Below are 922,746 nucleotides of genomic sequence, written 5' to 3' on the forward strand. Positions count from 1 at the left end.
AGCCCGAGGGCGCGCGCACCGTCGGCAACGCGGCGAACCAGCCGAGGTTGGCCGCATCGGCGATAGCCTGAAGGCCCGCATCGTTCGGATGCAGATTGTCGCCGCTATTGAACGCGGGCGCGAACGCGCTCGCACCGATGCCCGCGCCGCCGACCGCGACGGCCTGATCGAGCAAGCCGTCGCAGCCGCTGGATTTGTCGCGCAGGAAGGCGTTCACCGCCTGCCGCGTGTTCTCGATGCCGGGCGTCCAGCGCGACACACCCTGGAACGGCGTCAGCGTCGAGCAAATCATCCTGACGTTCGCCGCGTGGGCCTGCGCGATCAACAGCCGATAGGCGTCGATCAGCCGCTCGGCGGTCGGCGGATTGCCGCTGATCAAGTTGTTCACCGCATCGTCGGACACGATCACCCACTTCACGTTGGCCTGTTGCAGCGCATCGCGACCGAAGCGCGCGAGGCCCGCCTGACCCGTCGCGCCGCCATCCGAGAAGAAGTTGTTGCCGCTGATGCCCTGATTCAGCACGCCCACGTTCATGCCCGCGCCGATGAGCCGCTCGGCCAGGCGGTCAGGCCAGCGCCCGTTCGTGTTCGGCGCCGACGCGATGCCGTCCGTGATCGACGCCCCGAACGCGACGACCGCGCCGGTCGCGCCCGCGTTGACGACATCGACGTTGGTGAGGAAGTAATAGGACCGCTCGCCCGCCGCATTCGCGACGCCGCCCGCGAACGACGCATCCCCGCTGACGTCGCCGGGCGCGATGTAGACATCCTGCAATGCGGCGACGTGTCCGGTGGAATTCGGCGGCGTCTTCGACGGCACATGGACGCTGACCGCGATATCGCCGAGCGTCGGCACCGCGAAGGCGATGGCGTCGCTCAGCACGGAACCGCCCGCCGGAATCGTCACGTAGGCTTGTCCGTTAAATGTCGCGACGCGGTCGGTGGCGGCCACGGTCTGCGCCCCGCTCGCCCGTTCTGCGAGATGCACGTCGCCGATGGTGACAGGCTGCGCGCCGAACAGATTGGAGAACCGCAGCCGCGCCGCCGATCCGCCGATGCTCGTGTGGACGATCTGCCGGATCGTCTGGTTGTCGAAACCGGGATCGCTGGTCACGGCGGGCGCGGCTGACCACGTGCCGGTCCACTGCGGCGCGCTGTTCTGCGCGAACGCGGCCGATGATTCCATACACGAAAGCATCGTCCAAAGCGCCGCGGCGACGACGCTTCGAAGCCCATTTGTCTTATTCACTTCGTCCCCTTTGGCTGACTTTCGGCAACGGCTGAATGCGAATAGATCACGTTACCGTGCGGCGTGCACGTGCGGGAGCGAACAGACAGAGGCAGTGAAATAAAAAAGCCGCAGGCGCTTCGCGCGCCGGCGGCTTCTCTGCACTTCGAATCGAGCTTCGGCTTTAGACGACGTTCATCGCCAGCGCGCTCGCGCGATAGTGCTCGGCGGCTTTGTCGGCATCGCCGAGTTGTTCGTGCAGGCGAGCCAGCGCGCGATGCGTGCGGATCTTCAGCGGTTCGTTATCGGCGAGCTTCAGCGCCGATTCGAGGAACGCCTGCGCCTTGCCCCACAACTGCTGATGCAGGCACAGCCGCCCGAGCGTGAAGAGGAGGTCCGCGTCCTCCGTGCGCTCCTTCTGCCACGCCTCGGCGCGCTGAATCAGCGGGAAAGCGTCGCCACCGACGATGCAGTCCGGGTAACGCCGCAACAGGCGGGCATCCCAGTTGTGCGCGAGCGCGTCCTCGACGATCTTCTTCGCCTCCGCGCGGCGATCGAGCGCGATCAGCAGTTCGGCGGCGAGGTCGGCGAGACGCGGCGACTGGCGCTCCTTCACCGACAACGACTGCCAGAGTTCCAGCAGCGCGTCGGGATTGTGCCGGCGATCGCGCAAAAGGTTTTCGGCCGCGACCTGACGCAGGCGCACCGCGACCGCCGGATGCAGCGCCTCGCGCTTTTCCAGCATTCGCACGAGCTTCAGCACTTCGCCCCAGTTCTTCAACTGCTGCTGCGCGCGCAGCGCGATCTGCTGTGCATGGATGCGCCGGCCGCCCTGCGCCTGCATTTCCGTCAGCGCGACGAGCGCGCCGTCCGCGTCGCGGCCATCGGCGCGCATGTCGGCGGTGGCCATGAGACGCGCGTCCTGCCAGTCGGAGCCGTCGATCTGCGCGAGCCATTCGTCGCGACGCGCGTATTCGTGCAGCCGATGCGCCGCGTGCGCAGCGATCAGCCCGGCCGCGCCCTTGTTGGCATCGACGGAAAGCGCATCGCGCGCGGCTTTCTCCGCCTTCGAGAAGCGGCCCGCGTACAGGTGGCCGATCGCATCGCGCAAGGACGCATTCGCCTTCGCGAGCCGGCTGCGCGCCCGATAGGCGGCGACGCGCTCCGGCATCTTCCACACGCCGCGCGCCGCGCGAATCAGCGCGTACAGCACGATGAACAGCACGACGAGCGCCACCGCGAACAGGTTCAGCGACAGATCCACGCGATACGGCGGCACCACGAGCAGAACCTGCCCGCCGTCGAAGCCGCCGACCGTCGCGACGATCACCGCGACCGCGAACAGCAGCGCGAGCCAGATGAGTCCACGAATCGTCATCATCCGCCTCGCTTGAACTGGTGCACGGCGGCGAGGCTCGCGTTCAGGTTCGGCACGGCGACCGCGAGCGACGCCTGATCGACCTGCTTCACGAGACCGCGCACGGCCTGCACTTTCTTCGACGACGGATCGAAATAGCGGCCGAGCGACGCGTCGGCGGCCTGCAGATCGGATTTCAGCGTCGCTTCGCTGCGCGAAAGCAGCGACAAGCGCGCGGACAAGAGCCGCAGCTTCACGTTCTCACGCACGAAGTAGCCCTGATCGGGCGACGTGAGCATCGCGTCGGCGTTGTCGATACGCCGCACCGACACGAGACTCGCCAGTTGCTGGCCGATGCCCGTCGTGACTTGGCGCCACAGGACCTTCCAGCGCGGCTCGCCCGTCGCCGCCGCGATGGACGCGCTATCGCCCGGCGCCGCGGCCTGCGCGCGCGCGCGCTCGATCGGCGCTTCGCCCGCGAGCGGCAACGCGTCGATCTGTTCGATGGCGGTATCGAGCTTGATGGCGAGGCCGGTGAGATCGGTGGTGGGCGCGGCTTTGAGCTTGTCCATGTCCTGCGCGATGGCCTTGCGGATGGACACCACTTGCGGGCCGGTGGTCGCGGCGAGGCGCGTGTCGGCGCTTTCGAGCGCGAAGAGCGCAAGCTGCACGTTGCCGGTGAGTTGCAACTGCTGGCTCGCGCTCGACAAAATCTGCTCGACTTCGGCGAGCGTCCAGTCGTCGCGATTGCTCGCGAGGTCCTGATACTGCTGCTGCAGCGCCTGGCTGTGCGCTTCGGCATCGGCGAGCTTGCCCTGCAACTGGATGATCTGCGTGTTGAGCGCGCCCGTTGCGCTCGCGGCCTGATCGGCCTTCGCGCGCAGATCGGCGTTTTGCGCGTCCGACTGCGCGACGCGCTGCGTCAGCTGTTGCTCCTTGCGATCGACCTTGCGGTTCAGCGCGTAACCGCCCGCGCCTGCGGCAATCGCGAGAATGGCGACGACGAACCATAACAATACGATGCCCGCGCCGCCCCGCCGCTTCTGCTGCTCGTCAAGCGTGAACGGCGTGTTGGGCGGCAGGGGCGGTGTCACGTTCGGCTGAGGTGAAGCTTTCTTGGAATCGTTCGAATCAGTCATGCGTGATTGAGCCGGTTGATGGGCCGGTGAGTTGTCCGGCGAATGAGCCGGTGCGTTGTCCGTCGATACCGCCGCCCCGCGGCTCTGCGCCGGTGCGGCGGCATTGTCTGGAAGCAGGCTTTGCAGGGTATCCACGATGCGCTCGTCGCCGGCGCCGGACACCGTAATCCTATCAAAACCCGTCTGGCGCGCGGCTTCGGCGATGCGCGGGTGCGGGCAGACAACCGGCGCACGCTTCAGGCGCGCGATTTCATCGGCGGTCAGGTGCTCGCGCGCGAGTTCATCGAGATTGCGCACGCCTTCGGAACTGGTCAGCAGCCACGCGTGCGGCTCGCCGGCGAGCAGTGAGTGGATGCGCTCCCACTCTTGCATGGACGGTTCCGGCAGGAGACGCCGGTACGCCGCAGCCTTTTCGACACGCGCGCCCGCTTCGGCGAGACGGTCGGCGAGCCATTCGCGCCCGCCGTCGCCGCGCACGATCAGCACGCGCTTGCCTTCGAGCCCGTTCGCACCGAAGTGCGCCTCGATCGCCGTGTACAGCGCCTCCGAATCGAAGCGCGGATCGGCGTGTTCCGCCGACGGGCTGATCACGCGATGCCCCGGGGCGCTCACGCCCTGCCGCGCGAGCGCCGCGACGCTGCCCGGCCCGACGGCGGCCACCGGAATGTCCACCGGCCACGGCGCGAAGAGGCGGCCGAATGCGTGATCGATTGCGTTCGGCGACACGAACACCACCAGCGCGTAACGCCCGGGGCCGTAGAGTTCGTCGAGGGCCGCGCGCAGCGGGGCATCGTCGGAAACGGCGGCGATGTCGATCAGCGGAAACTCGAATGCATCGAGATGCGCGCGATGAAGCCGCTCGACCAGCGCGGACGACTGCCCGCCCGGCCGCGTGATGACGACGGTGGCGCGATGCGCGCTCGCCATCAGGACGGGTCCGCCGCGGACGGCGGGAGCGGTTGTTCCTTCGCCGGCGCTGCGTTGGGCGCGTCGGCGCGGCTCATCGCCGAGAGCGCGTTGACGATATCCATTGCGCCTTGCGCGGCCAGATCCGCCGATACGCGCTGACCGAGCGCGAGCGCAGCCGCGAGATCGGGCGTGGGCACGTGCTCTTCGGCGCGCAGGATGCGCTTGCCGTCGGGCATCGATACGGCGCCGCGCAGATAGAGCGCGTCGTCGCGCCATTGCGCGTAGGCGGCGAGCGGCACCTCGCAGCTTCCGCCGAGCGCGCGCGACACCGCGCGTTCCGCTTCGACGGCGAGCGCGGTCGCTTCATCGTGCAGCGGCGCGAGCCACGCGGCGAGATCGGCGCGGTCCGCGCAAATCTCGATGCCGAGCGCGCCCTGACCCGCCGCGGGCAGGCTGTCCGATGCGTCGAGCAGCGCGCGGATGCGCTCCTCCATGCCGAGCCGCTTCAGTCCGGCCGCCGCCAGAATGATGGCGGCGTAGTCGCCGCGATCGAGCTTCCCGAGGCGCGTGTCGAGATTGCCGCGCAGCGGCCGCACTTCGAGATGCGGGAAGCGCGCGCGGATCATCGCTTCACGGCGCAGGCTCGACGTGCCGACGACGCTGCCCGCAGGCAAGTCCTCCAGCGATGCATAGTGCGGCGACACGAAGGCGTCGCGCGGATCTTCGCGCTCGAGAATCGCGCCGAGCGTGAAGCCGTCGGGCAACTGCATCGGCACGTCCTTCAGCGAATGGACGGCCAGATCGGCCCGGCCTTCGGCGAGCGCGGCTTCGAGCTCCTTCACGAACAGGCCCTTGCCGCCGACTTTCGACAGCGTGCGATCCAGAATCTGATCGCCGCGCGTCGTCATTCCGAGAATTTTGACGTCGCAAGATGGATATAATTTGTGCAGCGCACACCGCACGTGCTCGGCCTGCCACATGGCGAGCCGGCTTTCCCTCGACGCGATGATGAGCGTGGCGGGCGGTGTCGTGGAATGCGTCTCGGAATTCATTGATGCTCGATCGAATGACGGGATGAAATAACGAATAATGGTAGCACGCACGCCAGGGTCCATTCGGCGCGGGCGGTGCGCCGGAGCCTTGTCTGGTGCGCTTCTCCGAGCGCCTGCAAGGCCGGCGCCGTGCGTGGCCGCCGCATGGGGAGACACATGCGCGCGCACTACGCTTCGAGCAGTTCCGCTTTCGCTGGTCCGCATGACACGCCAAGGACGCCGGCCCCGGCCGCTGCGTCTGTCGATGTTCTCTGGTTGCATCAAAGAGGAATCCAACGTGACGTCTTCCGCATCGGCCCGCCCGGCTAGCAGTAACGGCGCATTGCCCGACTCATCCTCCGACGCGTCGCTCGCGTTCGAGGCGAAGCCATCGAAGAAAAAAGACGCATTGACGCCGCGCAAGAAGCCGGTGGCCGATGCCGGCATCGACGAGGCTTCCCCCGAACGCGCGAAGCCCGCGAACCGCGCCCGCGACGACAAGGACCGCCCGCTCTTCGAAGACATCCGCTTTCTCGGCCGGCTGCTCGGCGAAGTGCTGCGGGAGCAGGAAGGCGACGCCGTCTTCGACATGGTCGAAACGATTCGGCAGACCGCCGTGAAATTCCGCCGCGAAGACGATGTCGATGCGTCGCAGGCGCTGGAAAAACGCCTGCGCGCGCTGTCGCCGGAGCAGACGGTGAGCGTCGTGCGCGCGTTCAGCTACTTTTCGCATCTGGCGAATATCGCGGAGGACCGGCATCACAACCGCCGCCGGCGCATCCACGCGCTCGCCGGCACGGCGCCGCGGCCCGGCTCGATCGCCTATGCGATCGAGCGCATGCGCGAGCAGAAAAACGTCAGCGCGACGCGCAAGCTGCTGCAGAAGTTCTTCGACGACGCGCTGATCGTCCCCGTCCTCACCGCGCATCCGACCGAAGTGCAGCGCAAGAGCATTCTCGATGCGCAGCACGACATCGCCCGCCTGCTCGCCGAGCGCGATCAGGAATTGACCGCCCGCGAACGTGCGCGCAACGAGGCGGTGCTGCGCGCGCGGGTGACGTCGCTGTGGCAGACGCGCATGCTGCGCGACGCGCGCCTGACCGTCGCCGATGAGATCGAGAACGCGCTGTCCTACTATCGCGCGACCTTCCTCGAAGAGATTCCCGCGCTTTATGCCGATATCGAAGCCGCGCTCGCCGAGCACGGCCTGCCCGCGCGCCTGCCGCCGTTCTTTCAGATGGGGAGCTGGATCGGCGGCGACCGCGACGGCAATCCGAACGTGACGGCCGAGACGCTCGAGAACGCGATCACGCGGCAGGCGACCGTCATCTTCGAACACTATCTGGAAGAGGTTCACAAGCTAGGCGCGGAACTGTCGGTGTCGGAGTTGCTCGCCGGATCGAGCGCGGCGCTGCAGGCGCTTGCCGATGCATCGCCGGACCGCTCGCCGCATCGCACGGACGAGCCGTATCGCCGGGCGCTGATCGGCATCTACACGCGGCTTGCCGCGAGCGCGCGCGTGCGGCTCGGCGAAGGCGTGGTGTCGGTGCGCGGCGCGGGGCGCAGCGCGACGCCGGTGCGCGCGACGCCCTATGCCGACGCCGCCGAGTTCACGCGCGACCTGCACGTGCTGATCGATTCGCTCGCGGAACATCACGGCGCGTCCTTGTCGACGCTGCGCCTGTCGCCGCTCGCGCGGGCATCGGAAGTGTTCGGCTTCCATCTCGCGAGCATCGATTTGCGGCAGAGTTCCGACATTCACGAAGCGGTCGTCGCGGAGCTGCTGTCGCGCGGCGGCGTCGAGCAGGACTACGCGGCGCTTGCCGAGGAAGACAAGCGGCGCGTGCTGCTGAAGGAACTCGCGCAGCCGCGTCCGCTGCGTCTGCCCTATGCGCGCTATTCCGATCTCGCGACGAGCGAGCTCGGCGTGCTCGAAGCCGCGCGCGTGACCCGCGAAAAATTCGGCACGCGCGCCGTGCGTAACTACATCATTTCGCACACGGAAACCGTCAGCGATTTGCTGGAAGTCATGCTGCTGCAAAAGGAGACCGGCGTCCTGCAAGGCTGCCTCGGCAACGACGACGATCCCGCGCGCGACGGCCTCATGGTGATTCCGCTCTTCGAGACGATCGCGGACTTGCGCAATGCGCCCGTCATCATGGGCGATCTGTTCGCGCTGCCGGGCGTCGATGCGCTCATCGAAAATCAGGGCGGCGAGCAGGAAGTCATGCTCGGCTATTCGGACAGCAACAAGGACGGCGGCTTCCTCACGTCGAACTGGGAGCTGTATCGCGCGGAACTGGCTCTCGTCGCATTGTTCAGGGAGCGGCGCACGACGCTCAGGCTGTTCCACGGGCGCGGGGGCACGGTCGGACGCGGCGGCGGCCCGACCTATCAGGCGATCCTGTCGCAGCCGCCCGGCACCGTCGACGGGCAAATTCGCCTGACGGAGCAAGGCGAAGTCATCGCGAGCAAGTTCGGCAATCCGGAAATCGGGCGGCGCAATCTGGAAACGGTCGTCGCCGCGACGCTGGAAGCCTCGCTGCTGCCGCACGAGAACGCGCCCGCCGAGCTGCCGAAGTTCGAAGCGACGATGCAGACGCTATCGGATGCGGCGATGTCCGCGTATCGCGCGCTCGTCTACAAGACGCCCGGCTTCACCGACTACTTCTTCTCGTCGACGCCGATCGCGGAGATCGCGGAGCTGAACATCGGCAGCCGGCCGGCGTCGCGCAAGCTCCAGGACCCCAAGCATCGCAAGATCGAGGATCTGCGCGCGATTCCCTGGGGCTTCTCCTGGGGACAATGCCGCTTGCTGCTGACGGGCTGGTACGGCTTCGGCAGCGCGGTGACGGCTTATCTGGATCAGGCGGCGTCGGATGCCGAGCGCACGAAGCGGCTCGGCATGCTGCGCAAGATGCACAAGACGTGGCCGTTCTTCCAGAACTTGCTGTCGAACATGGATATGGTGCTCGCGAAGACCGATCTCGCCGTGGCGTCGCGTTATGCGCAGCTCGTCAGCGACAAAAAGCTGCGCAAGCTCGTGTTCGAGCGGATCGTCGCGGAGCATGAGCGCACGTGCCGCGTGCTCGGCGAAATCTCCGGCAAGAGCGAGCGCCTCGCCGATAACCCGCTGCTCGCGCGATCGATCAAGAACCGCTTCCCGTATCTCGATCCGTTGAATCACCTGCAAGTGGAGCTGCTCAAGCGCCATCGCTCGGGAGACCAGAACGTGCGGCTGCGGCGCGGGATTCACCTGACGATCAACGGGATCGCGGCGGGGTTGCGCAATACCGGCTGAGGATCGCGCGGGGCGAACGCGTCAATCCCGGCGCTTCGCCTCGATCATCAACGCGTCCAGCTCGGACGAGCAATCGTCCTTGACGCTGAAGTACTGGCGCACTTCGTCGGGGGCGCTCGTCCACATCGAGCGAATGGCGGTCACGCGCTCCGGCGGCGTGCGCATCCGCGATACCCACGCTTCGAACTCCAGCGGAATGCGCCAGCGCTCGGTCACGTGCGCGTCGAAGCCGGCCGTGTCGAGCATCGCGATCCATTCGTCCGCGCGATAGTCGCGAATGTGCGACGCGTCGCGCAGCAGTTCGATTGCCTGAATGTACGTGTCGTAAAGCGGATCGTCGATGCCGGCGATATCGATGAACTTGAGCCGCCCGCCCGGCTTGAGCACGCGATGCGCTTCACGAAGCGCGCGCGGCACGTCGCGCCAGTGATGCGCGCTCATGCGGCTCACGGCCCAATCGAACGATGCGTCGTCGAACGGCAGCGTCTCGGCGGCGCCCTGCTGCGTGCGGATGGCCGTCAAGCCGCGCTCCTTCGCGGCGGCATCGACCGTGGCGAGCATCTGCGGCGCGATGTCGTACGCGACCACTGCCCGCACATGCGGCGCGATCGCGAAACTTGCGTGTCCCGCGCCGCAGCCCATGTCGAGCACCGTCGCGTTGCCGCACGTGGCCGCGAACGTCGCGGCGAGGTTCTGCAAGTCGGCGCCGGTCGCGTGAACCTGGCTCGTGAGATACGCGGCGGCGGTCGAGCCGAAGGCGTCGGCGACCTGTTCGTGGTGTTTCATCGTGCGCTCCGTTTTGTCATCGGCTGAAGTGCCTGCCGCTACAATAGAGCCCGCCTGGTACCAGTACAAGTTGAGCATTTATTCTGGTATCGGAACCACCTGTCGAAGTCCGAATGAATCCTGAGAAAAACGCTTCCGAGCCGTTGCCCGAGACGCCCGCGCGCGCGCTCGGCGATTTCATCCGCACGCATCGCGAACGCCTGTCGCCGCTCGCCGTCGGCTTGCCGCCCGGACCGCGCCGCCGCACGCCCGGATTGCGGCGCGAAGAAGTCGCGCAGCTTTGCGGCGTGAGTCCGACGTGGTACACGTGGATCGAGCAGGGCCGCCCCGTCTCCGCTTCCGCCGATGCCCTCGCGCGCATTGCCGTCGCGCTGCAGCTGTCGCGCGCCGAGCGTGCGTACCTTTTCGAACTCGCCGCCCAGCGCGATCCCGCCGAGCCCGATCCCGCCGCGCAGGACGTGCCCGCCGCGCTCTTGCAGACCGTCGGGCTGATCGGCGCGCCCGCCTACGTGCTCGACCGCCAGTGGAACGCGCTGCGCTGGAACGCGCCCGCCGCCGATCTGTTCGTCGGCTGGCTCGACGGCGAGCACGACCGCAATCTGCTGGCGTACACCTTCACGTCGATGGCGGCGCGCGAACTGATCGTCGACTGGGAGACGCGCGCGCGGCGTCTTGCCGCCGAATTCCGCGCCGATTCCATTCGCCATCTGAACGATCCGCCGACCCGCGCGCTGATCGATTCGCTTTCCGTCGCCAGCGACGCGTTCGCGCGCTACTGGGCCTCGCAGGACGTGTTCGAGCGCGAAGGCGGCGAGCGCGCGTTCCAGCATCCGGCGCGCGGGCGCATCGTGTTCAATCAGATCACGTTCAAGCCCGCGCATCGCGAGGACTTGAAGCTCGTCATTCTGGTCGGGTCCGAATAGTCTCGAATGTTAAAATCTTCGTCTTCCGGCTTGACGCAAAGCCGCTCCAACCGCTGAAAACATCACCATGACGTCCCAACTCCACAAAAAAGGCGAAGCCTGGTCGGCTCGCTTCTCCGAGCCGATGTCGGACCTCGTCAAGCGCTATACGTCGTCGGTGTTTTTCGACAAGCGGCTCGCGCTCGTCGACATTCAGGGCTCGCTCGCGCACGCGTCGATGCTCGCCGCGCAGAAGATCATCGGCGCCGACGACCTCGCCGCCATCGAGCGCGGCATGGCGCAGATCAGAGGCGAAATCGAACGCGGCGAATTCGAGTGGAAGCTGGACCTGGAAGACGTGCACCTGAACATCGAAGCGCGTCTGACCGCATTGATCGGCGATGCCGGCAAGCGGCTGCACACCGGCCGCTCGCGCAACGATCAGGTCGCGACCGACATCCGCCTGTGGCTGCGCGGCGAGATCGATCGCATCGGCGGCTTGCTCACGGACTTGCGCGGCGCGCTCATCGACATGGCCGAGAAGCACGCCGATACGATCATGCCCGGCTTCACGCACTTGCAGGTCGCGCAGCCGGTGACCTTCGGGCACCATCTGCTCGCTTACGTCGAGATGTTCGCGCGCGACGCCGAACGCATGCGCGATTGCCGCAAGCGTGTGAACCGCCTGCCGCTCGGCGCGGCGGCGCTTGCGGGCACGAGCTATCCGATCGACCGTCACGCGGTTGCCGCGACGCTCGGCTTCGACGGCGTCTGCGCGAATTCGCTCGATGCCGTCTCCGACCGCGACTTCGCGATCGAATTCACGGCGGCGGCCGCGCTCGTGATGACGCACGTATCGCGCTTCTCGGAAGAGCTGGTGCTGTGGATGAGTCCGCGCGTCGGCTTCATCGATCTTGCGGACCGCTTCTGCACCGGCTCGTCCATCATGCCGCAGAAGAAGAATCCCGACGTGCCCGAGCTGGCGCGTGGCAAGACGGGCCGCGTGAACGGGCATCTGATGGCGCTGCTGACGCTGATGAAAGGCCAGCCGCTCGCCTACAACAAGGACAATCAGGAAGACAAGGAGCCGCTCTTCGATACGGTCGATACCGTCGCCGATACGCTGCGCATCTTCTCGGAGATGGCGGCGGGCATCACGGTCAAGCCGCAGAACATGCGCGCGGCGGCGTTGCAGGGCTTCTCGACGGCGACCGATCTCGCGGATTACCTCGTGAAGCGCGGCCTGCCCTTCCGCGATGCGCACGAAGCCGTCGCGCACGCGGTGCGTATCTGCGACGACCGCGGCTGCGATCTCGCGGATCTTTCGCTCGACGCAATGCGTATCGAGTTGCCGAACGTCGCGCATCTGATCGGCGACGACGTGTTCGATTATCTGACGCTCGAAGGCTCGGTCGCGAGCCGCAATCATCCGGGCGGGACTGCGCCGGATCAGGTGCGCGCGGCGGCGAAGGCGGCGCGCGAAGCGCTTTGAACGTGCGCTGACATCGCATGTCACGGGAGGCCGTCCGTAAGGATGGCCTTTTTTGTCGCCGTCCTTCCCGTTCCTGACGCACCATGATCATTCGCCCCAAGCTGCACTGGTTCCGCATGCTGTTCGTCTGGCGCGGCTCTGTGCTGCCCCAGTTGCTGCCGCGGCTCGGACTGATCTTCGCGCTCTCGGTCGCGGCGATCTTCATGCACGACCACATGCGCCACTATCCGATCGGGCTTGGCACGCCGCCGTTCGCGCTCGTCGGCATTGCGCTCGCGGTGTTTCTCGGCTTTCGCAACAGCGCGAGCTACGACCGCTGGTGGGAGGGCCGCAAGCTGTGGGGCTCGATGCTGATCACCGCGCGTTCGCTCGCGCGGCAGGCGCTCGCATTGCAGCATCCGCGCGACGACGAAGCGACACGGCGCTTTCTCGCGGTGATCGGCGGCTTCGCGCATGCGCTGCGGCATCAGTTGCGCGGCACGGACGCGTCCGCCGATCTCGCGCCGCGCCTGCCGCCCGAACTGCTCGACCGGGTGAACGCCGCGCAATACAAGCCCGCGACGATCCTGCTGTGGCTCGGCGAATGGATTGCACAGCGCAAGCGCGATGCGTCGCTCGACGGCTACGCGGTGCTTGCGATGGATCACAACCTGAACGCGCTGTCGGCCGTCGTCGGCGGGTGCGAGCGGCTCGCGTCCACGCCGCTGCCGTTTTCGTACTCGGTGATGATCCATCGCACGATCTACATGTTCTGCTTTCTGCTGCCGTTCGGCCTGGTCGATGGCGCGGGCGTGCTCACGCCGCTTTTCGCGCTGCTGGTCGCGTATGCGTTCATGGCGCTGGAGGCGATTGCCGCGCAGATCGAGGACCCGTTCGGGCTCGAAGAAAACGACCTCGCCCTGAATGCGATCTGCGCAACGCTCGAAGCCGCGCTGCACGACATGGCGGCGGACCCCGAGTTTGCATCGGCGCCGCCGGCGGCGCGGGAGTCGGCGCGAAGGTTCATCGTCGATTGAGGGCGGCGAGGCGTCGGGTGAGATCGTCGAGCGCCTTGCTGTCGAACAAGTCAATGCATTTCTTCGTGCCGAAAGACGAATCTATCGAGCCCGTGCAGTGCCGGCTCGCGTAGTCGCTCGCGAGTTGATCGATTGCCCCGTACGCGTCCACTGGAACTTTGCCCGCTTCCAGATAGACGCTGGCCGTCGCGTTCGCATCTTTGCTCGTGGCTGCATCGGGATAGACCTTGGCGAGGCATCGGCTCAGTGCCCATCGCTTCAAAAGCGCACGTTGTCCGACGATGGAATCCGGTTGCGCTGCGGCTGCGGATTGGCCAAGTAACACCAACGCGATGCCTGCGACGACTGCGCGCATCAGTGCAGTATCCATAGCGATGCCGTTTCGGGAACGAATGTGCCGTTATCAGGGTTCTGAAGCAGATGGCATGAATCAGAACATGCGTTGCCGTCCCACAGGGTAACGTGCCCGCGCGAATGGCGGTCTCCCACTCATCGATGATCTCTCTCGTCGGTTTGTGATCGGCCAGCGTAATAGTCACCTCTACCCATTCATACACGACTAATCCGATAACCCCATCATTTCCCCCCGCCGACACACATCGTTCCTCACCCGTCACTGCCGGCTCCGCCGCGAATCGTTCATAATGCTCCGCGATTTACCCTGGAGATTCGAATGAAACTGTTTTACAAAGCCGGCGCATGTTCGCTCGCATCGCATATCGTTCTGGAAGAGTCCGGTCTGCCTTACGAAATCGAAGCAGTCGACCTCAAAACGAAGCTGACCGCAAGCGGCGCCGATTTCACGGCGATCAACGCAAAGGGCTACGTGCCCGCGCTGCAACTCGATAACGGCGAAGTGCTGACGGAAGGCCCGGCGATCATGCAATACATCGCGGATCAGGTTCCGGCAAAGCATCTCGCCCCGCTCGCCGACGCGATGGCGCGCTATCGCCTGCAAGGGTGGCTCACGTTCATCGGCACCGAACTGCACAAGAACTTCTCGCCGTTCTTCAATCCCGCCGCGTCGAGCGACTGGAAAGCGGCCGCCATGGCAAATCTGGAACGCCGTCTCGGTTACGTCGCCAAGCACATCGACGACAAGCAGTTCCTGCTCGGCAACGAATTCGGCATTGCCGATGCATACCTCTTCACCGTGCTCGGCTGGGCCCCGCATATCGATCTCGACCTGAACAAGTGGTCGGCGCTGGTCGCGTATCAGGCGCGCGTGGGCGCGCGGGCGGCGGTTCAGGCGGCGATGAAGGCCGAAGGACTCATCTGACGCCGGCATTCATCGTCGTCACACCAAGACAAACGGCCCTCGCGGGCCGTTTGTCTTTCAGGCAAGAGACGCACAAGCGTCAATCCCGCACGCAATCGACAAAATACTCGATACGCCCGTTGATCATCTCGCCGACGAGCCCGTGAATATCCGTATGGAAGCCCGGGAAGCGCTCGTTGAACTCGCGCGCGAAACGCAGGTAATCGACGATCGTGCGATTGAAGCGCTCGCCCGGAATCAGAAGCGGAATGCCCGGCGGATACGGCGTCAGCAGAATGCTCGTCACGCGGCCTTCGAGTTCGTCGATCGGCACGCGGTCGATCTCGCGGTGCACGAGCTTCGCGTACGCCTCGGACGGCTTCATCGCCGGCTCCATGCTCGACAGATACATCTCGGTCGTCAGGCGCGCGATGTCGTTCGCGCGGTAGACGCTGTGAATCTGCTGGCACAGATCGCGCAGGCCGATGCGCTCATACGACGGATGCTGCGCGACGAATTCCGGCAGCACGCGCCACAGCGGCTGGTTGTTGTCGTAGTCGTCCTTGAACTGCTGAAGCTCCGTGACCATCGAGTTCCAGCGGCCCTTCGTGATGCCGATGGTGAACATGATGAAGAACGAGTAAAGCCCCGTCTTCTCCACGATGATGCCGTGCTCCGCCAGATAGCGCGTCACGATGCCGGCCGGAATGCCCGTTTCGCCGAACTCGCCGTCGACATCCAGCCCCGGCGTGATGATCGTCGCCTTGATCGGATCGAGCATGTTGAAGCCTTCCGCAAGCGGGCCGAAGCCGTGCCAGCGATCGTTCGGCTTCAGCATCCAGTCCTCGCGATCACCGATGCCTTCCTCGGCCAGCGCGTCCGGGCCCCAGACCGTGAAGAACCAGTCGTCGCCGTATTCGGCATCCACCTTGCGCATCGCGCGGCGGAAATCGAGCGCCTCCGCAATCGATTCTTCCACGAGCGCCGGGCCGCCGGGCGCTTCCATCATCGCGGCAGCGACGTCGCACGACGCGATGATCGCGTACTGCGGCGACGTCGACGTATGCATGAGATACGCCTCGTTGAAGCGATGACGGTCGAACGTGCTGTTCTCGCTGTCCTGCACGAGAATCTGCGACGCCTGCGAGATGCCGGCGAGCAGTTTGTGCGTGGAGTGCGTCGCGAACACGAGCGCGCCGGTGCGCGGCCGGCCCGCGCCGATCGCGTGCATGTCCTGATAGAACGAATGGAACTCGGCGTGCGGCAGCCACGCTTCGTCGAAATGCAGCGTGTCGAGCGTATCGCCGAGCAGGTCCTTGATCATCTCGACGTTGTAGACCACGCCGTCATACGTGCTTTGCGTAATCGTCAGAATGCGCGGCTTGACCTTCGGATTTTTCGCCAGCACTTCGCGCGCGAACGGATTCTCCTCGATCTTCTTCCTGATGACCTCGGGCTTGAACTCGTCGCGCGGAATCGGACCGATGATGCCGAAGTGATTGCGCGTCGGCGTGAGGAAGACGGGGATCGCGCCCGTCATCGTGATTGCGTGCAGGATCGACTTGTGACAGTTGCGGTCCACGACGACGATATCGCCCGGCGCAACGGTGGCGTGCCACACGATCTTGTTCGACGTCGAGGTGCCGTTCGTCACGAAGAAAAGATGGTCCGCGCTGAAAATGCGCGCCGCATTGCGCTCGGAAGCCGCGACAGGCCCCGTGTGATCCAGCAACTGACCGAGTTCGTCCACCGCGTTGCAGACGTCCGCGCGCAGCATGTTCTCGCCGAAGAACTGATGGAACATCTGTCCGAGCGGATTCTTCAGGAACGCGACGCCGCCCGAGTGCCCCGGGCAGTGCCACGAATACGACCCCTCCTCGGCGTAACGCACGAGCTCGCCGAAGAACGGCGGCGCGAGCGAATCCAGATACACCTTCGCCTCGCGGATGATATGGCGCGCCACGAACTCCGGCGTGTCCTCGAACATGTGGATGAAGCCGTGCAGTTCGCGCAGGATGTCGTTCGGCAGATGGCGCGACGTACGCGTTTCGCCGTACAGGAAGATGGGGATGTCGGCGTTGCGGCGGCGCACGGCGCTCACGAACGCACGCAGCGCGACGATCGCCGAGGCGAGCTCGGGCGTATCGCCTTCGACCACGACGTTGTCGGCATAAGGCAGCAGCTCGTCGTCGTCGATCGAAAGGATGAAGCACGATGCGCGGCTCGATTGCTGGGCGAACGCGGCGAGATCGCCGTAGCTCGTCAGGCCGAGCACTTCGGCGCCTTCTTTTTCGATCGCCTCGGCCAGCGCGCGAATACCGGAACCCGAGATGTTCTCGGAGCGAAAATCTTCGTCGATGATGACGACGGGAAAGCGGAACTTCATGAGGCGAATCTCCAAATGGAACGACCGCTGCCCGAGCATCGGATCAGCGGTCTTTCAACAGCGTGCGGGTGTCTGACGATGCGTGGCTCAGGTCTTCGGCAGCGTGACGCCGTGCTGCCCCTGATACTTGCCGCCGCGATCCGCATAGGACGTCTCGCATATTTCGTCGCTTTCGAAGAACAGAACCTGGGCGACGCCCTCGTTCGCATAGATCTTCGCAGGCAAAGGTGTCGTGTTCGAGAATTCGAGCGTGACGTAGCCTTCCCATTCCGGCTCGAACGGCGTCACGTTCACGATGATTCCGCAACGCGCGTAGGTCGACTTGCCGAGGCACACGGTCAGGCACGAGCGCGGAATGCGGAAATACTCGACGGTGCGCGCGAGCGCGAATGAATTCGGCGGAATGATGCAGACGTCGCCCTTGAAGTCGACGAACGATTTTTCGTCGAAGCCTTTCGGATCGACGATGGTGGAATTGATGTTCGTGAAGATCTTGAATTCGTCGGCCACGCGGATGTCGTAGCCGTAGCTCGACGTTCCGTAACTCACGATCTTGCGGCCGTCCTCGGCCACGCGCACCTGATCGCGCACGAACGGCTCGATCATCTTGTGCTCTTCGGCCATGCGCCGAATCCACTTGTCGGACTTGATGCTCATAGAACGCTACCCAGCGTTGCAGCTTGCGATCGCGCGATGGGACCGCAGGCCTTCGGTGAAACGGCGCATGGCCCGGCCGGACCAGACGAAAGACGATGACAAAACGAAGCGCGTATTTTACGCGAATGATGCTGAAGGCGAGCCCGGCCGTTCAGCCGATGCCGTCAGCGCCGGATGACGCCGCACGCAAGCGCCGGACCCACGTTGTGCGGGCTCATCGCGTAGGGGTCCGTGGCTTCGCGATGCAGCATGATCGCGCGGGAAATGACGGAGCGCACGCCGTCGAGCGATACGTCCGTGGCAACGATGAACCCCGTCGCCGTGCCGTTGGCGTCCGCATGGATGTTGCCGAGTTCGCCTTCGAGCCGCCCGCTCGCGCGCGCCCGTTCGCCCGGCAGTGCGAACACCGGGCTCGCGTCGGCGCCGTTCACCGCGATGCAGTCGCCGCGTTCATGGACCTGCAACGCGTGATCGCTGTTGGGCGGCATGTCGGTGATGCTGTAGGTGACCTGTACGCCGTCCGAGCGCTCGATCAGCGTGATGGTGCCCCGCGCCGTGTTGCCGGGCGTGGGCTTCAGCGTGGCGTCGGCGAGTTTCTCGTGATTCTGGAAGATGATGCCGCAGCCGCTCAGCACGACGCTGCACGCGGCCGTGGCGAACAAGGCGGCAAGCGCCCTCCCGTCGAATCTGTCTCTCATGCGATCCTCTTGGCGGCCCGCCGACACCCCGTGCGTCCACGCTGCCGCGCCTCGAAGGCGACATGATACCGCGAGCCGCACCGCACAAGGCCCGCGAAAGACACGTCCGGACGATCGATGTCAGGTGTTCTGCACGACGATGCTCGGGAACTTCGAGGTCATGTCGCGCTGGCGCTCGGCGATCGAAATCGCGACGCGGCGAGCAATCGCGCGATACGTCTCCGCAATACGGCTATCGGGCTGCGACACGACGGTCGGCTGGCCGGCATCGGTGCGCTCGCGGATCGAAATATCGAGCGGCAGTTGCCCGAGAATCTCGACGCCGTATTCCTTCGCCATGCGCTCGCCGCCGCCCGCGCCGAAGATGTGCTCTTCGTGGCCGCAATTCGAGCAGATATGCGTGCTCATGTTTTCGACGATGCCGAGAATCGGAATGCCGACCTTCTCGAACATCTTGAGGCCCTTCTTCGCGTCGAGCAGCGCGATGTCCTGCGGCGTCGTGACGATCACCGCGCCCGTCACCGGCACTTTCTGCGACAGCGTGAGCTGGATGTCGCCCGTACCCGGCGGCATGTCGACGACGAGGTAATCGAGGTCCTTCCAGTTCGTCTGACGCAGCAGTTGTTCGAGCGCCGACGTGACCATCGGGCCGCGCCAGACCATCGGGTTGTCCTGCTCGATCAGAAAGCCGATCGAATTCGCCTGAATGCCGTGGCCGGTGAGCGGATTCATCGACTGATTGTCGGGCGATTCGGGGCGGCCGGAGATGCCGAGCATCATCGGCAGCGAAGGACCGTAGATGTCTGCGTCGAGCATGCCGACCGATGCGCCTTCCTGCGCGAGCGCAAGCGCGAGATTCGTCGCCGTCGTGCTCTTGCCGACGCCGCCCTTGCCCGACGCCACCGCGATGATGTTCTTGACGTTCGGCAGCAGTTTCACGCCGCGCTGCACCGCATGCGCGACGACTTGCGAGGTGACATCGACTGAAACGTCGGTAACGCCGGCCACCTGGCGCAACGCATCGGCAACGAGGCTGCCGATCGTGGCAAATTGCGTCTTCGCCGGATAGCCCAGCACGACGCTCACCGCCACCTTGCCGCCCTCGATGGAAACGTTGCGGATGCTCTTCGTATCGACGAACTTGCGGTTCGTGTTCGGATCGGTCAGGGTAGCGAGTGCGGTGTCGATCCGCGCGCGGTCAATGCTCATTGAAACTCCATGGAACGCCTGTTGCTAAGCTGCCGTCGCACTGCAACAAACTGAGGAAATTGAAAGTAATTGTTAACGCCGTTGCGCGCGAGTCGCCCCGCGCTGCACTATGCCGCTGCTGTTGCTCCCCGGGGACGCATCGCACCGGGCCGGACGGACGTGTTTCTCAATATTCCCATTATTGTAGAGGCTCGTCCGAAAGCCCGTCCGAAGACCCTTTCGCATTGTCGGCGCGTGTCGCCGAACCGCTTTCGAATCAAAGGAGATCAAGATGAATACGAAGTTGTTGACCCGCCTGTCCGTTTTCGCCGTCGTCGGCGCGCTGGTTGCCGGCTGCGCATCGCAGCAAGGCACGAATACCGCCGTCGGCACGGGCGTCGGTGCGGCCACGGGCGCTGGCATCGGCGCGATTTTCGGCGGCGGCAAGGGCGCGGCGATCGGCGCGGCGACGGGCGCGGCGGTCGGCGGCATCACCGGCTACAACTGGCAGGCGATTCGCAACAAGATTTCCGGCGATTCGAAGGGCACCGGCACGCAAGTGACCGAGCAGCAGGACGGCTCGCTCAAGGTCAACATCCCGAATTCGATCTCGTTCGACACCAACAGCTACGCGATCAAGCCGTCGTTCGATCCCGTGCTGAACTCCGTCACGCAAACGTTGCAGCAGCATCCTGAACTGATCGCGAGCGTCGTCGGCCATACGGATAACACCGGCACGGCTGCCTATAACCAGACGCTGTCGCAAAACCGCGCGCAAAGCGTCGCTTCGTACATTTCGACGCACGGCGTTCCGGCGCAGCGTCTGTCGGCGCAGGGCATGGGCCAGAACCAGCCGATCGCCGACAATTCGACGGAAGCCGGCCGCGCGCAGAATCGTCGCGTGGAGATCTATCTGCGCGCGACCGCGCAGCCGGGTCAGGTGCAGTAAGTCTCTGAATTGAAGGGGAAACGGACGGGCGGGCGCACTTGGGCGTCATCCCGCCGAATGCGCCTGAAAAAAAGTTGAAACTTGCCGGCGCGGCGCTTGTCTGTTGTTACGGTAGGTGGGTGGCTGGACCATCGCCTGCCATTCTCCTCTTGTCGTTGTTGCTCCGGGGCCCAGATGGACCCCGGTTTTTTTTGTGCGCGCGCTTTTGCCTGCGCGTCGATCGGATCATCAGGCGACGGAGATACAGAGCCGTTTGCCGAGTGATCGAGAATCTGCCTCCATCGCTTCAGCGACCGAATCGCCGAGACGCAGGCCATGAGTCGTATGGCGCTAAGCGAAAAACACAACTCAAGTGCTGCATTTCGTTGTTGCGCTCCAGCAGCGGTTTTCTCGCCCCCGCAGTCCCGCCCCGCCTCGCTTCCCCGCCCTGCTAAAATCGAAAATCCGCTTTTTCCACAATCCGAAGCAATTCCCTCCGGGCCGCGCCTCTATGTCAGCACCGATTTCCGCCACTGCCACCGCCGCGTCCGCCGCCACCGACGGCCGCCGCCAGATCCTCGTCACGTCCGCGCTGCCGTACGCGAACGGTCAGATTCACATCGGCCATATGGTCGAGTACATTCAGACGGATATCTGGGTTCGGACGCTGCGAATGCATGGCCACGAGGTCTATTACGTCGGCGCCGACGATACCCACGGCACGCCGATCATGCTGCGCGCCGAAAAGGAAGGCATCACGCCGAAGGCGCTGATCGAGCGCGTCTGGAAAGAGCACAAGCGCGACTTCGACAGCTTCGGCATTTCGTTCGACAACTACTATTCGACCGATGCCGACGAAAACCGCGTGCTCTGCAATTCGATCTACACCGCCCTGCAGGAAGCCGGCCTGATCGAGGCACGCGACATCGAGCAGGCCTACGACCCGGTCAAGGAAATGTTCCTGCCGGACCGCTTCATCAAGGGCGAGTGTCCGAAGTGCGGTGCGAAAGACCAGTACGGCGACAACTGCGAAGTCTGCGGCTCGACCTATCAGCCGACCGAACTCGTCAATCCGTATTCGGTCGTTTCGGGCGCGACGCCCATCCGCAAGACATCGACGCATTACTTTTTCCGCCTGTCCGATCCGCGCTGCGAAGACTTCCTGCGCGGCTGGGTCGGCGGTCTCGCGCAGCCGGAAGCCACCAACAAGATGCGCGAATGGCTCGGCGACAAGGGCGATGCGAAGCTCGCCGACTGGGACATCTCCCGCGACGCACCGTACTTCGGCTTCGAAATTCCGGGCGCGCCGGGCAAGTACTTCTACGTCTGGGTCGATGCCCCCGTCGGTTATTACGCGAGCTTCAAGAATCTGGCCGATCGCATCGGCATCGATTTCGATGCGTGGGTCAAGCCGGAGTCGAAGGTTGAGCAGTATCACTTCATCGGCAAGGACATCCTGTATTTCCACACGCTCTTCTGGCCCGCGATGCTCCAGTTCTCCGGCCATCGCACGCCGACGAACGTGTTCGCGCACGGCTTCCTGACCGTCGACGGCGCGAAGATGTCGAAGTCGCGCGGCACGTTCATCACCGCGCAGAGCGTGATCGACACCGGACTCAATCCGGAATGGCTGCGCTATTACTTCGCCGCGAAGCTGAACAGCACGATGGAGGACATCGACCTGAACCTCGAGGACTTCCAGGCGCGCGTGAACAGCGATCTCGTCGGCAAATACGTGAACATCGCGAGCCGCGCGGCGGGCTTCCTCATCAAGCGTTTCGACGGCCGCGTGGAAGACCGCGCGATGCAGCATCCGCTCATCGCGCAACTGCGCGGCGCGATCCCGCAAATCGCCAGTTTTTACGAATCGCGCGAATACGGCCGCGCGCTGCGCACGACTATGGAACTCGCCGACGCCGTCAATCACTACGTCGATTCCGCCAAGCCCTGGGAACAGGCGAAGGACCCGGCGAACGCCGCCGCGCTGCACGAAACCTGCAGCGTGAGTCTCGAAGCGTTCCGCCTGCTGTCGCTTGCGCTCAAGCCGGTGTTGCCGAAGCTGATCGAATCCGTCGAGGCGTTCCTCGGCATCGCGCCGCTCGTCTGGGCCGATGCAACGAAGCCGTTGTCGTCGGCGAGCGCGATCAATGCGTACAAGCACCTGACGACGCGCGTCGATCCGAAGCAGATCGAGGCGTTGCTCGCGGCGAATCGCGAATCGCTGCAATCGACGACGGAAGCGGCAGCGGCAGCGCCGAAAACCGTCGCGAAGAAAGAGACGAAGAGCGAAGAGTCCGGCGTCATTTCCATCGACGACTTCGCGAAGGTCGATCTGCGCATCGCGAAGATCGTCGATTGCAAGGCCGTCGAAGGCTCGGACAAGCTGCTGCAACTGACGCTCGACGTCGGCGAGGAAAAGACGCGCAACGTGTTTTCCGGCATCAAGTCGGCGTATCAGCCGCAGGATCTGATCGGCAAGCTGACGGTGATGGTCGCCAATCTCGCGCCGCGCAAGATGAAGTTCGGCCTGTCGGAAGGCATGGTGCTCGCGGCCTCCGCCGCCGACGAGAAAGCCGAACCCGGCCTCTACATCCTCGAGCCGCACGGCGGCGCAAAGCCGGGGATGCGCGTGAAGTAAGGCGCACCGGCTGAAAAACAAAGGGCACGCGCCGGACAGTCGCGTGCCCTTTTGCTTAGTGCGTCGCCTTCAGTCCCCCGACGAATCCGACTCTACCGCCGACGAAGCCCCGAACGGCGCCGACACCCCCGATGCGCCCGAAGCCGCCGATGGCTGCACCGCCGGACCGGAGGGCGCCGACGCCATCGACAGCAAGCGCGCCCACGAATTGAAGCGCCGCGTGTACGACAGGTCGATGCCCTGATACGTGCCGCCATACACCGTCGTAGACCAGAACCGCGACAACGCGAGCGTGGCCTTCACAGCGTTCTGCGCCGACTGCAAGCCCTGCTCGTACCCAAGCACGAGACGCTCGTTGATCGCCTTCGACAACAGCACGACCTGCGGGTCCGTCAGCCCCACTTCGCTCGATCCGACCGTGAACTCGTCGAGGCCGACGGTCTGCGCGATCTTCGCCCCGCCGCGGCTGCCGAGCAGCGCCAGCGCGCTCGTCATCGCGCTCTGCTGGCCGATGTTGTTCCCCTGATCGGTGCCGTGTCCGAACAGCAGCCACGAGAGCTTTTCGTTGTCAGGCACGTTCGGCTCCGAGATCAGCTTCGCCACCGGCGACTGCACCGTGCCCGTCACCTGCACGCCCGCTTCGATTTCCTGATTGCGCCGCATCGCCAGAATGTTGATGCCCGGATTGGCCACCGGCCCGTTGAACGTGAAGAAGCCGTTCTCGATGCCGAGCTTGCGACCGAACGCGGTGTACGTGGAACCGGGCGTGACGCGCACGTTGCCGATCGCACGCAGCGGCATGTTCGGCGCGCTCGTCGCGGTGATGGTGCCCGCGAGCCCGAGGTCCGCGCCCGCGCCCTTGAAGCGGAAACGCTGACCCAGGTTGATATCGATATTGGCGCGCGGCGTGAACGGCCCGACCGGCTTTTCGGTTGCCGCGACGGCCTGCTGCTTCGTGTTCTCGCCCTTCACGGTGCCGTCGGGACGCACGATGACCACGTCATCGCCGAGCGCGGGCGCGGAGCTTTCCGGCAAGTCGAAAAGCGCGTGATCGACGGTGAATTTGCCGTTGATCGCCATACCGCCCTGCAATCCCGCATTCGCGATGCTCGCGCTGCCCGACAGCATGAGCTCGCGATCGGGCGAAGCGAACAGTTCCAGCTTGTCCGCAATGATGCTCGCCGTCAGATCGGGCTCCTGCTGGTCGAGCCGCACCTTGCCGGTCGCGCGGAGCACGCCGCTCGCGCCGTGGAACTCGACTTGCCGGAAATCGACGAGATTCTCGGACAGCGCGATCCGGATGATGCCGTCCTTCAGTTGCACGCCCTGATCGACGACCGTCGCGGAAATATTGTCGCCGGTCAGCGATCCCGACAGACTCGGCTTTGCGACGATGCCCGCGATCGTCAGCTTCAGCCCGAGCTTGCCGCCGAGCAGATAGTTCGCGCCGAGCAGGCCGCCGGTCGTGCGCAGTTCTGGCACGTTCGCGTCGATGGCGCCGGAGAGCGGCGCTTCGTCGGCCACGGTCAGCATGCCGTCGCGCGGGACGAGCGTCGTGTGCACGTTGGCATCGATGGCGCCGATGCGGCTCGCCTGCGCATGGAGCGTCGCGTTGAGGCGGTTGCCGCTCGTGAAATCGGCGCGCGCCACGATGTCCGATATGCCGAGCGCAGCCACGCCGCGCGTGCCGTCGATCGTCACGTCGCCGCCGCGCCGCTTGATCTGCGCGTAGCCCGTGGCCGTCGCGCCGAGCGAGAAATCCCAGTTGCCGTCGAAAATCAGGTCGGTCCGGATCGACGATTCCTCGCCCGTCATCTGCCGCCGCACTTCCAGCAGGCGCGGCACCGAGAGATTCGTGAGCGTGCCGGCCGACTGGATGCGCCCGCCTTCCAGCGCGAACGACTTCAGATTTAGCGACGTGCCTTCCGCGACGAGCCGCGTCGCCCCGAGCACGATACGCTGCGGCCCGTAACTCACCGACAACGGCGACTCCAGATTCACCGACGGCGTGCCCTTGTTCGTGAGCTTCGTGATCGCGCCGTCCCAGTGCGGACCGTCGGCGGCGTCGGTGAACTTGCCGTTTGCCCCGAGCGTGAGGTTGACCGGCTGGCCCTGCACCTTGCCGGTCGCGGTCACGCCGAGCGTGTGCTGCATGCGCGTGCCGTTCAGGTTCGCGTCGAGCGTGGCGACTTCGATGCCCGATGTGCTCGCATCGCGCGCCTTCAGCGTGAAGACCAGCGCGCCGTTCGCGCCGTCGCGGATATCGGCGCGGCCTTCCGCATGGCCCAGGCGATTTGCGCCGAACACGACGCCATCGGCCTGATAGTTCGCCGCGACGTTCGGATGCGCCATCGAGCCGGTCAGATCGCCGTCCGCCTTCACCGTCCCCGCGATCCCGAAGCCGAGGCGCTCCAGTTGCGGCGCGTCGATGCGAAACCGCAAACGGTCGCCGGGCGCACCGAAGCTGCCGTTCAGCTCGGCGTCGTTGCCCGCCACCGACAGCTTCGCGGTGCTCGGCAGCACGCGCGTGCCCGCGATCTGCACCGTGCCCTCGCCGGTGAGCGGCAGGTTGTCGTACATGCTGTCGCCGAGCCTGAAGGTGGCTTTGGTCGTGAGCGTCGGCGCGAGCACGCCCGATGCGGCAAGCGTGCCGTTCACGCGCGCTTCGATCGGGCGCGGCGGTGTCGCCGTCTTTTTCGCAGCGGGCTTTTGCGCGATTAATTGCTGCTGGAGCAAGAGCGGGTTGAAGTCGACGAACTTCGCCTTCAGGTCGTAGCTCGAATTGACATCTTTCTTGAGCACGCCGCTCGCCTCGACGCGTCCCTTGCCGACCATCAGCTTCACGTCGTCGAGCGTGGTCTGCTTCGCGTCGAGCCTGATCTTGGCCTGGGCGCGGATGGCTGCTTTCGGATCGTTCAGGTCGACGGTCACGGTTTGCGTGTCGCCCGCGAGCACGACGCCGACCGGCCCCGCGAAGTCCGTCGGGCGCACGCTCGGTTCGATCGCGTTGAGATCGAGCTTCGCCACTTTCAGGTCGAAGCGTCCGTGGCCGGCCGAAATCGCGCCGCCGCCCGCGATGCTCGCGTCTTTCAGCAGCCGCACGTTCAGGTCCATGACGCTTTGCGCCGATGCGTCGAGCCGCACGTTCGCGCGCGCGTCGATGAGCGGCAGCAATTTCTTGTCGATGGAACCGGGCTTCGCATTGACGATCGACACCGGGCCGCTCACGACGAACTTCTTCGCCCCTTGCACCGGCTTCACTTCGGCGCGCACGGCGAGGTCGGCGGCGGGCGCGCCCGCGCTGATCGCCTGCGGATTGATGTGATCGGCCGTGACGATTGCGAGCTTGAGCGGCACGTCGGCGAACGGCGTCGCTTCGACGTGCGCGCGGCCCGCGAGCTTCATGCCGCTGGCATCGACGTCGGCGATCAGGTCTTCCAGCGATCCCGACAGCCGCGCGCCGACCTGCACCGCTTCGTCGTTGACCCGGCCGGCGTAGGTCGCGTCGCCGGAAAGCGGGAACGGGCGCGCGCCGCCGTCGAGTTTGGCGGCGGCCGTCACCGATCCGAACGGCGTCGTGAGCCGCTGGACAGCGGCCTCGTGATGCTGGCCGTCGCTGCGCCCGTTGAAGAGCAGGCCGGAGAATTCGGTCGTCGTCGCGCCCTGATGCAGCCGCAGTTTCGCGACGCTCAGATCGCGAACGGCGAGCTGAATCGGCAAGCGCAGATCGCGCGGCAGTTCGGTCTTCCTGCTCGGCTCGTTCGATGGCGCGATGCGCGCGTCGATGGTTCCGATATGCAGATAATCGATGGTGAAGCGCAGCGGATCGCGCGTGAGCGCCCAGCGGCCCGAGACGCTATCGACGGCGATATCCGTGCCCTTGCCGTCCTTCCAGCGCACATCGCGCAATTGCAGGCCGCTGGCGATCGCGCCGCCGTCCAGTTTTCCGGTCAGCCGCCCGCCGAGCAGCGAGGTCGCCGCGTCCCAGGCGTAGCGCGTGCCGCGATCGGTCGTCAGCGCCAATAGCACGGTCCCGAGTGCGAGCACGACGATCAGCACGACGACGAGCACGAGCGCGCCGATCCAGCGCAAAAAGCGCCGCATGCCGCGCGGGCGTTGCGGCTTTTTCGGCGTTTCCGGCGCTTCTTTGCCGTCGTTGCTTTCGTTCGTCTCGTTGCTCGCGTCCGTCATGCCTTCGCTTTTCGAAAATGTCGTCGATGCATCGCTCAGAAAGCGATGCCGAGCGTCAGATACGGCTTGATGCTCTTGTTCTTGAGTCCATACGCAACATCCACGTTGACCGGCCCGACCGGGCTGCGCCACCGCGCGCCGACGCCGACGCCCGGCTGGAACACGCGCTCGCCCCAGGTATCGGTCGCGGTGCCGATATCGAAGAACACCGCGCCGCCCCAGTCGTGCGTGAACCAGTGCTGATATTCGCTGCTGCCGGTCACCATGTACTTCGTCGGCAGAATCGATCCCGACACGTTATGCCCGATGCTCAGATAACTGTAGCCGCGCACCGAATTCGCGCCGCCCGCGCGAAACAGCAGCGACGCCGGTATGCCGCTCGACGGCCCGCTCGTGAAGACGCCGCCGAATTCCGCGCGGAACACGAGCAGATCGTTGCGGCCGAGCGGCAGGTATTGCTGCATGTTGGTGTAGAGGCGCGCGAAAGTCTGATCGGTCAGCGCGCCCTTCACCGCGAAACTCGCCTCCGCGCGAACGACGTTGCCGCGCCGGGGAAACAGCGGATCGTCGACGTCGCGGCGCACCCACGTCCACGCCGGCACGAGCGCGCGCGCCGTCGACGGATTCGGCTCGTTCTGCGTCAGGCGATCGTTGTAGAACGTCAGCGAGTACGTCGTGTCGATGTTCTGCGTCGAGCGCGAACGCTGCACGCCGACGCGCGCGCTGTAGATGTTCGTATCCGACACGTCGGTGATCGTGTAGGAGCCGAAGATCGCGTTGACCCAGCCGTGCGAATCCGGCGGCATCGCCAGTTGCACGCGGCCGTATTGCTGCGTCTGGTCGAGCCGGCCGGAGATGGTGAACGGATACGCCGCGCCGAACGTGTTCAGGTAGCTGTACGCGCCCTGGATGTGGAAGCCCGTGTCCGTCGCGTACCCGACGCCGTAGCGCACGCTGTGATACGGATACTCGCTGACTTTCACGTGCAGCGGCGTTTCGATCGGCTTCGTGACGTCGTTGTCGGCGTCGATCGCGACACTCGCGTAATACGGCGTGTTCTGCACTTGCCGCTGCAGTTCCGTCACGCGGGCGATGTCGTAGATATCGCCTTCGTTGATCGGATTCACGTTCTCGATGATTTTCTGCGGATAGCGCTTCGTCCCGCTGATGTCGAGCTTGCCGAAGGTGAAGGTCGGACCGCTGTCGAAGGTGACGGACAGATCCGCGATATGCGTGCGCGGATTGATGCGCGCCTGCGAGCGGACGATCCGGGCGCCCAGATAGCGGCGCGATTGCAGCGCCTTCAGCGCGGCGTTCTTCGCGTCGTCCCAGGCGCCCTGCGTGAACGGGTCGCCCTCCTTGATCGCGAAAGCGAAGCGCGCGGCGTTTTCCTGCTTGCGGTCTTCGGTCGTCACCGCGCCGGTGAATTTCAGGTCGACGGAGGCGACTTGCGTCTGCGGGCCCGGATCGACGCTGACCTTGACCGAGCGCTTGTCGTCGGCCGTGGTGACGTCGGTGCGTACCACCGGCGTGAAATAGCCCTCGGTCGCGACGAGATCGCGCACGTCTTTCGGCGTCGCGGTGACGAGGAACTGGAACTGGTCGTCGCTGATATCGTCGCGCTTTGCGAAGCGCGCAAGATCGAGGTGCTCGCTCAGCAGTTTCTTGACGTTGCGCGGCGCGTCGATGTCCACGTCGTATTTCGCGAACGCGGGGGACGCGATCGCGAAGAGGACAAGCGCGGCGAGCGCCGTCAGCGCCGGAGCCGGGCGATCGCCGGCGGCCGGGTTCATCGCGTGCAGCTTCGCGGCCGCGCCGCGCACCGCACACACCAGATCAAACGAACGCCCCGCCAAACGCGACCTCCGGCATCGGAAAAAATAGATAGAAAGGCGAAGCGGGTCCGCCATGCGCTTTTCGTCTGTTCGCGTGCAAACGGCGCAGCACGGCGCGCGAGCGCTATTTCACCACACCGCTACGCCCCATCGCGGTAAAAATGCGGCAGCGGCGCGCGGACCGTGCGCCGTTGGACGGCCGGCGCCCCGCCCGGTTCCCGCCGATTAGCACGCGCATGCGTGACATGCGCCGGCACGAGCCCCCCGATATGCGCGACGCGGCCAGTGCTTGCGGTAAAATCGCGGCGAACTTGCGGCCCGTCGTGCCCGCTGTCCCGCCTGTCCCGCAGGGCAACGCGGCGGCACGGCACGGCGAAGCGCCGCCATCCAACGAACCGCATCGAACCCACGGAAGCCGGATCATGTACCAGTCGGACATCACCCAGTTCATCAATCAGTTGAAAACGCAGAAGCCGTCGCTGGAAGAAGAACAGCGCCGCGGGCGCGCGCTGCTGTGGGACAAGCAGCCGATCGACCTCGATGAGCGCGACCGCCAGCAGACGTCGCGCGTGAAGCAGACGCCTTACGTCTACTACCAGAACTTCTGAACGTGAGCGCCGGCCACGAGCCGCAACCGCCGCACGTCGAGCCGCGCGGCGACGCGCGCGACGACGCCCGGAATTCGCGCGACGTGGCGCTCGCCGCCCCCGCGACCGATTCGACGCCCGACACCATCGACGGCGTCGCGTTCGCGCATCTCTACGGCGAGCCGCTCTGGAAGCTGCCGACCGATCTGTACATTCCGCCCGATGCGCTCGAAGTCTTTCTCGAAGCGTTCGAAGGCCCGCTCGACCTCTTGCTGTACCTGATCCGCAAGCAGAACTTCAACGTACTCGACATTCCGATGGCGGATGTCACCGCGCAATACCTCGGCTATGTCGACCAGATTCGCCAGTCGAATCTCGAACTGGCGTCGGAGTATCTGCTGATGGCGGCGATGCTCATCGAGATCAAGTCGCGGATGCTGCTGCCGGTCAAGAAAGCGGACACCGGCGAGGACGCCGAAGACCCGCGCGCCGAACTCGTGCGGCGGCTGCTCGAATACGAGCAGATGAAACTCGCGGCGCAGCGCATCGACCAGTTGCCGCAACTGGGCCGCGACTTCCTCCGCGCGGACGTGTATATCGAGCAGTCGACGGAACAGCGCTTCCCCGACGTCGACATGAACGACCTGCGCGCCGCCTGGGCCGATGTCATCAAGCGCGCCAAGCTCGTGCAGCATCACAAGATTTCGCGCGAGGAACTCTCGGTGCGCGAGCACATGAGCGTGATCCTGCGCCGCCTGCAGAACGCGCGCTTCATGGAGTTCAGCGAACTCTTCGATACTTCGCGCGGCGTGCCCGTCGTCGTGGTGAACTTCATCGCCATGCTGGAGCTGTCGCGTGAATCACTGATCGAAATCACGCAGGCCGAGCCTTATGCGCCGATCTACGTGAGACTGGCGTACTCTCCCGCCTAGAAGCCGCCCTTTCCTTACTTGCCTTGGGGCGGCCGGTCAACCGCCGCCCGCCAGGAGACACCCGCTCGATGAAAGTCATCAGCTCCATTCACGAACTGCGCGACCAGTTGCGCGGCCAGAACCGCACCGCCTTCGTCCCGACGATGGGCAACCTTCACGAAGGCCATCTCTCGCTGATGCGTCTCGCGCGGCAGCACGGCGATCCGGTCGTCGCGAGCATCTTCGTCAACCGGCTGCAATTCGGTCCGAACGAAGACTTCGACAAATATCCGCGCACGCTGCTGGACGATATCGAGAAGCTGCAAAGCGAAAACGTGTACGTGCTGTTCGCGCCGACGGAAACCGATATGTATCCGGAGCCGCAGCAGTATCGCGTGCATCCGCCGCACAACCTCGGCGACATTCTCGAAGGCGAGTTCCGCCCCGGCTTCTTCCAGGGCGTGTGCACGGTCGTGATGAAGCTGATGTCGTGCGTGCAGCCGCGCGTCGCGGTGTTCGGCAAGAAGGACTACCAGCAGTTGATGATCGTGCGGCAGATGTGCCACCAGTTCGCGCTGCCGACGGAAATCATCGCGGCCGAGACCGTGCGCGACGAAGACGGCCTCGCGCTGTCGTCGCGCAATCGCTTTTTGTCGGCGGACGAGCGTGCCGAAGCGCCGCAGCTCGCGCTGCAACTGAACCGCGTGCGCGAAGGCGTGCTGTCTGGCAATCGCGATATCGCCGCACTGGAGCGCGACGCGATGAACGCGCTCGCCGAACGCGGCTGGAAGCCCGATTACATCAGCGTGCGCAAGCGCGTCGACCTGCTCGCGCCGGGCGAAGCGGATGCGAACGCGCCGCTCGTCGTGCTGGCAGCGGCGAAACTGGGCAACACGCGCCTCATCGACAATCTGGAAATCTGAAGGAAGTCTGCAACATGCAACGCACCATGCTCAAATCGAAGATTCATCGCGCGACGGTCACGCACTGCGAGCTGCATTACGAAGGCTCGTGCGCCATCGACGAGGACCTGCTCGAAGCGGCGAATCTGCTGGAGAACGAGCAAATCGACATCTGGAACGTGAACAACGGCGAGCGGCTCACGACGTACGCGATCAAGGGCGAGCGCGGCAGCGGCATGATTTCGCTGAACGGATCGGCGGCGCGGCGCGCGCAACTCGGCGATCTGGTGATCATCGCGGCGTTCGCTTCGGTCGATGAGGAAGAGATCAAGGCGGGCTGGAAGCCGAACCTCGTGTTCGTCGATGGCGAGAACCGGATCAAGGGCAGCCGGGATCATGTGCCGGCGCAGAGCTGGACGTAATCTCCAGACCGAGTTGTAGTCGAGGCCGGCGCTTCTCTTTGGGGAGCGCCGGTTTTTTCATGGCGAGGCCACATTCCTCGTTTCCGCTCGGGAACGAAACGTCCACGCAGAAGATCGCACAGCAACGGCCCGTGCGAGTCCGAAACCTCACTGCCGCAGGCGCAGCGCACCGGGAACGGCACGCCTACCTCCCCTGCGCCCACTCGACGATCGGCTGCCACTGCTCCAGATCCTTCTCGACCCGGCTCTTGGCCACGTCCCACAGCGTGAGGCCGTGCGCCGCGAGCTGCACATAGTTCTGCGTATCGCGCAGATAACCCAGCACCGGCAGATCGAGCCCGTCGACGAAACGATGCAACTGCTCCGCCGATCGCGTGCGCGCATCCACCCGCATGCCGACCACGCCGACCTGGATCGCGCCCTTGCGCACCGCTTTTTCCTTCGCCAGCTTCGTCAGGAAGTCCTGCGTGGCCAGAATGTCGAACATCGATGGCTGCAGCGGCACGATGACCTTGTCGGCCAGTTGCAGCGCGAGCGCGAGCCGATTGCCATGCACGCCGGCCGGCGTATCCACGATGGCTTTTTCCAGACCTTTCGGCGGCTTCGCGGGGGCATCGACATCGACGCCCCATTCTTCGATCTTCGGCAGCGTATCGACGCGCAGCGAAAGCCACGCATGGGCGGAGCGCTGCTTGTCGAGATCGGCGAGCGCGACCCATTCGCCGTTCGCCGCGAAGTAACCTGCGAGGTTGGTTGCGAGCGTGCTCTTGCCGACGCCGCCCTTCGGATTTGCCACCACGATCACGGTCATGAAAGGTCCTGGAGTTTGTCCGGCGCGGCGTTATCGCAAGACGACGCGCACGATTTCGTCGTTATAGAACGGATGCATGATTCGAGCCGTTGATATTATCGGCAAAACCGGCGCGCGCGGCACGCTGGCCGAACGGCCAGGTCACGTCGCACGCGCCATTCATCACACTTCGACGGACCACGCCCATGCCGCTTCGCCCCGATGTCACGCTCGATTTCCTGCGCAACCGCCAGAAAGGCCGCCTGCCCGATCTGCTCGGCGTGCAGCTTCTGTCGCTCGATGAAGGCGCGCTCACCGGCGAACTCGTGATCCGGCCGGAACTGCTCGCGCCGAACGGCTTTCTGCACGCGGCGACGGTCGTCGGTCTCGCGGATACATGCTGCGGCTACGCGTGCATCGCGCATCTGCCGGACAAGGCGCAGAACTTCACGACGCTCGAACTCAAGAGCAACCATGTGTCGACGGCGCGCGACGGAAAGATCGTCGCGAAGGCGAGCGCCGTGCATCTCGGGCGCAGCACGCACGTCTGGGATGCGACGGTGACGAACGGCGACGGCAAGCTGATCGCGATGTTTCGGTGTACGCAGATGATTCTTTATTGACGAAGGCTCACCCGAACGCCGCCATCAATGCATCGAGATCGAGCGCCTGCGCGAACGAATCCGCGAGCCGCTCGAGCGATGCCTCCCGCAGCGCCGGATAATCCAACGGCGCGGCGTCCTCCACCCCCGCCCACGCGAGCAGCGCGGCGCACGCTTCGGGCGTATCGAAAAGGCCGTGCAGATACGTCGCGGCGACTTGTCCGTCGGATGAAATCCCGCCGTCGCCCCGTCCGCCGTCCAGCATGACGGCGGGATTGTCCAGCGCAGCGCCACGCGTGCGTCCCATGTGAATCTCGTAGCCGCGCACGCTTGCCTGCGCGCCGCCGATCGCGAGCCGCCCCGTCACGTTTTCCAGTTGTTTATGCGGCGTCAGCACGGTATGAAGATCGAGCAAGCCGAGTCCATCGACACACCCCGCCGCGCCCTCGATGCCATCCGGATCGTCTATCTCGCGCCCGAGCATCTGCATGCCGCCGCAGATGCCTAGCACCTTGCCGCCATATCGAAGATGCCGTGCGATCGCCCGATCCCAGCCGTTCTCGCGCAGCCACGCAAGATCGCGCTGCACGTTCTTCGATCCCGGCAGGACGATCAGATCCGCCGCCGGCGGCGCGACACCCCCGCGCACATACTCGAAATCGACCTGAGGATGCGCCCGCAACGCATCGAAGTCCGTGTGATTGCTGATACGCGGCAACGCCGGCACGATCACCTTCAGCGCCGGCCGGTCGCCGCGTGCGTGAGCATCGCGCGGCAGCATGTCCTCGGCATCGAGCGTGAGGCCGTGCAGGTACGGCAGCACGCCGAGCACCGGCTTGCCCGTCTGTGCTTCCAGCCAGTCGAGGCCCGGCTTAAGCAACGAGAGATCGCCGCGAAACCGGTTGATGACGAAGCCCTCGACGCGCGCCCGCTCGCTCTCCGACAGGCACGCGAGCGTGCCGACGAGATGCGCGAACACGCCGCCGCGATCGATATCCGCAACCAGCACGACCGGGCAATCGACATGTTCCGCGAAGCCCATGTTGGCGATATCGCGATCGCGCAGATTGATCTCGGCGGGACTGCCCGCGCCTTCGACGATGACCGCATCGAACTCGGCTTGCAGCCGCGCATAGGATGCGAGCACGGCATCGAAGGCAGTGCGCTTGTACTCGTGATACGCGCGGGCATCGAGATTGGCGTGCGCGTGGCCGTGAATGATGACCTGCGCGCCGCGATCGCTCGTCGGCTTCAGCAGCACAGGATTGAAGTCGATCCGCGCGGGCACGCCCGCCGCGATCGCCTGCAGGGCCTGCGCGCGGCCAATCTCGCCGCCATCGACCGTCACCGCGCTGTTGAGCGCCATGTTCTGCGGCTTGAACGGTGCGACCTTCACGCCGTTTCGCCGCGCGAGGCGGCAGAGGCCCGCGACGAGCGTGCTCTTGCCGGCATCGGACGTGGTGCCCTGAATCATCAGCGTGCCGCGGGGCGTAAATGGCATCGGGAAGTTCCTGGTAAGCGCAGCCCGCCATCTTATCCCGCCGCTACAATATTGCGATGACCTCCAATGTCTTCACTCGCGACCTCACGTTCATCCTCGGCGGCGCCCGTTCGGGCAAGAGCGCCTATGCCGAACGTCTCGCCGATGAAAGCGGCCTGCCCGTCACCTACATTGCGACCGCGCGCATCGGCGATGCCGAATTCGCCGAACGCGTGCGGCATCATCGCGAGCGGCGGCCCGCGCACTGGACGCTCGTCGAAGCGCCGCTCGACCTCGCGGGCGCATTGCGCGAAGCGGACCACGCGGGACACTGCGTGCTGATCGATTGCCTCACGTTATGGCTCGCCAATCTGCTTTGCCCGCCCGAAGCCACGCACGACGAAACCGCCGCGCTTTCCTGCGAAGCGACGCAAGCCTTCGATGCCTTCGACCGCGCGCTCGCCGATGTACGCGGCAAGGTCATTGTCGTCAGCAACGAGATCGGGCTCGGCGTCGTGCCGCTCGGCTCGGTGACGCGTCTTTATGTCGACGAGCTCGGCCGCCTGAATCAGCGCGTCGCCGCCGCGAGCACGCACGCCGTGTTGATGGTCGCGGGCCTGCCGCTCGCGCTCAAGGGCTGACGCGATGCTGCTGCTCTCCGTCTACGCGATGGCGCTGCTCGCGGTGCTCGGCGTGATCGTGGATCGCATATTCGGCGAACCGCGCAGGCGGCATCCACTCGTCGGCTTCGGCACGCTCGCCGCAAGAATCGAAGCGCGCATGAATACGGGGCATCGCGCACGGCCGGCAGGAATCGTCGCGTGGTTCGCGGCGGTCGCGCCGCCTGTCGTGATCGCGTGGATGCTGGTGAGCGTGCTGCCGTTCACGTATGCATGCCTCGTCCACGTCCTGCTGCTGTGGTTCGCGCTCGGCGCCAAGAGCTTGCGCGAGCATATCGCGCCGATCGCCCGCGCGCTGAGTTTCGGCGATATCGACGGCGCGCGCACGCTGACATCGCGCATCGTGTCCCGCGATACCTCGCACGCCGATGAAAACGCGCTCTCGCGTGCGGCCGTCGAATCGGCATTGGAGAACGGCAACGATGCGATCTTCGGCGCGCTGTTCTGGTTCGCGATAGCGGGCGGCCCCGGCGCGCTCGCGTTTCGTCTCGCGAACACGCTCGATGCGATGTGGGGCTATCGCACGCCGCGTTATCTGCGCTTCGGCTGGGCGGCCGCGCGCTTCGACGACGTGCTCAACTTCATTCCCGCGCGGCTGACGGCGGCGACCTACGCGCTCACCGGCGATACGCGCATGGCGTGGCATTGCTGGCGAACGCAGGCGCGCTCCTGGGACAGCCCGAACGCGGGCCCGGTGATGGCGTCGGGCGCGGGCAGCCTCAACGTGCTGATCGGCGGCGCGGCGGTGTATCACGGCGTGCTCGAAGCCCGGCCGACGCTCGGCGCGGGCCACGATGCAACGCCACGCGATGTGGTGGCCGCATTGCGCCTCGTCGATCGTTCCATGATGTTGTGGCTCGCGGTGCTGCTCGTGCTTGCGGTTTTCAGTGTGACGACGAATGGCTGATGCAATCCTCCACGGCGGCAATCTGCGCGAAGCCGCGCGCCGCTACGCAATCGCACTCGACGACTGGCTCGACCTGTCGACGGGCATCAATCCGCGCGGGTATCCGGTGCCGCCCGTGCCGCCCGACGCATGGCGGCGCCTGCCCGAAGACGACGACGGCCTCGCCGATTGCGCCGCGCGTTACTATGGCGCGCCGCACGCGCTGCCGGTAGCCGGATCGCAGGCGGCGATCCGCGCATTGCCTCAGATACTCACGCGCGGCGTCGCGGGCGTCGCGCCGCTGGCTTACGGCGAATACGCGCCGGCGTTCGCGCGCGCGGGGCATTCCATCGACACGTTCGACATCACGTGCGCCGATCTACCGGCGACGCTCGATCACGTGATCATCGGGAATCCGAACAATCCGACCGCTGACCGCCTTTCACGCGAAACGCTGATGCGCTGGCACGCGCAACTTGCATCGCGCGGCGGAACGCTGATCGTCGATGAAGCCTTCGCCGACGTGGACCCGGATGCATCGCTTGCCGCCGAGACGGCGCGCGACGGGCTCGTCGTGCTGCGCTCCGTGGGCAAGTTCTTCGGGCTCGCGGGCATCCGCGCGGGCTTCGTGCTCGCCGCGCCCGCCATGACCGGTGCGTTGCGCGATGCGCTCGGCGCGTGGACCGTCGGCGGCCCGGCGCGTCATGCGACGATCGCGGCGTTCGCCGACCATGCATGGCAGCACGAAACCCGCGACCGCCTGAAACGCGATGGCGCGCGTCTCGCCGCCCTCATCGCGCGTCATGGCTTCGACGTGCGCGCGACGCCGCTCTTTACGTGGACGCCGACGCCGCGCGCACCTTCGCTGCAACATGAACTGGCGATGCGCGGTATCTGGACGCGTCTGTTCGACCGACCGGGAATGACGACGAGCCTTCGCATCGGCTTGGCCGGCAGCGAAGGCGACTGGGCGCGGCTCGAACGCGCACTCGCGGAGATTCGCGCATGAGGTTCGTCGCGCTCGTCGCCCTCTTCGTCGCGATGCACGCTCAGGCCGCGATCACCGTCACCGACGACACCGGCGCGCCCGTCACCCTCCCCGCTCCGGCGACGCGAGTGGTAAGCCTCGCGCCGCACGTCACCGAATTGCTGTTCGCGGCGGGCGGCGGCGCGCGCATCGTCGGCACGGTGAGTTACAGCGATTACCCGAAGGAAGCGCAGGCGATCCCGCGCGTCGGCGACAACAAGGCGCTCGATCTCGAACGCATCGTCGCGCTGCATCCCGACCTGATCGTCGTGTGGCGGCATGGCAATGCCGCGCGTCAGATGGATCGCCTCAAAGCGCTCGGCATTCCGCTCTATTTCAGCGAGCCGAAGCGTCTCGACGATATCGCCGCGAGCATCGACAAGCTCGGCGCACTGCTCGGCACGCAAGAGCACGCGCGTGCCGCATCGACGGCCTTCACACGCAACATCGCGCAACTGCGTGCGAAGTACGCCGCGCTGCCGCCGGTGCGCGTCTTCTATCAGGTCTGGGACGATCCGCTGATGACGCTCAATCGCGACAACGTGCTCAGCGAAGTCATCGGCTTGTGCGGCGGCGAGAACGTGTTCGCAGCCGAAGCGCCGCGCGTGCCGACGATATCGACCGAAGCCGTGCTCGCGGCCAACCCGGAAGCCATCGTCACCGCGACGCCCGGCGCCACGAAGCCGGATCGCGCGCTGCCGGCGCTGGATCGATGGAAGCGCTGGACGTCGATGACCGCGGTGGCGCGCGGCAATCTGTTCGGCATCGATGGCGACGTCATCAATCGACCGACGCCGCGCATCGCGCTCGGTGCGGCGGAGCTTTGTCGCGATCTGGATGTTGCGCGAAGGAAGCGCTGACGGCGACGCTCAGGCGTTCCATCGCACGACGATCCACCCCGCATCCATACGGCGAAGCCACACGATCCCTTCGAAATCGAGCGCCCACTGCAGCACGTTCGCATGGTCGAGCCGCAGCAAGCGCGCCGCGAGAACACGCATGACGCCCGCATGGGCGACGACGTGCATGGTGCGCGAAGCATCGGCGGATGCGTCGTCGAACCAGTCGGTCACGCGCGCGCTGAACTGCGCGAGACTTTCGCCGCCATGCGGACGCGCATGTTCGAGATCGGCGGCCCACGCATCGATCATCGCGCGATCGATGTCGTTCCACGCGCAGCCTTCCCACGCGCCGAAATGCATCTCGGCGAGACGCGCATCGATGCTGGCCGATCCGAGCGCATGCGCCAGCGACGCGCATCGGCGCAACGGACTCGAATGCCATCCGTCGATGCAATCGGGCACGTTCAGCGCACGCATCCGCGCAAGCAAGCCGCCCGCCGTTTCGTTCGCATCGCGAAGAAGCGGCGCGTCGGTCTGGCCGTAGCACACGCCCGCGTCGATATCGACAGCGGGATGACGTATCAGTACGAGATCCATGCGAGCCCGATGAGATAGATCGCGATTTCGAACACCTGCTGCGCGAAGCCCAGGCAATCGCCCGTATAGCCGCCGATGCGCCGCACGAAGTAGCGTCCTGCGATGAAACGTATCGATGCGAGAGCGACGATCGTCAGGAAGGCGAACTTCCAGCCGAACGTGAAAAGCCACGGCAAGCCGAACGCCATTGCCAGCGCGAACGGCATCGCGCTCATGCGCTGCGCGACCGGCTTCGCCTTGCCTTCGGCGCGCACGTAGTCGAGCGTCACGAGATAGCTGATCGCGAACGCGCGGCTCGCGGCATGCGCGGCGACCATCAGCGTCGCGGCGCGCATCGGCGGCAAGGCGGCCAGCGCCTGCCACTTGAGCGCCAGCGCGATGACGAGCGCAATCGCCCCAAACGCGCCGATGCGCGAATCGTGCATGATGCGCAACACGTCGTCGCGCGTGTAGCCGCCGCCGAAGGCATCGGCGCAATCGGCGAGGCCGTCTTCGTGGAACGCGCCGGTCAGCACGAGCGTCGTGGCCATCGACAGCAACACCGCCACGCCCGCCGGAAACACGTGCAGCGCCGCGAGATAAACGAGGGCCGCGACGCCGCCGACCATCGCGCCGACGAGCGGAAAGTAGCGCGCCGCCGCGTTCAGATAACCGGGATCGAACCCGACCCAGCGTGGCACCGGCACGCGTGTGAAGTAGCCGAGCGCGGTGAAGAAGTAGCGCAGCTCGTCGAGCGCGCGGCTCATGGCTGCGCGTCTTGCTTGTTCGATACGCCCGCCGAATCGAAGCTCGCCATCTCGTCGACGAACGCGACGGCCGCGCGCAGGATCGGCAACGCGAGCGCCGCGCCCGTGCCTTCGCCGAGACGCAGGTCGAGTTGCAGGAGCGGCGCGGCACTGAAATGCGCCAGCATGCGCCGATGCCCCGCCTCGTCCGATGCGTGCGCGAACACGCAATAGTCGAGCACCTCCGGCGCGATCTTCGACGCGACGAGCAGCGCCGAACTCGCGATGAAGCCGTCGACGAGCACCGTCATGCGCGCCTCGGCTGCAGCGAGATACGCGCCCGTCATCATCGCAATCTCGAAGCCGCCGAAAGTGGCGAGCGTATCGATCGCATCGCCGCTCGATTCGCGCGACGCGAGCGCGCGGGCCAGCACGTCGCGTTTATGCGCGAGCCCTCGATCGTCGAGACCGGTGCCGCGTCCGACGCAATCGTCGATCGGCAACGCGCACAACCGGCTCATCAGGCACGCCGCCGCCGATGTATTCGCGATGCCCATCTCGCCGAAGCCGATCACGTTCGTGCCGAGCGACGCGTGATGCCGCACGCGCGCCGCGCCCCGCGCGATGCCTTCCAGCGCCGTGTCGCGCGACATCGCCGCTTCGCGTGCGAAGTTGCGGGTGCCGGGGCCGAGCGACAATCGTTCGTATCCCTGATCGATGGGTATCGGCGTCGCAACGCCCGCATCGACGATTTCGAGCGTCATGCCGACGGAACGCGAGAGCGCATTGATCGCCGCGCCTCCGCTCAGAAAATTCGCGACCATCTGCGCCGTCACTTCCTGCGGATACGGACTCACGCCTTCCGCCGCGATGCCGTGATCGCCCGCGAAGACGATCATCGCGGGACGTTCGACGCGCGGCTTCGTCGCGCCCTGTATCAGGCCCATCTGCAGCGCCAGCGATTCGAGCCGCCCCAGGCTGCCCGGCGGCTTCGTCTTCATGTCGATGATGCGGCGCAGGTCGGCTTCGATGGCGCGATCGAGCGCGCGGGGCATCGGTATGGACATGGGCTGTTCCTTGGTGAAATGATCAAATGGGAAAGCGAGGCACGAGCGCCTCATGCCCGCCATCGCGGATCAGCACGAGCGGATAGCCGAACGCGGCGCTCGCGCGCTCGGCCGTCAGGACATCGGCGACGCGGCCCGCATACGCGCCACCCTTGCCGTCGAGCAACAGCGCATGCGTGGCGAAACGGCGCGCGAGGTTCAGATCGTGGCACGAGAGCACGACCGCGCGGCGTTCATCGCGTGCGGCTTTCGCGAGCGCATGCAGGCAATCGATCTGATGATGCAGGTCCAGATGCGCGAGCGGTTCGTCGAGCAAAAGCAGCGGCGCGTGCTGACACAGCACGGCGGCGAGCGCGACGCGCTGCCGTTCGCCGCCCGACAGCGTCAGCACGTCGCGCGATGCGAATGCGGCGAGGCCGAGCGCATCGAGCGCGGCGTGGGCGGCGGCGCGGTCGTCGTCGCTTTCCCAGCCCCAGCCGGTGAGATACGGAAAACGGTTGAGCAGCACGGTGTCGAGCACAGTCGCGCTGAACGCGTCGTGCGTGCTTTGCGGCATCAGCGCGCGATGCCGTGCGAGGTCCGCCGCGCGCCATTGTTTGAGTGCGCGGCCATCGAGCGATACGCCGCCCGCCGCCGGTTTCGCGAGTCCCGCGAGCACGCCGATGAGCGTCGTCTTGCCCGCGCCGTTCGGCCCCGCGATGCACCACACTTCGCCCGCCGCGATGGTCGCGCTCAGTTCATCGACCAGTGTGCGGTCGCCAGCGCGGAGCGTGAGCTTGTCGATGCGGAGCGTGTTCATCGCGGGCGGCGCAAGAGCATCCACAGGAACATCGGCACGCCGACGAGCGCCGTCACCACGCCCACCGGCAACTGCCCCGGCGCGATGACGGTGCGCGCGGCGAGATCGGCGCTCATCACGGCGAGCCCACCGGCCAGCGGCGCGGCGGGCACGAGCATGCGCTGATCGTTGCCGCATGCAAGCCGCAAGAGATGCGGCACGACGAGCCCGACGAAGCCGATGGTCCCCGCCGTCGTCACTGCGGCCGCGGCCGCAAGCGACGCCACGAGATACACGCGCAGGCGCAATCGTTCGACGGGCACGCCGAGCGCGCGCGCGGCCGCATCGCCACGCAGCAGCACGTTCAGTTGCGGCGCGACGGGCACGATCGTGGCAAGCGCCACGACGAGCGCGATCATCGCGGGCCAGGGCGTGGCTGCGCCGTTGAGGTCGCCGGTGAGCCAGAAAAGCATGCCGCGCAGCCGGTTCTCCGGCGCAACGCTGAGTATCAGCGTGATGAGCGCGCCCCATCCCGCCGCGATCACCACGCCGGTCAGCAACAGCCTCGGTGATGCGTCCTGCTCGCCGTGCCACAGATGCCTGCGCGCAAGGCCGAGCACCAGCACGATCGACACGAACGCGCCGATGCACGCGGCAAGGTCGACGCCCCACCACGGCATCGACGCGAGCATCGCGGCAAGCGCGAAGGTCGCCGCGCCGCCGGATACGCCGAGCACGTACGGCTCCGCGAGCGGATTACGCAGCAGCACTTGCAGCAGCGCACCGGCGAGCGCCAGCAGCGCGCCCGATGCAAAGCCAGCCAAAGCGCGCGGCAAACGTAACGTAAGGACGATGTCATCGGCGATATCGGGCGTGGCGGAATGCGCGTGCAGCAGCGCGGCGATTGCACGCGACATCGGCAGATTCACGCTGCCGAGCGCAAGCGACGCCACGAGCATGACGAGCGCCATCGCGCCGAGCGCGAGCCAGATGACGGCGGCGCGGCTAGCGTTCATCGCGTCTCGATGACGGCGTCATGCTCACGACGGATGCCATCCGAGTGTGATATACGCGCCGCGTCGCGGCGTGTTGTACGAGTAAGCGAGTTCATAGTCCCGGTCGAACAGATTGTCGATGCGCGCGCTCACGTACCACGACTTCGTGATGTCATAGCGCGCGGACAGATTGACCACGCCGTAGCCTGCAAGCGTCGAATCGTAATCGCTGCGCGCGCCGCTCACGATCCACTCGCCGCCCACGCGCCATCGTCCGATCGATCGATGCGCCGACAGCGATGCGAAGCGCCGCGCACGTCGCGTCAGCTCTTCGTGATTCGTCTCGTCGACGGGATTCTGGAACGTGACACCGGCGCGTAGATCCGTTGCGCCCACATGCCCCGCCCACGATCCCTCGACGCCCTGCACTTTCGCGCGCCCCACGTTCTGCGCGATATAGAAGCCGCTGCCATCCGATACGTAATCGATCAGATTCGAATAGCGCGTCTGGAATGCCGTCACGCGCAGCACGCCCACTTTGTCCGATGCGTACTGCAACGCCGCTTCGACCGAATGGCTGCGCTCCGGTTGAATCGACGCATTGCCGCTGAACGGATAGTAGAGGTCATCGAAGCTCGGGGCGCGGAACGACACCGCATAGCTCGCGCTCGCGCGCCAGTGGGCATCGAACCTGTAGGCGTAGCCGAGATAGTAGCTGTTCGCGCCGCCGAAATCGGAATACTGGTCGTGACGCACGTTCGCCTGAACCTCGCTCGAGCCGAAGCGCCCCACGTAACCCGCGAACACCGAATTCACGTGACGGTCCGGCGCGCTCAGCTGATCCGAATCGAGCGATTGATCGAGATGCTCGTAGCCGAACAGCAGCTTGTGGGCATCGGCGAGCCTGAAGTCGTTCTGCCAGAGGTACTGATGCGTCTCCGAGTTGAATCGGCTCGTATAGACGCCGTTCTGCTCGATGTTCGCGCGGTCCTGCCCCTGCGCCATCGTGAAGTGCGTGGTCCAGCGGTCGGTCAGCTTGCCGTTCGCGAACACCGACGCCGAGCGCACGCGGTCGTGCGTCTTGTTGATGTCGGTCGGCGAGCCGTAGGCATCGTCGAAGCTGTCGACGCCGTTCGCTTGCAAAAAGCGCACGCCCGCGTCCCACTTGTCGGTGAACTTGTGGCGCAGCGTCGCCGCGACGCTTTCGTTGAGATAGCCGTTCGCGTTCGGGTTGGCATTGGGCGCAAGCGCGGGATCGATCGACGAGAAGCCGTCGGTCTTTTCGCGGGACACGTTGAGGCTGAACGTGGTGCGGCCATCGGCGTCGAGCGCGCCGTCGACGCCCGCCGACTGACGCTGCGTGTGATAGCTGCCGTACTCGGCTTCGAAGTGGAAGCGCGGCGGGTGTGCATCGCCCTCTTTCGTGAAGATCTGCACGACGCCGCCGATCGCATTCGATCCATACAGCGCCGATACATTGCCGTTCACGACTTCGACGCGATCGGTCTGATCGAGCATTAGCTGCGACAACTGCGCCGCGCCGAGCGATACCGACTCCACGCGCACGCCGTCGATCAGCACGAGCGATTGCGACGACGCCGCGCCGCGTATGTACACGCCCGAATTCGCGCCTGGCCCGCCGTTGCGGGTGATCTGCACGCCGGGCGCGAGCGCGATGAGGCCGAGCACATCGTCGGCGTTGGTGTCGGCGATGTCCTGCTGGTCGAAGAGCGATGTCTGCGGAAGCGAATCGGCGAGCGGCTGCGGGCTGCGCGTCGCGGTCACGACGACGGGCGCGAGTGTTTGGGCGGCGGCATCGGCGGCATCGGCATGCGCGGATTGCACCGGCAGCACGCTGAACGCGGCGCACGCCGCAACGCAAACGGCGCGACGCCTCGTGCCGGACGGAGATGGAACCATGCGTGAAGACTTCCAGTTCGGGGCTGGCGCGTGCCCCGCTCCCCGCGAGGTCTGTGCGCGACGCGCGCGCCGGTCGTCATGACATGGACGCGCTGGACGATTGGCCGGTATCCGGGCTGGCGACGCTTCGTCCCGCCTTCCCGCGCATGGCGCGCAGTGGCGTCGACACGCTTCCTGCAGGGCGCACGCATGACGATGAACCATGCGATGCGACGCGAGAAACGTGCGAGGGACGACTTGCAACTTGCGTTGCGGTCGCTTACCGTTGCGGGGGCAGCACAGGTTGACGCGTCCCGGTCATGCGCCGTGGACTTCGCTCCCTGTTTCCCGTTTGACTGCATCCGCGAGAGAAGCGGACGCGAGCACCAAAAGTGCGGCAAGTTTAGGAGCGGGCATCGGGGCCGTCAAGAACGCGCGCCGTCCCAGCCGCTTGCAATCAACGCGCACGCTCGCTCTTTCCACACACGAATGCATGGCGATGCACGCATGTTCCGGGGTTGTTACGTCTCGAAACGAGACAATTATCGGACGCTGCTTTGAACCGCGCTAAAATGCCAGGTCTTTAGAGGACGCAGCACATGCTCAACGAACTCGAATCACTGTCAGGAAACATCGGCCGGCTGATCAAGATCAGCGAGCGCCACAATCAGGCGCGTCTCGCGCTGGAAGCGCAACTCGAACAATTGCGCGCCGACTACGCGGGCGTACAGGACGAACTCGTGCAGGTGCGAAGCGAGCGCGACGCATTGCAAGCCGAGCGTGACTCGCTCTCCGCGAAGATCGACGACGCTCAGGTGCGCTTGAACGCCATCCTCGAAAAACTGCCGCGCGGCAAGACGCAGCACGCGGAAAGCGACAATCAACTGGACCTTCTCAACGCCGAAGCCGAAAAGCACGCATCGCGCGGCGCGCAGCACGAACATGCGCATGCGGAAGAGATGCAGGGCGCTCACCATCACGGAGAGAAGGCATGACGACCACGCAGATCGAAGTATCCATCCTCGGGCAACCGTATCGCCTCGCGTGCTCGCCTGAAACGGAAGCCGCGTTGCGCGAAGCGGTCGCCCGCGTCGATGCGGAAATGAACAAGATCCGCAATGCAAGCAGCGTGCGCGGCACGGACCGCATCGCAGTGATGGCCGCGCTGTCGCTGGCGTCCGAATTGCTGCGTCTGCAGGAAAGCGTGCGTCACGGCGAGGCCTTCCCCGCCGAAGAAATTCGCCGCACGGTGCACTCGATGAACCAGCAGTTGGGCGCGGTCATCGCGCAGTACGAAGTGCAGTAAGTGCAGGTTATCTGCATGATGGGTTGATCTAATCACCCTCGCGGTGTCAATGAAAAAAAGATACCGCGCGATCGATGGCCGGGGGCTGCATAAGGCAAATGATTGGTGTAGAGTGATGTTTCCCTGCCTGGTGCGCCAAGGTCATATATTCCTTGAACCAATGTCACATTGGCACGGTTGCGGAACCTTGTAACACGGGCGCGCGCGTCACTTAGTCTGATGTACCCGAAGTGTTGCTTACCGCGACCAATCTTGAACCCAGGTTCAGGATGCCGGCCTAGCGGCTGAGGCGGGGACCTTACCCAGACGGCATCGGTTTTCACCGATGCCGTTTTCATTTGCATCGTCGACTCTTGCTGCTCCCTCATGCGCTACTGGCTGATGAAGTCCGAACCGGACGAAGCGAGCATCGATCATCTCGCGCACGCGCCGAAGAAAACCTTGCCGTGGACGGGCGTGCGCAACTATCAGGCGCGCAACTTCATGCGCGACCAGATGACAGTCGGCGACGGCGTGCTCTTCTATCATTCGAGCTGTCCGGAGCCGGGTATCGCGGGCATCGCGAAGGTGGCGTCGACGGCCTATCCCGATCCCACGCAGTTCGATTCGACAAGCCCCTACTTCGATCCGAAGTCCACGCCGGACACGCCGCGCTGGCTGCTCGTCGACGTGAGCTTCGTCAGGAAGATCCCGCTCATTTCGCTTGCAGATTTGCGCGCACACGAGGCGCTCGCCGACATGCAGGTGCTCGCGCGCGGCAACCGGCTGTCGATCACGCCTGTCACGGATGCGCAGTGGCGTTTTATTACCGAACGGCTCGCCGGGAATCGGAACTAAGGACGCGGCCGGACCGCCTAAAGGGCGTCGCGAAACGCGCGACGTTACAGGCCGGAGTCCTTCGATGATGAACAAGAAAACCGCCGCCGCACTCGCTCTTGCGATGTCGAGCGCCGCGCTCACCTTTTCGGCCACTGCCGCTGCGCAGACGGTCATTACCAATCCGCAGCCTTCGGGCGTGCTCTCGCTGTCGGCTCAGGCCAGTGCGCAAGTGCCGCAGGATGTCGTCACCATCACGCTCTTCTACGAGCAGGAAGCCGCCGACCCTTCATCGCTCACCACGACGCTGAATCAGCGTGCCGAGGCCGCGTTGCGCGAGGCGAAGGGCGTCGATGGCGTCACGGCGAAAAGCGGTGCGTTCAGCGTGTATCCGTCGACGGACCGCGACGGCAAGATATCCGCGTGGCGGGGGCGTACCGAAGTCGTGCTCGAATCGCATGACTTCGCGGCGGCGTCGAAGCTCGCGGGCAAGATGAGTTCGTCGATGCAGGTCGGCAACGTCACGTTCTCGCTGTCGCCGGAAGCGCAGCGCGCCGCCGCGCAGAAGCTCTCGACGCAGGCCATCGAATCGTTCCGCAAGCAGGCGCAGGCTGCATCGCAGGCATTCGGCTACAGCAGCTTCACGATTCGGGAAGTGAACGTCGGTCAAAGCGGCGTTGCGCCGCGTCCGGTGATGATGATGCAGGCGCGCGGCATGAACGCCGATGCGAAGATGGCCGCGCCGATGGCGCTGGAAGCCGGCACGACGATGGTGACCGTCGACGTATCCGGCTCCGTGCAGATGGGGCGTTGAACGAGCCCGTGCTCAGGCGGCGTTGGCCGGCACGCGCCGATGCCGCTTGTACGCCCACACCATCATGACGATGCCCGCGATGACCATCGGCAGAGAAAGCCACTGGCCCATCGAAAGATTGAGCGCGAGCAGGCCGAGATAATCGTCCGGTTCGCGCGCGAATTCCACCGTGAAGCGCGCGAGTCCATAGCCGATCAGAAAGAGCGCGGATACGGCGCCCATCGGACGCGGCTTGCGCGAGAACGTCCAGATCAGAATGAACAGCACGATGCCTTCCAGCGCGATTTCATACAACTGAGACGGATGGCGCGGCAGCATCTGATACCGCTGAAAGATTTCGGTCAGATGCCATTGCGCATCCAGTTGCGGATTTTTGGCGAGCCAGACGGCGTCGTCATTCGATGAGTGCTGGAAGAGCATGGCCCACGGCGCGGTCGGGTCGGTCACGCGGCCCCACAGTTCACCGTTGATGAAGTTGCCGAGGCGCCCCGCCGCGAGACCGAGCGGGACCATCGGCGCGACGAAATCCGTCACCTGCAGCCACGTGCGCTTGCGCTGATGCGCGAAGAGCACCATCGCGAGCGTGACGCCGAGAAAGCCGCCGTGGAACGACATCCCGCCTTCCCAAACCTTGAAGACATCGAGCGGATGCGCGAGATAGTAGCTCGCCTTGTAAAACACCACGTAACCGAGGCGTCCGCCGAGAATGGTGCCGAGCACGCCGTAGAACAGCATGTCGTCGATGTCCTTCGCGGTCCAGCCCTGATTCGCGACGAACGGCAGCCGCAGCCGCAGCCTGCCGATGACGATGGCCGATATGAATGCGACCAGATACATGAGGCCGTACCAGCGCACGGCGAGCGGTCCGAGATGAATCGCGACGGGATCGAAATTGGGATGTATGAGCATCGTAAGAAGTGAAGCAAAGCGAGAAGTCAGGCACGAATCATAAAGCAGAGACGGCTGCGGCCCGCGCGCGCACGATCTCGATGAACCCGGCGAGCACCGGGCTCACCTCCGCCGCGCGCCACACGAGTCCCGTTTCGACGACGGGCGCATCGGCCACCGGCCGCAACGGACGATACACCACGCCCGTGCGCCGCAGATGCCGCAGCGATTGCGGCACGAGCGCGACGCCCATGCCCGCCGACACCAGGCTCACGATGGTCTGCATCTGAATCGCCTCTTGGCCGATGCGCGGCGTCAGCCCCGCTGCGCCGTAGCAACCCATGATGATGTCATACAAGCCCGGCGCGAGACGCCTCGGAAACACGACGAGCGGCGCGGCGGCCAGCTCGCGCAGATCGACGGGCGTATCGGCCCATTCCGCCGCGCCCTGCTGCAACTGCTCCGCCGCTTCCGCCGACATCGCGACGACGAGCGGTTCACGCGCGATCGGCAGATAGGAGAGCGACATCGCGTGGCGCGGCGGCAGCGGCGGGATGACAAGGCCCGCATCGATGCGGCCGGCGACGAGTTCTTCGATCTGCACGTCGCTCGTCGCTTCGGTCAGCTGCAGCCGCACGCCGGCATAGCGTGCGCCGAAATCGCGCAGCAGCGCGGGCAGCAGGCCGTAATCCGCCGTCGACACGAACGCGAGCGACAGCACGCCCGCCTCGCCGCGCGCGAGCGATTGCGCGAGCGGACGCAGCGCATCGGCGGAGGCGAGCAGCCGGCGCACTTCGGGCAGCAAGTCCTTGCCGACCGGCGTCAGCTCGACCGTGCGCTTCGTTCGCGCGAACAGCGCCACGCCGAGCGCGTCTTCCAGCGCGCGGATGGCTTGCGAGAGCGGCGGCTGAGTCATCGCGAGCCGCGCGGCGGCACGGCCGAAGTGCATTTCTTCGGCCACCGTCACGAAGTAGCGCAACAAACGCAGCTCGATGGGCGGGTTTCGCTCTTCCATTGATATGTTCCGCGACCTAATACGCCCTGAATAATATATTGGACAGGCACAAGCCGACGCTTCATTCTTGGGCCACTAGACCAAGAACATTCTTACGGAGCCCCCATCATGGCCTTCAATCGCCGCTCGAAAAACATCACCCAGGGCGTTGCGCGCTCGCCCAACCGTTCGATGTACTACGCCCTCGGTTACAAGGAGGAAGACTTCGACAAGCCGATGATCGGCATCGCCAACGGGCATTCGACCATCACGCCGTGCAACGCGGGCCTGCAGCGCCTCGCGGACGCCGCGATCGCCGCGATCAGACAGTCGGACGCGAACCCGCAGATTTTCGGCACGCCGACGATCTCCGACGGCATGTCGATGGGCACCGAAGGCATGAAGTATTCGCTCGTGTCGCGCGAGGTGATTGCCGACTGTATCGAGACGGCCGTGCAGGGCCAGTGGATGGACGGCGTCGTCGTGATCGGCGGCTGCGACAAGAACATGCCGGGCGGGATGATCGGCCTCGCGCGCATGAACGTGCCGGGCATCTACGTCTACGGCGGCACCATTCGTCCGGGCAACTGGAAGGGCCAGGATCTGACCATCGTGTCGTCGTTCGAGGCGGTCGGCGAGTTCACGGCGGGCCGCATGTCGGAAGAGGATTTCAAGGGCGTCGAGAAGAACGCGTGTCCGTCGACCGGATCGTGCGGCGGCATGTACACGGCCAACACGATGAGTTCGTCGTTCGAGGCGCTCGGCATGTCGCTGATGTATTCGTCGACGATGGCGAACCCGGACGAGGAGAAGGTCGACTCGGCGGCCGAATCGGCGCGCGTGCTGGTGGAAGCGGTCAAGAAGGACCTGAAGCCGCGCGACATCATCACGAAGGAGTCGATCGAGAACGCGGTCGCGCTCATCATGGCGACGGGCGGCTCGACCAACGCGGTGCTGCACTATCTCGCGATCGCGCATGCGGCGGAAGTCGAGTGGACTATCGACGACTTCGAGCGCATGCGCAAGAAAGTGCCGGTCATCTGCGATCTGAAGCCGTCGGGCCAGTACGTCGCGACCGATCTGCACAAGGCGGGCGGCATTCCCCAAGTGCTGCGGATTCTGCTCGACGCGGGTCTCCTGCACGGCGATTGCATGACGATCACGGGCCGCACCATCGCCGAAGAACTGAAGGACGTGCCGGCCAAGCCGCGCGCGGATCAGAAGGTCATCTTCCCGATCGAGCAGGCGCTCTACAAGCAGGGCCATCTTGCGATACTGCGTGGCAATCTTGCGGAAGACGGTGCGGTCGCGAAGATCACCGGGTTGAAGAATCCGGTGATCACCGGCCCGGCGCGCGTGTTCGACGACGAGCAGACCGCGATGGACGCCATTCTCGCGGACAAGATCAAGGCCGGCGATGTCGTCGTGTTGCGCTATCTCGGACCGCAAGGCGGCCCCGGCATGCCGGAGATGCTCGCGCCGACATCGGCGATCATCGGCAAGGGGCTGGGGGAATCGGTCGGTCTCATCACCGATGGACGTTTTTCGGGCGGCACGTGGGGCATGGTGGTCGGCCACGTCGCGCCGGAAGCATACGCGGGCGGGACGATCGGCCTCGTGCAGGAAGGCGATTCGATCACCATCGATGCACACAAGCTGCTGCTGCAGCTGAACGTGGATGACGCGGAAATCGCGCGTCGGCGTGCGGCGTGGAAGAAGCCGGCGCCGCGTTATACGCGTGGCGTGCTGGCGAAGTTTGCGTCGCTGGCGCTGCCGGCGAATCGGGGGGCGGTGACGGGGTAACGCGCCGCGCAGTTTCTCCAAGGCAATGACAAAGGGGCGCTCAATGCGCCCCTTTGTCTTCTCAATCGATGATGTTCAAACTTCCCGCTGCCGCCGCAACTCCTCCTCCACCGCGACGCTGACCCACTCGCGCATGTGCGCTTCCAGCGCGACCGCCACTTCGCGCGTGATGTCCTGCACGAGCTTCGCCGAATGCGCGCGCAGCACGTCCTGACAACGCGCTTCGATCAGCGCGCGGGCCTCGCCGTTCAGGAACTGCGCGACGCGCCCCTGCAAGCGTTGCGCGACGAGTTCGGCGTCGTAAGCCACGGTCGCTTCGTCAGCCGATGCCGCACGCGCGAATTCCGGCTTGCCGGGCACGACGACATCGGTGAGAACGGGAATCGACGGATCGAAGGAATCGGACGTGTTCGTGGTATCGGTCATGGTCTTGAATGTGTCAGAGCGGTCCGTGCGCCGATGCTAACGCGCGCGCGCCGCCCCGCTCTGTTCGCTCAGCCGCCTTGCTTATGCGTTTCGATGGCGTAGCCGCGATCACGATAGAAGCGAAACCGCTCGCGCCCGGCTGCGAGTTCGTCGCTTTCATTGCCGACGATCTCGATGAGCCGCTCGAAGCGCGCGAACTGCGCGGGCACCGGTGCGCCGAGATTGACCAGCACCTGATGATGCGGCACGTCGTTCAGATCCGATGCCAGCACCACCGGCGTTTCCTGCGCGAGCGCGCTTTTAGCCATGCAATGGGGCACGAACTCGAGCGGCGCGAAGGTCCACAACTGCTCGTCGAACGCGGCGAGACGCTGCGGTTCCGCGAGCACGACGAGCGCCCGCCCGCTCGCATACGCCTTGCGCGCGAGGCGGCAGGCATAGGCGAGCGGATCGCCGACATTCGTATGGAAGTCGATGCGCGTCACGGTCTCGCTCACTGCCCCGCGCGATCGATCAGGAATTGCGACAAGAGCGGCACCGGCCGGCCCGTCGCGCCCTTCGCCGCGCCGCTCTTCCACGCGGTCCCGGCGATATCGAGGTGCGCCCACGGATAGTTCTGCGCGAAGCGCGACAGGAAGCACGCCGCCGTCACGCTGCCCGCCGGCCTTCCGCCAATGTTCGCGACATCCGCGAAATTCGACTTGAGCTGTTCCTGATATTCGTCGTCGAGCGGCAGACGCCACGCCGGATCGACCGCCTCGCGTGATGCATCGAGCAGTTCGCCGGCGAGCGCATCGTCCTTCGAGAAAAGACCCGTGTTGTGATGGCCGAGCGCGATGATGCACGCGCCCGTCAACGTCGCGATATCGACCACGGCGGCCGGCTTGAAACGTTCCGCGTACGTGAGCGCGTCGCAGAGAATGAGGCGGCCTTCGGCGTCGGTGTTCAGCACTTCGATGGTCGTGCCGTTCATCGCCGTGATGATGTCGCCCGGCTTGACCGCGTTGCCCGCGGGCATGTTCTCGCAGGTCGGCACCACGCCGATCACGTTCAGCTTCAGGCCCATTTCCGCGACGGCGCGCAACGTGCCGAAGACCGAGCCCGCGCCGCACATGTCGTACTTCATCTCGTCCATCGCCTCACCGGGCTTGATGGAGATGCCGCCGGAATCGAACGTGATGCCCTTGCCGACCAGCACGATCGGCGCATTCGCTGCAACCGCCGCATTCTTGCCGCGCGCCTTCGCCGGCTCGCCCGCGCCCTGATAATGCATGACGATGAACTGCGGCGGCTCTGCCGATCCCTTCGCGACCGACAGGAACGACCCCATGTTCAGCGCCTCGATCTGCTTCTGGCCGAGCACTTCGACCTTGAGCTTCCAGTCGCGGCCGAGCTGCTTCGCGGTCTGCCCGAGATAAGTCGGCGTGCAGACGTTCGGCGGCAGATTGCCGAGATCGCGCGTGAGGTCCATGCCGTTGGCGATGGCGACGCCTTGCCTGACCGCGACGCGCGCGACTTTCTCGTCGGCGGTATCGATGCTGAAGACGATTTTTCTGAGCGAGCGCTCGCCGTTTTCCGGCTTGCTCTTCATCTGCGAGAACTTGTAGGTGAGCTCGCGCAGCGCGAGGACGGCGGCACGCACGGCCCAGTCGCCGGTGCGCTCGAGAATCGGCAATTGCGCGAGCGTGAAGGTCACTTGCGCGATCTTCGTGCCGAGGATCACGCGCCATGCCGCGCGCACGGCTTCGCCATAGGCTTTCTGATTGAAGGCGTCCTGCTTGCCGAGGCCGACGAGCAGCACACGCGCGGCTCCGATGCCCGTCACTTCCGGCACCATCAGCGTGGTGCCCGCGCGGCCGCTCATGTCGCCCGCCTTGACGACGCGCGAAATCAGCCCTTTCGTCGCGATATCCATGACGCGGGCCGCGCCTGTGAGTGTCTGTGCTTCGAACACGCCGAGCACGACGACATCGGCTTTCCCCGTCAGGAAACCATTTGCCTCGCCTTTGCTCCAATCACAGGCTTTTATGCTAAAGTCCATCGCGCTTATCCTCGGTAAAATCTGGGCTGAAGGATGAAAGCCGCAATTATCCGCTATTTTCACCGCGGCGGTCACAGGCTCACGGCGCAAGGGAACGAAGCGTCGAACCTCGCGTCTGTAGAACGAATAGCCACGCTGCTGCCGCCGGCCTCAAGCAAAATTCAATGATCTTCGAACGCTCCCTGCAGCGCGAACTCGCGTACACGGCCGGCGCCGTGTTCATGGTGCTGCTCACGATCATGCTCACGACGATGATGATCCGCATCGTCGGCTTCGCGGCATCGGGCCAGGTCGACCCGCGCGATGTCGTCGTGCTGATCGGGCTCACGGTCATCGGCTATCTCGCCGTCATGCTGATCGTGACGCTCTTCGTGTCCATCCTCTTCGTGCTCACGCGCTGGTATCGCGATTCGGAGATGGTCGTGTGGCTCGCCTCGGGCGTAAGCCAGACGCAGCTCATCAAGCCGATCGCCACGTTCTCCGCGCCGATCATCATCCTCATCGTTTTCTTCGCGTTCGTCGGCTGGCCCTGGTCGAACCAGCAGAGCAAGCTCATCAAGGCGCGCTTTCAGCAGCGCGATGAAGTGTCGTTGCTCGCGCCGGGGCAGTTCCGCGAATCGCCGTCGAGCCATCGCGTGTTCTTCATCGAGAAGATGTCGCCGGATCAGGGGCATGTCGAGAACGTGTTCGTCACGAGCACCGAAGGCGGCAAGGTCAACGTGATCGTCTCGAAGAACGGCCACACCGAAACACGCGCGGACGGCGACCGCTTCATCGTGCTGGAAAACGGCCGCCGTTACGATGGCGAACCCGGCCAGCCCAACTTCCGGATCATGGAATTCGCGCGCTACGGCGTAAAGATCATGAACCATCAGGTGGTCAATACGCCGTCGACGACGGGCATCTCCACGCCCGATCTGCTCGCCGATCCAACCCGGCAGAACCTCGCCGAATTCGCGTGGCGGCTGGGCTTGCCGCTCATCGCCATCAATCTGATGCTGCTCGCCATCCCGCTGTCCTATCAGAATCCGCGCCGCAGCCGGACCATCAATCTCGTGATGGCCGTGTTGATCTATCTTACTTACTCGAACCTGCTCAACGTGGTGCAGTCGTGGATCGAGCAAGGGAAGCTCTCGTTCGGCGTGGGGATCGCGGGGCTGCATATTCTGGTGAGCGCGGTCGTGGCTTTCATCTTCTGGCTGCGGGTGCGCAACCGGCCGCTCTTCACGCGCGCGATGTTCACGCGCTCGAAGGGGGCGTAAGCAATGCGCATCTACGAACGATACTTCGCGCGCCAGATCTATCTCGCGTTCATCTTTATCCTGTTCGCGTTCTCGGGCCTGTTCTTCTTTTTCGACCTGATCAACGAACTGAACACGGTCGGGCACGGCAACTACAAGTTCACGCTCGCGGTGCTGCGTGTCGCGTTGCAGACGCCGTCGCGCTTCTACGAAATCATCCCCGTCGCGGCGCTGATTTCCGCCATCTACGTGTTCGCGCAGATGGCGGCGGCATCGGAGTTCACCATCTTCCGCGTGTCGGGGCTGTCCACCGGCACTGCGTTGCGCTCGCTGTTGAAGATCGGCGTGCCGCTCGTGCTGGTGACCTATCTGATCGGCGAAGTCATCGGCCCGTATTCGGACCAGTTGTCCGAGCGCGTGCGGCTCGAGGCGCTGGGCTCGTCGGTGTCGTCGAACTTCCAGTCGGGCGTGTGGGTGAAGGACACGCTCAACGCGAAGGAGAACGGCGAGCAGGTCACGCGCTTCGTCAACGTGGGGACGCTCAATCCCGACACGACGATCGCGAACGTGCGCATCTATGAGTTCGATTCGAAATTCCGTCTGTCGAACGTGCGCATCGCGCAGAGCGGCGTGTTTCAGCCGCCCGGCCACTGGAAGCTGACCGGGGTGACGGAAACGCAGTTGATCGACGCGCAGCCGCAAGCCGTCAATCCCGGCGATACGCTCAATCCGGTGTATCGCGCGAAGGAAACGGCGCTGCCGGAATACTCGCTGCGCTCCGAGCTGACGCCGCAGATTCTGTCGGTGCTGCTGGTGTCGCCGGACCGGATGTCGATGTTCAACCTCTTCCGCTATATCCAGCATCTGACGGAGAATCATCAGGACACGCAGCGGTATCAGATCGCGTTCTGGCGCAAGATTCTTTATCCGTTCGCCGTGCTGGTCATGCTGGTGCTGTCGCTGCCGTTCGCTTACCTGCATACGCGCGCGGGCGTGGTGGGCGTGAAGGTGTTCGGCGGCATCATGATCGGCATGAGCTTTCAGTTGTTCAACACGCTGTTTTCGCACATCGGCACGCTCAATACGTGGCCCGCGCCGATCACGGCGGCGGCGCCCGCCCTCGCCTATCTGGCGATCGGCTTGCTGGGCCTGAAGTGGGTCGAACGGCACTGAATCGTTTCGGGAGAGCGTGATGGGCAAGCACGGCATCATCCTGTTCGGCCACGGCGCACGCGATCCGCGCTGGGCCGAGCCGTTCGAACGTCTGGCTGTGAAGCTGCGTTCGCTGCGCAGCGATCCGGTCTCGCTCGCCTTTCTCGAACTGATGAAGCCCGACCTGCCCGCTGCGGTCGCCGCGCAAGCCGCCGAAGGATGCGATGCGATCACCGTCGTGCCGGTTTTCTTCGGACAGGGCGGACATGTGAGGCGCGACTTGCCGCAGGTCATCGACACGTGCCGTGCGGCGAATCCGGGCGTCGTCATCCGCTGCGCCACGGCCGTCGGCGAGGACGATGCGGTGCTCGAGGCGGTTGCGGGGTATTGTTTGCGGCAGGTTTAGGGGCGACGGCTGGCCGTTTGGCTGAGTGTTTGCGGCGTGCAGCGGGAGCTACGATGGAATCCAGTTCCGTCACCACTGCAATATCCCCATGCCCAGCGACACGCAGTCCTCCGCCGGCATCTCGATTCTCTCGATGCGAAGTTCGGAACCGCCACCAGCGAGCCTTCGACTCCGGCTTATCCCGAAGAAGTTATCCGGCTCCGAAGTGAGGTGACGCGTCTGCGCGCGGAACTTCAGCTCGTCGAAGCCAGGGTGAACGGTTACGCCACGCCACCGAACGCTCGCTGGATGGCATCGATAGCACATACAGGCGCTTATGTCGGTGGCTTGCGGCACCGCCGCGCGAGGCCCGCGGTCTAGTCGCTGGCAATGCCACGGATTCAGTGGAGCGACCCTTTCGGAGCGGCTCCTACGGTCGCAACTGCCAAAACAACGCCCGCTCGAACGGCGCCCACACCGGCACCCGCACGCCTGCGGCATCGAGCGCATTGCGCGTCCACTCGTTGCAGGTGGTATAGGCGGAATAGTGACCGAGCGCTTCATAGAAGGCATCGTGATCGTTGTAGTGATGCCCCTTCACGCTCGCGGACTGTCCGTTGGCATCGAGCCTGATCGTCCGAAGCACATGGCCCGCCAGCCGCTTGTAGGCAGCGAGCGATAGCGTGATGGGCAGCGCATCGTCCGATGCCTCACGCGGCGCGGGCGTGAACTGGACCGTCGCGGATCACAGCGTAGCGCAGACACAAGCAAGGCAAAAAAAACGCACCTGCCGGTGCGCTTTATCATCCCTGAAACGGAGCCGGCATCAGGCGGCCATCATCCCTTTGAGATGCACCGCCGGCTTCACCGCCGACGCCCTTTGGCGAAACGCCTCTCCGATCATCAGCAGGCTCGGCTGCGACGGATCGAGCCATTCCTGCGCCTCGCCCAGCGCCATCTGCGCGAGCGTCAGCGTCAGCGTGCGTTCGCGCGGCGTGCTGCACGCCTCGACGATCGCCACCGGCGTCGAACCCGGCCGCCCCGCGTCGATGAGCTGCTGCGCGATATCCGGCGCGCTGTCGCGGCCCATGTAGAACACGAGCGAATCGGCCTTCGCCTGCTCGCGGATGGCGTCGCTGTCGGCGGCGCGGCTATGCGTCGCGAGCGCCACGCTGCGCGACACGCCGCGCAGCGTCAGCGAACGCCGCAGCGTCGCCGCACTCGCCAGCGCCGCCGTGATGCCCGGCACCACTTCATAGTCGATGCCGGCCGTCTCGAGCGCGCGCATTTCCTCGTCGGCGCGGCCGAACAGCATCGGATCGCCGCCCTTCAGCCGCACGACGACGCCATGCTCGCGCGCCGCATCGACGATCTGCTTGTTGATGAAATGCTGGGCCGTTGAGCGCTGCCCGCAACGCTTGCCGACCGCGACCCTTTTCGCGTGCGGCGCGTAGTCGAGCATCGCCGGTTCGATCAGCGCGTCGTGCAGCACGACATCGGCCGATTCGAGCAGGCGCATGCCGCGCACGGTGATGAGATCCGCCGCGCCCGGCCCCGCTCCGATCAGATAGACCTTACCCATTGCATTCACCCGTCTTCAGGCCGCGATTGCGCGGATCATGCCCGCCGCGACCGTGTGATGCGTCGCCTCGTCGATCAGCACGAATGCGCCCGTTCCCTGATGCGTATCGTACGCGTCCGCGACGATCGGCTTCTGCAGCGTCAGCGCCACGCGGCCGATGTCGTTCATCGCGAGCGTCGTGCGATCGACCGAGTGCGACAGCGTATGCACGTCGAGCACCTGCTTCACGGCGCCGATGCGCGCGAACACGGTATTCGTCGTCTGCTTCAGCAAATACTTGCGCTGCGGCGAAAGCGGCTCTTCGTCGAACCAGCAGAGGTCGGCTTCGAGCTTCTTCGCCGGATCGACGGCCGCCGCCGCCGGCACGAAGGTATCGCCGCGCGATACATCGACGTCTTCGGCCAGGCGAATCGTCACCGTCTGACCCGCGAACGCGCGATCCACCGGGCTCACGCCGCCCGGCACGGGCGCCACGATCTCGGCCACCGTCGCCTGACGATTGGCCGGCAGCACGGTGATCGCGTCGCCGACGCGCACTTCGCCGGCTTCGACGCGGCCCATGTAGCCGCGGAAATCGTCGGCCTGGGAGCCGTCCTGACGCGCGACCCATTGCACCGGGAAACGCAGCGCCTGTTCATTCGGCTGCGCAACCGGCAGCAATTCGAGCAGATCGAGCAGCGGCTCGCCCGCGTACCAGGGCATGCGCTCGCTCGCGGTCACGATGTTGTCGCCCTTCAGGGCCGACACCGGCACGAAGCGCACGTTGTCGAGTCCGAGCTGGCGCGCGAGCGCGACATAGGCGTCGCGAATCTCGTTGAAGCGGGCCTCGCTGTACTCGACGAGATCCATCTTGTTGATCGCGACGATCACGTGTTGCAGGCCCAGCAGCTTGACGATGGCGCTATGACGCTTCGTCTGCGGCAGCAATTGCGCCGCGCCGTTTTCGAAGGTGACGCGCGTCGCGTCGACGAGGATGATCGCGGCATGCGCCGTCGATGCGCCCGTCACCATGTTGCGCGTGTACTGCTCGTGCCCCGGCGTATCCGCGATGATGAACTTGCGCTTCGCAGTCGCGAAATAGCGGTACGCCACGTCGATCGTGATGCCCTGCTCGCGCTCGGCCTCGAGGCCGTCGGTCAGCAGCGACAGATCGATTTCGTCGCCGACGGTGCGCTTGTTCTTCGCACGCGAGATCGCGGAAAGCTGGTCAGACAGCACGGCCTTGCTGTCGTACAGCAGGCGGCCGATCAGCGTGCTCTTGCCGTCGTCGACGGAACCCGCCGTGATGAAGCGCAGCACGCCCAGGTCTTCGGTTTGATAGATGCTCATGATTCGTCGATTCCTTTGGGCGTTGCTTAGAAATAGCCTTGCTTCTTGCGCTGTTCCATCGCGGCTTCGGAAGCCTGATCGTCCATGCGCGTCGCGCCGCGTTCGGTGATTTCCGTCACGGCCGTTTCCGCGATGATCTTCTCGACATCGTCGGCATCGCTCGAAACCGGGCACGTGCAGCTGATGTCGCCGACGGTGCGGAAGCGGACCTGCGCGATCTCGGAAGTTTCGCCTTCGCGCACCGGCGTGAGCGGCGTCACCGGCACGAGCAGCCCGTTGCGGCGGACGATCTCGCGGTCATGCGCGTAGTAGATCGACGGCAGTTCGAGCTTCTCGCGGGCGATGTATTGCCACACGTCGAGTTCGGTCCAGTTGGAGATCGGGAACACACGCAGATGCTCGCCGTTGTGCAGGCGCGCGTTGTAGATGCTCCACAGTTCCGGGCGCTGCGCCTTCGGGTCCCACTGGCCGAATTCGTCGCGGAACGAGAAGATGCGCTCTTTCGCGCGAGCCTTCTCTTCGTCGCGGCGCGCGCCGCCGATCATCGCCGTGTAGCCATATTGCTCGATGGTTTCGAGCAGCGTCACCGCTTGTGCGGCGTTGCGCGAATCCGTTTCGCGACGCAGGCGCACGGTGCCCTTCCTGATCGAATCCTCGACATGGCCGACGACCAGTTCCGCTCCGATCTCCGCCGCGCGGCGGTCACGGAAGTCGATCACTTCGTCGAAGTTGTGGCCCGTATCGATATGCACCAGCGGGAACGGCAGCACGGTCTTGCGGCCCGCGCCGAGACCGAACGCCTTCAGCGCGAGATGCAGCACGACGACCGAATCCTTGCCGCCCGAAAACAGCAGCGCGGGCTTGCTGCATTCCGCGACGAGTTCGCGCAGGATGTGGATCGACTCGGCTTCGAGCCAGTCGAGATGGTCCATCCGCGTCGCCCGGTTGACGATCGGGGTCGTGACGTTGGGGTCGAGCGTCGTGCTCATATTCGTCGATCCTTTTATGGCGGCATCCTCGGGACGCCGCGTTCGGTAACAGGGTTGTGCTGCGGCGTCTGCGCGCCTCGTTGTCTTCGTCAGATCGCCGAGCTGGGAGCTTCTTCGACGATCCTGATGCTGCTGATGCTGCTGATGTTGGTCATGTGCAGGCCGCATTCCTTCGTATCGCGCGATTCCCACCACCAGCGGCCCGCGCGGCTGTCCTCGCCGGGACGCACGGCGCGCGTGCACGGCTCGCAGCCGATGCTCGGATAGCCGCGCGCATGCAGCGGATTCACGGGCACGTCGAACGCCTTCAGGTAATCCCAGACATCGGCTTCGGTCCAGTCCGCGAGCGGATTGAACTTCGCGATGCCGCGCGGCGCGTCGTGTTCTTCCTCGTGCAGTTCGGCGCGCGTCACCGACTGCTCGCGGCGCTGGCCCGTCACCCACGCGGACACCTCCGCGAGCGCACGGTTGAGCGGCTCGACCTTGCGGATATGGCAGCAGCTCTTGCGCAAATCGATGCTCTCGTAGAACGCGTTCGCGCCGTGGTCGCGCACGTAGGCATCGACGGCATCGGCTTGCGGATGCAATTGCTCGATGTCATAGCCGTAGCGCGCATTCACGCTGTCGATCATGCCGAGCGTTTCCGCGTGCAGGCGGCCCGTGTTCAACGAGAAGATGCCGATACCGACCCCGCGCGAAAGAATTGCGTGCGTGAGCACCATGTCTTCCGCGGCGAGGCTGCTGGCTAGCTTGACGCGCTCGTGGCGCGCTGCGATGGAATCGAGCAGCGCATCCAGACGGTCAACCCTGGCTTGCAATTCTGGCGTCATGCCTCAGGCTCCGAGCGTGGCGAGCACCGCGGCGCGGCGGCGGAACAGCGGTTCGGGGTTGTCGTTCGCGCCCTGATACAGTTCGGTGAACTCGTTGAACGCGTTGAGCGCGTCGTTGATGTCCTTGTCGGCGCGCACGGCGAAAGCGTCGAATCCGCAGCGGTAGTGGAAGAACACCTGGTCGCGCAGCACGTCGCCGATGGCGCGCAACTCGCCCTTCCAGTCATAGCGCTCGCGCAGCAGGCGGCCGATCGAAAAGCCGCGGCCATCGCGGAACACCGGGAAATCGACGGCGATGACCGCGATCCTGTCGAAGTCCGGCACGATATCCGCGGGTTCGTCGTCGGGAGCGAGCCACACGCCGAGGGCGTCCCTGGAGCGCGTTGCGGCGATCGCATCCTTCTGCTCCTTCCACAGCGCGAACGGCACGATCACCTTGCCGGCGGGCAGCGCATCGGCTGCGGGCAGCGAGCCGTCTTCAGCGGCGCGGATCACGGTGAAATCGTCTTCCACGACCGCGCGGTTCTTGATAATCAACGTCATCTTCAAATCCTCAAGCGTGTGCCTGGCGCGATGCGTACACGCGCTCCTTGAACGGCGCAATGCCGATGCGGCCGAACGTCTCGATGAAGCGCTCGCCTTCGATGCGGTTGTCGACGAACGTCTCGATCACGCTCGACACGACGTCCGGCATTTCATGCGCCGAGAACGACGGGCCGATGACCTTGCCGAGATGCGCGCCGGTCGCGCCCGAGCTCTGCTCGCCGCCGAGCGTCACCTGGTACCACTCCGAGCCGTCCTTGTCGACGCCCAGCACGCCGATGTTGCCGACGTGGTGATGACCGCACGCGTTCATGCAGCCCGAAATGTTGATCGACAGGTCGCCCAGGTCGTAGACGAAGTCGGCGTTGTCGAAGCGTTGCTGGATCGCCTGCGCGATCGGGATCGACTTCGCATTCGCGAGCGAGCAGAAATCGCCGCCGGGGCACGAGATGATGTCCGTCAGCAAGCCGATGTTCGCCGACGCGAAACCGACCGCCTTCGCGCGTTCCCACACGGTGAACAGGTCGTGCTTCTTCACGTTAGCGAGAATCAGGTTCTGCTCGTGCGACACGCGGATTTCGCCGAAGGAGAACGCGTCGGCGAGATCGGCGACGTCGTCCATCTGCTTGTCGGTCGCGTCCCCCGGAGCGATGCCCGTCGGCTTCAGCGACAGCGTCACCGATGCATAGCCCGGCACCTTGTGCGGACGCACGTTGCGCTCGACCCAGCGCGCGAACGCCTTGTTTTCGATCAGATGCTTTTCGTACGATGCGTCCGTGTCCGGCAGCTTCTCGTAGGCCGGCGGCGCGAAGAACTTCGACACGCGCTCGACTTCGTCCTGCGTGAGCGTCGACGGGCCATCCTTCAGATGGAGCCACTCTTCCTCGACCTGCTTCGCGAACTTTTCCGGCGAGAGCGCCTTCACGAGAATCTTGATGCGCGCCTTGTACATGTTGTCGCGGCGGCCGTAGCGGTTGTAGACGCGCAGCACGGCTTCGCAGTACGTCAGCAGATGCCGCCACGGCAAGTCTTCCTTGATGACGGCGCCGATGATCGGCGTGCGGCCGAGCCCGCCGCCCGCGAGAATGCTCGCGACGACTTCGCCCTGCGCGTTCTTCTTCAAATAGACGCCGAGATCGTGAATCTGCACCGCCGCGCGATCCTCCGCCGATCCGCAGACCGCGATCTTGAACTTGCGCGGCAGCCAGGCGAACTCGGGATGGAACGTGGACCATTGACGCAGGATTTCAGCCCACGGACGCGGATCGACCTGCTCGTCAGGCGCCACGCCCGCGAACTGGTCCGCCGTGATGTTGCGGATGCAGTTGCCCGACGTCTGGATCGCGTGCATCTGCACCGAAGCCAGCTTGCGCAGGATTTCGGGCGTCTCTTCGAGCTCGACCCAGTTGAACTGGATGTTCGTGCGCGTCGAAAAGTGCCCGTAGCCGCGGTCGTGCTCGCGCGCGATGGTCGCCAGCATGCGGAGCTGGTCGCTGCGCAGATTGCCGTAAGGAATCGCGATGCGATGCATGTACGCGTGACGCTGCATGTACAGGCCGTTCTGCAACCGCAGCGGACGAAACTCCTCTTCGCTCAACTCGCCCGACAGACGGCGGCGAACCTGATCGGCGTACTGTGCGACTCGCTCGTCGACGATTCGCTGGTCGACCTGATCGTATTGGTACATTCGGGGGCCCCAAGTTTTTGTTTGGACACCGCGTTTCAGGTTGCGCGGCGCAGATAACCATTGATCCGCCATTGCACGCGTCGTTCAGACGGAACGATCATTTGCTAATGACGAAAACAGCTATGGATATTGGAAAAATTGGACTGATAGTAATAAACCTGCTATATATTGCAAACGACTGAAAAATTACTTTGATATGCAATCAGGTAATAACGAAGGGTTCTAAATGAATTTGCACCAGTTCCGCTTCGTGCGCGAGGCCGTGCGGCAGAACTTCAACCTGACGGAAGCAGCGAAGGCGCTGTATACATCACAGCCGGGCGTCTCCAAGGCGATCATCGAACTGGAGGACGAGCTGGGCGTCGAGATCTTCACGCGGCATGGCAAGCGCGTGCGGTCGCTCACCGAGCCGGGGCGCATCATTCTCGCGTCGGTCGAAAAAATCCTGCAGGAAGTCGAAAGCCTGAAGCGTGTCGGCAAGGACTACGCGGCGCAGGATCAGGGCAATCTCGTCATCGCCGCGACGCATACGCAGGCGCGCTACTCGCTGCCGGCGGCCATCGCCGAGTTCAAGAAGCGCTTCCCGAAGGTGCATCTTTCGATCCTGCAAGGCAGCCCGACGCAGGTCGCGGAAATGGTCATCCACGATCAGGCGGACATCGCCATCGCGACGGAAGCCATCGCCAATTACAAGGAACTCGTGTCGCTGCCCTGCTTCCAGTGGCAACACCTCGCGGTCATGCTGCCCGAGCATCCGCTGCTGGAACGCAAGCTTCTCACGCTCGACGATCTCGTGCAGTACCCGCTCATCACGTACGACGCCGCGTTCGCCGGCCGCACCAAGATCAATCAGGCGTTCGCGCTGCGGACGCTCAGCCCGGACATCGTGCTCGAGGCCATCGACGCGGACGTCATCAAGACCTATGTCGAGCTTGGGCTGGGCGTGGGGATCATGGCGGATATCGCGTTCAACCCGGAGCGCGACCGCCATTTGCGCGCGATGCCCGTCGGCCATCTGTTCGGCACCAACGTCACGCGGCTCGCGCTCAAGCAGGGCGCTTATTTGCGCAGCTATGTCTACACGCTCGTCGAACTGCTGTCGCCTTCGATGAACCGCAAGCTGATCGAACAGGCGCTTGCGGGCGGTCACGAGACTTACGAACTGTAAATACGACGGCGCAAACGCCGCCACAACAAGACGCACTCCTGGAGACCATCCCGATGACGTTGTCGAAGATCACGCGCCGCCTCGCTGCCGGCGTCGCCCTCGCTTTGCTGACCGCCGCGGCGCACGCGCAGATCAAGGTGGGCGTGGACCTGTCGAGCACCGGCCCGGCCGCCGCGATCGGCATCACGAGCAAGAACGCGATGCTGATGTGGCCGAAGACCATCGCCGGTCAGGACGCGCAGTACATCATCCTCGACGACGGTTCCGACCCGGGTGCTGCCGTGCGCAATATCCGCAAGCTGATCACCGAAGACAAGGTCGATGTGATCGTCGGCCCGAACATCACGCCGGCGGCGCTGGCGGCGCTCGATCCCGTCTCGGAGTATCAGACGCCGATGATCACGCTGATCGGGTCGGCGTCGGTGGTGGAACCGCAGGAAGGGAAGAAGGTGTGGGCGTTCAAGATGGCGCAGACCGACCGCGCCATGGCCGACGTGATGACGCGTTACATGGCGAATCACGGCGTGAAGACCGTCGGTTTCATCGGCTTCGCGGACAGCTACGGCGATAGCTGGCTGAACGAGTTCGGCAAGTTCGCGGAGCTGCGGCACATCAGGATCGTCGGCAGCGAGCGCTTCAACCGGACCGACGCGAGCGTCACCGGCCAGATTCTCAAGCTGATGGCCGCGCGACCGGACGCCATGCTGATTGCGGGCGCGGGAACGCCGACCGTGCTGCCGCAGCGCACGCTCGTCGAGCGCGGCTACAAGGGCGCGATCTATCAGACGCACGGCATCGCGACGCCCGAATTCATCAAGCTCGGCGGCAAGGATGTCGAAGGCACCCTTTTCCCGACGCAGCCGGTGGTCGTGGCGCGCACGCTCCCGGCGGATCATCCGTCGAAGAAGGCGGCGCTCGCGTTCGTCGACGCCTATGAGGACAAGTACGGGAAAGGCACGGTCACGCAGTTCGCCGGCGATGCGGCGGGCGTGTACCCCCGCTTGCAGGATGCCGTGGCGCGGGCGCTGAAGACCGGCAAGCCGGGTACGAAAGAGTTTCGCGTCGCGCTGCGCTCGGAACTGGAGCGCGCGCACGAACTGGTGGTGCCCAATGGCGTCGTGAATACGAGCGCGAGCGATCACGTCGGGCTGGATCAACGGGCGAGCGTGATGGGCGTCATTCGGAACGGCGCATTCACCTATCTGAGCCAGTGATTTCGGGTTGCATCGTTCTTTGACGCGGGCAGCTTGCTCATCGCAGGGATTTCGGTCATAATCGCCGACTCGATTTGGACGTTCCGCTTGGGTCGTCTTCATCGAAGAACAGCGTGCCCAGGTGGTGAAATTGGTAGACGCAGGGGACTCAAAATCCCCCGCCGCAAGGCGTGCCGGTTCGATTCCGGCCCTGGGCACCAGAGATTCAATGCAAAAAGATTCAACGCAAAAAGCCGCTCCTGAGGAGCGGCTTTTTGCATTGGGGCGAAGGTATCGCGACGGGTGCTCCGGCAGTCAGTCGCGCGGTCCGTCGCCTGAGCGCCCGTCACGAGAACAAGGGCCTCAATGCTTTGCCGCCTCACGCTGCCGGCGAAGCTCCCTTCGCCGAAATTGCCAGTCCAGCAATCTCGGCATGCCGAACTGGCCGAAGGCGCACATCAACACGAGCGGCCAGTAGTCGCGAAAGAATCCCATCACGAAGTCCAGCATTCCACCTCCCTATTCTTGTGGTCGGTCAAATAAACAGAAAGCGCGTAGTACGCCGAAGCTTCGATCATCGGATGCAGCGGCAACAGCGCTCTGACATCCTCGTTGAACGAAGCAAGCAGCAGATATAACCATAGAAGCACGCCGCCAAGCGAGGCGAAAATTCCCAGATTTACGATAAATATCGCCTGCTCCAGACGATGAATCACTTGCCATCGCAACGGGTCTCGCAGCAATTCCGACGGAAAAGCGGCAAGCGCCATATTGAAGCTGATGCCCGAGGCGACCAGCGAGATCGGGAAGAACTCGTCGACGCCCGGCTGCCTCAGCGCCACACGCACGATGTATTCGATCACGCCCATGAAAAGCGGCAGCAGAAATACGAGACGTTGGCTCGTTGAGGGAAGACGCTTTGCGGTCATCATCGTGTCCAGTGGTACTGATCGTGATCGGTACGACTGTCGCTCGCACGGCGGCGCGCGTGAAGTCGGCCATCCGGCTAATAGCGCATGCGTCTTTTTCGGATCATCATTGCGCGAATGTGCGCAATACCGTAGAAGCGAGACGTTTTTTCTCGGGAGAATCGCAGGCGGCGGTATCGATGAAGCCGGACCTGCATGCGCTGCGAGCACGCTCGTTCGGCTTGCTTAAGGTTTTCCCGATGCCGTGAGCCGCCCCGCGCGTTGCGCCAACCTGACCCGGCACGAGTACGCATGATGCAACCCGAATATTCGCTGTCGCTCGATGCGGTGATCTGCCGCCGCTGCAACGTCGTTTCGCCCGCCGTCGACGAGACGTGCCCGTACTGCGGAGCGGATCGCCAGGGCGCGATCTTCACCAGCGTCGCGGATACCAACGCCGATGCTGCCGCAAGCGACGATCGGCGCGATTTCGTCGACTTGCGCGACACCGGCTGGCTCACGCGGCTCGTGCGTCGAAGAATGGTGACGTCGTATCCGAGCCTGGTCGAGCCCGGCGACGCTCTGCCGTTGCCGGAACGCAGACCCGCGCGCAAGGGGCTCGTAATGCTTGTGAGCGGTGTGGTGGCCGGCGTCGCGGCGGGCGGATACTTTTATACGCAGTCCGATGCGCAACGCACGCCGACGCAAACCGTCAGCGCGGCGGGAACGATCGGGAACGCGTCGTCGTCGCCGCAAACCCGCGATGATGCCGATCGGCATGCGCTCACCCGGCGGCAGGACGACGAGGCGCAGACTTGGAAGACAACGGCTGCAGGCGCATCGGCTTCGGCCGCAGCCGTGCCTGCGGCGAACGGCGCGGGCGGTATGTCTGGTCCCAGCTTGGCACGTGTCGAAGGTTCTTCGTCGCCGGCAGTTGCATCGCGCGTCGTTGAATCCCAGGCGGCGTCCGGGAAGGGAGCGAAAGCCACGGAGGTCGCATCGGCGAGTGACTCGTCGCTGTCGTTGCACGGTGAGGCGGCGTCGAAGGCAACTACCGCCAAAGAGACAAGCGCCGCCGACATCGCATCGTCGAATGCTACGTCTTCGTCATCCCGCACCGTTGCGGCGTCGAAGGCATCCTCCGCAAAAGACTCAAGAACCGCTGCCGTTGCATCGGCGAGCGCTTCGCTCGCTTCGTCGCCCGCGGACATTGCATCGACCGCCAAGCGCGTACCGGAACTCCAGATTCCCGCGATGGCCGCCGAATCGCCAAAAACCCGCGAGGCGTCGCGACAGGCCGTCGCCGACGCGATCAACTCTGCCTCCCGCCACGGCCGCGCTGCGTCGGACATGGCGACGGGCGCGGTGGTATCCCAAACGCCGTCCCATGCGGTCTCGACAGTCGCGTCGGCCTCGCAAAGCAGGTCGTCGCCGACTTCCGAAGCAGCGCATGACAGGAGCGTTGCGACGCCTGTTGCATCGCCGAGCGCGGGAGCGCGCGTTGCGAGCGCCTTGCCATCCGTAACGTCTCCGCCCGCCGTCGACAGCAACACAGCGGCGACGTCGAACGCGACGGCTTCGCAATCGACAGTGACATCAGCACGCACGCCGGCCACGGCAGCGACTTCGGCAGCGCGCGCATCGTCTATCGCGCCGAACAACGAATCGCGGTCTGCTCCGACGATCACCGCTCAGACAGGATCAAGCACTGCCGCTACGCCGACGTCAGACGCCCTGGACAAAACACCCGCGAACATCGCCTCACCGGGCCGCCCGATCGCGCATTCGGCATCCGCCCACGAGGCGCCGTCGTCCGCCGAAGCGCGCACGGTCGCAGCCGTCCGCCAAGCGCTCGCCAACCGCGATCTCGCCGCCGCCCGCCGATACCTCCGCGCCCTCGCCCCGATTCAATCTCGCAGTGCGCAGACCCAGCAACTCGCAGCCGACGTCTCGCGTCAGGAACGTGCGCGCGACAGCGCGATGGCCAGCGCCCGTTCGTGCGCCGCGAACCATGATCCGGCATGCGTGACACGAAACGCGCGACGCGCCGTCGCGCTCGATCCGCGCAACGCGCAAGCTCAAGCGCTGCTGAAGCACGCAATGACCGTTCAAGCCGACGCCAACACCGCCTATTTCCGCAAGGCGAGCGCGCTGCCCGCACCGGTCGTCCCGTCGATGACGTTCGACGGGCGCTGGAGCGTCGCGCCCAGGAGCGCATCGGGCGAAAGCCACCGGAGCGACGCATCGAAGTCGTACACGCTTTTCGGCTGGGGCGTGCCTACGGTGTCGAAGGGACGCGGCGACGCGCATTGAAAAGGACACGCGGGAAGCCCGCGACGATTCGGCTCCCAGCCAGATGACGCATATCGCCGTACTGCCTCGGCTCCGAATGCGTCGCGGGAACTCGCCGCACGCTCATGCCTGACGTCGCAGGCGCCGTCGTGGCCTTGCTAGAATGCGCGCTTCAACTGCCCTGCATCCGATGGACCTCGAAACCCTCCTCTTCTCCCAAGGCTTCGGGTCGCGCCGCCAGTGCCGCGGGATCATCGCCGAAGGGCGCGTGCGCATCGGCGGCGAAGTCCGCACCGATCCGCGCGCCGATTTCCCCATCGCGCCGCCGCTCGATTTCGACGTCGACGGGCGCACGTGGACCTATCGCGACAAGGCGTATCTCGCGCTCAACAAGCCTGCGGGCTACGAATGCTCGCGCGATCCGCAGCATCATCTGAGCGTGTTCCACCTGCTGCTGCCGCAACTGATCGAGCGCGGCGTCCAGCCGGTCGGCCGGCTCGATCAGGACACCACCGGCCTGCTCCTCCTTTCCGACGATGGCGCGTTCGTCCACGCTTTCACGTCGCCGAAGCGCAAGGTGCCGAAGGTCTATCTCGCGACGGTGCGCCATCCCCTCGATGACGCGCAGCTCGCCACCCTTCGCGAAGGCGTGCTGCTGCACGGCGAGACGAGACCGACCGCCGCGCTCGCCGCCCATCGACGAGACGAACGGTTACTCGAACTGACCGTGCTGGAAGGCAAATACCACCAGGTCAAGCGGATGGTCGCGGCGGCGGGAAATCGCGTCGAACAGCTGCATCGGGAGCGCGTCGGCGGTTATGCGCTGCCGGCATCGCTCAGGGAAGGGGAATGGCGCTGGCTCGACGCCGACGATCTTGCCGCACTGCGCTCGAAGGAAGACATCGACGCGTGACACGGCCACCTGCCGGCCCCAGGAAACCGATCTGTAAATCCCGAAAACCGCCCACGCCCGCGCGTTGCGCCGCAGCATGCCTTCCGGTCCGAGTGCTCATATACTCGTCTTACGGAACCAGAATGACTAAAACAAGGGCAGGAGGGCATCATGGCTTCCCACATGAGCGTCGCGCTGATTGCGTTCGTCGTGTTGTGCGCGGTTCTGATCGGGGTATTGGGCGTCGTCATGCACATGAGGCATAAGTACTCGCCGAATCTGATGGGCGCGCTGATCGGCGCATTGATGTGCTTCGTCCTGCTCGAAACGATTCCGGCGCTGATCTAGCGCGGCGTATCCGCTTCCATTCCCGGCCCGGCGTGCCCGCGGCTTCGCTCGCGAAGGAAATGGTCGACCGTGGGATAGCGCAGCGCGTAACCCAGTTCGCGCTTGAGACGATCGTTGCGAAGGCGTCGCGATTCGCGCATGAACGAAAGCGTGACCGGTTCCAGCCGCGCTTCGGCTTCCTCTCTCGTGATGCGCGGCACGCGCGGCAATCCGCAGGCATCGGCCACGCGGTCGAAATAATCGGCCATGCACAAGTCCGTATCGTCCGATGCGTTGATCGCGCGCTGCGGCTTTCCCCGCCCGAGCGTTCGAACGATGATCGCGGCGAGATCGTCGGCGTGAATGTGGTTCGTGTACACGTCGTCGCGTTCGATGAGCGCAGGCATCGCCCGTTCGATGCGCGCGCGCGGCAGACGGTCTTCCGCATAGATTCCGGGGATGCGCACGATCGACACGCGCCAGCCGCTTCGCACGCCCGTGCCGCGCAACAGTTGCTCTGCCGACACGCGGCGCCGCGCACGCTCGTTCTCGGGCCGCACGGGCCGCGTTTCGTCGATCCGCGCGCCGCGGCAATCGCCGTATACGCCCGTCGTGCTCGCATAAACGAACCGCAAGCGGGCCTGCGCCGACGTGGCTCCAAAAGAGGTGTCGGGTACAATGAAAGACGCGCTGCGCCACGCGGGACGTACAGCCATTGAGGTTTGCACGCCACGCGCCACCGAGCGGCGAGGCGCGCGCAATGCTGCAAGAAGGGCGCGGGTGCGGCGGTCGGTATCGCCGTCGCGCTGGGGCGGCGCGAGATGCAAGACATGACGCGCGATGCCCGCGAGCCTCGCAAGACTTCTGCGCGCATCGAGGTCGCCGGTAATCGGCAACGCGCCTGCCGCGCGCAGTTCGGCTGCACGTTCGGGATGATGCGTAAGCGCGATCACGCGCGGTCCGGCGGCGCGGGCATGAAAGAGCGGCAACGTGCGCAGCCCGACATCGCCGCATCCGACGATCAGCACGCGCGGGCGGCGCAGAATTCGAGTGGCGATCATGCGGTGCATTGTATCCGCCGCTCGTTGCAGACGTTCGGCCGCTGAACGCGGCATCGAAAGACATACTTACACCATCGCACGAAATCGATCTATGGCATTCAACGTAACGCTCCGGCAAAGCGGCCGGCAGTTTCAGGTGGAACCCGACGAACCGGTGCTGACCGCCGCACTGCGTCAGGGGATCGGCCTGCCCTACGGCTGCAAGAACGGCGCTTGCGGCTCCTGCAAGGGCGCGGTCGTCGAGGGCGAAGTCGAACAGGCGCCGCATTCGTCGTCGGCGCTCTCCAACGATGAAAAAACCCGCGGCATGGCCCTCTTCTGCTGCGCCACCGCGCAAAGCGATCTGACCATCGACGTGCGCGAAGTCGCGGGCGTCGGCGACGTGCAGGTGAAGAAGCTGCCCTGCCGCGTCAACGCGCTCGAGCGCCGGGCGGACGATGTCATCGAACTGAAGCTGCAGTTGCCCGCCAACGAGCGCCTGCAATATCTCGCGGGGCAGTACATCGAATTCATTCTGAAGGACGGCAAGCGCCGCAGCTATTCGATGGCGAGCCCGCCGCATCACGAAGGCCCGCTCGAGCTGCACATCCGCCACATGCCGGGCGGCACGTTCACGGACCACGTGTTCGGCGCGATGAAAGAGCGCGATATCCTGCGCTTCGAAGGCCCGCTCGGCACGTTCTTCCTGCGCGACGAATCGGACAAGCCCATCGTGCTGCTCGCGTCGGGCACGGGCTTCGCGCCGATCAAGGCGATCATCGAGCATGCGGTGTTCAAGAACCTGAACCGCCCGATGACGCTCTATTGGGGCGGCCGCCGCAAGAAGGACCTGTACATGATGGAACTGGCCGAGCAGTGGGCGAAGGAAGTGCCGAACTTCAGGTTCGTGCCGGTGCTCTCGGAACCCGATGCGGTCGACAACTGGAATGGCCGCACGGGCTTCGTACATCGTGCCGTCATCGAAGATCTGCCCGATTTGAGCGCGTATCAGGTCTATGCATGCGGCGCGCCGGTGATGGTGGAATCGGCGCAACGCGATTTCACGCTGCATCACCGGTTGCCGGAGGACGAGTTTTACGCGGACTCCTTCACGAGCGCGGCGGATCTCGCGCATCCGGTGTGATCGGCATTCTGTGAAACCGCCGGCGCCGAGATTTTCGCGCTGGCGGTTTACACGCAGGAACGTCATAACGTATCCTTCGCGAATGAATCGAATCCTGAACGCACTCCGACGCCGCCGCTCGCCGCTTCCTTAGGGATGCCGCTGGCTCGTCAAGCATTCGCGCTCGTCATGGTTCGGTTGTATGAAGCGCAGAGAATGAAGCCACGCAAACGCCGTGGCTTTTGTTTTTTGCGCGCCGCTTTTTCTTTCGTCATCGCCTCGTGGAGCCCGCTGTCATGAATTTCAATGAGTACCCTGTCGATTCGCTGATGTACATCACGAACCGCCCCGAGATCGTGTTCACGCACGGCAAGGGCTCGTGGCTCTACGACAATACCGGCAAGCGCTATCTCGACTTCATTCAGGGCTGGGCGGTCAATTCGCTCGGCCATTGCAACGACGGCATGATCGAAGCGCTGGAGAAGCAGGCGCGCACGCTGATCAATCCGTCGCCGGCGTTCTATAACGGCCCGATGGCGCAGCTCGCCGGCTTGCTCACGCAGCACAGCTGCTTCGACAAGGTGTTCTTCGCCAACAGCGGCGCCGAAGCGAACGAAGGCGCGATCAAGCTTGCGCGCAAATGGGGCCGCAAGTTCCGCAACGGCGCCTACGAGATCATCACGTTCGATCACAGCTTCCACGGCCGCACGCTTGCCACGATGTCCGCGAGCGGCAAGGCGGGCTGGGACACGATCTATGCGCCGCAAGTGCCGGGCTTCCCGAAAGCCGATCTGAACGATATCCCCTCGGTCGAGAAGCTCATCAGCGAGAAGACCGTTGCCGTCATGCTCGAGCCGATTCAGGGCGAAGGCGGCGTCATTCCCGCGACGCGCGAGTTCATGCAGCAATTGCGTGCGCTGACGAAGCAGCACAACCTGCTGTTGATCGTCGACGAAGTGCAGAGCGGCTGTGGACGCGCGGGAACATTGTTCGCGTACGAGTTGTCGGGCATCGAGCCGGACATCATGACGCTCGGCAAGGGCATCGGTGGCGGCGTGCCGCTTGCTGCGTTGCTGTCGAAGGCGGATGTCGCGTGCTTCGAGGCGGGCGACCAGGGCGGCACGTACAACGGCAATCCGTTGATGACGGCGGTGGGCCATTCGGTGATTTCGCAGCTTGTTGCGCCCGGCTTTCTCGCGGGCGTGCGCGAGCGGGGCGAATATTTGCGTAGCGAGTTGCTGAAGTTGTCGGATGAGCGCGGCTTCCGGGGTGAGCGTGGCGAGGGCTTGCTGCGCGCGCTGCTGCTGGATAGCGACAAGGGACCGCAAATCGTCGAGAAGGCGCGGCTGATGCAGCCGGATGGGTTGTTGCTGAACGCGGCGCGGCCGAACTTGCTGCGCTTCATGCCGGCGCTCAATGTGACCAAGGACGAGATCGATCAGATGCTTTCGATGCTGCGTTCCGTGCTCGATACGCTGTGATCGTTCGCACCTTCGAAGCGGGCGATCGCGATGCCGTGATCGCTCTGTGGCGCGATGTGTTTCCCGAGTACGGGGATGCGTCGAGGCCGCAGCGCGATCCGGCTTTGTCGATTGCCAACAAGCTGTCGACTCAGCCTGAGTTGTTCTTCGTCGGTGTGGTGGATGACGCCGTCATCGGAACCGTCATGTGCGGGTATGACGGGCATCGGGGGTGGGTTTATTCGCTTGCCGTTTCGCGTTCGTCGCGAAGGCGCGGGTTTGGGCAATGTCTGATGCTTCATGCCGAAGCGGCGCTTGCCCGGCTTGGTTGCCCTAAGGTTAATCTGCAGGTGCTTTCTGTTAAGCCCGAGTTAGTTTCGTTTTATCAGCGGCTCGGGTATCGCGTTGATGATGTTGTCAGTCTGGGCAAGCGGCTTTAGTGTTCTTTTCGTTGAGCTTGTTTTCGTGTCGGTCTATTAATGCGCCCCGGGGAGGGGCGAGCTAATAGACCGACACGAGATAACGAAGCCACCAAAAACAGGCGGAGTGAAAAAACCCTCACTCCCCCAGATAAGCAGCCCGAACCTTGGGATCATCGAGCATGACCTTGGCATCGCCGGACATCGTGACAGTACCGGAATCCATCACATACCCGCGATTAGCGGCCTGAAGCGCCAGCCGCGCGTTCTGCTCAACCAGCAGCACGGTCAAGCCTTCCTTTGAAATCTCCCGAACGACTTCAAAAATCTTCTCGACCATGATGGGCGAAAGCCCCATGGAAGGCTCATCGAGAAGCAGCAGCTTCGGTCGCGAAAGAAGAGCGCGAGCCATCGCAAGCATCTGCTGCTCGCCGCCCGAAAGCGTCCCCGCGTACTGCGAAGCGCGCTCCTTCAAGCGAGGAAAGAAGCCGAACATACGCTCGGTATCCTTCTGAATGCCGTCGGCGTCATTACGCAGATAAGCCCCCATCTGCATATTCTCGAGAATCGACATGCGCGCAAAGATGCCGCGCCCTTCCGGCACCATCGCGAGGCCGCGCTTCAAAAGCTCATGCGTCGGCACGCCCTTGATCGACTGGCCCATGTACTCGATATCGCCGCCCGAATAAGGCTTCAATCCGGTGATGGCCTTCATCGTCGTGGTCTTGCCCGCGCCGTTCGCGCCGATCAGCGTGACCAGTTCGCCCTGCCCGACTTCCAGATCGACACCCTTCACCGCCTGAATGCCGCCGTAATTCACCTGCAGGCCCTTGACCTTCAACATCGCGCTTGTGGTCGCCATTTAGTGCACCCCCGCACCCAGATATGCCTCGATCACCTTCGGGTCCTTCTGCACGTCCTGCGGCAGACCCTCGGCGATCACCTTGCCGTAATCGAGCACCGTCATGCGGTTGCACAATCCCATCACGAGCTTCACGTCGTGTTCGATCAAGAGAATCGTCTTGCCGTCCGCGCGAATCTTGTCGAGCAGACGCGTCAGTTCGACCTTCTCCGTCGCGTTCATGCCGGCCGCCGGCTCGTCGAGCGCGAGCAGCTTCGGGTCCGTCGCCAATGCACGCGCGATTTCCAGTCGACGCTGATGCCCGTACGACAGATTGCGCGACGTATAGTCCGCGTACTGCAGCACGCCGACATATTCGAGCAGTTCCAGCGCGCGTTCCTTGATCTCGCGCTCTTCACGACGTTCCGCCGGCGTCTGCAAGACCGCGCCGATCAGCCCGTGCTTCGTGCGGACGTGCCGGCCGACCATCACGTTCTCGAGCGCAGTCATGCCGCCGAAGAGACGAATGTTCTGGAACGTGCGCGCGATGCCCGCCTTCGCCACCTGATACACGGCAGTCGGCGTATACGGTTCGCCGTCGAGCTTGAATACGCCCGAATCCGGCGTGTAAAGACCCGTGATGACGTTGAAGAACGTGGTCTTGCCCGCGCCGTTCGGGCCGATCAGACCGTAAATTTCGCCTTCCTTGATTTCGAGGCGCACATCGGAGAGCGCCTGCAAGCCGCCGAAACGCTTGTTCACGCCCTGCACGGACAATCGAGTACGTTTGTCGCTCATTTTCCAGTCCCCCGCTTAGGCGCGCACCGGCTTCTTGCCGCTGCGCTTCGCGATCTTCGCGATCTTGTCTTCGTGTTTCGCGGCGGGCCACAGGCCTTCCGAGCGATACAGCATGATGAGCACCATCGCCAGACCGTACAGCAACTGGCGGATGACTTCGGTATCCACGATCTGATGGCCGAAGATGGCGTTCTGCAGCGGACCCATCGTCGAGCGCAGGAATTCAGGGAACACGGCGAGCAGCACCGCGCCGAGAATCACGCCGGGAATATGGCCCATGCCGCCAAGCACCACGCACGCCAGCACGACGATCGATTCCCAGAACGTGAACGATTCCGGCGACACGAAGCCCTGGAACGCACCGAACATCGCGCCCGACAGACCGCCGAACGACGCGCCCATCGCGAATGCGAGCAGCTTCACGTTGCGGGTGTTGATGCCCATCGCCTTCGCCGCGATTTCGTCCTCGCGGATCGCCGCCCAAGCACGGCCGATGCGCGAATGCTGCAGACGCGTACACACCCAGATCACGAGCAGCGCGCCCAGCACGAACAGGTAGTAGTACATGTAGACGGACGGGAACTTGAAGCCGAAGAACTCGTGCGTCTGCGACAGATTGAAGCCCGCCACCGTCACCGGATCGATGCCCGTGATCCCCTTCGGCCCGTTCGTGATGTTGATCGGACGGTCGAGGTTGTTCATGAAGATACGGATGATTTCCCCGAAGCCCAGCGTGACGATCGCGAGATAGTCGCCTCGCAGGCGCAGCGTCGGCGCGCCGAGCAGCACGCCGAAAGTCGCTGCGAGCGCCATCGCGATCGGCGCGATGATCAGGAAGGGAATGTGCAGGCCGCCCGGCGCGAGCTGCGCGATCCATTCGAACTGCGAAGTCAGCTGCGGCGACGACAACAGCGCCGCCGTGTACGCGCCGACCGCATAGAACGCGATATAGCCCAGGTCCAGGAGGCCGGCGAAGCCGACCACCACGTTGAGGCCGAGCGCCAGCATCACGTAGAGCATCGCGAAGTCGAGCACGCGGACCCAGTAGTTGCCGCCGGCTGCGCCGATCACCATCGGCGCTGCGATCACGAACACGGCGGTCAAGAGGCCGATGACGAGCGTCTTCGTCGTGTTCTTCTCGGGGATGAGCGTCGTCGACGGCTCAATCGGTTGAATCGAAGTCATTTTATTCAGCTCCTCACTCGGTCTTTAAGCGCGATCCGCGACACGTTCGCCGAGCAGACCCGACGGACGGAACACGAGCACGATGATCAGCACGACAAAGGCGAAGACGTCCTGATAGTTACTGCCGAAGACGCCGCCCGTCAGACCGCCGATGTAACCGGCGCCCAACTGCTCGATCAGACCGAGCAGCACGCCGCCGACCATCGCGCCGCCCAGATTGCCGATGCCGCCCAGCACCGCCGCCGTGAATGCCTTGAGTCCCGGGATGAAGCCCATGTAGAAGTGCGCGTTGCCGTATTCCGACGCGATCATCACACCGGCGAGCGCCGCCAGCGCCGAACCGATCATGAAGGTCGCGGAAATCACAAAGTTCGGATTCACGCCCATCAGCGATGCGACGCCGGGGTTCTCGGCGATGGCGCGCATCGCACGGCCGAGCTTGGTCTTGTGAACGAGCAGCAGAAGGCCAGCCATCACGAGGAACGCGACCGCGATGATCACGATTTCCGTCATCGAAATCACGGCGCCCGGATTGTTCTCGCCGGCGGTGATCACGTTGATCGGATCGGTCGGCAGGAGCTGCGGGAACGCGAGCGGATTGCGGCCCCAGATCATCATCGCGATGGTCTGCAGCAGAATCGACACGCCGATGGCGGTAATGAGCGGCGCGAGACGCGGGGCCCTGCGCAGCGGCCGGTACGCGACCTTTTCGATGGTATAGCCGACGATCGCGCAGACGACCGCGGCAATGACGAGCGCGATCGTCAGCATGATCGGCCCGGGCATCGATGGAAAGTGGTTCTGCATGACGCCGATCGCTGACAGCGCGACCATCGCGCCGACCATCAGCACGTCGCCGTGCGCGAAGTTGATGATGCCGAGAATCCCGTACACCATCGTATAGCCCAGAGCGATGATGGCGTAGACGCTGCCAAGCACCAGACCGTTGATGATCTGCTGGATGAAAATATCCATTTAAAGCTCCTTAGCCCCGTGCGACCGGATCACGCCTTTATCACCGGCCGATAAACCGGTGTGAAGCGAAATCTGGAGCGGCACTGCGCGTACTTTTAAAAAAACCGGTAAGGGTTGATCGCCTGCCGTTTCGCCCGCCGCCGGGTAGGTGCGGGCTTCCGGCAGACGGATACGAAACGGCGCTTTCGATAAGGCGCCGCAAGACTCAGAAACGCCTCTCTGCTACTGCCTGACGACGTCGAGCACGTCCTTCTTCTTGTCCTTGAAGTCGTAAAGCGTGATGGTGCCTGCCTTCAGATCGCCTTTGTCGTCGAACGCGATATGCCCCGTCAGACCGTTGAAGTCCGTCGTGGCCATCGCCGCGAGCACCTTGCCCGCCTCGATGGAATTGGCGCGCTTCATTGCATCGACGATCACGTACATCGCGTCATACGTGAACGGCGCGTAAATCTGCACCGGGGTGTGGAAACGTGCTTCGTACTTCTGCGCGAAGTCCGCACCCTTGTCCACCTTCGAGAGCGCGAGCCCCGCTTCCGAACAGACGATGTTCTGCACCGCATCGCCCGCCAGTTCCGGCAATTGCTGCGTGCAGACGCCGTCGCCCGCCAGAATCTTCGCCTTGACGCCGAGCGCCGCCGCTTCCTTCGCGAACGGGCCGCCTGTCACGTCCATGCCGCCGTACATCACCACGTCGGGCTGCATGCGCTTGATCTTCGTGATGATCGCCTTGAAATTGCGCGCCTTCTCGGTTGTCGACTCGCGCGCCGCGATCTTTACCCCGCCCGCCTGAATCGTCTTTGCGAATTCGTCGGCGAGGCCGCGGCCGTAGGCGCTGGCGTCATCGACGATCACGACTTTCTTCGCGTGCAGCGTCTTCATTGCGTAGCCGGCCAGCACGGGGCCCTGCTGCGCATCGGTGGCGACGACGCGAAACGTCGTCTTGTAGCCTTGCCTCGTATATTGCGGGTTGGTCGTCGAGGGCGAAATCTGCGCGATGCCCGCATCGCTGTAAATCTTCGACGCCGGAATCGACACGCCCGAATTCATATGCCCGATCACGGCCGCCACATGGTCGTCGACGAGACGCTGCGCGGCTTCCTCGCCGGTGCGCGGATCGGCGGCGTCGTCCTGGCTGTCGAGTTGCAGGTGAATCGCGCGGCCGTCGATCGTCAGACCCTGACTGCTGATTTCTTCAAGTGCGAGCCGCGCACCGTTCTCGTTGTCTTTTCCGAGGTGCGCCTGCGTTCCGGTGAGCGGCGCGACATGACCGATCTTCACGATCGTCGCCTCGCTCGCGGGCGCCACGGCGGCCGCCGGCGCAACTGCGGCGCTCGCCGCCGACGCTGCTCCGCTCGCCCCGCTTTCGTCCTTCTTGCCGCATGCAGTTGCCATTGCAACCGCAGCCGCGATGGACACGGCGTGAGCAAACTTGAATCGCATCAAACAGGTCTCCTGCGCCTTCCAAAACGGTTACCGAAGCCCCTTGGGACTCAAGACGCGCGAATTGTAACGCCAAATATGAGACGAGCAATATTCTTGCGTGGCGGGGTTTTCCAGCATTGCAACCCGGATTTTCGGGCTGTTTCGCAGCAATAGCGCAACCGGGTTGCGATCTGTCCTTGTGCAGCAGTTGCACCACTCCGGAAGTGGGTCTTTATTCGACTTCGTTCGTGCCGGTATCAAATTGGTGCATGGCTCTTTTTGGACGCGGTGTGCTCGACGGCGGACGGCGAAAAAAAAGCGCCCGGAGGCGCTTTTCGAGGACTTCGTCTAATTACTGCGGCAAGGACAATCCGCGCGGCAGCGGAAAAGAAATCGTCTCTTCGATGCCTTCGAGCGACCGCACGCTGCGCACGCCAAGCTCACGCAGCCGTTCGATGACCGCCTGAGCCAGCACTTCCGGCGCCGACGCCCCGGCCGTCACACCGATCCGCTTCTTTCCTTCCAGCCACGCCGGATCGATCTGCGTCGGCGAATCCACCATATAGGCGGGGATGCCGCTACGCTCGGCGACTTCGCGCAGCCGGCTCGAGTTCGAGCTGTTCGGGCTGCCGACCACGATCACCACATCGCACTGCGGCGCGAGGAACTTGACCGCGTCCTGGCGATTCTGCGTCGCGTAACAGATGTCCTGCTTCTTCGGCTCCTTCACGTTCGGATACTTTCGCTTCAGGGCATCGATGATGGCGGAAGCGTCGTCGACGGAAAGCGTCGTCTGCGTGACGTAGGCGATGCGGTCCGGATCGCGCAGATCGAGCTTCTCGACGTCATCGATGTCTTCCACCAGATGCATGCCTTCGCCCGACTGGCCCATGGTGCCTTCGACTTCAGGATGCCCCTTGTGGCCGATCATCACGATGTCGAAGCCTTCCTGGCGCATCTTCGCGACTTCCATGTGTACCTTGGTCACGAGCGGGCACGTGGCGTCGAACACGCGCAGGCCGCGTGTTTCGGCCTCGGCGCGCACCGCCTTCGATACGCCGTGCGCGCTGAAAATCAGCGTGCTGCCTTCGGGCACGTCCGCGAGCTCCTCGATGAAAATCGCACCCTTCTTCCGCAGATCCGCGACGACATAGGCGTTATGGACTATCTCGTGCCGCACGTAGATGGGCGCGCCGAAGAGTTTGATCGCCCGCTCGACGATCTCGATGGCGCGATCGACGCCCGCACAGAACCCGCGCGGCTGGGCCAGCAGGATTTCGAGGTCGGTTTCGATGTCGTTGAGGCTTTCAGTCAGGCTCATGGCTACAGGATTCCGATGATTTTCACTTCGAAGGCCAGCGCCTGGCCGGCGAGCGGGTGATTGAAGTCGAAGAGCGCGGACGTCTCCCCCACTTCCTTCAGCACGCCGGCATAGCGCCCGCCGTTGGGCGCGTTGAATTCGACGAGATCACCCGGAGAAAAATCCTCGCCGATCATGCTGTTTTCACGCAGCGTCGCCAACGACACCCGCTGCACGAGCTCCGGATTGCGCGGCCCGAACGCCTGATCCGGCGTTAGCTGAAAGGTCGAATGGTGGCCGACCTTCAATCCAAGCAGAATTTCTTCGAGCGGCGGCGCAAGCTGGCCCGCGCCCAGCAGGAGCGTCGCGGGCTTGTCGGTGAAGGTGTTGACGATGTCGGCGCCATCAGCCAGTGCGAGCCGGTAATGAAGCGTGACATGGGAACCGGGTTTCACCTCGGAGATATCGATGATGCTCATGAGTATTGGATGTGGCGGTTCAGTGACAAGCGCGGCGTGCGCCGGGCGAGCGGCGGCTCTTCGGCACGAAGCTGCGAACCGCGGGGCGCAGGATCGGGACGAGCGCCAAAACCGCTATTGTAAGACAGAGTTGCGAAACGCCGTGACGGGCACGCGCGGCGTTGGTGCGCCACGCCTCGCACATCCGGCCGCGCGGAGCGTGCGATGACAGCCGTGCTTCCGCTGCCCGAGCCCGTCGAATCTGCGCTGCAAGAACGGCTGCGGTTGCTATCGATTCCTGAATGGGACGAAGCCGACCGCCCGCGCGAACGTCTGCTGAAGGGCGGGCCGGCCACGCTTTCCGACGCAGAACTGCTCGCGCTTTTCCTCCGGACGGGTGTGCCGGGCCTGACGGCCGTCGACGTGGCGCGCGCGCTCGTGCGACGATTCGGCTCACTGCGTGCCGTTCTGGATGCGTCCGCCTCCGACTTGCAGGACGAGCGCGGTGTCGGCGAGGCGCGCGCCGCGACGCTGCTCGCCGTGTCCGAAATATGCCGGCGCGCGCTGGCGGAGAAGGCGCGCGAGCGCATGCTGCTGAACTCGCCGGGCGCAGTCGAGGATTTTCTCCGCCTCAAAATCGGCACGCGGGCTAACGAAGTGTTCATCTGCATCTATCTGGATGCGCGTCACCAGCTGCTGCATATCTGCGAAGAGGCGCAAGGCTCGCTCACGCGTGTGGCGGTGTATCCGCGGGAAATCGTGAAGCGGGCGCTCGCGTTCAATGCAGCGGGGCTGATCGTCGCGCATAATCATCCGTCGGGCGGCGTCGAGCCGAGCGCCAGCGACCGCAAGCTCACCCGCACGCTGCAGGACGCGCTCGCGCTCATTGACGTCAAGCTGCTGGATCACATGGTCGTCGCATCGAATGACATTTTTTCGTTCGCGCGAGAGGGCTGGCTGTGACGCCGCCCGCACCGGCGCGCAAGCCAGAAAATCTTGATAACGCACTGTTTTTCCTGCTAGAATCCACGTTTGCTTTTTTCAACCGCCTGTTCTGGTCCACGCAGTCCTCATTGGCATAACCGTGCTGCCAAGTCCCCGATCGGCAAATCGGGCGATTAGAGGCATCGGGCGAAGGAATTTCCCTTCATTCGAGCGTTCGATTCAGACTCAACGTGTATTAGGAGCGTCATCATGGCACGCGTATGCCAAGTAACTGGGAAAGGCCCGATGTCGGGCAACAACGTTTCCCACGCAAACAACAAGACCAAGCGTCGTTTCCTGCCGAACCTGCAGAACCGCCGTTTCTTCGTTGAAAGCGAAAACCGCTGGGTGCGTCTGCGCGTCTCGAACGCCGGCCTGCGCCTGATCGACAAGAACGGTATTGACGCCGTGCTCGCAGACCTGCGCGCACGCGGTGAAATCTAAGGAGCACGCACATGGCCAAAGGCGCACGCGACAAGATCAAGCTGGAGTCGACCGCAGGCACGGGTCACTTCTACACGACGACCAAGAACAAGCGCAACATGCCGGAAAAGATGCTGATCAAGAAGTTCGATCCGGTCGCCCGCAAGCATGTTGACTACAAGGAAACCAAGATCAAGTAAATCTTGATCCGAGTACCTGTAGGAAGACACTGAAAGCCCCGCCCATGCGGGGCTTTCTGCTTTTCAGCCCTGGACATTCCCACGCCTTTCACACCCGCGTGCGAGGGATTTCATTGTTCCCGCCGCACCCCGCGCGATATGCTTGCCGGCTACGCAAGCACACGCAACGGAGACGCGGCAACATGAATTTCGATGTAGCGATCGTAGGAAGCGGCCTCGCGGGACTGAGCGTCGCGCTGAATCTGGCCGAAACGCGGCGCGTCGCGATCATCGCGAAACGCGCGGTGAGCGAAGGCGCGAGCGACTGGGCGCAGGGCGGCATCGCGGCGGTGCTGGACTCGGCCGACAGCATCGACAACCACGTCGCCGATACGCTCGTCGCGGGCGGCGGCCTGTGCGACGAAGCGGCGACGCGCTTCATCGTCGAGAACGGGCGCGCGGCCATCGAATGGCTGATCGACGCAGGCGTGCCCTTCACGCGCGATATGTCCGCCGAACTCGGCTTCCACCTGACGCGCGAAGGCGGTCACAGTCATCGCCGCATCATCCACGCGGCCGACGCGACGGGCCACGCCGTCGTCACGACGCTCAGCGAGCGCGTGCGCAATCATCCGAACATCACCGTTCTCGAAGATCACTACGCGATCGATCTCATCACCTCGGACCGGCTCGGCATGCCCGGCCATCGCTGCCACGGTCTCTACGCGCTCGACCTGAAAACCGGCCGCACCGTGACGATCCAGGCGCCGCACACGGTCCTCGCGACGGGCGGCGCGGGCAAGGTCTACCTCTACACGACGAACCCGGACACCGCCACTGGCGACGGCATCGCGATGGCGTGGCGCGCGGGCTGCCGCGTCGCGAACATGGAGTTCATCCAGTTCCACCCGACCTGCCTCTTTCATCCGTACGCGAAGTCGTTCCTTATCTCCGAAGCGGTGCGCGGCGAAGGCGGCATCCTGCGCCTGCCGGACGGCACGCGCTTCATGCCGGAGCACGACGCACGCGCCGAACTCGCACCCCGCGATATCGTCGCGCGGGCGATCGACTTCGAAATCAAGAAGCGCGGCATCGACTGCGTGTATCTGGACATCAGCCACCAGCCGCGCGCGTTCCTCGAAGAGCATTTTCCGACGATCCTCGCGCGCTGCCGCGAATTCGGCATCGATATCGCGAAGGAGCCGATTCCCGTCGTGCCCGCCGCGCATTACACGTGCGGCGGCGTCGTCACGGATCTGGCCGGGCGCACGGACCGGCCGGGGCTGTATGCGGTCGGCGAAACGGCCTGCACCGGACTGCACGGCGCGAACCGGCTCGCGAGCAATTCGCTGCTGGAGTGCATCGTGATCGGACGCGCGGCGGCGCATGCTATCGAGGCGGATGGATTTTCGTCCGGCTGCCATGCCGAACTGCCCGACTGGGACGAAAGCCGCGTGTCGGACCCTGACGAGGAAGTCGTCGTCGCGCATAACTGGGACGAGTTGCGGCGGCTCATGTGGAACTATGTCGGCATCGTGCGCACGGACAAGCGCCTCGCGCGCGCGCAGCATCGGATTGCGCTGTTGCGCGACGAGATCCACGAGTACTACGCGAACTTCAAGGTGAGCCGCGATCTGCTGGAGCTGCGGAATCTGGTCGATGTCGCTTCGCTGATCGTGGAGAGCGCATGCACGCGGCGCGAGAGCCGCGGCCTGCACTTCAGCCGCGACTGGCCCGGCACCTTGCCGAAGGCGCTGCCGACCGTGCTGATGCCGCCACCGAAGCGGCGACGCGGCGTTTAACGGCCGCTAAAGAATGCGCATGGAGAAATCCGTGGCGCGCACGTCTTTGGTGAGCGCGCCGATCGAGATGCGGTCTACGCCCGTTTCCGCGATCGCGCGCACGGTCTCGAAGTTCACGCCGCCCGACACTTCCAGTAACGCACGGCCCGCTGTGATGCGCACGGCGTCGCGCATGGCGTCGAGCGCGAAGTTATCGAGCAGGATCGATTCAGCGCGATGCGTCAACGCCGTTTCGAGCTGCGCGAGGGTTTCCACTTCGATCTGAATGGGCACGCCGGCGTTCAGGGCGAGCGCCGCATCCATCGCCTCGCCCACGCCACCCGCCGCCGCGATGTGATTCTCCTTGATGAGGATGCCGTCATACAGCGCGAGGCGCTGATTCGCGCCGCCACCGACACGCACTGCGTACTTCTGCGCGAGCCGCAAGCCCGGCAGCGTTTTGCGCGTATCGAGAATGCGGGCACGCGTGCCTTGAATCGCATCGACAAAACGGCGCGTCGCGCTCGCCACGCCGGAAAGCAGTTGCAGGAAGTTGAGACCGTTGCGCTCGGCGGTCAGGAGCGCACGCGCGGGACCGCGCAGTAACGCGACCGGCGTGTCCGCCGCCATGCGCTGCCCTTCCCCGTAATGCCATTCCATCTCGATCGACGGATCGACGCGGCGCATCACTTCGACGAACCACGGCACGCCGCACAGCACGGCATCCTCGCGCACGAGAATGCGCGCCGTGCGCCGCGCGTCGGCGGGCACGAGACGGCCGGTGACGTCGCCGCTGCCGATGTCTTCCGCGAGCGCATCGGCGACATTGCGGGCGAGCGCCGCATCGAATGCTTCGCCGTACTGGGCGCGCACGTCTTCGAAAATCGACGTCATGCCGCCCCCACATTCGAGAACAGCGCCGCGTCGTTGGCCAGATCGCCGCTCGTCTGCACGCGCTTCTTGTGGCGCGCGGCGAAATCGAGCATGCGGTCGATAGGCACGCGCGCCCGCTCGCCGATGGCCGCATCGATTTGAATCTCGTTGTGGCCGCGTTCGAGCACGTCGGCGAGATTGGCGAGGCCATTCATCGCCATCCACGGACAATGCGCGCAGCTCTTGCAGGTCGCGCTGTTGCCGGCCGTGGGCGCCTCGATGAACGTCTTGCCCGGCGCGGCCAGCCGCATCTTGTGCAAGATGCCGAGGTCCGTCGCGACGATGAAGCGTTGCGCATCGAGCCGCACGGCGGCGTCGATCAGTTGCGTGGTCGAGCCGACGACATCCGCGAGCCGCACGACGGCTTCCGGCGATTCGGGATGCACGAGAATCTTCGCGTCCGGATATTCGGCGCGCAGCAGGTCCAGCTCGATGCCCTTGAACTCGTCATGCACGAGGCACGACCCCTGCCACAGCAGCATGTCCGCGCCGGTCTTCTTCTGGATGTAGCCGCCGAGATGCCGGTCGGGCGCCCACAGAATCTTTTCCCCGCGCGCGTGCAGGTCCGCGACGATTTCGAGCCCGATCGACGACGTGACCATCCAGTCGGCGCGCGCCTTCACGGCGGCGCTCGTGTTCGCGTACACGACGACGGTGCGCTCCGGATGGGCATCGCAGAACGCGGAGAATTCGTCGGCCGGGCAGCCGAGATCGAGCGAGCAGGTGGCATCGAGATCGGGCATCAGCACGCGCTTCCCCGGGCTCAGAATCTTGGCCGTTTCGCCCATGAAGCGCACGCCCGCGACGACCAGCGTTTTTGCGCCGTGGTCGCGGCCGAAGCGCGCCATTTCCAGGGAATCGGCGACGCAGCCGCCGGTTTCGTCGGCGAGCTCCTGGAGCTCGGCATCGACGTAATAGTGGGCCACCAGCACCGCCTGCTCGCGCCGCAACAGCGCGCGAATGCGCTCCTTCAGCGCACGCTTTTCTTCCGGCGATGGCGCGTTGGGCACTCTCGCCCACGCCTCGCCCACTCCACACGTCAGGCCTTGCGGCCGGTCGTACTCGACGCTTCTGATCGCTTCCATGTCTCCTGTCCCACCCTTCGAGCCAAAAACAATGCGAAATCCGCGGCACAAAAACAAAGACCCCGCCAGAGCGGGGTCTTGTGACGTCTTAAAATCTTAGCGGATATCGCTTACAAAGCGTAGCGACGCAAACGCAGCGCGAAATCCTGCAGCGCCTTGATGCCGCTCTGCTCCGCACGATGGCACCAGTCCTGCAATTGAGCCAGAAGTTGCTCGCGCGACGCGTTCGAACGGTCCCACATTGCCGCCAGATCCTTCCGCAGTTCGATATACGTGCGCAGCTTCTGGTTGTCCGAGAACAACTCGGGCAGTTGCTGGCGCTGCGGTTCGTTCAGGCCGTCTTCTTCCTTATGGAACCACTTGCGCGCGCCGCGCATCAGTTGATACTTCTCGCGCGCACCGGCTTCCTTCAGCTTCGCCAGTTCCTGAGCGTATGCGTGCTTGAGCGCCTTGCCGTAGCGCGCCATGACTTCGTAGCGGTTGGCCAGCACGGCCTGCAGCGTGTCGTGATCCACCACTGCCTTGCTTTCCGAGAGTCGCGGCGTGGGCGCGAGCTTCTTCACCTTGGCGAGACCCATTGCCGACAGAATGCGGATGTAGAGCCAGCCGATATCGAACTCGTACCATTTGCTCGACAGCTTCGCCGACGTCGCATACGTGTGATGATTGTTATGCAGTTCTTCGCCGCCGATCAGGATGCCGAGCGGGAAGATGTTGGTGCTCGCATCGGCGGAATTGAAGTTGCGGTAGCCCCAGAAGTGCGCGAGACCGTTGACCACGCCCGCCGCCCAGAACGGAATCCAGATCATCTGCACGGCCCACACCGACAGCCCGACGATGCCGAACAGCGCGACGTCGATCACCATCATGATGCTGATGCCGAGAATCGGATAGCGCGTGTACACGTTGCGTTCCATCCAGTCGTTCGGCGTACCGTGACTGAAGCGGCGCAGCGTTTCTTCGTTCTTCGCTTCCGCGCGATACAGTTCCGCGCCTTCGAGCAGCACTTTCCAGATGCCGCGCGTCTGCGGGCTGTGCGGATCTTCTTCCGTCTCGCACTTCGCGTGATGCTTGCGGTGAATCGCGGCCCACTGACCGGTCAGCATGCCGGTGGTCATCCACAGCCAGAAGCGGAAGAAATGGCTTGCGATGGGATGCAGGTCCAGCGCGCGATGCGCCTGGCAGCGGTGCAAATAAATGGTGACGCCAGCGATGGTGACATGCGTCACTGCAAGCGTGAACAGCAGAATCTGCCACCAAGAAAAGTCGAGCAATCCGTTGGCGAGAAATTCGAGGGAAGAATTCAGCAAGGCGGTTTACCTGTGTAGCTGTGAAATTCGGGAAAAATGGCCGGTTAAAACCGTTCCGAGGCGATTCCGAAACGCGAGGCGGCCGGCTTGTCGGGCACGTGAAAGGTGTGCGCGCGGGTTCGATCGCATTCTACTGCAGTCGTTCCAAGTCTTTGTCGGAAAGGTGAATTTTTTTGAATCTCCCGCAAACCGGGAAAATCTCACGCGCCGCTTTTCCGTTCGGTTCCTTACGGAAACGGAAGGAATGACGCACGCCCCACTAGTCAGACCGCGCTCTGAGGCACACCTGCGCCGTCATCGCGCCACCGTTCGGCATTTCGTACCGGGCCGGCCGCTGCGCCCTGGACGATTCTGATTTCCCGCTGCGCATACGGAATGGCAATTCCGTTCTCCGAGAATAACCGCCACACGCACCGGTTGACTTGCGACTTAACGCCGCCCGTGCCCTTGGCCGCGTCTTCGATCCAGAAGCTCAGTTCGAGATTGATGCCGTCGGCGCCGAAGCTCGCGAGCAGCGCAGCGGGCGCCGGGTCCTGCAACACGCGCTCGACGCCCTGTGTCGCTTCGACGAGCAGTTGCATCGCGCGTTCCACGTCGCACTCATAGCTGACCTGCACGGCGACCTTCGCGTTCCCGCGCGTCAGATACGACGAGTGATTCTGTACGACATCGGTAATGAGCTTTTCGTTCGGAATCAGCGTTTCGATGCCGTCGAGCCCGCGCACCACCGTATAACGCGTGCGAATCTGCGTGACCGTGCCCTGCGAGCCGCCCACGCTGATCATGTCGCCGAGCCGCAGCGACCGGTCGAGCAGAATGATGAACCCCGACACGTAGTTGCTCGCGATCTTCTGCAAGCCGAAGCCGAGCCCCACGCCGAGCGCGCCGCCGAACACGCCGAGCACCGTGATGTCGATGCCGACGATCGACAGGCTCACGAGGATCGCCGCCAGGATCATCAGCGCCCGCGCGACGCGCGCAAGCACGACCTTAAGATTCGCATCGAGCGAGCGGGCGCGCATCAGGCGGTCGTCGATGAGCGCGCCGGCCCACATCGCCACGATCAGCGTCACGCAGACCCACAGCACGCCCGAGGCGAGCGAGAGCAGCGTCATGTGCGCGTTGGCGAAGTTGAAGCGTACGCTCGCCATCCAGCGGACGACGTCGTCCTGAATGCCCATCACCGTGAGCAGCATGGCAAGCCAGACGATCACCGTGACGAGTTTTTCGAACACGAAGAGCAACGCGTGCGCTTCATGCTCCGTCCCGCCGCTGCCGCTCGTCCGGAAAACGCGCCGCACCGCGTAGAACATCATGTAGATGACGGTGATGCCGCACAGCGGCACCAGCGCGAGCCGCAAAAGCGACGTGTGGATGAACGGCGCCAGCGCGAGCTGCGCGATGGCCACGAAGACCATGCCGAGCAGCGGAAACAGCGCCTTGTTGAGGCTTTCCGCGCCGAACCGAACGGCCTCGAAGCGCGACTGACGACGCGCATCGAGCTTTCTGCGCAGCACCCGCGCGCACCACCATGCGACCGCGAGCAGGCCGAGCAGCGCGCCCACCTGCCAGAGCACTTCCGGTTCGCCGAAATCGCGGAAAAGGCGCTCGGACAGGTGCGTCAGGAAGCGGTTCTGCATCGACGCTTAAGCGGTTTGTTCCCCGGCGTCATCCTGCGTCGCCTTCTGGGCCTTCGCTTCGGGCACGCGCTCCAGCACGGCGGCGAAGAAGCCGTCCGTTCCGTGCTTGTGCGGCCACAGCGACAGGTAATCGCCGGTATCGAGATCGATGCGCTGCTCCGCGAGCACATCGCGCGCGGGAACGACGCGGAAGTTCGGATGCGTTTCCAGGAACTGCGCGACGACGCCCTCGTTTTCTGCTTCGAGCATGCTGCACGTCGCATAGACGAGACGGCCGCCCGTCTTCACGAGGCGCGCGGCGCTCGTGAGAATCGACAATTGCTTCGGCGTGAGCTCCGCGACGGTCGCGGGCGATTGCCGCCACTTCAGGTCCGGATTGCGGCGCAGCGTGCCGAGGCCCGAGCACGGGGCATCGACGAGCACGCGATCGATCTTGCCCGCGAGACGCTTGATCTTCGCGTCATGCTCGCTGTCGATCAGCACCGGGTTCACGTTCGACAAGCCGCTGCGCGCGAGGCGCGGCTTCAGCTTCGCGAGACGGCGATCGGACACGTCGAAGGCATACAGACGGCCGGTGGAGCGCATCATCGCGCCGAGCGCGAGCGTCTTGCCGCCCGCGCCCGCGCAGAAATCCACGATCATCTCGCCACGGCGCGGCGCCATCAGCGAGCACAGCAACTGGCTGCCCTCGTCCTGCACTTCGATCCAGCCTTCCTGGAACGGCGCAAGACGCGTGAGCGCGGGCTTGCCGTCCACGCGGATGCCGAACGGCGCGAACGGCATTTCGCCCGCGTCGATGCCCGCGTCGACGAGCGCCTTCAGCGCCGCTTCGCGCGTCGCCTTGATCGGATTCGCGCGCAGATCGAGCGGTGCCGGATAGTTCAGCGCGGCGGCGAGCTGCGCGAGCTCTTCCGGCTCGAAGCGCCTGGCCATCGCGTCGTGAATCCATTGCGGCAGATTCGTGCGCACGCGCACGGGCAGGCTCGCCGGATCGATCTTCGATACCTGCGCGAGCCATTGATATTCGTCGGCGGACACGTGCGGCTTGAGCGCGCTCAGGCCTGCCGTCTGCATCAGCCCCAGCAGCGCGAGACGCCGCGCCTGGTTGCCGCTGCCGCTTTCCGCGAGATGCGAGAACTCCATCTTCCGGCGCAGCACCGCGAAAACCGCCTCGGCAATCACGCCGCGCTCGCCGTGGCCGAGCTTCGGATGCGCGCGGAAGAAGCGGCTCGTCGCGGCATCGGCGGGACCGGCGAAGCGCAGCACGTCCGCCAGCAGCGTTTCGGTTTGACCAATCAGAAATCCATGCAGCCTCATACGCCCTCCCCGGCAATGTCGGCAAAGAGCCATTGCGGCTCAGACGGCGTGAGAGCGACACGTTCGCCCTCGATACAAAGACGCCCTTCGATGAACCAGCGCACCGCGCGCGGGTAAATGATGTGTTCGACCGTCAGCACGCGCGCGGCGAGCGCGGCGGCATCGTCGCCGGCGATGACGGGCACCGCGCCCTGCGCGACGATCGGCCCGTGGTCGAGCGTCGGCGTCACGAAATGGACGCTCGCACCGTGCACGCGAACGCCGGCGTCGAGCGCCTGCTGATGCGTGCGCAGCCCCGGAAAACACGGCAGCAGCGACGGATGAACGTTCAGCATGCGACCGGCATAGCGTTCGACGAAAGCATCGGTCAGCACGCGCATGAAGCCGGCCAGCACGACGACATCCGGCTCGAAGCGGTCGATTTCGCGGGCGAGCGCGGCGTCGAATGCGGCGCGGTCATCGAACTCGCGGTGATCGACCACGGCGGTCTCGATGCCGTTCGCAGCCGCGAAGCCGAGCCCGGCGGCATCGGGACGGTTGGAAATGACCGCCGCGACGCGAGCCGGCCAGCCTTCACGCGCACACGCGCGCACGACGGCTTCCATGTTGCTCCCGCGTCCGGAAATCAGAATGACGATTTTTTTCATCCGCGGATTTTATCATTCGGCGGCGGCGAAAATCGTGCCAAAGGGCAGCAACCCGGCAGTCAACGTCTCCAAGGGCGGCGGCGCGGCGAGAGAACCGTCCCCGCGTGCGAGCGTTTATAATCGAATGCTTTGCGGCATCAGCCCTCCCACCGACCAACGCCTATCGTGAGAGTCTTCCGCGGCCTCCCCAACGCCGAAAGCCGGTCGCCCTGCGCACTGACCATCGGCAATTTCGACGGTGTCCATCGCGGCCACCAGGCGCTGCTCGCGCGCGTGCGTGCCGCCGCCGACGCTCGCGGGCTGCCGGTCTGCGTGATGACTTTCGAGCCGCATCCGCGCGAGTTCTTCAATCCGGCAGGCGCGCCGCCGCGCATCGCGATGCTGCGCGACAAGCTCGAAGCGTTGCGCACCAACGGCGTCGATCGCGTGGTGGTCGAGCACTTCAGTCAAACGTTCGCGAGCCAGTCGCCGGATACGTTCGTCAAGAACGTCATCGTCGATGGCCTGCACGCGCGCTGGGTCATGGTCGGCGACGACTTCTGCTACGGCGCGAAACGCGCGGGCAACTTCGCATCGCTCAAGGCGGCGGGCGACCAGTACGGCTTCGAAGTCGAGCAAATGGCGACCGTCGCGCATCCGAACGGCGCGCGCATTTCGTCCTCGTCGGTGCGGGCGTCGCTCGTCGCGGGCGACCTCGAGGCGGCGCATCTCGCGCTCGGGCGTCCGTATGTCATAAGCGGTCACGTCGTGCACGGCGCGAAGCTCGGCCGCGATCTCGGCTTTCCCACGCTCAATCTGCCGATCGCGCACAAGCGCCCGGCGGCGTCGGGCATTTTCGTCGTGCGCGTGCACGGCCTCGCGGACGAACCGCTGCCGGCGGTGGCGAGTCTCGGACTGCGCCCGACCGTCGACGATTCCGGCCGCGTCCTTCTCGAAGTCTTCGTGCTCGACTGGCACGGCGACGCCTACGGCAAGCTCGTGCGCGTCGAATTCCTGAAGAAGCTGCGCGACGAAGAAAAATACGTCGACCTGGAAACGCTGTCGGCCGCCATCGCCAAAGACGTGGACAACACGCGCGCCTACTTCGGCCTGCCGCCCGCGAGCAACGCCGGCAGCCGCGCCACGGGCTTCGCCATTTCGGCCACCGACCGAATTAGGTGAGCGCGCGATGCCGCTTTGATAAAAGCGCATCGCCCGCTGCCCCGCACTCGAATGCCCGTATCACCGCGCGCCGTTTGCAAGCGCCGTCTCACCGAATTCACTGAGTCACTCATGAGCGACAAGAAAGAGAAAGCCTCCTCGAAGTATCCGGTCAATCTGCTCGATACGCCCTTCCCCATGCGCGGCGACTTGCCCAAGCGCGAGCCCGCGTGGGTGAAGGAATGGCAGGACAAGAAGATCTACGAGAAGATCCGCGCCGCCTCGAAAGGCCGCAAGAAGTTCATTCTGCACGACGGCCCGCCGTACGCGAACGGCGACATTCACCTCGGTCACGCCGTCAACAAGATCCTGAAGGACATGATCGTCAAGGCGCGCAATCTGGCGGGCTTCGACGCGGTCTACGTGCCGGGCTGGGACTGCCACGGCATGCCGATCGAAATCCAGATCGAAAAGCAGTTCGGCAAGTCGCTGCCCGCCGCCGAAGTGATGCAGAAGGCGCGTGCGTACGCCGGCGAGCAGATCGAGAAGCAGAAGGTCGGCTTCCGTCGGCTCGGCGTGCTCGGCGACTGGGACAATCCGTACAAGACCATGAACTTCGTCAACGAGGCCGGTGAAATCCGCGCGCTCGCGAAAATCATGGAAAAGGGCTACGTGTTCCGTGGCCTCAAGCCGGTGAACTGGTGCTTCGACTGCGGCTCGGCGCTGGCCGAGGCGGAAGTCGAATACAAGGACAAGACCGATCCGACCATCGACGTGCTCTTTGCATTCGCGGAGCCGGAGAAGACCGCGCAGGCGTTCGGCCTGCCTTCGCTGCCGAAGACGGAAGGCGGCATCGTGATCTGGACGACGACGCCCTGGACCATCCCCGCGAACCAGGCGTTGAACGTGCATCCGGAGATCGTCTACGCGCTCGTCGATACGCCGCGCGGCCTGCTGATTCTCGCGCAGGAACGCGTCGAAGCGTGTCTGCAGAACTACGGCCTGCCGGGCGACGTCATCGCCACGACGACCGGCGAGAAGCTCGGCAACCTGCGCTTCCATCATCCGCTCGCGGCGGCGCATCCCGGCTACAAGCGCACCTCGCCCGTATATCTCGGCGATTACGTGACGACCGAAAGCGGTACGGGCGTCGTGCACTCGTCGCCGGCGTACGGCGTGGAAGACTTCGTGTCGTGCAAGGCGCACGGCATGGCGGATTCGGACATCATCAACCCGGTGATGGGCGATGGCCGCTACATCGAATCGCTGCCGCTCTTCGGCGGGCTGTCGATCTGGAAGGCGAATCCGCAGATCGTCGAGGCGCTCGATCACGCCGGCTCGCTGCTCAAGACCGAAAAGTACACGCACAGCTACATGCACTGCTGGCGTCACAAGTCGCCGATCATCTATCGCGCGACTTCGCAATGGTTCGCCGGCATGGACGTGAAGCCGAAGGACGGCGGGCAAACGCTGCGCGAGACCGCGCTCGAAGGCGTCGAGAACACGGCGTTTTATCCTTCGTGGGGCAAGCAGCGCCTGTACAGCATGATCGCGAACCGCCCGGACTGGACGCTTTCGCGTCAGCGTCAATGGGGCGTGCCGATGGCGTTCTTCGTGCACAAGGAAACCGGCGAGCTGCATCCGCGCACTCCCGAATTGCTGGAAGAAGTGGCGAAGCGCGTCGAGCAGGGCGGCATTGAGACGTGGCAATCGCTCGATCCGCGCGAGCTGATCGGCGACGACGCCAACATGTACGAAAAGAATCGGGACACGCTCGACGTCTGGTTCGACTCCGGCACGACGCACTGGCACGTGCTGCGCGGCTCGCACAAGGACGAACTGCAGTTCCCCGCCGACCTGTATCTGGAAGGTTCGGACCAGCATCGCGGCTGGTTCCATTCGTCGCTGCTCACCGCTTCGATGCTCGACGGCCGCCCGCCCTACGACGCGCTTCTGACCCACGGCTTCACCGTGGATGGCGAGGGCCGCAAGATGTCGAAGTCGCTCGGCAACGGCATCGATCCGCACGAGGTGGCGAATCGCCTCGGCGCGGAAACCATCCGCTTGTGGATCGCATCGACGGACTATTCCGGCGAACTTGCCATCTCCGAGGAGATCCTGAAGCGCGTGACGGAAACGTATCGGCGTATCCGCAATACGCTGCGCTTCCTGCTCGCGAACCTGTCCGATTTCGACTTCGACAAGGACGCGGTGCCGGTGCAGGACTGGCTGGAAATCGACCGTTACGCGATCGCGCTCGCGCGCAATCTGCAAGACGACGCGCTCTCGCACTACGAGAAGTACGAGTTCCACCCGGTCGTCGCGAAGCTCGCGACCTTCTGTTCGGAAGACCTCGGCGGTTTCTATCTCGACGTGCTGAAAGACCGTCTCTACACGATGAAGCCCGGCTCGCGCGAGCGCCGCAGCGCGCAGACGGCGCTGTATCACATCGCGCATGGCCTGCTGCGTCTGGTTGCGCCGTATCTGTCGTTCACGGCGGAAGAAGCGTACAAGGTGCTGAAGCCGGGTCAGGATACGATCTTCACCGAAGTCTTCCACGCTTATCCGGACATCGCGAATTCGGGCGAGTTGCTCGACAAGTGGACGCTCATCCGCGCCGCGCGCGGCGACGTGACGAAGGCGCTGGAAGAAGCGCGCACGGCGAACCAGATCGGTTCGTCGCTGCAGGCGGAAGTAGTCGTGCGGGCAAGCGGCGCGCGCTATGACGCGCTCGCAAGTCTCGGCGATGCGTTGCGCTTCGTGCTGATCACGTCGCAGGCGCAGGTCGCGCAGGTGGCGAGCGAAGCGGAAGAAGGCGTCGACGTGACGGCATCCAGTTACATGAAGTGCGAGCGCTGCTGGCACTACTGCGCGGATGTCGGCTCGCACGCGGAGCATCCGGGGCTGTGCGGCCGCTGCTTCTCCAACCTCTTCGGCGCGGGCGAAACGCGGAGCGCAGCATAATGGCAACGAAAACGATGGCGAAACAAACTTCATCGAGTGGATCGCTCGCGCCGTGGCTCGGCATCGCGCTGATCGTGATCCTGTTCGATCAGTTGACGAAAATCGCAGTGCAGAAGGTCTTCGCCTATGGCGAGCCTCACGCGCTCGCGCCTTTCTTCAACCTGCTGCTCGTCTATAACCGCGGCGCGGCGTTCAGCTTCCTCGCGGCGGCGGGCGGCTGGCAGCGCTGGGCGTTCACGGCGCTGGGCGTGGTGGCGGCGGCCGTCATCTGCTATCTGCTCAAGAAGAACGCGACGCAGCGGCTCTTCTGCGCGGCGCTCTCGCTCATCATGGGCGGCGCGATCGGCAATGTGATCGACCGCCTCGCGTATGGTCACGTGATCGACTTTCTCGACTTCCACGTGAACGCGTGGCACTGGCCGGCGTTCAATCTCGCCGATACCGCCATCACCATCGGCGCGGCGCTGCTGATTTTCGACGAACTGCGGCGCGTGCGCGGATCGCGATGATGTTCCCGGCGCGGCTCTTTTCAGCGAGCCGCGCTTTCTTTGCGACGGAGGCAAGTTGGAACTCGCAGGCAAACATCTCGTACTGGGGCTGACGGGCGGCATCGCGTGCTACAAGATCGCGGAGCTGACGCGCCTGCTCGTCAAGGCGGGCGCGACCGTGCAGATCGTGATGACCGAAGCGGCCACGCAGTTCATCACCCCCGTCACGATGCAGGCGCTCTCGGGACGCCCGGTCTACGTGTCGCAATGGGATGCGCGCATGCCGAACAACATGGCGCACATCGATCTGTCGCGCGAAGCCGATGCGATCGTCGTCGCCCCCGCCTCCACCGACTTCATCGCCAAGCTCGCGCATGGCATGTGCGACGACCTGCTGTCCACGCTGTGCGTCGCGCGTGATTGCCCGCTGCTCGTCGTTCCCGCAATGAACCGGCAGATGTGGCAGAACCCGGCCACGCAGCGCAACGTCGCGCAGGTCCGCGATGACGGCATCGAAGTGCTCGGCCCGGATTCCGGCTCGCAGGCGTGCGGCGAAGTCGGCGACGGACGCATGCTGGAGCCGTCGGCGACGTTCGAAGCCATCTGCGCATTCTTCCAGCCGAAGATTCTGCGCGGGCAGCGCGTGCTGATCACGGCGGGACCGACCTTCGAGCCGCTCGACCCGGTGCGCGGCATCACGAATCGCTCGTCGGGAAAAATGGGCTTCGCGCTTGCGCGGGCGGCGGCGCAGGCGGGCGCCGACGTGCATCTGGTCGCCGGGCCGGTGTCGCTGGCAACGCCGTGGGGCGTGTATCGCGAGGACGTGCAGACGGCCCAGCAGATGTACGACGCCGTCATGGAAGCCACGTCGGACGCGGACATTTTCATCGCGGTGGCGGCGGTCGCGGACTGGCGCGTCGATCACGCGAGCGCGCAGAAGATCAAGAAGGCGCCCGGACAGCCGTTGCCGTCGTTCGAATTCGTCGAGAATCCGGACATTCTCGCCGCCGTGGCGAAGCTGCCGAACCCGCCCTTCTGCGTGGGCTTCGCAGCGGAAAGCGCGGACCTCGACGTTCACGGCGAAGAGAAACGCAAGCGCAAGAACGTGCCGCTTCTGATCGGCAACCTCGGCCCGCTGACCTTCGGCCGTGACGACAACGAAGTCGTGCTGTTCGAGACGTCGGGTGCCACGCCGCTGCCGCGTGCCGACAAGCAGCTTCTCGCCCGCACGCTGATCGCGGAAATCGCCAAACGTGCGCCGCGCGGCGGCGCGCTCTTCTCCTGAGCCATGACGAAGCTATCGGTTCTCGATCAAACGCCGGTCATTCACGGCCACACGGTCGCGGATGCGATCGCGGCCACGCTCGACCTCGCGCAACTCGCCGATGATCTCGGCTACACGCGCTACTGGTGCGCCGAGCATCACGGCCTGTACGGCGTGTCCAACCCGTGCCCGGAAGTGATGCTCGCGCGCATCGGCAGCCTGACGAAGCGCATCCGCATCGGCTCGGGCGGCGTCATGCTGCCGTACTACAGCCCCTTCAAGGTCGCGGAACAGTTTCTGATGCTCGAAGCGCTGTTTCCGAATCGCGTCGATCTCGGCGTCGGCCGCGCGCCCGGCGGCGACATGCGCACCGCGCAGGCGGTCGCATCAGGCTCCTACAATCGCGGCGATATTTTCCCGCAGCAGGTCGCGGAATTGATCGCGCTATTCACCGGCAACATTCCCGACGATTCCCTCGCCAAAGGCGTGCTGCTGCAACCGCAGATCGACACGCGCCCCGAACTCTGGATGCTCGGCTCCAGCGACTTCGGCGGCCTCCTCGCCGCGCAGCTGGGCATCCGCTTCGCGTTCGCGCATTTCATCAACCCGCAGTACGGGCAGCACGTGGCGCAGGCGTATCGCGAGCGCTTTACGGCCGGGCACGAACAGAAGCCCTATCTCGCGGCGGCGGTCTTCGTCATTTGCGCCGATACGGACAAGGAAGCCGAAGCCCTCGAACGCGCCGTGGATCTGCGCCGCGTGCAAATGGCCTACGGGCTGAATCAGCCGATTCCATCCATCGCACAAGGCATTTCGCAGGTCTACGGCGAACGCGAACTTGCTGTGATCGCGCATGAGAAAGCGCGCAGCATCATCGGCACGCCGGAACGCGTGACCGAACAACTGCATGCGCTGCAGGGAGCGATTCAACGCCGACGAACTGATCGTGCTGACAGTCGCCGGCAGCTACGCCGCGCGCACGCGGTCCTATCAACTTCTCGCCGACGCCTTCGCGCTCGGCCAAGCCTGAACCATGAAACTCGACGTCAAGATTCTCGACGCGCGCATGCGCGACTTCATGCCCGCCTACGCGACGCCCGGCAGCGCGGGCCTCGACCTGCGCGCGTGCCTCGATGCGCCGCTCGTCATCGAACCGGGCCAGACGGTGCTCGTGCCGACGGGCCTCGCGGTGCATCTCGGCGATCCCGGCTACGCCGCGCTGATCCTGCCGCGCTCGGGCCTCGGTCACAAGCACGGCATCGTGCTGGGCAATCTCGTCGGCCTGATCGATTCGGATTATCAAGGTCAGCTGATGGTCTCGACGTGGAATCGCGGCGATACCGCATTCACGCTGAATCCGATGGAACGGCTCGCGCAACTCGTGATCGTGCCGGTCGTGCAGGCGCAGTTCAATATCGTCGACGACTTCGAAGCAAGCGAGCGCGGCGCGGGCGGATTCGGCAGCACCGGCAAGCACTGAGCTTTCTCGGGGCACAAAAAAACGGCGCGGTCGAAACCGCGCCGTTTTGCTTTCATCTACCGCAATCAGTCCACTTCGATCGCTTCCGGATTCGGATTGCGCGGCGGAGCCGAATTTTCGTCGAAGGTCAACTGCACCTTGTCTTCGGCATCCACGTCCACGGTCACACGGCCGCCGTTGAGCAGCTTGCCGAACAGCAGTTCGTCGGCCAGTGCGCGGCGGATCGTGTCCTGGATCAGCCGCTGCATCGGACGCGCGCCCATCAGCGGATCGAAACCGTGCTTCGCCAAGTGCTTGCGCAGCGCATCGGTGAAGACCGCATCGACCTTCTTCTCGTGCAACTGATCTTCCAGTTGCATGAGGAACTTGTCGACCACGCGCAGGATGATTTCTTCGTCCAGCGAACGGAAGCTGATGATCGAATCCAGACGGTTGCGGAACTCCGGCGTGAACATGCGCTTGATGTCGGCCATTTCATCGCCCGACTCGCGGCGCGACGTGAAGCCGATCACCGACTTGCCCATGGTCTCGGCGCCCGCGTTCGTCGTCATGATGATGATGACGTTGCGGAAATCCGCCTTGCGTCCGTTGTTGTCCGTCAGCGTGCCGTGGTCCATCACCTGCAGCAGCACGTTGTAGATGTCCGGATGCGCCTTCTCGATTTCGTCCAGGAGCAGCACGCAATGCGGCTTCTTCGTGACGGCCTCGGTCAGCAAACCGCCCTGATCAAATCCGACATAGCCCGGCGGCGCGCCGATCAGCCGGCTCACCGCATGACGCTCCATGTACTCGGACATGTCGAAGCGCAGCAACTCGATACCGAGCGTGAACGCCAGCTGCTTCGCGACCTCGGTCTTGCCGACGCCGGTCGGGCCGGAGAACAGGAACGCGCCGATCGGCTTGTCCGTCTTGCCGAGGCCCGCGCGCGCCATCTTGATCGACGCCGACAAAGCATCGATTGCCGGGTCCTGACCGAACACGACGGCCTTCAGATCGCGGTCGAGCGTCTGCAGCTTGCTGCGGTCGTCCTGCGACACGCTTTGCGCCGGCACGCGCGCGATCTTCGAGATGATCTCTTCGATCTCGCTCTTGCCGATAGTCTTCTTCTGCTTCGACTTCGGCAGGATGCGCTGGGCCGCGCCGGCTTCGTCGATCACGTCGATTGCCTTGTCCGGCAAGTGACGATCCGTGATGAAGCGCGCCGACAACTCAGCCGCCGCCGAGAGCGCACCCGACGAGTACTTCACGCCGTGATGCTCTTCGAAGCGCGACTTGAGACCGCGCAGGATGGCGACCGTCTGCTCGACCGACGGCTCCGTCACATCGACCTTCTGGAAGCGCCGCGACAAGGCCGCGTCCTTCTCGAAGATGCCGCGATACTCGGTGAACGTCGTCGCGCCGATGCACTTCAACTGTCCCGACGACAGCGCCGGCTTCAGCAGGTTCGATGCGTCGAGCGTGCCGCCCGATGCCGCGCCCGCGCCAATCAGCGTGTGAATTTCGTCGATGAACAGAATGGCGTGCGGACGCTCCTTCAGTTCCTTCAGCACCGTCTTCAGGCGCTGCTCGAAATCGCCGCGATACTTCGTGCCCGCGAGCAACGCGCCCATGTCGAGCGAGTAGACCTGCGCATCCGCGAGAATGTCCGGCACTTCGCCGCGCGTGATGCGCCAGGCGAGACCTTCGGCGATCGCTGTCTTGCCGACGCCCGCTTCGCCCACGAGCAGCGGATTGTTCTTGCGGCGGCGGCAGAGCACCTGCACGACGCGCTCGACTTCCAGCTCGCGGCCGATCAAAGGATCGATCTTGCCGTCCTTCGCCTGCTGATTCAGGTTCTGCGTGAACTGCGCAAGCGGCGTTTCCTTCTGGGCGGCGGCATCTTCCGATTCCGGATTCGCTTCGCTGTTCGCCTTCGCGGCGTCGCCGCTGTTCGTCTTCGCGATGCCGTGCGAAATGAAATTCACGACATCGAGGCGCGTCACGCCCTGCTGCTGCAGGTAATAGACCGCGTGCGAGTCCTTCTCGCCGAAGATCGCGACGAGCACGTTCGCGCCCGTCACTTCCTTCTTGCCGTTCGAGGTCGATTGCACATGCATGATCGCGCGCTGAATCACACGCTGGAAACCAAGCGTCGGCTGAGTATCGACGTCGTCCGTGCCGGGCACGGTCGGCGTATTGTCATGAATGAAATTGCGCAGGTTCTGACGCAAATCTTCGATGTTTGCTGCGCAGGCGCGCAACACCTCAGCGGCGGTCGGATTGTCCAACAAGGCCAGTAAAAGATGCTCGACCGTAATGAACTCGTGCCGCGCCTGACGTGCTTCCATAAACGCCATGTGCAGACTGACTTCCAGTTCCTGGGCAATCATGCTTCCTCCATCACGCACTGCAGCGGATGACCCGCCTGCCGTGCATGGCTAACGACTTGCTCAACTTTGGTCGACGCAATGTCCCGCGTGTAGACCCCACAAACTCCCCTGCCCTCGCGATGAACCTTCAGCATGATCTGCGTCGCAGTCTCACGATCCTTATTGAAGTATTCCTGCACGATCATCACGACGAATTCCATCGGCGTGAAGTCGTCATTCAGCAGCACCACCTTGTACATCGCCGGCTTCTTGAGCTTCTGCTCCTGCCGCTCGAGTACCGTGCCATCCTGCTTGTTGGGATTAATCGCCATACACCCATTCTAAACAACACGGGCGCTCTCGCAATTGCCGCTCCAGCACCGGCTACACAACCGGAAAGGGTTACTGAAACGTACATTGCGCAGCTACCGTCCATCGTATCCTGCCGCCGCCCAAGGATCTCGGCGCGGCCCGCTTGCACCTCGTCGAAACCAGTATCGCACAGCTTCAAAAAAAACAAGCGATGCCACCTTGGCGGGGCCGCCGGGCGTATCACACAAGTGAGTCGATTATGCGACTTTTCAAGATGACTTGCTTGGACGGAGGCGCACACGCGAAGCAGGAATTACCCTACGAATGCGTTCGCTGCAACGAGCATAAGCTCTATCTTAAAAAATTCTTGACACTCGATTTAAGAGATTCAACAATCAAACTGGCACTTTTTTCCGGGGGCCTCCGGGCAAAAAAGGCCGAGGTGAGCTAGTGAGGAGGGGCGGTTGGCTTGAGGGGTGGGCCGTCGGGCTTTTCGAACGTGCTCGGGTTGCGACGAGAGTTAGAGGGGAAGTACGAATGTCTACTGGTACGGTCAAGTGGTTCAACGACGCGAAAGGCTACGGATTCATCACGCCCGATGAAGGCGGCGAGGATCTGTTTGCGCATTTCTCGGCGATTCAAATGAACGGTTTCAAGACGCTCAAGGAAGGCCAGAAGGTTTCTTTCGAGATCGTCCAGGGACCGAAGGGCAAACAGGCATCGAATATTCAGGACGCTGCCTGACCGTTCGGCTGCATTTGCCTCGTGAAACCCGGCCTTCGCGCCGGGTTTTTTTGTGGCCGTTTTCCGAAACCGGCCGCCTGAAGCCGGCGAAATAAAAACCCCGAAAGGCCCGAGCCTTTCGGGGTTATTCGAATGCGGACCGTGAAGCGCGAACGCTCACATATTCTCGATCATCACCTCGCCGAACGCCGAGCAAGAAACCTGCGTCGCGCCTTCCATCAGCCGCGCGAAGTCATACGTCACGCGTTTCGAAAGAATCGACTGCTCCATCGACGCGATGATGCGGTCCGCCGCTTCCGTCCAGCCGAGATGACGCAGCATCATTTCAGCGGAGAGAATCTCGGAACCCGGGTTCACGTAGTCCTTGCCCGCATACTTCGGCGCGGTGCCGTGCGTTGCTTCGAACATCGCGACCGAGTCCGACATGTTCGCGCCCGGCGCAATGCCGATGCCGCCGACCTGCGCGGCGAGCGCATCGGAGATGTAGTCGCCGTTCAGATTGAGCGTGGCGATCACGTCGTACTCGGCGGGACGCAGCAGAATCTGCTGCAGGAAGGCATCGGCGATGACGTCCTTCACCACGACTTCCGCGCCCGTCTTCCGGTCCTTCACCTTCATCCACGGACCGCCGTCGATCAGCTCCGCGCCGAATTCCTTCTGTGCGAGCGCGTAGCCGTAGTCGCGGAACGCGCCTTCGGTGAACTTCATGATGTTGCCCTTGTGCACGAGCGTCACCGATCGGCGATTGTTGTCGAGCGCATACTGGATCGCCTTGCGCACGAGCCGCTCCGTGCCCTCGCGCGACACCGGCTTGATGCCGAGTCCCGACGATTCAGGGAAGCGGATCTTCTTCACGCCCATTTCGTCGCGCAGGAACGCGATCACCTTCTTCGCCTCGGCGGACTCCGCCGGCCACTCGATGCCCGCATAGATGTCTTCCGAGTTCTCGCGGAAGATCACCATGTTCACCTTGTCCGGCTCGCGCAGCGGCGAAGGCACGCCCTTGAAGTAGCGCACCGGGCGCAGGCAGACATAGAGATCGAGTTGCTGGCGGAGCGCCACGTTCAGCGACCGGATGCCGCCACCGACCGGCGTGGTCAGCGGCCCCTTGATCGACACGAGGTATTCCTTCACGACATCGAGCGTTTCGTCGGGAAGCCAGACGTCCGGCCCGTAGACGCGCGTCGCCTTCTCGCCCGCGTAGATCTCCATCCAGTGAATCTTGCGCTTGCCGCCGTAGGCCTTCTCGACCGCCGCATCGACCACCTTGATCATGACGGGCGTGATGTCGACGCCCGTGCCATCGCCCTCGATATACGGGATGATCGGCTGATCCGGCACGTTGAGCGAGAAATCCGCGTTGACGGTGATCTTGTCACCGTCCGCCGGTACCTTGATGTGCTGATACGGCATGGTCGACTCCAGAGAAGGTCGGGCTCTAATGGAAGCTGGCGGTATTGAGCGGCACGGCCGGGCGTCGTTCGCAGGGATGGCCAGAGCATCATTCTAACCATGCCCCGCCTGGCGGCTATCGCGCTCTGCCATTGCAAAGGCGGTTCGCGAATCATTATGCATTAAGATGCCGCTCCGACCGTCCTTGCGCCTGCCCTGTCTTCCGATGCCGCTCATCGCACTCAACAAACCCTTCGGCACGATCTGCCAGTTCTCGGCGCACGAGACGCGGCCGTCGCTCGGCGACTGGGTGAAGACGCCGGGCGTCTATCCCGCGGGCCGCCTCGATGCCGACAGCGAAGGGCTGCTGCTCCTCACCGACGACGGCGCGCTCCAGGCGCGCATCGCCGAGCCGCGTCACAAGCTCGTCAAGCGTTATTGGGCGCAGGTCGAAGGCGCACCGGGCGACGATGCCCTTGCGCATCTCGCCCACGGCGTCGATCTCGGCGATTACGTGACGCGCCCGTGCCGCACCGCGTTCGTTCGCGACGAGCGCATCGAAGCGCTATGGCCGCGCAATCCGCCGATCCGATACCGCGCCGCCATCCCGACGACGTGGATAGAACTCGCCATCACCGAAGGCAAGAACCGGCAGGTCAGGCGGATGACGGCCGCCGTCGGTTTTCCGACGCTGCGGCTCGTGCGCGTGGCGATCGGCGCCCTCGATATCTTCGCACTCGACCTTGCGCCCGGCGAAAGCGTCGAAGTGCCTGCGCGATCTCCGTGGCAGCGCACCGGTTGAATGTCGCCCGCATGCGCTGATTTTTATCGGCGTGATTCACGGCGATGACATCGACCGATGACAAGCCACTCGCAGTGCGAACTTTTTTTTCATTCGCCGCGCGATTCTCATGAAAAAGACGTCAACCGACCTTTTGCACGATGCGTTAAGCGCCATAGATGCCGTGCAAAGCTATCCGGCATGAACGAATCAACCTTTCGATAACCTGTGTGCTCCAGGCTATTTGAAAGGAAAAGCGTTCACAGCCGTATCGCGTTTCTTTCGTCGATACGACTGTCAACCGAAAGGTGGATGGCTCGTTTACCGACATGACTCAATGACCGGGTCGTTTGGTTAATCAAACTCAAGCTGAGGATTCACAAATGAACAAACTGATCGCTGCTCTCGTCGCTGGCCTGTTCGCAACGGCTGCATTCGCACAAGCTTCGGCTCCGGAAGCTGCTGCTCCGGCGGCTGCTTCGGCTGCTGCTCCGGCGAAGGCACACAAGTCGTCGTCGAAGAAGCACGCACACAAGGCTTCGCACCACAAGAAGTCGCACAAGGTTGCCGCTTCGGCACCGGAAGCTGCTTCCGCAGCTCAGTAAGTTCGTTGTAAGAGGCGGTAAAGCGAAGTCAACAACAAGCATTACCGCCGCTTGCGGCGTTAAAGGGCAGATCGCCGAAAGGCATCTGCCCTTTTGTTTTGCGTCCGTTTTGTATCCTCGTCCTCGCTTCGAGTAACATGCGCGGGCCTGCTGGTTATCCGGCGCAACGACTGTTTTCAAAGGAGCATCGTGTGAATTCGCTGTTGCTTTCCCTGCGTGCCTTGCGTTTTTCATTTTCTCCGCGTCGCGTGTCGATTAGGAAAGCGACGCGCGCCTTTCTCATCGCGATGCTGCTGCCGCTCGCATCCGTCACGCTGGTCGAGGCGCAGACCATGCCGCCCGGCGCGAAACAGCCGTCCGACTTTCCCCGCGCGAAACTCACCGCGGGCATGTACGTGATCGACGCCGCCGTCGCCGCGAACGATGCCGACCGCGAGCAAGGGCTCATGTATCGCACGCAGCTCGGCGCAAACGAGGGCATGCTCTTCGTGTTCAACGAGAACGCCGTGCACTGCTTCTGGATGAAGAACACGCTGATTCCGCTGTCGATCGCATTCATCCGCGCGGACGGCACGATCACCGACATCGACGAGATGCAGGCGCAGACCGAGAACAACCATTGCCCGCGCAACAACGGCGTGTACGCGCTCGAAATGCCGAAGGGCTGGTTCGCGGCCAAGGGCATCAAGCCGGGCGTGAAGATCAAGGGGTTGCCGGGCGCTCAGTGAGCCCGCCCTGTTAGCTCGCCGTGTTAACCGACAAAGGCGCGTCCTCCGACGCGCTTTTTTTTTCGCCCAAGCGCCGCCTCCGAACGATGCCGAGCGGCGATTCAGGCCGAGCTGGCAAGATTCCTGCAAAGAGACTGTCGACGCGCTATCCTAAAAAGGTTAGCGCAATGCCGCCGCGACGTTCGGCGGCCGCCGCGTGGCGACGCGTACGAACTGCGCCGCGCCGCCAGGATATTTTCCACAGGAGGTTCACGTGCCCCGCAAGACCCCCATCGAGCGCTATCGGAACATCGGGATCAGCGCTCACATCGATGCCGGCAAAACAACGACGACCGAGCGCATCCTTTTCTACACCGGCGTGACCCACAAGATCGGCGAGGTTCACGACGGCGCGGCCACGATGGACTGGATGGAGCAGGAGCAGGAGCGCGGCATCACCATTACGTCGGCTGCGACGACCGCCTTCTGGAAAGGCATGGCCGGCAATTACCCGGAGCATCGCATCAACATCATCGACACGCCGGGACACGTCGATTTCACGATCGAAGTGGAGCGCTCCATGCGCGTGCTCGACGGCGCGTGCATGGTCTACGACTCCGTCGGCGGCGTGCAGCCACAGTCCGAAACCGTGTGGCGTCAGGCGAACAAGTACAAGGTGCCGCGCATCGCGTTCGTCAACAAGATGGACCGCGTGGGCGCGGATTTCTTTCGCGTGCAGCGGCAGATCGGCGAGCGCCTGAAGGGCGTGGCGGTGCCGATCCAGATTCCGATCGGCGCGGAAGAGCACTTTCAGGGCGTGGTCGATCTCGTGAAGATGAAGGCCATCGTCTGGGACGATGAGAGCCAGGGCATCAAGTTCGCCTACGAGGACATTCCCGACAATCTCAAGGAAGTCGCGCACGAATGGCGCGAGAAGATGGTCGAGGCCGCGGCGGAAGCGAGCGAGGAACTGCTCGAGAAGTACCTGACCGACCATGAAAGCCTGACCGAGGAAGAGATCAAGGCCGCGTTGCGCCAGCGCACGATCGCCAACGAGATCGTGCCGATGCTGTGCGGCAGCGCGTTCAAGAACAAGGGCGTGCAGGCGATGCTCGACGCGGTGATCGACTATCTGCCCTCCCCTGTCGACGTGCCCGCGATTCTCGGCCACACCGAGGACGATCAGCAAGCCGAGCGTCATCCGAGCGACGACGAGCCGTTCTCCGCGCTCGCCTTCAAGATCATGACCGACCCGTTCGTCGGCCAGTTGATCTTCTTCCGCGTGTACTCCGGCGTGGTGAATTCGGGCGATACCGTCTACAACCCGGTGAAGTCGAAGAAGGAACGGCTCGGGCGCATCCTGCAGATGCACGCGAACGAGCGCAAGGAAATCAAGGAAGTGCGCGCGGGCGACATCGCGGCGGCGGTCGGCCTGAAGGAAGCGACGACCGGCGACACGCTCTGCGATCCCGACAAGATCATCATCCTCGAGCGCATGATCTTCCCGGAGCCGGTGATTTCGCAGGCCGTCGAGCCGAAGACGAAGGCCGACCAGGAAAAGATGGGCATCGCGCTGAATCGTCTCGCGCAGGAAGATCCGTCGTTCCGGGTCACGACCGACGAGGAATCCGGCCAGACGATCATCTCCGGCATGGGCGAGCTGCACCTCGAAATTCTCGTCGACCGGATGAAGCGCGAGTTCGGCGTCGAGGCGACGGTCGGCAAGCCGCAGGTCGCGTATCGCGAGACGGTGCGCAACAAGGTGACGGATGTCGAAGGCAAGTTCGTCAAGCAGTCGGGCGGACGCGGCCAGTATGGCCACGCGGTCATCACGCTCGAGCCGGACCCGGGCAAGGGCTACGAATTCGTCGACGCCATCAAGGGCGGCGTGATTCCGCGCGAGTTCATCCCGGCGGTCGACAAGGGCATTCAGGAAACGCTGAAGGCGGGCGTGCTGGCGGGCTATCCCGTCGTCGATACGAAAGTGACGCTGACCTTCGGCTCCTATCACGATGTCGACTCCAACGAAAACGCGTTCCGCATGGCCGGTTCGATGGCCTTCAAGGAAGCGATGCGCCGCGCGAAGCCCGTGCTGCTCGAACCGACGATGGCCGTCGAAGTCGAAACGCCCGAGGAATTCATGGGCAACGTGATGGGCGATCTGTCGAGCCGGCGCGGCATCGTGCAGGGCATGGAGGACATCGCGGGCGGCGGCGGGAAGATCGTGCGCGCCGAGGTGCCGCTTGCCGAGATGTTCGGCTACTCGACGTCCCTTCGTTCGCTGACGCAAGGCCGCGCGACCTACACGATGGAGTTCAAGCACTACGCGGAGACGCCGAACAACGTGTCGGAGGCGATCATCAACTCCAAAGGGAAATGACCGGCGCGCGCCGTTGCGACAATCGCGTGTAATATCGGAAGTCCGTTGCTCGCTCGTGTTGGTGGCGGCAACGGACTTTTTTTGTCCACGGACGCAAAGACCATGAGCGACGCACATCACATCGATTGGCGCGAAAACGGCGTCAAGGTCATAAAGGGCGATCAGCTCGACACCAACACCCCGCAGACGCCGGGCATGCATCGCGCGGCGGCCATCAACGCGGCGCGCGTCGGCGCGCAGAAGATCTGGGCGGGAACCGTCACCATTCATCCGAATGCGAAGACCGGCGCGCATCATCACGGCGCGCTGGAAAGCGTGATCTACATCGTGCGCGGGCAGGCGCGCATGCGCTGGGGCGAGCACCTCGAGTTCACCGCCGAGGCCGGACCCGGCGATTTCATCTTCGTGCCGCCGTACGTGCCGCATCAGGAAATCAATGCGAGCACCGACGAGCCGCTGCAGTGCGTGCTGGTGCGCAGCGACAACGAGGCGGTCGTCGTGAATCTGAACATCGACGCGGTCGAAGAACCCGAAGAAGTCTATTGGGTCGATCCCATTCACAAAGACCCGCACGACCACAAGCACGATCATCCGCACGGCAACTGAAGCCGGATGCGGCGCGTTCCTTGCTCCCGCGCCCTGACGCGCGACGCGGGTCCTTGCCTGACGATTACGCCGGACAACACCACACGGAACGACACCGATGAAGAAAACATCGACCGACGCGCATCACCTCGAACTCGCGCGCACGCATGCGGGCGAGCTCGGCAATCACGCGATCGACGAATTCAGGGCCGGCCGGCTCACGCGGCGCGAACTGCTGCGGCATGCGAGCGTGCTCGGCATCGCCCTCACGGCGGGCGGGCTGTTCGGCATGCCGATGGCGCGCGCCCAGGGCGCGGCCAAGCCCGGCGGGACGATCCGCGTCGCGCACATGACGCCGGCCGGCGCGGTCGATCCGCTGACGGTCACGGATTCCGCGGGCCTCGTGCTCATCAACCAGACCGGCGAATTCCTGATCGACGACGACAGCGAGACGCTTACCCTGCGCCCGGCGCTCGCGCTGTCGTGGTCGTCGAACGCGACGGGCGATGTCTGGACCTTCAAGCTCCGCCCCAACGTGAAATTTCACGACGGCCAGCCGATGACCGCCAGGGACGTCGCCGCGACCTTCAACCGCCTCGCCGATCCGAGCGCGGGCTCGGCGGCGCTGTCGGTGCTGAAGGGCGTGCTGTCGAAGAACTCGGCGAAGGCCGTCGACGATCACACCGTCGAGTTTCATCTCGACGCGCCGAACGGCAATTTTCCGTACTACGTTTCGTCGGACAACTACAACGCGGTGATCCTTCCGGCGAACTTCAGCGGCTCGTATGAGAAGTCGTTCATGGGCACGGGCGCGTTCAGGCTGGAGAAATACACGCCGAAGGTCGGCGCGTCGTTCGTGCGCAATCCGGACTACTGGGGCGACAAGGCGCTGCCCGATCGCGTCGCCTTCTCGTTCTATGCGGACCATCAGGCGCAGCTCCTCGCAATGCAGGGCCGCCAGGCCGACGTGATGGGCGACTTCACCGTGCAGGGCGGCGTCTCGCTGCTCTCGAACCCGCAATACAAGGTGCTCGGCGCGAAGTCGAGTTCGCATCGGCAGATTCACATGCGATGCGACACCGGCGCGTTCAAGGACAAGCGCGTGCGTCAGGCGCTCGCGCTCGCGGTCAATCGCGAAGTCATCGTGAAGGGGCTGTTTCGCGGACGCGCGGTCGTCGGCAACGACAGTCCGTTCGCGCCCGTCTTCCCGTCGAGCGATCTCTCCGTGCCGCAGCGCAAGCTCGATATCGCGCAAGCGAAGAAGCTGATGAGCGAGGCGGGCGTCGCGAACGGCTTCGACATCACGCTCACGACCGAGAAGTACATGGAGATTCCCGATCTCGCGGTCGTCGTGCAGAACGCGGCGAAGGCGATCGGCATTCGCATCACGCTGAAGGTCGAGAGCCAGGACCTGTATTACGGCTCGGGCACGTTCGGCAAGTCGGACTGGCTCGATTCGCCGCTCGGCATTACGGACTACGGACATCGCGGCGTGCCGAACGTGTTTCTCAACGCGCCGCTCACGAGCGGCGGCACGTGGAACGCGGCGCACTTCAGGAACGCCGAATACGACAAGCTCGTCGCGCAGTTCGTCGCGGCGCTCGACGTCGCATCCCAGAAGAAAGTCTCCGGGCAGATTCAGCGCCTGTTGCTCGATGAAACGCCTGTCATCATTCCGTACTTCTACGACCAGCTGATCGTGACGCGCGCCAGCGTCAGCGGCGTGCGCTTCAACGCGATCTCGCAGATGTGGTTCGACCGCGCGACGGTGGCCGCTTGAGCACGATCACCCCGACGGCGCACGCAGCCGACTTCGCCAGAATGAAACGCATCGTGCGCTTCGTCGGCGTGCGCGTGCTGCTTGCGCTCGTCACGCTGTGGCTTCTGTCGATGATCGTCTTCGCGGGCGGCCAGCTTCTGCCCGGCGATGTCGGCCGCGCGATTCTCGGTCCGCTCGCCGACGCGCGCGCGGTCGCGGCGCTCAATCATCAGCTCGGCGTCGACAGGCCGCTCGTCACGCAGTACGTCGGCTGGATCACGCATTTCCTGCGCGGCGACATGGGCGAGTCCTATGCGTTCCGCGCGCCGGTCGCGCCATTCATCGGGGCGGCGCTGTGGAATTCGGCGAAGCTCGGCGCGCTCGCATTCGTGGTGGTCGTGCCGCTCGGCATCGCGGGCGGCGTGTATGCGGCGCTGCACGCGGGGCGCTTCATCGACCGCATCATCAGCATCGGCGGGCTGACGGCGACGGTCGTCCCGGAGTTCGTGTCGTCGATCGTGCTGATCCTGATCTTCGGCGTGTGGCTGCAATGGCTGCCGATCGAGGCCACCGCGCCCGCCAACGCGAACTTTCTCGTGCAACTGAAGCATCTCGTTCTGCCCGTGCTGCCGCTCGTCTTCGTGTTCTTCGGCTATATCGCACGGATGGCGCGCGCCGGCACCGTCGAAGCGCTCGATGCCGACTACACGCGCACCGCCATTCTCAAGGGCCTGCCGCGCCGTATCGTGATCTTCCGGCACGTGCTGCGCAATGCGCTGCTGCCGACGGTGACGGTCGCCGCGACGCAGCTCGGCTACATGATCGGCGGGCTGGTCGTCGTCGAGACGCTGTTCCACTATCAGGGCATCGGTTCGCTCATCTACGGCGCCGCGAAGGCCAAGGATTTTCCGATGCTCGAAGCGGGCGTGCTGACCATCGGCGTGATCTATACGGCGGCGAATCTGATCGCCGATGCCCTCTACGTCGTGCTCAATCCGCGGCTGCGCACGGGAGGCGCGCGATGAGCACCGCCACCGCGTCGGCTCCTAGACCGCGCCGCTTCGACGCGCTCGGCGCGCTGCTGCGTTCGGGCACGTTCGACTTCGGCGTGCTGATCCTGCTGTCCTGGATCGTGTGCGCGCTGTTCGGCCACTGGCTCGTGCCGCTCGACCCCTACGCCTCCGATCCGCTCAACTCGCTCGCGCCGCCCTCGCCGGAGCACTGGTTCGGCACCGATCAGCTGGGCCGCGATGTCTTCGCGCGCGTGATCGTCGGCTCGCGCGACATTCTCACCATCGCGCCGCTCGCGACGCTCATCGGCACGGCGGCGGGCACGGCCATCGGGCTGATCGTCGGCTATTTCGGCGGCTGGGTCGATGCGGTCATCGGCCGTGTCACCGATGCGCTGCTCGCGCTGCCGCTCGTGATCGTCGCGCTGCTGGCGCTCGCGGCGGTCGGCGCGAGCAACGCAACCGTGATTCTCGTGATCGGCCTCACCTTCGCGCCGATCACCGCGCGCACCGTGCGCGCCGCCGTGCTCGGCGAGCGCCATCTGGACTACGTGCTCGCGGCGCAATTGCGCGGCGAGAACGCGTTCTACATCATGTTCGCGGAGATATTGCCGAACGTGCTGCCGCCGATCGTCGTCGAGGCGACGGTGCGGCTCGGTTACGCGATCTTCGCGGTCGCGACGCTCTCCTTTCTCGGCTTCGGCATTCAGCCGCCTTCCGCCGACTGGGGCCTCGCGCTATCTGAGAGCTACACGCTGATGGCGGGCGGCGCGTGGTGGACCGTGGTGTTCGACGCCGCCGCGATCGCGTCGCTGGTGATCGCCGTCAATCTCGTCGCGGATGCCGTGCAAGGAGTGCTCGACCGATGAACGGACCGCCGCCATCGGCATTCCCCGCGTTCGGCGCCGCCACGGGCGATCAGGCCGACGCGCTGACGGTCGTCGGCCTGACCGTCGCCTATCGCGCGCGCGGACACGAACGCGAAGTGCTGCAGGACATAAGCTTGCGCGTGCGGCGCGGCGAAGCGTACGGGCTCGTCGGCGAATCGGGCTGCGGCAAGTCGACGGCCGCCCTCGCGATGCTGCGCTATCTGCCGCGCAACGGCCGCGTCAAGGCGGGGCGCATCACGATCGGCGGCCGCGATGTCGCCACGCTTCATGCCGATGCGTTGCGCGGCCTGCGGGCGAACGCCGTATCGATGGTCTATCAGGACCCTGGCCGTGCGCTGAATCCGTCGCTCACCATCGCGCGACAGGTGTCCGAAGCATTCGAAGCGGCGGGCGCATCCGCGAACGAGGCGCTGTCGCGCACCGCCGACATGCTGCGCCGCGTGCGGATCGCATCGCCTGCGCGGGTGATGGAGAGCTATCCGCATCAGCTGTCGGGCGGGATGCAGCAGCGCGTCGTGATCGCGATGGCGCTCGCGTGCAATCCCGAACTGCTGATTCTCGACGAACCGACGACCGGCCTCGACGCCACGGTGGAAGCCGAAGTGCTCGATCTGATCGCGCAGTTGCGGGCGGAACTGGGCACGGCCGTGCTCTTCATCAGCCACAACCTCGCGGTGATCGGGCGCATGTGCGACCGTGTCGGCGTGCTGTATGCGGGCAAGCTCGTCGAAGAAGGCGCGACCGCCGATGTCTTCGCGAAGCCTCGTCATCCGTACACGGTCGGCCTTCTGCGATGCCTGCCCACGCGCGGCCGCAGCAAGGAAAACGGCCGTCTCGACACGATCCCCGGTTCGCTGCCGCTGCCGGGATCGATTGCGCAAGGCTGCGTGTTCGCGCCGCGTTGCAAGCTCGCCGACGAGCGCTGCGTGAAGGATGCGCCGCCGCCCTATCGCGTGGCGTCGCTGCACGGCGATCAGATGGCGCGCTGCCATTACCACGAGCGCGCGCAGGATTTGCCGCGCTCCACGGCCGAAACGCCCGCGCCCGTCGCTGTGCCTGTCGATGAACCGGTGCTCGCGCTGTCCGCGCGCCATCTCTCGAAGACCTTCCGCGTCGGCGACGAAGACGTCCGCGCGGTCCACGATGTATCGCTCGATCTCGTGCAGGGCGAAACGCTCGGGCTCGTCGGCGAATCGGGCAGCGGCAAGACGACGCTCGCGAAACTCCTGCTCGGTCTCGTCGCCCCGGACAAGGGCGCGACGCTCGAACTCGATGGCGAGCCGTTGCCGGAACGTGTCACGCGCCGCAGCGGCGAGCAGGTCAAGTCGCTGCAGATCGTGTTCCAGAATCCCGATTCGGCGCTGAATCGGGCGCATTCGGTGCGGCGGCTGATTGCGCGGTCGCTGTCGAAGCTCGCCGCGCTGCGCGGCGAAGCGAAGGAAACGCGCCTGCACGCGCTGACCGAAGCGGTGCGCTTGCCGGAACGCTATCTCGGCTCGCGCACGCGGCAGCTGTCGGGCGGATTGAAGCAGCGTGTCGCCATTGCGCGGGCGTTCGCGGGCGATCCGCGCGTCGTCGTCTGCGACGAACCGACTTCCGCGCTCGACGTCTCGGTGCAGGCCGCGATCCTCAATCTGCTCGCCGATCTGCAGCGCGAGCGGCGCGTGAGCTACGTGTTCATCTCGCACGACCTGAACGTCGTGCGCTATCTGTCGGATCGCATCGCGGTGCTCTATCTCGGACGCATCATGGAGATCGGCCGCGCCGCCGATGTCTTCGATGGCCCGCAGCATCCGTACACCGAAGCGTTGCTGTCGTCGGCGCCGTCGCTCGACGAGGCGCGGGCGGGCAGCGAGCGCATCCGCCTGTCGGGCGACTTGCCGAGCGCGGCGAACCCGCCTTCCGGCTGCGTGTTTCATACGCGATGCCCGCGCAAGATCGGCGACATGTGCGAGCGCGAGACGCCGCCTTGCCGCGATGCGGGCAACGGCCACGAGATTCACTGCCACATCCCGGTCGACGAATTGCGGGCGCTTCAATCGCGGGAAAAGGCCGTCTGAAACGACGCGGGCCGGAACCAAAGCGCGTCCGATGTCTCTCATTGGTTACACAAAACAATGAGGACGCTCATGAAGAAATACGCTCTCTCGCTCGCCGCTTCCCTCGCGCTCGGCGCTGGCGTTTCCGCTCACGCGCAGTCGACGCCCGCGCCGGGCGCATCGGACCCGTCGTTCTCGGCGTGGTCGCTCGCTCAGCAGTGCGGTCAGAAAAGCGACAACGCCGCGCAAGGCCAGTGCGTCGGCGCGGTGCGCGGCATCGTGCGGGGCTATCAGTACGGCGTGTTGTTCCTGTCGCAACGCGCATCGCTCGCGGATACGGAGACGAAGCGCGTGTCGCTGTGCTTGACGAACACGTCGGTGTCGTCGATCGTCGACGACTTCCTCGCCGATGCAAAGCAGGTCAGCGAAGCCGATCTGCGGCGCACGCCGGCCGAAGTCGCGGTGCTAGGCTCGGTGCATGCACATCATGCGTGCTCCTAAAGCATCTCCAGCCCGCGCTTCACCTTCGGCGGCTTGAACTGCTTATCGATATCCGCGAGTTCGTCCGTCGACAAGCGGATATCGAGCGCGGCGCGGTTTTCGCGGACATGCGCAATATCGGCGGCTTTGGGTATCGCGAAAACGCCCGGCTGCTGCAAGACCCACGCGAGCGCCACCTGAAACGCCGACACGCCGCGGGATGCGGCGATCTTCTCCAGCACCCCGCCGCGCGGCAGACGCGCATGATCGACGGGGCTGTATGCCATCGCCGGCAGCCGATGTTCGCGCAGCCACGGCAACAGATCGAACTCCGGCACGCGGCGCGCGACGTTGTACAGAATCTGGTTGGTCGCGCACGCATCGCCGCCATCGAGCGCGAAGAGTTCCTCCATGTCGTCCGTGTCGAAGTTGCTCACGCCCCAGTGACGAATCTTGCCGTCGCGCTTCAGTTTCTCGAAGCCCGCGACCACGCCGGCCAGGTCCTCGCCGCCGCGCCAGTGCAGCAGGTAGAGGTCGATGCGATCGGTCGACAAGCGCCTGAGGCTCCGCTCGCACGCGGCCTGCACGCCGCGCTCGGTGCCGTTATGCGGATAGACCTTGCTCACGATGAAGATGTCGTCGCGCCTGTCCGATAACGCCTCCGCGATGAGCTTTTCGCTTTCGCCATCGCCATACATCTCGGCCGTATCGATGAGTGTCATTCCGAGTTCGACGCCCTCGCGCAGCGCGGCGATCTCCGCCCTGCGCGCATTCGGGCGCTCGCCCATTTCCCAGGTGCCCTGACCGAGCTTCGGAATCGCTTCGCCGTCCGGCAGTTCGACGGCAGGTAACGCGTTCGCCATGAGGAGCCTCCTTGTGTGCCGCCGATTATGGCGCAAGGCGTCTTCTCATGCCGTCACACGATCTCGACGATCAACGGCCCGAGCAGCGTCAGCAGCACGTTCGCAAGCGCATACGTGACGGCGAACGCCGCCGTCGGCGCCGGGCTTTCCGCCTTGTCGAGCACGCCGCCGAACGCCGGATTGGCGCTGCGCGATCCCGACAGCGCGCCCGCGAAGATCGCCGCGTTGTCGTAGCGCAGCACGTAACGCCCGAAGAGCATCGTCAGCAGCAGCGGAAACAGCGTGACGAACACGCCAAGCAGGAAGATCGTGAGGCCGCTCTGCTTTACCGTGACCACCGCCTGCAAGCCCGAATTCAGCCCGACGACCGCCACGAACGCGGCCAGCCCGAAGTCCTTCAGCAATTGCGACGCGGCGGGCGGCATCACTCCGTACATCGGATGCTTGCCGCGCATCCAGCCGAACACGAGCCCCGCGAGCAGGCAGCCGCCGCCCGAACCGAGCGTGACCGGAATGCCGCCCACGCGCACGACGACCAGTCCGATCAGCAGCCCGACGACGATACCCACGCCCATGTAGATGAAGTCGGTCTTGTCGGAGTACGGCAGTTCGTAGCCGGCTGCATCGACGGCGCGTTTCGTGTCCTGCGGCGACCCGTAGAAGGTGATGACATCGCCATGCTCGAGGCGCGTTTCGGGCAGCGCGGGCAGCGGCATCCCGGCGCGCGTGACGGCCTGCACGTAGACGCCGTGGCGCATGGCGCGATCGACGGTTGCGCGCACGGCTCGCATCGTCCAGTGATTCATGCCGCGCATCGCGAATACGCCCCGGCGTGTTTGCATCACGACGCTGACGCCGTCGGTGTCCGCGACTTCGTCGCCGATCTGCGCCGCTGCGCCGGCCATCACCTCGCGCCGCCCGACGACGAGCACGATATCGCCCGGCTCGAGCGTCACGTCCGGCTGCGGTTCGATCGCATGGCCCGCGCGCCGGATGCGCTCGATGGTGATCGCGTCCTGTTCGTCCATTTCGATGTCCGCGACCGTGCGTCCTGCCGCGCCTGCGCCGCCCGCCCCGCCTCCCGTCACGCGATACGTCCGCCCGACGAGCGGCGGCAGCGCCGAAACCTGCCCGGGCGCGGGTCCGCCGATGCCGCCCGCAAGCGACTTCTCGGCTTCGATCGACGCTTCCTTCAGTCCCTGTCCCATGAACTTCGGCAGGATATTCACGCATACGACGATGGCGCCGAGCGAGCCGAACACATAAGTGACTGCATAGGCGATGGCGACATCCGCCTGCAGCGCCTTCGTCTCTGCCGCCGACAACCCGAGCCGCGCGATGGCGTCCCCCGCGGTGCCGATGATCGCCGATTGCGTCAGCGCCCCGCCCGCCAGCCCCGCCGCAAGGCCCTTGTTCAGTCCGAAGAGTTTCGCGCAGACGACCACCGTGGCGAGCGCGCTGACGGCGAGAAAGACGGCCATCGCCATTTCGCGCAGCGTCCGCCGGTTCAGCGAGTTGAAGAACTGCGGCCCCGAGTCGTAGCCGACCGCATAAATGAACACGGCGAACATCACCGACTTCACGCCGTTGTCGATCTGCACGCCGGCCTGACTCACGACCACCGCCGCAAGCAGCGATCCGCCGACGCCGCCCAACTGGAACTTGCCGAAGTTGATCTGGCCGATCAGATACCCCGCCGCGAGCGACAAGAACAGCGCGCTCTCCGGCGACTTCTGGAAAACATGATGGAGCCAGTCCACTGCGCCCTCCCGGTAGCGGCCGAATCGTTCACCCGAGCCTGCTCACGAGCCCGACGACGAGCGGGCCGAGCAACGGCAACAGCACGTTCGAAATCGCGTAGGTGATGGTGTAGCCGATGACCGGCGTCGAGTTACCCGTCACGCCGACGAGCGCGCTGATCGCCGGCGTGCTGCATTGCTGGCCGGCGATCGCGCCGAGCAGCATCGGCACTTCGAGCTTGAGCAGCAGGCGGCCGACGAGAAGCGATGCGATCGCCGGCCCGAGCGTGATGGCGATGCCCGCGATCGGCAGCGCGACGCCGAACTCGCGGATCAGCCGCACCGCGTCCGCCCCCGCCGACAGCCCGACCGCCGCGATGAAGGTGCACAAGCCGAAGTCCTTCAGAATTTGCGCCGCCGCCGACGGCAACGAGCCGATCAGCGGATACCGCGAGCGAATCCAGCCGAACACGAGCCCTGCCAGCAGACAGCCGCCGCCCGTGCCGAGCGACACGTCGATGCCGCCGACCTGCGCCGACAGCCGCCCGATCGCCATGCCGACCAGCACGCCGATCCCGAGGAACACGAAGTCCGTCTTCTGCGTCGCACGGACGATGTAGCCGAGCTTCGCCGCGCCGCGCGCCACGTCCGCCTTCGCGCCGACGAGCGTCAGCACGTCGCCGCGCTGCACTTGCGTGCCCGGCAACGCGGGAATGGTGCTGTCGAGGCGCGTCACGGCGGCGACGTAGACGCCCCGCCCTTCCGCCGGATTCGCGCGGGCCCGCGCCTGCGCGAGCGTCAGTCCGTGCATCGCGCGGTTCGTGAGCATCACGTCGACTTTCTCGACGAAGACATCCGGGCCGCCGTTGGTGAAGACTTCCTCGCCGATCGACGGAATCGCGTCGACGAGCGCCCCGCGCCGCCCCGCGATCACGATGCGATCGCCCGCCTTCAGCGCGACGGCCGGTTGCGCCTTGACGACGGACCGCTCGCGCATCACCCGCTGCACGCTGATCTCGTGCCCGAAACGCTTCTCCAGTTCGCCGATGCCGAGCCCGGCGGCCGCCGTCACCTTCAGTTCCCGCGCGGCGAGCGGCGATACGGCGGGCGTCTGACCTTCGGCGAGCGCGCCGTCGCCGCCGAGCTGACGCCATACGCGCTCGGCCTGGTCACGCAGATTCACACGGAGGATGAGCGGCGCAATCTGACTCACGAACAGCACGATGGCGACGAGCCCGAACAGATAACTCACGCTGTAGGCGGTCACGATGTTGGCCTGAAGGCGCGCGGTTTCAGCCGGAGGCAGCCCGAGCCGCGCCACGGCCTCGGATGCGGTGCCGATCACCGCCGATTCCGTCGCGCCGCCGGCGAGCAATCCGGCCGCGGTGCCGGCATCGAGCTTAAGCGCCGCCGCGATGCCGAGCACAAGCGCAACCACGACGATTACCTCGACAAACGACAGCGCTCCATAGCGCCAGCCGCGCCCGATGTTCGCGAAGAATTGCGGGCCGCCCGTGAATCCGAGCGCGAAGATGAAAAGCGCGAACGCGATGTTCTTCAGGTCCGGCGATATGCGCGCGCCGCTTTGGCCGAGTATCAGCGCGACGATCAGCGTGCCGCAGACGCCGCCCAATTGAATGGGCCCGAACTTCAACGACCCAATGAAAAAGCCTATTGCCAGGCTGGCGAACAGCGCTATTTCCGGCTGGGCCGCGAGTAGTTGCCAAAGCATGGTGCGTTTATCCCGTTTGAGTTCCCGACCACGAAGCCGACTTGCACCGGGCCTGGAATGCTAGTAAGTCGCTGCCAGCTACGCGGCTTTTAGCTATCGGCTTGCGTTTCCCTTAATTAAAAACTCGAGGCGAAAATTAGATGGCAGTCTGTTCCCGAAGTAGACGCGGCGACTATCAACGAAAACTGGAAATTTCAATTAAGCAGAATCACCACTTAACACCAAGCACATTTCAACTGGCACAGGCCGCTATCTAAATAGCACTATTACAAGACACTTTCTATGATTAAGTAATAAATACTACCAATTGACGGTTTATCGACATTTTTTATTTCTTTGCTAGCCACCATCCAGATTATAAATTTCAGTTCGGCAAATATTCCCGTCGACTGAAGAATTGTTAATCTGATATTGCAATATCTTCGTTCTGTCAATATTATGCGTACAAGCATCTCAAAACCGGGGACTCGCAAAGCCTCGCGTGCCGCCCATATTCAACGCGGCACAACCGAGAGAGGGCCAGACGATGAATCAGATCCATGCTATGCGCGTCTTCGTTCGCGTGGCGGACACGGAAAGTTTTCGGCGTGCCGCGCAGCAACTCGATGTATCGAATGCGCTCGTCACTCGCGCAATTGCGATGCTAGAAGCGCACCTCAGAACTCGCCTTATTAACCGGACAACCCGCAATCTCTCATTGACCGAAGCAGGCACCCGCTATTTGGAAGGATGCCGCGCATTACTGGAAGAACTCGATCATCTCGAATCGGCGGTCACGCATACCGAGGGTGAACCGAGTGGCACGCTGCGTGTGGTCGCATCGAGCGCGCTTTCATTACTCACATTGACGCCGCTCATCGACGGTTTCCGCAAGCTGTATCCGAAGGTGAACGTGCGCCTTACACTGGCCGAGCGTCACGTCGATCTTGTCGAGGACGGTTATGACGTCGGCATCGTCGCGGCGTTCATGGTCACGAGCACCGCGCTGGTCGAGCGGCCCATCGGCGTGAACGCGCTGATACCGGTCGCGACGCCCGAGTTCGTGGCCGAGCACGGCCTTCCGGCTTCGCCGTCGGACCTGCAGACGATGCCCTCCGTCGGGCTGCCGAACGACATTCGCAGTTCGTCGTGGCACTTCCGGCATCGGCTCGGTTCGTCGGAACAGGTGACGCTCTCGCCGGTCTACTCGGTCAACAGCGCGCTGATGGTGCGGCTCGCGACGCTGCGCGGCATGGGCTTTTCGGTGCTGCCGGAGGGCATCGTGGCCGGCGACATCCGCGACGGCACGCTCGTGCGCCTCTTGCCCGACTATTTCGTCGATGATCCGGAGATGAAGCTGTCGATCGTCTATCCGGGCCGTCAGTATCTGCCCGCGAAGACGCGCTTCTTCATCGACTATGCGCTGGAGAAGCTGACCAAGGAGATCAATTCCGGCAATACGCGGCCGGACGAGATGTTCCGCCAGCCGCCGACGGGCTTTCAGCCTTCCGCCGCGAATGGCGGAGCCGGCGCGCCGACCACTCACTGAACGCTCGCGTTCGGCTGACTTCGAGCCGGCGCGAGTTCCGTAACGAACCCGCTGCCGGCCCGAACGATGACAGAACCCGACGCAAGCACCACCCCACGCCTCATTCTCTTCAGCACCCGCCAGTACGACGCCGATACCTTCGCCCAGGCGAACGAAGCATTCGGCGTCGCACTGGACTTCCAGGAAGCGCATCTCGATGCGCAAACCGCCATTCTCGCGCAGGGCTTCACGGCGGTGTGCCCGTTCGTCAACGACAGCCTCGACGAAACCGTCCTCGAAAAGCTGCACGCGGGCGGCACGCGGCTCATCGCATTGCGCTCCGCAGGCTTCAATCATGTCGATCTGAACGCGGCGAAGCGGCTCGGCGTCACGGTGACGCGCGTGCCGGCCTATTCACCGCACGCGGTCGCGGAACATGCGGCCGGCATGATTCTCACGCTCAATCGCCGGTTTCATCGCGCGGTGGCGCGCACGCGCGAAGGCGACTTCTCGCTCAACGGCCTGCTCGGCTTCGATCTCCACGGCAAGACGGTCGGCGTGATCGGCACGGGCATCATCGGGCGCGTGTTCGGCACGATCATGGCGGGCTTCGGCATGCGAGTCCTCGCCCACGATCCCGGCCCGCCCGCGCAGGATCTGCTCGATCGCGGCGCGCGCTATGTCGAGCTCGACGACCTGCTCGCGCAATCGGACATCGTTTCGCTGCACTGCCCGCTTCTGCCGTCGACGTATCACCTGATCGACGCGCGGGCGCTTGCCCGCATGAAGCGCGGGGCGATGCTCATCAACACCGGGCGCGGCGGGCTCGTCGAAAGCAATGCGCTGATCGGCGCGCTGAAAAGCGGCCAGCTCGGGCATCTCGGCCTCGACGTGTACGAGGAAGAAGGCGGCCTGTTCTTCGAAGATCACTCGGATCGCCTGCTTCAGGACGATGTCCTCGCGCGGCTGCTCACGTTCCCGAACGTCATCATCACGGCGCATCAGGCGTTCTTCACGCGCGAGGCGCTGATGGAGATCGCGCAGACGACGCTCGGCAACGTGAAGGCGTGGGCCGAAGGCGCGCCGCGCAATGTGGTCGACGCATAGGCGAACCGCAGCCTCATACCTCGTCGTATTCGGCGCTCGTTTCGCCGGGCGCGGCGCACATCGCGCGCAGCAGGCCGGCTTCGCGCTCGTGCACTTCCACCGGCATGCAGAGCGCGCCCGCATGCGCCAGATAGCGCGCGCGATGCTGCCCGTTGCGAAACGCGACGACGCCCTCGCGATGCACGCCCAGGAGTCCGAGCAGCCCGCCCGAGCGCCGCACGCTGATGGTCACGTAGGGCATCTCCGGCACGCGCGGGTTATCGGGATCGAGGAACTCGCGAATGCCGCGCACCTTGCCGGCGTGCCAGTCGTCGACGGCCTTGAGCACGTAGTCGGTGTCGTCGCGGTCGGCGCATTGCAGCAGCTTCCTCACATCGACGAGGACGACCTCATGGCGCGAACCGGCATCGGCGAAGACCCGCTTCAGGCGCACGAAGTCGTACTGCGGGTGGCTCCTCAGCCTGACGATCCAGACCGCTTCCGCAGCGGCCGGCGCTACCATCGTGTCCATTTCGGCTTCACCAGAAAAATCGCCATGCGGCGCGAGCACCGTCGCGCAAGGAACAGCGCGGTCCGACAAGACAACAGACAACAACTCAACACACTTTTACACCGTAGCCGGTCTTCGTGAAAGCGGCATGACGGGCACGTCACGTGCTTTGTTGCGTGGACTGAACACTCGAGGGCCAACGTGCAGGCAACGCAGCACACACGGCGACCCGTGGACACTTCATCCGATCTCATCGTCGCGCGTCCGGAAGGCTTGTACTGTCCGCCGGGAGGCTTCTATATCGATCCCTGGCGGCCCGTCGAGCGCGCCATCATCACGCACGCCCACGCGGATCACGCCCGCTTCGGGCACGCGCGCTATCTCGCGGCCGAAGCCGGCGTGAGCGTGCTGCTGTCGCGGCTGCCGGGCATCGACGTGCAAGGGCTGCCCTACGGCGAACGCATCGACGTGAACGGCGTGCGGGTATCGCTGCATCCGGCGGGGCATGTGCTCGGCTCGGCGCAAGTGCGCGTGGAGCACGGCGGGCGCGTATGGGTCGCGTCCGGCGATTACAAGGTCGAGCCCGATCCGACCTGCGCGCCGTTCGAGCCGGTGCGCTGCGATACGTTCATCACCGAATCGACGTTCGGATTGCCGATCTATCGATGGGAGCCGTCGCAGGCCGTGTTCCACGGCATCGATTCATGGTGGCGGCATAACGCGAGCCAGGGCCGGGCGTCCGTGCTCTTCTGCTATTCGTTCGGCAAGGCGCAGCGGCTTCTCGCGGGCATCGACGCGGCCATCGGCCCGATCTTCTGTCACGGCGCCGTCGAGCCGCTCAATCGCGCGTATCGCGAGGCGGGCGTCGCGTTGCCGGATACGCGGCTCGTCAGCGAGATCGCCGCGCGCGACAAGGCCGCGTTCAAGGGCGCGCTGATCGTCGCGCCGCCTTCGGCGCAAGGCAGCACGTGGATGCGCCGCTTCGGCGATTACAGCGATGCCTTCGCCTCCGGCTGGATGCGTCTGCGCGGCACGCGGCGGCGCAAGGGCGTGGATCGCGGCTTCGTGCTGTCGGATCACGCGGACTGGCCCGGCCTGCAGACCGCGATCGGCGCGACGGGAGCGGAACGCGTGATCGTCACGCACGGCCAGATCGAGCCGATGGTGCGATGGCTCTGCGAGCAAGGCCTCGACGCGGGCGCTTTCAGGACCGAATACGGCGACGACGCGATCGAAGCCGATACCGCCACGAGCGAAGCCACCGCACAGACGCCATCGCAATGAGACGCTTCGCGACGCTCTATACCGCGCTCGACGCGACGACATCGACCAACGAAAAGCTCGAGGCGCTGATCGCGTATTTCTCCGGGGCGGAGCCCGAAGACGCGGCGTGGGCGTCGTATTTTCTGGCGGGCGGCAAGCCGCGCCAGTCGGTGCCGACGCGCCTCATGATCGAGTTCGCCCGCGAGCGCGCGGGGCTTCCGGAATGGCTTTTCGAAGAGTCGTATCAGGCGGTCGGCGATCTGGCCGAGACCATCGCGCACGTTCTGCCGCCGCCCGAACGCGAGTCGGAGCTGGGGCTTGCGCAATGGATCGAGGATCGCGTGCTGACGCTGCGCGGCGCGAATCCCGACGAACTGCGCGAGCGGCTCGTCGGCTACTGGAACGAGTTGAACGGGAGCGAGCGCTTCCTGCTGACGAAGCTGATCGGCGGCGGCTTTCGCGTGGGCGTCGCGCGGCAACTGGTCGTGCGGGCGCTCGCGGAAGTGGCGGGCGTCGACCACAAGCGCATCGCGCAACGCATGGTCGGCTGGACCGATTCGCGGCAAGCGCCCAGCGCCGCGCGTTATCTGCGGCTGATCGCGCCCGCGGCCGAAGGCGATGACGTCGATACCCCGCACGAAAGCGACCTCGGCCTGCCCTATCCGTTCTTTCTCGCGCATCAGTTGCAGGCCGAACCGGCGACGCTGGGAACGCCCGCCGACTGGATCGCCGAATGGAAGTGGGACGGGATTCGCGCGCAACTGGTGAAGCGCGGCGGCCGCGTCTGGATCTGGTCGCGCGGCGAAGACCTGCTGACCGAGCGCTTTCCGGAACTGGCTGCGCTCGGCGCGGCGCTTCCGGACGGCACGGTGATCGACGGCGAAATCCTCGCGTGGGAACCGGGCGCGACGATGCCGCTGCCGTTCGCCCGGCTCCAGCCGCGCATCACCCGCAAGTCGCTGACGAAGAAAGTGCTCGCCGATTCCCCCGCCGCGCTGCTCGCCTACGACCTGCTCGAAGCCGATGGCCGCGATTTGCGCACCGAGCCGCTGCACGCGCGCCGCGCGAAGCTGGATGCGCTCGCGCGGGAGCTGTCGGTGGATCTGCTGCGCGTATCGCCGGTCGTCGAGGAATCGGACTGGTCCGCGCTTGCCGCGTTGCGCGAGGAAAGCCGCGCGCGCGGCGTCGAAGGGCTGATGCTGAAAGAGCGCGATTCGATGTACGGCGTCGGCCGCACGAAGGCTTCCGGCACCTGGTGGAAGTGGAAGATCGACCCCTATTCCGTCGATGCCGTCCTGCTCTACGCGCAGCCCGGTCACGGCCGGCGCGCGAGCCTCTACACCGATTTCACCTTCGCCGTCTGGGACGAAGCCGACGGCGTGCGCACGCTGGTCCCGTTCGCGAAGGCCTATTCCGGCTTGACCGATGAAGAAATGCGCCAGGTCGACGCCATCGTGCGCAAGACGACCGTCGAGAAATTCGGCCCGGTGCGCAGCCTCACACCGACGCTCGTGTTCGAGATCGGCTTCGAGGGCATCCAGGCGAGCCCGCGCCACAAGTCGGGCATCGCGGTGCGCTTTCCGCGGATGCTGCGCTGGCGTACGGACAAGTCCATCGAGGATGCCGATACGCTCGATCTGCTGAAAGGCTTCCTGAACGAGGCGGTGGCATGACCGTCCCCGACGACGACCTGCAAGACATCGCGCCGCCCGACGCAGCCAGCCGCGCACGCCGCCGCGCGCCGCGTCCGCGCCGCGTGCCGCGCACGCAGGCGGCGCAGGCCAAGCTCGATGCCGCCGCCGAAACGTTCAGACCCGCGCCCTTCGCCTGCGACCCCATCGAAGCCGCGAAACCGATGGACGAGCGCATCGCGCGATGGTTCGGCGAGCGCGGCTGGCAGCCCTTTCCGTTTCAGCGCGAAGTCTGGCGGGAAGTGCAGCGCGGCGCGAGCGGCCTGCTTCACGCGACGACCGGCGCGGGCAAGACCTGGGCGATCTGGCTCGGCGCGCTCGCGGCGTTCGCAAGCCCGCCGAAGGGAAAGCGCAAAGCGGCAGACAGGGCCGCGCTCCCCGCTCCGCTCACGGTGTTGTGGATCACGCCGATGCGCGCGCTCGCCGCCGATACCGCCCGCGCGCTGCAAACCGCCGTCACGGCGCTGTCTGCGCCCTGGACCGTCGGGCTGCGCACGGGCGATACGTCGTCGACGGAACGCGCGAGGCAGAATCGCCGGATGCCGTCCGCGCTCGTGACGACGCCCGAGAGCCTCACGCTGATGCTGACGCGCGCCAACGCTCGCGACGAGCTATCGCACGTGCGGCTCGTCGTCATCGACGAATGGCACGAGCTGCTCGGCAACAAGCGCGGCACGCAGACCCAGCTCGCGCTCGCACGCCTGGCCCGCTGGCGGCCCGATCTGCAGGTGTGGGGCTTGTCCGCGACGCTCGGCAATCTCGCGCTCGCGCACGATGCGCTGCTGCACAGCGTGACGACACCGCGCGTCGTCGTGCGCGGCGCGCAGCCGAAAACGCTCGTCGTCGATACGCTGATTCCCGACACCATCGAGCGGTTTCCGTGGGGCGGGCATCTGGGCGTGCGCCAGGTCGGACCCGTCGCCGATGAGATCGAGCACGCGCAAAGCTCGCTCGTCTTCACCAACACGCGCTCGCAGTCGGAAGTCTGGTATCGCGCGCTGCTCGATCTTCGTCCGGATTGGGCGGGGCTGATCGCGCTGCATCACGGCTCGCTCGACAAGGAAGTGCGCGACTGGGTCGAACTCGGGCTCAAGAACGGGCAGCTGAAGGCGGTTGTCTGCACGTCCAGTCTCGATCTCGGTGTCGATTTCCTGCCGGTGGACCGCGTGTTTCAGATCGGTTCGCCGAAGGGCGTCGCACGCCTCATGCAGCGCGCCGGACGATCCGGCCATGCGCCGGGCCGTGTGTCGCGCGTGACGATCGTGCCGACGCACGCGCTCGAACTCGTCGAAGCGGCGGCGGCGCGCTGGGCGATCGAAGCGCATCGCATCGAAGGGCGCGACATGCCGAAGAAGCCGCTCGACGTGCTCGTGCAGCATTTGGTGACGGTGGCGATCGGCGGCGGCTTCGCGCCCGGCGAGATGCTCGACGAAGTCCGCACGGCTTATGCGTATCGCGATCTGACGCAGGCGGAATTCGACTGGGCGCTCGCGTTCGTCGAGCGCGGCGGGGCGTCGCTGGCGGCGTATCCGGACTATCACCGCGTCGTCGCGGGCGAGGACGGCGTGTATCGCGTGCCGCGCGAGGATCTCGTGCGGCGGCATCGCAACAACGTCGGGACGATCGTCGCCAATGCGACCATCAACGTCGCCTACATGACGGGCGGGCGCATCGGCGCGATGGAGGAATCATTCATCTCGCGCATGAAGCCCGGCGATGTCTTCACCTTCGGCGGCCGCGCGCTCGAACTGATTCGCGTGCGGGACATGACGGCCTATGTGAAGCGCGCGACGTCCTCGCGCGGCGCGATGCCGCAATGGGCGGGCAGCAAGATGCCGCTGTCGTCGGAACTGGCGGAAGCGGCGCTCGTCATGCTCGCGCGCGCGAACGACGGCATCTACGACGAGCCCGAGATGCAGGCCGTCAGGCCGCTGCTCGATCTTCAGGCGAAGTGGTCGGCGCTGCCGGGACCGGGCGTGCTGGTCGTCGAGGCGGTGCGATCGCGCGAGGGGCATCACTTCTTCTGTTATCCGTTCGCCGGGCGCATGGCGCATATCGGCCTCGGGTCGCTGATCGGATGGCGGGTCGCGCGCGATCAGCCGAGCACCTTCTCCATCTCGATGAACGATTACGGCTTCGAGTTGCTGTCGGCCAAGCCGTTCGACTGGGAAACGCTGATCGCCGACGGCCTCTTTTCCCCCGACGATCTGGAGCACGACATTCTCGCGAGCCTCAACGCGTCAGAGTTGTCGGCGCGGCGGTTTCGCGAGATCGCGCGGGTGTCGGGGCTGATCTATCAGGGGCATCCGGGCCAGCAGAAAAGCGCGCGGCAGTTGCAGGCGTCGAGCGGGCTCTTCTACGAGGTGTTCCGCAAGCACGATCGCGGCAATCTGCTGCTCGCGCAGGCCGATCAGGAAGTGATGCTGCAGGAGCTCGAAATGCGCCGCCTGCGCGATGCGCTCGTGCGCATGAGCGAGAGCCGGCTCGCGTTCACGCGCCCGAAGAAACCGACGCCGTTCGCGTTTCCGCTGATCGTCGCGCGGCTGCGGGAGAAGGTGAGCACGGAGAAGCTGTCGGATCGCGTGGAGCGGATGCTTGCCGATCTCGAGAAGGCGGCGGGGGCTTGAGCACGCTCATGGCAATCGAGGCACTGACAATCGACGTATGCGGCCGCGCACTGCTGCTCTCGGCGGAGCGCGCGGCATTCGATCCCCTGGAGAAAGCGCTGTTTATCGCCGATGTGCATCTCGGCAAGGACGCCGTGTTCCGCGCGCGCGGCATTCCGGTGCCCGCGGGCGCCACGCCCGAGAATCTGGCGCGGCTCGATGCGCTGATCGCGACGCACCGGCCGGAGTCGGTCGTCTTTCTCGGCGACCTGCTGCATGCGCGCGAATCGCACGCCGACGAAACGCTCGCCGCACTCGATGCGTGGCGCGCAAAGCATCGCGCGTTGCGGCTCGTGCTCGTCGAGGGCAACCACGATCGTCACGCGGGCGAGTTGCCGTCGCGCTTCGGCGTCGAGCTGGTGAAAGAGCCGTATCGGCTGGGACCGTGGGCGCTTTGCCATCATCCGCAGACGGTCGACGGTGCGTATGCGCTCGCGGGTCACGAACATCCGGTGTATCGGCTCGCGACGCGCATCGAGAGCGTGCGGCTGCCGTGCTTTCGCTTCGGCGCGCGCGCGGGCGTACTGCCCGCGTTCGGCGCGTTCACCGGCGGCTTCGAAGTGAACGAGAGCGTGCGCCGCGAGCGAGAAGCCGTGTACGTGGTCGCGGGCGAGCGCGTGTTCGGCGTGCGCGTCTGATCAGCGGTAGGTCTTCGTCGATGCCTGCAGCTTCGACAGTTTGCCGGCTTCGAGCTTGTACCAGCCGAGCGATGTCTGCATCACCACTTCATCGGCTTGCCAGAACACGCGCTGCACCGTCATGCGCTCGCCCGAGCGTTGCACGAGCGGCGGATTGCGGCGGAAGTCGTAGAGGACGGGGCCGACATCGGTCTGCATCAGCGAGCGTGTGAGTGCGCCGCTTGCGTCCGTTTCATCGAAATGAGCGATGCGGCGGGCGTCGAAGCGGTCGAAGGCCTGCGTGCCGAGCATGGCGGCGAAGCCGGATTCATCGCGCAGGAAGTACACCGTGCCCGCCTTCGTGGCGATGGGGCCGGAGGCGTCGCTTTGCGCGTACGCGTGAGTGGCGGCAAGCACGGCGCACGCGATGACGGCGCGCAGGCGGTGGGGAATCGAAGACATAGGTTCTCGGGTGGTTGCTGTGTTTTTCCAACACTCCGTGCCGCGCAACGATCCGCGCGCAGCGGAGCTCGATGCGAAATGTACGCCGCGCCGTGCGGCCGCCACGGCGGCCTTCGTGCCCGGCGCGTGCCGATGCGGTAAAAGTCCGCTCATCATCCGGCATTGTCCGGACGTGCGCGCGTCAGGGTTTCTACCAGCATCAAAATTGACCTTTCGGTAGAATTCGGGCCTTCCTTGCGCCGATTCCGCCGCTTCCGCCATGCCCTTGCCCCTGCTAGCTCTTGCCGTTGCCGCGTTCGGCATCGGCACGACCGAATTCGTCATCATGGGCCTGTTGCCCAACGTCGCGCGCGACCTCGCCGTGTCGATTCCCGCCGCCGGCATGCTCGTGTCCGGCTATGCGCTCGGCGTGACCATCGGTGCGCCGATTCTCGCGATCGTCACCGCGAAAATGCCGCGCAAGAAGGCGCTGATGGGGCTGATCGGCGTGTTCATCGTCGGCAATCTGTTGTGCGCGCTCGCGCCGAACTACTGGGTGCTGATGGGCGCGCGCATCGTCACGGCGTTCTGTCACGGCGCGTTCTTCGGGATCGGTTCGGTGGTCGCCGCCGATCTCGTCGCGCCGAACCGTCGCGCGCAGGCCATTGCGCTGATGTTCACCGGACTGACGCTTGCAAACGTACTGGGCGTGCCGCTCGGCACCGCGCTCGGACAGGCGGCCGGATGGCGCGCGACATTCTGGGTCGTCACGCTGATCGGCGTCGCGGCGGCGGGCGCGCTGGCGGTTTGCCTGCCGAAGCACATCGAGATGCGCGAGACGAGCATCCTCCGTGAATTCGACGTGCTCAAAAACCCGCAAGTGCTGATGGTGCTGGGCATCAGCGTGCTGGCATCGGCGAGTCTTTTTTCGGTGTTCACGTATATCACGCCGATCCTCGAAGACGTCACGGGCTTTTCGCCGCATGCGGTGACGTATGTGCTGCTGCTGTTCGGGTTGGGACTGACGGTTGGGAGCACGCTTGGCGGCAAGCTGGCGGACTGGAAGCTGTTGCGCTCGCTGTTGTCTTTCCTGGCGTCGATTGTCGTGATTCTGATGATCTTCGCCGGGACGATGCACGCATCGGTCTCCGCGATGATCACGATCTTTCTGTGGGGCGTGCTCGCGTTCGCGATCGTGCCGCCGCTGCAGATCCTGATCGTGAATCGCGCTAGCGATGCGCCGAATCTGGCTTCGACGTTGAATCAGGGAGCGTTCAATCTCGGCAATGCCACCGGCGCGTGGTTGGGAGGATGTGCGATCAGCGCGGGCGCGCCGCTCACGTCGCTGCCCTGGGTCGGGGTCGCGATGGCTTGTGGCGCGTTCGGGCTTACGTTGTTGTCGGCCACGCTGGACAAGCGGTCAAGGAGAGGGGCGGTCGGGCAGGCGGTTTGAGGGATCGCGCTTGTTCTCGGCGGCTCGCTTCGTAGTCAAGTCAGCTAACCCGTTCAACCGCGAGCGAATCGAATTCGATAGCGAGTTCCGCGCCGAGCGTCGAGTACAGAAAAGCGGTGCAATTGCCCGTCCGGTCGGTAAGACGCTCGCCGTTCTCAAGCAAGGCCCGGACGCGATCATAGTTCGCATTCCCCGGCGTGAGCGTCTCGATGCTGAATACGATGTTCAGCAAGCCCAGCCCTTCGAGCACGACGCACGTCACGCCGCCGAACGTGAGCGTCGCCCGTTCCTCCTGCTTGTACAAGCCGAGAGCGATCGTTTCCGGCCCGACCTTGATGCTGTCGAGATACCAGTCGTGAAAGTGGCGCCATCGGTTCAATAAGTCGATCGACATCGCGTCACCAGGGAAGAAGTGAAACGGGCGCGCCCTCGTCACGCACGCCGCCTACCCAGTTGTGGGCGTGCGGGTTGGAGTTGCCATGATGCGCCTCGAGGTCGAAATCGGTCAAAGGCGTGCCGTCTCTGCCGTATTGCCGCAACTGCGGCATCTTGCCGGGCATGCTTGACGCCCAGGAGCCCGGCGTTCCTCTATACGGCATGCCCGCGATTTGCTCTGCTTCACCGATGACTTCCCGCTCGTCATAACGAAGAGGCTCGGCGTTGAGCGAATAGTCGGCGTGGTCCGCTATACACTGATCCACTTCCTCGCGCGTCTTTTCGAAGGTCGCCCGAGCGTGCGGCCATTCGTACGCCATAGCGAAGAACTTCCCGCTCCTGATACCGCTCAATCAGAGCGGGCAACAAAAGCTCATCGGGGAAGCTCGCATTAACGGGGCCGTGCCGTTCACTGCCGGCGACGATGTGACCTCGCAGGAAGTCCCGGACGTCGTCAATCCTGATTCGCGGATCCATGAAAGGCACGGAGAGTCCGACTCTCTCGAGGAAGCTGGCAGTCTCCGCTGCGATGTACTGCGTAAGCTTTCCACGGCTGTCGATCTGAGCATTGAAGAAGAAAGATTCGCAGACAATATAGTGCTTATCGTCCCAGCGATTTTTGGTCAGCCTTAAGAGTCGGTGATGATATCGATGCACCCGGCCCTTGATGCGAAGAAGCCCATTGTGTTGAAACATTTGCTTGTCTTGAGCCGCATCGCGGCGAGCGTGTCGAGGATCGAGGCGAAGTCGGCGTGACTTTCGTCAACTCGTAGGAACCCCAAACATACACCGCTCGCCGCGCGACAAGCGTGAACATTCGTTGATGAAACCTTTAGGCCGAACGGCAAAACCGTCACGAGAGCCCCACGCCGACAAGCAATAGCTCAACGCATCGAAGGCTTCGGCCTCGGAAGCTACCATCGCACGGATCGTCCGTTGAATCACCCCCGCGCCGGCAGAATGCGCCCCACACACTCCCCAAACCCCACCCGATACCCTTCCCCCTGACACCACCCCCGCAGCACAACTTCATCCCCGTCCAGCAGGAAAGCCCGTTCCCCGCCTTCGTCGAGCTGAATAGGCCGCTGCCCGTTCCACGTACTCTCAAGCAAACTCCCGCAAGACTCCGCCGTCGGTCCGCTGATCGTCCCTGAGCCCATCAGATCGCCGACGCGCGTATTGCATCCCGACACCGTGTGATGCGCAAGCTGCTGCGCCATCGACCAGTACATCAGCTTGAAGTTGGTCCGCGAAACGACCGTCGCTCTCGCCGCGCCATCCGCTCGCAGCGCCACTTCCAGTTCGATGTCGAAGGCATGATCCCCCGCATGCCTCAGATACGCCAGCGGCTCCGGGTCCTGCACGGGCGTCGCGGTGCGAAAAGGTTCGAGCGCATCGAGCGTCACGATCCACGGTGAAATGGTCGTCGCAAAGCCCTTCGAGTTGAACGGTCCGAGCGGCACATACTCCCATTGCTGAATATCCCGGGCGCTCCAGTCGTTCAGCAACACCATGCCGAAGATATGCGCCTCCGCCTCCTCACACGCAATCGGCTCGCCCAGCGCATTTCCGCGCCCGACGATGAACCCCGTTTCCAGTTCGATATCCAGCTTGCGGCACGCGCCGAATACCGGGCGGTCCTCGTTAGGCAACTTGATCTGACCATTCGGGCGACGCACCGGCGTGCCGCTCACGACCACCGACGACGCGCGCCCGTTATACCCTACCGGCAATTCCGACCAGTTCGGCAACAGCGCATTCTTCGGATCACGAAACATCGATCCGACATTCGTCGCGTGCTCCTTCGACGAATAGAAATCCGTATAGCCCGGAATATCGACGGGCAAGTGCGTCGTCGCGTCCTTGCGCGGCACCAGCGCGCGGCGGCGCAACGCAGCATCGTCCCGCAAGGCCGGCGTGTCTTTCGCGAGCAATCCGCTTAACGCGATCCGCACCGCGCGCCACGTATCGCGTCCGAGCGCGATGAAGCCGTTCAGGCGCGGCGCGGCGAACGTGCCCTGCGCATCGATCAGGCGCGCGTCTTCGAGCGCCGCAAGATCGACGATCCAATCGCCGATCGCGACGCCCGCGCGCGGCCGCTCGTCGACGGCATCGCTGAAGATGCCGAACGGCAGGTTCTGAATCGGGAAGTCGCTCGCCGGATCGTTCGCGGACTCGATCCAGCTTTTCAGCGTGGGGGCGAGCGTCGCCTTCAGCGCGTCGTTCATCGTTGCTCCGGATTGAAGTGTTTGGTGAGGCCCTGCCAGCACTCGTAGTAATTGGCCTGCAATTGCGCGGTTTCCAGCGCGAACTGCGTCGGCTTGATGAGCGTGCGCGTTTCGAACATGAACGCCAGCGTGTCGCCGACTTTCGCGGGTTTCGACGTATCGCTCTTCGATGCCTTCTCGAACGTCCCGGCATCCGGCCCGTGGCCCGACATGCAGTTGTGCAGACTCGCGCCGCCCGGCAAAAAGCCTTCGGCCTTCGCGTCGTACACGCCGTGCACGAGTCCCATGAACTCGCTCGCGACATTGCGATGAAACCACGGCGGCCGGAAGGTATCCTCGGCGGCGAGCCAGCGCGGCGGAAAGATCACGAAGTCGATCGAATCGACGCCCGGCGTATCGCTCGGAGACTGCAGCACGAGGAAGATCGACGGATCGGGATGGTCGTAGCTGATCGAACCGATGGTGTTGAAATGCCGAAGATCGTACTTGTACGGCGCATAGTTGCCGTGCCACGCGACGACATCGAGCGGCGAATGCCCGATGTCCGCGCGCCACAACGCGCCGTTCAGCTTGGTCACGAGCTCGAAATCGCCCTCGCGGTCTTCGTAGGCGGCATGCGGCGTGAGGAAATCGCGCGGATTCGCCAGTCCGTTCGAGCCGATGGGCCCGAGGTCGGGCAATTGCAACAGCGCGCCGAAGTTCTCGCAGATGTAGCCGCGCGCCTCGCCATCGGGGAGCGTAACCGAAAAGCGCACGCCGCGCGGAATCACCGCAATCTCGAACGGCGCGACATTAAGCGTGCCGAGTTCGGTCGCGATCGACAGCCGCCCCTGCTGCGGCACGATCAGCAATTCGCCGTCGGAATCGTAGAAGAAGCGGTCGCGCATCGGGCGATTCGCGGCATACAGATGAATCGCACAACCCGTCATCGATTCGGCCGAGCCGTTGCCGGCCATGGTCACCCAGCCGTCGATGAAATCGGCCGGTTCGGCGGGCATCGGCAACGGGTCCCATCGCAACTGATTCGGCGGCGTGGGCGGCACATCGGCGAAATTCGCGACGAGCTTCGCGCGCAGCCTGTTGCCCGCGATACGCGTGAACGGCTTGTGCACCGCCCCCGGCCGGATGCGATACAGCCACGACCGCCGGTTGTGCGCGCGCGGCGCGGTGAACGCCGTGCCGGAAAGCTGCTCCGCATACAGGCCGTACGCCGCGCGCTGCGGCGAATTGCGGCCGAGCGGCAGCGCGCCGGGCAGCGCTTCGGTGGCGTAGTCGTTGGCGAAGCCGGACTGATAGTGCCGGCTCGCGTCGGTGTGAGTGTCGAAAGCGGACATCGCGGAAAGTCCTCGAGTAGATCGATGTTCACCGATAGTAAACCGATTACGATTAGTGAAATAGATCGTAAACCCTGATTCGACGGCGCGCGCCGCGCATATCAATATGTCGATTTGGTGCAAGGCGATCGGTCGCGCGCTGGTAGCATCGACACGAAAACTTGACACGCGCACGCCATGATCGCCCCTTCATTGCCAGAACTCGTCGCCCGAGCTGCGGAACATCCGTTCCTCGGCGCGCATATCGTGCTGGGCGAAGGCGAACATGCGCGGCAGGCCATCGCGCATTACGGCGAGGTGACGGTGGCGAGCGCCTATGAACCGATCTTCGATGTCGGCACGCACAGCTTCCCGCAGACGCTGTCGGCGTCGCCCGAAAGCGCGGAACGGTTCGGCGACGAACTGGGCATGCAGGCGCTGACGCTGATCGAAGGCGACGTGCCGCATGATCCGTTCGCCCGCCTCGACGACGACCGCGCGCTCGTCGCGCTCGACCGTCTATCGCGGGCGCTGCATGCGTTCAACTTCTTTGGGCGGCAGCGCACCGGCCTGCTCTTTCTCCGCGTCCATGAGCGCCTCCTGAAAAGCGTGAAGTACGATCACGGCCTGCATTTTTCGTCGGTGCTGCTGGAGTTCGGAATCAACCCGGCGCGCGTGGTGATCGAATTGCCGGCGGCGGCCGTGGCGCACAAGACGTTTGTCGGCTACCTGACCAAGAGCTATCAGCACTACGGGTTCAAGGTGGCGGGGAATCTGCCCAACGCGGGGCAGATCATGGCGGTTTCCGAGATGGCGCGGCTCGATTTCATCAAGATGGATGCGGGCGCCGCGCTGCGCGACTCGGTCGTGAAGCATCTGGTCGCGTATGCGCATCGGCTGAAGATTCCGCTGATCTTCTCGAATGTCTCCGACGAAGCGCAGTTCAACGCGCTTCAGCAGTTCGACGTGCACTTCGTGCAAGGCCCGGTGTTCGATGCCCATGCGGGCGCGGCCCGCTAGTTGCCCTATTCAGTGCGCAGCCGGTGCATCGCGTCTTTCAGCGCCGGATACAGATCGACATAAACGCCGAATCGCTCCTGATACACGCGCTGCCGCCCGCCGTCGGGCGTCGCACGCTCGACGAGCGTGACCCATCCCCCTTCGGCGGTCTCCCGCGAGATGAGTCCCGCGCCCAGCGCCGCGAGCAGCGCAGCGCCCATCGCGGCTTCGACTTCCTGTTCGATCGACACGACCGGATAGCCCGTCACATCCGCGATGATCTGCATCCACAAGTCCGAGTGCGCCGCGCCGCCGACGACGATCAGCCGGTCATCCAGCGATTGCGCCCCGCGCCGCCCCGCCTCCATGTTGTGCTTCAGCGCGAACGCGACGCCTTCGAGCACCGCGCGATACAGCGTCGCCCGCGTGTGAAAAAGGTTGAGCCCGACGAACGTGCCGCTCGCATGCGCGTCCCAGACCGGGCTGCGCTCGCCCATCAGATACGGCAGGAACACGACGCCGTCCGAACCCGCCGCGACCTTCGACGCGGCCTCTTCCAGCAGCCGATGCGCGTCGCCGTGCGGCAACTGCTTCGCGGCGTCGATCTCGGCCTGGCAAAACTGATCGCGATACCACGCGACGCACGCACCCGCCGTGCTCGCGCCGCCGAACACGTACAGATCCCGCTTGCCGTTGTACACATGCGGCATCGATACGAGGCCGTGCCGCGCATCGACGCTCTGGTTGATATAGCCCCAGCACATGCTCGTGCCGATCATCGCGACGTGATGCCCTGCCTGCGTGACGCCGGCGGCGAAGGTCGCGACGGCGGCATCGACACCGCCCGCGACGATCGGCGTGCCGGCGGCAAGCCCGAGCTTGTCGGCCCATTCCGGCAGCAGTCCGCCGACCACTTCCGACGATTCGACGAGCCGCTCCGGCATCATCGATGCGGGGATGCCGAGCATGTCGAGCGCTTCGCGCGACCACGCGCGGGCGGCGACGTCGTACACGCCGCCGATATTGCCCGCCGAACTGTGATCGACCGCGAGTTCGCCCGTCAGCCGCTGAATTACGAACGCGTTCGGCGGCAGCAGCCAGCGCGTCTTGCTCCACACATCGGGCCGATGATTGCGCAGCCACAGCATTTTCGTGAATCCGTAGTAACTGTCGACGCCGTTGCCGGTGATCGCCGCGAGCCGCGCCACATCCACGTGCTCGCGCACCCAGTCGACTTCGGCTGTCGCGCGGCGGTCCATCCAGATGAGGCACGGATGCAGCGGTTCGATATGTTCATCGACGGGGATGCCCGAGCCGCCATACAGGCTGCTCACGCAGAGCGACCTGATCTGCTGCGCATCGACGCCCCGCGCCTTCGCCTTCGCGACACAGGCAGCGATGCACGCCGTCACCGCATCGAACCAGACCTGCGGCCATTGCTCGGCCCAGAGCGGCTTCGGCGTATCGGGATGGTAGGCGCTCGAGTGCTGCGCGACGATCGCGCCTTGCGTATCGACGACCAGCGCCTTCGTGCTCTGCGTTCCGATGTCGATGCCGATCACATAGTCCATTCGCGTCTCCTATCGTTCTATCGTTATGGTGCGCCTGTCGTTCGAACCGAAGCCGCATGCACCTTCCGCCAATCACGGCCGCGTTGACTATCCGGGTAACTCCCGATCGGTGCCGAGGCGCGCCATGCTGCACTGCAGCGCCGAACGCGAAAGGCCAGCACTCATGCGCGTTCCCCTTCGGCGCCGGCGAAACGCGCCGCATTGCAACGACGAAGGCCCGCGCGCCGCGCCTTGACTTTCGGGATAGCGGATACGATCATTCGACCACCTATCGAGCAAATGTTCAGTCAGCCGTCTGCGCAGAACGGGCGCATAGCCAAAAGGAAGAGAAGACATGAGTAGCGAAACCGGCGTTGGAAAGGCGAGTGCGAACGTGATCCTGCACATCGGGGCGGGATCGTTTCATCGCGCGCATCAGGCGTGGTATCTGCACCGGCTGATCGAATCGGGCGATGCGGACTGGTCGCTCGCCGTCGGCAACATCCGCGGCGACATGAACGCCGTGCTCGATGCGCTCGCCGCGCAGAACGGCGAGTACACGCTCGAGACGGTCACGCCGCAAGGCGAGCGCGACTACGAGACGGTGAAATCGATCCGGAACGTCGTGCCCTGGTCCGCCGATCTGACGCAGCTCATTGCGACAGGCGCCGCGCCCGAGTGCAGGATCGTGTCGTTCACCGTGACCGAAGGCGGTTATTACCTCGACGAGCACGACCGGCTCGACACGGCGAACGCCGACCTTGCCGCCGACCTCCAGGGCGCGAAGACGACGATCTACGGCGCGCTGGCCGCCATTCTCGATGCGCGCATGAAGAACGGCGCGGGCAAGGTTTCGCTGCAGAACTGCGACAACCTGCGCAGCAACGGGGACCGTTTCAAGGCGGGCATGCTCGAATTCCTGCAGTTGCGCGGCGAGACTGCCCTGCGCGACTGGATGATCGCGAACACGTCGTGTCCGAATTCGATGGTCGATCGCATCACGCCGCGCCCGACGCCCGATGTCGCCGAGCGCGTGAAGGCCGCGACCGGCTTCGACGATCGCGCGCCGGTGATGGGCGAGAAGTTCATCCAGTGGGTGATCGAGGACGAGTTCTGCGCGGGCCGTCCCGCGTGGGAGAAGGTGGGCGCGGAGATGGTCGAATCGGTGCTGCCGTACGAGGAAGCGAAGATCCGCATTCTGAATGCGAGCCATAGCTGCATCGCGTGGGCGGGGACGCTCGTCGGCCTGCAATACATTCACGAAGGCACGCAGGACATGGAGATTCGCGCGCTCGCGGAGGCCTACGTCACCGAGGACGTGATTCCCTGCCTCACGCCGAGCCCGATCGACCTCGCGAAGTATCGCGACGTGGTGCTCGACCGCTTCGGCAATCCGTACATCAAGGATACGAACCAGCGCGTGGCAGCGGACGGCTTTTCGAAGCTGCCGGGCTTTATCGCGCCGACGCTGTCGGAATGCTTCGCGCGCAACGTCGATCCCGACGCCACGGCGGTCTTGCCCGCACTTTTCTTCCGCTTTCTCGAACGCTGGCATGAGAACAGGCTGCCGTATGCGTATCAGGACGGCGTGATGGACGCGGGCGTCGCGCATGGCTACTTCACGGCGAGCGATCCGGTCAGGGCGTTCGTCGCCGACAAGCTCCTGTGGGGCAGCATGGCGCAGACCGAGAACCTCGAGCGCGTGATGCGCCGTGCGATCGCGCGTGTCGATGCGTGGCTGACGAATCGTCCGTAGCCGCGTGATGCGTGCGCGCCGCTCGGGTATTGTGCTCATGGCGCGGCGTTGCGCACGGCGTTAAATTCCCTCTTTCCGCCGGATGAGTCCCGGCCTCGACCAAGGCATCGTTCATGTACTTAGGCATCGACCTCGGCACCTCCGAAGTGAAAGTGCTGCTCCTTGCGGGCGACGGCAGCGTCGTCGGCACGGCGGGCACGCCGTTCACCGTCTCGCGCCCGAAGCCGCGCTGGTCGGAACAGAATCCGCTCGACTGGTGGGACGGCACGCGCGCCGCGCTGTTCAGGCTGCGCGAGCAGTATCCCGCGGAGTTCGCGCAGGTTCGCGGCATCGGGCTGTCGGGTCAGATGCATGGCGCGGTGCTGCTCGACTCCACCGATCGCGTGCTGCGTCCCGCGATTCTCTGGAACGACATGCGCAGCGACAAGGAGTGTGCCGAGCTGTACGAGCGCGCGCCGCATCTGCATGAAATTGCCGGCAACCTGGCGATGCCGGGCTTCACTGCGCCGAAGCTGCTCTGGGTGAGGCACAACGAGCCGGATATTTTTGCGCAGACGGCGTGCGTGCTGTTGCCGAAGGATTATCTGCGGATGCATCTGACGGGCACGAAGGTGTCCGATCCATCGGATGCTGCGGGGACGTTGTGGCTCGACGTTGCGCGTCGCGACTGGTCCGACGAACTGCTCGCCGCGTGCGGGATGTCGCGCCAGCAGATGCCGTCGCTCGCCGAGGGCAGCGAGCCATCGGGCACCTTGCTGCCGGCGCTCGCGGCGGAGCTCGGCTTGGGCGACGACGTGATCGTGGCGGCGGGCGGCGGCGACAATGCGGCGAGCGCGGTGGGCATCGGCGCGACGGAGCCGGGCGACGGATTCCTGTCGTTGGGCACATCGGGCGTGCTGTGTGTGGTGGGCGACCGCTTCCGGCCGAATCCGGCGTCGGCGGTGCATGCGTTCTGCCATGCGATTCCGGACCGGTGGCATCAGATGAGCGTGGTGCTGTCGGCGGCGAGCTGTTTGCGCTGGGTGTGCAAGCTGACGTCGACTGACGAGCCGACTTTGCTTGCTGAAGTGGAGGCGTTGCCGGCGGAGGCTTTATCGACTGCGCCGTTGTTCCTGCCTTACCTGAGCGGCGAGCGGACGCCGCATAACGATCCGTATGCGCAGGGCGTGTTCTTTGGCATGACGCATGCGACGGATCGGGCGTTGCTGGGTTATGCGGTTCTTGAAGGCGTGACGCTTGCTCTGACTGATGGACTGGATGCTTTGCAGTCCGCTGGGACGCAGACGCGGGCATTGTCGATGTTGGGTGGTGGCGCTCGCAGCGCGTACTGGGGGCAGATGTTCGCCGATGCCTTCAATACGCCGACGCGGACGCATGGCGGTGGGGAGACCGGGGCTGCGCTCGGAGCCGCACGGTTGGGATGGCTTGCAGCCGGGGGCGATCCTGCGGTCGTGCTTGCCAAGCCCGCTGTGAAGCAGGAGTTCTCGCCGGATGGCGAGAGGCATCTGGTCTTGCGGCAGCGGCTTAAAGGGTTTCGAGAGCTTTATCAGCACGTACGGCCGTTGTTCGATTCTTCTCGGCCGCGGTTGATTTGATTTTTTTTTTCGCTTGGCGCGGGTGATGGCGGTTGGTTTGGGATGCTATGGAAGTTGAATTCGCGTCGGTCTATTGGTGCGCCCCTCCCCGGGGCGGGGGTCACTTTCTTGGCTGTCGACCAGAGTTGGCGCTTCAGCGCCTTACTCTGGTCCCATGCAAAGAAAGTAACCAAAGAAAGCAGCTTTTTTTCGAACCGCCCAATGCACAGACTTGCGTGACCACTTCGTAGAAAATCGGTGGCACTCAGCTTGATCGAACCTTGAATCACCTTCCGCGCCCACTGACAACTAACGTCCTCCGAGCCCCTTGGCTCGTTAACAACAGCGCGAAATTGCGCACACGCAACATCGAACGAGAACTCAGCCTCCGCGCTGAAAGACGTAACAAGACTTTCGGAAGACCTTGGTCAGTCGCATGACGCCAGACGCAAAGAGAGAAAAAGATATTGTCTTTGCTCTCTTGCGGTACTGTTCGAGATGGTTGATCTGTGTGGATGAGTGTGTGCGCGTATGGTGTTGTCGAGCCAAGGGGCTCGGAGGACGTGAGTTGTCAGTGGGCGTGGAAGGTGATTCAAGGCTTTGTCAAGCTGAGGGCCACCGGTGTTCTACGAACTGGCCACGCAAGTTAGTGCATTGTGCGGTTCGAAAGAAAAGCTGCTTTCTTTGGTTACTTTCTTTGCATGGGACCAGAGTAAGGCGCTGAAGCGCCAACTCTGGTCGACAGCCAAGAAAGTGACCCCCGCCCCGGGGAGGGGCGCGCCAACAGACCGACGCGAAATCAAGTTTCCCGAACCAAACGAAATCAGACAACCAAACACCGGCGCCAGACCAAAACAAAGACCGCCTTAAAAGTGCCAAAATCAAACGAAAAGCTCGACTTAGCAACCCGCGCAGCGTGGCTCTACTACGTCGCCGGCAACACCCAGAACGAGATCGCCGAGAAACTACAAATCTCGCGCCCGGTGGCGCAACGCCTGGTTGCCTACGCAGTAGAAAAAAACCTGATCCGCGTCCGGGTCGATCACCGCATCGCCGATTGCCTGTCGCTCGCGCAACAACTCTGCGACCGCTACGGCCTCGCGCTCTGCGAAGTCGTGCCCATCGACGGCGACAACACCGAACAGGTCGACCGCAAGCTCGCCGTCGCCGGCGCGCAAGTCATGGAGCGCTATCTCACCGATGAAAAACCCATCGTCGTCTCCATCGGCAGCGGCCGCACGCTCAAGGCAGTCGTCGCGCAGATCGGACAGCTCGACCGGCCACAGCATCGCTTCGTGTCGATGGTCGGCGCCATCGCGCAAGACGGATCGTTCAATCGCTACGACGTCGCGCAGCAACTCTCGGAAAAGACCGGCGGCAAGCACTTCATGCTGCCCGCGCCACTCATGGCCGACAACGAAGCCGAGCGCGCGCAATGGGTCAATCACCGGCTCTACCGCATCGTCGACGAACTCGCACAACACGCCGACGTCGCCTTCGTCGGCATCGGCAATATCGGCATCAACTGCCCGCTGCACGAAGACGGCTTCATCACGCGCGGCGAAGTCGAAGAGATGATGCAAGGCGGCGCAGTCGCCGAATGGCTCGGCTTGCCCATCGACGCCGAAGGCAGGCGCGTCCTATCGACGACAGGCGCGCGCGTCACGAGCCTCAAGCTCGATTCGCCGCCGAAGCGGCCGACCATCGGCTTCGCGGGCGGCGAGCGCAAACGCGACGCGCTCATCGCCGCGCTCAAAGGTCAATGGCTGTCGGGGCTCGTCACCGACGAACTTTGCGCACGCGCCGCGCTCGACGCCTGACGCTCAGAACGCAATCTCGGCGTCGACCGCCTGCCCCGCTTCGAGCACGATGCCCCCGCCATCGACGACGATCGCATTCTTCCCGAACGTCAGCTTGCCGCCGTGCTGCTCGCTTGCGCGGAACGTGCTCATCGTGTCGAGCGGCTCGTGCGGCCAGGCAGGATTCGGCGCGCCGGTCAGCTGATCGATCGTCGGCACCGGGCAGCGCGTGCAGAGCTTGACGAGCCGCAGCCGCACATCGCCGTTGGTCGCGCGAATCGTCATGTCGCCAACGTAATCTTCCTCGAACGCATCCAGCCCGCCCACGACCACATTCGGCCGGAACCGATCCGCCGATACCGCCGGCGCACCGTTGCCCGCGAGCCGCGCATTGAGATCGTCGAGCGATGCCTGGCCGAGCACGAGCAGCGGGAAACCGTCGGCAAAGCGCGTCTCGGCCGAAAGCGGCGCGGTCCATTTCTCGTCGACCGCGCGGCGCGCTTCCGGCGCAAAGCGCGCGAGCTTCGCCGGTACGCCCAGGAAATCGCCGAACCATTGCGACGATTCACGGCCCGTGTCGAGCGCCTCCACCGTGTCGCGCCATACCGTCGCCTTCATGCGATCCGCGCCGCTCAGCGCGCGTGCATCGAGCGGCGTGCGCAGCGTCGGCATGCCGGGTGCGCCGATCCTCAGGTATTCGCCATCGATTGCGGTCGTGATCAGCGCCATGCGCGGGTGCGTGCGCTGCGTGATCATGCCGCCCGATGCGTCGGTGACCATCCAGTTGCGGTCGTATTCGAGGCCGGTTTCGAGCAGCGTCGCGCGTTGCACGGCGATGCCCGCGCAGGACTTGATCGGATAAACGAAGAGTTCGTTGATGACGGGCATGATGGTCGATGGATGAGCGAAGGCGAAGCCGCATTATGGCGCGTCCATCGACCGATCAAACGTTATTCACGCCGAAGCGCGCATCGGCCTGACTTCCGGATGATCCTTCAGATAAGCCTCGACCGCGTTGCGTTGGAAGGCCTGTCCTTCAGCGTCGAACATGTGGCAGTGGTCCGGCTCCGCGCCGAGCTTCAGCTTCTCGCCGCGCGCATGTTTTTCCAGCGGCGGAATGCGCGAGATGAGGCCATCCGGCGCGACTTGCGTTTCGGCGTAGAGATACGCGGCGTCGCCGAGCGTCTCGACCGTCATCGTCGATGCCGACACGCCATATTCGCCCGACGCCGCCACCGGCTGCAGATGCTCCGGCCGGATGCCGACCGTCACCGCATCGCCCGGCTTTGCATTGCCCGGCAGCACGCCGACGAGTTGCGCTTCGCCGGTCGCGTACTTCACGAGCACGCCGCCGTCGCGCACCTGCACCACGGTCCCCGAGAGGAAGTTCATCTTCGGCGAGCCGATGAAGCCCGCCACGAACTTGTTCGCCGGCGCGTGATACAGCATGTTCGGCGTGCCGACCTGCTCAACATTGCCCGCCGACAGCACGACGATCTTGTCCGCGAGCGTCATCGCCTCGACCTGATCGTGCGTCACGTAGATCATCGTCGTCTTGAGATCGTCGTGGAGGCGCGCGAACTCGAGGCGCATCTTCACGCGCAGCGCGGCGTCGAGGTTCGAGAGCGGTTCATCGAACAGGAACACTTTGGGCTTGCGCGTGATCGCGCGGCCGATCGCGACGCGCTGACGCTGGCCGCCCGACAATTGCTTAGGCTTCCTGTCCAGCAGATGATCGATGTGCAGGATCTTCGCGGCCTGCTTCACCGCCGCGTCGATGGCCGGCTTCTTTTCGCCCGCGAGCTTGAGGCCGAAGGCCATGTTGTCGTAGAGCGTCATGTGCGGATAGAGCGCATACGACTGGAACACCATCGCGATGCCGCGCTTGGCGGGCGGCAGATCGTTCACGCGCGTGCCGTCGATCATCAGTTCGCCGCCGCTGATCTCCTCGAGACCCGCGATCATGCGCATCAGCGTGGACTTGCCGCAGCCCGATGGCCCGACGAACACGACGAACTCGCCGTCATCGATATCGAGGTTGACGCTCTTCATCACCTCGGTGTCTTCGTATCGCTTGTTGATATTGCGCAGGGTCAGGCTAGCCATGATTGTCTCTCCATGCATTCTTGAGTCACGCGCTACTTCGCGTCGAACGTCGCGTGCTTGAGCCATTGATCGACGAGCGCGGGCAGGCGCGCCATATCGTCGAACACGATTTCAGCGCCCGCGCGCCTGAGCGCGCCGATCTGCCCTTCCGTCGCATGTCCGCCGCCGATGAAGCCGAGCACCGGCATGCCCGCCGCCCTCGCCGCCGTCACGCCCGTCACGCTATCCTCGACGACGAGACAGCGCAGCGGATCGACGCTCATCGCGCGGGCCGCCGCGAGATACACGTCGGGCGCGGGCTTCGGATTCGCCACCATGTCCGCGCAGAAACGCCGCTCGCCGAAAAAGCGCACGAGGCCCGTGCGTTGCAGCACGGCATCGACATACGAAGAAAAGCTGTTGCTCGCGCAGGCCTTGTTGAGCGGCACCGCGGCGAGCGCCGCTTCGATGCCTTCCACGGGCGGCGCCTGCACCGCCGCCGCTTCGACCGAACGCCGGATTGCGCCGACCTGCTCCGGTGTGAGCGTGCGGTTCACGGTATCGGCGGCGCTCGCGAGCACCGCTTCGATGCGCAAGCCGAGCAGCGGCAGCACGACCGGCTCCACATCGACGCCCGGCCACAATGCCACAAGCTCGGTGACGAGCATCCGCGCCGCCACCGCTTCGCTGTCGATCAGCACGCCGTCGCAATCGCAGATCATCAGGTGATCGCCGATACGGGCCGCTTCGAATGAACTTGATGTCACGAGCCCGTCCTCACTTGACCGCGCCGAAGGTGAGACCGCGCACGAGCTGCTTCTGCGACAGCCACCCGACGATGAGAATCGGCGCGACCGCCAGCAAGGAAGCCGCCGAGAGCTTGGCCCAGAAGAGGCCTTCCGGACTCGAATACGACGCGATGAACACCGTCAGCGGCGCAGCGTTCGAACTCGAGAGGTTGATGCTCCAGAACGCTTCGTTCCACGAAAGGATAATGAGCAGCAGTCCCGTCGACGCGAGTCCCGGCAGCGCCATCGGCATGAGCAGATAGACGATTTCCTGCCACGTCGTCGCGCCGTCGATGCGGCCCGCTTCCAGAATGTCCTTCGGCACTTCGTTGAAGTACGTGAAGGCCATCCACACTGCAATCGGCAGGTTGATCAGCGTGTACACGATGATGAGACCGCTCACCGTATCGAGCAGGCCCGCGTTCTTCCACAGCAGGTAGATGGGCACCAGCACGCCGACCGACGGCATCATCTTCGTGGACAGCATCCACAGCAGCAGCTTCTGCGTCTTCTTCGTGGGAAAGAACGCCATCGCGTAGGCGCACGGCACCGCCAGAATCAGGCAGAGGAGCGTGACGCCCACGGAAATCATCACCGAGTTGAGCGCGAAGCCGAAGTAATTGCTGCGCGCGAAGACTTCGCGAAAGCTGTCGAGCGTCGGCGAGAAGAACAGCGACGACGCGTACGCCTGCTGCTCGGTCTTGAACGCGGTGATCGTCATCCAGAAGATAGGGAAGAACAGCAGGATGGATACGATCCACGCGACGACGCCGGGCACGATGCGCTTCACATGATCCAGCACGGGCACGGAAGTCGTGGTGGTAACGGGATGCGTGCTCATGACTCGTACTCCCCTTTGAGGTTCTTCGCGAGCATCCGCACGAGGAAGAACGCGACGATGTTCGCCAGAATGACCGCCAGAATGCCGCCCGCCGATGCGAGGCCCACGTCGAACTGCTGAAGGCCGAGCGCGTAGATCAGATACGAGAGGTTGGTCGTCGCGGTGCCGGGACCGCCGCCGGTCGTCGTATAGATTTCCGCGAAGATCGAGAGCAGAAAAATGGTTTCCATCATCACGACGACCGCGATCGCGCGCTTCAAATGCGGCAGCGTGATGAAGAAGAACATCGAGAACGGACCCGCGCCGTCAATGCGCGCCGCCTCCTTCTGCTCCTGGTCGAGAGATTGAATCGCGGTGAAGAGGATGAGGAACGCGAACGGCAGCCACTGCCACGCGACGATGACGATCACCGCGAAGAGCGGATAGTCGGCGAACCAGTCGATCGGCTGTAGCCCCATCGATCGCATCAGCGAGGCGACGAGGCCGTACACCGGATGCAGGATCATGTTCTTCCAGATGAGCGCGGAGACCGTGGGCATCACGAAGAACGGCGCGATCACGAGCAGACGCGCGATGCCCTGCCCCACGAACTTGCGATCGAACAGCACGGCGAGCAAGACGCCGCCGATGACCGTGATCGCGAGCACGGAAACGATCAGCGTCAGCGTGTGACCGATGGACGGTCCGAACGCGGGATCGGTGACGAGAAACTCGAAGTTGTCGAGGCCCGCGAATCCTTTGACGTCGGGATTGAGCAGGTTGTAGCGCGAGAACGAGAACCAGATCGTCATCGCGAGCGGAATGGCCATCCACAGGAACAGCAGTCCGGACGACGGCGTGATGAGCCAGCGGACCGACTTCGCGCGCTTCTTGTCGCGCTCGGCGGCGGACTCCTCGAAGTGATCGGTGATGGCGGGATTCAGTTGACGCATGATCGTGTCACCTCTCGATGATGCCAGCGGGCCGCGCCGCATCGTGCGGCCCGCACACTGCGTGGATTTACTTCTGATACCCGGCCTGCTTGACCGCGCGGTCGGCTGCGGCGTTGGCCGCCTTCAGCGCGTTATCGACGCTCGTCTGTCCGGCGACGACACCGGCGATCGACTGGCCGACCACCGTGCCGAACGACTGGAACTCCGGAATGCCGACGAACTGGATGCCGCTATACGGCACTTTCTTCAGCGAGGAATCGTTCGGGTCCGCGGTTTCGATGGCCTTCAGCACGAAGTCGCCGAACGGCGCGGCCTGCTTGTACTCGGGCCGCGCGTAGGTGGACTTGCGCGTGCCCGGCGGCACCGACGCCCAGCCTTCGTCCTTGCCGACCATCTCGATGTATTCCTTCGACGTGGCCCATGCGGCGAACTTCTTCGCGGCGTCCTGCTGCTTCGAGGTCTTCGGCACCGCGAGCGACCACGACCACAGCCAGTGCGATCCCTTCGGCGTGACCTGCGTCGGCGCGGCCGCGAACCCGATCTTGTCCGCGACTTGCGACTGCGACTTGTTGTAGAGCATGCCGGCCGCGACGGTGGCGTCGATCCACATCGCGCACTTGCCGGACGACATCAGCGTGAGGTTCTCGTTGAAGCCGTTGGAGCTGGCTCCCGGCGGGCCGTCGTTCTTCAGGAGGTCGGCGTAGAACGAGACCGCCTTGTGCCATTCGGGGGAATCGAGTTGCGCCTTCCATTGCTCGTCGAACCAGCGGCCGCCGAAGGTGTTCACCACCGTCGAGACGAAAGCCATGTTCTCGCCCCAGCCCGCCTTGCCGCGCAGACAGATGCCGTACTGGCCCTTCGATTTGTCGGTGAGCTTGTCGGCGAACTGCTTGATCTGATCGTAGGTCGGCTGATCGGGCATTTTCAGGCCGGCCGCCTGGAACAGGTCCTTGCGGTAATACGTCATCGAGCTTTCGACGTAGAACGGCAGCGCGTAGAGCTGACCGTTGTACGAGAGGCCGTCGCGGGCCGTCTTCACGACATCGTCGAGATCGTAGTTGGCGGGCAGGCCCGTCATCGGCGTCAGCCAGCCGCGCTTGCCCCACTGCGGCGCTTCGTACGTGCCGATGGTCAGCACGTCGAACTGGCCGCTATTGGTCGTGATGTCGGTCGTTGCGCGCTGGCGCAGCACGTTTTCTTCGAGGATCACCCACTTGAGCTGAATGTCGGGATTGGCCTTCTCGAACGCCGGAGCGAGCTTCTTCAGCTCGATCATGTCCGGGTTGTTGAGCGTCGCGATGGTGATGGTCGTCGCGGCCTGGGCGGAAAGCGGCACGAAGACCGCGGTCGCGAGCGCCGCGGACATCGCCGATAGCGTGAGCAATGCGGTGCTGGCCCGCCGCGTGCGCGGCTGTGCTGGAACGATGCGTTGGGTGCGTTTCATTCGGTTCGTCTCCTTTTTCGTTAGCACGGGCGCAGGGACGGTCGTCGAGGGCCGCCTGTCTGCTTTGTGTCGATGCGCGATGCCGATGATGCAATCGCGCGGTTTCATCGTCCGCGACGCCGTTTCAATATAGACGGTGCGCCCGATGCTGCAAGGCGCGCGCGGGAGTCAGCTCATCCAGTTGCCGCCGTCGACGTTGATTGTCTGCGCGGTGATGTAATCGGAATCGGCGGATGCGAGAAAGAGCGCGGCGCCGGTCAGATCGGCGGGCACGCCCATGCGCCCGAGCGGCACTTCCTCGCCGACGAGCCGCTTTTTCTCGCCGAGCGGCCGGTTCTCGTAGCGCGCGAAAAGTGCATCGACCTGCTCCCACATCGGGGTATCGACGACACCGGGCGCGATGCCGTTCACGTTGATGCGCTCTTTCGCGAGCGCGAGCGCCGCCGATTGCGTATAGCTGATGACCGCCGCCTTCGTGGCGCAATAGTGCGCGACGAGCGCCTCGCCGCGCCGTCCCGCTTGCGACGACATGTTGATGATCTTGCCGCCGCGGCCCTGCTCGACCATGCGTGCGGCGACCGCCTGCATCAGGAAGAACATGCCTTTCACGTTGACTGCGAAAAGGCGGTCGTAGACGTCCCAGGATTCGTCGAGGATCGGGCGCATGTCGAAGAGCGCCGCGTTGTTGAAGAGAATGTCGATGCCGCCGAAACGCTCGACGGCGCGCGCCACGATGCGCGCGATGTCTTCGCGGCGCGTGACGTCCGCGCTGAGCGCGAGCACGCGGCCGGATGCGTCGCCGTAGCGCTGCGCCATCTCCTCTGCGTCCTTGACGTCGACGATGACGAGTTTGGCGCCTTCGTCGAGATAGCGCCTGGCGACCGCCTCGCCGATCCCGCTCGCCGCGCCTGTGATGACCGCGATCTTGTCTTCCAGTCTCACCGATGTCTCCGGGTCTTCGTTCGACGCGATATGAGCGAACGCTCTGCGACCGAACAATTGCTCGTTGTTTGATCGAATGATCGGTGTTGGACGGGGCGATGTCAAGGTGGGAAAACGAGGGATCGATGGTGCACTGCGCCAATGCCCTAGCGCTTCTATGCCGGTTCCCCTGTTGATCCGGCGATGCCACCGCCGATCTCGGATTGTTCTCGTTGACGGGTGGTCCGTTACTCCTCAAGGTTCCCAACTCCGGCTCGACCGGAGACACTCATCAATGGAACATCTATGAACTCTCTAAAGATCAAATTGAGCTTGGCGCTGCCCTTGTTGATTATGCTGGCAGGTAACTCCCCCAAGTTGGTTGCTTGCGTTCAATTTTCATCACATGCGTTCGTCTTCCGAGACGATGTGGCAATGGATCGTGCGACCGGCTTGATATGGAAGAGATGTGCGGTAGGTATGAAGTGGGATAAGAATGGAAAACAATGCAATGGACGACCAACCGGCCTAAGTCACGACGACGCGCGAAAGGCAGCACAAAGCGCAGGGATCGGATGGCGTGTTCCGTCGGGTCATGAATTACAAACGCTGCGCGTCGATTCGTGCAATGGCTTGAAAATCAACACGAAGGTCTTCCCCGGCGTGCGCCTGTCTGATTTCGGGGAAGGCGCAAACTTTTGGACTTCCACTGCGGCTTTGCCCGGAACATTCTATTACTTCAACTTCACCGATGGTTCAGTTGACTTTCACAGTTCAGGCTTCGCGTTATCGACGCTGCTTGTCCGGAGTCAGGAAAGAAAGCGCGAATAAAAATTCATAAACCCCGGAAGGAGCTCATCCATTGAGGCTCAGGCAATTATTAACTTACCAAAGCGGACTGCATGCAGTAAGTCAGTTGTCCTTCGACGGAAGAAGCAAAACTAATGAACACCCCCTTACTGAAGTTGTTGTCCACCATCGCATTACTGGTCATTGCGTACATAGGCAGCGTCTTCGCCTCCTCTCGAGAGGCGCGCCCCGCCAGGATCGTGGAATCATCCCACCCTCCCTATGTTGCGAAGATAGCGGGCGGACAGCTGATGGCGATCACGTTGGAGCCCCGACAATTGCCTCTCGACATGAACGCTGCAAACTCGATCAGATCCGAGACCGCAGACTTCAAGCCGGCCCGTTATTCGTTTCCCGACGCAAGCGTTCCGCAGTCTGTGTTGTCGCGCATGTCGAACATTTACCGCTACGATCGCTGCCGCGACGTTCCGATCGTTTCCTCGGGAGGTGACTGGGTGATCGCGGAATACTTTCGAGCGGGGTCTCACGTGCCCCTCTCGCGCTTCCAACTGCTCGGCAAGCAGGTGCAGCGTCAGGAGCTCTTAGACGCAAGCGGCAAGGCGGTGAACGTGATCGTAGTTGACTGGGCGCCCGCAAGCGCAAGGGACGACGAGGAATCAACCGACCCATCCGCGCTCGGGGAACATCCAGCATGGATACGCGTGTTCAAGGTCTCGCCTTCCGGCAAAAAGACGCTCATCGCCCTAGCCTCGAGGAAGATGCGCTTCACGACCGCGCCCGATACCTACGATGCGCCAAAGGACGACGACCTCGTGTTCGGTTCACCGAATGGCCAGTCGAAGTGGCGGACGAAGGCAGAGTTTCTCAGCGCGAACCGTATCGAACTGGACGCCAGGAGCCTGAGGGGAGACCTGCATCGGGCAGCAGGCTCACGCGCGAGTCATTGACTGTGCATCGGCTTCTTCGCCATCTCGATCACGTGAAGATCACGCACTGTGTTGTGTCGGCCCTCGTGCTGACCGCTGCGAATGCTATGGCCGCAGGCGAAGCGCCGCTCAGGGACCGGCCGACTTCCGTCACGGCAATGCCCGAGTCCGATCACTCTTATATCGGGAGGCGCGGAGACGCGTTCGAATACACCAGGATTCCGACCGACGGTATCGACGTGGAATCCCGTGTTCTGGTCTGGTATCTCGGAACGCGCAAGGGCCAGGGGCCTGCCGTCCGTTATCAGGACGGCGGTAGCACCGGTACGCTGACGTGCTATGACGACTGCCAATTCGTGATGGGCGCCACCACAGTCAATGGAAAGGTCACGCACATCGGTCGAATCCGCGTGACGAACGATCCTCTCATCTACGCGATCATGCGCGACGCACGCGCTGGCCACCTGTCGGATCTTAGGCGACGCTGACGCCGGCCAACTTCCCGCAGGTCTCCATCCCCGGCGTCGACGAAGAAGCGCATGTGCATCTTTGGGTGATACGTTATATCATCGCGTCTCGACACAACGACGCGTGCCGCCCATCGCAGCCCAAACGCCATGACCGCCTCCCTCGAAACCATGCTCGCCCGCGCCGAAGCGCTCGCCGACGCGCGCGGCCTCGCGCTGACGCCGCTGCGCCGGCACGTCTACGAACTCGTGCTGAAGGCGCACAAGCCCATCGGCGCCTACGACCTCATCGACGCGATGGAGCCCAAGCGCGGCGCACGCGTGCCGCCGACCACCGTCTATCGCGCGCTGGACTTTCTCGTCGAAAACGGCCTCGTGCATCGCATCGAGTCGAAGAACGCGTTCGTTGCATGCTGCGATGCCGGCAAGCCGCACGAAAGCCAGTTCCTCATCTGCGACGAATGCGGTGCGACGCTCGAAATTCAGGGCCGGGAACTCGCCTCCTCGCTGTCCGCGAGCCCGCCCGCGCACGGCTTCCAGGTGCGCCATCAGGTCGTCGAACTGAGCGGCCTGTGCAGCGATTGCCAAGGCAAACACCGCGCGCAACACGGCGCATGACATCTCGCATTCAACAAGGAAAACGATGAAACTCGCGCATGTCCTCACTTGCATCGCCGCTGCGTTCAGCCTCTGCAATGCTGCCATCGCTCAGACGCCGCGCGTGCCCGTCGTCGCCGCAGAGAATTTTTATGGCGACGTGATCCGCCAGCTCGGCGGCGACCATGTGCAAGTGACGAGCATCCTCAGCAGTCCGGATCAGGACCCGCATCTGTTCGAAGCCAGCCCGAAGACGGCGCGCGCGCTTCAGCATGCGGCGCTCGTCGTCTACAACGGCGCCGACTACGATCCGTGGATGGACAAGCTGCTCGGGGCATCGAAGGACAATGGCAAGCGCACGGCGATCGTCGCGGCGCAACTCACCGGCAAGAAGCCCGGCGACAATCCGCATCTCTGGTACGACCCGCCGACGATGCCCGCCGTCGCGAAAGCGGTGAGCGCGTATCTCTCTGGCGCGGACCCCGCGCACAAGAGCGATTACGACGCGCGCCTCGCCGCGTTCCTCGATTCGCTCAAGCCCGTCGACGCGCGCATCGCGGTGTTGAAGTCGCATTACAAGGGCGTGCCGGTGACCGCGACCGAACCGGTGTTCGGCTATATGGCCGACGCCATCGGCTTCGAGATGCGTAACCAGCGCTTCCAGACCGCCGAGATGAACGAGACGGAACCAAGCCCCGCCGACATCGCCGCATTCGAGAAGGACTTGCGCGAGCGGCGCGTGCACGTGCTCATCTACAACAGCCAGGCGACGGGCGCGCTCACGCGCCGGTTGCTCGATGTCGCGAAGGACGCACACGTGCCGAGCATCAGCGTGACGGAGACGCTGCCCGCCGGCAAGACGTATCAGCAATGGATGCAGACGCAACTCGACGCCCTCGCGGGCGCGCTGCAAGGATGGCAACGATGACGCAGACGCCGCAAGCCGCGCTTCAAGTCGATCGCGTGACGCTCGAACTCGGCGGACGCGCGATCCTCAACGACGCGAGCTTCACCGTGAACACAGGCGAATTCATCGGCGTGCTCGGGCCGAACGGCGCCGGCAAGACCACGCTGATGCGCGCCCTCCTCGGCCTCGTGCCGGTCGCCTCCGGCACGATTCGCGTGAACGGCGAAGCAGTGATGCGCGGCAACGCATCCATCGGTTACATGCCGCAGATTCGCAGCGGACTTGCGGGGCGCCGCGTGCTGGGCCGCGATTTCGTGGCGATGGCGGCGGACGGGCATCGCTGGGGGTTGCCGCATCGCAATGAGCGCATTCGCGCGGATGTCGAACGCGTGCTCGATCTCGTCGGCGCGCGGCAGCTCGCGGGCCGGCCGCTGTCGGAGCTATCGGGCGGCGAGCGCCAGCGGCTCTTGCTCGCGCAATGTCTGCTCGGCAATCCGCGCCTGCTGCTGCTGGACGAGCCGCTCATCAGCCTCGATCCGCGTCATCAGACGGGCGTCGTCGAACTCGTGCGGCGCGTGCAGCGTGAGCTGAACATCACCGTGCTGTTTTCGGCGCATGAACTGAATCCGCTCCTGAACTCCCTCGATCGCGTGCTGTATCTCGGCAACGGACGCGCGGCGCTCGGCACCGTCGACGAAGTCATCACGAAGCCCGTGCTGTCGCGCCTTTACGGCTCGCCCATCGACGTGATGCGCGTAAACGGCCGCATTTTCGTGATGTCCGGCGATGTCGAGATCGACAAGCTCGATCACGCGCACGAGGAAGGCGGGGAGCACGCGCACGAACATGAGCACGACCACGATCATGGCCACGGGCACGCCCGTGAGCACGGCCACGGCAAGAAGGGAAAGCACACGCACAATGTTTGAATACGACTTCATGGTGAATGCGTTCGCGGCGTCGGGGATCGTCGCGGTGCTGTCGGGGATCGTCGGCTATTTTCTCGTGATGCGCGGACAGACGTTCGCGGGCCACGCGCTGTCGCACGTCGGCTTCACCGGCGCAACGGGCGCGGTGCTGCTCGGCATGCCGCCGATCTGGGGCATGGTCGGCTTCACGCTCGCGGCGGGCGTCGGCATGGGCGCGCTCGGCGAGAAGCTGTCGGGCCGCGATGTGGCCATCGGCGTGATTCTTTCGCTATCGCTCGGCTTCGGCCTGCTGTTTCTGCACTTCTTCACCGCGTACGCGACGCAAGCGACCGCGCTGCTGTTCGGCAACGTGCTCGGCGTGAATCACGCGACGCTCGTCTTGCTGGCGGGGCTTGCGGCGGTGAGCCTGGTCGCGCTCGGCATCATCATGCGGCCGCTGCTGTTCGCGTCGCTGCAGCCGGAACTGGCTGAGGCCAAAGGCGTGTCGCTGCGGCTCGTCTCGGTGCTGTTTCTTGCGATCACCGCGCTGGCGGTCGCGGCATGCACGCAGATCGTCGGCGTGCTGCTCGTCTTCGCGCTGATGGTCGGACCGGCCGCCGCCGCGCAAAACGTGACGACGCGGCTGTCGGCGGGACTCGCGCTCGCGGCCTTGTTCGCGTTGGGGCAGGCGTGGATCGGCTTGACGCTCGCCTATTACACCGACTGGCCGACGAGCTTCTGGATCACGATGCTCGCGGCGCTGGTGTACGGGGCAAGTCTGTTGGGACAGCGCGGACATTGACCGCTGAGAAACCGGTCGTGCCGTGCGACACGACCGGCGTTTCAATACGTCAGCGGCACAAGATCCGCGCATGATGCGCGATGTGCTCGCCGACGAACGTCGAGATGAAGAAGTAGCCGTGGTCGTAGCCCTCATGCCGGCGCACGGTCACGTCATGCCCTGCCTCGCGCGCATTGCGCTCGAAGACATCCGGGTAAAGCTGCTCGGCAAGGAACTGATCCGCCAGCCCCTGATCGATCAGAATCCCGCCGTCGAAGCGAGAGGCGGCAGCGCCTTTGACGAGCTCGCTCGCATCGTATTGCTTCCACGCTTCGCGATCATCGCCGAGATAGCCGGTGAACGCTTTGACGCCCCACGGACAATGCGACGGCGCGGCGATCGGCGCGAACGCCGAGACGCTGCGATAGATGTCCGGATTGCGCAGCGCCAGCACGAGCGCGCCGTGTCCGCCCATCGAATGACCGAAAATGCCTAGCCGGTCGTCACGTATGGGCAAGTCGGCCAGCGCCGCACGCCGCAAATCCTGCGTCACGTACGAATACATGCGATACCGCCCGCTCCACGGCTCGCGCGTCGCATCGACGTAGAAGCCCGCGCCCGCGCCGAAGTCCCATGCATCCTTCTCGCCGGGAATGTCGGCGCCGCGGGGACTCGTGTCCGGCGCGATCAGCGCGATGCCATGCTCCGCCGCGTAACGCTGCGCGCCCGCCTTGATCGGAAACGTCTCCTCGGTGCAGGTGAGGCCCGCGAGATAGAACAGCGCGGGCACCTTGCCCGATGCCGCTTGCGCCGGCAGAAAGACGGAAAAGCGCATCGGCAGGCCGATCGATTCCGGCTCGTGCCGATAGATGCGCTGCACGCCATCGAAACAACGGTGTTCCTCGATGAGTTCGAGCATGGCGTCCTCCTTCGCTCAATAGATGACGACGGAACGGATCGACTCGCCCTTCTTCATCAGGTCGAAGCCGTCGTTGATCTGCTCCAGCTTCAGGTGGTGCGTGATGAGGTCGTCGATATTGATCTTGCCTTCCATGTACCAGTCGACGATCTTCGGGACATCCGTGCGGCCGCGCGCGCCGCCGAACGCGGACCCTTTCCATTCGCGGCCCGTGACGAGCTGGAACGGACGCGTGCTGATTTCCTGCCCCGCCGCCGCCACGCCGATGATGAACGACTGTCCCCAGCCCTTGTGCGTGCATTCGAGCGCCTGACGCATCAGCGTCACGTTGCCGACGCATTCGAACGAATAGTCCGCGCCGCCATCGGTCAGCTGCACGATATGGTCGACGACGTTCTCCACCTCGTTCGGGTTGATGAAGTGCGTCATGCCGAACTTCTTCGCGAGTTCGACGCGGCCCGGATTGATATCGACGCCGATGATCTTGTCCGCGCCGACCATCTTCGCGCCCTGGATCACGTTCAGGCCGATGCCGCCCAGCCCGAACACGACGACGTTCGCGCCCGCTTCCACCTTCGCCGAATACACGACCGCGCCGACGCCCGTTGTCACGCCGCAGCCGATATAGCAGATCTTGTCGAAGGGCGCATCCTCGCGCACCTTCGCCACGGCGATCTCCGGCACGACGATGTAGTTCGAGAACGTCGACGTGCCCATGTAGTGAAAGAGCGGCTTGCCGTCGAGCGAGAAGCGCGATGTTGCATCGGGCATCAGGCCTTTGCCTTGCGTCGCGCGAATCTTCTGACAGAGATTCGTCTTGCGCGACAGACAGAACTTGCACTCGCGGCACTCCGGCGTGTAGAGCGGGATCACGTGATCGCCCTTTTTCAGCGTGCCGACGCCCGGCCCGACATCGACGATCACGCCCGCGCCTTCGTGACCGAGAATCGCCGGGAAAATGCCTTCCGGGTCCGCGCCCGACAGCGTGTAGTAGTCGGTGTGGCAAATGCCCGTCGCTTTCACTTCGATCAGCACTTCACCCGCGCGCGGGCCTTCGAGATCGACTTCCTCGATGGTGAGCGGCTGACCGGCTTTCCATGCGATTGCGGCTTTTGTCTTCATCGTTACGTTCCTCGGCTATTAGGGTCTGGGTTAGTTGATTCAGCGAATGATATTCAGGACTTCGTAGCACGCGCCCATCGTGTGATAGTCGGTCTTGCCGGCGGGGCTTTTCTCGTCGCTGTACTGGCGATTGTCGCGGCTCAGGATGCGATACCACGCGCCGTATCGATGGTCGACGAAATGCGCCCAGCTATACGCCCACAGGCGGTCGTACTCGCGCCAGTAATGCGCGGCGGCATCGGCGTCGCCTTCGCGCTGCATGCGGTCGGCGAGCAGGGCCGCCGCCCCGAGAGACTCTGCCTGCACCCAGAAATACTTGTCCTCGTCGTAGAACTTGCCTTCGGTGTCGAAGCCATAGACCATGCCGCCATGCTCGTGGTCCCACGACGATTCCAGCGCGCGGTCGAACAGTTCACGCGCGCGTTGCACATGCCATGTTGCGGGCCGATGCCGGTCGAGGATCAGCAGCAGCTTCGCCCATTCGGTCTGATGTCCCGGCTGAAAGCCCCACGGCCTGAAGATGTTGCTGCGATCGCCCTTGTTGTAGTCCCAGTCGATCGACCAGTCCGGCTTGTAGTGCTCCCAGACGAGACCGCCCGCGAGCGCCGCCTGACGGTTCACCATGTTGTCGGCGAGCAGCGCGGCGCGGTCGAGATAACGCGCCTCGCCGGTCGCTTCGAACGCCGCGAGAAACGCCTCGCACGCATGCATGTTCGCGTTCTGCCCGCGATACTCCGACACCTCCCAGTCCGCGCTCGCCTCGTCCTTGTAGAGACCGTGCTCCGCGTCCCAGAAGCGCGTTTCCATCAGCTGCCATGTTTCGTCGAGATAGGCGCGCGCTTCCTCGAAGCCCGCTTCGATCGCCTTCGCGTACGCCAGCACGACGAACGCGAGGCCATAGCAGTGATTCGTCGCATCCGTGACCTCGCGGCCGTTCAGCGTCCACGCATAACCGCCCGTTTGCGGATTGCGATGAACCTCGCGCAGATAGTCGATGCCATGCCGCACGCCGCCGCGAAACTCGTCGAGACCGTAGTGCTTGTACGCCATCGCGTAGTTGAACACGAAGCGCGTGCTCGACACCAGATGACGCGACTTGCGGTCATAGATGGCGCCGTCGTTCTTGTAGAAGTGATAGAAGCCGCCTGCGGGGTCCATGCAGTGCGGGTGATAGAAGATCATCGTGCGCAGCGCGTGATCGAGCAGGAACTGGCGCGAGCGGAAGTCGGGTTGCGACGGTGCGGATGCGGACATGGCGGAAGATCGATGTTGTCGTGATGCGCCGGATGACGCTGCGGGGCGCGGCTTGAATCGAAGCAGAGGCCAAAGTGTAAGGGCTAACGCGCCCGCCGTCAGAACCAGCTTTCGACGCGCCCATAAAGATCGATGAAACGCGCGTGCCTGACTTCGAGCGCGGCGTCGGCTCGCGGGGAAGCGACGCGCGTCGCTGCCGGCGCAAGCGCTGCGAGTTCCGCCATGCGCCAGTGTCCCGCCGCGATGCCGCCGAGCATCGCCGCGCCGCGTGCCGCCGCGTTCGGGCAATCGACGGCGTCGAGCTCGGCATCGAGCGCATCGGCGAGGAGCTGACGCCAGCGAGCATCGATCGAGCCGCCGCCTGCAAGACGCATCGCGCTCAATGGCGTGCCGCTGCGGCGGATGGCATCGAGGCCCGCGCGCAATGCGAATGCCACGCCTTCGAACGCGGCGCGCATCAGCGAGCCGCGAGTATCGTCGAGGCCGAGGCCGAGCCAGCCGCCGCGCGCCGCCGGGTTCATCCACGGCGAACGCTCGCCGCTCAGATACGGCAGGAAGCTCAGGGATGCGCTCGCGTCGGCGGCGAAGGCTTCGTCGTAGGCGGCGGGCCAGTTCGCAAAGCCCAGCCAGCCGCGCACCGCTTCGAGCGCTACGCCGACATTCTGCATCGCCGCCATGCGATACCACGTCCCCGTCGCCCCGCGATACGTATGCAAGCCGCGCATCGACGCTGGCGCTTGCTCGCTCATCACGACGATCTGCCCGCCGCTGCCCGTCGTCAACAGCGCATCGCCATCGTTGGTGAGGCCGCTGCCGAGCGCGGCGCATGGCGTATCGCCCGCGCCGACGGCCATCGGGATGCCCGCGTGCAAGCCCAGTTCCGCCGCCGCTTGCGCCGACAGCGCGCCGCCTTCCGCATGGGATGCCGCCACCGGCGCCAACCACGCGCGCGGCAAGGCGAGCCTGTCGATGAGCGCCTCGTCCCAATCGCCGGCGGACGAAGCCAGCGCCGTCGCGCAGGCGTCGGACGGATCGGTGACGAACGCGCCGCCCAGCCGCGCACGCAGCCAGTCCTTCGGCTGCAACGCCCATCGCATGTCGGCGGCGACCGCCGGTTCGTTGATCGCGAGCCAGCGCAGCAACGGTCCGGCCATGCCCGGCGCGACGGGATTCGGCTGCGGCTCGGGCCACGCGTCGAGGAGGCTGCTTGCACGCGTATCGGGCCAGAGCATCGCGGGGCGCAGCGCGCGGCCATCGGCGGCGGTGGGCACCAGGCCGTGCATCTGGCCTGAGAAGCCGATCGCGCTCACCGCAGCCCGCTCGTCCGATGGCAAACGCGCGGCCGCATCGACGAGCGCGGCATGCCACGCATCGGCGGAAGTTTCGGCCCAGCCGGGATGCGCGCTCGATACCGCATACGCCGCACTCGACGATGCGACTTCGCGCGCCGCGTCATCGACGATGGCGAGTTTGATCGAACCGGTGCCCAGATCGATGCCAAGAAAACGCATGGAATGACGTCTCCGGTCTTGCTGGAAAAGCGTTAGGGAAAACGCGCAAATCGCGGGTTAACCCCGCTAAAGCGCGCGCGGCGCCAAAAACGGACTATACGAGCGCCGTAATGAACATCATAACGACGCGCGCGAAATTGCAGCCTTTCGTCACACGACATGAATCCTCGCGCGTGCGTCAAACCCCTTCCAGCCAAGGCTGCGACGCCATCTTGCCGTGCGCCGCGCGTGTTTTCCATATCGGCTTGCGAACGCGACGTATAGAGACGCGTGGTCTTGTTAGGGCTTTTTGACGCACTTACCTTGGAGGCCATTCAAGTGAAAAGGCAATCAAGGAGACGACATGGCATCGAGTTTCAGCGACGCGAACGCGCGAGCGTTGGTCCATCCGTGCGACGAGCGGCTGCCGACAGGTCAGCTCCTGACGCTCGGCATACAGCACGTCCTCGTAATGTACGCGGGCGCCGTCGCCGTCCCGCTGATCCTCGGCGCAGCGATGCATCTCACGAAGGACGAAGTCGCATTCCTGATCAGCGCCGACCTGTTTTCATGCGGCGTCGCGACGCTCATCCAGACGCTCGGCCTGTGGATATTCGGCATTCGCCTGCCGGTCATCATGGGCTGCACTTTCGCCGCCGTCGGTCCGATGGTCGCCATCGGCACCAATCCCTCGCTCGGCATTCTCGATGTCTTCGGTGCGACGATCGCGGCGGGCGTCATCGGCATCTTCCTCGCGCCGATGATCGGCAAGCTCTTGCGCTTCTTCCCGCCGGTGGTGGTCGGCACCGTGATCGCGGTGATCGGGCTTTCGCTGATGGGCGTCGGCATCAACTGGGCGGCGGGCGGCGTCGGCAATCCCGACTACGGCAATCCGGTGTATCTGCTGCTGTCGCTCGTGGTGCTGTCGCTGATCCTGCTCATCAACAAGTTCGCGCGCGGCTTCATCGCGAATATTTCGGTGCTGCTCGGCATCGTCGCGGGCTTCGTGATCGCCGCGATGCTCGGCCGCGTCAGCATGGACGGCGTCGCACATGCGCCGTGGGTCGGCATCGTGATGCCGTTCCACTTCGGCCTGCCGCACTTCGATGCGCTCTCCGTCGCGACGATGGTCATCGTCATGTTCGTGACGTTCATCGAATCGACCGGCATGTTCCTCGCGGTCGGCGATCTGGTGGAGCGTCCGGTCGATCAGAAGGCGCTCGTGCGCGGCTTGCGTGTCGACGGTCTCGGCACGCTGATCGGCGGCGTCTTCAACTCGTTCCCGCATACGTCGTTTTCTCAGAACGTCGGGCTGATCGGCGTGACCGGCGTGAAAAGCCGCTTCGTCTGCGCGACGGGCGGCGTGATTCTCGTGCTGCTCGGTCTCTTTCCGAAGATGGCGCAAGTCGTCGCATCGGTGCCGCCGTTCGTGCTCGGCGGCGCGGGCATCGTTATGTTTGGGATGGTGGCGGCGAACGGCATCAAGGTGCTCTCGAAGGTGGACTTCGCGAAGAACCATCACAACCTGTTCATCGTCGCGGTGAGCGTGGGTCTCGGGCTCGTGCCGGTGGTCGCGCCGAAATTCTTCTCGCAACTGCCGCACGCGCTCGAGCCGATTCTTCACAGCGGGATTCTGCTGGCTTCGGTGTCGGCGGTGGTGCTGAACATCGTGTTCAACGGCGTGCGCAAGGAACGCGACGCGCGCTGCGAAATCCGCCAGGCCGGGCATGAGTTCGACGGAACCGCGCGGGCGTCGGAAGCGCAGTAAGGGGGAAGTGCTGGCGGTTGGTGCTCGAGCGCCGCGGTGATGAACCGCGGCGCTTTTTTCTTTTATGCCGATGATGCGGGCGCATCCGCTGCGCGGGGCGCGTCGCCGGTGCGCTCGATCCATCCGCCGCCCAGCGCCCGATACAACCCGACGAGGTTCGCAAGGCGCTGCGTGCGCGCGACGATCAACGACTGCTGCGCCGCATACAGGTCCTGCTGCGCGGTCAGCACGCCGAGATAGCTGTCGACGCCCTGTCGATAACGCATCGTCGACAAGTCGAGACGGCGTTGCTGCGCGGCGGCATCGCGTTCGAGCGCCTGAATTTGCTGATCGAAGGTGCCGCGTGCGGCGAGGGCATCGGCGACATCGCGGAACGCCGATTGGATCGCCTTCTCGTACTGCGCGATCTGGATGTTCTTCTGGATGTTGGCCAGGTCCAGATTCGCCTGATTCTGGCCACCTTCGAAGATGGGCAGCGTGATCGTCGGCGCGAAGCTCCATGCGGCCGAACCCGGCTTGAACAATCCACCGAGCGTCGGACTCAAGGTGCCGAAGCCGCCCGTCAGCGAGATGCGCGGAAAGAACGCCGCCCGCGCCGCGCCGATATTCGCGTTGGCCGCGCGAAGGTTCTGTTCCGCCTCCATGATGTCCGGGCGATTCGCGAGCAGATCGGACGGCAGGCCCGCCGGGATGTCCGTCAGCAGGTCCTGTCCATCGAGCGGCATGCCGGGCGGGAGATCGTCCGGAAGCGGTTCGCCGAGCAGCAGCGCGAGCGCGTTGACCGCCTGTGCCCGCGCGCGCTGCTGTGCCTGATAGTTGGCGCTCGCCGTTTCCACCACCGTCTGCGATTGGCTGAGGTCGAGTTCGGAAGCCGCCCCGGTAACGAACTGCAGCTTGACGATGCGATACGACTCGCGCGCCGTCTTCAGCGTTTGCTCGGTGATCCTTAGCAGATCGTCCGCCTGCAGCACTTGCAGATACTGCGCGGCCACCTGCGACACCAGCGAAATCTCGAACGCCTTGCGGGCGTAGGCCGTCGCGAAATACTGCGCGAGCGCCTGATCTTTCAGGCTTTGCACGCGCCCGAACAAGTCCAGTTCCCACGATGCATTCAGGCCGACCGAATAGGTGTTCGAGATGGTCTGATCGAGAAACGAAAGACTGCGCGGCGTGCGCTGCTTCGACTGGTCGGCTTGCGCCGCGATCGCCGGAAACAGTTCCGAACGCACGATCCGATACTGCGCCTGCGCTGCCTGCACGTTCAGCACCGACGTGCGCAGGTCGCGGTTGTTCTTTAGCGCGATATCGATGAGCCGCTGCAGGCGCGCATCGACGAAAAACTCACGCCAGCCGATGTTCGCCGCCGCGACGCCTTCCGCACTGCGCGCGCCGTGTGCCGCGCTTGGCTGCGTCGCGTAGACGCCGCCACCCGGGAACGCCGGAGCGACCGGCGCGGCGGGACGCTCGTAGGTCGGTGCGAGCGTGCAGCCCGTCGCCAGAATGGAGGCGGCCGCTGCAATGAAAGTGAATCTACGCATGTCAATGTCCCTCCTGCGAACGCTGCCGCTCGTAATCCGCGATGGCCGCGTTCGTGTCTTCCCTGTCGCCGCCGAAACGCGCGCGCACCACGACAAAGAACATCGGCACCATGAAGATGGCGAAGAACGTCGCGGTGACCATGCCGCCGATCACGCCGGTGCCGATCGCGTGCTGGCTCGCCGAACCCGCGCCATTGCTGATCGCGAGCGGCAGCGTGCCGAGGATGAACGCAAGCGAGGTCATCAGAATCGGACGCAGGCGCAAGCGCGCCGCTTCGAGCGCGGCCGCGACCGGTCCCATGTTGTGATTGAGCTGCAAATCGCGCGCGAACTCGACGATCAGAATCGCGTTCTTCGCCGACAGGCCGACCGTCGTCAGCAGGCCGACCTGGAAGAACACATCGTTTTCGAGTCCGCGCATGGTCACGGCAAGCAGCGCGCCGATCACGCCGAGCGGGACGACCATGATGACCGAGAACGGAATCGACCAGCTTTCGTACAGCGCCGCGAGACAAAGGAACACGACGAGGATCGATATGCCGTACAGAATGGGCGCTTGCGAGCCGGACTGGATCTGCTGAAGCGACAAGCCCGTCCATTCGTAGCCGATGCCCGCCGGCAGCTTCGCGGCGAGCGCTTCCATCGCGGCCATCGCCTGGCCAGTGGATTTGCCGGGCGCAGCCGCGCCCTGGATTTCGGCCGACGACATGCCGTTGTAGCGCTCGAGCTTCGGCGAGCCGTTGCGCCATTCGCCGGTCGCGAACGCGGAGAACGGCACCATGCCGCCCGACGCGTTGCGCACGTACCAGCCGTCGATATCCCCGGGCGACATGCGGAACGGCGCGTCGCCTTGCAGATAGACCTTCTTGATGCGGTTGTCGGTATCGAGGAAGTTGTTCACATACATCGATGCCCACGCCGCCGAGAACGTCTGATCGATCGCGGATGGCGCGACGCCCAGCGCCAGCGCCTTCTCACGGTCGATGTTCACCTTGAACTGCGGCGTGTCGTTCAGGCCGTTCGGACGCACGCCCGCAAGCGACGGGTCTTTCGCCGCCATGCCGAGCAATTGGTTGCGCGCGGCCATCAGCGCGTCGTGGCCCACGCCCGCGCGGTCCTGCAGCTCGAAGTCGAAGCCCGCCGCCGTGCCGAGTTCGGGAATCGACGGCGGATTGACCGGGTAGACCATCGCGTTGCGATAGCCCGCGAAACGCCCGAACGTGCGGCCGACGAGCGCCTGAATCGTGGCGTCCGCGTGCCGCCGCTCCGCATAGTCCTTCAGCCGCACGAACACGAGACCGGAGTTCTGCCCGCGCCCTGCGAAGCTGAAGCCGTTCACGGGTAAACACGGATTCGACGACCGCCTTCTCTTCCTTCAACAGATAAGCGGCGACATCGTCGAGCGCGCGTTGCGTCGTTTCCTGTGTCGATCCGGCCGGACCGGCGACGAGGATGAACATCGTGCCCTGGTCTTCATCGGGCAGGAACGCTTTCGGCAGCTTCGCGAACAGCAGGCCGACCACCGCGATAATCGCCAGATAGATGACGAGCCAGCGCCCCGAGCGGCGGATCACGTGGGTCACGCCCGCGTGATACCGGTCGCGGCTCTTGTCGAACACGCGGTTGAACCAGCCGAAGAAGCCCGTCGATTTCTGCGCGTGGCCTTTGGGCAGCGGCTTCAGAATGGTTGCGCACAGCGCGGGCGTGAGGATCATCGCGGTGAGCACGGACAGGACCATCGCGGAGACGATCGTCAGCGAGAACTGGCGATAGATCACGCCGACCGATCCGCCCGAGAACGCCACCGGCACGAACACCGCCGACAGCACGAGCGCCACGCCGATCAGCGCGCCGGTGATCTGGCCCATCGCACGGCGCGTGGCTTCGCGCGGCGGCAGGCCGTCCTCGCTCATCACGCGCTCGACGTTCCCGACGACCACGATGGCGTCGTCCACGAGCAGGCCGATGGCGAGCACGATGCCGAACATCGACAGCGTGTTGATCGAGAAGCCGAGCGCCGCCATGATCGCGAACGTGCCGAGCAGCACGACCGGCACCGCGATGGTCGGAATGAGCGTGGCGCGGATGTTCTGCAGGAACAGATACATCACGAGGAACACGAGCACGATGGCTTCGCACAGGGTCTTGATCACGTCCGAAATGGACTGCCGCACGAACGGCGTCGTGTCGTACGGATACGTGACGACGAGCCCGTGCGGGAAGTACTTCGAGAGCTCGGCGACTTTCTTGCGCACGCGTTCCGCCGTGGCGAGCGCATTCGCGCCGGTCGCGAGACTGATGCCGAAGCCCGCCGCCGGATGCCCGTTGTACTGCGTCTCGAAGTTGTAGTTCTCACCGCCGAGCTCGACGCGCGCGACATCCTTCACGCGCACCTGCGATCCGTCCGCGTTCGACTTCAGCAGCACGTTGCCGAACTGTTCGGGCGTGCGCAGCAGCGTCGCCTCGGTGATGGTGGCCTGCATCGCCTGACCGGGCACCGCAGGGGTGCCGCCGAGCGAGCCGCCCGCGACCTGGACGTTCTGCGCCTGCAGCGCCTGCTGGACGTCGGTCGGCATGAGGCTGTACTTCGTCAGCTTGTTCGGATCGAGCCAGATACGCATTGCGTATTGCGTGCCGAACAGGTTCACCGTGCCGACGCCGTCGATACGGCTGATCTAATCCTGCACGTGCGACGCCACGTAGTTCGCGAGGTCGTTGCGGTCCATGCTGCCGTCTCCGGACACGAACGCGAGCACGAGCAGGAAGCTGTTGCTCGCCTTCGACACGCTGAGGCCCAGTTGCTGCACCACTTGCGGCAGGCTCGGCGTGGCGAGCTGCAGCTTGTTCTGCACCTGAACCTGCGCGATGTCGGGGTTCGTGCCCGGCGCGAACGTGAGCGTGATGGTCGCGGCGCCCGAATCGTCGGAAGTGGACGACAGATACAGCAAGTGGTCGAGCCCGTTCATTTGCTGCTCGATCACCTGCGTCACCGTGTTCTCGACGGTTTGCGCCGATGCGCCGGGGAACATCGCGTTGATCTGGATGGACGGCGGCGCGACCGTCGGATACTGCGCGACCGGCAGCGTCGATACCGACGCGAGGCCCGCGAGCATCAGAATGATGGCGATCACCCACGCGAAGATCGGGCGATCGATGAAGAATCTGGCCATAGATGCAATGCCTCCCCGGTTCAGGCCTTAGGCGCGGAAGCAGCCGCGACGGGAGCGGCCTTCACCGCCATCCCCGGCTGAACCTTGTCGACGCCCTCGACGATCACGCGATCGCCCGCCGCGACGCCGCTTTCGACAATCCAGTTCTGTCCCTGCATGCCCGATGTCACGAGCGGGCGCGGCGCGACCTTGCCGTCCTGGCCGACGACCATCGCGATGGCCGTGCCCTTCTGGTCATGCGTGACGCCGGCGACCGGCACGAGCAGCGCGTTCGCATTGACGCCCTCTTCGATGCGCGCGCGCACGAACATGCCCGGCAACAGCACGCGGTCCTTGTTCGGAAATACCGCGCGCACGGTGACGGAGCCGGTCGAACGGTCGACGGTCACATCGCTGAACTGGAGCCTTCCTTTCTCGGGATACACGCGGCCGTCTTCGAGAATCAGCGTCACTTCGGCTGCGTTCGGGCCGGCGCTCGCAAGACGCCCTTCCTGCATCTGACGGCGCAGCTTGAGACCGTCGAGGCTCGATTGCGTGAGATCGACGTACATCGGGTCGAGCTGCTGCACGGTCGCCATCAACGTGGCCTGGCTCGCCTGCACGTAGGCGCCGGGCGTGACCTGCGAGATGCCGATCTGGCCGCTCACGGGCGACACCACATCCGTATAGCCGACGTTGATCTGCGCCGTCCGCACCGATGCCTTCGCCGCCGCCACCTCCGCTGCGGCCTGGCCGAGCGCGGCGACCGCGTTGTCGTAGTCCTGCTTGCTGACCGCGTTCGCGGCGACCAGCACCTTGTAGCGCTCGGCCTGGGCCGTCGTCGAGACGAGATTCGCCTGCGCCTTCGCAAGCGATGCCTTCGCGCTGTCCAGCTGCGCGAGATACGGCGCGGGATCGATCTTGTAGAGGCGCTGGCCGGCCCTGACGAGACCGCCCTCGGTGAACTCGCGCTTGAGCACGATGCCATCGACACGCGCGCGCACCTGGGCATCGACGAACGCACTGGTGCGGCCCGGCAGTTCGCTCGTCACCGTCACCGCGGCGGGTGCAAGCGTGACGACGCCGACTTCGGGCGTGGGCGGCGTCATCGGTGCATGCTTGTCTCCGCAGGCAGCGGCGAGCATGGCGGCCGCCATGACACTGATGAGGCGGTGTGGAATCCTTTCGAAGCGCATGAAGCGGCGACCTCTTTGATGACTTGAAAAAGGGAAAGTGCGTGCGTTCTCCGTGGGGAACGCCAATGAGCGCGGATGCCCGGCGTGCGCGGACACCGATCGATGCACTTGTTGCGTGCTGAATGCGGACGGCGCGTGTGGCCGCCGCATGCCCGGCGCGCCGCAGATGGCGTGCAGGACGAGCCCATCTCGCTGTGACGGCTGCCTGCGCGACGGCAGGCGAAGAGGCACCGCCTGAAGAGGCACGGCCTCGCTCGCGGCGTCCGTGAGCGCAGTGCGATGGACGCCCGATACCCGAACGCGTCAAGCGGGGCGATTATAGATAGCGACTTTCATCAGGATGGCTAATGGAAGCGCATATTCGATGAAATTTGACGACGGCAAACCAAATGTATCGAAGCATTCCTAGCCACGAGCGACGGCCGAAAAAAAGCCCGGCGCGATGGCCGGGCTTCGACTTGCCGATACTAGGCAGCGTTCTGCATCATCCCGCTGCCGCTGGCGACGATGCGCCCTGCGGTGCGCTTGCCGATCCGACATCGGCGGGAGCATCGGCGGGGCGCGGCTGGTCGCCGGTATGCTCGATCCATCCGCCGCCGAGCGCCTGATACAGCGTCACCAGATTGGCGAGCCGTTCGGTGCGCGCGGTGATGAGCGTCTGCTGCACGGAGTACAAGTCCTGCTGCGCGGTCAGCACGCCGAGATAGCTATCGACGCCCTGGCGGTAACGCATCGTCGACAAGTCGAGACGGCGTTGCTGCGCGGCGGTGTCGCGTTCGAGCGCCTGGATCTGCTGATCGTAGGTGCCGCGTGCGGCGAGGCCATCGGCGACATCGCGAAATGCCGACTGAATCGCCTTCTCGTACTGCGCGATCTGAATATTCTTCTGGATGTTCGCCAGATCGAGATTCGCCTGATTCTGGCCGCCCTCGAAAATCGGCAGCGTGATCGTCGGGGCGAAGCTCCATGCAGCCGAGCCCGGCTTGAAGAGACCGCCGAGCGTCGGGCTCAGCGTGCCGAAGCTGCCCGTCAGCGAAATGCTCGGGAAGAACGCCGCCCGCGCCGCGCCGATGTTCGCATTCGCCGCGACCAGGTTCTGCTCCGCCTCCATGATGTCCGGGCGGCGCGTCAGCAGATCGGACGGCAAGCCGGCCGGAATGTCCGTCAGCAAGTCCTGTTCGTTCAGCGGCATGCCGGCTGGCAGATCGTCCGGAAGCGGTTCGCCGAGCAACAGCACGAGCGCGTTCACTGCCTGCGCCCGCGCGCGCTGCTGCGCCTGATAGTTCGCCGTCGCCGTTTCCACCACCGTCTGCGACTGGCTCAGATCGAGTTCGGACGCGGTGCCGTTGTCGAACTGCAGCTTGACGATGTTGTACGACTCCTGCGCCGTCTTGAGCGTCTGCTCGGTCACTTGCAGCAGGTCGTCCGCCTGCAGCACTTGCAGATACTGCGCGGCCACCTGCGAAATCAGCGAAATCTCGAACGCCTTGCGGGCGTACGCGGTCGAGAAATACTGCGCGAGCGCCTGATCCCGCAGGCTTTGCACGCGCCCGAAGAGATCGATTTCCCACGACGCATTCAGGCCGACCGAGTATGTCCGCGAGATCGTCTGGTTGAGGAACGACAGGTTGCGCGGCGTGCGCTGCACCGACTGGCCCGCCTGAGCATCGATCGCCGGGAACAGTTCGGAACGCACGATCCGATACTGCGCCTGCGCCGCCTGAATGTTCAGCACCGACGCGCGCAAGTCGCGGTTGTTTTTCAAAGCGATATCGATGAGCCGCTGCAGGCGCGCATCGACGAAAAAGTCCCGCCAGCCGATATCCGCGCCCGCGACGCCCTGCGCACTGCGCGCACCCTGGGCCACGCCCGGCTGCGTCGCGTAGACGCCGCCGGTCGGGAACGTCGTCGACACGGGCGCGGCGGGACGCTCGTACTTCGGCTCCATCGTGCAGCCCGTCGCCAGAACCGCGATGGCCGCTGCCATCAAAGAAAGTCTACGCATGTCAGTGTCCTTCGTTGCCATCGCGCGGATGCTGCTCGTCAGGGTGATGCTGCTCGTAATGCTCCAGCGCGACTTCCGGATTTTCCTTGTCGCCGCTGAACTGCGCGCGGATCACGACGAAGAACATCGGCACCATGAAGATCGCGAGGAACGTCGCGGTCAGCATCCCGCCGATCACGCCCGTGCCGATCGCGTGCTGGCTCGCCGAACCCGCGCCGTTGCTGATCGCAAGCGGCATCACGCCGAGAATGAACGCGAGCGAGGTCATCAGGATGGGGCGCAGGCGCAGCCGCGCCGCTTCCATCGCCGCTTCGATCGGGCCCATCTTTTCCGATATCTGCAACTCGCGCGCAAACTCGACGATCAGAATCGCGTTCTTCGCCGACAAGCCGACTGTCGTCAGCAGGCCGACCTGGAAGAACACGTCGTTTTCGAGCCCGCGCAAGGTCACGGCAAGCAGCGCGCCGATCACGCCGAGCGGCACCACCATGATGACCGAGAACGGAATCGACCAGCTTTCATACAGCGCCGCAAGACACAGGAACACGACGAGAATCGAGATGCCATACAGAATCGGCGCCTGCGAACCCGACTGGATTTCCTGATACGACAAGCCCGTCCATTCGAAGCCAATGCCTGCGGGCAGCTTCGCGGCGAGCGCTTCCATCGCAGCCATTGCCTGGCCGGTGGATTTGCCGGGCGCCGCCGCCCCCTGGATTTCGACCGACGAGATACCGTTGTAGCGCTCCAGTTTCGGCGAGCCGTACGTCCAGTTGCCGGTGGCGAACGCGGAGAACGGCACCATCCCGCCCGACGCGTTGCGCACGTACCAGTCGCTCAGGTTTTCCGGCGTCATGCGGAACGGCGCGTCGCCCTGCAGATACACCTTCTTGATCCGGCTATCGGTGTCGAGGAAGTTGTTCACATACGCCGATGCCCACGCGATCGAGAACGTCTGATCGATGGATGCCGCCGTGACGCCGAGCGCCAGCGCCTTCTCGCGATCGATGTTCACCTTGAACTGCGGCGTATCGTTCAGGCCGTTCGGACGCACCTGCGCGAGCGACGGGTCCTTCGCGGCCATGCCGAGCAACTGGTTACGCGCGTTCATCAGCGCATCGTGGCCCACGCCCGCACGGTCCTGCAGCTCGAAGTCGAAGCCCGCTGCCGTGCCGAGTTCGGGAATCGACGGCGGATTGACCGGGAACACCACCGCGTTCTTGTAGCCGGAGAAGCGCCCGAACAGCCGGCCGACGAGCGCCTGCACCTTCTGGTCGCCCTTCTGGCGCTGCGCGTAGTCCTTCATCCGCACGAACACGAGACCCGCGTTCTGACCGCGGCCCGCGAAGCTGAAGCCGTTGACCGTGAACGTCGATTCGACGATCGCCTTTTCGTCGTTCAGCAGATAGTCGGACACGTCCTTCAGCGCGCGCGCCGTGGTTTCCTGCGTGGAGCCGGCCGGCGTCTGCACGAGCACGAACATCGTGCCCTGGTCTTCATCCGGCAGGAACGACTTCGGCAGCTTCACGAACAACAGGCCCACCGCGACGATCACGACCAGGTAGATCAGCAGCCACCGTCCCGAACGCTTGATGACGTGATACACGCCCGAGTGATACTTGTCGCGGCTCTTGTCGAAGGTGCGGTTGAACCAGCCGAAGAAGCCCTTCTTCTGTTCGTGATGGCCCTGCGGAATCGGCTTCAGGATCGTCGCGCACAGCGCCGGCGTCAGGATCAACGCGGTCAGCACGGAGAGCACCATCGCGGAGACGATCGTCAGCGAGAACTGTCGATAGATCGCCCCGACCGAGCCGCCCGACAACGCCACCGGCACGAACACCGCCGACAGCACGAGCGCCACGCCCACCAGCGCGCCGGTGATCTGGCCCATCGCCTTGCGGGTCGCCTCGCGTGGTGACAAGCCCTCTTCCGCCATCACCCGCTCGACGTTTTCCACCACCACGATCGCATCGTCGACCAAGAGGCCGATCGCGAGCACGAGACCGAACATCGATAACGTGTTGATCGAGAAGCCGACCGCCGCCATGATCGCGAACGTGCCGAGCAGAACCACCGGCACCGCGATGGTCGGGATCAGCGTCGCGCGCAGGTTCTGCAGGAACAGATACATCACGAGGAACACCAGCACGATGCCTTCGATCAGCGTCTTGACCACGTCCTCGATCGACAGGCGCACGAACGGCGTCGTGTCGTACGGGTACTTCACGACGAGCCCGTGCGGGAAGTACTTCGACAGCTCGTCGATCTTCTGGCGCACGGCCTTTGCGGTCGCGAGCGCGTTCGCGCCGGTCGCGAGCTGAATACCGAAGCCCGCCGCGGGCTGGCCGCTGTACTTCGTGTCGAAGTTGTAGTTCTCGCCGCCGAGCTCGATGCGCGCCACGTCCTTCAGGCGCACTTGCGAGCCGTCCTGATTGACCTTCAGCAGCACGTTGCCGAACTGCTCGGGCGTGGACAGCAGCGTCGCTTCGGTGATGGTCGCCTGCAGCATCTGCCCCGGCACCGACGGCGTGCCGCCGAGCGAGCCGCCCGCGACCTGCACGTTCTGCGCCTGCAGCGCGGTCTGCACGTCGACCGGCGTGAGGCCAAAGTTGGTCAGCTTGTTGGCGTCGAGCCAGATGCGCATCGCGTATTGCGAGCCGAACAGCGTGACCGTGCCGACGCCGTCGAGACGGCTGACCGGATCCTGAATGTGCGACGCCACGTAGTTCGCGAGGTCGTACTTCGACATGCTGCCGTCTTCGGACACGAACGCGAGCACGAGCAGGAAGCTGTTGCTCGACTTCGTGACCTTGGTGCCGAGCTGCTGCACGACTTGCGGAAGAAGCGGCGTCGCGAGCTGCAGCTTGTTCTGCACCTGCACCTGCGCGATGTCCGGGTTCGTGCCCGGCGCGAACGTCAGCGTGATGGTCGCGGTGCCGGAGTCATCCGACGTGGACGACAGATACAGCAGGTGGTCGAGACCGCTCATCTGCTGCTCGATCACCTGCGTCACGGTGTTTTCGACCGTTTTCGCCGATGCGCCCGGATACGTCGCGCTGATCTGCACGCCCGGCGGCGCGATGGTCGGATACTGCGCGACCGGCAACGTGAAGATGGCCGCGATACCGGCGAGCATCAGAACGATGGCGATCACCCACGCGAAAATCGGGCGATCGATAAAGAACTTTGCCATGAGGCGGGCTCCTGGTTTTACGCGCCCGAGGCAGCAGATGCGGGTTGAGCGGACGACGCGGACTGCGCGGCTTGCGCATCGCTCGCCTGGGAGGCGCCCCCGGCCGCTGCCGGCAGTTGCGCGGGCACTGCCTTGACGTCCGCACCCGGCTTGACCTTGTCGACGCCTTGCACGATCACGCGGTCACCCGGCTTCAGGCCGCTTTCGACGACCCAGTTCTGGCCGTAGGTGCCGGACGTGACGAGCTGGCGCAGCGCGACCTTGTTGTCGTCGCCGACGACGAGCGCGGTCGGCGTGCCCTTCTGATCGTGCGTGATGCCGATCTGCGGCACGACGAGCGCGCTCGGATTCACGCCCTCTTCGATGCGCGCGCGCACGAACATGCCCGGCAGCAGCACGCGGTCCTTGTTCTGGAAGATCGCGCGAACGGTGACGGAGCCGGTGGTCTGATCGACGGTGACGTCGGTGAACTGCAGCTTGCCCTTCTCCGAATAGACGCGGCCGTCTTCCAGCACGAGCGACACCTTCGCGGCATTCGGGCCGCTCGTCGTGAGACGGCCTTCCTGAATCTGGCGACGCAGCTTGAGGCCATCGAGACTCGACTGCGTGAGATCGACGTAAGTGGGATCGAGCTGCTGAACGGTAGCCATCAGCGTGGCCTGGCTCGCCTGCACGTAGGCGCCCGGCGTGACCTGCGAAATGCCGACCTGACCCGTGACCGGCGAGACGACATCGGTATAGCCGAGGTTGATCTGCGCGGTATCGACGGCAGCCTTGCCCGCTGCCACATCGGCTGCGGCCTGGCCTTGCGAGGCGACGGCGTTGTCGTAGTCCTGCTTGCTGACGGCGTTCGCCGCGACGAGCACCTTGTAGCGATTCGCCTGCGCGGTCGTCGATGCGAGATTGGCCTGCGCCTTCGCCAGCGACGCCTTCGCGTTGTTCAACTGGGCGATGTACGGCGCCGGATCGATCTTGTAGAGCCGCTGCCCCGCCTTGACGATGCTGCCTTCGGTGAATTCACGGCGCAGCACGACGCCGTCGACGCGCGCCCGCACCTGCGCGACGAGATACGCGCTCGTGCGGCCCGGCAGTTCGGTCGTGACCGGCACGGCGGTCGGCTGGACCGTCACGACGCCGACTTCGGGCGTCTGCGGCGGCGGGGCCGATTGTTTCTGTCCGCACGCCGCCAGAAGCATGGCAGCCGTTGCGGCACTGACGAGGTGATAGGGAACCCTTTCGAAGCGCATGGAGCGACCTCTGTTCATAACTGGTAGCGAAAAAAAACGCGTGCCTCTCAAAAATGAGAGGCAACTCGTCGCCTGAATGCCGACGCGCGCATCTGTGATGCCGGCAGCGCACGACTTGGACGCGGCCGCTGGCGCTGCTGACGAATCTGACCATCGGTGGACGAAATATGACCAAAAAGCCTTGAAACGGTCTTGACGTCGTGTGGGGTGGTATTATAAATACATTCACGAATGAATGTAAAAATCTGCTACAGCGCAGATTACTGGCGTAACAAACATCCGCCGCGTCGGGCCTGTAACGCTCAAACGCTCCCCGTCAATCCCCTTTCGCACTACCCGCCGACGCGCCCGGCTCGCGGCAGTTGTCATCACGAACATGGTCAGACGAACCAAGGAAGAAGCGCAGGAGACGCGCAACCGCATTCTGGACGCCGCCGAACGCGTTTTTTATGAAAAAGGCGTTTCGCGGACGTCGCTTGCGGACATTGCGCAGGCGGCGGGCGTCACGCGCGGCGCGATCTACTGGCACTTCACGAACAAGGGCGACCTCTTCAACGCGATGTTCGACCGCAGCCTGCTGCCGCTCGACGAGCTCGTCGAAGCGACGCTCGACGGCAAGGAGCCGGACCCGCTCGCGCATATCCGCGAGATTTTCGTCTGGTGCATGCGCAACATCACCGCTGACGAACAGCGCCGCCGCGTGTTCGACATCCTGTTTCTGAAGTGCGAATTCGTCGAAGAGATGGGGCCGGTGCGCGAGCGTCACCAGAACAACATGCGCGACGGGATGGAGCGGATCGAGCGGGCGCTGCGCAACGCCATCGACAAGCAGCAATTGCCGGCGGCGCTCGACACGCGGCGTGCCACCACGCTGCTTCACGCACTGTTCACCGGCATCCTGCATGACTCGCTGATGCTGCCGGAAGCCGTCGATCCGGCGCAGGATTCCGAAGCGCTGATCGACGCGTGCTTCGACGCGTTGCGCTCGAGTCCTGCCTTACTGATGCCGGCGAGCGTCTGAATCAACGCGCGACGGAACGCGCCCGCTGATTCGATGCGTAGATGTTGTCGCGTGCCGGCGGCTCGCCGTTCGCGAGCGCAGCGATCCATTCGTCGGTAGTCAGCACGGCGGCGAACCGCGACTGCATCACGACCGTGAACACGCGATGAATCTCTTCCGCGCTTGCCCGGCCCGCGCGGTTTTCATACGGCACGGCGCCGGTCGCATCGACGAGAAACTCCACCGACAGGCCAGCGTGGACGGCATGACGCACGGTGGAATCGTCGCAATTGTGGGTCATGTAACCGGCGATCACGATGGTGTCGATTTCGCGCGCCGCGAGCCAGCCGGCGAGGTCCGTGCCCGCGAAGGCGCTCGGCAGCGACTTTTCGACGTAGTGCGCGCGCGGACGATCTGCGACGGATTCGTGAAGTTCCGCCATCGCAGAACCGCGCGCGAAGATCGGCGCGGTGGACGGCGCGAAATTCTGCACCACGACAATGGGGATGCCGTGGGTATCGGCGGCGTCCATCGCGCGACCGATGTTGGCAAGCGATACCTGCACGTCGGGATATTCGATCGGCAGATTGCCGGTGACGTATTCGTTCTGCACGTCGATGACGATGAGCGCGCGGCGGGGCATGGCGGGTCCTCGATGGGTTGGAACCGGAGACTGTAACGCCGGAGCCGCGTTACTGCAGCGCCGCCCGCCGCGCAAAAAACACCAGTGCCGCGATCCCGATCAGCATCGCTACCCAGGCCCAGCCCGGCAATCCGAACGGGTGCGTATCGTGCCGGTGCTCCCGGTCATGCGCGCCGAACGCGTGCGTCCCGAGCCGATGCCGCAGCACGCCGCTCGCGGCGGCATCGCCGGATGCGAGATGCATCGCGCGCGCCGTCGAGCCCCCGCGACGCGAGAACGCCGCCGACATGCCGCCCGGCCGCAAGAACACGTGACGGCGCGTGCGCTCGCCTGCCGCGCGCATCGACGGCAAGCCGTGCTTGGCGCGCACGACTTCGCAGAATTCGGCGAAGAAATCGTCGGCCCCTTCGCGCAGCGCGTTCTCGATCTGACGCGGCGGCAAGCCGGCGAGCGGGCCCGTGACCGTCGCCCAGACGGTGTATTCGATCCACGTGGCGCTTGCGTCGTCCTCCGCATTCAGTGCGACCGCAATCTGCCCGCGCAATGAACCCACGCCCTCCCCGCGCGCCTTGAAACTGAGCGTGCGGGCGTAGCCATCCTGCTGCGCGTCGCCGTGCTCCCGCGACGGCGGCTCCATGCCGCCGCCCTGCCGCGTGCGCCCCGCAGGATGCGCGCGCACCTCGTAGCGCGCCCGCAGCGCGCCGAGCGGCACGACGAGCGTCAGCGCGTACTCACCGGCCGGCGTGCGCGCAAACGACTCGCAGTTTTCCAGGCTCGCCCGCAACAATGCGAGGTCGCCGAGCGCATCCCGGACATGCGCCGGGTCGAGCGGCACGCGCAACGCTTCCGTGACTTCCATCCGGGCCTCCGGGACGAGAAACGCCTGACGCTGGCTTTCGATCGCGTTCGATCGGTTCCGCCTGTTTTGGCACGCCGGCCAGCGCGCGTCTGTGCGGCGGCTCGCTAAGAAGTCTCGTCGATGCGATCCACCCGCGACGGATAAAACGCCAGATACCCCTTGATGCCCGCCACGGCGTCGAACGGGCTTTCGTAGCTCCAGACGGCGTTCTCGATCGGACCGTCTTCGGTCAGCAGATGGTAGTAGGTGGCATCGCCCTTGAACGGGCAGTGCGACGTGTGAACCGAGCGTTCGAGCCGCGCCATGTTCACGTCGGCGCGCGGAAAATAGTGAACGTTCTCGTGCCCCGTTTCGCTCAGCGTGAGGGATGCGTGGGTATCGGCGTACGTGACGCCCTGGTGGATGACGCGGCAGCGCCGGGCGTTCGGCAAAATCTCGATGCGGTGCGCCGCGTGCCCGTCGTTCAGGTCCGTGCTCATCGTGCTGTCCTCCGCGCTGCGGTTCAGAGAAGCGCGAGGCGCGACCGCGCGCCCCGTCACAAGCCACAAAAAAGCCACGAGCTAACCGGAGTCGACTCGTGACTTGATTATGAGACAAACTCCCGTCGCGGGGGAGTGGCAGTCCTGATACGCGGCTCACCGCGTCATTGGATGTTCCAGTGGAACGCCGCCTTTGCCTTGCCCGGACCGGCCACGCTGACGGATTGCTTCTTCTCCTGGTCCTTGTACTTCGCGTAGACCGTGTAGTTGCCCGCCGGCAGTTTGACGAGCATGTAAGGACCCATCGATTCCGTGTTCAGGACTTCGCCGCCCTTCCCGCCGACGATTCGCACGTGCACGCCCGACAGATAATCCGCGGTCGGCCCGGTGAAGCGCAGCGATAGCGCCCAGTGCGCCTGTTCGCGCAACAATGCGCGCGATTCGTCGAGACCGACGCCGCCCGACGTGTAGGACACATCGCCCTGTTGCTCGATCTGCGGCAGGCCGCCGCCGTTGCTGTTGCCCGCGCTGCCCGTGTCGGCCGTGCCGGCGCTTGCAGCATTCACGCCGCTCGCCGCTTGCGCCCACGCGCCGCTCGCGAGACCCGCGGCGAGCGCCGTCGCCAGCAGCGTCGCTGCCAGCTTTCCCGTTTTGCTCGTCATCGTCATCGTTGTTGGCTCCTTGTCCGATGCCGCCGTGCGCCGGAGCGCCAGCGACGTCACGCCCGATGCGCCAGGTCAGCGCGATAGGGCACCGCAACGCAAAAAGCACGCTGCGTGCCCGCCGCAGCCGCAGCGATCAACCCAGATCCACGGGCACGAAGATCTGCGCATCGTCACGCTGGATCAAGAGCGCGAGGCTGTCGCCCGCGTGCGAAACCATCGCCTTCAATTGCTGCACGCTGGTGACGGGCTGGCCGTTGACGGCCAGGATCACGTCGCCCGCCTGAATGCCCGCGCTCGCTGCCGCGCCGTTCGCCTGTTGCACGACGAGCCCGCGCGACAGCGATCCCTCCTGCTTCTCCTCCGGCGTGAGCGGCCGCACCGCGACACCGAGCCGCGCATCCTGCGATGCGCCGCCGCTGCCGTCGCCGTTCGCATCGGCGCTGGCGGTCTTCGCATCCTTGAGGGCGCCGATCTTCACGTCGATATCCTTCGTGGTCTTGTCGCGCCACACTTGCACCTTCGCCGAACTGCCCGGCGACAGTCCCGCGACCTGCGACGGCAGCGACGTCGAATCCGTCACCGGCACCCCGTTCAGCGCGACGATCACATCGCCCGGCTGAAGACCGGCCTTCGCCGCCGGTCCGCCCGGCTCGACCGAACTCACGAGCGCGCCCTGCGGCGCCTTCATGCCGAACGAATTGGCGAGTGTCTTGTTCATCGCCTGCACGGTCACGCCCAAACGCCCGCGGTCCACGTGTCCGGTCTTGATGAGCGCGTCCTTGACCTTGATCGCCTCATTGATCGGGATGGCGAACGAAAGACCCTGAAAGCCGCCGGTCTGCGAATAGATCATCGAGTTGATGCCGATGACCTCGCCCTGCAGGTTGAAGAGCGGCCCGCCCGAATTGCCCGGATTCACCGGCACGTCGGTCTGAATGAACGGCGTGTAATTCTCGTTCGGCAACGCGCGCGATTTCGCGCTGATGATGCCCGACGTCACCGTGTTGTCGAAACCATAAGGCGAGCCGATCGCCACGACCCACTGGCCGACCTTGCTGCCGTTCGGGTCGCCGATCTTCACGGTCGGCAGACTCTTCGCGTCGATCTTCAGCACCGCGACATCGGATTGCTTGTCGGCCCCGACGACCTTCGCGCGGAACTCGCGCTTGTCCGTCAGCTTGACCGTGACGACGTTCGCGTTATCGACGACGTGCGCGTTCGTGAGGATGTAGCCGTCGCTACTTACGATGAAGCCCGAGCCGAGCCCTTCGCTCGGACGATCCGCGCCGGGGCCGCCCTGGCCACCGCCGAATCCGGGCATGCCGCCGAAGCGCCTGAAGAACTGATAGAACGGATCGTCGGGGTCCATCGGCAACTGATTAGCGCCGTTGCGGCGCGCGGACGCCTGCTTCACCACGTGCTTCGCGCTGATGTTGACGACGGCCGGGCCGTAAGTTTCGACGAGGCCCGAGAAATCGGGGATGCCGGTCTTGGCGGCGGCTTCGGCCGGCATCATCGCGGCCTGCGCGGGCGCGATGACCTGCGGCGCGGGAACGTTGTTATGGCCGGCGACATAACCTGCCGACAACGCAACGGCGACTGCGGCGGCGACGGCGCTACGGGTGACAATCTTCGCTTTCATCGTGTGCTCCAGATAACAGGTGCGCTTGGGTAGAGCGGACTCTACGGATGACGGAAGATTAAGGGGTGTCGCTTAAATCTTTCTTAAAGCCGTGCAACGTCGATAGTGAAAGAAAACCGAAGCAAGCCCAAGAAAGCGAAAGGGCGGCTGCCCTTTCGGATAGCCGCCCTTCGATGGCGTTGTGGACTGACCGGTGCGTTCAGAACTCGTAGCCGACCTGACCGCGCACGCCCGTGTCGCCGTGCGGTGTCACCGATGCCGCCGCGTTCACGAGCCAGCGATTGTTCTCCGAGCGATACGTGCCGCCCAGACCGATCGCCGTATAACCCTTGTAGTTCGCGACGCCCGCTGCGACCACCGTCCTGCCCGGCTGATTCGGCGTGAGGTTGGGCATCGCCATCGCGGCAGCGACGCCCGCGAACGCTTCGCGCGCAACCGCGTTCACATTGTTCTGCAGTGCGTTCAACTGATTCATGTTGACCGCGTCCGTGCCCCGCACGCCGGCTGCGACGTTGGTCACGCGACGCTCGTTACCCGCCGATCCCACCGATACCGTGTTGTCCTCGGATGCGACCGAACGGTCGCCGAGCGCGACGGAGTTCGCCGCCGTGGCCTGCGCGCCGTTACCGATGGCCGTCGCGTTGGCACCGGTTGCAGATGCGGGCGCATCGTTGGCCTGCGAAGCGAGAACCGGCGTTCCGCCGATGGAAATGTTCTGCACGCGCTGGTTCAGCGCATCGACCTGGACGTTGGTCTGATAAAGCTGCGAGCCGTTGACCGCATCGGTGCTGTCGGCGCTGAGCGCGCCTGCCGCGACGCCTGTGACCTGACGCGCGCCGCTTGTGCCGGTGACGTCGACGACCGTGCCGTCCGTGTCCTTGCCAACGGTGATGGCGCGCGTCGTCGGGTCCTGCCGGACGAGGTTGACGGCGCCGCTCAGCGCGTTGATGGCGGCGGTGTTGTCCGCCACCTGCAGGTTGGTTGCGTAAAGCTGTGCGCCGTTGACCGCTTCGGTGCTGCTCGCCGAGAGTTCGCCGGGCGCGAGCCCCTGGATCTTGCTGCCGTTCATGTCCATGAGCTGATGCATCTGGATGCTCGTACCTGCACCGATGTCAACGGTGCCGTCGCTCAACTTTACCCACTCCGACGGGTTCGCACTACTGTCGCCCGCAAGCTGCACGAAGTCCGGCGTAGCTGTAGTGCAACCATTGGGGTTGTAACCCATCATGGTGCCCGCACTGCCGTAGGCGGTAAATGTAGCACTGCTGCACACGGTCACCCATCCCGCGTCAGCGAACGCGGCCGTGCTTCCGATCGACATCGCGCAAACGGCGACGATAACCTTTGCTCGGCTCGCGCATATCGCTTTCATAATTCTGCGGCCGGAAATGCCGTACCTGCAGCTCGTAATCTTCATTGCACCGCCTCCTCAGGTTAACAAACGAGCGATGAAGCGTACTGAGTGACGTGTACCGGGCGAAAGCAGAGTTTTCCTAAATGACTTGGCGATACGCGGTCCTTTTCAGCCTTTCAAAAAAAACTAGAAGACAAACCTCAATCAATATCTGATATTCGCGGCCATTTAGCAGGATTAACTGGCGAAGCACGGCGTCTTCTATTAGTTCGACGCGTTCTCAAAGCCGGACGACGACTTTCAGGCCTCCACCCGCCGACTCCGCCAGATCGACGCTCGCCCGGTGCTGGTCCGCGATGCGCCTGACGATCGCAAGCCCCAGTCCGCTTCCCGCGACATCCGTCCGCGCACGGTTCGCGCTTTCCCCCACGCGATAGAAGCGGTCGAACACACGCTCGCGTTCATCGGCTGGAATGCCCGGCCCCGTATCGGCGATCTCCACGACGGGCCGCCCGTCGCGCAGCGTCAGGCAGACATCCACACGTCCGCCCCTCGGCGTGTACTTGGTCGCGTTGTCGATCAGGTTGTTGAACATCACGCGCAGCGAATCCGGATCGCCGATGACCGTCGCCGGCTCGCTCGCCTCGATGCCCAGGTCGACGCCGCGCTCCTCGGCGACCAGCACGTATGCGCGCACGCAGTCGTCGAGCAGCGCGCGCAGATCGACGGCCTTCGCGACCGCCTTGCCATCCGGCTCCGATCGCGCCAGCGCGAGCAGTTGCTCCGCGAGCCGCGTCGCCCGCGCGATGCCTTCATTGAGATCCGAGAGCGCCTCGCGGCGGGTCGGTTCGTCATCCGCGCGCGCGACGAGCTGCGCCTGGATCTTCACGGCGGCGAGCGGTGTGCGCAGCTCGTGCGCGGCATCGGCGACGAAGGCTTTCTGCGTATCGAGCGCCGCCGACAGCCGCGACAACAGCGCGTTCAGTGCCCGCACGAGCGGCCGCACTTCCTGCGGCAGGCGTTGATCGGAGAGCGGATCGAGCGCCTCGGGGTGACGCGTGTCGAGCGCACGCGTCACGCGCTGCAGCGGCGCAAGCCCTTTGCCGACGATCACCCAGATGGCGAGGCCGAGCAGCGGCAAGAGCAGCACGAGCGGCCACAGCGTGCGCCACGCGACGCCCGCCGCGACGCGATTGCGGATCGACAGCGGCTGCGCGAGCTGCACGACGTTATCGCCGACGATCGCGCTGTACACGCGCCATTCGCCGCGCGCGGTCATTTCGGTGGAGAAGCCGAGTTCGGCATGCGGCGCGAGCGGCACACGCGGATGCGAGTAGTACATCAGCACGCCGTTGCGGTTCCATATCTGGATGACGACGCCTTCATCGCTTTCGCTGCGCGACGTCAGCACCGACGAGAACGGCTCGGACGGCAGCGCCGCCGCGATTTGCTGAAGCTGGTAATCGAACAGCTCGTTGGCTTCGGCGAGCGCCTGCCGGTAGGTCAGCCATCCGGCAAACCCGACGCCGACGATCACGAGTGCGAGCAGCCAGATCAGCAGTTGGCGGCGGATCGACCGCATCAGGCGTCCTTCGCGACCATGTAGCCGAGACCGCGCACGTTGCGGATGAGATCGGCGCCGAGCTTCTTTCGCAGCGAATGGATATAGACCTCGACGGTGTTGCTGCCGATCTCCTCGCCCCAGCCGTAGATTTTCTCTTCGAGCTGACTCTTCGATAACACCGCGCCGGGCCGCGCCATCAGCGCTTCGAGCAACGCGAACTCACGCGCCGACAACGCGACCGGCGCGCCCGCGAGCGTCACCTGATGCCCGACCGGATCGAGCGTCAGGGTGCCGTGCCGCACGAGCGATTCGCCGCGTCCCGCGTGACGGCGGATCAGCGCGCGCATGCGGGCGCCGAGTTCGTCGAGATCGAAAGGCTTGACCAGATAATCGTCGGCGCCGGCGTCGAGGCCTTTCACGCGATCCGCGATCGCATCGCGCGCGGTGACGATCAGCACCGGCAGCGGATTCGCCCGGGCGCGCAGCGTCTTCAGCACGTCGAGGCCGTCGCGCTTCGGCAGGCCGAGATCGAGCAGCATCAGGTCGTAGGCTTCGCCGGCGACGGCCGTGAGCGCCGCCTCGCCGTCCTGCACCCAATCGACCGCGAAGCCGTCCGCGCGCAGTGCCTTGCGCACGCCCTCGGCGATCATCCGGTCATCTTCGACTAGCAGGATACGCATGTCATCGTCTTCGGTTGGGGATGCGGTGATTTTATCCGCGCGGCCGCACGGCAGGCTTAAGCGTGACTTAACCGCCGTCCTGCGCGCCGGCACGTCCGTACGAATTCCGCAAGCCGGCTTGTCTACAATAGCCGCTTCGCCCGGGCCGGCCTTCGACTCTGGCGCCGCCGCCCCGACTTTCCTTCAAGAACGCAAGCCCCGTATGCTGTTTTTTTCTCCGATTCCCGGTTCCGTTTCCGCGCGTCTGTCGACGTTCGCACTCGCCACGGCGCTCGCCTGCGCCGCGCTCTCCCATTCACCCGATGCAGCGGCGCGCGGCGGCACGAAGTCGGAATCGCAGAAGCATGCGCCGGAGCGCGCGGCGATCGGCGGCGCGAAGGCGAAGAGCGTGAAGAAAGCCGCACGAGCCGAGAAGGCCGCGCGCGTCGCGGCGCCGGCCGGGCCGCTGCCCGCATCGGTGATGGGCGCACTTGCCCGGGCGCACGTGCCGCTCTCGTCGATGAGCGTGGTCGTGCAGCGCATCGGCGCGGCGACGCCGCTCGTCGCGATCAACGCGGACCGGCCGATGCTCCCCGCATCGACGATGAAACTCGTCACGACGTACTCGGCGCTGTCGATGCTCGGTCCGGACTATCGCTGGAAGACGACTGCCTACGCGGACGGCGACGTCGATGCGCAAGGCATCCTCCACGGCAATCTGTACATTCAGGGCACCGGCGACCCGAAGCTCGTGCCGGAAGAACTGATCGACCTCGTCGGCCAGATCCGCCAGAGCGGCATTGCCGGCATCGACGGCGCGCTCGTGCTCGACAAGCGCTATTTCGACGCCTCCACGCGCGATCTCCCCGCCTTCGACAACGACGACGCCGCGCCCTACAACGTCGGCCCCGATCCGCTGCTTTATGCGTTCAAGTCGCTTTCGTTCACGCTGACGCCGAATCCGGACGGGCAAGTCTCCATCGACGTCCTGCCGCAACTCGCGCAACTGCAGATCGACAACGAACTGCGCGTCACGCGTGGCGCATGCGCGGGCACGCTGCCGGCGGCATCGCCGAGCGTGGCCCAGACGCAGGGCGGCTTCGTGCAGGCATCGTTCATCGGCGACTATCCGCTGCGCTGCGGATCGCGCACGATCAACGTCGCCGCGCTCGATCATTCGACGTTCTTCGCGGGCGGCTTCCTCGCGTTGTGGAAGCAGGCGGGCGGCACGTTCCAGGGCGCGACGCGCGAGGGCCCGACGCCTTCGAACGCGCGGCTCGTCGGCACGCATCGCAGTCCGGTGCTGTCGGACATCGTTCGCGACATCAACAAGTACAGCAACAACGTGATGGCGCGCAACCTGTTCCTGACCGTCGGCGCGGCGCAAGGCAAGCCGCCCGCCACGACGGCGAAATCGGCGCAGGCCATCCAGACGTTCCTGCGCCGCAGCGCCCTGCCGATGAACGGCCTTTCGCTCGACAACGGCTCGGGACTATCGCGCGACGAAACCATCGCGGCCTCCTCGCTCGCGGATCTCTTGCTGGCGGCGAACGCGAGTCCCGTCGCGCAAGTGTTCGTCGAATCGTTGCCGATCGCGGGCGTCGACGGGACGATGCGCAACCGGCTCTCGAACGCGGGCGCGGGCGGCAACGCGCACATCAAGACCGGCACCTTGCGCGACGTGCGCGCGATTGCGGGCTATGTTGGCGCGGCGGACGGGCAGAGCTATGTGGTCGTGAGTTTCATCAACGATCCGCGCGCGGAAGCGGCCCGCGCCGCCCACGACGCGCTGCTCGAATGGGTCTACGAAGGCCCGGGCAAGGCGGCGGGCGAGTAAGGCCTGCGATGAGCATCGGCGCGGGTGAATCGGCTATCGAGTGAAACCCGCGTCGTCGGTTTGTTTGCGGCCGGCGACCGAAGGATTGTTCTACAAAGTCACGCGCGATGAGGCGCGCGCGGCGTGTACGCTTGAAGGCGCGGCGGGGCGAGAAGAACCGAACGAAAGGCATCGCTCGACATGCGCCCTGCTTGCGGCACAATCGATGCAGCAGCACGAGCGGCGCATGCAAGCGCCGCGAGACAAGTACAAAACCGAAGAACGGAGACGAGGTCCATGAAGAAGCATCGCTCGACGCGCGCCGCCCTGGCGCGTTACGCCCGCACCGCCATCGCGGGCGCGGCATTCGCCCTGCTCGCCGCATGCGGCGGCGGTTCAGACGACAACAATTCGACGCCCGCCGGCGGGATCAAGCTGCAGGTCGTATCGTTCGGCGACAGCCTGTCCGATGCCGGCACGTACGCGCCGGTCGCGGCGGCCAACTTTGGCGGCGGACGCTTCACGACGAACCCTGGCCAGGTGTGGGTGCAGGACGTCGCGCAGTATTACGGCGACACGCTGACCCCGGCGATGACCGGCGGCTTCGGCACGCCGCCCACTGCACAGGCCGGCTTCGGGTACGCACAGGGCGGCTCGCGCGTGTCGAATCCGATCGGCATCGGCCACCGCGGCACGGACCCGGCAAATTACGCGGGCGCGCTGACGGTGCCGGTCTCGACCCAGGTGACGAACTATCTGAGCTCGCATGGCAGCTTCAACGCGGGGCAGCTGGTGATCGTCAATGGCGGCGCGAACGACATCCTGTATAACCTGACGGCCGTGCAGGCGGGCCAGATGACGCCGGCGCAGGCGACGGCGGCGATCGGGCAGGCGGCGATCGATCTGGCGGGCATCGTCGGCAAGATCGTGCAAAGCGGCGCGACGCATGTGCTGGTGTCGAACGTGCCGGATATCGGCACGACGCCACAGGGCATGATGAGCACGCCGACGACGCGGGCGCTGCTGTCTCAGGCATCGCTCGGCTTCAATCAGGCGCTCGCGGCCGCGCTGACGCAGACGGGGCTGATGTCGAAGGTGATTTTCCTGGATATCGTCGGGCCGCTTGCGAATATCACGGCGAATTACCAGCAGTATGGTTTCGCGGTGTCGAATACAGGCACGGGCTGCAATCTGCAGGCGATGGCCGCAGCCGCGAAGGGATACGGCGAGCCGAATCCGAGCGATTTTGCGACGTCGCTGTTCTGCTCGCCGCAGACGCGCACGACGGCGGACGCGGACCAGACGTATATGTACGCGGATACGGTCCATCCGACGACGCATCTGCATGCGCTTTATGCGCAGACGGCGGAGCAGAAGATTGCTGCGGCGGGGTTGGGGAAGTAGGGGTTCTTGCGGGTCGATGATGTGATGAAAGCCGCTCGAGTGAAACGTCGAGCGGCTTTTTTTTGGCTTTCGCGATGCCTTGGGTTTGTGAGAGACCGGCTGCAAGGAATCCATCAGTTCAACGGCACGAGCCAGAGCCGCAGGGTCTATTTCCGCGCACGCGGAGGGACCCTTGAAGCGTCGCGTCCATCCGTGGTCTGGCTCTTCTGCACGGATCACGCGCCAACGCTGGCGGCAAAGCTCCGCGAACGCTTGAACGCCGTGCAGCCGGACGGCCAGGAGGTGCTATTGCGCTATTGGGACCCGCGCGTACTGCATGAGCTGGCTACGTCGCTCAGGAAGACGGCACGCGCCGATTTCTTCGGCGCGGCGCTCAAATGGCTTTAGCTGTTCGACGGCGAACGTTTTTATATCAAGTCGAATGGATAAGTTCGAGTCCACATCTGACCTAGAGAACCCATTGCGTTCTGCCCGAGCCGAGGCGGAACGGCTAGGCTTTTACCGAGGAAAAGCACCTCGTCGCCTTCCTTTTTATGGAGAGTGTGGAACCGGGTTTTTATAAGAGACCCGTTATCGCGGAGCAATTGCGAGAACCGGGGTTGTCGCCGCAGAAGCGCATTGAGGTGGATGACCAAAGCGCCCGAACCGCCATATCGCGGTCGCAATGGCTTTCTTCGGCGTCGATCCAAAAGTGAGTAACCCCCAATCAACATAACATGTATAAGTTTTCTGAAGATGAGTGGAAGGCGCTGGTACGTCTGACGATCGGAATTTCGTTCTGACGGTGAAGCAGGATATCGTTGATTATTCCCGAACCTTGCGGACGACTCAACTTTACTGGACCGGCTCAATGCCGCATTTGATCGAACGATGGAACTCGGCTTCGAGGACGATAAGAAGAACGTAGAATTTCTGTGGACGGAAGCCAACTACCCGAGCTTCTAAGACGAGTCTCCGGTCAAGCTGTGGCTGACGAAGCCGGGGAAACCGGAGCTTTACAATAATTCACCTCCAATCTCTCGAGTTCCGCCGTTGCATCGGTTAGCTTCCTATCTCTCTAACACCACACGAGCGACACGATGAATGAGAGGGTCAACTTGTATGCGACCGCTGGATCAAGAACAGAACGTGGTGGCGTCGTAAGTAAGGCAACGGGCAGTGTCACAATTGATGAACATTGCCTGGCATTGGTGGGCGATGTCGTCACCTACCCTGACGGCAGCGAAGCAGTAATCACCGATGGCGCTGGCTTCCGGTTGACGAACGGAGTCGTGCCGTATGCCTTGGAGGGAAGCGGACTCAGTAACGGGGATCGCGTTGTCGAACCCTTACAGCGTAAGTTCGGCGTCGCCGTCACTGAACGGACGCAAATCGAAGGTCTTTTCGACCCCGCCTACGTCGTTCCACCGCCCGCCCCTTCCTACCGCTTGGCAGTAGCGAAGTCGACTACTGCGCGCGGTGGTGTACTTCGCAGAACATCCGGTTGGTGGGAAGTTGATACTTTGGGGCGGGCTGCCGCTGTCGGGGATGCCGTCTCATATGCTGATGGGAGTATCGCGACCATCATAAGCGGCTTGCACGTGACGAACGGTATAGGTGTTTCCGCTTCCCTTGCTTTCGTGGGAAGTCGCTTGAACAACGGCGACGTTATCTCGGACAGTCCAGAGAGGCGCGGCCTCGCAAGCGCTGCGGTGTCCAGCGTCGTAGTGGAAGATTGCGAAGGGAGCGTGACATGCTAAGGCGTCCTTTTCTCGGCAAAGGTGATCGCGGCGGTAGCGCGACAATTATCGAAGGACTTGACTCGGTAACATGTTCGAATCCGCCGCCACTGGTTCACATCGCCACGCTCGGTATGAAAACCTATTGCACTGCCTGCAAAAGCGAGGGGGTTATTGCGCCAAGTGGTCCACGTCACCCGGGAACGGGACCGAATGGCGAAGGATGGGCGCTCAGCGGCGACATCAACCTATGCGGTTGTAGTCCCGCACCAGTGTTTCGCGCCGAGCGAAACATGGCCCAGATTTTCACGGGATATGAAGCAGGCCGGCACGAGGGACATGGCGTAAGTAGCGCTGTCGTTCCCGACTCTGGTAACCATTGGATTTTGTTCTCGTTGCGTGAATCCGGAAGCGTTGGGGGGTTGCGGTGTGTGGCCTATTTCGCTGACGGTTCTAAGCAGCGTGGAACCTTCAGCATTAACAACACAGTTCGCTTCGAAAGGAATGAGAACGGAAGCAACTGTTCGCATATCGAGTTCCACTTCACAGAAAACGCAAATTCGTTGGATTCGGTTACGGAACTGCTGCTTACATCCATCACGGGGTAATGATGTCCGAAGTTCAAGCTAGTCCGTCCATCTTTCATGAAGGGCCGTTCGAAACGAAACAAGAGCACGTGCTAACGAGCGACCTCTTCGGAGACGCACGCGACGCTCTAGAGGCAACGATGCTTAAATTTTCGGCGGACGCAATCAGTGATGAGAGGGTCCGTGCTCGATATGCCGAAGGGATCAGGCGTGTGAGCCAGCTTGTTCAGTCCGAGGTCGACTCAGGAAAGATGACTGCTTACGAGGGCGCTGTATATTGCAATCAGCTCCGAAACCAAATTCTTGTAGAGACTCGGAAGGTTACGTCCTCGTGGAACAGAGCACGTGCCGAGAAGAAAAAACCTTTCGGACCGACCATAGAGGAGTCGGTCAACAAGTATTCAAATCGACTATACGGAAAGCCGTTTTCTGCTCTAACTAGCGCGGAGAAAGAAGCAGCTTCATACGCAGTAATTGCTTCCGCAGGAAGGAACGATACGTCGGTGACTGCTGGCACCACGATCATGAGGGATACCGCCAAAGGTACGATCCTTTTGACAGCCGGGCTTGCCGCTTACGCAATTCTTAGAGCGGACGATAAGGTGACAGAAGTAGCGCGGCAAGGAACAGTCATCGGGGGTGGGGTACTGGGCGGCTATGTAACCGGCATGTCGACTGCCGCTCTGTGCGGCACGGGCGCTCCTCTATGCGCTCTCGCAATTGCGATCCTTGGAACGATCAGCGGATCGGTAGTGACTGAATACGCGTTTGACCAGTACGAGATAGCGGTTAAGGAGCTTCAGAAATGGGGAATTCAATAAGCGAAATCGATCGAAAATTTATCCGGTCGTCTTTGGCCGACACATTTGCAGGCATCGACTTGTCGACAGAGGCCATCTCGGTGCTTCGGAAATACCCGATTCGCGAGATTCGGCAGATATTTTTTCGCGAGGTAGCTGTAGCCTTCGCCTTCAACCTTACGATCACGACGCCAGAGCTAGGTGGCTTCGACCCGCGCTTTGTCGAGGACGAGTTGCGGCGACTTCAGGACGAAAGAGCTACATCTGGTTTAGCGAAGCTGAAGTTCGAGCTGGCCGCTTTCGCCTCTCGCATCTCTTCATATGGTTTATGGCGACAGATTGAAGAGTGTTTGAGTAGCTCAACAAGGTAACGACTATGTTCAGTCGGATTGGCATGCACCCCCCATTTGAGGCAACCCGTCGCGATCAAATCTCACTAAACAACGGTGAAAAAGCCCCCTCACGAGGCGGGGCAAATGGGCGACGCAGATTCCCGGTTCAGCGCAGTAGGGCTACACCGGCTGGGCAGTTTGAAAGGAATGTCAGCACAACTGAATACGTTAAGTCTGATTCAACAAGTTAATTTCCTGCATTAGTGCAAGACCGATTCCATCGTATCCAGAGGGTCAGCGAAGGGTGCGGCCAGCTTTCGAAGTCGCTTATCGATGACGAAGGTATCGATGATGATCTCGACAACGGCCTGTCGATCGTGCGCGATGGAGTGAACTTTGGCGGGATCTCCGCGCATGCGGAGGAACCGCGACCTCGCCCAGGCCATCGAGCGCGGGGTCGGGTCTATCTCCGCCCACGCGGAGGAACCCCACGCGCCGGCATAGACGAAGGCGCGCAGCGAGGTCTATCCTCGCCCACGCGGAGGAACCCGCCGCAACGTATCGCACGAAAGCCTGCAGCTGGGTCTATCTCCGCCCACGCGGAGTAACCTGAAGGGGCGGCAGGCGCGCGATTTCCGCGTAAGGTCTATCTCCGCCCACGCGGAGTAACCCGGGTGTCGTCGTCTTTTGCGCGCTGAATATTGGGTCTATCTCCGCCCACGCAAAGGAACCTCTAGCCGCTAACCCACTGTCCCACAACGAGAATCCCAAAAACCCATCATCAACCGCCAGCCGAATCCTCCCCCTCAAACGCCGCCGCCGCCCTCCCCAACCGGTCATTCACCGCGATCCACTCGATCGACTCCGGCAGCTTCTCCACGAAGATGCGCTCGACATCCGCCCGATCCAGCGCCCGCAGCAGTCCATACAACGCACGGGCATAGCTCTGCGGATCTTCCGGCGCGGCGATGAAATGCACATGCGGCGCGCGCGCCCACGCACCCGCGCTCGATGCCCGCGCGACCAGCGCGATCTTCCGCCCATCCGCCGATTCGAACCCCCCCAGCATCGGCTCGATCGCGGCAAACGGCAGCAAGGCCAGCGGCGTCCGCGGCGCGTAATGCGCCTTCAGCGTGCCCGATGCACGCGGGGCCGTCGCATCGCTGCCATCGGGCAAACGCGGCGCTTCGCCGATCACATCGGCGATCGCCTGCGGACTCACGTGCCCTGGCCGCAGCAACGCCGGGAAGCCACGCGACAAATCCAGAATCGTCGATTCGATACCCACGTCCGCCGCGCCGCCGTCGAGTACGTGCACCGCGCCGCCGAACTCGTCGCGGACATGCTGCGCAGTCGTCGGACTGACATGCCCGAACCGGTTCGCCGATGGCCCCGCGACACCGCCCTGCCTGCCCGAACCATGCCGCCGCGCGTGAAACGCCGACAGCAGGCTCTGCGCAACCGGATGCGAAGGACAGCGGATGCCGACCGAATCCTGCCCGCCGCTCACCGCCGCCGGAATATGCGATGCGCGCTTCAGAATGAGCGTCAGCGGCCCCGGCCAGAACGCATCGATGAGCTTCTGCGCATCGGCGGGCAGCTCGCGCACCCAGTAACCCGGATCGGCCTCCGGCGCGAGATGCACGATCACCGGATGATTCGCCGGCCGCCCCTTCGCCGCATAAATTCGCGCGATGGCCTCGGGATTCTCTGCATCGCCGCCGAGACCATAGACCGTCTCGGTCGGGAACGCGACGAGTTCGCCCGCATCGAGCAGGGCCGCGGCCTCGCCGATCTGCGCGGCGCTCGGATAAATGATGGTCATTGCTTGCTGCTACAGAACTCAGTCCAGCGGAATATGCAGCATCCGCGCACAGTCGCGCGCCGCCGTGCGGGCTTGTTCCAGCGTCGCCGCCGTGAAATTGATGTGCCCCATCTTGCGGCCCGGACGCGCTTCCTCCTTGCCGTACAGATGCAGCCGCGCCGCCGGCATCGCCGCGACATCGATCCACGCAGGCGCGCGCGCCTTGTCCTTCTGCTCGCCGTCGAACCAGATATCGCCGAGCAGATTCAGCATTGCAGCCGGCGAATGCTGGCGCGTGTCGCCGAGCGGCATGCCGGTCATCGTGCGGACTTGCTGCTCGAACTGGCTGGTGGCGCAGGCATCGACCGTATAGTGGCCGGAATTGTGCGGACGCGGCGCCATTTCATTGGCGATCAGCGAGCCATCCTCCAGCACGAAGAATTCGACGCACAGCACGCCCACATAGCCGAGCTTCGCCGCAATGGTCAGCGCCGCGTCCTGCGCCTGCGCGACGAGCGCAGCCGACGCATCCGGCGCAGGTACGACCGTCTTGGCGAGAATGCCGTTGACGTGGGTGTTCTGCGCGAGCGGGAACACGGCCGACTTGCCGTCGCCGCCACGCGCGATCAGCACCGACACTTCGTACTTCAGCGGCATGCGCTTCTCCAGCACGCACGGCACGCCTGACAGCGACGCATACGCGGTGCGCACTTCCTGCACGTTGCGCACGCTGACCTGGCCCTTGCCGTCGTACCCCAGCCGCGCGGTCTTGAGGATGCCCGGCAGCACGGCGGCGATGTCGTCGTCGGCGAGGGCGTCGAGCGCCTCCGACGATTCGATCACCACATGCGGCGCGACGGGCACGCCCGCCTGCGCGATGAAGCGCTTCTCCGCGACGCGGTCCTGCGCAATCGCCACGCAGCTCGCCGCCGGACTGACGAACGTGCAGCTCGCGAGCATGTCGAGACTCGCCGCCGGCACGTTCTCGAATTCCGTCGACACCGCCGCGCACAGGCGGCCGAGTTCGGTCAGCGCGGTCGTGTCGTCGTAGGCGGCGCGGATATGGCGATCCGCGACGGCGCCCGCCGGGCTCGTCTCGTCGGGATCGAGCACGGCGACGCGATAGCCCATCGATTGCGCCGCGAAGCAGAACATGCGGCCGAGCTGGCCGCCGCCGACCATGCCGAGCCACGCGCCCGGCAGAATCGGGGAGATTGGGGAAGATTGTGGATTCATCGTAGGGCTAAAAGCTCAGAGCGGCGGCAGCGCCATGTCCCGCGCCGCCTGGTTCTGCTTCACGCGAAAAGCGGCGAGCGCTTCGGCATAACGGGCGTCGGTGACGCTCAGAATCGACACCGCGAACAGCGCCGCGTTCGCCGCGCCCGCCTCGCCGATCGCGAACGTGGCGACAGGCACGCCCTTGGGCATCTGCACGATCGAATGCAGCGAATCGACGCCCTTCAGATACTTGCTCGCCACCGGCACGCCGAGCACCGGCACCGTCGTCTTCGCAGCCAGCATGCCCGGCAGATGCGCCGCGCCGCCCGCACCCGCGATGATCGCCCGCACGCCGCGCTCACGGGCGCGCTCGGCGTAGTCGAACATCTCGTCCGGCATGCGGTGCGCGGACACGACCTTCGCCTCGTACGGCACGCCGAACTCCTGCAGGATCGCGACCGCGTTCTTCATCACGTCCCAGTCGGAACTGGAACCCATCAGCACGCCGACGAGCGGCGCGTCGTGCGCGTGCGCTCCGGTCTGTACTTCACTCATATCGCTACGTTCCTTAGGCGTTTGAGGGAATGCACGCTTACGCGAGCGTCTGCCCCGTCAGGCGTTGCAGCGCTTCCTGATACTTCTCCGATGTCTTCGCGATCACGTCGTCGGGCAGCTTCGGCGCGGGCGGTTCCTTCTTCCACGGCTGGGTTTCGAGCCAGTCGCGCACGAACTGCTTGTCGAAGGACGGCGGATTGGTGCCGACCCGATAGCCATCGGCGGGCCAGAAGCGCGACGAATCCGCGGTCAGCACTTCGTCCATCAGATACAGCTCGCCCTTGTTGTCGAGACCGAACTCGAACTTCGTATCCGCGATGATGATGCCGCGCGTCGCCGCATATTCGGCCGCTTCCTTGTACAACTGGATGGAAATGCGCTTGATCGTCGCCGACAGCTCCGTGCCGATGCGGCGCTCCATGTCATCGTAGGTGATGTTTTCGTCGTGATGGCCCATTTCGGCCTTCGCCGCCGGCGTGAAAATCGGCTCGGGCAGCTTTTCGGCGTTCTGCAGGCCCGGCGGCAGCTCGACGCCGCACACCGCGCCCGTCGCCTGATAGTCCTTCCAGCCGCTGCCCGCAAGATAACCGCGCACGACGGCTTCGACGAGAATCGGTTCGAGGCGCTTCACCACGACCGCGCGGCCCTCGACCTGCTCGACTTCGTCGGGCGTGACGACGCTCGCGGGATCGATGCCCGTGTTGTGATTCGGCACGATGTGACCGAGTTTCTCGAACCAGAAATCGGCCATCTGGTTCAGCACGCGGCCCTTGTTCGGGATCGGCTCGCCCATGACGACATCGAAGGCGGAAAGGCGGTCGGTCGTCACGATGAGGAGCTTGTCCTGACCGACGGCGTAGTTGTCGCGGACCTTGCCACGGCCGAGCAGCGGCAGCGATTTGATCGTGGATTCGTAGAGCGTGGACATCGTCATGTACCGAAGAGGTGCCAAAAATTGAATCGCCGCTTCTCGCATGAAGCGGCGAAAGGGGAAATGCGAACGGGTCCCGTCGCCGGAACCCGTTGATTTTACTTTACAAAGCAGCCGGACTCAGAAGCGTCTCATTTGACGATCTGCGCAAGCTCGCCGGACTTGTACTTCTCGGCGATCTTGTCGAGCGGAATCGGCTTGATCTTGCCGGCCTGACCTTCGCAGCCGAACTGCATGTACCGCTGGCGGCAGATTTCCTTCGCGGCCTCGCGCGCGGGCTTCAGATAGTCGCGCGGATCGAACTTCGACGGATTCTCGAAGAGATAGCGGCGGATCGCACCGGTGATCGCGAGGCGCAGGTCGGTATCGATATTGACCTTGCGCACGCCGTGCTTGATGCCTTCCTGAATCTCCTCGACCGGCACGCCGTACGTTTCCTTCATGTCGCCGCCGAATTCCCGGATCTCGGCGAGCAGTTCCTGCGGCACCGACGACGAACCGTGCATCACGAGGTGCGTATTCGGAATGCGCTGATGAATTTCCTTGATGCGATCGATCGCGAGGATATCGCCCGTGGGCTTTTTCGAGAACTTGTACGCACCGTGCGACGTGCCGATGGCGATCGCGAGGGCATCGCATTGCGTGAGCTTCACGAAGTCGGCGGCCTGCTCGACGTCCGTCAGCAACTGCTCGCGCGTCATCGTGCCTTCGGCGCCGTGGCCGTCTTCCTTGTCGCCCTTCATGGTTTCGAGCGAGCCGAGCACGCCCAGTTCGGCTTCCACCGTCACGCCGATGGAGTGCGAGAATTCGACGACCTTGCGCGAGACATCGACGTTGTAATCGTAAGACGCGACGGTCTTGCCGTCGGCTTCGAGCGAGCCGTCCATCATCACGCTCGTGAAGCCCGAGCGGATCGCGGCCATGCACACGGCGGGCGACTGACCGTGATCCTGATGCATCACGACCGGAATATGCGGATACGACTCGACGGCCGCTTCAATCAGATGCCGCAGAAACGCTTCCCCTGCGTACTTACGGGCGCCAGCCGACGCCTGCATGATCACCGGCGCGTTGACCTCGTTCGCGGCCGCCATGATCGCCTGCACCTGCTCCAGATTGTTCACGTTGAATGCCGGGAGGCCGTAGCCGTGTTCGGCCGCGTGATCCAGCAATTGACGCATTGATACGAGAGGCATTGTGGAACTCCATGATGTGAAACGAAATCCTGGCGCGCACGCTTTCTGCTCTTGCTCCCTTCGGCAGTTTTCGGCCTATGTCTGGCAGACGATGCGTCGTCTTGCGCGCTCTGCAGTACGGTGAAACCGCGCGGCGCTCGGCCGCGCGTCCTGCTGCAATTGCTCGGGCCGCTCAGAAATGGTCGCCGACGCGCACGATCTTCAGCGTGTTCGTGCCGCCCGCCTGCCCCATCGGTTCGCCGACGGTGAGCACGACCATGTCGCCGCGCGCCGCATAGCCCTTCGACACGACCACTTCCAGCGCCTGATTGAGCGCGGTGTCGCGGTCCATGTTGGTGTCGAGATGCAGCGGCGTGACGTTCCGGTACAGCGACATCGTGCGCTCGCTGCCCACGCGCGGCGTCAGCGCGAAGATCGGCACGTGCGACCAGTGGCGCGACATCCACAGCGCGGTCGATCCGGATTCGGTCAGCGCCACGACGGCCTTCGCGCCGAGGTGATACGCCGTGAACAGCGCGCCCATCGCGATGGACTGATCGATGCGCGTGAACGTGCGGTCGAGGAAATCGCGGTCCAGCTGCGACTCTTCGGACTTCTCCGCTTCGACGCACACGGCCGCCATCGTCTCGATGGTCGTGACCGGATACTTGCCCGCGGCCGTTTCGGCGGAGAGCATCACGGCGTCGGTGCCGTCGAGCACGGCGTTCGCCACGTCCGATACTTCCGCGCGCGTCGGCACCGGCGCGTGGATCATCGATTCCATCATTTGCGTGGCGGTGATCACGAGCTTGTTCGACTCGCGCGCCATGCGGATCATGCGCTTTTGCAGCGCCGGCACCGCCGCGTTGCCGACTTCCACCGCGAGATCGCCGCGCGCGACCATGATGCCGTCGGACGCGTCGAGAATGCCCTGCAGCGCCGGAATGGCTTCCGCGCGCTCGATCTTGGCGATCATCTTCGGCTTGATGCCGTAAGGCGCGCCCGCGATGTTCGCGAGTTGCCGCGCCATCTCCATGTCGGTCGCGTTCTTCGGGAAGGACACCGCGACGAAATCCGCGCCGAGCGACATCGCCGTCTTGATGTCCTCCATGTCCTTCTCGGTCAGCGCGGGCGCGGTCAGCCCGCCGCCCTGCCGGTTGATGCCCTTGTTGTTCGACAGTTCGCCGCCGACCTTCACCGTCGTGTGAACCTCTTCGCCGATCACGCGCGTCACGTCGAGCACGATGAGGCCGTCGTTGAGCAGCAATGTGTCGCCCGCGCGCAGGTCGCGTGGCAGGTCCTTGTAGTCGAGACCGACGCGCTCGTTGTTGCCCAGCTCGCAATTCGCATCGAGGACGAACGAGTTGCCCGCGACGAGCATCGTCTTGTTGTTCTCGAACTTGCCGACGCGAATCTTCGGGCCTTGCAGGTCCGCCATGATCGCGACCTCGCGGCCCACCTGACGCGCCGCCTCTCGCACCCATTCGGCGCGCTGGCGATGATCGTCGGCGGTGCCGTGCGAGAAGTTGAAGCGAACGACGTCGAGCCCCGCCTGCATCATCTGAAGCAGGATGTCGGGATTGCTCGATGCCGGACCGATGGTGGCAACGATCTTTGTAGCGCGATGCATGTCTTTCCTCGTCTCTTTAGGGAGGCCCGTGTTTGAGCTGCGAGCACGTTGCGCTAACGGCGACGTGTTGCTCACCGGTTGCGCGCGCGCGCCGGTTCGTGCCGGCGTCGCTTTATCGATGTCTTTTTCGGCCTGCGCGGCCACGCCGCCGATGATGACCACAGGCGGCGCCGGCAGTGCGGCTTCGCTTTCGGTCTGGTCCTGACTTTGGTTCGAGTCGCGGCCCGGGCTTTCGCCGGAAAGCGGCTCGTCCGGCCGAGCCGCCTCCGCGATGACCTGCGCCGCTTCGGCAGCGGCGTCGAGCTCATCGCCCGATGCGCCGCCCACGATCACGTCTCTGACTTCATCTGCTTGCGCGCCGCCGGCTGCTTGCGCGCCCTGCTTGCCTGCTTTCGCCGGATCGTTTCGGGCGGCCAACGCCTCACGCCCCGGCTCGGGACTGAAGCACTTCCACCGCGGGCAGCGTCTTGCCTTCGAGGAATTCGAGGAACGCGCCGCCGCCGGTCGAGATGTAGCTGACCTTGTCGTGAATGTCGTATTTCGCGATCGCCGCGAGCGTGTCGCCGCCGCCCGCGATCGAGAACGCCGACGAATTCGCGATCGCCTGAGCGAGCGTCTTCGTGCCGTTGCCGAACTGGTCGAACTCAAAGACGCCTACGGGTCCGTTCCATACGATGGTGCCGGCCGTGGCCAGTTGCGCGGCGAGCGCGTTGGCGGTGTCCGGGCCGATGTCGAGAATCATGTCGTCGTCGGCGATATCGGCGACGGGCTTCGTCTCCGCCTTCGCGGTCGCGGCGAATTCCTTCGCGGTCACGACATCGCTCGGAATCGGCACGGAAGCGCCGCGCGTGCGCGCCTGATCGATGATTTCCTTCGCCTCGCCGACGAGATCCGCTTCCGCCAGCGACTTGCCGATCTTCAGACCCGACGCGAGCATGAACGTATTGGCGATCCCGCCGCCGACGATCAACTGGTCCACCTTCTCCGCCAGCGACTTGAGGATGGTCAGCTTGGTCGACACCTTCGATCCGGCGACGATTGCCACGAGCGGGCGCTTCGGATTGCCGAGCGCCTTGCCGAGCGCATCCAGTTCGGCGGCGAGCAGCGGCCCCGCGCACGCGACGCCCGCGTACTTCGCGATGCCGTGCGTGGTCGCTTCGGCGCGATGCGCGGTGCCGAACGCGTCGTTCACATAGATGTCGCAGAGCTTCGCGAGCTTTTGCGCGAGGCCGTCGTCGTTCTTCTTCTCGCCTTTGTTGCAGCGGCAGTTTTCGAGCAGCACGACATTGCCCGGCTGGACGTCGACGCCATCGACCCAATCAGCGACGAGCGGAACATCCCGGCCGAGCAGTTCGGACAGACGCTTCGCGACCGGCGCGAGCGAATCTTCCGGCTTGAACTGGCCTTCGGTCGGGCGGCCCAGGTGAGAGGTGACCATCACGGCGGCGCCCGCTTCGAGCGCGGCCTTGATGGCCGGGACGGAGGCGCGCACGCGCGTGTCTTCGGTGATGTTGCCGGCGTCGTCCTGCGGCACGTTGAGGTCCGCGCGGATGAACACACGCTTGCCAGAGACTTTGCCTTCGGCGATCAGATCGGTGAAACGCAGTACTTTCGTCATGGGAGTCAACGTTAGTCAGAAAAGCGGTTCGGGCGAAGAAGCGGCGCCATGCGGCTGCTTCGAGGATGTTCGGCGGGAGGCTGGGAAGTCGAGCCCCGCGCGTGGATCAATCCGGGGGCGAAGGCCGCGCAAGTGAGACGAGCGCGCGGCTGAAGTGCGGGGGGAAGAAGTTGGAGGCCGGGTGGCTTCGCGTTTGCGCGACGTCTGCACGGACGCACGGCTGCGGCGATCCTGCCGGAGGCGGCGAGTTGCACAACCGTTGCGCGGTGACTGCCGGACTCACTTTCGACCTCGCTCTGCGACAGGAAAGACCGTCATTTTAACCGAATGCCCCGTCTGCTCTAGCGTGCAATGCTTGATGATGCGTATTTGGGGCATCCGTCGCGGCCTGGAGGCAGGCATAGGCGGCTTACGCGACGAGCCTCAGCAGCGTGAAGGCGGCCATGCCGACGGCGATCGTGCCCATCATGCCGCGCCGCCACAAGTAATACGCGAGCGCGGCGAGCGCGGCCCACATCGCGTGATTCGACAGCGCGACGGACAGGCCGGCAGGCGTTTCGAGCACGTCCGGCACGACGACCGCCGCGAGCGCCGCCGCCGGCGCATAGCGCAGCACCCGCTGAACGCGCGGCGGCAGCACGGTGCGTTCGCCGCCGATCAGAAAGAACGCGCGCGTCACGGCGGTGACGAGACCCATGCCGAGGATCGCGAGCCAGGTTTGGAGCGGCGTCATCGCGCGGGCCTCATGGTGTCGGAATCGTCGTCGGGGGCGGGCGGCGCTTCGGCGTCGGACGCTGGCAAGGCCGCCGCCTGCGACCGGTCCGCGATGACATCGGCAAGCGTGCCAGCCAGGAGCGCGGCGAGCACTGCGAGCGGCAGGCTCAGGCGAAACGGCAGATCGAACGCAAGCAGCGCGACGACACTCGCGACGGCCACGGCGGCGAGCGTCGAGCGCGTCGCGATGGCCGAGACGATCAGCGGAATCAGCGCGAGCGTGCCCGCCAGTTCCAGGCCCCAGTTCGCCGGGATCAGGCTCGCGAGCAGGATGCCCGCCACCGACGAAACCTGCCACCAGAACCAGCAGACCAGCGCGAGTCCCCAGAAAAATGCTTCCTTGCCGTCCCGGTCGGCCGGCGCGAAGTTCCGCTTCGCAAACATCAGATAGATGATGTCGCCGTTGAAGTAGCCGATCAGCACGCGGCGCCACATCGGCAGATGGGAGAAATGCGGCGCAAGTCCAGCGCTGAAGATCACGAAGCGCAGATTCACCATCGCGGCCGTCAGCAGCACGGTCCAGAGCGGCAGCTTCGCGGCGAAGAGCGGCAGCGCCGCGAGCTGCGACGATCCTGCATAGACCGCGAACGACATGCCGAGCGCCTGCGCAAGCGTGAGCGCCGACTTGCTCATCGCGACGCCGGTGACGAGACCCCACGAGAACGTCGCGAGAATGGCGGGAGAGAAGGTGCAGACACCTTCGAGGAATGCGCGGCGATTCGTGTCGGACAGCCGGTCGAGCATGGACGGATGCGAGGCCAATTTATTGCGATGCCGATGCGCGCTGATGCAGTGCGGGAAGCCGCCCGATGCGGCTGCAGCAAGAAGCACGCGGAAAACGTAAAGCTGGATGAAGCGACCCACCGCCCGTCCCAATGAACCGCGCGACGATTCGCCGGAAGAAGCGAAAAGATCGAAGCCGCCATTCACGTTCGCGGTGAAAGGCAAAGTATAGCGGCGCGAAAGGCGCTTTTAGCTCGGTCCAATTGTCAAAAGACGCTAAAATGGCGGTCTTTCACCGCCTTTGCGCCGTGCTTGGCGTTGCATGCGCCTGCGGATAAAGCGGCAGGTAATCGGCGGACACGGTTTCATCGAAATCACTGAACGAGACAGCTAGGAGAAGCGTATGTCAATGGCCGACCGCGACGGCAAGATCTGGATGGATGGCAAGCTGATCGACTGGCGAGACGCCAACATCCACGTTCTGACCCACACGCTGCACTACGGCATGGGCGTGTTCGAAGGCGTGCGCGCATACAAGACCGCCAGTGGCACGGCCATCTTCCGCCTGAAGGAGCACACCAAGCGTCTGCTCAATTCGGCGAAGATCTTCCAGATGGACGTCCCGTTCGATCACGCCACGCTCGAAGCCGCGCAACTCGAAGTCGTGCGCGAGAACAAGCTGGAGTCGTGTTACATCCGCCCGATCATCTGGGTCGGCTCCGAGAAGCTGGGCGTATCCGCGAAGGGCAACACCATCCATGTGGCGATCGCCGCGTGGCCGTGGGGCGCGTACCTCGGCGAAGACGGCCTGACCAAGGGCATCCGCGTGAAGACGTCCTCGTTCACGCGCCATCACGTGAACGTGTCGATGGTCCGCGCGAAGGCGTCGGGCTGGTACGTGAACTCCATTCTCGCCAATCAGGAAGCCGTGACCGACGGCTACGACGAAGCGCTGCTGCTCGACGTCGACGGCTACGTGTCCGAAGGCTCCGGTGAGAACTTCTTCCTCGTGAACAACGGCAAGCTATACACGCCGGACCTGTCGTCGTGCCTCGACGGCATCACGCGCGACACGGTCCTCACGCTGGCGCGCGACTTCGGCATCCCGGTGATCGAGAAACGCATCACGCGCGACGAGGTCTATACCTGCGACGAAGCCTTCTTCACCGGCACCGCCGCCGAAGTCACACCGATCCGCGAGCTCGACAACCGCACCATCGGCTCGGGCAAGCGCGGTCCCATCACGGAGAAGCTGCAAAGCGCGTTCTTCGACGTGGTCGGCGGCAAGAACGAGCAGTACGCGAGCTGGCTCGCAAAAGTCTGATGCAGCGGCGGGCCCGCGCGGCCCGCTTGCCGAGAAGCAACGAACGACATTGAGAAACGAGTCGATGAGGAGTGCAATGAGCGACCTGAAGGAAATGCCGCTGGTGGAATTGTCGGCGAAGGACATCCCCGCGTTCTGTCCGAATCCGAAGATGCAACGCTGGAGCACGCATCCGCGCGTGTTCCTGGACGTGTCCCACGGCGAGGCGCGCTGCCCGTATTGCGGCACGCGCTACAAGCTGAAGGACGGCGAAGTCCTCAAGGGCCATTGACCGGTCGCTGATTCGCGCCGTCCGATGCGCGCGTGTCCGCCTGGCCGGCACGCGCGCGTTCGCGTTTGCGTTCACCTTTGTCTTCGCGTTCGGCCGCTTGATACCGGCCACCCCACATACCAACAAGACTGATGCGTCCCGCCGCACGACGGCGCAGAGGCGCGAATATTTTGAGATCGGATAACGAAAGATGCGCCGTGCGCTGGTTATAGCACCGAACTGGATCGGTGACGCATTGATGGCGCAGCCGCTCTTTACGCTTTTGAGGAAGCTGCATCCGCGTATCGCGATCGATGCCGTCGCGCCCTCGTGGGTCGCGCCCGTGCTCGAGCGCATGCCGGAAATCAACGATGTGTACGCCACCGACCTCGCCCACGGCAAGCTGCAGTTGCTGCGCCGATGGCAGCTCGCGAGCGATTTGCGCGACGTCGGCTACGACGCTGCCTACGTCCTGCCGAATTCGATGAAATCCGCGCTGCTGCCGTGGATGGCGGGCATTCGGCTGCGCATCGGCTACAAGGGCGAGAGCCGCTATGGACTCTTGAACGTCCGCCACGCGAATCCGCCGAAGACCGATCGTCCGCCGATGACCGCGCACTACGCCGCGCTCGCCTACGCGCCGGGCGCGAAGCTGCCGTTCGTCGACAAGTTCGCGCAGGCCCGCGACGCGCAGGCGAGCGACGCGCAGCTACTGCCCGTGCCGCGCCTCGAAGCAGACCCGAACGAAGCCGTGCGCGTCTCGGCGCGCTTCAATCTCGACACCCGCGCGCCGCTCGTCGTGTTCTGTCCCGGCGCCGAATATGGTCCTGCAAAGCGCTGGCCGCCGGAACATTTCGCGTCGCTGGCGCAGTTCGTCGCGCAGTCGTTTCCGTACGCGCGCATCGTCGCATTGGGATCGAACAAGGACTCGGTGGTCGCGCAGGCCATCGCGGAGCGCGCGCAGAACGTGCGCAATCTGTGCGGGCAGACATCGCTCGGGGAAGCATGTGCACTGATCGCGCGAGCGAGCGCGGTCGTGACCAACGACTCGGGGCTGATGCACGTCGCGGCGGCGCTGAAGCGTCCGCTGGTCGCGGTTTACGGCTCGACCGATCCGCGCCATACGCCGCCCTTGTCCGACCTCGCAAAGGTACAATGGCTTCATCTTAGTTGCAGTCCGTGCTTTGCCCGCGAGTGTCCGCTCGGCCATCTGAACTGCCTTCGCGAACTGTCCGCGGAGCAGGTCTTCGCCGATTTGCGCGGCATGCTGCTCGCGCATCGCTAACGCGCCGCGCCCGGCGCTTCACATTGCATCGCCGCGTTGCAGGCACGGACACGCGAATGTCTCCGAGCGGAGGCATGCCTTGAACCACGATAGAGACCCACGCGCCATGCCACGTTTCGCCCGCCTGTTCGAAGCCGCCGCCGACACGCTCAACGCCTACTATCAGGCCGTCGCGGACAACAGCATCGATGCCGTGATGTCGCTCTGGATCGACGAGGAATTCGCCACGTGCATCTGCGCGGACGGCACGCATCTGCACGGTCTCGAAAGCATCCGCGCGGGCCTCGGCAAGCAGCTCGAAGCGCAACCCGTCACCATCGAGCCGCTGGATATCCGCGTGTACGACAGCCTCGGCACCGTCGTGTATGCCATTGCGGAAGCGCATCAGCCGGCGGGCACGGCCGCGCCGCAGATGATCTTCACGACCTACGTGATGGTCCACGAGCGCGGCGAATGGCGCATCGCGCACATCCATGCGAGCGAAATGCCGATCGAAACGGCCGGCCAGTTCGCGGCGAAGCTGCGCCACGGCCAAGGGCCGCTGCACTGAAACACGAAGTATCGAAGCAGGCGTTTGCGGGAGAAGACCATGAAGCGCGATCCGTTGTTGCAACACGATTCGTCGTTCGTGGATCGTGCGCCTGCCGTGACGGCGAAGGTCGTCGATCCCATCGAGGCACTGCTGTACAGCGCGCCGCGCTGGCTGCCGACGGCTCATGCGCAGACCATCGTTCCGGCGCTCTTCGGCCGCAAGCCCTCGGTCGGCTATCGGCGCGAACGATGGGACACGCCCGACGGCGACTTCATCGATCTCGACTGGCTCGCGCACGAATCGGGCGACGTTGCGGACACCGCCCCGCTCTTCGTGCTTTTCCACGGCCTCGAAGGCAGTTCCGATTCCCACTACGCCCGCTCGATGATGGCCGCCGCTAAAGCGCGAGGCTGGCATGGCGTCGTGCCTCACTTTCGCAGTTGCAGCGGGCCGCTCAATTTGCTGCCGCGCTTCTATCATCTCGCGGACAGCGCCGAAGTCGACTGGATACTGCGCCGGTTGCGCGAGCGGCACGCGGGGTCGATCGTCGCGGCGGGCGTCTCGCTCGGCGGCAATGTCCTCCTGCGCTGGCTATGCGAGCGCGGCACGGATGCATCGGTCATCAGCGCCGCCGCCGCGATCTCCGCGCCGCTCGATGTTCACGCCGGCGGCCACGCGATCTCGCAAGGCTTCGGCATGGTGTACACGCGCAGCTTCCTGAAATCGCTGAAGAAGAAGGCGCTCGCGAAACTCGCGCAACATCCCGGCCTCTACGATCGCCAAGCCGTGCTCGCCGCCCGCACGCTCTACGAGTTCGATAACGTCGTGACCGCGCCGCTGCACGGCTTTCGCGATACCAACCACTACTGGTCGAGTGCGACGACGCGCGCGCATCTGAAGCACATCGAAGTGCCGGCGCTCGTGCTGAATGCGCGCAACGATCCGTTCCTGCCCGAGTGGGCGCTGCCGTCGCAGGCGGAAGTCCCGGCATGCGTGACGCTCGATCAGCCGAACCACGGCGGGCACGTCGGCTTCATGACGGGACCGTTTCCGGGACGCATCGACTGGCTCTCTCAGCGCGTGTTCGGGTATCTCGAGCACTTCCTTCCTCGCGGATGAATCATGGATGAAATCGTCAAGCAGGCGCTCGCGAAATGGCCCAACGTTCCGCATTGCACGGGCTGGCTCATGCTCGACAGGCGCGGCCAGTGGCGCATGCGCGACGAGGCGGCGCAGGCCGCTGGCGCGCTCGGCGACGTGATCCGGCACGAGGCGCTGATCGGCTTCATCAATCGCAATTACGAGCGCGACGACGCCGGCCAGTGGTTCTTTCAGAACGGGCCGCAGCGCGTGTATGTGGAGCTGGCTTACACGCCGTGGATCGCCCGGCTTGGGCTTGCGGATGACGCCCTGTGCATGACCGATCACACCGGCGCGCCGTTCAGACCGGCGCACGCATGGCTCGACGACGAAGGCGGCGTGCTCTTTTCAGACGATGCATCGCCGGCCCGCATCGCCGCGCTGCACGATCACGATCTCGACCTGTTCGCGAGCCACGCATCCGTCGATGAGTCCGCGCACGGCGGCGTCTTCCATTGGCGCGATGATGTCGACTTGTCCTTGCAGCGCATCGCGCGCGCGGACCTCGAGAAGCGCTTCGGCTTTGTCGCGAGCCCGGCCGCGCACGCGGCGTCGGAACGCTGAAGCGTCAGCTCTTCTGATCCTGATCGCGCTCTTCCTTGTAGCGCGTCTCGAAGTCGCGCAGACGCGCGGCGATTGTGGACAAATCGTAGAAGCTCGCGCTTTTCACGTCGCGCGCTTCCTTCAACTGGCGGATCGCGGAAGGCCACGCGCCGTCGAGCGCGAACTTCTCGGCCATCGCTTCGTGCTGGCGCAACGGATCGTTGAGGCCCGCGCTCGCCTGCGCGAGATACAGCCACCAGTCGGCGCGTGCGGGCTCGGCGCGCGTCTGTCGGCGGGCAAGCGTCTGCGCATCCGCATAGCGATGCGCGCCGATCAGCGACTGCAGGTGAATATCGATGGCCGCGTGGGAGTCGGGCCAGCGCGCTTGCGCGATATCCGCGAGGCGGATGGCGTCTCCGAAGCGGCCCGCGCGGCGTGCGATATCCGCCGCGAGCACGTCGAGACTCGGGGTGCTGCGGGCGGGTTGCGGCGATGCCTGTGCGGTGACGCGGACGGGCGGGAGCGTCGTGTTGCTGGTCGGCGATGACGGCGTATCGGCTGCGGTTGCGTTGAGCGCGCCGAAGGCACTGCTGCTGAAAAGCGTATTTGGCGATGCCGCAGGCCGCGACGATTCTGCCCGCGATGCGACCTCACCGTGGAGCGAGCGGCCGGCGTTGTCGGTGTCCGTCGAACTCGTGGTCCGCTGCGCGCGAGCCTGAACGACACTCGCGCCGCCTGTACCCGGGCTACTCGTCGCTTGCCCGGCGGATGCCGCTCGCGCGCCAGCGATGCTCGAAGTCTGCAACGTTGCGTCGCCCGAGCCGTTCGCGACCGGCTGCGCGTGCTGCGGATTGCGCCGGTCGCGGCCGGCCTCCACTACGACCGCCGCCTCGCTTGCCTGCTCGCCTTCGAACAGCCGCCGCGCTTTCGCGAGCGCGTCGTTCGCGGCGTCGTAATCGCTCGTCAGCGCGCGCGCGAGCGCAATGCCGTACCAGTTGGCGGCGGGATTGACGGCTGTCTGGTCGTCGATTTCGGTCTTCAGGCGACTCGCCACTTCCCGATAATCGCTTGCGTAGCTGACCTGCAGCACGCGGGCGCGGGCGCGCACGAACGCATATTCCGCCGACTGCCGCGGCTGCCGATACGGCACGCGGCGCGCGCGATCTTCCATGTCGGCGATGCGCTCGATGGTCAGCGGATGCGTTCGCGCGTAGGCCGGCACGCCGTTATCGGCCATCGACGCGCGGTCGAGCCGCCCGAAGAACGCTGTCATCGCGTAGGGATCGTAGCCGGCTGCCGCGAGCATCTGGAAACCGACGCGATCCGCCTCGTGCTCGGCGGCGCGCGAAAAGCGCAATTGATTGTCGACGGCGAATGCCTGCCCGCCCATCGCGATGCCCATGCCGAGATCGCCGCTGCGCGTCATCACTCCGGCCAGCAGGCCGGCGAGCATTGCGGCAAGTGCCGCATAGCTGCTCTTCTCCTGCGTCCCGAGCATGCGCGCGATGTGGCGCTGGAGCACGTGCCCCATCTCATGCCCGACGACCGACGCCAGTTCGGATTCCGTCTGCGTCGCCGAAAGCAGGCCCGTATTTACGCCGATGAAACCGCCTGGCATCGAGAACGCGTTGATCTGCGGATCGCGGACGGCGAACAGTTCGAAGTCCGGCCGATAGCCGCCGAGATATTGCGTGGCCGCGGCGGTGGACAGCCTGGACGCGATGGAATCGAGGTAATCGCGCATCAGCCAGTCGTCGAGGTAGTCCGGATCGGTGCGGACTTCGCGCATCATCCGCTCGCCGACACGGCGCTCGGCTTGCGGTGAGAGGGTGCCGCCCGAGCCGTCGCCGAGGTCCGGAAGCTGCACGGACGAAAGCGGCGCGCGAAGCGTGGCCATCGCGCCGGGCCGGTTGGCGAAGCGGCTTTCCGCGCCGCCGTAGACGCCGAAGACGCCGTCGGCGACCTGTCCTGTGTTGGCTGCGGCATCTTCTCGCGGCTGCCCGGCGTTCGCGCTGACGGCCGACGACGCCCCCTGCGCGAACGCGACGGGCGGCACGGCCTGACTCAGGCACAACGCTAGGATGAGCGCGCGGCTCGGACGATTCGGATGCATGACCGGCTGAAGGACGGGAACACGCTTATCGTATCAAGTGTGCCGTGACCGGCGAGCCGCCGATTGCGGCGAAAACGCGCCGGATCACGCTGGTATGATAGGCGCCCGCTCAAAGGAGGACGCGATGTCCGGACTCACACATTTCGATGCCGCCGGCGAGGCGCACATGGTCGATGTCGGCGACAAGCGCGAGACGCGGCGCATTGCGGTGGCGCGCGGCTCGATCGCGATGCTCGACGGCACGCTCGCGCTGATCCGCGAAGGCCGCGCGAAGAAAGGCGACGTGCTCGGCGTGGCGCGCATCGCGGCGATACAGGGTGCGAAGCGCACCGCCGATCTGATTCCGCTGTGTCATCCGCTCGCGCTCACGCGCGTCGCGGTCGATTTTTCGATCGATGAGAGCTTGCCGGGCGTTCATTGCGAAGTGCGGGTGGAGACCGTCGGACGCACGGGCGTGGAGATGGAAGCGCTCACCGCCGTGCAAGTCGGGCTGCTGACGATCTACGACATGTGCAAGGCGGTGGATCGCGGGATGACCATCACCAACGTGAAGGTCATGGAGAAGCATGGGGGGAAGTCGGGGGATTGGGTGGCGGAGGGTTAGCCCGCGTTATTCCTCCCCCTCATCCTCTTCCTCCTGAACCCCACCCGCCGGCTCACCATACAACTTCACCAGTTCCGCCTTGAACGAAGCCAGCGGCGCGCCGATCTCATCAATCGAGCGATACACCGCCTCCAGTTGCGTCGGCCAGTCCTTGAGCTGCGTCGCGAAGATCTTGAGGCGCGCCATCGTATCGAGCGCCTCTTTATGCTGCCCGGCCAGCGCCTGCAGCACCGCATAGCGCCGCAGCACCGTCTCGCCCGGCAAAAGCGCGATGGCCTGCCGATGCGCCGCCAGCTTCGCGTCGATGTTCTGCGCGTTCATCGGCAGCAGCGTCGCCGCGCCGTATTCGCCCCACGCGCCGAACAGGAACGACGGATCCGCGCGATACTGCTCCGCAGGCCGCGTGCCGTAATAGAGCACCTCGGCGCGGTGATAGTCCAGCATCGTCGGAACCAGCGCAATGAGGCCGCCCCCGACCAGCGTCACATACACGCCGTACGACAGCGGGCGCGCGACGAGCCGCAAGGGCCGCGTTTCCAGCAGGCCGATGACGAGCATCGCCGGCATCAGAAAGAACATGTACTGCTGCGGATACTCGACGAGCGCGTGCATCAACAGCACGCCCAGCAGCGAAAGACCGAAAATCCGCGCCGGCGTGTGCGGCGCACGGAGCACGCGAATCAGCCACAGGACGATGCCGGCGACCAGCACGCCCACGCCCAGCAGCCCCGTTTTCGCGAGCAAATCGATGAAAATGTCGTGCGCGTTGTTTGCAATCTCGACGCCGCCGAGATCACGCACCATGTCGAACTGATAGCGCGGAAATTCGCCCCAGCCGACGCCGAGCAGCGGATGCGTCTTGAACATCGTCCAGCCGTACTTCCACAGCGCGAGGCGCGGCGCAATCTGGTTCGCGTCCTGCATGCGTTCCGCCGCCGATTGCGCCAGATCGAGCTGGAATCGCACGTTGGCCCAGCGCACGCCTGCATTCACCGCGAGGAACAGCACGCCGAGCGCGATCGGAATGATCCATGCCCGCAGGTCGCGTCGATTGCGGCGCGCCGGGGCATCGAGATCGTCGGCTGCGGCCGCGCGGCCCTGCGCGAACGCCATCCACAATCCCGCGACGACGATCACCGCCGTTTGCAGCCAGGGCCCGCGCGACACCGTCAGCGCCAGCCCGAACGAAAACACCGCCGACACCGCGAGCCACACCGCGACCGGCATCCTTCGCGTCTGCACGAAGTACAGCGCGCCGGCCAGCGCGAACGCGATCACCGTCGCGAGGTGATTCGCCTGCGCCATGTTGCCGAACATGCGCCGCTCGGTCATGACGTTGTACGCAACGACCAGAGGCGCGAACTTCACCTCGGCATGGAACATCTGCACGGTCTGACAGAAGACCGCGAATAGCCCGCCGACGATCAGCGCCGCCGCGCCGACGCGCAACGCCCGCTCCGACAATCCCGCCCGCGCCAGTCCGAAGCCCGTATGCACCGCGACGAACGACGCCAGCAGATACGCGCCGCCAAGCCAGTTCATCGACGGCTGCGCGACGGGCAGCAACACCGTCTGCCCGACCAGCACGAGACCGAACAGCAGCGGCATCAGCGCGACGACCGGCGACGCGAACGGCACGCGCGGCTCCGACACGGCCACGAGCACCGCGACCGTCGCGCCCAGCGCAAGATAAAGGGCGAGCGCGCTGTACTCGGCGTAGAAGGTCGGGATCGGATACGTATGGCTGACGACGCCGAACGGAAACGTCAGCGCGGCACAAAGAACGGCGAAAGAAAGGTAGCGCGCGTACGAGGTGATTTGCGAAGGCATGAGGGGCTGGGAACGTCGGGAACCGGCGCACTATACAAAACTTTGCCGCCCCTGTGCGCCGCGCGCCTGGAAATGCCACGAAATCACCCGCTTTCGCACGAAGTCGCTGCCCGGCGCGGCGGCGCAGTATCGCGTGCCGCCGCGCGTTCCGTCCGGCTCGCTCGAAGCGTCAAGCGCGGCACTCGGGCGGCGCGAGCTTGCCCTGCAGCGTCGGCGCGTCGACAGGCGACGGCCCCGCGCCCGGCGCCGGCAGCGACGACGCCGCCTTGCCGCCCGCGAAACACTCCCACGTGATCGTGCCCGCCTGCACCGTGCCTCGCGCGAGTGCGACGCGCGCCGTCGGTGTCTCGGCGTTATCGGGCGCCGACGGCACGAGCACCAGCGTGTTGGACCCCGCCGGCGCGACGCGCGTCGTATAGGCGATGGTGATCTGCCCCGTGTTGCTGTCGACGTGAATCGACTCCACGTTGCGCGTCGCGGGCGGCGATGCATGGCCGCTCGCGAGATCCGCGCCGCTCGCCGCGTTCTCCGCCACCGCGAGACGCGCCGATGCGGCGAGCGACATGCCCTCGCCCACGCGGCTGCGCGCCAGATAGTCCTGATACGCGGGGATCGCGTAAGCCGCGACGACGCCAACGATCGCCAGCACGATCATCAACTCGATCAGCGTGAAACCGTGCGCCGACGATGTCGCCCGCCTGAGCCACTCACCCCATCCGCGCCGCTCGCGCGGGCTTTCCACGTTCAAAGCCATGCTCGTCATTGCTGCTCCCAAAAAGACAGAAAGCGCCGGCTGCGTGTGCAAGCCGGACGCTTTCATCCTATTGAGGCAGTGGGGATGGCGACAGTCGGCCATTCGGCCAACGTTGGGCGCTCAGGTATCGGCAGCGACCCCTTTGCCCTGCGCCAGCGTCCGGCGCTTCATCAGCCAGCCCGCCGCGATGACGATGAACGCGCCGCCGAGCCGCGCCGCATAGCCGGCCGCATCCGTGTTCAATGCGGGCCAGCGGTCGATGAACGGATCGTCGATGATCAGCCCGCCCGCGATCCACCCGAGCAGCCCCGCGCCCAGCAACACGACGACCGGGAAGCGGTCCAGCAGCTTGAGCACCAGCGTGCTGCCCCACACGATGAGCGGAATGCTCACCACGAGCCCAAAGATCACGAGCGTCAGCCGATGTTGCGGATCGGCGGCCTCGGCAGCGCCGGCAATCGCGATCACGTTGTCGAGGCTCATCACGGCATCCGCGACGATGATCGTCTTCACCGCCGCCCAGAGCTTGTCGGATGAGCTGATGCGATGATCGTCGTGGCCCGGCTGCATCAGCTTGATGCCGATCCACAGCAACAGCAGTCCACCGACGAACTTGAGAAACGGCACGTCGAGCAGAATCACCGCGAATGCAATCAACGCGACGCGCAAAAGAATTGCGCCGAGCGTGCCGAGCACGATGCCCCGCTTGCGCTGGGTGACGGGCAGGTCGCGGCACGCGAGCGCAATGACAACGGCGTTATCGCCACCGAGAAGAATATCGATGACGATGATCTGAACGACAGCGCCCCAATGGAGCGTGGAAAAGAATTCGAGCATGGCAGGGGAAAACCGTGACCGAAATAAAAAAGCGGGGAAGCCGACGCTCCCCCGCTTTTACTCCGGCTATGACGAAAGGATTCAGTAAGAGTACCAAACCCTGACGGCTTTTGCCGACGTTCCCTTAGATCACCGACTTCAGCAGACGACCCATCTCCGACGGGTTCTTCGTGACCTTGATGCCGCACGCGTCCATGATTTCGAGCTTGGCGTCCGCCGTGTCCGCACCGCCCGAGATCAGCGCGCCTGCATGGCCCATGCGCTTGCCCGGGGGCGCCGTCACGCCCGCGATGAAGCCGACGACCGGCTTCTTCATGTTGTCCTTGATCCAGTGCGCGGCGTTGGCTTCGTCCGGACCGCCGATCTCACCGATCATGATGACGGCGTCCGTTTCGGGATCGTCGTTGAACATCTTCATCACGTCGATGTGCTTCAGGCCGTTGATCGGATCGCCGCCGATACCCACCGCCGACGACTGGCCGAGGCCCAGCGCCGTCAGTTGGCCGACCGCTTCATACGTGAGCGTGCCCGAACGCGACACGACGCCAATGCGGCCCTTCTTGTGGATGTGACCCGGCATGATGCCGATCTTCAGCTCGTCCGGCGTGATCGTGCCGGGGCAGTTCGGTCCGAGCAGCAGCGTCTTGCGGTTCTCGCGGCGCATGCGGTCCTTGATTTCGAGCATGTCGCGGACCGGAATGCCTTCCGTGATGCAGATGGCGAGATCGAGATCGGCTTCGACCGCTTCCCAGATCGCCGCTGCAGCGCCCGCGGGCGGCACGTAGATCACGGAAACCGTTGCGCCGGTTTCGGCCTTCGCTTCCTTGACGGATGCGTAGATGGGGATGCCTTCGAAGTCTTCGCCGGCGCGCTTCGGGTTCACGCCCGCGACGAACGCTTCGCGGCCGTTCGCGTATTCGCGGCAAGCGCGCGTGTGGAACTGGCCGGTCTTGCCGGTGATGCCCTGCGTGATGACCTTCGTGTCTTTGTTGATCAGAATCGACATGTAGTGACCTCTGTTCGTTTGGCGTCGCTCAGGCTCGCGCCCCGCGCCGCCATTCGTATCTGGTGGAACGCTCTCTTAGGCAGGCACGCGGATGCGCTTACTTGCCTTCGGCTGCAGCGACGACCTTCTGCGCAGCTTCCTCCATGCTGTCGGCCGAGATGATCGGCAGACCCGAGTCCGCCAGCATCTTCTTGCCGAGGTCTTCGTTCGTGCCCTTCATGCGCACGACGAGCGGCACCTTCAGGTCCACCGCCTTCGACGCCGCGATCACGCCTTCCGCGATCACATCGCAACGCATGATGCCGCCGAAGATATTGACGAGAATCGCCTTCAGGTTCGGGTTCTTCAGCATCAGCTTGAAGGCTTCCGTGACCTTCTCCGTCGTCGCACCGCCGCCGACGTCCAGGAAGTTCGCCGGCTCGCCGCCGAAGAGCTTGATGGTGTCCATCGTCGCCATCGCGAGGCCTGCGCCGTTCACGAGACAGCCGATATTGCCGTCGAGCGAGATGTACGCGAGGTCGAACTTCGATGCTTCGACTTCAGCCGGGTCTTCTTCGTCCAGATCGCGATAAGCGACGATTTCCGGATGACGGAACAGCGCGTTCGAATCGAAGTTGAACTTGGCGTCGAGCGCGATGACCTTGCCGTCGCCCGTCACGATCAGCGGGTTGATTTCCGCGAGCGATGCGTCGGTTTCGAAGAACGCCTTGTAGAGACCCTGCAGGATCGCGCGCGCTTGCGGGATCGATGCGTCGGGAATGCCGATCTTGCGTGCGAGGTCATCGGCGTCTGCATCCTGCAGGCCCGTCGACGGCTCGACGGCGAACTTGTGCAGCAGTTCCGGCGTCTTTTCCGCGACTTCTTCAATGTCCATGCCGCCTTCGCTCGACGCCATCACGACGATCTTCTGCGAAACGCGATCCAGCACGAGGCCGACGTACAGTTCCTTCTTGATGTCCGCGCCTTCTTCGATCAGCAGGCGGTTCACCTTCTGGCCTTCGGGGCCGGTCTGGTGCGTGACGAGCTGCATGCCGAGGATCTGGTTCGCGTACTCGCGGACCTGCTCGATCGACTTCGCGACCTTCACGCCGCCGCCCTTACCACGGCCGCCGGCATGGATCTGCGCCTTGACGACCCAGACCGGGCCGCCCAGCTCTTCCGCGGCCTTGACCGCATCGTCCACCGAGAACACGGGTGTGCCGCGCGGGACCGCGACGCCGAACTTCCGCAGGATTTCCTTACCCTGGTACTCGTGAATCTTCATGCGTGATTCCTTCAGTCTGAGAGTTGGAGTGAACTTCGATTTCGAATTGCCTGAATCGCAATTGCTTGGCTTTCTTGTTTGATTACCGGCCGCTCTACTTGGGGATGACGAGCGCGCTACGTCTTCGGATTTTCCTGTTCCGCGACGGTTGTCTTGTCGCGGCGCGACGGCTCGTAGCCGAACCACTGCGGATAGTATTCGCGCACGGCCGCGCCGTCGAAGCGCAGCGCGTGGCAGCCGCCGAGTTCGAACGGCGGCCGATCGGGAAGCGCGCCGGCGGCACCTTCCGGGGCCAAGGGGTCGGACATGTCGTCGGACCAGACATCGCCGAAGAACGCCTGCATGGCCGCGGTCGGCAAGACGGCGCACAACTCGGTGAGATGCGTGCAGCCGGCCGCGCCGCGCAAGCGGGCGCGGACGTCGCGACGGAAGTTGCGCAGCAGATTGAGCCCGATGAGCGAGCGATAGGCAGAATTGGATTCGGCACAGAGAAGGGCATACGGCGCCCAGTCGGACGACGCTTCGGCGTCGACGATAGTGAGCTTGCGGTCGATGGTGATGCGCAGCCAGAGTTCATGGATCGGCAGGCCTTTCGGCCGGACGCCCGCCGCGAGCAGAAAGTCGCGGGGCTTCTCATCGGTTAGGCAGGCTTCGATATCCCAGAGGCCGTCTTCCCGCTCGAACGCTTCCAGCCGAATCGCGCGACGATGGCGCAACTGTCGGGAAACGGGCGGAGAAAGAGGCATGGGGCAGAAGCCGGAACGGGAAAACCGTTGAATTTTAGCATAGCGAGTATTTCCGTCCGTGGATGGACTGACGAATCGCTGCGGGCCGTTTTGCGGCCTTCCGCGCACGCCGTCGCCCTGTCAGTCGTCGATGAATTCGTCGGCACAGTCTTCGTCGCCGCCTTTCAGGATTTTGCCGATGGTGCTGCCCGAAAAGCCGCGCGCCGCGAGAAACCGCGCCTGCTTCGCACGCTCGGCGGGCGTTTCCGGCAAGCCGCCGTACTTCTTCTCCCACACGGCCTGAGCGCGCGCGGTTTCGGTCAGCGCGAGCTTTCCCGCTGTTTCGCCGATGAGCGCATCCCCGACCGCATGCCGCTTCAGTTCATTGAGAATGCGGCTGCCGCCCATGCGCGCCGCCCGCCGATGCACCACGCTTTCGACGAAGCGCTCGTTGGAGAGCCAGCCGTCGCGTTCGAGGCTGTCGAGCAGCGTTTCGAGCGAATCGGCTTCTTCGACATACGGCTGCAGCTTGCGCGATAGTTCCGCGCGGCTGTACTCGCGACGCGAGAGGTAGCCCAGCGCGCGGCCTTTCAGGGAGCGCTGAGGCTGTCGCGGATTGTTCGCTGCAGGCACTTTGCGCTGGCGTTCGCTCGACCGGCTGTAGACGGTGTCGGCCTGCAGCTCCGGTACGCATTGTTCGAAAGCCTCAGCATCTTCAAACGCGCCGTCGCTCGCGGAGCGCGGCTGTTGCCGTGGATTGCGAGCGCCGCTCCGCCTGGTTCGACGGCGCATTGGACGGTCGGCTTCGGGCGCGCTCGACGGCGCGCATTGCTCGAACGGCTCCAAGGGGTCGGCGTCTTCGAAGGGGTCGTCGAAGTGAGCGGTGCTTACGGTTGCCGGCTGTATGGGGGGCGCTGCGCTGACTGCCTGTGCAGTGGCTTGTTGCAACAGCAAGCGGGCTTGCTCGAGCCGCGCCGCACGATCGAGCTGGAGGGACGGTGCCGCAGCGCATTCTTCTTGATCGCCGGACGCCGATGGCGCGTTCAGCCCGCGACGGTCGTCACGCTCAGTCACGCCAGCGCGTGAAACCGCCACGCCCTTGTCCGCCGCTTCAAAAACGCGACGCGCCGGCGTGAATGACTTCGCGCCGGCGCGTGCTTTCCTGCCTGAGGCGAAACCGCCGCCTCTCGACGATGCACCCCGCTCGCTGCTTCGTTCATAGCGATCGGCGGCATCGGCGCTGTCCTCCGGCTGATCGACACCGGGCGCGGCGTAAGGAGAGCGACCGCTCTTCAGATCACCGCTCGCTTCATCGTTCTCGCGAGAGCGATTCGAACGTCCCGCGCGACTCCGCCCGGCTTCAGCGTTGTCCGCCTTCGATCCGAACCGGCGCTTGAGCATCGGCGGCAGGTCGGACGATTATTCGTCGTCCGACACGGGTGCGCCCGTGGCGACGGCATCAGCCAACGCAGCCACGCCGAGCGATTCGCGGATCCTGTTTTCGATCTCGCGCGCAATGTCAGGATTCTCGCGCAGGAATTCGCGCGCATTGTCCTTGCCCTGACCGATGCGATCGCCCTTGTAGCTGTACCAGGCGCCCGCCTTGTCGACCAGCTTGGCCTGCACGCCCAAGTCGATGATTTCACCCTGACGCGAAATGCCTTCGCCGTACAAGATGTCGAAGATGGCTTCGCGGAACGGCGGCGACACCTTGTTCTTTACGACCTTTACGCGCGTTTCATTACCGATGACTTCGTCGTTCTTCTTGATGGAACCGATGCGGCGAATATCCAGGCGCACCGAGGAATAGAACTTCAGCGCGTTACCGCCCGTGGTCGTTTCGGGGTTGCCGAACATCACGCCGATCTTCATGCGGATCTGGTTGATGAAGATCACGAGGCAGTTCGTGCGCTTGATGGTGCCGGTGAGCTTGCGCAACGCCTGCGACATCAGACGCGCTTGCAGGCCGGGCAGCGAGTCGCCCATTTCGCCTTCGATTTCCGCCTTCGGCACGAGCGCCGCGACCGAGTCGATGACGATCATGTCGATGGAGCCCGAGCGCACGAGCGCATCCGCGATTTCCAGCGCCTGCTCGCCCGTGTCCGGCTGCGAAATCAGCAGTTCCGGAATGTTCACGCCGAGCTTTTGAGCGTATTGCACGTCGAGCGCGTGTTCGGCGTCGATGAACGCAGCCGTGCCGCCGATCTTCTGCATCTCGGCGATCACCTGCAGCGTGAGCGTGGTCTTGCCCGACGATTCCGGACCGTAGATTTCCACGACGCGGCCGCGCGGCAAGCCGCCGACGCCGAGCGCGATGTCAAGTCCGAGCGAGCCTGTGGAGACCACCTGAATGTCTTCGACCGCCTCACCTGCGCCGAGCCGCATGATCGACCCTTTGCCGAATTGCTTTTCGATCTGCGACAGCGCGGCGGCCAGCGCCTTGCTCTTTTCCGCAGTCATTCCAGCCGGGCCTTTCTTGCTTTCTTCCATGAATCGTCCTTTGCTATGATGAACGGCGTCTGAGACGCGTGCGCGCAGGCTTGTAGCCGGCTTTGTAGCGGTAGCACCGGCACTTCGCCCCGCTTTTGCACTAACGCAGACACTGTATAAAAAAACAGTAGTTTTTGCAAGCCCGATCGTTGCGGCGTGGTGTTTTTCCACATCGAGCGAACCGTGCAAAAACCGCATGACACCCTGGAGACCGCCGCGCCGGGCGAAATGCGGTGCCGGCAATGCGATGCGCCCCGCGCATCAGGCACACGACGATGCGAATCCTCATTGCCGAAGACGACAGCATACTCGCGGACGGCCTCGTCCGATCACTCCGCCAATCGGGATACGCCGTTGACCATGTGAAGCATGGCGTCGAGGCGGATACCGCCCTTTCCCTGCAATCCTTCGACCTGCTCATCCTCGATCTCGGCCTGCCGCTCATGCCCGGCCTCGAAGTGCTGCGTCGCCTGCGCGCGCGCAACTCGCAGATGCCCGTTCTGATCCTGACCGCCGCCGACAGCGTCGACGAGCGCGTGAAAGGTCTCGATCTCGGCGCGGACGACTATATGGCAAAGCCCTTCGCGCTCAACGAACTCGAAGCGCGCGTGCGGGCGTTGACGCGGCGCGGCGCGGGCGGCGGACCGACGGTCGTCAGGCACGGATCGCTGTCGTTCGATCAGGTGGGACGCATCGCGCATATCGCGGATCAGGTCATCGATTTGTCGGCGCGCGAACTCGGCGTGCTCGAAGTGCTGCTGCAGCGGATCGGGCGGCTCGTGTCGAAGGAGCAGCTTGTCAACCATCTTTGCGAGTGGGGCGAAGAAGTCAGCAACAACGCCATCGAGGTCTACGTGCACCGGCTGCGCAAGAAGATCGAGCCGAGCGGCGCGCGGATCATCACGGTGCGCGGCCTCGGGTACACGCTCGAAAAGGCGGCCAGCACGCCGGAAGCCAAGTCGACGGCCGATCCCGCTGCCGCCGGCCAGCACTATAAGTAAGCCGCGCATGGCGTCGCCCGCCTCCACCGAGCGCGCAGCCGAAGCGCCGCGCGAGCCGTCAGCGGCCATCCTGGATGCCGCCGATTCCGACGCCCTGCGCGATGCCCGCTACGCCAATCCGTTCGCCCCGCCCGACGAGCTGGAACCCGGCAGCGAGGCGCACCCGCGCTCGCTTTTTGGCGAGATTCTCGACTGGATGCTCGCGCCGCTGCTGCTGCTCTGGCCGATGAGCATCGCGGTGACGTATCTCGTCGCGAAGTCGATCGCCAACGGTCCGTTCGACCGCGCGCTCGAAGCCGACGCCTACGTGCTCGCCCGCCAGATCCAGCCGGTCAACGGCGTGGCCGAATTGCGGCTGCCGGACGCCACGCGCGATTTCTTGCGCGCCGACAATGTCGACAGCGTGTTCTTCCAGGTGCTCGGGACGCGCGGCGAACTCGTCGGCGGCGACCGCGACATGCCTTTGCCGCACGAGGACGACCGGCCGCAGCCGGGCATCGTCGAGTTTAGGGACGACGTGCTGCGCGGCAACGACATTCGCGTCGCGTACACGACCGTCGATCTGCCCGAACTCGCGTCCGGACGCGATGCCGAAAGCCGCCAGCCCGTGCTCGTGCAGGTCGCCGAGACGCTCGACAAGCGCAGCCAGCTCGCCAACGACATCATCAAGGGCGTGATCCTCCCGCAGTTCGTGATCCTGCCGCTGGCGATCGTGCTGGTGTGGTTCGGTCTGTCGCGCGGGCTCGCGCCGCTGCACGCGCTGCAGTCGAACATGCGCACGCGCCGCCCGGACGATCTCTCGCCGCTCGAAGCGGGCCGCGCGCCGCCGGAAATCGCGCCGCTCGTCGCGTCGTTCAACGATCTGCTTACGCGGCTCGAACAGAACATGGAGTTCCAGAAGCGCTTTATCGCCGATGCCGCGCATCAGATGAAGACGCCGCTCGCCGGGCTGCGCATGCAGGCGGAATTCGCGCTGCGGCAGGACGTATCGACGGAAGTGCAGCGTTCGCTCGAACAGATCGCGACCAGTTCGGAGCACGCGGCGCGGCTCGTCACGCAGTTGCTCGCGCTCGCACGCGCGGAGAATCGCGCGACGGGGCAAATTTTTTCGCGCGTCGAACTGACGGCGCTCGCCCGCGCCGCCGTGCGTGACTGGGTGCAGGCGGCGCTGGCGAAACGCATGGACATCGGGTACGAGGAGCCGCCTTTTCCGGTCGACGTGCAAGGTAACGTCGTGATGCTGCGGGAGATGCTGTCGAACCTCATCGACAACGCGATCCGCTACACGCCGCCGGGCGGGCGCATCACCGTGCGCGTGCGGACCGACGACCACGATCTCGACTTCGTGCATCTCGAAGTGGAAGACACCGGACTCGGCATTCCGCCTGCCGAACGCGAGCGCGTGTTCGAGCGCTTCTATCGCATTCTCGGGCGCGAGGGCGACGGCAGCGGGCTCGGTCTTGCGATCGTCAAGGAGATCGCGGCGATGCACGGCGGCACGCTCGCCATCGAGGATCACGTGTATCAGGAAACGCCGCGACTGGCCGGGACGCTCGTCCGTGTCAGCCTACAGCGGGTTTTTCCTGCCAGGGACAAACCCTGAGCGCAACGGTCGTGCGATATCCGGTTTCATGCATGAAGCGCTCCGCTTCGCGATAGATCGCGGCCCGATGAGCGCGACTTCGCGCGACTTGACGTTTCCATAGGTATTCTCCATGCCGCACGACGGCGTCAGAACGCCGTAAGTTTTCGTTCCAATAATCTTTGCACCGGCGCTGCCCCGTGGGCTTCGGAAGGGATCGGATACACACGCAAACAACAGGAGACGATTCATGGCTACGATCGAAGGGCGTGTTTCGCACGCACCGATGACGGCGGAGGAGAAGAAAGTCATCTTCGCTTCGTCGCTCGGCACGGTGTTCGAGTGGTACGACTTCTATCTCGCCGGGTCGCTGGCGATCTACATCAGCAAGACGTTCTTCTCGGGCGTCAATCCGACGGCCGGTTTCATCTTCACGTTGCTCGGCTTCGCGGCGGGCTTTGCGGTGCGCCCGTTCGGCGCGATCGTGTTCGGGCGGCTCGGCGACATGGTGGGCCGCAAGTACACGTTCCTCGTGACGATCGTCATCATGGGTCTGTCGACGTTTCTGATCGGCTTCCTGCCCGGTTACGCGACGATAGGCATCGCCGCTCCGGTCATCTTCATCGCAATGCGACTGCTGCAGGGCCTCGCGCTCGGCGGTGAGTACGGCGGCGCGGCCACGTATGTCGCGGAGCATGCGCCGTCGAACAAGCGCGGCGCGTGGACGGCGTGGATTCAGACGACGGCGACGCTCGGCCTCTTCATCTCGCTCGTCGTCATTCTGGCGGTGCGCACGATCACCGGCGAAGAGCAGTTCAGCGCATGGGCGTGGCGCATTCCGTTCCTCGTGTCGATCCTGCTGCTCGCCGTGTCCGTGTGGATTCGCATGAAGCTGCACGAATCGCCGGTCTTCGAGCGCATCAAGGCGGAAGGCAAGACGTCGAAGGCGCCGCTCAAGGAAGCGTTCGGCGAGTGGAAGAACCTGAAGATCGTGCTGCTCGCGCTTTTCGGACTGACGGCGGGTCAGGCGGTCGTGTGGTACACGGGGCAGTTCTATTCGCTGTTCTTCCTCACGCAGACGCTGAAGGTCGACGGCACCAGCGCGAACATCATGGTGGCCGTGGCGCTTCTGATCGGCACGCCGTTCTTCGTGTTCTTCGGGTCGCTGTCGGATCGCATCGGGCGCAAGCCGATCATCATGGCGGGCTGCCTCATCGCCGCGCTGTCCTTCTTCCCGCTCTTCAAGGCGCTCGCCCACTATACGAATCCGACGCTCGAAACCGCGACGCAGAAGTCGCCGATCGTCGTCATCGCGAATCCGGACGAGTGCTCGTTCCAGTTCAATCCGGTAGGCACCTCGAAGTTCACGAGCTCGTGCGATATCGCGAAGGGCGCGCTCTCCAAGGCCGGTCTCAACTACCAGAACGTGGCCGCTCCGGCGGGGACGCTCGCGCAGATCAAGGTTGGCGAGACGGTCGTGAACACCTATGACGGCAAGGCCGCCGACGCCAAGGCGCAAGGCGCTGCGTTCGACAAGACGCTCGCGGGCACCCTGAAGAGCGCGGGCTATCCGGCGAAGGCCGATCCGGCGCTCATCAACTGGCCGATGGCGATTGTCATCCTGACGATCCTCGTGATCTTCGTGACGATGGTCTACGGCCCGATCGCCGCGATGCTGGTGGAAATGTTCCCGGCGCGAATTCGCTACACGTCGATGTCGCTGCCGTATCACATCGGCAATGGCTGGTTCGGCGGCTTCCTGCCGGCCACTGCGTTCGCCATCGTGGCAGCCAGGGGCGATATCTATTCGGGGCTGTGGTATCCGATCGTGATCGCGCTCGCGACCTTCGTGATCGGCATGCTGTTCGTGAAGGACACGCGCAAGTCGAACGTCTATCACGAGGATTGATGCCTGTTGCCGCCCCTTGCGCGTGCGCGTTAAGAAATTACGTGAGAAGGGGTTGACAGACGTTTCGTGCACCACCATAATCTCGTCTTCTTTCGGCGAATTAGCTCAGTCGGTTAGAGCGACGGAATCATAATCCGCAGGTCCGGGGTTCGAGTCCCTGATTCGCCACCAGTTGCACAAAAGCCCTTGATCTAACGGTCAAGGGCTTTTGTTTTGGTGCCTCCCGGAGGCAGGTGCAGCACAAACGTGCAGCACAGGCCCAACATGGCAGCAAACTTTCTGCAAAGATCGCGGCACGATTCCGTGTTCTACTTTCGGCGGCGCGTGCCTGCCGACCTCTTCGGTGTCATCGGCAGGCGACAGATATACAAGTCGCTAGAGACGTGCGTCCGGCGAGAGGCCATAATCCGCGCTCGCGTCCTTGCGACGAAGACCGATCGACTTTTCGCCTCACTTCGCGCCATGCCGAAGACCACTCCCTTCCGCCTTGACTACACCCTCGAACTTCTCTTCGACCAAAGCGGCCTCCCGCAAGCCGTGAGAATAGATGCTGAGCCGGGCGAGCACGAAGCGGCGCAGAGAGCCCTTGAGACCGCTGTGGCGGGCTTGGCGGCGCTGAAGCATCCCACCACCCTCCCCGCTACATCGGCAGCGCCCGCAAGGGCGGCTGTTACCCTGTCTAAGGGTGTCGGGGAATTCATGCGGAGGAAAGATCTCAAGCCGACGACCCTCGCCAGCTACGCAACGAAGCTCGCCTATCTGGTGGAGCAAGCGGGCGGCGAGACTTCACTTCTTGACATTGACCAGTTGCGCTTCGTTAAGCTGGCAGAAGTGATCCTAGATAACGGCGCCTGGTCGGACAAGACCAAAAGCGTCTACATCACGATGATTGGCGGGTTCCTGAACTGGCATCGGCTCCGCAACGGCCTGTCGCTACTTACCGCCGCAACGTTAAAGCCCAAGCGCACTGCCCCATCCGCTCTCGATCGCGACGCTTTCACGCTTGACCAGTTGCGCATGATCTTTCAGCACGCGGCCACTCGCCGCTTGTCGGAACCGCACAAGTATTGGGCAACGGTGGCAACCGCATTTCTGGGTTGCCGAATCGAAGAGCTGGCACAAGTCAACATTGGAACCGACCTCAAGCACGATGTGCAAACCAACGTTTGGTATTTCGATTTCGCCGAAACACCGGACGCTGACGGCGTTCTTCGCAAATCGCTCAAACGCTTGACCAGCTGGCGGCACGCACCAATCCATAGTGCCCTTGTCCGTCATGGCTTCATCGACTACCTAAAGGCACAGCTAGAAGGCAGACAGTTGCGCCCGTTCGAGTCGGCGTGGAAGCCGCATATCGGCAAGCCGGCCGCCAACGGGCAGCCGAATAGCGGCCTGATCAAGTGGAGCCACAAGATAACCAAATGGGGCGGCGACACGCTGGCGGAGCTAGTGGAGGCTGGTTCGCTGCCGGCGGGCACCGCCCTAACCTACTTCCATAGTATGCGTCACACCTTCGCCGATACGCTTGCGGCCGCGAAAGTAACGGAAGAATACAGAGCCGCCATACAGGGCCAGGCGTTCGGCGGCATGAACGCGCAGACCTATGCAAAGCTCCGACAGAACCACAATGCCCTGTCGGAGACCATTGAGACCGCCCTCGGCTGTTATGCTGAGCTGCTGCTTTGACGCGGCCAATCCACAGCTACGAATTTTTGAAGACAGCGCTTCGATGATACTCAAGAAAATGGCATTGCTCGACGTTGAAGGCTCCGACGTTCAACACGTCAGGGATTTTCCATCGCGTTAAAACATTAGGATCGAGCGCGGGGGACACAAGAAGATCGCCAGCGTTGGAGAAAGAAATGAGCCCCTTGTCTAGTAGATGATCGACGTGAGGCGCAAGCAAAAGGCCATTGCAACCATTCAACTTTTCCTCATCGGTGCTGTCCTTCCACGGCTTAATATGACTCGCCCGGAGATGCCGTGGATCTGTAACGCCAGTGACGCGGCACGCCTTTTCGTTTAGCCTAACATTGGCTTTGAAAATACCTTGGCCACGACGGGACTTAACCAACTGCTCCTTTGTTGTAGCGCCGATGTCGGTTCTTCCCTTGATTGCGGCCTCGTGATTTTCTCCGACAGTGTCCGCCTCTTCAACTTCACCTTTCAGTTCTTTTAACGCCGCCCAATATTCGGGCCCAATCAACTCAATCAAAACCCCGGCCATCGACCCAGGGACTTCCGCTAGATAGACTGACTGCAGTCCATCACCAGTTTCCCGCAAAGGCGAATATTTTGAGGGAAGATGTGGAAGAAGCAGAGCAATACTATCTTTCGGGCGGATTTGTGCATGCAGTTCGCGGAACTCGACGGGAACAAGCCAACCTTCGCGTGACCAGGCGGCCCCGGCAGTGCCAAAGTCCGGTTTGGGAGACGATTCGGCCTCGGCAATTGCAATTCCAATGGCCTTGATGCGTGTGTCGCAGAACGAGAAGATCACATCGCCAACTACAATCTCCCGCATATTTTCGTAGAATTGATTCCTGCCGCCATCTGCTCTTTTCTTGGGCGACCAGAGAAATCCGCCTGTTACTTCGGCCTTGTATGTTTGATTTTGGTTTACCCACCAGTAGCGCATTTCTACACCGTCGATTTAATGGGGTTGCAAGTTGACTGCAGTGAGAAAGCGCGCGATGTAGGGCCCGTTAAGTCTGAACACCATGCAGTCATGTTTTTCTTTATCATTTGGTTTAAAATCGGTGTGCGACAAATAATTAAATTTAGTTTGGCGCTATAGATCTCCACAGCCCCGGCGCACATTAGCGTGCGCGAAACATGGTATCCAATTATGCAGACGTGGAACAGGGGGCGACCGGACACCTAGAGATGCTGCTACGCCCGACTCCGGCCTTGCGCGGCGATTGATTTGCACCAAGCAATCTACTGCATGTCGCTTCGTGTGCCTGCATCACCTCGGCGTAGACTCGATACGCGCCAGCACGCGACACAACTGCCCCCGATGCCACACGCCGCCATTTGGCGTCTTGATGCCAAGCGAGTTGAGCTCCGCCACCATATCGCGCTGTGACAGGCTTCGCGCGCGGAAGCCTTCAATCACCCCCGCCAGCTTGTGTGCGAAGGCGTCAGCGGCCTTCTGGCGGTGTGCAATGTTCGGCCTGAGGTTCGCAGGTCCGGCCGCGCCCAATTTCACGCCGCGCGCCTTTGCTGCCGTTAAAGCATCTCGCGTCCGCTTGCTTATCTGATCGCGCTCCCATTCGGCCATGACCGCATGCATCTGAATCATGACCTTGTTAGCTTGCGGCATATCAGCGGCTACGAAGTCGCAGCCGGTCTCCAGCAGGCCAGACACGAAATGCACGTTACGGGCGAGACGGTCGAGCTTCGCAATGATGAGCGTCGCACCGCGACGCTTGCACAGCTCAAGGGCGGCGCGGAGCTGTGGACGCCTTTCGAGCGCATTGGCACCCTTGCCGGTTTCAGTCTCCGTGAACTCGCCGACCAGCTCCCACGCGCCGCCGTTCAGGTAACGCTCGACTGCTTCGCGCTGTGCTTCGAGGCCGAGCCCCGACTGACCTTGACGCGCCGTGCTGACACGGTAGTAAGCAACGAACTGACTCTGCGCCATGATTTTCCTCCGAGTGCCGGCCTCGCGACGAGACGACCGTTTAATGTGAGACCAGTATCCCACTGGATGCCAAGCAAGTCAATGATAAGTCGTAGTTGACTAACCAGTGACTAGTCTGTATCATGGTTCTACTGCCACTCTTGGAAACATTCATGCAGGAAGAACTGTTGAGCACGCAGGCCGCTGCGGAGCTGATTGAAAGCGCCGTTCACGAATCAGGAGGAGCAACCTACTGGTCTCGCGTTCTGACCAACAACCGCCGGGAAGACCGCAACCCACCGCACCGGGTCCCCTTCCAACGACTAGGTGGCGGTGCTTTCTATCGGCCGGAGGACGTAGAAGCATTTATCGAGTTTGAGAGGTCGCGCCGTCTCGGCGTTGTCAAGCTATCTGGGCGGGCAGCGGAGGCAATCCGCGCGTTCGGCATTGGCGAGAAAGGCGGCAGCTCGACCGGTCGCAAGCTCAACGTTTCTGCCGTTACGCTCCAGATAGACGAAGCAACTGGCGCGCACTTCGTGCAGCTCGTCACGAACGACCCGCTTATGGTGTATCGGCTTGAACTTAGTGAAGCCAAGGCGCTGGCGCAGGAACTGGCAGACACAGCCCAAGCAGGCGAGCGAGGCGCACGATGACTACAGTTCACACAATCACTGCAGCGGAAACGGCGCTTACGCTCTATCGCTATCTCGGCACGCTTCGTAACTGGACGAACTTTCTCGGCGACAACATTCGCGGAGAACAATGCGTCGCCGGTTACATGCTGATGCCGTGCGCAGAACGCCATGACGGAAGGTCCTTCCGTCCTATCTACGCAGTCTCGGACGTCAGAGCGTTCATCGAAAATGTGCGAAGGGCGATACCAAGCGCCGGCAAGAAAACCATCAGAACGACGCCTCTTACCATTGACCCCACCAAACATTGGCGCGTCAATAGGTTTGATCGAGACGGCAGTCCAATGGCGAGACTAAGCGCAACAGGGCGTGCCGAGCCATTTTTTTCAATGGCGCGCGTGTCCTCGTTGTGACGAAGTTATCCGATTTTCGGCGCACGGCGTGCGTGGACTGGCTGGATCTCACGCTTACCACGTGCGGCCGGACCCAGTTTCGATATCTACAAGCAGCTCTGATCGCAGCCGGTGCCGATAAGCGATGGTTGGAACCTGTCGACCCAAGCCCCGGCGGAGTGACAAACACCTTCCGAGTGCGCTTCACCGACCGTCTGGCGAACAACTATGCCGCACTGCGGGAGGCGATTGCAGAAGTTTCGCGTGTCTTCCCTCTTGCGAGTGAGCCGAGCATTACCGCAATAGAGGTCGCATGCGACTTCATGCATAAAAGTGAGCTAGCACTGCGTGATTCGGCAACAATCTCCATGACGCATCGCCTCCAGAAAAGCTTGTTTGCAAACGGCACGAAGCCCCGCCAATACGATCCTTTGACCCGCAAGAATCGCTTCATGGATAAGCCCGGTCGCCGCCTCAATCCCAAGCTTAATTTCCGCGTTGGAAACAGGGACGATGATCTGGCATGGCACGTCTACTGGAAAATTACGGATAAAGACCTTCCGGTGCCGTCGTCAGAGCGGCGAGCGCGGGTGGAAGTCACGCTTCAACGAGATGTGCTGAGGTCTGTCGGGCTGGCAATGCTTTCGGACCTCGACGGATACGGATTCGGGAGTCTTGCGCCGTTTTTCCGATTCCGGACGCCCATCGCCCCGGACAAGCAAGCGCGCGGGAACCGCTACAAGCTAAAGGCAATCGAAATGAACAGGCGCTTGAACGACGCCACGCCGGAGCGCGGATTGCACAGCTTCGAGCCCTTAGGGCGGCGCGATAGGTGGCGGAAGCTGCGCAGCGAGAGTAGTCATCTACAAGCCGACGACGAGCTTCAGCGTGCGGTAAAGAACGCGCTACGCCATCTAAAGCTGTAGGTGGCTTGCGCAAAAAAAGGAGCGCAAATCGACCTATTGGCGCGCTTTAAACGCTTGCTGCGCCTGAATCCTGCCCCGATGATCCTAATAACTGTATGTATACGCTTTCCAATAGTCTCTCTACGAGGACGACCTGATGACTCTTAGCGGCGCGAGGGCCGCCCAATGATTGCAAAGACGCTGTCCGAGCTTTAGACACAACGCATGCGTAGATAGACGCATGCGATCCTCGAACATGTGCAACCGATCAGGCGTGCGGCGGGAAAAATCACGATATCTTAGAAAACGCAAGCATGTCGCATGGCGGTCCATTCATCGACTGGCGATCGATTTGGTGGAACCTTATAGATCAGCAGGCGGCTCGCGCTAGCCCGCCCGAAGACGGCAACGCGGCACGTCTTGCCGCGAGCCGATCGACTATCTATATTTGAGGCAATCGAAGACGCAAACGAGCTTGAAGAAATTAGTAACGACGTTCGCTTTCTTACTTGAAGCGAGCGCAAGATTATCAACAAGAAACTTTTGAAGCTGCGTCACCTTCAAAGACTTCTCGGGAAGCAAAGCCGCGTGGTTGACGACTGTCTCCGCGTCATACAGGGCGGCATAAGCCTTGAAATCTTTCGCAAATTCCTTCGTTGCTTCTGCCGTAACCCTCGAAACATTCGTGGGAATAAAATTAACGAGCGATGCCTTAGCAGCGGCAACAACCCTGGAATCAAAGTTCTTTACGTTAAATCCCGGGCTTCCTTGAGCCGTTTTCAAGTATTTGAACACCGGGACATTTTTTGAACGCTTCAGTATTTCTGGTAACGTGTCTCTAAGAATAAGATCCGCCTTATATCCGCCATCATTCAGCAGAACATCTTTTATAAGATCCATACGACTTATGGCTGTGTAACCTTTATCCATTAGGCGCTCTCTTATGCCTACGCCTACCGCAAACTCCAACTTTGTAAAGTCCATCTGGTCGTTGATGTCCTGCACATACAAACGCTCACTCGGCACTGTGGTATGAACGAGCTCAAACACCTGCTGCTTGAGCATTCTTAGTATCCGGGCCGGTATTTTTCGCTCTATTTTTGTCAGTGCCTCAAGAACACTCGCAAACGAACCAGTGGTGACTTGGTATACCGGCAAGCTTCTGCCGTCGTTACTAAGAATATTGCGCTCAAACCTATCCGTCGCAACGTTGGGGTCCCACTGCACGAAGACTAGCCTATCTGCGAGCTTTGCAACGTTAGCTGGCGATAGGCACGATATTATCGAATGGATGATATCTAAGATATTCTCATCGGTAAGAGAGTAGCCGAGGAATACTATCGGATTCTCCACAAAGAAAGTTAGCAGCTTCGACGCTAAATACGGATTCCGACGATGAAATTCGTCATAGTCGGATTTGGTGAGCACGAGGGACGAAGGATCGGTGTGTGAACCGTGAATCTTGTAGATTTCCCCGATCCCCTGGATCTGCGAGAACAGGAGTGCTTCCTGACCTACATATACTGTGTAATCCGGAAACAGATACTCTAGCAGACCATCCCAGTTCGTGGTCACGATTCCATCGACGACGATTTTTCTTAAAAGCTCCAGTTCCCCGACCAGCTGAGGATCATTAGTAATAACCCCCGATTCGCCGATGTGTCTAGCAATCTCGATCTTAAGGGCTGATTCTTTGTTGGTCGCGATCTTCCTGTATTGTTCGCGCGATTCCTTGTATTTTTCGTCTTTCCACCATCTCTCATGCAGCTCTCGCGCCATAGCCGATGCCAATTCCGGAAGGTCTCCGCCCGCCGTCGAATTGAGGAATTCGTAATCGAGTCCGTGCGCTTGGCATTGCGAACGCAAAAGCCCCTCCCAGCCCTCAAGACCAAGGTATCGTCTAGCGACGCCTGATCCGATGAAGATATAAGGTGGCGAAGAGAAAGACTTAAAATGATTTAGAAGGCTCTCCGTTAAATCCATCTAATCCTCATGTTCGTTGTTACCTGCTTTTCTTGACAGTGCGCACCGCTCGTTGCGTGCCGGACGGTCACACACCGGGCCCCCAATGTTACGTCAGATAAAAGCTTGGGCCAATGCGCGACGTTTGCGCAAGATGCCGACGCCCTTAGTCGAGCTATGATTGCGTCATGTCCAACTCAGAGGTGCAGCACATTCGCCACCACGGGCAACTGAAAAACAAGAGAAACCTTTGCGGATCATAGGGTTGCGCTGATTTCTGGTGTCGAGTCAATCGAGTCCCTGATTCGCCACCAGCTTCAAGAAAAAGCCGCTGTTCCCACAAGGACAGCGGCTTTTTTGTCGTCTGCGGCGCGGGCAGCGAACGCGGTGGACGCGCTTCGTCTGGAAGCCCGGAAACGGAACCGGAACCGGAACCGGAACCGGAACCGGAACCGGAACCGGACTTCGCCATTCAACGTTCGTCACCGTACATTCATACGAATCCGCCGGGCGGATACTTCATCTGCGCACCGGGGAACAAGCAGCACGCGCGAAACGAGAGACCACAACAGGAAGGGCGGCGCTCGATCGAGCCGTGGGTAAAGGATGGGCGCATTGCAGCGCAGGTCTTTGCCAACGTCCCGACGGGTAGCAGGCGAAACAAGTCATCGCCCCGACAACGAAGCTCAAAGCCGGCCAATGGCCGGCTTTTCTTTTCTCGAGACGCGATCAGCGATAGCGCGCGAACACCGTCCGGGCACACTCGCCGCACCATCGACGCTGCGCCACGTCGGCATGCGCTTCCCAGACGTGGCCGTACGCGCATTGCCAGGTAAGCGGCGTCATTGCGTTCACATAGGGCGACACCAATTTCCCGCCCCGCACGTCGGCCAGCGCGCGCGCCCGGTTCGTTTCGCTCTCCCGCCGATGCCCCGCGCAACTCATGCAGCGAATGTTCTGCGCATGATCCAGCGATTCGTCCCAGCGATGGCCCCGCATGCACTCCCAGCGCGAAGTCGATTCATCGTTCGCTTGCCGCGATGCCGCCTCGCGATACCGCCAGGCCTCGTCGATCAGTGCGAGGTGTCTCTTGCCGTCGTGTTTGTCGCTCATTGCCCTCAACGCCCCAGCGCCTCCACGCATCAAACCTCGCCACGCTCAGTGCCGCCCGCCGCCTTCCGCCTCCGATCGCGACGTCGTCACCACGGTGCCATCCGGCCCGAAGTGCGCATTGAACATTGCATCCCGATTGACGCCGTCTTCCAGCCAATGCCAGCTCCACACGTGCTCCTGCTTCAGCCGGTACGCCGCGACGGTCGTCGGCTTGCCGAGCAGTCTGCGCACTTCGTCTTCGGTCATGCCGGGCCTGATCTTGGCGAAGTTTTCCGCCGTCAGCACCTGCGTCACCGATTCGAACAGCCCGTCCGGGTCGAGATCCACCATGTAGGTGTTCGTTCCCGCCGGGCCACGCGGATACTCGAGGCGCTTCGAGCCATCGGTGAAAGTGCGCTCCTTTTCGGGCTCGCCCATCTGGCTGCGAATCTGAGCCTCGGTCGTGATACCCGGCTTCAGGTCTTTCAGCAACAGCGTGTCGGGCTTCACCGAGTTGAAGAACGAACCGAGTTTGTTCATTGCTTCTCCGCTTTGTTGCTGGTCGCAGCCGGCAAGCAGCGACAACGTACCGAGCGCGACAAGCGCGGCGAACAGGGACTTCTTCATTTGACTTCCTTAATGCAACTCAACCGCCCGCGCCGAGCAGCGGTACCGGATCGACGGCGGCGCCCGCCTTTCTCACTTCGAAATGCAGCACCGGCGACCCGCCCGGCCCCGTGCCCATGTCCGCAATCGTCGCGCCCTGCTTGACGCTGTCGCCCTCACGGACCAGCAGCTTCTCGTTGTACGCGTATGCGGTCAGATAATCATTGCTATGCCGGACGATGATCATGCGCCCATAAGAACGCAAGCCGCTGCCCGCATAGACCACCTTTCCGGGAGCCGCCGCCTTTACCGGCTGACCGACCTTACCGGCGATATCGATACCCTTGCTGCCGTTCGCGCCGAACTTGCGCACGATCTCGCCCTTGGCCGGCCATGCGAACGTACCCTTCGCGGCGGACGCATGCTCCTCGTCGCTTTTCGTTGCCGGCGCTTCCGCCGCCGGCTTCGCCGGTGCCGGAAGAATCGGCGGCAAGTCCTTCCCGCTCGTGGAAGCCGTTGTCGATGTCGACGCCGAAGCGGACGCTGCCGGCGGCGTCACGCGCAAAACCTGCCCGACGTTGACCTGCCTGCTTTCCGGCAGCGAATTCCACGCGGCGAGGTCTGCGGGCTTCTGCTTGAAAATCCGCCCGATGGCATAGAGCGTATCGCCCGGCTTCACGCGATAGAACCCCGGCGCGACGGGCGCCGACGACACCGACGATGCCGCCGCCGGAACGCTGCTCGGCGCGCTCGTGACGACGGGCGGCGCGCCCAGCGTCGTGTTTTCGACGATCGGCGCCGGCGACCTCGGCGTCGTCGTGCATCCTGTCAGGCTTGCCACCGCCGCCATGCCTGCCGCGAGCCCCAGACCCGCTACGACCGCACGATGATGCGGCCCAAAAAGTCCTGTTTGCATCGACACCAACCTTTCCATGCTTTGACCTGATCTCTTGCAAGCGCTTCAATTTTTCCGCGTGCGCCGCCTGGCTAGCACACGGTCAAGCCGATCCCGTACACCGACGTGCCGACGCAACCGACGACGCCGCATCCCGACATCAGCATGCCGAGCGCCAGTGCCGACATCGCCATCAGCGCGACGCGCGGACCGCGCGCCCTCAACCATTCGCGCCCGCGCTCGAACGAACCCCCAGCAGCATAAAACATTACGAACCTGCTTCGCCGAAGTCGGCAAAAACCGAACACTTTAGGGCAAAGCGCGCGCCGTCGTTCGGGATTCTAAATATTTTAACGATTCATTCCGCGATGCGACGCCTGCGACAGTGTGACCTGCACCGCGCTTCCATCCTCCTCGGATAAAAAGCCTCGCGAAAGCCAGGCATAGGCCGATGGGCCAAAGCGCTGCCGCATCGACAATCCTTGACACATTGCGAAACTTTCGCGCTCCACTTTCGGCTAAATTCGCCTCGCTCGGATGCAGGACCTTCCTGCCGTCCTGCAATTTCTCTCATTTTCTGGAGTGTTCGCGCATGGAACTCATGCATCACGGCATTTTGCTTGGCATCGTCATCGGCGGCGTAGCCGGCTGGCTGGCCGGGCTCATCATGAACGGCAGCGGCTTCGGCGTGTTCATGGACATCCTCGTCGGCATCGTCGGCGGTGTAGTCGGCAATTGGCTGTTCACGAAGATCGGCATCTCGCTCGGCGGCGGCCTGCTCGGTTCGCTGCTGACGGCCGTGATCGGCGCGGTCGTGCTGATCTTCGTCAGCCGCCTCTTCAAGCGCGGGTAGTACCGCATCGAAGATCGACGGGCCGGCCGCTCACAGGGTCCGGCCCGTCGCCAGCCGCGCTGTCACACCTTCGAGCGGCGGCGGCTTACTTTCCACAACGCGCCCAGTGCGATCGGCACGATTGCCGCACCGATCCCCACGAGCACGATCACGTTCAGATATTGACGGATGAACGGAATGTTGCCGAAGAAGTAGCCGAGCAACACGAGCAACAGCACCCAGATTGCCGCGCCGAGCACGTTGAAGAGCTGAAAGCGCGTCGCGTTCATCGCCGACGCACCCGCGACGAACGGCGCGAAGGTCCGCACCACCGGCACGAACCGCGCGATCACGATCGTCTTGCCGCCGTGCCTCTCATAGAAGTTATGGGTCTTCTGCAAGGCGGCGCGATCCAGGAAGCGCTCGAGCACCGGGATGTTGGTATCGAACACCTTCGGACCGATGGCCCGCCCGATCCAGTAATTCACCGTATTGCCCGCGATCGCCGCGACGAGCAGCAGCACGATCAGCGCGCCGAGATCCATCTCGTGCGTGGCTGCAAACGCGCCGCCGATGAAAAGCAGCGAGTCGCCCGGCAGAAACGGGAATACCACCAATCCGGTTTCGCAGAAGACGATCAGGAACAACACCGCATAAACCCACGCGCCGTAGACGTTGATGAAGTCGCCGAGCGACTTGTCGATGTGAAGAATGAGTCCCAGGAAATGCAGCAGCGTGTCCAAAAGCGTTCCTCGATGTAATGGGCTCCCGGCAGACGAAGGCGTCTGGCGGCAGCGAGCGAAGGGGTCGCGCCATGATACCGAAGTGACTGGCGGCGTCCGTTAAAAAGCGAGCATCCAGCCGCCAACTCACGGCGCGTCCGGGGGAGCGGCGCGCGCGGACGGCAGGTGCGAATCGTTATAATTCGGCCATGGCCGACTTCAACGAACCCTCCGCCGGCGCTACGGCAGCCGCTTTGACCGTCGATCGCGCGCCCCGTTCGCGCGCCATCGCTCCGCTGCCGGATCAGCTCATCAGCCAGATCGCGGCGGGCGAAGTGGTCGAGCGGCCGGCTTCGGTCGTCAAGGAACTGCTGGAGAATGCGCTCGATGCCGGCGCGCGGACGCTGCGCATCACACTCGACGAAGGCGGCGTGAAGCGCATCGTGATCACCGACGACGGCTGCGGCATCCCCCCGAACGAGCTTCCCCTCGCGTTGATGCGCCATGCGACGAGCAAGATCCGCTCGCTCGCCGATCTCGAAGCCGTCGCCACGCTGGGGTTTCGCGGCGAGGCCATCGCGTCGATCGCGTCGGTGGCGGAACTGTTCATCACGAGCCGCACGGACGCATGCGCGCACGCCACGCGCATCGACGCGCAAACGGGCGCGATTTCTCCCGCCGCGGGCACGGTCGGCACCACGATGGAAGTGCGCGAGCTGTATTTCAGCACGCCCGCGCGCCGCAAGTTTCTGAAGAGCGAGCAGACCGAGCTGGGCCATTGCCTCGAAGTGATTCGCCGCACGGCGCTTGCGCGGCCCGATGTCGCCATTTCGGTGATGCATAACGGCAAGGCGGTGGAGCACTGGAATGCGAGCGATCCGCAAACGCGCGTCGCGAAGATTTTGGGCGAAGTGTTCGAGACGTCGCACCTGCCGCTCGACGAACGCGCCGGTCCGCTCGCCGTCTACGGATGCGCGGGACTTCCGACCGCCAGCCGCGGGCGCGCCGATCAGCAATATTTCTTCGTCAATGGCCGCTTCGTGCGCGACAAGCTGCTCACGCATGCCGTGCGCGCCGCCTATGAAGACGTGCTGCACGGCAACCGCTATCCCGCGTATGTGCTGTTCCTCGATCTGCCGCCGGAGTCGGTGGACGTGAACGTGCATCCGTCGAAGATCGAAGTGCGTTTCCGCGACTCGCGCTCGATTCACCAGTACGTTTTCCACGCCGTGCAGCGGGCGCTGGCGCGTCATGCGGGCGCTTCGCCCGAGACGACGTCCGGCGGACACGAAGCGCAATTGCAGCCGACCGGGCTTGCGTCGTTCAGAGCGCGGCCGGTTTCGTCGGCGAGCGTGCTCCAGCCACAGCCGACGCGGCCGGCAAGCGAGAACGGCACGACCTGGATGCGCCAGTCGCGCATGACGCAGGGCACGCTTCCTGTCGCGCAGCCGCTCGCGCTTTACGATGCGCTGTTCGGGCGCAAAGACCCGAACGCGCCGCCGACGCCTGCGCCCGAAACCTGGGCCAGCGAGGCCGCGCCCGCCTACAGCGCGATGCCGCCGTCGGACGAGCAGCCGCTCGGCTTCGCCATCGGGCAGATTCACGGCATCTATGTGCTCGCGCAGAACGCGCGCGGACTTGTCATCGTCGACATGCACGCGGCGCACGAGCGCATCCTCTACGAACAGTTCAAGCACGCGCTCGCCGATCGGGCAATCGCGGTGCAGCCGCTGCTGATTCCGGTGTCGATGACCGCGGATGCCGTGGAAATCGGCATCGTCGATGAAGAGCGCGAGACGCTCGATGCCCTCGGCTTCGATCTGGCGGTGCTGTCGCCGACATCCATCGCCATTCGCGCGGTGCCCGCGTTGCTGAAGGACGCCGACCTGCCAACGCTTGCCCGCGCGGTGCTTGCCGACTTGCACGCGTTCGGCGGATCGCGCGTGCTGACCGAGCGCCAGCATGAACTGCTCGGCACGCTCGCGTGCCATCACGCGGTGCGGGCGAATCGCCGCCTCACGCTCGACGAGATGAACGCGCTCTTGCGCCAGATGGAGGCTACCGAGCGTGCCGATCAATGCAATCATGGCCGCCCGACCTGGTATCAGCTGACGCTCGCGGACCTCGACCGCCTTTTCATGCGCGGACAATGAACGCCGTATCGATAGCCTGTCTGCTCGGCCCGACGGCGTCCGGGAAAACTGCGGCGGCGCTCGCGTTCGCGGCGTCGTCGGCGCGGCCGGTCGAGATCATCAGTGTCGATTCCGCGCTCGTCTATCGCGAGATGGACATCGGCACGGCCAAGCCCACGGCGGAGGAACGCGCAGCGGCGCCGCATCATCTGATCGACATCATCGATCCGGCCGACGCTTACTCGGCCGCGCAGTTTCGCGCGGATGCGCTGCGGCTCGCGGGGGAGATTGTCGCGCGAGGTCATGTGCCGTTGCTGGTCGGCGGTACGATGCTCTATTACAAGGCGCTCACGCAGGGCCTGAACGATCTTCCCTCCGCCGATGCCGACACCCGCGCCGCCCTCGACGCCGACGCCGCGCGCGAAGGCTGGCCGGCGTTGCATGCGCGGCTGGCCTCGGTGGATCCGCAGACGGCGGCGCGGCTTGCGCCCAACGATTCGCAGCGCATCCAGCGCGCGCTGGAAGTGTTCATGCTGTCGGGCCAGCCGATGTCCGCATTGCTCGCGGCGCCGCGTGTCGCGCAGGAAGACGCGCCGTATCGCTTCGTGCCGATCGCGCTGGAGCCGTCGGACCGGGCGGTGTTGCATGCACGCATTGCCGCGCGGTTCGACGCCATGCTGGCGGGCGGTTTCATCGACGAAGTGAAGCGCCTGCGGGCGCGCGGCGATCTGAATTTATCGATGCCGTCGATGCGCTGTGTCGGGTATCGGCAGGCCTGGGAGTATCTCGACGGCGCCACAGGCTATGACGAGATGCGCGACAAGGGAATCTTTGCGACGCGGCAGTTGTGCAAGCGGCAGTTGACGTGGCTCAGAGGGATGCCGGAGCGCGTTGTCGTGGATTGCTGTGCAGAGGATGCGACCGGGCTTGCTGTCGATGCCCTGCGAAGAATCGTCGGGGCGTAGCGTTCAGCCGCGAGGCGCTATCATCGGCAGACGCCTTATGCCGGAAACGCTCAGGCTCAAACCATCGTCGGCGCTCGAAGCTCACCGTGACGATATTCGCCGGATCGTCGCCGCTCATCATGCAGCCAACGTTCGCGTCTTTGGCTCTGCGCTCAGGGGTGAGGATAGCCAAACGAGCGGCATCGACATTCTCGTCGACGCGCTACCCGGCGCCACGCGCCTCGACCTCGGGGCGATTCAGGTGGAACTCGAGGAACTGCTCGGCGTGCGGGTAGACGTCTTGACGTCTTGACGCCGCAGGATGTGTCGCCGAAGTTCAGGCATGAAGTGCTCGCGGAGGCGCGCGCAGTATGAATGCGCAAACAACGGCAATTGCGTGTGGCAGATTACGTCGATCACATGCTCGACGCGTCGAAAACCGCACGCGGCTATGTGGCTGGAATCGAGAAGACGGCATTCCTCGACGCGAGAATGATGCAGCAAGCGGTCATTCTGGATGTGATCGTCATTGGGGAAGCAGCGGTTCAGATCGAGTATGCGCAGAATAATCCCGCGATTCCGTGGAAAAAGCTGCGCGGCATGCTTAACCGAATGACACACGGCTATTTCGATACGAAACTGCACATCGTGTGGGAAACGGTGCAGACCGCGCGACCCGAACTTGAACGCGTTCTGGCGCGCAACACGCAATAGCAGCGACGACGCGCATAAAAAACCCTCGCACCGAGCGAGGGTTCTCGTGACGACGCAGAGCACCGGCCAATCAGACCACGACCGTCTGCGCCTCCCCAGCGCGACTTTCCCGCACGACGCCGATCTTCCACACCTGCTCGCCGGCAGCCGACAACAGCCCGATAGCCGCATCCGCATCGTCGGCGGCAACGATGACCGCCATCCCGATACCGCAGTTGAACACGCGATGCATCTCCGCATCCGCCACGCCGCCGTGCTTCTGCAGCCACGCGAACAGCGGCGGCAGCGGCCACGCCCGATGATCCAGCTCCGCAGTCAACCCTTCACGCAGCACACGCGGAATATTCTCGACAAGCCCGCCGCCCGTGATATGCGCCATGCCTTTCACGGTCACGCTTTGCATCGCGTGGAGCAGCGGTTTCACATAGATACGCGTAGGTGCCATCAGCGCATCGGCGAGGGAGCGGCCGTCGAAGTCCGCGTTCAGATCGGGATTCGCCCGCTCGATGATCTTGCGCACCAGCGAGTAGCCGTTCGAATGGATGCCGCTCGACGCGAGGCCGAGCACCACGTCGCCGGGAGCGATCGTGCTGCCGTCGATGATCTTGCTCTTCTCCACCGCGCCCACCGCGAAACCCGCGAGGTCGTACTCGCCGTCCGGATACATGCCCGGCATTTCCGCCGTCTCGCCGCCGATCAGCGCGCAGCCCGCGAATTCGCAGCCCTGCGCGATGCCCTTCACCACGTCGGCGGCGGTATCGACATCGAGCTTGCCGCACGCGAAGTAATCGAGGAAGAACAGCGGTTCCGCGCCCTGAACCAGAATGTCGTTGACGCTCATCGCGACCAGATCCTGGCCGACCGTATCGTGACGATTCAACTGGAACGCGAGACGCAGCTTCGTGCCGACGCCGTCCGTGCCGGACACGAGAACCGGCTCGCTGAACTTCTTCGGCAGTTCGAAGAGCGCGCCGAATCCGCCGATGCCGCCCAGGACGCCCTCGCGCAAGGTCTTCTTGGCAAACGGCTTGATGCGGTCGACGAGCGCGTCGCCCGCGTCGATGTCGACGCCCGCGTCGCGGTACGACAAACCTTGAGCCGAATCGGCAGGATTCGAGGCGGATTTCGGTTGATTCATGGGGGGAGCGCAAGAAGGTCGGTAAAATGCGATTTTACCCGATGATGACCCGACGACGGTCGGCCGGCTGGTTTTCCCGCAGCGCGACAGCGCCCTTTTCGAGATTGCGTGCGTCCAAGGAAGCGCCGCGCCAGAGCGCGCCAGCCGCGACAGTAACAGGCGCCGCGCAAATCGACGCACGCGCCACCGCTTTTTCGAGAAAACGCAGCTCTTCGATGCAGCCCGACGACATCCATTCTCCGTGCAACGCCAACTGACGCTCGACCTCGGCACCCCGCCGCCCGCCACCTTCGAGAATTTCTTCGCCGCCGGCAACCACGAACTGGTCACGCGGTTGCGCGGACTCGAAGGCGCGCTCGCGGCCGGCCCGGTCGCGGACCGCTCGTTCTATCTGTGGGGCGAGCCGGGCAGCGGGCGCAGTCATCTGCTCCATGCGCTCGTCCACGAAGCAAGCGGCCGCGCCCGCTACCTGAGTCCGCAAAGCGCACTGAACGCATTCGGCTTCGACCCCGATGTCGCGCTGTATGCCGTCGACGATTGCGACCGCCTCTCCGCTCCGCAGCAAATCGCGCTCTTTAATCTGTTCAACGAAGTCCGCGCGCATCCGACAAGCGCGCTCGTCGCCGCGGGCAACGCCGCGCCGATAACCCTCGCCGTGCGCGAAGACCTGCGCACCCGGCTCGGCTGGGGCCTCGTCTTCCACCTGATGCCGCTCACGGACGAGGCGAAGGCGACGGTACTCAAGCACGCGGCGCACGAACGCGGCATCGTGCTGGCAGAAGACGTCCCCGCCTATCTGCTCACGCATTTCCGCCGCGACATGCCGAGCCTGATGGCGCTTTTCGACGACCTCGACCGCTTCTCGCTCGAACAGAAACGCGCGGTCACCCGATCGCTGCTGCGCACGATGCTCGCGCAAACCGGACGCGTGCCGCCGCTCACTGCGGTCGCGCCGCCCGAATCGCAGGAACCAAAGGGCGACAAAACCGCCTTTCCCGCGCCCGACAACGCGGGCAGCCGCTTCAAGTAGAATGCGTCCCCATGAACCTCGCCCTTTTTGATCTCGATCACACGCTCCTGCCCACTGACAGCGACCACGAATGGGGCCGCTTCATGGTCAAGCTGGGCATCGTCGATCCGACCGAATTCGCGCGTCAGAACGACGCCTTCTACGCCGATTACAAGGCCGGCGTGCTCGACATCAACGCGTATCTTCATGCGATGCTCGCGCCGCTTTCGAAGTACTCGCGCGAGCAGCTCGCCGACTGGCATGCGCAGTTCATGCACGAGGTCATCAATCCGCATATCGTGCCGGCCGCCGTCACGCTGGTGCGCGAGCATCAGGACAACGGCGATCTGTGCTGCCTCGTCACCGCGACGAATGCGTTCATCACCGCGCCGATCGCGGAAGCATTCGGTATCGAAACCCTGATCGCGTGCGAAGTCGAAACCGTCGACGATCACCCGCACGGCGCGTTCACCGGCCGCCCGCGCGGCACGCCCAGTTATCGCGAAGGCAAGATCGTGCGCGTCGAAGAATGGCTCGCGTCGCTCGGCAAGACGATCGGCGACTTCAGGCACAGCTATTTCTATAGCGACTCGCACAACGACATCCCGCTGCTCGAGCGCGTCACCGACCCGGTCGCGACCAATCCCGACGACACCCTGCGCGCGCACGCGCAAGCCAAAGGCTGGCGCATCCTGAACCTCTTCGATACACGTGATTAAAAAACTCATCCGCAAGCTGTTCGGACAAGAAAGCGCCGAATCCCAGGAAAGCGCTTCGAACGACACGGCAACCGCACAGGCAGAAACGAAGCCCGCCCGCAAGACCGTGCGCGTCCCGCGCAAGAAGGCCGCCGCGCCCGTGAAGCGCGATCCGAGCGTACCGGTGATCCTGTCGTCGGACATTCACGGCATCGATCCGTCGCTGATCTCGAAGAATGCGGTGCGCGTCACCGAAGGGCTGCAACAGGCGGGACATCGCGCGTTCATCGTCGGCGGCGCGGTGCGCGATCTGCTCCTCGGCGTCGCGCCGAAGGACTTCGATGTCGCAACCGACGCCACCCCCGACGAAGTGCAGCGGCTCTTCCGGCGCGCGCGCATCATCGGCCGCCGCTTCCAGATCGTGCACGTGCAATTCGGGCAGGAAATCATCGAGACATCGACGTTCCGCGCGCTCGTCGACACACCGCCCGCACCTTCCGCCGAACCGCCGCGACGCTATCGGCGCGGCGAACTCGACATGCGCACGCACGCCGTCGATGCATCGGGCCGCGTGCTGCGCGACAACGTCTGGGGCGAGCAGCACGAAGACGCCACACGCCGCGACTTCACGATCAACGCGATGTACTACGATCCGGCCACGCAGACCGTGCTGGATTATCACGAAGGCATGGCCGATATCCGCGCCCGCCTGCTGCGGATGATCGGCGATCCGGCCACGCGTTACCGCGAAGATCCGGTGCGGATGCTGCGCGTCGTGCGCTTCGCGGCGAAGCTCGGCTTCGAGATCGACGAAGCCACGCGCGCGCCGATCAAGGAACTCGCGGACCTGATGAACAACGTGCCGGCCGCGCGTCTTTTCGACGAAATGCTGAAGCTGCTGCTGTCGGGCCACGCGCTGGCGTGCCTCACGCGCTTGCGTCAGGAAGGCCTGCATCACGGCGTGCTGCCCTTGCTCGACGTGGTGCTCGAACAGCCGCATGGCGAGAAGTTCGTCACGCTCGCGCTCACCAGCACCGACGAACGCGTGCGCGCGGGCAAGCCCGTGTCGCCGAGCTTTCTCTTCGCGACACTGCTGTGGCACGACGTGCAGACACGCTGGCAGAAGTACACCGGCGCGGGCGACTATCCGGTGCCGGCGCTGCATCGCGCGATGGACGACGTGCTCGAGATGCAGACCGAGAAACTCGCCATCCACAAGCGTTATTCCGCGGACATGCGCGAAATCTGGGGCTTGCAGCATCGGCTGGAGAAACGCGGCCGCAGCGCGCTGAAGCTGCTCGAACATCAGCGATTCAGAGCGGGTTATGATTTCCTGCTGCTGCGTTGCGAGTCGGGCGAGCTGGATGCCGAAGTCGGACAATGGTGGACCGACTTCATCGATGGCAATCACGAACAGCGCGAAGCGCTGCTGACACAGGGCGGCAAGGACCGCAACGCGCCGAAGAAGCGCCGCCGCCGCAGCAATGCGAAGCGCAAGGGGAGCGATGCCGCCGAACAGGGCGTCGCGAGCGAAGCGCAGGCATCGCCTATGAGCGGCGCCGAACCGAACGGCGGAAAGGGCGAAGGCGCAGACAACGAATAAAGCCGGTTTTCGCTACAGTAGCGGATGAAGGTTTGCACCCGGGCAGCGTGTCCGGGTCTCACCGGCCTATCGCCCAAGACCTACCGTAGGACGACCGCCATGACGATTGCATATCTGGGCCTCGGAGCGAATCTCGGCGATGCGCGCCAGACCCTGAAAGACGCAGTCGTGTGTCTCGCGCAGCAGCACACGATCACCGTGCTCGCGAAATCGAGCCTTTACCGCACCGCGCCGATCGACTCGTCCGGCGACGATTACTTCAATTGCGTCGTCAAGCTCGAAACGACGCTTCCCGCCCGCGCGCTGTTGCGCCTGTGCCATGTCATCGAGGAACAGTTCGGGCGCGAGCGGCCGTATCGCAACGCGCCGCGCACGCTCGATCTCGATATCCTGCTGTACGGCGCATCGAGCGTCGATGAAATGGACCTCGTCGTGCCGCATCCGCGCATGACCGAGCGCGCCTTCGTGCTGGTGCCGCTCGTCGAGCTCGAACCCGATCTCATCATTCCCCAGCGCGGCCGCGCCGATGCGTTCGTCGCGGCTGTCGCCGATCAGCGCATCGAAAGAGTCGCGACGTGCCAGTGCCTGGCGCCCGGCGCCACCCCCGCCTCCAACAACAAGACCATTTGCCGATGAGCGTTCCGCCACTCACCGTCACCGCGCCGCAGTTGCGGCCGCCGCATCGTTATATCGCGATCGAAGGGCCGATCGGCGTCGGCAAGACCACGCTCGCGACGCTGCTCGCCGAACGCTGGTCGATGCGCACGCTGTTCGAGCGTCCGCAGGACAATCCGTTTCTCGAGCGCTTCTATCGCGATACCACGCGGCACGCGCTGTCGACACAGTTGAGCTTCGCGCTGCAGCGTGTCGCGCAGACGCGCGAAGTCGCGGAAATGCTCACGCAGAACACGCCGCTGATCGCGGACTTCATCACGCAGAAGAGCGATCTTTTCGCGCGCCTCACGCTGCCCGACGACGAGTTCCAGCTGTACCGCGACATCGCCTCGCGCATCGGCGCGAGCGCGCCCGCGCCCGATCTCGTCGTGTATTTGCAGGCGAGCCCGGAAGTGCTGTTTTCGCGCATTCAGAAACGCGCGCTGCCGATGGAGCTGCAAATCTCCGATTCGTACCTGCGCGCGCTCACCGATGCTTATAACGACTTCTTCTATCACTATGACGCGACCCCGCTGCTCACGGTGAACGCGGAGCATCTGAATCCCGTCTCATCGGAAGAGGATCTCGCGCTGCTCGTCGAGCGCATCGAGACCATGCGCGGACGCAAGGAATTCTTTGTCAAAGGCGTGTCGGTCTGAGCCTCAGGCTCGATGCCCGCGCCAACTTCAGTGAAGCCATCATGACGTATTTGCAGGAAACCAGCCGCTCGACGATCACCGTTCCGAAGCTCCAGGCCATGCGCGAAGCGGGCGAACGCATCGCGATGCTCACGTGCTACGACGCGAGCTTTGCCGCGCTGCTCGATCGCGCGGGCGTCGATGTGATGCTCATCGGCGATTCGCTCGGCAACGTGCTGCAGGGACACAGCACGACGCTGCCCGTGACGCTCGACGACATCGCGTATCACACGGCATCGGTGGCGCGCGGCAACAAGAGCGCGCTGATCGTCGCGGACATGCCGTTCGGCACCATCGGATCGCGTGAAGAGACATATGCGAACGCCGTCACGCTGATGCGCGCGGGCGCGCAGATGGTGAAGATCGAAGGCGGCGAATGGCTCGCGGACACGGTGCGCTTTCTCGTCGAACGCTCGATTCCGGTGTGCGGCCATGTCGGACTCACCCCGCAGTCGGTCCATGCGTTCGGCGGCTTCAAGGTGCAAGGCAAGACGGATGCGGCCGCCGAGCGGATGCGCCGCGACGCGCTCGCGCTGCAGGATGCGGGCGCGCAGTTGCTCGTGATCGAAGCGGTGCCGACGCTGCTCGCACGCGATGTCACCGCGAAGCTCGCGATTCCGACCATTGGCATCGGCGCGGGCATCGACTGCTCGGGGCAGGTCCTCGTGCTGCACGACATGCTGGGCGTCTTTCATGGCAAACGTCCGCGCTTCGTGAAGGATTTCATGCAGGGCCAGCCGAGCATCTTCGCAGCCGTCGAAGCCTATGTGCACGCGGTGAAGGACGGCAGTTTCCCGGGTCCGGAGCACACGTTCTGAGCGTCTTCGAGGCGGTGCAGGCCCGTAGCGGGTCTGCGCTTTCTCGTACATACTGTACTCGCGAGGTTCTTGCACACTACGCCCGAAAACGTGACCCGGAGCGAGAACGACCATGTTGCATACCCTTCCCGACGAATACGTGCGCGCGCAGCTTGCTGTCGGCGCGTTCGTCATGTTCGGTGTGACGCGGGTCGTGGCGGCCGTGCTCGGGGCGCAGCACGGCTGGCGGATATCTGCGGTGACGCGCGCGTTCATCGTGCTGTCGGTGGTGTTCTGTTTGCCGCAGTTGCTCGATGTCCTCGTCGCCGCGAGTCCGGCGAGGGCGTTCGTCGAGTTGCAGGGAAAGGCGGCAGGCTGCGCGCTGGCGCTGTTCTGTGCGCCGATCGTGAGTCACCGGCTGGGGTATGAATAGGCGTATTTTCCCGTTCGACGCGGTCGGGCACGCAGCGTCGCACGATGCGACGACATTCGACGCTCGCTAATCCTCCAACGCGGTACGCCACGAGCAGGACTGGCGCTCACGCGCAAGCCTGCGAAACCGTACCCCCGATCTCAGTTCGCGAATCCCGGCACGCTATGCGACAGCACCGACGCCGCCACGAACACCAACACCATCAGCACTGCTTCAACGCGCATCACGTTGATGACCGTATGCGCGTCCGTCGTCGATGCGGTGCGCTGCAAGCGCGGTAACGCGGACCATCGATTGAGCGCGCCCAGCGCGAGCGCCCCCGCGATCAGCGCGCTCTTCACGAGCAATGCCCTTCCCCATCCGCTGCCTGTCAGCACGTCGGCCGATCCGCCCGTCCCGCGCCATGCATTGAATACGCCCGTCGCGATGACGAGCGCCACCGCGATCGTCGCCGCGTGCGAGAGGCGCACGACGAGGCGCATCAACGAGGCCCGCGCCGCGGATGTATCCGCCGCCGGCAAGACCACCGCCCCCGCGATCACCACGCCGCCCCATACGCCCGTCGCGAGGAGATGCAAGGTCTGCACGCCTTCCGCGAGCGAGAACGCGCCGGCATCGGCGGCATGACCGATCGCCGCTTTGCCGGCTGCGGCAACGATCGCGCCGAGCACGGCGGCCGCCACACGCGCCGCGCCCAGTGATCCGCTCGCTCCCGAGGCGACCGCGAGCACGACACCGCCCGCGCACGCCACCGCCCAGCCGATGCCCGCATGCGTCGCCGTCGCGACGAGCCACAGCGACGCGCCCGCGTCGAGGATCGGTAAGCCGCTCATCGCCGCTGTCTGCAGCCAGAGCGAAGCGAAACTGCAGGCGACGAAGACGATCGCCGACGCCGCGCCCGTCCGCGATGCGCGCCGCCATCCTGCCCGTGCAGGCGATACCGGCGCGTACGCCTGCTCGCCGCCGAGCCACGTGCGAAGCAGCACGGCGCCGACAGCACAGGCGAATGCAACGTCGCCGAGCGCGGCGAAGGCGACCTGGAGCAACCAGAGGGGATCGGTGCTCATCAAGCGGCGTGAACGGGAATTGCTGAATCGGGATGCGAGCGGGTCATCGGGTGGTTTTAAGGTTCGGGCTCGCGCAGTCTAAACGAAGGACGCCCGCCGATGCGCCTTGAACGTCGATGCGCGGCTTCCTATGCTTGGCCCAGGCGAACGGCCGCAACGCAGGCAGCAGAGCCAGGCAACGTCCAACTCTTGTCGATAAGTAACGAACTCAACGCAATGTCAAAGTTCTTGTCTGTCGCGCGGCATTTTGTCGCGATTTCGCCGCAGCGGGCCCGAAAAGTTGTGTCAAATAGTCACCATCAGGCATCGATGATAGAATTCCGCGTCGCATCAGAGGCTCGTCGAGCCGCTATGGCCGTGGTCCGCCACCCTCCGCCACCGTACGCGTGGCCGTGGTTCGCCACCTTCGCACCGAGCCGCACGAAGCTCGGCAGGTCCCCGAATTTCATGGAGTGTCGCGTGTTTTCAAGACGCATTTTTCGTCCGCTGCTCGCTCTGGCAATGATCGGCAGCGCTGGCGTTCTCAGCGCGGGTCAAGCGCAAGCCCAGGCGCAAAGCCAGCCGATCGCTCCCGACACGATGGCGGCGCGCGTGCAAGGCTGCACCGCATGTCACGGTGTTCACGGCGAGGGCACGGACAATGACTACTTCCCGCGTCTTGCCGGCAAGCCCGCCGATTATCTCTACAACCAGCTTCAGAATTTCCGCGAAGGCCGGCGCAAGTACCCGCCGATGAACTACCTCGTCACGTATCTCTCGGACGACTACCTTCATCAGATCGCGACTTACTTCTCGCAGCAACGTCCGCCGTATCCACCGCCCGCGAAGACGAACGTGTCGGCGACCACGCTCGCGCGCGGCTCGCAGCTCGTGCTCAACGGCGACGCATCGAAGAACATTCCCGCGTGTGCGGCGTGTCACGGCAGAGGCCTGACGGGCATGCAGCCGGCCATCCCCGGCCTCGTCGGCCTGCATTCGGACTACATCAGCGCGCAGGTCGGCGCATGGAAGTCCGGCACGCGTCACGCGAAGGCGCCTGACTGCATGCAGCAGATCGCCACGCGCCTGTCCGACGACGACGTGACCGCCGTCGCCGCCTGGCTCTCTACGCAAACCGCACCCGCCAACCCGGTGCCCGCGCCCGCTGGCTCGTTGAAGATGCCGCTCGCGTGCGGCAGCGAACCGCAATAAGGCGTCTGGAGCGACAACACAATGAAACGCAAGTCCCTGTTCGCACTCTCCTCGGCTGTCGTGGTGGCAGCCGTCGCAGCCGGCGCCGTTCTCTGGTCGGGCGGCGACAATCTCCACTCGGGCGGCGCCGTCGCGGCGACGCCGGCCGACAAGGCCGCGCTCGTCAAGCAAGGCGAGTATCTCGCCCGCGCCGGCGACTGTATCGCCTGCCACACGGTTCGCGGCGGCAAGCAGTTCGCAGGCGGCCTGCCGATGGCCACCCCGTTCGGCACGATGTTCACGCCGAACATCACGCCCGACGACAAGTACGGCATCGGCAAGTGGACATCCGACGACTTCTATCGCGCGATGCACACCGGCCGCTCGAAGGACGGCAGCCTGCTTTATCCGGGCTTCCCGTTCACGAGCTACACGAAGGTCACGCGCGCCGACTCCGATGCGATCTACGCGTACCTGCGCTCGATCCCGCCGGTTTCCGAACCGAGCCGTCCGCATGAACTGCGCTTCCCGTTCAACAACCGCAACCTGCTGATCGGCTGGCGCACGCTGTTCTTCTCGGAAGGCGAGTACAAGCCGGATCCGACCAAGTCGGTCGAATGGAACCGCGGTGCGTATCTCGTCGAAGGCCTCGGCCACTGCGGCATGTGCCACACGTCGATCAACGCCATGGGCGGCCCGGTCAAGTCGGCGGCATTCGCCGGCGGCCTGATCCCGCTGCAGAACTGGTATGCCCCGTCGCTGACGTCGAACAAGGAAGCCGGCCTCGGCGACTGGGACATCAAGGACATCAACGATCTCTTGAAGACCGGCGTGTCGCAGCGCGGCGCGGTGTTCGGCCCGATGGCGGAAGTGGTTCACAACAGCCTGCAGTACATGACCGACGCGGACATCAACGCGATGTCGACGTATCTGAAGTCGATCCCGCAGAAGAAGGAAGCGCCGGAACCGCTGCAGCTCGAAACGTCCGAGAAGTTCGGCGGCGAACTGCTCACGATGGGCAAGAAGGTGTACACCGAGAACTGCGCGAAGTGTCACGCGGAGAATGGTCTCGGCAAGCCGCCCGCTTACCCGCCGCTCGCCAACAATCAGTCGATCCAGATGCCGTCGGCCGTCAACCCGATCCGCATGACGCTCAACGGCGGCTATCCGCCGAGCACGGAAGGCAACCCGATGCCGCACGGCATGCCGCCGTTCGCGCAGTCGCTGTCGGATACGGAAGTGGCGGCGGTCGTGACGTACATCCGTATGTCGTGGGGCAACCACGGCACGCCGGTGTCGCCGCAACAGGTGAGCAATCTGCGTTCGGCGCCGCTCGACTGACATCTTCGCAAGACAGCGTACAATACGCACAGGGCGCGGCCTTATATCGGGGCTGCGCCCTTTGTCTTTTGGTGGATCGGTCATGCATGCAGGGGAACGTTTCAACAGCATCAGCCATCTGGTCGGCGCGATCTTGTCGATAGCGGGACTCGCGGCCCTCGTGACGATGGGCGCGCTTCAAGGCGACGCATACAAGGTCGTGAGCTTCGCCGTGTACGGGGCGATGCTCTTCGTGCTCTATCTGATCTCGACGTGCTATCACTGCGCACGCACGCCGCGGCTGAAAGCAATTCTGCAAAAGTGCGATCACTCGGCCATCTATTTGCTGATAGCCGGCAGTTACACACCGTATACACTGGTGACCTTGCGTGGCCCCTGGGGCTGGTCGCTATTCGGTGTGAGCTGGGGACTCGCAGTGCTCGGCATCACGCAGGAACTCACGCTCGGGCGAAGAACCCGTAGCGTGTCGATGGTGCTCTACGTGTTGATGGGCTGGCTCGCGCTCGTAGCCGTTCATCCGCTCGTGACGACGCTACCGGCCGCGGGCATCGCATGGCTGGTGGCGGGCGGCGTCATATACACCGCCGGTATCTGGTTTTTCATCAACGACGAGCGCATCCGGCACGGCCACGGTATCTGGCATCTGTTCGTGCTGGCGGGCAGTCTGTGCCAGTTCGTGAGCGTCGCGCGCTATGTCGCGTGAACCCTGAACCGGCGTATGTCATGCATCGCCATGATTGCGATGCAACTTCCAGCCAGCCGGCGTGTCTTGATAGCGCGTCGAAGTATGCGGCACTGCCAGGCGGTCGATGACCGAACGCAGGCCCGCCGCCCGATTCATTCTGAGTTTCGCGCAGATCGCCGCTGTTTCAGTGGCCTGCGCGCTGCTCGCAAAAACGATTTGAACATCCCTATATGTCTTTTGATTCACTCGGACTGTCAGAGCCCCTCCTTCGCGCCGTCAACGAACTAGGCTACACCAACCCCACTCCGATTCAGCTTCAGGCCATCCCGGCCGTGCTCAAGGGCGGCGATCTGCTTGCCGGCGCGCAGACCGGCACGGGCAAGACGGCGGGCTTCACGCTGCCGATCCTGCAACGTCTGTCGCAACTCGCGCCCGCTCAGGGCAACGCGAAGCGCCCGGTGCGCGCGCTGATCCTCACGCCGACGCGTGAACTCGCCGCGCAAGTGGAAGAAAGCGTGCGCGCCTACGGCAAGTATCTGAAGCTGCGCTCGACGGTGATGTTCGGCGGCGTCGGCATCAATCCGCAAATCGATGCGCTGCGCCGTGGCGTCGATATCGTCGTGGCGACGCCGGGCCGTCTGCTCGACCACATGCAGCAGAAGACCATCGACGTTTCGCAGCTCGAAATTCTCGTGCTCGACGAAGCCGACCGCATGCTCGACATGGGCTTCATCCACGACATCAAGCGCGTGCTCGCGCGTCTGCCGGAGAAGCGTCAGAACCTGCTGTTTTCGGCTACTTTCTCCGACGAAATCAAGGCGCTCGCCGATGGCCTGCTGGATTCCCCCGCGCTGATCGAAGTCGCGCGACGCAATACGACGGCCGAGCGCATCGAGCAGAAGATCCATCCGGTCGATCGCGACCGCAAGCGCGAAATGCTCACGCACCTGATTCGCCAACACAACTGGTTCCAGGTGCTCGTGTTCACGCGAACCAAGCACGGCGCGAACCGTCTTGCCGAGCAGTTGACGAAGGACGGCATCAGCGCCCTCGCGATCCACGGCAACAAGAGCCAGTCAGCGCGTACGCGCGCGCTCGCCGAGTTCAAGGCCGAGACGCTGCAGGTGCTCGTCGCGACGGATATCGCGGCGCGCGGCATCGACATCGATCAGTTGCCGCACGTGGTCAACTTCGATCTGCCAAACGTGCCGGAAGACTACGTGCACCGCATCGGCCGCACCGGACGCGCGGGCGCGGAAGGCGAAGCGGTGTCGCTCGTTTGCGTCGACGAACTGCAGTTGCTGAAAGATATCGAGCGTCTTATCAAGCGGCCGATCCCGCAGGAAGTGATTCCCGGCTTCGAGCCCGATCCGAACGCGAAGCCCGAGCCCATCCAGCGTCGCAGTCAGGGACGCGGCGCACCGCGCGATGGCGAGCGGCGTGAGGGCGGTCGGGGCAACGGAGCACCGCAGGGACAGGGGCGCGGCGCGAAGCCGGCGAACGGCGGCGGCTCGGGCGGTCAGGGACAGCGCGAGAACCGCGCGCCGCGCGATGCGCGCAGCGGCAACAAGCCGGCAGCAGCGGGCAAGCCGAGCAACGGCGGAAACGCGAAGCCGGCGCCGCGTCGCGCGGAGCCCGTCAACGTGAACCACGCGCCGAATCCGCGCGCGAAGGCCGGCAATCCCGGTGCGTTGCTCGGCGGCAAGCCGCGCAATGAGAACGGCGGCGGCCGGCGCGATGGCATGCGCTCGGGCGATCGCGGGCGGTAATTTCGGAAGTCGAAGCGGGCCGTCGCCACGGCGGCCCGTGTTTCAGCGTTTCAAGCGGCGGCGCTCGCTGCCCGCGTCAACCACTCGATCTGCTCGCGCCAACGGGCGCGCACGCTGCCCGCATCCTCCAACTCGAACGTGATGCCGCCCGTCAGCCGCGCATAAGCGACGCGCTGCATCTCTCCGCTTTCGATAGAACCGACGAAGCAGGCCAGCGGCACGCCGTCCAGCGCGACGCGCCGCGTATCCAGTTGCACTTGATAGAACGCTTCGTCCAAAACGAACGTTGCCGTTGCGCGTGCGCTAGAAGCAATGGCCTGCGCGGTGCGCGATGACGGCCACAGCCCGAAGCACAGCGTCCGCGCGTCAGGCGCCAGCAACTCGCCTGCGCTCAGCAATGCGGTGCGGATGCGCCCGGCGCCATCCACGGCGCACAGCGACACCGTGAAGCCGTGCGGTGCGCCCGTGAGCGTGCCATCGAAAAGCGCGCGCAATTCGGGCGGCCACTCATCGAAGGCGCTTTGTGAAGACCGGGCAGACTCCGGCGGCGCGTCACCCGACATTTCTTCGGCTCAGCGAAAGAAGAGCTGCGTGATCTTGGCGAGCGGATAATGCACGCCCGGCTGGATGCGCGCCGGCAAGTCCAGCGGCTTCAGCAGCATCTTGATGCATTGATCCGCCGAAAGATTGCGCCGCACGAGTGCATTCACGCTCGCAAACAGTTCCCGGTTATAGCTCGAGTCTTTCGCGCGCTCGGGGTATCGCACGGCGAACACATGCCGCAGCGCGATTTCCGAATCTTCACTCTTCAGTTCCATCACGCGGCGAATGAGCGCGCCGAGCACGGCCACGCGGCCATTGCCTTCGATCTTGTTCCACTTCTTGAAGAAGCGGAAAAAGTGCTTGTAGTGCCGCACTTCGTCCGTGCGAATGTGATCGGTGATTTCCTTCAGCACGGGCTCGTCTGAACATTCGTTGATTGCCCGATAAAGCGTGGCCGTGCCGGTCTCGATGACGCAGCGCGCCACCATTTCCAGCGCGCGCTTCTTCTCGAACTGTTCGTACGAGCAGGTCAGCGAATATTCGGCGAAGAAGTTCTTGAACGCCGTGTCCCAGTCGAACTCCGGCCAGACGTGATTGATATACGTCTTCAGGGCCCGGCCGTGCTGCATCTCCTCGGGTTCCCATTCCGTATTGAGCCAGGCCGACACTTCGGGGTCGTCCTTGAAATACGTGCTGAGGTTGCTCGTATAAAGATCGGTCCCGCTCTCGATGAACGAGCAGGCGCAGAGCAACAGGAGAAGATGTTCGTTCGATGCCGCTTTCTGACGATCGATCCGGCTCAGATCGATGTCTTCGATGCGCCACGGCATGACGTGGGTGCTGTTTGTGTGCATGTATCGCGCTCCCTGGCTGGACTGAACGCGCCACCGGCCGATCATGGACGGCCAAGGTTCAGGCGACGCCGCGAACGTTCGGTCCGAGCGTCCTCTAATCAAAAGTTAGCGGCTTATGCTTCTGCATCTTAGCCGTCCTGCAACGAGTTTGCAGACATGGGGACAGACTTGCGGCGCACGACACGGTTCCGCTTGCATTTGCCTTGCGTCAATTTTCTACGACTTTGCGACTGTTCTGGACACCGCGCGAAGCCGCGCAGGCAGAGCATGAACCATGCCGTTGATTCTCTGTCGCGACAAAGCGAAAAGGCGGCCGAAGCCGCCTTGTATCGCAGAAGACGTTTGCCGGGGGGTGTGCGTCAGGCCGCTCGCCTTTCGCTGCCGCGCATGCGCCACGCGACGATTGCGAGCGATATACCGGACAACGCCGCTGCCAGAAGAACGTAGTAGCTCGGCGCGAGCTTGTCACCGGTCACGTGAATGAAGCCTTCCACGATGGTCGGCGCGAAGCCGCCGAACAGCGTCACGCCAAGCGCGTAACCGATCGACAGGCCCGTGGACCGCACGCGCGTCGGGAAGATCTCGGACATCAGCGCGGGCATCGGTCCGGAATAAGCCGCCTTGAGAATGCCCGCCGCCGCCTGAAGCACGACGAGCGACATCACGGTCGGCGACGCCTGGAGCCACGCGAACATCGGATAGATGGCAAGCCCCATCACGATCGACGTGCCGAGCATGATGCGAATGCGCCCGAGCTTGTCGGACAGCGCGCCCATGACCGGCGAGAAGATGAATTGCAGCGTGCCGTTCAGAACGACGACCGCGAACGACGCCGTCGCCGGCAGATGAAGCTGTTTCACCGCATACATCGGCATGTAAAGCTGCAGCACATACACGCCGACGGTCGATTGCGCCACGATGCCCACGGCAAGCAGCAGATTGACCCATTGATTCGAGAACGAGACGCCCGGCGCCGCGACGTTCTTCGCGGGACGCGTGGCGAGAAACTCGGGCGTTTCATCGAGATGCGAGCGGATGTAATACCCGACCGGCCCGATCAGCAAGCCGAACACGAACGGAATGCGCCAGCCCCAGCTTTCGAGTTGCGGCGGCGGAAGCCACGCGGTCAGAACCGAGCCGAATGCTGCAGCCATGATCGCAGCAAGACCCTGGCTCGCGAACTGCCAGCTCGCGTAGTAGCCGCGTCGCGCCGCGCTGTGTTCGACCATGAACGCGGTGGCGCTGCCGAATTCCCCGCCGACTGCGAAGCCCTGAATGAGCCGCGCGAGCAGGATCAGCAGCGGCGCGGCAATGCCGATGTGCAGGTACGAAGGCATCACCGCCATCGTCAGCGTGCCGACCATCATCATGAGGATGGCGAGCGTCAGCGCCGCCTTGCGGCCCTTTCGATCGCCATAGATGCCGAGGACGATCGCGCCGAGCGGACGCATCAGAAACGAAATGCCGAATGTGCCGATGGCAAGCATCGTCGAAAGCCACTCGTCGTGCGACGGGAAGAACGCCTTGGCGATAGTCGAAGCGAAGTAACCGTAGACGAGGAAATCGAACCATTCGAGCGCATTGCCGATCGACGACGAAAAGACGATGCGGCGGACAGTCGCCTTCGAGAGCGTCGTGCCGGCGTGCGGCGTCTGGTGTGCGGATTGATTCAGGGTGTCGCCGTGCTGCGTCATATCGTGTCTCGGTCGCGTTTGCTTCAGGCAGGGGCGTGCGCCGCCGTTCGCCTGCATCGAAACGGGCGAAGGCGGGTCTTGATCGGAAAAGAGGCGAGCCGCGCTTCTACGCGGCCCATCAAGCGCTGCTAGAAGCCGGCGGCGAGTCCGTCGCGCCGGCTGTCGCTCGCGGCGACATAACCGCGCTCGGAATCGTTGCGATCCAGCTTCCAGATGTACTGGCCGGAGCCGAAGTCCATGTACGGATCGTCGATGGACTTGATCGTATGCCCGAAGCCTTCGAGCGCGCGCGCCGTCTCGAGATCCAGCGTCGCCTCGATGTCGATGGTGAAGTCGCGGTTCACCTTCCAGCGCGGCGCGTCACACGCCGACTGGGGCTGCTGGCCGTAATCCATCATGCGCACGATGGATTGCAGATGGCCTTGCGGCTGCATGTCGCCGCCCATCACGCCGAAGCTCATGACGGCGTCGCGGCGGCCGTCCACTTCCTGGGTGACGAACGCCGGAATGATGGTGTGGAACGGACGCTTGCCGCCCTCCACCACGTTCGCCGATTTCGGGTCCATCGAGAACCCGCAGCCGCGGTTTTGCAGCGAGATGCCGCTATCCGGCACGACGACGCCCGAGCCGAAGCCCATGTAGTTCGACTGAATGAAGCTCACCATCATGCCGCGCTCGTCCGCGACCGACATATAGATGGTGCCGCCCGCCTTCGGCATGCCGAAGTCGAACTGCGTCGCTTTCGCCGGGTCGATCAGTTTCGCGCGCTCGGCCAGATAAGCGTCGTCCAGCATCTGCTCCGGCGTCACTTCCATCGAGCGCGGATCGGCGACATAGCGATACACGTCCGCGAATGCCAGCTTCATCGCTTCGATCTGCAGGTGCTGCGATTCGATACGATCGACGGTCAGCGCGCTGACATCGAACTTGTCGAGGATGCCGAGCGCGATCAGCGCCGCGATGCCCTGCCCGTTCGGCGGGATTTCGTGCACCGTGTAGCCGCGATAGTCCTTGCTGATCGGCTCGACCCAGTCCGCGCGATAGTTGCGCAAATCGTCCAGCGTCATGGCCGCGCCGCCCTCGCGCGCGAACGCGGCGATGCGCTCGGCGATCTCGCCTTCATAGAACGCGCGCGGTCCGTGCTCGGCAAGCGCGCGCAGGGTCTTCGCGTGGCCCGGCATGCGCACGAGCTCGCTTACTTCCGGCGCGCGCCCGTGCGGCATGAAGACATCCGCGAAGCCGGGAAAATCTTTCAACTCAGGCACGGCCGCCGCCCACTTATAAGCGACGATGCTCGCCACCGCATGACCGCGCTCCGCGATCTCGATGGCCGGCTCCATCAGATCGGCGAACGGCAGCGATCCGAATTTCGCGTGCAGTGCCTCCCAGCCCGCAATGACGCCCGGCACCGTGACCGTGTCCCAGCCGCGCTTGGGCTGGCGCGCAAGACCGTTTTCCTCTCCGTACTTGCGACGAAAGTAATCGACGTTCCAGGCCGCCGGCGATACCCCGGAGGCATTCAACCCGTGCAGCTTTGCGCCGTCCCAGACGAGGGCGAAGGCGTCGCCGCCGAGGCCGCATGACACCGGCTCGACAACGGTGATGGCCGCTGCTGCCGCTATGGCCGCATCGACGGCATTTCCGCCTTTCCACAACATGCGCAGGCCGGCTTGCGCCGCGAGCGGATGCGACGTCGACACGATATTGCGGGCGAACACCGGCAGGCGCGGCGTGGGATACGGGTTTTGCCAGTTGAAGCGAGTCATGAATGAAGTCCGAATTACGAGCCGTTCGGCCGGCGATCGAGCCGAGCGGAGATTGCAATTAGTTGATCACGCAAAAGAAGCATATTGCATTGCTCGCGTAACGTTGAACAAATTCATTTATTGTATAAATTAATGAAAGAGCGGCATGAATCGCATCCCGCCAGCTTTGGTGTGCGGTGCGGCATGAACCTAAAGTCGATTCTTCGAATCGCCGTCTGCGGTGAACCGCTTCTGCACGCAGCAAAAGTCAAAGCCAAAATTTTCGTCAGTACGTTTGGCACTCCTCAGACGCTTGCCTACAATCCCAATTCCCGGCACCCGCAGCGAGAAGAACAGCGAGTCCGCCCGGCAAATGCAGTTTCCCGTACCACGATTCAAAGCAAAAGATCCGGCCTTCAGGCCGGTGGCCAAGCTGTCGGTCGTCATGGAGAACACGATGCTGAGTCCGCACGAATTTGCCACGCTGCTATTGGTTCAGGAAGCGCCTAATCAGGTCGATATGGAACGCGAGGAACTGGACGCATTGCTGGAACGTCAGCTCGTCCAACTGGAAAATCTCGCGTCCGGACGGCAACAATGGCGCCTCACCGCAACCGGCGATTCAACCATCAAGGCATTCAAGCGGTTCTCGTAGCCTTCACAAACCCATGCCGGACGCGGCGACTGCGCCGCGTCCTAGCCGGCCCGCAACGTCGGGTCCACGGCCGCACGCCAACTCAGCGCCCGCGCGCGCTCACCGAGAATGAACGTCGCCCACGCGCTCCGCGCTTCCGCTCCCGGATTCGCAATGAACGCGCGATGCCGCTCCGCGATGCCCCTCTGAAAAGCGCAGAACTGTTCTCGCGATAAACCGCCCCGCCGCTCGGCGACATAAGCGTCGTAGAAGGCCGAAAAAACCGACTGAGCGTCGGCGCCGTAATCCGTCGGCGTCGAGTCGCATTGAGCCTGCAGTGCGCTGAACGACGGCGCGCCGTACGAGCCTTCGAGACTCGGCGTCGATACGCATCCGCCCAGCGCAGCCGCGCCGACTACGATCAGTGCGCCGACCACCACCCGCTTACGCATGGCATTTACTCCTGGCTTGGTTCGAGCGCCCAGTATCGAACGATCTTCCCGTTCCTGCCACCCAGCCAGACGGCATAGGCAAATTCACGTGCCGGCGAAACCGTGCATTCGGCTTATGCCGTCCGGCCTGATTGTCCGCGCCCCGCGTGTCCGATAGATTGCGCATGCGGACGTCGCACGGCCAATGCCCCGGCGGCCGGCATCCGCTCAACCTCGGAGATGACCATGCAGGATCAAATCGTCCTCGCGCTCGACCAGGGTACGACCAGTTCGCGCGCCATGCTGTTCGACAGGAACGGCAACGTCGTGTCCGTCGCGCAGAAGGAATTCCAGCAGATTTATCCGAAGCCGGGCTGGGTCGAGCACGATCCGCAGGAAATCTGGTCGACGCAGGCGGGCGTCGCGGCGGAAGCGGTCACGCGGGCGGGGCTGAACGCGTCGTCGATTGCGGCGGTCGGCATCACGAATCAGCGCGAGACGACCATCGTGTGGGATCGCGAAACCGGCAGGCCGGTTTATAACGCGATCGTCTGGCAGGATCGCCGCACGGCGGCCATGTGCGACGAACTGAAGGCGCGCGGACTGGAACCGCTGGTGCGCGCGAAGACCGGCTTGCCCATCGACGCGTATTTTTCGGCGACCAAGATTCGCTGGATTCTGGACAACGTCGAAGGCGCGCGCGACAAAGCGAAGCAAGGACGGCTCGCCTTCGGCACGGTCGATAGCTGGCTCGTGTGGAACTTCACGCGGCGCGGCATGCATATCACCGACATCACCAATGCATCGCGCACATTGCTCTTCGATATCCACGCAAGACGCTGGGACGACGAGTTGCTCGACGCGTTCGAAATTCCCCGCAGCATGTTGCCGGAGGTACGGGCGTCGTCGGAGGTTTATGGCACGACGCATGGCAGCGTGCTGGCCGCCGAAGTGCCGATTGCGTCCATCGCCGGGGACCAGCACGCTGCGCTGTTCGGGCAGATGTGCACCGAAAGCGGCATGGTGAAAAACACGTATGGCACCGGCTGTTTTCTCGTCATGAATACCGGCGAGAAACCGATCGAATCGCGCAACAACCTCGTCACGACGATCGCATGGCAGATCGGCGATCGCGTCGACTACGCGCTCGAAGGCAGCATTTTCATCGCGGGCGCGGTCGTGCAATGGCTGCGCGACGGCCTCGGACTCATCCGCCGTGCGAGCGAAGTCGAAGCGCTCGCGCGCGAAGTGCCGCATTGCGACGGCGTGTATCTCGTGCCCGCGTTCGCCGGTCTCGGTGCGCCGCACTGGAACGCCCGCGCACGAGGAACGCTGTTCGGAGTCACACGCGGGACGACGTCGGGGCACATCGCGCGGGCGGCGCTCGAGTCGATCGCGTATCAATCGCTCGACGTGCTTCGGGCAATGGAAGCGGATTCGGGCATGCCGGTCGCCCAGTTGCGCGTCGACGGCGGCGCGTGCGCCAACGACCTGCTGATGCAGTTCCAGGCCGACGTGCTCGGCGTCGCTGTCGCGCGTCCGCGCGTCGCGGAAACGACGGCGCTCGGCGCTGCCTATCTCGCGGGACTGGCGGTCGGCTACTGGCAGGATGTCGGGGAGTTGAAGGCCCAGTGGCAACTGGATCGGCGCTTTTCGCCATCGATGCCCGCATCGGACGTCGATGCGTGTCTCGCGGGCTGGCGGCGCGCCGTGAACGCGGCAAAAGCATGGGCGGACGCATGACCGCCGGTGCGCGCCGGTCATGCTCGGTCAATGCCCTCATTCGCGACCAGGGCTATAATATCGGGCTAAATCACAAGCAAAAGCGGTGCAGTTTCTGCAAAAAACCGCCCCTCCTCTTCAATTCTCTTTTTGACGCCCCCAGGTTAACCACTGCGACCGGCGACCATTCATGACCAAGAAAGTTTATGTAAAGACCTTCGGCTGCCAGATGAACGAGTACGACTCCGACAAGATGGTCGACGTACTCGGCGCGGCGGAAGGGCTCGTCAAGACGGATACCCCCGAAGACGCCGACGTCATCCTGTTCAATACCTGCTCCGTGCGTGAAAAGGCGCAGGAGAAAGTGTTCTCCGACCTCGGCCGCGTGCGCGAGCTGAAGGAAGCGAATCCGAATCTGCTGATCGGCGTCGGCGGCTGCGTCGCGAGTCAGGAAGGCGCGTCGATCGTCTCGCGCGCGCCCTATGTCGACCTCGTATTCGGCCCGCAGACGCTGCATCGCCTGCCGGACATGATCGACAAGCGCCGCGCCACCGGGCGTGCCCAGGTCGACATCACGTTTCCGGAGATCGAGAAGTTCGATCATCTGCCGCCGGCGCGCGTCGAAGGACCGAGCGCGTTCGTGTCGATCATGGAAGGCTGCAGCAAGTACTGCAGCTATTGCGTCGTGCCGTACACGCGTGGCGAGGAAGTGTCCCGCCCGCTCGACGACGTGCTGACCGAAGTTGCCGGCCTCGCCGACCAGGGCGTGCGCGAAGTGACGCTGCTCGGCCAGAACGTCAATGCTTACCGGGGTGCGCTGACCGCCGGCTCGCACGAGATCGCAGATTTTGCGACGCTCATCGAGTACGTGGCGGACGTGCCGGGCATCGAGCGCATTCGCTATACGACGTCGCACCCGAAAGAATTCACGCAGCGTCTCATCGACACGTACGCGAAGGTGCCGAAGCTCGTTTCGCATCTGCATCTGCCGGTGCAACACGGCTCCGACCGCATCCTGATGGCGATGAAGCGCGGCTATACCGTGCTGGAATACAAGTCGGTCATCCGCCGTCTGCGCGCAATTCGCCCGGATTTGTCTTTGTCGACCGATTTCATCGTCGGTTTTCCCGGCGAAACCGAGGACGATTTCGCAAAGATGATGGCGCTCGTCGACGAGATGAGCTACGACACGAGCTTTTCTTTCATCTATAGCCCGCGTCCAGGCACGCCGGCTGCGAACCTGCACGACGACACGCCTCGCGAAGTCAAGCTCAGGCGTCTGCAGCACTTGCAGGCAACGATCGAGGAGAACGTCGTGAAGATCAGCAACTCGATGGTCGGCTCGGTGCAGCGCATTCTCGTCGAAGGGCCGTCGCGCAAGGACCCGAACGAGCTCGCGGGCCGCACGGCGAACAATCGCGTCGTGAATTTCCCGGCGCCGGTTGCGTCGCATGCCCGGCTCATCGGCCAGATGATCGATGTCGAAATCAATCACGCGTATCCGCATTCGCTGCGCGGCGCGCTGGTTCTCGCACCGGAAACGGCCGCGCCGGAACTGGCTAATTAATCGTACGTGACCGGAAAGGACACCCACCTCGCCTTGAAGAACGCTTCCCAGCAGCATCTCGAATTCACTGCTCCGCGCGATGACAATGCGCGGCTTGCCAATCTCTGCGGTCCGCTCGATGAAAATCTGCGGCAGATCGAGCAGGCGCTCGACGTGACCTTGTCGCGGCGCGGCCACAAGATTTCGATTCGTGGCCGTGGCGCGAAGGTCGCGCTCGCCGCGCTCGAGAACTTCTACAACCGCGCGCGCGATCCGATTTCCGTCGACGATATCCAGCTTGCGCTGGTCGAAGCCCGGCACGCGACGCGCCTCGCGAAGGAATCGGAGGAAAACGGCGAAGACGACGCCCAGATCGACCCGCGTTTTCGCGGCGATCCGGATCATCCGTTCGACGAGCCGAGCGCCACGATGGACCTCGGCGCCGACGAAGATCACGGCCCCAAGCTCTATACGCGCCGCGCCGACCTGCGCGGCAGAACGCCGGCGCAGCGTGAATATCTCCGTCAGATCGTGGCGCATGACGTCACGTTCGGCATCGGGCCGGCGGGCACCGGCAAGACGTATCTGGCCGTTGCCTGCGCCGTCGATGCGCTCGAACGCGATCAGGTCAAGCGCATCGTGCTGACGCGTCCGGCGGTGGAAGCGGGCGAGCGGCTCGGCTTTCTGCCGGGCGATCTCGCGCAAAAGGTCGATCCGTACCTTCGTCCGCTCTACGACGCGCTCTACGATCTGCTTGGCTTCGACAAGACCGCGAAGATGTTCGAACGCCAGATGATCGAGATCGCGCCGCTCGCCTACATGCGCGGCCGCACGCTGAATCACGCGTTCATCATTCTCGACGAGGCGCAGAACACGACGCCCGAGCAGATGAAGATGTTCCTCACGCGCATCGGCTTCGGCTCGAAGGCGGTCGTCACCGGCGACACCACGCAGGTGGACCTGCCGCGCGGGCACAAGAGCGGGCTGATCGAAGCGCAGCACGTGCTGTCGGAAGTGCGCGGCATTGCGATGACGCGTTTCTCGTCGGCGGACGTGGTGCGGCATCCGCTCGTGGCGCGCATCGTCGAGGCCTACGACGCGCAATCGCAGAAGGACGCCGCCATCGCCGATGCGGCTCGCGCCGCGCAGCAGCAGTCGCAGAAGCCGGAATGATGCCCCGTCTCACGCTGACCTTGCAGTTTCCTGCCGCAAAAGCGTATCCGTCGCACAAGGCGATTCTGCCGCGCGCGACGGTCGCGCGCTGGATCAGGGCGTCGCTGTTCGCGGACGCCGAATTGACCGTCCGCTTCGTCGACGAGGACGAAGGACGCATGCTCAACCGGACGTATCGTCAGAAGGATTACGCGACGAACGTGCTCACGTTCGCGTATGCGGAGTCGGAGGACGATCCCGTCGCGGGCGACCTCATTCTCTGTTGCCCGGTCGTCGAGCGTGAAGCCACCGACCAGGGCAAGCCGCTCGCCGCGCACTATGCGCATCTGATCGTGCATGGCACGCTGCACGCCCAAGGCTACGACCACGAAGTCGAAAGCGAGGCGCAGGAAATGGAATCGATCGAGACGGATATCATGCAGTCTCTCGGCTTTTCCGATCCCTACGTCCCGCTGGCCTGAGTCCTTGTCCAGCCTCCCGCCCGCCGCACCGTGAACGACAAAACGCCCGAGCCCACGCCCGATACCGACCTTGTCCCGCACGATCCGGCGCCTGGGTGCCCGGATTATCCGCCTGCGCTCGAAGAGACGGCGCTTCTCACCGACGACGAACTGGCGGCTTCGCGCGAGGCCGCGCTCGCTCATTGGGATCGCCGGTCGGACCTATGGCTTTTCGGCTATGGATCGCTCATCTGGAATCCCGGATTGCCGACGCTCGAAGCGGTGCGCGGCAAGGTGCACGGCTATCATCGCGGGCTTTACATGTGGTCGCGGGTGAATCGCGGAACGCCGGAGCAGCCGGGGCTCGTGCTCGCGCTGGATCGCGGCGGCTCCTGCACCGGCATGGCGTTTCGCCTGGCCGGGGCGGACGCGCCCGAGCATCTCGACGTGCTCTGGCGTCGCGAAATGTCGATGGCGTCATACCGGCCGGCGTGGCTGCCGTGCACGCTGATCGACGGACGGCGCGTCGACGCGCTCGCCTTCGTGATGCGCCGGGAGGCGGCGTCCTATACGGGCAAGCTCGGCGATCCGATGATCCGCACGGTGTTCGGCTGCGCGAGCGGCCGCTACGGAACGACGCTCGATTACGTCAGCCGAACGGTCGAGGCGCTGCGGGAAAGCGGCATGCCGGACCGGGCGCTGGAGGCGCTGCTCAGGCGGTGCCAGGCCGGCAAAAACGGAGAATAGGCGCACCGGGGCTTGTCCGGATGGCCAATGCTTCGCCGCCGACATCGTTTGTGCACGGTTATCGGCTAGGATGTTCGAAGCGCCCTTTACGCGCGCCGCACCACCCAGCCCGCATTTTGCCTTGGTGTATGCTTAACTTTCCGTTAATTCGCGCCCGGGACGTCTCGGGCGCTCCGCTATGAACGAACCCTATCCCAGTCGACGACACGCCGACAAACCGCACGAAAAGCGCTCGCTCCTCGAACGCCTGACCGATTTCATCTCCCACGAGCCCGAGTCGCGCGACGAATTGCTCGAAGTGCTTCAGGACGCTCACGAGCGCAACCTGCTCGACGCCGATTCGCTCTCGATGATCGAAGGCGTCTTTCAGGTGTCCGATCTCTGCGCGCGCGACATCATGATTCCGCGCGCCCAGATGGACGCCATCAACATCGCGGAAACGCCCGCCGAATTCATCCCGTTCGTGCTGGAAAAAGCGCACTCGCGCTATCCGGTGTACGAGGGCAATCGTGACAACATCATCGGCGTGCTGCTCGCGAAAGACCTGCTCCGCTACTACGCCGAAGAAGAATTCGACGTGCGCGGCATGCTGCGCCCGGCCGTGTTCATCCCCGAGTCGAAGCGTCTGAACGTGCTGCTGCACGACTTTCGCGTGAATCGCAATCACATCGCGATCGTCGTCGATGAATACGGCGGCGTCGCGGGCCTCATCACCATCGAGGACGTGCTGGAGCAGATCGTCGGCGACATCGAGGACGAGTACGACTTCGACGAGGAAGCCGGCAACATCATGCCGTCGCCGGACGGCAAGTTCCGCGTGCGCGCGCTGACGGGCATCGAACAGTTCAACGAGGAGTTCGGCACCGACTTCTCGGACGAGGAAGTCGATACCATCGGCGGGCTCGTCACGCATCGCTTCGGGCGCGTGCCGCATCGCGGCGAGAAGGTTCGCATCGACGATTTCGCGTTCGAGATCCTGCGCGGCGATGCCCGGCAAATTCACGTGCTCCTGGTTCGGCGCGTGCCGAATCTCACGCAACAGCCTCACACCGGCGACGACGAGGGCGAACTGCGCGACTGATCGTGCAGCATCGGGCGTCCGCCGCCACGCACGGTGCGGACGCAACGCTCCATCCGCCAAGCCTTTCCCCGCATTCAATGGCCGACTCACCGTTTCGCTTGTTCCCGTGGCGACGCAACGCAGAAAGCGCGTCGACCGCACCCCGCGCGCTTCCTTTCTGGCATTACCTCGTCGCAGCCGTGCTCGGCGCGGCGAACACCCTGTCCTTCGCGCCGACGCCGCACGGCGGATGGATCGAGCTCGTCATCTTCGCGCTCTTCTTCGCATGGCTCTCGCGCACGAGCGGCTGGAAAAGCGCGGCCCTGACCGGCTGGGCGTTCGGCTTCGGCAACTTCGTGACGGGCGTGTGGTGGCTCTACGTGAGCATGCACTTTTACGGCGGCATGGCCGCGCCGCTCGCCGCCGCCGCCGTCGCCCTGTTCTCGCTTTATCTCGCGATCTATCCGGCGGCATCGAGCGTGGTCTGGTCCTTCGTCGCTGGACGCGCCCGCTTCGGCGATGAAGACGCCGGCACCGCCCGCGATATCGACGCCGCACCGCGCTACGCGCCGACCTGGCACGGCGCGTTCGCATTCGCGAGCGCCTGGGCGCTCGGCGAATGGCTGCGCGGACTCGTCTTCACCGGTTTTCCGTGGCTTGCGAGCGGCTACGCGCAGGTCGACGGGCCGCTGGCCGGATATGGACCGATCGCCGGCGTCTACGGGGTCGGCTGGGTGCTGGCGCTGGTCGCCGCGCTGATCGTCCAGGCGGCGTTCCATCTTCGGCGAACGGGTCGCGGCGCGCACGCGCTCGTGCCCGCCGCGACTGCGCTCGCGCTGATCGCCGCGGGCCTGCTGCTGTCGCTCGTCAGATGGACGACGCCCGCCAACGCACCGCTCGACGTGCGCCTTCTGCAAGGCAACGTCAAGCAGGAGATGAAGTTCGAGCAGGCGGGCGTGAACGAATCGCTCGCGCTGTATCAACGGCTCATCACCGCGAAGCCGGCCGATCTGATCGTGACGCCCGAAACCGCGCTGCCGGTGCTGGCCGTGCAAGTGCCGCAGGATTTCGCGACCGCGATCCGCAGTTTCGCCGACCGCACGAATTCGTCGATTCTTTTCGGCGCGATCGGCGTCACCGTCCTTCCCGACGGACGCGTGACCGATTTCACCAACAGTCTCTTCGGCATTACGCCGGGCGTGAACGATGTTTATCGCTACGACAAGCATCATCTCGTTCCCTTCGGCGAATTCGTGCCGCTCGGCTTTCACTGGTTCGTGAACCTGATGGGCATTCCGCTCGGCGATCTCGCGCGCGGGCCGATCGCACAGAAGGCGTTTTTCGTGCATAACCAGCCGATCGCCGTCAACGTCTGCTACGAGGACATTTTCGGCGAGGAGATCGCGCATACGATCCGCGAGCAGGAAGCGCCTGCGGGCGTACTCGTCAATTCGACGAATCTCGCGTGGTTCGGCAATACCATCGCGCTCGATCAGCACTTGCAGATTGCGCGCATGAGGTCGATCGAAACCGGCCGGCCGATGCTGCGTGCGACCAATACGGGCATGACGGCGGTGATCGCGGCGAACGGCGAAGTCGTCTCCAGGCTGCCAACGTTCACGACCGGTGTGCTCGAAGCGCGCGTGCAGGGCACCTCGGGGCGCACGCCTTATGTGACGAGCGGCAATATCACGGTCATTGCGGCGTCGCTGCTGTTGCTGGCGTTGGGCTTTGCGTTCGCGCCGGCAAGAAGGCGGGCGAACGGCAAATAACCGAAGCCTCTTCATGCGGGATCAGCGCCGCTTGCGCTGTCGATTCAACAAACGACGGAAGCCGAGATAAGGCTTCCGTTGTTTTTTGTGCGTCAAGCACTGCGTTTGCAACGCCGACAATGTTTTACCTTCGAGGCGGGGAAACAACCCTAGAATGCGTCGTCGTCGGAAGGTGGCCACTGCATTATCGAAATGTTCTGCACGACGAAATCAACGCGTTCACCAAGTTCGCGTCGAGTGCCACGGTTCTATCACCCGCCAATACACTCTTCCGTGAAGAAAATAACGAACTCCTTTCTCGCCGCCTGCGCGAGCGCAGTGCTGTGCGCCGGTGCTCACGCTGAAACGCTGACGCCCGAACAGGTTGCCGATGTTTATTTGCAGATGATCGTCAAGCAGGACGACGAAAGTTTCAGCCGATATGCGGACTACATGACCGAAGGCCGGCAAGCGACCGATCAACAGAATGCCGATCTGGCTGCTGCACGAGAAGCACCGCGAAAAATGCTCGATTCCATGATCGACGCGGCCAGGCGCAGCAACAAGCCACGCGAAGTAACCGACGCCTATATCGAAGTATTGAGAAAGATGTCGGATGCGATTCATCGGTCGGAGTGTCAGGTAACGGGGCGCGATCCGAATACCACGGAGGAGTCCGCTCAGACCATGATCTCGATGCACTACGCCTGCAAGGTGGTCGACATCGGATCGATCATGAAAAGCGTACCGGGACCCAAAAAGACCCGAAATGCCGCAAAGAGCAATCAGGCGGTCGTCGAATATTCGCAGACTCTCGCTAGTCGGATCGGGGGCGCGGCAGTCGACAAGGAAATCGAAGGCGACCTGTTGATGATGCATAGCGCTGAGATCGATCGGTGGATCGGCGCCCCCGACGCGGTGTTCGATAACATCCGCACAGCCATGCTCGCCGAGTAGTAGTTTGCTGGCTCGGCGCAACCGCAACGCCGATCGCCGAAGAGCGGTCGGCGAGCGCGGGGCCAAGCCGCATCGCCCTCAAGGAAACATCACCCGCCCCTGGTTCAACTGAATTCAAAGGCTCAGCACGCCGGCCAAATGTCACGACCGGCGTGCTCGAACCGCGTGCACGCCACGCCCGGAGCGCACGGCTGATGGCGCCGACCGTGCTTCTCACCGTCATAGCAGTGTCGCTGTTGTTCGCGTTGGAACGTGCGCTGCGCCAAGAGAGGGCGCTGCTTTTGGTGCGCTTCGTGGCACGCTTTCGAACATGTTTGAGACTGGTCCGATCATGCCGCCGACGCGCGGCCAGTAGCATTCCGAGCCGTTCACCGTGGCGCAACTGCACGCGATTGAGTATTAATCGCGTGATCGGGTTGCGGCACTTTCCGTCGTCTCTGGCTTCCTTCGGCTTCGCGTCGCGCGACACGCTGCGCGCGCGTCGTCCCGATGTTTTCTTATGTCGTTGCACAACCGTCATTCTTTTCCAAGTCTCCTCGAAGCCTTCTTCATCGTTGTTGTGATGTTTTTCGTCGAGATGGTCACGACCTCCGTGCTGAAGGCAATGCTCGCTTCCTCGGGATTGCAGCTCTACCATTTCGCGAGCATCGGGCGAGTGCTTTCGTGCGGCATCGTCTTCACCGTGCTGCTGAATCGCCTGGGCGTCGGCTATCGCGGCCTGATTCATGAGAGCAGCGCGTCGCTTTGCGCGACGCTCGGCCTTTACGGCGTGCCGATCCTCCTCATCACGCCGGCGCTGCTCCTCGCCAATTGCGCGTTGATGTGGCTGGTCGACAGCGCGTTTCCTTCGCCCTCAGCCGAGTGGACGGTGTACAACTCACCGCTCGTCGGCCGCTTCGGTGTCGTGGCGCTCGTGTGCATCATCGCGCCCGTCGTCGAAGAAATGCTGTTTCGCGGCGTCATGCTTCGCAGTTTTTTGCAGCAATACCCGCGTGGCGTCGCCATCGTGCATTCAGCGGGAGTGTTCGGCATGGCGCATATGAACGTCTATCAATTCATGCTCGCGTTCCTGCTTGGGCTTCTGCTCGGCAAGCTCTATGAACGAACGCGCTCGCTCTTGCCGTGCATCCTCCTGCACGCATGCCTGAATACGAGCGTGACGATCATGGGCTTCATGCATGCCGGCGATGCATCGCCCGCCTCGCTTCGAACACTGTTGTCGCAGTGGTCACCCGACGCGGCGGTTCTGGCGCTTGTGCTTGCGGTGCCTGGCTTATGGATGCTGTACCGTTTGCTAGCGGTGAACAGAAACACACGCACCCAGCCAGATTGAAACGCCGTGCGCCTCGCGTGCGCGAGCAGATTCGCGGCGGCGGGCCACCGCCTCCCTTCTCCCAAAAAGCCGCAGCCGCCCCCGCCTTCAGCTAAAATTCAAGGTTTTAGCACTTCGGCCGAGCCCTAGAGTCGCGTCGTCACGACGATGGCCGCGCCTGGTAAAAGGCAATCATGCTCACCTTTCAGCAAATCATCCTGACGCTGCAGTCCTACTGGAACGACAAGGGCTGCGCGCTTCTTCAGCCCATCGACATGGAAGTCGGCGCGGGCACTTCTCACGTTCATACGTTCCTGCGCGCAATCGGCCCGGAGCCCTGGCGAGCCGCCTATGTGCAGCCGTCGCGTCGCCCGAAGGACGGTCGCTACGGCGAGAATCCGAACCGCCTGCAGCATTACTATCAATACCAGGTGGTGCTGAAGCCCGCGCCCGAGAACATCCTCGATCTGTATCTCGGCTCGCTCGAAGCGCTCGGCTTCGATCTGAAGCAGAACGACGTGCGCTTCGTCGAAGATGACTGGGAGAACCCGACGCTCGGCGCGTGGGGCCTCGGCTGGGAAGTGTGGCTGAACGGCATGGAAGTCACGCAGTTCACGTACTTCCAGCAAGTGGGCGGTATCGACTGCAAGCCGGTGCTCGGCGAAATCACGTATGGCCTCGAGCGCCTCGCGATGTATCTGCAAAAGGTCGAGAACGTCTACGACCTGATCTGGACCGAGTGGGAAGAAGACAGCCCCAATGGAAAGGTGCTTCGTCAGCTCTCTTATGGCGACGTGTATCACCAGAACGAAGTCGAGCAGTCCACGTACAACTTCGAGCACGCGAACGTCGACTTGCTGTTCCATCTCTTCAAGAGCTACGAAGAAGAAGCGAAGAAGATGATCGACGCGAAGCTCGCGCTGCCCGCCTACGAACTCGTGCTCAAGGCCGGCCACACATTCAACCTGCTGGATGCGCGCGGCGCGATTTCCGTGACGGAGCGTGCCGCGTACATCGGCCGCATTCGTGCGCTGTCGCGTCTCGTCGCGCAGGCGTATTACGATTCGCGCGAAACACTCGGCTTCCCGATGCTCGGCAACCCGGTCAAGCGCGATCACGATCTCATCACCGATCAAGAGGAAGCGCAGCGGCCCGCATGGGCGCCGCCGCTGAAGGTGGAAAGCTCGCCCACCGGCGCCAACGAACAGGCTTGACGAGGCAAGACAGAACAATGACGCAATCCAATCACGCTTCCCTGCTCGTCGAGCTGCTGACCGAAGAACTCCCGCCGAAGGCGCTCGCGCGTCTCGGCACCGCTTTCGCTGAAGGCATCGTCGAGCGGCTCGCCGCGCGCGATCTGATCGAAGGCGCGCCTTCGTTCGAAAAGTACGCGACGCCCCGCCGCCTCGCCGTGCTCGTCAAGAACGTGCGCGATGTCGCGCCGGAAAGGCAGGTGCGCGAAAAGGTGCTGCCCGTTTCCGTCGCGCTCGACAAGGAAGGCAATCCCACGCCGCCGCTCGCGAAGAAGCTCGCGGCGCTCGGCTTCCCCGAGTTCCCGCTCGCTGAACTCGAACGCGCGCAGGACGGCAAGGCCGAATCGTTCTTTCTGCGTTATGCAGCGCCCGGCGCGACGCTCGCCGACGGCCTGCAAGCCGCGCTCGACGAAACCCTCGGCAAGCTGCCTATCCCGAAGGTGATGACGTATCAGCGTCCGGACGGCACCAATGTGCAGTTCGTGCGTCCGGTGCAACGCCTCGTCGCCCTGCACGGGCGCAATGTCGTGCCGGTGAGCGCGCTCGGCGTCGATGCGGGCGATACGACCATCGGCCATCGCTTCATGTCGCAAGGCTTCGTGCTGATCGCGAATGCCGACGACTACGCGGAAACGCTGCGCACGAAAGCACACGTCGTCGCGAATTTCGATGACCGCCGCGAATCCATCCGCACGCAGCTGCAGGCGTTCGCGGGCGAGGATCGCGTCGTGATGCCGGAAGCGCTGCTCGACGAAGTCAACGCGCTCGTCGAATGGCCGGTCGTGTATCAGTGCCGCTTCGACGAGGAATTCCTGCAAGTGCCGCAGGAGTGTCTGATCCTCACGATGCAGACGAACCAGAAGTACTTCGCGCTCACCGATCAGAACGGCAGGCTGCGCTCGCGCTTTCTGATCGTGTCCAATATCGATACGAAGACGCCCGATGAGATCGTCGAAGGCAACGAACGCGTGGTGCGCCCGCGCCTCGCCGACGCCAAGTTCTTCTTCACGCAAGACAAGAAGAAGCGCCTGGAAGAGCGCGTGCCGTTGCTCGCCAACGTCGTGTATCACAACAAGCTCGGCTCGACGCTGCAGCGCGTCGAGCGTCTCGAAGCGCTCGCGGGCGAAATTGCGCCGATGATCGGCGTCGATGCGGCGCTCACCCGCCGCGCGGCGCGTCTCGCAAAGGCGGACCTGCTGACGGACATGGTCGGCGAATTCCCCGAACTGCAAGGCACGATGGGCACGTACTACGCGCGCCACGACGGCGAGCCGGAAGAAGTCGCGCTCGCGTGCTCGGAGCACTATCAGCCGCGCTTCTCGGGCGATGACACGCCGTCGACCGGCGTCGGCTGCGCGGTGGCGCTCGCGGACAAGCTGGAGACCATCGTCGGCATCTGGGGCATCGGCCTCGCGCCGACCGGCGAAAAGGACCCGTTCGCGTTGCGCCGTCATGCGCTCGGCGTGCTGCGCATCCTGCTCGAAAAGAAGCTGCCGGTCGATCTGCGCGATCTCGTCGCGGCGGCTCAGCGTCAGTTCGCTGGCATGCCGCAGGTCACGAATTCGACCGAAGCCGTCTACGCGTTCTTCCTCGACCGTCTGCGCGGCCTGCTGCGTGAGCGCGGATTCGAAGCGAACGACATCGAAGCCGTGCTGAGTCTCAACCCGACGCGCCTCGACGACATCGTCGCGCGCCTCGACGCGGTGCGTGGATTCGCGTCGCTGCCGGAAGCGGCATCGCTTGCGGCGGCCAACAAGCGCATCTCGAACATCCTGAAGAAGTCGGAACAAGGCGCGCCGGCATCGGTGAATCCGGAACTGCTCGTGGAAGCCGCCGAGAAGAATCTGTACGCGCAGATTCAGAGCGTGACGCCGCGCGTGCAGAGCCAGCTTGCCGCGCGCAACTACACGGAAGCGCTGACGGCGCTCGCCGCATTGCGCGAGAGCGTCGATACCTTCTTCAACGACGTCATGGTGAACGCCGAGGACGTCGCGTTGCGCAACAACCGTCTCGCGCTGCTGAACGCGCTGCATCAGCAGATGAACTGCGTGGCCGACATCTCCAAGCTCGCGGCCTGAGCCATGAACAGACGACTCGTCATCCTCGATCGCGACGGCGTCATCAACGTCGATTCCGACGCGTTCATCAAGTCGCCCGACGAATGGGTCGCCATTCCCGGCAGTCTCGAAGCCATCGCGCGGCTCAACCAAGCGGGTTATCGCGTGGCGATCGCGTCGAACCAGTCGGGCATCGGGCGCGGCCTGTTCGACATGGCTGCGCTCAACGCGATGCATCAGAAGATGAATCGCGCGGCGGCGGCAGTCGGCGGGCGCATCGACGCGATCTTCTACTGCCCTCATACGGCCGAAGATCAATGCGATTGCCGGAAGCCGAAGCCGGGCATGTTGCAGCAGATCATCGACCGCTTCGAGATCGACCCGGAAGATACGCCCGTCGTCGGCGATTCCCTGCGCGACCTGCAAGCGGGCGCCGCGCTCGGCTTCCCGGTGCATCTCGTGCTGACCGGCAAGGGCGAGAAAACGCTCGCGGAAGGCAAGCTGCCCGCAGGCACCCTGGTTCATACGGATCTGCGCGCCTTCGCGCTCGACTTCCTCGCGCGGCATCAGGACTGATCGCCGGCCCCGTCACGTATCGCTGAGACTTCATGCGCTTCATCCGTTCGTTGCTGTTGATGCTGTACTTCGTCGTGTACACGGTGCCGTATGCGATCGCCTGCTTCATCGCGTTCCCGTTCATGCGCGCGGACAAGCGCTACTGGATGGCGGCCGGCTGGTGCAAGTCGACGATCGTCGTGCTGCGTCATCTCGTCGGCATCCGCTATACGCTCGAGGGCATGGAGAATCTGCCCGACGGTCCCGCCGTGCTGCTCTCGAAGCATCAATCCGCGTGGGAGACGCTGGCGTTTCCGGCGCTGATGCCGCGCCCGCTCTGCTATGTCTTCAAGCGCGAACTGCTGTATGTGCCATTCTTCGGCTGGGCGCTCGGCCTCCTGAAGATGGTGCATATCGACCGCGCGCAGGGACGCGACGCGTTTGCATCGGTCACGCGCCAGGGCCGCGCGCGGATGGACGAAGGCGCGTGGGTCATCATGTTCCCCGAAGGCACGCGCACGCGCGTCGGCTCGCAGGGAAAGTACAAGACGGGCGGCGCGCGCTTCGCCGTGGCGACGGGCGCGCCGGTCGTGCCGATCGCGCACAACGCCGGACACGTGTGGCCGCGCAATTCGTTCATCAAGTATCCGGGTATAGTCACGGTGTCGATCGGCGAGCCCATCGACACCGCCGGTCTCTCGCCCGAAGAAGTGAATGCGCGCGTCGAGAGCTGGATCGAAGCGGAGATGCGCCGTATCGATCCGCTCGCCTACGCCACGTCGAACGCGCAGCCGCAACGTGCGGACGCCGCGGGCGCGGGCCGCTGACGCGGCCTCGCCTCGGAAGCATCGAGCCGGTCGAGCCGCGTGCCCTATTCGTTCTTCTCGTCATTTCTGCGCCGCGAGCGCAAAGCCGAGCCGATGCAGAAGCCTCCCTCGCGACAGCGCCCCGCCGTCGCGCTCGATACCCTGCAACTCGATCTGCCGTTCGAGCATGCGCCCGCGACCGCGCCTGCTCCCGCGTCGTCGCCGTCTTCATTGCGTGGCGATGTTGCGTCCACCGACCCATCGAAACCAGCACCGCTTCCCGAGGGCGTGCGCCAGCGCCGCATGCTGTTCGGTGCGCGCGCCCTCGACTATCGGCTGAAGCGCTCGGCGCGACGCACCATCGGCTTCTGCATCGATGCGACCGGACTGACGATCACCGCGCCGCGCTGGGTGACGATCGCGGACATCGAGCGCGCCATCGGCGACAAGCAAGGCTGGATCTTTCGCAAGCTGGCCGAATGGCAGACGCGCGTCGAACAGCGTGCGTTGCCGCGCATCGAATGGCAGGACGGCGCGGAGTTTCCGTTCCTCGGCAGGACGATTCGCGTGTCGCTGAGTCCGTCCGCAAGCACGCTTTCCTTCGATGCCGAAACCGGCGTGCTGGCGCTTGCCCTGCCCGCACTCGCCGATGCGCAGCAGATCAAGGATCGCGTGCAAGGCTGGCTGCAAAGCGAATCGAAGCGCATCTTCGGCGAGCGGCTCGCGGTGTATGCAGAAAAGCTCGGCGTGGAGTTCCGCGCGTATGCGCTGTCATCGGCGGCGACGCGCTGGGGCAGTTGCTCGAGCGACGGCAAGATTCGTCTCAACTGGCGGCTGATTCACTTTCCGCTGTCGATCATCGATTACGTCGTCGCTCACGAACTCGCCCATCTGCGCGAGATGAATCACAGCCCGCGCTTCTGGCAAACGGTCGAATCCATTTCCCCGGAGTTTCGCGAGGCGCGGCATACGCTCAAGCATCATCCGCCGGATCTGCTGCCCGCCTTGTAAGCGGATAAGCGCGGTCAGCGCGGGTTTGCATCGAACGGTACAATTTTGCACGAACCCGCAATTCCGGCGAGTGCGACGAGTCCAGAGATCGCGCCGCCGCCACCACAACAGGAACCCCATCATGCGACTCCTCCACACGATGCTGCGCGTCGGCGACCTGCAGCGTTCCATCGATTTCTACACCCGCATTCTCGGCATGAAGGTGCTGCGCCAGAGCGAGAACGCCGAGTACAAGTACACGTTGGCGTTCGTCGGTTACGGCGATGAAAGCGAAAACAGCGTGCTCGAACTCACCTATAACTGGGGCGTCGAGAAGTACGAGATGGGAACGGCTTACGGTCACATTGCGCTGGAAGTGGACAACGCAGCCGATGCGTGCGAGCGCATCCGCAATGCGGGCGGCCGGGTCACGCGCGAAGCCGGCCCGGTCAAGGGCGGCACCACCGTGATCGCGTTCGTGGAAGATCCGGACGGCTACAAGGTCGAGCTGATCGAAAAGCATTCTTGATCGATTGCTGATCGGCTGATGATGCGCGGGCGATTTCAATCGCCGCGCGCATTTTTTTCGCTTGTCGGACTATGCGCGCGCGTCAGCCTTCGATGCGCCCGCGCGTCACCCCGAGCAGGTCTGACATCGCGCGACGCGCGGCTTCGGCGTCGCGCGCGGCGATGGCGGCGAAAACCGCCGTGTGCTCGGATAGCGAAGCGTTGAACACATCGGCGCGCCTGGCGTTCAGACGCAACTGCCCTTCCAGCGTCCGCTCGATCAGCGCGCCCAGCGGCACAAGCAATTCGTTGCTGCATGCGGCCAGCACGCTCAGGTGGAACTCGAGGTCGGCACGCACCCATTCATCGACGTTCTGCGCATCCACCATCGCGCGATGCGCCTTGTCGAGCATGTCGAGCGCGTGTGCGTCGTGATTGCGCGCCGCGAGCGCCGCGGCATACGGCTCGATCATCTCGCGCATCTCCTGGAGCTTGAGCGCGAACTGCATCGGCGGAGCGACGCGCGAGTACCAATGGAGCATGTCGGCATCGAGCAGATTCCATGCTTCTTTCGGCCTCACACGCGTGCCGATTTTCGGGCGCGAATGAATCAGCCCTTTCGATGTCAGCGTGCGCAGCGCCTCGCGCAATACGGTCCGGCTCACGCCGAACCGTTCCATCAGTTCCAGTTCGCGCGGGAGAGACGAACCGGGTAAGAAATCGCCGCGCAGTATGGCCATGCCCAGTCCGTGCGCCACGCGGCCATGAAGATCGCGGTGAATGGTGAACTCCTTCGTCGTGCTATCGATACCCGCGCGATTATCCGACATTTCGTCGGTTGAAAGAAGGCGGCTTCGAGTCAACAAAAATACTATTAATCAGTTCACATCGTCGGCTTTGCGCTACCATAAGAGCCTCGCCAGGAGACGCTCACATGAAAATCACAAAACTTGAAACTTTCGTTGTTCCGCCGCGCTGGTGCTTCCTCAAGATCGAGACCGATGAGGGCATCACCGGCTGGGGAGAACCGGTCGTCGAGGGACGCGCGCACACGGTCGCCGCCGCCGTCGACGAACTCGCCGACTATCTGATTGGCAAGGACCCGCGTCATATCGAAGACTTATGGCAGGTGATGTATCGGTCCGGCTTCTATCGCGGCGGGCCTATCGGCATGAGCGCGATTGCGGGCGTCGATCAGGCGTTGTGGGACATTCTCGGCAAACATCACGGCGTGCCGATTCACGCGCTGCTCGGCGGCCAGGTCCGCGACAAGATCAAGGTGTATTCGTGGATCGGCGGCGACCGTCCGAGCGATGTCGCGAACAATGCGCGCGCGGTCGTCGAGCGCGGCTTCAAGGCCGTGAAGATGAACGGCTCGGAAGAGTTGCAGATGATCGACACCTTCGACAAGGTGCAGGGCGTGATCGACAACGTGCGCGCCGTGCGGGAGGCGGTCGGGCCGAACGTAGGCATCGGCGTCGACTTTCACGGACGCGTGCACAAGCCGATGGCGAAGGTGCTCGCGCGGGAGCTCGATCCGTACAAGCTGATGTTCATCGAAGAGCCGGTGCTGTCGGAGAACGTCGAGGCGTTGCGCGATATCGTCAATCAGACGAGCACGCCCATCGCGCTCGGCGAGCGGCTCTACTCGCGCTGGGACTTCAAGCACATTCTCGCGGGCGGTTATGTCGATATCATTCAGCCGGACGCATCGCATGCGGGCGGGCTGACCGAATGCCGCAAGATCGCGTCGATGGCCGAGGCCTACGATGTCGCGCTCGCGCTGCACTGCCCGCTCGGACCGATCGCGCTCGCGACCTGCCTGCAGATCGATGCCGTCAGCTATAACGCGTTCATTCAGGAACAAAGCCTCGGCATTCACTACAACACGGGCAACGACCTGCTGGATTACATCAGGAATCCGGAGGTCTTCAAGTACGAAGACGGCATGGTGTCGATCCCGCAAGGGCCGGGGCTCGGCATCGAAGTGAACGAAGAGAAAGTGCGCGAGATGGCGAAGATCGGGCATCGCTGGCGCAATCCGGTGTGGCGTCACGCGGATGGCAGCGTGGCCGAGTGGTGATCGCCCGCATTAGTGCTTAAGACGTGCTCTCACTGCGCCGCGCAGCGCGTTGGTGACGAGCATGTCTTCGGCGCGATCGAGGTCGGCTGGCAGCAGCCGGCGCTCTTGTGCGCCGAGTTCTTCGATCAGCACCGCGCGCATCACGCCCGGCAGCACGCCGGCGTCGATGGGCGGCGTGCGCCATGTGCCGTCGAGCTTCACGAAGAGGCTCGAGCGGCCGCCCTCGGTGATTTCGCCGCGCTCGTTGGAAAACAGCATGTCGAACGCGCCTTCGGTCTCGGCCGCCTTCCATGCGCGGTCGTAATCGGCGCGGCGCGTCGTCTTGTGGCGAAGCAGCGTGTCGCGCGAGGACTGCGCCATGAAGCCGCGCTCCGACGCGAGCAGCACATCCACGACATCCGATGACAACGGCGCGAGCGGCGCGCTCGTCATTGCGATGCGTCCGCTTTTATCGAGCGCAATCCGCAAGCGATACGGCCCGCCCTCGTCGAAGCTCGCGCAGTGCCGCGCGACCTCGGCATTCAGTCGATGGTCGTCGAACCCGAAACCGAAATACGCCGCGCTTGCCTTGAGCCGCGCAACGTGACGCGCATAGTGACGCACGCCTTCGCGTGTGGCGTACGTGGTCTCGAAAAGCTCGAAGCCCGGGTCCGCGCCGGTCAGGAATCGCGCCTTCAGGAGACACTCCTCGTACTCGTTCGCGGCAACGCTATCCAGCACGATGCCCGCGCCGATGCCGATCACACCGCGCTCGCCCGCCGGGTCGATAACCAGCGTGCGAATCGCGACCGAGAGACAAAAGTCGCCGCGTGCATCGAGCCAGCCGATTGCACCGGTATAGAGACCACGCGGCGTGCTCTCGATCTCATCGATAAGCTGCATCGTGCGGTACTTCGGCGCGCCGGTGATCGAACCGCATGGAAACAGCGCACGCAAGATGGCTGCGAACGTCGTACCGGGCGCGACGCGCGCCTCGACGGTCGAGGTCATCTGCCACACCGACGCATACGGCTCGACAGAAAAGAGCGCCGGCACATGCACCGACCCGGTGACCGCCACGCGCGAGATGTCGTTGCGCAGCAGATCGACGATCATCACGTTCTCTGCGCGGTTCTTCGGGTCATCGTGAAGCGCGGCGGGATCGGTGTCGCGCGGCGCGGTGCCTTTCATCGGGCGGGCGCGCAGCACATCGCCCTGCTTTTCGATAAACAACTCCGGCGAACACGACACGACCGCGCGGCCGTCCGGCATCGCGATCAACGCGCCGTAGCGCACCGGCTGACGCTCACGCAACCGTCGATACAGCGCGAGCGGCGTGCCGAACACATCGAACGCGAGCCGATACGTGAAGTTGATCTGATACGACTCGCCTTCCACCAAGGCTTGCCGAATGGCAGCGATAGCAGCGTCGAACGCATCGCGCGTGACGCTCGGCTCGATGCCGGCCACGCCTGCCATCGACGGCGCCTGAGCATGACCGTCTTGCGCGCTCAGCCACGCGCTGGCTTCGTCGCGCGACAACGCCGCGCACGAGCGAAACATCAGCACGCGCAGCGCATGATCGCCGCCGGCCCCGATTGCGCCGAACTGCAGGTTACGCCCGAATTCGTAGTCCGCGACCACGAGGGCATGCAAGCCGCCTTGGAGATCGCGCTCGATGTCCGCGCACACCGCATCGAGCGCGCGCCCGGTCTCGCAGACATGCTCGTGCGAGAAGTCCGTGTACAAACGACTCGACCGCCTTTCGGCGGTCGCGTCGCAATCGTCGAGCAGCGCAAACACCGCGCTGCGTGCCTCGATTTTCATGGCCATGCTCGCATCGAATGCAGGCGCAGGTCAGTCTCTCAGTCGAAGAAGCTCTTGACGCGATCGAACCAGCTCTTGCTTTGCGGGCTATGCCGCGAGCCGCCTTCCGTCAGCGACTTCTCGAACTGCTTGAGCAGGTCGCGCTGCTGCTCGGTGAGCTTGACCGGCGTTTCCACCTGCACGTGCACGTACAAGTCACCCGCGATGCTCGAGCGCAAACCCTTGATTCCCTTGCCACGCAGACGGAAGGTCTTGCCCGACTGCGTGCCTTCCGGCACCGTGAAGCTCGCGCGGCCCGCGAGCGTCGGCACTTCGATTTCGCCGCCGAGCGCCGCTGTGGTGAACGGAATCGGCATCTGGCAGTGCAGGTCGTCGCCGTCGCGCTCGAACACCGAGTGCTGCTTGATGTGGATTTCCACATACAGGTCGCCGCTCGGACCGCCGTTGATGCCCGGCTCGCCGTTGCCCGCCGAGCGGATGCGCATGCCGTCGTCGATGCCCGCCGGAATTTTCACTTCCAGCGTCTTCGTTTCCTTTACCTTGCCCGCGCCGTGGCAGTTCGTGCAGGGATCGGGAACATAGCTGCCGCTGCCGTGACATTTCGGGCACGTCTGCTGGATGCTGAAAAAGCCCTGCGACATCCGCACCTGGCCCTGGCCGTGACAGGTCGGGCAGGTTTCCGGCTTCGTGCCCGGCTTCGCGCCCGAACCGTGACAAACGTTGCAATTGCTCCAGCTCGGCACGCGAATCTGCGTGTCGTAACCGTGCGCCGCCTGCTCCAGCGTGATTTCCATGCTGTAGCGCAGGTCCGCACCGCGATACACCTGCGGGCCGCCGCGTCCGCCGCGCGCACCGGCGCCGGCTGCCTGTCCGAAGATGTCGCCGAAAATATCGCCGAAGGCATCGGCAAAACCGCCGAAGCCCTGCGCACCCGCGCCCGCCATGTTCGGATCGACGCCCGCGTGACCGTACTGGTCGTACGCCGCGCGCTTCTGCTGGTCGGAGAGCATCTCGTAGGCTTCCTTCGCCTCCTTGAAGTTCTCTTCCGCCTTCTTGTTGTCCGGATTGCGGTCAGGGTGATACTTCATCGCGAGCTTGCGATACGCCTTCTTGATCTCGTCGTCGCTCGCGTTCTTTGCGACGCCCAGAACGTCGTAGTAATCCCGTTTCGCCATGTCGGTTCCATGCCGCCGCGCTTGGCCGCGACGGTTCCTCTCAGATGCCTCGGGCCAAACGACCCGCGCGTAACCTCTGACGCCCTGCTCCGACTTACGAGCCGCCGAGAGCAGGACGCCCCAAAAAAACAACGTGCCCGGAGAGCCGAAAAGCTCGCCAGGCGCGTTCCACGTCAGACGCCAACGCGTCCCGGTGATATCACCGAAAAGGCGCGCGACCGTCGCCAGTCGCGCGCCTCATACGGCTTAGTCCTTCTTCACTTCCTTGAAGTCGGCGTCGACGACATCGTCATGCTGCTGGCTCGCACCGCCAGCCGATGCCGAAGCGCTCGCTTCCGCGCCGGCCGCGCCCGCTGCCGCGCTGGCCGCGCCCTGCTGCGCCTGCATGTCGGCGTACATCTTCTCGCCGAGCTTCTGCGAAGCCTGAGCCAGCGCCTCGACCTTCGCTTCGATCGTGGCCTTGTCGCTCGAGCTGTTCTTCAGCGCGTCTTCGAGTTCCTTCAGCGCGGCTTCGATCTTTTCCTTCTCCGAAGCATCGACCTTGTCGCCATACTCGGCAACCGCCTTCTTCGTGCTGTGGACCAGCGCGTCGCCCTGGTTGCGGGCATCCGCGAGTTCGCGCAGCTTGTGGTCTTCTTCGGCGTTGGCTTCGGCGTCCTTCACCATCTTGTCGATTTCGGCGTCCGTCAGGCCCGAGTTCGCCTTGATGGTGATCTTGTTTTCCTTGCCCGTCGCCTTGTCCTTCGCGCCGACGTGCAGAATGCCGTTCGCGTCGATGTCGAAGGTCACTTCGATCTGCGGCACGCCGCGCGGTGCGGGCGGAATGCCTTCGAGGTTGAATTCGCCGAGCAGCTTGTTGCCCGCGGCCATCTCACGCTCGCCCTGGAACACCTTGATGGTCACGGCGCCCTGGTTGTCGTCCGCCGTCGAATACACCTGAGCGTGCTTCGTCGGGATGGTCGTGTTCTTGTTGATCATCTTCGTCATCACGCCGCCGAGCGTCTCGATGCCGAGCGACAGAGGCGTCACGTCGAGCAGCAGAACGTCCTTGCGGTCGCCGGACAGAACCTGACCCTGAATCGCGGCGCCAACGGCCACGGCTTCGTCCGGGTTGACGTCACGGCGCGGCTCCTTGCCGAAGAATTCCTTCACCTTCTCCTGCACCTTCGGCATGCGCGTCATGCCGCCGACGAGGATCACGTCGTCGATGTCGCCGACCTTCACGCCCGCGTCCTTGATCGCGATGCGGCACGGTTCGATCGTGCGCTCGATCAGCTCCTCGACGAGCGCTTCCAGCTTGGCGCGCGTGAACTTGAGGTTCAGGTGCTTCGGACCCGACGCGTCAGCCGTGATGTACGGCAGGTTGATGTCGGTCTGAGCCGTCGACGACAGTTCGATCTTCGCCTTCTCAGCGGCTTCCTTCAGGCGCTGCAGCGCGAGCACGTCTTTCGACAGGTCGACGCCCTGCTCCTTCTTGAACTCGCCGATGATGTAATCGATGATGCGCTGGTCGAAGTCTTCACCGCCGAGGAACGTGTCGCCGTTGGTCGACAGCACTTCGAACTGCATTTCGCCGTCCACATCCGCGATTTCGATGATCGAGATGTCGAACGTGCCGCCGCCGAGGTCGAACACGGCGATCTTGCGGTCGCCCTTTTCGGCTTTGTCGAGACCGAACGCGAGCGCGGCCGCCGTCGGCTCGTTGATGATGCGCTTCACTTCCAGACCGGCGATGCGGCCCGCGTCCTTCGTTGCCTGGCGCTGGCTGTCGTTGAAGTACGCCGGAACCGTGATGACGGCTTCCGTCACCGGCTCGCCGAGGTAGTCTTCAGCGGTCTTCTTCATCTTGCGCAGCACTTCGGCCGACACTTGCGACGGCGCGAGGTTCTTGCCGTGCGCTTCGACCCAGGCGTCGCCGTTGTCGTGCTTGACGATCTTGTAGGGCATCAGGTTGATGTCCTTCTGCACTTCCTTCTCGTCGAAGCGGCGGCCGATCAGGCGCTTCACCGCGTACAGCGTGTTGCGCGGGTTCGTGACCGACTGACGCTTCGCAGGCGCGCCAACGAGAATTTCGTTGTCGTCCATGTACGCGATGATCGACGGCGTGGTGCGCGCGCCTTCCGAGTTCTCGATGACCTTGACCTGATTGCCTTCCATCAGCGCCACGCACGAGTTCGTGGTGCCGAGGTCGATGCCGATGATTTTGCCCATTTTTTATACTCTCCTAGCTTTGATCGCTTTGGCGCTGCGGCCGGAACACGCCGGCTTTTGCGGCCGATTCAACGGGCCGAACGCCCAAAATTCATACCTGTACGCAAGATAGGAGCGCCGATTTCGTTTTCAAGACCCTGAATGCGATGCGGTCTATAACTTTTTCGCGCGCTTGCTACGCCTGATTCCCCGCTGCCGCGATCTTCGCGCGCGCCGCCGCCACCGCCGCCTCGAACTGGGCGATACCATGCCAGCCCGTCGCGCGCCCCAGCCGCTTGCCGCGATGGAAGAAGAACCACGTCGGCACGCCATGCAGCATGAAGCGGCGGCCGAGCTCGCGATGCTCGTAGACGTTGCTGTGGAACCACTTCAACCCGAGCGCGCGGATGGCGTCGGGCTGCGCGAGCATCGCTTTCTTGGCGATTTCGCAGTTGAAGCAGTCGAGGCCCCAGAAGAACACAACGGCCAGCTCGTCTCCCGCCGACGCTAGACCGGCGTCGAAACCGGCGGCGTCGAGTTCCTGCATGCCGAATTCGGAGAACGCGGTGGAGTCGACGGGAACGTTGGCCATGAGCGGAGCCTCGCGGCTGTCCGGTTACTTCGGTGCGGCGACGGTCACGAGCGCCGGACGCAGCACGCGGTCAGCGATGATGTAGCCCTTCTGCAGCACGGCGACGACGGTATTCGGCTCCTGCTCCGCCGGCACCATGGAAATGGCCTGGTGGCGATGCGGATCGAACTTTTCGCCGACCGGATTCACCGCGATGACGCGGCCCTTCTCCAGCGCGCTCGACAACTGGCGCAGCGTCAGGTCGACGCCCTCGCGCACCTTCGCGACATCCGTCGACTGGTCGGCCAGCGCGGCTTCGAGGCTGTCGAGCACCGGCAGCAGATTTTCCGCGAAGTTTTCGATTGCGAACTTGTGAGCCTTCGCGACGTCTTCCTGCGCGCGGCGCCGCACGTTCTCCGTTTCCGCCTTGGCGCGGAGAAACTCTTCCTGCAGCGCGGCCACCCGGGCCTGCGCTTCGGCGAGCGCCGCCTCGGTTTCATTCGAAGCGGCTTGCGGCGTGGCGTCCGCGGCTGCCGGCGCTTCCGGCGCGGCTTGCGTGGTCGCCTGAGTCGGGTCGGCGGCCTGGCGCGCGGTGTCGTCGGCGGGCGTCGGGTTCGGGCTCGCTGAATTCTCTTGCGTGTTTTCCATGTCGCTGAATGTTATTGCTGTGAGTGAATCGGAAGAGAAGCGCGGCGGTGATTCACCGAGCCGCGCTTCGTCGCACTAGCGGCGGAATTTGGGGCATCGGAAGCATTTTCAAGGCTTCTTCTGACGAATTTTGTGCGCTGGGCATCGCAGCGCGCGACGGTCGAAACGGCCCGTAACGAACGCCTGCCAGAAACAGATTGAGCGAAGCAGTGCCGTCGCCTACACTTCAAACTGGCGTCGCAGGAAGCACGTTTACCCTGATCCCTGCGATTGCTTCATACCGCTTACGCCTCGCCCGTTTCCTGACCTCGTCCGGTCGAAAGACCGCTCAGCCCGCATAGCCGGGGGTACCATGAAACTGACCTTTGCTGTCGCGGTGGTCGCCCTGGTACTGGTTGCGGGCACGACCACCATCTGTCTTTCCGGCGCACTGACTGCCCGTAACACCGAGTACGGCGGCGTGCATGCGACCTTCGAAGAAATGTTCAGTCCGAGCCAGAAAACTTATCGATGATGCGGCGGTCCCGCTTCGTCGGCCTGCCCTGCATGGCGGCTGCCGGCTCCCGATACGTCTTGCGGCGCTCCGCTTCGGCAAGCCGCTTCGCACGGCCCTCTTCCGTTTCGGCGTAAAGCGTCTGCGCGACCGGCGCGGGGCCGCGGACGTCGCACAGGCCGCGCACTTCGACCAGCCAGACGAGCCGTTCGATATCGATCTCGACGATATCGCCGACGCGCACGTCCTTCGACGGCTTCACGTTCGCCCCGCCGATCTTCACGCGGCCTTTCTCCACCGCATCGCTCGCGAGGGAACGCGTCTTGAAGAAGCGCGCCGCCCACAGCCACTTGTCGATGCGCAAACGCGCGCCGGGTTCCGTCGAAATCTTGTAGTTCATGGCGATTCTCTTGCGATGACCAGAATCAGGCGGCGACCGTCACCGGTTGCGCGGCCTGTACGGGCCATCCCTGCAGATGTTGTGCCGCGATCTCGCCGAGCGCCTTGATCCATGCCGGCGACGCGTTCAGGCAGGGAATGCGGTGGAACTGCTTGCCGCCCGCCTTCACGAATTCGTCGCGCACCTCCATGCCGATTTCCTCGATGGTCTCGAGACAATCCGCCGTGAAGCCGGGGCAAAACACGTCCACGCGTGCGACACCGGCCGCGCCCAGTTCCGCGAGCGTCGGCGCCGTGTACGGCTGCAGCCATTCGGCGCGGCCGAAGCGCGACTGGAACGTCACGCGGCATTCGACCGGCGTGAGGCCGAGGGCGGCTGCAAGCAGCGAACCGGTCAACTGGCACTGGTCGTGGTAAGGATCGCCGAGGTCCATCGTGCGCTTCGGCACGCCGTGGAAACTCAGCACGAGCTTGTCTCCGGCGGCGAAGTCCGGATGGCCGTGAACGCGCCAGTATTCGCGGACCTGATCGGCGAGCGCCGAGATATACGCGGGATGATCCGCGTAATGACGGATCGTCCGGATCTCCGGCTGATTCCGCACGCGCCTGAGCGCGTTGAAGGCGTCGTCGAAAGCGGTGGCGGTCGTCGACGACGAGTATTGCGGATACATCGGCACGAGAAGAATGCGGTCCGCGCCTTCGAGCTTCATCTGATTGAGCATGGCGCCGATGCCCGGGGTGCCGTAGCGCATGGCGTAATCGACGATCACGTGGTAGTCGTTCGCCGCAAAAAGCCGCCGCAAGCCTTCGACCTGCTTCTCCGTGTACACGCGCAACGGCGAGCCTTCGGGCAACCAGACCTGCGCATATTTCTTAGCCGACGCACGGCTGCGGAACGGCAGGATGGCGCCGCGCAGAATGATCTGCCAGATGAACGACGGGATTTCGACGACGCGCGGGTCGGACAGAAACTGCGCGAGGTATTTGCGCACCGCTCGCGGCGTGGGCGCGTCCGGCGTGCCGAGATTGATCAGCAGCACTGCGACGCGATGTGAAGCGCTGGGCTGCGAAGGCAACTCGAGGTCGAAACGCATAGGGCAAGGCGGCCGGAAGGCATCGAAAGGTGAAGGTCATTATAGCGGCGCGTTCCGCCACGCATCATCGGCCGAACGGCCTAGTGGCGGCGCAACCGGCAGCGCGGCACGATTCGCCCAGGAGCCGCGTTACTGCTGGCTGAGCGACATGGACAGCAGCCGCGCGGTGATATCGACGATGGGAATCACGCGGTTATACGCCATGCGCGTCGGGCCGATCACGCCGAGTGTGCCGACGATCTTGCCGTTCACTTCGTACGGCGCGGTCACGACGCTCATCTCCTCGATCGGCACGAGATTCGATTCCCCGCCGATGAAAATCTGCACGCCCTGTGCGTGGCTCGACACATCCAGCAATTGCAGGAGGCTCGTCTTTTGATCGAACAAGTCGAAGAGTTTGCGCAGGCGCGCCATGTCGGAGGACAGGTCCGCCACTTCCAGCAAATTGCGCTCGCCCGAAATCAGCACCGTCTCGCCGGGATCGGCTTCCGCCGTGCTCGCGACGACGGCCGCCTGCATCAGCGCGGTCATGTCGCCGCGCAACTGGTCGATTTCCTCGCGCAGCCGGCGGCGCACTTCGTCGAAGGACAGGCCCGCAAAATGCGCGTTGATGTAATTGGAGGCTTCGGTGAGTTGCGAGGGCGAGTAGTCGCGCTGCGTGGCCATCATGCGATTCTGCACGTCGCCCTCGGGCGTCACGATGATGAGCAGGATGCGCTTGTCCGACAGCCGCATGAACTCGATCTGCTTGAACATGTGACTGCGGCGCGGGGTAAGAATGACGCCCGCGAACGACGACAGGCTCGACAGCACGCTCGCCGCCGCGGCGACGATCTTCTGCGGCTCCTGCCCTTGCAGGCGCGTCTTGACCGCGGTGGTCATCGCTTCGTCCTGCGGCGCTTCGACGGTCAGCATGGTATCGACGAAGAGCCGGTAGCCGCGCGGCGTCGGAATGCGGCCCGCCGACGTATGCGGACTCGCGACGAGGCCCAGGTCTTCCAGGTCCGACATCACGTTGCGGATGGTCGCGGGACTGAGTTCGAGACCGGAATGCCGTGATAACGTGCGCGAACCGACCGGCTGACCTTCGGCGATGTAGCGCTCGATCAACGTTTTGAGGAGGGTTTGTGCACGTGGGTCTAGCATGGGCAAAGTTTAGCGCAACGTGTCGGGGCGCGACGACCGCGCCGCCGCTTGCATGTCACGAGCGCGAAGCGCGCGTGGACCGTTCAATGTCTGCTCCATTCTAGCGAGAAACGAACCACGCGCCGACGTTGCGACATGCCGTCCGTCGCGGCGCGCGGCCCCGGTTCTTTTCGCCTTCCACCTATGGTGTAATGCCGGCATGGAAATTGGCCAATTCAAGACCGTCGCCCTCGTCGGGCGAACCAATACACCCGGTATCGAGGCGCCGCTGAGAACGCTCGCGGAGCACATTGCGAACCAGGGTTTCGAAGTCGTGTTCGAAGAAGGCACGGCGAAGGACGTGGGCGTGACCGAATACCCGGCGCTGTCCATCGCGGCGATCGGCGCGCGCGCGGACGTCGCGGTCGTGCTCGGCGGCGACGGCACCATGCTCGGCGTCGGCCGGCAGCTTGCGCCGTACAAGACGCCGCTCATCGGCGTGAATCACGGGCGTCTCGGCTTCATCACCGATATCCCGCTCGCCGAGATGCGCGAGCGCGTGCCGCAAATGCTGGCCGGCCAGTTCGAACGCGAGGAGCGCACGCTGCTCGAAGCGCGCATCGTGCGTAACGACAAGCCGATCTACCATGCCCTCGCCTTCAACGATGTCGTCGTGAACCGCAGCGGCTTCTCCGGCATGGCCGAGCTGCGCGTCTCCGTCGACGGCCACTTCATGTACAACCAGCGTTCGGACGGGCTGATCGTCGCCACGCCGACGGGCTCGACGGCTTACGCGTTGTCGTCCGCGGGGCCGATCCTGCATCCGCAACTGCAAGGCTTCGTGCTGGTGCCGATCGCGCCGCATTCGCTGTCGAACCGCCCGATCGTATTGCCCGACGATTCGAAGGTCACGATCCAGATCATCGGCGGGCGGGACGTGAACGTGAATTTCGACATGCAGTCGTTCACCGCCGTCGAACTGAACGACGCCATCGAAGTGCGACGCTCGCGCCATACCGTGCCGGTGCTGCATCCGGTCGGCTACAGCACGTACGCCACGCTGCGCAAGAAACTGCACTGGAACGAGCATCCCTCGCAGGACTCGTCCGTCTGACGCAATCTCGCTGAACCCTCATCCCGAAGCGTCCATGCTCCGTCATCTCTCCATTCGAGACTTCGTTATCGTTGCCGCGCTCGACATCGAATTCGATTCGGGCTTCACGGTTTTTTCGGGTGAAACCGGCGCGGGCAAGTCGATCCTGATCGACGCCCTCGCGCTCACGCTCGGCGCGCGCGCCGACGCGAGCGTCGTGCGAACCGGCGAAGCGCGCGCGGACATCACCGCCGAGTTCGGCACGCACGCGCAGGTCGCTCGCTGGCTGGAAGAGCATGCGCTCTCGCAGGACGGCGATACGGTCATGCTGCGTCGCGTGATCGATTCCGGCGGCCGCTCGCGCGCGTTCATCAACGGCACGCCGGCCACGCTCGCCCAGTTGCGCGAAGTCGGCGAGATGCTGGTCGATATCCACGGACAACACGCGCATCAGTTATTGATGCGGCCCGATGCCCAGCGCGAACTCTTCGACACGCACGCCGGCCTCACCGATGCCGCGAATGCGGTGAGCCGCGCGTGGCGCGCATATCGCGAGGCGCAGCAGGCAGTCGACGCCGCGCAAACCCGCGACCGCGAGCTGCAACTGGAGCGCGAACGTCTCGCGTGGCAGTTGAGCGAATTCGACAAGCTCGCGCCGCAGCCCGGCGAGTGGGAGGAAGTGAGCGCGGAGCATCATCGGCTGTCGCATTCGGCGAGTCTGATCGACGGCGTGCAGAACGCGCTCGGCGCGCTCTCCGAATCCGACGAAGCGATGATCTCGCAACTCGGCGCGATCACGTCGAAACTGCGCAGCCTCGCGGATATCGACCCCGCGCTGAACGACGTGCTGGCGTCGCTCGAACCCGCCGAGATTCAATTGCAGGAAGCGGCTTATTCGCTGTCGCACTACGCGCAGCGTCTGGAACTCGACCCGGACCGGCTCGCGCAAGTCGAAAGGCGCATGGATCAACTGCATTCGACGGCGCGCAAATTCCGTCTGCAGCCGGAGACGCTGCCGGAAGAACACGAGACGCGCCGCCGCCAATTGGCGGAACTCGACGCCGCCGCCGATCTCGACGCCCTCAACGCCGCCGCCGAGAAAGCGAAGGAAGCCTATCTGGCCGAAGCGAAAGTGCTGTCGAAGGCACGCGCGAAAGCGGCCAAGGCGCTGTCGAAGGCGGTGACGGAAGGCATGCAGGAATTGTCGATGGCGGGCGGCAGCTTCGACGTCGCGCTCGTGCCGCTCGCGGAAGGCGGCGCGAACGGGCTGGAGCAGATCGAGTTCCGCGTGGCCGGTCACGCGGGTGTCGCGCTGCGGCCGCTCGCGAAGGTCGCGTCGGGCGGTGAGCTCGCGCGGATCAGCCTGGCGCTCGCGGTGATTGCGAGCACCGCCAGCCCGACGCCGACGCTGATTTTCGACGAAGTGGACACGGGCATCGGCGGGGGCGTCGCGGAAGTGGTCGGGCGGCTGCTGCACCAGCTTGGGCGCGATCGTCAGGTGCTGTGCGTCACGCACCTGCCGCAAGTGGCCGCGCGCGGCGATCAACATTTTCAGGTGGCGAAGTCGTCCGACGATGCAGGCGGCACTGTCAGCACGGTCACGCCGCTCGACAAGGCGAGGCGCATCGAGGAAGTCGCGCGGATGCTCGGCGGCATCGAGATCACCGCGACGACGCGCAAGCATGCGAAGGAGATGCTGGCGGCGTGAGCGTGATTCGTCGGCGCTGTCGTGGCGGCGACGGTCCCGCAGAAGAACTGGTTTCCCTGCAAAGGCCAGCGCGATGCTGATGACGGCTCAGCCCGGCGATCCGAATGTTCAGGCCGCCGCATCCCGGCGATGTTCCGCCGAAGGCCGGTATGACCGTGATCGATTGCTGCCCGGCCTCGCGTGGCGCGCGTGATCGAACGCCGACGCGGCAATGTACTCGTAGATGGCGCTCCGAATCCGGGGCTGTGTCGGCACTGAGAACGCCGGCCACGCCGACCTCTGGCTCAAGATCTCCGGCTCGAGCAACAAGCGAACGGCGCGTCCGATGTTAAGCGGGCGCAAGCTCGAGGCATCAAGGAAACGTTATTGCTCGACGGCCGCCCCAGTGCAATGCAACAGATCACGCACGACCGCACCGCACGCAGACCACCGGCGTCCGGCGCCCCTCAAGCCGCTGCGCCGAACACCCGCCGCCACAACCCCGTCACCGCCTCGCGCTCCTTCCGGACGCTGTCCGGATCGACGCGCGCCTTCTCCATCCCGTCGAGCCGCAGCGTGTGTTGCAGCTTCCGATACCGCCGATAAGCCGCGCCGATCTCCTCCGCCTCATCGCCGGAAATCAGCCCGCTCTGCGCGGCGATCTTCAGCAGCGTGATGTTCCCCGCGTTGCGCACGAACTCGCGATGCGTCCGCGCATGCAGCAGCACCCAGTACTGCACGATGAACTCGATATCGACCATCCCGCCGCGATCGTGCTTCAGGTCGAACAGCTCCGTGCGGTTCGGGTGCCCGTCGGCGACACGCTCGCGCATCGCGACGATCTCGCGTGAAAGCGCCGCCGCATCGCGCTCGGTGACGAGCACGTCCGCGCGAATCGCTTCGAACTGCGCGCCGATGTCGGCATCGCCCGCGCTGAACCGCGCGCGCGACAACGCCTGATGCTCCCAGACCCATGCGGTATTCGCGGCATCGCCTTCGCGCATCTGATAGCGGCGGAACGCATCGAGACTCGTCACGAGAAAGCCCGACTCGCCGTTCGGCCGCAACCGCAAATCCACGTCGAACAGGGTGCCCGCGCCCGTCGCCGCCGTGAGCCACGTGATGAGACGGCGCGCGAACATCGCGTAGATGTCGGCGGCCGCGTCGTCGGGGTCGTCGTAGAGAAAAATGATGTCCAGGTCCGACGCGTAGCCGAGTTCCTTGCCGCCCAGCTTCCCGTACGCAATGACCGAAAAGCGCGGCGTCTCGCGATGCCGCTTCGGGAACTGCTTCCACACGGTCTGCACGGTCGCCTCGAGCACCGCATCGGCGAGCTCGGAAAGCCGGTCGCTCACGTGCTCGACACTCAGCCGCCCGGCCAGATCGATCAGCAGAATGCGGAACACTTCGGCTTGATGCGCGTGCCGCAGCAAGTCCATCTGATGCTCCGCATCTTCGGCGGCGGTCAGCCGCGCAAGCAGCGAGCGCTTGAATTCCGGCCAGTCGAAAGGACTCGCGATGGCTTCGTCATCGAGCAATTCGTCCAGCAATTGCGGATGTCGGATCAGATAACCGGCCGCCCAGCGCGAGCCGGACAGCACCGACAGCACGCGGTCGAGCGCCGCCGGATATTCCGTCAGCAAGGCGAGATAGGCGCCGCGTTTGGCCGTGGCTTCGAGCAGATCAAACAGGCGCGCGATGGTGTCGCCGCGGCGCGGGGCATCGATCGACTGCACCGCTTCCAGCGCGCGCTGCGCGACGATATCGAAACGCTCGCGGCTTCGCTCGGGCAAGCCCGCGTAGCGCGACGAATTCCAGACGCCGGTCAGCCGCGCGAGCACCGGCGACGGGTCTGCGAAGCCCAGCTCGGTCAGGCGCGAAGCCAGCTCCTCCTGCGCGGAATCGTCGGCGAGGGCGCTGCTCCATATCCACGATGCGGCGGAATCGTCGGCGACGCCGCAGCCTTTCTCGCCGCCCACCTTGTCGGCGAAGATCGCATCGAACTGCTGTTCGACGAACTTGCGATGCGCGTCCAGTTTCGCCATCAACGACGCGTAGTCCGCGAAGCCGAGCGACGCCGCGAGCAGCGCGCGCTCGTCGTCGGCGACGGGCATCGCGTGCGTCTGCGCGTCGTTGCGATACTGCAGCCGATGCTCGACCGTCCGCAGAAAGAGATATGCCTCGGTGAGCGCATCGCGAACGGCGGTCGAAACGAGCCCGTGCGCCTCCGCGCGCTCCAGCACGGCAAGCGTCGGACGGATGCGAAAATCCGCCGCCTGGCCGCCGCGAATCAATTGGAACACCTGCGCGCTGAATTCGATTTCGCGGATGCCCCCGCGCCCGAGCTTGATGTCGTCGGCCTTGTCGGGGCGCATCGACGCGCGCCGCCGCGCTTCCTGTCGTATCTGCTGATGCAGCGAGCGGATCGCCGCGATCACGCCGTAATCGAGATAGCGACGATAGATGAACGGCGTCGCGATTGCGTCGAGCTGCTTCGCGAGCCGTTGCGCGGAGTCGCTGTCGCGCTCGGACACGAGCCGCGCCTTGATCCACGCATAACGCTCCCACTCGCGGCCCTGCACGTAGAAATACTCTTCGAGCATGCCGAGGCTGCAGACGAGCGGCCCGGAATCGCCATTCGGACGCAGCCGCATGTCCACGCGAAACACGTAGCCGTCCTGCGTGATTTCCGCGAGCGCGCCGATCAGCCGCCGCCCGAGTCGCGTGAAGAATTCCTGCGTCGTCAGTGGCGAGCGCTTGCCGCCCGCCGTCTCGCCGTCTTCCTCGTAGACGAAGATGAGGTCGATATCCGACGATGCATTCAGCTCGCGCCCGCCGAGCTTCCCCATGCCGACGACGCCGAGCGTCAGCCGTTCGCCGTCGGGTCCGCGCGGCTCGCCGAACAGCGCTTCCAGATCCGCCGACAACACCGCGAGCGCACGTTGAATCGTGACTTCGGCGAGGTCCGTCATCGCTCCGGTGACTTCGGCGACATCGGCTGCGCCGGACAGATCGCGTTCCATCACCGTGCAGAACACATCGGTGCGCAGGCGGCGTAACGCGGTCTTGAGCGCGGCTTCGTCTAGCGCGCCGCTTTGGCCGCAACGCGTGCAGAGTTCATCGAGACGCGCTTCGATCCACTCGCGGGTGACGGGCGTCCGCGCCCACTGCGCGACATGCGCCGCGAGCTCGGGACGCGCCGCGTACGCACGCGCCGCATAGTTGGAGTAGCCGGAACTGCGCAGAGTCACATCGGTCATGAATGGTTAGGCTCGCTCGTTGCTTTGGGTCCTGCTCTGGATCTATCGCTGCTTGCCGACGCCGCGCGCGGTTCGCGTCCGCGGCCTTGCCGTCCTCGCCGTGAGGCTTGCGGGGCGCGGCTTTCCGGGCTTTTTCGAGTGCGCGGGCGAAGCCGTCCGGGACATACCCTGTGTTACATTGCAGCGTCAAACACGCAAAACTACCATATCGCCGAACAGCCGCAGCATGTCCGACAGCAGACGATCCGTCGACCCGACCGAAGTTGGACAAGCCAAGCCCAGCGGCAACGCCGAGCGGGTCCTGTCGCGTGTCTTCAAAGTCATTCTCGTCGTCGCCGCCGTGCTGTATTTCGCGGTGGCGGGCATCTATCTCGGCTTGCGCTACGCGGTGCTGCCGCAGATCGATTCGTTCAGGCCGGCGATCGAGCAGGCGGTGTCGTCGCGGATTCACGCGCAGCTTCGTCTCGGCCGGCTTTCCGCGCGATGGACGGGCATGCAGCCGACCATCGATATCGACAATCTTCGCATCGACGCCGCCGATGGCTCGCCCGGCCTCGCCGTGCCCCATGCGAGCGCGAGCATCGCGTGGCGGTCGCTGGTTGAGCTGAAGCCGAAGCTCGCCGATCTCACCGTCGATGGCCCCGACGTCATCATCGCGCGCAATGCGAACGGTGAACTGACGATCGCGGGCGTGCCCATCCCGGCGCGCCGCACCGGCTCCAACGCATTCACGACATGGCTGCTGGGACAGCAGCGCATCTTGCTGCGCGACGGCACGCTGCGCTGGCGCGACGCAAAGCGCGATGCGCCCGAGATCGCGTTCAAGCGCCTGAAGCTCGCAATGCTGAACGACGGCGCGCGTCACCGCCTCGCGCTGAACGCGCCCGCCGATGGCGACGTCCTTCATGGTCCGCTCGACTTCCGCGCGGACTTTCGCCACGAGCCGTTCACCGCGATGGGCGCGCCCGCGAACTGGACCGGCCGCGCATATCTTTCGACGGGCCCGGTCGACCTGCCGATGCTCGCGCGCTACGTGAAGATGCCGTTCGCGCTCTACGATGGCCGCATCGAAAACCGCATCTGGCTCAACTTCGCACGCGGCCAGTTGCAGGCGGCGACAGGCGATCTCGCGGGCGGGAACATCGCGCTGCGCGTGCGCGCGACGCAGCCGCGCCTCGATCTGCCGGTGGCGCGCTTCGCGTGGTCCGTCGACAAGCGCGACACCACGTACACGCTGAACCTCAGCGATGTCCGCGCCGAACTCGGCCAGCCCGCGCTCGACGACGGCACGCCGGTCGCACGTCTTCTGACCGCGCGGACCCTGACGGGCACGTATCGTCCCGCTTCGGTGAACAACGGGTTGCTGTTTCGCATCGCGGGCGATCAGGTCGATCTCGGCATCCTCGCGGAATTTGCGCGCACGCTCCCGCTGCCGTCGCGCGTGCTGAACGAACTGGTGCGCTTCAATCCGCGCGGGCAGATCGCCAATTACACGATCTACACCGAACGCGCCGCGCCCAGGACCGAAGAAGAAGCGAAGCAGCAGCGCGAAAAGGGCGATGCGAAGATCGTGCATTACGCGTTCAAGGCGGAACTGCAGGGCATCAGCGTCCAGGCGCAGGAGCCGCCGCCGGGCCTCACGATCAACAATCGTCCGCGCGCGGGCATTCCGGGTATCGAGAATCTGTGGGGCGTCGTCGACGCGAACGAGTCGCAAGGAAGCATCGCCATCGACACGAAGAACGCGGCCGTGACGATCCCCGGCGCATTCGACGACCCGCGTCTCACCTTCGATTCCCTGCAAGGCCGCGCGAGCTGGACCGTCGCGGACGCCATCGCGCCGGGCGAACTGCGGCGCGCGTTCACCATTCGTCTCGACACGCTGCGCATCAGGAATGCCGACGCCGAAGGCGAAGTCACCGCCGCGTACTGGAATCAGGGTCACGGGCGCGGCAATCTGGACCTCAAGGCCAAGGTCGATTATCTGAAGGCGACGCGCCTCGTCCGCTATCTGCCGACGAGCCTCAACGAACGCGTGCGCGTCTACCTCGGCCATGCGCTGCAGGCGGGCATCGCGCGCAACGGCACGCTCGAGATTCACGGCGACCTCACGCGCTTCCCGTACGCGAAGGCGCCGGATGCGGGCATCTTTCGCATCGAGGCGCCGTTCACGGGGGGCAAGTTCGATCCCACGCCGTTTCCGCCGCGCAAGATGCAGAACGGCCTGCCGAATTTCTGGCCGGCGTTCGAGGGCATCGACGGCACGTTCAGGCTCGCGCAAAACAAGCTGGCATTCGATATCCAACGCGGGCATTACAAGGGCGTCGCGGTATCGCGTGTGGCGGGACGTATCGACGATACGGGCAATCGCGAAACCAAGCTGTGGATCGACGGCGAAGCGCGCGGCCCGCTCGCCGACATGCTCGACTATGTCGATAACAGCTCGCTCGGCCTGATGGCGAAGCACGCGACGCGCAAGCTCGACGCGAAGGGCAACGCGGCGCTCGCGCTCACGCTCGGCATTCCGCGCTATCGGCCGCCGCCGCCCGAACCGCCTTTGCGCCCTGATTACAAGGGCTCGCTGACCTTCCTCGACAACGAGATCGCGTATGGCAATCTGCCGCCGCTCACGCATGTGCGCGGCCGCGCGAAGTTCGCCGCGAAGACCGTCACGGTCGACGCCCTCACCGCGCAACTGCTCGGCGGCGACGTGCGCGCGACCGGTGGCGTGCAGCCCGGCGGCAATTACGCGTTCGACGTGACCGGGCGCATCGGTCCCGACGCGGCGCAGCGCTTCGACGGGCGCATCGCGCCGCAAGCGGCGGCGTTGCTGAGGCGGATCGATGGCGCGGCGCCCTACGAACTTCATGTGCGCGGCGCGAAGAATGCGCTGCCGAACGTGCAGGCGAGCGCGGACCTGAGCGGCATCGGCATCGATCTTCCGGCGCCGTTCGGCAAGGCCAAAGGCGCACCGATGCCCTTCTCGCTCAGCTTCCAGCCGTCGCGCGGCGGCGCTTCCGGCCTGCACGACGCGCAGCTCGTCTTCGGCCCGCTTGCGGCGCATTACGAGTTGCAGCAGATCGGACGCGCGCAGGTGAAGGTCGATCCGCAAAACGTCGCCGAACCGATGAACGTGCGCGCGCAGCTGAAGCCCGTGCGCGGCGCGATCGCGCTGAACAAGCCCGCCGATCTGCCGGCTGAAGGCGTGAACGCCGTCGCGGACATGGCGACGCTCGATGCCGACGCCTGGCGCAAAGTGCTCGCCGATACGGCCGCTCCCGAGCCGCGCGCAACCGCCGCCGCCCGCGCGCCGGTGAACGACACCGTACGTCAATTCCTGCCGACGCGCGCGGCCGTTCACATCGGCACACTGAAGCTGCTCGACCGTCGCTGGAACGGCATCGACGTCAACGCGACTGATGATTCCGGGAAGTGGCAGGCGAAGATCGCGTCGGATGAGGTATCGGGCAACGTCGCCTTCACGCCCGCCGCGCCGAACGGAAGCCCCGGCGCGTTGCAGGCGCGGCTCGACAAGGTGGTGATCCCCGATAAATCGACGAACGCGCCCGCCGAAAAGATCGCGGGCAGGCCGCCGCGCAACATGCCGTCGATCGACGTGATCGTGAACGAGCTGATCTATCGCGGATACGGCCTCGGCCGCCTCCAGGCGGACGCGCACAATGAAGTCATCGCCGACGAACCGATTTGGACGCTCGACAAGCTGGAACTCGCCAATCCCGACGCGACACTCACCGCAACGGCAACGTGGCGCACGCTGCCCACGGCGACGAACGCAACCGATGATGACCGGACGCCGCGCCGCACATCGCTCGGCTTCACGCTCGATGTCGCCAATGGCGGGCAGTTTCTCGACCGCTTCGGCCTGCCGCACACCGTCAACGGCGGCGCGGGGAAGATATCGGGGCATGCGGCCTGGAACGGCAGCCCGGCGGCGGTCGACATGAAGACGCTCGACGGCAAGGTCGGCGTCGATCTTCGGCACGGGCAGATCCTGCGGGCGCCGGGCGCGGCGAAGTGGCTCGGCATCTTCAGCCTGCGCAGCATCGCCAATCTGCTGACGCTGCATTTCGAGGATGTCGTGGGCAAGGGATTGCCGTTCGAGAAGATCACGGGCAACGCGCGCATCGAGGACGGCATCAGCCGGACCGACGACCTGCTGATGGTCACGCCGCCCGCTCGCGTGCAGATGAAGGGCGTCGTCGATCTGCCGCAACAGACGCAGGACTTGCGCGTCAAGGTGGTGCCGACGGTCGGCGCGGGCGCGGTGGCGATCGGCGCGGCGGTGATCAATCCACTGCTGGGTCTGGGCGCGCTCGCCGCCGATCTCGCGCTCTCGAAATCCATCCAGAAGGCATTCGCGATGGACTATGCGATCACCGGCTCGTGGTCGAAGCCCGTCGTCCAGCGTCTGCATGGCGATCAGGGTAAGATCGAATCACCCGCGGCCGTCGCGATTCCGTCAGCCGCTCCATAACGCGGAGCGCACCATCGTTGCGCCTCGTCCAGCGTTCAGATTCACCAACCGGCGCACAACATGAACCAACAATCGAGCGAAAGCACGGCGCAGCCGTTTCACGTCGCCGCGCTGCAAATGGTGAGCACGCCCGACCGCGACCGCAATCTCGCCGACGCAGGACGGCTCATCGCCGAAGCGGCGCAAGCCGGCGCGCAACTCGTGCTGCTGCCCGAATACTTCTGCTTCATGGGCTTCAGGGACACCGACAAGCTCGCCATCCGCGAAACGCCCGGCGACGGGCCCATCCAGCAATTCCTGTCCGATGCCGCGCGGGAGCATCGCGTGTGGATCATCGGCGGGACGCTGCCGCTGAAATCGCAGGAAACGTCGCGCGTGCTCAACACCACGCTCGTGTTCAATCCGAGCGGCAAGGAAGCCGCGCGCTACGACAAGATTCATCTGTTCAGCTTCGAGAAAGGCGAGGAATCGTTCGACGAAGCGCGCACCATCTGTCCCGGCGGCGAAGTGCGGACTTTCGATGCGCCGTTCGGGCGCGTCGGCCTGTCCGTCTGCTACGACCTGCGGTTTCCGGAGCTGTATCGAAAGATGGGCGACTGCGCGCTGATCGTCGTGCCGTCCGCGTTCACTTACACGACCGGCAAGGCGCACTGGGAGACGCTGCTCAAGGCGCGGGCGATCGAAAACCAGTGCTACGTGCTCGCCGCGGCGCAAGGCGGCAAGCATGAGAACGGGCGGCGCACGTGGGGGCATAGCGTTCTCATCGACCCGTGGGGCGAGGTCATCGCGATGCGCGACGAGGGCGCAGGCGTCGTCGCGGGGGCGGTCGATACGGCGCGCATCGCCGAAGTGCGGCAGAGCTTGCCGGCGTATCGGCACCGGGTGATCGGCTGATCGGCTGATCGGCTGATCGGCTGATCGGCTGAACGGCTGAACGGCTGAACGGGCTTGAAGACGCGCGTTCCTCCCTGCACATGGTCTCACCGGCGCCGGACAGTAGAATAGTCCGACGCATTTCGCGCCTGATAATCACGCTTAATCACGCAATAGGCACCGCATGAACATCATCGAACCCGGCATTCGCAACCTCGTCACGGCAAAGGACGTGCTGCTGACGCCCTATGGCCTCGACGAAGGGGTCATCACGCGTACGCTCGCGGAAATCTTCACGCACCGCGTCGATTACGCCGATCTTTATTTCCAGTCCACGCGCAGCGAAGCGTGGAGTCTCGAGGAAGGCATCGTCAAATCGGGCAGTTTCAGCATCGATCAGGGCGTCGGCGTGCGCGCCGTCTCCGGCGAGCGCACGGCTTTCGCCTATTCCGACGATCTTTCGCCCGAATCCATCCGTCAGGCCGCGTACGCAACGCGCGCGATCGCCAAGGCGGGCGGCGGCAAGCACAAGGTGAAGCCGGCCAGCACGCTGACCGGCGTGTCGGGCCGCGATCTGTACCTGCCCGCCGATCCCCTTCATTCGCTCGATGCGAATGCCAAGGTGAAGCTGCTCGAGCGCGTCGAGCAGATGGCGCGCAGCCGCGATCCGCGCATCGTCCAGGTGATGGCGGGCCTCGCCGGCGAATACGACGTCGTGCTCGTCGCCCGCAGCGACGGCGCGCTCGCGGCGGACGTGCGCCCGCTCGTGCGCGTCTCGGTGACGGTGATCGCCGAGCAGAACGGCCGGCGCGAGATCGGCACGGGCGGCGGCGGCGGACGCTTCGATTACGGCTATTTCACCGACGACATTCTGAACAAGTACGTCGACGACGCCGTGCACGCGGCGCTCGTCAATCTCGAAGCGCGACCGGCTCCGGCGGGCGCGATGACCGTGGTGCTCGGGCCGGGCTGGCCGGGCGTGCTGCTGCACGAAGCGGTCGGCCATGGGCTGGAGGGCGATTTCAACCGCAAGGGATCGTCGGCGTTCGCGGGACGCATCGGCGAGCAGGTGGCGGCGAAGGGCGTGACGGTCGTCGATGACGGCACGCTGCCGAACCGGCGTGGCTCGCTCAATATCGACGATGAAGGCAACCCGACGCAGTGCACGACGCTGATCGAAGACGGCATTCTGAAGGGCTACATTCAGGATTCGCTGAATGCGCGGCTGATGAAGATGCCGGTGACGGGCAACGCGCGCCGCGAATCGTACGCCGCGCTGCCGATGCCGCGCATGACCAACACGTACATGCTCAACGGCGACAAGGACCCGCAGGAGATTCTCGCTGCGGTGAAAAACGGCCTGTACGCAGTGAATTTCGGCGGTGGCCAGGTGGACATCACCAACGGCAAGTTCGTGTTTTCGGCGTCCGAGGCGTACATGATCGAGGACGGCAAGATCACGTATCCGGTGAAGGGCGCGACGCTGATCGGCAGCGGGCCGGAATCGCTCAAGTACGTGACGATGATCGGCAACGATATGTCGCTGGATAGCGGCGTCGGCGTGTGCGGCAAGGAAGGCCAGAGCGTGCCGGTGGGCGTCGGACAGCCGACGTTGCGCATCGAGAAGATGACGGTGGGCGGCACGGTTTGATGCCTGCGGGTTTTCCGCATCGATGGCGTTTCGTCTTTCGTTCCGGACGGACTTCGATGCGGATTTCCCGCGTTTTGATGTAGCGCGGCTTGTCAGCGCCGCACGTTTGAGGTTATAAAGTCAGTCACAACTTTTTTCGACGTCCGATCCGACTCATGATGTCCGCCAAGTTTTATTTTTATTTCTTTTGGCATCTCAAGCCGCTGGCGGATCGAGAGGGTAAGTCGTACACAGGTTGAAAAACCGAATTCCCGAGAAAACCGCCAGCGAGTCTGGCGGTTTTTTTTCGCCTTCCCTTTGTTTAGAACATTGCCGTTGGAGAACCGCCATGCCCCCGCATAATACCGATGACGTTCGTATCCGTGAGTTGAAAGAGCTGGTGCCGCCGGCGCATCTGATCCGCGAGTTTCCCTGCACGGAGCCGGTGTCGGACCTCATCTTCAACGCGCGGCAATCGATGCATCGCATTCTGCACGGGATGGATGACCGGCTGATCGTGATTATCGGGCCGTGCTCGATTCACGATCCGAAGGCGGCGATGGAATATGCCGGGCGGTTGATCGAGCAGCGGAAGCGGTTCGCGGGTGAACTGGAAATCGTTATGCGCGTTTATTTCGAAAAGCCGCGCACGACGGTGGGCTGGAAGGGGCTGATCAACGATCCGTATATGGATAACAGCTTCAAGATCAACGACGGTCTGCGCAAGGCGCGTGAACTGCTGATGAATATCAATGAGATGGGGTTGCCGGCGGGCACGGAGTATCTCGACATGATCAGTCCGCAATATATCGCCGATCTTATTTCGTGGGGAGCGATCGGGGCGCGGACGACCGAGTCGCAGGTGCATCGGGAACTGGCTTCGGGGCTTTCTTGCCCGGTCGGGTTCAAGAATGGGACGGATGGGAATGTGAAGATCGCTGTGGATGCGATCAAGGCTGCGTCGCAGCCGCATCATTTCTTGTCAGTCACTAAGGGCGGGCATTCGGCGATTGTTTCTACGGCGGGTAATGAGGATTGTCACATCATATTGCGCGGGGGGAAATCGCCTAATTATGATGCTGCTTCAGTTGATGCGGCTTGTAGTGATATTGGCAAGGCTGGGTTGGCCGCGCGGTTAATGATCGATGCTAGTCATGCTAATAGCTCCAAAAAGCATGAGAATCAAATTCCTGTTTGTGAGGATATTGGGCGGCAACTCGCGGCTGGGGATGAACGCATCGTTGGGGTGATGGTGGAGTCGCATTTGGTTGCTGGACGGCAGGATTTGAAGGAAGGGGGTGAGCTGACGTACGGGCAAAGTGTTACCGATGCTTGTATTGGATGGGAGGAAAGTCTGGGGGTGCTTGAAGGACTCGCGGCTGCGGTGAAGCAGCGGCGAATTTTGAGGGGTGGGGGGAATTAAAGCACCAGACGTTGGGTGCTTAACCCACTTCGAACCGGAGTTTACTGTGCCGCTATGTCGTTCGCAAAATAATCTAATATAAAATCGTTGATGGCTACCTCATCGTCGATGAAGTTGGTCAAACGATCATAGCGGTGCTCATAAAGACTCCTGCGCGCATTCGTCTTTAAGGTGCGCAGGTTACAGAGATCCCGAGCCCGCGAATTGGCCGTGACTAGTCGCACTTCCTCGTCGACGTAGTTCGAGAATGCTCGGCTCGTTCTTTGAAGGTGACCGATTCCTGAGAATCCCGACTCTCCCCGCCGAGCCATCGCGCGCATAGCTTCGTTCTCGCGGCCGATGATCGTTTCATAGAATTGCTGAACCTGCCGCGCGTCGCGGATTGAGATGCGGACTGCCGACCGCGGCTGCTCCGGATGCAATGTCTGCTCGACCAACTCGTAGATAGCACTTGTGAACTTGGTAGCACTTCCGAGCAACGCATCAATTTGTTGCAGCGTTGTGACGCTGAAATCTGCCTCGTGCGCCACAATATGGCGGATGACAAAAATTTTCTCAATGTCAGCAAATATCGCCGACACATTGTCTAACGGAAAGGTGACCGGTCGCATAGCGAACGAGTCGAAATCCCTCCCACGCCGAATGCTGTCTTCGAAAAGATCTTCGCTGGACAAAGCTTCGTCTTCAGATTCAACGAACGGCTGTATCTCCGACAGCCAAGTCGCTAACGATTTCGAAACCCCATTTCCGTTCAACAAAGTCTCTAGATGCGACGCTATGTCGGACAAACTACTGATCGGCAAAAGATGTGAGACAAGATTTCCAAAAGTTATTTCGCGATCGCTTAGCGCCTTCGTCAAACGAAGATCGAAATGGAGTTTGTTTCTTAGCTTGTCCACCCTGTCGATATAAGGAGCCCCGTCATCCACTAATTTTTCTATCGCCTTACGCACAGAAACTTCAATGCAGGCGGCGATTCCAACAATAGAGAGGGAATTAAAAACTGAACTATCACCACGGCATTCTAATGCCAAGTCAATATCCTGCAACTCACTTCTCCCAGCCATGTACTTGCCGAAAGATCGCTTACGCTTTTCTTGTATCTCAGCTATTACGTCTCTGTCTTTCATTGCTTCTCATCCTTCATATTCCAACCCAAGCCTTCAAAGTTTCGAATTTCGTTCAAACTAGGATTGTTGGATCATGTCAAACCATGATGCTTCCACAACACATCACTCCCCCCATCCACCCGATTCAACACCCGCGCCACCACAAACAACAAATCCGACAGCCGATTGACATACCGCCTAGGCGCCTCATTCACCGCATCGGCCTCTTCCCGCCCAAGCGCCACAATAGCCCTTTCCGCCCGTCGACAAACCGTACGAGAAACATGCGCTAAAGCAGCGGCGCGAGAGCCTCCCGGCAGAATAAACTCCTTGAGAGGCGGCAAAGTCCCGTTATATTCAGCAAGCCACGAGTCCAGCCGTTCCAGATGCGAATCCGAAATCATCGAATGTCCGGGAATCGATAATTCCCCGCCCAGATCGAATAAATCATTTTGAATCCGGGTTAAAGCATCGCGAATATCAGTAGGCAACGGCTCGCACAACAAAACGCCAATCGAAGAATTCAACTCATCCACATCGCCAATGGCCGCAACGCGCGCATCGTCTTTCGAAACGCGGCGGCCATCGCCGAGACCGGTGGTGCCATCGTCGCCAGTGCGTGTGGCGATCTTGCTCAGACGGTGTCCCATTACTGCTCCTCGAATAGCCAAAAGATCGAAGCGTCAAAACCAGCCGCCCCATTATAGGCACGCCCCTCCTCGCCTTCGTCCAGCGCGTAAAATGAGATAACCATCACGGCAGCGCGCAAACCGCTCCGCGACCGCCATCAGAAACCGAAGAAAAAACTCCGGAGACGAAACCGTGAACCACCCCGCCGAACACGCCGCCATCCAGCAGGCGCGCCGCCCCTTCCCCGCCGCGCTCCTCGAATCGCTCAAAGAGAAGTTCGGCGACCGCGTCTCGACCGCCGATGCCGTGCGCCAACACCACGGCCGCGACGAATCGCCGTTCGACCCGCAACTGCCCGACGCCGTCGTCTTCGCGCGCAACACCGAAGACGTGCAAGCCATCGTCCGCCTGTGCGCGGAACACGACGTGCCGATCATTCCCTACGGCAACGGATCGTCGCTCGAAGGGCATCTGCTCGCGGTGCAAGGCGGCGTGTCGATCGACCTGTCCGAAATGAACAAGGTCATCTCGATCAACCCAGAAGACCTCACCGCAACCGTCGAACCGGGCATCTCGCGCAAGCAGCTGAACGAGGCGCTGAAAGACACCGGCCTCTTCTTCCCGATCGATCCCGGCGCGGACGCCAGCATCGGCGGCATGTCCGCGACGCGCGCCTCGGGCACCAACGCCGTGCGCTACGGGTCGATGCGCGAGAACGTGCTCGCGCTGACCGTCGTGCTCGCCGATGGCCGCGTCATCAAGACCGGCACCCGCGCGCGCAAATCGTCGGCGGGCTACGACCTCACGCGGCTCTTCGTCGGCTCGGAAGGCACGCTCGGCGTCATCACCGAAATCACCGTGCGGCTCTACCCGCAGCCGGAAGCGATATCGGCCGCCGTCTGCGCATTCCCGTCGATGGGCGACGCCGTGCGCGCCGTCATCGAAACGATTCAGATGGGCGTGCCGATCGCACGCGTCGAATTCGTCGATGCGCTCGCCGTTCGCGCCATCAATCGCCACTCGAACCTGACGCTGCGCGAATCGCCGATGCTGTTCTTCGAATTCCACGGCACCGAAGCGGGCGTCAAGGAGCAGGCGCAAACCGTGCAGGACATCACCGCGCAGAACAGCGGCACCGACTTCGACTGGGCGACGCGCCCCGAAGACCGCAGCCGCCTCTGGAACGCGCGGCACAGCGCCTATTTCGCGATGCTGCAACTGAAGCCAGGCTGCCGCGCCGTCACCACCGACGTCTGCGTGCCGATCTCGCGCCTCGCGGAATGCGTCGTGGAAACGGAGAAGGATCTGCTCGGCTCGTCGCTGCCGTGTCCGATCGTCGGCCATGTCGGTGACGGCAACTTCCACGTCGCGATGCTGCTCGATCCTGCCAAACCGGAGGAACTCGAAGAGGCGGAGCGGCTGAACCGCCGCATCGTCGAACGCGCGCTGAAAGTCGGCGGCACCTGCACCGGCGAGCACGGCGTCGGGCTCCACAAGATGGGCTTCATGGTCGACGAACACGGCGAGGACGCCATCGCGGTCATGCGATCCATCAAGCAGGCGCTCGATCCCAACAACCTGATGAATCCGGGCAAGATTTTCAGCTTCACGCAGTAACAAATCGGAAGCGCATCGGAAGCGCATCGGAAGCGCATCGGAAGCGCGCCGGATGGACGCAGAAGCCGCAAGCGCGCAGCATAATCATCGAACAAGCGCCAGCATCACTCACGACAGGCGCCGGGAGGAGACATGAACGCACCCGACGAACTCAAGCCGCCGCTCGCGCCGGCCGTATCGCCGAATCTGCCGCACGAGGTTTCGCCGGACCTGACGCCGGAGCAGCTCGCCGAGCGCCAGCGCGAAGTCGTGCAGGCGCTGATGGCCGTCCTGCCGACGCATTGCCTGCTCTTTCGCGACGAAGACACGTCCGTCTACGAATGCGATGGCCTCGCCGCCTACCGCCGCTTGCCGCTCGCGGTCGTGCTGCCGGAAACCGAGGCGCAGGTGCAGCGCGTCGTGCAAATCTGCGCGCGGCTCGCCGTGCCCATCGTTCCACGCGGCGCGGGCACCGGGCTGTCGGGCGGCGCCATGCCGATTCGTCACGGCATCGTGCTGTCGCTCGCGCGTTTTCGCAAAATCGTCGAGGTCGATCCCTACGCGCGCACCGCCACCGTCCAGCCAGGCGTGCGCAACCTCGCGATATCCGAGGCCGCCGCGCCCTATGGCCTCTACTACGCGCCGGACCCGTCGTCGCAGATCGCGTGCACCATCGGCGGCAACGTCTCCGAAAACTCGGGCGGCGTGCATTGCCTGAAATACGGCCTCACCGTGCATAACGTGCTGCGCGTGCGCGCGGTGACGATGGAAGGCGATGTCGTCGAATTCGGCTCGCTCGGACCGGATGCGCCGGGGCTCGACCTGCTGGCCGTGCTGATCGGCAGCGAAGGCATGTTCGCCATCGTGACCGAAATCACCGTCAAGCTGATCCCGAAGCCGCAGACCGCGCAAGTCATCATGGCGAGCTTCGACGATGTCGTGAAAGGCGGCAACGCGGTCGCGGCGATCATCGCGGCGGGCATCATCCCGGCCGGTCTCGAAATGATGGACAAGCCCGCGACGCGCGCCGTCGAGGAATTCGTCAACGCCGGTTACGATCTCGACGCCGCCGCCATCCTGCTCTGCGAATCCGACGGCACTTACGACGAAGTCACCGAGGAAATCGTCCGCATGACGGCGGTGCTGCGTGAGCACGGCGCGACGCGCATCCAGATTTCGCGCTCGGAAACCGAACGTCTCAAGTTCTGGTCGGGGCGCAAGAATGCGTTCCCCGCCGCCGGCCGCATCTCGCCCGACTACTACTGCATGGACGGCACGGTGCCGCGCCGCGCCATCGGGCCGCTGCTCGCGCGCATCGAAGAGATGGAGAAGAAGTACGCCTTGCGCTGCATCAACGTCTTCCACGCGGGCGACGGCAACATGCATCCGCTCATCCTGTTCAACGGCAACGATCTCGACGAGTGGCATCGCGCGGAAGCGTTCGGCTCGGACATTCTGGAAGCGTGCGTCGAGCTGGGCGGCACGGTGACGGGCGAGCATGGCGTGGGCATCGAGAAGATCAATTCGATGTGCGTGCAGTTCTCGCCGGAGGAGCGCGACGCGTTTCACGCGGTCAAGCGCGCGTTCGATCCGCCGGGACTGCTCAACCCGGACAAGGGCATCCCGACGCGCGCGCGCTGCGCCGAATACGGGAAGATGCACATCCGCGGCGGGCTGCTGCCGCATCCCGAACTGCCGCGCTTCTGAACCGGCGGCGCGCTGCGCTATCCACGTTTGTCCGGGTATGGCTGCGTTAAGCGGCCGGTACAATCGACCGGAAAGGCGGCACCGCCACTACAGCAGTCGAAACGAAGAGCGGGACATCCATGGAACAGGACGACATCGTCGCCGGCTGGTCGGAGCGGATCGCCCGGGCCACCGAGGCCGGCACGCCGCTGCGCATCCGGGGCGGCGGGACGAAGGACTGGTACGGTCAGACGCTCCAGGGTGAGATTCTCGATACGCGCGTGCACCGGGGTATCGTCGCGTACGACCCCGCCGAACTCGTCATCACCGCGAAAAGCGGCACCCCGCTAGCCGAAATCGAAGCCGCGCTGCGGGCGCATGGCCAAATGCTGCCGTTCGAGCCGCCGCACTTCGGCCGCAATGCGACGCTTGGCGGCTGCATCGCGGCGGGCATCGCAGGGCCGCGCCGCGCGTGGACCGGCGCGCCGCGCGATTTCGTGCTCGGCGCGGTCGTCATGAACGGGCGCGGACAGGTGCTGCACTTCGGCGGCCAGGTGGTCAAGAACGTCGCGGGTTACGACGTCTCGCGGCTTCTGGCGGGATCGCTCGGCACGCTCGGCCTGATTCTCGAACTGTCGATCAAGGTCCTGCCGCGCCCCGTCGCGGAAGCCACGCTCAAGTTCGACATGCACGCCACCGACGGCGTGCGCAAGCTCAACGAATGGGGCGGCCATCCCTTGCCGATCAGCGGCAGCGCGTGGCGCGACGGCACGCTGGCGCTGCGGCTTGCAGGCGCGGAAGCTGCTGTGAAGACTGCGCGCAATACGCTCGGCGGCGAAGTGGTCGATGCCGTCGAAGCCGACCGCTTCTGGATCGCCATGCGCGAGCAGACGGACCCGTTCTTCGCCGTGATCGAGCCGCGTTCCGCGCTCTGGCGTCTCGCGCTGCCGTCGATTGCCGAACCGCTGCATCTGCCGGGCGCGCAACTGATGGAATGGGGCGGCGCGCAACGCTGGTGGATCACGGACACGGATCCGCAGACCGTGCGCATCAGCGCGAAGCAGGCGGGCGGCCACGCGACGATCTTCCGCGCCGGCTCCGCCTACGACCGCAACGCGGGCGTGTTCACGCCGCTGCCCGCGCCGCTGATGAAGATTCATCGCGGGCTGAAAGCGGTGTTCGATCCGGCGCGCGTATTTAACCGCGGGCGGCTGTATCCCGACTTTTAGGCCAACCGAGCGGACCTGAGCGATGCAAACCAATCTCGCCGATTTCATCCGCAACACGGCCGACGGCGACGAAGCCGACGCCATCCTGCGCAAGTGCGTGCACTGCGGGTTCTGCACGGCGACCTGCCCGACGTATCAACTGCTCGGCGACGAGCTCGACGGGCCGCGCGGACGCATCTACCTGATGAAGCAGATGTTCGAAGGCGCACCCGTTACGCGCAGCACGCAAACGCATCTGGACCGCTGCCTCACGTGCCGCAATTGCGAAAGCACGTGCCCGTCGGGCGTGCAGTACGGCAAGCTCGTCGAAATCGGGCGCAAGGTGGTCGAAGAGAAGGTCGACCGGCCGATGCGCCAGCGCCTGCAACGCCGCTTTCTCGCGAGCTTCCTGCCGAACAGCACGCTCTTCACGCCGGCGATGAAGCTCGGGCAGCAGTTTCGCGGCATCCTCCCGCGCACGCTGCGCGCGAAGATTCCGGTCACCGAAAAGCCGCTCGCGCCGCCGACGCGCAAACATGCGCGCAAGATGCTGATGCTCGCGGGATGCGTGCAGCCCGCGATGATGCCGAACGTGAACATCGCGACGGCGCGTGTGTTCGATGCGCTCGACATCGAGATCGTGACTGCGCCGGATGCGGGCTGCTGCGGCGCGATCCGCCTGCATCTCGGCTATAACGACGACGCGCTCGGCGACGTGCGCAATAACATCGACGCATGGTGGCCTTACGTGGAGAACGGCGTCGAGGCCATTGTGATGAACGCGTCGGGCTGCGGCGCGACGGTGAAGGAATACGCGCACCTCATGCGCAACGATCCGATGTACGCGGAGAAGGCGCAGCGCATCGTCGATCTGACGCGCGATCTCGCCGAAATCCTGCCGCTGTACGAGGAAGAACTCGTGTCGATCGCGCGGCGGCGCGGCGTGCATACCGTTGCGTTTCATCCGCCGTGCACGCTGCAGCACGGGCAGCAGATTCGCGGGCGCGTCGAGCATCTGCTGACCGCGCTCGGCATCGAGGTGCGCCTGCCCGCGGACAACCACATCTGCTGCGGATCGGCGGGAACGTATTCGGTGCTGCAGCCGAAGCTCGCCTATGCGCTGCGCAACCAGAAGCTGGACCGGCTGGAGAAGACGGAGCCGCAGATGATCGTATCGGCGAACGTCGGGTGCATCGCGCATCTGCAAAGCGGGACGTCGACGCCGGTCACGCACTGGATCCAACTTTTGGAGCACCTGCTGTACGGGTAAGGGGATTCGTATAATCACTCGATCCGCTCTGAAAGTCGCTCACGCATGTCCATTGTTCAACATCTAGAAGAAGTCCGGCAACGTATCGCGCTGGCGGCACGAAGCGCATCGCGCGATCCGGCGTCGGTGAGGCTGCTCGCCGTTTCCAAAACCTTCCCCGCCGACGACGTGCGCGCCGCCTTCGACGCCGGCCAGCGCGCGTTCGGCGAAAACTACGTGCAGGAAGGCGTGGCGAAGATCGCGGCCCTCGCCGCGTTGCGCGGCGATATCGAATGGCATTTCATCGGACCGCTGCAGTCGAACAAGACGAAGCTCGTCGCGGAGCAGTTCGACTGGGTCCACTCCATCGACCGTCTGAAGATCGCCGAGCGGCTGTCGGCGCAGCGTCCGGAAGGCGCGGCGGCGCTGAATGTCTGCGTGCAGGTGAACGTGAGCGGCGAGGCATCCAAGAGCGGCGTCGAACCGGCCGATGCCGCCGCGCTCGCCCATGCGATAGCCGCCTTGCCCGGACTGCGGCTGCGCGGCCTGATGGCGATTCCCGAACCCGCCGATACGCTCGATGCCCAGCGCGCACCCCATGCCCGCCTGCGCGAACTGATGGACGCGTTGCGCGCCGACGGCCTCGATCTCGATACCCTCTCGATGGGCATGTCCGCCGACCTCGAAGCGGCCGTGCTGGAAGGCGCGACGATGGTCCGCATCGGCACCGCGATCTTCGGCGCGCGCGATTACACGAACTGATCAACCACTCGTTCTTTGGCTCAACTATGAAAATCGCATTCATCGGCGGCGGCAACATGGCCGCGGCGCTCATCGGCGGTCTCGTCAAACGCGGCGTCGCGCCGGCGGACATCTACGCCATCGACATCAACGACGACGCGCGCGCGCGCACCGCGAAAGAGTTCGGCGTCGCGACGGGCGCGGCCATCGACGCAACGCTCGCGGCGTACGACGCCATCGTTCTCGCGGTCAAGCCGCAAGTGCTCAAGAGCGTCGCCGAGGCGCTTGCGCCGCATCTGTCGCAGCAGACGGTCATCAGCATCGCGGCGGGCATCCGCGCGACGGACCTGTCGCGCTGGCTCAACGGTCACACGCAGATCGTGCGGACGATGCCGAACACGCCTGCGCTCATCGGCATGGGCGTGACCGGGCTTGCCGCGCTGCCGGGTGTCGGCGATGCAGCGAAGGCGCTTGCATCGCGAGTGCTCGAAGCAGTCGGCACGACCGTCTGGTTCGACGACGAAGCCAGGCTCGACGCCGTCACCGCCATTTCCGGCAGCGGCCCGGCGTACGTGTTCTATTTCATCGAAGCGATGCAGGAAGCGGCACGCGCTCTCGGGATGGACGACGACCAGGGCCGCGCACTCGCGGTCGCGACGTTCACCGGCGCGGCGCAACTCGCGGCGCAATCGGGCGAACCGGCGAGCGTCTTGCGTGAGCGCGTGACGTCGAAGGGCGGCACCACGGCGGCGGCGCTGGCGTCTTTCGACGCGCAAGGCGTGAAGGACGCGATCGTGCGCGGCGCGCTGGCCGCGCAAGCGCGCGCGAGGGAGATGGGGGATGAGTTGGGCGCGGCGTGAGAGTCAGCCGATATAAATCACGTTCTCTCGCTGCGAAATGTGCTGGCGCACCGGATCGCGATCGCTGACCGCGAGCATGTTCGGATCGACGTCGTAAAAATCGGCATAACCCGCACCCGCAAGAAACTTGCGGATGTCCTGCGCGTCGCTTTTCAGCGTTTCCACGAGGATGATCGGCGCGCATCTTTTCAAGGTTTCTTTCGCGCCTTCGAGCACGTCGAGCTCCATCCCCTCGACATCGATCTTGAGGAAATCGACACGTTCCAGTTGAAGGGAATCGATGCTGACCATCGGCACCTTGATGCCGCGGCCAGAATCCTAAGACACCTCCTGGCCGACGCTCAGCGTGTCTTTCATCTCGCGCAGTTCAAGACTGCCGAAACTTCCGGCCGCGTAATAATCGGGCTGCGGAATTTCGATCTCGCCGACGCGCTCCCCTAGCGCGGCTAGCTTGGCACGCGCATTCAGGCAATTGTTAATGGCGAGATTGCCGGCCAGCGCGTAATACACGATTTCCTGCGCCTCGAAGCTGAGAACACGCCCCCAGCCGTACATTCGGCGCGCCCATTCGATCGAATGAACCCCGACATTCGCGCCGCCATCGATGGCAAAAACACCGTCGCCAAAATGGCGGCGGCGCAGTTCGAGCAACTGAAGGACGAAAGCAATCTCGCCCGCATCGAAACATGATTTGCTGAGCAACTGATGACCGACGCCGTAAGCGAAACCTTCCTTGATGGCGATATCGTTTCGATTGACGATCATGGTGCCATGATTCGACGCGGCGAGTACGTAAGCAATGGGGCGTTCCGGAAATGACATGGCTGCAATCTGTTTGAAAGGTATCTGGCCAGTGCAATGTCTGAATGACCGGATGCAACGCCGATCGACCGCGACGACTGTGATATTAGTGCGCGGCCCGGAATGCCGCGGCCGCAGCACTGCTTCCGTGCAAAGGATCCGGTCCGAATGCGTCGCGAGCTTTCATCAGTAGACAAATGTGGCCGACGCTCAATGTCTTTCATCTCGCGCAGTTAAAGACTGCCGAGACTCGCACCCCGTAATAATCGGTTCCGAAGCGCAATGTCACCGCGCGCGCCTAGCGCGGCCGGTTTCACACGGGCATCCAGACAATTCTTGCTCGCAGATTTGTCACCATTGCGCAATGAACGATTCCTGTATTTCGAAACTTGGCATGCGCGCCCAGCCTGCATTCGGCGTTCATTCGATTGAACGAACGCCGACATTCGCGCCGCGACGCGACGAGAACGTAAGCAATCGGGGCGCTTTGCTTATGCTGTAGTTCAGAGAAACACTGAAAATCATCGCGCCGGTTTATGTCCGGATGCCCGAATGCAACGTCATTCGCCTGGCGGCGGTGTCATATCAGTGACCGGCCCCAATGACGCGCCGTTACGTTACAGCTTTTGCACTACCAATTCGATGCCGCACTCGGAGAAAGCGGTGCGCGTCTGATCGAATCGTTGCACGCCCCGGAGGAACGCATGATCCAGGCGCTCGACTTTCTGCACGTTCACTTCTCCATCGAATTCCCGCAGAAGATCGAGCACGTTGATCGATACCGGCGACCAGCTCGTGCGCTTGAACATCGTAAACGTGTGCTTGTGATCGAGATTGAATGTCGATGGCCACACGCCCTGCTCGTACAGGTCCTCGTCGGGCACGGTGATGACGAGATGACCGCCCGGCTTCACCACGCGCAGCCAGTTACGCAACGCGATACGCGGATCGACCATGTGTTCGAGACAGTGCCCGGAATACGCGAAATCGAAGGCTTCGTCGGGTACATTCGCGAGATACTGGGCATCACCTTGCGGCATGTCGTAGACGGTCACGGCCTGAATGCGCGGGAAGAGTTGCGCATACACGGCGATGCTGTCCGGTCCCCCGCCGATGTCGATACCCACGCCCGCGAGCCAGCGATTGCTGAAGCGAGCGTCCTGCAGCCGGCGGTTGAGCGATATACAGGTCGTGCCGGGCACGTCCATCTGCAGCACGAACGGCTGCGTGATATCGCCCGGGAGAACCCATGCGCTCAGGTCGTAGTCGCCCCATGCGCGTGGCCAGAGCACCGCGTAACCCGTGTCTTCGGAGAGCCAGCGCAGGGCGTGCGTGGCTTCGAACTCGGCAAGCAGCGCGAGCAATCTCGCTTCCTGATCGAAGCCGTGCGCGACTGCATCCGGCAGCGGGCCGTGCGCCACCTGAAAACCGCGGCGATAAATGCGTACATCGTCGATCACGATGAGCGCATTGGCGGCACGGCCCTTCAGTAATGCGAGTTCGTCTATGAGTGGCAGACGCGTGGGAGGCGAATGGCTCGCGTCGTTATAGCTTTTGCCGCCGTAATCGGCGCCGGGAAAGTGCGCGTCCAGAAAAACGAGACACCGCTGTTCCGCGAGTGCGCTTTTCACGCGGTCGGATTCTAGAAAAGCGACACTGTCCGAATTCGCCACATGAAGCTGGTCGTGCTGCTGTGCTTTTCGATAAAGGTCTTCGTGAATCTCGCACGAAAGCGCATAACGCACACCGCTCGCCAAAGCAACGTTACAGGAGTTCCCGAGACCGTAACCTGTTTCGATAAAGTGCGTAATGTTATGTCGGGCAACCAGTGTTGCAACGTTGAACCGTGTAAGACCACCCATGATTATTTGCCGTAATGAGGTTGAAAACTGTCACGCGCAGGAGTCATCATTGGTGATTAACGCGACAGTTGATTATTTAATGCCTCGAGACAGCTATCGCGAGACAATCGAGAAGACGTGAAGACATTCGAATGGCAGACACGCCCGATGACTTGCGACAATAACAAAATGCTTACGCGTATGACGATCTGCGCCAACAATTTTATCTTTTAGGCGATTCAATCAGGATTCGTCGCGAGCTTTCGCGCGACGACGAACGGCGACTTCCGCGAAAGGAAGCCACCGCGAACAGAAGGTCAGAAAACGATTAGCCGGCGAGCGCGTAGTGCAGCGCAATTCCCGCGAACAGCACGCCGCCGAGCCAGTTGTTGTGCTTGAATGCGGCGAAACAGGCCATGCGCTCGCGGTTGCGTATCAGCACATAGTGATACACCGCGCAGCCCGCCGCAGCGAGCCAGCCCAGCCAGTACGGCCAGCCGAAATGCAGCGCCACGCCGATACCCGCGTACACCGCGAGCGTCGCCGCGTAGCAGAGCATGACGGCGAGCACGTCGTAGCGGCCGAAGGTGAGCGCCGATGTGCGGATGCCGATCTTGATGTCGTCGTCGCGATCGACCATCGCGTATTCGGTGTCGTAGGCGACGGACCAGCACACGTTGGCGGCCAGCATGATCCACGCGAGCATCGGCACCTGATCCTGCACGGCGGCGAAGGCCATCGGGATGCCGAAGCCGAACGCGATGCCGAGATACGCCTGCGGTATCGCGAAGAAGCGCTTCGTGAACGGATACGTGCCCGCGACGAACAGCGCGAATACAGAGAGCTGTTTTGTGAGCGTGTTGAGCGGAAGGATCAGCAGAAACGCGACGAGCGACAGCGCCGCCGCGAGCGCCACCGCTTCCCACGCCTTGATCTTGCCGGAGGTGATCGGCCGCTCGGCGGTGCGCTTCACGTAGCGGTCGAAATCGCGATCGGCGTAATCGTTGATCGCGCAGCCCGCGGAACGCATGAGGAGCGTGCCGATCGCGAAGATGACGATCAGCATCAGCGATGGCCGCCCATCGGACGCGATCCACAACGCGTTGAGCGTCGGCCACAGGAGCAGCAGGCTGCCGATGGGCTTGTCGAGGCGCACGAGGCGCATATAAAGCGGGAGACGGGCGAGCATGGCAAGCGGCATGAAGTCGGTGGGCTATTTTAGACCAGCATGCCCGGCGCGGACTTTCGCGGGCTCGACGCCCAAAAGCAAAAAACCCGTGCTTTCACATCGCACGGGTTCTTGTCTGCATCGAAGCGGCGCCGCTTCACGCGAGCATCGAGCGCAGCATCCACGCAGTCTTTTCATGCGTCTGCATGCGTTGCGTGAGCAGGTCGGCGGTCGGCTCGTCGTTCGCGGCTTCCGTTGCCGGGAAGATCTCGCGTGCGGTGCGCACCACCGCTTCCTGGCCTTCCACCAGCTGGCGGATCATGTCTTCCGCTTCCGGCACGCCTTCCGCTTCCGGAATTGACGACAGTTTCGCGAAGTCGCGATAGCTGCCCGGCGCATGCACGCCCAATGCGCGGATGCGTTCCGCGATGGAATCGACGGCCGTCGCGAGTTCCGTGTACTGCGTCTCGAACATCAGATGCAGCGTGTTGAACATCGGACCGGTCACGTTCCAGTGAAAGTTGTGCGTCTTCAGATACAGCGTGTACGTGTCTGCCAGCAGCCGCGAGAGACCGTCGGCGATGCGCTTGCGATCCTTGTCGCTGATGCCGATATTGACGGCCGGTGCTGGAATGCCATTTTTCTTCGCCATGATGACTCCGTGAGAGAGTGATTCGAACGTTATGCATGCCGTGCCGGCGTACGGATCTCGGACTCCGATCGTTTCGCCGGCCGACGTTTTCGAGCGCTCGACAGTTTATCTTAGAAACGCGTGTGCTTTCCTGTCGGCGAGTGCCGCAAAGCGATGCGAGCCGCGTCGGGGCGGCCGCATCCTCCCGCCGCCTTCAGGCGAAAGCGCCCGCGCCCGCGCCATGCAACGCACTCACGACGACGAGTCCATAACCGCCCGCGACGATGCCGAAGGCCAGCGCCACGCGCACGCCGCGCGATGCCTGGCGGCTCGTCGCTTCGACGCGGTTCACCGCCTGTCCGATGATGCTGATTGCCTGAGTCATATGCTTTCTCCTTGCTTCATCGCAGCCGCCGCGAGCCTCGCGTCAGACGGCTGCCGTATCGTTTTCGTCGATCTCGACGCGCTGCCCGAGTGCCGCGAGCGCATGGGCGACACCGCGCGCATAGGCCGGATCGGCGCGCTGGAAATGCTGCAATTGCCGTGCGACGATCTCGTCCGGCACGCCACGAATGTGCCGCGCGATGTTGCCGAACAGACGCTCGCGCTGCGCATTGTCGAAGAGGCGGAACAACGCGCCCGGCTGCGAGTAGTAGTCGCCGTCCTCGCGATGGTCATAGCGATACACTGCGCCCGCCGCGAGCGGCGGTTCGTTGACGCTGGCATCCTGCGCGAACTCGCCGAAGCGGTTCGGCTCGTAATTCACCGTGCCGCCGAGATTGCCGTCGACGCGCATCGCGCCATCGCGATGGAACGGATTCGCCATCGGCGCACGCGATGCGTTCACGGGAATCTGATGGTGATTGATGCCGAGCCGATAGCGCTGCGTGTCGCCATAAGAGAACAGCCGCCCTTGCAGGAGCCTATCCGGCGAGAAGCCAATGCCCGGCACCACGTTAGCCGGCGTGAACGCCGCCTGTTCGACCTCCGCGAAGTAGTTCTGCGCGTTGCGATTCAGTTCGATGACGCCGACATCGATCAAAGGAAAATCTGCGTGCGGCCACACCTTAGTGATGTCGAACGGATTGATGCGGTAATTCGCCGCTTCCGCTTCGGTCATCACCTGGATGCGGAAATTCCAGCGCGGGAAATCGCCGCGGTCGATATTCTCGACGAGATCGCGCTGCGCGCTTTCGCGGTCATTCGCGATTACGGCGGCGGCCTCGGCATCCGTAAAGTTCTCGAGCGGTTGCTGCGACTTGAAATGGAACTTCACATAGAAGCGCTCGTTGTCCGCGTTGACGAACGAGAACGTGTGCGAGCCGAAACCATGCATTTGCCGATAATTCTTCGGAATGCCGCGGTCGCTCATCAAAATGGTCACCTGATGCAGCGATTCCGGATGGCGCGACCAGAAATCCCACGCCGCCACGTTGTTGCGCAGGTTCGTGTACGGATCGCGCTTTTGCGTGTGGATGAAGTCGGGAAACTTCAACGGATCGCGGATGAAGAACACCGGCGTGTTGTTGCCGACGACGTCCCAGTTGCCTTCTTCCGTGTAGAACTTGATCGAGAAACCGCGCACGTCCCGCTCGGCGTCGGCGGCGCCGCGTTCGCCCGCCACGGTCGAAAAGCGCATGAAGATGGGCGTTTCCTTGCCGATCGCGGAAAAGAGCTTCGCCTTCGTGTAGCGCGAGATATCGTGCGTCACGCGGAACGTGCCGAACGCGCCGGAGCCTTTGGCGTGCACGCGGCGCTCGGGAATCACTTCGCGGTCGAAATGGGCGAGTTTTTCGAGGAGCCAGAAGTCCTGCAGCGTCACCGGGCCGCGCGGGCCGGCGGTCTGCGAGTTCTGATTGTCTCCGACAGGCGCGCCGGCGGCGGTCGTGAGTCGTTGGGTCGTCATCGTGATGCTCCTGGTTTGTGTTCGCTTGGGATGATGGATGCGTCGCTCACGCGGTGCGGGCGAAGTCGGCGAGAATGCGAAGCGCGACGCCGCGCAGCTCGGACCACGCGGTCTGGGGGCGGGCGTTGAAGTGGTGGGTGGTCATCGCTTCTCTCGTGGCTGGACTCATGAGACGAAGCATAACGAAACCTATCGAATACTTGTATTCGATTAATTTTATCTATTCGATAGGTCGCCGTGGAAAACAAGACGGCCTGCGCAAAGGCAGGCCGTCGTAGCTGTTTTAGGACTGCCCTGCGGCGCCCTGGTCAGACGCCGCTTAGCGGATCCGAGCCGAAACGATTCACACCGATCGTCCCGCGCGAGCAAGTCCAGATCAGGATCATGATGCCCCCGATGACCGGAACAAAGCTGATGAGCGCCGACCAGCCCGAGCGGTCAGTGTCATGCAGCCGGCGAACGGTTACGGCAATGCCCGGCAATATCATCGCGATCGCGACGATGACGATAATAGCCAGAGCAATCAACGAGTCTTTCGCCACACCACTCAAGACCATCAGTGCGGTTCCGAAAACCATTGAAAAGAGATAGGCATACCAGTATTCCGACCGGCAAGCGCGGCCTTCAAAAGTCGCGTATTTTTGAAGAAACGTTGTACGAACTGCCTCGAAAAACCCCATTTTTTTCCCTTGTTTTCTGGTGAACGCTGCCCGGCTCCGTGCCGTACAGCGGGGGCGTGATTTTAGGAGGTCGTTGTGTTTCGACAGGGAAACCGAGAGCCAAATTGACCAAAAACTACAAAGCCGGTTTGCTTTACTGCAATGCAAAGAACAAAGCCGCGTCGAACGCGGCTTTGGTTCATTCTGTCTACAGCGGCGTGATTAGTTGACCGCCACCGGCATATCCAGTTTCTTCACACCCGGCAAGTCACACGCGGCAATGGCGTCGCTGATTGCGTCGATAGCCGGCATCCGCGTGAAGCTTTTCCGCCAGGCGAGCACGACGCGCCGGTCCGGCACCGGATCGTCGAAAGGAACATAGCTGAGCAAGCCGGCATCGATGCCCGGCGCATGCGGCTTCACTTCCATGACCGACATGCGCGGCAGCACCGTAATGCCGACGCCGCTCGCGACCATATGGCGAATGGTCTCCAGCGACGAGCCCTCGAACGTCTTCTGAATGCCGTCCGCATTCTGCGAGAAACGCATCAGCTCCGGACAAACGCCGAGAACATGGTCGCGGAAGCAGTGACCGCTGCCAAGAAGCAGCATGGTTTCCTGCTTGAGATCGTCCGCGTCGATCTTGCCGCGATTTTCCCACGCATGCCCCGATGGCATCGCGACGACGAACGGCTCGTCGTACAGCGCGCGCACCATCAGCCCGGTTTCGGGAAACGGCAGCGCCATGATCGCGACATCGATTTCGCCCTGCTTCAGCAATTCGATCAGCTTGAGCGTGTAATTCTCCTGCAGCATCAGCGGCATCTGCGGGACTGACTTGATCATCTGCTTGACGAGCGTCGGCAGCAAATACGGCCCGATCGTATAGATGACGCCCAGCCGCAGCGGCCCCACGAGGGGGTCCTTGCCCTGCTTCGCGATTTCCTTGATGGCAAGCGTCTGTTCGAGGACGCGCTGCGCCTGCGTGACGATCTGCTCGCCGATCGGCGTGACGCTGACCTCGCTCGTGCCGCGCTCGAAGATCTGCACGTTGAGCTCGTCCTCGAGCTTCTTGATTGCCACCGACAGCGTCGGCTGGCTGACGAAGCACGCCTCGGCGGCGCGGCCGAAGTGCCGCTCGCGCGCAACCGCGACGATGTACTTTAATTCAGTGAGCGTCATTGGGGGCCAATGAGAGACTTGGATTCAATAGGTTGAAGTTATACACCTGCGAACGCCGGTTCGCCAACTTGTGTTGCATCGGCGCGCGCGTCTGTCGCGCGTCTATAGGGGACAGACGAGGCGGCGTCGAGTTCTTCGTCACGCCTTCAAATACTGCTCGCGCGCGCCGAGCCAGCGCGCGAGATGCCGCGTGACGGCATCCGGGAACGCATCGAGCATGTGCTGCGCCGCCTCGCGCGCCGGTTCGATCAGCCAGCCGTCGTTTTCAAGACTCGCGAAACGCAGCATCGCCTCGCCGGATTGCCGCGCGCCCAAGAATTCGCCGGGACCGCGAATTTCCAGATCGCGCCGGGCGATCTCGAAGCCGTCGGTGGTTTCGCGCATCGTCTGAAGGCGCGCGCGCGCCGTCTGCGAGAGCGGATTCGAGTACATCAACACGCATACCGACGCCGCGCTGCCCCGCCCTACGCGTCCGCGCAACTGATGCAACTGCGCGAGACCGAACCGCTCCGCATGTTCGATGACCATCAGCGATGCGTTCGGCACGTCGACGCCCACTTCGATCACCGTCGTTGCGACGAGCAACTGCACGTCGTTGCGCGAGAACGCGTCCATCACGGCGGCTTTCTCGGCTGGCGCCAGCCGGCCGTGAACCAGTCCGACGCGCAGTTCCGGCAGCGCTGCGACGAGCGTTTCGTAAGTTTCGACGGCCGTCTGCAGTTGCAGCGTCTCGCTCTCTTCGATCAGCGGACAGACCCAATAGACCTGCCGCCCGGTCAACGCCGCTTCGCGCACGCGGCCGATGATTTCGTCGCGCCGGGAATCGGATACGACCTTGGTCAGGATCGGCGTGCGGCCCGGCGGCAATTCATCGATGGTGGAGACGTCGAGATCGGCGTAATACGTCATCGCGAGCGTGCGGGGGATGGGCGTCGCGGACATCATCAACTGATGCGGCTGGAAGTCGTGCTTCCCGTCGGCCGCGTTGATCGCCTTTGCCCGCAGCGCAAGCCGCTGCGCGACGCCGAAGCGATGCTGCTCGTCCACGATCACGAGGCCGAGACGCGCGAACTCGACCGTGTCCTGAATGATCGCGTGCGTGCCGATCACGAGCTGCGCGGTGCCGAGCGCCGCCGCTTCGCTCGCCGCGCGCTTCTCCTTCGCCTTGAGGCTGCCCGCGAGCCACGCCACGGAAACGCCGAGCGGCTCCAGCCAGCCGCGCAGCTTGCGCGCGTGCTGTTCCGCGAGAATCTCGGTCGGCGCCATCAGCGCGGCCTGATAACCCGCGTCGATGGCCTGCGCCGCCGCGAGCGCCGCGACGATCGTCTTGCCGCTGCCGACATCGCCCTGCAAGAGACGTTGCATCGGATGCGCGAGCGTCAGTTCCGCTGCGATTTCGGCGCACACGCGTTCCTGCGCGCCCGTCATCCGGAACGGCAGCGCGCGCAAGAGGCGCACGACGAGCGAATCGGCGTCGTCGGCGGCGCGGCGTGGCATGGCGGGCGCGGCGCGCGTGCGCCGCTCGGCGTGAGCGCGCTTGAGCGACAGTTGCTGCGCGAGCAATTCCTCGAACTTGATGCGCGTCCAGGCCGGATGCGTGCCGTCGATGAGCGCGGTCTCATCCGAATCCGCGCGCGGATGATGCAGCGTCTTGACGGCATCGAGCAGGCCGGGGACGTTCAGCGGCGCGACATGCGCCCGCGCGACCGGCTCCGGCAGCAGTTCGGGCAGCGACACGCGAGCGAGCGCGTTGTCGATCGCCTTGCGCAGATACGCCTGCGAAATGCCCGCCGTGGCCGGATAAACCGGCGTCAGCGCTTGCGGCAGCGGCGTGTCTTCATCGACGGGACGCACGGTTGGATGCACCATCTCCAGGCCGAAGAAGCCGCCGCGCACGTCGCCGCGCACGCGCAGCCGCATGCCGATGGCCATTTGCCTGACCTGCGAGCCGTAGAAGTTGAGAAAGCGCAGCGTGAGTTCGTCGCCGGCGTCGTCGTGCAGCCTGACCAGCAACTGGCGACGCGGACGGTAGGCAATCTCATTGTCGAACACGATGCCTTCGGTCTGCGCATTGTCGCCGGGGATGAGTTCGGCAATCGGCGTCAGCGACGTTTCGTCCTCGTAGCGCATCGGCAGATGCAGGACGAGATCGATGTCCGATTTGAGCCCGAGCCTCGCGAGCTTGTCCGCCGTCTTGACGGCGGGTTTCGCCTTCTTGTCCGCGCCGTCCGCAGCCTTCGCCCGCTTCCGCGCGGGCGGCGCGACGCTTTCTTCCGGATTCGGAAGCACATCGGTCGGTGAAGCGAGGCGGCGGTCGGATAAGGGCATCGAATCTCTTCGCAAGTACAATGTGAGGTTTGTTCGGCGCGGATCTGCGTGTTTGCGCCATCGTTCGTGCGATTTCAAGCCATGTTCACGCTTTCCGATTTCGATTTTAATCTGCCGCCCGAGCTGATCGCGCAGAGTGCGCTCGCCGAGCGCAGCGCGAGCCGTCTGCTCGAAGTCGACAACCGCAGCACGCCGGCCACGCTCACCGACCGGCGTTTCTCCGAACTGCCCGATCTGATCGCGCCGGGCGATCTGCTCGTCTTCAACGATACCAAAGTCCTCAAAGCGCGCTTCTTCGGCCAGAAGGCCAGTGGCGGGCGCGTGGAAGTGCTCGTCGAGCGGCTGACCGGCGCGACGACCGCGCTCGCGCAGATTCGCGCGAGCAAGAGCCCGGCGGCGGGCAGCACGATCCGCCTCGCCGATGCCTTCGACGTCACGGTCGGCGAGCGCGTCGAGCCGTTCTACACGTTGCACTTTCCGGCCGACTGCCTGACGCTCATCGAGCGATACGGGCGCTTGCCGCTGCCGCCGTATATCGAGCACGACGCCGACGCCTACGACGAAACGCGCTATCAGACGGTGTACGCGGCGAATCCCGGCGCGGTGGCCGCGCCGACCGCGGGACTCCATTTCGACGACGCCCTCTTCGCCCGGCTCGATGCACGCGGCGTCGAGCGCGCGACGCTCACGCTGCATGTCGGCGCGGGCACGTTCCAGCCGGTGCGCGTCGAAAACATCGCGGAGCACAAGATGCACAGCGAGTGGTATGCGCTGCCGCAGACGCTCGTCGACCGCATCGCGGCGGTCAAGGCGCGCGGCAATCGCGTGATCGCGGTCGGCACCACGTCGATGCGCGCGCTCGAAGCCGCCGCCCGCGACGCCGCCGCCGCCGGCCGCCCGCTTTGTGCGACGAGCGCCGAGACCGACATCTTCATCACGCCGGGCTACGCATTCCGCGTGGTCGACCGGCTCGTGACGAACTTCCATCTGCCGAAGTCGACGCTGATGATGCTCGTCTCCGCGTTCGCCGGCATCGACACGATCCGCGAGGCGTATCGTCACGCGATCGAAGAACGCTACCGTTTCTTCAGCTACGGCGACGCGATGCTGCTCACGCGCGCCTGACCGCTTTTTATCAACGCTTTGCGCCGGACTGTTCTCCGGTGGCAGGAACCTCAATGACCGCGAATCACACCCCGCCCGACAACGGGCTCAAGTTCGAACTGCTGACGACCGACGGCCAGGCGCGCCGCGGCCGTCTCACGCTCAATCACGGCGTCATCGAAACGCCGATTTTCATGCCGGTCGGCACCTACGGCACCGTCAAGGCGATTCAGCCGCGCGAGCTCGAAGAAATTCGCGCGCAGATCATCCTCGGCAACACGTTCCACTTGTGGCTGCGGCCCGGCCTCGAGACCATCGGCGCGCACGGCGGGCTGCATCGGTTCATGGGATGGGACCGGCCGATCCTCACGGATTCCGGCGGCTTTCAGGTTTTTTCGCTCGGCGATCTGCGCAAGATCACCGAGGAAGGCGTCACGTTCGCATCGCCGATCAATGGCGACCGGCTGTTCCTGTCGCCCGAAGTGTCGATGCAGATTCAGAAGGTGCTGAACTCCGACATCGTCATGCAGTTCGACGAATGCACCCCCTACGCGACCAACGGCGTGCCGACCTCGCACAAGGACGCCGCCGATTCCATGCGCATGTCGATGCGCTGGGCGAAGCGATCCATCGACGAGTTCACGCGGCTTCGCAACCCGAACGCGCTTTTCGGCATCGTGCAGGGCGGCATGTTCGAGGACCTGCGCGACGAATCGCTCGCGGGGCTGTCGGAGATCGACTTCCACGGATTCGCGATCGGCGGGCTGTCCGTCGGCGAGCCGAAGGAAGACATGATGCGCGTGCTCAATCACATCGGCCCGAAGCTGCCAGCCGACAAGCCGCATTACCTGATGGGCGTCGGCACGCCGGAAGACCTGGTCAACGGCGTCGCGGCGGGCGTCGACATGTTCGACTGCGTGATGCCGACCCGCAACGCGCGCAACGGCTGGCTCTTCACCCGCTTCGGCGACCTGAAGATCAAGAACGCGACGCACAAGAATTCGATGAAGCCGCTCGACGAAAGCTGCGGCTGTTACACGTGCCAGAACTTCACGCGGGCGTATTTGCACCATTTGCATCGCGTCGGTGAAATTCTCGGCGCGCAACTGAACACCATCCACAATCTGCATTACTACCTGCAACTGATCGGGGAAGTGCGCGAAGCGATCGAAAACCACACGTTCGAAGCGTTTCGCAAAACGTTCGCGGAGAACCGCGCGCGGGGCGTCGATTAAGCGGCGGCCGACAATTCGTCGCCGGAAGCGGTGACGCATTACAATCAGCTTTCCATTGCCGCGAAAACGCCGTGCGCGCGCCGTAACGGCTTGATGCCAAAGCGCATTCCGGGGGCTTGGCGGCATGGGCGAGTGGTAGAATACCGGGCTAATTTCTGACCCAGTTTTTGAACGTATTTTCGACGTATAACGGAGAGACCAACGTGTCGTTCATTTCCAATGCCTTTGCACAAGGCGCTACCGCGGGCAGCGCGGAATCGAGCCTGATGAGCTTCCTGCCGCTGATCCTGATGTTCGCGGTGCTGTACTTCATCATGATCCGTCCGCAGATGAAGCGTCAGAAGGAACATCGCAACATGCTCGCGGCCATGGCCAAGGGCGATGAAGTGGTGACGAACGGCGGCATCGTCGGCAAGGTGACGAAGGTGTCGGAAGCATACGTGGGCGTCGAAATCGCCGAGGGCACGGAAATCACCGTGCAGAAGGCGTCGGTCACGACCATCCTTCCGAAGGGCACGATCAAATCGCTGTAAGGCCAGTCTTTTCGCGTCCGGCGCGGCCTCGCTCCGAGCCATCCGAGTCCACGAGTCAACTCAGCCGGCTCGTCGCGCATAACGCCGGACGCCCTCTCCTCCGAAGCCAACTTTCCGTTCGGCCATCCCCATGAATCGTTATCCCCTCTGGAAGTATGTCGTGATGCTGGTGGCGCTCGTCATCGGCCTCGTGTACACGCTCCCCAACTTCTTCGGCGAAGCGCCCGCGGTGCAGGTGTCGAGCGGCAAGGCAACGGTCAAGCTCGATTCGTCGACGCTCGCCAATGTCGAAAGCGCGCTCGCGGCCAGCAAGATCACCGCGGACGAAGTCACGTTCGACAATTCGCAGGCCAACGCGAACATTCGCGTGCGCCTGAAGGACACCGACACGCAATTGCGCGTCAAGGACCTGCTCACGAAAACGCTGAACAGCGACCCGACCGATCCCCAATACATCGTCGCGCTGAATCTGCAGAGCGCCTCGCCGCGCTGGCTGACGGCGCTGCACGCGCTGCCCATGTACCTCGGCCTCGATCTGCGCGGCGGCGTGCACTTCCTGCTGCAAGTGGACATGGCGGGCGCGCTGAACAAGAAGCTCGATTCCGACGCAGCCGACGCCCGCACGTATCTGCGCGACCGCAACGTCCGTGACGGCGGCGTGAGCCGCGTGGGTCAATCGGTCGTCGTGAATTTCGCGGATCAGACGGTGGCGGAAAACGCGCGCACCCTGCTCACGACGGGCGTCTCGGAACTGCAATGGACGACGCGTCAGGGCGGCGACGGCTTCCAGGTGGTCGGCACGTTCTCGGCCGCCACGCAGCGCGCCGTGGAAGACGGCGCGCTCAAGCAGAACATCACGACGCTGCATAACCGCGTGAACGAGCTGGGCGTCGCTGAGCCGGTCATCCAGCAACAGGGCGCGGACCGCATCGTGGTCGAACTGCCGGGCGTGCAGGACACGGCGAAGGCGAAAGACATCATCGGCCGCACGGCGACGCTCGAAGCGCGTCTCGCGGACCCGGTCAACACGTACATCGGCCCGAACGACCCGGTGCCGCCGGGCGACGAAGCCTTCAGGCAGGGCGACAATCGCGTGCTGCTGCGCAAGCAGGTGATCTTCACCGGCGACCGCATCATCGACGCGTCCACGGGCTTCGACGATCACCAGCGTCCGTCGGTCAACATCCGTCTCGACTCGGCGGGCGGCCGCGCCATTGCGAGCGTGTCGCGAGAGAACATCGGCAAGCCGATGGCGATGGTGCTCTTCGAAAAGGGCAAGGGCGAGGTGCTGACGGTGGCGAACATCCAGTCGGAACTCGGCGACCGCTTCCAGATCACCGGCCAGCCGACCGCGCAAGCCGCGACCGACCTCGCGCTGCTGCTGCGCGCCGGTTCGCTCGCCGCGCCGATGGACATCATCGAAGAACGCACGGTCGGGCCGAGCCTCGGCGCCGACAACATCAAGAAGGGCTTCGATTCGGTCACCTACGGTTTCGCCGCGATCGCCGTCTTCATGATCGTGTACTACATGCTGTTCGGCCTGATCTCGATGCTCTCGCTGTCGGTCAACCTGCTGCTGCTCGTTGCCATCCTGTCGATGCTGCAGGCCACGCTGACGCTGCCGGGCATCGCGGCTATCGCGCTTGCACTCGGTATGGCGATCGACGCGAACGTGCTGATCAACGAACGTGTCCGCGAAGAACTGCGCAACGGCGCGCCGCCGCAGACCGCGATTCAGGAAGGCTTCAAGCACGCCTGGGCGACCATTCTCGACTCCAACGTGACCACGCTGATTGCCGGCCTCGCGCTGCTCGCGTTCGGCTCCGGCCCGGTGCGCGGCTTCGCGGTGGTGCACTGTATCGGCATTCTGACGTCCATGTTCTCGGCCGTGTTCTTCTCACGCGGTCTCGTGAACCTGTGGTACGGCGGCAAGAAGAAGCTGAAGTCGCTGGCCATCGGTCAGGTGTGGCGTCCGGAAGGCACGGACGGCGAGGCTGCCGCAGCCGCGTATCTGGCGGCCCAGCGCGGTGACGATTCCCCCGTCGACGAGGTCATCACGACGCCCACGGGCAAGACGAAGACCGCTGCGGTCGCGCAGCGCGCGGCAGTCCCGGCGCCCGCGCGCTCCGGCAAGCCGACCGTGCGCCGCCGTTCGGGCCCGGGCATCGACCAACAGAAACCGGGCTCGTCCCACTGAGCCCCGGAGTAACGAAACATGGAATTCTTCCGCATTCGCCGTGACCTGCCGCTGATGCAGCGCGCGTTGATTTTCAACGCGATCTCGCTCATCACGTTCCTCGCGGCCGTGTTCTTTCTCGTGCATCGCGGGCTGCATCTGTCGGTGGAGTTCACCGGCGGGACCGTGGTCGAGGTGCAATATCCGCAAGCCGTGCCGCTCGAACCGGTGCGCGGCACGATGGCAAGGCTCGGTTATGCCGACGCGCAAGTGCAGAACTTCGGCACGTCGCGCGACGTGCTGATCCGCCTGCCGCTCAAGCAAGGGCTGACGTCCGCGCAACAAAGCGAGCAGGTCATGGGCGCGCTAAAGGCCAACGACCCGCAAGTGAGCTTGCAACGCGTGGAGTTCGTCGGTCCGCAGGTCGGCAAGGAACTGGTCACGAACGGACTCGCCGCGCTCGCGTGCGTGGTGATCGGCATCGTGATTTACCTGTCGTTCCGATTCGAATGGAAGTACGCGGTGGCGGGCATCATCGCGAACCTGCACGACGTGGTGATCATTCTCGGCTTCTTCGCCTACTTCCAGTGGGAGTTCTCGCTCTCCGTGCTCGCAGCGATTCTCGCGGTGCTCGGCTATTCGGTGAACGAGTCGGTGGTTATCTTCGACCGGATTCGCGAGACCTTCCGCAAGCAGCGCAAGATGACGGTGACCGAGGTCATCAACCACGCGATCACGAGCACGATGTCGCGAACCATCATCACGCACGGCTGTACCGAAATGATGGTGCTGTCGATGTTCTTCTTCGGCGGCCCTACCCTGCATTACTTCGCGCTGGCGCTCACGGTCGGTATTCTCTTCGGTATTTATTCGTCGGTGTTCGTGGCCGCTGCTCTCGCCATGTGGTTCGGCGTGAAGCGTGAAGATCTGGTCAAGGACAAGAAGGACAAGTTCGATCCGAACGATCCGAATGCGGGAGCGCAGGTTTAAGGCGCTCGCGCTGTAGATGTCAGCAAATGCAAAGGGCCGATCCATTTGGATCGGCCCTTTTTCTTTCAGCTCTTGGCGCCATTACACCGGATACGGATCGAACAATGCGGTGACTGCTGCTGAAAACGACTTTCGCGAGGGCAACTCTCGGTAAGGCTCGCAGCGCGCCTTACCAGTTCGCCCGCTTGTCATCGACGAGGCGCTGCAGCGTATGCCGGAACGTGCTTCCAGGAGGCGTGCGCAGGAGTTCGACGTCGGGATACCACGGTGATGTATTCCCTGTCTGCCACCGCCATTCGCCCCAGATCGGGACGAGAAGCGTCGTCGGCACGCCCGCCGATGCACATACATGAGCGACGGCCGAATCCACAGTGACGATCCGATCGAGACCCTGCGCAATGGCCACCGTATCCTCGAAATCGTGGACACGGGGCATTGGATCGCACCAACGGGAATTGCGTGAAGCCAGCAACGCTTCCGGCGGCCGCTCCGACGCTTCCAGCTGAAGGTTGACCCAGTCTACGTCCGTCAAGGCTTCGAATAAGGGCGTGAAGTCGTCCAGCGAGCCGCTTCGCAGGCGATCATGGTAAGTGTGTGGATTGCCCCGCCAGCAAAGCCCGATGCGCTTGCGCTTGCCATCCGGCCCGCCGGTTTCGCCATATTGCGCCGGCAGCCAGTCTGCCCACTCTTGTTGCGCTGCCTCGCTCGCGCGCAGCGACGGCAGCGTTTCGGGCGCCGTCGACCAGAGTTGCAGTCTGACCGGCAAGCTCATCAGCCAGACGTAGGCATCGCATCCTTCGGTGATCGTCGGCTCGTCGCTCCGGATTTCGAGCGTGGGAAACGAGGCTCTCAACACGCGTTCGAGTCGATCCGGCACTTGCACCCGCACGCTCGCCACGCGCGACTGCACCAACGTCAGATAGCGGAGATACATCAGAAAGTCGCCAAAAGACCAGCCGACGTCCAGCAAGACCAGCAAGCGGCCATCGAGAGGCGCGCCGTTCCATTCGGGAATACCGGTTGGCGAGCACGCAAGGAAGTCGGTGTCGCGGAGCCGGCGCTCATACAGTTCCATCGACTCCCGCACGCGCCCGGCGCCGAAGAGCGAATTCGCATAGACACGGCAGCCCGAACCGTTGATGTAGATCGTCTTCGACAACTCCTCGAGCAATTGGATTGACTCGCTGAACCTGCTCATGAAACTGAGAATGAACGCCCGCCCAATCAACGATTCCGCATTGTGTTCCAGCGACACCGAACGGTCGAACGCGTCCAGCCCCTCCTGATACTTCAATTGGCGCCATTTGATCCAGCCCAGAAGCCGCGAGGCATTCGCCTCGCGTTCGTCCGGCCATCGATGCCGCCATTGGGAGACGAGCGCTTCGGCATGATCGAAGCGTTGCCGGTTATACACATTCACGCTGAGATGATTGAACTCGTACGCCGACCATTTCTGCAGTGCGAAGACGGGCCGCGCCTGGTCGGCAGTGCAGAGCTGGCAAAATCGCTCAAGAAGCCGGTCGATGGTTTCCAGACGCTTCACATGATGAAGACAAGCGGCGAAGGTATCGGCGGTGAGCGCGGCCTCGTTCAGTTCGAGACTGGCTTCGCAAAGCATCGTGCTGGACTCTTCCGACTGCTCGTTGCTCAGATCCGCGCGTTTCAGAACGGCACGTCCGAGCGCAATGGATTCCAGCCATCGCTGTTGCGCGTGATTATCGCGCTGAGCTGCCAGCCAGTCTTCGGCTCGATTACTGAACCTCATTGCGCCTCCTCCAATTGCTGCCGCCCAAGCTTGCCATCTTCGGCCGAAGCGCGCACCAGCTTTTCGCAAAGCGAGAGGCAATACGTTGCAAGAGCGTCGTTCATGCCGACCTTGATCAGCCTGTCTCGAAGCTCATTCACGCCGATTGCCTGTTTCATAGCGGGAAACAACGCTTCCATCGACGGAAATTCGTGCGCCAGAAAACAGTTACCGAGCAGGCAAACCATGCTGTCCGCCGCAACAGTACTGGGATGCGCCATTGCCACCAGTTCTTGCAAGGCGGATGCATCGAGGTGACGGGCCAGATTATGCGGCGAATGGAAGCCGAATGTCGGACCAGGCGGATGGGAATTCTCGTAAGAGAAGCGATCGGCGACGTCGTTCGGCGCAAAGCGAATGCCGTACTTGCTCTCCAGCAAGGGACGATAAATACGTCCAATCAGCTTGTCTTCGTAGATGCCGTCTCGAAGCGGAAATTCATCGCTGGCCAATAACCGCATGAGTTTGGTGGACCGCAACGAAAACCCGCCGTTACCGACCGACATACCATCGTTATGCCACGGCCAGCGTGCGCCGATATAGTCGTAATTGAAGAATTCGTCGGACCATGCGTCCGGATCGGCGACATAGCCATCCCACTGAATAACGAGTACCCAAGGCGTTCGTATATGTTCAACGATGCCTTTCAGTACGAAATCGTTTTATTCCTCGCGGGACCGAATATACGGCGTTTCGACGATTCGCGCCTTTGCCGGAACGCTTCCGTGCGTGAAAAGAATGGCGTCGCCGAAATGGAAATGCTGGCATGAAATTGCCAATGCGCGCGCAGCAAGGCGGGGACTCAAAGAATCTACTGCACAGACAGTGACATTAAGAAAATCAGATGCTTTTCGATTCATGCAGCGAATGTTGAACGCGGAATTCAGTTACGACTGAAATCAACAGTTCTGCAAAAAGATCGATGCATGATAGCAGCCACCTCTGCAAGACCGAATGTCACGAATCCGAATCTTTCCTAATTCTGTCAATCACTACCCGGCGCAGCCACGCGACGACGTCACGGCAAGTGCAACGGAACCGCCTCGCGCACGAGGCGAGGCGGACCGAGACCGGTGAAACCGCGCTTACTGCTTCACACCCTCTGCCTGGATATGCAGCACGGTCTTCAGGCTGAAACCGTATGACTTGCCATAGTCGACGCCGAAGTCGCCGCGATCGAACGTCGCCGTGGCTTCCGTGCCGCAGACTTCCTTCTTGATCATCGGATTCACGAAGCACTTGAAGCTCTCGATCTGGAGATTCAGCGGCTTCGTGACGCCGTGCATCGTCAGCGAGCCGACCACTTCGACCGGCTTGTCGCCCTCGAAACGGATCGACGTGCCCTTGTAGACCGCGGTCGGGTACTTGGCGGTATCGAAGAACTCGGCCTTTTGCAGATGCTCGTCGAGCTTCGCGTTGCCGGTGTTGACCGATGCCAGATCGATGGTCACTTCCGCCGTGCCGGTCTTCGCCGCGCGGTCGAGCACCACCGTGCCGCTGCTCCTGTTGAACTTGCCGCGCCACGTCGACACGCCGCCGAAGTGGTCCGCCTCGAAGCTCGGATACGTGTGGTTCGGGTCCAGCTGATACGTATCGGCGGCCATCGCGCTAAACGAAAGGCCTGCGGCGAGCGCGCCGGCGACGATCATCGAAATCTTCTTCAAGTTGTGCTCCTGACTGAATGTGGGTTGAATCCGCGTGAAATATCCGCCGCTCACTTTTTGGCGGCGACGATGTGAAACTTGATGACGACCTCGTCCGCGACGACGGACGTATCCTTCCATTCGCCAGTGCCGATATCGAACTGGCTGCGCTTGATCGGCAACGCGCCATCGAACGTTTCGGTTGCGCCCTGCTGCGTGATCGTGACCGGCACCGTGACCGTCTGCGACTTGCCCTTGATCGTGATCTTGCCCGTCACCTTGTACTGATTGCCGCCAGCCGGTGCGATCGCGCTGGAAACGAAGGTCGCGGTCGGATACGCGGCCGCGTCGAACCACTCCTTGCCGCGCACCTGCTTGTTGTACTCGTCGTCGCCCAGGTCGTAGCTGCCCGTATCGATGGTGATGTTGGCGCTGCCGGCAGCCGGCTTCGCCGGATCGAACGCGATCTGCGCGCTGAACTTGTTGAACTTGCCGTCGGTGGGCACGTTCATCTGCTTCGACGTGGCGACGACCGAGCTTTTCGCCATATCCACTTGCGCCGCTGCGGCCGCTGCGACAGCGAGCGACGTCGCGGCCACGGCGGCCGCCATCCAACGATTGAGTTTCACTTTCATGTGTGCCTTGTGAACGGTTCGAACGAACAGCGGGTATTGGAAATCAAAAGCATGCCGTTTCCAACAGCCGGCCGGAAACGCCCTGCCAACTGCGAGGAAACAATCGGAGACGCCTATTTGACGAAAGGCAGCATCCGCCCGAGCAAGCCGTCGCGATCGACGAAGTGATGCTTGAGCGCGGCGAGCACGTGCATCGCGACGAGCACGAGCAGTCCGTAATTCAGCGCGACATGCACGATGCGCAGCGTCGCCTTCAGCGCCTTGTCGGGTCCGATGACCGTCGGCAACGGCAGCACACCGAGATACACGACCTGCAGGCCAGCGGCCGAGCTGTACAGATAACCCGACGCGGGAATCACCAGCATCAGCACATAGAGCAGCATGTGCGTGAGATGCGCCGCGCCTTGTTGCCAGCGCGGCGTGCCCGGCGGAAGGGCCGGCGCGCGATGGGTGACGCGCCACGCGAGCCGCAGCGCCGCGAGCGCGAACACGGTCACGCCGATCCACTTGTGCCACGAGTAGTACTTGAGCTTAGTCGGCGTGAAGCCGGGAATATCGGTCATGATCCAGCCGAGATAGAAGCCGCCGATGATCAGCAACGCGATGAGCCAATGCAGGCCGATCGCCGTGGCGCTGTATCGTTCGGCGGGCGTCGCCGGAGTAATGCCAACAGTGCTTTCCATGATGCGGATGTCCTGGGAATGATCGAGACGCGCATGCCGCCGGGCTGTGTCCGATGCATGCGCCGCCATGCTACCGCAACGTCCGTGAATTGCCAGCATGCGCGCGAATGCCTGCCGCAAGCGTGGAAAGTCAGGCCCGGCGCGGCTTTCCGGGCGATTCACCGCGATGCGCGCCGTTTATGCAACGAACTATTCTGCCGATGCAACGGTCCATCGTGGTCGCGCGAGAGAACACAACACAACGATGCAGCGAGCCGCCTTATTCCGTTGATGTCGCGGCGAAAGCCGGTTTGTTACCATCCTGCTACCATCCCGCGCTGGCTCGTTACTTGCTGTTTCCGGCCGGGCCCTCTCGCGGCGCATACCGAACACGCATGGAACACGCATGAGAAGGCTCGCCCTCGAACTATGAACGTGAACGAATCGGAACAACTGATCGCGTGTCATGAATGCGACGCGCTCTTCGCGAAGCGCGCGCTTCCCGAGCACAGTTCGGCGAACTGTCCGCGTTGCGGCGCGGTGCTCTATCGCAGCGTCGCGCGCAATCTCGACCGCATCTGCGCGACCACGCTCGCCGCGCTCATCACCTTCGTGATCGCGCAGGCGTTTCCCATCGTCGAACTGGATGCGAACGGCATCACGTCGCAGACGACGCTCATCGGCGCGATCGTCGCGCTATGGAACGAGCAGATGCAGCTCGTCGCCGTGCTGGTCTTCTGCGCGACGATCCTCTTTCCACTGTGCGAGCTGGTCGCGCTGCTCTACGTGCTGATGCCCGTGCGCGCGGGCTACGTGCCGCCGGGATTCCATCTCACGCTGCGCGCGATCCAGTTCGTGCGCCCGTGGGGAATGATCGAAGTGTTCATGCTCGGCGTGCTCGTCACGCTCGTGAAGATGCTGAGCGTCGCGCGCGTGATTCCGGAGGCCGCGCTCTTCGCTTTCGGCGCGCTGACGCTGATGGTCGCGGTCGTCGTGAGCTTCGACCCGCGCTCGCTTTGGGAGACGGCGAGCGAACTGCCGAAGCGGCGCGCGCGCAAGCCGCTTGCATCATCCGCGAGGCAGAAGACGTGAACGACACACCGCTCGACGCCGCCATCGACGAACCGGACAGCCCGCCGCCCACGCTCTACACGACGGCATCGCGCGCGAAGCTCGTCTCGTGTCATGCGTGCGGGCTCGTGCAGCCGCTCGCGCGCACGGTCGAAAGGCAACGCTGCACGCGCTGCGACGCGGTCGTGCACCGGCGCAATCCGGACAGCATCGCGCGGACGTGGGCGCTGCTCATCAGCGCGGCGATCCTTTATATTCCGGCGAACGTCTTTCCGATGCTGCATACGTCCTCGATTCTCGGCGCGGAGGACGACACCATCATGAGCGGCGTCGCGCTCTTCTGGAACGACGGCGACTATCCGCTCGCCATCGTCATCTTCGTGGCCAGCATTCTGGTGCCGATGCTCAAGCTGCTCTCGCTCGCATTCTTGCTCGTCAGCGTGCAGCGGCGCTCGGTGTGGCGTCCGCGCCAGCGCACGACGCTGTATCGCGTGGTGGAAGGCATCGGCCGATGGTCCATGCTGGATATCTTCGTGGTCACGCTCACCGTCGCGCTCGTGCGCTTCAAGTCGGTGGCGGTGATCACGGCGGGACCGGCGGCGCTCGCGTTCGCGTCGGTCGTCGTATTGACGATGCTCGCCTCCATGCAGTTCGATCCCCGTCTGATATGGGACAACATAGAACCGTCAGGAAAGAAATATGACTAGTGGCCAAGGTCCGGACGGGCCGAAGACGAACGACACGCCCGGGCGGGACAGCGGCGGCGGCTTGCCGCCCAATCTGCCCGAACCCGTGATCGAGCCGCGCAGCCGCTGGCTGCCGTCGCTCGTATGGGTGATTCCGATCGTCGCCGCGCTGATCGGCGTGTTTCTCGTGGTGAAGACGGTATCGAGCCGCGGCCCGACGGTGACCATCAGCTTCGTCAACGCAGAGGGCCTCGAACCCGGCAAGACCAAGGTCAAGTACAAGGACGTGGACATCGGCACGGTTAAGACCATCACGTTGTCGAAAGACCATTCGCGCGTGCTCGTCGATGTGCAGCTCACCAAGGAAGCGACCGATTTCGCGGTGAAGGACACGCGCTTCTGGGTCGTGCGCCCGCGCGTGGCGGCAAGCGGCGTGACGGGGCTGTCGACGCTGCTGTCCGGTTCGTATATCGGCGTGGATGCCGGCAAGTCGACCGAGGACCATACTTACTTCGTCGGGCTCGAGACGCCGCCTGCCGTCACCGGCGACCAGAAGGGCCACACGTTCACGCTGCACGGCGAATCGCTCGGTTCGCTCGACATCGGCTCGCCGGTCTACTATCGGCGCGTGCAGGTCGGCCAGGTGACGGCGTTTTCGCTCGACAAGGACGGCACCGGCGTCACGATGCAGGTCTTCGTCAATGCCCCTTACGACCAGTACGTCGGCAGCAATTCGCGCTGGTGGCATGCGAGCGGCGTCGATCTGCGGCTGGATTCGAGCGGCTTCACGCTCAACACGCAGTCGCTCGCCACGGTCGTGCTCGGCGGCATTGCGTTCCAGACGCCGCCGAATCAGCAGGCCGGCCCGCAGGCGACGGAGAACGCCACCTTCCGCCTCGCCTCCGACCAGGCCGACGCGATGCGGGACCCCGACGGCGATCCCGTGCATGTCGTAATGAACTTCAACCAGTCGCTGCGCGGCTTGTCGGTCGGCGCGCCGGTCGATTTCCGCGGCATCGTGCTGGGCCAGGTGACGGGCATCGGCGTGCGATACGACCAGCAGTCGCACTCGTTCATGATGCCGGTGACCATCGACCTCTACCCCGATCGCCTCGGCAGGCGCGCGAAGGCCGCGTTGCCCGAACAAGGTTCGGCGGCGAGCCACGACATGCTCCAACTGCTCGTGAAGCGCGGCCTGCGCGGACAGTTGCGTACCGGCAATCTGCTGACGAGCCAGCTTTACGTCGCGCTCGACTTCTTCCCGAAGGCGCCGCCCGCAAAGGTGAGCGCGAGCAACGATCCGCTCGAACTGCCGACCGTGCCCAACACGCTCGACGAGCTTCAGCTCCAGATCGCGGATATCGCGCGCAAGCTGGACAAGATTCCGTTCGACGAGATCGGCAAGAACCTGAACGGCTCGCTGAAGAACGCGAATGCGCTCTTCGATCAGCTCGGCAAGGAAGTCGTGCCGGAAGTGCGCGACACGCTCACGCAGGCGAAGAAGACCTTCGGCGAGGCGCAATCGACGCTTCAGCAGGATTCACCGCTTCAGTCCGACGTGCATCAGGCGATGCAGGAACTCACACGGACGCTTCAATCGCTCAACTCGCTCGCCGATTATCTGGAGCGTCATCCGGAATCGTTGCTGCGCGGCAAACCGGGAGACAAACCATGAGAATCGGCGCGTTGTTGTTGACGCTGGGCGCGGCGGGCGTGCTCGCCGGGTGCGCGTCGTCGCCGTCGAGCCGGTTCTATACGCTGGGCGGCGCGGCGGGCGCGCCGGTCGCGGTATCGTCGGCGCCGGCTTCGTTCTATTTCGAGCTTGCGCCTGTTGACATGCCGCAGCAGGTGGCGCGCAATCAGCTCGTCGTGCAGTCCGGCTCCGCGCAGGTGAGCGTGCTCGAACAGGAGCGCTGGGCCTCGCTTCCCGCCGATGAAGTGCGTCGCGCGCTATCCGGCGATCTTGCCCAGCAACTCAATGCCATCGATGTCTACGGCACGCCGCATCCGGAATCGGCGCGGGTGTATCGCGTGAAGGTGAAGGTGCAGCGCTTCGAATCGTGGCCGGGATCGCAGGCGGTCATCGATGCGGTGTGGAGCGTGCGCGGCGGCGAGTCGCAAGCGGTCATGACGTGCAGGACGGTCGCGGAAGCACGCGTGGCCGAGGGCTACGATGCGCTCGTCGACGGGCATCGCAAGGCGGTGAACGACATTGCTTCGGCCATATCGGCGGGCGTGCGGAGCCTCGGTTCCGTCGCGGCGTCGGCGCCTGCGTCGGGATCGCCGGGTTCCTCGTCCTCGCGGCAACCCGCGCCGCCGATGCTGCCCTGCCCGCCCTCGGGCGGCGCTACCACTGCCAGTGCGCAGTAATTGCCCCGGAGCACACTAAGTTCGAGCGGCGTTGACCCGGCTCAACGGTCGCGCCGCGGTTCTTCGTCATCCTCGACGTATCGCGACGTCGACGTGCTCCGGAGTGCTTGCGTTCATCGGCGAAACATCGGTTTCCTACATTTTTCCGCATGAACCGGGCCGATGTTGTCGCCAGACGACACCACTTGCCGCCTCCATCTCGAAATTGCCATTCGCGCGCGCGTGCGCGGTTAAGATCGTCGGTCGGCTGTATCCGAAACAAAACGCAAAGAATAGATGATGAAACTGATCGGTTCGCACACTAGCCCATTCGTCCGCAAGGTGCGGATCGTGATGGCGGAGAAGAAGATCGACTGCGAACTGGTGCTCGAAGACGTTTGGGCATCCGATTCGAAAATCCACGAATTCAATCCGCTCGGCAAAGTGCCCTGCCTCATTCTGGACGACGGCGAAGCGGTGTTCGATTCGCGCGTCATCTGCGAGTACGTGGACACGCTGACGCCCGTCGGCAAGCTCCTCCCGCAGGAACGGCGCGAACGCACCGAAGTGCGCTGCTGGGAAGCGCTCGCGGACGGCATGCTCGACGCCGCCGTGTTGATTCGCCTCGAAGGCGTGCTGCGCGAGGAAGCGCATCGCAGCGACGCGTGGATCGCGCGGCAGCGTCACAAGGTCGAGGACGGTCTGCGCGCAATGGCTCAGGGCCTCGGCTCGAAGCAGTGGTGCTCGGCGAATCGCTTCACGCTGGCGGATATCGCGTGCGGCTGCGCACTCGCCTATCTCGACTTCCGCATGCCTGATCTCGACTGGCGCGAGGCGCATCCGGCGCTCGACAAGTTCTACGCGCGCCTCGCGCAGCGCCAATCCTTTCTCGATACCGCTCCCGCCTGAGAACGTCGCTCCCGCGCGGGGCGGACGCGGTTCTGCATCGTCACTTCTTGAGCGCGGCCTTCAACGCCGCGTTGGCTTGCGCGATGGCTGCGCGCGTCGCGGACGTTTGCGCGAGCGCGTTCAGCATCACGAAGTCGTGGGTGGTGCCGTTGTATCAAGCTTCTTCATGATGACTCTCGTTTTTGAGCTTACGAAAGTAATAGGCAATCTACTGCTAGATAGACAATCGCTCGGACTAATCCGTCGTAGGTCATGAGAGCCATAGACGACGATCGCTCAACCTCCCGCCGTACCGCGAAACTGAGAGGCCGGCTGCAAACATCTCGGTGCAACGCCAAAAATCTACCTATCAAAAGATAGAAACTCCGACGTTGATCACGGTTTTTCAACACAGTTATCCACAGGTTATCTACCGGCGCACGGTGCCGGCGACTTCTTCCAGCCGTGCGCGCGTCTGAAACAGGCGACACGTCAGCAGACTTCCCTGAAACGCCGCGTAAAGCGCCCGGGCCGTTGTTTCCGGCTTGCCGTGCGCGTCCAGCGTGCCCTGCGCTTCGCCTTCTGCCAAAACCTTCGCCAGCCAGTTCTCGTTGGCCCTGAAGAACGCCTGCACTGCGTGGCGCACGCTCTCGGGCAGCGACTCGATATCCGACGCGAGCATGCCGCAGAGACAGATCTGCTTGCCGTCGCCGATGATCCGCCCGAACAGCCGCGTGTATCGGTCGAGCTTCTTTTCGGCCGGGGCTGAACTGTCGATCGCATAAATCGACGACATGACGTCGGCGCTATAAGCGTTCACGGCTTCGAGTGCGAGATCTTCCTTGGTCGGAAAGTAATAGTGGATGCTCGACGTCTTCACTCCGACCAGTTCGGACAAGTCACGATAACTGAAGCCGTTGTAGCCGCGCGTCATCATGATGGTCTGCGCGTGGTCTAGCAGTGATTCGCGTACCGTGTTCTTGTCCATGACCTGTTCCCCCGCTTTCGATGTGTGAAATTTATCTACTCATAGGTAGACGGTCAAGCACTTGTATCAAATCAGTTTTTATCGCATCGACACGAGAAGCCCCGGTCGCAATGCCGGGGCATACAGTCAGATCACGCTCGATGCAGTTACCGCCGGCGCTGCGGAAACAACGCCCGCCGCGGCGCGCTCGATGATTCCGCCGCCGAGACAGACATCGCCCTGATACAGCACGGCCGACTGGCCCGGCGTCACGGCCCATTGCGCATCGTCGAAACGCAAATCGAAGTGAGCGTCGTCGGAAGACGCGGAGAACCGGCACGCCGCGTCTTGCTGGCGATACCGTGTCTTGGCCCCGCACGTCGCGCCTTCCTCGGGGGCGAACCCCGCCACCCAACTCGTGTTGCCGGCGACGAGCGTATGCGACAGCAGCCACGGATGGTCGTGGCCCTGCACCACATAAAGCGTGTTGCTCGCCATGTCCTTGCCTGCGACGAACCACGGCTCGCCGCTGCCGTCCTTCGCGCCGCCGATGCCAATGCCCTTGCGCTGCCCGAACGTATAGAACGCGAGCCCGATATGCTCGCCGACGACCTTTCCTTCCGCCGTCTTCATCGGACCGGGCTTTGTCGGCAGATAGCGATTCAGGAACTCGCGGAACGGCCGCTCCCCGATGAAGCAGATGCCGGTCGAGTCCTTCTTCGTCGCGTTCGGCAGACCGATTTGCGCAGCAATCTCGCGCACCTTCGTCTTCGGGATTTCGCCGAGCGGAAAGAGCGTCTTCGACAGTTGCTGCTGGTTCAGGCGATGCAGGAAGTACGACTGGTCCTTCGTCGCATCGGTGGCCTTCATCAGTTCAAAGAGGCCGTCGCGTTCGCGCACGCGCGCGTAGTGACCGGTCGCGATGGTTTCCGCGCCGAGCGACATTGCGTGGTCGAGAAACGCCTTGAACTTGATTTCGGCGTTGCACAGGACGTCCGGATTCGGCGTGCGGCCCGCCGAGTATTCGCGCAGGAATTCGGCGAACACGCGGTCCTTGTACTCGGCGGCGAAGTTCACCGCTTCCACGTCGATGCCGATCAGGTCCGCGACCGAGACCACGTCGATCCAGTCCTGACGCGTCGAGCAGTACTCGCTGTCGTCGTCGTCTTCCCAGTTCTTCATGAACAGGCCGACCACGTCGTAGCCCTGCTCTTTCAGGAGCCATGCCGTGACCGACGAATCGACGCCGCCCGACATGCCCACCACCACTTTCTGCTTGCTCATAGGATTACCGCGTTGTTCCGCGCGAGCGGGTCAGGCGCGCACGACCGGCGCGACCGAATGCGTATGGATGAAATCGAGCGGCACGCGCCGCCCGGACAAGTAATCGTCGACGCACTGCATGACGAGAGGCGTCCGGTGCTGCGCGACTGTTGCGCGCAGTTCGCCGGGCGTCAGCCACATCGCGCGGACGATGCCTTTGTCCAGCGCTCTGCCGGCCACTTCGCCCGCGGACTTTCCGCAGAACGTGAAGCGCAGATACGTGACATCCCGCCCGGGCCGCGCAAAGTGCGTCATATACGCGCCGACGAGCGCCTCGGGTTCGAAGCGATGCGCCGTTTCTTCCAGCGTCTCGCGAATCACGGCTTCAACGAGCGTTTCGCCGGCTTCGAGATGACCGGCCGGCTGGTTGATTCGCAGCCCTGCAGAAGTGTGTTCTTCGATGACGAGAAACCGCCCGTCCCGCTCGACGATGGCCGCAACCGTCACATGTGGAGCCCAAGTATCTGATTTCATGGCCGACATTTTACCGTCCCGGCCCCGAACACGCGCGCGCGGCCTAAGGGTTAGCGCGATGCCGGACGGCGATTTTGGCGCGGATTTCTCGGTTACAGTGGCACTAGCCGTCGATCCAGCATTTGAAGCAAAAACTCAGCCTCGATCCTTCCCGCCGCCGGGCCCCAGGGCGCGGGAAGATAAAACAAGACCGGAGGATTCAAAAATGCACATCGGAGTGCCTGCTGAAACGCGGGCGAACGAGGCGCGTGTCGCCGCCACGCCGGAGACGGTGAAAAAGCTCGTCGCGCAAGGGCATCGGGTTTCGGTGCAGAGCGGCGCGGGCGAGCGGGCCAGCTATATCGACGATGCCTTCGCTCAGGCGGGCGCGGATATCGTCGATGCCGCCACCGCGTTCGCCGCCGAGATCGTTCTGAAGGTTCAATCGCCGGGCGAAGCCGAACTGGGCTTGCTCACGCCGGGCGCCGTGCTCATCGGCATGCTCGATCCGTTCAACACCGAAAACACCGCACGGCTCGCCACGGCGGGCGTCACCGCGTTCGCGCTCGAAGCCGCGCCCCGCACGACGCGCGCGCAAAGCCTCGACGTGCTGTCGTCGCAGGCGAACATCGCCGGGTACAAGGCGGTGCTGATCGCGTGCCACCACTACCAGCGATTCATGCCGATGCTGATGACCGCCGCCGGCACCGTCAAGGCCGCGCGCGTGCTCGTGCTCGGCGCGGGCGTCGCGGGCCTGCAGGCGATCGCCACGGCGAAGCGTCTGGGCGCGGTCGTCGAAGCGTCGGATGTGCGGCCCGCCGTGAAAGAGCAGATCGAGTCGCTCGGCGCGAAGTTCGTCGACGTGCCGTTCGAAACGGATGACGAACGCGAAGCGGCGGAAGGCGTCGGCGGCTATGCGCGGCCGATGCCGCCAAGCTGGCTCGCGCGGCAATCGGCTCAGGTGCATGAACGCGCGAAGGCGGCGGACATCGTCATCTCGACCGCGCTGATTCCCGGCCGCCCCGCGCCGACGCTGCTGTCGGTGGAGACGGTCAAGCACATGAAGCCGGGCTCGGTCATCGTCGATCTCGCCGCAGGGCGCGGTCCCGAGTTCGAAGGTCGCAAGGGCGGCAACTGCCCGCTGACCGAAGTCGATCAGGTGGTGACGAAGCATGGCGTGCATATCGTCGGCTACACGAATCTCGCCTCGATGGTCGCCGCCGATGCCTCCGCGCTCTACGCGCGCAATCTGCTCGACTTTCTCAAGCTGATCCTGACGAAGGAAGGGACGCTCAACATCGACCTCGCGGACGACATCGTCGCGGCCACGCTTCAGTGCCGCGACGGCCAGCCCGCGCGCGCTATCGCCTGAACACGGAGACGAACATGGATGTCATCAATCACACGGTGATCAACCTGATCATCTTCGTGCTGGCGATCTACGTCGGCTATCACGTGGTCTGGAACGTCACGCCGGCGCTGCACACGCCGCTGATGGCCGTGACGAATGCAATCTCGGCGATCGTCATCGTCGGCGCGATGCTTGCCGTCGGGCTGACAGTCGGCGGCGCGGGCAAGTTCTTCGGCACGCTCGCGGTGCTGCTTGCGGCGGTGAACGTGTTCGGCGGCTTTCTCGTGACGCGGCGAATGCTGGAGATGTTCAAGAAGAAAGAGCCGAAGAAGCTCGCCAGCAAGGAGGGTGCGTAAATGAGCCTGAACGTCGTCACTCTTCTGTATCTGGTCGCGTCGGTGTGCTTCATTCAGGCGCTCAAGGGCCTGTCGAATCCGAAGACCGCGCGCATCGGCAATACGTTCGGCATGGCCGGGATGGCGATCGCCATCTTCACGACGCTCGCGCTGATCGTCAAACAGGCCGCTTTCCTCGAGGCGAATCTCGCGCTCGGGCTTTCGTTGCTGTTCGCGGCGCTGATCATCGGCGGCGGCGCGGGCGCGTATATCGCGGCGAAAGTCGAGATGACGAAGATGCCCGAACTCGTCGCGGCGATGCACTCGCTGATCGGTCTCGCGGCGGTGTGCATTGCGTACGCGGTCGTGGCGGAGCCGTCGGCGTTCGGGCTTGCAGCGCCCGGCGAGCCGATCCCGTACGGCAATCGCGTCGAGTTGTTCATCGGCACGTTCGTCGGTGCGATTACGTTCTCCGGCTCGGTGATCGCGTTCGGCAAGCTGTCGGGCAAGTACAAGTTCCGGCTGTTTCAGGGCGCGCCGGTGGTGTACTCGGGGCAGCATCTGCTGAATCTGCTGCTCGCGGTCGCGATGATCGGCTTCGGCATCATCTTCATGGTGACGCAATCGTGGCTGCCGTTCATCATCATGACGCTGATCGCCTTCGCGCTGGGCGTGCTCATCATCATTCCGATCGGCGGCGCGGACATGCCGGTGGTCGTGTCGATGCTCAACTCGTACTCGGGCTGGGCGGCGGCGGGCATCGGTTTCTCGCTGAACAATCCCATGCTGATCATCGCGGGATCGCTGGTCGGTTCCTCGGGCGCGATCCTGTCGTACATCATGTGCCGCGCGATGAATCGTTCGTTCTTCAATGTGATTCTTGGCGGGTTCGGTGGCGAAGCGGGCGGCGCGGCCGTGGGCGGAGCGACGGAACAACGGCCGGTGAAGTCCGGTTCCGCCGATGACGCCGCTTTCATGCTCGGCAACGCCGAAAGCGTGGTGATCGTTCCGGGGTACGGGCTGGCGGTCGCGCGCGCGCAGCATGCGCTCAAGGAGTTGACGGACAAGCTGGTGGAAAAAGGCATCGATGTCCGGTATGCCATTCATCCGGTCGCCGGGCGGATGCCGGGGCATATGAACGTGCTGCTCGCCGAGGCCGAAGTGCCGTACGAAATGGTGCAGGAGATGGAGGACATCAACAGCGAGTTCGGGCAGACGGATGTGGTGCTCGTGCTCGGGGCCAATGACGTTGTGAATCCTGCGGCTAAAACCGATCCGAAATCGCCGATTGCGGGGATGCCCATTCTCGAAGCGTACAAGGCGAGGACGATCATCGTGAACAAGCGATCGATGGCGGCAGGATACGCCGGGCTCGATAACGAACTGTTCTATATGGACAAGACGATGATGGTGTTCGGGGATGCGAAGAAGGTCGTCGAGGAGATGATGAAGGCGGTGGAGTGAGGGAAGATGGTCGCCAGGCCAATCAACGCCTTGTTGCGAGCCCGGCGACCATGCCCTCACGACTCTACGAGGTTAGTCAGCAGAGCTCCAATGATGGTCTTTCGAACACGGGCTACTAATGGCTTACAGCCTTTGACCTTGGCGACCTTGATTGCTTCGGCTTGCGTCTCGTAGTCCTCGGGCGTGAGTCGGTGCGTCGCGGATAGTTCAAGCGCATAGCCCGCGATAGCGCCTTCTCGGTGCTTTGGGAGCGGTTCAACAGAAACGTTCGGCATGGTTTCTTCAAGACTTGGGCGAGCTTGCCCGAAGCGAACCGTGGAGGGAGACGGACGAAACCGGTACACGATATATCCGAATGGCAACTGCGTCGGATGTCGCATTCAAAATGCCTTTCACGAGCCTATGGGCTGATCTCGTAGTGACGTCCCGAGGCTTGTAGTCCTCTTCGTGCTGTCAAGCCAACACGCACGGTGATCCGCACACCGCCCCCGCGTACAATACCGCCTTTGAACCCCGCAAAACCCCACATGTCTTCCCCACTCTTCGACTGGTTTGTCCCCTGCCCGCGCGGTCTCGAAGCGCCGCTCGCCGCCGAGCTTGCCGAGATCGGGGAACGTCACGTCAGCAGCGCGCCGCTTTCGGGCGGCGGACCGCTCAACGTCGGCGCGCAAGTGCCCGGCGGCGTGCATTTCCGGGGCGGCTGGGTCGCGGGCATGGCGGCGAACCTGCATTCGCGTATCGCGAGCCGCGTGTTGCTGAAGATCGCGCACGGCCCGTATCGCAATGAGAACGACATCTACGACCTCACTCATCGTCAGCGCTGGGAACAATGGTTCACACCGAGCCAGACGATGCGCGTCGACCTCACCGCGATCAAATCGCCGCTAAAAAGCCTCGAATTCACGACGCTGCGCGTGAAGGACGCCGTCTGCGACCGCCTGCGCGACATCAGCGGCGCGCGGCCCAGCATCGACACCGCGCAACCGGACGTGCGCGTGTTCGCGTTCCTCACGATGAACGAATGCACGCTCTACCTCGACACCTCCGGCGAACCCCTCTTCAAGCGCGGCTGGCGGCTCGACAAGGGCGCCGCGCCGCTGCGCGAAAATCTCGCCGCAGGCATCCTGCGCCTCACCGGCTGGACGCCTGGCACACCGCTATTCGATCCGATGTGCGGCAGCGGCACCTTCCTCGCCGAAGCCGCGCAGACCGCGCTCAACATCGCGCCGGGCAGCGACCGGCGCTTCGGCTTCGAAAAGCTCAAGCCGTTTCACCCGGGCATGTGGCAAAAGCTCAAGACCGCCGCGACGGAAGCGCGCCGCGCCACCCGCGCTTCGCAAACACAGCTCGGCATCTTCGGCAGCGACATTTCCGGCGACATGCTCGATAAGGCTCGCGCGAACCTGAGCCGCGCGGGCGTCGCCGACCTGTCGCTCAAGCAGATCGACGCCCGCAACATGACGCCGCCGACCGATGCGCCCGGCATCCTCATTGCGAATCCGCCGTATGGCGAACGTATCGAAGTGCGCGGACGCGGGCCGCGCGGCGAAATCCGCGATACGCCGCGCTCGCGCCGCGAGGACGACGACGCATTCGCCCGCGCCCAGCCCGATCCCGCCGATACCGAATTCTTCGTCTCGTTCGGCAATGCGCTCAAGCAACGCTTTCCCGGCTGGCGCGCATATGTGCTCACGTCCGACCGCAAGTTGCCCGGCCTGCTGCGCCTGCGCGAATCGACGAAAACGCCGCTCTTCAACGGCGCGCTCGAATGCCGGCTCTTCCGCTTCGACCTGATCGCGGGAAGCGTGCGCAATCGCCCGGAAGAGTGAGCATGCAACACGATTCGAAGCCCGGCTACTAGGCCGAACGGCCGAGTCGCGCCGCCTCTGGCCCGGCGCTACAATCGGGCGGATGAACTCAATGACCGAACACGCCAGCCCGATCGCCGTCGATATCTACCGTGACCGCCGCGAACGCCTGCTCGCGGCGTTGCGCGCGGAGGGCGGCGGCGTCGCCATCGTCGCCACTGCGCCCGAAGTCATGCGCAATCGAGACACCGACTTCCCCTTCCGTCACGACAGCTACTTCTACTATCTGACCGGCTTCACCGAACCCGAGGCGACGCTCGTGCTCGATGCGAGCGCACAGAACGGCGAGCCATCGTCGATACTTTTCTGCCGCGAGAAGAACGCCGAGCGGGAAACGTGGGAAGGCTTTCGCTACGGTCCGGAAGCCGCGCGCGATGCATTCGGTCTCGATGCCGCGTTCCCCGTCGCCGCGCTCGACGACCAGATCACGCGCCTGATCGCCGACAAGCCCGCGCTCTTCTACGCGCTCGGCACGTCGGCGGAACTGGATGCGCAAGTGCGCAACTGGCTCGCGGCCGTCCGCGCGCAAGGCCGCAGCGGTGTGCGCGCACCGGCGAGGGCGCAGCACGTGCTGCCGCTCCTCGATGAAATGCGGCTCGTGAAGGACGCGCATGAACTCGCGATCATGCGGCGCGCCGGGGCCATCTCGGCGGAGGCGCATCGCCGTGCAATGCGTGCATGCCGCCCAGGCATGCGCGAGTATGAAATAGAAGCCGAGTTGCTCTACACCTTCCGCCGCCACGGGGCGCAAGCGCCCGCATACGGCTCGATCGTCGCGGCGGGCGCGAACGCGTGCGTGCTGCACTATCCGGCGGGCAACGCCATTGCGCGCGACGGCGACCTCATCCTCATCGACGCCGCTTGCGAGCTGGACGGCTACGCGTCCGACATCACGCGCACCTTTCCGGCGAACGGCCGCTTTTCGTCCGCCCAGCGCGAGCTTTACGACATCGTGCTCGCCGCGCAAGCCGCCGCAATCGACGCCACGCGCGCCAGCGTGAGCTTCGACGCGCCGCATCAGGCCGCCGTGAAAGTGTTGTCGCAAGGCTTGCTCGATACGGGCATCGTCGACAAGAAGAAGTTCGGCAGCGTGGACGACGTGATCGCCGAGCGCGCCTACATGCGTTTCTACATGCATCGGACGGGGCACTGGATCGGCATGGACGTGCACGACGCGGGCGAATACCGCGACGCCGACGGGCCCCGCGACGAGCAGGGCGCGCGGCCCTGGCGCACGCTCGCGGCGGGCAACGTGCTGACCGTCGAGCCGGGCCTCTACGTGCGCGCCGCCGAAGACGTGCCCGAGCGATACTGGAACACGGGCATCCGCATCGAGGACGACGCGCTCGTGACACCCGGCGGCTGCGAACTGCTGACGCGCGAAGTGCCGGTCGCCGCGGACGAAATCGAAGCGCTGATGCGCGAATCCATCGGCAATTGAAGACGAGAACATGAGCGACCCGATCACAGAACCGCATTTCGACTACGACATCGCCATCGTCGGCGCGGGGCCGGTCGGGCTTGCGCTCGCCGGCTGGCTCGCGCGGCGCAGCGCGACATCGCGGCTGTCCATCGCGCTGATCGACGCCCGGACGCCCGAGGCCGCCGCCAGCGACCCGCGCTCGCTCGCGCTGTCGCACGGCAGCCGCGTGATGCTGCAGCCGCTCGGATTTCCCGCCGACGCCACGCCGATTCGCCGCATCCACGTATCGCAGCGCGGGCACTTCGGGCGCACGCTGATCGAGCACGACGAGCACGAGTTGCCCGAGCTCGGGTATGTCGTGCGTTACGGCTCGCTCGTCGCGGCGCTCGCGAGCGCGGTCAAGAAGACCACGGTCGACTGGATCACCGATACCTCCGCGCTCGCGCCCCTGCAGGACAACGACGGCGTCACGCTGCCGCTGCAAACCGCGAGCGGGGAGCGCACGATTCGCGTCCGGGTGCTGGTCAATGCCGAAGGCGGGCTGTATCAGCAGGCGCCGCGCGAGGCCGCGCTGCTGAACGACAGACGCGCGCGCGACTACGGGCAGACGGCCATCGTCGGCACGGTGAGCGTGTCGGACCCGCAAGCGAATGTCGCGTGGGAGCGCTTCACGAACGAAGGCCCGATTGCGCTTCTGCCCTGCGGCGGGCAGCGTCACGCGGATTATTCGCTCGTCTGGTGCTGCTCGCCCGACGAAGCCGCCCGCCGCATGCAACTGGACGACGACGCGTTCCTCGCGGAACTGGGCGTCGCGTTCGGCGCTCGCATGGGGCGCTTCACGCGCATCGTGGGGCGCGCGGCGTTTCCGCTCGGGCTGACGGCGCTGCACGCGCTCGTCGACCGGCGCACGGTGGCCATCGGCAACGCGGCGCAGACGCTGCATCCGGTGGCCGGCCAAGGGCTGAATCTCGGCCTGCGCGACGCACTCGCGCTGTGCGACGCGCTGTCCGCCGATGGTGCGCGTCCGCTCGCACTGGCGCATTTCGCCCAGCGCCGCGCGCTCGACCGGCGCTTCACCATCGGCGCTACCGACACGCTCGCGCGAATCTTCACGGTCGATTTCGCGCCGTTGGCCGCCGTGCGCGGTCTTGCACTGACTGCGCTCGAATTTCTGCCGCCGTTGAAGACGGCGCTCGCGCGACAGATGATGTTCGGGCAACGGCGGTAACGGCCGCCCGCGTTTATGATCGACGCATGCTTCCCGCGATCCACGATCCGCGAGCGGGGAGCGCGCCGATCAGCGAGTTCGCGCGAGGCTCCACGCGTCCAGGGCGCAATCGTCGATTGAGCCGGCGGTCGCGCATCCCCGACTTATCCTCCCCACCCTTGCGCGCTTTCATCGAAGATTTAAAGACTTGCACGCGATTGCACTTAATTTCAGCAGCCGCTTAGCGTTAAAATACGCGTTTCCCTTCCGCATCCTTGCATCCGCCTGACGCGAAGCCGGCATTGTTGCCGCACAGCCGCCAGCGCGGAGGCCCAAGCCTCCATGCCCACCATCGGTTCACACGTTCTGCGCAATAACCTGTTCGTCGCGCCGATGGCAGGCGTCACCGACCGCCCGTTCCGCCAGCTCTGCAAACGCATGGGGGCGGGGTACGCGGTGTCGGAGATGGTCGCGTCGAACGCGCAGTTGTGGAAGAGCGAAAAGACCATGCGCCGTGCGAATCACGCCGGCGAAGTCGAGCCCATCTCGGTGCAGATCGCGGGCGCGGACCCGCAGATGCTCGCCGAAGCCGCGCGCCACAACGTCGCGAACGGCGCGCAGATCATCGATATCAACATGGGATGCCCCGCGAAGAAGGTCTGCAACGTCGCCGCGGGTTCGGCGCTTCTGCAGAATGAACCGCTCGTGGCGCGCATCGTCGAGGCCGTGGTGCAGGCGGTCGGCGTCGGGCCGGACGCGGTGCCGGTCACGCTCAAGATTCGCACCGGATGGAATCGCGAGAACAAGAACGCGCTGACCATCGCGCGGATCGCGCAGGATGCGGGCATTTCCATGCTCACCGTGCACGGCCGCACGCGCGCCGATCTCTACAAGGGCGACGCGGAGTACGAAACCATCGCGGCCGTGAAGGCATCGGTGAAAATTCCCGTCGTCGCGAACGGCGACATCGCCACGCCCGAAAAAGCGCGCGACGTGCTCGCCGCGACGGGTGCGGACGCCATCATGATCGGTCGCGCGGCGCAGGGGCGTCCGTGGCTGTTCCGCGAAATCGAGCACTTCCTGAAGACGGGCGAGCGCATGCCGCCGCCGCGCATCGACGAGATCCAGCAGGTGATGAACGAGCATCTCGAAGATCACTATGCGTTCTACGGGGAATTCACCGGCGTGCGGACTGCGCGCAAGCACATCGGCTGGTACACTCGCGGCCTTTCCGGCGCGGGCACCTTCCGCCACCGGATGAATACGCTCGACACGACCAAAGAACAACTGCTCGCTGTGAACGAATTCTTCGACGCGCAAAAGGCGTTGTCGGACCGTCTCATCTATGTCGACGAGGCGCAGGACGCCGAGGACGCGGCCGGGGAAGAATCGTGCGGCGCGCAAGACCACACCGACCGACTAATAGCCGCATGAGCAGACATAACATCGAACAATGCGTCCGCCAGAGCCTGGACAGTTACTTTCAGGACCTGGACGGCTCGAACCCGCACGACGTCTACGACATGGTGATCTCGTGCGTGGAGAAACCAATGCTCGAGGTGGTGCTCGAGCAGGCCGGCGGCAACCAGTCGCTCGCGGCCGAATATCTCGGCATCAACCGCAACACGCTACGCAAGAAGCTCCAGCAGCACGGATTGATTTGATTCTTCGGACTGGGGCGCTTGCCCTGGTCCGGCCTGGTTATCCTTTTCGGTTTCAGTGTTCATCATGATCAAGCAAGCGCTCATCTCCGTTTCCGACAAATCCGGCATCGTCGATTTCGCGAAATCGCTGTCGGAACTCGGCGTCAAGATCCTCTCGACCGGCGGCACGGCCAAACTGCTCGCCGACGCGGGCCTGCCCGTGACCGAAGTCGCCGATTACACCGGCTTCCCGGAAATGCTCGACGGGCGCGTGAAGACGCTGCATCCGAAAGTGCATGGCGGCATTCTCGCGCGCCGCGATCTGCCCGAGCACATGGCCGCGCTGCAGAAGCACGACATTCCGACCATCGATCTGCTGGTCGTCAACCTGTATCCGTTCGTGCAGACGGTCTCGAAGGAAGAATGCTCGCTGGAAGATGCGATCGAGAACATCGATATCGGCGGGCCGACCATGCTGCGCTCGGCGGCGAAGAATCATCGCGACGTCACGGTTGTCGTCGATCCGGCCGATTACTCCGCCGTGCTCGATGAAATGCGCGCGAACGGCAACAGCGTCGGTTACAAGACGAACTTCCGCCTCGCGACCAAGGTGTTCGCGCACACCGCGCAATACGACGGCGCGATCACGAACTATCTGACGAGCCTGACCGAAGCACTGCAGCACAGCGAACGCAACGCGTATCCGGCCACGTTCAATCTCGCGTTCGAAAAGGTGCAGGACCTGCGTTACGGCGAGAACCCGCATCAAAGCGCGGCGTTCTATCGCGATCTTTCCGTGCCCGCCGGCGCGCTCGCGAACTACGAGCAACTGCAGGGCAAGGAGCTGTCGTACAACAACATCGCGGATTCGGACGCGGCCTGGGAATGCGTGAAGACTTTCGACGCGCCCGCGTGCGTCATCATCAAGCACGCGAATCCGTGCGGCGTCGCGATCGGCGCCGACGCGCACGAGGCGTACTCGAAGGCGTTCCAGACGGATCCGACTTCGGCGTTCGGCGGCATCATCGCGTTCAATCGTGAAGTGGACGAAGCGGCGGCGCAAGCCGTGGCAAAGCAGTTCGTCGAAGTGCTGATCGCACCTTCGTTCAGCGAAGCGGCGCGCGCCGTGTTCGCGGCCAAGCAGAACGTGCGTCTTCTGCAAATCGCGCTGGGCGCGGGCCACAACACGTTCGACCTGAAGCGCGTCGGCGGCGGGCTGCTGGTGCAATCGCTCGATGCGAAAAACGTCCAGCCGCACGAACTGCGCGTCGTGACGAAACGCCATCCGACGCCGAAGGAAATGGACGACCTGCTGTTCGCGTGGCGCGTCGCGAAGTACGTGAAGTCGAACGCCATCGTGTTCTGCGGCGGCGGCATGACGCTCGGCGTCGGCGCGGGCCAGATGAGCCGCGTGGACTCGGCGCGCATCGCGGGCATCAAGGCGCAGAACGCGGGGCTGTCGCTGAACGGCTCGGCGGTCGCATCGGATGCGTTCTTTCCGTTCCGTGACGGGCTCGATGTCGTCGTCAACGCGGGCGCGACCTGCGTGATTCAGCCGGGCGGCTCCATGCGCGACGACGAAGTCATCGCCGCCGCCGACGAGCATAACGTCGCGATGATCGTCACCGGCACGCGTCACTTCCGTCATTAAACCGGCTCGCTTCATTTACTATTGGCCTGTTTGCGCTTCGACTGGCGCAAGCAGGCCATTTTGATTTCAACGAGCCGCACTGCGAACGAATGAGAATCCTAGGCATCGACCCCGGCTTGCGCGTGACGGGCTTCGGCATCATCGACATGACGGGGCATTCGCTCAACTACGTGACGAGCGGCGTCATCAAGACCGCGGACGCCGACTTGCCGTCGCGCCTGAATACGATCTTCAACGGCATTTCCACGCTCATTCGCCAGCACAACCCGGATCAGGCCGCGATCGAGAAAGTCTTCGTGAACGTCAATCCGCAATCGACGCTGTTGCTCGGACAGGCGCGCGGCGCGGCAATTTGCGGACTCGTCGCGAGCGGCGTGCCGGTGGCCGAATATACGGCGCTGCAGTTGAAACAGGCTGTCGTCGGCTATGGCCGCGCGACGAAGGAGCAGATGCAGCAGATGGTGGTTCGGCTGCTCAGCCTCTCCGGCGTGCCGAGCACCGACGCCGCCGATGCGCTCGGCATGGCGATCTGTCATGCACATGGCGGCACGGGCCTCGCGACCTTGGGCGGCATTGCGCCGTCGCTCGCGAAGAAGGGCTTGCGCGTGCGGCGCGGCAGACTCATCGGCTAAATCTTCTACCCTCAACAAGCAAACATGATCGGTCGCATTGCCGGCGTTCTGCTGGAAAAAAATCCGCCGCACCTGCTCGTCGACTGCAACGGCGTCGGCTATGAAGTCGATGTGCCGATGAGCACGTTCTACAACCTTCCGAACGCGGGCGACAAAGTGGTGCTGCTCACGCAGATGATCGTGCGTGAAGACGCGCATCTGCTGTACGGCTTCCTGACGTCGCAGGAGCGCGCGACGTTTCGCGAGTTGCTGAAGATCAGCGGCATCGGCGCGCGTATGGCGCTGGCCGTGCTATCCGGCATGAGCGTGCAGGAACTCGCGCAGACGGTGACGACGCAGGATGCCGCGCGCCTGACGCGGGTCCCCGGCATCGGCAAGAAGACCGCCGAGCGCCTGTTGCTCGAACTCAAAGGCAAGCTCGGCGCGGATCTCGGCGCAATGGCGAGCGCGGCATCGCAATCCGATCATGCGTCGGACATTCTGAACGCGCTGCTCGCGCTCGGGTATTCGGAGAAGGAAGCGCTGGCCGCCGTCAAGAACGTGCCGGCGGGAACGGGCGTGTCGGAAGGGATCAAGCTGGCGTTGAAAGCGCTGTCGAAGGGGTGATCCGGCGGGCGTTCGCCGCCTCGCCACTCGCCCATTCGGCCAGCTTCGCCGCGAGAACCCACGCTGTACAATCCCTTCATGATCGAAACCGACAAACTCGCCGCCGAGCGCATCATCGCGGCCACGCCCGTCTCGCCGAACGAAGAAGCCTTCGAACGCGCACTGCGTCCGCGCCAGCTCGACGAATACGTCGGCCAGGAAAAGGTGCGGGGCCAGCTCGAAATCTTCATCGAAGCGGCCAAGCGCCGCTCCGAAGCGCTCGATCACGTGTTGCTGTTCGGCCCGCCCGGGCTCGGCAAAACGACGCTCGCGCATATCATCGCGCGGGAAATGGGTGTGAATCTGCGGCAAACGTCAGGTCCGGTGCTCGAACGCGCGGGCGACCTCGCCGCGCTGCTGACCAATCTCGAAGCCAACGACGTGCTCTTCATCGACGAGATTCATCGGCTCTCGCCGGTCGTCGAGGAGATCCTTTACCCGGCGCTCGAGGATTACCAAATCGACATCATGATCGGCGAAGGACCGGCCGCGCGCAGCGTGAAGCTGGACCTTCAGCCGTTCACGCTCGTCGGCGCCACGACGCGCGCAGGCATGCTGACGAACCCGCTGCGCGATCGCTTTGGCATCGTGTCGCGGCTCGAGTTCTATAACGCGAGCGAACTGGCGCGCATCGTGTCGCGTTCGGCGTCGTTGCTGAAGGCGGACATCGTGCCCGAGGGCGCGCTGGAAATCGCGCGGCGCTCGCGCGGCACGCCGCGTATCGCCAACCGGCTGCTGCGGCGCGTGCGCGACTACGCGGAAGTGAAGGCGAACGGCAGCATCACGGGCGAAGTCGCGGACGCCGCGCTCAAGATGCTCGACGTCGATCCCGTCGGCTTCGACCTGATGGACCGCAAGCTGCTCGAAGCCATCCTGCACAAGTTCGACGGCGGCCCCGTCGGCGTCGACAATCTCGCGGCGGCGATCGGTGAAGAGCGCGACACCATCGAGGACGTGCTCGAACCGTATCTGATCCAGCAAGGCTATCTGCAGCGCACGCCCCGCGGACGTGTCGCGACCCTGCTCGCCTACCGGCACTTCGGCATCGCCGCGCCGGATGCCGGGCCGATCCGCGACCTCTGGGACGCGAGCAACGATTAGCGCATGCCGAATCAGGCGACGCTGATGACGCGCGTGCGGTCGTCGATTGCACGCGGCGTCACGAACCTGACGACGGGCGGCGGCCCCAGGATCGATTACTCGTCGCCGCCCGGCGATCCCGGGCTTTTCGGGCCGGACGCCGTCTGCTGGAAAGTCCACGCCGATTTCACGTCCATGATGACGAGCGGTATCAGCGCGCTCCTGTTACAGACGCTGCATCCACTGGCGCTCGCGGGCGTGTGGGATCACTCGACGTTTCGCACCGATATCCTCGGCCGCTTGCGCCGCACCGCGACCTTCGTCGCCGGCACGACGTTCGGCAATCGCGCGGACGCGCTTGCGCTCATCGAGCGCGTGAGGAACATTCATCTCGGCGTCACAGGCATCGCGCCCGATGGCCGGCCGTATCGGGCGAGCGACCCTGACCTGCTGACCTGGGTGCATGTCGCCGAAGTGTCGAGCTTTCTCGCTGGCTATCTGCGCTATGTGAATCCCGCGCTATCCGAGGCCGATCAAGACCGTTATTTCGATGAAACCGCGACGATCGCGCGGATGCTCGGCGCGCACGATGTGCCGATCACGCGCGCGCAGATCGAAACGTATCTGGCCGATATGCGCCGTGAACTGCAGGCGAGCGATCGCACGCAAGAAGTCATTCGCGTGCTGAAGGACGCGCCGACGCCGAGTTTCGCGATGAAGCCGGCGAGCAAGCTCGTGTTCAGCGCAGGCGTGGATCTGCTGCCCGACTGGGCGCAGGAGATGCTTGGTCTGTCGGCGCTTGGCGCCTTGCGGCGCGTGATCGCGCGTCCCGGCGTGCGGGCGATGGCCCCCGTCATGCGCTGGGCGCTCGTCAACGGGATCGCGAAGCGGGCGCGGATCAGGGCAGCAGCGACGCCGACTTAAGCGCGCTTTCTCAAGTCGTCGTCGTCAGTATCGGTGGCGAGATGACTGACATCGCCCCACGACACGACCTTCGCCCCGTCTGCATCGTAATCGACGACATTCACGCTGCAATTGAGCAGCGGCCAGTTGCGCGGCTCCGACAGCGGCAGCTTCATTGCGAACCGGTAGATGCAATCGAGCACGCCGCCATGCGCGACGCACGCGATCCGTCCGCCCGGATGCGCAGCGACGATCGGCTCCATCGCGTGAATCACGCGATGATAGAAAACACGTTGCGATTCGCCGCCCGGCGGCGCAAAGCCCGGATCGCGCGTCTGCCATTCGACATATTCGGCGGGAAACTTCGTGTTGATCTCATCGCTGTCGTGGCCCTGGAACGCGCCGTACTGACGCTCGCGCAAGCCTTCGGACAAGCGCACATCGAGCTGCAACGCATCGGCGAAAGGACGCGCCGTCTGCTGCGCGCGCAGCAGATCGCTCGAATAGACCGCATCGAGACGGCCCTCGCGCGCGAGACGCTCGCCGAGCTGCTCGGCCTGCAGCAAGCCATGCGCCGACAACGGAATGTCGATGTGCCCCTGGATGCGCTTGATGCGGTTCCAGTCGGTTTCGCCGTGGCGGATGAACAAGATCTGAGTCGTCATGGACGCACCTGAAGCCAGAACGTGACGGGCCCGTCGTTGACGAGCGATATCTGCATGTCGGCGCCGAATTCGCCCGTCTCGACGATCGGATGCTTCGCCCGCGCCTCGCGCACGAAGTAATCGAAGAGCCGCTTGCCTTCGTCGGGCGGCGCGGCCGGCGTGAAGCTCGGGCGCAGCCCGCTCGATGTATCGGCGGCAAGCGTGAACTGCGAAACCAGCAGCACGCCGCCCGCACGGCCCGCGCCGTCGATGTTCGCGACCGGAAGGTTCATCTTGCCCGCTGCGTCGCTGAACACGCGATAAGCCAGCATCTTGGCGAGCAGCTTGTCGGCGGCGGCCTCGTTGTCACCGCGCTCGGCGCAGACCAGCGCGAGCAGGCCCGCGTCGATTGCGCCGGTCACGCGGTCGCCGACGCGCACGTCCGCGCGCCGCACACGCTGAATGAGGGCGATCATGCGGAGAGCGATACGCGCGCGAAGCGGCGTTTGCCGACCTGCACGATGAACTCGCCCGCCTCGACCTTCAGGCCCTTGTCGGAGACCGTCGCGCCGTCGATCTTCACGCCGCCCTGCTCGATGTTGCGCAGCGCTTCGCTCGTCGACGGCACGAGCCCCGCCTGCTTCAGCAACTGGCCGATGGCGAGCGGCGCACCCGCGAGCGTGACCGACGGGATATCGTCCGGCACGCCGCCCTTCGCGCGATGATTGAAGTCCTCCAGCGCGCGCTCCGCGTCCGCTTGCGAGTGGAAGCGCGCGACGATCTCCTGCGCGAGCATCACCTTGAAGTCGCGCGGATTGCGGCCGCCTTCGGCTTCTTGCCTGAAGCGCGCAATTTCCTCGATGCTGCGGAACGACAGCAGTTCGAAGTAACGCCACATCAGCACATCCGAGATGCTCATCAGCTTGCCGAACATGTCGGTCGGCTTCTCGCTGATGCCGACGTAGTTGTTCTTCGACTTCGACATCTTCTCGACGCCGTCCAGCCCTTCGAGCAGCGGCATCGTCAGAATGCATTGCTGTTCCTGACCATATTGCTTCTGCAATTCGCGGCCGACGAGCAAGTTGAACTTCTGGTCCGTGCCGCCGAGTTCCAGGTCCGCGTTGAGCGCGACGGAGTCGTAGCCCTGCATCAGCGGATAGAGGAACTCGTGAATCGAGATGGGCACGCCGCTCTGGAAGCGCTTGGTGAAGTCCTCGCGCTCGAGAATGCGAGCGACCGTGTAGCGCGACGCCAGCTTGATCATGCCGTCGGCGCCGAGCGGCATCGACCATTCGCTGTTGTAGCGAATCTCGGTTTTTTCGCGATCGAGCACGAGCGCAGCCTGCTCGAAATAGGTCTTCGCGTTGGTTTCGATCTGCTCGCGCGTGAGTGGCGGGCGCGTCGCGTTGCGGCCGGACGGATCGCCGATCAGGGACGTGAAATCGCCGATCAGGAAGATGACCTGATGCCCCAGGTCCTGCAACTGGCGCATCTTGTTCAGCACGACCGTATGGCCGATGTGGATGTCCGGCGCGGTCGGATCGAGGCCGAGCTTGATGCGCAGCGGCTTGCCCGTCGCGGCGCTCCTCGCGAGCTTCTGCGCGAACTCGTCTTCGATCAGCAGCTCGTCGCAGCCGCGCTTGGCGATGGCGAGCGCCGCGCGCACTTCGTCGGTGATCGGAAGCGCCGGCACGGCGGGCGAGGAAGAAGCGTTGGAGTCAGTGGTCATGCTTGCGGCTTGTGATGGGTAATGGATGCGATGCCCGGCGCGCGTGGAACGCGACTTGAGGCGATGACATCGCGCGCAAAGGCTTGTTCAGGCTCAGGATTTTACGCGATGACGTTGCGCTTCGTGCCGTTTCCGGGCTTTCGCATCGCCCGTGCGCGGTGCCCGGGAGTCTTAACGCGGGCTGTCATTGCGCGGATAATCGCGGCTTGACGGACGTGCATCGACGAGGAGAGCAACGTGGGGAAGAAAGCCGAAGTGATCGAAACCGGCAAGGCGGACGGCGTGTACTTCGGTCTCATGTCCGGCACCAGCATGGACGGCGTCGACGGCGTCGCGGTGCAGTTCACGACGGGCAAGCCACCGGTCGTGCTGGGGGAGGCGCACGTTTCGTTCTCTCAAGGCCTGCGCGATGCCCTCTTCGCGCTGCAAGCCCCCGGCGACAACGAGATCGAACGCGAGGCGCTCGCCGGCAACGCGCTCGCCACGCGTTACGCCGTCTGCTGCCACGAATTGCAGAGCATGAGCGGCTATTCGGCGTCGAAGGTGCGCGCGATCGGCGTGCACGGACAGACGGTGCGGCATCGGCCGGAGAAAGGTTACACGCGGCAGATCAACAATCCGGCGCTGCTCGCCGAGATGACGAACATCGACGTCATCGCCGACTTCCGCAGCCGCGACGTGGCCGCCGGCGGACAAGGCGCGCCGCTCGTGCCGGCGTTTCACGCGACCGTTTTCGGCGCGAAAGACGAAACGCGCGTGGTCTGCAATCTGGGCGGCATCAGCAACATCACGATTCTCGCGGCGAGCGGTTCGGTGCGCGGCTTCGATTGCGGCCCGGCCAACGCGCTGCTCGACGAGTGGGCGCATCGGCATCTGCAGAAACCGTACGACGATGGCGGCAAGTTCGCGGCGAGCGGCGAGGTGAATCGCCCGCTACTGAACGCGCTGCTGGAGGAGCCGTTCTTCGAAGAAGCGCCGCCGAAGAGCACCGGGCGAGACCTGTTCAACCCGGCGTGGCTCGACGCGAAGCTCGCAGCGTTTCCGAACGTCACTCCCGCCGATGTGCAGGCGACGCTCGCCGCGCTCACGGCCACGACGGTCGCTCGCGAGATCGAACGACATGCAGCGGATGCACGCGCGGTCTATGTATGCGGCGGGGGCGCACGCAATCCAGTGCTGCTGAAGATGCTGCAGCAGGCGCTGGAACACACCGGCGCGTCGGGCGTCCCCGTGATGACCACCGAAGCGCTCGGCGTACCGCCGCAACAGGTCGAAGCGTTCGCGTTCGCGTGGCTGGCGATGCGTTGCGTCGCGCGCGAGCCGGGAAATCTCTCGGCAGTGACGGGCGCGGCCGGTGAGCGTGTGCTCGGGGCGATCTATCCGCACTAAGCGCTTGCCCGCCCTGAAACGCGAAACGGAGCCCTAAGGCTCCGTTTTTACTGTGACCGCCTGATTGCCGCTTAAACCGAGAACGACGACCCGCAACCGCATGTCGTCGTGGCGTTCGGATTCTTGATCACGAACTGCGCGCCGTTGAGATCGTCCTTATAGTCGATCTCCGCGCCGACGAGATACTGGTAGCTCATCGAATCGACGAGCAATTGCACGCCGCTCTTGTCCATCACGGTATCGTCTTCGTTGACTTCTTCGTCGAACGTGAAGCCGTACTGGAAACCCGAGCATCCGCCGCCTTGCACGAACACGCGCAGCTTCAGATCCGGATTGCCTTCTTCGTCGATCAATTGCTTGACCTTCTCCGCAGCCGCGTCAGTGAAGACGAAGGGCATCGGCATTTCGGTCGTGGGGGTGTCGCTGACAGCGCTCATGCGAATTCTCCAAGTAGCTTCTAGCCACCATTGTAGGGCTGATCTCAAAATCGTGCCGAATGCCCATGAAATCAAGAGGCTATATGCAATTTCGACACGTCCCGCCACGCCGGGGAAATAAAAAAGCCGCCGGCACGTGTGGTGCGGGCGGCTTTTGCGGCAGCTTCGCTTCGAAGCCGGAAGTCCCGGCTCCAGGCGATGCCGAAGCGCTTAACGCTTCGAGAATTGCTTCCTGCGGCGTGCCTTGTGGAAACCGACCTTCTTACGTTCCACTTCACGCGCGTCACGGGTGACGAAGCCTGCGTTCGACAGTTGCGACTTCAGCGTTGCGTCGTAGTCCATCAGCGCGCGGGTGATGCCGTGGCGAACCGCGCCTGCCTGACCCGTCTCGCCGCCGCCGTTCACGTTGACCTTGATGTCGAACGTGGTGGCATGGTTCGTGAGCTCGAGCGGCTGACGCACGATCATCAGCGACGTTTCACGCGAGAAGTAGTCGGCGATGGGCTTGCCATTGACGATGATCTCGCCCTTGCCCGACTTGATGAAGACACGAGCGACGGCGCTCTTGCGGCGGCCCGTACCGTAGTTCCAGTTACCGATCATGTGGGCTCCCCTTAGATCTCGAGCGCTTTAGGCTGTTGAGCCGTATGCGGATGCGTTGCTTCGGCGTAGACCTTCAGCTTCTTGATCATCGCGTAGCCGAGCGGACCCTTCGGCAGCATGCCCTTCACTGCCTTCTCGAGCGCGCGGCCCGGGAAGCGCTCTTGCATCTTGCCGAACGTCGTTTCATAGATGCCGCCCGGGTAGCCCGAGTGACGATAGTACTTCTTGTCCGTGGTCTTGTTGCCCGTGACCTTCAGCTTGCCGGCGTTGATGATGATGATGTAATCACCAGTGTCGACGTGCGGAGTGAATTCAGGCTTGTGCTTGCCGCGAAGACGGCGTGCCACTTCGCTGGCGACACGGCCGAGAACCTTATCCGTCGCGTCAATCACGTACCATTCGCGCGTCACCTCTTCGGCTTTTGCGGAAAACGTCTTCATGATCGATCCAAAAATTGATTTGCCCTTTTGCTCTTACCTTGTTCGGTCCTGCTTATAGGTGCGCTCGACGGCGCGTGCAGGCTCTCCCTGGCCTCTCTCCGCGGGCGTGTGGCGAAGAGAACTTTGAATTATAAAGGGAAAAGAGTCGACGAGTCAAAGAGTTGGCCGATCAGCAGTTCGAGCGGCGACGCTTGGGCGCGCATGGAGGAAAAAAACCCGAGCGTCTGAAGGCTCGGGTTCAATCCACCAAGGAGGAGGTGGAGGAGACACGGTAGATTCGTCGTACTGCGACAACCAATGAACCGAGTATAGGCACGCTCGTGCGCGCAGGCAAGAAGATTTGCATCATGAAACGAAAGCCCATAATGCGGAACGCACTTGTCGGCCGCGACGCCTTAAATATCAATGCTTTGGCCGACTGGACGCACTTGGCGAGGTTGGATATCCCGCGTCAGGCGCATGGACAAACCGAAACTCAGAGCTTCTTCTTTCGCTCGCGGCATGCGTCAACTCGTGAATGCACGAAGTGCCGTCAGCCGCCGAGGGCATGAGCCGCTACAATCGAACCTCTGAAAAACGTCTGAAGCTGGCTGGAGCCCGAGCATGGAATGCAAAGTAAGCTGGATGGGACAGGACGGCATGGCCTTCGCCGCCGAAACCGGTAGCGGTCACCTGGTCGCGATGGACGGAGCGCCCGAAGGCGGCGGCCGAAACTTAGCTCCGCGCCCGATGGAGATGGTGCTGCTCGGCACGGGCGGCTGCACCGCCTACGACGTCGTGATGATCCTGAAGAAAAGCCGCCAGGATATCGAAGGCTGCTCCGTGACGCTCAAGGCCGACCGCGCGAGCGAAGACCCGAAGGTGTTCACCAAGATCCACTTCCATTTCACGGTGACGGGCAAAAACCTGAACCCGGCGACGGTCGAGCGCGCCATCAACCTGTCGCACGACAAGTACTGCTCCGCGTCGATCATGCTCGCGAAGACGGCGGAGCTCACCCATTCGTTCGATATCGTCGAACGCTGAGCGCATCGCATCGAAGAAAAAGAGCCGGCGTCATGCATGTGACGCCGGCTCTTCTTTTGAATGACGACAAAGCGGGCCGATAAGCCGGATTCTGTGCACGCGCCGCCCGAAAGACGATCGCGCGTGGCAGCCATTCCTCTAGGCGCGCCATTGCTGACGCGCTCAAGCTTCCTACCCGCAGACGAAACGGGGGCCCCGTCCTGCATCGCGAAGATGCGCGCCTGCCTATTTGGAATTGCTCCGGGTGGAGGTTACCGTGCCGGAGCGTCTCGCGACGTCCGCGGTGCGCTCTTACCGCACCGTTTCACCCTTACCTGATCTTCGGACTCGCGCCCGAAGCCATCGGCGGTTTGCTTTCTGTTGCCCTGTTCCGCGTGTTGCCACGGATGGCCGTTAGCCATCACCCTGCCCTGTGGAGTCCGGACTTTCCTCGCCCCCGACGCCCGAAAGCGCCGAAGCCGCGGCTGCCTGGCCTGCTTTGCGGCGTCGATTTTAACATTGGATGCGCGCGCGGCGGCCGGGACGGAAGACGGTCGCGTCGTCGTAGAACGCGGGCGATTCGTTCGCGGGCCACCAGCCCGGCACGCCCAGAACCGGCAGCGGAGCGAACGCGCGGCTGTCGGTCGGTTGCGCGAGCAGCCTTGCCCACACGCTTTCATCGAGCATCGCGCGGCGCGTGGGTTCGTCGGCGGCGAAGTATTCCGCCGGAACATCGACGATCCACGCGTGCCCGGTGCACCCCTTGTACGGTGCGACGAGCTTTTCGAGCAGCGCATGACCGAAGATGCGCGCCTCGCATCGCGCGCCCCATGACGTTCGACCGTCGATGAATAGCGTGCGCCAGTCGAAGCGGCAGAGTGCATCGGCGAGTCGCGCGTCGGCGCAAGCGAAGAGCACGGCGTTCTCGTCGAAAAGCGTGAGCGCGTCTCGCACGCCGCCACGCGTCGGACCGATGCCGAGCGCATCGATCTGATCGGCCTGACGCGCGTTCAGCGCCGCCTTCGTGCGCGGATACGCGAACCACATCAGCGCGTTGAAGAAATCGTGCAGATTGTGTCGTGTCGGCACGCGGCCGGTTTCCGCGATATGGCCTTCGTAGGAGGCGCCCGGCGGCAGCTCGTCCTGTGCGATGAATGCGAGCCGCTTGCCGCGCCCGGTGACGAGCGCGGCTTGCGCCGCGTCATCGTTCAGTCGACCGAGATAAGCTGCATGGCCGTCGAGCGCGGCGGACTCCCAGCGCCTTCCACGCGATTCGAACGACGCCAGCCACGGGCGCGTCCAGTCGATCGAGGACAACACCACCGCAACTCACTTCCCGTCGACAAACCGCCAGCCGATCGGCTCGCCGCCGCGCAACGGCACGATCTGCGTGTCGCCCGCGTCGAACTCAGCCGGCAACGTCCACGACGCGCGCTCCAGCGTCACCGTTTCCTTGCTGCGCGGCAAGCCGTAAAAATCCGCGCCGTGGAAGCTCGCGAAGCCTTCGAGCCGGTCGATCGCGCCGGCCTTGTCGAACGCTTCCGCATAAAGCTCCAGCGCGTGCAGCGCTGTATAGCAACCCGCGCAGCCGCACGCGTGCTCCTTCAGGCCCTTCGGATGCGGCGCGCTGTCGGTGCCGAGGAAGAAGCGCGAATTGCCTGACGTCGCCGCCTCGACGAGCGCCACGCGATGCGTCTCGCGCTTGATCACCGGCAAGCAGAAATAGTGCGGACGAATGCCGCCGACGAGCATCGCGTTGCGGTTGAACAGCAGGTGATGCGCGGTGATCGTCGCGCCGATCGCGCCATCCGCGTCGCGCACGTATTCGGCGGCATCCTTCGTCGTGATGTGCTCGAAGACCACCTTCAGCTCCGGAAAATCGCGGCGCAACGGCGTCATCACGCGGTCGATGAACACCTTCTCGCGATCGAACACGTCGATGTCGCCGTCCGTTACTTCGCCGTGGATAAGCAGCGGCATGCCACTTGCCTGCATCGCTTCGAGTGTTTTCGCGCACTTCGCGAGGTCCGTCACGCCTGCATCGGAATTGGTCGTCGCGCCCGCCGGATACAGCTTCACGCCATGCACGAAGCCGCACTCGCGCGCACGATGAATCTCTTCGGGCGGCGTGTTGTCGGTCAGATACAGCGTCATCAGCGGCTCGAAGCGCGCCGCCGCGCCTTCCTTCGGCAGCGCCGCAAGGATGCGTTCGCGGTACGCCGCGGCCATCTCCGTGGTCGTGACGGGCGGCTTCAGGTTCGGCATGATGATCGCGCGGCCGAACTGGCGCGCCGTGTGCGGCAGGACGGCGGCGAGCGTCGCGCCGTCGCGCACGTGGAGGTGCCAGTCGTCGGGGCGCGCGAGTGTGAGCGATGCGGGCGTCGTGGTCGAAGCGGTCGTGTCGGGCGAGGCGGAAATGGCGGACATGGCGTGATGACGGCGAAGACGTTGAAGGGATGAGCGGGCCGCAAGCAGGATGCGCCGGAACGATGCACCGAAGCAGCGCGGACCGGATAAAACCGCCGTGGAAAACGCACAACGCGCAGCCGGCGCATGCTTCGTTCGATTTTTTCGACCGGGGGCCCGGGTGATATGCTTGTCGGACGTATTGTAACAACCGGCCTTGCGGCCCTAGCCCGTCTGCCTGAAGCAAATGTGCCAACTTCTCGGAATGAATTGCGCCGAACCGACCGACGTGACGTTTTCGTTCACCGGCTTCGCGGCGCGCGGCGGAATGACGGATCACCATGCGGACGGCTGGGGCATCGCGTTCTTCGAGGACAAGGCTTGCAGGCTGTTCATCGATCATCAGTCGTCCGCGAGTTCGCCGCTCGCCGAGATGGTGAAGCGCTACCCGATCAAGTCGAAGAACACGATCGCACATATCCGCAAGGCGACGCAGGGGCACATCCTGCTGGAAAATTGCCATCCGTTCCTGCGTGAACTGTGGGGGCGGCACTGGATCTTCGCGCATAACGGCGATCTGAACGGCCACGCGCCGGAACTGACGGGCGTATATCAGCCGGTCGGCACGACGGATAGCGAACTTGCTTTCTGCGCGCTGCTGCAGGGCTTGCGCCGCGCGTTTCCGAACTCGCAGCCGCCGCTCGACGAACTCTTCGACGCGCTCGCCACGCTCACGCGTGACATCACGCAATACGGCGTCTTCAACTTCCTGATGTCCAACGGGCAGGCGCTGTTCTCGCACTGCTCGACGCATTTGTACTATCTGGTGCGTAGCTGGCCGTTCTCGACGGCGCATCTGATCGACGCGGACATGTCCATCGACTTCGCGAAGTACACGACGCCTGAGGACCGCGTCGCGGTCATCGCCACTTCGCCTCTGACGGACAACGAAGTCTGGACACGCTTCGCACCCGGCGACCTCGCGATGTTTCAGAAAGGCGCGCTCGCGCGGACGGTCAATATCCCGGTGCCGGAAGCCGTGGCGAAGAAGGCGGCCGAGCCGCTCGCCAAGGCTTGCGTCGGCTCCGCGCTGAAGATCGAAGAGATACGGACGACGGCGGCGGTGGAATCGGAACTGGGCATCGAATAAAAAACGCGGCGCGTTCGTGCGAACGCGCCGCGCTTCTTTCGGCCGCAGGCTGCACGAAACTCAGTGCAGAATCTTCGCCAGGAAGTCCTTCGCCCGGTCCGACTTCGGGTTCGCGAAGAACGCTTCCTTCTGGTCATCTTCCACGATGAGCCCCTTGTCCATGAAGATCACGCGATGCGCGACCTTCTTGGCAAAGCCCATCTCGTGCGTCACGCACATCATGGTCATGCCTTCCTGCGCGAGTTCGACCATCACGTCGAGCACCTCGTTGATCATCTCCGGGTCGAGCGCGGATGTCGGTTCGTCGAACAGCATCGCGATCGGGTCCATCGACAGCGCGCGTGCAATCGCCACGCGCTGCTGCTGGCCGCCCGACAATTGCCCCGGATACTTGTCCGCATGCGCGCGCAGGCCGACCCGGTCGAGCAGCTTCAAACCCTTCGCCGTGGCTTCGTCGCTGGAGCGGCCGAGCACCTTGATCTGCGCGAGCGTCAGGTTCTGCACGATCGACAGGTGCGGGAACAGCTCGAAGTGCTGGAACACCATGCCGACCTTCGAACGCAGCTTCGACAAATTCGTCTTCTTGTCCGTCAGCGACTGCCCGTTGATCGAGATATCGCCCTTCTGAAACGGCTCCAGGCCGTTCACGGTTTTAATCAGCGTCGATTTACCCGAACCCGACGGGCCGCACACCACGACGACCTCGCCCTTCTTCACTTCGGTGGTGCAGTCGGTCAGCACCTGGAACTGGCCGTACCACTTGGAAACATTCTTGATAGAGATCATCTTGCGACCTTTTTCTGAAGACTTTTGACGAGGGCCGACGCCACCACGCAAATCACGAAATAACACGCCCCGGCGAACAGCACCATTTCGACGGTCGTGCCGTCGCGGTCACCAATGTTCGTCGCCGTGCGGAAGAAGTCCGCGAGACTGATGACGTAGACGAGCGACGTATCCTGAAACAGCACGATGGCCTGCGTGAGCAACAGCGGCACCATCGCGCGGAAGGCCTGCGGCAGCACGACGAGCTTCATCGCCTGGCCGTAGTTCATGCCGAGCGCGAACGCCGCGTTGACCTGCCCGCGCGGCACCGCCTGAATGCCGGCGCGAATGATTTCCGAATAGTACGCGGCTTCGAAGAGCGAGAACGCGACCATCGCCGATGCGAGGCGAATGTCGATATCGGCCGACAGCCCGAGCACGTTCTGCAGCAGTTGCGGCACGATCAGGAAGAACCACAACAGCACCATCACGAGCGGAATCGAGCGGAACAGCGTGACATACGCGCCCGCGAACCATTGCAGCGGCTTGACGCCCGAGAGACGGAACAGCGCGATGACGGTCCCGAGCAGAATGCCGACGACGATCGCCAGCACCGTGATCTGGAACGTGATGACGGCGCCGGTCCACAGCGTCGGCAGCGCGCCCGGAATACCACTCCAGTTGAACTGATGCATTACTTGCCTCCGATGTAGCCAGGCAGCCGCGTCTTCGCTTCGACCCAGCGCATCAACAGCATCACGATGAGGTTGATGAGCATGTAAGCGAGCGTCACCGCGATGAACGATTCATACGTCTGCGCCGTGTAGTCGACGAGTTGCCGCGCTTGCGCCGACAAGTCCAGCAGACCGATGGTCGACGCCACCGCCGAGTTCTTGAACACGTTCAGGAATTCCGACGTGAGCGGCGGCACGATGATGCGGTAAGCGACCGGCATCAGCACGTACCGGTACGTCTGCCACTGCGTGAAGCCCATCGCGAGGCCCGCGTTGCGCTGTCCGCGCGGCAGCGCGTTGATGCCCGAGCGAACCTGCTCGCACACGCGCGCGCCGGTGAAGAGCCCGAGACAGATGATCGACGACGAGAAGAACTGCGCGGAAGGCGGCAGTTGCTTGAACCAGTTGCCGATGGAAGGCGGCAGCAACTCCGGTATCACGAGATACCAGACGAAGAACTGCACGATCAGCGGGATGTTGCGGAAAATCGCGACGTAGACGGTGCCGATGCCCGCCAGCGTGCGATTCGGGACCGTGCGCAAGATGCCGAACAACGAACCGACCACCAGCGCGATCACCCAGGCCGCGAGTGACACGGTAATCGTCACCCAGAAGCCGGATATCAGCCAGCCGAGGTAGGTGGTGGGCTCGCCGGTGGAAACCGGACTCAGCAGGATGCCCCAGTTCCAGTGATAAGACATGGACTTACTCCAAAAAGAAACGGAAGAAGCGAGGCTCCTTCCGTTTCGTTCGTTCCGCTAGCCGAACCGGTTAGTCGATCGCCTTGTCATTCGGGCTCTTGAACAGAGCCTTCATGTCGTCGCTTTCCGGGAAGTTCAGGTTCAGGCCCTTCGGCGGAATCGGGCTTTCGAACCACTTCTTGTAGATCTTGTCGGCTTCGCCCGACGTTTCGACCTTCGCGATGGCGTCGTCCACCACCTTCTTGAACTCGGGATCGTTCTTGCGAATCATGCAGCCGTAGGCTTCATGCGATTGCGGCGCGCCGACGATCACGAAATCGTTCGGATTGTTCGACTTCGCGCGTTCGCCGGCGAGCAGTGCGTCGTCCATCATGAACGCGACCGCGCGGCCGGTCGACAGCGTCAGGAACGACTCGCCGTGGTCCTTCGCGCTGATGATGTTCATGCCCATGTTCTTGTCCTGGTTCATCTTGCGAAGCAGGCGCTCGGACGTCGTGCCGGCGGTCGTCACGACCGTCTTGCCCTTCAGGTCCGCCCAGTCCTTCACGCCGGAGTCCTTCTTGGTCATGAGGCGCGTGCCGATCACGAAGATGGTGTTCGAGAAGGACACTTGCTGCTGGCGCTCGGCGTTGTTCGTGGTCGAGCCGCACTCGATATCCACGGTGCCGTTCTGCACGAGCGGAATGCGGTTCTGCGAGGTGATCGGCGTGAGCTTCACCTTCAGGTTCGGCTGGTTCAGCTTCTGCTTGACCGCATCCACGACCTTCAGCGCGAACTCATGCGAGTAGCCCACGACGTTTTGCTTGTCGTCATAGTACGAGAACGGAATGGACGATTCGCGATGCCCCAGCGAAATCACGCCCGTATCCTTGATCTTCTTCAGCGTGCCTGCGTCCTGCGCATAAGCGCCCGTGGCGAAAATACCAAGCGCAGCGACGAGCAGCGCAGTCTTTTTAACCTTCATTTGTTCGATCTCCTATGGCGAAAAACGGGCCAAGTTTAGCAGGGTAATTATTCTGAAAGAATGATTGTTAACCGCAAGTCGTCTGATTTACGAGACGGTCCGGTGCAACTCGGTGCAACTGCACGTAGGCGCGCATATTACGCGAAAACAATGAAAAAGCGGGCGGCATTCAGAAGAATGCCGCCCGCTTCTTTCAAAGCTCGATTCGAACCGCGTTTGCAGGGCGATGACGCCGCCCCGCAGGCCTCGTCGCGCCCCGGTTGCAACGGATGCCCCGCCGCACGCGATCCACGCCGATCAGGGGTAGAGACCGCGCATTTCACGCGCCATCAGAATGCGCGTACACGCGACGATGAACGCCGCCGTGCGCACCGATACCTGTTGCTCGCTTGCAACCTGCCACACCGCTGCAAATGCTTCGCGCATCACGCGCTCGAGGCGCAGATTGATTTCGTCTTCCGTCCAGAAGAAGCTCGAGAAGTCCTGCACCCATTCGAAGTAGGAGACGGTCACGCCGCCCGCGTTCGCCACCACGTCCGGAATGACGAGCACGCCCTTGTCGTGCAGGATGTCGTCGGCGGCGGTGGTCGTCGGGCCGTTCGCGCCTTCGACGATGATCTTCGTCTTGATCTTCGGCGCGTTCTCCTCGGTGATCTGCCCTTCGAGTGCCGCCGGGATCAGGATATCGCTTTCGATGGTCCAGAACTCCTCGCGCGAGACCGGATCGCCACCCGCGAAGCCGCCGACGCCGCCGGTTTCTGCGACGTGCGCAGCGAGCGCGACCGTATCGATGCCCCTGGAGTTGAACAGCGTGCCGGTGTGATCCTGCACGGCGATGACGCGTGCGCCTGCTTCCTGGAAGAGACGCGCCGCGATGCCGCCGACGTTGCCGAAGCCTTGCACCGCGATGCGCGCGCCTTCGATCTCCAGACCGACGCGACGCGCCGCTTCGGTGCCGACGACGAACACGCCGCGTCCCGTCGCTTCCTTGCGGCCGAGCGAGCCGCCGAGGGAGATCGGCTTGCCGGTGACGACGCCCGTAGCCGTCTGCCCCTGGTTCATGGAGTAGGTGTCCATCATCCACGCCATGATCTGCTCGTTCGTGTTCACGTCCGGCGCGGGGATGTCCGTGTTCGGCCCGATGATGATGCCGATCTCGCTCGTATAACGACGCGTCACGCGCTCGAGTTCGCCGCGCGACAGCGTACGCGGATCGACGCGGATACCGCCTTTCGCGCCGCCGTAGGGAACGTTCACCGCCGCGTTCTTCACCGACATCCACGCGGACAGCGCCATCACTTCGGAAAGCGTCACGTCCTGGTGATAACGCACGCCGCCCTTGCCCGGACCGCGTGACGTGTTGTGCTGCACACGATAACCCTCGAAGTGCGCGACCGTGCCGTTATCGAGTTCGATCGGGCAATCGACGATCAGAATGCGCTTCGGGCGCTTGAGCGTTTCAAGCCAGCGTGAGAGGGAACCGAGGTAAGGCGCTACGCGATCGACCTGCCGCAGATAATTACCCCAGGGGCCGAGATCGTCGGCATGCAGATACGAGGGGATGGACTGGTCTTGCTTCGGGGAGGACATTGATGCTCCAGCGGTTGTGGAATGCATGCATTGTCGAAAAACGGCGTTTCCAAATCCAATGCCGTTTCCTTATCCCATCATGCGTTTCGTGCATAACGTCGGCGAGACTTATGCGGCGGGCGTTTCCGCCGATGCCTTCAACAGTTCTTCACCGACCGCGTCCCAGAGCGCGCGCATCAGCGCCTGGCGAGGTTCGTCGCCTTGTGAGGCGAGCTTGTCGCGATAGAGGCGGATTTCCATCGTCAACGTGAACTGGCCGGCGGGCGTCCCGCGCGTTCCGCGGTCGAGCCGGATAAGCCGTCCTTCATCGACGGCGTCTTCCACTGCGCTATGCGGCAAGAACGCGACGCCGTGGCCCGCGAGCGCCATCGCCTTGAGCCCTTCGGCCATGTCCGTCTCGTAGACCTTGTCGAGATGCAGGCGCGTCGGCGCGGTCGCGATGATCACTTCGGTCATGCGTCCGAGATATGCATTCGGCGTGTACGACAGATACGGCGCGGGCGTATCAGCGGTGGCGGGCAGCGTGTAGCGCGCGCGCCCCGCCTTGTTCGCGGCCGAGAAGGGGCTGATCGGTTCGACACCGAGCGTCAGCATGTCGTAGCGAGCGGGATCGAGCGCGACCGGATGGCTCGGATGGTGATAACCCATCACGAGATCGCAGCCGCCTTCGACGAGCGACAGCACCGCATCGTGCACGTTGAGCGCGCGCAGCCGCGTGCGGATGCGTCCGAGCCGCGCCTCGATGTGCTGCAGCCAGCGCGGAAAGTACGTGAGCGACAACGTGTGCGGCACCGCGAACTCGATGGTCGCCGCAGGCGCGCCGCCCTGCCCGCGCAGGAGCGTGCGTGCTTCGTGGAACTGCGAGAGCATCGCGAGCGCCTGCTCGTAGAAGACCTGTCCGGCCTGCGTGAGCCGGGTCGGATAAACGGAGCGATCGATCAACTCGGTGCCGAGCCACGCTTCGAGCGCCTGGATGCGTCGTGAGAAAGCCGGCTGCGTGATATGCCGAAGCCCGGCCGAGCGGCTAAAGCTGCGCGTCTCCGCGAGGGAGACGAAGTCTTCGAGCCATTTCAGTTCCATGCTGAGTTCGCGCCTTGATGTGCGGATGCGGCATTTTAGCGGGCGCGCGCGCTTCATTCGATGGCGCGAACGAGCCGCAGCGCACCATCGGCAAGCACACGGCACGCGCACGGTGCGGCGTCGCGGCATCGATGTCCGGCCCGAAACGCAAGCCAGTCATGATGTCGCACCCTACGTGAAAACATGGATTCCATTGGCATGATGCTTGCAAAATTCCGGGCGGCCGCAAGGGCATCTCTTAAGCGCGCACTTCGCCTCTACCGGAACACGCAATGTCCAACCTCATCGCATCGCTCAGGAGCGGCAACTGGCGCTCGCTGCTCGCCTGCTTTCTCTACTTCGATACGGGCTTCACCGTTTGGGTGCTGTATGGGCCGCTTGCGCCGTTCATCGGCCGTGACGTGACGATGTCCGCCGCACAGCAAGGCTTCCTCGTCGCGGTGCCGGTGCTGGCCGCCGCGATTCTCCGCGTGACGCTCGGCAATCTTTATCAATCGACCGATGGCCGCCGCGTCGCGCTGATGGGCGTGCTCCTCTCCTCGATACCGTCGATCGTGCTGCCGCTCGTGCCGGGCGTGCCGTCGTATGCGCTCTTGCTCGTGCTCGGCGTGTTCCTCGGCATGGGCGGCGCGAGCTTCGCCGTCGCGCTGCCGATGGCCGGCAGCAACTATCCGCCCAAGGTGCAGGGACTCGTGCTTGGCCTCGCTGCGGCCGGCAACATCGGCGCGGTGCTCGACGGCTTTCTGTTCCCTCATCTCGCCGATGCCTTCGGCTGGAAGCTCTCGACTGCCGCCGCACTGCCGCTGCTCGCGATCACGGCAGCCGCGCTCTACGCGTGGGCGTCGGACGCGGGCGAGAAAACCGGCAGCACGATGCGCGCGCTCGCCAGCTTCGCGGTGACGCTCGTGAGCCTCGTCGTGCTCGTGCTCGCCGTGCATGGCGGCGTGTTCGGAGCGGGACGCGCGGGCGTTCTGCTGCTGCCGGTGGTCGGCGCGCTCATCGCGATCGCCGTGTTGCCGCGACGTTATCGTTCGGTGCTCGGCGAGCGCGATACCTGGGTCATCATGCTGATCTATAGCATCACCTTCGGCGGCTTCGTCGGAATGTCGTCGTATGTGACGCTGCTGCTCACGTCGCTTTATCAGATGCCGAAGCTCGAAGCGGGCCTTTTCATGTCGCTGCTCGCGTTCCTCGGTGCAATCGTGCGACCGTTCGGCGGCTATGTGGCCGATCGCGTGACCGGCGTGCGCGCGTTACTCGTGCTGCTCGCGGCAATCGCTGCCGCGGACTTCGCCTTCGCTATCTGGATGCCGCCCGTGACCGGCGGACTCGCACTGCTCGTGTGCCTTTACATCGCGTTCGGGCTCGGCAATGGCTCGACGTTCCAGCTCGTGCCGCATCGCTGGAAGGGGAAGACGGGCTTGCTGTCGGGGATCGTCGGTGCGGCGGGGGGAATCGGCGGATTCTATCTGCCGGTGATCATGGGCATCGCCAAGGAAAGCACCGGCAGCTATCAGATGGGCTTCGCCACGTTCGGCGTGCTGGCGACGTGCGCGTTCGGTGCGCTATTCGCGTTGCGCGGACAGTGGCTGCAGTGGTCGGCGTTGCCGGCGCAAGGGCACGATCCAGTGGCGATCAACGGCGCCCATGCGATGGAGTGATGCGGCGGCTCATGATCGGCGGTCGTCGTCGATTGCGGGCCAGCGCGCGAACGCGAACACATAAAGGGCGATCAGAGTCAGCGCGGGGGTCATGAACGCGAGCACCCACCAGCCGGAGCGTCCGGTGCGACGAATGATTCGCACAACCGGATAAATTGTCACGGCGAATACTGCCGCGAGTAGAAGCCAGTCCCAGACACTGATGTCGTCCATGCGCTTTTCCGAGTGCTGATGAAAGGCGCGAATGTAGCAGGCCAGGAAAAAAGAAACTGTTGCATTGAGTGCAATCGCGCTGTTCCAAGAGCAAGACAAGGCTCAAGCGCCCGCCGTATCCCGCTGATGCTGCGCTGTTTCGTCCACCGTGCGCTGCTGCAACGCCCACATCTGCGCGAACAACCCGCCCGCCCGCAGCAACTCCGCGTGCGTGCCGCGCTCCACCACGCGTCCGTGATCCATCACGATGATCTGCTGCGCGTGCACGACCGTCGATAGCCGATGCGCGATGATGAGCGTCGTCCGCTCGCGCGCGATCGAATCGAGTTCGCGCTGAATCGCGCGTTCGGACTTTGAATCGAGCGCGGAGGTGGCTTCGTCGAAAATCAGGATCGGTGGATTCTTGAGCAGCGTCCGCGCGATGGCCACGCGCTGCTTCTCGCCGCCCGACAGTTTCAGCCCGCGTTCGCCGACCGTCGTTTCATAACCGGCCGGCAGTCCTTCGATGAAGTCGTGGATATGCGCCGCCCGCGCCGCGGCGATCACCTCGTCGCGGCTCGCCGATGGCCGTCCATACGCGATGTTGTAGTAGATCGAGTCGTTGAAGAGCACGGTGTCCTGCGGCACGATGCCGATGGATGCCCGCAGCGAATCCTGCGTGACATCGCGAATGTCCTGCCCGTCGATCACGATGCGCCCGCCCTTCTCGCGATCCAGATCGTAAAAGCGGAACAAGAGCCGCCCGAGCGTCGATTTCCCCGATCCGCTGTGCCCGACGACCGCCGTCGTGGTGCCCGCCGCAATGGTGAAATCGACATCGTGGAGAATGGGCCGCGCCGCTTCATAGGCGAAGCTCACGCGCTCGAAGCGCACTTCGCCACCGGTGACATCGAGCGGCGGCGCATTCGGCGCGTCGGGCACTTCGCGACCGGCGCCAAGCAGCGTGAACATGCGGTCCATGTCGGTCAGCGCCTGCTTCAGTTCGCGATACACCACGCCGAGAAAGTTCAGTGGGATATAGAGCTGCAGCATGAACGTGTTGATGAGCACGAGATCGCCGAGCGTGAGCCGCCCGGACATCACGCCTTGTGTCGCGCGCCACAGAATGAACACGAGCCCGGTGCCGATGATCGCCTGCTGCCCGAAGTTGAGCATCGACAGTGAACGCTGCGACTTGATCGCGGCCGCGCGGTATCGCTGCAGATTCTCGTCGTAACGGCGCGTTTCCCATTCCTCGTTGCCGAAGTACTTCACGGTCTCGTAGTTGAGCAGCGAATCGATCGCGCGCGAATTGGCCTTCGAATCCAGTTCGTTCATCGTGCGCCGGTAATGCGTGCGCCACTCCGTCACCTTCACCGTGAAGCCGATATACAGGACCAGCGCGACCAGGGTAACGATCGCGTAATACGCTTCGTACTTCGTCACGAAGAACGCAAGCACGAGCCCGACTTCGACGAGCGTCGGCAAGATGCTGTACAGCGAATACGACACGAGTTGCTGAATGCCGCGCGTGCCGCGTTCGATATCGCGTGACATGCCGCCGGTTTGCCGCTCGAGATGAAAGCGCAGCGACAGCGAGTGCAGATGCCGAAACACTCGCAGCGCGAGTTGCCGAACCGCGCTTTCCGTCACCTTCGCGAAGAGCAGTTCCCGCAGCTCCGTGAAGAGCGACGTCGAAAGCCGCACGCCGGCATAAGCGACGACCAGGAGCCCGATGCCACCGATCAGCACGATGCCGGGCGCATCGCTGGCGCGGCCGAGGGCGGTGAGATGCTGCACGGACGCGAGGCTATCGACGATGTGCTTCATCACGATCGGCACGCCGAGATTGGCGACCTTCGCGCCGATGAGGCACGTCAGCGCGAAGACGACGCGCCATTTGTAAGTGGTCAGATACGGCAGCAGCGAGCGGATGGTCTGCCAGTCGTTGCGCGGACCTTGCGCGACTGGCCCCGGCTCGGTGTTCGAATAGCGGCGCATGAGTTCGGGTTATGGAGGCGCGTCGCGCGAACGTTGCTCGATGGCGCGGCGTGGGGACGCCTTATGTGGACCGGGCGCACGCCGTGCGTGCTTCCCGTACAATTTGTCGAGGGCCGCGGCGCTCATGCAGTGCTGATGCGCGCGGCCTTTTCCTATACATAAGCATTGTCGCAGAAGGTGCAAGGCCACGCTCGCGCCTGCCTTCTCATCGAGCGACAGCAATCGGACTGCCTTTCATGCCTGAAGAATCCAGACTTCCCCAGAAGCCCGTGACGCTGCGCGTCGTGCCTCAACCCGCCGATTCGAACATGCACGGCGACGTGTTCGGCGGATGGATCATGGCGCAAGTGGACATTGCCGGATCGATTCCGGCGAGCCGTCGCGCGAACGGGCGCGTCGCGACCATCGCGGTGAATTCGTTCCTGTTCAAGAACCCGGTGTTCGTCGGCGATCTGCTGAGCTTCTATACCGACATCGTGAAGACGGGCAACACGTCGATCACCATCTACGTCGAGGTTTATGCGCAGCGCATGAGTCTCGCGGAAGAAGTCGTCAAGGTGACGGAAGCGACGCTGACTTACGTCGCGACCGACAACGATCGCCGGCCGCGCGCGTTGCCGCCGCTGGATTGACGCTCGCGCCCCCCCTCAGTTCAACAGCACCCCCTGCTGCAGCAACCCCGGAATGGCGTCATGCGGCATGGGGCGCGAGAACAGGAAGCCCTGCATCTCGTCACAATCGCGCTCGCGCAGGAACTCATGCTGCGCGGCCGTTTCGACGCCTTCCGCGATCACCTGCAATTCGAGCGAATGCGCGAGCGCGATGATCGCCGACGTGATGGTTTCGTCGTCGCCCGACGAGCCGATATCCGCCACGAAAGAGCGGTCGATCTTCAGCCGATGCACCGGAAAGCGCTTGAGATACGACAGGCTCGAATAGCCGGTGCCGAAGTCATCGATCGCAATGCCGATGCCGAGCGCCGATAGCTCCGACAGCATCGCCACCGCATCTTCCGCATTGCGCATGATTGCGCTCTCGGTCAGTTCCAGTTCCAGATAGCGCGGCTCGAGCCCGGTCTCCTCGAGCACCGATGTCACGAGCGTCGCGATATCGCGCTGCTGAAAATGCCGCGCCGACAGATTCACCGACATGCGCGCGGGCGGCAGACCCGCATCCTGCCACGCCTTGTTCTGCCGGCACGCCTCGCGCAGCACCCATTCCGACAACGGCCCGATGAGCCCGCTTTCTTCCGCGACCGGAATGAACGCCGCCGGCGACACGAGCCCCTGCTCGGGATCGTGCCATCGCACGAGCGCCTCGATGCCGACGATCGCGCGCGTCGCCATGTCCACTTGCGGCTGGTAGTGCAGCAGGAATTCGCCGTCGCGCAGCGCGCGCCGCAGCCGCCGCTCCAGATTCATGCGTGCCCCGACGCTCGCGTTCATCTCCGGCTGATAGAACTGATACGTGTTGCGCCCGAGATCCTTCGCGCGATACATCGCGAGATCGGCTTTCTTGAGCACGGTCTCGGCGTCGTCGCCATCCTGCGGAAAGAGGCTCGCGCCCATGCTGCAGCCGACGTAAAGCTCGGTATCGTCGAGCCACACGGGCTCCGAGATCGCCGCGCGCGTGCGCTCCATCCATGCGATGAGACTCGCTTCGTCGGCAACGTCGGGCAGCACGAACACGAACTCATCGCCGCCGTGACGCGCGACCGTATCGCTCGCACGCGCGGATCGCGCGAGCCGCTCGCCGATCACCGCGAGCAGACGATCGCCGACGCTGTGCCCCAGGCTATCGTTGACGTTCTTGAAGCCGTCGAGATCCATGAACACGACCGCGATCCTGGTGCCGCGCCGCCGCGCCTGCTCGATCGCCTGTTGCAGCCGGTCGCGCAGCAGATTGCGGTTCGGCAACTGCGTGAGCGTGTCGTAGTTCGCCTGATATTCGAGCTGCTCCTGATAGCGCATCAGGTCGGTGACATCGTTGATGATGCCGATATGATGCGTCGTCAGCCCCTGTGCATTAGGCACCGGCGCGACGAAAAGCTGATTCCAGAACAGCGCGCCGTCCTTGCGATAGTTCCGCACGACGACGCTCGTCTCCATGTCCGCGGCCAGCGCGCGGCGGATCGACTTCAAGCCTTCCTGTTCGCGGTCGCTGCCGTGCAGGAAGCCGCAGTTGCGGCCGATGACCTCCACCGGATCGTAGCCCGTGATGCGCTTGAACGCCGGATTCGCATACTCGATGACGTTCGCGCCGTTCACCACGCCGGTGATGAGAATCGCGTTCACGCTCGCGTCGAGCGCACGGCTTTGCAGACGCAGCGCAAGTTCGGCGCGCTTGCGCTCGGTCACGTCCTGATACGAGCCGAGCACGCCGATGGTATGGCCTTCGCCGTCGAGCAGCGGCAGCAGGCTCGTGACGACCGTATGCAGCGTCTCGCCGACGAGCACGTCGCGCTCGAAGTGCATCTTCGGCACGGTCGTCCCGATGACATCATGGTCGTCGGCCCGCACCATGTCGGCGGCGGCGGACCACGGCAAATCGTAGTCCGTCTTGCCGACGATCTGCTCGTTGTACGCGAGCCCCGCATCGCGGGCGAACGCGTTGTTGCAGCCGAGATAGCGCGATTCGCGGTCTTTCCAGAACACGCGCTGCGGAATGTTGTCGATGACCGCTTCGAGCATCTCGTTCGACCGGCGCGCCTCGGCTTCGGCGTTGATGCGGTCGGTCACGTCGTGCGCGAGCATGAAAAGCCCCGGCCGATTCGAATACGTGAGCGCGTGGTGCGAGACGTCGGCGCTGCTTGTCGAGCCATCGCGATGCCGGTATCGCCACACGCCGCTCGAGCGCTGGCCGCGCGTCGGGCGATCGCCGGCTTCCGCGCCGCTCCGAGCGAGCCGCGCCGCGAAACGGTCGAAGTCGTCGGCGACATGCAGGTCGCGCAACGTCATCTCCATGAAATCGGATTCCGCGTATCCGTAATGCTCGACAGCGGCCGGATTGACGGCGATGAAGCGCATCGTTTCCCGATCGACGATCCACATCGGCACCGGATGCGCCTCGAACATGCTGCGGAATCGCTCGTTGCTGCGATGTTTCGCCCGCGCGATGCCGAGCTTTTCGCGCGACGAACGCTCGTGACTCATGAACAGGTAGATGAGAACGCCGCTGCCGGCGAGCATCGTGAACGCGAGCAGCAGCATGGCGCCGCCCGAGCCGGTGGCGGAGCGGTCGAGCGCGGCGATGGTCGCGGTATCGATACGCGAACGGACGACGCCCATTTCCTCGTCCACCGCTTGCTGGTCCTCGCCGAGCGAGACGAACGCCGAGTCGACCCACGTTCGCGGCGCGTCGGGAGGCGCGCGGCGGGCGCGTTCATCGGCGAGATTGGCGTCCGTGCGCATGGTGGCGACGCGCGCAACGAGCGCATTGAATGCGCCGGCGATGCCGGGTTCCAGCGCGGTCTGGGCGCGCAGGCCGCTTTCGAGCGCGTCGAGGTGGGCTTCGCGCGCTTCGTGTTGCGCCATCGGCTCGACGATGCCGGTCGCCTCGAATCGGCTGACTTGGGTGAGCGTTTCGCCGAGCGCGCCGCGATAGGCTGCGAGATCGCGCAGGAGACTCATCGAGCGCAGTGTGCGGGCATTGCCGTCGCGCAAATCGGCGATTCGCTCGCAGGCGACGAACGCATTCGCGCCGAGCGCGGCGAGCACCACGGCGATATTGACGAGCAAGCGCCTGGAGAGAAAACGAGTCATGAGCGGCGGGCCGATCCGGTTGTTCCGCGAGGCACGCGCCGATGCCGTGCGCGCGCCCACGCAAAAGCGCGGCGCGAGCGCCAGGGCTCACACCGCGATTGATGGATTACGTGGATAACGGCAGGTTCTGAGGGAGCTTTAGTGTGCCGCTAAAAAAATCGCCCGCCCTACTCCGCCAGCCCGAACTCCCGCATCGCGGGCACGAAGTCGTGATTCGCCTTATCCGTATTGCGCGAGAGTTTGGCAAGCGCATAACGCTGGAACGGATCGAGCGTGGCCCACTGCGAGAGGCTGGGCGCGCTGACGCCCGACAGGCTGCTCTGACGGACGACGGCCTCGGGCACGGCATCGGCGTGCGCCCAGACCGGCTCGGGGTCGCGCGGGATTTTGTCCGGCGCGGCGTTCGCGTGCGTCTTCAGCATCTCTTCGAGCGCGAGATCGAAGTTCTTCTCGACGTCGGCTTCATTCTCGATCGGAAAGCGCGCGAGGAGCACGCGATCGTCGTAGGGAAGCATCTGCCATTGATCGAGCGTGATGCGCATGCCGAAGCGGTCGAGGTTGAAGCGCACCGCGAGCGGAATGAAGCGCAGGTTGTCCGAAGATTCGATCTCGAACTTGAAGAGACGAGCGGCGTCGTAAAGTCCCATGGCGATAGCCTCGTTGGTTTTGAGGGGCGCGCGCCGGCGCGCATCGCCCGCTTAAGTTATTGTAGGGCCTGGTGTTGGGCTGGAACCGTGCATTCTGTGCCGCTGCGTGCGCCTGTGAACGAGCGGGAACAGCATGTGGGGTGAGCAAGCCGCATACCCGGACTCTAACCAGGTCCTCGTTCGTGCAGCAACGGAGTGCAGTCAAGTGAACCAACTGGAAACCGAAGATCAGCCGGGTTATGTCGAACGGCAAGTGCGCAGGCATCGGCGGGGCGAGCTCGCCGTTGCGAGCGATAACGTCGGTCAGGAATGGCCCGTCGCGCTGGTGTTCAACGGCATCTCGCATGCGGTGATGATGTGCACGCCGCGCGATCTCGAAGCCTTCGCGGTGGGCTTTTCGCTGACCGAGGGCATCGTCGAGCGGGGAAGCGACATCCACGATATCGAAGTCTTTTATCGCGACGATGGCCACGCGCTGCCGCATGCCGAGGTGCATCTGCAAGTCGTCCAGCAGGCGTTTCTTGCGCTGAAGGACAAGCGTCGCGCGCTCGCAGGCCGCACCGGTTGCGGCGTGTGCGGCATCGAAAGTATCGACTTGCTCGATCTTCAGCCAGAGCGGGTGCCGGACACCGGCTTCCTGACGCGGCTTGCCCCCGATGCGATCGAACGCGCGGCGCGCGAGTTGCCTGTGCATCAACGTCTGACGAAGCTGACGGGCGGGCTGCACGCCGCCGCATGGTGCGATGAAACCGGCGCCGTACAGTTCACGTTCGAGGACGTAGGGCGGCACAACGCGCTCGACAAGCTCATCGGCCAGCTCGTGCTGCAGCGCGTGGATACGACGCAGGGCTTCGTGTTCCTCTCGAGCCGCGCGAGTTACGAGCTCGTGCGCAAGTCGGCGCGCGTCGGCGTGCCGATGGTCGTCACCATTTCCGCGCCGACATCGCTCGCCATTTCCATCGCCAGGCAGGCGGGGCTGCGGCTCGTGAGTTTTGCGCGTGAGAGTAGTTATGTGGAATACGACGTGGAATAAGCGCGCTCACTGGAACTTCGTGAAATCCGCCTTCCTCTTCTCAAAGAACGCCGCGAACGCCTCTCGCGCTTCCGGCGCGACGAGCATCCGCGAAAAGTGCGCTGCTTCCTCCTCCATGCGCGCGGACACTTCCGCCGACTGCGCGCCTTTCATCAGCGCCTTCGTCGCGCGCAGCGAGCCCGCGGGCAGCGCCGCGAGCCGTCGCGCACGCTCGAACGCGTAGGCATCGAGTTCGGCGGCATCCATCACGCCGTTGACGAAGCCCATGCTCACCGCTTCGTCGACGCTGAACGCTTCGCCCAGCAGCAGCTTCTCCGCCGCGCGCTGATATCCCGCGATACGCGGCAGCAGCAGACTCGACGCCGCCTCCGGACACAGCCCTAGCTGCACGAACGGCAGCGAGAACTTCGCGTTTTTCGCGGCATAGACGATGTCGCAATGCAGAAGCATCGTCGTGCCGATGCCTACCGCGACACCCGATACCGCCGCGACAACGGGCTTCGGCATGCCGGAAAGACGCCGCAAAAACTGGAATACGGGCGCGTCCTGGTCCTTCGGCGGATCGTTGAGAAAGTCTTCGAGATCGTTGCCCGCGCTGAACGCACCGCCGTTGCCGCGCAGCAGCACCGCGCGCACGGCCGGGTCTTTCTCGGCTTCATAAAGGCCGTCCGCCATCTCCTGATACATCGCCGCGGTGATCGCGTTCTTCTTGTCGGGGCGATCGAGCACGATGCTCAGCACGCCTTGCGCGCGTTCGATGACGATATCCATTGCGCTGTCTCCTCCCGATGCCGACGTCCGCGAGCGTCGCGCCCGCGGACGGTCGATGATCAAACGCGTTCGATGATCCCCGCCGCGCCCATGCCGGTGCCGACGCACATCGTCACCATGCCGTACTTCAGATTGCGGCGGCGCAGGCCGTGAACGACCGTCGCGGAGCGAATCGCGCCCGTCGCGCCGAGCGGATGCCCCAGCGCGATCGCCCCGCCGAGCGGATTCAGCTTCGACGTATCGAGCCCCAGATCGTTGATGACCGCGAGCGATTGCGCCGCGAACGCCTCGTTCAGCTCGATCCAGTCCAGATCGTCCTGCGTCAGGCCCGCCGCCTTGAGCGCAGCGGGAATGGCTTCCTTCGGCCCGATGCCCATGATTTCCGGTGGCACGCCACGCACCGCGAAGCTCACGAAGCGCGCGAGCGGCGTCAGGTTGAACTGCTTGAGGATCTTCTCGGACACGACGATCAGCGCGCCCGCGCCATCCGAAGTCTGCGAGCTGTTGCCCGCCGTCACCGAGCCCTTGTTCGCGAACACGGGCCGCAGTCTGGCGAGACCCTCGAGCGTCGTGTCGGCGCGCGGGCCTTCGTCGAACACAATCTCGCGCGCATTTACGCGCACTTCGCCGCTTTCGAGATCGGGGAAGCGCTCGTTCAGCATGTAGGCGGCGATCTCATCGGCGAATTCGCCCGATTGCTGCGCAGCCAATGCCTTGCGATGCGACTCCACCGCGAACGCGTCCTGCGCCTCGCGGCTCACCTTCCAGCGTTCGGCCACCTGCTCGGCCGTCAGCCCCATGCCGTACGCAATGCCGATGTCCTCGTTGCGATCGAAGATATGCGGCGACAGCGACGGCTTGTTGCCCATCATCGGCACCATGCTCATCGATTCGCAGCCGCCCGCGATCATCGCGTCCGCTTCGCCCACGCGAATGCGGTCCGCCGCCATCGCGAGCGCGGTCAACCCGGACGCGCAGAAGCGGTTGACCGTCACGCCGCCGACCGTCTTCGGCAGCCCGGCGAGCAGTGCGCCCATGCGCGCGACGTTCAGCCCCTGTTCGGCTTCCGGAATCGCGCAGCCGACGATCGCGTCTTCGATCACGTTCGTATCGAGCCCCGGCACTTGCGCGACGGCCGACTTGATCGCGTGGACGAGCAGTTCGTCCGGGCGCGTGTTCCTGAACACGCCGCGCGGCGCCTTGCCGATCGGCGTGCGGCTCGCGGCGACGATGTATGCGTCTTGCAATTGTTTGCTCATCTTCAAAGCTCCGCTCAGTTACGCACCGGCTTGCCGGTCTGCAACATGCCCATGATCCGTTCCTGCGTCTTCTGCGTGCCGAGCAGTTCGATGAACGCGCGGCGCTCGAGCGCGAGCAGCCATTCTTCATCGACCATGCTGCCGCCTTCGACGTCCCCGCCGCACACCGCTTCCGCGATGCGGCTCGCGATCAGAAAGTCATGCGCGCTGATGAAGCGTCCGTCACGCATGTTGACGAGCGACGCCTTGATCGTCGATATCGCCGAGCGGCCCGCGACCGGCACCTGCTTCACGCGCAACGGCGCGCGATAGCCCGCATCGGACAGCGCGCGTGCTTCTTTCTTTGCGATGTCGAGCAGCTCGTGCACGTTGAACACGATCGTGTCCGATGGCTTCAGATAGCCCATCGCGCGTGCTTCGAGCGCGGAGCCGGAGACTTTCGCCATCGCCGCGTTCTCGAACGGCTTCTGCAGGAACTTGAGCAGATCGCTCGTCGCGTTGACGGCGCTCGCGGCTTCGGCGGCGCGCAACGCGGCTTCCTTCAGGCCGCCGCCCGCCGGCACGAGACCGACGCCCACTTCCACGAGCCCGATGTAGCTCTCGATATGCGCTACGCGCTTCGCCGAATGCAGCAGCAATTCGCAGCCGCCGCCGAGCGCAATACCCGATACCGCCGACACGACCGGCACGTTCGCGTACTTGACGCGCAGCATGCCTTGCTGGAACTTCTTCACGAACGGTTCGATGCCTTTTGCCCCGCCCATCATGAACGCGGGCATGGCTTCCTCGAGATTCGCGCCCGCCGAGAACGGACCGCCCGGTGCGCCGAGCGTGAGCGACGTCGGCTGCCAGATCACCACGCCGCGATACGCCTTCTCCGCGAGCTCGATGGCTTGCGTGAGTCCGTCGATGACGCCGGGACCGATGGTGTTCATCTTCGTCTTGAACGAGACGATGACGACGTCGCCCTGATCGTCGTCGAGCCAGGCGCGCACGCTATCGGTTTCGATGAGCGTCTTGCCGTAGCTCTTCGGATCGGCGCCCGTTTCGCCGATGATCGGCGCGCGGAACACCTGCTTGCCGTAGACGGGCAGCGTCGAGCGCGGCTCGAATTTGCGCGCGGCGGGCGACCAGGACCCTTCATCGGTGTGGACGCCGCCTTTCTCTGCGACGAGGCCGTCGAGCACCCATGCGGGCAGCGGCGCGCTGGACAGCGCCTTGCCGGCGTCGATGTCTTCCTGCACCCACTTCGCGATCTGTTGCCAGCCCGCCGCCTGCCAGCTTTCGAATGGCCCCTGATTCCAGCCGAAGCCCCAACGGATGGCGAGGTCGATGTCGCGCGCGTTATCGGCGATCGATTCGAGATGCACCGCGATGTAATGGAACACGTCGCGGAAGATGGCCCACAGGAAGTGCGCCTGCTTGTTGTCCGTTTCGCGCAGCAACTTGAAGCGTTCAGCGGGCGGGCGCTTCAGGATGCGGCCGATGATCTCGTCGGCTTTCGCGCCGCCATCGACGTATTGCGCGGTCTTCGGATCGAGGACCTTGATGGCCTTGCCTTCCTTTCGATAGAAGCCTGCGCCGGATTTCTGGCCGAGCGCGCCGTTCTTCACCAGCTCGGCGAGTACGGGCGGCGTCGTGTAGACGGGGAAGAACGGATCATCGGCGAGGTTGTCCTGCATCGTCTTGATGACGTGCGCCATCGTGTCGAGGCCGACGACATCGGCGGTGCGGAAAGTGGCCGATTTCGCGCGGCCGAGGCGTGCGCCGGTAAGGTCGTCGACTTCGTCGAAGCGCAGCCCGAACTTCTCTGCTTCGGCGATGACGGCGAGGATCGAAAAGACGCCGACGCGGTTCGCGATGAAGTTCGGCGTGTCTTTGGCGCGCACGACGCCTTTGCCGATGGCGCTCGTGAGGAACGTTTCGAGTTGATCGAGGATTTCCGGCTTCGTCGATGCGGTCGGGATGAGTTCGACCAGATGCATGTAGCGCGGCGGATTGAAGAAGTGCACGCCGCAGAAGCGCGCCTTGAGTTCTTCATCGAAGCCGTTCGACAGTTCGGTGATGGAGAGTCCGGACGTGTTGCTCGCGAAGATTGCGTGCGGCGCGATGTGCGGGGCGACCTTTTTGTAGAGGTCGTGCTTCCAGTCCATGCGCTCGGCGATGGCTTCGATAACGAGATCGCATTCCCTTAGTTTCTCGATGTCGTCGTCGTAGTTGGCCGGTTCGATGTATTGGGCATCGTCTTTCATGCCTAGCGGCGCTGGCGAGAGCTTTTTGAGATTCTCGATCGCCTTCAGCGCGATGCCGTTTTTGGGGCCTTCCTTCGCTGGAAGGTCGAACAGCAGCACGGGCACGCGGGCGTTGATCAGATGCGCAGCGATCTGCGCGCCCATCACGCCGGCGCCGAGCACGGCGACTTTGCGGATGTTCAAGGTGCTCACTTGGTTTTACCTCTCCAGGTTGGGAGTTTTTTTGCTTCTGCGGCGCGGTCGGGTGGGCTTGGTGCGTTCGGTTGATTTGCTACGTTGTCTTGCGTTTGCTTGCAGTAGCCGCCTCCCCGGGCGCACTAATAGACCGCCGCGAATACAAGCTCACCGAAATAAATCAAAACCAGGCCTCATCGAATTCCATAAGAGACTTGGCTCCCGATCGCGCAGCGCGAATAGTAGAAGCAGTCTCAGGCAGCAGCTTGGCGAAATAGAACCGAGCGGTGGCCAGCTTGGCCGTATAGAACGCATCGCCGGAAGCGGCCCTGTCGAGCGCAACCCTAGCCATGCGCGCCCAGAAATAGGAGAACACCAGATGCCCAACCGTCCGCAAGTACGGCACGGCAGCTGCGCCCACTTCATCAGGATTCTGCATGGCCTTCATGCCGATCTCCATGGTGAGCTTCTGAACCTTCTCGCCGATATCGGCAAGCGGATTGATGAACTCCTGCATCTCGGGCTTCACGCCCTCTTCCTCGATGAACTCCGCCACGACCTTGCCGAAGGCCTTCATCTTCACGCCCATGTCGCCAAGAATCTTGCGGCCGAGCAGATCGAGCGCCTGAATGGAATTGGTGCCTTCGTAGATCATGTTGATGCGCGCATCACGGACGTACTGCTCCATGCCCCATTCGGAAATGAAGCCGTGACCGCCGTAAATCTGCATCGCGAGATTGGTGCCTTCGAACGCGTTATCGGTGAGAAACGCCTTGATTACGGGCGTGAGCAGCGCGACAAAATCAGCCGCTTCCCGGCGCGCCGCTTCATCCTCGTGCGACAGTTCCTTGTCGATATTGAGCGCCGCCCAATACGCGAACGCACGGCCCGCCTCGGCATACGCCTTCTGCGTAAGCAGCATGCGACGCACATCCGGATGCACGATGATCGGATCAGCCGGCTTGTCCGGCGCTTTCGGACCGGTGAGCGAGCGCATCTGCAAACGCTCCTTCGCATACGCGAGCGAGTTCTGATACGCCACTTCCGTCAGCCCGAGTCCCTGCATGCCGACACCCAGACGCGCCGCGTTCATCATCACGAACATGGCGTTCAAGCCCTTGTTCGATTCACCGACGAGCCAGCCCTTCGCGCCATCCAGGTTCATCACGCAGGTCGCGTTGCCGTGGATGCCCATCTTGTGCTCGATCGACCCGCACTTGATGCCGTTGCGCTCGCCGATCGCGCCGCTCGCATCCGGTACGAACTTCGGCACGATGAAAAGCGAAATGCCCTTCGTGCCCATCGGCGCGCCCGGCAGACGCGCGAGCACCAGATGCACGATGTTCTCCGCCATGTCGTGCTCGCCGCTCGAGATGAAGATCTTCGTGCCGGTGAGCGCATAGGAACCGTCGCCGTTCGGCTCCGCCTTCGTGCGCAGGATGCCGAGATCGGTGCCGCAATGCGGCTCGGTCAGGCACATGGTGCCCGTCCACACGCCTTCGACCAGCTTCGGCAGATACACCGACTTCTGCTCCGGCGTGCCGTGCGCGTGCAGACACTCGTATGCGCCATGCGACAGGCCTGGGTACATCGTCCAGGCCTGATTCGCGGAGTTCAGCATTTCGTACAGCGCATTATTGACGAACGCAGGTAACCCCTGCCCGCCGAACTCGGGATCGCAGCCGAGCGCGGGCCAGCCCGCCTCGACATACTGGCGATACGCCTCCCTGAAGCCCGACGGCGTCTTCACGACGCCATCGCCCTCATACGTGCAGCCTTCGCGGTCGCCCGTCTGGTTGAGCGGAAAAACAACCTCGGAGCAGAACTTGCCGGCTTCCTCGAGCACCTGGTTGATGGTGTCCGCATCGAGATCGGCATGCTTCGGCATGCGCTTCAGTTCTGCTTCGACGTTCAGCAATTCATGCAGCACGAACTGCATGTCGCGAAGGGGGGCGGCGTACTGTCCCATGACTCTCTCCAGTTTCTCGAGCTTGGTCGTTGCGCGCCGCCGAACCCTTCACGATTCAGCCGACGCCGCTAACGGCTCCCATGTTGATGCGAAGTCAGATTCGCCGACGCACCCGCGCCGCCCAGCGCGCCCGGCTCGATTGCCTGCCGTGCGCCGCCATCGGCGGATGTGTTCGACGTCTGATACGAAACGAACGTCTTCTCCAGCGCGTCCCGCGTCAGTTGCACGGCTTCCGGCAAGTGCAGGAAACGCGCGTCGTGATGCAGGCCGAGCGTAAAGCTGTACAACTCGAAAAGCATCAGTTTCGGATCCGTCTCCTGCTTCAGATGCCCTTCGTCCTTCGCCTGGCGAATCGCCCGCAACAGCGCCTCGCGCCAGGTGGTCACGCTGCTCACGAGCTGCTCGCGCACCGCACTCGCCGCTCGGTCGTCATACTCGACCGCCCCGCTGATGTAGATGCAGCCCGTCGTCACTTCGTCGATGCGCTTCTCCATCCAGCGGCTCATCATGGCCCGCAATCGCGGCAAGCCGCGCGGCTCGCGCAAGCTCGGGAAGAAGACTTCGTCCTCGAAACGGCGGTGGTACTCGCGCACCACTTCCACCTGCAAGTCCTCGCGTGAGCCGAAATGCGCAAACACGCCGCTTTTGCTCATCTGCATCCGCTCGGCCAGAAGGCCGATCGTCAATCCCTCCAGCCCGTCCCGGCTTGCCAGATCCAACGCTGCGTCGAGAATCGCGGCCCGCGTCTGTTCGCCTTTTCGCATGATCCCTACCGTCCTCTCGTGACCCGATTGAAAACGAACGGCCGTTCTATTATTGTGGCCGAACGCCGGTGATACAAGCAATTTATTAGAAAGCCGTTTCTAACTCTTCGTCGGAGTCAATGAGATAAATCTCAAACTCGACTCGATGATTGTCGCTTTTTATGCATGGACTGCATGTAAGTGACTGCCCGACTTCCCATTTCGTGGGAGCATGTTTGACACCTGTCAACCATTCTGCCCCGTGTCAGGCTTTTTTGGCTTCAATCGTATTGGCCGATGGTGATGACTTTCATCATCGCGCGATAGCTGTTGTAGGCGAGCCAGCTCAAAACGCGCTCGGTGACAGGACGCGACGCATAGTGCTTCTCGTCGATGGGACTGCCATCGTCAAAAGCCTGAAGAATGGCGTCGTGCAAGCCGGCGATTTCCGGGTGATTCACGAGCACCATGTTCGCTTCGTTGTTCAGGACGAGCGAGAGCGCGTCGAGGTTCGAGGAGCCGATCGTTGCCCAGTCGGCGTCCACGACAGCGACCTTGCCATGAAGCATGGTCTTTTCGTATTCGGCGATCCGCACGCCGTGCTTCAGCAAGTTGCCGTAGAGAAAAGGCGTCGCGTAGTCGAGCGCGACGAATTCCTTGCGCCCGATGACGAGCGAAACGCGCACGCCGCGTCGCGCCGCCTGGACGAGCGCGCGCCGCAGTTTGCGACCGGGCATGAAATAGGGGTTGGCGAGCAGCACTTCGCGCTCGGCATGGGCGATGGCTCGTAAGTACGCCTTCTCGATGGCGCGCCGGTTCAGCAAATTGTCCCGCGCGACGAACGCCACGCACGGACGGTCCACCGCATGAATCTCGCCGAGGCGCGCGCGCTGACGTGCGCGCATGGCGCGCCGGGAACTCCATCGGCTTTGCGGCGGCTCCGGATCGCAGCCCGCCGCGCGCGGCTCGCGCGGCTTGACGCCGAGCCGGATACGGTCCCATTGCACATCGAAGGCATCGCGCACGTCCTTGACGACGGGCCCCTGCGCTTCCATCGCGAAATCCCAGCGGGGCTCGTCCAGCCGCGTTCCGTTCTGGTCGTAGTCATCGACGATATTGATGCCGCCGCAAAACGCATACGTGCCGTCGACGAGCGCGAGCTTCCGATGCGTCCGCGAAAAGCCGAGCGGCCCGAACAGCAGATGCGGGTTGTAGATCCGATGCTCGACGCCGCTTTCCTTCCACTGCGCAAACATCGGGAGATTGCCTTCGGTGCCGACGCCATCGGTAATCACGCGCACCGTCACGCCGCGCGCCGCCGCGCGCACGAGCGCATCGGAGACGGCGCGGCCGATGTCGTCGTTGGCGAAAATGTACGTTTCGAGCGACACGTACTCCTTCGCATTGTCGATCCGCTCGATCAGCGCCGGAAAGAACGACACGCCGCCCTGAAAAATCCGCACCTCGTTGCCGACGGTGAAGCAAAGCCGTGGCGGACGCCGTCCGGAAAACAGCGCCTCGCGCAACCGCTTGAAGTTGCGCCGCGGCCGCACACCGATCATCGGCTATGCGCCGCGAGGCGCTCGGGCAGTTGAAGAATCGCTTCGCGGTTCGACCACGAGAAGCAGCGGTCAGCCGCTTCGCGCAGCGGCAGCCACAAGTGCGACGTGTGTTCGCGCGGCGCGAGTGTCACTTCCAGACAGTGCGGTACACACAAGCTGAACTGGTGTTCGGTGTTGTGCATGACACCTTCCGCATAGCGATGCCGCCACTGCGGATAGATCTCGTACTGGATGCTGTGATGCCAGTCGAGCAGCGCGGCCTGCGGCACGAGCGGACTGCCGACGATGATTCCCGTCTCTTCCTGTACTTCGCGCACGGCAGTCTCGATGAGCGGTTCGTCGAAGGTGTCCTTCGAGCCTGTCACGGATTGCCAGAATCCTTTGTGATCTGCTCGCTCGATGATGAGGACATCGAGGTCGGGCGTATGGATGACGACCAGGACGGACTCGGGGATTTTGGGCGGCTTCTGCATGACGTGAGGAACGCGCTTTCGTTATGTCTTTGGCCCGGAGACTGTAACGCAAAATATGAAAAAGGCGCGGGCCAAAACGGTCCCGCGCCTTCTTCATGACGACAATGCGACCTTACTGCGCCTTCTGCTCCGGCTGACGCAGACGGATATGCAGTTCGCGCAACTGGCGTTCGTCGACTTCGCTCGGCGCTTGCGTCAGCAGGTCCTGCGCGCGTTGCGTCTTCGGGAAGGCGATGGTGTCGCGGATCGAATCGGCGCCCGACATCAGCGTGACGATGCGGTCCAGACCGAACGCGATACCGCCGTGCGGCGGGGCGCCGTACTGCAGCGCGTCGAGCAGGAAGCCGAACTTGAGGCGCGCTTCTTCCGCGCCGATCTTCAGCGCGCGGAACACCTTGCTCTGCACGTCTTCCTGGAAGATACGCACCGAACCGCCGCCGATTTCCCAGCCGTTCAGCACCATGTCGTAGGCCTTCGCGAGGCAACGGGCCGGATCGGTTTCGAGATATTCGAGGTGCTCGTCCTTCGGGCTGGTGAACGGGTGGTGCGCGGCCACGTAACGGTTCTCTTCCTCGTCGTACTCAAACATCGGGAAGTCGATCACCCACAGCGGCTTCCAGCCGGTTTCCAGCAGGCCGTTCGCCTTGCCGAATTCCGAATGACCGATCTTCAGGCGCAACGCACCCAGACTGTCGTTCACGACCTTCGCGCGATCGGCGGCGAAGAAAATGATGTCGCCGTCCTCGGCGCCGGTGCGCTCCATGATCGCCGCCAGCGCCGCGTCATGCAGGTTCTTGACGATCGGGCTTTGCAGGCCGTCACGGCCCTTGGTCTTGTCGTTGACCTTGATCCACGCGAGACCCTTCGCGCCGTAGATACGCACGAATTCCGTGTACCCGTCGATGTCCCCGCGTGACAGCTCGCCGCCCTTCGGCACGCGCAGCGCAGCAACGCGGCCGTCCTTCGAGTTCGCCGGCATGCTGAACACTTTGAAGTCGACGTCGCGCACGGCGTCGGTCAGGTCGGCGAATTCGAGCTTCACGCGCAGGTCGGGCTTGTCGGAACCGAAGCGGCGCATCGCTTCCGAATAGAGCATCACCGGGAATTGCTCCGGCAGCGCGACATCCATCGTCTCCTTGAAGACATGGCGGATCATGTTTTCGAACAGATCGCGAATCTCCTGCTCGTTCAGGAACGAGGTTTCGCAGTCGATCTGCGTGAATTCCGGCTGACGGTCGGCGCGCAGGTCTTCGTCGCGGAAGCACTTCGTGATCTGGTAATAGCGGTCGAAGTTCGCCACCATCAGCAATTGCTTGAACAATTGCGGCGATTGCGGCAGCGCGAAGAACTGGCCGGCATTCACGCGCGACGGCACGAGATAGTCACGCGCGCCTTCGGGCGTGCTCTTGGTGAGCATCGGCGTTTCGATGTCGATGAAGCCTTGCGCGTCCAGATACTTGCGCACTTCCATTGCCACGCGATAGCGCAGACGGAGATTCTTCTGCATCTGCGGACGACGCAGGTCGAGCACGCGATGCGTGAGGCGCGTGGTTTCGGAGAGATTGTCGTCATCGAGCTGGAACGGCGGCGTCACCGATGCGTTCAGCACCGTCAGCTCATGGCACAGCACTTCGATCTTGCCGCTCGTCAGGTTGGCGTTGGCCGTGCCTTCCGGCCGGTTGCGCACCACGCCCTTCACCTGCACGCAGAATTCGTTGCGCACGCCTTCGGCGACGCTGAACATCTCGGCGCGATCCGGATCGCAGACGACCTGAACGAGCCCTTCGCGATCGCGCAAGTCGATGAAGATAACGCCCCCGTGATCGCGGCGGCGATGCACCCAGCCGCACAGCGAGACGGTTTGGCCCAGCAGGGCTTCGGTCACCAGACCGCAGTATTCAGATCTCATCGACATGATGTGTGTGTGTTTCGTTGTTCGTTAATCAACGGCTCGCGTGCGGAACGGCGCTTCGTCGGCTCGATTCCCTGCGCGCGCCGGCATTACATCGGCGGCTCGGTGGGGCGGCGCGCAGGCGCAACCTGCGCGAGCGGCGTGCTCGGAGCGGGGGCCACCACGCCCATCGAGACGATGTACTTGAGTGCCGCGTCGACGGTCATGTCCAGTTCGACGACTTCGCTCTTCGGCATCATCAGGAAGAAGCCGGAGGTCGGGTTGGGCGTCGTCGGCACATAGACGCTCACGTGATCTTCCTTCAGATGGTTGAGCACGTCACCGCCGGGTATGCCGGTCAGGAAGCCGATGGTGTACGAACCCTTGCGCGGATACTCGATCAGCAGCGCCTTGCGAAATGCATTGCCGCTCGACGAAAGCAGCGTGTCCGACACTTGTTTGACGCTGGTATAAAGCGGGCCGACGACAGGAATATGACGAACGATCGCGTCCCACCACAGCACGAGCTTCTGCCCGATGAAATTCTGCGTGAGCAGGCCGACGATGAAGATGAACGCCAGCGTGAGCAACGCGCCGAGGCCCGGCAGGTGGAAACCGAAGACGCGCTCGGGCTGCCACGCGGACGGCAACAGCAGCAGCGTCTGGTCCATTGTTCCGATCACGAGGCCGAGCACCCACAGGGTGATGGCAAGCGGCACCAGCACGAGCAGGCCGGTGAGGAACACGGTTTTGAGCGTAGTCTTTTTCGTCGTCACGTTTTAGTCGATATGGTCGCTGCGAGCGGTTGGGCGGGCCGGGCGTGAGCGGAGCGCGGCTCTCGCGTTCGATGCGGCTCGTAGGGGTCTCGGACCGCGCGGCAGTGCGGATCAGCGGCCGCCGCGAAATCAGCCGCGCCGCACGGCAGACGCCCGGGCGTCAGGCGGCGTCCGACGATGCGGGCGAAGCCGGCGCGCTCGCGGCGGGCGTGGAGCTTGCAGACGCCGACGCATCGGACGAGGACGACGACGCGGCGCTGGCGCTATCGCCGGCCGCAGCCGTTTCGCCGGATTTCGCCGTCGCCGCATTCGACGAGCCGCCGTTGTTGCCGCCCCGGAAATCCGTGACGTACCAGCCGGAGCCCTTCAACTGGAAACCCGCCGCGGTAACTTGCTTGGAGAATGCGTCCTTTCCGCAGGCAGGACATTGCGTGAGCGGTGCATCGCTCAGTTTCTGAAGCACGTCTTTTTCGTGGCCGCAGGATGCGCAGCGGTATGCGTAAATCGGCATGGCACTCTTCCTACAATGATCTGTCGACGCTTGCAAAGCCTTGAATTATAGCCGCAAACGGGCTTATGCCCGGATTTTTGGCTACGCGCTATATGAGGATCGCATCGCAGGATTTCAAGCGCGCCGCCAGGTCAGCCAGCGCTCGCGGCCGGCGAAGACGGGAATCGAGCCGCTCACTTCGCGATCGTCGATCAGTTCGAAATCCGGGACGAGAAGCGCATCGAGTTCGCCGCGTTCGATCCCGAACGGCGGCCCTTTCGGTGTCGCGCCGATGAAAAAGAAGCCGGCGAGCAGTGCGCCGGGTTGCAGCAGCGCGGCCATGCGCGCGGCATAGTCCGTCCAGCGATGCTTCGGCAGCGCGCAAAGAAACGCGCGTTCGTATATCCAGTCCGGCGCGAACGGCGGCTGGTAGGAAAAGAAATCGACCTGCTCGACGATCTCCGCCCGCGCGCCCAACTGCTCGCGCGCCGCCGCGACGGCGCTCGCCGAGAAGTCGATCGCCCGCACGGTGCAGCCGTGTTCGGCCAGGAACGATGCTTCGTACGCACTGCCGCAGCCGGGAATCAGCACTCGAGTCGCCGCCGCGTCAGGCAGCCCGGCCGCGAACGACGCGAACGCCTCCGGCACGCCCGCCTGATCCCACGGCGTGAAGCGCTGATCGAACCGCTCGTCCCAGAAGCCCGGCGTGTCCGGATTGCGGTTGTTGAAAGCCGGATCGCTCATGGATGACCCATCCACATCTGTGCGATGACCAGGCCCGCGCCCGCCATCGCCACGAGGCCGACAACCAGCAGCGTGATCAGCAGCCGATTCGTGCGCTTCTGCTCCGCGAGAAGCAGGCGCATGGTGTCGTCGTTGCCGCTTCTCGGCACGTCATGGCGCTCGGCGAGCAGATGATGGATCAGCCGCGGCAATTGCGGGATCGTCTTGCTCCACTGCGGCGCTTCCATCTGCAGGCGCTCGTACCAGCCGCGCCAGCCGATCTGCGCATTCATCCAGCGTTCCAGATACGGTTTCGCGGTTTTCCAGAGATCGAGTTCCGGATCGAGCGAACGGCCGAGCCCTTCGACGTTGAGCATCGTCTTCTGCAGCAGCACGAGTTGCGGCTGAATCTCGACGTTGAAGCGTCGCGACGTCGAAAAGAGCCGCATCAGCACCTGCCCGAGCGATATGTCCTTCAACGCCCGGTCGAAGTACGGCTCGCAGACCGCGCGAATCGCGCTTTCGAGTTCCTCGACGCGCGTGCTCGGCGGCACCCAGCCGGACTCGAGGTGCAGCGTGGCGACGCGGTGATAGTCGCGCTTGAAGAACGCGAGAAAGTTCTGCGCGAGGTAGTTCTTGTCGAAGTCCGACAGCGCCCCGACGATGCCGAAATCCAGCGCGATATAGCGCCCGAAGGTGGCCGGATCGAGACTGACCTGAATATTGCCCGGATGCATGTCCGCGTGGAAGAAGCCGTCGCGGAACACCTGCGTGAAGAAAATCTCGACGCCCTCGCGAGCCAGCTTCGGAATGTCCACGCCCGCAGCGCGCAGCGTTTCCACCTGGCTGATCGGCACGCCGACCATCCGTTCCATCACGAGCACCGTCGGCGCGGACAGGTCCCAGTACATCTCCGGCACGAGCAGCAGGTCGAGGCCCGCGAAGTTGCGCCGCAACTGGCTGCCGTTCGCGGCTTCGCGCATCAGATCCAGTTCGTCATGCAGATATTTGTCGAACTCCGCGACGACTTCGCGCGGCTTCAGTCGCCGGCCGTCCGGCCACAGACGTTCGGCCCAGATCGCGATATCGCGCAGCAAGGCCAGATCGGAATCGATGACGGGCAGCATGCCCGGCCGCAGCACCTTCACCGCGACGGGCTTGCCGGCGTGCTCGCCGTGCCTGATCTTCGCGAAGTGCACCTGCGCGATCGACGCGCTCGCCACCGGCACGCGCTCGAAATCGTCGAAAAGATGGTCGATCGGCGCACCGAGCGCCTTTTCGATGATCGACACCGCCAGGTTCGAATCGAACGGCGGCACGCGATCCTGCAGCTTGGCGAGTTCGTTGGCGATATCGACCGGCAAGAGATCGCGCCGCGTCGAAAGCACCTGACCGAATTTCACGAAGATCGGGCCGAGGCTTTCCAGCGCGAGTCTCAGCCGGATGCCGCGCTCGATGTCGAAGCGGCGGCCGAACGTGGTGATGCGCATCAGATAGCGGACGCGCCGATCGTTGATGCCGCTCATCACCAGCTCGTCGAGGCCGAATCGGACGATGGTGAAAAAAATCTTGAGGAAACGCAGAAAACGCATGGTCGGGGTTCGCTTCAGCTCGTTATTCGTGCGAGTCGCGCACGGACTCGCCGCCGGTCCGCGCTGAGGCGCCGCGGGCCGTGGATCGTTGCTGGACGGTCTGTTCCATCCTCTCGATACGCTTCTCGACGCGCGCCAGGGCATCCCGCGCACGCGACAGTTCCGCGTTGAACGCATCGAGCGCGTTCTTGCGCACGAGTTGCGGGCGTTCGTCGAGCAGATATTCGGCGACCGAATCCAGCACATTGCGGCCCGTGCGCCGCGCCTGTTCCTGCACCGTCCGCGCGATGCGGCCGACACGATGCGCGGGCGCATCGCCGATCACGCGCGACAGGTCTTCCTCCGGGTCCCACCGCAAATGTTCGGCCAGCTTCGCGAGCGTCGTCGCGAATTCGGCATCGCCTTCGATGCGCACATGCTTCATCACCGCCGCCTGCCCGCCTTGCAGGAAGGCGGGCAGCGCGTCGAGCGGCACGGCGATGGTCACGTCGAAGTGCGGCGCCTGGGCTTCGCTAATGGCGGCGAAAAGGCCGTCGGCCTGCGCGACGAGGGCAATCGATACCGGCCCGCACACGAGTCTCACGCACTTGCCGGCATACGGCTTGACGCGTTCGCGCGCCCACGGCTCGCGAACCAGCAGATGATTGACGACGGCCGCGAACGCAGTGGACGCGGACCTCAAGGCGGGAGTGGTGGCGGGACGGGATGATTCGTATGCGTTCGTCATCGGCTCTGAGATGAAAAAACCCGCGCAAGCGGCAGCTCGCGCGGGTTCTATTCTACGGTTTATAGCCGCGCAGGCGCGCGGCCATGCCCTAGGGTGAGTCTTTTTGAAACAATGACGGCAGTTTCTCGCTGACGCACCGGCCGCCGCCCGTGTGGGCGCGGCAGCCGGCGATCGATCAGCTGACCTGCTGGATGCCGGCCAGCAGCCAGCCTTCGTTGCCCGCTTTCTGCTTCGACAGGTTCCAGACTTCGACGAACGGTTCAGCCGCCGCCCCTTCCGACTCCCGGATCAGGCCGTGGAAGCGCACGCTCGCGAGGTACTCGCTTGCGCGATCTTCGACGCCGAGCACGTCCGCGTTGAGCTGCACGACATCCGTGCGATTCGGCGTGGCACCGCGTGCATCGACGTCCAGTTTCACTTCGGCGAACATTTCGGGCGTCGTGAATTCGCGGATGTCGTTGACGTTGCCGCGATCCCACGCGTCCTGCAGACGCACGAAGTACACCTTCGCGTTACGGACGAACGCTTCGGTATCGAAGCCCGCCGGGACGTCCGGTTGCGCGACGGCCGTGGCGGGGGCATCGATCACATTGCCGCCGAAAGCGCTCGACTGCGGCTGAAACGTGCGCGCCGGCTCCTGATTCAGCCCGGTGCGGGCGGCCGAGTTGCCAGTCAAGTTGCCATAAGGCGAAGCGGAACCCGCGCCCGCGTACGCCGGCGTCGAGTTGTTGCCCTGGCGCTTTCTCATGATGAAGCGGAACAGCATGACGGCCGCAAGCACGATCAACGCGATCATGATCATGTTCGCCATCGCGCCGGCGAAGGCTTCGCCGAGGCCGAAGTGCGACAGCAGCGCCGCGATGCCGAGACCTGCGGCGAGACCGGCGATGGGCCCGAGCCAGCGATTGCGCGCGGGCTGCGCCGCCGCAGCAGCGGGCGCGGGTTGCGCGCGCTGAGCCTGCGCGGCCTGGCCCTGCTGCATGGATTGCGACGGCGGCGTCGCCTGATGCTGCTGCGTTGCCGTGGCCGACTGCCGGCCCATGCTGCGGCCGCCGCCCATGCGCTTGGCTTCCGCCGTTTCCGCGAAAATTGCGCCAGCCGCGATAACGCCAGCCAGCGCCAGGACTCCGGCCTTCCTGAAGAAGACGCTCAGGAAGCCCCGGGTTTGGGGTGTGCGCGAATCGGACATTTCGAATCCTTTAGAGAGTGGAACACTAAAATTTGGTCCCGACGTGTAACGCTACCACGCCACCTGACAAATTGTAATATTCGACCCGATCCAGGCCCGCTTGTTCCATCATTGTTTTCAAAGTTTCCTGGTCCGGGTGCATGCGAATCGACTCCGCCAGATACCGGTAGCTGTCGGCATCCTTCGCAACTTTCTCGCCCAGCCACGGCAAAACCTTGAAACTAAACAGGTCGTACGGTTTCTTGAGCGGTTCCCAAACCTTGGAGAATTCCAGCACCAGCAAGCGCCCGCCCGGCTTGAGCACGCGGTGCATCTCGGCAAGCGCCCGGTCCTTGTGCGTCATGTTGCGCAAACCGAAGGCGACTGTAATTACATTGAAATAATTGTCAGGGAAAGGAATTTTCTCCGCATCGCAGAGAAGCGTCGGCGTGATCACGCCTTTGTCCACGAGCCGGTCGCGCCCGACGCGCAGCATCGACTCGTTGATGTCCGTGTGCCAGACCTCCCCGGTCTCGCCGGCCTGTTTGGCGAAGGCCATCGCCAGATCGCCGGTGCCGCCCGCGATGTCCAGCACCCTGTAGCCCGCCCGCACCCTGGCCTGCCCGATCGTGAAGTGCTTCCAGATGCGGTGCAGCCCGCCGGACATCAGGTCGTTCATCAGGTCGTAGTTGCTCGCGACGGAGTGAAACACGCCCGCCACCTTTCTCGCCTTGTCCTGCTCGTCGACCGTTTCGTATCCGAAGTGGGTCTTGCTCATAGCGCTCGTTCCTCGCCTGTTGTTCGTTGTCGACCCGCGCAATCGTCGCGCCGGCCATGCGGCGTTATGCCGCGAATCGTTTATTTAGTGGCAGTGTCCGCCCGACGCCTTCGCCGCCATCGGCGCGTCGCGGTCGAGACCGGCGGCTTCGAGCTTCGCCAGATAGTCGCGCCAAAGCGCATCCTGCCGCGTCGCGAGATCGTAAAGAATGTCCCACGAATAGATCCCGGTGTTGTGGCCGTCCGAAAAGTTGAGCTGCAGCGCGTAATGGCCGACCGGTTCCACGCCGATGATGCTCACCTCGCGCTTGCCCGTCTGCAGGGTCTCCTGCCCCGGCCCGTGGCCCTGCACTTCAGCGGACGGCGAATAGACGCGCAGGAGTTCGAACGGCACGCGATACGACTCGCCGTCGCCGTATTGCAGTTCGAGCACGCGGGATTTTGAATGCAGAACGACGCCGGTGGGAATCGGCGTCGTCGATGTCAGTCCGCTCATGATGAGCCTTATCTCTTGAAATTAATGGTGGCCGAACGCCTGATTCAGCTCGTTGCGGATGGCTTCGCGCAAGAGCGTCGCCTGCGCGCGGCGCTTGGATAGCTGCGCCTCGGAAACCGTGCGCTGACGCGGCGCCCAGATGGGCAGCGGAAAACGGGAATCGTTGGAAAAGCGGGGAATGACATGCCAGTGCACATGCGGCACCTGATTGCCGAGGCTCGCCAGATTGATCTTCTCCGGCGCCAGCACGCGGCGCATCGCGCGTTCGACGCCATTGACGGCGGTCATCACGCGCGCACGGTCCGCGTCCGGCAGATCGGACATTTCGCCGACGTGCGCGCCCCAGACGACGCGGCACAGGCCCGGCCAGTCGGGTTCATCGGCGAGGACGACGCGCAATGCGTCGTCCGCCCACAGCACTTCGCCGCCGTCTTCACGGCAAAACACACAGTCCATCGCGACCCTCTAACGAAATCAAACATCGATTCCGCTATTACACCAGCACGCGCTCGATACCGCCATTGTTCGCGCGTTCGACGTACTGTTCCATCCAGTTCTCGCCGAGCGTCTTGCGCGCGATCTCCACGACGATGTAATCCGCCTCGATGTTGGCGTCTTCGTTGTAGCGCGACAGCCCTTGCAGGCACGACGGGCAGCTCGTCAGGATCTTCACGTCCGTGCCGCTGGTCTGCGCGCCGTCGCCCGCCGACAGCACCGAGCCGGGCGCCGCGCCGGCCGTGCCCGCGGATGCGTTCATCGGATTGATCGCGTTCGAACCGGCTTCAGCCACGAGCGGAATGCCGCGCAGTTTCGCCGCACCCTTGCGAATTTCCTCTTCCTTGCGGAAGCGCACTTGCGTCGAAATGTCCGGACGCGTGACCGCGAAGGTGCCCGACTCGCCGCAGCAGCGATCGTTCTTCTGAATCTTGTAGCCGTCGTTTTCCGAGCCCATCAGGTCGTTCACGAGCTTCACCGGGTCCATCGTCTTGATCGGCGAGTGACACGGGTCGTGATACATGTAACGCGTCCCCTTCACGCCTTCGAGCTTGATGTTCTTTTCGAGCAGGAACTCGTGAATGTCGATGATCCGGCAGCCGGGGAAGATCTTCTCGAATTCATAGCCCGCGAGCTGGTCGTAGCAGGTTCCGCACGACACGACCACGGTCTTGATGTCGAGATAGTTCAGCGTATTGGCCACGCGATGAAACAGCACGCGGTTATCCGTGACGATCTTCTCGGCCTTGTCGTACTGGCCCGCGCCGCGCTGCGGATAGCCGCAACACAGATAGCCCGGCGGCAGCACGGTTTGCACGCCCGCTTCCCACAGCATGGCTTGCGTGGCGAGACCGACCTGCGAGAACAGGCGCTCGGAGCCGCAGCCGGGGAAATAGAACACGGCTTCGGAATCCACGGTCGTCGTCTTCGGATTGCGGATGATCGGAACGATCTTGTTGTCCTCGATATCCAGCAGCGCGCGCGCCGTCTTCTTCGGCAGATTGCCCGGCATCTTCTTGTTGACGAAGTGAATCACCTGCGTGATCACCGGCGGCTTGCCGACCGTCGCGGGCGGTTTGGCCGTCTGCTTCTTCGCGAACTTCTTGACGATGTCGTTGCCGAGACGCTGCGCCTTGTAGCCGACGTCCATCATCGCGGTGCGCGCGAGGTTGATGGTCTGCGGATTCGTCGCGTTCAGGAAGAACATGCCGGCCGCGTTGCCCGCGTTGAACTTCTTCTTGCCCATCTTGCGCAGCAGGTTGCGCATGTTCATCGACACGTCGCCGAAGTCGATCTTCACCGGGCACGGCGTCGAGCACTTGTGGCAGACCGTGCAGTGGTCGGCGACGTCGTTGAATTCGTCCCAGTGCTTGATCGATACGCCGCGGCGCGTCTGCTCTTCGTAGAGAAACGCTTCGACCAGCAGCGAGGTCGCGAGAATTTTGTTGCGCGGGCTGTAGAGAAGGTTCGCGCGCGGCACGTGGGTCGCGCAGACCGGCTTGCACTTGCCGCAGCGCAGGCAGTCCTTGATGGAATCGGAGATCGCGCCGATATCCGACTGCTGCATGATGATCGATTCGTAGCCCATCAGCCCGAACGACGGCGTGTACGCGTTGCGCAGGTCCGCGCCCTCGAGGAGCTTGCCGGCGTTGAAGCGGCCCTGCGGATCGACGCGCTTCTTGTACGCGCGGAACTCGCCGATTTCGTCGTCGGTCAGGAACTCCAGCTTGGTGATGCCGATGCCGTGCTCGCCCGAAATCACGCCATCGAGCGAACGCGCGAGCTTCATGATGCGCGCGACCGCGTGATGCGCGTCCTGCAGCATCTCGTAGTTGTCCGAGTTGACGGGAATGTTCGTGTGCACGTTGCCATCGCCCGCGTGCATGTGCAGCGCGACGAACACGCGGCCGCGCAGCACCTGCTTGTGGATGGCCTGCGCCTCGTCGAGGATCGGCTTGAACTCGCCGCCGTTGAAGATCTGGCGCAGTTCCGCGCGAATCTCCTGCTTCCACGAAATGCGCAGCGTGCGGTCCTGCGCGAGATGGAACACGTTCGCGTCCGGCTGCACGTCCACGCGGTCGGCGAACTTCTCCGCGAGCGCTTCGTAGCCGAGACCGACGAGATAATGCTGCGCCTCGCGCAACGGCATGTCGAGCTTTTCGCCGACGAAGGTCCAGCGGTCGCGCACGCGCTTCATCAGGTCCAGCGCCTGCTGCACGCGGTCCTCGAGCAGTTCGGCGCTCGGGATCTCGTTGGCGTCGTCGCTCTTGCCGAGCGGCAGCTTGCCGTTGCGGAAGAAGGTTTCGAGCGCGTCGAGCAATTGCAGCTTGTTCTTGATCGACAGTTCGATGTTGATGCGCTCGATGCCGTCCGTGTACTCGCCCATGCGATTGAGCGGGATCACGACGTCTTCGTTGATCTTGAACGCGTTCGTGTGCTTCGCGATGGCGGCCGTGCGCGAGCGGTCGAGCCAGAACCGCTTGCGCGCTTCCGCGCTCACCGCGACGAAGCCTTCGCCGCTCTTGCCGTTCGCCATGCGGACGACTTCCGACGTGGCGTGCGCGACGGCATCGGCATCGTCGCCGACGATATCGCCGATCAGCACCATCTTGGGAAACGCGTTGCGCTTGCTCTTCGTCGCGTAGCCGACCGCGCGCAGATAGCGCTCGTCGAGGTGCTCGAGACCGGCGAGAATCGCCCCGCCCCGCTTCGACGTCTCGAACAGATAGTCCTTGATTTCGACGATGCTCGGAATGGCGTCGCGCGCCTGACCGAAAAATTCGAGGCAGACGGTGCGCGTATGCGCGGGCATCTTGTGCAGAATCCAGCGCGCGGACGTGATGAGCCCGTCGCAGCCTTCCTTCTGCACGCCCGGCAGGCCGGACAGGAACTTGTCGGTCACGTCCTTGCCGAGCCCTTCCTTGCGGAACGTGCGCCCGGCGATGTCGAGGTTCTCCGTGCGGATGAGCTTCTCGCCCGGCGCGCGATTGCCGTCGAACCAGTCAAGACGAAAGCGCGCTACGTCGACATCGTGAATCTTCCCGAGGTTATGGCCGAGCCGCGTGACTTCGAGCCAGTTGCCTTCGGGATCGACCATGCGCCACCACGCGAGGTTGTCGAGCGCCGTGCCCCACAGCACCGCCTTCTTGCCTCCGGCGTTCATCGCGACATTGCCGCCGACGCACGATGCATCGAGCGAGGTCGGATCGACGGCGAACACGAAGCCCGCCTGCTCCGCCGCTTCCGTGACGCGCCGCGTGACGACGCCCGCGCCCGAGAAAATCGTCGCGACTTTGTGATCGACGCCCGGCAAGTCCGTCATTTCGACCGGCCCGAGCTGTTCGAGCTTTTCCGTATTGATGACGGCCGAGAACGGCGTGAGCGGGATCGCGCCGCCCGTATAACCCGTGCCGCCTCCGCGCGGAATCACGGTCAGGCCCAGTTCGAAGCACGCCTTGATGAGCCCGGCGATTTCAGCCTCGGCATCGGGCGTGAGCACGACGAACGGATATTCCACCCGCCAGTCGGTCGCGTCGGTCACGTGCGAGACGCGCGACAGGCCATCGAAGCGGATGTTGTCCTTCTGCGTTTCCTTCCCGAGCACCCGCGACGCGCGGCGGCGCAGGTCCGCCATGCGGTCGAATTCGGCGGCGAAGTCATCGACGGCGCGGCGCGCGGCCGCGACCAGCAGTTGCACGCGCTCGGCGCGCTCGCGGCTGCCCGCTTCGGCGCTGTGCTCGGACAGGTCCGCGCTGCGCCGTTTTTCGATTTCCGCGAGCCGGTGATTCAGCGCCTCGACGAGCATCGCGCGGCGCTTCGGGTTGTCGAGCAGGTCGTCCTGCAGATACGGATTGCGGCGCACGGCCCAGATATCGCCGAGCACTTCGTACAGCATGCGCGCCGAGCGGCCCGTGCGGCGTTCGGCGCGCAGTTCGTCGAGCGCGGCCCAGGCTTCGTCGCCGAGCAGGCGCATGACGATTTCGCGATCGGAGAACGACGTGTAGTTATACGGAATCTCACGCAGGCGGGGCTCGATATCGAGCGCCAAGGCGGCATGGGCGCCGTTCGGATCGAAGGCTTGAGGTGCGTTCATGTTCGACGGTTCGGTGTATCGGCGTCTGTTTCGCTGAGCGAAGACGCCGACGATGCGCGTGGGGCGCAGATTTTCGAATGAGACTTTTCTTGCGAAGGCGGGGGTGTAGCCGAATGCGCCGGCCTGCCGGCGGCGGCTACGCTCACGACGACGCCTTCGATATGCCCAAGATCAGCGCCACGATCGCGTATGGCGTGCGTGTCGCTCGGACGCGGCATGACGCTCGCGGGCGACGCGCGCCGAAGTATCGATCCGAAGCTGCCAGTGCATCTGCCGATCCTGATTGCTGATTTGTAAAAGGAAATTCTAACCCATCGCGAAAAAGGCCGTTTGCCGGCGCCACCATCGGAAAGACGCCTTCGCGCGTCTCTTTTCGACGCAAATCCGCCTATTTGCGCGCTTTTCGCCGACCGCCCGGCCGGTCGGTCTCGTCCGAAGCCGGAGAAGCGGTCCTTTGCGGCTATCATTGATGCTTTCGCCCTGAGAAACCGCAGCTTCGGCCTGCCTGACGATTTCCCGCATGAAACATCCCGACTACCTGAAGAAAGTGCTGACCGCGCGCGTCTACGATGTCGCGCGTGAAAGCGAGCTCGAGCCCGCCCGCAGTCTGTCCGCGCGGCTGCGCAACTCCGTCTATCTGAAGCGCGAGGACAACCAGCCGGTGTTCTCGTTCAAGATTCGCGGCGCGTATAACAAGATGGCGAATCTCCCCGCCGACGTGCTCGCGCGCGGCGTGATTACGGCGTCGGCGGGCAATCACGCGCAGGGCGTGGCGCTGTCGGCGGCGCGTCTGGGCTGCCGCGCGGTCATCGCGGTGCCCACGACCACGCCGCAGGTCAAGATCGACGCGATTCGCGCGCACGGCGGGCCGACGGTCGAAGTGGTGCTGGCGGGCGAATCGTATAGCGATGCCTACGCGCGCGCCGTCGAGTTGCAGGAAGAACGCGGCCTGACCTTCGTGCATCCGTTCGACGATCCGGACGTGATCGCCGGCCAAGGCACCGTCGCGATGGAAATCCTGCGCCAGCATCAGGGCCCGATTCACGCGATCTTCGTGCCGATCGGCGGCGGCGGACTGGCGGCGGGCGTCGCGGCGTATGTGAAGTCGGTGCGCCCGGAAATCGGGGTTATCGGCGTGCAGACCGAGGATTCCTGCGCGATGGCGCGCTCCATCAAGGCGGGCGAACGCGTGACGCTGACCGAAGTCGGCCTGTTCTCGGACGGCACCGCGGTGAAGCTCGTCGGTGAGGAAACGTTCCGCCTGTGCAGCGAACTGCTGGACGAAGTACTGACCGTCGACACGGACGCGCTTTGCGCCGCGATCAAGGACGTCTTCCAGGACACGCGCAGCGTGCTCGAGCCCGCCGGATCGCTGGCGGTGGCGGGCGCGAAGCTGTATGCGGAGCGCGAGGGCATCGAAGGAAAAACGCTGATCGCCGTGACCTCGGGCGCGAACATGAATTTCGACCGCATGCGTTTCGTTGCCGAGCGCGCGGAGGTCGGCGAGGCGCGCGAAGCCGTGTTCGCCGTGACGATTCCCGAGGAGCGCGGCAGCTTCAGGCGATTCTGCGAGCTCGTCGGCGACCGCAGCGTGACCGAGTTCAACTACCGCATCGCGGATGCGCAAGCCGCGCATATCTTCGTCGGCGTGCAGATCAAGTCGCGCGTGGAAACGGCGCAGATGATGTCGGCGTTCATCGAGCATGGCTTCGCGACCGTCGATCTGTCGCACGACGAGCTTTCGAAGCAGCACATTCGATACATGGTGGGCGGTCATTCGCCGCTCGCGCACGACGAACGGCTGCTGCGCTTCGAATTTCCGGAACGGCCGGGCGCGCTGATGAAGTTCCTTTCGTCGATGGCGCCGGACTGGAACATCAGCCTGTTCCACTATCGGAATCAGGGCGCGGATTACAGTTCGATTCTCGTGGGCATTCAAGTGCCGCAGTCGGACAACGCGGAGTTCGAGCGCTTCCTCGCGACGCTGGGCTACCCGTGGTGGGACGAGGGCGCGAATCCGGTGTACAAGCTGTTTCTCGCGTAAAGGCGCAAGCCGATGGCTTTCACGCTCGAAGACAAGCTCGTCGTCGCGATTTCGTCGCGTGCGCTCTTCGACTTCGAAGAAGAGAATCGCGTCTACGAAACCGGTGATCTCCCGCGCTACGAGGCCCTGCAACGCACGCGGCTGGATACCCCTGCGAAGCCGGGTGTTGCGTTCGGCCTCATTCGCAAGCTGCTCGCGCTGAACGCGCACGAGCAGCGCGTCGAAGTGGTGATCCTGTCGCGCAGCGATCCGATCAGCGGGCTGCGGGCGTTTCATTCGTGCCGAGAGCATGGCCTCATGATCGAGCGCGGCGTGTTCACGCGCGGCCGCTCGCCGTTTGCGTACTTGAAACCGCTGCGGGCGTCGCTATTTCTGTCTGCCAATCCCGACGATGTGCGCGACGCGCTCGCCGCGGGTTTTCCGGCGGCGCGTGTGCTGCCTGAAACGCCGCGCGCCGCGAGCCGTTATGCTGACGAGATTCGCATTGCGTTCGATGGTGACGCCGTGCTCTTCTCCGACGAAGCCGAGCGCGTGTTTCAGGCCGATGGCTTATCGGCGTTCGTCGGCCATGAGATCGACAAGAAGGATTTGCCGCTGCCGGGCGGGCCGCTGAAGCCGCTGCTGGCTGCGCTGAACAAGCTGCAACGCATCGCCGACGACAACGAGAAGGCGTCGTCGATGCACATCCGCACCGCGCTCGTCACGGCGCGCTCCGCTCCCGCGCATGAACGCGCGATCCGGACGCTGATGGCGTGGGACATCGAAATCGACGAAGCGATGTTCCTGGGCGGACTCGACAAGGGCGAATTCCTGCGCGAATTCGAACCCGACTTTTTCTTCGACGACCAAATCCGCCACTGCGAATCGGCCCGCGTCGTGACAGCGACCGGACACGTTCTCAGCGGCATAGCGAACGCATCATGACACCCGACCAATCTCCGCTCGGCAAGGCCGTCAACTATACGGAACAGTACGATTCTTCCCTGCTCTTTCCGATCGATCGCAAGCGTGCGCGCGATGCCATCGGCGTGCCGGCGCGGCTGCCGTTCTTCGGCACCGATATCTGGAACGCTTATGAATTGTCGTGGCTGAACCGGAATGGCAAGCCGCAGATTGCAGTGGCAACGTTTTTCGTGCCGGCGGAATCGCCGAATATCGTGGAATCCAAGTCGTTCAAGCTGTATCTGGGCTCGTTTGCGCAGACGCGATTCGATTCCATCGATGACGTGCGATCCGCCATCAAGCACGATGTCTCCGCAGTGTGCGGCGCGACGGTTTCGGTGCAACTCACGGCGCCTGCGGACTTCGGCAAGCTCTCGATGGAAGAGTTCGATGGCTTGTCGCTGGACCGGCTCGATCTCGACTGCGATGTTTATGCGCCGGATGCGTCGTTGCTCAAGGCATCGCACGACGAAGCGCCGATCGACGAGACGCTGTTTTCAAACCTGCTGAAGTCGAATTGTCCGGTGACGGGACAACCGGATTGGGGCAGCGTGCAGATTCGCTATTACGGCGGACAGATCGATCACGCGGGATTGCTGCGGTATATCGTGTCTTATCGCGAGCACACGGGCTTTCATGAGCAATGCGTCGAGCGCATTTTCATGGACATTATGCGGGAATGTAAGCCGGAAAGGCTTGCGGTTTATGCGCGCTATACGAGGCGAGGAGGACTGGACATCAATCCTTTCCGGACGAATTTCAATTTGCCGATGCCGGATAATGCGCGGTTGGGGAGGCAGTAATTGGTCTGTGAGAGCGGGGACGCCCGGGCGCGTTTCTGCTTTCATCCAATCGCATCGCGCTGAGTGAACACTTGTTAGCCGCCTTCCTCCAATGACTGCGAAACGCGGCCTTGCCCACCGAGGACAAAGCCGCCCTGATAATTTGCCCTCAGCCTTCCGCCTTCTTATAAGCCACGCAATCCACCTCGACCTTGCAATCGATCACCATCGACGACACGACACAAGCCCGCGCCGGCGGATTCGCGCCAAAATACTCCTTGAACACTTTGTTGAACGAAGCAAAATCGCGCGGATCATCCAGCCACACGCCGCAGCGCACGACATGCTCCGTGCCGTACCCCGCCTCCTCCAGAATCGCGATGACGTTCTGAATCGCCTTGTGCGATTGCTCGACGATACCGCCATTGATCACCTCGCCATCCTGCATCGGCGTCTGTCCCGACACGAAGAGCCAGCCATCGGCTTCGACCGCGCGTGCGAACGGCATATGCGCGCCGCCTTGTCCCTTGCCGCCTTCCACGCCATAACGCTTCATCATTCCACTCCTTTTCTCACGCAATAAATTCTCAGAACGCGCCGGCCGCATCCACTTTCGATGCGGCACCCCGCGCCACGAAACGTCCCGCGCGCGCGCCCGTCACGGCCTGCTCGCGATACGTCAATACGCCATTCACCCACACCGCGTCGATGCCGTCGGCCGCCTGCTGCGGCTTCGCGAACGTCGCGGCATCGCGCACGCGCTCGGGATCGAACACGACCAGATCCGCGTGATATCCCACCTTCACTTCGCCACGCTCGCTCAAGCCGTAGCGCCGCGCCGACAAGCTCGTCATCTTGCGCACCGCCTCCTCGAGCGATATCAACGCCGTATCGCGCGCATAGTGGCCGAGCACGCGCGGAAACGCGCCCCACAAGCGCGGATGCGGCAGCGGATCGTTCGGCAAGCCATCGGAGCCGATCATCGTCGCGGGATGCGACAGGATGCGCCTCACGTCGTCCTCCGACATGTTGTGATACACCGCGCCGGCCGGTTGCAGGCGCTTCGCCGCTTCCTGCTGGCTCACGTTCCACTCGGCCGCCACTTCGCCGATCAGCTTTCCCGCCATCTCCGGATGCGGCTCGGACCACGTAATCGTGATGTCGATATCGCCCGTCACCTGCTTGAGATCGAGCGTCGATGAACTGCGGTCATACGGGTAACAATCGCAGCCGACCGGCTGTCCGCCGCGCACCGTCTCCAGCGACTTCAGCACTTCCACGCTGCGTCCCCAGTTCGACGGCCCCGCGCACTTCAGATGCGAAATCACCACCGGCACGCTCGCATGACGGCCGACGCCGTACGCTTCGTTCATCGCATCGAGGATCGCGTCGAACTCGGTTCGCATGTGCGTCGTATAGAGCGCGCCCGCACGGCCGAGCGGCTCAGCCAGCGCCTGCACTTCCTCGGGCGGCGCGTTGAAGGCCGATCCATACGCCAGCCCGCTCGACAGCCCCAGCGCGCCGTTATCGAGCGCTTCTTCGAGCTGCACGCGCATGCCGGCGATTTCATCGGCGGTTGCAGCGCGGTCCAGCCGGTCCATGTGATTGTTTCTCAGCGCCGTATGGCCGATCAGCGCGCCGACGTTCACCGAAGGACGCGCGCCGTTCACCGCATCGACGTAAGCGGCGAAGGTCGGATACTGAAACGCCGATGCATCGCCGAGCAGGTTCATCGGGTCGGGCGGGTCGCCCTTCAGCGTCACCGGCGACGCACTGATCCCGCAATTGCCCACGATCACCGTCGTCACGCCCTGCGTGATCTTCGGCATCATCTGCGGCGAGCGGATGACGTGCGTGTCGTCGTGCGTGTGAACGTCGATGAACCCGGGCGCGAGCACCTTGCCTTGCGCGTCGAACACGTCGGCGGCGGTCCAATCGGACAGACCGCCCGGCTCGGCCATCGCAACGATGCGTCCGTCGCGCACCGCGACATCGCGTTCGACGGCGGGCGCGCCCGTGCCGTCGATCACACGCGCGCCGACGATCAGCGTATCGGGCTTCTCCATGGTCGCCATGATCAATCTCCCAAAGGTTGACGCTCGCCGCCGCCGCGATGCGCGTCGAGCGCGTGCTTCATGCGGCGCAGCAGCTCGCGGCTGCGGTCGGCCTGCTTGACGGCCAGTTCGGTGACGAGCAGATCCAGCGCCATCATCATCGCGTAGCGGGACGACGACGGCTTGTAGATGAAATCCGTTTCTATCGCGATGACCGGAATCAGCCAGTCCGCGAGCGCGCCCAGCGGCGACGCCGGCGCGGTCAGCGCAATCACGCGCGCGCCGTACTCGCGCGCAAGCCGGCAGCTTTCCAGCATTTCGGGCGTCTGCCCGGTCACGGACAGCGCGACGACCACCTGATCCTTCGACAGCGTCGCGGCCACCATGCGCTGCAACAGTCCGTCCTGATACGACGCCACCGGGCGCCCGAGCCGCACGAGCCGGAAGCGCATCTCGTCGGCAAGCGCCGTCGAGCCGCCGCCCATGCCGAACACGTAGACCATCGACGCGGCCGCGAGCGCGTCGGCGGCCTCGGCGATCGGCGCGGCACGCAGCGCGCCCTGGTTCTGCGCAAGCGTCGCCTGCACTTCGTCGAAGATGCGCGCGGCAAGCGAAGCGGGCGCGGCGTCGCCATCGTCGGCGTCGCCTTTCAGGAAGCGCTGGCCGACCGCCGCCGCCTGCGCGAGCCGCAGTTTCAGTTCGCGCACGTCCTCGCAGCCGACGGCCTTCGCGAAGCGCGTCACCGTGGCGATGCTGACCTCGGCCTTGTCCGCGAGCGCACCGATGCTCGCCCGCGACGCGCCCGTGAGATCGTCGAGAATCAGCGCGGCGACCTTGCGTTCGGCGCTGCGCAATTCAGGCGCGCGCTCCGCGATGCGGGCGACGATATCGAAACTGAGCGGATCGGCGTGGCCGTTCATCGTGCGGGTCGGGTTTACGCTGTGTGCGTGTTACTAAATAACATTTCCATCGCCGATGCTACTTTGGGTACCATAGTGCCGTCAACCGCAGCGTCATTAAGCATCGACAGAAATGCATTCAAACGCACGATGGAGCAGCATCACATGAAAGTTACAAACTATCAGAACGCGACGATCGACCCGTTCGGCAAGGGTCTCGGCATGGTGCCGGGCACGGGCATCCAGTTGAAGGACGCGGGGCGTCTGCAATGGAACCTGCTCGAAGAAGAAGTGAGTCTGCCCGCCGCCGTGCTTTATGCGGAGCGCATCGAGCACAACCTCGAGTGGATGCAGGCGTTCGTCGGTGAATACGGCGTGAAACTGGCGCCGCACGGCAAGACGACGATGGCCCCGCAGCTCTTTCGCCGCCAGCTCGACACCGGCGCGTGGGGCATCACGCTCGCCACGGCGCATCAGGTGCGCGCGGCGTATCGCGGGGGCGTGCATCGCGTGCTGATGGCGAACCAGCTCGTCGGCAAGCGCAACATGGGCATGATCGCGGAGTTGCTGACCGACCCGGACTTCGAGTTCTTCTGTCTGGTCGATTCAGCCGATGGCGTCGATCAACTCGGCGCGTTTTTCAGCGACGTTCGCAAGAAGCTGAACGTGCTGGTCGAACTCGGCGTGCCGGGCGGGCGCACCGGCGTGCGCGACGATGCGCAGCGCGAAGCCGTGCTCGCTGCGATCGCGCGCTGGCCGGACACCATCGAACTCGCGGGCGTCGAACTGTACGAGGGCGTGCTGCAGGACGAATCGAAGGTGCGCGAGTTCCTGAAAAGCGCCGTCGATGTCACGCGCACGCTGAGCGCGGAAGGCAAGATCGCGCGCAAGCCGGCGATTCTGTCCGGCGCGGGATCGGCATGGTACGACGTCGTCGCCGATGAATTCGCCAAGGCGAACAGCGACGCGATCGAAGTCGTGCTGCGGCCGGGCTGTTATCTGACGCACGACGTCGGCATCTACAAGAAGGCGCAGAACGAAATCTTCGCGCGCAATCCCATCGCCAGGAAGATGGGCCAGGGGCTTAAGCCAGCCCTTCAGTTGTGGGCCTATGTGCAGTCCATTCCGGAGCCGGATCGCGCGATCATCGGTCTCGGCAAGCGCGATTCGGCGTTCGATGCGGGCATGCCGGAGCCGGCGAAGCACTATCGTCCGGGCAACGACGCGCCGCGCGATGTATCGGCGGACGAAGGCTGGGAAGTGTTCGGCCTCATGGATCAGCACGCGTATCTGCGCATCAAGCCGCGCGACGACGTGAAAGTGGGCGACATGATCGCGTTCGACATCTCGCACCCGTGCCTCACCTTCGACAAGTGGCGTCAGGTGCTCGTCGTCGACGCGAAGTATCGCGTGACCGAGGTCATCGAAACGTTCTTCTAGGCCTTGTCGTCGATGGCCGCCGACGCGTTCGATGCGGCCACGTCCTGAATGCGCGCTTCGAGCATGTGAAGCGCGCTGGACAGCGCTTCGATGGCGTCGTCGGGCATCGCGGCCATCGTGTCGTGCAGAAACGCGTTGCGGCGCGGCAGACCTTGCTCCGTCGCCGCGCGGCCCTGCGCCGTCAGCGCAACGTTCGACACGCGGTTGTCCCGGGCATCCACGCTGCGTACGATCCACCCGAGCGCTTCCAGCGTTTTCAATTGCCGCGTCAACGCGCCGGGATCGACGCGCAGACGCTCCACCAGCATTTTTTGCGACACCACGCCCGCGTGTTCGTGCAACGCGAGGAGGATGCGCCAGCGCGGCATCGGCTGTCCCACTGCCGACTCGAACGCCGACATGAACGCGCGATACGTGCGTCCGAACTGTTGCACCACGGCGATACGATCCTGTTCGTTCATGCTCGTGCCTTCCTCGATCTTCATTCGGCGAGAATGACCGGTTCCTGCGGGCCTTTCAAGCGCACGGGCGGCACGCGGCGCGATTGCCACACCGAGAGCACCGCGACCACCGCCGCCACCGCGAGTCCGATGTGGATGGCCGCGACGAGCGCCTCGCGCGCGGCTTCGAGGAGCATCGCGCCGTCGTGGCCGGCTGCCGTCAACTGCGCGAGCACGGTCCGCTGGCCTTCCTGGTTGATGAGAATCTGCGGATCGGAGAGATCGGCGAGCCAGTGCGTCGCGCGATCCTTCGTCAGCGCGAGCTCGACGCCGCTCGCATACAGGTGGCTCACGAGCGTGCCCGTCAGCGCGGTGCCGATCATCCCGCCGATCATGCGCAGCGATTGCAGCAGCGCCGTCGCGATGCCGAGATGCTGGCGTCCCGCCGTCTGCTGCGCGAACACCGTGAGGTTCGGCATGACGAAGCCGAGCCCTAGGCCGCCGAGCAGCATGAAGACGAGGAGCAGCGCGCGCGGCATCGCATGTGTGGCGACGACCACGCCGAGGCACGATACGACGAGCAGGCTGAAGCCGACATAGAGCATCGGATTCGCGTTCGACAGGCGCGTGACGATCCGTCCATTGAGAATGCTGCCGATGGTGATGAACACGACGAGCGGCGTGATCATCATGCCCGCGTCCTTCGGCGACATGCCGAATCCGCCCTGGAACAACAGCGGCGCGTAAAAGAGCAGCGAGAACATGGTGAAGCCGCCCATGATCGCGAGCGTGAAGAGCGCGGCGAGGCTCGGATTGCGAAACATGTCGATCGGCAGGATCGCGTAGCTGCAACGCAATTCCCATTTCCAGAGCGCGTACGCCGCGATCACGCTTGCGGCGAGCAAGGTCAGCGTTTCGACGCCGAGCCCATGCTTCGGCAGCAATTCGACGAATAGTTGCAGCGCGCCGAGCGCAACGGCGATCAGCGCCGCGCCCGGCCAGTCGAGGCGCATCTTTCCTTCGTGCGCCACGTGCCGGAGATGCGGCAGAAAACGCCACACGAAGAATAGCGATAACACGCCGACCGGCAGGTTGACGTAGAAGACGGACCGCCAGCCCGTGTATTGCGTGAGAAAGCCGCCGAGCGACGGGCCGACCGCGTTCGCGATGCCGAAAGCCGAACTCATCAGCACTTGCCAGCGCAGGCGCACGACGTTATCCGGGAACAGGTCGGCGATGCACGCGAACGCAGTGCCGACAAGCATGCCCCCGCCGATGCCCTGCAAGCCGCGCGCGAGCACGAGGAACATCATGCTGTTGGCGAGCCCGCACAGCACCGACGCGACCGTGAACACCACGATCGACGCGATCACGAAAGGCTTGCGGCCGTAGTAGTCACCGAGCCGCCCGAAAATCGGCACGGTGATGACGGATGTCAGAAGATAAGAAGTGGCGACCCACGCATAAAGGTCGAAGCCCCTCAGTTCGGCGACGATAGTGGGCAGCGCCGTGCCGACCACGGTCTGGTCGAGCGCAACGAGCATCGTGACGAACGAGACGCCGAGCATCGCCATGAGCGATTCGCGGAACGGCAAGACCTGCCCGCTCGAATGATGCGCGGCTGTATGAACGGCCATTTTTTGTAGGCGCAATTGTTGACTAGTCAACGGAAAATGAATCATAGCACGGGGCTGCGCTCTAAGCTTCGTGGTCAACTTCTCATTTCGAAACCAGAAACACGCATGGAACCGACGCCGATCATCACATCGCCACTTACTCCCGAGGACTTCGCCGCCCTCTCCCGCGCGAAGGAAGCGCTCGAAAGTCCGTCGCTGACGATGAAGCTCGCGAGCGTCATCGGCGCGCCGATCGAAAAACTGATGGGCCGCCTGCCCAACGCGGCGCAGGAGAAAATCGACGAAGCCACGCAGGTCGCGCTCAAGAAATGCCTCCAGATCGCGCTGCGCACGCTCGGCAAGGGCTCGTCGGCCGGATCGCTTCTCGCGCCGCCGCCCGACAAGCCAAGCAATCTGCTGCACAAGCTCGCCGTCGCGACAACCGGCGCGGCAGGCGGCGCGTTCGGGCTGTTCGCGCTGCCGGTCGAGCTGCCGGTCACGACGACGCTGATGTTTCGCTCCATCTGCGACATCGCCCGCAGCGAAGGCGAAGACGTGCATCGTGTCGACACGCAACTGCAATGCTTGATGGTGCTCGGCATGGGCGGCACGCGTAAGGACGACGACAACGCCGACCTGGGCTACTTCATCGTGCGAGGGGCGCTGGCGCAGTCGGTGTCGCGTGCGACGAGCGAAATTTCGGCGAAGGGGCTGGCCGGACACGGTTCTACGGCGCTGCTCAAATTCCTGCAGACGATCGCTTCGCGTTTCTCGGTGCAGGTGAGCGAGCAGGTGGCCGCGAAGTCCGTGCCGGCAATCGGCGCGGTGCTCGGCGCGATGGTGAACACCGTTTTCATCGACCACTTTCAGCAGATGGCGCACGGACACTTCACCGTTCGGCGGCTGGAACGGCAGTACGGGACGGCGGCGGTCGAGCGCGCGTATCAGACCATCGAGGTGATGGGCGGACGGTGAATTCCCGCCGATGCAGTTGCCGGCACCGATGTCACGGCGTCGATGAACCGCGCGGCCTGCGACAGCGCCTCGCGCGCCTCGGGCATGAACGGCGCCCAGATCTGGAAGATGTGCGGCACATTGCGCCAGATTCGCAGGTCGACGTGCACGCCTGCTTTGCGCGCTTTATCCGCGGCGCGAGTTGAGTCGTCGAGCAGGAGTTCTGTGTCGGCGACGTGGATCAGGAGGGGCGGCAAGCCTTCGAAAGCGCCGAACAACGGCGAGGCGTACGGGTGTCTCGCGTCGGCTTCGCCCAGATATTGCGCTGCGACCTTCGGGAACACTGCCGCATGGAACATGGGATCGCGGCCTTCGTTCGCCTGCATCGATGCGCCGCTGCATGTCAGGTCCGTCCACGGCGAGAAGAGCACGATGCCGGCCGGCAGGGCATCGCCGGCGTCGCGGAGCGCAAGTGCGGTCGCGAGCGCAAGGCCGCCGCCGGCCGAATCGCCTGCGATGACGATCGATCGCGGCGCGATCTCATCTCCGACGAGCGCGCGGTACGCGGCGATGGCGTCATCGACTGCGGCCGGAAAGCGATGTTCGGGCGCGAGGCGGTAATCGACCGAAAGGACGTCCGCATGCGCGCGCACGGCAAGCCCGAAGCTGATCGCGCGGTGGCTGCGCGGCGAGCAGAAATAATAGCCGCCGCCGTGAAGATAGAGGATCGTGCTGCGCGGCTCGGCTGTGCGGAGCCATTCGCCGTCGCTTCGGATCTCGAGATGGTGACTCTTGGGCACGCCCGGCGACCAGATGCGGCGCGAGGTGTAGGCCCGCGCGCGATCGACGTCGAGCATCGGCTTTGCCGTCTCCGGACGCATGCGACGCCGCACCGCCCAGCACGCCAGCGCACTTTGCCAACTCATCTCAGTTGGACGGCATCACCTGACCGCGAAGCTCGCCGGTCGGGTTCTCCTGTGTGTGAATGTTGAAGTACCACTGGCCGGCCATGAGGTCGGTCACCTGTTGCTCGGTGAGCGTGGCCTGCCCTTTCATTGGGCTGGACAGCGCGCGTTTGTCGACCGGCACCTGCACCTTGGCGTTCTGGCCGACCGGCGCTGGGCCGTGGAAATGGGCCATGCTGACCGGGCCGGATAACTCGGCGTAGGTGGCGGTCCAGGTGAGTTGGCGAGTTTGCGTGTCGAATGTGGCGTCCAGCAGGCCGTGGCCTTTGCTCACGCGTGGCGGGACTTCGCTTGAAGGTTGCAGATTCGCCTTGAGCGCGACGACGTCGGCACGAGCAACGGTCGATGCCGCGAGCGCCAGGACGATGGCAGCGATGCGATGGACACGTGGTCTGCATGTCGAGAGCATTTTTCGTCCTCCGTTTTGTTGCTGGCAGACGCTCAGGCGGCGTCGGCTGCATCGTCATGGTAGTGCATTCGGATATCTGACGCTTCCTTGGCTTCCTCCATTGACGACGGACGAAAAAAGGGCGCCTTGCGGCGCCCTTTCCTTGCTACATAGCTACAACTGCGTACTGCTCAGCCCGCTCTAGAAGCGGTGACGGATACCCGTCGTCACGAGAACCTGACGGTTGCTCGAGGAGGTCGGAACGCCGCTGATGCCGGCGTTCGGCATCACGCCTTCCGGCAGACCGCTGGCGATCTGCATCACGCCTTCAGCGTAGATGTCGGTACGCTTCGACAGAGCGTAATCCGTCTGCAAGCCGAACTGGTGGAAGCGGACGCGGGTCGAATCGCCCGTACCCAGATCGGTCATCTTGGCGTTCGTGAACGTGTAAGCAGCGCCCAACGAGAGTGCCGGCGTCAAAGCATAACGACCGTTAACTTCGTAGTTGTTGATGATGTTCGAACCAACGTTGGAGTAGTAGCTATCCTGACGGGTTTGCGTCCACAGCGCGCCGAAAGTAACAGCGCCGATCGAGTAGCTACCGCCTGCACCGAAGGTGCGCTGGCGATCGATGCCAGCATACGCGATTTCGCTACGGTCGAAGTTAGGCACGTCAACCGTAACGCCCGTGATCGCGCTGCCGTAGTTGCCGCCGTTGTTGTGCAGGTTCGCTTGCATGTATGCAGCGCCCAGCTTCAGGCCAGCATTCGCATAACCAGCACCGAGGCTGTACGCACGGTTAGCTGCGAAGCTGCCAGCTGCATTCGAGAATGCGTACAGGCCGCTGAACGTCAGGCCAGCGTAGTTCGCGCTTTGGAACTTGATGGAGTTGTTCTCACGGAACAGATCGCCGTTCAGATTGTCCAGGTTGCCCGGATGTGCGAAGAACGTGCCGCCCCACGAGCCCGTTGCGCTGATCGGGCCGAGGTAGTCGGTAACGGAATCCGTCTGATGGCCGAGCGTGACGGTGCCTGCGTTGGTCGACAGACCAACGTAAGCTTGGCGACCGAAGCCGCTACCGCCCAGGCTGCCGCCGTTAGCCACGTCGAAGCCGCTTTCCAGCGTGAAGATCGCCTTCATGCCGCCGCCCAGATCCTCAGCGCCACGCAGGCCCCAACGGCTCATGTTGACGTTGCCGCCACGCATGTTCCACTGGCTGTCCTTGTAGTGGTCTGCGTTGTCCCCAGCGTAGACATTGTTCACATACGTGAAGCCGGCATCGACCAAGCCATACAGCGTAACGCTGCTCTGCGCGCTCGCGGCAGTTGCGAACGATGCGGCGACGGCCGCTACAATCAGAGTCTTTTTCATGTGTATTCCTTTGAAAGAGTCGTATGACTCGATAGGGTTGCTCGCGGCGTCTCGACATGTTCGGGATCACGTCCCGCTGTATGCCATCCACCGTTATTCGGCAGCCCAAAGTGTATGGCTCCCCTTTTTGCCGCCACCACCCCAAAGGCACACAAAAATCTTTTCGAACAATTCGAAAAATCGAATTTCAATATGAGTTAACGCTTAAACGTCTTGCACTTACCGAAGTACCGAAATGTTGCCTCAACCGGTCTTTCTCACCCTTAGTTGCGGACATGCGACAGTGGTCTGATAGCCACACGCTGTGATAGTCAGACTTCTCCGATTACTCCGTCCTGCAGGACCGCATACCATCGCGCACGCGAGAGCGGCGCTTCCTCACCGCTCGCCCGACTAAGGAAACGAGCACCTGCCTATCGCTCGAAGTTTTTCTGAGCCATGAATCAATTGCAAGCGATGCGCGTCTTTCTCAAAGTCGCCGAAACCGGATCTTTCGGCCGCGCCGCCGCGGCGCTCGATCTCTCCAACGCGGTAGTCACCCGCTACGTCTCACTGCTCGAAACTCATCTGAACACGCGCCTGCTGAACCGCACGACGCGCAGCGTGTCTCTCACAGAGGCCGGAAGAGCCTATGCCGACGGCTGCCGCGCGGTGATCGAACAGGTCGAGACAATTGAAGCAACAGTAGCGAACAGTTCCGTCGATCCGTCCGGAACACTCAAGCTCGTCGCATCCGCATCGTTCTCGTTGCTGGAACTAACCCCGATGCTGCGCGCGTTTCGCGATCGCTATCCGAGCGTCAAGCTGCGGCTGACGCTGCTGCACCGCCCGGTCGACCTCGTCGATGAAGGTTTCGATGCCGGCATCGTCGTGCCGCATCTCGTCAATAGCGGCACACTCATCAATCGTCCGTTGTTCAAGGTTGCGGCGGCGCTCGTCGCATCGCCGGAATATCTGGCGAAGCGCGGCGTGCCCACGCGGCCCGCCATGCTGACGAAGCACGACTTCCTCGCGCCATCGACCGACATTCACAGTTCCACGTGGACGTTCATCGGATCGTCAGGAGAACACGAGGATGTGTTGCTCGATCCCGCCTATACAGTGAACAGTTCGCCGATGCTGCGCCAGGCCGCAGTATCCGGAATGGGCATTGCCGTGCTGCCGGAGAGCTACGTGGCGCAGGACATCGAAGCCGGTGCGCTGGTGCGCCTCTTGCCGGGCTATTCGATCGATGATGCGGACAAGCAAGTGTCCATCGTCTATCCCGGCCGACGGCACGTCTCGGCCAAGACGCGCTCTTTCGTGGATTTTGCGCTCGCGTATTTTCGCGATCGCGCGCCCGCCGAAGCGGGCATCGTCGTCAAGCCGGAATAATCAGCGGGCCGAAGTGCGCGACGCGATTCGCGTTGCGCTCTCCCGCGTCACGCGATGGCCGCGCACTGCGCCTCGATGCGCTCCAGCAATTCCGTGCATCGCGCGATCAATGCGCGGCCCTCGCGCCGCCTGACATCGGGGCTCTTCTCCGGCAGATCGCGACGGAATGCTTCGAGTGCATCCAGCAATGGCCGATACTGCAGCACGCTCGCCGCTCCGAACACGCGATGATGCCAGTCGCGCAAGTGGTCGACCGTGCCGTGCTCGAGCAGTTCTTCGAGCGCGGACAGGTCATCGCGGAAAGACGAAACGAACGCATCGAGCAGCGCCTTGACGGTCGTTTCACTGCCCCACAGTTGCGCCATGCCGCTGATATCGAGCGCATCGGTGGCGTCGCTCCCTTGTGACAACGCGTTCTGTGCTTGCGCGCGGTGCCTGTGCTGCCGGCGCTCCGGCGTCTTCCAGCGATTCAGATGCTCGCGCAGCGTGGCGAGGCGCGTGGGCTTGATGAGGCAGTCGTCCATGCCGGCTTCGCGGCACCGCGTCTGCTCGCTCGAACACGTGCTCGCGGTGATGGCGAGAATCGGCAAGCGACGCGACGTGCCTTTCTCCTTCGCCCGTACGCGGCGCGCGAGTTCGTAGCCGGTCATGTTCGGCATGTGGCAATCAGTAATCAGAAAGCCGTAGCGCGTCGTTTCGAGCGCCGCGAGCGCCTCGGCGCCATCGTGCACGACATCGCACGCGAAGCCGAGCAAGGAGAGCTGATGCCGGATCAACTCCTGATTCACCGGATGATCTTCCGCCACCAGCACCAGCCGGCCGCTGCGCAGCGCCTGCTCGCGGCGGGGCGCTTCCAGCTTCGCGTCCTGGCCGAGCGTCGCGTTGACGGCGACTTGCGGCATGCCCGTCAGCGCGGCGACGCACGCCGCCCCGAGTCCCCGCCATGAAAGCGGATTCACGCTCACGCGAATGCCGTCTTCGAGAATCCGATAGCCGGTTAGCTTCGGCTTCTCCGTGACGTGGATCGCTCGCAAACCGAGCGGCAGGCGAACATTGCGCGTGTCGCTGAAGAAGACGAGATCGACGCCGTCGAATGTATCGAGCGAATGCAGGCGCGGATGGTCGGGCTCGATCCGCTCGAGGTTCAGGCCGAGCGCGTGGCCGAAGTTGAGCAGCGCGATTGCGACGAAGTCGTCGTCGACCGCAACGATGCCGTGCCTGCCGCGCAGCCCCTCCATCTGATACTGCTGCGTTTCGACGGGCATCGTGAGACGCACCGTCATCGACGTGCCGACGCCGAGTGCGCTCTGCAGCCTCAGCGTGCCGCCCATCAACGCGACGAGCCTGTTGCAGATCGTGAGTCCGAGCCCGGTGCCGCCGAAGCGCCGGGTTGTCGACGTCTCCGCCTGCACGAAGGGCTCGAAGAGCTTGTCCTGCGCTGCGGGATCGATGCCGATGCCGGTATCGGTCACACACAGTTCGATGACTTGTTCAGACGCGCGGCGTTCGACCGCGCGAACCTCGAGTGTCACCTCGCCCCTGATGGTGAACTTGATGGCGTTGCTCAGCAGATTGAAGAGAATCTGACGCAGGCGCACGCTGTCGCTGCGAAGGCTCGCCGCCACTTCGGGAGCGACATCGACACGCACACGCAAGCCCTTCTCGTGCGCGCGCCCCGCGAGCAGCCCGACAGCATTGTCCACCAGTTCGCGCAGGTCGATCGGCGTCGATTCGATCGTGAGCCGCCCCGCCTCGATCTTCGTGTAGTCGAGCAGATCGTCGAGGATTTGCAGCAGCGCGCTCGCCGAATCCTGAATCATGCCAAGCATCTGCGACTGGTCCGGATTCAGGGGCGTGTTCTCGAATACTTCGACGAGGCCGAGCACGCCATTCATCGGCGTGCGGATTTCGTGACTCATCATGGCCAAGAAGTCATCCTTGGCGCGCGACGCCGCTTCCGCCGCGTCCCTTGCGCGCGCAAGTTCTTCGGCACGCGCATGTTCCACGGTCGCATCGGCCCAGTAGCCGCTCCAGACGACCGCGCCGGCGTCGTCTTCCCGACGCGCGACCAGGTCGGCACGAATCCACCGCGTGCCGCCTTTCACGTTGACGCGGAATTCAGTGTGCAAGGGTTGCAGCGTGTGCGACGACGTTTCGATCTCCGCAAGCAGGCGCGCGCTATCTTCGACATGCACGTGATTCAGCACGCTGACCGGACCGTCGGCGAGCGCCGTCACGTCAATCCCGAGCAACTGGCGGGTATCGCCATTGAGATAGGGCAAGCTGTATCGTCCGTTGCTCGAGCGGCGTAACTGAAAGACGACGGCCGGCAAGGACCGCGTGACATCGTGCAACCGTTGTTCGGTGCGGCGCGCGCGCAGTTCGGCATCGCGGATATCGGTGATGTCGATCATCGTGCCGACGATGCCCGCGCGGTCGCCATTGGACGCGGTGAACGCCCCGGTCCAGAAAAGGCCAAATCGCGAGCGGCCGCGATTATCGATGAACTCGGCCTCGATCTCGTGCCGTTCGCCCGTATCGAGCGTCGAGCGGCAGATATCGTTGAGCAGCCGGCTGTTGGCGTCGCCCCACGCGCCGGCCTCCACGCTCGTCCGGCCGATGATGTCCTCGCGCCGCACGCCCAGCGCCTCTTCGAACGCGCGGTTGACGGCGATGTAGCGATTGCTCATGTCCTTGGCGACGAGCGGGTATGGCACGACTTCCATCATCGTCTGCTGGAAGCTGAGTTGAGTCGCGAGTTGCTGCTCGATGACGATGCGCCGGTTCATCTCGCGCTGCAGAAGGACGAACGCGCGCAGCGTCACGCCGAACACGGCGACCACGCCGATGAGCGCGGGCAGCAGGCGAAGCGCGCTGATGTCCCATCCGCAAACCGGTGCCGGAAGATCCGGGCTCGCCGCCATGCACGCCGGGGACAAAAGGGCGAGCAGCAGGAACGAATGACGCGTGAACGACGATTTCAATTTGACTCTCTCAGGAAGACGCGTGCCTCTGCGGCGAGGCCGGGCGGCGTGCAGCCGCGCCGGCGACGTTCGGCTGCGGCTGCGGCATGCGCGGTCATGGCGAGCCATCGAGAATCTCTCGACGGACATCGTGTGAGTCTGAGCGCCCACGCATCGGAGGAAAATCAGACACCTCTCAAATACGCCTTAAGTCGCTCTGAAAAAACGCGGTCGTCAGCGCGTCTAGACGAGGCCGACCTGCCGCAGATATTCGATGAGCTCGGTCTCCGTTTCGAGGCCGAGCTTGCGCATCCCGCTGCGCCTCTGCGTGGCGATCGTCTTGCTGCTTCTGCCAAAGCGCTTGGCGATGTCGTGAATCAGAAGGCCGCTCGCGTAAAGCCGGAAGACTTCCCATTCGCGCCTGCTAAGAACGCCTGCGCGCGCCGGAACGCTGTTCGGAAGACGGCTGACTGATTCCGCGGCAGAAGGCGAAAGAAAGCGGCCGCCGTTTCGAGTGATGGCGATGGCTTCATTGAGGCATTGGAGCGGATCGCGTTTATCGATGATTCCATCGATTCCCAGCTGAAGCAGTCCCGCCAGCATGCGGCTATGGGAGATCATCGTGACGACGATGACTTTGGGACGCCTCTCCTGCCACGACAAACGCCGGAGAAATGCAATAGAACTGCTTTCGCCGTCCAGCCCGTTCATGCCGATATCCGCGAAAACGTAATCGCAAGAACAAGAGTCGAGCGCTTCGGCGAGCTGGAGTGTGTTTTCCGCAGTCGCGACGACCTCGATTTCGCCGTCCCTTTCGAGAAACGTCCTTATTCCTTTCACTACTGCGGGATGATCGTCCGCAACGATGGCCTTCAGTGATGCTTTTATTGTCATTTTGTTATTGATATGTTCGTGACCGAGGAAGTCAAAGCCCCCGATTGACCGCGGCGTCTCCACAAAGCGGTCTTCACTGCGACGTGCTGTCTGTGCCTGCTTTAGATAAGATCACTGTCTGCGATAAAGCGATACAAATCCGCGTCCGTTGACAGGTCGAGTTTTCGCATGGCCGCGCATTTCTGTGCGCTGATGGTCTTTACGCTACGAGCCAGGTCTTTCGCGATTTCCGTGACATTGGCGCCGCGTGCATATCGTTCGATAACTTCGAGTTCACGGCCCGTCAACCGTTGACGAATGAAACGCGCACGACTTTCAACATTGGCGACAGCCAGCGTCCGGCGAATGGCCGGACCGAGGTATGTTTCATTCGCGATAGCCGAGACGATGGCGACGTACAGCAGGTCCAGCCGATCCTCTTTGCTGAGGAACGCATGCGCGCCTGCTTCAAGGGCCTGTTTAACGAGCGCGGCGTTATCGGTGCGCGACAACACCACGATGCGGACGTCCGGATAGCAAGCCGTGATGTGCTGAATCAATTCAATGCCGTCGCCATGCTGGCCGCCCGGCATGTAGAAGTCGACGATTGCGACGTCGCATTCATTTTTGGCAAGCGATTCTTCGAGCTCCGTTGAACTAGCGCTCCGGCTAACGACCTCGACGTTAGGAAAGTTCCCAGCGAGCCTTTCAATCGCGAGTACGACAAGCGGGTGGTCGTCCGCGATCGCAAGCCTGATAATTTTGTCGTGCGAGAAGACTTCGCTTCCATTCCCGAATTCCATCGCCTCATACCCCAACGCGTTGTGCAAACTCATATTTGGTTTAGATTCCCGAAATATAAGCATCGGATATTCAAACGTCAAAAGACATAAGATGCATCCGAAATCAAAATGACGCGCCGGTAAACTCAGCCTAGTCCCTGCGCTCTTACAAATGCGAACAAACCCGGGTCATTTCTTACACCCAGCTTATTCATCGCGTCGCGCTTCTGACGACTGATCGTCCGTACATCGCGATCGAGCTCGTTCGCGATCTCGGTGATGGATCGGCCCTTTGCGAAGAGTCTTACGACTTCCATCTCCCTCGGAGATAGTCGCGGCGGCTCAGGCGAGAAATCAATTTCACTGCTCGCCTCGGCCAGCGCCGCCACGAAAGAGGCGCTCACATAACGACGCCCGATTCTGGTATGGCGCACTGCAGCAGGAACAAGCTCGATGGGCTCGGCCTTATTCACCAGGCCAATAGCGCCCGCGTTAAGAATAGACCGAAGTATCGCGACATTGCTGACACTCGTCAGCACGACAATGGTTATATCCGGCCAATCGTGCCTTACCTTGCGAATCAGACGGAGGCCGTCGTTTGCGTTGAGCCCTGGCTCAGGCATGGCGAAGTCAGTGACGAGTACGTCGCAAGGCGTCTTCGCGAGCAGAACAAGCAAGCTGCTCGCATTCGTCGCTTCGCCGACGACCTCCAGTCCATCATCGGCGTCTAAAAGCGCCTTCATCCCGAGCAGTACGAAGGGATGGTCGTCGGCCAACACTACACGAAGCTTCAAAAGTCCCCCGGTGATATCGTTATTTTCTCGATTATCTCGTGGCATCGATGCAGCGGAAGGCGTATTAATCCACCGCTTGCATCGGCATTGTTCATACACCAGGTGACACGATCGGATTTTATATCTAATTAGTCACTCGCGAATTGCCATCACCATTATTGATGACTTTAGACAGGTAATTCACTCCCGCAGCACCGGCATATTCTCTCGAAAATAAGGCGCTAATAACGTGCGAGCTATAGGACAATTCTGATAGACTTAATATATTAACCTGTCTCGCGGCAGCTATTTACGCCTGCCAATCCTTTCTGCGGCGTGCGTCGTCCGAATATTCGAAGCGCATTGCAATAAAAAAATGGGCCTCCAGCCATAAGCCGGAGACCCATTTATCCAGTTCGAACGTTTGTCCGATTTAGAACGGGATATCGTCGTCCATATCGTCGAAGCCGCCACCCGCCGGTGCGGCAGGACGGCTCGCGCCGCCACCCGAACTGCTCGCGCGGCCGCCGGAGCCGGATGCGGCACGTCCGCCGCCGCCCGAACGTTCCATCGGCGCGCTGCGGCTATAGCCGCCATCGTCGCCGCCGCCCGCACCGCCACCGCGCCCGCCGAGCATCTGCATCTGTTCAGCGACGATTTCGGTCGAGTAACGCTCCTGTCCCGATTGGTCCGTCCATTTACGCGTGCGAATGCGCCCTTCGATATAAACCGACGAGCCCTTCTTCAGATACTCGTTGACGATTTCCGCCAGCCGCCCGAAAAACGCTACCCGGTGCCACTCCGTGAGTTCCTTCATCTCGCCGGACGCCTTGTCCTTATAGCGGTCGGTCGTTGCAAGACGAATGTTTGCCACGGCGTCGCCGCTCGGGAGGTAGCGCGTTTCCGGGTCGGCGCCCAGATTGCCTACGAGAATGACCTTGTTGACAGATGCCATGAATTTCTCCGGTTGATTCCTTGCCTACCATCAGCGATACGACGCCTTTCGAGCCGATCAATATCGGCGAATGCTCGAAACGCGCCGCGCTGACTAAATTCGATTAATTAAACTCTCTTCAAGCCGCACGCCCGGCCTTACGGGGCGGCGGCTTCATCCACGCCGCCACGACAAGCCATGCCAGCACCAGCGCCGAACACGCGAAGAAAACCGCGCTCGCCCCGTCCACCTTCAGCAGCCAGCCGCCGATGACTCCGCCGAGCGCAAGGCCGATAGACTGCGTCGTGTTGTAGACGCCGGCCGCCGCTCCTTTGCGCGTGCCCGGCGCGAGCTTCGACACCAGCGACGGCTGCGACGCCTCGAGCACGTTGAACCCCAGGAAGTACACGAACAGAATCGCGGCCACGGACCATAGCGTATGGGGAGCAGCGCCCAATAACAACTGTCCGAACAGGATAAGCCCGATCGCACCCAGCATGACGGCTTTCATCTTCCCGCGCTTTTCGGCGGCGATAATCGCCGGCACCATCATCACGAAAGCGAGCGCCATCACCGGCAAATAGATTTTCCAGTGCGACGCGACCGGCAGGCCGCCCGCCTCCAGAATGCGCGGCACGACGAGAAAGAGCGCGGTCTGCGTCGCGTGCAGCACGAGCACGCCGAAGTTGAGGCGCAGCAACTCGACATTGCGCAGCACTTCGGCAAAAGGCGCCTTGACGTGCACCGGATGCATCGGGGGATCGGGAACGATCCACAGCACCACGCCGATCGCCACGATCGACAGCACGCCGATCACCGTGAAGAGCCCGCTCATGCCGACCCAGTGGAAAACGATCGGCGCACCGACGATCGCCACCGCGAACGACACGCCGATGCTGCCGCCGACCATCGCCATGGCCTTCGTGCGATTTTCCTCGTGCGTCAGGTCCGCGATGAACGCGATCACCGCCGACGATACCGCGCCCATCCCCTGAATCACGCGCCCCGCGATGATCCACGTCATCGAGTGCCCGATGGCCGCGACGAAGCTGCCGAGCGCGAATACCAGCAGGCCGAACGCGATCACCGGCTTGCGCCCGAACTTGTCCGAGATCCAGCCGTAGAAGATATAAAGCATCGACTGCGTGACGCCGTAAGCGCCCAGCGCGATGCCGACGAGCAGTACGTTGTCGCCGCCGGGAATCGTTTTCGCGTAGATGGAAAACACCGGCATGATCATGAAGAGACCGAGCATGCGCAGCGCGAAGATGGCAGCGAGCGACACGGTCGCGCGCAGTTCCGGCGCGCTCAGACGTGTGGACGTGGCAGACGGATTGGACATCAGAAACGGGGAAATGGATGAGTGTCGCGTCTAGCCCGGCCGGCTGGACGCCAGGCGCGGCCGCCTTGTTCTTGCCCGAAACGGCACCACATGGGACGGACGGCTCATGGCGCGCCGGCTTGGTGGCGCCTGTCTCCGGCGCCCGCGCACGGGCGCCGCGCCCTGCAAAAGTCGTTATAGTAGCAGGTTTGGCCCTTCTCCTTTCCCGCTCGCAGCTGGAACAAACTCGTGGAAGAAATTCGCATTCGTGGGGCTCGCACCCACAATTTGAAGAACGTCAGTCTCGACTTGCCGCGTCACAAGCTGATCGTGATTACGGGGTTGTCCGGGTCGGGCAAGTCGTCGCTCGCGTTCGATACGCTCTATGCCGAAGGCCAGCGCCGCTACGTCGAAAGTCTCTCCGCGTATGCGCGCCAGTTCCTGCAGTTGATGGAGAAGCCGGACGTCGATCTGATCGAAGGTTTGTCGCCAGCGATCTCGATCGAGCAGAAGGCCACGTCGCATAATCCGCGTTCGACGGTCGGCACCGTCACGGAAATCCACGATTATCTGCGTCTGCTGTTTGCGCGCGTCGGCACGCCCTATTGCCCGGATCATCTGATTCCGCTCGAAGCGCAAAGCGTCTCGCAAATGGTCGACGCCGCACTCGCGTTGCCCGAAGAAACGAAGCTGATGATCCTCGCGCCCGTGGTCGCGGACCGCAAGGGCGAGCACGCCGAGCTGTTCGAGGAAATGCAGGCGCAGGGCTTTATCCGCTTTCGCATCCGTTCGGGCGGCGGCACGGCGAACGAAGGCGTCGCAAAAATCTATGAAGTCGATACGCTGCCGAAGCTCAAAAAGAACGACAAGCACACGATCGACGTGGTCATCGACCGGCTGAAAGTGCGCCCGGACATGAAGCAGCGTCTGGCGGAATCGTTCGAAACGGCGCTGCGTCTCGCCGACGGCCGCGCGATCGCACTCGAAATGGATACGGACCACGAGAAGCTCTTCAGCTCCAAGTTTGCGTGCCCGATCTGCTCGTATTCGCTGCCCGAACTCGAACCGCGCCTCTTCTCCTTCAACAATCCGATGGGCGCGTGCCCGGAGTGCGACGGCCTCGGACAGATCACGTTTTTCGACCCGAAGCGGGTGGTGGCGCATCCGTCGCTGTCCTTGGCGGCGGGGGCGGTGAAAGGCTGGGACCGGCGCAACCAGTTCTATTTCCAGATGCTGCAAAGCCTCGCGGCCTTCTACGAGTTCGATACCGAAGCGCCGTTCGAGGAGCTGCCCGAAAAGGTGCGCAAGACGCTGCTTTACGGCTCGGGCAAGCAATCGATTCCGTTTTCGTACATCAACGAGCGCGGGCGCGCGTCGGTTCGCGAGCATGCGTTCGAAGGCATCATCCCGAATCTGGAGCGGCGTTATCGCGAGACGGATTCGGCCGCGGTGCGCGAAGAACTGGCGAAATATCAGAACAACCAGCCGTGCCCGGCATGCGAAGGCACGCGCTTGCGGCGCGAGGCGCGTTTCGTGAAAGTGGGCACCGGCGAGCACGCTCGCGGAATCTATGAAGTGAGCGGCTGGCCGCTACGCGACACGCTCGGCTATTTCGAGTCGCTGCGGCTCGAAGGCGCGAAAGCCGAAATCGCCGATAAGGTCGTGAAGGAGATCGTCGCGCGGCTGTCGTTTCTGAATAACGTCGGGCTCGATTACCTGTCGCTCGAGCGCAGCGCCGAAACGCTGTCGGGCGGCGAGGCGCAGCGCATCCGGCTCGCATCGCAGATCGGCTCGGGACTCACCGGCGTGATGTACGTGCTCGACGAACCGTCGATCGGCCTGCACCAGCGCGACAACGACCGTCTGATCGACACGCTCAAGCATCTGCGCGATATCGGCAATTTGGTGATCGTCGTCGAGCACGACGAGGACATGATCCGCATGGCGGATTACGTCGTCGACATGGGGCCGGGCGCGGGCGAGCACGGCGGCGTGATCGTCGCTCAGGGCACGCCGAATCAGGTGCAGAAGGACCCGAATTCGATCACCGGTCAGTATCTGTCGGGCAAGCGCACGATCGGCTACCCGGAAAAGCGCAATGCGCCGGACGAGCGGCGGCTGCGCATCGTGGAGGCACACGGCAACAACCTCAAGCGCGTGACGCTCGATTTGCCCGTCGGACTGCTGACGTGCGTGACGGGCGTGTCGGGATCTGGAAAATCGACGCTCATCAACGACACGCTTCAGCACGCGGTCGCGCAGCATCTATACGGTTCGGCGACCGAGCCGGCGCCGTACGAATCGATCGAAGGCCTCGAGCATTTCGACAAGGTGATCGCCGTCGATCAATCGCCGATCGGCCGCACGCCGCGCTCGAATCCGGCCACCTACACCGGCCTCTTCACGCCGATCCGCGAACTCTTCGCCGGCGTGCCGGCCGCGAAGGAACGCGGCTATGAAGCCGGCCGCTTCTCCTTCAACGTCAAGGGCGGCCGCTGCGAAGCATGTCAGGGCGACGGCGTGCTGAAAGTGGAAATGCACTTTCTACCGGACGTCTACGTGCCTTGCGACGTGTGTCACGGCAAGCGCTACAACCGCGAGACGCTGGATATCCAGTACAAGGGCAAGAACATCAGCGAAGTGCTCGACCTGACGGTGGAAGCGGCGCACGAGTTCTTCAAGCCGGTGCCGGTGGTCGCGCGCAAGCTGAAGACGCTGCTCGACGTCGGTCTCGGCTATATCCGGCTCGGCCAGTCGGCGACCACGCTGTCGGGCGGCGAGGCCCAGCGCGTCAAGCTTTCGCTGGAACTGAGCAAGCGCGACACCGGTCGGACGCTCTATATCCTCGACGAACCGACCACGGGCCTGCACTTCCACGACATCGCGCTGCTGCTCGAAGTCATTCACCGGCTGCGCGATCAGGGCAACACGGTCGTCATCATCGAGCATAATCTCGACGTGATCAAAACCGCTGACTGGGTCATCGATCTCGGTCCGGAAGGCGGGGCCGGCGGCGGGCAGATCATCGCGCAGGGAACGCCGGAGCAGGTCGCGAAGACGAAGGCGAGCTTTACCGGCAGGTATCTCGCGCCGTTGCTGCAGCGTCCGAAATCGGCGGCGTGACGCCGGCGCGGGCGCGGTGACAAGACAAAGCCGCGCGCCGCGGTACGGACAACCGTTGTAACGAGCAGCGAAAGGGAACGCAGTCATGGGGAAGCGCAACGAAGCGGCCAACGAGGAGCGACGCATACGGGACTTGCCTGCTCGCCCCGTCAGGCTGACGAGCGACATGAGCATGCCGAAACTCTCGGCGGTCGAGATCGGCAGCTATCTCGTGGCGTTTCTCGCGATGTTCTCCGTGCTGCATCTCAAGCTGCTGGGCGCGCTGCTCGCGGGCATGCTCGTGTTCCAGCTGGTGCACATGATCGCGCCGGTCATCGAGCGCCACGTGATGAGCAAGGGCGCGCGGCTGATCGCGGTGGTGCTCATCTCCACGATCATCATCGGCGGATTGACGGGCGCGACCATCGCGACAATCGAGCATTTCGAGCGCGACGTCCCGAGCATGCAGAAGCTGCTCGATCAGCTGATGAGCATCACCTCGCATGCGCGTCTGCGCGTGCCTGACTGGATCGCCACTTACCTGCCCGTCGATGCCGGCCAGATGAAAGAGCGCGCCGCCGACCTGATGCACCGGCACGCCGAGCAATTGCAGCAAGGCGGCCGCGAAATGGCGCGCGGCTTCGGCCATATCCTGATTGGCATGATCATCGGCGCGATCATCGCGGTGGGCGTGCCGAAACAGTCGCATCGCCTGCCGCTCTCGACGGCGCTGGTCACGCGCGTATCGCGCTTTTCGGATGCGTTCCGCCGCATCGTGTTCGCGCAGATCAAGATTTCGGCGATCAACGCGTTTTTTACCGCGCTTTATCTCCTCGTCGCGCTGCCGATATTGCACGAACGCCTCCCGCTTTCCAAGACGCTCGTGTTGATCACGTTCATCGTCGGCTTGCTGCCGGTGATCGGCAATCTGATATCGAATACGATCATCGTCGGCATCTCGCTGTCGGTATCGTTCGGGACCGCGGTTGCGTCGCTTGCGTTTCTCATCATCATTCACAAGCTCGAATATTTCCTGAACGCGCGGATTATCGGCGGGCAGATCGAAGCCCGCGCGTGGGAATTACTTCTCGCGATGCTGGCGATGGAAGCCGCATTCGGCTTGCCGGGCGTAATCGCCGCGCCTATTTTCTATGCGTATATCAAGCGCGAACTGATTTATCTGCGGCTCGTGTGAGTATTCGCCGCGATTAAAAGACAAAGCCCGCTCGGCCGAAAGACCAGCGGGCTTTTTCCTGTCCGGGCAGGAACCGACGCTTCAACGGAACACGACCGTCTTGCTCCCGTTCAACACGATGCGATGCTCCACATGCCATTTCACCGCCCGCGCGAGCGTCACGCATTCGACGTCGCGGCCGATCGCCGTCAGTTGATCCGGCGTCATGCTGTGGTCCACGCGCTCGACTTCCTGCTCGATGATGGGGCCTTCGTCCAGATCGGTCGTCACGTAATGCGCGGTCGCGCCGATCAGCTTCACGCCGCGATCGAACGCCTGGTAATAAGGCTTCGCGCCCTTGAAGCTCGGCAGAAACGAATGGTGGATATTGATCGCGCGGCCGGCGAGCTTGTCGCACATTTCCGGCGACAGAATCTGCATATAGCGCGCTAGCACAACCAGATCCGTCTCGTGCTGATCGATAATTTCCATCACGCGCGATTCCTGCGCCGCCTTTCCTTCCGGCGTCGCATTCATGAGCGGCAAGTGGTGAAACGGAATGTCGTAACTCGCGGCGAGCTGATAAAAATCCTTGTGATTCGACACGATCGCCGGAATCTCGATCGGCAACTGGCCGGTGCGATAGCGGAACAGCAAATCGTTCAGGCAATGGCCGATTTTCGACACCATGATGACCACACGCGGCTTCGCCGATGCATCGTGCAATTCCCATTGCATGCCGAACTCATCGGCGAGCGTGCTGAACGAGCGGCGCAGCGCATCGAGGCCGGGATCGCCGCCCACTTCCTGAAAATGCACCCGCATGAAGAACTCGCCGGTGCGGCTGTCGCCGAATTGCGCGGAATCGAGAATGTTCGCGCCGAGATCGAACAGGAAACCGGACACGGCATGCACGATTCCCGGACGGTCCGGGCACGACAACTTCAGGATGAAACTATGTTCGGTCGACATGAACCGGTCACTCCTTGCTTGTTCGCTTGTTCATTTGTTCAGTTGCGGCGGCGCATGAAGCGCGGCGATCCCTTCGCAGGCGTCGTCGTCGATCCATCGATGGCGCAGGAAGCAGTCGAGCGTCGCGAGGCTCGCATCGACAGTGAGCTCGCCCTCTTCGATCCACCGCGCGACCTCGTCGATGCGCGCAAGCCGATGTTCGCCGACCTCGCCGTCCTGATTGCGCGGAACGAAGTCCTCCGGCAACACGACGTCGTACACGAAGAGCTGCTCCGCCTGCGTACCTTCGGGAATGGTTTGCAGCACATGGAAGACGCCGCCGGGCGTGGCCGTCGACGCCAGTTCCGCAGGCATGCCCGCTTCCTCCCAGCATTCCTTGACGAGCGTCGGCTCGACGCCCATTCCCCAGCCGATGCCGCCCGCCACGACGTTGTCCAGCTTGCCGGGATCGGTCGCCTTCGTGTCGCTGCGACGCGCGATCCACAGCTGCGGCGCGCTATCTCGATATTTTACGATGCCGTTCAGATGCACCGCGTAGGTCATCGTGCCGAAGAAGCGAGAGGCCGCGCGCTCGATGAACGCGAGCGGCGCGTCGTCGAACTGGTTGCGGATCGCGTACGTTTCGTCGCGCCAGCCGGGAATCCTGCCGTCGGCGTGAAGCGCGGCGATGACCGTGGCGAGCGCGGCGGTGCGCGTATCCGCATTGCCGAGCGTCGGGTGCAGACGCACGGCCGGGCCGTCGATCACGAAAGTCTCGGGCCAGCGCGCGAGCAAGGCGACATCCGCGCGGCGGATCCAGCCGACGCGCCGATCGCCGATGAAAAACGGCGTGTGCGCTGAAGCGTCGAAGCGGCGCGCCGCGATGATCGAAGGCAGGCTCATGTGTCAGTCCTTGAGCGCGACGCGAAGGCCCAGCGCGATGAACGTCACGCCCGCGAGCCGATCGAGCCACGCGCCGACGCGCGGACGGCGCTTCAGCCACGCGCCGATCATTCCTGCGCCGATGCCGAACATCGAGAAGACCGCGACGGTCTGCAGCATGAACACGCCGCCCAGTTCGAACATCTGCAGCATCACGCTTTGCGCGCCGTGCGGATCGACGAACTGCGGCAAGAACACGATGAAGAAGAGCGTGACTTTCGGATTCAGCAGATTCCCGATCACGCTCTGGCGGAAGACCGTCGACAGCGGCTGACTCGGCCGCTCGTGCGCCGTCGCAAGCCCGTGGCTTCTCAGCGCCTTGATGCCGATCCACACGAGATACGCCGCGCCGGCGAGCTTCACCGCCTGGAACGCGACCGGCGACGAACGCAACAGCGCCGCGACGCCGAGCGCCGCGAGGGTCGTGTGAAAGATCACGCCGCAGGCAAAGCCGAGTGCGGCGACGACGCCCGCGAGCCGTCCTTGCGAGATGCCGCGCGCGAGCACCTGCAGGTTGTCCGGCCCCGGCGCGACGGTGATCGCAACGGAGGCCGCGAGAAACAGCAGGAAATTCGGCATGTCAGTGGCCTCCGAACTCGCAGACGGTGTAGAGCGGCAAGCCGCCGTCGCGCAGCAATTTCGATCCACCGAGATCGGGCAGGTCGATGATCGCCGCCGCTTCGACGACTTGCGCGCCGAGCCGTTCGAGCAGGATCTTGCCGGCCATCATCGTGCCGCCGGTGGCGACGAGATCGTCGACGATCACGACGCGATCGCCGGGCTTGCACGCATCCTCGTGAATCTCGACGGTCGCGCTGCCGTACTCCAGCTCGTAAGACTGCGACAGCGTGCGATACGGCAGCTTGCCCTTCTTGCGGATCGGCACGAAGCCGAGACTCAGTTCGTACGCGAGAATCGGCCCGATGATGAAACCGCGCGCGTCCATGCCGGCGATCACGTTCACGTCGGCGTCGATGTAACGCTGCACGAACAGGTCGATCAGCGTGCGCAGCGCCTTCCGGTCCTGCAGCACGGGCGTGATGTCGCGGAACTGCACGCCGGGCTGCGGCCAGTTTTCGACGGTACGCACGCGTTCCTTGATGAAGCGCGCGGCGTCGGACGGGGCGCTCGAAGGGATATGAAACATGACTTCTCCGGGATGTCCGCGCTGTGAGGCCGCGCGCCGCCTGAATAAAGAGGAGACTACGCCGCCCGGCGATTGCGCGAGAGCCGTTCCTCGGCTTGCGCAAGCACTTCGGGCAGACCGCGCAGAACGACGATATCGTTCGCGCGCAACTTCGTGTCGGGGTCGGGTTCGACGCCCCGGATGCCGTGACGCCGGATCGCGGTCACCTCGACACCATTGCCGACAAGACCGAGATCGTCGAGCGAGTGTCCGACGGCCTCTGATTTCTCGTCGATGGGTACGGATTGTAGCCGCACCTGCTCGTGGCCATCGTCGTCCTCGAAGTCGTCCGCGCCGTGGAAGTAGCCACGCAGCAGGCTGTAACGCGCGTCGCGCATTTCTTCGACGCGGCGCACCACGCGGCGCATCGGCACGCCCATGAGCACCAGCGTGTGCGACGCGAGCATCAGGCTGCCTTCGACGATCTCCGGAATCACTTCGGTCGCGCCCGCCGCCGTCAGCTTTTCGAGATCGGCGTCGTCGACGGTGCGGACGATGACCGGCAGCGTCGGCGCGAGTTCGTGGATGTTGTGCAGCACGCGCATCGCGGACGGCGTGTTCGCATACGTGATCGCAACCGCCGCCGCGCGGTTCAGGCCCGCCGCGCCGAGCGATTCGCGCCGCCCGGCATCGCCGAACACGACCGATTCGCCCGCCGCCGCCGCCGCCGCGACGCGATCCGGGTCTAGGTCCAGCGCCACATAGGAAATGCCTTCCTGCTCCAGCATGCGCGCCAGATTCTGTCCCGCGCGGCCGTATCCGCAGATGATCACGTGGCCGCTCTGCTTGAGGCTTTGCGTCGCGATCTTCGTCATCTGCAGCGATTGCAGCATCCATTCCGTCGACGACAGACGCAGCACGATCCGGTCCGCGTTCTGGATAATGAACGGCGCGGCGAGCATCGAAAGCAGCATCGCCGAAAGCAGCGCCTGCAGGATGGTCGGATCGACGAGATGCGAATCCAGAATCAGATTGAGCAGCACGAAGCCGAATTCGCCCGCCTGCGCGAGCCCGAGACCGGTACGCATCGCAACGCCGGGCGGCGAACCGAATAGCCGCGCGAGCCCGGTGACGATCACGGCCTTGAGCAGAATGGGCACGACGAAGAACGCGAGCACCAGGAACGGATGCTCCCAGATCACGCGCGGATTCAGCAGCATGCCGGTCGTCACGAAGAAGAGGCCGAGCAGCACGTCGCGAAACGGCTTGATGTCCTCCTCCACCTGATGCCGATACGGCGTCTCCGCAATCAGCATCCCCGCGATGAACGCGCCGAGCGCAAGCGACAGCCCGAACTTGTCGGTGATGAACGCCGCGCCGAGCGTAACCAGCAGCAGGTTCAGCATGAACAGCTCTTGCGAACGGCGGCGCGCGACCAGGTCGAACCAGCGCGTCATGAACTTCTGGCCGATGAAGAGCAGCACCGTCAGTGCGACGACGATCTTCACCGCCGCGATGCCGAGCCACATCGCGAGCTGCGACGAATTGCCGTTGCCGAACGCCGCGATGATGATGAGCAGCGGCACCACGGCCAGATCCTGAAAAAGCAGCACGCCGAAGATATTGCGGCCATGCTCCGATTCGAGTTCCAGCCGCTCGGCGAGCAGCTTGCTCACGATCGCTGTGGAGGACATCGACAGCGCGCCGCCCAGCGCAAAGCTCGCCTGCCACGACATGCTGACCCAGAAATGCGCGATCCAGCCGAACAGCAGCGCAAGCACGATGGTCGCGGCGACCTGGCTCGCGCCGAGGCCGAACACGATGCGCCGCATGGTTCGCAGCTTGGCGAGCGAGAATTCGAGGCCGATGGAGAACATCAGGAACACGACGCCGAATTCGGCGAGATGCTGGGCCTGCTCGGCGTCGGGCGCGATACCGGCCGCGTGCGGACCTACGATGATGCCGACCGCCAGATAACCGAGCATCGGCGGAAGGTTGAAGAAGCGAAAAATCACGACGCCCGCCACCGAACACAGCAGCAACAACAGCGTCAATTCCAGCGGGGAGGTCATCCGTCCAGCGTCCTCGTTCGTCAGTTTTCCGAAACGCGTGAAACACGCATCCGGCGTCTAGAAAAAGCCCCTGGCGCCAGGGAGTTTCGGGGGCGAACGCCACGCTCCATGCGGCGCGGCGAAGAAACGCCTTTGGTATACTCCGCGAATGATAGCGAAAATCAATGGCGACCGGGCGCTGGCGCTGGCTCGCAACGTAATTCAGATCGAAGCCGACGCCGTTCGCGGGCTCTCAGACCTTCTCGACCACAACTTCACGAGCGCAGTCGAAACGTTGCTCGGCTGTCGCGGGCGGGTGGTCGTGTCGGGCATCGGCAAGTCGGGACACGTCGCGCGCAAATTCGCAGCGACGCTCGCGAGCACCGGCACGCCGGCGTTCTTCGTGCATCCGGCCGAAGCGAGCCACGGCGACCTCGGCATGGTCACCGCCGACGACATATTTATCGCGCTGTCCAACTCCGGCGAGACCGAAGAACTCGTCGCCATCCTGCCGCTCATCAAGCGCCTCGGTGCGAAACTCATCGCCATTACGGGGCGTCCCGAATCGAGCCTCGCGCAACTGGCGGACATGCATCTGAACGCGCGCGTCGAAAAAGAAGCCTGCCCGATGAACCTCGCGCCCACGGCCAGCACCACGGCCGCGATGGCGCTCGGCGATGCGCTCGCCGTCGCCGTGCTCGACGCGCGCGGCTTCGGCCCCGACGACTTCGCGCGCTCGCATCCCGGCGGCGCGCTCGGCCGGCGCTTGTTGACCTACGTGCGCGACGTGATGCGCATCGGCGATGAAATCCCGCTCGTGCCGCTCGGCGCGACCGTATCGGACGCGCTGTTCCAGATCACCGACAAGCGCATGGGCATGACCGCCGTGGTGAACGAAAACCGGCACGTCGAAGGCATCTTCACGGACGGCGACCTGCGCCGCATCCTTCAGCGCGACGGCGACTTCCGTTCGCTGAAGCTCGCCGACGTGATGACGCGCAATCCGCGCACGATCGGCCCGGACCATCTCGCCGTCGAAGCCGTGGAACTGATGGAGCGTTATCGCATCAATCAGATGCTGGTCGTCGACGAAAACGCGACGCTGATCGGCGCACTGAACATGCACGACCTCTTCTCCAAGAAGGTAATTTGATGGCGCAGAAGCCTTCCCCCGCCGTCGAGCGCGCGAGCCGCATCCGGCTCATGGCGTTCGATATCGACGGCGTCTTCACCGACGGCAGCCTGTACTTCACCGCCACCGGCGACACGATGAAGTCGTTCAATTCGCTCGACGGCTATGGCCTGAAGCAACTGGAGCGCATCGGCGTGCAGACGGCGATCATCACCGGGCGGCAGTCGGGCATCGTCGCGGCGCGGGCGAAGGAACTGGGCATCACGCATCTCTATCAGGGCGTCGAAGACAAGACCGTCGCGCTCGAAGAACTGCTCGCGAAGACCGGCATTTCCGCCACCGACGCCGGCTACATGGGCGACGACTGGCCCGATCTCGCCGTGATGGGCCGCTGCGGCTTCGCGGCCGCGCCGGCGAACGCGCATCCCGAAGTCGTGCAGCGCGTCCACTTCGTCGCGACGCTGCGTGGCGGCCACGGCGCCGTGCGCGAAGTCTGCGATGCAATCCTGCGCGCGCAAGGCCGCTACGACGACATGCTCGCCGCAGCGCTCGGAGCCTGACACGATGCCGCACACCCGACGCCTCGCCTCGCTCCTGCCGCTGCTCGCGATGGCGGCGCTCGCGGGCATCACCTACTGGCTGCTGCAGGCGACGCTGCCGTCCGCGCCCGAAGCGCCGGAGCAGGCGAAGCGCCACACGCCCGACTACTTCGCGGACAACTTCTCCGTCTCCGAACTTGATACGACCGGCACCACGCAATATCGCCTGACCGCGAAATCGATGCTTCACTACGAGGACGATGAAATCAGCGAGCTGACGCTGCCGGCCATGCGCATGTTCCAGCCGCAGAAGCCGACCGTCACCGCCACGGCGGAGCGCGGCACGGTGAACGGCGACGTTTCCATCGTCGATCTGTACGACAACGCGCGGATTCTTCGCGCCGCCGGTTTCGGCGATCCGCAGATGCAGGCGGATTCGCAGCATTTTCGCGTGCTGGTGAACGACGATGTCATCGAAACGGAAAAGCCGGTTAAACTTCAGCGCGGTCCGTCGGTGATGACCGCCAACGGCATGAACTACAACAACGTCACCCGGGAAATGAAGCTCTTCGGTAACGTGCGCGGCGCCATCGCCGCCTCGGATATCAACGGCGGCGCTTCCAGGTAATCCGATCCCGGGACATTCCTTCCGAACTGTGACTGCATGAATCAAAGCTTCCTTCGTCCCGCTGGCGGCCCCGTGCGCGCAACCCTCGCGCACCGCGCTGCATGCGCCAGGCGGGTGATGCGAGCCGCGCTGTCCGCCGCCGTCGCCACGCTCGTCGCGCTGCCGCTCGCGGGTTTCGCGCCGGCCGCGCACGCCGAAAAGGCCGATCGCGACAAGCCGCTCAACATCGAAGCGGACAATATGTCCTACGACGATCTGAACCAGAAGAATGTCTTCACCGGTCATGTCGTCGCGACGAAAGGCACCATCATCATCCGCGCCGATCGCGTCGAGGTGACGCAGGACCCGCAGGGTTATCAATACGCGACGGGCACGTCGAGCGGCAATTCGCTCTCGTACTTCCGGCAGAAGCGGGACAACGTCAACGAGTACATCGAAGGCAACGCCGTGCGTATCGACTATGACGGCAAGAACGACTTCACCAAGCTGACGACGCGGGCCGTCGTGCGCCGCCTGCAGGGCCTGACGACGGTTCAGGACGAGGTGCGCGGCAGCGTCATCACCTACGACGGTCAGAAGGACTTCTATACCGCATCGGCAGGCAAGGACGTCGCCGGTCCCGGCAATCCGAGCGGCCGCGTGCGCGCGATGCTCGCGCCGCGTTCGGGCGGCGCCGCGCCGCTCAACGGATCGCCCGCGACCCTCGCACCGTCGACCACCATTCAAGGAACGCCGCAGCAGTGAACGCCTCCGCCACGCCTCAAGCCAAGCCGGACGGCAAGTCGAGCTCGCTCGTCGTCCGCAATCTGAAGAAGCGTTACGGCTCGCGAACGGTGGTCAAGGACGTGTCGCTCGACGTGAAGAGCGGCGAAGTAGTCGGTCTGCTCGGGCCGAACGGCGCGGGCAAAACCACGTCGTTCTATATGATCGTCGGCCTCGTGCCGCTCGATGCCGGCGACATCGACCTCGACGGCAACTCCATCAGCCTGCTGCCGATTCATCAGCGCGCGCACCTCGGGCTGTCGTATCTGCCGCAGGAAGCATCGGTGTTCAGGAAGCTGACCGTCGAGCAGAACATCCGCGCGGTGCTCGAACTGCAAACGGACGCGTCGGGCAAGCGGCTGTCGAAGGACGTCATCACGCAGCGCGCAGAAGCGCTGCTCGACGAACTGCAGATTGCGCATCTGCGCGAGAATCCGGCGCTGTCGCTGTCGGGTGGCGAACGGCGTCGCGTGGAAATTGCGCGGGCGCTCGCTACGAATCCGAGCTTCATCCTGCTCGACGAGCCGTTCGCGGGCGTCGATCCGATCGCCGTGCTGGAAATTCAGAAGATCGTGAAGTTCCTGAAGCAGCGCAACATCGGCGTGCTCATCACGGATCACAACGTGCGCGAGACGCTCGGCATCTGCGACCATGCGTACATCATCAGCGACGGCACCGTGCTCGCGGCCGGCGCGCCGAGCGAGATCATCGAGAACGAGAGCGTGCGCCGCGTGTATCTCGGCGAACATTTCCGCATGTAGCGCCCATCCCGCGATGCGGATGATCGACCGATCAGCACGCCGCATCGAACGACAGTAGCAAAACTTACGTGCCGCCCGCCGAGGCGGCACGCGCTTTTTTGGATTCGCTGCGAGGTTTCGCGCGCGTGGCAAACTCTCTACAATGAATAAAACTTTGCCATGAAAGCCAGCCTCCAACTCCGCCTATCGCAGCATCTTGCGCTGACCCCGCAACTGCAGCAGTCCATCCGGCTGCTGCAGTTGTCGACGCTCGAATTGCAGCAGGAAGTGGCAATGGCCGTCGCGCAGAACCCGCTGCTGGAAAACGAAGACGACTGGATCGCGAGCCCGCTGCGCGTCGCCGCCGACGGTTCGCTCATCACCTCGCCCGCTGCCAGCGGCGCCGCGCCCGAGCCGATGATGAACAACGGCTCCAGCTCGACGTCATCGAGTTCCGAACGTTCGGAAAATAGCGAGCCGCGGGGCGTCGACGAATACAACGGCATGAGTTCAGACGGCGGCACGGATTCCAGTTCGTGGAATCTGGAAGACTATGGCCGCTCGAACAACGCGTCGGATGACGACGATCTCCCGCCGCTCCAGATCCACGAATCGACAACCACGCTGCGCGATCATCTGACCGCGCAACTGCGCATGACGCAGGCGAATCAGCGCGATCGCGCGCTCATCACGTTCCTCATCGAATCGCTCGACGAGGACGGTTATCTGACCGCTTCGCTCGACGAGATTCAGGCGGATTTGCCGGACGAGCTGGAAGTGGATGTCGATGAACTCAGCGCGGCACTGGCGTTGCTGCAGAGCTTCGACCCGCCGGGTGTCGGGGGGCGGTCGGCGTCGGAATGCCTGAAGCTGCAGTTACTGCGGCTCGATGCCTCTCCCACGCGAACATTGGCGCTCGATATCGTCACGAATCACCTGGAATTGCTCGCCGCGCGCGACTTCACGCGGCTGCGCAAGCAACTCAAGGCTAGCGACGATGCGCTGCGGGAAGCGCACTTGCTGATCAAATCGCTCGAGCCGTTTCCGGGCGCCGCGTACGGCAAGAGCGAAGCGGACTACGTGGTGCCCGACATTCTCGTGCGCAAGTTGGCGGGCGGCTGGACGGCGGAGCTGAATCCGGAGATCGTGCCGAAGCTCCGGATCAACCACCTGTACGCGAATATCCTGCGGAACAATCGCGGCGATCCCGGCAGCGGTTCACTGCGTCAGCAATTGCAGGAAGCGCGCTGGCTGATCAAGAACATCCAGCAGCGTTTCGAGACCATTTTGCGTGTCGCGCAGGCTATTGTCGAACGTCAGAAGAACTTCTTCGCACATGGCGAAATCGCCATGCGGCCCTTGGTTTTAAGGGAAATTGCTGATACGCTGGGCTTGCACGAATCGACGGTTTCGCGCGTGACGACCGGGAAGTACATGCTCACCCCATTCGGGACGCTTGAATTTAAGTACTTCTTCGGATCGCACGTTTCGACCGACACGGGGGGCGCGGCGTCGTCAACGGCCATTCGTGCCCTCATCAAGCAACTGATAGGAGCGGAAGACCCTAAAACTCCTCTTTCAGACAGCCGCATCGCCGAACTGCTGGCGGAACAGGGCTTCGTGGTTGCGCGGCGCACCGTTGCCAAGTACCGCGAAGCGCTCAGAATCCCCGCAGTGAATCTGCGCAAGTCTCTTTGATCCCGTCTCTGTGATCCGCCGCATGTCGTGGCGGATTTTTACCGGCCGTATCGCGCGAGCGAGTACGAGCCGGCCGGTGCGGCCCGTTCCTTGCGCGTCATCAGACAGCACACGGACGGGCGCCCCGCCGACCGGTATCGGGCAAGCCGCCGTGGTTCAACGGCCATTAGCTTGGAGAGCAACTATGAATCTGAAGATCAGTGGACACCACCTCGAATTGACGCCTGCGTTGCGCGAGTTTGTGATCACGAAGCTGGACAGAGTGCTCCGTCATTTCGATCAAGTGATGGATGCCAACGTTGTCCTCTCGGTCGACACTCATAGTAGGGAAAAGGACAAGCGCAACAAGGCGGAAATCAACCTTCACCTGAAGGGCAAGGACATCTTCATCGAGAGTTGTGACGCTGATATGTACGCGGCGATCGACCTGATGGTCGACAAGCTGGACCGGCAGGTCATCAGACACAAGGACAAAATTCAGGGCCACGCCCATGAAGCCGTGAAGTATCGCGACGAAGTGCACCAGAGCGAAGCGCCGTCGCCGTGAGCGCAACGGACAGGAACCCGCGAGCGTCGTCAGGCGCATGACCGGCAAGCCCGCCTGTGAAACGGCGGGCGTAATTCGAAGACTTCCTCGAATCGCCGGAGCGCCCCGGCGGACTCGCAACCCGTCAAAGCCGCCGATTGGCGGCTTTTTCGTTGCACTTTGCGTGGCGGCGTGGCACAAAGCATTGATTTTCTGAACTTTGTGCTGCACATTCCAATGCAGCGATACGTCATGGCGCGGCGCACCATCGCGCTATGGGCTGTTCTATAATGGCCCGGTTATTTTCGGGTTGCCGAACAGAACGCTGCAGGGAACGCCGCAAGCGCACCTTTCGTTTCATCATCGCCGTGAGCGCTTTCAGACAGCAGCCACGATGAGGAGCTATCAGGCCACGCATCAGCCTGCCAACATGAATCGTTTAGCCAAATTTCTTCCCATCGAGAATGTCGTTCTCGGACTGTCCGTCACAAGCAAGAAGCGCGTATTCGAGCAAGCGGGCCTGATCTTCGAGAACCAGAACGGCATCGCCCGCAGTACCGTTACGGACAACCTCTTCGCTCGTGAACGCCTCGGCTCGACTGGCCTCGGTGAAGGCGTCGCCATCCCGCATGGCCGCATCAAGGGGCTGAAGCAGCCGCTCGCTGCCTTCGTGCGCCTGGCGGAACCCGTCGCGTTCGAATCGCCGGACGGGCAGCCCGTGTCGCTGCTGATCTTCCTGCTCGTGCCCGAACAGGCCACGCAGCAGCATCTGGAAATCCTCTCGGAGATTGCGCAACTGCTCTCCGACGTCGAGGCGCGCGAGCGTCTGCACAAGGAAGAAAATCGTGAGGCGCTGTATCAGGTCCTCACGCAATGGCAGCCGTAATCGCGCCTGTACCGGCAGACCGCATCCAGGGCGCCTCCCGCGCCGCTCGGGGCGCACGGGCGTCTCGCGCAGGCGGTGCTTCTGCGGCACAATCGGTCAAAAGCAGCGCCATGCGGCGAATCGAAGCGGACCGCTCCGACACGCGAAGGCTGCTCCCGGCTTCCAACGGAGTCCCGGCCTCATGGATACGTCCAGCATCAACGCCCAAAGTATTTTCGACGACAACGCCGCCGCTCTGAAGCTCAGTTGGCTTACCGGGCATGAAGGCTGGGAACGCGGGTTCTCGAGCGAGACGGTCGCGAACGCGACGTCCAGTGCCGACCTGGTCGGCCACCTGAACCTGATTCACCCCAACCGCATCCAGGTGCTCGGCGACGCCGAGATCAACTATTACCAGCGCCAGTCGGACGAGGACCGCTCGCGCCATATGGCCGAACTGATCGCGCTCGAACCGCCGTTTCTGGTCGTTGCCGGCGAAGTGGGCGCGCCGCCCGAACTCGTGCTTCGCTGCACGCGTTCGTCCACACCGCTCTTCACGACGCGCATGTCGGCGGCCGCGGTCATCGACAGCCTGCGCGCGTATATGTCGCGCATTCTCGCGCCGCGAGCGACGCTGCACGGCGTGTTCATCGACATCCTCGGGATGGGCGTGCTTCTCACCGGCGATTCCGGCCTCGGCAAGAGCGAACTCGGCCTCGAACTGATCAGCCGCGGACACGGCCTGGTGGCCGACGACGCCGTCGATTTCGTGCGGCTCGGCCCGGATTTCGTCGAAGGACGCTGCCCGCCGCTGCTGCAAAATCTGCTCGAGGTGCGTGGTCTCGGCCTGCTCGACATCAAGACGATCTTCGGCGAAACCGCCGTGCGCCGGAAGATGAAGCTGAAGCTGATCGTGCAGCTCGTGCGCCGTCCGGACGGCGAGTTCCAGCGCTTGCCGCTGGAGAGCCAGACCGTCGATGTGCTCGGCCTGCCGATCAGCAAAGTGACGATTCAGGTCGCGGCGGGCCGCAACCTTGCGGTGCTGGTGGAGGCGGCCGTGCGCAATACGATTCTGCAACTGCGCGGCATCGATACGTTGCGCGACTTCATGGATCGTCAGCGGCTCGCGATGCAGGACCCGGACAGCCAGTTTCCCGGCAAACTGATCTGACGCGCGCGCGGCCAGATTCGTTCACATGCCGGTGCTAAGATAAAGCGAACGAGCACATCCCCATGCGTATCATCCTGATCACCGGCATTTCCGGCTCCGGCAAGTCCGTCGCCCTGAACGCGCTCGAAGACGGCGGCTACTACTGCGTCGACAACCTGCCTCCGCGCTTTCTGCCCGACCTCGCCGCGTATCTCGCGGGCGAAGGACAGCAACGGCTCGCCGTCGCGATCGACGCCCGTTCCAGCCTTTCGCTCGACGAAGTCCCGGCGATCATCAACAACCTGTCGAGCGCCTACGACCTGCGCGTGCTGTTTCTCAACGCGAGCACGCAATCGCTCATTCAGCGTTTCTCGGAGACGCGCCGCCGCCATCCGCTGTCGGGTCCGCCGGTGCATGACGCAAGCGTCGGCGTGCTGAATTCACTCGGCGAAGCGATCGAGCGCGAGCGCGAACTCGTCGCGGGCCTCGCCGAATACGGCCACCACATCGATACCAGCAATCTGCGCGCGAACGTACTGCGCGCATGGGTGAAACGCTTCGTCGAAACGGACGCCGCCGATCTCACGCTGATGTTCGAATCGTTCGGGTTCAAGCGCGGCGTGCCGCTCGACGCCGATCTCGTGTTCGACGTCCGCACGCTGCCGAATCCCTACTACGATCGCGAGCTGCGGCCTTTCACGGGCCTGGATCAGCCGATCATCGACTATCTGTCCGCGCAGCCGCTGGCGGGCGAGATGATCGACGATATCGGCGGATTCGTCGGTAAATGGCTGCCGCGCTTTCGCGACGACAACCGCAGCTATCTGACGGTCGCGATCGGCTGCACGGGCGGGCAGCATCGTTCGGTGTATATCGCGGAGGCGCTTGCCGCGCGCTTTCGCGAGCAGGCAAACGTGATCGTGCGGCATCGTGATGCGCCCATCCCGGTGGATGGCAGCGCGACGCACATGCGAAACTGATCGCCGCTTGCGGTCCACCCTGGAGGGGCGCGATGTCCTCGAATCCCGTTCTAGCCGACTTGCCGCTGTTTCCGCTTCACACCGTCCTGTTCCCCGGCGGCATGCTGCCGCTCAAAATCTTCGAGGCGCGCTACCTCGACATGGCGCGGGCCTGTCTGCGCGAGGGCACGCCGTTCGGCGTGTGTCTGCTGAAGAGCGGGCATGAGATCGCCTCCCCGGGCGATCCTTCGGTGCCCGAGTCTGTCGGCTGCCTCGCGGAAATCACCGAATGCGACGTCGATACTTTCGGGCTGCTGCTCGTGCAGGCGCGTGGCACGGAACGCTTCCGGCTGGTCACGCATCGCGTCGAGCCGAGCAATCTCCTCGTCGGCACAGCGGAGCTATACGGCGAGGATCGTCCGCTGCAGGGCGCCGAGGCGCTCGCGAAGTTCGGCGCCTGCGCGGAAGTGCTGGAGCGGATCATCGAGACGATCAGGACGCGCGAGCCGCAGAACCTGCCGTTTGTCGAGCCCTTTCTGTTGGACGACCCCACGTGGGTGTCGAACCGCCTCGCCGAAATCCTGCCGATCCCGATGCGCGCCCGCCAGAAGCTAATGGAGCTGCTCGATGCCGGCGCGCGCATCGACGTCGTGCATCACTACATGCAGCATCATCAACTGCTTTAGATCAGCGAGCCGGTGAGCGCGTCGAGCAGCTTGCGCACGGGCGCGGGCACGCCGAACGAATCGATGCGCGATAGCGGCGCCCATACGGTGCCGGCATCCATCGCCTCTGCCGGCGCGCCGCGCGCCTGCCCGAGCCGAGGCTCGATCTGCAGCTTGAAGTGCGTGAACGTATGCGATAGCGGCGCGAGGCGCTCCAGATCCGCTTCGCCACCGAAGTTGCGGGCGACAGCCACGAGCGCCGCTTCGTCGGGCGCTTCGGGCAGGCTCCACAAGCCGCCCCAGATGCCCGTCGGCGGACGCTTTTCGAGCAGGATCGAATCTCCGTCCTTCAGTACCAGCATCCACGTATTGCGGGTCGGCACCGCCTTCTTCGGGCGCGCAGTCGGCAGTTCGCGCTGCCTTCCCTCGACATTCGCGACGCAATCCGCGGCGAACGGACAGCGTGCGCAATCCGGCTTGCCGCGCACGCAGAGCGTCGCACCGAGATCCATCAGCCCTTGCGTGTAGGCGGTGACGTCTTCCTTGTCGGCAGCGTCGGGCAACAGCGATTCCGCCAGCGTCCACATCGCGTTCTCGACGCGCTTCTCGCCCGGAAAGCCTTCGACGCCGAACACGCGTGCAAGCACGCGCTTTACGTTGCCGTCGAGAATCGTCGCCCGCGCGCCGAACGCGAACGATGCGATCGCCGCCGCCGTCGATCGCCCGATGCCGGGCAACTCCGCGAGTGCATCGACCGTCTGCGGGAACGCGCCGCCATGCTGACAGGCGACGACCTGCGCGCAGCGATGCAGATTTCGCGCGCGCGAGTAGTAGCCGAGGCCGGCCCACAGCGCCATGACGTCGTCGATGAGCGCATCGGCGAGCACGGTCACAGTCGGGAATCGTTCGAGAAACCGCGCATAGTACGGGATGACAGTGGAAACCTGCGTCTGCTGCAGCATGATCTCCGAAAGCCAGATGCGATACGCATCGCGCGTGTTCTGCCACGGCAGGTCATGCCGGCCGTGAATCATTTGCCACGCGATCAGACGGGCGGAAAAATCTTTGAGTGCGAGCATGAAAGTTAGCGTTGGCAGCGCGGACAAAAGTACGTCGACCGCTGCCCCTGGACGATTTGCCTGATCGCCGTGCCGCACACGTGACACGGCAGGCCCGCGCGATCATAGACGAAGTAGTCGAGCTGGAAGTATCCCGACTCGCCGTTGCTGCCGACGAAATCGCGCAGCGTGCTGCCGCCTTTTTCGATGGCCGCGGCGAGCGTCGCGCGCACGGCGTCGGCGAGCAGGTCATAACGCACGAGCGAGATGCGCCCGGCTGCGGTCGTCGGCCGGATACCCGCGCGAAAGAGGCTCTCCGACGCATAGATATTTCCCACGCCCACGACGATATCCCCCGCCAGCAGCGCCTGTTTCACCGATACCTTGCGTCCGCGCGTCGCCCGAAACAGGACCGCGCCAGAGAACTCCGGCGAGAACGGCTCGACGCCGAGGCTCGCAAGCAGCGGATGATCGAGCACGTCGCCGTCGCTGCGGGGATGCCAGAGAATGGCGCCGAAGCGGCGCGGATCGCGGAAGCGGAGGATGAAGTCGTCGAAGACCAGATCGACGTGATCGTGTTTCGCGGCATCCGGCGGTCGCGGCACATTGCGCAAGACGCGCAGCGTGCCGGTCATCCCGAGATGGACGATGAGCCAGCCTTGCGCCGTCTCGAACAGCAGATACTTGCCGCGCCGCTCGACCTTGTCGATCTTCAACGCTGCGAGCGTCCTTGCGAGGTGCTGCGGGATGGGCCAGCGCAGCGCCGGCGTGCGCACGTCGACGTGTTCGACGCGCCTTCCCGCGACGTAGGGTTCGATTCCCCGGCGGGTAACTTCGACTTCCGGCAGTTCTGGCATTTTCCTGGAGAGAGACTTGCTGGGGCGAGTGTGCCGGTATTTTAGCGACCGCGTTACAATCGACTGAAACATCGTCTGGATTTCCATGAACTCGTTCGTCATGAAGCTGTTCTCGAAGCGTCAGGCCGGCTTGGCGCAATCGTTCGCCATGCCAATGTCGCGCGTTGCCGGTGCGGTGGCGATCGCCATGGCCGCGCTCGCGTTCGCGCCCGCTCATGCACAGGCGCCCGGCGCGACGCCCGTTCCGGGCGACGACGATGCCGCCGCCCAGACCACCGCCGATGCGCTGACCGCACCGGTCAGCGGCGCGGAGCAGCAAGACCTGCCGAACGTCGCGATGTCCAGCCAGATCGTCTTCCAGGTGCTGGCGGCGGAAGTCGCGTTGCAGCGTGGCCAGCCCGCGCCTGCCTATCAGACGTATCTCTCGCTCGCTCGCGACACGCACGATCCGCGCTTCGCCCAGCGCGCGACCGAAATCGCCATCGCCGCGCAAAGCCCCAACGATGCGCTCACGTCCGTGCAGCTCTGGCAGCAGTTCGCGCCGCATTCGGATCGTGCGGCCCAGCTGAGCGCGTCGCTGCTGATCGTGTCCGGCAAGCCGGACGACGCGAAGCCCACGCTGCAGCGCGAACTCGCGAAGGTCGCGCCGCAGCAGCGCGGCGATGCCATTCTCTCGCTGCAGAGCTTGCTCGCGCGAGGCCCGAATCGCGTGGGCGGACTCAATGTGCTGAAGGATCTGATCGCAAACGATCAGGACCGCCCTGAAGCGCAGCTCGCGCTCGCGCGCCAGCAATTACTCGCGGACGATCAGCCGGGCGCGAAGGCATCGCTCGAAAAGGCGTTGCAGCTTCGTCCGGACTATCTGCCGGCGGCGCTGACGCTCGCGCGCATGGGGCCGCAGGAACGCGCGGAAGGTATCGCTTCGTTCGAGAAGTATCTCGACAAGAATCCGAAGTCGCACGATGCGCGGCTCGCACTGGCGCAGTTGTATCTGTCGTCCGACAGACTCGACGACGCGCAGAAGCAGTTCGAGATCATGCGCAAGAACGATTCGAAGGACCTGACGCCGTTGATGGCGCTGGCCCTCATCAACATTCAGAAGAAGCAGTTCGACAAGGCGAAGGACTATCTGAACCAGTATGCGAAGGCCGCCGAGAAGTCGCCGGGCGGCGATCCGGGGCAGGCGTACATCTACCTCGCACAGCTTTCGCTCGAACAGAAGGACGAAGACGCGGCGGGCCAATGGCTCGACAAGATTCCGCGCACGAGCCAGCAGTATCTGCCGGCGCAGGTCACGCGCGCGCAGTTGCTCGCAAGGCAAGGCAAGGTCGACGAAGCGCGTGCGCTGATCGGCAGCCTGCAAAGTTCCGATCCGCGAGAACTCGCGTTGCTTGCCCGCACCGATTCCGCCATCCTGTTCGAAGCGCGCCGCTACAAGGACGCGGAAGAGAATCTGGCAAAGGCCGTCGCCGCGTTCCCCGACGATCCCGACCTCATCTACGACTACGCGATGGCCGCCGAGAAGAACGGTCATTTCGACGTAATGGAAGCGCAGTTGCGCACGCTGATGCGTACGCAACCGACCAATCCGCAAGCGTTCAACGCGCTCGGGTACTCGCTGGTCGATCGCAATCAGCGCCTCGACGAGGCCGTGCAGTTGATCGAGAAGGCAGCCGCGCTTGCGCCGAACGACGCATTCATCATGGACAGCCTGGGCTGGGCGCGCTTCCGACAGGGCAACTCGGCCGAAGCCGAGAAAATCCTCAAGAATGCTTACGATCTTCAGCCGAACGCCGAAATCGGCGCCCACCTCGGCGAAGTGCAGTGGAAGTCCGGGCAGCAGGATCAGGCGCGCGCCACATGGCGTCAGGCGCAAAAGCTCGAACCGGATAACGACACGCTCGTCAAAACGCTAAAACGACTGCAGGTGAACGACCTTTGATGGCATTCGAATTGTTTGCCGGCTCGCGCGTTGATATTGTTCGCCGCGTCGCGCTCGGCTTTGCGGCGACTGCCGCGCTCGCGCTCTCCGGCTGTGCGATGCAGCCGCGCCTGCCGACAACATCGGCAGCATCCACCTCGCTCGCGACGCAGACGAGCCGTGCGTATCACGGCCGCTTCGCGGTGCAGTACAACGACCAGAACGGCGTCCAGCGCAACGCCTACGGCAACTTCGACTGGCAGGAAACGGGCGATACGGTCACGCTTCAGCTGCGCAACCCGCTCGGGCAGACGATGGCGATCGTCACGTCGTCGCCGTCGCTGGCTACGCTCGAATTGCCGAATCGTCAGCCGGTCAATGCGGACAACGTATCGAACCTGATGCAGAACACGCTCGGCTTCGCGCTGCCGGTCGAAGGCTTGCGATACTGGCTGCAGCCCTCCGCTGCGCCGACCTCACGCGCGGAAACCACGCTCGATGCCGAGTCGGCCAATGGTCGTCCTAAGGAAATCAGGCAGGACGGCTGGACAATCGACTATCTGGCCTACGCCGATGCGCCGGCTGCAGGCGTCAAGCGCCTGAATCTCACGCGCAACGAACCGCCGCTCGACATCAAGCTCGTGCTCGATCAATAACGCCCTATTCGCTGCTTTTGCATGTCCTCGACCGAATCGATCCGTGACTGTCTCGCGCCCGCGAAGCTGAACCTGTTTCTACACATCACGGGCCGGCGTCCGGATGGCTATCACTCGTTGCAGACCGTCTTCCAGCTGCTCGACTGGGGCGACGTGCTGCATTTCACCCGCCGCGACGATGGCCAGGTCCTGCGCAAGACGGACGTCCCTGGCGTCGCACAGGACGACGATCTGGTCGTGCGGGCCGCGCGATTGCTCAAGACGCACACGGGAAGCCGTCACGGCGTGGACATCGAGATCGACAAGCGTCTGCCGATGGGCGCGGGCCTCGGCGGAGGCAGTTCCGACGCCGCGACAACTCTTTTAGCGTTGAATCGTCTTTGGGGAGTTGACCTTTCGCGTGAAACTCTGCAGAATCTCGCCCTGCAACTCGGCGCGGACGTGCCGTTTTTTGTCTTCGGGCAAAATGCTTTCGCAGAGGGAGTAGGTGAAACGCTTCAGGCGGTCGAACTGCCAGAACGCTTCTTCCTGGTAGTCACTCCCAATGTTCACGTTCCGACCGCAGCGATTTTTTCGGAAAAGGCCTTGACAAGGAATACCGAAGTCGCCAGAATAACGGACTTTCTTGCACAACAAAGGTCAGACACAAACTGGCCAGACAGCTTCGGTCGAAACGACATGCAGGCTGTAGTTGCAGGGAAGTACGCGGAAGTTGCTAAGGTGCTCGAGTGGTTTTCCAATCTCGCACCGGCGCGAATGACCGGATCTGGAGCAAGCGTGTTTGCTGCTTTCCCCAGCCGAGCACAAGCAGAGATGGCGCAAGCCAAACTGCCGGCAAGCTGGAAGAGTGTGGTAACAGGCAGTCTGGATTCTCATCCTCTCTTCGCTTTCGCGTCATAGGTTTTGTTTTGTCGGGTATGTCCTACACTTCCCGGCAAGATTCAAGTTAAGTGTAGGGGAGTCGCCAAGTTGGTCAAGGCACCGGATTTTGATTCCGGCATGCGAGGGTTCGAGTCCTTCCTCCCCTGCCATTCTTTCTCTAGCATTTCCTCTCGCCTCCAGCCGCAGACAGGTGCACGATGAGCAGTGACGGCCTGATGGTTTTTACTGGCAACGCAAATCCCGCGCTTGCTCAGGAAGTCGTCAAAATCCTTGGAATTCCTCTCGGCAAAGCGATGGTCAGCCGTTTCTCCGACGGCGAGATCATGGTCGAGATTCAGGAAAATGTTCGAGGCAAAGACGTATTCGTTCTTCAGTCCACCTGCGCACCGACGAACGATAACCTGATGGAACTCATGATCATGGTCGATGCGCTCAAGCGCGCATCCGCAGGCCGGATCACCGCAGCCATCCCCTACTTCGGTTATGCGCGTCAGGATCGCCGTCCGCGTTCGGCGCGCGTGGCAATCTCGGCGAAGGTCGTCGCGAACATGCTGGAAATTGCCGGCGTCGATCGCGTCATCACGATGGACCTTCACGCCGACCAGATTCAAGGCTTCTTCGACATTCCCGTCGACAACATCTACGCTACCCCCGTTCTGCTCGGCGACTTGCGCAAGCAGAATCACGACCACCTGCTGGTCGTGTCGCCGGACGTCGGCGGTGTGGTGCGCGCACGTGCGCTCGCCAAGCAGATGAACACCGACCTCGCGATCATCGACAAGCGTCGTCCGAAGGCGAATGTCGCCGAGGTGATGAACGTCATCGGTGAAGTGGAAGGCCGCACCTGCGTCATCATGGACGACATGGTCGATACCGCCGGCACGCTCTGCAAGGCAGCGCAAGTGCTGAAGGATCGCGGCGCCAAGCAGGTTTTCGCTTACGCAACGCACCCCGTTCTCTCGGGCGGCGCGGCGGAGCGCATCACGGCATCGCAACTCGACGAACTCGTCGTGACCGATACCATCCCGCTGTCCGCGGAATCGCTGGCGTGCCCGAAGATCCGGCCGCTGTCGAGCGCGGGCCTGCTCGCGGAGACGTTCTCCCGAATCCGGCGCGGCGACTCGGTCATGTCGCTCTTCGCCGAAGGCTAAAAGTATTGGCAAGGAACGCGAAGCTCGAGCTTCGCGTTGTTGCATAATCGGCGCGAACGGACGAAGGTTCGCGCCGTTTGTCCTGGGATCGCATAATCGACGATCCCAGTTTCCCTGCCTGGTCGCGGGCAGATCAAGGAGTCACACATGAAAGTCGTCGCTTTCGAGCGTAGTCAGCAAGGTACGGGTGCGAGCCGCCGCCTGCGTAACTCGGGCAAGACCCCGGGTATCGTGTACGGTGGTGTTGCGGATGTTCAACTGGTCGAACTGGACCACAACGCCCTGTGGCACGCCCTGAAGAAGGAAGTTTTCCATTCGTCGATTCTCGACCTGGAAGTCGCCGGCAGCACGCAACAAGTCCTGCTGCGCGATGTGCAATATCACCCGTTCAAGCAGCTCGTGCTGCACGTGGACTTCCAGCGCGTCGATGCCACGAAGAAGCTGCACACCAAGGTGCCGCTGCACTTCATGAACCAAGAGACGAACCCGGCTGTGAAGCTGTCGGGCGCTGTCATCTCGCACGTCGCGACGGAACTGGAAGTGGAATGCCTGCCGGGCGATCTGCCTGAGTTCCTGGAAGTCGATCTGGCCAAGATCGAAGCCGGCCAGACGATGCACGCGAAGGACATCGCACTGCCGAAGGGCGTCGCGTTGACCGCGCACGTCGAAGCGGAAAACCCGGTGGTGGCATCGGCGACCGTTCCGGCTGCGAAGCAGGCTGATGCAGCCGCCGACGCTGCTGGCGAAACGCCGGCTGCCTAAGGGCATAGCGGCTTCGCAAGCACGCTGTAGTATCCTCTCGATCCGTTCTCTGGACGGTCGACGTGACCCGCCGGTGTGCAAGCCCCGGCGGGTTTTTTTTTTGTACTCAACGAAGCGGGCGTGCGGCTCGCGATGATCCGACATGATCAAGCTGATCGTTGGCCTCGGTAATCCGGGCGCCGAATACACCGCGACGCGCCATAACGCGGGCTTCTGGTTCGTCGATCAACTCGCGCGCGATGCCGGCGCGACGCTGCGCGATGAGCGGCGCTTTCATGGTCACTACGGCAAAGGACGTCTGCACGGCCACGAGATTCATCTGCTTGAGCCGCAGACGTTCATGAACCGCTCGGGGCAATCGGTGGTTGCCGTCGCGCAATTCTTCAAGATACTGCCCGATGAGATCCTCGTCGCGCACGACGAACTCGATCTTCCGCCAGGCGCCGTCAAGATGAAGCTCGGCGGCGGCAGCGGCGGTCATAACGGGCTGAAGGACATCTCGGCGCACCTGTCGTCGCAACAATACTGGCGCTTGCGGATCGGCATCGGGCATCCGCGCGATCTGATCCCCGAAGGCGCGCGCGCAGGCGCGAAGCCGGATGTCGCGAACTTCGTGTTGAAGCCGCCGCGACGCGAGGAGCAGGATGTCATCGATCAATCGATCGAGCGCGCGCTGGCCGTCATGCCGTTCGTCGTCGCCGGCGAAACAGAACGCGCGATGATGAACCTGCATCGCCATTCCTGACCCACGAACCTGGAGCCGACCGTGAGCCGTTTCTGGAGCGATATCGTTCACCGACTGACGCCCTACGTGCCGGGCGAACAGCCCGCGCTTGCGCATCCGATCAAGCTGAACACGAACGAGAACCCGTATCCGCCGTCGCCGCGCGTGGTCGAGGCCATCGGTCGCGAACTCGGCCAGGATGGCGCGTCGCTGCGCAAATATCCGGACCCGACAGCCCGCGCGCTGCGTGAAGCGGTGGCGGCGCATCACGGATTGCGCATCGAGCAGGTGTTCGCGGGCAACGGTTCCGACGAAGTCCTCGCGCACGCGTTCCAGGCGCTGCTCAAGCACGACAAGCCGATCCGTTTTCCGGATATCACCTATAGCTTTTACCCGGTGTACGCGAAGCTGTATGGAATCGAGTACGAAACCGTTCCGCTCGATGACGACTTCGCCATCCACATCGGTGCCTATCGCGCGCCCAATGGCGGCGTGCTGCTGCCGAATCCGAACGCGCCGACCGGACGGGCGTTGCCGCTTGCGGATATCGAAGCCCTGCTGAAGGCGAACCCGGATGCGCCCGTCATCATCGACGAAGCGTACGTGGATTTCGGCGCCGAGTCCGCTGTAACGCTGGTGAACACGTATCCGAATCTGCTCGTGGTGCAGACGACATCGAAAGCGCGGTCGCTCGCGGGCATGCGTGTCGGCTTTGCTTTTGGCGATACCGCGTTGATCGACGCCCTGACGCGCGTGAAGGACAGCTTCAATTCGTATCCGCTCGACCGCCTCGCGCAAGTGGCGGCGCTCGCGTCATACGAGGACCGGGCGTGGTTCGACGCGAACTGCGCGAAGGTGATGGAGAGCCGGGAACGGCTGATCGCGCGACTGGCGTCGTTGGGCTTCGAATCCGTACCGTCGGCGGCCAACTTCGTGTTCACGAAGCATCCGGCGCACGACGCGGCCGCGCTCGCCGCCGCGCTCAAGCAACGCGAAATCTTCGTGCGTCACTTCTCGTTGCCGCGCATCGATCAGCACTTGCGCGTTTCCATCGGCACGGACGCCGAATGCGATGCGCTCGTCGCGGCTTTAGCGGAAATTCTCGGCGGTTGAGCGCTTGCCGAAGGGCTTACGCGCCCTTCGCCGCCATCAGGGCGTGATACTTCGTGAGCAACTGTTCCGGCGTTTCCACATGCGCGGGATCGCGCGGAATGCACTCCACCGGGCAAACTTGCTGGCATTGCGGTTCGTCGAAATGGCCGACGCATTCCGTGCATTTGTTCGGATCGATCACGTAGATGTCCGTTCCCATCGAAATGGCGTCGTTCGGGCACTCGGGCTCGCACACGTCGCAGTTGATACACTCGTCGGTAATGATCAGGGACATGCTGCTACCGGCTTTCCGTTTAAAAACAAGCGATTATAGCGCCGCCTGGAATTCGGCGTTGGTCCGCTGTCTAGTCTCAAGATCGCCGTTTGGTGGCCGTTACGAGGATTTGAGCCACACCGCCCTTTTCGCGCCTCGATTGCTATGCTTTCTATAGCGATTCGAGCATGCTGATAAGAGAACGCCCGCCTCTTCGAGTGACTTATGCTTCCGCTCGTGGGCCTGCTTGGTTCGATCTCGCTGATTCTCGTATGCGCGACATGTCGTCAGCCTAGCGTGCGGGTTTTCGCGTTCTTCGCGCCGGTTAATCGCAAGCAAAGCTTCACGCCAACCGGTAGCCGGTTCAGATCGTCGGCACGGTGCAGAAAGTTTCCCGAGACGCCTATGCGAATATCTGGATCGATATCGCATCCGGAAACGAAGTCCTTCCCATTCACGCCGTTCTCGACAGAAACTCGCCGACCTCGATAACGCCGGTGAAACAAGGACTCGCCGTGGCAATCGACTGTATCGGCGACGGCATGCAAAGCGGCTCGCCGATGCTCGCGCGATGCATCATCGTGGAACGGTGATTCAGACGCCTCCGCCGCGGGCCGCTGCGCCTCTCGTGACAAGCGCCAGCAGCATTTTCGCGACGTAAAGAACAATGAGCGCGCCGAGAAAATCGCCAATGAACATGACGAAGAAACCCTCGACGAGATGCTGCGACTCGCCACGCAACGCGAACCAGATGTGATGCAGGAGCGGATTAGCGATCGAATAAGCCAGCGCAAGCCGAAGCAGCCGCTGCGCCGTAAGATTCGACAGCGACGCTTTTAATCCGTACCACTCTCTCGCGAGCCGATAAACCGCGTAAGGTGCGACTGTCGCGATGACTCCGCCGGCGAATGCGCGAACCGGATCGTGAGGGAAGAAATAAAAGAAACTGACGAGCCAGCTCGCCAGGAGCAGGCCCAAAGCGCCATCGCCGCCCAGCAGCAGGGTGCTGAGAAGCCTGACGCCCGAAGGCAAATAAATCCAGTTGATGCCTCGCACGAATTCCGTATGCGTGAATATCTCCTGATTCGCCCAGAGCGACAACACGAATACCAGCGCGGTGCCGAGCACCGCGAAGACATGCAAGCGCAGATTGGACATGGTTAGAATGTCGACCACTGGTTGTTCGCCGGATGGCATCCCGGTTCCGGCGGCGCTTACTATCCGGGCCCACACCGGATGACGCACACGCATGATGCGGCCTGCCGATATCTACCTTCGCTTCCTTGAACTTGCCGAGGCTTTGCGCGGCCTGCCGTCGCTACCGGCGCTCGATCCGCCGGAAGAGCGGATGCTCGAATTCGTCGCGCGGATGAATCAGCAAAGCGCGCGCCTTTCCGTGCGGAACATGATGGCGCAAAGCCAGCTCGGCTCGCCCGCGACGATTCACGCCCGCATCACCTCGATGCGCGACAAAGGCTGGATCGTTCTGAGCGCCACCGAGGACACGCGCCGCAAGCAGATCGAATTGACGCCGGGCGCGCTGCGCCACTTCGACAAACTTGCAGAAGCGTTCGTCAGGGCCGCGAACCGGAGCGGCGATCCGACCTGAACGCGCCTCACGGCTCACGGCTCAAGGCTCGCGGCTTACGGCGTCGCAGGATTTTTGGGCAACGCGTCGGCGACCTTGTTCATCAGCCGCTTCTCCACCGATGGAAACACGAACTTGCTGACGTCGCCGCCGAGCTGCGCGATCTCGCGCACGATGGTGCCGGAAATGAACTGGTATTGATCGGACGGCGTCATGAACATCGTCTCGACGTCGGGCAGCAGATAGCGGTTCATCCCGGCCATCTGGAACTCGTACTCGAAATCCGAGACGGCGCGCAGTCCTCGCACGATTACGCGCGCGTTGTTCTTGCGCACGAAATCCTTGAGCAGTCCGGTGAAGCTGCTGACCTGCACGTTCGGATAATGGCCGAGTACGTCATGGGCAATATCCAGGCGCTCCTGCAGCGAGAAAAATGGCTTCTTCGCGCGGCTGTCGGCGACGCCGACGACGAGCGTATCGAATATGCTCGATGCGCGCCGCACGATGTCTTCATGCCCGCGCGTCAGTGGGTCGAACGTTCCCGGGTACACGGCGACAACCATGAGCTCCTCCTCTTGTAATTACCTTGGGGCCGCTGGCTGCGACCATATTCTCCGCGTTTCCCTGGTCGATGCCGGCAACGGCGGGCGCAGTCGCTCCCCGCGCTGCGCCGGATCGGGGAAGGCGCATTATTCCTCATTTTGGCGACGCAGCAAATGATAGCGAACCGCCCCCGCCTTGCCCTCGCGGACGACGCTCCAGCCGGCCAACGCATCGATGTTGTCCGGTAGCAGCGGCTCGCCGCATTCGACGTAAATTGCGCCGTCGCGCGCTGCCAGCCGCGCCGCGAGTTCGAGCGCGCGCGAAAGCAGCGCTTCGTTGCCGAAGGGCGGATCCAGGAAGATCACGTCGAACGAACCCGGCGCGAGACCGGCCGCGAGCCGCAGCGCATCGGCTTCGGCAATTTCGATGTTGCGCGCATCCAGCCGCGCCTGATTCGCTTTCAATTGCGCAGCGGCGCGCCCGCTGCGTTCGACCATCAGCACACGCGACGCGCCGCGCGACGCCGCTTCGAAACCCAGCGCGCCGCTCCCGGCGAAGAGATCGAGGCAGCGTTGCCCGCTGAGATCCTGCCCGAGCCAGTTGAACAGGGTCTCGCGCACGCGATCGGGCGTGGGACGCAGCCCGGCGAGATCGAGCACGGGTAGCGGCGTGCGTTTCCAGTTTCCGCCGATGATGCGGATCGTGTGCGGCTTGCCCCCACGCAACGGCGCGCGGTTCGGGGCGGGGGATGCGGATGAACGTGGTGCGGAAGAACGGGGCATGAGAAGAAGTGGTGATATCGGCGTGCACCGCCTCGCATCGAGCGGCGCGGCACATAATGAAAGCCAACGTTACCACAGGCGGATAGCGCACAAGCGCATCAGGCCGCGCCTGATAAAATAGCCGGCTTCCATCTTCCTGCGCGGGCCGTCGCGCGCCGCGTTCGTTCGAATGGACGCGAGGGCGACGAATGACGCGCGCTCCATCGTCAGAGACCATGTTCAGCTTCTTCAAACGATTCAAAAAGCCGGCTGACGAGCCGCTCGACACGTCTGCCGGGGAAACGCCCGAGGCGACGGAGGACGAAGAAGCGTCCGCGCCCGTCATCGAGGCGGAACTGGACCGCGAACCCGCCGTGGACGCCGCCATCCCGACGGACGCGCCGCCCGCCGCCGATCCCGAACCCGCGCAGGAAACAGCAACGCCCGGCGCGCCTCTCTCTGCCGCCGCTGACGAAGCGCCAAAACCTTACTGGCAAGGCCGCACGCAGTCGCAATGGCTGCGCGGTCCCGAGACGGATGAGGCGAGCGAAGAAATCGTCCCGCCGCCGGAGCCGGATGCAGCCGCGAAAAAATCGTGGCTGTCGCGGCTCAAGAACGGCTTGTCGAAGACGAGTTCGAGCCTGACGGGCATCTTCGTCGGCGCGAAGATCGACGAAGACCTTTACGAAGAGCTCGAAACCGCGCTGCTGATGTCCGACGCCGGCGTCGATGCCACTGAATTCCTCCTCGAATCGCTGCGGGAGAAAGTGCGCACCGAGCGTTTGACGGACGCATCGCAGGTGAAGGCCGCCTTGCGCACGCTGCTCGTGGACCTTTTGCATCCGCTGGAAAAATCGCTGATGCTCGGCCGCGCGCAGCCGCTCGTGATGATGATCGCGGGCGTCAACGGCGTCGGCAAGACGACCAGCATCGGCAAGCTGGCGAAGCATCTGCAGAGCTTCAACCAGTCGGTGCTGCTCGCAGCCGGCGACACCTTCCGCGCCGCCGCCCGCGAACAGTTGACGGTCTGGGGCGAGCGCAACAACGTGACGGTCATCGCGCAGGAAAGCGGCGATGCGGCCGCGGTCATTTTCGACGCCGTCGGCGCGGCGCGCGCCCGGAAGATCGACGTGATGATGGCCGACACCGCCGGCCGTCTGCCGACGCAACTGCATCTGATGGAAGAGTTGCGCAAGGTGCGCCGCGTGATCGCGAAGGCAATGCCGGATGCGCCGCACGAAGTGCTGCTCGTGATCGACGCCAACACGGGACAAAACGCGCTCGCGCAAGTGAAGGCGTTCGACGACGCGCTCGGCCTGACCGGTCTCATCGTGACCAAGCTGGACGGCACGGCGAAGGGCGGCATTCTCGCGGCCATCGCGCGGCAGCGGCCGATCCCCGTGTACTTCATCGGCGTGGGCGAGAAGGTCGAAGACCTGCAGCCCTTCAGCGCGAACGAATTCGCCGACGCGCTGCTCGGCTAAGCGCACAAGCAAGGAACAAAGGGCGTCGTGAAGACGCCCTTTTTCGTTCAACGCATCACGACGAGCGCCGCTGCGATCCACCACATCACGCAGCCCACGGCCACATCCAGCACGCGCCACGACACGTCCTTGCGAAACCACGGCTCCAGCAGGCGCGCGCCGAAGCCGAGCGCGGTGAACCAGACGATCGACGAACACATCGCGCCCGCCGCGAACCACGCATTCCCCGGCCAGCCGTGCTGCGCGCCGATGCCGCCGAGCAACACCACCGTATCGAGATAAACGTGCGGATTCAGCAGCGACAACGCCAGCACGGTCGATGCCGCGCCGAGCGCCGTCTGCGCGTCGCCGTCGGATGCGTCGAGATGCCCGGGACCGCGCCACGCCGCGACGAACGCGCGCAGGCCGTACAGGCAGAGGAACACTGCGCCCGCCCAGCGGATGACGTCCAGCAGAACAGGCGCACGTGCGATCAGCGCGCCCATCCCCCCGACGCCTAAGGCGATCAGCAAGACATCGATGGTTGCGCAGATCACCACGACGATGCCGACGTGCCGCCGCTTCAACCCTTGCCGCAACACGAAGGCGTTCTGCGCGCCGATCGCCATGATGAGGCTCGCGCCAAGCCCGGCGCCCGCCAGATAGCTCGGGAGCGCCCCTGCCGCCACCGCAGGCGTCATTCGGCGTCGGGCTGCTGCGCGGGGGCAGCGCGTTCGAACGCGTCGATCTGATTCGCGTTGCCGGCGATGCGCTCGATCGTCGGATACGGCGCAAGGTCGATGCCGAAGCGGCGCGCGTTGAAGACCTGCGGCACGATGCACAAATCCGCGATGGTCGGCGTGTCGCCGAACGTCAGCTTGCCCACGCGCTTGTCTCCGGCAAGCCGCTTCTCGAGCGATGCGAAGCCTGTCTCCACCCAGTGCCGATACCACGCGTCCTTGGTTTCGTCGGGTACTTTGACCTGATGCTTCAGATACTTGAGCACGCGCAGATTGTCGAGCGGATGAATCTCGCACGCCACCTGCATCGCGACCGAGCGGACGAATGCGCGGTCCGACGGACTACGCGGCAAGAGCGGCGGCTCCGGATGCGTTTCGTCGAGATACTCGATGATTGCGAGGGATTGCGTCAGCACGTCGTCGCCGTCGACGAGCGTCGGCACGATGCCGTCCGGATTCAGCGCGCGATATGCCGGCTTGAGTTGCTGGCCGCCGTCGCGCAGCAGGTGGACGGCTTCGTAGTCGTATCCGAGTCCCTTCAGGTTCAGCGCGATACGCACGCGATATGCCGCCGAGCTGCGAAAGTAGCTGTAGAGCTTCATACGACGCGCACGGAAAATTCGCCGATGCCGTCCACGCCGCCCTTCAGCAGATCGCCCTTGACGACTGCGCCGACGCCTTCGGGCGTGCCGGTGAAAATGAGATCGCCGGGGAAGAGTTCGAAGAGGGTCGACAAATAGGCCACCGTCTCGCCCACGGACCAGATCAGTTGCGAGATGTCCGAGCGCTGCTTTTCTTCACCATTCACGGTCAGCCAGATCGCGCTCTTTTCCAGATGCCCGACCTTCGATACGGGATGGATCGGCCCAAGCGGCGCGGAGCGGTCGAAACCCTTCGCGGTATCCCACGGCCGGCCGAGCTTCTTCGCTTCGGCTTGCAGGTCGCGGCGCGTCATGTCGAGGCCGAGCGCGTAGCCGTAGACGTAGTCGAGCGCGGTGGCGGCGGGGATGTCTTTCCCCTGCTTGCCGATGGCCGCGACCAGTTCCATCTCGAAGTGCACGTTCTTCGTCTGCGACGGATACGGGAATTCGCCCGTGCCGCCCGGCGCGACGTAAAGCACGGCATCGGCGGGCTTGCTGAAGAAGAACGGCGGCTCGCGGTCCGGGTCGTGGCCCATTTCGCGGGCATGCGCTTCGTAGTTACGGCCGACGCAGTAGATGCGGCGCACGGGAAACTGATCGTCCGATCCGACAACCGGCACCGCCACTGCGGGCGCCGGGGGAAACACGTAGCTCATCCTGTTCTCCTGTCGAGAAGGGAGCGGCAAGTCGCGTTCCGCTCCGGTCTCGTGCAATCTGGTTGCTGTTATTCGAATGCCAGCCCGCGAAAACGCAGCCCGCGTGAAGAGCGAGTGTAACGCGCGCTGGAGAATCGTGGCGAGCCTTGCCTGGCGCGAGTCCGAGAGCTTTCGACGGCCCTTCGGGAATCCTTCGGAATGGCGCGCAACCCGTTTCGGCACGCCGGTTTCGCGCCGCCGATCCCGTCGCCGAGGCTTGCCAGCGACGCCCAAATGCGATACCAGTGTCCTTTCCGGACTTTCAACCTAGCGACGGCGACGCTCACGACCCCGGAACTGAACGCCCGTTTGCGCACGCTTCCGATGAACGACACACAAGCCTCTCCTTTCGCCTGCGCACGCTACATCAAGGAAATCGGCCGCGGGCCGAACGGCGCCCGCGCGCTGTCCCACGACGACACCTACTCGCTCTACGAAGCCATGCTCGATGGCCGCGTCTCCGATCTCGAACTCGGCGCGGTGCTGCTTGCCTATCGCGTCAAGGGCGAGACCGCCGCCGAGCTCGCCGCGATGCTCGCGGCCGCGCATCGGTCGTTCGAGCCGCTGCATGTGCAGGAGGGCCGCGATCACGCACGCCCGGTATCGATCCCGAGCTACAACGGCGCGCGCAAGCAGCCGAATCTGACGCCGCTGCTCGCGCTCCTGCTCGCGCGCGAGGGCGTGCCGGTGCTGGTGCACGGCATCGTCGACGACCCGGGGCGCGTAACGAGCGCCGCGATCTTCGCCGAGCTGGGCATCCCGCACGCCGCATCGCCGGATGAAATCGAGGATAGCCTCGCGTCGCGCCGCCTCGCCTTCGCGCCGGTCACTTCGCTTGCGCCGAAGCTCGCGCGGCTGCTCGCGCTCAGGCGAATCATGGGCGTGCGCAATTCGACGCATACGCTCGTCAAGATTCTGCAGCCGTTCGCGGAGCCGGGCTTGCGCCTCGTGAACTACACGCATCCGGAATATCGGGACAGCCTGACCGACCTCTTCACCGATCACCCCGATGCCGCGCAAGGCGGCGCGCTGCTCGCACGCGGCACGGAAGGCGAAGCGGTCGCGGATACGCGCCGGCAAGTGCAGGTCGACTGGTTCCACGACGGCCACGTGGAGACGCTGCTCTCGCCCGAGCGGTCCCAGGCCGATGCGCCCGCCGTCGAGCTGCCCGAATCGCTCGACGCGGCGACCACTGCGCGCTGGATCGAGGACGTGATGCGGGGCGATGTGCCGGTGCCGCCGGCGGTCTTGCGTCAGGTCGAAGTCATCGCGGATGTCGTGCGCAGGCCGGCCTAGCGCCTCGGCAAAATGCAGGACCCGTTTGACACATTCTTCTACGCTGGTTTAAAGTGAGCCAATGAGCTTCACCCAGCCTTCCTCCCTCCGAATTATTTCGGGCCGCCTAGCGCGGCCCCTATCGCTACGTCTAGCGTAAGTCGCGAGACGTAGCGCCGTGCGTCGCCAGGCGCGCGGTCCTGCCAGCAGTTCCCGCAGTTCCTTTCCTCACCACCTGTAGTCGTCAGCTTTTCGTTCGCATATCCCGCGACACGAGAACGCGAGGGTCAAATGCACGCTGCTTCGCGCACGTTCACGTTGGTCGCAGGCGTCACCGTCGCCGGTGCGCAATGGGACCGTGCGCGCGGCGTCGTAAGCCGTGCATCGCGCCGCAGCCGGCCAGCCGCCGGGCACGGTTCCTCTCGCAGGCGCTACGCAGACTGTTCCAAGAGAGACCGACGACCATGATGCCGAACCCCGCCGAGAAATACCGCCCGTTCCCGCAAGTCCGTCTGAATGGCCGACGCTGGCCGAATCGCACGATCGAGAAAGCGCCGGTCTGGATGAGCACCGACCTGCGCGACGGCAATCAGTCGCTGATCGAGCCGATGAGCATCGCTGCGAAGCTCGAGTTCTTCGACATGCTGGTGGCGACGGGTTTCAAGGAGATCGAGGTGGGGTTCCCGTCGGCGTCGCAAACGGACTTCGATTTCGTCCGCAAATTGATCGACGAAAAGCGCATTCCCGACGACGTGACCATCGAAGTGCTCGTGCAGTCGCGTCGCGAACTGATCGAGCGCACGTTCGAGGCGGTCGAAGGCGCGAGCAGGGTCATCGTTCATCTGTATAACGCCATCGCGCCGTCGTTCCGGCGCATCGTGTTCAATCAGTCGAAAGAGGAAGTGAAGGCGCTGGCCGTCGAAGGCACGCGCATCATCAAGGAATGCGCGGCGGCGCGGCCCGGCACGCACTGGGTCTATCAATACTCGCCCGAGACTTTCAGCATGACGGAGCTTTCGTTCGCGCGCGAAGTCTGCGATGCCGTCGCGCAAATGTGGCGCCCGACGCGCGATCACAAGATGATCGTGAATCTGCCGGCGACGGTCGAATCCGCGACGCCCAACGTCTTCGCCGATCAGGTCGAATGGATGGACCGCAACATGGGCTATCGCGACTGCATCGTTCTGTCCGTGCATCCGCATAACGACCGCGGCACGGCGGTCGCGGCGGCGGAACTGGCGATCCTCGCGGGCGCGGATCGCGTCGAAGGCTGTCTCTTCGGCAACGGCGAACGGACGGGCAATGTCGATCTCGTCACGCTCGCGCTCAATCTGTACACGCAGGGCATCGATCCGGGCCTCGATTTCTCCGACATCGACGCGGTGCGGCGCGTCGTCGAGCGATGCAACCAGTTGCCGGTGCATCCGCGCCATCCGTATGCCGGCGATCTCGTCTTCACGGCGTTTTCCGGCTCCCATCAGGATGCGATCCGCAAGGGTTTCGCGCAGCGCGTGCCGGGCAGCGTGTGGGAGGTGCCGTATCTGCCCATCGATCCCGCCGATCTCGGGCGCAGCTACGACGCGGTGATTCGCGTCAACAGCCAGTCCGGCAAGGGCGGCGCAACGTATCTGCTCGAACGCGGCCTGGGCTTCACGCCGCCGCGCCGCGTGCAGATTGAGTTCAGTCATGCCGTGCAGGCCGTCGCCGACCAGTCGGGCGAGGAAATCAGCGGCGACGCGATCTGCGCGCTCTTCAAGCGCGAATACTTCGATGCGGGCGGTGCGGTATCGCGGACGGATGCGTCGACGGTATCGGTCTGCGGGGAACGCGTCGCGATGCCGCCCGCGTCCGGTGCGGCGAGCGAAGAGCATTACGCGCAGGCCGTCGCGTCGGCACTGGGCGTCGGGGCGAGCGTGAACTGGTTTGAATCGACAACCACGGCGAGCGGCGATACGGCCGTGTTCGTCGGCTGCCGCCTCGCCGATGAACCGACGCGCTTCGGCGTCGCGGTGCACGGGAATCCGGCGCTCGCAGTCGTCGATGCCGTCATCAGCGCGGTGAACCGGTCGAGGCGCATCGTGAAGGATGCGCGGCACGACGAGCCGGTGGCAGCGTGAGTGGTGCGGCGCGCGCGGCTATTCCAGCGCCACGCGCGTCGCCTGAAGCGCCAGCATCAGCCATTGACCGTCCGTCTGGACGTGGATGGATGTATAGGCGACCGGATAAAGCAGCGCGCCGTTTTTCGATTCCATTTCGATCAGCGCCCGGCCCGACACGATGCAACTGTCGCGGCCGGCCGCGACCACATCCTGGGACTGGATCTCGATCTGGCGATAACGGCGGCGGCCGGCCGTGATCGCGTCGATGAACTGACGCTTCGTCTCGCGCTTGCCGTTCGTGTGGACATAGCTGGCGTTCTCGGCCAGCAGCGCCTCCAGCGCCGCGCTGTCGCCTTCGACCATCGCGCGGAACCGGTCGCGCTCGAGGCCGCGGATGACCTCAAAGGTTTTTGCGGGCATCTGTCGATTCCCCTCGCCAAGGAACCGATGCGCCGGCGCCTCGTCAGAAGTTGTATTGCAGATATAGCTGGCTGAAATTTATACCAGGATTCGGCTCTTTGATACCGGCGTTCGAGACATGCTGGAAGCGGAAGCCCGCCTGATAGTTCTGCTTCGCGCCGAAGATCGCGCCGACGCCGACCATATCGGCGAACTGGAACGCCGACGACACCGTGAAGTACGGCGTGATGCGCGTGTGCGAGAGCACTCTCACGCCGACGCCCGCCTCGATGAACGGCCGAAAGGTGCCGGAGCTTTTTACGAAGCGCAGGACGGGCGTCACGCCGAATTCCCAGATGTTCGGATTGGTTGCGTAGTCGACGGTCGAATGCCAGTACGCAACGTGCCCTTCACCGAGCAGGGTGAAGTGAAAGCCGCCGATTTCCCACCACGTCAGGCCCGGGTCCCAGACCACGCCGACATCGACCTTGTTGATATCGCGGTCTGTAATGCCGCCGCCGACCTGCAAGCCGAACCGGTCCGCATGCGCCGCAGCCGAAACCAGGCCGAGTGAAAGCGCAATCGCGCCGTGAGACAGCAAACTGCGCCAGAAACCTTTGCTTTTCTGCATGAGCGCCCCATATGAGGGTTGAGGTTCACGTCCGCTTGACGGGATCGGCAGATTGTATGTGGATTGACAAAAATTTGCACAAACCCGGTTTGTCGATCCATTTATTTGAACGATTGCTTTCAGAGACGAATAAATGCGGTAATTAGTAAGTGATCGCCGATTGAATCGGTAATTTCGACGATTTCCCCTTCCTTGCGCCCACTATCAAAGTCACAAACTCGATAGCTTTGGGGAACTCTCACACTGCTCGCCCTTCTAACACTTAGCACTCGCTGAAACGGAGTGCTAATATCGTGTCTGACTTGCCGCCGCCGTCCTGGCAGCGCGCAAATCGTTGAAAAGGAGCTTATGAGCGTGACCAATGCGATGACCCTTCCGAATGTTGTGGGCTCGGCGCCTGCCAAGGCATCTTCGGCAGGCGCGCTGACGTACGCACAGTCGTCCATGTTGACCGGACAGATCGGCAACATCGATTCCTACATACAGGCAGTGAACCGCATTCCGATGCTTTCGCCGGCGGAGGAACGTCAGTACGCAACCGAATTTCGCGAGCACGGCAATCTGAACGCCGCGCGGCAGCTCGTGCTTTCGCACTTGCGCCTCGTGGTGTCTATCGCCCGGAACTATCTGGGCTACGGCTTGCCGCATGCTGATCTGATTCAGGAAGGCAATATCGGTCTGATGAAGGCCGTGAAGCGCTTCGACCCTGAGCAAAACGTGCGCCTCGTGTCGTACGCCATGCACTGGATCAAGGCCGAAATCCACGAGTACATCCTGCGCAACTGGCGCATGGTGAAAGTCGCGACCACCAAGGCGCAGCGCAAGCTGTTCTTCAACTTGCGCAGTCACAAGACCGGACATGGGGCGTTCACCCCGGACGAGATCGAAGGTCTCGCGAGCGAGCTGAACGTGAAGCGCGAGGAAGTCGCGGAGATGGAAACGCGTCTGTCGGGCGGGGATATCGCGCTCGAAGGCCAGGTGGATGACGGCGAGGAAGCGTTCGCGCCTATCGCTTATCTCGCGGACTCGCATAACGAACCGACGAACGTCATCGCCGCGCGCCAGTTCGACAAGCTGCAAAGCGATGGCCTGTCGACCGCGCTGGAGTCGCTGGACGATCGTAGCCGCCGCATCATCAAGGCGCGCTGGCTGGATGTTCAGGACGACGGATCGGGCGGCAAGACGCTGCATGAGCTGGCCGATGAATTCGGCGTGTCGGCGGAGCGCATTCGGCAGATCGAAGCCAGCGCGATGAAGAAGATGCGCTCGGCGCTGCACGACTACGCATAACGCCGCCTTCAGGCTGTAGCGCAAAGCGCGAAGCCCGCTGTCGAAAGACAGCGGGCTTTTTCTTTTTGGCACCGGTTTGCCGGTTAAAAAAACGGCGCTCTGGAAGGGAGCGCCGTTTCTCGAACCAACCGCTTACCGCGTCACGCCGGCATCGGTGCGGCCCCGCCGCCGTTACCGGACAGACGCGTGTTCATCTGCGCGGCATACCGCTGCGCCGCTGTGCCGACGACGATATGGAACGTATCCGCCGACACCCACGCGACATCGAGTTGCGACAGGCGCTGACGATCCACCGCCGACGGATCGCGCACGACGACACGCAGGCGCGTCTGCGCGACGGCATCGAGCGAGACGACATTCGTCGCACCGCCGAACACCGCAATCCAGCGCAGCGGGTCCGGATCGAGCGGGCCGGCGGTCTGGTCCGCCACGCTTGCCGCGCCGACAGGCTGCGCCGGCGCCGACGAAGCCGGCGTCGCACCGCGCGTCGAGGAATGCTCGAGTTCGCCGCGAATCTCGTCCGCGATCAAATCCGCTTCCGGTCCGATGATCACCTGCACGTTGGTCTTGCCGCGCTTCAGCACGCCGCGTGCGCCGATGCTCTTCAACTGCGGCTCGGATACGACTTCCGCATCCACCACCGAGAGACGCAGCCGCGTCGTGCAGGCATCGACGAGCGTCAGGTTAGACGCGCCGCCCAGCGCCGCGATGTACTTGCCTGCGCGCGTGCTGGCCGCAGCCGGCACCGTCTCGCCCGGAACGAAGCCGCCGACAGGCGTCGCATCGGTTTGCGCGTCGGTCGTCGCAGGCTCGCGGCCCGGCGTCGCCATGTTGAACTTGCGGATGAAGAAGCGGAACAGCCCGTAATACACGATGCCGTACACGAGGCCGAGCGGAATCGCCATCCAGCCGCGCTGCGACAGGCCGTAGTTCAGCACGTAGTCGATCGCGCCCGCCGAAAACGTGAAGCCCAGGTGGATGCCGAGCGCCGAGCAAATTGCGAGCGAGAGCCCCGTCAGCACCGCGTGGATGCCGTAGAGCACCGGCGCGAGGAACATGAAGCTGTATTCGATCGGCTCGGTCACGCCCGTGAGGAACGCAGTGAGCGCCATCGAGAACAGCAGGCCGCCGACGACCGCGCGGCGCTCCTTCGGCGCCTCATGGAACATCGCGAGACACGCGGCGGGCAGGCCGAACATCATGATCGGGAAGAAGCCGGTCATGAAACCGCCGGCGGTCTTGTCGCCCGCAAAGAAGCGATGCAGGTCGCCGTGCACCACCGCGCCGCCATCGGCGGGGGTGAACGAGCCGAACACGAACCACGCGAGCGAATTGATGATGTGATGCAGACCCGTCGCCAGCAGGATGCGGTTCAGCACGCCGAATACGAAAGTGCCGAGCGCGCCGGCCGTCGTCAGCCAGTTACCGGCCGTATCGATGCCGAGCTGCACCGGCTTCCACACGAAGCCGAAACCGATGCCGAGCAACAGACACGCAACACCGGTAATGATCGGCACGAAACGCTTCCCGCCGAAGAACGCCAGATATTCGGGCAGCTTGATGTCCTTGAAGCGGTTGTACATGTACCCCGCGACCATCCCCGCGATGATGCCGGACAGCACGCCCATGTTGAGCTTCGCGTCGATGTCCTTCATCACGGCGGTTTCGATCAGATAACCGATCGCGCCGGCGAGACCCGCCGTGCCGTTGTTGTCCTTCGCGAAGCCGACCGCCACGCCGATGGCGAACAGAAGCGGCAGGTTCGAGAAGATGGCGTCGCCAGCGTCGGCGATCATCTTGATGTTGAAGACGTCGGGCTGGCCTAGACGCAGCAGCAGGCCGGCCACCGGTAATACGGCAATCGGCAGCATCAGGGCGCGGCCTAGGCGCTGCATTTTTGCAAACGGGTTAGCGTCCATCGGGTTCTCCAAAAATATAGGTCTTGTCGGTGCTGCTTGGGTTGTAGCCGGGGTTTGAAGCCGTTTAGTCCTGCGGCCAGATTTCGCGGCTGGCCGCTCTTACTGCCTGTGCCGATTCGAGCGCGAGCACGTCTTCCGCGCGCTGACGGCACAGCTGGTAATCGAGATTGCGCACGCGCGCCTTGATGCCGGGGACGGCGGACGGATCGACCGACAATTCCGTCACGCCCAGGCCGACGAGCAGCGGCACCGCGAGCGGATCGCCGCCGAGCGCGCCGCACACGCCGACCCACTTGCCGTGCTTCTCAGCGCCCTGCACCGCCGCCTTGATGAGCCGCAGCACCGCCGGATGCAGGCCGTCCGACTGCGCTGCGAGATCCGGCTGGCAACGGTCCATCGCGAGCGTGTACTGCGTGAGATCGTTGGTGCCGATCGAGAAGAAATCGGCGTACTTCGCGAGTTGATCGGCAAGCATCGCCGCCGACGGCACTTCGATCATCACGCCCACTTCGATGGATTCCGTGCGGCCCGCTTCGCGCGCCAGTTCGTCGATGCGCGCGCGCAGGCGCTGAAGCTCACCGGCGTCGGTGACCATCGGCAGAAGAATGCGCACCGCGCCCGCCGGCTTCACGGCGAGCAGGCCGCGCAACTGGTCATCGAGCAGATCGGGGCGAACCTGCGCGAGACGGATGCCGCGCAGGCCCAGCGCCGGATTTTCTTCGGGCGGCAGCGTCAGGTAATCCACTTCCTTGTCCGCGCCGACATCGAGGGTGCGGATGATGGCCGAGCGCCCGGCGAGCGCGTCGACGATGTCCTGGTAGCTCGACGCGTGCTCCGCTACGGTCGGCGCGGCCTGGCGGTGGATGAACAGCAGTTCCGTGCGCAGCAGGCCGACAGCGTCAGCGCCGTTCTCGACGGCGGCTTTCGCGTCGTCGAGGGTCGCGATATTCGCCGCGATTTCGATGTGTCGCCCGTCCCGCGTCGACGCCGCCTGCTGCGACATCTTGCGGTTCGCCTCGCGCACGCTCGCGAGCCGTTCGCGCTCATGGCGCGCGCGTTCGACATCGAGCGCGGTCGGCGCATGTTCGAGGCGTCCCGCGGATGCGTCGACGACGACTTGCGTGTCTTCGGGAATGGCGTGGAGCGCATCGCCGATGGCGACGAGCGCCGGAATGCCCATCTGACGCGCGATGATCGCCGCATGCGACGTCGCGCCGCCGCGCGACATCACGAGCGCGGTGACCCGCGTGCGGTCGATCGACGACAAATCGGACGGCGTGAATTCGGTGGCGGCCAGCACGGCTTCGTCGGGCAGCGCGCGCGCCGCCGTGTTCGTGAGGCCGAGCGCGCGCAGCACGCGCTTCTCGATATCGCGCAGGTCGGCGGCACGCTCGGCGAGCAGCGCGTCGTTCACGTTGTTCAGCAACGCGATCTGCGCGCGAATCGATTCGCGCCACGCAAAGCCCGCGCTCTTGCCGAGACTGATCAGATCGCGCGCGGCGTCGACGAGCGTCGGGTCTTCGAGCAGCACGCGATGCACGGCGAAAATGCCCGCTTCGCCGACCGCGCCGCGTTGCGAGGCAGTCCGCACCGTGTCCTGAAGTTCGACATCCACTTGTGCGATCGCGCGGTCGAGCGCCCGGCTTTCGGCCGCCGAAGGTCCGCTCGCTTTTTCGTCAGGCACGATCTCCTGATCGTCCCAGCGCACGAGTTTGCCGACGGCAATGCCGGGCGCGGCGCACACGCCGGCCAGCATGTTCGGCGGCAGCGGCTGGGCAGAAGGACGCGCAGTAACCGGCGCCGGCGATTTTTCGCGCGCCGGCGTTTCCTCGACTTCGCCTTGCGCCGCTCGCAGCAACTCGGCGGCGACGGCATCGACCGCTTCTTGCGCCTCTGCGCCCATGCCGACCAGCTCGATGGTCGCGCCTTCGCCCGCGCCGAGACCGAGCAGCCCGACGACGCTTTCCACCGCCGCCTTGCGGCCCTCGTAACGCACCTCGACCCTGGCGTCGAAGCCGCGCGCCGCTTCACGCGCCCGCGCCGCCGGACGCGCATGCAGCCCGCCCGCGTGCGCCAGCGTGACACTGCGCCGCGCTTCATTGACCACGTTCGACGACGACCGCGCCACCTGCGCCGCAGCGCCTTCCTTCGCGCGCAATACGAGCATGCGCTCGCCCGCCTTCACCACGCCGCGACCGGCGCGCTGGATGACGTCGAATGCATCGCCATTGGCGATCGCGATCACGGACACGAGGCTCGGTGCGTGTTGCGCGACGAAATCGGCGTCGAATTCGATCAGCGGCTGTCCGGCGCTCACCGACGCGCCCTGCTCGACCTTCGGCGTGAAGCCCTTGCCGCCCAGTTCGACCGTATCGATGCCGACGTGCACGAGGATTTCCGCGCCCTCGGCCGTCCGCAGCGTGACCGCGTGATGCGTGCGCGCGAGATGCGTGACCGTTCCATCGCACGGCGAAAGCAGCACGTGATCGAGCGGATCGATGCCGATGCCGTCGCCGAACATGCCCTCGGCGAATACGGGATCGGGCACGTCGGCGAGCGGGACGACGGGGCCGGTGAACGGAGCGAGGAGAACGACGTCGCCCGGGTTATCGGTGGATGAATTCAGCAAAGACTGCTCGGCACGGCGCATCGTCTTTCTCACTCAATGGGTTTCGGTGACTTTGTTCAGGTGGCGCGGCGCGTCGGGATTGCGCCCGCGCGCGGCGGCCAGACCGGCGGCCATCACGTAGAACGAAAGGATTGCAGCGATCGGGTCGAGCGCCGGGTGATCGGTGGCGACGAGCGGCAGTTCCGCGCCGGCGACGTCGTCCGGGGCGGCGAGCAGAACGCGGGCGCCGCGTGCGCGCATGTCGGCGGCGAGCTGGATCAGGCCCGCCTGCTCCGGTCCGCGCGGTGCGAACACGAGCAGCGGATAGTCCCGGTCGATGATTTCCATGGGACCATGACGCACTTCGGCGCTCGAGAACGCTTCGGCCTGAATGCCCGAGGTTTCCTTCAGCTTCAGCGCCGCTTCCTGCGCGATGGCGAGACCGAGGCCGCGCCCGATCACGATCATGCGATCGACGTCCTTCAGTTCATCGACGGCGCGCGTCCAGTCGAGCTTGCCCGCGGCGCGCAGCGCATCCGGCAGCGATTTCAGCGCGTTGAGCAATTCGACATCGCGCTGAACGTGCGCGATCACGATCGCCGACAGCGAGAGCATCGCGATATAGCTTTTCGTCGCAGCGACGGACAACTCCGGTCCGGCGAGCAGCGGCAAGTACCATTCGCACGCGGTTTCGAGCGGCGAGCCCGGCACGTTGACGGCTGCGACGGTGAACGCGCCCGCTTCTCGCAGCGCCTGCATCGTGCCGACGAGATCGGGGCTCTTGCCCGACTGGGAGAAGGCCACCGCAAGCTGGCCGGACACGCGCAGCGGCGCTTGCTGCAGCGTGGCGACGGACATCGGCAGCGAGGCGACCGGCACGCCGATGCGGCTCATCGTCAGGCTTGCGAAATAACTGGCGGCGTGGTCCGAACTGCCGCGAGCGACGGTCAACGCGACATGACGCGGCTGCTCCGCGAGCTTCACGGCCAGCGCTTCGATGCGCGAGGTATCGGCGAGTTGCGCCGCGACGACATCCGCGGACTCCAGCGCCTCATTGAGCATATTCGACAAGCGATTCTCCTTCGACATACGTGGCGGTCAGCGCGAAGTCCCGGTCGAGCACGACGAGATCGGCCCATGCGCCACGCGCGATGCGGCCGCGATCTTCGAGCCCGAGGTAATCGGCGGGAAAGCGCGACAAGCGGTTGGAAACGTCCGCGAGCGGAATGCCCAGCGAGACGAGATTGCGCAGCGCCTGATCCATCGTCAGGGTGCTGCCGGCGAGCGTGCCGTCCGCGAGGCGCACGCCGCCCATGCACTTGGTGACGTGCTGGCTGCCGAGGCGATATTCGCCGTCCGGCATGCCCGCCGCCGACGTGCTGTCGGTGACGACGTAGAGACGCGGGATGGCGCGCATCGCGGCGCGGATCGCGCCGGGGTGAACATGCAGCAGGTCGGGAATCAGTTCGGCGTACTCCGCATGCGCAAGCGCCGCGCCGACCATGCCGGGATCGCGATGATGCAGCGGCGACATCGCGTTGAACAAATGCGTGAAGCCGCGCGCGCCGTGTTTGAGCGCGTTGACGGCGTCGTCGTAGGTGCCGAGCGAATGGCCGAGTTGCACGCGCACGCCGCGCGCGGCCATTTCGGCGATGACCTCGAGATGCCCGGAGATTTCCGGCGCGATGGTCACGACGCGGATGGGCGCGAGCTCGAGGAACTTCAGCACTTCGTCGCGCACCGCGACCGCGGCTGCGTCAGGCTGCGCGCCGAGCTTGCCCGGATTGATGTACGGGCCTTCGAGATGCACGCCCAGCACGCGCGCGCCGTTCGCGGCGCGGCATTTCGCGCGTTCGCCGAGGCCCGCGACAACGGCCATCAGTTCGTCGCGCGGCGCGGTCATCGTCGTGGCGAGGAGACTGGTCGTACCGTGTTTCGCGTGCTCGCGGGCGACGGTATCGGCTGCGTCGCCGCCTTCCATGATGTCGCGGCCACCGCCGCCATGCACGTGAAGGTCGATGAAGCCGGGCAGGATGAACGGCGCGTCGTTGGCCGACGGATCGGCGATATGACCTTCGAGCGCCGTCACCCGGCCGTTCTCGAAACGCACGGACCCGTGGATCCAGCCGTCGTTCGTCAGTATGTTTCCTTTCAGCATGAAGTTCTCTGGAAGTACGCTATGCGTGATGAGGTTCCGGGCCGTTCGCGCCATGCTGCGAGCAGGCTGGCTCGCGTGTCGCCCCAATGAGCGCGAGCCGTGCGGACGGCGTCTTTTGTCCTCTTGTTGTCTTCGTTACTCTCTTCGGAATCGATGCAAATTGCGCGATGCCCACCCGCCGGAGGAGAGTCGTCGCGGCAGTCATATCCGCGATTTGCTGCATGACGCCATGCCGTCATCGTTCGGTCCAACCGGCCGCAAAAGTCGAGCTTCGGCGCGCCACTACCGGACACTACCGGCCACTGCGAAACGGGCTGCGCAGAAGTGCGCGCAACTGCTGCTGACCGACCAATGCGCAGCAATTCACTGCTGAAAGCGGGCGGCGTGCGGCCCTAACGCAAGCGTCAAATCGCCCCTGGCGGCATGCACGAAAGAACATCGGCGGCTTTGAAGTGGAGCCCATTATATAACCAACATAATACCAGTCAATGTCTGCCGAATCGCCACACCCAACGCATGAATCCTGCTCAGAATCAATAAGTTACAGATTGAACAGCAAGTGCTTTCGGAGAATAATTGCCATCAGGACTTACCCGCATCGGCGCGGATGGTCTGCTTGCCAGTCAATGCACTAGAATTCGGGCAAGTTCGTATTCGCACGATCGTGCTTTCTTTGGCACAATGGGGACATTAGTTCGGAATCGCAACTAATTAATTAAAGCCAGATTTCTGAGAGAGCGAAGGCAGATGGGCTGTTTCGATTCGAGTCGGGCTGTTGAAGCCGTCAGGCGCTTCAACCGGTTTTACGCGCGCCACGCCGGCGCGTTCCATGAACGGCTGCACAAGAGCCATTTTTCGCTGACCGAGGTGCGTATCCTCCATGAGCTTGCGCACGATCGCGCGCACACCGCCGCCGATCTTTCGCGCAATCTCGGGCTGGATACGGGCTACCTCAGCCGCCTCATCTCGAACTTCCAGAAGATGGGGCTGGTCGTGCGGCGCAAGAACGAGTCGGACGGGCGCGCGCATCTGCTGTTCATGACGCCGGAGGCCAAAGCCAAAGTCGATGACCTCGACCTCCACGTGTCATCGGAAACGGCCTCGGTTCTCGATCGGCTCGCGCCCGGCGAGATCGAGCAATTGTCATCGGCGATGGCGGACATCGAACGGCTGCTGTCGCCCTCGTCCTCCGGACTCGCCACGCGCTTGCGCAGTCCGCGGTGCGGCGATTTCGGCTGGATGATCGAGCGGCACGCCCTGCTCGACGTCTCCGAAGGCGCAAGCCTCGCCAATGAAGCCCACGCGGCATCGGTCGTCGCGCGCTTTTTGCGCGCGATGCAAACCAGCGAGCCGGGCATCGCATGCTGGGTGGCGGAGCAGCAAGGCGCCGCTCGGGTCGGCGCGGCGGTGCTGAACGCGGCATCGAAGAACCAGGCGCGCATCGATCTGCTATTCGTCGAGCCGGGGGCGCGTCGCTGCGGTCTGGGAGAACGGCTCGTCGCCGCTTGCGCGAACTTCGCACAGGGCGCGGGCTACGAAAGCGTCACCTGCGAGTTCGACGATGCACGCGAAGACCTGGGCGGCCTCTTCTTGCGCACCGGCTTCAAGCTCCGGCACGACGAAACGGGCGTGGTATGGGAGCGTGAGTTGCGGCGGATCTACGCCGAGTGAGACGGCGCGTCGCGAGTCGCGGCGCAAAGAAAAACGGCGTCCCGAGGGACGCCGTCGAAAGAACGAATACTCGAGTTCTTAGAACGAAGGTACGACCGAGCCCTTGAACTCGTTCTTCAAGAACTGGCGCACGTCTTCGGACTGATACGCGGCGACCAGTTTCTTCACCCAGGGCTGATCCTTGTCCTTCGCGCGTACCGCGATCAGGTTCGCATACGGGCTATGCACGTCTTCGAGCGCAATCGCGTCTTTCGTCGGCTGCAGGCCGGCTGCGAGCGCGAAGTTCGTGTTGATCGCGGCGGCGTCGACATCGGCGAGGGTGCGGGGCAATTGCGCTGCATCGAGTTCGACCAGCTTGATCTTCTTCGGATTCTCGGCAACGTCGAGCGGCGTGGCGTTGTTGCCATTCACGCCCGCGCCTGCCTTCAGCTTGATGACGCCCTGCGACTGCAATAGCAGAAGCGCACGATTCTCGTTCGAAGGATCGTTCGGCACTGTGACCTTTGCGCCTTGCGGCAGGTCCTTCAGCGACTTCAGCTTTTTCGAATACACGCCGAGCGGCGAAATGTAAGTCAGCCCCGCATTCACGATCTTGTAACCGCGCTGCTTGATCTGGCTGTCGAGATACGGCTGATGCTGGAAGCTGTTGGCGTCGAGGTCGCCGGCATCGAGCGCGGCATTCGGCTGCACATAGTCGTTGAACTCGATCACCTTCACGTTCAACCCTTCACGCTTGGCAACCTTCTCCACGACTTGCCAAATCTGCGCATCAGGACCGCTGATGGTGCCGACCTTGATGACCTTGTCGTCGGCATGGGCCGAGAAGCTCGTAACGAACGCCGCGGACGCCACGAAGGCGGCCAAAGCTTTAAGCAAATTTCTGCGCTGCATGGTGTTCCTGTTTCGAATGCAATTGACTGCGGGAGTGCTGATACCGGCTGCCGCATCAGGCGCGTGGCCGGTGCACGAATCTTCGCACAGCGATGGTGCGAGCGGAAATACGGTTTGCTTATGTGAATATCCGCTGGCGGCGGGCCGTACAATGGAACGCACGCAAACTTCGTCGAGGCAGATCAACATGTACGTGATCAATCTGCGCTACACCGGCGCGCTCGCCGAAATCGACGATGCGCTCGACGAACATCGGGCGTTCCTCGAACGCTACTTCGCTGCTGGCATCTTCGTGATGGCCGGGCCGAAGGTGCCGCGCGATGGCGGCGTCATCATCGCGACGGGTGTCGATCCGGAACAACTCGATGCGATCATCGCCGAGGACCCGTTCGCCCGGCAGCAGCTCGCGCATTACGACATCACCGAGTTCAAGGCCACGCGGCTTGCGCCCGGACTCAACTTGCCGGAACCTTCGACGCCATGAAAAAAAGCGGCTCGCGGGCCGCTTTTTTCACGTTTCGCTGGCTGGTGAGCCGATCAATGCATCAGTCGATCAGCAGCTTCAGATCATGCACCCAGGGCTCGACGCCCTGCCCGTCGCGCGCAAAGAGACGCAGTTTGCCGTCCTTGTCGAACACATAGCTCGCGGCGGTGTGATCCATCGTGTAGTCGGCCGGCGTCTTGCCCGCTGCCTTCGCGTAATACACGCGGAAATCCTTGGCGATCTTCTGCAATTGCGCGTCATCCGCCGGACGCAAGCCAATGTACGACGTGTTGAACGCCGTCACGTATTGCCCGAGCAGATCGGGCGTGTCGCGGGCGGGATCGACGGTGACCATCAGCACTTGCACGTCTTTCGACTTGTCGCCCAGTTGCTTCATGGCCTCGGAAAGCTCCGCGAGCATGGTCGGGCAGACATCCGGGCAATGCGTGTAGCCGAAGAAGAGCACGACCGCCTTGCCCTTGAAGTCCGCGAGCGTGCGGGTCTTGCCGGCTGTATCGGGCAACGAGAAGTCGCTGCCGAACTGCTTGTTGCCGGTGATATCCAGATTCTTGAAGCTAGGCGCCTTATCGCACGCGCACAAAAGCGCCGCGCATGCGAGCAATGCGAGGAGGCGGCGAACGGCGGCCATCATGCGCCGATCACCGTGCGAACGTAGTGGTCGATCAGCAGCGCCGCGAACAGCAGCGACAGATAGACGATCGAATAACGGAAGGCCCGGCGCGCGAGCGCGTCCGAGTAAGCGCGATACAGCTTCCACGCGTAGCCGAGGAACACCGCGCCCAGCGCAATCGCGCTCGCCAGATAGACGACGCCGCTCATTCCGGAGATGAAAGGCATCAGCGTGACGGCGAACAGCACGATGGTGTAGAGGAAGATGTTTAGCAGCGTGTACTTTTCACCGTGGGTGACGGGAAGCATCGGCAGGCCGGCGTTCTCGTAATCCTTGCGGCGATACAGCGCGAGCGCCCAGAAATGCGGCGGCGTCCACACGAAGATGATGAGCACGAGAATCCACGCGTCGCCGGGAACGGAGCCCGTGACGGCGGCCCATCCGAGCGCCGGCGGCATCGCGCCCGACGCGCCGCCGATCACGATGTTTTGCGGCGTATAAGGCTTCAGCAACAGCGTGTAGATGACCGCGTAGCCGACGAACGTCGCGACGGTGAGCCACATCGTCAGCGGATTGGTGAACGTGTAAAGCGTCCACATGCCGATGCCGCCCAACACCGCCGAGAACATCAGAATCTGCGTGCTGGTGATCTGCCCGCGCGCCGACGGACGCCACGCAGTGCGACGCATCTTCGCATCGACTTTCTGCTCGACGAGGCAATTGATGGCGAACGCGCCGGCAGCCAGCAGCCAGATGCCGACCGCGCCGCCGATCAGTTTGGTCCACGGCACCATGCCGGGCGTGGAGAGGAACATGCCGATGACCGCGCAGAAGACGGCCAGTTGCGTGACGCGCGGCTTGGTCAGCGCGATGTACTGCGAGACGCGGCTGCCGAGGGGGGAATTGAGTGTGGTGCTATCCATGGACATGGGCCATCACGCTGAAACGACGTCGCGCGCGGGAAGCGCGGCGCGGCCGGGACGGCTGGAAGAGATTCGAAAGTTTAGCATGACGAGCAGCAGCAGCAGGATCGCCGCCCCGCCGTTGTGCGCGACGGCGACCGGCAGCGGCCATTGCAGGACGATGTTCGACATGCCCGTCAGAAACTGGATGACGATGACCGCCAGCACGCCGTTCGCCGGCTTGCGCAGCGACTCGAAGCGGCGCAGCTTCGCCGCGAGCCACAGCAGATACAGCACCACGACGACCGCGAACGTGCGATGCGTCCAGTGGATCGCGACGAGCGCATCCTGCGAGATCACGTCGCCATCGCCGGTCATGCCGAGCGCGCGCCACAGGTGAAAGCCGTGTTCGAAGTTCATCGGCGGAATCCATTGGCCGTTGCAGAGCGGAAAATCGGTGCAGGCCAGCACAGCATAGTTCGTGCTCACCCAGCCGCCGAGCGCAATCTGCACGACCAGCAGCACGAGTCCGAAGACGGCGGCGGGCATCCAGCGAGCGGCGGCCGAATCGAGCGATGGAACCGGCGTCATGCGCGCCGCGAGCCAGCCGAGCACGCCGAGGAGCGCGAGTCCGAGCAGCAGATGCGTCGTCACGATCACCGGCTGCAGCTTGAGCGTGACGGTCCAGGCACCGAACGCGCCCTGCAGGCAGATCAGCAGCAGAATGCCGGTCGGCCACCACGGCGACAAGTGCAGCGGACGGCGCTTGATGCGCGCGGTCCACGCGATGACGACCTGCGCGATGATCAGCACGCCGATCGCCATCGCGAAATAACGATGCAGCATCTCGATCCACGCCTTGACCATGCTGACGGGGCCGGTGGGCATCGCCTGATACGCGGCGGAAATCTGCGCGTGCGCGATGAACGGCGACGACGTCCCGTAACAGCCCGGCCAGTCCGGGCAGCCGAGACCGGAATCGGTCAGGCGCGTGAAGCCGCCGAACATGATCAGGTCGAGCGTGAGAAACGTGGTGAGCCAGACGAGCTTCCTGAACTTGTAGTCATCGGCTTTCACCCAGACATAGGACAGCGGCAAAAGTGCAATGCACACACCGATCAGTCCCAGTTGCAACACGAAATTCATAGTCCACCCTCAACCAATGCGCGACCACTTCAACAGCTTCGCCAGGTCCGCGTTGATCTTCTTCGGGTCCGGGTCCTTCGGGAAGCGCATCATCAGATTGCCGTTGGGATCGACGAGAAAGATGTGATCCGTCAGCTTCGTGCCGTCCGTCACCGGCAGCCAGTCCGCAACGGCGCGCGGATCGGCGATCAGCATGCGCGTGTCCGGCTGCGGATAGGCCGCCTTGATGACATCGGCGACGGGCTTGTCATCGGTGCGCAGCCAGACGTTGACCACGCGGTCGCGCTCCGCCGATTGCAGCACGCGTACCTGTCGCATGTAATAAAGGCGCGTGACGCATTGCTCATTGCAATCGCCGCCGTTGACCGTGATCATCAGCCATTTGCCTTCGAGCGATTTGAACGGAAGCGTTTGCCCCTTTTCATCGGTCACGACGAGTTGCGACGGAATCGGGCGTTGCGGATCGATCAGCTTGCCGTAGCTCGACGTGCCGCCTGCAGGCTTGAAGACGTAGTACATCAGATACGACGCGATCACGGGCGCAGCGCAGACCAGCGCGAGCAGCACGAGCATCCAGCGGCCGCTGGTCCAGGAGCCTTTGGAAGGCGTGCGCTGGCGCGTGGTCGGCTTGTCGGCGGCGGTCGTGGGACGTTGGGAAGGCATCGGATATCAAGAGTGAATTCAGGCGTGGTTCGCGGCTTCGTCGTCGTCGCGAGGATGATCTTCCGCGCCGGTCTTCTTCGCGGCGCGGCGCGCGGCATACAGGCCGAAGCCCACGGCGGCGACGGCCATGCCCCACCACTGGAGCATGTAGCCGTAATTGCGTTCGACGCCGAGCGTCGGCGCGGGCCAGTCGCGCACGAGCCGGTCGTGCGTGTCGTTCGTCTGCTGGATCACGAACGGCTGCAGCGCGAGCCCCGTCTCCGCGGCGAACGCGGGAATGCTCAGGTTCTGGCGAATCTGCTGACGCGCCGCCGATCCGCCCTTTCCCAGTTCGAACGCCTGCGATGGATTCGCGCGTGCGACGCCCTGAATATCGACGATGCCCTTCGGCGTCTCGTACCGTTCGATTCCGGTGCGATCGGCAAGGTTGCGCGGCAGCCATCCGCGATTGACGAGCACATAGCCGCCGCCCTCGAGTTTAAGCGGCATCACGACATAAAAGCCGGGCTGATCGTTATACGGACGATTGTCCAGATACACGACACGCTCCGGCATGAACTCGCCGCGCGCCTCGACGCGATGGAATTCGACCGACTTGAGCGGCAGCGGATCGACGCTCACGCGCTGCGCCGGCGCGTTCTCGAATGCGACGATGCGCGCGTTCAGCGCTTCTTTCTGAAGCGCACGATCGCGCTGCCAGAAACCCAGGCGCACCGTCACAGCCACGACGATGAGGATGAGGACCGTGGGCCAGAAGCGTATTTTCATGCGCGCCGGGACCGCAGTGAAGCGTTGCGCGCCGCGCGGCGCGATGCGTCGAGTGAGATAATGAGATGACTCGTTTCCATACTGCTCAATGCGTTATCCGGGCAACTTGAGCACCATTGCCGGCTGGTTTCATGCACATTATCGTCGCCATCGCTTTCATCCTCATTCTCGGCAGCCTCGGTTCGGCGCTGTACTTCATGATGACCGACCGCGGCAAGACCAAGCGGATGGTCTGGTCGCTCGCCATGCGCGTCGGGCTGTCCATCTCGCTGTTCCTGTTCATCCTCTTCGCGCACTGGATGGGCTGGATCCAGTCGACCGGCATCCCCCTCGGACGATAACCCGGCGCAAAGGTTCTCCAATACGGGACGGATTGTCGCGGGGCGCGGCGTTTTCGCCATCTCGCGCGCGCTAAATTGAAACGCCGCCCCGGAAGCATCGGGGCGGCGCGAATTCACTGCTCGACTGCGCGGTCAGCCAGGCGTGCCGAAGCCGCCCGCCCGAATCCCGCTTACAGCCAGTACACGACGACGTACAGCCCGAGCCACACGACGTCGACGAAGTGCCAGTACCACGCGGCGCCTTCGAATGCGAAGTGGTGCTCCGCCGTGAAGTGTCCGCGAATCAGTCGCACCAGCACGACCGCCAGCATCGTGCCGCCCAGGAACACGTGGAAGCCGTGGAAGCCGGTCAGCAGGAAGAACGTCGAACCGTACACGCCGGACGCAAGCGTCAGATTCAGTTCGTTGTATGCGTGGAAGTATTCGTAGCCCTGGCAGAACAGGAAGATCACGCCGAGCAGCACCGTCGCGGCGAGCCAGCCGATCGCCTTCTTGCGATGATCTTCACGCAGCGCATGGTGCGCCACCGTCAGCGTCGCGCCGGAGCTCAGCAGCAGCGCCGTGTTGATGGTCGGCAGGGGCCACGGCACCATCGCGCGGAAATGCGGGACCAGCGCTGCGGGGCCGTTGTTGGGCCACACGGCGGAGAAGTCCGGCCAGATCAGCTTGTAATCGAGGCTGCCGAGTTCGTGCATCGCGATGGCGCGCGCATAGAAGAGCGCGCCGAAGAACGCGCCGAAGAACATCACTTCGGAGAAGATGAACCAGCTCATGCTCCAGCGATACGACACATCCACGCGCTTGCCGTACATCCCGCCTTCCGATTCGGAGATCGCGTCGCCGAACCAGTGCCACAGCACGAACAGCACGAACAGCAGGCCGAGGAACGTGGTGAACGGCGCGAACGAATGACCGTTGATCCACGCCGCCAGCGAGGCCAGCATCACCAGCAAGCCGCACGCAGCCAGAATCGGATGCCGTGACGGATGCGGCACGAAATAGTACGGGCTCTCGTTTTGACCGCTCATTGTTGATTCTCCACTTCGATCCAGTTGCTTGAATTTTTCTGATGCCGCATCGCCGCGCTCAGGCGCCGCGCGATCGTTGCGTCTATCCGTCTTTTATCCGTCTATCCGACCACCGCCCGCACGACCACCAGCAACAGCACGATGAACAGCACAGCACCGATCACGCCAGCCGCGATCAGGTGCAGCGGGTTGAGCTGCGCCGCATCGTTTTCCAGATCGGCGCGACGCCGCACGCCGAAGAACGACCAGAACACCGCCTTCACGAGCTTCAAGAATCCGCCTTTGCGCGGCGTCCGGGCATTCATGGCGCTCAGGTTCCCTTGGCGACCGACTTCGGCGCATCGAGTTCGAAGAACGTGTACGACAGCGTGATCGTCTTCACGTCTTTCGGCAGCTTCGGATCGACGACGAACACCACCGGCATGCGCTTCGTCTCGTTCGGTTCCAGCGTCTGCTGCGTGAAGCAGAAGCATTCGATCTTCTTGAAGTACTCGGTGGCCTGCTTCGGCGCATAACTCGGAATGGCCTGCGCCTTCACCGTGCGGCCCTGTTCGTTGGTGACCTGATACATCACCGTCATCACTTCGCCCGGATGGATATCCAGGTTCGTCTGTTCCGGCTTGAACTGCAGCGGCCCGCGCGCGTTCGCATCGAACTCGATGGAAACGGTGCGGCTCGCATCGACCTGCGTGTTCTTTGCCTCGCGCGCGCCGACGTCGCGCTGCACGAGATTGTTGATGCCGGTGATCTGGCAGATCGCGCGATACATCGGCACGAGCGCGAACCCGAAGCCGAACATCATCGCGGCGACGACGAAGAGCTTGAAGAGCATCGACCGGTTGAACGAGCGGTCGACGCGCGAATCATCCTGCTGAGTGGACACGTTATCCTCGCGACAACAGGTACTGTCTGACGACGATACCCAGAAAAAAGACGGCGGCGATCAACACCATGATGAGGCCGAGCCGCTTGTTGCCCGCGCGGATTTCGTCGGGCGTGCGTCTTTTTTGTGGATTCGGGGCCATGCTTTCCTGGACTGACTGGCTGCAAGGCGTCCAGCGCTTCAACTGGGCAGCCTTGCAGCACGATGAAACGACTTACTCGACCGTCGGCGGGTTCTCGAACGTATGGAACGGCGCCGGGCTCGGCACGGTCCATTCGAGGCCCTGCGCGCCATCCCACGGCTTGTCGCCGGCCTTCTCGTGCTCGCCGCCGCCGCGATACGTCGGCAGCGCGACCGCGAACAGGAAGTACACCTGCGCGAGACCGAAACCGAACGCGCCGATCGTCGCGATCTGGTTGAAGTCCGTGAACTGCGCCGGATAATCCGCATAGCGGCGCGGCATGCCCGCGAGACCCAGGAAGTGCATCGGGAAGAAGGTGACGTTGAACGTGATCATCGACACCCAGAAGTGGATCTTCCCGCGCATCTCGTTGTACATCCAGCCGGTCCACTTCGGCGACCAGTAATACCAGCCCGAGAACAGCGCGAACAGCGAACCCGCCACCAGCACGTAGTGGAAGTGCGCCACCACGTAGTAAGTGCCGTGCATCTGGATGTCGAGCGGCGCCATCGACAGGATCAGGCCGGTGAAGCCGCCCATCGTGAACACGAACAGGAACCCGATCGCGAACAGCATCGGGGTTTCGAAGGTCAACGCGCCGCGCCACATCGTCGCGACCCAGTTGAAGACCTTCACGCCCGTCGGCACGGCGATCAGCATCGTCGCGTACATGAAGAAGAGCTGGCCCGTCACCGGCATGCCGGTGGCGAACATGTGGTGCGCCCACACCATGAACGAGAGAATCGCGATCGATGCGGTTGCGTACACCATCGAGCTATAGCCGAACAGCGGCTTGCGCGAGAACGCCGGGATCACCTGCGACACGATCCCGAACGCCGGCAAGATCATGATGTACACCTCGGGGTGCCCGAAGAACCAGAAGATGTGCTGGTACATGACCGGATCGCCGCCGCCCGCCGCGTTGAAGAACGACGTGCCGAAGTGGCGGTCGAACAGCACCATCGTGATCGCGCCCGCCAGAACCGGCATTACGGCGATCAGCAGGTACGCGGTGATGAGCCACGTCCACGCGAACATCGGCATCTTCATGAGCGTCATGCCCGGCGCGCGCATGTTCAGAATCGTCACGACGATGTTGATGCCGCCCATGATCGACGACGCGCCCATGATGTGCACCGCGAAAATCGCGAAGTCCATGCCGGGGCCCATCTGCGTCGACAGCGGCGCGTAGAGCGTCCACCCTGCGGCGGTCGCGCCGCCCGGCACGAAGAACGAGCCGACGAGCAGCACCGCAGCAACCGGCAGCAGCCAGAAGCTGAAGTTGTTCATCCGCGCGAACGCCATGTCCGATGCGCCGATCTGCAGCGGCACCATCCAGTTCGCGAAACCGACGAACGCCGGCATGATCGCGCCGAACACCATGATGAGGCCGTGCATGGTGGTCAGCTGGTTGAAGAACTCGGGGCGCATGATCTGCAGGCCCGGCTCGAACAGCTCGGCGCGAATGCCGAGCGCCATCACGCCCCCGGAGAGGAACATGATGAACGAGAACAACAGGTACAGCGTACCGATGTCCTTGTGGTTGGTGGCCCAGAGCCACCTGCGCCAACCATGCGGCACTTCGTGCGCATGGTCGTCGTGCGCGTGGTCGTGACCCGCGACTACATCGTGTCCGATGCTAGACATGACAATCATCTCCTAAAGCGAATACTCGTGGCACTTGGCTTCCCGGCGCTTCTCCGTTGCCTCAGCGAAGGAGAAGCGCGTGCGAGACATGTCAAGCAGCCGGACTGATTTCCACGCGGCGTGCTTCCTTCGCATCCGTGCCGCCCGTGACGGACTCGGGCTTCTTCAATACGATACGTTCTTCGGCCACGCCTGCCGCCTTCAGCGCGTCGCGCACGGCTTGCGCGCGCTGCTTCGCGAGATCGGCGTTGAGGTCGGCGCCGCCGGTTGCATCGGTAAAGCCCGACAGCGCGATCTTCGCGTCCGGATGGGCCTTCGCGTATGCTGCCGCGGCTTCCACTGCGTTCTTTGCGTCGGTCGGCAGCGTGCTCTTGCCCGTCTCGAAGTACACGCTCGCCGGCAAGCCTGCGGCTTGACTCGCCGCTGCGCCCGATGCCGCCGGCGCGCTCGCTTCCGCCGCAGCCGGCGCCGCGGCGCTCGCCGCGTCGGGCGCAAAAGCCGCTGCCGTTGCCGCGCCGCCTTCAGGCATCTTGCCGTTGCGGGCGTCGGCCACTTGCTTCGGCTGCAGCATGTCGCCTGCGTGGTTGCTCCACGCGTTGCGCTCGTAGGTCACGACCGATGCGATTTCGACGTCGTTCAGCGTGGTCTGCCACGGCGGCATGGCGCCCTTGCCGTGCAGCACGATGTTCAAGTGCTCGGCGATCGGGCCGCTCGCGACCTTGCTGCCGTCGATGGCCGGGAACTGGCCCGCGCCCTTGCCGGTCGGCTGGTGACAGACCGCGCAGTTCGATGCGTAGACCTGCGCGCCGCGCGTCTTCAGCTCGTCCATCGTGTAGGTCTTGTTCGGATCGTCGGTTGAAGAAGCCATTTTCTTCTTCTGCGCATCGACCCACTTCGTATAGTCGTCGGTGGACAGCACGTTCACGACGACCGGCATGTACGCGTGCTCCTTGCCGCACAGTTCCGTACAGAAGCCGCGATACACGCCGACCTTCTCCGCCTTGAACCACGTGTCGCGCACGAAGCCGGGAATCGCGTCCTGCTTCACGCCGAACGCCGGCACATACCACGAGTGAACGACGTCGTTCGCCGTGGTGATGATGCGGATCTTCCTGTCGACCGGAACGACGAGCGGGTTATCGACTTCCTGCAGATAGAGATCGGAGATCGGCTCCTGGCCGTTCACCTGGCTGCGCGGCGTGGACAGCGTCGAGAGGAAGCTGATGCCCTCGCCCGGCCCCTTCACGTAGTCGTAGCCCCACTTCCACTGATAGCCGGTGACCTTCACGGTGAGATCGGCGTTGGTCGTGTCCTTCATGGCGACGACCGCCTTCGTGGCCGGCAGCGCCATCAGAATGACGATGATGAACGGTACGATCGTCCAGATGATTTCGACCGTGGTGCTTTCGTGGAAATGCGCCGGCTTGAAACCCTTCGACTTGCGATGCTTCACCACCGAATAGAACATCACCCCGAACACGCCGATGAAGATGACGGTACAGATGATGAGCATGAAGATATGGAGGCCGTAGAGCTCCTCGGCGATCTTCGTCACAGGCTGCTGGAAGTTGATTTCGTTCACAGCGGGACCGCCAGGACTGTCGTTGACCGCCAGGGCTACGCCGGCGTTCAGCAGTGCGCCTGCCGCCAGCACGCCCGCGAGGGCTCGCTTGATTGTTTTCATAGCATCCTTACCCAAAATTTCCATTCAAACCCTCGACCCCCGTGGGCATCGCGCCTGGTTGCCCGTTCCTCTTCAGGCAAGGCGTCTCAGTGACGCCTGCAACTCGGCAGCAAACTGCCTGCGACGATGCTGTGCAAGGTGCAGTCCGATTTTCACCGATTGACCGCGCGACACGATCGTAAGCGGCTCTCTCGGCGTCGCACCCGCTTCGACCCGCACCCAGCGCGGGTTGAACTCGAACTGCGTCAATACTTCGGCGTTCATCTGTTCGATCAACAACCGGTTTCGATACAGCCGGATTCTTTCGTAATCGACGGCGTGCCGCGCGTGGATCACGAACGCGACGGCCACGACCATCAACTCGACTCCGGTGAACGGCAGCACCAGCCAGGCGCCATTCAGAAAAAGCGGTGTCGCGATTGCCAGCGAAAACAGCGCAAGCGACAAATAGAAGCACACGAACTGACGCGGCGAGACCGAGCAGTTGCGTTTCATCAGCCAGTCTCTGACAACCGGCTCGGACTCCGTCAGCGTTTGACTCACCTGCATCGCCGCCTCCATCCATCCGCACGCAATCACATACATTTGCTCGAATTTCGCCCAAATTTGTGTCAGTCCGGGCGACAAACTGACGCATTATAGGCGGGTTGGGTGGCATCCACAAGCAAGGGTGGTCGCGTCGCAGAGCCAAGCGCCACAAGCCTCTGCGCCCAATTGACGCAGATTTTCACATGTCTTTTGGGCGCTAATCTCTGACATAACACGCGCCCTCTTTACGGCAATTGCAATGCCGTTCATCGACTTTCCCGCGACTCCCTAGCGGCCGCGTTTCGGCCCCCGCCCGATATCTTCCAGCCGCACGATGCCATGCCCTTCCGCCGTCGTTCGCGGCGCCGCTTTCCACGCGTGACCATAGATGACTTCGAAGGTCAGCGGGATGGCGCCGTCCTCGCGACGCAGCGCCCCGAGCGCCCGATGAACCGCGCCGCGCAAGGCTTCGGCGGCAGCGGCATCGGCTCGATCGGCCTCTGCGCGCTCGAACGGATACGCGCCCCAGCGCGTCACATCCGCGAGCAGCGACTCAGGCGAACGATAGGTGATCGTCAGCACTTCCTGATCCATGACCGGAATCTCGAACCCGCTTTCGACGAGCATGTCGCCGAGATCGTGCATGTCGACGAAATCGATCGTGTGCGGCATCGGCGCGAGGCCCAGCGTGCGCTCGGCTTCGCGATACGCGGCGGCGAGCTCACGCAGGGTATCGGGACCGAAGGTGCTGAACATCAGCAGGCCGTTGACCTTCAGCACGCGTTGCCATTCGGGCAACACGACGTCGGGGCGCGCATGCCAGTGCAGCGCGAGGTTCGACCATAGCAATTCGAATGCGCCGCCCGCGAACGGCAGCGCGGAGAAATCGGCCTGCGCGAGTTGCGGGCCGCGTGCACCGAACGCTCGCGCGAGCGTCGACGGCAGAAAGCGCCGCCAGCCGGCGCCGGATTCGGCTTCCGCGGCCCCGGCGGCGCGGGCGCGCGCGAGCATCGCGGAGGAAATATCGACGCCCAGCACGGATGCCTCGGGGAATCGTTCCCGCAAACGTCCCAGGTCCGCGCCGACGCCGCAGGCCGCATCGAGGACGCGCATCGGCGCGACCTTGATGTACTCCAGACGCTCGCGCATACGATCCGCGATTTCACGCGGCAGGAACGCGACTTCGTCGAAGGCAGCGGCGCGACGGTCGAAAATCTCGCGCAAGCGGCGCGGATCATAGGCCGGTCGGCTAGTTTTGGGGGACGTGGGGGACATGACGATCAGTTCGCGAAGAGTGCGAAGTATACTCGGTCGTCTTGAAATGGGCCGATGCCAGGGCGGTTTCGGCCTTCTCGTACGGATTCCCACGCACGCCCCGTCATGAAACTCGTCCGCCATTTGTCGCCACTTCGCGCTTTCTTTGCAACGCACGCACGCGTTGTGGCAGCGATGGCGCGCCAGACGCTCGACCTTGCGCTGCCAAGTCAGTGCGCGTTATGCGGCAATGTGTCGCAGCAGTTTCTGTGCAACGGATGCGACGGGCAGTACTGGAACGAGCCGCGGTTCCGATGCGCCACCTGTGCGATGCCGCTCGCGCCGTCGCATGTCAGGCGAGAACGCGAAGACGTGCGGCTCCATTGCGCCGCATGTCTCGAGAATCCGCCCGCGTTCAACGACACCATCGCGCTCGCGGACTATCGCGCGCCGCTCGACACGCTGGCCGTCGAACTGAAGTTTCGCGCGCGTCTCGCGGCGGGCGCCGCCTTCGCGCGTCATCTGCACGCGATCTTCGAAGACAGCGCCCTGCCGACGCCCGATGTCCTCGCGCCGGTGCCGTTGTCGCGAAAGCGGCTCATCGCGCGCGGCTACAACCAGGCGTGGGCGATCGCGCGTCCGCTCGCGCGACACCTCGGCGTTCCAGCCGATGCCGCGCTCGTCGCGCGAGTCGTTCATACTGCGGCGCAATCCAGGCTCGACGTCGATACGCGCAGGCGCAATGTCGCGCGCGCGTTCGTCGTTCGGAGCGATGTGCGCGGCAAGCACGTCGGCATCGTCGACGACGTGATGACGTCCGGCGCGACGCTCGATGCCCTCGCCCGCACGCTCAAGCTCGCAGGCGCGCGCCGCGTCACCAACTTCGTCGCGCTGCGCACGCCGAAAGATTGATTAACACAGCCGGAACTCACGCAATCCATGTTCAATGTCGTACTCGTCGAACCCGAAATCCCGCCGAATACCGGCAACGTCATCCGTCTGTGCGCGAACACGGGCGCGCGACTGCATCTCATCGAGCCGCTCGGCTTTCCGCTCGACGACGCGAAGCTGCGCCGCGCCGGTCTCGATTACCACGAGTACGCCGAAATGAATGTGCACGCGGACTGGGATGCGTTCATCGCGAAGGAATCGCCCGATGCCGCGCGCATGTTCGCGTTCACGACGCGCGGTTCGACGCCCTTCTTCGACCACGCGTTCAAGCCGGGCGACTGGTTCGTGTTCGGCGCGGAAACGCGGGGCCTCGCGACGGAATTGCTCGACCGCTTCCCGAGCGAGCAGCGCGTGCGCCTGCCGATGCGTCCGGGCAATCGGAGCCTGAACTTGTCGAATACGGTGGCGATCGTGACGTTCGAAGCGTGGCGTCAGGCAGGCTTCGAAGGCGGGGCCTGATTCGGCAACTCCGCAAGATAAAGCGCGAGCATCGAATCCTGGAAACAGGCGAAGACCACGCGCTCGACTGAAGGCGTGCGCGGCAGCGTCTCGATGACCGTCGATACCGCGATTCGCACCGCCGCTTCGACCGGAAAGCGATAGATGCCGCAACTGATCGCCGGAAACGCGATCGACTTGCAGTGCGCTTCATGCGCGAGTTCCAGCGAGCGTCGATAGCAACGCGCGAGCAGTTCCGGCTCGTCGCGCTTGCCGCCGCTCCAGCGCGGCCCGACCGCGTGAATGACGTGGCGGGCCGGCAAGTCATAGCCAGCGGTGATTTTCGCGTCGCCGGTCTCGCACCCGCCGAGCGTTTGGCACTCGCGCAGCAGACCGCGCCCCGCTCTGCGATGGATCGCGCCGTCGACACCGCCTCCGCCCAGCAGCGACTTGTTCGCCGCATTGACGATGGCGTCGACGTCGAGCGTGGTGATATCGGCGACTACGGCTTCGAGCCGGGCCATGACGCGCTCCGATACGTTGCGCTTATTCCGCCTTCGCGTCGCGGTTCAGCAGGGCCTGGACGGCATCGCGCGGGGCGACCTGATCGAACAGCACGCGGCATACCGCGTTCGTGATCGGCACATCGATGCCGCGCGACTGCGCCAATGCGAGAACCGCGCGCGCGCATCGCACGCCTTCGGCAACGTGGCCGAGCGCGGCGAGGATTTCATCGAGCGTGCGGCCGCTCGCGAGCTGCATGCCGACCGTGCGGTTGCGCGAAAGATCGCCGGTGGCGGTCAGGATCAGATCGCCGAGGCCCGTGAGGCCGGTGAAGGTCTCCGCGCGGCCGCCCAGCGCCGCGCCGAGGCGCGACATTTCCGCGAGCCCGCGCGTGATCAGCGCCGCGCGCGCGTTCAGGCCGAGGCCGAGGCCATCCGAGATGCCGGTCGCGATGGCGAGAACATTCTTCACCGCGCCGCCCACTTCGACGCCGATCACGTCGTCGCCGGTATAGATGCGCATCGCGCCATGATGGAACGCGGCGACCGTGCGCGCGCACAAGTCCGCCGATGGACTCGCCACGGTGAGCGCGACGGGCAAGCCTTGACCCACTTCGCGCGCAAAGCTCGGCCCCGACAGCGTGCCGTTGCTCGCATGGCCGGGAAGTTCGGCGGCGACGACTTCGTTCGGCAGACACTGCGTATCGGCCTCGAAGCCTTTGCACAGCCAGACAATATGCGCCGGAACGACGTTCGCCTGACGCATCGCGCGGCACAGCGCACGCAAGCCGGCAACGGGCGTCGCGACGACGCAGAGCGCATCCGGCGCGGCCGCGTGTTCGAGCGCGACGCCGATGTCCGCTTCGAACGCGAGCGACTCGGGCAAGCGCACGTCCGCGAGATAACGCGTGTTTTCGTGACTATGGGAAAGAGAATCGATGAGCGCGCGATCGCGCGCCCACAGCATCGTGTCGTGCCGTGTCGCAAGGTGGCCCGCCAGTGCGGTGCCCCATGCGCCGGCGCCGAGGACGGCTACTTTCATGCTCGGCTCCGGTCGGCAGAGTCAGGACAGGGCGATGACGCTCAGTGCGTCGCGCCGTTTGCCGCGCCTTCCTGCGCGCTCGCGAGTTGCGCGAGACGTTGCTCGTACAGCGCCTGGAAGTTGATTTCCGCGAGGTGGATCGGCGGGAAACCGGCGCGGGTGATCGCATCCGCGATGTTCGAGCGCAAGTACGGGAACAGGATGGTCGGGCATGCGATGCCAACGAGCGGGTCGGTCTGCTCGGCAGGAATGTTGCGGATATCGAAGATGCCGGCCTGCTTGGCTTCGATCAGAAAGGCGACCTTGTCGGCGACCTTCGCCGTGACCGTGCCCGTCACCAGCACTTCAAAGACGCTTTCCGCGAGGCGATCGGCCTTCACGTCGACTTCGACTTCAACCGACGGCATTTCCTGTTCGAGGAAGATGGCGGGCGAGTTCGGCTGCTCGAGCGACATGTCCTTCAGGTAGATGCGCTGGATGTTGAAAAACGGCTGGTTGTTCTCGTCGGACATAGTGGTTCCCTAGGTAAATCGGTTGCCCGGCGCATGACCGGGCAGCGTGTGGTGTGTCAGGCCGACTCGAGCAGCGGAACGAGACCGCCCTTGCGGTCGAGCGCCGAAAGATCGTCGTAGCCGCCGACGTGCGTGTCGCCGATATAGACCTGCGGCACGGTGCGGCGTCCGGTGCGCTGCATCATTTCCTCGCGGCGGCCCGGTTCACGATCGATCAGCACTTTCTCGATGCTTTCGACCCCGCGGGACTTTAAAAGACGTTCGGCCATCTGGCAATACGGGCACACTTGAGTGCTGTACATGACGACTTTCTTCACTTGACGGCTCCTTGTTTTACGACCGGCATTCCTGCCTTCTGCCAGGCATCAACCCCGCCCTGCAAGACATGGACCTCAGCGTAGCCAGCTTCCGACACGGTGCGGCTGGCGCGCTGCGATCGCTGTCCGGTCTGACAAACGAGCACGACCGGATTGCTCTTATTCTTGGCGATCTGGCCGATCTTTGCTTGGAGCTCCGCCGCGTCGATATTGCGCGCCGACGGCAGATGGCCCTGCGCGAATTCCGCGGCAGGCCGGATATCCACGACGACGGCGTTGCGGCGGTTGATCAGCGTGGTGGCTTCGGCGGCGGAAATGCCGCCGCGTCCGCGACGCGTGATGGCGGGCCACAGAAGCAGCGCGCCGGAGATGAGCGCAATGACGATGAGTGCGATATTCGTGTAATCAGTGAAAAACTTCACGTCTAGGGCCGCCGAAAGATAGTGGAGAAGGGAGAAAGGAAAATGGGGGCAATCCCGGCATTATAAAATAACCCTTTCCCGCGATGGCCCAGGCCATCCGGCCGATGGCGGCACTCCCCGCGCGATGGCAGGATGACGGAGTGCAAATCGGCGCAAGCGCTTTCTCAACTGACCGACCTATCAAACATGTACAAGCTAGTGCTCATCCGCCACGGCGAATCGACGTGGAACAAGGAAAACCGGTTCACCGGCTGGGTCGACGTCGACCTCACCGAGCAGGGCAATCGCGAAGCGCGTCAGGCCGGCGTGCTGCTGCGGGAAGCCGGCTACACGTTCGACCTCGCGTACACGTCCGTGCTTAAGCGGGCAATCCGCACGCTGTGGCACGTTCAGGACGAGATGGACCTGATGTATATCCCGGTTGTCCATTCATGGCGTCTGAACGAGCGTCACTACGGCGCGCTCGCCGGGCTGAACAAGGCGGAGACGGCGAAAAAGTATGGCGACGACCAGGTGCTCGTCTGGCGCCGCAGCTACGACACGCCGCCGCCCGCGCTCGATCCTTCGGACGAACGCGCGTCGTACAACGATCCGCGCTACGCAAAGGTTCCGCGCGAGCAGTTGCCGCTCACCGAATGCCTGAAGGACACCGTGGCGCGCGTGCTGCCGGTGTGGAACGAGTCCATCGCGCCGGCCATCAAGGCGGGCAAGCAGGTATTGATCGCCGCGCACGGCAATTCAATGCGTGCGCTCGTGAAGTACCTGGACGAGATCTCGGACGCGGACATCGTCGGGCTGAATATTCCGAACGGCGTTCCGCTCGTCTATGAACTCGACGAAAACCTGAAGCCGATCAAGCATTACTATCTCGGCGACGCCGACGCCATCGCCGCCGCGCAGGCAGCGGTTGCCAAGCAGGGCAAGGCGGGCTGACGCGCCTCGGCCCGACAACTTTGCAAGTGCACGGGCGCTTCGCCGCAAGCGCCCGTGGCCTATTGCTGTCGCCCGGCTACGCCCCGGGCATTTAAGTTGCGTTTAAGTCGTCTTTGGAGGGGAGCGGGTATACTGGCCCGTCACCCACGATGCTGCTCATTCGATTCCGAACGCACTCTCTATGCGAAAGAACCTGAAAAACTTCGGCCTGATCGCCGTAGGCGTTGCCGCCGGCGCGCTCGCCACCTTGCAGATCTCCGCGTCCGCTCAGCAAGCCGCATCGTCGCCGCTGCCGCTCGATCAATTGCGGCTTTTCGCCGAAGTCTTCGGGCAAATCAAGCACGAATACGTCGAACCCGTCGATGACAAGAAGCTCCTCACCGCCGCCATCAAGGGCATGGTGTCGAGCCTCGATCCGCACTCGTCCTACCTCGACAAGACCGACTACGAAGAGCTTCAGGAACAGACGAAGGGACGGTTCGCGGGCCTGGGTATCGAAATTTCCTCCGAAGACGGGCTGATCAAGGTCATTTCGCCGATCGAGGACACGCCCGCATTCCGCGCGGGCATTCGTCCGGGCGACCTCATCACCCGCATCAACGACAAGCCGGTGCGCGGCATGACGCTCGACAAGGCCGTCAAGCAGATGCGCGGCGAGCCGGGCACAAAGGTCACGCTGACCATCTTCCGCAAGAGCGACGACCGCACGTTCCCGCTGACCGTCACGCGCGCCGTGATCCGCGTGCAGTCGGTGAAGATGAAGGTGCCGGAGCCGGGCTACGGGTACATCCGGATCACCAGCTTCCAGGAACGCACGGTGCCGGACCTCGCGTCGAAGCTGCAGGACCTCGCGCGTCAACAGCCGAACCTGAAGGGCCTCGTACTGGACCTGCGCAATAACGGCGGCGGCCTGCTGCAAAGCGCGGTCGGTGTCGCGGGGGCGTTCCTGCCGGACAACGCCATCGTCGTGTCGACGAACGGGCAGATCGCCGACGCCAAGCAGACGTTCCGGGATACTTACGACAACTATCGCCTGCCGTCCTTCGATCAGGACCCGCTGAAGACGGTGCCGGAAGTCTTCAAGAAGGTGCCGATGGTCGTGCTGACCAACGCCTATTCGGCGTCGGCTTCCGAAATCGTGGCGGGTGCGCTGCAGGATCATCATCGCGCGCTGATCGTCGGCAAGACGACATTCGGCAAGGGCTCGGTGCAGACCGTTCGCCCGATGACCGCCGACACCGCGCTGCGCCTGACCACGGCGTACTACTACACGCCGAGCGGCAAGTCCATTCAGAACCAGGGCGTGCGCCCGGACGTGCCGGTGGATCAGTACGCGGACGGCGATCCCGACGACGCGCTCGTGACCCGCGAAGTCGACTATTCGAACCACCTCGCAAACACGCAGGACCCGAACGAGAAGAAGGAGCAGGACCAGCGCGAGCAGGATCGTCTGGAACAACTGCGCCTGCTCGAAGAGCAGAACGACAAGAAAACGCCGGAGCAACGCCGCAAGGATCGCGAGCGCAAGCCGGTCGAATTCGGCAGCACCGACGACTTCATGCTCCAGCAGGCGCTGAACAAGCTCGAAGGCAAGCAGGTCGTCGAGTCGAAGTCGTTCGCCGAGCGCAAGCTCGCGCAGAGCAAGCCGGCTCGCTCCGCATCGGCGCCGGTCGTCGCTCAGCCGGCAGCGCCCGCCGCGCCGGGCTCGTCGCCGGCTTCGGGCACCGTGCCGGCTTCGTCGCCGACTGCGCAGCAGTCGAAGTAACCAAGCAGCAAGGCTTCGCGGCATCGCGCCGCGAAGCCGTTTCCCCTCCCCGCGCGCTTAGAATGTCACGTTCAAGCGCGCCGTCTTTTTCGGCGTTCCCTTCGCAGCACCATCGGCGCATCCACGCGCGAGCTCGATGAACGACGACCAACTCCTCCGCTATTCCCGCCACATTCTCGTCGATGAAATCGGCATCGAAGCGCAGCAGCGTTTTCTCGATGCGCGGGCGATCATCGTCGGCGCGGGGGGATTGGGCGCGCCCGCCGCGATGTATCTGGCGGCGGCGGGCATCGGAACGCTGACGCTCGTCGATGCCGATACCGTCGATCTCACGAATCTGCAGCGCCAGATCGTCCACGCGACGCGCTCGGTCGGGCAAGCCAAGGTCGAATCCGCGCGTCGCACGCTGAACGCGCTGAACCCGGACGTACGAATCGACGCCGTCGACGCGCGCGCCGACGCAGCCTGGCTCGATGCGAACCTGCCCGGCGCGAGCGTCGTGCTCGATTGCAGCGACAACTTCGCGACGCGCCACGCGATCAACGCGGCTTGCGTCGCACATGGCGTGCCGCTCGTCTCCGGTGCGGCGCTGCGCTTCGACGGGCAGATCAGCACCTTCGATTTCCGCTCGCCGGAATCGCCGTGCTATGCGTGCGTTTTCCCGCCGGATCAGGCCTTCGAGGAAGTCGCGTGCTCGACGATGGGCGTGTTCTCGCCGACGGTCGGCATCATCGGCGCAATGCAGGCGGCCGAAGCGTTGCGGGTGATCGGCGGATTCGGCGAGACGCTTAGCGGAAGGCTGATGATGCTCGACTCGCTGCGCATGGAGTGGAACACGATGAAAATCGCGCGGCAGCCGGATTGCCCGGTTTGCAGCGCGCGTCACGCCCGATAGCGTTCAGGCTTTTTGCAGCCGGGCCAGCGCCGCCTGCAATTCGTTCGGTTCGAAGGACGCGAGCACATCCGCGACCGGCTTTTCCAGCGCCTTCAGATTCGAGCGCAGAATTTCCTGCTTCACGACGAGCAACTGGCTCGGATGCATCGAGAATTCCGTCAGGCCGAGCCCGAGCAACAGACGCGTGACCGACGGATCGCCCGCCATTTCCCCGCACACCGAGACCGGCACGCCCGCGCGCTTCGCCTCGCGCAGCGTCAGCGCGATCAGATGCAGCACGGCCGGATGCAGCGGATCGTAGAGATGCGCGACGGAGTTGTCCGCGCGGTCGATTGCGAGCGTGTACTGAATCAGGTCGTTGGTCCCGATCGACAGAAAGTCCAGCCGGCTCAGGAACAACTGCACCGCGATGGCCGCCGCCGGGATTTCGATCATCGCGCCGATCTGCACCTGACGGTCGTACGCAATGCCGGCGTCGTCCAGCTGGCGCTTGGCCTCGCGGATCAGATCCAGCGTCTGATCGATCTCCTGCGCGTGCGCAAGCATCGGAATCAGAATCTTCGTCGGGCCGAACGCGGACGCACGGAGGATCGCGCGCAGTTGCGTCATGAACATCTGCGGCTCTGAAAGACTCCAGCGGATCGCGCGCAAGCCGAGCGCCGGATTCGGCGCCGTCTCATAGCCGTCGCCGCCGGACATCGAATCGAGCGGCTTGTCCGCGCCGACGTCGATCGTGCGAATCGTCACCGGCTTGCCGTTCATCAGTTCGACGGCGCGCTTGTACGCCTCGAACTGCTCCTCCTCTTCCGGCAGCCGGTCCTTGTGATTCATGAACAGGAATTCGGTGCGGAACAGGCCGACGCCCATCGCGCCGGCTTCGACGGCCACTTGCGCATCGTCGGGCAGTTCGATGTTCGCGCACAACTCGATCTTGGTGCCGCAGAGCGTTTGCGTCGGCGAAAACTTGAGGCGCTGCAGCTTGCGCTGTTCCAGCAGCTTCTCGCTTTGCCGATACGAATATTCCTCGAGGACGATCGGCGCGGGGTCGACGATCACGATGCCGTGATCGCCATCGACGATGATCAGATCGTTCTGGCGAATCAGCACGCTCGCCTGCTGCACGCCGACCGACGCCGGAATGCCGAGACTGCGCGCGACGATCGCCGTATGCGACGTGCGGCCGCCGAGATCGGTGACGAAGCCCTTGAACGCCTGCGTCTTGAACTGGAGCATGTCGGCGGGCGCGATATCGTGCGCAACGACGATCATCTCGTTGTGGCCGTTGCTCGCGGCCGTATGCACGACGAGCGACGCGGCGGTCGGCGCGCCCGCAAGCGCCTTCAGGAGACGCTCGACGACCTGCTCGACGTCGGCTTTACGTTCGCGCAGGTATTCGTCCTCGATTTCATCGAAGTAACTGCCGAGAATGTCGAGCTGTTCGGTCAGCGCCCACTCGACGTTGTAGCGGCGCGTGCGAATGAGATCGATGGTTTCCTGCACGAGCATGGCGTCGTTCAGGATCATCGTATGCACGTTGATGAACGCGCTCATTTCGCTGGGCGCATCGGCGGAAAGGTCTTCGCGCAACGCCTCCAGTTCGGCGGCGACAGCGGCCTGCGCCGCGCCGAAGCGTTCGATTTCAGCGTCGATCCGCTCCGGCTCGATCAGGTAATGCGCGACATCCAGCGCGGCCGGCGCAATGAGATACGCCCGCCCGATGGCGATGCCTCGTGAAACGGGAATTCCATGCAGCGTGAAAGACACGCGCACCTCCTCTAGTTGTGATGTATCCGCGTTCTCCCAGAACCCGCGGGGGCTTGGTGGCCGCCCAGCCCATTATAAGTTCGAAGCATTGCAAAGTCCCTGCACGGACTGCCGCGCGCCAGCCGTGCCGGTCGCAGACTCGTCCGGCGCGAGCGAGCCGGTCGACACAAAAAAGCCGCGTCGATGCGCGGCTCATGAGGGTCGATGCGGGAATGATGGACTTATTGCCCTTCGCCGAATTTGTCGGCGATCAGGGCAAGAATGGCTTGCATGGCTTCGGCTTCATCCGCGCCTTCGGTTTCGATGGTCACCGTGCTGCCGATGCCGGCCGCCAGCATCATCACCCCCATGATGCTCTTCGCGTTGATCCGGCGGCCGTTGCGGCTCATCCAGATTTCGCACTGAAAACTCCCCGCGAGTTGCGTGAGCTTGGCCGAAGCACGCGCATGGAGCCCCAGCTTGTTCACGATCGTTGTTTCTTGTTGCAGCATGATGCTCCGGAACGCTAGTGGATGAATGAAGCGGCGTCAGTGACTGGCGGCTTTTGCGGCGGCCAGATCGGCGCTCGCGGAACACGCGGGATCGGGCGAGCCGGCCACTTTGGTCGCGATTGCGCAGGGATTGAGCGGCGTCGACGCATCAAGTTCCTGAATGCCCTTCGAGCCGCCCTGCAGAATCTTTTCCGACAGCGTGTCGAGCGGCGTCGCGCGGTAACAGACGGCGCGCACGAGCATCGGCAGGTTCACGCCCGCGAGGATGCGCACATCCGCGTCGGCGAGGCTCGCGGCGATGTTGGCGGGCGTCGCGCCGAACACGTCGGTCAACACGATCGCGCCGTTGCCTTCCTTCAGACGATCGATTTCCGAGCGCGCGAACGCGCGTACTTCGACGGGATCGCAGTCGGGCATTACGTCGATAACGCCGATGCGCGCGGGCAAGCCGCCGTAAATGTGGGCGACGCACTCACGGAGCGCGGTAGCGAGCGGTGCGTGCGCAATGATCAGAATGCCAGCCATAACAGGATTGCTGCCTCTGTGAACGAAACGTCAGAGTTCGCTCGAAAGCGCGCGAGCGTCGCGTGGTGCCAGTCGTATATGCGTCCGGGCGGTCGGGAAATCAACGGCCGGAACGCGCTGCTGAAATGTGATCCAGCCCCGAATGCAAGCCGCCGGGAAGTTGATTGTAACAGCGCCCGCGACACGCGTTTTGCAGTGCGACACACGCCGCCCACGCGAAGAAGCGCCCGTTCTCAGCCGACGGCGCGCTCGAGAGCGTCGATGAACATGCCCGCCACGTCGAAGCCCGTCTGGTCCATGATTTCGCGGAAGCACGTCGGGCTCGTGACGTTCACTTCAGTCAGGTAGTCGCCGATCGCGTCCAGTCCGACGAGCAGCAGCCCGCGCGCCTTCAGCGCCGGCCCGAGCGCCTCGGCGATCTCGCGATCGCGCGCCGAGAGCGGTTGCGCGCGGCCGAGTCCGCCCGCCGCGAGGTTGCCGCGCACTTCGCCGCCCTGCGGGATGCGCGCGAGCGAATACGGCACCGGCTCGCCGCCGATCAACAGAATGCGCTTGTCGCCGTCGGTAATCTGCGGGATGAACTTCTGCGACATGACCATGCGCGCGCCGTCCTCGCTCAGCATCTCGATGATCGAACCGAGATTCATGCCGTCGGCCTTCACGCGAAACACGCCCATGCCGCCCATGCCGTCGAGCGGCTTCAGGATGACATCGCCGTGTTCGGCGTGGAATGCGCGCAGACGCGCGGCATCGCGCGTGACGAGCGTCGGCGCCACGTATTGCGGCCATTCCGCGATGGCGAGCTTCTCCGAATGATCGCGAATTGCCTGCGGCTTGTTGAACACGCGGGCGCCCTGCCGCTCCGCGATTTCCAGCAGCCAGGTCGCGTTCACGTATTCGAGGTCGAACGGCGGGTCCTTGCGCATGAGCACCGCGTCGAACTTAGCGAGCGATACGTTCGCCGGCTCGTTCGCCGAGTACCACGGCGAGCGGTCGCTATCCGCTTCATCGCCGACGATCGCGATACGGCGCACGATCGACTCCACCGCGCCACCCGTCCACGCGAGCTGGTGCGGCTCGCACGCGTACAGCACGTGGCCGCGACGCGCGGCTTCGGCCATCATCGCGTAGGTCGAGTCCTTATAGATCCTGAAGCGATCGAGCGGATCGGCGATAAAGAGAATGTCCATGTGTATTCGCTTGATTGACGCGGCCTGCGAGCTTACCGCAAGCCGCGCAATTAGACCTGAATGGCTTCGGGGTCCGTTTTTTCCAGTTCCACCGATGCGGCGAGCAGCCCGAGCCGCGCGACCACGCCATACATGTAGAAGCGATTCGGCGGCGCCGCGCCCGGCTTCGCGTGCGTGTCCGGCAGCGCGGTGTGTTCGAAGCCGAGCGGCACGAAGTGCATGCCCGGCGCGTTCAGGTTCTGATCGCGCTCGCGCGAATCGTGCACGCGGTAAAAGCCGCCGACCACGTACCGGTCGATCATGTAAACCACCGGCTCCGCGACCGCATTCTCGACGCGCTCGAACGTATGCACGCCTTCCTGCACGATGACGTCGTGGACTTGCAGTCCTTCCTTCGCGTCGTTCATCTTGACGCGCTCGCGCTTCGTCAGCGCGGCGACTTCGCTTGCGTCGTGCACGGTCATCACGCCCTTGCCGTACGTGCCGGCATCGGCCTTGATGACGACATACGGCTTCTCGCTGATGCCGTACTCGCGATACTTCTTCGCAATCTTCTTGATGACGCCGTCGATGGCGTCCGCAAGCGCTTCCTCGCCCGTGCGTGCTTCGTAGTCCACGCCTTCGACGTGCGCGAAGTACGGGTTCACCATCCACGGGTCGATTTCGACCATCTTCGCGAACTTCTTCGCGACATCGTCATAACACGAGAAGTGCGTCGACTTGCGGCGCACCGCCCAGCCCGCATGCAGCGGCGGCAGCAGATACTGCTCGTGCAGGTTTTCGAGCACCGGCGGAATGCCCGCCGAGAGGTCATTGTTGAGCAGGATCGAACAGGGATCGAAGTTCTTGAGACCGAGACGGCGCGGCGTGCGCTCGAGCGGTTCGAGCACGATCTTCTGGCCGTCGGCGAGCGGGATCGTCACCGGGCCGTGAATGTTTTCATCGAGCGTGCCGAAGCGGACGTTCAGCCCCGCTTGCCGCATGATGGTCGCGAGCCGCGCGACGTTCTCGAGATAGAACGCATTGCGCGTATGCCGCTCCGGAATCACGAGCAGATTCTTCGCGTCGGGGCAGATTTTTTCGATGGACGCCATCGCCGCCTGCACGGCCAGCGGCAGCACTTCCTGCGGCAGATTGTTGAAGCCGCCCGGGAACAGGTTCGTATCGACGGGCGCGAGTTTGAACCCCGCGTTACGCAGATCGACGGAACAGTAGAACGGCGGCGTGTGCTCCTGCCATTCGAGACGAAACCACCGCTCGATGGCAGGCGTGGCCTCCAGGATTTTCCGCTCGAGATCGAGCAGAGGACCATTCAACGCCGTAACTAAATGCGGAACCATTGATTTCTCGCGAACAGCTTTGCATGGGACCGGCTTCGCGCGCCAACACGACAGCGCCGGCCGACAGAGACGAAAGATTGTAGAGCAATTGCTTTGCCTAATTGGGGATGGGCCGCCAATTACCAAGGTTTCCCGGCTCCCGGCAGTCATCTGTATCGCGCGCCGCTGGACGAAAGTGCGGCAGACCGCGCAGCCAAAAAAAACCCGCCATCGAAGGCGGGCCAAGTCGCTGCGCTCGTTGCTTGGACCGCGCCGGCGTGCGCCGGTCGCGGTATTGTGATCGACGCGTTACTCGACGTGCTCGCCATGCAAGGTGACGTCCAGCCCTTCGCGTTCCTGTTCTTCGGTGACACGCAAGCCCATGACCATGTCGATGACCTTCAGCAGGATGAAGCTGACGACGCCCGAGTAGATCAGCGTGACGATCACGCCTTTCGCCTGCACGAGCACGCTGCCGTCGAAACCGCCGATGTCCTTGACCGCGAACACGCCGGTCAGCAGCGCACCGATGATCCCGCCGACGCCGTGCACGCCGAACGCATCGAGCGAGTCGTCGTAATTAAACTTGTGCTTGAGCCAGGTGGCCGACCAGAAGCAGACCACGCCCGCAACGATGCCGATCACGATCGCGCCCGTCACGCCGACGAAGCCCGAGGCCGGCGTCACGGCCACCAGACCCGCGACCGCGCCCGAGATGATGCCGAGCACCGACGGCTTGCCCTTCGTGATCCACTCCGCGAACATCCAGCCGAATGCGGCGAATGCGGTGGCGATTTGCGTCGTCAGCATGGCGAAGCCGGCACGGCCGTCAGCCGCGACCGCCGAACCTGCATTGAAGCCGAACCAGCCGATCCACAGCATCGACGCGCCGATCAGCGAGAGCACGAGGTTGTGCGGCGCCATGACTTCGCGGCCGTAGCCTACGCGCTTGCCGAGGACGATACAGCACATCAGGCCCGCGATACCCGCGTTGATGTGAACGACGGTGCCGCCCGCGAAGTCGAGCACGCCCGCCGACGCGAGCCAGCCGGTCGGTTCCCAGACCATGTGCGCGATCGGCGAGTAGACGATCAGCGACCACAGCGTCATGAAGACGAGCATCGCGGAGAACTTCATGCGGTCGGCGAACGCACCGGTGATGAGCGCCGGCGTGATGATCGCGAACGTCAACTGGAACGCGAAATACACGGACTCCGGAATGGTCGATGCAAGGTGGCTGACGGTGAGCGTCGTCGCCTTGTCGCCCTTGATGTAGGCCATGCCGTGCAGGAACACGCGCGAGAAGCCGCCGAGGAACGAACCGCCCGGCGTGAACGCGATGCTGTAGCCGACGACCGTCCAGAGGATCGTGATCAGGCAGCAGATCGCGAAGCTCTGCATCACGGTGGCGAGCACGTTCTTCTTGCGGACCATGCCCGCGTAGAAAAGCGCGAGGCCCGGAATCGTCATGAACAGCACGAGCGCGACGGACGTCAGCATCCAGGCGGTGTCGCCCGAACTGATCTTCGACGAATCGACCATGAACGGCTCGGTCGGCGCGCTCGGTGCGGCCTCCGATGCAGCCTGTGCAGCCGACGCCGCTTCCGCCGACGAAGCCATCGCCGTGTTCGCGCTGGCCGGCGCGCTCGCGTTCGATGCGGCGTCGGTCGCGGGCGCCGAGGCGGCGGCCGGAGCGGACGCGTCCTGAGCGAGAGCGGTGCCGACAGTCGCGCCTGCCAGCGCGGTCGCCACCAACAGGGACATCAAAAAGTTACGCATTCTTCTGGTTCCTCTTATCGCCGATTATTCTTAGAGCGCGTCCGCGCCGGTCTCGCCGGTACGAATGCGAATGACCTGCTCGATTGCGGTCACGAAGATCTTCCCGTCGCCGATCTTGCCCGTGCGCGCGGCACGCTCGACGGCTTCGATCGCCTGGTCGACGATGTCGTCGGACACGGCCGCCTCGATCTTCACCTTCGGCAGGAAGTCGACGACGTACTCCGCGCCGCGATACAGCTCCGTGTGCCCTTTCTGACGACCGAAGCCTTTCACCTCGGTCACGGTGATTCCCGAAACGCCGATCGCCGATAACGCTTCACGCGCTTCGTCCAGCTTGAACGGCTTGATGATTGCGGTAATGAGCTTCATGTATCCCTCGCTGTGGTTTCCTGATCTTTCCGCGTGCCGTTCGGTGAAAAAGCGTGCAGAAAAGGTCGCGCCATCAATGCAACTCGTATGCCATGCTAATAACCACGCGGGTTTGCGCAATTCAGCCGCCGAATGAGGTTTTCCCTCTGCCGAACGGCTAACGCGGCCACCACACGCTGGCGGAGGGGCAGGTTCGTTGCTAGAGTGGTCCCAAGGTCCCGTAAAAAAGGGCAGGGACGGCGAAAGAGGCCGCGCGCCGGCGCTAAAATCGCGTCGCCTTCGGGATTGCCCCGCCATGTATCGCCGCAACGCAGCGGCGCACCACTTTCGACCATTCGAAAGCGCGGGGCACTGACCTAACAATGAATGCACATTATTTGTGCACACAGGGAGAAACGATGAAGCAGCCCAACGACGTATTCAACGACCTTCAGCAGAAGATGAGCGACCTGTTCAAGAATTCGCCGGCGAAAGACGTCGAAAAAAACATGAAGGCGATGCTCCAGCACGGCTTCTCCCGGCTCGATCTCGTCACGCGCGAGGAATTCGATACGCAGACGCAGGTGCTCGTGCGCACGCGCGCGCGTCTGGAGGAACTGGAAAAGCGCGTCGCGCAACTGGAACAGCGGCTGGCAAGCGGCGGCACGTCGCAGGACTGACGCGCGCTCCTCATCTCTCGTATCCGGCCGGCGAGCCGTGACGTTCTAGTCTTATTGCGGCGCGGCTTTTCGCTTGCGCCGATTCGGGTGAAATCATGTCGCTTGCCGTGGTACGCAGCCGCGCGCCCGCGCCTGGGCGCGCGCCGGAAGTCGTCGTCGAAGTCCATCTTGCCAACGGGTTGCCGTCGTTCTCTATCGTCGGCCTTCCCGATCTCGAAGTCCGCGAAAGCCGCGAGCGCGTACGCGCCGCGCTTCAGAACTGCGGCTTCGACTTTCCCGTCAGCCGCATCACCGTCAATCTCGCGCCCGCAGACTTGCCCAAGGAGTCCGGCCGCTTCGACTTGCCCATCGCGCTCGGCATTCTGGCCGCGAGCGGGCAGATTCCGGCGGAATCGCTGGAGCATCGTGAGTTTGCCGGTGAGTTGTCACTGACAGGCGCGTTGCGGCCGATGCGCGGCGCGTTCGCGATGGTCTGTGGCGCGGCACGCCAGCATGCCGCGTCCGATGCGCGCGTCCCCGATATCTATCTGCCGCTCGCGAGCGCAGCGGAAGCCGCGCTGGTGCCGGGCATCGACGTGTACGGCGCCGACGATCTCCGTGCACTGTGCGCTCACCTCAACGGCGTGCCGGATGCGCGCCTCAGTCCGGTGCAGGCCGCAACGCTTTCCGACGCCAACGCCGTGACGTCGCCCGATCTCGCGGATGTCATCGGTCATCCCGGTGCGCGGCGTGCTCTCGAAGTCGCGGCGGCGGGCGGGCATCATCTGCTGATGGTCGGGCCACCCGGCGCCGGGAAGTCGATGCTGGCCGCGCGTCTGCCCGGCCTTCTCCCGCCGATGACCGATGACGAAGCACTCACGTCCGCCGCCATTCTCTCCGCCAGTTCGATGGGTTTCACGCCCGCGCAGTGGCGACAGCGGCCGTTTCGCGCACCGCATCACTCATCGAGTTCGGTTGCGCTCGTCGGCGGGCGTAATCCGCCGCAGCCGGGCGAAATCACGCTCGCCCATCTGGGCGTCCTGTTTCTCGACGAACTGCCCGAATTCGACCGCAAAGTGCTCGAAACGCTGCGCGAACCGCTGGAAGCGGGCCGAATCACCATTTCACGGGCGGCGCAGCAGGCCGACTTCCCGGCCGCCTGCCAGCTCGTCGCCGCGATGAATCCCTGCCCGTGCGGCTGGCGCGGCGACCCGGGCGGCCGTTGCCGATGCTCGCCGGAAATCGCCGCCCGGTATCTGCGCAAGCTGTCGGGGCCGCTGATGGATCGCATCGATATTCAGATCGAGTTGCCCGCACTATCGCCTGCGGAGTTGTCGGCACGGACCGCGAAGCGCGGCGAGTCGAGCGCAGTCGTCGCCGCGCGCATCGCCGTGGCGCGCGAAATTCAATTGCGGCGTCAGGGCAAGACCAATCGCGAGCTAGACGGACGCGAAGCCGATGACGTCTGCCGCCCCGACGCGACGGGCGAGTCGCTGCTGCGGTCGGCGGGCGAGCGGTTCGGGTGGTCGGCGCGAGCCTATTACCGCGTGCTGAAGGTCGTACGTACGATTGCCGACCTGGCCGGCGCCGACACGCCCGATGCCGCGCATGTCGCGGAGGCGGTGCAGTACCGGCGCGCCTTGTCGATCGCCTGACGGTGCGGCGAAAGATTGCTTGTCAAGACTTGACTTATGCACACGAAGGCGCTCCGCAGCACCTGATGACCGCGACAAGCCGCCTGCGCACGCCCATTTCACAGACCATTGATTTTATTGAACTAATTAACTTGCCGAGAAGTAGAGCAAAGTAAGCGCAACCGCATAAGGCGGTCTTTTGATGCGTGTCACACACTCTTTTCCACAAAGTTATCCACAGATATTGTGGATAGTGGAAAAAGCCCTGACAAATCCGCGTATTACGCGCGGTTGCTCCGACGCAACCTTCACTGCAATGCCCTTTGCATAGTGCCTAGTTAACTCGGCGTTGACTTAATTCGAGGCATCACTCTAAAAAAGTTTGAAGGACGTGAAGAACTGGTCGGCCTGCTCTGCCGGCGGAGTCTTGTCCGCGACGATCGCCAGTTGATACACGTGCGCGCCGCGCGCGACGAAGCGAGCCTGGATGGTCCGCGCCTCCCGCTTCTGGCCGCTCTGGCCGCTTACCCGCATCTCGCTACCCAGCACGCGGCCTCCGGCGGCGAGCTCGATCTGCGTCGCGCGGGCGTCGGGCCGCGCGTTGACGTTACGTGCGAGGCCCTGCTCCAGGTAATCGAGCGCGGCGCGCTGAAGCGCCGGATCGGCGCTCGGCAGGACGACCGTGCCGACGGCGAATACGGCGTCATTGGCTTCGGCGGTTTGCATGCGCATGATCATCGGCTGGCCCGCGATTTCGATCTTGCGTTCGGCCGCGCGCGGCTTGGCCGGCAGCGTCACTTCGTAGCCGTCGTCGTTATTCTGCAGGGTTCGCCAGTCGTAGGACGGCGTGCAAGCGACGAGCGCGGCGCATGCTAGCGAAGCGCACACTGCTGCAACCGGCGATGAGAGACGTGCGGCAAAACGGCGCATGTTCGCCGCGACGAGGGATGAAACAGACGTCATATCGATTGGATGCCCGGAAAAGCATCATTATCGCGCCGCAGCCCGAGGGCCGACCCGGGCGCTGTCACGCTCCAACGCGCGATTGGCGTAAAATGCTTGCCACGTTTCGTTGCGATTGCGCCCGTCGCGGCGCTCGAGTCCGCAATCCGAGGTTCCCATGTCCCAAACCACCGAAGCCACTTCCGCACGCGCGAAAAGTCCGCTGCGTTACATCGTGATGGCGCTGGTCGCCGGCGTGATCGCGTGCACCGGCTACTTCGCGTTCGGCGGGCAGCAGCGCGCGCCCGACGCCACCTTCACGCTGTTGTCGGGCCAGAAGATTTCGACATCGGGTGACCTGAAAGGCAAGGTCTATCTCGTCAATTTCTGGGCGACGAGTTGCGAGACCTGCATGAAGGAAATGCCCGACATGATCAACACGTACAACAAGTTCAAAGGGCGCGGCCTCGAATTCGTCGCGGTGGCGATGAGCTACGACGCCCCGATGTACGTCAGCAATTACGCGCAGACGCGCAATCTGCCGTTCAAGGTTGCAATGGACGACGGCAGCGCCGCCAGGCAGTTCGGCAATGTGCAGCTTACGCCGACGACTTTCGTCATCGATAAAAACGGCAAGATCCTGAAGCGCTATGTCGGTGAGCCGACGTTCGCGGAACTCGACGCGCTGCTCGACAAAGCGCTCGGCTCGGCAGCATGAACAACGCCCGCTTCGGCGGGCGTTGTCTTTTTATCGTTCGGCATCGCCTTTCACCGCGATTCCGTACCGTTTGATCTTCTCGTAGAGCGTCGCCTTGCCCACTTGCAGGCGATCCGCCGCCACGGCCACCGCGCCGCCGCACTGCTCCAGCGTTTCGCCGATGACCGCGCGCTCGAACTGCTCGGTGCGCTCCTTCAGCGATTGCGTCGTCATGTCGGCCGATGCGCCGATATCGTCGATGACGCCGAGCACCATCCGGTCCGCCGCGTTGCGCAGTTCCCGCACGTTGCCGGGCCAGTCGCGCTGCATCAGTTCGGCGCGCTGACGGTCGGTGATGAGCGGCGCGGGCCGCTCGTAGCGCACGGCGGCATCCAGCAGAAAGTGTTCGAAGAGCGGCACGATGTCCTCGCGGCGCTCGTTGAGCGGCGGCAGCGTGATCGTCACGACATTCAGCCGGTACAGCAGGTCGCGCCGGAACGTGCCTTGTGCGACGTGTTCGTTCATGTCGCCTTTCGCGGCGGCAACCAGTCGCAGATTCGCCCGCACGGGCTGATTCGAGCCGAGCCGCTCCAGCACGCCATCCTGAAGCACGCGCAGCAGTTTCACTTGCAGCGAGAGCGGCATGCTTTCGATTTCATCGAGAAACAGCGTGCCGCCCGACGCATGCTCGAGCTTGCCGATGCGCCGTTTCTGCGCGCCGGTGAACGCGCCCGCTTCGAAGCCGAACATCTCCGATTCGAACATCGGCTCCGGCAGTGCGCCGCAATTCACCGCGATGAACGGCTTGTCGCGACGCGGCGACAGATCGTGCAGGCTGCGCGCGATCAGCTCCTTGCCGGCGCCGGTATCGCCGTTGATGAGCACGGACGCATCCGTCGGCGCGACATTCGCGATCAGCCGGCGCACCTGCTCAATTGCGGGACTGCGCCCGATGATGCGCGGCGCCACGCTGCTTTGCTCCGCCAGTTCGCGACGCAACGCCTGATTCTCGAGCACGAGCTTGCGGCGCTCCAGCGCGCGCCGCACCGCTTCCACGAGCCGCTCCGACGCGAACGGCTTTTCGATGAAGTCGTACGCGCCGTCGCGCATCGCCTGAACGGCCATGGAAATATCGCCGTGACCGGTGACGAGCAACACCGGCACCTCGGGCGCGCGCTCGCGGCACTGCGCGAGCAGATCGAGGCCGCTTGCGCCGGGCAGCCGGATATCGCTGACGATGACGCCGGGAAAATTCGCGTCGATAGCGCGCGCCGCCGATTCGACGCTCCCGTGGCCCGTCACCTCGAAGCCCGCGAGTTGCAGGCTCTGTACGCTCGCGCGCCGCACGAGTTCGTCGTCTTCGATGAAGATCACCTGCAAGCCGGTGGTCATTGTCTTGCCTCGATTCAGTTTGCTATGCACGACGCAGCGTCAATACGAATTCTGCGCCGTGCGAACGATCCGCGTCGGCCTGCGTGCCGCCTTCCGGTCCATCCGCGACGATCGGCGCGATCACGTTCCGGGCGACGAGCGTGCCGCCGTAATCCCGCGCGATCGCCGATGAAATCGCGAGTCCGAGACCCAGTCCGTGGCCCGTTTCCTTCGTCGTGAAGAACGGTTCGAACAAATGCGGCAGCGCATCGGCGGGAATGCCGGGGCCGTTGTCACGCACGACGATCGCGACGGCGTCCGGCCGCGCGTCGATGTCGACGACGATGCGCGGCGCATCGCAGGAAGCGACGGCGTCGAGCGCATTGCCGATCAGGTTGATGAACACCTGCTCCAGCCGCAAATCCTCGCAGCGCACGTGGATAGGCGCGGCGTTGCCTTCGAGTTCCGGGGCGAGGTCGATCGCGACGTTCTTCAGGCGCGGTCCGAGCATCGCGAACACGTTTCTCAGCGCGCGGGCCACGTCGGTGCGCGCGTTCTTCGGCCGCGCCTTCGCCACGAAGAGCTTCAACTGGTTCGTGATCTTGCCCATGCGCTCGGTCAGCGCGGCAATCGCTTCCAGGTTCTCCCGCGCCGCCGCCTGATCGCCGCGGTCGATCAGCACGCGCGTGTTGTCGGAGAAACTGCGCAGCGCCGCGAGCGGCTGATTGAGTTCATGCGTGATTCCGGCGGCCATCTGGCCGAGCGCGGCGAGCTTGCTGGCCTGAATGAGCTCGTCGTGGGCGGCGCGCAAATCCTGCTCCGCGCGCGTGCGCTCGTTCACTTCCTTCGTCAGTTGCGCGTTCGCCTGCGACAAATCCGCCGTGCGCTCCGCGACGCGCTGATTCAGCTCCGCATACGCCGTCTGCAGCATCTCGCGGCTGCGGATCATCTCGCCCACGCGCGCGCGGCGCATCCGCCAGTAGAACGCGAGCAAGCAGAGCGACAAAAAGACGAGCGCGGTCACGACGACCGCCGTCTGCGCCGCGCTCTCGACGGGATCGAGGGGCGCCATCGTGATTAATTGCCAGTCGGGTTCGCCGATCGAGCGGCGCGTCGCCAGAAAACTGAGCGCGTTCAGCCCGCCGCCGACGCGCACGATCTGCGCGCCGCCTTCGAGCGTCTCGACGATGGACATCGGCAGCGGCGTGATCGGTTGCTGCGCGTACTGGCGCGTCGAATAAACCGACGCCTCCACGCTCTGCGGCAGCGGCCGCACCGTGTGATATTTCCACGACGGCACGGACGACAGAAAGATCACGCCGTGATCGTCGGTGACGAGCAGCGGTTCGGACGCGTCCGCGCCTTGCAGCCATTCGAGGTTGAGCTTGACGACGGCCACGCCGATGAGTTCATGCGAGCCTTCCCGATAAACCGGCTGCGAAATGTAGTAGCCCGGTTCGAGCGAAATGGTGCCGAGTCCGAAGAATCGTCCGACGCCGCCCTTCAGGGCATCGACGAAATACGGCCGGAAGTGATATTCGACGCCGACGAAGCTGTCCGGCCCCTGCCAGTTGCTCGCCGCGACGCAAAAGCCGTTGGCGCGGATGAGATAGGTCGCGGTCGCGTGCGAGCGGCGATTGAGGTCTTCGAGATAGCGATTCGCGCGATCGACGTTGCGCGCATCGGGCGCGGCCAGCACGTCCTGCACGAACGGGTGGCGCGAAAGAAGATAGGGAAGATATTCGTAGCGGTCGAGCGTGCTCTTGAGCGTGCTCGTCGTGCGATCGACGCGCGCGGCCGCATTGCGCCGCAACTCGTCGATGCCGCGCTGCCACGCAACATGCCACGTCAGCGCACAGCACGCCGTGAGCAGCGCGATCAGCGCGAAGATCACGAAGATGCGGCGCGTCACTTGAGCAGATTCCCGCGAGTGAGAATCCGTCATTGTGGCATACGCGTTTTCCGGGTACGCCGACCCTGAGGCGCGCGGCGAAGCATCCGCCGATCGGTGCTTCGCCGCGCGTTGCATGGCTTGAATGGTGCGGACGGCTTAGACGGTTTCCGCTTCGGTGTCGTCGGCGCCGTGACTCAGCGCGGCACGCAGCTTGTTGCGATCGAGCTCGCGCTCCCACGCCGACACCACCACCGTCGCCACGCCGTTGCCGACGATATTCGTCAGCGCGCGGCATTCGCTCATGAAGCGGTCGATGCCGAGAATCAGCACCATGCCCGACAGCGGAATGGTCGGCACCACGGCCAGCGTCGCCGCCAGCGTGATGAAGCCCGCGCCCGTCACGCCGCTTGCGCCCTTGGAAGTCAGCATCGTCACCGCGAGCAGCGTCAACTGCTGGCCCCAGGTGAGGTCCGTATTCGTCGCCTGCGCGATGAACAGCACGGCCATCGTCATGTAGATGTTCGTGCCGTCGAGATTGAACGAATAGCCGGTCGGCACGACGAGACCCACGACCGAACGCGAGCAGCCGAGTTTTTCGAGCTTGAGCATCAGTTGCGGCAGCGCGGCTTCGGAAGAACTCGTGCCGAGCACGATCAGCATCTCTTCCTTGATGTACGCGATGAACTTCAGCACCGAGAAGCCGACCATCCGCGCGATGGCGCCGAGCACCACGACGACGAACACGATCGACGTCAGATAGAACGTGCCGATGAGCTTGAGCATCGGCACGAGCGAGCCGATGCCGTACTTGCCGATGGTGAACGCCATCGCGCCGAACGCGCCGATCGGGGCGAGCTTCGTGATGATGCCGACCATGCCGAACAGCACGCCCGACAGGCCTTCGATGAACGTCGTCACGACCTTGCCGCGCTCGCCGAGATGCGCGAGCACCGCGCCGAACAGCAGCGCGATCAGCAGGATCTGCAGGATTTCGCCTTGCGAGAACGCCGACACGAGCGTGTCCGGGATGATGTGCATGAAGAAGTCGACCGTGCTCTGGCCGTGCGCCTTGGCGGCGTAGGTATCGATCGCCTTGTGGTCGAGCGTGGCGGGATCGACGTTGAAGCCGACGCCCGGCTTCAGCACGTGCGTCGCGATGAGGCCGAGCACCAGTGCGAACGTCGACACGACTTCGAAGTACAGCAGGGCCTTGCCGCCTACGCGCCCGACCTTCTTCATGTCTTCCATCCCGGCGATGCCGGTGACGACGGTACAGAAGATGATCGGTCCGATGACCATCTTGATGAGCTTGATGAAGCCGTCGCCGAGCGGCTTCATGTCGGTGGCGAGGGTGGGATAGAAATGCCCGAGTGCGATGCCGATGGCGATGGCGGCGAGCACCTGCACGTACAGGACTTTATAGAAAGGTTTCTTCACGATGGTTCCAGACAAGATCAGGCAGTTGGCAAAAGAGCGCCAGCGGCGAGCCGCGAAGAGCGGGCAAAGCGTCGTTGCGCGGGGAGCCGCGCACGTCGGATCGCGTCGCGTAAGCGAGAGCCGCTACGTCGACGGATTCAGGGACGGCTGGATGCGAAAGGGGTCATCGGCGTGTCTCCTTGACTTTTATGGGCGGCTTCGCGGGCCGTACCGTCTCTATTGCAAGGGCGATGCCAGTGTTCGTTTTCGGCTAAACGCTTGTCGCGGCTGGGATTTTTCGAAGTGCGGATGCGCGTGACGTCCGGGTTTCCGGAAATCGGGAATGCGGTTGTCCGATGCTCTGGACGGCCTGAACTGCCAACCTTCTTTGATAGTCGTTTATCGTCGACGACTCGAAAGCCGAAAAAAAACCCACGTTACCGTGGGTTTCCGTTCCTGCCCGAAGTGCACGTGCCTCAAACGACGCCAGCGCCGTGCGCCTGCACGTCTGCGTGATAGCTCGAGCGCACCATCGCGCCGACCGCCGCGTGCGTGAAGCCCATCTTGTAGGCTTCTTCCTCGTACATCTTGAACGTGTCCGGATGCACGTAAGCACGCACCGGCAAATGATGCTCGGACGGCTGCAAATACTGGCCGATCGTCAGCATGTCGACATCGTGAGCGCGCAGATCGCGCATCACCTGAAGAATCTCTTCTTCCGTTTCGCCGAGACCGACCATCAGGCCCGATTTCGTCGCGACTTCCGGATGCAGCGCCTTGAAGTCCTTCAGCAGCTTCAGCGAATGGTGATAGTCCGAACCCGGACGCGCTTCCTTGTAAAGACGCGGCACCGTTTCGAGGTTGTGATTCATCACGTCGGGTGGCGCGGCCGTCAGGATATTGATCGCGCGATCCAGGCGCCCCCGGAAGTCCGGCGTCAGAATCTCGATGCGCGTCTCTGGCGAATGCTCCCGTACCTGCCGGATGCATTCGACGAAATGCGCCGCGCCGCCGTCGCGCAGGTCGTCGCGATCGACGCTCGTGATGACCACGTACTTCAACTTGAGCGCGCCGATGGTCCGCGCGAGGTTGATCGGCTCTTCGGGATCGAGCGGATCGGGGCGGCCGTGGCCGACATCGCAAAACGGGCAGCGGCGCGTGCACTTGTCGCCCATGATCATGAACGTTGCCGTGCCTTTGCCGAAGCACTCGCCGATATTCGGGCAGCTCGCTTCTTCACACACCGTATGCAGGTTGTGCTCGCGCAGAATCTGCTTGATTTCGTAGAACCGCGAATTGCCCGTCGCCGTGCGCACGCGAATCCAGTCCGGCTTCTTGAGCTTCTCGATCGGCACGACCTTGATCGGAATACGCGATGTCTTCGCCTGCGCTTTTTGCTTCGCGGTAGCGTCGTAGGCAGCGGGAGTGGGAACAGGCGCCGATGAGGCGGCGTCGCCGGCCAGGTTTGCGGTTGCGTCAGTCATTCGGTTGTCCGGTAGATGCAGCGAAACGGCTCGCGCCGTCTTGCGGTTGAGCGGCGGCGCCCTGCGAGCCGTCTATCTGGAGCGCCAGCCTTTCGGCGAGCGTGAGTGCTACGTCGCGCCAGCCGGCGGTGACGCCGAGCGTCGCCATGTCGACGGTTTCGAGTCCCGCGTAGCCGCACGGGTTGATCGCGAGGAACGGCCGCAGATCCATCTCCACGTTCAGGCTGACGCCGTGATAGCTGCACCCGTTGCGGATTTTGAGCCCGAGCGCGGCGATCTTCGCGCCCAGATGCGCCTCATGCAGACGAACGTTCGCGCCTTGCTGCGCCTGTTCCGCCGACGGCCGCGCGACGTAAATGCCGGGCGCGCCAGCCTTGCGGTCGGTCGCGAGATTATACGTCGCGAGCGTTTCGATGACGGCCTCTTCGATGCGCCGCACGAGTTCGCGCACCATCAGCTTGCGGCGGCGCAAGTCGAGCAGCAGGTACGCGACGATCTGCCCCGGGCCGTGATACGTGATCTGCCCGCCGCGATCCACCTTGACGAGCGGAATGCCGCTGTCGGCGAGCAACAGGTGCGCGGGATCGCCCGCGAGGCCGAGCGTGAAAACCTGCGGATGTTCGACGAGCCAGATTTCGTCGGGCGTATCGGGCGTGCGGGTGTCGGTGAACGCGCGCATCGCATCGAAACTTTCGCTGTACGGCTCGACGCCGCGCCAGCGTAAATGGACGCCGTGCAGCACGCCGACGGCGGCGTCGAAGGAAGTCTCGGGAAGGAAGTCAAGCGGCGTGGCGGACATGGTTCCGGTAGTTTACCGAAATCGCACCATGCCCGCCGGGAGTAGAAAGCGCGCAAGCCCTCAGACCGTGCGCCAGCCGGCGCGCAGGCGCTGCGCGAGCCGTTCGATGCCTGTCGATAGCCAGCGCATCGCGCGTTCGTCGCGGCGCGGGAGCATCGTGAAGACGACGCAGGCCGGCTTGTCGCCTTCCGCCGATAGCCACAGGCGTTCGCGGCTGCGCAGCTTCAGGCGATCGCCGGGCGCGAGCCAGTAGTCTTCGATGTCGTCGCTGCGCGTCGCCCAGACCGGGCCGCCATGCACGGTGAGCCGCGTGCTGCGCGCGATGCGCATTGGCACGGTTTCGCCCGGCTTGATTTCGAAGGTGACGCTTGTCGATATTTCTCGCATGATCCACTCCGCCAAGGAACGTTTCGATGACTACAATCCTAGGCGTGGCAAGGCATCCGGCAAAACGATCAATTTTCACTGCTATGTGAGCCGAATTGACAAACGCATCGACATCGATCCACATGGACCTGCGCCAGCTCCCCGCACTGAATGCACTGCGCGCGTTCGAAGCCGCCGCGCGTCACGAGAGCTTTTCTCGCGCCGCCGATGAACTGTTCGTCACACACGGCGCGGTCAGCCACCAGATTCGCGCGCTTGAAGCCGAGCTTGCCGTCACGCTCTTCGCCCGCGACGGCAAGCGCGTGCGGCTCACCGACCGTGGCCGTCAGTACGCCGCCGACGTGCGCGCGGCGCTCGTTGCGCTCGCCGAATCGACGCGGCGCATCCGCGCAGGCGACCGCGACCGCCGGCTGGTGGTATCGACGATTCCCTCCTTCTCCGCGCGATGGCTGACCTCGCGCGTGGGCGGGTTCATCGAAAAGCATCCCGAATTCGATCTCGAATTGCTGTCCACCAGTTCGCTCACGGACTTCAGCCGCGACGACGTCGACCTCGCCATCCGCTTCGGCTATGGCAAATATGCCGGCGTACACGCCGAACCTCTGCTCGACGAAGTGTTCTTCCCGGCCTGCTCGCCGCGCTTCAACGGCGGCGCGCTGCCGCGCACGCCCGCCGACCTGCCGAATTTGCAACTCCTTCGTTCGAGCGACGAACTCTGGCGGCCGTGGTTCGACGCAGCCGGTCTCCCCGACGTGCCCGAGCCGAAGCGCGGCGTCTTATATGAGGATTCGTCGAATCTGCTGCAGGCGGCCATCGACGGCCAGGGGATCGCGCTCGTGCGGCGCTCGCTCGCGATGCAGGAAGTGATCGCGGGAAGGCTGGTGCGGCTTTTCAACGTGGATGGTCCGAGCCCGTGGACCTATTTCTTCGTATGTCCGCCTGAATTGCTTGGAACGGCTCGCGTTCAGGCGTTTCGTGAATGGATTTTCGCGGAAGCGGAACAGTTCCGCCTGCTCTACGAGCGCACGCCCGCAGTGTGCGATGCGCCCGCAGGCGATCTCAGAGCACTACCTTGACCATCGGATGACCGGTGAGCGCACGATAAATGTCGTCCAGATGCGCGCGATTCTGCGCGCGCACGGTGCACGTGAGCCCGGTGTAGTTGCCCCCCGACGACGGCCGCGTTTCGATGCGCGTGACGTCGAACTCGCCGTCGAACTCGCGGATCACCGTGACGATGGTGTCCTGAAACTCGGGGTGCGACTTGCCCATCACCTTGATCGGGAAATCGCAGGGGAAATCGAAGAGGTCGTCGGTGGTGGTCGGTTGTTTGGTGGAATCGGACATGGCTTTCTCCTTAACCTGCGCGGCTCGCCTGATTCGCGAACTCCCGCGCTTTCGCCCGCTGGTAGGCATCGTATAGCGCAGCATAGACCGGGCCGGGGCGGCCGCCGCCGACGCTCGCGCCATCCAGCGTCGTGATCGGCATCACTTCCTTCGTCGCCGAACTGATCATGATTTCATCGGCGGCGCGCAATTCGGCCTCGGTGATGTCGCGTTCCTGAAACGGAATGCCCGCCTCGGCCGCCAGTTCTTCGATCAGCCCGTAGCGGATGCCTTCGAGGATGCGCGGTCCGCGCGGCGCGCCCAGCAGCGTGCCGCCTGCAACAATCCACACATTTGAGGACGAACCTTCGGTAAGCAAGCCGTCGCGCAACTGGATGGTTTCGAGCGCGTCGTTTTCCGCTGCGTGCTGCGCCATCAGCACGTTGCCGAGCAGCGATATCGATTTGATGTCGCAATGCAGCCAGCGTTTGTCCTCGGCGGTCACGGCTACCGCGCCTTGCGCGCGGCTCGCGTCGCTCGGATACGCGATCGGACTCAGCATCACGAACACCGTCGGCGCGATGCCCGTTGGAAACGCGTGCCCGCGCTTCGCCGCGACGCCGCGCGTAACCTGAATGTAGACGAGCGCATCGCCGGGGCCGGCGTTCGAATCGATCGCGCGATGAATCAGGGCGCGCCAGCCGGCATCGTCAAAGGGATTGCCGATGCGAATCTTGCCGAGACTGCGGTTCAGACGCGCGAGATGCTGCGCGAGGCGGAACGGCAGACGCGCGCCGCCGGACTGCGCGTAAAGCGGCACGACTTCATAGACGCCGTCACCGAAGATGAACCCGCGATCCAGCACGGGAATGCGCGCTTCGGAGAGCGGCCCCCATTCGCCGTTCAGATAGACCGTCGGGTCGAATACATCGGCGTGGGTCGAGTTCATCGGTGCCGCTCCGTTCGGAACAAACGCGTTTTACTTCCGCTTCTGCCACATCAGCAGCGCGGAATCCCACAAGCGGCCGAACAGGCCCGCTTCCGGCACTTCCTGCAGCGCGACGAGCGGGAACTGCGCGACTTCCTTGCCATCGGCCATCATCCGGACGGTGCCGACTTGCTGGCCCTTCTTCACCGGCGCGATGATCAGATCGTTGCGCGTGATCGTCGGCTTGACCTTGTCGCCGAGACCCTTCGGCACGGTGATGTACTGATCCGTCGATACGCCCGCCTGCACGTTGTCCGCCGCGCCCTTGTACACGCGCGGCGATTCGACCACCTGATTCGCCTTGTAGAGACGCAGCGCGTCATAGGCCGTGTAGCCGTAGCTCAGCATCTTGAGGCTGTCCTGCACGCGCGCCGACTCCTTCGGCTCGCCCATCATCACCGCGACGAGGCGGCGGCTCGCGTCCGGCGTGCCGACGAGCGGACGCTTGGCCGTCGCGACCAGGCAGTAGCCGGCGGCCTTCGTGTGGCCGGTCTTGAGGCCATCGACGGAGGAGTCGAGCCACAGCAGGCGGTTACGGTTCGGCTGCTTGATCTTGTTATACGTGAACTCCTTTTCCGAGAAGATGCTGTAGTACTCGGGGAAGTCGCGGATCAGACGCGTGGACAGCACCGCGAGATCGCCGGCGGTCGTGTAGTGCTGCGGATCGGGCATGCCGTTCACGTCGGCATAGTGCGTGTGCTTCATGCCGATGCGCTGCGCCGCGCCGTTCATCAGATTGACGAAGTTGGCCTCGCTGCCGCCGACCAGTTCGGCCAGCGCGATAGCCGCGTCGTTGCCCGACTGGATGATCATGCCGTACACGAGGTCATGCACCGTGACCGGCTTGTTCGCCTCGATGAACATGCGCGACTCGTCGGTCCGCACGCGGCGCACGGCCTCGCTCGGCATCACGGTCTGATCCATGTTGATCTTCTTCGCTTTGAGCGCGTCGAAGACGAGATAAGCGGTCATCAGCTTGGTCAGCGACGCCGGTTCCACGCGCTCGTCAGGATTGCCCGATGCGAGCACCTGGTTGCTGGTCGCGTCGACGAGCACCCACGAACGGGCCGTGACCGCGGGCGGCGGCACTTGCGCCAGTGCGCTCGCAGCGGCGAAGACGGCCGGCAGCACGATAGCGGCCTTCAGCGCGCGAAGCCTTACGGAAGAAGCAGGAGCGGAAACAGAAACGGACGGGACAGAAAAGCCGGAAGGGAAAAAGCGCATAGGATCGGTCGGCAGAAAGTGCGTCGGCGCAACGCCCGGAATGATCCGAAAGGCGGCGAAGCGCGGGTTGAACAGGCAGACCGTCGATGCCGGTCGGCGCTTCGCCTGATTCTCCGGGAGGCCGGAAAGCCGGCACTCGCGGTGGCGCGGCGAAGAGCGCTCATTCGACAGACGGCCGCGCCATCGGTTCTCAAACGTTTGTTTTCGAAACGTCGCGTTGGCCGGCATGAGAGCCGGCGTTCAGGCGTCGGGCTTTTCGCCGGAACCGATTCGCTCTCGCGTTGCGGCGACAAGAATGCGAATGGCCGGGCGAAAAAATTCTGCGCCATTATACGCGCGGCTCACAGCGCCTTTGCTGTCAATCTGCCCGTCTTTGGCCCGAAGCCGCGCTTTTTAAGGCGATGCCTAGGCACGTTTCCGGGTTCGGCTCACGCGCCCGCGCTACCGCCAGGCGTCGACGATCACGCGCTTCAGGATATGCAGCTTGCGGTGAAAGAAGTGTTCGCCGCCCGGAATCACCACGACCGGCAATTCCTGCGGACGCGCCCAGTCGTACACGGATGCGATCGGCACCGTGTCGTCCACTTCGCCGTGAATCACCAGCGTGTTCTCGGGCACCGGGGCCACGTCCCAGCGGCTCGCCGCCGTGCCGACGAACACCAGCCGTTCGATCGCCTGCCCTTCGTCCGTCAGGCGCTTCGCCACGTGCGACAGCACGAAGGTGCCGAACGAAAAGCCCGCGAGCACGATGGGCACATCGCCCTGCCCCGGCTGCGCGCGCATGTGAGCGATGACGGCCAGCAGGTCCTCGCGCTCGCCAATGCCGTTGTCGTGCTCGCCTTCCGTCTGCCCGACGCCACGGAAATTGGAGCGATACGTCGTATAGCCGAGCTGAACGAAGGTCCGCGCGAGCGTCTGCGCAACCTTGTTGTCCATGGTGCCGCCGAAAAGCGGATGCGGATGCGCGACGAGCGCGATGCCGCGCGGCGCGGCGTCGGTCCGGTCGAGCGCGACTTCGATCTTGCCGGCCGGCCCGTCGATCAGGAATTTTTCTGTTTGCGCGTTCATGCGGCGAGGCGTTGTTTAAACCGGTTGATCGATGAGAAGACGCTCGACGATCTTCCCGTTGGCGAGATGCGAATCGACGATTTCGTCGATGTCCGTTTCATCGACATACGTGTACCACGTGCCTTCCGGGTACACGACCACGACCGGCCCCAGCTCGCAGCGGTCGAGGCAGCCCGCCTTGTTGATCCGCACCTTGCCTTCGCCCGCGAGGCCCAGCTTCTTCACGCGCTTTTTCGCGTGCTCCTGCATCGCCTGCGCATTGCAGTTCGCGCAGCTCGGCCGCGTTGCGTCGGCGTCGCGCTGATTGAGGCAGAAGAACACGTGGTACTTGTAGAAAGAATCCATGAGTATCGGGTGCGCCGGGCGAATGAGTGTCGGTCGATTATAGCGAGCGATGTCCCGCGCTGCCGTCAGCGCTCATCGCCCGCGCCGCCCGAATTCCCCACGCGCCGCCGCATGACCCATGCGCGTTCCGCCGCCGACGCGAGCCAGCCCAGCGCCGCATACGGCCACACCCACGCGAGCCAGTGCAGCAGCCCGTTGAAGTGCAGGTAGCGGCCTTGCCGCCAGTCGGCGAGCACGATGTCGAAGTACGGATTCACCGGCAGCAGATTGACGAGCGCGAGCCCGGCGACGAGCGCCCCGCCCGCCAGCGCCGCCCGCAGCGCACGCGGCAGCGCGACCGACAGCACGCCCGCCACCGCGCCGATGCCGATGCCTTCGAGCGCGCCATCGGTGGCCCAGTCGAACGTCAGGCCCGCGCGCGATTGCAGGAACGACGCGCCCGCTTTTGCAAACAGCGTCGCGACGATGAGGCCGATCATCAGGCGGATGCGCGGCGCGCGTTCGCGCGTCAGCAACGTCACGAGCACGAGCGCCGCAAAGAGATTCGACGACGTGATGAGCGCTTCCCATGAATCGTCGGGCAATAGCGCGCCGAGCCGGTCCGGCCAGCTTTCGATGTCCCACGCGGCGGGCGTCCAGACGAGGATCGCGTCCTGCATCGCCGGATCGAGGCTGTCCCAGAGCACGCGCGGAAGGTCGCCGCCGCCGAAGAGATACGGTGCGGGGAACATCGCCGCGAACGGCCACAACGCCGATAGCCCGATGACATACGCGCCGTGCCGCTCGAACCACGTGAAGCGGATGCGCCTCAAAAGGCCGCGATCGAGCAGCGCGCTGGTCGCGGGCGCGATCAGCACGCCGCCGACGAGCGCACCGAGCGCATTCGCGCCGAGATCGAGGTTCGACGACACGCGCGTCGGCAGATAGGTCTGGATGGACTCCATCACGCCCGACAACAGCCCCCCGCCGACGAATGCGGCGCACACCGCCGCCGATCCCCGCCAGCGCGGATACAGCGCGAGCACGATCAGCGCGCCGAGCGGCATATAGCCGAGCACGTTCGTGACGACGTCGAATGCCGTCAGATATTGCGGAAGCGGATCGGTGAGAAACGCGAAAGGCCCGATGCCGAGCGATCGCCAGCCGGAAAACGGATACAGCGAGCCGTACACGACGAGCGCCGCATACGCGATGAGCGCCTGCCGCGAAAACGCCGACGGGCGGCGCTGCCATTGCTTGATCGTCATGAGCCGCCCGAGCGCCTCCGTTCGAGCGAGGGTGGTCGAAGTGTCGATGTCATCGTGACGCGGCGAGCGGCTGCGCGTCGAGCCACGCGCTCAGTTGTGCGATCAGATCGTCGGATGCTGCCGCGAGCGCGCGCGCGCCGCCGGCTGCATCGGCGCTCGGCGCGGGGGCGCTGGCGGCGAACACGCGCTGTGCGACGACGCGGCCTTGCTGCGTCAGCGTCGCGCGCACCGACACGGAGCCGTGGCTCCGCTCGGGCGCATCGAAGACCTGCTCGAAGCCGGTCAGTTCGAGTTCGAGCAGCGGCGCGCGTACCGGATCGGCGCCCGTCAGCACCGGGCCGCGCGCCGACAGCGCCGCGCGCAGGCGCTGGGTCAGCAGTTGCGCGGGCGGCATCGTCCAGTGGCTGTTCGCGTAGGCGCCGGTGCGCTGCGCGTCGGTGTAGCTCATCCGGTAGACGAACGCGTCGGTTTCCAGGCTGCGCGGCGCGCCGACGGCCAACACCTTCACGGGCGGCATCGCTTTGGTTTCGCCCGATGCAGGCGGCGCGCCGAGGTCATAGCGCGCGTCGGGCGCGACGCTGCCGTTCGATGCGCAGCCGCCGAGCATCGTCATCCCGATGAATACGAGCGCGAGCGCCGTGCGGTTCAACTCTGTGTATGCCATGAGATTCCTTTTCAACGCGCGGGATTCGCCGGCCAGACGAAACCCGGCTCGCCCGGCCCCGGCGGCATCGACGGCGCACCGAACAAGACGCTGCGCGGGCTCGCGCTGAACGTATCGGCGGCGCGGTCGACGGAACGCGCGGCGCCGGCCAGATCGTCGGTGAACGAGTAGAGACGCGGCAACGCCTCGAAGCCGACGCGCGCCGTCATCTCGCGCAGCGATTCGTTCATGTCCGCGAGCGACGTGGCCGCCTGTTCCGCCGCGTTGCCCGCCTTGTTCAGGTTCGTGAGGAGCGGCCCGTTCTCGCGGTTCAGATTCTGGATGAACGCATTCGTCGATGCCAGCGTGCGGTCGAGCTGCTGCAGCGTCTGCGGCAGGCGCGACGTCGCGGGCCCTGCCTGACTGGCCAGCGATGCGATGCCGTCGGCCGCGCCCTGCAGGCTCTTTGCGGTGTGCATGAGCTGATTGCGCACGTCGTCGGAGAGGAATTTATCCGCATCGTCGGATAGCCGCTCGAACCGGCGCAGGATCACTTCGCCGCGCTCCTGCAACTGCTCGAAGAGGCCCGGACGCATCGGCACTTCGGCGACGTGTTGCGGCGACGAAGCGAGCGCGGCCGTGTCCTTGCCGGTGTCGTCGAGCTGCACGAACGCGATGCCCGTCACGCCCTGAAAGCCGAGCGTCGCGAACGTGGAGCGCGTCATCGGCGCGTTCTTGTCGACGAGGATGCGGATGCGAATCTGCCCCGGATGCGACTTGTCGAAGCGGATCGACTCGACCTTGCCGACGCCGAGACCGCGGTAACGCACGGCGGCATCGGTGAACAGGCCGGTCACGTTGGTGCGCGCGATCAGGTCGTAGGGCACGCGCACCGTGCGATCGACGTTGAAGAAGAACGCCGCGAACGCGATCGCCAGCACGAGCACGATGGTGAACAGCCCGGTCCAGAACGCGTGTGATTTGTTTTCCATCGGCGGGTTCCTTCTCTCTCTTGGGCGTGGCGTCGGCTATCTGATGGTGGACGAGGCGTCGTCGAGCGCGACGGCGGGCAGCTTCGCGCGTCGCTCGGGCGGCAGCGCGGCGAGCGCACGCCGTCCGCGCCGCCCCAGAAAATACTCGCGGATGAACGGATGATCCACCGCCACCGCCTCTTCCACGGGCGCGGCAACCAGCACGCGCCGGTCCGCGAGCACGGCGACGCGCGTGGACAGCGCGACCATCGTATCGAGATCGTGCGTGACCATCACGACCGTCAGGCCGAGCGCGCGATGCAGCGTTGCGATCAGATCGACGAATTCGTCCGATGCCTTCGGATCGAGACCGGCGGTCGGCTCGTCCAGGAACAGCAGTTCGGGTTCGAGCGCGATCGCCCGCGCGATGCCGACGCGCTTCACCATGCCGCCCGACAGTGCCGACGGCATCTTGCTCGCGTGCTTGCACGACAGCCCGACCATTTCGAGCTTGAGCATCACGAACTCGCGGATCAGATCCTCGGGAATCTTTCCGAGTTCTCGAAACGGCTGTGCGATGTTGTCATACACCGTCAGCGACGAGAACAGCGCGCCTTGCTGAAACATCATGCCGGAGCGCGTGCGCAGCATCTTGGCGGTTTCGTCGTCCATGCGCGCCCATTCTTCGCCGAGCACGCGGATCGTGCCGGATGTCGGCGATTCGAGTCCCAGAATCTGCCGAACGAGCGTGGTCTTGCCCGAGCCCGAGCCGCCGAGCAGCGCGACGATTTCGCCGCGCCGCACGTCGAGGTTCAGGTGCTCGTGGATCACCGTTCTGCCGTAGCGCTTGGTGACGTCGCGCACTTCGATGACCGGCTCCGCGATGACGGGCGGCGGCTGATGGCGTACGGCGGTGGCGAGCGTCGTCGACATGTGCGTTATAGGCCCACGTTCTGGAAGAGGATCGCGAAGACGGCGTCGGCGAGGATGACGATGGTGATCGACGTGACGACGGAAGTCGTCGTGCCTTCGCCGAGACTTTGCGAATTTGCCTTGATGCGAAAGCCGAAGTGACAGGCGGCGAGCGCGATCAGCATGCCGAACACGACGCCCTTGCCGAGCCCGATCCACAGATTGGCGATCGGCACGACGGATGGCAGGGAGCGGATGAAAAACGAAATGTCGATGGACAGCACGAGCTTCGCCGCGAGCGCGCCGCCCACGAGCGCGATGATGTTCGTCCACATGACGAGCAGCGGCATGGCGATGCCGAGCGCGATCACGCGCGGCAGGACGAGCCGCAGACCGTGCGGGATGCCCATGACCTGCATCGCGTCGAGTTCTTCGGTGACGCGCATCACCCCGATCTGCGCGGTGATCGCGGAGCCGGAGCGCCCGGCGACGAGAATGGCGGACAGCACGGGCCCGAGCTCGCGTATGACGGACAGCCCGAGAATGTTCACGATGTACTGGTTCGCGCCGAACATGCGCAACTGCTGCGCGGACAGATAGCTGAGCACGATGCCGATCAGGAACGCGACGAGCGCGGTAATGGCGAGCGCCTGCGCGCCGGCGCTGTAGATGTTCGCGGAGATTTCGGTCCACGGCGTGCGATTCGGACGCCGCACGATCGAAGCGAGATCCATGAGAAAGCCGCCGAACATCGAGAGGCCGCCGTGCAGATGATCGAGGAACGCGAAGATCAGTTGTCCGAGCCGTGTGACGGGATCGGTGCGATCGACGGGTTCGGGTTCTTCGCGCTCGGCGTCGAGCAGCGCGACGCGCTCGAAGATTTCGCGCTGCGTGTCCGATAGCGCGATGGTCGCGGGCATCTTGCGGCCCCAGATGCGCCAGAGCGCCTGTCCGCCGACGTGATCGAGCCGCTCGACGGAGAGCAGGTCCCACTGGCTGATGGCTTCGCGCCCGATGGCGCGCAGCCGCCGCGTGACGCCGCTTTTGGCGCGATCACGCGCGAGCGCGAGCGCGGTCCATTGGCCCGAAAGCCGGACCACCTTGCCTTGCTGACCGGCTTCCACTCGCAGGCGGGGCGGCGTGTCGAAGTTCAAGGGTGTTGGGGCGGGGGTGGGAGGGAGAGGACATTGTAGCGAAGGTTGTGCGGGGGGCTTGAGTCCGTGAGGTTCGGGGCAATGTCATCCCGCTATCGCGAGCGGACGAATTCCCGGAGGCAACGCGACACAACACTCGTCGCAGGTCAACGCGAGCCGCTATACGAACGGTGACACCGCCCGCCTGCTTTCGAACCCGGAAGTGAAGGCCGCTTACGACGCGCTGGAACCCCGGTACGCCGCCGTGGAAGCCCTCTTGCTGGCGCGCAAGCAAGCCGATCTTACTTAAGCTCAGATTGCCGCCCGCATGGGCGCCACTGCATCCGCCGTCGCACGCCTCGAAGCATCGCTGATCAGCGAAAGCCCCCGCCCTCCATCGCCACCCTGCGCAAATACGCGGCGGCCTGCGGCAAGACGCTTCACATCGCCTTCATATGACCGCAGCGGAGACAAGCACGCCGATACCGCCCCGCTACAATATCCCGCATGAACCCCTCCGCCTCCTTCGCCCCCGACGCCCCGTGGCGCATCGATCGCAATCGGCTCGCGACGCTCGCCGCGCGTCCCGCGCATGACTGGGACATCGAAATCGTCGATGAAACGGGCTCCACCAACGCCGATCTCATCGAGCGGCTGCGCGCCCTCCCGCGCGACAACACGCCGGGCGATCCGCCCGCGCCCATCGTCCGGGTCGCGTACTCGCAGACGGCGGGCCGCGGCCGGCGTGGCCGCGCATGGCTCGGGGAGCCGGGCAACGCGCTGCTGATGTCGGTCGGCTATGTGCTGCGGCGTCCTATCGAAGCGCTGTCGGGATTGAGCCTCGCCACCGGCGTCGCCGTGCTCGACGCACTCGCGCGCCTGCCGCTCTCGCCCTCCGCGCGCCCCGCACTCAAATGGCCGAACGACGTCCTGCTCGACGACGGCAAGCTCGCCGGCATCCTCATCGAAACCGCATGGAGCGCGCCCGGTGCGACAGCCGTGGTGATCGGCATCGGCATCAATCTGCACGGCGCGGAACAACTGTCCGCTCAGGTCGATGACGCCAATCGCCAGGCCGCGTCCGCCGTTCCCGGCGCGACGCCCGCCACGCTCGCCCGCGCATGGCCCGACGCGAACCTCACCGACACGCTCGCCGCGCTCCTCAACGCCCTCGACGCCGCCCTCCCGCGCTTCGAGACCGAAGGCTTCAAGCCGTTCCGCCAGCGCTGGACGGACGCCCACGCCTACGCCGGCCGCGAAGTCGTGCTGATCGATCAGGGACAGGAAATCACGCGAGGCGTCGCTTCCGGCGTCGACGATAGCGGCCAGCTGATGATCGACGCGCCCGAAGGACCGCGCACCGTCGCCACCGGCGAGCCGAGCTTGCGCCTCGCGAAGGAACGTCCGTGAGGCACACGCCGAACCTGCTGATCGATGCGGGCAACAGCCGCATCAAGTGGTCGCTCGTCGATGAAACCGGCGCGGCTATCGCGAGCGGCGCGTTAGAGCACGAGCGCGAGACATCGCAACACGACGACCCGGCGCTCGGCGCATGGTCATCGCTGCCGCATCCTGCCGACGCGTGGATGTCGAACGTGGCGGGCGCATCGGTACAGGAGCGGATCGAGCGTCTGATCGACGCGCACTGGCCTGCGTTGCCCCGCACCGTCGTGCGGGCGAAGCCGCGTCAATGCGGCGTGATCAACGGCTACTCGGAACCCGGGCAGCTCGGCAGCGATCGCTGGGCCGGCCTGATCGCCGCGCGCGCCGCGTATCCGGGCGAGAACGTGCTGATCGCCACTTTCGGCACCGCAACGACGCTCGAAGCCTTGCGCGCGAACGGCGTCTTCACGGGCGGCCTGATCGCGCCGGGCTGGTCGCTGATGATGCAATCGCTCGGCAGCCGCACCGCGCAACTGCCGACGCTCGACGCCACCGCCGCCAAACGCGCGCTCAATGCCGCCGCCGAAAAGCCGCACGGCGTCTTCGCGATCGATACCGCCGCCGCATTATCGTCCGGTTGCCTGCTTGCGCAAGCGAGCCTCATCGAACGAGCCTGGCGCGACCTGCGCGACGACTGGAAGGCGGATGTGCGCCTCGTGCTGAGCGGCGGCGCAGCCGATGAAATCGCGGGCGCGCTCGACGCGCCTTACACTCGCCACGATTCACTGGTGCTGTCGGGACTCGCGCTCATCGCGCGCGACGCGGCGGCGCTTCACTCTTTATGATTCTGATCGACTGACGGAGCCCAAGAATGCTGCGCTGGCTCATCGCCATTTTGACCCTGGCCAACCTTTTGATGTTCGCGCTGGTGCACGGCACGTTCGGCCCGCTGCCGGCTGCCGGCGCGCGCGAGCCGCAACACCTGATGCAGCAGGTGCGGCCCGAAACGCTGAGCATGCGCCCGCTACATCCCGAGGAAGCCGCCGATCAGCCGCAGGTCGGCGGTCCCGCGCCCGCCGCCAAGGTTCAGACGTCGCCGCTAGGCCAGTAAGGCCGGATCACGACTGCGCGCGCACTTTCCTGAGCAGCGCGGTCGTTGAGCGGTCATGTTCGAAGGCGATCGCCAGCGCCTTGCCGCCCCAACCCCGCACCAGCGCCGATTCCGCGAGCTTGTCCATGTCGTAATCGCCGCCTTTCACGAGCACATCGGGATGCACGGCGTCGATCAACTGCAGCGGCGTCGACTCCTCGAACTTCACGACGAAGTCCACGCTCTCGAGCGCGGCGAGCAGCGCCATGCGATCGTCTTCGTGATTGATCGGGCGATCGTCGCCCTTGCCGAGCATGCGAACGGAGGCATCGCTGTTGACGCCGACAATCAGCGTCGCGCCGAGCGCCTTCGCATCGGCGAGATAGGTCACGTGTCCGCGATGCAGGATATCGAACACGCCGTTGGTGAATACGACCGGCCCGGCGAGCGTCGGACGGAGCGCGGCGAGCGCGTCGCGCGTGGTGATCTTGCGTTCGAAAATGGCGGGCATGGCGACGCTCGGTGCAGTGGTCCAGGAGCGCGCATTGTGCCACGGCGACCCGCGCCTTCCGCGCGCTGCTCTGGACGTCCGGGTGCGAAAAAAAACGGCCCGTCAGTTCACTGACGGGCCGCTTCCTTCAAAAGGGGCTTTCGACGATCAGGCCGGCTGCTGCCCGGCCGCGCTGCCCGCCGCTTGCAGACGCTGCACCACTTCCTTGCGATAGCGGTTGAGCTCCTGCGCGGTGACGAACGAGCGCTCGAAGAGAATGGACAGGTTATGCAGAATGCGTTCGACGACCTTCTTCTCCCAGCTGTCGTCGAAGCGGATCTGGTCGTCGAGCCAGCGCTCGAGCCACTCCGGATCGGGCAGACGGGACTGCACGGTATCGCGCGGGAAAAGCGCCTGGTTCACGTGCAGATTCGTGGGATGCAGCGGCTTTTCCGTGCGACGCGCCGACGCCATCAGCACGCCGATCTTCGCAAACGCGGCGCGCGCGGAATCGCCCGCATTCGCGAGCGCCTTCTTCATGTAGCGCAGGTACGCGCCGCCATGACGGGCTTCGTCGCGCGAAATGGTTTCGTAGATGTGCTTGATGACCGGCTCGGTATGCCATTCCGCCGCCCGGCGATACCAGTGGTTCAAGCGGATTTCGCCGCAGAAATGCAGCATCAGGGTTTCGAGCGGCGGCGCCGGATCGAATTCGAAGCGCACCGCGTGCAGCTCTTCTTCCGTCGGCACGAGTTCGGGCTTGAAGCGGCGCAGGTATTCCATCAACACCAGCGAATGCTTCTGCTCCTCGAAAAACCACACGCTCATGAAAGCGGAGAAGTCGCTGTCGTGATGATTGTCACGCAAGAACATTTCCGTTGCGGGAAGAGCGGACCATTCGGTGATCGCGTTCATCTTGATGGTCTTCGCCTGCTCGTCGGAGAGCAGCGACGCATCGAACTTGTCCCACGGGATGTCCTTCTCCATATCCCAGCGAACGGATTCCAGCGATTTATAAAGTTCCGGATAAAGCATGGTGTTCATAGTCCACCCCTGATGCCACTTATGCGACGTTATATCTATAAGACTCTCGGCCCGAGCGTGCGCATAACGCTGCGCGCGAGCAACCAAGCTTTCAATTTTACGCGGGATTCGAGCGGTTACAGACGAAAACCGACAACAAAGCGCCATATTCAGCGCCGCGGCAACGCATTTCAGCCGCGCCTGACAGCCGTGCGATGTGCGGATGCACGCAGTGTGCGTCTTGTCTACCGTGGGTGAGGAGCGAAACGTGTGCCTGAGGTAGGGCCGGCTTTTCGCGCGGCGTGCTGCGCGGCTTACAGCGTGGCCTGCGCTTGTGACAGCGCGATGTTGCACTGGTTCGCGCACGCTGCGGCCCGAAGCGCGGCGAATGCCGTTCAGCCCGCGGGCCCGCTTCAGCTCGCCGTCTGAGACTGCTCCGGCAAGCCGGCCGATGATAGCACGGAGGCCGAACGCCAGGCCGCGACGGATTCTTCGATCGCGGTCAGGCCGGGCAGCTGATCGACGCCCTCGTGAATTTTCCGGCGCAGCGCGGGACTACTGCCTCCGACCCACATTCGCACGTGCGCCGGCAGCATGCTGCGCAGCTCCGTCAGCACATTGGCGATGACTTGCGCCGGCAGCACCGACGTGAACGACAGCGCGACGACATCGATTTCGTGCGCCCTCACCGCACTGGCGATATCGTGCAGCGGCGTCTGCAGCCCGAGCTGGATGCACGTGCATTCCGATAGCGTGAACATCGCTTCGGCCATCAGGATGCCGAGACCGTGGCCTTCGCCGGACAGCGTCGTGAGCAGCAGGCGCGGACGTCCGCCGCGTGCGCGCACCGCATCGGAGAGCGGGCGCATCAGGCTGCGCAGCGTGACCTGCAGCGCCTCGCTGAAGAGATGCTCGTGATAGACCTGCAGCGTGCCCGACGCCCACGCGTTGCCGACTCGCGCCGACAGCGGCGCGGCCACGTCGAGAACGAAGCGTTCGAGGCCTTCACGCGTCGCGCGCTTGAGCAGCCCGAAACGGAAGTCTTCGTAAGCGCCATTGCGCAGCAACGCGACCATCTGGTCGAGTTCGACATCCGGCGCGTCCTGGCCGATACCGGACGACTGCGCGAGTTGCTGCAATTGCTCGACCGGCTGCGCGAGCACCTTGCTCGGCCGATGCCCCGCGTCGAGCAGGCGCTTGACGAGCCGCAGCTTCGACACCTGTTCCTGCGGATACAGCCGTTCGCCGCCGGGCGAGCGCAGCGGTTGGGGAAAGCCGTAGCGGCGCTCCCATACGCGCAGCGTGTCCTTCGTCAGCCCGATTTCCTGGGCGATGGCGCCGATACCGATGCCCGTCAGCCCGCTCTCGAAGCCGTGCGATCGCGCCGGCTCGGCGGCAGCGTCGCCCTGGGCTGTGTCGCCGGCATCCTCGTCCGGGACCGGGCTTTCGTTCGATGAGTTTGTCATGGACAGAGTGAAAATGAATCACACTCATCGACGGTGCACGGAGCGTGCCTGATAAGCCGGGTGGACAAAGCGCGGGTAAGCGGGCGCTTAACGATGGACAGAACCAGGCCGGAGGCACTCTGCGCCTGGCGCAGAAGCCAGGGAAAACGCCCGGCGGCTTTTCAGCCGGCGGGCGTCGCGCAAAGCGGATTGCGTCGAACCGACGCTCACTCGCCTTTCTTTCGCGGCGGCGATTTTTTTACAGCCGCCTTTCGGGCTGCGGCGGCATCGGGCTTGGATTCGGCGCCGCCAGCGGGATCGCCAGGGGCAGGTGTCTGCGCCGCCGTTTCCGCCGAAGCGTCCTGCTGCCCGGGCGCGCCGGTCATGCCGGGCTGGATCATCGCGAGATGGGCGAGCTGGTTGAACTGCGATTGCAGCACGTTCCACCAGCCGCTCGGATCGAAGCCCGGTGGCAAGTTCGCGGACTGCGCCGCGTCGTCCGTGGCCGACGGTTGCGGTCCGGTTTCCTGCTTCGGGCCGTCAGGTGTGGCCGCGCCGCCCATCGGCCAGCGGCCGGCCGCCTTTTGCGTATCCGCCGCCGCGTTCTTCGCGCCTTCCATCGACGTCTGCGCGAACGCGCCGAACGAGCGCAACGTCGCGAGCGTGGCGCGCTGCACCTCGAGCGCCTGGATGGCCGATTGCAGCATGTTGAGATTCAGCTTGAGCCATTGCTCGACGGCGCGCATGTCGGTGACGCGCTTGTCGAGTTCCTCGATGTTCGTGAGCGGCGCGAGCATGTCGGACATCATCGACAGCGACGGTCCCACGCCCTGCGCGCCGCCCGGCATCGCAGCGGCGAAGGGGTTGAGCCGCATCATTTCCCACATCTTGCCCATCATGTCGGCCTGGCCGAATCCGGGGAAACCGGGAATCGAAAACGGCGGGGTGCCGCCAGTGTTATCGGTCATTCGACGCTCTCCATGATTGGTTGATCCACGCGTTTTTGTCGCGAGGTCGTTCAGAACGGCGCGCCGCCCGGGAAATCCGGCGCGCGGCGCTCGCGCAGCGAACGCATGCCTTCATGCACGTCCGGCCCGGCGAAGCCCATGAATTCGAGCGCGAGCGATGTATCGAACGTGGGCCCCGCCATGCGCAGCCAGTTGTTCAGCGCGTACTTCGTCCAGCGAATCGCGGTCTGCGATCCCTGCGCGAGCCGGTTCGCGACTTCGATCGCCCGCGGCATCAGTTCGCTCTCTTCCACCGCGAGCGATACCAGCCCGATGCGCTCCGCCTCCTCCCCGCTCACCGGCTCGCATAGAAGGAGATAGTACTTGGCCTTCGCCATCCCGCACAGCAGCGGCCACACGATCGCCGCGTGATCGCCCGCCGCGACGCCGAGCCGCGTATGTCCGTCGATGATGCGCGCCGTCTTCGATGCGATCGAGATATCCGCGAGCAGTCCGGCGACGAGCCCTGCGCCGACGGCGGGACCGTGCATCGCGGAGACGATCGGCTTGCTGCAGTTGATGACGTTGTAGACGAGATCGCGCGCCTCGCGCCACACGCGCGCGCGCACATCGAAGTCGTTCGCCATCTCTTCGACGAGCGCCAGATCGCCGCCCGCCGAGAAGCCCTTGCCCTCGCCGCGAATCAGCGCGACGCGCGTCTCGGGATCGCGATCGATGTCGCGCCAGATATCCGCCAGTTCGCGGTGCATGTTGGCGTCGGCGGTGGAGAGGCCGCTCTTGTTCGCGCCCGCGCCGGGCATCACCACTTCGAGCACGCCGTGCGCGTGACGGCGCAGTTGCAGCGACGTGTAGCCGGAATAAAGAGAAAGGTCGCTCATGTCGATCGCGTGTGATTTAGCGCGGCTGATACACCCACTTGCCGTCGCGTATCTCGACCATCACGCGGGCGCGCTGATCGAGGCCGATGTGATCGTTCGCCGTCATGTTGACGACGCCATTCGTATCCGCGAAGTTCTTCGTGCCTTCGAGCGCATCGCGCAATGCGTTGCGGAACGCCGGCGTGCCGGGCGCGGCGGCCTTCAGCGCGATGGGCGCGGCGCGTTCCAGCAGCATCCCCGCATCCCATGTGTACGAGCCGAACGCCGACACCGTCCCCGTGCCCTGCTTCGCTTCGTACAGTTTGATGTAGTTGAGCGCGAGCCGTTTCGCCGGATGATCGTCGGGCAATTGCGCGGCGACCAGCACCGGGCTCGTCGGCAGAAACGTGCCGTTGCAATCCGCGCCGCACACGCGCAGGAAGTCGCGGTTGCCCACGCCGTGGTTGTGATAGACGAGGCCCTTGTAGCCGCGCTGCGCGAGCGTTTTCGGCGGCAGCGCAGCGGGCGTGCCGGCCGCGCCTACTACGACCGCATCCGGCTTCGCGGCGAGAATCTTGAGGATCTGCCCGGTCACGCTCGGGTCCGTGCGGTTGAAGCGCTCGTTCGCCACCACGTTGATCTTGTGAAGCTGTGCGAACTTCGCGACTTCCGCGTAAAAGGTCTCGCCGAGGGCATCGGCCTGGCCGATGTACGCGAGCGTCTTCACGCCGTGATTGCTCGCGTGCTCGGCGATGGCGGAGGCCATCATCGCGTCGGTTTGCGGCGTCTTGAACACCCAGCGGCGCTTGTCGTCCACCGGTTCGATGATCTTCGACGATGACGCGAGCGAGATCATCGGCGTCTGTCCTTGCGCGACGACATCGATCATCGCGAGCGAGTTAGGCGTGATGGACGAACCGATGATCGCATCGACCTGATCTTCGGTGATGAGCTTCTTCGTGGTCTGGACGGCTTGCGTGGTGTCGGAGGCGTCGTCGAGCACGATGTAATCGACCGGCCGGCCGCCCATTTCCTTCGGCAGCAGCGCGACGGTATCGCGCGCGGGAATGCCGAGCGATGCGGCGGGCCCTGTCAGCGACAGCACGAGGCCGATCTTCACATGCGGCGTCTCTGCGAACGATGCTGTCGCCAGCATCAACGATACTGCCGCCGCCATCCACTTTCCGCCGCGCATCGACATCTCCTTGTACGTGTTGTTGTCGTCGTGCGGCGTGGGCGCCGCAACGCCCGGCAAGTGTACGGTGGCATGCGCCCTCGACGCATCGGGCGAAACCCGTTGCGTCTTCGGTGCGTCTTCAATGCTCCAGTTGCACGACGGCCTGATCGATCGCGCCGAAAATCGACTTGCCGGCTTCGTCGAAGATTTCGATGCGCACGCTGTCGCCGAACTGCATGAAGCCGGTTTGCGCCGCGCCATGTTCGATGGTTTCGAGGCACCGCTTCTCGGCGATGCAGCAGTAGCCGCGCGTCGCGTCCTTGTTCGAGATGGTGCCCGAGCCAACGATCGACCCCGCGCGCAGATTGCGCGTCTTCGCCGCGTGCGCGATCAACTGGCCGAAGTGGAAGACCATGTCGACGCCGCACTGCGGCTGACCGACCTTCTTGCCGTTCCAGTGCACGATCATCGGGCGATGCACGCGGCCTTCGCGCCATGCGTCGCCGAGCTCGTCGGGAGTCACGGCCACCGGCGAGAACGCGGTCGCGGGCTTGCTCTGAAAGAAACCGAAGCCCTTCGCGAGTTCCGCGGGAATCAGGTTGCGCAGCGATACATCGTTGACCAGCATCAGCAGGCGCACGCTTTTCAACGCTTCGTCCGGCGTGGGGGCCATCTCCACATCCGACGTGATGACGGCCACTTCCGCCTCGAAGTCGATTCCATACGATTCCGACGCGCACACGATATCGTCGGCCGGTCCGAGAAAGTCGTCGCTGCCGCCCTGATACATCAGCGGATCGGTCCAGAATTCGGGCGGCATTTCCACGCCGCGCGCGCGCCGCACGAGCTCGACGTGATTCACGTACGACGAGCCATCGGCCCACTGGAAGGCGCGCGGCAGCGGCGCCATGCACGCTTTCGGATCGAACGAAAACGAATGGCGGGCGCGGCCCTGATTCAGCGCGTCGTACAGCTCGATCAGCTGCGGCGCATAGAAGGTCCAGTCGTCGAGGGCGCGTTGCAGCGTCGTGACGATCCCGTCGGGGATGACTGCCGTGCGCAAATCGCGCGAAACGACGACGAGCTGGCCGTCGCGCGTGCCGTCCTTCAGCGTGGCGAGTTTCATAAGGCGGAGGCGGTGCTGAGATGACGTTAAAGGAAATCTATTTTACGATGGTGAATCGCCTGCCATCCGGCTAATTCCGACGCTTTCCATGCCCTCGCCCCTTCCCGCCACCGCCGACGACGATATCGACGCTTCCGAAGAGAAAGCGCGCTCGGGCATCCAGTCGATCGAAGTCGGCTTTCGCCTGCTCGACGTGCTGACGCACGAGCCGCGCGCGATGATGCTGCGCGACCTCGCGCACCGCGCCGGCATGAGCCCGGCGAAGGCGCATCGGTATCTGGTGAGCTTCGTGCGGCTGGGCGTGGTATCGCAGGACCCGCTTTCCGGCCGTTACGAACTCGGCGGCTTCGCGCTGCAAATGGGACTGGCGCGGCTCGCGCGCGTGGACGGCGTGAGGCTCGCGCGCATCGCGCTCGCCGGCTTGCGCGACCGGCTGGACCAGACCGTGGGCATCGCCGTGTGGGGCAATCAGGGGCCGACCGTCGTGCACTGGATGGAGTCGAGCTATCCGGCGAAGGCATCGCTGAAACTGGGCGATGTGATGCCGCTGCTGTCGTCCGCGACGGGCCTGCTGTTCGCCGCCTATCTGCCGCGCAGCAAGACGCAGCCGATGCTCGACCGGGAACTCGCTGCCAACAAGCAGACAATCGCCGATATTGAGCCGCTGCTCGCCGATGTCCGCGAACACGGTGCGGCGCGTGTCGAAGGCATGCTGCTGCCGACGATCCACGCGTTCTGCACGCCGGTCTTCGATTCCACCGGCGATCTGGCGCTCGGGTTGATCGCGCTCGGTCACGAAGGCGCGTTCGATACGCGCTGGGGTGGCGAAATCGACGCCGCGCTTCGCGAGTGCGCGCGCGGCCTGTCGTACGAACTGGGGTATCGCGCCAGCGATGCCCCGGCGCACTGAGGAACATCGAATCGGCGCCGCCTGTCTTAACCGTTTGTCCCGTTCGCCGCACGCGCTCGCCTTTTGCTTCCCTGTTTCGATGCCCTTGTCTGACTTCCGCCGTCCTCGCCCCATGTCGGGCGAGCCGTTCTCCGCCGCGTCCTCAAACGCCCCGCCTCGCCGCTGGACGCGATGGGGGCTGGCCGCGCTCGTCGTCGCCGGCTTGCATTTCGGCGCGATGCGCTGGATCGAGTTCGCGAAGCAGCCGGTCAATCCCCCGCCGATGGAAAAGCCGCCGGTGCAAGTGGAGTTGCTCACGCCGAAGCCCGTCGCGCCGCCGACGCCAGCGCCTGCAAAGCCCGCGACGCTCAGGCCCGCGCATCCTGCGCCGAGAGCGCAACCGGCGCCCGCGCCGGTGCTGAGCGCCGCTACGCCGCAACCCGCTGCGCCCGCGACGGAATCGACGGAAGTGGCGAGTTCGGCCCCCGTGGAGGCGTCCGCGCCGCCGCCCGCAGCCGAGCCGCCTGCACCCGCCGCCGCATCGGGCGACAAAATCGACGTCCCGCCGACCGGCGAGTTGCGCTACGACACCCTCGTGAACGGCGTGATGAACCAGACCGGCACGATCCACTGGACCAACGACGGCCAGCGCTACGAGATGGTGGTCTCGATACCCCTGCCGTTCGTCGGGCCTTTCGTGTATTCGAGCAAGGGACATATCGATGCGTTCGGTATCGCCCCGGAACAGTATTCGGAGAAACGCGGCCGCCGCGCCGCCGATATCGCCATCTTCAATCGCGATACGAAGCAGATCGTCTATACGCGCACGCCGAACAGCCAGCCGCTCGCCGACGGCGCGCAGGACCGATTCAGCGTCGTGATGCAGTTGACGAGTCTCGTGCGCGGCGCACCGGACCGGTACAAGCCCGGCGTCACGCGCCAGTTCAGCGTCGCGGACAACGACAGCAGCGAAATCTGGCCGATGGAAACCGTCGGCGATGAAACGGTGGAAGCGCGCGGCGGATACGTCACCGCGCGGCATTTCACACGCCTGCCGCGCCGCGAAGGGGACCGGCGCAGGCTCGATGTGTGGCTTGCTCCGGCACTCGGATGGCTGCCGGTTCGCATTCTGCAAACCGAGCCGAACGGCATGCAGGTTGAAATGCTGTGGGCGGGCAACATTCAGTCGCCGTCCGCTGCGGCGCAGCCCGAGGCTCCGGGCACGCGGGATGCATCTGAAGAAACCGCGCCCGCCCCGAGTCCTCAGATCAGGCCCTGATGGCGGCGCGTCGAAGCGCGCATCCACACGCGGACAAGCTTTTCTCACGGAGCCGATATGCAGTTGAACATCAATGGCATCGACACGCGGTACGTACTCGACAACGAAGGCGGCGGTCCCTGGCTCACGTTCATCCACCAGTTGGCGGGCGATCTGTCGGTCTGGGACCAGATGGCCGGTTATTTCCGCAACAGTTACACCGTGTTGCGTTACGACTTGCGCGGCCACGGACACACGGCGGTGTCGCCGGATGCCTTCACCATCGACGATCTTGCCGATGACCTCTCGGAACTGCTCGACCGCCTCGGCGCGCCGTCGACGCATGTCGTCGGGTTGTCCATCGGCGGAATGGTCGCGCAGAAGTTCGCGATCAGGCATGCGGACAAGGTCGATTCACTGACGGTTGCCGGCGCGCCCGCCTTCATCCGCGAGGAAGCGCGTCCGACGTTTGCGCAACGCGCCGCGTCCGTGCGCGAAAGCGGAATGGCAAGTATCGTGGAACCGACGCTTGCGCGCTGGCTCACTGCGGATTTCCGCAAGGCGCATCCGGAGGTCGTCGAGCAGATTGCCGAAACCATCGCCCATACGCCTGCCGAAGGTTTTGCGCGTGCAGCCGAGGCATTGAGCCGCTTCGATGCGCGCGCCGGGCTGGCGTCGATTGCGAAACGCACGCTGGTCGTGGCTGGTGAACTGGACAATGGCACGCCGCATGCTGAATCCAAAGTGATCGCGGACACGGTGCCGGGCGCGCAGTTCGAGTTACTGAATGCGGCACATCTGTCTCCGGTCGAGGTGTCACAGCGTTTTTGCGCATTGCTGGATGCGTTCTTGCGCGGGCCCGCCTGAGCTTGTATCACAAGAAATAGCCTCGATAAAACCGGCATCACGTCGAGGCCACCCCTTGAATTCCCACCCCGTCGCTCCACTTAGGATGCAGGTTTGCCAGAAGCAAAAGGAATAAGGAGTGTCGCCATGCAAATGATCTACAACAGCCCTAACTATTGCGTCGTCGAGTTTCCGCCGCAGGACAACCATCTCGCGATGATGTCGGGCGGTTACGAAATCGTCGACAAGAACACGCAACGGGAGATCTTCATCGACGGTGCGCTTGCCGAGAAGTTTCGGGAGCATGTGCAAAAGCTGATCGAAGAAGAACCATCGCTCGAGGATGTGGATGAATTCCTCGGCCAGTTCGACGTTTTGATGACCCAGCCGGTCGTGCTTCACTGATTTACCGCGCGGGCGCATCACGCGCCTCGCGCCGCCACTGCTTGCCGGCGCTCAGGCGAGCCATGCAGCAAGGCAAACAAGCGACACGCCAGAAAGACCCCGTCCCTTATCGGCGGGGTTCTTTTTTTGTGCGTCGGGACTTTGCGTCCGCCGTCCCGCGCGGAGCGATTGCGCTTGGCTGCGGCTACAATGACGGACTAATTCATCATCGGGTACAGGGCCTGTCCGTCATGAACCAGAACGCCTATCCGAGTCCGTCGGGCGCGAAGTCGCCCGCGCGCGAGTACACGCGCGGCGCCGCGCTGCCTGCGCTTTTGCAACGACGCATCCTGATTCTCGATGGCGCAATGGGCACCATGATCCAGCGCTACAAGCTCGACGAAGCCGCGTATCGCGGCGAGCGTTTCAGGGATTACGAGCGCGATATCAAGGGCAACAACGAGTTGTTGTCGATCACGCAACCGCAAATCATCCGCGAGATTCACGACAAGTATCTGGCTGCGGGCGCGGACATCATCGAGACGAATACGTTCGGCGCGACGCGTGTAGCGCAGGCCGACTATGGCATGGAAGAACTCGCGGCTGAAATGAACCTCGCATCGGCGAGGCTCGCGCGCGAAGCCTGCGATGCCTTCTCCACGCCCGAGAAGCCACGCTTTGTTGCCGGCGCGATCGGACCGACGCCGAAGACCGCGAGCATTTCGCCCGACGTCAACGATCCGGGCGCACGCAACGTCACCTTCGACGAGCTGCGCGACACCTATTACGAGCAGGCGAAAGCGCTGCTGGATGCGGGCTGCGACCTGTTCCTCGTAGAAACCATTTTCGACACGCTGAACGCAAAGGCTGCGCTCTTTGCGCTCGATGAGTTGTTCGAGGACACCGGTGAACTCGTGCCGATCATGATTTCGGGAACCGTCACGGATGCATCCGGGCGCATCCTGTCGGGGCAAACGGTCGAGGCGTTCTGGAACTCGCTGCGTCATGCGAAACCGCTGACGTTCGGGCTGAACTGCGCGTTGGGCGCGGCGCTGATGCGTCCGTATATCGCCGAGCTGGCGAAGCTGTGCGATACCTATGTTTCGTGTTATCCGAACGCGGGCCTGCCTAACCCGATGAGCGATACGGGCTTCGACGAAACGCCGGACGTAACGTCGGGATTGCTGAAGGAATTCGCGGAAGCCGGGTTGGTGAATCTTGCGGGCGGGTGCTGCGGGACGACGCCGGAGCATATCGCGGAGATTGCGAAGGCGCTGATGGAAGTGAAGCCGCGGAAGTTTCCGTCGCAGTATCGGGATGCCGCCTGACATCAAAGAGACAAGAATATGACCGATCACACGATGCGTCTTTCCGGCCTCGAGCCGTTCAACGTCACCGACGGCTCGCTTTTCATCAACGTCGGCGAGCGCACGAACGTGACCGGCTCGAAGGCGTTCGCCCGCATGATCCTGAACGGCCAGTTCGACGAAGCCCTGGCCGTTGCCCGCCAGCAGGTCGAGAACGGCGCGCAGGTCATCGACATCAATATGGACGAGGCCATGCTCGATTCGAAAGCCGCCATGGTGCGCTTTCTGAATCTGATCGCGTCGGAGCCGGACATCGCCCGCGTGCCGATCATGATCGACTCGTCGAAGTTCGAGGTGATCGAAGCGGGCCTGAAGTGCGTGCAGGGCAAAGCCATCGTCAATTCCATCTCGCTGAAGGAAGGCGAAGACGCGTTCCGTCATCACGCGAACCTGATCCGGCGTTACGGCGCGGCCGCCGTCGTCATGGCCTTCGACGAGCAAGGCCAGGCCGATACCTTCGAGCGCAAGACGCAAATCTGCAAGCGCTCCTACGACATCCTCGTGAACGAAGTCGGCTTCGCGCCCGAAGACATCATCTTCGACCCGAACATCTTCGCCATCGCGACGGGCATCGAAGAGCACAACAATTACGCAGTCGATTTCATCAACGCCACCCGCTGGATCAAGCAGAACCTGCCGCACGCGAAAGTGAGCGGCGGCGTCTCCAACGTGTCGTTCTCGTTCCGGGGCAACGATCCGGTGCGCGAAGCCATCCACACCGTGTTCCTGTATCACGCGATTCAGGCCGGCATGGACATGGGCATCGTCAATGCGGGGCAACTCGGCGTCTATGCCGATCTCGACGCCGAACTGCGCGAGCGCGTGGAAGATGTCGTGCTCAATCGCCGCGACGACGCGACCGACCGTCTGCTCGAAATCGCCGACAAGTTCAAGACCGGCGCAGCGAAGAAAGAAGAGAACCTCGAGTGGCGCAACCAGCCGGTGGAGCAGCGGCTTTCGCATGCGCTCGTGCACGGCATCACGAACTTCATCGTCGAAGATACCGAGGAAGTGCGCGCGAAAATCGAAGCCGCTGGCGGCCGGCCGATCAACGTGATCGAAGGTCCGTTGATGGACGGCATGAACATCGTCGGCGACCTGTTCGGCGCGGGCAAGATGTTCCTCCCGCAAGTCGTGAAGTCGGCCCGCGTGATGAAGCAGGCGGTGGCGCACCTCATTCCGTTCATCGAAGAAGAGAAGAAGCGCATGGCGGATGCCGGCGCGGACGTGCGCTCGAAAGGCAAGATCGTCATCGCGACCGTCAAGGGCGATGTGCACGACATCGGCAAGAACATCGTGTCGGTGGTGCTCCAGTGCAACAACTTCGAAGTCGTCAACATGGGCGTGATGGTGCCCTGCGCGACCATCCTCCAGAAGGCGAAGGAAGAAGGCGCGGATATCATCGGTCTGTCGGGGCTCATCACGCCGAGCCTCGAAGAGATGGCTTACGTCGCGTCCGAAATGCAGCGCGACGAATATTTCCGCAGCAAGCAAACGCCGCTTCTGATCGGCGGCGCGACGACCTCGCGCGTGCATACCGCCGTGAAAATCGCGCCAAACTACGAAGGGCCGGTGGTCTATGTGCCGGATGCGTCGCGTTCGGTGTCGGTGGCGTCGAGCCTGTTGTCGGACCAAGGCGCGGCCCGCTATCTCGACGAACTCAAGAGCGATTACGAGCGCATCCGCAATCAGCACGCGAACAAGAAAGCGCAGCCGATGGTCACTTACGCCGAAGCGCGCGCGAACAAGACGAAGATCGACTGGAACGCGTACACGCCGAAGAAGCCGAGCTTCATCGGTCGGCGCGTGTTCAAGAACTATGACCTCGCGGAACTGGCGAACTATATCGACTGGGCGCCATTCTTCCAGACCTGGGACCTCGCCGGCCCGTATCCCGCCATTCTGAACGACGAGATCGTCGGCGAATCGGCGCGGCGCGTGTTCTCGGACGGCAAGTCGATGCTTTCGCGCATCATCCAGGGCCGATGGCTGACGGCGAACGGCGTCGTCATGCTGCTGCCGGCCAACACGGTCAATGACGACGACATCGAGATCTACACGGACGAATCCCGCTCGCAAGTGGCGATGACATGGCGCAACCTGCGTCAGCAGAGCGTGCGTCCCGTCGTCGACGGCGTGATGCGCCCGAACCGCTCGCTGGCGGATTTCATCGCGCCGAAGGAATCGGGCGTGAAAGACTACATCGGTCTGTTCGCGGTGACGGCCGGACTCGGTGTCGACAAGAAGGAGAAACAGTTCGAAGCCGACCACGACGACTACAGCGCGATCATGCTGAAGGCGCTCGCGGATCGTTTCGCGGAAGCATTCGCCGAAGCCCTGCATGCGCGCGTGCGCCGCGAACTGTGGGGTTACGCAGCGAACGAAACGCTCGACAACGACGCGATGATCGCGGAACAGTACGTGGGCATTCGTCCGGCGCCCGGCTATCCGGCGTGTCCGGATCACCTCGTCAAGCGCGACATGTTCGAAGTGCTCCAGGCGGACGAACTCGGCATGAGCCTCACGGAATCGCTCGCAATGTTGCCGGCCGCGAGCGTGTCGGGCTTTTATCTGGCGCATCCGGACAGCACGTACTTCTCGGTCGGCAAGATCGGTGACGACCAGGTGCAGAGTTTCGCTGAACGCATGGCGATATCGTCGTCGGATGCGCAACGGGCGCTCGCTCCGCTTCGCTGATTGCGCACACGCAACATATCCCGCGCCTGATAGCCGGAAACAGGCAGGCTTTCGGCGGGAATATTTTGATTTCCGTAGACTTGTAGCCGCGATAGGCCGTCACGATGACGGCCACGCATTCTTTTCGTCACGGAGAAAGTCGCATGAAGAAGATGACGTCCGCCATAGCCGTTTCGATCGCCGCGGCTGTGTTCGCAGCGTCCGGTTCGGCTGCCTTCGCACAGGCCAGCAGCACGGAGGCTTCGTCCTACTCGCCGCCACAAACGGAGCACAAGAAGAAGCCGAAGAAGGCAAAGAAGCCGACGACGGCCAAACCGGCGCCCGCGGAAGGCGGCCAGTCGCAGTAAGCGCCCGCTTCACAGCAGAAAAAAAAGAAAACCCGCATCGCCGTTGCCGATGCGGGTTTTTTCGAACGTCAGGCGCTTCTCAACGAGGCTTACACACCCCAGAGAATGTCCTTGTTCTCTTTCTGCGCGAGCCGCAGCATGTCGAGAAACGGGTAGGCGCGCTGCGCGAGTCCGATGGGGATCTCATGCGGGTCGTGACCGGCCTCGCCTTCGTGGAAATGTCCGTCGTGCTCGGCACGTTCTCGCTTGTCGGTCACGATGGCCGCTTCGAGCTTCTGAATGGCGGCGGGCAGTTCTTCCTGCGTAATGACGCCACGTTCCGTCAGCGGCTTGCCGATGATGCCGAGCAGATACTCCGCGAGGTTATCGAGCATCATGACATCGGGTGCAGCCATGGTCTTGAATGTAATCAGCATGGGAAGGTCCTTTTCCTTTTGTTGGATGACAGCCGGTCTTCGATGCAAACCTTGTTGCAAGCGCGCCGACGAGCCTGTTCTTCGCTGACAGCCACCCTCTTTAGACAGTTTAGCATTTGCTAAACTCCCGGTTTAGCAATGTCTCACGCCCGAATCGCGCGTGCTTTCGCGTCGTTTCGCGCGGCTTTTCACTCGCGGTAGGCCTTGACGCCGCGTCGCACGGCGTGTCGCTTCGCCTTCATCCATCGCATCCGCATCCGCTTCACTGGATCACATTCAGCATGCTGCCCGCACACAAAGAAATCCTGGAAACGCTCCTCTCCGACGCGGTCAAGCAGGTCGCGCAATCCACGCAAGGCGCCACCGAAGCCGCCTTCGTCGCGCCCGCGATCGTCCTCGAACGGCCGAAGGTCGCGGCTCACGGCGACGTGGCGTCCAATGTCGCGATGCAGCTCGCGAAGCCGCTGCGCGCGAATCCGCGCCAGCTCGCCCAGCAGATCGTCGATGCCGTCCTCGCGCATCCGCTGGCGAAGGGTCTGGTCGAGAGCGCCGAGGTCGCCGGTCCAGGCTTCATCAATCTGCGTCTCGCCGCGAAGGCCAAGCAAGACGTGATCCCGGCGGTACTGAAGGAAGCCGCCGCGTTCGGCCGCTCGACGCGTGACGCGGGCAGGCACGTGCTCGTCGAATTCGTATCGGCGAATCCGACGGGACCGTTGCACGTCGGCCACGGCCGTCAGGCCGCCCTCGGCGACGCGCTTTCGAACCTGCTCGCGACGCAGGGCTACGATGTGCATCGCGAGTTCTATTACAACGACGCGGGCGTGCAAATCGGCAATCTCGCGATTTCGACGCAGGCGCGCGCCCGCGGCTTCAAGCCCGGCGACGCCGAGTGGCCGGAAGCGGCGTACAACGGCGAATACATCGCGGATATCGCGCGCGACTACATGGCGGGCGCGACCGTCGCGGCGAAGGACGGCGAGCCGGTCAAGGGCCGCGGCGACGTCGAAGATCTCGAAGCCATCCGCACGTTCGCGGTCGCTTATCTGCGTCACGAACAGGACATGGACCTGACCGCGTTCGGCGTGAAGTTCGATCAGTTCTATCTCGAGTCGTCGCTGTACAAGGAAGGGCGCGTCGAAGAGACGGTGCAGGCGCTGATCGATGCCGGCAGGACCTACGAGCAGGACGGCGCGCTCTGGCTGCGCACCACCGACGACGGCGACGACAAGGACCGCGTGATGCGCAAGTCCGACGGCACCTACACCTACTTCGTGCCGGATGTCGCCTATCACGTCACCAAGTGGCGGCGCGGCTTCACGAAGGTCATCAACATTCAGGGCTCCGACCATCACGGCACGATCGCGCGCGTGCGCGCCGGCTTGCAAGGGCTCGGCATCGGCATTCCGAAGGGCTATCCCGATTACGTGCTGCACAAGATGGTGACCGTCATGCGCGACGGCCAGGAAGTGAAAATTTCGAAGCGGGCGGGCAGCTACGTCACCGTGCGCGATCTGATCGAATGGTCGGGCGGCATGACGCCGGGCAGCGAAGCCGCGCCCGATCAACTGGATGCCGACATGATCCGCCGCGGCCGCGACGCCGTGCGCTTCTTCCTGATCTCGCGCAAGGCGGACACCGAGTTCGTGTTCGACATCGACCTCGCGCTCAAGCAGAACGACGAGAATCCGGTGTACTACGTGCAATACGCGCACGCACGCATCTGCACGATCCTGAGCGACTGGAAGGACCGCTACGCAGGCGACATCGCGCAGGCCGCGAATGCCGATCTCTCGCCGCTCGCCAGCGATCGCGCGATGGCGCTGCTCAACAAGCTCGCCGAGTTTCCGGAGATGCTCGCGCACGCCGCCGACGAACTCGCGCCGCACGCCGTCGCGTTCTATCTGCGCGACCTCGCTGGCGAATTTCACTCGTTCTACAATGCCGAGCGCGTGCTGGTGGACGACGAAAAAGAGCGCACCGCGCGCATCGCACTGCTCGCGGCCACGCGTCAGGTGCTCGAGAACGGTCTGGCCACCATCGGCGTGTCCGCGCCGCAGAAGATGTAGGCGCATTTCCGAGCCTCCGCGCGCGCCTGTAACTTTGTGACTCTTCGGCGTGCGCGGACGCCAGCATGGCGCGGGCTCGCATGACGCGACCGCTATAATCGTCGGCCAACTCGAAGACTTTTTGCAGGTGATTCATACGATGGCAAAACCACGCCGCACGTCGAAGCAGTCGCAATCGAAGCAAACGGGGGGAACCTTTCTCGGCATCGTGCTGGGTCTGATCGTCGGACTCGCGATCGCCGTGATCGTCGCGCTGTACATCACCCGCGCCCCGACGCCGTTCGTGGCGAAGGTCGCGCCGCCGGCATCGGATACCTCCTCCGCGCCCGCTGCGCAGCCGTACGACCCGAACCGTCCGCTGCAAGGCAAGACGCCCGGTCAGCCGGTGCCGCAAGCCGCGCAACCCACGCCTCCGAACACCGCTCCCGGCCAGAGCAACAACCAGACGCAGTCGTCGGGCGTGCTCGACGAACCGCAGATCGTCGAAGTGCCGCCCACTATTGGCCCGACGGCGTCCGCGCCGAAAAGCGGCAGCGCGGCCATCGTGAAGAAGCCCGAGCCGGCTCCCGGCACGAACGGCACCACGCCGCCGACCGCCGCCACGCCGCCGAAGGCCGGCAGCGCCCCGCCCGCCACCGCGAAGACCACGCCGCCCGCTCCGGGCGATGTGAACACCGGCTATTTCCTGCAAGTCGGCGCATACAAGACCCAGTCCGATGCGGAGCAGCAGCGTGCGCGTCTCGGCTTCCAGGGCTTCGAATCGAAGGTCACGCAGCGTGACGCCGGCGGCGTGACGTACTATCGCGTGCGTATCGGACCGTTCGCGAAGTTCGAGGACATGAACACGGCGCGCCAGCGCCTGTCCGATGCGGGCGTCGACACCGCCGTGATCCGCTTCTCGAAGCAATAAGCCGTACAGGCATGACCTCGCCCGCGCCGCCGCACGACGGCGCGGGGAGACGAAGCGCGGCGCGCAGCCTTAAGCCTGGTTTAAGCGTCGTATGTCCCACTTATGGCCTTTTACGCGGCTGCTACGTTGCCCTCACTTGCTCCTTCGCTCTCTTTCCGATCATGAAAAAACTGTTTAGCGCCTTCGCCCTTTCCCTCGGCATCGCCGCCGCGTCGTTGAGCATCGCGGACGTGGCGTCCGCCGCTCCCGCCGCAGGCAAGGACTACACGGTGCTGCAGGCCCCGCAGCCGGCGGGCGCCGAGGCAGGCAAGATCGAAGTCATCGAATTCTTCTGGTACGGCTGCCCGCACTGCAACGAATTCGAGCCGTATATCGAGGCGTGGGAGAAGAAGCAGGGCCCGGACGTCGTATTCAAGCGCGTGCCGGTGGCGTTCCGCGACGACTTCATCCCGCATTCGAAGATGTATCACGCGCTCGTCGCGCTCGGCGTCGCGGAGAAGGTCACGCCGGCCGTCTTCAACGAAATACACGTGAAGAAAAACTATCTGATGACGCCCGAAGCGCAGGCGACCTTCCTCGCGACGCAAGGTGTCGACAAGAAGAAGTATCTGGACGCGTACAACTCGTTCTCGACGCAAAGCGACGTCAAGCGCGACGCCAAGCTGCAGCAGGACTACAAGATCGACGGCGTGCCGACGGTCGTCGTGCAGGGCAAGTACGTCACGGGTCCGGCGCAGACGAACAGCCTGCAAGGCACGACGCAGGTGATGGACTACCTTGTTCAGCAAGTGCGCGCCAAGAAAATGTAACTACGCAAGGCCGGTATGAATGCAGTCCCGTTGAAGGTTTTCATTACCGGCGCGTCGAGTGGAATCGGTCAGGCACTGGCCGAGGAATACGTGAAGCGCGGGGCCGTGGTCGGCCTCGTCGCCCGACGCGCCGAGTCTCTCGCAGCATTGGCCGCGCGCCATCCCGAAGCATCCCTCTTCCTTTATCCCGCCGATGTCCGCGATCCCGAAGCAATCGCCGATGCCGCGCGCCGCTTCATCGCCGAGCACGGCACGCCGGACATCGTGATCGCGAATGCGGGCATCAGCCAGGGCGCGCTCACCGGCCACGGCGAGCTCGAGACGTTTCGCGCGGTGATGGACGTCAATTATTTCGGCATGGTCGCGACGTTCGAGCCGTTCGTCGCGTCGATGACGGCGGCGCGGCGCGGCACGCTCGTCGGCATTGCGAGCGTCGCCGGCGTGCGCGGGTTGCCGGGATCGGGCGCATATAGCGCGTCGAAATCCGCCGCGGCGAAGTATCTCGAGTCGTTGCGCGTGGAAATGAGACCGCAGGGCGTCGCGGTCGTCACCATTGCGCCGGGCTACGTGCGTACCGAGATGACGGCGCACAATCCGTATCGCATGCCGTTCCTGATGGACGCCGACCGCTTCGCCGCAAAAACCGCCGATGCGATCGCCCGCAAAGTGCGCTACGCGACGTTCCCGTGGCAGATGCGCATCGTCGGCATGTTGCTGCATGTGCTGCCGCGCTGGCTCTACGACGCGGCCTTCGAGCGCGCGCCGCGCAAACCGCGCGCGGGCAATTGAACGGCGCGTAAAAAAATCCGGCCAGAATGGCCGGATTTTTTTTGTCCGCTGCGGGCTGGCCGGCTCGATCGGAAGCCGCCCAGTCCGCGGGATCAGAACGCCACGTACGGCCCGCTGTTCGGCAAGTCGTATCCGACGTACACGTGCCGTCCGAAGAAGAACGGCAAGCCGAAATCGAAATAGCCGCTCATTCCGAGCTGACCCGCGAGGCTGTTGAACGCGTACTTGCCGCCGCCCGACGTCAGCGTGCGCGCGCTGACGACGCTGAACGGCACCGTCGCCGTATTGCCTTCGCTGCCCTTCACCGTCGCTGAAAGCGACTGCTCCGAGCTCGGGCAATAAAACACGCTCGAACTGGAACACAGCGGGAAGTTGTCCTGGAAGAAGAGGCCGTTCGATCCCGAATCGAAGAACGTCTGAAGCGTCGCGCCCTTGTACGTCCCGGTGAGGTCGCCGTAGGTATCGGTGCCGAGCTTCGTCACGCCGGTAAGCGCGTTGTTGCTCTGCGTGCCGATGCCGAACACCAGCGTGCCGCTCGCGCTGGCCGCGCCGGTATCGGGAACCGGCGGCAACTGCAGGATCACGCCGTTGTTGTTCACCGAGAACTTCCTGACCGGATTGGTGACTTGCTGCGCCACCGGCACGACCGTCCCCGTGCAGTTCGTGCCGTTCGCGCACGAGAAGTACATGCTGTTGAGCGCGGTCGTTGCGCAGTTGGTGCCGCAATCGTAAGTCGCCGGTCCGATACCGAGAATGCCGTTCGCGCCGATATCGGCGGTGGAGTTCTCGTCGTTGCCGGACGGACAGCCGTTCATGCCCGTTGGCGCCGCCGATGCATCGAGATCGCCGATGATCTGCACCGGCACCGCGCTCGCCACTTCCGAGCCCATGCGGACGTCCGCCTGCCGGATCGTGCCCCACGTATAGCCGTCCGCGAAACCGGCGCATTCGGCAAGCTGCCCGCCGTTCGCCGCCTGCACCGTCGGCAGGCTGCCGAGGACCGACTGCGCCGCCGAATTCAGGATGCGCAGCCCGAAGGAGGCGGTATCGAGCTGAATGTGATCGATGGTCTGACAGACGTTGGTGCCGGGCGCGCACACCGTCACGGAGACGTTGGGGATGTTGACGAAATTGGCGACGCCCGCGTCGACGGTGATCGGCACGGCGTTCGTGCCGTTCGGGGCGATGGGCTGTGCGCTCGCCGCGCTGGACGAGCCGCCGCCCGAGCCTGAACCGCCCGAGGAGCCGCCGTTCGAGCTGGAATGATCGTCGCCGCCGCCGCATGCGGCAAGCGTCAGCGCGAGAAACAGTGCGCTGAACCAGCGGACTGTATTGCCGGCGCGCGATGAGGAAGCCGCACCGGGGCCGAGTGTCGTTCTACGCATGTCGGATTCTCCGGTCGCTTACTGAATGTCGCTGGCGGACACGCCGGCGGGCAAAGACTGCGGCAGGTACGCGCTTCCCGCGAACGAGCCCATATGGCCGCCGGAATTCACGACGAGGCCGGGGTCCTGGACGCTTACCGGGCCGCGCCCGCCGCGGGCGGTGCGCTGCGCGAGCAGGCCTTGCTGATACTGCGGGAAGTAGCTGCCGAGCAGCGTCGCGAGGTCCGGCATGCGCGGCCCGCGCCATGCGATGCCGAACACCGTGCCAGCCGACGATACGTATTCGTTGACGACCGTTCCGCTCGCGAGCGTGGTCGTGCGGACGGTGTAGTCGGATGCAGCCGATGCCGATGCGCCCGATGCGGCGGCATGCACGACCGCCTTCGCGGTGGTCGCACCTTGCGGCGCGCTCAGCGGATCGCCGCCGAGTCCGGCGTGCGCGGGCACGACGGCGCATACGCCGACCACGCCCGCAATCAAGGCCAACGACGCCTTGAGATGCCCATGACGAGCTTGCTTCAGTGCCTTCACTGGGCCTCCTGTCTGTCCTGTGAATGTGTGCCTTGCGCAGCCTTCGAAGGCCGCGCGGGCGTCTCATTGTCGCGGCGCTTTCGCCGCTTTCGCGCGCACCGGTATGGACGCTCTAGCCATCAGTATGCCAAACCCGCGAAAACGAGTGCCGGCAGGCATCAGAGATGCGGCGGATGAGAGTGGAATCGTAAGACAGGGAAAAGTTCCGTGTCGATCGATGCTTTGCGAAACGCAAGCATCCACGGAACGGACAGGCGCGACGAAGCGGAACGCATCGAACGATGCGCTCCGCTTAGCGTCGTTGCGGCCGGCAGGACGTCTCAGAATCCGAGGCTGGCGAGCAGATCGTCGACCTGCGACTGATCCTGCACGACGTCGCTGCGTCCTTGCGGGTTGATCTGCGGGCCGTTGAGCAGCGATTCCGGGCTGCCGCTCGCCGACACCAGCGCCGCCGCCGATGCGGCGAACTGCTCGCGGCGCTCCGGCGCGATGTTTTCCAGGAGAACGCCCAGCAATTGCTGCTCGATCAGATGCACGACGTCCGTGATCTTCTTGATGACCTGCCCCGTCAAGTCCTGGAAGTCCTGCGCGAGCATGATCTCCAGCAGTTGCGCGTTGGTCGCCTGCGTCTTCTCCGGCACGCCTTGCAGAAAACTGCGCGTCTGCGCGAGCAGTTCCGCCGCTTCGCCCTGCGCGAGCGGCGCGCCGTACCATTGCGCCCAGCGCGCGTCGAGCGCCTGCGCTTCGGCCTGCATCGCTTCCTGCATCGGCTTTGCGAGTTCGATCGCATTGAGCGCGCGATCCGCCGCCTGCTCGGTCATCGTCGCGACATACTTCAGGCGATCGCGGGCGTCGGGCACGGCTTCCGCCGCCGCTTCGAGCTGCTTGTCGAGCCCGAGCTCGCGCATCGAGTCGCGCAGCGTCCGCGTCAACTGGCCGATGCGCGCGAGAATGCGGTCGCTCGACTGATCGCCGTCACTCTCGACACTTGCCGCAGCGAATTCAGTGGTCAGATCGTTCACGATCAGCTCCCGGTTTTGGCCATCTTCTCGAGAATCTTGGTGAGCTTCTCGTCGAGCGTGGCAGCCGTGAACGGCTTCACCACATAACCATTCGCGCCCGCCTGCGCCGCCGCGATGATGTTCTCCTTCTTCGATTCCGCCGTCACCATCAGCACCGGCAGATGCGACAGCGCCGCGTCCGCGCGAATCTGCTGCAGCATCGAGAGGCCGTCGAGGTTCGGCATGTTCCAGTCGGAAATCACGAAGTCGAAGCCGCCGCCACGCAGACGCGCAAGACCCGCCGCGCCGTCTTCCGCTTCGTCGACGTTCGAATAGCCGAGTTCCTTCAGCAGATTGCGCACGATACGACGCATCGTCGGAAAATCGTCGACGACGAGGATCTTCATGTTCTTGTCCATCACTACTCCCTTGTGTTCTTCAACGCGGCGACGCCGCACATTCAATCGAAAAAATCAGACGCGCTGTACGCGGTCGCCCATCGACGCCAGCCGCGCCATCACGCGGCGGCTCATTTCAGACAGCGGCGCGATTTCGCTCGCGCCGCCCATTGCAATCGCTTCGCGCGGCATGCCGAACACCACGCAACTCGCTTCGTCCTGTGCGAGCGTGTACGCGCCCGCCTGCTGCATCTCGAGCAGGCCCGCCGCCCCGTCGCGGCCCATGCCGGTCAGGATCACGCCGATCGCGTTCTTGCCCGCGTGCTGCGCCGCCGAACGGAACAGCACATCCACCGACGGCCGATGCCGGTTCACCGGCGCCGCATCGGAAAGATGCGCGACGTAGTTCGCCCCGCTCCGCGCGAGCACGAGGTGCGCGTGGCCCGGCGCAATATACGCATGGCCCGGCAAGACGCGCTCGCCGTGCTCCGCTTCCTTCACCGCGATGCGGCACAGCCCGTTCAGGCGCTGCGCGAACGACTTCGTGAAGCCCGGCGGCATGTGCTGCGCGATCATCACGGCAGGCGCATCGGGCGGCAGCGGCACGAGCACTTCGCGGATCGCTTCCGTTCCGCCCGTCGATGCGCCGACGATTACGAGCTTCTCGGTCGAGACGAGCGGATTGTTCAGATGCGGCGATGCCTTCGGCGCGGCATGCGCCGATGCGGCGGCCACGTGCGTCGTTTGCCGCACGCGCGCCCGCGACGCCGCCCGCACCTTGTCGGCGAGTTTCTCGGCGTAGTCGAGCATGCCGTCGCGAATGCCCACCTTCGGCTTCGTCACGAAATCCACCGCGCCGAGTTCCAGCGCGCGCAGCGTGATTTCGTTGCCGCGCTCGGTCAGCGACGACACCATGACGACCGGCATCGGCCGCAGGCGCATCAGCTTCTCCAGGAAGTCGAGGCCGTCCATGCGCGGCATTTCGACATCGAGCGTCAGCACATCCGGGTTGTGCAGCTTGATCAGTTCACGCGCGACGAGCGGATCGGGCGCGGTCGCGCACACGTGCATGTCGGGCTGCGAGTTGATGATTTCCGTCATCAGACTGCGCACGAGCGCCGAGTCGTCGACGCACAGCACCTTGATCTTCGGGGTGTTCGGCGTGCCGTTCATGCTTCCTCCGTCGTCTTGATGCCGCGCAGAACGCTCGATGCGCCGAACAGTTCGACACGCGGCTTGCGCACCGTCGGGCTCGCAGCGCTTGCTGCATTCGCGCCGAAAAGCTCGACACGCGGCTTGCCCTTCGTGCGATCGACATTGAACAGTTCGACGCGCGCACGCGCTTTCGCGAGCCGGTCGGCGCGCTCTTCCGGCGTGCGCCTGACGAGCGCCTGCTCGCGTTCGACGACGACCGGATCGTGCTGCGTCTTCAGCTTCTTGACCATCACCTGGCCCGTGCGCGGCATGAACGCGACCTTGCGCGGATACATGCCCTGCAAGTCCTCGGCGACGATGCGAATCTTCTCCAGCGCGAGATAGCGGCGCACGAATTCCGAGTTGCGATCGCCGATGTTGATCGTCGTCATGCCCGCGAGCACCGCGCCGCCGCCGAATACCTTGGCTTCGAAACGCTCGCGCCGCCCGCCGCGCTTGATGAGTTCGTTGATGAGCACTTCCATCGCGTAGGCGCCGTAGCGCATCGAATCGGACGATGCGTGCGACGGATCGGAGCCGTCGTCGGGCAGCATGAAGTGATTCATTCCGCCGATGCCCGCCGTGCGGTCGTTGATGCACGCCGCCACGCACGAGCCGAGCACGGTCACGAGCACCATGTCCTCGCTCGTCATGTAGAACTCGTTCGGCAGGAGCTTCACGCCCGGCTTCTTGAAGTGGTTGTCGAAATACAGATTCGACGCGATCGGCAGCCCGCTCATGCCGGCTCTCCGGCGAGCACGCGCGCCGGCTTCGCCACCCCGGCCGGCTTCGTGTCGCGCGTCAGTTCGTAGACGGTCTGTCCGCGCAGCCTGAACGCCTGCGACACATACGTGAAGTTCTCCGAATGGCCCGCGAACAGCAGGCCGCCCGGCTTCATCAGCGGCTCGAAGCGCGAAAGCACCTGGCCTTGCGTCGGCTTGTCGAAGTAGATCATCACGTTGCGGCAGAAGATCGCGTCGAACGGACCTTTGACGTCGTAGCGCGCGTCGGTCAGGTTGACGCGGCCGAAGTTCACCATCGCGCGCAACTCCGGGCGCACTTTCACGAGCCCCGCTTGCGCGCCCTTGCCCTTCAGAAAAAAGCGCTTGAGACGCTCCACGGGCATCGCCTTCACCTGATCGAGCGAATACACGCCCGCATCGGCCCTGGCGAGCACCTGGCTGTCGATATCGCTCGCGTACACCGTGCAGTGACGCGCGGCCTGTTCGCCGAGTGCTTCGACGAGCGTCATCGCGATCGAATACGGCTCCTCGCCCGTCGATGCCGCCGAGCACCACACCGACACCGGCTGCTGCCGGCGCTTCGCGAAGTCCGCGAGGATCGGAAAGTGATGCGACTCGCGGAAGAACGCGGTGAGGTTGGTCGTCAGCGCGTTGACGAAGGCTTCCCACTCGGCGCTGTCGTCGTTGGATTCGAGACGGTCCAGATACTCCTTGAAGGTATCGAGACCGCATGCGCGCAGGCGGCGGGCGAGCCGGCTGTAGGCCATGTCGCGCTTGTGGTCCGACAGCGAGATGCCCGCGCGGCGATGAATCAGCTCGCGGATGCGGGCGAAGTCGGTCACGGTGAATTCGAAGTCGCGCTCGACTTCCGGACCGCGTATGCCCCCGGCGAGTTCGACGCGTGCCTTGTTTGCGTTCGGCGTTGCCATGATGATGTCTCGTGCTTTACTGGCGTCGTCATCGACGCTTGCCTGAGGCTTGCTCGACGCTCGCCTCTTTACCGCGCGCCGGGGTCGTTCGCTTGCTTGCCTTGCTGCAGCGGTGATGCCTCAGAAGGTTTCCCAGTCGCCGTCGTCGGCGGTGGCGGCCTTCGCGCGCGGCGCGTTTGCAGCCGGTGCGCTTGCTCGCGGCGCGGGTTTCGCGACGCTCGCGGGCTTGCTTGCATCGCGGCTCTTATCCTTGATAACGGCCGTATCCGCCGCGACGTTAGGCTCTTGCGAAACTTTTGCGGCGACCGGCGCTTTCACCGGCTTTGCGGCCGCGGCCGGCGCAGCAGCAGCCGACACCGGCTCCACGCGCGCCGGCTTCGTCGCAGGCGATGCCAGCCGCGACGCCGCCACGGATGCGCTCGGCCGCGCCGGCACCGCCGCGCCGTCGATGCGCCATTGCCCGACGACGCCCTTCAGCTGCCGCGTCTGCTCTTCGAGCGATGCGGCAGCCGCCGCCGCCTCTTCGACGAGCGCCGCGTTCTGCTGCGTCACGCTGTCCATCTGCGTGACGGCGCGATTGACCTGCTCGATGCCGTCGGACTGCTCTTCCGATGCCGCGCTGATCTCGCCCATGATGTCGGTCACGCGGCGCACCGCCTGGACGATCTCGCCCATGGTTTCGCCAGCGCGCGTGACGAGTTCCGAGCCGCTTTGCACCTTGTCGGCGGAATCGCCAATCAGCGCCTTGATTTCTTTCGCCGCCGCCGCGCTGCGTTGCGCGAGCGATCGCACTTCGCCCGCGACAACCGCGAAGCCGCGTCCTTCCTCGCCTGCGCGCGCCGCTTCGACCGCGGCGTTCAACGCGAGAATGTTGGTCTGGAACGCGATGCCTTCGATCACGCCGATGATGTCCACGACCTTGCTCGAACTCGACGCGATGGCGTTCATCGTATCGACGACCTGCTCGACGACCTGGCCGCCGCGCGACGCGATATCCGATGCGTTCACCGCGAGCTGGCTCGCCTGACGCGCGTTGTCCGCGTTCTGCTTCACCGTGCTCGTGAGTTCTTCCATGCTCGACGCCGTTTCCTGCAGCGACGCCGCCTGCTCTTCCGTGCGCTGCGACAGATCCGTGTTGCCGCTCGCGATTTCGTGCGCGCCGACATCGATCGATTCCGCGCCGCGATGCACCGCGCCGACCATCGTCGTGAGATTGGCGCGCATCTGTTCGATGCCCGCGAACAGACGCCCGATTTCGTTGTGGCTGTCCGAATGCGCGGCTCTCGTCAGGTCGCCGCGCGACATGCGCTCGAAGTGCTCGACGGCTTCGTTGATCGGCTTGACAATGAGCCCGCCGAGCGCGAAGCGCGTGCCGATCAGGATCAGCACGGACAAGCCGAGCAGCCCGCCGATGACGACGATCAGCGTCGCGTTTTCCGCCGATGCGCTCGCGCGGGATTGCTCCGCATGTTTCTGCTGGAACGCGACTGCGGCGGTCATGGCCTGATCGAACGCGACGAACATCGGGCTGATCTTCGTGTCGGCGATCGCGTGGTACGCGGCCATGTCGTTCGCGCGGATCGCGGCGAATTCCGGTTCGACGCCGGTTTTCATCAGCGCATCGTGCTGCGTGACGAGCGCATCGAGCGTCTCTTTCGGCAGCATCGGCTTGTTCGTGCCCAGGTACAGCTTCCAGTTCTCATCGCTCTTGTCGAGCAGATACTGGCCGCGGTCCAGGGCCTTCTTCGCTTCCGCCTCGTTGCCCGCTTCGGCGAGCGAGCGCACGCGATCCAGCGTGATGCGCGCGCGCAGCAGGTACGACGACGTTTCCGACAACGCGCGCATGGCGACCATGTCTTCCTGCGCGAGCGACGCAAGCGAGGCGCTCGCGGAACTCAGGCCGACGAGCGACAGCGCGCCGATGATGGCCGAACAACCGACGAACAACAGACCGACGAGCGTGAGCGTCGTGCGGATCGACAACTTCTTGAGCATGGCTTCTTTCCTTGGCCCGCGACGCGTGCGAGTGCTTTACTTACGCGGCGACGGAGTCGATCAACTCCATCTCGCGGCTGGTCATGAGCTTTTCGATATCCATCAGGATCAGCATGCGGCCATCCACCGTGCCGAGCCCGGTGAGATATTCCGACGTGAGCGTCGCGCCGAATTCCGGGGCGGGCATCACCTGCTCCTGCGTGAGCGTGAGCACGTCGGACACGCCGTCGACCACCATGCCGACCACGCGATGCGCGACGTTCAGGATGATGACGACCGTCTGGTTGTCGTACTCGACGCGGCCGAGATTGAACTTGATACGCATGTCCACGATCGGCACGATGATGCCGCGCAGATTGATCACGCCCTTGATGAACGCCGGCGCATTCGCAATGCGCGTGACGCTGTCGTAGCCGCGAATCTCCTGCACCTTCAGGATGTCGATGCCGTATTCCTCGGCGCCCAGCGTGAACACGAGGAATTCCTGTCCCGCTGCTTCGGCGTGCTGCGCATCGCGGCGCGAAAGAGCGGCTTGAGTCGATTGGATGTCTGCCATGAGAATCCCCAGAGTCGGTCGTATGTTTAGTGGGTATGCGAGTGCTGCGCCCGCGATTCGCGATTGAGCGCGGCGACGTCGACGATCAGCGCGACGCTGCCATCGCCCAGAATGGTCGCGGCGGAAATGCCGTGCACTTTGCGGTAATTCGTTTCGAGGTTCTTCACGACAACTTGCTGCTGGCCGACGAGTTCGTCGATCAGCATGGCCATGCGCCGTCCTTCGGTCTGCAGGATCGTGACGATGCCCTGCGTCGGCTCCGTGCGCGCGCCTTCGACATCGAACACCGAATGCAGCGCGACGAGCGGCAGGTATTCACCGCGCACGCGCACCACGCGCTCGCCGTTGGCTACCGTGTAGATGTCCTCGGCGACGGGCTGCAGCGACTCCATCACGAAGTTGAGCGGCAGAATGAAGATTTCGTTGCCGACCTTCACCGACATGCCGTCGAGAATCGCGAGCGTGAGCGGCAGCACGATCTTCGTGGTCGTGCCCGCGCCCTGACGCGACATGATTTCGACGTGGCCGCCCATCGACTGGATGTTGCGCTTCACCACGTCCATGCCGACGCCGCGCCCGGAGATATCGGTGACCTGCTCGGCGGTCGAAAAGCCCGGCATGAAGATGAGCTGCCACACTTCTTCGTCGCTCATCGATTCGCTGACCTGCATGCCCTGCTTCTGCGCCTTCGCGAGAATCTTGTCGCGGCGCAGGCCCGCGCCGTCGTCGCTCACTTCAATGACGATGTTGCCGCCGTGATGCGCCGCCGACAGCACGAGCTGCCCGGTCGCGGGCTTGCCCGCCGAGCGGCGCGCTTCCACGGTCTCGATGCCGTGATCGAGCGAATTGCGCACGAGGTGCGTGAGCGGATCGATGATGCGCTCGATCAGGCTCTTGTCGAGCTCGGTCGCCTGACCGAACGTGACGAGTTCCACATCCTTGCCGAGCTTGCCGGCAATATCGCGCACGAGGCGCGGGAAGCGGCTGAATACGTAGTCCATCGGCATCATGCGGATGGACATGACGGCCTCTTGCAGATCGCGCGCGTTGCGTTCGAGCTGCGCCATGCCGTTGAAAAGACGGTCGTGCAGGGCGGGGTCGAACGCGCTCGTGGTTTCCGCCAGCATCGCCTGCGTGATGACGAGTTCGCCCACGAGGTTGATGAGCTGGTCGACCTTCTCCACGCCGACGCGAATCGAGCTGCCTTCCGCCGATGCCGCCGCGGCCGGGCGCGCCTTCTTCTCGGCGTCGCCCGATGCGGTCTTCTGTTTTTCGCTCGATGACGGGATGGCGGCGGCCACGTTCACCGCCGCCTTCGCCGTTTCCTCGTCCTTCTGCTCTGCCGCGGATGCGGGCGCGTCCTGCGCCTGCGATACGACCGGCTGAGCCCGTGGCGTCTGCTGCTCCGCGGCCGGAGGCGCGCTTTCGTGCGCGTCGCCCCGGCCGATCGTGATCTGCGATTCATCGATCACGAAGCAGCACACAGCCACGATGTCGTCGGCGGAGACGTCTGACTCGAGCCATAGCACGAGTTCGGCGTCCGTCTTTTTCTCTCCGACGATGCTGCCCAGGTTCCCCAGCTCCTCGGTCAAAGTCGCCAGGTCCTTCTCGCCCACCCCCCGTAGCGTAATTTTCAGGTGGGGTCCTGCTGCCGCAGCCGATGCATCCGCTGCGGTTCCTTCATTCGTCGATCCCGTCGCGCCGTCGGCGAGTTCGAATGCGCCATCCCAGTTGCCGTCGTCTTCGATCGCTTCGGCGGCCTGTGCCAGCACGTGCGCAGGCGGTGCGTTCGGGCCTTCGTAAGCCGGCGCCGGTTCTGTTTGCGAAAGCGCTGCCAGCGCTTGCGGTTCCGCGACCGCGCCGCCTTGCTGCCCGGCGTCTTCGTTCTTGAGCCGTTCGAGCTTCGCGCAGATCGCGGCGGCGGCGGCCGCATCCGGGTCCTCGCTCGCGCGATACGCGGCGAGCTGATCGGAGAGCACGTCCTTCGTCGCGAGGAAGGTGTCGATCATGTCGCGGCGCAGAACGAGCTCGTTGTTGCGTGCGCGATCGAGCAGCGATTCGAGGATGTGCGTCGTTTCGGTGAGCGCCGTGAAGCCGAAGGTCGCCGCGCCGCCCTTGATGGAATGCGCCGCGCGGAAGATCGCCGCGAGATCCTCGGGATCGGGATTCGCGATATCCAGAACGAGCAGCAGTTGCTCCATCTGCGCGAGCAGTTCATCGGCTTCGTCGAAGAAGGTTTGATAGAACTGGGTAATGTCGAGTGTCATGCTTGTGTCACCATCGGCGCGTGCGTGCGCGGGTTGTCTTCTGCTTTCGCTTTAGTGCTGCGTGTTCTGCGAGATCGCCGCGACCACTTCGGTCAGCAGGTCCGGATCGAGCGGCTTCTCGATCCAGCCCGTCGCGCCCGCGGCCCGCGCCGCGTCCTTGAACGGCTCGCCGTCTTCCGTCGTGAGCACGAGGATCGGCGTCGCCGTGTAAGCGGGATTCGCCCGCAATTCGACGATCAGATCGAGCCCGCTCTTCTTCGGCATGTGGTGGTCCGTGAGCACGAGATCGAAGCGCTCGGCGAGCGCCCATTCGAGTCCTTCGTTGCCGTCCGACGCCACGGTCACCTCGTAGCCCGCTGTCGTCAGCGTGGCGGAGAGGATTTGCCGCATGGCGGCGGAATCGTCGATTGCCAGAATGTTCTTGATCATGTGTGTGTCTCGCGGTCTTGCCCTGATGACGGCCAAAACGTGTGGAGTCTTGAGCGTTTTTTTGACGCGATAGCGCTTAATTCGCGAGCTTGCCGACAAGCGGCGCGGCGCCCGGTTTCGCCGGGGCGTTGTCGAATACCGCGCCGGGCGCGCCGTCGTCGCGCAGCATCGCGGCTTCGGACCGGTGATTGAGCACGATCACGCTGATGCGCCGGTTTTCGGGATCGAGCGGATTCTGCCTGTTGAGGTTCTGCGTCGATGCGAGGCCGAGCACGCGCAGCACTTTGGCTTCGTCCATGCCGCCCGCGATCAGCTCGCGCCGCGACGCGTTCGCGCGATCCGCCGACAATTCCCAGTTGCTGTAGCCCTTTTCGCCGCCCGCGTACTTCACGGCGTCGGTATGTCCCTGCACGACGATGCGGTTCGGCACGTCGTTCAGCGTGCGGCCGATTTCGCGCAGGATGTCGCGCATGTAGGGCTGCACCGTATCGCTGGAGAGTGCGAACATCGGGCGCTTCTGGGTATCGACGATTTCGATGCGCAAGCCCTGCTGCGTCGATTCGATGCGTATCTGCTGCTTGAACTGCTGCAGCGTCGGGTTCGCTTCGATCGCCGCCATCAGCTTCACCTGCAGATCGTGCAGGCGCACCTGTTCGCGCCGCTCGAGCTCGGTCGTCGCCTGCCTGAGCGCTTCGTCGTCCGGTTCGGCGCGCGGCGTGCGGCTGTCGGTCGTGCGCATGGTGCCCGCCTCCTGGCTGGACAGATCGCGCCCGCCGCCCTCGATGATGCTGTTGTCCATGCCGACAGTCTTGCCGCCGACCATCGCCGCCTTCAGCGGCATGTTGAAGTACTCGGCGATTCCTCGACGCTGCACCGGCGACGTGGACGACAGCAGCCACATCAGCAGGAAAAACGCCATCATCGCGGTCATGAAGTCGGCATAGGCGAGCTTCCACGCGCCGCCGTGATGCCCCTTCGCGCCACGGCCGACGACACGCTTGATGAAGATCGGGCGATCCTTTTCGCTGCTCATGATGTCGTCACTTCGCCTTCACGCGGCGCACGTGTTCTTCGAGTTCGGAGAACGACGGGCGCTCCGTCGAGAACAGCACCTTGCGGCCGAACTCGACTGCGATCGCGGGCGCGTAGCCGTTGAGGCTCGCGAGGATCGTCACCTTGATGCACTGGAACATCTTCGTCTGCTCGGCGACGCGCTGCTCCGCGATGTTCGCGAGCGGCGCGATGAAGCCGTACGACAGCAGGATGCCGAGGAACGTGCCGACGAGCGCCTGCGCGATCATCTCGCCGAGAATCGCGGGCGGCTGATCGGCGGACGCCATCGTGTGCACGACGCCCATCACGGCCGCGACGATGCCGAACGCGGGCATCGCATCGCCCACTTTCGAGAGCGCCTGCGCGGGTGCTTCGCCTTCGACGTGATGCGTTTCGATCTCCTCGTCCATCAGGCTCTCGATTTCGAACGCATTCATGTTGCCGCCGACCATCAGGCGCAGATAGTCCGTCATGAATTCGACGATGTGATGGTCCGCGAGAATCTTCGGGTACTGGCTGAAGATGGGGCTCTTGCCGGGATCGTCGATGTCGGCTTCGAGCGTGAGCGTGCCTTCCTTGCGCGCCTTGGCGAGCAGCACGTACAGCAGGCCCATCAGCTCCATGTACACGTCCTTGTTGTACTTGGAGCCCTTGAACAGCGTAGGAATGACGAGCAGCGTCGCCTTGATCGTCTTCATTCCGTTGCCGAGGATGAACGCGCCGACGCCGGCGCCCGCGATCATCAGGATTTCGACCGGCTGCACGAGCGCGCCGAGGTGGCCGCCTTCGAGCGCGTAACCGCCGAAAACGGACAGCAAGGTCACGAGCGTTCCAACAAAGATCAGCACGGGCAAGTCCTCGGGTTCTGATGCGGATGACCGGCGTGAGTGCGCGGTTAAGGATGTTTACGGCATGAGGGAAGAAAACTTTGAGGCGGGGGCGCCGCGAGGCGTGCGGCGCGATGGCGCGGCGGTGCGCGCGCCGTCTTGCTGTCGGCGCGGCGGTGCGTTCAGGCGATGTGCGCGACGGGAGCGTCGGCGGGTTGAGAAACGGCCGCCGCCTTTCCCTTGTCCGCGAGCGAAGAGAGCACCACGTGATCGTCGAACCGGAAGCGGCACAGCAGATGGCTCGACGACGCTACCTTCAGCGCCTGCGCCGGCGTCAGCGCCGACAGGACTTCGGCGACGCGCTCCGACAAGCCGAGGCGAAACATCGCCGCGACGCGATCTTCCTGCAGCAGCCGCTGCGCGAGCAGCAAGTACGACAGATTCACCTCGCGGATCTCCGCGAGCACGCCCGTATTGGTGGCCGTCATCCTCTTCCCCGAGTCGATTCGTGGCTGGTCAGGCCGGCGGGAAACGTTTGCTCGAATGCGTCAAAAAAACGGCGCATCCGGCCCCGCAATAATGTGTCGGCCGATTGTCGCCCGGCGCGGCTCACTCGCATATCGGACATACATACCGACCGGCTGACGGAATATCGCTCGCGATCGTGTAGGAAAAATTCGTACAGAAGCGTGATGCTTGCTGGTCGGCAGAGGGTTTATCGGCGGAAAACTAAGCGAACTTGAGGGCGTTATCCGGGAACAGAACGTGCTATGGAACGCCTCGCCGCGCTCCTTGCGTGTCGTCTGCATCCCGACCGCTTCGGGCCGGTGCAATTTCTCACTTCGTAACAGCCGTTGTTTCGCGCTGTAACAACGTTAAGCGATTGAAAAATGACGTGAAATGCCGCTCTCGATCCCGATAATGAACGTAAGGGATAACCCGGTCGAGAGCCGGAACCGATTTCGGGTGGTCTGAGCGGCGAACTTGCCGCAGCCGCGCCGCCCGTCCGAAAGGCATGCGTCCATCGTTCGACCGGCTTCATCGCATGTTCATACGAATGCTTTGCACAGGGCCGGAGTCACGCCGGAAACGCCACTCCGCCGCTGCCTTGCAAGGACCGCCGAGGCGTCGAACCGCCAGCCGCGGACCACACTGGAGAACCACGATATGCGAATCGCACAAATTGCACCGTTGCACGAAGCAGTCCCCCCGAAGTTCTACGGCGGCACTGAGCGCGTGGTGTCCTATCTGACGGATGCGCTCGTCGACCTCGGCCACGATGTAACCTTGTTTGCAAGCGGCGATTCGCAAACCCGTGCGACCCTCGAAGCGGCCTGGCCGCGTGCGCTGCGACTCGATCCGACCATCCGCGATCCGCTCGCGCCGCATATGCTGCTGCTGGAAACGGTCCGCCGCCGCGCGCATGAGTTCGACGTGCTGCACTTCCACCTCGACTACATGCCGTTCCCGCTGTTCTCGCAGATGGATACGCCGTTCGTCACGACGCTGCACGGCCGCCTCGATCTGCCCGAACTTCAGCCGATCTTCAACACGTTCACGAACGCGAACGTCATTTCCATCTCGGATAATCAGCGTGGCCCGCTGCCGCAGGCCAACTGGCTGAACACGGTTTACCACGGTCTGCCGGACGACCTGCTCACCCCGCAGCCGCACAAGAAGCCGGAATATCTCGCGTTCCTGGGCCGCATTTGCCCCGAAAAGCGCGCCGACCTCGCCATCAAGATCGCGGCGCAAAGCGGCCTGCCGCTGAAGATCGCGGCGAAGGTGGACAAGGTCGACCAGGACTATTTCAAGTCGACCATCGAGCCGCTGCTGTCGCAGGCGCACGTCGAGTTCATCGGCGAGATCAACGAGGCGCAGAAACCGGAGTTTCTGTCGGGCGCAAAGGCGCTGCTGTTCCCGATCGACTGGAACGAGCCGTTCGGCCTCGTGATGATCGAATCGATGGCTTGCGGCACGCCGGTGATCGCTTTCAATCGCGGGTCGGTGCCGGAAGTGATCGATCATGGCGTGACCGGCTTCATCTGCGAAGACGTGCAAGGCGCGGTGGGCGCGCTGCACCGGATCGACGAACTGTCGCGCACCGAGATTCGCGCGCAATTCGAACGCCGTTTCAGCGCGAAGACGATGGCGCAGAACTACGTCGACACCTACACGTCGATGCTGCAGGCCGCGAAGCGCCCGGTGTTGCGCCAGGTCGTGGGCTAAAGCCTTTCCGCTTTCGGCATCACTCTGGAATGCCGCCCGATTCGGGCGGCATTTTCTTTTTTACCGACAAACCGCGCGCCCTGTGATCCGCGCAACGATCGACCATTTTTGACAGTTGGAGAAAAGAGCCGCGCTTAAACTGCGCTCCGCAGAAGCAGTCGGCTTTCTTGCGTTAAATCAACGATCTTCATCTTTCACAGGGCTGGATCATGCAATTGTCGAAGCGTCTCGGCGCTGAAGTTTTCGGTACTTTCTGGCTCGTGCTGGGCGGTTGCGGCAGCGCCGTTCTGGCTGCGGCCTTTCCTCATGTCGGCATCGGGCTGGCTGGCGTGTCGCTCGCCTTCGGCCTCACCGTGCTGACCATGGCCTACGCCATCGGCCACGTTTCCGGCTGTCACCTGAACCCGGCGGTCAGCATCGGCCTCACGGTCGCGGGCCGGTTTCCGGTGCGCGATCTCGCGCCGTACATCGTCGCGCAAGTCGTCGGCGCGACGCTCGGCGCGTTCGTGCTGAAGCTCATCGCGACGGGCGCGCCGGGCTTCGATCTGTTTGCAAGCGGCTTTGCGGCAAACGGCTTCGGCGAGCACTCGCCGGGTCATTACACGATGTTCGCGGCGCTCGTCTGCGAAGTCGTGATGACGTTCTTCTTCCTCTTCGTAATCCTCGGCGCCACCGACGACCGCGCCCCGAAAGGCTTTGCGCCGATCGCCATCGGCCTGTGCCTGACGCTCATCCACCTGATTTCGATTCCGGTCACGAATACGTCGGTGAACCCGGCGCGCTCGACGGGCCAGGCGTTCTTCGTCGGCGGCTGGGCATTGGATCAGCTCTGGCTGTTCTGGATTGCGCCGATCGTGGGCGCGGTTATCGCCGGCATTGTTTATCCGCTGCTGACTTCTGAATCCGAAGCGCGCAAGGTCGGTGCAGTCGCGCAGTAAGCTGCTTTAGCCATTCGACGAAACGGGCGCTTATGCGCCCGTTTCCTTTTGCGCGTGACTGTCGCGCACTTCGCATTAAAAGCGCGCGACAGATGTAATGGCGCATTACGCAATTCGCTTAATAACTTCACCGCAGACATTGCGCTTCATCGCCGAAGGCCCGCCAGACAAGGCGCTCGCGGCTTCACGATCGGCATCTGCGCCCTTACGCGCGGCTTGCACACGGTAACAAGTCGTCGAAGCGTGTAAGACAGCGGGCGCTTACATTGGACTCGTGCGACACACGTCGCCTTCCAGGAGAAACACCATGAAGCGCATCGTCATTCAAACGCTCGTTGCAACCGGCCTTGTCGCAGGCGCCATCGGGGCCGCTCAGGCGCATACGGATCTTCACGTCGGCGTGTCGCTCGGATCGCCGGTCTATGCGGCGCCCGCGCCGGTGTATGTGCGTCCCGCTGCGCCGGTGTATCGCTCGCCGGTGTGGCGACATGAGGAGCCGCGCTGGCGTGGCGACTACGGTCGCCACGGCCATGACAACGGGCGCTGGAACCGCGCGCGCTGGGATCATGGCCGGCCGGGCAACTGGGACCGCCGCGGCTGATCGCGCGAAGGTCCGGGCGAAGCGGCCGATTGCCGGCCGCTTCGCGAAGCATCACCGCGGCGAAGCGATTGCGTCGCGGATATCGAACAGCTTGCGCAGCTGATGCGCGACGCCCGCTTCGAAGTTGTTGCCGATGCGCGGCACCTTCGGCAAGCGCGCGATCAGGTCCGGATTCGCGTTGTTCATCATGAACGGATGCCCGGCTGTTTCGAGCAAGTCGATGTCGTTCATGTTGTCGCCGAACGCGACGCACTGCGCGGGATCGATATCCAGCCGCTCGAGCACGTAACGCAGTGCGCGGCCTTTGGATACATCCGACGTCATCACTTCGAGGCAGTCCGGCAGCGAGTACGTGACGTACAGGGAATCGCCGAACTCGCGCTTCAGATTCGCGGCGGTGTACGCGAGATCCGCCGGCTCGCCGATGTAGAGCACCTTCGCGATGTTCTCGCCGTCGTGCTCGCGCAGGTTCATCACCTCGTACTTGAAGCCGGAATCCTGATGGAAGACGAGCAGCTCCGGCGCGTGGCGGTCGATGAGCCAGGCGTCGTCGGCGAACAGGTTGACGATCACGCGTCCGTGCTCGCCCACGACATCCGGCTGCACCAGACGACGCACGAAAGCCGGCGCGAGATCGCGCGAGTAGATGTTTTCGTCGCCGGGTGCGTGCACGCGCGCGCCATTCGACGTGATCAGGTACGCGTCGACGCCGAGCAGGTCGCGTATACCGGCGACATCGCGATAATGCCGTCCCGTCGCGATGATGACCGGCACGCCGCGCGACGCGAGTGTGCGCAGCGTTTGTGCGGTGAAAGGATCGAGCTGGTGGTCGCTGTTGAGAAGCGTACCGTCGAGATCAGTTGCGATGACCGAATACATGGCTGCCCTGTTTGAGCGCGAAGCTGGCTATTTTATCGCGGCGCGGCCGCCTGTCCGCGCGACCGTGCCCGGCGACAACGATGCGCGCCGCGCCAGTTCCAGCGCGCCCGCGACGGAATCGGCGCGGGGCTTGCGCAGCCGTTCACGAACGAGCGCCGGCACGAAAGGTTCGTATGGCGCGGCCAGTCCGCCGCACAGCGCAACCGGCAGCGTGCCGGCCGGATCGAGCGCGGCGACGAGGAGTTCAATTTCGCGCCCCGCCTGTTCGAGCAATCGGGCAGCTGCCGGATGATGCCTGTACTCGAAGACGCTCGGCGCGAGCGTTGCATACGCCGTCTGATTCGACGCGCACAGCCAGACGACGAGACTGTCGCGATCCGTCGCGCCGGTCAGCGCGAGCAGCGCGCGGGACCAGTCGTCTGCGGGGGCGCGGCCGTCGAGCACCTGCTGCAGGTGGACGACCGCGCGCAGGCCGAGCCACGCGCCGCTGGCTTCGTCGCCGCTCGGAAAGCCGTAGCCTCCGGCGATATGGCAGACGCCGCCCTCGTCCAGCGACGCCGCGATGCTGCCCGTCCCGAGCGCCACGACAACGCCCGGCTCGCCCGCGTGCGCGCCGATGACGGTCGTGTACGCGTCGCTTTCCACGCTCAGCGCGTGCAACGGCGGCGCGATGTCGAGAAACGCCGCGAGCCATTGCGCGTTGTTGACGCCCGCGAGCCCGCAGCCCATCGAGCAGGCGCGCCAGTCGAAAGGCAGCGCGGCGGCTTCGAACGCGCGCTCGCAGGCATCGCCGATGGCGTGCCACGCCCGTTCGACGCCCAACCCGAGCCCCGACGGGCCGCCGCTCGCACGGGCCAGTTCGACGCCGTTTGCATCGGCGAGGATCACGCGCGTGCCGCTTCCGCCGCCGTCGATGCCGAGCAGAAATCCATTGAATTGCGAAGTCAGTGTGTTCATGGGCGCAAGCATAACGGCGCGAATGCGGCGCGCCAATTAGCCGAATGGCAAAGGGCATGCGGCAACGGCGTTCGGCTATGCTGGCGCAGTCAAAAAACGAGGATTCCCAAATGACCGACACCGAACCGATCCGCTGCGCCTGGGCCATGACGCCGGCCATGGCGCACTACCACGACACCGAATGGGGCGTGCCTTCGCGCGACGACCGCCACCTCTTCGAAATGCTCGTGCTGGAGGGCGCTCAGGCCGGCCTTTCTTGGTCGACCATTCTTAATAAGCGCGACGGCTATCGCGCGCTGTTCGCGGATTTCGACATCGACACGGTCGCGCGCTTCACCGATGCCGACGTCGAGCGGATCGTCGGCGACGCGCGGATCGTTCGGAATCGCGCGAAGATCCAGTCCGCCGTGCTCAATGCTCGCGCGGTGCAGCGTATCCAGGCCGAACACGGCTCATTCGCGGCGTTCGTGTGGTCGTTCGTCGATGGCGAAACGATCGATACCCCGCGCGACGCCAGCAACCCGACGCCCGCATCGACGCCGGAATCCGACGCCATGAGCCGCGCGCTGAAGCAATACGGCTGCAAGTTCGTCGGCACGACCATTTGCTACGCCTTCATGCAGGCAACCGGCATGGTCAACGACCACGCCGCCGACTGCGTGTCGCGTGCGAAAGCTAGGACAAAGCGCAAAGCGGCCGCCGGGGCGGGACATTAGGCCGCGTCCGATCCTACAAATTTTTGCTTTTTGGCAACATGCGAGACGCTAAAACGCGTCGTGAGGGAAAGTCCTGATAGCACGTGTTTTATTGCAATGAAGCAAGGCGAGACCCGCGCGCAGTCAGGCGCCTCGTCTGCTTCTGCGGCGCTGCACGATCGTGCGCGTCGTGTAAAAATGGCGTCCTCGCGTGCGTTGCCGCACCTTTTTACCGAGCCGAACCGTTATAACTGACGGTGTGCGGATCGTTCACTGAGTGGAGAGATCCGCCGCGAGTACAGGACGCTCGAAGTGGTCGTTAGTGTCCAAGGCCGGGAAAACCATCGTGCTCGAAGCAGTAGCCGGACGGCAATGTCGCCGCCCGGACACCGCAGGTGCAGGTTGCTCGAAACTCAACGCATGGCCGCTGCGCAGGGGCGCAGGGGAGAAAGATCATGAAAAGCCTGAACTTCTTGACGCATCAGGAGATTTTCAACAACGCGGTACAGCATCTTTTCGCGCAGGGGCAGGCCGCTTTGCTGCCTCGCGGCGGCGGCGCTTATCGCGGATACTGCGGCGGCTGCCCGATAGGCACGTACATCAAGCCGCGCGATTACGTCACGGCGATGGAAGGCGTGCCCATCCGCTACCTTGCAAAACCGCCCGAAGCGGTGCCGGCCTACATGGATGCCGGCGTCGCGGCGCTCAAGCGTGCGCTGCTGCGCGCGCGCATCAACGTCTTCGATCCTAATACCGTCGAACTGCTTTCTTGCCTGCAGAACGTGCACGACGTTTTCGGCAAATGGGAATGGCGCGAGCGCCTCACGTCGATCGCGCGGCAATTCGGTCTGTCGGCCGAGCTCCTGAAAACGGCTGCATAAGCGCACGGGTGCCGTATGTTGAGCCCTATCCGGATGCTGAGCCCGCAAGACATCTACGAACGCGTCACTGCGCATCTGCTCGCGCAACGCGCGGTCTCGGAAGATGACAACGGCTCCTGCCGTCTGCGCAGTCCGCACGGCCACAAGTGTGCGATCGGCTCGCTAGTCCGCGACGACGTCTATGAGGCCGAACTCGAAGGCGTCGGCATTTCGTACTATCGGCATGCGCGGGACGGCAAGCTGCTGCGCGCGCTCTATGCGTCGAATGTGAATGCGTACGATCCCAACGTCATCGATCTGCTGATCGAACTGGAGCAGGTCCACGACGACGCGAGCGTCGAGGAATGGCCGCATCTGCTGGCGGCGCTGGGCAGGCGGCACGCGTTCGTCTGACGCGCTGCCGGCAGCGAATAACGCCGCAAAAACGAAACGGCGGTGCGCCCTCTCGGGTCGCACCGCCGTTTTGCCGTTCCGGTCAGGGTTTCAGCCCGGCCCCGGCGATGACGCTTTAGTGCATCTTCTTCGGCAGCATCTGGCTACGCAGGCGCTTGCGCAGACGCGAAACAGCCGCGGCCTTCTTGCGCTTGCGTGCGGTGGTCGGCTTTTCGTAGGACTGGCGCTCGCGCAGTTCCGCGATCAGGCCGTTCTTTTCGATCGTACGGCGAAAGCGACGAATCGCGACATCGAACGGCTCGTTTTCTTTGAGGACGATAGTGGTCATGTGAATCCTGTTTGCTAAACGTATTTTCAAGTGCGCAACGGAAAAACCGCCGCGCGCCGGCACTCCGATCGTCCGCCGGACATGACGCACCTCGAAGGCGCGACGGGCGGACACGAGCAAAGCGGCCACGGAGGCCGGAAAAGAGAGAGTTGAGATTCAGCCGCGAGAGCGGCATGCGTGTTCGCGGAAGCTACCTGAACGCGCATTTCTGAGCCGTTCGCCGCCAGCTTTTGACGTTGTCATATTCAGCGGCGAAGGCAAAAATCGGGCACATTTCTCGATTCGGGCGCGATGTTACCAGAACACCGCGCCCCTGCCAACTCTTCGAAGCACGCCAAGCCTTTGATGCAACAGATTTATTTCTGCCAGGCGCTGGCTTCGTCAAGGGTTTTAAGGTCTTCCGCCGAGAGCAGCAGCTGCGTCGCGGCGGCGAGACTCTCCAGTTGGGTGACCGACGTCGCGCTGGCAATCGGCGCGGTCACGCTCGGCCGCGCGATGATCCACGCAAGCGCGACAGTCGCGGGCGTCGTGCTGTTGCGCGTGGCCACTTCGACGAGCGCATCGACGATATTCAGCCCACGATCGTTCAAATACTTCTCGACGCGCGAGCCGCGCGCCGCCTGTGTCGTATCTTCCTTCGACCGGTATTTGCCCGACAGGAAGCCGCTCGCCAGGCTGAAATACGTGACGACCGCAATCTTGTGTTTTTCCGCGACCGGTTCGAGATCGGTTTCATAGCCTTCGCGGTCGTACAGGTTGTACTCCGGCTGAAGAATCTGATAGGCGGGCAATCCTGATTCCTTCGAGACCCGCAACGCCTCTTCCAGCCGCTCGCCCGTGTAGTTCGACGCGCCGATCACGCGCACCTTCCCCGCCTTGACGAGCTTCTGATACGCGTCGAGCGTCTCGTCGAGCGGCGTCTTGTCGTCGTCGAGATGGGAGAAGTAGACGTCGATGTAATCGGTCTTGAGGCGGCGCAGCGAATCGTCGACGGCCGCCGCGATGTTCGCCGCCGAGAGCCCCGCACGCGTGCCGAGCATGCCGACCTTGGTGGCGAGCACGATCTTGTGGCGCTTGCCGCTTTCCCTGAACCACTTGCCGATGATCGCTTCGGACTCGCCGCCCTGATGCCCGTCGACCCATGCGGAATAGACGTCCGCCGTATCGACGAAGTTGAGGCCGTGATCGACGAAGGCATCGAGGATGGAGAACGACGTGCGCTCGTCGGCCGTCCAGCCGAAGACGTTGCCGCCGAATACGAGCGGCGCGACTTTGATATCCGATGTGCCGATGCTGCGCGTTTGCATGGGTCCTCTCTCCGTTGGAAAAGTGCGTCAGCCGATGATACATGCGGCCCTCGCCGCCTGCAGGCATGCGCCGTCAGCCGGCAAACGTAAAACTAAAACGAAAACTGAGGGGAAAAGCGGCCCCTTTTCGAGACTTTCGTTTGCGGGGCTTCACCTAACATCGCTTCAGTCCAGAAAAGTCTTCCGAAGCCCGAACGCCCTTGCACATGAGCAATTTGCTGATTTATTCGATGGCCGAGTTCGCGCCGATCACCGTTCCACTCCTCGATATCTGCGCGCCTCGCAAGATCGCGGAAATCGGGCTCGAATTCGGCGGCAACACCCGCATTCTGTCCGACTGGGCCGAAGCCCACGACGCCACGCTCACCTGCATCGATCCGACGCCGCGCCCGGAAGCGACCGCGTGGATCGAAAGCACGAGGCATATCGAGTTGCAGCGCGCGACGAGCCATGACGCGATCCCGCGCATCGCCGATGTCGACGCATGGTTCATCGACGGCGATCACAACTGGTACACGGTCTTCAACGAATTGCGGCTGATCGAAGAACGCTCGCACGCCGACGGCAAGCCGGTGCTCGCTTTCATGCACGACGTCTGCTGGCCCGCCGGCCGTCGCGATCAGTACTACAACCCCGCCGCGATCCCCGCCGAGTTCCGCCAGCCGTATAGCTATGGCAACGGCGTGACGCTCGGCAATCCGGGCAAGGTGCGTGGCGGCTTCGGCTCGCCGGAAGGATCGTTCGCTTATGCCGACCACGAAGGCGGCCCGCGCAATGGCGTCTTGACCGCGCTCGAAGATTTCATCGCGCAGTCGGATACCGACTATGTGTATGCGGTGATTCCGCTCGTGTTCGGCCTCGCCGTGCTGATCGAGCGCACGCATCCGTGCATCGAGGCAATCGCGCAGATTCTCGCGCCGTATCACAACAACCCGCTGCTGGCGCGCGTCGAAGAGAACCGCCTCGCGAACTATCTCACCGTGATCGCCGCGCACGCGCGCTGATCCGTCCACCATTCCAACGCCCGCACGCGTCAGAGGAGCATCCTGAACATGACCGACCGCAACATACCGGCCGCAGACCTGATGGCGGCCTGGTCCGCCAAACTCGACGGCCGCAAGGTCGCCACTTTCGACTGTTTCGACACCATCTTCTGGCGCGGCGTGGCCGAGCCGATCGATGTGTACTACGCGCTCGCCGAAGACCCGCTGTTCGTCGCGCATCGCATCGGCGCTCGTGTGCGCACGCAGGCCGAAGCCACTGCGCGCACGAACCGCTCGTTCAGGAACGGCACGTTCGAAGCATCGCTCGAAGAAATCTATGCGGTGTGCGCGCCGCACGCGGACGAGTCCACCGTTCGCGAACTGGCCGAGCGCGAAGTTCAGAAGGAGATCGAAATCGGCTTCGCTTTCGAGCCGGTGCTCGCGCTGATGCGCGAAGCGAAGGCGCGCGGTCTTGCCGTCGCGATCGTCAGCGATACTTACTATAGCGAGGCGCAACTGCGCCGCATCCTGTTCGCGACCGCGCCTGAACTCGAAACGCTGCTCGACCACGTCTTCTGCTCTTCCGAATTCGGCTTCGGCAAGTCGAACGGGCTGTGGCCGAAGATCATGGCGAAGCTGGGCGTGAGCGCCGCGGACATCCTGCATACGGGCGACAACCCGGTCGCCGACTATGCCGCGCCGATGTCGCTCGGCATCGGCTGCGTGCATCTCTTACAACGCGACGAAGATACGTCGAAGGCCGAGCGTCAGCGCCTCATCGCAGCGCGCCTGCTGTTTCCGGCCATCCGCTCGACGCAGGCGGCCCCGAGCCTCTATCACGGCCTGAAGGCGCAGCAACTCACGCGCAGGCAGGACCCGAACGAGCGCGTCGGCTACTGGGCGCTGGGCCCGATCGTCTACAGCTTCGCGCGCTTCATCCTCGACGAGCGCCGCACGCTGAACGCGACCGGCAAGCCGCACAAGTTCGCATTCCTCATGCGCGACGGCCATTTGCTGCGGCTTGCGTGCGAGGTCATGTCGAACGAAGCCATGAGCGATCCGGTCTATCTGAGCCGCTTCACCGCCGTGGCCGTCTCGTTCGATAGCGGCGAGAGCATCCAGCGCTACGCAGGCAAGCACGCGGCATCGCATCCGCTCTATGTCATCTGCGATCAGATGCTGATGCCGCCCGAGCTCAAGAAGAAAGTGCTCGCACGCGCAATGAAGGCGAAGGACCCGGCGCACGAGTTCCGCAGGCTGCTTGCCGAGCGCGCGACGCAAAAGACCATCGTGAGCCAGTCCAACGCGCTGCGCGCACGGCTTTTCCGCCACCTGCAGCGCACCGTCGGCCTGGAACGCGGTGACACGCTGGTGCTCGCGGACCTCGGCTATTACGGGACGATTCAGCACGCCATCCGCGATGTCTTCAAGCGCCATTACGACGTGGATGTCATCGGCCGATACTTCGCCTCGCTCGATTCGCCGGGATCCCATCTCGACCGCCGTGCGCTGATCGATGCAAGCTGGACCGAGGAGAACGTCGTTGAAACGCTTATCGCGCATATTGGCGATTTCGAGCAGATGTGCGCGATCAGTTGCGGCAGCGTGATCGCCTACGAACAGGACGGCACGCCGATTCTCGCCGACGTCAAGAAAGGCAGCATGCAGCTCGAAACGACGCACGCGATCCAGCAAGCGTGTCTGCAGTTCATTCGCGATGTCGAGGCGACGCCCGCCATTCATTTGCCGGCGCTCACGCCCGAACGGCTGCGCGTGGTCGCGGCTATCGAACTGGCGCGGCTCGTCTATCTGCCCGAGCACGAGGAAATCGAGCGCAGCGCGAGATCGCTCTTCGAGCTGAACGTCGGCACCGATATCGCGTTCGATGTAGCCAACGTCGACGCGGGCATCAAGGGCCTGCGCCAGCGCGGCCCGTTCTATATGCGCAGCATCGGCAAGGGCTTCCGGACCGGGTATCCGTCGGAGATGCGTTACGCGGGCATCGACCAGGCGATCTTCCTGATGTCGATTCGCCGTCACCGCCTCGACTTCACGGTCGACGATACCTCGTACCGGCGCATCGATGTCCCCGCGCTGTTCGTGCGCGGCAACGAAAGCGCGACGCAGAGCGTCTCGGCGCGCGCGACTTACGACGGCTTCTATTCGGTCGTCCTGCCGCGTTCGCAATTCGACACCGCGTTGATGATCGGCCGCGAGCTGAGCTGGATGCAGCTCGAATCGGCGACGACATTCTCCGCCGAGTATCTGGATTCGAGTTCCGAATTCGATCGCCAGCGCGCTTTGGAAGCCGGCACCGAGATCATTCTCGACGGCATGGAAGAACGTGAACCGGGCATTTATCAGGTTTCACCGAACGGACTTATTTATCTGCCGGCGGCAAAGGAACAATCTCAGCAAGTGGTACGGCTGATTTTCCGTCCGCTTGCTAAAGCCGCCGCCACGCAAATGGCTCACGCTTTGTAGTTTTTATTCGTCGACCGCAGTCGGGAAAGCCGTCGCAAGAAGGCCAAAAGCCTTGTCGCGCAAGCCTTCCCGGCCGATCGAAAAGACCCGGTGCATAAGCCCTAAAGTTTTTTTCGGGCAGCCCGATAACCTAAGGTAAGGCGGTCAGCGTAAGTTCCAAAACAGCGCGACGCCGTAACTGATGTAGGCGTTAAAGACGCCATACTTTAAAGAGGGAAAACAAGCCATGTTGAACATCAATACCAACACGCTGTCGCAAGCTACGCAAAAGAACCTGGCTGGTTCGCAAAGCGCCCTGTCGTCGGCAATCAACCGCCTTTCGTCGGGCAAGCGCATCAACAGCGCGGCTGACGATGCAGCAGGTCTCGCGATTTCGACGAACATGACGTCGTACGTCAACGCGCTGAACCAGGGCGTGTCGAACGCAAACAACGCAATCTCGATGATCCAGACGGCATCGGGCGGCCTCAGCTCCACGACGGACAACCTGCAACGTATCCGCCAGCTCGCCGTTCAGGCTGCTGACGGCTCGCTGTCCGACACGCAGCGCGGCTACCTCCAGACGGAAGTGAGCCAGCGTCTCGGCGAACTGGATCGCGTCGCGAACCAGACCACGTTCAACGGCCAGGCCATGCTGTCGGGTTCGGTTTCGTCGGTGTCGTTCCAGATCGGCGCAGTGGCGAACCAGACGCTGAGCGTCGACTTCGGCAGCGTTTCGATGGGCTCGACCGGCCTGTTCGGTTCGGTGAGCGTGGACATCTCGACGGCAAGCGGCGCGCAAAACGTGATCGGCTATGTCGACACCGCGCTCGACACGGTCAACACGCTGCAATCGACGCTCGGCGCTGAGCAGAACCGCTTCACGTCGGCTGTCTCCAGCCTGCAATCGCAGTCGACCAACCTGAGCTCGGCACAATCGGCGATCACCGACGCAGACTTCGCACAAGAAACCGCGAACCTGTCGAAGGCGCAAGTGCTGCAGCAAGCCGGTATCTCGGTTCTGGCGCAAGCGAACTCGATGCCGCAGCAAGTGCTGAAGCTCCTCGGCTAAAGCACCTTCACTCACCCCGCTGCGTTCTGGCGGGGTTCAGTGCGCGACTGGGAGGCTTGCCTCCCAGCTTTCGTTAGCGGCGCGCAAAGACGTACCCCGCGCCGCTCACGAAAGCTCGCAACATATAGGCAGTCCGTCCGGAGCATCCGATGACCACCACCACCTCGACCACGAGTTCGACCGACATCAGCGCCACGCTGGCCGCTGCCGCGCAGTCCATCATCAGCGGCGCGACCAATTCCTCGCTCGACGTCTCCACGCTCGTCTCCTCGATCGTCACCGCCAAGACGACGGGCCAGGCCACGCAGATCGCGAAGAAGACGGCGAGCGACAACACGCTGTTGTCCGCCGTGTCGCAGATCAAGTCCGCGCTCTCCTCGCTGCAATCGTCCCTTTCCAGCCTGTCCGACGGCACGGGGCTCGCAGCGTACACGGCGACGGCCAGCGGCAGCGGACTGACCGCCACCGCCGGCACGAGCGCGGTCGCCGGTTCGTATGAGATCAAGGTCAACAACGTGGCGAGCGCGCAGAAGATTTCATCGACGGCGCACGCGGCCACCGACACCTTCGGCGCCGGCACGCTCACGCTGAGTCTCGGATCCAGTTCGATGAACGTCACGCTCGACGGCACCAACACGCTCGCGAGCATCGCATCGTCGATCAACTCGGCGAACGACAACCCCGGCATCAGCGCGACCATCGTGACCGGCACGGACGGCCAGCACCTCGTGCTCGCCTCGAAGACCACGGGCGCGGCGAACACGATCTCGGTGACTGCGGGCGCGGGCGTCGATTCATCGCTTTCGTACAGCGCGGGCAGCAGCAATTTCACGGAAACGTCGAAGGCGCAGGATGCGTCGCTGACGGTCGACGGCACCGCGGTCACGAGCTCGACGAACACACTCACGACGGCCATCGGCGGCGTGACGCTCAATCTCGCGTCGGCTGCGGCGGGCAGCACGCAAACGCTGACCGTGGCGTCCGACACGACCACGGAAAAGAGCACGATCAAGGCGTTCGTCGATTCCTACAACTCCTTCGTGAGCCAGGCTGCGGCGCTGTCCACTTTCGACTCGACGAAAGCCGCCGGCTCGCAAGGCGGCGCACTGCTCGGCGATTCGATGCTGCAGACGATCAGAAGCACGCTCGCGAACATCGTCACGAGCGGTGTGACGTCCGGCTCCGGATCGACGTCGACGACCACGAACCTGGCTTCGATCGGCATCGACCTTCAGGACGACGGCACGCTGTCGATCGACGACTCCAAGCTCTCGACCGCGCTCTCGAACAGCCCGACGCGCGTGCAGCAGTTGTTCAGCCAGACGAACGGCATCGGCAAGCAGCTCAGCTCGAAGATCACGACGTTCCTGCAGACGGGCGGCGTCATCGACACGCGCACGACGGCGCTCAACGCCGACCTCAAGAGCCTGACCGATCAGACGGCCAAGCTGCAGACCTACGCCGACAGCCTGACCTCGCAATACAACGCGCAATTCACGGCGCTCAACACGCTGATGGCGACGATGCAGAACAACACCGCGTATCTGACGCAGCTCTTCGGCGGCACGAACAGCGCGGGCGCGCTGGCGACGAACAAGTAACCCGCGACGCACGGAGACGGATGTGAGCCAACACGAATTGCTGACGAACGCAGTGACGCTGACCCGCGCGATGGCCGCGGCGGCCGCCGCTGGCGACTGGATCGAAGCCGCGCGCGTGGCCGAACTGCGCTCGCCGGTCATCATGCAGTTGCAGAACGACCGCGATTCCGCGACGCTGCAGGCGGCTCGCGACATTCAGGCGCTCGATGCCTCGCTGATGCAGACGGCGGAAGCGGCGCGCATGTCGCTCGGCGAGGGCTTTCGTGAAGCCACCGCTCGCATCGACGCGGCGAGCCGCTATCAACAGGCCGCGCGCCTCTAAAGTTTTCCGGATCGGGGCCGATAAACAAACAACAACAAGAACAACGCGTCGATGTCCGACGCGCCGCCTGAACATCGATGCCCGCCTCGCGCGGGCATTTTCTTTTGCGGGCTCAGTGCGCGCCTAGCGGCCGAGGGTCAGCGTCAGATAGGCGGCGTACAGCACGCCATTGCCCAGCAGCGCCCAGAGCGCGACGCCATTGCCGCGTGCATGAAAACGCAGCCACGCCGCCGCCGCAAGCGTGATCAGCACGCCGGTCAGCACTTCGATTCGCGGCTCCCACGGCGTCAGCATGATGCCGATAGCGGGCAAGAGCGTCCCCTGAAACACCATCGCGCCGGTGATGTTGCCGAACGCGAGCGTGTCCTTGCCGCGCCGCGCCCACAGGATGCTGTTCACCTTCTCGGGCAGCTCCGTAGCGATCGGAATGATGATGAGCGACAGCAGCAGCGCCGATACCCCGAGCGCCTGCGACACGCCTTCGACCCCGTGAATGAAGCCCTTCGCCCCGCCGACGAGCAGCACGATGCCGGCGAGGAACTGCAGCATGATGGACCCGAGGCTGGTCTTCAGGCCGAGACGCGAGATAAAGAGCGTTTCGGGTGCTTCCGTGCCGTGCCCGCTTTCGACGAGATTCGCGGAAGCGCGGAACGTCGCGACGACATAGATGATGTACAGCACGACGAGCCCGCCCGCGAACAGCGCGCGCACTTGCCACGCATGATGCGGCACGAACATCGCGCCTGCCGCGATCAAAAACGCCACGAGGAAGAAGTTGAGGTCACGCGTGAAGCCGCTGCGCTCGGGCGTGATGACGCCGCGCAAGCCGCGCGACTTCACGATGGCGAGCGTCATCAGGCAGGTGGAGAGTGTCGCGAGCATCAGCGGTGCGCCGAGAATCGCGCCGACGCCGATTTCTTCGTTGACCGCGCGGCTCGCGGTGCCGCCCAGGAGCGCGATGATCGGCACGGTGGTCTCCGGCAATGCCGTGCCGACCGCCGCGAACAGCGAACCGGTGACGCCTTCCGAGATGCCGAGCCGTTCGCCCAGATGTTCGAGCGCGTTGGTGAAGAGTTCGGATGCGATCAGGATGATCGCGAGCATGAATGCGAGTTCGAGGAAGAGCATCGTCATGCGGCACCCCGCATCGAACGATGGAAAGCGGACGCGGCGCCAGTGCGAATGCCAGCGCGGGTGAACAATGAATATTGTGATTGTGGGGACACGACGATGATTCCACGGCCGGACGTCAGCGAACCATGATGCGCCACGCCCGTCCGACCAGGAACGACATAGCGCATCAATGGTCTCGCCAAACCGGACCGGTCGAACGCGCCACGGCAGAGAAAGCCGAGGATGTTGACGCGTTCTCCTTCGCAAGACGAAGGAAGGCTACTCCCCAAAGACGGGGGCCAGTGTAGCGTGACGCGCACGGTTCGGCAAGCCGCGCGCCCGCGCGAGGCATAACGGTATGCGCAATGCTTCGTTGTGACGGCTCGCGCCGTTGGATAAGCTGTCGCGCGGGCGCGGCGCTTGCACGCGTCGCCGTGCCCGGCAGATCCCGAGCAACAAGAAAACCGATGTGTGACCGAGAGTCACGGGAGAATCCATGCGCCTCAACCGCTCCAAAGTCCGCGCCACCGCCGCGCTCGCAGCCGCCCTCGTGGCCGCGCCGATCCTCGCGATGTCGAAGCCGCTCACCGTATGCACGGAATCGAGTCCGGATGGCTTCGATGTCGTCCAGTTCAATTCCCTCGTGACGACGAACGCATCGGCGGACGTCGTCTTCAATACGCTCGTCTCGTACGACGAGGCCGCGAAGAAGGTCGCGCCATCGCTTGCGCAGAAGTGGGACGTATCGAGCGATGGGCTCACGTACACGTTCCATCTGCGCCCGAACGTGCAATTCCAGACCACCGACTACTTCAAGCCCACGCGCCCGCTCAACGCGGATGACGTCGTTTTCACGTTCGAGCGCATGCTGTCGGACAGCAATCCGTGGCACAAGGTGGCGGGCGCAAGCGGCTTTCCACATGCGCAGTCGATGGGCCTCGTGAAGCTCATCAAGGCTGTAACGAAGGTCGACGACCAGACGGTGAAATTCCAACTGAACGAGCCGAACGCGACCTTCGTGCCGATCCTCACGATGGGCTTCGCATCGATCTATTCGGCCGAGTACGCGGACCGGTTGCTGAAGGAGAACAGGCAGCTCGACATCAACAGCAAGCCCATCGGCACGGGCCCGTTCGTGCTCAGGAGCTACACGAAGGATGCGGTCATCCGCTACGACGTGAACCCGTCGTACTGGGGACCGAAGCCGAAGGTCGATCGCCTGATCTATGCGATCACGCCCGATGCCTCGGTGCGCGCGCAGAAGATCAAGGCGGGCGAATGTCAGATTGCGCTGTCGCCGAAGCCGCAGGACGTGCTCGATGCGAAGAGGGACAAGTCGCTCGAGGTGAGCGAGACGCCGGCGTTCATGACGGCCTTCGTCGCGCTGAACACGCAGAAGAAGCCGCTCGACAATCCGAAGGTGCGCCAGGCGCTGAACATGGCGTTCGATCGCACGACGTACATGAAGACCGTGTTCGACAACACCGCATCGCCGGCGGTGAATCCGTATCCGCCGAATACGTGGAGCTACGACAAGAGCGTGCAGGCTTATCCCTATTCGACGGATCGCGCGAAGAAGCTGCTTGCCGATGCGGGCCTGCCGAACGGCTTTGAGACGACGATCTGGGTGCGTCCGAATGGCAGCGTACTGAATCCGAATCCGAAGGCAGGCGCGGAGTTGCTTCAGGCCGATCTGGCGAAGATCGGCGTGAAGGCGCAGGTGAAGGTGATCGAATGGGGCGAGCTGATCAAGGAAGCGAAGCAGGGCCAGCACGACATGCTGTTCATGGGCTGGGCCGGCGACAACGGCGATCCGGATAACTATCTTTCGCCGCTATTCAGTTGCAATGCGGTGAAGTCCGGCATCAACTTCGCGCGCTTCTGCGATGCGCAGCTCGACAAGCTGATCGCGGATGGCAAGGCGACGCCCGATGTCGCGAAGCGCACGAAATCGTATGTCGACGCGCAGAAGATCATCCACGATCAGGCGCTGTGGATTCCGCTCGTGTATCCGACGGCCGCGGCGCTGACACGCGCGAATGTCAGCGGGTATAACGTGAGTCCGTTCGGGCGGCAGAATTTCGGGGCGGTTTCGGTGCAGTAAACGGAGACGTCACGCCGGCGCGAACCGCATCACCCCATCCGCGCCGGTCCGACGCTTCAACGCGCCCTCGAGCCAGAGCAGATTCAAATGCGCGAGCGCCTCCCCGAGCGCGAACGTCATCTGGTGAATATCGAGCTGGCGCTTGAACATGATGGGCACGATATCGGCGGCGCTGCAGGGCTTCGTGGCGCACGCCTCCCGCACTTCCGCCAGCCGCGCGCGATGATGCTCCCTCAGTTGCCCGATGCGCGTCTGCACGCCGCGAAACGGCTTGCCGTGCGACGGAAGCGCGAGGACATCGGCGGGCATGGCTTCATAGCGGCCGAGCGATTCCAGATACAGCGCAAGCGGATTGCCTTCCGGCTCGATCGCGAACACCGACACGTTCGTCGAGATGCGCGGCAACACCATGTCGCCGGAAATCAGCAGCGTGTCCGATGCGCAATACAACGCGCTATGTTCGGGCGAATGGCCATAGCCCGTCACCACTTCCCATTCTCGCTCGCCGATGCGCAAGCGATCGCCATCGCGGATACGGCGAAACTCACGCGGCACGGAAGGCACGAGCGTCGGGTAATAGCTGTCGCGCTTCTTGAGCGCTTCGAGCGATGCTTCATCGGTCAGGCCGTGCGTCGCGAAATGCCGCGCCGCGCGTTCGCCGCCAGCGTTGGAACCGTCGCCTGCGGCCATCACGCGGCCCATCGCGTATTCGCCGAGCGAGATCCAGAGCCGCACGTTCCAGCGTTGCCGGTCGCCGCCATTGCAGAGCCAGTCGGCAAGACCGAGGTGGTCGGGATGACAATGCGTGACGATCACGCGCAACACGGGCAGGCCGTCGAGCACGGTATCGAAGACACGCTCCCAGCTCGCGCGGATGCCGTCGTTTGCAATGCCGCAATCGATGACCGTCCAGCCTCGCACGCCGTCGATCTCATCGCGCAAAAGCCAGAGATTGATGTGATCGAGCGCGAACGGCAGCGGCATGCGCAGCCAGTGGACGCCAGGCGCCACTTCCTTCACGCCGCCCGGCTCGGGCAATTCGTCGGCGAATACATAATCGAGCTGGTGTTCGAGTGCGTTCATCGTTGTGCCTTAGGGATTTTCGCCGCATTGCAATCCGGCGAGGTTGACGATAACGTAAACGTCATTCTATCGTTGGACGCCTGTCCGCGCGTCGCGCTTTCCAGATGACTCAGCCCACGCATTACACGATCACCGAACTGGCGCGCGAGTTCGACGTCACGCCGCGCGCCATCCGCTTCTACGAAGATCAGGGCCTTCTCGCACCGCGACGCGAAGGCGCGAACGGCCTGCGCCGCGTGTATTCGCCGCGCGACCGCACGCGGCTGAAGCTCACATTGCGCGGCAAGCGGCTCGGCTTCACGCTGTCGGAAATTCGCACGCTGCTCGATCTCTACGATTCCCCGACCGGCTCGGCGACGCAACTGCGCGCGTTCATCGACACCATCGCCGCGCATCGGGAAGTGCTGCAGCGTCAGCTCGAAGACCTCAACACCACGCTCACCGAACTGGCCGCTTACGAAGAGCAAGGCCGCGCGCTGCTCGCGGCCGGCATCGACAAGCGGACGCGCCGGTCGAAAGCCGCCTGATGCGAGCCGACATGAACCACTTCCCCAAGCTGCTCTCGTCGCAAATCGGCTTCGATGTGGCGCAGACGCTGCTCGAAGGGTTCGACCGGCACTACCGCGTGTTCCGCGAAGCCGCGGTCAAGGCGAAGACGCTGTTCGAGCAAGGCGACTGGCACGCGCTCTCGCAGCTTGCGCGCGAGCGCATCACGTCGTACGACGAGCGCGTCGACGAATGCGTGGCGCGGCTCGAAGACGAGTACGACGCCGAGAACATCGACGACGACGTGTGGCAGCAAATCAAGCTGCATTACATCGGCCTGTTGACGACGCACCGCCAGCCGGAGTGCGCCGAAACCTTCTTCAACTCGGTGTGCTGCAAGATCCTGCATCGCTCGTACTTCAACAACGACTTCATCTTCGTGCGGCCGGCCATCTCGACCGAGTACATCGAGAACGACGAGCCCGCCGCGAAGCCGACATACCGCGCGTATTACCCGGACAAGGACGGCCTGGCCGCCACCCTCGAACGCATCGTCACCAACTTCCAGTTGCAGCCGCCGTTCGAAGACCTGACGCGCGACGTGCAATGCGTGATGCAATCGCTGAGAGACACCTTCGGCGACTTCGCGCCCGCGCCGAATTTCCAGATTCACGTGCTGTCGTCGCTGTTCTTTCGCAACAAGGCGGCGTATATCGTCGGGCGCATCATTCACGGCGATTCGCTGCTGCCTTTCGCCATCGCCGTCCGTCACACCCGCCCCGGCCTGCTCGCGCTCGATACGGTGCTGCTCGAGCGCCAGCAACTGCTCATCATCTTCAGCTTTTCGCATTCGTATTTTCTCGTCGACATGGAAGTGCCGTCGGCCTACGTGCAGTTTCTGGGCAGCATCATGCCGGCGAAGCCGAACGCGGAAATCTATACGTCGCTGGGGCTTCAGAAGCAGGGCAAGAACCTCTTCTATCGCGACCTGCTGCATCACCTGAAGCATTCGAGCGATCAGTTCATCATCGCGCCGGGCATCAAGGGTCTCGTGATGATCGTGTTCACGCTGCCGTCGTTTCCTTATGTGTTCAAGCTCATCAAGGATGCGTTTCCGCCGCCGAAAGACACCACGCGCGCGAAGATCGAGGACAAGTACCTGCTCGTGAAACGCCACGACCGGCTGGGCCGCATGGCCGATACGCTCGAATATTCCAGCGTCGCGCTGCCGCTCGCGCGGCTCGATCATTCGCTGATCCGCGAACTGGAGAAGGAAGCGCCATCCATGATCGAATACGAAGGCGACAAGCTGGTCATTCGACATGTGTATATCGAGCGGCGCATGGTGCCGCTCAACCTTTTCCTGCAGAACGGCAACGCCGATGACATCGATCACGGCATCAAGGAATTCGGCGATGCGATCAAGCAGTTGATCCAGGCCAACATCTTTCCCGGCGATATGCTGTACAAGAACTTCGGCGTGACGCGTCATGGCCGCGTGGTGTTCTACGATTACGACGAGATCGAGTACCTGACCGATTGCAACGTGCGCCGCGTGCCGCCGCCGCGCAACGAGGAAGACGAACTGTCGGGCGAGCCGTGGTATACCGTCGGGCCGCACGATATCTTTCCCGAAACGTACGGCACGTTCCTGCTCGGCGATCCGCGCGTGCGCGAAGCATTTATGCGTCATCACGCGGATTTCTTCGACCCTGCGCTATGGCAGCGTCACAAGGAGCAATTGCTGCGAGGCGAACTCGCCGATTTTTTCCCCTACGACGGAGCCATCCGTTTCTGCGTCCGTTACCCGGACCGATTCGACAAGGCATCCGCACGCGCCGCGTGAGTCGCGGCGCATCCTCGAAACATGCAACACGCAACACAGCAAACGAACATGACTGACCGAAACAACGACGCCGCTCATCCCCTCGCCCATCTCTTGGACAACAACCAGAGCTGGGTCACGCGCAAGCTCGCCGAGGACGCGGAATTCTTCGAGCGGCTCGCGCATCAGCAGGCGCCGGAATACCTGTGGATCGGCTGCTCCGATTCGCGCGTGCCGGCCAACCAGATCATCGGCTTGCCGCCGGGCGAAGTGTTCGTGCATCGGAATATCGCGAACGTGGTCGTGCACTCGGACCTCAACGCGCTGTCGGTGATTCAATTCGCCGTCGATCTGCTGAAGGTGAAGCACATCATGGTCGTCGGCCATTACGGCTGCTCGGGCGTGGGCGCGGCGCTCGTCGGACGGCGCGTGGGTCTCGCGGACAACTGGCTGCGTCACGTGGAAGACGTGCGCGAGAAGCACGCCGCGCTGCTCGACGAATGGCCGATGGGCGAAGCGCGGCATCGCCGGCTCGTGGAATTGAACACCATCGAGCAGACGCTGAACGTATGCCGCACGACCGTCGTCAACGACGCCTGGGCGCGCGGACAGGACCTCACGATTCACGGCTGGACCTACGGCGTCCACGATGGCCGTCTGCGCAACATGGGCATGATGATCAGTTCGCATGAAGCGGTGGACCCGACATATCAATCGTGCCTCGCCGCGTTGACGCGCGACGGCGCACACGCAGCGGAGAACGACGTGATCGCGTCGGATGCGGCGCGGCTCGGCGATGTTCCCGCCGTCATTCAGGGCGTCATCAAGGAGCTAAAACATGAGTGAGACAGGTAACGATGCAGTCGTCATCGTCGCGGCTGCGCGCACGCCGATGGCCGCGTTCCAGGGCGACTTCGCTGCAATGACCGCGCCGCAGCTCGGCGCAGCGGCGATCGGCGCGGCAGTCGAACGCGCGGGCCTCGCACCGGAGGAGATCGACGAAGCGATCATGGGCTGCGTGCTGCCCGCGGGCCAGGGCCAGGCGCCCGCCCGCCAGGCGGCGCTCGGCGCGGGCTTGCCGCTGTCCACCGGCTGCACGACGATCAACAAGATGTGCGGCTCCGGCATGCGCGCCGCGATGTTCGCGCACGACATGCTGCTCGCGGGCTCGGCAAACGTGATCGTCGCGGGCGGCATGGAAAGCATGACGAACGCGCCGTATCTGCTGCCGAAGGCGCGCGGCGGGATGCGCATGGGACACGGCCAGGTGATGGATCACATGTTCCTCGACGGCCTCGAAGACGCCTACGAAAAAGGCCGGCTGATGGGCACGTTCGCGGAGCAGTGCGCGTCGTCTTATGCGTTCTCGCGTGAATCGCAGGATGCGTTCGCGGTCGAATCCCTGCGGCGCGCGCAACGCGCGAACGAGGACGGATCGTTCGAATGGGAAATTGCGCCGGTCACGGTGCAGGGCAGGAAGGGCGAGACACGCATCGCGCGCGACGAGCAGCCGTTCAAGGCGAACATCGAAAAGATTCCGTCGCTCAAGCCCGCGTTCGCGAAGGACGGCACGGTGACGGCGGCGAATTCATCGTCGATATCGGATGGCGCGGCGGCGCTCGTGATGATGCGCGAATCGACCGCGAAGCGCCTCGGCGCGACGCCGATTGCGCGTGTCGCCGGGCACAGCACGTTCGCGCAGCAGCCCGCGTTGTTCACGACGGCGCCCGTCGGCGCAATCGCGAAACTCTTCGAAAAGAACGGCTGGCGCGCGAGCGATGTCGATCTCTACGAGATCAACGAGGCATTCGCCGTCGTGACGATGGCCGCCATGCGCGAACACGATCTCCCGCACGACAAGGTCAACGTGAACGGCGGCGCTTGCGCGCTCGGGCATCCGATCGGCGCGTCGGGCGCGCGGATTCTCGTCACGCTGATCGGCGCGTTGCGCACGCGCGGGCTGAAGCGCGGCGTGGCAACGTTGTGCATCGGCGGCGGCGAGGCGACGGCGATGGGTATCGAACTGATCTGAGGCCACCCACTGACCACCACCATGAAGACCGCTCTCATCATCGGCGCATCGCGCGGCATCGGCCATGAGTTCGCGCGCGAGTATTGCCGCGACGGCTGGCGCGTGCTGGCCACCGCGCGCGACAAATCCGCGCTTTCAGCGCTGGACGCGCTCGGCGCGCAAACCTTCTCGCTCGATGTCACGCAGCCTGAGCAGATCGCCGCGCTCGCGTGGCAACTCGACGAAGAGCGGCTCGATGTCGCGATCATCGTGTCGGGCGTGTACGGCCCGCGCACCGAAGGCGTCGAAACCCCGAGCAACGACGATTTCGACGATGTGATGCACACCAACGTGCGCGGCCCGATGCAACTCATCCCCGTGTTGCTGCCACTCACCGATGCCGCGCATGGCGTGCTCGCCGTCGTGTCGAGCAAGATGGGCAGCATCAGCGAGGCGAGCGGCACGACCGGCTGGCTGTATCGCGCGAGCAAGGCGGCGCTCAATTCCGCGATCAAGGTGGCGTCGCTGGAGTCGCGGCACTCCGCGTGCATTGCGCTGCATCCCGGCTGGGTGCGAACGGAGATGGGCGGGCCGTCGGCCGCAATCGACGTGGCGCGCAGCGTCACCGGCATGCGCGCGGTGATCGCCGAAGCGCGCGCACTGCGCGACGACTTCAACGGCCGCTTCATTCAGTACGACGGCACGAAGCTCGACTGGTAACTTCACTCAATCGGAACTCATCGAATGACCTATCACGTGCACGGCGTCTCGGCATCCGGCAACTGCTACAAGGTGCGGCTCGCCCTCGAACAACTGAACTTGCCGTACGCCTGGCATGAAGTGGACATGATGCACGGCGCCACGCGCACCGATGAGTTCAAGAAGCTGAATCCGAACGGCAAGGTGCCGGTGTTGTGCATCGACGAGACGACGACGCTTTCCGAGTCCGACGCCATTCTCTGCTATCTCGCCGATGGCACGCCGCTCATGCCCGACGATCGCCTGCAACGCGCGCAAGTGCTGCAGTGGATGTTCTTCGAGCAGTACAGCCATGAGCCGTATGTGGCTGTCGCGCGCTTCATCCTCCAGTTCCTGAAGCAGTCCGACGATCCGCGCCTGCCCGACAAAACCGCCGGTTCGTATCGCGCGCTCGACGTGATGGAACAGCATCTCGCGACGCGCACGTTCCTCGTCGCCGAACGCTATACGGTCGCGGACATCGCGTTGTTCGCTTACACGCATGTCGCCGATGAAGCCGGTCTCGACCTGTCGCGCTATCCGTCGATTCGCGCGTGGCTCGATCGCGTGCGCAGCCAGCCGCGCCACGTCGCCATGCCGGGAGTCGATGCATGAAGCCGGTCGAGTGTCCGTGCGGCGGGGCGTCGCCGGCGGCGGGACCGAACGCGCGCGCGCCGCGCTATGCGGACTGCTGTGGCCGTTTCATCGACGGTCACGCCGCGCCCGCAAACGCGATGGAACTGATGCGCTCGCGCTATACCGCCTACGTGCTCGGCAACACGGCGTATTTGCGCGCAACGTGGGACGACTCAACCTGCCCGCCCGGTCTCGATGCCTCCGATACCGCCACCCGCTGGCTCGGCCTGCAGATCAAACGCCACACGCCGATCGACGCGGATCACGAGGAAGTCGAGTTCGTCGCGCGGTACAAGGTGGACGGACGCGCGCACCGGCTGCACGAGGCGAGCCGATTCCGGCGGGCAGAAAACGGCCGATGGATTTACATCGACGGCGAAATAAAAGAAAAGTAAATGCTTTCTTAATACAAGCAACGAATTAGACGGTATTAATTTCCTTAAAATCCCCTTCCAGATTAAGCTGTTACGGGGTTTCCTTTATTGTGCAGTGCAATTTTGAACGGGTAATCTCTCTTTACGCCAGCGCAATGTCATGTTCGCGCCGGGCAAAGAGCGGCGCTCCGTTTCAAAGCCTGTTCGAAGCCATTCGTCGTGCCTTCTCGAGGCGCGACTCCCGAAACCAGCATTCGATACTGCTCCCCGCGAGCAGCGACAGGTTTGTGACTTCGATCAGCGCAGGGTTCGGACCGCGCCGCGTCAACATCGATGGGATGCAGTCGGAGTACACGGATGGCGATCACTAACTGGTTGGTCGGATGCAGCATGGTGTGCTCGCTCGCGACGGCGTTCGTCGCGTCCGCCGCGCGCGCCGAACCGATCGGCGGCGTGCGTCAGTCCGAAGGGCTTTCTGCCCCGGTCTTCGGCAAGATTCCCGATGCGCTCGATCCGAACCTGCCGGTTGTCGCCAACGGTCTGAACGAGACCGTCATCGGCGTGCCGGAAGACGACATCGCGCTCGAAACCACGGTGTTCAAACCGGACGGCGCGGGTCCGTTCCCGATGATCGTCTTCAATCACGGCAAGCTTCCCGGCAACGCGCACGCGCAGCCGCGCAATCGGCCGATCGCGCTGGCGCGTGAGTTCGTGCGTCACGGCTATGTGGTGGTCGTGCCCAATCGTCGAGGCTTTGCGAGTTCGGGCGGCGACTACACGGGACACGGCTGCAACGTCGAAGCCAATGGCTTTGCGCAGGCACGCGACGTGGCGGCGACCGTCGCTTACATGAGCGAGCAGCCGTATGTCGACAAGACGCACATCGTCGTCGCGGGCACGTCGCACGGCGGCCTGACGACGATCGCCTACGGGGCGCGGGATGCCGTCGCGGCGCCCGGCGTGCGCGGCCTCATCAATTTCTCGGGCGGGCTGCGTCAGGACGAATGCGCGGGCTGGCAGAAGAATCTCGTCAATGCGTTCGGCGCCTACGGCGAGCACGTCCGCCTGCCGTCGCTCTGGCTCTATGGCGACAACGACTCGGTCTGGCAAGGCGATCTCTCCGCGCAGATGTACGGCGCGTTCGTCGCGCACGGCGCGCGCGCGGACATGATGGATTTCGGCACGTACAAGAGCGACGCGCACCGGCTCGTCGGCGATCGCGACGGCGTGCAGGTCTGGTGGCCGCGCGTGAAGACGTTCCTCGCGCAGATCGGCATGCCGACCTCGGTGCAGTATCAGGTCGCCGAGCCGCGCGCGCCGCAGGCATCGGGTTACGCGAGTCTCGATTCGGTGCAGTCGGTGCCGTATGTCGACGAAAGCGGGCGCGCCGGGTATCGCAATTTCCTGAGCCAGTATTCGAGCCGCGCGTTCGCCGTGTCCGATTCGGGCGCGTGGTCATGGGCCGAAGGCGGCGACGATCCGATGTCCGTCGCCATCGCGGGCTGTCAGAAGCAGAGCAGCGATCCGTGCCGCCTCTACGCGGTGGACGACGCCGTCGTGTGGAAGGGTGCCGGTGGGCAAACGCAGACGGCATCGCGCTGAACGCCTTTACGATCGCATCGGGAACGCCGGCCACGTGCCGGCGTTTTTGCATCTTGCGCCGCGATCTTTTCTGTACGCGGCGCGATCGGCGAAGATGCACGCGATAACGCGTTGCCGCCTATCCGATGCGCGCGTCCGCCCGGCGCAAATGTCCGTCGAAAAGGGAAGCCCGCGCGCATTTTCGGGATAATTGGAGCGCGCGATGTCTCGCGCGTTTTCCTCGAAATGCGCAGGCCCTGCGGCCTGCCCGATGTACCGGCTCGCGTCACGCGCGGGCCTGGGAGCCGTTTTTGAATACAGAAGCGAATCAAGACTGGGTTGCGCGCTCGCTCGCCGCCGTATGGCATCCGTGCACCCAGATGAAACACCACGAGCGCGTGCCGCTCGTGCCGATCGCGCGCGGCAAGGGCGCGTGGCTCTACGATCACGAAGGCAATCGCTATCTCGACGCGATCAGTTCGTGGTGGGTCAATCTCTTCGGCCACGCGAACGACGACATTAACCGCGCGCTGAAAGATCAACTCGACACGCTGGAACACGCGATGCTCGCGGGCTGCACCCACGCGCCCGCCGTCGAATTGTCCGAACGTCTTTCCGCGCTCACGCAGCACACGCTCGGCCATGCGTTCTTCGCGTCGGATGGCGCGTCGGCGGTCGAGATCGCGCTGAAGATGAGCTTTCACTACTGGCGCAATCGCGGTCAGAACGAGAAGCGCGAGTTCGCGTGCCTCGCGAACAGCTATCACGGCGAGACCATCGGCGCGCTCGGCGTGACGGATGTCGCGCTTTTCAAGGACGCTTACGATCCGTTGATTCGTCACGCGCACGTGGTCGCATCGCCGGCGGCGGCGGGCGTGGACGAGGCCATCGCCGCGATGCGATCGCTGTTCGAAGCACGCGCCACGCAGCTTGCCGCCGTGATCGTCGAGCCGCTCGTGCAATGCGCGGCGGGCATGGCGATGTACGACGCGTCGTATCTCACGCGTCTGCGCGCGCTTTGCGACGAGTTCGGCGTCCACCTGATCGCCGATGAAATCGCGGTCGGCTGCGGCCGCACGGGCACGTTCTTCGCCTGCGAGCAGGCGGGCGTGTGGCCCGACTTCGTGTGCCTGTCGAAGGGCATCAGCGGCGGCTACCTGCCGCTATCCATCGTCCTCACGCGCGACGAGATTTACGCCGCCTTTTACGACGACGACGTAACGCGCGGCTTCCTGCATTCGCATTCGTACACGGGCAATCCGCTCGCGTGCCGCGCGGCGCTGGCGACGCTCGATCTGTTCGACAGCGCGAACGTGCTTGCCGCGAACAGGCGCAAGTCGGCGTTGCTGCGCGAAGCCTTGCAGCCGCTTATCCGGCATGATCGCGTGCGCAATCTGCGCGAGCGCGGGACCATCTTCGCGTTCGATGTCGATATCGACGACAAGACGTTCTCCCGCCGCTTCTTCGCCAATGCGCTGAAGCGCGAGCTGCTGATGCGGCCCATCGGCAATACGGTGTACATGATGCCGCCGTACATCCTCACCGACGACGAACTGCTCCTGCTCGCGCAACGCACGCGCGACACGCTCGACGCCACGCTTATGGAGCATGCCGCATGAGCAACACGTCGCAAGCGCTCTTCGACGCGCTGAAACAGGGTCTCGCCGATATCGACGCACGCGGTTTGCGCCGCCGCCGCCGCACCATCGACGGCGCGAACTCCGCGCACATGACCGTCGATGGCCGCGCGATGATCGGCTTCGCCAGCAACGACTATCTCGGCCTCGCCGCGCACGGTGCAATCCGCGCGGCGCTCGCGGAAGGCGCGTCGCGGTACGGCGCGGGCAGCGGCGGTTCGCATCTGCTCGGCGGCCACTCACGCGCCCACGCGCAACTGGAAGACGATCTCGCCGCGTTCTCGGGCGGTTTCGTCGACGATCCGCGCGCGCTCTACTTCAGCACCGGCTACATGGCGAACCTCGCCGTGCTGACGACGCTTGCCGGCCGCGGCACGCTCGTGTTCTCGGATGCGCTGAATCACGCGTCGCTGATCGACGGCGTGCGGCTTTCCCGCGCGCAGACGCAGATTTATCCCCATGCGGACATCGACGCGCTCGACGCCATGCTGGACGCCTCGCGCGATGAAACCGCGACGAAGCTGATCGTCACCGATTCGGTGTTCAGCATGGACGGCGACATCGCGCCGCTCGCGCGCCTCGTCGACGTGGCGCAGAAGTACGGCGCGTGGCTCGTCGTCGATGACGCGCACGGCTTCGGCGTGCTCGGTCCCGAAGGACGGGGCGCGCTCGCGCACTTTGCGCTGCGCTCGCCGCATCTCGTCTATGTCGGCACGCTCGGCAAGGCGGCGGGCGTCGCAGGCGCGTTCGTCTGCGCGGATGCGACCGTCATCGAATGGCTCGTGCAGCGCGCGCGGCCGTATATCTTCACGACGGCGTCGCCGCCTGCGGTCGCGCATGCGGTATCGGCGAGTATCGGGATCATTGCAAGCGATGAGGGCGATGCGCGACGGGCGCATCTTGCATCGCTCGTCGATACGACGCGCGCGATGCTGAAACGCACGCGCTGGCTGCCGGTCGAATCGCAGACGGCGGTGCAGCCGCTCGTCATCGGCGGCAACGATGAAACCGTCGCGCTCGCCGCCGCCCTCGATGCGCAAGGGCTATGGGTGCCGGCGATTCGTCCGCCGACGGTGCCCTCGGGCACGTCGCGTCTGCGCATTTCGCTTTCGGCCGCGCATACCGACGATGACCTTGCGCGCCTCGATCACGCTTTGAGTACGCTATGACCGCTTTATCCTTATTCGTCGCCGGAACCGATACGGAGATCGGCAAGACGTTCGTTTCGTCGGCGCTGCTGCACGGCTTGGCGCGCGCGGGCCTGCGCGCCGCCGCGATGAAGCCGATCGCCTCGGGCGCAGCCATGCGCGACGGCGTCCTTCACAACGAGGACGCCGATCAACTCGACGCCGCCGCCAACGTCGCGTTGCCGCCTCACATTCGCACGCCGTTCATGATGCGCGAGCCGATTGCGCCGCATATCGCCGCGGCGCGTGAAGGCATCGCGCTGGATATCGGGCGTATCGTGGAGGCGCATCGCTTCGCGGTGACGCAGGCGGATATCGTCGTGGTGGAAGGCGTCGGCGGCTTTCGCGTGCCGCTCGACGATAAGCACGACACCGCCGATCTCGCCGTCGCGCTGAACGTGCCGGTGGTGCTCGTCGTCGGCATGCGGCTCGGGTGCATCAGCCATGCGCTGCTGACGGTGGAAGCGATCACGTCGCGCGGGCTGACGCTCGCGGGGTGGGTCGCGAATCGCGTCGATCCCGACATGCTGTATCCGGACGAGAACGTTCGGACGCTTGAACAACTCATCGATGCGCCGCTCATCGGCGTCATCCCTCATATCGCACCGGCCGATGCGTCGCGCGCCGCCGATCATCTCGACGCGCGCCTTCTGCTCGACCGGCTTCAACCCAAGGACTGAACTCATATGACGCAGACCATGACTGCTGAAATCGCAAAGCCTATCGAAGTGCAGACGCAGACGCCCGCGCGCTGGCGCGTCGCCGATGTCGTAGCGCTCTACGAGCTGCCGTTCAACGATTTGCTGTATCGCGCGCAGACGGTGCATCGCGAGCATTTCGATCCGAACGCGGTGCAATTGTCCACGCTGTTGTCGATCAAGACTGGCGGCTGCGAGGAAGACTGCGCGTACTGTCCGCAGTCGGTGCATCACGAAACGGGCGTGAAGGCCGACAAGCTGATGGAAGTCGATGCCGTGCTGAAGGCCGCCGAGACCGCGAAGGCGAATGGCGCGACGCGGTTTTGCATGGGCGCGGCGTGGCGCAATCCGAAGGATCGACATCTGGAGCCGATCAAGCAGATGATTCGCGGCGTGAAGGCGATGGGCATGGAAACGTGCGTGACGCTCGGTATGCTGGAGGCGCATCAGGCGCAAAGCCTGCGCGATGCGGGCCTCGATTACTACAACCACAATCTCGATACGTCGCCGGAGTTCTACGGCCAGATCATCTCGACGCGCACGTATCAGGATCGGCTCGATACGCTCGAGCATGTGCGCGATGCGGGCATCAACGTGTGCTGCGGGGGGATCGTCGGGATGGGCGAATCGCGTCGCGAGCGCGCGGGACTGATATCGCAGCTGGCGAATATGGAGCCGTATCCGGAGTCGGTGCCGATCAACAATCTCGTGCAGGTCGCGGGCACGCCGCTGACGGGCACGGAGGCGCTCGATCCGTTCGAATTCGTGCGGACGATCGCGGTGGCGCGCATCACGATGCCGAAGGCGATGGTGCGGCTGTCGGCCGGGCGCGAGCAGATGGACGAGGCGCTGCAGGCGCTTTGTTTCGCGGCGGGCGCGAATTCGATCTTTTATGGCGACCAGTTGCTGACGACGAGTAACCCGCAAGCCGAGGCGGACAGGAAGCTGATCGGGCGGTTGGGGATGCGGGCGGAAGCGGCGGGGGATGTGAGCGCGAGGTAGGGAATGCGCCGGGCTCGCTACCTCGTCGCGAGCCCCGATGCGCGGCGCCATTCCAAAGCTGTTGCCTGGCCGCGCGCGAACGCAGTGCATGACCGGAAGGCGCTAATTCCGCGCGTTCCGCTTCGCTTCTCATGCCATCAGGGCAAGATGGATGCTCGTCGACCGATGCAGTCTTACGCAGCGGATTCAGTGGAGGCTTGGGCAATTAACACCGCGCCACACGTCGTTTTGTGGCCTTCGAGTGGGATAGGTTCGCCGAAGTCCAGGCTATCTTCACAGCCTTCAGCTATCGTGAAGACATGCGGATCGCACTGAGGACACGTAACCTTGTCGCCCTTGCGCGCGATAGGAATCTCGGCGCGGCTCCAGGTCGACGATGGGCTGCCTGAAACAACCTTGCCGCCGTGACTCGTCGTGTCGCCGACGACGATTTGGGCTCTGCCGTTCATCGTTGCTCGTTCCATTCAGCTTCCTCGTTGCGTGTCGCTGGCAGGAGACTGGAGGGATTTGATCGGCGGGTCCTGGTAGGTTGTGTCAATCGTGTATCCGGTTGCGCGAAGTTTCGCTTCGGTCGCAAGGCGATCCTTGTGATAGCGGGCGAGTTCCGGAGCAATGAGATCCTTCCAGTGCATGATCTTCTCCCTTTTGCCAGAAAAGAATCCAATTCCATAATTGGAGAATTCACTCTGCGCCTTGACACTAATCAGATAGGTACTCTTGCCAACGAAGCCGCCCATATTGCTTCGTGAAACGACAACCTCAAGGTACACGCCGTCTGCCTGAAATTTCCATCTGGGACCGTACCGTGTTGCAGCAGTCCATTCGTCAAGTGTAGGTGTGTAGGAAGAGTCGAGTGAGTAAAGGCCCAAGCCATCGGGGTCTGTGCCGTACGTCCACGCTTGTCTTCCGAGTAAGCGCGGGTCCAGTACATCGATGTAACGCTTCCATCCAGCAGCACGCAGCATGGCGAGGAAGCTCATCACCCGGGCGCGAGCCGCTTCATCGGTGTCGGCCTGCTGCGGGCTGACACCGAAATTGACGTTCCACTTGAAGATTCCTTCCGGAACGTCTTGATCTGCGGTACCGAGTATGGACAGAACATTTTCTACCGTAAAGCTGTGCGGTCCATGCGAGAACTCCACGTTTCCAAGTTCGCCTCCTACCCAACTGCGTTGATAAAAGGCCATGCCCGTAGGATGATTGTCGACGCTTGCGCCCGGTGCATCGATGTCTGAAAGCTGCGGGTTGCCCAGTCGAATAATGGTGAGAGGCTGAGGCATGCTGTTATCTCGTTTTGCCAATGCTGTATGAAAGTTCGAGAACGTTGCGGCCAGACCGCACACAAATATTGTTGCAAGGAGGACAGCGAAGAGCGGTGTCCGTTTCATGGTGCCATCTCCTCATCGCCCCAACTCTTGATTTCTTTCAGAAATCCGAACATCTTGTCGGTGTGTTTGCGCATAAGGTCGTCATACTTGGTCGCGGCGTCTGTGATCCACGCCATGCGTTGCTGATAGTCTTCGAGCACGAATCGATCTGGGGTATCCAACCTGAACTCGATGTCCTTCGCGTACGACACCATTCGGATACCGAGCTTGTCGGCGAAGAAGCGGATCGCCTTGCGCGCCGATGCGAAGATGTTGCCACCCGCACTGGTCGCGACGTGCCCGCCCGTGCTTTGCCATTCATCGTTGCTCGTTCCATTCAGCTTCCTCGTTGCGTGTCGCTGGCAGGAGACTGGAGGGATTTGATCGGCGGGTCCTGGTAGGTTGTGTCAATCGTGTATCCGGTTGCGCGAAGTTTCGCTTCGGTCGCAAGGCGATCCTTGTGATAGCGGGCGAGTTCCGGAGCAATGAGATCCTTCCAGTGCATGATCTTCTCCCTTTTGCCAGAAAAGAATCCAATTCCATAATTGGTGAATTCACTCTGCGCCTTGACACTAATCAGATAGGTACTCTTGCCAACGAAGCCGCCCATATTGCTTCGTGACACGACAACCTCAAGGTACACGCCGTCTGCCTGAAATTTCCATCTGGGACCGTACCGTGCTGCAGCCGTCCATTCGTCAAGTGTAGGTGTGTAGGAAGAGTCGAGGGAGTAAAGGCCCAAGCCATCGGGGTCTGTGCCGTACGTCCACGCCTGTCTTCCGAGTAAGCGCGGGTCCAGTACATCGATGTAACGCTTCCAACCAGCAGCCCGCAGCATGGCGAGGAAGCTCATCACCCGGGCGCGAGCCGCTTCATCGGTGTCGGCCTGCTGCGGGCTGACACCGAAATTGACGTTCCACTTGAAGATTCCTTCCGGAACGTCTTGATCTGCGGTACCGAGTATGGACAGAACATTTTCTACCGTAAAGCTGTGCGGTCCATGCGAGAACTCCACGTTTCCAAGTTCGCCTCCTACCCAACTGCGTTGATAAAAGGCCATGCCCGTAGGATGATTGTCGACGCTTGCGCCCGGTGCATCGATGTCTGAAAGCTGCGGGTTGCCCAGTCGAATAATGGTGAGAGGCTGAGGCATGCTGTTATCTCGTTTTGCCAATGCTGTATGAAAGTTCGAGAACGTTGCGGCCAGACCGCACACAAATATTGTTGCAAGGAGGACAGCGAAGAGCGGTGTCCGTCTCATGGTGCCATCTCCTCATCGCCCCAACTCTTGATTTCTTTCAGAAATCCGAACATCTTGTCGGTGTGATTGCGCATAAGGTCGTCATACTTGGTCGCGGCGTCTGTGATCCACGCCATGCGTTGCCGATAGTCTTCGAGCACCAATCGATCTGGGGCATCCGACCTGAACTCGATGTTCTCGGTTTTGTAGTCCGAAGTTAAGACCAACTGAAGGCCGGGAACCAACGCTCGGATAACGGGTGAAAGCGCGATATCGGAGCCGTTGGACAGACCATATTGCATGCGGTCGATCGATTGATTGATGGCCGTGTCGTCCGAAGTCCCCAAAACGGCCCGCTGTAATCCGAGCCAGCGTGCGAAGCTTGGATCATCATAGATAAGGCCCTGAAGCACCTCACCCTGTTCGTGCTGTGCGATCAGAAGCAGGTGCTTTAGAGCAATAGCGGGTCTCCTGATGTCAGTGGCAGCCTCCCATTCGCTGACCGCCCGGAAACCGTCCCTAACAATAGGCGTGCACATCAAATAACCAAGCTCAACTTTCTTAACCCCCGTCGCACCATCAACCTCATAAGGCACCTTGTTAATCGATTCCGCATACCCCTTTTGCCGCTGAAAATTAGCCTTCACTTGGGAAACGAAGTTCTCGCTGTTGCGCGATGCTGCGCATTTCTGGAATGTATCCGCGCCTGCGGCGTAAGCATAGAACCATGCGAGTACATCATTGAAGAGCCAGAGGTTCCCACGGCCCAAGCCTTCATGCAAAGCCGACCACGGCACCGCTTTCACCTGCCATTGGTGAAACGTAGCCGCCACTTGTTTGGAAGCAAATGCCCCCAGACCCAGCCAGTAGAACCGGCCGATCTTGTCGGGCTGTCCCAAATGAAAGTCTTCCAGAAACACGCGCGCATAAGCTGCCGCAATGCGTCGCGCCCGGACTTCGTAATTGCTGACGAACTCCGGCGTTTTGCTTTCCATCTGCCGATTGGAAACGTGAGGTTCACCCTCTCGATAATCCGCCATATGATTGTGCGACGGCGCACGCGTCACGAGTTGGCGCATAGCAAATTGCTGCGCGAGAGACCAAATGATGTCGCAGCTGCACCGCGCATCGACGCAAGTGTCCGATTCGGGATTAGTCGTACCGCTTACCGCGAGATTTGCTGTCACGAGAGTTCCGTTTATCGTTGTTGTTGTGTGGCCGAGTTTGCCGCCGGGCCGGAAGCACTGGCGAAATCGTCCCAATGCAGGCTGAAGTCCACGTTGTCTTGCTGCGGGGTGTTCACGCGAGGGGAGCGTCCGACGGCGTCGGTGCGGAACACATGTCCGCCCGAGGCTCCCTGAATCACATAGTCCACTCCGGGCAGCGGTTGACCCGTTGGAGAAAGCACGCGGAAAACCTGGTCGTTCGCCTGCACATCCGGCGAACCCTGCGGATTCACCCCGATGGGTTTGGGCGGCATGTTCTTAGCCTGTGCGTTAACCTCATACACGGAACCGCCCACGGTGATCTTGCCGCTCTTCAAGCTGATGTAGCTATCACCGCCCTGGATCGTCACTTCTTCGCGAGCCTTGATCGTGATGCGATTGGCCGTCTGCGTGATATCGAGCTTCGCCAGCAGATTGATGCTTTTCTTGAGCGCCTGGACGTCAATGTCCTCCGCGTACGACACCATTCGGATGCCGAGCTTGTAGGCGAAGAAGCGGATCGCCTTGCGCGCCGATGCGAAGATGTTGCCACCCGCGCTGGTCGCGACGTGCCCGCCCGCAGTCATCGTGGTATCTGCACCGCTATGCACATTCACATGACTCGCAGCGGTCTGTGCGATGTCGGCGGCTGAAGCCACGAGCACATGTGGCTTGCTCGAGCCTGCGACCGGATTAGATCCCCGAGAAGCCGCATGTTGCATCTCGGCGATCTGCGTCTTCAAGGTCTGCGTGATGTAAAGCCGATCTTGCATGTCTTGTGCATATGCCTGCACTGCAGCCTGTGCCAGCACGTCTTGTTGCTCGTTGGCTTGCGTTAAACGCTGGATTGTCTCGCCCATGTCGGCTGCAGGCGAACTCGCGCCACTACGCGCCTCCGTCGTGATCAGCATGCCTTGATTGGCCCGCAGCACGCCCCACGCATCGGTGGCCAACTCCCAGCCCAGCCCGCGCGCCTCCTGGCGCCCTTTCTGATAGACGATTCGCGTGTTGTAGCCGAGCACGAGCCGCGAGTTCGCCTGATCGCTTGCTACCTGCACCTGCTGCTTGCCGGGCGTGTCATCGGTGACGACGTAGTTGTGCCCCTGCCCTTCCAGCGCCTTGCTAACCAAGCCCGTCAGCGCCATGTTCCGCGGCAACTCGAACGGCGGCGGATTGAACTGATTGACCTTGCTCGCCATCACGAACGGCTTGTCCGGATCGCCTTCGTGATAGCCGATGGTCACTTCATCCCCGATGCGCGGCACCGAAATAAAGCTATGCGGCCCGCCATGCCACGGCAGCGACACCCGCACCCAGCAGCTCGAATTCTGGTCCATCTGACCGAGCCGGTCCCACTTGAACTGGATACGCACGCGCGCGTAGCCATCGAGCCACAGCGGCTGCTTCTCCGGCCCGACGACCACCGCGGTCTCCGGGTGCGCGCGCGGCTTCTCCATCGGCATCAGCTTGAAGAACACATCGGCCGGCTGCAGCACCATCTCTGTCACGCAGTGATACTGTGCATCGCTGCCGGGGGTGGCGGTGAGTTCATCCGGATTCTGGATGTCGATGGACGTCGACACCACCAGATACCTGTTGTTCAGCGTGCGCTCGGGATGGCCCTCGATCCTCAGCGTCCGCCCCATCGCGATGCCGCGCGCGTTCGCCGTCGCGTGAAGCCTGAAGCCCTCGCTGCGCAAGGCCTCGACTCGCACACGCGCCAGATAATCGCCTTCGTTACGATGATCGTTCGGCTGGCCGTCCAGCCCCATCGCGCCCGCGAGCGGCTGCGTGTAGTCGCCCCAGTGATACTGCGCGATGTTGTCAAACGAGGACTCGCTATGGCGCTGCTGATTCAGATCGAACGAGCCGTTCGACAGCGTGTAGTCGTAGTCGTTGACCGTCACATCACCCGGCGTGATCTGCCGCAGCACCTTCAGACTATGGATGTGCTCTTCGTCAATGCGTTTGCCCTCGGGCGAGTGATACAGTACCGAGTCGTACGCATTGCCGTGCTTCTTGTGCGAGCCGGGCGAATCGCACAGCATGAGTTTCATGCCATCGAAGTAGTAATACAGCCCCCACTCGCTCCACAGTTGCTTTAGAAATTCGTAGTCGCTTTGCCAGAACTGTCTGATGAAGTCGCGCTTCGGAAAGACATTGTTGTTCAGCGCGACGGCGGCCAGGCGCTTGTCCCACGGGAACGTGTAGCTCTTCAGCACCGCCTCCGTGACGTCCAAGACGCTCACGTCCTGGAACACCCGATTATCTCGATTTTGCGATGCCAGCCAGAGCCAAGGTCTGACCGTGAACCGGTAATAGACGCGCCGCTCATCGCTGCCGGTCTGCTGCACTTCAGTGATGAGGCCGTTGATCCTGCGCACGCCTGCGCCGACGTTGCCTGCACCCAGATTGCCGGGCAAGCCCGGAACGAAGGTTCCCTTGCCCTCAAATTCGACCTGTATTTCGATCGGTTTGCCGACCAGTTCATCGGGTTTGACGAGGTCGCGCGCATTCCAGATGCGAAACGTCGGGCTGTCGACCGAGGCCAGATCGACCTCATAGTGAAAGAGCTCCCCGAGCGCCTCGACACGTTTAACGCGCTGAGGGATGAGGATGTCGGCGCCGCCCCAGGTGGGCAGCGCCTGGCACTCGATCTTCAGCGTGCGGCTTTGCAGCGGATTGAACATCTGTTACTGCTCCCTGATTATTTTGATTAGGTCACGGTGCTTGCCGTGCAGGAATGATTTGGACGGGTTTGCTAGCGCGTTAGCCACACAACGGATCTACGCCCTGCTTTTCCAAGCGCAGTTCAAGTTCGCAAGTTCGGAGACCGGCATGCAAACGCGCGTGGGGCGACTCGCCTCGAAACCGCGCCTCAACACAGGCAGTCACGGCGGATCCGCATGCCCGGGATGCGCCGTGGCGACGGATGACTGTAATAGGGAACGAACATAGACAGGTGCCCAACTTAGCAGTGCACCCCGTAATCAGATAGAAGAATTTTCTTAAAGTGGCCGGCTTTGTGCGACGCTTCGTTAAACCAACGAATGTCAACTGTCAGTCATCTCGCGGCGCGTCGACGCCCGGGCATCGATGCAGATGACTGCTTGATAGCAACATGACGGGACTCGATCGTTTTCAGCGCGTGCGACACGACCAAACATAGAAAGGGTGATCGCCCCGCTGCTGCGCGAGCTACTCTTCCAACAGGCGTACACGGCGGCCTGCGCTTCACCCTGCGCATCGGGAAGTTTCAAGCTAGTGTGATCACTCCGCCGCCACCGTGCGACACCTTCTTGCTCGATGGTTTCTCACGCCGCATCATCGCGGCTTCAATAGGCCTTGCTCGCGAGCGAAAGAAAAATCGTAAGCAGCGGTGTGACTGTCCATGAACTCGACAGACAGGACACTCGTTGCAATTTATCAATGGCCAATTGTCTACCCGGAACGAATGGACAATGCGTCGCACTGCTTGAGGTGACGAAATGAAGTCTCTACTGCTGTCGCTACTGACACTACTAGCGCTTCGGCTCTGCCTAGTATCGATTCCAGCCAACGCCGTCCAGCCCAAGGAGCCGCCACTCATGTGCGGCGATTTGCTCAGTGAGATGAAACTGCAACGCAGCGATATCGAATTCGTACGTTGCGAGTACCAGTCCGGGGACGGCGCCGATGGCCTCAAAGCGACCTACCGCGTAGCAGGCAAGGACATCCTCAACGTCGAGAACTGGTTGATCCGCTCGGCAGGCGTCATGAGATTGCGCTTCGCCTGCTGCGGATGGGAAACAAGCGATGGCGTCATCAAAGACCGCAAAGGATCGACTTACTACATCGGAATGGGCGGCGAAGCGTATTTCGATGGCCACATGTACGACACCCGAAAAGAACTAACCAGGATGCCCTACATCAATCTATACGTGACTCACTATTTTTATTGACTCACCGTGCCGCCCACTGCGGGTGCCTAGCCGACTTCGCCGCACCCGCGAGCCGTTTCACAGACTCACTTCCTGTCCACCACCACCTGATCGAACGTCCCGCCATCGGCGAAATGCGTTTGCTGCGCCTTCTGCCAGTTCCCGAACATCTCATCCACGGTAAAGGTCTTCAGCGGCTTGAACTCGCTCGCATGTTTCGCGAGCACTTCCGCATTACGCGGCCGCAAGTGATGCCGCGCGATGATCTCCTGCGCCTGCGGCGTATAGAGGAACTCGAGATAAGCCTGCGCTTCCTTGCGCGTGCCGCGCTTGTCCACCACCTTGTCGACGATCGATACGGGCGGCTCCGCCAGCAAGCTCGCCGACGGATACACCGCATCGAAATCCTTCGCGCCCGCGCCGCTTTCGATCAGCCCGACTTCGTTCTCGAACGTCACGAGCACATCGCCGATACCGCGCTGCGTGAATGTCGTCGTCGCGCCGCGTCCGCCCGTGTCGAGCACCGGCACGTTGCGGAAAATCGCTTTCTCGAAGTCCTGCGCCTGCGCATCGGTGGCGCCCTGCTGCTTCTTGTATCCCCATGCCGCGAGATACGTATAACGCCCGTTGCCCGATGTCTTCGGATTCGCGATGATCGCCTGCACGCCGGGCCGCGCCAGATCGCTCCAGTCCTTGATGTTCTTCGGGTTGCCGTGGCGCACGAGGAAGACCATCGTCGTCGTGTACGGCGCGCTGCCGTTCGGAAGACGCGTGCGCCAGTTCGCCGGCACGAGCTGGCCGCGCTCGGCGAGCAGGTCGATATCGTTCGGCTGGTTCATCGTGACGACATCCGCCTGTAGCCCCTGCATCACCGATAAAGCCTGCGCGCTCGATGCCCCATGCGACTGCCGCACGGACACCGTCTCGCCCGTGCGCTTCTTGTAATCGGCAACGAAGGCCGCATCGATATCCTTGTACAGCTCGCGCGTCACGTCGTAAGACACGTTGAGCAAGGTCGTCTCCGCCTGAGCGGCGCCCGCCGCCATGCACCACGCCGCGCCCGCCGCGAGCGCGAGCTTCCTGAATGCCGCCATGTGGTTCCCCGAAAAAGCCGTTGCGTTAAAGAAGCGAAAGGCCGCGCGAAGGCGGCCATCGAGTGTATCGGACCGCGGGCGGCGCGCGTCATCCATACGCGTGCTCGCGCAGGAACAGGTCCTCCGCGCCGCGCTCCGCAGGCGGCGCCCAGTGCGCGAGGGTATCGACGAGATACTTCGCATGCGGCCACGGCCCATAGCCCGCCGACGTGTTGATGTGCCCGGCGTCGCCGAGATTCACAAACGCGCTGCCCAACTGCTGCGCGAGATCGCGCGCGTCGCCGAGCGGCATCCACGGATCGGTTTCGCTGCCGACGAGTATCGACGGCGCCGCAAGCCGCATCGGCTCGAAGCGGCCGGCGAGGCGAAACTTGGCCGGGCTCGCGGGCGCGACGAACAGCACGCCGACGACGTTCGCCCGCACGCGCCCGCGCAAGAGCGCATGCGCCGTCGCGAGACAGCCGAAACTGTGCGCGGCCAGCACGACAGGCCGCCGCAAATCGTCGAGCCGCGTTTCGACCGCGCTCGCCCAGGTGTCGAGCTGCGGCGCATCCCAGTCCGCCTGCTCGACGCGCGACGCCTCCACGTATTGCCGCTCCAGCCAGCTTTGCCAGTGCGCGCCCTCGCTGCCGTGCAGTCCCGGCACGGTGACGAGCATGGGCCGCCCGGATGAATCGTCGATGTTGTGCATGCCTGCCTCGCGCAGCGTTTCGGTCATTCGTCATTCTCCCGTGACGCATCGCGCGCGCGAACGATTCAATCGTCATTTCCATATGCGCGATGTGAACGCTGCGTGTATCCGCACGTAGAATGTCCCGAACCATCACACGGAGGCCGTATGTCCGATCTGCCCGACGAATCCGCCGACCGCTTCGAGCACGCGGATCATTCGCGAACGCAGCGCACGCTGCAACCGTTCCACCTCGCCTTCCCCGTCACGAGCCTGGACAACGCCCGCGCGTTCTACGGCGAACTGCTCGGCTGCCCGGAAGGCCGCAGTTCGCCCGACTGGGTCGATTTCGATTTCTTCGGTCATCAACTGGTCGCGCATCTTTCGCCGGACGAGGCGCGGCCCGCCGCGAAGAACGCCGTCGACGGCGACGACGTCCCCGTGCGCCACTTCGGCGTCGTCCTGTCGATGAGCGACTGGCGCGCGCTCGCCGAACGCCTCGAGGGCGTGGGGACGAAGTTCATCATCGAGCCGCATGTCCGGTTCAAGGGCGAAGTCGGCGAACAGGCGACGATGTTCTTTCTCGACCCGTGCGGCAACGCGCTCGAATTCAAGGCGTTCAACGACATCGGCCAGCTCTTCGCCAAATGAGCCGCATGAAGATCATCTTCTACGAACAGAACACCGACACCGGCGCCTGGCTGCGCGGTTTCGCCCGCGAGCTGCCCGGCGCGGATGTTCGCGTATGGGAACCCGGCGATACCGCGCCCGCCGACTACGCGATCGTCTGGCGCGCGCCGCGCGCATTGTTCGCCAACCGGCCCGACCTGAAGGCCGTGTTCAACCTCGGCGCGGGCGTCGATGCGATTCTCGATGTCGAGCGCAAGGAGCCGGGCCTGCTGCCGCCCAACGCGATGCTCGTGCGCCTCGAAGACACCGGCATGGCGCAACAGATGGCCGAGTACGCGACTTATGCGGTGCTGCGCTTCATGCGCCGCTTCGACGAGTACGAAGCGCTGCAGCGCGCAGGCCGCTGGGAAAAGCTGACGCAACATGCGCGCAAGGACTTCACGGTCGGCGTGCTGGGCCTCGGCGTGCTCGGCGGCGAAGTGGCGCGGAGTCTCGTGAATCTTGGCGTGCCGGTGCGCGGTTATAGCCGCACGGCGAAGGAGATCGAAGGCGTCGCGGTGTACGCGGGCCCCGGTCGGTTCGACGCCTTTCTCGACGGCGCGCACGTCCTCATCAATCTGCTGCCGCATACGCCGGATACCGAAGGCATCCTGAATGCGCGCGCGTTCGGCAGGCTCGCGCGCGGCGCCTATCTGGTGAACGTCGCACGCGGCCCGCATCTCGTCGACGCCGACCTCATCGATGCACTCGACAGCGGCCAGCTCGCCGGCGCGTTGCTCGATGTCTTCCACACCGAGCCGTTGCCGCAGGAGCATCCGTTCTGGCGGCATCCGCGCATTGGCGTGACGCCGCATATATCGGCGGAGACCTTGCGCGAAGAAAGCATCGTGCAGATCGCCGCGAAGATCAAAGCGCTCGCGCGCGGCGAGACCATCAGCGGTGTGGTGGACGTCGAGCGCGGATACTGAACGCGACCAGCACATTCGAAGGAGACAAGCATGATCCCATCCAGAGTCAAGATCGTCGAAGTCGGGCCGCGCGATGGCCTGCAGAACGAAAAGACCTTCGTGCCCACGGAAACCAAGATCGAGCTCGTGAACCGGCTCGCGCGCGCGGGCATCGTCAATGTCGAGTCGACGTCGTTCGTCTCGCCGAAATGGGTGCCGCAAATGGCCGACGCCGCCGCGCTGCTCGCCGGCATCGAGCGCAGGGCGGGCACGATCTACTCCGTGCTGACGCCGAACATGCGCGGCTTCGAAGGCGCGCTCGAAGCGAAGGCCGACGAAATCGTGATCTTCGGCGCGGCGAGCGAAGCGTTCTCGCAAAAGAACATCAACTGCAGCATCGCGGAGAGCATCGCGCGATTCGAGCCGGTCGCGAAAGCGGCGAAGGACGCGGGCATGCGCTTGCGCGCCAGCATTTCCTGCGCGCTCGGCTGCCCGTATCAGGGCGAAGTGAGCGTCGCATCCGTGGTCGATGTCGTCGAGCGCATGAAGGCGCTCGGCTGCGACGAAATCGATATCGCCGATACCATCGGCGTCGCCACGCCCGGGCGCACGCGCGAAGTCGTCGCGGCGGCATCGAAGGTGTTTCCGCGCGAGCGCCTCTCGGGACATTTTCACGATACGTACGGCCAGGCCATCGGCAATATCTATGCGGCGCTTCTCGAAGGCATCGAGATTTTTCATGCGTCGGTGGCGGGACTCGGCGGCTGTCCGTATGCGAAAGGAGCGACCGGCAACGTCGCGACCGAGGACGTCGTGTATCTGATGAACGGACTCGGCATCGAGACCGGCGTAAATCTCGACGAACTCGTTGAAATCGGCGACTTCATTTCCAGCGCGATCGGCAAGCCCAGCGCATCGCGCGCGGGCAAGGCGCTGCTCGCGAAGAAACGCGGCGAGCAAGCGTGCGCATGAAAGGACAACGACGATGATCGAACCCACTGAACTCGACGCCCTCCCCGATTCCGCGCGCCGCGTCGCGCTGCTGCTCAGGGAGCGCGGCCATCCGCATCCGGTCGTGATGCTGCCGGAGACGGGCAAGACATCGGCGGAAGCGGCGGCCGGCCTCGGCTGCTCGATTGCGCAGATCGCCAAGTCGATTCTTTTCCGACGCCGCGCAGACGACGCGCCCGTGCTCGTGATCGCAAGCGGCGCGAATCGCGTCGATGAAGCGAAGGTCGCGGCTCGCGTGGGCGCACTGGCCCGCGCGGACGCCCGGTTCGTGCGCGAGAAGACCGGCTATGCGATAGGCGGCGTCTGCCCGATCGGTCATGCGGTCGAGCCCCTCACGCTGATCGACGAAGACCTCCTCGCGCTCGAAAGTCTATGGGCCGCGGCCGGGCATCCGCATGCGGTGTTCAACCTGTCGCCGCGCGAGCTTGTCGAGCTGACGCGCGCGCCGGTCATCGACGTCGCGTTGCGCGAGACAGCGTGATGAACGGCGTGTCGTCGCCTTGCGTCGACGTGTGCCGCATGAACGCGGAAACCGGCTTCTGCGATGGCTGCCTTCGGACCATCGATGAAATCGCCGCATGGTCCGCATATGACGACGACGCGAGGCGCGCCGTGCTCGATCGCGTCGAAAGCCGCCGGCATGGCGCGCGCGTCGTGAGAATCGGCGAAGCGTTCGAAGGGACGCTTTCGCTGCCGCCCGATTCCATTCGCCAATTCGCGACGCTCGTCGATGACCGTAATCCGCTGCATCACGACGACGCCTACGCGCGCGCGAGCCGCTTCGGCGCGCTGATCGCATCCGGCACGCAGCCGACCGCGCATCTGATGGCGATGATCGCCACGCATTTCTCGCAGTACGCGCAGCCGCTGGGGCTGGAATTCGGCATCAAGCTGACGCGGGCGGTGAAAGCGAACGACGTCATCACGATGCGCTGGCGGGTCGTCGAAGCGAAGTGGAAAGCGAGCTTGGGCGGCGATCTCGTGAAGCTCGAAGGCGGCGCGGTGAATCAGGCGGGCGAAACGGTGATGAAGGCGACGGCAACCATTGTCGTGATGCCATTATGAAGACGCTCCCCGGCTCGATGACCGTCTTCGAGCGCGGCTGGCTCTCGTCGAACAACGTACTCTTCACGAGCGATGAAGGTACGGCGCTCGTCGATACGGGTTACGTGTCGCACGCGCCGCAAACGCTCGCGCTCGTGCAGCGGAAGCTCGGCGCGCGCCCGCTCGATCTCATCGTGAATACGCATCTGCATTCGGACCATTGCGGCGGCAATGCGCTGCTCCAGGCGACCTACGGCTGCGAGACGCTGATTCCGTCGGGCGAAGCGGAAGCCGTTCGCAACTGGCGCCACGACGCGCTGACCTTCGACGCAACCGGCCAGCGCTGCGACCGCTTCGGTTTTACCGGCGTCATGGAAAACGGTGCGGCGCTCAGGCTCGGCGGCGCGTCGTGGTCGGTGCTCGGCGCGCCCGGCCACGATCCGCATTCGCTGATGCTTTATTGCGCCGACGCGCGCGTGCTCATCAGCGCCGATGCGTTGTGGGAAAACGGCTTCGGCGTGATCTTTCCGGAGCTCGAGGGCGAGAGCGGCTTCGCGGAAGAACGCGCGGTGCTCGAACTGATCGCGCGGCTCGATATCGACATCGTGATTCCCGGCCACGGCGCGCCTTTCAGCGATGTCGCGCGTGCGCTCGATGTCGCATCGTCGCGGCTCGATTACTTGCAGGCCGATCCCGCGCGCAACGCGAAGAACGCGCTCAAGGTGCTGATGGTCTTCAAGCTAATGGAAGTGCGCGCGATGACCTTCGACGCGCTCGTCGCGATGACCACGCGCGCACGCGTCATGCGCGCCGCCGCCGATGCGCTCGCCCCGCCGAACGAGCGGCGCGCGTTGATCGAAAAAGTCGTGGGGGAACTGGCGAAGGCGGGTGCGGTGACGGTCAGCGCCGGTGTCGTATCGGCCAAATGACGTGAACGCGAAGCACAAAAAAGAAAGCCGCTTGTCAGCTACGGCAAGCGGCGAACATAGACGTGATCAACGTCGGGAATCATCCTAACCCGGCGCTATCGGGCGTGCATCGGTGCTTTCCCTACAGAAGTTTAACGGTCCGTTAAAGACCGAATGACGCTCCGTCTTCTTTACCGATTTCACCTCATGACGCCTCCGCTTTGAAGAACGCGAGCATCTCTTCGACGAGCATCGCGGGCTCCTCCTCGGGGATGTAATGACCGCACGGCAGGGCCCTGCCGCTCACATCGCGGGCGACGCGCCGCCATTCTTCGAGCGCGTCGAAACATCGCTCGATCACGCCTTGATTGCCCCACAGCGCGCGCAAGGGACACGCGATTCGCGCACCGCGTTCGATGTCCGCGCGATCGTGCGCGAGGTCGATGCCCGCCGACGCGCGGTAGTCCTCGCACATCGCGAAGACGGCGCCGGGCTGCGCGAGCGCATCGCGATACGCCTGCAACGCATGCGGCGCAAACGGCGCGAGGCCGGCGTGACGATTGCCCATCACGCGATCGATGTACGCATCCGGATTGCCGCCGATCAGCAGTTCCGGCAGCGGCGACGGCTGGATCAGCAGGAACCAGTGGAAGTAGGCAGTGGCGAATTCGCGGTCCGTCGCTTCGTACATCGCGAGCGTCGGCGCGATGTCGAGCAGCATCAGCCGATCGACGGCGTCGGGGAAATCCATCGCCATGCGATGCGCGACCCGCGCGCCGCGATCGTGCGCGCAGACGAGGAACCGCTCGAAGCCGAAGTGCCGCATCACCGCGATCTGGTCGGCGGCCATCGCGCGCTTCGAATACGGCGTGTGATCTTCGTCGCTCGCCGGCTTCGACGATGCGCCATACCCGCGCAGATCCGTCGCGATGACGGTGAAGTGGCGCGCCAGCACGTCGGCGCACTTGTGCCAGATCTCGTGCGTTTGCGGATGGCCGTGCAGCAGCAGAAGCGGCGGACCGTCGCCGCCCTTCGTCCCGGCGATGGCGACGCCGGCATCGCCAGCATGGATTCGAAACGGCTCGTAATCGGCGAAAGACATGATGTGTTCTTGTTGTTGCGCTGGGCTCATTGTAGGCGTGGCGTTCCGACTGCTTCTCTTCGATGGCGGCATTCGCCCCGAAACCGAAGAAGTCCTCGGGATTTGCCGGATCGCACCGAGACGCGCCATGCCTATAATCGAACGATCGTTCTGAAGCGGCGGTCCGGTGCATGCTTATAGACGCCGCTTCGGGGGCCGCAAGAACATATGTCTGGAGACTCGCGCATGGCACTCCCCGCCGTCCTGCAGAACCTCGCGTTGCCGGTCATCGGCTCGCCGATGTTCATCGTCAGTTATCCCGATCTCGTGCTCGCGCAATGCAAGGCGGGCATCGTCGGATCGTTTCCCGCGTTGAACGCGCGGCCCGCCGAGTTGCTCGACGAATGGCTCACGCAAATTCAGGCGTCGCTCGCGGCGCATCGGGCGGCGAATCCCGATGCGGTCATCGGGCCGATCGCGGTGAACCAGATCGTGCATCAGTCAAACGCGCGGCTCGAACACGACGTGCGCGTGTGCGTCAAGCATAAGGTGCCGATCTTCATCACGAGCCTGCGCGCGCCGGTCAGGGAGATGATCGACGCGGTGCATTCGTACGGCGGGATCGTGCTGCACGATGTCATCAATCTGCGTCACGCGCAAAAGGCGCTGGAAGCCGGCGTCGATGGACTGATTCTCGTCGCGGCGGGCGCGGGCGGACACGCGGGCACCACGTCGCCGTTCGCGCTCGTCGGCGAAGTGCGGCGCATCTTCGACGGGCCGATCGTGCTTTCGGGGTCCATCGCGAATGGCGGATCGATTCTCGCCGCTCAGGCGATGGGCGCGGACCTGGCCTACATGGGCACGCGCTTCATCGCGACACGCGAGGCGCACGCGCTCGAAAGCTACAAACAGGCGATCGTCGATGCCAACGCGGCCGATATCGTCTATACGAACCTGTTCACGGGCGTGCACGGCAATTACATCCGCCAGAGCATCGTGAACGCGGGGCTGGACCCGGAGGCACTGCCCGCATCCGATAAAACCGCGATGAATTTCGGCGACGGTTCCAGCAAGGCAAAAGCGTGGAAGGACATCTGGGGTGCGGGCCAGGGCGTCGGCCTGATGAACGACGTGCCGAGCGTCGCCGAACTGGTCGCGCGGCTGAGGCGCGAATACGACGACACCAAGGCGCGGCTTGCCATTCGGTGACGCGTCCTTCGTCGTCCGCATGAAAGAAAACACCGCGTACTCGACGCGGTGTTTTCGTTTGGAGCCTGCGTGAGTTAGAACTTCGCGCGGACGCCGACGCCGAAGGTATCGCCCGTCGAGATGCCCGAGTACTTGTCGTTGAGGTAGGCCGCGTAGACGTCGGTGCGCTTCGAGAGCGGATAGTCGTAACCGACAGCCCAGCTCTTGTGCGTCTGGTCGAAGCCGCCGTTGCTGCGCGAGTACGCGTAGGACGCCATCACCGTGCCCGGCCCGACCGGCACCGTCACGCCGCCCTGCCCCGTGTTGACGTGGAACGAAGTCGGCTCGATGTCGTTCTTCGTGTACATGTACTGCGCGAAGAACTTGACGTACTTCATGTCGTACGACGCGCCCAGTTGCGCGACGCTCTGGCTCTTGAAGCCCGGCGTCACGAACGCGTTCGATGTGGGCAGGTCGCCCGGCGTCGCGTTGAAGTTGACGTACTGGTACACGCCGGTCGCCGCGAACGGGCCGTGGAAGTACAGGAACTGCGCGCTCCACTTCTTCGAGCGGCCATCGCCCGCGTTATTGCCGAACGCGTACATCGCGCTGCCCGACAGGCCGTTGAAGTCCGGCGTCGTGTACTGGACCGCGTTGTTCCAGCCGGAATCGCCCGTCACGCCCTGATCGGTCCTGTACGTCGGGAACGTGCCCTGGCCGAGGAACACGTGGGAGACCATCGGCGAGAATACGTACGAGTCGACGAACGGGTTGAAGAGAATCGTCGAGACGAAGAGTTGCGTGGTCAGACGGCCAGCGGTGAACGTGCCGATGGGACCTTGAATGCCGACATACGAGTTACGGGCGAAGAACGTGTCGCCGTCGAAGCGGCCGTAACGGCCGTTCTGCGCGCGAAAGAAGCTCTCGAGGGTGAAGATCGCCTTGTAGCCGCCGCCCAGGTCTTCTGCGCCCTTCATGCCCCAGTACGACGTCGACATGCCGCCGCCGCTCACGTTCCAGGCGCGTTCGTTGCCCGGAAACTTCGTTGCGCCGACCCATTCGTCGACCTGACCATAGAGCGAAACGCTCGACTGCGCATGAGCGGCGCCTGCCGCGAGAAAGCCGATCATCGCTGCGACGACGGTCGCCTTGACCGTTGCTTTTGCCGCTTTCTGCGTCGCACGGTTGACGGTTGGCTTCATGGACTCTCCTGTCTTTGTCAAAAATTAAAAGCGTAGCGGGCGAGGGACGTTAATCGCCATCGTCTGACCGGCGTGATGGGCTTCTGGCCGAGGGCGTCGCGTGGGGAGCGGCACCATCTTTACGGACCATTTATCCGGTCAAAAATATTTCTGGTTATCGCGGGTATAGCGGTTTCAGTACTCCCTCGCGCAATCGTCGGTGACGTCGCGGCTTCGCACTCCGATTCGCGCGATGCAACGACGTGTTTTGCCGCACCGGAGCATTGAACCGGCGGGCCTGAGGACGCGATGAAAGGAGTTTGGAAACTACTGGATACACGCAATCAGCCGAAGGCCGCATTGTCCTTGCGCGCAAAAAGGAGGGGAATGTCTGGCAGGAAATGTGACGCGTCACTGTGGCGTGATTACGTCACCGTGACGCGCGCGCTGGACGCGGCTTTTATTTTTAGATAACTGCTTGCCGCCAATTATTGCCGCTGCTTTCAGTTCCGAAAGTTGGCATTGGCCGGCGCGCGGCCATCGTCGGACGGGCGGCCCTGCGAACGCGGGATGCTCCGCTCCTGGTTGTAGCGCGTGATGTCGGCGCGGATGGAGCCTGCGCCACGGAACGGCGCGGCCTGCTCGACTTGCGGAACCGGGCGCACTTCGGCGCTGACCGGCGTGAGCCCGTCTTTCGCGGCCACCGGGGTGTAGTGAAGCGACTGACGGCTGGCCGGCGAATCGGCATATACGGCGGGCGATACCCACTCGACGCGCGGACCCGCGAGCGCAAACGATCCCGCGACCGCCAGCGCAGCGAGCGCGGAAGATGCCAGAAGCCGAGTGGTTTTGCGAATGCCAGTGAGCGCCATGTCGAAACTGCCTGCATCCAACACGAGTCTTCGACCGCGCATCGAACGTGAACACGATTCGATGACGCGCGACACCGGCCGCCGTTGGAGCACGCAAGACACGGCATCGACCGATGCACCGTCTCGCCGACCGGAGTATCCACAATTTATTTCGGCGGGCCGCAGCCGTCGAGCCAAAAAGTGTTAGGCCGCCTCAATGGTTGTAACACCATGTTACGTCAGAGTTTTTTCGCTTCGCGGTCCTGAACGCGCTTGACTTTCCTAGGACGAAACGTCGTACCGGCGGCGGCATTCCTGCACGGTCTGAATGTTGCTCCACACCGCTTGGCTCCGCGACATGCCGAGATTCATGCCGAAACGGAATCAATCGAGCGAAGAAATGAATTTGCCAATTCAATCGAGTGCGAGCCAAAATCATGGTTTTCCCTGACGCGACGCAGGTTCTGGCTGCATGTGCCGCCCGGCGATCGCCCGAGTGCGAGAATTTCTGATGGCCCGGCCAAAATATCTCCCAGACAATTTCACGCTGGCGCTCGTCGGCACTGTCATCATCGCGAGCTTCCTGCCGTGTCGCGGCAGCGCGGCGGTCGCCTTCAACTGGATCACCAACGTCGCCATCGGGCTGCTGTTCTTCCTGCACGGCGCAAAGCTATCGCGGGAGGCCATTGTCGCCGGCGCGATGCATTGGCGGCTTCACCTGGTCGTGCTGCTCAGCACTTTCGTGATGTTCCCGCTGCTCGGTCTTGCACTGAAGCCCGTGCTGAGCCCGCTTGTCACGCCCGCGCTGTACGGCGGCATCCTGTTCCTTTGCACCTTGCCTTCGACGGTTCAGTCGTCCATTGCTTTCACGTCGATGGCCAAGGGCAACGTGCCCGCCGCCGTTTGCAGCGCATCGGCGTCGAGCCTGCTCGGGATCTTCATCACGCCCGCGCTCGTCGGTCTGCTGGTGAGCGATCACGGCGCGGCGAGCGGATCGCCGTGGCATACCGTCGGGAACATCGTGCTGCAATTGCTCGTGCCGTTCGTTGCCGGCCAGTTGCTGCGACCGGCCATCGGCAAATGGGTGGACCGCCACAAGGCGATGCTCAAGTTCGTCGATCAGGGCTCGATTCTGCTCGTCGTCTATGTCGCGTTCAGCGAAGCGGTCAACGAAGGCATCTGGCATTCGATCCCGCTGTCGGCGCTGGGCGGCCTCGTTGCGGTGAACATCGTCCTGCTCGCGGTTGCGCTCCTCATCACCGCGTTCGCCGCGAAAAAGCTGGGCTTCAGCCGTGCGGACCAGATCACCATCATCTTCTGCGGCTCGAAGAAAAGCCTCGCGTCGGGCATTCCGATGGCGAAGGTCATCTTCGCCACGCACGCGGTCGGCGCAGTGGTGTTGCCGCTCATGTTGTTCCACCAGATCCAGTTGATGGTCTGCGCCGTGCTCGCACAGCGCTGGGGCTCTCGCAAGACCATGGCCGAGCCGGTGCGCGACAGCAAGACCGTCGGCGCTCCGGCGCGCCGCTGATACACGCAGCATCGTTGCTCCCCCGCTTCAGCAAAGGCCGCCTCGTGCGGCCTTTTGCCATTTGAGCGCATCCGTATTGCGCCGTCGATTCAGCCGGACGTCATAGGCCAAACAAGCTGCTCATCGGCAGTGTTACGGCGCCGGGAAACTTCGTTCGACGCTTTCGCCTATGTCCTTCGGCCGAATGGCGCTCGGGAACGGCCCTTGCCACACTTGGTTCCATGCACGCGGACACCGCGACCCACACGAACCAGCCTGGAGGACGCCTCGCATCATGCCGATTGCCTCGTCGACCGAACATCGCGCGATTTCATCCGCGCGGCGCGTCTTTGCCTGTGATCGTTCCGATCGGCATGGTCTCGGCAGGGGCGCAGGCGAGCGATCGTCCTCGCGGCTCCATGCGGCATCGCGCTTCCATGCGCCCGCGGCCGCGCGTTCCGCCACCGCAGTGTGGAGCGCGCCATGGCACGCGTGACGACGCGCAGTCCTTCCACGCGACGCGCCGAAGGCGGCGTGGCCCATCGCGTCATGCCAGGAAACGGCACGCTCGAGTCGACATGGCAAGGCTGGCCGCGCCTCGCCGCGCTGCCCGAGGTCACGCCCGGGGAACTGGTGCCGTCCGGAGGCCGCGCGGTAGTCATCGCACCGCACCCGGACTATGAAGTGCTCGGCACTGGCGGGCTGCTCGCACTGCTTTCCGAATTGAACCGAAGCGTGCTGATCGTCGCGGTCACGGACGGCACCGCGAGTCACCCGCATTCCACCGAATGGTCGCCCGAACGGCTCGCCGCGGCGCGGCCGCTCGAAACTCGCGAGGCATTGCAGCGGCTCAACCTTCGGCAGGTTCAGGTCGCGCGGCTCGGCTTGCAGGACGGCGCCGCCGAACGCATCGAGCCGGGCCTGTTAGGCGGTCTCTCGAAGTGGCTTCGGTCCGATGACATCGTGTTCGCACCCTGGCGTTACGACGGACATCCCGATCACGAAGCCGTCGGGCGGGCGGCCTGCCTCGCAGCGGATGCGCTCGGCCTGCCGTTCGTCGAAGTGCCGCTCTGCGCGTGGCACTGGGCGTCGCCCGACGACGCACGCGTGCCCTGGAGCCGCGCCCGCCGTATCGTGCTGGACGATGCAACGCACGCCCGCAAGCTGCTCGCAGTGCAGGCGTTCAGGAGCCAGCTGGAGCCCGATAAAACGGCGGGGCGAGCGCCGGTGCTCGAAGAACACGCGCTGGCACGGCTGACCCGAGCTTTCGAAGTCGTGCTCATCTAAGCCACGGAGCAGCGTCTGTTCTGCGGCTTTTACTAAACACAGACCATCCACTCGAGCCTTTTCGAGACAAGGCTTTACTGGTTTCCTCTAGTCCTGCCGGACGTGTTTTCGCGATTCTTTACTATACAATCCGCGAATCAAGCGAACCCCGCGCGTGCGATAAACAACGCGCCCCGGCTTCAGGACAGAAAACATCACGATGGCCACTACCATCCGCGACGTCGCCCGTGCGGCAAGCGTTTCGATCGGGACGGTTTCGCGCGCGCTCAAGAATCAGCCGGGCTTGTCGGAAGCCACGCGCGTGCGCGTCGTCGAAGTGGCGCAGCGGCTCGGTTACGACTCCGCGCAACTGCGCACCCGCATTCGGCGCGTCATGTTCCTGCTGCATCGTCAGCACAACAACTTCGCGGTCAGCCCGTTTTTTTCGCAAGTGCTGCACGGCTTCGAGGAGGCGTGCAGCGAGCGCCGGCTCGTGCCGTCCGTGCTCACGGCTGGTCCGACGCAGGATCTCGCGCAGCCAATGCGCCTGCACGCGCCCGACGCCATCGCGGTGGCGGGCTTCGTCGAGCCGGAACTGCTCGTGCATCTGCAATCGCTGGCGCGGCCCATCGTGCTGATCGACCTGTGCGCGCCGGGCTTCCGCTCGGTGAACATCGACAACGCGAAAGGCGCGTCGCTCGCGATGGCGCATCTCTTCGCGACGGGCCGGCGGCGCATCGCGTTCATCGGCGGATCGCTTGCGCATCACAGCATCGCGCAACGGGCGCTCGGCTATCGCAAGGCGTATTTCGATGCCGGCCTGCTGTTCGATCCGACGCTCGAGATCAACGCACAAGCCGGTCTTCCTGCGGATCTCGCCGCCGCCGACGCGATGGAGCGCCTCATCGCCGATGCCCGCGTGCGATCGAATCCGCTGCCCGACGCGGTTTTCGCCTATAACGATGCAGCGGCCCTCGCCGCGATGCGCGTCTGTCTCGCGCACGGCCTGCGCGTGCCGGAGGACATCGCGTTCGTCGGTTTCGACGACATCCCCGCCGCCGCGCACAGCATGCCGCCGCTCTCGACCGTGGCCGTCGACAAGGAAGCGCTCGGCCGACGGGGCGTGGAACTGCTGCTCGAAGATCATTCGAACCCGCTGGCCCAGACCGATTCGCTGATGAGCGTCGAATTCATCGCTCGCGCGAGTTCGCGCAAGAAAGAGGACATCCGCACGCCATGAACCTGACCGCCTCCCCCGCCATCGCCGCTGCAAGCGAGCAGGCAGTGGATCAGAACATCGACTTCCGCAGCCGCGAGTTCCTGCTCTCGCACGTGCGCGACACGCTCGCGTTCTATGCGCCCGTCGCCCGCGATCCGTCCGGCGGCTTCTTTCATTTCTTCAAGGACGACGGCACGGTCTACGACCGCACGACGCGTCACCTCGTGAGCAGCACGCGGTTCGTCTTCAACTACGCGATGGCGTACCGGCATTTCGGCGACGCAGCGTATCTGGACGACGCGCGCCACGCCTTCCGCTTCCTGCGCGACGCGCACTGGGACGCCGTGCACGAAGGCTACGACTGGGAGATCGAGTGGCGCGACGGCCAGAAGCGCACGCTCGACGGCACGCGCCATTGCTATGGCCTGGCCTTCGTGCTGCTCGCGTGCGCGCATGCCGCGATGGCGGGCATCGACGAAGCCCGGCCGATGATCGACGACACCTTCGCGCTGATGGAGCGCCGCTTCTGGGACGCCGGCGCCGGCCTCTACGCCGACGAAGCCACGCCCGACTGGCGGCTTTCCGACTATCGCGGGCAGAACGCAAACATGCACGCGACCGAAGCGCTGCTCGCCGCATACGAGGCCACCGGTCACGTGCTCTATCTGGATCGCGCCGAGAAGATCGCGGGCAACATCACGCTGCGGCAGGCGGGGCTGTCGAACGGGCTCGTGTGGGAACACTTTCACCGCGACTGGTCCGTGGACTGGCATTACAACGAATCGGACAGTTCGAATATCTTTCGTCCGTGGGGATTCCAGCCCGGCCATCAGACCGAATGGGCGAAGCTGCTGCTGATTCTCGAACGTCATCGCGCGCTGCCCTGGCTTGCCTCCCGCGCCATCGAACTGTTCGACGCGGGCTTTTGCCGCGCGTGGGACAACCGTCATGGCGGTCTCTACTACGGCTTCGGGCCGGACGACAGCATCTGCGATCACGACAAATACTTCTGGGTGCAGGCCGAGAGCTTCGCGGCCGCCGCGCTGCTCGGCGCGCGCACCGGCAGCGAGCGCTTCTGGGACTGCTACGACGAACTCTGGCGTTATAGCTGGGCGCACTTCGTCGATCATCGGTACGGCGCGTGGTATCGCATCCTCACGTGCGACAACCGCAAGTACAGCGACGAGAAAAGTCCCGCCGGCAAGACCGACTACCACACGATGGGCGCGTGCTACGAAGTGCTGAACGCGCTCGGCTCCCCGAACAACGCACGGTGAACACGATGCCGACCGATCAAATTCCTTTCCCGCAGTTCGTCTCCGCCGGCGACATCCTCACGGACATGATCCGCACGGGCGAATCCAGCTGGCTGTCGCGTCCGGGCGGCGCGGGCTGGAACGTCGCGCGCGCGGTCGCACGGCTCGGCCTGCCGACCGCGTGCGCCGGATCGATGGGCGTCGACAACTTCTCCGACGATCTGTGGGAAGCGAGCGCCGCCGCCGGTCTCGACATGCGCTTCATGCAGCGCGTGGAACGGCCGCCGCTGCTCGCCATCGTCCACAAGACGCAGCCGCCGACCTACTACTTCATGGGCGAAAACGGCGCGGACCTCGCGTTCGATCCGTCGAAGCTGCCGCAAGGGTGGATGGAACGCGTGAAATGGGCGCACTTCGGCTGCATCAGTCTCGTGCGCCAGCCGCTCGGCCGCACGCTCGCCGCGCTCGCCGCCCAACTGCGCGAGCACGGCGTCAAGATCAGTTTCGATCCGAACTACCGCAACCTGATGGAGCACGGCTACGAGCCGATCCTGCGCCAGATGGCGGGCCTCGCCGATCTCATCAAGGTTTCCGACGAGGACCTGCACATGCTGTTTCGCGGCATCCCGGAAGAGGAGGCGCTCGCCCGCATCCGCGCGATGAACCCGCAAGCCACCGTGCTCGTGACACGCGGCTCCTCGGAAGCGACGCTTTTCTCGGGCGATCAAAGCTATAGCGCCCGCCCGCCCGCCGTGGAAGTCGCCGATACCGTCGGCGCGGGCGACGCCTCCATCGGCGGTCTGCTCTACAGCCTGATGTCGCGCCACGGCGGCTGGCCGGATCATCTGAAATTCGCGCTCGCGGCGGGCGCGGCGGCATGCCGTCACTCGGGCGCGCATTCGCCGACGCTTTCCGAAGTCGAGGAACTGCTGCGAGGCTAAGGACGAAACGAAACGCGCCGACACACGCATCGCATGACTGCGTGCTAGCATGAATTCGATGGTTACGTTCCGGCCTCGAGGCGAATCGATCATGGAAGACACGACGTACACGAAAGGCATCTACACGGCGACGATCGGCGTGCGCGCCATCGATGACGGCAAGTTCCAGGGCCTCGTCTCGCTTGCCCGCGACGACGGCGAAGCGGCCGACGCGACGCTCTACGAAGTCGAGGCCGCATCGGAAAACGAGCACGAAGCGCTCGACGAAGCGCGCGCGCTCGCGCATCGCATCCTCGGGGAAATCGAACTGTAGGGCTGGCGCGGCCGGACTGCAGGCCGAACGCATCGGAGGAACATCATGGCGGAACAGGTCTTCCTTTACGGCGTCTATTCGATCCACGTGAGACCCATCGAGCTGCAAGGCTCGCGATGGGACGCTGAGTACGAGATTCGCCATCTGGATCACGCGGTGAAGACGTGGACGACCGTCGGCGGCGACGATGGCCTGGTTAATCCCGCCGATGCCGTCAAGCTGGCGCACGAACGCGCGGTAGCCGACATCGAAGCCGGCGCGGGCATTCCGAAGCCGCGCGCGTTTCCCTAATCCACCGCTTTCGCGTGCGGTCTGAGGCCGAGCCGCTCCGCTTCCAGACGATCGATCGTCGCGGCGCGCTCGTAGCCGTCACGGGCGATCGCCCGCTCGACGTAATCGAACAGCACGCCTTGCGGTTCGATGATGCGCGCGAGAAATCCGATCTGCAGCGTGCTCGCGAGCAGCAGGTCCGCCGCCGTGAACTGCTCGCCGAGCAGCCACTGGCCTTCTTCGAGCGCGCTCTCGATCGCATGCTCGACGCGCGCGAGATCGCCCCATCCGAAGCTCACCGTATTGCCCTCTGCGCCTGTCATTCGCTCGGCCATCGCGGGTTCGAGGCATGAGCCGGTGAAGAACATCCATTGCAGAAAGCGGCCGCGCGCCGGATCGCCAAGCGGCATGCCGAGCCGCGCCTGTGGATAGCGGTCCGCGAGATACAGCAGCACCGCGCCGGATTCGGCGACGCGCACGAGGCCATCTTCGAGCGCGGGCAGCTTCGCCATCGGGTTGACGCGGCAGAACGCGCTGTCGTTCTGCGCGCCGGCGCGGATGTTGACGCGCACGAGTTCATAGGGCACGCGCATTTCTTCGAGCATCCACAGCGCGCGAAAGGCGCGCGTCTTCGGCCAGTAGAAGAGCTTCATCGCCGTCCTTTTCCAGTCGTCGCTCCAGCCGATCAGGTTAGTCCCAAATCGGCCGGCGACACATGCGGGCCGGCTCCGGGTTTACGTGAAGCGCGCCCGAATCGAGAAGATTTCGCTCGCTTGTCCCGGAAATCATCCGCTTGCGTTTCGATGCGGCCGGAATTGAAGCAAGTGCGCAAAAACATTCCGATATCGTCGGCGAAGAATGGCGTATCGCTCTCATCTCAAAAGAGACACGCCCATGAACGCACGCGTCCCTGCTTCGACTTTTGCCCCTGCGCTTTCGGACTACCAGTTGAGCGACAATCTCGCCGCCACCAGCGGGCGCATCTTTCTGACGGGCACGCAGGCGCTCGTGCGCCTCGTACTGATGCAGCGCGCGCTCGACCGCGCCGCAAATCTGAACACGGCCGGCTTCATCAGCGGTTATCGCGGCTCGCCGCTCGGCATGGTCGACCAGCAACTGTGGAAGGCGAAGAAACTGCTCGCATCGCACGACGTGCGCTTTCTGCCCGCGATCAACGAGGAACTCGGCGGCACCGCCGTGCTCGGCACGCAGCGCGTGGAAAGCGATCCGGAGCGCACCGTCGATGGCGTCTTCGCGATGTGGTACGGCAAGGGGCCGGGCGTCGACCGCGCCGGCGACGCCCTGAAGCACGGCAACGCGTACGGTTCGTCGCCGCATGGCGGCGTGCTCGTCGTCGCGGGCGATGACCACGGCTGCGTGTCGTCGTCGATGCCGCATCAGAGCGATCAGGCGATGATCGCGTGGCACATGCCGGTGGTGAATCCGTCGAACATCGCGGACATGCTCGAATTCGGCCTTTACGGCTGGGCCCTCTCGCGCTTTTCCGGCGCGTGGGTCGGCTTCAAGGCGATTTCGGAAACGGTCGAATCCGGCTTGACGGTCGACCTCGACGCGTTGCAGACGATCTGGAAAGCACCCGACGATTTCATCGCGCCGGCCGGCGGCCTGCACAACCGCTGGCCCGACCTGCCGAGCCTCACGATCGAAGCGCGGCTGCACGCCAAGCTCGACGCGGTGCGTCACTTCGCGCGCAAGAACAGCATCGACAAGTGGATCGCGCCGAGTCCGCGCGCGAACGTCGGCATCGTGACGTGCGGCAAGGCGCATCTCGATCTGATGGAAGCGCTGCGCCGCCTGGAACTCACCGTCGACGATCTCGATGCCGCGGGCGTGCGCATTTACAAGGTCGGGCTGTCGTTTCCGCTCGAAACGACGCGGCTCGACGCCTTCGTCGACGGGCTTTCGGAAGTGCTCGTGATCGAAGAGAAAGGGCCGGTCATCGAGCAGCAGATCAAGGACCATCTCTACAACCGCACGTCGGGCGCGCGGCCTGTCGTCATCGGCAAGGCGACGCAAGACGGTACGCCGCTGCTGCCCGCGCTCGGCGAACTGCGGCCGTCCCGCGTGCTGCCGGTCTTCGCGCAATGGCTCGCGCGCCACAAGCCCGCGCTCGATCGCCGCGAGAAAGTGGTCGATCTCGTCGCGCCGCAAATCCTCTCGAATATCGCCGATGCCGTGAAGCGCACGCCCTATTTCTGCTCGGGCTGCCCGCACAATACGTCGACGAAAGTGCCGGAAGGATCGGTCGCGCAGGCGGGCATCGGCTGCCACTTCATGGCGTCGTGGATGGAGCGCGATACCACCGGCCTTATTCAGATGGGCGGCGAGGGCGTCGACTGGGCGTCGCACGCGATGTTCACGAAGACGCCGCACGTCTTCCAGAATCTCGGCGACGGCACCTACTTCCATTCCGGCATTCTCGCGATCCGCCAGGCCGTCGCCGCGAAAGCGAACATCACGTACAAGATTCTCTATAACGATGCCGTCGCGATGACGGGCGGCCAGCCGGTCGACGGCAGCATCTCCGTGCCGCAGATCGCGCGGCAAGTCGAAGCGGAAGGCATTGCGCTGCTCGTCGTGGTCAGCGACGAACCCGAGAAGTACGACGGCCATCACGACCGGTTTCCGAACGGCACGACGTTCCATCATCGCGGCGAACTCGATGCCGTCCAGCGCCGCCTGCGCGAGACGCCCGGCGTGACCGTGCTCATCTACGACCAGACGTGCGCCGCCGAAAAGCGCCGCCGCCGCAAGAAAGGCGAGTTCCCCGATCCGGACAAGCGGCTCTTCATTAATGAGGCGGTGTGCGAAGGCTGCGGCGACTGCGGCGTGCAGTCGAATTGTCTTTCGGTCGAACCGGTCGAGACGGAGCTTGGAAGAAAGCGCCGCATCGATCAGTCCTCGTGCAACAAGGACTATTCGTGCGTGAACGGCTTTTGCCCGAGCTTCGTCACGCTCGAAGGCGCGAAGCTGAAGAAGGCCGAAGGCCATGCGTTCGATTCGGCCGAACTCGCGCGCCGCGTCGATGCGCTGCCGATGCCGCACGCGCATCTCGATCACGCGCCGTACGACATTCTGGTGACGGGCGTGGGCGGCACGGGCGTCGTGACCGTCGGCGCGCTGATCAGCATGGCGGCGCATCTGGAAGGCAAGAGCGCATCCGTGCTCGATTTCATGGGCTTCGCGCAGAAAGGCGGATCGGTGCTGTCGTTCGTGCGCTTCGCCGCCACCGATGCGCTTCTGAACCAGGTCCGCATCGACACGCAGCAGGCCGACCTGCTGCTCGCCTGCGATATGGTCGTCGGCGCGAGCCCGGAAGCGTTGCAGACGGTGCGGCACGATCGCACGAAGATCGTGGTGAATACGCACGCGATTCCGAACGCGACGTTCGTGCAGAACCCCGACGCGAATCTCCATGCCGATGCGCTCATCGACAAGATGCGCCACGCCGCCGGTCCGAACGCCGCCGACGCGCTTCGCACCTGCGATGCGCAATCGCTCGCGGCGCGCTTTCTCGGCGATACCATCGGCGCGAACATTCTGATGCTCGGCTTCGCGTGGCAGCTCGGGCTCGTGCCCGTGTCGCACGGCGCGTTGATGCGCGCGCTCGAGCTGAACAACGTTGCGGTGCCGGCGAACAAGCTGGCGTTCGCAATTGGCCGGCTCGCGGCGGCGGACATGAGCGCGCTCGATGCGCTGGCGGCATCCGCGCAGCCGAAGCGCGTCGCGATGGAGCAGATGCCGCTTGCGGACCTCGTTCGCGATCGCGAGGAACGGCTGCTGGCATATGGCGGCGAGAAGTACGTGAAGCGTTATCGTTCGCTGCTCGACAAGGCAGCCGCGAATGACGAGGTGAAGCGCGCCATCGCCATCACGTTCTACAAGCTGCTCGCGGTGAAGGACGAGTACGAAGTCGCGCGCCTGCACGCGGACCCGGCGTTTCGGGCCGCGCTCGCGGCGCAGTTCGAAGGCACGGCGGGCGACGACTACACGGTGAAGTTCAACCTCGCGCCGCCGGTTCTGTCGCACGGCGGCGTGCCGAAGAAGAAGACCTTCGGCCAGTGGATGTGGCCGGTGTTCCGCGGGCTGTCGAAAGTGCGTGCGCTGCGCGGCACGGCCCTCGATCCGTTCGGCAAGACGCTGGAACGCCGCATGGAACGGCAGTTGGCGAACGACTACGAAATCACGATGCAACGCGCGCTCGCCCGACTCGACGCCCGCAACGCGAAGGACGTGCAAGCGCTCGCCGCGCTGTTCGAACGCGTGCGCGGCTACGGTCACGTGAAGCTCGCCAATCTCGCGATGATCAAGCGCAGCGAGCGCGATATCGCCGCGCGTCTCGGCATCGAAGCGGCGACGGGCGATGCGGTGCGCGCCGCCATCGACACGATGAAGGGCGCATCGTCGCTAAAGGGGATCCCGGTGGTCGTGGCGAAGTGATCAGTCGTCGTCGGGCAGCCAGTCGATATCGCCGCACAGGACGCAGCGCTTGCCGCCCGAACGCGTTTCGACCGACAGCGTGACGCACGGCATCGCTTCGTTGATCGACAGATACGGCTTCGTCACGTGCACGCGCTCGGGATCGCCGAGCGCCGCGCGAAAGTACGGACGGCGCAGCCAGTTGGCGCCTTGCGCGTCGACGAGCGGAAGGAAGCGCGCTTCATGGGCGGCGCGATCGGCGCGCAGCACGACATTGCGGCCCGACTGCCGCCCGTTCTGATCGAGCAGGAAACAGCGCGCGGCGTGATCGAGCGCGAGGAAATTCCAGCACACCTCGTCGAGCGGTTCGCCCGCCGCGAGCCGCTCGGCGGCGCGTTCGAACGCGCGAACGTAGGGCTGAAGCCGCGTCGCCACGCGCCGCTCGCGCGCTTCGGTCTGGAATCGATAACGCTCGGTGAGATCGCTGATGATGGTTTCTGCGTGCGCGCCATCGGCCAGCCCCGGATGCGGCCGCGCGAAGAAGAAGCCCTGCACGAAGTCCGCGCCGCTCGCGAGCGCAAGCTGCGCCTCGTGCTCCGTCTCGACGCCTTCGATCAGCACGAGCTTGCCCGCTTCGTGCAGCAGCGAGACGATGCCCGACAGCACCGCCTCCATGTTGCGCCGCTGCTTCACCGTGCGCGCGGACAGCGGCGCATGGACGTTGTGTCCCGCGTGCGCGAGCATCACGCGATCGAGCTTGACGATATCCGGATCGAGCTGCCAGATGCGTTCGATGTTCGTATGCCCCGCGCCGAAATCGTCGAGCGCGATGAGAAAGCCGTGATCGCGGAACTGCTGCACCGCCTGCGCGAGACCTTCGATATCCTCGGCGCTCTGCTCCAGCACTTCGAGCACGACGCGTCGCGGCTCGATATGCAGCCGCTTCAGGTTCGCGAGCAACGCCGCCGCGTGATACGGCTCGGTCAGCGCACCGGGATGCACGTTGAGAAAGAGCCATTCGGTCTGGGCGCCCAGCATCTTGAAGTTCTCCAGATGCAGCGCCTGCGCGAGCCTGTCGATCTGCAGCGCTTCCCCGACGCGCGCCGCCTGCCCGAAGACATCGACGGGCGATACCGGGCGATCGAGCGCATCATGCGCGCGCAACAGCCCTTCGTAACCGACCGCCCGCATATGCGACAGGCTGAACACCGGCTGGAACACGCTCGACAGCGTCCACTCGCCGTGCTCGACGGAATAGCGGTCGAGTCCCGACATCACGCCAAGCTCGAAACTGCGCGGGGAAATCGTCGTCTTTTCGGGGTTGGCGATCACCATGTCGATGCCCTCCCACATGCCGTATGCTCCGGTCGCGCGCCGGTCCCGCCTGATACCGTTGTCATAAGAACAGCCCTCGGTGGTAACGCCGGGAGTCTCGTGTCCCGTGGCTGTCGATAAAGCAATGTCCATGCGCGCGATGCCCTCGTATTTGTCGGCGTTTAGCGCGTCCGATGCACCGTCGGCAGGCGATTCCCGCACTTCGACGCACCGCATCGGTGCGCCTCGCAAAATGTCATCGCAGGCGCGACCGGCTAAACTTTTGCGTCAACCCTGTCTCCCGAAACGAACGGACATCGCGCGGACGCCGCGCGCGTCCCGCATTCTCATTGCCTGCATGGAAATCGTCTTCACCGTTCTCATCCTGCTGATGATCGTCGCGCTGTCGGGCGTCGGCCTGTCGCTGCTGCCCATCAAGCTGCCGCTTCCGCTGATTCAGATCGCCATCGGCGCGATGCTCGCGTGGCCCGGCTTCGGCCTGCACGTGACGTTCGATCCCGAACTGTTCATGCTGCTGTTCATTCCGCCGCTGCTGTTCGCGGACGGCTGGCGCATTCCGAAGCGCGAGCTGTACATGCAGCGCCGCGCGATTCTCATGCTGGCGCTGGGGCTGGTGTTCATCACCGTCGGCGCGCTGGGCTATTTCCTTCACTGGATGATTCCGGAGATGCCGCTGCCCGTCGCGTTCGCGCTCGCCGCCGTGCTCTCGCCGACCGATGCCGTCGCGCTGACGGGCATCGCCGGGCGCAATCGCATTCCGGCAAACCTGATGCATGTCCTCGAAGGCGAAGCGCTGATGAACGACGCGTCCGGTCTCGTCGCGCTGAAGTTCGCCATCGCGGCCGCGCTCACCGGCATGTTCTCGCTGCGCGAGGCGGCGGTGAGCTTCGTGGTGATCGCAGTGGGCGGGCTCGTGATCGGCGCGGCGATCAGCTATGCCGTCACCGAAATCCCGGCGCGCATCCTCAAGTTTTCCGACGAAGACGATCCCGCCGCCGGCGTCATCCTCACCGTGCTGATCCCGTTCGCCGCGTACGTCATCGCCGAGCGCGCGGGTTGTTCGGGCATTCTGGCGGCGGTATCGGCGGGGATGATGATGAACATCCAGAGCCTGCGCGACAGCATTCCGAGCGCCGTGCGCGTGCGCATGACGAGCACCTGGACGATGATCGAGTTCGTCTTCAACGGCATGGTGTTCCTGCTGCTCGGGCTGCAATTGCCGCACATCATCGGGCAGGCGCTGGTGGAGGCGCATCACGACGGCAACGCGCGAGTCGGCATGCTGATCGGCTATGTGCTTGCAACGGTGATCGCGCTGTACGCGCTGCGCTTCGTGTGGGTCTATTGCCTGCGCTGGTTCGCGAGCCGCAGCGCGGCGAAGTCGGGCCTCGAAAGCGCCGCGCCCGGCATCCGCACGCTCGCGATGACGACCATCGGCGGCGTGCGTGGCGCGGTGACGCTCGCGGGCGTGCTGTCCTTGCCCGTCACGCTCGATAACGGCGCGCCGCTCGCCGGACGCGACCTCGCGATCTTCATCGCGTCGTCGGTGATTCTGGCGTCGTTGACGGTGGCGGTCGTCGGCTTGCCGGTGATGTTGCGCGGGGCGAAGCGCGAGCGCAATCCGCACGCCGCCGAAGAGCGCATGGCGCGCCTGCGCGCGGCGCAAGCGGCGATCCGCGCCATCGACGATACGCATGACGTGTTGATCGAAGAAATGGACGAAGCGGCGTCCGCCCGTTGCGCCGATACGACCGCGCGCGTGATGAGCGTGTACCGGCGCCGGCTGGCATCGCTCGGCGACGATGAAGCGCCGCGCGCGGCAGCGAAGAAAAGTGAAATCGTGGAGACGCGGCTGAAGATGGCGGCGCTGCGAGCCGAGCGCGCAGAATTGCTGCGGCTGCGAACCGATCAGGCAATCAACGACGAGACGCTGAACAAGCTGATGCGGGAGATCGATCTTTCGGAGACGGCGATCGTGAACCGGAAGCGCGGCATGGCGGGGTGATTCGCCGAAAGCCCGCGCGATGCGGGCTTTCGGCAGGGCGACGACTCAGACGACGCCGGAGCCGCGCCGGCGCAGGAGCGCATAGAAAATGATCGCGCCGAACGTTGCGGTCCCGATGCCGCCGAGCGCAAAGCCGCCGAGCCTGAGCGTGAAGTCGCCTGCGCCGAGCACGAGCGTGACAGCCGCCACGATCAGATTGCGGTTATCCGAGAAATCCACCTTGTTGACGACCCAGATGCGCGCGCCCGTCACCGCAATCAGCCCGAAGACGACGATCGACACGCCGCCGAGCACCGGCCCTGGAATGGTCTGGATGACCGCGCCGAACTTCGGCGAGAAGCCGAGCACGATGGCGAACAGCGCCGCGATGACAAAAACGAGCGTCGAGTAGATCTTCGTGACCGCCATCACGCCGATGTTTTCCGCGTACGTCGTCACGCCCGTGCCGCCCGCGAAGCCCGACACGATGGTCGCGAGGCCGTCGCCGATGAACGCCCGGCCGATGTACTTGTCGAGGCTGCGTCCGGTCATCGCGCCGACCGCCTTGATGTGGCCGAGATTCTCCGCAACGAGAATGATCGCGATGGGCGCGAGCAGGGTCATCGCCTGTGCGTTGAAGACGGGCGCGGTGAAATGCGGCAGGCCGAACCACGCGGCGTTGGAGACGATCGAGAAGTCGATCGGCTTGCCCATGCTCATGCCGTTGGTCAGCACCGCATAGATGACGTACGCGATTGCAAGGCCGATCAGGATCAGCAGCCGCTGCGCCATGCCTCGCGCGAACACCGCGACGCCGCCGACGCACAGCACGGTGACGAGCGCCATCCACGAATCGAAGTTGCTGCCGCTCACGCCCTTGACCGCGATGGGCGCGAGATTCAGCCCGATCACGCAGACGATCGAACCGGTGACGACCGGCGGCATCAGCGTTTCGATCCATTTCGTGCCGATTGCTGCGACGATCAGCCCGATGATCGCGTAAGCCACGCCGCACGCGATGATCCCGCCGAGCGCGACCGGGATATTCATGTTCGGCCCGTGTCCGCCGTAGCCGGTGATCGCGATTACCAGCCCGATGAACGCGAAGCTCGAGCCCAGATAGCTCGGCACCCGTCCGCCGACGAGCACGAAAAACAGCAGCGTGCCGATGCCCGACATGAAGATGCACAGATTCGGATCGAAGCCCATGAGCAGCGGCGCGAGCACGGTCGAGCCGAACATGGCGACGACGTGCTGCACGCCCATGGCGATCATTTGCGGCCAGTGCAGCCGTTCGTCGGGCGCGACGACGCGGCCGCCTTGCGCATCCGGCTGGACCGGCCAGCGCGGGAAGTATGAATCGGACATGGCAACGCTCCTTCTCGGCGATCTTTGAACAGGCGCGAGTGTACGGAGTGGGTCGGGCAGTGGCAAGCGAAGCGAAATTACGTGTGGCTTACGGGATGATCGGGGATTTTGCGGGCCGATTCGGTGTGGTAAGCGCAGCCCGCGTCCATATCGCGACCTGCGACCCGCGGCCCGCTGCGCCGTTGCGCTGCCGGGCGCGTTCGACAAGCGCGCGCGCCAAGGCTGAATTGGTCGATGCCCGCGGCAGGTAATATCCACGCCGCTAGCGACGCGCGCCCTTGACGCTTCGGCGCGCTTCTTGGCCGCGTCCGCCGACATGGGGCTACGCCGGGCGAGGGAACGGCCATCGCCCGCAACGGACGCGAGGCGGCACTAGTCCGCGCCCGCTACGACGTCCGCATGCTGCGCTAGCAGCTGAAAGGCGATGCCCTTCTTTTGCGCAATGTTCTCGGTCAAGCTGCACGCCCCGCGAGGCGGCATTCGCATGGACCAGATGACGCCAATTTTGAGCGCGGGATGTGGGATGTGGGGAACGAAGCGCACGGCTCTCGAACGAATTGCCGCCGCCGTTTGATTGACTAGAAGCAATCAATTAGGAAGCGTCCTAGTTTTAGGAAAAGTCGTATGTAACGGGTGACGCGCGCCACGTATGCTGTCCGTGTGCGTATCCCCATGTATATGCACGAAGTCGTTGCAACTCTCCGATTACCGCCCTCGTTCCCCGGCTTGGGCGGTTCTTTTTTTTCTGCCTCGTTTAGTTTCTCCTTCCCGGCCGCGTCCGCGCGATCATCGCCTCCATCACGGCCGCAGGTCGCGCAAGACGCCCCTCTTCCTTCAAGGCTTTACTGTCGCACCGGCTTCTTCGCCAGCTTCCGCTGCAAGGTGCGCCGATGCATGTTGAGCGCGCGCGCCGTCGCCGAGATGTTGCCGTTGTTTTCCGCGAGCGCGCGCTGGATGTGCTCCCATTCCAGCCGCGCGACGGACAGCAGCGTCGGGTTCTCGATTGCTTCCTCCGCCGTCTGCTCGCTCGCCTCTTCGTGCAGCGCCGCGAGAATCGATTCGACATTCGCCGGCTTCGCAAGGTAATTGTCCGCGCCGTCCTTCACCGCCTGAACCGCCGTCGCGATGCTCGCGTATCCCGTCAGCACGAGAATGCGCGCGTCCGGTTGCAGGTCGCGCAGCGGCGCGACGAGGCGCAGGCCGGAATCGTTGCCGAGATGAAGGTCGACGGTGATCTGGCCGAACTTGTGCTGATTGGCGAGCTTCACCGCTTCGTCGGCATTGTGCGCCTGATGCGGGGTGTAGCCGCGCCGTGCGAGACCGCGCGCCAGGATGCCTGAGAAAACCTCGTCGTCATCGATGATCAAAAAGTTCGTATCGCTCATTTTCGTTTCTCCTTGTTGACCGCCACCGGCATATCCGCGCCCGCGCGGTCCCTTTCACTATTTCGATTCCTGCATGCGGCTCAAACTGCGCCGCTCGATTCCGTCCGCGCGGCCTGGCCCGCCGCCGTCACCGCCCCGCGATCCGGCAATCGCAAGACGGCGCGGGTGCCGCGCGGCTCGCCCGGCAACAGTTCGATCGCCCCGTCGAGCCGCGCCGCGGCCTCGAACGCCAGATAGAGTCCGACGCCATGACCGCCCTGCGTGCTGTCGACCGGCCCCGCGCCCAGCGATGCGCGCAGCGCGGGCGGAATTCCCGCGCCGTGATCGCAGACTTCGAAACGCACGTACGGCGCGCGATCTACCTTTTCGGTCACCGTCTGCAGCGAGACGAACTCGCTGCTCGCGCGCGCGGCGTTGTCGAGAAGGATCGTGAGAATCTGACCGACGGCGACGGCATCGTCGATGGATGCGCCCGCCGGGGTATCGCCGACCTGCCTGAACTTCACCTGCGGATGACGCAGCCGCCACTGCTCGACGAAGCTCTTCAGCCATTCGTCGAGCGCCTGCCGGCTCGACGGCCCGCTTGCCCGGCTGCGCAGGCGCGCGAGCGCCGACGTGCACAGCCCCATCTGCTGCTCGAGCAGTTCGAAATCGGCGGAATACGGCGCGAGGTTACGGTCGTGCGCGGCGGCATCGCGGAGCTCTTCGGAGAGCATCGCGATAGTGGAAAGCGGCGTGCCCATCTCATGCGCGACGGTCGCCGCCTGCACGCCGAGCGCTACCGCCCGTTCATCGCGCAGATGGCGTTGCTGGGCATCGGCGAGCGCGGCGTCGCGCAGGCGCAGTCCGCGCGACATGCGCGCGACGAACCAGCCGATCAGCCCCACGCTCACCATGAAATTGACCCACAGGCCGGTGCGGAAATAATCGAAGAGATTCGCCGGATTCTCGATATTGAGCGGCACGTAGTTGTAGCTGAGCAGCGCATAACAGGCGACGGCGAAGAGCGCGAGGCAGGTCATCATCGCCCAGGGAAGAATGGCTGCGGCGATTGCGAGCGAGGGCAGATAAAGCGTCACGAACGGATTCGTCGCGCCGCCGGAGAGAAAGAGCAGCGCGGAAAGCGCGCCGAGGTCCACGCACATCTGGCCGAAAAGCTCGAGATTCGTCTCGGGCCGCGCCCGCGCGACGCGCAGCCACGTCAGCCCGTTGAAGATCATCTCGAGCATGATGACGAGGAGCATCGCCGGCAGCGGGAGCTTCGCGCCGTAGAAGATCTGCACGACGGCGATGGTCGACAACTGGCCGATGATCGCGAGCGAGCGAAGCCAGAAAAGATGGCCCAGGTTGACGCGTCCGGTATTGGTTATGCGGTGCATGTTCCGTCGATTGCGTGCCGGGCCGCGCAAGCGCCGCCGGGCGTTTCGTGTTCCATGCGGCATTATCCCGCTTGCGCGCACCCCGGAACCGCCGATGGCGCGATTTGTCGCACCTTGCGCGGCACACGCTCTGCTATTCGATGTCGGCGGCGCGCGTCTTTTCGATCAGCGCAACGAGGCACGCGCGGCACAGGCAAGGCTCGTCTGGCTGCAGGAGATCCGCCGGCAGCGCGGGAAGCGCGGCGCACCAGCAGGTCGAGTCGCCCGCGAGCGAACCGCATCGGAACGGCGCGCCGCAACGTGCGCAGACGGGTGCGCCGTCCGTGCGCTGCCCGCGTGTGGATTCGATGTTCATCGTGGTGACGTGTTGATGACAACAAGGAATATCGCCGATGATCGCACGCCGGCCGCCGAGCCGGAAAACGCGGCGGCGTCGCGGGAAAACCATCCTGTTGCGCTGCCTCAGTCCTGTACAATCCGGCGTGTTTAAACGCTCTTTGCCTCAACTGCCGCCATGTCCGACCTTCCCGACCTCACGCAGATCGCGCCTACCCTGAAGGCTGAAATTCTGGCCGAGGCGCTGCCTTATATTCGTCAGTATCACGGCAAGACGGTCGTGATTAAATACGGCGGCAATGCAATGACCGAGGAGCGCCTGAAGCAGGGCTTCGCGCGCGACGTCATCCTGCTGAAACTGGTCGGCATCAATCCGGTGATCGTCCACGGCGGCGGCCCGCAGATCGATCAGGCGCTGAAGAAAATCGGCAAGCAGGGCACCTTCATTCAGGGCATGCGCGTCACCGACGAAGAGACGATGGAAGTCGTCGAATGGGTGCTCGGCGGCGAAGTGCAGCAGGACATCGTCACGCTCATCAATCACTTCGGCGGTCAGGCGGTCGGGCTGACGGGCAAGGACGGCGGCCTTATCCACGCGCGCAAGCTGATGATGCCGGACCGCGACAACCCCGGCCAGTTCATCGACATCGGGCAAGTGGGCGAAGTCGAGTCGATCAATCCGGCCGTCGTGAAGGCGCTGCAGGACGACGCGTTCATTCCCGTCATTTCGCCTATCGGCTTCGGCGAAGACGGCCTGTCGTACAACATCAATGCGGATCTGGTCGCGGGCAAGCTGGCCGTCGTGCTGAACGCGGAAAAGCTCGTCATGATGACGAACATCCCCGGCGTGATGGACAAGGAAGGCAACCTGCTGACGGACCTTTCCGCGCGCGAAATCGACGCCCTCTTCGCCGATGGCACCATCTCCGGCGGCATGCTGCCGAAGATTTCGTCGGCGCTCGATGCCGCGAAGAGCGGCGTGCGCTCGGTGCACATCATCGACGGGCGCATCGAACATTCGGTGCTGCTCGAGATCCTGACCGAGCAGCCGTTCGGCACCATGATCCGCTCGCACTGAGCTTCTTCCCGTCACAACGCCCGCCACCGCGCGGGCGTTTCTTCGAGCGCCATGAATTCGCAACGCCCTTTGCGCCGCCGTCGCGTCGAACCGCGCGGCCCCGTCTGGCTCTTCGACCTCGACAACACGCTGCATCACGCGTCGCATCAGGTTTTCCCGGCCATCAATCGCGCGATGACGCAGTACATCATCGACCGCGTCGGGGTGGATATCGACGAGGCGAACCGGCTGCGCGTCGGCTATACGGTGCGTTACGGCGCGGCGCTGCTCGGGCTCGTCAAGCATCACGGCGTCGATCCCGCCGACTTCCTGCATGTGGTCCATACGTTCTCCGATCTTCCGTCGATGCTGCGCGCCGAACGCGGCATCAAGCGCATGCTGCACGCGTTGCCCGGACGAAAGATCGTGCTGACCAACGGGCCGTCCGTGTACGCGCGGGCAGTGCTCGCGGAACTGGGCATCGACAGGCTGTTCGAGCGCGTGATCGCGATCGAGGACATGCGCGCAGGCGACCGATGGCGCGCCAAGCCGGATGCGCCGATGCTTCGCCAGGCGATGCGCCGCGCGCACGTGCGGCTCTCCGATGCGATCCTCGTGGAAGATACGCGCGGGCATCTCAAGCGCTATCGTCGGCTCGGCATCCGGACGGTGTGGATCGTCGGGCATCTGCCGGTGGCGCGCACGTCGAGCGGCTCGGTGTCGGTGCGGCTGCCGGGCGCGGGGCGGCCGCACTATGTGGATCGCACGGTAAAGTCCGTTCGCGCGCTTTCGCTCGGACTTCGCGGTCGTGCGTTCGGGCGGCCCGATCCGAAGGTGTAAGCGGGCGCAAGTCCTTCGCCGTCCGAAGGGGCATCGCGCATACCGGCGACTTGTCCGCTTTTATTACGTTTTCCGCTATACTTCACCGCTAATCTGAATTGAACACGCGCCGATTTGCTGACTCGATTGCGGGCGCGCGAACCCAGGGCCGAAGCCCGGCGGTTCACTATAAATGCGGCTAAAGAGGTCGTCAGCCGCGCCCATGCTCCGCGCACAGCCGACACCGTTTAGCCGCTTCGTCAAAGGCGGAATGAATGGAATCGATCGGCATCGTCAGTCCCCAAACCCTGCACTTCAAAGAGCCGCTCGTCCTGCAGAGCGGCAGTTCGCTCGGCGACTATGAACTCGTCGTGGAAACGTATGGCGAGCTCAACGCCGCACGCTCGAACGCGGTGCTCGTGTGCCACGCGCTCAATGCATCGCATCATGTCGCGGGCGTCTATGCGGACGACCCGAAGAACGTCGGCTGGTGGGACAACATGGTCGGTCCCGGCAAGCCGCTCGATACCAATCGCTTCTTCGTGATCGGCGTGAACAATTTCGGCTCGTGCTTCGGCTCGACGGGTCCGATGAGCATCGATCGCACGACGGCCAAGCCCTACGGCGCGAGCTTTCCCGTCGTGACCGTCGAAGACTGGGTGCATGCGCAGGCGCGCGTGGCGGACCGCTTCGGCATCGAACGATTCGCCGCCGTCATGGGCGGCAGCCTCGGCGGGATGCAGGCGCTCGCGTGGAGCATCATGTATCCGGAGCGGCTCGGGCACTGCATCGTGATTGCGTCGACGCCGAAGCTGTCCGCGCAGAACATCGCGTTCAACGAAACGGCGCGCTCGGCGATCCTCTCCGATCCCGACTTCCACGGCGGCGATTACTACGCGCATGGCGTGAAGCCGCGCCGCGGCTTGCGCGTCGCGCGGATGATCGGCCACATCACTTATCTGTCGGACGACGACATGGCCGTCAAGTTCGGCCGCGCGCTGCGCCGTGCCGAAGGCGCGCTCGATGCGTACAACTTCAACTTCGACGTGGAGTTCGAAGTGGAGTCGTATCTGCGCTATCAGGCCGACAAGTTCGCCGAATACTTCGATGCCAACACGTATCTGCTCATTACCCGCGCACTCGATTACTTCGATCCCGCGAAGTCCCACGACGGCGATCTGACCAGAACGCTCGCCAGCACCAAGGCGAAGTATCTGATCGCGAGCTTCACCACCGACTGGCGTTTCGCGCCCGCGCGCTCGCGCGAAATCGTGAAGGCGCTGCTCGACAACAAGCGCACGGTGAGTTACGCGGAGATCGACGCGCCGCACGGCCACGACGCCTTCCTGCTCGACGACGCGCGCTATCACAACCTGATGCGCGCCTACTACGAACGTATCGCCACGGAGGTCGGCGCATGAACCAGAACACTCTCGATTCCCTTGCGCTGCGCTCGGACTTTCGCGCGATCGCGCGCTGGGTGGAGCCGCGCGCGACGGTGCTCGATCTCGGCTGCGGCGACGGCTCGCTGCTCTCGCTGCTCGGCGAAGAGCTCGAAGTGAACGGCTACGGCATCGAAATCAACGACGCCGGCGTGCTTGCATGTGCGCAGAAAGGCGTGAACGTGATTCAGCAGAATCTCGAGGACGGCCTGCGTCTCTTCGAAGACGACAGCTTCGACTTCGCGATCCTCTCGCAGACGCTGCAGACGATCCACCAGACCGCCGCGATCCTGCGCGAAACGGTGCGCGTCGGGCGTGAGTGCATCGTTTCGTTTCCGAACTTCGGCTACTGGCCGCATCGGCTGGCGGTCATTCAGGGGCGCATGCCGGTGTCGAAATCGCTGCCTTATCAATGGCATAACACGCCCAACGTGCGCGTGCTGACCATCAAGGATTTCGAGGCGCTCGCGCCCGAAGTAGGCATCGAGATCCTGGACCGGGTGGTGCTGCATGGCGGGCAAACCGTCCGTTGGGGCGCGAACTGGCGTGGTAGTCTTGCGGTCTATCGCGTGAAGCGCCGGTGATTCGTCCCGGCTTCATCGCATCGACAACGCTTTTTCATCATCGACATGCCCGACACGCCACACGAGGCGCCCGCTCTTACTGCTCACGAAGATGATCCCGATTGGCACGCGTTCCTGAACAAGCGCATTCTGATCTGCATCGTTCTCGGTTTCACCTCCGGTCTGCCGCTTTTCACGCTCGTCAATCTGATTCAGGCGTGGCTCACGACCGAGCACATCAACGTCAAGCAGATCGGCCTGTTCGCGCTGATCGGGCTTCCCTATACGTGGAAGTTCGTGTGGGCGCCGCTGATGGACCGCTACGTTCCGCACCTGCCGTTCTGGCAGCCGGGCCGGCGGCGCGGCTGGATGCTGCTCACGCAAGTGCTCGTGGCGCTCGCCATCGGCGCGTTCGGCTTCTTTTCGCCTGCGCAGAATCTCTGGACCGTCGCGGGCATCGCCCTGTTGCTGGCGATCTTCAGCGCGAGTCAGGATATCGTCATCGACGCATACCGGCGCGAATTGCTCGCCGATACCGAGCAAGGTCTCGGCAACGCGGTTCACGTCAACGCGTACAAGGTGGCGGGCCTGGTGCCGGGATCGCTCGCGCTGATTCTCGCCGGTTTCCTGCCGTGGAAAACCGTTTTCGTCGTGACCGCGCTGTTCATGCTGCCCGGCATCGTCATGACGCTTTGCATCAGGGAACCGGAAATCCACGGCGCGCCGCCGAAGAACCTGCGCGACGCGATCATCGAGCCGTTCCATGAATTCGTGACGCGCGACGGCTGGCGCACCGCGCTGCTCGTGCTCGGCTTCATCTTCCTCTACAAGCTCGGCGACACGATGGCGACGGCGCTCGCCACGAAGTTCTTCCTCGATATCGGTTTCACGATGCCGCAGATCGGCGTGATTGCGAAGACAGTCGCGTTCTGGACGAGCATCGCGGGTGGAATCATCGGCGGCGTGTTTCTCGTGAAGATCGGCATCGCGCGCGGACTGTGGATTTTCGGCGTGCTGCAGATCGTCGCGACCATCGGATTCGCCTGGCTCGCGAAGATCGGGCCGTCGCCGCTCGCGCTCGGCGTGCTGTACGGCTTCGAGACGTTCGCGACGGGCCTGACGCTCGCGACGTTCACCGCGTACATCGCGAGCACAACGGACCCGCGCTACACCGCGACACAGTTCGCGCTCTTCACGAGCCTTGCCGCGGTGCCGCGCACGGTGGCGGCGTCGGCGAGCGGGTTCATCGTCGCGCAGACGGGCTGGTTCGAGTACTTCCTCGTGTGCGTCGTGCTGTCGATTCCGGGCATGTTACTGTTGCCGTTGATCGCGCCCTGGAGAACGAAACGATGACGGTGCGGAACTTCGCCAATCGTGCGCTGGCCGGCGTGCTGGCTGCGGCGTCGCTTGTGTCGGTCGCCTCGCTGACACCGCTCGCCGCCCGCGCGCAGGACGAGGATCGCGCGCCGCCCGCCTACACCGCGCCGAACAGCCAGGTCCGCTTCGGCAATACGGCGCTCTTTCGGAATCTGATTCCCCCCGCGACGCTCGAACAGCAGTCCGCCGACGAATATGCGCAGATCGTTCGCGAGGCGGAGCGCAACAAGCTGCTGCTCGCGAGCGACAATCCGCTCGTCAAGCGCGTGCGCGATATCGTGAATCACGAGGTTCCGTTCGCGCTGAAGTGGAACGACCGCTCGAAGGCGTGGAAGTGGGAAACGAGCGTCGTCAGGTCGAACGAGATCCGGATGTACTGTCTGCCGGGCGGCAAGATCGTCGTGTATAGCGGACTGATCGAGAAGATGCGGCTGAACGACAACGAGATCGGCATGATGGTCGGCCACGAGATCGCTCACGCGCTGCGGGAACATGCGCGCGAGCGGCTCGGACGGCAGCAGGCCGCACAACTGACCGCGGGCACGATGCCGCAGCTTTTCGGCTTCGCGGACGTCGGCTCGACGCCGCTCGGCATCGGCGATCAGTTGCTCGCGATGCGCTACTCCCCCGCGGACGAAACCGAAGCCGATGTGATCGGCAGCGAGATCGCCTCGCGCGCAGGTTACGATCCGCGCGCCGCCGTCACGCTGTGGAACAAGGTCGATACGGCCACGCGTCGCGCCGACAACGGCTTCATCTGGATGCATCCGTACGGCCCCGATCGCCGGCAGGACTTGCTCAAACGCATGCCCGACATGATGCCGCTCTATGCGAAGGCGATCGGCAAGAACATCGATCAGCTGCCGGCTTATGCCGGCATGGGGCGGTTCAAGAAAACGGGGCGCTGACCGCGCTTACTTCTTCGCGAGCTTCCAGTCGTAATCGACCGTCAGCGGCGCGTGATCGCTGAACTTGATATCGCGGTACACGGAAGTGCGCTTCGCGGTCGCGGCGACTTCCTTCGTCGCGATCTGATAATCGATGCGCCACCCGACGTTCTTCGCATACGCCTGGCCGCGATTGCTCCACCACGTGTACTGTTCGGGGCGCGTGTCGAGCGTGCGGAAAACATCGACGTACCCGACTTCGTCGAACAGTTTCGTGAGCCATTCGCGCTCTTCGGGCAGGCAACCGGAGTTCTTCTGGTTGCTCTTCCAGTTCTTGATATCGATTTCCTTGTGCACGATGTTCACGTCGCCGCACACGATCACTTCGCGTTGCTTCGACAGTTCCGCGAGATGCGGCATGAACTCGTCCATGAAACGATACTTCGCCTGCTGACGTTCTTCACCGCTCGAACCCGACGGCACGTACACCGAAATAACCGACAGCTTGCCGAAGCGCGCTTCCACGTAGCGTCCTTCGGGATCGAACTCGTCGCTGCCGAAGCCGATGATCACATCGTCAGGCTCATGGCGCGTGTAGACGCCCGCGCCGCTATAGCCCTTCTTGACCGCGTGCTGAAAGTAGCCTTGAAAGCCGTGCGGCGCGAGAAACTCGGGCGTCAGATCGTCCTGCGAGCACTTGATTTCCTGCACGCAGACGACATCGGATTGTTGTTCGCCGAACCAGTCGAAGAAGCCTTTCTTGGCGGCCGAACGAATGCCGTTCAGATTGGCGGTGATGACGCGAAACATATGCTTCCTTTTATTGGTGTCCTGATTATTCGACCTTGATGCCCTTGAGCGATTCCTTCGCCGGCGGGAATTCCAGCTTCATGCCCTGCATGATGCGCAGAAGCAGTTCGGCGACCATCAAGTTTCGATGCGTCTTCGAATTGCCGGGGATGATGTACCACGGCGCGTATTCCGTCGATGTCGACCCGAGCGCCACTTCATACGCATGCCGGTAATCGTCCCAGAGCTTGCGGGCCTCGAGATCGGAGACATCGAACTTCCAGTGCTTGGTCGGATCGTCGATGCGCGCCTGCAGACGCTCGCGCTGTTCGTCCTTCGAGATGTGCAGGAAACATTTGACGATGGTCGTGCCGGTATCTGCGAGCAGCGCTTCGAAATCGCGGATATGTCGATAGCGTCGCTCGCACTCGTCGTCGTCGATCTGCTTGAGCACGCGCGGCACCAGCACGTCTTCGTAGTGGCTGCGATTGAAGATCGCGAATTCGCCGGCCATCGGTGCTTGCGCGTGAACGCGCCACAAGAAGTCGTGCGCGGCCTCGCGTTCGGAGGGCGCGCGAAACGGCACGATGCGCAGGCCGAGCGGATCGACGTCGTGAAAGACCGCGCGGACGGTGCCGTCCTTGCCGCTCGTGTCCATGCCTTGCAGCACGAGCAGCACCCGCCGATGCCGCTGCGCATGCAGGCGTTCCTGCAGGTCGTCGAGCAGCGTGCCGATTTCCGCGAGGCGCGCGCGGTCATCGTCTTTTGCGCCGGTGGAAAACGGCTTCGCAGAGGGATCGACGGAGCTTAGATCGAATGGCTTGAGCTTCTTGCCGCCGTCGAAGAATGGGACGCGAAAATCGTCGAGCTCGGGGGTTTTTGCCATGTCTCTTTTCGCCTTATCAAATAAAAACGGGCTGCTGCCAGGCTTTGCCGGCAACAGCCCGTAAATGTCCGTTCAGACGCTCAGGATAATTTCTTTTTCAAAAGCTCGTTGACCTGCTGCGGATTCGCCTTCCCCTTGGTCGCCTTCATCGCCTGGCCGATCAGCGCGTTGAACGCCTTCTCCTTGCCCGCGCGGAATTCGTCCACGGACTTCTGATTGGCGGCGAGCACTTGGTCGATGATCGCTTCGAGCGCGCCGGTATCCGAAATCTGCTTCAGCCCCTTCGCTTCGATGGTGCGGTCCGCCGCGCCCTCGTCCGTTGCCTTCTCTTCCCAGATCGACTGAAAAATGTCCTTCGCGATCTTGTTCGAGATGGTGCCGTCCGCAATGCGCTGCAGAATCAACGCGAGCTGCGCCGCCGAAACCGGCGATTCGCCAATCTCCAGCGACTCACGGTTTAGTTGGGCGGAGACATCGCCCATCAGCCAGTTCGCCGCGATCTTCGCCTGCGCCGCGCCCGCCTTCGCGACGACGGCCTCGAAGTACGCTGCCATCGCCTTCGACGAAGTCAGGACGCCCGCGTCGTACGGCGTCAGACCATAGTTCTCGGCGAAACGCTTCTGCATGCCCGCGGGCAGCTCGGGCATATCGCCCTTCACGCTTTCGACCCACGCCGAATCGATCACGAGCGGCATCAGATCGGGATCGGGAAAATAGCGGTAATCGTGCGCGTCTTCCTTGCTGCGCATCGAGCGCGTTTCGCGCTTGTCCGGATCGTACAGACGCGTTTCCTGCACCACAGTGCCGCCGTCTTCGATCAACTCGATCTGACGACGCACTTCGTACTGAATCGCCTCTTCCAGAAAGCGGAACGAGTTCAGGTTCTTGATCTCCGCACGCGTGCCGAACTCTTGCTGGCCGACCGGGCGCACCGACACGTTCGCATCGCAGCGGAACGAGCCTTCCTGCATGTTGCCGTCGCAGATGCCGAGCCACACGACCAGCCCGTGGAGCGCCTTCGCATAGGCGACCGCTTCCGCCGCGCTGCGCATTTCCGGCTCCGTGACGATCTCGAGCAGCGGCGTGCCCGCGCGATTCAGGTCGATGCCCGTCATGCCCGCGAAGTCTTCGTGCAGCGACTTGCCGGCATCCTCTTCGAGGTGCGCGCGCGTCAGGTTGACGGTCTTCTCGTACGCATCCTTGCCGGCCTTTTCGTTCGCCGGCACCTGAATGGTAATCTGACCGCCCTGCACGACAGGAATCTCGTACTGGCTGATCTGATAGCCCTTCGGCAGATCAGGATAGAAGTAGTTCTTGCGCGCGAAGATGCTGCGCGGCGCGATGTGCGCGCCGATCGCCAGCCCGAAGCGGATCGCACGCTCGACCGCGCCGCGATTCATCACGGGCAGGACGCCCGGCAACGCGAGATCGACGGGACAAGCCTGCGTATTCGGCGCAGCGCCGAATTGCGTCGGCGCGCCGGAAAAAATCTTGGAGACGGTGGACAACTGCGCGTGCGTTTCCAGACCGATGACGACTTCCCACTGCATGTTCACACTCCCGATGCCGATGGTGCCTTCTGGTGCCAGTCGGTCGCGCGCTGGAACGCATCGGCGACCTGGAGCATCCGGGCTTCGTTGAAATAGTTGCCGACGATCTGCAAGCCGACCGGGCGATTCGCGTTCGCGCCCGCGCCGAAACCGCACGGCACGCTCATGCCGGGCAGGCCCGCGAGGCTGACCGACAGCGTGTAGATATCGGCGAGATACATCTGAACGGGATCGTCGGTCTTCTCGCCGAGATTCCAGGCCACCGACGGCGCGACCGGCCCCATGATGACATCGCACTGCTTGAACGCTTCCTGAAAGTCGCGCGCGATGATGCGGCGAATCTTCTGCGCCTGCAGATAGTACGCATCGTAATAGCCATGCGAGAGCACGTAAGTGCCGACGAGAATCCGGCGCTTCACTTCCGGCCCGAAGCCTTCGGCGCGCGACTTCTTGTACATGTCGAGCAGATCGGTGTAGTGCGCGGCGCGATGACCGTAGCGCACGCCGTCGAAGCGCGACAAATTCGACGATGCTTCAGCAGGCGCAATGATGTAGTACACCGGAATCGAAAGCTCGGTCTTTGGCAGCGATACATCCACGAGCGTCGCGCCGAGCGTTTCGTAGGCTTTCAGCGCGGCTTCGATGGAGGCGCGCACGTCGTCGGCGAGGCCCGCGCCGAAGTACTCCTTCGGCAGGCCGATGCGCAGGCCGGCGAGCGGCTTCGCAGCGTCGTCGCCACTCCACGTTGCGCCGAGATGGCGCGTGTAATCCTCGTTCTCGCGCTGCAGGCTCGTGGAGTCGCGCTCGTCGAAGCCGGCCATCGCGTTGAGAAGCAGCGCGCAGTCGGCTGCGGTTTGCGCCATCGGGCCGCCCTGATCCAGCGACGATGCAAACGCGATCATCCCGTAGCGCGACACGCGGCCATACGTCGGCTTGATGCCGGTGATGCCGGTGAACGACGCCGGCTGGCGAATGGAGCCGCCCGTGTCCGTGCCTGTCGCGGCCGGCGCGAGACGCGCGGCCACCGCCGCCGCCGAGCCGCCCGATGAACCGCCAGGCACCGCGCTGGCATCCCACGGGTTCTTGACCGGGCCGAAGTATGAGTTCTCATTGGACGAGCCCATTGCGAACTCGTCCATGTTCGTCTTGCCGAGGCACACCATGCCGGCGCGCTTCAGGCGCTCGACGACGGTCGCATCGAACGGGCTCGCGTAGTTCTCCAGCATGTGGGAGCCCGCCGTCGACGACCAGCCGCGCGTGACGAACACGTCCTTGTGCGCGATGGGCAGGCCGGTCAGCGCGCCCGCGCCTCCTTGCGCGATGAGCGCGTCGGCGGCGCGCGCCTGCTCGAACGTCAGCTCGCGATCGACGCCGATGAACGCGTTGAGGTCCTTCGCGGCCTCGATGCGTTGCAGATACGACTGGGCCAGCTCGACGGCGGAGATTTCCTTCGAGTCGAGCGCGGCGCGCAGTTCGGTCAAGCTTTTCTGATGCATTGCAGTTCCCTGATGTACGCGGCGGCGTCACGCCGCGCGCAATATCGATGTTTCGACGCGCGTCCGAGCGATGCTTATTCGATCACCTTCGGCACCAGATACAGGCCGTCCTGCACGGCGGGCGCCGAACGCTGGAACTCTTCGCGTTCGACCGGCTCTGAGACTGCGTCGTCACGCAGTCGCAGCGCGACGTCCTCGATCGCGTCGATGGGATGCGCGAGCGGCTCGATGCCGGCGGTATCCACAGCCTGCATCTGTTCGACCAGTCCGAAGAAATCGTTGAGCCGAGCAAGCGTCGGTTCGGCCTCGTCGTCGGGCAATTCGAGCCGCGCCAGATGGGCGATGCGTTTTACGTCGGTCAGGGTCAAAGACATGGGATCACCGGAGAAAAACATGAACAACTCACACGCCAAAAACGTTCGCTGCAACAGACAGTTACGATCTGGGCGGAAAGCCGTCGAAGCGGGGCCGAGGATGGCAAAAAGTGCCGTCCTTTTCCTATAGAAACCCCCAAATTATAAGGTATCATTACACGTTCGACTCACATCCGGATCGACCTGTCAGCGGCTTTCTCCTTGCTTCGATGCTTTGCGAGAAACGTTTGCGTGGCACGTTCAACTCCGCGGTAGATTTCTGCTCGGATTTGCATTCACGGCGGGCCTTATCGCCGTCCCCGCAAACCGTTATTTTTTCCGCTGCCGTCCCCGGCGCTCTTAACGAGGCACGGCTACCCAGCGAGACAGGATTTTTGAATGTTCGGCTTTTTGCGCAGCTATTTTTCCAACGACCTGGCGATTGACCTCGGAACCGCCAACACGCTGATCTACATGCGCGGCAAAGGAATCGTCCTCGACGAGCCGTCAGTCGTCTCCATCCGCCAGGAAGGCGGCCCGAACGGCAAGAAGACCATTCAGGCTGTCGGCAAGGAAGCAAAGCAGATGCTCGGCAAGGTGCCGGGCAACATCGAAGCCATCCGCCCGATGAAAGACGGCGTCATCGCCGACTTCACCGTCACCGAGCAGATGATCAAGCAGTTCATCAAGACTGCACACGAATCCCGCATGTTCTCGCCGTCACCGCGCATCATCATCTGCGTGCCGTGCGGCTCCACGCAAGTCGAGCGCCGCGCCATCAAGGAAGCGGCACACGGCGCGGGCGCATCGCAGGTGTATCTGATCGAAGAACCGATGGCCGCTGCGATCGGCGCAGGCCTGCCGGTTTCGGAAGCAACCGGCTCGATGGTCGTCGACATCGGCGGCGGCACGACGGAAGTCGGCGTCATCTCGCTGGGCGGCATCGTGTACAAGGGTTCGGTGCGCGTCGGCGGCGACAAGTTCGACGAAGCCATCGTCAATTACATCCGCCGCAATTACGGCATGCTGATTGGCGAGCAAACGGCTGAAGCCATCAAGAAGGAAATCGGCTCGGCGTTCCCCGGCTCCGAAGTGAAGGAAATGGAAGTCAAGGGCCGTAATCTGTCCGAAGGCATTCCGCGCAGCTTCACTATTTCGAGCAACGAAATCCTCGAAGCACTGACTGACCCGCTGAATCAAATCGTGTCGTCGGTGAAGATCGCGCTGGAACAGACGCCGCCGGAACTCGGTGCGGACATCGCGGAACGCGGCATGATGCTGACTGGCGGCGGCGCACTCCTGCGCGACCTCGACCGCCTGCTCGCGGAAGAAACCGGCCTGCCGGTGCTCGTCGCCGAAGACCCGCTGACGTGCGTCGTGCGCGGCTCGGGCATGGCCCTCGAACGCATGGACAAGCTGGGCAGCATCTTCTCCTACGAGTGATGTCGGCCTTCAGCGTCCTTGAATCCACGCGACGCTGAGACGACACTCACAACATCCGCGTAACGCAACGCGCGCACGGCCCGGCAATCGCCCGGGCCGTTGTCGAAAATTAGCGCAGGGCAGGTCCCGCCTCTAGCGGCAAAGCCTGCAGCATCGATCCACCCGCTCACGCCCTCGGCGCCGACCATGGAATACAGTCCGCCGCCACTTTTCAAGCAAGGCCCTTCCGCGCTCGCGCGCCTGATCTTCTTCGTGGTGCTGGCCATTGCGCTGCTCGTCTCCGACGCGCGCTTCAGTACGCTCGAGATCGTGCGCGGGATGCTCGGCGCCGGGCTTTATCCGCTGCAGCGAGCGGCGCTCGTGCCACGCGACATCTTCATGGGCGCGGCCGATCTCGCCGTGACCAGCGCTAACCTGCGCAGCGAGAACCGCAAGCTCGCGGACAAGAATCTCGAACTGTCCGTCAAAGCCGGCGACGCCGCGCAACTGACGATCGAGAACGCGCATCTTCGGGCGCTGCTGAATCTGCAGAACCGCGCGACGACGCAAACCACCCCCGCCGAAATCCAGTACGACACACGCGATCCTTTCACGCAGAAGGTCGTGATCGGCAAAGGCTCGCAGCATGGCATCCAGGATGGCGCACCGGTCGTCGATGAAGAAGGCGTCATCGGCCAGGTCACGCGCGTCTTTCCGCTGCAATCGGAAGTCTCGCTTCTTACCGACAAGGACCAGGCCGTTCCCGTGCAGATCGCGCGCACGGGGTTGCGCAGCGTCATCTACGGCACGCCGAAGGGCGACACGCTCGATCTTCGTTTCGTGCCGATCAGCGCGGACGTGCAAGTCGGCGATCAACTCGTGACGAGCGGACTCGACGGCGTTTATCCGCCGGGGCTCGCGGTGGCCAAGGTCTTGCGCGTCGACAAGCAGGCGGATACCGCATTCGCACGCGTGGTTTGCGTGCCGGTCGCGGCGGTGCGCGGCGCGCGCCAGTTGCTCGTGCTGCATTACAACCTGAACGTGCCGCCGAATCCGGTGGAAGTCGAAGCCGCGGCGGCTGCCAAAGAAGCGAAGGAAAACAAGGGCAAGAAGAAGTCGACATCGAAGGCGGCTGCGGCAGCGGGAGCCAGCGGTGCATCGGCGGCGGCTTCCGCCGCGCCGGCGGCTGCGGCAAGCGGGTCGTCGGCCGCAGCAGCGGCCGCAGCGCCCGCCACGCCCAAGCCGGCATCCAGTGCGGCAGCGCCGAAACACAGCGGAAGGGCGCACGCGCCGAAGCCCGCTTCATCGGGAGCCGCGCGATGAATCGCCCGCAATACATCCTTCAGCCGGTCAATCCGTACTTCATCACGTTCAGCCTCGCGGCCGCGTTCCTGCTGAACCTCGTGCCCTGGGGCCGTCTCGTCGGCGTTCCTGACTTCGTCGCGCTGGTGCTGCTGTTCTGGAACGTCCAGCAGCCGCGCAAGGTCGGCATGGGCATCGCGTTCCTGCTCGGCATCCTGATGGACGTCCACAGCGCCAATCTCCTCGGCGAGCATGCGCTGGCGTACACGCTGCTGTCCTACGGTGCGATCACCATTCACCGGCGCGTCTTGTGGATGTCGCTGCCCGTGCAGATGCTCGTCGTCGCGCCGCTGCTCGTCGGCGCGCATCTCGTGCCATTCGTGATCCGCCTGATGACGGGCGCCGCGTTTCCCGGCTGGAGCTATCTCATCAACGGATTCGTCGAAGCGCTGCTTTGGCCGATCGCGAGTTTCCTGCTGCTGATGCCGCAACGGCGCGCAGCCGATCCCGACGACACGCGCCCTATCTGAGCGCTGCCGCGCGTCGAGCGTCGCCTGAACGCTCGCGCGCGGACTACACTTGAATCGCGATACATCGCGAAAACCTCGCGAAACCTGCATGACCGAAATCAAGAACACCGAGCAACAGTTGTCGAAGTTCCGCCTGCGCGTCGCGGCGGCGGGACTGTTCGTGTTCGTCTGCTTCGGGCTGATCGGCCTGCGCTTCCTCTATCTGCAGGTCTGGCACTTCAGCAAGTACTCGCTGCAGGCAAACGAAAACCGCATCTCCGTTGCGCCGATCGTGCCGAACCGCGGCATCATTACCGATCGCAACGGCATCGTGCTCGCGAAGAACTATTCCGCGTACACGCTCGAAATCACGCCGTCGAAGATCAACGGCACGCTCGACGAAGTCATCGACAACATCTCGCAAGTCATTGCCGTCGATGCGCGCGACCGCCGGCGTTTCAAGAAGCTGCTGGAAGACTCGAAGAATTTCGAAAGCCTGCCGATCCGCACGCGCCTGACCGACGAGGAAGTCGCCAGGTTCACCGCGCAACGCTTCCGCTTTCCGGGCGTCGAAGTCCGCGCGCGTTTGTTCCGCCAATATCCGCTCGGGACGACCGCGGCGCATGTGATCGGCTACATCGGCCGCATTTCCCAGCGCGATCAGGAGCGCATCGACGATGCGAGCGACGCCAACGACGCCGCCTCTGATCATTACGATCCGCGTCTCAACGCGGACAACTACAAGGGCACGGATTACGTCGGCAAGATCGGCGTCGAGCAGAGTTACGAGACGGAGCTGCACGGCCTGACCGGTTTCGAGGAAGTCGAAGTCACGGCGGGCGGGCGTCCCGTGCGCACCATGTCGCGCACGCAGGCGACACCCGGCAACAACCTCGTGCTGTCGCTCGATATCGGCTTGCAGCAGGTGGCGGAGCAGGCGTTCGCGGGCAAGCGCGGCGCGCTCGTCGCGATCGAGCCGTCGACGGGCGACGTGCTCGCGTTCGTGTCCGCGCCGAGCTTCGATCCGAATTCTTTCGTCGACGGCATCGATCAGCAGACCTGGGACGCGCTCAACAATTCGCCGGATCATCCGCTGTTGAATCGTCCGTTGCACGGCACGTATCCGCCCGGCTCGACCTATAAGCCGTTCATGGCGCTCGCGGCACTGACGCTTCACAAGCGGACGCCGGGCTGGGGCTTCCAGGATCCGGGCTACTTCACGTTCGGCGGCCACACGTTCCGCAACGACGTGCGTTCGGGCCAGGGCTGGGTGGACATGAACCGCGCGATCGTCGTGTCGAACGACACGTACTTCTACATGCTCGCGCGCGATCTCGGCGTGAACGCAATGGCCGGCTTCATGAAACCGTGGGGCTTCGGGCAGATCACCGGCATCGATATCGCGGGCGAGGCGCGCGGCATCCTGCCGTCGACGGAATGGAAGCGCAAGGCGTATCGGAAGCCGGAGCAGCAGCGCTGGTACGAAGGCGAAACGATCAGTCTCGGCATCGGCCAGGGCTACAACTCGTTCACCATCCTGCAACTCGCGCACGCCACGGCGACGCTCGCGAATAACGGCGTCGTGATGAAACCGCACCTGGTGCGCGATATCGAGAACCCCATCACCAAGGCGGAACGCACGGTGGTGCGCGATCCCAGCGACAAGATTCCGGTGCGCCAGCAGGATGTCGACTTCATCAAGCGCGCAATGGAAGGCGTGATCACCAACGGCACGGCAGCGAAGGTGTTCGCCGGCGCGCCTTATCTGGCGGCGGGCAAGACCGGCACCGCACAGGTCTATTCGCTGCAGGGCGCGAACTACAAGGGACACGCCACCGCCGAACACCTGCGCGACCACGCGCTCTTCATCGCGTTCGCACCGGCCGAGCAGCCGAAGATCGCGGTCGCGCTGATCGTCGAAAACGGCGGCTGGGGCGCGGAATCCGCCGGTCCCATCGCGCGAAAAGTTCTCGACTATTACCTGATCGACCGCATGAAGGCCGGCGCCGAAGCGGCCGCCGTGGCCGCCGCGGCATCCGCGACGGAAGACGCGGGCGTGCCCGTGATCGGCGGCGTGCAATCGCCGGCTGCGGCGGCGTTGCCGGCATCGGTTGCGAATCGTTCGCCGGCGTTTTCGCCGTCGGCGGCTTCCGATCCGGCCGTCGCGAAGGCGGCGTCGGCGCCGCCCGTTCCGGCGTCATCGCCGTCCGCGGCGAAGCCGAAAGCGGCCTCGGCGCCGTCGGCTGCGCTGCCCGCGTCGTCACCGACGCCGGCCCCCGCCCGCAAGCGCGGACAAAAGAACGCACCGGCCGAGCCGGCTCCGACGATGACGCGCGGTCCCGGAAACGACGGCGTTCGCACTTTCGTGCCGACCGGCGGCATCGACGAATAAAGGAAACCGGCATGCAAATGCATATGCAATTCGACAAGCACGCGTGGATCGAGCGCGCGAAGCGCATGTTCGCGGGCTTCGATCGTCCGCTCGCGCTGATCGTTTTTCTGCTGCTGTGCGTCGGTATCGTCACGCTGTACAGCGCGAGTCTCGACATGCCGGGGCGCGTGGAAGACCAACTGCGCAACATCATGCTGACCTTCGGCCTGATGTGGGTGCTCGCGAATATCCCGCCGCCCACGCTGATGCGCTTCGCCGTGCCGCTCTATACCGTGGGCGTCGCGCTGCTGGTGGCGGTCGCGGCGTTCGGGCTGACGCGCAAGGGCGCGAAACGCTGGCTGAACGTCGGCGTCGTGATCCAGCCGTCCGAAATCATGAAGATCGCGATGCCGCTGATGCTCGCGTGGTACTACCAGCGGCGCGAGGGCAACATCCGCTGGTGGGATTTCATCGTCGGGTTCTTGATTCTGATGCTGCCGGTCGGCCTGATCGCCAAGCAGCCGGACCTCGGCACGGCGGTGCTCGTATTCGCGGCGGGCGTGTTCGTCATCTACTTCGCCGGTCTGAGTTTCAAGCTGATCGTGCCCGTGCTGGCGGCGGCGGTGATCGTGGTGGCGAGCATCGCGGTGTTCCAGGACCGCATCTGCCAGCCGGCAGTCAACTGGCCGATGATGCACGATTACCAGAAGCATCGCGTCTGCACGCTGCTCGATCCGACGTCCGATCCGCTCGGCAAAGGCTTCCACACCATTCAGGCGGTCATCGCCATCGGCTCGGGCGGCACGCTCGGCAAAGGCTGGCTGAAGGGCACACAGGCGCACCTCGAATTCATCCCGGAGAAGCACACGGACTTCATCTTCGCAGTGTTTTCGGAAGAATTCGGGCTCGCGGGCGGGCTGGTGCTGCTCTTCCTTTATATGGCGCTGATCGCGCGCGGGCTGTTCATCGCGGCGAACGGCGCAACCTTCTTCGGGCGATTACTGGCCGGATCGCTCACGCTCGCGTTCTTTACCTACGCGTTCGTCAACATCGGCATGGTGAGCGGAATTCTGCCGGTCGTGGGCGTGCCGCTGCCATTCATGAGCTACGGCGGCACCGCGCTGACGACGCTCGGCGTCGCGGTCGGACTCATCATGAGCGTCGCGCGGCAGAAGCGGTTGATGCAGGGCTGAGCGCATCCGCCAGAGAGCCGCTTATTGAGGCTTCTGCCGCTCGAGTTCCGCGCTCAATTGCTGATACTTCAGCTTCGCCGCCGGATCGCCCTGAGCGGCCGCCGCCGCGTAGTACGCACGGGCGACGTTGAGATTGCGTTCGACGCCGTCGCCTCCGCGCTCGTAAAACGATCCCGCGACGTACTGCGCGGTCATGTCGCCGCCCTGCGCGGCCTTCTTGTACCAGGCGAACGCCTGCGTGTTGTCGCGCGCGGTGCCGCGTCCATCGAGAAACTGATTCGCCAGCGCGAGTTCCGCCTGAACGTGGCCCTGACTGGCCGCGCGAAGAAACCACCGATGCGCCTCCGCCGGGTCTTTCTCGACGAACTCGCCGTCGTCATACATCTTGCCGTACACGTACTGCGCGTGCGTCATGTTGGCGTCCGCCGCGCGACGCAGCCACTTCTTGCCTTCGTCGACATCGGCGGGGCCGCCTTCGCCGTTCAGCAGCATCATCGCGTAATTGAATTCCGCGAGGCGGCTGCCCTTCTCCGCCGCGCGGCGAAACTCCGAGCGCGCCGCGACGAAATTCCCCGCGTTGTAATCGGCGACGGCGTTCTGCGTCGCCAGGTCGGGCGTCTTCGGCGCGCCTTGTGCGTGCGCGCCGCCGCAAACTAGACACAGCGCAGCCGATGCCGCCGCCACGCCGCCACGCCATGCGCGTTTCATGCTCTTGCCTCCTGCAACGCCTGCCGCGTCGCCTTCAGCAGCCACATGACATCGGCTGCGATCGACACGAGCTTGATCCCCGCCTGCGCGTATTGCCGCGCGCTCGCGACATCCAGCGCAAAGATGCCGCTGGCGATACCCGCGCGCTTCGCCGCATCCGCGATTCTTTCGATGGCCGCGTGCACGTCCGGATGTTTGGCGTCGCCGAGATGCCCGAGACTCGCGGCCAGATCCGCCGGGCCGATGAACAGGCAATCGACGCCCGGCGTTGCGGCGATTTCATCGACGGCTTCCAGCGCCGCCACCGATTCGATCTGCACGATCGTCGCCACCTGCGCGTTCGCGCCCGCCACGTAGTCGCGCCGCATACCGTATGCCGCCGCACGGACCGCGCCCGCGACGCCGCGCAGTCCATCGAGTTGCGCTTCGGTCGGGTATTGCGTGAGCCGCACGACACGCGCGGCATCGTCGGCCGATTGGACGTTCGGGAACATCAGCGTGCGCGCGCCTGCATCCAGCACGCGCTTGACGAGCCAGCCCTCGGCGAACGGCACGCGCACGATCGGTTCGGTCGGCAGGTGCGCCGCCGCGATCGCGCGGAGTTGCTCGACGACATCGCGGCTATCGTTCGGGGAATGCTCCATGTCGATGCACAGCCAGTCGTAGCCCGCGTGCGCGAGCGCTTCGGCGGCATCGGCGCTGCATAGCGACAGCCACAGTCCGAACAAGGGACCGGGTTCGCTCAGGCGCTGCTTGAGGGGATTGGTGAAGGTGCTCATCGCGCGGCTCCGTGTGAGGCGCGTGCGCGCGATGCGAGGGACGACTGAAGAGATGACGGCATGCTCGCGCTCCATTTCTTGTCGACCGGCGTGGGCCGGATGCAGGAGGATGCGGTCGCCTGCGAGGGCGACTCACCGGGCGATCATACCGTGTTCGCGTGCTTACTCGCGTTCGACGTCCGCCCAGCAATTCGGCGTCTCGTAGAGGCGCAGGCGCTTGAGCTTGAGATTGACGCCGTAATGCGCGTCGTACACGTCGGCAAGAATGCGGAACGCGACGGCCGCCATGTTTTCGACGGTCGGGATGCGGTCGAAGACGACGGTCTTGTGATCGGCAAGCGACTGCAGGAATTCGCGCACCTTCGCGTCGCCTTCATAGACGATGAACGCGTGATCCCACTTGTTGACGAGATGCTCCATCGCCAGGGATTTGACGTCGGCGAAGTCCATCACCATGCCGCGATCCGGCGCGCCTTCCACATCGACGAGGTCGCCTTGCAGGGTAATCTCGAGCACGTAACGATGCCCGTGCAGGTTGCGGCACTGGCTGCGGTGATCAGGGATGCGGTGGCCCGCATCGAATTCGAGTTTTCGGGTAATCGTCTGCACGTCGGCTCGATCGTCTTTCAGGGGATATTCAGATATTTGTGCGTCTGCATCGACAGGCGCCACTTCGGATGCCGCTTGCACCAGTCGACCGCGAGCTTCGTGTTGATATCGCGGGACGGGCCGTCCATCGGCTGCACGAGAAAATATTCGAAGTCGAGCTTCTCGTAGTCGGCCAAGCGCTGGTTGTCCTGCGGCACGACCACTTTCAGTTCGTTGCCCTTCGTGACGACCAGCGGCGCGTCCGCCTTCGGGCTCACGCAGATCCAGTCGATGCTGTCGAGCACCGGCATCGAACCGTTGGTTTCGATCGCCATTTCGAAGCCGGCCTCGTGCAGCGCGTCCACGAACGGCTGATCGATCTGCAGCATCGGCTCGCCGCCCGTACAGACGACGAACTTGTGCGCCTGCCCTTCCGGCCAGAGCGATGCGATCTTCGCGACGAGTTCCGCCGGCGTCCGATACTTGCCGCCGTTCTCGCCATCGGTGCCGACGAAATCGGTATCGCAGAAGCGGCAGACCGCGTCCGCGCGATCCTCTTCGCGTCCGGACCAGAGGTTGCAGCCGGCAAAGCGGCAAAAGACTGCCGGGCGGCCCGCATTCGCGCCTTCGCCCTGCAGCGTGTAGAAGATTTCCTTTACCGCGTACGTCATGACTGCTTAAACCGGTTCGGTGATGACTTGCTCGCCCGCGCGATACGCCTCGTATCCACGCTTGCGCAGTTTGCATGCCGGGCACTGGCCGCAGCCGTAGCCCCATTCGTGCAGTTCGGCGCGCTCGCCGACATAGCAGGTATGCGTCTCGACGCGAATCAGTTCGACGAGCGCCTCGCCGCCCAGCGTTTCCGCGAGACGCCATGTATCGGCCTTATCGAGCCACATAAGCGGCGTTTCGAGCGCATAGCGCGTTTCCATGCCGAGATTCAGCGCGACTTGCAGCGCTTTCATCGTGTCGTCGCGGCAATCCGGATAGCCGGAGAAATCCGTCTCGCACATGCCGCCGACAAGCACCTTCAACCCGCGCCGATACGCCACGGCCGCCGCGATCGTCATGAACAGCAGATTGCGGCCCGGCACGAACGTGTTCGGCAGGCCGTTCGCCGTCGACTGGATTTCGATTTCGCGGGTCATCGCGGTGTCGCTGATCGCGCCGAGCACGGACAGGTCGATCATGTGATCGTCGCCGAGCCGCGACGCCCATTGCGGAAACTGGCGCGCGACTTCGGTTCGGAAGCCGCTGCGGCATTCCAGTTCGACGCGATGACGCTGGCCGTAATCGAAGCCCAGCGTCTCGACGGTCTGATAGCGTTCGAGCGCCCATGCGAGGCACGTGGCCGAGTCCTGGCCGCCGGAAAACAGCACGAGGGCGCTGTCCTTCGCGTCTATCCGAGTCACCGTGAAAACTCCGTGTATGAGATGGGCGTCACGCGCCGCGCGAGCGCAACGACCGGCGTTGGCGATGTGAAAGTCCAGTATAGGCCGGCCGGCTTTTTTCGAACGCGCGCGCCCTTTATGACTCCGATAGCGGATCGGCGGAAGATTGGCCGCCCGTTTGCGCGTTGTTCGGGCGCGATTCGGAGCATCGAAAAGAAAAGGACTTGCGGTCCGAGGACGAGGCAAGTCCTTAATTCGGCGCGAATTTTAGCATGTCGGCACGTTGTTCGCCGAGCTGCGGACGGGCCATGCAGACGCCCGTGCGCCCAGCCAACGAACACGGATGCACGCCCGCAAATGAAAAAGCCCGAGAGCGATTAACTCTCGGGCTTCTTGCATTCTGGTGGCCTGGGACGGAATCGAACCATCGACACGCGGATTTTCAATCCGCTGCTCTACCAACTGAGCTACCGGGCCAACGAAGAGGTGAAACTATATCAGACGGATGCCTGACGCTCAAGCCTTTTTCCGCAATTTTCTCGCTTTCGTCGAAACTGGCGTCCACGCACGCCTTAAACCTCGTTCTTGTTCTTCCCGAGGTCGACACCCAACTGCTTGAGCTTGCGATACAGGTGCGTGCGTTCCAGCCCCGTCTTCTCCGCGACGCGCGTCATGCTGCCGTTCTCGCGCGCAAGGTGATACTCGAAGTACGCGCGCTCGAAGGCATCGCGGGCATCGCGCAGCGGGATGTCGAACGAAATCGATGCCGTCTGTCCCGCGTGGCCCGACGCCGCGCCGCCCGCGCCCGCATCGCCGGCCGATGCGTTCAGCGCGGAAGCGGTCGGCAGCGCAGCCGCGATCGGCACGCCCGACGCGCCCGCGTTCATCGCCGGCTTGAGCGTAGCGGTCACGGCCGGCGCGGCGGTGCCATGCGCGAGCCCTTGCTCGACCGCCTTCAGCAGCTTCTGCAGCGCGATGGGCTTTTCCAGGAAATTGAGCGCGCCGATCTTCGTCGCCTCGACCGCCGTGTCGATGGTCGCGTGACCCGACATCATGATGACCGGCATCGTGAGCTTGCCCTGCGCGGCCCACTCCTTGAGAAGCGTGACGCCGTCGGTGTCGGGCATCCAGATGTCGAGCAGGACGAGATCCGGCGTCTGCTGCAGGCGGTACTCGCGCGCATGCTGCGCGTTCTCCGCCACATCCACCACGTGGCCCTCGTCGCTCAGGATCTCGGAGAGCAGTTCCCGGATCCCCATTTCATCGTCTACCACCAGGATGGTTGCCATTTAAGCTGCCCTTGTCTGCACTGTTGCTTTTGTCGTTCCGTGTTTCGCGGCGGTCGCGGATGAAGGCGTCGCGCCGTCGGCGGCGGTTTCATCCGCGAGCTGAAGGAACAAGATCGAGATTTGCGCGCCTTCCACGACGTCGCCCGTCCTGGACCGGTTTCGAATGTCGATGCGCGCGCCGTGCTCGTCGACGATCTTCTTCACCGTTGCAAGTCCCAGACCCGTGCCCTTCGCCTTCGTCGTCACATAAGGCTCGAATGCGCGCGACAGAATGCGCGCCGGAAAGCCCGCGCCGTTATCCGATACCGTGAGCCGAACCGCGACGCGCGCATGCCCCGACGCATCCGGTTCGCCATATTCTACTGTCCTCGTTTCGAGCAGCACGCGCGGCTCGGGTACATCGGCGACGGCGTCCTGCGCGTTCTGCAACAGGTTATGGATGACCTGACGGATCTGCGTGGCATCGCCGCGAATGACCGGCAGCTTCGCGAGGTCGACCTTGATCGGACTCTTGCCTTCCTCGATGCCGTAGAGGGTCAGCACTTCGCCGACCAGATCGTTCAACTGCAGGTTCGCGAGCACCGCGGGCGGCGTGCGCGCGTATTCGCGGAAGTCGTCGACCATGCGCTTCATCGCCTGAACCTGATTCACGATGGTCGTCGATGCGCGCTTGAGCACGTCCGCGTCCTGCGGCGCGAGCTTGTCCGCGAGCTTCATTTGCAGGCGCTCGGCGGAAAGCTGAATGGGCGTGAGCGGATTCTTGATCTCGTGCGCGAGACGCCGCGCCACTTCGCCCCAGGCGACGGAGCGCTGCGCGGAAATGACGTCGGAGATGTCGTCGAAAACGACGACATAGCCGGTTGTTTCGGTGTCTTCAGTATCGCTTTCGGTGCTCGCGAGCAGTTGCGTGCCGCGCACGAGCAAGGTCAGCGGATCGTTCTCGCCCGGCACCGTCACCGCGACCTGCTGCTGCCAATGCCCGCGATCGCCTGCCGGATGGCCGCTGCCGATCGCCGCCGCGTCGCGCTCGGCGAATGCCTTCTTCACCATGGCGCCGAAATCGGCGAGCACGTCGATGCTGTCGAGCGGCTGATTGATGAGCGCGCCGAACGGCTGACGGAAGATGCGCGCCGCGCCGCGATTCGCGGTCGTCAGCCGGAACTGCCGGTCGAACACGAATACGCCCGCCGTCAGATTCGCGAGGATGCTTTCGAGATACGCCTTCGAGTGCTCCAGCGCGATGCGGTTGTTTTCCACCGCCGCGCGCGCCTCCGATAACTGCCGCGTCATCGCGTTGAAAGACTGCGTGAGAAAGCCCAGTTCGTCGCGCGAATTGATCTCGCGTTTGGGCGTGTAATCGCCCTCGGCCACTTCCTTGGTGCCCTGCGCGAGCAGGAACAACGGGCGCGCGAGCTGGTTGCCGAGCGCGAGCGCGAGCATCATCGCGATGAACGTCGCCAGAAAGAGCGCGAGCGTCAGCGTGCCGATATACATCTTCCGCAAGCCGGTGCGCCCGAGCCGCTTTTCCTGATACTCGCGATACGCCCGCTGCACCGCATCCGCATTGCGCGCCAGTTCCTGACTCACGGGCTGCTCGATCTGCAGGAAGCGATCGACGTGCTGGAATTCCGTGGTCGTCGTCGGGTCGGGGATCTTCGTGATGACGCGCAGCCGCAGCGCGCCCTTCGGCCCGTTCGATGACGGATCGCCGTCTATTTCCCCTTCTATCGCGCCGAACGGACGATCCTGCGCCGCTTTCAGCATCGCGCCGCTCGGCTCGTTGGTCGGCAGCAACGCATAAATGTTGCCCGATGCCTGCGCGACGGTCCGCAAGCCGGGCACGCGCAGTGTTCCACCGCCCGCGCTCAGGTCCTCGCGATTGTATTGATCGCGCGGACGCTCGAACACGACGGCGTCCTGCACGCCGTATTGATCGCGCAGGCGCAGAAGCGACAATGTGAGGCTCGACGGATCGGCGCTCGCCAGTTGATCGCTCATCTGGCGGCCGCGGTTCTTGAAATCCGCAAGCGATGTTTCGAGCATGCCGCGGCCGAGCGTGAGGCCGGAAGTCAGCGCGGTCTCGACGTTCACGTCGAACCATGATTCGATGCTTCGCGAAACAAACTGATACGACACGACGTAGATGATCGCGCCCGGCAGCACGCCGACGAGCGCAAAGATCAGCGCGAGCTTGGCGAGGAGCCGGGTGCCGAAGCGCCCTTGCCTCACCCTCGACACGATGATGAGCGTGAGCCCGATCACGATCAGCATGAACACGCACGCCACCGCTACGTTCGCGGCATAAAGCCAGCCGTAATAGCGGTCGAAGAACTCCGTGTTCGCGCTCGCGAGCGCGAGCATCACGAGCAGCAGAACCGCCGTGAGCGCAACTGTCGAGACCAGCAGCCGGACGACAAGACTCTTCATGTCCGTGCGGCCGCGTCGAAATCTATTTCGCACGTTCTGCCGCCGTAAAAGTGAATCGCTTCCAGTCCGAGGACAGGTTCCAGTCGCGGTTGTTGACCGCGTCGATCTGGAACGGCTTGGGCATCAGCGCGATGTCGAGTTGCATGCGCACCGATGCGTTATACGTTTCTCCGCCATGCACCTGATTCCGGTCGATGACATGCCACGACGCGACGTGCTTGATGACCGCCAACGCTTCGTTCAGCGATGCAAAGCGCAACTGCAGCCCGCCCGTCGATACACGGTATTCGTTCGTCAAAGGTTGATACGAAAGGCGGATGCTTTGCGACACGTTGACGGGCTCTTCGTCGAACCAGTACCAGCGCGGCCGCGACAGCGCGAAGTCGATGGTGAAGTAGAGCGGCACGCTGCGATTCACGGCTTCTTCGAGACTGCTGTTGAGATCGAAGTCGAAATGCGCATCGAGACTCCAGCCGTTATTGTCCGCCTGCAACGACGCGCGCTGCACGGAGATCGTCTCGGCGAGCGCGGGTTCCGCTGCGGCGAAGCTCAGCCAGAGCGCCAGCGCAGTCCAGATGACGGCCGCGAGCCGAAGCGGAAGAATGCGTTTTATCGTCACCGTTTCTGAAAGCGCGCGTAGAAGAATCCGTCGTGGTCCGCGATGATGTCCGCGTTCCGGTTCGATGGCGTGCTTGCGCCCTCTGCATCGCCCGGACCGTGGCGTTCGACAGCTGTACCGTCCGGTGACTCCTGCACCGCACTCGCGCTCGCGCGCGCCGCCGTCGGCAGCAGTTGCCCCGGCGCGTCCAATCGTACCGCATCTTCATGGGTCGCTTCAAACCAGCGGGCCTGCTCTTCGCCCTCCTCCGGGAAGATGGAACACGTCACATACAGCAGTTGGCCGCCCTTCGCGACGAGCGGCCACAGCGCCGAGAGAATGCGTCGTTGCTCGTCGACGAGCGCCGCGATATCCGATGGCCGGCGCAGCCAGCGAATGTCCGGATGACGCCGCACGATGCCCGACGCCGAGCACGGCACGTCCGCGAGAATGCGATCGAAGGGCACGCCGTCGAACCAGGGCGAAGGCTCTCCGGCATCGCCGACGCGCACATCGGCCGAGAGTTTCAGGCGCTCGAGATTCTGCCCGATGCGGCTTGCGCGGTCCGCGTCGCTTTCGAGCGCGACGAGGTCGACATTCGCGAGTTCGAGAATGTGGCCCGTCTTGCCGCCGGGCGCGGCGCAGGCGTCGAGCACGCGCATGCCGTCACGGGCATCGAGCCATTGAGCCGCGAGCTGCGCGCCCGCATCCTGAACGGACACTTCGCCTTGCGCGAAGCCGGGAATGCGATCGACGGGCATCGGCGTTTCCAGGCGCACCGCGTGCAGACCGACCGCTTGCGCGTCGATGCCCTCGGCCTTCAGGCGATGGACGTAATCATCGACATTCGTGTGCCGCGCATTGACCCGCAGCGTGAGCGGGCCTTGTGCGTTGCCCGCGTCGAGAATGCGTTCCCACGCTTGCGGCTGTGCGCGCCGAACGGCGTCGATCCACCATTGCGGATAGTTCCACCGCGCAACGGGGTTCGTCCTCGCATCGTCGATGAGCGTGTCGCGTTCGCGCAGGAAGTTGCGCAGCACCGCGTTCACGAGTCCCTTCGCGAACGCGAATTCGCGGCGCGCGGCGATTGCGCTCACGGCCTGATCGACGACCGTGAACGGCGCGTAGGCGGCGTGGGCTTCGTTGTCGGTGAGGAGCGCGAAGGCGCACGCCAGAATGTTGCCGACGTGCGGGGGCGGTGCTTTGCGGACGAGCTTGTGCAGGAGCGCATCGGCGAGTGCGAGGCGGCGCATCGTGCGATACGCGATGTCCTGGATCGCGCCGCGCGCCGCCGCATGCTTGCCCGACGCAACCACCGTCTGGATCGCGGCGGGCAACGCCGAACCCGCGCGCACCGCGCCGACGGCGTGCGCCGCGCCATCGAGCGCGAACGCGAGCGAATCGGGCGCGAGATGCAGCGCGCTCATGCGGGACGGTCCGCGCGTCGGCTGGTGCGCGGCGTCGAGCCGCCGGGAAGGCTTGTCGGTCATGTCGGGAGGGATCGGCTTCGCACAAACGGGAATTGTAACGTGCGATGAAACGCGGTCCGAACGCGCGGGCGAGCGCGCCGGGAACCGCGGGAGAACGCCATACGAAAAAGGCCGCCCCGATGACTCGGGACGGCCTTTCGAACCGACGCTCGGCGGATTACATCCGGCCTGTGCGCGCCATCTCCATCAAGCGCGCGACGCGCTCTTCGGTTGCCGGGTGCGTCGAGAACCAGTTTGCGATGCTCCCGCCGGATAGCGGATTCATGATCATCATCTGCGCCGTCGCCGGATGGGCCTCCGCTGCCGGGAACGGCACGCCCGACGCATACGCGTGAATCTTCTCCAGCGCGCTCGCGAGCGCTTGGGGATCGCCCGAAATCTGCGCGCCGCCGCGGTCCGCCTCGAACTCGCGGGCGCGGGAAATCGCCATCTGGATCATCGCACCGGCGATGGGCGCGAGAATCGCCACCGCGATGCTCGCGATGGGGTTCGAGGGACGGCCTTCTTCATCGCGTCCGCCGAAGAACATTGCGAAGTTGGCGAGCGCGGAAATTGCGCCGGCCATTGTCGCCGAGATGGTGGAGATGAGGATGTCGCGATGCTTCACGTGCGCCAGTTCGTGCGCCATCACGCCGCGCATCTCGCGCTCGGACAGCACGCGCAGAATGCCCGTGGTCGCCGCGACTGCCGCGTGCTCGGGATTGCGGCCCGTGGCGAACGCGTTGGGCGCGTCCTCGTTGATCAGATAGACGCGCGGCATCGGCAACTGGGCGCGCGTCGCGAGCTCGCGCACCATGCGATAAAACTGCGGCGCAGTGGTTTCGTCGACTTCCTGCGCGTTGTACATGCGCAGAACCATCTTGTCCGAGAACCAGTACGAGAAGAAATTCATGCCGAGCGCGACGAGCAGCGCGAGCATCATGCCCTTCGATCCGCCGATCATGCCGCCGATCACGACGAAGAGGGCCGTGATCGCTGCCATCAGCATCGCGGTTTTGACCCAGTTGAACATATGCGGAGCTCCTTCTCCCTAATACGATGCGCAATTCGCGCGGTGGTCCCGACCTAGGCGGCCGGGACAGCCATTGTAAGCAAAATGTTAGATAGGGTCATCCGCGAATAATTCAACTATCTGTGCGACGTCGCCAATTTGATGCCGAGGCCGACGAACGCACCGCCCACGCCGCGATCGAGCCACTTCTTTACGCCGGGCTTGCCGGAGAACCGCTCGGTGACGCTGCCCGCGATCCACGCGACGAAACTGTTCCAGACCGTGCTCATCGCGATGAACACGAGGCCGAGCGCGAGAAACGCGAGGGTTTTGTGCTGGCTGTCGGCGGCGACGAATTGCGGGAAGAACGAGACGAAGAACAGCACTACCTTCGGATTCAGCACGTTGGTGACGAAGCCCTGCGTGAAAAGCTGGCGGAGCGACTTCGGCGCGGACTTCGCGCTGGGCTGTGCACTGGCGGCGTCGGTGATGTCCTCGTGCTTCGCGAAAATCAGCCGTACGCCGAGATAGATGAGATAAATCGCGCCCGCGATCTTCACGACAGTGAACGCCGTCGCGGATGCCGCGAGAATTGCCGTCAGCCCGAATGCGCAAGCAAGCGTGTGCACGATGCAGCCCGCCGAAATGCCGAGTGCGGAAACGATGCCCGCGCCTCGTCCCTGCGCGACGCTGCGCCCGACGATGTAAGCGGTGTCCGGCCCCGGCGTGACGTTGAGCAAGAAAACCGCGACCAGGAAGAAGGCAAAACCGGTGATGCCAAGCATGAGAAGCCTCCAGGCGGGCTTGTGAGCGATCTCTTTATTCTAAGCCGCGCTCATCGCCCTGAACGGCAAACCGCTGTCCTTTCGACAAAGCTGCGCCGGCAAGGAACTCGCGCACCGGCAGACGCTTGCCGCCAGGCTTTTGCAACTGCGTGAGCCTGAGTGCACCGCTGCCGCACGCGACGACCACCCCTTCCGGCGATACATCCACGATCGCGCCCGGCTCGCCGCTCACGCCGCTCAGAGGCTGGGCGGCCCAAATCTTGATGGCCGCATCGCCGAGCATTCCCGCCGCGCCCGGAAACGGGTCGAAGGCCCGCACCTGCCGCACGAGTTCCTCAGCCGGCCGGCGCCAGTCGAGCGCCGCTTCGTGCTTGGCAATTTTTTCGGCGTAAGTCGTGCCGTCGTCGGGCTGGGGTATCGACGGGAGCGAGCCGTCGCGTTCGAGATCGCGCAAAGCCGCGACGATCAGGTTCGCGCCCATTTCCGCAAGACGGTCGTGCAGCGTGGCAGTGGTGTCGTCGGGACCGATGACGGTGCGCGCTTCGCGGATCATCGCGCCGGTGTCGAGGCCGGCGTCCATCTGCATGAGCGTGATGCCGGTTTCGGTGTCGCCCGCTTCGATCGCACGATGGATCGGCGCGGCTCCGCGCCAGCGCGGCAGCAGCGACGCGTGGATGTTGATCGCGCCACGCGGCGGAATATCGAGCACTTCCTGCGGAAGAATCAGCCCGTAAGCCGCGACGACCATGACATCGTGCGGCGTGGCGCGCAGCAGGTCGATGGCGTCGGCTGCTTCCTGCGGATACTTGCCCGCGCGCCTCAGCGATGTCGGCTGCGCGACCGTCAGCCCATGTTCGAGCGCGAAGCGTTTGACCGGGCTCGCGGTCAGCTTCATGCCGCGTCCGGCGGGCCGGTCGGGCTGAGTCAGCACGAGCGGAACCGTAAATCCGGCCGCATGGATGGCCGCAAGCGCGGCGGCGGCGAATTCAGGTGTACCGGCGAAAACGACGCGCAGCGATTGAGTCATCGATGAAAACTACCTTCAGGCTTACCAGCAAAAAACGTGAATCCAGTGCGTCTTAAAGCGCTTTTTCGAGCTTTTTCATTTTGCCGCGAATGCGCGTCTGCTTCAGCGTCGACAGATATTCGACGAACACGTGCCCCGCCAGATGATCCATCTCGTGCTGGATGCAGACTGCGAGCAGGCCCTCGCAATCCAGTTCGAACGTCTCGCCCTTCTCGTTCAGCGCCTTGACGCGAACCTTGTCGGGACGCTCGACGAAATCGTAAATGCCCGGCACCGAAAGGCAGCCCTCTTCCCACTCCTTCTTGACTTCGCTCGCCCAGACGATCTCCGGGTTGATGAACACCATCAACTGATCGTGGGTGTCCGACACGTCGATGACGATCACGCGCTCGTGCACGTCCACCTGCGTCGCCGCGAGGCCGACGCCGGGCGCGGCATACATGGTCTCGGCCATGTCCGCGACGAGCTTGCGGATGCGGTCGTCCACCACGGCGACGGGCTTCGCCACCTTGTTCAGCCGCTTGTCCGGGTAGTTGAGTATGTTGAGCAGAGCCATGATTCGGATTATCTACGCGCGCTGCGACGCGTGTGAAGTCGGCCATTCGGCCAGGTTGCGGGTAGTTGGCGGCATGCCGAAGATATGCGGGCGAATCCGACGGATTCAACGCCGCCGGCAAGCGGCCGGACAGCGTCGCTACGGTCCGGAAAGCGCGGCCGGGCGACGATTTTTTATATGTACGGGATTAAAAATCTTAACATGACGACCGCCACCCTGCCGACCGATACCGCCGCTCCCGAAACCGTCGCCCCGCCGTCCGGCGCCGATGCCGACGAACTGCGCGCGTGGTTGCGTCTCGCGCATGCGAAAGGGCTGCGGCCGCTGGCGTTGCGCACGCTCCTCGGCGCGTTCGGCGGGCCACTGGAAGTGTTGTCGGAGAGTTTCGCGTCGCTCGCGCAGGTTGCCGGCGAGAACGCGGCGAACGCCGTCGTCGCGCCGCCCGGCGATATCGAAGGCGTGTCTTTCGATGACTATATGGAACAGGTCTGCGAATGGCTGTCGGAGCCGGGCAACCGGATACTGACGCTCGCCGACGCGGACTATCCGCAAGCGCTGCTGACGATGCCCGACCCGCCGCCGCTGCTTTACGCGAAAGGACGGCTGGACGTGCTTCAGACCCGCGCCGTGGCGATCGTCGGCAGCCGGCACGCTTCGCCGCAAGGCGCCGAGGACGCGCGCCGTTTCGCGCGGTCGCTGTCCGACGCGGGGCTGGCGGTCGTGTCGGGGATGGCGCTCGGCATCGACGCGGCTGCGCATCGCGGGGCGCTCGACGGTCGCGTGGGGACCATCGCCGTCATCGGCACGGGCGCGGATCTCGTCTACCCGGCGCAGAATCACACCCTCGCGCATGAGATCGTCCGCGGCGGCGCCATCGTGTCGGAATGGCCGCTCGGCACGCCCGCGCGGTCGGCGAACTTCCCGCAGCGCAACCGGCTGATCGCGGGATTGTCGGGCGGCGTGCTGATCGTGGAAGCAGCGATGCGCTCCGGATCGCTCATCACCGCGCGGCTCGCCAACGAAATGGGGCGCGACGTCTTCGCCATTCCGGGGTCGATTCACGCGCCGCTGTCGCAGGGTTGTCATCGGCTCATCAAGCAAGGCGCGAAGCTCGTCGAAACGCCCGAAGACGTGCTCGAAGAGTTCGGTTTTCCGGCTGCGCGCAGACGCAGAAGCGGCCGCACGGCAGACCTGAAACCCCGACCGGCGAGCGCGTCGTGGGCATCGGCGCGGCTGCCCGGGGCTCAGCCGCCCGCCGACGCCGAACGCGTGCTCGCCGCGCTCGGTCACGCGCCCGCGACGCTTGAAATTCTCGCCGCGCGGACCGGTCTCGACGGAGCCGCGATCCAGGCCGCGCTACTGCAACTCGAACTGGCGGGCGTGGCGACAGCGCTGCCGGGCGGTCGATACGCCGCCCTCGAACGCTCGTGAACTCGCCTCGTGCTACATTCGCGGAAAATCAGCCTGTCACGCCCCCGCTCCACGAAGGATTCGTCAAACGCCATGTCCGCGCTCAATCTCGATACCGATGCCGATCAAATCGCCGAGCGCATCGCCGAGTCCGGCACGCTGTTCGTCGCATGCCTGTGCGCGGAGTGGTGCGGCACGTGCCGTGAGTATCGCGAAGGCTTCGACAGGCTCGCCGCCGCGCATCCGGACATCTGTTTCGCGTGGATCGACATCGAGAATCATGCAGACCGTTTCGACGACCTCGATGTCGAGAATTTTCCGACCATTCTGATCGAGGATTCGGTCACGACCCGCTTCTTTGGCACGGTGCTGCCGCAAGTGTCGATCGTCGAGCGGATGCTCACCGACCTGACCGCGCTGCCGAACATGGCAGGCGCACCGAAGCTGCGTCCGGCGCTTGCTGCCGCGTAGACAAAACCGGGGCATTGCGGGACCCGAAACGGTCGGAAACCGCCGGTTCGGTAAGCGTCCTTATCGACGCCTCGGCGCGCATCGCGCAAAGCCTGTGCTATAAAGCGGTCGTTATGCGGTCCAAACGGGGCCGCTGCCAGACCACAACCCTATTGAGTCATGTCCAAAGCCCTGATCATCGCTGAGAAGCCCTCCGTCGCGAACGACATCGCGCGCGCGCTGGGCGGCTTCACGAAGCATGACGAGTACTACGAGAGCGACGACTACGTCCTCTCGTCCGCGGTCGGCCACCTGCTCGAAATCGCCGCGCCGGAGGAATACGACGTCAAGCGCGGTAAATGGAGCTTCGCGAACCTGCCCGTCATCCCCCCGCATTTCGACCTGAACCCGATCGCGAAAAGCGAATCGCGGCTGAAGGTCTTGACGAAGCTGCTGAAACGCAAGGACATCGACCGGCTCATCAACGCCTGCGACGCGGGGCGCGAGGGTGAGCTGATTTTCCGCCTCATCGCGCAGCACGCGAAGGCGAAGCAGCCGGTCCAGCGCCTCTGGCTCCAGTCGATGACGCCCGCCGCCATCCGTGAAGGCTTCGCGCATCTGCGCAGCGACGCCGACATGCAACCGCTCGCCGACGCCGCCCGTTGCCGTTCCGAAGCCGACTGGCTGGTCGGCATCAACGGCACGCGTGCGATGACCGCGTTCAACAGCAAGGGCGGCGGTTTCTTCCTGACGACAGTTGGCCGCGTTCAGACGCCAACGTTGTCCATCGTCGTCGAACGCGAAGAGAAGATTCGCCGCTTCGTGCCGCGCGACTATTGGGAAGTGCGCGCCGAATTCATCGCGGCGAAGGGTATCTATGAGGGCCGCTGGTTCGATCCGAAGTTCAAGCGCGTCGAGAACGATCCCGAGCAGCGCGACTCGCGCCTCTGGAGCCTCGCGGCGGCGGAATCGGTGGTCGCGGCGTGTCGCGGCAAGACCGGCATCGTCACCGAAGAGTCGAAGCCGTCGACGCAAATGTCGCCGCTGCTCTTCGACCTGACGAGCCTGCAGCGCGAAGCGAACAGCCGCTTCGGCTTCTCGGCGAAGAACACGCTCGGCCTCGCGCAGGCGCTGTATGAAAAGCACAAGGTCCTGACCTACCCGCGTACGGATTCCCGCGCGCTGCCGGAGGACTACCTCGGCACGGTCAAGGAAACGCTGACCATGCTGAAGGAGAGCAACAACTACCTGCCGTTTGCCAAGCAGGTGCTCGATAAGGGCTGGGTCAAGCCGAACAAGCGCATCTTCGACAACTCGAAGATCAGCGATCACTTCGCCATCATCCCCACGCTGCAGGCGCCGAAAGCGCTGTCGGAGCCGGAACAGAAACTGTATGACCTTGTCGTCAAGCGCTTCCTGTCGGTGTTCTTCCCGGCGGCGGAGTACCTGGTGACGACGCGCATCACCGAAGTCGCGGGGCATCACTTCAAGACGGAAGGCAAGGTGCTCGTCGAGCCGGGCTGGCTGCAGGTCTACGGCCGCGAAGCTGCGGGCGAAGACGGCAATCTCGTGCCGGTGCAGAAGGACGAAAAGGTCGATGTCGAGAAGGTCGCCGCGCAAGCGCTCGTGACCAAGCCGCCCGCGCGCTACAACGAAGCGTCGCTGCTCTCGGCGATGGAAGGCGCGGGCAAGCTCGTCGAAGACGAAGAACTGCGGGATGCGATGGCCGCGAAGGGTCTCGGCACGCCGGCGACGCGCGCCGCGATCATCGAAGGGCTGCTCGGCGAGAAGTACATGGTGCGCGAAGGCCGCGAGCTGATTCCGACGGCCAAGGCGTTCCAGTTGATGACGCTTCTTCGCGGCCTGGGCGTTGAAGAGCTCACCGCGCCGGAACTGACCGGCCAGTGGGAGCACAAGCTGTCGCAGATGGAGCGCGGGAATCTGCATCGCGATGCGTTCATGCAGGAAATTGCGCGCATGACGCAGACCATCGTGAAGCGTGCGAAGGAGTACGACTCCGACACCATCCCCGGCGATTACGCGACGCTGGAAACGCCGTGCCCTCATTGCGGCGCGCAGGTGAAGGAGAACTATCGCCGGTTCGCCTGTACGAAGTGCGAATTTTCGATTTCGAAGGTTCCGGGCGGGCGTCAGTTCGAGATTCCGGAAGTCGAGGAATTGCTGCGCGAGAAAACCATCGGGCCGCTTTCCGGCTTCCGCAGCAAGATGGGGCGTCCGTTCTCGGCCATCCTGAAGCTTTCGTTCGACGACGAAATCAAGAACTTCAAGCTGGAATTCGACTTCGGTCAGGACACCGGCGGCGAAGACGGCGAACCGCCCGATTTCTCGGAGCAGACGCCGGTCGGCGCGTGCCCGAAGTGTCAGTCGCGCGTATTCGAGCACGGCATGAGCTACGTCTGCGAGAACTCCGTCGCGAATCCGAAGACCTGCGATTTCCGCTCCGGCAAGGTCATTCTGCAACAGGAAATCGGACGCGAGCAGATGGAAAAGCTGCTGAACGGCGGCCGCACGGATCTGCTGACGAATTTCAAATCGTCGCGGACCGGGCGCAACTTCAAGGCGTTTCTGGTCAAGCAGCCTGACGGAAAGATCGGCTTCGAGTTCGAGAAGAAGGAAGCCAAGCCGGGCGCGAAAACGGCGGCGAAGCGCGGGGCCGCTGCGGAGCCGCAGACCGATACCGCCGACGATGGCGATAGCGATGTCGCCGTAGCCGCGAAGACGACGCGCGCGAAGGCCGCGACGAAGACCGTAGCCGCGAAGAAAGCGCCGGCAAAAAAGGCGGCTGCGAAGAAGGCTGCGACGCGGAAGGCAAGTTGATAGCGCGCCGCCGCGCTAAACGTCCCTGATCGAAAGCACGAAGCCCGCGAAGCGATTCGCGGGCTTTTTTTCTGCTGCCGCCAGCCAGGAAGCACATAGCCCGCGAAAGCAAATCTTGCGGGCCTGTCTCAGCTGAAAAAACTAAAACGGCGACGCCGCCGGCACCCGCCCTCGCGTCCGCGACGGCTTCGACAATTTCGGTCCCAGTTCGCCGTCCATCGAACGCGAGCGCGGCGCGGGGGGCGGCGCTTGCGGTTCATCGGCAGGCTCGTACTGCGCACTGCCGGCAGCCGGCTTGCCCATGCCGTCGCGAATCCATTGCTCGCCAAGCTGATGATTCGGCGTCTGGCTGAAATGCTCGACGAGGTGATCGATGAACGTCCGCACCTTCGCCGGCAGATGCCGCCGGCTCGGATACGCGACGTTGATCTCGACCTGCGGCAACTGATAGTCGCTCAGCAGGCGCACCAGCTGGCCGCGTTTCATGTCGTTGCCGATCAGGTAGCTCGGCAAAATTGCGATCCCCATGCCGAGCAGCGCAAACTGCCGCAGCATCTCGGTATTGTTGGCGATGATCACGTTCGACGGCCGTACGCGCACCTCGCCTTCCGGGCCGGTGAACACGCGTTCGTCGCCCCAGTATTCGGACGGCAGGCTCAGGCACGGATGTTCCAGCAGATGTTCCGGCCGCGTCGGCGTGCCGTGCTTTTCCAGGTACGCCGGCGTGGCGCAGACGGTCATGCAGCCGGTCGTCAGCCGCCGCGTGACGACGCTCGCACTCTTCACCTGCCGCGCAATGACGATGCCGACATCGAAACCTTCCTCCACCAGATCGACCTGGCGGTCCACGAGCGTCACATCGGGGATGACTTTCGGATAGCGCTGCGCGTACGTCTGCAGGACGGGCGCGAGATTGTGAAGACCGAACACGACCGGCGCGACGATGCGCAGTGAGCCGAGCGGCTCATGATTGCGCGCGACGACCATCTGTTCGACGTCCTCGAGTTCATCGAGAATCTGGCGCGCTCGCTCGAGATAGACCTGACCGGATTCGGTAAGCGAAAGGCTGCGCGTGGTGCGATTGAGCAGGCGCGTGCCGAGGCGGCTTTCGAGATCCGCGACGTGCCGCGTCGCGACCGCGTTCGAGATGTCCATCGCGCTCGCGGCCCTGGCAAAACTGCCGAGATCGGCCACGCGGACGAACACTCTCATCGACTGCAAATGATCCATGGGACAACTCCTGCCGCCAGGCGGCTCACAATTCTGCTGCAAGGCAATTCAGAATTATCCTAGGACTGGCGAAATCGTGCAGAAGTTGCGGTTGGCGATTGCCTTTTCGAAAAAAATCGTGGACGAAGCGCGCTCGGCGGGGAAGATACCTTTCCCGCCGACCGCCTTTCAGAACGTTGCATCGACGAGCGATGCACAAGGTTGAAGCATCACGCGGCCAGTCGCTTCTCCATGCCGGCCTTCGCTTCGGGCAGCGCGTCCGGCAGCCCTCGCTGCAGGCGGCTGAACAGTTCGTCGTGCAGCGCGAGTTCATCGCGCCAGGCGGCGTCGTTTACCGAGATGACCTGCTCGAACTGGTCGCGCGTGAAGTCGAGCCCGCCCCAGTCGATGTCCTCGTAACGCGGCGAAATGCCGAACGCGTGCTCTTCACCGCTCGCGGTGCCTTCGATACGGCCGACCATCCAGTTCAGCACGCGCATGTTTTCGCCGAAGCCCGGCCAGACGAACTTGCCGTCGTCGCCCTTGCGGAACCAGTTGACGCAGAAGAACTTCGGCGCCTTCGCGTTCAGCGCTTCGAGGCGTTCGCCGATCTTCAGCCAGTGACCGAAATAGTCGGTCATGTTGTAGCCGCAGAACGGCAGCATGGCGAACGGATCGCGGCGCACGACGCCCTGTTGCCCGGCGGCGGCGGCGGTGGTTTCGGAGCCCATCGTCGCGGCCATGTAGACGCCTTCTTTCCAGTCGCGCGCCTCGGTGACGAGCGGCACGGTCGTCGAGCGGCGTCCGCCGAAGATGAACGCGTCGATCGGCACGCCTGCCGGGTTTTCCCAGTCCGGATCGATCGACGGACATTGCGACGCCGGCGCCGTGAAGCGCGCGTTCGGATGCGCGGCCTTCGCACCGGTTTCCTTGGCGAGCTCGGGCGTCCAGTCGCGGCCCTGCCAGTCGATCAGATGCGCGGGCGGCGAGTCGGTCATGCCTTCCCACCAGACGTCGCCGTCATCGGTCAGCGCGACGTTCGTGAAGATCACGTTCTCCTTGAGCGTCGCCATCGCGTTGAAGTTCGTCTTTTCGCTCGTGCCCGGCGCAACGCCGAAGTAGCCGGCTTCGGGGTTGATCGCGTAGAGGCGGCCGTCTTTACCGGGCTTGATCCACGCGATGTCGTCGCCGATGGTCGTCACCTTCCAGCCGTTCAGGTCTTGCGGCGGGATCAGCATCGCGAAGTTGGTCTTGCCGCACGCCGACGGAAACGCCGCCGCGACGTGATGCTTGCGGCCCTCGGGCGACGTGACGCCGAGAATGAGCATGTGCTCGGCGAGCCAGCCTTCGTCGCGGCCCATCGTCGATGCGATGCGCAGCGCGAAGCACTTCTTGCCCAGCAGCGCGTTGCCGCCGTAGCCGGAGCCGAAGCTCCAGATTTCTCGCGATTCCGGGAAATGCACGATGTACTTCGTGTCGTTGCACGGCCAGGGCACGTCCTTGCGGCCATCGACGAGCGGTGCGCCGACCGAATGCACGCAAGGCACGAATTCGCCTTCCTCACCGAGCACGTCGTAAACCTCGCGGCCCATGCGCGTCATGATGCGCATGTTCGTGACGACGTACGGGCTGTCCGACAACTCGACGCCGATATGCGCGATCGGCGAGCCGAGCGGGCCCATCGAGAACGGCACGACGTACATCGTGCGGCCGCGCATCGCGCCTTCGAACAGGCCGTCGAGCGTCGAGCGCATTTCCTGCGGGTCGATCCAGTTGTTCGTGGGGCCTGCGTCTTCGGCGCGCTCCGAGCAGATAAACGTTCTGTCTTCGACGCGCGCGACGTCCGAGGGATCGGAGCAGGCCAGAAAGGAATTGGGGCGTTTCGCGGGATTGAGCTTCTTCATCGTGCCGGCGGCGACCATCTGTTCGCAGAGGCGGTCGTATTCGGCTTGCGTGCCGTCGCACCAGACGACGCGATCGGGTTTAGTCAGCGCGGCGACGCGTTGAACCCATTCGATCAATCGTCGGTGCCGGACATGGGCCGGCGCGCCTACATCGACGACGTTGTTTTTATTTTCTTCGGCTACTGCGGGCTGGTTCATCGAGCTGTCTCCGTTTCTGCAATGAAAACCGTGAGCCCGGACGCTGCATGCGAGAGGCGTTGGGGCCGGAACCGCCGTGCATTTCGGGAGTAATTCGTCGCACAAAAGACGGTTCCGTTGCCGATTGCGGCGTCATCGGGCCTGATCCCTGCGACGCTGGGCCGTGGCGGCTTGCGTCGCTAAGGAACAAACTGTTAAAAAGAGATACTAAGCGGCCTGTCCCCTTGCGGATTACCGTGTTTTCCGCAATGGCGCCGCGCTTTCTCGTTTTCCAAGCAATCGTCTGCCCGGAAACCGGGAAATCAGCATAACACCGTCATGCCGCGCCGCCTTGATGTCGGGCAGCGAAGATCCATTTCGTGAGATTTAGAGCGGTTTTCTCGGTAATTACCCGAAGTTAATCCGCTCCATTTACGCGAGTCGAACAGATAATGCAGCACGTTTGATGCCTACAAAAAGCCAATCAATGCCCATGAAAATCGCCATTCTCGACGACTACCAGGACGCCGTAAGGAAGCTCGACTGCTTTCATCTTCTCGATGATCACGAAGTGAAAGTCTTTAATAACACGGTGCGTGGACTCGGACAGTTGGCTAGCAGACTGTCGGAAGTGGATGCGCTGGTGCTGATCCGCGAACGCACGCGCATCAGTTCGCAGCTCCTCGATAAATGCCCGAAATTGCGCATGATCAGCCAGACGGGCCGCGCGGGCGGCGGGCATATCGATATCGACGCATGTACGGAACGCGGCATCGCCGTGCTCGAAGGGACCGGATCGCCGGTCGCGCCGGCCGAACTGACGTGGGCGCTGATCATGGCCGCGCAGCGGCGCATTCCGCAATACGTCGCGAATCTGAAGCAGGGCGCGTGGCAGCAGTCGGGGCTGAAGACGTCGGCGCTGCCGCCGAACTTCGGCCTCGGGCAAATGCTGCGCGGGCAGACGCTCGGCATCTGGGGCTACGGAAAGATCGGCCAGCTTGTGGCGGGTTATGGCAAGGCGTTCGGCATGAACGTGCTCGTGCATGGCCGCGAGCATTCGCTGGCGGCGGCGCGCGAGGATGGCTTCGCTGTCGTTGAGAGCCGAGATGCGCTCTTCGAACAAAGCGACGTGCTGACCGTGCATCTGCGCCTGACCGACGAAACGCGCGGCATCGTCCGGACGGATGATCTGATGCGAATGAAGCCGACCGCCCTCTTCGTCAATACGAGCCGCGCCGAACTGCTCGAAGAGAACGCGCTCCTGAACTCGCTGCATCACAACCGGCCGGGGATGGTCGCGGTCGACGTGTACGAAAGCGAGCCGATTCTTCAGGGTTACGGCCTCTTGCGCATGGAGAACGTGATCTGCACGCCGCACATCGGCTACGTGGAGCGCGAGAGCTATGAGCTTTACTTCAGCGCGGCGTTCGGCAACATTCTCGCGTTCGATGCCGGCGATACGTCGAGCGTGTCGAATCCGGAAGCGCTGCAACACGCGCGCCGCCGATAAGCGCAGGCTGCGTCAGGCCGTCGACACGTCGATCGACGGTTCGCAGCGCACCGGAAAATTCACCGAGTTCGCGATGAAGCAGAAGCGGTGCGCCTCTTCGTGCAGGCGCGCCGCGAGGGCCGTATCGCCGCCCGCGCCGATGGTCACGCGCGGGCGCAGCATGACATCGGCGAAGCGGCCGCTTCGGTTGGCGTCTTCCTGCATGATGCCGACGGCGTCATCGACATAGCCGGTCACGACGATCTTGTTGACCGCGCACAGGTGCAGATACCACAGCATGTGGCACGACGACAGCGACGCTACGAACAACTCTTCCGGATTGTGGCGCGCGGCATCGCCGCGAAACGCGGGATCGCTCGATGCCTCGATCGCGGCCTTGTTCGCGACGCGCACCACATGATCGCGCGAGTAGGCATCGTAGGCGGACGTGCCGGAACCGCGATTGCCCGTCCATGCGATGGTGAGTTCGTAGGTGTGCTGCTTCGACACGGCGCGCTCCTTTGTTCCGCTAAGCAACGTGCGATGCGGTCTGCATCAGTCGCGGAAGGCGTTCGAGGAAGTCTTCGCCATCCGCGCGGCCCAGGTCGCAAGCATGCTGCATCTGCGACGGGCTCGTATAGTCCCAGCTCGATATCGGCACCTTGCGCGACGGCTGCACGTAGATGCGCCGCTGCTCGCCATGCGGCACGACGAAGGTGCGCTCGCGCGGATACAGCCGCGTGACCATGACGAGCACCATCCCCGGTGATGCGTCGAGCGCGGAGACCGGGACGTTGTCGACCATGCCGCCATCGAGAACCGGGCGGCCGTTGCGTCGGAGGATCGGCGTGAAAGGCGGCGTGCTCGACGATTGCAGGATCAGATCGGCGAGGTCTTCTATCGTCGCGCATTCCTGCGCCCGCACGAATTCAGGATGGAAGCCGAGCGCCTGACCGAGCGTCGGATGCAGCGTCTTGCGCACGTACTTTTCGATGTTGTACGCGATTAGCCCCGCCGCGACCGCGCTGCGCGCGCCGAGCCAGCGAGGCAAATGCGATACGCCGATGCGGATCTCCGGCGCGGAAGCCAGCTCGTGAAAACGATCGGCGAAGATGTCGAGCAGCGCCTGCCGATAGATGCGGTAATGCGGGAAGACGGACTGCCCGCGCAGCAGGTTGCCCCAGTACGCGTTTTTCGTGTTGCCGCGCAGGGCTTGCGCGTAGTAGTCCATGACCCGGCGCGCGTCGTTCGTGTAGAGCATGCACGCGGTGGCCGCGCCCGCCGAGATGCCCGCGATGATGCGCGGCCTGAGCTTCAATTCCGGCTGGATGACGTCCCAGAAACCGGCTTGCCACCAGCAGCGATTGCCGCCGCCGGCGAATACGACCTGATCGAACATTTATTTGCTAAGGAGCGCGTAGGTTGTCGTGGCGTGGGCGGCGAGGTCGCCGCTGGCGTCGTGCATGTCGATTTCGCCGAACACGAGGTTGCGACCGCGACGCATGACGCGCGCGGTGACGAGCACGTCGCCGGATTTCACCGGGCGCATGAATGTGGTGTTGAGCGAGACGGTGGTCATCGGCGAGAAGCCGCCCATCGTGTGTGAGATGGCGACGACCATCGCGGTATCGGCGGCGGCCATAAAGACCTGGCCGCAGATCACGCCGCCTGCGTGCCGCAGGTGCGCCGAATATGGCAGACGCAGGGTGACGCAGTCATCGCCGATGGATTCGGGGGCAAGCGACAACTCGCGAACCCAGGGCGCCAGGATCTCGTCGAGCAACGCTCGGATGGCGGCTTCGTCCATTTGTTTGGCTCGTGCGGTGAGTGGAGGCGTCATGATACCGGCTCGGGCCTGCGTGCCTTGCGGTCCGCGCGTCATCGCGAGCGCAAAATTTTTCGCGATAGACGCTTGCGCTTTTCGAAATACTCCCGCTATAATTTCGCTTCTGTTGGGGCGTTAGCTCAGTTGGTAGAGCAGCGGACTCTTAATCCGTAGGTCGAGTGTTCGAGTCACTCACGCCCCACCAAAGAATTCGAAAGGCCGGTTAGCGAAAGCTGACCGGCCTTTTTCATTTCCGGCATGTCTTCTTACCCTCGGCCCCTGCCTTAGCGAAACTGTCTCGGTCGACGGCTCTCCATCCCTCCGCTCCCTTCTTTACCGACGCACCCGCCCGCGCCGGGTTTTTCAGACCCGTCCGAACCCCTCGCCTCCTCGAATCGCCTGACAATCGCCTCCCTTCGCCGTCTTGAGTCAGACAAGCGAGCCGATCAACTGCTCATCAACAGTTTTCCATCGGCCAGCAACGCTGCACCACATCGAACCGACGGCGTCTTTCCAGAGGCCAATCCATGAAGTCAATCAAAGCGCGCACAGCGCTCATCACCGCTTCTGTCATTGCAGTCCTGAGCGGTTGCGCGACAGAAGCATCGCGTTCGTTGCCGGTTCCCGAAGTGAGCAGCGCGCGCACGCCGTACGCCGGCAAGCCCGTTGCCGTCTCCATCGGCAAATTCGATAACCGCTCGAGCTACATGCGCGGCGTCTTTTCGGATGGCGTCGATCGCGTCGGCAGCCAGGCAAAGACCATCCTGCAAACGACGTTGCAGCAGAGCCGCCGCTTCACCGTGCTCGACCGCGACAACCTCGGCGAGATCAAGCAGGAAGCCGCCATCGGCAACAAGAGTCAGGCGCTGAAAGGCGCCAACTACGTCATTACCGGCGACGTGACGGAATTCGGCCGCAAGGACGTCGGCGATCATCAACTGTTCGGTGTCCTCGGCAGCGGCAAGACCCAAGTCGCCTACGCGAAGGTCAGTCTCAATATCGTCGATACGACCACCTCCGAAGTCGTCGCATCCAGTCAGGGCGCGGGCGAATACAGCTTGTCGAACCGCGAAGTCATCGGCTTCGGCGGCACCGCGAGCTACGACTCGACGCTCAACGGCAAGGTCCTCGATCTGGCGGTCCAGGAAGCAGTCAATCACCTCGTCGAAAAAGTCGACGCCGGCGCGCTTGAAGCCGCCAAGTAACCGCATCACTCACCAGTCCATTCAAACATGCTTCACAAGAATCACTTTCTGACCGGCCTCGCGCTGCCGGTCGCGGCGGCGTGCGCGCTGCTGACCGGTTGCGCCACGCAGGGCGCTGCGCCGCTGTATCAATGGGACGGCTATCAGCCGCAGGTCTACGAATACTTCAAGGCTCAGAAGAGCCCGACCGAGCAGATCGACGCGCTCGAGAAGGCACGCCAGCAGATCCTCGCGAAGGGCAAGGCGCTGCCGCCGGGCTTCCACGCGCATCTCGGCACGCTGTACGCAAGCATCGGCCAAACCGATTCAGCGCGCCAGGAACTGACCGCCGAGAAAGAACAGTTCCCCGAGTCGTCCGTGTATATGGACTTTTTGTTGAGCCATCTCAAGTAAGCGCCGACCAACCATGACCATGAATTTCTCACGCCGGCTTTTCGCCATGCTCGCCGCATTGCTGATGCTGAGCGCATGCGCCTCGCGCGCACCGCAACAAGCCGACTACACGGCATTCCGCAACAGCAAGCCGCACTCGATTCTCGTGCTGCCGCCCGTCAACCAGACATCCGATATCAACGCGACGCACGGCATGCTGGCGCAAATGACGATGCCGCTCGCCGAAGGCGGCTATTACGTCGTGCCCGTAGCCGAGATGGAGGAAACCTTCAAGCACAACGGCCTGACCACGCCGACCGACATCCAGAACACCGCGCCCGCGAAGCTCCGCGAAATCTTCGGCGCGGATGCCGCCCTGTACACGACCGTCACCAGCTACGGCTCGAAGTTCGTCGTTATCGACAGCAAGACGGTCGTCGCTGCAAATGCGAAGCTGGTCGACCTGCGCTCCGGCGACGAACTCTGGAAGGGAACGGCGACGGCGAACGGCAGTGAAACGGGCTTCAACGTCGGCATGGGCAACGGCAGCCTCGTCGGCATACTCGTTCAGGGCGTCGCGAAGCAGATCACGAATTCGCTGACCGACAAGTCCTTCGATGTCGCCGGCCTCACGAGCCAGCGACTGCTCGCGACAGGTGGCAAGACCGGGCTGCTTTACGGCCCGCGCTCGCCGAAGTTCGGCACCGACTAAAGCGCTGGCGATGGACGCCGTTCATGCGTCCATCGCCCGCCTTCGTCACAGCACTTCCGCTCCCCTCTTCGCCAGCAGTTCCCGCAGCACGGACCGATGGCATCGCGCCTCGTCCTCGCAGTAACACCCCACCGACAGATTCGCCGTATGCGAAAGCGCCGCCAGCAGATCCAGCGATTTGCTCGCGTCCGGCTCCGCCATCTGCGACTTGAACTTCCTCACGAAGTCGCGCCACGCCTTGTCGCTTTCCGCGTGCAACGCCTCCGCCACCAGTTCGGCCGACGGCGACAGGTTCGGATACCACACGTCATAGAAATCGCGGCTCGCGAACTCGGATTTCGGCACGCCGCGCGGCGGACGGCGAACCGTGCCGATACGCAAGCCCTCGTTGTCCGCGCGCGGTGAGCCGAGCCGCACGATTCGAATCGCCATTCGTTGTCTCCTTCCGATCTCGTCGGCACAGCATAACCGCCGCCGATATGCCGATGAAAGCATCGTCGAGCGCGATGCTTCGGCTTCCCGTATCGTGTCGCATTATTCTCCTTCCGCTTAACTACGGAACCGAACGTGTCCGCCGATACCGCTTCCCCGACGCCCCGCGACCCCGACGCGCCGATGACCCCGCTCGAGCGCCGCGGCATGGCCGCGCTTCTGCTCGCCGTCGCGATGGCGACGCTCGACACCGCCATCGCCAATACCGCGCTGCCGGCCATCGCCGCCGATCTTCACGCGACGCCCGCCGCGTCGGTCTGGATCATCAACGCATATCAGCTTGCAATGGTCGCCACGCTGTTGCCGCTTGCCGCGCTGGGCGGAATCGTCGGACATCGGCGGGTTTATCTCGGTGGACTGATTCTGTTCACGATCGCGTCCGCCGTTTGCGCGTTCTCGTGGTCGCTGCCGACGCTCGTCGCGGCGCGCCTTCTGCAAGGGCTCGGCGCCAGCGCGATCATGAGCGTCAACACGGCGCTCATCAGCGCGATTTTTCCGCTGCATCGGCTGGGACGCGGTGTCGGGCTGAATGCGCTGATCGTCGGCACCGCGTTCGCTGTCGGGCCGACCGTCGCGTCGATCGTGCTCTCGCTCGGAACGTGGCCGTGGCTCTTCGCCGTCAATCTGCCGGTCGGCGCGCTCGCACTCTTCATCGCGTGGCCCGCGCTTCCGCAGACGAAGCGCAGCGCGCATGGTTTCGACCGCGTCGCTGCCGCGCTCAACGTGGTCACGTTCGCGGCGCTGATTTTCGCGTTGGGCGAAGCGGCGCAGCGCGCGCCGTCGCGAACCGTGCTGGCGTCGCTCGGCGTGGCGCTCGTCGCGGGCGCGTTGATGCTGCGTCGGGAGCGCGGACACCCCGCGCCGATGCTGCCCGTCGATCTCTTTCGACGCCCGATGTTCGCGCTATCGACGATGACCGCCGTTTGCTCGTTCGCCGCGCAGGGTCTCGCGTTCGTATCGCTGCCGTTCTACTTCGAGGGCGTGCTCGGCCGGACGCAGGTCGAAACCGGCTTCCTGATGACGCCCTGGTCCGTGCTCGTCGCGCTGATGGCGCCGATCGCCGGCCGCCTCTCGGATCGCTATCCGCCCGGTCTGCTCGGCGGGATCGGCCTGGCCATTCTCTGCGCGGGAATGGTGTCGCTCGCGGCGCTGCCGGCGGACCCACATGCGCTCGATATCTGCATTCGCATGTCGATTTGCGGCGCGGGCTTCGGCTTCTTCCAGTCGCCGAACCTGAAAGCGTTCATGGCGAGCGCGCCACGCGAACGCAGCGGAGGCGCGAGCGGCGTCGTTGCCACTGCACGGCTGATTGGTCAGGCGCTCGGCGCGGCGCTGGTGGCGTTGTGTTTCGGGATCGCGGGCAAGCACGGGCCGGGGCTGGCGCTTTCGCTCGGCGCGGGCTTCGCGGGGGCGGCGAGTGTGGCGAGCGGCTTGCGGCTCGTCACGCGTGATCGGAGCGAGGCGCCGGTGAAGATGGCGCGGGAGTGAATGAAAGCGCTGGCGGGTTACACGCGCTTGCGCCGGGTGTCAGTGGCGGGGAGCGCTGGATCAGCCGCGCGAGCTTGCGTGCCGTGCGCGCGACACCGTTCGCGACTTGCGCCGCGTGTCGCCGGCGGAAAGCGCCGGATCGGTCGCGCGACGTGCGCCGTGTCGTCGAGCGAACTTGCAAGCGACTGAGCAGATGACGCTGGAGTGAACAGAAGCGCTCGCGTGTTGTACGCGCTTGCGCCGGGTGTCAATGGCGGAGAGCGCTGGATCAGCCGCGCGAGCTTGCAAGTCGATCCAGCAGATGACGCTGAAGTGAATGAACGCCCTCGCGTGCCGTGCGCGTGACGGTTAGCGGCGCGCGTCTGCGCCGTATCGTCGAGCGGGCTTTCATCGTTAGCGAAGGCTCTATCTTTCGCGGATACCGCCGCTGTCCACGCACGAGCATGCGCCGCCGCGCGACTCACATCCGCCGGACCTTGACCTTGCGTCCCTTGAGCTTCCCGGCGCCCAGCTTGCGCACCGCGTCCTCAGCGACGCCTCGCTCGACTGCGACGTAGGTCACCATATCCATCACGTTGATCTTGCCGATTTGCTCGCCCTTGAAGCCGGCCTCGCCGGTGAGCGCGCCGAGCACGTCGCCGGGGCGGATCTTGTCTTTGCGGCCGCCGAGAATCTGCAGCGTCGCCATCGGCGGCTTCAGGTGCCCCGGTTCCGCCGACGTGAGTTCCGAGAGCGGATGCCACTCCACTTCTGCCCGCTGCGCTTCCTCGATTGCACCGACGCGCCCCATCTCGTCCATGCTCGCCAGCGACAGCGCCCAGCCTTCCTCGCCCGCGCGCCCTGTCCGGCCGATGCGATGCACGTGCACCTCGGGATCGGGCGTCACATCGACGTTGATGACGGCCTCCAGTTGCGCGATGTCGAGCCCGCGGGCGGCGACATCCGTTGCGACGAGCACCGAGCAGCTGCGATTGGCGAACTGCACGAGGACCTGATCGCGCTCGCGCTGATCGAGTTCGCCGTGCAGGGTCAGCGCTTCGAAGCCTTGTGCGCGCAGCACATCGAGCAGATCGCGGCATTGCTGCTTCGTGTTGCAGAACGCCAGCGTGCTGACGGGGCGATAGTGGTCGAGCAGCAGGCCGACCGCGTGCAACCGTTCGTGATCCTCGACCTGATAGAAACGCTGCTTGATTTTCGCGTTGCTGTGCTGCTCGGTGAGCTTGACCTCGCGCTGATTGCGCAGGAACTGCTGACTCAGTTTGACGATGCCTTCGGGATATGTCGCCGAGAACAGCAAGGTCTGCCGATCCTTCGGACATTGCCGCGCCACCGATGCGATATCGTCGAAGAAGCCCATGTCGAGCATGCGATCGGCTTCATCGAGGACGAGCGTGCGGACGGCATCGAGCGAGAGCGTCTCCCGCTGCAGATGGTCCATGATGCGCCCCGGCGTCCCCACGACGATATGCGCGCCGTGTTCGAGGCTCGCGATTTGCGGACGCATTGGCGTGCCGCCGCATAGCGTCAGCACCTTGATGTTGTCTTCCGCGCGCGCGAGGCGGCGGATTTCCTGCGTGACCTGATCGGCGAGTTCGCGCGTGGGGCAAAGCACGAGCGCTTGCACCGCGAACTGGGCGGCGTCGAGCCGGGCGAGCAGCGGCAGCGTGAAGGCGGCGGTTTTGCCGCTGCCGGTTTTGGCCTGCGCGATGAGATCGTGTCCCGCGAGCGCGTGCGGCAGGCTGGCGGCCTGGATCGGCGTCATCGACGTGTAGCCGAGTTGTTGCAGGTTGGCCTGCATCGCTGGCGTGAGCGGCAGGCTGGCAAAGGATGATTCGGTCGTCATGGTGTTAGCGCTTGCCGTAGGGCGGGATTTCGGTGACTTGCTCGTACGTGGTTTCGCCTTCCTTTGTCTGGTGGCGTGTCACGTAGTTGCGTGCGCCGCACATCGGGCAGCGGAATAGCAGGCCCTGGCCTTCGTTGTGAATGTCGACGTCGGAGAGCTTCCAGTCTGCGCCGCAGGACTGGTTTCGGCAGGTGAACATGGTGGGGGCGCGTGGCGCGATGAAGTGGGGTAAAGCGAGAGTGTACGCGGGTCGGACGATGGTGCGGTCCCGGCTGGGGGCAAGCCGACTGCGTGATGGTGCGTCCGTGGTCAGCCTTGGCGCGCGGGCGCGACGATAGCCGCGCGCCCGCGCACCGGCCCGAACGATGTCAGATGCTCATCGGTCAACTTGGTCGGTCACTGGAGACAACGACTCAGCGAGCTTCGTCAGTCTCACGAACTCGGCACGATAGCCAAATTCATCGCTTGCCTTGGCCGCGTTCGCCCACTTGGCGATGGAAGACCACGGCGTCGATGTCAACGCCGGATTACCGCGCAGCTTTTGACCATATGCGGCCACCGCGGCGAGAAAGCGCGTCTCGCTGGAAGCGCTGTCGAACGATGCGCGAAGCGCCGTCTCGTCGAGCGGCAGTGAAACCAGGTTACTGCGGCTGCCAGCCGGACTCTTCCAGCGCAGTTTGAGATAGGCGAGTTCCGAGCCGTGACTGCCCGAATCGCGCTTGTCCGCTTGATAGCGCGATGGATCGATGCTCGGCTGTTGCCCCTTCAACGTTAGTTCGTACAGCACAGTGACGCGTTTGCCTGCGCCGATATCGCCGGCATCGACCTTGTCGTCGTTGAACGCTTCGTTGGTCAACTGACGCTTCTCGTAGCCGATCTGGCGATACTCGATCACCTGAGCGGGATTGAACTCGATCTGCGCTTTCACGTCCTTCGCGACGGTCACGAGCGTCGACTGCATCTCGTCGTGCAGCACCTTGTTCGCTTCCGACAGCGAATCGATGTAACTGTAGTTGCCGTTTCCTGCGTCCGCGACCTGCACCATCATCGCGTCGTTGAAGTTCGAATCGCCGACGCCCAGCGTCGACAGAGTGACGCCCGACTCTCGTTCGTGTTTGATCATGTCGGTCAGCGCCTCGGTGCTCGTGACGCCGACATTGAAGTCGCCATCCGTCGCGAGCAGCACGCGATTGACGCCGCGCTTGATGAACCCTCGTCGCGCCATCTGATAGGCCAACTGCAGGCCGGACGCGCCCGCCGTTCCTCCGCCAGCCTCCAATCGATCGATCGCGGCTTCGATCTTGTCGATTTCCGTGCCCGACGTCGGCTCGAGCACGACCTGCGTGCCGTCCGCGTACGTGACCAGCGAGACGGTGTCCTTAGCGCGCAATTGCCTCGTCAGCAACTTGAGTGCGGACTTGATCAAAGGCAGACGTTCGGCGGAATTCATGGAGCCGGACACGTCGACGAGAAAGACGAGGTTCGATGCCGGCACGGACTGTTTGCCGTCGTTCAACGCTTGCACGTTGACGCGGAGCAAGGTCTTGCCACTGTTCCATGGGCTAGGCGCGAGTTCGTAGTCGACGGCGAAAGGAGAATCGCCCAGCCGCTTGCCGGCGCCGCCTTCCGACGGGAAGTAGTTGACGAGTTCCTCGACGCGGACGGCGTCTGCGGGAGGCATTTGGCCTTGATTCAGGAAGCGCCGGACGTTGGCATAGCTGCCAGTATCCATGTCGAGGCTGAACGTGGTCAGGGGATGCTCGGCGACCTGCCTGATGCCGTTGTCGTCGTAGCGTTTGTATTGTGCGGTGTCTTGCACGGCGGGGCTGACGTACGCGGGCGGCGACACAAGCTTCATCGCCATGATGACAGGCGGCTGAGGCGGAGCGGGGCTTACTGCTTGCACCGCTGATGGAGCGGGAAGTGGCACTTGAGCCTGGGGTAGAGCGCTTCGCTGCTGCGCGACCTGCCTGTCTGCCGGCTGCGTGCCGCAACCGCTCAGCCATGTGACGATCGCACAAACGAGCCAACCGTATCGAGTTATTTTTCTCACGATGCTTCCTAGAATGATGCCCGGCATTGCACGGACGGAATTCCCGCTTGCGACGCCTTTTCGAAGGACAGCAAGCGAAACGACCCGGGATTAAACGGGGCAGCATCAGAATGGGAAAGCGGAATCGTCTGAAAAACGAAGACGTGGTTACGGATAGCGGCGGGTCGTGTCCGGGGACGTTAGCGCCGCGTGGGGCTTGCGACGCCGCAGGGAGCGGTGGCTTGGAAGGCTGATGCGGTTGGGAGCGCGAGGTGGCAAGTCATCGCTCCACTGAGGCAAGTCCATTCGATGCGATTACTTGTCGTCCTGCTGGCGAGGATAGCTCAGAGAACTCGTGTACGAATTTTGATGCAACGGCCGCGCCTTGCTATGGCGCGGCCCCGGGGAAAGTGATCTATCGATTCATTACCGACTGATCGTCGATCTTCGCTTACCCCTCAAACATCAATATTCCCCGCCCGCAACGCATTGCTCTCGATAAACGCCCGGCGCGGCTCCACGTCATCGCCCATGAGCGTCGTAAAGATGCCATCCGCGGCAATTGCATCTTCGATCTGCACGCGCAGCAGCCGCCGCACATTGGGGTCCATCGTCGTTTCCCAGAGTTGCTCGGGATTCATCTCGCCCAAGCCCTTATAACGCTGCTTGGAAACGTTGCGCTCGGCATCCGCGATCAGCCACTTCATCGCGTTCTTGAAGTCGGACACCGCCATCGACCGTTCGCCGCGCTTGATCAGCGCACCTTCGCCGATCAAACCCTTGAACGTATCCGCCGTCGAAACGAGCTGCTTATAGTCCGCGGTCAACTGAAGGTCTTCATCGAAAACAGAAACCTTCACATTGCCGTGATGACGCCGCTTGATATGCAGCGAGCGCACTTCGCGCACCTGATCGTAAGCCGACTCGACGCTGACCTCCGGCTTGAGCGGATCAGCACGCAGCCGCTCCTCCAGCCGCTTCGCCGATGCCTCCGCCAGTTCCTGCGACGAAAGATCGATCACCACGCCATCCATCACCGCTTCGAGCGCGGCGGCATCGTAGATACGGCTCAGTCGATCCACCACCGCCTGCGCCAGCAAATACGCGCGCGCAAGTTCGCCGAGCGCATCGCCGCTGATGCCTTCCGCGCCTTCACTCGGAATCAATTCCGAGCCGTTCAGCGCCAGCTTCAACATGTGCTGATTGAGCTCGTGCGCGTCCTTCATATACCGCTCGTCCTTGCCCGCCTTGATCTTGTACAGCGGCGGCTGCGCGATGTAGATGTACCCGCGCTCGACGATCTCGGGCATCTGCCGATAAAAGAACGTCAGCAGCAGCGTGCGGATGTGCGCGCCGTCCACGTCCGCATCCGTCATGATGATGATGCGGTGATAACGCAGCTTGTCCAAGTTGTAGTCGTCCTTACCGATGCCACAGCCCAGCGCCGTCACCAGCGTCACGATCTGCTCGGACGAAATCAGCTTGTCGAAGCGCGCCTTCTCCACGTTCAGCACCTTGCCGCGCAACGGCAAGATTGCCTGGAACTTGCGGTCGCGTCCCTGCTTCGCCGACCCGCCCGCCGAGTCGCCCTCGACGATATAAATCTCCGACTTCGCCGGATCCTTCTCCTGGCAATCCGCGAGCTTGCCCGGCAAGCCGATGCCGTCGAGCACGCCCTTGCGTCGCGTCATTTCGCGGGCCTTGCGCGCGGCATCGCGCGCACGCGCGGCATCGACGATCTTGCCGGTGATGATCTTCGCGTCGTTCGGCGTTTCCTGCAGATAGTCTTCCAGCGCCTTCGCGACGACCTCCTCCACCGGCGCGCGCACTTCCGACGACACCAGCTTGTCCTTCGTCTGCGAGCTGAACTTCGGCTCGGGCACCTTCACCGACAACACGCACGACAAGCCCTCGCGCATGTCGTCGCCGGTCGTCTCGACCTTCGCCTTCTTCGCAATCTCGTTGTCCGTGATGTACTTGTTGATGACGCGCGTCATCGCCGCGCGCAGGCCGGTCAGGTGGGTGCCGCCATCGCGCTGCGGAATGTTGTTCGTGAAGCAGAGCACGCTTTCGTTGAAGCTGTCGTTCCACTGCATCGCCACTTCCACGGTCACGTTCTCGCGCTCGCCGGTCGCGTGGAATACGGTCGGATGCAGCACTTGCTTCTGCTTGTTGATGTATTCGACGAAGCCCTTCACGCCCCCCGCGAACGCGAAGTCATCTTCCTTGCCCGTGCGCAAGTCCGTCAGGCGGATACGCACGCCGTTATTCAGGAAGGACAGCTCGCGCATGCGCTTGGCAAGAATGTCGTAGTGAAATTCGACATTGCCGAAGATGGTCGCATCCGCCAGAAAGTGCACCTCGGTGCCGCGGTTTTCCGTATCGCCGACGACGGGCATCGGCGAATACTGCACGCCGTCTTCCTCGACGATCTCGCGGTTCTGCACGACGCCGCGCGCAAATTCCATGAAATGCTTCTTGCCGTCGCGGCGCACCGTGAGGCGCAGCCATTCGGACAGCGCGTTCACACACGACACGCCCACGCCGTGCAGGCCGCCCGACACCTTGTAGCTGTTCTGATCGAACTTGCCGCCTGCGTGCAGCTCCGTCATCACGATCTCAGCGGCGCTGCGCTTCGGATCGTGCTTGTCGTCGCGCTTCAGGCCCGTGGGCACGCCGCGGCCGTTGTCCGTCACCGAGATGGAGTTGTCCGCGTGAATGGTCACGTGGATGTCGTCGCAATAGCCGGCGAGCGCTTCGTCGATGGAGTTGTCCAGCACTTCGAAGACGAGGTGATGCAGACCGGTGCCATCCGACGTATCGCCGATATACATGCCAGGGCGCTTGCGCACCGCTTCCAGACCTTCGAGGATCTGAATGGACGATGCGCCGTAGCTGTTGTCGGGCTGCGAATTTGTGTTTTCAGTCATGGATTTCTTCCGGTTCTGCGTCACTGCTTCGGTTACTGCTCGAACTTTTCAAAACACCTTAAAAACGCCAAAGGGGCGCGCCGCCCCTTGGAGTGTCATCGGTATCGGCGCGCGTCAGATGCGCATCGGCATCACCACGTACTTGAATTCCTCGTTCTCGGGAATCGTAATGAGCGCGCTGGAATTGGCGTCGCCAAGCGCGACTTGCAGCGTGTCGACCTTCAGATTCGCGAGCACGTCGAGCAGGTACGTGACGTTGAATCCGATGTCGACGGTATCGCCCTGATATGCGATCTCGAGTTCTTCCTGCGCCTCTTCCTGATCCGCGTTAGTCGACATGATTTTGAGCTGGCCCGGCTCGATCAGGCAGCGCACGCCCTTGAACTTGTCGGAGGTCAGAATGGCCGCGCGCTGCAGCGAGCGCTGCAACTCCTCACGGCCGATTTCGAACGTGTTCTTGTGCGACTTCGGAATGACGCGCTGAAAGTCCGGGAACTTGCCTTCGACCAGCTTCGACACCAGTTCGACCTGGCCGAAGGTGAACTTCACCTGCGTCGCGGCGATATCGATCTTGAGCGTGTCGTCGATGTCCTCCAGCAAACGCTGCAGTTCCAGAATGGTCTTTCGCGGAATGATGACTTCCTGACGCGGGAACGCGCCGCCGTCGATTTTCATCGACGAGAACGCGAGGCGGTGGCCATCCGTTGCGACGGCCATGAGCTGGTCGCCATCCACCACGAGCAGCATGCCGTTCAGGTAGTAGCGAATGTCCTGCTGGGCCATCGCGAAGTACACCATGCCGAGCAGCTGGCGGAACGTCTTCTGCGGAACCGACAGGCTCGCGCCGAAGTCAGTAGCCTGGTTGACCGTGGGAAATTCGTCTGCGGCGAGCGTCTGCAGCGCGAAACGGCTCTTGCCCGAGCGCACCGTGAGGCGCTTGTCGGAGAGGTCGAGCGCGACTTCGCCGGAGGGCATCGCGCGCAGAATGTCGAGCAGCTTGCGCGCAGCGACGGTGGTCGCAACCTGATCGCCGCCGACGCCGAAATCCGCGCGCGTGGTGATCTGAAGTTCGAGGTCCGTCGAGAGGAACGACACGTCGGCGCCGTTCTTGGTGATGAGCAGATTCGCGAGGATAGGCAACGTGTGGCGGCGTTCCACGATACCGCTCACGGTTTGCAGCGGCCTTAGAAGATTATCTCGTTCGGTCTTGACCAGTTGCATAGAGTTCCTTCATTGATGTGACGGCCTGTCCAGCGGTTTGCCACCGCTGCTTCGTCCTGCACCGCCGGACAACCTCGTAACACGCGTTGCCGGCCCCCCGCCGGTCACTCGCGAAAGCTTGCGCTCGAGAACCGCCCAGGCCAACGGACGGCAAACCTGTATTGTGCCTGAAAACGGAACCACTCCCTAAAAATAGGGGCGTTTTCGCCAATAAACAGGCCCGCGGCACGCGCTTTTCGAGGCGTGCGTTCCTGATCCGCGCAGCGCGCGGCTCAACCCTTGAGCGTCTGCTCGAGCACGTGCAGTTCGTGATTCAACTGGGCATCGTTCGCACGCTCGGCGGCGATCTTGCGCACCGCATGCAGCACGGTCGTGTGATCGCGCCCGCCGAACAGCTCGCCGATTTCCGGCAGGCTCTTCTGCGTGAGTTCCTTCGCCAGATACATCGCGATCTGGCGCGGTCGCGCGATATTGGCCGGCCGCTTCTTCGAGTACATGTCGGCGACCTTGATGTTGTAGAAATCGGCGACGGTCTTCTGGATGTTCTCCACCGAAATCTGCCGGTTCTGCACCGTCAGCAGGTCTTTCAGCGCCTCGCGCGTCAGTTCGATGGTGATTTCGCGGCCGTGGAACTTCGAATACGCGAGGATCTTGCGCAGCGCGCCTTCGAGTTCGCGCACGTTCGAGCGCAGATGCTTCGCGACGAAAAACGCCACGTCTTCCGACAGGCTCACGCCTTCGGAGAACGCCTTGCGCATCAGAATCGCCACGCGCATTTCGAGTTCGGGCGGCTCGATCGCGACCGTCAACCCGGAGTCGAAGCGCGAGATCAGGCGATCGTCGATGCCGGAGATTTCCTTCGGATACGTATCGCTCGTGATGATGACCTGCGCCTTGTTCGCGACGAGCGCCTCGAACGCGTAGAAGAACTCTTCCTGCGTGCGGGACTTGCCCGAGAAGAATTGAATATCGTCGATGAGCAGCAGATCGAGCGAGTGGTAGTAGCGCTTGAAGTCGTCGAACGCCTTGCGCTGGTACGCCTTCACCACATCGGAGACATATTGCTCCGCGTGGATGTAGCGGATGCGCGCGCCGGCCTTGTCCATCAACAGCTGATTGCCGATGGCGTGGATCAGGTGCGTCTTGCCGAGGCCCACGCCGCCGTACAGAAAGAGCGGGTTGTACGAGATGCCCGGATTGTCGGCGACCTGAATGGCCGCCGCGCGCGCCAGCTGGTTCGCCTTACCGGTCACGAAGTTGTCGAACGTGAGGACCGGATTGAGCTTCGAGCGCTCGAACGCGGAATCGTTTTCACCGCCCGCCGACGGCGCGCCGCCCGGCCGCCACGTGCGCCGGCCAGCGGCGGCTTCGTTGGCGTCGAGGCTCGGGAGGTCCAGATCGGCCTGGTCTTCGTGCATCGCCTGCGCCTGCTGCGCGGCCTCGGCTGCGAGCGCGTTCACGTGCGCGGCGGCGTTCGCATGTGCGACGACGGTCGGCGCCTGCTGCGCGGGCAATGGCGCCGACGGCGCCGGCGGACGGGGCGCGCTCACGCTCGGACGCGGCGCCGCATTCGGGCCGCCGCCGATCGCGCTGCGCGCGGTGGCTTTCGGATCGAGAACGAACTGTACGTCGATGGGCGCGCTGAAGAACTCGCGCGCCACATCGGCGATGCGGCCGGAGAACTGGCTCTTCACCCAGTCGAGCTTGAAGCGATTGGGAGCGGCGATGCGCAGGGTGCTCGCGTCGGCATCGAAGTCGACCGGGGTTAGCGGCTTGATCCACGTGACGTACTGCTGGGGCGTGAGCTCGCGCTCCAGCAATGCGGAACAGTGTTCCCAGAAATCGTTCATCGAATGCGGTCGTTATGGTTGCTGCGCGCACCTGCGGCCATGCTTGCCAAAAATTGCGGCAAGTCCCGGCACGGCCAAGCAGGCATGCTCCGGAGGCTTACGCCGCAAGGGTTTGCGGGCGAACGGCGGGCCGAAGCAGCGGGCGGATATTTGGGAGTAAGGCGAGATTCTAACGCCAAACCCGCAGAGCGCGCGAGTTATCCACAGGGTCAAATCAGCGCGACGATGGGTGGCCGGCGACGGCCGATGCCTCGCGTATCGGCGCTAAAGTATTGACGGTCAATAGGAAAACGGTTTAAATAGCGGGTTCCGCGAAATCAGAATTCCTGGAACCTCCGGCCATCGCGCTTGCAGTGACCACACTGGAGCCAAGCCCGCGCGGTCAATCAACTCAAGTGAGAGCACCATGAAACGTACTTACCAACCTTCCGTGACGCGCCGCAAGCGCACCCATGGCTTCCGCGTTCGCATGAAGACCGCTGGCGGCCGCAAGGTCATCAACGCTCGCCGCGCGAAGGGCCGCAAGCGCCTGGCAGTCTAAGCTGCCAAGTGTACGCTCGCGGTTGGGCATTGCACTCGACGGCGAGCCGGTCACGCGCCGCACAGAAGTCTTGAGACAGGACATCGTTCAGTTGCCGGCGCACGCCGCGTTCCCCAAGGCCGCAAGGCTGCTGAAAACGGATGAGTTCTCATCCGTTTTTCGTTTGCGCCCCTGGCGACGCTCGCCGCACTTCGTCCTGTACGGCAAGCCCACGGGCGGCGAGGCGCGGCTGGGGCTCGTCATCGGCAAGAAACAGGCGCCGCGCGCGGTCACGCGTAACCTGATCAAACGGCTCGCGCGCGAGGCGTTTCGTCTGCGACGGGAACAGTTGCGCGGATTCGACATTCTCGTGCGGCTGCACGCGAAAATCGACCGCAAGGCGATGCCCAGCGCCAGTTCCCCGCCGCTTCATGCGTTATGCCGCGGCGAACTGGAAGCATTGTTCGACCGTGCCGTGCGCGAAGCCGCGCGCCGCGCAGCCGAATCCGTGACGCGGCCGCCGAGCGCGCCCGCTGTCGACGACTCATCCGGCCCTTCAGGGTCATGAAGCGCAGGCTTCGTCAGGTTTGGCCCTCACGGCGGACATGACGCGCGGCGCGAAGCTTATGCAAACGGCACTCATCGCGTTGTTGCGCTTCTACAAGGTTGCTGTGAGCCCTCTGCTCGGCAACCGGTGCCGCTTTTACCCTTCCTGTTCCGACTACGCGCGCGAGGCAATCCAGTATCATGGCGCCGCGCGTGGCACATATCTGGCCGCGAGAAGGCTTTGCCGCTGTCATCCGTTCTCGGCAGGCGGCATCGATCTCGTGCCGCCGCCCGCCGGGCGCACCGACTTTCCCGACCCGCACGACCCGCCATCGGCTGGCTCCATGGCTCGGGAACCGGCAGCGGAAGCCGCTCATAAAAAGCATTCACCACTAAACGGCGCGTAAGGCGCTTTTCGATCGACACTGAGACAACGCATGGATATCAAACGCACCGTCCTATGGGTCATCTTCTTCGTGTCAGTTGTCATGCTGTTCGACAACTGGCAGCGCGACCACGGGCGCCCGTCGATGTTCTTCCCGAGCGCGACGCAGCCGGCCAAGACCGCCAGCAATCCGGCACCGGGCTCGGCCACGCCGGGCGCGCAGCCGTCCGAACTGCCCAGCGCGCCGGCCGGCGCCGCTCCCGGCACGGCCACGCCGCCCGCCACGGCGGCATCGCAACTGGTCAAGTTCACGACCGACGTGTACTCGGGTGAGATCGACACGCGCGGCGGCACCCTGTCGAAGCTGTCGCTTCTGAAGGAAGGTGACGGCAAGCAGCCCGACCTTTACATCACGCTGTTCGATCACACGGCGAACCACACGTATCTCGCACGCACGGGCCTGCTCGGCGGCGACTTCCCGAATCACAACGACGTCTTCACGCCGGTGCCCGGCCAGACATCGCTGTCGGGCGATGCAAAGACGCTGACGCTCGCGTTCGAATCGCCGGTGAAGGGCGGCGTGAAGGTCGTGAAGACGTACACGTTCACGCGCGGAAGCTACGTGATCAACGTCGATACGAAGATCGAGAACGTCGGCAGCGCGCCGGTCACGCCGAAGCTCTATATGGAACTCGTGCGCGACAACACGCCGGTGGAAACGCCGCGCTTCTCGCACACGTTCATCGGGCCGGCTGTCTATACGGAAGCGAAGCACTTCCAGAAGATCGATTTTTCGGACATCGACAAGAACAAGGCCGACTTCGTGCCGTCCGCGAACAATGGCTGGATCGCGATGGTGCAACATTACTTCGCGTCCGCCTGGATTCCGAAGGAAGGCGTGCAGCGTGACATCTACGTGCAGAAGATCGATCCGGTGCTGTATCGCGTCGGCGTGCAGCAGCCGGTGCAGACGATCGCGCCGGGACAGAGCGTGAACGTCGATGCTCGCCTCTTCGCCGGTCCGGAAGAAGAGCGCATGCTGGAAGGCATCGCGCCGGGCCTGGAACTGGTGAAGGACTACGGCATGGTGACGATCATCGCCAAGCCGCTCTTCTGGCTGCTGGAGAAGATTCACGGCTACGTCGGCAACTGGGGCTGGGCGATCGTGCTGCTCACGCTGCTCATCAAGGCCGTGTTCTTCCCGCTGTCGGCGGCGAGCTACAAGTCGATGGCGCGCATGAAGGAAATCACGCCGCGCATGCAGCAGATTCGCGAGCGCTTCAAGAGCGATCCGCAGAAGATGAATGCGCAGCTGATGGAGCTGTACAAGACGGAGAAGGTGAATCCGTTTGGCGGCTGCCTGCCGGTGGTCGTGCAGATTCCGGTGTTCATTTCGCTGTACTGGGTGCTGCTGTCGTCGGTGGAGATGCGCGGCGCGCCGTGGATCGGCTGGATTCACGATCTGTCGCAGCAGGACCCGTATTTCATCCTGCCGGTGCTGATGGCCGTCTCGATGTTCCTGCAGACGAAGCTGAACCCCACGCCGCCGGACCCCGTGCAGGCCAAGATGATGATGTTCATGCCGATCGCGTTTTCGGTCATGTTCTTCTTCTTCCCGGCGGGTCTCGTGCTGTACTACGTGGTGAACAACGTGCTGTCGATCGCGCAGCAGTACTACATCACCCGAATGATGGGACAGAGCAGGAAGAAGGCGGCTTGAGTTTCGGCTGATCAGGTTTGAATGTGGAAACGCCCGGCTTTGCCGGGCGTTTTTGTTTTCAGGGCTATCGCTTCATCGCGCCATAAAACTGATCGATAAGCTCCTCGAGCAAATATCGATGATGCGGCGATAGCGCCTCGATCTTCGACGCCAGTTCCAGCGTCTCCTCCGATGCCGGATATTTCTCGTCGCGCGCCAGCGGTTTCGGCGTGGTCTGGGCGCTGCCGCTCGGTGGCGGGCCATAGTGCAGCCAATGCAGGTCGACCTTCAGCCACTCGGCGAGCGTCTGCAGTTTGTCGACTGTCGGAATGGAGCGCCCCGTGAGCCACTTGTGGGCGGTTTGCGGCGAGACCGGTTCGCCGCGGAAGCGCAGGTTGAATTTGTTCGCGAGATCGGTAGCGCCTCGCATTCTTTCGGGCGAACGGGCCATCGAGAACTTGAGTCGTTCCGAGAAATCGGCTTTTTCTTGTGGTGTAGGCATGCTTTCGATTGTGCAAGGCAATCGCTGCCATGTAGTCAACCATGCGGGCGATATATCGCGGAAGTCGGACGTTTTTTATCCTGCGCGCGCGTTTGAAATTGCTGCTCAAAAGCAAGCAAAATGGCGCGCGAAACGCTTGCCCCACAAGCCATCCATCTTTTTCACAGCCGCCCAGCCAAACCGAGTCAGAACCAGAGGCGTATCTTGTTTAAGATAATGCAAGAATAATCCTAATGAGAGGCGGACGATCCCGCGCGATACAATGCCGGCACTCCCATCACCTCCGACGAGCCGCCATGCTGAGCAACGACACCGATCCGATCGTCGCAATCGCCACCGCGCCGGGGCGCGGGGGGATCGGCGTCGTGCGGTTGTCGTTCGGGCGTGCGGGAGAAGCGGCCGCGCAGCAGGCGATGCTCGCGTTATGCGGACAGGCACTTGCGCCGCGTCACGCCAGCTACGTGCCGTTCATCGACGGCAACGGAGAAGCGCTCGATCGCGGCATCGCGCTGTACTTTCCCGCGCCGCACTCGTACACGGGCGAGCATGTGCTGGAGCTGCAGGGCCACGGCGGCCCGATCGTGTTGCAACTCGTGCTGCAACGAGCGATTCAAGCGGGCCGCGGCTTCGGCCTTCGGCTCGCCGAGCCGGGAGAATTCACGCGCCGCGCATTCCTCAATGACAAACTGGATCTGGCGCAGGCGGAGGCCGTCGCGGATCTGATCGAAGCAAGCACGGAAGCCGCCGCGCGGTCGGCCGGCCGCTCGCTCGAAGGCGCGTTCTCGCGCGAGATTCACGCGCTCGTGGAAGACGTCATCACGCTGCGGATGCTGGTCGAAGCCACGCTCGACTTCCCCGAAGAGGAGATCGACTTCCTCGAAGCTGCCGACGCGCGCGGCAAGCTCGCCCACATCCGGCAGCGGCTGGACGTCGTGTTGAGCGAAGCGCGTCAGGGGGCGCTGTTACGCGAAGGGATGTCGGTCGTGCTTGCGGGAAAACCGAACGTCGGCAAATCGTCGCTCTTGAATGCGCTGGCGGGTGCGGAACTGGCCATCGTCACGCCGATCGCCGGCACGACGCGCGACAAGGTCGCGCAAACTATCCAGGTCGAGGGTATTCCGCTGCATATCATCGACACGGCAGGACTGCGCGAAACCGAGGACGAAGTCGAGCGTATCGGTATCGAGCGGACGTGGGGGGAAATCGAACGCGCCGACGTCGTGCTTCATCTGCTCGATGCGCGCGCCTCGCTCACGCCTGAAGACGAGGCAATCGCCGCGCGGTTCCCGCAAGACGTGCCGGTCGTGCGCGTGCTGAACAAGACCGATCTGGCAGGTGCGCCCGCAGAGGTACGCCACAGCGACGCGCACGCTCGCGAAGTGAACTTGTCGGCGAAGACTGGCGACGGCATTGCGCTATTGCGCGGCGAGTTGCTGAAGATTGCCGGTTGGCAAGCAGGCGCGGAAAGCGTCTATCTCGCGCGCGAACGGCATCTGATCGCGCTGCGCGAGGCACGCGATCACCTCGCGCTCGCAGCCGACCACGCGACTCAGCAGTCGCAGGTGCTGGACCTTTTCGCCGAAGAACTGCGTCTCGCGCAAGACAGCCTCAACGCGATCACCGGCGAATTCACATCCGACGATCTGTTGGGCGTCATCTTCAGCCGGTTCTGCATCGGCAAATAATTACGCGCCTTCGGGCTTTCCGAGCGCGCGCAATTCCGCGGTGAGTTTCTCTGCCTCCTCCGGCCGTCCGTGAAAAGCGGCCGGCGTGTTCTGGAACATCTCGATGCGATACGTGCCGTCGCAAAGCGATAGTACGAGCGTCTGCATCGCGTTCAGCCGGTCGTCGAGCGCGGCTGCATTTCGCGGCCACATTCCGGCGACCGCGCGCAGCAGCAGCGTCTGCCCTGCAGCCAGCCGCCTCACCTCACGCACTTTCGCGACGAAAAGCGGCGTCGGATGCTGCGCGAAGATCGGCGCGAGATGTGCCTCGATGCATGTGCGCCCGTCGATCGCGCTGCCGTCGAAGCCGATCAGACTGCCGCGCTCCGTGAACCGCGCGGCCATGCCGACGGCGTTCTGGCGATTCCAGTCGTCGAGCAGCGCGAAGTACTGTTGCCGGGCGCTCGTGGCCCAGTCGTCGAGTTCGCTCATGCCGCTTTCTTCCAGGCCGCCGCGAACACGCCCGCGCCCATCAGCAGCGCGCCGCCCGTCCGGTTCACCACGCGTTGCACCGACGGCTTCCGGATTGCGCGACGCGCGCCCGATGCGAGCAGCGCGTAAGCCAGTGCGTTCGCTGCGGCAAGACCGACGAACGTCCCCTCGAAGATCGCGATTTGCGAGACGCTGGCCGCGTGCGGATCGATGAATTGCGGCACGAATGCGACGAAGAAAATGATGCTCTTGGGATTGAGCGTGGTGACGGCGTAGGCATGCGCCAGGATGCGCCCCGTGCGCAGGTCGTCGCTGGCCGTGATGGCGTCTGGATCGATGACCGGCGCGCGCCACAGCTTCACGCCCAGATACACGAGGTACGCCGCGCCGATCCACTTGACGACCGTGAACAGCTCGGCCGATGCCGCGAGCACCACACCGAGGCCGAGCATGGATGCGGTCATCGCGGTGAGATCGCCGAGCGCAACGCCGATTGTCGTCGCGAGCGCGTACTTTCGGCCGTGACCGAGCGCGTAGGACACGACGAGCAACACGGTCGGCCCGGGAATCGCGACAAGAATGGCGGATGCGATGGCAAACGGCAGCCATTGAGCGAAGGTCATGTTTTCTCCTGAGGTCTCCTGATAGGAAAGTCGATTTATCCACGAACGGCGGGTTATGGCAATAGGCCGTTCGGCCAGCTATCAGGAAGACGTTCGGCCTCCTAGAGTGAAGTTTCATGCGCTGCACAAAACGGCGCAAAGGATAATCCACTGTGCAGGCGCCTCCTGAAAGCACCATATATTTCCGCGAAGCGCAAATGCCCGCATTAGCCGTTCTTTTCATTCATGCGGCGCATCCGGGTCGGAGGATGCGACATTCTGACGTGTTGCGCTCGCACACAACATGTGCTTGCAAGTTTCCTGCGCTCATCTAGCATCAGTCTTGCGGTCGCACCGCTTTTAAATACATAGCTAATGTCGAATCGTTTTGTTTGGAGGCCGAGTATATGAAGAAATGCGCCACTGCTCTCTTCGTCGCGATGGGCTTTTTTGCCGTCGTCTCCTCCGCGCAAGCTCAGGATAGTGTGATTCAGCCTCAGCAGACATTCAAGTTCAGGCCGGATTCATACGGCTGCTTGTCCAAAGATAAATTCGATTCAGCCGATAAACACGCGAGAGCCGGCGAGCATCAGCAAATGCAGCAGTTTTTCGAAGGCTATGAATGCATATCGACGCCGGTCGATTCGCATTTCAGGGTATTGCGAGTTGTCGGGCATGACGTCGAATTCGTGAATGCCGCCAATAACGATACGCAGGGCATGTGGACCACGGATCGGTTCATCGATCAATAAACGAATGAGTTCTAGTCGTCGATAAGCGGCGCGATTCCCGATCGCGCCGCTTCGCGTCACGCCCGATGTTTCGCCTTCGGGCTTCCATTTCCGCATCGATTCGCCGCACAATATCGGACTTGCTTGCGTCCGCCGTGCGGTGCTCCGCTCCGCCGTGCCGCTCCCCTCCAACTCATTCGCCGGGCGAAAGCATCGGCGCCATTGCTGCATGGCTCTCAAATCCACGATTTATAAGGCCGACCTCCAGATTGCCGACATGGATCGCCACTACTACGGCGATCATTCTCTGACCATCGCGCGGCATCCGTCCGAGACCGACGAACGCATGATGGTGCGTGTCGCGGCGTTCGGCCTGTTCGCCGGCGAGCGACTCGAATTTTGCAAAGGCCTCTCGGATACCGACGAGCCCGATCTCTGGCAAAAGGATCTGACCGGGCAGATCCAGTTGTGGATCGAAGCCGGCCAACCGGACGAAAGGCGCATCGCGAAGGCGAGCGGGCGCTCGGAGCGCGTGGTGATCATCGCGTATGCGGGCAGGACGGCGGATATCTGGTGGCAGGGCGTGAAGGGCAAGGTCGATCGCCTCCGCAATGTGACGGTGTGGTCGCTCGAGGATGGCGTCGCGGACGCGCTCGGCAAGCTGGCCGAACGGACGATGCGGCTTCAACTCATGGTGCAGGACGGCGAGGCATCGCTGGGAAACGCGACGGTCGATCCGGTCGCGATCCGCTGGAACGTGCTTAAAGCGTCGGGAGCGTGAGCGAGCTTAGGCTTCGGGCGGTCCTTTCAGTTCGATCATGTTGTTCTCCGGATCGAATATGTAAAGCGACGTGCCGAAGCCTTCGGCGCCATAGCGCCGCGCCTCTTCGCCGATGCGTGCGCCGTGCTGTTCGAAGTGAGCGCGCAGGGCGTCGGCATCGAATGGCTCGACGCGCAGGCACAGGTGATCCACGTTGCGGCCGACGCCCGGTGCGCCGTTTTCCGGACGATCGATTGATGCGCCCTCGGCCAGCAGGTCGATGAGCGACCGGCCGGCGCGCATCTGCACGAGGCCGATCTCGCGCTGCTCTTTCTCGATGGGGCAGTGAAGCGCCGATTGGTAGAAGTGGATCATGTTGTCGAGATCGATGCAGCGAATCACGACGTGATCGATTTCGCGGATGCTGAAGTGCATGTTGCCCTCGCATGAGGATGGAGGCCGCAAATGGAAAGGGCTTGGCGCGAAGCCAAGCCCTTTTGGGTCGTGGTGGAGAGGAGGAGGATCGAACTCCCGACCTTCGCATTGCGAACGCGACGCTCTCCCAGCTGAGCTACCCCCCCAACGAAACAAAATTGTACCACAGCCCTCTCAGCACCAAGCAAGCGCGCCCCGAGCCGTAGACCACGCTACTTCTGCGGCGCCCCGGCCAGCACCCACGCGACGACCGTCTTGATATCGCCGTCTTTCATCGCTGGATGCGAAGGCATCGGAATCGAACCCCAGACGCCCGCGCCGCCGTCCTTCACCTTCTTGGCCAGCTTCGCATTCGCCTGCGCATCGCCCTTGTACTTCTGCGCGACCTGCTGAAACGACGGCCCCACCAGCTTGCGATCCACCGCATGACAGCCCATGCACGCGTTGCTGCGCGCGATCGCGATCGCATTCTCCACCGACACCGGCTGCTCCGCCGCGAACGCCGGCATCGACACCACCATAGACGACAACGCCATCACGAGCGCGCCGCTCACACTCCTTGCTTCAAACATCGTCGACACCTATCACTTGCCCGTAGTAGAACCACCCGGATGCACGTCCGAGTTCTTGACCGGCGCAGGCGACTGCTGATCCAGCGGCCGCGCCGTCACCGATGAATCCGGCACCGCGCCCACCGTCGCATCCGTCGACGACGACGCCGCAGCCGGCGCACTCGCGCCCGACGCAGCCGCCGCTTCCAGCGCCTTCGCCTCGTCCGGCTTGATGTACTGGAACACCTTCACGACCTGCTCAACGCCCGGCACCCGCGCCGCGACATCCGCGCCATGCGCGCCTTCGTCCTGCGTCACGAGTCCCATCAGATAAACAATGCTTCGCTCGCACACGACCTTGTAATAGTTCGCCGACAGATCCTTCTCGCCAACCATCGCAGTCTTCACGCGACCTTCGAGATACGAATCGTTGGCCCGCGACGAATACGTGCTCGCGGGCTGCACCGCCAGTTCATTGACGATACCGCCCACGTTGTTGATATCGCGCACCACCGCTTCGGCGCGCTGCTTCGACGCGTCGTCGGGCACCTCGCCCGTCAGCAACACGCGCCGGTTGAACACGGTCACGTTGACATGCGCCTGATCCGACACGTTGTCCTTGATGCGCGAAAGCGCCTTGACCTGAATCTCGCGATCCTCGGTCTGCGCGCCGAGCGTACGGCGATCCGTGGCGATCAGCGTGCCGCCCGCCGCCGCGCCGACAACAGCGAGCGCACAGCCCTGCAGCGTCAGCGCGACGCCCGACAACAGGCTCACCATCAGCGTGGCATTCGCCAGCGCCGCCTTGACGCGTGTCTTCTTCATCAAATCCGTTCCCCTTTTGAAGTTCAGTCTTCGCCCAGCAGCATCGCGTCGATGCCGTCGCACAGGCAATGGATGGTCAGCAGATGGATTTCGTGGATGCGCGCGGTCCGCTCGGACGGCACGCAGATGTGGATGTCGGTATCGACGAGCACCTCGGACATCGCGCCGCCGCCGTTGCCAGTCAGCGCGATCACGATCATCTCGCGCTCATGCGCCTCCTGAACCGCGGCAAGCACGTTCACCGAATTGCCCGATGTGCTGATCGCGAGCAACACGTCGCCTGCCTGACCCAGCGCGCGCACCTGGTTCGAGAAGATCTGCTCGAACGCATAGTCGTTGCCGATGGCCGTCAGTATCGACGAGTCCGTCGTCAGCGCAATGGCCGGCAAGCCCGGACGCTCGCGCTCGAAGCGGCCGATCAGCGACGCCGCGAAGCGTTGTGCATCGGCAGCCGAACCGCCGTTGCCGCATACGAGAATCTTCGAACCGTTCGCGAGCGCGCTGAAGAGCGTGTCGACGGCGGCCGCGATCGGGACCGCGAGCGAATCGAGTGCTTCGAGCTTGAGCGCGGCGCTGTCGCGGAATTGCTGTTGGATTCGTTCGACTGACATCGACTCTCGGTTCATCGGCCGCGATGCGGCGTTCGTTGCATAGGACGTTGGACGCAAGGCGCGCGTGCGCGCGTCGAGTGTGCGCAGTTTACCGCATGCATCATGCGGCCGACCGTGGCTCAGGACTCGTCGGCGCGAAAGGCGTCGCGAAGCCAGCGGATACGGCCCGCATCGAACGCGACGACGTCGAACCGGCACGCGGGCAACGCACCGCGCCATGTCGTCAGGTAGTGCTGCGCGGCGCGCACGAGCCGCATGCGCTTCGTCACGCCGACGCTCGCCGCCGCATCCGCGAAGCGCCGGCTGCTGCGCGCACGCACTTCGACGAAGATCAGCGCGCCGCGTTCATCGAGCATCACGAGATCGATCTCGCCGCCGCGGCATCGCACGTTGCGCGCAACGAGCCGCATGCGTCGCCGCTGCAGAAATTCGAGCGCGCGTGCCTCGAAAGCATCGCCGAGCGTTTTGGACATGGGCTTCCCGCTAAAGTTGTCGGCCACGCGCGTGGCAGAATGTCGTCCTTTACCCTGCACGTCCGCGCACATGCTTCAGATCTCCGAATTAGCCGACGGGCAGCAGTATCCGACGGGCGCGCTCTATGTCGTCGCGACCCCCATCGGCAATGCCGCCGACATCACCGTGCGCGCGCTGCACGTGCTCGGTCTCGTCGATCGCATCGCCGCCGAAGACACGCGCAACACCGCACAACTGCTCGCGCGCTACGGCATCTCGAAGCCGTCGATCGCCGTGCACGAACACAACGAGCGCAGCGCGGCCCAACGCGTGATCGAGCATCTGCAGAGCGGCCAGCGCGTCGCGTGCGTATCGGACGCAGGCACGCCCGGCATCTCCGATCCCGGCGCGCGTCTCGTCGATGCCGTCCGCGAAGCCGGCCTGCCCGTGATTCCGCTGCCGGGCCCGAGCGCGGTCGTCACTGCATTGAGCGCAGCCGGCGCGTGGGTCGAGGGCTTCACGTTCGTCGGCTTTCTGCCGGCCAAGCCGAAGCAACGCGCGGCGCAGCTTCGAACGCTCGCGAATAATCGAATGGCGCTGGTGTTCTATGAAGCGCCGCATCGCATCGTCGAGACGACGCGCGCACTCGGCGAAGCGTTCGGCGGCGACCGGCAACTGCTGATCGCGCGAGAACTGACGAAGTTACATGAGAGCCTGCATCGCTGCACCCTGGCCGAAGGGCCAATGTGGCTCGAAGGCGATGCGAACCGTCAGCGCGGCGAGTTCGTGCTCGTCGTCGAAGGCGCGCCGGAAGCGGAAGACGCGGAAGACGCGCACGATGCCCTGCTTGCCACGTTGCTGGACGAACTATCGGTGAAGAGCGCGGCGCGCATCGCAGCGACGTTGACGGGTGCGTCGCGCAACGCGCTTTACGATCGAGCGCTTCGGCTCAGCAAGCAGAAAGAAGAAGAGTAGAAAAGCAAAGGGCCGTCGATGACGGCCCTTCGTATGTCGAACACGCGCTGAACGCTCAGTTCACGTTGTCGTCGGCGAGCGATTGCGACTGTTCGCGCGCGGCACGCGCTTCTTGCTGCGTGAGTCCTTCGATCTTCACCTTCTGCGTGCCGACGCTGCGCATGCCGAGCGCCGAAGCGGCCGCATAAGAAAGATCGATCACGCGATTACCCACGTAAGGACCGCGATCGTTGATTTTCACGACGACGGTCTTGTGATTCGACTCGTTCGTCACCCGCACCCACGACGCCAGCGGCAGCGTGCGATGCGCGGCGGTCATTGCGTTCATGTTGAACTTCTCGCCGCTCGCCGTCTTGCGGCCGTGAAAGAGGCGGCCATACCACGAGGCCTTGCCCTTCTGCTCGAAATTGCCAACGTCCGGCCCGGCCGTTATCGGCTCGGCGTCCGCGAGCGACTGCCCTTTCCCGGCATCCTGCGACGGAACCGCATTGAGCTTGGTATCGAATGCGAGCGGCGTATCGGCGGAGCGGGCATTGCTCGTGCTGGTAGAGCCTGCCGTCTGATGATACGACGATGGCGGCATCGTGGAAGCAACATCGCCCGATCCCGGTGCGGCGCAGCCGGCCAGCACCCCAACGGCTAGCAGGCTCGCGATATGTCGAATGTATCGAACATCCATAGACGTGTACCAACGGTAAAGAGGCCACCGCGTCGCGCTGATGAGCGCGCGCAAGGCAGCCAAAGGCTTTGCCGTGCAAGACAGCGCGCCGTTCCAACGAGCGAACGGCGGACTGATGCCCGGATGCGGCGTACGTGTGCCGCAAACGCCCGGTTATCGTTCACGTCTGGCGCAACCTGTCCCCGGCAGCCTGACCAGACCCCACAAGCCGCCATCGAACGTTGGCATCACGCTCGTGCGCGTCTCGGCAGGAGACGGCGCAGGAACGGCGGCGTAGGCCCCATCCAGCGTGACGGCGCGAAGACCATCGGACGGACGCGCGGCGCCCGGCTGGACAAGACGTGTGCACCTACGAGAAGGTGCGTTGAGTTGCAGTTGCGAGGCTTTTGGCCCCTAACAGCGTACTGATGGCGATTGTAAAAACGCACTGGCGTTCCAACGAATCACCCATTGACGGCATGGTGAAACCGATGCACAAGTGAGCCCATTATACAAAAAAATCGGGGTTCGGCTGGCGGGACTGCGGAAATCGCCATTGATTCTGACTATGAGCGTAAGAATTTCCGTATTTTTGAGCCATTCGCGGGTCTACACGCGCCTTCGTCGATGCAGACCCGCCCCCGGTACAATGAGCGTTTTTACACGCGCGTCAGCATCATCGACAGACCCATGAAAGTCATTCTTGTTCCCGTGACGCCATTCCAGCAGAACTGCTCCATCGTCATTTGCGAAGCGACGCAGCGCGCGGCCGTCGTCGACCCGGGCGGCGATATCGAGCGGATCATCGCGGAGGTGCAGAAGCAAGGCTTGACCGTCGAGAAGATCCTGCTGACGCACGGCCATCTCGACCATTGCGGGGGCGCGAAGGCGCTGGCGAATCACTTCGGAATACAGATAGAAGGTCCGCACAAGGAAGACGCGTTCTGGATCGATCAACTGCCCGCGCAAAGGCAGCGCTTCGGCTTTTCGAATGCGGAAGCGTTCACGCCCGACCGCTGGCTGGAAGACGGAGACACTGTTCGTTTCGGCGAGGAAGAAATGGAGGTCTACTTCTGTCCCGGCCACACGCCGGGTCACGTGGTGTTCTTCAGCCGGACGCATCGACTCGCGTTTGTCGGCGATGTGCTGTTCTCGGGCTCCATCGGCCGCACGGACTTCCCACGCGGCAATCATGCGGAACTGATCCGCTCGATTCGCGACAAGCTCTGGCCGCTCGGCGACGATGTCACCTTCGTTCCGGGTCACGGCCCGGCATCGACATTCGGTGAGGAGCGTCGCAGCAATCCGTTTGTCCGCGATGGAGTCGCAGCATGAACGCGATCCCCGAAATCTACGTCAGCACCGATGTCGAAGCCGACGGCCCGATCCCCGGCCCGCACTCGATGCTGAGCTTCGCATCGGCGGCCTACACGGCGGACAAGCAGCTCATCGGCACGTTCTCGGCGAATCTGGAAACGCTCGAAGGGGCTGCGCCGCATCCTGTGCAGGCAGCGTGGTGGAAAACGCAGCCGGAAGCGTGGGCCGCGTGCCGCATCGACTTGCAGAAGCCAGAAGTCGCGCTGGTGAAATACGTCGAATGGGTCGAGGCGCTGCCGGGCAAGCCGGTGTTCGTCGCGTACCCGGCGGGCTTCGACTTCACCTATATGTTCTGGTACATGATGCGCTTCGCCGAGCGATGCCCGTTTTCATGGTCCGCCCTGGACATCAAGACGCTTGCCTTCGCGATGACCGGCCTGCCCTATCGCAAGGCAATCAAACCGCGTCTGCCGAAGCACTGGTTCGATGAACTGCCGCACACGCACGTCGCACTCGACGACGCCATCGAGCAGGGCGCGCTGTTCTGCAATATGCTGGCGGAACTGCAGGCATCGCATGCGGCGGCGGCAAAAGCGGCTGAAAGCGCGGCTGAAAATGCCGGGTCATCGGCCGAGGATCATCTGAAAGGTAAAAACGCGCCGTCTAGCCGGTGAGTAAGGGAAACTACCTCATTGCACCGGCGTTGCATTGCCTTTCTTTTCTGACACCACTACTATGAGAGTTAAATCGCGACCGAACGGAGGCGCAGTTGACTCTCGACACGTTCTCACAAAAAATCCTGCGTCTTCTGCAACTGGACGCCCGGCGCTCCGTTCAGGAAATCTCCGATCAGGTCGGCCTCTCCAGCACGCCGTGCTGGCGGCGGATCAAGGACATGGAACAGTCCGGCGTCATTCAGCGTTATACCGCGCTGCTTGATCGAGAAAAGCTCGGCCTGCATGTCTGCGCACTCGCGCATATCCATCTCACGCGGCATACGGAAGGCGGCGTCGAGCAGTTCGAACGCGAAATCGCTACGTGCCCGGAAGTGACCGAGTGCTACAGCACGACGGGCGAATCCGATTACATCCTGAAGATCGTCGCGCCCGATATCAAGGCGTACGACGCTTTCCTGCACGACCGGATCTTCAAGATTCCGGCGGTCGCGCAGGTTCGCACGAGCGTCGTGCTTCGCGAGATCAAGTTCGATACGCAACTGCCGTTGTGAATCGACGCAGCGCGTGTCAATCGGCGGCGTGTTGCGGTGGTTGATGCGCGGCGCGCCTGATTGACTGAGCTACGCGAATCTCCCGCGCGCCGAGCGTCTGCCTGAGCGCTTCAAGATCGACTCTGGCGAGGCGGAATTCCGTATCGCCCGATTTCGCCTGCAGCAGCAGAATCTCCACGTCGAAGCCGCGCTTCAGATAATGAAGATTGAGCGCATCGACGGATAAACCCTCTTCGGCCAAAGCCGCGCGCACGGCCTCCGCGACGGTCGAGCGCAGCGGGTAATTGCCGGGCAGCGGATTCGCGGCATCGCTTTCCGGATCGACGTGAATGAGCGCGTCGATCACGCGCGCGTCGGTGAGAATATGCGCCCGCGCCGATTCCGCGATGAAATGCCCTTCGGAAACCGTAATGAGCGGATCGACGAGGATATGCGCATCGACGATCGCCAGGTCGCCCATTTTGCGCGTGCGCAAATCATGCACATCGCGCACGCCGGGCGTGTCGAGCAAAATGCCGCGTAAATCGGCGGTTGTCGCTTCATCGAGCGCGCGGTCCGACAGGTCCTGCAACGCATCCCAGGCAAAGCTCCAGCCCATTTTGCCGATCATGAAACCGACGAGCGCCGCCGCAATTGGATCGAGAATACGAAAACCGGCGAGACTGCCGATGATCCCCAGCGCAACCACCAGCGAAGAGGCCGCATCCGAACGCGCGTGCCATGCATTCGCGACCAGCATTGCAGAACGCACGCGTTCCGCAGCCCGCAACATATATCGAAACAGCGCTTCCTTCGAAAGCAGCACGATAATGGCGACGGCCAGTGCGCTGGCATGTACTGGCGGAATATCGTGAGGATGCATGATGCGCGTCCCGGCGCGCCACAACATTCCCGCGCCGACAACGATCAGCAATCCGCCGAGGAAAAGCGAAGCGACGGTTTCATACCGGCTGTGACCGTAGTTGTGATCGATATCCGGAACCGCAGCGGCCTTTCGGTTAGCGATCAGTACGACAAAATCCGACACGATATCGGCCAGAGAGTGCACGCCGTCCGCTATCAACGCCTGCGAGTGCGCAATTACACCCACGACTAGCTGGCCTGCAGTCAGGCCGCTATTAAGCACGATACTCGTCCACGTCGTCCGGACAGCCACCGCCTGCTTTTCCGCCGCATCCGCCACTGAAAGTGACATGTAATTCGCCTCGTGTCGTCGAGGTATGATTTTATCAGCGCGGCGCGATGCGATCGCGCCCCGTCCGATGCCAACCTCGTTGAGAATCAGCAGGTTATATCGCGAGGCGGTCGACGGTACCGGCCAGCCTGGGGACCTGCGGCTTCAGCGGTCGCCAAAAGAAAAGCCGCGCACAAAGGCGCGGCTTTTCTGCATCTTCATATCCGGGCCGGCTTATTTGCCGATCAGGAAACTGTCACGATCCTGGCCTGCGATCCACTTCGGCGGCTTGCCACGGCCCGACCAGGTGCTGCCGCTTTCCGGGTCGCGATATTTAGGCGCGACGCCCGAACGGCCACGCGACGATGCCTTGGCGGATTTGCCGCCTCGCCCGCCCGCCAATTCCTGAAGCGTGATGCCATAATCCGCCATCTTCTGTTTGATCTCATTAAGTACTTCGGCGTATTCGCGCGACTTCGCTTCTTCGATCTGACGCTCGAGAGACTCGCGTTGTGCGAGGAGTTCCTTGTATGAAGGCATGGCAATTCCTTAAGTGGTGTGCTGTATTGCGAGTCAGGCGCCCGCTCAATCAGTTATCAGTATAGCCTCGGACTGGTCCGGAGATTAACACAAAACCGATTATCGCGGCGGGTCGCATTGACATTAACGGGTTTAGATGTATTGCCTCGTAACATTTGCCGGCATTGCGGGGCATTCACGCTGTCGCTGTTTGTTGGAATCTGACGACTTCCGCGAACTCTTCCGCTGTCATGGAATGAAAGCACCCATAGTCGCCAGTCAGGAAATTCCCATCACATGGCAACTTTCCAAGCCAGCTTCATTCCTGCGGACCGGATATCGCTCCGGTCGCATATTCTGAGCCGGTGTTCACGTCTGACGCTCGAAGCAATCGATAACTGCGGCTTTCAAATCGTCCATCGTGAGCTTGGGTTTATCGAATGTAAAACGATTGCGAGTTCCGTCACCGAGGAAATCGCAACCGTAACGATCAATCCCTAATAAATCGACATTAGTGGGCCGGCGCGCATAAGTATCGAAAAAGGCGCATAGCGACGACTCATCGGCGGCGCAGATGGGTTCCAGCGGATCGATTTCGTCGCCTCCGAGCCAGCCCATCGCGCCGAAACCGCCGATAAAGCGCATTCGTTCGGGCTTCATTACCCAGAACGCAAAATCGCCTAGCTGGAGATAGCGCTCGGCGTCCGGGTGATAACGCAAATAACGCTGCGCCAGTTCGTCGCGTTCGTGTTCGTCCGCCGGCGCGAACGTGCCGAGCAAGGTCAGCCGCTGTCCCTCGAGCACCTGGCCGTCCGTTGCGTGAGCGACCAGAAAACCGGCGCGCGCATCGGCCTGGAGATTGCGGGTGTGTTCGGCGAGACGGCTGATGAGCAGCATCGGCGCATGACGCGCGGTCGGCGCGAACGGCAACGCGGTCGGATATGGAAACCCGTGAGGATCGCGCGAATGCGTGGCGAGCGTGCCTTCCGATACGCGATGGATCAGATGCAGCGGCGCTTGTGGCGGAATATGCATGCGGGTTCTTCCGGAATGAGCATCGGAAAATGGTAATGCACCGTCAGCGAGCGTGTCTCCTGGCCGTTCGATAGAATCGTAAGCTTGCGCGCCGGACGGCATCATCTCCGGTTCACAGGCGCCCCTCGCAACCGCGGCATTCGCCCACTTTCTCCAACGGCCTTTTCGTGTCCGACTCGACTACCGCCTCCTCTGCCCGCGAGTCCAATCCGTCGCTCGCACTGCATCGCAGCCTGCCTCACGCGACGCGCCAGCGCGCCCGTTACGCGACCATGGCCGTCTTCTTCATCGCCGGCATGATGTACGCCTCGTGGGGCGTGCATGTCCCGACCGTGCGGGACAAATTCGCGCTCAGCCCCGGCATGCTGTCGCTCGCGCTCTTCGCCGTCGCGGGGGGGTCGATCTTCGCGATGCTCACCACCGCGTCGTGGATCGCCCGCGCGGGATCGCGCACGGCCTGCATGGCGGGCGGCATCACGATGAGCGTATGCGGCGCGCTGATCCTCGTCGTGCCGAGCTTCTGGCTGCTGCTGCTCGTGCTCGCGATATTCGGCTGCGGCATGGCGACGCTCGACGTCGCGATGAACGCCGAAGCAAGCGCGGTCGAAGAAGCGCTTGCGCGGCCGATCATGTCGTCGCTGCACGGCATGTTCAGCATCGGCGGGATGGCGGGCGCGGCAATCGGCGGGGCGCTGATCGCGCACGGCCTCGCGCCCGCGGCGCATCTCGCGCTCGCGTCGGGGGCCAGCGTCATCGTATTGCTCGCGTCGGTGCCGTCGGTGCTGCCGCACGTGCCGCATCACGAAGCGCACGCGAAGGCGTCGTCGTCGAACCGCTGGCGTTCGGGCGCGCTGTGGGCGCTCGGCGGCCTGGCGCTCGTCGCGTTGATCGCGGAAGGCGCGATGTACGACTGGGCCACCGTCTATATGCGCGATGTCGTGCTCGCCACGCATTCATTGTCCAGCGCCGCTTACGCCGCGTTCTCCGGCGGCATGGCGGCCGGGCGCTTCGGCGGCGATGCGGTGCGCGCGCGTTTCGGCGCGCCGCAGCTCGTGTTCAGCAGCGCGGGGCTGGCGTTCGTCGGCATGGTGATGGCGCTCGTCTTTCCGAACGCCATCGTCACGATGACCGGCTTCACGTTGATGGGCCTCGGTCTCGCGAACATGATGCCCGTGCTGTTCGCAGCGGCTGCGCGCGTCAAGGGCGTGACGGCGGCCGAAGGGCTCGCGCAGGTTGCGGGCCTCGCGTATTTCGGCTTGCTGCTGGGACCGGTGCTGATCGGCGGCGTCGCGCAGGTCAGTTCGCTGCCGGTCGGCTTGTGCATCGTCGCCGCGTGTTGCGCGGGCGTTGCGCTCATCGGTCCGCGTATCCTCAGGCGGCTGAAGATATAAAAAAACGCGCGGACCTTCGAAGTCCGCGCGTTCTTCAGGACGAATGTCCCGCAGCGATTACATCTTGACCACGTCGAGCAGCGTCTTCTTGCCCTTCTTGTAGTCGTACAGCGAGATCACGCCGTGCTTCAGGTCGCCCTTCGAGTCGAAGGTGGTCTGGCCGATCACGCCCTTGTAGTCCGTATTCGGCATCGCGGCGAGAATCTTCGCCGGATCGGCCGAGTTCGCGCGCTTCATCGCATCGACGATGATGTACACGGCGTCATACGTGAACGGCGCGTAAATCTGGATCGGCTGGCCGTAACGCTTCTGGAACTTGGCCGCGAAAGCCTGACCGCCTTCCATCTTCTCGAGCGCCATGCCTGCTTCCGAGCACACGACGTTGTCGGTTGCGTCGCCGGCCAGGTCAGCCAGCTTTTCCGTGCAGACGCCGTCACCCGCCAGCACCTTCGCGCGCAGGCCGAGCTGCTTCGCCTGCTTGGCGAACGGGCCGCCGGTCGCGTCCATGCCGCCGTACATCACGGCGTCGGGGTTTTCGCCCTTGATCTTCGTGAGAATTGCGCGGAAGTCGACGGCCTTGTCGTTCGTCGCGTCGTGCGACACGACCTTCAGGCCCAGCGACTTGGCGGTCTTCTCGAATTCGTTCGCGAGACCCTGGCCGTATGCGGTCGAATCGTCGACCACGGCGACCGTCTTCACCTTCAGGCTCTTAGCCGCGTAGTTGGCGAGCGCCGGGCCTTGCTGCGCATCGGTCGCGACGACGCGATACGTCGTCTTGAAGCCTTGCTGCGTGTAGGCCGGGTTCGTTGCCGACGGGGAAATCTGAACGATGCCCGCGTCGCTGTAAATCTTCGATGCCGGGATGGACGTACCGGAGTTCAGGTGGCCGACGACTGCGACGACCTTGTCATCGACGAGCTTCTGCGCGACTTGCGTAGCGGTACGCGGGTCGGCTGCATCGTCTTGCGGGTCCAGTTGCAGCGTGATCTTTTGACCGCCGATGGTGAGACCCTTTGCGTTGATCTCTTCGACTGCCAGCCGCGCGCCGTTTTCGTTGTCTTTGCCCAGGTGAGCGATACCGCCGGTCAGCGGTGCGACGTGACCGATCTTGACGACCTGGTCGGCTGCTGCGGACGTTGCCAACGTAGCGAACAGCACGGCTGCGGCGCTGATCGGCAACACTTTGTGAAGCTTGGTGTTCATGTAAGTCTCCAGTTTCGGTCCAAAACAACGACAACGTAATCGCCCTGTGCCCCGTCTTTCATCACGATCGCTCAGTCCCGTGGACGACCACGCCGGATGCATCGTCATGCACTTGGCAAGTCCTTCCGGCCGGCCGTTCGTGGCGGCCGCCATCCGCACTGCGCGCAAGTGTAGGGTTGTCAAATTAATTTAGGGAAGTTTTTTAAGATAGTGGTGTGACTACCGATTAACGCCCGGTTGAGAAGCCTGCGAACTTGTGCTGGCAATTCCGCTGGCAAGCAATGTTCATGGGGGTTTCCGGGGCATCGCGCGAGGCGGGCTTGTTGCGCGCTTCAAGTTCGCCGCGCGCGCGCCGATAATCCGCCGCTCATCTTCATTAGCCAGTTTTAAAAGGCCGTTTTCACGATCCGTTCAGGCACGCGCCTCTAAAAATGCGCCGGCGCGTCAAAGCGCGTGCCAGCGCGCGCTCAGGCGACTGAAAGGGAAAGCTGGCACACTCACTCGCCTGCGTTTCTCACCGAACAAACAAGGAGCTTAGACGTGACCGTTTCCGTGACTTCCCGATGGATCGACATTCCCGCCGACGGCGGCAGCTTCCAGGGCTATCTTGCGTTGCCGAAGACCGGGACCGGGCCCGCGGTCATCATCCTGCAGGAAATCTTCGGCGTGAATTCGCACATTCGCAGCGTCGCGGATCAATATGCGGCCGATGGCTATATCGCACTCGCCCCCGATGTTTTCTGGCGCACGCAGCCGCGCGTCGAACTGGGATATGAAGGCGCGGATCGCGACAAGGCGATGGAACTGCTGCAGAAGACCCATCTCGATTCAGCCGTCGCCGATGTCGGCGCGGCCGCGAAGGCGCTGCGCGCGCTGCCGGAAGTCAACGGCAAGGTCGCGGCGATCGGCTACTGCTTCGGCGGACGGCTCGCGTATCTCGCTGCGGCGGAAGGCTCGGTGGATGTGGCCGTGGCCTACTACGGCGGCGGCATCCAGAACCAGCTCGACAAGGCCGATCAGCTGAAGGCGCCGATCCAGTTCCACTACGGCGAACTCGACGCCCACATTCCCGCCGATGCCGTCGACGCCGTGCGTCAGCGCTTCGCGGGCCGCGCGGATGCCGAAGTCCATGTGTACCCCGGCGCCGATCACGGCTTCAATTGCGGCGAGCGCGCGTCGTATCACGCGAAGGCGTCCGCGTTCGCGCACGGACGCACGCTGGCGTTCCTCGGCGAACATCTGTAAGACGCGCGGACCTCGCGCCCGATGACGTCGCCGTTGCGGCGTCATCGTCATATCAGCGCGGGTAAGCCCTCCACGAGCAGGAACGCGACAAGCACGCCGACGAGCGCGCCGAACGCCCTGAGCACGTTGTTCTTGAAGTGCGAAGCGCATGGAATGGCCCCGAGAAACAGCGCGCCTGCAAGCGCCATCGGGATGACCAGAATGAAGTCGCCGATCGTGAAATACGTCATGGTGCGTCTCCCATCGTCCTGCTTTTCGTTCTCGATGCGCTCCTCGCGAGAACGCCATCGACGATTCGAGTATAGGCCGCAAGAGACGGGGCGTTGACGGGCGACAGCTGGCCGGAAGGCGACCCCAGCGTGCGGAGCCTTGCGCCGCAAGGCCCGCGCAGCCGCGCTATTAAGCGGACGCGGTAAAACCCTTAGTTTCCTCAGATTTCATTCGGCTTGCACGACGCGCTCGCGGCCATGCAGATAAGCGGCGGCCGCGAGCCCGATAAGCAGCAGTCCGCCGATCAGGCCCGCCACGCCCGGCCATCCGAACGCGGTCCAGAAATGCCCGCCATACGATCCGACGAGGCTCGACCCCAGGTAGTACGCGAGGAGATAGAGCGCGGCGGCCTGTCCTTTCGCCTGCGCCGCGAGACGTCCGACCCAGCCGCTCGCCACCGAGTGTCCGGCGAAGAAGCCGAACGTCAGACACGCAATGCCGCCGATGATCACCGGCAGAGACATCGACAGCGTCAGCGCAATGCCGATCATCATCAGCACGAGACTCGCCATCAGCACGCGGCCGCGTCCGAAAACATCCGCCATCTTGCCCGACCACGGCGAGGCGACCACGCCCGTCAGATAAACGGTGAAAATGGCGCCGATCTCGGTCTGACTGAGGCTGAACGGCGCGCCGAGCAGCCGATATCCGACGTAGTTGTACAGGGTGACGAAGCTCCCCATCAGCACTAAGCCGGTGAGGAACAGAAACGGCAACCCGCGATGTCGCAGATGCCCCGCAAGCGAGCGCCGATGATGATGAAACCCGACGCCGCGCCGCGGTTTGAACCGTCGCGACGGCGGCAGGAGCGAGCGGAACGCGAACGTTGCGAGCAGCCCCAGCAGGCCGATACCGCCGATCGCCACCCGCCAGCCGAAGAAATCCGCGAGCACGCCGCTGATGACACGTCCGGCCATGCCGCCTATCGCCGTCCCGCCGACGTAGAGGCCCATCGCGAGGCCGAGTCCTTCCGGATGCACTTCCTCCGCGAGATACGCCATGGCTACAGCCGGCACGCCACCGAGCGCGAAGCCTTCGAGCGCACGCACGATCAGCAGCGCGTGCCAGTCAGGCAGCAAGGCCGCGATCACCGTGAGCACGGACGACGCGAGCAACGATAGCGTCATCAGCCGATGCCGGCTCCAGCTCTCGGACACGAAGCCGGCAATGAAGATTGCGACGGCCAGCGCCGCCGTGCTTACCGACACGGCCAGTGCGCTCACGGCCGGACTCACGCCAAACGATCGCGTGAATTCGGGCAGCAGCGGCTGCACGCAATAAAGCAGCGAGAACGTCGCATAGCCGGCGAAAAGCAGCGCGAGCGACGCGCGCCAGTATGCGCGCGAGCCGCGTTCGAGATAGGCCGTTGCGTCGTCGGCTGAAGCATTCACGGGTAAGTCTCCGCTTAAAACATCAAACGCGTAACCATACGCCGTTCCCTAGGGTTTTGCCTGATGCAGCGGCGCATTCGACGTGCCGCAGTACGGGACTGACGCTTGCGATACCTGCGTGAGGCAACAATTCACGGCGAAGAGCATCGCATTCGCGCGCCGCCATGCGCTAAAGTAAGCGCACAATCGTTCATGAAAGCCGCGCATGTCGCGCTTCACGCAACAAAGACGCGGCGATTGTCGGTGCACGAGCCGTGGAAAGCCTGGCGGGTGCAACACTTCGCCGGCGCATCGTTTGTCGATCGCCGGCACGTAAACGGGGATTCATCATGCAAATCGGTTCGATTGTCCGCTCCGTGCATATTGCCGTGCCTCAGGGCGCGCGCGGCATCGTCATGCGCATTCTCGGCGACATGGCAATGGTCGCTTGGTACGCAGGCGAACCCGGCGTCACCAAGCTGCTCAATACCGAGCCCTTCTTTCTCGAAGACCTGATCGATACGGGCGATGTCGTGCGCCCGTCCAACACGGTCGTCCATTGAAGACGCTGCGCGGCGGCTGACAAAGCGTCGCCGTGCCGGTGACCGGAAGGCACGGCACAATGTCGGAATGAACTCATTTCATTCCGATTCTGCCGATGCGTCCGCCGCCGACGCTCCGCCCTTCGCCGGCCTCACGCCCGAGCGCGTGCTCGATGCCGTCGATGGTCTGCTGATGCCCGCAGGCGCGCGCACCGACGGCCGCCTGTTGCCCCTCAACAGCTACGAGAACCGCGTGTATCAGGTCGGCGTCGAGGACGGGCCGCCCGTGATCGCAAAGTTCTACCGCCCGCAACGCTGGTCCAACGAAGCGATTCTCGAAGAGCATGCGTTCGTTGCGAGCCTCGTCGCACATGAGATCCCGGCGGTGCCCGCTCGCGTCTTCGAAGGCACGACGCTGCACGAGTTCGACGGCTTTCGCTTCTCCGTCTTCGAGCGGCGCGGCGGGCGCGCGCCCGACCTCGACCGCCGCGACACGCTCGAATGGCTCGGGCGCTTCATCGGGCGCATTCATGCGGTGGGCGGGATGGCGCCGTATCGGGAACGGCCGACGCTCGATATCCAGACCTTCGGCTATGAGCCGCGCGAGTTTCTGCTGGCGCATCGCTTCGTCCCCGACGATGTTCGCGAGGCTTACGAGCGCGTCGTATCGCTGGCGCTGGAAGGCGTCGCGCAGTGCTTCGAGCGCGCGGGAGATATCGGCCAGTTGCGCATGCACGGCGATTGTCACCCGAGCAACGTGCTGTGGACCGATGCGGGTCCCCACTTCGTCGATTTCGACGACAGCCGCATGGGCCCCGCGATTCAGGATTTATGGCTGCTGCTGCCCGCCGGACGCGCGGAAGCGTCGCGCGCGCTCGCCGACCTGCTCGCGGGCTATGAAGACTTCCGGGAATTCGATCAGCGTGAGCTGCATCTGATCGAAGCGCTGCGCACGCTGCGCCTGATTCACTACTCCGCCTGGCTCGCGCGCCGCTGGGACGATCCGGCTTTTCCCGCCGCGTTTCCGTGGTTCAACACGCAGCGTTACTGGGAAGACCGCATCCTCGAACTGCGCGAGCAGGTCGGCGCGATGCAGGAAGGCCCGTTGTGGCCCGTTTGAAATGTTTCGTAAATAACGCCGATCGTCAGGCAATCGCAAAAGATTGTGCTGCGCATTCATGCGTGTAATGATAACAATTCTCATTTGCCCGCCTATGCTCGATCGCAGCGTGTAACCCGCGATCAGGGCGTGGCTTTGCCTACGAACCGCCCGATCCGGAGAGACGCGTGAACGCGCCTGACACACTCAATCCCCAGCCGACGAACGGCTCGGCCCAATATCGCCCGCATGGACGCCTGATCGACGACGCCGAGCAACTCGTGCGCAAGAATCGCTCGCGCCGCTCGACGTTTCTCAAGTGGCTGCGCAAGGTGCACGGCTGGGTCGGTCTGTGGGGCGCGATACTCGGCCTGCTATTCGGCGTCACCGGCTTTCTGCTGAATCACCGCGCGCCGCCGATGCGTATCTCGACCGGGGAGCCGCAGGTATCGCAGATGCAGCTAGCGTTGCCGGCAGGCGGGTTCAAGTCGCCGCGCGACATGGGCGTGTGGCTCAAGCAGGAACTGAAACTCGACGGCAACCTGGGCCGCACGCGCCGCGAGCCGGCGCATCCTGTCGGCTGGGGCGACAAGAGCACGATGCAGCCCGAGCAATGGTCGGCGATGGTCTCGACGCCGGGCAGCAGTGTCATGGCGGAATACTGGGTCGGCAACAACTTCGTCTCGGTGAAGCGGACGGAAAACACCTTCCTCGCGATGATGACGAACCTGCACAAGGGCGTCGGCCTGAGCGTCGGCTGGGTGCTCCTCATCGATACGCTCGCCGGCAGCCTGATTCTGCTTTCGCTGACCGGCGTCCTGCTATGGACCGAGTTGAACAAGCGCAAGACGGCCGGCGCGGCGATCGTCACTGTCTCGCTGATCGCGATGGTCGTCTGTGGCTTGATGTAAGTCAGCGCGCCGCCGACGCCCGGCGCTTTCGCGGGTTATGCCGCGTCAGCCAGAGATAGAGGCCGCTTCCGAGTACGACCACGGTCAGCACGTCGAACGCGGCCCAGAGAATCTTGAGCGGCATGCCGCCGAAATCGCCGAAATGCAGCGGCTGCGAGCCGAGCAGCACTTTCAGATACCACGGCAATTCGCGTGAATCGGTGAGCGCGCCGGTGGACGCATCGACGAGCACGGGCCGGAGAATGCGCGTGGTCAGAATGCCGTCGCCGCGCATCCACACTGCATAGTGATGCGGACTGCTGAAGCGCGTACCCGGAAACGCGACGAACGACGGAATCATGTCCGGTGCGAGCCGTTGCGCGGTCTTCACGGCATCGTCGATAGAAGCGCGCGCCACCGACGGCGGCTGTCCCTGATACGGGGCGATCATCCGCGCGAGCTGATCGTTGCGCCACGCTTCGAGCATGAGATCGGCGAGCGTGTTGATGGAACCCGTCGCGCCCACGAGCAGCGCCCACGCGAGCGTCAGCATGCCGATGGCGTTATGCCAGTCCAGCCACACGATGCGCCGCTTCTTCTTCAGTCGCACGCGCCCCAGTCCCACTTTGCGCCAGAACGGCAAGTACACGACGACGCCCGATACGATCGCCGCGAGAAAGACCACGCCCATCGCGCCGAGGAAGAGCTTGCCGAAGAGTCCGGCGAACATGTCGACATGCAGCTTCAGCAACACGAATTTCAGCGATCCTTTGCCCGGCGGCATGCCGAGCGGCTGCGCGGTGCGGGCATCGACGGTTGTGCTGAGCGTGTCGTCGGGCGGCGTGTCGGCGCGCGGCGCCGTGACGACGATCGGCAGCAGCGGCTCGTCCGGCTCCCAGATCATGTATTGCGGCACATGACCGCGATGTTCCTTCAGCGCGGCGCCGAGCACCGCGTCGTAGCTCGCGCGCGCATTCGCCTGCGATGCAGGGAGCGCCGGCGCTTCGATCGCGTCGCCCGTCAGGAGATCGAGTTCGTGGCCGAACACGAGCGGCAGGCCCGTCAGACACAGCAAGAGCATGAAGGCGGTGCAGACGAGACTCGTCCAGCGATGCACGATCGACCAGATGCGCAATGCGCGCTGGCTCATGGCGCGACGCTCGCGGGTGGCGTCGGCGTGCAACGCGGCTGCGCGTGGACCGTCGCCGGTCAGGAATTTGCCGGGCATGGAAAACGATGGAAAGAACAAGCGGCTGCGCCTGCCCGACGACGATTCGCCGGGTGCGCAAATGAGAACCATTATTATAAGCGGCAGACGTCAGGCTTTTGTAATCAAACGCCGCAAGCCTCGCCGGTGCCGGCTATTTCGCGTGCCGCCTTCGCACCTTCGACGCGCAACAACTCGGGCAGCGAAACGCCGTTCTTCGCGGCGGTGACTTCGGCGAGGATCGAGACGGCGATCTCCGGCGGCGTTCTGCTGCCGATGTAAATTCCGACCGGTCCGTGGAGCCGCGCGAGTTCGGCGTCGTTGAGATCGAATTCCTTCAGCCGCTCCCGCCGCGCCGCGTTATTGCGCCGCGACCCGAGCGCGCCCACGTAGAACGCGGGCGTTTTCAGCGCCTCCATCAGCGCAAGATCGTCCAGCTTGGGATCGTGAGTCAGCGCGATGACGGCGCACCGCTCGTCGAGCTTCATGTCCATCACGGTGTCGTCGGGCATGGTACGAACGATGGTGGTGCCGGGTACGTCCCACTCGTCCGTGTACTCGACGCGCGGATCGCATACGGTCACGTGATAGTCCAGCCCGACTGCGATGCTGCACAGATACCGCGACAACTGCCCCGCCCCGATCACGAGCATGCGGTAGCGCGGGCCGTGAATGGTCAGCAGGGTCGCGCCGTCGAACGCGACGCCATCCGTGGCCTGCGCGGGTTCGAGCCGCGCGGCGCCCGTCGCCATGTCGAGCGTGCGCGCGACGAGCCGTCCGCTTTCCACCGCCGCGCACAGTTCCGCAATGCCGCTTTCGCGCGTGAGCGGCTCCAGCACGAGCTGAATGGTGCCGCCGCACGGCAGCCCGAAGCGATGCGCTTCTTCCGCGCTAATGCCGTACTTCACCGCTTCCGGCTTCGTCTGCTCGATGCCGCCTTGCCGCACGCGTTCGATCAGATCGTCCTCGATACAGCCGCCCGACACCGAGCCGACGACATGTCCGTCGCCGCGCACCGCGAGCATCGCGCCCTCCGGCCGCGGCGACGAACCCCACGTCTTGACCACCGTGACGAGCAGCACGCGCTTGCCCTCTTCGAGCCATTGCGCGCTGTGTTTCAGGACTTCGAGATCCACGCTGTCCATGATTTCTTTCCTTTCTCTTCCTTCTCTTCACCGCCTGATTCCTCGGCGGAAGCATCCTGCTGCGCGTTCGACCCTTGCCCGTTCTGAAGCTGCGCGCCGAATCGCTTGAAAAATTCAGCTGCAATCTTACGCGCTGCGCCATCCACGAGGCGCGAGCCGATCTGCGCGAGCTTGCCGCCAACTTGCGCGTTCGCGCTGTAGGTAAGCTTCGTGGTGTCGGCTTCGTCGCCCGGCTCGAGGTTCACTTTCGCGTTGCCCTTGCTGAAACCGGCTGCACCGCCCTGCCCCTCGAAAACGATGGTGTACGTGTGCGGCGCGTCGATCTCGGTCAGTTCCATGCGTCCCTTGAAGCGTGCCTTGACCGGACCGACGGCGGCAGTCATCCCGACGGCATAGGCATTTTCACCGTCCGCCTCGATACTGTCGCAGCCGGGGATGCAGGCCTTGAGGATCGCCGTGTCGTTGAGCGCTTCCCACGCGCGCGTCTGCGGCACCGGCAACGTGTGAGTTTCGGTCAGTTCCATCGCGTGTGTTCTCCATGCGTGCGGGCGCCGCGCGCGGATAGCGCGGTGAGTTCCCGTCCGACAGCGGCGAGGCTGTCGAGGTTATGAGCCGCGAGCATCGCATCGACGTGCGGCAGGATTGCGCGCACGCCTCGCGCGCGGGGCGTGAAGCCGTCGTATCGCAGAAGCGGATTGAGCCACACCAGCCGATGCGCAAAGCGCGCGAGCCGCGCCATCTCGGCATCGAGCACGTCGATCGCTTCGTGGTCCAGTCCATCGGTGACGAGCAGGACCGTCGCCCGGCCGGCGAGCACGCGACGCGCCCATCGCCGGTTGAACTCCGCCAGCGCCGCGCCGATGCGCGTGCCGCCCGACCAGTCCGCGACCTGCTCGCCGAGCGTCGTGATCGCGACATCGGGATCGCGCTCGCGCAGCGCACGCGTCGCGTTGGTCAGGCGCGTGCCGAACAGGAACACTTGCAGACGCTCGCGCGATTGCAGCAGCGCATGGCAGAAGTACAGCACGGCGCGGGAATACGCGCTCATCGAACCGGAGATGTCGAGCAGCAGAACGAGCGGCGGCCTGCGCTCCAGGACCGCGCGATACTTCCACGCGGTCCAGTCGCCGCCCGCGCGCACGGCCTGCCGCGCGCTGGCGCGCAGATCGGCGTGCGTGCCGCGCGACGCCGCCTTGAGCCGGCGCGTCGGCTCCGTTGCGAGCGGCAGGCGATGCGCGCGAATCTGATGCCGCAGCGCGCGCCACTCGTCGGCGGTGAGCGTGTCGAAATCGCGATGGCTCAGGCGTTCCTGCGCGCTGAAGCTGATGCGCGCATGCGTCTGTTCGGGCTTCGATTCCGGCGCGGGCGCAGTCTTCGGCTCCGCGCGCGCCGCGAGCGCATCGGCGAGACGGTTGTTGCGCTTCGGCGGCGGCGCACCGCTTTCGACCTTCGGCAGCAATAGCGCGCGCAGCTTGCCTTCCCAGTCCGGATCGCGCCAGAAAAGATCGAACGCGGCATCGAAGATATCGCGCTCGTCGTTGGCGTGGACCAGAAGGCAGGCGAGCGTGGCGCGCACGTCATCGCGACGGCGCAAGTCGATGAACCGCAACGCCTCGATCGCGTCGACCGCGTGCGCCGGCGACATGCCGAGCCCCGCGCCCCGCAGCAGCCGCACGAAATGAACGACGTTGCGCGCAAGCGGTTCCATCGTCACGCCTTCGCGGCCGTCGACAAACATTGCGCAATCGTCGATGCGTCCATGCGCGCAAGATCGTCCTGGTACTTGAGCAGCACGCCGAGCGTGTCCCGCACCGATTGCGGGTCCAGTTCCGAAACCGAAAGCGCGGCAAGCGCCCGGCACCAGTCGATGGTTTCCGCGACGCCCGGCGCCTTGAACAGATCCATCGTCCGCAATTCGTGGACGAACGCGACGGCCCGCGCCTGCAACGCGCGGCTGGCTTCTGGCGCGCGCGCCGCCACGATCGCCAGTTCGGCATTGCGCTCGGGATAGCCAATCCACTGATACAGGCAGCGCCGTTTCAGCGCGTCATGCACTTCGCGCGTGCGGTTGGACGTCATCACGACGAGCGGCGGCCGTGCCGCGCGCACGGTCCCGTACTCGGGAATCGACACCTGAAAGTCCGACAGCAGTTCCAGCAGAAACGCTTCGAACGGCTCGTCGGCGCGGTCGATTTCATCGATCAGGAGCACGCGGCGCGCGGCGGCGTTATCCGGATCGGGCAACAGCGCCTGCAAGAGCGGACGCTTCAGCAAGAACTCCCCGCGATACAGCGAATCGTTCGACGGCGTTTCCCCGGAAGCCTCCGCAAGCCGCAGCGCCATGATCTGCCGCGGATAGTCCCATTCGTATAACGCGCTCGCCGTATCGAGCCCTTCGTAGCATTGCAGCCGCAAGAGCGCCGTGCCGCAGATGCCCGCCGCCGCCTTCGCGAGCTCGGTCTTGCCGACGCCCGGCTCGCCTTCGAGGAACAGCGGCCGCTGCATCTTCAGCGCGAGAAACAGCGCCGTCGCAAGCTCGCGGCTCGCGAAGTACTGATGCTCGCGCAGGCGGGCGAGCGTATCGTCGATCGAATCCGGCTCGCTCGGCATCACGTTCCGAACGACATCGCGCGCTCGATCGCGCGGCCCGCCAGCACCGGGATCAAATGCGCGCGATACGCCGCGCTCGCGTGCATGTCGTCGTTGAGGCCGTCGGCGGGAATCGTCACGCCGCGCGCCGACGCCACCGAGAAGTCCTTCGACAACGCCGCCTCCAGTTCCTTCGCCCGGAACGCGGATGGCGCCGCGCCCGTCACGCCGACGCGCACGCCGTCGGCGAGCTTCGCGACGAACACGCCGACCAGCGCGAAGTGGGACGCGGGATTGCGGAACTTCTCGTAGCCCGCGCGTTCGGCGAGCGGAAACTCGACGGCGGTAATCAGCTCGTCCGGTTCAAGGGCGGTTTCGTACATGCCGATGAAGAAGTCGTCGGCGGCGATGCGGCGTCGGTCCGTCACGATGGTGGCGTTCAGCGCGAGCACGGCCGAGGGATAGCAGGCGGCGGGATCGTCGTTGGCAAGCGATCCGCCGATGGTTCCGCGCTCGCGAACCTGCCTGTCGCCGATGCGGCTCGCCAGATCGGCGAGGCCGGGCAGCGCGCGCCGGACATCCGCGTTCGATGCAACCTGCGCGTGGCACATCGCCCCGCCGATGGTCAGCTTGCCCGCATCGAGCGTGACGGTTTTCATCGACGCAATGCGTGTCACGTCGACGAGCGCCGAGGGCTGCGCGAGCCGCAGGCGCATGGTCGGCAGCAGGCTCTGGCCGCCCGCGAGAAACTTGGCGTCCCCGTCGGCGGAAAGCGCGGCGACGGCGGCTTGCGCTTCGTTCGGCCGTTGATAGTCGAAGGTGTACATGGCGTCGTCCTCAGGCGTGTTGAGCGGCGTGCATCGCGGTCCAGACGCGATGCGGCGTCGCCGGCATCTGCAAGTCCTTCACGCCGAGCGGCGCGAGGGCATCGAGAATCGCGTTGATGACGGCCGGCGGCGAACCGATCGCGCCCGCTTCGCCGCAGCCCTTCACGCCGAGCGGGTTGTGCGTGCACGGCGTGCCCTTCGCGGTCTCCACATCGAAGCTCGGCAGGTCGATTGCGTGCGGCATCGCGTAGTCCATGAAGGAGCCGGAAAGCAACTGGCCGCTGTCCTTGTCGTACACGCAGCGTTCGAGCATCGCCTGTCCGATGCCCTGCCCCAGCCCGCCGTGCACTTGTCCTTCGACGATCATCGGATTGATGACGTTGCCGAAGTCGTCGACGGCGGTGAACTTCTGGATGCGCGTTTCGCCCGTATCGCGATCCACCTCGACTTCGCACACATATGCGCCGGACGGATACGTGAAGTTGGTCGGATCGTAGAACGCGTTCTCGTTGAGGCCCGGCTCCAGCGTTTCGAGCGGGAAGTTGTGCGGCACGTACGCCGCGAGCGATACGTCCGCGAACGTCTTGGTCCGGTCCGTGCCCGCGACGCGGAACACGCCGTTATTGAATTCGACGTCCTGCGGCGATGCTTCGAGCAGATGCGCGGCGATCTTCTTCGCCTTGGCTTCGATCTTGTCGAGCGCCTTCACGATGGCCGAGCCGCCGACCGCGAGCGAGCGCGATCCATACGTGCCCATGCCGAACGGGATGCGGCCGGTATCGCCATGAATGATCTCGACGTTCTCGAGCGCAATGCCGAGCCTGTCCGCGACCACTTGCGCAAACGTCGTTTCGTGCCCCTGACCGTGACTGTGCGAGCCGGTGAACACGGTGACCGAGCCGGTCGGATGCACCCGCACTTCGCCCGCTTCGAACAGGCCCGCGCGCGCGCCCAGCGCCCCCGCGACGTTCGACGGCGCGAGCCCGCACGCCTCGATGTAGCACGAATAGCCGATGCCGCGCAGCTTGCCCTTCTGCTGCGATTCCTCGCGGCGCTTATCGAAGCCCGCGACATCCGCCAGTTGCAGCGCGCGGTCGAGGATGGCGTCGTAATCGCCGGTGTCGTACGTGAGGCCGACCGGCGTTGCATACGGAAACTCGCGGATGAAGTTGCGGCGGCGCAACTCGACCGGGTCCATGTTCAGCTCGCGCGCCGCCGTTTCGACGAGCCGCTCGACGACGTAGGTCGCCTCGGGACGGCCCGCGCCGCGGTAGGCATCGACAGGCACCGTGTTCGTGAACACCGCCTTCACTTCGGCGTAGATGGCGGGCGTCGCGTACTGGCCGGCGAGCAGCGTCGCATAAAGGATGGTCGGCACCGACGACGCGAACGTCGACAGATACGCGCCCATGTTCGCCGTCGTGTGAACGCGCATGCCGAGGAACTTGCCGTCCTTGTCGAGCGCCAGTTCGGCTTTGGTGACGTGATCGCGGCCGTGCGCGTCGGAGAGAAAGGCTTCGGAACGCTCGGCGGCCCACTTGATGGGACGCCCCACTTTCTTCGATGCCGACGTCAGCGCGACGTCCTCCGCATAGAGAAAGATCTTCGAGCCGAAGCCGCCGCCGACGTCCGGCGCGATCACGCGCAGCTTCGATTCCGGCAGCGACAGCACGAAGGCCGCCATCAGCAATCGCTCGACGTGCGGGTTCTGATTCGCGACGTACACCGTGTAGCTGTCGTCGTGCTTCGAGTAGCTCGCGTTGACGGCGCGCGGCTCGATCGCGTTCGGGACGAGGCGCTGATTCACGATGTCGAGCGTCGTCACGTGCGCGGCCTGCGCGAACGCGGCGTCGGTGCGCGCCTTGTCGCCGTGGCCCCAGTTGTAGCAGACGTTGTCCGGCACGCCGTCGTGAACGAGCGGCTTGCCGGGATCGGCCGCGCTGGCGGTATCGACCACGGCGGGCAACTCTTCGTAGTCCACGACGATCAATTCGACCGCGTCCTTCGCTTCCTTCAGCGATTCGGCGACGACGAGCGCGACCTGATCGCCCACATGCAGCACCTTGTCATGCGCGATCACGGGATGCGGCGGCTCGTGCATCGGCGAGCCATCGGTGCTGTGGATCAGCCATCCGCACGGCAGGCCGCCGACGTTCTCGGCTGCGAGGTCCTTGCCGGTAAAGATGGCGATGACGCCGGGCGACGCCGTGGCGGCGTCGATGTCGATCGAGCGGATGCGCGCGTGCGCATGGGGCGATCGAAGAAATACGCCGTAGCTTTGCTGCGGCAGGACGACGTCGTCGGTGTACTGGCCGGCGCCCGTCAGGAAGCGATAGTCTTCCTTGCGCTTGACGCCGGCGCCAATCAGCTTCTGTTGCTCAGGTGCGTTCATCGCGGTCTCTCCGTTGGTAGGCGCGATTCGTCTGTCAGGGAGGGCTTCGCGTCAGGGGCGCGCCTTCATGTTCTGTGCGCCTTCCAGCACCGCTTTCACGATGTTGTGATAGCCGGTGCAGCGGCACAGATTGCCGTCGAGTTGTTCGCGCACTTCGTCTTCGGAGAGTTCGGGCGATTCAGCCGCGAGCGCGCTTGCGGTCATCACCATGCCCGGCGTGCAGAAGCCGCACTGCAGGCCGTGGCATTCCCTGAACGCCGCCTGCATCGGGTGGAGCTGCCCGTCTTTCGACATGCCTTCGATGGTCGTCACTTCAAGACCATCGGCCTGTGCGGCGAGGATGTTGCACGACTTGATCGCGCGGCCGTCGAGATGCACGGTGCACGCGCCGCACTGCGCGGTGTCGCAGCCGACGTGCGTGCCGGTGAGCCTGAGGTGTTCGCGGAGAAACTGGACGAGCAGAAGATGCGGTTCGACGTTCGCGGTCACCGGTTTCCCGTTGACCGTCAGACTGATGCTGAGCGGCATTACTGTCTCCTTATTGGCCGGAGTCGACGCTCCTTTGCGCCTTTCCGGTCCCATGCACGATATTGCCGGGGATGGACCCGCCTCACGCCGCTCGCGCCATGCACCTCATCACGTCCTGAACCTGGCTTGGGCTAAGCGTCCAGCTGGGAATTCGTGTTGTGTGTCACGGCGAGTAAAGCACAAAACGACGGGCGTCGCTATTAGGCGCACGCCCGTGCAATCGCCGGTTCGATCGCTTTTCCGGTGCCCTTAAATGCAAAACGCCGCCCCGTGGGGCGGCGTTGTGTGCATCGAAAGTCGGCTGTTTCAGCGCGTCACGGTTTCGCGATTCGCGCCCGGGGCGCGCTCGCCCGTGCGGCCCAGCGCCGAACGATGGCGCGAGTAGACGAAGTAGATCACGAGGCCGATCAGCAGCCACACGACGAATGCGATCCACGTCGCCGCCGCCAGATTGAGCATCAGGAACAGGCACGACGCCACCGCGAGAATCGGCACCACGGGCACGCCGGGGCAGCGGAACGCGCGCGGCAGGTCCGGATGCGTGCGGCGCAGGATCAGCACGGCGATGGAGACCATCGAGAACGCGGCGAGCGTGCCGATATTGATCAGCTCGGCCAGCACGTTGAGCGGCACCAGCGCGCCGATCAGCCCGAAGAAGATGCCGACGAGCCACGTCGTGAAGAACGGCGTCGCGTAACGCGGATGCACGCTCGACAACTTCGCGGGCAGGAGACCGTCGCGCGACATCGCGTAGATGATGCGGGTCTGACCGTAGCTCATGACGAGAATCACGGTGAGCATGCCGAGCACCGCGCCGAGATCGATGAAGCCCGCGACCCAGTTCTGTCCGGCCACTTGCAGCGCATACGACACCGGATGCGAGATGCTCGCGAACTGCGCCGCCGGCACGATGCCGGTCACGACCGCCGCCACCGCCACGTAGAGCACCGCGCAGACAGCCAGCGACGAGATGATGCCGATGGGCAGGTCGCGCTTCGGGTTCTTCACTTCCTCAGCCGCCGACGACACGGAATCGAAGCCGATGAACGCGAAGAACATCACCGCCGCCGCGCCGAAGACGCCCGACCAGCCGTTCGGCATGAACGGGTGCCAGTTCGCCGGCGTGACGTGGAACACGCCGACTGCGATCACCAGCAGCACGACCGTCACCTTGATCGCGACCATGATGTTGTTGATGCGCGTCGATTCCTTCACGCCGATCGACAGCAGCCACGTGATGACCATCATCACGAGAAACGCGGGCAGATTGAACAACGTGACGTGACCCGGCAGCGCGCCCGGCGCGGCGGTCAGCGCGGTCGGCAGGCCGATGCCGAAGCCGGACAGCAGCGACTGCAGATAGCCCGACCATCCGACGGAAACCGCGGACGTCGCGAGGCCGTATTCGAGCATCAGGTCCCAGCCGATGATCCAGGCGGCGAGCTCGCCGAGCGTCGCGTACGAATAGGTGTAGATGGAACCGGCGACGGGGATCGTCGATGAAAATTCGGCGTACGCGAGAGCGGCGAAGCAGCAGGCGATCGCCGCGACGATGAACGACACCATCAGCGCCGGGCCGGCCTGAACCGCGCCCGTGCCCGTCAGCACGAAAATGCCCGTGCCGATGATCGCGCCGATGCCGAGGAAGGTCAGGTCCAGCGCACCGAGCGTTTTCTTGAGAGAGGTGCTGTGCGCGCCGGCCAGCATGTGCTCGATGTTTTTCTTACGGAACAACGACATTGCAGTAAGTCTCCTTGCGGCGCTCGCGTGCGCCTTCCTTCGGGAAAACCCGATATTTTAGCGGAGTCAAGGAGAATGCCCACGTTTGGGGCGACGCGCGCCTTTTCGACGCAACTTTTCACGGTTCTATCTTGTTTGAGATAAATCCGCTCATGCAGCGATGGCCGGATTCATATCGACGAGCCGGTTGCTCATCACGTAGTAGGTGAGTTCGGCGTTGTTCGCGAGCTTCATCTTGTCGAGCAGACGGGCGCGATACGCGCTGACCGTTTTAACCGACAGCGAAAGCGCGTGCGCGATGTCCGTCAGCCGTTTGCCCGATGCAAGCATGCAGAGCGTCTGGAATTCCCGATCGGAGAGCGTTTCGTGCGGCTGACGCTCGGTATCGAGCGAAACATATGTGGCGAGCGCCTCCGCCATCTCCGCGCTGATGTATTTGCGGCCGGCGGCAACTTGCTGAATCGCGCGGATCATCAGCGCGGGATCGGCGGTTTTCGAGAGATAACCCGAAGCGCCGGCCTTCAGCGCGCGCACGGCGTACTGGTCCTCGCGATACATCGAGAACATGAGAACCGGCACGGCCTGTTTCAGGCGCTTGAGGCGTTTGAGGACGTCGAGTCCGTTGATGTCCGGCAGCGAAACGTCAAGCAGGACGATGTCGCAAGCGTCGCGCGCCGAGAGTGCTAACGCGTCCGCGCCGGTCGCCGCTTCGCGCACCTCCGATGCGATGCCGCGCTCCAGCAGCAATTGCGCGACGCCACGGCGCACGATCGCGTGGTCGTCGGCGAGCAGGACTTTGAGCGTCATCAACTTGCTCAGCCGTTGACGGCGCGCGATACCGAGCGCGGCATGACAGTTCGCGGCAGGCGCGCCCGCACGGACGTGCCGCCCGCTTTCGATGACGCAATCTGCAACGTGCCGCCGAGCGCTTCGCAACGCTCGCGCATGCCTGTCAGGCCGAAGCGTCCGGTCTTACGGCGCGCGGCCGGCGAGATGCCGATGCCATCGTCCTCGACAAGGAGCGTTAGTGCGTGTTCGTCGACGGTGATGGTGACGCTGGCGTGCGTTGCCTGCGCGTGACGAGCGACGTTCGCGAGCGCTTCCTGCGCGATGCGATAGAGCGTGAGCGCGACGGCGTCCGGCACGGCAGTTTCAACCGAATAAGATAAATCGATTCGAAGCGACGATACCGTTCGGAGCGTGTCGATCGATCGACTAAGCGAAGCGGCGAGCCCGTCCTCGAGCTCCGGCTCATGCAACCGTTCGACCACGCGATGGTTAGCTTTCGCAGCTTCCGCCAGACATTCGCGCGCCTGGCGAAGCGCTTCGGCGCAGACGGCGGGTGCATCGGCCGGGAGGAAGTATTCCGCGCGGGAAATCGCCAGATTCGCGGCGGTGAGGATCGCGCCGGTTTCGTCGTGCAGATCGCGGGCGATGCTTCGGCGGGCGCGCTCGTCGGCGCTGGCGAGCCGCGCGCCCAGTTCGCGGACGCGATCACTGAGCCGCTGCAACTCACGGTCGTTGCGCAACGAGGCTTCGAACAACGAAGAAAACGGCGAGGACAACGCCTCCGCCGCCGACGGCGAAGCCGCGCGCATGGCAGCGCGGGACGTGGGGCGCTCATCGTGCGCCGACGTAGCCAACCTGTTCATTGTTCCTCGCTTTGAGCGCAAGTGAAGCTACGTCCTCGGTAAGCGCACGAGCCGGCGTAACCAAATTTACACTCTGTAACATCGACGGCGGACGAAGCAACGCATTTGCATCGCTCAACGGGATTGCATCATATCTCAAAATTATGATGAATCCCATGTGCGACAAGGTTTGCGGCGATGGACTTCATGCCGTTTGGCAGCATCGGTGCATGCTGTCAGTAGGGAGACGTCCTACGCGAGTTGTAACAGGCCACCGATAGGGCAAAAAAAAACCGGAGCGCGAAGGCCCCGGTTTTTCCATTTCCACGACGCCGCCGCAATCAGCCGACGAACGCTTTCTCAACAACGTAGTGGCCCGGATGGTTGTTGCTGCCTTCCTGGAAGCCCATTGAGTCGAGCAACTGGCGGGTGTCGCGCAGCATGTGCGGGCTGCCGCAAAGCATCACGCGGTCGTTTTCGATCGAAAACGGCTCCACGCCGATATCCGAGAACAGCTTCTTCGTCTCGATCAGATCGGTAATGCGACCGCGGTTCGCGAACTCCTCGCGGGTCACCGTCGGGTAATACACGAGCTTCTCCGACACGATTTCACCGATATGCTCATGCGCCGGCAAATGCTCGGTGATGAAATCCTTGTACGCGAGTTCATCGACGAAACGGCAGGTGTGCGTCAGCACGATCTTGTCGAAACGGTCGTAAACCTCCGGGTCCTTGATGATCGACATGAACGGCGCGAGGCCTGTGCCGGTCGACAGCAGCCACAGCGTCTTGCCGGGCAGCAGGTTATCCGCGACGAGCGTGCCCGTCGGCTTCTTGCCGATCAACACGGAGTCGCCCACCTTCAAATGCTGAAGGCGCGAGGTCAGCGGGCCGTCCGGCACCTTGATGCTCAAGAATTCGAGATGCTCTTCGTAGTTCGCGCTCGCGAGGCTGTACGCGCGCAGCAGCGGCTTGCCGTCGACTTCGAGGCCCACCATCGTGAACTGGCCGTTCTCAAAGCGGAACGAGGCGTCGCGGGTGCAGGTGAAACTGAAAAGCGTGTCGGTCCAGTGGTGGACGCTCAGAACGGTTTGAGAGTTAAGGTTGCTCATGGCTTCTTGGACTAGGCGAAAACGGTGACGCTCACGGGCTGGACGTCAGAAGGGCGCTACGCTCGACGCTGCGCGAAAGGACGGATCGAATGGCTCGACGTCCGCGATTCCATGCTCTCTGCCTTCAACGGCGGCGCATGTGCCGGGGCGCAATCGGCTATTTTAACCCGATAGCCGATGCGCGTCCCGAGGCCGCTCGATGCACCGAGCGCGGCCCTTCATTGCCGACCGGCAACAGATAGCCGCGATCACGCATGATAACAACCGACGCCGGGCCTAGCCGGAATCCCCCTTCCGGCAAAAGGCGGCGGCGTCGCCGTTCAGATGCGCTGATCCGTCGACGGCTTTTCCCACAGGTTGATGCCGCCTTCCTGCGCGTACTGGTCGATTTCCGCGAGTTCTTCCTGGCTGAAGTCGAGATTCTTCAACGCGCCGACGTTTTCGACGACCTGCTCCGCGCGGCTCGCGCCGATCAGCACGGAGGTCACGCGTCCGCCGCGCAGCGCCCATGCGAGCGCCATCTGCGCGAGACTCTGACCGCGCCGCTCGGCCAGTTCGTTCAGCTTGCGCACGTGCGCGAGGTTATCGTCGCTCAAATGCTCCTGCTTCAGCGACCCGCCGCCCGGCTTGTTGACGCGCGCATCCTGCGGTACGCCGTTCAGATACTTGCTCGTCAGCAGGCCCTGCGCGAGCGGCGTGAACGCGATGCTGCCCGCGCCGACATCGTCGAGCGTGTCGAGCAGTTCCTCCTCGATCCAGCGATTCAGCATGTTGTACGACGGCTGATGGATCAGGAGCGGCACCTTGTGCTCGGCCAGCAGCTTCGCCATTTCACGCGTCTTCGCGGCCGAATACGACGAAATGCCGACATACAGCGCCTTGCCCGAATGCACGGCCGTCGCCAATGCGCCCGCGGTTTCCTCGAGCGGCGTGTCGGCATCGAAACGATGCGAATAGAAAATATCGACGTAATCGAGGCCCATGCGCTTCAGGCTTTGGTCGAGGCTCGCGAGCACGTACTTGCGCGATCCGCCGCCCTGGCCGTACGGACCGGGCCACATGTCCCAGCCCGCTTTCGACGAAATCAGCAATTCGTCGCGATACGGCCGGAAGTCGTCCTTGAACAGCCGGCCGAAGTTCGTCTCCGCGCTGCCGTACGGCGGGCCGTAGTTGTTCGCCAGATCGAAATGCGTAATGCCGAGATCGAACGCGGCGCGCAGAATTTCGCGCTGCGCCGAGAGCGGCGTCGTGTCACCGAAGTTGTGCCAGAGACCGAGCGACAACGCCGGGAGTTTGAGCCCGCTCTTGCCGCACGTGCGGTATTGCATCTGCGTGTAGCGCTCGGAGGCTGCTTCGTAAGCCATGACGGATTTCCTTTGCGGGTTGCGGAATTGAACTAACTTCGACAAGCGTGAACGGCCGATGCCCGGTTTCCCTGCGATACGCTCGCAAGTCCGGTCAGAGCCGTCAATGGTAAGCGAATCGGCGCGGGCGCGAGTGGGGCGCTTCGGCCGCCTTGCGCCGCCTGAGGACGAACGATCATCCGAACAAAAGGAGAGCACTCGTGGATTCAATCGATAAACTGCGTCCCGCCTACGACTTCATGCTCACGCTCGGGCTCACTTACGGCGTGAACATTCTGATGGCGATTCTGATCGTCGCGGTCGGCTGGTGGATTTCGAATATCGTCTCGAACGCGCTGCGGCGCACGCTGTCCCGCACGAATGTCGATGCCACGCTCACGCCCGTGCTCGCGAGCCTCGCGATGTGGTCGATCCGCGTGGTCGCGATCGTCGCCGCGCTCGGGAAGTTCGGCATCGCGGCGGCGAGCATCCTGACTGTGCTCGGCGCGGCGGGACTCGCCATCGGCCTCGCGCTCCAGGGCACGCTGCAGAACATCGCGGCGGGGCTGATGCTCCTGCTGCTGCGGCCGTTTCGCGTCGGCGATTACATCGAGGGCATCGGCGTGACGGCGGGAACGGTCAACGAAATCGGCCTCTTCACGACGCGTCTCACGAAGGCCGACGGCATCGTCATGTATGTGCCGAACAGCATCATCTGGGCGAACCCGGTGACCAACTACAGTGCGAACGAGCGCCGCCGCGTGGTGCTCAACTTCCTCGTGCAACACGGGCAAAACGTCGAGCAAGTGCTGGCCGAACTGCGCCGAATGGTGGCGCAGGACGCGCGGATCGTTCAGGACGGCGCGTCCGCGCCGTGGATCGCCGTCACCGATTACACCGATACGGGCGTCAAGTTCAATGTCGGCGTCTGGACCAGCGCGGCGGATCATCCGGGCGTGCAGGCCGACTTGCTGCGTCAGATTCAACCGCTCACGCGTGTGCCGGTTGCCGCGTGACTGGACGCGCCCGGGCGCGCCTTGTAAGCTGGCGCGCCCCATCCCGAAAAGAGCGAGGACACGTATGACCCGGGCGATTTCCGTTGCATTGCTTGTCGGCGGCGTCGTGCTGCTTTACTTCGGCGGCCAGTCGTTTCATTCGCTGAGCAACGACGTATCGCGATTCTTCACCGGCTCGCCCACGAACAAGACGATCTGGCTGATCGCGGGCGGCATCGTCGCGTCGCTTGCGGGTCTGATCGGCCTTTCGCTGCCGTCGAAGCGCTGAGCGCGCTGCGTCAGATCAGCGCGACTTCCGGCTTCGACGCCGATCGCGTGCCCGGCAGCGGCGCATTGCTCGCGCCGCGATACGTGTACACGAGCGAGAACTTAACGTGCTCGGTCAGGTTCTTGCCCGCCGAATGCAGCGTATTGCAGTGAAAGAACACGACATCGCCCTTCTTCAGCGCGGGTGAGAACGCCGTGCGGATCAGGGCGGCGTTCTCCGGCACGTCCGCGCGAAAGAACTTCGCCCCGTCGAAACGATCCGACGTGAACGCCAGCCGATGCGACCTCGGCACGAACCACAGCGCGCCGTTATCGACGGTTTCGTCGCCGAGCGCCACCCACGCGGAAACCAGGTCGTCGCGCTCGAAAGCCCAGTAGCGCACATCGCGATGCCAGCCCGTCAGGCTGCCGTACGCCGGATGCTTCGTCATCACGCAGTTGTGATGCGCGCGCGACAGATACGGCGTCTCGCCGAAATATAGCTCCATCCAGCCGCGCACTTCCGGCGACATCGCGAAGTCCGCGAAGAGAGGATGGCGTGCGTAGGCGTCGAGCAGGCGTCGCACGGTTTGTCCGCCCGGCGCGTGCCTCGATTGCGGCGCGCCGGGATATTGCAGGTCGGCTTCGTATTCGACCGGTGCGGCGGCCTCGGCCAGTTGCCGCTGCGCGACTTCGCGCATCGCGTCGCAACGCGCTTCGGGCACGAGCCCGTTCACGATGACGAAGCCCGTCTCGCGCAACTCCTGCACTTGCTCTTTCTTCGATTTCAGCGACGTTTGTTCAGACATGTTCGTTGAGCCTCGGCGCGGCCTACGCATCGCCTCATGCGACCCGCGCGATACCCGAAATTGGGGCGAATACGGTCATTGTAAGTCGGACGCGGCGCAAGAGCCCGCCCGCTGGGCTTTCGAATCTGCGTATTAAGCGCCGGCTTTAATAATCGACAGGGAAAACGCGGACTTAACGCAGTAATAAAGTCCTTGTACATTGACTGCATCGATTCGGTGCAACTTCATATCCGAGCTTGAATCGAAGCCTTGAACGTTACTTTCGAGACAACTTGCCGTCGAGTCTGCGACCGATTTTCGATCGCGCAAACGGACCTCATGCCGACATGACCCAACGTATTGCTACTGGCCTTCGACGCGTCGCATCGAGCGCCGCGCGGCCCGCCCGGCGCGGCGTGATCCGCGCATTGCGCCATCATTCGGCGCGCACGCAGGCGCTCGCGGAGCAGATCAGGAATGTGCATCCCGTCGATGGCATTCGCTCCTGGTTTCGCGGATTCTTCTTCAATATTCGCGTGCGCGCGGCTTCGCGCAGCGTTTCGCTGAAGACGCTGCTGCGGCGTCCCATGCAATTGCGCGCGCCGACGCCCAAGCCGAAGAGCGCCACGCTGACGAGCCGGCGGCCGCGTCGCGTGTCGCCGAGCAGCGCTGGATGGTACGACTTCGCGGTGCGCTGAAGCCGTACGCCTCAGAATCACCGGCCACAAAAAAACCGGCAGGCGCGAAGCCTGCCGGTTTTTTTATCTCAGCCCCACGCCGACTTTACGCCACGCGCGCGACCGGTTCGGTGCCTGCCGCTTCGGCCAGCACGAGCGCCTTGTCCGTGGCTTCCCACGAGAATTCCGGCTCTTCGCGGCCGAAGTGGCCATACGCGGCCGACTTTTCGTAGATCGGGCGCAGCAAGTCGAGCATCTGGATGATGCCCTTGGGACGCAGATCGAAGTGCTCGAGCACGAGCTTCGTGATTTCCGCATCCGACACGCGGCCCGTGCCGAACGTGTTGACCATGACGGAAGTCGGGCGCGCGACGCCGATGGCGTACGACACCTGAATCAACGCACGCGAAGCCAGCCCCGCTGCGACGATGTTCTTCGCGACGTAACGGCCCGCGTAAGCCGCCGAGCGGTCCACCTTCGACGGATCTTTGCCCGAGAACGCGCCGCCGCCGTGCGGAGCCGCGCCGCCGTAGGTATCGACGATGATCTTGCGGCCCGTCAGGCCGCAATCGCCTTGCGGACCGCCGATCACGAACCGGCCCGTCGGGTTCACCAGGAACTTGATGTCGCCCTTGATGAGTTCTTTCGGCAGCGTCGGCTTGATGACTTCTTCGATCACCGCTTCGCGCAATTGCGGAAGGTCGATGTCCGGCGAGTGCTGCGTGGACAGCACGACGGTATCGATGGAGTGCGCCTTGCCGTCGACATAACGCACGGTGACTTGCGACTTCGCATCCGGACGCAGCCAGGGCAAACGGCCATCGCGGCGCAGGTTCGCCTGACGCTCGACCAGACGGTGCGACAGGTGAATGGGCAGCGGCATGAGTTCGGGCGTTTCGTCGCACGCGTAGCCGAACATCAGGCCCTGGTCGCCGGCGCCCTGGTCCAGGTTGTCGTCGTGAGCCTTGTTCACGCCTTGCGCGATGTCCGGCGATTGCTTGTCGTACGCGACGAGCACCGCGCAGCCGCGATAGTCGATGCCGTAATCGGTGTTGTCGTAACCGATGCGCTTGATGGTGTCGCGCGCGATCTGGATGTAATCGACGTTGGCGTTGGTCGTGATTTCGCCCGCGAGGACGACGAGACCGGTATTGCAGAGCGTTTCCGCCGCGACGCGCGAGTATTTGTCCTGCGACAAAATGGCGTCGAGGATGGCGTCGGAGATTTGGTCGGCGACCTTGTCCGGGTGGCCTTCGGAAACGGATTCGGAAGTAAAGAGGTAATCGTTTGACACGCTTCAGACTCCAATTGAGTACGGTTGAGATTCACGTAGCCGACTTCGTTTGGAGTCTGAAGCGGCGACGCTTTAGCGGATGTCCTTTCTCCGGCTTCTACCCGATGATCAGGCTTCAGCCGGCTTCGCCCCGCAAGTTGTCCATTAACTCGGCGAAGGTCTTATTATACCGGTTTCCCGTGTTTTTACAGAGCCGAACGCTTGTTGTCATTCGTCCCGCGTCAATATTTCGCTCCTCGCCACGGCCCGTCAGTTCGCTGGGGCACGTCATGCTAGGGCGCATCGGTGTATCGCTCGCCATTGGCTTTCTCAAGTTTCTGGCCGTCATTCCTTATGGCGTCACCGCCCGTTTCGGCGATGGCCTCGGCTGGCTGCTTTATCAGATTCCGAGCCGCCGCAAGCGCATCGTGCATACGAATCTGAAACTTTGCTTCCCCGACTGGACGCCGGAGCGCCGCGAAGAAGTCGCGCAGATGCATTTTCGGCACGCGATCCGCAGCTATGTGGAGCGCAGCGTGCAATGGTTCGGCTCCGCGAAGAAGCTCGAAAAGCTCATCGAAGTCGATAGCGCCGTCGACCTGACCGATCCCGATCTTCCGCCGACGCTCTTCCTCGGCCTGCACTTCGTCGGCATCGAAGCGGGATCGATCTTCCTCAATTACTCGCTGCACCGGCAGTGCGGATCGCTTTATCAGCCGTTTTCTAATCCGCAGATCGAAGCCGTGGCGAAAGCGCAGCGAGCGCGCTTTGGCGCGGACATGGCGAGCCGCGCGGACAGCGCGCGCATCGTGCTGCGCTGGCTGCGCGACCGCAAGCCGGTGATGCTCGGCGCGGACATGGATTACGGCATGCGCAATTCGACGTTCGTGCCGTTTTTCGGCATTCCGACGTGTACGCTGACGGCGGTCGGCCGGCTCGCGAAGACGGGGAAGGCGCAAGTCGTGCCGTTCATCGGCGAGGTGTTGCCGGACTACAAGGGCTATCGGCTGAAGATATTCGAGCCGTGGGAGAACTACCCGACCGGCGACGACGATGCCGACGCGCGCCGCATGAACGAATTCCTCGAACAGCAGATTCCGCGCATTCCGGAGCAGTATTACTGGGTCCACAAGCGTTTCAAGACGCGGCCGCCCGGCGAACCCGGCTTTTATTGAGCGTTGATCGAGCGTTGAAGCGGCGCCGAACGGCGCTGCATGGCTCACATACAATAGCGGCCATGAAACTCAAGTTCACCAAGATGCAGGGCGCGGGCAACGACTTCGTCGTCCTCGACGGCTACTCGCAGGCGCTCGATCTCAGCGCCGCAGACGTGCGCGCTCTGGCGGACCGTCACTTCGGCGTGGGCGCGGATCAATTGCTGCTCGTCGAAAAGCCGACTGTTGACGGCGTCGATTTCAAGTACCGCATCTTCAATTGCGATGGCGGCGAAGTCGAGCATTGCGGCAACGGCGCGCGCTGCTTCGTGAAGTTCGTGCGCGATCGCGGGCTCACGGATGCATCGACCATCCGCGTGCAGGTGCAGAAAGGCATCATCACGCTGACGATGCAGGATGACGGCGAAGTGGTGGTCGATATGAGCACGCCCGTCTTCGATCCGCCCGACGTGCCGTTCGACGCGCACGGTCTCGAAGGCCGCCGCGAAGGCAACGACACGCTCTGGCCGCTCGACGTGGCCGGCGAAACGCGCTGGATTTCCGTCGTGTCGATGGGCAATCCGCACGCGGTGCAAGTCGTCGACGACATCGAAGCGTATTCCGTGCTGACCGAAGGGCCGCTCGTCGAACGTCACGCGCGCTTTCCGAAGCGCGTCAACGCGGGCTTCATGCAGATCGTCGATCGCCATTCGGTCAGGCTGCGCGTCTACGAGCGCGGCGCGGGCGAAACGCTCGCGTGCGGCACCGGCGCGTGCGCGGCGGTGGCGGCGGGCATCCGTCGCGGCCTGGTGGATTCGCCGGTGCGCGTCGCCACGCACGGCGGCACGCTGACGATTCGCTGGGACGGCGCGCGCGACGAATCCGCTGCGCTCTTCATGGCCGGCCCCGCGGCCACGGTGTTCGAGGGCGAGATCGAGCTTCCCGGCATCGGCTGAGCCGGACCACGCATTTATTTGTATCAGGCAAACATGAATCCACGCGAAGTCGCCGACTATCTGCTCGCCAACCCCGATTTCTTCGTCGAGCACGCTGAACTGCTCGGCACCATCCGGCTGTCGAATCCGCATGGCAAGGCCGCCGTGTCGCTGCAGGAACGGCAGATGGAAATGCTGCGCGACAAGAACAAGCAGCTCGAGAGGCGTCTCGCCGAACTGCTGCGCTACGGCCACGAAAACGACAGCATCTCCACGAAGTTCAACCGCTGGACCACGCGCGTGATCGGCCAGCGCGATCCGTACGCGTTGCCCGCCACCATCAGCCGCGGCCTGTGCGAAGTCTTCGACGTGCCGCACGCCGCGCTGCGTATATGGGATGTCGATGAAGCGTATCGGCAGGCCGACTTCGCGCGTCATGTCGGCGAGGAAGTACGCATCTTCGCGCACAGTCTCGATGCGCCTTACTGCGGCGCGAACAGTGGTTTTGCGGCGGCGCAGTGGCTCGGCGCGGCGAACTCGGCATCCGCGACGAGCGGCGCAGCGGGCGGCGCATCCGCCGACCGCGGCATTCAATCGGTTGCGCTGCTCGCGCTGCGCGATCCGCAAGCCGGCCCCGATGCACCCGCGTTCGGCCTGCTCGTGATGGGATCGCCCGATGCGCGCCGTTTCCACGACGGCATGGCCACGGATTTCCTCACGCAGATCGGCGTGCTGGCGAGCGCGGCGCTGAGCCGTCTGCTGCCCAACTGAGCCGCCCATGACCGACGCCGCCGACAACGCCTCAAGCGATCCGGTCGCCGCCTATCTGGCGATGCTCGAACACGAGCGGCGTCTCTCCGAACACACGCTGCGCGGCTACACCTACGAGCTCGGCGAACTGCGCGCGCTCGCGAAAGGCCGCGCGCTCGAAACGCTGACGGCGGCGGACATGCGCGGCGCGGTCGTGCGCGCGCACGCGGCGGGCCTCTCGTCGCGATCGATTGCGCATCGGCTGTCGGCGTGGCGGGCGTTCTATCGATGGCTCGCGGAGCGCGTCCCGATGCCGGCGAATCCGGTCGCGACCGTGCGTGCGCCGAAACGCGAGAAGACGCTGCCGAAGGCGCTTTCCGTCGATGACGCGATGACGCTGATGGACGCGCCGCAAGCCGGCACGCCGGAATCGCTGCGCGATCACGCAATCCTCGAACTGTTCTACTCGTCCGGGCTGCGGCTCGCGGAACTCGTCGGACTCGATGTCCGGTTCGTCGAAAAAGACGGCTACCGGTCGGCGGGCTGGCTCGATCTCGCGCACGAGGAAGTGACCGTGCTCGGCAAGGGCGGCCGCCGGCGTTCGGTGCCGGTCGGCCGCAAGGCGATCGACGCACTGCGCGCATGGATCGAAGTCCGCGATCCGTTCGTCAAACTCGATCCGTATCCGCTGTTTCTTTCGGTGCGCGGCAATCGCATGTCGCCGGGCGTCGTGCGCGAACGCGTCAAGCGCATCGCGCTGATGGCCGGCATTCCGACGAACGTCCATCCGCACGTGCTGCGCCATTCGTTCGCCACGCACGTGCTGCAGTCGAGCGGCGACCTGCGCGCGGTGCAGGAACTCCTCGGCCATGCGAGCATCACCGCGACGCAGGTTTATACGTCGCTCGATTTCCAGCATCTCGCCCGCGTCTACGACTCGGCGCATCCGCGCGCGAAGAAGCGCGACTAACTTCGGGCGCGCCTCGCGCGCTTTCCTCTACGCAATGAATACCATCACGCTCAAACCGGCGAAGGACAAGTCGCTCGTTCGCCGCCATCCGTGGATTTACGCGAACGCCATCGCGCGCATCGACGGCAATCCCGCGCCCGGCGCGACCGTCACCGTGCGCGCCGCCGATGGCCGCTTTCTCGCGCGGGCATCGTACAGTCCGCATTCGCAGATTCGCGCCCGCGTCTGGACATTCGACGAAGCCGAGCCCGTCGACCACGCCTTCTTCAAGCGACGCGTGCAGCGCGCGGTCGCGCACCGGCAGGCGATGGTCCGCGATACCGGCGCGACACGCCTCGTCTTCGGCGAAGCGGACGGCCTGCCGGGCTTGATCGTCGATTACTACGTCGCCGATCACGACGCGCACTCGCAACTCGTCTGCCAGTTCATGGCGACGGGCGTCGAAGCGTGGAAAGAGGCGATCGTGCAGGCGCTCGTCGCCGCGACCGGTTGCCCGAATGTCTACGAACGCTCGGATGTCTCGATCCGCCAGAAAGAGGGCCTCGAGCAGATCACCGGCGTGCTCGCCGGCCAGCCGCCCGCCGAGACGCTCATCACGAACGAATGCGGCGTGCGCTATCACGTCGACGTGCGCAACGGCCACAAGACGGGCTTCTACGTCGATCAGCGCGATAACCGCGTGCTCGTGCAGCAAAACGCGCAGGGTCGCGAAGTGCTCAACTGCTTCTGTTACACCGGCGGATTCTCGCTGGCAGCGTTGAAGGGCGGAGCGACGCGCGTCGTATCCGTCGATTCATCGGGCGAAGCGCTCGCTCTCGCGCGCGAGAACGTGACGGCCAACGGCTTCGACGCGCAAAAGGCCGAGTGGCTCGACGCGGACGCGTTCAAGACGCTGCGCCGTCTCTACGACGAAGGCCAGCGCTTCGACCTGATCGTGCTCGATCCGCCGAAGTTCGCTCCGTCGCGCGAAACCGTCGATCGCGCCGCGCGCGCTTACAAGGACATCAACCTGAGCGGTTTCAAGCTGCTGCGTCCGGGCGGCCTGCTCTTCACGTATTCGTGCTCCGGCGCGATCGATTCCGAACTGTTCCAGAAGATCGTCGCGGGCGCGGCGGCGGATGCCCGCGTCGATGCGCGCATCCTGAAGCGGCTCGGCGCGGGCGTCGATCATCCGCTGCTGACGGCGTTTCCCGAAGGCGAGTACCTGAAAGGGCTGCTGTCGCAAATTGCGTGAACGGCCGCATTTGAGCGCGATTGGCAGGCGAAGCATCGGCTCGATGAATATGTTCCAATAAGCGATTCGACGCGATTCCCGAACACTGACAAGGAAACAGGCGACACCATGATTCCCGTAACCATCCTGACCGGCTTTCTCGGCAGCGGAAAGACGACGCTGCTGAAGCGCATCCTGAACGAGAAGCACGGCATGAAGATCGCCGTGATCGAGAACGAGTTCGGCGAAGAGAACATCGACAACGAGATCCTCGTGCAGGACACGAACGAGCAGATCATCCAGATGAGCAACGGCTGCATCTGCTGCACGATCCGCGGCGATCTGGCGCGCGCCCTCGAAGACCTGGCGAACCGCAAGAAGGCAGGCACGCTCGATTTCGATCGCGTGGTGATCGAAACCACCGGTCTGGCGAATCCGGGCCCGGTCGCGCAGACGTTCTTCATGGACAACACCGTCGCGGACGAATTCCTGCTCGACGCCATCATCACGCTCGTCGATGCGAAGCACGCGAACACGCAACTCGATCAGCAGGAAGTGGTGCAGCGCCAGGTCGGTTTCGCGGATCGCCTGTTCGTCACGAAATCCGATCTCGTCGATGCAGAGGCGCTCGAAGCGCTGAAGCATCGCCTGCTGCATATGAACCCGCGCGCCGCGATCAAGGTCGTCAATTTCGGCGAAGCGGACATCAAGGAAATTTTCGACCTGCGCGGCTTCAATCTGAATTCGAAGCTGGAGATCGATCCGGACTTCCTCGCGGAAGACGATCACGACCATGCGCATGACCACGCACATGAGCATGACCACGACCATTCGACGTGCGGTCACGACCACAGTCACGATCACGATCATCATCACCACAACCATCATCACGCGCATCACGACGACAAGATCAAGTCGTTCGTGTATCGCAGCGACAAGCCGTTCGATCCGAACCGTCTCGAAGACTTTCTCGGCGGCATTCTGCAGATCTACGGCGAGCGGCTTCTGCGCTACAAGGGCGTGCTTTATATGAAGGGCGTGGATCGCAAGGTCGTGTTCCAGGGCGTGCATCAGATGATGGGCAGCGACCTCGCGGGCAAGTGGCTGCCGGTCGAGAAGAAGAACAGCAAGATGGTGTTCATCGGTATCGAGCTGCCGAAAGACCTCATCACGGACGGCCTCGACGCCTGTCTCGTGAAGTAATCCGCAATGCCGATGCGTCCGGCACGCATCTGGCTTGCACGTGCGATAGCGCTTCGCGGCGCTGCGCACGAAACGACAAAACGCCGCCGCGAGGCTCGCAGGCGGCGTTTTTCGTGGTGCTTTTCGCTCCCCATATGTAATCAGCCCCACGAACGGACATCGCTTTTTGCACGTTCAGGCGTTATATTTTTGAGATTCCGACAGTTTTTGACAGGGTTTTCCGTAGGTTCAGTCGGAAATTGCGGTTCAGTTACAATACAGCCCCACTGGAGAAGGGCAGACCCGTTCGGCGCGCGTCCGTGAGCGCTTGACCGTCGGGTGTGAGAAGAAGGGATGTCCCGAGGGACGATGTCTCGACTGGCCGGGGAGGGCCGGTCGGGCGGAGCGCCGGGCGGGCCGGGAGCTGTCGGAGGCAGCGTCGGAGCAGCATCCAATATCGGTTTCCAGAGGAGTTCGGCCCCGCATCGAGTGTCGCGTGATGCCAAAACGCTGCAGGCATGCGGGTAACGCAAGTGCGGGCGTTGCGAAGACATCGCCCTACATTGAAGAAGCAAGCAGATGACAACGAAACTCTTGACCGAAGCCGAAATCCTGAAGATGAGCGAGAAGGACTACATGAACGAGGAACAACTCGCCTTCTTCAAGAACCGGCTCGAGCAGTTGCAAGCGGACATTCTCAAGAATGCCGGCCAGACAACGGAAAATCTGCGGGAAACGGTGATCGTGCCGGACCCGGCGGACCGCGCGACCATCGAGGAAGAGCATGCATTGGAGCTGCGCACGCGTGATCGTGAGCGCAAGCTGCTGAAGAAGGTGCAGCAATCGCTCGCGCGCATCGAATCCGGCGATTACGGCTGGTGCGAAGAAACCGGCGAGCCGATCGGCATTCCGCGCCTGATCGCGCGCCCGACCGCGACGCTTTCGCTCGAAGCGCAAGAACGCCGCGAACTGCGCCAGAAGCTCTTCGGCGACTGAAGCGCACGCCGCGCGCGGCGAATCGCGGGGCGACCCGCGACGGGGGAATCGCCGGCGCGAAAAATGGCTGCTCACCGCGCAGCAACCTGAAAAGGCACACGATCCACGTGTGCCTTTTTGCTTATGCGGCGCTCGAATCACGCCACGTCCGCACACTTGATAAATCGCCCCACGCCCTAAGATAAACAGGACGCGCCCGCTCCACCAAAGGCGCGCGCGCGGCGCCGTACGCCTGGTCCCAAGAGCCGGCGGAACCCCGCGCCGTGCACTCCATCGAATTCTCGACTGCGTGGCGGTTCGTCGGTCAATGCGAAGCCGCCCGCGTTCTTCTGTTTTCTTAAGGAACGCACATGGAACAATTTCACGGCACGACTATCGTCTCCGTGCGACGCGGCGGCAAAGTCGCGTTGGGCGGCGATGGTCAGGTGACGCTCGGCAACATCGTCATGAAGGGAGGCGCGAAGAAGGTGCGCCGCATCTATGGCGGCAAGGTGCTGGTCGGATTCGCCGGCGGCACCGCCGACGCGTTCTCGCTGCTCGATCGCTTCGAAGCCAAGCTCGAAAAGCATCAGGGCAATCTCACGCGCGCCGCCGTCGAACTCGCGAAGGACTGGCGCACCGACCGGATGCTGCGCCGGCTCGAAGCCATGCTCATCACCGCGGACAAGGACGCGACGCTCGTCGTCACGGGCAACGGCGACGTGCTCGATCCCGAAAACGGCATCTGCGCGATCGGTTCCGGCGGCGCCTACGCACAAGCCGCCGCGCAGGCGCTCGCGGAAAACACCGAGCTGTCGCCGCGCGATATCGTCGAAAAAGCGCTGACCATCGCCGGCGACATGTGCATCTATACCAATCACAATCGCGTCATCGAGACGATCGAATAAAGGACCCCGCGATGACCACCATGACTCCCTCCGAAATCGTCTCCGAACTGGACAAACACATCATCGGCCAGGGGCGCGCGAAGAAAGCCGTCGCCGTCGCGCTGCGCAATCGCTGGCGTCGTCAGCAGGTCGCGGAGCCGCTGCGCCAGGAAATCACGCCGAAGAACATCCTGATGATCGGGCCGACGGGCGTCGGCAAAACCGAGATCGCGCGGCGCCTCGCCAAGCTCGCGGACGCGCCGTTCATCAAGATCGAAGCGACCAAGTTCACCGAAGTCGGCTACGTGGGCCGCGATGTGGACAGCATCGTGCGCGACCTGATCGAGATTTCCGTCAAGCAGACGCGTGAATCCGAGATGAAGAAGGTACGCACGAAGGCCGAGGATCGCGCCGAAGACCGCATCCTCGATATCCTGCTGCCGACGGCACGCCCGGTCGGTTTCGGCGCGGCCGAGACCACCAGCGAAGGCGACAACACCACGCGTCAGACTTTCCGCAAGCGCCTGCGCGAAGGCGCGCTGGACGACAAGGAAATCGAGCTCGACGTGGAAATGCCGCAAGTCGGCATGGACATCATGGGGCCGCCGGGCATGGAAGACATGACCGAGCAGATTCGCTCGATGTTCGCGAACATCGGCGGCGGCAAGAAGACGCGGCGCAAGGTGAAGGTCAAGGAAGCGCTCAAGCTCCTGACCGACGAGGAAGCCGGCAAGATGCTCAACGACGAGGAGGTCAAGAGCCGCGCGGTTCAGAACGTCGAGCAGAACGGCATCGTGTTTCTCGATGAAATCGACAAGATCGCGTCCCGCAGCGAAGTCGGCGGGGCGGAGGTGTCGCGTGCGGGCGTGCAGCGCGATTTGCTGCCGCTCGTCGAAGGCACGACGATCAACACGAAGTACGGGATGATCAAGACGGATCACATTCTCTTCATCGCGAGCGGCGCGTTTCATCTTGCGAAGCCGAGCGACCTGATTCCCGAACTGCAGGGCCGCTTCCCGATCCGCGTCGAACTGGATTCGCTCTCGGTGCAGGACTTCGAATCGATCCTGAATTCGACCGATGCGAGCCTCGTCAAGCAGTACAAGGCGCTGCTCGCCACCGAAGACGTCGAGCTCGATTTCGCCGATGACGGCATCCGCCGGCTCGCGGAAATCGCGTACTCGGTCAACGAAAAGACGGAGAACATCGGCGCGCGGCGGCTCTATACGGTCATCGAGAAACTGCTCGAAGAAGTGTCGTTCGCGGCGGGCAATCACGCCGGACAGCCGGTAAAGATCGACGCGGCTTACGTCGATCGCGCGCTGGGCGAAGTCGCGCAGGACGAGGATTTGTCGCGTTACGTGCTGTAAGTCGACTCCGTGACGACAAAACCGGGCCGTGCGCCCGGTTTTTTTACGCCCGCCGAATGGCAACATGAAAGCGACAGGCGAAAAAAAACCCGCCTTGATCGGCGGGTTGAATCCATATCAGGAGGAGACATGGAGGAGACAGTTCCAATCATACACAGCGGGTTGATGCGACGCAATAGTTTTTTTAGTAAAAACCCCTATGGCGTCGATGTGTGGTATCTGTGCGTCACTTTTTGTGACGGGCGGGACCAAACCGCTCGATGACACCGCAAGAAACGGCGCGTACCCTCATGGGCGCGGCGATACAGTGGACGCATCCTGAAGCCGCCGAGGTTCTCATGCATACCGCCGACATCGATCAGTCCCATCAGTCCTATCAGTCCGAGGAAAGCCGCTGGCAAGCCGTCGCCGAGCGCGACCCACGCGCCGACGGCGCATTCTTCTTCGCCGTGCGCACGACAGGCGTGTTCTGCCGGCCCTCGTGCGCGTCGCGTGCGCCGCGTCGCGAGAACGTGTCGTTCTTCACGACGACCGACGAAGCCGCCGCCGCCGGATATCGCCCGTGCAAGCGATGCCAGCCGACGAGCCTGCCGCGCGAACTGGCAATCGTCGAACGAGCATGCAAGGCGCTCGACGCCGATCCGCAGCAGCGCATGACCCTCGCGCAACTGAGCGCAGCCGTGTACGTCAGCCCATTTCACTTGCAAAGGCTGTTCACCCGCATCGTCGGCATTTCGCCGCGGCAGTATCAGGCGGCGCAGCGCGCGGGCGTCCTTCGCGACGCACTGCAGCGCGGCCGCGACGTGACGCGCGCGACGCACGACGCCGGATTCTCGCCCTCGCGGATGTACGAAGCGGCAGCGACGGAACTCGGCATGACGCCATCGGCATATCGGCGCAAGGGCGCGGGGCTTACGGTGCGCTACGTCACCGCCGAAACGCCGCTCGGCACGGCGCTGGTCGCGGCCACGGACAAGGGCGTCTGCAAGATTGCATTCGCCGATGACCGCGAGGCACTCATTGCCCAGTTGGCCGCGGATTTCGCTCGGGCCGAGCGCATCGAGGACGCCGCGCGGCTCGAGCCGTTCGTCGCGCAGATTCGCGCCTATTTGCAAGGCACGCGCGAGCGGTTCGACCTGCCGCTCGACATCGGCGCGACCGCGTTTCAGCAGCGCGTGTGGGACGCGCTGCGGCGGATTCCGTACGGGCAGACGCGCAGTTACACGGAGATCGCAGCGTCGGTCGGTTCGCCGGGCGCGGTTCGGGCCGTAGCCAACGCCTGCGCATCGAATCCGGTGGCGCTCGCGATTCCGTGCCATCGCGTGATCGGCAAGGACGGCGCGATCGCCGGGTATCGCTGGGGCATCGCGCGCAAGGAAACGCTGCTCGGCGCCGAGCGCACTCACAAGGAGGCCGGCAAGGTCGCCTGATAAGCCGTACCGCTACGCCCGCCGTCGCAACGATGCGCGGGCGTTTCCTTGTGGAGAAGAGGCTGCGAGACGCCGTGCAAAGTGCGCGAATCCTTGCCGGTTGTGACCTCAAGCACGCGCAACATCGAAATGTTAAAGTGCCCGCTACCCGAACATATGACCGGGCGCGAGCCGCTCGCGCTCCTCGCACACCGCTTCGATGGCAAACAAGAATTCCGCTCACTCCGCAGCCGGCGCGTATCAGCGCAGGCTCGCCGCGCTTGCGTCCGGCCCGCATGCCGATGCCCTGCGCCAAGGCTTGCGCGGCATCGAGAAAGAAAGCCTGCGCGTGACGCCCAACGGCGAGCTCGCGATGGCGCCGCATCCGCGCTCGCTCGGATCGGCGCTGACGCACCCGCTCATCACCACCGACTATTCCGAAGCGCTCGTCGAACTCATCACGCCCGCCGAAGCCGATGCAGCGCATGCCATCGAACGTCTCGATGCGATTCATCGCTTCGCGTACGCGCATCTCGGCGACGAGCTGCTGTGGAACAACTCGATGCCGAACGCGCTGCCGCCGGACGACCAGATTCCGATCGGCCAGTACGGCACGTCGAACATCGGCCGGCTGAAGCATGTGTACCGGCAGGGATTGTCGCTGCGCTATGGCCGCACGATGCAATGCATCGCGGGCATCCACTATAACTATTCGCTCGACGACCAGGTCTGGCGCGCCTGGCAGGCGCTCGAACCGGCGATCACGCTGACGGAGCAGGACTTCCGGTCGCAGCGCTATTTCGCGCTCATCCGCAACTTCCGGCGCACGAGCTGGCTGCTGATGTATCTGTTCGGGGCGTCGCCCGCGCTGGACAAGCGCTTCGTCGAAGGCAAGCCGCATTCGCTTGAGCAATTCGACGCCGACACGTTCTACCTGCCGCACGCCACCAGCCTGCGCATGAGCGATCTCGGCTACACGAACAATCCGGCGCAGGCGGATTTGCTGCCGAGCTACGACAACCTCGACGCCTATCTCGACGTGCTCGCCAAAGCCGTGAGCCAGCCGTATGCGCCTTACGAGGCCATCGGCACACAGCGCGACGGCGAGTGGGTGCAGATCAACACCAACGTGCTGCAGATCGAGAACGAGTTCTACTCGACGATCCGCCCGAAGCGCATCGCGCGATCCGGCGAGCGACCGCTGCATGCGCTGGCCGAGCGCGGCGTGCAGTACATCGAAGTGCGTTGCCTCGACATCGACCCGTTCGCGCCGGCCGGCATTTCGCTCGAAACGGCGCGCTTTCTGGACGCGTATCTGCTTTATTGCGCGCTCGAGGACAGCCCGCTTCTGCCGCGCGAGGCAAGCGTGGAAGCAAACGACAACTTCAGCGCGATCACGAAGGAAGGGCGCAAGCCCGGTTTGATGCTTCGCCGCGACGGCGCGCCGGTGAGCATGCAGCAATGGGCGAACGAACTGTTCGATGCGATTCGACCGGCTGCGGCGACGCTGGACAAGCTCATCGGCACGGACGATCACGTGCGGGCGCTGGAAGCGCTGCGTCCTCGCATCGCCGATGCCGCACTCACGCCGTCCGCCCGCGTCCTCCAGACGATGCGCGACAAGCGGCAATCCTTCGACGCGTTCGCACTCGACGTGAGCCTCCGGCACGCGGGGCACTATCGCGGCAATCCGCTGCCGGCGGACGAGGAGCGCGAGATGGCGGCGCTCGCGGCGAAGTCGCTGGAAGAACAGGCCACCATCGAACGCAGCGAAACGGAACCGTTCGACTCGTTCATCGCCGCTTATCGCGATTACAAGCTGACTCGCGTCGACATTTGAGAAGCGCAGGTTTTTCTTGCTGCGCCGGTTTTGCGTCGGCAAGAAGTACTCGTTTTGAAACAGACGGCAACGCGCCGAACATCATCGTCGATGGCTAGTCGAAAATTGGCTTTTTATCGACCAACGGGGATGCGAGGGGTATGCGATGAACCACAAATTAATAAGCGCCGCTGCGTCGCTCGCCTTGCTCGCCGGCTGCGCGACCGAAACGCACGTCAGCAGCCAGACAATGGAGCAGGCCACCGCGCCGCTCACCTGCATGAGCAAGCTCGAATGCGACGCATGGTGGGCGCGCGCTCAGGTCTGGGTCACGAACCACTCCGAGTACAAGCTGCAGGCCATCACGGATTCGATCATTCAGACCGCCGGGCCGTCGAGCGGAAAGCGTGCGCTCGCGTATCAGATCACCAAGACGCCGAGCAACGAAGGCACGGCGACAATCGGCTTCGCCGCGCATTGCGATAGCCCGCTCGGCTGCGAGCCGAATCCCTGGGCGGCGGGCGCGGACTTCAAGAACTTCGTGCGCAACGGCGCGCCGCGACCCGCCAGCGCGACGCCGCAAGCGGTGCAGACGCCGCCGCCTCAGCCGCAGCCCGTACCGCTCAATCTCGACAGCCAGCCCGGCCAGTCCGTCGCGCCGCTCACGCCGCAATAAGCGCCGCAATAAGCGCCGCGGTGAACGCGTGCAGCGTCAGTGTCCCATCGACGCTGACGCGCCTTTCTTCGGCTTGGTCAGCCAGACCATCGCGGCGAGCACGATGAACGCATAGAAGGAAATGCGGAAGAAGTCGTTCGTCGACATCATGTACGCCTGAGCCGTCACGACCCGATCCAGCTGCGCCGCCAGCGCCTGGCCCGACAAGCCGAGGCCGGAGAGCGCGCTGGTGTATTCCGTCGTCGTCGGCGAGTACGCGGTGACCGATTCCGTCAACACCGCGTGATGCCGGATCATGCCGTTTTCCCAGAACGTCGTGCTGACGGCCGTGCCGATCGCGCCCGACAAGGTCCGCAGGAAGTTGGACAGCCCCGCCGCGCCCGCGAGCCGGTCGTCGGAGACGCTCGACAGTGTGATGGTGGTCATCGGCACGAAGAAGCACGCGACGCCGATGCCCTGCACGAGCCGGGGATAGATGATGTCGTGGAACGGCGTATCCAGCGTGAAGGTGGAGTTCCAGTACGACACGAGCGCGAACACGATGAACGCGAAGCTCGCCACCACGCGCAGATTCATCCGATGCATGTTCTGGCCGATCATCGGTGAAAGCACGAGCGCGAGAATGCCGACCGGCGCGGTCGCGAGACCCGCGAGCCACGGCGTGTAACCGAGCACGGTCTGAAGCCACAGCGGCAGCACGACCACGGAGCCGAAGAACGCGAGAAAGCCGAGCGAGGTGATGAGCACGCCCATCGCGAAATTGCGGTCGCGGAACAGCGACAGGTCGATGACCGGCTCCTTCTCCGTGATCTCCCACACGAACATGAACGCGAGCGACACGGCCGCGACGATCGCCAGTGCGACGATGAACCTGGAGCTGAACCAGTCGCGATCCTTGCCGAGGTCGAGCATCATTTGAAGGCTCGCGACGCCGATCACGAGCAGCGTCAGCCCGACGCCGTCGATGCGCTGTTTCGTCGTCTTCGTCTCATGACCGCGCAGCAGGAAATACGCGATGGCCGCCGAGAAGATGCCGATCGGCACGTTGATATAGAAGATCCAGGGCCACGTGTAGTTATCGGTAATGTAGCCGCCCATCACCGGGCCGAAGATCGGCGCGACGATGACGGTCATCGCCCAGAGGCCGAGCGCGAGTCCGCGCTTCTCCGGCGGATAGCTGCGCATGAGGATGGTTTGCGACAGCGGGACCATCGGTCCGGAGACGAGACCTTGCAGCAGCCGGAATCCGATCAGCGACTCGAAGTTATGCGCGAAGCCGCAGAGCGCCGATGCGATCGAGAACAGCAGCACGGAAATCGTGAACAGCTTGACCTCGCCGACGCGCCGCGCGAGCCAGCCGGTCAGCGGCACGGCGATCGCCGACGCCACCGAATACGACGAGATCACCCACGTGCCCTCGCTCGTTGCGACGCCGAGGCTACCGGAAATCGTCGGCACCGCGACGTTCGCGATAGACGTATCGAGCACTTCCATGAACGTGCCGAGCGCGAGGCCCATCGTCAGCAACGCGAGAATGCCGCCGGCAAGCGGCGTCGGGGCGGGCGGTTCGGCGTGGCCGGCGGGATCGGTCGGTGCGGTCGTAGACATTCTTTTTAGTGCTCCGGCGTTTTCGTAAGTAGGTGCCGCGTCATTCTCTGCTCAGACAGTGAAACGCGCAGCATAAAACCTGGCTGTCTGCGTTAGTCGAGGCTGCAGCCGGGGCAAGCGTCCGTCGGCGAGTTGTCGATGACGCGCGCCAGCATCGCGATCAGGGAATCGAGCTCCGTGCGGCTGAAACCGCGCAACTGCTCATTGAGCACCGCTGCCCCGATGGCCGGCAGTCGCGCCGCCGCATCCTGTCCGCGCTCGCTCAGCTTCAGTTCGACGATGCGCCGGTCGGTGTCGCTGCGCGTGCGTCGCACGAAGCCCTTCTTTTCGAGCCGGTCGAGCATGCGGGTCATCGAACCGCTGTCATAGGACATTTCCCGCGACAGTTCGAGCGGCGTGCGCGCGCGTCCCGACGCCAGACACAAGATCACGCCGATCTGCTGCGATGTCAGCCCGAGCGGCTTCAGCGCCTGATCGGTGCGCGCCATCAGCACGTTGCGCGCCTTCGCGAGGTGATAGCCCAGGCTGGTTTCCAGCTGAATCGTGGCGGGATCGTAAAGCGGTTCGCTGTCCATTCCGTAATGACCTCGGCGCGGGCGTGCCGCGATACAACAGGTCTCAAAAAAGCAGATAGCAGTATCTTGAAAAGTAGTTGCTTAGTCAATATTATTTGATGCATCGCGTCACGCGCTCATTGCGCCACTCGAATCCATGTTTTGATGCCAGCCGCGTCTACCGACGACGCCCAGGACCTTCCGATGACCCGCTTCGCCCACATCGCCCGCCGACGCTTCGGCCAAGTCAGCAGCACGATCGCTCGCGCTTCCCGTCAGTTCGTCCCATCGAAACTGAATGCGTGGAAAGTCGCGCTGTATCTGATCGTTTTTCTGCTGCCGGGCGGTTCGTTCGCGGTGCTGGGGATGGGATGGTTCGAGAATCGGCATAAGAGGAAGCGCGCGGGCGCAGCGTCCCAGGGCCGGATGCTCCCTTCATCGTCGGCGCCGTGCACGGGAAGCTGCGGCGCGACCGGCCGCTGAAGTAACGCGCCGTAACTCATTCCTCCATCGGCGTAACACCAGGCTCGCGGCGAAGCCGTTACGCTAACGTCTGCCCGACGCCCGCCGCGCTCGATCTCGCGGGCGTTCCGTTACTATCTCGGCCGACCGGGTTCGTCGCACTGACGAGCCACCGCCGACAGGATTCCCCACAAGCAGATGCCGTATCGCCTCGCCGCTTCCGCCTCGTTCTCTTCCCGCCGCGCAGCCCGCGCCGTGCGGCATCTCAGCGCCATTGCGTTCGCTGTGGCCGTCGCCGGATGCGCCGTCGGTCCCGACTATCAGCGTCCGTCCACGCCGATGCCGGCCAGCTATAAGGAAGCGCCTCAAGGCTGGAAAGTCGCGCAGCCGTCCGATCAGTTCGACCGCGGCGAATGGTGGACCATTTACAACGACACGCAACTCAACGACCTCGAAACGCGCCTGAATCAGTCGAACCAGAGCATCGCGCAATATGCGGCGGCTTATCGGCAGGCGCGGGCGCTCGTCGGCGAGGCAAGGGCTTCGTATTTCCCGACGATCGGCGCGTCGGCGTCGGGGTCGCGCTCGGGGACGGGCGCGGGCAACCGCTCGACGAGCAGTTCGAGCTTCGGCCAGCAGGGTTCGGTCAACAATCAGTTCAGTCTCGCGCTGGACGCAACGTGGGAGCCGGACCTCTGGGGCAGCATCGGGCGAACGGTGAATGCGCAGAAGGCCGGGCAGCAGGGCGCCGCCGCCGATCTCGCGAATGCGCGCCTTTCGGCACAGGCAACACTCGCGCAGACTTACTTCCAGTTGCGCTCGCTCGACGCGCAGCAAAAGCTCCTCGACGAAACCGTCGGCGCTTATCAGCAATCGCTCAGGCTCACGCAAAACCAGTATGCGCAGGGCATCGTCGCGCGCTCGGACGTGATTCAGGCGCAGACGCAACTGCAGTCCGCACAGGCCGCCGCGATCGATAACGGCGTCGCCCGCGCGCAGTACGAGCACGCGATCGCCGTGCTGGTCGGCGAGCCGGCGTCGACGTTCTCGCTTCCCGCGATGCCGCTCGACGCCACGCCGCCGACGGTGCCCGCGGAAATGCCGTCGGCGATTCTGGAGCGGCGGCCGGATATCGCGTCCGCCGAGCGCAAGGCCGCGGCGGCGAACGAGCAGATCGGCATCGAAATCGCGGCTTACTTTCCGTCGCTGACGCTGTCGGCGCAGGGCGGCTTCGAGAGTTCGGTGCTGTCGCAGTTGCTGCGCGCGCCGTCGCGCTTCTGGACGCTGGGGCCGGATATCGCCGCGACGATCTTCGACGGCGGCTTGCGCGCCGCTCGCACCGACGCGGCCCGCGCCGCTTACGACCAGAACGTGGCGACGTATCGGCAGACGGTGCTGACCGCGTTCCAGGACGTCGAAGACAATCTCGCGTCGCTGCGGATTCTGGAAAAGGAAGTCGTGGTGCAACAGCAGGCGGTCGAGTCCGCGCAGCAGGCGCTCGCAATCATCAACAACCAGTACAAGGCGGGGACCGTCGCGTTCATCAACGTGCTGACCGCGCAGACGACCGCGTTCACCGCTCAGCAGAAGCTCGCGAGTATCGCGGGTCAGCGGATGGTGTCGTCGGTCGGGCTCGTGAAGGCGCTCGGCGGCGGATGGGACGCCGGACAGATGGACCGCGAAACGGGCGGCGTCGAAGCGCCCGTCGCGGCATCGGCAGAGAAGCGCGCGCCGGGCGGCTAATACCGCGCGAAGGTCAGCGCGACGGTGTCGGGATCGGTGTGGCGCCCCAACAGGTTCAACAGGCCGGCGAGGTTCTCGCGCTGCTCCGGCTCGGCTTTCGCGGTGCCTTCGAACGACGTCGCGCCCTGCGCGAGCATGCCGTTGCCCGTCAGCAATAGCGGTCCCTTCGTCGTCGTTAAATTGATGGCCGCCTGCGCACCCTGCGCCTGCAACGCCACGCGATACGACCCGAGCGGCCTCACACGCGATACGCGCGAGGCCATGTCGTCGAGCGTGACCACGAACTGTCCGTAGGCGTTGTTCCCGAGCACGCGGAATTCGGTCCACGAAAGCCGCACGGTTCCGTCGAAATTCAGCGTGTTGAACGGCGCGCCGAGACCGGCGAGCAGCGTCGCGGGCACGGCCATCGCGCCGGGCGAAAGCGATGCCCCGCGCGTCGTCGCGTCGACGGTGACGGCGTCGGGCATCGCCTCGGTCTGCCGCATGGTCATGTGGATGCGGCCCGTGAATAGCGGCCAGAAGGCCGTCGTCCATTCGATGCGCCCCGGCAGCAGCGTCGCGCCCGCGCCGTCGCCGCCCGCCGCGAGCATCAGCGTCGCGGAGCCGCGCCACAGCGAACCGGCCGGATCGACGAGATTCACATGGCCGCCGGTCGCGCGCGCGAACTGCGGCGTGATCCACGCGGCAGGCATCATCACGAGCAGCGTTCCGGCAATCGACAACACCATCACGACAAGCGCCGGCAGCGCGAGCCGGATTCTGCGAGTCCAATAGCTCATTTGACCCCGGCCGGTTGCAGCGATGCGGTCAGGTCCACCTGGCCGTCCGGTTTCAGCGCCGTCACATGCGCCTCCGACACCTGCACCTTGAACTGCTTGCGTGCGTCGTCGAGCCACATCGTCCAGTTCGGAAACGATGCGTTCTTCAACTGAATCTGCACCGCCGCGCCGATCACCTGAACCTGCGTCGGCTGCATGCCGCTGTCCGTGAGCGATTTGGCGAGCGCATCGCGCAGCGCGCCGCCTGTCGGCGTCACGCTTTCCGCGTTACCCGCGAGCGCGCGCGCTTCGGTGGCTTGCGCGGTCATCGTCGCCAGCTGGCGCTGCATGGTCGGCAGCGTTTCGCGCAGGCGCTCGCGGCCTTCGAAAGCCGGCGCCCACAAGACGAGATAGATCAGCGCGACGCCGAGCACGAGACCGCCCCACAGCAGCAGCGTCTTTTCGCGCGGCGTGCGCGCTTCCCAGAATTCGGAAAGCGTCCGTCCGAGTTCTGCTTTCATTGGCCGCTCCTGATCGTCCATTTGCCGGTATTGGTGTCGATCGCGCCGTTCAGCCCGTTCGATGCGAGGCGCTTCGTCAGGTCGGGATCGACCTTCGTTTCCGGCTTGAAAGTGACTTCCAGACGCCGGTCGCGATAATCCAGCCCCGCGATGCCGTTTACCGGCACCGGGCCGAGCGAACGCGCGAGGCCGTCGGCCAGGGAAAGGAAATCCGAAGGCGACAGTTCGCCCGACGCGACGCGCAGGCGGTCGAGGTTGCGCGACATCTGATCGGGCGCGTCGAGCACGACGGTCGTTTTCGGAAACGCGTTGAGCAGCAGCTCGGTCATCTGCGCGCTGATCGCGTCACGCTGGCGGGCAAGCTGAAGCCACTGCACGTTGATTCCGATGATCGACACGATGACCGACGCCGCCACGAGCGCGATCGGCACGCGCAGACGCCGCATGGTCGCGCGATCGAGCCGCCACGGTTGCGCGGCGAATTCGAACTGGCACAGGTCGAAGCGGCTCGCCAGCGCCTGCCGCGCGAAGGCTTCGAACGCGAGCGGCTCGGCATCGGCGAGCGCCGTGGCGCCGCGCGACGACGCGAGGCGCGGCTCGTCGCCCGGCAGGTCGGCGAGCGAATACAGCGTGACGGCATGATCGCCGGCGAGCGCGGCGAGCGTCGGCGCGATGGAGTCGGCGGGAAGCGCGAGACCTTCGCCGAGCGCCGCGCCTTCGCCACGGGCAATGGCGATCTCGACGCGGGGCGTGGCCGGAACCGGCGCGGTCGCTTCGATTTCGCCGATCAGCGCCGGCGCGGTCGATACGACGTTGCCGAGCAATCCCGCGATGAACGGCGTTTGCGTGAACGCTTCGCCTTCGATCGCTTCGACGGCCGGCACCGGCAAGCAGCGCATCGCCGGCACGGCTTTGAGATTGCGATGCCCCGCGCTCGCGAACGCATCGCACACGAAGCGGAACCAGCCGCGATCGATCACCGCGACCACGCGACGCCCATCCGCGAGCGCGACGGGATCGACCGCGATATGACAGGTCTGCGGGTCCTGAATCAGCTGATCTTCGACGACGTTCGGCAGCGCCTGGCGCAGACGTGGTCCCTTGAGCGGCGGCACGGCTGCGGCGAGCAGCAGCGTATCGCGCGCGGCGACGATCAGCACCGTCATGCCGGCGCGCGGCAACAGGCCGACTGCGGCGCGGCCGGCGCGCTGCGTCTCGCCGCGCTTGTCGAGCAGCAGGAACGGCAAGTCCGGCAGGTTCCACTCCTGCGAGCGCACCGCGGGATCGCGCGGCGGCAATAGAACGATCAGTGTGCTCAAAGGCCACTTCCTCTTGTCAGAAACATCGTCATCAGAGCGCGTCGCGCGTATAGACGATGCGCGTGGTGTGCGTCGTCGGATCGCGGTAGACGAGTGTCGTGCGCTCGAGCTGCGCGCGCTCGTGGTCGACGCGACCGTGAATCACGAAATAGCGCGTGGTGACGTCGAGCTCGCTCGGATCGATCGACGTCGATTTCACGCCTGCGCCGGTCAGCGCGAGCTGCACGTTGCCGGCATCGTGGAAGAACACCGTCTCGCGGCGCGCGACGAACGCCTGCGCCTGCGACAGACTCATTCCTTCCACCACTGCGGCGACTACTTCGGCGGGCGCGGTGTTCATGTTGACAGGCGTCGTCGTCGGCAGCACGGTGACGAACTTGCGCAGCTTCGCCACCGCCTCGGCCGAGAAGCCGGGCACGTCGAGCAGCGAGTCGACGCTGATCATCTGCAGCGGCGCGACCGGCGCGTTGCTGTCGGCGTCCTTCAGGCCGGGATCGTCGGTGAAGTTGCCGCCGCCCGCGCCGCCGCCTTGCGCGATCGCGGCCATCGTCTGCTCCGGCGATGTCGCGAGGCTCGCGCCGTTGCCGGTCTGCGTCTGGAAGCGCGTCGCGGACCGAGCGAGTCCTGCGCGCATCTGCAAGGCCACCGTCTTCGCCAGCGATCCGTTGATGCCGAGCAGCGTCAACAGCCGCTGGAAAGACTGAATCTGCTGCACGTTGATGGTCAGCACGCCGGGCGTCGGCGTCGCGACCAGATTGCGCAGGTTGAACTTCGCCTGCGCATCTTCGATCGAGCCGGACAGATAAGTCTGCGCCCCTTCCTGCGCGCGCACTTCGCCGATCTGCCCGAGAAAATCGGAGAGCTTCGTCTTTGCGATCGGCACGCCCCACACGCCGCCGAGATACGTGACCGTCGGAGAGGTATCGGCTTCGGATCGCAGAATGAGCCGTGTCCAGTCGAGCGCGCTGCGCGAAATCCACTGCGCCTGTGCGAGCAGCCGCTGATTTTCGATGCGCCGCACCTGCACCTGCTGCCGCCACAACATGCCCGACACGAGAATGGCGGACAGCGCGACGACCAGCAACGCGCTGATGATCGCGACGCCCCGTTCCCTTGCGCTTCTGCCCGGCTTGCGCATCGTCACTCTCCGACCAGGAACACGCGCGTGATCGGCACGCGCAGATTCGGCGCGCCGACCGCCACCTGAATGCCGGACACCGCGCGCGCGAGCGGGGCGTTGCCGAGCTGCGGCACCTTCAGGTTGTTGTCGTTGTCGTTGATCTGCGAGAGCACGTCGGCCATCCGCGTCGTCCAGCCCTTCTGCGGAATGTAGACGCGCGCCGCCAGCGATCCGACGCCGCCCATCAACGGTATCGCGCTCCAGCCATCGGCGGCGTCGCCCGATGACAGCGCGCGCCGCACTTCGCCGACGTTTTCGAGCGGCGGCGACGCATACCGCACGATGCGCCCGTTCGACAGCCGGTACCGCACCACCTGCAAGCGCGGCGCGGTGTTCGGCGCGAACACGCCGCGCACGATCTGCAGCGAGCCGTTGCCGAGCGACACGGCGGGTTGCCCGGCTTCGTCGTCGGTTGCCGCCTGGCGAGCGTCGATACGCATCTGGTCGAATAATTGCGCGACCACGCGCTCGTCTTCCATCGAACTGGCGATGGTCGCGCGCGAGCGGATGATCGAATCGAGTCCGCGCCACGACAGCACCGCGATGACCGCGAGAATCGCAATCGCGATCAGCATTTCGAGCAGCGTGAAACCGCGCTGCCGCTGGCCCGTGCGCCGGGCCTCAGAGCGAGCGATTCGTTTCATTCGCCACCACCGTGACCATTTGCGCGAGGTTGCCCGAGCGGCCGGGCGTCGAAACGAACATCTCGACGCGCCGGAAAATCGGATTGGGCGTCGCGGTGACGCGCTGCGTGCAGACGAGCTTCAGATTGCCTTGCGAGCAGTCGAACGTGCGCGAGCCGATATCCGGAAACGCGCGCGAAAGCCGAAGCTGCGCGAGTTCGTTGTCCGCGCTCCAGCCCGCCAGCAGCCGCCGATGCAGGTCCGCTTCGCCCGTCGCGAGTGAGCCGACCGCGCGCAGCGAGGCCGCGAGCGCCACCGCGATGATCGCCAGCGCGACGAGCACTTCGATCATCGTGAAGCCGGATGTTCTGCGGTGCGCCGGCATCACCGCACCTGAAAGCGGCCGTTGCCGCTGCCGATGATCGTCGCGCGGCCCGCCGCCGAGACGAGCGTGATTTCCATCGGCGTATCGATGGCTTCCGTGCCGAAGATCAGACGGCTCACGGACTTGTCCGAATCGAGAAACTGGATGGTCACGCCCGTCACGCCGCCTTCCCAGCGCCGCGCGCGAAGCAGGTCGTCGCGCAGCGGACGCCAGCCGTCCTCGGTGCGAATGTCGAAGCGGAAACCGCCGTCGACCGGCTGCCAGGCGATCGGGCGGGCGCGCACTTGCGCTTCATCGCCCGCGGATTCGAAAAGCAGCGCGAGCCGCTGCGCCTCTTCGTTCAGATCGGTGCGCGGATTGCGCGTGAGCTGCAGCGACGCGAGCGACACGAGCAAGCCGGCGATGACCAGCACGACGAGCATTTCCAGCAGCGTGAAACCTGCCTGACGACGCGCTTTCCGATGCCCGTTCACGCTGATCCCTCAACGACGCGATGTCTATTGCCACGAGCCGACGTCGGCATCGTTGCCTTCGCCGCCGGCCTTGTTGTCCGCGCCGTAGCTGAACACGTCGATTTCGCCGTGCACGCCCGGATTCAGGTATTGATACTGACCGCCCCACGGATCGGCGGGCAGGCGCTCCAGATAGCCGCCGTCTTTCCAGTTGTTCGGCACCGGCTCGGTGGACGGCTTTTCGATCAGCGCGCGCAAGCCCTGCTCTTGCGTCGGATAGCGGCCGTTGTCGAGCCGGTAGAGCTTCATCGCCTGCATGACGGTGCCGATGTCCTGCTTCGCGGCGACGCGGCGCGCTTCGTCCGGACGGCTCATGATCTTCGGCACGATGAGCGCGGCGAGAATGCCGAGAATCGCGATCACGACCATGATTTCGATGAGCGTGAAGCCTCGTTGACGGCGCGCCTGCGCCTGGGTGATTTTCATGCGGCGTTGCGTCCACATTTGCATGACTGCTACCTCGTGGTTGATTCTGGGCTTGCGCCCGCTTTGATTAAAGAACAAGCGGCTTACACGGATGGAAGCCGCCGGGCATTCTATCGACCGGCTCCTGCCGCGCCGTGACCGCGGTCAATGGCGCGCGGCTCACCGCACGTAGATGGTCGGTCCGGGCGGCATCGGCGGCAGGAAGATTTCGGACTTCCCGCCGTTGCGTTCGATGATGATCGAGCGCGGCCGCACTTCCGACAGTTTCACGCCCTGCGTGAGCGCGCTGCCGAGCGACACCGCGCGCGGCGGTTCGCCGCCGTAGCTCACGATGGCCGCCGCGCCGCCCCGCAGCGCGAGGATGCCGAACAGATGCACATCCGAATTCGCCTGACGCTCGAGTTGTCCGCCGAAAATCGTCGCGGCCTGTTCGACCGATGGCGTGCGGGTCGCGGCGGCGGCGGGCAGCGGCGCGGTTTGGCGCGAGGTCAGCGTGACGACCCAGTACGTCACCGTCACGCAAAAGAGCGCGAGGGCGGCAAGCGTCAGCAGGCGGGTTTGCAGGGCGTTCATTACTGCACCAGATTGTTCAGTTCGATGATCGGCAGCATCACCGCGAGCACGATGACCAGCACCACGCCGCCCATCGCCAGGATCAGCAACGGTTCGAGCAGGCTCGTCAGGAACATCGTGCGGCGTTCGAGCTCGCGCGCTTCGCCTTCGGAAGCGCGATCGAGCATCGTGGTGACATCGCCGGTGGCTTCGCCGGAGCGGATCAGATGCACGAGCACGGGCGGAAACGTCTTCGTGTTGCCGAGCGCGCGCGACAGGGACGAGCCTTCGCGCACCCGCACGATGGCGTCGTCGACGTTATTGCGCATCGCCGTGTTGCTCAGCGTTTCGCCCGCGGCCTGCAACGCCCGCAGAATCGGCACGCCGGCAGCGGTCAGGATGGCGAGCGTACTGGCGAAGCGCACCGTGTTATAGCCGCGCACCAGCTTGCCGATGAGCGGCGCGGTCAGCACCCAGCGGTCGAACGCGAGGCGGGGCCCGGGCCGCGACAGAATGCGCCGCACGAGCCAGGCGATCACCACCACTGCGATCAGCACCGCCCACCAGTAGCTGCGCACGAATGCGGACAGCGCCATCATCATCACGGTGAGAAAGGGCAGCGCCTGCTTGGTGCTCGCGAACACGTTCACCACTTGCGGCACGACATAGCTCAACAGGAACGTGACGATGCCGAACGCGATGATCGTCACGATGCCCGGATACGTGAAGGCCAGGATGATCTTCTGCTTCAGCGCGTTGCGCTGCTCGATGTAATCGGCGAGACGCGACAGCACGAGCCCGAGCTTGCCGGTGTGCTCGCCCGCCGCCACCAGTGCGCGATAAATCTCCGGAAAGTCCTTCGGATGCTGCGCGAGCGCATTCGCGAACGAATGGCCGCCGAGCACTTCGGCGCGAATCGCGGCCATCAGCTCGCGGATGTAATCGCGTTCGGACTGCTCGGTCAGCACCGCGAGCGTTTCGCCGAGCGGCAGGCCGGCGATCAACAGGCTCGCCAGCTGGCGGGTCAGAATGGCCTGTTCGCGCTGCGACAGACGACGCCCGAGCGACAGCCGCTGCTGCCGCTCGCCGCGCGTGCGCGTGCCCGCCGCCTCGACGACGAGCGGCGTCAGCCCTTGCGTGCGCAACTGGCTGCGCGCGGCGCGGGCGCTGTCGGCATCGAGCACGCCGGTCTGCGTCTTGCCCGCGTGGTCGATCGCTTCGAAACGGAATGCTGGCATACGTTACGCTCCGCCCTTAGTCGCCGCCGGTCACGCGCAGCACTTCTTCGAGCGATGTCACGCCCGCCGCGAGCCAGCGGTTGCCGTCCTCGCGCAGCGTGCGCATGCCTTGCGCGCGGCCGGCCGCGAGAATCTCGGCATCGGCGGCGTTGCGATGGATCAGCGGACGGATCGCGTCGTCGATCAGCAGCAGTTCGTAGACGCCGCGACGGCCCACATAGCCCGACTGGCCGCATCGGTCGCAGCCGACCGGATGCCAGTGCTTCACGCCGTTTTCTTCCTCGCGCTCTTCCTTGCACACCGGACACAACTGGCGCACGAGCCGCTGCGCGAGCACGCCCAGCAGCGACGACGCGAGCAGGTACGGCTCGACGCCCATGTCGGTGAGACGCGTGACGGCGGATGCCGCATCGTTCGTGTGCAGCGTCGCGAGCACCAGGTGACCGGTCAGCGACGCCTGCACCGCGATCTGCGCGGTTTCGAGGTCGCGGATTTCACCGATCATGATGATGTCGGGATCCTGGCGAAGAATCGAGCGCAGCGCCCGCGCGAACGTCATGCCGATGCGCTCGTTCACCTGCGTCTGGCCGATGCCCGACAAGTCGTATTCGATCGGGTCTTCCACCGTCATGATGTTGGTGGTCGTCGTTTCGAGCCGCGACATCGACGCATAGAGCGTGGTGGTCTTGCCGGAGCCGGTCGGCCCGGTCACGAGCACGATGCCGTGCGGCTTGCCGATCAGCTTGTCGAAGTTCACGAGCGTGTCGCGCGCCATGCCGAGCGTTTCGAGATTCAGGCGCTGCGCGTCCTTTTCGAGCAGACGCAGCACGGCACGTTCGCCGTGACCGGTCGGCAGCGTGGACACGCGGACATCGACCGGACGGCCGCCGACGCGCAACGTGATGCGGCCATCCTGCGGCAGGCGTTTCTCGGCGATATCGAGCTGCGCCATGATCTTGATGCGCGAAATCAGCGCGCCGTGCAGCGCCTTCTTCGGACGCACGACGTCGCGCAGCGTGCCGTCGACGCGGAACCGCACCACCGACGCGTTCTCGAACGGCTCGATGTGGATATCCGACGCCTGTTCGCGCGCCGCTTGCGTCAGGAGCGCGTTGATCATGCGGATGATCGGCGCGTCGTCCTCCGATTCCAGCAGGTCTTCCACTTCGGGAATGTCCTGCATGAGACGCGACAGATCGACTTCGCCTTCGACTTCGCCGACCACTTGCGCGGCGCTGCCGTCGTTGCGGGCGTACGCGGCGTTGATCGCGGCGGCGAGTTCGTCGGCGGATTTGCGGACGATCGAGAGCGCGCCGAAATTGCGCGCGACTTCCGCCAGCGCGGCATCGCTCGTGCGCTCGCTGATCCACACTTCGATGCTGTCCGCATGCTGATGCGCGAGCAAAATCTGCCCGCTGCGCGCGAAGCCGTAAGGCACGAGCCGCGCGGCCAGCGGCGACGCGGCCGTGGCGGCCCCGTGCTCGGCCGTATCGGCGATCGAGTTCGTGCTCTCGGCTACCGCGTTCAACGTGCTCACGGTCGGGCTCCTGTCGGACTGCTGTCGAGCGGCCGCGCGCTCGGCGCGTTGTTCGGCACCGCGTAGTTGTTCGTCGCCGCGTTGCCCGGCATGGCGTTGGTCGCCGCGTTGCCGGGCATTGCGTTCGTCGCGCCGTTCGCGGGCGCCGGATACGTGCCCTGCGGCGCCTGCTGATACGGCTGCGGCGCCGGGCCGGCGTTCGGGTCCTGCGGCAGCGTCGAACTCGGCACGCCGCGCGTCAGGTTGTTCCAGTCGAGCAGATTCTGGGCCGGCGCCCCACCGCCTTCACTCGGGCCGAGCGGCTTCGGCGGCATCATCGGCACATTCTGATCCTTGATGACGCGGTTATCCGTTGTCGATCCGTATTGCTGCTGGCGCAGATAGTCGTAACGCGTGTTCGCGATCTGCGTGGCCGTGGCCTGGTCGCGCACGATCACCGGACGCAGGAACACCATCAGGTTCGTTTTCGTGCGCGTCTTGCTTTCGCTGCGGAACAGGCTGCCGATGAACGGAATGTCGCCGAGCAGCGGAATCTTGCTGTTGTTGTTGTTGTACTGGTCCTGCATCAAACCGCCCAGCACGACGATTTCCCCGTCATCCGCAAGGATGGTCGATTGCACCGAGCGCGTATTGATGGTCACGCCGCCCGGATCGGTCTTGGTCGTGGCATCGACGCTCGAATCTTCCTGATAGATCTGCATCTTGAGCACGCCGCCATCCGTGATCTGCGGCTTCACGTGCAGCGTCACGCCGACGTCGCGGCGGTCGAACGTGTTGAACGCCGTCACCGACGTCGCCGCGTTGGCGGTCGGCGTGGCGTACGAGCCCGTCACCACCGGCACGTTCTGGCCGACGACGATCTTCGCTTCCTCGTTGTCGAGCGTAATCAGATTCGGCGTGGAAAGGATGTTGGCGTCCGCCGATGTCGACAGCGCCTGCAGCAGCCCGCCCAGACCGAACAGATTGCCGAAGCGGTGCAGCAGGCCGATGTTGAGGCCGTTGGCGAGCAGGCCGGTCGTCGACGTGATGGCGGAGGGATTCTGCGCGATCGCATTGCCCTGCACGGTCAGATCGAAGATGTTCGTGTTGCCGGAGCCGAAACTCGTGCTGCCGTAGAGCGCGTTGTTGCCGCCGTTCGAGAGCAGCAAGCCCTGCCACTGAATGCCGAGATTCGCGCCCGTCGTCGCGGAAAGCTCGACGATCAGCGCTTCGATGTAGACCTGCGCGCGGCGCGCGTCCAGTTGGTCGATGACCGAGCGCAGGTTGCGATAGACCGGATCGGCCGCGGTGATGATGAGCGAATTCGTCGCGGAATCCGCCTGGATCATGCCGCCGCCGCTGCCCGTGTCGTTGCCGCTGTCGCTGTCCTTGTTGGACGAGAAGCTGCTGTCGCGGTTGCCGCCCGAGCCGGACATCGGATTGTTGCCCATGCCCGAACTGCTGCTGCTGCTCATGCCGCCAGGCAGCGGCGGCATCCCGGCGGTGCCCGTCGATGTGGACGAGTTGCCGAGGCCGCTCTGCCCGAACGAGTTCGATGTATTCGAGTTGGAACTGCTCGAACTGTTGTCCGAGCCGCCGCCCTTGCCGAGCATCGCCCGCAGCGTCTTGGCAAGACGCGTCGCGTCGGCGTTGCGCAGCGCCACGACGTGCATGTTGCCGGGCTCGGACGTGGGTGCATCCAGCTTTTTCGCCAGCGCCTTCGCCGCCGCGAGGCGCGCGCTGCTGGACGCGCGGAACATCAGCGAGTTCGTGCGCGCGTCGGGCGTGACGGTGACTTTGAGCGTCGCGTCGGTGCTGCCGATGGTGCCGGGATCGAGCAGCTTGTTCATCTGCTCGGCGACATCGATGGCGTTCGCGTTCTTGAGCGCGACGACATCGACTTCGCGGCCCGCTGCGGTATCGATACCCGCGATGATGCCGGCGATACGCCGCACGTTGTCGGCGTAATCGGTGACGACGAGCGTGTTGTTCGCGGGATAGGCGGCGATCGTGTTGTTCGGCGAGATCAGCGGGCGCAGCACCGGCAGCAGATTGTTCGCCGATTCGTTGCGCAGCGTGAAGACCTGCGTGATGACCTGATCGCCGCGCGCGCCCGGCGCATTGCCGACGTAGGTCGGCACGCCCTGCAGCTTGGCGTCGGCTTCGGGCACGACCTTCAGGACGCCGTGATCCTGCACGAGCGAGAAGCCCTGCATGCGCAGCGACGACTGCAACGTCTTCAGCGCCTGTTCCTCCGGGACCGGATTTTCGGAAACGAGGTTGAGCTGCCCCTTCACACGGGGGTCGACGATGATGGTTTTGCCGGTAGCCGCCCCGATCGCCTTCGCGACCTGATCGATATCGGCGTTGACGAAATTCAACGTCACTTGCGCGTGCGCGGCTTGCGCGACGATAAGTCCCGCCGCCAGCAGTGCCGTCGCCATGCGACGCAGTGCCATAGGTTGTCTTCTCATGGATGTGATGTCTGAGCCGGCCTACAAAAATTAACCGGCTAAGGCAACGCCGTTCATTCATTCGACGGCGCTGCCGACCGTGGTGCGAGCGTGTCCGCTCCACCACGATTATTTATAAAAATGTGACGATAGCAGCTTTGCGTAACGAATTTATTCCAATTCGCTGACGTATTGGCTGCAGCCGGCTGCGTGCCGAGTGATTCCCGCCGCCGCTAAAGCCCTACAGAAACTTGCCGATAGACCGTCAGGCGGCTTCCGTCGACCCGGTCGATTTTGCGCGGGAGCCGAATTGTAACGCGTATACAATACTTTATTATTCATACGTTTAGCTGCGCATCGCGGGCCGTCTCAGGCCGCGGCGGCGGCTGCTCGCGCGCCGCGCCTGGCCTATGTCGGCTAGCCAACTTATGGCCTGAAACGTCAGCCGGTATCATACGGGCGGTTCCGCTTGGCCGGCGCGTGCTTCATACGCGGGTTTTCCCGACGCCGGCCTGGCTCGAACATTGGGTTTCCGGCGTCGGCGCGCACGCGTCGCGTCGGCGGTATGACGTCCCGCGTCGGCGGATGGAGTAGATAGACGATGAAGAGATTCCTGCGATTACCTGTGATGGCGCTCGGCGCGATATTGGCGGCCGGCGCGGCACATGCCGACTGCTTTGACGAAGCGGCCAAGTATCAGAAGGTGAATCCGCTCATACTGCGCGCCATTGCCTGGCAGGAATCGCACAACAAACCCGACGCCATCAACAAGAACGCCAACGGCTCGACGGACTACGGGCTGATGCAGATCAATTCCATCCACCTCAACACGCTGTCCCAATACGGGATTTCGAGCGGCACGCTGATGGAACCGTGCAAGAGCGTCTACGTCGCCGCGTGGCACTTGCGCCAGAAGATGAACAAGTACGGCAACTCGTGGCAGGCGGTCGGTGCTTACCATTCCGAAACACCCGCGCTGCGCGACAAATACTCGGCGCAGATCATCGAGATTTTGCGGCGCTGGAAGCTGCTGCAAGCCGCCAAGTAATCCGAACGTCGAAGGGGCAGCGGCCGCAAGCGCCGCTTCCGCTGCATTTTGATGCAGAATCGTCGCTTTGAGCCCTCGCGACGCCCCGGCGCGCTTCCACCGATCGCCCGCAATGAATCAGACACCACTGCCAGTCACCGTGCTTTCGGGCTTCATCGGCGCGGGCAAGTCCACGCTTCTCGACGCGCTGCTCGCCAATCGGCAGGACTTGCGAATCGGCACGATCGCCGGTCATGCGCTGCACGACCTCGAACAGGCGCTCGTCGATCTCGCCGCACAGCAGCGCTTCGACGCCATCGTGATCGAATCGACGGCGGTCGATAACCCGATGGACATCGCCGAACATCCCGCTTTCGCCGACGACGACGAAGCCGCGCTCGCCGGCCGCGCGCGTCTCGATACCTTCGTGACCGTCGTCGATGCATCGAGCTTCATGCGGGACTATGCATCGGCGGATTCGCTGGCGGAGCGGGGCATCGATATCGGCGACGAAGCGCACGACGAAGGCAGGACGGTCGTCGAAACGCTCGTCGAGCAGATCGAATTCTGCGATGTGATCGTGCTGAACAAGATCGATCTCGTCGATGAAGCAGAACTCGAGGAAGTGGCGCGCGTGCTGCACGCGCTCAATCCGCGCGCCGTGCAAGTGCGCGCGCAGTCCGGCAACGCGCCCGTCGACGAGTTGATCGACACCGGCCGCTTCGAATTCGATGCCACGGCGAGCGCGCCGGGCTGGCTGTCGATTCTCAACGGCGATACCGCAGATGAGGGGAGCGCCGGGCATTACGTGTATCGCGCACGGCGGCCTTTTCATCCCGATCGGCTCTGGAATCTGCTGCACCAGGAATGGCCGGATGTGTTGCGTGCGAAGGGCTTCTTCTGGCTCGCGACGCGCAGTGTCGTCGGCGGGTCGTTGTCGCAGGCGGGCGGGACGCTGCGTCACGGTCCGGCAGGCGTGTGGTGGGCGGCTCAGGATCGCAGCGAATGGCCGACGGATGACCCCGAACTCGAAGCGGAAATCGTCGCGGAATGGTTCGGCGATCCGGACGACAACAGCATCGGCGACAGACGGCAGGAGCTGGTGCTGATCGGTCTCGATCTCGATGCCGACGCGTGGCAGCGCAAGTTCGACGCATGCCTGCTGACCGACGAAGAATGGGCGCTCGGCGCTGACGGCTGGCGGCAGTTCAGCGACCCGTTCCCGGCGTGGGACGTGGAAGAACACGATCACGACCATGAGCACGATGACCAAGATCATCATGACCACGGCCCCGGCTGTGGTTGCGACGATCATCGGCAGTAAAGCCGAAAAAAAACCCGCCGATGGCGGGTTTTCAGATTCTCATGGTCTCCAGCTTATCTCCGCACATGCGGAAGAACCTGACCAACAGGCGCTGCGAGGCGCTGCGCGGTAGCGGAGAGCGCCACACACGGCAGACAGCTTACTTCTTGTTGACTGCGTCCTTGAATGCCTTGCCGGCCGTGAACTTGACCGTCTTTGCCGCCGGAATCTTGATGGATTCGCCGGTCTTCGGGTTACGGCCGGTGCGCGCTGCGCGCTTTCCCGAGCCGAAGCTACCGAAACCGATCAACTGTACCGCGTCACCTTTCGAGACAGCCTTCTTGATCACTTCGAGCAACGTGTCGAGCGTTTCGCCGGTTTGAGCTTTGCTGGCGCCGGTCTGAGCGGCTACGGCGTCGATCAATTCCTGTTTGTTCATTAAGGTTCCTTTATCAGTTTAGGTTGACACGAACAGCGCGAACGCGCCGATTATACGTGCGCAAGCTCTGCAGTCGAGTAGGGGCGCCCTTCTGGCGGGCCTGTCGCGGCTGTCGGGCGAACCGGCGCGGTTTCGCGTCGCTTCGTCTGCATTGCCTTGCGTCAAAGCTCTCGCGCCGCCTACGAACGAGGCGCTTCGTATGATAGCGCAGCGCAAACCCAATCAGGATAAGGGTTTCAAAGATTTACCCTTATGTAACGAGGGTTGCCGGCAGGTTTTTGGCGCGCAATGTCCGCCCGTCCGGGCAGGGTTTTCGAGGGGGCGATCGAAACTGGAACGCGCGTTGGTTTTTGCCAACGTTCCGGGCGAAAACGCTTGTCCGTATTGGGTTTGCGGCGTTCGGGCCCCGTTCGGGGCTGCGAGCGATACAGTGTCACGTTCCCTCCGACTTCACGCTCGACGCATGACCGACTGCTCGCCGCTTCTCGCATTTCACGATCTTCCCGCGCGCTGGAAGGACAAGCGCATCTTCACGTTTCTCGCTGCGGATGCGGGCAACGGGAGTCTCAAGGCCTTGCTCGCGGTATGGCGTCGATGGCGCGAATCCGGCGCGCGCAGCGAGCGTCTGCATCTCGTTGCGACTGTGCCGCCCACGGTTCCGGAAGATGACGACGCGCTCGCGGCCGAACTCGGCGACGCGTTGCCGATACGCACGCCTGGTCTGCATCGCCTGGAATTCGATGCCGGGCGCGTCGTCCTGACGCTCGCAATCGGAAACGAAAACGACATGCTGCCGAAGCTGTGGCTGCGCGCCGATGCGATGCACTTCGACGCATCGCAACACGACGATCCGCGCAAGCTCTGCAAGACGCTCGCACGCTTCGCCGCCGATGACGCGACGCTATCGGCGTCGGCCGCCGAGCCTGCGAAAGCAGCTTTGCTGAAGGCCCTTGCAGCTTCCGGCTTCGACTGCAACGCGACGTCCGACGGCATGACAGGCCGCTTCGCGCCGCGCTGGCGCGTGCGCCGTCACGAACCGCCCGTCGCCTGCCATGCGCCGGTGCGCGAGGCGATCGTCATCGGCGCGGGACTCGCGGGATGCGCGATGACATCGGCGCTCGCGTCTCGCGGATGGCGCGTCACGCTGATCGACCGCCACGCGTCGCCCGCGCTCGACGCATCGGGCAATCCGGCTGGCGTCTTTCATCCGATCGTCTGGCGCGACGACAGCATCGCCGCTCGACTGACGCGCGCCGGTTTTCTCCACGCGCTGCGTCGATGGCCCGCGCTCGAAGCGGCGGGCCACGACTTGCAGCGCAGCGTCGCGGGCCTCCTGCAAATCGCCGACACGCCCGAGGATGCGGACGCGCTCGCCGCCGCCATCGAACGATTCGGCTACCCGCGCGAGTACGTCACCGCGATGACGCGCGACGCAGCATCGCGGGCGGCGGGCGTCGATGTCGCGCGCGGCGGATGGTTTTTCCCGCACGGCGGCTCCATCTCGCCAGCGGCCGTCTGCGCGGCGCAACTGGCCGCCGCCGGCGACGCGCTTACCGCGCGCATGAACACGGAAGTGGCGCGGATCGAGCAGGACGGCCGCGGCTGGCAGGCGTTCGATGCCGGCGGCGCACTCATCGCGAAAGCGCCCGTCGTGGTGCTGGCGAACGCCCGCGATGCGGCGCGCCTCGCCGGCCTTCACGGCGAACCGACACGGGGCGTGCGCGGCCAGCTTTCGATCCTCGGCGCAAGCCCGCTCGATGCACTGCGCGTGCCGGTCATCGGCGACGGATACGCGGTACCGCTGGGCAACGGCCGCACGCTGATCGGCGCGACGTACGACATCGACGATACGGACCCCCACATGCGCGATGCGGGACATCGGGAAAATATCGAGCGCGTCGGCCGCATGCTACCGGCGCTTCGCGACGTATCCGCGTCGCAGGGACGCGTGGCGTTTCGCTGCGTGACGAGCGACCGCATGCCGATGATCGGCCAGCTCGCCGACGAAACCGCCGCTCGCCGCGACGCGCAGAGGCTGTCGGGCGCGTGGCCGCTCGACCTCGCACGCGTCGAAGGTCTGTACGGGGCGTTCGCGTTCGGTTCGCGCGGCCTCGTGTGGGCGGCGCTCGCGGCGGAACTCATCGCATCGCAGATCGGAGGCGAGCCGTGGCCCATCGAACGGGAGCTGGCGGAAGCCATCGACCCGGCGCGATTCCTGTTGCGAGCGTTACGTCACGGAGAGATCACCGCGGCGTAGTTATCCTCGTGACTCTGTGGATAAGCCAGGGAATTGCGGCAAGAAGAGCTGTGAACGCGTTGTGCACGTAAACGGGACAAGCGGCAGACACCCCTGGAACGGCTCAAAGTTGTTCTGCGTTAACGGCGCGGCAAGAACATGTTTACCGCGCGGTTCTTCGACGCGCATCTCTTTGACCCGCAACGGTAAACACGGGTTGTCCACAGAAGCGGCGGCGCCTTGTTAACTACTACTACGTTTATATACAGTAAACCTGTAAACACCTGAAGGCGGGGTCATCGACAGCGGAAAACCCGATGCCCGACCGGTCGCTATTTCCGCAACGAGCCGCAAGCAGTCGCTTTTACTTCTTAGGAATCATGGGGTTGCAGTTCGGCCGCAGGCACCGGCGTGTGGCACAATCGCGCTTCTTCCTGCGTCGCGCCGGTCAGCCGGCGACCGCTTCAATGGAACGACGCTTGCGGAACGACAATCCGATCATCAAGCCGCAAGTTCGTTTTCCAGGTCCGGCCAGCGCTCGCGCGCGGCGCATCCCAGTGCTTTCCGAGAGCCAGGATGCGAGCAAGCCAGGCAGCTCGAGCCGGACGCGTCACAAGGTCGTACACGGCTGAACCGTGACGCCGTGTTCGGTCAAGTTCGTTTGGCCTGAATGAACCTACGCTCAGTCGTTGTCGGGTAGCGCGTATCGGCGTGTCCCGCGAGTCTCGCTGTAACGCGCGGCCCATGCGACCGGCGTGTCCTCTGCTGCAGCAACGAAGGAGAAGCCCATAAGATGAATTCGGCATTTTCATTTCTTCCCGCGTGGCCGCTCGAACCCGACGCCATTCTGTGGGCCGGTCTCGCGCTGGTCACGGCGGGCCTCGCCGGAGAATTGCTGTGGCGCGCATGGCGGCTGCCGCGCATCACGGGCTACGCGGTGATCGGCCTCATCGCGGGCAATGCGGGTCTCGGCGTGATCGACGCCAGCGCGGGTGGCCTGTCGCGCCCGCTGCTCGATGTCGCGCTCGGACTGCTGCTGTTCGAACTCGGCGGCCGGCTCGACCTGCGCTGGATCCGCCGCAATCCTTATCTGATCTTGTCGAGCATCGCGGAATCGACGCTGACCTTCATTCTCGTGCTGATTGCACTGATGCTCGTCAAGGTGCCGACGATGCCCTCGATCGTGATCGCCGCGATCGCGATGGCGACTTCACCCGCGATGGTCATCCAGCTCAAGACCGAACTGCGCGCGGAAGGCCAGGTCACCCAGCGGCTGATGACGTTGACCGCGCTTAACAGCATGTACGCGGTCATCGTCGAAAAGCTCGCGGCGGGCGTGCTGCATCAGGAGATTTACGGCAACACGTTCGCGACGATTCTTCAGCCGCTGTATCTGCTGCTCGGCTCGCTCGTGCTCGCGTTTCTGCTCGCGCGCGCGTGCAACCTGCTCTACCGGCGTCTGAACGCGAACGACGAGCATTCGTTCGTCGCGCTCTTCGGCCTCGTGCTGCTGGCGATCGCCGTCGCGCACATCTTCAAGCTCTCGACGATCCTCGCGCTGCTCGCGGCGGGCATCATCGTGAAGAATGCCGATGAGCGGCCGCAACTGTGGCCGTCGCATTTCGGCTCGGCGGGGTGGCTTCTCACCGTCATTCTGTTCGCCCTGACGCTGACTTCGTTCCACTGGCGCGATATTGCGCTGGGCGGGGTGGCGGCGCTCGGGCTGATCGTCGCGCGGGTGATCGGCAAGCTCGTGGGCGTGATGATCTTCGCAAAACCGAGCGGACTGAACTGGAAGCAGGGCGCGGCGCTCGGCGTGGCGCTCACGCCGATGTCTGCGCTCGCGTACCTGCTCGTCGACGACATGTACGTGCTGTATCCCGACTACGACCCGACCTTGCGCGCGATCGTCATGTGTTCGATCGTCGTGCTTCAGATCGCGACGCCCTTCGTGGTTTACCGTAGTTTGTCCGCGGTCGGCGAGCGCCGCGAGTAAGCGCGCGCCGCCGCTCATGCACTGATCAACAAGAGGCGTCATGGCACTCGAACCATTCATCGACTCCGAGCCGTTCACGTTCGGCGTGGAACTGGAGATCCAGGTCGTCAATACGCACGACTACGATTTGACTCGCGCCGCGTCCGACCTGATGCGGCTCATCAAGGACGAAAAGATTCCCGGCAACATCACGCCGGAGATCACCGAAAGCATGATCGAGCTTTCGACGGGCATCTGCACGACACACGAGCAGGCCGTCGCCGATCTGCGCAAGATTCGCGATACGCTCGTCGCGGCGGCGGACCAACTGAACGTCGGACTCGCGGGCGGCGGCACGCACGCGTTCCAGCAATGGAGCGATCGCCAGATCTACGACGCGCCGCGCTTTCAGTACATCTCGGAGCTGTACGGCTATCTCGCGAAGCAGTTCACGGTCTTCGGGCAGCACGTGCATATCGGTTGCCCCGATCCGAACAGCGCGTTGTTCCTGCTGCACGCGATGTCGCGCTACATCCCGCACTTCATCGCGTTGTCGGCATCGTCGCCGTATATTCAGGGCGTCGATACGGGCTTTCACTCGGCGCGGCTCAACTCCGTGTTCGCGTTTCCGCTGTCGGGACGCGCGCCGTTCACGCTCACGTGGGACAGCTTCGAAGAATACTTCTCGAAGATGGTCAACACGGGCGTCGTCAACAGCATGAAGGACTTCTACTGGGACATCCGGCCGAAGCCCGGTTTCGGCACCATCGAAGTCCGCGTGATGGACACGCCGCTTTCTGTCGATCGCGCCGCGGCCATCGCTTGCTACATTCAAACGTTGTCGCGTTACCTGCTGCTCGACAAGCCGCTGACGCCGAAGGAAGACGACTACCTCGTCTATACGTTCAACCGCTTCGAAGCATGCCGCTTCGGTCTCGGAGGCACGTGCATCCATCCGCAGACGGGCGAGCGCCGCACCATCGCCGAGGACATCCTCGCCACGCTCGACGTGCTCGCTCCCCATGCCGAAGCGCTCGGTTCGCAAGCGGCGCTCGCACAGGTCGCGGATATCGCGCGCGGCGGCGTCAATGATGCGTCGTGGCTGCGCGGCGTATTCGACAAGGAAAAGTCCCTGCACGAAGCCGTCCGTCAGCAATGCCTGCAATGGCGCGCCTGAGACGGCGCGCGCATTACCCGCATTAGCGTCAATCCGAGAAGGCCGCCTGTAATGTATCCGGCGGCCTTTTTCCTTCGGACCCGTTCAGGCGTCGCTGTGTATGAAACGCGTGCATGTCGCCGCGCAATAGGATTCCTTCCACCGCGATTAGCGCAAAGCCGAATGGCATCCTTAAGATTTGCATTCAGCGTCCGTATACCTGAGTAATAGAAAGTAACGGAGTCAGTCTGTTGCCGTTGGTTACTGAAAGAACATCCCGAAAGGCAATCGGACCGGCGTCTGTTCCTTGCACGAAGGCCCGCAACGGACCGGAACGTGGCCTTCCGCACGATACCGACCGTTACCGAAAATACACTCACGACGAAATAAGCCGTTTTTCCACGGGTTATCCACAGTTTTGCGTGGATAATTAAGGTGTACGTTTCGTCTCAGTCGCTTAGAATGGCGACTTTCCCGGCGGCGCGGTATAGTCGGCGAAAGAGCGCCACGGCTGGACAAAAGAAGGCGCAAAACGAAGAGGGTGGCAATGTCCCCTTTCAGGCAAAGCGAATTGGCTTGGTACGCCTGAATTTTGAGACGGCGGGGACCACGAACCGGGAGTTATCCCGACGAACGGACAAGGTGAGTCGGGGCGGCTTTCGGGGCGAGGGGTTCGCGGTTCCAGGCGGACATGCCGTCGAAACCCATAAAGCGGAAAACAAGCGAAATATTATGAGTGAAGGCGTTTACGGAGAGCAGGCGACGGGGCGGGTGACCCACGGCCTGCTGAGGCTGAGCACTGCGATGCGCAGCCAGGCTTGGGAGTGGGCGGAAGGTGCGGGGCTCACGCCGACTCAAGGTGAAATTCTCGTGCTGCTCATGCAGCGTAAAGGGCCGATGCGCCTTGGCGAGATTGCGCGCGAGACGGCGCTGACCGCCGCGACGACGAGCGATGCCGTCAGCACGCTCGAAGGCAAGGGGCTCGTCGAAAAGCGCCGCGCCCTCGACGATGGCCGCGCCCTCGCGGTTCGTCTGACCGCCCGCGGCCGCACTGCCGCAAAGAAGGCGCTGCAATGGCCGGACTTCCTCTCGAAGGCGGTCGGCACGCTGCGCGAAGACGAGCAGGCGGCGCTCTATCGCTCGCTGCTGAAGACGATTCGTCAACTCGAAGCGCAGCAGCAGATTCCCGCGCACCGCATGTGCCTCTCCTGTTCGCACTTCGAGGTCAGCAAGAACCCGAAGAAGGTCTCGCATCACTGCGCGCTTCTTCAGATCGACATGGCCGACACGGACCTGCGTCTCGACTGTTCGGTATACGAAGAAGGCGATCTCGGCCAGCAGAAGAAAGTCTGGAAAGTCTTCGCGCAGATCGCCTGAAGCCGGGCAGGAAATATCGGTGGCATTCCGCGCTGTGAGGCGTCGGCGAGTCGGTTAGACTGTGCCGTCGCGCCTCGCAGCGAGGCGCGGCTCGTCCCTGGTTCTTGTTCCGGGCCACGCAGTCGACTCTGGAAGCGCCGATGAAACATGAAGTCCTGGCGATTCGCCACGTCCATTTCGAAGATCTCGGCAGTCTGGAGCTGGTCCTCGGCGACCGTGGCCATCTCGTGCGTTATCTCGACGTCGGGCGCGGGCGCATCGCGGCGCCGAATCCGCTGGACCCGTCGTTGCTCGTCGTGCTCGGCGGGCCGATCGGCGCATATGAAGACGCGCACTATCCCCATCTCGGCCCGCTGCTGTCGATGCTCGAAAAGCGCATTGCAGCGGGCCTCCCTACCATCGGCATCTGTCTCGGCTCGCAGCTGATCGCGCGGGCGCTCGGCGCGCGCGTGTATTCGTCGGGGCGGCTCGAGCTCGGCTGGTCGCCGCTTTCGCTGACGGAAGCGGGACGCGCATCGCCGTTGCGCCATCTCGATTCGCTGCCCGTCTTTCACTGGCACGGCGATACGTTCGATCTGCCCGAAGGCGCGACGCATCTTGCATCGACCGAAGCGTGCGCGCATCAGGCGTTCTCCTGGGGCGAGCATGTGCTCGCGCTGCAGTGTCATGCAGAAGTGCTGACGGACCGCTTCGAGAACTGGCTGATCACGTATCCCGCCGATATCGCTCGTGGCGGTGCAACCGTCACCGGCTTGCGAGATGCAACCGCCCGGCACGGAGCCGCCCTCGAAACCGCCGCCCGCGCGATGTTCGGCGAATGGCTCGACCGCTTTCCCTCTGCATCGCGAGCAGGCTGATTCGCCGGCGCTGCGCGCAAAAAAGCGCAGTGCTATGCTCGATCGCTCCTCTTCGCGACGGGCTTACTACATGAGCGCGCTGTTCACTCCCGCGACCCTTCGAGGTCTGCACGTTCCCAATCGCATCGTCGTTTCACCGATGTGCCAGTACTCCGCCGAGCGCGGCGAAGCCACCGCGTGGCACATGATCCATCTCGGCCATCTGGCGTTGTCCGGAGCGGGGATGCTGTGCATCGAGGCGACGGCGGTGGAGCCGGACGGACGCATCACGCCGGGCGACCTCGGCTTGTGGGACGACGTCACCGAAGCGGCGCTGCGGCCCGTGCTCGCGGCGATTCGTAAGCATTCGAAGATCGCAGTGACGATGCAGCTCGCGCATGCGGGCCGCAAGGCATCGAGCCGCAAGCCGTGGGAGGGCGGGCAGCTCATCTACGTCGCGGATGGCGGATGGATGACGCACGCGCCATCGGCTGTTGCGCATAAGCCCGGCGAAACGCCGCCGCTCGCGCTCGATACCGCCGGCCTCTTGCGCGTGAAGGAAGCCTTCGTGGCCTCGGCGCGGCGGGCCGCGCGGCTCGGCATCGACGCGCTCGAGGTTCACGCGGCGCATGGCTATCTGCTGCATCAGTTTCTGTCGCCGATTTCGAATCAGCGCACCGACGAATACGGCGGATCGCGCGAAAACCGCATGCGTTATCCGCTCGAGATTTTCGATGCCGTGCGCGCGGCGTTTCCGGATAACAGGCCCGTCGGCGTGCGCGTCTCGGCCACGGACTGGGTAGAAGGCGGATGGGGCATCGAAGATACGATCGCGTTCGCATCGGAATTGAAGAAGCGCGGCGTCGACTGGATCGACGTATCGTCGGGCGGGGTATCGCCCCAGCAGAAGATTCCGCTCGAGCCGGGCTATCAGACGCCGTTCGCGAAGGCCGTCAAGGAAGCGACGGACGTGACCACCATCGCGGTCGGGCTCATCACGGAGCCGAAGCATGCGGAAGATGTCATCGCGAGCGGGCAGGCCGACTTCGTTGCGATGGCGCGCGCGATGCTCTACGATCCGCGCTGGCCGTGGCACGCCGCGGCGCAGCTTGGCGCAACCGTCAGCGCCCCGCCGCAGTACTGGCGTTCGCAACCGCGCGAGCAGAAGCACTTGTTCGGCGACGTATCGTTCGGCCAGCGCTAGTTCGGCCCGGTTGAGAAGCGAGCGCGCGGGAGTGTACGATACCGTCGTTACCGTTGAACGCGGCGCCTTCGAGGCCACCGCGTTTTTTTATGCCCCGGCTCCCGCAAGCGTTCATCGCGCCGAGCGACACGGGCATGAAGCCCCACACAGATTCGTTACTTAGGATTCGTTCGATGAGTTCACGCAAGGTCACCGTTCGCCGTTCGGGCGTGCATGGCAAGGGCGTGTTTGCCGTGAAGCCGATCGCCGCCGGCGATAAGGTGATGGAATACAAAGGCGAGCGCATTTCGTGGAAGGAGGCGCTGCGCCGTCATCCGCACAATCCGGACGAACCGAATCACACCTTCTACTTTGCACTCGAGGACGGCCGCGTGATCGACGGCAAGATCGACGGCAACAGCGCGAAGTACATCAATCACTCGTGCGCGCCGAACTGCGAGGCCGAGGAAGTCGAAGGCCGCGTGTTCATCCACGCGCTGCGCGACATCGAGCCGGACGAAGAGCTCAACTACGACTACGGGCTAGTGATCGAAGGGCGCATTACCAAGAAGCTGAAGAAGGAATACGAATGCCGCTGCGGCGCGAAGAAGTGCCGTGGCACCATGCTCGCGCTCAAGAAGAAAAAGTAAGCGCTCGCTTATTTCTCCACGGCAACCGTTGCGGACGTTTCGGCTTGCTGCGTCTTCAGCGGCATCCGCACGATGAAGCGTGCGCCGCCTTCGGGCGCGTCGTCGTAATGCACGCTGCCGCCGTGCAGCGCGACGATGTCGTGCACGATGGCGAGCCCGAGCCCCGCGCCGCCTTCCACGCTCTGACCATCGCCACGGAAGAAGCGTTTGAACAGATCCGGCTGCTGATCTGCCGGGACGCCGGGGCCGTTGTCTTCGATCACCACTTCGCCAAAGCGCGTGCCTTCCTCGTTGTGCCAGTCCGAGACGGTCAGCGTGATGCGCGCGCCTTCGTGGCGAACCGGCGGCACGTACTTGAGCGCGTTGTCGATGAGGTTTGCGAGCACTTCGCGCACGAGCACGACGTTGCCGCGCACCGTCAACGGATGGTCGTTCTCCGGGTCGTCCGTGCGCTGAAAACCGAGATCGACCCGCGCGGCCAGCGCGCGCGGCACCCATTCCGCACCGGTTTCGAACGCCAGTGCGGCGAAGTCGAAGTCCGTGAAGCGCGCCGCCTGTTCGCCCGGCTCGGCGCGCGCCAGCGACAGCAGCTGATTCGACAGCCGCACGGCCCGGTCCGCCGATGCGCGCAGTTCCTTCACCGCTTCAACCGTCTTCGCGGGATCGCGTGAGCTGAGCGCCTGTTCCGCGTGCAGCTTCACGGCCGTCAGCGGCGTGCGCAACTGATGCGCGGCATCGGCAATGAACTTGCGCTGCGCATCGAGCGCTGTTTGCAGGCGCACGAGCAGGCCGTTCATCGCGCTCGTGAGCGGGCGGATCTCGCTCGGCACATGCGATTCGTCGACCGGCTCGAGCGAGACGTGTGTCTGGCGATTGAGCGCGTCGGCGAGGTCGGTGAGCGGGTTCAGCTGCTGATTCACGACGCGCCACACGATCACCCAGCCGGCAAGCAGCAACAGCAGCAGCGGCATCATGATCGCGACCAGAAACTCCACCGCGATGCGATACCGCGATCCCACGCGCTGCGCCACTTCCACGACGATCGGATTGCCGGTCTGCTGCGGCACCCGCACTTGCGCGGCGCGCACGCTGGTGCCCTGATAGTGCGTCTCGAAGACGTACGCGTAATGGATGCGCCGCACGGACGTGCCGGTGAGCGGAAGATCGGGATCGCCGGCTATTTCCTCGTCGCCCGTGCTGATGCGGTAGACGAGCTGCTCGACCGGATCGGAAAACATCGCCTGGGCGAGCGGCGGGACGGTGACGGGGGCATCGACGCCCGCGAGCTGGATTTGCTTTGAGATGGCGGTGGCGAGATCCGCCAGCGAACGATCGACGACGTGCTGCGTGTATTGCCACGCGAGCCAGTACGCCATGAGCCCGGACATCAGCGCGAGCAGCGATAGCGGCGCGGCGAGACGGCGCAGCAGCGTGCGCCGCAGGCTCGGCGGCGCAGGAGGTCGGGTGGGCGTCGATCGCGCCAGATCGAGCCAGTCTTCGCGAGCGAAACGCTGATCGCCCGCGCGCCGGGTGGGAAGTCGCAAAGCGTTTTAGGGCGAAGGCGGGCGATACATCACGCCGCTTGCCGGATCTCCTGAAGCAGATAACCGAAGCCGCGCACCGTCACGATTTCCACGCGCGTGTTCTCGAGCTTCTTGCGCACGCGATGCACGTACACTTCGATGGCCGTATCGCCGAGATCGCCGCCGAAGTGCGTCAGATGATCCTGCAACTGCGCCTTGCTCACGACACGGCCGTGACGCAGCAGCAGCATTTCGAGCACCGCGAATTCGCGCGGCGACAGTTCCAGCGGACGCTCGTCGTTGAAGATGCGGCGATCGACGCCCGACAGGCGCAGGCCGCCCAGCGTGACTTCGGGACGCGGCACGTCGCCGTGGGGACCGCTGCGGCGCATCACGGCGCGAATGCGTGCTTCGAGTTCCTGCGGCTCGAACGGCTTGAGCATGTAGTCGTCCGCGCCGCTGTTGAGCCCTTGCACGCGGTCGTGCAGTTCGTCGCGCGCGGTGAGGATGATGACCGGTGTGTGCCGATTGCCTTGCCGGAAGCGCGAGAGCAGCGTCATGCCGTCGATGCCGGGCAAGCCCAGATCGAGAATGACGAGCTCGTGGCGGTTCTGCGCGAGCGCCTGCTCGGCGAAGATGCCGTCGTGAACCATGTCGACGGTGAAGCCGGATTGCTCCAGGCTGCTTTGGATGCCGCGCGCAATGGGGCGGTCGTCTTCGATCAGGAGGATTCGCATGAAGTCGCTCAGTACATTGGGTTGAATTCGATCCGGCGTTCAGGTCCGCGCGATGCGGCGGGTAGCGCGGGGTCGGGCCGGATCGAAACCGTTACTTCTCATGCGGCGCCGCGCGGCTTGACGTCGAGCGGCGCGGTCGATTGCCGTCTTCAGGCCTTGTGCGCTGCTGATTGTACCGCTTCGAACCCGCACGCCGACCCGCGTCCGAAAGGCGGTATCTTGCACCGTTCACGCAGTTTACGAGCGGTTCAAAATCTGCCTTCATCATTGAAAGATACGCCGGGATTCTGCTTACGTTTGCTTTCGCATCGCCTTGCAATCGTGCGATTCGGCCACGTCTTCGGCGTCGGCGTGCTTTCGCCGGTGTCATGGTTCGTAATACGCGCGTTACCTTGTCGGGCGATGTAAGCCGGTGTTAATCCGCGCGCGGAAGATCATGCGGCGCGTCGGTGATGCAAGCGATGCGCTAAAGTCGCATCTTCATCCGCTTTCGCGCGAATCCGCCTCATGCTGGAACTCGATCATTTCGACCTTGCCCTGCTCGATGTCCTTCAGCGCTTCGGGCGCGCCACCCATCAGCAGCTTGCCGAGCAGGTGCCGCTCTCGGCATCGCAGATCGGGCGGCGCTTGCAGCGGCTGGAAGCGACGGGCGTGATCGAGGGCTATCGCGTGATGCTGCGTCCCGAGAAGCTCGGCCTCGGCGTGACGGCGTTCACGAGCCTGAAGCTCAAGCATCATGGCGACACGGTGATCGAGCAGTTTCAACAGGAGATCGATGCGTTGCCCGAGGTGCTCGAATGTCACGCGACCGTCGGCGATGCGGATTATTTGCTGCGCATTGTCGCGCCCGATCTGAACGCGCTGTCGGGCTTCGTGATGAAGAAGCTGATGCGCGTGCCGGGCGTGGACAGCGTGCGTTCGAACATCGTGTTGACGACGTTCAAGCGCAACGGCCCGTTGCCGCTCGATCACCTCTCCGGCGACGCTTCCTGAGCGGGATTCAGTAAATCCACATAGGCGAGCGGCACCAGATCCGCTTGCGCCACGCCCAGCCGCGCGAACATCTCGTGCGCTTCCTGATGGCCGCCGGCTTCGTCGTCGTCCTGTCCGAGCACGACTTCCAGTTCGACGAAATCGCCCAGGCCGTCCACGCGATCCAGATGAATGCGCGTGCGTCCGACCAGATACACATGCCGCTCCTTGGAGACGATGCCGCGCGTCGTCAGCGCCTGGGCGAGCAGGGTGTGCATGGCTTCCGCGTTGATCACCGGGCTGCGCGAATAGTACGAGACCTTCGGGCCGTCGCGATCGTCGCGCTGATAGAAGATCAGTTCGGATGGCGTGCCGTCGTCGAACTGGCGCAGCTTGAGGCGGCCGGCCGGCACGTCGTAGAAGAAGTCTTGCTGGCGAAAGACGAGCGGCGCGTCGGTGGCGAGCGCGGCCGCGCGTTCCCGGAGTTCGTCGAAACGGTGCGCGCGAGCCTTGATTTCGATGTTGCGTGCCATGAAGGAAGTCTCCGGTGGTGGGCGTCGAAGAGCGTACCAGTCTTATCGTGAACGTTGCGTTACACGGACCACTGAGCGTCGATGAGTTTCAGCGCAGCGGCGATGGCCGGTTCTTCGCGACGTTCGGCGAGCGCGATGAACGATAGCTGCGTTGGCACGGTGACGCCATCGACGATGGTGAGCGCGTGTGCGTGCGCCTGAGCGAGCGCGATGGAATCGCGCGCGAGCGAGAGTCCGACGCCGGACTTCACCAGATCGAGCATCGATGGTTCCTGATCGACTTCGGCGACCTTGACGGGCATTGCGCCGGCTTCGCGGAACACGCGCGACAGCAGCCGGTTGTGCGCGGATTCGTGCGGCGTCCATATCCACGGCAGCTTGGCGAGAGCGGCCCAGCTGCGTTTGCCTTTGTTGACGCGGTTGTGCCATCCGGCGGGCGCGAGCACGTGATAGGAAAACGGCGTGAGCCGGACGACGTGAAAGCGTTCGCCGTCGCGAGTGCCGTCGATGGCGGGATCGCCGATGTAGTAGCCGACATCGAGATCACGGGACTTGACGCGTTCGAGGACCCAGCCGGACATGCCGTGCCGCATGGCCGGTTCGATGCGCGAATAGGTTTCGACGAGTTGCCGCAGGAACCCGCCGAGCCGCAGAAATTCCGGATCGAGGATCGTCCCGATACGCAGGGTTCCGCTGACTTCGTGCCGCAGCGCGGCGGCGGCCCGCTGGACTTCGGAGGCGGCGGCGATGGCGCGCTCGGCGTGGGGCAGGAGTGCTTCCCCGTCGCGGGTGAGGAGGAGACCGTGCGAGGTGCGTTTGAAGAGGACGACCCCGAGCATTTCCTGGAGGTTTTTGATTTGCAGGCTGACTGCGGGCTGCGTGACATGCAATTGGGCGGCGGCCCGCGTGAGATTGCCTTCGCGGGCGACGGTGAGAAAGGCGCGCAGGAGGATGTAGTCCATGAGTGATATTAGCGCGACTTATATTGCGGATGAACAGAACTCATTGGATTAGGGAGAAACGTCGCACTAGTCTTGGTAGATAACGAAGCAAAAAGCACGAGAGGCGATGTGATGCGGCGTCAAGACCGAGAAGCGTAGGCCGACCCGATTGACCGATTGCCCGCATAGCGGGGCGGAGCTGTTTGGTGCTGTGCCATTAGGTTGGAGTGTGCGAGGTGACAGTGGCGCATCGGAAACTGCTATCTCTGCATGGGACCAGGGTCAGACGTTGAAGCGCCAACTCGGGTCGACAGCCAGGAAATTGACTCCCGCCCCGGGAGGGGCGCACGAATAGACCTACACGAATACAAGCTTCACGAGCCAAGAAGCCAGGAGACAAGCATCATGAACGAGAGAAAAGAAGAAGGCGCCTTCGACTACATCATCATAGGTGCGGGCACGGCCGGCTGCGTGCTGGCCAACCGCCTGACGCAAGACCCGGCGATAAACGTCCTGCTGCTGGAAGCAGGCGGCAAGGACGATTACCACTGGATCCACATCCCGGTGGGCTACTTGTACTGCATAGGCAACCCAAGAACCGACTGGCTATACAAGACCCAAAAAGAACCGGGCCTGAACGACAGAGCGCTCTCCTATCCGAGAGGAAAGGTGCTAGGCGGATGCTCATCGATAAACGGCATGATCTACATGCGCGGCCAGCGCGAGGACTACGACGACTGGGCGCACATCACCGGCGATTCGAACTGGTCCTGGGACTCGGTACTTCCGATCTTCAAACGTAGCGAGGACCACTACGCCGGTGAAAACGAATGGCACGGCACGGGCGGCGAATGGCGCGTAGAGAAGCAGCGGCTCAAGTGGAAGATCCTGGAAACCTTCGCGCAGGCCGCGCAGCAAACAGGCATCCCCGCGACGGATGACTTCAATCGCGGCGACAACACCGGCGTCGGCTATTTCGATGTGAACCAGCGCGGCGGCATCCGCTGGAACGCGGCGAAGGCGTTTCTGCGCGAAGCCATGAAGCGCCCCAACCTCACGACGATCACCGGCGCACACACGCAAAAGCTCGTGTTCGATGGCGCACGTTGCGTCGGTGTGGCCTATCGCGGCGGCGACACGGACTTCATCGCGCGTGCGCGTTGCGAAGTCATCCTGAGCGCGGGTGCGGTCAATTCACCGCAGATTCTGGAACTATCGGGCGTCGGCAATGGCGCGCGTCTGCAGCGCCTCGGCATCGATGTGGTGCGTCATCTGCGAGGCGTCGGCGAGAACCTGCAGGATCACTTGCAATTGCGCATGGCGTATAAGGTCAACGGCGCGCGCACGCTCAACACGCTGTCCGCGCGCTGGTGGGGCAAGCTTTTCATCGGCATGCAATACGCGTTGATGCGAAGCGGTCCGATGTCGATGGCGCCATCGCAACTCGGCGCGTTTGCCAGATCGAATCCCGACGATGCATCGATCAAACGTCCCGATGTCCAGTATCACGTGCAGCCGTTATCGCTCGAACGCTTCGGCGAGCCATTGCATCCGTTCAACGCGTTCACGGCATCCGTATGCAATCTGCGGCCGACATCGCGCGGCAGCGTGCATATCGAATCGCCGGACCTTCATGCCGCGCCGTTGATCGCGCCGAATTACCTGTCGACGGATCACGACCGCGAAGTGGCCGTCAACTCGCTGCGTCTCACGCGGCGCATCGTGAGCGCGCCCGCATTGTCGCGTCACGCGCCCGAAGAGATCCTGCCCGGCATCCAGTTCCAGACGCAGGAAGAGCTCGTCGAAGCAGCGGGCAATATCGGCACGACGATTTTTCATCCGGTGGGCACATGCCGCATGGGCGCCGACAACGATCCCGCCGCGGTCGTCGATAGCCGCCTGCGCGTGATCGGCGTGCGTGGCTTGCGTGTGGTCGATGCATCGGTGATGCCGGTCATCACATCGGGCAACACGAATTCGCCTACGTTGATGATCGCGGAACGCGCGAGCGAGATGATTCGCGAAGACAGGGGCGCGGTGCAAACGCAGGAGGTCATCGCTGCGGCGCTTGCTTGAGCATGAGCGCAATCGAGCAGCACGCAGCGTGCCCTGATTGCGTGCATCGCCCGTCAGATTACTAAGTGCAAATCCCAATGATTGCGCTGCATCATTGGCGCGACAATGGCCCCGGATCAGAGTGATGCTCGGCTTACCTCGTGCCCGCGTTGTGCAGTACGCAATAGCATGAAATAGCAGCACGAAGCGCAGGACGAAGCGAACCGTACCGGAATCGAAACCACGTTCGGGTGCGCGCGGAAAGAACAATAAGGCGCAGGCGAAATCGTCGTTTAGCGCCTCACTTCGCATGGAAGGGGACATGATTCTCGGCGATACCATTCTGGAAACGCGAGGGCTCACCAAAGAATTCAAAGGCTTCACGGCCGTGAATGGCGTCAACCTGCGCGTGCGCCGCGGCTCGATCCATGCGCTCATCGGACCGAACGGCGCAGGCAAGACCACTTGCTTCAATCTGCTCACCAAATTTCTGGAACCGACGGCAGGCCAGATCGTCTTCAATGGCGCCGACATCACGCGCGAACGGCCCGCTCATATCGCACGGCGCGGCATCATTCGTTCGTTTCAGATTTCCGCCGTGTTTCCGCATTTGACCGTGCTGCAGAACGTACGCATCGGCTTGCAGCGGCAGCTCGGTACGTCGTTTCAATTCTGGCGCAGCGAACGTTCGCTCGATGCATTGAATGACCGCGCAATGGACCTGCTCACGCAAGTGGGCCTCACCGATTTCGCCGACACGAAAACCGTCGAGCTTTCTTACGGACGCAAGCGCGCGCTCGAGATCGCCACGACGCTTTCGATGGAACCCGAACTCATGCTGCTCGACGAACCGACGCAAGGCATGGGGCACGAAGATGTCGATCGTGTGACGGCGCTCATCAAGAAGGTATCGGCGGGGCGCACCATTCTCATGGTCGAGCACAACATGAACGTGATCGCCGGCATCTCCGACACCATCACCGTCCTTCAGCGCGGCGAAGTGCTCGCCGAAGGCAACTACGCGGAAGTATCGAAGAATCCGCTCGTGATGGAAGCCTACATGGGCAGCGCCGATGCGGCGCTCACTGGAGCGCACGCATGAGCACCATCGTCGAAGAGCGCCGCTCGCGTGAGGCGAACGGCGCAGCGGGTAATGCGCCCGCGCTGGAAATCGCGGGATTGCAGGCGTGGTACGGGGAATCGCACATCCTGCATGGCGTCGACCTGAAGGTGAATCGCGGCGAAGTCGTCACGCTGCTCGGCCGCAACGGCGCGGGCCGCACCACGACGCTGCGCGCCATCATGGGTCTGACGGGCCGGCGCACGGGCTCGATCCGCGTGGGCGGACGCGAGACCATCGGGCTGCCGACGCACAAGATCGCGCATCACGGGGTCGGCTACTGTCCGGAAGAGCGCGGCATTTTCTCGAGCCTGTCGTGCGAAGAGAATCTGCTCTTGCCGCCGCTCGTCGGCAATGCGAAAGAAGCGATGCCGCTCGACGAACTCTATTCGATGTTCCCGAACCTGAAGGAGCGGCGCGCGAGCCAGGGCACGCGTCTGTCGGGTGGCGAGCAGCAGATGCTTGCCGTCGCGCGCATTCTGCGCACGGGCGCGAACCTGCTTCTGCTCGATGAGATATCGGAGGGACTTGCGCCCGTCATCGTACAGACACTCGCGCGCATGATCCTCATGCTGAAGTCGCGCGGCTACACGATCGTGATGGTCGAACAGAATTTTCGCTTCGCGGCGCCGCTCGCGGATCGCTTCTATGTGATGGAGCATGGAAACATCGTCGAGCATTTCGGCGCGGGGGAACTCGAAGCGAAGATGCCCGTGCTGCATGAACTGCTCGGGGTGTGATGGCAATACGAGCAAGGCCAGCTTGACAGCAAGAACCAAAACTCACGGAGACTGGAATGAAAAAGAAGACCCTCGCGCGCCTCTCTTCTCTTTGCTTTGCGGCTGCGGCGGCGAGTGTGGCGCTGATGAGCAGCGGCGCGCAGGCCGCCGACGCCAATAGCGTCAAGATCGGCTTCGTCACCGACTTGTCGGGGCTTTACGCCGATATCGACGGACAGGGCGGCCTGGAAGCCATCCGCATGGCGATCGCCGATTTCGGCGGCAAGGTGAACGGCAAGCCGATCGAACTCGTGTATGCGGACCATCAGAACAAGGCGGACATCGCGGCATCGCGGGCGCGGGAGTGGATCGACCGTGACGGCGTGAACGTGATCATCGGCGGAACGAATTCGGCCACCGCCCTTTCCACCGCGCAAGTCGCGGCCGAGAAGAAAGTGCCGTACATCAACATCGGCGCGGGCGCGGACAACCTCACGAACGAGCAGTGCTCGCCGTACACCGTCCACTATGCATACGACACGATGGCGCTCGCGAAGGGCACCGGCTCCGCGGTGACGAAGCAGGGCGGCAAGTCGTGGTACTTCCTGACCGCCGACTACGCATTCGGCAAGGCGCTGGAGAAGAACACGTCGGATGTCGTGAAGGCCAACGGCGGGCAAGTGCTCGGAACGGTGCGTCATCCGCTGTCGGCGTCGGACTTCTCGTCGTTCCTGCTGCAGGCGCAGGGATCGAAGGCTCAAGTGCTCGGCCTCGCCAACGCGGGCGGCGACACGATCAATTCGATCAAGGCGGCGAAGGAATTCGGCGTTACCAAGTCGATGAAAATCGCCGCGCTCCTCATCTTCCTGACGGACATTCACAGCCTCGGACTCGAAACGACGCAAGGTCTCGTCGCGACCGATAGCTGGTACTGGAACAAGGACGAAAAGACGCGCGAATGGGCGAAGCGCTACTTCGCGAAGATGAAGAAGATGCCGACGAGTCTGCAGGCCGCCGATTACTCCGCCGTCACGACGTACCTGAAGGCGGTGCAGGCAGCGGGCGGCACGGACAGCGACAAGGTCATGGGCGAGCTGAAGAAGGCGAAGATCGACGACTTCTATGCGAAGGGCTATATCCGCCAGGACGGTTCGATGATCCACGACATGTATCTGATGGAAGTGAAGAAACCTTCGGAATCCAAAGAACCGTGGGACTACTACAAGATCTCGGCGACGATTCCGGGCGAGCAGGCGTTCGCCACCAAGGCTGAATCGCGCTGCGCGGCCTGGAAGTAAGTTCGCGGTGAGAAGACGTGGCGGGCGGCTCGCGGGCCGCCCGTCGCCACAACGATTCTGACGGCAGGTCCAATGGAAATATTCGGCATACCGCTCGCCGCGATGATGAGCCAGTTGCTGCTCGGCCTGGTGAACGGTTCGTTCTACGCGATCCTGAGTCTCGGCCTCGCGGTGATCTTCGGCTTGCTCAACGTCATCAATTTCGCGCACGGCGCGCTATTCATGCTGGGCGCGATGCTCGCGTGGATGGGCTATTCGTACTTCAACGTTCCTTATTGGGCGATGCTCGTGCTCGCGCCCGTCATCGTCGGCGTGCTGGGCGTCGTCATCGAACGTTCGATGCTGCGCTGGCTCTACAAGCTCGATCATCTCTACGGCTTGCTGCTCACGTTCGGACTCACGCTCGTGATCGAAGGCGTGTTCCGTTCCATCTACGGCTCGTCGGGGCAGCCGTACGACGTGCCGTCGCTCCTGTCCGGCGCGACGAATCTCGGCTTCATGTTCCTGCCGAACTATCGCGCATGGGTGGTCGTCGCGTCGCTGATCGTGTGCTTCGCGACGTGGTTCGTCATCGAGAAGACGCGCATCGGCGCGTATTTGCGGGCCGGCACGGAGAACCCGAAGCTCGTCGAGGCGTTCGGCGTCAACGTGCCGCTGATGATCACGCTGACCTACGGCTTCGGCGTCGCGCTCGCGGCGTTCGCGGGCGTGCTGGCCGCGCCGGTCATTCAGGTATCGCCGCTGATGGGGCAGTCGATGATCATCACCGTGTTCGCCGTCGTGGTGATCGGCGGGATGGGCTCGATCATGGGCTCCATTCTCACGGGCTTGCTGCTCGGCGTGATCGAAGGCTTCACGCGCGTGTTCTATCCGGAAGCGTCGGCGACGGTCGTCTTCGTCATCATGGCGCTCGTGCTGCTCGTGCGTCCGGCAGGACTCTTCGGCAAGGAAAAATGATGCAGAGAAAAGCGCTATACGTGCTGTTGCTGATCGCCCTGGTCATCGCGCCGTTCGCGGGCGTGTATCCGGTCTTCATGATGAAGGTGCTGTGCTTCGCGCTGTTCGCGGCGGCGTTCAACCTGCTGATCGGCTATACGGGACTGCTTTCGTTCGGGCACGCGATGTTCCTGTCGAGCGCGGGCTACACGGCCGGTTATGCGATCCAGACGCTCGGTTTCACGCCGGAGCTGGGCGTGCTCGTGGGCACGGCGGTCGCGACGCTCCTCGGCGTGGTCGTCGGGCTGCTCGCCATTCGCCGTCAGGGCATCTACTTCGCGATGGTCACGCTCGCGCTGGCGCAGATGGTTTATTTCGTCTTCCTGCAAGCGCCGTTCACGCACGGCGAAGATGGACTGCAAGGCGTGCCGCGCGGCAAGCTGTTCGGCATCGTCAACCTGAGCAACGATGTGACGCTGTACTACATCGTGCTGCTGGTGATGCTGCTCGCGTTCGCGCTCATCGTGCGCATCGTGCATTCGCCGTTCGGGCAGGTGCTGATCGCGATCAAGGAGAACGAGCCGCGGGCCGTATCGCTCGGCTACGACACCGCGCGCTACAAGCTGCTCGCGTTCGTGCTGTCGGCGGGGCTCGCGGGCCTCGCGGGCGCCACGAAGACGCTCGTGCTCGGCTTCGAAACGCTCGGCGATGCCTACTGGACCATGTCCGGCCTCGTCGTGCTGATGACGCTCGTCGGCGGCATGAGCACGATGTTCGGACCGCTGCTCGGCGCGGCGATCATCGTGGCGCTCGAAGACCGGCTCGGTGATATCGGCACGGGTATCGCCAATCTCACGGGCGTCGCGTGGTTCAATTCACTCGGCGAATCGGTGACGATCGTGACCGGCGTGATCTTCATTGCGTGCGTGCTGGCGTTCCGGCGCGGCATCGTGGGGGAGATCGTCGCCCGGGTCCGGCCGTTACAGGGATAACGCAATTTAGTTTGAATTCCGAACGAAGGAGCCAAACGTAAAGCGCCTGCTTCACGGCAATATGCGCGCCCCTTTGAGGTGCTTGCATGCACCACTAGGGTAAATGCTAGGTTGTCGTGAAATGGTCACGACATTACTATCCTTCCTAGTTCTGTTGCACCCGAATTTTTGAGGTGGAGAACGAGGAGACATGAGGCACAAAGTGCCCAAATCGAAAGCGCTGTTGGATGACTCCAACAGCGCTTTTTTATTTGTCCGCCGATAATAACGCACGCCGATTGCGATTTACCAGACAGATAATCCCGGCAGGAAATTCCACAGCACGGCGGGGCGTGCGCTGGGCCTCACGAGAAGCGCCGCCAGTCCTTCAAAACGCTTGCTGGGCGGCGCCCGGCTCCGCTAAACTGCATTTCCCGACCCGCTGGTCGGCGATTCGCAACATAAATAAATCCGCGGACTTCGAAGCATCAGATCCATCCGGCAAGACTTCAATTCGAACTGACGATTCACGGGGTGCAAATCAATGAAGTGGGCGTTACGCGGTAAAGCGGCCGTTATGGCCATTGCGGGAATGACAGCGGTTTTCAGCACGCAGGTTTGGGCGGACGTGAAAATAGGCGTGACGGTATCGGCGACAGGGCCGGCTGCATCGCTCGGTATTCCGGAGAAGAACACCATCGCGTTATTGCCGAAAGAAGTCGCGGGGCAAAAGGTGCAATACATCGTGCTCGACGACGCCACGGATTCCACGCAAGCCGTGAAGAACGCGCGCAAGCTCACGAGCGAAGATCGTGTCGATGCGCTCATCGGTTCCACTGTCGTGCCCAACTCACTCGCGATGATCGACATCGCCGCCGAAACCGGCACCCCGATGATCTCGATGGCCGCCGCGGCCAGCATCGTCGAACCGATGGACAGCAAGCGCGCGTGGGTCTACAAGACGCCGCAGAACGACATCCTCATGGCCACGGCCATCGCGCAACACATGGCCAATCATGGCGTGAAGACGGTCGCCTTTATCGGCTTCTCGGATGCGTATGGCGAGAGCTGGTTCAAGGAGTTCTCGAAGGCGGCGGATCTGGCGAAGGTGAAGGTCGTCGCGAACGAGCGCTTCGCGCGCAACGATGCTTCGGTGACGGGCCAGGTCCTGAAGATGATGTCGCAGAACGCCGATGCCGTATTGATCGCCGGCGCGGGAACGCCGGCCGCGCTGCCGCAAAAGACGCTTAAAGAGCGCGGGTACAAGGGCAAGGTTTATCAGACGCACGGCGTCGCCAATAACGATTTCCTCCGCGTATGCGGCAGGGATTGCGAGAACACGTTCCTGCCGGCGGGGCCGTTGCTCGTCGCTGAACAGTTGCTCGACAGCAATCCGGTGAAGCAGGCTGCGCTCACCTACAAGAAAGCGTATGAAGGCGCGTATGGCGCAGGTTCCGTCTCGACATTCGGCGGTCACGCGTGGGACGCGGGCCTCATTCTTCAACGGACGATACCCATCGCGTTGAAGAAGGGCCAGCCGGGCACGCCCGCGTTCCGCGAGGCGTTGCGCGCGGCCATCGAGGAAACGAAGAATCTGCCCGCGTCGCACGGCATCTTCAACATGAGCGCGAACGATCACTCCGGGCTCGATCAGCGGGCGCGCGTGATGGTCGAAATCGTCGGCGGCAAGTGGAAGCTGTCGGCCAACTGAACGTCGACATGTGAATCGATTCCGACATCAAAGGCGCGTTGCAACGAACGCGCCTTTTTTGTTGTGCCGAAGTAGAAAGATGAAGGCGCAAAGCCTCGCGGATGAACTGGGCGACTGTCGTCGACGGTCAGGGAAAACGAGCCTAGGCATGGTGTAACGCGGTAAATAGATTGAGTGCGCCTCTGATAGGCCGCATCGATAAATACTCGCAGCAGCACAGTCGCGTTTGGAGACGAGCAATGAAAACGAAGAAAGCATGGGTTAGCAAAAGCGCCGCGCTTGCCATCGCCGGCAGCGCGTTTTTCAGCACGGGCGCGGTATTCGCGCAGGTGAAGATCGGCGTGACTTTGTCGGCGACGGGACCGGCGGCATCGCTTGGGATTCCCGAGAAAAATACCATCGCGCTGTTGCCGAAGGAAATCGGCGGCAAGTCGGTGCAATACATCGTGCTCGACGACGGCTCCGACACGAGCCGCGCCGTGCAGAACACGCGCAAGCTGATCGACGAAGATCACGTCGACGCGATCATCGGCTCGACGGTCACGCCGAATTCGCTCGCGATGATCGATCCCGCATCGAGCGCAAGGACGCCGATGATCTCGATGGCCGCGTCCGCCGCGATCATCTCGCCGATGGACAGCAAGCGCGCGTGGGTGTTCAAGACGCCGCAGAACGACGCCCTCATGGCCGACGCCATCGCGGGCTACATGGAGAAGCACGGCGTGAAGACCGTGGGCTTCATCGGCTTCGCGGACGCCTACGGCGACGGCTGGTACAACGTCTTCAACGCGGCGGCCTCGGCACACAAGCTGAAGATCGTCACGAACGAGCGCTATAACCGCACGGATACGTCCGTCACGGGTCAGGTGCTCAAAACGATGGGCGCGAACCCGGATGCCGTGCTGATCGCGGGCGCGGGCACGCCATCGGCATTGCCGGCGAAGGCGCTGAAGGAGCGCGGCTACAAGGGCAAGGTCTATCAGACGCACGGCGTCGCGAATAACGACTTCCTGCGCGTGTGCGGCAAGGACTGCGAAGGCGAGATTCTGCCCGCGGGTCCCGTGCTCGTCACCGAACAACTGCCGGACAGCAATCCGGTGAAGAAGTCGTCGGCGGCGTACAAGGACGCTTATGAGAAGGCTAACGGCGCGGGTTCGCTGTCGACGTTCGGCGGTCACGCATGGGATGCCGGCCAGATGCTCGCACGCGCGATCCCCGAAGCGCTGAAGAAGGCGCAGCCCGGCACGCCCGAGTTCCGCGAAGCGCTGCGCGCCGCGCTCGAGAATCTGAAGGACTTGCCCGTCGCGCACGGCATCATGAATACGACGCCGAACGATCACAACGGCTTCGACGATCGCGCGCGCGTGATGGTGCAGATCGTCGATGGCAAGTGGAAGCTGCTGAACGACTGATCGACGCAGGACGCAGCGGTTCCTGAGCGTCCTCGTCTCCGATTTTCAAGATAGGGAAGCGGCGCGCCGGTGGTGCGCCGCTTTTCCCATGTTCCACGGACGCTGACCGTCCGCAGATTTTCAGTAGCTCAAAAGAGGAAGTATGGACTTATCGATTGCGGCGATTCTCGCGCAAGACGGCATCACCACGGGAGCGATCTACGCCTTGCTCGCGCTCGCGCTGGTGCTCGTGTTCTCGGTGACACGCGTCATCTTTATTCCGCAGGGCGAATTCGTCGCGTATGGCGCGCTCACGCTTGCTGCGCTTCAGACCCAGAAGCTGCCCGCGACGTGCTTTCTGCTCATCGCGATGGGCGCGGGCTGTTTCGTCGCGGAAGGCGTCTCGATCGTGCGGCATCCGGGGCGCTATCACCAGATCGGGCGCCTGCTCGCCGTGCTGGCGGCGAAGTATCTGTTGTTTCCCGTCGCTGTGTGGGGCGTCACCCAGGCCGTATTCGCGCAGCCGCTGCCGATGGTCGCGCAGATCGCGCTTACGCTGCTCATCGTCGTGCCGATGGGGCCGTTCGTCTATCGGCTCGCGTATGAGCCGATTGCGGAGGCGAGCACGCTGCTGCTCCTGATCGTCGCGGTGGCCGTCCACTTTGCGATGGTCGGCCTCGGGCTTGTCATGTTCGGCGCAGAAGGCTCGCGCACGACCGCGTTCTCCGATGCCAACTTCAACATCGGCAGCGTGTCGATCTCCGGGCAAAGTCTGTGGGTCGTCGGCACGGCCGTCGTGCTGATCGCGGCGCTGTATTTTTACTTCGACCGCTCGATTTCCGGCAAGGCGCTGCGCGCGACGTCGGTGAATCGGCTGGGGGCGAGGCTCGTCGGCATCGGAACGACGCAGGCGGGGCGGCTGGCCTTTACGCTGGCGGCCGGCCTCGGCGCACTGTGCGGGGTTCTTGTCGCCCCGATCACGACCATCTATTACGACTCGGGCTTTCTGATCGGCCTCAAGGGCTTCGTCGGGGCGATTGTCGGCGGGCTGGTGAGCTATCCGCTGGCGGCCGCGGGATCGCTGCTGGTCGGCCTGCTGGAGTCGTATTCGTCGTTCTGGGCGAGTGCTTACAAAGAGGTCATCGTCTTCACGCTGATCATTCCGGTGCTGCTGTGGCGAAGCCTGGCGAGCCCGCATTCGGACGAAGACGAGGAGTAATCCGATGACATTCCTACATCGATATCGATTCTTCTGGCTGTTTCTCGTCGTCGTGTTCGCGCTGCCCGTTCTGCCCGGCGCGGTCGCCGTGCCGGAGTACTGGATCACGCTGCTGAACTACATCGGCCTGTATTCCATCGTGGCGATCGGGCTCGTGCTGCTGACGGGCATCGGCGGGATGACGAGCTTCGGACAGGCGGCCTTCGTCGGCGTGGGCGCATACGCGACCGCGTTCCTGACGACGCGTTACGGCGTCTCGCCGTGGCTTGCGTTGATTGCGGGCGTCGTGCTGACGGCGTTCATCGCGCTGCTGCTCGGCCTCATCACGATGCGGCTGTCCGGGCACTTCCTGCCGCTCGGGACCATTGCGTGGGGGCTCTCGCTGTTCTACCTCTTCGGAAACATGGAGTTGCTCGGCAAATACGACGGCATCAACGGCATTCCGGTGTTGAATCTGTTCGGCTGGCAGCTCGAATCGGGGCGAAGCATTTACTACCTGATTTGGGTCGTCGTGCTGCTGGCGGTCGTATCTGTTCAGAATTTGCTTAATAGTCGGCCGGGCCGTGCGATCCGCGCGCTGCGTGGCGGCGGGATCATGGCCGAGGCAATGGGCGTCAACACCGCGTGGATGCGCGTCGTCATCTTTATTTATGCAGCAGTTCTCGCGGCGATTTCCGGCTTCCTCTACGCGCATCTGCAGCGTGCCGTGAATCCGACGCCCTTCGGGCTGAATCACGGCATCGAGTTTCTGTTCATGGCGGTGGTCGGCGGTGTCTCGCATGTCTGGGGTGCGATTCTCGGCGCGACGATTCTCACCGTATTGCAGGACTACCTGCAGACGCTGCTGCCAAAGCTGATCGGTGCGAATGGCAATTTCGAGATCATCGTCTTCGGCGTCGTGATGGTGCTGCTGCTGCAGTATGCACGGCAGGGCGTCTGGCCATTCGTCGCGCGGCTGTTCCCGCGCGGCCCGCGCGCGCACGTGCCTGAGCATGGCGAGGCGTTGCCGCAGCGCAGCAAACCGGCGGCAGGCGAACCGCTTCTTATCGTCGATAAGGCGCGCAAGCAGTTCGGCGGCCTCGTCGCGGTCAACGATGTAAGTTTCGATGTGAGGGCCGGCGAGATTATCGGTCTCATCGGGCCGAACGGTGCGGGCAAGTCGACGACCTTCAACCTCGTTACGGGGGTTCTCCAGGCGACAGCCGGAGCGATCACTTTTCACGGTGAACGGATCGACAAGCTGACATCGCGTCAGATCGTGAAGCGCGGCATTGGAAGGACATTCCAGCACGTCAAGATGCTGCCGGGGATGAGCGTGCTCGAGAACGTCGCAATCGGTGCGCACCTGCGGGGGAACACCGGGGTGTGGCGAAGCATTGCCCGCCTCAATGCGGCGGAGGAAGCGCGACTGATGGCCGAAGCTGCGAAGCAGATCGCGCGAGTCGGACTTGAGAAACATCTGTACAGCGAGGCGGGCAGCCTGGCGCTCGGTCAGCAACGCATTCTCGAAATCGCGCGTGCGCTCTGCTGCGACCCGACGTTATTGCTGCTGGACGAGCCGGCGGCAGGGCTTCGTTATCAGGAGAAGCAGCAACTCGCCGACTTGCTTCGTAAATTGCGCGCGGAAGGAATGAGCATCCTGCTCGTCGAACACGACATGGACTTCGTAATGAATCTGACTGATCGGCTCGTCGTAATGGAATTCGGGACGAAGATCGCCGAAGGCTTGCCGCAACAGGTGCAGAAAGACCCTGCGGTTCTCGAAGCGTATCTGGGCGGAGTGGAATGATGAGCGAACCGATTCTCGAAGTCAGCGGTCTGTCCGTGCGATACGGAAAGGTCGAAGCGTTGCACGACGCCAAGCTGACGGTTGGGGCGGGGCAGATCGTCTCGGTCATCGGCCCGAACGGTGCGGGCAAATCGACGCTGCTCAATGCCATCATGGGCGCGCTGCCGCAGACCGGCCATGCGAAGGGCGTCGTCCGTTACGTCGGTGACGATGTGTCGGCCCTTGCGATAGAGCGGCGCGTTGCGCGTGGCATGTGCCTGGTCCCGGAGAAGCGCGAGCTGTTCTCGTCGATGGCGGTCGAGGACAATCTCGTTTTGGGGGCCTATCGGCGCAAGCGGGCCGGGGCACGTAACTATCTGGATCAACTCGACCGCGTCTTCGATACCTTTCCGCGTCTCAAGGAGCGCCGCAAGCAGGCGGCCGGCACCTTGTCCGGAGGCGAACGGCAAATGCTGGCGGTCGGTCGCGCGCTGATGGGAAAGCCGCAACTCCTCATGCTCGATGAGCCGAGTCTTGGTTTGGCGCCGCTGATTGTGAAGGAGATATTTCACATCATCAGCGCGCTCAGGCAGACCGGTGTCGCGACGTTACTGATCGAACAGAATGCGCGCGCAGCGCTGCAAATCTCGGACTACGGGTACGTGCTCGAGACGGGGGAATTTGCGCTCGAGGGCAGGGCGGCGGAGCTGCAGCACAATCCACAGGTCATCGAGACGTATCTCGGACTGGCGAAGAAGGCAATCTAAGCCCCTTCTCACCCGAGCGATGGCGTGTTTCACGTGAAACACGCCATTTTTTCGCCCGCACAAAGCGATGAGATTCGAGCCGAAGCGGAACCCGATATAATCCTGCGATATTCCATCTTCAGGTTCGTGTCGTTCGCACACGAAATCCCAATGCTTTATCCCACAGAATTCGATGTGATCGTCGTCGGTGGCGGTCACGCAGGCACCGAGGCGGCCCTGGCGTCCGCGCGCATGGGCTGCAAGACGCTGCTTTTGACTCATAACATCGAGACGCTCGGCCAGATGAGTTGCAATCCGTCCATCGGCGGCATTGGCAAAGGTCATCTCGTTAAGGAAGTCGATGCGCTGGGCGGCGCCATGGCGGCCGCGACGGACGAATCGGGCATCCAGTTCCGGATACTCAACTCCTCGAAGGGCCCGGCAGTGCGAGCCACGCGCGCGCAGGCTGACCGACTGCTCTATAAGCACGCGATTCGTCATCGGCTCGAAAATCAGCCAAACCTCTGGCTATTCCAACAGGCCGTCGACGATCTCATGGTCGAAGGGGACCGCGTCGTTGGCGCTGTCACACAGGTCGGACTCCGTTTCAGAGCGCGCGCGGTCGTGCTGACGGCGGGGACATTCCTCGATGGCAAGATCCACGTCGGCCTCAACAATTACGTCGGCGGGCGCGCGGGCGATCCGGCCGCCGTGTCGCTGTCGGCGCGGCTCAAGGAACTCAAGCTCCCGCAAGGCCGTTTGAAAACCGGTACGCCGCCGCGTATCGATGGGCGCACCATCGACTTCTCCGTGTTGGAGGAGCAACCAGGAGACCTCGATCCGATCCCGGTATTCTCGTTCCTCGGGCGCGTTGAACAGCATCCGCGCCAAATGCCGTGCTGGGTCACGCATACGAACGCCCAGACGCACGACATCATTCGCTCGGGGCTTGACCGCTCGCCGATGTACACCGGCGTCATCGAGGGGGTCGGCCCGCGCTATTGCCCGTCGATCGAGGACAAGATTCATCGCTTCGCTTCGAAGGACGCGCATCAGATCTTCCTTGAACCGGAGGGGCTTACGACGAACGAGTTCTATCCGAACGGTATTTCCACAAGCCTTCCGTTCGATGTTCAACTCGATCTCGTGCGCTCGATGCAGGGTCTCGAACACGCGCACATCCTGCGTCCGGGCTACGCGATCGAATACGATTATTTCGACCCTAGGGCGTTGAAGGCATCGCTGGAAACGAAAGCCATAAGCGGTTTGTTCTTCGCCGGCCAAATCAATGGAACGACGGGGTACGAGGAGGCGGCGGCGCAGGGGCTTCTCGCGGGCATCAATGCAGGCCTGCAGGTGCAAGGGAAGGAAGCATGGTCGCCGCGTCGCGATCAGGCTTACCTCGGCGTGCTGGTCGATGACCTCGTGACGCGGGGCGTGTCCGAGCCTTACCGCATGTTCACGAGCCGCGCGGAGTATCGTCTGTCGCTGCGCGAAGATAATGCCGACATGCGCTTGACCGAGATTGGGCGGGAACTTGGCGTTATCGACGACGTGCGTTGGGACGCATTCAGCCGAAAGCGCGATGCTGTTTCACGTGAAACAGAGCGGCTGCGTTCGACATGGGTAAGTCCCAAGACGCTGTCGGCTGAAAATGCGACCGCTCTGCTCGGCAAGCCGATCGATCACGAGTACAGTCTTGCCGATCTTCTGCGTCGCCCTGGCGTGTCCTACGACGGAATCTGCGCACTGCGAGACGGCCAATGCGCGCCTGAAGCGCCACTCGCTGACGATTCCGTGCTCCTCGCACAGATCAAGGAGCAGATCGAAATCGGGGTGAAGTATCAGGGCTATATCGACCGGCAAGCAGATGAGATTGTTCGAAACGGCGCGCAGGAGAACACGCGCTTGCCCGAAGGAATCGACTACGCCGAAGTGCGCGGGCTGTCCTTCGAGGCGCGGCAGAAACTGACGCAGCATCGCCCGGAAACGATTGGTCAGGCATCGCGTATTTCCGGGATCACGCCCGCAGCCATTTCCCTGCTGATGGTGCACCTGAAGCGTGGCCTTGGCCGACGAGGCAGAAACGCCGACGATGCATCTGCAACGAGCACGACGGCGGCCCAATGACCGACCTTGCAAGCATGCTGGACGACGGCGCTTCGCAATTGGGCATCGCGCTGTCGACAGGGCAGAAGCAGCAACTGCTCGACTATGTCGCACTGCTGGCCAAGTGGAACGCTGTCTACAATCTGACGGCAATCCGCGATCCGAAGCAGATGATGATTCAACACATTCTGGATTCGCTGGCGATCGTCCCGGCGATTCAGCGACGCAATGCCTCGACGGTCCTCGACGTAGGCTCGGGCGGTGGCTTGCCGGGCATTGTCATCGCGATCGCGCTGCCGAATGTTCGCGTGACGCTGAACGATATCGTCCACAAGAAGACCGCTTTCCAGTCGCAGGCGAAGGCGCACTTGAGCCTCGTTAATCTTTCCGTCGTGACAGGGCGCGTCGAAAGCCTGACTCCAGGCGTCGAGATACCGGGAAAATTCGACGCAATTGTGTCGCGTGCATTCGCAGAACTCGCGGATTTCGTTACACTTTGCCGTCATCTGGTCGCGGACAACGGTCGCATCCTTGCGATGAAAGGTATCAGGCCGGACGCGGAAATCGCACGCTTGCCGGTCGGAGCGACCGTGGCCGGCATCGAACGATTGACGGTGCCGAAGCTGGACGCCGAACGGCATCTCGTCGAAGTCGCGTTCGACGCCTAAGCGGCCGCAACGACTCAGCCATGCTGATCTTCTGACAGCGAAGTAACGAGGACACTAACGATGGCAAAAATCTTCTGCGTCGCAAATCAGAAGGGCGGCGTTGGAAAAACCACGACCGCAGTCAACCTCGCGGCGAGCCTCGTCGGGCTCAAACAACGCGTCTTGCTGATCGACCTTGACCCGCAGGGCAACGCGACGATGGGCAGCGGCGTCGATAAGGCCGCGTGCGAGAACACGGTGTATGAGGTGCTCGTCGACGGCGTCACCATCCGCGAAGCGCGCGTGCGGCCCGAGGCGGTTGGCTATGATGTGCTGCCGGCCAATCGGGAATTGGCAGGCGCCGAAGTCGAACTGGTCGCGATGGAGAATCGCGAACGCATTCTCCGTGCTGCCATCGACGACATAGTTCGGGACTATGATTTCGTACTGATCGATTGTCCTCCGGCGCTGTCGCTGTTGACGCTGAACGCGCTGTGCGCCGCACACGGCGTCGTCATCCCTATGCAATGCGAATATTTCGCGCTGGAAGGCTTGTCCGACCTCGTCAACACAATTAAACAAATTCACGCGAACCTGAACCGTGACCTGAAGGTGATCGGCTTGTTGCGCGTGATGTTCGACCCGCGAATCACGCTGCAGCAACAGGTTTCAGATCAACTGAAGGCGCATTTCGGCGACAAGGTTTTTGATGTCGTCATCCCGCGCAACGTGCGTCTTGCCGAGGCGCCGAGTTACGGGCTGCCGGGCGTCGTGTTCGACAAGTCATCGCGCGGCGCGCAGGCGTATATCCAGTTCGGCACTGAAATGATCGAGCGCGTCCGCGCGCTGCAACCCCATTCGATGCGGCAGGAAACGCCGACGGAGGAACCGAAATGAGCGCAGTGATGAAGAAGAAGGGTCTCGGCCGCGGCCTGGACGCGTTGCTCGGCGGTAGCGTGGATATCACGGAAGCCGTGCGCGGCGAGGGCACGCCGACGGTGTTGTCGCTCGATAAGCTGCAAGCCGGCAAGTATCAGCCCCGTACGCGCATGGATGAAGGCGCGTTGCAGGAGCTTGCGGCGAGTATCCGCGCGCAGGGTCTGATGCAGCCGATTCTCGTGCGTTCGGTTGCCGATCAGCAGTATGAAATCATCGCCGGCGAGCGCCGGTTCCGCGCAGCGCGCCTCGCCGGGCTCGAGGAAGTGCCGGTGCTCGTGAAGAACGTGCCCGACCAGGCGGCCGCCGCGATGGCGCTGATCGAGAACATTCAGCGCGAGGACTTGAATCCGCTGGAAGAGGCGCAGGGCATCCAACGCCTGCTCGATGAGTTCACCTTCACGCACGAGCAGGCAGCCGAAGCGGTCGGGCGCTCGCGCAGTGCAGTGTCGAACCTGCTGCGCCTTCTGAATCTCGCAACGCCGGTCCAGACGATGCTGCTGGCCGGCGATCTCGACATGGGCCACGCGCGCGCGCTGCTCGCCGTGGATGCCGCGACGCAGATTCAGCTCGCGAATCACGTCGTGAACCGGCGTCTGTCGGTGCGTGAAACCGAGCGCCTCGTCGCGGCGACGCTCAAGCAGACGCCCGCCACGAAAGCGCGTCCTGCCAGCGACGGCGGCCGCGATACGCGACGCCTCGAAGAAGAGCTGTCGGATATCCTGGCAGCCAGCGTCAAGATCAAGCTTGGCGGCAGGGGCCGGGGAAAGGTCACGATCGATTTCGGCAACCTCGACGCACTCGAAGGCATTCTGACGAAGCTGCGCGGTAGCAGCGTCGAAACGCCGACGACGGCGGTCTGACCGCGCGCGCGACCTTGTCCGAATACAACGCAAAGGGCGCGCCGCCCGATGTGCTGACGCGCGTCTGGAAAACCGTTTGCAAAGAGCCGGTTCTCACGATTCTCGTTGCGGCGCTCGTCGTGCTGCAGGTCGCGCGTCCGCGCTCCTGGTCGTCGCTGCCGGGCCTCGTCGACTGGCAGACGGTGCTGACGCTCGCGGGACTGCTCATTCTTACGAAGGCAATCGAATACTCAGGATTCCTGATGTGGGCGGCGCATCGCCTCGTGCATCACATCCACGGAGAGAGGGGGCTCGCGCTGTTTCTCGTCGCGCTGGCGGCCGCGTTATCTACGGTGCTGACGAACGACGTCGCGCTGTTCGCCGTCGTGCCGCTTGCGTTGTCGCTCAACAAACTTGCGCCGCTGCCCATGAAGCGGCTCGTAATCGTAATCGCGCTGGCCGTTAATGCGGGGTCGATTCTCACACCGCTTGGGAATCCTCAGAATCTCTTCCTCTGGCAAACGAGCGGCGTGTCGTTCGGCGCGTTTGTATGGGCGCTCTTGCCGCTATGTGCGGCGCTGATGGCGCTGCTCGCCGTAATGACGTTCGCGATGTTTCGCGCCACGCCGCTCGACCTTTCGGGCGATGTTGAAGCGCATTCCGTCGACCGCGTGCTTTGCGGCGTCAGCGCAGTGGCGTTTGCGGCCTTCGTCGCGCTCGCGGACGCGCATCACGCGGGACCCGGACTTGCCGCGGTCGCCATCGGCTTCCTGTTGTGGCGACGTGAGATCGTCTTGAAGATCGACTGGCTGCTGCTGCTCATCTTCGTGCTGATGTTCATCGTGCTTCGGAGCGCGGCGGCGTTGCCATCGGTTCACGACGCAATCGCGCATATGGGCATCGATTCGCCCGCGCGCGCGTTCGCTGCCGGCGCGGTGTTATCGCAAGGCATCAGCAACGTGCCGGCGGCGATCGTGCTCGCCGAGTTTTCGAAGGATTGGCGGGCACTCGCCTTCGGCGTGAGCGTCGGCGGATTCGGCATCGCGATCGGCTCGCTCGCGAATCTCATCGCCGTGCGACTGTCCGGCGAAAAGGCGATGTGGATGCGCTTCCACGCAGTCTCCATTCCGTTCTGGATCGCCGCCGCCGCAATTGGATGGCTCCTCGTCTGATGCCATCCGCGCATCGGACGGAATCTGAAAATCTGCTTGCAGTCACAAGAAAAATCTCGGTTTCGAGACCATTTTTAGGCTTCGTCTGCTTGGCTTTTGACACACCTAAACTATTGAATCCGTGACAACAATCGCTTACAATCCCCCGGATTTATCAGCTAGGCCACCTCGAAAGCGCGACGAAAGCGCAAGGTGATTTCCCGGACTTTCGGTTCTCTCGGTTGAGGGCTCGGAGACGGTGCGAGAGTGAATCGCGCGCGAGTCTCGAGCAAAACGCGAAGCAAATGCGCGAACGAAACATGCAAGCCAGCGCTCGCTCGACCGGCGACAGCAACGCCACCGGAAATCAGCCGCGAAGTTCGTTGGAGGACTCGTGGGAGGCCGAAGCGCAAGATAACAATATCGTTCCGCTCACGCGGGATCAGGCAGAAAAGCTGTTTGGACCCGAAGTGAGTCGTCCATCGCGTGTCACGCCGTTCAAGGTCGTGGCAGCGCAAATGGTTTTGTCCCTGGGTGCGACGCTGCTGTGGTGGCTGTTTTACAAGCCACCGGGGGATGCTGCGCTGTCCGCCTTCATGGGAGGGGCGATCTGCTGGCTGCCTGCCGCGTTGTTCGCGGCGCGCCTGCAAGCGAAGACGGGTGCCGAGACGATCATGAGCTGGATGGTCGGCGAAGCAATCAAGATGGGTGCGACGATTGCTATGTTCGTCGCGGTCGCGTTCTGGTACAAGAATGCGCTGTGGCTACCGCTGCTCGTCACGTACATCGTCGCGTTAAAGACGTACTGGATTGCAATGGCGCTGCGTTGATGCGGCGCCTGGCCGGAACATGACCCCCCAGGTAAGTGCGGGGCGGCTGACCGGCAACTAGCATGAGACAAGTGCGGAGGGTGTTCCGCACACGGGCCTTCCGCCTGGAGCCGCAACGCGAAGCGGCGGCTCGGAGCGGCTGGCGTCGAAAGATTTTTGACAATTTGGGTGGCTTTAACGATATGGCAGCTAGCGAAGGAACGCACGCTCTGGATCCGTCCGAGTACATTGCGCACCACTTGCAGAATCTTTCCACGCACCACCAGACGTCGATTTTCGACATCCACGTCTGGAATCTGGACACGCTGTTCTGGTCCATTCTGTGTGGCCTTTTGACCATCATCATCCTCGGCCTCGCGGCGCGTAAGGCGACGTCCGGTGTACCCGGCCGCTTCCAGTGCGCTATCGAAATGCTCGTGGAGATGGTGGAAGATCAGTCGAAGTCGATGATCCACGGCAACCGCCGCTTCATCGCGCCGCTCGCGCTGACCGTGTTCGTCTGGGTCGCCCTGATGAACTCGCTCGACTTCATCCCGGTGGACCTGCCTGGCCGCGTTATCGGCTGGCTCGGTCTCGAAAACGTCCTGCCCCACCACCGCATCGTTCCGACGGCTGACCTCAACGGCACCATCGGCATCGCGCTGGGCGTCTTCATTCTGATGATCTACTACAACTTCAAGATCAAGGGCGCCGGCGGCTTCGTGCACGAACTGCTGTCCGCTCCGTTCGGCGCGCATCCGGTCTTGTGGATTCCGAACCTCGCGCTGAACATCATCGAGTTCGTGGCCAAGACAGTGTCGCTCGGCATGCGGCTGTTCGGCAACATGTACGCCGGCGAACTGCTGTTCCTGCTCATCGCGTTGCTCGGCAGCATGTGGCACTTCAGCGCGGACGCCTCCGTACTTGGCTTTATCGGCCACGTGGCCGCGGGTACGATCTGGGCGATTTTCCACATCCTGATCGTGTTTCTGCAGGCTTTCATCTTCATGATGCTGACGCTGGTGTATATCGGCCAGGCTCATGACACGCATTAACGCGACACTGCCGCAGTTCGGAATCGCCAACGGTTCTACGTTTCAATCTTCATAAATCAAGTTCTAAAGTCTTTAATCAAAGGAGTGATCATGCAAGCTTTCATCGCCAACATCCAGGGTCTGACCGCCGTCGGTATCGGCATCATCATCGGCCTGGGTGCAATCGGCGCCTGTATCGGTATCGGTCTGATGGGCGGCAAGTACATCGAGGCTTGCGCGCGTCAGCCCGAACTGATGAACCCGCTGCAGACCAAGATGTTCCTGTTGGCTGGTCTGATCGACGCGGCGTTCCTGATCGGCGTTGGTGTGGCAATGCTGTTTGCGTTCGCGAACCCGCTGCTCGCACGTCTCGGCGGCTGAGGTTCCTCGGAAGTGTGCGTCTGATCTTTTGACATGACGCAAACCGGAACGGTGAGGCGCTGATCGAGCACAACAGCCGGTTAGCGCCTTTTAACCGTTTCACTCTCCCGAAAAGCAACGTTTAAGGAAACACCGTGAATCTCAACGCAACCCTGTTTGCGCAAATGGTCGTTTTTCTGATCCTCGCGTGGTTCACGATGAAGTTCGTGTGGCCGCCGTTGATCAACGCCCTCGACGAGCGCTCGAAGAAGATTGCCGACGGCCTCGCCGCCGCCGACAAGGGCAAGGCGGAACTCGAAGCTGCGCATAAGCGCGTCGACCAGGAACTCGCCCAGGCACGCAACGACGGCCAGCAGCGTATTGCTGACGCTGAAAAGCGCGCTGCCGCCGTCGCCGACGAAATCAAGGCTAACGCTCAGGCAGAAGCCGCGCGCATCGTCGCGCAAGCCAAGGCGGACGCCGACCAGCAAATCGTCAAGGCTCGCGAAGCACTGCGCGCCGAAGTCGCCGCGCTGGCCGTCAAGGGCGCCGAGCAAATTCTGAAGCGCGAAGTCGATCAGAAGGCTCACGCCGACCTGCTGAATCAACTCAAAACCGAGCTCTGATCATGGCCGAACTTGCAACCATCGCTCGTCCTTACGCAGAAGCGCTGTTCCGCGTGGCCGAAACCGGCGATCTCGCGGGCTGGTCCACCTTCGTCGAGGAGCTGGCACAGGTTGCGCGTCTGCCCGAAGTGGAAACGGTCGCCTCGAGCCCGAAGGTGAGCCGCGAGCAGATCACGGATTTGCTGCTCGCCGCGGTGAAGTCGCCGCTCGCTCAGAGCAATGCTCAGGCGAAGAATTTCGTGCGCATGTTGGTGGAGAATCATCGCCTGCCGCTGCTGCCCGAGATCGCCGTCCAGTTCGACGAGCTGAAGAACGCCCGTGAAGGTGCGGCCGACGCGTATATCGTCAGCGCGTTCCCCCTCGAAGGCGCACAGTTGAACGACTTGGTCGCAAGCCTCGAACGCAAGTTCGAGCGCAAGCTGAAGCCGATCGTCGAAGTCGATCAGTCGCTGATCGGCGGCGTTCGCGTGACGGTCGGCGACGAAGTGCTCGATACCTCGGTCCGCGCGCGCCTCGCCAGCATGCAGACGGCTCTGACCGCCTGACGCTTCCCGGAAGCGCCTTAGCTGGCACGCAACAGAATTGACTATCAGGAGCGAATAATGCAACTCAATCCCTCTGAGATCAGCGAGCTGATCAAGAGCCGGATCCAGGGCCTTGAAGCGAGCGCGGACGTTCGCAACCAGGGCACCGTGATCTCCGTGACCGACGGTATCGTGCGTATCCACGGCCTGTCGGACGTGATGCAGGGCGAAATGCTCGAATTCCCGGGCAACACGTTCGGCCTCGCGTTGAACCTCGAGCGCGACTCGGTCGGCGCCGTTATTCTCGGTGAGTACGAGCACATCACGGAAGGCGACATCGTCAAGACGACGGGCCGCATTCTCGAAGTGCCGGTTGGTCCCGAACTGATCGGCCGCGTGGTCGATGCACTCGGCAACCCCATCGACGGCAAGGGTCCGGTCAACGCGAAGATGACCGACGCGATCGAAAAGATCGCTCCGGGCGTGATCTGGCGTAAGTCGGTGTCGCAGCCGGTGCAAACGGGTCTCAAGTCGATCGACGCAATGGTGCCGATCGGCCGCGGCCAGCGCGAGCTGATCATCGGCGACCGTCAGTGCGGCAAGAGCGCCGTCGCTGTCGACGCGATCATCAACCAGAAGGGCAAGGACCTCATCTGTATCTACGTCGCGATCGGCCAGAAGGCTTCGTCGATCATGAACGTGGTGCGCAAGCTCGAAGAAACCGGCGCGATGGCTTACACCATCGTCGTGGCGGCTTCGGCTTCGGAATCGGCTGCGATGCAATACCTCGCGCCGTACGCCGGCTGCACGATGGGCGAATACTTCCGCGATCGCGGCCAGGACGCGTTGATCGTCTATGACGATTTGACCAAGCAAGCATGGGCGTATCGTCAGATTTCGCTGTTGCTGCGCCGTCCGCCGGGCCGTGAGGCGTATCCCGGTGACGTGTTCTATCTGCACTCGCGTCTGCTCGAGCGTGCCGCTCGCGTCTCGGAAGAGTACGTCGAGAAGTTCACCAACGGCGAAGTGAAGGGCAAGAGCGGCTCGCTGACGGCGCTGCCGGTCATCGAAACCCAAGCCGGCGACGTGACCGCGTTCGTTCCGACGAACGTCATCTCGATTACCGATGGCCAGATCTTCCTGGAAACCGACCTGTTCAACGCCGGTATCCGCCCTGCGATCAACGCGGGCGTGTCGGTGTCGCGCGTCGGTGGTGCGGCTCAGACCAAGGTCGTGAAGAAGCTGTCGGGCGGTATCCGTACCGACCTCGCGCAGTATCGTGAACTGGCTGCATTCGCACAGTTCGCGTCGGACCTCGACGAAGCCACCCGCAAGCAGTTGGAGCGCGGCCGCCGCGTGACGGAACTGCTGAAGCAGCCGCAATATCAGCCGCTGCAGGTGTGGGAGCTGTCGGTGGCGCTGTTCGCGGCCAACAACGGCTATCTCGACGATCTGGAAGTCTCGCAAGTCCTGCCGTTTGAAAAGGGCATGCGCGAATACCTGAAGACGAGCCATGCCGATCTGATTAAGCGCATCGAAGACAACAAAGACTTGTCGAAGGACGACGAAGGCGCACTGCATGCCGCGCTGAAGGACTTCAAGAAGTCGGGCGCTTATTGATCGGGACAGAGGAGAAACGCGCGGCGCGAAGGCGCCGCGCGGCTTCGATCAAGGAGTAAGCAATGGCTGGAATGAAGGAAATTCGCGGCAAGATCAAGAGCGTGCAGAACACGCGAAAGATCACGAAAGCGATGGAAATGGTCGCCGCATCGAAGATGCGCCGCGCCCAGGAGCGCATGCGTTCCGCCCGTCCGTATGCCGACAAGGTCCGCGCAATCGCCGCGCACATGAGCGCAGCGAACCCCGAGTATCGTCACCCGTTCATGGTGAAGAACGAGGGCGCGAAGACGGCCGGCCTGATCCTCGTCACGACCGACAAGGGTCTGTGCGGCGGCATGAACACGAACATCCTGCGTGCGTCGCTGACCAAGATCAAAGAGCTGGATCAGAGCGGCGTGTCCGTCGAGGCGTCGGCTATCGGCGGCAAGGGGCTCGGTTTCCTGAACCGGCTGCGCGCCAAGGTCGTGTCGCAAGTCACGCAACTGGGCGATACGCCGCATCTGGAAAAGCTGATCGGCGCGATCAAGGTGCAGCTCGACCTGTATTCGGAAGGCAAGATCAACGCGGTGTACCTGGCGTACACGCGCTTCGTCAATACGATGAAGCAGGAAGCGGTGATCGAGCAATTGCTGCCGCTGTCGGTTGACGACCTCAATCAGAAGAACGCGGACGCTGATACGCCGAAGACGTCGTGGGACTACATCTACGAGCCCGACGCTCAGACGGTGGTGGACGACCTGCTCGTGCGCTACGTGGAAGCGCTCGTGTATCAGGCGGTCGCGGAAAACATGGCGTCCGAGCAGTCGGCGCGCATGGTCGCGATGAAGGCCGCGTCCGACAACGCGAAGCAAGTGATCAACGAACTGCAGCTCGTCTATAACAAGAGCCGCCAGGCCGCGATTACGAAAGAATTGTCGGAAATCGTCGGCGGCGCCGCAGCGGTCTGAGTCTGACCGCGTGAAAGAACACAGTATCTAAAGGAAATGCGATGAGTACTACTGCTTTGGTAGAAGGCAAGATCGTACAGTGCATCGGCGCCGTTATCGACGTGGAATTTCCGCGTGCGCAAATGCCGAAGATTTACGACGCGCTCATTCTGGAAGGCACCGAACTGACGCTCGAAGTCCAGCAGCAGCTGGGCGACGGCGTGGTCCGCACCATCTGTCTGGGTGCGTCCGACGGCCTGCGCCGCGGCACGATGGTCAAGAACACCGGCAAGCCCATCAGCGTGCCGGTGGGCAAGCCGACGCTCGGCCGCATCATGGACGTGCTCGGCCGCCCGATCGACGAAGCCGGCCCGATCGACAGCGCCAACCTGCGCTCGATCCACCAGGCTGCACCTTCGTTCGACGAACTGTCGCCGTCGACCGAACTGCTCGAAACCGGCATCAAGGTTATCGACCTGATCTGCCCGTTCGCCAAGGGCGGCAAGGTCGGCCTGTTCGGCGGTGCGGGCGTGGGCAAGACCGTGAACATGATGGAACTCATCAACAACATCGCGAAGGAACACGGCGGTTATTCCGTGTTCGCCGGTGTGGGTGAGCGTACCCGTGAAGGGAACGACTTCTATCACGAAATGAAGGACTCGAACGTTCTCGACAAGGTCGCGCTGGTGTACGGCCAGATGAACGAGCCGCCGGGCAACCGTCTGCGCGTCGCGCTGACCGGTCTGACGATGGCCGAGCACTTCCGTGACGAAGGTCTCGACGTGCTGTTCTTCGTTGACAACATCTATCGTTTCACGCTGGCGGGTACGGAAGTGTCCGCACTGCTCGGCCGTATGCCTTCGGCAGTGGGCTATCAGCCGACGCTGGCTGAAGAAATGGGCAAGCTGCAAGAGCGCATCACGTCGACGAAGACCGGCTCCATCACGTCGGTTCAGGCCGTGTACGTCCCTGCGGACGACTTGACCGACCCGTCGCCGGCTACGACCTTCGGCCACCTGGACGCAACTGTCGTGTTGTCGCGTGACATCGCTTCGCTCGGTATCTACCCCGCCGTGGATCCGCTCGATTCGACCTCGCGTCAGATCGACCCGAACGTGATCGGCGAAGAGCACTACTCGATCACGCGCGGCGTTCAGCAGACGCTGCAGCGCTACAAGGAACTGCGCGACATCATCGCGATTCTGGGCATGGACGAACTGTCGCCGGAAGACAAGCTGTCGGTCGCGCGCGCTCGTAAGATCCAGCGTTTCCTGTCGCAGCCGTTCCACGTTGCTGAAGTGTTCACGGGTTCGCCGGGCAAGTACGTGCCGCTGAAGGAAACCATCCGCGGCTTCAAGATGATCGTCGAAGGCGAGTGCGATCATCTGCCGGAGCAGGCGTTCTACATGGTCGGCACGATCGACGAAGCCTTCGAAAAGGCCAAGAAGATCCAGTAAGGTCGGGTTCGTCAGGCGGACGCCGATGTCACGCATCGGCGTCCTCGATTGAAACCGACGACAGGAGTCGACATAAATGGCAACCATCAAAGTAGACGTCGTCAGCGCGGAAGAGCAGATCTTCTCGGGCCAGGCGAAGTTCGTCGCGCTGCCGGGCGAATCGGGTGAGCTCGGCATTCTGCCGGGTCACACGCCGCTCATCACGCGCATTCGTCCGGGCGCCGTGCGCATCGAGGCGGAAGACGGCTCGGAAGAGTTCGTGTTCGTGGCCGGCGGGATTCTCGAAGTCCAGCCGGGCATCGTGACCGTGCTCGCCGATACCGCCATCCGCGGCGCCGATCTCGACGAAGCGAAGGCCGAGCAAGCGAAGAAGCGCGCCGAGGAAGCGTTGCAAAACAACACCTCGGAACTCGAATACGCCACCGCGCAAGCGGAACTGGCGTATGCGGCTGCCCAACTCGCGGCAATCCAGCGTCTGCGCAAGGTGCACGCGAAGCACTAAGCAACGACGCTTCACGAGCGGTCAGAGAAAGCAGCCTTCGGGCTGCTTTTTTTATGCGCGCGCCCGATGCGACGGCACGAAGCGCTGCGGGTAACACTCAATGCCCCCGCGCGCGACCGGCGGGCACAATGGCCTTCCAGTCAGCCTTCATTCGGGCGGAGACCATCGATGGCAACACAACCGACGCAGGCCGGCGCGCAGATCGAACCGCGCGACGGGCTTTCCTATGTCCGCGGCGCAACCGATATCCCCTTGAGCGATGCGACCGTATCGCGCTTCCTTCATGAAACAGTCGGGCGTTTTCCGGACCGGCCGGCTGTCGTTTTCCGCGAGCAAAGCATCCGCTGGACGTGGCGCGAGTTCGCGCATGAAGTCGATGTGCTCGCAAGCGGCCTGCTCGCGCTCGGGCTGAAGGCGGGCGACCGGGTCGGCATCTGGTCGCCGAATCGCGTGGAATGGCTGCTGACCCAATTCGCAACGGCGCGCATGGGCGCTGTGCTCGTCAACATCAATCCGGCGTACCGGTTGGCGGAACTCGAGTACGCGCTGAACAAGGTCGGCTGTAAAGCCATTGTGGCAGCGGAGCAATTCAAGTCGTCGAAGTATCTTGAGATGTTGCAGACGCTCGCACCCGAGCTCGCCGATGCCGAGCCCAAGGCGCTGCAAGCGGCCCGGTTGCCCGAGCTGCGCGCCGTGATCCGCATGGGCGCCACCGCGACGCCGGGCATGCTTAACTTTGACGACGTGATGCACCGGGGACGCGCCGCCCTCGATCCCGCGCACCTCGACGCACTCGAAGCGACGCTCCGGCCGGACGACGCGATCAACATCCAGTTCACGAGCGGCACGACCGGCAATCCGAAGGGCGCGACGCTCACGCATCGCAACATCGTCAACAACGCGCGATACATCGCGATGGCGATGCGGCTCACCGAAGCGGATTCGCTGTGCATCCCGGTGCCGCTGTATCACTGCTTCGGCATGGTGCTAGCGGTGCTGGCGTGCGTCTCAACGGGCGCGGCGATGATATTTCCCGGCGAGGCCTTCGATCCCGCCGCGACGCTCGCCGCTGTCCACGAAGAGCGTTGCACGGCGCTGCATGGCGTGCCGACGATGTTCATCGCGGAACTGGACCACCCGGACTTCGCGAAATACGATCTGAGTCGCCTGCGAACGGGCATCATGGCCGGCTCGCCGTGTCCGATCGAGACCATGAAGCGCGTCGTTTCGACGATGCATCTCGCCGAAATCACCATCGCCTACGGGATGACGGAAACGAGTCCCGTATCGTTCCAGAGCTCGACCACGGACCCGCTCGACAAGCGCACGACGACCGTCGGCCGCATTCAGCCGCATCTCGAAGTGAAGATTGTCGATCCGCTCGGCGAAATCGTGCCGGTCGGCGAAACGGGCGAGCTTTGCACGCGCGGTTATTCCGTGATGAGAGGCTATTGGGGCGACGACGAAAAGACGCGCGAAGCGATCATCGACGGATGGATGCATACCGGCGATCTCGCGACGATCGACGCCGAAGGCTACTGCAACATTGTCGGCCGCCTGAAGGACATGGTCATACGCGGCGGGGAGAACGTGTATCCGCGCGAAATCGAGGAATTTCTATTTCGTCATCCGAAGATTCAGTCGGTGCAGGTATTCGGCGTGCCGGACGAAAAGTATGGCGAGGAAGTATGCGCGTGGGTCGTGGTGCGTCCCGGCGAAGTGGCGAGCGAAGACGATATTCGCGCGTTTTGCCAAGGACAAATCGCCCATTACAAGATTCCGCGTTATATCCGCTTTGTCGATGAACTGCCGATGACCGTCACCGGGAAAGCGCAGAAGTTCGTGATGCGTGCGCGGATGATCGACGAACTCAAACTCGCCGAATCGAAAACCGCATAAGCCGGACCGCGCAGGTCAGTCAAAGGGAGCGGAAAAGACAGAGGGAGCGCATGGCGCTCCCTTCTGTCATGGGACAAACGTCCGTGCGACCAGCGCAAACGTTTGTTCAGGCGAAAAAAAAGCGGGCCTGGAGCCCGCTAAAAACCACACGCTACGGGGTTAGCGCGAGGAGACCAACTGTGGGAGACTTCGATTTCATTTCACAAATCGAAGAACGATCCCAACACCGATGTCCCTGGAAGAGTTTCGACCTAAGTCGACCACCGAAACGCGCGGTATTTGCACTGCGCGCTCGAATCCATCCGTGTTGAAACCGTTTGAACAGATTGTGGGCGAATTGAATCGGGATCGCCGTAACAAAGTGTTTCAGGTTGTAACCCGCGCCCGTCAAGGCGCCGATAAACAATCTCGCGTGAATCCGCCTTTTGTCTTGCAAATATTGTTGGTTATTCAGCCGATTTATTCTGTCGCCGCGCGCAAGCGTCAAAATACCGCTTTTTGACGCGGCGGCCAAATACGTAATCGTCAGAAAAATAGCACGTGCGGACGGAAGAAATCGATTAGAAAACGCCTACACACTCGTTCGATTCACATAACCAATTGTTGGAGACTCGCATGACCATTGATGCAGCTTTGCTCCGCTATTACCGCGAAGTCGCCGAAACGTTTCCGCCGCTCGCACCGGACGCCGACGCACCCGCGGTACGTCAGCGGTTCAAGGCCGTCGCGCAAGCGTATGCGCGAGAACGCGGCGACGCTGTGACCGTCGAGGACATTGACATTGTTTTGCAAGAACGGACGCTCAACGCGCGCATATATAAGCCGCGCGGGACGGCCGGCCCGTTGCCGCTGCTCGTCTATTTTCACGGCGGCGGCTGGGTCGTCGGCGATATCGACACCCACGACGCGCTCGTCGCGCGGCTTGCGCTCGACGCACAGTGCGCCGTCGCGAGCGTGGACTACCGCCTCGCGCCCGAGCACCCGTTCCCCGCGCCTTGCGACGACGCCCTCGACACCCTGATCTGGTTCGCGGAACATCGCTCGCGCCTCGGCTTCGCGACGGATCGGCTGGGCGTCGGCGGCGACAGCGCGGGGGCGCATCTGGCGGTCGTTGCGGCGCGTGGCGCGAACGAGCGCGTGGCGGGCCTCGTCGGCTTGCAACTGCTGCTTTACCCGGTCATGCGCCGGCAATTCGAGAGTGCGAGCTGTATCGCCAATGCGAATGGCCCCGGGCTGACGAACGACGAGATGAAGTGGTACTGGACGCAATTCCTGTCCGGCGTCAACCCCGGCGACCACGACGTCCGCGCTTTTCCGCTGGCCGAGCCGTTCGAGCGCACGCCAGCGCGCGCGCTGATCGTGGCCGCTGCCTACGATCCGCTGTACGACGACGCCTTCGAGCTCAAGCGCTTTCTCGAAACCAACGGCGGTCGCGTCGAACTGATCGACGCCACCGACATGACGCACGGCTTCGCGCGCCTGCATACGCAGTCCGAGGCCGCGCAAGGCTGGCTGCGGAAGATCGGCGAGCGCGCTGGCGAGTTGCTGCGCGCCGGGCGATAGACGCCTACTTGAGCCACTTGTCGACGACCGTCTGAAACTCGCCGGTCGAACGCGTCAGATGCAGCCATTGATCGACGTACTGCTGCCATGCGACGTCCCCGCGCGGCAGCAGATACGCCTTCTCGCCGAACTGAAACGGCTTGTCGGGATGCACCGAGCACAGACCGGGATTGAGCTTTTGTTGCAGCAGCGTTTCGGAGGCGTCGGTGACCATGACATCGGCGTGGCCGTCGAGGATCTGCTTGAAGATCGTCACGTTGTCCGGATACTCGATCAACTGCGAGTGCGAGAAGTATTGCTTCGCGAAGCGCTCGTTCGTGCCCCCGGGATTGACGATCGTGCGCACGCCCGGCTGGTCGATTGCGGCGACGGTCTGATACTTGTCGACGTCGGCGCAACGCACGATCGGTGTCTTGCCGTCCTCCATGTACGGCGCGGTGAAGAACGCGCGCTTCTGGCGGTCCAGCGTCGTCGATACGCCGCCCACGGCGATATCGCATTTCGCGATGAAATCGTTCATCAGATTCGACCACGATGTCTTCACGTACTCGGCCCTCGCGCCCAGCGACTTTGCGAGGCTGTCCGCCAGATCGATGTCGATGCCTTCGAACTGCCCGTCCGGCTTGAGGAACGAATACGGCTTGTAGTCGCCCGTCGTGCAGACGCGCAGCGTGTGGCGCGCGAGAACCTCATCGAGCCGCGAGGAAGCGGGCGCGGGCGCGGGTGCGATTTGCGCGACGCTGCCGGCCTGAACCGTCTGGGCGCACGCGACGCCCGATGCGAAAACCGACCACGCGACTGCACACGTGGCGAGACTGAAGGACGTGCGTTTCATCGATGCTCCTGATTGTTGTTGTGGCGATGAGGCGGCATCGATGATAGCGAGCACGCGGTCGTCTGAACATCATCTTGAAAAGACGCGCGGCCGTGCGGATTTGCCGCCGCGCTGCTGCGAAAACGTGCAGCCGCTCCGGTAGAATGGACGATTCTCTTCTGGCTTCAGCACCGAGCGACGTGGCACAGACTCTTCTCAACGACACCTTCCTGCGTGCGCTGCTGCGCCAGCCGACCGACTACACGCCGATCTGGCTGATGCGCCAGGCGGGCCGCTACCTGCCCGAATACAACGCGACGCGCGCGCGAGCCGGCAGTTTTCTCGGCCTCGCGAAGAATCCGGATTTCGCGACGGAAGTCACGCTGCAACCGCTCGAACGCTTTCCGCTCGACGCCGCCATCCTCTTCTCGGACATCCTGACGGTTCCCGACGCGATGGGCCTCGGGCTCAACTTCGTGCAGGGCGAAGGCCCGCGCTTCGAGCGCACCGTACGCACGGAAGACGACGTGAAGCGCCTCGCGGTGCCGGATATCGACGCGACGCTGCGCTACGTAACCGACGCCGTGAGTCAGATTCGCCGCGCGCTGACGGACGCGCAGGGCCGTCAGAAAGTCCCGCTCATCGGCTTCTCCGGCAGTCCGTGGACGCTCGCCTGCTATATGGTCGAGGGCGGCGGCTCGGACGACCATCGCACTGTCAAGTCGATGGCTTATGCGCGTCCCGACCTGATGCATCGCATCCTGGACGTGAACGCGCGTGCCGTGACCGCGTATCTGAACGCCCAGATCGAAGCGGGCGCGCAATCCGTGATGATCTTCGACACCTGGGGCGGTGCGCTCGCCGATGGCGCTTATCAGCGCTTTTCGCTCGACTACATCGCGAAGGTCGTCGCGGGACTGAAGCGCGAGCACGACGGCGCACGCGTACCGGTCATCACGTTCACGAAGGGCGGCGGATTGTGGCTGGAAGAAATCGCCGCAACGGGCGTGGACGCAGTCGGTCTCGACTGGACGACGAACCTCGGCGTCGCACGGGAGCGCGTGGGCGGCCGCGTGGCGCTTCAGGGCAACATCGATCCGTCCGTACTCTTCGCGCCGCCCGAGGCGATTCGGGCCGAAGCGCGCGGCGTGCTCGACAGCTTCGGGAATTTTCCGGGCCACGTCTTTAACCTCGGCCACGGCATTTCGCAGTTCACGCCGCCCGAACACGTCGCCGAACTGGTCGATGAAGTTCATCAGTACAGCCGCAAAGTGCGCGCCGCGTAACTCCCAACGGGCGATGCTGCGGTGCAGCGTCATCCGGATCGCCCGCCCTTCGCGGTGCGCCGGGATGTCAAGATCGACTTATGCACATTTTGTTCGTTGCGTCGCGCCATCAGACATATGGGCCGGTGCAAGCCATAAAGTGCCTCTATTTCTGATGCAAGTGCCTGTTTCTCAACAACTTTAGTCAGCTTTGTCCGAAATGTGGGCAAGCGCACATAAGCGATCCGTGACATTCCTCCCGGCGACGCAAGGCGGACTTCTCAACAAAGTTATCCACAGCCCTGTGGAAAGCACCGGAAATCCAAAAAAAATCGCTCACTTACGGGCGCTTTTGACGTTTCACTTCAACTTCTCCGTGGCACGGCTTGTCGCGCCGTGGGATTGCGCCACCACCGCTGCTGACGAGCGCGCCGGGCGATGACCGACCTGTTCGTGCGCGTCGCCATCGATCAGCCGATGCCCGTGCTGTTCGACTATCGCTACTCGCTGCCCGACCCGCCGGCCCCCGGCATGCTCGTGCTCGTGCCCTTCGGACGGCGCGAGGTGGTCGGCCTGATCTGCGAGATCACATCGGCGACCGATGTCCCTGCCAGCAAATTGCGAGACGTGAGCAAGCTATGCACGGGCTGTCCGCCGCTGTCGATGCAATGGATCGCGCTGACCGCTTTCGCTGCGGATTACTACCAGCGCGGCCTCGGCGAAGTGGCGTTGCCCGCACTCCCGCAAGCATTGCGCGATGCGTCGCGCTGGGAGCGGCTTCTGACGGTCGAACCGCGCTTCGCTCTGCTGCCGTCTGGCCGCGCGGAGATGCATGACGCGTTGCCGCCGCGCGCAACCGCGATTCGCCGTCTCGCCGACGCGCTGACAGCAGAAGATCCGCTCGCGCTTTCCGATGCCCGCGCGCTGCATCCGAAAGCCGCCGCCATCTTCGACGACTGGCTTGCACGAGGCTGGATCGAACACGCAGCGCCCGAACCCTCGCCATCGCAACCCTCTCCGACGGGCGCGGTGCAGCTTCCGCGCCTCACCGACGAACAGCGCGAAGCGGTCGAAGCCATCGCCGGCGCGCAGGGCTTCGCGCCGTTCCTGCTGCATGGCGTAACGGGCAGCGGCAAGACGGAGGTCTATCTCCACGCACTCGCCGAACTGCTCGTCGCGCGGCCCGACGCGCAGGCGCTCGTCCTCGTGCCGGAAATCAACCTGACGCCGCAGTTCGAAGCCGCATTCCGGTCGCGCTTCGCCGCGTTGACGGCAGGTTCCATCGTGACGATGCACAGCGGCCTTGCCGAAGGCGAGCGTGCGCGAAACTGGCTGGCGGCGCATACGGGCAACGCGCGAATCGTGCTCGGCACGCGGCTCGCGATTCTCGCGTCGGCGCCGAAGCTCGCGATGATCGTCGTCGATGAAGAGCACGATCCCGCGTACAAGCAGCAAGAGGGGCTGCGCTATTCCGCGCGCGATCTGGCGGTTTATCGCGCGAAGCAACTGGGTATTCCGGTCGTGCTGGGCTCCGCGACGCCATCGCTCGAAACGTGGTGGCAGGCCGAGCAGGGGCGCTACACGCGCCTGACGCTCACGCGCCGCGCCGTCGCAGAGGCTGCGTTGCCGGCCGTGCGGCTCATCGATCTCGAAGAAGAGCGCCGGCGCGGCCGCGCTTCAGTCGAAGGGTTGTCGGGGCCGCTCATCGCCGCATTGAAGTCGCGGCTCGAGCGAGGCGAACAAAGTCTTGTCTTCCTCAACCGCCGTGGCTACGCGCCCATTCTTTCGTGCGAGGCGTGCGGCTGGGTCGCGGGCTGTCCGCGCTGCAGCGCCTACGCCGTGCTTCACAAGCCGGAGCGCGCGCTGCGCTGTCACCATTGCGGTTGGGAATCGCGCATTCCGAAGTCGTGTCCGGAGTGCGGCAATATCGACATTGCACCGATGGGACGCGGCACGCAGCGCGTCGAGGAGACGCTCGCGAGCGTCGTGCCGGGCGCGCGCGTGTTGCGCATCGACGCGGACAGCACGCGCCGCAAGGGCAGCGCACAAGCACTCTTTTCGGATGTCCACGCCGGTGAAGTCGATATCCTCGTCGGCACCCAGATGATCGCGAAAGGCCACGACTTTCGCCGCGTGACGCTCGTCGGCGTCCTGAATGCCGATACCGCACTCTTTTCGCACGATTTCCGCGCGAGCGAGCGGCTTTTCGCGCAGCTGACGCAGGTGAGCGGACGCGCAGGCCGCGCCGGTCTGCCGGGCGAAGTGCTGATTCAGACGCGCTATCCGCGCCACGCGCTTTATATGGCGTTATCGCGGCAGGATTACGTGGGCTTCGCCAATGCGACGCTCGCGGAGCGGCGCGACGCGCGGTTGCCTCCGTTCGTCTATCAGGCGATGCTGCGCGCCGAAGGCCGCACGCTGGAAGCGGCCATCGCGTTCCTGGCGGAAGCCGCAGCGGCGTTCGCGTCCTTGCCGGGTGCCGATCGCGTGACGGTCTACGATCCGGTGCCGCTCACCATCGTGAAGGTGTTCAACGTGCATCGCGCGCAACTGCTGCTGGAGAGCGGGTCGCGCGCCGCGCTGCAGTCCGCGTTGCGCGCGTGGCAGCCGGTGCTGCGCGCGCTCAAGGGCGTATTGCGCTGGAACGTCGAAGTCGATCCGCTCGACGTTTGAGCGCGGTCAGACTTGCTTGACGCGCGACCGGTCGGCGGGCGCGGGCGCAACCTCGTCGCGCGATTCTTCGACGGCATCCGTGCGCGCCGACGCACCGCGCACGAACAACACGACGCAGGCCGCAAATACGATCCAGACGCCGACAATCCACATCCAAGTGCTCATGCTGCTCTTCTCCCCGTAAGCCGTTAGCCGCGCCGTCGGCGGGCCTCGGCCTTTATATCGGCTGCGGGGATGCATTTACTTAGGGCTTTGTCCCAAAAAACTTGAGTTAGGGAAAGTACTAGGCATAATCCGCCATCCGCCAACGACGCGCTGCACCGTGCGGAGCCTTGTCGCTAAAGGGTTTGACGGTGGTGCAACCCTGCGGAAAACGTCGGTTGCACCTTTTATATCAGCGGGGTACGATTCGCCAACTTTTTGGTCTTTCGCCGGGTAGGCACGACCGGCAAACGAAGGAAATATGGCGAGCACAACCCTTGGCGTCAAAGTCGACGATTTGCTGCGGTCCCGGCTGAAAGACGCCGCCACGCGACTGGAACGCACCCCGCACTGGCTCATCAAGCAGGCGATCTTCGCTTATCTCGAACGTATCGAGCACGGCCAGCTTCCGCCGGAACTGTCGGGCGCGAATGGCGCGTCGGATATGACCGACGCCGCGTCTGTCGACACCGACGAAGACGGCGCACCGCATCCGTTCCTCGACTTCGCGCAGAACGTGCAGCCGCAATCGGTGCTGCGCGCTGCGATTACCGCAGCGTATCGGCGGCCGGAGCCGGAGTGCGTGCCGTTTCTCATCGGCCAGGCGCGCTTGCCCGCGACCGTCGCCGCGGATACGGAGAAGCTCGCGACAAAGCTCGTCGAAGCGCTGCGCGCAAAGAGCACCGGCGGCGGCGTCGAAGGGCTGATCCACGAGTTCTCGCTGTCGAGCCAGGAAGGCGTCGCGCTGATGTGCCTCGCCGAAGCGCTGTTGCGCATCCCCGATCGCGCCACGCGCGACGCGCTGATCCGCGACAAGATCAGCAAGGGCGACTGGCGCTCGCATATGGGCCAGGCGCCGTCGCTCTTCGTGAACGCCGCGACGTGGGGCCTGATGATCACCGGCAAGCTCGTCACGACGAACAGCGAAGCGGGTCTATCGTCGGCGCTGACGCGGATGATCGGCAAGGGCGGCGAACCGCTGATCCGCAAGGGCGTCGACATGGCGATGCGCCTGATGGGCGAGCAGTTCGTCACCGGCGAGACGATCTCCGAAGCGCTCGCGAACAGCCGCAAGTTCGAAGCGCGCGGTTTCCGCTACTCGTACGACATGCTCGGCGAAGCCGCGACGACCGAGGAAGACGCACAACGCTACTACGCATCCTACGAGCAGGCGATTCACGCCATCGGCAAGGCGGCGGGCGGGCGCGGCATCTACGAAGGTCCCGGCATCTCCATCAAGCTTTCCGCGCTGCATCCGCGCTATTCGCGCTCGCAACAAGAGCGCACGATGACCGAACTGCTGCCGCGCGTGCGCGCGCTGGCGCAGCTCGCGCGCCGTTATGACATCGGGCTGAATATCGACGCAGAAGAAGCCGACCGTCTCGAGTTGTCGCTGGATCTGCTCGAAGCGCTGTGCTTCGATCCCGAACTCGCGGGCTGGAACGGCATCGGCTTCGTGGTGCAGGGGTATCAGAAGCGTTGCCCGTTCGTGATCGACTATCTGATCGATCTCGCGCGCCGCAGCCGTCATCGTTTGATGATTCGCCTCGTGAAAGGCGCGTACTGGGATACGGAAATCAAGCGCGCGCAAGTAGACGGCCTCGAAGGCTATCCGGTGTACACGCGCAAGATCTACACGGACATTTCGTACCTCGCGTGCGCGAAGAAGCTGCTCGCGGCGCCCGATGCCGTCTATCCGCAATTCGCGACGCACAACGCGTACACGCTGTCGGCCATCTATCACCTGGCGGGCCAGAATTATTACCCCGGCCAGTACGAATTCCAGTGCCTGCACGGCATGGGCGAGCCGCTCTACGAAGAAGTCACCGGCCGCGACAAGCTGAACCGTCCGTGCCGTGTGTATGCGCCGGTCGGCACGCACGAAACGCTGCTCGCTTATCTCGTGCGCCGTCTGCTCGAGAACGGCGCGAACACGTCGTTCGTGAACCGCATCGCGGATGAATCCGTGCCGGTGAAGGATCTCGTGCAGGACCCGATCGAAGAAGCGCAGAAGATCGTTCCGCTCGGCGCGCCGCACGCGAAGATTCCGCTGCCGCGCCAGCTTTACGGCAACGAGCGCCTCAACTCGATGGGCCTCGATCTGTCGAATGAGCATCGGCTGGCGTCGCTGTCGTCGGCGTTGCTCGCGAGCGGCAATCATCCGTGGCAGGCCGCGCCGATGCTCGAAGGCGGTTCGCTCGCCGACGGCGTTGCGCGCGATATCCGCAATCCGGCCGATCACCGCGATGTGGTCGGCACCGTGGTCGAAGCGTCGTCGGAACAGGTGAGCGCCGCGCTCGCGAACGCGATGGCCGCCGCACCGATCTGGCAGGCGACGCCCGTCGACGATCGCGCCGACTGCCTCTCGCGCGCCGCCGATCTGCTCGAAGCGCAAATGCACACGCTGATGGGCCTCATCATCCGCGAGGCCGGCAAGTCGCTGCCGAACGCGATTGCGGAGATACGCGAAGCCGTCGATTTCCTGCGGTATTACGCGTCGCAAATCCGCGCGGAGTTTTCGAACGATACGCATCGTCCGCTGGGTCCGGTGGTCTGCATCAGCCCGTGGAACTTCCCGCTGGCGATTTTCACGGGTCAGGTCGCGGCGGCGCTCGCAGCCGGCAATCCCGTGCTCGCGAAGCCTGCGGAACAGACGCCGCTGATCGCCGCGCAAGCGGTGCGCATCTTGCGCAAAGCCGGCGTGCCGGCGGGCGCCGTGCAACTGCTGCCGGGCGATGGCGAAACCGTGGGCGCGGCGCTCGTCGCCGATGCGCGCACGCGCGCCGTCATGTTCACCGGCTCGACGGAAGTCGCGCGCCTCATCAACAAGACGCTGTCGGAGCGGCTCGATTCGGAAGGCCGCCCGATTCCGCTGATCGCCGAAACCGGTGGCCAGAACGCGATGATCGTCGATTCGTCGGCGCTCGCGGAACAGGTCGTCGCCGACGTGATGCAGTCATCGTTCGATTCCGCCGGTCAACGCTGCTCGGCGCTGCGCGTTCTGTGCCTGCAGGACGATGTCGCCGATCGCACGCTCGAAATGCTCACCGGCGCGATGAAGCAACTCGCGGTGGGCAATCCGGACCGGCTGTCGGTGGATGTCGGCCCGGTCATCGATAAAGACGCGAAGCGCAGCATCGACGCGCACATCGCATCGATGCGCGAGAAGGGCCGCAAGGTCGTGCAACTGCCGCTGCCCGAAGGCTGCGCGCAAGGCACGTTCGTGCCGCCGACGCTGATCGAACTGGAAAGCATCGACGAATTGAAGCGCGAGGTTTTCGGACCGGTGCTGCATGTGGTGCGTTATCGCCGCGCGTCTCTTGATAAACTGCTCGACCAAATTCGTACGACGGGTTACGGCCTGACGCTCGGCATCCATACGCGCATCGACGAAACCATCGCGCATGTCATCTCGCGCGCGCACGTGGGCAACATCTACGTGAACCGCAACGTGATCGGCGCGGTGGTCGGCGTGCAGCCGTTCGGCGGCGAAGGTCTCTCGGGTACGGGTCCGAAAGCGGGCGGTGCGCTGTATCTGCAGCGCCTGCTGGCGAAGCGTCCGACCGGCTTGCCGAAGTCGCTGGCGAGCACGCTCGTCGTCGATGAAATCGCATCCGGCGACACGCCCGCCGCTGCGCTGACCGCACTGCGCGACTGGGCGATCGGCGAGCGCGATCCGCAGACGGCCGCACGCTGTGACGGCTATCTGCAGCATGTGCTGGCGGGCGCGACGGCGGTGCTGGCCGGCCCGACCGGCGAGCGCAATACGTACACGTTGAGCGCGCGGGGCACGGTGCTGTGCGTGGCATCGACGGAAAGCGGCGCGCGCGCGCAGTTTGCCGCCGCGCTGGCGACGGGCAACAAGGCGCTTTTCGCGGGGTCGGCGGGCGAGCAGCTGGTGGCGTCGTTGCCGGCGTCGCTGAAGGCCCATGCGGCGGTGAGCAAGGATTCCGCAGCGGGCTTCGACGCCGTGTTGTTCGAAGGTGATAGCGATGAACTGCTGTCGCTCGTGAAGGAAATCGCCAAGCGTCCGGGACCGATCGTATCGGTGCAGGGCGTGGCGGCGGGCACCTTCGCCGACGCTGGCCACGACGGCGAAGACTATGCGCTCGAACGTCTGTTGACGGAACGCTCGGTGAGCGTGAACACGGCGGCGGCGGGCGGCAATGCGAATTTGATGACGATCGGTTGAGACGTTCGCGGCGCTCGGTTCAACAAATTCAAACAAACGGCAGCCGGCACGGCGATCCCGGCACAAGCTGCCATCCACACTGGTACTAGGAGAAGCTATGAAGTACACGATGAACAAGCTGGCAGCAGCCCTGACGCTCGCTGGCCTGTCGCTGGCGGGGACCGCGGTTGCACAGCAAGTCGAGGATGTGAAGGTCGGTTTCGCGGGTCCGATGACCGGCGCGCAAGCGCACTACGGCAAGGACTTCCAGAACGGCATCACGCTGGCCGTCGAAGAGTTCAACGCGACGAAGCCGGTGATCGGCGGCAAGCCGGTTCGCATCGTGCTGGATTCGGCGGACGATCAGGCCGACCCGCGCACGGGTACGACTGTCGCGCAGAAGCTGGTCGACGACGGCATCAAGGGCATGCTCGGCCACTTCAACTCGGGCACGACGATTCCGGCTTCGCGCATCTACGCGAACGCGGGCATTCCGCAGATCGCGATGGCGACCGCGCCGGAATACACGACGCAGGGCTTCAAGACCACGTTCCGCATGATGACGTCCGACACGCAGCAGGGTTCGGTCGCGGGCGAGTTCGCGGTGAAGAACCTGAAGGTCAAGAAGATCGCTATCGTCGATGACCGCACGGCTTACGGCCAGGGCCTCGCCGACCAGTTCGAGAAGGCGGCGAAGGCGGCGGGCGGCACGATCGTCGATCGCGAGTTCACGAACGACAAGGCCGTCGACTTCAAGGCGATTCTGACCAAGATCAAGGCGGCGAACCCGGACCTCGTCTATTACGGCGGCGCCGATTCGCAAGCCGGCCCGATGGCCAAGCAGATGAAGACGCTGGGCTTCCGCGCGCCGCTGATGGCGGGCGAAATGGTGAAGACGGACACGTTCCTGAAGATCGCGGGCGATGCGGCCGACGGCACGGTGGCTTCGCTGGCTGGTTTGCCGATGAACGAAATGCCGGGTGGCGCGGCATACGAAGCGAAGTACAAGAAGCGCTTCAACGAAGAAGTGCAGACATACTCGCCGTACGCCTATGATGGCGCGATGGCCATGTTCAGCGCGATGAAGGCGGCCAACTCGACGGACCCGGCCAAGTATCTGCCGCTGCTTGCGAAGACCGACATGCAGGGCGTGACGGCGAAGCATCTGTCGTATGACGCGAAGGGCGATCTGAAGAACGGCGGGATTACGCTGTACAAGGTCGTCGGCGGCAAGTGGACGACGCTGCAGAGCGTGGGCGGGAAGTAAGGCTTAGGCGTTCAGCCTGCTTGAAACGGCTCGGTTCGCGATTGGCGGCCGGGCCGTTTTGCATTTAGTTTGCCGCTCGAATCTTGCTGGCGAACGGTCCTTTCGATAGCCGAGGCCCATCGGAAGCTGCACCTATTCCACCGGCTTATCGACCCGCTTATACCCCGTCACCATCGCACGAATAAGCTCCTCGCGTGTCCAGACGGTCATCAGCACGGCAGCGGCGATATGCACGCAGGCGAAGATTTCGATGACGAGCGAAAGCCAGGTATGAATCTCCTGCGGCCAGTCTTCGCCCCAGAAAACATCCAGCCGCATGAGCCATCCCGACAGGCCGAGCGCGAGGATCAGGAACCACAGAAAAAGCGCCATCAACCCGCCGAGCGGATTATGCGATCGATGATGAACCGGCCGGCCCGCCGCGAGCGAGCGCAGATATTCACGCAGACGCGCGCGCGTCGGCCACCACGCCGAGAAACGCGCATTCGCCGAGCCGATGAAACCCCACACGATGCGCGCGACAACCAGCCCCGCCGCGATGTACCCCAGCAGCCGATGCGCGGCATCGGTCGGCCCGAACAGATTCCACACGACGATGCCCGCCACCGTCCAGTGCGTGAGCCGGACCCAGATGTCCCAAACCTTTACGCGCATCGACATGGAAGACAGCTCGCTCAGTCGACTTCGGACTTCACGACATCGAGCGTTTTCGTGTCGTAATAAATTTCGACTTTCTTGCCGTCCTTGTCGTGACCGTAGATCTCGTAGCAGTTGCCGTCGACCTTGAACTTGCGGATCTTGTAGCCCTGCGACTCGATCCTGGCCTTGGCGTCCGACTCCTTCATCCACTCGCCCTTCGGATGCGCCGTGCAATCGGCTTTCGCCAACGCCGCGCCAGAGAAGCCCAGCGCCAATGCAACCGCAAGAATCTTAAGCATCGCTAACTCCCAGTGTTTGGAGCGGATTACTCTACTGCCACCGGGAGTTAATCGCAAGCAAATCGAAAGCTGACGATCAACGCTTGCCTTGCTGACGAATCTGTTCGAGCGTCGCGCCCGGCGTGCTCTGGTCTTGCGGAATGCGGATTTCGATGACCGCAGGCAGTCCTGATTCCACGGCGCGATCGAACGCGGGCATGAACTGGTCCGTCGTCTCGACGCGTTCGCCGTGCGCGCCGAACGCCCGCGCATACGCGACGAAATCCGGATTGGTCAGCCCCGTCCCGTGCACGCGATGCGGATAGTGCCGCTCCTGATGCATCCGGATCGTGCCGTATTGCGCGTTATTCACGACGACGAAAATCACGGCCAGCCGATACTGCATCGCCGTCGCGATTTCGTGGCTCGCCATCATGAAGCAGCCGTCGCCGGCGAACGCGATTACCGTGCGGTCCGGATACAGCGACTTCGCCGCGATGGCCGCCGGCACGCCGTAGCCCATCGCGCCGCTCGTCGGTGCGACCTGCGAGCGGAAATGCCGATACGAATAATGCCGATGCAGCCACGTCGCATAATTTCCCGCGCCGTTCGTGAGAATGGCATCGGCGGGGAGGCGTTCGGCGAGCGCGCGCATGATTTCGCCGAGCTGGACATCGCCGATCATCGGCCTGGGCTTGCGCCATTCCAGATACGCGGCATGTGCCGCTTCAGCCGATCCCGCCCACGCGATCCCGGCAGGCGGCTCGAGCGCCGCGAGCATCGACGCAATCTCCGGCATGCCCGATACAACGGCCAGGTCCGCGCTATACACGCGCCCCAGTTCCTCCGCGCCCTGATGCACGTGAATGAGCGTCTGCTTCGTCTTCGGGATATCGAGCAGCGTGTAGCCGCCCGTCGTCGATTCGCCCATGCGCGGACCCAGCACGAAGAGCACATCGGCTTCGCGCACGCGGGCAGCGAGCGCCGGATTGATGCCGAGGCCCACATCGCCCGCATAGTTCGGATGCTCGTTGTTGAGCGTGTCCTGAAAGCGGAAGGCGCAGCCGGCCGGCAACTGCCATCGCTCGATGAAGCGCGCGAAGTCTTGCGTCGCGCCTTCCGTCCAGCCGCTGCCGCCCGCGATCACGAACGGCTTCTCGGCATTGGCGAGCATGTCGCGCAGCCGCTCCATCTGCGCCGGCGAAGGCGATGCCGCCACACGCTGATAACGCGGCGCAGCGGGTACGGCATCGCACGCTTCGGTCAGCATGTCCTCGGGCAGCGCGAGCACGACCGGCCCCGGACGCCCCGCCGTCGCGACGTGAAACGCATGACTCATGTATTCGGGAACGCGGCGCGGATCGTCGATCTGCGCGACCCATTTCGCCATCTGCCCGAACATGCGCCGATAGTCGATTTCCTGAAACGCCTCGCGATCCATGTGGTCGCGCGCGCATTGGCCGATGAGCAGGATCATCGGCGTGGAATCCTGATACGCGGTGTGCACGCCGATGGAGGCGTGCGTGGCTCCCGGCCCGCGCGTCACGATGGCGACGCCCGGCCGGCCGGTCAGCTTGCCGACCGCTTCGGCCATGTTCGCCGCGCCCGCCTCGTGGCGGCACACGATGGTCTGAATCTGGTCCGTTTCGTCGTGCAGCGAATCCAGCACGGCGAGGAAGCTCTCGCCGGGCACGCAGAACACGCGCTCGACGCCGTGATGCACGAGCGCATCGACGACGAGCCGCGCGCCGGTGGTTTGAGTGGAAGCGGGGGAAACATCGGACGCCATGCGTAAAAGTCTCCTGTCTGTTCTGGTTGGCGGATGCGCGCCCTCTAGCTTACGCCGTGGACGGCGCAGCAAGCCGATTCTTTACCCCCGATCCGTCCATCAGCCGAAATACCCCTTTTTCACACCCTTTATCCAGCGATAGGCGAAGCGGCTTCTTCGCAATAATGGCTTCACTGAAAAGCGGGCACGTCGAAACATCCGGCGACGCCCGCCTCGCAAAGATCGCAGTCATTCCTCATCGGGGGCAAGTTTGAACATTCGTAAATTCATTGGCGCGAACAGCCGCGACGCACTGCGACAGGTTCGCGAAGCGCTCGGCCCCGATGCAGTCGTGTTGTCGAACCGTACGCTGGACGATGGTTCCGTCGAGATCGTCAGTGTCGCGGATAGCGATATCGCGTCGATCTCGCCGGATGCGCAAGACCTGGCCGTGCCCGCGACGTTCGCGAGCGCCACGCCGCGCGCCGCGCTGGCGCAGGCAGCCGCCGCCAGGCAGGCCGCACCGAATCCGTATGCAAGCGGCGACGTGTTCTCGTCCGTTTTCGGCGCGAACACCGACGCGGACGATGAAGCAGCATCTTCCGCCGACGAAGCGTCCCGCACGATGGCCGATTCCAACCCGTGGCTGATCCAGCATGCGCGACGCATCGCCGAACAAGCGGCGACGCCGTCGAATCGTCCGTTGACGGCATCGTCGGCGATTGCGCGCGGCCTGGGCGTGCCGGTGCCGCCGAAAGCGCAAGGCGTCGACAAGACCGAGACGGCGAATCACGCGTTGCGCCAGCTGGCGCAGCCGAAGATCGACACCCCCGACTGGGCCCGCGAAGCCGCGCAGGTCGCCGCACGCCGCGCCGCGCAAAAGATCAACGCGAGCGCGCCGCAAGCGGAAGCATCGCCGGCATCGACCGAGGGTGCGTTCGATGGCTTGCCCGCGAACGCGGCGGCCGTCGTCACCGAGGCGATCCGCGCCCGCATGGAAGAGGTCGTCAACGAAACGGTGATGAACGAACTGTCGTCGATGCGCTCGATGATGGAAGAACACTTCTCCGGCCTGCTGTGGGGCGATCGCCAGCGCCGCACGCCGAGCAACGCCGTGCTGACCAAGCGCCTGTTCGCCGCCGGATTTTCCGCGCAGCTCGTACGCATGGTCATCGACAACATGCCGGAGATGGAAAGCGCCGAGCACGCGATGGAATGGGTGCAGCAGGTGCTCGAATCGAATCTGCCGGTGATGGCGAGCGAAGACGCGCTGATGGAACGTGGCGGCGTGTTCGCGCTGATGGGCCCGACGGGCGTCGGCAAGACGACGACCACCGCGAAGCTTGCCGCGCGCTGCGTGATGCGCTTCGGCGCAAGCAAGGTCGCGCTGCTGACCACGGACAGCTACCGGATCGGCGCGCACGAGCAACTGCGCATTTTCGGCAAGATTCTCGGCGTCTCGGTGCATGCGGTGAAGGACGCAGCCGACCTGCAACTGGCGCTGTCGGAGTTGCGCAACAAGCACATCGTGCTGATCGACACCATCGGCATGAGCCAGCGCGATCGCACCGTCTCCGACCAGATTTCGATGCTGTGCGGCGCGGGTCATCCGGTGCAGCGCCTGTTGCTGCTCAACGCGACGAGCCACGGCGACACGCTGAACGAAGTCGTGCAGGCGTACAAGAGCGCGGCCGATCAGCCGCCGCTCGCGGGCTGCATCCTGACCAAGCTCGATGAAGCGACGAACCTGGGCGGCGTGCTCGACACGGTTATCCGCTACAAGCTGCCGGTGCATTACGTATCGACCGGACAGAAGGTGCCGGAAAACCTGTACGTGGCGACCAAGCGTTTTCTGATCAAGAGCGCGTTCTGCATTCCGCGCGACGGTTCGCCGTTCGTGCCGCAGGACGAGGAAGTGCCGGCGCTGCTTTCCGCATTGTCCGCGCGTGCCGCGGCCGAACTCCATGAGGTCCGCTTTGGATAAGCTCGTGCTCGACCAGGCTGAAGGCCTGAGACGGTTGCTGACGCGTGCAGGCTCGCGCGTGGTGGCGGTCGCGGGCGGACCGGCGGGCATCGGCTGCACGTCGGCGGTGGTGAATCTCGGTGCGGCGCTCGCCGTGCATGGCAAGGATGTGCTCGTCATCGACGAGCGGCAGAACGGAACATCGGTGAGCCGCATGGCTGGGCTTTGCGGATCGCAGGCGATGAGCGCGGTGATGTCCGGCCGCCACGCGCTGCAGGACGTCGTCACGCGCTCGCCGCTCGGCTTTTCGCTGATCGCCGCGCCTCGCGAGGAGCGCGTGAGCCACGACGCCGCGCAATGCCGCGCGCTGCTCGACGGATCGGCGGACATCGTGCTGATCGATACGCAACTGGATCGGCATGGCGCGTTGTCGTCGCTCGCGGCGCAGGCGCATGACTTTCTGATCGTCACGCGTGCGGCTGCGCCGGCGATCACCGAGGCGTATGCGTGCATGAAGCGTCTGCACTACGCGCATGCGATCGGCCAGTTCCGTGTGCTGATCAATCACGTGCAGAACCCGGCCGATGCAGCGGTCGCGTTCGAGAACCTGTCGGGCGTCGCGAGCCGGTATCTGGCTGTGTCGCTCGTGCATGCGGGATATGTGTCCGAGGATGCGCGCATTACTCGGGCGAGGGAGCTGTCGCGTTCGGTGGTGGAGGCGTTTCCGGCAACGGCTGCGGCGCGCGACTATCGCCAGATTGCGGCGGAGCTTCTTCACTGGCCGATGCGTCCCGCGCTTCTTGCGGGCGATGCGGAAATTCGAAACGAAGTGCAGTTTTTGGTTGGCGAGTCTGACAAGGGCGGGCGGGAAGTGGCGCGAAGGGCGCCGATGTTTCCCGGCCATGCATTGAGCAGCACGGCGTCGATGTGATCAAGACAAAGGTGACCCAGATGTACAACGCCCAAGGCAAACTCTCGCAGTCCGACGTGTTGACGCGCTACGCGCCGCTCGTTCGCCGGCTGGGACTGCAGCTCGTCGCCAAGATGCCGGCGAGCGTGGATCTCGACGATCTGATCCAGGCCGGCATGATCGGCCTGATGGATGCGGCGAGCCGTTACAAGGAAGATCAGGGTGCGCAGTTCGAGACGTATGCGAGCCAGCGCATCCGCGGCGCGATGCTCGACGAGTTGCGCGCGAACGACTGGTTGCCGCGCAGCATGCGCAAGACATCGCGCGAGGTGGAATCGGCGGTGCACAAGGTCGAGCAGAGTCTCGGACGTTCGGCGAGCGAGGTGGAGATCGCCGAGCACATGAAGCTGCCGCTCGACGAATACCAATCGATGCTGCAGGACTTGCACGGCAGCCAGTTGATCTATTACGAAGACTTCGATCGTTCGGCGGATGACGAGCCGTTTCTGGACCGGTATTGCGTGGATCGGTCGGACCCGCTGTCGGCGCTGCTCGATGAGAGCTTGCGCGGGGCGCTGATCGAGGCGATCGATCGGTTGCCGGAGCGCGAGAAGCTCTTGATGAGTCTGTATTACGAGCGCGGGTTGAATCTGCGCGAGATCGGCGCGGTGATGGAAGTCAGCGAGTCGCGCGTTTGCCAGCTGCATAGCCAGGCGGTGGCGAGGCTGCGGGCGAAGTTGCGGGAGCAGGAGTGGACGGGGGTGGAGGCTTGAGGGGGTAGATCCCGCAGCGGCCATCAGCTTCTGCAACGCCTAAGAGATTGAACGTCTGAAGAGCCGCGCGCCTTCAGATTGTCGTGAAGCTAAGCGGATTCGATGCATCGGTTGCCGGTCCGCTTCTTCCGGTCTCCGAAGTGGCATAACCCAGACCTCCAGTCGCCACCGCTTCGCAGATTCGTTTCTTGGTTCACGCGTTCGGGATGAAGGCGCTGCGTCATAAGGCGGCTTCCTGCAAACGCTCAGGAGCCCAGACATGTTCGATCAATGCGACTACCAATTCGCGCCGGGTCCGCTGTTCCTCCTTCGTGAAAGTGTCGAAGGCCCTGAATGGCAGTTGATGTTCTGCAGCAAACTGCTGGAACTTCGGTTGGTGCTGGTAAGCGCTCGCGTCCAAGCTTGCCGCGTAGAAGTTCTGCTTGGCGTAGTGCGGGCGCTTGTCGGCGAATGACTTGTCTTGCAGACTACGGTTCACGTCGGCAGGCAGCAAAAGGAGGGAAGCCACGTGGTTCCGCCACTCTTGGAACTCCTGCTCGTCTGCGAAGTGCTCGGCCACAGCCTCATAGTCGTCGGCCCAAATGTGCTCGATGTCGAACGGATTCTTGACATCCCGCCTGACTAGTTTGTCGAAGGACTCGGTGCGGCCCGCGCCGGCCTCGGTCGCGGCCGTCAGGCGCGCCAACAGGTGAGCGATATAGCGACGGCTGAATTGATTAAGTCCTAGACCATCAATGCCCGTTCGGCCTCTGGCGACGCTGCCCTCAAACGTTACGTCGTCTTCTTCCAGCTTTTTAGTCAGCGCCTCTACCAACTCCGACAAAGGTTTGCGACGAATATCGCGGCATAGCAGCCACATGGCATACGACACACTTGAGTATCCGACGCGGATGTAGTTCACCACACGGCGCATCAGCCAGATGTCAAGGTAGGTGGCCGTCACGGCTAGCTTCCGACGCACGGTGTCGTCGTCGTCCGTTTCGATGAGCGGCGCCAGCAGCACCGTGCCCTGCCACGTGAAATCGTTGTGAGCGTTGTAGTAGATGGGCTCCAGACCGGGCGTGTAGTGTCGGCTGGCGGCGAGAACGCGCCGGTAGGCTCTAGCGAAGAACGGGAAGCTCTGGGCCATCAGATGCTGATTGGCTTGTGCCTTGCCCAGGCCGAGTTGCACGCTGTGATCGCGCACCCAGCGGTGAAAGACTGATCCGATGAGTTCCCAGTCCTTGTCCACGGCGCCTGCCTTGCGTTCGCGCGTGGAGTCGGCGTATTGCGCGCGTAGCCAAGCCTTGATGCAATTGGCGTCGCGCTCGGGCTCGTGGCTACCGCCCCACGAGATTAGCTCTAGAACCTCGTGCTTCCAAGTCTGGTTAGCCTGCATGCGGGCTTGCGGGTCTTCGATCGGGGCCAGCAAGTAGGCCTTGAGCATGTCCACCGGGCTGAGCGGTTTGCCGCGATCATTCATGGTTTCGAAGATCGCGTACGCGTAGTTGTCGTTGTCAGTGGCGATCTCGATCAAGCCCACCCGCGTGAGGAGCCAGTAGATGAAGTGTGGCAGCGCGTCGCCAAGATCGACCAGCAGGTCGTTGGCCTCGATGTCGCTGTAACGGGCGTACATCGTTTGAATGGACTCATCTTTGCCATCAGGGCTGTAGTCGTAGCCCTGGAACAGCGCCTGGATAACTGGAAGGCGCTCGGGGATGTCGAGGTTGAACTTGGGCTCGCCCAAGTTGTCGCTGAAGATCAGGGGCGCCATGGTCTTCGACACCGGCAACTCCCGTGCTTCCGCCGCGCGGTATAGGCAGATGAGCAGCAGCGTAAGCGAAGTCACCCGCTGCTGGCCATCGATCAGATAATTTTTGCCGTTGCGCTTGCTGACGATGATGGAGCCGAGAAAGTATTCACCGTAGCTGCTCACTGCCGGAGTCTCGTCCCCTGCCTGGTACTGAGAGAAGAACTTGGCTTGTAGGTCTGATAGCAGTTCGTCGATATTCTCCTTTTCCCACTTGTACTCGCGCTGATACTCGTCGATGGAGAAGGACTGACTTTGCAGCAATTGCTGCACGCTACGGTAATGCGGTGTGATGGCGCTCATGGCGTGTCCCTCACGCGTCTTGGTTTTGGGTTTCAGCTTGTCGCCGGCCACTTCGACTTGGTCGGCAGTCGGTAGCAGCAGGGTTCTGCCGGTTACCAGCTCTTGCATCATGCCCTGCTCGAAGGCGCGCATTTTGGCGGGTCGTTCTTCTAGGGCGGGAAGGTCGACCTGCATGTCGGACAGGACCTTGCTTCGCGTCAATCAACGGCTGAATGAGGTGGGCATTGATTTTGTCGCCGATATCGGTCTTGCCCTTCAGCGCGATCATGTCCTTGAACCTGGCCCCGTTTGGGATAAGCATCGGCGGCGCGAGATTGTCGCTACCGGCGTATTTGTCCCTGATGCACTTGATGAACAGCATGGACAGGGAGTAGTCCTTGTACTGGCTGGCATCCATGCCGCCACGCAGTTCATCGCAAGAGGCCCAGACGAAGGAGTAGAGGTCTGATTTCTTGATGGCCATGAAGCGGTCAGGCTCGTGTGGTGAGTCGTCGCAGAGGCCGAAATGTTACCCTTCCGGCAGGCGGACATTGCAAAAAGTCATCGCGCGTTGTGGCGAAGTCGTTTCGCGCGATGGGCGCTCCCGATACACAGCAGCAACGGCGTGGGCACTTCAGTAATCCCCAGGTCACCGCCTGAAAGGCGAAGACCGCTTTCCGGCACGAAACCGATACCTGAAGAATAGAAAGGGTGGACTCTTGCTAGGCAAATTATCGTTGGCGCGCCCGGCTGGGATCGAACCAGCAACCCCTGCCTTCGGAGGGCAGTACTCTATCCATTGAGCTACGGGCGCATCTGCTGAGAATCTTGCTTGCGGGGTGCCGGAAGGCGACAGCAAGACCCATGCGAATCCGAGAGGATACCTGTTTTCCGTGCATCCGTCCATGTCAGGGCGTTTCAGCGCCACATCGGGCTTCGATGAACTGCGGGTAAACGCCCGCCACGCGCTCCATCGCCCCGACGCCTTCCGTTAAACGTTCCGTCTATAATCGACCGTGCCCCTGGCGACGCCAGGGCGAAGCGGTAGCCGTCACGCTGTCTGAACCGACTCAATCAAAAAACGGGAGACGAGACAAGCATGAGCGAAGCACCCCACGGAGCCCCGATCAGGACACCCGGCCAACTCATCGCGGCAGTCATCGCGGGGTTCGGCATCCCGGTCGCCATCATCATCCTGCTCGCCGTCTACGTCGATACCTCGACGCGCACCGGCGCGGGCACCGACATCGACGCCTCCGTGCAAGAGCGCATCGCGCCCGCCGCGAAAGTCGATATCCGCGATGCCAACGCCCCCCGCGTCTACAAAACCGGCGAAGAAGTGTTCAAGGCCGTCTGCTCCGCATGCCATGCGACAGGCACCGCTGGCGCACCCAAGCTCGGCGATGCCGGTGCATGGGCTCCGCGTATCGGCGAAGGCTACGACACGCTGCTGCACAACGCGCTCAACGGCAAAGGTGCGATGCCCCCGCGCGGCGGCGCCAGTCCCGACGACTACAGCGACTTCGAGATCGCGCGCGCCGTCGTCTACATGGCGAACAACGCCGGCGCAAAGTTCGCGGAACCGGCGCAACCCGCACCGGGCGCGGCGGCGGGTGCATCGGCTGCCGCATCCGCTTCGGCGCCGGCCGCCGCTTCCGGCGCGACCGACAACGCCCAGGCCGCAGCCGCCCTCGCTGCGCTGGCCTCAGTGCCGCAGACCGCATCGGCGCCGGCTGCTGGCGCCCAAAGCGCCGATGCCGCGCAAGCCGGCAAGGCGCTCTACGAACAGGTGTGTCAGGCGTGTCACGCGGCAGGCGTACTGAACGCGCCGAAGTTCGGCGACAAGGCGGCCTGGGCGCCGCGCCTCAAAGAGCCGATGGAAACCGTCTACAACTACGCGCTTCACGGCAAGGGCGCGATGCCGCCGAAAGGCGGATCGAATGCATCGGACGCGGATGTGAAAGCCGCCGTCGATTACATGGTGAACGCGTCGAAGTAAGGCCGCGGCGATAACAAACCCTGCGCACGCCCCAGGCGTCGCAGGGTTTGCCGTCAGTTCTTTTGCAACATCGCCTTCAGCATCGCCATCCGGTCCTTCGGCGACAACGGCGCTTCTTCCGCCGTCGGCGGCGGCGCGTCGTCGAGCAGCATCTCCGGGATAAAGCGCGACGGCTCGCACACCACCGTCTCCCGCGCGCGCTTGCGTTTCTTGCACCAGTTCAGATGCAGGCTGCGCTGCGCCCGCGTGATCGCCACATACATCAGCCGGCGCTCTTCCTCGATGCGGGCATCGTCGATCGGACCGTCATCGTCCGAACTCCCGCGATGCGGCATGATGCCTTCCTCGACGCCCACTAGAAACACGTGCGGATACTCGAGCCCCTTCGACGCATGGACGGTCGAGAGCCGCACCGCGTCCGGGTCCTCGTCCTTGCCTTCCAGCATCGACATCAGCGCGACGGTCTGGATCAGCCCGAGCAGGTTCTTGCCGTCGTCGGCGAGGCCATCGGCGGTGTCGTAGCCGGTCTGTTCGGCTTCCGGCGACAACTCCGGCTTCGTGCCCTTGCGCTTCAGCCATTCGCAAAATTCGAGGACGTTCTGCCACTTGGACTGAGCCTGCCGCTCGTCGAAGGCATCGTACAGGTAGGCTTCGTAGTGGATGGCTTCCATCATGTCGTCGAGCACGGTGCTTGCCGGATCACGCGCGGCGCGGTCCGACAGCCGGCGTATCCACTCGCAGAACGTGCGCAGCGGTTCGACTTGCCGCGCTGACAGCCGCGCCTCGATGCCGCCCATGAACACCGCCTCGAACAGCGACACCTTCGCCGCGCCCGCGAACGCGCCGAGCGCTTCGAGCGTCGTGTTGCCGACGCCGCGCCGGGGCGTCGTGATCGCGCGGATGAACGCGGGATCGTCGTCCGGATTCGCGATCAGCCGCAAATACGCAATGATGTCCTTGATCTCCGCGCGATCGAAAAACGACTGCCCGCCCGACAGCACATACGGAATGCGCTCGCGACGCAGCACCTGCTCGAAGATGCGCGCCTGAAAATTTCCGCGATACAGAATGGCGTAATCGCGGAACGCCGCGCGCCGCTCGAACTTGTGCGCCGAAAGCCGGAAGACCACGGATTCCGCTTCGTGCTCTTCGTCGTTGCATCCGGTGACGGTGATGGTGTCGCCCATGCCGTGCTCCGACCACAGCTTTTTCTCGAAGAGCTTCGGATTGTTGGCGATGACGTTGTTCGCCGCCGTCAGAATCCGCACCGTCGACCGATAGTTCTGCTCCAGCTTGATGACGTGCAGCTTCGGGAAGTCCTTGCTCAGCTGCGCGAGGTTCTCGAGCGTGGCGCCGCGCCAGCCGTAGATGGCCTGATCGTCGTCGCCCACGGCGGTGAACGCCGCGCGCGGACCGGCCAGCAGCTTCAGCAATTCGTACTGGCAGGCGTTGGTGTCCTGATACTCGTCGATCAGCAGGTAGCGCAGGCGGTTCTGCCACTTCTCGCGCACCTGCTCGTTCTCCGCGAAGAGTTGCGCGGGGCGCAGGATCAGATCGTCGAAGTCGAGCGCCTGATACGCATGAAGCGTCGCGGCATAGCTGCGATAGACGATCGCCGCCTGATGCTCGTCCTCGTTGCTCGCGAGGACGGCGGCCTGATCGGGCGAGACCATCGCGTTCTTCCACAGCGAAATGATCGACTGCACCTTGCGGATGAGGCCCTTGTCCGTCGTGCCGAGCTGTTCCTGGACCATGCCGAAGCAGTCGTCGGAATCCATGATCGAGAACTGCGGCTTTAGCCCGACGTGCTCCGCTTCCTGGCGCATGATCTGGACGCCGAGCGAATGGAACGTGCAGATGGTCAACTGATTGACCGGCACCTTGCGGCCTTCCTTGCCGGGCGTCGTCAGTGTCTTGCCTTCGAGGAGCTTGGCGGTCCGCTCGCGCATTTCGAGCGCGGCCTTGTTCGTGAAGGTGAGCGCGGCGATGTGCTTCGGCTCGAAGCCGCGTCCTTCGATCAGGTGCGCGATCTTCTGCGTGATCACGCGCGTCTTGCCGCTGCCCGCGCCCGCGAGCACGAGACAGGGACCATCGAGATAGCGCACCGCTTCGCTTTGCGCGGCGTTGAGACCTGCGGACATCGTTCTGGACTTTGGAGAGTGAGGCGCGCGGCAACCGGTAAAAAACACCGCCGCTGATGGACTGCGAGCATTCGCCCGGCGACACACGGTTCGTGCGCGCGGCGAATTCGAGAGCGCGATGTTAACACGATAAAACGCGATGGGATTTGGCCCCGCTTGGCGTTCGGCTTGCCGCTGCGGTTTGCCGCGATCGGGCCGCGTGCCACAATATCCGGTCGATTCAAACAGGATGATGCCCACAATGAGTTCAGCACTGAAAGTCGGCCTGATGGGCTATGGCCTTGCCGGCGCGACGTTCCATGCGCCCGTCATCGAGCATTGCGGCCGCGCGAGCGTGACGGCCATCGCGACGAGCCAGGCCGAGCGCGCGCAGGCCGATTATCCGGACGCGCGGATCGTTGCGGACTTCGATGCGCTCGCCGCCATCGATGAGATCGCGTGCATCGTTATCGCAACCCCCAACGATACGCACTTCGACCTTGCGCGCCGTGCGTTGACGGCGGGCAAGCACGTGGTCGTCGACAAGCCGGTGACGCTCACCGCTGCCGACGCGCGCGCGCTGGCCGATCTCGCGCAGCAGAATGGCTTGCTGTTCGCGCCGTTTCACAACCGCCGCTGGGACGGCGATTTCATGACGGCGCGCGGGCTGATCGAAAGCGGGCGGCTCGGGCGCATCACGCATTACGAATCGCATTTCGATCGGTTCCGCCCGAAAGTGCCGCAACGCTGGCGCGAGGAGGCGTCGAGAGGCGGCGGTCTGCTGTTCGATCTCGGGCCGCATCTGATCGATCAGGCGCTCGCGCTTTTCGGCGTGCCGCAGACGGTGACGGCTTTCGTGAAGGCGCATCGCGACCACGCGCACGCGCCGGATTATGTGCATCTCGTGCTCGGCTATGCGGACAAGGAAGTGGTGCTGCATGCGAGCGCGCTCGCCGCGCTCGAGCCGCCGCGGTTCGCGATTCACGGCACGCGCGGCAGTTATGTGAAGACCGGCCTCGACGTGCAGGAAGATCAGTTGCGCGCTGGCCTGCGCCCTGGCGATGCAGGCTTCGGCAAGAATCCGCCCGGACTGCTGCGCGAGGTGGACGGCGATCACGACCTGCGCCATGAATTCGCGACGCGCGATGGGGCGTATGTGGAGTTTTATCGCGCGCTGGCGGCGTCGGTGCTGGATGGCAAGCCGTTTCCGGTGACGCCGCAGGATGCGGTGGATACGATGACCGTCATCGAGCTGGCGATGCAAAGCGAGCGGGAAGGGAGGAGGGTGGAGTTCGTGCGGGGGTGACGTGATTCCTGCTGTTTAGCAGACGTTGCGGGTGCGTAATAAAAAGATAAACGCTGAAGCCGTAGGGCCTGTACTATTCCGAACACTCGAATAACAGGCCAACGCTACTTGAACCTCCCTCACCCGTTAGTCATGATTGGCTCGACGCTCTTTTCGAAATGACGATCAGTGCGCAGAGCAACGAGTTCGTTGTGAAGCGCATAGAGCGAGACGCGCAGCAGTCACTTCAACGAAACGCTGATGAGCCGCAGATGTGCTGGCTCGTTCTGGCGTTTGTCGCGTTCTTGCGTAGCGACCGGGATAGATTCATTCGTTGCGCCGAAGCGGCCTATGCGTTGGCCAACTATGACTCGATGGTGCTGGGTAACGCCGCGTCGCTAGCTTTGAACCTCGGAGCGACCGATCTGGCGGTGAAGTACGCCCGTCGACTCGCTGCAATGAAGCACGGTCACGCCCGGATGTTCCTTGCTGCGGCTCGTGCGCTCTATGGCGCGACTCTTTTCGAAGAAGCGAATGCGGTCATGCACTCCGGCAACATCCAGCACGCGCTCACAGAAAGCGACTGCTTTCTCGTTGAGATGAACGATCTGATCGCGTCGTTTCAGCGTTCTGGCGTCGATCCACAAACGCGCATGGCCCTGTTGCAACTCGCCAGTTCGACGATACGGGCATCCGGCCACGCGATAAGGCGGACGCGCCCGGTGCGCTTTCCCGACCACACCGTGCGATACGAGTTCTACATCGACCAGTCTGCAAGCCAGTGCGCCAACGTGAACGTTGCCATCGCGGAAGCGCTCACCGACGAGTTCGATGACGCCCACCCCGAGTTGATTACCTTCGTTTGCCGCCCGCTCGCATCGTTCGTACCGCGCGGCACGTCCTTTGAAATTGCGCGATGAGTATCGAAGTCGAGGATCTGATCGGCCTGGCGCAGCAACTCGCTGCGGGCGGCAGTGAGTGCGAATGGCGCTCGGGCGCATCACGTGCGTACTACGCTGCTTATCACCAAGCTTTGCAGGTAGCGGACAAGTGCTTGCCGCCCGGCCATGACGCAGCAGGAGTGCATCAACGCCTGACTGATCGATACATCGCGCACGGAAAGAAGGGCAAAGTGCTTGCCTACCTGCTCATCGACCTCAAGAAGATAAGAACACTCGCGGACTACCATCTTGCGGATGCGTTCGACCAGCACGACGCGACCGACCTCGTCGCAAACTGCGTGGCCTTCCTGACGCGCGCGGACGCGTTCCGATCAATGGCGGAAGCCGACGCATCCGCAACGGTCTGAAGCCGTGCCGCCGAAGTTCACCGCCGATTCACATTCCCCGACGTCGTAATCACGTTTCCGCCGATGTCCCGGCAATTGACATTGCCGGAAACCGTCTCCACGGACCCGCCGACATCGCCACAAGTGATGTTGCCCGACACGACCGAGACGCGCCCCGCCTGGCCGTGCACGCTCAGCCGTTCGCAACTGTCCACGTCGATTCGTTCGACGTCGCCCTGAACTTCGATGATGACGCGCAGCGAGTCATCGACGGTCACGGTCTCTCCGTCGACCGTCACCTGCTTGCCGCGGACGGAAATGCTGTTGCCGGTCACCGTCCGGCCGTTGATCGTGATGGATGCCATGATCGATACGAAATCGGGTTTGCAAACAAAGAAGTGTAGGAGACAGCGCCGCCCCGAACGTAACGAATCGTGCCGATCACAGCGGCGCGACGCGCGCAATCGCCCGCCTCCGAATCCGTTTGACAACCCCATTTCCGTCGCGTAAATTCTGCCGCACGCGTCGGGAGAGCGCGTGGCCGTCGTCGTGCACTGCACAGCGAACGCCGCGCCGCCGAAGGGGCACACCCGCAAACTCTCAGGCAAAAGGACCGGCCGCGTCGGAGGAGTCAATCCTCCGTACTCTGGAGAGCGGCAGCGGCTTCCTCCAAGGAAGAAGCCAGTTGCCCACCGAAGGGGCGCGCGATGGACCATCGGCACACGCCGGGTCCGCGCAATCTCTCAGGTACCGAGGACAGAGGGGTCACGCATCGCAATTGCATCGTGGGTCGCGCTTCGTATGCCGCATCGGGCGGCGCGCGAAGCGGCGTTCCGCAGGCAAAGAGCGCTGCGTGGCCTTTTTTGTTTTCGCGAACCGAGGCCCCGATGACCGCACTTCAACACACGCCCCTGCACGCCGCTCACCTCGCGCTCAACGCGCGCATGGTCGATTTCGGCGGCTGGGACATGCCCGTCAACTACGGTTCGCAGATCGACGAACACCGCGCCGTACGCACCGACGCCGGCATGTTCGACGTCTCGCACATGCGCGTCGTCGATTTCGAGGGCGACGCCGTCCGCGACTTCTTCCGCTACGCCATTGCCAATAACGTCGACAAGCTCACGACGCCGGGCCGCGCGCTCTACTCGTGCCTGCTCAAGAGCGACGGCGGCGTCATCGACGACCTCATCGTTTACTTCTTCTCCGAAACGAACTTTCGCGTGGTCGTCAACGCGAGCACGGCGGACAAGGACATTGCGTGGTTCGGGCAGCTGAACGCCGAAGGCGGCTTCAATCTGTCGATCACGCCGCGCGGCGATCTCGGCATCATCGCGGTGCAAGGGCCGAACGCGCGCGAGAAAGTCTGGCAAGTGCTGCCCGACACGCGCGCCGCGACCCAGGACATCAAGCCGTTCAACGCCGTCACGTTTCCCGCCACCGCATACGGCGAGCTGATGCTCGCGCGCACCGGCTACACGGGCGAGGACGGCTTCGAAATCGTCGTTCCGGCGACGCACGTCGAAGCGCTGTGGAACGCGCTGCACGCCGCTGGCGTGAAGCCCGCCGGCCTCGGCGCACGCGACACGCTGCGGCTCGAAGCCGGCATGAATCTCTACGGCCAGGACATGGACGAAAACGTGTCGCCGCTCGACGCGGGCCTCGCCTGGACCGTCGATCTGAAGACGCCGCGTGACTTCGTCGGCCGCGCGGCGCTGGAAACGAACGGCACGAAGGCCGGCTTCGTCGGGCTCGTGCTCATCAAGGAAAACGGTCGTGCGGGCGGCGTGCTGCGCGCCCATCAAAAAGTCGTGACGCCGCACGGCGAGGGCGAAATCACGAGCGGCACGTTCTCCCCGTCGATGCAGGAGTCGATCGCATTCGCTCGCGTGCCGGCCGCTGTCGCGCCGGGCGACACGGTGCAGGTTGTCATCCGCGACAAGCAAGTCCCCGCGCGCGTGGTAAAACTTCCGTTCGTGCGCAACGGCAAGGTTCTCGTAGCCCCCCAGTAAGCCGATGCGCGCGTTTTCCCAGTCAAAACTTCACGAACGAACGAACCACGCAAGGAGCATCCAATGAGCATCCCGGCCGATCTGAAATACACCGAATCGCACGAATGGGTCCGCACGGAATCCGACGGCACACTGACCGTCGGCATCACCGATCACGCCCAGGAAGCGCTCGGCGACATCGTGTTCGTCGAACTGCCCGCGGCGGGCAAGTCGGTTGCGGCAGGCGACGCGATCGCCGTCATCGAATCGGTGAAGGCCGCCTCGGACATCTACGCACCGGTCTCGGGCGAAATCGTCGCGGCAAACGACGCATTGACGTCATCGCCGGATCAGGTGAACGGCGCGCCATACGAAAGCTGGCTCTTCAAGATCAAGCCCGCGAGCGACGCGGGTCTCGAGAAGCTGCTCGACGCCGAAGGCTACGGCAAGTCGATCGGCGAATAACCCTCTATCAGACGAGAGCGGTTTCGAGGAAGGAGCCGCTTTCGCAGGAATTCACATGAAGCTCGAACACCCGGATCGCCTGATGAACCGCACTTCCCTGTCACTCGCCGCGCTCGAATGCCACGATGCGTTCGCTGGCCGGCACATCGGCCCCGACGCCGCCGATCAGCGCGCAATGCTCGACGCGCTCGGTTTCGCATCGCGCGCGGCCTTCATCGACGCGGTGATTCCCGAAGCGATTCGCCGCAAGGAGACGCTGCCGCTCGGCGCCTTCACGCAGCCGAAGAGCGAAGCAGAAGCGCTCGCGTCGTTGCGCAAGCTCGCGGACGAGAATCTGGTGTTTCGAACCTTCATCGGCCAGGGTTACTACGGCACGCACACGCCGGCGGTGATCCTGCGCAACGTGCTCGAAAATCCGGCGTGGTACACGGCTTACACGCCGTATCAGCCGGAAATCTCGCAGGGACGCCTCGAAGCGCTGCTCAATTTCCAGCAGATGGTGATGGACCTCACGGGCCTCGCGATGGCCAACGCATCGCTGCTCGACGAGGCCACCGCCGCTGCCGAAGCAATGACGCTTCTGCAACGCGTCGGCAAGCCGAAGTCGAACGTGTTCTACGTTGCGGACGACGTGCTGCCGCAGACCATCGAAGTGGTGAAGACGCGCGCAAAGCCGGCGGGCATCGAGGTCAAAGTCGGCCCCGCAGCCGACGCCGCGAGCGCCAACGCGTTTGGCGTGCTGCTGCAATATCCGGGCGCGAACGGCGACGTGCGGGACTACCGCGCGCTGGCCGAAGCGATTCACGCCGCGGGCGGACATGTGGTTGCGTCGGCGGACCTGCTCGCGCTGACGCTCATCACGCCGCCGGGCGAATGGGGCGCGGACGTGGCCATCGGCAATACGCAGCGTTTCGGCGTGCCGGTCGGCTTCGGCGGGCCGCACGCTGCCTACATGTCCGTGCGGGACGAGTTCAAGCGCCAGATGCCGGGCCGTCTCGTCGGCGTGACGGTCGACGCGCAAGGCAATTCCGCGCTGCGTCTCGCGCTGCAAACGCGCGAACAGCACATCCGCCGCGAAAAGGCGACATCGAACGTCTGCACGGCGCAGGCGCTGCTCGCGATCATGGCGAGCATGTACGCGGTCTATCACGGCCCGCAAGGCTTGAAGACGATCGCGCTGCGCGTGAACCGCGTCGCGTCGATCTTCGCGGCGGGCGTCGCGAAGCTCGGCTATTCCATCGCCAACGAGACGTTCTTCGATACCGTCACCATCGACAGCGGCGCGAACACCACCGCGCTGCATCAGGCCGCTCACGCCGCGCATATCAACCTGCGGCACGTGAGCGCCAGCCAGGTCGGCGTATCGCTCGATGAAACCACCACGCGCGACGACCTGCTGAAGCTGTTCGCACTGTTCGCGGAAGTCGCGGGCAAGACCGAAACCTTCGACATCGACGCGCTCGACGCCGCGCTGAAGGACTCGCTCCCGGCCGGACTCAAGCGCACGAGCGATTACCTCACGCATCCGGTCTTCAACCGCCATCACTCCGAACACGAAATGCTGCGCTATCTGCGCAGCCTCGCCGACAAGGACCTCGCGCTCGACCGCACGATGATCCCGCTCGGCTCGTGCACGATGAAGCTGAACGCCACGTCCGAGATGCTGCCGGTCACGTGGCCGGAGTTCGCGCAGATCCATCCGTTCGCGCCCGCCGAACAGACGCTCGGCTATCGCACGATGATCGATCAGCTCGAACAAATGCTCGTCGCGTGCACGGGTTATGCGGCTGTGTCATTGCAGCCGAACGCGGGATCACAGGGCGAGTACGCGGGCCTGCTCATCATTCATGCGTATCACGAGTCGCGTGGCGAAGGGCATCGCAACGTGTGCCTGATTCCGGCGTCCGCGCACGGCACGAACCCGGCATCGGCGCAAATGGCTGGCATGCAGGTGGTCGTCGTCGCGTGCGATGCGAACGGCAACGTCGATATCGAAGACCTGAAGGCGAAGGCCGAGAAGCATTCGGCGAATCTCGCGGCGATCATGATCACGTATCCGTCGACACACGGCGTGTTCGAGCGCAACGTGCGCGAGATTTGCGACATCGTGCATCAGCACGGCGGCCAGGTTTATGTCGATGGCGCCAACATGAACGCGATGGTCGGCCTCTGCGCGCCGGGCCAGTTCGGCGGCGACGTGTCGCATCTGAACTTGCACAAGACGTTCTGCATTCCGCACGGCGGCGGCGGGCCGGGCGTCGGTCCGGTCGCGGTCGGCGCGCATCTCGCGAAGTTCCTGCCGAAGCAGACGTCCACCGGCTATAAGCGCGATGAAGCGGGCATCGGCGCGGTATCGTCGGCGCCGTATGGCTCGGCGGCCATTCTGCCGATCTCGTGGATGTATATCGCGATGATGGGCGCGCAGGGCCTCACCGCCGCCACGGAAAGCGCGATTCTCGCCGCGAACTATGTCGCGAAGCGCCTCGCGCCGCACTATCCGGTGCTCTATAGCGGCCCCGGCGGGCTGGTCGCGCACGAGTGCATTCTCGACGTGCGGCCGATCAAGGAAGCGAGCGGCATCTCGGTGGAGGACGTGGCCAAGCGGCTGATCGACTACGGCTTCCACGCGCCGACGATGAGCTTCCCCGTTCCCGGCACGCTGATGGTGGAGCCGACAGAATCCGAGTCGAAGGAAGAACTGGATCGCTTCATCGACGCGATGATCGCCATTCGCGAAGAGATTCGCGCGGTCGAGGAAGGCCGCGCCGATCGCGAGGACAACGTGCTGAAAAACGCGCCGCACACGGCTGCGGTCGTGACCGCCGACGCGTGGAATCATGCGTACACGCGCGAGCAGGCGGCGTATCCGGTGAAGTCGCTCGTGGCGCGCAAGTACTGGTCCCCCGTGGGCCGTGCGGACAACGCGTACGGCGATCGCAACCTGATGTGCTCCTGCGTGCCCATTTCGGACTACGCGGACGCCTGAGCGCGGAAGCGAGCGTGACAGCCGCGAGTCGCCCGGAAGCGTAAAGCATTGTCGGGTGAACTTGCGGCGTGTTCGGGAACGGCTAACATCTCACCCCTGACCAAAGCAATCAGGGAGTGCATATGGCGCTGAAGGTGCGAAAGGTGAACGAGGCGAGCCGTTTCCGGACGACGCACACAACGCTGGCAACGCTCGCCGCGATCTGCGCAGCGTCCGCGCTGATGGCCGCGCCGGCCGCGCACGCGGCAATGAACTTCTGCGCCGCGCCCGCCATGCAGACGAGCGAGCGCACCCATGCCGATCCGGGCGTGAAGGCGCTGGTGAACGCGGTGCAATCGCACGTCGACGATCAGCCGAAGCCGCGCGCCACGCTGCACACCGAAGGCACGCTGCCGCACGAAGGCATCCATGATGAAAGCGTCGAAGCCGCGCGCGATCTCGGCCTCATGCGCGATGCCGCGCTGGCCTGGCGCGCGACCGGCAACGAACGGTATCTGCGGCTGGTCGATCGCTTCCTGTTCGCGTGGACCACTCAGTACAAGCCGAGCTTCAATCCGATCGACGAAACGAATTTCGAATCGCTGATTCTCGCCTACGACCTGACGGCGAGCGCGCTGCCGGTCAGGACGCGCAATGCGGCGAACGCGTTCATCGCGAAGATGGTGACGGGCTATATCGCGGATATCGACAAGCAGCCGCGTCCGCTCACGGGCACGTATCGGAACAACTGGCAGAGTCATCGCGTGAAGCTGGTGGCGATGGGCGCGTTCACCATTGACGATCGCAAGATGATCAACGCGGCGCAGCGGCTCTTTGTCGAGCATATCGGCGACAACATCGCGCCGGACGGGTCCACGGTCGATTTCTCCGAACGCGATGCTTTGCACTACGTCACCTACGACCTGCAGCCGCTCGTGACGGCCGCGCTTTCGGCGCGGCGGCACAACCGCAACTGGCTGCCGGAACGCGCGGCGACCGGCGCCACGCTCGCCGATGCGCTCAACTGGCTCACGCCCTATGCGCTCGGCACCCGAACGCACGAGGAGTTCGTGCGTTCGACCGTACCTTTCGATGCCAGGCGTCGCGAGGCCGGCCTGCCGGGTTCATCGGGCCAGTGGGACCCGAAGAACGCGGCGGAACTCTTTCATCTGGCGGCGCGTCTCGACGGCCGCTATGCGCCGGTGGCGTTGCGGCTCGCGCCGACGCCTCCCGCGTGGCTCGCGGTCTGTCTGCCGCTGCCGGCGCGCTAATCTCTTTCGCAGGAACAGTCATGGCAGTCAGCGTTTTCGATCTCTTCAAAGTCGGCATCGGCCCTTCCAGCTCACACACTGTCGGACCGATGCGCGCCGCGCTGATGTTCGCGCAAGGCCTGGAACGCGACGGGCTGCTCGGCGCGGTGGCATCGGTGAAATGCGAGCTGTATGGATCGCTCGGCGCGACGGGCAAAGGCCACGGCACGGATCGCGGCGTGATGCTCGGCCTGATGGGCGACGCACCGGATACCGTCGATGCCCGCACCATCGTCCCGCGCCTCGAGGCGGTTCGCACGTCGAAGACGCTTGCCTTGCTCGGAACGCGCGAGATTCCGTTCTCGGTGAAGGAGAACATCGCGTTCTATCGGCAAGCGCTGCCCGAGCATCCGAACGGCATGAAGCTGCATGCATTCGATGCGAGCGGCCAGCCTTTGCGCGATGCGACGTATCTGTCCGTGGGCGGCGGCTTCGTGGTGACGGCGGGCGCGGCGAACACGGCGGTGCTGACGGCGCACGAGCAGTTGCCTTACCCGTTTCAGACCGGCGACGAACTGATGAAGATGTGCGCCGATTCGGGCCGGTCGATTGCGCAGCTCATGTGGGAAAACGAGCGCATCTGGCGCAGTGAAGACGAGATTCGCGCGGGCCTGTTGCGCATCTGGGACGTGATGCAGGATTGCGTCGCGCGGGGGTGCGGCATCGGCAATCCGGAAGCGGATGGCAATTTGCCGGGACCGTTTCAGGTGAAGCGCCGTGCGCCGCAGCTTTATCGGGCGCTGGCGGGCAAGCCTGAGCAGGCGCTGCGCGATCCGTTATCGATGATCGACTGGATCAATCTTTATGCGATCGCCGTGAACGAAGAAAACGCGGTGGGCGGACGCGTCGTGACGGCGCCGACGAACGGGGCGGCGGGCATCATCCCGGCCGTGCTGCATTACTACGATCGCTTCGTGCCGGGTTCGAACGAGCAGGGCGTGATCGACTTCCTGCTGACGGCGGCGGCCATCGGCATTCTGTACAAGATGAACGCGTCGATATCCGGTGCGGAAGTGGGATGCCAGGGCGAAGTGGGCGTCGCGTGTTCGATGGCGGCGGGCGCGCTTGCGGCGGTGCTCGGCGGCACGCCGGCGCAGGTGGAGAACGCGGCGGAAATCGGCATGGAGCACAACCTCGGGCTGACGTGCGATCCGGTCGGCGGGATGGTGCAGATTCCGTGCATCGAACGGAACGCGATGGGATCGGTGAAGGCGGTGAACGCCGCGCGCATGGCGATGCGCGGGGACGGGTCGCATTACGTATCGCTGGATTCGGTCATCAAGACGATGCGCGAAACCGGCGCGGATATGAAGACGAAGTACAAGGAGACGTCGCGCGGCGGGTTGGCGGTGAATATTGTGGAGTGTTGAGGGAATTCGGAGCTGCTATCCACGTCACCTGCCTGCAGGCGCCTGAGTGCGCATGGACGCAGCTCGAGCACCAATCCATACGATTGGAATAATGCGTTACGAGCAAGCTGACACGTACCAGCCGGCACTAAGATTGAGGTGTTATATATCGTTAGATATCCCGATCGATCTGCCATGCAAACGAAAGCGACAACAACCGATAGGATAGCCGCAGCAGACAAAGATGAGTTTCCTGCCCTTGCGATCCGCTTCGAGGGTAACAATGCTGAGCAACACGAGCTTGACCTGAACCAACCGGGACAGTCGATGCAGGGGTTTGCGCGGATATTTGCGGTAAGCGCCCATTTCCTGAAAACAGGTAAACTTAGTAAGCACCTGGACGCGCTGGACGTGCAGGTGCTTGCGATTCCCGTTGCATAACATCACTGCTTCGAGGTGTTAGCGGTCGTGAGAAGCGTTATTGGCAGCCGGGAACTCTGTTCCGGAGTGTTCGGCGCGCTTCTTACGACCCTTGTCCAGTATGTGCTGTCCCGCCGAGACTGTGCTGTCCCGCCGAGACAAAGACGAGATGAAGTATTTGAGCGAAGCCCTGCAGCAGGCTCTTCGCAACAATCAGGGCACTGTCGACAAGCTGATGGATACCATCAACAAGATGGCGGACGCGCTTCGGCCAGCCGCCAGGCAAGCCCTAACGCCGATCGATCGCTCTTGCAAACGCATTGACCTGTATGCGAGCGGCGAAAAATTCGCAGAGTTGGGCGCCGAACAGAAACGCGCTTTCGCGGATGCTGACATGGTGGTCGCGGACCATTCCACGGTCTACTCCGGTCTGATTTCTGAATTCGATATGGCAACCGGCGCGTGCAAAGTGACGCTAGATGGAGAGCTGGCGCGCATCTCCGCGCAGGTGACGGATCCCATCTTCAACCGACCAAACAATCCTTATGTCGAGGCAATGGCTGCAACTCGCACTCTGCGCTTCGTTGCTAAGGCGGAACAGAATGCGGATGGTGAGCCAATGAAGCTTTATATCTCCGACACTGCAGAAAGCGTCCCCAGAAGGGCTGACATAGCCATCACCCCCCAATCAGATTAACCACCTTCACATTCCGCGTATCCGGCACTTCCGCATAAGAGATCACCTTCAACTGCGGCAGGCTCCGGCGCAGGAAGCGCGCCAGCATCGCGCGCAGCGAATGCTGCACGAGCAGCACCGGCGGCAACCCCAGATTCTGCTGACGCATCATCGCGTTTTGCGTCGACGTCATCAGCGTTTGCGCCAGCCCCGGCTCCAGACCGGGATTCGGCCCCGTCGATAACGCCTGCGACAACACCCGCTCCAGCGTCGGATCGAGGCCCATCACCTGCAGATCGTTGCTGCCCGGATACCACTGCTGCGTGATCGCGCGCCCCAGCGCCAGACGCACCGCAGCCGTCAGCTCGTACGGATCGGAAATACGCGGTCCATGCTCCTGCAGCGCATCCAGGATCGTGCGCATGTCGCGAATCGGCACGCTTTCGTCGAGCAGGTTCTGCAACACCTTCTGCAAGGTCGTGAGCGACAGCGTCTTCGGCACGAGATCGTCGGTGAGCGATGGCGTGTCCTTGCCGATGCGCTCCAGCAGCGCCTGCACCTCCTGTCGTCCGAGCAGTTCCGCCGCATGCGTGACGACGAGGTGATTCAGATGCGTCGCCACCACCGTGCTCGCATCGACGACCGTATAGCCGTAGACCTGCGCCTGCTCGCGCATCGCCGTGTCGATCCACACCGCCGGCAGGCCGAACGCCGGGTCCGTCGTCTGCGCGCCAGGCAGCGTCGCCGAAACCTGCCCCGGGTTGATCGCGAGCCACTGACCCGGGAACGCTTCGCCGACGCCCACTTCCACGCCCTTCAGCGCAATGCGATACCCGTTCGGACGCAACTCGAGGTTGTCGCGGATATGAATGACCGGCGGCAAGAAGCCGATTTCCTGCGCAAACTTCTTGCGGATGCCCTTGATGCGCTTCAGCAATTCGCCGTCCGCGTTGCGATCCACGAGCGGAATCAGCCGATAGCCCACTTCGAGACCCAGCGGATCGATGAGCGCGACATCCTCCCAGCTCGCCTCCGCGCTTTCAGCGGACGCGCCAGCGGCGGCGGCGATCGGCGTGACGTCCGTGACGACGCCCGATTTCTTCTTCGCTTCCGCACGCTTGTTCATCGAACGTGCGGCATAAACGAGGCCGCCCCCAAGCAGCAGAAACGCGAAGTGCGGCATGCCCGGAATCAGCCCCATTATGCCGATGATGACGCCCGTGATCATCAGCACGCGCGGATTCTGGAACAACTGGCCGGTCAACTGCGTGCCGATGTCCTCTTCCGTCGCGACGCGCGACACGATCACGCCCGCCGCCGTCGAAATGATGAGCGACGGAATCTGCGCAACGAGGCCGTCGCCGATGGTCAGCAGCGTGTAATTGGTCGCCGCGTGCGCGAAGTCCATGTCGTGCTGAAGCATGCCGACGATCAGCCCGCCGACGATGTTGATCACCATGATCAGCAAGCCCGCGATCGCGTCGCCGCGCACGAACTTCGATGCACCGTCCATCGAACCGTAGAACTCGGACTCCTGCGCGACCGCCGTGCGGCGCTTCTTCGCGACTTCCTCGTTGATGAGGCCGGCGTTCAGATCGGCGTCGATGGCCATCTGCTTGCCGGGCATCGCGTCGAGCGTGAAGCGCGCGCCGACTTCCGCGATACGTCCCGCACCCTTCGTGATGACCATGAAGTTGATGATCATCAGGATCACGAACACGACGATACCGACCGCGAAGTTGCCGCCGACGAGAAAGTGCCCGAACGATTCGATCACCTGGCCCGCCGCGTCCGGACCGGTGTGGCCCTGCAGCAGCACGATACGCGTCGACGCGACGTTGAGCGACAGGCGCAGCAGCGTCGAAAAGAGCAGCACGCTCGGAAATGCCGCGAAGTCGAGCGGCTTTTGCGTGTACATGCTGACGAGCAGCACCATCACCGACAGCGCGATGTTGAACGTGAACAGCAGGTCCAGCAGAAACGCCGGCAACGGCAGGATCATCATGCCGAGGATCATGCAGATGAGGATCGGGCCGGCAAGCGCCCGAAGGTTCTGCGTGCCGAGCGCGTCGGGTCGTTTCGCGAAAAATCCAGCGCGCGCGTTCATGCTGCGGCTCCTTGTGATGAGTTGTCGCCGGAAAGCGCTTCAGCGGCTTCCTGATCGGCGTCGGCGTCGGATACGCCGCCTTTGTCCAGTTCCTTCGGCACGTCGAGATCGGTCGGATCGTCGGGCTTGATGCCGCCGTCTGCCTTGTAGCGCTTGAGCTGATACACCCACGCCAGCACTTGCGCGACCGCGCCGTACAGCGCGCCCGGAATCTCGCGGTTGATCTCGACGTTGTGATACAGCGCCCGCGCAAGCGGCGGCGCTTCGAGCAGCGGCACGTTATTTTCACGGCCGAGTTCGCGGATGCGCGCCGCGACAAGATTCACGCCCTTCGCGACGACCTTCGGCGCGCGCATCTCGCCGTCGGCATACTTGAGCGCGACCGCGAAGTGCGTCGGGTTCGTGACGATGACATCGGCGGTCGGGATCGCCTGCATCATCCGGCGACGCGCGGCCGCACGCTGCTGCTGGCGAATCTTGCCCTTGATATGCGGGTCGCCTTCGTTTTCCTTGTGCTCGCGCTTCACTTCTTCCTTGCTCATGCGAAGCTTCTTCGCATGCGACCACATCTGATACGGCACATCGACGACCGCGACGAGAAACAGCCCGCCGATCGCCATGCCGCAGCACACGAGGATCAGGTGCATCACATCGGCGAGCGCGAGGCCGAGCGGCTTCGTGAGCAGGCCCAGCACTTCGGCTTTGCGGCTCCACATCGCCGAGCCCGCCATGCCGCCGACGACGATCGTCTTGAGAATCGACATGCCGAGCTGAATCGGACCCTGCGACGAGAACATCTTGCCGAGCCCGCTGATCGGATTGAGGCGGCCGAAGTTGGGCGCGAGCGGCTTCGTCGTGATGAGCCAGCCGCCGAGAGCCATCGGCGCGGCGAGCGCGGCGACGGCCGTCAACGCGAGCACCGGCAGCACGGCAAGCATGCCTTCCTTGCTGGCGTTGGCCGCGCCGATCATCATCTGGCGCGTGTCGAGCACGGTCTCGTGATTGAAGGTGAACGCGCCGCGCAGGATCGACTGCAAATGTCCGCCGATCGATCCGGACAACGCCCATACGCCGCAGAAGCCTGCCGCGAGCAACGCGAACGAGGCGAGTTCCCGCGAGCGCGCAACCTGGCCTTCCTCCCGCGCCTTTTCCAGGCGCTTGGGAGTGGCTGATTCGGTTTTTTCGAGATCGCTTTCTTCCGCCACCGCTTGCTCCGCTTCGTGCTCGCTTTCTGTGATGGAAGCGATTATTGCGGAAGGCGTCGAGCGGCCATCGGCGGATTAAGCCGCGGAAAACCGGGTTAATCGATGAATAAGGCGCCGGGCAATGCAAACGGCGCATGACCGGTGAAGTCATGCGCCGTGGAGAGAAAGCCGGCGGCGATCATGCGCCCGGCACGCGTCCGTCCGGGCCGTAGAAGCCGGACTTCGACGGCGCGACCTGCAGCGCCGCGAGCGCCTTGCGGTTGTATTCCATGCGGGTGCGGATCAGCACGCCGTTGTTGTTGTTGCCCTGCTTCGCACGGCGGGCGGCGGCGCAAAGGAGCGTCCATTGTTCGGCGAGTTGCGCATCGCCCTCGGCGGCGGCTTCCATGCCGATGAATCCGCCCGGCAGGCCGAGCGCGCCGAGCTGCGTGTCGCGCTGCTGCTCGAGCACGCCGATGCGCTCGGTCAGCGCGGTCTTTTGCCCGATGATCTCCGGCAGCGCGGCGAGCGGCTGCGCGGCGATCAGCGCTTTTTCCTCGTGGGCGAGGAGGGATTCGAACGCCTGAACAGCGGCGATTTCTTCGATGACAGTGGCAAGCAGGGCGTCTCTCATTGCAGCTCGCTAAAACGCGGGTTTCGTCAAAGCCGCCCGGCGCCGTCCACGTCGTGCTCCGGGCGAGCCCGGGCCGTTGCGTTTCAGCCGCCAGTCGGCGGGGTTCTCGTTTGCAGCAGGTCGCGCGCAGTGCTCAGCATGCCGTCGGCGATCTTGCTGGTATCGATCTTCAGGCTGCCGTCGCGGATCGCGGCCTTGATCGATTCGACCTTCGCCGTATCGATGTCCGAGCCGTTCGACGCACGCAAGTCCGACGACAACGTCGACAGACTCACCGGCGATGCCGCGCCCGCTTTCACGCCGGTGGCCGGCGTGGTGGTGGCGGCAGCCGCAGCAGTTTTCGCATCGCTTTGCGATGCGCGTTGTGAGCCTTCCTGCAGGCTCGCCAGAGTGGTGTTGCTTTTCGATTCGATTTTCACGATGTCCATTCCCGAACGTGTTGAGTCCTTTATCGGCGGGGGGTCTCGGAAACTTTACCCTGCCTTGGTGGCGCAGCACACGTTCGGCGACATCATCGCCCGCAAAGCCTTACGGGGCGGGCCTTCGATCGAATTGCAACAAAGTGAAACATTCGGTAATCAATTCTTCGGACGGTCCTGGCCGGGTCGGGAATGGACGGCGGCGCCCGTCACATGCGGATTTCCACCGTCTGACTATCCTTGACGACGCCCGTCACGATCTGGCCGCCAGCGGTCTTCACGCGGACCTGCTGGCCGGGCGTGGCGTTGTTCATCGCGCTGCCTTCGGACGATATCGAGAAGCCCGAGCCGTCGGTGACGACGCGAACCGTCTGCCCGATCGCCACCGAGCTTGCTGCGCGCAGCATGTCGGTGCGCAGCGGCAGGCCCGCCGGCACGCGCGACAGCGTCACCGCGCCGACCGCCTGCGACGGATCGGTGACGACGGCTTGCGGCATCGCGGTGAGATCGCCGTCGCGGGCGACGAGATCGGCGTTGCCGAGCACTTCGCCCGGCGCGACCGCGCGTGCGGCGACGTAGTACGTCGCGTTGATCGACACCCGCGCCTGAACATACAGCGTCCACGGCCGCTCGCCGACGCAGCGCACGCCGACCGTCACGCGGCCCCAGAGGCGCGCGCCCGTCGGCATGAACGGATCGAGCGCCGTGCAGGCGGCGAGGCCGCGCGGGAAGACGGGCGTCACGGTGATATCGACTTTGCCGGGCAAGCCGGCGGCTTGTTGCTGCAAGAACGCGAGCGCGGCGGCGCGGATGGTCTCGCCATCCTGCATCGTCGCAGCGCCAGCGGCGGCGGGCTGCGGCGTGAAGCTCGCGCGCTTCATGGCGGGCGCATCGGGAGCGGACGGCGTGAAGTTCGCGCGCCTGACCGGCGATGCGTCGCCCGCCGCGATCGGGCGTGCGTTGGCCGTGCGCGACGCGGCGGCGTCATCGCGCGTGACGACGACGGGGATCACGTCGCGCGCGGCGGATGCAGCCGCCGCCATCGGCTTGACGGCTGCGGCAACGGGAGCCGGCTTCGCTTCGCCAGCGCCGGGAATGACGATCATCCCGCTCGCATCGTCCATTGCGTCGTCTGCGGATTCGGCGCGCGCTTCGAGCGCGAGCGCGGCGTGGCGCATCGCGGCATCCGCGGCTTTGGTCGCAGCGCGGTAGCCGGGCGCGGGCGCAAGATAAGGCGCGGGCGTCGGCGCAACCGTGGAAACAGCAGAAGCAGCGGCGGGAAGGGCCTTCGCCATATCCGCGACCGCCGAAGGATTCGTCTCCGCGTTGCCGGGAATCGCGATGAAGCCGTCGCCCTGCTGCGCGAACGCGCTGGCGACGAGCCCCACGACGCCGACGAACAGCGACGCGCGGCGTGCAAAAGACGCCACGCACGGCGACGCGACTTTCGACGGATGCCCGGCGGACCTGCTCATCACTTTCTCCTTGCTCGCCGCGCCAGGCGCAGACACGTTGTTCGACTCGATCGTTGAGCGCGGAATCGATCCGCCTCTCACCACGACCCAGATTCTAGATAGCCGGCGTCACGCTCAAGCCTCGAATAGAGGCCGCGTTTCCCGGTTATTCATCGGATCAGTCATTGCGCGCCGCTCCTAAGATGCGTGTCATGCAAAAAGGCCCGCGCGGTACGGCGGGCGTCTGCGACATCACGAACTTGGGGAATCCAGGGAATGCTAGACAAGCTCGACAAGGAATTGGCGTTCGGCCGCGAAGCGCTCGATGTGCGCGCGTACCGGCAGGAACTGCTGTCGTCGAATATCGCGAACGCCGACACGCCCGGCTACAAGGCGCGCGACGTGAACTTCTCCACGGCGCTCGCCGGCGCGCTGAAGCAGGGCGGCGGATCGGCGGCGTCGAACGCATCGACGCTGAAGATGGCGCAGCCGGTATCGATCACGAGCGGCGCGTCGATGGCCGTGACCGCGAAGGGACACCTGTCCGGCACGTCGACGCTCGCCGCATCCGGCGGTTCGAGCGACGACTACGGCCGGCTCGCGTATCGCGTGCCGAGCCAGCCATCGCTCGACGGCAACACGGTCGATCTCGACGCCGAACGCGTGCAGTTCGCGGACAACGCGCTGCACTTCGAAGCCGGCATGACGGTGCTCACCTCGCAGATCAAGTCGATGCTGTCCGCCATTACAACCAATAGCTGAGGAAGAGCATGCCTTCATTGATGAACATATTCAGCGTCGCCGGCTCGGCGATGTCGGCTCAGGCGCAGCGCCTGAACGTGACCGCGTCGAATCTGGCGAACGCGGACAGCACGACCGGACCGGACGGCCAGCCGTACAAGGCGAAGCAGGTCGTGTTCGCCGTCGATCCGCTCGGCGGCGCGAGAAGCGGCTCCGGCCAGCAGGTCGGCGGCGTGCAGGTGACGGGCGTCATCGACGATCCGAGCCCCATGAAAACCAGCTACGACCCAAGCAACCCGGCGGCGAACGCGGACGGCTATGTGACGCTGCCGAACGTCGATCCCGTGCAGGAGATGGTCAACATGATTTCCGCGTCGCGTTCCTATCAGGCGAACGTCGAAACGCTCAACACCGCCAAGCAATTGATGCTCAAGACCCTGACCATCGGAACCTGAACCGGACTCTGAGGAATAACCCGTGACGACCAACACCACGATCGGCAGCAACGGCACCCAGGTGTCGCAGACGCTGCTCGACACCATGAACGGCGCGTCGAGCGCATCGAGCTCGTCGGCCAGCAGCACGAGCGGCACGTCCGCTTCGGACCTGCAGAACACCTTTCTCACGCTGCTCGTGACGCAACTGAAGAACCAGGACCCGACCAATCCCGCCGACAGCTCGCAGATGACTTCGCAGCTCGCGCAGATCAACACGGTGTCGGGCATCGGCCAGCTGAACACGTCGCTGAGTTCGCTCGCGACGCAACTCTCCGCGGGCCAGTCGACGCAGGCCGCGTTGCTGATCGGCTCCAACGTACTCGCGCCGGGCAATGCGCTGACCGTATCGAGCGGGGCGTCGTCGAGCTTCGGCGTGCAGCTCGCCAACGATGTCAGCGACCTGCAGATCGTCGTGAAGGACAAGTCGGGGAACATCGTCAATACGCTCGACCTCGGCGCGCAGGGCGCAGGCGTGGTGCCGGTATCGGGCTGGACGCCGGTCGATTCGAAGGGCGCGACGCTCGCCGACGGCAGCTACACGATCACCGCGCAAGGCACGATCAACGGCCAGCAGGCCACCGCCACGACGCTTTCCGCTTCGCAAGTGCAGAGCGTCGTGCAGATGTCGGGCGGCGCGCCGGGCCTGAAGCTCGCGAACGGCTCGACGGTTGCGCTGACCAGCGTCGCTTCGATTCTTTGATTCCAACTTCCTTTGCTGCCGGGATGCCCCGGCTAAAGAGTAAAACATGAGCTACCAACAAGCACTGAGCGGTCTGGGCGCCGCGTCGAGCGATCTGGATGTGATCGGCAACAACATCGCGAACGCGAATACCGTCGGCTTCAAGCAGGGCGCCGCGCAGTTCGCGGACATGTACGCCAGTTCCATGGCCACCGCCGTGTCGAACCAGATCGGCATCGGCACGCGCCTCGCCGAAGTGCAGCAGCAGTTCTCGCAAGGCACGATCACCACGACGAACCAGGCGCTCGACGTCGCGATCAACGGCAACGGCTTCTATCAGCTGTCGAACAACGGCTCGGTCGTGTACTCGCGCAACGGCGTGTTCCATCTCGACAACAGCGGCAACATCGTCAACTCGGCGGGCCTGCAACTGATGGGCTATGCAGCCGATTCCGGCGGCGTCGTCAACAGCGCGAGCACGGTGCCGCTGACGGTGCCGACCGCGAACATCGCGCCGACCGCGACGAAGACCATCACCGCTGCGTTCAACCTGAACTCGCAGGACGACGTGAAGCCCGTCGCCGACTTCGACCCGACCAACGGCAACACGTATAACGCATCGACTTCCGTGGATGCGTACGACTCGCTCGGCGGCACGCAAAAGGTCTCCGTCTACTTCACGAAGACCGGCACGAACACGTGGGAAGCGTTCGCAGGCTACGGCGATCCGGTCTCGCAGCAGACCGACCTCGGCGCGGTGAGCTTCGATGCGTCGGGCAATCTGACGTCCGGCAAGACTTTCACTTTCACGATCCCGAACGGCGCGGACCCGACGCCCGGCGCGACGCAATCGTTGACGCTGAACCTCGCGGGCACCACGCAATACGGCGCGAAGAGCGGCCTCACGAACCTGACCCAGGACGGCAACAGCACGGGCGAACTGACGGGCTTCACGGTCGGCACCGACGGCATGCTGACGGGCAACTACTCGAACGGCGAAACGAAGGCGCTCGGCCAGATCGCGATTGCGAACTTCAATAACCAGAACGGCCTGCAGAACCTCGGCGGCAACGTGTATGCGCAGACCGCGGCTTCGGGCGCGGCGCAAGTCTCGGTGCCCGGCTCGACCAATCACGGCACGCTTACGGGCGGCGCGGTGGAAAACTCGAACGTCGATCTGACCAACGAGCTCGTCAATCTGATCACCGCGCAGCGCAACTATCAGGCGAACGCGCAGACGATCAAGACGCAGCAGACCGTCGACCAGACGCTGATCAATCTGTAAGCACCGTCCGCACGCATAGGAAAGAAGGAAGCGATTCATGGACCGTCTGATCTACACCGCGATGACCGGCGCAAGCCAGTCGCTCGAGCAGCAAGCCGTCGTGGCGAACAACCTCGCGAACGCATCGACCACGGGTTTCAAGGCGCAACTCGCGGCGTTCCGTCAGGTGCCGATGTCGTTCGAGAACCAGTCCGCCGACGGCACGACGCGCACCTTCGTGCTGTCGTCGACGCCGACCGCCGATTATTCCGCCGGCCCGATCCAGCAGACCGGCAATCCGCTCGACGTGGCGGTGCAGGGACCGGGCTGGCTGTCCGTGCAAACGGCGGACGGCGGAGAGGCGTACACGCGCGCCGGCAATCTGCATGTGGATCAGAACGGGCAGCTGGTGACGGCGAACAACCTGCCGGTGCTCGGCAACGGCGGTCCGCTGTCGGTGCCGCCGGGCGCTGAAATCACAATCGGCAAGGACGGCACGATTTCCGCGCTGATTCCCGGCGATCCGCCGACCGCCATCGCGACCGTCGATCAACTGAAGCTCGTCAATCCCGATCCGGCGACGCTCTCGCGCGGCGACGACGGCCTCTATCGCACGGCAAGCGGCGACCCCGCCGATGCAGACCCGAACGTTGTCGTGGTCGGCGGCGCGCTGGAGGGCAGCAACGTGAATCCGGTCTCCGCGATGGTCTCGATGATTACCAACGCGCGCCAGTTCCAGATGCAGACCAAGCTGATGGAATCGGCGGACCAGAACGAACAGTCGGCCAACAAGCTGCTCAACTTCTCCTAAGCGAAAACGCAAAGTCAGGAAACGAACATGAATCGCTCTCTCTACATCGCCGCGACCGGCATGAATGCGCAGCAAGCGCAAATGGATGTGATCTCGAACAACCTCGCGAACGTGGCCACCAACGGCTTCAAGGGCTCGCGCGCCGTGTTCGAGGATCTGCTGTATCAGACGACCCGCCAGCCGGGCGCGAATTCCACGCAGCAAACGGAGCTCGCATCCGGCATACAGCTCGGCACCGGCGTGCAGCAGGTCGCGACCGAACGTCTCTACACGCAAGGCAATCTGCAGCAGACGGGCAACTCGAAGGACGTCGCCATCAACGGCCAGGGCTTCTTTCAGGTGACGATGCCGGACGGCACGACCTCGTACACGCGCGACGGCTCGTTCCAGACCAACGCGCAGGGCCAGCTCGTCACGTCGAGCGGCTATCAGCTCAACCCGGCCATCACGATTCCGCAGAACGCGACGTCGATCACCATCGGCTCGGACGGCACGGTGTCGATCACGCAGCCGGGCTCGACCGCCGCGACGAACGTCGGCGCGATTCAGCTTGCGACCTTCATCAATCCGGCCGGTCTCGAAGCGCGCGGCGAAAACCTGTTCTCCGAAACGGGCAGCTCGGGCGCGCCGAACGTCTCGCAGCCGGGCCTGAACGGCGCCGGCTCGCTGCAGCAGGGCTATGTGGAAGCGTCGAACGTGAACGTGGTGCAGGAACTGGTCAACATGATCCAGACGCAGCGTGCGTACGAAATCAACAGCAAGGCCGTGACGACGTCCGACCAGATGCTGCAGACGCTCTCGCAAATGCAGGTTTAACCCTCTATTCGACGGATGGGATTGCCGAAGATGGCGTCACACTGACGCATCTTTCGCTTCAATCGAGTTATCAAGATGTCGCCTACTTCAATCTTCGCGCGTGCTTCGATGGCGGTGCTCATGTCGGCGCTCGCCGCATGCGCCCTCGTGCCGAAAGAGCCGATCATCCAGCAGCCGATGACCGCGCGTCCGCCGCAGCCGCCCGTCGGCACGCGTTCGCCCGGCGCGATCTACAACGCGGGCTATGCAGGCCGTCCGCTTTTCGAAGACCAGCGGCCGCGCAATGTCGGCGACATCCTGACGATCGTCATTTCGGAGAACGTCAACGCGACGAAGTCGTCGGCGGCGAACACCAACCGTGGCGGCTCGGGCTCGTTCTCGGTGCCGACGACGCCCGGCATCTTCGGCGGTCTCTTCAACAACACGAACCTGTCGGCCACCGGCGCGAACAAGTTCACGGCGGCCGGCGGCGCGAGCGCGGCGAACACGTTCAGCGGCACGCTGACCGTCACCGTCACCGAAGTGCTGCCGAACGGAAACCTGATGGTGAGCGGCGAGAAGCAAATGCTCATCAATCAGGGCAACGAATTCGTGCGCTTCTCGGGCGTCGTCAATCCGACGACGATCTCGGGCAGCAACACCGTGTACTCCACGCAAATCGCCGACGCCAAGATCGAGTATTCGGCGAAGGGCTATATCGACGAAGCGCAGAACATGGGCTGGCTGCAGCGCTTCTTCCTCAACGTCGCGCCGTTCTGATCATGACTCCGCTTCTTCGTTTCGTTTCGTTCTCGCTCGCGGCCGCGCTGGTCGCCATTGGCTCCGCGCAGCACGCGCATGCCGAGCGTCTCAAGGATCTCGTCTCGTTCCAGGGCGTGCGCGACAACCCGCTCATCGGCTACGGTCTCGTCGTCGGTCTCGACGGCACGGGCGACCAGACCATGCAGACGCCGTTCACCACGCAGAGCCTGACCAACATGCTCGGCAACCTCGGCATCACCGTGAACTCGGCAACGACGCAGAACATGCAGTTGAAGAACGTCGCCGCCGTGATGGTGACGGCGACGCTGCCGCCGTTCTCGCGTCCCGGCGAAGCGATCGACGTGACGGTGTCGTCGCTTGGCAACGCGAAGAGCCTGCGCGGCGGCACGCTGCTCATGTCCCCGCTCAAGGGCGCGGACGGCCAGGTCTATGCGATGGCGCAGGGCAATCTCGTGGTCGGCGGCGCGGGGGCGAGCGCGAACGGCAGCAAGGTGCAGGTCAATCAGCTTGCGGTGGGCCGCATTTCGGGCGGCGCGATCGTCGAGCGCGCGGTGCCGACGGCGTTGCAGCAGCAGGGCGGCGTGATGCAGATGGAAATGCGCGAGATGGACTTCGACACGACGCAGCGCGTCGTCGCGGCGGTGAACAACCAGTTCGGCATGGGCACGGCGCTCGCGCTCGATGGCCGCACGATTCAGCTTCGCGCGCCGCAGGACGCCGCCGAGCAGGTGGCCTTCATGGCGCAACTGCAGAACATCGACGTGCGTCCGGCGCAGGCCGCCGCGAAGGTGATTCTCAATGCGCGCACCGGCTCGATCGTGATGAATCAGATGGTGACGCTGCAGAACTGCGCGGTCGCGCACGGCAACCTGTCGGTGGTCATCAACACGCAGACGGCGGTGAGTCAGCCCAATGCGCTGTCGAACGGGCAGACGGTGGCGGCGAAGCAATCGCAGATTCAGCTGAAGCAGGACAGCGGCGCGCTCAAGATGCTGTCGGCGGGCGCGAATCTCGCGGATGTCGTGAAGGGGCTGAACGCACTCGGCGCGACGCCTGCGGACCTGATCTCGATCCTTCAGTCGATGAAGGCGGCAGGCGCGCTGCGCGCCGACCTCGAGATCATCTAAGGAGGACGGCACATGAACCCGAATACGAACGGTATCGCCAGCACGGCGCTGGCATCGACCGATACGAGCGGATTGTCGAACCTGTCGAATCGCTTTGCGCTCGACACACAGGGCTTCGATGCGCTGCGCGCGCAGGCGAGTGCGAATCCGCAGCAGGGCCTGAAGGCGGCCGCGCAGCAATTCGACGCCGTCTTCACGCAGATGATGCTGAAGAGCATGCGTGACGCGACGCCATCGGACAGTCCGTTCGAATCGAACGATACGAAGTCGTTCACGGCGATGCTCGATCAGCAGCTATCGCAGCAGATGTCGTCGAAGGGCATTGGCGTGGCGGACATGATGCTCAAGCAGCTCATGCGCAACGCGGGCGGCAAGACCGACGCGCACGGCATGGGCAGCAACACTGCAATGAATGCGATGAGCGCGCTCGCGGGCGGCGGCAGCGGCGGCGACATCGAAGCGAACGCGGGCAACATCGCCGCGATGAACGCGATGGCGAAGGCGTATGCGGCGGCGCAGGCGAACCGGAACGGCGCATCGCTCGGCGATGGCCGCGGCTACACGGCGGCGAGTGCGCTGGAGCCGCCGGCGCGCGGCAACGGGTCGGACAAGGTGAATGCGTTCGTCGAGCGTCTTGCGGCGCCTGCGCAGGCGGCGAGCGCGGCGACGGGCATTCCGGCTCGGTTCATCATCGGCCAGGCGGCGCTGGAGTCGGGCTGGGGCAAGCGCGAGATCAGGCAGGCGAACGGCGCGACGAGCCACAACATTTTCGGCATCAAGGCGACGAGCAGCTGGACCGGGAAGACGGTGAACGCGGTGACGACGGAGTACGTCAACGGGCAGCCGAAGAAGGTGGTCGAGCGCTTCCGCGCCTATGACTCGTATGAGGAAGCGCTGACGGATTACGCGAGCTTCATCAAGAACAATCCGCGTTATGCGCCGGTCGTGGAGGCGTCGCGCGATGTGGCGGGCTTCGCGCACGGCATGCAGAAGGCCGGTTATGCGACGGACCCGCAGTACGCGAAGAAGCTGATTTCGATCATGAAGCAGATCGTCTGACGGCGGCCCGGAAGGTGCAAACGTTTTACGTGTGAACGCACGGCGCACCACACAAGTTTTGCGCGACGGCCCCTAAACTTTTCGTGAGGCATGCCGCTAACTCGTGGACGACAAGTACCGGATCGAGGCGATGCGGATTGCCGCGTGGCGTCGAGAGGCGGGCGATGCGGGGGGGAAAATGAACACGGCCAGCACCATGAATACCAATCACAAGCATGACTTTGCCGACGACGACTGCGACCACGAAGTGGATTTCGGGCGTCGGAATCCGCTGGAGATCGGCGTATCGCTGCGCAATCTCGCGAATCGGGGCGATTTTCTGACGGCGCAATATGGCGACGCGCAGATCGTCACGCGTTTGCTGGATGTCGATGTGACGTCGCATCGATTCACTTTCGACTGGGGCGGCGTGGCGGATCAGAATCGCGATGTACTGCGTGCGCAGAAGTTGATTTTCCATGCGGCGCCGGAGGGCGTGCGGGTGGAATTCACGACGGCTGCGGCGCGCGAGACGACGTTCGATGGCCGGCCTGCGTTCGAGGCGGAGTTTCCGCCGGTGCTGTATTACATGCAGCGTCGCGAGTATTTTCGCGTCGAAGCGCCGGTGCTCGATCCGTATATTTGCAGCGGGTCGCTGCCGGGTGGGGATCGGTTTCGATTTGAAGTGCACGATTTGTCGCTGGGTGGCGTTGCGTTGCGCACGTCGGATGAGCGGGTTGCGGATATGGAGATGGGTGTCGTGATTCAGGATGCTGAATTGCACTTCACTGCAACCGGGAAGGTTACGCTCGATATCAAGCTGGTTTCGCATCGCGAGTCGCTTACGCCTAAGGGCGATCGGCGGTTTACGCTTGGGTTCAAGTTCGTTTCGATGCCGGGGTCGGCGGAGAATACGCTTCAGCGGCTTATTACTCAGCTTGAGATGAAGCGGCGGGCTTTGGCCAAGTGAGTGCGGTTTTCTTGGGAACCGCTTGTTGACCGCTTTTTTTGCGTTGAACTTGTATTCGTGTCGGTCTATTAGTGCGCCCCTCCCCGGGGCGGGGGTCACTTTCTTGGCTGTCGACCAGAGTTGGCGCTTCAGCGCCTTACTCTGGTCCCATGCAAAGAAAGTCACCACAGAAAGCAGCCTTGCTCGAACCGCTCGATGCACTGATTCGTGTGGTCACTCCGTAGAACATCGGTGGCACTCAGCTTGACAGAGCCCTGAATCAGCTTCCACGCCCACTGACTACTTACGTCCTCCGAGCCCCTCGGCTCGTCAAAACCTACTGTGCGTTTAGTACGTCGCGCACAAAAACTCACTCGGTGAATCAGTCAGTCTCTTTACGGCGCACCCCTATAGAGACCGACGCGACATAAAGTTCACCGAAAAGGCTCCGAATACCCCATCAGTTCGACAAATGAAAACGCAAAAGAAGAACCGATAATCAAAAAGCCAAGGCTCCGGCTAAAGGAACCGAAACGATCCGCCGATATAGAACGCAACGGCAAGCGCGGAGCGAGGCACCACCCCCCGCGGGCAGCGAAAAATAGGAACCCCCGTCAATGTCCAACAACATCTTCAACATCGGCCTGTCGGGCTTGAACGCGGCCCAATGGGGCCTGACGACGACTGGTCAGAACATCAGCAATGCGGCCACACCGGGCTATACGCTCGAGAAGGTCGCGTATCAGGAATCGCCCGGGCAATTCACCGGCTCCGGCTACTTGGGCAGCGGCGTGCAGACCGCCACCGTCACGCGCCAGTACAGCCAGTACCTCACGACGCAAGTCAACAACACGCAATCGTCGAGCAGCGCAGCGAACACGTACTACACGATGATCTCGCAGCTCAACAACCTCGTCGGCGATCCGACCGAAGGCATCGCTGCAGGCATCACCAGCTACTTCTCCGGCCTCCAGTCCGTTTCGAACGCCGCAAGCAGCTCCGCGTCGCGTCAATCGCTCATCAGCAGCGCGCAGACGCTCGCCAATCAACTGACGTCCGCCGGCGAGCAATACGACCAACTGCGACAAAGCGTCAACACGCAACTGACCAGCGCCGTATCGTCGATCAACAGCTACGCGCAGCAAATCGCCGATCTCAACAAGCAGATCAACATCGCAAGCGGATCGGGACAGCAGCCGAATCAATTGCTCGATCAGCGCGACCAGGCCGTCGCCAATCTCAGTTCGATGATCGGCGTGCAAGTCGTGCAGCAGGACGGAAACTACAACGTGTTCATCGGCAACGGACAGCCGCTCGTCGTCGGCAGCACGCAATACGGTCTGCAAACCGTCGCATCGCCGTCGGATCCGAGCGAGCTCACCGTCGCCTTCAAGAGCCGCGACGGGTCCACGCCGACCGCCGCGCAGACGCAATACATCGACGACTCCGCGCTCACGGGCGGCGTCGTCGGCGGCCTCGTCGCCTTCCGCAACGAGACGCTCGATCCGGCGCAGGCGCAACTCGGCGCCATCGCGACCAGTTTCGCCGCGCAATTGAACGGGCAGAACGCGCTCGGCCTCGACCTCAACGGCAATCCGGGCGGCGCGCTGTTCTCGACCGGCGATCCCGTGATCTACGCCGACGCGCGCAACAAGGGCAACGGCAGCGTGTCGGTCTCGTTTGCCGATCCGACGCAGCCGACCACCAGCGACTACGACATCACGTTCGACGGAACCGACTACCAGGTGACGGACAGCGCGTCGGGCAAGGCGCTCGGCAGCTTCTCGGCGGCGGATGGCGAAGGCACGGTCGCCGGCCTCAAGATCACCGTGTCGGGAACGATGCAGAAGGGCGATTCCTTCAGCATCCAGCCGACGCGCGCCGCGCTCGACAACTTCGCACTCGCGACGACCAGCGCCGGCGCGATCGCGGCGGCATCGCCGGCGGTGTCGTCGGCATCGACGAGCAACACCGGCACGGCGTCGATCACATCGGCCACGGTCGCGGCGGGCTATACCATGCCGACGGGATCGGGCATCACGCTGACTTACGACACGGCGGCGAGCGGCTTCACGTCGAACGTCGATGTGACGGTGAACGGCGCCACGTATGCGGCGAACTCGACGATTCCGTACGACTCATCGAAGGGACTCACGATCACGTCGAACGGCGTCAGCGCGACGATCAGCGGCAAGCCCGCCGATAACGACACGTTCAGCATCGCGCCGAACAAGGGCGGCACGAGCGACGGCAGCAATGCGCTCAAGATGGCGAACCTCGTGTCGGCGAAGTCGCTCGACGGCGGCAGCGAGACGCTGACGAGTTCGTATGCGGCGTATGTCAACACCATCGGCAACCAGACGAATCAACTCAAGGCGACGAGTTCGTCGCAGACCGCGCTGCTCAATCAGGCGACGACGGCGCAGCAATCCGTGCAGGGCGTGAACCTGAACGAGGAAGCGGCGAATCTGATTCAGTATCAGCAGCTTTATCAGGCGAACAGCAAGGTGATCCAGACGGCGTCGAGCCTGTTCCAGACGCTGCTCGGCATCTTCAATTAAGGCGAACCGCGATGCGTATTTCCAGTTCCCAGTACTTCAACATGAACGTCGCTTCGATGAGCGACCAGCAGAGCACGCTTGCGTCGATGTATCAGCAGATTTCGGCGGGCAAGCGCATTCTCACGGCATCGGACGATCCGCTCGGCGCCGCGCAGGCGGTGCAACTCACGCTGCGCAGCGGCGCGCTTGCGCAATACAGCACGAATCAGACGACGGCGCTGTCCGCGTTACAGCAGGAAGATTCGACGTTGAGCGACGTGAGCAGCGTAATGCAGAGCATTCAGTCGAAGCTCGTGCAGGCGGGCGACGGATCGCTCAACGATTCGAACCGTGCGGCGGTTGCGGATGCGATCAAGGGCTATCGCGATCAGCTGATGGGCCTCGCCAACACGACCGATGGCAGCGGCAACTACATCTTCTCGGGCCTGAAGGGCGGCACGAAGCCGTTCTCGGATGATCCGTCGGGTGTCGGCACGACCTATTCGGGCGATTACGGCCAGCGCACGATGCAGATCAGCGAAGGACGCTCGATTGCCGTGGGCGATACGGGCGCATCGATTTTCCGCAGCGTATCGCCGACGGAGAGCGATCCGGTATCGAGTGCGGCTTCGGGCAATACGGGTACGGGCACGATCAGTTCGGTGAGCATGGAGGACACGAGCAACCCGAACAACGCGAGCACGTACACGATCACGTTTTCTGTCGATGCGACCGCTGGCACGACGAGCTATCTGGTGACGGCGACGCCGCCGGATTCGTCGTTGCCGACGACGCCGACTGCGTACACGGGCAAGACGGACATTGCGCTTGGCGGACAGAAAGTGACGATCGACGGGACGCCCGCGAACAACGATACGTTCACGGTGCAGCCGGCGGCGACGGACAACAACGACATCTTTGCGACGCTGGATAATCTGGTGAACGCGCTGAAGCAGCCGACGAACACGCCTGGGGCGCAGGCGGCGCTCGTCAATGCGCTGACTACGGCTGGGACCAAGATCGACAATACGTTCAATAACGTGCTGTCGGCGCAGACGGTGGTCGGGGGACGCGAGCAGGAAGTGCAGTCCACGCAGACTGCGATGCAGACGACGCAAACTCAGACGGCTTCTGATCTTGCCAATCTGACTAGCATCGATCTTGTTTCTGCTATCAGCTCTTATGAGTTGACGCAAACATCGTTGCAGGCTGCGCAGATGGCTTTTACGCAGATTCAGAAAATGTCGTTGTTTGATTACTTGGGCAGTTGAGGCCTCTTTGGAGCTGCTTTCTTTGTCGCTGTAGTGAAAGTCTTCAAAGAAAGCTGCTTCTTGCGGGGAACTGGTATTCGTGTCGGTCTGTTAGGTCGGCCCTTCCCGGGGAAGGGCAATTTTCCTTTGCGTTGACTTGTATTCGTGTCGGTCTATTTGTGCGCCCCTCCCCGGGGCGGGGGTCACTTTCTTTGCTGCTGCAAAGAAAGCACGATGAGCTGGGGCGTGAGCGGAACGAGTCGGGCGACCAGTTCGGCGATGCCGTCAGCGCAATTGGCGACACGGAAGTACTCGTTGGACTCGTGAAAGGCGACGTCGAGAAAGGCGCCGCTGACATCGATACCGACGAACAAGGGAGAAACGGAAGAGGATTGGATTTGGTTCACCACAGCACCCATACTTGCAAAAAATACGAGCTCGAGGCTCATTCAACTGTCCGGGTTCTTAGCAGTAAGATGAAGCGGCGCCACCAGCTTTCTTTCGGGCTGCGAGCCCTTGTCACACAAACGGGCTACCGCTTCGGCGAACCGGAAGGGATCAGTTTCCGGACGCTGGGAACAATATACAAGTCACCAAAGAAAGCAGCTTTTCGGGCCCAAAGCACAATACGCGTGACCACTCCGTAGAACATCGGTGGCACTCAGCTTGACAGAGCCCTGAATCACCTTCCACGCCCACTGACGACTCACGTCCTCCGAGCCCCTTGGCTCGACAAACCAGTGGGGCACCATGCGCAACGCAGGCTCAGCGCGAATCGCGTTGCAACTCACGTTAGATGGCAGCGACCGATGCAAAACGTCGTTCGCTACGGACGACAACGGCTGGCTGTTGACGACCAGATTCTTGCCCGCGTGGCACCTACGTAGAACGGTCCGACGAGCCAAGCAGCTGAAAGTACGTTGACGTGCGACGCGCTTGAAGGCTGAGAACCTTAGGTTCATTACCGACTAGTTTCTTGCGTGCGCGGGCTTCCCACACGGCAGACTTTGACAAGCCAAGAGGCTCAGTAAGCGTATGTCATTAGTGGCTGAGGAGAGTGATCGAGGTAATGAAACTTAACCTGATGGGCGACTAAGTTCTTCTGCGTGGTGCTTGGCAGACGGTAGGTTTTGACGAGCCAAGGGGCTCGGAGGACGTTAGTCGTCAGTGGGCGTGGAAGGTGATTCAGGGCTCTGTCAAGCTGAGTGCCACCGATGTTCTACGAAGTGACCAAACGGTGACTGCTTTGGGCCAGAAAAGCTGCTTTCTTTGGTTACTTTCTTTGCATGGGACCAGAGTAAGGCGCTAAAGCGCCAACTCTGGTCGACAGCAAAGAAAGTGACCCCCGCCCCGGGGAGGGGCGTGCTAATAGACCGACACGAATACAAGTTCCCCGAAGCGAAAGCGAAAGCCAAAGCCAAAGCCAAAGCCAAAGCCAAAGCCAAAGCGAAATCTAGAACATCCCTTGCGCAACGCGCCCCACCTGTGCAATTCCGGAATCAAAGACCCGCAAGAAGAAGGGCAAAAGGTTAGGCACCATGAGCTGCAGCAAGAGCAACCCCACGAGCATCGTGACAGGAAACCCGACCTGAAAGATGCCAATCTGTGGCGCAGCCCGGTTAAGAATCCCGAGCGCGAGGTTAGCGATAAGCAAAGCAGCCACAACCGGCAACGCCAGCAAAAGTCCGGTAGCGAAGATACTGCCGCCATAGCCGACGAGCACCCGCCACCCCTGCGCATGTGAAGCCGCAGCAACGACATTCGCCCCGACCGGCACGTTCTGAAACGTGGTCACGAGCGCGCCGATCAACTGCAGATGCCCATCGAAGACGAGAAACGCGAGCATCGCCAGCGTATTGAGGTATCGCGACACCACGACCGCATTCCCGCCCGCGCGCGGGTCGTAAAGCATCGCGAAGCCGAGGCCCATCTGCTGTCCGATGAATTCGCCGGCCGCATCGATGGCCGCAAAGGCAATCTGCATCGTCATCCCAATGGCCGCGCCGATCAAAAACTGATTCACGATGATCCACACGCCCGCCGCCGAAAACACCGTCGCCTGCGGCATGGCCGGCAACGTCGGCGCAACGATCAGCGTAACGAACGCCGCAAGCGCGATCTTGACACGCATCGGAATGGCCATGTGGCTCAGAATCGGCGCCGTCGCCACGACCGCGAGAATACGCACGAACGGCCAGAGAAAGGCGGTCAGCCAGCCATTCAGCTGCGCATAGGTGACGGAAAACATCGCGGCGGCTCAGCCCGTAATGCCGGGCGTGATGGTGAACACATGCCGCATGTAGTCGAGCAACGTGGAAAGCATCCACGGCCCGGCGATGACGAGCGTCACCGCAACGGCAATCAACTTGGGAATGAACGACAGCGTCGACTCATTGATCTGCGTGGCCGCCTGAAACAGGCTCACCACCAGACCCACGACCAGCGCCACCAGCAGCAGCGGCGCGGCCAGCAAGAGGGCGACATACATCGCCTGATGCGCCATCGTCATGACGGATTCGGGTGTCATCTCAAAGTCTCAACAAGTCAACAAACGAAGGTCGATCAACGAAGGTCGACCAACGAAGGTCAGGAAACGAAGCTCTGCGCAAGCGAGCCGATCAGCAACTGCCAGCCATCGACGAGCACGAAAAGCATCAGCTTGAACGGCAGCGCAATCGTGGAAGGCGAAACCATCATCATGCCCATCGACATCAGCACGCTCGCCACCACCATGTCGATGATAAGAAACGGAATGAAGATCGTGAAGCCGATCTGAAAGCCCGTCTTCAACTCGCTCGTCACGAACGACGGCACGAGCAGCGAGAGCGGCACGTCCTCGGGACCGTTCATCGGCGGGGCCTTCGAAATGCGGGCGAAAAGCGCAAGATCCGATTCGCGCGTCTGCTTCAGCATGAACTGCTTGAAGGGCGCGACGCCGCGCGTCATCGCCTGCTCCATCGCGATCGTGCCTTCGGAGAAGGGCTTGTACGCGTCGTTATACGCCTTGTCGAGAACCGGCGACATCACGAAGAACGAAAGAAAGAGCGCCAGTCCGACGAGCACCTGATTCGGCGGCGTGCTCGACGTGCCGAGGGCCTGGCGCAGCAGCGACAGCACGATGATGATGCGCGTGAAGCTCGTCATCATCAGGACCATCGCGGGGAGGAACGAGAGCATCGTCAGCAGCAGCATCGTCTGCACACTGAGCGAATACGTCGTGCCGCCGTTGGGGCCGGGGCTCGTGTTGAAGGCGGGCAAACCCGCCGTGCTTTGCGCGAGCGCCGCGTACGGCATCACCGCGATGACAACAGGCAGCGCGACTTTGATTCCGCGCACGATGTGACGACTGACCTGCATTACTTGCTCCCGCCTACGAAAACGTAGTCATGTTCGACAGGCTGAATTGTCGATCAGGCGGCTCGCAAACGATGGCGGGAAAAGAGGGGGGATTCGGGTCTAACTCGTTCTATTGCGAACGACGCTCAGGCCCGTTTTCCGGCGCCGAAATCAAAAGCGCGCGGCCCTCGCGGACCGCGCGCTCAGTGACCACTGTGCGAGCGACAGCTTACTTGCCGCCGCCGGCGAACTTCTGCAGCCGCTTGCTCGCTTCGCCTGCGAGGGCATCGCAAAAGCGCTGGCCGAACGAGCCTTGCAACGTTTGCGCGGGCGAGGGCGCTTGACCGGCGGGAACATCGACTTCCGCCAATCCGGCCGGCATCGTATGCAGGAGCCGCACGTTGCCGGGCCCCGCGCCGAGCACGAGCCACGTGTCGCCCACTTCGACGACCGCCACGCGTTCCTTGTTGCCGAGCGATGCACCGCCTACCACCTTGACGATGCCGCTTCGCTTGCCGCCCTGAAAGCCGAACTTGCGGGCGAGCCATGCGCAGCCGAACACGAACCCGATCACGATGACGAGACCGAGCAGCGTCTGCAGCACCGCGCCGAAGCCGAGCGACGGCACCGCGCTTCCCGCACCGACGCCCGATGCGATCTGCGCCGCGTGATTCACCGCGTTCATATCGGCGGCGCGGGCGAAGGACGACACCGCCAGAAGCGGTGCGGCGAACAACGAGCCAGCGGCGATGCGTTTCATCGATTCAGCTTCCGGATACGTTCGGACGGCGTGATGATGTCCGTCAGGCGGATGCCGAACTTGTCGTTGACGACGACCACTTCGCCTTGCGCGATGAGGCAGCCGTTCACGAGCACGTCCATCGGTTCGCCGGCGAGACCGTCGAGTTCCACGACCGAGCCTTGCGCGAGCTGCAGCAGGTTGCGGATGGCGATCTTCGTGCGGCCGAGTTCCACCGTCATCTGGACGGGAATGTCGAGAATCATCTCGATGTCGTTGCGCGTGGACGGCGTCGCGGCTTTCGACAGCGGCTGGAACACGCCGGCGGAGGCGACCGGCGTATCGTTGCCGTTCTGTTCGGCGAGCGCGGCGGCCCAATCGTCCATGGCCATTTCTTCGTTGTTCGAAACGGTCGCGCCGGGCTGCGTGTCTTCCTGCATCAAATCACTCATAACTACCTTCCTTCGGGGAATCGCTTGCGCTGATCATGTTCTGGACGCGCAGCGCGTATTGACCATTGAAAATTCCGTAGCCGCATTCCATGACGGGCACGCCATCCACTTTCGCGACGACGTGCTCGGGAATGTCGATCGGCAAAACATCGCCCGCGCGCATGTTGAGCAGCTTCTCGAACGACGAGCGAATCTCCGCGAGATCGACCGTCAGTTCCACTTCCGCCGATTGCACTTGTTGCGACAGCACGCGCACCCAGCGGCGGTCCACTTCGAGCGCTTCGCCCTGAATCGGCGATGAGAGCACGTCGCGGATCGGTTCGATCATCGAGTACGGGAAGCAGATATGCAGCGTGCCGCCCGTCGAGCCGAATTCGATCGTGAACTGCGTGACGATGACGATTTCGTTCGGCGTCGCGACGTTCGCGAACTGCGTGTGCATTTCCGAGCGCATGTATTCGAACTGCAGCGGACGCACGCTGCGCCAGGACGCCGCGTAGTGTTCGAACACGAGGTTGAGCAGCTTGTGGATGATGCGCTGCTCCGTCTGCGTGAACTCGCGGCCTTCGACGCGCGTATGGAAGCGCCCGTCGCCGCCGAAGAGGTTATCGACGACGAAGAACACGAGATTCGGATCGAACACGAACAGCGACGTGCCGCGCAGGGGCTTCACGTGGACGAGGTTCAGGTTCGTCGGGATCGGCAGATTGCGCGTGAATTCGCTGTACTTCTGCACCTTCACGGGACCGACGGAGATTTCCGCCGAGCGCCGCATGAAGTTGAAGATGCCGACGCGCATGAGGCGCGCGAAGCGGTCGTTGATGATTTCGAGGCCGGGCATCCGGCCGCGGACGATGCGTTCCTGCGTCGCGATGTTGTAGGGACGTACGCCGGCGCCGGGCTTGTTCTCGTCGGAGACCTGGTCTATTTCGCCGGTGACGCCTTTGAGGAGGGCATCGACCTCCTCTTGCGACATGAACTCTTCGTGGCCCATGACTCTTTCCGTTCCTTAGTTTGGTGCCGGGGGCTTACTGGACGACGAACTCGGTGAAGAGCACTTCATCGACGCGGGCGGGCTGATCGGGCGTGCTGGCGGTGGCTTCGACTGCGCTGCGCAGTTCGGCTGCGAGCTTGCGTTTGCCGTCGATGGTCGCGAGTTCTTCGGGGTGTCTGGCGGAGAGGATCAGCAGTACGCGGCTGCGGATTTCCGGCATGCGTTCGGTGAGGGCGGCCTGGCCTTTTTGATCCTTGAGCTTGAGCGTGAGCCCGACGCGCAGGTAGTGCATGATGCCGTCGTCGGATTGCAGGTTGACGGTGAGCGAGTCGAGCGGGAAAAACACGGGCGGCGGCAGTGGCGCGGGTTTCGCGGGACCGTGGTTCGTCTTGCCGATGAGGAAGTAGGCGCCGCCGGCGCCTGCGCCGAGCAGGACGATTGCGCCGATCGCGACGATCAGGATGCGCTTGAGTTTGCCGCTTTTCGCGGGAACGATGGGTTGCTGGTTTGCGGTCGTGGTAGCCATGAATGCGTGCCTCTTTCGATAGGGTGCATTGTTCGCTATCGCACCGAATTGTGATGGGGGGAATAGAGGGGGGTTTCGGGGTTATCTTTGGGTTTTGGACGGGGATTGGCGCTCGAGGGGGGGACGCTGGCGCTTGGTCTTCGGTTCTCGGCGCTTGCCTGGCGTTGTGCTTGTTATCGCGTCGGGCTATTGGCTCGCACGCCTTCTCGCGGCGGGGCAATTTTTCTTTGCGGTGAGCTTGTATTCGTGTCGGTCTATTAGTGCGCGCCTTCCGGGGCAGGGCAATTTTTCTTTGCGGGGAACTTGTATTCGTGTCGGTCTATTAGTGCGCCCCTCCCCGGGGCGGGGGTAACTTTCTTTGCTGCTGCAAAGAAAGTCACCAAAGAAAGCAGCTTTTCGGGCCCAAAGCACAATACGCGTGACCACTTCGTAGAACATCGGTGGCACTCAGCTTGACAGAGCCCTGAATTACCTTCCTCGCCCACTGACGACTCACGTCCTCCGAGCCCCTTGGCTCGACAAAACCAGTGGGGCACCATGCGCAACGCACGCTCAGCGCGAATCGGTATTCACAGTCCAAGATTTGCCTCCCACGCCCACTGACAACTAACGCCCCGAACCTCTTGGCTCTACAAAAACCAGTGGGGCGCGAGACGCTACTCACACTCAACGAGAACGATCACTGTGCAAGAGTGGATAAAAGGAGCACCCTGCTGGGGCGCACACCAAGCGTTGCACGGCGGCAAGTTTGATGATTAACCGAGTGAGTTTCTGTGCGCGTGGTACTGAGCGCACAGTAGGTTTTGACGAGCCAAGGGGCTCGGAGGACGTTAGTAGTCAGTGGGCGTGGAAGGTCATTCAGGGCTCTGTCAAGCTGAGTGCCACCGATGTTCTACGAAGTGGTCACGCGTGTGTGCTTTGGGCCTGAAAAGCTGCTTTCTTTGGTGACTTTCTTTGCAGCAGCAAAGAAAGTTACCCCCGCCCCGGGGAGGGGCGTGCTAATAGACCGACACGAATACAAGTTCCCCGAAGCGAAGGCCAGCGCAGACGCAGACGCAAGAGCAAAAGCAAAGGCAAAAGCGAAAGCAAAAGCAAAAAAGCTACCGCCTGAAGCCTCAGGCAAACGTATCCACCAGTCCCACAACCCGCCGCACCGGCAAACCAGCCCCCGAAGCGCCGCCAGCGATACCAACACCGCCAGCAGTACCCCCACGCCGGCCGCCACTGTCGCCCTGCTCACGCGAACCCTGATCCTGCCGCCCAAACGCCGATCCATCCGAAACAGAAGCACTCCCAAGGCTAATGCCATTCGCCTCCATGGCCTCCCGCAGCTTGGGCATAGCCGCCTCGACGGCCTCCCGAACCTGCGCATGCTGCGAAACGAACAGCGCATGCGCATGGTTATCGGCGACCTGGAGCGTCACTTGCAGCGGCCCAAGATCCTTCGGATTGAGCGTCAATTCAGCACTCTGCTGATCCGCATTCGACAAAAATACCACCTTCTGACTGAACGCATCGTCCCAGCCGGACCCGCCCACGTGCGGCGCAATCGCCGCGCTCGTCGCCGCCGTCATCGCGCCCTGCGGATTCGATACCACCGAACCCGCCGATGCCGTCTGCATCGCCACCGCGTGCGCCGCAGCATCCGCTGCCTGCTTGTACGCGGCAGTCGCTCCATCGGCAATAACCGGCGTCAGCGCGGCCTGCGCATGAGTCACCGCAGTCGCGTCACCCTGAACAGCGGCGGCCGCATTCTTGCCATCGCCCGTCGATGCATTCGTCAACACCACACCGCGCGCGCCCTTGCCGCCGCTCGGCAAATCCTTGCCGGCTTCCGCGCCAGCGTGTCCCGATGCCGCCGTCACGACCGCAGCCGCCGGCGGATTGCTCATCGCCGCCAGCGCAGCTTGCAACGCGTCCGGCGCCGATTTGGCATCGCCGGTTTTCTTCGTGTCGCCAGTCGCGGATGCATCGTCATCCGTCGATACCGTCGTCAAGCTGCCCGTCGCCGCATCGGCGAGATCGGCGAGCGTCGTGTCGTCGGCAGCAGCATCGGAATTCGCGTCTGCATTCGCAGCACTAGCCGCATTCGCAGCATCGGCGCGCGCCTTCGCGTCGGCGGCAGCCTTGGCCGCTGCATCGGCGGAACCGCCCGGCTTCGTCGATGACGTCGCCTTCGATCCATCCGCGCTTTCGGTCTTGTCCGCAGGCTTCGATGCGTCCGCCGCAGCATCGCTCGCATCCGCAGACGACGATGCCTGCGCGTCATCACTTTGCTTGGCAGCGCTGTCGTCGGGCTCGGGCGCGTCATGCACGCTCGACTCGTTGCCCGAAGTCAGCGCCTGCGCCGCTTGCGCCTCGGCATTGGCGCGATCGGTGATGCTCTGCAGCGTCAGCCCGAACGACGCGCCCGCGCTCGCCGCGCGCCGGGCCGCCGATGCGCCCGAAGACGAAGACGATGACGAGGCACCCGTCAGCGCGCCAGTAAATGAAACGGAGGACATATCAGTCTCTGGAAATCGATGAATGAACTACACGCGGACAAACGCCGCTAAAAATCTCAAGCCCGTGCAGCACGCATGCGAAGCACCTTCGCCGCATGCTCGTCGGCCTCGCGCTGTTCGACGCGCGCCGCTTTCTTCGCAAGCACCGCTTCGCCGCGCGCCGCAAGCACTTCGTAACTGCCGACCTTCTGCTTCTTGAGCCGCCACTCGGGCTTCATCGCCTCGATGCGGTGATCCGCCATGACGAGCGCCGCGCGCTGCTGCGCGATGGCCGCATCGAGCGTATCGACGAAAGCCTGAAAATTGCGCAGCGTCTGCGCCGTCGTGCCTTGTTGCGCCGATGCCGTGAACTTCGCGTGGTACTCGTCGCGATAAGTCACGAGCGATGCGAGCTGCGCCTCGGCGTCGTTTTTTTCCTGCTGCAGTTTGCCCAGCTTTTTAGTGGCGGAGTCGAGCTCTTCTTGCGCGAGTTCGATGAGCGTGTTGATCGGCAGATTCTTGGACATGGACGTGCGGTCTCTGTGGTCGGGGTCTACGCGTTCTTATGACGAATGGCTCGAATACTAGTCGAAAAGCTGATGCAACAAATCGAGGCTCGGTTCAAAATTTGCCTGCTCACGAAAGCCTTGCTGTAAAAACGACTCCATCCGCGGATACAGCGCAATCGCACGGTCCAGCAACGCATCCCGTCCGTGCGAATACGCACCGACATTGATCAAATCCTTGTTCCGCTGATAGCGCGAAAGCATCTGCTTGAAGAGACGCACGCGCTCGAGATGCTTGTCGTCGATGATCGATGTCATCACGCGGCTGATCGACTGTTCGATGTCGATCGCCGGATAATGCCCCGCTTCCGCCAGCGACCGGTTCAGCACGATATGCCCGTCGAGAATCGCGCGCGCGGAATCGGCGATCGGGTCCTGCTGATCGTCGCCTTCGGTGAGCACCGTGTAGAACGCGGTGATCGAACCGCCGCCTTCCGGTCCATTGCCCGTCCGCTCGACGAGCGCCGGCAGCCTCGCGAACACCGACGGCGGATAGCCCTTCGTCGCGGGCGGCTCGCCGATGGCGAGCGCGATCTCGCGCTGCGCCATCGCGTAGCGGGTGAGCGAATCCATCAGCATCAGCACGTGCTTGCCCTGATCGCGGAAATATTCGGCAAGCGAGGTCGTGTACGCGGCGGCCTGCATCCGCAGCACGGGCGATACGTCCGCCGGCGCGGCGACGACCACCGAGCGGGCAAGTCCGTCCTCGCCCAGAATCTGCTCGATGAATTCCTTCACTTCGCGGCCCCGCTCGCCGATCAGCCCGATCACGATCACTTCCGCGCTCGTGTAGCGCGCCATCGTGCCGAGCAACACCGATTTACCGACGCCCGAGCCCGCGAACAACCCCATGCGCTGGCCGCGTCCGACCGTGAGCAGCGAATTGATCGCGCGCACGCCGACGTCGAGCACTTTATGAATCGGCTCGCGATTCAGCGGATTGATGACGGGCCCGGCCAGCGGCGCATCCATCTTCGCGCCGAGCGGACCGAGGCCATCGAGCGGGCGGCCGGAAGCATCGACCACGCGGCCGAGCATTTCCCAGCCGACGGGCAAACGCTTCGCGCCCGCCATCGGATCATTGATCGGCGCGCTCTCCAGCGGATACACCCGCGCGCCGGGCAGAAGACCCGCGACTTCGGTCGTCGGCATCAGGAACAGCTTGTCGCCCGCGAAGCCGACGACTTCGGCTTCGGCTGCCGGGATCGCGCTGCCAGGCGGCAACTCGATCATGCATTCCGATCCCACGCCCATCTTCAGACCGACCGCTTCGAGCACGAGACCCGCGGCGCGCGTGAGGCGGCCGCACGGACGCAGCGGCTTCGCAATGGCGTTGCGCGACTTCAGCGCGTCGAGCTTGTCGCGCCACGTGTCGATGTGCGGATTGCCCGCGAGCGCGGCCAGTTCGGCGATCGTGCGCGCGGCGTGCGTGTCGGCCTGTTCGTCGGCGGCGGCTTCGTCGCCCGCGAGCGGTCCGAACGACGCCCGCGCGAGTTCCTGTTCGAGCGCGCTCAGTCCATCCTGCGTAATCCGGTTGTTCACCACGGCTTGTTCCTCCCGAGCGCGGCGGCCACGCGTTCCCATCGCGATGCGTTGGTCGCATCGATTTCCCCGGTCGCGGCGTGCGCCTTGCAGCCGCCGCGTTCGATGGCCGGATCGGGCCGCACCGTCCAGCCGGCGGCTTCGAGTTCTTCCTTCAGATACGAATCGACGACCGGCAAATCCGTCGGGCTGACGACGAGCGTCGGCGCGCCCGAAAGCTCCGGCTCGGCGGCGATCACTTCACGCGCCACGGCCACGAGCGCGGTCGGATCGAGCGTCAGATGCTGACGCACGACCTGCTGCGCGATGTCGATGGCCAGCGCCGCGAGCGATTCCGCGATGGCGGCGTCGGCGGCCTGCAGCGCGGTCTTGAACGTGTCGGCGATTTGCGCGAGTTGCGCCGCTTGCGCGAGCGCTTCCTTGCGGCCTTCCTCGAAGCCGCGCGCCTCGCCCTGCTCGAAGCCCGCCTTGAAGCCCAGCGCCTGACCGGCGACGTGCCCCTTCGCGAGACCCTGCGCATGGGCGTCTTCCTCGACGCGGCGCAGATGCGCTTCGAGCGCAGCCTGTTCCGCCGCGCTGTTGTCGACGGTGACGGGATCGAACGACGCCATCTCCCAACGCTGATACGCCGACACGTTGGCCTTTGCCACGGCAGCGTCAGACATATGCGTCCTCCGCCTTGCCGCCTAGCTGGATCTGGCCGTTCTCGGCGAGATTGCGCACGATCTGCAGAATCTTGCGCTGCTGCTGCTCCACTTCCGACACACGCACCGGACCGCGTGAATCGAGGTCTTCGGCGAGCAGTTCCGCCGCGCGCTGCGACATGTTCGACAGGAACTTCTGGCGCAAGCCGGGCTGCGCGCCTTTCAGCGACACGATCAGCGTTTCCGACTCGACTTCCTTCAGCAGCAACTGGATCGCGCGGTCTTCCAGATCGAGCAGGTTCTCGAACACGAACATCTGGTCGATGATCTTCTGCGCGAGTTCGGCGTCGTACTCGCGCACGTTCGACAGCACGCCTTCCTCGTGATTGCTCGACATGAAGTTGAGAATCTCCGCCGCCGTGCGGATGCCGCCCATTGGCGCGCGCTTCAGGTTGTCGCTGCCCGAGAGGAGCGTGGTCAGCACGTCGTCGAGTTCGCGCAGCGCGGCGGGCTGAATGCCGTCGAGCGTCGCGATGCGCAGCAGCACATCGTTACGCAGCCGGTCGTTCAGGAGCGACACGATTTCCGAAGCCTGATCGCGGTCCAGGTGCACGAGAATCGTCGCGATGATCTGCGGATGCTCGTTCTTGATGAGTTCCGCGACCGCGCCCGAGTCCATCCACTTGAGGCCTTCGATACCGCTCGTATCGCTGCCTTGCAGAATGCGGTCGATCAGCGCGCCGGCCTTGGTTTCGCCGAGCGCCTTCGTCAGCACCGAGCGGATGTATTCGCTCGAATCGAGCGACAGCGCGGTGTGCTTTTCGGCTTCCTGCACGAATTCGGTCAGCACGTTGTCGAGCTGCTCGCGCGTCACGTTCTTCAGCGCCGCCATCGTCGCGCCGATTTTCTGCACCTCGCGCGGCGCGAGATACTTGAAAACGTCGGCGGCTTCTTCCTCACCGATCGACATCAGGAGGAGAGCGGCTTTATTCAGGCCTTCAGCGTTCATCGGACACCCAGTTCTTCACGACGGTCGCAACGATTCTCGGGTCCTGGCGCGCGACCATCCGCGCGTAGTCGAGATTGCGATCGAATTTAGCCTTGTTGCTTTCATGACCGAGGAGACTCACCTCGGCATCCATTTCTTCGTCAACCTTCTTCTCGCCGGCCGCCGCCGGGCCGTCGAGCAGCGAGAGCTCGTCCGGCGCACCGGCCAGCGCGGGCGCGACTTCGGGCGGCGGCGGGAAAGCGCGGCGCATCGCCGGCTTCACCATGCTGAAGTACAGGAACAGCGCCACGATGCCGATGCCCACGTACTTCGCGAGCGAGATGCCGCGCGCGATCATGTCGGGCGTGCGCCACCACGGCACATCCGGCGTCGCGTTCAGGTCCGACGAGAACGCGCTGTTCACCACGTTGACGGAATCGCCGCGCTTCTCGTCGTAGCCCATTGCGTCCTTCACGAGCTGCTGCACTTGCGCGAGCTTGTCGGCGGCGAGCGGCGTCATCGTGACGTTGCCCTTTGCATCGACCTTGCGCTCGAAGTTCACGACGACCGCCACGGACAGACGCTTGATGCCGCCCGTCGCCTGCTCGAAGTGGCGCACGGTGCGATCCACTTCATAGTTCGTCGTCGTGTCGCGGCGCTGATTCTGCGGCGTGGACTTCGTCGCGGCCGTGCCGGATGCGGCGGCATCGATCGGCGCGGATGCCGCTTGCGGCGGCTGGTTCGACAGCGCGCCCGGCACGCCCGTCGCACCGCTGCCCGACGTTTCGCTCGATTCGCTCGATTGCTGGCTGCGGATCGCCGTGCTCTGCGGATTCGCGTTCGGGCCATAGCTTTCGGCCGTCTGCTCGAGCTTCGAGAAATCGATATCCGCGCTCACCTGTGACCGCGCATTGCCGGCGCCGAAGAGCGGCGCGAGGATCGCGTCGATGCGTTTTTGCGTGTTGTGCTCGATCTGCTGCACGTACTTCAGTTGCGATGCGTCGAGGCCGTTCGCGGCGCTCTGGCTCGTGAGCAGGTTGCCGTCCTGATCGACGATGTTCACGTTCTTCACCGGCATGTCCGGCACGCCCGACGACACCATGTGCGCGATCGCGAGCACTTGCCCTTCGTCGAGCACGCGGCCGGGGTAGAGGTTGACCATCACGGAGGCGGTCGGCAGTTCCTTGTCGCGCACGAAGACGCTCGGCTTCGGAATCGCCAGGTGCACGCGCGCCGACTTGACCGACGAGATCGAGCCGATGGTGCGCTCGAGTTCGCCTTCCAGCGCGCGCTGATAGTTGATCTGCTCGGCGAACTGGCTGATGCCGAACTTCTGGTTGTCCATCAGTTCGAAGCCGACCGAGCCGTTCTTCGGCAGACCCTGGCTCGCGAGACGCAGACGCGTCTCGTGAACCTGCTCGGCCGGAACCAGAATGGCGCCGCCGCCTTCGGACAGCTTGTACGGAATGTTGCCCTGCTGAAGCGCGGTAACGATTGCGCCGCCATCGCGATCCGACAGATTGCTGAACAGCACGCGATAGTCCGGCTGGCGCGACCAGAGCAGCAGCCCCGCGACGACCATCGCCAGCACGGCCACCGCGATGATCAGCGGCACGCGCGGGTTCGAGCGGAATTGCGAAAGCATCGGCACGCGCTGTGCGAAGCCGCCGAAATTGCCGCCCGACAGGCCCGCGCCCGCAGCGGCGCTTGCGGCCGCGCCGGGTTGCGCGCCCGCCAGGCCCATTCTGGCGTCGGGCGTAATCAAAGAGTTGTTGGGCGTTTCCATTTGGCGTCGATACTCCGAATCTTGGCGTCTTCCCGTCTCCGCCGTTCGTCAGCGGTTGAGGAGTCTTTTCACGATGGGGATTATCCGCACAACATTGCAAGTCGATTCGATGAATAGAGCCGGGTTTCCCCCGTTCTTCGGGCGGTTTGGAAGCGCACCCGCTGCTAATCTTTCTCAAGCCCGGCGAGGCGTCAAATGCGCCGCCCGGACATCCTTCTGTTCTTTGCAATAGCGTTGCAGTCATACGGAGTCAACATGAACTTTCCGATCAATCCGCTTTCCGCCGCACTGAGCGCGATCCAGTCGATGTCCGCGCAGGCGGCCGGCGGCGCGGCGGCGTCCGGCGCAGTCACCGGCGCGGCCTCCGGCGCAGGCGCAAGCTCCGGCGCGGTGAGCGCGGGCAGCTTCGCGGATGCGCTGAAATCGTCGATCGACAAGATCAGCGACAACCAGACGAAAGCGGTCAACGAAGCGCACGCGTTCGAAATCGGCGCGCCGAACGTCTCGCTCAACGACGTGATGGTGGACATGCAGAAGGCGAACGTCGGACTGCAGTTCGGCCTCCAGGTCCGCAACAAGCTGGTGTCGGCGTACAACGAAATCATGCAGATCTCCGTCTGACGCGTTCAGACGCCGTCCGTGCGACCCGGCCGTTCGGGCCCCGCAGCCTTGCCCCTAAAGCTTTGCCGCGTTTCTCCGATAACCCCGATAACAGCACGGCGAACGATGGTTCGCTCGCGACAGCGGGCGGCGCCTTCGTGATTTCCGCCGGCACCGATTTCTTTCCGGACACGCGACGGGCGTCCGGACGGGCGGCGAATCGCCGCGCCGGCATCGCATTCAGGGAGAGCCACGATGTATTCGCAGGGACAGGCGGGAGCCAACGCATATGCGCGCGTCGGCGTTCAGACGGGCGTGATGGGAGCCAGCCCGCACCGGCTCATCGTGATGCTTTATCAGGGCGCGCGGCAGGCCATCGCGCAGGCGCGGATGCATCAGCAGCAGAACAACATCGGGGCACGCGGGGCGGCGATCACCAAGGCGATCAACATCGTCGAAAGCGGCTTGCAGCAGGCGCTGAACAAGGAAGCGGGCGGCGAAATCGCGCAACGGCTGGACGCGCTGTATTCGTACATGACGCGCCGGCTCCTCGAGGCGAACCTGAAACAGGACGAGAAGATGCTCGTGGAAGTCGACGACTTGCTCGCGACGCTCGAGGAAGCGTGGGTTGGAATCGGACCGGAAGTGGCGCAGATGACCGCGGCAGCCGTCTGAACGAAGCGGCGGGCGACTGCCAGAGAAGAATGAAAACCACACAAGAATACTTCGCTCACTACGAAGCCATCGCCGCACTTTCCGCCCAGATGCTGGTCGCGGCGCGCGAAGGCGACTGGAGCGAACTAAAGGCGATGCAGGGTGTGTATCGCGAGCTGATCGACCAGTTGCAGGAAACGGATGCCGGGTCGGAGCTCGACGAAAGCGCCCGCGCGCGCAAGCTGGATCTGGTGAAGAAGATTCTCGCCGATGACGCCGCCATCCGCGATCTGAGCTCGCCGAGCCTTGCCCGCCTGTCGGCGCTTTTCACTGTCAACAGCACGGCGCGCGTTCTTAAGAAGATGGTCGGACTGCGTTGAAAGACGCGCCGCGCTTAGCGGACGCACTTGAGGATTTCGGCATGACAGGACTCGACTCCACGCTGGCGGCACTGCTTGCGAGCCGCACCGACCTCGTCCTGTCCGCTATCCGCGCGGCCGATGGCGTCAACGGCGCAGCCGGCGCCGCCGCTGGCCGCACGACCACCCAGGCGGATACATCGCATTCCGTCGATACGCCCGTCACGCCGGCATCCGGCGCGGCGAACGCGGCGGCATCGGCGAAAACGGAGCTTTCGGACGTCGCGCGCACGCTCGACGTCATTTCGCGGCTCGGCGGCGCGGCGCCCGCCGTCATCGGCGATACGCCTCTCTGGCCGACGCCCCCGCGCCCCGCGAGCGCCTTCGCGGCGCTCACCACCGGTCTTTTCGATACCGCTTTCTCCGCCAACGCTGCCGCCGTCGCCGCTGCGCGCGCCGCGAGCCTGAACCTGCCGCCGCTGCCGGCGTCCGTGCTGGCGGGCGAACTGGCGAAAACCGTCCGCGAAAGCGGGCTCTTCTACGAATCGCATCTCGCGCAGTGGCTGGCGGGGCAGCGCACGGCGGCGTCGCTCGGCAACGAGCCGCAGGCGCACGTCGATGCCCGCGCGATGCCGCTCGACTTCACCGACGATTTCCACGCCGCAGCCGACGTTCCGGACACGCCCGCGCCCGCGCCGATGCCCGCGCGTCCCGTCGCAATGCCACAGACGCCGCAGCAGGCGGCGGCGCTCGCGGCATCGGTGCGCGACGCCCCGGCATCCGTGCTATCGAATTCGCAGACGGCGAGCGCCGCGCCGGCGACGAGCGCGCAGCCGGGATCGCATGAATCGGCGGTGCAGGCGTCCGTGACGGCGGGCATTCATCCGGCGACGCTCGATGTCGTGCGCCAGCAGCTCGACATGCTCGCCAACGGGCAGTTTCGCTGGCAGGGCGACGCGTGGCCGGGGACGCGCTTCGAATGGGAAATCGGCCGCGAGCCGCGCGACGCCCGCACGCCCGACGCGCCCGCCGACGATCGCGCATGGCGCACGCGCGTGACGCTTTCGCTGCCGGCGCTCGGCACGGTGGACGCCGAACTCGTGCTGACCGGCGAGCGATTGACGGTGCGCATAAAGGCGAGCGATCGCGGCGCGGGCCGCCTTGCGTCGGATGGCGCGGCTTTCGCGCGTCAACTGGAAGCGGCGGGGATCGCGCTGGCGTCGTTCTCCGTGCGTCCGGCGGACGGCGCCGCGGACATCGACCTCGGCGAGCACGGCGCGAGCGCGAAGCCGGTGCGCTCGCCGCTCGCGCATCTGTTTGGCAGCGACGGAGGCTCGGCATGAGCACGCCCTACAGCCGTAAGCAGGCGACGGCGCTGACCTACGACGCCGCGAATCACGAAACGACGCCGCGCGTCGTCGCGAAGGGTTACGGGCTCGTCGCGGAAATGATCGTGCAGCGCGCGAAGGAAGCGGGCGTGTACGTGCACGACTCGCCCGAAATGGTGTCGCTGCTAATGCAGGTCGATCTGGACGCGCATATTCCGCCCGCGCTTTATCAGGCGGTGGCGGAATTGCTGTCGTGGGTTTATCGGCTGGAGAACGAGGAGCCGATTCGGGAAGCGGGGCGAGCGGTTCGCTGACGGCCGCCGCATCGCTGCCCGCTATCCCGCAAACGCCCTTTCCACGATCCCTCCGTGATCGAACCGCGCCGGCAACGTTCCGTACACCCGCCCGGTATCGCCGCGCGCATCGCCGAGCCGCGTGTCGAGGAACGCCTGCGCCACATCCGCAGGCGCATGGCGCGCCATCAGCACGGCTTGCGCGCATAACGCCAGCCGCTGGGCGATGCCCCGCGCCGACGCCTCGCGCGAAGACGCATCGCCCGTCAGCATCGCCACCAGTCCCTGCAGCGCCGCCCCGAGCGCCGGCTGCGTCGCCGCCGTCTCGCGCCAGTCGTCGAACAGCGCGTGCGCCGCGTCCTGTTCGCGCTCGAACGCGCGCAGCACGTCGAGACACATCACGTTGCCGGAGCCTTCCCAGATCGAATTGACCGGCGCTTCGCGATAGAAACGCGCCATCGGTCCGGTCTCGACGTAGCCGTTGCCGCCCCAGACTTCCATCGCCTCGCCGGTGAATTCGAGCGCGCGCTTGCACACCCAGAACTTCGCCGCCGGCGTCACGATGCGCCGCCACGCGCGCTCGTGCGGCGCGCTGCCCGCCGCCGCGCTCTGCTCGAACGCGCCCGCGAGCCGCATGAACAGCAGCGTCGCCGCTTCCGATTCGAGCGCGAGGTCCGCCAGCACGTTGCGCATCAGCGGCTGATCGGCGAGCCGCGCGCCGAACGCGTTGCGATGCCGCGCGTGATGAATCGCCTGCACGAGCGCCGCACGCATCAGCGCCGCGCTGCCGATCGCGCAGTCGAGCCGCGTGAAGTTCGCCATCTCGATGATCGTCGGCACGCCGCGTCCTTCGTCGCCGATCATCACGCCGTAGGCATCGAAAAATTCGACTTCGCTGCTCGCATTCGAGCGGTTGCCGAGCTTGTCCTTCAGCCGCTGCACATGCACCGCGTTCTTGCGGCCGTCCGGCGCGAAGCGCGGCACGTAGAAACACGACAGCGCGCCTTCGTCGGCGGTGCGCGCGAGGACGAGATGCGCGTCGCATTGCGGCGCCGAGAAGAACCACTTGTGGCCGATCAGCCGATATTCGCCGCCGCGCCCGCCGCCACCGATCGCATGCGCCCGCGTGCGATTGCTGCGCACATCCGAGCCGCCTTGCTTTTCGGTCATGCCCATGCCGATCATCATCGAGCGCTTGCCGGCTTCGAGCGGGATGTCGCGCGGATCGTGTTCACGCGACAGCAGCGGCGCCGCGAGCCGCGCGTATAGCGCCGGTTCGCGGCGCAAGACGGGAATGCTCGCGAAGGTCATCGTGACCGGACAGAGCGACCCGGATTCGAGCTGGCCGTGCAGAAAGTAGCCCGCGCAGCGCGCGGCCATCGATCCGGCGCGCGCCCGGGGTTCGAACGGGAGCGCCTGCAGGCCCTCGTGACGCAGGCGGCGCAGCAATTCGTGCCACGCCGGATGAAACTCGATGGCGTCGATCCGTTCGCCGCGTGCATCGTGCGTCGCGAGTTCCGGCGCGTGGCGGTTCGCCAGGTCCGCGAGCGCGAGCACGTCCGGCTGCGTGAGGGCGCGGGCATCGCGCGACAGCGCCTCCGCATGCCACTGCGCGCCCTCGCGCCCGACGGCGGCGGCGAGCGCGCGGTCGGCCGAGAAGGCGTCGTAATCGCAAAGCGGCGGCGCCTGATTCGTGACGTGATGCGTCGCGCCGAAAGAAAAGGCGTGTGCGTCGGCCAATGGCGAATCCATGCGTCGGTCTCCCTCATGCGTGGCGCGGCAACGGCGCCGTGTGTTCCACGCGACACTCGCCGAATGCTTCGCCGCCATCTCGAATTTATCCATCATAGGCCGCGCTTCCGGCCGGGGTGTAGAGGCATCGCTCTGTTCAATCGGGCCGGGCGTGGCGGCGCGGTTGTCACAGCATCGTCAACTTTTCTGCGGCGCAGTCTGAAAGCACTGTGCGCTGAGACAAATCCGATTGTTCAGGCGTCCACGCTGACGGGCCGGAACGCGAACCTATAATCGGCCCGACCTACCGGGCACGACTGCCCGCGCGACCACGCCTTTTCTGGAAGTAATCCGAATGAGCATCAACCTCAATCAATTGGTACAGGGCGCTTTGAACGAAAGCGTGTTGCAGCATCTGGCCACACGCGTCGGCTGCACGCCGGAATCCGCCAAGCGCGTGATCTCGTTGTGCAGTCCTGCGCTTATCGGCGCGATGATGAGCAAGGCGTCGTCGCTCGATGGCGCGCGCAACCTCTTCGCATCGGTCATGTCGCCGAGCGTGAACACGCATATCGCCGACGAACTGCCGCACTTCGTCATGCACGAAGAAGGCATGCAGTCGCTGCTGGCCACGGGCGCATCGGTGGAAGGCGCGGTCGCCTCACACGACAGCCTCAACAGGCTGAGCGAGCGCATCGCCGACCACACCGGCGTCGCGGCGGATTCGACCCGCGCGCTGACGGGCGTGGTCGGGGCAACCGTCCTCGGGCTGCTCAAACGCTATTTCATGCAGCACAACGGTCAGGTCGGCTCTTTGCCGACGCTGCTCGGTCATCAACTGCCCGTCGTGCGCGCGAACATGACGGACGCCTTCGCGCAGGCGCTCGGGCTCGGCTCGGTCGGCGCGTTTCTGGCGGGCGTGGCGTCGCGGCTGAAGGCGGTGTCGTCGCACCTGGAGCATCCGGCTACGCACGAGGCGGCGGCATTCCCCATTCAGAACGACCGCCCGCCCGAGCCGGAGGCCCCCGACGAAACGCATGACGCGCCGGGCAAGCGCAAATGGCTGTGGGTGGCGAATGCGGCTGCGCTCGCGCTATTCGCGGCGCTCGTCGCGCGGGGCTGCGCGACCGACGACAAGCCGAAGGAGCAAGCAGCCGATGCGCAAGCGGACGCTTCGGCCGCGTCGGATTCTTTCGCGGATTCGCCCGGCGGCATCGCCGCGGATGCGTCCGCATCCGCGCCGGGTCAGGCGTCCATCCCGACGTTGCTGCCTGGCAGAGAGGCGGTGGCTTCGTTCACTGTCGATGCGTCCGGCGTGCCGACGCTCAGCGCGAAGGTCGGCAGCGAGGAGGAGCGGCAGGTCCTGATCGACACGTTGTCGTCCATGCTCGGCGGCGACAAGTTCCATGCAAACGTGACCGTCGATCCGGACACCAAGCCGTCCACGTGGGTCGGCAAGCTCGACAAGCTGCTTCCCGTGCTGACGCTGCCCGGCGCGCGCGTGCACATCGCGGGCGACAAGATCGAACTGGGCGGCGAGGCCGCCGACGCGAAGCTCGGCTGGCTCGACAAGCTGAAGTCGGTGTTCGGCTCGGACTGGAAGATCGGCGCTGCATCGAGCCCAGCGGATGCGCCGGCATCGGCCGCATCTGCCGCGTCCGGTAGTTTGGTCGTGTCGAACGGCGAGGCGTGCTCCCCGCCGGCCATCGCCCGGATGCTGAACCAGAAGCCGATCAACTTCCGCGTCGGCTCGAATACGCCTCCCGCCGCCGCAATGGCGGCGCTCGCCAAGTCCGCCGAGACGCTCAGGGCATGCGACGAAAGCGTGTCGCCGATCAAGCTGCAGATCGCCGGCTATTCCGACAACACGGGCAGCGCGGCATTGAACGTCGCGCTGTCGAAGAAGCGTGCGGAAGCGGTGCGCGCCTATCTGGTGAAGCACGGCATTCCGGCGACTTCGCTGACGGCGCAAGGCTTCGGCGAAGCCAGCCCGATCGCCAGCAACGACACGCCCGCCGGACGCATGGCGAATCGCCGCATCGAGTTCCAGGAAGTGCGCTGATCCGGCATTCGTTTCCATTCCCGCGCCGATCCCCGCGCCGGGCCGCCATTCGCGGCTGCGGCGCGGTTTTCGTTTCAGCGGCGTCTGCGCGCGAAGCCATCGGCCATGAAGTCCTGGTCCAGATTCGCCGGCAAGGTTTCGCGCGCGACTTCGATCCACGCGCGCGCCGCATGCGACAGATACCCGTTGCGCCGCCAGCCGACCGCCATGTCCCAGTGAATTTCGGGCGCGACGACCGGGCGGCACGTGAATGCCTCCGCGTCGAGGCGGCGGCAATACGGCGCGGGCAATAGCGCGATGCCGACGCCCGCCTGCACCAGCGCCGCCATGAAATCCCAATGTCCGCTGCGGCCGACGATCGTCGGCGAAAAGCCCGCCTCCCGGCACGCGTGCAGCACCACGTCGTTGAGCGCGAGGCTCTCGCCATAGAACACGAAAGGCTCCGCGGCGAGATCGGCGAGCGGCACTTCGTCGACTTCGTCCCAGCGCGAGCCTTTTTGCGCGACCAGCCACAGAATCTGGCGGCTGACGGGCAGCACGTCGAACATTTCGGTATCGACCGGCTGCAGGACGCCGCCGAGTTCCAGTTCGCCGTCGATCAGCGCGGCTTCGATCGCCTTCGATCCGCGCTCGAACAGTTTCAGCTCGACTTTCGGATACCGCTTTCGGAACGCCGCGATGGCCGGCGTGAAAAGCGAGCCGCCCATCGGCGGAATGCCGATAGTGAGCGTCCCGCGCCCGAACGTGCCGAGGTCGTTCAATTCGGCCTCGAGCCGGGCGTGCGCCGCGAGCACGTCGACGCCGCGCTGATAGACGATCTGCCCGGCGTCGGTCAGCACCATCTGCCGGCCCTCGCGCAGCAAAAGCGGCGAGCCGATTTCGTCTTCGAGCGCCTTGACCATCTTGCTGATGGTCGGTTGCGTGACGAACATGTGCTCGGCGGCCGTCGTGAAACTCTTCTGCTTCACCACTTCAACGAAGTAACGCAGCGCACGCAGTTCCATTTCGGCCTCCGGATTCCATTCAGGAATGATGTGGATAAGCTTAAGTCATTTTTTTTATGGGAGGAGTGCCCATATACTCGGACTACAGGTTAACCCTAGTCATATTCCTAATCCGGAACTCGCCATGTCCGCCGTTCTTTCGCATCAGACGCCGTCCAGCAACGCCCGCGCTTCGGCAGCGCGTTTCATGCGCGTTGCGGTGCAGTCGGCGGGCATCGCCGGCATCTGGTTCGCGGCGGATTTCGTCGCGCGCACGCTGGCGCTGCCGGTGCCGGGCGGCGTCATCGGATTGATCGCGCTGCTCCTCCTGCTGATGTGCGGCGGCGTGGCGCCGCGCTGGGTCAAGGCGGGCGCGGACTGGCTGCTCGCCGACATGCTGCTGTTCTTCATTCCGGCAGCGGTCGCGGTCGTGCAATACGGCGGTCTGTTCAGAGAGGAAGGCTGGCGGCTCGCGCTGGTTGTCATCGGTGGAACGCTGATGGTGATGATCGCCGTGGCGTTCGCCGTCGATCGCGCTGCGCGGCTCGAACGCCGTCTCGCGCTGCGACGCGCGCGCGTCGCACGGCACGCGGCCCGCGCCTGACCGTCGTCCACGCACCGATGAATCACTTCTACGCATCCCTTTTCCATGACGACGCCGGCCGCCTGATCGCGGCCGCCTGCTTCGTGCTGACGGTCGCGCTGTACTTCGCGTCCAAGCGCCTCTACGCGCGCTACAAAAGCCCGTGGCTCACGCCGCTCCTCGCGGTTCCGGCGGTGCTCGCGCTGATCGTCGTGACCGCGCGCATTCCGTATTCGGTCTACTTCGCCGACACGCGCTGGCTGATGTGGCTGCTCGGCCCCGCGACCGTCGCGTTCGCCGTGCCAATCTACGAATATCGCGGGCTGCTGAAGCGCCACTGGATTTCGCTGACGGTCGGCGTGACGGTCGGAATTCTGGTGGGCGTCGGCGGATCGCTGGCGCTGGCGAAGCTGCTGCATCTGTCGCCGGAACTGCAGCGAAGCCTCGCGACGCGCTCTGTTTCCACACCGTTCGCGCTCGCCGTATCCGACAAGATTCACGCGTCGAAGGATCTCACCGCGCTTTTCGTGATCGCCACAGGCGTGTGCGGGATGCTGTTCGGCGAACTCGTGCTCGCGCTCGTGCCGCTGCGCACGCGGCTCGCGCGCGGCGCGCTCTTCGGCGCGGCGGCGCACGGCGTCGGCACCGCGAAGGCGCGCGAACTCGGGAGCGAAGAGGGCGTCGTCTCCAGCCTCACGATGATGATCGCGGGTGTCGTCATGGTGCTGCTCGCGCCGCTGCTTTCCGCGTTGCCATTCTGAGCGAAATCGGCCAATCAAGAGCCAAACCATCTCAAAAGACTTTGCTACAATCGACCCTCGCCCCCGAGGAGCGTTGCGACGGATGACCCGCTGAAAAGCATCATTCGCCAGGCTCGGAGGCATTCAATCCGGAAGGCCTTCCAAGCCACCGCATTCGAACGGCGCTCACGTCAACATTTCTAGTCTTTTTAGAAAAGGAGGGCGTGATGAACGCCGCAGTTCTCGATTCCCAAAACACCAAGGATTTCGTCGTCGCCGACATGTCGCTCGCCGCATGGGGCCGCAAAGAGCTCGACATCGCCGAGACGGAAATGCCGGGCCTCGTGCAGATTCGCGAAGAATACAAGGCGCAGCAGCCGCTGAAGGGCGCGCGCGTCGCCGGTTCGCTGCACATGACCATTCAGACCGGCGTGCTGATCGAAACGCTGAAGGCGCTGGGCGCGGACGTGCGCTGGGCGTCGTGCAACATTTTCTCGACGCAGGATCACGCTGCCGCGGCAATCGCCGATGGCGGCACGCCGGTGTTCGCGTTCAAGGGCGAATCGCTCGACGAGTACTGGGAATTCTCGCACCGCATCTTCGAATGGCCGAACGGCGAATTCGCGAACATGATTCTCGATGACGGCGGCGACGCCACGCTGCTGCTGATCCTCGGCTCGAAGGCGGAGAAGGATCGCTCGGTCATCGCCAAGCCGACGAACGAAGAAGAAGTCGCGCTGTACAAGTCGATCGAGCGCCACCTCGACGCCGATCCGACGTGGTATTCCACGCGCCTCGCGCACATTCAGGGCGTGACGGAAGAAACGACGACGGGCGTGCATCGCCTGTATCAGATGGAAAAGGAAGGCCGTCTGCCGTTCCCTGCCATCAACGTCAATGATTCGGTCACGAAGTCGAAGTTCGACAACCTGTACGGCTGCCGCGAGTCCCTCGTGGACGGCATCAAGCGCGCGACGGACGTGATGATCGCGGGCAAGATCGCGGTCGTGGCCGGCTACGGCGACGTGGGCAAGGGCTGCGCGCAATCGCTGCGCGGTCTGGGCGCGACGGTGTGGGTCACCGAAATCGATCCGATCTGCGCGCTGCAGGCGGCGATGGAAGGCTATCGCGTCGTGACGATGGAATACGCCGCCGACAAGGCCGACATCTTCGTGACGGCGACGGGCAACTACCACGTCATCAATCACGACCACATGAAGGCGATGCGCAACAACGCGATCGTCTGCAACATCGGTCACTTCGATTCCGAAATCGACGTTGCGTCCACGCGCCAGTACACGTGGGACAACATCAAGCCGCAGGTCGATCACATCATCTTCCCGGACGGCAAGCGCATCATTCTGCTGGCCGAAGGGCGTCTCGTGAACCTCGGCTGCGCAACGGGCCATCCGTCGTTCGTGATGTCGAACTCGTTCACGAACCAGACGCTCGCGCAGATCGAACTGTTCACGCGCGGCGACCAGTACGAGAACAAGGTCTACGTGCTGCCGAAGCATCTCGACGAGAAGGTCGCGCGTCTGCACCTCGGCCGCATCGGTGCTGAGCTGACCGTGCTGTCGGATGAGCAGGCAGGCTACATCGGCGTCGAAAAGAACGGTCCGTTCAAGCCGAACCACTACCGCTATTAATTAACGCGGCAAACGCGACGGCTGTCGCGCGCGGGCGCCTCGTGCATCCGCGCGCCGCTGCGCCCGACGACGACCATCCCGGAGAACTTCGATGACCGTGCTGCTGACATGGCTGATCAACGCGCTCGCGCTTCTGATCATCACCTATCTGGTGCCGTCGATTCACATACGCAGTTTCGGCACGGCGCTCATCATCGCGGTCGTGCTGGGGCTGATCAACGCGGTGCTGCGCCCGGTCCTCATCGTCCTGACGCTGCCGGTCACCGTCCTCACGCTCGGCCTCTTCATCCTCGTGGTGAACGCGCTGTGCTTCTGGCTGTGCTCGTCCTTGCTGAAGGGCTTCGAAGTATCGGGATTCTGGTCCGCGTTCTTCGGCTCGATTCTGTACAGCATCGTGTCGTGGCTTCTGTCGGCGCTCATCTTCGGGCAGCGCAACTTCGGGTAGCCGCCGCGCTTCTCGCGCACACATCAACATGAAACCGATCGAACTCTCATTCGAGTTTTTCCCGCCGAAGACGCAGGAAGGCGTGGACAAGTTGCGGGCTTCGCGCGCGCAGCTGGCGAAGCTCTCGCCGAAGTTCGTCTCCGTGACCTTCGGCGCGGGCGGCTCCACGCAGCAAGGCACGCTCGACACGGTGCTCGAAATGGCGGCGGAAGGCTTCGAGGCGGCGCCGCATCTTTCGTGCATCGGCTCGTCGAAGGAAAGCCTGCGGGCGATTCTCGGCGCGTATCGCGAGCACGGCATTCGCCATATCGTCGCGCTGCGCGGCGATCTGCCTTCGGGCATGGGCGAAGTCGGCGAACTGCGCTATGCGTCCGAGCTCGTGGCGTTCATTCGCCAGGAGCACGGCGACTGGTTCCACATCGAAGTCGCTGCGTATCCGGAGTTTCATCCGCAGTCGCGTTCGCCGCGCGTCGATCTCGAGAACTTCGCGCGCAAAGTGAAAGCGGGCGCGAACGCGGCGATCACGCAGTACTTCTTCAACGCGGACGCGTACTTCGAGTTCGTCGACGAAACGAAGAAGCTGGGCGTCGATGTGCCGATCACGCCGGGCATCATGCCCATCACCAACTTCTCGCAACTCATGCGCTTCTCCGACATGTGCGGCGCGGAAGTGCCGAAGTGGATCGCGCGCCGGCTGGAAAGCTATGGCGACGATCGCGAGTCGATCCGCGCGTTCGGCCTCGACGTGGTGACGGGCCTGTGCCGCCGTCTCGTCGATGAAGGCGCACCGGGGCTGCATTTCTATACGTTGAACGGTGCGGCCGCGACGAAGACCATCTGCGAGCGCCTCGGCTTCGGCAAAGCCTGATCCTCGTTGTCTGCATCACCCGCGCGGCGTTCGTCGCGCGGTTCTTCTTCCCTCCCGAATCAACGCCTGCGCCTCACGGCTTCGCTCGCGGCGAAACTGGGGAAAACCGCGTATCCACGTCATATTTGTTCGTGCTAGTGTTGCGCCCGGTTTTTTCGTCCGCTAACAAGGCGGAGGACGCGATCAAGTAAGATCGCGCTACGCTGGCCAGAAGCCGGCACTGACCTGGAGGAAACATGAATAAGAATGGCCTGTTGCGAGCCGCCCGCTTGTCGGCGCTCATGGGCGCTGTCGCTACGGCAACGCTGTTCGCGGCGAGCGCTGCGAACGCGGCAATCCCGAACAAGACACTGATTTACTGCTCCGAAGGCAGCCCCGCCGGTTTCGATCCCGCGCAATACACCACCGGCACCGATTTCACCGCGAACACGTTCACTGTGTACAACCGCCTCGTGGAATTCGAGCGTGGCGGCACGAAGGTCGAACCGGGCCTCGCCGAAAAGTGGGAAGTCTCGCCCGATGGCCTGACTTACACGTTCCATCTGCGCCACGGCGTCAAGTTCCAGACGACGTCCTACTTCAAGCCGACGCGCGAATTCAACGCCGACGACGTGCTCTTCACGTTCAACCGCATGCTGGATGCGAATCATCCGTTCCGCAAGGCGTACAACGTGCAGTTCCCGTACTTCACGGACCTGGGCCTCGACAAGCTGATCGCGAAGGTCGACAAGGTCGATCCGTACACCGTCAAGTTCACGCTGAAGGAAGTGAGCGCGCCGTTCATCCAGAACATGGCGATGGAATACGCGTCGATCCTCTCCGCCGAATACGCGGACAAGCTGCTCAAGGACGGCAAGGCCGCGGACATCAATCAGTATCCGCTCGGCACGGGTCCGTTCATCTTCCGCAGCTATACGAAGGACGCGACCATCCGCTTCGACGGCAATCCGGACTACTGGAAGCCGAACGCGGTGCAGATTTCGAAGCTCATCTTTTCGATCACGCCGGACGCCGCCGTGCGCGTGCAGAAGCTGAAGAGCAACGAATGCCAGGTGATGAGCTATCCGCGCCCGGGCGATATCTCGGCGCTGAAGTCCGCATCGAATGTGGATACGCCGTCGCAGGCCGGCTTCAACGAAGGTTACGTCGCCTATAACGTGACGAAGAAGGACCTCGGCAACGCCGATGTTCGCCGTGCGCTCGACATGGCCATCAACAAGAAGGCGATCATCGATTCCGTGTATCAGGGCGCGGGCCAGGCGGCCACCGCACCGATGCCGCCCACGCAGTGGTCCTACGTCAAGAATCTGAAGACGAACCCGTACGACACCGCGAAGGCAAAGGAACTGCTCTCGAAGGCCGGCTTCCCGAACGGTTTCGAAATCACGCTGTGGGCCATGCCCGTGCAACGCGCATATAACCCGAATGCCCGTTTGATGGCCGAAATGATCCAGGCCGACTGGGCGAAGATCGGCGTGAAGGCGAATATCGTTTCGTACGAGTGGGGCGAGTATCTGAAGCGCGCGCACGCGGGCGAACACGATGCCATGCTCATCGGCTGGACCGGCGACAACGGCGATCCCGACAACTGGCTCGGCACGCTGCTCGGCTGCGACGCCGTGAAGGGCAGCAACTTCTCGAAGTGGTGTTACAAGCCGTTCGACGATCTCGTCGTGAAGGGCCGCTCGACCACCGATGTCGCCGCGCGCACGAAGGCTTACACCGACGCGCAGCAGATCTTCGCGCAACAACTTCCGTTCTCGCCGATCGCGCATTCGACCGTCTATCAGCCGGTCAGCAAGAAGGTGACGAACATGAAGATCGAGCCGCTCGGCTACGTGCGCTTCGATGGCGTCGGCGTGCAGTAAGCTAGTCGACGGAACGCTTTTTGCGCTTGTAAATAATTAGTCGAAACATGGCCGGCGGCGCGGATCGAACGATCCGGCCGCCGGTCACGTATTGATCCCACGAACGATATCAAAGGGCGATCATGTTCCGATTCGTTTTGCGACGCATAGGAATGGTGATACCGACGTTCATCGGCATTACGATTCTCGCGTTCGCACTCATCCACCTGATCCCGGGCGATCCCATCGAAGTGATGATGGGCGAGCGGGGCGTGGACCCGGCAATGCACGCCGAAGCCATGAAGCGCCTGGGGCTCGACCAGCCGCTTCCGCTCCAGTACCTCACGTATGTCGGCCATGCGCTCAAGGGCGATCTCGGCACGTCCATCATCACGAATACGAGCGTGATGGGCGAGTTCATGGCGCGCTTTCCGGCCACCGTCGAGCTGTCCATTTGCGCGATGATCTTCGCGCTCGTCGTCGGCTTGCCGGCTGGCGTCGCGGCGGCGCTCAAGCGCGGCACGGTCGTCGATCATGGCGTGATGGGCACCGCGCTCACCGGCTATTCCATGCCGATCTTCTGGTGGGGCCTGATCCTCATCATGTTCTTCTCCGCGAAGCTCGGATGGACGCCGGTATCGGGCCGCATCGCGGTGGAGTACGACATTCCGCACGTCACGGGCTTCATGCTGATCGACTCCCTCTTCTCGACCGATGAAGGTGCGTTCACATCGGCGTTGTCGCATCTGATCCTGCCGACCATCGTGCTCGGCACGATTCCGCTCGCGGTCGTCGCGCGCATGACGCGCTCTTCGATGCTCGAAGTGCTGCGCGAGGACTACATCCGCACGGCGCGCGCGAAGGGCTTGTCGCCGTTGCGCGTGGTCGTCGTGCATGCGCTGCGTAACGCGCTGATTCCTGTCGTCACCGTGATCGGCCTGCAGGTCGGCACGCTGCTCGCGGGCGCGGTGCTGACCGAGACGCTGTTCTCGTGGCCAGGCGTCGGCAAGTGGCTGATCGACGCCATTTCGCGGCGTGACTATCCGGTCGTGCAAGGCGGCATTCTGATGATCGCGTCGCTCGTGATCGTCGTGAACCTGGTCGTCGATCTGCTCTACGGCGTGTTGAATCCGCGCATTCGCCATACTCGCTGAGGAACACGATGGCCGACATTCAAAACAATCTTCCGCCCGGCGCGCTGACGCCGCCGTCGGGCCGCATCGTCGCGGCGCGCGAGTTCTGGGCGAACTTCTCGCGCAATCGCGGCGCCGTTGCGGCTGGCGCGATCGTCATCGCGCTCATCTTCGTCGCGATCTTCGCGCCGCTGATCGCGCCGCATAGCCCGATCGAGCAATACCGCGACTTCGTGAAAATTCCGCCCGCGTGGCTCGAAGGCGGCAATCGCATGTTTCTGCTCGGCACCGACGAAGCGGGCCGCGACATCCTTTCGCGCCTGATGTACGGCGCGCGGCTGTCGTTCTGGATCGGCTTCGTGTCCGTGGTGCTCGCGCTGATTCCGGGCGTCGTGCTCGGGCTGATGGCCGCGTTCTTCAACTGGCTCGATACGCCGATCATGCGCGTGATGGACGTGCTGCTCGCGCTGCCCTCGCTGCTGCTCGCGGTCGCCGTCGTGGCCATCATCGGGCCGGGCCTCGTCAATACGATGCTCGCCATTGCGATCGTCGCGCTGCCGGGTTATGTGCGCCTCACGCGCGCTTCCGCGCTGGGCGAGCTGCAGAAGGAATACGTGACGGCATCGCGCGTCGCGGGCGCGGGCACCGTGCGGCTCATGTTCTCGCAAGTGCTGCCGAACTGCGCCGCGCCGCTGATCGTGCAGGCGACGCTCGGTTTCTCATCCGCCATTCTGGATGCCGCCGCGCTCGGCTTTCTCGGCCTCGGCGTGCAGCCGCCGGCGGCGGAGTGGGGCGCGATGCTGGCATCGGCGCGCGATTACATCGAAAGCGCATGGTGGATCGTGACGATGCCCGGTCTCTCTATTCTCATCTCGGTGCTCGTCATCAACCTGCTCGGCGACGGGCTGCGCGACGCGCTCGATCCGAAATTGAAACGGATGGGATGACATGAACGATTTATTGACTATCCGTAACCTGCAAGTCACCTTCGGCGGCACGCAGGCCGTCGATCGCATCAGCCTGTCGGTGGCGCCCGGCGAAGTGGTCGGCGTCGTCGGCGAATCCGGTTCGGGCAAGAGCGTCACGATGATGGCGCTGATGGGCCTCATCGATGCCCCCGGCAAGGTCACTGCCGATCAGGTCACCTTCGACGGCCGCGACTTGCTGAAGGCGTCGGCGCGCGAGCGTCGAAGGATCATCGGGAAGGACATCGCGATGGTGTTTCAGGATGCGCTCACCAGCCTGAACCCAAGCTATACCGTCGGCTATCAGATCAAGGAAGTGCTGAAGCTGCACGAAGGCTTGCGCGGCGATGCGTTGCACAAGCGCGCGCTCGAACTGCTCGACCAGGTGGGCATTCCGGATGCGAAAAGCCGCATCGATGCGTTCCCGCATCAGATGTCGGGCGGCATGAATCAGCGCGTGATGATCGCGATGGCGGTCGCGTGCAATCCGAAGCTGCTCATCGCCGACGAACCGACCACCGCGCTCGACGTGACCATTCAGGCGCAGATCATGGAACTGCTGGTGCGCCTGCAGAAGGAACGCGGCATGGCGCTCGTGCTGATCTCGCACGATCTCGCGGTCGTGTCGGAAGTGGCGCAGCGCGTGGCGGTGATGTACGCGGGCGAGATCATCGAAACGAATCATGTGCCGGCGATCTTCAGCGAGCCGCATCATCCGTACACCGAAGCGCTGCTCGCCGCGATTCCCGAGCACAGCCGGGGCGCGGCGCGTCTTGCGGCGTTGCCGGGCATGGTGCCGGGCCGCGACGACCGGCCGAGCGGGTGCCTCTTCGCGCCGCGCTGCAAGTATGCCGTCGACGATTGCTGGAAGGGACGGCCGCATCTTTATCAACTGGACTGGAACGATCCGGCCGTGCGTGCGCGCTGCATCAAGCCGCTCAATGTCGCTCGCGATGTCGAGCAGGCGGTGCGCGAGGAGCGTGAAGCACAGATCGTCGGGGAGGGTGCGCGATGAATGCAGTACCGAAGGAACTCAGTCGGGACATCGTGCTCGCCGCCGACAAGCTCACGAAGCATTACTCGGTCAAGCGCAGCATGTTCACGCAGGGCACCGTGAAGGCGCTCAACGGCGTGTCGTTCGAATTGCAGCGCGGGCGCACACTGGCGGTCGTCGGCGAATCGGGATGCGGCAAGTCCACGCTCGCCCGTCAGTTGACGATGATCGAAACGCCCACGTCGGGCCGGCTGCTGATCGAAGGCGAGGACGTGGCGGGCGCGAGCAAGGCGAAGATCGCCGAGTTGCGGCAGCGCGTGCAGATGGTGTTTCAGAACCCGTTTGCGTCGCTGAATCCGCGCAAGACGGTGGAGCAGACGCTCGGCGAGCCGCTCGCGATCAACACGAAGCTCTCGTCGACGGAACGCGCGGAACGCATCGCGAAAATGATGCGCACCGTCGGCCTGCGGCCCGAACATGCATCGCGCTATCCGCACATGTTTTCGGGCGGGCAGCGTCAGCGCGTGGCGATTGCGCGCGCGATGATTCTCGATCCGCAGATCGTCGTGGCGGACGAGCCGGTGTCGGCGCTCGACGTATCCATTCAGGCGCAGATTCTGAATCTCTTCATGGATCTGCAGCAGGAGTTCGGCACGAGCTACGTGTTCATCTCGCACAACCTGTCGGTCGTGGAGCATATCGCCGACGACGTGATGGTGATGTACTTCGGCGGTATCGCGGAACTCGGCGACAAGAAGACCATCTTTGCGAATCCGCGCCATCCGTACACGCGCTCGCTGATGTCCGCGACGCCTGCGCTCTTCGAGGAAGACCGCCGCATCAAGATCAGGCTGCAGGGCGAAATGCCGTCGCCGCTGAATCCGCCATCGGGCTGCACGTTCCATCAGCGTTGCCCGTATGCGATCGAGCGATGCCGGGTGGAGGAACCGGCGCTGCGCGTCGTCGATGGCCGCCAGGTGTCGTGTCATCGCGCCGAGGAGGTCGGTGAAGGCGAAGCCTGAATCGCAGGCGGCGCGCCGGTTGATCGACCGGGCGCGCCGCTTCGTGTCCTGTGGCATGGCGCTGCTCGCGCGGCGTGCTGGCGTCGTGGCGTACGCAATGGCGCTGTGGTTCACGCTGTCGCTTGCGTTGTCGACGGCGGCGTTCGCGGTCTCCGGATCGCGCAGTCCGCCAGGCGGCACGCCTCAACCCGCAGGCGATGCAAGCGCGACGGATGTGCCCGCATCGATTGCATCGCCCGCGACGCCGCCGAGAACCGACCGCTCCGACGGCACGACGGCAAGCGGCCCCGTCCGTGCGCAACCGCCGCGCATGCCCTTTTACGTTGCGACGAAGGGCGCGACGACGATCTATCTGCTCGGCACGCTGCACGTCGGTTTCCCGACCGACTATCCGCCCGAGCAACCGTTTCGCAGACCGATTCTCGCGGCGCTGTATGCATCGCCGACACTGGCGCTCGAAATCTCCCCCGACGAACTGCTGCTCGCGCAAGACGACGTCAACCGCTACGGCATGTGCCGCAGCGAATGTCTGATCGACTATCTGCCGGATTCAATGTGGAGAAAGGTCGAGGCGCGCATGCGCGGCAATCCTGTTGCGCTGAAGAACCTGCGGCATACGAGGCCGTGGCTCGCATCGATGCTGATCCAGACCTATGACACGCTGAAGGCCGGGTTCCAGAGCGAATACGGCACGGAGGCGCAATTGCAGAACGTCTATCTGCGGGTGCGCGGGAAGATAGTGGGGCTGGAGACGCTGAACGAGCAAATATCGACGTTTACGCATCTTTCGTCGGCGCAGCAACGCGAGATGCTGGCGCAGGATCTCGTGCAGACCTCGGCGGAGAATGTGGCCGATGTGAAGGAGTTGCATCGGCTATGGCGTATCGGCGATGCGGACGCGCTGAAGGCCTGGGACGATGCGAAAAGCAGCAAGCTCGCGCGGTCGAAGACGCTGGCGGCGCAGGTGGATAACCGCGTGGTGTATGAGCGCAACCGGCGATTCGCGCAGCGGATGGTGACGCTGGCCGCGCCCGATCGGCCGGTGTTCGTCGCGATCGGGGCGTTGCATCTTGGAGGGGAAAGGGGCGTGCTGGAGTTGTTGAGGAGGAGGGGGTTCGTGGTGGTTTCGGGTTAGCCTTTCAGCAACCGGGACCGGCTGCTTCGACCGTTGCCGATGGCGTCACCGCGTTGCAACGGCGCGCGCAACCTCACTCGACACGCGCCGTTTCTCAGTGCCGCTTCAAATAAACATCAGCCAGTTCAACAGAAAAATATTCACGACCAGCAGCGTCAGCGCAGTCGGCACCTGCACCTTGATGACCGCGTTCTTGTCGGGTAACTCGAGCAGCGCCGCAGGCACGATGTTGAAATTCGCGGCCATCGGCGTCATCAGCGTGCCGCAGTAGCCGGAGAACATGCCGATGGCGACCATCGTCGCGGGATTGCCGTGGAAGACGCCGACGAGAATCGGCACGCCGACGCCGCCCGTCATCACCGGAAACGCGGCGAAGCCGTTGCCCATCACCATCGTAAAGAGCGCCATGCCGATGCAGTACACGGCCACCGCGACGAGCCGATAGTCGAGATTGACGTAAGCCGTCGTCACGTGCGCGACGGCCTTGCCGACGCCCGCATCCGAGAACACCAGCCCGAGCATGCCGAGCATTTGCGGCAGCACGGCGGCCCACGACAGCGCATCGATCAGGCGGCGCGCCTCGCGCATCGACTGGCCGACCGTATCGCGCGTCATCACGCACGCGACAGCCAGCGCGATCACGCAGCCGATCCCGAAGCCGATCAGCGTCACGTTCTTCAACTCGATCAGCGGCCTGCCGCCGAACACGAGATGGCTCGCACCGAGCGTCAGGATCACGGTGACGACGGGAATCGTCAGCGCGGGCACGAAGAGCTTGTTGCCGAGACGCACGGCGCTCTGGCGGCGCGTTTCTTCGGAGAGCATCTTCGGCTTCGCGCCGGTGACGCCGCCGAGGCCCGCGATCAGCGCCATCGCCACGACGAGCACGCCGACGACCGACACCGGCAGCCAGTCCCCGATCAGGAAGATCAGCGCGTACACGAGCCAGAACACGCCCGCCGTCAGCCGGCGCGGATGCGACTTGTCCGTGAGGATCATGCCCGCGACGACCACGAGGACGATGCCGACGAGATAGAAGAGATAGTTGATCGTGAGCGTCATGCTTTCTCTCCTGCGACATTGCGCGTGAGCGCATCGAGTTCGCGCGTCAGTCGACGGTCGAGCAGCCAGAGGCGAAAGCCGTGGATCAGGAACGCGCAAATGGCGGTCGGGATGCCCCAGACGGCCACGTGCATCGGCTCGACGATGATGCCTGCCTCCTTCAGGAACGTGACCATCAGCACGATTGCGCCGAACGCCACGAAGATGTCCTCGCCGAAGAACAGGCCGACGTTATCGGTTGCGGCGGAGTACGCGCGCAGCTTGTATCGCACCGCGTCGGACAGCTTGCCGTAGCGCGCTTCCGTCGCGCCTTCGGCCATCGGCGCGAGCAACGGCCGCACCATTTGCGGATGACCGCCCAGGCCCGTCAGGCCGACGGCCGCCGTCAGTTCGCGCACCAGCAGATAGACGATCAGCAGACGCCCCGCCGTCGCCGCGCGGATGCCCGAAATCCAGATCTGCGCGCGTTCGCGCAGTCCGTGCCGCTCCAGCAGGCCGATGACCGCGAGCGGCAACAGGATGATGAGCGGAATGTTTCGCGTCTTGAGAAAGCCGTTGCCGATGGCGCTCAGGATGCGCTCGGGCGGAAAGTGCGCCGCGAATCCGGTGATGATCGCGGCGGCGGCTACGATCAGCATCGGATTGAAGCGCAGCACGAAGCCCACGATGATGACGGCCACGCCGATGAGCGGCCATAAACTGACTGGGGTTGCCATGAGATCTCCAAACGAACATGGATAAACACACCGCGCCTCGAACCGGGCGCGTGGTCGACTGCGCGGCTCTCGTGGCCGCTTGCTAAAACGCCCCGCTGGGCGGGGCGTTCAATGCTCGGTTACGGCCTTCAGGCGGCGCCGGCGGCGCGCACGCCGATGCCCGCGACGGCCAGTGCGCCACGAATGCGCCGCGCGAACGCGAGCGCGTGTTCGCCGTCGCCATGCAGGCAGATGGTCTGCGCATTGAGCGGCACCCATTCGCCCGATACCGCCTGCACGCGCTGCTCGCGCACCATCGAAAGCGTGCGGTCGAGCACGACGTCTTCATCGTCCAGCAGTGCGCCCGGCTCCTTGCGCGGCACGAGAGAACCATCGGCGCGATAGCCGCGATCCGCGAACACTTCTTCGACCGCGCGAAGCCCCGCGCGCTTCGCGGCATCGACGAGACCGCTGTTCGCCAGCCCGAAGACGAGCAGCGTCGGATCGAAATCGCGCACGGCGGCGACGATCGCATCGGCGATCTGCGGCGTTCTCGCGGCCTGGTTGTACAGCGCGCCGTGCGGCTTCACGTGCGCGATGCGCCCGCCTTCCGCTTTGGCAATCGCAGCCAGCGCGCCAAGCTGATACAGCACGCCCGCGTAAATCTCTTCGGGCGGCAGGTCCATTTCCTTGCGGCCGAAGTTCTCCGGATCGTTGAAGCTCGGATGCGCGCCGATCGCCACGCCCTTCGCCACCGCCCAGCGCACGCAATCGCGCATCGCGGTGGCGCCGCCCGCATGCCAGCCGCACGCGATGTTCGCGGAACTCACGAGGTCGAGCAGCGCTTCGTCGGAGCCGCAGCCTTCGCCGAGGTCGGCGTTGAGATCGATTTCCATGTTAGTCGTCGAGAGAGTCGTTGGGTTGGTGCGTCATCGCGCGATGCGCTCCTCGTGCATCGCGATGGCCGTTTCCACTTGCGCTACGTACTGCCGTTCTTCAGCGAGCGCGTGCCGCGCTTCTTCCACCGAGGTCTCGATGAAGCGCACGCCTCCGTTGAGCCGTGCCTGCGCGAGCTTCCACAAGTCGGCGCGGATGACCGCGCCGATCTTCGGATAACCGCCGGTCGTCTGCGCATCGCCCATCAGGATGATCGGCTGCCCGTTCGGCGGCACCTGGATCGTGCCGGGCAAGACCGCATGAGAGAGCAGCTCCGTCCGGTCGCGGCGCTCGAGCGGTGTGCCCGCGAGCCGGAAGCCCATGCGGTTGCTGTTCGGCGTGATCGTCCATTCCTCGTTCCAGAAGTCCTCGTGCGCCTTGTCGCTGAAGCCCGCATATTCCGGACCGCGCAGCACGCGAATGGGCGCCGCCCAGGCGAGACCGGGCGCGTGCCGGCCGCGCCGCACGGGTTCATCCACGAGAACGAATTTGCACCACGCGGGCGCCTTGACGCCGAAGGCCGGTTCTTCCGGCGAGAACGCGATGCCCTTGCGCGGCTGGGGCACGCCGACCGGCAAGCGGTCGCCGTCGCGCAGCGCCCGCCCGCCGAGTCCGCCGAAGCACGCGCCGAGGTCGGTGCTGCGCGAACCGAGCATCGGCAAAACGTCGATGCCGCCCGCGATGCTCACATAGCAGCGCATGCCGCGCTTCGCCGCGCGCAGCGTCAGTTCCTGGCCCGCGCGCACCGGCAGGCTCCACCACGAATAGACCGGCGCGTCGTCGAGCGTCGCGCCGAAGTCGGTGCCCGTGATGGCGATGCGCGTCGCGCGCTTGAAGCGCAGGACGGTCGGCCCGAACGTCACTTCGATACCCGCCGCATCCGGCCGGTTGCCGACCAGCCGATTGCCGATTTCCAGCGACAGCGAATCCAGCGCACCGCCCGAACTGACGCCGAGATGGCGATACCCGTGGCGGCCCAGATCCTGCACCGTGGACAGCACGCCTGCGCGAATCACGTCGATCATGCGCGGACCTCCAGCGCCGTGAAGCGGACGCGGTCGCCAGGCTGCATCAGCGTCGGCGGATTGCGCGACGGGTCGAAGAGCCTGAGTTCGGTGCGGCCGAGCAGTTGCCATCCGCCCGGCGACACAGCCGGATAGATGCCCGTCTGCGCCCCGCCGATGCCCACCGATCCGGCCGGCACTTCGAGGCGCGGCTCGCGGCGGCGCGGCATGTGCAACGCGGGATCGAGCCCGCCGAGATACGCGAAGCCCGGCTGGAAGCCCAGGAAGAACACGATGTATTCGGCTTCGGTGTGCCGCTTCACGACTTCATCGATGGACAGCCCCGCGTACTTCGCCAGCTCGGCGAGATCCGGGCCTTCCTCGCCGCCGTAGCGGACCGGAATCTCGATCTGCGCGCCGGGCTCATCGGCGCTGCCGGCGGCGTCCCATCCCGCTTCCAGTTGCGCGGCGAGGCTTGCATAGTCGGCTTCGAGCGGATCGAAAACGATCGTCAGATTGTTCATGCCGGGCACGACTTCGACGACATGCGGCATCAGGCGCGCGCGGTCGGCCAACGCCCAGATGCGCCGCTGGCAGTCGATCGTGGCGGGCGGCGCGGCTTCGCAAACAAGCGCGCTGTCGCCCAGCGGATGGATTCGTGGTGGTGTCATGGCTTCCAGTCTTGCGTCGGCACGGCGCGAAGAACGCGTTTCTCTTCGCCGCGTCGTGCACACGATGTTACATTGTCAATAAATTATCAAGAAGTTATCAATACGCGTTTGTCTGGAGTGTGGCGCACGTGGGTTCCGCTAGACTCCGGTTCAATTTCCAATGGTCATCGCCATGTCGCGTCACCCTGCCAAGATTGTGTCGTCCGAACATCTCGTCTCCGAAACCAGCGCGGAACTGTCCGAGTTCGAATACGCGCTCATCATGGCGAGCAACGCGTTCAATCGATGGATGGTGCGCTGCATGTCCGCGGCCGGCGCGAAGGACATGACGGCGGTGGAAGTGTCGCTGCTGCATCACGTGAACCATCGGGATCGCAAGAAGAAGCTCGCCGATATCTGCTTCGTGCTGAATATCGAGGACACGCACGTCGCGACTTATGCGCTGAAGAAGCTCGTCGCGCGCGGCTATGTGACGAGCGAAAAGACCGGCAAGGAAGTGTTCTTTTCCGCAACGCCCGAGGGGCGCGAGTTGTGCGGCAAATACCGCGAAGTGCGGGAAAGCTGCCTGATTTCGGCGCTTCGCGAGAGCGGATTGACCAACGAGCAGATCGGCGAGGCCGCGCAACTCATGCGCAACGCGTCCGGTCTCTACGACACCGCCGCGCGCGCGGCGGCATCGCTCTGAGCGCGACCGGCGGTCAGTAAAGCGCGGCTTCGGTGACGATCGCATCGAGCGGCATGTCGTGCGATTCGCGCGGCAGCGCATCGAGCTTGCCCGCTTCATACGCGATGCCGATCGTGACCGGCTTCTTCGCGACCGGCCACGCCGCGAGCGTGCGGTCGTAATAGCCGCCGCCATAGCCCAGCCGATAACGGTCCGCATCGAAACCGACGCACGGCACGAGCAGCAGTTCCGGCGCCACGACGCGCTCCTCCTCGGGCACGGGGATTCGATAGCGGCCCGACTTCATCGGGGAATCGGCGCGCCACGCGTGGAAGGCCATCGGTGCGTGAGGCTGGACGACGATGGGCAGCGCGGCTTCTCGCGCCTCATCCGCGGCGAGCCACTCGGCGAGTACGGCGCGGGCGTCGAACTCGCCGGCCACCGGCCAGTAGAAGCCGATGCATCCGACCGCGCGTGCTTCGAGCACCGCGCGAAGGCGCGCGGCCAGCGCGGCATCGGCGTGCGCGCGGGACGGCTCTTCCTGCTTGGCTTCGCGGGCTGCGAGCAGCGTCGCTCGAAGGGTGCTTTTGGGTTCCGCGCAAACGTTGCGTGCTATGCTTTGGACCGATCTTTGGACCACCTCGCGCTCCAGTAATAACGATGTCAAAACGCCTCAACCGAGTATATCTCGCGGCCGGTTACGCTCTTGCCGCCGCGACGCTCGTCGCTTGCGCAACGGCCACCGCCGTCCCGCCGGACGCCGACTTCTCGCCGTCCTCCGACGACCGCATTTTCATGCAATTGCGCGAAGCCTCGCGCGCGAACGATGCAGGCCGCGCCGCTTCGCTCGCCTCGCAGATTCCGAATTATCCCGCGCCCGGCTACATCGAATATTTCACGATCAAGCCGCAGCTTTTCGATGCGCAAGGCCACGCGCGCCCCGACGCGCCGGACGCGCCCGTGCTCTCGTTCCTGCAGCGCTACGACGGCCAGGCCATTGCCGACCGCATGCGCAACGACTATCTCGTCGTGCTCGGCGGCCGTCACGACTGGCGCAACTTCGAGCAGCAGTATTCGCGTTTCGTGCTGAACGACGACACGCAGGTCAAGTGTTATGCGCTCGAAGCCCGCATGTCGCGCGGCGAGAACGTCGCGGATGCGGCGCGCGCGCTGCTCGTCGATCCGAAATGGTACGGCGACGGCTGCGTCGATCTGATCGCCGCGCTCGCCGAGTCCGGCCAGTTCACGAGCGACGACATCTGGCAGCAGATCCGCCTCGCCTACGAGCAGAACTACACGACGACCGGCGCGAATATCGTCGATGCGCTCGGTCAGGAAAGGCCGAAGCCCGAACTGCTGGACAATGCCGTCAGCAAGCCGCCGCTCTATCTCGCGCGGGGCGTCATGCCGAACACGCCGGCGCATCAGTTGACGCTGCTCGCCGTCACGCGCCTCGCGCGCAACGATCCGGCAATGGCCGCCGCCACGTTCAGTTCCGTCGCGCCGAGCCTCACGCCTGCCGAGCGCGCGATCGGCTGGGGCGCCATCGGCTATCAGGCGGCGTTGAAGCGCATGCCGGCGGCGGCGGACTGGTATCGGCTGTCGGCGAATGCGCAGTTGTCGAATCCTGCGTACGAATGGCGCACGCGCAGTGCGCTGCTCGCCGGCGACTGGAACATGGTGCGGTGGTCGGTCGAGCAGATGCCGCCGACGCTGCGCAGCCAGCCCTCGTGGACCTACTGGCATGCGCGCGCCGTGAAGCAGGCCGGCGACACCGCCACGGCGAATCAGGAGTTCCAGAGCATCGCGGATCAATACAACTTCTACGGCCAGCTCGCGCTGGAAGAACTCGGCCAGAAGATCACGGTGCCGCCGCGCACGACCGTATCCGATGCGGAAATCGCGCAGATGCAGTCGGTGCCGGGCTTCGCGCTGTCGCAGCGTTTCTATGCGCTCAACATGCGGCTGGAAGGCAATCGCGAATGGAACTGGCCGCTGCGCAGCATGACCGACCGGCAATTGCTCGCCGCGGCGCAGTACGCGAAGCGCATCGAACTGTTCGACCGTACTGTGAACACCGCCGACAAGACGAAGGCCGAGCATGACTTCTCGCTGCGGTATCTCTCGCCGTTCCGCGAGATCGTCGAGCGCGATGCGCAAAACACCGGGCTCGATATCGAATGGGCGTACGGGCTGATCCGCCAGGAGTCGCGCTTCATCATCAACGCGCGGTCGGAAGTCGGCGCGGGCGGCCTCATGCAATTGATGCCCGGCACAGCGCAACTGGTCGCGAAGAAGATCGGTCTCGGGCCGGTGTCGCGCGCGCAGATGAACGACATCAACACGAACATCCTGCTCGGCACGAATTACCTGTCGATGATCTACAATCAATTCGATAACTCGCCCGTGCTCGCCACCGCTGGCTACAACGCCGGTCCCGGACGGCCGAAGCAATGGCGGCAGGATTTGCGGGCGCCCGTCGAGGGCGCGGTTTTTGCTGAAACCATTCCGTTTTCCGAGACGCGCGATTACGTGAAGAACGTGCTGTCGAACACCGTGTATTACGCAGCGCTGTTCGAAGGCCGTCCGCAATCGCTGAAGGCGCGGCTGGGTTATATCGCGCCGTAAGCGCATTCACACGACGCCGCGCGTTTCGAGACGCGCGGCGGCTCGTCTTCGCATCTGTCTGCGCATCGTCAGCCGCAATCGGCAAGCCGTGATATCCAAGAGGCGAACATGCGACATCAAAACGTAGCGCTCATCGGCGGTTCCGGTTTCATCGGGAGCCATCTCGTCAACGCGCTCGTCGATCTCGGCAAGAACGTCCGCATCGCCACGCGGCGGCGCGCGAACGCGGCGCATCTGACGCTGCTTCCCGTCGATGTCCTCGAAACCGACGTGCACGATCCCGTGAAACTCGCCGGCTTCGTTGCGGAAGCGGACGCGGTCATCAATCTCGTCGGCGTGCTGCAGGGAAGCCGCGGCGACCCTTACGGCCCGGAGTTCGCGCGCGCGCATGTCGAGTTGCCGCGCAAGATCGCCGCCGCATGCGAGGCGAAGGGCGTGCGCAGGCTGATCCACATGAGCGCGATCGGCGCCGACGCGCACGGCCCGAGCATGTATCTGCGATCGAAAGGCGACGGCGAAAAACTGATCCGCGAGTCGGGTCTCGACTGGACGATCTTCCGAAGCTCGGTGGTCTTCGGTCCCGAGGACAATCTGCTGAATCAGTTCGCGTTCCTTCAGCGCATCTTTCCGGTGATTCCGCTTGCCTGCGCCGATGCGCAATTTCAGCCCGTCTTCGTCGGCGATGTCGCGAAGGCGATCGTCAATGTGCTCGACCTCGATGCAGCGAACCGCATGACCTACGAACTCGCGGGTCCGGGCGTGTACACGCTCGCTGAACTCGTGCGCTTCGCGGGCGCGACGATCGGACGGCGTGCGCGCATCATCAAGCTGCCGGAAAGCCTCGGCCGGCTACAGGCGATGACGCTGGAAATGGCGCCGGGCGAGCCGGTCATGTCGCGGGACAATCTCGATTCGATGAAGACGCCGAGCATCGCGAGCGGCCCGCTCGCGCCGGAACTCGGCATCGGCGAGCCGGCGAGCATCGAGGCGATTGCGCCGCTGTATCTCACCGGCAATTCGCCGCGTTCGCGCTTCAATACTTTCCGCGCCACGGCGCATCGATGAACTCGGAACCGCATGAAACTCGTTATCGGTGACAAGAACACTTCTTCCTGGTCCATGCGTCCGTGGGTGCTGCTCACGCACTTCGGCATTGCGTTCGACGAGACGCTGATTCGCCTTGGCCAGCCCGACACGAAAGCGAGGATTCTCGACGTCACGCCATCGGGCAAGGTGCCGTGTCTCATCACCGATAGCGGCGATGCCGTGTGGGAATCGCTCGCGATCATGGAAACGATCGCGGAAAGCCATCCGCAACACGCGATGTGGCCGCGTGACGCCGCTGCCCGCGCGCTTGCCCGCAGCATCAGCGCGGAGATGCACGCCGGCTTCGTGAACTTGCGTCAGAACATGCCGATGCAGATTGCCAATCATGCGCCCGGCATCGGTGCGACGCCGGCGACGCTTTTCGATATCGCGCGCATCGATGCAATGTGGAGCGACTGTCTCGCGCGATCGGGCGGACCGTTTCTGTTCGGTGACTTCGGCATCGCGGATGCGATGTACGCGCCGGTCGTCATGCGCTTCAATTCTTACGAGCCGGCGCTGAGCGAGGGATCGCGCGCGTATGCGCGCCGCGTGACGGAGTTGCCGGCGGTGGCTGCGTGGATCGACGATGCCCGCAAGGAAGCCGCGCGATGAATATCTACGCGGTAGGCGGCGCGATCCGCGATGAGTTGCTCGGCATGCCGGTGATGGATCGCGACTACGTGGTTGTCGGCGCGACGCCCGAGCAGATGGTGGCGCAGGGGTATCGACCGGTCGGAAAGGATTTTCCGGTGTTCCTGCATCCGCAGACGCACGAGGAGTATGCGCTCGCGCGCACCGAGCGCAAGACGGCGGCGGGGTATCACGGCTTCCAGTTCTACTATTCGCCGGATGTCACGCTCGAAGAAGATCTGGCGCGCCGCGATCTGACGGTCAACGCGATGGCGCGTGAAGTGACGCCGGCAGGCGAGCTGACGGGTCCGGTGATCGATCCGTTCAATGGCAGGGCTGATCTGGAGAACAAGGTCTTCAGGCATGTGGGCGATGCGTTCGTCGAAGATCCGGTGCGGATTCTTCGGCTTGCGCGATTCGCTGCGCGCTTTGCGGATTTCAGCGTCGCGCCGGAGACCGGGGCGTTGATGAAGAAGATGGTCGAGGCCGGCGAAGTCGATGCGCTCGTGCCAGAGCGCGTGTGGCAGGAAGTGTCGCGCGGTTTGATGGAGGCGAAGCCCTCGCGGATGTTCGAGGTGTTGCGCGGATGCGGTGCGCTTGCGCGGATTCTTCCGGAGGTCGATGCGCTTTGGGGTGTGCCGCAGCGTGCGGACTATCATCCGGAGGTCGACACGGGCGTTCATGTGATGATGGTGCTCGACTATGCGGCATCGCAGGGATTCACGTTACCGGTGCGCTTCGCCGCGCTGACGCACGATCTCGGCAAGGCGACGACGCCTGAGGATGTGCTGCCGCGTCATATCGGGCATGAGGGACGCAGTGTCGATTTGCTGAAGCCTTTGTGCGAGCGTTTGCGCGTGCCGAACGAGTGTCGCGATCTGGCGATGCTCGTCGCGCGTGAGCATGGGAATATTCATCGCGTGATGGATATGGGCGCGGCCGCGCTGGTGCGCTTGTTCGAGCGATCGGACGCGTTGCGCAAGCCGGCGCGCTTTGCGGAGGCGCTGCAGGCTTGTCTGGCGGATATTCGCGGAAGGCTCGGGCTCGAGGCGCAGCCTTATCCGCAGGCCGAGCGGTTGCGGGTTGCACTTGTCGCTGCTCGCGGGGTCGATGCCGGTGCCGTGGCTTTGAGGCTGGCTTCCGAGCCTTCCCGGATCAAGGATGCCGTGCATGAGGCACGGGTTGCGGCGGTGCAGGCTGCGGTTTTCTCCTGAATCTCTTTCATCGTCGAGCTCGTTATCGCGTCGGTCTATTGAGTCGCCCGCCCCGGGGAGAGGCGCACTAATAGACCGACACGAATACGAGTTCAACGCAAAACAAAAACACCTAAAGCGCCCGAGCAATCAAAGAAAGCAGAATAGAAAGCAAAAGCGTCGACATGAAGGGAAACGAGTACTCCCGCCCGAAGATGCGCAAATTGAAGTCCCCGGGCAACCGCCCGATGCCGAGCTTCCTGAGCCAAGGCCAGCACCCAGAAAGAATCACGAGCGCGATAAAAGTAGTGAGTACCCAGCGGATCATGGTCGAAAGAACCTAAAGCGTATGCGACCGGTCGCCCGACGAAAACGCATCGACCGTACCCGGGATACCGCGTGAAAACGCAATCACCTTGAACAACTCGCCCATCTCCGCCTCGGACAAGAGCTTCTGCACGGCATTAGCCGCAGGCAAAAAACGCTTCACATCCGCAGGATCGAATTCATTGAGCACATCCGTGATGCCGGCGTTCATCAGAAACCGCGCCTGCGATGTAAAGCCCAGCAAATCAGCACCCGTCCCCACGCCCGCTTCCGCAATGCCGGTGAATTCCACATGCGCTGTAATATCCTGCAACCCCGGATACAAAAACGGATCGGTGTGCGCACGATGCCGGTAATGGCACATCAGCGTCCCGCCCGCGCGCTGCGCATGATAAAACTCGCGGCGCGGAAAACCATAATCGATAAAGAACGCCGCCCCGCGCACGAGCATCGTGCAAACGGTTTTCGTGAATGCAAGCGCGGCCTCATGCGTCTCCGTCAGATATTCGGCGAAAGGCTCGTCATTGGTCTCATCGATGGCTTCATCGATCAAACGGATCGGCTCATCGACAGAAAGAGAACAATCCTCGAACCCAAAGCCATCGTCCCGGACAACGACGCCCCGCTCGTGCCACGCGCCCAGCTTGCGCACCACCAGACGCACCGGCATCGCGTCGAGCACTTCGTTGCCGATCACCACGCCTTCGAACGCATCGGGCAACGCATCGAGCCATTCGACCTTCGCGGCGAGCGCGGGCGCTTGCGCCGTCAACGTCTCGCGCTGCCGATCGCGCAGCTCGCCCGATAGATCGACAATCGAGTAACGCTCGACGTCCACGCCGAGTTCCGCAAGCGCCGACAGCAGCCCTGACGCGAGCTTGCCCGTGCCGGCGCCGAACTCCATCAGAGCTCGCGTGCCGCTTTCCCGCAACGCCTGCGCCACCGGCCGCGCCAGCGTCTTCGCGAACAAGGGCGACAGTTCGGGCGCCGTCACGAAGTCGCTGCCGTCTTCCGCGCGACGGCCGAACTTCATCGCACCGCCGCTGTAGTAGCCAAGGCCGGGCGCGTACAGCGCCAGGTCCATGTATCGGTCGAAGGGAAGCCAGCCGCCCGCCGCCGCGATGCGCTCGCGAATCAGGTGAACCAGCGCCTCGGACTGCGCGAGCGCGTCGGCGCCCGGAGCAGGTAAACTATCGGATCGTTGAGCATTCGGATTCATCCCAGCATTGTAAATGAGCGCTTCCTCGCCGTTTTCCCCCGCAAATCCGCCTGTTTCCCGCTCCGGGGAACCGCGTCCACGCGCCGTGCTCGTGACGGGCGCAGGCAAACGCATCGGGCGGGGCATCGCGCTGGAATTCGCCCGCCAGGGATGGAACGTCGCGGTTCACTACGGCCAGTCCGAACGCGAAGCACGCGAAACCGTCGCGCAGATCGAAGCGCTCGGCCGCCGCGCGGTCGCCCTCCAGGCCGATCTCGCCGATGAAGCCGCCGTCGCCCAACTCGTGCCCGCGTGCGTCGAATCGTTCGGCGGGCTGCAGTGCGTGGTGAACTGCGCGTCGCGCTTCGACGAAGACACCGCCGCGAACTTCGGCTACGCGAAGCTGATGCAAATGACCGCGGTGAATCTCGCCGCGCCGCTCACGCTCGCCCGCACGCTGCACGAAGCGACGCCCGACGACGCCGCCAACGACGACGCGCGCCGCGGCGTCGTCATCAACGTGCTCGATCAGAAGCTCTACAACATGAACCCGGATTACCTCTCGTACACGCTGACGAAGGCCGCGCTCGACAATGCGACCGTCGCGCTGGCGCAGGCGCTCGCGCCCAGGCTGCGTGTCGTCGGGCTCGCGCCGGGACTCACGCTCGTCTCGGCGTGGCAGACGCCCGCGTCGTTCGAGGCGGCGCATCGCGTGACGCCGCTCGGGCGCGCATCGACCGTCGACGATCTCGCGCAGGCCGCGTGCTATCTGGCGAACGCGCACGGCGTGACCGGCACGACGCTCGTCGTCGATGGCGGGCAGCATCTCGTGCCGAGCCCGCGCGACGTGATGTACATGATCGACGCGCAAAAGCCTTAACCTTGGAACCCCACACATGCTTGCCGCTCTCTCGCATCCCCGGCTGACCGATTGCCGGCGGCTTTTCCTGCGCAATTACGAAGTGCGCATCAACATCGGCGTGCACGACTTCGAGAAGCGCGGCGAGCAACGCGTCGTGATCAACGTCGAGCTGTTCGTGCCGCTCGCGCTGTCCACACCCGTCGCTGACAAGCTCGCGGAAGTCGTCGATTACGATTTCATGCGATCCACCATCGCGGAGCGCGTGAAGCGCGGCCACATCCATCTGCAGGAAACGCTCTGCGACGACGTCGCCGCCGCGCTGCTCGCGCATCCGAACGTCCGGGCCGTCGCGGTATCGACGGAAAAGCCCGATGTCTATCCGGACTGCGACGCGGTCGGCGTCGAAGTCTTTCGCATCAAAGAGGAACGAGCATGAACGCGCGTGAAGCCATCGACCACGTAGAAGAAGAAAAGCCCGCGCGCGAAGCCATGACGAAGCGCCAGCAGAAAGAAGCCTACGAGAACAACAAGCTGTTCAAGCGGATCGCGCGGCAGGTCGGCCAGGCGATCGGCGACTTCAACATGATCGAGCAGGGCGACAAGGTAATGGTCTGCCTGTCCGGCGGAAAGGACAGCTACGCGATGCTCGATATCCTCATGCGCCTGCGCGAGCGCGCGCCGATCGACTTCGATATCGTCGCCGTCAATCTCGATCAGAAGCAACCAGGCTTTCCGGAGCATGTGCTACCGGAGTATCTGTCGAAGCTCGACATTCCGTTTCATATCGAGAATCAGGACACGTACAGCATCGTCAAGCGGCTCGTGCCGGAAGGCAAGACGACGTGCTCGCTGTGCTCGCGGCTGCGGCGCGGCATTCTGTATCGCGTGGCGGGCGAGCTCGGCGCGACGAAGATCGCGCTGGGGCATCATCGCGACGACATCCTGCAGACGCTTTTGCTCAACATGTTCTACGGCGGCAAGCTGAAGGGCATGCCGCCCAAGCTGCAATCGGACGACGGCAGGAACGTCGTCATCCGTCCGCTCGCTTACGTGAAGGAAACGGACCTCGAGAAATACGCCGAACTGCGCGAATTCCCGATCATCCCGTGCAATCTGTGCGGCAGCCAGCCGAACCTGAAGCGCGCGGAAATGAAGGCGCTGATCCGCGAATGGGACAAGCGTTTTCCGGGGCGCGTCGAGAACATGTTCAACGCGCTGTCGAACGTGGTGCCGTCGCATCTGATGGACAGCGCGCTGTTCCCGTTCGCCAGCCTGCGCGCGACCGGCGAGCCCGATCCGCAAGGCGACATCGCGTTCGACGAAGAACCGTGCGCGAGCGAACCGTCAGGATCGTCGAAGGCCATTTCAATTGTCCAGTTCGACGACCTGTAAAAGCTCGTCCGACAAGGCCGGGCGTGGTTTCGGGGCGCCGTTTCGGACAAGTTCGCATGCTATATTGGCCCGACCTCAAACCCGGCTTCAACCTGCAAGAAACTCGCGATGAACATCGTCATCCTCGCTGCCGGCATGGGCAAGCGCATGCGCTCCGCCCTGCCGAAAGTACTTCATCCCCTGGCGGGCCGGCCGCTGCTGGCACATGTCATCGAAACGGCGCGCACGCTGTCGCCTGCGCGTCTGGTGGTCGTCGTGGGACACGGCGCGGACAAGGTCCGCGAAGCCGTCGGCGCGCCCGACGTGCAATTTGCCATTCAGGACAAGCAACTCGGCACCGGACACGCCGTGCAGCAGGCGCTGCCGCTGCTCGATCCCTCCGTGCCGACGCTCGTGCTCTACGGCGACGTGCCGCTCACGCGCGCCAGCACGCTGAAGCGCCTGCTCGACGCGGCCGGACCCGAACGCTACGGCGTGCTCACGGTAACGGTGGATGATCCGAGCGGCTACGGCCGCATCGTGCGTGACGCGGGCGGCGCGGTGCGAAAGATCGTCGAGCAGAAGGATGCGAGCGAAGAAGAACGGCGCATCGCGGAGATCAACACGGGCATCGTCGTATCGCCGACGCGCACGCTGGACGCATGGCTCGCGTCGCTCAAGAACGACAACGCTCAAGGCGAGTTCTATCTGACCGATGTCGTCGAGCGCGCGATCGAGGCCGGCGTCGAAGTCGTCACGGCGCAGCCCGACGCCGAATGGGAAACGCTCGGCGTGAACAGCAAGGTTCAGCTCGCGGAACTGGAGCGCGTCCATCAGCGCAACGTCGCGCACGCGCTGCTCGAAGCCGGCGTGACGCTGGCCGATCCCGCGCGCATCGACGTGCGCGGCACGCTGGAATGCGGCGCGGACGTATCCATCGACGTGAACTGCGTGTTCGAAGGCCGCGTGACGCTCGCGGACAACGTGAGCATCGGGCCGAACTGCGTCATTCGCGATGCATCGATCGGTGCGGGCACGCGCGTCGATGCGTACACGCATATCGAAGGCGGCACGACGGGCGCGAAGGTCGTGCTCGGACCGTACGCGCGGCTGCGTCCGGGCGCGGTGCTCGGCGACGAAGCGCACGTCGGCAACTTCGTCGAAGTGAAGAACGCGGTGATGGGTCACGGCGCGAAGGCGAACCACTTGAGCTATATCGGCGATTCCGATATCGGCGCGCGCGTGAATGTCGGCGCGGGCACCATCACCTGCAATTACGACGGCGCGAACAAGCATCGCACGATCGTGGAAGACGATGTGTTCATCGGCTCGGACACGCAACTCGTCGCGCCGGTGCGCGTCGGGCGCGGCGTGACGATCGCGGCGGGCACGACGGTCTGGAAGGACGTGGGCGAAGGCGAACTCGTGCTCAACGAGAAGCGCCAGGTCAGCAAGACGGGCTACGTTCGCCCGACCAAGAAGAAAAGTTGAAGCGCGCTGGGCCGTGCCGAAAGGCGCGGCCTTCTCATTGGTGCGTTCGGTTCGGATATCAAAGGAAAACGCCATGTGCGGAATTGTCGGCGCGGTTGCGCAACGTAACATCGTCCCGGTGCTCGTCGAAGGTTTGCGGCGGCTCGAATATCGCGGCTATGACTCGTGCGGCGTCGCCGTATTGAGTCATGGCGAGCCGCGCCGCGCGCGCAGTGTCGCGCGCGTGTCGGATCTCGACGCGCAAGTGAAGGAAACGGACCTCGCCGGCATGACGGGCATCGCGCACACGCGCTGGGCGACGCACGGCGCGCCCGTCACCGACAACGCGCATCCCATCTTTTCGCGCGATACGGTGGCGCTCGTGCACAACGGCATCATCGAGAACTACGAGTCGCTGCGCACGATGCTGCGCGACAAGGGTTACGAATTCGTCTCGCAGACGGATACCGAAGTCATCGCGCATCTGATCCACAGCATGTATCGCGGCGATCTCTTTCAGACCGTGCGCGAAGCCGTCAAGCAATTGCACGGCGCGTATGCGATCGCGGTGATGCACAAGGATCAGCCGCATACGGTGGTGGGCGCGCGCCAGGGTTCGCCGCTCGTCGTCGGCGTGGGCGAGGGCGAGAACTTCCTCGCCTCCGATGCACTCGCGCTGGCGGGCAGCACCGATCGCTTCGCGTTCCTGGAAGAAGGCGATGTCGTCGAAATCGCGCTGGATGGCGTGAAGATCGTCGATCGCCAGGGCTTGCCCGCCGAGCGCGAAGTGCGCGTGGTGACGGCGTATGGCGGCGCGGTGGAGCTCGGGCCGTATCGCCACTTCATGCAGAAGGAAATCTTCGAGCAGCCGCGCGCGATCACCGACACGATCCCGCAAACGGACGGCTTCGATCCGGTTCTCTTCGGCGAGAACGCGAGGGATGTGTTCGCGGGCATCGACAGTCTGCTGATTCTCGCGTGCGGCACGAGCTATTACTCGGGGCTGACGGCCAAATACTGGCTGGAGTCGATCGCAAAGATTCCGACGCAAGTGGAGATTGCGAGCGAGTATCGGTATCGCGAGTCGGTGCCGAATCCGAAGGCGCTGGTCGTCGTCATTTCGCAATCGGGCGAAACCGCCGATACGCTCGCCGCGCTGAAGCACGCGCAGTCGCTCGGCCACGCGCATACGCTCGCCGTATGCAACGTCGCAACGAGCGCGATGGTGCGTCAGACGGAGCTCGCGTTCTTGACCCATGCGGGAACGGAGATCGGCGTGGCGTCGACGAAAGCGTTCACGACGCAGCTCGTCGGCCTGTTCGTGCTGGCGGTGACGCTCGCGAAGCTGCGCGGCCGCGTCGATGCGAAGCAGGAAGCCGCGTATCTCGGTCAATTGCGCCACTTGCCGGCGGCGCTCAATAGCGTGCTGGCGCTGGAGCCGCAGATCATCGCTTGGTCGGAAGAGTTCGCGCGCAAAGAGAATGCGCTGTTCCTCGGGCGCGGGCTGCATTATCCGATCGCGCTGGAAGGGGCGCTGAAGCTCAAGGAGATTTCGTATATTCACGCGGAGGCGTATCCGGCGGGCGAGCTGAAGCACGGGCCGCTCGCGCTCGTGACGGAAGCAATGCCGGTCGTGACGGTCGCGCCGAACGATACGCTGCTCGAAAAGCTGAAGTCGAACATGCAGGAAGTGCGGGCGCGTGGCGGCGAGCTGTACGTGTTCGCCGATGCGGATACGCGCATCGTCAGCGAAGACGGGATTCATGTCATCCGGATGCCGGAGCACTACGGGGCGTTGTCGCCCATCCTGCACGTGGTGCCGCTGCAACTGCTCGCGTATCACACGGCGTGTGCGCGCGGGACGGATGTCGATAAGCCGCGGAATCTGGCTAAGTCGGTGACGGTGGAGTGATGTCGTTGCGGGTGTAGTTGGATGCAAGCCAGGAGCGCCTCTTCCGAGGCGCTTTTTTATTGCTGCACGCAGTCCGATTCCGCGTTTACCTGTGGACAACCCTGTAAACACCCGCCGCGTAAACTGTTCACCCTTTCTGCATAACCCGCCGTCTCGCTGGAATGACTAAAAGTTGTCCTGGCTTCGCGTGGAAATCCGCTGACAAATACCGAAGTTGTTTACTCGGCAAGTCATTGACGCAAAACGAGCGAAGGGGGTTATCCACTGAAACGGCGCGGGCTTGTTAACTACTACCACGTATACATACGAATCCTTTTGTTTACCTAGAGACGCGCCGAGCGCTGCCCAAAACAAAAGCACCGCCACTCACTCGACAGCCGTCTCGTGAACCTGCCGCAGCCGCTCACGGCTGTTGCTCAAGTGCATCCGCATCGCGGCGCGGGCATCGTCGGCATCCTGTCGAACGATGGCCTGATAAATCGCCTTGTGTTCGTTCAGCACATTACGCAATCGCTCGATCTGGTCCAGTTCCGCGATCTCGGCTTTGCCGAGGCGCGTGCGCGGGCTCACCGCGCGCCCCATCTGACTGAGCACATCGTAGAAATAGCGATTGCCGCTCGCCCGCGCGATCTGCAAATGGAACTCGACGTCATGCTCGAGCACATCGGTGCTGTGATTCGCGATCTGCTCTTCGTAACGTTCGATGGCGCGGGCAATCTGCCTGAGATGCTGCTCCGTCCGGCGCCCCGCCGCGAGCGCAGCCGCCGCGCCTTCAAGATCGATTCGAAATTCGATGATCGCCATGATGTCGAGCAGGCTCGACAAGTCGGCATCGTAAAGCCGCACCGACTCTCGATCCGCCAGCGCGCGGATGAACGTCCCGACGCCGTGCCGCGTCTCCACGATGTTCGCCGCCTGCAACCGCGATACCGCTTCCCGCACCACCGAGCGGCTCACCGTCATCTGTTTCATGAGCGCGGCTTCGGTCGGAATCTTGTCGCCGGGGCGAAGCACGCCACGTTCGATCTCTTCGATGAGCGCGGCGACGACTTTGTCGGTGAGGCTGGCCATTTTCGGTGTTCGTTCTGATAGTGATCGATGTCGGATGACGCTGTTGACGCGCCGGCGCAGGTTACGCCGGGACGTCCGATGAACCATCATGGAGTCACGGTTGCGCTCCGTCAATTCTGCACGTTCATCGATCATAAGACATCATATCTCCGGTAGCTGATGCGACATACTAGTGAAACGCCTTTACTGCAACGACGTTTAGGGTTAACGCTCCGTTCCAACCGCGCGAAAAGCGGGTATCTTCTGTTAAGACGTCCTATGACTTAATCACCTAGCCATCGCGCAGCCGCCACCAGGGAGGCACCATGCCGTCTTCGACACCGTATCAACCTTTACCCAATGCGTTCCGCACATCGCTGCGTGCGCGAGACAAGCTGATCGGCTGCTGGTCCTCGCTGGCGAGTCCGATCGTCACCGAGTTGCTGGGCGTCGTCGGCTTCGACTGGATCCTGCTGGACGCCGAGCACGCGCCCAACGATGCGCTCACGTTGATACCGCAACTGATGGCGCTCAAGGACAGCGTGAGCGCGCCCGTCGTGCGCCCGCCCGCGAACGAACCGGTCGCGATCAAGCGGCTGCTGGATGCCGGCTTCGTCAACTTCCTGATTCCGTTCGTCGACAGCGCCGCCGACGCTCGCCGCGCCGTCGCAGCCACGCGTTATCCGCCGCACGGCATCCGTGGCGTGTCGGTCGGGCATCGCGGGAACCGGTACGGGACGGTCGCGGACTACTTCAAGGTGGCGAACGACAACATCAGCGTCGCGGTGCAGATCGAAAGCCGCGCGGCCGTCGATGCGATCGACGAAATCGCGGCCATCGATGGCGTCGATGCGCTGTTCGTCGGCCCGTCCGATCTCGCCGCCTCGTACGGCCATCTCGGCAACGCGAATCATCCGGACGTGCAGGCCGCCATCGCCCGCGTGTTCGAACGGGCGCACGCGGCCGGCAAGCCGAGCGGCATTCTCGCGCCCGTGCAGCAAGACGCGGAACGCTATCTGTCGATGGGCTGCACGCTCGTCGCCGTCTGCGCGGACCTCGGCATGCTTCGCAACGCCGCGCAGGGCGTGAAGAAACAATTCATCGAAGAGTAAGCTGCGGAAGGTCCGCGCTTCTCTCGCAACTCCAGGACATCGATACCTGAACACAAGGAGCAATACATGGCGACAAAAGCAGGCTTCATCGGTCTCGGCATCATGGGTCTTCCCATGGCGGCCAATCTCGTCAAGAACGGCGTGGAGCTGGCCGCGTTCACGCGCAGCGGCGTGCCGGCCGAACTGACGCAGGCGGGCGCCACGGCATGCGACAGCCCGGCGGCCGTGGCAGAGAAAGCCGACATCGTCTTCCTGATGGTGCCGGACACGCCCGATGTCGAGCGCGTGCTGTTCGGCGAGAACGGCGTTGCAAATTCGCTGCGCGCCGGGCAGATCGTCGTCGACATGAGCTCGATTTCGCCGATCGCCACGCGCGAGTTCGCCGCGAAAGTGCGGGAGCGCGGCGCCGATTACCTTGATGCGCCCGTCTCCGGCGGCGAGGTCGGAGCCAAGGCGGCGTCGCTCACGATCATGGTCGGCGGCGCGCAGGCCACCTTCGACAAGGTGAAGCCGCTCTTCGAGATGATGGGCAAGAACATCTCGCTGATCGGCGAGGTCGGCGCGGGGCAGGTGTGCAAGGTCGCGAACCAGGTGATCGTCGCCGCGACGATCGAAGCGGTCGGCGAAGCGCTCCTGCTCGCCTCGAAAGCCGGCGTCGATGCCGAAAAGGTCCGCACCGCGCTGATGGGCGGATTCGCATCCTCGCGGATTCTGGAGGTCCACGGCGAACGGATGACGAAGCGCACGTTCAATCCGGGCTTCCGCATCGAGCTGCATCAGAAGGACTTGAACCTGGCGCTTTCGACCGCGCAATCGCTCGGTGTATCGCTGCCGAATACCGCGACGTGCCAGGCGCTATTCAACGCCTGCGCCGCGCACGGCGGCAAGGCATGGGACCACTCTGGCATGGTCCGGGCGCTGGAGATTCTGGCCGATCACGAAATCGGACAGGGCGCGAAGTAAGCGTTCAAACCCTCCGTCAGCTTCGAGCCGGCGCAAGCCGGCTTTTTTACGCCCGTCGTGTCCGGTTGTCGGACGTCTACTAACCTCATTGCAGTGATTCGGTCAAAACCCGCGCCAGCCGATGCAGCGGGTAAACACGTGATGGCAAAGTCGTCCGATGATCATAAAATGTCATCAGACAACCTACCACATTCCGGAGACAACCTTGCGATCCGCTCCCGTCACGCGCGCCGACGACTTGCTCGAGTCGGCCAGTTCCAAGGTCAAGCGCCACGTCCTGCCCTTGTTCCTCATCATGTTCATCGCGAACTACATCGATCGCGTGAACGTCGGTTTCGTCAACTCGCACATGCAGGCCGATCTCGGCATCGGCGCGGCCGCCTACGGGCTGGGCAGCGGGCTGTTTTTCATCGGCTATGCGCTGTTCGAAGTGCCGTCGAACGTGCTCATGCAGAAGTACGGCGCGCGTGCTTGGCTCACGCGAATCATGGGAACGTGGGGCATCGTCGCGGCGGCGATGGCCTTCGTCTGGAACGACACGTCGTTCTACGTGCTGCGCTTTCTGCTCGGCGTGGCCGAAGCGGGCTTCTTCCCCGGCGTCGTTTTCTATTTCACGCAATGGCTGCCGCAGAAGGAGCGCGGCAAGGCGATCGCCGTGTTCCTGGGCGGCTCCGCAATCGCGTCGGTGCTGTCGGGGCCGATCACGGGCGGCCTCCTGTCGATTCGCGGGCTCGGCCTGCACGGCTGGCAGTGGATGTTCCTCATCGAAGGCGGCTTCTCCGTGCTGCTGTGCGGCCTGAGCTGGACGCTGCTGAAGTCGCGCATTGCCGATGCCCACTGGCTCACCGCCGACGAGCGTCACGCGCTCGAGAAAGCGATCGCGAACGAACAGGCCGAGCGCGAAGCCACGAGCGGCCGTCATGTTTCCGCGCTCAAGCTGCTGAAAGACCCGCAGATCGTGCTCTTCTGTTTCCTCTACTTCGCGATCCAGCTCACCATTTACGCCGCGACGTTCTGGCTGCCGACGATCATCCGCAAGATGGGCGGCCTCACCGATTTCCAGGTCGGCTTGTTCAACGCCGTACCGTGGCTGATCGCGATGGTCGCGATGTACTGCTTCGCGCTGCTCTCCGCGCGGTGGCGCTTCCAGCAGGCGTGGCTCGCGACGGCGCTCGTCATCGCGGCGTGCGGGCTGTTCGCATCGACAACGGGCAACCCGGTGCTGTCCTTCGTCGCAATCTGCTTCTCGGCAATCGGCTTCAAGGCGGCGGCGTCGCTGTTCTGGCCGATTCCGCAAGGCTATCTCGATGCCCGCGTCGCGGCGGCCGTGATCGCGCTCATCAACTCGGTCGGCAATCTCGGCGGTTTCTTCGCGCCGGCCACCTTCGGCTATCTTCAACAACATACGGGCTCGGTGTCGGGCGGGTTGTACGCCCTCGGCGTCGCGTCGCTGATCGCGGCGGCGGCGGCCTTTTTGACGCGCAACCGGCGCTCGCAAGGAACGCCCGTCGGCAACGCATCGCCCCGCAACGCACATTGAACGCGGCTTGACCATCCACTTCGGGAACACTCACATGTCGACCAACGCTATCCAATCGAACGCCACTCCGAAAGTCACGGAACTGCGCGTCGTGCCCGTCGCGGGCCGCGACAGCATGCTGATGAACCTCTCCGGTGCCCATGCTCCGTTTTTCACGCGCAACATCGTCATCCTCAAGGACAGCGCGGGGAATACCGGTGTCGGCGAAGTGCCGGGCGGCGAGAACATCCGCAGGACCATCGACGATGCGCGCGCGTTCGTCGTCGGGCAATCCATCGGCAACATGCAGGCGGTGCTGAACCGCGTTCGCACGCAGTTCGCGGATCGCGATGCCGGCGGGCGCGGCCTGCAAACCTTCGACCTGCGCACGACGATTCACGCCGTCACCGCGCTCGAAGCGGCGCTGCTCGACCTGCTCGGCCAGCATCTGGGCGTGCCCGTCGCGGCGCTGCTCGGCGAAGGCCAGCAGCGCGAGGAAGTCGAAATGCTCGGCTATCTGTTCTATATCGGCGACCGCAACAAGACGGAACTGCCGTATGCGTCCGGCGCCGATGGCCGCGACGACTGGGAACGCCTGCGCACCCAAGTCGCGCTGACGCCGGAAGCGGTCGTGCGCCTCGCGGAAGCCGCGCAAGCGCGTTACGGCTTCAACGACTTCAAGCTCAAGGGCGGCGTGCTCGCGGGCGATGCCGAGATCGAAGCGGTCACGGCGCTGGCCGAGCGCTTCCCGGAGGCGCGCGTGACGCTCGATCCGAACGGCGCATGGTCGCTTGCGGAAGCGATTCGCCTGTGCCGCGACAAGCACGACGTCCTGGCTTACGCGGAAGATCCGTGCGGTGCGGAGAACGGCTATTCGGGCCGCGAAGTGATGGCCGAATTCCGCCGCGCGACCGGCCTGCCGACCGCAACGAACATGATCGCGACCGACTGGCGTCAGATGGGCCACGCCATCCAGTTGCAATCGGTCGATATTCCGCTCGCCGATCCGCATTTCTGGACGATGCAAGGCTCGGTGCGCGTCGCGCAGATGTGCAACGACTGGGGCCTCACGTGGGGATCGCATTCGAACAATCACTTCGATGTGTCGCTCGCGATGTTCACGCATGTCGCGGCAGCCGCGCCGGGCAAGATCACCGCGATCGATACGCACTGGATCTGGCAGGACGGCCAGCGCCTGACGCGCGATCCGCTGCAGATCGTCGGCGGCAAGGTGAAGGTGCCGGCGACGCCGGGACTCGGCGTGGAACTGGATATGGACGAGATCGAGAAGGCGCACGCGCTTTATCTCGAGCACGGCCTCGGCGCGCGCGACGACGGCATCGCGATGCAGTATCTGATTCCCAACTGGAAGTTCGACAACAAGCGGCCTTGCCTCGTGCGCTGAAGCCGAAGCGCGAGTTGCTTACGACTCGCGCTTCAATCTTTCGATGAGCGCCATCGCGGCGGCGGGATTGGCGGGCTTATGCCCGCTGATCACGTACAGATAAACGTCACGCGCGGATGCCTTCGCAGCCGGTTTGCCTACTGTCTGCAAGTCGTCGGGCGCACCGCCTGCCGCCCATTGCTTTGCGCGCTTCGCCCAGCCGTCGAGCGCGGCCTTCGTATAGCCGTTCGCCGGCTTGTCGGTCGTGCCCATGATGCGCGCGTAGACGAAGGGCGCGGTCACATCCGCGATTTGCGGATACTTCGAATCGCCCGCCACCACCGCCGCCACGCCGTATTTCCGAAGCAGCGCGACGAACGCCGGATCGACGAAACTCGCGTGCCGCGCTTCGACGGCATGACGAATCGCGCGCCCTTGCACTTCTTGCGGCAGCAGCTTCAGGAAGTTCTCGAAGTCTTCGGCATCGAACTGCTTGGTCGGCGCGAATTGCCAGTTGATCGGGCCGAGCTTGTCCTTCAGTTCCAGCACGCCGCTCGCGAAGAAGCGTTCGATGGATTCGCCCGCTTCCGCAAGCACCCGCCGATGCGTCGAATAGCGCGATGCCTTCAGCGAGAACACGAAGTCGTCGGGCGTTTCGTCGTGCCACTTGGCGAACGTCGCGGGTTTTTGCGAGCCGTAGAACGTGCCGTTCACTTCGATGCTCGTGAGGGCGCGGCTCGCGTATTCGAGTTCGCGCTTCTGCGCGAGTCCTTCGGGATAGAACGTGCCCCGCCACGGCTCGAAGTTCCATCCTCCCACGCCGATGCGAATGCTCGACGTGCCGGTCGTTTTCTTTTTGGTCGCCATGAGGCGTCTCCTGTCCGAACTTGTCACGAGTGTAACGAACACGAAGACCGCGCGTGCGCCGCGCTACATCCTCCCGGCGAAGCAAGGGCGCGTCCGGCGCGCCCTCGGGTGCCGAAGCCGAATCAATTGCCGAAGAAAATATCGCACTGCGGACCGCGCACGCAGGGCCTGGACATCGCGCTGCCGCCCATCGTCATCGAGCCGGCGCCGCCGCGCGTCGACGGTACGCCGCCATACGATGCATCGCCGGTGCTTTCCATGTTCGCGCCCTGCTGCATCGCGCCGGGCTGGGTCCATGTATCCGGCGTGGCCTGCCCTGGCACTTGCGCGGTCCGATAATAGCTTTGCTGCGCCGATGCGACGCCCGCAGCGGCGAGTAACGTGACGGCAAGCGCCGCCCTGACCAGATTCGATTTCATGTCGTCGACTCCTTGATTGGGATGCCCGATGACCGGTGCTGCTTCATCGCGCATCCGTACGTATCCGATGAGCCGCCGGAAGCGCGCAGCGCGGACGTTCGTGCATCGCTTCTTCCCTTCGCGTTGCGCGCGTTTGCGGCATTTCCGTTATAGGCGGCGCGTTTCGCAATGAACAGGAAATACGCTTTACCGTCGGCGATCCGGTCGGCGATATGACACGATACGGTCAACGATGACATGCGCCGCCCGCAATAGAATGCAAGTCATGCACGAACCCACGAATCACGGACTCAGGAGAGCGCGATGACCGTCACCATCTACCACAACCCCCAATGCGGCACGTCGCGCAACACGCTCGCGCTCATCCGCAACGCGGGTATCGAACCGAATGTCGTCGAATATCTGACGCATCCGCCGAGCCGCGAGACGCTCACTGCGCTGATCGCGCGCGCCGGGCTTTCCGTGCGCGACGCGCTGCGCGAAAAGGGCACGCCGTACGCGGAACTCGGTCTCGGCGATCCCGCGCTCACCGACGATCAGCTCATCGACGCGATGCTCGCCCATCCGATCCTCATCAATCGCCCGTTCGTCGATACGCCGATCGGCGCGCGGCTGTGCCGTCCATCGGAACAGGTGATCGATATCCTTCCGTCGCCGCAGAAAGGACCGTTCACGAAGGAAGACGGCGAAGTGGTCATCGACGAGCAGGGCAAGCGCGTGCGCTGACGCACATGGCCGTTACTCGACGTTACCTTTCTCGCATTGCCGTTGCACCTGTGTCCGACCTCGCCTTCTAGACTGCACCTGACTCACACGGCACGCGGTGCAGGAGATAAGCGAGATGAAGAACAAACTTCTTGGTACGGTCGTCGGGCTCGCCGGACTGGCGGCGCTTGCGGTATCGGCATCGGCTTCGGCGCATGTCGATGTGGCGGTCGGCGTCGGCGTGCCGGCTTATTACGGCCCGGCGCAACCGGTGTACGTGCAGCCGGCGCCGGTCGCTTATGGCTATGGCTACAGATACGGCGACGGCTGGCGCGAGCAGCGCTGGCGCGAACATGAATGGCGCGAGCGCCGTGAGCGCCACTGGCGGCATGAAATGCGTCGCGAGGAGCGCTGGCGCGACCGGCACGGCTGGTAACGGAACCGGCTTCATCTACGCGGCGGGCTTTCCCGGCCCGCCGCGTTTTCGTTCGCGCTGCGCCGACGCGTCGCACGCAATCGCCCGCAGTCGCGCGGATGCGATCGCTTGAATGGGCCAGCGGCAAACGCGATGCCCGCGCCGCGCGGCGATCAGTCCTCGTCGACGCTGCCGCCCGCTTCGCGTTCGCCGGGCGGCTTGCGCATCCATCGCCGAAGCAGGCTTTTCTCGACGACGCGGCCCACGATCAGCAGCACGATCAGCATGACGGTAGCGATGATCGCGAGGCTCCAGACGCCGAGCCCGCACAGGATGCCGACCGCCGCCGTGACCCAGATCGAAGCGGCCGTCGTGAGCCCGCGGATGCGATTCTCCGTCTGATTCTGAATGATGACGCCCGCGCCCAGAAAGCCGATCCCCGTCACGATGCCCTGCACGACGCGCGACACGTCAGCGTCGTCGTAAAGCGTGCGCGTGGAGAAGCCCATTGCGCACATCGTTGCGATGCAGGCGCCGAGCGAGACCAGCCCGAGCGTCTTCATGCCGGTCGGCTTGCCGTGCAGATCGCGGTCGATACCGATGATGCAGCCCACGAGCACCGCGCAAAGCATTCGCAGGACGGCATCGATGAGGACGGGGTAGGGCAGCATCGCGGGCTCCGTTGTCGGTTTTCTTGTCGCGCGGAGAGGGGCGCGGATCGGTATTGCAACTGTAAGTCCGTCGATCTTCGCATTGAAGCGATGCAAACGACAGTGGCGCGCACCGCGCGAATTTTGTCGCGCTAACGTGCTGTGCTCCGCACTACGTACAAGCGAGTGAAAACGACATGACTCACCAGGCGAAGTTCTCGATGGTCGACGCGGCCCCGACGCCCGTCGGCCCGTTCTCGCATGCGGCCGAAGCCGACGGCTGGGTGTTCCTGACCGGCCAGATGCCGACGCATCCCGACGACGACAACGCGCCGCTGCCCGATGGCATCGCAGCACAGACGCGACGCGTGATGGACAACCTCATCATCGTGCTGACGGGTTTGGGCCTCACGCTCGACCACGTCGTGAGCGTGCGGATCTTCCTGACCGAATTCAAGCGCGATTACGACGCGATGAATGCCGTGTATCGCTCGTACTTCGCGCCGAAGCCGCTGCCGGCGCGCACGTGCATCGGCGTGACGGCGCTCGCACGCGATGCGCTCGTGGAAATCGACTTCGTTGCAAGGCGCCCGTAGATCAGCGACGCGCCTTCGACGCATCCACCCATCGGAACGTGAGATTGATGCGCTCGCCGCGCGCGCCCGGCTCCTTCGGCACGCGATGCACCCATTCGAGCTGCGTGCGTCCGCGCATGACCAGAAGACTGCCGTGAGTGAGGGAGAGCGTGTGCGTGGTGTGCGTGCGGACATGGCGAAATTCGAACGTCCGCGCCGTGCCGAGGCTCACGGATGCGATCACCGGCTCCGGCCCGAGTTCGCGTTCCTTGTCGGCGTGCCAGCCCATGCTGTCCTGTCCGCTGCGATAGCGATTGATCAGCACGCTGTTGAAGCGCGCCCCGGCGGCTTCTTGCGCCGCATCGCGCAGTTGCGCGACGGCGGGCGTCCACGGCTGCGGCACGTTGCGTATGCCCGAGTAGACATAGACCGCATCCGGCTCGCCTTGCCATGCGGTGAGTCGGGGCAGCGGCACGCGGCCGCCCGGCGTGTTCATGGTGTCCTGCTGCCAGCGCACTTCATCGATCAGCGCGCCCATCAGGTCGCAGCCGGCGTCCGCGGCGATCCAGTCCGGATGCCACGCGATATCGGGCTTGGGGATGTCGTCGAAGAGATCGAACATGGCGATGCGCGCCGATGCGTCCAAAAGGTTCACGATAGCAGAGCCATCGCGCGGCGGCGTTGCGCTTTGATTGCGTTATCGCACGTTTGGGCGCGCGCGGAGCGTGTGCTACAGTCGGCGCGATCATCTTGAAAATAAGGGAGGCGCATGACGACCACCGCCGAAGCACACGGCGGCGCGGAAAGCCGCCGCATCCTGCTTGTCGACGATAGCGCCGACGCCGCATTCGCCATGTCGATGCTGCTCGAAGCTCTCGGTCATGAAGTGCGCACGGAGCACGACGGCCCGTGCGCGCTGAAGTCCATCGACGATTTCCGGCCCGACGTAGTGGTGCTGGACATCGGCCTGCCGGGAATGAGCGGCTTCGACGTCGCGCGCGAGATGCGCAAACGCGATGCGACTCGCGGCGCGCTGCTGCTCGCGCTCACGGGTTACGGCAGTGCCGCTGACCGCAAGGACGCGCTCAACGCCGGTTTCGATCATCACCTCACGAAGCCGGTGTCCATCGGCGATCTTCAGGCGCTGCTCGCGCGCACGTAAGCGCGCGAGCAAGTCTCATTCGATCCGCAGCCTCGCCATGTAGGGCAGGTGATCGGAGAGCCACGCGGTGTCCTGCGTCGGCACGAGCCATTCGAGCGGCCTCAGTCCGCGTACGAACATCTTGTCGAGCGCGAGCGCCGGCGAGAACGCCGGGAACGTGCGGCCCGATTCGCCGAGCATAGTCGCCACTTCGTGCATGCCCAGTTCGCCGAAGAGCGGCACCGAGTCGTTGCGCCAGTCGTTGAAATCGCCCGCCAGCACGAGCGGCCCGTCGGGCGCTTCCTTCGCGATCCAGTGCGCGATCCAGTTCATCTGACGCAGCCGCGCCGCACGCGTCAGTGCGAGATGCGCGCACAGCAGCGTGATGGCGTGACCTGCGAACGTCGCGCGCGCCACGAGCAGCCCGCGCTTTTCGAAGCGATGCGCGGAGATGTCCCATCGTCCGGACAGATCGAGCGGATGCGGTGAAAGGATGGCGTTGCCGTGCCGCCATGACGGCTTGAACACGTTCGGCCCGAGCGCGATCTGCAGTTCGAGCGCGGTGGCGATTTCAGTGGCCTGGCAATGCCAGACATCGTCGAGCGGAGCGGAGAGCGGCTTGCCGAAGCCGCTTGCGAGCACCGGCTGCGGCATGCGCCGCGCCATCGCTTCCTGAAGGAAATAGACGTCGGCGTTGGTGGTCTGAACCCACCGCTGCATCGCGGTCCACGCGCGCAAGCCGAGCGGCGAGCGGCCCTTGTGCAGATTCCAGCTCACCGCCGTGAAATCCGGCGTGATGGCATTCGCGGACGGTGCTGGCGGAAGATGTTCTGGGTTTCGCATGCGTTCGTTGTCTTGTACGCGCCGGCAGCCGGTCACTCGGCCGGCGCGGATGGTGCGAGGCTGGCGCGCACCCGGTACGCCAGCGACGGATTGCTGTCGATGATCTGCCACTGCGCCCATTCTCCCGGCTTCAGCACGAGACCGGGATGCGAGCCGCTCACCTGGCGCGGCGTCGGCGGCAGCTTGCAGCCGGACGCCGATGTGCGCGATGCATCCTCTTCGATCATCTCCTGCGCATCGATGGCGAGCGTGATGTCGTCGGCGCTCGCGTGCGTCGGCGACACGGTGACGGTGCGTTGCAGGTCGATATCGCCGGCCGGCTTGTCGGCGCAACCGACGCGGTTCTGCACGACATTGTGATGCGTGTCCGTGCGGGCCTGACCGACGTTCGTCGTCGCGGAGAACGAGTCGATCTGCTGGCCGTCGCGCACGACTTGCAGTTCCCAGTCGACCGGCTGCGGCGCGTTCTGCGCCAAGACGCCGTGATTCGCGGCAAGGCAGGCGCTCACGACGAGCGCGGATCGGAGCCGATGCAACAGTGCGGTGCGGTTTCTTTTCGTCATTGAAAGCTTCTCCGGCGCGCGGGCTTGATCGGATGGCGGCCCGGCCGCACCCGCGCTGGCGTGCGACGGCCGCCGAATCGGCGTTGCTCGGCCGTGTCGGGAGCACGTTCCGAACCCGCCCGCCGCATCGATCCGACGATGATACTAGCCCACGGCATCATCGGCTGACACGACCGATATTGGCAGCAGACGCCCCCGACTGCTCGCTTGCGCATGGTTGTGTCATCGATACACTGAATCCGTCGATCAATCAAAACGACGGGGTGTGACATGACGACGGCCGTGGTCAAACAAGAACTGGCGGTGGCATCGTTCAGCAAGGTCTACAGTCTCGACGACGTGGAAAGCGCGCTCAACGACCTGTCCGACGGCGCAAGCGAAGCCCTGCGCGCCACCTACGAAAAGATGCTCAAGGTCGGCAATTTGCGCTTCTGCGTGAAGCCGAACCGCATGCCGTCCATCGACGATCTCGCGGCCTCGCTGCCGAACTTCGACGAACCGCTCGACGACATCCGCAAGCAGATCGCGCTGTGCCTCGAAACCGACGACCGCCTCGAACTGTTGCCGATGCTGCTCCTCGGCGAACCGGGCATCGGCAAGACGCACTTCGCGAAACAACTCGCGCGGCTGCTCGGCACGTCCAGCCATTACGTCGCGATGAGTTCCCTCACGGCCGGCTGGATTCTGTCGGGCGCGTCGTCGCAATGGCGCAATGCGAAGCCGGGAAAAGTGTTCGACGCGCTCGTGAACGGCAGTTACGCGAACCCCGTCATCACCGTCGATGAAATCGACAAGGCAACCGGCGACGCGCAATACGATCCGCTCGGCGCGCTCTATGCGCTGCTCGAGCACGACACGGCGCAGTCGTTCATCGACGAATTCGCGGAAGTGCCGATCAACGCGGGCAACGTCGTGTGGATCGCGACCGCCAACGACGCCCGCGCGATCCCCGAGCCGCTTCTCAACCGCATGAACGTGTACGAGATTCCCGCGCCGGACCGCGACGGCGCGCGGCGTATCGCCCAGGCGATCTACGCGGAGATTCGCGAAGCGCACGCGTGGGGCGCGCGCTTTCCCGAAACGCTTGCCGACGCCCCGCTCGATGCGCTCACGCAGGCATCGCCGCGTGGCATGCGGCGCGCGATGCTCAACGCGTTCGGCAACGCGCGTATCGACGGGAGGCATCGCGTCGAGGCGCGCGATATTCAGCTCGATCGGCAGTCGCGCCGGAAGTCGATGGGGTTTTGACGAGGCGAAATTGGCGAAACTGCCGAAAAGCGGCCGAAAACCTGCCATTTTGGACATCTGGCGGGCCGATTCTCGACTTTTTCCGAATTGCACCGGAAAACGACGTCAACCGCGCGGTTTTGTTGTGCGACGCGCAATAGTCGCGCACGTAGAATAGTTAGATCGAGTTGGCGCGGAAAGAGACATGGATCGGATCGAATGCGTGGTCATCGGGGCGGGCGTGGTCGGGCTCGCCATTGCGCGGGCGCTGGCCTTGCGCGGGCGCGAAGTCATCGTGCTGGAAGCGGGCGAGGCCATCGGCGTCGGCACGAGTTCGCGCAACAGCGAAGTGATTCACGCGGGCATCTACTATCCGCGCGGTTCGCAAAAAGCCGAGCTGTGCGTGCGCGGACGCGAGATGCTGTACGAATTCTGCGCCGCGCATGGCGTGCCGCATCGGCAATGCGGGAAGCTGCTCGTCGCGACCGCGCGCAACCAGATTCCGCAGCTCGCGGCCATCGAACAGAAGGGCATCGAGAATCGCGTCGAAGGGCTCGCGCGCATCAGCGGCGCACAGGCGATGGAAATGGAACCGCAACTGCGATGCGTCGAAGCGGTGTATTCGCCGCGCACGGGCATTGTCGACAGCCATCAGTTCATGCTCGCGCTTCAGGGCGATGCGGAGAACCACGGCGCGAGCGTCGTGTTCCATACGCCGGTGGTCGGCATCGATGCGCGCGAAGGCTGCTTTATCGTCGAGACGGGCGGGGAAGCGCCCGCGCGGTTCCGGGCGTCGTATCTCATCAACAGCGCCGGGCTGCACGCGAACGATATCGCGCGGCGCATTCGCGGCCTCGACGACCGTCACGTGCCGCCGCTCTACTTCGCGAAGGGCAATTACTTCAGCGTGAGCGGGCGCGCGCCGTTCGAGCGGCTCATCTATCCGATGCCGAACGAGGCGGGCCTCGGCGTGCACCTGACGATCGATATGGGCGGTCAGGCGAAGTTCGGCCCCGACGTGGAATGGGTGACGTCGCTGAACTACGATGTCGATCCGCGCCGCGCCGATTCCTTCTATGCGGCGATCCGCGCGTACTGGCCCGGCCTGCCCGACGACGCGCTGCAGCCGGCCTATGCCGGCATCCGGCCGAAGCTCTCCGGCCCCGGCCAGGCTGCCGCCGATTTCATGATCCAGGGCAAATCGGCGCATGGCGTGCCGGGGCTCGTGAATCTCTTCGGCATGGAATCGCCAGGGTTGACGGCATCGCTTGCCATCGGCGAGCGCGTCGCGGACATGGCGCGGTAGTTTCGGCAGAGCGGCCGTCACCGCTTATTCCGAGGATTCGTCGTCATGCTGTCGCTCGTGTGTTGATATGCTCGGGTCGTCGCCGTCGTCAGAACGGCGCTTCCCCCAATACAACATGGAGCGAGTCACCATGAAGACATCCCGTCGCACGTTTCTGATCACCAGCGTGGGCGTTGCATCGACGTTCGCGCTCGGCTCACGCGCCGCTTTCGCCGACGCGCCGAAGGTGGAAGAAAGCGATCCTACCGCTCAGGCGCTCGGCTACAAGCTGGACGCGAGCAAGGTCGACAAGGCCAAGTTCCCGAAGTACGCCGCGGGCCAGGACTGCGGCAACTGCCAGTTCTACCAGGGCAAAGCCGCCGATCCGTTCGCGCCGTGCCCGATGTTCGCGAACAAGCTCGTCGCATCGAAGGGCTGGTGCAGCGCCTACGCCAAGAGGGCCTAACGCGGCAAAAGCGTATCCATCGAAGCGCGCCCGGCTGAAAAGCCCGGCGCGCTTTTTCGTTTCGCCGCTTCTTTCGCTTTTCCTCATCGCTTGATAACCCAACGCGCGGTCTTTACACTCGCCAAGGCTAAAAATAACCTCGCGCTTCGCTTTCGATGCCTCGATTCGTCGACTCGCGGATAAGGCGGCGGCGCGGCACACTACATCGTCGGACCCATGAGTCCGGCGCACATCCAACGACAGAGGGGTACGCATGGCAGGCAGACCATTGAACGCGCGCGCCGTAGTGGCCGCCGTGATCGGCAACGCGCTGGAGTGGTACGACTTCACCGTTTTCGGGTTCATGACCGTCGTGATCGCGCGGCTGTTCTTCCCGAGCGAGAGCGACTACTCGTCGATTCTCCTGACCACCGCGACCTTCGGCGTCGCGTTCGTGATGCGGCCGATCGGCGGCATCGTGCTCGGGCTGTATGCGGATCGCGCCGGGCGCAAGGCCGCGCTGATGCTCGTCATCGGGATGATGACGCTCGGCATCCTGCTGCTCGCCATTGCGCCGCCTTATTCGGCGATCGGGATCGGCGGACCGCTCATCATCGTGGCGGCGCGGCTCATTCAGGGCTTTTCCGCAGGCGGCGAGTTCGGCAGTTCGACGGCGCTCCTGATCGAAGCCGCGCCGTTCTCGAAGCGCGGCTTCTACGGCAGCTTCCAGATGGCGAGCCAGGCCGCCGCGCTGCTGCTCGGCGCGGTGGTCGGCGCAGCGGTGTCGCGCGGAATGTCGCCGCAGGCGCTCGAATCGTGGGGCTGGCGCGTGCCGTTCATCCTCGGGCTCGTGATCGGGCCGGTCGGCCTGTACATCCGGCGCAACATGACGGACACGGAAGCCTTCCTGCACGCGCGGAAGACCGCGCAGCCCGCGACGCTCGGCGAAGTGTTTCGCGGGCACAGCCGGGAAATCCTGTGCGGGCTCGGCTCCGTCGTCGCGCTGACGGTCACGGTCTACGTGCTGATCGCCTACCTGCCGACGTTCGCGGTCAAGCAACTGAAGCTGCCGTTCGGGCAGTCGTTCACGGCGTTGATCGTGGGCAATCTGCTGCTGACCGTGCTGTGCCCGGTGGCGGGCGCGTGGTCAGATCGCATCGGCCGCAAGGGACTGACGCTGTGGTCGCTGCTCATCACGCTCATCGTGATCTATCCGCTTTTCGCGTGGCTCGCGGCCGAGCCGAGCGTGATGCGGCTCGTCATCGTGCAGAGCGTGCTGTCGATCACGCTGTCCGGGTACTACGGCCCGTTCGGCGCGCTGCTCGCGGAGCTGTTCCCGGCGCACGTGCGGTCGACCGGCTTGTCGCTCGCGTATAACATCGCGGTGATGATCTTCGGCGGCTTCGGGCAGTTCATCGTGACGTGGCTGATCCGCGTCACGGAATCGCAACTCGCGCCGACCTTCTATGTGATGGCCGGACTCGTGATTTCGCTCGTCGCGGTCGCGTGCATTCCCGCCGCGCGCCACGCCGACGTCGACGAAGCGCGCAGTGTCACTCGTTAGGCGGCATCGCCATGAAAGTAATTGAAAGCGGCAAGTTCACGGCAGAGCGCGCGTGGGGCGCGCTCGATATCTGCGTGATGAACGGCACGTCGTGCCGTCTGCACTGGACGGACGCGCCGTATAAATGGCACGTAAACGACGGCGAGGAAGTGTTCGCGGTCATGGACGGCGTGGTGCGGATGCACGTGCGCGACGCCGACGGCGAGCGCACCGTCACGCTCAATGCCGGCGATATCTTCCACGCCCAGGCCGGCGACGAGCACTACGCCGAACCCGTGGGCGCGGCGCGTATTCTCGTGATCGAGAAACAGGGAAGCGTCTGACCGCGCTTCAGCGTTGCAGGCCGGCTGCGACGAGCAGTTCGGCCAGCGCCTCGGTCATGCCGCCTTCGTTTGCGTCGGCGCGTTCCTTGAGTTGCCTGACGAGCTTTTCGTCCAGCTTGCACGCGAACGGCACGAGTCCCTTCGCCTGATCCAGCTTGCGCTGCTCGCGACGATCCGTCTTCGGCGAAGCCGTGCCGCCGATGGCCGCGCGGCCGCCTTGCTTCAGGTCGTTGGCGAGCTTGAATGCCTTGTTCTGTTCCAGTTGAAATTTGTTCACGCGATGCTCCGATGCGGCGGTTTTGAGTGTGCCGTATTGTACGTGGCCGGCGCTCGCGTCCGGGTCATGCCTGAGCGGCATCGGCGAGCGCGTCGATGCGCGCGCGCATGCGCTTCCAGTGCGACCCTTCCCAGAACACGCGATGACACACATCGCACGTGACGAAGCGTGTGTGGCGCTGGCGCACGCCGTCCGGCACACGATTGTCGATTTCGTCGGGACCGGCGGCACGCAGCGGTGCATTACACATCAGGCATAAGCGAAACGCGCGCAAATGCGGCGCGAGGTCGAGCCGTTCGGCGACTTCACGCCATTGCTCGTCCGGCTGCAGCGCGCGCACGTAGCACCCGCGCAGCACGGTGCGGCGCTTGAGCAGCTCGCGGTCGCGCGTGAGCACGATGCGCGATTCGTTCTGCGCGAGGCGCTCGATCTCGTCGTCGGCGAAGTTGTTGTCGTACCGCGTGTCGAAGCCGCCGAGCCGCAGCAGTTGCGCGAGACCGCCGAGATGGGCGTCGGCGATGAAGCGCAGGTCCGACGCCTTCATCGGTGGACGCAACAGCAGCGCGCCGTCCGCCATGCCGGGCGGCGCGCGGTGCGGCGGATAAACCTCGATGAGGTCGCCCGGCTGTATTTGCACCTCGAAGCCGGCCGGGCGGCCGTTGCGCA

The 922,746-nt window shown here is 63.8% G+C and carries 856 protein-coding genes, 7 tRNA genes, 2 other RNA genes, 8 pseudogenes and 5 riboswitches (2 of these 878 cut by a window edge); of the genes and pseudogenes, 435 read left to right on the forward strand and 438 right to left on the reverse strand.

The window, feature by feature from the left end; all coding sequences use genetic code 11:
* The 4 genes from P9220_RS00560 to hemC form a co-directional block, all read right to left on the reverse strand.
* Positions 1-1,186, reverse strand: partial view of a GDSL-type esterase/lipase family protein gene (locus P9220_RS00560; RefSeq protein ID WP_309763083.1) — the 5' portion only. It extends 344 nt beyond the left edge of the window; the window shows 1,186 of its 1,530 coding nt (coding positions 1-1,186); it begins with the start codon at positions 1,184-1,186; the stop codon falls past the left edge of the window.
* A gap of 226 nt (positions 1,187-1,412) precedes the next feature.
* Positions 1,413-2,606 carry a heme biosynthesis protein HemY gene (locus P9220_RS00565; protein WP_309765326.1) on the reverse strand — a complete coding sequence of 398 codons (1,194 nt, stop codon included), beginning with the start codon at positions 2,604-2,606 and terminating at the stop codon, positions 1,413-1,415.
* Entirely contained in the window at positions 2,606-4,651 is a 2,046-nt protein-coding gene (gene hemDX, locus P9220_RS00570) for a fused uroporphyrinogen-III synthase HemD/membrane protein HemX (protein ID WP_309763084.1), read from the reverse strand. The genes P9220_RS00565 and hemDX overlap by 1 nt, the downstream gene beginning before the upstream one ends.
* Entirely contained in the window at positions 4,651-5,685 is a 1,035-nt protein-coding gene (gene hemC / locus P9220_RS00575; protein ID WP_309763085.1) for a hydroxymethylbilane synthase, read from the reverse strand. Before hemC ends, hemDX begins: the two co-directional genes overlap by 1 nt.
* 277 nt (positions 5,686-5,962) lie before the next feature.
* Between hemC and ppc the strand changes: the two genes are divergently transcribed.
* Positions 5,963-8,965: a phosphoenolpyruvate carboxylase gene (gene ppc, locus P9220_RS00580; RefSeq protein ID WP_309763086.1), complete on the forward strand. Its 3,003-nt coding sequence runs from the start codon at positions 5,963-5,965 to the stop codon at positions 8,963-8,965.
* Positions 8,966-8,986: 21 nt separating this feature from the next.
* Here the strand turns inward: ppc and P9220_RS00585 are convergent, their stop codons facing one another.
* Positions 8,987-9,751, reverse strand: a complete 765-nt coding sequence (locus tag P9220_RS00585) for a class I SAM-dependent methyltransferase (RefSeq protein WP_309763087.1) — start codon at positions 9,749-9,751, stop codon at positions 8,987-8,989.
* 113 nt (positions 9,752-9,864) lie between these two features.
* On the opposite strand from P9220_RS00585, the gene P9220_RS00590 reads away from it, so the two are divergent.
* The 3 genes from P9220_RS00590 to P9220_RS00600 all read left to right on the forward strand — a co-directional run bounded on the left by P9220_RS00590 (position 9,865) and on the right by P9220_RS00600 (position 13,161).
* A complete protein-coding gene (locus P9220_RS00590) occupies positions 9,865-10,674 on the forward strand; it encodes a helix-turn-helix transcriptional regulator (RefSeq protein WP_309763088.1) in 810 nt (269 codons plus the stop codon).
* A 67-nt stretch (positions 10,675-10,741) separates the two neighbouring features.
* Positions 10,742-12,145 (forward strand): argininosuccinate lyase, encoded by a 1,404-nt coding sequence (argH, locus tag P9220_RS00595; RefSeq protein WP_309763089.1) that lies wholly within the window; start codon positions 10,742-10,744, stop codon positions 12,143-12,145.
* Positions 12,146-12,228: 83 nt separating this feature from the next.
* Entirely contained in the window at positions 12,229-13,161 is a 933-nt protein-coding gene (locus P9220_RS00600) for a bestrophin family ion channel (RefSeq protein ID WP_309763090.1), read from the forward strand.
* Here the strand turns inward: P9220_RS00600 and P9220_RS00605 are convergent.
* Positions 13,148-13,531, reverse strand: coding sequence for a T6SS amidase immunity protein Tai4 family protein (locus P9220_RS00605; RefSeq protein ID WP_309763091.1), 384 nt, complete (start codon positions 13,529-13,531; stop codon positions 13,148-13,150). The genes P9220_RS00600 and P9220_RS00605 overlap by 14 nt on opposite strands.
* A gap of 303 nt (positions 13,532-13,834) precedes the next feature.
* Between P9220_RS00605 and gstA the strand changes: the two genes are divergently transcribed.
* Positions 13,835-14,440, forward strand: a complete 606-nt coding sequence (gene gstA, locus P9220_RS00610) for a glutathione transferase GstA (protein WP_309763092.1) — start codon at positions 13,835-13,837, stop codon at positions 14,438-14,440.
* A gap of 79 nt (positions 14,441-14,519) precedes the next feature.
* Here gstA and P9220_RS00615 read toward each other — a convergent pair whose 3' ends face one another.
* The 4 genes from P9220_RS00615 to apbC form a co-directional block, all read right to left on the reverse strand.
* The gene (locus P9220_RS00615) at positions 14,520-16,805 is read right to left on the reverse strand and encodes an arginine/lysine/ornithine decarboxylase (RefSeq protein ID WP_309763093.1); all 2,286 of its coding nucleotides are present in this window, start codon (positions 16,803-16,805) and stop codon (positions 14,520-14,522) included.
* Between the two features lie 87 nt (positions 16,806-16,892).
* Positions 16,893-17,462 (reverse strand): dCTP deaminase, encoded by a 570-nt coding sequence (gene dcd, locus P9220_RS00620; protein WP_309763094.1) that lies wholly within the window; start codon positions 17,460-17,462, stop codon positions 16,893-16,895.
* A gap of 164 nt (positions 17,463-17,626) precedes the next feature.
* Positions 17,627-18,160, reverse strand: a complete 534-nt coding sequence (locus tag P9220_RS00625; RefSeq protein WP_309763095.1) for a superoxide dismutase family protein — start codon at positions 18,158-18,160, stop codon at positions 17,627-17,629.
* 120 nt (positions 18,161-18,280) lie between these two features.
* Positions 18,281-19,369 (reverse strand): iron-sulfur cluster carrier protein ApbC, encoded by a 1,089-nt coding sequence (apbC, locus tag P9220_RS00630; protein WP_309763096.1) that lies wholly within the window; start codon positions 19,367-19,369, stop codon positions 18,281-18,283.
* 271 nt (positions 19,370-19,640) lie between these two features.
* Between apbC and P9220_RS00635 the strand changes: the two genes are divergently transcribed.
* The gene (locus P9220_RS00635) at positions 19,641-20,297 is read left to right on the forward strand and encodes an OmpA family protein (RefSeq protein ID WP_309763097.1); all 657 of its coding nucleotides are present in this window, start codon (positions 19,641-19,643) and stop codon (positions 20,295-20,297) included.
* A gap of 502 nt (positions 20,298-20,799) precedes the next feature.
* Entirely contained in the window at positions 20,800-22,914 is a 2,115-nt protein-coding gene (gene metG, locus P9220_RS00640; protein ID WP_404980449.1) for a methionine--tRNA ligase, read from the forward strand.
* A 69-nt stretch (positions 22,915-22,983) separates the two neighbouring features.
* On the opposite strand, the gene P9220_RS00645 is transcribed toward metG, so the two are convergent.
* Positions 22,984-27,105, reverse strand: coding sequence for a translocation/assembly module TamB domain-containing protein (locus P9220_RS00645; RefSeq protein ID WP_309763099.1), 4,122 nt, complete (start codon positions 27,103-27,105; stop codon positions 22,984-22,986).
* A 35-nt stretch (positions 27,106-27,140) separates the two neighbouring features.
* Positions 27,141-28,961 (reverse strand): autotransporter assembly complex family protein, encoded by a 1,821-nt coding sequence (locus P9220_RS00650; RefSeq protein WP_404980390.1) that lies wholly within the window; start codon positions 28,959-28,961, stop codon positions 27,141-27,143.
* 398 nt (positions 28,962-29,359) lie between these two features.
* Between P9220_RS00650 and P9220_RS00655 the strand changes: the two genes are divergently transcribed.
* From P9220_RS00655 to panD, 4 genes are all read left to right on the forward strand, one after another.
* Positions 29,360-29,548 carry a DUF3460 family protein gene (locus P9220_RS00655; protein ID WP_174447191.1) on the forward strand — a complete coding sequence of 63 codons (189 nt, stop codon included), beginning with the start codon at positions 29,360-29,362 and terminating at the stop codon, positions 29,546-29,548.
* Positions 29,549-29,631: 83 nt separating this feature from the next.
* Positions 29,632-30,459, forward strand: coding sequence for a ScpA family protein (locus P9220_RS00660; RefSeq protein WP_309765328.1), 828 nt, complete (start codon positions 29,632-29,634; stop codon positions 30,457-30,459).
* Between the two features lie 68 nt (positions 30,460-30,527).
* Positions 30,528-31,361, forward strand: a complete 834-nt coding sequence (gene panC, locus P9220_RS00665; RefSeq protein ID WP_309763100.1) for a pantoate--beta-alanine ligase — start codon at positions 30,528-30,530, stop codon at positions 31,359-31,361.
* Positions 31,362-31,375: 14 nt separating this feature from the next.
* Positions 31,376-31,762, forward strand: a complete 387-nt coding sequence (gene panD, locus P9220_RS00670; protein ID WP_309763101.1) for an aspartate 1-decarboxylase — start codon at positions 31,376-31,378, stop codon at positions 31,760-31,762.
* A 184-nt stretch (positions 31,763-31,946) separates the two neighbouring features.
* Here panD and P9220_RS00675 read toward each other — a convergent pair whose 3' ends face one another.
* Entirely contained in the window at positions 31,947-32,573 is a 627-nt protein-coding gene (locus P9220_RS00675; protein ID WP_309763102.1) for a ParA family protein, read from the reverse strand.
* Between the two features lie 185 nt (positions 32,574-32,758).
* Between P9220_RS00675 and P9220_RS00680 the strand changes: the two genes are divergently transcribed.
* A complete protein-coding gene (locus P9220_RS00680; protein ID WP_309763103.1) occupies positions 32,759-33,175 on the forward strand; it encodes a PaaI family thioesterase in 417 nt (138 codons plus the stop codon).
* Positions 33,176-33,182: 7 nt separating this feature from the next.
* Here the strand turns inward: P9220_RS00680 and P9220_RS00685 are convergent, their stop codons facing one another.
* Positions 33,183-34,655: a cobyric acid synthase gene (locus P9220_RS00685; protein WP_309763104.1), complete on the reverse strand. Its 1,473-nt coding sequence runs from the start codon at positions 34,653-34,655 to the stop codon at positions 33,183-33,185.
* A 56-nt stretch (positions 34,656-34,711) separates the two neighbouring features.
* Between P9220_RS00685 and cobU the strand changes: the two genes are divergently transcribed.
* Genes cobU through P9220_RS00705 form a run of 4 tightly spaced genes read left to right on the forward strand, consistent with a single transcriptional unit; the run spans position 34,712 to position 38,087 of the window.
* Positions 34,712-35,275, forward strand: coding sequence for a bifunctional adenosylcobinamide kinase/adenosylcobinamide-phosphate guanylyltransferase (gene cobU / locus P9220_RS00690; protein ID WP_309763105.1), 564 nt, complete (start codon positions 34,712-34,714; stop codon positions 35,273-35,275).
* A 4-nt stretch (positions 35,276-35,279) separates the two neighbouring features.
* Positions 35,280-36,221, forward strand: coding sequence for an adenosylcobinamide-phosphate synthase CbiB (gene cbiB / locus P9220_RS00695; protein ID WP_309763106.1), 942 nt, complete (start codon positions 35,280-35,282; stop codon positions 36,219-36,221).
* Entirely contained in the window at positions 36,214-37,209 is a 996-nt protein-coding gene (cobD, locus tag P9220_RS00700) for a threonine-phosphate decarboxylase CobD (RefSeq protein ID WP_309763107.1), read from the forward strand. The genes cbiB and cobD overlap by 8 nt, the downstream gene beginning before the upstream one ends.
* A complete protein-coding gene (locus tag P9220_RS00705; protein WP_309763108.1) occupies positions 37,206-38,087 on the forward strand; it encodes a cobalamin-binding protein in 882 nt (293 codons plus the stop codon). Before cobD ends, P9220_RS00705 begins: the two co-directional genes overlap by 4 nt.
* A 9-nt stretch (positions 38,088-38,096) precedes the next feature.
* On the opposite strand, the gene cobC is transcribed toward P9220_RS00705, so the two are convergent.
* Genes cobC through P9220_RS00735 form a run of 6 tightly spaced genes read right to left on the reverse strand, consistent with a single transcriptional unit; the run spans position 38,097 to position 44,151 of the window.
* Positions 38,097-38,666, reverse strand: coding sequence for an alpha-ribazole phosphatase family protein (gene cobC / locus P9220_RS00710; protein WP_309763109.1), 570 nt, complete (start codon positions 38,664-38,666; stop codon positions 38,097-38,099).
* A complete protein-coding gene (locus P9220_RS00715; RefSeq protein WP_309763110.1) occupies positions 38,651-39,412 on the reverse strand; it encodes an adenosylcobinamide-GDP ribazoletransferase in 762 nt (253 codons plus the stop codon). Before P9220_RS00715 ends, cobC begins: the two co-directional genes overlap by 16 nt.
* Positions 39,409-40,458, reverse strand: coding sequence for a nicotinate-nucleotide--dimethylbenzimidazole phosphoribosyltransferase (gene cobT / locus P9220_RS00720; RefSeq protein ID WP_309763111.1), 1,050 nt, complete (start codon positions 40,456-40,458; stop codon positions 39,409-39,411). Before cobT ends, P9220_RS00715 begins: the two co-directional genes overlap by 4 nt.
* A gap of 22 nt (positions 40,459-40,480) precedes the next feature.
* Positions 40,481-41,257 carry an ABC transporter ATP-binding protein gene (locus P9220_RS00725; protein ID WP_309763112.1) on the reverse strand — a complete coding sequence of 259 codons (777 nt, stop codon included), beginning with the start codon at positions 41,255-41,257 and terminating at the stop codon, positions 40,481-40,483.
* The gene (locus P9220_RS00730; RefSeq protein WP_309763113.1) at positions 41,254-42,252 is read right to left on the reverse strand and encodes an iron ABC transporter permease; all 999 of its coding nucleotides are present in this window, start codon (positions 42,250-42,252) and stop codon (positions 41,254-41,256) included. Before P9220_RS00730 ends, P9220_RS00725 begins: the two co-directional genes overlap by 4 nt.
* A 24-nt stretch (positions 42,253-42,276) precedes the next feature.
* Entirely contained in the window at positions 42,277-44,151 is a 1,875-nt protein-coding gene (locus P9220_RS00735; protein WP_309763114.1) for a TonB-dependent receptor domain-containing protein, read from the reverse strand.
* Positions 44,152-44,235: 84 nt separating this feature from the next.
* Positions 44,236-44,536: riboswitch (cobalamin riboswitch) on the reverse strand.
* Between the two features lie 193 nt (positions 44,537-44,729).
* On the opposite strand from P9220_RS00735, the gene P9220_RS00740 reads away from it, so the two are divergent.
* From P9220_RS00740 to P9220_RS00760, 5 genes are all read left to right on the forward strand, one after another.
* Entirely contained in the window at positions 44,730-45,125 is a 396-nt protein-coding gene (locus P9220_RS00740; RefSeq protein WP_309763115.1) for an ATPase, read from the forward strand.
* Positions 45,122-45,436: a cell division protein ZapA gene (locus P9220_RS00745; RefSeq protein ID WP_035960522.1), complete on the forward strand. Its 315-nt coding sequence runs from the start codon at positions 45,122-45,124 to the stop codon at positions 45,434-45,436. The genes P9220_RS00740 and P9220_RS00745 overlap by 4 nt, the downstream gene beginning before the upstream one ends.
* A 117-nt stretch (positions 45,437-45,553) precedes the next feature.
* A non-coding RNA gene (gene ssrS, locus P9220_RS00750) (6S RNA) lies at positions 45,554-45,736 on the forward strand.
* Between the two features lie 66 nt (positions 45,737-45,802).
* Positions 45,803-46,273 (forward strand): EVE domain-containing protein, encoded by a 471-nt coding sequence (locus tag P9220_RS00755; protein ID WP_309763116.1) that lies wholly within the window; start codon positions 45,803-45,805, stop codon positions 46,271-46,273.
* Positions 46,274-46,340: 67 nt separating this feature from the next.
* A complete protein-coding gene (locus tag P9220_RS00760; RefSeq protein WP_309765329.1) occupies positions 46,341-47,066 on the forward strand; it encodes an SIMPL domain-containing protein in 726 nt (241 codons plus the stop codon).
* A gap of 12 nt (positions 47,067-47,078) precedes the next feature.
* Here the strand turns inward: P9220_RS00760 and lgt are convergent, their stop codons facing one another.
* Positions 47,079-47,975, reverse strand: a complete 897-nt coding sequence (gene lgt / locus P9220_RS00765) for a prolipoprotein diacylglyceryl transferase (protein ID WP_309763117.1) — start codon at positions 47,973-47,975, stop codon at positions 47,079-47,081.
* A gap of 37 nt (positions 47,976-48,012) precedes the next feature.
* Positions 48,013-48,969 carry a LysR family transcriptional regulator gene (locus P9220_RS00770; protein ID WP_309763118.1) on the reverse strand — a complete coding sequence of 319 codons (957 nt, stop codon included), beginning with the start codon at positions 48,967-48,969 and terminating at the stop codon, positions 48,013-48,015.
* A gap of 108 nt (positions 48,970-49,077) precedes the next feature.
* Between P9220_RS00770 and ilvD the strand changes: the two genes are divergently transcribed.
* Complete coding sequence (gene ilvD / locus P9220_RS00775; RefSeq protein ID WP_309763119.1) at positions 49,078-50,751, forward strand: dihydroxy-acid dehydratase; 1,674 nt, start codon at positions 49,078-49,080, stop codon at positions 50,749-50,751.
* 75 nt (positions 50,752-50,826) lie between these two features.
* Here the strand turns inward: ilvD and P9220_RS00780 are convergent, their stop codons facing one another.
* From P9220_RS00780 to P9220_RS00790, 3 genes are all read right to left on the reverse strand, one after another.
* Positions 50,827-51,177 carry a DUF2486 family protein gene (locus tag P9220_RS00780; RefSeq protein ID WP_309763120.1) on the reverse strand — a complete coding sequence of 117 codons (351 nt, stop codon included), beginning with the start codon at positions 51,175-51,177 and terminating at the stop codon, positions 50,827-50,829.
* Positions 51,178-51,245: 68 nt separating this feature from the next.
* A complete protein-coding gene (locus P9220_RS00785; RefSeq protein WP_309765330.1) occupies positions 51,246-51,662 on the reverse strand; it encodes a DNA polymerase III subunit chi in 417 nt (138 codons plus the stop codon).
* Between the two features lie 8 nt (positions 51,663-51,670).
* On the reverse strand, positions 51,671-53,218 hold the full coding sequence (locus P9220_RS00790; RefSeq protein ID WP_309763121.1) for a leucyl aminopeptidase: 1,548 nt from the start codon (positions 53,216-53,218) through the stop codon (positions 51,671-51,673).
* Between the two features lie 164 nt (positions 53,219-53,382).
* Here P9220_RS00790 and lptF point away from each other — a divergent pair, with 164 nt between their 5' ends.
* Genes lptF through P9220_RS00805 form a run of 3 tightly spaced genes read left to right on the forward strand, consistent with a single transcriptional unit; the run spans position 53,383 to position 56,017 of the window.
* Positions 53,383-54,480, forward strand: coding sequence for an LPS export ABC transporter permease LptF (gene lptF, locus P9220_RS00795; protein WP_309763122.1), 1,098 nt, complete (start codon positions 53,383-53,385; stop codon positions 54,478-54,480).
* Between the two features lie 3 nt (positions 54,481-54,483).
* Positions 54,484-55,632, forward strand: coding sequence for an LPS export ABC transporter permease LptG (gene lptG, locus P9220_RS00800; protein ID WP_309763123.1), 1,149 nt, complete (start codon positions 54,484-54,486; stop codon positions 55,630-55,632).
* Positions 55,633-55,651: 19 nt separating this feature from the next.
* Positions 55,652-56,017, forward strand: a complete 366-nt coding sequence (locus P9220_RS00805) for a CbiX/SirB N-terminal domain-containing protein (protein WP_309763124.1) — start codon at positions 55,652-55,654, stop codon at positions 56,015-56,017.
* Positions 56,018-56,426: 409 nt separating this feature from the next.
* Here P9220_RS00805 and P9220_RS00810 read toward each other — a convergent pair.
* The 7 genes and pseudogenes from P9220_RS00810 to P9220_RS00840 all read right to left on the reverse strand — a co-directional run.
* Positions 56,427-56,720, reverse strand: a pseudogene (locus P9220_RS00810) (DUF2459 domain-containing protein); the annotation flags it as partial.
* Positions 56,721-56,822: 102 nt separating this feature from the next.
* On the reverse strand, positions 56,823-57,578 hold the full coding sequence (gene cobA / locus P9220_RS00815; RefSeq protein WP_309763125.1) for a uroporphyrinogen-III C-methyltransferase: 756 nt from the start codon (positions 57,576-57,578) through the stop codon (positions 56,823-56,825).
* A gap of 15 nt (positions 57,579-57,593) precedes the next feature.
* A complete protein-coding gene (locus P9220_RS00820; RefSeq protein WP_404980389.1) occupies positions 57,594-58,907 on the reverse strand; it encodes a sulfate adenylyltransferase subunit 1 in 1,314 nt (437 codons plus the stop codon).
* Positions 58,908-58,933: 26 nt separating this feature from the next.
* Positions 58,934-59,896: a sulfate adenylyltransferase subunit CysD gene (cysD, locus tag P9220_RS00825; protein ID WP_309763126.1), complete on the reverse strand. Its 963-nt coding sequence runs from the start codon at positions 59,894-59,896 to the stop codon at positions 58,934-58,936.
* Between the two features lie 89 nt (positions 59,897-59,985).
* A complete protein-coding gene (locus P9220_RS00830; RefSeq protein ID WP_309763127.1) occupies positions 59,986-60,726 on the reverse strand; it encodes a phosphoadenylyl-sulfate reductase in 741 nt (246 codons plus the stop codon).
* A 3-nt stretch (positions 60,727-60,729) separates the two neighbouring features.
* Positions 60,730-61,269 carry a DUF934 domain-containing protein gene (locus P9220_RS00835; RefSeq protein ID WP_309763128.1) on the reverse strand — a complete coding sequence of 180 codons (540 nt, stop codon included), beginning with the start codon at positions 61,267-61,269 and terminating at the stop codon, positions 60,730-60,732.
* Between the two features lie 10 nt (positions 61,270-61,279).
* Complete coding sequence (locus P9220_RS00840) at positions 61,280-62,956, reverse strand: nitrite/sulfite reductase (protein ID WP_309763130.1); 1,677 nt, start codon at positions 62,954-62,956, stop codon at positions 61,280-61,282.
* A gap of 226 nt (positions 62,957-63,182) precedes the next feature.
* Between P9220_RS00840 and P9220_RS00845 the strand changes: the two genes are divergently transcribed.
* From P9220_RS00845 to P9220_RS00855, 3 genes are all read left to right on the forward strand, one after another.
* The gene (locus P9220_RS00845) at positions 63,183-64,124 is read left to right on the forward strand and encodes a CysB family HTH-type transcriptional regulator (RefSeq protein WP_309763131.1); all 942 of its coding nucleotides are present in this window, start codon (positions 63,183-63,185) and stop codon (positions 64,122-64,124) included.
* A gap of 53 nt (positions 64,125-64,177) precedes the next feature.
* Positions 64,178-65,338 carry an ABC transporter substrate-binding protein gene (locus P9220_RS00850; protein ID WP_309763132.1) on the forward strand — a complete coding sequence of 387 codons (1,161 nt, stop codon included), beginning with the start codon at positions 64,178-64,180 and terminating at the stop codon, positions 65,336-65,338.
* Between the two features lie 115 nt (positions 65,339-65,453).
* Positions 65,454-65,538: transfer RNA gene (locus P9220_RS00855), tRNA-Leu, on the forward strand.
* Positions 65,539-65,680: 142 nt separating this feature from the next.
* Here P9220_RS00855 and P9220_RS00860 read toward each other — a convergent pair.
* The 3 genes from P9220_RS00860 to P9220_RS00870 all read right to left on the reverse strand — a co-directional run bounded on the left by P9220_RS00860 (position 65,681) and on the right by P9220_RS00870 (position 67,913).
* Positions 65,681-65,827: a hypothetical protein gene (locus tag P9220_RS00860; protein WP_309763133.1), complete on the reverse strand. Its 147-nt coding sequence runs from the start codon at positions 65,825-65,827 to the stop codon at positions 65,681-65,683.
* Positions 65,812-66,249, reverse strand: a complete 438-nt coding sequence (locus tag P9220_RS00865; RefSeq protein ID WP_309763134.1) for a hypothetical protein — start codon at positions 66,247-66,249, stop codon at positions 65,812-65,814. Before P9220_RS00865 ends, P9220_RS00860 begins: the two co-directional genes overlap by 16 nt.
* Before the next feature lie 647 nt (positions 66,250-66,896).
* Complete coding sequence (locus P9220_RS00870) at positions 66,897-67,913, reverse strand: hypothetical protein (protein ID WP_309763135.1); 1,017 nt, start codon at positions 67,911-67,913, stop codon at positions 66,897-66,899.
* A gap of 412 nt (positions 67,914-68,325) precedes the next feature.
* Here P9220_RS00870 and P9220_RS00875 point away from each other — a divergent pair, with 412 nt between their 5' ends.
* The 3 genes from P9220_RS00875 (at position 68,326) to P9220_RS00885 (ending at position 69,757) form a co-directional block, all read left to right on the forward strand.
* Entirely contained in the window at positions 68,326-68,538 is a 213-nt protein-coding gene (locus P9220_RS00875) for a hypothetical protein (RefSeq protein WP_309763136.1), read from the forward strand.
* 169 nt (positions 68,539-68,707) lie between these two features.
* Positions 68,708-69,430 (forward strand): 16S rRNA pseudouridine(516) synthase, encoded by a 723-nt coding sequence (locus P9220_RS00880; protein ID WP_309765332.1) that lies wholly within the window; start codon positions 68,708-68,710, stop codon positions 69,428-69,430.
* A gap of 150 nt (positions 69,431-69,580) precedes the next feature.
* Positions 69,581-69,757, forward strand: coding sequence for a hypothetical protein (locus P9220_RS00885; RefSeq protein WP_309763137.1), 177 nt, complete (start codon positions 69,581-69,583; stop codon positions 69,755-69,757).
* Here the strand turns inward: P9220_RS00885 and P9220_RS00890 are convergent.
* Entirely contained in the window at positions 69,754-70,797 is a 1,044-nt protein-coding gene (locus tag P9220_RS00890; protein WP_309763138.1) for an NAD-dependent epimerase/dehydratase family protein, read from the reverse strand. The genes P9220_RS00885 and P9220_RS00890 overlap by 4 nt on opposite strands.
* A 91-nt stretch (positions 70,798-70,888) precedes the next feature.
* On the opposite strand from P9220_RS00890, the gene P9220_RS00895 reads away from it, so the two are divergent.
* The 3 genes from P9220_RS00895 to P9220_RS00905 all read left to right on the forward strand — a co-directional run bounded on the left by P9220_RS00895 (position 70,889) and on the right by P9220_RS00905 (position 73,799).
* On the forward strand, positions 70,889-71,920 hold the full coding sequence (locus tag P9220_RS00895) for a CDP-6-deoxy-delta-3,4-glucoseen reductase (protein WP_309763139.1): 1,032 nt from the start codon (positions 70,889-70,891) through the stop codon (positions 71,918-71,920).
* 275 nt (positions 71,921-72,195) lie between these two features.
* Positions 72,196-73,380, forward strand: a complete 1,185-nt coding sequence (locus tag P9220_RS00900; RefSeq protein ID WP_309763140.1) for an acetylornithine transaminase — start codon at positions 72,196-72,198, stop codon at positions 73,378-73,380.
* Positions 73,377-73,799 carry a GNAT family acetyltransferase gene (locus P9220_RS00905; protein WP_309763141.1) on the forward strand — a complete coding sequence of 141 codons (423 nt, stop codon included), beginning with the start codon at positions 73,377-73,379 and terminating at the stop codon, positions 73,797-73,799. The genes P9220_RS00900 and P9220_RS00905 overlap by 4 nt, the downstream gene beginning before the upstream one ends.
* 118 nt (positions 73,800-73,917) lie before the next feature.
* On the opposite strand, the gene P9220_RS00910 is transcribed toward P9220_RS00905, so the two are convergent.
* From P9220_RS00910 to P9220_RS00940, 7 genes are all read right to left on the reverse strand, one after another.
* Positions 73,918-74,622: an ABC transporter ATP-binding protein gene (locus tag P9220_RS00910; RefSeq protein WP_404980448.1), complete on the reverse strand. Its 705-nt coding sequence runs from the start codon at positions 74,620-74,622 to the stop codon at positions 73,918-73,920.
* A gap of 18 nt (positions 74,623-74,640) precedes the next feature.
* Positions 74,641-75,417 (reverse strand): ABC transporter ATP-binding protein, encoded by a 777-nt coding sequence (locus P9220_RS00915; RefSeq protein WP_309763143.1) that lies wholly within the window; start codon positions 75,415-75,417, stop codon positions 74,641-74,643.
* Positions 75,418-75,432: 15 nt separating this feature from the next.
* Positions 75,433-76,602 carry an ABC transporter permease subunit gene (locus tag P9220_RS00920; protein WP_309763144.1) on the reverse strand — a complete coding sequence of 390 codons (1,170 nt, stop codon included), beginning with the start codon at positions 76,600-76,602 and terminating at the stop codon, positions 75,433-75,435.
* A 24-nt stretch (positions 76,603-76,626) separates the two neighbouring features.
* A complete protein-coding gene (locus tag P9220_RS00925; RefSeq protein ID WP_309763145.1) occupies positions 76,627-77,577 on the reverse strand; it encodes a branched-chain amino acid ABC transporter permease in 951 nt (316 codons plus the stop codon).
* A gap of 222 nt (positions 77,578-77,799) precedes the next feature.
* Positions 77,800-79,017, reverse strand: coding sequence for a branched-chain amino acid ABC transporter substrate-binding protein (locus tag P9220_RS00930; RefSeq protein ID WP_309763146.1), 1,218 nt, complete (start codon positions 79,015-79,017; stop codon positions 77,800-77,802).
* A gap of 334 nt (positions 79,018-79,351) precedes the next feature.
* The gene (ispH, locus tag P9220_RS00935) at positions 79,352-80,320 is read right to left on the reverse strand and encodes a 4-hydroxy-3-methylbut-2-enyl diphosphate reductase (protein ID WP_309763147.1); all 969 of its coding nucleotides are present in this window, start codon (positions 80,318-80,320) and stop codon (positions 79,352-79,354) included.
* A gap of 2 nt (positions 80,321-80,322) precedes the next feature.
* The gene (locus tag P9220_RS00940) at positions 80,323-80,778 is read right to left on the reverse strand and encodes a peptidylprolyl isomerase (protein WP_309763148.1); all 456 of its coding nucleotides are present in this window, start codon (positions 80,776-80,778) and stop codon (positions 80,323-80,325) included.
* A gap of 204 nt (positions 80,779-80,982) precedes the next feature.
* On the opposite strand from P9220_RS00940, the gene radC reads away from it, so the two are divergent.
* From radC to nadB, 4 genes are all read left to right on the forward strand, one after another.
* The gene (radC, locus tag P9220_RS00945) at positions 80,983-81,720 is read left to right on the forward strand and encodes a DNA repair protein RadC (RefSeq protein ID WP_309763149.1); all 738 of its coding nucleotides are present in this window, start codon (positions 80,983-80,985) and stop codon (positions 81,718-81,720) included.
* 231 nt (positions 81,721-81,951) lie between these two features.
* On the forward strand, positions 81,952-82,185 hold the full coding sequence (gene rpmB / locus P9220_RS00950; RefSeq protein WP_008351171.1) for a 50S ribosomal protein L28: 234 nt from the start codon (positions 81,952-81,954) through the stop codon (positions 82,183-82,185).
* Positions 82,186-82,196: 11 nt separating this feature from the next.
* The gene (rpmG, locus tag P9220_RS00955; protein ID WP_014190626.1) at positions 82,197-82,364 is read left to right on the forward strand and encodes a 50S ribosomal protein L33; all 168 of its coding nucleotides are present in this window, start codon (positions 82,197-82,199) and stop codon (positions 82,362-82,364) included.
* 182 nt (positions 82,365-82,546) lie between these two features.
* Complete coding sequence (nadB, locus tag P9220_RS00960) at positions 82,547-84,145, forward strand: L-aspartate oxidase (protein WP_309763150.1); 1,599 nt, start codon at positions 82,547-82,549, stop codon at positions 84,143-84,145.
* Positions 84,146-84,151: 6 nt separating this feature from the next.
* Here nadB and nadC read toward each other — a convergent pair whose 3' ends face one another.
* From nadC to purN, 6 genes are all read right to left on the reverse strand, one after another.
* Positions 84,152-85,018, reverse strand: a complete 867-nt coding sequence (gene nadC / locus P9220_RS00965; RefSeq protein WP_309763151.1) for a carboxylating nicotinate-nucleotide diphosphorylase — start codon at positions 85,016-85,018, stop codon at positions 84,152-84,154.
* The gene (gene nadA, locus P9220_RS00970) at positions 85,015-86,142 is read right to left on the reverse strand and encodes a quinolinate synthase NadA (RefSeq protein ID WP_309763152.1); all 1,128 of its coding nucleotides are present in this window, start codon (positions 86,140-86,142) and stop codon (positions 85,015-85,017) included. The genes nadC and nadA overlap by 4 nt, the downstream gene beginning before the upstream one ends.
* A 110-nt stretch (positions 86,143-86,252) precedes the next feature.
* A complete protein-coding gene (locus tag P9220_RS00975) occupies positions 86,253-87,452 on the reverse strand; it encodes an acyl-CoA desaturase (protein WP_309763153.1) in 1,200 nt (399 codons plus the stop codon).
* A gap of 263 nt (positions 87,453-87,715) precedes the next feature.
* Positions 87,716-89,092 carry a mechanosensitive ion channel domain-containing protein gene (locus tag P9220_RS00980; protein WP_309763154.1) on the reverse strand — a complete coding sequence of 459 codons (1,377 nt, stop codon included), beginning with the start codon at positions 89,090-89,092 and terminating at the stop codon, positions 87,716-87,718.
* 6 nt (positions 89,093-89,098) lie between these two features.
* On the reverse strand, positions 89,099-90,409 hold the full coding sequence (locus P9220_RS00985; protein WP_309763155.1) for an RsmB/NOP family class I SAM-dependent RNA methyltransferase: 1,311 nt from the start codon (positions 90,407-90,409) through the stop codon (positions 89,099-89,101).
* Entirely contained in the window at positions 90,406-91,056 is a 651-nt protein-coding gene (gene purN / locus P9220_RS00990; protein ID WP_309763156.1) for a phosphoribosylglycinamide formyltransferase, read from the reverse strand. Before purN ends, P9220_RS00985 begins: the two co-directional genes overlap by 4 nt.
* Positions 91,057-91,221: 165 nt before the next feature.
* On the opposite strand from purN, the gene P9220_RS00995 reads away from it, so the two are divergent.
* The 6 genes and pseudogenes from P9220_RS00995 (at position 91,222) to dut (ending at position 98,392) form a co-directional block, all read left to right on the forward strand.
* Positions 91,222-92,217, forward strand: a complete 996-nt coding sequence (locus tag P9220_RS00995; RefSeq protein ID WP_309763157.1) for a bifunctional riboflavin kinase/FAD synthetase — start codon at positions 91,222-91,224, stop codon at positions 92,215-92,217.
* A gap of 111 nt (positions 92,218-92,328) precedes the next feature.
* Positions 92,329-95,160, forward strand: coding sequence for an isoleucine--tRNA ligase (gene ileS, locus P9220_RS01000; protein ID WP_309763158.1), 2,832 nt, complete (start codon positions 92,329-92,331; stop codon positions 95,158-95,160).
* Between the two features lie 14 nt (positions 95,161-95,174).
* Positions 95,175-95,669, forward strand: coding sequence for a signal peptidase II (gene lspA, locus P9220_RS01005; protein ID WP_404980388.1), 495 nt, complete (start codon positions 95,175-95,177; stop codon positions 95,667-95,669).
* Between the two features lie 55 nt (positions 95,670-95,724).
* The gene (coaBC, locus tag P9220_RS01010) at positions 95,725-96,933 is read left to right on the forward strand and encodes a bifunctional phosphopantothenoylcysteine decarboxylase/phosphopantothenate--cysteine ligase CoaBC (RefSeq protein WP_309763160.1); all 1,209 of its coding nucleotides are present in this window, start codon (positions 95,725-95,727) and stop codon (positions 96,931-96,933) included.
* Positions 96,934-96,936: 3 nt separating this feature from the next.
* Positions 96,937-97,942, forward strand: a pseudogene (locus P9220_RS01015) (LLM class flavin-dependent oxidoreductase).
* Between the two features lie 3 nt (positions 97,943-97,945).
* Complete coding sequence (gene dut, locus P9220_RS01020) at positions 97,946-98,392, forward strand: dUTP diphosphatase (RefSeq protein WP_309763161.1); 447 nt, start codon at positions 97,946-97,948, stop codon at positions 98,390-98,392.
* Between the two features lie 65 nt (positions 98,393-98,457).
* On the opposite strand, the gene clpA is transcribed toward dut, so the two are convergent.
* Together clpA and clpS are read right to left on the reverse strand one after the other, a co-directional pair.
* On the reverse strand, positions 98,458-100,761 hold the full coding sequence (gene clpA, locus P9220_RS01025) for an ATP-dependent Clp protease ATP-binding subunit ClpA (RefSeq protein ID WP_244814254.1): 2,304 nt from the start codon (positions 100,759-100,761) through the stop codon (positions 98,458-98,460).
* The gene (gene clpS, locus P9220_RS01030; RefSeq protein ID WP_008351199.1) at positions 100,758-101,072 is read right to left on the reverse strand and encodes an ATP-dependent Clp protease adapter ClpS; all 315 of its coding nucleotides are present in this window, start codon (positions 101,070-101,072) and stop codon (positions 100,758-100,760) included. The genes clpA and clpS overlap by 4 nt, the downstream gene beginning before the upstream one ends.
* A gap of 517 nt (positions 101,073-101,589) precedes the next feature.
* Here clpS and cspD point away from each other — a divergent pair.
* On the forward strand, positions 101,590-101,796 hold the full coding sequence (gene cspD, locus P9220_RS01035) for a cold shock domain-containing protein CspD (RefSeq protein WP_008351201.1): 207 nt from the start codon (positions 101,590-101,592) through the stop codon (positions 101,794-101,796).
* Between the two features lie 156 nt (positions 101,797-101,952).
* Here cspD and icd read toward each other — a convergent pair whose 3' ends face one another.
* Positions 101,953-103,209, reverse strand: a complete 1,257-nt coding sequence (gene icd / locus P9220_RS01040) for an NADP-dependent isocitrate dehydrogenase (RefSeq protein WP_309763162.1) — start codon at positions 103,207-103,209, stop codon at positions 101,953-101,955.
* A gap of 205 nt (positions 103,210-103,414) precedes the next feature.
* Between icd and P9220_RS01045 the strand changes: the two genes are divergently transcribed.
* The 10 genes from P9220_RS01045 to P9220_RS01090 all read left to right on the forward strand — a co-directional run bounded on the left by P9220_RS01045 (position 103,415) and on the right by P9220_RS01090 (position 114,445).
* Positions 103,415-103,990: a pseudouridine synthase gene (locus tag P9220_RS01045; protein WP_309763163.1), complete on the forward strand. Its 576-nt coding sequence runs from the start codon at positions 103,415-103,417 to the stop codon at positions 103,988-103,990.
* A gap of 362 nt (positions 103,991-104,352) precedes the next feature.
* On the forward strand, positions 104,353-104,574 hold the full coding sequence (locus P9220_RS01050) for a hypothetical protein (RefSeq protein ID WP_309763164.1): 222 nt from the start codon (positions 104,353-104,355) through the stop codon (positions 104,572-104,574).
* 287 nt (positions 104,575-104,861) lie between these two features.
* The gene (locus P9220_RS01055; protein WP_309765333.1) at positions 104,862-105,302 is read left to right on the forward strand and encodes a DUF192 domain-containing protein; all 441 of its coding nucleotides are present in this window, start codon (positions 104,862-104,864) and stop codon (positions 105,300-105,302) included.
* A 253-nt stretch (positions 105,303-105,555) separates the two neighbouring features.
* Positions 105,556-107,661: an elongation factor G gene (fusA, locus tag P9220_RS01060; protein ID WP_309763165.1), complete on the forward strand. Its 2,106-nt coding sequence runs from the start codon at positions 105,556-105,558 to the stop codon at positions 107,659-107,661.
* A 102-nt stretch (positions 107,662-107,763) separates the two neighbouring features.
* Positions 107,764-108,267, forward strand: a complete 504-nt coding sequence (locus P9220_RS01065; protein ID WP_309763166.1) for a cupin domain-containing protein — start codon at positions 107,764-107,766, stop codon at positions 108,265-108,267.
* Between the two features lie 97 nt (positions 108,268-108,364).
* Positions 108,365-110,026, forward strand: coding sequence for an ABC transporter substrate-binding protein (locus P9220_RS01070; protein ID WP_309763167.1), 1,662 nt, complete (start codon positions 108,365-108,367; stop codon positions 110,024-110,026).
* Between the two features lie 41 nt (positions 110,027-110,067).
* Positions 110,068-111,030, forward strand: coding sequence for an ABC transporter permease (locus P9220_RS01075; protein WP_309765334.1), 963 nt, complete (start codon positions 110,068-110,070; stop codon positions 111,028-111,030).
* Complete coding sequence (locus tag P9220_RS01080; protein ID WP_309763169.1) at positions 111,027-111,884, forward strand: ABC transporter permease; 858 nt, start codon at positions 111,027-111,029, stop codon at positions 111,882-111,884. Before P9220_RS01075 ends, P9220_RS01080 begins: the two co-directional genes overlap by 4 nt.
* Positions 111,881-113,965, forward strand: coding sequence for an ABC transporter ATP-binding protein (locus P9220_RS01085; protein WP_309763170.1), 2,085 nt, complete (start codon positions 111,881-111,883; stop codon positions 113,963-113,965). Before P9220_RS01080 ends, P9220_RS01085 begins: the two co-directional genes overlap by 4 nt.
* Positions 113,966-114,034: 69 nt before the next feature.
* Positions 114,035-114,445: a hypothetical protein gene (locus P9220_RS01090; RefSeq protein WP_309763171.1), complete on the forward strand. Its 411-nt coding sequence runs from the start codon at positions 114,035-114,037 to the stop codon at positions 114,443-114,445.
* Here P9220_RS01090 and P9220_RS01095 read toward each other — a convergent pair.
* Genes P9220_RS01095 through aspT (P9220_RS01105) form a run of 3 tightly spaced genes read right to left on the reverse strand, consistent with a single transcriptional unit; the run spans position 114,442 to position 118,758 of the window.
* The gene (locus P9220_RS01095) at positions 114,442-115,287 is read right to left on the reverse strand and encodes an aldo/keto reductase (RefSeq protein ID WP_309763172.1); all 846 of its coding nucleotides are present in this window, start codon (positions 115,285-115,287) and stop codon (positions 114,442-114,444) included. The genes P9220_RS01090 and P9220_RS01095 overlap by 4 nt on opposite strands.
* 53 nt (positions 115,288-115,340) lie before the next feature.
* Positions 115,341-117,047: an aspartate-alanine antiporter gene (gene aspT, locus P9220_RS01100; protein ID WP_309763173.1), complete on the reverse strand. Its 1,707-nt coding sequence runs from the start codon at positions 117,045-117,047 to the stop codon at positions 115,341-115,343.
* A gap of 28 nt (positions 117,048-117,075) precedes the next feature.
* A complete protein-coding gene (aspT, locus tag P9220_RS01105) occupies positions 117,076-118,758 on the reverse strand; it encodes an aspartate-alanine antiporter (RefSeq protein WP_309763175.1) in 1,683 nt (560 codons plus the stop codon).
* Positions 118,759-119,284: 526 nt separating this feature from the next.
* Between aspT (P9220_RS01105) and P9220_RS01110 the strand changes: the two genes are divergently transcribed.
* Entirely contained in the window at positions 119,285-120,286 is a 1,002-nt protein-coding gene (locus P9220_RS01110) for a LysR family transcriptional regulator (protein WP_309790449.1), read from the forward strand.
* Positions 120,287-120,352: 66 nt separating this feature from the next.
* Complete coding sequence (locus P9220_RS01115) at positions 120,353-121,372, forward strand: 2-hydroxyacid dehydrogenase (protein WP_309763176.1); 1,020 nt, start codon at positions 120,353-120,355, stop codon at positions 121,370-121,372.
* Between the two features lie 13 nt (positions 121,373-121,385).
* Here P9220_RS01115 and P9220_RS01120 read toward each other — a convergent pair whose 3' ends face one another.
* Positions 121,386-121,883, reverse strand: a complete 498-nt coding sequence (locus P9220_RS01120) for a plasmid fertility inhibition factor family protein (RefSeq protein ID WP_309763177.1) — start codon at positions 121,881-121,883, stop codon at positions 121,386-121,388.
* 210 nt (positions 121,884-122,093) lie between these two features.
* Between P9220_RS01120 and P9220_RS01125 the strand changes: the two genes are divergently transcribed.
* Genes P9220_RS01125 through pdeM form a run of 4 tightly spaced genes read left to right on the forward strand, consistent with a single transcriptional unit; the run spans position 122,094 to position 128,120 of the window.
* Positions 122,094-123,146, forward strand: coding sequence for a ligase-associated DNA damage response exonuclease (locus P9220_RS01125; protein WP_309763178.1), 1,053 nt, complete (start codon positions 122,094-122,096; stop codon positions 123,144-123,146).
* Positions 123,143-124,798 (forward strand): ATP-dependent DNA ligase, encoded by a 1,656-nt coding sequence (locus tag P9220_RS01130; protein WP_309763179.1) that lies wholly within the window; start codon positions 123,143-123,145, stop codon positions 124,796-124,798. The genes P9220_RS01125 and P9220_RS01130 overlap by 4 nt, the downstream gene beginning before the upstream one ends.
* Complete coding sequence (locus P9220_RS01135) at positions 124,795-127,443, forward strand: ligase-associated DNA damage response DEXH box helicase (RefSeq protein ID WP_309763180.1); 2,649 nt, start codon at positions 124,795-124,797, stop codon at positions 127,441-127,443. Before P9220_RS01130 ends, P9220_RS01135 begins: the two co-directional genes overlap by 4 nt.
* Before the next feature lie 8 nt (positions 127,444-127,451).
* Positions 127,452-128,120 carry a ligase-associated DNA damage response endonuclease PdeM gene (pdeM, locus tag P9220_RS01140; RefSeq protein WP_309763181.1) on the forward strand — a complete coding sequence of 223 codons (669 nt, stop codon included), beginning with the start codon at positions 127,452-127,454 and terminating at the stop codon, positions 128,118-128,120.
* On the opposite strand, the gene P9220_RS01145 is transcribed toward pdeM, so the two are convergent.
* Positions 128,121-128,561: a hypothetical protein gene (locus P9220_RS01145; RefSeq protein WP_309763182.1), complete on the reverse strand. Its 441-nt coding sequence runs from the start codon at positions 128,559-128,561 to the stop codon at positions 128,121-128,123.
* 259 nt (positions 128,562-128,820) lie between these two features.
* Between P9220_RS01145 and P9220_RS01150 the strand changes: the two genes are divergently transcribed.
* A complete protein-coding gene (locus tag P9220_RS01150; RefSeq protein ID WP_309763183.1) occupies positions 128,821-129,993 on the forward strand; it encodes an MFS transporter in 1,173 nt (390 codons plus the stop codon).
* A 40-nt stretch (positions 129,994-130,033) separates the two neighbouring features.
* On the opposite strand, the gene P9220_RS01155 is transcribed toward P9220_RS01150, so the two are convergent.
* From P9220_RS01155 to hmgA, 4 genes are all read right to left on the reverse strand, one after another.
* Entirely contained in the window at positions 130,034-130,387 is a 354-nt protein-coding gene (locus P9220_RS01155; protein WP_309763184.1) for a hypothetical protein, read from the reverse strand.
* Positions 130,388-130,391: 4 nt separating this feature from the next.
* A complete protein-coding gene (locus P9220_RS01160) occupies positions 130,392-130,748 on the reverse strand; it encodes a hypothetical protein (protein WP_309763185.1) in 357 nt (118 codons plus the stop codon).
* 621 nt (positions 130,749-131,369) lie between these two features.
* Positions 131,370-132,656, reverse strand: coding sequence for a fumarylacetoacetase (gene fahA / locus P9220_RS01165; RefSeq protein ID WP_309763186.1), 1,287 nt, complete (start codon positions 132,654-132,656; stop codon positions 131,370-131,372).
* Entirely contained in the window at positions 132,653-133,990 is a 1,338-nt protein-coding gene (hmgA, locus tag P9220_RS01170) for a homogentisate 1,2-dioxygenase (protein ID WP_309763187.1), read from the reverse strand. Before hmgA ends, fahA begins: the two co-directional genes overlap by 4 nt.
* A gap of 177 nt (positions 133,991-134,167) precedes the next feature.
* Here hmgA and P9220_RS01175 point away from each other — a divergent pair, with 177 nt between their 5' ends.
* Entirely contained in the window at positions 134,168-134,989 is an 822-nt protein-coding gene (locus P9220_RS01175; protein ID WP_309763188.1) for an EAL domain-containing protein, read from the forward strand.
* A 5-nt stretch (positions 134,990-134,994) separates the two neighbouring features.
* Here the strand turns inward: P9220_RS01175 and P9220_RS01180 are convergent, their stop codons facing one another.
* Positions 134,995-136,539, reverse strand: a complete 1,545-nt coding sequence (locus P9220_RS01180; RefSeq protein ID WP_309763189.1) for an FGGY-family carbohydrate kinase — start codon at positions 136,537-136,539, stop codon at positions 134,995-134,997.
* 334 nt (positions 136,540-136,873) lie between these two features.
* Between P9220_RS01180 and dalD the strand changes: the two genes are divergently transcribed.
* The 3 genes from dalD (at position 136,874) to P9220_RS01195 (ending at position 141,668) form a co-directional block, all read left to right on the forward strand.
* A complete protein-coding gene (gene dalD / locus P9220_RS01185; protein WP_309763190.1) occupies positions 136,874-138,274 on the forward strand; it encodes a D-arabinitol 4-dehydrogenase in 1,401 nt (466 codons plus the stop codon).
* A gap of 113 nt (positions 138,275-138,387) precedes the next feature.
* Positions 138,388-139,869, forward strand: a complete 1,482-nt coding sequence (gene xylB, locus P9220_RS01190) for a xylulokinase (RefSeq protein ID WP_309763191.1) — start codon at positions 138,388-138,390, stop codon at positions 139,867-139,869.
* 851 nt (positions 139,870-140,720) lie between these two features.
* Positions 140,721-141,668 (forward strand): sugar-binding transcriptional regulator, encoded by a 948-nt coding sequence (locus P9220_RS01195; protein WP_309763192.1) that lies wholly within the window; start codon positions 140,721-140,723, stop codon positions 141,666-141,668.
* A 3-nt stretch (positions 141,669-141,671) separates the two neighbouring features.
* Here the strand turns inward: P9220_RS01195 and P9220_RS01200 are convergent, their stop codons facing one another.
* The 7 genes from P9220_RS01200 to P9220_RS01230 form a co-directional block, all read right to left on the reverse strand.
* Positions 141,672-142,535 carry an MOSC N-terminal beta barrel domain-containing protein gene (locus P9220_RS01200; protein WP_309763193.1) on the reverse strand — a complete coding sequence of 288 codons (864 nt, stop codon included), beginning with the start codon at positions 142,533-142,535 and terminating at the stop codon, positions 141,672-141,674.
* 66 nt (positions 142,536-142,601) lie between these two features.
* Complete coding sequence (locus P9220_RS01205; RefSeq protein WP_309763194.1) at positions 142,602-143,753, reverse strand: sn-glycerol-3-phosphate ABC transporter ATP-binding protein UgpC; 1,152 nt, start codon at positions 143,751-143,753, stop codon at positions 142,602-142,604.
* A gap of 32 nt (positions 143,754-143,785) precedes the next feature.
* A complete protein-coding gene (locus tag P9220_RS01210; RefSeq protein ID WP_309765336.1) occupies positions 143,786-144,454 on the reverse strand; it encodes an HAD-IA family hydrolase in 669 nt (222 codons plus the stop codon).
* Between the two features lie 55 nt (positions 144,455-144,509).
* Entirely contained in the window at positions 144,510-145,361 is an 852-nt protein-coding gene (locus P9220_RS01215) for a carbohydrate ABC transporter permease (RefSeq protein ID WP_309763195.1), read from the reverse strand.
* Positions 145,358-146,293: a sugar ABC transporter permease gene (locus P9220_RS01220; protein WP_309763196.1), complete on the reverse strand. Its 936-nt coding sequence runs from the start codon at positions 146,291-146,293 to the stop codon at positions 145,358-145,360. The genes P9220_RS01215 and P9220_RS01220 overlap by 4 nt, the downstream gene beginning before the upstream one ends.
* 67 nt (positions 146,294-146,360) lie before the next feature.
* A complete protein-coding gene (locus P9220_RS01225; RefSeq protein ID WP_309765337.1) occupies positions 146,361-147,659 on the reverse strand; it encodes a sugar ABC transporter substrate-binding protein in 1,299 nt (432 codons plus the stop codon).
* A gap of 246 nt (positions 147,660-147,905) precedes the next feature.
* On the reverse strand, positions 147,906-148,679 hold the full coding sequence (locus P9220_RS01230; protein WP_309765338.1) for an L-iditol 2-dehydrogenase: 774 nt from the start codon (positions 148,677-148,679) through the stop codon (positions 147,906-147,908).
* Between the two features lie 285 nt (positions 148,680-148,964).
* On the opposite strand from P9220_RS01230, the gene P9220_RS01235 reads away from it, so the two are divergent.
* The 7 genes from P9220_RS01235 to P9220_RS01265 all read left to right on the forward strand — a co-directional run bounded on the left by P9220_RS01235 (position 148,965) and on the right by P9220_RS01265 (position 154,075).
* Complete coding sequence (locus tag P9220_RS01235; protein WP_309763197.1) at positions 148,965-149,489, forward strand: DUF1566 domain-containing protein; 525 nt, start codon at positions 148,965-148,967, stop codon at positions 149,487-149,489.
* A 113-nt stretch (positions 149,490-149,602) separates the two neighbouring features.
* Entirely contained in the window at positions 149,603-150,415 is an 813-nt protein-coding gene (locus P9220_RS01240) for a hypothetical protein (RefSeq protein WP_309763198.1), read from the forward strand.
* A 32-nt stretch (positions 150,416-150,447) separates the two neighbouring features.
* Complete coding sequence (locus P9220_RS01245) at positions 150,448-150,882, forward strand: hypothetical protein (protein WP_309763199.1); 435 nt, start codon at positions 150,448-150,450, stop codon at positions 150,880-150,882.
* Between the two features lie 129 nt (positions 150,883-151,011).
* Entirely contained in the window at positions 151,012-151,479 is a 468-nt protein-coding gene (locus P9220_RS01250; protein ID WP_309763200.1) for a Fur family transcriptional regulator, read from the forward strand.
* A gap of 25 nt (positions 151,480-151,504) precedes the next feature.
* Complete coding sequence (locus tag P9220_RS01255) at positions 151,505-152,386, forward strand: metal ABC transporter solute-binding protein (protein WP_309763201.1); 882 nt, start codon at positions 151,505-151,507, stop codon at positions 152,384-152,386.
* A complete protein-coding gene (locus P9220_RS01260) occupies positions 152,383-153,294 on the forward strand; it encodes a metal ABC transporter ATP-binding protein (protein ID WP_404980387.1) in 912 nt (303 codons plus the stop codon). The genes P9220_RS01255 and P9220_RS01260 overlap by 4 nt, the downstream gene beginning before the upstream one ends.
* Positions 153,287-154,075, forward strand: a complete 789-nt coding sequence (locus P9220_RS01265; protein WP_309763203.1) for a metal ABC transporter permease — start codon at positions 153,287-153,289, stop codon at positions 154,073-154,075. Before P9220_RS01260 ends, P9220_RS01265 begins: the two co-directional genes overlap by 8 nt.
* Positions 154,076-154,124: 49 nt before the next feature.
* Here P9220_RS01265 and fghA read toward each other — a convergent pair whose 3' ends face one another.
* The 4 genes from fghA to P9220_RS01285 form a co-directional block, all read right to left on the reverse strand.
* A complete protein-coding gene (gene fghA, locus P9220_RS01270) occupies positions 154,125-154,973 on the reverse strand; it encodes an S-formylglutathione hydrolase (protein WP_309763204.1) in 849 nt (282 codons plus the stop codon).
* A gap of 15 nt (positions 154,974-154,988) precedes the next feature.
* The gene (locus P9220_RS01275; RefSeq protein WP_309763205.1) at positions 154,989-156,095 is read right to left on the reverse strand and encodes an S-(hydroxymethyl)glutathione dehydrogenase/class III alcohol dehydrogenase; all 1,107 of its coding nucleotides are present in this window, start codon (positions 156,093-156,095) and stop codon (positions 154,989-154,991) included.
* Positions 156,096-156,134: 39 nt separating this feature from the next.
* A complete protein-coding gene (locus P9220_RS01280) occupies positions 156,135-157,349 on the reverse strand; it encodes an AGE family epimerase/isomerase (protein ID WP_309763206.1) in 1,215 nt (404 codons plus the stop codon).
* A 98-nt stretch (positions 157,350-157,447) separates the two neighbouring features.
* Positions 157,448-158,860: an FGGY family carbohydrate kinase gene (locus P9220_RS01285; protein ID WP_309763207.1), complete on the reverse strand. Its 1,413-nt coding sequence runs from the start codon at positions 158,858-158,860 to the stop codon at positions 157,448-157,450.
* A 343-nt stretch (positions 158,861-159,203) separates the two neighbouring features.
* Here P9220_RS01285 and P9220_RS01290 point away from each other — a divergent pair, with 343 nt between their 5' ends.
* Positions 159,204-160,607, forward strand: coding sequence for a nucleobase:cation symporter-2 family protein (locus P9220_RS01290; protein WP_309763208.1), 1,404 nt, complete (start codon positions 159,204-159,206; stop codon positions 160,605-160,607).
* Positions 160,608-160,669: 62 nt separating this feature from the next.
* Here P9220_RS01290 and P9220_RS01295 read toward each other — a convergent pair whose 3' ends face one another.
* From P9220_RS01295 to P9220_RS01320, 6 genes and pseudogenes are all read right to left on the reverse strand, one after another.
* Positions 160,670-162,145 (reverse strand): efflux transporter outer membrane subunit, encoded by a 1,476-nt coding sequence (locus tag P9220_RS01295; RefSeq protein WP_309763209.1) that lies wholly within the window; start codon positions 162,143-162,145, stop codon positions 160,670-160,672.
* A 1-nt stretch (position 162,146) separates the two neighbouring features.
* Positions 162,147-165,315: pseudogene (locus P9220_RS01300) on the reverse strand (efflux RND transporter permease subunit).
* 20 nt (positions 165,316-165,335) lie between these two features.
* Positions 165,336-166,490, reverse strand: a complete 1,155-nt coding sequence (locus P9220_RS01305; protein ID WP_309763210.1) for an efflux RND transporter periplasmic adaptor subunit — start codon at positions 166,488-166,490, stop codon at positions 165,336-165,338.
* Between the two features lie 484 nt (positions 166,491-166,974).
* Entirely contained in the window at positions 166,975-168,495 is a 1,521-nt protein-coding gene (locus tag P9220_RS01310; RefSeq protein ID WP_309763211.1) for an efflux transporter outer membrane subunit, read from the reverse strand.
* A 1-nt stretch (position 168,496) separates the two neighbouring features.
* The gene (locus tag P9220_RS01315; RefSeq protein WP_309763212.1) at positions 168,497-171,688 is read right to left on the reverse strand and encodes an efflux RND transporter permease subunit; all 3,192 of its coding nucleotides are present in this window, start codon (positions 171,686-171,688) and stop codon (positions 168,497-168,499) included.
* A 17-nt stretch (positions 171,689-171,705) separates the two neighbouring features.
* Positions 171,706-172,935, reverse strand: a complete 1,230-nt coding sequence (locus P9220_RS01320) for an efflux RND transporter periplasmic adaptor subunit (RefSeq protein WP_309763213.1) — start codon at positions 172,933-172,935, stop codon at positions 171,706-171,708.
* Between the two features lie 376 nt (positions 172,936-173,311).
* Here P9220_RS01320 and P9220_RS01325 point away from each other — a divergent pair, with 376 nt between their 5' ends.
* The gene (locus P9220_RS01325) at positions 173,312-173,956 is read left to right on the forward strand and encodes a TetR family transcriptional regulator (protein ID WP_309763214.1); all 645 of its coding nucleotides are present in this window, start codon (positions 173,312-173,314) and stop codon (positions 173,954-173,956) included.
* A 1-nt stretch (position 173,957) separates the two neighbouring features.
* Here the strand turns inward: P9220_RS01325 and P9220_RS01330 are convergent, their stop codons facing one another.
* The 8 genes from P9220_RS01330 to P9220_RS01365 form a co-directional block, all read right to left on the reverse strand.
* A complete protein-coding gene (locus P9220_RS01330; RefSeq protein ID WP_309763215.1) occupies positions 173,958-174,578 on the reverse strand; it encodes a cysteine hydrolase family protein in 621 nt (206 codons plus the stop codon).
* Between the two features lie 49 nt (positions 174,579-174,627).
* Positions 174,628-175,437: an SRPBCC domain-containing protein gene (locus tag P9220_RS01335; RefSeq protein WP_309763216.1), complete on the reverse strand. Its 810-nt coding sequence runs from the start codon at positions 175,435-175,437 to the stop codon at positions 174,628-174,630.
* 104 nt (positions 175,438-175,541) lie between these two features.
* Positions 175,542-175,916, reverse strand: a complete 375-nt coding sequence (locus tag P9220_RS01340; protein ID WP_309763217.1) for a DUF427 domain-containing protein — start codon at positions 175,914-175,916, stop codon at positions 175,542-175,544.
* 164 nt (positions 175,917-176,080) lie between these two features.
* Entirely contained in the window at positions 176,081-176,578 is a 498-nt protein-coding gene (locus P9220_RS01345) for a carboxypeptidase regulatory-like domain-containing protein (RefSeq protein ID WP_309765339.1), read from the reverse strand.
* Positions 176,579-176,714: 136 nt separating this feature from the next.
* Complete coding sequence (locus tag P9220_RS01350; RefSeq protein ID WP_309763218.1) at positions 176,715-178,223, reverse strand: DegQ family serine endoprotease; 1,509 nt, start codon at positions 178,221-178,223, stop codon at positions 176,715-176,717.
* A gap of 199 nt (positions 178,224-178,422) precedes the next feature.
* Positions 178,423-179,310 carry a YadA-like family protein gene (locus tag P9220_RS01355; protein WP_309763219.1) on the reverse strand — a complete coding sequence of 296 codons (888 nt, stop codon included), beginning with the start codon at positions 179,308-179,310 and terminating at the stop codon, positions 178,423-178,425.
* A 547-nt stretch (positions 179,311-179,857) separates the two neighbouring features.
* Positions 179,858-181,159, reverse strand: a complete 1,302-nt coding sequence (locus tag P9220_RS01360; RefSeq protein WP_309763220.1) for an ATP-binding protein — start codon at positions 181,157-181,159, stop codon at positions 179,858-179,860.
* Complete coding sequence (locus P9220_RS01365) at positions 181,159-181,821, reverse strand: response regulator (RefSeq protein ID WP_309763221.1); 663 nt, start codon at positions 181,819-181,821, stop codon at positions 181,159-181,161. The genes P9220_RS01360 and P9220_RS01365 overlap by 1 nt, the downstream gene beginning before the upstream one ends.
* A 202-nt stretch (positions 181,822-182,023) precedes the next feature.
* Here P9220_RS01365 and dacB point away from each other — a divergent pair, with 202 nt between their 5' ends.
* From dacB to P9220_RS01395, 6 genes are all read left to right on the forward strand, one after another.
* Positions 182,024-183,637, forward strand: a complete 1,614-nt coding sequence (dacB, locus tag P9220_RS01370; protein WP_309763222.1) for a D-alanyl-D-alanine carboxypeptidase/D-alanyl-D-alanine-endopeptidase — start codon at positions 182,024-182,026, stop codon at positions 183,635-183,637.
* A 276-nt stretch (positions 183,638-183,913) separates the two neighbouring features.
* The gene (locus tag P9220_RS01375) at positions 183,914-185,020 is read left to right on the forward strand and encodes an SGNH/GDSL hydrolase family protein (RefSeq protein ID WP_309763223.1); all 1,107 of its coding nucleotides are present in this window, start codon (positions 183,914-183,916) and stop codon (positions 185,018-185,020) included.
* 24 nt (positions 185,021-185,044) lie between these two features.
* On the forward strand, positions 185,045-185,407 hold the full coding sequence (locus P9220_RS01380) for a DUF4123 domain-containing protein (RefSeq protein ID WP_309763224.1): 363 nt from the start codon (positions 185,045-185,047) through the stop codon (positions 185,405-185,407).
* A gap of 692 nt (positions 185,408-186,099) precedes the next feature.
* Positions 186,100-186,759 (forward strand): PAAR domain-containing protein, encoded by a 660-nt coding sequence (locus P9220_RS01385; protein WP_309763225.1) that lies wholly within the window; start codon positions 186,100-186,102, stop codon positions 186,757-186,759.
* Between the two features lie 655 nt (positions 186,760-187,414).
* Positions 187,415-188,146, forward strand: coding sequence for a hypothetical protein (locus P9220_RS01390; RefSeq protein ID WP_309763226.1), 732 nt, complete (start codon positions 187,415-187,417; stop codon positions 188,144-188,146).
* Positions 188,131-188,496: a hypothetical protein gene (locus P9220_RS01395; protein ID WP_309763227.1), complete on the forward strand. Its 366-nt coding sequence runs from the start codon at positions 188,131-188,133 to the stop codon at positions 188,494-188,496. The genes P9220_RS01390 and P9220_RS01395 overlap by 16 nt, the downstream gene beginning before the upstream one ends.
* A 742-nt stretch (positions 188,497-189,238) precedes the next feature.
* Here P9220_RS01395 and P9220_RS01400 read toward each other — a convergent pair.
* The 9 genes from P9220_RS01400 to P9220_RS01440 all read right to left on the reverse strand — a co-directional run bounded on the left by P9220_RS01400 (position 189,239) and on the right by P9220_RS01440 (position 198,906).
* On the reverse strand, positions 189,239-190,282 hold the full coding sequence (locus P9220_RS01400) for an L-threonylcarbamoyladenylate synthase (protein ID WP_309763228.1): 1,044 nt from the start codon (positions 190,280-190,282) through the stop codon (positions 189,239-189,241).
* 18 nt (positions 190,283-190,300) lie between these two features.
* A complete protein-coding gene (locus P9220_RS01405) occupies positions 190,301-191,497 on the reverse strand; it encodes a 5-(carboxyamino)imidazole ribonucleotide synthase (RefSeq protein WP_309763229.1) in 1,197 nt (398 codons plus the stop codon).
* A gap of 15 nt (positions 191,498-191,512) precedes the next feature.
* Complete coding sequence (gene purE, locus P9220_RS01410; RefSeq protein WP_309763230.1) at positions 191,513-192,034, reverse strand: 5-(carboxyamino)imidazole ribonucleotide mutase; 522 nt, start codon at positions 192,032-192,034, stop codon at positions 191,513-191,515.
* A gap of 37 nt (positions 192,035-192,071) precedes the next feature.
* On the reverse strand, positions 192,072-192,962 hold the full coding sequence (locus P9220_RS01415) for a phosphoribosylaminoimidazolesuccinocarboxamide synthase (protein WP_309763231.1): 891 nt from the start codon (positions 192,960-192,962) through the stop codon (positions 192,072-192,074).
* A 134-nt stretch (positions 192,963-193,096) separates the two neighbouring features.
* Positions 193,097-194,161 (reverse strand): class II fructose-bisphosphate aldolase, encoded by a 1,065-nt coding sequence (gene fba, locus P9220_RS01420; protein WP_309763232.1) that lies wholly within the window; start codon positions 194,159-194,161, stop codon positions 193,097-193,099.
* A gap of 172 nt (positions 194,162-194,333) precedes the next feature.
* Complete coding sequence (pyk, locus tag P9220_RS01425) at positions 194,334-195,770, reverse strand: pyruvate kinase (RefSeq protein ID WP_309765340.1); 1,437 nt, start codon at positions 195,768-195,770, stop codon at positions 194,334-194,336.
* Between the two features lie 421 nt (positions 195,771-196,191).
* Positions 196,192-197,388: a phosphoglycerate kinase gene (locus tag P9220_RS01430; RefSeq protein ID WP_309763233.1), complete on the reverse strand. Its 1,197-nt coding sequence runs from the start codon at positions 197,386-197,388 to the stop codon at positions 196,192-196,194.
* A 409-nt stretch (positions 197,389-197,797) separates the two neighbouring features.
* Positions 197,798-198,121 carry an AzlD domain-containing protein gene (locus tag P9220_RS01435; protein WP_309763234.1) on the reverse strand — a complete coding sequence of 108 codons (324 nt, stop codon included), beginning with the start codon at positions 198,119-198,121 and terminating at the stop codon, positions 197,798-197,800.
* Positions 198,118-198,906, reverse strand: coding sequence for an AzlC family ABC transporter permease (locus tag P9220_RS01440; RefSeq protein WP_309765341.1), 789 nt, complete (start codon positions 198,904-198,906; stop codon positions 198,118-198,120). The genes P9220_RS01435 and P9220_RS01440 overlap by 4 nt, the downstream gene beginning before the upstream one ends.
* Before the next feature lie 382 nt (positions 198,907-199,288).
* Between P9220_RS01440 and P9220_RS01445 the strand changes: the two genes are divergently transcribed.
* The 6 genes from P9220_RS01445 (at position 199,289) to P9220_RS01470 (ending at position 203,980) form a co-directional block, all read left to right on the forward strand.
* Complete coding sequence (locus tag P9220_RS01445) at positions 199,289-200,209, forward strand: branched-chain amino acid transaminase (protein WP_309763235.1); 921 nt, start codon at positions 199,289-199,291, stop codon at positions 200,207-200,209.
* A 76-nt stretch (positions 200,210-200,285) separates the two neighbouring features.
* Positions 200,286-200,480 carry a zinc-finger domain-containing protein gene (locus tag P9220_RS01450; protein WP_309763236.1) on the forward strand — a complete coding sequence of 65 codons (195 nt, stop codon included), beginning with the start codon at positions 200,286-200,288 and terminating at the stop codon, positions 200,478-200,480.
* A gap of 190 nt (positions 200,481-200,670) precedes the next feature.
* Positions 200,671-201,744 (forward strand): lipopolysaccharide heptosyltransferase II, encoded by a 1,074-nt coding sequence (gene waaF / locus P9220_RS01455; protein ID WP_309763237.1) that lies wholly within the window; start codon positions 200,671-200,673, stop codon positions 201,742-201,744.
* 106 nt (positions 201,745-201,850) lie between these two features.
* Positions 201,851-202,294: a nuclear transport factor 2 family protein gene (locus tag P9220_RS01460; RefSeq protein WP_309763238.1), complete on the forward strand. Its 444-nt coding sequence runs from the start codon at positions 201,851-201,853 to the stop codon at positions 202,292-202,294.
* Between the two features lie 39 nt (positions 202,295-202,333).
* A complete protein-coding gene (locus P9220_RS01465; protein WP_309763239.1) occupies positions 202,334-203,395 on the forward strand; it encodes a hydrolase in 1,062 nt (353 codons plus the stop codon).
* A 3-nt stretch (positions 203,396-203,398) separates the two neighbouring features.
* Entirely contained in the window at positions 203,399-203,980 is a 582-nt protein-coding gene (locus P9220_RS01470) for a DUF2946 family protein (protein WP_309763240.1), read from the forward strand.
* 4 nt (positions 203,981-203,984) lie between these two features.
* Here P9220_RS01470 and P9220_RS01475 read toward each other — a convergent pair whose 3' ends face one another.
* Positions 203,985-206,072, reverse strand: coding sequence for a M48 family metalloprotease (locus tag P9220_RS01475; protein ID WP_309763241.1), 2,088 nt, complete (start codon positions 206,070-206,072; stop codon positions 203,985-203,987).
* Positions 206,073-206,196: 124 nt separating this feature from the next.
* Between P9220_RS01475 and moaC the strand changes: the two genes are divergently transcribed.
* Positions 206,197-206,676, forward strand: coding sequence for a cyclic pyranopterin monophosphate synthase MoaC (gene moaC / locus P9220_RS01480; protein WP_309763242.1), 480 nt, complete (start codon positions 206,197-206,199; stop codon positions 206,674-206,676).
* Positions 206,677-206,682: 6 nt separating this feature from the next.
* Here moaC and P9220_RS01485 read toward each other — a convergent pair whose 3' ends face one another.
* The 8 genes from P9220_RS01485 to recA all read right to left on the reverse strand — a co-directional run bounded on the left by P9220_RS01485 (position 206,683) and on the right by recA (position 215,582).
* Positions 206,683-208,506: a Wzy polymerase domain-containing protein gene (locus tag P9220_RS01485; RefSeq protein ID WP_309763243.1), complete on the reverse strand. Its 1,824-nt coding sequence runs from the start codon at positions 208,504-208,506 to the stop codon at positions 206,683-206,685.
* A gap of 169 nt (positions 208,507-208,675) precedes the next feature.
* Positions 208,676-209,269, reverse strand: a complete 594-nt coding sequence (locus P9220_RS01490) for a pilin (RefSeq protein ID WP_309763244.1) — start codon at positions 209,267-209,269, stop codon at positions 208,676-208,678.
* 111 nt (positions 209,270-209,380) lie between these two features.
* The gene (locus P9220_RS01495) at positions 209,381-210,097 is read right to left on the reverse strand and encodes a TerC family protein (protein WP_309763245.1); all 717 of its coding nucleotides are present in this window, start codon (positions 210,095-210,097) and stop codon (positions 209,381-209,383) included.
* A gap of 124 nt (positions 210,098-210,221) precedes the next feature.
* Positions 210,222-211,103 carry a succinate--CoA ligase subunit alpha gene (gene sucD, locus P9220_RS01500; protein WP_309763246.1) on the reverse strand — a complete coding sequence of 294 codons (882 nt, stop codon included), beginning with the start codon at positions 211,101-211,103 and terminating at the stop codon, positions 210,222-210,224.
* Positions 211,104-211,200: 97 nt separating this feature from the next.
* A complete protein-coding gene (gene sucC, locus P9220_RS01505; RefSeq protein WP_309765342.1) occupies positions 211,201-212,382 on the reverse strand; it encodes an ADP-forming succinate--CoA ligase subunit beta in 1,182 nt (393 codons plus the stop codon).
* A 101-nt stretch (positions 212,383-212,483) separates the two neighbouring features.
* A complete protein-coding gene (locus P9220_RS01510; protein ID WP_309765343.1) occupies positions 212,484-213,113 on the reverse strand; it encodes a DUF2889 domain-containing protein in 630 nt (209 codons plus the stop codon).
* Between the two features lie 120 nt (positions 213,114-213,233).
* Positions 213,234-213,725: a recombination regulator RecX gene (gene recX, locus P9220_RS27025; RefSeq protein ID WP_404980386.1), complete on the reverse strand. Its 492-nt coding sequence runs from the start codon at positions 213,723-213,725 to the stop codon at positions 213,234-213,236.
* 786 nt (positions 213,726-214,511) lie between these two features.
* A complete protein-coding gene (recA, locus tag P9220_RS01520) occupies positions 214,512-215,582 on the reverse strand; it encodes a recombinase RecA (RefSeq protein WP_309763247.1) in 1,071 nt (356 codons plus the stop codon).
* Positions 215,583-215,857: 275 nt separating this feature from the next.
* Between recA and P9220_RS01525 the strand changes: the two genes are divergently transcribed.
* From P9220_RS01525 to P9220_RS01545, 6 genes and pseudogenes are all read left to right on the forward strand, one after another.
* Positions 215,858-216,583 carry a response regulator transcription factor gene (locus P9220_RS01525; RefSeq protein WP_309763248.1) on the forward strand — a complete coding sequence of 242 codons (726 nt, stop codon included), beginning with the start codon at positions 215,858-215,860 and terminating at the stop codon, positions 216,581-216,583.
* Positions 216,584-216,590: 7 nt separating this feature from the next.
* Complete coding sequence (locus P9220_RS01530) at positions 216,591-218,186, forward strand: sensor histidine kinase N-terminal domain-containing protein (RefSeq protein ID WP_309763249.1); 1,596 nt, start codon at positions 216,591-216,593, stop codon at positions 218,184-218,186.
* Between the two features lie 229 nt (positions 218,187-218,415).
* A complete protein-coding gene (locus P9220_RS01535; protein ID WP_309763250.1) occupies positions 218,416-220,074 on the forward strand; it encodes an MFS transporter in 1,659 nt (552 codons plus the stop codon).
* A gap of 94 nt (positions 220,075-220,168) precedes the next feature.
* Positions 220,169-220,245 (forward strand) — tRNA-Met (locus P9220_RS01540).
* Between the two features lie 93 nt (positions 220,246-220,338).
* Positions 220,339-220,521 (forward strand): annotated as a pseudogene (locus tag P9220_RS27030) (DUF6538 domain-containing protein); the annotation flags it as partial.
* A 15-nt stretch (positions 220,522-220,536) separates the two neighbouring features.
* The gene (locus P9220_RS01545; protein WP_309763251.1) at positions 220,537-221,760 is read left to right on the forward strand and encodes a hypothetical protein; all 1,224 of its coding nucleotides are present in this window, start codon (positions 220,537-220,539) and stop codon (positions 221,758-221,760) included.
* Between the two features lie 16 nt (positions 221,761-221,776).
* On the opposite strand, the gene P9220_RS01550 is transcribed toward P9220_RS01545, so the two are convergent.
* On the reverse strand, positions 221,777-222,712 hold the full coding sequence (locus P9220_RS01550; protein ID WP_309763252.1) for an HNH endonuclease signature motif containing protein: 936 nt from the start codon (positions 222,710-222,712) through the stop codon (positions 221,777-221,779).
* A 330-nt stretch (positions 222,713-223,042) separates the two neighbouring features.
* Positions 223,043-223,720 carry a recombinase family protein gene (locus P9220_RS01555; protein WP_309763253.1) on the reverse strand — a complete coding sequence of 226 codons (678 nt, stop codon included), beginning with the start codon at positions 223,718-223,720 and terminating at the stop codon, positions 223,043-223,045.
* Between the two features lie 152 nt (positions 223,721-223,872).
* On the opposite strand from P9220_RS01555, the gene P9220_RS01560 reads away from it, so the two are divergent.
* From P9220_RS01560 to P9220_RS01570, 3 genes are read left to right on the forward strand one after another with little or no spacing between them, the layout of a single operon-like run.
* Positions 223,873-224,352, forward strand: coding sequence for a hypothetical protein (locus tag P9220_RS01560; RefSeq protein ID WP_309763254.1), 480 nt, complete (start codon positions 223,873-223,875; stop codon positions 224,350-224,352).
* Positions 224,349-224,744 carry a hypothetical protein gene (locus tag P9220_RS01565; RefSeq protein WP_309763255.1) on the forward strand — a complete coding sequence of 132 codons (396 nt, stop codon included), beginning with the start codon at positions 224,349-224,351 and terminating at the stop codon, positions 224,742-224,744. The genes P9220_RS01560 and P9220_RS01565 overlap by 4 nt, the downstream gene beginning before the upstream one ends.
* A gap of 32 nt (positions 224,745-224,776) precedes the next feature.
* On the forward strand, positions 224,777-225,649 hold the full coding sequence (locus tag P9220_RS01570) for a hypothetical protein (RefSeq protein ID WP_309763256.1): 873 nt from the start codon (positions 224,777-224,779) through the stop codon (positions 225,647-225,649).
* Positions 225,650-226,066: 417 nt separating this feature from the next.
* On the opposite strand, the gene P9220_RS01575 is transcribed toward P9220_RS01570, so the two are convergent.
* The 5 genes from P9220_RS01575 to P9220_RS01595 form a co-directional block, all read right to left on the reverse strand.
* A complete protein-coding gene (locus P9220_RS01575; RefSeq protein ID WP_309763257.1) occupies positions 226,067-227,611 on the reverse strand; it encodes an SIR2 family protein in 1,545 nt (514 codons plus the stop codon).
* 708 nt (positions 227,612-228,319) lie between these two features.
* Positions 228,320-228,703, reverse strand: coding sequence for a hypothetical protein (locus P9220_RS01580; RefSeq protein WP_309763258.1), 384 nt, complete (start codon positions 228,701-228,703; stop codon positions 228,320-228,322).
* A 45-nt stretch (positions 228,704-228,748) separates the two neighbouring features.
* Positions 228,749-229,309, reverse strand: a complete 561-nt coding sequence (gene bamE / locus P9220_RS01585) for an outer membrane protein assembly factor BamE (RefSeq protein WP_309763259.1) — start codon at positions 229,307-229,309, stop codon at positions 228,749-228,751.
* Between the two features lie 19 nt (positions 229,310-229,328).
* Positions 229,329-230,204, reverse strand: a complete 876-nt coding sequence (locus P9220_RS01590) for a peptidoglycan DD-metalloendopeptidase family protein (protein WP_309763260.1) — start codon at positions 230,202-230,204, stop codon at positions 229,329-229,331.
* Positions 230,205-230,275: 71 nt separating this feature from the next.
* On the reverse strand, positions 230,276-230,452 hold the full coding sequence (locus P9220_RS01595) for a hypothetical protein (protein ID WP_309763261.1): 177 nt from the start codon (positions 230,450-230,452) through the stop codon (positions 230,276-230,278).
* Positions 230,453-230,775: 323 nt separating this feature from the next.
* On the opposite strand from P9220_RS01595, the gene P9220_RS01600 reads away from it, so the two are divergent.
* Positions 230,776-231,036 carry a GlsB/YeaQ/YmgE family stress response membrane protein gene (locus tag P9220_RS01600; protein WP_404980385.1) on the forward strand — a complete coding sequence of 87 codons (261 nt, stop codon included), beginning with the start codon at positions 230,776-230,778 and terminating at the stop codon, positions 231,034-231,036.
* A gap of 62 nt (positions 231,037-231,098) precedes the next feature.
* Here P9220_RS01600 and P9220_RS01605 read toward each other — a convergent pair whose 3' ends face one another.
* Complete coding sequence (locus P9220_RS01605; protein WP_309763262.1) at positions 231,099-231,758, reverse strand: VTT domain-containing protein; 660 nt, start codon at positions 231,756-231,758, stop codon at positions 231,099-231,101.
* Between the two features lie 188 nt (positions 231,759-231,946).
* Here P9220_RS01605 and mutL point away from each other — a divergent pair, with 188 nt between their 5' ends.
* From mutL to P9220_RS01625, 4 genes are all read left to right on the forward strand, one after another.
* Positions 231,947-233,890, forward strand: coding sequence for a DNA mismatch repair endonuclease MutL (mutL, locus tag P9220_RS01610; RefSeq protein ID WP_309763263.1), 1,944 nt, complete (start codon positions 231,947-231,949; stop codon positions 233,888-233,890).
* The gene (miaA, locus tag P9220_RS01615) at positions 233,887-234,834 is read left to right on the forward strand and encodes a tRNA (adenosine(37)-N6)-dimethylallyltransferase MiaA (RefSeq protein WP_309763264.1); all 948 of its coding nucleotides are present in this window, start codon (positions 233,887-233,889) and stop codon (positions 234,832-234,834) included. Before mutL ends, miaA begins: the two co-directional genes overlap by 4 nt.
* A 37-nt stretch (positions 234,835-234,871) precedes the next feature.
* Complete coding sequence (locus P9220_RS01620; protein WP_309763265.1) at positions 234,872-235,126, forward strand: nucleotidyltransferase domain-containing protein; 255 nt, start codon at positions 234,872-234,874, stop codon at positions 235,124-235,126.
* Between the two features lie 107 nt (positions 235,127-235,233).
* Complete coding sequence (locus P9220_RS01625) at positions 235,234-235,527, forward strand: HepT-like ribonuclease domain-containing protein (RefSeq protein ID WP_309763266.1); 294 nt, start codon at positions 235,234-235,236, stop codon at positions 235,525-235,527.
* Positions 235,528-235,597: 70 nt separating this feature from the next.
* Here P9220_RS01625 and purM read toward each other — a convergent pair whose 3' ends face one another.
* Both purM and P9220_RS01635 read right to left on the reverse strand, forming a co-directional pair.
* Entirely contained in the window at positions 235,598-236,665 is a 1,068-nt protein-coding gene (gene purM, locus P9220_RS01630) for a phosphoribosylformylglycinamidine cyclo-ligase (RefSeq protein ID WP_309763267.1), read from the reverse strand.
* A 34-nt stretch (positions 236,666-236,699) separates the two neighbouring features.
* On the reverse strand, positions 236,700-236,897 hold the full coding sequence (locus P9220_RS01635) for a hypothetical protein (protein WP_309763268.1): 198 nt from the start codon (positions 236,895-236,897) through the stop codon (positions 236,700-236,702).
* Positions 236,898-236,906: 9 nt separating this feature from the next.
* Here P9220_RS01635 and hda point away from each other — a divergent pair, with 9 nt between their 5' ends.
* The 7 genes from hda to P9220_RS01670 all read left to right on the forward strand — a co-directional run bounded on the left by hda (position 236,907) and on the right by P9220_RS01670 (position 242,557).
* The gene (gene hda, locus P9220_RS01640; RefSeq protein ID WP_309763269.1) at positions 236,907-237,695 is read left to right on the forward strand and encodes a DnaA regulatory inactivator Hda; all 789 of its coding nucleotides are present in this window, start codon (positions 236,907-236,909) and stop codon (positions 237,693-237,695) included.
* 11 nt (positions 237,696-237,706) lie between these two features.
* Positions 237,707-238,393, forward strand: coding sequence for an HAD family hydrolase (locus P9220_RS01645; RefSeq protein WP_309763270.1), 687 nt, complete (start codon positions 237,707-237,709; stop codon positions 238,391-238,393).
* Positions 238,386-239,975: a polynucleotide adenylyltransferase PcnB gene (gene pcnB, locus P9220_RS01650; protein WP_309763271.1), complete on the forward strand. Its 1,590-nt coding sequence runs from the start codon at positions 238,386-238,388 to the stop codon at positions 239,973-239,975. The genes P9220_RS01645 and pcnB overlap by 8 nt, the downstream gene beginning before the upstream one ends.
* A gap of 99 nt (positions 239,976-240,074) precedes the next feature.
* The gene (folK, locus tag P9220_RS01655) at positions 240,075-240,611 is read left to right on the forward strand and encodes a 2-amino-4-hydroxy-6-hydroxymethyldihydropteridine diphosphokinase (RefSeq protein WP_309763272.1); all 537 of its coding nucleotides are present in this window, start codon (positions 240,075-240,077) and stop codon (positions 240,609-240,611) included.
* Positions 240,608-241,288: a deoxynucleoside kinase gene (locus tag P9220_RS01660; protein ID WP_309763273.1), complete on the forward strand. Its 681-nt coding sequence runs from the start codon at positions 240,608-240,610 to the stop codon at positions 241,286-241,288. The genes folK and P9220_RS01660 overlap by 4 nt, the downstream gene beginning before the upstream one ends.
* Before the next feature lie 41 nt (positions 241,289-241,329).
* Positions 241,330-242,145, forward strand: coding sequence for a 3-methyl-2-oxobutanoate hydroxymethyltransferase (panB, locus tag P9220_RS01665; protein WP_309763274.1), 816 nt, complete (start codon positions 241,330-241,332; stop codon positions 242,143-242,145).
* 112 nt (positions 242,146-242,257) lie between these two features.
* Positions 242,258-242,557 (forward strand): hypothetical protein, encoded by a 300-nt coding sequence (locus P9220_RS01670; RefSeq protein ID WP_309763275.1) that lies wholly within the window; start codon positions 242,258-242,260, stop codon positions 242,555-242,557.
* Positions 242,558-242,697: 140 nt separating this feature from the next.
* Here P9220_RS01670 and P9220_RS01675 read toward each other — a convergent pair whose 3' ends face one another.
* Positions 242,698-243,624, reverse strand: coding sequence for a CopD family protein (locus tag P9220_RS01675; RefSeq protein WP_309763276.1), 927 nt, complete (start codon positions 243,622-243,624; stop codon positions 242,698-242,700).
* A 447-nt stretch (positions 243,625-244,071) separates the two neighbouring features.
* On the opposite strand from P9220_RS01675, the gene P9220_RS01680 reads away from it, so the two are divergent.
* From P9220_RS01680 to P9220_RS01695, 4 genes are all read left to right on the forward strand, one after another.
* Positions 244,072-244,815 carry a c-type cytochrome gene (locus P9220_RS01680; protein ID WP_309765346.1) on the forward strand — a complete coding sequence of 248 codons (744 nt, stop codon included), beginning with the start codon at positions 244,072-244,074 and terminating at the stop codon, positions 244,813-244,815.
* Between the two features lie 21 nt (positions 244,816-244,836).
* Positions 244,837-246,135, forward strand: a complete 1,299-nt coding sequence (locus P9220_RS01685) for a cytochrome c (RefSeq protein ID WP_309763277.1) — start codon at positions 244,837-244,839, stop codon at positions 246,133-246,135.
* A gap of 82 nt (positions 246,136-246,217) precedes the next feature.
* Positions 246,218-246,838 carry a hemolysin III family protein gene (locus P9220_RS01690; protein WP_309763278.1) on the forward strand — a complete coding sequence of 207 codons (621 nt, stop codon included), beginning with the start codon at positions 246,218-246,220 and terminating at the stop codon, positions 246,836-246,838.
* 212 nt (positions 246,839-247,050) lie between these two features.
* On the forward strand, positions 247,051-248,589 hold the full coding sequence (locus tag P9220_RS01695) for a DEAD/DEAH box helicase (RefSeq protein ID WP_309763279.1): 1,539 nt from the start codon (positions 247,051-247,053) through the stop codon (positions 248,587-248,589).
* 50 nt (positions 248,590-248,639) lie between these two features.
* On the opposite strand, the gene P9220_RS01700 is transcribed toward P9220_RS01695, so the two are convergent.
* The 4 genes from P9220_RS01700 to P9220_RS01715 form a co-directional block, all read right to left on the reverse strand.
* On the reverse strand, positions 248,640-249,152 hold the full coding sequence (locus tag P9220_RS01700) for a hypothetical protein (RefSeq protein ID WP_309763280.1): 513 nt from the start codon (positions 249,150-249,152) through the stop codon (positions 248,640-248,642).
* A gap of 9 nt (positions 249,153-249,161) precedes the next feature.
* Positions 249,162-249,986 (reverse strand): ferritin-like domain-containing protein, encoded by an 825-nt coding sequence (locus P9220_RS01705; protein ID WP_309763281.1) that lies wholly within the window; start codon positions 249,984-249,986, stop codon positions 249,162-249,164.
* A 359-nt stretch (positions 249,987-250,345) separates the two neighbouring features.
* Positions 250,346-251,680, reverse strand: coding sequence for an MFS transporter (locus P9220_RS01710; RefSeq protein ID WP_309763282.1), 1,335 nt, complete (start codon positions 251,678-251,680; stop codon positions 250,346-250,348).
* 128 nt (positions 251,681-251,808) lie between these two features.
* The gene (locus P9220_RS01715) at positions 251,809-253,446 is read right to left on the reverse strand and encodes a gamma-glutamyltransferase family protein (RefSeq protein WP_309763283.1); all 1,638 of its coding nucleotides are present in this window, start codon (positions 253,444-253,446) and stop codon (positions 251,809-251,811) included.
* Positions 253,447-253,882: 436 nt separating this feature from the next.
* Between P9220_RS01715 and P9220_RS01720 the strand changes: the two genes are divergently transcribed.
* Positions 253,883-254,080, forward strand: a complete 198-nt coding sequence (locus P9220_RS01720; protein ID WP_040053236.1) for a hypothetical protein — start codon at positions 253,883-253,885, stop codon at positions 254,078-254,080.
* A gap of 41 nt (positions 254,081-254,121) precedes the next feature.
* On the opposite strand, the gene P9220_RS01725 is transcribed toward P9220_RS01720, so the two are convergent.
* The gene (locus tag P9220_RS01725; protein ID WP_309763284.1) at positions 254,122-254,511 is read right to left on the reverse strand and encodes a hypothetical protein; all 390 of its coding nucleotides are present in this window, start codon (positions 254,509-254,511) and stop codon (positions 254,122-254,124) included.
* Positions 254,512-254,736: 225 nt separating this feature from the next.
* Between P9220_RS01725 and glpK the strand changes: the two genes are divergently transcribed.
* From glpK to gloA, 15 genes are all read left to right on the forward strand, one after another.
* Positions 254,737-256,233, forward strand: a complete 1,497-nt coding sequence (gene glpK / locus P9220_RS01730) for a glycerol kinase GlpK (RefSeq protein WP_309763285.1) — start codon at positions 254,737-254,739, stop codon at positions 256,231-256,233.
* A 169-nt stretch (positions 256,234-256,402) separates the two neighbouring features.
* Positions 256,403-257,779, forward strand: coding sequence for a tRNA (N6-isopentenyl adenosine(37)-C2)-methylthiotransferase MiaB (gene miaB / locus P9220_RS01735; protein ID WP_309763286.1), 1,377 nt, complete (start codon positions 256,403-256,405; stop codon positions 257,777-257,779).
* A gap of 33 nt (positions 257,780-257,812) precedes the next feature.
* On the forward strand, positions 257,813-258,931 hold the full coding sequence (locus tag P9220_RS01740; RefSeq protein WP_309763287.1) for a PhoH family protein: 1,119 nt from the start codon (positions 257,813-257,815) through the stop codon (positions 258,929-258,931).
* Positions 258,928-259,392 (forward strand): rRNA maturation RNase YbeY, encoded by a 465-nt coding sequence (gene ybeY / locus P9220_RS01745; protein ID WP_309763288.1) that lies wholly within the window; start codon positions 258,928-258,930, stop codon positions 259,390-259,392. Before P9220_RS01740 ends, ybeY begins: the two co-directional genes overlap by 4 nt.
* A 30-nt stretch (positions 259,393-259,422) precedes the next feature.
* Positions 259,423-260,118 (forward strand): gamma-glutamylcyclotransferase, encoded by a 696-nt coding sequence (locus P9220_RS01750; protein ID WP_309763289.1) that lies wholly within the window; start codon positions 259,423-259,425, stop codon positions 260,116-260,118.
* Between the two features lie 178 nt (positions 260,119-260,296).
* Positions 260,297-261,199, forward strand: a complete 903-nt coding sequence (locus P9220_RS01755; protein ID WP_309763290.1) for a transporter associated domain-containing protein — start codon at positions 260,297-260,299, stop codon at positions 261,197-261,199.
* Between the two features lie 77 nt (positions 261,200-261,276).
* On the forward strand, positions 261,277-262,950 hold the full coding sequence (gene lnt / locus P9220_RS01760) for an apolipoprotein N-acyltransferase (protein WP_309763291.1): 1,674 nt from the start codon (positions 261,277-261,279) through the stop codon (positions 262,948-262,950).
* 237 nt (positions 262,951-263,187) lie between these two features.
* Positions 263,188-263,886 (forward strand): hypothetical protein, encoded by a 699-nt coding sequence (locus P9220_RS01765; protein WP_309763292.1) that lies wholly within the window; start codon positions 263,188-263,190, stop codon positions 263,884-263,886.
* Positions 263,887-264,448: 562 nt separating this feature from the next.
* The gene (locus P9220_RS01770) at positions 264,449-265,219 is read left to right on the forward strand and encodes a CPBP family intramembrane glutamic endopeptidase (RefSeq protein ID WP_309763294.1); all 771 of its coding nucleotides are present in this window, start codon (positions 264,449-264,451) and stop codon (positions 265,217-265,219) included.
* 173 nt (positions 265,220-265,392) lie between these two features.
* Positions 265,393-266,412 carry a glycine--tRNA ligase subunit alpha gene (gene glyQ / locus P9220_RS01775; protein WP_309763295.1) on the forward strand — a complete coding sequence of 340 codons (1,020 nt, stop codon included), beginning with the start codon at positions 265,393-265,395 and terminating at the stop codon, positions 266,410-266,412.
* 17 nt (positions 266,413-266,429) lie between these two features.
* Positions 266,430-268,529, forward strand: a complete 2,100-nt coding sequence (gene glyS, locus P9220_RS01780; protein ID WP_309763296.1) for a glycine--tRNA ligase subunit beta — start codon at positions 266,430-266,432, stop codon at positions 268,527-268,529.
* Between the two features lie 3 nt (positions 268,530-268,532).
* Positions 268,533-269,084 carry a D-glycero-beta-D-manno-heptose 1,7-bisphosphate 7-phosphatase gene (gmhB, locus tag P9220_RS01785; protein ID WP_035961503.1) on the forward strand — a complete coding sequence of 184 codons (552 nt, stop codon included), beginning with the start codon at positions 268,533-268,535 and terminating at the stop codon, positions 269,082-269,084.
* A gap of 32 nt (positions 269,085-269,116) precedes the next feature.
* Positions 269,117-269,890, forward strand: a complete 774-nt coding sequence (locus P9220_RS01790) for a lysophospholipid acyltransferase family protein (RefSeq protein ID WP_309763297.1) — start codon at positions 269,117-269,119, stop codon at positions 269,888-269,890.
* 93 nt (positions 269,891-269,983) lie between these two features.
* On the forward strand, positions 269,984-270,880 hold the full coding sequence (locus P9220_RS01795; RefSeq protein WP_309763298.1) for a SprT family zinc-dependent metalloprotease: 897 nt from the start codon (positions 269,984-269,986) through the stop codon (positions 270,878-270,880).
* A 121-nt stretch (positions 270,881-271,001) separates the two neighbouring features.
* On the forward strand, positions 271,002-271,388 hold the full coding sequence (gene gloA, locus P9220_RS01800) for a lactoylglutathione lyase (protein WP_309763299.1): 387 nt from the start codon (positions 271,002-271,004) through the stop codon (positions 271,386-271,388).
* 82 nt (positions 271,389-271,470) lie between these two features.
* Here the strand turns inward: gloA and P9220_RS01805 are convergent, their stop codons facing one another.
* Entirely contained in the window at positions 271,471-272,196 is a 726-nt protein-coding gene (locus P9220_RS01805) for a FadR/GntR family transcriptional regulator (protein WP_309763300.1), read from the reverse strand.
* 104 nt (positions 272,197-272,300) lie between these two features.
* Between P9220_RS01805 and dgoD the strand changes: the two genes are divergently transcribed.
* A complete protein-coding gene (gene dgoD / locus P9220_RS01810) occupies positions 272,301-273,449 on the forward strand; it encodes a galactonate dehydratase (RefSeq protein ID WP_309763301.1) in 1,149 nt (382 codons plus the stop codon).
* Positions 273,450-273,458: 9 nt separating this feature from the next.
* Here dgoD and pabB read toward each other — a convergent pair whose 3' ends face one another.
* The 5 genes from pabB to grpE all read right to left on the reverse strand — a co-directional run bounded on the left by pabB (position 273,459) and on the right by grpE (position 279,839).
* Positions 273,459-275,255, reverse strand: coding sequence for an aminodeoxychorismate synthase component I (gene pabB, locus P9220_RS01815; protein ID WP_309763302.1), 1,797 nt, complete (start codon positions 275,253-275,255; stop codon positions 273,459-273,461).
* A gap of 38 nt (positions 275,256-275,293) precedes the next feature.
* Positions 275,294-276,430: a molecular chaperone DnaJ gene (gene dnaJ, locus P9220_RS01820; RefSeq protein ID WP_309763303.1), complete on the reverse strand. Its 1,137-nt coding sequence runs from the start codon at positions 276,428-276,430 to the stop codon at positions 275,294-275,296.
* 246 nt (positions 276,431-276,676) lie between these two features.
* Positions 276,677-278,641 carry a molecular chaperone DnaK gene (gene dnaK, locus P9220_RS01825; RefSeq protein WP_309763304.1) on the reverse strand — a complete coding sequence of 655 codons (1,965 nt, stop codon included), beginning with the start codon at positions 278,639-278,641 and terminating at the stop codon, positions 276,677-276,679.
* 175 nt (positions 278,642-278,816) lie between these two features.
* Positions 278,817-279,212, reverse strand: coding sequence for a thioredoxin family protein (locus P9220_RS01830; protein ID WP_309763305.1), 396 nt, complete (start codon positions 279,210-279,212; stop codon positions 278,817-278,819).
* A 24-nt stretch (positions 279,213-279,236) separates the two neighbouring features.
* On the reverse strand, positions 279,237-279,839 hold the full coding sequence (grpE, locus tag P9220_RS01835; RefSeq protein ID WP_309763306.1) for a nucleotide exchange factor GrpE: 603 nt from the start codon (positions 279,837-279,839) through the stop codon (positions 279,237-279,239).
* Positions 279,840-280,191: 352 nt separating this feature from the next.
* On the opposite strand from grpE, the gene P9220_RS01840 reads away from it, so the two are divergent.
* The gene (locus tag P9220_RS01840) at positions 280,192-280,353 is read left to right on the forward strand and encodes a hypothetical protein (RefSeq protein ID WP_309763307.1); all 162 of its coding nucleotides are present in this window, start codon (positions 280,192-280,194) and stop codon (positions 280,351-280,353) included.
* Here P9220_RS01840 and P9220_RS01845 read toward each other — a convergent pair.
* The 3 genes from P9220_RS01845 to hrcA form a co-directional block, all read right to left on the reverse strand.
* Positions 280,325-280,732, reverse strand: a complete 408-nt coding sequence (locus tag P9220_RS01845) for an RNA-binding S4 domain-containing protein (protein WP_309763308.1) — start codon at positions 280,730-280,732, stop codon at positions 280,325-280,327. The genes P9220_RS01840 and P9220_RS01845 overlap by 29 nt on opposite strands.
* Positions 280,733-280,757: 25 nt before the next feature.
* The gene (hemH, locus tag P9220_RS01850) at positions 280,758-281,825 is read right to left on the reverse strand and encodes a ferrochelatase (protein ID WP_309763309.1); all 1,068 of its coding nucleotides are present in this window, start codon (positions 281,823-281,825) and stop codon (positions 280,758-280,760) included.
* 129 nt (positions 281,826-281,954) lie between these two features.
* On the reverse strand, positions 281,955-282,971 hold the full coding sequence (gene hrcA, locus P9220_RS01855; RefSeq protein ID WP_309763310.1) for a heat-inducible transcriptional repressor HrcA: 1,017 nt from the start codon (positions 282,969-282,971) through the stop codon (positions 281,955-281,957).
* A 199-nt stretch (positions 282,972-283,170) separates the two neighbouring features.
* Here hrcA and P9220_RS01860 point away from each other — a divergent pair, with 199 nt between their 5' ends.
* Positions 283,171-284,064 (forward strand): NAD kinase, encoded by an 894-nt coding sequence (locus tag P9220_RS01860; RefSeq protein WP_309763311.1) that lies wholly within the window; start codon positions 283,171-283,173, stop codon positions 284,062-284,064.
* Between the two features lie 34 nt (positions 284,065-284,098).
* Positions 284,099-285,751, forward strand: a complete 1,653-nt coding sequence (gene recN / locus P9220_RS01865) for a DNA repair protein RecN (protein WP_309763312.1) — start codon at positions 284,099-284,101, stop codon at positions 285,749-285,751.
* Between the two features lie 446 nt (positions 285,752-286,197).
* Here recN and glnE read toward each other — a convergent pair whose 3' ends face one another.
* On the reverse strand, positions 286,198-288,990 hold the full coding sequence (gene glnE, locus P9220_RS01870; protein ID WP_309763313.1) for a bifunctional [glutamate--ammonia ligase]-adenylyl-L-tyrosine phosphorylase/[glutamate--ammonia-ligase] adenylyltransferase: 2,793 nt from the start codon (positions 288,988-288,990) through the stop codon (positions 286,198-286,200).
* 226 nt (positions 288,991-289,216) lie between these two features.
* On the opposite strand from glnE, the gene P9220_RS01875 reads away from it, so the two are divergent.
* The 4 genes from P9220_RS01875 (at position 289,217) to aroG (ending at position 297,411) form a co-directional block, all read left to right on the forward strand.
* Positions 289,217-293,485 carry an AsmA-like C-terminal region-containing protein gene (locus P9220_RS01875; protein ID WP_309763314.1) on the forward strand — a complete coding sequence of 1,423 codons (4,269 nt, stop codon included), beginning with the start codon at positions 289,217-289,219 and terminating at the stop codon, positions 293,483-293,485.
* A 60-nt stretch (positions 293,486-293,545) separates the two neighbouring features.
* Positions 293,546-294,379 (forward strand): carbon-nitrogen hydrolase family protein, encoded by an 834-nt coding sequence (locus tag P9220_RS01880; RefSeq protein ID WP_309763315.1) that lies wholly within the window; start codon positions 293,546-293,548, stop codon positions 294,377-294,379.
* Between the two features lie 163 nt (positions 294,380-294,542).
* Positions 294,543-296,009 (forward strand): metalloprotease TldD, encoded by a 1,467-nt coding sequence (tldD, locus tag P9220_RS01885; RefSeq protein ID WP_309763316.1) that lies wholly within the window; start codon positions 294,543-294,545, stop codon positions 296,007-296,009.
* Positions 296,010-296,337: 328 nt separating this feature from the next.
* Positions 296,338-297,411, forward strand: a complete 1,074-nt coding sequence (aroG, locus tag P9220_RS01890) for a 3-deoxy-7-phosphoheptulonate synthase AroG (protein WP_309763317.1) — start codon at positions 296,338-296,340, stop codon at positions 297,409-297,411.
* A gap of 41 nt (positions 297,412-297,452) precedes the next feature.
* Here the strand turns inward: aroG and P9220_RS01895 are convergent, their stop codons facing one another.
* Together P9220_RS01895 and P9220_RS01900 are read right to left on the reverse strand one after the other, a co-directional pair.
* Entirely contained in the window at positions 297,453-298,541 is a 1,089-nt protein-coding gene (locus tag P9220_RS01895; protein ID WP_309763318.1) for a hypothetical protein, read from the reverse strand.
* Positions 298,542-298,612: 71 nt separating this feature from the next.
* Complete coding sequence (locus P9220_RS01900; protein ID WP_309763319.1) at positions 298,613-299,170, reverse strand: cob(I)yrinic acid a,c-diamide adenosyltransferase; 558 nt, start codon at positions 299,168-299,170, stop codon at positions 298,613-298,615.
* Positions 299,171-299,342: 172 nt separating this feature from the next.
* Between P9220_RS01900 and P9220_RS01905 the strand changes: the two genes are divergently transcribed.
* From P9220_RS01905 to proC, 6 genes are all read left to right on the forward strand, one after another.
* Positions 299,343-300,767 carry an FAD-linked oxidase C-terminal domain-containing protein gene (locus P9220_RS01905; RefSeq protein ID WP_309763320.1) on the forward strand — a complete coding sequence of 475 codons (1,425 nt, stop codon included), beginning with the start codon at positions 299,343-299,345 and terminating at the stop codon, positions 300,765-300,767.
* A 132-nt stretch (positions 300,768-300,899) separates the two neighbouring features.
* Positions 300,900-302,453, forward strand: coding sequence for an FAD-linked oxidase C-terminal domain-containing protein (locus P9220_RS01910; protein WP_309763321.1), 1,554 nt, complete (start codon positions 300,900-300,902; stop codon positions 302,451-302,453).
* A 119-nt stretch (positions 302,454-302,572) separates the two neighbouring features.
* Complete coding sequence (glcE, locus tag P9220_RS01915) at positions 302,573-303,661, forward strand: glycolate oxidase subunit GlcE (RefSeq protein ID WP_309763322.1); 1,089 nt, start codon at positions 302,573-302,575, stop codon at positions 303,659-303,661.
* A 22-nt stretch (positions 303,662-303,683) separates the two neighbouring features.
* Complete coding sequence (gene glcF, locus P9220_RS01920; RefSeq protein WP_309763323.1) at positions 303,684-304,910, forward strand: glycolate oxidase subunit GlcF; 1,227 nt, start codon at positions 303,684-303,686, stop codon at positions 304,908-304,910.
* Positions 304,911-304,955: 45 nt separating this feature from the next.
* On the forward strand, positions 304,956-305,651 hold the full coding sequence (locus tag P9220_RS01925) for a YggS family pyridoxal phosphate-dependent enzyme (RefSeq protein WP_309763324.1): 696 nt from the start codon (positions 304,956-304,958) through the stop codon (positions 305,649-305,651).
* Positions 305,652-305,677: 26 nt separating this feature from the next.
* Positions 305,678-306,490 carry a pyrroline-5-carboxylate reductase gene (proC, locus tag P9220_RS01930; RefSeq protein WP_309763325.1) on the forward strand — a complete coding sequence of 271 codons (813 nt, stop codon included), beginning with the start codon at positions 305,678-305,680 and terminating at the stop codon, positions 306,488-306,490.
* 3 nt (positions 306,491-306,493) lie between these two features.
* Here proC and P9220_RS01935 read toward each other — a convergent pair.
* From P9220_RS01935 to recG, 9 genes and pseudogenes are all read right to left on the reverse strand, one after another.
* Positions 306,494-307,312 (reverse strand): annotated as a pseudogene (locus P9220_RS01935) (FkbM family methyltransferase).
* 596 nt (positions 307,313-307,908) lie between these two features.
* Positions 307,909-308,922 (reverse strand): class I SAM-dependent methyltransferase, encoded by a 1,014-nt coding sequence (locus P9220_RS01940; RefSeq protein ID WP_309763326.1) that lies wholly within the window; start codon positions 308,920-308,922, stop codon positions 307,909-307,911.
* Between the two features lie 538 nt (positions 308,923-309,460).
* Entirely contained in the window at positions 309,461-310,321 is an 861-nt protein-coding gene (gene ubiA, locus P9220_RS01945; protein WP_309763327.1) for a 4-hydroxybenzoate octaprenyltransferase, read from the reverse strand.
* A 136-nt stretch (positions 310,322-310,457) separates the two neighbouring features.
* Positions 310,458-310,952, reverse strand: coding sequence for a Dps family protein (locus P9220_RS01950; protein WP_309763328.1), 495 nt, complete (start codon positions 310,950-310,952; stop codon positions 310,458-310,460).
* Positions 310,953-311,145: 193 nt separating this feature from the next.
* Complete coding sequence (locus tag P9220_RS01955) at positions 311,146-311,316, reverse strand: hypothetical protein (protein ID WP_309763329.1); 171 nt, start codon at positions 311,314-311,316, stop codon at positions 311,146-311,148.
* A gap of 42 nt (positions 311,317-311,358) precedes the next feature.
* Positions 311,359-312,837 (reverse strand): catalase, encoded by a 1,479-nt coding sequence (locus P9220_RS01960; protein WP_309763330.1) that lies wholly within the window; start codon positions 312,835-312,837, stop codon positions 311,359-311,361.
* Between the two features lie 308 nt (positions 312,838-313,145).
* The gene (locus P9220_RS01965) at positions 313,146-313,517 is read right to left on the reverse strand and encodes a DUF805 domain-containing protein (RefSeq protein ID WP_309763331.1); all 372 of its coding nucleotides are present in this window, start codon (positions 313,515-313,517) and stop codon (positions 313,146-313,148) included.
* A gap of 201 nt (positions 313,518-313,718) precedes the next feature.
* A complete protein-coding gene (locus tag P9220_RS01970; RefSeq protein ID WP_309763332.1) occupies positions 313,719-314,678 on the reverse strand; it encodes a LysR substrate-binding domain-containing protein in 960 nt (319 codons plus the stop codon).
* A gap of 138 nt (positions 314,679-314,816) precedes the next feature.
* Positions 314,817-317,006, reverse strand: a complete 2,190-nt coding sequence (gene recG, locus P9220_RS01975) for an ATP-dependent DNA helicase RecG (protein WP_309763333.1) — start codon at positions 317,004-317,006, stop codon at positions 314,817-314,819.
* A gap of 81 nt (positions 317,007-317,087) precedes the next feature.
* Between recG and queA the strand changes: the two genes are divergently transcribed.
* The 5 genes from queA (at position 317,088) to secF (ending at position 323,044) form a co-directional block, all read left to right on the forward strand.
* Positions 317,088-318,131 carry a tRNA preQ1(34) S-adenosylmethionine ribosyltransferase-isomerase QueA gene (queA, locus tag P9220_RS01980; protein WP_309763334.1) on the forward strand — a complete coding sequence of 348 codons (1,044 nt, stop codon included), beginning with the start codon at positions 317,088-317,090 and terminating at the stop codon, positions 318,129-318,131.
* Positions 318,132-318,184: 53 nt separating this feature from the next.
* Positions 318,185-319,345: a tRNA guanosine(34) transglycosylase Tgt gene (gene tgt, locus P9220_RS01985; RefSeq protein ID WP_309763335.1), complete on the forward strand. Its 1,161-nt coding sequence runs from the start codon at positions 318,185-318,187 to the stop codon at positions 319,343-319,345.
* Between the two features lie 203 nt (positions 319,346-319,548).
* Complete coding sequence (yajC, locus tag P9220_RS01990; RefSeq protein ID WP_159835259.1) at positions 319,549-319,878, forward strand: preprotein translocase subunit YajC; 330 nt, start codon at positions 319,549-319,551, stop codon at positions 319,876-319,878.
* Positions 319,879-320,008: 130 nt separating this feature from the next.
* Complete coding sequence (gene secD / locus P9220_RS01995; protein WP_309763336.1) at positions 320,009-322,075, forward strand: protein translocase subunit SecD; 2,067 nt, start codon at positions 320,009-320,011, stop codon at positions 322,073-322,075.
* A gap of 18 nt (positions 322,076-322,093) precedes the next feature.
* Complete coding sequence (secF, locus tag P9220_RS02000) at positions 322,094-323,044, forward strand: protein translocase subunit SecF (RefSeq protein WP_309763337.1); 951 nt, start codon at positions 322,094-322,096, stop codon at positions 323,042-323,044.
* A gap of 169 nt (positions 323,045-323,213) precedes the next feature.
* On the opposite strand, the gene P9220_RS02005 is transcribed toward secF, so the two are convergent.
* Both P9220_RS02005 and P9220_RS02010 read right to left on the reverse strand, forming a co-directional pair.
* Entirely contained in the window at positions 323,214-324,809 is a 1,596-nt protein-coding gene (locus P9220_RS02005) for a hypothetical protein (protein WP_309763338.1), read from the reverse strand.
* Positions 324,806-325,498 (reverse strand): DUF5672 family protein, encoded by a 693-nt coding sequence (locus tag P9220_RS02010; protein ID WP_309765347.1) that lies wholly within the window; start codon positions 325,496-325,498, stop codon positions 324,806-324,808. The genes P9220_RS02005 and P9220_RS02010 overlap by 4 nt, the downstream gene beginning before the upstream one ends.
* Between P9220_RS02010 and P9220_RS02015 the strand changes: the two genes are divergently transcribed.
* Positions 325,478-325,618, forward strand: coding sequence for a hypothetical protein (locus tag P9220_RS02015; RefSeq protein WP_309763339.1), 141 nt, complete (start codon positions 325,478-325,480; stop codon positions 325,616-325,618). The genes P9220_RS02010 and P9220_RS02015 overlap by 21 nt on opposite strands.
* A gap of 315 nt (positions 325,619-325,933) precedes the next feature.
* Here the strand turns inward: P9220_RS02015 and P9220_RS02020 are convergent, their stop codons facing one another.
* The 3 genes from P9220_RS02020 to P9220_RS02030 form a co-directional block, all read right to left on the reverse strand.
* Positions 325,934-326,497 (reverse strand): YceI family protein, encoded by a 564-nt coding sequence (locus P9220_RS02020; RefSeq protein WP_404980447.1) that lies wholly within the window; start codon positions 326,495-326,497, stop codon positions 325,934-325,936.
* A 65-nt stretch (positions 326,498-326,562) separates the two neighbouring features.
* A complete protein-coding gene (locus P9220_RS02025) occupies positions 326,563-327,126 on the reverse strand; it encodes a YceI family protein (protein WP_309763341.1) in 564 nt (187 codons plus the stop codon).
* A 113-nt stretch (positions 327,127-327,239) separates the two neighbouring features.
* Positions 327,240-327,809, reverse strand: coding sequence for a cytochrome b (locus P9220_RS02030; RefSeq protein WP_309763342.1), 570 nt, complete (start codon positions 327,807-327,809; stop codon positions 327,240-327,242).
* 408 nt (positions 327,810-328,217) lie between these two features.
* Between P9220_RS02030 and P9220_RS02035 the strand changes: the two genes are divergently transcribed.
* The 5 genes from P9220_RS02035 to P9220_RS02055 all read left to right on the forward strand — a co-directional run bounded on the left by P9220_RS02035 (position 328,218) and on the right by P9220_RS02055 (position 332,803).
* The gene (locus P9220_RS02035; RefSeq protein ID WP_309763343.1) at positions 328,218-328,880 is read left to right on the forward strand and encodes a paraquat-inducible protein A; all 663 of its coding nucleotides are present in this window, start codon (positions 328,218-328,220) and stop codon (positions 328,878-328,880) included.
* The gene (locus P9220_RS02040; RefSeq protein WP_404980383.1) at positions 328,877-329,566 is read left to right on the forward strand and encodes a paraquat-inducible protein A; all 690 of its coding nucleotides are present in this window, start codon (positions 328,877-328,879) and stop codon (positions 329,564-329,566) included. The genes P9220_RS02035 and P9220_RS02040 overlap by 4 nt, the downstream gene beginning before the upstream one ends.
* Positions 329,559-331,220, forward strand: a complete 1,662-nt coding sequence (locus P9220_RS02045) for an MlaD family protein (protein ID WP_309763344.1) — start codon at positions 329,559-329,561, stop codon at positions 331,218-331,220. Before P9220_RS02040 ends, P9220_RS02045 begins: the two co-directional genes overlap by 8 nt.
* Entirely contained in the window at positions 331,217-331,915 is a 699-nt protein-coding gene (locus P9220_RS02050; protein WP_309763345.1) for a PqiC family protein, read from the forward strand. The genes P9220_RS02045 and P9220_RS02050 overlap by 4 nt, the downstream gene beginning before the upstream one ends.
* A 279-nt stretch (positions 331,916-332,194) precedes the next feature.
* A complete protein-coding gene (locus P9220_RS02055; protein WP_309765349.1) occupies positions 332,195-332,803 on the forward strand; it encodes a glutathione S-transferase N-terminal domain-containing protein in 609 nt (202 codons plus the stop codon).
* A 409-nt stretch (positions 332,804-333,212) separates the two neighbouring features.
* On the opposite strand, the gene P9220_RS02060 is transcribed toward P9220_RS02055, so the two are convergent.
* The 3 genes from P9220_RS02060 to P9220_RS02070 all read right to left on the reverse strand — a co-directional run bounded on the left by P9220_RS02060 (position 333,213) and on the right by P9220_RS02070 (position 335,546).
* Entirely contained in the window at positions 333,213-333,770 is a 558-nt protein-coding gene (locus P9220_RS02060; protein WP_309763346.1) for a TetR/AcrR family transcriptional regulator, read from the reverse strand.
* Positions 333,771-333,896: 126 nt separating this feature from the next.
* Positions 333,897-335,033, reverse strand: a complete 1,137-nt coding sequence (gene mnmA, locus P9220_RS02065) for a tRNA 2-thiouridine(34) synthase MnmA (protein WP_309763347.1) — start codon at positions 335,031-335,033, stop codon at positions 333,897-333,899.
* A 30-nt stretch (positions 335,034-335,063) separates the two neighbouring features.
* Positions 335,064-335,546 (reverse strand): NUDIX hydrolase, encoded by a 483-nt coding sequence (locus P9220_RS02070; protein ID WP_309763348.1) that lies wholly within the window; start codon positions 335,544-335,546, stop codon positions 335,064-335,066.
* Between the two features lie 205 nt (positions 335,547-335,751).
* Here P9220_RS02070 and P9220_RS02075 point away from each other — a divergent pair, with 205 nt between their 5' ends.
* The 13 genes from P9220_RS02075 (at position 335,752) to P9220_RS02135 (ending at position 349,748) form a co-directional block, all read left to right on the forward strand.
* Positions 335,752-336,897 carry a Re/Si-specific NAD(P)(+) transhydrogenase subunit alpha gene (locus P9220_RS02075; protein ID WP_309763349.1) on the forward strand — a complete coding sequence of 382 codons (1,146 nt, stop codon included), beginning with the start codon at positions 335,752-335,754 and terminating at the stop codon, positions 336,895-336,897.
* Between the two features lie 14 nt (positions 336,898-336,911).
* Positions 336,912-337,232 (forward strand): NAD(P) transhydrogenase subunit alpha, encoded by a 321-nt coding sequence (locus P9220_RS02080; protein WP_309763350.1) that lies wholly within the window; start codon positions 336,912-336,914, stop codon positions 337,230-337,232.
* A complete protein-coding gene (locus tag P9220_RS02085) occupies positions 337,233-338,675 on the forward strand; it encodes an NAD(P)(+) transhydrogenase (Re/Si-specific) subunit beta (protein ID WP_309763351.1) in 1,443 nt (480 codons plus the stop codon).
* Between the two features lie 527 nt (positions 338,676-339,202).
* Positions 339,203-340,504 carry a class I SAM-dependent RNA methyltransferase gene (locus P9220_RS02090; protein WP_309763352.1) on the forward strand — a complete coding sequence of 434 codons (1,302 nt, stop codon included), beginning with the start codon at positions 339,203-339,205 and terminating at the stop codon, positions 340,502-340,504.
* Positions 340,505-340,586: 82 nt separating this feature from the next.
* Complete coding sequence (locus tag P9220_RS02095; protein ID WP_309763353.1) at positions 340,587-341,984, forward strand: aminopeptidase P N-terminal domain-containing protein; 1,398 nt, start codon at positions 340,587-340,589, stop codon at positions 341,982-341,984.
* A gap of 10 nt (positions 341,985-341,994) precedes the next feature.
* Positions 341,995-343,194, forward strand: coding sequence for a UbiH/UbiF/VisC/COQ6 family ubiquinone biosynthesis hydroxylase (locus P9220_RS02100; RefSeq protein ID WP_309763354.1), 1,200 nt, complete (start codon positions 341,995-341,997; stop codon positions 343,192-343,194).
* 321 nt (positions 343,195-343,515) lie between these two features.
* On the forward strand, positions 343,516-344,607 hold the full coding sequence (gene dusB / locus P9220_RS02105) for a tRNA dihydrouridine synthase DusB (RefSeq protein WP_309763355.1): 1,092 nt from the start codon (positions 343,516-343,518) through the stop codon (positions 344,605-344,607).
* Positions 344,604-344,837 carry a Fis family transcriptional regulator gene (locus P9220_RS02110; protein ID WP_087643302.1) on the forward strand — a complete coding sequence of 78 codons (234 nt, stop codon included), beginning with the start codon at positions 344,604-344,606 and terminating at the stop codon, positions 344,835-344,837. The genes dusB and P9220_RS02110 overlap by 4 nt, the downstream gene beginning before the upstream one ends.
* 64 nt (positions 344,838-344,901) lie before the next feature.
* Positions 344,902-346,467 (forward strand): bifunctional phosphoribosylaminoimidazolecarboxamide formyltransferase/IMP cyclohydrolase, encoded by a 1,566-nt coding sequence (gene purH, locus P9220_RS02115; protein WP_309763356.1) that lies wholly within the window; start codon positions 344,902-344,904, stop codon positions 346,465-346,467.
* A gap of 89 nt (positions 346,468-346,556) precedes the next feature.
* Positions 346,557-347,099 (forward strand): crossover junction endodeoxyribonuclease RuvC, encoded by a 543-nt coding sequence (gene ruvC, locus P9220_RS02120; RefSeq protein WP_309763357.1) that lies wholly within the window; start codon positions 346,557-346,559, stop codon positions 347,097-347,099.
* Positions 347,100-347,123: 24 nt separating this feature from the next.
* A complete protein-coding gene (gene ruvA / locus P9220_RS02125) occupies positions 347,124-347,705 on the forward strand; it encodes a Holliday junction branch migration protein RuvA (protein ID WP_309763358.1) in 582 nt (193 codons plus the stop codon).
* Between the two features lie 78 nt (positions 347,706-347,783).
* Positions 347,784-348,845, forward strand: a complete 1,062-nt coding sequence (gene ruvB, locus P9220_RS02130) for a Holliday junction branch migration DNA helicase RuvB (protein ID WP_309763359.1) — start codon at positions 347,784-347,786, stop codon at positions 348,843-348,845.
* Positions 348,846-348,848: 3 nt separating this feature from the next.
* Complete coding sequence (locus tag P9220_RS02135; RefSeq protein WP_309763360.1) at positions 348,849-349,748, forward strand: oxygenase MpaB family protein; 900 nt, start codon at positions 348,849-348,851, stop codon at positions 349,746-349,748.
* Here the strand turns inward: P9220_RS02135 and P9220_RS02140 are convergent.
* From P9220_RS02140 to tyrS, 3 genes are read right to left on the reverse strand one after another with little or no spacing between them, the layout of a single operon-like run.
* A complete protein-coding gene (locus tag P9220_RS02140) occupies positions 349,745-350,392 on the reverse strand; it encodes a histidine phosphatase family protein (protein WP_309763361.1) in 648 nt (215 codons plus the stop codon). The genes P9220_RS02135 and P9220_RS02140 overlap by 4 nt on opposite strands.
* Complete coding sequence (gene dtd / locus P9220_RS02145) at positions 350,389-350,847, reverse strand: D-aminoacyl-tRNA deacylase (protein WP_309763362.1); 459 nt, start codon at positions 350,845-350,847, stop codon at positions 350,389-350,391. The genes P9220_RS02140 and dtd overlap by 4 nt, the downstream gene beginning before the upstream one ends.
* Positions 350,844-352,100, reverse strand: coding sequence for a tyrosine--tRNA ligase (tyrS, locus tag P9220_RS02150; RefSeq protein ID WP_309763363.1), 1,257 nt, complete (start codon positions 352,098-352,100; stop codon positions 350,844-350,846). Before tyrS ends, dtd begins: the two co-directional genes overlap by 4 nt.
* A 258-nt stretch (positions 352,101-352,358) precedes the next feature.
* On the opposite strand from tyrS, the gene P9220_RS02155 reads away from it, so the two are divergent.
* Positions 352,359-353,489, forward strand: a complete 1,131-nt coding sequence (locus P9220_RS02155) for an anhydro-N-acetylmuramic acid kinase (protein WP_309765350.1) — start codon at positions 352,359-352,361, stop codon at positions 353,487-353,489.
* 71 nt (positions 353,490-353,560) lie between these two features.
* On the opposite strand, the gene erpA is transcribed toward P9220_RS02155, so the two are convergent.
* The 3 genes from erpA to rplM all read right to left on the reverse strand — a co-directional run bounded on the left by erpA (position 353,561) and on the right by rplM (position 354,969).
* Complete coding sequence (gene erpA / locus P9220_RS02160; RefSeq protein WP_244793516.1) at positions 353,561-353,926, reverse strand: iron-sulfur cluster insertion protein ErpA; 366 nt, start codon at positions 353,924-353,926, stop codon at positions 353,561-353,563.
* 210 nt (positions 353,927-354,136) lie between these two features.
* On the reverse strand, positions 354,137-354,529 hold the full coding sequence (rpsI, locus tag P9220_RS02165) for a 30S ribosomal protein S9 (protein WP_008351569.1): 393 nt from the start codon (positions 354,527-354,529) through the stop codon (positions 354,137-354,139).
* Positions 354,530-354,540: 11 nt separating this feature from the next.
* Complete coding sequence (gene rplM, locus P9220_RS02170; RefSeq protein ID WP_040052975.1) at positions 354,541-354,969, reverse strand: 50S ribosomal protein L13; 429 nt, start codon at positions 354,967-354,969, stop codon at positions 354,541-354,543.
* Between the two features lie 603 nt (positions 354,970-355,572).
* On the opposite strand from rplM, the gene P9220_RS02175 reads away from it, so the two are divergent.
* On the forward strand, positions 355,573-355,995 hold the full coding sequence (locus P9220_RS02175; RefSeq protein WP_309763364.1) for an OsmC family protein: 423 nt from the start codon (positions 355,573-355,575) through the stop codon (positions 355,993-355,995).
* Positions 355,996-356,059: 64 nt separating this feature from the next.
* On the opposite strand, the gene rnpB is transcribed toward P9220_RS02175, so the two are convergent.
* From rnpB to pyrC, 3 genes are all read right to left on the reverse strand, one after another.
* Positions 356,060-356,475: RNase P RNA component class A (rnpB, locus tag P9220_RS02180), an RNA gene on the reverse strand.
* A gap of 12 nt (positions 356,476-356,487) precedes the next feature.
* Complete coding sequence (locus P9220_RS02185) at positions 356,488-357,294, reverse strand: DUF3025 domain-containing protein (protein ID WP_309763365.1); 807 nt, start codon at positions 357,292-357,294, stop codon at positions 356,488-356,490.
* Positions 357,295-357,303: 9 nt separating this feature from the next.
* Positions 357,304-358,401 (reverse strand): dihydroorotase, encoded by a 1,098-nt coding sequence (gene pyrC, locus P9220_RS02190; RefSeq protein ID WP_309763366.1) that lies wholly within the window; start codon positions 358,399-358,401, stop codon positions 357,304-357,306.
* Positions 358,402-358,627: 226 nt separating this feature from the next.
* Between pyrC and P9220_RS02195 the strand changes: the two genes are divergently transcribed.
* Positions 358,628-359,530 carry a class II glutamine amidotransferase gene (locus tag P9220_RS02195; RefSeq protein ID WP_309763367.1) on the forward strand — a complete coding sequence of 301 codons (903 nt, stop codon included), beginning with the start codon at positions 358,628-358,630 and terminating at the stop codon, positions 359,528-359,530.
* Positions 359,531-359,590: 60 nt separating this feature from the next.
* On the opposite strand, the gene P9220_RS02200 is transcribed toward P9220_RS02195, so the two are convergent.
* From P9220_RS02200 to P9220_RS02225, 6 genes are all read right to left on the reverse strand, one after another.
* Positions 359,591-360,316 carry an amino acid ABC transporter ATP-binding protein gene (locus P9220_RS02200; RefSeq protein WP_309763368.1) on the reverse strand — a complete coding sequence of 242 codons (726 nt, stop codon included), beginning with the start codon at positions 360,314-360,316 and terminating at the stop codon, positions 359,591-359,593.
* Positions 360,313-360,990, reverse strand: coding sequence for a glutamate/aspartate ABC transporter permease GltK (gene gltK / locus P9220_RS02205; RefSeq protein ID WP_309763369.1), 678 nt, complete (start codon positions 360,988-360,990; stop codon positions 360,313-360,315). Before gltK ends, P9220_RS02200 begins: the two co-directional genes overlap by 4 nt.
* On the reverse strand, positions 360,990-361,730 hold the full coding sequence (locus P9220_RS02210; RefSeq protein WP_309763370.1) for an amino acid ABC transporter permease: 741 nt from the start codon (positions 361,728-361,730) through the stop codon (positions 360,990-360,992). Before P9220_RS02210 ends, gltK begins: the two co-directional genes overlap by 1 nt.
* Positions 361,731-361,800: 70 nt before the next feature.
* Positions 361,801-362,694, reverse strand: a complete 894-nt coding sequence (locus tag P9220_RS02215; protein ID WP_309763371.1) for a glutamate/aspartate ABC transporter substrate-binding protein — start codon at positions 362,692-362,694, stop codon at positions 361,801-361,803.
* 297 nt (positions 362,695-362,991) lie between these two features.
* Positions 362,992-364,284 carry a Glu/Leu/Phe/Val dehydrogenase gene (locus P9220_RS02220; protein WP_309763372.1) on the reverse strand — a complete coding sequence of 431 codons (1,293 nt, stop codon included), beginning with the start codon at positions 364,282-364,284 and terminating at the stop codon, positions 362,992-362,994.
* 108 nt (positions 364,285-364,392) lie between these two features.
* The gene (locus P9220_RS02225; RefSeq protein WP_309763373.1) at positions 364,393-365,364 is read right to left on the reverse strand and encodes a LysR substrate-binding domain-containing protein; all 972 of its coding nucleotides are present in this window, start codon (positions 365,362-365,364) and stop codon (positions 364,393-364,395) included.
* A 272-nt stretch (positions 365,365-365,636) separates the two neighbouring features.
* On the opposite strand from P9220_RS02225, the gene P9220_RS02230 reads away from it, so the two are divergent.
* Positions 365,637-367,025, forward strand: a complete 1,389-nt coding sequence (locus P9220_RS02230) for an MFS transporter (RefSeq protein WP_309763374.1) — start codon at positions 365,637-365,639, stop codon at positions 367,023-367,025.
* A 9-nt stretch (positions 367,026-367,034) separates the two neighbouring features.
* Here P9220_RS02230 and P9220_RS02235 read toward each other — a convergent pair whose 3' ends face one another.
* Together P9220_RS02235 and P9220_RS02240 are read right to left on the reverse strand one after the other, a co-directional pair.
* Positions 367,035-367,238: a hypothetical protein gene (locus P9220_RS02235; protein WP_309763375.1), complete on the reverse strand. Its 204-nt coding sequence runs from the start codon at positions 367,236-367,238 to the stop codon at positions 367,035-367,037.
* Between the two features lie 102 nt (positions 367,239-367,340).
* Positions 367,341-369,218, reverse strand: coding sequence for an ABC transporter ATP-binding protein/permease (locus P9220_RS02240; protein WP_309763376.1), 1,878 nt, complete (start codon positions 369,216-369,218; stop codon positions 367,341-367,343).
* 236 nt (positions 369,219-369,454) lie between these two features.
* Here P9220_RS02240 and P9220_RS02245 point away from each other — a divergent pair, with 236 nt between their 5' ends.
* A complete protein-coding gene (locus tag P9220_RS02245) occupies positions 369,455-369,850 on the forward strand; it encodes an acyl-CoA thioesterase (protein WP_309763377.1) in 396 nt (131 codons plus the stop codon).
* Positions 369,851-369,865: 15 nt separating this feature from the next.
* On the opposite strand, the gene P9220_RS02250 is transcribed toward P9220_RS02245, so the two are convergent.
* On the reverse strand, positions 369,866-372,979 hold the full coding sequence (locus P9220_RS02250; protein ID WP_309763378.1) for an EAL domain-containing protein: 3,114 nt from the start codon (positions 372,977-372,979) through the stop codon (positions 369,866-369,868).
* Between the two features lie 167 nt (positions 372,980-373,146).
* On the reverse strand, positions 373,147-373,626 hold the full coding sequence (locus tag P9220_RS02255; protein ID WP_309763379.1) for a nitrate reductase associated protein: 480 nt from the start codon (positions 373,624-373,626) through the stop codon (positions 373,147-373,149).
* 205 nt (positions 373,627-373,831) lie between these two features.
* Here P9220_RS02255 and fdhD point away from each other — a divergent pair, with 205 nt between their 5' ends.
* Complete coding sequence (gene fdhD / locus P9220_RS02260; RefSeq protein WP_309763380.1) at positions 373,832-374,659, forward strand: formate dehydrogenase accessory sulfurtransferase FdhD; 828 nt, start codon at positions 373,832-373,834, stop codon at positions 374,657-374,659.
* 6 nt (positions 374,660-374,665) lie between these two features.
* Here fdhD and P9220_RS02265 read toward each other — a convergent pair whose 3' ends face one another.
* The 18 genes from P9220_RS02265 to P9220_RS02350 form a co-directional block, all read right to left on the reverse strand.
* Positions 374,666-375,430, reverse strand: coding sequence for an enoyl-CoA hydratase (locus tag P9220_RS02265; RefSeq protein WP_309763381.1), 765 nt, complete (start codon positions 375,428-375,430; stop codon positions 374,666-374,668).
* A gap of 59 nt (positions 375,431-375,489) precedes the next feature.
* Positions 375,490-376,689 (reverse strand): acetyl-CoA C-acyltransferase, encoded by a 1,200-nt coding sequence (locus P9220_RS02270; RefSeq protein ID WP_309763382.1) that lies wholly within the window; start codon positions 376,687-376,689, stop codon positions 375,490-375,492.
* Between the two features lie 14 nt (positions 376,690-376,703).
* The gene (locus tag P9220_RS02275; protein WP_309763383.1) at positions 376,704-379,133 is read right to left on the reverse strand and encodes a 3-hydroxyacyl-CoA dehydrogenase/enoyl-CoA hydratase family protein; all 2,430 of its coding nucleotides are present in this window, start codon (positions 379,131-379,133) and stop codon (positions 376,704-376,706) included.
* Positions 379,134-379,296: 163 nt separating this feature from the next.
* The gene (locus tag P9220_RS02280; protein WP_309763384.1) at positions 379,297-381,084 is read right to left on the reverse strand and encodes an acyl-CoA dehydrogenase C-terminal domain-containing protein; all 1,788 of its coding nucleotides are present in this window, start codon (positions 381,082-381,084) and stop codon (positions 379,297-379,299) included.
* Between the two features lie 68 nt (positions 381,085-381,152).
* A complete protein-coding gene (locus P9220_RS02285; RefSeq protein ID WP_309763385.1) occupies positions 381,153-381,848 on the reverse strand; it encodes a TetR/AcrR family transcriptional regulator in 696 nt (231 codons plus the stop codon).
* A gap of 260 nt (positions 381,849-382,108) precedes the next feature.
* A complete protein-coding gene (locus P9220_RS02290) occupies positions 382,109-383,389 on the reverse strand; it encodes a phospholipase D-like domain-containing protein (RefSeq protein ID WP_309763386.1) in 1,281 nt (426 codons plus the stop codon).
* Positions 383,386-383,862, reverse strand: coding sequence for a dihydroneopterin triphosphate diphosphatase (gene nudB, locus P9220_RS02295; protein WP_309763387.1), 477 nt, complete (start codon positions 383,860-383,862; stop codon positions 383,386-383,388). Before nudB ends, P9220_RS02290 begins: the two co-directional genes overlap by 4 nt.
* A 112-nt stretch (positions 383,863-383,974) precedes the next feature.
* Entirely contained in the window at positions 383,975-385,777 is a 1,803-nt protein-coding gene (aspS, locus tag P9220_RS02300) for an aspartate--tRNA ligase (protein ID WP_309763388.1), read from the reverse strand.
* Positions 385,778-385,863: 86 nt separating this feature from the next.
* Complete coding sequence (locus tag P9220_RS02305; protein WP_309763389.1) at positions 385,864-386,529, reverse strand: DUF502 domain-containing protein; 666 nt, start codon at positions 386,527-386,529, stop codon at positions 385,864-385,866.
* A 160-nt stretch (positions 386,530-386,689) separates the two neighbouring features.
* Positions 386,690-387,040 (reverse strand): FmdB family zinc ribbon protein, encoded by a 351-nt coding sequence (locus P9220_RS02310; RefSeq protein ID WP_309763390.1) that lies wholly within the window; start codon positions 387,038-387,040, stop codon positions 386,690-386,692.
* Positions 387,041-387,154: 114 nt separating this feature from the next.
* The gene (locus P9220_RS02315; RefSeq protein WP_309763391.1) at positions 387,155-387,763 is read right to left on the reverse strand and encodes a methyltransferase; all 609 of its coding nucleotides are present in this window, start codon (positions 387,761-387,763) and stop codon (positions 387,155-387,157) included.
* Entirely contained in the window at positions 387,760-389,334 is a 1,575-nt protein-coding gene (gene ubiB / locus P9220_RS02320; RefSeq protein ID WP_309763392.1) for a ubiquinone biosynthesis regulatory protein kinase UbiB, read from the reverse strand. Before ubiB ends, P9220_RS02315 begins: the two co-directional genes overlap by 4 nt.
* Before the next feature lie 22 nt (positions 389,335-389,356).
* Positions 389,357-390,016, reverse strand: coding sequence for an SCP2 sterol-binding domain-containing protein (locus P9220_RS02325; protein WP_309765351.1), 660 nt, complete (start codon positions 390,014-390,016; stop codon positions 389,357-389,359).
* A gap of 220 nt (positions 390,017-390,236) precedes the next feature.
* Entirely contained in the window at positions 390,237-391,250 is a 1,014-nt protein-coding gene (locus tag P9220_RS02330; protein ID WP_309763393.1) for a Tim44-like domain-containing protein, read from the reverse strand.
* Between the two features lie 25 nt (positions 391,251-391,275).
* A complete protein-coding gene (gene ubiE / locus P9220_RS02335; protein ID WP_309763394.1) occupies positions 391,276-392,007 on the reverse strand; it encodes a bifunctional demethylmenaquinone methyltransferase/2-methoxy-6-polyprenyl-1,4-benzoquinol methylase UbiE in 732 nt (243 codons plus the stop codon).
* Positions 392,008-392,091: 84 nt separating this feature from the next.
* Positions 392,092-392,502 (reverse strand): DUF971 domain-containing protein, encoded by a 411-nt coding sequence (locus P9220_RS02340; protein WP_309763395.1) that lies wholly within the window; start codon positions 392,500-392,502, stop codon positions 392,092-392,094.
* 21 nt (positions 392,503-392,523) lie between these two features.
* A complete protein-coding gene (locus P9220_RS02345; protein ID WP_309763396.1) occupies positions 392,524-392,958 on the reverse strand; it encodes an HIT family protein in 435 nt (144 codons plus the stop codon).
* Between the two features lie 37 nt (positions 392,959-392,995).
* Complete coding sequence (locus tag P9220_RS02350) at positions 392,996-397,090, reverse strand: FAD/FMN-binding oxidoreductase (RefSeq protein WP_309763397.1); 4,095 nt, start codon at positions 397,088-397,090, stop codon at positions 392,996-392,998.
* Positions 397,091-397,610: 520 nt separating this feature from the next.
* On the opposite strand from P9220_RS02350, the gene ilvA reads away from it, so the two are divergent.
* Genes ilvA through queF form a run of 3 tightly spaced genes read left to right on the forward strand, consistent with a single transcriptional unit; the run spans position 397,611 to position 400,879 of the window.
* Positions 397,611-399,134 (forward strand): threonine ammonia-lyase, biosynthetic, encoded by a 1,524-nt coding sequence (gene ilvA / locus P9220_RS02355; RefSeq protein ID WP_309763398.1) that lies wholly within the window; start codon positions 397,611-397,613, stop codon positions 399,132-399,134.
* Positions 399,135-399,146: 12 nt separating this feature from the next.
* The gene (locus tag P9220_RS02360; protein ID WP_309763399.1) at positions 399,147-400,058 is read left to right on the forward strand and encodes a 5'-nucleotidase; all 912 of its coding nucleotides are present in this window, start codon (positions 399,147-399,149) and stop codon (positions 400,056-400,058) included.
* Positions 400,055-400,879 (forward strand): NADPH-dependent 7-cyano-7-deazaguanine reductase QueF, encoded by an 825-nt coding sequence (gene queF / locus P9220_RS02365; protein WP_309763400.1) that lies wholly within the window; start codon positions 400,055-400,057, stop codon positions 400,877-400,879. Before P9220_RS02360 ends, queF begins: the two co-directional genes overlap by 4 nt.
* Before the next feature lie 148 nt (positions 400,880-401,027).
* On the opposite strand, the gene P9220_RS02370 is transcribed toward queF, so the two are convergent.
* The 3 genes from P9220_RS02370 to P9220_RS02380 are packed head-to-tail and all read right to left on the reverse strand — an operon-like array spanning position 401,028 to position 403,832.
* A complete protein-coding gene (locus P9220_RS02370; protein WP_309765352.1) occupies positions 401,028-401,414 on the reverse strand; it encodes a RidA family protein in 387 nt (128 codons plus the stop codon).
* 31 nt (positions 401,415-401,445) lie between these two features.
* The gene (locus P9220_RS02375) at positions 401,446-402,924 is read right to left on the reverse strand and encodes a D-aminoacylase (protein WP_309765353.1); all 1,479 of its coding nucleotides are present in this window, start codon (positions 402,922-402,924) and stop codon (positions 401,446-401,448) included.
* 11 nt (positions 402,925-402,935) lie between these two features.
* Entirely contained in the window at positions 402,936-403,832 is an 897-nt protein-coding gene (locus tag P9220_RS02380; RefSeq protein WP_309763401.1) for a MurR/RpiR family transcriptional regulator, read from the reverse strand.
* A gap of 144 nt (positions 403,833-403,976) precedes the next feature.
* Here P9220_RS02380 and P9220_RS02385 point away from each other — a divergent pair, with 144 nt between their 5' ends.
* Positions 403,977-405,251, forward strand: coding sequence for an amino acid deaminase (locus P9220_RS02385; RefSeq protein ID WP_309763402.1), 1,275 nt, complete (start codon positions 403,977-403,979; stop codon positions 405,249-405,251).
* On the opposite strand, the gene P9220_RS02390 is transcribed toward P9220_RS02385, so the two are convergent.
* Entirely contained in the window at positions 405,248-405,712 is a 465-nt protein-coding gene (locus tag P9220_RS02390; RefSeq protein WP_309763403.1) for a MarR family transcriptional regulator, read from the reverse strand. The two genes, P9220_RS02385 and P9220_RS02390, sit on opposite strands and share 4 nt — an antisense overlap.
* Before the next feature lie 20 nt (positions 405,713-405,732).
* A complete protein-coding gene (locus P9220_RS02395; protein ID WP_309763404.1) occupies positions 405,733-407,328 on the reverse strand; it encodes an MFS transporter in 1,596 nt (531 codons plus the stop codon).
* A 105-nt stretch (positions 407,329-407,433) separates the two neighbouring features.
* Here P9220_RS02395 and P9220_RS02400 point away from each other — a divergent pair, with 105 nt between their 5' ends.
* Positions 407,434-408,282 carry an EcsC family protein gene (locus P9220_RS02400; protein ID WP_309763405.1) on the forward strand — a complete coding sequence of 283 codons (849 nt, stop codon included), beginning with the start codon at positions 407,434-407,436 and terminating at the stop codon, positions 408,280-408,282.
* Here P9220_RS02400 and P9220_RS02405 read toward each other — a convergent pair.
* The 3 genes from P9220_RS02405 to P9220_RS02415 form a co-directional block, all read right to left on the reverse strand.
* Complete coding sequence (locus tag P9220_RS02405) at positions 408,252-409,187, reverse strand: alpha/beta hydrolase (RefSeq protein ID WP_309763406.1); 936 nt, start codon at positions 409,185-409,187, stop codon at positions 408,252-408,254. The two genes, P9220_RS02400 and P9220_RS02405, sit on opposite strands and share 31 nt — an antisense overlap.
* 1 nt (position 409,188) lies before the next feature.
* The gene (locus tag P9220_RS02410; protein ID WP_309763407.1) at positions 409,189-409,635 is read right to left on the reverse strand and encodes a CHRD domain-containing protein; all 447 of its coding nucleotides are present in this window, start codon (positions 409,633-409,635) and stop codon (positions 409,189-409,191) included.
* Between the two features lie 180 nt (positions 409,636-409,815).
* Positions 409,816-410,985: a porin gene (locus tag P9220_RS02415; RefSeq protein WP_309763408.1), complete on the reverse strand. Its 1,170-nt coding sequence runs from the start codon at positions 410,983-410,985 to the stop codon at positions 409,816-409,818.
* A gap of 438 nt (positions 410,986-411,423) precedes the next feature.
* On the opposite strand from P9220_RS02415, the gene P9220_RS02420 reads away from it, so the two are divergent.
* The gene (locus tag P9220_RS02420) at positions 411,424-412,359 is read left to right on the forward strand and encodes a LysR family transcriptional regulator (protein WP_309763409.1); all 936 of its coding nucleotides are present in this window, start codon (positions 411,424-411,426) and stop codon (positions 412,357-412,359) included.
* Between the two features lie 47 nt (positions 412,360-412,406).
* Here the strand turns inward: P9220_RS02420 and P9220_RS02425 are convergent, their stop codons facing one another.
* From P9220_RS02425 to P9220_RS02450, 6 genes are all read right to left on the reverse strand, one after another.
* Complete coding sequence (locus P9220_RS02425) at positions 412,407-415,343, reverse strand: ATP-binding protein (RefSeq protein ID WP_309763410.1); 2,937 nt, start codon at positions 415,341-415,343, stop codon at positions 412,407-412,409.
* 222 nt (positions 415,344-415,565) lie between these two features.
* A complete protein-coding gene (locus P9220_RS02430; protein WP_309763411.1) occupies positions 415,566-416,279 on the reverse strand; it encodes a response regulator transcription factor in 714 nt (237 codons plus the stop codon).
* Between the two features lie 38 nt (positions 416,280-416,317).
* The gene (locus P9220_RS02435) at positions 416,318-417,031 is read right to left on the reverse strand and encodes a response regulator transcription factor (protein ID WP_309763412.1); all 714 of its coding nucleotides are present in this window, start codon (positions 417,029-417,031) and stop codon (positions 416,318-416,320) included.
* 92 nt (positions 417,032-417,123) lie between these two features.
* Entirely contained in the window at positions 417,124-417,816 is a 693-nt protein-coding gene (locus P9220_RS02440) for a response regulator transcription factor (protein WP_309763413.1), read from the reverse strand.
* Between the two features lie 367 nt (positions 417,817-418,183).
* Positions 418,184-418,705, reverse strand: a complete 522-nt coding sequence (locus P9220_RS02445) for a single-stranded DNA-binding protein (RefSeq protein WP_309763414.1) — start codon at positions 418,703-418,705, stop codon at positions 418,184-418,186.
* 118 nt (positions 418,706-418,823) lie between these two features.
* Positions 418,824-420,026: an MFS transporter gene (locus tag P9220_RS02450; RefSeq protein ID WP_309763415.1), complete on the reverse strand. Its 1,203-nt coding sequence runs from the start codon at positions 420,024-420,026 to the stop codon at positions 418,824-418,826.
* A gap of 228 nt (positions 420,027-420,254) precedes the next feature.
* Here P9220_RS02450 and uvrA point away from each other — a divergent pair, with 228 nt between their 5' ends.
* Both uvrA and P9220_RS02460 read left to right on the forward strand, forming a co-directional pair.
* Positions 420,255-423,128, forward strand: a complete 2,874-nt coding sequence (gene uvrA / locus P9220_RS02455) for an excinuclease ABC subunit UvrA (RefSeq protein WP_404989522.1) — start codon at positions 420,255-420,257, stop codon at positions 423,126-423,128.
* Between the two features lie 85 nt (positions 423,129-423,213).
* Positions 423,214-424,302 carry an AI-2E family transporter gene (locus P9220_RS02460; RefSeq protein WP_309763416.1) on the forward strand — a complete coding sequence of 363 codons (1,089 nt, stop codon included), beginning with the start codon at positions 423,214-423,216 and terminating at the stop codon, positions 424,300-424,302.
* An 81-nt stretch (positions 424,303-424,383) separates the two neighbouring features.
* Here the strand turns inward: P9220_RS02460 and purU are convergent, their stop codons facing one another.
* The 5 genes from purU to P9220_RS02485 are packed head-to-tail and all read right to left on the reverse strand — an operon-like array spanning position 424,384 to position 429,372.
* A complete protein-coding gene (purU, locus tag P9220_RS02465) occupies positions 424,384-425,253 on the reverse strand; it encodes a formyltetrahydrofolate deformylase (RefSeq protein WP_309763417.1) in 870 nt (289 codons plus the stop codon).
* A gap of 30 nt (positions 425,254-425,283) precedes the next feature.
* Positions 425,284-426,135 carry a DUF4743 domain-containing protein gene (locus tag P9220_RS02470; RefSeq protein WP_309763418.1) on the reverse strand — a complete coding sequence of 284 codons (852 nt, stop codon included), beginning with the start codon at positions 426,133-426,135 and terminating at the stop codon, positions 425,284-425,286.
* A 3-nt stretch (positions 426,136-426,138) separates the two neighbouring features.
* On the reverse strand, positions 426,139-426,753 hold the full coding sequence (locus P9220_RS02475) for a LysE family translocator (RefSeq protein WP_309763419.1): 615 nt from the start codon (positions 426,751-426,753) through the stop codon (positions 426,139-426,141).
* A gap of 1 nt (position 426,754) precedes the next feature.
* Positions 426,755-427,321 (reverse strand): adenine phosphoribosyltransferase, encoded by a 567-nt coding sequence (locus tag P9220_RS02480; protein WP_309763420.1) that lies wholly within the window; start codon positions 427,319-427,321, stop codon positions 426,755-426,757.
* A 56-nt stretch (positions 427,322-427,377) separates the two neighbouring features.
* The gene (locus tag P9220_RS02485; protein WP_309763421.1) at positions 427,378-429,372 is read right to left on the reverse strand and encodes a cation:proton antiporter; all 1,995 of its coding nucleotides are present in this window, start codon (positions 429,370-429,372) and stop codon (positions 427,378-427,380) included.
* Between the two features lie 148 nt (positions 429,373-429,520).
* On the opposite strand from P9220_RS02485, the gene kdsD reads away from it, so the two are divergent.
* The 11 genes from kdsD (at position 429,521) to P9220_RS02540 (ending at position 439,036) form a co-directional block, all read left to right on the forward strand.
* On the forward strand, positions 429,521-430,504 hold the full coding sequence (gene kdsD, locus P9220_RS02490; protein ID WP_309763422.1) for an arabinose 5-phosphate isomerase KdsD: 984 nt from the start codon (positions 429,521-429,523) through the stop codon (positions 430,502-430,504).
* Positions 430,504-431,043: an HAD family hydrolase gene (locus P9220_RS02495; protein ID WP_309763423.1), complete on the forward strand. Its 540-nt coding sequence runs from the start codon at positions 430,504-430,506 to the stop codon at positions 431,041-431,043. Before kdsD ends, P9220_RS02495 begins: the two co-directional genes overlap by 1 nt.
* A gap of 4 nt (positions 431,044-431,047) precedes the next feature.
* Positions 431,048-431,650 carry an LPS export ABC transporter periplasmic protein LptC gene (lptC, locus tag P9220_RS02500; RefSeq protein ID WP_309763424.1) on the forward strand — a complete coding sequence of 201 codons (603 nt, stop codon included), beginning with the start codon at positions 431,048-431,050 and terminating at the stop codon, positions 431,648-431,650.
* Between the two features lie 36 nt (positions 431,651-431,686).
* On the forward strand, positions 431,687-432,394 hold the full coding sequence (gene lptA / locus P9220_RS02505; RefSeq protein ID WP_404980381.1) for a lipopolysaccharide transport periplasmic protein LptA: 708 nt from the start codon (positions 431,687-431,689) through the stop codon (positions 432,392-432,394).
* Positions 432,391-433,173, forward strand: a complete 783-nt coding sequence (gene lptB, locus P9220_RS02510; RefSeq protein WP_309763425.1) for an LPS export ABC transporter ATP-binding protein — start codon at positions 432,391-432,393, stop codon at positions 433,171-433,173. Before lptA ends, lptB begins: the two co-directional genes overlap by 4 nt.
* 159 nt (positions 433,174-433,332) lie before the next feature.
* Positions 433,333-434,850 (forward strand): RNA polymerase factor sigma-54, encoded by a 1,518-nt coding sequence (locus tag P9220_RS02515; RefSeq protein ID WP_309763426.1) that lies wholly within the window; start codon positions 433,333-433,335, stop codon positions 434,848-434,850.
* A gap of 184 nt (positions 434,851-435,034) precedes the next feature.
* Positions 435,035-435,397: a ribosome hibernation-promoting factor, HPF/YfiA family gene (gene hpf / locus P9220_RS02520; protein ID WP_309763427.1), complete on the forward strand. Its 363-nt coding sequence runs from the start codon at positions 435,035-435,037 to the stop codon at positions 435,395-435,397.
* A 409-nt stretch (positions 435,398-435,806) separates the two neighbouring features.
* Positions 435,807-436,262: a PTS IIA-like nitrogen regulatory protein PtsN gene (gene ptsN / locus P9220_RS02525; protein WP_309763428.1), complete on the forward strand. Its 456-nt coding sequence runs from the start codon at positions 435,807-435,809 to the stop codon at positions 436,260-436,262.
* A 181-nt stretch (positions 436,263-436,443) separates the two neighbouring features.
* Positions 436,444-437,412 carry an HPr(Ser) kinase/phosphatase gene (hprK, locus tag P9220_RS02530; RefSeq protein ID WP_008351692.1) on the forward strand — a complete coding sequence of 323 codons (969 nt, stop codon included), beginning with the start codon at positions 436,444-436,446 and terminating at the stop codon, positions 437,410-437,412.
* A 62-nt stretch (positions 437,413-437,474) separates the two neighbouring features.
* The gene (gene rapZ, locus P9220_RS02535) at positions 437,475-438,371 is read left to right on the forward strand and encodes an RNase adapter RapZ (RefSeq protein ID WP_309763429.1); all 897 of its coding nucleotides are present in this window, start codon (positions 437,475-437,477) and stop codon (positions 438,369-438,371) included.
* A gap of 32 nt (positions 438,372-438,403) precedes the next feature.
* Positions 438,404-439,036 carry an LON peptidase substrate-binding domain-containing protein gene (locus P9220_RS02540; protein WP_309763430.1) on the forward strand — a complete coding sequence of 211 codons (633 nt, stop codon included), beginning with the start codon at positions 438,404-438,406 and terminating at the stop codon, positions 439,034-439,036.
* Here the strand turns inward: P9220_RS02540 and mutY are convergent.
* Both mutY and mutM read right to left on the reverse strand, forming a co-directional pair.
* The gene (mutY, locus tag P9220_RS02545; RefSeq protein ID WP_309763431.1) at positions 439,033-440,094 is read right to left on the reverse strand and encodes an A/G-specific adenine glycosylase; all 1,062 of its coding nucleotides are present in this window, start codon (positions 440,092-440,094) and stop codon (positions 439,033-439,035) included. The genes P9220_RS02540 and mutY overlap by 4 nt on opposite strands.
* A gap of 5 nt (positions 440,095-440,099) precedes the next feature.
* Complete coding sequence (mutM, locus tag P9220_RS02550; protein WP_309763432.1) at positions 440,100-440,930, reverse strand: bifunctional DNA-formamidopyrimidine glycosylase/DNA-(apurinic or apyrimidinic site) lyase; 831 nt, start codon at positions 440,928-440,930, stop codon at positions 440,100-440,102.
* A gap of 85 nt (positions 440,931-441,015) precedes the next feature.
* Between mutM and P9220_RS02555 the strand changes: the two genes are divergently transcribed.
* The 8 genes from P9220_RS02555 to hisC all read left to right on the forward strand — a co-directional run bounded on the left by P9220_RS02555 (position 441,016) and on the right by hisC (position 448,139).
* Positions 441,016-442,872, forward strand: a complete 1,857-nt coding sequence (locus tag P9220_RS02555) for a tetratricopeptide repeat protein (RefSeq protein WP_309763433.1) — start codon at positions 441,016-441,018, stop codon at positions 442,870-442,872.
* Positions 442,872-443,507 (forward strand): lipoprotein insertase outer membrane protein LolB, encoded by a 636-nt coding sequence (gene lolB / locus P9220_RS02560; protein ID WP_309763434.1) that lies wholly within the window; start codon positions 442,872-442,874, stop codon positions 443,505-443,507. Before P9220_RS02555 ends, lolB begins: the two co-directional genes overlap by 1 nt.
* 21 nt (positions 443,508-443,528) lie before the next feature.
* Positions 443,529-444,407 (forward strand): 4-(cytidine 5'-diphospho)-2-C-methyl-D-erythritol kinase, encoded by an 879-nt coding sequence (ispE, locus tag P9220_RS02565; RefSeq protein ID WP_309763435.1) that lies wholly within the window; start codon positions 443,529-443,531, stop codon positions 444,405-444,407.
* Between the two features lie 54 nt (positions 444,408-444,461).
* Positions 444,462-444,538: transfer RNA gene (locus P9220_RS02570), tRNA-Gln, on the forward strand.
* A 48-nt stretch (positions 444,539-444,586) separates the two neighbouring features.
* Entirely contained in the window at positions 444,587-445,540 is a 954-nt protein-coding gene (locus P9220_RS02575) for a ribose-phosphate pyrophosphokinase (RefSeq protein ID WP_040053048.1), read from the forward strand.
* Between the two features lie 147 nt (positions 445,541-445,687).
* Positions 445,688-446,302, forward strand: coding sequence for a 50S ribosomal protein L25/general stress protein Ctc (locus P9220_RS02580; RefSeq protein ID WP_309763436.1), 615 nt, complete (start codon positions 445,688-445,690; stop codon positions 446,300-446,302).
* Positions 446,303-446,444: 142 nt separating this feature from the next.
* Positions 446,445-447,047 carry an aminoacyl-tRNA hydrolase gene (gene pth / locus P9220_RS02585; RefSeq protein WP_309763437.1) on the forward strand — a complete coding sequence of 201 codons (603 nt, stop codon included), beginning with the start codon at positions 446,445-446,447 and terminating at the stop codon, positions 447,045-447,047.
* A gap of 21 nt (positions 447,048-447,068) precedes the next feature.
* Positions 447,069-448,139, forward strand: a complete 1,071-nt coding sequence (gene hisC, locus P9220_RS02590) for a histidinol-phosphate transaminase (RefSeq protein WP_309763438.1) — start codon at positions 447,069-447,071, stop codon at positions 448,137-448,139.
* Between the two features lie 16 nt (positions 448,140-448,155).
* Here hisC and P9220_RS02595 read toward each other — a convergent pair whose 3' ends face one another.
* Together P9220_RS02595 and P9220_RS02605 are read right to left on the reverse strand one after the other, a co-directional pair.
* The gene (locus P9220_RS02595) at positions 448,156-448,413 is read right to left on the reverse strand and encodes a YfhL family 4Fe-4S dicluster ferredoxin (RefSeq protein WP_309763439.1); all 258 of its coding nucleotides are present in this window, start codon (positions 448,411-448,413) and stop codon (positions 448,156-448,158) included.
* Between the two features lie 573 nt (positions 448,414-448,986).
* Complete coding sequence (locus tag P9220_RS02605; protein WP_309763440.1) at positions 448,987-449,550, reverse strand: hypothetical protein; 564 nt, start codon at positions 449,548-449,550, stop codon at positions 448,987-448,989.
* Positions 449,551-449,641: 91 nt separating this feature from the next.
* Between P9220_RS02605 and P9220_RS02610 the strand changes: the two genes are divergently transcribed.
* Positions 449,642-450,001, forward strand: coding sequence for a winged helix-turn-helix domain-containing protein (locus P9220_RS02610; protein WP_309763441.1), 360 nt, complete (start codon positions 449,642-449,644; stop codon positions 449,999-450,001).
* Positions 450,002-450,036: 35 nt separating this feature from the next.
* On the opposite strand, the gene coaD is transcribed toward P9220_RS02610, so the two are convergent.
* Together coaD and rsmD are read right to left on the reverse strand one after the other, a co-directional pair.
* Positions 450,037-450,543 carry a pantetheine-phosphate adenylyltransferase gene (gene coaD, locus P9220_RS02615; RefSeq protein WP_309763442.1) on the reverse strand — a complete coding sequence of 169 codons (507 nt, stop codon included), beginning with the start codon at positions 450,541-450,543 and terminating at the stop codon, positions 450,037-450,039.
* 126 nt (positions 450,544-450,669) lie between these two features.
* Positions 450,670-451,305 (reverse strand): 16S rRNA (guanine(966)-N(2))-methyltransferase RsmD, encoded by a 636-nt coding sequence (rsmD, locus tag P9220_RS02620; RefSeq protein ID WP_309763443.1) that lies wholly within the window; start codon positions 451,303-451,305, stop codon positions 450,670-450,672.
* Between the two features lie 215 nt (positions 451,306-451,520).
* On the opposite strand from rsmD, the gene ftsY reads away from it, so the two are divergent.
* Positions 451,521-452,768 carry a signal recognition particle-docking protein FtsY gene (gene ftsY, locus P9220_RS02625; RefSeq protein ID WP_309765356.1) on the forward strand — a complete coding sequence of 416 codons (1,248 nt, stop codon included), beginning with the start codon at positions 451,521-451,523 and terminating at the stop codon, positions 452,766-452,768.
* Positions 452,769-452,815: 47 nt separating this feature from the next.
* Here ftsY and P9220_RS02630 read toward each other — a convergent pair whose 3' ends face one another.
* The 3 genes from P9220_RS02630 to P9220_RS02640 are packed head-to-tail and all read right to left on the reverse strand — an operon-like array spanning position 452,816 to position 454,784.
* Positions 452,816-453,448: a LysE/ArgO family amino acid transporter gene (locus P9220_RS02630; RefSeq protein ID WP_309763444.1), complete on the reverse strand. Its 633-nt coding sequence runs from the start codon at positions 453,446-453,448 to the stop codon at positions 452,816-452,818.
* Complete coding sequence (gene maiA / locus P9220_RS02635; RefSeq protein ID WP_309763445.1) at positions 453,445-454,089, reverse strand: maleylacetoacetate isomerase; 645 nt, start codon at positions 454,087-454,089, stop codon at positions 453,445-453,447. Before maiA ends, P9220_RS02630 begins: the two co-directional genes overlap by 4 nt.
* Positions 454,086-454,784, reverse strand: a complete 699-nt coding sequence (locus P9220_RS02640) for a fumarylacetoacetate hydrolase family protein (protein ID WP_309763446.1) — start codon at positions 454,782-454,784, stop codon at positions 454,086-454,088. Before P9220_RS02640 ends, maiA begins: the two co-directional genes overlap by 4 nt.
* Positions 454,785-455,147: 363 nt before the next feature.
* Here P9220_RS02640 and ybiB point away from each other — a divergent pair, with 363 nt between their 5' ends.
* Together ybiB and leuA are read left to right on the forward strand one after the other, a co-directional pair.
* Positions 455,148-456,119, forward strand: a complete 972-nt coding sequence (ybiB, locus tag P9220_RS02645; protein WP_309763448.1) for a DNA-binding protein YbiB — start codon at positions 455,148-455,150, stop codon at positions 456,117-456,119.
* A 443-nt stretch (positions 456,120-456,562) separates the two neighbouring features.
* Entirely contained in the window at positions 456,563-458,215 is a 1,653-nt protein-coding gene (gene leuA, locus P9220_RS02650) for a 2-isopropylmalate synthase (RefSeq protein ID WP_309763449.1), read from the forward strand.
* Positions 458,216-458,233: 18 nt separating this feature from the next.
* Here the strand turns inward: leuA and P9220_RS02655 are convergent, their stop codons facing one another.
* Positions 458,234-458,617 (reverse strand): nuclear transport factor 2 family protein, encoded by a 384-nt coding sequence (locus tag P9220_RS02655; RefSeq protein ID WP_309763450.1) that lies wholly within the window; start codon positions 458,615-458,617, stop codon positions 458,234-458,236.
* Positions 458,618-458,660: 43 nt separating this feature from the next.
* Positions 458,661-459,227: an acyloxyacyl hydrolase gene (locus P9220_RS02660; protein WP_309763451.1), complete on the reverse strand. Its 567-nt coding sequence runs from the start codon at positions 459,225-459,227 to the stop codon at positions 458,661-458,663.
* Between the two features lie 354 nt (positions 459,228-459,581).
* On the opposite strand from P9220_RS02660, the gene rpoH reads away from it, so the two are divergent.
* Positions 459,582-460,517: an RNA polymerase sigma factor RpoH gene (gene rpoH / locus P9220_RS02665; protein ID WP_309765357.1), complete on the forward strand. Its 936-nt coding sequence runs from the start codon at positions 459,582-459,584 to the stop codon at positions 460,515-460,517.
* Between the two features lie 140 nt (positions 460,518-460,657).
* On the opposite strand, the gene nagE is transcribed toward rpoH, so the two are convergent.
* The 4 genes from nagE to nagA form a co-directional block, all read right to left on the reverse strand.
* Positions 460,658-462,436 carry an N-acetylglucosamine-specific PTS transporter subunit IIBC gene (gene nagE, locus P9220_RS02670; protein WP_309763453.1) on the reverse strand — a complete coding sequence of 593 codons (1,779 nt, stop codon included), beginning with the start codon at positions 462,434-462,436 and terminating at the stop codon, positions 460,658-460,660.
* A 64-nt stretch (positions 462,437-462,500) separates the two neighbouring features.
* Entirely contained in the window at positions 462,501-465,086 is a 2,586-nt protein-coding gene (gene ptsP, locus P9220_RS02675) for a phosphoenolpyruvate--protein phosphotransferase (RefSeq protein ID WP_309765358.1), read from the reverse strand.
* Between the two features lie 12 nt (positions 465,087-465,098).
* On the reverse strand, positions 465,099-466,106 hold the full coding sequence (locus tag P9220_RS02680) for an SIS domain-containing protein (RefSeq protein ID WP_309765359.1): 1,008 nt from the start codon (positions 466,104-466,106) through the stop codon (positions 465,099-465,101).
* The gene (gene nagA, locus P9220_RS02685; RefSeq protein WP_309763454.1) at positions 466,096-467,202 is read right to left on the reverse strand and encodes an N-acetylglucosamine-6-phosphate deacetylase; all 1,107 of its coding nucleotides are present in this window, start codon (positions 467,200-467,202) and stop codon (positions 466,096-466,098) included. Before nagA ends, P9220_RS02680 begins: the two co-directional genes overlap by 11 nt.
* Before the next feature lie 747 nt (positions 467,203-467,949).
* On the opposite strand from nagA, the gene P9220_RS02690 reads away from it, so the two are divergent.
* Positions 467,950-468,873, forward strand: a complete 924-nt coding sequence (locus P9220_RS02690; RefSeq protein ID WP_309763455.1) for a bifunctional helix-turn-helix transcriptional regulator/GNAT family N-acetyltransferase — start codon at positions 467,950-467,952, stop codon at positions 468,871-468,873.
* A gap of 78 nt (positions 468,874-468,951) precedes the next feature.
* Here the strand turns inward: P9220_RS02690 and P9220_RS02695 are convergent, their stop codons facing one another.
* On the reverse strand, positions 468,952-469,764 hold the full coding sequence (locus P9220_RS02695) for a MetQ/NlpA family lipoprotein (protein WP_309763456.1): 813 nt from the start codon (positions 469,762-469,764) through the stop codon (positions 468,952-468,954).
* Positions 469,765-469,951: 187 nt separating this feature from the next.
* On the opposite strand from P9220_RS02695, the gene P9220_RS02700 reads away from it, so the two are divergent.
* Positions 469,952-470,248 (forward strand): YciI family protein, encoded by a 297-nt coding sequence (locus tag P9220_RS02700; protein WP_309765360.1) that lies wholly within the window; start codon positions 469,952-469,954, stop codon positions 470,246-470,248.
* Positions 470,249-470,309: 61 nt separating this feature from the next.
* Here P9220_RS02700 and P9220_RS02705 read toward each other — a convergent pair whose 3' ends face one another.
* The 5 genes from P9220_RS02705 to P9220_RS02725 are packed head-to-tail and all read right to left on the reverse strand — an operon-like array spanning position 470,310 to position 474,358.
* The gene (locus P9220_RS02705) at positions 470,310-470,900 is read right to left on the reverse strand and encodes an SCO family protein (RefSeq protein ID WP_309763457.1); all 591 of its coding nucleotides are present in this window, start codon (positions 470,898-470,900) and stop codon (positions 470,310-470,312) included.
* A complete protein-coding gene (gene cyoE, locus P9220_RS02710) occupies positions 470,897-471,802 on the reverse strand; it encodes a heme o synthase (RefSeq protein WP_309763459.1) in 906 nt (301 codons plus the stop codon). Before cyoE ends, P9220_RS02705 begins: the two co-directional genes overlap by 4 nt.
* A gap of 12 nt (positions 471,803-471,814) precedes the next feature.
* Positions 471,815-472,927, reverse strand: a complete 1,113-nt coding sequence (locus P9220_RS02715) for a COX15/CtaA family protein (RefSeq protein ID WP_309763460.1) — start codon at positions 472,925-472,927, stop codon at positions 471,815-471,817.
* Positions 472,928-472,936: 9 nt separating this feature from the next.
* On the reverse strand, positions 472,937-473,590 hold the full coding sequence (locus P9220_RS02720) for a cytochrome C oxidase subunit I (RefSeq protein ID WP_309763462.1): 654 nt from the start codon (positions 473,588-473,590) through the stop codon (positions 472,937-472,939).
* A gap of 18 nt (positions 473,591-473,608) precedes the next feature.
* Positions 473,609-474,358 (reverse strand): SURF1 family protein, encoded by a 750-nt coding sequence (locus tag P9220_RS02725; RefSeq protein ID WP_309763464.1) that lies wholly within the window; start codon positions 474,356-474,358, stop codon positions 473,609-473,611.
* A gap of 131 nt (positions 474,359-474,489) precedes the next feature.
* On the opposite strand from P9220_RS02725, the gene P9220_RS02730 reads away from it, so the two are divergent.
* Positions 474,490-474,699 (forward strand): twin transmembrane helix small protein, encoded by a 210-nt coding sequence (locus tag P9220_RS02730; RefSeq protein WP_035961831.1) that lies wholly within the window; start codon positions 474,490-474,492, stop codon positions 474,697-474,699.
* 170 nt (positions 474,700-474,869) lie between these two features.
* Here the strand turns inward: P9220_RS02730 and P9220_RS02735 are convergent, their stop codons facing one another.
* The 8 genes from P9220_RS02735 to P9220_RS02770 all read right to left on the reverse strand — a co-directional run bounded on the left by P9220_RS02735 (position 474,870) and on the right by P9220_RS02770 (position 481,925).
* Entirely contained in the window at positions 474,870-475,727 is an 858-nt protein-coding gene (locus P9220_RS02735) for a cytochrome c oxidase subunit 3 (RefSeq protein ID WP_309763465.1), read from the reverse strand.
* A 101-nt stretch (positions 475,728-475,828) separates the two neighbouring features.
* On the reverse strand, positions 475,829-476,032 hold the full coding sequence (locus P9220_RS02740; protein WP_309763467.1) for a DUF2970 domain-containing protein: 204 nt from the start codon (positions 476,030-476,032) through the stop codon (positions 475,829-475,831).
* Between the two features lie 5 nt (positions 476,033-476,037).
* Positions 476,038-476,610 carry a cytochrome c oxidase assembly protein gene (locus P9220_RS02745; RefSeq protein WP_309763469.1) on the reverse strand — a complete coding sequence of 191 codons (573 nt, stop codon included), beginning with the start codon at positions 476,608-476,610 and terminating at the stop codon, positions 476,038-476,040.
* 1 nt (position 476,611) lies between these two features.
* Positions 476,612-476,752 (reverse strand): cytochrome oxidase small assembly protein, encoded by a 141-nt coding sequence (locus tag P9220_RS02750; protein ID WP_309763470.1) that lies wholly within the window; start codon positions 476,750-476,752, stop codon positions 476,612-476,614.
* Between the two features lie 72 nt (positions 476,753-476,824).
* Positions 476,825-478,438 carry a cytochrome c oxidase subunit I gene (ctaD, locus tag P9220_RS02755; protein ID WP_309763471.1) on the reverse strand — a complete coding sequence of 538 codons (1,614 nt, stop codon included), beginning with the start codon at positions 478,436-478,438 and terminating at the stop codon, positions 476,825-476,827.
* Between the two features lie 91 nt (positions 478,439-478,529).
* Positions 478,530-480,146 (reverse strand): cytochrome c oxidase subunit II, encoded by a 1,617-nt coding sequence (coxB, locus tag P9220_RS02760; RefSeq protein ID WP_309763472.1) that lies wholly within the window; start codon positions 480,144-480,146, stop codon positions 478,530-478,532.
* Positions 480,147-480,194: 48 nt separating this feature from the next.
* Positions 480,195-480,671 (reverse strand): DUF2244 domain-containing protein, encoded by a 477-nt coding sequence (locus tag P9220_RS02765; protein WP_309763473.1) that lies wholly within the window; start codon positions 480,669-480,671, stop codon positions 480,195-480,197.
* Positions 480,672-480,938: 267 nt separating this feature from the next.
* Complete coding sequence (locus P9220_RS02770; protein WP_309763474.1) at positions 480,939-481,925, reverse strand: methyltransferase domain-containing protein; 987 nt, start codon at positions 481,923-481,925, stop codon at positions 480,939-480,941.
* Positions 481,926-482,030: 105 nt separating this feature from the next.
* On the opposite strand from P9220_RS02770, the gene P9220_RS02775 reads away from it, so the two are divergent.
* Entirely contained in the window at positions 482,031-482,816 is a 786-nt protein-coding gene (locus P9220_RS02775) for a phosphoribosyltransferase family protein (protein ID WP_404989523.1), read from the forward strand.
* A gap of 27 nt (positions 482,817-482,843) precedes the next feature.
* On the forward strand, positions 482,844-483,314 hold the full coding sequence (gene trmL, locus P9220_RS02780) for a tRNA (uridine(34)/cytosine(34)/5-carboxymethylaminomethyluridine(34)-2'-O)-methyltransferase TrmL (RefSeq protein ID WP_309763475.1): 471 nt from the start codon (positions 482,844-482,846) through the stop codon (positions 483,312-483,314).
* On the opposite strand, the gene P9220_RS02785 is transcribed toward trmL, so the two are convergent.
* From P9220_RS02785 to P9220_RS02805, 5 genes are read right to left on the reverse strand one after another with little or no spacing between them, the layout of a single operon-like run.
* Complete coding sequence (locus P9220_RS02785) at positions 483,287-483,817, reverse strand: O-acetyl-ADP-ribose deacetylase (protein WP_309763476.1); 531 nt, start codon at positions 483,815-483,817, stop codon at positions 483,287-483,289. The genes trmL and P9220_RS02785 overlap by 28 nt on opposite strands.
* A 22-nt stretch (positions 483,818-483,839) precedes the next feature.
* On the reverse strand, positions 483,840-484,838 hold the full coding sequence (locus P9220_RS02790; RefSeq protein WP_309763477.1) for an NAD(P)H-dependent glycerol-3-phosphate dehydrogenase: 999 nt from the start codon (positions 484,836-484,838) through the stop codon (positions 483,840-483,842).
* A gap of 41 nt (positions 484,839-484,879) precedes the next feature.
* Positions 484,880-485,350, reverse strand: a complete 471-nt coding sequence (secB, locus tag P9220_RS02795) for a protein-export chaperone SecB (protein WP_309763478.1) — start codon at positions 485,348-485,350, stop codon at positions 484,880-484,882.
* Between the two features lie 56 nt (positions 485,351-485,406).
* Positions 485,407-485,667: a glutaredoxin 3 gene (gene grxC, locus P9220_RS02800; RefSeq protein WP_250450153.1), complete on the reverse strand. Its 261-nt coding sequence runs from the start codon at positions 485,665-485,667 to the stop codon at positions 485,407-485,409.
* Positions 485,664-486,089 (reverse strand): rhodanese-like domain-containing protein, encoded by a 426-nt coding sequence (locus tag P9220_RS02805; protein ID WP_309763479.1) that lies wholly within the window; start codon positions 486,087-486,089, stop codon positions 485,664-485,666. The genes grxC and P9220_RS02805 overlap by 4 nt, the downstream gene beginning before the upstream one ends.
* Positions 486,090-486,275: 186 nt before the next feature.
* Here P9220_RS02805 and gpmA point away from each other — a divergent pair, with 186 nt between their 5' ends.
* The 3 genes from gpmA (at position 486,276) to P9220_RS02820 (ending at position 489,682) form a co-directional block, all read left to right on the forward strand.
* Entirely contained in the window at positions 486,276-487,022 is a 747-nt protein-coding gene (gene gpmA, locus P9220_RS02810; RefSeq protein WP_309763480.1) for a 2,3-diphosphoglycerate-dependent phosphoglycerate mutase, read from the forward strand.
* Positions 487,023-487,203: 181 nt separating this feature from the next.
* A complete protein-coding gene (locus tag P9220_RS02815; protein ID WP_309763481.1) occupies positions 487,204-488,787 on the forward strand; it encodes a S41 family peptidase in 1,584 nt (527 codons plus the stop codon).
* Between the two features lie 136 nt (positions 488,788-488,923).
* Positions 488,924-489,682, forward strand: coding sequence for a molybdopterin-synthase adenylyltransferase MoeB (locus P9220_RS02820; RefSeq protein ID WP_309763482.1), 759 nt, complete (start codon positions 488,924-488,926; stop codon positions 489,680-489,682).
* A gap of 3 nt (positions 489,683-489,685) precedes the next feature.
* Here P9220_RS02820 and ptsP (P9220_RS02825) read toward each other — a convergent pair whose 3' ends face one another.
* The 7 genes from ptsP (P9220_RS02825) to P9220_RS02855 all read right to left on the reverse strand — a co-directional run bounded on the left by ptsP (P9220_RS02825) (position 489,686) and on the right by P9220_RS02855 (position 497,119).
* Positions 489,686-491,446, reverse strand: coding sequence for a phosphoenolpyruvate--protein phosphotransferase (gene ptsP / locus P9220_RS02825; protein WP_309763483.1), 1,761 nt, complete (start codon positions 491,444-491,446; stop codon positions 489,686-489,688).
* Positions 491,447-491,667: 221 nt separating this feature from the next.
* Positions 491,668-491,937: an HPr family phosphocarrier protein gene (locus tag P9220_RS02830; protein WP_309763484.1), complete on the reverse strand. Its 270-nt coding sequence runs from the start codon at positions 491,935-491,937 to the stop codon at positions 491,668-491,670.
* 36 nt (positions 491,938-491,973) lie between these two features.
* A complete protein-coding gene (locus P9220_RS02835; protein WP_309763485.1) occupies positions 491,974-492,462 on the reverse strand; it encodes a PTS sugar transporter subunit IIB in 489 nt (162 codons plus the stop codon).
* A gap of 233 nt (positions 492,463-492,695) precedes the next feature.
* Positions 492,696-493,652: a glutathione synthase gene (gene gshB, locus P9220_RS02840; RefSeq protein WP_309763486.1), complete on the reverse strand. Its 957-nt coding sequence runs from the start codon at positions 493,650-493,652 to the stop codon at positions 492,696-492,698.
* A gap of 50 nt (positions 493,653-493,702) precedes the next feature.
* The gene (gene gshA, locus P9220_RS02845) at positions 493,703-494,992 is read right to left on the reverse strand and encodes a glutamate--cysteine ligase (RefSeq protein WP_309763487.1); all 1,290 of its coding nucleotides are present in this window, start codon (positions 494,990-494,992) and stop codon (positions 493,703-493,705) included.
* Positions 494,993-495,280: 288 nt separating this feature from the next.
* Positions 495,281-496,750, reverse strand: a complete 1,470-nt coding sequence (locus P9220_RS02850) for an ammonium transporter (RefSeq protein ID WP_309763488.1) — start codon at positions 496,748-496,750, stop codon at positions 495,281-495,283.
* Positions 496,751-496,780: 30 nt separating this feature from the next.
* Positions 496,781-497,119: a P-II family nitrogen regulator gene (locus P9220_RS02855; protein ID WP_014190273.1), complete on the reverse strand. Its 339-nt coding sequence runs from the start codon at positions 497,117-497,119 to the stop codon at positions 496,781-496,783.
* A gap of 398 nt (positions 497,120-497,517) precedes the next feature.
* Here P9220_RS02855 and P9220_RS02860 point away from each other — a divergent pair, with 398 nt between their 5' ends.
* Entirely contained in the window at positions 497,518-497,778 is a 261-nt protein-coding gene (locus P9220_RS02860) for an accessory factor UbiK family protein (protein WP_309763489.1), read from the forward strand.
* 95 nt (positions 497,779-497,873) lie between these two features.
* Positions 497,874-499,412: a YifB family Mg chelatase-like AAA ATPase gene (locus P9220_RS02865; RefSeq protein ID WP_309763490.1), complete on the forward strand. Its 1,539-nt coding sequence runs from the start codon at positions 497,874-497,876 to the stop codon at positions 499,410-499,412.
* 351 nt (positions 499,413-499,763) lie between these two features.
* On the opposite strand, the gene P9220_RS02870 is transcribed toward P9220_RS02865, so the two are convergent.
* Positions 499,764-500,189 carry a hypothetical protein gene (locus tag P9220_RS02870; RefSeq protein ID WP_309763491.1) on the reverse strand — a complete coding sequence of 142 codons (426 nt, stop codon included), beginning with the start codon at positions 500,187-500,189 and terminating at the stop codon, positions 499,764-499,766.
* 322 nt (positions 500,190-500,511) lie between these two features.
* Between P9220_RS02870 and P9220_RS02875 the strand changes: the two genes are divergently transcribed.
* The gene (locus tag P9220_RS02875; protein WP_309763492.1) at positions 500,512-501,051 is read left to right on the forward strand and encodes a TlpA disulfide reductase family protein; all 540 of its coding nucleotides are present in this window, start codon (positions 500,512-500,514) and stop codon (positions 501,049-501,051) included.
* A 30-nt stretch (positions 501,052-501,081) separates the two neighbouring features.
* Here P9220_RS02875 and P9220_RS02880 read toward each other — a convergent pair whose 3' ends face one another.
* From P9220_RS02880 to P9220_RS02905, 6 genes are all read right to left on the reverse strand, one after another.
* A complete protein-coding gene (locus P9220_RS02880) occupies positions 501,082-502,422 on the reverse strand; it encodes a sigma-54 dependent transcriptional regulator (RefSeq protein WP_309763493.1) in 1,341 nt (446 codons plus the stop codon).
* 22 nt (positions 502,423-502,444) lie between these two features.
* A complete protein-coding gene (locus P9220_RS02885; RefSeq protein WP_404980378.1) occupies positions 502,445-504,430 on the reverse strand; it encodes an ATP-binding protein in 1,986 nt (661 codons plus the stop codon).
* A gap of 21 nt (positions 504,431-504,451) precedes the next feature.
* The gene (locus P9220_RS02890) at positions 504,452-505,732 is read right to left on the reverse strand and encodes a dicarboxylate/amino acid:cation symporter (RefSeq protein ID WP_309763495.1); all 1,281 of its coding nucleotides are present in this window, start codon (positions 505,730-505,732) and stop codon (positions 504,452-504,454) included.
* Positions 505,733-506,187: 455 nt separating this feature from the next.
* A complete protein-coding gene (gene lipA / locus P9220_RS02895; protein ID WP_309763496.1) occupies positions 506,188-507,195 on the reverse strand; it encodes a lipoyl synthase in 1,008 nt (335 codons plus the stop codon).
* Entirely contained in the window at positions 507,188-507,994 is an 807-nt protein-coding gene (gene lipB / locus P9220_RS02900) for a lipoyl(octanoyl) transferase LipB (protein WP_309763497.1), read from the reverse strand. The genes lipA and lipB overlap by 8 nt, the downstream gene beginning before the upstream one ends.
* Before the next feature lie 60 nt (positions 507,995-508,054).
* Positions 508,055-508,381, reverse strand: a complete 327-nt coding sequence (locus tag P9220_RS02905; RefSeq protein ID WP_309763498.1) for a DUF2917 domain-containing protein — start codon at positions 508,379-508,381, stop codon at positions 508,055-508,057.
* A gap of 122 nt (positions 508,382-508,503) precedes the next feature.
* Between P9220_RS02905 and P9220_RS02910 the strand changes: the two genes are divergently transcribed.
* On the forward strand, positions 508,504-509,457 hold the full coding sequence (locus tag P9220_RS02910) for a transcriptional regulator GcvA (RefSeq protein WP_309763499.1): 954 nt from the start codon (positions 508,504-508,506) through the stop codon (positions 509,455-509,457).
* Here the strand turns inward: P9220_RS02910 and P9220_RS02915 are convergent.
* From P9220_RS02915 to P9220_RS02960, 10 genes are all read right to left on the reverse strand, one after another.
* The gene (locus P9220_RS02915) at positions 509,441-509,728 is read right to left on the reverse strand and encodes a DUF493 family protein (protein ID WP_309763500.1); all 288 of its coding nucleotides are present in this window, start codon (positions 509,726-509,728) and stop codon (positions 509,441-509,443) included. The two genes, P9220_RS02910 and P9220_RS02915, sit on opposite strands and share 17 nt — an antisense overlap.
* 10 nt (positions 509,729-509,738) lie before the next feature.
* Positions 509,739-510,656 carry a D-amino acid aminotransferase gene (locus P9220_RS02920; protein WP_309763501.1) on the reverse strand — a complete coding sequence of 306 codons (918 nt, stop codon included), beginning with the start codon at positions 510,654-510,656 and terminating at the stop codon, positions 509,739-509,741.
* Between the two features lie 30 nt (positions 510,657-510,686).
* Positions 510,687-511,919 (reverse strand): D-alanyl-D-alanine carboxypeptidase family protein, encoded by a 1,233-nt coding sequence (locus P9220_RS02925; protein ID WP_309763502.1) that lies wholly within the window; start codon positions 511,917-511,919, stop codon positions 510,687-510,689.
* Between the two features lie 441 nt (positions 511,920-512,360).
* Positions 512,361-512,987 carry an alpha/beta hydrolase gene (locus tag P9220_RS02930; RefSeq protein WP_309763503.1) on the reverse strand — a complete coding sequence of 209 codons (627 nt, stop codon included), beginning with the start codon at positions 512,985-512,987 and terminating at the stop codon, positions 512,361-512,363.
* Between the two features lie 15 nt (positions 512,988-513,002).
* On the reverse strand, positions 513,003-513,332 hold the full coding sequence (locus P9220_RS02935) for a (2Fe-2S) ferredoxin domain-containing protein (protein WP_309763504.1): 330 nt from the start codon (positions 513,330-513,332) through the stop codon (positions 513,003-513,005).
* A 65-nt stretch (positions 513,333-513,397) separates the two neighbouring features.
* A complete protein-coding gene (locus tag P9220_RS02940; protein ID WP_309763505.1) occupies positions 513,398-514,579 on the reverse strand; it encodes a VanZ family protein in 1,182 nt (393 codons plus the stop codon).
* A 49-nt stretch (positions 514,580-514,628) separates the two neighbouring features.
* Entirely contained in the window at positions 514,629-515,243 is a 615-nt protein-coding gene (locus P9220_RS02945; RefSeq protein ID WP_404980377.1) for an ABC-type transport auxiliary lipoprotein family protein, read from the reverse strand.
* An 11-nt stretch (positions 515,244-515,254) separates the two neighbouring features.
* Complete coding sequence (locus P9220_RS02950; protein WP_309763506.1) at positions 515,255-516,214, reverse strand: MlaD family protein; 960 nt, start codon at positions 516,212-516,214, stop codon at positions 515,255-515,257.
* Positions 516,215-516,250: 36 nt separating this feature from the next.
* Positions 516,251-517,126 carry an ATP-binding cassette domain-containing protein gene (locus P9220_RS02955; protein WP_309763507.1) on the reverse strand — a complete coding sequence of 292 codons (876 nt, stop codon included), beginning with the start codon at positions 517,124-517,126 and terminating at the stop codon, positions 516,251-516,253.
* A 5-nt stretch (positions 517,127-517,131) separates the two neighbouring features.
* Positions 517,132-518,259, reverse strand: a complete 1,128-nt coding sequence (locus P9220_RS02960; protein WP_309763508.1) for an ABC transporter permease — start codon at positions 518,257-518,259, stop codon at positions 517,132-517,134.
* A gap of 184 nt (positions 518,260-518,443) precedes the next feature.
* On the opposite strand from P9220_RS02960, the pseudogene P9220_RS02965 reads away from it, so the two are divergent.
* The 4 genes and pseudogenes from P9220_RS02965 to P9220_RS02980 all read left to right on the forward strand — a co-directional run bounded on the left by P9220_RS02965 (position 518,444) and on the right by P9220_RS02980 (position 520,732).
* Positions 518,444-518,697, forward strand: a pseudogene (locus P9220_RS02965) (helix-turn-helix domain-containing protein).
* Between the two features lie 48 nt (positions 518,698-518,745).
* Positions 518,746-519,648 carry a biotin--[acetyl-CoA-carboxylase] ligase gene (locus P9220_RS02970; protein ID WP_309763509.1) on the forward strand — a complete coding sequence of 301 codons (903 nt, stop codon included), beginning with the start codon at positions 518,746-518,748 and terminating at the stop codon, positions 519,646-519,648.
* Complete coding sequence (locus P9220_RS02975; RefSeq protein WP_309763510.1) at positions 519,645-520,466, forward strand: type III pantothenate kinase; 822 nt, start codon at positions 519,645-519,647, stop codon at positions 520,464-520,466. The genes P9220_RS02970 and P9220_RS02975 overlap by 4 nt, the downstream gene beginning before the upstream one ends.
* A gap of 26 nt (positions 520,467-520,492) precedes the next feature.
* Positions 520,493-520,732 carry a hypothetical protein gene (locus tag P9220_RS02980; protein ID WP_309763511.1) on the forward strand — a complete coding sequence of 80 codons (240 nt, stop codon included), beginning with the start codon at positions 520,493-520,495 and terminating at the stop codon, positions 520,730-520,732.
* 7 nt (positions 520,733-520,739) lie between these two features.
* On the opposite strand, the gene rfaE2 is transcribed toward P9220_RS02980, so the two are convergent.
* The 7 genes from rfaE2 to P9220_RS03015 all read right to left on the reverse strand — a co-directional run bounded on the left by rfaE2 (position 520,740) and on the right by P9220_RS03015 (position 527,797).
* Positions 520,740-521,222 (reverse strand): D-glycero-beta-D-manno-heptose 1-phosphate adenylyltransferase, encoded by a 483-nt coding sequence (gene rfaE2, locus P9220_RS02985; protein WP_309763512.1) that lies wholly within the window; start codon positions 521,220-521,222, stop codon positions 520,740-520,742.
* Positions 521,223-521,369: 147 nt separating this feature from the next.
* On the reverse strand, positions 521,370-522,245 hold the full coding sequence (locus P9220_RS02990; RefSeq protein WP_309763513.1) for a ferritin-like domain-containing protein: 876 nt from the start codon (positions 522,243-522,245) through the stop codon (positions 521,370-521,372).
* A 392-nt stretch (positions 522,246-522,637) separates the two neighbouring features.
* Complete coding sequence (locus P9220_RS02995) at positions 522,638-523,690, reverse strand: MerR family transcriptional regulator (RefSeq protein ID WP_309763515.1); 1,053 nt, start codon at positions 523,688-523,690, stop codon at positions 522,638-522,640.
* Positions 523,691-523,896: 206 nt separating this feature from the next.
* A complete protein-coding gene (locus P9220_RS03000; RefSeq protein ID WP_309763516.1) occupies positions 523,897-524,637 on the reverse strand; it encodes a PhaM family polyhydroxyalkanoate granule multifunctional regulatory protein in 741 nt (246 codons plus the stop codon).
* A 50-nt stretch (positions 524,638-524,687) separates the two neighbouring features.
* Positions 524,688-525,515: an enoyl-CoA hydratase/isomerase family protein gene (locus P9220_RS03005; RefSeq protein ID WP_309763517.1), complete on the reverse strand. Its 828-nt coding sequence runs from the start codon at positions 525,513-525,515 to the stop codon at positions 524,688-524,690.
* Positions 525,516-525,531: 16 nt separating this feature from the next.
* A complete protein-coding gene (locus P9220_RS03010) occupies positions 525,532-526,671 on the reverse strand; it encodes an ABC transporter substrate-binding protein (protein ID WP_309765363.1) in 1,140 nt (379 codons plus the stop codon).
* A gap of 139 nt (positions 526,672-526,810) precedes the next feature.
* Entirely contained in the window at positions 526,811-527,797 is a 987-nt protein-coding gene (locus tag P9220_RS03015) for a fumarylacetoacetate hydrolase family protein (RefSeq protein ID WP_309763518.1), read from the reverse strand.
* 88 nt (positions 527,798-527,885) lie between these two features.
* Between P9220_RS03015 and P9220_RS03020 the strand changes: the two genes are divergently transcribed.
* The 7 genes from P9220_RS03020 (at position 527,886) to P9220_RS03050 (ending at position 535,585) form a co-directional block, all read left to right on the forward strand.
* Positions 527,886-528,707, forward strand: a complete 822-nt coding sequence (locus P9220_RS03020) for an IclR family transcriptional regulator (RefSeq protein ID WP_309763519.1) — start codon at positions 527,886-527,888, stop codon at positions 528,705-528,707.
* 79 nt (positions 528,708-528,786) lie between these two features.
* Positions 528,787-529,965 (forward strand): DUF3108 domain-containing protein, encoded by a 1,179-nt coding sequence (locus P9220_RS03025; RefSeq protein ID WP_309763520.1) that lies wholly within the window; start codon positions 528,787-528,789, stop codon positions 529,963-529,965.
* Between the two features lie 57 nt (positions 529,966-530,022).
* Positions 530,023-530,811: an alpha/beta fold hydrolase gene (locus tag P9220_RS03030; protein ID WP_309763521.1), complete on the forward strand. Its 789-nt coding sequence runs from the start codon at positions 530,023-530,025 to the stop codon at positions 530,809-530,811.
* A 126-nt stretch (positions 530,812-530,937) separates the two neighbouring features.
* The gene (locus P9220_RS03035) at positions 530,938-531,195 is read left to right on the forward strand and encodes a DUF3567 domain-containing protein (RefSeq protein WP_309763522.1); all 258 of its coding nucleotides are present in this window, start codon (positions 530,938-530,940) and stop codon (positions 531,193-531,195) included.
* Between the two features lie 230 nt (positions 531,196-531,425).
* The gene (locus P9220_RS03040) at positions 531,426-532,502 is read left to right on the forward strand and encodes a homocysteine S-methyltransferase family protein (RefSeq protein WP_309763523.1); all 1,077 of its coding nucleotides are present in this window, start codon (positions 531,426-531,428) and stop codon (positions 532,500-532,502) included.
* A gap of 18 nt (positions 532,503-532,520) precedes the next feature.
* Entirely contained in the window at positions 532,521-535,238 is a 2,718-nt protein-coding gene (metH, locus tag P9220_RS03045) for a methionine synthase (RefSeq protein WP_309763524.1), read from the forward strand.
* 143 nt (positions 535,239-535,381) lie between these two features.
* Positions 535,382-535,585: a hypothetical protein gene (locus P9220_RS03050; RefSeq protein ID WP_309763525.1), complete on the forward strand. Its 204-nt coding sequence runs from the start codon at positions 535,382-535,384 to the stop codon at positions 535,583-535,585.
* 89 nt (positions 535,586-535,674) lie between these two features.
* Here P9220_RS03050 and P9220_RS03055 read toward each other — a convergent pair whose 3' ends face one another.
* Entirely contained in the window at positions 535,675-536,001 is a 327-nt protein-coding gene (locus tag P9220_RS03055) for a DUF1840 domain-containing protein (RefSeq protein ID WP_309763526.1), read from the reverse strand.
* 281 nt (positions 536,002-536,282) lie between these two features.
* Here P9220_RS03055 and argS point away from each other — a divergent pair, with 281 nt between their 5' ends.
* The 4 genes from argS to P9220_RS03075 all read left to right on the forward strand — a co-directional run bounded on the left by argS (position 536,283) and on the right by P9220_RS03075 (position 540,575).
* Complete coding sequence (gene argS, locus P9220_RS03060) at positions 536,283-538,067, forward strand: arginine--tRNA ligase (protein WP_309763527.1); 1,785 nt, start codon at positions 536,283-536,285, stop codon at positions 538,065-538,067.
* A 139-nt stretch (positions 538,068-538,206) separates the two neighbouring features.
* Entirely contained in the window at positions 538,207-538,977 is a 771-nt protein-coding gene (locus P9220_RS03065) for an SPOR domain-containing protein (protein ID WP_309763528.1), read from the forward strand.
* A gap of 161 nt (positions 538,978-539,138) precedes the next feature.
* Positions 539,139-539,786 (forward strand): thiol:disulfide interchange protein DsbA/DsbL, encoded by a 648-nt coding sequence (locus P9220_RS03070; protein ID WP_309763529.1) that lies wholly within the window; start codon positions 539,139-539,141, stop codon positions 539,784-539,786.
* 15 nt (positions 539,787-539,801) lie between these two features.
* Positions 539,802-540,575, forward strand: coding sequence for an SDR family oxidoreductase (locus tag P9220_RS03075; protein WP_309763530.1), 774 nt, complete (start codon positions 539,802-539,804; stop codon positions 540,573-540,575).
* Positions 540,576-540,667: 92 nt separating this feature from the next.
* On the opposite strand, the gene P9220_RS03080 is transcribed toward P9220_RS03075, so the two are convergent.
* The 14 genes from P9220_RS03080 to flhD all read right to left on the reverse strand — a co-directional run bounded on the left by P9220_RS03080 (position 540,668) and on the right by flhD (position 554,371).
* Entirely contained in the window at positions 540,668-541,960 is a 1,293-nt protein-coding gene (locus tag P9220_RS03080) for a DUF3443 domain-containing protein (RefSeq protein ID WP_309763531.1), read from the reverse strand.
* Positions 541,961-541,978: 18 nt separating this feature from the next.
* Positions 541,979-542,491, reverse strand: coding sequence for a DUF2844 domain-containing protein (locus tag P9220_RS03085; RefSeq protein ID WP_404980376.1), 513 nt, complete (start codon positions 542,489-542,491; stop codon positions 541,979-541,981).
* Positions 542,492-542,811: 320 nt separating this feature from the next.
* Positions 542,812-543,513, reverse strand: coding sequence for a protein phosphatase CheZ (gene cheZ, locus P9220_RS03090; RefSeq protein ID WP_309763532.1), 702 nt, complete (start codon positions 543,511-543,513; stop codon positions 542,812-542,814).
* 2 nt (positions 543,514-543,515) lie between these two features.
* Positions 543,516-543,911: a chemotaxis response regulator CheY gene (cheY, locus tag P9220_RS03095; RefSeq protein WP_040053132.1), complete on the reverse strand. Its 396-nt coding sequence runs from the start codon at positions 543,909-543,911 to the stop codon at positions 543,516-543,518.
* A gap of 54 nt (positions 543,912-543,965) precedes the next feature.
* Entirely contained in the window at positions 543,966-545,063 is a 1,098-nt protein-coding gene (locus P9220_RS03100; RefSeq protein ID WP_309763533.1) for a chemotaxis response regulator protein-glutamate methylesterase, read from the reverse strand.
* Positions 545,060-545,824: a chemoreceptor glutamine deamidase CheD gene (cheD, locus tag P9220_RS03105; protein ID WP_309763534.1), complete on the reverse strand. Its 765-nt coding sequence runs from the start codon at positions 545,822-545,824 to the stop codon at positions 545,060-545,062. Before cheD ends, P9220_RS03100 begins: the two co-directional genes overlap by 4 nt.
* Positions 545,821-546,756: a CheR family methyltransferase gene (locus P9220_RS03110; protein WP_309763535.1), complete on the reverse strand. Its 936-nt coding sequence runs from the start codon at positions 546,754-546,756 to the stop codon at positions 545,821-545,823. Before P9220_RS03110 ends, cheD begins: the two co-directional genes overlap by 4 nt.
* A 120-nt stretch (positions 546,757-546,876) precedes the next feature.
* Positions 546,877-548,751: a methyl-accepting chemotaxis protein gene (locus P9220_RS03115; RefSeq protein WP_309763536.1), complete on the reverse strand. Its 1,875-nt coding sequence runs from the start codon at positions 548,749-548,751 to the stop codon at positions 546,877-546,879.
* A gap of 40 nt (positions 548,752-548,791) precedes the next feature.
* The gene (gene cheW, locus P9220_RS03120; protein ID WP_035967113.1) at positions 548,792-549,307 is read right to left on the reverse strand and encodes a chemotaxis protein CheW; all 516 of its coding nucleotides are present in this window, start codon (positions 549,305-549,307) and stop codon (positions 548,792-548,794) included.
* Positions 549,308-549,333: 26 nt separating this feature from the next.
* Positions 549,334-551,574: a chemotaxis protein CheA gene (cheA, locus tag P9220_RS03125; protein WP_309763537.1), complete on the reverse strand. Its 2,241-nt coding sequence runs from the start codon at positions 551,572-551,574 to the stop codon at positions 549,334-549,336.
* A 51-nt stretch (positions 551,575-551,625) separates the two neighbouring features.
* Positions 551,626-552,003: a response regulator gene (locus P9220_RS03130; RefSeq protein WP_309763538.1), complete on the reverse strand. Its 378-nt coding sequence runs from the start codon at positions 552,001-552,003 to the stop codon at positions 551,626-551,628.
* Between the two features lie 76 nt (positions 552,004-552,079).
* The gene (gene motB / locus P9220_RS03135; RefSeq protein WP_309763539.1) at positions 552,080-553,036 is read right to left on the reverse strand and encodes a flagellar motor protein MotB; all 957 of its coding nucleotides are present in this window, start codon (positions 553,034-553,036) and stop codon (positions 552,080-552,082) included.
* A gap of 7 nt (positions 553,037-553,043) precedes the next feature.
* Complete coding sequence (gene motA / locus P9220_RS03140; protein WP_309763540.1) at positions 553,044-553,904, reverse strand: flagellar motor stator protein MotA; 861 nt, start codon at positions 553,902-553,904, stop codon at positions 553,044-553,046.
* Positions 553,905-554,065: 161 nt separating this feature from the next.
* Positions 554,066-554,371 (reverse strand): flagellar transcriptional regulator FlhD, encoded by a 306-nt coding sequence (flhD, locus tag P9220_RS03145; RefSeq protein WP_309763541.1) that lies wholly within the window; start codon positions 554,369-554,371, stop codon positions 554,066-554,068.
* A gap of 679 nt (positions 554,372-555,050) precedes the next feature.
* Here flhD and P9220_RS03150 point away from each other — a divergent pair.
* The 3 genes from P9220_RS03150 (at position 555,051) to P9220_RS03160 (ending at position 557,651) form a co-directional block, all read left to right on the forward strand.
* Positions 555,051-556,112, forward strand: a complete 1,062-nt coding sequence (locus P9220_RS03150; RefSeq protein WP_309763542.1) for a glycosyltransferase family 4 protein — start codon at positions 555,051-555,053, stop codon at positions 556,110-556,112.
* Between the two features lie 209 nt (positions 556,113-556,321).
* A complete protein-coding gene (gene aqpZ / locus P9220_RS03155) occupies positions 556,322-557,050 on the forward strand; it encodes an aquaporin Z (protein WP_309763543.1) in 729 nt (242 codons plus the stop codon).
* Positions 557,051-557,357: 307 nt separating this feature from the next.
* The gene (locus tag P9220_RS03160; RefSeq protein ID WP_309763544.1) at positions 557,358-557,651 is read left to right on the forward strand and encodes a PXPV repeat protein; all 294 of its coding nucleotides are present in this window, start codon (positions 557,358-557,360) and stop codon (positions 557,649-557,651) included.
* 51 nt (positions 557,652-557,702) lie between these two features.
* On the opposite strand, the gene P9220_RS03165 is transcribed toward P9220_RS03160, so the two are convergent.
* On the reverse strand, positions 557,703-558,530 hold the full coding sequence (locus P9220_RS03165; protein ID WP_309763545.1) for a Cof-type HAD-IIB family hydrolase: 828 nt from the start codon (positions 558,528-558,530) through the stop codon (positions 557,703-557,705).
* 27 nt (positions 558,531-558,557) lie between these two features.
* Positions 558,558-559,487 (reverse strand): BadF/BadG/BcrA/BcrD ATPase family protein, encoded by a 930-nt coding sequence (locus P9220_RS03170; protein WP_309763546.1) that lies wholly within the window; start codon positions 559,485-559,487, stop codon positions 558,558-558,560.
* A gap of 110 nt (positions 559,488-559,597) precedes the next feature.
* Here P9220_RS03170 and P9220_RS03175 point away from each other — a divergent pair, with 110 nt between their 5' ends.
* The 3 genes from P9220_RS03175 to P9220_RS03185 all read left to right on the forward strand — a co-directional run bounded on the left by P9220_RS03175 (position 559,598) and on the right by P9220_RS03185 (position 561,456).
* The gene (locus P9220_RS03175) at positions 559,598-560,203 is read left to right on the forward strand and encodes a DNA-3-methyladenine glycosylase I (protein ID WP_309763547.1); all 606 of its coding nucleotides are present in this window, start codon (positions 559,598-559,600) and stop codon (positions 560,201-560,203) included.
* Positions 560,204-560,637: 434 nt separating this feature from the next.
* Positions 560,638-561,063, forward strand: a complete 426-nt coding sequence (locus P9220_RS03180) for a hypothetical protein (protein WP_309763548.1) — start codon at positions 560,638-560,640, stop codon at positions 561,061-561,063.
* A 15-nt stretch (positions 561,064-561,078) separates the two neighbouring features.
* Complete coding sequence (locus tag P9220_RS03185; protein ID WP_309763549.1) at positions 561,079-561,456, forward strand: hypothetical protein; 378 nt, start codon at positions 561,079-561,081, stop codon at positions 561,454-561,456.
* 115 nt (positions 561,457-561,571) lie between these two features.
* Here the strand turns inward: P9220_RS03185 and rpsU are convergent, their stop codons facing one another.
* Positions 561,572-561,784, reverse strand: a complete 213-nt coding sequence (gene rpsU, locus P9220_RS03190; protein WP_035942296.1) for a 30S ribosomal protein S21 — start codon at positions 561,782-561,784, stop codon at positions 561,572-561,574.
* 356 nt (positions 561,785-562,140) lie between these two features.
* Complete coding sequence (locus P9220_RS03195) at positions 562,141-563,091, reverse strand: aldo/keto reductase (RefSeq protein ID WP_309763550.1); 951 nt, start codon at positions 563,089-563,091, stop codon at positions 562,141-562,143.
* A gap of 206 nt (positions 563,092-563,297) precedes the next feature.
* On the opposite strand from P9220_RS03195, the gene P9220_RS03200 reads away from it, so the two are divergent.
* The 5 genes from P9220_RS03200 to P9220_RS03220 all read left to right on the forward strand — a co-directional run bounded on the left by P9220_RS03200 (position 563,298) and on the right by P9220_RS03220 (position 569,532).
* Entirely contained in the window at positions 563,298-564,095 is a 798-nt protein-coding gene (locus P9220_RS03200) for a class I SAM-dependent methyltransferase (RefSeq protein WP_309763551.1), read from the forward strand.
* Positions 564,096-564,143: 48 nt separating this feature from the next.
* A complete protein-coding gene (locus tag P9220_RS03205) occupies positions 564,144-566,558 on the forward strand; it encodes an HAD family hydrolase (RefSeq protein WP_309763552.1) in 2,415 nt (804 codons plus the stop codon).
* A gap of 226 nt (positions 566,559-566,784) precedes the next feature.
* Complete coding sequence (locus P9220_RS03210) at positions 566,785-567,609, forward strand: flagellin domain-containing protein (protein ID WP_309763553.1); 825 nt, start codon at positions 566,785-566,787, stop codon at positions 567,607-567,609.
* A 149-nt stretch (positions 567,610-567,758) separates the two neighbouring features.
* Positions 567,759-569,210 (forward strand): flagellar filament capping protein FliD, encoded by a 1,452-nt coding sequence (gene fliD / locus P9220_RS03215; protein WP_309763554.1) that lies wholly within the window; start codon positions 567,759-567,761, stop codon positions 569,208-569,210.
* A gap of 22 nt (positions 569,211-569,232) precedes the next feature.
* Positions 569,233-569,532 (forward strand): flagellar protein FliT, encoded by a 300-nt coding sequence (locus P9220_RS03220; protein WP_309763555.1) that lies wholly within the window; start codon positions 569,233-569,235, stop codon positions 569,530-569,532.
* A gap of 123 nt (positions 569,533-569,655) precedes the next feature.
* Here the strand turns inward: P9220_RS03220 and P9220_RS03225 are convergent, their stop codons facing one another.
* Positions 569,656-570,666 carry a sodium:calcium antiporter gene (locus P9220_RS03225; RefSeq protein ID WP_309763556.1) on the reverse strand — a complete coding sequence of 337 codons (1,011 nt, stop codon included), beginning with the start codon at positions 570,664-570,666 and terminating at the stop codon, positions 569,656-569,658.
* A gap of 106 nt (positions 570,667-570,772) precedes the next feature.
* Positions 570,773-570,945: riboswitch (yybP-ykoY riboswitch) on the reverse strand.
* 196 nt (positions 570,946-571,141) lie between these two features.
* Between P9220_RS03225 and P9220_RS03230 the strand changes: the two genes are divergently transcribed.
* Positions 571,142-572,749: an ABC transporter substrate-binding protein gene (locus P9220_RS03230; protein ID WP_309763557.1), complete on the forward strand. Its 1,608-nt coding sequence runs from the start codon at positions 571,142-571,144 to the stop codon at positions 572,747-572,749.
* Between the two features lie 9 nt (positions 572,750-572,758).
* Here the strand turns inward: P9220_RS03230 and P9220_RS03235 are convergent, their stop codons facing one another.
* A complete protein-coding gene (locus tag P9220_RS03235) occupies positions 572,759-573,832 on the reverse strand; it encodes an MBL fold metallo-hydrolase (RefSeq protein WP_309763558.1) in 1,074 nt (357 codons plus the stop codon).
* A 104-nt stretch (positions 573,833-573,936) separates the two neighbouring features.
* On the opposite strand from P9220_RS03235, the gene P9220_RS03240 reads away from it, so the two are divergent.
* From P9220_RS03240 to bioB, 12 genes are all read left to right on the forward strand, one after another.
* Entirely contained in the window at positions 573,937-574,359 is a 423-nt protein-coding gene (locus P9220_RS03240; protein WP_309763559.1) for a MerR family DNA-binding transcriptional regulator, read from the forward strand.
* 11 nt (positions 574,360-574,370) lie between these two features.
* A complete protein-coding gene (gene aceK, locus P9220_RS03245) occupies positions 574,371-576,164 on the forward strand; it encodes a bifunctional isocitrate dehydrogenase kinase/phosphatase (protein WP_309763560.1) in 1,794 nt (597 codons plus the stop codon).
* 48 nt (positions 576,165-576,212) lie between these two features.
* Positions 576,213-576,989 (forward strand): carbonate dehydratase, encoded by a 777-nt coding sequence (can, locus tag P9220_RS03250; protein ID WP_309763561.1) that lies wholly within the window; start codon positions 576,213-576,215, stop codon positions 576,987-576,989.
* Entirely contained in the window at positions 576,982-578,175 is a 1,194-nt protein-coding gene (locus tag P9220_RS03255; protein WP_309763562.1) for an acetyl-CoA C-acetyltransferase, read from the forward strand. Before can ends, P9220_RS03255 begins: the two co-directional genes overlap by 8 nt.
* Positions 578,176-578,196: 21 nt before the next feature.
* Positions 578,197-578,874, forward strand: a complete 678-nt coding sequence (locus P9220_RS03260) for an SDR family oxidoreductase (protein WP_309763563.1) — start codon at positions 578,197-578,199, stop codon at positions 578,872-578,874.
* A gap of 24 nt (positions 578,875-578,898) precedes the next feature.
* Positions 578,899-579,507, forward strand: coding sequence for a glutathione S-transferase family protein (locus tag P9220_RS03265; protein ID WP_309763564.1), 609 nt, complete (start codon positions 578,899-578,901; stop codon positions 579,505-579,507).
* Positions 579,504-579,923 carry a YchJ family protein gene (locus P9220_RS03270; protein WP_309763565.1) on the forward strand — a complete coding sequence of 140 codons (420 nt, stop codon included), beginning with the start codon at positions 579,504-579,506 and terminating at the stop codon, positions 579,921-579,923. The genes P9220_RS03265 and P9220_RS03270 overlap by 4 nt, the downstream gene beginning before the upstream one ends.
* Before the next feature lie 336 nt (positions 579,924-580,259).
* Complete coding sequence (locus P9220_RS03275; protein ID WP_309763566.1) at positions 580,260-581,504, forward strand: CocE/NonD family hydrolase; 1,245 nt, start codon at positions 580,260-580,262, stop codon at positions 581,502-581,504.
* A 290-nt stretch (positions 581,505-581,794) separates the two neighbouring features.
* Positions 581,795-583,102, forward strand: a complete 1,308-nt coding sequence (locus tag P9220_RS03280) for an adenosylmethionine--8-amino-7-oxononanoate transaminase (RefSeq protein ID WP_309763567.1) — start codon at positions 581,795-581,797, stop codon at positions 583,100-583,102.
* Positions 583,099-584,289 (forward strand): 8-amino-7-oxononanoate synthase, encoded by a 1,191-nt coding sequence (gene bioF / locus P9220_RS03285; RefSeq protein WP_309763568.1) that lies wholly within the window; start codon positions 583,099-583,101, stop codon positions 584,287-584,289. Before P9220_RS03280 ends, bioF begins: the two co-directional genes overlap by 4 nt.
* Positions 584,286-584,987: a dethiobiotin synthase gene (gene bioD, locus P9220_RS03290; RefSeq protein WP_309763569.1), complete on the forward strand. Its 702-nt coding sequence runs from the start codon at positions 584,286-584,288 to the stop codon at positions 584,985-584,987. The genes bioF and bioD overlap by 4 nt, the downstream gene beginning before the upstream one ends.
* A 6-nt stretch (positions 584,988-584,993) precedes the next feature.
* Positions 584,994-586,007 (forward strand): biotin synthase BioB, encoded by a 1,014-nt coding sequence (bioB, locus tag P9220_RS03295; protein WP_404980375.1) that lies wholly within the window; start codon positions 584,994-584,996, stop codon positions 586,005-586,007.
* Positions 586,008-586,180: 173 nt separating this feature from the next.
* Here bioB and P9220_RS03300 read toward each other — a convergent pair whose 3' ends face one another.
* The 6 genes from P9220_RS03300 to P9220_RS03325 form a co-directional block, all read right to left on the reverse strand.
* Positions 586,181-586,471, reverse strand: a complete 291-nt coding sequence (locus tag P9220_RS03300; RefSeq protein WP_309763570.1) for a PAAR domain-containing protein — start codon at positions 586,469-586,471, stop codon at positions 586,181-586,183.
* Positions 586,472-587,395, reverse strand: a complete 924-nt coding sequence (locus P9220_RS03305; protein ID WP_309763571.1) for a hypothetical protein — start codon at positions 587,393-587,395, stop codon at positions 586,472-586,474.
* A complete protein-coding gene (locus P9220_RS03310; RefSeq protein WP_309763572.1) occupies positions 587,392-587,556 on the reverse strand; it encodes a hypothetical protein in 165 nt (54 codons plus the stop codon). The genes P9220_RS03305 and P9220_RS03310 overlap by 4 nt, the downstream gene beginning before the upstream one ends.
* 155 nt (positions 587,557-587,711) lie before the next feature.
* Positions 587,712-588,527, reverse strand: a complete 816-nt coding sequence (locus P9220_RS03315; protein WP_309763573.1) for a hypothetical protein — start codon at positions 588,525-588,527, stop codon at positions 587,712-587,714.
* Between the two features lie 104 nt (positions 588,528-588,631).
* Positions 588,632-589,801 (reverse strand): DUF2515 family protein, encoded by a 1,170-nt coding sequence (locus P9220_RS03320; protein ID WP_309763574.1) that lies wholly within the window; start codon positions 589,799-589,801, stop codon positions 588,632-588,634.
* Positions 589,802-589,812: 11 nt separating this feature from the next.
* The gene (locus P9220_RS03325) at positions 589,813-592,509 is read right to left on the reverse strand and encodes a type VI secretion system tip protein TssI/VgrG (protein ID WP_309763575.1); all 2,697 of its coding nucleotides are present in this window, start codon (positions 592,507-592,509) and stop codon (positions 589,813-589,815) included.
* A 798-nt stretch (positions 592,510-593,307) separates the two neighbouring features.
* Between P9220_RS03325 and P9220_RS03330 the strand changes: the two genes are divergently transcribed.
* Positions 593,308-593,760 carry a DUF4952 domain-containing protein gene (locus P9220_RS03330; protein WP_309763576.1) on the forward strand — a complete coding sequence of 151 codons (453 nt, stop codon included), beginning with the start codon at positions 593,308-593,310 and terminating at the stop codon, positions 593,758-593,760.
* Between the two features lie 65 nt (positions 593,761-593,825).
* On the opposite strand, the gene P9220_RS03335 is transcribed toward P9220_RS03330, so the two are convergent.
* Both P9220_RS03335 and P9220_RS03340 read right to left on the reverse strand, forming a co-directional pair.
* A complete protein-coding gene (locus tag P9220_RS03335; RefSeq protein WP_309763577.1) occupies positions 593,826-594,833 on the reverse strand; it encodes a sulfate ABC transporter substrate-binding protein in 1,008 nt (335 codons plus the stop codon).
* Between the two features lie 88 nt (positions 594,834-594,921).
* A complete protein-coding gene (locus tag P9220_RS03340) occupies positions 594,922-595,524 on the reverse strand; it encodes an RBBP9/YdeN family alpha/beta hydrolase (RefSeq protein WP_404989542.1) in 603 nt (200 codons plus the stop codon).
* A gap of 147 nt (positions 595,525-595,671) precedes the next feature.
* Between P9220_RS03340 and P9220_RS03345 the strand changes: the two genes are divergently transcribed.
* Genes P9220_RS03345 through P9220_RS03370 form a run of 6 tightly spaced genes read left to right on the forward strand, consistent with a single transcriptional unit; the run spans position 595,672 to position 600,064 of the window.
* The gene (locus tag P9220_RS03345; protein ID WP_309763579.1) at positions 595,672-596,154 is read left to right on the forward strand and encodes a VOC family protein; all 483 of its coding nucleotides are present in this window, start codon (positions 595,672-595,674) and stop codon (positions 596,152-596,154) included.
* A 5-nt stretch (positions 596,155-596,159) separates the two neighbouring features.
* On the forward strand, positions 596,160-597,101 hold the full coding sequence (locus P9220_RS03350; protein ID WP_309763580.1) for a glyoxylate/hydroxypyruvate reductase A: 942 nt from the start codon (positions 596,160-596,162) through the stop codon (positions 597,099-597,101).
* Between the two features lie 30 nt (positions 597,102-597,131).
* Complete coding sequence (locus P9220_RS03355) at positions 597,132-598,052, forward strand: hydroxymethylglutaryl-CoA lyase (RefSeq protein WP_309763581.1); 921 nt, start codon at positions 597,132-597,134, stop codon at positions 598,050-598,052.
* A 13-nt stretch (positions 598,053-598,065) separates the two neighbouring features.
* The gene (locus P9220_RS03360) at positions 598,066-598,572 is read left to right on the forward strand and encodes a YbaK/EbsC family protein (RefSeq protein WP_309763582.1); all 507 of its coding nucleotides are present in this window, start codon (positions 598,066-598,068) and stop codon (positions 598,570-598,572) included.
* Between the two features lie 38 nt (positions 598,573-598,610).
* On the forward strand, positions 598,611-599,156 hold the full coding sequence (locus P9220_RS03365) for a DUF1289 domain-containing protein (protein ID WP_309763583.1): 546 nt from the start codon (positions 598,611-598,613) through the stop codon (positions 599,154-599,156).
* Positions 599,153-600,064 (forward strand): MBL fold metallo-hydrolase, encoded by a 912-nt coding sequence (locus P9220_RS03370; RefSeq protein ID WP_309763584.1) that lies wholly within the window; start codon positions 599,153-599,155, stop codon positions 600,062-600,064. Before P9220_RS03365 ends, P9220_RS03370 begins: the two co-directional genes overlap by 4 nt.
* A gap of 184 nt (positions 600,065-600,248) precedes the next feature.
* Here P9220_RS03370 and P9220_RS03375 read toward each other — a convergent pair whose 3' ends face one another.
* A complete protein-coding gene (locus tag P9220_RS03375) occupies positions 600,249-601,145 on the reverse strand; it encodes an alpha/beta hydrolase (RefSeq protein ID WP_309763585.1) in 897 nt (298 codons plus the stop codon).
* A 225-nt stretch (positions 601,146-601,370) separates the two neighbouring features.
* Between P9220_RS03375 and P9220_RS03380 the strand changes: the two genes are divergently transcribed.
* Positions 601,371-602,333 (forward strand): nitronate monooxygenase family protein, encoded by a 963-nt coding sequence (locus tag P9220_RS03380; RefSeq protein WP_309763586.1) that lies wholly within the window; start codon positions 601,371-601,373, stop codon positions 602,331-602,333.
* A 74-nt stretch (positions 602,334-602,407) separates the two neighbouring features.
* Here P9220_RS03380 and P9220_RS03385 read toward each other — a convergent pair whose 3' ends face one another.
* Together P9220_RS03385 and P9220_RS03390 are read right to left on the reverse strand one after the other, a co-directional pair.
* Entirely contained in the window at positions 602,408-603,442 is a 1,035-nt protein-coding gene (locus P9220_RS03385) for a porin (protein ID WP_404989543.1), read from the reverse strand.
* Positions 603,443-603,996: 554 nt separating this feature from the next.
* The gene (locus P9220_RS03390; RefSeq protein WP_309763588.1) at positions 603,997-604,365 is read right to left on the reverse strand and encodes a hypothetical protein; all 369 of its coding nucleotides are present in this window, start codon (positions 604,363-604,365) and stop codon (positions 603,997-603,999) included.
* 490 nt (positions 604,366-604,855) lie between these two features.
* Between P9220_RS03390 and P9220_RS03395 the strand changes: the two genes are divergently transcribed.
* The 7 genes from P9220_RS03395 (at position 604,856) to P9220_RS03425 (ending at position 611,140) form a co-directional block, all read left to right on the forward strand.
* A complete protein-coding gene (locus P9220_RS03395; RefSeq protein WP_309763589.1) occupies positions 604,856-605,875 on the forward strand; it encodes a bile acid:sodium symporter family protein in 1,020 nt (339 codons plus the stop codon).
* A gap of 462 nt (positions 605,876-606,337) precedes the next feature.
* On the forward strand, positions 606,338-607,141 hold the full coding sequence (locus P9220_RS03400) for a PIG-L family deacetylase (RefSeq protein ID WP_309763590.1): 804 nt from the start codon (positions 606,338-606,340) through the stop codon (positions 607,139-607,141).
* Between the two features lie 199 nt (positions 607,142-607,340).
* Positions 607,341-608,360, forward strand: coding sequence for a LacI family DNA-binding transcriptional regulator (locus tag P9220_RS03405; protein WP_309763591.1), 1,020 nt, complete (start codon positions 607,341-607,343; stop codon positions 608,358-608,360).
* Positions 608,357-609,616, forward strand: coding sequence for an AGE family epimerase/isomerase (locus P9220_RS03410; RefSeq protein ID WP_309763592.1), 1,260 nt, complete (start codon positions 608,357-608,359; stop codon positions 609,614-609,616). The genes P9220_RS03405 and P9220_RS03410 overlap by 4 nt, the downstream gene beginning before the upstream one ends.
* 5 nt (positions 609,617-609,621) lie before the next feature.
* Complete coding sequence (locus P9220_RS03415; RefSeq protein WP_309763593.1) at positions 609,622-610,536, forward strand: carbohydrate kinase; 915 nt, start codon at positions 609,622-609,624, stop codon at positions 610,534-610,536.
* 91 nt (positions 610,537-610,627) lie between these two features.
* Positions 610,628-610,849, forward strand: coding sequence for a hypothetical protein (locus P9220_RS03420; RefSeq protein ID WP_309763594.1), 222 nt, complete (start codon positions 610,628-610,630; stop codon positions 610,847-610,849).
* A 45-nt stretch (positions 610,850-610,894) separates the two neighbouring features.
* On the forward strand, positions 610,895-611,140 hold the full coding sequence (locus P9220_RS03425; RefSeq protein WP_309763595.1) for a hypothetical protein: 246 nt from the start codon (positions 610,895-610,897) through the stop codon (positions 611,138-611,140).
* Here the strand turns inward: P9220_RS03425 and P9220_RS03430 are convergent.
* The gene (locus P9220_RS03430; protein ID WP_309763596.1) at positions 611,137-611,772 is read right to left on the reverse strand and encodes a glutathione S-transferase; all 636 of its coding nucleotides are present in this window, start codon (positions 611,770-611,772) and stop codon (positions 611,137-611,139) included. The two genes, P9220_RS03425 and P9220_RS03430, sit on opposite strands and share 4 nt — an antisense overlap.
* A 241-nt stretch (positions 611,773-612,013) precedes the next feature.
* Here P9220_RS03430 and P9220_RS03435 point away from each other — a divergent pair, with 241 nt between their 5' ends.
* A complete protein-coding gene (locus P9220_RS03435) occupies positions 612,014-615,580 on the forward strand; it encodes an indolepyruvate ferredoxin oxidoreductase family protein (RefSeq protein WP_309763597.1) in 3,567 nt (1,188 codons plus the stop codon).
* Here P9220_RS03435 and P9220_RS03440 read toward each other — a convergent pair whose 3' ends face one another.
* On the reverse strand, positions 615,581-616,894 hold the full coding sequence (locus tag P9220_RS03440; RefSeq protein WP_309765366.1) for an EAL domain-containing protein: 1,314 nt from the start codon (positions 616,892-616,894) through the stop codon (positions 615,581-615,583). It abuts the gene before it with no gap.
* A 337-nt stretch (positions 616,895-617,231) separates the two neighbouring features.
* On the opposite strand from P9220_RS03440, the gene P9220_RS03445 reads away from it, so the two are divergent.
* The gene (locus tag P9220_RS03445; RefSeq protein WP_309763598.1) at positions 617,232-618,899 is read left to right on the forward strand and encodes a Na+/H+ antiporter; all 1,668 of its coding nucleotides are present in this window, start codon (positions 617,232-617,234) and stop codon (positions 618,897-618,899) included.
* A gap of 45 nt (positions 618,900-618,944) precedes the next feature.
* Here the strand turns inward: P9220_RS03445 and P9220_RS03450 are convergent, their stop codons facing one another.
* The 4 genes from P9220_RS03450 to P9220_RS03465 all read right to left on the reverse strand — a co-directional run bounded on the left by P9220_RS03450 (position 618,945) and on the right by P9220_RS03465 (position 623,365).
* Positions 618,945-620,246 carry a solute carrier family 23 protein gene (locus P9220_RS03450; RefSeq protein WP_309763599.1) on the reverse strand — a complete coding sequence of 434 codons (1,302 nt, stop codon included), beginning with the start codon at positions 620,244-620,246 and terminating at the stop codon, positions 618,945-618,947.
* Positions 620,247-621,088: 842 nt separating this feature from the next.
* Positions 621,089-621,631: a response regulator transcription factor gene (locus tag P9220_RS03455; RefSeq protein ID WP_309763600.1), complete on the reverse strand. Its 543-nt coding sequence runs from the start codon at positions 621,629-621,631 to the stop codon at positions 621,089-621,091.
* Positions 621,632-621,711: 80 nt separating this feature from the next.
* Positions 621,712-623,010, reverse strand: a complete 1,299-nt coding sequence (locus P9220_RS03460) for an ATP-binding protein (RefSeq protein WP_309763601.1) — start codon at positions 623,008-623,010, stop codon at positions 621,712-621,714.
* A gap of 133 nt (positions 623,011-623,143) precedes the next feature.
* A complete protein-coding gene (locus tag P9220_RS03465; RefSeq protein WP_309763602.1) occupies positions 623,144-623,365 on the reverse strand; it encodes a cysteine-rich CWC family protein in 222 nt (73 codons plus the stop codon).
* A gap of 159 nt (positions 623,366-623,524) precedes the next feature.
* On the opposite strand from P9220_RS03465, the gene argB reads away from it, so the two are divergent.
* From argB to P9220_RS03495, 6 genes are all read left to right on the forward strand, one after another.
* Positions 623,525-624,424 (forward strand): acetylglutamate kinase, encoded by a 900-nt coding sequence (gene argB, locus P9220_RS03470; RefSeq protein ID WP_035967206.1) that lies wholly within the window; start codon positions 623,525-623,527, stop codon positions 624,422-624,424.
* 51 nt (positions 624,425-624,475) lie between these two features.
* Complete coding sequence (locus P9220_RS03475; protein ID WP_309763603.1) at positions 624,476-625,243, forward strand: pyrimidine 5'-nucleotidase; 768 nt, start codon at positions 624,476-624,478, stop codon at positions 625,241-625,243.
* Between the two features lie 254 nt (positions 625,244-625,497).
* Positions 625,498-626,643: a homoserine O-acetyltransferase gene (locus P9220_RS03480; protein ID WP_309763604.1), complete on the forward strand. Its 1,146-nt coding sequence runs from the start codon at positions 625,498-625,500 to the stop codon at positions 626,641-626,643.
* Positions 626,640-627,248 (forward strand): methionine biosynthesis protein MetW, encoded by a 609-nt coding sequence (metW, locus tag P9220_RS03485; RefSeq protein WP_309763605.1) that lies wholly within the window; start codon positions 626,640-626,642, stop codon positions 627,246-627,248. The genes P9220_RS03480 and metW overlap by 4 nt, the downstream gene beginning before the upstream one ends.
* Before the next feature lie 45 nt (positions 627,249-627,293).
* Positions 627,294-628,580, forward strand: coding sequence for an AmpG family muropeptide MFS transporter (locus tag P9220_RS03490; RefSeq protein ID WP_309763606.1), 1,287 nt, complete (start codon positions 627,294-627,296; stop codon positions 628,578-628,580).
* A complete protein-coding gene (locus P9220_RS03495; RefSeq protein WP_309763607.1) occupies positions 628,577-629,512 on the forward strand; it encodes a M48 family metallopeptidase in 936 nt (311 codons plus the stop codon). The genes P9220_RS03490 and P9220_RS03495 overlap by 4 nt, the downstream gene beginning before the upstream one ends.
* A 6-nt stretch (positions 629,513-629,518) precedes the next feature.
* Here the strand turns inward: P9220_RS03495 and P9220_RS03500 are convergent, their stop codons facing one another.
* The 5 genes from P9220_RS03500 to gatC all read right to left on the reverse strand — a co-directional run bounded on the left by P9220_RS03500 (position 629,519) and on the right by gatC (position 634,586).
* On the reverse strand, positions 629,519-630,301 hold the full coding sequence (locus P9220_RS03500; protein ID WP_309763608.1) for an exodeoxyribonuclease III: 783 nt from the start codon (positions 630,299-630,301) through the stop codon (positions 629,519-629,521).
* A gap of 25 nt (positions 630,302-630,326) precedes the next feature.
* A complete protein-coding gene (locus P9220_RS03505) occupies positions 630,327-631,166 on the reverse strand; it encodes a PPK2 family polyphosphate kinase (RefSeq protein ID WP_309763609.1) in 840 nt (279 codons plus the stop codon).
* An 80-nt stretch (positions 631,167-631,246) separates the two neighbouring features.
* Entirely contained in the window at positions 631,247-632,716 is a 1,470-nt protein-coding gene (gene gatB, locus P9220_RS03510; protein ID WP_404980374.1) for an Asp-tRNA(Asn)/Glu-tRNA(Gln) amidotransferase subunit GatB, read from the reverse strand.
* Between the two features lie 2 nt (positions 632,717-632,718).
* Positions 632,719-634,212, reverse strand: coding sequence for an Asp-tRNA(Asn)/Glu-tRNA(Gln) amidotransferase subunit GatA (gatA, locus tag P9220_RS03515; RefSeq protein WP_309763611.1), 1,494 nt, complete (start codon positions 634,210-634,212; stop codon positions 632,719-632,721).
* Positions 634,213-634,286: 74 nt separating this feature from the next.
* Positions 634,287-634,586, reverse strand: a complete 300-nt coding sequence (gatC, locus tag P9220_RS03520; protein ID WP_309763612.1) for an Asp-tRNA(Asn)/Glu-tRNA(Gln) amidotransferase subunit GatC — start codon at positions 634,584-634,586, stop codon at positions 634,287-634,289.
* Positions 634,587-634,964: 378 nt separating this feature from the next.
* Between gatC and P9220_RS03525 the strand changes: the two genes are divergently transcribed.
* The 5 genes from P9220_RS03525 (at position 634,965) to rodA (ending at position 641,362) form a co-directional block, all read left to right on the forward strand.
* Positions 634,965-636,008 (forward strand): rod shape-determining protein, encoded by a 1,044-nt coding sequence (locus tag P9220_RS03525; protein ID WP_004189550.1) that lies wholly within the window; start codon positions 634,965-634,967, stop codon positions 636,006-636,008.
* A 186-nt stretch (positions 636,009-636,194) separates the two neighbouring features.
* Positions 636,195-637,310: a rod shape-determining protein MreC gene (gene mreC / locus P9220_RS03530; protein WP_309763613.1), complete on the forward strand. Its 1,116-nt coding sequence runs from the start codon at positions 636,195-636,197 to the stop codon at positions 637,308-637,310.
* Positions 637,307-637,819: a rod shape-determining protein MreD gene (gene mreD, locus P9220_RS03535; RefSeq protein WP_035968586.1), complete on the forward strand. Its 513-nt coding sequence runs from the start codon at positions 637,307-637,309 to the stop codon at positions 637,817-637,819. The genes mreC and mreD overlap by 4 nt, the downstream gene beginning before the upstream one ends.
* Before the next feature lie 88 nt (positions 637,820-637,907).
* Positions 637,908-640,190, forward strand: a complete 2,283-nt coding sequence (mrdA, locus tag P9220_RS03540) for a penicillin-binding protein 2 (protein ID WP_309763614.1) — start codon at positions 637,908-637,910, stop codon at positions 640,188-640,190.
* Between the two features lie 23 nt (positions 640,191-640,213).
* On the forward strand, positions 640,214-641,362 hold the full coding sequence (gene rodA, locus P9220_RS03545) for a rod shape-determining protein RodA (RefSeq protein WP_309765367.1): 1,149 nt from the start codon (positions 640,214-640,216) through the stop codon (positions 641,360-641,362).
* Between the two features lie 21 nt (positions 641,363-641,383).
* Here rodA and P9220_RS03550 read toward each other — a convergent pair whose 3' ends face one another.
* The 14 genes from P9220_RS03550 to def all read right to left on the reverse strand — a co-directional run bounded on the left by P9220_RS03550 (position 641,384) and on the right by def (position 653,991).
* The gene (locus P9220_RS03550; protein ID WP_309763615.1) at positions 641,384-642,070 is read right to left on the reverse strand and encodes a tetratricopeptide repeat protein; all 687 of its coding nucleotides are present in this window, start codon (positions 642,068-642,070) and stop codon (positions 641,384-641,386) included.
* Positions 642,067-642,849, reverse strand: a complete 783-nt coding sequence (locus P9220_RS03555) for an aldolase/citrate lyase family protein (RefSeq protein WP_309763616.1) — start codon at positions 642,847-642,849, stop codon at positions 642,067-642,069. Before P9220_RS03555 ends, P9220_RS03550 begins: the two co-directional genes overlap by 4 nt.
* Positions 642,850-643,011: 162 nt before the next feature.
* Entirely contained in the window at positions 643,012-643,458 is a 447-nt protein-coding gene (gene queD, locus P9220_RS03560) for a 6-carboxytetrahydropterin synthase QueD (protein ID WP_309763617.1), read from the reverse strand.
* A 17-nt stretch (positions 643,459-643,475) separates the two neighbouring features.
* A complete protein-coding gene (queE, locus tag P9220_RS03565; protein WP_309763618.1) occupies positions 643,476-644,108 on the reverse strand; it encodes a 7-carboxy-7-deazaguanine synthase in 633 nt (210 codons plus the stop codon).
* Between the two features lie 6 nt (positions 644,109-644,114).
* A complete protein-coding gene (queC, locus tag P9220_RS03570) occupies positions 644,115-644,849 on the reverse strand; it encodes a 7-cyano-7-deazaguanine synthase QueC (RefSeq protein WP_309763619.1) in 735 nt (244 codons plus the stop codon).
* Between the two features lie 380 nt (positions 644,850-645,229).
* Positions 645,230-645,305, reverse strand: a tRNA-Phe gene (locus P9220_RS03575).
* 95 nt (positions 645,306-645,400) lie between these two features.
* Positions 645,401-646,117, reverse strand: coding sequence for a response regulator transcription factor EsaR (gene esaR, locus P9220_RS03580; RefSeq protein ID WP_309763620.1), 717 nt, complete (start codon positions 646,115-646,117; stop codon positions 645,401-645,403).
* On the reverse strand, positions 646,118-648,544 hold the full coding sequence (locus tag P9220_RS03585; RefSeq protein ID WP_309763621.1) for a PAS domain-containing sensor histidine kinase: 2,427 nt from the start codon (positions 648,542-648,544) through the stop codon (positions 646,118-646,120).
* Between the two features lie 22 nt (positions 648,545-648,566).
* Positions 648,567-649,163: a DUF4390 domain-containing protein gene (locus P9220_RS03590; RefSeq protein WP_309763622.1), complete on the reverse strand. Its 597-nt coding sequence runs from the start codon at positions 649,161-649,163 to the stop codon at positions 648,567-648,569.
* A complete protein-coding gene (gene rsmB / locus P9220_RS03595; protein WP_309763623.1) occupies positions 649,160-650,632 on the reverse strand; it encodes a 16S rRNA (cytosine(967)-C(5))-methyltransferase RsmB in 1,473 nt (490 codons plus the stop codon). The genes P9220_RS03590 and rsmB overlap by 4 nt, the downstream gene beginning before the upstream one ends.
* A gap of 157 nt (positions 650,633-650,789) precedes the next feature.
* A complete protein-coding gene (gene htpX, locus P9220_RS03600) occupies positions 650,790-651,644 on the reverse strand; it encodes a zinc metalloprotease HtpX (protein WP_309763624.1) in 855 nt (284 codons plus the stop codon).
* A gap of 116 nt (positions 651,645-651,760) precedes the next feature.
* Positions 651,761-652,408 carry a LysE family translocator gene (locus P9220_RS03605; RefSeq protein ID WP_309763625.1) on the reverse strand — a complete coding sequence of 216 codons (648 nt, stop codon included), beginning with the start codon at positions 652,406-652,408 and terminating at the stop codon, positions 651,761-651,763.
* Between the two features lie 34 nt (positions 652,409-652,442).
* Positions 652,443-653,435 (reverse strand): methionyl-tRNA formyltransferase, encoded by a 993-nt coding sequence (gene fmt, locus P9220_RS03610; RefSeq protein ID WP_309763626.1) that lies wholly within the window; start codon positions 653,433-653,435, stop codon positions 652,443-652,445.
* A 52-nt stretch (positions 653,436-653,487) separates the two neighbouring features.
* On the reverse strand, positions 653,488-653,991 hold the full coding sequence (def, locus tag P9220_RS03615; protein ID WP_309763627.1) for a peptide deformylase: 504 nt from the start codon (positions 653,989-653,991) through the stop codon (positions 653,488-653,490).
* A gap of 201 nt (positions 653,992-654,192) precedes the next feature.
* Between def and dprA the strand changes: the two genes are divergently transcribed.
* The 3 genes from dprA to P9220_RS03630 all read left to right on the forward strand — a co-directional run bounded on the left by dprA (position 654,193) and on the right by P9220_RS03630 (position 658,689).
* Entirely contained in the window at positions 654,193-655,422 is a 1,230-nt protein-coding gene (dprA, locus tag P9220_RS03620) for a DNA-processing protein DprA (protein ID WP_309763628.1), read from the forward strand.
* A 72-nt stretch (positions 655,423-655,494) separates the two neighbouring features.
* Positions 655,495-655,872: a thioredoxin family protein gene (locus tag P9220_RS03625; RefSeq protein WP_309763629.1), complete on the forward strand. Its 378-nt coding sequence runs from the start codon at positions 655,495-655,497 to the stop codon at positions 655,870-655,872.
* A gap of 159 nt (positions 655,873-656,031) precedes the next feature.
* On the forward strand, positions 656,032-658,689 hold the full coding sequence (locus P9220_RS03630) for a DNA topoisomerase III (protein WP_309763630.1): 2,658 nt from the start codon (positions 656,032-656,034) through the stop codon (positions 658,687-658,689).
* Positions 658,690-658,830: 141 nt separating this feature from the next.
* On the opposite strand, the gene P9220_RS03635 is transcribed toward P9220_RS03630, so the two are convergent.
* The gene (locus P9220_RS03635) at positions 658,831-659,919 is read right to left on the reverse strand and encodes a LysR family transcriptional regulator (protein ID WP_309763631.1); all 1,089 of its coding nucleotides are present in this window, start codon (positions 659,917-659,919) and stop codon (positions 658,831-658,833) included.
* Here P9220_RS03635 and P9220_RS03640 point away from each other — a divergent pair.
* Positions 659,918-660,124, forward strand: coding sequence for a hypothetical protein (locus tag P9220_RS03640; protein WP_309763632.1), 207 nt, complete (start codon positions 659,918-659,920; stop codon positions 660,122-660,124). The genes P9220_RS03635 and P9220_RS03640 overlap by 2 nt on opposite strands.
* Before the next feature lie 4 nt (positions 660,125-660,128).
* Here P9220_RS03640 and P9220_RS03645 read toward each other — a convergent pair whose 3' ends face one another.
* Entirely contained in the window at positions 660,129-662,000 is a 1,872-nt protein-coding gene (locus P9220_RS03645) for a phosphoenolpyruvate carboxykinase (GTP) (protein WP_309763633.1), read from the reverse strand.
* A 472-nt stretch (positions 662,001-662,472) separates the two neighbouring features.
* Between P9220_RS03645 and P9220_RS03650 the strand changes: the two genes are divergently transcribed.
* Complete coding sequence (locus P9220_RS03650; RefSeq protein ID WP_309765368.1) at positions 662,473-663,489, forward strand: D-2-hydroxyacid dehydrogenase family protein; 1,017 nt, start codon at positions 662,473-662,475, stop codon at positions 663,487-663,489.
* A 12-nt stretch (positions 663,490-663,501) separates the two neighbouring features.
* Here P9220_RS03650 and P9220_RS03655 read toward each other — a convergent pair whose 3' ends face one another.
* Genes P9220_RS03655 through P9220_RS03665 form a run of 3 tightly spaced genes read right to left on the reverse strand, consistent with a single transcriptional unit; the run spans position 663,502 to position 665,275 of the window.
* Positions 663,502-663,978, reverse strand: a complete 477-nt coding sequence (locus tag P9220_RS03655; RefSeq protein ID WP_309763634.1) for an OsmC family protein — start codon at positions 663,976-663,978, stop codon at positions 663,502-663,504.
* A 19-nt stretch (positions 663,979-663,997) separates the two neighbouring features.
* Positions 663,998-664,867, reverse strand: coding sequence for a patatin-like phospholipase family protein (locus P9220_RS03660; RefSeq protein ID WP_309763635.1), 870 nt, complete (start codon positions 664,865-664,867; stop codon positions 663,998-664,000).
* Positions 664,868-665,275: a PaaI family thioesterase gene (locus P9220_RS03665; protein WP_309763636.1), complete on the reverse strand. Its 408-nt coding sequence runs from the start codon at positions 665,273-665,275 to the stop codon at positions 664,868-664,870. It abuts the gene before it with no gap.
* Positions 665,276-665,422: 147 nt separating this feature from the next.
* Between P9220_RS03665 and P9220_RS03670 the strand changes: the two genes are divergently transcribed.
* The 4 genes from P9220_RS03670 (at position 665,423) to P9220_RS03685 (ending at position 667,582) form a co-directional block, all read left to right on the forward strand.
* Positions 665,423-665,498: transfer RNA gene (locus P9220_RS03670), tRNA-Lys, on the forward strand.
* Positions 665,499-665,820: 322 nt separating this feature from the next.
* The gene (locus P9220_RS03675; RefSeq protein WP_309763637.1) at positions 665,821-666,498 is read left to right on the forward strand and encodes a CsgG/HfaB family protein; all 678 of its coding nucleotides are present in this window, start codon (positions 665,821-665,823) and stop codon (positions 666,496-666,498) included.
* 27 nt (positions 666,499-666,525) lie between these two features.
* Positions 666,526-666,891 (forward strand): DUF4810 domain-containing protein, encoded by a 366-nt coding sequence (locus tag P9220_RS03680; RefSeq protein WP_309763638.1) that lies wholly within the window; start codon positions 666,526-666,528, stop codon positions 666,889-666,891.
* A 13-nt stretch (positions 666,892-666,904) separates the two neighbouring features.
* Complete coding sequence (locus P9220_RS03685; RefSeq protein ID WP_309763639.1) at positions 666,905-667,582, forward strand: DUF799 domain-containing protein; 678 nt, start codon at positions 666,905-666,907, stop codon at positions 667,580-667,582.
* A gap of 45 nt (positions 667,583-667,627) precedes the next feature.
* Here the strand turns inward: P9220_RS03685 and P9220_RS03690 are convergent, their stop codons facing one another.
* Positions 667,628-668,014: a DUF488 family protein gene (locus P9220_RS03690; protein ID WP_309763640.1), complete on the reverse strand. Its 387-nt coding sequence runs from the start codon at positions 668,012-668,014 to the stop codon at positions 667,628-667,630.
* Between the two features lie 183 nt (positions 668,015-668,197).
* Here P9220_RS03690 and P9220_RS03695 point away from each other — a divergent pair, with 183 nt between their 5' ends.
* Positions 668,198-669,562 carry an MFS transporter gene (locus P9220_RS03695; protein ID WP_309765369.1) on the forward strand — a complete coding sequence of 455 codons (1,365 nt, stop codon included), beginning with the start codon at positions 668,198-668,200 and terminating at the stop codon, positions 669,560-669,562.
* 460 nt (positions 669,563-670,022) lie between these two features.
* Here the strand turns inward: P9220_RS03695 and dbpA are convergent, their stop codons facing one another.
* The 6 genes from dbpA to dnaA all read right to left on the reverse strand — a co-directional run bounded on the left by dbpA (position 670,023) and on the right by dnaA (position 679,438).
* Positions 670,023-671,405: an ATP-dependent RNA helicase DbpA gene (gene dbpA / locus P9220_RS03700; RefSeq protein WP_309763641.1), complete on the reverse strand. Its 1,383-nt coding sequence runs from the start codon at positions 671,403-671,405 to the stop codon at positions 670,023-670,025.
* Positions 671,406-671,409: 4 nt separating this feature from the next.
* Entirely contained in the window at positions 671,410-671,604 is a 195-nt protein-coding gene (locus P9220_RS03705; protein WP_309763642.1) for a hypothetical protein, read from the reverse strand.
* 177 nt (positions 671,605-671,781) lie between these two features.
* On the reverse strand, positions 671,782-673,269 hold the full coding sequence (locus P9220_RS03710; RefSeq protein WP_309763643.1) for a VWA domain-containing protein: 1,488 nt from the start codon (positions 673,267-673,269) through the stop codon (positions 671,782-671,784).
* Between the two features lie 626 nt (positions 673,270-673,895).
* Complete coding sequence (gene gyrB, locus P9220_RS03715; protein WP_309763644.1) at positions 673,896-676,367, reverse strand: DNA topoisomerase (ATP-hydrolyzing) subunit B; 2,472 nt, start codon at positions 676,365-676,367, stop codon at positions 673,896-673,898.
* A gap of 114 nt (positions 676,368-676,481) precedes the next feature.
* A complete protein-coding gene (gene dnaN / locus P9220_RS03720) occupies positions 676,482-677,588 on the reverse strand; it encodes a DNA polymerase III subunit beta (RefSeq protein ID WP_040053225.1) in 1,107 nt (368 codons plus the stop codon).
* Between the two features lie 272 nt (positions 677,589-677,860).
* Complete coding sequence (dnaA, locus tag P9220_RS03725; protein ID WP_309763645.1) at positions 677,861-679,438, reverse strand: chromosomal replication initiator protein DnaA; 1,578 nt, start codon at positions 679,436-679,438, stop codon at positions 677,861-677,863.
* A gap of 406 nt (positions 679,439-679,844) precedes the next feature.
* Between dnaA and rpmH the strand changes: the two genes are divergently transcribed.
* From rpmH to yidC, 4 genes are all read left to right on the forward strand, one after another.
* Positions 679,845-679,979 carry a 50S ribosomal protein L34 gene (gene rpmH, locus P9220_RS03730; protein WP_006998755.1) on the forward strand — a complete coding sequence of 45 codons (135 nt, stop codon included), beginning with the start codon at positions 679,845-679,847 and terminating at the stop codon, positions 679,977-679,979.
* 70 nt (positions 679,980-680,049) lie between these two features.
* Positions 680,050-680,526, forward strand: a complete 477-nt coding sequence (gene rnpA / locus P9220_RS03735) for a ribonuclease P protein component (RefSeq protein WP_309765370.1) — start codon at positions 680,050-680,052, stop codon at positions 680,524-680,526.
* A gap of 58 nt (positions 680,527-680,584) precedes the next feature.
* Complete coding sequence (gene yidD, locus P9220_RS03740; RefSeq protein WP_309765371.1) at positions 680,585-680,911, forward strand: membrane protein insertion efficiency factor YidD; 327 nt, start codon at positions 680,585-680,587, stop codon at positions 680,909-680,911.
* Positions 680,912-680,941: 30 nt separating this feature from the next.
* Positions 680,942-682,609: a membrane protein insertase YidC gene (yidC, locus tag P9220_RS03745; RefSeq protein WP_309763646.1), complete on the forward strand. Its 1,668-nt coding sequence runs from the start codon at positions 680,942-680,944 to the stop codon at positions 682,607-682,609.
* A 64-nt stretch (positions 682,610-682,673) separates the two neighbouring features.
* Here yidC and P9220_RS03750 read toward each other — a convergent pair whose 3' ends face one another.
* On the reverse strand, positions 682,674-683,090 hold the full coding sequence (locus tag P9220_RS03750; RefSeq protein ID WP_309763647.1) for a transcriptional regulator: 417 nt from the start codon (positions 683,088-683,090) through the stop codon (positions 682,674-682,676).
* A 296-nt stretch (positions 683,091-683,386) separates the two neighbouring features.
* Between P9220_RS03750 and mnmE the strand changes: the two genes are divergently transcribed.
* A complete protein-coding gene (gene mnmE, locus P9220_RS03755) occupies positions 683,387-684,775 on the forward strand; it encodes a tRNA uridine-5-carboxymethylaminomethyl(34) synthesis GTPase MnmE (protein WP_309763648.1) in 1,389 nt (462 codons plus the stop codon).
* Here the strand turns inward: mnmE and P9220_RS03760 are convergent, their stop codons facing one another.
* Together P9220_RS03760 and P9220_RS03765 are read right to left on the reverse strand one after the other, a co-directional pair.
* On the reverse strand, positions 684,776-685,246 hold the full coding sequence (locus P9220_RS03760; RefSeq protein ID WP_309763649.1) for an SgcJ/EcaC family oxidoreductase: 471 nt from the start codon (positions 685,244-685,246) through the stop codon (positions 684,776-684,778).
* Positions 685,243-685,869 (reverse strand): LysE family translocator, encoded by a 627-nt coding sequence (locus P9220_RS03765; protein ID WP_309763650.1) that lies wholly within the window; start codon positions 685,867-685,869, stop codon positions 685,243-685,245. The genes P9220_RS03760 and P9220_RS03765 overlap by 4 nt, the downstream gene beginning before the upstream one ends.
* 386 nt (positions 685,870-686,255) lie before the next feature.
* Here P9220_RS03765 and sap1 point away from each other — a divergent pair, with 386 nt between their 5' ends.
* Positions 686,256-686,600, forward strand: a complete 345-nt coding sequence (gene sap1 / locus P9220_RS03770) for a surface attachment protein Sap1 (RefSeq protein ID WP_309763651.1) — start codon at positions 686,256-686,258, stop codon at positions 686,598-686,600.
* Positions 686,601-686,808: 208 nt separating this feature from the next.
* Positions 686,809-687,360, forward strand: coding sequence for a YaeQ family protein (locus tag P9220_RS03775; protein WP_309763652.1), 552 nt, complete (start codon positions 686,809-686,811; stop codon positions 687,358-687,360).
* A gap of 6 nt (positions 687,361-687,366) precedes the next feature.
* On the opposite strand, the gene P9220_RS03780 is transcribed toward P9220_RS03775, so the two are convergent.
* The 6 genes from P9220_RS03780 to P9220_RS03805 all read right to left on the reverse strand — a co-directional run bounded on the left by P9220_RS03780 (position 687,367) and on the right by P9220_RS03805 (position 690,306).
* Complete coding sequence (locus tag P9220_RS03780) at positions 687,367-687,774, reverse strand: VOC family protein (RefSeq protein ID WP_309763653.1); 408 nt, start codon at positions 687,772-687,774, stop codon at positions 687,367-687,369.
* Positions 687,775-687,844: 70 nt separating this feature from the next.
* A tRNA-Ala gene (locus P9220_RS03785) sits at positions 687,845-687,920 on the reverse strand.
* 66 nt (positions 687,921-687,986) lie between these two features.
* Positions 687,987-688,346: a c-type cytochrome gene (locus tag P9220_RS03790; RefSeq protein WP_404980373.1), complete on the reverse strand. Its 360-nt coding sequence runs from the start codon at positions 688,344-688,346 to the stop codon at positions 687,987-687,989.
* Positions 688,347-688,358: 12 nt separating this feature from the next.
* Positions 688,359-689,150 (reverse strand): BON domain-containing protein, encoded by a 792-nt coding sequence (locus P9220_RS03795; protein WP_309763654.1) that lies wholly within the window; start codon positions 689,148-689,150, stop codon positions 688,359-688,361.
* A 23-nt stretch (positions 689,151-689,173) separates the two neighbouring features.
* Complete coding sequence (locus P9220_RS03800) at positions 689,174-689,761, reverse strand: phosphoheptose isomerase (RefSeq protein ID WP_309763655.1); 588 nt, start codon at positions 689,759-689,761, stop codon at positions 689,174-689,176.
* Between the two features lie 119 nt (positions 689,762-689,880).
* A complete protein-coding gene (locus P9220_RS03805; protein WP_309763656.1) occupies positions 689,881-690,306 on the reverse strand; it encodes a YraN family protein in 426 nt (141 codons plus the stop codon).
* On the opposite strand from P9220_RS03805, the gene rsmI reads away from it, so the two are divergent.
* Entirely contained in the window at positions 690,305-691,189 is an 885-nt protein-coding gene (gene rsmI / locus P9220_RS03810; protein WP_309763657.1) for a 16S rRNA (cytidine(1402)-2'-O)-methyltransferase, read from the forward strand. The genes P9220_RS03805 and rsmI overlap by 2 nt on opposite strands.
* A gap of 55 nt (positions 691,190-691,244) precedes the next feature.
* Here the strand turns inward: rsmI and P9220_RS03815 are convergent, their stop codons facing one another.
* Positions 691,245-691,868, reverse strand: a complete 624-nt coding sequence (locus P9220_RS03815; protein WP_309763658.1) for a septal ring lytic transglycosylase RlpA family protein — start codon at positions 691,866-691,868, stop codon at positions 691,245-691,247.
* A 669-nt stretch (positions 691,869-692,537) separates the two neighbouring features.
* Between P9220_RS03815 and P9220_RS03820 the strand changes: the two genes are divergently transcribed.
* The 3 genes from P9220_RS03820 to P9220_RS03830 all read left to right on the forward strand — a co-directional run bounded on the left by P9220_RS03820 (position 692,538) and on the right by P9220_RS03830 (position 694,392).
* Positions 692,538-693,182 (forward strand): MBL fold metallo-hydrolase, encoded by a 645-nt coding sequence (locus tag P9220_RS03820; protein ID WP_309763659.1) that lies wholly within the window; start codon positions 692,538-692,540, stop codon positions 693,180-693,182.
* Entirely contained in the window at positions 693,179-693,838 is a 660-nt protein-coding gene (locus P9220_RS03825; RefSeq protein ID WP_309763660.1) for an exonuclease, read from the forward strand. The genes P9220_RS03820 and P9220_RS03825 overlap by 4 nt, the downstream gene beginning before the upstream one ends.
* A 95-nt stretch (positions 693,839-693,933) precedes the next feature.
* The gene (locus P9220_RS03830) at positions 693,934-694,392 is read left to right on the forward strand and encodes an Lrp/AsnC family transcriptional regulator (protein ID WP_008352298.1); all 459 of its coding nucleotides are present in this window, start codon (positions 693,934-693,936) and stop codon (positions 694,390-694,392) included.
* A gap of 16 nt (positions 694,393-694,408) precedes the next feature.
* Here the strand turns inward: P9220_RS03830 and P9220_RS03835 are convergent, their stop codons facing one another.
* The 3 genes from P9220_RS03835 to P9220_RS03845 all read right to left on the reverse strand — a co-directional run bounded on the left by P9220_RS03835 (position 694,409) and on the right by P9220_RS03845 (position 697,120).
* Positions 694,409-695,587, reverse strand: a complete 1,179-nt coding sequence (locus P9220_RS03835; protein WP_309763661.1) for a cation diffusion facilitator family transporter — start codon at positions 695,585-695,587, stop codon at positions 694,409-694,411.
* A gap of 213 nt (positions 695,588-695,800) precedes the next feature.
* On the reverse strand, positions 695,801-696,106 hold the full coding sequence (locus tag P9220_RS03840) for an H-NS family nucleoid-associated regulatory protein (protein ID WP_040052759.1): 306 nt from the start codon (positions 696,104-696,106) through the stop codon (positions 695,801-695,803).
* A 348-nt stretch (positions 696,107-696,454) separates the two neighbouring features.
* Positions 696,455-697,120 carry a pyridoxamine 5'-phosphate oxidase family protein gene (locus tag P9220_RS03845; protein ID WP_309765373.1) on the reverse strand — a complete coding sequence of 222 codons (666 nt, stop codon included), beginning with the start codon at positions 697,118-697,120 and terminating at the stop codon, positions 696,455-696,457.
* A 167-nt stretch (positions 697,121-697,287) separates the two neighbouring features.
* Here P9220_RS03845 and P9220_RS03850 point away from each other — a divergent pair, with 167 nt between their 5' ends.
* Positions 697,288-698,511 (forward strand): MFS transporter, encoded by a 1,224-nt coding sequence (locus P9220_RS03850; RefSeq protein ID WP_309763663.1) that lies wholly within the window; start codon positions 697,288-697,290, stop codon positions 698,509-698,511.
* 57 nt (positions 698,512-698,568) lie between these two features.
* Here P9220_RS03850 and P9220_RS03855 read toward each other — a convergent pair whose 3' ends face one another.
* Positions 698,569-699,714, reverse strand: a complete 1,146-nt coding sequence (locus P9220_RS03855; RefSeq protein WP_309763664.1) for a branched-chain amino acid ABC transporter substrate-binding protein — start codon at positions 699,712-699,714, stop codon at positions 698,569-698,571.
* 540 nt (positions 699,715-700,254) lie between these two features.
* Here P9220_RS03855 and P9220_RS03860 point away from each other — a divergent pair.
* Positions 700,255-700,959 (forward strand): dienelactone hydrolase family protein, encoded by a 705-nt coding sequence (locus P9220_RS03860; RefSeq protein WP_309763665.1) that lies wholly within the window; start codon positions 700,255-700,257, stop codon positions 700,957-700,959.
* Positions 700,960-701,006: 47 nt separating this feature from the next.
* Here P9220_RS03860 and P9220_RS03865 read toward each other — a convergent pair whose 3' ends face one another.
* Both P9220_RS03865 and P9220_RS03870 read right to left on the reverse strand, forming a co-directional pair.
* Positions 701,007-701,189, reverse strand: coding sequence for a hypothetical protein (locus P9220_RS03865; protein WP_035968518.1), 183 nt, complete (start codon positions 701,187-701,189; stop codon positions 701,007-701,009).
* Positions 701,190-701,396: 207 nt separating this feature from the next.
* Positions 701,397-702,653: pseudogene (locus P9220_RS03870) on the reverse strand (MFS transporter); the annotation flags it as partial.
* Between the two features lie 296 nt (positions 702,654-702,949).
* Between P9220_RS03870 and P9220_RS03875 the strand changes: the two are divergent.
* From P9220_RS03875 to P9220_RS03885, 3 genes are all read left to right on the forward strand, one after another.
* Positions 702,950-703,162 (forward strand): hypothetical protein, encoded by a 213-nt coding sequence (locus P9220_RS03875; protein WP_008352308.1) that lies wholly within the window; start codon positions 702,950-702,952, stop codon positions 703,160-703,162.
* Positions 703,163-703,229: 67 nt separating this feature from the next.
* Positions 703,230-704,261 (forward strand): serine/threonine protein kinase, encoded by a 1,032-nt coding sequence (locus P9220_RS03880; protein ID WP_309763666.1) that lies wholly within the window; start codon positions 703,230-703,232, stop codon positions 704,259-704,261.
* A 167-nt stretch (positions 704,262-704,428) separates the two neighbouring features.
* Complete coding sequence (locus P9220_RS03885) at positions 704,429-705,151, forward strand: PepSY-associated TM helix domain-containing protein (RefSeq protein WP_309763667.1); 723 nt, start codon at positions 704,429-704,431, stop codon at positions 705,149-705,151.
* Between the two features lies 1 nt (position 705,152).
* Here P9220_RS03885 and P9220_RS03890 read toward each other — a convergent pair whose 3' ends face one another.
* The 13 genes from P9220_RS03890 to mgrA form a co-directional block, all read right to left on the reverse strand.
* Entirely contained in the window at positions 705,153-706,358 is a 1,206-nt protein-coding gene (locus tag P9220_RS03890; protein WP_309763668.1) for a PepSY-associated TM helix domain-containing protein, read from the reverse strand.
* A gap of 104 nt (positions 706,359-706,462) precedes the next feature.
* The gene (locus tag P9220_RS03895; RefSeq protein ID WP_309763669.1) at positions 706,463-707,482 is read right to left on the reverse strand and encodes an XdhC family protein; all 1,020 of its coding nucleotides are present in this window, start codon (positions 707,480-707,482) and stop codon (positions 706,463-706,465) included.
* Positions 707,455-708,006: a carbon monoxide dehydrogenase subunit G gene (locus P9220_RS03900; protein WP_309763670.1), complete on the reverse strand. Its 552-nt coding sequence runs from the start codon at positions 708,004-708,006 to the stop codon at positions 707,455-707,457. Before P9220_RS03900 ends, P9220_RS03895 begins: the two co-directional genes overlap by 28 nt.
* On the reverse strand, positions 707,997-709,220 hold the full coding sequence (locus P9220_RS03905) for a VWA domain-containing protein (protein ID WP_309763671.1): 1,224 nt from the start codon (positions 709,218-709,220) through the stop codon (positions 707,997-707,999). The genes P9220_RS03900 and P9220_RS03905 overlap by 10 nt, the downstream gene beginning before the upstream one ends.
* A complete protein-coding gene (locus tag P9220_RS03910) occupies positions 709,193-710,092 on the reverse strand; it encodes a MoxR family ATPase (RefSeq protein ID WP_309763672.1) in 900 nt (299 codons plus the stop codon). The genes P9220_RS03905 and P9220_RS03910 overlap by 28 nt, the downstream gene beginning before the upstream one ends.
* Positions 710,092-710,898, reverse strand: coding sequence for a xanthine dehydrogenase family protein subunit M (locus tag P9220_RS03915; RefSeq protein ID WP_309763673.1), 807 nt, complete (start codon positions 710,896-710,898; stop codon positions 710,092-710,094). The genes P9220_RS03910 and P9220_RS03915 overlap by 1 nt, the downstream gene beginning before the upstream one ends.
* Before the next feature lie 10 nt (positions 710,899-710,908).
* On the reverse strand, positions 710,909-713,290 hold the full coding sequence (locus P9220_RS03920; protein ID WP_309763674.1) for a xanthine dehydrogenase family protein molybdopterin-binding subunit: 2,382 nt from the start codon (positions 713,288-713,290) through the stop codon (positions 710,909-710,911).
* Positions 713,291-713,341: 51 nt separating this feature from the next.
* Positions 713,342-713,818, reverse strand: coding sequence for a 2Fe-2S iron-sulfur cluster-binding protein (locus P9220_RS03925; RefSeq protein ID WP_309763675.1), 477 nt, complete (start codon positions 713,816-713,818; stop codon positions 713,342-713,344).
* A 306-nt stretch (positions 713,819-714,124) separates the two neighbouring features.
* Positions 714,125-715,558: an amino acid permease gene (locus P9220_RS03930; protein ID WP_309763676.1), complete on the reverse strand. Its 1,434-nt coding sequence runs from the start codon at positions 715,556-715,558 to the stop codon at positions 714,125-714,127.
* Positions 715,559-715,708: 150 nt separating this feature from the next.
* Positions 715,709-716,365, reverse strand: coding sequence for a response regulator transcription factor (locus tag P9220_RS03935; RefSeq protein ID WP_309763677.1), 657 nt, complete (start codon positions 716,363-716,365; stop codon positions 715,709-715,711).
* A gap of 8 nt (positions 716,366-716,373) precedes the next feature.
* Entirely contained in the window at positions 716,374-717,210 is an 837-nt protein-coding gene (locus P9220_RS03940; protein ID WP_309763678.1) for a sensor histidine kinase, read from the reverse strand.
* A 320-nt stretch (positions 717,211-717,530) separates the two neighbouring features.
* The gene (locus tag P9220_RS03945) at positions 717,531-718,301 is read right to left on the reverse strand and encodes a ferredoxin--NADP reductase (protein WP_309763679.1); all 771 of its coding nucleotides are present in this window, start codon (positions 718,299-718,301) and stop codon (positions 717,531-717,533) included.
* Between the two features lie 320 nt (positions 718,302-718,621).
* Positions 718,622-719,665 carry an L-glyceraldehyde 3-phosphate reductase gene (mgrA, locus tag P9220_RS03950; protein ID WP_309763680.1) on the reverse strand — a complete coding sequence of 348 codons (1,044 nt, stop codon included), beginning with the start codon at positions 719,663-719,665 and terminating at the stop codon, positions 718,622-718,624.
* A 200-nt stretch (positions 719,666-719,865) separates the two neighbouring features.
* Between mgrA and P9220_RS03955 the strand changes: the two genes are divergently transcribed.
* Together P9220_RS03955 and P9220_RS03960 are read left to right on the forward strand one after the other, a co-directional pair.
* Positions 719,866-720,660: a mechanosensitive ion channel domain-containing protein gene (locus P9220_RS03955; protein ID WP_309763681.1), complete on the forward strand. Its 795-nt coding sequence runs from the start codon at positions 719,866-719,868 to the stop codon at positions 720,658-720,660.
* Positions 720,661-720,724: 64 nt separating this feature from the next.
* On the forward strand, positions 720,725-720,928 hold the full coding sequence (locus P9220_RS03960) for a DUF3185 family protein (protein ID WP_309763682.1): 204 nt from the start codon (positions 720,725-720,727) through the stop codon (positions 720,926-720,928).
* A gap of 10 nt (positions 720,929-720,938) precedes the next feature.
* Here P9220_RS03960 and P9220_RS03965 read toward each other — a convergent pair whose 3' ends face one another.
* Positions 720,939-721,715, reverse strand: a complete 777-nt coding sequence (locus tag P9220_RS03965) for a phytanoyl-CoA dioxygenase family protein (RefSeq protein ID WP_309763683.1) — start codon at positions 721,713-721,715, stop codon at positions 720,939-720,941.
* Between the two features lie 326 nt (positions 721,716-722,041).
* Between P9220_RS03965 and P9220_RS03970 the strand changes: the two genes are divergently transcribed.
* Positions 722,042-722,392, forward strand: a complete 351-nt coding sequence (locus tag P9220_RS03970) for a hypothetical protein (RefSeq protein WP_309763684.1) — start codon at positions 722,042-722,044, stop codon at positions 722,390-722,392.
* Between the two features lie 85 nt (positions 722,393-722,477).
* Here P9220_RS03970 and metK read toward each other — a convergent pair whose 3' ends face one another.
* The gene (metK, locus tag P9220_RS03975; protein ID WP_309763685.1) at positions 722,478-723,665 is read right to left on the reverse strand and encodes a methionine adenosyltransferase; all 1,188 of its coding nucleotides are present in this window, start codon (positions 723,663-723,665) and stop codon (positions 722,478-722,480) included.
* A gap of 269 nt (positions 723,666-723,934) precedes the next feature.
* On the opposite strand from metK, the gene P9220_RS03980 reads away from it, so the two are divergent.
* The 12 genes from P9220_RS03980 (at position 723,935) to P9220_RS04035 (ending at position 736,984) form a co-directional block, all read left to right on the forward strand.
* Positions 723,935-724,819, forward strand: coding sequence for a lipid A biosynthesis lauroyl acyltransferase (locus tag P9220_RS03980; RefSeq protein WP_309763686.1), 885 nt, complete (start codon positions 723,935-723,937; stop codon positions 724,817-724,819).
* Between the two features lie 62 nt (positions 724,820-724,881).
* The gene (dapF, locus tag P9220_RS03985; RefSeq protein WP_309763687.1) at positions 724,882-725,754 is read left to right on the forward strand and encodes a diaminopimelate epimerase; all 873 of its coding nucleotides are present in this window, start codon (positions 724,882-724,884) and stop codon (positions 725,752-725,754) included.
* Positions 725,755-725,787: 33 nt separating this feature from the next.
* A complete protein-coding gene (locus P9220_RS03990; RefSeq protein WP_309763688.1) occupies positions 725,788-726,504 on the forward strand; it encodes a DUF484 family protein in 717 nt (238 codons plus the stop codon).
* A 7-nt stretch (positions 726,505-726,511) separates the two neighbouring features.
* Entirely contained in the window at positions 726,512-727,453 is a 942-nt protein-coding gene (xerC, locus tag P9220_RS03995; protein ID WP_309763689.1) for a tyrosine recombinase XerC, read from the forward strand.
* Between the two features lie 34 nt (positions 727,454-727,487).
* The gene (locus P9220_RS04000) at positions 727,488-728,687 is read left to right on the forward strand and encodes a class I SAM-dependent rRNA methyltransferase (protein ID WP_309763690.1); all 1,200 of its coding nucleotides are present in this window, start codon (positions 727,488-727,490) and stop codon (positions 728,685-728,687) included.
* 108 nt (positions 728,688-728,795) lie between these two features.
* On the forward strand, positions 728,796-729,869 hold the full coding sequence (locus P9220_RS04005) for a GTP-binding protein (protein ID WP_309763692.1): 1,074 nt from the start codon (positions 728,796-728,798) through the stop codon (positions 729,867-729,869).
* 558 nt (positions 729,870-730,427) lie between these two features.
* Positions 730,428-730,844: an RNA polymerase-binding protein DksA gene (gene dksA / locus P9220_RS04010; protein ID WP_035962045.1), complete on the forward strand. Its 417-nt coding sequence runs from the start codon at positions 730,428-730,430 to the stop codon at positions 730,842-730,844.
* Between the two features lie 350 nt (positions 730,845-731,194).
* On the forward strand, positions 731,195-731,731 hold the full coding sequence (gene hslV, locus P9220_RS04015) for an ATP-dependent protease subunit HslV (RefSeq protein ID WP_309763693.1): 537 nt from the start codon (positions 731,195-731,197) through the stop codon (positions 731,729-731,731).
* Positions 731,732-731,742: 11 nt separating this feature from the next.
* Positions 731,743-733,080 carry an ATP-dependent protease ATPase subunit HslU gene (hslU, locus tag P9220_RS04020; RefSeq protein ID WP_309763694.1) on the forward strand — a complete coding sequence of 446 codons (1,338 nt, stop codon included), beginning with the start codon at positions 731,743-731,745 and terminating at the stop codon, positions 733,078-733,080.
* A 338-nt stretch (positions 733,081-733,418) separates the two neighbouring features.
* Complete coding sequence (gene ada, locus P9220_RS04025; RefSeq protein ID WP_309765374.1) at positions 733,419-734,510, forward strand: bifunctional DNA-binding transcriptional regulator/O6-methylguanine-DNA methyltransferase Ada; 1,092 nt, start codon at positions 733,419-733,421, stop codon at positions 734,508-734,510.
* A 199-nt stretch (positions 734,511-734,709) separates the two neighbouring features.
* On the forward strand, positions 734,710-736,329 hold the full coding sequence (gene gshA, locus P9220_RS04030) for a glutamate--cysteine ligase (RefSeq protein ID WP_309763695.1): 1,620 nt from the start codon (positions 734,710-734,712) through the stop codon (positions 736,327-736,329).
* A gap of 145 nt (positions 736,330-736,474) precedes the next feature.
* A complete protein-coding gene (locus tag P9220_RS04035; protein WP_309763696.1) occupies positions 736,475-736,984 on the forward strand; it encodes a hypothetical protein in 510 nt (169 codons plus the stop codon).
* Between the two features lie 36 nt (positions 736,985-737,020).
* Here the strand turns inward: P9220_RS04035 and P9220_RS04040 are convergent, their stop codons facing one another.
* Together P9220_RS04040 and P9220_RS04045 are read right to left on the reverse strand one after the other, a co-directional pair.
* Entirely contained in the window at positions 737,021-738,592 is a 1,572-nt protein-coding gene (locus P9220_RS04040; protein ID WP_309763697.1) for a DHA2 family efflux MFS transporter permease subunit, read from the reverse strand.
* Between the two features lie 92 nt (positions 738,593-738,684).
* Positions 738,685-739,167, reverse strand: coding sequence for a MarR family transcriptional regulator (locus P9220_RS04045; RefSeq protein WP_309763698.1), 483 nt, complete (start codon positions 739,165-739,167; stop codon positions 738,685-738,687).
* Between the two features lie 183 nt (positions 739,168-739,350).
* Between P9220_RS04045 and P9220_RS04050 the strand changes: the two genes are divergently transcribed.
* A complete protein-coding gene (locus tag P9220_RS04050; RefSeq protein ID WP_309763699.1) occupies positions 739,351-739,629 on the forward strand; it encodes a hypothetical protein in 279 nt (92 codons plus the stop codon).
* 177 nt (positions 739,630-739,806) lie between these two features.
* On the forward strand, positions 739,807-741,351 hold the full coding sequence (locus tag P9220_RS04055) for an efflux transporter outer membrane subunit (protein WP_309763700.1): 1,545 nt from the start codon (positions 739,807-739,809) through the stop codon (positions 741,349-741,351).
* On the opposite strand, the gene gspN is transcribed toward P9220_RS04055, so the two are convergent.
* The 12 genes from gspN to gspD all read right to left on the reverse strand — a co-directional run bounded on the left by gspN (position 741,348) and on the right by gspD (position 752,840).
* Entirely contained in the window at positions 741,348-742,130 is a 783-nt protein-coding gene (gene gspN / locus P9220_RS04060) for a type II secretion system protein N (RefSeq protein ID WP_309763701.1), read from the reverse strand. The two genes, P9220_RS04055 and gspN, sit on opposite strands and share 4 nt — an antisense overlap.
* Positions 742,127-742,630: a type II secretion system protein M gene (locus P9220_RS04065; RefSeq protein ID WP_309763702.1), complete on the reverse strand. Its 504-nt coding sequence runs from the start codon at positions 742,628-742,630 to the stop codon at positions 742,127-742,129. Before P9220_RS04065 ends, gspN begins: the two co-directional genes overlap by 4 nt.
* On the reverse strand, positions 742,627-743,949 hold the full coding sequence (gene gspL / locus P9220_RS04070; RefSeq protein WP_309763703.1) for a type II secretion system protein GspL: 1,323 nt from the start codon (positions 743,947-743,949) through the stop codon (positions 742,627-742,629). The genes P9220_RS04065 and gspL overlap by 4 nt, the downstream gene beginning before the upstream one ends.
* A gap of 31 nt (positions 743,950-743,980) precedes the next feature.
* Positions 743,981-745,087 carry a type II secretion system minor pseudopilin GspK gene (gene gspK, locus P9220_RS04075; protein WP_309763705.1) on the reverse strand — a complete coding sequence of 369 codons (1,107 nt, stop codon included), beginning with the start codon at positions 745,085-745,087 and terminating at the stop codon, positions 743,981-743,983.
* Positions 745,088-745,089: 2 nt separating this feature from the next.
* Entirely contained in the window at positions 745,090-745,773 is a 684-nt protein-coding gene (locus P9220_RS04080) for a prepilin-type N-terminal cleavage/methylation domain-containing protein (protein WP_309763706.1), read from the reverse strand.
* Positions 745,751-746,137 carry a type II secretion system minor pseudopilin GspI gene (gspI, locus tag P9220_RS04085; protein ID WP_309763707.1) on the reverse strand — a complete coding sequence of 129 codons (387 nt, stop codon included), beginning with the start codon at positions 746,135-746,137 and terminating at the stop codon, positions 745,751-745,753. Before gspI ends, P9220_RS04080 begins: the two co-directional genes overlap by 23 nt.
* Complete coding sequence (locus tag P9220_RS04090) at positions 746,137-746,616, reverse strand: GspH/FimT family pseudopilin (RefSeq protein WP_309765375.1); 480 nt, start codon at positions 746,614-746,616, stop codon at positions 746,137-746,139. The genes gspI and P9220_RS04090 overlap by 1 nt, the downstream gene beginning before the upstream one ends.
* A gap of 18 nt (positions 746,617-746,634) precedes the next feature.
* Positions 746,635-747,099, reverse strand: coding sequence for a type II secretion system major pseudopilin GspG (gspG, locus tag P9220_RS04095; protein WP_309763708.1), 465 nt, complete (start codon positions 747,097-747,099; stop codon positions 746,635-746,637).
* Positions 747,100-747,234: 135 nt separating this feature from the next.
* Entirely contained in the window at positions 747,235-747,648 is a 414-nt protein-coding gene (locus P9220_RS04100; RefSeq protein ID WP_309763709.1) for a type II secretion system protein N, read from the reverse strand.
* Entirely contained in the window at positions 747,648-748,865 is a 1,218-nt protein-coding gene (gspF, locus tag P9220_RS04105; protein WP_309763710.1) for a type II secretion system inner membrane protein GspF, read from the reverse strand. The genes P9220_RS04100 and gspF overlap by 1 nt, the downstream gene beginning before the upstream one ends.
* Positions 748,866-748,881: 16 nt before the next feature.
* Positions 748,882-750,402, reverse strand: a complete 1,521-nt coding sequence (gspE, locus tag P9220_RS04110; protein ID WP_404989524.1) for a type II secretion system ATPase GspE — start codon at positions 750,400-750,402, stop codon at positions 748,882-748,884.
* On the reverse strand, positions 750,399-752,840 hold the full coding sequence (gene gspD / locus P9220_RS04115; protein WP_309763711.1) for a type II secretion system secretin GspD: 2,442 nt from the start codon (positions 752,838-752,840) through the stop codon (positions 750,399-750,401). The genes gspE and gspD overlap by 4 nt, the downstream gene beginning before the upstream one ends.
* Before the next feature lie 595 nt (positions 752,841-753,435).
* On the opposite strand from gspD, the gene P9220_RS04120 reads away from it, so the two are divergent.
* Both P9220_RS04120 and P9220_RS04125 read left to right on the forward strand, forming a co-directional pair.
* Positions 753,436-753,882 (forward strand): lytic transglycosylase domain-containing protein, encoded by a 447-nt coding sequence (locus tag P9220_RS04120; RefSeq protein WP_309763712.1) that lies wholly within the window; start codon positions 753,436-753,438, stop codon positions 753,880-753,882.
* Between the two features lie 112 nt (positions 753,883-753,994).
* The gene (locus P9220_RS04125; RefSeq protein ID WP_309763713.1) at positions 753,995-755,185 is read left to right on the forward strand and encodes a GTP-binding protein; all 1,191 of its coding nucleotides are present in this window, start codon (positions 753,995-753,997) and stop codon (positions 755,183-755,185) included.
* Between the two features lie 139 nt (positions 755,186-755,324).
* On the opposite strand, the gene P9220_RS04130 is transcribed toward P9220_RS04125, so the two are convergent.
* Complete coding sequence (locus P9220_RS04130; protein ID WP_035962086.1) at positions 755,325-755,603, reverse strand: HU family DNA-binding protein; 279 nt, start codon at positions 755,601-755,603, stop codon at positions 755,325-755,327.
* A gap of 463 nt (positions 755,604-756,066) precedes the next feature.
* Here P9220_RS04130 and mnmC point away from each other — a divergent pair, with 463 nt between their 5' ends.
* The 7 genes from mnmC (at position 756,067) to P9220_RS04165 (ending at position 765,016) form a co-directional block, all read left to right on the forward strand.
* The gene (mnmC, locus tag P9220_RS04135) at positions 756,067-757,860 is read left to right on the forward strand and encodes a bifunctional tRNA (5-methylaminomethyl-2-thiouridine)(34)-methyltransferase MnmD/FAD-dependent 5-carboxymethylaminomethyl-2-thiouridine(34) oxidoreductase MnmC (protein ID WP_309763714.1); all 1,794 of its coding nucleotides are present in this window, start codon (positions 756,067-756,069) and stop codon (positions 757,858-757,860) included.
* 772 nt (positions 757,861-758,632) lie between these two features.
* The gene (locus P9220_RS04140) at positions 758,633-759,835 is read left to right on the forward strand and encodes a cation:proton antiporter (RefSeq protein WP_309763715.1); all 1,203 of its coding nucleotides are present in this window, start codon (positions 758,633-758,635) and stop codon (positions 759,833-759,835) included.
* A gap of 40 nt (positions 759,836-759,875) precedes the next feature.
* Positions 759,876-760,991: a YbdK family carboxylate-amine ligase gene (locus P9220_RS04145; RefSeq protein WP_309763716.1), complete on the forward strand. Its 1,116-nt coding sequence runs from the start codon at positions 759,876-759,878 to the stop codon at positions 760,989-760,991.
* A gap of 711 nt (positions 760,992-761,702) precedes the next feature.
* Positions 761,703-762,347 carry a MarR family winged helix-turn-helix transcriptional regulator gene (locus P9220_RS04150; RefSeq protein WP_309765377.1) on the forward strand — a complete coding sequence of 215 codons (645 nt, stop codon included), beginning with the start codon at positions 761,703-761,705 and terminating at the stop codon, positions 762,345-762,347.
* A 140-nt stretch (positions 762,348-762,487) separates the two neighbouring features.
* On the forward strand, positions 762,488-763,204 hold the full coding sequence (locus P9220_RS04155; protein WP_309763717.1) for a glutamine amidotransferase: 717 nt from the start codon (positions 762,488-762,490) through the stop codon (positions 763,202-763,204).
* Between the two features lie 70 nt (positions 763,205-763,274).
* The gene (locus P9220_RS04160; protein ID WP_309763718.1) at positions 763,275-764,387 is read left to right on the forward strand and encodes an NADH:flavin oxidoreductase/NADH oxidase; all 1,113 of its coding nucleotides are present in this window, start codon (positions 763,275-763,277) and stop codon (positions 764,385-764,387) included.
* 134 nt (positions 764,388-764,521) lie between these two features.
* Entirely contained in the window at positions 764,522-765,016 is a 495-nt protein-coding gene (locus P9220_RS04165) for an SET domain-containing protein-lysine N-methyltransferase (protein WP_309763719.1), read from the forward strand.
* An 8-nt stretch (positions 765,017-765,024) separates the two neighbouring features.
* Here the strand turns inward: P9220_RS04165 and P9220_RS04170 are convergent, their stop codons facing one another.
* Entirely contained in the window at positions 765,025-766,500 is a 1,476-nt protein-coding gene (locus P9220_RS04170) for a sensor histidine kinase (RefSeq protein ID WP_404980443.1), read from the reverse strand.
* 89 nt (positions 766,501-766,589) lie between these two features.
* On the reverse strand, positions 766,590-767,276 hold the full coding sequence (locus P9220_RS04175) for a response regulator transcription factor (protein ID WP_035962098.1): 687 nt from the start codon (positions 767,274-767,276) through the stop codon (positions 766,590-766,592).
* A gap of 507 nt (positions 767,277-767,783) precedes the next feature.
* Here P9220_RS04175 and P9220_RS04180 point away from each other — a divergent pair.
* Entirely contained in the window at positions 767,784-768,269 is a 486-nt protein-coding gene (locus tag P9220_RS04180) for an Lrp/AsnC family transcriptional regulator (protein WP_309763721.1), read from the forward strand.
* Here P9220_RS04180 and P9220_RS04185 read toward each other — a convergent pair.
* Positions 768,245-768,781 (reverse strand): class IV adenylate cyclase, encoded by a 537-nt coding sequence (locus P9220_RS04185; protein ID WP_309763722.1) that lies wholly within the window; start codon positions 768,779-768,781, stop codon positions 768,245-768,247. The genes P9220_RS04180 and P9220_RS04185 overlap by 25 nt on opposite strands.
* A gap of 59 nt (positions 768,782-768,840) precedes the next feature.
* A complete protein-coding gene (locus P9220_RS04190; RefSeq protein WP_309763723.1) occupies positions 768,841-769,743 on the reverse strand; it encodes a LysR family transcriptional regulator in 903 nt (300 codons plus the stop codon).
* A 384-nt stretch (positions 769,744-770,127) separates the two neighbouring features.
* Here P9220_RS04190 and P9220_RS04195 point away from each other — a divergent pair, with 384 nt between their 5' ends.
* The 28 genes from P9220_RS04195 (at position 770,128) to P9220_RS04330 (ending at position 800,661) form a co-directional block, all read left to right on the forward strand.
* Entirely contained in the window at positions 770,128-771,798 is a 1,671-nt protein-coding gene (locus P9220_RS04195; RefSeq protein WP_309763724.1) for a GMC family oxidoreductase N-terminal domain-containing protein, read from the forward strand.
* 301 nt (positions 771,799-772,099) lie between these two features.
* On the forward strand, positions 772,100-772,879 hold the full coding sequence (locus tag P9220_RS04200) for an ABC transporter ATP-binding protein (RefSeq protein ID WP_244793775.1): 780 nt from the start codon (positions 772,100-772,102) through the stop codon (positions 772,877-772,879).
* Complete coding sequence (locus P9220_RS04205) at positions 772,876-773,637, forward strand: ABC transporter ATP-binding protein (protein WP_309763725.1); 762 nt, start codon at positions 772,876-772,878, stop codon at positions 773,635-773,637. Before P9220_RS04200 ends, P9220_RS04205 begins: the two co-directional genes overlap by 4 nt.
* Before the next feature lie 56 nt (positions 773,638-773,693).
* A complete protein-coding gene (locus P9220_RS04210; protein WP_309763726.1) occupies positions 773,694-774,914 on the forward strand; it encodes an ABC transporter substrate-binding protein in 1,221 nt (406 codons plus the stop codon).
* A 72-nt stretch (positions 774,915-774,986) separates the two neighbouring features.
* A complete protein-coding gene (locus P9220_RS04215; RefSeq protein ID WP_309763727.1) occupies positions 774,987-775,871 on the forward strand; it encodes a branched-chain amino acid ABC transporter permease in 885 nt (294 codons plus the stop codon).
* Positions 775,871-776,842, forward strand: coding sequence for a branched-chain amino acid ABC transporter permease (locus P9220_RS04220; protein WP_309765378.1), 972 nt, complete (start codon positions 775,871-775,873; stop codon positions 776,840-776,842). Before P9220_RS04215 ends, P9220_RS04220 begins: the two co-directional genes overlap by 1 nt.
* Positions 776,843-777,365: 523 nt before the next feature.
* Complete coding sequence (locus P9220_RS04225; RefSeq protein WP_309763728.1) at positions 777,366-778,532, forward strand: ABC transporter substrate-binding protein; 1,167 nt, start codon at positions 777,366-777,368, stop codon at positions 778,530-778,532.
* Positions 778,533-778,771: 239 nt separating this feature from the next.
* Positions 778,772-779,944, forward strand: a complete 1,173-nt coding sequence (locus tag P9220_RS04230; RefSeq protein ID WP_309763729.1) for an ABC transporter substrate-binding protein — start codon at positions 778,772-778,774, stop codon at positions 779,942-779,944.
* Between the two features lie 142 nt (positions 779,945-780,086).
* A complete protein-coding gene (locus tag P9220_RS04235) occupies positions 780,087-781,142 on the forward strand; it encodes a branched-chain amino acid ABC transporter permease (RefSeq protein WP_309763730.1) in 1,056 nt (351 codons plus the stop codon).
* A gap of 4 nt (positions 781,143-781,146) precedes the next feature.
* The gene (locus P9220_RS04240) at positions 781,147-782,931 is read left to right on the forward strand and encodes a branched-chain amino acid ABC transporter ATP-binding protein/permease (RefSeq protein ID WP_309763732.1); all 1,785 of its coding nucleotides are present in this window, start codon (positions 781,147-781,149) and stop codon (positions 782,929-782,931) included.
* Entirely contained in the window at positions 782,928-783,677 is a 750-nt protein-coding gene (locus tag P9220_RS04245) for an ABC transporter ATP-binding protein (RefSeq protein WP_309763733.1), read from the forward strand. Before P9220_RS04240 ends, P9220_RS04245 begins: the two co-directional genes overlap by 4 nt.
* A 150-nt stretch (positions 783,678-783,827) precedes the next feature.
* The gene (gene mnmG, locus P9220_RS04250) at positions 783,828-785,786 is read left to right on the forward strand and encodes a tRNA uridine-5-carboxymethylaminomethyl(34) synthesis enzyme MnmG (protein ID WP_309765379.1); all 1,959 of its coding nucleotides are present in this window, start codon (positions 783,828-783,830) and stop codon (positions 785,784-785,786) included.
* The gene (gene rsmG, locus P9220_RS04255; protein WP_309763734.1) at positions 785,783-786,433 is read left to right on the forward strand and encodes a 16S rRNA (guanine(527)-N(7))-methyltransferase RsmG; all 651 of its coding nucleotides are present in this window, start codon (positions 785,783-785,785) and stop codon (positions 786,431-786,433) included. Before mnmG ends, rsmG begins: the two co-directional genes overlap by 4 nt.
* 60 nt (positions 786,434-786,493) lie before the next feature.
* Positions 786,494-787,309 carry a ParA family protein gene (locus P9220_RS04260; protein WP_309763735.1) on the forward strand — a complete coding sequence of 272 codons (816 nt, stop codon included), beginning with the start codon at positions 786,494-786,496 and terminating at the stop codon, positions 787,307-787,309.
* Positions 787,306-788,211, forward strand: coding sequence for a ParB/RepB/Spo0J family partition protein (locus tag P9220_RS04265; protein ID WP_309763736.1), 906 nt, complete (start codon positions 787,306-787,308; stop codon positions 788,209-788,211). Before P9220_RS04260 ends, P9220_RS04265 begins: the two co-directional genes overlap by 4 nt.
* Before the next feature lie 50 nt (positions 788,212-788,261).
* A complete protein-coding gene (locus tag P9220_RS04270) occupies positions 788,262-789,362 on the forward strand; it encodes an SLC13 family permease (RefSeq protein ID WP_309765380.1) in 1,101 nt (366 codons plus the stop codon).
* Positions 789,363-789,646: 284 nt separating this feature from the next.
* Positions 789,647-790,171, forward strand: coding sequence for an ATP synthase subunit I (locus P9220_RS04275; protein WP_309763737.1), 525 nt, complete (start codon positions 789,647-789,649; stop codon positions 790,169-790,171).
* 182 nt (positions 790,172-790,353) lie between these two features.
* Positions 790,354-791,205 carry a F0F1 ATP synthase subunit A gene (atpB, locus tag P9220_RS04280; protein ID WP_309765381.1) on the forward strand — a complete coding sequence of 284 codons (852 nt, stop codon included), beginning with the start codon at positions 790,354-790,356 and terminating at the stop codon, positions 791,203-791,205.
* 90 nt (positions 791,206-791,295) lie between these two features.
* Positions 791,296-791,565, forward strand: coding sequence for a F0F1 ATP synthase subunit C (gene atpE / locus P9220_RS04285; RefSeq protein WP_309763738.1), 270 nt, complete (start codon positions 791,296-791,298; stop codon positions 791,563-791,565).
* Between the two features lie 134 nt (positions 791,566-791,699).
* On the forward strand, positions 791,700-792,170 hold the full coding sequence (locus tag P9220_RS04290) for a F0F1 ATP synthase subunit B (protein WP_309763739.1): 471 nt from the start codon (positions 791,700-791,702) through the stop codon (positions 792,168-792,170).
* Between the two features lie 2 nt (positions 792,171-792,172).
* Positions 792,173-792,715, forward strand: a complete 543-nt coding sequence (locus P9220_RS04295) for a F0F1 ATP synthase subunit delta (protein WP_309763740.1) — start codon at positions 792,173-792,175, stop codon at positions 792,713-792,715.
* Positions 792,716-792,772: 57 nt separating this feature from the next.
* Complete coding sequence (atpA, locus tag P9220_RS04300; protein ID WP_309763741.1) at positions 792,773-794,314, forward strand: F0F1 ATP synthase subunit alpha; 1,542 nt, start codon at positions 792,773-792,775, stop codon at positions 794,312-794,314.
* A 62-nt stretch (positions 794,315-794,376) separates the two neighbouring features.
* Positions 794,377-795,261, forward strand: a complete 885-nt coding sequence (atpG, locus tag P9220_RS04305) for a F0F1 ATP synthase subunit gamma (RefSeq protein WP_309763742.1) — start codon at positions 794,377-794,379, stop codon at positions 795,259-795,261.
* Between the two features lie 41 nt (positions 795,262-795,302).
* Positions 795,303-796,697, forward strand: a complete 1,395-nt coding sequence (gene atpD / locus P9220_RS04310; RefSeq protein ID WP_309763743.1) for a F0F1 ATP synthase subunit beta — start codon at positions 795,303-795,305, stop codon at positions 796,695-796,697.
* A 76-nt stretch (positions 796,698-796,773) separates the two neighbouring features.
* The gene (locus P9220_RS04315; protein ID WP_309763744.1) at positions 796,774-797,199 is read left to right on the forward strand and encodes a F0F1 ATP synthase subunit epsilon; all 426 of its coding nucleotides are present in this window, start codon (positions 796,774-796,776) and stop codon (positions 797,197-797,199) included.
* A 168-nt stretch (positions 797,200-797,367) separates the two neighbouring features.
* Positions 797,368-799,098 (forward strand): AMP-binding protein, encoded by a 1,731-nt coding sequence (locus P9220_RS04320; protein ID WP_309763745.1) that lies wholly within the window; start codon positions 797,368-797,370, stop codon positions 799,096-799,098.
* A 229-nt stretch (positions 799,099-799,327) separates the two neighbouring features.
* Positions 799,328-799,600 (forward strand): hypothetical protein, encoded by a 273-nt coding sequence (locus P9220_RS04325; protein ID WP_309763746.1) that lies wholly within the window; start codon positions 799,328-799,330, stop codon positions 799,598-799,600.
* Positions 799,601-799,713: 113 nt separating this feature from the next.
* Positions 799,714-800,661 carry an alpha/beta hydrolase gene (locus P9220_RS04330; RefSeq protein WP_309763747.1) on the forward strand — a complete coding sequence of 316 codons (948 nt, stop codon included), beginning with the start codon at positions 799,714-799,716 and terminating at the stop codon, positions 800,659-800,661.
* Positions 800,662-800,665: 4 nt separating this feature from the next.
* On the opposite strand, the gene P9220_RS04335 is transcribed toward P9220_RS04330, so the two are convergent.
* Positions 800,666-801,496: a transporter substrate-binding domain-containing protein gene (locus tag P9220_RS04335; protein ID WP_309763748.1), complete on the reverse strand. Its 831-nt coding sequence runs from the start codon at positions 801,494-801,496 to the stop codon at positions 800,666-800,668.
* Positions 801,497-801,675: 179 nt separating this feature from the next.
* Here P9220_RS04335 and hemE point away from each other — a divergent pair, with 179 nt between their 5' ends.
* Both hemE and P9220_RS04345 read left to right on the forward strand, forming a co-directional pair.
* Positions 801,676-802,761: a uroporphyrinogen decarboxylase gene (gene hemE / locus P9220_RS04340; RefSeq protein WP_309763749.1), complete on the forward strand. Its 1,086-nt coding sequence runs from the start codon at positions 801,676-801,678 to the stop codon at positions 802,759-802,761.
* A gap of 417 nt (positions 802,762-803,178) precedes the next feature.
* Positions 803,179-805,413, forward strand: coding sequence for a primosomal protein N' (locus P9220_RS04345; RefSeq protein ID WP_309763750.1), 2,235 nt, complete (start codon positions 803,179-803,181; stop codon positions 805,411-805,413).
* A gap of 6 nt (positions 805,414-805,419) precedes the next feature.
* On the opposite strand, the gene P9220_RS04350 is transcribed toward P9220_RS04345, so the two are convergent.
* Entirely contained in the window at positions 805,420-805,578 is a 159-nt protein-coding gene (locus P9220_RS04350) for a hypothetical protein (protein ID WP_309763751.1), read from the reverse strand.
* 298 nt (positions 805,579-805,876) lie between these two features.
* Here P9220_RS04350 and putA point away from each other — a divergent pair, with 298 nt between their 5' ends.
* Positions 805,877-809,806, forward strand: coding sequence for a trifunctional transcriptional regulator/proline dehydrogenase/L-glutamate gamma-semialdehyde dehydrogenase (gene putA, locus P9220_RS04355; RefSeq protein ID WP_309763753.1), 3,930 nt, complete (start codon positions 805,877-805,879; stop codon positions 809,804-809,806).
* Positions 809,807-809,903: 97 nt separating this feature from the next.
* Positions 809,904-811,052, forward strand: coding sequence for a branched-chain amino acid ABC transporter substrate-binding protein (locus P9220_RS04360; RefSeq protein WP_309763754.1), 1,149 nt, complete (start codon positions 809,904-809,906; stop codon positions 811,050-811,052).
* A gap of 132 nt (positions 811,053-811,184) precedes the next feature.
* On the opposite strand, the gene P9220_RS04365 is transcribed toward P9220_RS04360, so the two are convergent.
* The 3 genes from P9220_RS04365 to P9220_RS04375 all read right to left on the reverse strand — a co-directional run bounded on the left by P9220_RS04365 (position 811,185) and on the right by P9220_RS04375 (position 813,758).
* Complete coding sequence (locus P9220_RS04365; RefSeq protein WP_309765382.1) at positions 811,185-811,706, reverse strand: cytochrome b/b6 domain-containing protein; 522 nt, start codon at positions 811,704-811,706, stop codon at positions 811,185-811,187.
* Positions 811,707-811,726: 20 nt separating this feature from the next.
* Positions 811,727-811,990 (reverse strand): PepSY domain-containing protein, encoded by a 264-nt coding sequence (locus P9220_RS04370; RefSeq protein ID WP_309763755.1) that lies wholly within the window; start codon positions 811,988-811,990, stop codon positions 811,727-811,729.
* A gap of 76 nt (positions 811,991-812,066) precedes the next feature.
* On the reverse strand, positions 812,067-813,758 hold the full coding sequence (locus P9220_RS04375; protein ID WP_309763756.1) for a thiamine pyrophosphate-binding protein: 1,692 nt from the start codon (positions 813,756-813,758) through the stop codon (positions 812,067-812,069).
* 250 nt (positions 813,759-814,008) lie between these two features.
* Here P9220_RS04375 and flhF point away from each other — a divergent pair, with 250 nt between their 5' ends.
* The 3 genes from flhF to P9220_RS04390 are packed head-to-tail and all read left to right on the forward strand — an operon-like array spanning position 814,009 to position 817,383.
* Positions 814,009-815,721, forward strand: a complete 1,713-nt coding sequence (gene flhF, locus P9220_RS04380) for a flagellar biosynthesis protein FlhF (RefSeq protein WP_309763757.1) — start codon at positions 814,009-814,011, stop codon at positions 815,719-815,721.
* Positions 815,714-816,631: a MinD/ParA family protein gene (locus tag P9220_RS04385; RefSeq protein ID WP_309765383.1), complete on the forward strand. Its 918-nt coding sequence runs from the start codon at positions 815,714-815,716 to the stop codon at positions 816,629-816,631. The genes flhF and P9220_RS04385 overlap by 8 nt, the downstream gene beginning before the upstream one ends.
* A gap of 20 nt (positions 816,632-816,651) precedes the next feature.
* Positions 816,652-817,383: an RNA polymerase sigma factor FliA gene (locus tag P9220_RS04390; RefSeq protein WP_309763758.1), complete on the forward strand. Its 732-nt coding sequence runs from the start codon at positions 816,652-816,654 to the stop codon at positions 817,381-817,383.
* 220 nt (positions 817,384-817,603) lie between these two features.
* On the opposite strand, the gene P9220_RS04395 is transcribed toward P9220_RS04390, so the two are convergent.
* From P9220_RS04395 to P9220_RS04405, 3 genes and pseudogenes are all read right to left on the reverse strand, one after another.
* The gene (locus P9220_RS04395) at positions 817,604-819,649 is read right to left on the reverse strand and encodes a DUF262 domain-containing protein (RefSeq protein ID WP_309763759.1); all 2,046 of its coding nucleotides are present in this window, start codon (positions 819,647-819,649) and stop codon (positions 817,604-817,606) included.
* A gap of 88 nt (positions 819,650-819,737) precedes the next feature.
* Positions 819,738-819,938 (reverse strand): annotated as a pseudogene (locus P9220_RS04400) (type I restriction-modification system subunit M N-terminal domain-containing protein); the annotation flags it as partial.
* Positions 819,939-820,192: 254 nt separating this feature from the next.
* Positions 820,193-820,268 (reverse strand) — tRNA-Arg (locus P9220_RS04405).
* A 285-nt stretch (positions 820,269-820,553) separates the two neighbouring features.
* Here P9220_RS04405 and P9220_RS04410 point away from each other — a divergent pair.
* A complete protein-coding gene (locus P9220_RS04410; protein ID WP_309763760.1) occupies positions 820,554-821,453 on the forward strand; it encodes a c-type cytochrome in 900 nt (299 codons plus the stop codon).
* A gap of 53 nt (positions 821,454-821,506) precedes the next feature.
* Here P9220_RS04410 and P9220_RS04415 read toward each other — a convergent pair whose 3' ends face one another.
* A complete protein-coding gene (locus tag P9220_RS04415; protein ID WP_309763761.1) occupies positions 821,507-823,594 on the reverse strand; it encodes a UvrD-helicase domain-containing protein in 2,088 nt (695 codons plus the stop codon).
* 241 nt (positions 823,595-823,835) lie between these two features.
* Here P9220_RS04415 and P9220_RS04420 point away from each other — a divergent pair, with 241 nt between their 5' ends.
* The 3 genes from P9220_RS04420 (at position 823,836) to P9220_RS04430 (ending at position 826,167) form a co-directional block, all read left to right on the forward strand.
* Complete coding sequence (locus P9220_RS04420; protein ID WP_309763762.1) at positions 823,836-824,879, forward strand: oxidoreductase; 1,044 nt, start codon at positions 823,836-823,838, stop codon at positions 824,877-824,879.
* 158 nt (positions 824,880-825,037) lie between these two features.
* A complete protein-coding gene (locus tag P9220_RS04425; RefSeq protein ID WP_309763763.1) occupies positions 825,038-825,778 on the forward strand; it encodes a hypothetical protein in 741 nt (246 codons plus the stop codon).
* Positions 825,775-826,167 carry a hypothetical protein gene (locus P9220_RS04430; RefSeq protein WP_309763765.1) on the forward strand — a complete coding sequence of 131 codons (393 nt, stop codon included), beginning with the start codon at positions 825,775-825,777 and terminating at the stop codon, positions 826,165-826,167. The genes P9220_RS04425 and P9220_RS04430 overlap by 4 nt, the downstream gene beginning before the upstream one ends.
* 17 nt (positions 826,168-826,184) lie before the next feature.
* Here the strand turns inward: P9220_RS04430 and P9220_RS04435 are convergent, their stop codons facing one another.
* Positions 826,185-826,481, reverse strand: coding sequence for a hypothetical protein (locus P9220_RS04435; protein WP_309763766.1), 297 nt, complete (start codon positions 826,479-826,481; stop codon positions 826,185-826,187).
* A gap of 181 nt (positions 826,482-826,662) precedes the next feature.
* A riboswitch (glycine riboswitch) is annotated at positions 826,663-826,773 on the forward strand.
* Positions 826,774-826,782: 9 nt separating this feature from the next.
* Positions 826,783-826,916: riboswitch (glycine riboswitch) on the forward strand.
* A 117-nt stretch (positions 826,917-827,033) separates the two neighbouring features.
* On the opposite strand from P9220_RS04435, the gene gcvT reads away from it, so the two are divergent.
* The 7 genes from gcvT (at position 827,034) to P9220_RS04470 (ending at position 835,343) form a co-directional block, all read left to right on the forward strand.
* On the forward strand, positions 827,034-828,158 hold the full coding sequence (gene gcvT, locus P9220_RS04440) for a glycine cleavage system aminomethyltransferase GcvT (protein WP_309763767.1): 1,125 nt from the start codon (positions 827,034-827,036) through the stop codon (positions 828,156-828,158).
* Between the two features lie 63 nt (positions 828,159-828,221).
* Positions 828,222-828,602: a glycine cleavage system protein GcvH gene (gene gcvH, locus P9220_RS04445; protein WP_159837320.1), complete on the forward strand. Its 381-nt coding sequence runs from the start codon at positions 828,222-828,224 to the stop codon at positions 828,600-828,602.
* A 55-nt stretch (positions 828,603-828,657) separates the two neighbouring features.
* The gene (gene gcvP / locus P9220_RS04450; RefSeq protein WP_309763768.1) at positions 828,658-831,588 is read left to right on the forward strand and encodes an aminomethyl-transferring glycine dehydrogenase; all 2,931 of its coding nucleotides are present in this window, start codon (positions 828,658-828,660) and stop codon (positions 831,586-831,588) included.
* A gap of 122 nt (positions 831,589-831,710) precedes the next feature.
* A complete protein-coding gene (locus P9220_RS04455; protein ID WP_309763769.1) occupies positions 831,711-832,838 on the forward strand; it encodes an alginate lyase family protein in 1,128 nt (375 codons plus the stop codon).
* Between the two features lie 20 nt (positions 832,839-832,858).
* The gene (locus P9220_RS04460; protein WP_309763770.1) at positions 832,859-834,247 is read left to right on the forward strand and encodes an L-serine ammonia-lyase; all 1,389 of its coding nucleotides are present in this window, start codon (positions 832,859-832,861) and stop codon (positions 834,245-834,247) included.
* 174 nt (positions 834,248-834,421) lie between these two features.
* Positions 834,422-834,667 carry a hypothetical protein gene (locus P9220_RS04465; RefSeq protein WP_309763771.1) on the forward strand — a complete coding sequence of 82 codons (246 nt, stop codon included), beginning with the start codon at positions 834,422-834,424 and terminating at the stop codon, positions 834,665-834,667.
* Between the two features lie 148 nt (positions 834,668-834,815).
* On the forward strand, positions 834,816-835,343 hold the full coding sequence (locus tag P9220_RS04470; RefSeq protein WP_309763772.1) for a hypothetical protein: 528 nt from the start codon (positions 834,816-834,818) through the stop codon (positions 835,341-835,343).
* Here the strand turns inward: P9220_RS04470 and flhA are convergent.
* The 5 genes from flhA to flgA form a co-directional block, all read right to left on the reverse strand.
* Positions 835,324-837,429, reverse strand: coding sequence for a flagellar biosynthesis protein FlhA (gene flhA, locus P9220_RS04475; RefSeq protein ID WP_309763773.1), 2,106 nt, complete (start codon positions 837,427-837,429; stop codon positions 835,324-835,326). The genes P9220_RS04470 and flhA overlap by 20 nt on opposite strands.
* Entirely contained in the window at positions 837,426-838,634 is a 1,209-nt protein-coding gene (gene flhB, locus P9220_RS04480; RefSeq protein ID WP_309763774.1) for a flagellar biosynthesis protein FlhB, read from the reverse strand. The genes flhA and flhB overlap by 4 nt, the downstream gene beginning before the upstream one ends.
* 178 nt (positions 838,635-838,812) lie before the next feature.
* Positions 838,813-839,247 carry a flagellar protein FlgN gene (locus P9220_RS04485; RefSeq protein WP_309763775.1) on the reverse strand — a complete coding sequence of 145 codons (435 nt, stop codon included), beginning with the start codon at positions 839,245-839,247 and terminating at the stop codon, positions 838,813-838,815.
* 83 nt (positions 839,248-839,330) lie between these two features.
* Complete coding sequence (gene flgM / locus P9220_RS04490) at positions 839,331-839,666, reverse strand: flagellar biosynthesis anti-sigma factor FlgM (protein WP_309765384.1); 336 nt, start codon at positions 839,664-839,666, stop codon at positions 839,331-839,333.
* A 209-nt stretch (positions 839,667-839,875) separates the two neighbouring features.
* Positions 839,876-841,141: a flagellar basal body P-ring formation chaperone FlgA gene (flgA, locus tag P9220_RS04495; RefSeq protein WP_309763776.1), complete on the reverse strand. Its 1,266-nt coding sequence runs from the start codon at positions 841,139-841,141 to the stop codon at positions 839,876-839,878.
* A 255-nt stretch (positions 841,142-841,396) separates the two neighbouring features.
* Between flgA and flgB the strand changes: the two genes are divergently transcribed.
* From flgB to flgL, 12 genes are all read left to right on the forward strand, one after another.
* Entirely contained in the window at positions 841,397-841,882 is a 486-nt protein-coding gene (flgB, locus tag P9220_RS04500) for a flagellar basal body rod protein FlgB (RefSeq protein ID WP_309763777.1), read from the forward strand.
* Positions 841,883-841,890: 8 nt separating this feature from the next.
* Positions 841,891-842,316: a flagellar basal body rod protein FlgC gene (flgC, locus tag P9220_RS04505; RefSeq protein WP_309763778.1), complete on the forward strand. Its 426-nt coding sequence runs from the start codon at positions 841,891-841,893 to the stop codon at positions 842,314-842,316.
* A gap of 22 nt (positions 842,317-842,338) precedes the next feature.
* Complete coding sequence (locus tag P9220_RS04510; RefSeq protein WP_309763779.1) at positions 842,339-843,058, forward strand: flagellar hook assembly protein FlgD; 720 nt, start codon at positions 842,339-842,341, stop codon at positions 843,056-843,058.
* A gap of 46 nt (positions 843,059-843,104) precedes the next feature.
* Complete coding sequence (flgE, locus tag P9220_RS04515) at positions 843,105-844,322, forward strand: flagellar hook protein FlgE (protein ID WP_309763780.1); 1,218 nt, start codon at positions 843,105-843,107, stop codon at positions 844,320-844,322.
* Between the two features lie 37 nt (positions 844,323-844,359).
* Entirely contained in the window at positions 844,360-845,112 is a 753-nt protein-coding gene (gene flgF, locus P9220_RS04520) for a flagellar basal-body rod protein FlgF (protein WP_309763781.1), read from the forward strand.
* A 27-nt stretch (positions 845,113-845,139) separates the two neighbouring features.
* The gene (gene flgG, locus P9220_RS04525; RefSeq protein ID WP_309763782.1) at positions 845,140-845,928 is read left to right on the forward strand and encodes a flagellar basal-body rod protein FlgG; all 789 of its coding nucleotides are present in this window, start codon (positions 845,140-845,142) and stop codon (positions 845,926-845,928) included.
* A 75-nt stretch (positions 845,929-846,003) separates the two neighbouring features.
* Positions 846,004-846,687, forward strand: coding sequence for a flagellar basal body L-ring protein FlgH (locus tag P9220_RS04530; RefSeq protein ID WP_309763783.1), 684 nt, complete (start codon positions 846,004-846,006; stop codon positions 846,685-846,687).
* 2 nt (positions 846,688-846,689) lie between these two features.
* Positions 846,690-847,817: a flagellar basal body P-ring protein FlgI gene (locus P9220_RS04535; RefSeq protein ID WP_309763784.1), complete on the forward strand. Its 1,128-nt coding sequence runs from the start codon at positions 846,690-846,692 to the stop codon at positions 847,815-847,817.
* 12 nt (positions 847,818-847,829) lie between these two features.
* Positions 847,830-848,876 (forward strand): flagellar assembly peptidoglycan hydrolase FlgJ, encoded by a 1,047-nt coding sequence (gene flgJ, locus P9220_RS04540; protein WP_309763785.1) that lies wholly within the window; start codon positions 847,830-847,832, stop codon positions 848,874-848,876.
* Positions 848,877-849,072: 196 nt separating this feature from the next.
* A complete protein-coding gene (locus P9220_RS04545; protein WP_309763786.1) occupies positions 849,073-849,825 on the forward strand; it encodes a flagellar brake protein in 753 nt (250 codons plus the stop codon).
* A gap of 596 nt (positions 849,826-850,421) precedes the next feature.
* Positions 850,422-852,365, forward strand: coding sequence for a flagellar hook-associated protein FlgK (gene flgK / locus P9220_RS04550; RefSeq protein ID WP_309763787.1), 1,944 nt, complete (start codon positions 850,422-850,424; stop codon positions 852,363-852,365).
* Positions 852,366-852,376: 11 nt separating this feature from the next.
* Positions 852,377-853,615 (forward strand): flagellar hook-associated protein FlgL, encoded by a 1,239-nt coding sequence (gene flgL, locus P9220_RS04555; RefSeq protein WP_309763788.1) that lies wholly within the window; start codon positions 852,377-852,379, stop codon positions 853,613-853,615.
* A gap of 182 nt (positions 853,616-853,797) precedes the next feature.
* Here flgL and P9220_RS04560 read toward each other — a convergent pair whose 3' ends face one another.
* The 14 genes from P9220_RS04560 to fliF all read right to left on the reverse strand — a co-directional run bounded on the left by P9220_RS04560 (position 853,798) and on the right by fliF (position 867,650).
* Positions 853,798-854,043, reverse strand: coding sequence for a hypothetical protein (locus P9220_RS04560; RefSeq protein ID WP_309763789.1), 246 nt, complete (start codon positions 854,041-854,043; stop codon positions 853,798-853,800).
* A 1,004-nt stretch (positions 854,044-855,047) separates the two neighbouring features.
* A complete protein-coding gene (gene fliR / locus P9220_RS04565) occupies positions 855,048-855,842 on the reverse strand; it encodes a flagellar biosynthetic protein FliR (protein ID WP_309763790.1) in 795 nt (264 codons plus the stop codon).
* Positions 855,843-855,851: 9 nt separating this feature from the next.
* A complete protein-coding gene (fliQ, locus tag P9220_RS04570) occupies positions 855,852-856,121 on the reverse strand; it encodes a flagellar biosynthesis protein FliQ (RefSeq protein WP_035962223.1) in 270 nt (89 codons plus the stop codon).
* A gap of 59 nt (positions 856,122-856,180) precedes the next feature.
* The gene (fliP, locus tag P9220_RS04575) at positions 856,181-856,888 is read right to left on the reverse strand and encodes a flagellar type III secretion system pore protein FliP (RefSeq protein ID WP_309765385.1); all 708 of its coding nucleotides are present in this window, start codon (positions 856,886-856,888) and stop codon (positions 856,181-856,183) included.
* A gap of 271 nt (positions 856,889-857,159) precedes the next feature.
* Entirely contained in the window at positions 857,160-857,690 is a 531-nt protein-coding gene (gene fliO, locus P9220_RS04580; RefSeq protein WP_309763791.1) for a flagellar biosynthetic protein FliO, read from the reverse strand.
* On the reverse strand, positions 857,687-858,121 hold the full coding sequence (fliN, locus tag P9220_RS04585) for a flagellar motor switch protein FliN (protein WP_035962228.1): 435 nt from the start codon (positions 858,119-858,121) through the stop codon (positions 857,687-857,689). The genes fliO and fliN overlap by 4 nt, the downstream gene beginning before the upstream one ends.
* Positions 858,114-859,115 carry a flagellar motor switch protein FliM gene (fliM, locus tag P9220_RS04590; RefSeq protein ID WP_309763792.1) on the reverse strand — a complete coding sequence of 334 codons (1,002 nt, stop codon included), beginning with the start codon at positions 859,113-859,115 and terminating at the stop codon, positions 858,114-858,116. Before fliM ends, fliN begins: the two co-directional genes overlap by 8 nt.
* A 34-nt stretch (positions 859,116-859,149) precedes the next feature.
* On the reverse strand, positions 859,150-859,641 hold the full coding sequence (gene fliL, locus P9220_RS04595; RefSeq protein ID WP_309763793.1) for a flagellar basal body-associated protein FliL: 492 nt from the start codon (positions 859,639-859,641) through the stop codon (positions 859,150-859,152).
* 1,115 nt (positions 859,642-860,756) lie between these two features.
* Positions 860,757-862,145 (reverse strand): flagellar hook-length control protein FliK, encoded by a 1,389-nt coding sequence (locus tag P9220_RS04600; protein ID WP_309763794.1) that lies wholly within the window; start codon positions 862,143-862,145, stop codon positions 860,757-860,759.
* A gap of 56 nt (positions 862,146-862,201) precedes the next feature.
* Positions 862,202-862,651 (reverse strand): flagellar export protein FliJ, encoded by a 450-nt coding sequence (gene fliJ, locus P9220_RS04605; protein WP_309763795.1) that lies wholly within the window; start codon positions 862,649-862,651, stop codon positions 862,202-862,204.
* 57 nt (positions 862,652-862,708) lie between these two features.
* Positions 862,709-864,235: a flagellar protein export ATPase FliI gene (fliI, locus tag P9220_RS04610; protein ID WP_309763796.1), complete on the reverse strand. Its 1,527-nt coding sequence runs from the start codon at positions 864,233-864,235 to the stop codon at positions 862,709-862,711.
* The gene (fliH, locus tag P9220_RS04615) at positions 864,229-864,897 is read right to left on the reverse strand and encodes a flagellar assembly protein FliH (RefSeq protein WP_309763797.1); all 669 of its coding nucleotides are present in this window, start codon (positions 864,895-864,897) and stop codon (positions 864,229-864,231) included. Before fliH ends, fliI begins: the two co-directional genes overlap by 7 nt.
* A complete protein-coding gene (gene fliG / locus P9220_RS04620) occupies positions 864,890-865,885 on the reverse strand; it encodes a flagellar motor switch protein FliG (RefSeq protein ID WP_309763798.1) in 996 nt (331 codons plus the stop codon). The genes fliH and fliG overlap by 8 nt, the downstream gene beginning before the upstream one ends.
* Positions 865,875-867,650, reverse strand: coding sequence for a flagellar basal-body MS-ring/collar protein FliF (gene fliF / locus P9220_RS04625; RefSeq protein ID WP_309763799.1), 1,776 nt, complete (start codon positions 867,648-867,650; stop codon positions 865,875-865,877). Before fliF ends, fliG begins: the two co-directional genes overlap by 11 nt.
* A gap of 255 nt (positions 867,651-867,905) precedes the next feature.
* Between fliF and fliE the strand changes: the two genes are divergently transcribed.
* The 5 genes from fliE to P9220_RS04650 all read left to right on the forward strand — a co-directional run bounded on the left by fliE (position 867,906) and on the right by P9220_RS04650 (position 870,905).
* Positions 867,906-868,271, forward strand: a complete 366-nt coding sequence (gene fliE, locus P9220_RS04630) for a flagellar hook-basal body complex protein FliE (RefSeq protein ID WP_309763800.1) — start codon at positions 867,906-867,908, stop codon at positions 868,269-868,271.
* A gap of 234 nt (positions 868,272-868,505) precedes the next feature.
* Entirely contained in the window at positions 868,506-868,925 is a 420-nt protein-coding gene (gene fliS / locus P9220_RS04635) for a flagellar export chaperone FliS (RefSeq protein ID WP_309763801.1), read from the forward strand.
* A 29-nt stretch (positions 868,926-868,954) separates the two neighbouring features.
* Positions 868,955-869,284 (forward strand): flagellar protein FliT, encoded by a 330-nt coding sequence (locus tag P9220_RS04640; RefSeq protein ID WP_309763802.1) that lies wholly within the window; start codon positions 868,955-868,957, stop codon positions 869,282-869,284.
* Positions 869,285-869,325: 41 nt separating this feature from the next.
* Positions 869,326-870,606 (forward strand): flagellar hook-length control protein FliK, encoded by a 1,281-nt coding sequence (locus P9220_RS04645; protein ID WP_309763803.1) that lies wholly within the window; start codon positions 869,326-869,328, stop codon positions 870,604-870,606.
* Complete coding sequence (locus P9220_RS04650; RefSeq protein ID WP_309763804.1) at positions 870,603-870,905, forward strand: EscU/YscU/HrcU family type III secretion system export apparatus switch protein; 303 nt, start codon at positions 870,603-870,605, stop codon at positions 870,903-870,905. The genes P9220_RS04645 and P9220_RS04650 overlap by 4 nt, the downstream gene beginning before the upstream one ends.
* A gap of 21 nt (positions 870,906-870,926) precedes the next feature.
* On the opposite strand, the gene P9220_RS04655 is transcribed toward P9220_RS04650, so the two are convergent.
* A complete protein-coding gene (locus P9220_RS04655) occupies positions 870,927-872,636 on the reverse strand; it encodes an isovaleryl-CoA dehydrogenase (protein WP_309763805.1) in 1,710 nt (569 codons plus the stop codon).
* 334 nt (positions 872,637-872,970) lie between these two features.
* Here P9220_RS04655 and P9220_RS04660 point away from each other — a divergent pair, with 334 nt between their 5' ends.
* Positions 872,971-874,677, forward strand: a complete 1,707-nt coding sequence (locus P9220_RS04660) for an OmpA family protein (protein WP_309763806.1) — start codon at positions 872,971-872,973, stop codon at positions 874,675-874,677.
* A gap of 74 nt (positions 874,678-874,751) precedes the next feature.
* On the opposite strand, the gene P9220_RS04665 is transcribed toward P9220_RS04660, so the two are convergent.
* The gene (locus P9220_RS04665) at positions 874,752-875,681 is read right to left on the reverse strand and encodes a LysR substrate-binding domain-containing protein (RefSeq protein WP_309763807.1); all 930 of its coding nucleotides are present in this window, start codon (positions 875,679-875,681) and stop codon (positions 874,752-874,754) included.
* A gap of 187 nt (positions 875,682-875,868) precedes the next feature.
* On the opposite strand from P9220_RS04665, the gene P9220_RS04670 reads away from it, so the two are divergent.
* From P9220_RS04670 to P9220_RS04720, 11 genes are all read left to right on the forward strand, one after another.
* Positions 875,869-876,264 (forward strand): CidA/LrgA family protein, encoded by a 396-nt coding sequence (locus P9220_RS04670; protein WP_404980441.1) that lies wholly within the window; start codon positions 875,869-875,871, stop codon positions 876,262-876,264.
* 17 nt (positions 876,265-876,281) lie between these two features.
* Complete coding sequence (locus tag P9220_RS04675; protein WP_309763809.1) at positions 876,282-877,004, forward strand: LrgB family protein; 723 nt, start codon at positions 876,282-876,284, stop codon at positions 877,002-877,004.
* A 59-nt stretch (positions 877,005-877,063) separates the two neighbouring features.
* Positions 877,064-877,178: riboswitch (S-adenosyl-L-homocysteine riboswitch) on the forward strand.
* Positions 877,179-877,210: 32 nt separating this feature from the next.
* On the forward strand, positions 877,211-878,632 hold the full coding sequence (gene ahcY / locus P9220_RS04680) for an adenosylhomocysteinase (RefSeq protein ID WP_309763810.1): 1,422 nt from the start codon (positions 877,211-877,213) through the stop codon (positions 878,630-878,632).
* A 91-nt stretch (positions 878,633-878,723) separates the two neighbouring features.
* Positions 878,724-879,077 carry a phage holin family protein gene (locus tag P9220_RS04685; protein ID WP_309763811.1) on the forward strand — a complete coding sequence of 118 codons (354 nt, stop codon included), beginning with the start codon at positions 878,724-878,726 and terminating at the stop codon, positions 879,075-879,077.
* Between the two features lie 28 nt (positions 879,078-879,105).
* Positions 879,106-879,945 carry a methylenetetrahydrofolate reductase [NAD(P)H] gene (gene metF, locus P9220_RS04690; RefSeq protein WP_309763812.1) on the forward strand — a complete coding sequence of 280 codons (840 nt, stop codon included), beginning with the start codon at positions 879,106-879,108 and terminating at the stop codon, positions 879,943-879,945.
* 236 nt (positions 879,946-880,181) lie between these two features.
* Positions 880,182-881,813 (forward strand): ABC transporter substrate-binding protein, encoded by a 1,632-nt coding sequence (locus tag P9220_RS04695; protein WP_309763813.1) that lies wholly within the window; start codon positions 880,182-880,184, stop codon positions 881,811-881,813.
* A gap of 122 nt (positions 881,814-881,935) precedes the next feature.
* Complete coding sequence (locus tag P9220_RS04700; RefSeq protein WP_309763814.1) at positions 881,936-882,946, forward strand: ABC transporter permease subunit; 1,011 nt, start codon at positions 881,936-881,938, stop codon at positions 882,944-882,946.
* A gap of 8 nt (positions 882,947-882,954) precedes the next feature.
* Positions 882,955-883,872: an ABC transporter permease subunit gene (locus tag P9220_RS04705; protein WP_309763815.1), complete on the forward strand. Its 918-nt coding sequence runs from the start codon at positions 882,955-882,957 to the stop codon at positions 883,870-883,872.
* A gap of 1 nt (position 883,873) precedes the next feature.
* Positions 883,874-884,905, forward strand: coding sequence for an ABC transporter ATP-binding protein (locus P9220_RS04710; protein ID WP_309763816.1), 1,032 nt, complete (start codon positions 883,874-883,876; stop codon positions 884,903-884,905).
* Positions 884,902-885,906, forward strand: a complete 1,005-nt coding sequence (locus P9220_RS04715; protein ID WP_309763817.1) for a peptide ABC transporter ATP-binding protein — start codon at positions 884,902-884,904, stop codon at positions 885,904-885,906. Before P9220_RS04710 ends, P9220_RS04715 begins: the two co-directional genes overlap by 4 nt.
* Positions 885,851-887,041 carry a TraB/GumN family protein gene (locus P9220_RS04720; RefSeq protein WP_404989525.1) on the forward strand — a complete coding sequence of 397 codons (1,191 nt, stop codon included), beginning with the start codon at positions 885,851-885,853 and terminating at the stop codon, positions 887,039-887,041. The genes P9220_RS04715 and P9220_RS04720 overlap by 56 nt, the downstream gene beginning before the upstream one ends.
* A 105-nt stretch (positions 887,042-887,146) precedes the next feature.
* On the opposite strand, the gene P9220_RS04725 is transcribed toward P9220_RS04720, so the two are convergent.
* The 5 genes from P9220_RS04725 to pxpB all read right to left on the reverse strand — a co-directional run bounded on the left by P9220_RS04725 (position 887,147) and on the right by pxpB (position 891,409).
* A complete protein-coding gene (locus P9220_RS04725; RefSeq protein WP_309763818.1) occupies positions 887,147-888,103 on the reverse strand; it encodes a DUF979 domain-containing protein in 957 nt (318 codons plus the stop codon).
* The gene (locus P9220_RS04730; RefSeq protein WP_309763819.1) at positions 888,100-888,819 is read right to left on the reverse strand and encodes a DUF969 domain-containing protein; all 720 of its coding nucleotides are present in this window, start codon (positions 888,817-888,819) and stop codon (positions 888,100-888,102) included. Before P9220_RS04730 ends, P9220_RS04725 begins: the two co-directional genes overlap by 4 nt.
* A 128-nt stretch (positions 888,820-888,947) precedes the next feature.
* The gene (gene pxpA, locus P9220_RS04735; protein ID WP_309763820.1) at positions 888,948-889,694 is read right to left on the reverse strand and encodes a 5-oxoprolinase subunit PxpA; all 747 of its coding nucleotides are present in this window, start codon (positions 889,692-889,694) and stop codon (positions 888,948-888,950) included.
* Positions 889,695-889,727: 33 nt separating this feature from the next.
* The gene (locus P9220_RS04740; RefSeq protein WP_309763821.1) at positions 889,728-890,759 is read right to left on the reverse strand and encodes a biotin-dependent carboxyltransferase family protein; all 1,032 of its coding nucleotides are present in this window, start codon (positions 890,757-890,759) and stop codon (positions 889,728-889,730) included.
* On the reverse strand, positions 890,756-891,409 hold the full coding sequence (gene pxpB, locus P9220_RS04745; RefSeq protein WP_309763822.1) for a 5-oxoprolinase subunit PxpB: 654 nt from the start codon (positions 891,407-891,409) through the stop codon (positions 890,756-890,758). Before pxpB ends, P9220_RS04740 begins: the two co-directional genes overlap by 4 nt.
* Before the next feature lie 172 nt (positions 891,410-891,581).
* On the opposite strand from pxpB, the gene P9220_RS04750 reads away from it, so the two are divergent.
* Entirely contained in the window at positions 891,582-892,094 is a 513-nt protein-coding gene (locus P9220_RS04750) for a winged helix DNA-binding protein (protein ID WP_309763823.1), read from the forward strand.
* Between the two features lie 13 nt (positions 892,095-892,107).
* Here the strand turns inward: P9220_RS04750 and P9220_RS04755 are convergent, their stop codons facing one another.
* On the reverse strand, positions 892,108-892,725 hold the full coding sequence (locus P9220_RS04755; protein ID WP_404989544.1) for a 5-formyltetrahydrofolate cyclo-ligase: 618 nt from the start codon (positions 892,723-892,725) through the stop codon (positions 892,108-892,110).
* Between the two features lie 8 nt (positions 892,726-892,733).
* On the opposite strand from P9220_RS04755, the gene P9220_RS04760 reads away from it, so the two are divergent.
* From P9220_RS04760 to P9220_RS04775, 4 genes are all read left to right on the forward strand, one after another.
* Complete coding sequence (locus P9220_RS04760; RefSeq protein ID WP_309763825.1) at positions 892,734-894,701, forward strand: transglycosylase SLT domain-containing protein; 1,968 nt, start codon at positions 892,734-892,736, stop codon at positions 894,699-894,701.
* A gap of 108 nt (positions 894,702-894,809) precedes the next feature.
* A complete protein-coding gene (locus P9220_RS04765; RefSeq protein WP_309763826.1) occupies positions 894,810-895,766 on the forward strand; it encodes a complex I NDUFA9 subunit family protein in 957 nt (318 codons plus the stop codon).
* Positions 895,767-895,778: 12 nt separating this feature from the next.
* The gene (locus P9220_RS04770; RefSeq protein WP_309763827.1) at positions 895,779-896,402 is read left to right on the forward strand and encodes a glutathione S-transferase family protein; all 624 of its coding nucleotides are present in this window, start codon (positions 895,779-895,781) and stop codon (positions 896,400-896,402) included.
* Complete coding sequence (locus tag P9220_RS04775; protein WP_309763828.1) at positions 896,399-897,634, forward strand: multifunctional CCA addition/repair protein; 1,236 nt, start codon at positions 896,399-896,401, stop codon at positions 897,632-897,634. Before P9220_RS04770 ends, P9220_RS04775 begins: the two co-directional genes overlap by 4 nt.
* A 112-nt stretch (positions 897,635-897,746) precedes the next feature.
* Here P9220_RS04775 and P9220_RS04780 read toward each other — a convergent pair whose 3' ends face one another.
* Both P9220_RS04780 and P9220_RS04785 read right to left on the reverse strand, forming a co-directional pair.
* Complete coding sequence (locus P9220_RS04780; protein ID WP_309763829.1) at positions 897,747-897,941, reverse strand: DUF2905 domain-containing protein; 195 nt, start codon at positions 897,939-897,941, stop codon at positions 897,747-897,749.
* Between the two features lie 12 nt (positions 897,942-897,953).
* Positions 897,954-899,159, reverse strand: a complete 1,206-nt coding sequence (locus P9220_RS04785; protein ID WP_309763830.1) for an SAM-dependent methyltransferase — start codon at positions 899,157-899,159, stop codon at positions 897,954-897,956.
* A 13-nt stretch (positions 899,160-899,172) separates the two neighbouring features.
* Here P9220_RS04785 and P9220_RS04790 point away from each other — a divergent pair, with 13 nt between their 5' ends.
* The 5 genes from P9220_RS04790 (at position 899,173) to glmS (ending at position 904,753) form a co-directional block, all read left to right on the forward strand.
* Positions 899,173-900,018 carry an SDR family oxidoreductase gene (locus P9220_RS04790; protein WP_309763831.1) on the forward strand — a complete coding sequence of 282 codons (846 nt, stop codon included), beginning with the start codon at positions 899,173-899,175 and terminating at the stop codon, positions 900,016-900,018.
* Positions 900,019-900,034: 16 nt separating this feature from the next.
* Positions 900,035-900,436, forward strand: coding sequence for a dihydroneopterin aldolase (locus P9220_RS04795; protein WP_035962310.1), 402 nt, complete (start codon positions 900,035-900,037; stop codon positions 900,434-900,436).
* Positions 900,433-901,392 carry a tRNA 2-thiocytidine(32) synthetase TtcA gene (ttcA, locus tag P9220_RS04800; protein WP_309763832.1) on the forward strand — a complete coding sequence of 320 codons (960 nt, stop codon included), beginning with the start codon at positions 900,433-900,435 and terminating at the stop codon, positions 901,390-901,392. Before P9220_RS04795 ends, ttcA begins: the two co-directional genes overlap by 4 nt.
* A gap of 108 nt (positions 901,393-901,500) precedes the next feature.
* Positions 901,501-902,862 (forward strand): bifunctional UDP-N-acetylglucosamine diphosphorylase/glucosamine-1-phosphate N-acetyltransferase GlmU, encoded by a 1,362-nt coding sequence (glmU, locus tag P9220_RS04805; protein WP_309763833.1) that lies wholly within the window; start codon positions 901,501-901,503, stop codon positions 902,860-902,862.
* A 73-nt stretch (positions 902,863-902,935) separates the two neighbouring features.
* A complete protein-coding gene (gene glmS, locus P9220_RS04810) occupies positions 902,936-904,753 on the forward strand; it encodes a glutamine--fructose-6-phosphate transaminase (isomerizing) (protein WP_309763834.1) in 1,818 nt (605 codons plus the stop codon).
* Between the two features lie 366 nt (positions 904,754-905,119).
* Here glmS and P9220_RS04815 read toward each other — a convergent pair whose 3' ends face one another.
* Entirely contained in the window at positions 905,120-905,824 is a 705-nt protein-coding gene (locus tag P9220_RS04815) for a FadR/GntR family transcriptional regulator (RefSeq protein WP_309763835.1), read from the reverse strand.
* Between the two features lie 305 nt (positions 905,825-906,129).
* Here P9220_RS04815 and garL point away from each other — a divergent pair, with 305 nt between their 5' ends.
* From garL to gudD, 4 genes are all read left to right on the forward strand, one after another.
* Positions 906,130-906,915 carry a 2-dehydro-3-deoxyglucarate aldolase gene (gene garL / locus P9220_RS04820; RefSeq protein ID WP_309763836.1) on the forward strand — a complete coding sequence of 262 codons (786 nt, stop codon included), beginning with the start codon at positions 906,130-906,132 and terminating at the stop codon, positions 906,913-906,915.
* Between the two features lie 66 nt (positions 906,916-906,981).
* Positions 906,982-907,878 carry a 2-hydroxy-3-oxopropionate reductase gene (locus tag P9220_RS04825; RefSeq protein ID WP_309763837.1) on the forward strand — a complete coding sequence of 299 codons (897 nt, stop codon included), beginning with the start codon at positions 906,982-906,984 and terminating at the stop codon, positions 907,876-907,878.
* Positions 907,879-908,083: 205 nt separating this feature from the next.
* Positions 908,084-909,418, forward strand: coding sequence for an MFS transporter (locus tag P9220_RS04830; protein WP_309790206.1), 1,335 nt, complete (start codon positions 908,084-908,086; stop codon positions 909,416-909,418).
* 34 nt (positions 909,419-909,452) lie between these two features.
* Positions 909,453-910,802, forward strand: a complete 1,350-nt coding sequence (gudD, locus tag P9220_RS04835) for a glucarate dehydratase (protein WP_309763839.1) — start codon at positions 909,453-909,455, stop codon at positions 910,800-910,802.
* Between the two features lie 18 nt (positions 910,803-910,820).
* Here gudD and P9220_RS04840 read toward each other — a convergent pair whose 3' ends face one another.
* A complete protein-coding gene (locus tag P9220_RS04840; protein WP_309763840.1) occupies positions 910,821-911,648 on the reverse strand; it encodes a DUF72 domain-containing protein in 828 nt (275 codons plus the stop codon).
* Positions 911,649-911,770: 122 nt separating this feature from the next.
* Positions 911,771-912,067, reverse strand: a complete 297-nt coding sequence (locus P9220_RS04845) for a hypothetical protein (RefSeq protein ID WP_309763841.1) — start codon at positions 912,065-912,067, stop codon at positions 911,771-911,773.
* Positions 912,068-912,370: 303 nt separating this feature from the next.
* On the opposite strand from P9220_RS04845, the gene arsC reads away from it, so the two are divergent.
* Entirely contained in the window at positions 912,371-912,793 is a 423-nt protein-coding gene (gene arsC / locus P9220_RS04850) for an arsenate reductase (glutaredoxin) (protein WP_309763842.1), read from the forward strand.
* A gap of 115 nt (positions 912,794-912,908) precedes the next feature.
* Positions 912,909-913,208: a hypothetical protein gene (locus tag P9220_RS04855; RefSeq protein WP_309763843.1), complete on the forward strand. Its 300-nt coding sequence runs from the start codon at positions 912,909-912,911 to the stop codon at positions 913,206-913,208.
* A gap of 152 nt (positions 913,209-913,360) precedes the next feature.
* Here the strand turns inward: P9220_RS04855 and P9220_RS04860 are convergent, their stop codons facing one another.
* Positions 913,361-913,858, reverse strand: a complete 498-nt coding sequence (locus P9220_RS04860; RefSeq protein WP_309763844.1) for an MgtC/SapB family protein — start codon at positions 913,856-913,858, stop codon at positions 913,361-913,363.
* A 176-nt stretch (positions 913,859-914,034) separates the two neighbouring features.
* Here P9220_RS04860 and P9220_RS04865 point away from each other — a divergent pair, with 176 nt between their 5' ends.
* Positions 914,035-914,433: a RidA family protein gene (locus tag P9220_RS04865; RefSeq protein ID WP_309763845.1), complete on the forward strand. Its 399-nt coding sequence runs from the start codon at positions 914,035-914,037 to the stop codon at positions 914,431-914,433.
* A 1-nt stretch (position 914,434) separates the two neighbouring features.
* Here the strand turns inward: P9220_RS04865 and P9220_RS04870 are convergent, their stop codons facing one another.
* Positions 914,435-915,034 (reverse strand): alpha-ketoglutarate-dependent dioxygenase AlkB, encoded by a 600-nt coding sequence (locus P9220_RS04870; RefSeq protein WP_309765387.1) that lies wholly within the window; start codon positions 915,032-915,034, stop codon positions 914,435-914,437.
* 147 nt (positions 915,035-915,181) lie between these two features.
* Between P9220_RS04870 and P9220_RS04875 the strand changes: the two genes are divergently transcribed.
* The gene (locus tag P9220_RS04875) at positions 915,182-915,574 is read left to right on the forward strand and encodes a response regulator (RefSeq protein WP_309763846.1); all 393 of its coding nucleotides are present in this window, start codon (positions 915,182-915,184) and stop codon (positions 915,572-915,574) included.
* Positions 915,575-915,589: 15 nt separating this feature from the next.
* Here P9220_RS04875 and P9220_RS04880 read toward each other — a convergent pair whose 3' ends face one another.
* Together P9220_RS04880 and P9220_RS04885 are read right to left on the reverse strand one after the other, a co-directional pair.
* Positions 915,590-916,396, reverse strand: coding sequence for an endonuclease/exonuclease/phosphatase family protein (locus P9220_RS04880; protein WP_309763847.1), 807 nt, complete (start codon positions 916,394-916,396; stop codon positions 915,590-915,592).
* A 32-nt stretch (positions 916,397-916,428) separates the two neighbouring features.
* Positions 916,429-916,959: a hypothetical protein gene (locus tag P9220_RS04885; RefSeq protein ID WP_309763848.1), complete on the reverse strand. Its 531-nt coding sequence runs from the start codon at positions 916,957-916,959 to the stop codon at positions 916,429-916,431.
* Between the two features lie 270 nt (positions 916,960-917,229).
* Here P9220_RS04885 and P9220_RS04890 point away from each other — a divergent pair, with 270 nt between their 5' ends.
* From P9220_RS04890 to P9220_RS04910, 5 genes are all read left to right on the forward strand, one after another.
* Positions 917,230-918,207: an AAA family ATPase gene (locus P9220_RS04890; RefSeq protein WP_309763849.1), complete on the forward strand. Its 978-nt coding sequence runs from the start codon at positions 917,230-917,232 to the stop codon at positions 918,205-918,207.
* Between the two features lie 184 nt (positions 918,208-918,391).
* Positions 918,392-919,492 carry an NAD(P)/FAD-dependent oxidoreductase gene (locus P9220_RS04895; protein ID WP_309763850.1) on the forward strand — a complete coding sequence of 367 codons (1,101 nt, stop codon included), beginning with the start codon at positions 918,392-918,394 and terminating at the stop codon, positions 919,490-919,492.
* 130 nt (positions 919,493-919,622) lie between these two features.
* On the forward strand, positions 919,623-919,937 hold the full coding sequence (locus P9220_RS04900) for a high-potential iron-sulfur protein (RefSeq protein WP_309763851.1): 315 nt from the start codon (positions 919,623-919,625) through the stop codon (positions 919,935-919,937).
* 253 nt (positions 919,938-920,190) lie between these two features.
* Entirely contained in the window at positions 920,191-921,480 is a 1,290-nt protein-coding gene (locus P9220_RS04905; RefSeq protein ID WP_309763852.1) for an MFS transporter, read from the forward strand.
* An 11-nt stretch (positions 921,481-921,491) separates the two neighbouring features.
* Positions 921,492-921,803 (forward strand): cupin domain-containing protein, encoded by a 312-nt coding sequence (locus tag P9220_RS04910; protein WP_309763853.1) that lies wholly within the window; start codon positions 921,492-921,494, stop codon positions 921,801-921,803.
* A 7-nt stretch (positions 921,804-921,810) separates the two neighbouring features.
* Here P9220_RS04910 and P9220_RS04915 read toward each other — a convergent pair whose 3' ends face one another.
* Positions 921,811-922,080 (reverse strand): hypothetical protein, encoded by a 270-nt coding sequence (locus tag P9220_RS04915; protein ID WP_309763854.1) that lies wholly within the window; start codon positions 922,078-922,080, stop codon positions 921,811-921,813.
* 64 nt (positions 922,081-922,144) lie between these two features.
* Positions 922,145-922,746, reverse strand: partial view of a Mut7-C RNAse domain-containing protein gene (locus P9220_RS04920; protein WP_309765388.1) — the 3' portion only. It continues 157 nt past the right edge of the window; only the last 602 of its 759 coding nucleotides appear in the window; the start codon falls outside the window, past its right edge — the gene reads right to left on this strand; the stop codon is at positions 922,145-922,147.

The sequence above is a fragment of the Caballeronia sp. LZ016 genome (genome assembly GCF_031450805.1).
In the GTDB taxonomy this organism is placed as follows: domain Bacteria; phylum Pseudomonadota; class Gammaproteobacteria; order Burkholderiales; family Burkholderiaceae; genus Caballeronia.

Coding starts and splice junctions, on each gene's coding strand:
- mutY (WP_309763431.1), bottom strand. CDS start 440,094: ATGCTCGCACTCAAAGATTTTTCCGCCCGTCTGATCGCGTGGCAAATG.
- P9220_RS01075 (WP_309765334.1), top strand. CDS start 110,068: ATGAAACGCATCGTGCGCTTCGTCGGCGTGCGCGTGCTGCTTGCGCTC.
- fliP (WP_309765385.1), bottom strand. CDS start 856,888: ATGCCGTACGCGGCGCTCGCGCAAAGCACGGCGGGTTTGCCCGCCTTC.
- P9220_RS02230 (WP_309763374.1), top strand. CDS start 365,637: ATGTCCAACCTCATCGCATCGCTCAGGAGCGGCAACTGGCGCTCGCTG.
- lipA (WP_309763496.1), bottom strand. CDS start 507,195: ATGACTGACGCAACCGCAAACCTGGCCGGCGACGCCGCCTCATCGGCG.
- P9220_RS01130 (WP_309763179.1), top strand. CDS start 123,143: ATGAGACGCTTCGCGACGCTCTATACCGCGCTCGACGCGACGACATCG.
- P9220_RS03890 (WP_309763668.1), bottom strand. CDS start 706,358: ATGCCCGGCAAATTCCTGACCGGCGACGGTCCACGCGCAGCCGCGTTG.
- P9220_RS04220 (WP_309765378.1), top strand. CDS start 775,871: ATGCAGAGAAAAGCGCTATACGTGCTGTTGCTGATCGCCCTGGTCATC.
- dnaJ (WP_309763303.1), bottom strand. CDS start 276,430: ATGGCGAAACGGGATTACTACGACGTTCTGGGCGTCGCAAAGAACGCG.
- P9220_RS02385 (WP_309763402.1), top strand. CDS start 403,977: ATGAAAGTTACAAACTATCAGAACGCGACGATCGACCCGTTCGGCAAG.
- P9220_RS02765 (WP_309763473.1), bottom strand. CDS start 480,671: ATGCAGGTGAGTCAAACGCTGACGGAGTCCGAGCCGGTTGTCAGAGAC.
- P9220_RS00635 (WP_309763097.1), top strand. CDS start 19,641: ATGAATACGAAGTTGTTGACCCGCCTGTCCGTTTTCGCCGTCGTCGGC.
- P9220_RS04410 (WP_309763760.1), top strand. CDS start 820,554: ATGAGCGAAGCACCCCACGGAGCCCCGATCAGGACACCCGGCCAACTC.
- fahA (WP_309763186.1), bottom strand. CDS start 132,656: ATGAACGACGCGCTGAAGGCGACGCTCGCCCCCACGCTGAAAAGCTGG.
- P9220_RS04205 (WP_309763725.1), top strand. CDS start 772,876: ATGAGCACCATCGTCGAAGAGCGCCGCTCGCGTGAGGCGAACGGCGCA.
- P9220_RS02345 (WP_309763396.1), bottom strand. CDS start 392,958: ATGGACTGTGTGTTTTGCCGTGAAGACGGCGGCGAAGTGCTGTGGGCG.
- P9220_RS03205 (WP_309763552.1), top strand. CDS start 564,144: ATGACCGACCGCAACATACCGGCCGCAGACCTGATGGCGGCCTGGTCC.
- dapF (WP_309763687.1), top strand. CDS start 724,882: ATGAAACTCAAGTTCACCAAGATGCAGGGCGCGGGCAACGACTTCGTC.
- P9220_RS02015 (WP_309763339.1), top strand. CDS start 325,478: ATGTTCAACGATGCCTTTCAGTACGAAATCGTTTTATTCCTCGCGGGA.
- P9220_RS00590 (WP_309763088.1), top strand. CDS start 9,865: ATGAATCCTGAGAAAAACGCTTCCGAGCCGTTGCCCGAGACGCCCGCG.
- P9220_RS00910 (WP_404980448.1), bottom strand. CDS start 74,622: ATGTTGAAGGTCAAGGGCCTGCAGGTGAATTACGGCGGCATTCAGGCG.
- P9220_RS01160 (WP_309763185.1), bottom strand. CDS start 130,748: ATGGCGTACGAATGGCCGCACGCTCGGGCGACCTTCGAAAAGACGCGC.
- P9220_RS04700 (WP_309763814.1), top strand. CDS start 881,936: ATGTTCCGATTCGTTTTGCGACGCATAGGAATGGTGATACCGACGTTC.
- P9220_RS03200 (WP_309763551.1), top strand. CDS start 563,298: ATGAGCAATTTGCTGATTTATTCGATGGCCGAGTTCGCGCCGATCACC.
- P9220_RS02220 (WP_309763372.1), bottom strand. CDS start 364,284: ATGTCCTCCCCGAAGCAAGACCAGTCCATCCCCTCGTATCTGCATGCC.
- P9220_RS01065 (WP_309763166.1), top strand. CDS start 107,764: ATGAGCGACGCACATCACATCGATTGGCGCGAAAACGGCGTCAAGGTC.
- P9220_RS04150 (WP_309765377.1), top strand. CDS start 761,703: ATGAGTGAAGGCGTTTACGGAGAGCAGGCGACGGGGCGGGTGACCCAC.
- P9220_RS01595 (WP_309763261.1), bottom strand. CDS start 230,452: ATGTTTTATGCTGCTGGGGGTTCGTTCGAGCGCGGGCGCGAATGGTTG.
- atpE (WP_309763738.1), top strand. CDS start 791,296: ATGCAAGCTTTCATCGCCAACATCCAGGGTCTGACCGCCGTCGGTATC.
- P9220_RS01155 (WP_309763184.1), bottom strand. CDS start 130,387: ATGTCGATCGACTTATTGAACCGATGGCGCCACTTTCACGACTGGTAT.
- P9220_RS02250 (WP_309763378.1), bottom strand. CDS start 372,979: ATGACTCGTTTTCTCTCCAGGCGCTTGCTCGTCAATATCGCCGTGGTG.
- P9220_RS04050 (WP_309763699.1), top strand. CDS start 739,351: ATGACCCGCTTCGCCCACATCGCCCGCCGACGCTTCGGCCAAGTCAGC.
- pth (WP_309763437.1), top strand. CDS start 446,445: ATGATCAAGCTGATCGTTGGCCTCGGTAATCCGGGCGCCGAATACACC.
- flgE (WP_309763780.1), top strand. CDS start 843,105: ATGAGCTACCAACAAGCACTGAGCGGTCTGGGCGCCGCGTCGAGCGAT.
- P9220_RS00740 (WP_309763115.1), top strand. CDS start 44,730: ATGCTCAACGAACTCGAATCACTGTCAGGAAACATCGGCCGGCTGATC.
- P9220_RS00980 (WP_309763154.1), bottom strand. CDS start 89,092: ATGCAGAACCGCTTCCTGACGCACCTGTCCGAGCGCCTTTTCCGCGAT.
- hprK (WP_008351692.1), top strand. CDS start 436,444: ATGGATACGTCCAGCATCAACGCCCAAAGTATTTTCGACGACAACGCC.
- P9220_RS02200 (WP_309763368.1), bottom strand. CDS start 360,316: ATGATCTCTATCAAGAATGTTTCCAAGTGGTACGGCCAGTTCCAGGTG.
- P9220_RS01430 (WP_309763233.1), bottom strand. CDS start 197,388: ATGACGAAAGTACTGCGTTTCACCGATCTGATCGCCGAAGGCAAAGTC.
- P9220_RS00755 (WP_309763116.1), top strand. CDS start 45,803: ATGCGCTACTGGCTGATGAAGTCCGAACCGGACGAAGCGAGCATCGAT.
- P9220_RS02435 (WP_309763412.1), bottom strand. CDS start 417,031: ATGAGTTTGCACAACGCGTTGGGGTATGAGGCGATGGAATTCGGGAAT.
- P9220_RS03660 (WP_309763635.1), bottom strand. CDS start 664,867: ATGTTCGATCAGGTCGTATTCGCCGGCGGCGGCAATCGCTGCTGGTGG.
- argB (WP_035967206.1), top strand. CDS start 623,525: ATGTCCGACCTTCCCGACCTCACGCAGATCGCGCCTACCCTGAAGGCT.
- P9220_RS03690 (WP_309763640.1), bottom strand. CDS start 668,014: ATGGCGATTCGAATCGTGCGGCTCGGCTCACCGCGCGCGGACAACGAG.
- secF (WP_309763337.1), top strand. CDS start 322,094: ATGGAATTCTTCCGCATTCGCCGTGACCTGCCGCTGATGCAGCGCGCG.
- P9220_RS01530 (WP_309763249.1), top strand. CDS start 216,591: ATGGCGTCGCCCGCCTCCACCGAGCGCGCAGCCGAAGCGCCGCGCGAG.
- glmU (WP_309763833.1), top strand. CDS start 901,501: ATGAACATCGTCATCCTCGCTGCCGGCATGGGCAAGCGCATGCGCTCC.
- P9220_RS04560 (WP_309763789.1), bottom strand. CDS start 854,043: ATGAGCCTCGAGCTCGTATTTTTTGCAAGTATGGGTGCTGTGGTGAAC.
- P9220_RS03675 (WP_309763637.1), top strand. CDS start 665,821: ATGAAGTCAATCAAAGCGCGCACAGCGCTCATCACCGCTTCTGTCATT.
- fghA (WP_309763204.1), bottom strand. CDS start 154,973: ATGCTCGAACTCATCGAGGAACACCGTTGTTTCGATGGCGTGCAGCGC.
- folK (WP_309763272.1), top strand. CDS start 240,075: ATGACGATTGCATATCTGGGCCTCGGAGCGAATCTCGGCGATGCGCGC.
- hslU (WP_309763694.1), top strand. CDS start 731,743: ATGACCACCATGACTCCCTCCGAAATCGTCTCCGAACTGGACAAACAC.
- ubiB (WP_309763392.1), bottom strand. CDS start 389,334: ATGCGTTTTCTGCGTTTCCTCAAGATTTTTTTCACCATCGTCCGATTC.
- pxpB (WP_309763822.1), bottom strand. CDS start 891,409: ATGACACCACCACGAATCCATCCGCTGGGCGACAGCGCGCTTGTTTGC.
- P9220_RS04365 (WP_309765382.1), bottom strand. CDS start 811,706: ATGCGCGTAAAGGTTTGGGACATCTGGGTCCGGCTCACGCACTGGACG.
- P9220_RS03855 (WP_309763664.1), bottom strand. CDS start 699,714: ATGAACACCAAGCTTCACAAAGTGTTGCCGATCAGCGCCGCAGCCGTG.
- P9220_RS03790 (WP_404980373.1), bottom strand. CDS start 688,346: ATGTTTGAAGCAAGGAGTGTGAGCGGCGCGCTCGTGATGGCGTTGTCG.
- P9220_RS03005 (WP_309763517.1), bottom strand. CDS start 525,515: ATGAGCGACCTTTCTCTTTATTCCGGCTACACGTCGCTGCAACTGCGC.
- P9220_RS04600 (WP_309763794.1), bottom strand. CDS start 862,145: ATGTCCTCCGTTTCATTTACTGGCGCGCTGACGGGTGCCTCGTCATCG.
- P9220_RS03835 (WP_309763661.1), bottom strand. CDS start 695,587: ATGTCACTTTCAGTGGCGGATGCGGCGGAAAAGCAGGCGGTGGCTGTC.
- P9220_RS04865 (WP_309763845.1), top strand. CDS start 914,035: ATGACTCACCAGGCGAAGTTCTCGATGGTCGACGCGGCCCCGACGCCC.
- P9220_RS04895 (WP_309763850.1), top strand. CDS start 918,392: ATGGATCGGATCGAATGCGTGGTCATCGGGGCGGGCGTGGTCGGGCTC.
- P9220_RS02815 (WP_309763481.1), top strand. CDS start 487,204: ATGCGAAAGAACCTGAAAAACTTCGGCCTGATCGCCGTAGGCGTTGCC.
- ftsY (WP_309765356.1), top strand. CDS start 451,521: ATGTTCAGCTTCTTCAAACGATTCAAAAAGCCGGCTGACGAGCCGCTC.
- P9220_RS03935 (WP_309763677.1), bottom strand. CDS start 716,365: ATGACGCTCAAAGTCCTGCTCGCCGACGACCACGCGATCGTGCGCCGT.
- ileS (WP_309763158.1), top strand. CDS start 92,329: ATGAGCGACAAGAAAGAGAAAGCCTCCTCGAAGTATCCGGTCAATCTG.
- P9220_RS03130 (WP_309763538.1), bottom strand. CDS start 552,003: ATGATCAAGAACATTCTGGCAATCGACGATTCCGCCGCCATGCGGCAA.
- P9220_RS04715 (WP_309763817.1), top strand. CDS start 884,902: ATGAATGCAGTACCGAAGGAACTCAGTCGGGACATCGTGCTCGCCGCC.
- P9220_RS04655 (WP_309763805.1), bottom strand. CDS start 872,636: ATGGATTCGCCATTGGCCGACGCACACGCCTTTTCTTTCGGCGCGACG.
- bioB (WP_404980375.1), top strand. CDS start 584,994: ATGACGCAGACCATGACTGCTGAAATCGCAAAGCCTATCGAAGTGCAG.
- P9220_RS00715 (WP_309763110.1), bottom strand. CDS start 39,412: ATGAGCCGCGCGCTCGACGAGCTGCGCTACTTCTTCACCGCGCTCGGC.
- P9220_RS03920 (WP_309763674.1), bottom strand. CDS start 713,290: ATGAACGCACCTGAGCAACAGAAGCTGATTGGCGCCGGCGTCAAGCGC.
- P9220_RS04765 (WP_309763826.1), top strand. CDS start 894,810: ATGCGACATCAAAACGTAGCGCTCATCGGCGGTTCCGGTTTCATCGGG.
- P9220_RS03845 (WP_309765373.1), bottom strand. CDS start 697,120: ATGCATATTCCGCCACAAGCGCCGCTGCATCTGATCCATCGCGTATCG.
- mnmG (WP_309765379.1), top strand. CDS start 783,828: ATGCTTTATCCCACAGAATTCGATGTGATCGTCGTCGGTGGCGGTCAC.
- P9220_RS02915 (WP_309763500.1), bottom strand. CDS start 509,728: ATGTCCGATTCCACCAAACAACCGACCACCACCGACGACCTCTTCGAT.
- P9220_RS04880 (WP_309763847.1), bottom strand. CDS start 916,396: ATGCGAAACCCAGAACATCTTCCGCCAGCACCGTCCGCGAATGCCATC.
- P9220_RS00820 (WP_404980389.1), bottom strand. CDS start 58,907: ATGAGCATCTATCAAACCGAAGACCTGGGCGTGCTGCGCTTCATCACG.
- pdeM (WP_309763181.1), top strand. CDS start 127,452: ATGGCAATCGAGGCACTGACAATCGACGTATGCGGCCGCGCACTGCTG.
- P9220_RS00600 (WP_309763090.1), top strand. CDS start 12,229: ATGATCATTCGCCCCAAGCTGCACTGGTTCCGCATGCTGTTCGTCTGG.
- P9220_RS04815 (WP_309763835.1), bottom strand. CDS start 905,824: ATGGCCAGCCTCACCGACAAAGTCGTCGCCGCGCTCATCGAAGAGATC.
- P9220_RS02655 (WP_309763450.1), bottom strand. CDS start 458,617: ATGCCCGCAAAAACCTTTGAGGTCATCCGCGGCCTCGAGCGCGACCGG.
- P9220_RS00840 (WP_309763130.1), bottom strand. CDS start 62,956: ATGTACCAATACGATCAGGTCGACCAGCGAATCGTCGACGAGCGAGTC.
- P9220_RS02885 (WP_404980378.1), bottom strand. CDS start 504,430: ATGCAACGCGCGGCGAAGCACCGATCGGCGGATGCTTCGCCGCGCGCC.
- P9220_RS03960 (WP_309763682.1), top strand. CDS start 720,725: ATGACCCGGGCGATTTCCGTTGCATTGCTTGTCGGCGGCGTCGTGCTG.
- P9220_RS04325 (WP_309763746.1), top strand. CDS start 799,328: ATGTCCCTGGAAGAGTTTCGACCTAAGTCGACCACCGAAACGCGCGGT.
- gspF (WP_309763710.1), bottom strand. CDS start 748,865: ATGCCAGCATTCCGTTTCGAAGCGATCGACCACGCGGGCAAGACGCAG.
- P9220_RS01090 (WP_309763171.1), top strand. CDS start 114,035: ATGAAGAAATACGCTCTCTCGCTCGCCGCTTCCCTCGCGCTCGGCGCT.
- P9220_RS04210 (WP_309763726.1), top strand. CDS start 773,694: ATGAAAAAGAAGACCCTCGCGCGCCTCTCTTCTCTTTGCTTTGCGGCT.
- P9220_RS03100 (WP_309763533.1), bottom strand. CDS start 545,063: ATGAACGGCACGCCGAACACCCCGAAGATCAAGGTGCTGTGCGTCGAC.
- P9220_RS03750 (WP_309763647.1), bottom strand. CDS start 683,090: ATGCCTACACCACAAGAAAAAGCCGATTTCTCGGAACGACTCAAGTTC.
- P9220_RS00915 (WP_309763143.1), bottom strand. CDS start 75,417: ATGAGCGACAAACGTACTCGATTGTCCGTGCAGGGCGTGAACAAGCGT.
- P9220_RS01180 (WP_309763189.1), bottom strand. CDS start 136,539: ATGGACTATGTGATCGGCATCGACATCGGAACGCAGAGCACGAAGGCG.
- P9220_RS03840 (WP_040052759.1), bottom strand. CDS start 696,106: ATGCCTTCATACAAGGAACTCCTCGCACAACGCGAGTCTCTCGAGCGT.
- pyk (WP_309765340.1), bottom strand. CDS start 195,770: ATGCATCGCGCTACAAAGATCGTTGCCACCATCGGTCCGGCATCGAGC.
- cheA (WP_309763537.1), bottom strand. CDS start 551,574: ATGACACTCGACATTACCCAGTTCTATCAAACCTTCTTCGACGAAGCC.
- P9220_RS04275 (WP_309763737.1), top strand. CDS start 789,647: ATGCGCGAACGAAACATGCAAGCCAGCGCTCGCTCGACCGGCGACAGC.
- P9220_RS03365 (WP_309763583.1), top strand. CDS start 598,611: ATGAACGCGGAAACCGGCTTCTGCGATGGCTGCCTTCGGACCATCGAT.
- P9220_RS01205 (WP_309763194.1), bottom strand. CDS start 143,753: ATGGCTAGCCTGACCCTGCGCAATATCAACAAGCGATACGAAGACACC.
- P9220_RS04160 (WP_309763718.1), top strand. CDS start 763,275: ATGAGCGCGCTGTTCACTCCCGCGACCCTTCGAGGTCTGCACGTTCCC.
- glyS (WP_309763296.1), top strand. CDS start 266,430: ATGACGCAATCCAATCACGCTTCCCTGCTCGTCGAGCTGCTGACCGAA.
- P9220_RS03430 (WP_309763596.1), bottom strand. CDS start 611,772: ATGAAGCTCTTCTACTGGCCGAAGACGCGCGCCTTTCGCGCGCTGTGG.
- P9220_RS01685 (WP_309763277.1), top strand. CDS start 244,837: ATGAAACGCAAGTCCCTGTTCGCACTCTCCTCGGCTGTCGTGGTGGCA.
- P9220_RS00730 (WP_309763113.1), bottom strand. CDS start 42,252: ATGAACGCTAGCCGCGCCGCCGTCATCTGGCTCGCGCTCGGCGCGATG.
- P9220_RS01755 (WP_309763290.1), top strand. CDS start 260,297: ATGAACGAACCCTATCCCAGTCGACGACACGCCGACAAACCGCACGAA.
- P9220_RS03020 (WP_309763519.1), top strand. CDS start 527,886: ATGCCCTCGCCCCTTCCCGCCACCGCCGACGACGATATCGACGCTTCC.
- P9220_RS03925 (WP_309763675.1), bottom strand. CDS start 713,818: ATGCCGCTCAGCATCAGTCTGACGGTCAACGGGAAACCGGTGACCGCG.
- P9220_RS03185 (WP_309763549.1), top strand. CDS start 561,079: ATGTTGAGCCCTATCCGGATGCTGAGCCCGCAAGACATCTACGAACGC.
- P9220_RS00770 (WP_309763118.1), bottom strand. CDS start 48,969: ATGGAAGAGCGAAACCCGCCCATCGAGCTGCGTTTGTTGCGCTACTTC.
- ruvA (WP_309763358.1), top strand. CDS start 347,124: ATGATCGGTCGCATTGCCGGCGTTCTGCTGGAAAAAAATCCGCCGCAC.
- P9220_RS03030 (WP_309763521.1), top strand. CDS start 530,023: ATGCAGTTGAACATCAATGGCATCGACACGCGGTACGTACTCGACAAC.
- P9220_RS02785 (WP_309763476.1), bottom strand. CDS start 483,817: ATGGCCCGGCTCGAAGCCGTAGTCGCCGATATCACCACGCTCGACGTC.
- P9220_RS03230 (WP_309763557.1), top strand. CDS start 571,142: ATGCGCCTCAACCGCTCCAAAGTCCGCGCCACCGCCGCGCTCGCAGCC.
- flgA (WP_309763776.1), bottom strand. CDS start 841,141: ATGAGCAGGTCCGCCGGGCATCCGTCGAAAGTCGCGTCGCCGTGCGTG.
- P9220_RS01680 (WP_309765346.1), top strand. CDS start 244,072: ATGGAGTGTCGCGTGTTTTCAAGACGCATTTTTCGTCCGCTGCTCGCT.
- rpmG (WP_014190626.1), top strand. CDS start 82,197: ATGGCCAAAGGCGCACGCGACAAGATCAAGCTGGAGTCGACCGCAGGC.
- P9220_RS03970 (WP_309763684.1), top strand. CDS start 722,042: ATGACCCAACGTATTGCTACTGGCCTTCGACGCGTCGCATCGAGCGCC.
- recN (WP_309763312.1), top strand. CDS start 284,099: ATGCTCCGTCATCTCTCCATTCGAGACTTCGTTATCGTTGCCGCGCTC.
- fmt (WP_309763626.1), bottom strand. CDS start 653,435: ATGACTCAATCGCTGCGCGTCGTTTTCGCCGGTACACCTGAATTCGCC.
- mnmE (WP_309763648.1), top strand. CDS start 683,387: ATGCTGAGCAACGACACCGATCCGATCGTCGCAATCGCCACCGCGCCG.
- P9220_RS02025 (WP_309763341.1), bottom strand. CDS start 327,126: ATGAAAGTGAAACTCAATCGTTGGATGGCGGCCGCCGTGGCCGCGACG.
- P9220_RS01580 (WP_309763258.1), bottom strand. CDS start 228,703: ATGAGCGACAAACACGACGGCAAGAGACACCTCGCACTGATCGACGAG.
- P9220_RS02790 (WP_309763477.1), bottom strand. CDS start 484,838: ATGAAAGTAGCCGTCCTCGGCGCCGGCGCATGGGGCACCGCACTGGCG.
- P9220_RS01465 (WP_309763239.1), top strand. CDS start 202,334: ATGAAGCGCGATCCGTTGTTGCAACACGATTCGTCGTTCGTGGATCGT.
- rsmI (WP_309763657.1), top strand. CDS start 690,305: ATGCTTCAGATCTCCGAATTAGCCGACGGGCAGCAGTATCCGACGGGC.
- P9220_RS03825 (WP_309763660.1), top strand. CDS start 693,179: ATGAACGCGATCCCCGAAATCTACGTCAGCACCGATGTCGAAGCCGAC.
- hemC (WP_309763085.1), bottom strand. CDS start 5,685: ATGAATTCCGAGACGCATTCCACGACACCGCCCGCCACGCTCATCATC.
- gcvT (WP_309763767.1), top strand. CDS start 827,034: ATGACCGCACTTCAACACACGCCCCTGCACGCCGCTCACCTCGCGCTC.
- maiA (WP_309763445.1), bottom strand. CDS start 454,089: ATGAAGCTCTACAGCTACTTTCGCAGCTCGGCGGCATATCGCGTGCGT.
- nadC (WP_309763151.1), bottom strand. CDS start 85,018: ATGACGTCGATTTTCGAAGACGTGCGCGCCCAGTACGGCGAAGCATTC.
- metW (WP_309763605.1), top strand. CDS start 626,640: ATGAACCAGAACACTCTCGATTCCCTTGCGCTGCGCTCGGACTTTCGC.
- cbiB (WP_309763106.1), top strand. CDS start 35,280: ATGCTGCTGCTCTCCGTCTACGCGATGGCGCTGCTCGCGGTGCTCGGC.
- aroG (WP_309763317.1), top strand. CDS start 296,338: ATGCCCCCGCATAATACCGATGACGTTCGTATCCGTGAGTTGAAAGAG.
- rplM (WP_040052975.1), bottom strand. CDS start 354,969: ATGAAGACGTTTTCCGCAAAAGCCGAAGAGGTGACGCGCGAATGGTAC.
- tgt (WP_309763335.1), top strand. CDS start 318,185: ATGACCGCGAATCACACCCCGCCCGACAACGGGCTCAAGTTCGAACTG.
- coaD (WP_309763442.1), bottom strand. CDS start 450,543: ATGGTTGTCGCCGTGTACCCGGGAACGTTCGACCCACTGACGCGCGGG.
- P9220_RS03225 (WP_309763556.1), bottom strand. CDS start 570,666: ATGACGATGCTCTTCCTCGAACTCGCATTCATGCTCGCGATCATCCTG.
- P9220_RS02060 (WP_309763346.1), bottom strand. CDS start 333,770: ATGGACAAGAACACGGTACGCGAATCACTGCTAGACCACGCGCAGACC.
- P9220_RS03265 (WP_309763564.1), top strand. CDS start 578,899: ATGACCTATCACGTGCACGGCGTCTCGGCATCCGGCAACTGCTACAAG.
- cysD (WP_309763126.1), bottom strand. CDS start 59,896: ATGAGCACGACGCTCGACCCCAACGTCACGACCCCGATCGTCAACCGG.
- P9220_RS02875 (WP_309763492.1), top strand. CDS start 500,512: ATGTCCCAAACCACCGAAGCCACTTCCGCACGCGCGAAAAGTCCGCTG.
- dcd (WP_309763094.1), bottom strand. CDS start 17,462: ATGAGCATCAAGTCCGACAAGTGGATTCGGCGCATGGCCGAAGAGCAC.
- P9220_RS04705 (WP_309763815.1), top strand. CDS start 882,955: ATGGCCGACATTCAAAACAATCTTCCGCCCGGCGCGCTGACGCCGCCG.
- kdsD (WP_309763422.1), top strand. CDS start 429,521: ATGATAGCGAAAATCAATGGCGACCGGGCGCTGGCGCTGGCTCGCAAC.
- P9220_RS02700 (WP_309765360.1), top strand. CDS start 469,952: ATGTACGTGATCAATCTGCGCTACACCGGCGCGCTCGCCGAAATCGAC.
- P9220_RS02390 (WP_309763403.1), bottom strand. CDS start 405,712: ATGAACGAACAGGATCGTATCGCCGTGGTGCAACAGTTCGGACGCACG.
- P9220_RS02835 (WP_309763485.1), bottom strand. CDS start 492,462: ATGGCTGGCATTCTGATCATTGCGCACGCACCGCTCGCTACCGCGCTC.
- P9220_RS02735 (WP_309763465.1), bottom strand. CDS start 475,727: ATGAGCGGTCAAAACGAGAGCCCGTACTATTTCGTGCCGCATCCGTCA.
- sucD (WP_309763246.1), bottom strand. CDS start 211,103: ATGTCGATTCTGATCAACAAAGACACGAAGGTCATCACGCAGGGCATC.
- P9220_RS01590 (WP_309763260.1), bottom strand. CDS start 230,204: ATGCAAACAGGACTTTTTGGGCCGCATCATCGTGCGGTCGTAGCGGGT.
- P9220_RS02005 (WP_309763338.1), bottom strand. CDS start 324,809: ATGAGGTTCAGTAATCGAGCCGAAGACTGGCTGGCAGCTCAGCGCGAT.
- P9220_RS01645 (WP_309763270.1), top strand. CDS start 237,707: ATGAACCTCGCCCTTTTTGATCTCGATCACACGCTCCTGCCCACTGAC.
- dnaA (WP_309763645.1), bottom strand. CDS start 679,438: ATGAACGATTTCTGGGAACACTGTTCCGCATTGCTGGAGCGCGAGCTC.
- P9220_RS04840 (WP_309763840.1), bottom strand. CDS start 911,648: ATGGCGACCAAAAAGAAAACGACCGGCACGTCGAGCATTCGCATCGGC.
- P9220_RS04140 (WP_309763715.1), top strand. CDS start 758,633: ATGAATTCGGCATTTTCATTTCTTCCCGCGTGGCCGCTCGAACCCGAC.
- P9220_RS00920 (WP_309763144.1), bottom strand. CDS start 76,602: ATGACTTCGATTCAACCGATTGAGCCGTCGACGACGCTCATCCCCGAG.
- tldD (WP_309763316.1), top strand. CDS start 294,543: ATGAACATCATCGAACCCGGCATTCGCAACCTCGTCACGGCAAAGGAC.
- P9220_RS01450 (WP_309763236.1), top strand. CDS start 200,286: ATGAGCGACCTGAAGGAAATGCCGCTGGTGGAATTGTCGGCGAAGGAC.
- P9220_RS02725 (WP_309763464.1), bottom strand. CDS start 474,358: ATGAAAATACGCTTCTGGCCCACGGTCCTCATCCTCATCGTCGTGGCT.
- P9220_RS02095 (WP_309763353.1), top strand. CDS start 340,587: ATGAACTCAATGACCGAACACGCCAGCCCGATCGCCGTCGATATCTAC.
- P9220_RS03405 (WP_309763591.1), top strand. CDS start 607,341: ATGGCCACTACCATCCGCGACGTCGCCCGTGCGGCAAGCGTTTCGATC.
- P9220_RS02475 (WP_309763419.1), bottom strand. CDS start 426,753: ATGCCGAATTTCCTGCTGTTTCTCGCGGCCTCCGTTGCGATCACCGTC.
- metH (WP_309763524.1), top strand. CDS start 532,521: ATGACCGATCACACGATGCGTCTTTCCGGCCTCGAGCCGTTCAACGTC.
- P9220_RS03650 (WP_309765368.1), top strand. CDS start 662,473: ATGAAAATCGCCATTCTCGACGACTACCAGGACGCCGTAAGGAAGCTC.
- rsmD (WP_309763443.1), bottom strand. CDS start 451,305: ATGCCCCGTTCTTCCGCACCACGTTCATCCGCATCCCCCGCCCCGAAC.
- P9220_RS03240 (WP_309763559.1), top strand. CDS start 573,937: ATGACTCAGCCCACGCATTACACGATCACCGAACTGGCGCGCGAGTTC.
- P9220_RS01295 (WP_309763209.1), bottom strand. CDS start 162,145: ATGCGTAGATTCACTTTCATTGCAGCGGCCGCCTCCATTCTGGCGACG.
- P9220_RS01660 (WP_309763273.1), top strand. CDS start 240,608: ATGAGCGTTCCGCCACTCACCGTCACCGCGCCGCAGTTGCGGCCGCCG.
- yidC (WP_309763646.1), top strand. CDS start 680,942: ATGGATATCAAACGCACCGTCCTATGGGTCATCTTCTTCGTGTCAGTT.
- mreC (WP_309763613.1), top strand. CDS start 636,195: ATGGAATACAGTCCGCCGCCACTTTTCAAGCAAGGCCCTTCCGCGCTC.
- P9220_RS03780 (WP_309763653.1), bottom strand. CDS start 687,774: ATGCACTTCAGCATCCGCGAAATCGATCACGTCGTGATTCGCTGCATC.
- dksA (WP_035962045.1), top strand. CDS start 730,428: ATGACAACGAAACTCTTGACCGAAGCCGAAATCCTGAAGATGAGCGAG.
- glnE (WP_309763313.1), bottom strand. CDS start 288,990: ATGACCGATGTGACTCTGCGCAGTTCCGGCTACTCCAACTATGCGGCG.
- P9220_RS02235 (WP_309763375.1), bottom strand. CDS start 367,238: ATGGACGACATCAGTGTCTGGGACTGGCTTCTACTCGCGGCAGTATTC.
- queF (WP_309763400.1), top strand. CDS start 400,055: ATGACACCCGACCAATCTCCGCTCGGCAAGGCCGTCAACTATACGGAA.
- nadB (WP_309763150.1), top strand. CDS start 82,547: ATGAATTTCGATGTAGCGATCGTAGGAAGCGGCCTCGCGGGACTGAGC.
- P9220_RS03490 (WP_309763606.1), top strand. CDS start 627,294: ATGCCCGACACGCCACACGAGGCGCCCGCTCTTACTGCTCACGAAGAT.
- P9220_RS01135 (WP_309763180.1), top strand. CDS start 124,795: ATGACCGTCCCCGACGACGACCTGCAAGACATCGCGCCGCCCGACGCA.
- lptF (WP_309763122.1), top strand. CDS start 53,383: ATGATCTTCGAACGCTCCCTGCAGCGCGAACTCGCGTACACGGCCGGC.
- P9220_RS02940 (WP_309763505.1), bottom strand. CDS start 514,579: ATGACGATCAAGCAATGGCAGCGCCGCCCGTCGGCGTTTTCGCGGCAG.
- P9220_RS03440 (WP_309765366.1), bottom strand. CDS start 616,894: ATGGTGATCGCCAACCCCGAAAAGACGACGATTTCCCCGCGCAGTTTC.
- P9220_RS01970 (WP_309763332.1), bottom strand. CDS start 314,678: ATGACGCTCACTGAATTAAAGTACATCGTCGCGGTTGCGCGCGAGCGG.
- gloA (WP_309763299.1), top strand. CDS start 271,002: ATGCGACTCCTCCACACGATGCTGCGCGTCGGCGACCTGCAGCGTTCC.
- P9220_RS02770 (WP_309763474.1), bottom strand. CDS start 481,925: ATGTCCCCCACGTCCCCCAAAACTAGCCGACCGGCCTATGATCCGCGC.
- P9220_RS04215 (WP_309763727.1), top strand. CDS start 774,987: ATGGAAATATTCGGCATACCGCTCGCCGCGATGATGAGCCAGTTGCTG.
- flgC (WP_309763778.1), top strand. CDS start 841,891: ATGCCTTCATTGATGAACATATTCAGCGTCGCCGGCTCGGCGATGTCG.
- P9220_RS01285 (WP_309763207.1), bottom strand. CDS start 158,860: ATGCGTTTTCTTGGCATCGATCTGGGCACCGGTTCGATCAAACTCGCC.
- P9220_RS00680 (WP_309763103.1), top strand. CDS start 32,759: ATGCCGCTTCGCCCCGATGTCACGCTCGATTTCCTGCGCAACCGCCAG.
- rpmB (WP_008351171.1), top strand. CDS start 81,952: ATGGCACGCGTATGCCAAGTAACTGGGAAAGGCCCGATGTCGGGCAAC.
- P9220_RS02410 (WP_309763407.1), bottom strand. CDS start 409,635: ATGCTCTCGACATGCAGACCACGTGTCCATCGCATCGCTGCCATCGTC.
- P9220_RS04005 (WP_309763692.1), top strand. CDS start 728,796: ATGATTCCCGTAACCATCCTGACCGGCTTTCTCGGCAGCGGAAAGACG.
- flgB (WP_309763777.1), top strand. CDS start 841,397: ATGCTAGACAAGCTCGACAAGGAATTGGCGTTCGGCCGCGAAGCGCTC.
- P9220_RS00685 (WP_309763104.1), bottom strand. CDS start 34,655: ATGCCATTTACGCCCCGCGGCACGCTGATGATTCAGGGCACCACGTCC.
- gshA (WP_309763487.1), bottom strand. CDS start 494,992: ATGGTTCCGCATTTAGTTACGGCGTTGAATGGTCCTCTGCTCGATCTC.
- P9220_RS02370 (WP_309765352.1), bottom strand. CDS start 401,414: ATGAAGCGTTATGGCGTGGAAGGCGGCAAGGGACAAGGCGGCGCGCAT.
- P9220_RS01215 (WP_309763195.1), bottom strand. CDS start 145,361: ATGAGCACGCATCCCGTTACCACCACGACTTCCGTGCCCGTGCTGGAT.
- gspG (WP_309763708.1), bottom strand. CDS start 747,099: ATGCAAATGTGGACGCAACGCCGCATGAAAATCACCCAGGCGCAGGCG.
- P9220_RS03305 (WP_309763571.1), bottom strand. CDS start 587,395: ATGAAACGGACACCGCTCTTCGCTGTCCTCCTTGCAACAATATTTGTG.
- P9220_RS02705 (WP_309763457.1), bottom strand. CDS start 470,900: ATGATGGCCGCCGTTCGCCGCCTCCTCGCATTGCTCGCATGCGCGGCG.
- rodA (WP_309765367.1), top strand. CDS start 640,214: ATGCAATTCGACAAGCACGCGTGGATCGAGCGCGCGAAGCGCATGTTC.
- P9220_RS02930 (WP_309763503.1), bottom strand. CDS start 512,987: ATGAACGCGCAAACAGAAAAATTCCTGATCGACGGGCCGGCCGGCAAG.
- P9220_RS01275 (WP_309763205.1), bottom strand. CDS start 156,095: ATGAAGACAAAAGCCGCAATCGCATGGAAAGCCGGTCAGCCGCTCACC.
- P9220_RS04790 (WP_309763831.1), top strand. CDS start 899,173: ATGAGCGCTTCCTCGCCGTTTTCCCCCGCAAATCCGCCTGTTTCCCGC.
- P9220_RS00725 (WP_309763112.1), bottom strand. CDS start 41,257: ATGAACACGCTCCGCATCGACAAGCTCACGCTCCGCGCTGGCGACCGC.
- fba (WP_309763232.1), bottom strand. CDS start 194,161: ATGCCTCTCGTATCAATGCGTCAATTGCTGGATCACGCGGCCGAACAC.
- P9220_RS03385 (WP_404989543.1), bottom strand. CDS start 603,442: ATGATCGGCTTTCTCGCGGCAGGCGCCGCTCATGCGCAGTCGAGCGTT.
- P9220_RS04240 (WP_309763732.1), top strand. CDS start 781,147: ATGACATTCCTACATCGATATCGATTCTTCTGGCTGTTTCTCGTCGTC.
- ubiE (WP_309763394.1), bottom strand. CDS start 392,007: ATGAGCAAGACCCACTTCGGATACGAAACGGTCGACGAGCAGGACAAG.
- P9220_RS00625 (WP_309763095.1), bottom strand. CDS start 18,160: ATGAGAGACAGATTCGACGGGAGGGCGCTTGCCGCCTTGTTCGCCACG.
- ttcA (WP_309763832.1), top strand. CDS start 900,433: ATGAACGCGCGTGAAGCCATCGACCACGTAGAAGAAGAAAAGCCCGCG.
- P9220_RS01635 (WP_309763268.1), bottom strand. CDS start 236,897: ATGTCGTCGGGCTGCATCGAAGAGCTGCGTTTTCTCGAAAAAGCGGTG.
- mutL (WP_309763263.1), top strand. CDS start 231,947: ATGGCCGACTTCAACGAACCCTCCGCCGGCGCTACGGCAGCCGCTTTG.
- P9220_RS02415 (WP_309763408.1), bottom strand. CDS start 410,985: ATGAAAAAGACTCTGATTGTAGCGGCCGTCGCCGCATCGTTCGCAACT.
- P9220_RS02100 (WP_309763354.1), top strand. CDS start 341,995: ATGAGCGACCCGATCACAGAACCGCATTTCGACTACGACATCGCCATC.
- P9220_RS02175 (WP_309763364.1), top strand. CDS start 355,573: ATGGAATGCAAAGTAAGCTGGATGGGACAGGACGGCATGGCCTTCGCC.
- P9220_RS04785 (WP_309763830.1), bottom strand. CDS start 899,159: ATGAATCCGAATGCTCAACGATCCGATAGTTTACCTGCTCCGGGCGCC.
- mnmA (WP_309763347.1), bottom strand. CDS start 335,033: ATGAGCAAGCAGAAAGTGGTGGTGGGCATGTCGGGCGGCGTCGATTCG.
- ctaD (WP_309763471.1), bottom strand. CDS start 478,438: ATGTCTAGCATCGGACACGATGTAGTCGCGGGTCACGACCACGCGCAC.
- P9220_RS02695 (WP_309763456.1), bottom strand. CDS start 469,764: ATGCAGCGCAGAAATTTGCTTAAAGCTTTGGCCGCCTTCGTGGCGTCC.
- P9220_RS03450 (WP_309763599.1), bottom strand. CDS start 620,246: ATGTCCGATTCATACTTCCCGCGCTGGCCGGTCCAGCCGGATGCGCAA.
- gshA (WP_309763695.1), top strand. CDS start 734,710: ATGGCAAACAAGAATTCCGCTCACTCCGCAGCCGGCGCGTATCAGCGC.
- hemH (WP_309763309.1), bottom strand. CDS start 281,825: ATGCGTTTCGACCTCGAGTTGCCTTCGCAGCCCAGCGCTTCACATCGC.
- P9220_RS02420 (WP_309763409.1), top strand. CDS start 411,424: ATGAATCAATTGCAAGCGATGCGCGTCTTTCTCAAAGTCGCCGAAACC.
- purM (WP_309763267.1), bottom strand. CDS start 236,665: ATGAATCAACCGAAATCCGCCTCGAATCCTGCCGATTCGGCTCAAGGT.
- argS (WP_309763527.1), top strand. CDS start 536,283: ATGCTGCCCGCACACAAAGAAATCCTGGAAACGCTCCTCTCCGACGCG.
- pxpA (WP_309763820.1), bottom strand. CDS start 889,694: ATGGAAATCGATCTCAACGCCGACCTCGGCGAAGGCTGCGGCTCCGAC.
- P9220_RS02910 (WP_309763499.1), top strand. CDS start 508,504: ATGGACCTGCGCCAGCTCCCCGCACTGAATGCACTGCGCGCGTTCGAA.
- P9220_RS02820 (WP_309763482.1), top strand. CDS start 488,924: ATGAACGACGACCAACTCCTCCGCTATTCCCGCCACATTCTCGTCGAT.
- P9220_RS03765 (WP_309763650.1), bottom strand. CDS start 685,869: ATGACCTTCGCTCAATGGCTGCCGTTTGCCATCGCATCCGCCATTCTT.
- P9220_RS01840 (WP_309763307.1), top strand. CDS start 280,192: ATGAAACTGACCTTTGCTGTCGCGGTGGTCGCCCTGGTACTGGTTGCG.
- P9220_RS02575 (WP_040053048.1), top strand. CDS start 444,587: ATGAGCAGTGACGGCCTGATGGTTTTTACTGGCAACGCAAATCCCGCG.
- glyQ (WP_309763295.1), top strand. CDS start 265,393: ATGCTCACCTTTCAGCAAATCATCCTGACGCTGCAGTCCTACTGGAAC.
- cheW (WP_035967113.1), bottom strand. CDS start 549,307: ATGGCAGACATCCAATCGACTCAAGCCGCTCTTTCGCGCCGCGATGCG.
- cobT (WP_309763111.1), bottom strand. CDS start 40,458: ATGTCCATACCGATGCCCCGCGCGCTCGATCGCGCCATCGAAGCCGAC.
- P9220_RS03605 (WP_309763625.1), bottom strand. CDS start 652,408: ATGCTTGGCATCACCGGTTTTGCCTTCTTCCTGGTCGCGGTTTTCTTG.
- P9220_RS03380 (WP_309763586.1), top strand. CDS start 601,371: ATGGCACTCCCCGCCGTCCTGCAGAACCTCGCGTTGCCGGTCATCGGC.
- P9220_RS03395 (WP_309763589.1), top strand. CDS start 604,856: ATGGCCCGGCCAAAATATCTCCCAGACAATTTCACGCTGGCGCTCGTC.
- P9220_RS02080 (WP_309763350.1), top strand. CDS start 336,912: ATGGATGTCATCAATCACACGGTGATCAACCTGATCATCTTCGTGCTG.
- P9220_RS01925 (WP_309763324.1), top strand. CDS start 304,956: ATGTCCATTGTTCAACATCTAGAAGAAGTCCGGCAACGTATCGCGCTG.
- P9220_RS01535 (WP_309763250.1), top strand. CDS start 218,416: ATGGCTACGATCGAAGGGCGTGTTTCGCACGCACCGATGACGGCGGAG.
- lolB (WP_309763434.1), top strand. CDS start 442,872: ATGGCATTCGAATTGTTTGCCGGCTCGCGCGTTGATATTGTTCGCCGC.
- P9220_RS03880 (WP_309763666.1), top strand. CDS start 703,230: ATGAACTCATTTCATTCCGATTCTGCCGATGCGTCCGCCGCCGACGCT.
- ptsP (WP_309765358.1), bottom strand. CDS start 465,086: ATGCGCCGTGCCGAGCAGTCTTTGCTGAATTCATCCACCGATAACCCG.
- dnaN (WP_040053225.1), bottom strand. CDS start 677,588: ATGCAACTGGTCAAGACCGAACGAGATAATCTTCTAAGGCCGCTGCAA.
- P9220_RS01700 (WP_309763280.1), bottom strand. CDS start 249,152: ATGTCGGGTGACGCGCCGCCGGAGTCTGCCCGGTCTTCACAAAGCGCC.
- xylB (WP_309763191.1), top strand. CDS start 138,388: ATGTACTTAGGCATCGACCTCGGCACCTCCGAAGTGAAAGTGCTGCTC.
- P9220_RS01900 (WP_309763319.1), bottom strand. CDS start 299,170: ATGGGACACCGTCTGAGCAAGATCGCCACACGCACTGGCGACGATGGC.
- rsmB (WP_309763623.1), bottom strand. CDS start 650,632: ATGACCGACAAGCCTTCCCGGCGGCTCGACGCCGCGCACCAGCCGACG.
- P9220_RS03400 (WP_309763590.1), top strand. CDS start 606,338: ATGGCACGCGTGACGACGCGCAGTCCTTCCACGCGACGCGCCGAAGGC.
- aspS (WP_309763388.1), bottom strand. CDS start 385,777: ATGTCGATGAGATCTGAATACTGCGGTCTGGTGACCGAAGCCCTGCTG.
- P9220_RS02225 (WP_309763373.1), bottom strand. CDS start 365,364: ATGGAACTGAAATGGCTCGAAGACTTCGTCTCCCTCGCGGAGACGCGC.
- P9220_RS01080 (WP_309763169.1), top strand. CDS start 111,027: ATGAGCACCGCCACCGCGTCGGCTCCTAGACCGCGCCGCTTCGACGCG.
- P9220_RS04825 (WP_309763837.1), top strand. CDS start 906,982: ATGGCGACAAAAGCAGGCTTCATCGGTCTCGGCATCATGGGTCTTCCC.
- fliG (WP_309763798.1), bottom strand. CDS start 865,885: ATGAACGCTGAAGGCCTGAATAAAGCCGCTCTCCTCCTGATGTCGATC.
- lgt (WP_309763117.1), bottom strand. CDS start 47,975: ATGCTCATACATCCCAATTTCGATCCCGTCGCGATTCATCTCGGACCG.
- P9220_RS03415 (WP_309763593.1), top strand. CDS start 609,622: ATGCCGACCGATCAAATTCCTTTCCCGCAGTTCGTCTCCGCCGGCGAC.
- P9220_RS03255 (WP_309763562.1), top strand. CDS start 576,982: ATGAGTGAGACAGGTAACGATGCAGTCGTCATCGTCGCGGCTGCGCGC.
- P9220_RS03330 (WP_309763576.1), top strand. CDS start 593,308: ATGAAGTCTCTACTGCTGTCGCTACTGACACTACTAGCGCTTCGGCTC.
- P9220_RS03315 (WP_309763573.1), bottom strand. CDS start 588,527: ATGCCTCAGCCTCTCACCATTATTCGACTGGGCAACCCGCAGCTTTCA.
- xerC (WP_309763689.1), top strand. CDS start 726,512: ATGACCGACGCCGCCGACAACGCCTCAAGCGATCCGGTCGCCGCCTAT.
- P9220_RS03275 (WP_309763566.1), top strand. CDS start 580,260: ATGGCGATCACTAACTGGTTGGTCGGATGCAGCATGGTGTGCTCGCTC.
- P9220_RS04370 (WP_309763755.1), bottom strand. CDS start 811,990: ATGCTTAAGATTCTTGCGGTTGCATTGGCGCTGGGCTTCTCTGGCGCG.
- secB (WP_309763478.1), bottom strand. CDS start 485,350: ATGTCCGACGAGAACAACCAGCCGTTTTTCAACATCCAGCGCATCTAC.
- P9220_RS01375 (WP_309763223.1), top strand. CDS start 183,914: ATGAAGAAGCATCGCTCGACGCGCGCCGCCCTGGCGCGTTACGCCCGC.
- P9220_RS03070 (WP_309763529.1), top strand. CDS start 539,139: ATGAAAAAACTGTTTAGCGCCTTCGCCCTTTCCCTCGGCATCGCCGCC.
- P9220_RS04875 (WP_309763846.1), top strand. CDS start 915,182: ATGACGACCACCGCCGAAGCACACGGCGGCGCGGAAAGCCGCCGCATC.
- P9220_RS01600 (WP_404980385.1), top strand. CDS start 230,776: ATGGAACTCATGCATCACGGCATTTTGCTTGGCATCGTCATCGGCGGC.
- sap1 (WP_309763651.1), top strand. CDS start 686,256: ATGAAGAAATGCGCCACTGCTCTCTTCGTCGCGATGGGCTTTTTTGCC.
- flgJ (WP_309763785.1), top strand. CDS start 847,830: ATGAACCCGAATACGAACGGTATCGCCAGCACGGCGCTGGCATCGACC.
- P9220_RS04780 (WP_309763829.1), bottom strand. CDS start 897,941: ATGATCCGCTGGGTACTCACTACTTTTATCGCGCTCGTGATTCTTTCT.
- atpG (WP_309763742.1), top strand. CDS start 794,377: ATGGCTGGAATGAAGGAAATTCGCGGCAAGATCAAGAGCGTGCAGAAC.
- P9220_RS02555 (WP_309763433.1), top strand. CDS start 441,016: ATGAACTCGTTCGTCATGAAGCTGTTCTCGAAGCGTCAGGCCGGCTTG.
- trmL (WP_309763475.1), top strand. CDS start 482,844: ATGTTCAATGTCGTACTCGTCGAACCCGAAATCCCGCCGAATACCGGC.
- P9220_RS01720 (WP_040053236.1), top strand. CDS start 253,883: ATGCTGAGTCCGCACGAATTTGCCACGCTGCTATTGGTTCAGGAAGCG.
- mnmC (WP_309763714.1), top strand. CDS start 756,067: ATGACCGACTGCTCGCCGCTTCTCGCATTTCACGATCTTCCCGCGCGC.
- P9220_RS01345 (WP_309765339.1), bottom strand. CDS start 176,578: ATGACGAGCAAAACGGGAAAGCTGGCAGCGACGCTGCTGGCGACGGCG.
- P9220_RS04770 (WP_309763827.1), top strand. CDS start 895,779: ATGAAACTCGTTATCGGTGACAAGAACACTTCTTCCTGGTCCATGCGT.
- P9220_RS02850 (WP_309763488.1), bottom strand. CDS start 496,750: ATGCGTAACTTTTTGATGTCCCTGTTGGTGGCGACCGCGCTGGCAGGC.
- P9220_RS04720 (WP_404989525.1), top strand. CDS start 885,851: ATGGCCGCCAGGTGTCGTGTCATCGCGCCGAGGAGGTCGGTGAAGGCG.
- P9220_RS00895 (WP_309763139.1), top strand. CDS start 70,889: ATGGCATTCAACGTAACGCTCCGGCAAAGCGGCCGGCAGTTTCAGGTG.
- aspT (WP_309763175.1), bottom strand. CDS start 118,758: ATGCTTTGGCAACTACTCGCGGCCCAGCCGGAAATAGCGCTGTTCGCC.
- P9220_RS01475 (WP_309763241.1), bottom strand. CDS start 206,072: ATGCATCCGAATCGTCCGAGCCGCGCGCTCATCCTAGCGTTGTGCCTG.
- P9220_RS01415 (WP_309763231.1), bottom strand. CDS start 192,962: ATGTCCACGCTCTACGAATCCACGATCAAATCGCTGCCGCTGCTCGGC.
- P9220_RS03820 (WP_309763659.1), top strand. CDS start 692,538: ATGAAAGTCATTCTTGTTCCCGTGACGCCATTCCAGCAGAACTGCTCC.
- ybiB (WP_309763448.1), top strand. CDS start 455,148: ATGAACGACACACAAGCCTCTCCTTTCGCCTGCGCACGCTACATCAAG.
- P9220_RS02110 (WP_087643302.1), top strand. CDS start 344,604: ATGAGCAGACATAACATCGAACAATGCGTCCGCCAGAGCCTGGACAGT.
- P9220_RS02595 (WP_309763439.1), bottom strand. CDS start 448,413: ATGTCCCTGATCATTACCGACGAGTGTATCAACTGCGACGTGTGCGAG.
- P9220_RS01490 (WP_309763244.1), bottom strand. CDS start 209,269: ATGACGAGCATGGCTTTGAACGTGGAAAGCCCGCGCGAGCGGCGCGGA.
- P9220_RS04470 (WP_309763772.1), top strand. CDS start 834,816: ATGAAGTATTTGAGCGAAGCCCTGCAGCAGGCTCTTCGCAACAATCAG.
- P9220_RS04330 (WP_309763747.1), top strand. CDS start 799,714: ATGACCATTGATGCAGCTTTGCTCCGCTATTACCGCGAAGTCGCCGAA.
- P9220_RS02400 (WP_309763405.1), top strand. CDS start 407,434: ATGGAACCGACGCCGATCATCACATCGCCACTTACTCCCGAGGACTTC.
- P9220_RS02945 (WP_404980377.1), bottom strand. CDS start 515,243: ATGGCATACACAGAGTTGAACCGCACGGCGCTCGCGCTCGTATTCATC.
- P9220_RS00790 (WP_309763121.1), bottom strand. CDS start 53,218: ATGGACTTTAGCATAAAAGCCTGTGATTGGAGCAAAGGCGAGGCAAAT.
- P9220_RS04870 (WP_309765387.1), bottom strand. CDS start 915,034: ATGTTCGATCTCTTCGACGACATCCCCAAGCCCGATATCGCGTGGCAT.
- P9220_RS02380 (WP_309763401.1), bottom strand. CDS start 403,832: ATGAACGGCCACGCCGATCCGCTCAGTTTCGATATCGTCGCCCGCATC.
- P9220_RS02920 (WP_309763501.1), bottom strand. CDS start 510,656: ATGAACTCGACCCACGCCGATGTATTCGACCCGACGGTCTATCTGAAC.
- P9220_RS04175 (WP_035962098.1), bottom strand. CDS start 767,276: ATGCGAATCCTCCTGATCGAAGACGACCGCCCCATTGCGCGCGGCATC.
- P9220_RS03915 (WP_309763673.1), bottom strand. CDS start 710,898: ATGTACACCTTCGACTATCAACGGCCGAACGAAGCGCAAGCCGCCGTC.
- P9220_RS02310 (WP_309763390.1), bottom strand. CDS start 387,040: ATGCCGATTTACGCATACCGCTGCGCATCCTGCGGCCACGAAAAAGAC.
- P9220_RS03685 (WP_309763639.1), top strand. CDS start 666,905: ATGACCATGAATTTCTCACGCCGGCTTTTCGCCATGCTCGCCGCATTG.
- tyrS (WP_309763363.1), bottom strand. CDS start 352,100: ATGACCACTGACTCCAACGCTTCTTCCTCGCCCGCCGTGCCGGCGCTT.
- P9220_RS04225 (WP_309763728.1), top strand. CDS start 777,366: ATGAAGTGGGCGTTACGCGGTAAAGCGGCCGTTATGGCCATTGCGGGA.
- pyrC (WP_309763366.1), bottom strand. CDS start 358,401: ATGTCCGCCATTTCCGCCTCGCCCGACACGACCGCTTCGACCACGACG.
- P9220_RS02445 (WP_309763414.1), bottom strand. CDS start 418,705: ATGGCATCTGTCAACAAGGTCATTCTCGTAGGCAATCTGGGCGCCGAC.
- P9220_RS00985 (WP_309763155.1), bottom strand. CDS start 90,409: ATGAGGCTGCATGGATTTCTGATTGGTCAAACCGAAACGCTGCTGGCG.
- nagA (WP_309763454.1), bottom strand. CDS start 467,202: ATGCTGAAAGGAAACATACTGACGAACGACGGCTGGATCCACGGGTCC.
- P9220_RS04165 (WP_309763719.1), top strand. CDS start 764,522: ATGAAGCCCCACACAGATTCGTTACTTAGGATTCGTTCGATGAGTTCA.
- P9220_RS01705 (WP_309763281.1), bottom strand. CDS start 249,986: ATGCACACAAACAGCACCCACGTCATGCCGTGGCGCATCGAAGACATC.
- flhA (WP_309763773.1), bottom strand. CDS start 837,429: ATGAACGCGCGCGCTGGATTTTTCGCGAAACGACCCGACGCGCTCGGC.
- P9220_RS01380 (WP_309763224.1), top strand. CDS start 185,045: ATGAAAGCCGCTCGAGTGAAACGTCGAGCGGCTTTTTTTTGGCTTTCG.
- purE (WP_309763230.1), bottom strand. CDS start 192,034: ATGAGTGAAGTACAGACCGGAGCGCACGCGCACGACGCGCCGCTCGTC.
- cobD (WP_309763107.1), top strand. CDS start 36,214: ATGGCTGATGCAATCCTCCACGGCGGCAATCTGCGCGAAGCCGCGCGC.
- P9220_RS04900 (WP_309763851.1), top strand. CDS start 919,623: ATGAAGACATCCCGTCGCACGTTTCTGATCACCAGCGTGGGCGTTGCA.
- P9220_RS01325 (WP_309763214.1), top strand. CDS start 173,312: ATGGTCAGACGAACCAAGGAAGAAGCGCAGGAGACGCGCAACCGCATT.
- glpK (WP_309763285.1), top strand. CDS start 254,737: ATGCAGGATCAAATCGTCCTCGCGCTCGACCAGGGTACGACCAGTTCG.
- panC (WP_309763100.1), top strand. CDS start 30,528: ATGAAAGTCATCAGCTCCATTCACGAACTGCGCGACCAGTTGCGCGGC.
- P9220_RS03550 (WP_309763615.1), bottom strand. CDS start 642,070: ATGAAACGCGCATGGCGTGGCGGCGTGGCGGCGGCATCGGCTGCGCTG.
- P9220_RS04485 (WP_309763775.1), bottom strand. CDS start 839,247: ATGAGAGACGCCCTGCTTGCCACTGTCATCGAAGAAATCGCCGCTGTT.
- P9220_RS04315 (WP_309763744.1), top strand. CDS start 796,774: ATGGCAACCATCAAAGTAGACGTCGTCAGCGCGGAAGAGCAGATCTTC.
- P9220_RS02775 (WP_404989523.1), top strand. CDS start 482,031: ATGAAACTCGTCCGCCATTTGTCGCCACTTCGCGCTTTCTTTGCAACG.
- P9220_RS04695 (WP_309763813.1), top strand. CDS start 880,182: ATGAATAAGAATGGCCTGTTGCGAGCCGCCCGCTTGTCGGCGCTCATG.
- cyoE (WP_309763459.1), bottom strand. CDS start 471,802: ATGGATAGCACCACACTCAATTCCCCCCTCGGCAGCCGCGTCTCGCAG.
- ruvB (WP_309763359.1), top strand. CDS start 347,784: ATGATCGAAACCGACAAACTCGCCGCCGAGCGCATCATCGCGGCCACG.
- P9220_RS03035 (WP_309763522.1), top strand. CDS start 530,938: ATGCAAATGATCTACAACAGCCCTAACTATTGCGTCGTCGAGTTTCCG.
- P9220_RS02280 (WP_309763384.1), bottom strand. CDS start 381,084: ATGGGACAGTACGCCGCCCCCCTTCGCGACATGCAGTTCGTGCTGCAT.
- P9220_RS04040 (WP_309763697.1), bottom strand. CDS start 738,592: ATGTCTACGACCGCACCGACCGATCCCGCCGGCCACGCCGAACCGCCC.
- P9220_RS02980 (WP_309763511.1), top strand. CDS start 520,493: ATGCTGCGCTGGCTCATCGCCATTTTGACCCTGGCCAACCTTTTGATG.
- P9220_RS03435 (WP_309763597.1), top strand. CDS start 612,014: ATGAACGCACGCGTCCCTGCTTCGACTTTTGCCCCTGCGCTTTCGGAC.
- P9220_RS01315 (WP_309763212.1), bottom strand. CDS start 171,688: ATGGCAAAGTTCTTTATCGATCGCCCGATTTTCGCGTGGGTGATCGCC.
- P9220_RS01460 (WP_309763238.1), top strand. CDS start 201,851: ATGCCACGTTTCGCCCGCCTGTTCGAAGCCGCCGCCGACACGCTCAAC.
- P9220_RS04395 (WP_309763759.1), bottom strand. CDS start 819,649: ATGCAGGTCGACCTTCCCGCCCTAGAAGAACGACCCGCCAAAATGCGC.
- rpmH (WP_006998755.1), top strand. CDS start 679,845: ATGAAACGTACTTACCAACCTTCCGTGACGCGCCGCAAGCGCACCCAT.
- P9220_RS00605 (WP_309763091.1), bottom strand. CDS start 13,531: ATGGATACTGCACTGATGCGCGCAGTCGTCGCAGGCATCGCGTTGGTG.
- P9220_RS02215 (WP_309763371.1), bottom strand. CDS start 362,694: ATGAAGGTTAAAAAGACTGCGCTGCTCGTCGCTGCGCTTGGTATTTTC.
- fliS (WP_309763801.1), top strand. CDS start 868,506: ATGTATTCGCAGGGACAGGCGGGAGCCAACGCATATGCGCGCGTCGGC.
- mgrA (WP_309763680.1), bottom strand. CDS start 719,665: ATGGCTTACGAAGCAGCCTCCGAGCGCTACACGCAGATGCAATACCGC.
- gyrB (WP_309763644.1), bottom strand. CDS start 676,367: ATGACTGAAAACACAAATTCGCAGCCCGACAACAGCTACGGCGCATCG.
- gcvH (WP_159837320.1), top strand. CDS start 828,222: ATGAGCATCCCGGCCGATCTGAAATACACCGAATCGCACGAATGGGTC.
- P9220_RS01360 (WP_309763220.1), bottom strand. CDS start 181,159: ATGCGGTCGATCCGCCGCCAACTGCTGATCTGGCTGCTCGCACTCGTG.
- P9220_RS03525 (WP_004189550.1), top strand. CDS start 634,965: ATGTTCGGCTTTTTGCGCAGCTATTTTTCCAACGACCTGGCGATTGAC.
- P9220_RS01710 (WP_309763282.1), bottom strand. CDS start 251,680: ATGACGCAGCACGGCGACACCCTGAATCAATCCGCACACCAGACGCCG.
- P9220_RS01220 (WP_309763196.1), bottom strand. CDS start 146,293: ATGCGTCAACTGAATCCCGCCATCACCGATCACTTCGAGGAGTCCGCC.
- purH (WP_309763356.1), top strand. CDS start 344,902: ATGATCAAGCAAGCGCTCATCTCCGTTTCCGACAAATCCGGCATCGTC.
- P9220_RS02690 (WP_309763455.1), top strand. CDS start 467,950: ATGGGCTGTTTCGATTCGAGTCGGGCTGTTGAAGCCGTCAGGCGCTTC.
- P9220_RS01805 (WP_309763300.1), bottom strand. CDS start 272,196: ATGTCGGATAATCGCGCGGGTATCGATAGCACGACGAAGGAGTTCACC.
- rpsI (WP_008351569.1), bottom strand. CDS start 354,529: ATGATCGGTAACTGGAACTACGGTACGGGCCGCCGCAAGAGCGCCGTC.
- P9220_RS03055 (WP_309763526.1), bottom strand. CDS start 536,001: ATGCTGATTACATTCAAGACCATGGCTGCACCCGATGTCATGATGCTC.
- P9220_RS03875 (WP_008352308.1), top strand. CDS start 702,950: ATGCAAATCGGTTCGATTGTCCGCTCCGTGCATATTGCCGTGCCTCAG.
- P9220_RS04000 (WP_309763690.1), top strand. CDS start 727,488: ATGAATACCATCACGCTCAAACCGGCGAAGGACAAGTCGCTCGTTCGC.
- P9220_RS03180 (WP_309763548.1), top strand. CDS start 560,638: ATGAAAAGCCTGAACTTCTTGACGCATCAGGAGATTTTCAACAACGCG.
- ybeY (WP_309763288.1), top strand. CDS start 258,928: ATGATGCCCCGTCTCACGCTGACCTTGCAGTTTCCTGCCGCAAAAGCG.
- P9220_RS01385 (WP_309763225.1), top strand. CDS start 186,100: ATGAATGAGAGGGTCAACTTGTATGCGACCGCTGGATCAAGAACAGAA.
- P9220_RS03375 (WP_309763585.1), bottom strand. CDS start 601,145: ATGTCTTTCGCCGATTACGAGCCGTTTCGAATCCATGCTGGCGATGCC.
- P9220_RS01950 (WP_309763328.1), bottom strand. CDS start 310,952: ATGGCGAAGAAAAATGGCATTCCAGCACCGGCCGTCAATATCGGCATC.
- garL (WP_309763836.1), top strand. CDS start 906,130: ATGCCGTCTTCGACACCGTATCAACCTTTACCCAATGCGTTCCGCACA.
- P9220_RS04740 (WP_309763821.1), bottom strand. CDS start 890,759: ATGATCGACGTGATTCGCGCAGGCGTGCTGTCCACGGTGCAGGATCTG.
- P9220_RS01070 (WP_309763167.1), top strand. CDS start 108,365: ATGAAGAAAACATCGACCGACGCGCATCACCTCGAACTCGCGCGCACG.
- P9220_RS02470 (WP_309763418.1), bottom strand. CDS start 426,135: ATGAGCCTGCCTTCGATCATCGCGGCGCGCCGCTTCGACGCTTCAGCG.
- P9220_RS03680 (WP_309763638.1), top strand. CDS start 666,526: ATGCTTCACAAGAATCACTTTCTGACCGGCCTCGCGCTGCCGGTCGCG.
- P9220_RS03370 (WP_309763584.1), top strand. CDS start 599,153: ATGAAGACGCTCCCCGGCTCGATGACCGTCTTCGAGCGCGGCTGGCTC.
- P9220_RS03390 (WP_309763588.1), bottom strand. CDS start 604,365: ATGGCGCTCACTGGCATTCGCAAAACCACTCGGCTTCTGGCATCTTCC.
- flgK (WP_309763787.1), top strand. CDS start 850,422: ATGTCCAACAACATCTTCAACATCGGCCTGTCGGGCTTGAACGCGGCC.
- flgL (WP_309763788.1), top strand. CDS start 852,377: ATGCGTATTTCCAGTTCCCAGTACTTCAACATGAACGTCGCTTCGATG.
- dprA (WP_309763628.1), top strand. CDS start 654,193: ATGACGACCGCCACCCTGCCGACCGATACCGCCGCTCCCGAAACCGTC.
- P9220_RS01240 (WP_309763198.1), top strand. CDS start 149,603: ATGAACACCCCCTTACTGAAGTTGTTGTCCACCATCGCATTACTGGTC.
- P9220_RS04260 (WP_309763735.1), top strand. CDS start 786,494: ATGGCAAAAATCTTCTGCGTCGCAAATCAGAAGGGCGGCGTTGGAAAA.
- P9220_RS03325 (WP_309763575.1), bottom strand. CDS start 592,509: ATGTTCAATCCGCTGCAAAGCCGCACGCTGAAGATCGAGTGCCAGGCG.
- P9220_RS04670 (WP_404980441.1), top strand. CDS start 875,869: ATGCGCGTTGCGGTGCAGTCGGCGGGCATCGCCGGCATCTGGTTCGCG.
- P9220_RS02265 (WP_309763381.1), bottom strand. CDS start 375,430: ATGGATATCGTCATCGAACGCGCGCAAGGCGTGCTGAGCATCGTGCTC.
- P9220_RS02865 (WP_309763490.1), top strand. CDS start 497,874: ATGTCGCTTGCCGTGGTACGCAGCCGCGCGCCCGCGCCTGGGCGCGCG.
- gatC (WP_309763612.1), bottom strand. CDS start 634,586: ATGTCTTTGACCCTGACCGACGTAAAACGCATCGCCCATCTGGCGCGG.
- P9220_RS02580 (WP_309763436.1), top strand. CDS start 445,688: ATGAAAGTCGTCGCTTTCGAGCGTAGTCAGCAAGGTACGGGTGCGAGC.
- P9220_RS01860 (WP_309763311.1), top strand. CDS start 283,171: ATGGAAATTGGCCAATTCAAGACCGTCGCCCTCGTCGGGCGAACCAAT.
- P9220_RS03965 (WP_309763683.1), bottom strand. CDS start 721,715: ATGTCTGAACAAACGTCGCTGAAATCGAAGAAAGAGCAAGTGCAGGAG.
- P9220_RS02045 (WP_309763344.1), top strand. CDS start 329,559: ATGACTAGTGGCCAAGGTCCGGACGGGCCGAAGACGAACGACACGCCC.
- P9220_RS03165 (WP_309763545.1), bottom strand. CDS start 558,530: ATGTATTCGGTCATCGCAACTGATCTCGACGGTACGCTTCTCAACAGC.
- mrdA (WP_309763614.1), top strand. CDS start 637,908: ATGACCGAAATCAAGAACACCGAGCAACAGTTGTCGAAGTTCCGCCTG.
- P9220_RS02485 (WP_309763421.1), bottom strand. CDS start 429,372: ATGACCTCCCCGCTGGAATTGACGCTGTTGTTGCTGCTGTGTTCGGTG.
- P9220_RS04335 (WP_309763748.1), bottom strand. CDS start 801,496: ATGAAACGCACGTCCTTCAGTCTCGCCACGTGTGCAGTCGCGTGGTCG.
- P9220_RS03425 (WP_309763595.1), top strand. CDS start 610,895: ATGGCGGAACAGGTCTTCCTTTACGGCGTCTATTCGATCCACGTGAGA.
- P9220_RS03640 (WP_309763632.1), top strand. CDS start 659,918: ATGGGACAACTCCTGCCGCCAGGCGGCTCACAATTCTGCTGCAAGGCA.
- P9220_RS03080 (WP_309763531.1), bottom strand. CDS start 541,960: ATGCGTAGAACGACACTCGGCCCCGGTGCGGCTTCCTCATCGCGCGCC.
- glmS (WP_309763834.1), top strand. CDS start 902,936: ATGTGCGGAATTGTCGGCGCGGTTGCGCAACGTAACATCGTCCCGGTG.
- hmgA (WP_309763187.1), bottom strand. CDS start 133,990: ATGTCCGCTTTCGACACTCACACCGACGCGAGCCGGCACTATCAGTCC.
- cobU (WP_309763105.1), top strand. CDS start 34,712: ATGACCTCCAATGTCTTCACTCGCGACCTCACGTTCATCCTCGGCGGC.
- P9220_RS01670 (WP_309763275.1), top strand. CDS start 242,258: ATGTTGCATACCCTTCCCGACGAATACGTGCGCGCGCAGCTTGCTGTC.
- P9220_RS02395 (WP_309763404.1), bottom strand. CDS start 407,328: ATGGCCGTTCATACAGCCGCGCATCATTCGAGCGGGCAGGTCTTGCCG.
- P9220_RS00835 (WP_309763128.1), bottom strand. CDS start 61,269: ATGACGTTGATTATCAAGAACCGCGCGGTCGTGGAAGACGATTTCACC.
- mreD (WP_035968586.1), top strand. CDS start 637,307: ATGAATCGCCCGCAATACATCCTTCAGCCGGTCAATCCGTACTTCATC.
- lptC (WP_309763424.1), top strand. CDS start 431,048: ATGCCGCACACCCGACGCCTCGCCTCGCTCCTGCCGCTGCTCGCGATG.
- P9220_RS01150 (WP_309763183.1), top strand. CDS start 128,821: ATGCCCTTGCCCCTGCTAGCTCTTGCCGTTGCCGCGTTCGGCATCGGC.
- P9220_RS00745 (WP_035960522.1), top strand. CDS start 45,122: ATGACGACCACGCAGATCGAAGTATCCATCCTCGGGCAACCGTATCGC.
- dacB (WP_309763222.1), top strand. CDS start 182,024: ATGCTGTTTTTTTCTCCGATTCCCGGTTCCGTTTCCGCGCGTCTGTCG.
- P9220_RS01620 (WP_309763265.1), top strand. CDS start 234,872: ATGCCGGAAACGCTCAGGCTCAAACCATCGTCGGCGCTCGAAGCTCAC.
- P9220_RS03350 (WP_309763580.1), top strand. CDS start 596,160: ATGAAGATCATCTTCTACGAACAGAACACCGACACCGGCGCCTGGCTG.
- P9220_RS04855 (WP_309763843.1), top strand. CDS start 912,909: ATGAAGAACAAACTTCTTGGTACGGTCGTCGGGCTCGCCGGACTGGCG.
- P9220_RS03345 (WP_309763579.1), top strand. CDS start 595,672: ATGTCCGATCTGCCCGACGAATCCGCCGACCGCTTCGAGCACGCGGAT.
- P9220_RS04460 (WP_309763770.1), top strand. CDS start 832,859: ATGGCAGTCAGCGTTTTCGATCTCTTCAAAGTCGGCATCGGCCCTTCC.
- ada (WP_309765374.1), top strand. CDS start 733,419: ATGCATACCGCCGACATCGATCAGTCCCATCAGTCCTATCAGTCCGAG.
- P9220_RS02140 (WP_309763361.1), bottom strand. CDS start 350,392: ATGACGACTCAGATCTTGTTCATCCGCCACGGCGAAACCGACTGGAAC.
- hemDX (WP_309763084.1), bottom strand. CDS start 4,651: ATGGCGAGCGCGCATCGCGCCACCGTCGTCATCACGCGGCCGGGCGGG.
- P9220_RS01560 (WP_309763254.1), top strand. CDS start 223,873: ATGCAGGAAGAACTGTTGAGCACGCAGGCCGCTGCGGAGCTGATTGAA.
- radC (WP_309763149.1), top strand. CDS start 80,983: ATGACAGCCGTGCTTCCGCTGCCCGAGCCCGTCGAATCTGCGCTGCAA.
- fliD (WP_309763554.1), top strand. CDS start 567,759: ATGACCACCACCACCTCGACCACGAGTTCGACCGACATCAGCGCCACG.
- P9220_RS04530 (WP_309763783.1), top strand. CDS start 846,004: ATGTCGCCTACTTCAATCTTCGCGCGTGCTTCGATGGCGGTGCTCATG.
- P9220_RS02935 (WP_309763504.1), bottom strand. CDS start 513,332: ATGGATTCTTTCTACAAGTACCACGTGTTCTTCTGCCTCAATCAGCGC.
- P9220_RS02450 (WP_309763415.1), bottom strand. CDS start 420,026: ATGTCCAATCCGTCTGCCACGTCCACACGTCTGAGCGCGCCGGAACTG.
- gspI (WP_309763707.1), bottom strand. CDS start 746,137: ATGCCGGCGCACCGCAGAACATCCGGCTTCACGATGATCGAAGTGCTC.
- ilvA (WP_309763398.1), top strand. CDS start 397,611: ATGAAACATCCCGACTACCTGAAGAAAGTGCTGACCGCGCGCGTCTAC.
- P9220_RS01120 (WP_309763177.1), bottom strand. CDS start 121,883: ATGGACACGATGGTAGCGCCGGCCGCTGCGGAAGCGGTCTGGATCGTC.
- fliN (WP_035962228.1), bottom strand. CDS start 858,121: ATGAGTGATTTGATGCAGGAAGACACGCAGCCCGGCGCGACCGTTTCG.
- P9220_RS02630 (WP_309763444.1), bottom strand. CDS start 453,448: ATGACGCCTGCGGTGGCGGCAGGGGCGCTCCCGAGCTATCTGGCGGGC.
- P9220_RS01545 (WP_309763251.1), top strand. CDS start 220,537: ATGCCGAAGACCACTCCCTTCCGCCTTGACTACACCCTCGAACTTCTC.
- P9220_RS03360 (WP_309763582.1), top strand. CDS start 598,066: ATGATCGAACCCACTGAACTCGACGCCCTCCCCGATTCCGCGCGCCGC.
- P9220_RS01875 (WP_309763314.1), top strand. CDS start 289,217: ATGTCCGACAGCAGACGATCCGTCGACCCGACCGAAGTTGGACAAGCC.
- P9220_RS04775 (WP_309763828.1), top strand. CDS start 896,399: ATGAATATCTACGCGGTAGGCGGCGCGATCCGCGATGAGTTGCTCGGC.
- queE (WP_309763618.1), bottom strand. CDS start 644,108: ATGACGTACGCGGTAAAGGAAATCTTCTACACGCTGCAGGGCGAAGGC.
- P9220_RS03235 (WP_309763558.1), bottom strand. CDS start 573,832: ATGAACGCACTCGAACACCAGCTCGATTATGTATTCGCCGACGAATTG.
- P9220_RS02855 (WP_014190273.1), bottom strand. CDS start 497,119: ATGAAGCTCATTACCGCAATCATCAAGCCGTTCAAGCTGGACGAAGCG.
- P9220_RS04415 (WP_309763761.1), bottom strand. CDS start 823,594: ATGTCCGCAGGTCTCAACGCCGCGCAAAGCGAAGCGGTGCGCTATCTC.
- P9220_RS04055 (WP_309763700.1), top strand. CDS start 739,807: ATGCCGTATCGCCTCGCCGCTTCCGCCTCGTTCTCTTCCCGCCGCGCA.
- moaC (WP_309763242.1), top strand. CDS start 206,197: ATGTCCGGACTCACACATTTCGATGCCGCCGGCGAGGCGCACATGGTC.
- P9220_RS03300 (WP_309763570.1), bottom strand. CDS start 586,471: ATGGAACGAGCAACGATGAACGGCAGAGCCCAAATCGTCGTCGGCGAC.
- P9220_RS03710 (WP_309763643.1), bottom strand. CDS start 673,269: ATGGCGATGAAGCTTGTGTCGCCGCCCGCGTACGTCAGCCCCGCCGTG.
- yidD (WP_309765371.1), top strand. CDS start 680,585: ATGCAAACGGCACTCATCGCGTTGTTGCGCTTCTACAAGGTTGCTGTG.
- P9220_RS03910 (WP_309763672.1), bottom strand. CDS start 710,092: ATGCCGAGCGAGCCGGATTCGATCGACGATACGCTCGCCCGCCTGCGC.
- proC (WP_309763325.1), top strand. CDS start 305,678: ATGAAAATCGCATTCATCGGCGGCGGCAACATGGCCGCGGCGCTCATC.
- P9220_RS01435 (WP_309763234.1), bottom strand. CDS start 198,121: ATGACGCCGCTCCAAACCTGGCTCGCGATCCTCGGCATGGGTCTCGTC.
- P9220_RS02605 (WP_309763440.1), bottom strand. CDS start 449,550: ATGTCCAATCTGCGCTTGCATGTCTTCGCGGTGCTCGGCACCGCGCTG.
- P9220_RS03500 (WP_309763608.1), bottom strand. CDS start 630,301: ATGTTTCGCGTCATCACCGCCAATCTGAACGGCATTCGTTCGGCCGCC.
- P9220_RS02995 (WP_309763515.1), bottom strand. CDS start 523,690: ATGACAAACTCATCGAACGAAAGCCCGGTCCCGGACGAGGATGCCGGC.
- P9220_RS02950 (WP_309763506.1), bottom strand. CDS start 516,214: ATGGAAAACAAATCACACGCGTTCTGGACCGGGCTGTTCACCATCGTG.
- P9220_RS00735 (WP_309763114.1), bottom strand. CDS start 44,151: ATGGTTCCATCTCCGTCCGGCACGAGGCGTCGCGCCGTTTGCGTTGCG.
- P9220_RS03480 (WP_309763604.1), top strand. CDS start 625,498: ATGGAATCGATCGGCATCGTCAGTCCCCAAACCCTGCACTTCAAAGAG.
- ilvD (WP_309763119.1), top strand. CDS start 49,078: ATGGCCTTCAATCGCCGCTCGAAAAACATCACCCAGGGCGTTGCGCGC.
- gstA (WP_309763092.1), top strand. CDS start 13,835: ATGAAACTGTTTTACAAAGCCGGCGCATGTTCGCTCGCATCGCATATC.
- lptA (WP_404980381.1), top strand. CDS start 431,687: ATGAATCAAAGCTTCCTTCGTCCCGCTGGCGGCCCCGTGCGCGCAACC.
- glcE (WP_309763322.1), top strand. CDS start 302,573: ATGGAACAGGACGACATCGTCGCCGGCTGGTCGGAGCGGATCGCCCGG.
- flhD (WP_309763541.1), bottom strand. CDS start 554,371: ATGACGGCCACCAATACGGGCGTGCTCGCGGAGATCCGCGAGGTGAAT.
- nudB (WP_309763387.1), bottom strand. CDS start 383,862: ATGCAGAAGCCGCCCAAAATCCCCGAGTCCGTCCTGGTCGTCATCCAT.
- P9220_RS03695 (WP_309765369.1), top strand. CDS start 668,198: ATGACCCCGCTCGAGCGCCGCGGCATGGCCGCGCTTCTGCTCGCCGTC.
- P9220_RS03420 (WP_309763594.1), top strand. CDS start 610,628: ATGGAAGACACGACGTACACGAAAGGCATCTACACGGCGACGATCGGC.
- P9220_RS01965 (WP_309763331.1), bottom strand. CDS start 313,517: ATGGGGTTTTTCGAGGCAGTTCGTACAACGTTTCTTCAAAAATACGCG.
- P9220_RS02290 (WP_309763386.1), bottom strand. CDS start 383,389: ATGATCGGTGTGCGGCCGCGGCGCAACTTCAAGCGGTTGCGCGAGGCG.
- queA (WP_309763334.1), top strand. CDS start 317,088: ATGTTCACGCTTTCCGATTTCGATTTTAATCTGCCGCCCGAGCTGATC.
- P9220_RS04235 (WP_309763730.1), top strand. CDS start 780,087: ATGGACTTATCGATTGCGGCGATTCTCGCGCAAGACGGCATCACCACG.
- P9220_RS01470 (WP_309763240.1), top strand. CDS start 203,399: ATGGATGAAATCGTCAAGCAGGCGCTCGCGAAATGGCCCAACGTTCCG.
- panB (WP_309763274.1), top strand. CDS start 241,330: ATGACGTATTTGCAGGAAACCAGCCGCTCGACGATCACCGTTCCGAAG.
- P9220_RS03040 (WP_309763523.1), top strand. CDS start 531,426: ATGAACCAGAACGCCTATCCGAGTCCGTCGGGCGCGAAGTCGCCCGCG.
- P9220_RS03865 (WP_035968518.1), bottom strand. CDS start 701,189: ATGACGTATTTCACGATCGGCGACTTCATTCTGGTCATCCCGATGGCG.
- P9220_RS04100 (WP_309763709.1), bottom strand. CDS start 747,648: ATGAACGCCCTGCAAACCCGCCTGCTGACGCTTGCCGCCCTCGCGCTC.
- P9220_RS04265 (WP_309763736.1), top strand. CDS start 787,306: ATGAGCGCAGTGATGAAGAAGAAGGGTCTCGGCCGCGGCCTGGACGCG.
- P9220_RS04065 (WP_309763702.1), bottom strand. CDS start 742,630: ATGAAAGCAGAACTCGGACGGACGCTTTCCGAATTCTGGGAAGCGCGC.
- P9220_RS03905 (WP_309763671.1), bottom strand. CDS start 709,220: ATGTTTGTCGACGGCCGCGAAGGCGTGACGATGGAACCGCTTGCGCGC.
- P9220_RS03805 (WP_309763656.1), bottom strand. CDS start 690,306: ATGTGCGCGGACGTGCAGGGTAAAGGACGACATTCTGCCACGCGCGTG.
- P9220_RS03625 (WP_309763629.1), top strand. CDS start 655,495: ATGTCCGCGCTCAATCTCGATACCGATGCCGATCAAATCGCCGAGCGC.
- P9220_RS04760 (WP_309763825.1), top strand. CDS start 892,734: ATGTCAAAACGCCTCAACCGAGTATATCTCGCGGCCGGTTACGCTCTT.
- aceK (WP_309763560.1), top strand. CDS start 574,371: ATGAACCACTTCCCCAAGCTGCTCTCGTCGCAAATCGGCTTCGATGTG.
- P9220_RS04145 (WP_309763716.1), top strand. CDS start 759,876: ATGGCACTCGAACCATTCATCGACTCCGAGCCGTTCACGTTCGGCGTG.
- P9220_RS04430 (WP_309763765.1), top strand. CDS start 825,775: ATGAGTATCGAAGTCGAGGATCTGATCGGCCTGGCGCAGCAACTCGCT.
- dtd (WP_309763362.1), bottom strand. CDS start 350,847: ATGATCGCCCTCATTCAGCGTGTGCGGCGCGCGGACGTGCGCGTCGGC.
- P9220_RS02740 (WP_309763467.1), bottom strand. CDS start 476,032: ATGAATGCCCGGACGCCGCGCAAAGGCGGATTCTTGAAGCTCGTGAAG.
- P9220_RS01045 (WP_309763163.1), top strand. CDS start 103,415: ATGCCGCTCATCGCACTCAACAAACCCTTCGGCACGATCTGCCAGTTC.
- P9220_RS03930 (WP_309763676.1), bottom strand. CDS start 715,558: ATGTCGTTGTTCCGTAAGAAAAACATCGAGCACATGCTGGCCGGCGCG.
- dut (WP_309763161.1), top strand. CDS start 97,946: ATGAAACTCGACGTCAAGATTCTCGACGCGCGCATGCGCGACTTCATG.
- P9220_RS04360 (WP_309763754.1), top strand. CDS start 809,904: ATGAAGTACACGATGAACAAGCTGGCAGCAGCCCTGACGCTCGCTGGC.
- can (WP_309763561.1), top strand. CDS start 576,213: ATGACTGACCGAAACAACGACGCCGCTCATCCCCTCGCCCATCTCTTG.
- P9220_RS01305 (WP_309763210.1), bottom strand. CDS start 166,490: ATGCGCTTCGAAAGGATTCCACACCGCCTCATCAGTGTCATGGCGGCC.
- P9220_RS01795 (WP_309763298.1), top strand. CDS start 269,984: ATGCAGAAGCCTCCCTCGCGACAGCGCCCCGCCGTCGCGCTCGATACC.
- P9220_RS02610 (WP_309763441.1), top strand. CDS start 449,642: ATGATGCGGCCTGCCGATATCTACCTTCGCTTCCTTGAACTTGCCGAG.
- P9220_RS04665 (WP_309763807.1), bottom strand. CDS start 875,681: ATGGAACTGCGTGCGCTGCGTTACTTCGTTGAAGTGGTGAAGCAGAAG.
- P9220_RS04710 (WP_309763816.1), top strand. CDS start 883,874: ATGAACGATTTATTGACTATCCGTAACCTGCAAGTCACCTTCGGCGGC.
- recA (WP_309763247.1), bottom strand. CDS start 215,582: ATGGAAGAAAGCAAGAAAGGCCCGGCTGGAATGACTGCGGAAAAGAGC.
- P9220_RS04420 (WP_309763762.1), top strand. CDS start 823,836: ATGAGTTCAGCACTGAAAGTCGGCCTGATGGGCTATGGCCTTGCCGGC.
- P9220_RS01200 (WP_309763193.1), bottom strand. CDS start 142,535: ATGCCCGTCATCAACGAACTCTTCGTTTATCCGATCAAGTCCTGCGCG.
- P9220_RS03210 (WP_309763553.1), top strand. CDS start 566,785: ATGTTGAACATCAATACCAACACGCTGTCGCAAGCTACGCAAAAGAAC.
- P9220_RS04345 (WP_309763750.1), top strand. CDS start 803,179: ATGACCGACCTGTTCGTGCGCGTCGCCATCGATCAGCCGATGCCCGTG.
- P9220_RS03795 (WP_309763654.1), bottom strand. CDS start 689,150: ATGAAGAAGACACGCGTCAAGGCGGCGCTGGCGAATGCCACGCTGATG.
- cheY (WP_040053132.1), bottom strand. CDS start 543,911: ATGGACAAGAACATGAAGATCCTCGTCGTCGACGATTTTCCGACGATG.
- P9220_RS03335 (WP_309763577.1), bottom strand. CDS start 594,833: ATGGCGGCATTCAGGAAGCTCGCGCTCGCGGCGGGCGCGGCGTGGTGC.
- P9220_RS03665 (WP_309763636.1), bottom strand. CDS start 665,275: ATGGACGAAGCCGCCATCCGAGCGTTGCTCGACGAGATCCTGGCGCCC.
- recG (WP_309763333.1), bottom strand. CDS start 317,006: ATGCCCTTATCCGACCGCCGCCTCGCTTCACCGACCGATGTGCTTCCG.
- P9220_RS03800 (WP_309763655.1), bottom strand. CDS start 689,761: ATGTCAGTCGAACGAATCCAACAGCAATTCCGCGACAGCGCCGCGCTC.
- atpD (WP_309763743.1), top strand. CDS start 795,303: ATGAGTACTACTGCTTTGGTAGAAGGCAAGATCGTACAGTGCATCGGC.
- ptsN (WP_309763428.1), top strand. CDS start 435,807: ATGAATCGTTTAGCCAAATTTCTTCCCATCGAGAATGTCGTTCTCGGA.
- P9220_RS01960 (WP_309763330.1), bottom strand. CDS start 312,837: ATGACGACCCAACGACTCACGACCGCCGCCGGCGCGCCTGTCGGAGAC.
- P9220_RS01690 (WP_309763278.1), top strand. CDS start 246,218: ATGCATGCAGGGGAACGTTTCAACAGCATCAGCCATCTGGTCGGCGCG.
- P9220_RS04295 (WP_309763740.1), top strand. CDS start 792,173: ATGGCCGAACTTGCAACCATCGCTCGTCCTTACGCAGAAGCGCTGTTC.
- hslV (WP_309763693.1), top strand. CDS start 731,195: ATGGAACAATTTCACGGCACGACTATCGTCTCCGTGCGACGCGGCGGC.
- P9220_RS01830 (WP_309763305.1), bottom strand. CDS start 279,212: ATGGCCAACGTTCCCGTCGACTCCACCGCGTTCTCCGAATTCGGCATG.
- P9220_RS01280 (WP_309763206.1), bottom strand. CDS start 157,349: ATGTCCGCATCCGCACCGTCGCAACCCGACTTCCGCTCGCGCCAGTTC.
- P9220_RS01400 (WP_309763228.1), bottom strand. CDS start 190,282: ATGACCATCATTTATCCGAGCGCCGCGCAGATCGGCGAGGCCGCGGCC.
- lspA (WP_404980388.1), top strand. CDS start 95,175: ATGGCGAAACAAACTTCATCGAGTGGATCGCTCGCGCCGTGGCTCGGC.
- ubiA (WP_309763327.1), bottom strand. CDS start 310,321: ATGCTCGCCCGTCTCCCGCTTTATATGCGCCTCGTGCGCCTCGACAAG.
- dusB (WP_309763355.1), top strand. CDS start 343,516: ATGCCCACCATCGGTTCACACGTTCTGCGCAATAACCTGTTCGTCGCG.
- P9220_RS04725 (WP_309763818.1), bottom strand. CDS start 888,103: ATGACGCTCACGATCAACTATCTCTTCTATCTCGTCGGCATCGTCCTC.
- gatA (WP_309763611.1), bottom strand. CDS start 634,212: ATGCATCAGAAAAGCTTGACCGAACTGCGCGCCGCGCTCGACTCGAAG.
- P9220_RS02540 (WP_309763430.1), top strand. CDS start 438,404: ATGTCCTCGAATCCCGTTCTAGCCGACTTGCCGCTGTTTCCGCTTCAC.
- P9220_RS01340 (WP_309763217.1), bottom strand. CDS start 175,916: ATGAGCACGGACCTGAACGACGGGCACGCGGCGCACCGCATCGAGATT.
- P9220_RS04190 (WP_309763723.1), bottom strand. CDS start 769,743: ATGGACTACATCCTCCTGCGCGCCTTTCTCACCGTCGCCCGCGAAGGC.
- gudD (WP_309763839.1), top strand. CDS start 909,453: ATGTCGACCAACGCTATCCAATCGAACGCCACTCCGAAAGTCACGGAA.
- P9220_RS01625 (WP_309763266.1), top strand. CDS start 235,234: ATGCTCGACGCGTCGAAAACCGCACGCGGCTATGTGGCTGGAATCGAG.
- P9220_RS03980 (WP_309763686.1), top strand. CDS start 723,935: ATGCTAGGGCGCATCGGTGTATCGCTCGCCATTGGCTTTCTCAAGTTT.
- P9220_RS01895 (WP_309763318.1), bottom strand. CDS start 298,541: ATGAAAGACAGAGACGTAATAGCTGAGATACAAGAAAAGCGTAAGCGA.
- P9220_RS04125 (WP_309763713.1), top strand. CDS start 753,995: ATGAATCAGACACCACTGCCAGTCACCGTGCTTTCGGGCTTCATCGGC.
- lnt (WP_309763291.1), top strand. CDS start 261,277: ATGGCCGACTCACCGTTTCGCTTGTTCCCGTGGCGACGCAACGCAGAA.
- P9220_RS04230 (WP_309763729.1), top strand. CDS start 778,772: ATGAAAACGAAGAAAGCATGGGTTAGCAAAAGCGCCGCGCTTGCCATC.
- P9220_RS03150 (WP_309763542.1), top strand. CDS start 555,051: ATGCGAATCGCACAAATTGCACCGTTGCACGAAGCAGTCCCCCCGAAG.
- P9220_RS01715 (WP_309763283.1), bottom strand. CDS start 253,446: ATGACTCGCTTCAACTGGCAAAACCCGTATCCCACGCCGCGCCTGCCG.
- P9220_RS01445 (WP_309763235.1), top strand. CDS start 199,289: ATGTCAATGGCCGACCGCGACGGCAAGATCTGGATGGATGGCAAGCTG.
- P9220_RS02050 (WP_309763345.1), top strand. CDS start 331,217: ATGAGAATCGGCGCGTTGTTGTTGACGCTGGGCGCGGCGGGCGTGCTC.
- P9220_RS04130 (WP_035962086.1), bottom strand. CDS start 755,603: ATGAACAAACAGGAATTGATCGACGCCGTAGCCGCTCAGACCGGCGCC.
- P9220_RS03760 (WP_309763649.1), bottom strand. CDS start 685,246: ATGAGCGAACTCGACGACTGGGCCACGAGCGCCCGGCAACAGTACTTC.
- P9220_RS01510 (WP_309765343.1), bottom strand. CDS start 213,113: ATGCCTCTTTCTCCGCCCGTTTCCCGACAGTTGCGCCATCGTCGCGCG.
- P9220_RS00875 (WP_309763136.1), top strand. CDS start 68,326: ATGACCGTTCAAGCCGACGCCAACACCGCCTATTTCCGCAAGGCGAGC.
- aqpZ (WP_309763543.1), top strand. CDS start 556,322: ATGCAATTGTCGAAGCGTCTCGGCGCTGAAGTTTTCGGTACTTTCTGG.
- P9220_RS02210 (WP_309763370.1), bottom strand. CDS start 361,730: ATGTCTTATCACTGGAACTGGGGCATCCTGCTGAGTCCGGTTTCCACC.
- P9220_RS04045 (WP_309763698.1), bottom strand. CDS start 739,167: ATGGACAGCGAACCGCTTTACGATCCCGCCACGATTCAGCTGGAAACC.
- flgF (WP_309763781.1), top strand. CDS start 844,360: ATGGACCGTCTGATCTACACCGCGATGACCGGCGCAAGCCAGTCGCTC.
- P9220_RS00615 (WP_309763093.1), bottom strand. CDS start 16,805: ATGAAGTTCCGCTTTCCCGTCGTCATCATCGACGAAGATTTTCGCTCC.
- P9220_RS02240 (WP_309763376.1), bottom strand. CDS start 369,218: ATGCGCCGCTATTCGAACACCGAGCCGGGGCCAGTCGCGCAAGGTCCG.
- P9220_RS03945 (WP_309763679.1), bottom strand. CDS start 718,301: ATGAGCAACCTTAACTCTCAAACCGTTCTGAGCGTCCACCACTGGACC.
- pabB (WP_309763302.1), bottom strand. CDS start 275,255: ATGAAAATCGAGGCACGCAGCGCGGTGTTTGCGCTGCTCGACGATTGC.
- P9220_RS00830 (WP_309763127.1), bottom strand. CDS start 60,726: ATGACGCCAGAATTGCAAGCCAGGGTTGACCGTCTGGATGCGCTGCTC.
- P9220_RS00850 (WP_309763132.1), top strand. CDS start 64,178: ATGACGTTGTCGAAGATCACGCGCCGCCTCGCTGCCGGCGTCGCCCTC.
- flgG (WP_309763782.1), top strand. CDS start 845,140: ATGAATCGCTCTCTCTACATCGCCGCGACCGGCATGAATGCGCAGCAA.
- motB (WP_309763539.1), bottom strand. CDS start 553,036: ATGAGCAGCGAAAAGGATCGCCCGATCTTCATCAAGCGTGTCGTCGGC.
- P9220_RS01350 (WP_309763218.1), bottom strand. CDS start 178,223: ATGAAAGCGAAGATTGTCACCCGTAGCGCCGTCGCCGCCGCAGTCGCC.
- P9220_RS04910 (WP_309763853.1), top strand. CDS start 921,492: ATGAAAGTAATTGAAAGCGGCAAGTTCACGGCAGAGCGCGCGTGGGGC.
- P9220_RS03475 (WP_309763603.1), top strand. CDS start 624,476: ATGAATTCGCAACGCCCTTTGCGCCGCCGTCGCGTCGAACCGCGCGGC.
- apbC (WP_309763096.1), bottom strand. CDS start 19,369: ATGAGCATTGACCGCGCGCGGATCGACACCGCACTCGCTACCCTGACC.
- gshB (WP_309763486.1), bottom strand. CDS start 493,652: ATGGACATTCTCTTTATCGCCGATCCGCTCGATCGCTTCAGGATCTAT.
- P9220_RS01055 (WP_309765333.1), top strand. CDS start 104,862: ATGCTGCTGCCGCTCGCATCCGTCACGCTGGTCGAGGCGCAGACCATG.
- P9220_RS04860 (WP_309763844.1), bottom strand. CDS start 913,858: ATGCTGCCCTACCCCGTCCTCATCGATGCCGTCCTGCGAATGCTTTGC.
- P9220_RS03705 (WP_309763642.1), bottom strand. CDS start 671,604: ATGTTCACCTGCCGAAACCAGTCCTGCGGCGCAGACTGGAAGCTCTCC.
- P9220_RS02905 (WP_309763498.1), bottom strand. CDS start 508,381: ATGCGAGAAATATCGACAAGCGTCACCTTCGAAATCAAGCCGGGCGAA.
- P9220_RS02360 (WP_309763399.1), top strand. CDS start 399,147: ATGGCTTTCACGCTCGAAGACAAGCTCGTCGTCGCGATTTCGTCGCGT.
- P9220_RS04120 (WP_309763712.1), top strand. CDS start 753,436: ATGAAGAGATTCCTGCGATTACCTGTGATGGCGCTCGGCGCGATATTG.
- P9220_RS04245 (WP_309763733.1), top strand. CDS start 782,928: ATGATGAGCGAACCGATTCTCGAAGTCAGCGGTCTGTCCGTGCGATAC.
- P9220_RS01145 (WP_309763182.1), bottom strand. CDS start 128,561: ATGTCTTCGATTCCCCACCGCCTGCGCGCCGTCATCGCGTGCGCCGTG.
- P9220_RS03585 (WP_309763621.1), bottom strand. CDS start 648,544: ATGAAGAGTCTTGTCGTCCGGCTGCTGGTCTCGACAGTTGCGCTCACG.
- P9220_RS02085 (WP_309763351.1), top strand. CDS start 337,233: ATGAGCCTGAACGTCGTCACTCTTCTGTATCTGGTCGCGTCGGTGTGC.
- P9220_RS03195 (WP_309763550.1), bottom strand. CDS start 563,091: ATGCAAACGCGCAGCATCGGCACATCGGATATCAAAGTCGCGCCGCTC.
- P9220_RS02830 (WP_309763484.1), bottom strand. CDS start 491,937: ATGCTGCAACAAGAAACAACGATCGTGAACAAGCTGGGGCTCCATGCG.
- P9220_RS04685 (WP_309763811.1), top strand. CDS start 878,724: ATGACCGTGCTGCTGACATGGCTGATCAACGCGCTCGCGCTTCTGATC.
- P9220_RS03340 (WP_404989542.1), bottom strand. CDS start 595,524: ATGCACAACATCGACGATTCATCCGGGCGGCCCATGCTCGTCACCGTG.
- P9220_RS01310 (WP_309763211.1), bottom strand. CDS start 168,495: ATGCGTAGACTTTCTTTGATGGCAGCGGCCATCGCGGTTCTGGCGACG.
- ispE (WP_309763435.1), top strand. CDS start 443,529: ATGTCCTCGACCGAATCGATCCGTGACTGTCTCGCGCCCGCGAAGCTG.
- ruvC (WP_309763357.1), top strand. CDS start 346,557: ATGAGAATCCTAGGCATCGACCCCGGCTTGCGCGTGACGGGCTTCGGC.
- purN (WP_309763156.1), bottom strand. CDS start 91,056: ATGAAAAAAATCGTCATTCTGATTTCCGGACGCGGGAGCAACATGGAA.
- P9220_RS04905 (WP_309763852.1), top strand. CDS start 920,191: ATGGCAGGCAGACCATTGAACGCGCGCGCCGTAGTGGCCGCCGTGATC.
- gspK (WP_309763705.1), bottom strand. CDS start 745,087: ATGCGCAAGCCGGGCAGAAGCGCAAGGGAACGGGGCGTCGCGATCATC.
- fliH (WP_309763797.1), bottom strand. CDS start 864,897: ATGTCTGACGCTGCCGTGGCAAAGGCCAACGTGTCGGCGTATCAGCGT.
- icd (WP_309763162.1), bottom strand. CDS start 103,209: ATGCCGTATCAGCACATCAAGGTACCGGCGGACGGTGACAAGATCACC.
- P9220_RS00780 (WP_309763120.1), bottom strand. CDS start 51,177: ATGACCGATACCACGAACACGTCCGATTCCTTCGATCCGTCGATTCCC.
- P9220_RS04195 (WP_309763724.1), top strand. CDS start 770,128: ATGAACGAGAGAAAAGAAGAAGGCGCCTTCGACTACATCATCATAGGT.
- P9220_RS03940 (WP_309763678.1), bottom strand. CDS start 717,210: ATGAACAGGTTGGCTACGTCGGCGCACGATGAGCGCCCCACGTCCCGC.
- rfaE2 (WP_309763512.1), bottom strand. CDS start 521,222: ATGCCCGCCATTTTCGAACGCAAGATCACCACGCGCGACGCGCTCGCC.
- P9220_RS04390 (WP_309763758.1), top strand. CDS start 816,652: ATGTACAACGCCCAAGGCAAACTCTCGCAGTCCGACGTGTTGACGCGC.
- P9220_RS00885 (WP_309763137.1), top strand. CDS start 69,581: ATGGCTTCCCACATGAGCGTCGCGCTGATTGCGTTCGTCGTGTTGTGC.
- P9220_RS01210 (WP_309765336.1), bottom strand. CDS start 144,454: ATGATCTGCGATTGCGACGGCGTGCTGATCGACAGCGAAGCGGTGGCG.
- clpA (WP_244814254.1), bottom strand. CDS start 100,761: ATGATTGCCCAGGAACTGGAAGTCAGTCTGCACATGGCGTTTATGGAA.
- P9220_RS02285 (WP_309763385.1), bottom strand. CDS start 381,848: ATGCGAAAAGGCGAACAGACGCGGGCCGCGATTCTCGACGCAGCGTTG.
- P9220_RS01725 (WP_309763284.1), bottom strand. CDS start 254,511: ATGCGTAAGCGGGTGGTGGTCGGCGCACTGATCGTAGTCGGCGCGGCT.
- P9220_RS02660 (WP_309763451.1), bottom strand. CDS start 459,227: ATGCAGAAAAGCAAAGGTTTCTGGCGCAGTTTGCTGTCTCACGGCGCG.
- cheD (WP_309763534.1), bottom strand. CDS start 545,824: ATGAGCGGGCTGCCGATCGCGTCGAATCTGTATTTCGACAACCACTTC.
- P9220_RS02880 (WP_309763493.1), bottom strand. CDS start 502,422: ATGACCACCGGCTTGCAGGTGATCTTCATCGAAGACGACGAACTCGTG.
- P9220_RS02460 (WP_309763416.1), top strand. CDS start 423,214: ATGGGGAAGCGCAACGAAGCGGCCAACGAGGAGCGACGCATACGGGAC.
- P9220_RS01910 (WP_309763321.1), top strand. CDS start 300,900: ATGAACGCACCCGACGAACTCAAGCCGCCGCTCGCGCCGGCCGTATCG.
- P9220_RS03010 (WP_309765363.1), bottom strand. CDS start 526,671: ATGGCGGCGGCAGTATCGTTGATGCTGGCGACAGCATCGTTCGCAGAG.
- P9220_RS02720 (WP_309763462.1), bottom strand. CDS start 473,590: ATGCCTTCCCAACGTCCCACGACCGCCGCCGACAAGCCGACCACGCGC.
- P9220_RS02955 (WP_309763507.1), bottom strand. CDS start 517,126: ATGTCGACGACGCTCGCCACCGCCGTACGCCATCAGCCGCCGCCCGTC.
- gltK (WP_309763369.1), bottom strand. CDS start 360,990: ATGCATCAGTTCAACTGGAGTGGTATTCCGGGCGCGCTGCCGACGCTG.
- atpB (WP_309765381.1), top strand. CDS start 790,354: ATGGCAGCTAGCGAAGGAACGCACGCTCTGGATCCGTCCGAGTACATT.
- P9220_RS02440 (WP_309763413.1), bottom strand. CDS start 417,816: ATGCCACGAGATAATCGAGAAAATAACGATATCACCGGGGGACTTTTG.
- P9220_RS01495 (WP_309763245.1), bottom strand. CDS start 210,097: ATGCTCGAATTCTTTTCCACGCTCCATTGGGGCGCTGTCGTTCAGATC.
- P9220_RS04675 (WP_309763809.1), top strand. CDS start 876,282: ATGAATCACTTCTACGCATCCCTTTTCCATGACGACGCCGGCCGCCTG.
- dbpA (WP_309763641.1), bottom strand. CDS start 671,405: ATGACGACCGAATCATCCTTTGCCAGCCTGCCGCTCACGCCAGCGATG.
- P9220_RS04795 (WP_035962310.1), top strand. CDS start 900,035: ATGCTTGCCGCTCTCTCGCATCCCCGGCTGACCGATTGCCGGCGGCTT.
- gspD (WP_309763711.1), bottom strand. CDS start 752,840: ATGGCACTGCGTCGCATGGCGACGGCACTGCTGGCGGCGGGACTTATC.
- P9220_RS03455 (WP_309763600.1), bottom strand. CDS start 621,631: ATGAGCGATACGAACTTTTTGATCATCGATGACGACGAGGTTTTCTCA.
- dgoD (WP_309763301.1), top strand. CDS start 272,301: ATGAAAATCACAAAACTTGAAACTTTCGTTGTTCCGCCGCGCTGGTGC.
- gcvP (WP_309763768.1), top strand. CDS start 828,658: ATGAAGCTCGAACACCCGGATCGCCTGATGAACCGCACTTCCCTGTCA.
- P9220_RS02405 (WP_309763406.1), bottom strand. CDS start 409,187: ATGAGTTGGCAAAGTGCGCTGGCGTGCTGGGCGGTGCGGCGTCGCATG.
- P9220_RS04750 (WP_309763823.1), top strand. CDS start 891,582: ATGTCGCGTCACCCTGCCAAGATTGTGTCGTCCGAACATCTCGTCTCC.
- P9220_RS02925 (WP_309763502.1), bottom strand. CDS start 511,919: ATGCGCTTTTTCCCTTCCGGCTTTTCTGTCCCGTCCGTTTCTGTTTCC.
- P9220_RS02030 (WP_309763342.1), bottom strand. CDS start 327,809: ATGGAAAGCACTGTTGGCATTACTCCGGCGACGCCCGCCGAACGATAC.
- P9220_RS03630 (WP_309763630.1), top strand. CDS start 656,032: ATGTCCAAAGCCCTGATCATCGCTGAGAAGCCCTCCGTCGCGAACGAC.
- P9220_RS01225 (WP_309765337.1), bottom strand. CDS start 147,659: ATGTCCGCGGCGCTCGCGACCGCGGTCTTCGTGCCGCTTTCCGCCCAG.
- fliO (WP_309763791.1), bottom strand. CDS start 857,690: ATGAAACGCATCGCCGCTGGCTCGTTGTTCGCCGCACCGCTTCTGGCG.
- lptG (WP_309763123.1), top strand. CDS start 54,484: ATGCGCATCTACGAACGATACTTCGCGCGCCAGATCTATCTCGCGTTC.
- P9220_RS01175 (WP_309763188.1), top strand. CDS start 134,168: ATGATCGCCCCTTCATTGCCAGAACTCGTCGCCCGAGCTGCGGAACAT.
- P9220_RS03160 (WP_309763544.1), top strand. CDS start 557,358: ATGAAGCGCATCGTCATTCAAACGCTCGTTGCAACCGGCCTTGTCGCA.
- P9220_RS02640 (WP_309763446.1), bottom strand. CDS start 454,784: ATGAGCTACGTGTTTCCCCCGGCGCCCGCAGTGGCGGTGCCGGTTGTC.
- P9220_RS01395 (WP_309763227.1), top strand. CDS start 188,131: ATGGGGAATTCAATAAGCGAAATCGATCGAAAATTTATCCGGTCGTCT.
- P9220_RS04845 (WP_309763841.1), bottom strand. CDS start 912,067: ATGAAATCGAATCTGGTCAGGGCGGCGCTTGCCGTCACGTTACTCGCC.
- P9220_RS01550 (WP_309763252.1), bottom strand. CDS start 222,712: ATGCGCTACTGGTGGGTAAACCAAAATCAAACATACAAGGCCGAAGTA.
- cobA (WP_309763125.1), bottom strand. CDS start 57,578: ATGGGTAAGGTCTATCTGATCGGAGCGGGGCCGGGCGCGGCGGATCTC.
- atpA (WP_309763741.1), top strand. CDS start 792,773: ATGCAACTCAATCCCTCTGAGATCAGCGAGCTGATCAAGAGCCGGATC.
- P9220_RS02075 (WP_309763349.1), top strand. CDS start 335,752: ATGCACATCGGAGTGCCTGCTGAAACGCGGGCGAACGAGGCGCGTGTC.
- P9220_RS03815 (WP_309763658.1), bottom strand. CDS start 691,868: ATGGATGTTCGATACATTCGACATATCGCGAGCCTGCTAGCCGTTGGG.
- P9220_RS04650 (WP_309763804.1), top strand. CDS start 870,603: ATGAGCACGCCCTACAGCCGTAAGCAGGCGACGGCGCTGACCTACGAC.
- P9220_RS03355 (WP_309763581.1), top strand. CDS start 597,132: ATGATCCCATCCAGAGTCAAGATCGTCGAAGTCGGGCCGCGCGATGGC.
- P9220_RS04425 (WP_309763763.1), top strand. CDS start 825,038: ATGACGATCAGTGCGCAGAGCAACGAGTTCGTTGTGAAGCGCATAGAG.
- P9220_RS02495 (WP_309763423.1), top strand. CDS start 430,504: ATGGCGCAGAAGCCTTCCCCCGCCGTCGAGCGCGCGAGCCGCATCCGG.
- P9220_RS04350 (WP_309763751.1), bottom strand. CDS start 805,578: ATGAGCACTTGGATGTGGATTGTCGGCGTCTGGATCGTATTTGCGGCC.
- P9220_RS02070 (WP_309763348.1), bottom strand. CDS start 335,546: ATGAAATCAGATACTTGGGCTCCACATGTGACGGTTGCGGCCATCGTC.
- P9220_RS03065 (WP_309763528.1), top strand. CDS start 538,207: ATGGCAAAACCACGCCGCACGTCGAAGCAGTCGCAATCGAAGCAAACG.
- P9220_RS02715 (WP_309763460.1), bottom strand. CDS start 472,927: ATGAATTTCGTGTTGCAACTGGGACTGATCGGTGTGTGCATTGCACTT.
- P9220_RS01250 (WP_309763200.1), top strand. CDS start 151,012: ATGACCGCCTCCCTCGAAACCATGCTCGCCCGCGCCGAAGCGCTCGCC.
- P9220_RS01955 (WP_309763329.1), bottom strand. CDS start 311,316: ATGACTCAGGCAATCAGCATCATCGGACAGGCGGTGAACCGCGTCGAA.
- miaA (WP_309763264.1), top strand. CDS start 233,887: ATGAACGCCGTATCGATAGCCTGTCTGCTCGGCCCGACGGCGTCCGGG.
- grpE (WP_309763306.1), bottom strand. CDS start 279,839: ATGGAAAACACGCAAGAGAATTCAGCGAGCCCGAACCCGACGCCCGCC.
- gspN (WP_309763701.1), bottom strand. CDS start 742,130: ATGAGCTATTGGACTCGCAGAATCCGGCTCGCGCTGCCGGCGCTTGTC.
- htpX (WP_309763624.1), bottom strand. CDS start 651,644: ATGTTCAACTGGGTCAAAACCGCGATGCTGATGGCAGCGATCACGGCC.
- P9220_RS01235 (WP_309763197.1), top strand. CDS start 148,965: ATGAACTCTCTAAAGATCAAATTGAGCTTGGCGCTGCCCTTGTTGATT.
- P9220_RS04660 (WP_309763806.1), top strand. CDS start 872,971: ATGAGCATCAACCTCAATCAATTGGTACAGGGCGCTTTGAACGAAAGC.
- P9220_RS01260 (WP_404980387.1), top strand. CDS start 152,383: ATGACGCAGACGCCGCAAGCCGCGCTTCAAGTCGATCGCGTGACGCTC.
- hrcA (WP_309763310.1), bottom strand. CDS start 282,971: ATGCTAGACCCACGTGCACAAACCCTCCTCAAAACGTTGATCGAGCGC.
- argH (WP_309763089.1), top strand. CDS start 10,742: ATGACGTCCCAACTCCACAAAAAAGGCGAAGCCTGGTCGGCTCGCTTC.
- bamE (WP_309763259.1), bottom strand. CDS start 229,309: ATGAAGAAGTCCCTGTTCGCCGCGCTTGTCGCGCTCGGTACGTTGTCG.
- P9220_RS01095 (WP_309763172.1), bottom strand. CDS start 115,287: ATGGCGAACGCGTTACCTGCCGTCGAACTGCCGGACGGCGAAGCGATT.
- P9220_RS00845 (WP_309763131.1), top strand. CDS start 63,183: ATGAATTTGCACCAGTTCCGCTTCGTGCGCGAGGCCGTGCGGCAGAAC.
- P9220_RS03495 (WP_309763607.1), top strand. CDS start 628,577: ATGACGGTGCGGAACTTCGCCAATCGTGCGCTGGCCGGCGTGCTGGCT.
- P9220_RS03465 (WP_309763602.1), bottom strand. CDS start 623,365: ATGAACATCGAATCCACACGCGGGCAGCGCACGGACGGCGCACCCGTC.
- P9220_RS03635 (WP_309763631.1), bottom strand. CDS start 659,919: ATGGATCATTTGCAGTCGATGAGAGTGTTCGTCCGCGTGGCCGATCTC.
- fliJ (WP_309763795.1), bottom strand. CDS start 862,651: ATGTCCAAGAATCTGCCGATCAACACGCTCATCGAACTCGCGCAAGAA.
- P9220_RS02035 (WP_309763343.1), top strand. CDS start 328,218: ATGAACGTGAACGAATCGGAACAACTGATCGCGTGTCATGAATGCGAC.
- P9220_RS04080 (WP_309763706.1), bottom strand. CDS start 745,773: ATGAAACGAATCGCTCGCTCTGAGGCCCGGCGCACGGGCCAGCGGCAG.
- P9220_RS04455 (WP_309763769.1), top strand. CDS start 831,711: ATGGCGCTGAAGGTGCGAAAGGTGAACGAGGCGAGCCGTTTCCGGACG.
- gmhB (WP_035961503.1), top strand. CDS start 268,533: ATGAACAGACGACTCGTCATCCTCGATCGCGACGGCGTCATCAACGTC.
- ispH (WP_309763147.1), bottom strand. CDS start 80,320: ATGAGCCTGACTGAAAGCCTCAACGACATCGAAACCGACCTCGAAATC.
- P9220_RS01335 (WP_309763216.1), bottom strand. CDS start 175,437: ATGGAAGTCACGGAAGCGTTGCGCGTGCCGCTCGACCCGGCGCATGTC.
- P9220_RS01845 (WP_309763308.1), bottom strand. CDS start 280,732: ATGAACTACAAGATTTCGACGGAACCCGGCGCGCGTTTGCGCATCGAC.
- P9220_RS04730 (WP_309763819.1), bottom strand. CDS start 888,819: ATGGCAACCCCAGTCAGTTTATGGCCGCTCATCGGCGTGGCCGTCATC.
- rpsU (WP_035942296.1), bottom strand. CDS start 561,784: ATGACCACTATCGTCCTCAAAGAAAACGAGCCGTTCGATGTCGCGATT.
- arsC (WP_309763842.1), top strand. CDS start 912,371: ATGACCGTCACCATCTACCACAACCCCCAATGCGGCACGTCGCGCAAC.
- nadA (WP_309763152.1), bottom strand. CDS start 86,142: ATGGAAGCGATCAGAAGCGTCGAGTACGACCGGCCGCAAGGCCTGACG.
- P9220_RS01050 (WP_309763164.1), top strand. CDS start 104,353: ATGAACAAACTGATCGCTGCTCTCGTCGCTGGCCTGTTCGCAACGGCT.
- P9220_RS03775 (WP_309763652.1), top strand. CDS start 686,809: ATGGCTCTCAAATCCACGATTTATAAGGCCGACCTCCAGATTGCCGAC.
- bioF (WP_309763568.1), top strand. CDS start 583,099: ATGAGCAACACGTCGCAAGCGCTCTTCGACGCGCTGAAACAGGGTCTC.
- P9220_RS04885 (WP_309763848.1), bottom strand. CDS start 916,959: ATGACGAAAAGAAACCGCACCGCACTGTTGCATCGGCTCCGATCCGCG.
- P9220_RS02680 (WP_309765359.1), bottom strand. CDS start 466,106: ATGCTCAATGAGGCGCTGGAGTCCGCGGATGTCGTCGCGGCGCAACTC.
- def (WP_309763627.1), bottom strand. CDS start 653,991: ATGGCTCTGCTCAACATACTCAACTACCCGGACAAGCGGCTGAACAAG.
- fliF (WP_309763799.1), bottom strand. CDS start 867,650: ATGGAAACGCCCAACAACTCTTTGATTACGCCCGACGCCAGAATGGGC.
- P9220_RS03990 (WP_309763688.1), top strand. CDS start 725,788: ATGAATCCACGCGAAGTCGCCGACTATCTGCTCGCCAACCCCGATTTC.
- P9220_RS02750 (WP_309763470.1), bottom strand. CDS start 476,752: ATGGCCCCGAATCCACAAAAAAGACGCACGCCCGACGAAATCCGCGCG.
- P9220_RS02255 (WP_309763379.1), bottom strand. CDS start 373,626: ATGGGACTTTACGACGCCGCTCGTCTCTTCAAGTTCGAGATCGAATCT.
- P9220_RS00900 (WP_309763140.1), top strand. CDS start 72,196: ATGAATTTCAATGAGTACCCTGTCGATTCGCTGATGTACATCACGAAC.
- fliM (WP_309763792.1), bottom strand. CDS start 859,115: ATGGGCCACGAAGAGTTCATGTCGCAAGAGGAGGTCGATGCCCTCCTC.
- P9220_RS01790 (WP_309763297.1), top strand. CDS start 269,117: ATGCGCTTCATCCGTTCGTTGCTGTTGATGCTGTACTTCGTCGTGTAC.
- P9220_RS01320 (WP_309763213.1), bottom strand. CDS start 172,935: ATGCGCTTCGAAAGGGTTCCCTATCACCTCGTCAGTGCCGCAACGGCT.
- P9220_RS04185 (WP_309763722.1), bottom strand. CDS start 768,781: ATGGCACGCAACATCGAAATCAAGGCTCGCGCGCACCGTTTCGACGAA.
- cobC (WP_309763109.1), bottom strand. CDS start 38,666: ATGGATCTCGTACTGATACGTCATCCCGCTGTCGATATCGACGCGGGC.
- P9220_RS01085 (WP_309763170.1), top strand. CDS start 111,881: ATGAACGGACCGCCGCCATCGGCATTCCCCGCGTTCGGCGCCGCCACG.
- P9220_RS00880 (WP_309765332.1), top strand. CDS start 68,708: ATGGACCTCGAAACCCTCCTCTTCTCCCAAGGCTTCGGGTCGCGCCGC.
- P9220_RS03460 (WP_309763601.1), bottom strand. CDS start 623,010: ATGCACCGCATAACCAATACCGGACGCGTCAACCTGGGCCATCTTTTC.
- P9220_RS00930 (WP_309763146.1), bottom strand. CDS start 79,017: ATGCGATTCAAGTTTGCTCACGCCGTGTCCATCGCGGCTGCGGTTGCA.
- P9220_RS02055 (WP_309765349.1), top strand. CDS start 332,195: ATGAAACTGATCGGTTCGCACACTAGCCCATTCGTCCGCAAGGTGCGG.
- P9220_RS04645 (WP_309763803.1), top strand. CDS start 869,326: ATGACAGGACTCGACTCCACGCTGGCGGCACTGCTTGCGAGCCGCACC.
- P9220_RS01880 (WP_309763315.1), top strand. CDS start 293,546: ATGAACCAACAATCGAGCGAAAGCACGGCGCAGCCGTTTCACGTCGCC.
- esaR (WP_309763620.1), bottom strand. CDS start 646,117: ATGGCAACCATCCTGGTGGTAGACGATGAAATGGGGATCCGGGAACTG.
- P9220_RS04545 (WP_309763786.1), top strand. CDS start 849,073: ATGAATACCAATCACAAGCATGACTTTGCCGACGACGACTGCGACCAC.
- rsmG (WP_309763734.1), top strand. CDS start 785,783: ATGACCGACCTTGCAAGCATGCTGGACGACGGCGCTTCGCAATTGGGC.
- P9220_RS03050 (WP_309763525.1), top strand. CDS start 535,382: ATGAAGAAGATGACGTCCGCCATAGCCGTTTCGATCGCCGCGGCTGTG.
- fliR (WP_309763790.1), bottom strand. CDS start 855,842: ATGTTTTCCGTCACCTATGCGCAGCTGAATGGCTGGCTGACCGCCTTT.
- P9220_RS03015 (WP_309763518.1), bottom strand. CDS start 527,797: ATGAAACTCGCCACGCTGAAGGACGGCACGCGCGACGGCCAGCTCGTC.
- P9220_RS00760 (WP_309765329.1), top strand. CDS start 46,341: ATGAACAAGAAAACCGCCGCCGCACTCGCTCTTGCGATGTCGAGCGCC.
- P9220_RS02315 (WP_309763391.1), bottom strand. CDS start 387,763: ATGAGCGATCCGGCTTTCAACAACCGCAATCCGGACACGCCGGGCTTC.
- miaB (WP_309763286.1), top strand. CDS start 256,403: ATGACCAAGAAAGTTTATGTAAAGACCTTCGGCTGCCAGATGAACGAG.
- P9220_RS01565 (WP_309763255.1), top strand. CDS start 224,349: ATGACTACAGTTCACACAATCACTGCAGCGGAAACGGCGCTTACGCTC.
- P9220_RS01440 (WP_309765341.1), bottom strand. CDS start 198,906: ATGCTCGACCGGCTGTCCGACACGAATCGCCGCGCATTCCTCGAAGGT.
- mutM (WP_309763432.1), bottom strand. CDS start 440,930: ATGCCAGAACTGCCGGAAGTCGAAGTTACCCGCCGGGGAATCGAACCC.
- dalD (WP_309763190.1), top strand. CDS start 136,874: ATGAGTAGCGAAACCGGCGTTGGAAAGGCGAGTGCGAACGTGATCCTG.
- P9220_RS02195 (WP_309763367.1), top strand. CDS start 358,628: ATGTGCCAACTTCTCGGAATGAATTGCGCCGAACCGACCGACGTGACG.
- P9220_RS02020 (WP_404980447.1), bottom strand. CDS start 326,497: ATGATCGTCGCCGGCGCGCTCGCCGCAGGCCTTTCGTTTAGCGCGATG.
- dnaK (WP_309763304.1), bottom strand. CDS start 278,641: ATGGGCAAAATCATCGGCATCGACCTCGGCACCACGAACTCGTGCGTG.
- P9220_RS03895 (WP_309763669.1), bottom strand. CDS start 707,482: ATGGACAGCGTGGATCTCGAAGTCCTGAAACACAGCGCGCAATGGCTC.
- P9220_RS02245 (WP_309763377.1), top strand. CDS start 369,455: ATGCCTGAAGAATCCAGACTTCCCCAGAAGCCCGTGACGCTGCGCGTC.
- P9220_RS01110 (WP_309790449.1), top strand. CDS start 119,285: ATGAATCAGATCCATGCTATGCGCGTCTTCGTTCGCGTGGCGGACACG.
- P9220_RS04375 (WP_309763756.1), bottom strand. CDS start 813,758: ATGGCGTCCGATGTTTCCCCCGCTTCCACTCAAACCACCGGCGCGCGG.
- P9220_RS04155 (WP_309763717.1), top strand. CDS start 762,488: ATGAAACATGAAGTCCTGGCGATTCGCCACGTCCATTTCGAAGATCTC.
- nagE (WP_309763453.1), bottom strand. CDS start 462,436: ATGGACGCTAACCCGTTTGCAAAAATGCAGCGCCTAGGCCGCGCCCTG.
- P9220_RS03555 (WP_309763616.1), bottom strand. CDS start 642,849: ATGAGCACCTTCACCAATCCCCTCAAGCAGCGCCTGAGCGAACCCGGT.
- P9220_RS01485 (WP_309763243.1), bottom strand. CDS start 208,506: ATGCCTTCGCAAATCACCTCGTACGCGCGCTACCTTTCTTTCGCCGTT.
- cspD (WP_008351201.1), top strand. CDS start 101,590: ATGTCTACTGGTACGGTCAAGTGGTTCAACGACGCGAAAGGCTACGGA.
- P9220_RS03170 (WP_309763546.1), bottom strand. CDS start 559,487: ATGAACACACTGACTTCGCAATTCAATGGATTTCTGCTCGGCATCGAC.
- fliE (WP_309763800.1), top strand. CDS start 867,906: ATGAACTTTCCGATCAATCCGCTTTCCGCCGCACTGAGCGCGATCCAG.
- P9220_RS01675 (WP_309763276.1), bottom strand. CDS start 243,624: ATGAGCACCGATCCCCTCTGGTTGCTCCAGGTCGCCTTCGCCGCGCTC.
- P9220_RS04200 (WP_244793775.1), top strand. CDS start 772,100: ATGATTCTCGGCGATACCATTCTGGAAACGCGAGGGCTCACCAAAGAA.
- P9220_RS00860 (WP_309763133.1), bottom strand. CDS start 65,827: ATGCTGGACTTCGTGATGGGATTCTTTCGCGACTACTGGCCGCTCGTG.
- P9220_RS04180 (WP_309763721.1), top strand. CDS start 767,784: ATGCTGGAACTCGATCATTTCGACCTTGCCCTGCTCGATGTCCTTCAG.
- clpS (WP_008351199.1), bottom strand. CDS start 101,072: ATGGCGATTAATCCCAACAAGCAGGATGGCACGGTACTCGAGCGGCAG.
- lipB (WP_309763497.1), bottom strand. CDS start 507,994: ATGTCCGCCACGCCGCTTGACTTCCTTCCCGAGACTTCCTTCGACGCC.
- coxB (WP_309763472.1), bottom strand. CDS start 480,146: ATGGAAATTTTGGGTAAGGATGCTATGAAAACAATCAAGCGAGCCCTC.
- P9220_RS01555 (WP_309763253.1), bottom strand. CDS start 223,720: ATGGCGCAGAGTCAGTTCGTTGCTTACTACCGTGTCAGCACGGCGCGT.
- P9220_RS02340 (WP_309763395.1), bottom strand. CDS start 392,502: ATGAGCGGACTGACATCGACGACGCCGATTCCCACCGGCGTCGTTCTG.
- P9220_RS03445 (WP_309763598.1), top strand. CDS start 617,232: ATGGAAATCGTCTTCACCGTTCTCATCCTGCTGATGATCGTCGCGCTG.
- panD (WP_309763101.1), top strand. CDS start 31,376: ATGCAACGCACCATGCTCAAATCGAAGATTCATCGCGCGACGGTCACG.
- P9220_RS02330 (WP_309763393.1), bottom strand. CDS start 391,250: ATGTCCGATTCGCGCACACCCCAAACCCGGGGCTTCCTGAGCGTCTTC.
- P9220_RS01525 (WP_309763248.1), top strand. CDS start 215,858: ATGCGAATCCTCATTGCCGAAGACGACAGCATACTCGCGGACGGCCTC.
- P9220_RS03025 (WP_309763520.1), top strand. CDS start 528,787: ATGCCCTTGTCTGACTTCCGCCGTCCTCGCCCCATGTCGGGCGAGCCG.
- P9220_RS00645 (WP_309763099.1), bottom strand. CDS start 27,105: ATGACGGACGCGAGCAACGAGACGAACGAAAGCAACGACGGCAAAGAA.
- leuA (WP_309763449.1), top strand. CDS start 456,563: ATGATGCCGAACCCCGCCGAGAAATACCGCCCGTTCCCGCAAGTCCGT.
- P9220_RS04035 (WP_309763696.1), top strand. CDS start 736,475: ATGAACCACAAATTAATAAGCGCCGCTGCGTCGCTCGCCTTGCTCGCC.
- P9220_RS03645 (WP_309763633.1), bottom strand. CDS start 662,000: ATGAACCAGCCCGCAGTAGCCGAAGAAAATAAAAACAACGTCGTCGAT.
- P9220_RS02730 (WP_035961831.1), top strand. CDS start 474,490: ATGCACATTATCGTCGCCATCGCTTTCATCCTCATTCTCGGCAGCCTC.
- secD (WP_309763336.1), top strand. CDS start 320,009: ATGAATCGTTATCCCCTCTGGAAGTATGTCGTGATGCTGGTGGCGCTC.
- rapZ (WP_309763429.1), top strand. CDS start 437,475: ATGCGTATCATCCTGATCACCGGCATTTCCGGCTCCGGCAAGTCCGTC.
- hpf (WP_309763427.1), top strand. CDS start 435,035: ATGAATCTGAAGATCAGTGGACACCACCTCGAATTGACGCCTGCGTTG.
- P9220_RS01330 (WP_309763215.1), bottom strand. CDS start 174,578: ATGCCCCGCCGCGCGCTCATCGTCATCGACGTGCAGAACGAATACGTC.
- P9220_RS04890 (WP_309763849.1), top strand. CDS start 917,230: ATGACGACGGCCGTGGTCAAACAAGAACTGGCGGTGGCATCGTTCAGC.
- P9220_RS00675 (WP_309763102.1), bottom strand. CDS start 32,573: ATGACCGTGATCGTGGTGGCAAATCCGAAGGGCGGCGTCGGCAAGAGC.
- P9220_RS03505 (WP_309763609.1), bottom strand. CDS start 631,166: ATGGCAAAAACCCCCGAGCTCGACGATTTTCGCGTCCCATTCTTCGAC.
- P9220_RS00705 (WP_309763108.1), top strand. CDS start 37,206: ATGAGGTTCGTCGCGCTCGTCGCCCTCTTCGTCGCGATGCACGCTCAG.
- bioD (WP_309763569.1), top strand. CDS start 584,286: ATGACCGCTTTATCCTTATTCGTCGCCGGAACCGATACGGAGATCGGC.
- P9220_RS01265 (WP_309763203.1), top strand. CDS start 153,287: ATGTTTGAATACGACTTCATGGTGAATGCGTTCGCGGCGTCGGGGATC.
- P9220_RS01575 (WP_309763257.1), bottom strand. CDS start 227,611: ATGGATTTAACGGAGAGCCTTCTAAATCATTTTAAGTCTTTCTCTTCG.
- P9220_RS03000 (WP_309763516.1), bottom strand. CDS start 524,637: ATGACCGATAACACTGGCGGCACCCCGCCGTTTTCGATTCCCGGTTTC.
- purU (WP_309763417.1), bottom strand. CDS start 425,253: ATGTCGACCGAACATAGTTTCATCCTGAAGTTGTCGTGCCCGGACCGT.
- P9220_RS02350 (WP_309763397.1), bottom strand. CDS start 397,090: ATGAACGCACCTCAAGCCTTCGATCCGAACGGCGCCCATGCCGCCTTG.
- gpmA (WP_309763480.1), top strand. CDS start 486,276: ATGTACAAGCTAGTGCTCATCCGCCACGGCGAATCGACGTGGAACAAG.
- P9220_RS02270 (WP_309763382.1), bottom strand. CDS start 376,689: ATGAGCAAACAATTGCAAGACGCATACATCGTCGCCGCGAGCCGCACG.
- P9220_RS01355 (WP_309763219.1), bottom strand. CDS start 179,310: ATGCATCAGCTCATGGACATGAACGGCAGCAAGATCCAGGGGCTCGCG.
- fliQ (WP_035962223.1), bottom strand. CDS start 856,121: ATGACACCCGAATCCGTCATGACGATGGCGCATCAGGCGATGTATGTC.
- P9220_RS01695 (WP_309763279.1), top strand. CDS start 247,051: ATGTCTTTTGATTCACTCGGACTGTCAGAGCCCCTCCTTCGCGCCGTC.
- P9220_RS01405 (WP_309763229.1), bottom strand. CDS start 191,497: ATGAATCCACAATCTTCCCCAATCTCCCCGATTCTGCCGGGCGCGTGG.
- P9220_RS01770 (WP_309763294.1), top strand. CDS start 264,449: ATGTTTTTCGTCGAGATGGTCACGACCTCCGTGCTGAAGGCAATGCTC.
- P9220_RS00585 (WP_309763087.1), bottom strand. CDS start 9,751: ATGAAACACCACGAACAGGTCGCCGACGCCTTCGGCTCGACCGCCGCC.
- putA (WP_309763753.1), top strand. CDS start 805,877: ATGGCGAGCACAACCCTTGGCGTCAAAGTCGACGATTTGCTGCGGTCC.
- P9220_RS00925 (WP_309763145.1), bottom strand. CDS start 77,577: ATGGATATTTTCATCCAGCAGATCATCAACGGTCTGGTGCTTGGCAGC.
- P9220_RS03175 (WP_309763547.1), top strand. CDS start 559,598: ATGACCGACACCGAACCGATCCGCTGCGCCTGGGCCATGACGCCGGCC.
- P9220_RS00805 (WP_309763124.1), top strand. CDS start 55,652: ATGGGCAAGCACGGCATCATCCTGTTCGGCCACGGCGCACGCGATCCG.
- fliL (WP_309763793.1), bottom strand. CDS start 859,641: ATGGCTACCACGACCGCAAACCAGCAACCCATCGTTCCCGCGAAAAGC.
- P9220_RS04640 (WP_309763802.1), top strand. CDS start 868,955: ATGAAAACCACACAAGAATACTTCGCTCACTACGAAGCCATCGCCGCA.
- gatB (WP_404980374.1), bottom strand. CDS start 632,716: ATGCAGTGGGAAGTCGTCATCGGTCTGGAAACGCACGCGCAGTTGTCC.
- P9220_RS02375 (WP_309765353.1), bottom strand. CDS start 402,924: ATGGAGAAGCCCGATACGCTGATCGTCGGCGCGCGTGTGATCGACGGC.
- ahcY (WP_309763810.1), top strand. CDS start 877,211: ATGAACGCCGCAGTTCTCGATTCCCAAAACACCAAGGATTTCGTCGTC.
- P9220_RS03270 (WP_309763565.1), top strand. CDS start 579,504: ATGAAGCCGGTCGAGTGTCCGTGCGGCGGGGCGTCGCCGGCGGCGGGA.
- metF (WP_309763812.1), top strand. CDS start 879,106: ATGAAACCGATCGAACTCTCATTCGAGTTTTTCCCGCCGAAGACGCAG.
- P9220_RS00865 (WP_309763134.1), bottom strand. CDS start 66,249: ATGATGACCGCAAAGCGTCTTCCCTCAACGAGCCAACGTCTCGTATTT.
- P9220_RS03410 (WP_309763592.1), top strand. CDS start 608,357: ATGAACCTGACCGCCTCCCCCGCCATCGCCGCTGCAAGCGAGCAGGCA.
- P9220_RS04465 (WP_309763771.1), top strand. CDS start 834,422: ATGCAAACGAAAGCGACAACAACCGATAGGATAGCCGCAGCAGACAAA.
- P9220_RS03260 (WP_309763563.1), top strand. CDS start 578,197: ATGAAGACCGCTCTCATCATCGGCGCATCGCGCGGCATCGGCCATGAG.
- erpA (WP_244793516.1), bottom strand. CDS start 353,926: ATGAGCGCTGTCAGCGACACCCCCACGACCGAAATGCCGATGCCCTTC.
- P9220_RS02480 (WP_309763420.1), bottom strand. CDS start 427,321: ATGTTTCATATCCCTTCGAGCGCCCCGTCCGACGCCGCGCGCTTCATC.
- P9220_RS00565 (WP_309765326.1), bottom strand. CDS start 2,606: ATGACGATTCGTGGACTCATCTGGCTCGCGCTGCTGTTCGCGGTCGCG.
- P9220_RS04320 (WP_309763745.1), top strand. CDS start 797,368: ATGGCAACACAACCGACGCAGGCCGGCGCGCAGATCGAACCGCGCGAC.
- P9220_RS02970 (WP_309763509.1), top strand. CDS start 518,746: ATGAACCCCTCCGCCTCCTTCGCCCCCGACGCCCCGTGGCGCATCGAT.
- glcF (WP_309763323.1), top strand. CDS start 303,684: ATGCAAACCAATCTCGCCGATTTCATCCGCAACACGGCCGACGGCGAC.
- P9220_RS03110 (WP_309763535.1), bottom strand. CDS start 546,756: ATGGCAACGCCGAACGCAAACAAGGCACGCGTCGAACTCGCCGGGGGC.
- P9220_RS02990 (WP_309763513.1), bottom strand. CDS start 522,245: ATGAACACCATGCTTTATCCGGAACTTTATAAATCGCTGGAATCCGTT.
- P9220_RS04535 (WP_309763784.1), top strand. CDS start 846,690: ATGACTCCGCTTCTTCGTTTCGTTTCGTTCTCGCTCGCGGCCGCGCTG.
- P9220_RS00890 (WP_309763138.1), bottom strand. CDS start 70,797: ATGATCGCCACTCGAATTCTGCGCCGCCCGCGCGTGCTGATCGTCGGA.
- P9220_RS02515 (WP_309763426.1), top strand. CDS start 433,333: ATGAAAGCCAGCCTCCAACTCCGCCTATCGCAGCATCTTGCGCTGACC.
- waaF (WP_309763237.1), top strand. CDS start 200,671: ATGCGCCGTGCGCTGGTTATAGCACCGAACTGGATCGGTGACGCATTG.
- P9220_RS02860 (WP_309763489.1), top strand. CDS start 497,518: ATGAAGCAGCCCAACGACGTATTCAACGACCTTCAGCAGAAGATGAGC.
- P9220_RS01115 (WP_309763176.1), top strand. CDS start 120,353: ATGACAGAACCCGACGCAAGCACCACCCCACGCCTCATTCTCTTCAGC.
- P9220_RS02135 (WP_309763360.1), top strand. CDS start 348,849: ATGCCGAATCAGGCGACGCTGATGACGCGCGTGCGGTCGTCGATTGCA.
- P9220_RS03075 (WP_309763530.1), top strand. CDS start 539,802: ATGAATGCAGTCCCGTTGAAGGTTTTCATTACCGGCGCGTCGAGTGGA.
- P9220_RS01290 (WP_309763208.1), top strand. CDS start 159,204: ATGGCATCGAGTTTCAGCGACGCGAACGCGCGAGCGTTGGTCCATCCG.
- P9220_RS01365 (WP_309763221.1), bottom strand. CDS start 181,821: ATGCGTATCCTGCTAGTCGAAGATGACCGGATGATCGCCGAGGGCGTG.
- P9220_RS02090 (WP_309763352.1), top strand. CDS start 339,203: ATGTCTTCCCCACTCTTCGACTGGTTTGTCCCCTGCCCGCGCGGTCTC.
- P9220_RS03115 (WP_309763536.1), bottom strand. CDS start 548,751: ATGCTCAAGAAGTTGTCGATCCGCACGACGCTCACGCTCGTCGGTCTG.
- P9220_RS03900 (WP_309763670.1), bottom strand. CDS start 708,006: ATGGAACTGACCGAAACTCACACGTTGCCGGTGCCGCAGACGCGCGCG.
- P9220_RS01255 (WP_309763201.1), top strand. CDS start 151,505: ATGAAACTCGCGCATGTCCTCACTTGCATCGCCGCTGCGTTCAGCCTC.
- P9220_RS00940 (WP_309763148.1), bottom strand. CDS start 80,778: ATGAGCATCATCGATATCTCCGAGGTGAAACCCGGTTCCCATGTCACG.